Origin of the sequence: Brevibacterium atlanticum (assembly GCF_011617245.1) — a bacterium.
GTDB classification, from domain to species: domain Bacteria; phylum Actinomycetota; class Actinomycetes; order Actinomycetales; family Brevibacteriaceae; genus Brevibacterium; species Brevibacterium atlanticum.
In genome coordinates this window covers 2,011,786-2,934,531 of the sequence record NZ_CP050152.1, presented here as the reverse complement: position 1 = coordinate 2,934,531, position 922,746 = coordinate 2,011,786, and the positions used below count along the sequence as shown (strand labels likewise).

Sequence of the window (922,746 nt, the reverse complement as noted above, 5' to 3'; positions counted from 1 at the left end):
AGGGATGGTCCGTCGAAGAGGTCGTCGCCCATCTCAGTGCGGCAGCGAACACCGGACGGTGGGCCTGGATCCGCAGCATCGTCCGGTCCGGTTTCGACCCCGCCAAGCACAACGCACGCCTGCTGTCACGGTATTGGGGACGCTCGCCCGCCGAGACCGTCGACAACTTTCGCGAGGCGGCGATGGCCGGACGTCCCGAAGTCCTGCGGGTACTCAGCGGCGACGGCGTGGTCGAGCTGCAGAACCGGATGAGCTGAATCAGGTGCTGCCGGGAGACCTGGCTGACCCCAACACCGTGCAAACCCAGACACTTTGCAGACCCAGGTGATCCGACTCGGTCTTCAGCTGCGTCCCTGGTCCGCAGCTGATTGCGGCTTCGCGTCATAAGTCACCCAGTTCGTCTTCGCGGCGACCTTGTCGTAGAGCACCTGCGCCTGTGCGTTGTCGGAGGCGGTGATCCAGCGGACGACTGAGCGCCCCTCCTCGGCGGCGATCTGCTGCAGTCGGGCGATGAGGGCACGTCCGGCACCGGACCCGCGCACCTCGGGGTCGGTGAAGAGGTCATCGAGCCAGATCCCGACGCTGCCGGTGGACGGGCGGGAGAAGCGGCGGAAGTCGGCGATGGCGACGATGCGTCCGTCCACCTCGGCGACGAGGCTCTCGACCTCATGGTCGGGATCGACGATCCACGACCAGACGCGGGAGACGATCTCCTCGGACTCCGGCAGATGGTAGAACTCGCGGTAGGCGCGGAAGAGCTCCTTCCACCTGGACTCATCATCGGGGGAGGTGGGGCGGACTGATGGCGAGTGAGATTCGGTCATGGGCATGTTGTTTCTCCGTTCGATGTCTGCTGTCGGAGGGGCGGGGCCTGCCGTCCACTGTACGCATGGTCGGGCGACCGGGGCCGCTCTCCGCCGAACACCGAAGACCTCGCAGTTCCTCTCAGCCTGCGCTGATCACTCTGTCGATGGCGTCACGCGACTGGGTGAGGGCGGCGATGGAAGCATCTATCCGCTCACGTTCGCGTTCGAGATCGGCAATGGTGGCAGAACACGTCGGGGCCAGTTGACCTGCCTTGTCCCGCAGGCATGGGAGGACGGTGCGGATGGCGGCCGTGCTCAGGCCTGCGTCGAGCAGCTGGCGGATGTACCTCGAGATCTCGACGTCCTGTTCGCTGTATTCGCGATATCCCGAAGAGTTGCGTGCGGGGACCAGAAGCTCCCTCTCTTCGTAATAGCGCAGCAATCGTGTCGGAATGCCCGTTCGCTCGGTGACCTCTGAGATCCTCATCCTCTCGACCCTTCTGCTGAGGCGATTTGCCTTCACATTGATGTGAAGGATCAGCCTATCAGTATGAATGTCGAACACGCTGCACACTCATCCATCCGCAATCAGCCGATTCTCGCCCTGGCAGGATTCGTCCTGCTGGTGTTCTGTACCGGCAGCGCCGAATATCTCGTCGCCGGTATCCTGCCGCAGTTGGCCGCCGATCTGTCGGTGTCCATTGCGACCGCCGGACAGACTGTGACCGCTTACGCGCTGGGGGTCGCCATCGGCGGCCCCGTAGTGACAGTCCTGACAGCACGGCTGCCCCGGAAAGGGCTCGCTCTCTGCCTCGGTCTCGTATTCGTCGCCGGCACCGTAGTGACAGTCCTGGCACCGACCTATGCCTTGGTCGTCGTCGGCCGAGTGGTGTCAGCGTGCAGTCAGGCCACACTCTTCGCCATCGGGCTCACCACGTCTGCAGAGATCATGGGACCCGGGAGACAGGGGCAGGCGATCGCCATCGTCGGATCCGGACTGACCGTGGCAACCGTGCTCGGCGTGCCGCTCGGTGCAATGCTGGGCGGGAACACGAACTGGCGGATGCCGTTCGTCTTCGTGGCGATCGCGGCGATCATCGGTGTGGGACTGCTCGCCGCGGCGATGCCGCGCACTCCCGCCCCGTCGACTGGTGTCAGCGACGAGATCCGGACTCTCCTGCGGGGACCGGTGCTGCTGGCGGTGGCGACGACAGTCATCGGGTTCGCCGGGGTGAGCATCGTCTTCACCTATCTGGTGCCGCTCCTTAAGGACATCAGCGGCATCGCCGAAGTCGCCATTCCCGGACTCCTGCTGGCCTATGGCCTCGGAGGTTTCGTCGGCAACCTCATCGCCGGTCGTCTCGCTGATCTCTCACTGTCACGCACCCTTGTGGGAGTGTTCTGCGCGCTCGTCGTCACTCTCTCTGCGTTTCCACTGCTGGCGAGATTCCCGGTTCCCATGATCGCCCTCGTCCTCATCCTCGGTCTGCTGTCGACGGCGACCATCGCGCCCCTGCAATCGTTGGTGATGCGTCACACCTCTGCCGCCCCGACGCTGGCACTGGCCGTCAATGTCGGAGCGTTCAATCTGGCGAATGCCATCGGCTCCACACTCGGCGGCCTTTCCGTCGCCGCAGGTCTTCTGCAGTGGGGCGGATTCGTTGGCGCCGCTTTCGCCGCCTCCGGGCTCATCCTCACCGCTCTGGCCCTGCGGGCCACCCCGCGTCCGGAGACCGAGTCGTCGGTCGCGGTATGACGAAGGCCCCTGACCGAAGCTGAGAAGCTCCCGGTCAGGGGCCGATCACGCGGTACGCGAGAGGGGACTTGAACCCCTACGTCCGAAGACACTGGAACCTAAATCCAGCGCGTCTACCAATTCCGCCACTCGCGCTCAAGCGGCCGCATCAGCGGCCGCGACGCCCTCAAGACTAGCAGGACGCAAGCATCACCGGACACACCGGCAACTCAGGCGGCGTCGATGCCCAGTTCCTTGCGCACGCGGGCAACATGCCCGGTCGCCTTGACGTTGTACTGGGCGAGTTCGACCGTGCCATCGGCGTCGACGACGACGGTAGAGCGGATGACGCCCTGGACGACCTTGCCGTAGTTCTTCTTCTCGCCGAAAGCGCCCCACTCGGTCATCATGGTCTTGTCCTCATCGGAGAGGAGGTCGAAGTTCAGGCCCTCCTTCTCGATGAACTGCCGCAGCTTCTCCGGCTTGTCCGGGGAGATGCCGAGGACGACGATGCCGGCGGCCTTGAGTGCCGAGAGCGAGTCCCGGAAGTCGCAGGCCTCGGTGGTGCAGCCCGGGGTCATGGCCGCGGGGTAGAAGTACACGACGACCCGCTGACCTCGATAGTCACTGAGGCTCACGGATTTTCCGTCCTGGTTGACGAGAGTGAAATCCGGGGCGGTGTCGCCGACCGACAGACGTGGCATAGGAACTCCTGAATGCGTGGTTGGGAATCGTTCTCCGCCGTCCACTCTACCGTTCCGAGGACTTCCCGGCTCCCGGACCTGGGCCGCAGCAGATTGCCTGAGACCTCAGAGCGTCGCGGCCCAGTCGTCGACCGAGGTGACGAGCGCCTGACGAGGGAACACCTTCTCCGTGAGGACACGATGGACTTCCGCATCCGGATCCGCGCAGGCGTCTGCGAGCACCGTGAGGTGGAAGTCGAGGTCGGCGGCGAGACGCACCGTCGAGAGCACCACCCCGCTCGTCGAGATCCCACCGAGCACAAGCGAATCGGCGCCGAGTCCGCGCAGCAGCACCTCGAGGTCGCTGCCGGCGAAGGCCGAGATGCGTTTCTTGACGACGACCGGTTCGTCGTCCCGCGGGGCGAGTCGATCAATGATCTGGGTGGCCGGAGCGTCGAGACTCATGGCGTCATCGCCGCGCTCCTTCGCCGCAGAGAACGAGAGGTTCGCCTCCGCGATCTCGGGGTATCCGGGCCGGAAGGCGACACGCACGAAGACGACGGGCATACCGGCATCGCGAGCGGCGGTGAGCGCGCGGTCGGCGGCGTCGACGGCCGGTTCGAAGCCGGGGCGCCCGGCGATTCCGGTCTGAAAATCCATGAGAAGCAGTGCTGAGGTCATACGAAGACTCCGATCGATGAGAGGTGGGTGAGATGCACCGCACCGATAGCCAGTTTCAACTGCACAGTCTAGACTGTCAATATGTCGATGTCAGACTCCAACGCCCTGTCGCAGAAAAACGACCCGTCGCAGGCGAACGCCCACCAGGTGGCGGTCGATCTGCGAGCTGTCCTCGCCCGGCTCGTCCGCCGCCTTCGCGAGACCACGCTCGAGGACTCGCTCACCCCGTCCCAGGCTTCTGCACTGTCCCGACTGAGCAAGGGCGGGGTGTCCACGGTCGCGGCGCTCGCCCACGCCGAGAAGGTCCGCCCGCAGTCGATGGCCACGACCGTCGAGACGCTCGAGTCCCGTGGCTTCCTCACCCGCAGCCCGGATCCCAACGACGGCAGGCGGCAGATCGTCGACCTCACCGACGCCGGCTGGCAGCAGGTCGAGGGGCAGAGAGAAGCCGGGTTGGCGTGGCTCGACCACAGCCTCGCCGAGGAGGTCACCCACGCCGAACTCACGACCCTGGCCGAGTCGAGCAGAATCCTTGCGAGGATCCTCGACCGATGAGACAGGCTCCCTCCGACCGCTTCGACCGTCGCCTGCTCGCGCCGATGATGCTCGGCGCGATGCTCAACCCGATCAACACCGCGATCATCGCGGTGGCCCTGACCCCCATCGGCATCGCCCTCGGCGCCCCCGCCTCCGAGGTGGTCTGGCTCGTCTCCGGGCTCTACCTCGCCACCGCGGTCGGCCAGCCCCTCGTCGGCCGCCTCGTCGACATCTTCGGCGTGCGGACCCTCTTCCTCACAGGCGGCGGCCTCGTCGCGATCGCCGGTGCCATCGCCCTGCTGGCACCGGCCACTCATGACAGTCTGTGGTGGCTCGTCGCAGCCCGGGTCATCCTCGGTCTCGGCACGTGCGCGGGGTACCCCGCAGCGATGCACATGATCCGTGCCGAGGCGGGACGCACCGGAATCGAATCCCCGGCGAGCATCCTCACGGTCCTCACCGTCACCACCCAGACCGTCGCGGTCATCGGACCGACCCTCGGCGGCCTCCTCGTCGGCAGTTGGGGGTGGCGAGCGACCATCGCCGTGAACCTCCCGTTGGGACTGGCGGCAATCGTCCTCGGCTGGCTGTACTTCCCGCGCTCGACCGGGCTCGAACCTGCCCGATCCGATCGACCCCACCTCGACTGGCCCGGCGTCGCCCTCTTCGCGGTCTCGATCCTCTCGCTGCTCGTCTACCTCCAGAACCTCTCACCGACCCTGATCTGGATGCTCGGCATCGCCGTCATCGCCGGTGCCGGACTCGTGTGGTGGGAGCTGCGCGCCCCCGAACCCTTCATCGACGTCCGCGTGCTGGCCGGCAACGGGCCGCTGCTGCTCACGTACCTGCGGTCTCTGCTCACCGCAACGATCTCCTACGTCTTCGTCTATGGATTCACCCAATGGCTCGAAGAGGGGCGTGACCTCAGCGCAACCGGAGCAGGACTCGTCCTCCTGCCCGTCTTCGCCGGCGGAATCGCGGTGTCGATCGCCTTCGGACGCAGCCCCGAGGTGGCCAGGAAGCTCATCCTCGGATCGATCGCGCAGCTGCTCGCCGGCGTCCTCGTCCTCTTCATGACCGAAGGCTCACCGCTGTGGTTCCTCGTCGTGGCGATGCTCGTCCTCGGCATTCCGCAGGGGCTGAACAACCTTGCGATCCAGACGACGCTCTACCACCAGGCCGAACCCGAACGCATCGGATCCTCCGCGGGACTGCTGCGCACGTTCATGTACTTGGGTGCGATCCTCGCCTCGGTCATCTACGGCAACATCTACGGCACGCACGTGACCAGCAGCGGCCTGCATGTCCTCGGCTGGGTCGTCGTCGGCATTGCCGTCGTCTTCATCGTCATCACGGCCTTCGACCGCAGCCTTGCCCGCATCGGACGGACGTCCGCCGCTGCCGATCACGACCGGAACGACTCGACCGTCAGCTGATCCGCGCGATGACCCCGCCGACGTCGATGGCGTCCCCGACCTCGGCGACGCGAGCGAACGTCCCTGACGTCGGGGCTTCGACCCGCGTCTCCATCTTCATCGCCGACAGCACGGCGACCTCGTCACCCTCGGCCACCTCTGCGCCGTCCTCGACGAGATAATCGACGAGGCTGCCGGGCACGGGTGCGGTCACGTCCCCGGCGTTGGCGCCGCCGTCTCCACCCGCCGAGGCGGTCCCGCCGTTCCCGGCTGACGCCCCGTGTCCGGCCCCTCCGGCCGAACCGAGTGCCGCGAGCAGTCCTGCGGGCAGGCCGATGGTGGTGAGCTTCCCGTCGATCTCGATGCTCATCCGCTGCAGCTGGGAGTCGACTGCGGGTGCTGGTCGGTCCTGCGTCTCGAGGCGGGGGAGGAGCTCGGTCTCGATCCACTGTGTGTGGATGCCGGCGACGCCCTCGGATCCCAGACCGGTGAACGCCTCATCACGAAGGATCTCCAGCGAACACGCCAGCACGGTGGCCGGGCCCTCGACCGTGAGCTCCTTGGCCGCGGTGATCGTGCGCGCGATCGCGGCATCACGGTCGGGGCCCGCGACGATGAGCTTGGCGAAGAGCGAATCGAAGGCCGGCTGCACGGTGTCACCGGCGACGACCCCGGCATCCCAGCGCACTCCGGGCCCACCGGGGACATCGAGGGACTCGATGCGGCCCGGGGTGGGCAGGAAACCGCGGCCGGGATCCTCGGCGTTGATGCGCAGCTCGATCGCATGCCCGGCCGGCTCCGGCGTGGCTTCGATCGACAGCCCCAGATCGAAGGCGATGCGGAACTGTTCGCCGACGAGATCGACCCCGGAGGTCACCTCGGTGACGGGGTGTTCGACCTGGAGTCGGGTGTTGACCTCGAGGAACGTCATGGTGCCGTCGGCGGCGAGGAGGAACTCGACAGTGCCGGCCCCGCGGTAGTCCACCTCGGCGCAGATCGCCTCGGCCGAACGGTGCAGACGTTCGCGCTGATCGGTCGTCAGCCCCGGAGCGGGAGCCTCCTCGATGAGCTTCTGATTGCGCCGCTGGGCCGAGCAGTCGCGGTCGCCGACCGCCACGACGCGGCCCTGCCCATCGCCGACGACCTGGACCTCGACGTGACGGGGGCGCTCTAAGAACTTCTCGACGAAGCATTCGGAACGTCCGAACGCCTCTGCGGCCTCACGGGTGGCCGAATCGAAGGCGCCGGCCACCTCGGCGAGGTCGTGGACGATCTTCATTCCGCGCCCACCGCCCCCGTGTGCGGCCTTGATGATGATGGGCAGCCCCGCCTCGGCGGCGAAGTCCTCGACCTCTCCCGCATCTTTGAGCGGGCGGTCGATGCCCGGTGCCAGAGGAGCGCCGACCTTCTGCGCGAGCTGCCGAGCGGTGACCTTGTCGCCGAGAGCCGTGATGGTCTTAGCGGTGGGACCGATCCAGGTCAGTCCGGCATCCTCGACGGCGGCGGCGAAGTCTGCGTTCTCGGACAGGAAGCCGTACCCGGGGTGGACGGCGTCGGCACCGGAGGTCTGCGCGGCGGCGAGCATCGCATCGATGCTGAGATACGTGTCCGCGGCGGTCGTGCCGGCCAGCGCGAAGGCCTCGTCGGCGAGGCGCACATGCAGGGCGTCGGCGTCCTGATCGGCGTAGACAGCGACCGAGGTGTGCCCGTGCTCGGCGCAGGCGCGGATGATGCGGACGGCGATCTCGCCGCGGTTGGCGATGAGGATTCTCGACATTGTTCAGCTTTCGTTCTCGTGGGTGTGGGACACCTCGGCTGTGCGGTTGCTCTGGTTCTGGCGGGTACCAGGGCGGGCAGTCGCAGTGAAACGCAGCTTCACGCCCGGGGGCAGCTGTGCGGCGAGGTCGAGGTCGTCGACGCTGGCGATGATCGGATAGCCGCCGGTGAGCGGATGGTCGGGGCCGAAGAGCACCGGCTGTCCGTTCGGCGGGACCTGCAGGGCACCGGTGACTGCGCCCTCGCTGGGCAGCTCCCCAGTCCGGGCACGCTCGAGGGCGACCTCACCGGACAGGCGCAGCCCGACCCGGTCGGATTCGTGGGTGACGGTCCACTCCTGACCCAGCAGAGTGTCGATTCCGGCGTCCGTGAACCAGTCCTCGCGTGGTCCCAGTGTCACCGACAGCGTCACGGTCTCACCGGGCTGCGGCAGTTCCCTGGGCGGTGCCGGACGCGGATCGACGAGGTGGGGCGCGGTCCGCGGGTCGTGCAGGCCGAGGATGGTGCCCTTCTCCGGGGCAGCCGGACCGAGTCCGGCGAGCGTGTCGGCCGAGCTGCTGTCCAGAGCCGTCTCGACGGCGATTCCACCGCGCAGCGCGAGATACCGGCGGATGCCGTTTTCGACCGTTCCGAGTTCGAGCTCGTCACCGTCGACCAGGGCGAAGGCCTCGCCGAGGCGGGGCGTGTGAACCGTGCCGTCGACCGCGGTCACGGTGATCGTGCCGTCGGCTCCGGTGACCGCTGCGACCGTATCGCCGGTGACGCGCAGGAGCGCACCGCCGCCGAAGCTCTCGAGTCCGGCCGCGGTTTCGGCATTGCCGACGAGCCGGTTCGCGCTGGTCAGGGCGGTGCGGTCGGCGGCTCCGGCGCCCGAGACTCCCATCGACGCGAATCCGGGACGCCCGAGGTCCTGGACGAGCAGCTGGAGTCCCGGTCGCACGACCTCGAGGCTGTGAGCTGGAGGCGTCGACGTCGGTGCCGGGGCCGGGTCCGCAGACATCACCGTCTCGACACTCTCCCGCCCCACGTCGGTGAACGTCACGATCGTGCCCGGCACGAACAGGGCGGGGGGCTCCCGGTCGAGATCCCACAGTGTGGCGTCGGTGCGGCCGATGAGCTGCCAGCCGCCCGGGGAAGAACGAGGGTAGACGCCGGTGAATTCTCCGGCCAGGGCGACGGCACCCACGGGCACGCGGGTGCGCGGAGAGGACCGACGGGGAACGTCGAAGAGATCGTCGTCGCCGGCGAGGTAGCCGAAGCCGGGGGCGAACCCGGCGAAGGCGACCTCCCAGGTCGCCGCCTGGTGGCGGCCCACCACCTCGGCGGGGGAGACGTTCAGGAGGTCGGCCACCTCGGCGAGGTCGTCCCCGTCATAGATCACAGGGATGCTCACCTGCCGGGCCTCACCCGTCGTCGACTGGGTGCGGTCGAGTCCGCGGACGGCCTCAGCCAGGGCGCTCGCCCGAGTGCGGGAGGGATCGAAGCTGATGAGCACGGTGCGGGCGGCGGGAATAAGTTCGACGACGCCGGGCAGGTCGGCGGCTTCGAGACTGTGGTGCAGCGCCATCGTGGCGCTCAGGTCGGCGCACTCGACGAGGAGGTGCCGGCGGGACGCGATGTGGAAGGTCAGCCCGGCGGGGGCGGGGGTCGGTGCGGTCATCGGCGGTAGGTGTCTTCCGGTTCGTCGGTGATGAACATCTTCCCAGGTGAGTGGGTGATCGCGAAGGGCACGCCCGAGGCTTGGATCGCCGCCTGCGGGGTGACTCCGCAGGCCCAGAAGACGGGGATGTCGCCGTCGTGGATGACCGGCGGGTCGCCGAAGTCGGGGGAGTCGAGGTCGGTGATGCCGATCTGGGCGGGTTCGCCGATGTGGACGGGGGCGCCGTGGACGGCGGGGAACCGGTCAGTGATGCGCACCGCCTCGGCGACCTGGGAAGCGGGGATCGGGCGCATGGACACGACCATGTCTCCGCTGATCCGACCGGCAGGGGCGCACGCGGTCGAGGTGCGGTACATCGGCACGTTGCGACTGGCCCCCTGGTGGCGGATCGGGATGCCAGCAGCGGTCAGCCCGTTTTCAAAGGTGAAGGAGCAGCCGATGAGGAAGGACACGAGATCGGGGTGGTCCGCCCACGCCGTGGTGGCGTCGGCGACCTCGTCGGTGAGCTCCCCGTTCGTCCAGATCCGGTAGCCGGGGATGTCGGAGCGGATGTCGCTGCCCGGGGCGAGGGCCGATTCGATCTGCCCGGGTTCGAGGACGTCGACGATCGGGCACGGCTTCGGGTTGCGCTGGGTGAAGAGGAGGACGTCGAAGGCCCAGTCGGCGGGCACGGCGATGAGGTTGGCCTGGACGAGGCCCGGTGCCATCCCCGAGGTGGGGCCCGAGAAGCCGGCCCGGATCCGCTCGCGGGCTGCCGCGGCGGGGGAGGGCTTGCGGGCACTCATCGGTTCGCCCCGGCGAATGCGGCGATCGTGACTCCTTCGGATTCGAGGAGATCCCGGGCGGCTCGGGCCATGTCGATCGAACCCTGGCTGTCGCCGTGGAAGCAGATCGACTGGGCGTCGACGTCGACGAGGCTGCCGTCGATCGCCTCGACCTGCCCGGTCTGCACGAGGCGCAGCACCCGGGTGGCCACGGCTTCGGGGTCGTGGAGGACCGAGTTCGGCTCCGACCGGGAGACCAGTGATCCATCGGGATTGTAGGACCGGTCGGCGAAGGCCTCGGCGGCCACGGTCAGTCCTGCCTCGGCGGCGACGCGGTTGGCCACGCTGCCGGCGAGTCCGAGGAAGACGAGCGAGTCATCGACGGCCTTCACGGCGTCGACGACGACCTTGGCCTGCGCTTCGTCGTGGACGATTGCGTTGTAGAGCCCGCCGTGGGGTTTGACGTAGGCGACGGATCCTCCGACTGCGGCAGTCAGGCCGAGCAGAGCGCCGATCTGGTATTCGACCTGGGCCTGCAGGGTCTGAGGCGGCACGTCGAGGGCGCGGCGGCCGAAGCCTTCGTAGTCGTCGTAGCCGGGATGGGCCCCGATGACGACTCCGCCGCGGGTGGCGGCGTCGACGGTGGCACGGATGCCTTCGGGATTGCCCGCGTGGAACCCGCAGGAGACGTTCGCGCTGGTGACGAGTCCGAGCATGGCCTCGTCGTCGCTGACGACGCGGTCGGGAACGTTTTCGCCGAGGTCCGAGTTGAGGTCGATTCTCAGTTCGCTGTTCTCAGGCATTGTCACCCTCCGATTCCGATCATTGCGAAGATGGGGCCGATGGACTGCACGGCCGTGTACCACGTGACCAGTGTTGCCGCGGTGCCGATGATGAGCAACCACTTCGGGTACGAATCCGTGCGCAGCAGGCGTGGCCGGAACCAGCCGATGTACATGAAGACCGTGAGACCGATCGGCAGGATGAGGCCGTTGAAGCCGCCGACGAAGACGAGCAGAGTGGCCGGGGCGGTGCCGAGGACGAGGTAGACGACGAGCGAGACGACGATGAAGGCCACGGTCGCCAGCTGGAGCGGCCAGCCGCCCTCGAGTCGTGTGGAGAAGGCAGAGAGGAAGGTCGCCGAGGTGTAGGCGGCGCCGATGACCGAGCTCAGTGCCGCGGCCCAGAAGATCGCTCCGAAGATGCGCATGCCGGCCTCGCCGAGGACGGCTGCGAAGGCCTGACCGGCGGGGTTGGCCACGCTCGAGTCGAGGTCGAGGGCGACTCCGGAGGCGACGACGCCGAGGATGGCGAGGAAGAGGACGTAGCGCATGACGCCGGTGACGAGGATTCCCGACAGCGCCGAACGCATGACCGAACCGGCGTTCTCCGGGCCGGTCTTGCCGGAGTCGAGGTAGCGGTGGGCGCCGGAATACGTGATGTAGCCGCCGACGGTGCCGCCGACGATGGTGGTCACGGTGGCGAAGTTGATGGTGTCGGGCACGAAGGACTGCTTGATCGCCTCGCCGACCGGCGGGTTCGACACGATCGCGACGATGCAGGTGAGGATGATCATCCCGATGCCGAGGATGAGCACGACGGTGTCGACGACCTTGCCGGCGCGCTTGAACAGGAAGATGCCGATGGCGAGCAGGCCGGTGACGAGTCCGCCGAGCTTCGGGTCGATGCCCAGCAGTGCGTTGAGGCCGAGGCCGCCGCCGGCGATGTTGCCGATGTTGAAGGCGAGCCCGCCGACGACGATGAGGATCGAGAGGATGATGCCCGTCCCCGGGATCGCCGAGGAGGCGAGCTGGGCGGCGCGTTTGCCCGATGAGGTGACCATCCGCCAGATATTGAGCTGGATGGCGATGTCGATGAGGATCGACACCAGGATCGCGAAGGCGAAGGCCGCCCCCATCTGCGCGGTGAACGTGGCCGTCTGGGTGATGAATCCCGGCCCGATCGCCGAGGTGGCCATGAGGAAGATGGCCCCGATGATCGCGCTGCGGCTGATCTTCGCCCCGAGCTCGGTCTTCTGATCCGCGGGACCGGAGGTGGTCGCGTCCGAGGGCGTCGATTCCGGCGGTTGGGCTTCCGGTGCGTTTGGCATGGGAGTCTCCGACTGTCTGTCTGATCGATCTGGCTGATGGTCATTTCGATGGTCCGCGGCAGAGAACAGCGGTGTCTGTGTCGTGGACCACTCGGTGAAGTGGTAAACAATCTAGCACTCATTGTTCAACAAACATAGACATGGGTCACAATTTTCCGGAGAAATTGTTGACCGGAGAATGGCTGCTCGTGCCGCTCTGTCATTAGGATGGAGACGTGAATCACGACTCATCCCTGGTCAACAGGCTGACCGCCCGACTCATCGCCGGAGAGCTGCGCCCCGGAGACCGTCTGTCAGAGAATTCTCTGGCCAAGGAGTTCGACGTCTCGCGCAACACCCTGCGCGAGGCCTTCCGTGTCCTCGGCGAACAGGGGCTGGTCACGCATATCCCACACCGCGGTGTCTCTGTGGCGTCGCCGAGCACCGCCGACGTCGTCGATATCTACCGGGTGCGCCATCACGTCGAATGCTCGGTGCTCGAGCATGCCCCGCGCAATCACCCGAATGCCGCGCAGATGGAGGCCGCCGTCGAGGTGGCCGAGAAGTCAGCGGCCGAGGAGAACTGGTTGGAGGTGGGCACGGCGAACATGGCGTTCCACAATGCCGTCGTCTCGCTCTCGGACAGCAGGCGGCTGATGCGGTCGTTCTCGAATGTGCTAGCCGAGCTGCGGCTGGCCTTCCTCAAGGTCGAAGTCCTCGACTTCCTCCATGCGCCCTTCATCGAACGCAACCGCGAGGTGCTCGAGGTCTACCGGACCGAGAGCCCGGCCGCTGCCGCGGTGAAGCTCGGCACGTATCTCGGTGATTCCGAGCGGCAGGTGCTCGGCGCCTACGCCCGCGCCGGCCAGGCCTGAGCGGCAGGCACCGCCCCGCCACTGAAACGGCACACCTTTCTCCGGATCACTCACCGAAGAACGTGAGTATTTGAGAGAAGAGTATGCCGATCGGCCCGCCCCAAAGAGAGACCCGCCGGAGCCCGTGAATGCGAAAGAACCGCCCCGACGTGATGCCGGATGCGGTTCTCTCTGTGCTGTGCGCCCCCCGGGACTTGAACCCGGAACCCACTGATTAAGAGTCAGTTGCTCTGCCAATTGAGCTAGAGGCGCGTGCTGCGCTCGCTGCGCAACGAGAATTAATATTACTCAGGTGTTCCCCGATCACGCAAACCGAGATCGGCCCGTATCCGTTTTTGTGATGAAGGTCGCAAGCCCCAGGTCAGACACCTCGGACTTCGGGTCGAACACCCCGGACTTCCGATCACGCCGACTCGGAACCCACTGATTAAGGGTCACCCGGCATACCCGGTCCGACCCCGGACAAGCCTCCTACAGGTACATCCCCGAACTCGACTGTTCGGCGGTCTCGGAGATCGCATGGACGTCGCGCTCGCGCAGCAGCACGTACAGCTGTCCTTCGAGCTCCACCTCGGCGAGTTCCTCCGGATCGTAGAGGACGGTGTCGCCGAGGTTGGCCTGCCGCACGTGGGGCCCGGCCGCAACGACCTTGCCCCATACGAGGCGCTTGCCCATGCTGGCGGTGGCGGGGATGACGATGCCTGCGGAGGACTTGCGCTCACCGGCCTCGGGGCCGGGTTCGAGCAGGATCCGGTCGTGGAGCATCCGGATCGGAAGTGGCGAATCAGCCACGCTTACGACCGGAGAGTCCGACGATGAGGGCGGCCACACCGAGGACGGCACCGGCACCGAGGGCGATGATCTCGGGCTTGGGGGAGCCGTTCTCCTCGACGACCTCGGACTTGGCCTTGTTCACCGCGCGCGTCACCAGCACCTTGGGATGGATGCGGCCGACGAGCTCGTCGATGTTGTCCGCGATGCGCTCCTCACGCAGACGGATCGACTCCGCGAGCTGCGAGGGTGTTGCCTGGTCTACGGTCACATCTGAGGTGTAGACGTTGTCAGTCATCGGGTCGAGTCCTCCCGGTCGAGAATGCAGATTGCGACTGTGACCTTGTGCCACAGTGCTTCGCGTTCCAGCTTAGCGGCTGGGGGATGTGAGTGTCAGATATCGGGTGCGGTTCGGCGGAATCTTACGATCTCTACTTCTCCGGCAGTCGGAACCGCACGATCTCGCCCTCGGCCTCATGGGATAGTGCCCCGGACGCTCGCGATGCAGCGGTCCACCCCGTCTGTTCCGTTCACCTCCAGATCGGCCGGGCTGAGTTCCCCGATCCGTTTCACCGTCACCGAGGCGGCTGGTCCTGACCGTGGGCCGTCAGTCCTGCTTACCGCGGCGACCCATGATGTAGATGATGAAGCCGACGGCGGCCATGCCGGAGGCGGCGAGGACGAAGACCGGCCAGGAGCTGACGATCGTGGAGACGATGGATTCGCCGAATGACGAGGAGGGCTGCTGGTTCGCGCGTGGTGAGGGCTTGTCGCCTCCGGTGATGAGGTCGGTGTCGTCCTTCGGTGTGGGGGCGTCGGGGTTCTGCGGCACCGGATCCGAATAGTCGGGGTGTTCGGAGTCGTCCTCGTCGCCGGGCAGCCATTCGTCGCCTGCGGTGCCGGGAATGGTCTCCCGTTCGTCGTCCTTCGAACCGTTGCCGTTCGACGGGTCGGGGGTGGTGTTGTCGCCGTCGGCTGTGCCGACAGGGGAACCGTCCGGGTCGTCGGAGTCATTGCCGTCGTCGTCCTTGGACGACGAGTCCGAACCCGAGCCCGAGGAATCCGAGTCGCTGTTGCGGGAGCCGTCGGACCGAGCCCCGGAGTCCGAATCGGAGTTCTTGTCGTCGGCGTCATCGTCGGACGCCGAATTCGACCGGTCCTTCGACCCGGAGTTCGACGCAGAGTTGCTGTCCGATGAAGAGCTGCTGTTCGACGAAGAATTGCTGTCGGAAGAGGCAGAGCTGTTCGAAGACGAGCCGTCCTCGTCTCCGGAACTGCCGTTGGTGTCGCTGCTCCCGGAGTCCGCAGCATCGTCATCGCCGCTCGCCGAGGCGTTCGATCCGCCATTGTCGTCTTGTGAGCCGTCGTCCGAGGCGGCGACTCCGGCGGTCCTGTCACCATCCTGATTCGCCGTGGAGTTGGAGCCTCCCGAAGCTCCGTCGTCGGAATCGGTGTATTCCTTGCCCTCGGCGGTGATGTTCTTGCCGTCGGCAGTGAACTTCCAACGGGGATCGGAGTCGAAGTTCTCGAACTCCATCGGCTCGGAAGAGTCGGCGGCCCTGATCACGCCGTCGTCGCCGAATTTGAACTTCGTGGGAACGTCAGCCTGTGCGGTCGCTTCGGCCACGGACTGTCCGCTGTCATCGGTGTCCGAGTTGCTGCCGGCTGAGCCTGCGTTGCCTTCGGCCGATGAGTCCTGAGCGGGAATGCGCACCATCGATTGCTTCGGGCCGTCGAATGGTACGTTCTTCCAGCTCTCTGGCAGGTCGCCGGGATCGCCATTCGGCGCGGTCACAGAGAGCTGCTTCTTACTCGAATCCCACTTCGCCTTGAGCGTTTCGGCGGGTTTGCAGGGACCGTCTTCACCTGGTGTCGGTTCGCCTTCTTCGGGGGCTGCGCACGCCTTGTCGTAGTCAGGATCCGGTTCACTGTCGTCCGAACCGTCGCCATTGTCGTCCGATTCGTCGGCAGACTCCGAATCTGCATCGGGATCGCTGTCGGCGGCTGTCGGCCCCGGATCATCGGCCGAGTCAGTCGAGGAATCGCCGCCGTCCGCAGACCCTGCCCCGCTGGAAGAATCGGTTCCATCCGCACCAGCGGCCGCCTCGGCGTCGGCAGTATCGGTCGAACCGGCTTCAGCGGACGGAGAAAGTGAGGGCTGGGCGAATGCAGGGGTGAACGTCGAGAAGACGGGCAGTGCCACCAATGCAAGCGCAGCGCCGAAGGCGGCGATTCTGCGGTTGAACTGGTGTGAAACTGGCACTGCTTTCCTTCGCGGTGGGGATTCCGGCACTAATGGGTCAAGGGGACATGACGTTCAGACACGTCGCCCCCATCCTAATGGCTCGATCAGATGTGTTAAAGCCTGGGCCGGCCCGGGCGCGGAAGCGAGCCTCGGACCACCGGCCTGACCTCGATTCCGACTATCGGTCATCGGTGTCCGAGGTCTTCGGATACGAGCGGACCGTGGAGTCATCGCCGAGCACCAGCGCCGACTTGCCGTCGTTGACGATGGCCAAGAGGTTGGTGTCGGTCTTGAAGGCGCGTTTACCGGCCAAAAGGCACGAGGTGTTCGTGTCCATCGTGCAGGGGACGATGGTTCCGCGCGGCTCCGAGAGGTGGATGTCGCGGTTGGAGACGTCCATGAGCAGCAGACCCGAGTCCAGGTCGAAGAGGTAAGGGCCGATATAGGCGCGTTGGCCGCCCTGACCGCGTACCCAGGACTTCTCACCGACGATGTCGGTGGTGGTGGTCACGGTCGAGAGGATCGAGCCGTCCTTGAGTGAGTGGACGACCAGCTGGATCCTGTGACCGGAGTTCGTCGACGCGCCCTGCTCGCCCCACAGGGTGATGGCCTTTCCGTGTCCCGCGGAGATCCAGTCGATGATCTGCTGGTCGTCGGCGGGACGTTCGAGGTCGATGCTGCGTTCGTCGCCGGTCTTGACGTTCTTGGCCTTGACCGGTCCGTTCCAGTCGGAGCTGAAGAGCTCATCGTCCTCGATCGCCATGGGCGTCGAGCCGGCCTCCGGAGTCGGCACATTCTCGAGGCCGTCGGCACCGAAGGTGGAGAGCTTATTGCCTGATTTGATGAGGACGCTCGTGCCTGCCGAAGTGATGCGAGCGTTCTCCGGCAGCCGATAGGACTTCGGCTTGGAGTCCCCGTCGAAGAGCGCCTCGGCGGTGTCGCCTGCCTGCCACAGCAGAGCGGGCCGGCCATCGATGATGGTATCGACGGCGAAGGTCGGTGCCTCGCTGATCTTCGCTTCGTAGCGGGACTTGCCGGTCTCGGCATCGAGGACTTCGAGCTTGTTCTTATAGACGAGGAGGACACCGCGGTCCGAGGCGGTCACCGACGCCTTCTTCGGCACCTTCGTCTCCCAGGCGGGTGAGTTGTCGAAACTCGGCACGACGTCGCTGGTCTTGTCGACCGAGAACTCGGACGCCGGATTGATCTGCTGGTCGGAGCCGATGGACTGCGGTGCATCATCACTGTCGACGGGAACGATGTTGGGGACGACGAAGGCCCCGATCATGAGGATCGCCAGGCCGATGAGCACCAGGCCGGGGACGGTGATCTTCTTCAGTCTCTGCGGGCGGCTGCGGGCCGAGCGTCTGCGCACTCGGGTCTTCTTCACCGCGGGGGCGGAGGGTGCAGCAGGGCCGGAGAACGGGGTCCCGAGTGGGTAACCGTCGCCGCCGTTGCTCTTCTGTTCGCCGCCCTTCTGCTCGCCGTCGGACTGGTCACGCCCGCTGGTGCCAGCCACACCACCGGCTGCGGCAGCAGCGGCACCGCCGGCGCCGGCGGCCGACTCAGTGCTGTCGCCGGAATCGGCGGCGGCCGCCTCGGCGAGGGAATCATCATGGTCGACATCTGCCTGCTGCGCACCCGCGCCTGCGGAATCCGACGAACCCTCCGCGGAATCCGCTGACCGAACGTTCACACCCGACGAAGAATCATGCTCGTGACTCGACGACGTGGAACCCAGCCGTCCATCCGTGTCGATGACCACCTCGGCGGCCTGGGTGCCGTCATCGATGGTCACGGCCAAGGGTGTTTCGGTCTCTCGGGCGTAGTCGCCGAGGTAGGCGATGGCCTGTCCGGTGTCCGAATAGCGACTCGTCGCCCCGTTGAGGGAGATGTAGGAGAACCCGTCATCGGAGACGGAGATCATCGCACGAGTCATGTACAGGGTTCCTTGGGTGGTATCGAGGATGGGGCCGAATCAATCCTAATGAATGTCTCGGAGTGCTCCTACCGGTTTTCCGAAACCGTTATACAACGCTACTGAATCGTTGCACGTAAGGAGATCTCCGTCTCATTGTGCCAGGCGGGCGGTTCCGGTTTGCCCGTCTCCGGCGGGTGAGGTTAGGATATATCTTGCTGTCTGCACCGTTGGTGCAGCGCATGTGGTGGGTATAGCTCAGCTGGTAGAGCGCCGCGTTGTGGTCGCGGATGTCGCGGGTTCAAGTCCCGTTACTCACCCCGGATGAGCGAGGTGCGAACGTTCGACCGAGGATTGAATTCCGGTCGGGGTTCGCACCTCGTTCTGATTTCGGCGCTCACACCTGCGACCGATGTTCTCGGCCCCAATTGTGCAGAACCTCGAACACCGGCTCCAGGCTCCTGCCCTCATCGGTGATTCGGTAGGTCACCTGCGGAGGGACGGAAGGCTCCACTTCCCGATCGACGAGCCCGCGTTCGACCAGGTCCTTCAACTCGTTCGAAAGCACCTTCTGAGATATTCCGGCGACCTGCCTCTGCAGGTCTGCGTAACGATGTTCGCGCTTGAGCAGCTCCCAGAGCACCAGCATCGTCCACTTGCCTCCGACCACGTCGATTGTGGCCCGCATGGTCTCACCGCAATACTCGCGTGTCGTCGCTGGCATGTCCTACCTCGAGGTTGGGTGCTGACCAGAAAGTGCCGTCTTCCCAGTCTGCTGTGCATCAAGCAGGCTAGTCGAAGAACGAGCCGAAGAACAGAAGGAGATACTGTGCCCATCGTCAGTCTCGACATCGTCCCCGAACTCATGCACGGCGACAGGGAGTCGCAATATCAGAGAATTGCCCTCGGTATCACCGAGGCGATCGTTGCGAGTACGGGAGCGCCAGCGGAGTCCGTGCACGTGCTGATCAACGAGGTCTCCTCCGAGCGGTATTCGGTTGGAGGCACCATGCTCAGCCAGCGGTTCGGTGACACCGAACCAACGGTGCACTAGCGCACGCAAGCCCTCCGGCGAGGGGATCACCCGCGGCAGGGCGTACCGCCGCGTTAGCCTTGTCCCATGAGCCTCGACCTTGCCGTTGTCGGCAGTATCAACGCCGATATCACTGCTGTCACCAGCCGTCTGCCGGCTGCGGGAGAGACCGTCGGCGGCGGGCGGCTGTTCCGCTCGCCCGGCGGAAAGGGCGCGAATCAGGCCGCAGCTGCCGCTCGCCTCGGTGCGCGGACCCGGATGATCGGGGCGGTGGGAAACGATGCGGAGGGCCGGGAGTTGCTCGCGTCTCTGCGGCAGTCCGGGGTCGACGTGGCAGACATCGTCGAGGCGGCCGCCCCGACCGGGACTGCTCTGATCATGGTCGACGCTCACGGTGAGAACCAGATCGCCGTTTGCGAAGGGGCGAATGCCGAGGTCAGCCTCGATGGGGTGGAGTTCGCCGACGACGAGGCGGTGCTCACCCAGCTCGAGATCTCCCTCGATCTCGTCACCGAGCTCGCCGCCCGAGTGCCCGGATACTTCGCGGTCAACGCCGCCCCGGCTCTGCCCCTGCCCGCCGAGGTGGTCGATCGTGCCGATCTCATCATCGTCAACGAAACCGAGTACTCCCTCCTCCCACAGCTCCAGGAGGCAAGGCTCGTGGCTGTGACGTACGGGTCCCGAGGGTCATCCCTGCTCACCCGCGGTGGGCAGATCGCCTTCGCCGAGGCGCTGCCGAGAACCCCGGTGAGCACCGTCGGCGCCGGAGACGCCTTCGCCGCCGCCCTGACCATCGCGCTGCGCACGAACGTCGACCCCGAACGCGCCCTGCGCGCGGCCAATGCCGTCGGCGCCGCTGCCGTGATGGACGCCGCCGCGCAGCCGGCTTTCGACCCGTTCGAGGCGTACCTGGCCCACTGACCTGGCAGACTGGACCTCAAAGGTCTGGCCCGCCGCCACACTCCGGCCAGACATCATCCGACCAACCACCATCCGACCTTCCGAGGAGGACACCTGATGAGCACCCCCGCGTACGACCCTTCACTGTTCAGCGGGCTGAGCGCCTTCCCGCTCACCCCGCTGAACGGCGACGACCTCGACGAGGACGCCTACATCGGACTCATCGAACGACTCGTCCTCGCCGGCGTCGACTCGATCACGGCCCTCGGGTCGACCGGATCGTACGTCTATCTGAACGGTGACGAACGCGCTCGGGTCGCGGAGCTGACCGTCGAATCAGCCCTCGACATCCCCGTCCTCGTCGGCGTCGGAGCGCTGCGGACGCGTGACGTACTCGCCAATGTGCGCTCCGCCGAGGCTGCCGGTGCGCAGGGTCTGCTGCTGGCGCCGGTGAGCTACCAGCCGTTGACCGAGGTGGATGTGTTCGAACTCTTCCGCACCGTCGCCGACTCCACGGACTTGCCGATCGTCGTCTATGACAATCCCGGCACCACCCACTTCACCTTCACCACCGAGCTCTACGCCCGCCTCGCCGAACTCGACGGTGTGGCCTCGATCAAGATCCCCGGCTTCCCGCTCTCACCCGCCGGCTGGGACGAGCGCATCGGCGAGATCCGTAATGCGATCGGCAACCAGGTGACCATCGGCATCTCCGGCGATGCATTCGGAGCCGAGGGGCTCATCGCCGGCTGCGACGCGTGGTACACCGCCGTCGGCGGAACCCTGCCCGAACCGATGCTCGAGATCACCCGCGCCGCCGAACTCGGCAATGTCGAAGGGGCTCGGGAGCTCTCCGCCGAGCTCCAACCGCTGTGGGATCTCTTCGCCGCGCACGGCGGCAGCCTGCGGGTGACCGCGGCCATCGCCGAACACTTGGGCCTTGTCGGCCCTGGCAGCCTGCCGCTGCCGATCCAGGGTCTCGATGAGGCTGCCAAGCGTGCCGTCGCCGAGGTGGTCGACCGCCTCGATCTCGCCTGAGCACGACCTCGCCTGAGCACGGGGACGTCGTCACGAGCGCGTTCACCATGCGTCCACCTGGGGTTCGACACCGGGTCATGCCGAGTGCCTATGAATGGGTGACTGCGGGTCCAGTCGGCCCGCGCCCATCACGATCCCGGAGACTCGATGACGAACCCCCTGACTGCGAAGACGCTCACGGCCCAGGCGGCCGCCCTCCTGCTGGCCACCGGATTCGCTGTCGGCGGCTCGGTCGCGACTGCCCCTGCCCATGCGGCGGACGTGCCCGAGCCGATCACCTCCTCGGCATCCGATGCTCAGATCGAGATGGGGTTCCTCGGTTCCCATGAGACCGGTCAGTTCGACGAGGCCGCCGCCGAGATCACAGCCGTCTACGGTGACACCGTCTTCACCGTCAATGCGCAGGCGGCCACCGTCGACGTCCTCGACGCCTCGGATCCTGAGAACCCGAAGAAGATCTCCGAGATCACCGGCACCGGAGTGGCGAACTCGGTCGCGATCCGCGAGGACGGACTCGGCGTCATCGCGCTCGAAGATGAGGACAAGACCCGTCCAGGTACGGTGATGTTCTTCGATGCGAACGACCCCGAAGCGCAGCCGCTGGGACAGGTGGCCGTCGGGTCCCTGCCGGACATGGTCACGCTCACCCCCGACGGCACCCACGCCCTGGTGGCGAACGAAGGCGAACCGGCCGACGACTTCTCGACCGACCCCGAAGGGTCGGTGGCCGTCATCGATCTGCCCGCCGAGGTGGCTGCACCGTCGGCATCGGATGTGCACACTGCGGATTTCCACGAATTCGAGGACGGCGGGGCGAAGACCCTGCCCGAGGGTGTGCGGATCTTCGGCCCCACCCCCGAGGCGGACCTGCCGATCTCGCGCAATCTCGAACCCGAATACATCACCGTGGCAGGGGACAAGGCCTACGCAACCCTGCAGGAAGCGAACGCGATCGCGGTCGTCGACATCGGCTCGGCGCAGGTGGAGACGATCCTCCCGCTGGGTTTGAAGGACCACGGGCAGGCGGGCAACGGTCTCGACGCGTCCGATCGGGATCCAGAGGACGCGCCCACGGTGAACATCACCGAGTACGAGGGGCTCAAGGGTGCGTACATGCCCGATACGATCTCGACGTTCTCCGCCGGCGGCACGGATTACCTGGTCACCGCGAACGAGGGGGACTCTCGAGAATGGGGAGACTTCGTCGACGGGGCTCGGGTGAAGGACCTCGGCGATGACGGTCTGGCACCGGTGTGTGAGAACTCGCCGCTGAAGGACAAGCTCGGCGATGAGGATCTCGGGCGGCTCACCATCATCACGGATATGGGGTTGAGCGAGGACGGCGGCTGCTATGAGGAACTCGTGGCCTTCGGCGCCCGGTCGTTCTCCGTGTGGACGACCGACGGGACGCTCGTGGCCGATTCCGGTGACGAGTTCGAACGGCTGACCGCCGAGGCGGTGCCGGAGTTCTTCAACTCGAACCACTCCGAATCGAATCTCGAAGGACGCAGCGATGACAAGGGGCCCGAACCCGAGGCGCTGACCATCGGGGAAGTGGGGGAGACGACCTACGCCTTCGTCGGCTTCGAGCGCATCGGCGGAATCGCCGCGTTCGATCTCACCGATCCGAGCGCGCCGAAGTTCGCGACCTACTTCAACAACCGGGACTTCTCGGTGTCGGTGGAGGACGAGATCGATGATGCGCCCGATCCGGCCGCGCTGCTCTCGAGCGCCGGCGACCTGGGGCCGGAGGGCATCACGTTCCTCAGCGCCGATGAGTCGCCGACGGGTGAGGCCGCGCTGGTCGTCGGCAACGAGGTGTCGGGAACGACGAGCCTGTACTCGGTGGCCGACCTCGCTGACGGCGGGGATGACGGAGAGGACAGCAGCGGTGACGAGAACGCCGGAGCCGACGAGGATACCGGGGCGGGTGCGGACGCGGCGGTCGGTTCCGATGCCGATGGCGCTGAAGCGGGCGAGGACGGCGGAGCAGGATCTGCTGCCGATGGTTCCGGAGCCGAAGACGACGGTGCTGCTGATGGCGCGGGCAGCGGGTCGGAATCGGATGCAGAGACAGGTGACGACGGAGACCGCACCGACGGTTCGACCGACGCCGATGGAAGCCCACTGCCGCGCACGGGCGCTGATCTCGGTCAGTACCTCATCCTCGGCGGGATCGCCCTGGGTCTCATCGCCATCGGCATGTCGGCCTTCCTGCTGACCCGCCGCCGGGGCTGACAATCACGAATTCGCCGACCGCGGTCGGCGGATGCGTGTCTCAGTCAGTCGATGTCAGTCGATCTTGCCGATGGGCTCGCGCTTCTCCGCCTGGAACTGGTCCTCGGCACGACCGCGGGCCCAGTACGCCGAGATCGACAGCGCTTCCCGAGGCACCTCGTGTTCCTTGAGGATCTTGCGGATCGTCTTGATCGTCTCGCGCTCTCCGTGGGCGAAGACCTGCGGCGTCCCTTCCGGCCAGTCGAGTTCGCGCACCGCGGCGACGAGCGCCTCGTCCGAATCGACCCAGGTGACGTCGAACCCGGCGGGCAGCTGGGGGAGGAGCCGATCCTCGGCGTGTTCGACATTGGCGAGGATGACACCGGTCGCGCCCGCGGGCATCGCTTCGAGCGCAGAGCTCACGGCGGGGATGGCCGTGTGGTCGGCGATGAGCAGATGCCACGGGGCGTCCGCCTCGGGGGCGTATTTGCCGCCGGCACCGACGAGCACGATCTGATCGCCGACCTGGGTGCTCTTCGCCCACGGTCCGGCAATGCCCTCATCGCCGTGGACGACGAAGTCGATCTTCACCCATTTCTTTGCCTCGTTGATCTCGCGCACCGTGTAGGTGCGGTTGCGCGGCAGCTTCTCCGGGGAATTCTCGCGCAGATCGGCCAGATCGTAGGGCGGGGTCAGCCCGTGCTTCGGATCGGCGAACATGATCTTGACGTATTTGTCGGTGGCGTCGTTGTTCGAGATCGCGTCGAATCCCGCCCCTCCGGCGGTGATGCGGATGAGGTTCGGGGTGATCTCCTCGACTGCCTGGACGCTGAGGATGGCCTGGGGTTTCGGAGGACGAGCGGGACGCTGGTCGGGAGTGGCGGATGCCGTCATGGGGTTCCTTCCGTGGAAAAGCCCACGCCGAGGCGGTCGGAGGGCCGCCTCGGCGCTGAAGGGATTGTAAGGCTCACCTTAGCAAAAGCCCGAACAATCTGACCTACCTGCTGCGTTCGGCCATCTCCCGGCGGCGTTCGTCGCGGATGCGCTTGAGCCCCTTGACGGATTTGAGGGAGTCGAGGATCGTCACGCCCGGCAGGGCCGAGTTCGGTCCCTTGCACTGCATCATGTCGTCGGGATCCATGAGCACCACACGGGTTCCGTCCTCCTCGAGGCGGGACAGCGCTTCGGTGAGCATGTATCGGGCCACCGAGTTGATCTCGTTGACCCTTCGCAGATCGAGTACGAAGGTGTCCGTGGTCGACTCCGGTTCGTCCATGGCGCGCAGGACGTTCTCCGATCCGCTCCATTGGATGAGTCCCTGCAGGGAGCAGATGCGGACCATCTTGCCCTCGCCGTCGACGAAGCGACGGTCGCGGCGGATGATCGAGCGTGCCGGTTCGGGCGCGTCCATGATGTGCAGGCTCAGCCGGTTCGACAGATCTTGGAAGATCTTCGCCCCGCGCACACTCGTACCGTGCTGGTCCAGGCGCGGGGAGAAGGTCGCAATGCCGACCTGACCGGGCATGACGCCGAAGACTCCGCCGGAGACGCCGCTCTTGGCGGGAATCCCGATCTCCGTCATCCAGTCGCCCGCGGCGTCGTACATCCCGCAGGTCATCATCACCGCGAGCACCTGCCGGTTGACTCTGGGGGAGAGGACCTGTTCGCCGGTGAGCGGGTTGACGCCGCCGCCGGCGAGGGTGGAGGCCATGATCGCGAGGTCCTTGACCGTGACGAGGATCGAGCACTGCTCGATGTAGCCGCGGACCACCTCGTCGGGGTCGTCGTAGAAGATGTCGTAGGAGCGGAGCATGTTCGCGATCGCGACGTTGCGGTAGGCCTCGCGCCATTCGCCGTCGGCGACTCCTTGGTCGATGGTCAGCTCGCGACCGGCGAAGCGAGAGAGCCCGGCGCGGACGATCTCGGTGCGTTCGGCCAGGCTCGCCCCCGGATCGCCGAGGAGGGAGTGGATGGTCATGGCCCCGGCGTTGATCATCGGGTTGAGCGGCCTGCCCGACTTCTTATCGAGCGAGAGTTCGTTGAACTTCTCGCCGCTGGGTTCGACGCCGACCTTCTCGAGCACGCCGGCCAGCCCCTCCTGTTCGAGGGCGAGGCCGTAGATGAAGGGCTTCGACATCGACTGGATGGAGAACTCATGCTCGGCATCCCCGGAGGTGTATTCGATGCCGTCGAGGGTGGAGATGCAGATCGCGAGCTTCTCCGGATCGGCGGCGGCGAGGTCCGGAATGTAGTCCGCGTTCTCACCCGACCGGTCGGGTCGGATCCGATCGAGCGTCTCATCGAGGAAATCCGGGATGGGTGATCGCATGGCACCTCCTGCTGCAAGTGGATTCGGTCGGGTGGGCGAACTGCCATTCTCACACACTCGTGCGTCGGCGGGATTGCGTCCGTCCGCCGAAAGACGGGTTCATGTTCCAGGTCTGGCACCGCTCGTGCCGCCCCTGCCACCGGTGGTGATCCTACGGTGGATCCATGACACGGACCAGACTGTTCCTCATCACCGGCCTCGCGGTCTCCGCCGTCGCCGTGATCGTCGTCGGCGTCCTCGTCGTCGGGATGGTTCTCCGCTGCGTCGCACCCACACCCGAGACGCAGGATCTGCCCGATCATGCGCTGACCCCGGAAGAGTCCATCACCGAGGTGGCCCCGCACATGGACGGAACCGTGGCGGTCCGTCAACGGCTGGTCTTCGAAGCCCCACCCGAGGGGGAGGACTCCGTGGGACTGTGGTTCGTCAGCGAGGGACTCGGCAGGAATCCGGTCAGCGGCCACCGTCTGGCGATGATGCCGGTCGTCGATGAGCTCACTGCGGTGGAGCTGAGCACGGACGCAGGGTCGACGCGTCGGTCGCCGCAGGAAGCAGGGGATCTCGACGTGGACGTCGAGACCGTGCGTGAGAAGGACTTCGACTATCCCAGGGCGCACTTCTCACTCCGACCGAAGGACTCCCAGGGACGGGCCGCGCGATGGGATGAAGGCCGTCACATCGTCGAGGTCGACTACGTCCTCGACAAGGTCTTCCTCACAGTGTCCGGCCGAGAGTTCATCGCTCTTCCACTGTCATTCATCGGCGCGCCCCGAGCGACCGAGGCGACGCACACGATGATCGTCGACACCGATGGTCCGCTTGCCTGCCCGGCGAACAACGTCGACTTCGCACTGAACGACTGCGCCGACGACTTCGCCCAGATCGACGACGACGGAACTGAGGGGACGACCCGAATGACCTGGCGGGAAGACAACGACTTCGACCATGACGTCGTCGTCATCGACCCGCCTGAGAACATGAGCGCTCGACCCATCCACCCGACCGAGAGAAGCTGATGAGCATGCGGAACCGAGGACTCGCGCGGTCGACGGCAGCTGTGTCGGCGTTGGTGCTGACCGCGGCGATCGCCGTCGTGGCGATGATGCCGGGGCGTGCGGGAGCGGCACCGAATCCGCTGCGGGGCAGCGAGACGACGCACACGATCCGCATCGCCGCCGACGGTACCTACACCGTGCGGATGGACACGACGATCGACCTGGCGCTCGAGACGAGTTGGGGCTTCGGCGACGAGATCCACGATGGATTCCGCCTGCCCGACACCGACGCCCTGCTGCCTCCCTATCTGCGAGCGACGTATTCGCACCCGCGGGGAAGCATCGACTTGACCCCTGTCGAGGCGACCCGGGAAAAGGAGCTGCACTCCGTCGACATCGGGTTCGTCACGGATGACCTCGACCCGGGACGTCACCGAGGGACACTCGACTATCGGGTCAGCGGTGCAGCGATTCCGGCCGCCGAGATCACCGAGAGCAGGGAGAGCACGGACGGCAGTGACGACGGCGGAGTCGTCGTCTACTTCCGTCCCCTCGAACGCGGCACGCTCACCATCGAATCCGATGTGCCGATCACTGGTGTCGAATGTGAAGCACTGGCCCCGCACGGCGAACCATGTGGTGAGAAGACGACGGACTCATGGGTGGTGTCGGCGGAGGAGATCGAGCGCGCGAGACCCCATACGATCGACGCCGTACGGATCACCCTCGACGCGGATCCCGACGGGATCGACGACCCCGTCATCGATTCCTAGGCGGCGGACCGCACGGCATACTGTGAACGAACTCGAGGCCCCCACCGAAGACGATGGGGGCCTCGAGGCTGCGGGGGACTGAGTCAGCCGTTGCTGCGCGAGTCCGGGCTGTCATCGCCGCGGCTGGACTCCGAGCCGTTGCGAGGATCGTCGGTGCGTCCGCGCTCGCCGTCGTTGCGGCCATCGGTGCGGTCGGCGTCCTGACCGCGCTCGTTGCCGATCGCCTTGTCGGCGGCGTCTCTGGCCTTCTGGATCTTCTCGGAGTGCTTGCCTCCGGTCAGCGACTCTGCGACACCTGCCGCTTTGTCGAGGATCGAGTCGCTCACCTGCTCGGCTTTGTCGGAGTTGAGCTTGTCCTTGACCTTGGGGTCGTTGGCGAGGTTCTTGGCTTTGTCGAGGAACTTGTCGAATGCCATGGCACGGTCCTTCGTGTCTGTCGATTGCTCTGTCGATGCTGATCGCGGGGTCGGACTGGGACGCTTCGAATCCTAAACGGGCTGCCTGTGACGGAACTGGCAATGGCTCCAGCCCGCCGGTCGGCTAACCCAGCCCGCCGGACAGGCGAGCGTGGAGTGCCTCGGTGTACGTGTTCATGCCGATGAGTTCGACGCTTGTGCCCAACGCCTCGTATTTCGTCACGATCGCGTCGAGGGCAGCCACGCTGGAGGCGTCCCAGACGTGCGATTCGCTCATGTCGATGACGACCCGGCTGGGGTCGTGCGTGTAGTGGAACTGGGTGGTCAGGTCGTTCGAGGAGGCGAAGAAGAGTTCGCCGCGGACGGCGTAGCGAGCGATCGCCTCGGTGACGGTCCGCTCGACCGTGACGAAGTGGGCCACCCGGCGGACGAAGAGCACGCTGGCGACGAACACTCCGACGACGACGCCGATTGCGAGGTTGCCGGTGGCGACGACGACCGCGACGGTGGCGACCATGACGAAGGTCTCGGACTTCGGCAGCTTCCGCAGGGTCGTCGGTCGGATCGAATGCCAGTCGAAGGTGTCGACGCAGACCATCATCATGATCGCCGCGAGGGCGACCATCGGAATCATCCCGACGATGTCGCCGAGGACGACGACGAAGAGCAGCAGGAACGCACCGGCCATGAACGTCGAGATCCTCGTGCGCGCCCCGGAGGCACGGACGTTGATCATCGTCTGCCCGATCATCGCGCACCCGCCCATCCCGCCGAAGAGACCGGAGATCATGTTCGCCGCACCCTGCCCCCAGGACTCGCGGGTCTTGTTCGAATGGGTGTCGGTGATCTCGTCGACGAGCTTCGCCGTCATCAGCGACTCCATCAGACCGACCAGCGCCATCGCCAGCGAATACGGGGCGATCGTGCGAAGCGTCTCCCAGGTCAGCGGGACGTGGGGGAGGAAGAGCGAGGGCAGGCTGCGCGGCAGCTCACCCTGGTCGCTGACGGTCGGCACATCGAGGGCGAAGACGACGGCGATGCCGGTGACGAGCACGATCGTCACCAGCGGGGCCGGGACGATCTTCGTCAGCTTCGGCATGAACACGAGCACGACGACGGCGAGGACCAGCAGCGGGTAGACCATCCACGGCACCCCGATGACGTGAGGCACCTGGGCGGCGAAGACGAGGATCGACAGAGCGTTGACGAACCCGACCATGACGCTGCGTGGAATGAAGCGGATGAGCTTCGCGACACCTGCCACGGCCAGCAGGATCTGGAAGATCCCGGCGAGGATGACCGTGGCGATGAACATGTCCATCCCGTGCTCACGGGCAACCGGAGCGATGACCAGCGCCACGGCCCCCGTGGCCGCGGAAATCATGGCCGGGCGCCCTCCCAGGATGGCGATCGAGGTCGCCATGATGAACGCGGAGAACAGACCGACCTTCGGGTCGACGCCGGCGATGATCGAGAACGCGATCGCCTCGGGGATGAGAGCCAATCCTACGACGAGCCCGGCGAGCACCTCACGGGTGAGCAGCCTCGGCGAGGTCAGTGCGGTGAGCACGGTCGGGTCGGGCCGGTAGCGGCGGGAATCGTCGGTCGTTTCGGCGGGGATGGGTGTCGTCACTTGCGGAACATTACCCGATCGCCGAGGCGGTCCATCGTCCCCTTGCGACAGCCCAGCCGACTCACTCGAGGCTGACCCCGGATCCGTGGAGGCGGACCTGCAGCCCCGCCTCGGTGGGGGTGATATCGGTGAGCTCGAGCCCGGCGGGCAGGAAGTCGAGGTCGATGACGATGTCGGAGATCGCGGAGGTGAGGAACCCGGGCAGGCTGTCGACGTTCACTTTTGCCGAACCCAACCGGATCTCGGAGGCGTTGACGACGGCTCTGCGGCCGTCGGCCTTCGGTTCGATCCCGATGAGCAGGTCCTGGCCGAGCAGGGATCCCTTGAGGAAGAGTTCGTCGTCCTCGGTGGTGAACGTCATTCCTGCAGGCAGGGACGCATGCTCGGAGGCGAGGTCGTCGAGTGTGGCATGGGGGAGGACCGCGGTGGCGTCGACGGTGCCGATGGGGCGTGAGGTGTCGGTGGGCACGTCGAAGAGCTTCGCATCGACATCGGTGAAGTCGACGTTTTCATAGGTCGCCTCGTCCGCCGTGATGTGTACGGAGTCGAGCTTCCCGGACGCCATCTGCGTGAGCACGGGGAATCCCTCGACGGAGACATCGGCATCCCCGTAGTCGGAGAGTCCGTCGGCGATGCGCTGCTCGGTGGTGAAGTCGACGATCCGGTCGGCCGCGATCACTCCGATGATGAGGGTGAGAATGACGACGATCGCGGAGACGATGAGCGTCTTCGACCGGCTGCGCCGCGGTGGGCGGCCGCCCGGCTGCTGCGGGTATTCGAGGGTCCTGGCCGTGGTCATGGGCCCCATTCTCCCGCACTCACCTCACTGGCCGCTGTCACGAGGGCGGCTGCACGCGCGTCGCCGTCGGCGCTCGCAGGCGTGCCCATCGTCGTCGGTACGGCGGCCTCACTCGCTGAGGATGACGACGTCGAGGGTGCGCGGACCGTGCACTCCCTCGACGCGGCTGAGCTCGATGTCGCTCGTTGCCGAAGGCCCGGAGATGAACGTCAGCGCAGCGTTCGCGTCGAGGCGGGCGATGCCCTCGGGGACGATGTCGACGATGTCTCTCACCCTCACGACGCACACATGATGGTCCGGTACGAGGGTGATCGCCCGCCGTCCGCACTCAGCCGACCCGTCGAGGACGATGGTGCCCGTCTGTGCGATCGCCACCGCCGAGGCGGTCACCACCGCACCCTGCGCGTCGAGTTCGTCGACGCTGAGCTCCTCACCGGGGGCATCGACGTTCACCTCACCGGAGAACCCGGCCGGCCAGGCCGACTCCAGACCGCGGGGCACGACGATCGAGGAATGATCACTGATGAGCTCGGCGATCGTGCCGGCAGGATCGCCGGAAGCGCGGTGGACGTTCGCCTTGTAGTCGACGAGGCGGTCGATGAGGAGTTCGACGAGGTCCTCACCCGTGTGCGTGCCCTCGTGGTGATAGCCGGCATCCGCGGCCGTCGCCTCGGGCCCTGCGACACCGGGCGCCGAGGTGGTGCTGCGCGGATTCGAGGACACGTACTCCCCGCCTCCGCGACGGCCGAGGGCCTCGTTGATGCGGGCGAGGATCTCCTCACGGGCGGTGTCGGTCATCGCTGTCCCTCCTCGTCGCCGGTCTGCGCTCCAGTCCCGCTGCGCTGCGCTTCCTCGTCGGCCCACTGCTGCCGGAAGCTCTTCTCCGGCAGGGCCGGGATGTCACGGCTCGAGGTCCAGGCTCCCGCGATGCCGGGCAGAGCATCGATCTGCTTCCCGCGTGTGGCCTTGTGCGCCAGCGGCAGTCCCTTCTCCACTGCCGTCATCCGCTTTCCGTCGCCCATCATCCACGAGGCGCCGGTGAGTGCGGCATCGAGCTGGGTGGACACGGGGGAATGGTTGGCCTCGACGTCCTCGGCCCGCAGGTGGACGAGGATCTCGGGGATGTTGATCTTCACGGGACACACGTCGTAGCAGGCCCCGCACAGCGAAGACGCATAGGGCAGAGTGCCGTTCGCCTCGTCCTCGACGCCGGTGAGCAGCGGGGACAGGATCGCTCCGATCGGCCCCGGGTAGGTCGAGCCGTAGGCGTGGCCGCCGGTGCGTTCGTAGACGGGGCAGACGTTCATGCACGCCGAGCAGCGGATGCAGTTGAGCGCCGTACGCCCGTGCTCATCGGCCAAGGCCCGGGTACGCCCGTTGTCGAGGAGGACGAGGTGGACGTTCTGCGGTCCGTCGCCCTCGGTGCGGCCGGTCCAGAAGGAGGTGTAGGGGTTCATCCGCTCACCGGTGGACGAGCGCGGCAGCAGCTGCAGGAACACCTCGAGATCGGCGAAGCGAGGCAGCAGCTTCTCGATGCCCATGACCGTGATGAGCGTCTCCGGCAGGGTCAGGCACATGCGTCCGTTGCCTTCGGACTCGACGACGCCGAGCGTCCCGGTCTCGGCGATGCCGAAGTTCGCCCCGGAGATCGCGACCTTCGTGGTGAGGAACTTGTGGCGCAGGTGCTTCCTGGCCGCCTCGGCGAGGACCGCCGGTTCGTTCGTCAGCTGTCCGGCGTCGGGCATCGTCTTCATGAAGATGTCCCGGATCTCGTCGCGGTTGCGGTGGATGGCGGGGACGAGGATGTGGCTGGGCTTGTCCTCGCCGAGTTGGACGATGAGTTCGGCCAGGTCGGTCTCGAAGGCGTCGATGCCCTGGGTCTCGAGGTGTTCGTTGAGTCCGATCTCCTGCGTGGCCATCGACTTGACCTTGATGACCTCGCGGCGGCCGGTCTCGAGCACAGGAGCATTGTCTTCGATGAGCTCGGTGACGATGGCGTTGGCCTCATCGGCGTCCCGGGCCCAGTGGATGATGCCGCCGGTAGCGGTGAACGCCTCCTCGAACTGTGCGAGGTACTCGGGCAGGTTGGCCATCACCTCGTTCTTCGTGGCCTCACCGGCATTGCGCAGCTTCTCCCAGTCGTCGAGCTCAGAGACCACCTCGGCGCGCTTCGACCGGATCGTCGAGGTCGCATGGCCGATGTTGTTGCGCAGCTGCTGGTTCGACAGGTGCTCGTGCGAGACCTCGGGGAAGGCCTCGGTCTCGACGATGTTGCCCTGCCCGCCGGGCAGATCGCTGTGTGCGTGCTTCGAACGCAGCAGCGGCATTCCCAAGAACGTCATCGCAGGCTCCCTCCGCTCACTTCGGCTCCTTCGCTCGGCACCCGCAGCGGATCCTCCTTCGTCGAGGCGAGGATCCGGGCCAAGTGGACTGCGGCCTGACCGACGCGGAACCCCTGCGCCCTGCTCGGCTCCGCCGGGGCAGTTCCCCTTTCACCGGGCGTGAGGTGGTCGTCATCGTCGGCGCCGACGACGGTCGTCAGCGTCTCGGTGGTGTGGCCCCGGGCATCGGTCGAACTCGTCTCCTTGACGTGCACGGCCGTGACATCCGGGGTGCCGCCGAAGCCGCCGGTGCGTTCGAAGCGGGAGATCCCACCGCCGATGTGGAGCAGGCAGGAGGCGTCTCCGCCGGTGCAGACATCAGCGTTCGTGGCCTGGACGGTGCGCACCTTGTCCGCGAGCATCGCCGAGGAGACCTCAGGATTCTTCACTGAGAAGGTGCCGCCGAAGCCGCAGCAGGAATCGGCCAGCGGCAGCTCCACGAAGTCGATGCCTTCGACGGACCGGACCAGTGAGGACTGCCGATCGCCGAGGCGCAGCAGCCGCATCCCGTGGCAGGACGGGTGATAGGTCACCCGGTGGGGGAAATAGGACCCGAGGTCGGCAGCGGCATCCGTGACGCCGGCGACGTCGGTGAGGAACTGGGTGAGCTCATAGGTGCGGTCGGCCACCTCGGCGGCCTCGGAGGCCAGGGCATCGTTGCCCTGCCGGCGGGCGACCATCGGCTGCTGGTGCCCGAGCGAAGCTACGCACGAGGCGGAGGGAGCCACGGCGACATCCCATTCGGTGCCGGTGAAGGCCCGGACATGGTTGGCGATGACCGGCTCGGCCTGCGCGAACTTGCCGGAGTTGATGTGCATCTGCCCGCAGCAGGACTGGCCCTCGGGGAAGATGACCTCGTGGCCGAGACGGCGAAGAATCCTCACGGTCGCCTGAGCAACCTCGGGATACATCGCATCGACGATGCAGGTGGCGAACAGTGCGATCCTCATCTGACCTCCAAGCTGGGCTCCGTGCGTTGCGAGGATCGCCTGCCGACCGGGCCGATGTCGAGGTCGGGAACGGTCCTTGTCACTCCGTGTGCCGACCGTAGCACCGGGGGCGGTCGGTGCAAACACTGTCACCTCGCGGGCCTCCCCGAGCGCCCACGTGGCGCGGAAGAGCTGCTGTCGTGAGCGCTGAGAAGGCGATTTAGGATGCATCCGCCTGCGCTAATTTCTCCACCGCCCGTGCCCCATTTACCTGCGACGATGCCGACAATAGGATGACGCTATGGACAACCAGCGAACACAGACCATCCGCACGCTCTCCGCCCGCCTCAACTCGTTCCACTCGGCGATGTACTTCTCACAGACGGTCGGTGCCGTCTACGCCGAGCACGGCCTCGAACCCGGGCTCGAAGGGAACATGGCCGCACGCTCCGCGCCGCTGGGGCGGGTGAATCCGGGAGTCGTCAGCGCCGCCTACTACAACTATTCGCCGAACTTCGTCGCCTCGCTCGTCCCCGCCGTATGGGACAAGGTCTCACCCGAGGAGATGGTGGCGACCCGCTTCGACGCCGTCGCCGCATTCATGAACGAACTCTTCGGCGACCGTGACGACATCGCCCTGCTCACCGAGGCGGCCACCGAAGTCAACGAAGCCGTCCAACCCGTGCTCGCGCACATGGACTTCGCCGGGCGCGCTCTGGCCGCGGCCACCGCCGACGCGATCGGCGGACACCAGGGCGACACCGTGTTCGAGAAGCTGTGGGACTCGGCGACCATTGCCCGTGAGTTCCGCGGCGACGGTCACGTCGCCTCCCTCGTCACCGCCGGCGTCCCCGGCATCGACGCCCTCATGCTCGACGTCGCCACGGGCGCCTCGTTCCGCCCGCGTGCGGCGCAGAAGACCCGCGGCTACACCGACGAGGAGTGGCAGACCGCGCAGGCACGGCTCGCCGAGGCGGGGCTGATCACCGTGGACACCGACGATCGCGGGTTCGACCTGCCCGTCATCACCGAGGCGGGTCAGGAGTTGCGGGAGCAGGTCGAACAGCTCACCGACGGCACCGTGACCGCAGCCTGGTCCGTCCTCGACGACGATGAGCTCGAGGCCCTGCTCTCGCCGAGCCGCACCCTGATCAAGGTCATCGCCCAGTCCGGGGCGTTCCCCGCCACCGTGTTCGCCCAGCCTGCGAAGAAGGCCGGCTGAAGTCTCAGGGCTGCCGCGCCCGCTCCACATGTGAGCGGGCGTGGGCGATCGCCGAAGGCAGGTCGTCGAAGAGATGCTTGTGATGGCGCAGCGCACCGAGCACGCCGACGTGGCGGAAGAGCTCGACATGACCGTCCTTGACGCCCTTGATGAGCACGGTGATCCCGCGCCGTTCGAACGCCCTGACCACATCCGAGAGGATGCGCGCACCCGTGGCGTCGACGAGTTCGAGCTGGGACATGCGCAGCACCACGACGGCCACATCATCGAGCCGCGTGACCTCGTCGAAGACCCGGTCCGAGGAGGCGAAGAACAGGGGACCGTCGAAGCGGACGATCGCGATCGACGCGTCATCGGGGTGCGGGTCCTCCTCATCGGCGACCCGTTCGATGCTCACCCCGGTTGCGCGGGAGAGGTTGCGCAGAGCGAAGATCGCGGCCACCACCATGCCGATGCCCACAGCGACGATGAGGTCGAAGGAGACCGTGATGAACGCGGTGACGACGAACCCGATGGCGTCCGAACGGGTCGAGCGCAGGATCGCGCGCATCGTGGCCAGGTGGATCATCCTCACTGCGGTGACGAAGAGGACTCCGCCGAGTGCGGCGAGTGGGATCCGGCTGACCGGTGCGGCCGCGATGAGCACGATGACGAGGAGGACGAAGGCGTGGACGATCGAGGCCAGCCGAGTCCGACCGCCGGAGCGGATGTTGACCGAGGTGCGTGCGATCGCACCGGTGGCGGGCATGCCGCCGAAGAGTGAGGATCCGATGGAGGCGATCCCCTGACCGACGAGCTCCCGGTCCGGGTGGTAGGCACCCGAATCCGACATCGACGAGGCGACCCTGGCCGAAAGCAGCGACTCGATCGCCGCCAGCGCCGCGATCGTCCCGGCCGCCGGCAGCAGCGACCCGATCGAGGCGAGATCGATGACCGGCACCGAGGGTGTCGGCAGCGACTGGGGGATCGCGCCGATCGTCGCGAGCGGGTTCGGCACGATCGCGGCGAGGATCGTGACGATGGCGATGCCGACGAGCGAACCGGGGATCGACGCGTGGATCTTCGGGGCCGCGACCATGCACACGACGACGATCGCCACGGCGCCCAGAGAGTAGGGCAGATACGACCAGTCCGCCTCGGCGATGAGCTGGGTCGCGGCGACGAAGGCGTTCGTGCTGTGCTCCCCGGGCCTCGAACTTGCGGCCGTGGTCACGAACGGGACCTGCTGGAGGAAGATGATCGCGGCGATGCCGAGCGTGAAGCCCTCGATGACCGGCCAGGGGATGAACGACACCGCCCTGCCCAGACGCAGGACGCCGGCGGCGAGGACGATGATGCCGGCGATGAGCGTCACGGCCACGACGGCACCGGCACCGTGGGCGGCGACGATCGGGACGAGCACCACGGCCATGGCGCCGGTGGGTCCGGAGACCTGGACGTGGGAGCCGCCGAAGACCGCAGCGAGGAAGCCCGCGACGATGGCCGTGATGAGCCCCTGTTCCGCGGTCAGTCCCGAACTCACCCCGAACCCCAAGGCGAGGGGGAGGGCGACGATGCCGACGGTGACCCCGGCGAGCAGATCCTTCGGCCAGGACCGGCGCGTCTGTCGGTAGTCGCCGATGGTCGGCAGCAGGGAGCGGGCGTGGTGCAGCGGTGATGTCGTGTTCATGCGGTGCCCGTGCCCGAGATCTCCGGCAGCGAACGGGCCTCGGCGAGTCGCTGCTCATCGTCTTCGAGCATCGTCAGCAGCAGCGCCCTGGCGACGGCGAGGAGTTCGGCGGTGCGCCGGTCGGCCAGGCGGTAGTAGACGTGACTGGCCCGGCGTTCGGATTCGACGAGGCGGTGGCGCCGGAGCACAGCGAGGTGCTGGGAGAGGTGGGAGGCCTCGAGTGCGGTCTCGGTCTGCAGATCGGCCACACTGACCTCATCGGTGCCCGAGAGGAGTTCGAGGATGCGGATGCGGAAGGGGTGGGCGAGGCCCTTGAAGAGGTTCGCCTTGACCTCGTAGAGAGGTCGCTGAAGCTGATTCAATGGCATGATGAAATCATCATATCGGAAGACTGCAAGCGGCACTACATGCATCTGAAGACAGCGAGAGCCCGGTTCCGCATCTGCGGAACCGGGCTCTCGCCGGGGAGTGGTTCGGGCTGCCTCAGCTCAGTCGGACTCGCCCGACTCGGTGCCGGTTGATTCGGTGCCGCCCGACTCGGCGCCGGTCGGGAAGCTCGCGGCCACCTCGGCGGCGATGGTCTTCGCCTCATCGGAACTCGGTCCTTCGGGAGAGAACACGGTCTTCCGGTAGTACTGGAGCTCGACGATCGAGTCGATGATGTCGCCGAGTGCTCGGTGTCCGCCGTGCTTGGCCGGGGCCTGGAAGTAGGCGCGGGGGAACCACTGCTTGCTCAGTTCCTTGATCGAGGAGACGTCGATGATCCGATAGTGCAGGTAGTCGACGAGCTCGGGCATCTGCTTGGTCAGGAAGACCTTGTCGGTGCCCACCGAATTGCCGCCCAGCGGTGCCTTGCCCGCTTCGGGGACGTGCTTCTTCACGTACTCGAGGACTTTCGCCTGCGCCTCGGCAACGGTGGTGCCGCCGTCGAGTTCGGTGATCAGTCCCGAGCTCGTGTGCATGTTCGTGACGAACTCGTTCATGTTCGCCCGCGCCTCATCGGAGGGCCTGATGACGATGTCGATGCCGTCGTCGAGGGGGTTGAGCTCGAAGTCGGTGACGATCGCCGCCACCTCGATGAGTTCGTCCCTGACCTCGTCGAGGCCGGTCATTTCGCAGTCGATCCAGACGATTCTGTTGTTGCTCACCCGCCCAGCTTAGGCCAGATGTCGTCCGCGCGGCACGTCGGGGCGGGGGTGAGAGTGGCCGGGAGGCGCTGTGACGGCGGGTCCCGCTGTGGGCGGGAGCCGTCTCAGGCGCGGATCTCACGGTGGTCGGGAGCCGCCTCGGCGATGGTCGCGGGTGTGAACGTCGACACACACTGAACGTGCGCACAAAGGTGTTGTCCGGCATGTGACTTAAACTTGGAGGGTCCCCGATACTGGGGTGCCATTTTGCTCGGCTGAGGGAAGGTTCGCTCGTGCGCTACACATTCGCTGTGATTCTCATGGTGGTGGGTGTCGTCGTCGGTGGCCTCGGCATCCTGCAGAAGACGCTGTGGGCGCCGGAGGATACGATCACTGCCACCGCGCAGATCGACGCCGACAAACCGGCGGTCGTCGTCGACCCCGGAATGCTCAACCTCTACGAAACCCCCGCCACGCTCACGGTCAAGGGCAGCGGCGATCTCACGATCGCGCAGGCTCCGATCGAGAACGTCGAGGCCTGGGCCGGCCAGTCCGGCTACGACCGCATCACCGGTCTCGCCGAGGGCGGAAAGCTCACTACCAAGGCCACGGACGGAGAGGGATCGGTGCCCGACCCCAAGGGTGCCGACCTGTGGCAGAGCGAGGTCAACGGCACGGACTCGGTCGAACTCGAATGGAACGACGACGCCAACCGCACCGGCTTCCTCATCGCCGGCGACGGTGACGCCGGCCAGGTCAAGACCGTGACGCTGACGTGGCCCAACCACGCCGACACCCCGTGGGCGCTGCCGCTGATGATCATCGGCGGAGTCATCTTCCTCGGCGGCCTCGTGCTGCTCTTCTTCGGGGCGAACAACGCGAAGAAGGAGGCGAACCGGCGCATGGCGCGGCAGGAGCGTCGCCGCAAGCTCGCCGAATACGGCACCGCCTTCGCCATCGTCCCCGTGTTGGCGCTCAGCGCCTGCGGGCCGGAAGAGCTGCCGAAGCCCGAACCCTCCGAAGCACCGAGCTCCGCACCGGCAGGAGTCACCGACGACCAGGCCAAGCGGATCCTCGACTCCGTGGCCGAGGACGTCACAGCCGCCGACAAGAAGACCGATGCGAAGGCGCTGGGCGAGCGTGCCGCCGGACCCGCACTGCAGCAGCGCGAAGACCTCTACAAGGTCAAGGACAAGGTCAAAGACCAGAAGATGCCGCCCGAGGTGGCCAGCGACGAGATCGTCGCGAACTACACCTCGGCGACCGACTCGTGGCCGCGCGTGACCAGCCTCATCACCTCAGCAGGCGGATCCTCGCAGCTGCTGGTGCTCACCCAGGAGGACCCGCGCAGCGACTACAAGCTGTGGTCGCAGACTCAGCTGACGAGTGGCACGAAGCTTCCCGAACTGCCCGACTCCCGCCAGGGAGCGCAGATGCTCGAACCCGGTGCCAAGGACTTCGTCGACACCCCGGAAGCGGTCGTGTCGAACTATGCGAAGGCCCTCGGCAACGGTGCGGACTCGAAGGAGGCGAAGAAGTTCGACGCCGATGACTTCTCGAAGTCCATCTGGAAGAACCAGAAGGAGCTCAAGGACAGTGCCGCGGCCGGCAAGGCCGAAGTGAAGTACGACTACAAGCCGGGCAAGGAACTCGTGGCTCAGGGAACCGCCGGGGATGCCGCCATCGTCACCGGACTCGTCCAGGCCGAATCGACCATCAGTCCCGAATCGACCGGAGGGCGCACCGGAACCCTGACCCTGTCCTCGCCGCAGAAGGACCTCATCGGATCGGATTCCACCAAGGAGCCGGTGACGACGAAGACGACCCAGGTGCTCACCTTCCTCGTCCCCAAGGACGGCAAGGTCAAACTCATCGGCGGCCTCGAGACCCTCGCCGGAGCAGAGGCGGGCTGACCGGTGCAGGGTGTCGGCATCGGCCGTCTGCGGCCGCGCAGCCTGCGGCTGGCCAAGCAGCCGCCGCGGAAATAGCCGCAGGCCCACCGATGTTGATACTTTCTGTCGGATAAGCTTCCGTCGGATAAGCAAGGACCAGGGGCGAAACAGGCTTCGCCGAACGCGTCATAAAGGAGACCCCGTGTCAATGGATCCCTCGCAGGAGAACACGCAGCCCAACCAGGGGCTCGACCTGTCCGCTGTGCGCAGCAAGAACCTGCCGCAGGAGCAGGCCGGCAGTCCCGGACAGGCTCCAGCGGAACCGGGAGCCGCAGGTCCCGGCGCAGCGGGTGCTGCCGGCGGCGGGGGAGCGCAGGACCCGAATGCGGTGGCTGTTCCGTCCCTGGTCTTCGACGTCGACGAAGCGAGCTTCAACGGCGTCGTCGCGATGTCCGACCGGGTGCCCGTCGTCATCGATCTGTGGGCCGAATGGTGCGAACCGTGCAAGCAGCTCTCACCCGTCCTCGAACGCGTCACCGAAGCCTACGGCGGCCGTCTCGTGCTGGCCAAGGTCGATGTCGATGCGAACCCGCGCCTGCAGCAGGCCTTCGGCGTGCAGTCGATTCCCACGGTCGTCGCCATCGTCAAGGGCCAGCCCGTCCCACTCTTCCAGAGCGCCGTGCCCGAGCAGCAGGTGCGCGCCTACTTCGACGAACTGCTCAAGCTCGCCGCAGAGAACGGCGTCACCGGCTATGCGCTGGCCGATGGTGCCGAACCCGAACCGGCCGGCCCTGCCCACCCCGAGGCCGAAGAGGCCCTGGCCAAGGGCGACTTCGACACCGCCGAACAGCTGTTCAAGGCCGCCCTGGCACAGGCTCCGGCCGACGAGGAGGCCAAATTCGGTCTCGCCCGGGCCGGACTCGGCCGTCGCCTCATCGACAAAGAACCCGGTGAACTCATCGCCGCCGCCGATGCGGATCCGAAGAACGTCGACCATGCGATGGCCGCCGCGGACGCCGAAGTCGTCGGCGGGAATGCGAGCAGCGCCTTCAACCGACTCATCTCCCTCATCCGCACCACGACCGGTGATGAGAAGGAGACCCTGCGCCTGCGGGTCCTCGAACTCTTCGAAGTCCTCGGCGCCGACGACCCAGCCGTGACCAAGGCACGGACCGCACTCATGAGGGCACTGTTCTGATCCAGCGAATCCGACTCATCACGGCCATCCTCTTCGGTGTAGCGGCACTCACGCTCGCCGGACTGGTCATCTCCGCACTCTCGGTCGTCGGCACCGACGAGATCACCGAGACACCCGCATTCACGGTCAAGGACGGCGCCTATGCCGTCGTCCTCGACGAGGGAATCGTGCCCTATTCGGGATCGAGCGTGACGGTGAAGGCGAAGAACTCCGAGGGCACCGAACTGTTCATCGGGACCGCGAACGGCGTCGACGCCGACAGCTACCTCGACGGGGTCGCCCAGGAGCAGATCAGCGACATCTCCTTCCCGAACGCGACCGAACACCGGTTCATTCCGGGACAGCCGAAGCCGGAAGCCGCCATCGCCGACCGTGACTGGTGGATCAGTCAGGACACGGGCGAATCGGTGGCCAAGACCTTCGACCTCGACGCCGAACCGCAGGTCCTCGTCATCGCGCCGACCAACGCCGACGACACCCTCGACGGGACGACGGTGGATGTGTCCATGCGCGTCAACGGCGTGCTCGGACTCAGCCTGCTCGGCATCGCCGGCGGCATCATCCTCGCCGGCTTCTCCGCATTCTTCTTCATGCGCTGGTGGCAGTCCCGCATCCTTCCGCCCAAGAAGGACCGCGCCACCGGCAGCGGGCCGGGCGGCAGCGGTCCTGATGGCAGCGGGCCGGGGGCACCCACCGACGACACGAGAGCCGGCCGGCGCAGCCGGGCCGGCGCAGACTCGGGTCCCGCCACGCAGCCGATCTCGACGGTCCAACCTGGGCCCGCCTCCGCACCTCAGCCGGGCTCGCCCGGCCAGCCTGCCCGACCGAACGCGGCGCCGCCTCGGCGACGGGATCTGCGGAACCGACGGTCGCTGCGCGCGGTCACGGCCGCGACCTTGGGCACGACCCTGGCGCTGAGCGGCTGTGCGAACATGCCCATCGCCAAGCCCAGCAACCCGGACACCACCCCGTACGAACGCACCGCACTGCGCCCGGGCGAGGCCGGCAAGTTCATGACGAACTACACCGAGTCGCTCGACAAGACGCTCGGCGACAAGGGCGACGACCTCGACAAGATCCAGGGCGCCCCGCTCATCGACCGCACCCGCGCCCAGATCCAGATCGCGGACAAGGCCAAGCAGAAGCTGCGGGCCCCGAACTTCAGCGAGGTCGTCGCCGGCAGCCCGAGCTTCACCGACTACCCGATGTGGTTCTACGCCTTCGGCACCGCGGACAAGAACTCCACCGAGGGCGACGAACAGCTCACCCAGGTGTCGCTCGTGACCCGCGAATCAGCCTCGGCCGACCCGCTCGTGCGCTCATCGTCCTACATCCCCTCCGACCAGATGCCGACGCTCATGGCCGATGACCGCGGAGCTGTTGAGACCGGGCCGGAGGACTTCGACGACGAACTGGCGACCTCGGAGAAGGACGTCTCGTCCTACCTCGTCGACGGCAAAGCCGAATCCGGGGCTCCCGGCGGAATCAAAGAGGGCGGATTCAAGGACTTCCGCGACTACCTCGGCGGTCTGCGGGACAAGGACTCCGGCTTCGACAAGGTCGACGTCGACTGCAGACCGTATGAGGATCTGGCGTTCGAGGACATGACGCTGGCCACCGAAGACGGCGCGATCGGGATGGGAGAGGTGCGATGCACCCTGACCATCAAGGTCCCCAACGACTACGCCCTCGACCTCGGCGACACCGTCGAGGCCGTGAAGACGAACGACAAGGACGGCGACACCGTCAAGGTCGACACCGCGCACCCATACGTGCTCCTGCAGAACGGTGACGACGTCTCCGCCGTGGCCACCGACTGGAACGTCCTGTCCTCACGCGTGGAGTGAGGCGCGGTGCCGGGCGCTGAGCCGATTCTCGCGGCTCAGCGTCCGGACGCTCAGCCGCGGTTCGCGCGGCGACCGACCCGGATCAGCCACCACAGGCCGATGAGCGGGAGGATGAGCGGGATGAACCCGTACCCGCTGCCGAAGTTCGACCACACCGACGGCTTCGCGAAGTCCTCCGGGTGGGTGTAACTGAGGATGCCGACGACGATGACGCCGATGAACTCGATCCCGCATGCGGCCAGCGCGATCCGGTGCGAGATCCGCCTGCCGACGACGAGGCAGACCGTCGCCACGATGTAGATGACGGCGGCGAACGCCGAGAGTGTGTACGCGATCGGCGCGACGTCGAATTCGCGGATGAGCTGGTAGCCCGCCCGTGCGGTGGCCGAGAGCGCGAAGACCCCATAGACCGCGGTCAGCGCCCGGCCGGGGCCGGTGTGCATGGCCGAGTAGGGGGAGCGGCTGTTCTTGGTCACTGCCAAATCTGGTCCAATCTCTCGATCATGACGACCACCGTCAGTCCTGCCGCGGCGAGGACTCCCGGTCCCCAGCGGCTGAGCTCTGCGAACGCCCAGAACCCGGCGAGGGCGATGACGAGGATCGCCGTGATCACGTAGCCGAAGTAGAGCAGCGGATCGACGCCGTGGGTCGATCCGAAGGTCGCGATCGAGAGGATCAGCTGCACGATGAGCAGAAGCAGCAGCAGAGCGGTCGCCCCGAGAAGGGCCTTGCCCGCCGGCCTGTTGCGGATGGTCTCGACGATCGACCACAGGGTCAGGATGCCGGTGACGGCGTAGAGGACGATGGTGTAAACGGTGAACACGGCCCCAGTGTAGTCGTGATGTGAGCGCACCTTGCGGGGTGTGGTCCGCTGCCGCGGGTGAGATGCCGCACGGATCCTGGCCGAAGCGCGCCGCAGCCACTAAAATCGCAGGGTGCCCATCTATCTTGATCACGCAGCCACCTCGCCGATGCCCGCCGAGGTCCTCGAGGTCTACACTGCCGAGCTCGCCGCCAGGGCGAACCCCTCGGCCCTGCATGCCGTCGGACAGGCTGCGCGGATGCGGATCGAGGAGGCCCGCGAAGCCGTCGCCCGCGGAGTCGGCGCGGCCACCTCGTCGGAGGTCATCTTCACCTCTGGCGGCACCGAGGCCGACAATTTCGCCGTCAAGGGCCTCTACCTCTCCCGCAACGGCGGTGCGTTCGAAAACCCGGCCCGCCCGCGCGTGCTGACGACGCCGATCGAACACCACGCGATCCTCGACTCCGTGGAATGGCTCGAAGGCTTCGGCGCCGAGATCGTCTTCCTCGACGTCGACGTCCAGGGCCGGGTCGACCTCGCGGCAGCCGAGGCCGAGCTGCGCAGGGATCCCGACCGCACGGCGCTCATCAGCGTCATGGCCGCGAACAATGAGATCGGCACCATCCAGCCCATCGCCGAACTCGGGGCGATCGCCGCCGAGCTCGGCATCCCCTTCCACATCGACGCCGTGCAGGCGCTCGGGCAGATCCCACTGAACTTCGCGGACCTGCACGCCACCGCCATGTCGATCACCGCGCACAAGATCGGCGGACCCGTCGGCATCGGCGCGCTCCTGCTCGACCGGGCCGCGGCCCCTGCCCCGATCCTCCACGGCGGGGGACAGGAGCGCGGTGTCCGCTCGGGCACCCTCGACGTCGCTGGTGCAGTCGCCTTCGCGAAGGCCGTCGAGCTGGCCACGGGCGATCTCGAGACGCGGGCCGACCGGTTCTCGGCTCTGCGCGACCGCCTCATCGCCGGCATCGAATCGACGATCGAGGGCGCCATCCTCTCCGGTCCTCGCGGTGACGGCCGCCTGCCGGCCAACGCTCACTTCACCTTCGCCGGCTGCGAAGGCGATTCCCTGCTGTTCGGCCTCGATGCCAGGGGCCTGGCCACCTCGACGGGTTCGGCCTGCTCCGCCGGTGTGTCCCGTCCCTCGCACGTGCTGCTGGCCTGCGGAATGGACGAGGACACGGCTCGCTCCGCACAGCGCTTCAGCCTCGGCCACGATTCGACCGAGGACGAGGTCGATGCCCTGCTGGAGGCCCTGCCCGAGGTCGTCGAACAGGCACGCCGGGCCGGGATGGTCTCGGCAACACCCCGATGGATGCAAGGAGCAACATGAGAGTACTCGTCGCCATGTCAGGCGGAGTCGACTCCTCCGTGGCTGCGGCTCGCGCCGTCGACGCCGGCCACGAAGTCGTCGGCGTCCACCTCGCCCTGTCCCGCATGCCCGGAACCCTGCGCACGGGTTCGCGCGGCTGCTGCACGATCGAGGACTCCCGCGACGCCCACCGGGTGGCCGGGATGCTCGACATCCCCTTCTACGTGTGGGACTTCTCCGAACGGTTCAAGGAAGACATCGTCGATGATTTCATCGCCGAATACGCGGCCGGACGGACCCCGAACCCCTGCATGCGCTGCAATGAGCGCATCAAGTTCGCTGCCCTCCTCGACCGTGCTCTAGCGCTCGGCTTCGACGCGATCGCGACCGGCCACTACGCCGAAGTGCTCCGCGACGACGACGGTCGGCCCGAGCTGCACCGCGGCGAGGACCTGGCCAAGGACCAGTCCTACGTCCTCGGCGTGCTCACCTCCGACCAGCTCGAGCACTGCTACTTCCCGATCGGGGCCACCGCCTCGAAGGCCGAAGTCCGCGCCGAGGCAGCCGAGCGCGGCTTCTCCGTGGCCAACAAGCCCGACTCCTACGACATCTGCTTCATCCCCGACGGGGATACCAAGGCGTGGCTGGCCGACAAGATCCCGATGCGTCCCGGCCTCATCAAGGACGCCGAAGGCGAAGTCCTCGGCGAACACGACGGAGCGATGACCTACACGATCGGTCAGCGCAAAGGCCTGGGCATCGAGAAGCCGGCTGCCGACGGCAAGCCGCGCTTCGTCACCGGACTCGATCCCGCGACGAACACTGTCACTGTGGGATCGCGGGCCGATCTCGCGGTCTCCCACCTCACCGGAATCCGCACCTCGTGGGCCGGGGCAGCACCGTCCGACATGGGATCGGACCCCGAATCGGCCATCGACTGCGAGGTCCAGATCCGTGCTCACGCCGACCCAGTGCCGGCACGCGCCTGGCTCGGTGACTTCGTCGCCGAGGCCCCCGAGCACGAGGTCAGCCCCGTCATCGACGAGGTGGAGGTGCCCGCCGCACGCCCGGCCGGGCAGCTCATGCACGTCGACGTCTCCGAGGAGCTCTCCGGGGTGGCACCGGGCCAGACCATGGTCATCTACCGCGGCACCCGCGTGCTCGGACAGGCGACCATCGACTCGACCGCGAAGGATCACGTCGGTCCCGCACGGGAGGCCGTCCGCCTCGGCGCGTGAGTCCACCCGCCCGCCGACACCACCCCGGCTCGCCGACAGCACCCCTTGCCTGGGGTCGTTTCGGCGGAACGGGGTGCTCTCGCAGGGCGCAGCCTCCTGAAAGTCCGCGTCGGACGATACTGTGGGGGAATGAAGGAATCTCCCCAAGATGTCGTCGCGGCTCCTTATGGAACCTGGTCGTCACCTCTCAATGCCGCTGAGGTGGCTGCCGGTGCCGCACCCATCTTCGACGCGGCCTTCCGGGGGGATGACATCTTCTACTCGACGAAGATCCCGACCGAGAAGGCCCGTACGGGACTGGTCCGCACCTCGCTGTCCCGTCCCGGTGCCCGTGAGCAGATCCTGCCGTCGGGGTTCAACATCCGCTCTGCCGTCCACGAGTACGGGGGAGCGGCCTGGGCTCTCGACCCCGACAGCGAGGTCGTCTACTTCGTCAACGCCTCCGACCAACGGGTATGGCAGATCATCCCCGGACGGTCCCCGCACGCCCTGACTCCGGACACCTCGGGGCGGATCCGCTACGGCGATCTGACCATGACGAAGTGGGGGCTGCTGTGCGTGCGGGAGGACTGCCGCTCCACCCGCCGCGAACGTGCCGTCGTCCTCCTGACCAAGCACGGAACGACGAATGTGCTCTCCACTCACTCTCATTTCATGGCCTGGCCGAGGCTCTCGCCCGACGGAAGCACCCTGGCGTTCATCGGTTGGGAGCACCCGAATATGCCGTGGGACGGGACGAATCTGTGGCTCATCGACGTGCGCACCCCGGCCACCCCCGCCGTCGGCGTACTCATCGGCGACGCCATCGACCGTCCGCTGCAGGCGGCGCCGGAGCTGCCCACGCCCGAGGACGGCGGAGTCTCTCTGCTCCAGCCGGAGTTCACCTCGAACACCTCGCTGCACGTCATCTCCGACCACCGAGGTCACTGGGCCCTCTACGGACTCGACTTCGACCCCGTGACGGACTCTCCCACCGTCTCGGACCGGCGCCGAGTGCAGCCGCCCCCGGCTGCGCAGATGTTCTCGGTCGAGCAGCTGCGTCCCGTCGTCGACACCGGTGCCGAGATCGGCGGAGCCCTGTGGCAGCTCGGTTCTCGGTGGCATCTGAGCGGCGACGGAGAGGTGTGGGCACACACGCAGTCGGCGACGGCGACCCTCGTGCGTCGACGCGTCGACGATGGGACGAGCCGCCTCGACGCGGGTACCCTCGAGGCCATCACTCTCGAGGGTGAGACCTTCGGCACGATGGAGCTGCTCGACCTCGGCCGCACCCACCTGCTGCTGACGGCGAAGTCGGCGAAGCGCCCCGGCACGCTCTACGCGGTCGACAGGGCGACCGGCGCCTTCACCGAGATCGCCCGGGAGAGACTCGACACCCACCAGAGCTACTACTCGCGGCCCTACGTGCGAGAGCTCGGGGGAGTCCCCGTCGTCGTCCACCCGCCGCACAATCCCCGCTTCAGCGCTCCCGATGACGAACTGCCTCCCTACGTGGTCTCGATCCACGGCGGACCCACCGGCCAGTCGACACCGGACATGTCCGCCCGCACGAGCTTCTTCACCTCCCAGGGCATCGGCGTCCTCGAGGTCAACTACGGCGGATCGACCGGATTCGGACGCGCCTGGCGCGATCGCCTGCGCGGACAGTGGGGCATCGTCGACGTCGCGGACGCCGTCGCCGCCGTGAACGGCCTCGTGGCCGAAGGACTCGCCGACCCGCGGCGCATCGCGATCTCCGGGGCATCCTCGGGCGGATGGACAGTGCTCTCCGCCCTGGCCGAAACCGATGTCTTCGCCTGTGGGGCCTGCTATTTCGGAGTCACCGACCTCTTCCGCTTCGTCGTCGACACACACGACTTCGAATCCCACTACATCGACAACCTCGTCGGTCCGCTGCCCGAGGCTCGCGACGCATACATCCACCGCTCACCCATCCGTCGAGTCCCCGACATCACCGTGCCCGTCGCCGTCATGCAGGGCGACCGCGACCCGATCGTCCCACCCTCACAGGCGCAGGAGTTCGTCGATACACTCGAACTGGTCGGAGTGGAGTACATTTACCGTCTGTACAAGGGCGAATCGCACGGGTTCGTCCGCGCCGAGACCATCATCGATTCCCTGGAAAGCGAGTTCGGATTCTATGTCGACGTCTTCGGAATCCCGCGCGCCGGCTGAGGCGGCCGAGCCGACCACGGTGCTCCCGGCCGCTGTGCTCCCGGCCGCTACAACGACCGGAATCTGGTTCCCCAGGGCACGCGACTCACGTCGCGGCTACATCGCCACCAGCCCGGTCCGGGAAGCCGCCGCGACCGCCTTCGATGTCCTCGCCGACGACCTCCCACCAGTACCGCTGACCGCTCACCTGAGCGAGGACCGGTGGGGCGCCGACGCGATCGGTCGCGCCGTCGGCCTGCTCACCGACCTCCACGTCGACCGCACCTCCTACGGATGGCGACTGACCGCCTCGGCGGGCAAGGACGAACGACGGGAGGATTCGGCACTCGTCGAAGCCTTCGACGCGATCGCCGAATACGGCCAGTCCCGGCCCGGCCAGGTTCAGGTCTCGCTGCCGGGACCATGGATGCTCGTGACCGCGCTGAGCCTCGGCTCGGGCGCCCGCGTGCTGGCCGATCACGGGGCCAGACGTGACGTCGTCCAGGCCTACGCCTTCGGCATCGCCGCCTTCGCCGAGCGGATCTCCTCACTGGGAATGCAGCCGACGATCCGCCTCGTCGAGACCCGCCTGACCCCCATCCTCACCGGCACCTGGCCCACCGTGTCCGGGTGGGGCAGCCTGCCCGCGATCAGCGAGCCCCAGGTGTGGGCGGCGCTCGAATCCACGCTGCGCCACCTGCCGCCGACCGTGCTCAGCCTCCCCGACCTCTCACCCCTGCACCTGCGCGGGGCGCAGATCACCGCCGCCGAGGTGGTCCGACGCACCGGAGCGAGCTCCGTGTCCGTGCCGTTGGCTACGCTGAAGGCACACGGATGGGAACAGCTGGCGATCCTCGCCGAGGCGGGGCTCGGCCTCTGGCTGTGCCTGCCCTCCGATGCTGGTGCGCACCCGGAGGCGGTCAACCACTGGGTCGACCGCATCCGCACCCCCTGGTCGCGCATCGGCATGGGGGTCGCGAGTCTGCGCGAATTCGGCATCATCGCCGGGCCCGAACTGCCTATGACCTACCCGCCGCTGCTGGAGCCCACGCACGCGACGAGCCCGGAGACCAATCGGGGGACCATGACCATCGCCGCCGGTCTGCGGCGCGCTCTTGAGGAGATCGAATGACCACGACACCGGAGAACGCCGATGATGCGAAGTCAGCGGAATCGACGACCGACGATCTGCAGAACGCCGACCTCTCGAACGCGGCCGAGCGCGCCAAGGCACACGCTCAGCTGACGGAGAGGATCGAGGAGCTTCGGGCCGCGTACTATCAGGACTCGCTGCTCGTCTCCGACGCCGAATACGACGACTTGGTCCACCGCCTCGAAGACCTCGAAGCGGAGTTCCCCGAACTCGTCACGGACTCCTCGCCGACGCAGACCGTCGGCGGGGTCGTCGACACCTCGACGTTCGACCCCGTCGAACACATCGGTCCGATGTACAGCCTCGACAACGTCTTCGACTTCGAGGAGCTGAAGACCTGGTACGAGCGGACGCGCTCGGCGGTCTCGGCGCGGTCGAAGTTCCTCTGCGAGCTCAAGATCGACGGTTTGGCTGTCAACCTGCTCTATCGGAATGGTGAGCTCGTCCGGGCGGCGACCCGAGGCGACGGTCGCATCGGCGAGGACATCACCGCGAACGTCCGTACGATCTCCGACATCCCGCACCACCTCGACACCGAGCACCCTCCGGCCGAGGTCGAGATCCGCGGTGAGGTGTTCTTCCCCGTCGAGGACTTCGCCGAACTCAACGCCTCCCTCGTTGCCGAGGGCAAGTCTCCCTTCGCGAACCCGCGGAACTCCGCGGCTGGTTCTCTGCGACAGAAAGATCCCGCCGTCACGGCACGCAGGCCCCTGCACATGCTCGTCCACGGCATCGCCGTGTGGACGCCGGCCGATGATTCGCATCCGGAGCCGGCACACCAGTCCGAGGTCTACGAACAGTTCCGGTCCTGGGGGCTGCCGATCAGCGACTACTTCACAGTGCTCGAAACCGTCGAGGAGATCGAGGACTTCATCACCTACTACGGCGAGCACCGCCACGACGTCACCCATGAGATCGACGGCATCGTCATCAAGATCGACGACATCGCCGTTCAGGAGACGCTCGGCTACACCTCGCGCGCGCCGAGGTGGGCGACGGCGTTCAAATACCCTCCCGAAGAGGTCACCACGAAGCTCCTCGACATCCAGGTCCAGGTGGGCCGTACCGGACGGGTCACCCCGTTCGCGGTGATGGAACCGGTCACCGTGGCCGGATCGACCGTGGAGCGGGCGACCCTGCACAACGGGTACGAGGTCAAGCGCAAGGGCGTGCTCATCGGCGACACCGTCACCCTGCGCAAGGCCGGAGACGTCATCCCCGAGGTGCTCGGCCCGGTCGTGGCGCTGCGTGACGGGTCCGAACGCGAATTCGTCATGCCCACGCACTGCCCGTCGTGCGGGACCGAACTCGGCGAGCAGAAGGAGGGGGACAAGGATCTGCGCTGCCCGAACTCCCGTTCCTGCCCGGCACAGCTGGCCAACCGCATCTTCTACCTCGCCTCCCGGGCGGCCTTCGACATCGAGGCTCTCGGTGAGGAGGCGGCGCTCGCGCTCACGGCTCCGGCCGAGCCCGAGACGCCGCCGCTGACCTCGGAGGCCTTCCTCTTCGATCTCACCCCGGAGGATCTCGCGGATGTGAAGATCTGGCGGGACAAGAAGGTCAAGGGCGTGGAGACAGGGGAACGGGAGCTCGTGCCCTACTTCTACACGCGGGGGACAGCGAAGAAGCCGAGCGCACCGAGCGCGAACACGACGAAGCTCTTCGACGAACTCGACAAGGCCAAGGATCAGGACCTGTGGCGGGTGCTCGTGGCCCTGTCTATCCGGCACGTCGGCCCCACTGCCGCCCGGACTCTGGCCGCGAAGTTCCGCACCCTCGCCGCGATCCGGGAGGCCGGTCTCGAGGACCTCGCGGCCGTCGACGGCATCGGTTCGACGATCGCGGGCAGCATCCGCGATTGGTTCGAGATCGATTGGCACAACGAGATCGTCGACACCTGGGCGGCTGCCGGAGTGCGGATGGAGGACGAGGAGGTCGAGGCCGGCGCGCAGACCCTCGAGGGTCTGACGATCGTGGCCACCGGGTCGCTGAGCACCTATACCCGTGACGGCATCAAGGAGGCGATCCTCGGGGCCGGCGGCAAGGCTGCGAGCTCGGTGTCGAAGAAGACCGACTACGTCGTCGCCGGGGAGAACGCCGGATCGAAGCTGGACAAGGCCGAATCCTTGGGCGTGCCGGTCCTCGACGAGGAGCAGTTCACGACGTTGTTGGAGACCGGCAGCCTCGACTGAACATCATTTGGTCATCCGGAATCGCTCGGACACGGCGGGACCGGGGCACCGGAATAGAACCCGCTGCCGGAAGGTTGACGAAGTGACTGTCGACCGATTCGTCATCGAATTCGAAGTCCGGGTCCAGGCTCGGTCAAGCTCAGAGACAGCTTCGGATGGAAGAGTATGTGACATGAGATGGATTCCCCGCCTGTTGGCCGGTACCTGCGTGGTCGTCGCAGCGGCGCTCACCGCCGCTCCTGTGACGGCCGGACTGGCCGACCTGGTGCTGGGGCCGGGACCGCAGACCGCCAAACGCGGAGCTCAGCCGGCCCTGACCTCCCAGCGCACCCCGTCCACCCCGACTATCTCCCGCAGCGCGGAATCCTCTTACCGCACTGCGACCTCGGGCGCACGTTCGGAAGCCGACGACGCCGACGTCATCGAGGGCACGATCGTCGACGAGGCATCCACCGAGTCCGCCGCCGGTGCAGCCACACGAACCGAGTCCACCCGAACCGCGGCTGCCGGCACCGCGCTCGCGAGCACCGAACTCGTCGCAGCCACCCCTGATGCCGCACGAGCCCGCGTGACCGATCTCGCCGCCGACCTGCAGGCCGGAGTCGACGCCGGGGAGTTCACCCAGGCCGATGCCGACCGGGTGCTCGACGACATCGCCGGATACATCCACGGCGACCGCACCTGGCCCGAACGCCTCTCCGCCTAATTACTACCCGACGGCGGCCCAGCAACCTCGCGCCAGGTTGCTGGGCCGCCGTCAGGTAGTAATAGAGGGGTCGGGGCGGTCACGGCACACCCGGCCCGGCCGGATGGGCGAAGCGATTAGACTGGGGTGCGAGTGAAACGACGATGAAAGGCAGGGAATGACGGAGTCTTCCGCAATCACCCCCGAACAGGTGAAGCATCTGGCTTCACTGTCTCGGATCGCCATGAGCGAGGACGAGCTGAAATCGCTCGCCGGTGATCTGAGCACAATTCTGGGAAACGTCGCCAGGGTCAACGAAGTGGCCGGCGACGACGTGCCCGCAACCAGCCACCCCATCCCGCTGACGAACGTCATGCGCCCCGACGTCGTGGGTCCGACGCTGACCAGCGATCAGGCACTGGCCTCCGCCCCGGCTGCCGAGGACGACAAGTTCCTCGTCCCGCAGATCCTCGGGGAGGAGTGAGATGACCGCACTGACGAACAAGAGCGCCCTCGAACTCGCTGCAGGTCTGGCCTCCGGCGAGTTCTCCTCCGTCGAGGTCACGCAGGCTCACCTCGATCGCATCTCCGCCACCGAGGATGACTTCAACTCCTTCATCACCGTCACCGACGAGGCAGCCCTGGCCACCGCGAAGGACATCGACGCCAAGCGCGCCGCCGGTGAGGACATCCATGCCCTGGCCGGTGTGCCGGTGGCGCTGAAGGACCTCGTCGTCACCGAAGGCGTGCGCACCACGGCCGGGTCGAAGATGCTCGAGAACTGGGTCCCGCCCTACGAATCGACCGTGCATCACAAGATCAAGGCCGCCGGCCTGCCCGTGCTCGGCAAGACCAACCTCGACGAGTTCGCGATGGGATCGACGACCGAGCACTCGGCGTTCGGCAACACCCGCAACCCGTGGAACCTCGAGCACGTACCCGGCGGTTCCTCCGGCGGGGCGGCCGCCGCGCTGGCCGGCTTCCAAGCGCCTCTGTCCGTGGGCACCGACACCGGCGGATCCGTCCGCCAGCCCGCCGCGTTCACCGGCACCGTCGGCGTCAAGCCCACCTACGGATCGATCTCGCGCTTCGGCATCATCGCGATGGCCTCGAGCCTCGACCAGGTCGGCCCGATGGGCCGCTCCGTCGCCGATGCCGCCGCCCTGCACGAACTGCTCGCCGGACACGATCCGCTCGACTCGACCTCCCTACCCGATGAGGTCGGCGGCTTCCTGGGCGCCGCGCGGACCTCAGAGCTCAAGGGCAGGAAGCTCGGCGTCATCAAGCAGCTGCGCGGTGAGGGCTACCAGGATGGGGTCCGCGATGCGTTCTCCGCAGCCCTCGAGACCGCTGCCGCCGCCGGCGCTGAGATCGTCGAGGTCGACTGCCCCGCGATCTCCTACGCCCTTGACGCGTACTACCTCATCATGCCCTCCGAGGTGTCCTCGAACCTGGCCCGCTACGACGGCATGCGCTACGGCCTGCGCGTCGAACCGGAGTCCGGTCCCGTCACCGCCGAGACCGTCATGTCCGCCACCCGCGCCGCCGGCTTCGGATCGGAAGTCAAACGCCGCATCATACTCGGCACCTATGCGCTCTCGGCCGGTTACTACGACGCCTACTACGGTTCGGCGCAGAAGATCCGCACTCTGGTGCAGAACGACTTCGCGAAGGCCTTCGCCGCGTGCGACGTCCTCGTGTCCCCGACGGCACCGACGACGGCCCTGAAATTCGGCGCCGAGGCGGCTTCCGATCCGATGGCCCTCTACTTGGGCGACGTGGCGACGATCCCGGCTAACCTCGCCGGAATCCCGGGCCTGTCCCTGCCGGCAGGGCTGTCCGACGGTCTGCCCGTCGGGTTCCAGATCCTCGCCCCGGCCCGTGAGGACGTCAAACTCTACGAGGTGGCCGGACCGCTCGAAGCCGCCCTCGAAGCAGCCGGCGGGCGCGTGCTCGACACCCTCGCGGAAGGACTGACCAAGTGAAATACGAAGACGCGATCAAGAAATACGATCCGGTCATCGGCATCGAGGTCCACGTCGAGCTCGGCACCGCGACCAAGATGTTCGACGCCGCCCCCAACACCTTCGGCGGCGGAGCGAACACCAACGTCACCCCGACCTCCCTCGGCCTGCCCGGCTCCCTGCCCGTGGTCAACGAGAAGGGCGTCGAGTACGCGATCAAGATCGGTCTGGCGCTCGGCTGCGAGATCGCCGAGACCTGCCGGTTCGCCCGCAAGAACTACTTCTACCCGGACGTGCCCAAGGACTTCCAGACCAGCCAGTCCGACGAGCCCATCGCAGCCGAAGGACTGGTCGAGGTCGAGCTCGAGGACGGCACCATCGTCACCGTCCCCGTCGAGCGCGCCCACATGGAGGAAGACGCCGGCAAGAACACCCACGTGGGCGGCGCGACCGGCCGCATCCAGGGCGCCGACCACTCCCTCGTCGACTACAACCGCGCCGGCGTTCCGCTGGTGGAGATCGTGACCCACCCGATCACCGGGACAGGGGAGCGGGCCGCCGAGGTGGCCGCCTCCTATGTGCGCACGCTGCGTGACATCTTCCGCGCCCTCGACGTCTCCGAGGCCCGGATGGAACAGGGCAATGTCCGCGCCGACGTCAACGTCTCCCTGCGGGAGAGCCCCGACGCGCCGTTGGGCACCCGGACGGAGACGAAGAACGTCAACTCTTTCCGCTCGATCGAACGTGCTGTGCGCTTCGAGATCGCCCGCCAGGCGACCCTGCTCGAGGCGGGGGAGAAGATCGTGCAGGAGACCCGGCACTTCCACGAGGAGACCGGTGAGACCTCCTCGGGGCGTCCGAAGTCCGACGCCGACGACTACCGCTACTTCCCGGAGCCCGACCTCGTGCCGCTGCAGCCGTCCCGAGAGTGGGTCGAGGAGCTGCGCGCGGGTCTGCCCGAGCTGCCAGCGCAGAAGCGTCGCAGGCTGCTGGCCGAATGGCAGTTCTCCGATCTCGAGATGCGCGACATCGTCAACGCCGGACTCCTCGAGGCCATCGAGGACACCGTCACCGCTGGTGCGAAGCCCGCCCAGGCACGCAAATGGTGGACCGGTGAGGTCGCCCGCCTGGCCAACCAGGAGGAGAAGCACCCCACCGAAATCGTCACCCCCGCGCAGGTCGCCGGACTCGTCGATCTCATCGGGCAGGGCAAGCTCAACGACAAACTCGCCAAGGACGTGCTCTCCGGAGTCGTCGCTGGTGAGGGCGAGCCCGCCGAGGTGATGAGTGCTCGCGGACTCGAGATCGTCGAGGACACCGGAGCGCTCGAGGCTGCCGTCGACGAGGCGATCGCCGCGAACCCGGACGTCGTCGAGAAGATCAAGGGCGGGAAGATGCAGGCCATCGGCGCGCTCATGGGCCCGGTCATGAAGGCCACCCGCGGGCAGGCCGATGCGGGTAAGGCCAAGGACCTCATCCTGGCCAGAATCAACGGCTGAGCCTCGGCAGGGCTTCCCGCCCGAGACTCAGGATTGATCCAGCCACACCCTCTAGACTGTGCGTCCAAGGGAGCCGAACGGCTCCCCGGCACAGCGGAGGGTGTGGCTTCTCGCATTCTCCGACATCCACGGCCGGCAGCGTCCCCAGCCGTGTGAGTGCACCCGCGCGTGGAGGTGAGAACGGTGTCTTCGTGGAAGTCCCTGTGGAAGAGCGAATGCGGCAAAGCCGCTCCGATCTATCGAGTGCTCGTGCCCGAGAGCGTCAGCGACGATGTCCGACACGCATGGGATGCCCGTGGTTACCGCTATACGGCGGGAGCACCGAGCGCGATCATGCTCACCGGCGGGATGAACCGGAACCTCTTCCGTTCCAGCGTCGTGTTCAAGGGAGGCACCGCTGCAGGCACGGCTGTGACCGCGGGATTCGCGGCACCCGGCGGACTGGCTCTGGTGTCGGGCTTCGCCGATGCGGCGGTGACGTTCGGCGGACTGGGCGCCGCGACGGCACTGGGGACTGGGATCTTCGCCGCCGTGACCGGACCGAAGTATCTGCGTGATCCGAAGCGGCTGAGCCGGAAGGCCAGGCGCAAGGTCACCGGAGCCCGCTGGATCACCCCATCGAGTCTCGGGTACGTCGGCGGCCGAAAGGAAGGCCGCGACACCGACGAACAGCGCCTCTTCCACCTGGCTGTGATGATCGCACGCAAGATCGTGCGCACCCGCGCCTGGACGCACCCCATCCTCAAGGACCACGTCTCCCGCGTCGACCTCGATCATGCGGTGGCCTCGATCGGCGTCCGCCTCGAGGAACTCGTCGCCCTGCGCGAGGAGATCGAGGGCATTCGCGATGCGGGAACCGCGAAGTCCGTCGAAACCTACCTGTCGAAGCTCGCGGTGGCCTTCACCTCGATGGCCCGCCGCGTGGAGTCGATGCACGAGTACTACGAGAGGCTGCTGGCGTTGGACGAGCAGCTTCTGCTCCTGCACAACTCCGAACGTTCCCGCGAACTCGGCGACCGGGTCCTCGATGTCCTCTCACGGACCGCCGCCGACGATTCGGCCGATTGGCAGTTCCGGGAGCTGCGCATCGACGCGGAATCGCAGTCGTCGATCATCTCCGGCATCGTGGCCGAACTCGATGAGACGGCCGATGACTTCGATGACTTCGACTCCCGACTGGCGGCGGCACAGAAGTCGGTCGACGAACTCGAGGCGTGAGGCCACAGTGCCCTCAAGGTGCTGAATCAGTGCCCGAACGGGTCGGGGTCGACTCCGGGCATCCATGACCGCCCCGGCTCGTTGTAGCCGTTGGCGGACTGTTCCTTCTTCCACTTCTTCGACCATCGCTTGTCGAGTTTGTCGACGTAGAGCGTTCCCTGCAGATGGTCGTATTCGTGTTGCATGATGCGCGCGAACCAGCCCTGGGCGTTCAGGGTCACCGGCTGGCCCAACGCATCGACGCCGTTGACCGTGACTCGGTCTGCGCGCTTGAGCGGGAAGTCGAGGCTCGGCACCGACAGGCACCCTTCGGTCTCATCGTCGGGATCCGGGCGGGTGTCGGGGACCTTCGAGGAGATGAGCACGGGATTGACGAAGGTGCCGCGGCGGCGCACACCGAAGTCGTCCTCGGCGTTGAACACGAAGATGGCCTTGCCGACGCCGATCTGCGGCGCGGCCAACCCGACGCCGTTGGAAGCATCGAGGGTGTCGTGCATGTCTGCGACGAGCTCGGCGAGCTCCTCGTCGAATTCGGTGATCTTCTCCGCGCGACGGTGGAGGACGGGCTCGCCGTAGATGACGATGGGATGAATGGCCATGAAGACAATCGTATCGGCCCTCGGTCCGGCGCTCGCCCACGGGGCGGGGGAGGGCCGCCTCGTCGTCTCAGAATCCCCGGGCCCCTTCGGCCGGCCCGGTTCGGGACTCCGTACCGCACACCCTCCGCCAGTCGTCGATGCCAACGATCACGAAGTGCAATTGCTCAGCGGTTGGGCCCATCCATTCGCAGTGATGGCAGACGTCGTCGCAAGAACTGCGTCCGATTGACATACAGAGTCACGAAGTTTCGCTCCGAGCGAACACATATTGTTGAGCAAGATATCTGGGAGCATGCTCAGGGGCGGCATGGTTATGATGAGCACAAGCCGTCTCGGACCACGAGATGCAAGCTGTCGCTCCACCCATTCGCAGTGCACGTCTGCCGGACGGTGAGTGGCCGTCGACGGCGGTGCACACAGAATCGTGAAAGGACTCACTTTGACCATCTTCAACAATGTCTCCGAACTCGTCGGCCGCACGCCGCTGGTCCGTATCAACAAGGCCAGTGAGCGGTCGGGCGCCGAGATCGTGGCGAAGCTGGAATCCTCGAACCCCGGCAACTCCGTCAAGGACCGCATCGGTGTGGCGATGATCGACGCCGCCGAGAAGTCCGGCGAACTCAAGCCCGGCGGAACCATCGTCGAGGCGACTTCGGGCAACACCGGCATTGCGCTGGCCATGGTCGGCACCTCCCGCGGCTACAAGGTCGTCCTCACGATGCCCGAATCGATGTCGAAGGAGCGCCGCGCTCTGCTGCGGGCATTCGGAGCCGAACTCGTCCTCACCGACAAGGCTGCGGGTATGAAGGGCGCCGTGGCGAAGGCCGAAGAGGTCGCCGCCGAGGGCGCCGTGCTCGTCCGCCAGTTCGAGAACAAGGCGAACGCGGCGATCCACAAGGCCACCACCGGCCCTGAGATCCTCGCCGACACCGACAACAAGGTCGACATCTTCGTCTCCGGCATCGGCACTGGCGGCACCATCTCCGGTGCGGGCGCCGCTCTGCGTGAGGCGCTGCCCGAGGTCAAGATCGTCGCTGTCGAACCCTCCGCCTCGCCGCTGCTGACCGAGGGCACCGCCGGACCGCACGCCATTCAGGGTCTGGGTGCCAACTTCGTGCCGGGCATCCTCGACACCGAGATCTACGACGAGGTCGTCGACATCGACAACGAGGCCGCCATCGAGCGGGCCCGCGAGGTCGCCAAGGAAGAGGGGCTGCTCGTCGGAATCTCCTCGGGTGCTGCTCTCGTCGCTGCCGAGCAGGTCGCCTCGCGTCCCGAGAACGCCGGCAAGCGCATCGTCGTCATCCTCCCCGACTTCGGCGAGCGCTACCTGTCGACTCCGCTGTTCTCCGAATACCTCGATTGATTCGAACGGCTTCAGTCACTCGGCCTCGCCGGATGCCTCGAGCGTCCAGTAGGCTGAGCGCCTGACTTCGAGGGCGTCAAACTTCGGTTTGGCGCCCTCGCTGTTTCGGAATTTTCAATGGCGCATCTGACTTGAGTCAGATGACCTGCAGCAAGGACAACGGGAGCGCTCACATCGGTGAGCGGAACGATAGAGAGGAAGAGGGCGGAGACAATGAAGGCACTGTGGACGGCGGCCGCTGCCGCTGCGGGAGCGGCGATCTACGGATTGACCCGACCCGGAGTGCGCGAGAGCCTGCGTGAGGACCTCGATACCGTGCGCCGGCGCGACCCGGCGGCCACGAGCGACTTCGTCTCACTCGTCTCCTACCCCGGGATGCATGCGATCTGGGCCCACCGCGGCCTGCACCGCCTCTGGCAGCACGAGGCGGGGAAGGTGCCTGCGCGACTGATGTCGCAGATGGTGCGCACACTCACCGGCGTCGAGATCCATCCGGGAGCGACGATCGGGCGGCGGTTCTTCATCGACCACGCCAACGGCGTCGTCATCGGGGAGACCTCGGAGATCGGCGACGACGTCATGCTCTACCACCAGGTGACGCTCGGCGGTACGTCGATGGAGCAGACGAAGCGCCACCCGACGATCGGCAATCACGTGCTCGTCGGCGCCGGGGCGAAGATCCTTGGGCCGGTCGTCGTCGGTGACAACTCCGCTGTCGGGGCCAATGCCGTCGTCGTCAAAGATGTGGCGGCCGATTCGAGCGCCGTGGGCATTCCCGCGACCGTGCGTTCGAAGAAGAAGGGCGTCACCTCCGTGGCAGAGGCGGACTCCGCCGGGTCGAAGGGGGAAGTCGGCTCTGCCGCGAAGCAACCGGACTTCATCCTCGAGGACCCTGCCCTCTGGATCTGAGTTCGCAACTTCGATCGGGCTCGGAGCCTGACTCCTCGTCACCAGGCGGCGTCACCCCACCGACCATGGTGGACTGACTGCACGCGGCCCCTGTCTTCGGGCAGGGGCCGGTTTGCGTCCACCGCCAGGGCAATCCATTGCCTGTGCGTCCGATGATTGGTCGATCCACCGCGCGTGGGAGCAAGGATACCGCGGTGGATTGACCAAACAATTCGCTGAATGATTCCCCACCCCATGCCCGGGGAATACTTTCGCGACCACCTCTGTTAAGATTTCAACTAGTTACTTCAAAACTGAAGTTTTAGTTCCTCGCGGGACCCGCATAATCGGCAGCGATTGCCCCGTCGACAGCAGCCGGGTCCCGTCGGCAGCGAACAGAAGGAGCAGTCATGGAATTCGGAATCTTCACCATCGGGGATGTCACCACCGACCCGACCGATGGCACCACGGTCTCAGAGCACCAGCGGATCAAGAACACCGTCGAGATCGCGAAGAAGGCCGAAGAGGTCGGCCTCGACGTCTTCGCGACCGGTCAGCATCACAACCCGCCGTTCGTCGCGCCCGCGAACCCGCCGGTGCTGCTTGCGAACATCGCTGCTCAGACGGAGCACCTGCAGCTGTCCACCGCGACCACGCTCATCACCACCACTGACCCCGTGCGCATCGCCGAGGACTATTCCTACGCCCAGCACCTCTCGGACGGGCGGATCAGCCTGATCATGGGCCGCGGCAACACCGGCCCCGTCTACCCGTGGTTCGGCAAGGACATCCGCGCCGGCATTCCGCTGGCGGTCGAGAACTACAACCTGCTCTACCGTCTGTGGCGGGAGAAGAACCTCGACTGGGAAGGCAAGTTCCGCACTCCTCTCAACGGGTTCACGGTCACCCCGACCCCGCTCGATGAGGTTCCGCCCTTCGTCTGGCACGGGTCGATCCGCAGCCCCGAAATCGCCGAGCAGGCCGCCTACTACGGTGATGGTTTCTTCCACAACAACATCTTCTGGCCGACTTCGCACACCCAGCGGATGGTTCAGCTCTACCGTCAGCGCTACGAGTACTACGGCCACGGCAAAGCCAGCCAGGCGATCGTCGGCCTCGGCGGTCAGGTGTTCATGCGCAAGAACTCCCAGGACGCAGTGCGTGAGTTCCGCCCGTACTTCGACAACGCCCCGGTCTACGGTCACGGGCCCAGCCTCGAGGACTTCTCCACGCAGACCCCGCTGACCGTCGGCTCACCCCAGCAGGTCATCGAACGGACTCTGAGCTTCCGCGACTGGGCTGGGGACTACCAGCGCCAGCTCTTCCTCATCGACCACGCCGGACTGCCGCAGAAGACCGTACTCGAACAGCTCGACCTCCTCGGCGAAGAGGTCATCCCCGTCCTCCGCGAGGAGTTCGCGAAGGGCCGCCCCGCCGACGTCCCCGACGCCCCGACCCACGAATCGCTCGTCATCCGCCACCGCGAGGGCCGCGATCCGATCCCCGGCGGCGGCGAAGGTTCGCGTGCCTTCGAGGACCGTCAGGCCCGCGCCGCCGAAGCCGCCGAGGCGGAGGCGCAGAAGGAAGGAGCCGACCAGTCATGAGCACAAACACGATGACGATCGTGGCCGTGACCACCTCGCTGAGCGAGGACTCGACCACGCTCAAACTCACCGACCGGATCCTCGAGTCGGCCACCTCGGCGGGGGAGTCCGTGGGCATCGCTGTGAACACGGAGGTCATCAATGTCCGCACCCTCGCCACGGCGCTGACCGACATGACCCTGACGGGCTTCCGCTCGGAAGCGCTCGAGGCAGCGTTCGCCACCGTCGCCGAGGCGGATGCCATCGTCTCCGTCGCGCCCGTGTACAAGGTCGCCCCGGTCGGGCTGCACACGCTGTTCTGGCAGCTCATCGACGAGAAGGTGCTGACGCGCACCCCCGTGCTCATCGCCTCGACCGGCGGCACCCCGCGGCATTCTCTGGCCGGGGAGTCCGTGCTGCGGCCGATGCTGTCCTACCTCAAGGGCATCGTCGTGCCGAGCACGGTCTTCGCCGCCACCGACGACTGGGGCTCGATCGAAGGCGGCCGTGCGCTGGGCGCCCGGATCCGCCAGGCAGGCGAGGAGCTCGTGTCCCTGACCTCGACGATCATCGGGGCAGGCAATGACGACCTCGCCGAGGTGGCCGACCCCGAATCCGCCGACGCCCGGTTTGCCAGTGGGCAGGGAAAGGCCGCGACCGCGGGGGCGGGTTCCCGCGGCATCGACGATGAGTTCGATCCCGATCGCATCACCCCGTTCGCGCAGCTGCTCGAGGGCTGAGATGACCGAGATCAGATTCGGCCGCGGCCGGGAGACTCTGGCGCAGAACGCCTGGCGGACCTACTTCGAGACATCGCAGCGGATCCGCCAGGCACTCGAGGTCCAGCTCAAGGACGATGCGGGGCTGACCGTCAGTGACTACAACACGCTGCTCCTGCTGTGGGAGGCTCCGGAGCGGACTCTGACGATGAGCGCGCTGGCCAAGAAGCTCGTCTTCTCACCGTCGCGACTGAATTACCGGATCAAGGTCCTCGTAGACTCGGGTCTGGTGACGAAGGCGCCGTGCCCCGAGGATGGTCGAGCCCACAATGTGGCGCTGACCGAGGCTGGGGCGCGAGCGTTCCTCGCCGCCGGTGCTCAGCACAGGGCCTATGTCGACGAGATCTTCTTCGACCATGTCAGCGATGAGGAGCTCGAGGTTCTCGAAACCGTGTTCACGAGGATCGGCGGCGCACTGCCGGAATGAGATGTGCCCTCGCTCGACCGGGCCCGGCGGTGCGGTTCGACGATCGGTCGGCGCCGTCATCTCATTGTGACGAGAGTCTCGGTGACACCGGGGACAGCGTGCCATAATGAGGGCATGTCCCTCACCACCATCGCCTTCCCGACATCCGAACTCCGCAACCAGGTGATCGCACGGATTCCGGCCCACCAGCGTGACAAGGTCGACCTCGTCGTGTTCTCCGACGCCGAACGATCAGCCAAGCTCAGCCGCGATGACATCGACATCGTCGTCCTGCCCTATCTCGACTCGGGCCCGACCATCGAGCTGCTCGACGAGCTGCCCAATCTCCGTCTCGTCATCACCCAGACCACCGGCTACGATCCCGTCGCTCACCTGCCCGAACGGGGCATCCAGGTGGCGACCGCCTCGGGCGTGCACACGGGAGGCACCGCCGAGCTCGCGCTGGCGCTGACCCTGGCCAGCCTGCGCGGCATCGATGACGCGGTCCGCTCGCAGGTGTCGCGGAACTGGGCACATCAGCGCTACCGCTCTCTGCAGGACCGACGCGTGATGATCATCGGCGTCGGGGAGATCGGCGCGGCGATCGCCGACCGCTTCGATCCCTTCGAGGTGCAGCTCACCCGTGTGGCTTCGAGTGCCCGCGAAGACGAGCGCGGACAGGTCCACGGTGTCGACGAACTCCCGACTCTGCTTCCTCACACCGAGGTGGTCGTGCTCATCACCCCGCTCAACGACGGCACGCACCACCTCGTCGATGCCGACTTCCTCAGCCGGCTGCCGGACAATGCGCTCATCGTCAACGTCGCCCGCGGCAAGGTCGTCGACACGGATGCGCTCGTGGCGGAGCTGTCGACAGGGCGCCTCCACGCGGCCCTCGACGTCACTGATCCTGAGCCGCTGCCGGAGAACCATCCGCTGTGGGGGACTCCGAACACGCTCATCACCCCGCATGTCGGCGGAGACACCTCGGCGTTCGAACCGCGGGTCGTGAAGATCCTCGCCGAACAGGTCCGCCGTATCAACGACGGAGAGCAGCCGATCAACCTCATCCAGGTGTGAGCGTCAGCTGGTGGTGAGCCGGACGGACGAGTGGTGAGCCGGTCGGGCCGGCGGTGAACCGCGCGGAATAGGTCACGTTCATCTGACCTAAGCGGGCCCGGATCACCGCCTCTGACCTCGGTTCTCGCATGGTGCCCAGGAGGGGTTCCATCATGCGAGAGTCGGGCGTGCGAATGCTGAAATCGGGCGTAGCATGCCTGCATGAGCATCGATACAGACACCGCCACTCCAGACATCAAACCCCGTTCTCGCGACGTCACCGACGGACTCGAGGCCACCGCTGCCCGCGGCATGCTGCGGGCCGTGGGGATGGGCGATGACGACTGGGTGAAGCCCCAGGTCGCGATCGCGACCTCGTGGAACGAGATCACCCCCTGCAACATGTCGCTGCAGCGCCTGGGCTCGGCCGCCAAGGAAGGCGTCCACGGGGCCGGCGGCTTCCCGCTGGAGTTCGGCACCATCTCCGTCTCAGACGGCATCTCGATGGGGCATGAGGGCATGCACTATTCGCTGGTCTCTCGCGAGGTCATCACCGACTCCGTGGAGACCGTGATGAGTGCCGAACGCCTCGACGGTTCGGTCCTCATGGCCGGCTGCGACAAGTCGATCCCCGGAATGCTCATGGCCTCGGCCCGCCTCGGACTCTCGAGCGTCTTCCTCTACAACGGTTCGATCATGCCGGGCACCGCGAAGCTCGAAGACGGCACGGAGAAGGAAGTCACCCTCATCGATGCCTTCGAGGCCGTCGGTGCCTGCCGTGCTGGCACCATGTCCCAGAAGGACGTCGACTCCATCGAGCGCGCCGTCTGTCCCGGTGAGGGTGCCTGCGGCGGTATGTACACGGCGAACACGATGGCGTCGGCCGCCGAGGCGATGGGAATGTCCCTGCCCGGTTCTGCCGCCCCGCCGGCCATCCACCGCAACCGGACGATGTTCGCCCGCAAGTCCGGCGAGGCTGTGGTCAATCTGCTGCGTCAGGGCATCACGACGAAGGACATCATCACCTGCGAATCGCTGCACAATGCGATCGCCGTGGTCATGGCCTTCGGCGGTTCGACCAATGCGGTGCTCCACCTGCTCGCGATCGCTCACGAGGCCGGCGTCGAGCTGCAGCTCGATGACTTCAACCGCATCGGCGACAAGGTCCCGCATCTGGGCAACGTCAAGCCCTTCGGCCAGTACGTGATGAACGACGTCTTCAAGATCGGCGGCGTGCCCGTGATCATGAAGGCGCTCCTCGACGCCGGACTGCTCAACGGCGACTGCCTGACGGTGACCGGCAAGACCGTGGCCGAGAACCTCGAATCGATCAACCCGCCGGACCCCGACGGCAAGATCCTCCGAGCGCTCAATAACCCGATCCACGCCACCGGCGGACTGACCGTTCTGACGGGATCACTGGCTCCTGAAGGCGCAGTGGTGAAGTCGGCCGGCTTCGACGCCGACGTCTTCGAGGGCACCGCCCGCGTCTTCGACCAGGAGCAGCCGGCCATGGACGCGGTGCTCAATGGCGAATTGAAGAAGGGCGACGTCGTCGTCATCCGCTACGAGGGGCCCAAGGGCGGACCGGGCATGCGTGAGATGCTCGCGATCACCGGCGCCATCAAGGGCGCGGGCATCGGCAAGGACGTCCTGCTGCTCACCGACGGTCGGTTCTCCGGCGGCTCGACGGGTCTGTGCATCGGTCACATCGCCCCCGAGGCTGTCGACGGTGGACCGATCGCGCTGGTCGAGGACGGGGACAAGATCACCGTCGACATCGCCGCTCGATCGATCGAGCTCCACGTCGACGAGGATGTCCTGGCCGAACGTCGCAAGTCGTGGACGATCCCCGAGAATCACCGACTCAAGGGTGTGCTCGGCAAGTACGCGAAGCTCGTGCAGTCGGCGTCGAAGGGCGCGGTCTGCTACTGATCGCGGAATCATGGCTTCCACCATGGCGGTGCTGGCGTCTGCCAGCACCGCCATGGTGTCTCTGAGGCCGCTTCGACTGTTCCGCAGAACCCTCTGTTCGGCTCTAGGATGGATCCACAGATCAGCCCGACCCGATCGGTGCCAAACCGAGCAGGTAGGTCGCCATAGGAGGAACAGCATGCGCATCGTCGTACTCGATGACTATCAGCAGGTGGCCGCCGATTTCGCGGACTGGAACGTCCTCGATGCCGATGTCGAGTTCGTCGACCGTCCCGTCATCGACGACGATGACCTGGTCGCGACGCTCACCGGCGCCGAGGTGGTCGTGGCCATGCGTGAGAGAACGGCGTTCACCGCCGGTCGGCTCTCCCGGCTGTCGGACCTGCGACTGCTCGTGACCACGGGGCGGGTCAACGCCTCGATCGATCTGGAGGCGGCCCGAGGCCAGGGCATCATCGTCTGCGGGACCGAGTCGACCACCTCGGCGACTCCGGAGCTGACCTGGGGGCTCATCCTTTCGGTGCTGCGCAGCATTCCCGCCGAGGATGCCTCGGTGCGTGGTGGAGGCTGGCAGACCACGGTCGGGGGTGACCTCGACGGGCACCGCCTCGGTGTGGTCGGTCTGGGGCGCCTGGGTGCCAAGGTGGCCCGCGTCGGTGCGGCCTTCGGCATGGATGTCGTGGCCTGGAGTCAGAACCTCGATGCTGATCGGGCTGACGGCCTCGGTGTGCGAGCTGTGAGCAAGGAGGAACTGTTCTCGACCGCGGACGTGGTGACGATCCACTACAAACTCAGCGACCGCAGCCGGGGGCTGCTCTCGGCTGCGGAACTCGAACTCATGAAGCCGGGCAGCATCCTCGTCAACACCTCCCGAGCAGGCCTCGTCGACACCGAAGCACTCATCAATGCACTCGAGGCGGGGCGGATCCGGGGTGCCGGGCTCGACGTCCACGACCTCGAACCGCTGCCGGCCGACCACCGGTTGCGCCGCACCCCGCGGACCGTGCTCACCCCGCATCTGGGCTATGTCACCGAAGACACCTATCGGATCTTCTTCTCTCAGGCGGTCGAGGACATCGCGGCCTGGGCGACTGGGGAGCCGATCCGCGTACTCACCTGACCCGAGAGGCCACGCATCAGACCCGTCGGACGCAGTACCCGCCGGGCAACGACGAAGCCGCCGGAGAGTCGGAACTCTCCGGCGGCTTCGTGCCGGTCGACGACGACGGCTCAGTTCACCTCGGCGGGATCGGCAGACACGCGGCCGCCGTTCTCCAGCGCATCGATGGAGGCCACCTCGGCGTCGGTGAGTTCGAAGTCGAAGACGTCGAAGTTCTGGGCCATGCGGTCACGGTTGTTCGACTTCGGGAAGACGATGTGACCCTTCTGCAGGTGCCAGCGGATGATGGCCTGCGCCCAGGACTTCTCGTGCGCGGCGGCGATCTCACCGATGACGGTGGACGCGTAGTCGACCTTGCCCTGTCCGAGCGGACCCCAGGCCTCGATCTTGATGTCGTGCTCGGTCAGCAGCGGACGGGTGTCGACCTGCTGGAACTGCGGGTGGACCTCGATCTGGTCGACGGCCGGGATGATGCCGGTGTCGAGGATCTCGGGCAGGAAGCGGTAGTCGAAGTTCGACACACCGATGGAGGTGGTCAGTCCCTGATCGCGGTAGCCGGGGAAGGCTTCCCAGGTCTCCACGGAGTTCTTGTTCTCCGGGGTCGGCCAGTGGATGAGGTAGAGGTCGACATGGTCGAGGCCGAGCTTCTCGAGGCTCTCGCCCAGGGCTCGCTTCGACTCCTCGGCGCCGTGGCGGTCGTTCCAGAGCTTCGTGGTCACGAACAGCTCGTCACGGGCGATGCCGGACTTCGCGATCGCACGACCCACACCTTCCTCGTTGCCGTAGACGGCGGCGGTGTCGATGTGGCGGTAGCCGACCTCGAGGGCATCGGTGACGATGCGTTCGGTCTCATCGGGATCGACCTTGAACACGCCGAAGCCCAGCTGAGGGATGGTCTTGCCGTCGTTGAGGGTGAGTGTGGGAACGGTCATGGTGCCGCCTTTCATCACTGTGGTTGGAATTGACCGCGGGAACGTCCGGGGACGCCGTCGACGTCCGGTGGGACGTCGTCGCGGTCAGAGGCACCCGCAGTCGGTGCCCCTGCGACTCTATAACGACGAGACCGGCCGCGAGCATTCCCGTGACCGATTCCGCCGTGAGCGATCATCGGAGCCGGTCAAGCGAGATCCATCGCCGAGGCGGCCCGCCGTTGAGTGGGTGATCCTGTGTGCCGAGGCTGGAACAGATTCGACCCCCGAGACCGTGAGACGTTCGATAGGTTCGATACATGATGAACAGACAGTCCCAGTTCGGCGGGTGGGCGAGGCCCGGTGCGGCGATGATCACTGCGGTTGTGCTGACGCTCGGCGTCTCCGGCTGCACGGGCCCTGACCTCAGCAACACGGTTGACGACATCGGCGGTGTACTGTCTGCATCGCCGGGTGTCGAGGATGTCGAGACCTCGTATCTGAACGGTTTCGATTCCGGCAGATCCATCAACTACAGGGTGACGATGGATGCTGCGGCGAGCGCCGCTCAGGCCACCGAGGTCGCCGCTGCACTCGACCGTGAGACGGGCGACGAATTCGACCGCTACACCCAGAACCTGAGCCTCATCATGGCGGGCCGCACCATCAAGGTCAGCGACGCGACGAACGGCGACATCATGGCGGCGAAGGTTCCGCGGCTGCTTGAGATGTCGTCAACGTTGTCCGTCGACAAGGTGAGCTGGAGTGAACAGTCGGACGGTGTGGACTTCGACGACTCCTTGGAGATCAGCGACGCAGGCACGGACCCATTCAGGACTCTCGACGCGGCGAGGGCGCAGTTCGGATCCGAAGAATTCCAACTGAGCACGAGGGAAACCTCCGGCGTCGACTGGTATGTGGCATTTCCCTTTTCGGAGCAGGGGCAGGAGCGCTTGGAATCGGTGTTCGATCCTCTGCGCACGTCGTTGAATCGACTCAACATCGATGGCGACCAGGTGTCGTCGTTCGTCGCGGTGGTCCCGGCCGGGGCCGATGAGGTCACTCGTCTGAGGGGAATCATCGACCGCATAGAGTCGACGACGACCAACCCATGGGACTTCTCCTGGGCGGAAGGGGCGGACCCGACCGGACCGTTCGACTACTCATCCGGCGGAATCGTCAATGTCGGCGGATGCGAGTATGACGAAGACGCCGAGGGTCAGCTGACCCAGACGGCTCAGACCATTCAGGATCAGCTGCGCGATTCTTACGACACGTGCCGCTGAGGGAAAACCAACCCAACCAGCCCAACCAACCCAATGCCCGGCCGGCTCAGCCAGCCCGGCCGGTTCAGTCCGCGAATACCGCGTGAACGTCGCCGGTGAGTTCCCGACCGCCGAGCTCGGTGAGTTCGAGGACGACGGCTGAGCCGACGACTTCGGCGCCGAGGTCGTTGACCAGCGACTGCGCGGCGGTCAGCGTTCCGCCGGTGGCGAGGATGTCGTCGACGAGTAGAACGCGCTCGCCCTTCTCCAGGACGTCGGGGCCTTCGATCGTTGCGGTGCCGTATTCGAGGGAGTAGGAGACCGCGGCCGCGGGCTTCGGCAGCTTGCCTGCCTTGCGGATGGGCAGGATGCCCACACCGGTCATCGCCGCGATGGTGCCGGCGAAGAGGAAGCCGCGGGCCTCGAGCCCGCCGACGATGTCGAAGCGTCCGTCGAAGGGTTCGATGAGCGCCTCGGTGACGGCTCGCATCGCCGGGCCGTCGGCCAGCAGCGGGGAGATGTCGCGGAAGATCACCCCCGGCTCGGGGTAGTCGGGAATCGAGGTGATGAGGCTCTGCGCGCGGGAGAGATCGGATTGAGTCACGGGACAACGATACGCGACTGCCTTCCCGCCCTCATCGGCGAGGAGTATGGTCGAAGCATCACAGACCGGACTCGACGAGGAGGCCGAGATGAACCGCACAGTGAAGGCGATCGCTGTCGATCGGGCATTCGAATGTGTCCGGCGGGAGCATTTCCTGCCGCAGGATCAGCGGGCGTGGGCGACTGCGGATGTGCCGCTCGACATCGGCTGGGGCCAGACGAATTCCCAGCCGAGCACCGTTGCTGACATGCTCGAACTTCTGGCGCCGGAGTGCGGCGACTCGGTCCTTGACGTCGGCGCTGGGTCGGGGTGGACTGCGGCGCTGCTCGCCGTCATCGTCGGGCCCGAAGGGCGGATCGTCGGAGTTGAGCGTCATTCGGAGCTGATCGCACGGGCGAGGGGAGCCGTCGAGGATTCCTTCGCCGAGGCGGGGCTCGGGCCGGGCACGGATGCTCAGTCTCCTGCGCCGATCGAGTTCGTCCAGGCGCGTCCGGGTGTCCTCGGGGCACCGGAGCGCGGGCCTTTCGACCGGATCCTCGTCTCTGCGGGGGCCGGTCATCTGCCGGAAGTTCTTGTCGACCAGCTGGCCGTCGGGGGAGTGATGGTCATTCCGGTCGGTGAGGAGATGCTGCGCGTGGAACGGCGGGGAGAGGACATCGGAAGCGCCGAGGTGACCCGTCACGGCCGTTACCGTTTCGTCCCGCTCGTGGTGGAGTAGGGGCGTCAGCCGGCCTGCTCGCGGAGCTTCTTCTTGAGCTTCCGGCGGCGGCCGATCCAGCTGCAGCAGCTGCCGACGATGGCACCGCCGAAGATCCAGATGAGCGTGTCGTCGAATCTGGGAATGAATGTCGCCCACCCTGATGGAATGAGGGGGTGTCCCAATGCGGCTGGGAGTGCGATGAGCCCCACCAAGAGCACGAACATGACGATTTCGCCGAACAGTCCCATCGGACTCAGCTCGTTGCGCGCGAGACCGGACTGCCAGAAGAGATCGACCCCTCGTCTGCGGGCATAGCGGTTCGCCACGATGCCTGGGAGCGCCATGCCGAAGAAGACGAGGATGCCGACCCACCACATTCCTGAGGCGAGGAAGACGAAGGCGAGCACCCACGCCATCATCTTCGCGGCTGAGTAGCCGACCGCCAGGGCACGGATGATGACCTGTTGCTCGTGGTCGTCGGCCAACGGCATCTCATCGATGCCAGCCGAGCGTTCGAGAGCCTTCTCGAACCGTGACGGTTCCACCTGCATATGGCGGTCGTGCTGCTCCCGAACCTCGTCACTGTCGAGCCCTGAGTGCATGTCAGACGGGCCGGGCATCATCCGGATCCCTTCTGAGAATCGTGTGCACCGCTCGTCTGCCGGGAGTCAGTCAGTCGGCGGACGAACCAGATGACAGTGATAGCCAACGCGCCGACTGCCAGCGGAAGGATGACGTAGGGGTCCGGATCGTCTCCCATCGGAGTCGTCCACGACCAGGGCAACAGCGGGTGCCCGAGAGCCATCTCGGCGCCGGCGAGACCGCAGACGACCGGCAGGAAGACGACGCCGATCAGCAGGCCCGTCAGGGAGGTCCTTTCGACCTCTGCCGCCGATGGGACATTCAGCTGAACGCCACGCTTGCGCGCGTAGCTCTGAACCGCCACCCGGGGCAGGTCGAACGTCGTCACAACGATGACGATGATGCCCGCCCACCACAGGCCCGAAGCGATGAACAGTACGCCGGTGATCATGGCGATCCATCTGGTCACCGTGCTGCCACGGGCGATGGCATCACCGACGATCCGTCGTTCGTCGGCGTCGATGCCTGCTCCGCCGTCAGCACACGCCCCGGCGTCGGCACCCGCCGCGAGCCCGTTCTCCGCCTCGATCGGTGGTTCGAACTCAGTATCGACCGAGGTTGCGAGCTCGGTCCCGTTCTCCGTCTCGGCGTTCATCGGCGTCCTCCTCGTCGAATCGACTCGTCCGCTTGCCAACAACATACATTGTTGCAATAAACGTGTCGATCCTCGACAGATTCGAGTCCAGCTCGGTGGAACTGCAGCAGCTCGGTGCAGGGGCCAAGCTAGTGCAGTTTCACCAAGCTGATGGGTCGCGGCGACATCTGACCCCGAGAAAGCGCACTGTTTGGTTTAAGGTAATATATTGTCGTTTACTGTCATTTGATACATAATGATGTGATGTATCAAGTTTTCGTGACGAAAGAACTTCGACGCCTTGGGCTCTCGGACCGCGAGATTCGCACAGCTGTCGGCTGCTGTCTGGAACGCATCGCTCGGGGCCGCTTCGCCGTGACAGGTACATGTGCAGATCCCGTTCATGCGAAGATCTGGACCCCGTTAGCCGACGGAGACGTTGATGAACTCGTCTGGCTGGGGGATAAACGTGATGCCATCGAGCGCGTGAAGATACTGATTCGAACGCGGGCCGATCTCGTCAACCGGCGGGCGGAAGAGATTTCGGAAGCAACGAGCGAAGTGTTCTCACATCTCTCCGCTGCGTTGCTGTGGCAACTGGAGGTGGTAGAGATTCCGCACTCGCGAGTAGAGGTTATCCGTCCCCACACCAGCGGCCGTTTCGCTCACCTGATTGTTCGTCGAAGAGAGCTCTGCGATGAACATGTCGAGTTGCTCGGCGACACAACTGTCACTTCGAAGGCCCGCACTCTCATCGACACTGCTCGTGACTACGACCTCGAGACCAGCGTTCCTATGCTCGATGATGCCCTGCGGAGGCAGTTGGTGACGAAAGGCCAACTGAGGACAGTTGCCGCCACCTGTCATGAGAATCGATGCTGCAGGAGAGTCGAGACGGCGCTCGAATTGGCCGACGCCCGACGTGAGTCACCTGGGGAATCCATCGTCGCGGTGCGGCTGTATGAAATCGGCTTGAACGGTTTCGAACCCCAATTCGAGATCTTTGATGAAAACGGATCCTTCGTCGCACGGACGGACTTCACTCATCGGCGGTCCAGGACAATCATCGAGTTCGACGGCAGAGCCAAGTACACGCTCGATGGGCGTGACCATCGGCGAGAGTTCGATCGTGAACGCGAGCGAGAACGGCGTCTTCGCGCACTGGGCTATCACGTCATCCGAGTGTTCTGGAAAGATCTGTGGCGGCGGCAGACGTTCACTGACATCGAGCGGACCGTACGCAGCCGAACGCAGCGACGGTCGGCTGGCAACTGAGTGCGGTTCGCACTTCCAGCTCGGTGAAACTGCAGCAGCTCGGTGCAGGGGCCAAGCTAGTGCAGTTTCACCAAGCTGGTGCCGACGGGGCGCGCGGGTGGGAGCGCGAGGCGGAACTGGCCGCCCCTGTCACACGAGAACTACCGGCCACATGAGACCTACACGAGCGAGTCGCGCCATGCCTGATGCAGCTGCGCGAACTTGCCGGTGCCGGAGATGAGTTGGTCCGGGCTACCGTCCTCGATGATCCGCCCGGAATCCATGACGAGGACCCGGTCGGCGATCTCGACGGTCGAGAGTCGGTGGGCGATGATGATCGCCGTCCGTCCCTCGAGCACCGTCGCGAGCGCATCCTGGACGAGGCGCTCCGACGGGATGTCGAGGTGGGCGGTCGCCTCGTCGAGCACGACGATATCCGGGTCGGCGAGGAACACCCGCGCGAACGACACCAGCTGACGCTGCCCCGAGCTCAGCCGCCCGCCGCGCTTCTTCACATCCGTGTCATACCCGTCGGGCAGCCGACGGATGTATCCGTCGAGGCCGACGGCGCGAGCTGCGGCGACGACCGCCTCGTCGCTGGCGCCCGGATTCCCGATGCGGATGTTGTCGGCGATCGTGCCGGCGAAGAGGAACGACTCCTGGGTGACCATGACCACCGACGAGCGCAGTTCCGCATCCTGAAGATCACGCAGATCCACCCCGTCGATCGCGACGCGACCCTGGCTCGGATCGTAGAACCGGGTGACGAGCTTGACCAGCGTCGACTTGCCGGCGCCGGTGGCACCGACGAGGGCGACGATCTCTCCGGCAGGAACATGCAGATCGAAGCGGGGGAGCACATCGGGCCCGTCCGCATAGGCGAACTGGACGCCGTCCAGATCGAGTGAGCGCCCCGACCCTCCACCAGCCGACCCCGACCGCGCGGGCAGGTGAACGGGTTGGGCCGGTTCGGCGACTGCGGGTTCCGCGTCGAGGACCGCGGCGATCTTCTCCAACGCCGCCGAGGCGGACTGATAGAGGTTGAACGACTGCACGAGTTCGTCGAGCGGGCCGTAGAACCGCCGCAGATAGAGGATGAACGCGGCGAGCACCCCGACCTGCGTCCAGTCCTCGATGACCAGCCATGCGCCGACGACGATGATGACCGTCTGCGTGACGTTGCCGACCAGCCGAGTCGAGCCTGCGAACCAGGCGACTCCTCGCAGCGCATCGGTGTTCGCATCCCGGTACTGGATGTCCTCGTCGCTGAGCGTCGAGCGCCGGTCGGGCTGCCGACGGTAGGCCTGGACAGCGCGGATGCCGCCCATCGTCTCGACGAAGTGGACGATGACCTTCGCGATCGACGTGCGCGTGCGCCGGTACGCGCTGCGCTGCGAGGTGTGCGCCGACTTCGTGATGAAGAACAGCGGAACGAACCCGGCGAAGACGACGAGCGCCAAGGGCACATCGAGCCAGACCAGCGTGATCGCGATGAAGAGCATCTGGAGCACGGCCAGCGCCGTGTCGAAGAGCGAATACGACAGGAACTGCTGCACCGACTCCATATCCGAGGTCTGCCGCGACACCAACCGGCCCGAGGTCGACTTCTCGTGATAGCCCAGATCGAGCCGCTGCACATGCGCGAACACCCGCGAACGCAGCGAGAAGAGGATCTTCTGCGCCGTGATCCCCACGAGCCTCGTCGAGGTGAACGCGAGCACCGCCGACGCCACCGCGGCGGCGACGAACAGCCCCACCGCGGTGAAGAGCGGTCCGGTGTCACCGTTGACCGCCCGCGGAATCCCCTCATCGAGGGCCTGGGCGATGAACACCGGACCGATGACGAGGGCACCGGCCGTGAGCACGACGATGACGAGAAGGAAGATCGCCATCGCCCGATGCGGGCGCACGAGTGAGAGCAGCAGCACCCGCGCCTTCTTCGCAATGTCCGGCGGCAGCTGCTCGACCTCGTCGTCACGATCGAGTCGCGGCATGCTCATGAGCGTCCCCCTTCCTGTCCTGATGTGCGTGATTCCGGCGCCGAGGCGGCCGATCCCTGACCCGGTGCGCTCGATCCTTGCCCCGACACGTCCGATCCCGGCGCCGAGGCGGTCGTGCCCGCTCCTGCCGCGCTGGCTCCCATGAGCTCCCGATAGAGCGAGGAGGATTCGAGGAGATCCTCGTGCGTGCCCTGAGCGACGATGCGGCCCTCGTCGAGGACCGCGACGACGTCGGCCAGAGCCGCCGTCGAGGGGCGGTGGGCGATGATGAGCGTCGTCGAATCCGGCAGGATCTCCCGCAGTGCTCGCTGCACCCGGTCCTCGGTGTCGACGTCGACGGCCGAGAGCGGATCGTCGAGGACGAGGATCCGCGGCCTGCCGATGACGGCGCGGGCGAGTGCCAGGCGCTGCCGCTGTCCGCCGGACAGCGACAGCCCCTGCTCTCCGACCTCGGTGTCGAGACCCTCGGGCAGACGTGCGACGAAGTCCGCGGCGGCACTGATCTGCAGTGCCTGCCAGATCTCGTCCTCGCTCGACCCGGGCGAACCCATGACGACGTTGTCCGCGACCGAGGCCGAGAACAGGATCGGATCCTCGAAGGAGACCGAGACGAGGTGACGCAGCTCGTTGACCGGCAGATCGCGGATATCGAGGCCGTCGATGCGCACGGCACCGGACGTGACATCCTGGAGCCGGGGGACCAGGGAGGCGAGCGTCGTCTTGCCCGAACCCGTGGCCCCGACGAGGGCGAGCGTCTGACCGGGGTCGATCCGCAGATCGAGGCCGGTCAGCGTCAGCCGATCGGTGTCGGAGAAGTGGAAGGAGACGTCGTCGAAGCTCAGCTCACCGCGGTACTTCCCGACATCGGGGTCATCGACGATGCCGCCGCCGGTGTCCGTGATGTCGTGGCGGATGTCGATGACCTCCCAATAGCGCCCCGCCGCCGTGAGTGCCATGAGCGCATCGGCGAGGAGGAATCCGAGCATCTCGACGGGCATGCGCATGACCATCGAGACCGTCACGCCCGCCACGACCGTGCCGATCGTCGTCCACCCGGCGACGACGCCCCACGTGCCGACGCCGACGATCGCCACCTGGGCGAGCGTGGGCAGAAGGATGAGCACGCTCCAGAACCATGAGTCGAGCTTCGCCTTGCGGATCTCGAGGTTCTTGAACTTCGTCGACAGCAGCCCGAAGCGTTCGGCGGCCCAGGGGGAGCGGCCGAAGGACTTGAGGATCCTGATGCCCTGGATGGACTCCTCGACATCGGTGGCGATCTCGCCGACCGCGTCCTGCGAAGCGCGGGAGGCCAGCCGGTACCGACGTTCGAAGATCGCGACCGCGACGATCGTCGGCACCGCCATGACGATCATGATGAGTCCGAAGGCCGGCTGCAGGGCGACGAGGATGATCGTGCCGATGACGATGACGACGGGAGTCGAGAGCAGGAACGGCAGGCCGAAGGCGAAGAATCGACGCAGCTGGGAGAGGTCGTTCGTCGCGCGCGAGAGCAGCTGACCGGACTCCCATGAATCGTGGACGGCCACCGAGGTGTACTGGAGCCGGTCGAACAGGCGCGCTCGCCAGCGGATCTCCCATTCGGAGACCACGGGAGCGATGATCATCCTTCGCGCCCACATCGCGACTGCCTCGCCGATGCCGATGAGGAGCACGGCGAGTACGGGCAGCCAGAGCGCCTGCAGGTCGCGGTGGGCGATCGGGCCGTCGATGATGTGGCCGGTGATGATGGGGACGATGAGCTGGATGCCGTTGGCCAGCAGAGTGAGGACGAGTACGACAACGTACACGCCGATGCGGGAGCGGAGATCGGGCCAGAACCGAAGGAGGGGACGCACGATAATCAAGCGTAGTCGTGGGGTGTGACACAATCCACGGATCCGGCAACCGGGCTTCCCGTTTCTCTCACCGCTGAATTCCGCGCATGGCGGGGATGTGGGCGGGGCCACCTCGGTGACGGTCTCACTTGACAATCCTCAATGATCCCAGGATCCGAGACGATCGATTGCGAGGTTTGACACCCCCATCTGCCGGGGTGAACTATTGAGCCATGAACAACCTTCTCGTCGTCGTTATTCACCAGCGCGCGGATCTTCCGTAGCCTGTCAGACGACACGTTCCGCGCGCCCCTACCGAAACCGGAGGGGCGTTTTTCATGTGAAGACGAGAAGGACACCTAGGAAGGATAGGAATCGATGGCAGCCAAGCCCTCGACCGCGAAGGACACGGGGACTCAACCCGCGGCCACGCCGGTCACCGCCACACCGTCCAGTATTCGTCGCGCAGCCGGCCCTGAGGTCCTCACGGGAGCCCAGGCGATCGTCCGCAGCCTCGAGAAGCTCGAGGTCGACACGGTGTTCGGGCTTCCCGGCGGGACCATCCTTCCCACCTATGACCCGCTGTTCGAGACCGAGAAGATCCGGCACATCCTCGTCCGCCACGAACAGGGTGCGGGTCATGCCGCTGAGGGCTACGCGGCCTCTTCGGGCAAGCTCGGCGTCTGCATCGCGACCTCCGGCCCCGGTGCGACGAACCTCATCACGGCACTTGCCGACGCCCACATGGACTCGGTGCCGATGCTCGCGATCACCGGTCAGCAGGCCTCGAGCCTGCTCGGCACCGACGCCTTCCAAGAGGCCGACATCGTGGGCATGACGATGCCGGTGACCAAGCACAGCTTCCTCGTCACGAAGGCCGAGGACATCCCGGCCGCCATCATCAACGCCCACCACATCGCGACCACGGGCCGTCCCGGACCCGTGCTCGTCGACATCACGAAGGACGCGCAGACGGGCACCGCGCCGTTCGTGTGGCCCGAGGAGCCCGTGCTGCCCGGCTACCGCCCGGTCCTCAAACCGCACGCCAAGCAGATCCGTGAGGCCGCACGGCTGATCTCCGAGGCCGCCCGGCCGGTCTTCTACATCGGCGGCGGCGTCATCCGCTCCGAGGCCGAGAAGGAACTGCTGCGCCTGGCCGAGGCGACGAACATCCCCGTGGCCACGACCCTGATGGCCCGCGGCGCCTTCCCCGACTCGCACCGCCTCCACCTGGGCATGCCCGGAATGCATGGCAGCGTGCCCGCAGTGACCGCGTTCCAGAAGTCCGATCTGCTCATCGCGATCGGCGCCCGCTTCGATGACCGCGTCACCGGCAAGCTCGACTCCTTCGCCCCCGACGCGCAGGTCATCCACGCCGACATCGACCCGGCCGAGATCGGGAAGAACCGCGAGGTCGACGTCGCCATCGTCGGCGATGCGCGCGAAGTGCTCGCCGAGATGCTGGGCGAGCTGCGCGGCAAGTTCCCCAAGGCCCTCGAACGTCAGCGCGAGCCGTGGTGGCGCTTCCTCAACCGCCTCAAGCAGACCTACCCGCTCGGCTACGACCGACACGGCGAGCTCTGCGACCCGCAGTACGTGATCTCGCGGATCTCCGCCCTCACCGGCCCCGAGGCGGTCTACGCCGCCGGCGTCGGACAGCACCAGATGTGGGCCGCTCAGTTCGTCGAGTTCGAGCGTCCGAAGTCATGGCTGAATTCCGGCGGACTCGGCACCATGGGCTACTCCGTGCCGGCGGCCATGGGCGCGAAGGTCGCCCAGCCCGACCGCGTGGTGTGGGCCATCGACGGCGACGGCTGCTTCCAGATGACGAACCAGGAGCTCGCGACCTGCGCGCTCAACAACATCCCGATCAAGGTCGCGATCATCAACAACTCGTCCTTAGGGATGGTCCGCCAGTGGCAGACCCTGTTCTACGACGGTCGGTACTCCAACACCGACCTCAACACCGGACACGAGACGATCCGGATCCCGGACTTCGTCAAGCTCGCCGAAGCCTACGGCTGTGAAGCGCTGCGGGTCGACCGCAACGAGGATGTCGACGCCGCGATCGAGAAGGCGCTGTCGATCAACGACCGACCCGTCGTCCTCGACTTCACGGTCCCGCCGGATGCGATGGTGTGGCCGATGGTCGCGGCAGGCGTGTCGAACGACGAGATCGAATACGCCCGCGGCATCCGCCCCGAATTCGACGGGGAGGGCGAAGAAGAGGCCGAGGCGGCGATCGCCGAGGCGGACGCGGATGAAGACGGCACGGTGCGTTCCGTGGCTCAGATCGAAGGAGGCCTGGAATGAACAACCGGCACACACTCTCAGTCCTGGTCGAGAACAAGCCCGGTGTGCTCACCCGCTTCACCGGACTCATCGCCCGCCGCGGCTTCAACATCCACAGCCTCGCTGTGGGCGTGACCGAATACGACGAGCTCTCCCGCATCACCGTCGTCGTCGACGTCAACGACGTGCCGCTGGAGCAGGTGACGAAGCAGCTGAACAAGCTCGTCAACGTCATCAAGATCGTCGAGCTCGAACCCGAGACCTCGGTGCGGCGGGCGCACATCATCTACAAGGTCAAGGCGAATGCGGCGACCAGGCCGCAGGTCGCCTCGGCGGTGGAGATGTTCCGCGCGAAGATCGTCGACGTCGGACCGGACTCGGTGAGCATCGAAGCCACCGGAGAGCTCGGCAAGGTCGATGCTCTCCGCGAGGTCCTCGAGCCCTTCGGGATCAAGGAGATCGTGCAGTCGGGCACCGTGGCCATCGGCCGCGGGGCGAAATCGATCACCGACCGCGCTCTGCGCGGTTGAATGATCACGCCCCGCGCGGCTGAACGCCTCCGCCCTGCGCGGCTGACGATCCCCGCAGGCGAGTCCGCATCCCATCGCGACGATCGGCCGCCTCGGCGAAGGATTTCGCGTTCCATTTCGTGGAACGCGTGAGATCTCAATAAGTGAACAGCAGTACCGAACTGTGAAACAATGGGGGCATCACCCCGAACTCATAAGGAGCTAGAACTATGGCAGCAGAACGCTATTACGACGACGATGCCGACCTGTCCGTCATCCAGGCCAAGAAGGTCGCCGTCATCGGCTACGGCAGCCAGGGCCACGCCCATTCTCTGAGTCTGCGCGACTCCGGCGCCGAAGTCCGCATCGGCCTCAAGGAAGGCTCGCCCAGCCGCGACAAGGCCACGGCCGAAGGCCTCGAGGTCGGCACCCCCGCCGAGGTGGCCGCATGGGCCGATGTCATCACCATCGCCGCACCCGACCAGGTCCAGGCCGAGATCTTCAACAACGAGATCAAGGATCAGCTGGCACCGGGCAAGACCCTCGTGTTCATCCACGGCTTCAACATCCGCTACGACTACATCAAGGCTCCCGAGGGCGTCGACGTCATCATGGTCGCCCCGAAGGGACCCGGCCACGTGGTCCGTCGTGAGTTCGTCGACGGCCGCGGTGTGCCCGTGCTCGTCGCCGTCGAGGTCGACGCCTCCGGCAAGGCCTGGGACACCGTCCTGTCCTACGCCAAGGGCATCGGCGGCCTGCGCGCCGGCGGTATCAAGACCACCTTCACCGAGGAAACCGAGTCGGATCTCTTCGGCGAGCAGACCGTGCTCTGCGGTGGTGTCTCGCACCTCGTGCAGTACGGCTTCGAGGTCCTCACTGAGGCCGGCTACCAGCCGGAGATCGCCTACTTCGAGGTCCTCCACGAGCTCAAGCTCATCGTCGACCTCATGGTCGAGGGCGGCATCGCCAAGCAGCGCTGGTCCTGTTCCGACACCGCCGAGTACGGCGACTACGTCGCCGGACCTCGCGTCATCACCCCTGACGTGAAGAAGAACATGGAAGCGGTCCTCGCCGACATCCAGAACGGCAAGTTCGCCGAGCGCTTCATGAACGACCAGAAGAACGGCGCACCGGAGTTCAAGGAACTGCGCGCCAAGGAAGAGACGCACCCGATCGAGGCCACCGGCCGTGAGCTGCGGAAGATGTTCGCCTGGCTCAAGGACAGCGACGACGACTACACCGAGGGCACTGCCGCTCGCTGAGTCTCACCCTCACCCTCGCCGAGGTTGTGCGTCTGATCCGTCGGACGTGCGCCCCGCGCGCGCCAGCTGAGGCTGTGTGAGGAAGAACGAGCCCCGGACACCAGAAGGTGTCCGGGGCTCGTTCGCGTCGGAACCGACATCGTTCGCCGAGGCAGCCTCCCTACGCGGCGAGCCGGGCCGCCCGTCTTGCCGCCTGGATCTTCGGGTCGGGGATCGGTGCGGACTCGATGAGTTCACGGGTGTAGGCCTGCTGCGGATCGGTGAGCACCTGTCGGCTCGGACCCTGCTCGACGATCGCTCCGTCCTTGAGGACGACGACCTGGGAGGCGAGCTGTTCGACGACGGCGAGGTCGTGGCTGATGAACAGGCAGGCGAACTCGTGTGCTTCGTGCAGTTCGTTCAGCAGTCGGAGCACTCCCTGCTGGACCGAGACGTCGAGCGCTGAGGTCGGTTCGTCGGCGATGAGGAGGGTGGGGTCGAGTGCCAGTGCGCGGGCGATCGCGACTCGCTGCCGTTGCCCGCCCGAGAGCTCGTGCGGATAGCGTTCCGCGAAGTCGGCGGGCAGTCGGACGTCGTCAAGAAGGCTGCGCACCCGGGCCGTCGTCTCCTTCGCACTGAGGTCACGGTGGACGCGCAGCGGTTCGGCGATCTGCGTGCCCACGGACCGGCGCGGGTTGAGCGAACCCCTCGGATCTTGGAAGACGACACCGATGCTCGCACGGCGCCGACGCTGCCGACGATTCGGCCTCGTCGTCACCGCTTCACCGGCGACGAACGCCTCACCCGAGGCCAGGGCCTGACCGCCGGTGAGGACATTCGCGATCGTCGACTTTCCCGAACCGGATTCGCCGACGAGACCCATGATCGTCTCGGCCGGAACGACGAGGGAGACGTCGTCGAGGGCGCGGAGTTCACCACCGGGAGTGCGATGGACGACGCTCGCCGAGCGCAGCTCGGCTGCCGGAGAGGTCGTGGCGGATTGGGGCGGAGTGGGAGAGGCCGCAGCGGGGCGTGCGCCGGCAGAGTCCCCGACGACCGAACTGAGCCTCGGCACCGCGGCCAGCAGCTCCTTCGTGTAGGGGTGGGCCGGCGCAGCGAAGATCGCATCGACCTCACCGGTTTCGACGATGCTGCCGTCCTTCATCACGGCCACCCGGTCGGCGACATCGGCGACGACACCCATATCGTGGGTGATGAGGAGGACGGCCTGCCCCTCATCGGCCTGTCGGCGCAGCAGGTCGAGGATCCCGGTCTGCACCGTGACGTCGAGGGCCGTCGTGGGTTCGTCGGCGAAGAGGACCTGCGGGGAGTTGATCGTCGCCAGCGCGATCATCGCCCGCTGCAGCTGTCCGCCGGAGAGCTCGTGCGGATAGGCGCGCATGATCCGGTCCGGTTCGGGCAGGCCGACCTTGCGCAGCTGAGCGGCGACGCGATCGCTGGTCGACGCGCTGTTCTCTGACCCGGCCCCGGTGTCCTTCGCATGGGCACGGACCGCCTCGGCGATCTGGGATCCGACGCGGAACATCGGATTGAACGCGCCCATCGGCTCCTGGAACACAACGCCGATGCGTTCGCCGCGGATCGGCCGCAGCTCGGTTGCGTCAAGGCCGACGAGGTCGACATCAGCGCCCCGCCCAGCCGACTCTCCGCCCGCATCCGCCTGGCCGGGCTCAGCCCCACCTGCCTGGCCGCCCGCACCCGCCTGCCCGTGGAGGACCACGGACCCGGTCTGGCTTGCTCCCGGCACGAGGCCGAGAGCGGCCAGCGCGGTCACCGATTTGCCCGAACCGGACTCGCCGACGAGGGCGAGGACCGATCCCGGGACGAGGTCGAAGGAGACGTCCCGGGTGATCTCACGCGCGCCGAAGGACACCGAATGTCCCTCGTAGCGCAGTGCCGCTGCGATCTCTGACATCGACGCTCAGCCCTTCAGCGATGCCTTGAAGTACACGGGGTAGGCCGGGAAGTCGCCGATGACGAAGTTCTCGACGTTCGAACCGTGCAGGAACGAGTTCTTCGTGTAGATGAGCGGAACGATCGGCGCATCCTCCATGATCGTCTTGTCGGCCTCGGCCCACACCTTCTGCGCTTCGGCGGGATCGACGGTCTCGGTGGCCTTCTTGATGAGAGCGTCGACGTCCTTGTTCTCGTACCGCGAGAGGTTGAAGTTGCCGTTGCCGATCTGCGAGGAGTCGAAGAGCGGCTGGATATTGCCGTTGGCTGAGGGGAAGTCCGGCTGCCAGGACCCGAGCACGAGGTCATAGTCGGGCTTGTTCGCCGTGGCATCGGCCGAATACGTGTTCGTATCGACGGATTTGATCGTCGTCTTGATGTCGACGCGGGCCAGGGCCTCCTGGATCGCCTCGGCCTGGGCCACTGAAGTCGCATCGTTCTTCACCAGCAGCTTGAGTGTGCCGAGCTTCGCACCCGACTCTTTGAGCAGGGACTTCGCCTTCTCGACGTCGCCGCCCGGATCGGCCTTGTACAGGTCGTAGTCCTGGCGTCCGGGGATCCCCGGAGTGATGAGCGTCGAGGCGTAGTCGCCGGCGATCTCGCCGCCGCCGGCGATGCGGTACGTGTTCTTGTCGACGGCATAGTTGATCGCCTGCCGGACCTTGACGTCGTCGAGGCCCTTCGACGTGTTGTTCATCGCGAGGTAGGCCAACGCCCCCGGCCCCGAGGTGACCAGCCGCGACTTCGCATTCGCATCGTTCTGCACCTGTGCCAGCTGCGAGGCGGGCACGAAGCTGGCCGAGAAGCCGTTCTTCGCATCCCCGGAGTCGGAGATGAGCGCCTGCGAGGTCACCGAGGCGTCCTGCCCGAGCTTGAACACGACCTTGTCGGGTCCGGCCGTGCGCACCGGGTCGGTATCCTCGTTCCACTCGTCATTGCGGGTGAGCACCGCCTCGGCTCCGGATTTGTTCGACTCGACCTTGTATGGGCCAGAGGCGACGGGGTCCTGACCGTACTTGCCGGGGTCGTCGGAGTCCTTCGGCACGGGGGAGAACGCGGGCATCGAGGCGATCCACGGGAAGTCGCCGAACGCGGAATTGAGGTGGAAGACGATCGTCTTCTCATCCGGGGTCTCGATCGAGTCGAGGTCCTTGCCGGTGAACGGGCCCTTGTAGTCCGATCCGCCTTCGAGGACCGACTTGTGGTAGCTCAGACCGCCGGAGAGCTCGGTCGAGAAGGAGCGTTCGAGACCGTACTTGATGTCGGCGGTCGTGATCGGTTTGCCGTTCTCGTACTTCAGCCCGTCCCTGAGCGTGAACGTCCACGTCTTGCCGTCGTCGCTGGCCTTGCCCGTGTCGGTGGCGAGATCCGGCACGACCTTCGCCTCCTTGCCCGGTTGGATGTCCCAGGTGGTCAGACGGCGGAGGACGAGCCCGAGCGAGGTGATCGCCAGTCCCTGGCTCTTGCCCGGATCGAAATCGATGTCGGGGTCCTCGCTGAAGATGCTCAGCGTCCCACCCTTGTGGGTCTCACCGAGTGTGTTGGCCTGGGAATCGTCGTTCAATTCGGGGTTCGCATTGCATCCGGTGAGGACGAGCCCGAGGGCAAGGCTGGCCGCGACGAGCGCTGATCTCTTCATGGTGGTCCTTCTCATCTGAGGTGTGGCAGGGGTCGGTGGGGTGAGACTGCGGGCGGAGACGGAGAGTGGCCTCATCGGCTTGCCCGGATTCTCGGATCGAGGAGCGAATAGCTGAGATCGGCGAGCAGATTCGCGATGATGACGATGGCGGCGGCGAAGAGGGTGACCCCGACGATGACCTGGATGTCGAGGCTGGAGACGGCCTCGAGCAGCAGAGTGCCGACGCCGCCGAGGGCGAAGACCTTCTCCGTGATCACGGCCCCGCCCAAGAGTCCGCCGACGTCGATGGCGAACAGCGTGGTCAACGGCACGACGAGGTTGCGCAGCCCGTGCTTGCCGATGACGACGGTCTCGGACAGTCCCTTCGCCCTGGCCGTGCGGATGTAGTCCTGACCGAGCACCTCGAGCATCTGCCCGCGGGTGAGCCGAGCGTAGATCGCTCCGTTGGCGATCGCGAGCACGATCCACGGCAGGATGAGGTGGAAGGCCCACATCGCCGGGTTCTCCGTCAGCGGAATGTAGCCGCCGATCGGCACCACGTTGAGGGTGAACCCGAAGAGGAGCACGCCGAGGAGGCCGAGCAGGTAGGTCGGTGCGGAGATTCCCGTGATCGCCGCCCCCATCACCGCGCTGTCGGTGAAGGTGCCCCGCTTGAGTGAGGCGATGAGACCGGCGGCGATGCCGCCGACGGCCCAGAGCACGGCGGCGCCGAGAGTCAGAGACAGGGTGATGGGCAGGCGGGAGACGATGAGGTCGGTGACCGATTCGCGCAGCCGGAACGAGTATCCGAAGCACGGAGCGTCGCAGTGGATCGCGGCTGCTCCCGAACCGAAGGTGCGACCGGTGACGATGCCGCCGAGGAAGTCGAAGAGCTGCTTCCACCAGGCCTGATCGACGCCGAGGTAGGACTCCACCTCGGCGAGCCTGTCCGGAGAGCACGGCTTACCGCACGAGTACTGGGCCGGATTCGAGGGCATGAGGTAGAAGATCGCGAAACATGCGGCCGCGATGATGAGGAGGACGAGGATCGCCCCGATCGTGCGGGAGGCGATGAATTTCGCTCGGATCACGGCTGGCCTCCTGCGCTCATCGGATCGGCTGTCGCGGCGTTCTCGTTCCCGCGGTCCGCTGGGTCGAGGGCATCGCGCAGTCCGTCTCCGAACATGTTGAATCCGAGCGTGACGAGGAACAGTGCCATGCCCGGGAATATGAGATACATGGGGTCGACCTGGACCCAGCTGATCGCATCGGAGATCGACCGTCCCCAGGACGGGGTGGGCGGATTGACGCCGACCCCGAGGAAGGACAGGGCCGCCTCGGCGCCGATCTTGCCCGGAATCGACACCGTCGTGAACACGATGACGGTGGCGAGGATGTTCGGGGCGATCTCGCGGACGATGATGCGTCTGCTGCCCGTGCCCTGGGCGGCCGCGGCGCGGACGAATCCGCGTTCGCGCAGGGACAGGGTCTCGCTGCGGATGACGCGGGCGATGGACGGCCAGCCGAAGAGCCCGATGACGAGGATGAGCAGCAGAGGGCGGGGGAAGCTCGCGGGAACCGTGGCGGACAGGGCGATGGCGAAGATGAGGAAGGGGAAGCCGAAGATGATGTCGGTCAGCCGCGAGAGCAGGCGGTCGGCGATGCCGCCGTAGAAGCCGGCGATGAGTCCCACTGCCACGCCGACGGCGACGGAGACGACGGTCGCGGCCAATCCGATGAGCAGTGACACCTGGGCGCCGTAGGACACGATGGCGAACAGGTCGCGCCCGGTGCGGGGTTCGACACCGAACCAGTGCTGCGGGCTGACGCCGCCGAGGTGGCCCGCCGGTGATGTGTCGGGACCGAGCAGATCCGGATTGTAGGCATACGGGCTGTTGCCGGTGATCGCGGAGAAGACCGGGGCGAGGACGGCGAGAGCGACGAAGAGGACGACGAGCCCGAGCCCGATCATCGCCGGCCGGGAACGTCGCAGCCGGGACCAGACGGTGTCCGAGCGATGGCTCGGCTCTGGTGGGTCTTCAGGCACGGCGGATCCTTCGATTCGTGGTCGCGGATGGGTTGTCGGCGTTCGGGATCGCCGAACTGCTCAACAATTATGCGCCTGATTGACGCCTGGGCAAAGTTTGGAGGGCCTCTGTGACGCGGCAGACAGTGGTGCGGCCGCAGTGACGAAGGAGCAGCAGCGGATGGGCGCGCGAAGTGATCTGGACTACTGTGGATGTGTGACGAATTACAGATTCGAAGACTTCAAGCCCACCATCGACGAGTCCACGGGAGAACCGGACGAGCGCACGAAGGGGTATTTCGCCTCGACGAGCGTGGGCTTCCACGACGCCCGGTCGACCGACAAGGCGCTGAAGAATCGTGTCGAGCGGGCGATCGCCGATGGCCGCAACCTCACGGCCGTCTACGCGGATCAGGAGTACGAGCACGGGCTCGACTCCTCGATCCCGGTGGCGACGTTCGCATGGTTCGAGAAGCTCGTCAACGTCGGCGGGGGACGGCTCGTGCCCGGGCACCTCATCACCTGGATCACGGTGCGCCCGACGCATCGCCGGCGTGGTCTGCTGCGGTCGATGATGACCACGGACCTCGCCGAGGCGAAGGCGAACGGCTACCCGTTCGCCGCACTCACCGCCACCGAGGGCGGGATCTATTCGCGGTTCGGCTTCGGAGTGGCCACATGGTCGCATTCGATCGAGGTCGACACCTCGCCGGGATTCAAGATGGTCCGCGAACCCGACCGGCGCGTCGAGATGTGCCTGCCCAGTGAACTGCGAGAGCTGGCGCCGGAGATCTATGACCGGTTCATGCGCACCTCGCCGGGAGCGATGCAGCGCCAGCAGACCTACATCGAACGCGCCACCGGGGCGCTCAACACCGAGACCGGTGAGGAGGACCGGGGTGTGCGTGCCGCCCTGCACTTCGACGAGCAGGGTGAGCCCGACGGTTATGTGTCCTACAAGTTCGCCGGATGGTCGAAGACCCCGCCGACCGTGGACATCATCGACTTCGTCGCCGTCACCGATGCCGCGTATGCCTCCCTGTGGTCGTTCCTCGCCGCCATCGACCTGTCCACCCGGGTGACCTTCGGCGAATCCGCCGAATACTCGCCGCTGCCGTGGCTGCTCACCGATTCGAGGCGCGTGAAGACCGTGGCCACCGAGGACAACATCTGGATCCGCATCCTCGACGTCAAGGCCGCCCTCGAGGCCCGGCCCTGGTACGTGCCCGGCACCCTGACGATCGACGTCGACGATTCCCTCGACCTCGCCGGGGGTCGGTTCACGATCGCCTCGGACGGTGAGAGCGCCGAGGTGACTCCCGCGTCCGAATCGACGCCGGCAGATCTGGGGCTGGGCATCGCCGAGCTCGGATCGCTGTACTTCGGCGGCGCCGATCCCGTCATCCTCGCCCGCGCCGGACGCATCGACGAGCAGACACCCGGGGCAGCCGTGCTCGCGAGCGCGATGTTCAGCCTCGGCCGGGCACCGTATTCGCCGAACGGGTTCTGAGCGGGGAGGGTCGTCCGGCGCTCTGTTGAGCAGTCTTCCCAGAATCTGAGACCTTGTGAAAGCCTTCACAAAGTCTCATAAGATGGACACGTCCCGGACGCAACAGGAGGAAATCAGTGCCCAAGCCCGTCGTGCTCATCGCCGAAGAACTGTCACCGGCCACCATCGAAGCTCTCGGAGGAGACTTCGAGGTCCGCCACACCAACGGCGCTGACCGATCCCAGCTCCTGCCCGCCATCGCCGATGCCGACGCGATCCTCGTCCGCTCGGCCACGCAGGTCGACGCGGAGGCCATCGGTGCCGCGAAGAACCTCAAGGTCATCGCCCGCGCCGGCGTGGGACTCGACAATGTCGACGTCCCCGCAGCCACCTCGGCGGGTGTCATGGTCGTCAACGCACCGACGTCGAACATCATCTCCGCGGCCGAGCTGACCATGGCCCACATCCTGGGATCCGCACGCTACTTCGGCGCCGGCAACACCTCGCTCAAGGCGGGGGAGTGGAACCGGAAGAAGTACACCGGCGTCGAACTCTACGAAAAGACGCTGGGCATCGTCGGCCTCGGACGCATCGGCGGCCTCGTGGCCGAGAGGGCGAAGGCCTTCGGCATGCGCCTGGTCGGCTACGACCCCTACATCACGCAGGCCCGCGCAGCCCAGATGGGCGTCGAGGTCCTCGACCTGCCCGGACTGCTCGCCGTGTCCGACTTCGTCACCGTGCACATGCCCAAGACGCCCGAGACGATCGGCATGATCAGCACCGAGCAGTTCAAGGCCGCGAAGCCCGGTGCCCGGTTCATCAACGTCGCCCGCGGCGGCATCATTGACGAAGAGGCCCTCGCCGAGGCGGTCGCGTCCGGTGAGGTCGGCGGAGCCGGCATCGACGTGTGGAACGTCGAACCCCCGGAGCACTCGGCGCTCATGGACCTCGACGCCGTCAACGTCACCCCGCACCTGGGTGCCTCGACGCATGAGGCGCAGGAGAAAGCCGGAGTGGCCGTGGCGAAGTCCGTGCGCAAGGCTCTGGCCGGGGAACTCGTCCCCGACGCGGTCAACGTCGCCGGTGGCGCCATCCACGAGGACGTGCGCCCGGGCATCCCGCTGGCCGAACGCCTCGGCCGCGTCGTCAACGCGCTGGCCGACTCCTCGGTCACGCACTTCAAGGTCGAGGTCAACGGCGAGATCGCCGATAAGGATGTCTCCGTCCTCAAACTCTCGGCGCTCAAGGGCCTGTTCAAGGACGTCGTGTCCGACCAGGTCTCCTACGTCAACGCACCCCTGCTGGCCGAAGAGCGCGGCATCGGCGTGGAGCTCGTCACCGACCCGTACTGCGAATCCTTCCGCAACATCACCCGCCTGACGGCGACGACGAGCACCGGACAGCGGATCTCCGTGGCGGGCACCGTGACCGGGCCGAAGCTCGTGCAGAAGCTCACCGAGGTCGACGGCTACTCGCTCGAGATCGAGCTGACCGACAACCTGCTCATCTTCCGCTATGAGGACCGTCCCGGCATCATCGGTCAGCTGGGCCTGGCGCTGGGCACCAACGACGTCAACATCGCCGGCATGCAGGTCTCGCCGGCTTCGACGAGCAATGAGGCGCTGTCCGTGCTCGCCGTGGACTCCGTCGTCTCCGACGAGGTCGTCAAGGCCGTCGCCGGCGCAGTGAACGCCTCGGCGTTCACCGGCGTCTCGCTGCAGGAGGACTGAGCTTCAGGCGCAGCGCCGACGCGCAGAACCGATCAGGGCCTGTTCACTTCTCGAGGAGGGGTGAGCGGGCCCTTTTCGTCACCAGGGTCCACAGTTCATCGGCGAGGATCGCGGCACTGATGCCGATGAGCATCCCGGCAATGGTGTCGGTGAGCCAATGGACCTGCAGAGCGGTACGCGACCACATCATCGTGAGCATCCATGTGAGCGCGAGCAGCTGGGACCAATGGAAACCGAGCCGCAGCCGGTGCTGGGCGTCAGGGGTGGCCAAGGCCGCCGAATCGGGCCGAGCGTCCGGGCCACGTAGGGCGCGTTGCTGCAGGGCAGACCTCGTGGCGATGATTGCGAGTGCCGTCGCCAGGGCCGCCGCCCCCATCGAGTGTCCCGAAGGATAGGACCAGCCGAGCGAGTCGTAGAGCTGTTCGGTCGGCCGGATGCGGGTGACGAGTGCCTTGATGCCCTCGGAGAGTGCGATGCCGAGGGCCATCGTCGTGACCAGATACACGGCCGCGCGGAAGCGACGGAGGATGACGAAGGCGGCAGCGAGCAGGCCGGTGCAGATGATCGCTCCGACGCCTCCGCCCACCTCGGCGAAGGTGACCGCGGCCCAGTACGGCACGGTATCGGGGACGAGCCCGACGAGGTGGAGCCAGGCCTCATCGATCGGTGTCGGGCCGACGGAGTCGAGTCGAAGCCACAGACCGAAGGCGAGGACGAGGAGAATCGCCGGGGCCGTCGCCCACAGTGCCCATACGGGCGGGCGGATGTGGGTCCGGTGATCCCGGTGGGCCTGCGGCTCCGGACTCAAGCGTTCCAGAGGCCGTAGGTGTCGGCCAGGGACGCGATCTTCTTCGCACGCGCCAGACGCGGCAGGTAGGAGCCGTCGGTGATCTCGGATCCGCCCTCGGCGGCCTCGAGCATCTGTCGGGCCCAGTCGCGTTCGTCCTCGCTCGGGCTCATCGCCTCGTTGAGGGTGTTGACCTGGTCGACGGTGAGGACGAGTTTGCCCGTCATGCCCATCATGTGGGTCACCTCGGCGTCGGCCCAGACCTTGTCATCGTCGGCATCGGCGGCCGAGGGGCCGTCGATCGGGCCGGGCAGGCCGCCCATGCGGGAGGCGATGGTCAGCCGGGAACGGGCATAGGACAGAGCCATCGGATCGTCGGAGAACCCGGTGTCCTTGCGGAAATCATTCGTGCCGAAGGCCAGGCGGAACGTTCCGGGCGCCTCGGCGATCTTCGTGGCGTTCTCCACACCACGCGCGGATTCGAGGAGCGCGATGACAGGCAGGCCCGCCTTCGCGCGCATGGCGGTGTAGGAGACCTGCTCGGGGCGTTCGGTCTCGGGCAGCATGACTCCGCGCAGGCCGGGCAGCATGGCGATCGCGGCGAGGTCGTCGTCCCAGAACTCGGATTCCATCTTGTTGATGCGCACCCAGGCGGACATGCCGTTGTCGAGGGCGCGGACGACGTTGTCGCGAGCGTCGAGCTTCTTGTCATCGGCGACGGAGGCCTCGAGGTCGAAGATCACCGAATCCGCTTCCGAGGTCTGCGCGGGAGTGAAGATCTCCTCCTTCGCGGCGTTGACGAGCAGCCATGACCGGGAGAGTTTGGCGGGCAGGGCTGCGGCACGGGCATTGCGGATGGTTTCGGTCAATGATCGACTTTCTCTCGGGGCTGGACAGTGGCGGCCCCCACGGGGTTTGGGGTGCTATATTCCATCTTCGTCTCTTGCGCGGCAGTTTTGTAGCCGCCAACGCGGTTTGGGACGTGAAATTGTTCATGGTGGTGACCGTGGAGCGGGATTTCCGGCAGGTCGGCGAGGGTTCTGGTGAGGGCGCGCGTCGGATCTGTGGCCCGGGTTCGGGTGTTGCCCAGCTCGGCCGGCTGCTGTCCGGATAGTAGGACGACCTAGTTGCATGGTGAGATGGCGGCCTATTCTGTCACCATGAAGTTCTCAATCGCAGTCATGCCCGGCGACGGAATCGGCAACGAGGTCGTCCCCGAAGGTCTCAAGGTCCTCCGTCGTGCCATCGAGGTGTCGGGCGAGCCCGTCGAACTCGAACTCACCGACTACAACGTGGGCGCCCAGCGCTACCACGAGACCGGTGAGACCCTCACCGACGAGGAGCTCGAATCGCTGCGCAGGCACGACGCCATCTTCTTCGGCGCATGCGGCGATCCGTCGGTGCCGTCGGGCGTGCTCGAGCGCGGCGTCATCCTCAAGATGCGCTTCGGGCTCGGCCACGCGGTGAACCTGCGACCGTCGAAGCTCTTCGCCGGCGTGACCAGTCCGCTGGCGGATCCTGGGAAGATCGACTTCGTCGTCGTCCGCGAGGGCACTGAGGGCTCGTACACCGGATCGGGCGGATCGGTGCGCACCGACACTCCGCAGGAGGTCGCCACCGAGGTCTCGGTCAACACCTGGTATGGCGTCGAGAGGGCAGTGCGTGACGCCTTCGAGCGCGCGCAGGCTCGGAACAAGAAGCTCACCTACGTGCACAAGCACAACGTCATGGTCCATGCCGGACATCTGTGGCGTCGCGTCGTCGAGAAGGTCGGCGAGGAATACCCCGAGGTGGCCGTCAACTACGAGCACACCGATGCGTGCACGATCTACATGGTGACGAACCCGGAACGGTACGACGTCATCGTCACCGACAACCTCTTCGGCGACATCCTCACCGACCTCGCCGCTGCGGTGACCGGCGGAATCGGTCTGGCCGCCTCGGGCAATCTCAATGTCGAAGGCACGGCACCGAGTCTGTTCGAGCCGATCCACGGATCGGCCCCGGACATCGCCGGGAAGCAGATCGCCGACCCGACGGCGTCGATCCTCTCGGGAGCGCTCATGGCCTCCCACCTCGGTCTCGAGGTCGTGGCGAAGGCCATCGAGGACGCCGTCGAAGCCGACCTGGCCGAGCGCGACGGAACCAAGCGCTCCACCGCGGAGGTGGGCGACGCGATCGCTGCACGCCTCGGCTGAGGCCGCGGATCCTCGCCACGCTCGTTGACGTGGACGTGGACGATCCGGCCGCCTCGGCGAGCGGACGAACTCACGGCTGAGCCGCCTCGGCGAGGCTCGGATCCGAACGCAGAAAGCCCCCGACTGCAGGGTCGATGGGGACATCGCCCCGGTGCGACGCGCGCCGGGGTGATGGACTACCCTGACAGTGTCACTCATCACACATGAGAAGAGAGTTCCGATGACTGAATTTAGAGTTCTTAAGAATCTCCAGCCGCAACCCGAGCTGGTGCGAGAGAACATCAAGAAGGATCCCGGCTTCGGCCAGTATTTCACCGATCACATGGCGCACATCCGATACACGATCGATGACGGCTGGCAGGCACACGAGGTCAAGCCCTACGGGCCGCTGGTCCTCGACCCGGCCGCTGCGGTCTTCCACTATGCCCAGGAGATCTTCGAGGGCCTCAAGGCCTACCGTCACGCCGACGGATCGGTCTGGACCTTCCGCCCCGAGCGCAACGCCGCGCGGATCAACAAGTCCGCCGAACGCCTCGCGCTGCCGCAGGTGAGCGAAGAGGACTTCATCGAATCGCTCAAGGCGCTGGTCTCTCTCGACCAGGCCTGGGTTCCGACGCCGGAGTCGGCAGCCGATGAGTCGAGCCTGTACCTGCGTCCGTTCATGATCGCCACGGAGCGGTTCCTCGGCGTGCGGGCCAGCCACGAGGTGGACTACTACGTCATCGCATCGCCTGCCGGGCCGTACTTCTCCGGCGGCATCAAGCCGCTGTCGATCTGGCTGTCGCCGAAGCTCAAGCGCGCCGGCGCCGGCGGCACCGGCTTCGCCAAGTGCGGCGGCAACTACGCGTCGTCGCTGGTGCCGACCAACGAGGCGGTCGCCAAGGGCTGTCAGCAGGTGCTCTTCACCGATTCCGAAGAGAACAAGTACATCGACGAGCTCGGCGGCATGAACCTCATGCTCGTGACCAAGGACGGCAAGCTGCTCACCCCGGCGCTGAGCGATTCGATCCTCGACGGGGTGACCCGCCGGTCGCTTCTCGACCTGGCTCCGCAGCTGGGACTCGAGCCCGAGGAACGCCGGATCTCCGTCGAGGAGTGGCGCGAGGGAGCCGCCAGCGGCGAGATCGTCGAGGCCTTCGCCTGCGGCACCGCTGCGGTGATCACGCCGATCAGCAAGCTCGTGTCCGATGACTTCACCATCGACCAGGGTGAGATCGCAGGCGAGAAGACGATGGAGCTGCGCAAGACGCTGCTCGACATCCAGTACGGTCGCGCCGAGGACACGAACAACTGGCTGGTGCGCCTGGCCTGAGGGTCTGGCACTGGCTTCGGTTGGAAGCGGACCGGCCTGCTGTGACGGCGTAGTCTGCTACGACGGCCCAGTCTGCTACGACGGCCCAGTCTGCGTCGGATAGCTCGGTTTCTGAAGCGAGCTATCCAACGCAGACTGGGCCGAACCGTATTCAACGGCGGTGGCTTGTGCGGTGGACGAAGTAAGTCGAATTCCACCTCGCAGTAGTTTTACTCAACAATGCGTTAATTGGGGTACTGTGTCCTCGTGCACACCACCACCTCGGCGTCGGTTCCGACAGCCTCTGAAGTCATCGCTCACCTGCCATGGAAGTGGCGCACCCAGGGTGCCATCTTCATCATCGGCGGGCTCGGTTTCATGTTCGACGCGTGGGACGTCGCCCTCAACGGGTTCCTCATCCCGCTGCTCAGCGACTATTGGGACTTAAGCGTCGGACAGGCCGCGTGGATCGCCACGGCGAACCTCATCGGGATGGCGCTGGGTGCCTTCATCTGGGGCGGCATCGCCGATGTCATCGGTCGGAAGAAGGCCTTCACTCTCACGCTCCTCGTATTCTCGGTCTTCACGGTCGCCGGAGCCTTCGCACCTGCCTTCGGGTGGTTCATCCTCTTCCGGTTCCTCGCCGGATTCGGACTCGGCGGATGCATCCCCGTCGACTACGCGCTGGTCGGCGAGTTCACTCCCAGCCGCCACCGCGGGCGCGTCCTTACTGCCATGGACGGATGGTGGCCGATCGGAGCGTCCTTGTGCGCCTTCGTCTCGGCCTACCTGCTGGGAGTCGGGGATTGGCGACTGATCATGCTCGTCATGATCGTGCCCGCGCTGCTGACGGTGGCCGTGCGGTTTGGAATTCCGGAATCACCTCTCTACCTCGCTTCGGTCGGCCGGTATGCCGAAGCCGACGCCATCATCGAACGGCTGGTCGAGCGCACCGGCGCACAGGTCACCGAATGGACCCACGAACCGGTCGGCGGCTCGGGAGAAGGGCAGGATACGGCTGGGAAGGCGGGGGCCGGGCAGACGTTGTCGGAATCCGTCGCTGAGCAGCGCGCTGCGACCTCGGACGCGGGGCACCCACCATCGCTGACCACGCCGAACACAGCCGCGGGGCCGAAGGTCAGCGGCCAGCTGCGTGCGGCCACCGGCCAGCTGGTGCAGCTGTGGCAGCACTCCGCGAAGACGACGCTCGTCGCCTGGTCGCTCTTCGTCTCCGTCCTCCTTGTCTACTACGCGGCACTGACATGGCTGCCGGGGATCCTCAAGAAGCAGGGGCTGGCCGATCAGGCGGCATTCCTCGTCACCGGGTCGATGACCGGGGTGGGCATCCTCGGTGTGATCGTCTCTGCGCTCATCGTCGAACGATTCGGACGCAAGTGGGTTCTCGGGGTCTCGTCGATTCTGGCTGCGATCCTCCTCGTCGGATCCGCCGTATTCATCGAAGCCTCCGGCACCGAACTGACGTGGTCGGCGAAGGCCGCGATCATCGGTTTCGGCTTCGTCATCCAGATCGCGATCCCGACGCTCTACACCTATGTCTCCGAGCTCTACCCGACCCGGCTGCGCGGGTCCGGCTTCGGTTGGGCTTCGGCGGCATCGCGACTGGCGACGGGAATCGCTCCGATCGTCTTCGGTACGTTCATGTGGCCCGTGCTCGGGCTCACGCTGACTTTCGTTCTCACGGGAGTGCTGGTCGTCGTCGCAGTGGTGCTCATGGGAGTGCTCGCCAGAGAGACGACCGGCGAAGAGCTGAGCTGAGGTCACGATTACGCCCTGAATTCACGATTCAGTTCTGACGTCATGATTAGGCTCTGACCTGGGGGTATGCTGGCTCGAAATCTCGTGTCAGTGGCGACCTCTAGTGTGGTGGGTATGGAAGCAGAGCAGGTTCCGGACGTTGTCACCGAGATTCATCGGTGGTGTCGTAGCCTGTCCGAATTGCCGCCGGCGACGACTGAGGAAGAGGCCATCGACCGTATCACTGCGCTTGAGGAACTGAACTCGGCGAGTGCTGCGGCGCAGGCGCGTGAGACTCTGACTTTCGATATGCTTCGCCGCAATCGCGAAGCCGAGGATGGTGTGGTCAGTAGGAAGCAGGGTCGCGGTGTTGGTGCTGAGGTGGCTTTGGCGAGGAAGGTCTCGCGTTCGCGGGGTGCTGCCCTGTTGAAGTTCTCCCGTACCCTGCTGATGGATCTGCCGAAGACGTATCAGGCGATGAAGGGTGGCGTCATCTCCGAGGAGAAGGCGCGGGTGGTGGCCAAGGAGTCTGACTGGTTGCCGCGGGAGAAGAAGCAGGAGCTCGATGAGCGTATGGCTGAGCGCCTGCCTGTGGTGGGTGTGAGGCGTCTGGGGAACGAGGTGCGGGCGTTGGCGCAGAAGCTCGATCAGCGGGCCGCGGTTGAGCATTTGGAGCGGTGTGTTCAGGAGCGGTCGGTGAGTGTGCGTCCTGCTCCGGGCAACATGGCTTATCTGACTGCGTTGCTGCCGATGCCGGAGGCGGTTGCTGCCTTTGCGAACCTGAAGAAGTCGGCACAAACCGTCATCGCCACCGGCGACGCCGACGGGCGGTCGCAGGGCCAGATTGCTGCCGACCTGCTGGTTGAGCGCCTGACCGGGCAGGAGTCGGCTGCGGCTGTGCCGACGGAGGTTCACCTCATCATGCAGGCCAGCAGCCTGTTCGGACCGGGGGAGGAGCCAGCATGGTTCCCCGGGGTCGGTCCGATTCCGGCCAAGGCGGCGCGTGACTTCGTGGCTGAGAACGATGCCGCGGTGTTCCTGCGTCGTCTCTATACCCGGCCGGAGGATGGACAGCTTGTGCGCATGGACTCACGCCGCAGGGAGTTCGCTGGTCTGCTTCGGCGCATGGTTGTTATGCGTGATGATGTGTGTCGTTCGCCGTGGTGTGAGGCTGCGATCAAGCAGGCTGATCACGTGGTGTCCTTCGCCGACGGTGGAGACACCGATTGGGAGAATTCGTCCGGTTTGTGTGCGGCCTGCAATTATGTGAAGGAACTTGCGGGGTGGCGCCACAATGCGACCCCGGATGGGCTTGAGGTGGTCACGCCTACGGGTCACCGTTACCGTTCGCGCACGAGACCGATCAGTGAGCCTGATCCGGGTTGGGTCCATGGTGAGATCGTCGAAGGGTCGACCGCGCCGCCGGGGGTTCCGGCGGGAACTGGTCCGCCGGACTCGGCGGGAACCAGTCCGCTGAACCTGGCGGTCGGTTCTGACCCACCATCGACCGACCCGCCAGCCGCTGAGGCTGGAACACCACCACCGACCGCAACGGTCGGGGAGACGACGACACCGACGGACGAGGTCGAGGGGGCTCCTCCGACCGCTGAATCCGGCGTGACATCACCGGCCGTCGAGGCCGCAGACGAAGAGACCGGCGACCCGACGTGGCAGGTGCACATTCCCTGGCGGTACATTCGCAGGGCCGAGCAGCCGCCACCGCTGCGAGTCGGCGGAACCACCGTCAATGTCGACGTCTACGACGCCGACTACGAACCACTGAGTCCGCTCGAGGAGTCGCTCCTCACCGGAATCCGCAAGCACCTCGGATTCCGGTGAGACGGGCGGCAGACGGTGGACACCGAAAGTTCAACTGCTCGTCTCCCATCTCAGCTAGGGTGATGGCCATGAGCGAGGCGAACGGGCCCTCCCCGGCGGAAGATCTGGACTCCACGTCCCCGGTCGACGTTGTCTCAGTCGACGTTGTCTGGGGGCTCCCCACCGGCCTCGGACCGTACTGGGATGCGGTTCCCTCGGGCCCCGACGTGTCGGGAGTCCTCCCGCCGCGCGGCGAAGTGGAAGAGCTCTACCGTGCAGCAGCCGCCGAACCGCCCCTGAATGAAGATCCCGAATACGCGGCGCTCTTCGCCGATGTCTACGATGTCTCCGTTCGCAACGGTCAGGTGCTGATGGCCCTGACCAGAACTCGAACCGACGGCCGACTGACGTCCTTCGCCTACGGCCACTACTGGAAATGGGAAGAACAGAAGTATCCGTGGGCGTTCGAACTGCAGAGCAGCCTCGGCGAGAACTCCCTCGACCTCGAAGCGACGTTCGCGCTCAACCTCCTCGCCCGAGATCCGAACCTCCGCGACCGCGGAATCGGGCGGCGCACGCTCGAAGTCTGGCTGCAAGAAGTCGACGGCTACGACTGCTGGCTGCAGACCGATGATATCGACAGCCCCGCCCGCCGCCTCTACACGAGCCTCGGCTTCATGGAGCTCGGCCATGGTCCCAAGGCTCCGAACGGACGTCCCGGCCTCGTGATGCATCGCTCGGCCAGGTGACGTGCCGCTGACGATAGTCCGTCGGCGAATTCGACCGCCGCCCGGTGAAATGTTGCAGCCCTCGGCAGCACTGTATTCATGACCACACAGATCACTGAGCTGTCCGATCACTAGGATGGGCATCATGCGTGATGACGACCCCACATCGACAGGCCCGATGACGAGCACTGAACCGACCGAAGCCGAGATGCCCGACGACGAGAACCTCTGGCTCGAAGACATCCACGGTGACGACCAGCTCGCCTGGGTCAAGGACCAGAACCAGAAGACGCTCGCTCGTTTCCACGACGACCTCTTCGACTCCATTGCCGGCGACCTGCGCACCGCGCTCGACTCCGACGACCGGATCCCGATGGTCACCAAACGCGGGGACCAATTCTTCAACTTCTGGCGCGACAAGACCAATCCCAAGGGACTGTGGCGACGCACCACCTGGGACAGCTACCGCACAGATACCCCAGAATGGGAGATCCTCCTCGACATCGACGAACTCGCCGCCCGCGAGGACACCGCCTGGGTCTGGGCCGGCGCCATGGTCCGCCGCAGCGACAACCGCCGCGCCCTCGTCCTCCTCTCACCCGACGGAGGAGACTCACGCCGCGTCCGCGAATTCGACCTCGTCGACAAAGGATTCGTCGACGGCGGTTTCGACATTCCCGCCGCGAAGACCCGACTGGCCTGGCTCGACGATGACACTGTCCTCGTGGCGACGGAGACCGACGACGACTCGTTGACCACCTCCTCCTATCCACGCCAAGCCCGCGTGCTGCGGCGCGGACAGGACATCGCCGAGGCGCCGATCGTCGCCGAGGTTCCCCGCGACCACGTCGCCATCTTCGTCGGCAGCGATGTGCGGCCCGGCGAAGAGACCACAGACCGCGCCGTCATCATCGACGCCCTCGACTTCTTCAACTCCCGGTTGAGTTTCGTCGACCTCGACGACATCAGGGCGGCCGACGGCTCGCTGCCGGCGGATCCCCAAGCATGGTCGAACGCGCTCACCACGGTCGACGTCCCCACCGACGTCGAAGTCGGTTTCGAACGCGACCTCGTACTCTTCCGCCCCCAGTCGACCTGGACCGCCACCACCGCCGAGGTTCCTGCCGGAGGTCTCGCCGTCGCCGACATCGCCGAGGTCAAGGCCGGCCGGATCGCCCCGCGGGTGATCTTCGCCCCCGATGCCCACACCTCCCTGCAGTCCTTCACCTTCACCCGTGACTACCTCGTTCTCGAACTGCTCGCCGACGTCCAGTCGAGGCTCACCGTCCTCGACCTGCGCAACGACTTCTCCGCGTCGACACTGCCCGGAGTGCCCGCCAACCATATGGTCGGACTCGGCGCAGTCGACAAATTCGACCCCGACACGGCCAACGACTATTGGATGGTCAGCACCGGGTTCCTCACTCCCTCGACCTTGTCGTATGGAACCCTCGGTGCTGGAACCCGAACCCGAGGTACCGATTCCGGAGACACTCGCACCGCCGAAGCAGCCGAGTCCGAGTCGGCCAAATCCTTGGGAGCCAGGCCAATGACAGTCGAGCCCGAGGTAATCAAATCCGCGCCCGCTCTCTTCTCCGCCGAAGGGCTCCACGTCGAACAGCACTTCGCCACCAGCGCCGACGGAACGAAGATCCCGTACTTCCAGATCGGGTCCGAGGACCTCGAACTCGACGGAAACAACCCCACCCTCCTCGACGGCTACGGAGGTTTCGAGGTCAGCCGCACCCCCGGATACTCACCCGTCGTCGGCATCGGCTGGCTGAGCCGTCCTGGCGTCTACGTCCTGGCGAACATCCGAGGCGGCGGCGAATACGGCCCGGAATGGCACACCTCGGCGATGCGGGAGAACCGGATGCGCTGCTACGAGGACTACTCTGCTGTCGCCCACGACCTCATCGACCGCGGTGTGACGAGCCCGAAGAAGCTCGCCTGCGCGGGCGGCTCGAACGGCGGCCTGCTGGTCGGAAATATGCTCACCCAGTACCCCGAACTCTTCGGCGCTGTCTCCTGCGGTGTCCCGCTGCTCGACATGCGCCGGTACACGAAGCTCAGCGCCGGCTACTCGTGGAAGGCCGAATACGGCGACCCCGACGTCGCCGAGGATTGGGAATTCATCCGTCGTTTCTCGCCCTACCACCTCATCGAAGACGACCGGAACTACCCGCCGGTGCTGTTCTGGACGGCGACCTCGGACGACAGGGTCGGACCTGTCCAGGCCAGGAAGATGGCCGCCCGAATGCAGGCGCAGGGGATTGAGAACGTGTGGTTCTTCGAAGACACCGAAGGAGGGCACTCGGCCGCCTCGGACAACGAGCAGACCGCGTTCACCCGAGCGCTGAGCTACCGCTTTCTGTGGAACGCGCTGACAGGAGAGTAGGTTGGGAGACATGACGAACGAGACGCAGGAATTCCACGGCGAGTACAAGGTCATCGGCGGCAAACTCGTCGTCGCCGATGTCACCACTGACGGTCGGACGATCACCGACGTGAAGATCTCGGGTGATTTCTTCCTCGAACCCGAGGAAGCCTATTTCGACCTCGCCCCGGCACTCGTCGGCGCCAGAGTCACCGCCGACAATGCCGCTCTGCGCCGCCGTCTCGATGATGCCCTGGCAAGTTACGGCTCCGAACTGGCGATGCATGGGTTCTCCACCGCCGACATCGCCACCGTCGTCCGGCGGGCCCTCGGTTCGGCCGCGAACTTCACCGACTTCGACTGGCAGGTCATCCGCGGTGAGGTGCTGCCCACCCAGCTCAACGTCGCCCTCGACCAGGTGCTGCTCGAAGAAGTCGCCGCCGGCCGCCGTCAGCCGACCCTGCGCTTCTGGGAATGGGAGGACACCGCCACCGTCATCGGCGCCTTCCAGTCCTACGTCAACGAACTGCGGCCCGAGGGCGTGGAGAAGTACGACGTGCAGGTCGTCCGCCGCATCTCCGGGGGAGGGGCCATGTTCATGGAGGGCGGCAACTGCATCACCTACTCGATGTTCGTCCCGCCCTCGCTCGTCGCCGGTCTCGACTACGAAGAGTCCTACGTCTTCCTCGACCAGTGGGTGCTCGCGGCGTTGAAGACCCTTGGTGTCGAAGCCTTCTACAAACCGATCAACGACATCTCCTCGACCGGCGGCAAGATCGGCGGTGCCGCGCAGAAGCGGCTGCGCGACGGCACACTGCTGCACCACGCGACGATGAGCTACGACATCGATGCCGACAAGATGGTCGAAGTCCTGCGCATCGGCGAAGCGAAGATCTCCGACAAGGGCGTGGCGAGCGCGAAGAAACGCGTCGACCCGCTGCGCAGCCAGACCGGTGAGGCCCGCAAGGACATCATCGACGTCATGGCCGACACCTTCGCCAGCCGGTACGGTGCCAGCTTCGGCACCTACACCCAGGCGGAACTCGACCGGGCCCAGGAACTCGTCGACGAGAAGTTCGCCACCGAGAAATGGACGCACCGCGTCCCGTGACAGCGAACGCTGACTTCCGCGGAACGATCGTCGCCCTCGGCGGGGGCGGGTTCTCGATGTCGGAGAACGGGGATTCAGCCATCGACGACGCTCTGCTCCAGATGGCACAGGACCGCCGACAGGCGCAGAGTCGCTCACAGGTGCCGCCGAGGCGGGGGAGCAGTTCCGACCTCCCACACGTGTGCTTCGTCCCCACCGCCTCCGGCGACAGCCGCGACTACATCGCACGCTTCGAAGCTGCGTTCGCCGGACGGGCACAGACCCATGTGCTCTCTCTGTTCGGACATAGCCCCTGGGAGTACCAGGACCCGGCGATGCTCGAGGGCATGGACCTCGTCTACGTCGGCGGCGGATCGACGGCGAATCTGCTGGCCCTGTGGCGTCGGCACGGAGTCGACGAGATCATGCGCGAAGCTGCGGCCGGTGGGACGATCCTCGCGGGCATCAGTGCGGGAGCCAATTGCTGGTTCGAGGCCTCATCGACAGACTCCTTCGGTCCGCTCGCCCCGCTGGACGACGGGCTCGGATTCCTGCGAGGGAGTGTCTGCCCGCACTTCCGCGGCGAACCCGGCCGGGAGGAGTCGTTCCTCGGCTGGATCGCCGATGGGAGTCTGCCCGGCCCCGGGATCGCCATCGATGACCATGCCGCGGTCGTCTGGGTCGACGGCGAGGCCACCTCGGTGATGGTGGAATCCGAGGGCGCCGCCGCCTACCTCGTCGACGACGACGGATCTCAGTCCGCGCCGATGACGGGCCGGATCGCACGAGAGAGAAACTGAGGCGGACACCTGATCCTCCAGAGCCCAGACGGTCTGTAGGATTGGGAACCAATCACGTCCCCTTCACGAGGAGAACCATGCGCCAGGTCGAACCGTCCGTTGAACTGCTCGCCAAGCCCAGCATCGATTGGGAAGCGATGAGGACTTACCTCGACGAGGTGGGCGGAACCTCCTGGGCCGATCGTGTCGAAGATGCCGAGTCGCCCGACGCCGAGGATCTCCTCGAGTTCTCCGGACGCATGTGCTACCGCTCGTGGGAGCCCGGACTCAACCCGAATGTGTCCCGCGTGCGCACCGATTCCGCGCAGTACCTGGGCAATGTGGTCAAGTCCCAGCACGGCTCGGTCCTCGAGCACGCGAACTTCACCTTCGTCCTCCACAACGTCTCCCGCGTGCTCACCCACGAGCTCATCCGCCACCGCGCGGGCTCGGCATTCTCTCAGGAATCGCTGCGCTACGTCCGCCTCGCCGACATCCCGTTCTGGTTCCCCGAATGGGCGCGCGAGGACCCCGAACTCATGGAACGCTCGCTCGCGGTCCTCGACACCCTCGAGGAGCACCAGAAGTGGATGGCCGAGCACTTCGAACTCGACGAGGACGGCACGAAGTTCTCGCACAAGAAGCATATGACCTCGTTCATGCGCCGCTTCGCCCCCGAAGGACTGGCCACCGGCATCGTCTACACCGCGAACCTGCGTTCGCTGCGCCACGTCATCGAGATGCGCACGGCCAAGGGCGCCGAGGAGGAGATCCGCCTCGTCTTCAACAAGATCGGTGAGGTCATGAAGGAAGAGGCTCCCGCGATCTTCGCAGACTACGAGATCGTCGACGGGGAATGGATCCCCGGCACGCGCAAGGCCTGAGACCGGACCCGCAAGGCTCCAGTCAGGACCCGCTCCACCCCACCAGCAGCACCCGACGACGACGTCGGGCAGAGATCAGGAGGAACTCCCATGGCCGACATCTATGCAGCGCAGCTCAACCCCGGCAAGCTCGAGGTCATCACCGAGTGGGTGACCCGGCAGGACTGGGCCGCCGAGCTCGACCTCGACGCGAACCCGCTGAAGAAGGTCACCGCCTACCGGTTCGACGATCCCGCCGGTGAGGTGGGCATCGAGGTGCACATCGTGGCCAGCGGCGATCAGCTGCTGCAGGTTCCGCTGACCTATCGCGCGGCCCCGCTCGAGGGCGCAGACGATGCGTTCGTCGCGAACATGGAGCACTCGATCCTCGGCAAACGCTGGGTGTACGCGGGCATGGGCGACCCCCTCTTCCGCCAGCGCCTCGACCACACCATCGCCACCGCGTCGACCGCCGCGAAGCAGTACCGCGTCGACGACGCGGGCAACCGCCAGAATGAGATCACCGAGGTGGCCCACGCCTTCGGAACGGGACCCCTGCCGGGCGCCGGGGACGTCGAGATGCTCTACCGGCTCTCGCCCGAATCCCCGGCCGAGAAGTCCGACGCCGGTCTCCTGCTGGGACGCTGGGACGGGCAGGACACGAACGTGGTCCTCGCGATCATGGTGTGAACGCACGATGGCCGAGAACTGCATCTTCTGTCAGATCGTCGCAGGTCAGGCACCGAGCGCACCGATCGCCGAGACCGAGTCGACGTTCGCCTTCATGGACATCCAGCCGGGATCGGACGGGCATCTGCTCGTCGTGCCCAAGCGGCACAGCACGGATCTGCGCGATATCCCTGCCGACGATCTGGCCGCCGTGGCAGTCGAGTCCCAGCGTATCGCCACACACGCCTTCGACGCGTGGGGCGCCGACGGGGTCAACCTCCTCAACTGCTGCGGGGTCGATGCGTGGCAGTCCGTGTTCCACTTCCACATGCACGTCATCCCGCGCTACCGCGACAAGGACCGGGACCGCCTGCGCCTGCCGTTCCAACCCGGCGTCCGCGGAGATCAGGAGCTCATCGGGGGGCTCGCCGCGAGCATGCGGGAGTCGCTGAGCGACGGATGAGGCGGGACATGCTCACCGGGCAAGGTCGATGATCGTCATCCCGGATGTACGAGCCGGGGTGTTCATCGCCTCCATCGCCTCCGGTGCCTCGTCGAGACCGATGACGGTGGTAACGAGATCCTGCGGCCGCAGCCTGTCCTGGACGACGAGGTCGACGAGCTCGGGATACTCGGCGGCGGCCATCCCATGCGAGCCGAGCACACTGAGTTCGAGCGCAATCACCCGCGGGACATCGACGACCGGTTCATCCGGCAGCAGACCGATCTGCACATGCCGACCCAGGGGAGCCAACGCCCCGATCGCAGCTCGGATCGTATCCGCCCGACCCAACGCGTCGACGGTCACGGCCACCCCATCGGGATCGGTCGACGCGAACTGTGCGACCACCTCGGCGCTCAGATCCTCCGGACTGAGATCACGGGCATTGACGGTGTGGGCGGCACCGAGCTCGCGGGCAGAGGCCAGGGCCGCATCGTTGACGTCGACGGCGACGACCTCGGCGCCGAGGGCACGGGCGATCATGATCGTCGACAGCCCCACCCCGCCGCAGCCGAACACGGCCACCGTCTCACCGGCACCCAGCCGAGCACGCACGCGCAGCCCGTGGAAGGCCGTGGCGAACCGGCACCCGAGCCCGACGACCGCGGCCGCCGGCAGGTCCTCGGGCACGGCCACGAGGTTGGCGTCGGCATTGTGGATGACGACCTGATCCGCCCACGATCCGTTGTGGGTGAACCCCGGCTGCGTCTGCTTCGGGCACACCTGCGCGTTGCCGTCAAGGCACCACCGGCACGTCCCGCACCCACAGACGAAGGGCACCGTCACCCGCTGGCCGACGTGGAATTCCGTGGCTCCCGACCCCGCCGAGGCGACCCGACCGACGAGCTCATGCCCGGGAACGTGGGGCAGGGTGATCGTCGAGTCGTGGCCGGCCCACGCGTGGTGATCGCTGCGGCACACCCCGGTCGCCTCGACGTCGATGATCACCCCCGCATCAGGAGCAGCGGGAGCGTCGATGTCACGCAGCTGGGGTCGAGTGGAGAACTGATCGAAGACGATGGCGCGCATACGCCCGATCGTAAGCGGTGCGATCGGCCGGGACCGGTCGTGTCCGCTCTGTGGAGCGGCGATTGCGCATCAGCGCGGATGTACCCCGGCTGCGGCCAGCGCTTCGAGCAGGCGCTGACGCAGCTCCTGTGCCCGAGCGGAGAACTCCTTCTGCCGTGCCATGTACTCGGCCTTGCCCGCTGAGGTCTCGATGGCGACGACATCATAGCCCCATCCGCGCAGGTCATACGGGGAGGCCTCCATGTCGAGGGTGCGGATGTCGAGTGCCAGGTCGAAGCAGTCGACGACGAGATCCGAGTCCGCGATCGGCGAGATCTTCATCGCCCACTTGTACAGGTCCATCCCCGCATGCAGGCACCCGGGCTGTTCGTTGGCGACCATGCCCTCACGGCTCGGCTGCAGGGTGTTCAGCGGCCTGGCCGGCGCGGTGAAGAACCGGAACGCGTCATGGTGCGAGCACTGGATTCGGTGGCCTTCGACCACGGCATCGGTCTCGGCCGGGCTGAGACGCAGCGGCACCTGCTGATGCCGGCGCTCCTCCTCGGTGAGACGGTAGACCATCGCCCATTCGTGGATGCCGAAGCAGCCGAAGTTCGCTTCCCGATGCAGCGTCGAGGCGAGCAGGGAGGCGATGAACTTCGCCCCGTCCCCACGGTCGGCACCCCAGGAATCGAGGTCCACCTCGGCGACCTTCCGGTCATCGTCGATGCGATACCAGCGCCGGTCGAAGTACCGGCGGTCGGCCTCGGTGGGCAGTTCGATGCGCACACTCGGTCCGGGATGCCACTTCTTCAGCTGCCCGACCTTGAACGGGTAGTAGGTGAAGAGGAAATCCTCGACCGGATGGCTCTCCTGCCGCATCCGCCGTGCAATGTGGGCGTCCGTGCGCTCGCCGATCGCGGCCTCGTGCGCATCACGCAGCGGTCGCCACACAGCGGCAGGCACGACACCATCGCCGAGGTGGCCCGACCCACGGTCGGCACGCTCGGTTGCGATGGGGGTCGCGGACGGTGCAGAGGTCACCGATCCATTGTCCCAGACGGTGGGTGGGCATGCATGTCCGCCGGGCACGGGGCAGAGGGGTTCAGCGTCCCGAACGTTTCGTGCCCCTCTGCGCCGCTGCGGCCAGCGGGTCCTCCGGCCACGGGTGCTTCGGGTACCGTCCCCGGTTCTCGGCCCTGACGTGGGCATACGCATTCGTCCAGAACGATGCGAGGTCGCTCGTCACCGCCAGGGGTCGCCCGGCAGGGGAGAGGAGGTGCATCGTCACCGGTACCCGGCCCTCGCAGATGCGGGGAACATCGGTCCACCCGAAGCACTCCTGAAGCTTGACCGCGAGGATGGGACTCTTGGCCGCGTCGTCAGTCCCGGTCCTGTCGGCCCCGGTGCTGTCGGCTCCAGTGCTGTCTCCCTCGGCGCTGAACCCATCGGGATCGGCATAGTCGAGGCGGATGCGTGACCCAGTGGGCACCTCGATGTGAGTCGGCGCGAGTTCGTCGAGGCGGGCCGCCTCGGGCCACGGCAGAAGTGTGCGCAGCGCGGAGACGAGGTCGACCCGGCTGGGATCGGTGCCCTTCGCGATCCGGTCGAGAGCCTCGGGACACCAGTCGGGCAGCGTCTGCGACAGGTGGTGCCAACTCACCTCCGGCCACGGTTCACCGTAGACACTTCGCAGCAGACCCAGTCGTGCACGCAGCGATTCGAAGGCCTCTGAGGGCCGCAGTACCTCACGGGCGCCGCGGTCGCCCACCGATTCGGCGATGGCTCGACGCGCCAGTTCTGCGCTCGCCCGAATCGGGGTGGCCGAGAGTTCGATCCCGCCGAGGCGTTCCCGCCGGACGGCGCGGACCTTGCCGTCGTCGAAGGTCGCGGTCTCCTCCGTGGCCAGCAGCCCGGCGCCGGCGAGCTCGGCGGTGTCCTCATCGATGGGGACGGCGGCGCGGATGATTGCGCGCTGGCCGGCCAGTCCCACCTCGGCGATGGCCAACCACGGACTGCCCTGCAGGGAGGAATCGCTGGGCAGGGTGGCCGCGGTGCCCGAGGCCAGCAGATATTCGGAATCCGAGGAGCTGCGCAGGCGTGCGATCTGGAGCTGGAAGGACAGCGCGGTGACGAGTCCGAGGTCGTCGGCGGTGAGTGTGCCGCTCGGCGAAGTGACGTTGGGCGGAGCGGAACTGATCGCTGAGCCGGCACCTTCCGCCGGCGCAGCCGTGCCCGTCGCGGAGTTGTTCGACGCGAACTCGCGCGCCAGCCCGGCGAAGCGCTTTCGGTCCTGGGCGAAGCGGGCGTCCTTGCCGCGGCGCAGCTGCCGCAGCAGTGCCGTGAGATCGGCGCCGGGAGCCCGCTGATCGGACTCGATGACCGCGATGGCTTCGGCCGCGACTTCCGGAGAGAGCAGCGACGCCCCGTCGAGGAGACCCCGCGCCGACCACACCGAGGCGGGAATCGTCGCGAGCGCCCGCCCGGTCTCGGTCACATGAAGATCGGAAATCGGGAGCTCGGCAGCGTCGGTGCCCTCGTCGCGCTCGCCACCGCTGGTGGCTCCATCGGCCCGTTCCGGCGCTTCGACCGCACCCAGCGCCATAAGGTTCTCGATCGCCTGCCGCTTCGGACCCGCCGGCAGAGGCTCGGGCAGCAGGGTTTCACCCCCACCCCACACGGCCAGGGCCAGCACCGCGGCGGTGAGGTCCGAGGTCGCGACCTCGGGCACAGTGTGCTCGGGCAGGCTCGCCCAATCGGCTTCCGATAGACACCGATAAGCCACGCCGGGACCCTGCCTGGCCGCGCGCCCGGAGCGCTGCGTGCCCGACGCCTTCGACTCCCGCATCGTCACCAGCCCCGACATGCGCCGGCGAGTGTCGAGACGCGGACCGCGCGAAAGCCCGGAATCGACGACGATGCGCACGCCCGGCACCGTCAGTGCCGACTCGGCCACCGAGGTCGTCACGATCACCCGCCGCACCGCACCCGGATCGCCCGGCCGGAGTATCGCATCCTGCTCCCGCGACGGTGTCCGCCCGGTCAGCGTGTGCACCTCGACCGCCGAGGAGGCTCCACCACCGGCATCGGGCCTTGCCGAGGCGGCTGACTCCACACGTTGCCGCACGCGAGCGGCCACCTCGTCGACCTCACGGGCACCCGGTGAGAAGACGAGCACATCCCCGGCGCTGTTCTCATGCAGCGCCCGCACCGTCGTCTCCGCCAGATGATCGAGGAAATCCCAGGTGACACCCCTGGCATCGAGTGGTCGCTGTTTCGCCGGCGCCCACCGGATCTCTAAGGGATGGGCATCGGCAGCCACCGACAGCACCCGCGCGGGGGACTGCGGCCCGGCCCCGAGCCGGTGCGCCCACATCCCGGCATCGAGCGTCGCCGACATCACGACCAGCGACAGATCGGACCGGAGTGCGATGAGCTCCCGACACATCGCGAACGTGAGATCCGTGTCCAGCTGCCGCTCATGCACCTCGTCGAGGATCACCCCCGACACCCCGGTCAGCTCCGGATCCCGCAGCAGCCGAGCCATGAGCACACCCGTGGTGACGAACTCGATGACCGTGGCAGCCGAGGTCCGCGACTCACCGCGGACCGTGAAACCCACCACCTCGCCGAGGCGGGTCCCGCTCAGCGACGCCAGTCGCCTGGCCGCGGCGCGGGCGGCCATCCGCCGCGGCTGGGTGACGATGATCCGCCCCGGTTCGACCCGCTCGCCAGCCGATCCGGACGAGGACCCGGCGAGGACCTCGGCGATCAGCGGCGGAACGAGGGTGGTCTTACCGGTGCCGGGAGGAGCCTCGACGACGAGCTTCGGGGAGGGGCCCACCTCGGCGATGGTGAGCTCATCGATGAGCGCAGCCGCCGGCAGCGAAGCGCCGATGCGGGCCAGGTCGAAGGTGTGCGGAGTGGGCGAATGCGGCATGGCACCAGTCTCTCAGCCCCGCCGCCCGGGCCGCGCAGCGGACTCCGCGAGAACCCGCGCGCGGAAGCGGGCCGTCACTGACTAGACTGGGGCACATGCGTATCGCCAGATTTGTGCATCAGGACGAACCCAAATACGGAGTGGTCGAAGGTGAGGTGCCGCCGATCGCCGACGGCAGCTGGGACACCTCAGGACTCGAACTCGCGGTCCTCGACTCCGACCCCTTCTTCTCCCCGGCCCAATCGACGGGGGAGAGGCTGAAGTTCGACGATGTGCGTCTGGTCAGCCCCATCCTTCCGCGCTCGAAGGTCATCGGCGTCGGCCGCAACTTCGCCGACCATGCCGCCGAACTCGGCAACGAGGTGCCGGTGTCTCCGCTGACCTTCTTCAAGCCGAACACCGCTGTCATCGGCCCCGGCGACCCCATCCGCCTGCCCGCGATCAGCGAATACGTGAGCTATGAGGCCGAACTAGCCGTCATCATCGGCCGGGTCGCCAAGGGTGTGAAGGCCGAGAACGCCTTCGACCACGTGCTCGGCTACACCGCGGGCAACGACGTCACCCTCCGCGACATCCAGAAATCCGACAAGCAGTGGTCGCGGGCGAAGGGCTTCGACACCTCGTGCCCGCTGGGACCCTGGATCGAAACCGAACTCGACGTCGACGATCTGGGCATCCGCTCCTGGGTCGACGGGGATCTCAAGCAGGACGGCACCACCGCCGACTTCATCTTCGACATCCCGACCCTCATCGAGCACCTGTCGGAGACGATCACGCTGCTGCCCGGAGACGTCATCCTCACCGGAACCCCCGCCGGAGTCGGCCAGATCGTGTCCGGCAACCGCGTCGACATCGCCATCGAGGGACTCGGCGTCCTGTCCAACCCGGTCATGGACGCGTAAGAACACCCCACCACCGACTCACACACCACACCACAAGAAGGACAATCGTGAGCGTCACAGTTCGTTTCTGCCCATCACCCACCGGCACCCCGCACGTCGGCATGGTCCGCACCGCCCTGTTCAACTGGGCCTACGCCAAGCACACCGGCGGGAAGTTCGTCTTCCGCATCGAGGACACCGACGCCGCCCGCGACTCCGAGGAGAGCTTCGGCCAGGTCGTCGAAGCACTCAAGTGGCTGGGCCTGGACTGGGACGAAGGCATCGAGGTCGGCGGACCCAACGGCCCCTACCGCCAGTCCCAGCGCAGCGAGATCTACGCCGACGTCATCGAGAAGCTCAAGGCCGGCGGCCACATCTACGAGTCCTACTCGACGAACGAGGAGGTCGAAGCCCGGCACAAGGCCGCCGGACGCGACCCGAAGCTCGGCTACGACGGCTTCGACCGCGACCTCACCGACGAGCAGAAGGCCGCCTTCCGCGCCGAAGGCCGCGAACCCGTGTGGCGCGTGCGCATGCCCGACGAGGACATCACCTTCACCGACCTCGTCCGCGGAGAGATCACCTTCAGGGCCGGCACCGTCCCCGACTTCGTCGTCGTCCGTGCCAATGGGCAGCCGCTGTACACCCTGGTCAACCCCGTCGACGACGCGCTGATGGGCATCACCCACGTGCTCCGCGGCGAGGACATCCTGTCCTCGACCCCGCGCCAGATCGCACTGTACGAACACCTCAAGGCCATCGGCATCGCCGAGGCGACCCCCGAATTCGGCCACCTGCCCTACGTCATGGGCGAGGGCAACAAGAAGCTGTCGAAGCGCGATCCCGAATCGAACCTCTTCCTCCACCGCGAGAACGGGTTCATCCCCGAGGGGCTCATCAACTACCTCGCCCTGCTCGGCTGGTCCATCGGACCCGACCGCGACGTCTTCAGCGTCAAGGAGTTCACCGAGGCCTTCGACATCCACGACGTCCTGCCCAACCCGGCCCGCTTCGACGTCAAGAAGGCCACCGCCATCAACGCCGACCACATCCGCCTCCTCGAACCGGATGACTTCCGCGACCGCCTGGTGCCCTACCTCCAGGCCGCCGAGGTGCTGCCCGAGTCCCCGTCGGACGCTCAGCTGGCAATCCTCGACGCTGCGGCCCCGCTCGTGCAGACGCGCATGAAGCTGCTCGGAGAGGCCCCGGACCTGCTCGCGTTCCTCTTCACCCCTGACGCCGACCTCGTCATGGCCGAAGACGGGCTGAAGACGCTCAAAGACTCGGCCCCCGAAGTGCTCGCCGCCTCCATCGAGGTCCTCGAAGGGCTCGACGACTGGACGACGGAGAAGCTCGAAGAGGTGCTCTCGGCGAAGTTGGTGACCGAGATGGAGATCAAACCGCGCCTGGCCTATGGTCCGCTGCGCGTGGCCGTGTCCGGTCGCAAGGTCTCCCCGCCGCTGTTCGAGTCGATGGAGATCCTCGGCAAGGACTCCTCGCTGACCCGTCTCAAGGCCCTCGCCGCACACCTGTGAACCCGGGGCATTGAGCATGAGCGAGCAGACGACCTGGACGCGTGGGGGACTGCACCTCACCGATGTCACCGTCGATGTGCCCTTCGATCATTTCGGGAGGGCGGACCCTGGGGTGAGTCTGCCGCAGACGCTCACCGTCTTCGCGCGGATCATCGCCGCCGAGGCGGACAGCCACAAGCCCTTCCTCGTATTCCTCCAGGGCGGGCCCGGGGTCGAGGCTCCACGCCCGGTGACACCGGTGAGCTCCGGATCCTGGCTGGCGCGCGCCTTGGAGGAGTTCCGGGTCGTCATGCTCGACCAGCGCGGCACGGGCCGATCGAATCCGATCGGTTCCGTGGACGGCCGGATCACCGGGCTCGAGGCCGTCGGTGAGGATCCCGCCGCAATCGCCGAGGCGCTGTCGTTCTTCCGCGCCGATTCGATCGTTGAGGATGCGGAGATCCTGCGAGGCCACCTCGGCGCGGATTCCTGGTCCCTGCTCGGCCAGTCCTTCGGCGGGTTCACCACGCTGCGGTATGTGTCCGCGCATGCCACGTCGCTGCGCGAGGTGTACTTCACCGGTGGGCTGCCCGCCATCGGACTCGACCCGGTCGACGTCTACGGACGGACCTGGGAGGGCATGATCCGCAAGTCCGAACAGTTCTACCGTGCCTTCCCCGGCGACCGGGAGAAGATGCGGCGGCTGGTCGAACTCGCCTCCGCGGGAGACGGCATCCCCCTGCCCGGTGGGGCGCGGGCGACGGGGGGGCGGATCCGCCTCCTCGGGCACTTCCTCGGTGCCTCCGACGGACCCGAGAAGCTGCACTATCTGCTCGACCTCGACCCCGCCTCGGCGGCGTTCCGGCACGACCTGGCGGCGTCGCTGCCGTTCTCCGGACGCAACCCGCTCTACGCGGTCATCCACGAGTCCTGCTGGGCCGACGGCACCGTGACGAATTGGGCGGCAAGGCGGGCGATGCCCGATGCCGTCCGTGAGGACCCGACCCTGCTGGCCGGTGAACATGCCGGACCCGAATCCCTGCACGAGGATCCGGAGCTCACCCCCTTCGCCGAGGTGGCCGACCTCGTCGCCGGGCGTTCGTGGCCGAGCCTCTACGACGTCGGTGCCCTGCAGGCCGCCGAGGTTCGCGGAGCGGCGGCGGTGTATTTCGAGGACGCGTACGTGCCTGTGGAGTATTCCCTGGCCACGGCCGAGCACCTGTCCGGGGTGACGCCGTGGGTGACGAACGAGTACGAACACAACGGTCTGCGCGCCGACGGATATCGGGTCCTCGACCGGCTCATCGGCCTCGCCCGCGGGTGAGCGGTCCACGCCGGTGGGATTGGAACCGGGCGACGGGCAGGTGCGATTCTGTTAAGAAGGTCACACTGAAAAGGGACCTCTGTGATTTGTCCGGAAGCGGTCTGCTTGTGTAGAGTTATATCTCGTTGCTCAGGGAAATCTCCTCGGGGATGACCGTGAAAAGCATTGGGCTATGGTGTAATTGGCAGCACGAGTGATTCTGGTTCATTTAGTCTAGGTTCAAGTCCTGGTAGCCCAGCGGACATCATCCGGAGGTTATTCCAGGTGAGTTGTTCTAGCCCCCGTCGTCTAGTGGCCTAGGACGCCGCCCTCTCAAGGCGGTAACGGCAGTTCGAATCTGCTCGGGGGTACGGCTGAGCCCCGCATCGTTCTTCGGTGCGGGGCTCGCTCTAATTCACGGGTGGCTGTGGAGCCGACTCAGCGGGAGACGGAGTCGGCGATCCTCTTCGTGTTCTCGGCGGTCTTGATGTTCGACACGATGAGCTCGAGGACCAGGCGGACTCCGATGACCCAGAGGGCCGGGATGATCCAGCCGAAGACGATCGCGAGGATCAGCGGCAGGATATTGAAGCTCGGTCCGCCGCTGTAGTACGCCATGGTCGATCCTGCCGCCACGCCGGCGCTGATACCGGCGACGATCGTGCCGATGTACGACAGCGCCGCGACGATCATTGCGATGATGTAGATGAAACCGGCCCATTTGACCGCGATGAAGCTGTCGAAGCGGAAGTCGAAGAGTGACTTGAAGAAGCCCTTCTCACCGGTTCCGGACTGCGGGGTCTGAGCGTATCCGGGCTGACCGTAGGCTCCCGGCTGAGCATAAGCCTGTTGGTAGCCGTCGGCCTGACTGTATCCCTGCTGGTAAGCGCCTTGCTGATACGCATCGGGCTGAGCGTAGGCTCCCTGCTGGCTGCCCTGCTGCGGGGGCTGCTGGTAGGCGTTGGGATCGTAGGTTCCCTGCTGGTACCCGTTCTGGGCGTTCTGGCCCGGTTGCGAGTAGTCGTACTGGGCGGTCTGGCCGGTCTGCCCGTAGTCGCTGTTTCCCTGCTGGGATGCGTCGGGCTGCTCGCCGGGATTCGACTCGGGCTGGTCCGGCTGGTCTGAGATCGGGTCGTTCGGGTTCTGCGGTGTCGACATGGTCGCCCCTCTCGCGAATGGACTGCAGTCCGGGCGGAATGCAGCGGCTGGAAAACTGCCTGTATTCGCAACCTATCAGGGTGCCACCGGCCGAGGAAGGTTCGTTGTCATGTTGGCGGCGCACTCAGAGCGACGGCTCAGACAGCTCCATCGGTGTCGGCATCCACATCAGCGGGTTCGCCGCTCGCCTCCAGCGAAATGCTCCAGGCCACGCTGAGCTCCTCACCGGGGCCGACGACGTCGAAGTCCTCCCCGGGCTCACCCGCGGCGAAGGCGTTCGGCGGGCATGTCATCGGCTCGATCGCGATCGCTCGCCGTGCCAGTTCCGGGTCGAGACCGTCCCCGGTGCACACCTGCCAGGTGCGGAACTCTGGTCCCATACCGATGACGCTCTCACGGTCGTCGACACGCTTGAGCCGGGCCCGTGACCATCCGTCGGGTCCGCGCCGTGGAGCGCCGAAGGCATCGTCGAGCACCGCACCGCGAATCGAGCGCAGAGCCCGGAAGTCCTTGCATACGAGGCACGCGGCCTCATCGGCGACGTGATCGGCAGGGACCGCCGTGCCGTCATCGAACGGGCGCACCCCTGTGGGAATGAGCCGGTCGTCGGTCTCGTACCAGGTGGTGGCGGGAATGAGCAGCTGTGCGCCGTCAACCGCCGCCGCATCCGCACCGCCACCAGGGGAGAGCCACGGGTGGAATCCGAATCCGAACGGTGCTCGAACCGACCCGGTATTCACAGCACTCGCGCTGATCCGCAGCCCCGCCTCGGCGAGGTCATAGGAGACGGACAGGGAGAACGGGAACGGATACCCCTCCGACTGAGCCAAGGCGTATTCGAGGCGCACCGCGGATTCGGTGCGCTCGGCCACAGTCCATGCGACGTCGGCGACGAGCCCGTGCAGAGCAGTGTCGCGTTCGGGCTCGGTGATCGGCAGCCGATGACCGGTGCCGTCGAAGTCGAAGCGACCGCCGTCGATCCGATTGGGCCAGGGCGCGAGCACGGCCCCGTCGAAGGCCTCCATCGCCACCACGACCGGGCGATCGCCCACGGTGAAGCTCAACAGACTCGCGCCGATGGGGGAGATGACCGCCGAGGACTCGTCACGGGCGAGTTCGATGCAGGTGGTCATGAGTCTCCGTGATCGGCGGCGGCAAGCGGGTCGGGGTGAGAAGCGCAGATGCAGATATTCTACGCGCAACGCCCGCTCCGAGTGCCTCGGATGTTAGCATTATGATCGAAAATGATCAGTTTTGGGAGGTCTGATGGCATCGTCACATCACCGTTCGAGTCTGGCCGACGGCCGTGACGTGCTGTTCTTCCAGGACCCCGATTCCCCGGCACCGGCGATCGACGACGATCCTCGCCCCAGCGAGGCCCGGCCCGACAGCGGCACTCTCCGCTTCGACGTGCTCACCGGGGAATGGGTCGCCGTGGCCACCCACCGCCAGTCGCGCACGCACCTGCCCGCAGCCGCCGACTGCCCGCTGTGCCCGTCCACACCCGGCCGCCACACCGAGATCCCGGCCGCCGACTTCGACGTCGTCGTCTTCGAAAACCGGTTCCCCTCGCTCGGGCCCGGACTCGGTGATGTTCCCGCCGCGCCGATCTCGGCGGAGAATCTCGCCGAGGCGGCTGACGGTGAGGCAGGATTCGATTCGTCCGCGCTGACGGCCCCGGCCCACGGTCGCTGCGAGGTCGTCGTGTTCTCCTCCGAGCACGAAGGGTCCTTCGCCGGCCTCGGGCAGACCCGGGCCCGCACCGTCATCGACGCCTGGGCGCATCGCACCGCCGAGCTGTCGGCGCTTCCCGGCATCGAACAGGTCTTCGTCTTCGAGAACCGGGGAGAGGAGATCGGGGTGACGATGAACCACCCGCACGGGCAGATCTATGCTTACCCGTATGTCACCCCGCACACCACCATCACCAGCGCCCGCGCTCAGCGGTATCACGCTGAGACCGGACGGGTGCTCATGGGCGACGTCCTCGACTTCGAACAGAATGCCGGGGAGCGGATGATCGTCCGGTCCGAGCACTTCTCCGCCTTCGTCCCCTTCGCCGCGCGCTGGCCGATCGAGGTCCACATCGTCCCTCATCGCCAGGTGCCGAGCCTCGCCGAACTCGACGAGGCCGAACGCGACGATCTCGCCCGGGTCTACCCCGAGATCCTGCAGCGCATCGACGGTCTCTACCCGACACCCACCCCCTACATCGCTGCCTGGCACCAGGCTCCGGTCAACAGCCCGGACGCGTCTGCCGAATGGCTGCACCTCGAGATCACGAGCCCGCGACGTGCGGAGAACAAACTGAAGTTCCTCGCCGGCTCCGAAGCGGCCATGGGTGCCTTCGTCGGCGATGTCTCCGCCGAGGAGACCGCGGCCCGGCTGCGCGCGGTGAGTGTGGCGACGGGGCGTGCTGCAGCGACGACCATCAGTGAAGGCGGCGACCGATGAACCAGCCCTCTGCCCCCAATGCCGCGAGTCTCGCAGCCGAGTTCACCACGCTCTTCGGCTACGAGCCGCTCGGCTGCTTCCGCGCCCCCGGCCGAGTCAACATCATCGGTGAGCACACCGATTACAACAACGGGTTCGTCCTGCCCATCGCCATCGACCGTGCCGTCCATATCGCGATCGGACGGAGACCCGAAAACCACAGCGCCGAGGCGGGCGAACCCGTCCGCGGAACGGCACAGCCGCCGCTGCGCGGCGAGAGCATCCGGATCATCTCCGATCATCGCGACGATTCCGGGCTGCGACTGTCCGGCCAATTCACGGCCGAGGAGCTCGCTCCCGGGGTGCTGCGCGGCTGGCTCAGCCATCCCGCCGGCGTGGTCGACGAGATCAGGAAGACGACCGGCACGATCGTCGGCGGCCTCGACCTCTACATCGAATCGACGGTGCCGGTCGGTGCCGGACTCTCGTCCTCCCACGCGCTCGAGGTGGCGGTGCTCATCGCCCTCGACGAGGTCTACGGGCTCGGCCTGAGCGATACTGAGAAGGCGCTGCTCACCCAGCGTGCGGAGAACGACTTCGTCGGAGCGCCCACGGGCATCGTCGACCAGGCCGCCTCCATCATGACCGAGGGCGGGCACGCGCTCTTCCTCGACTGCCGCGACCTCAGCACTCGGCAGATCCCCTTCGACCTCGACGCCGAGGGGCTGAAGCTGCTCGTCATCGACACCCGCGTCTCCCATTCCCACAGCGAGAGCGGCTACGGGGTGCGGAGGAAGACCTGCGAGGACGTCGCGGCGATCTTCGGCGTCGACAGCCTGCGCGAGATCGACGACTCAACCGATCTGAGCGGCCTGACCGACGAACAGCAGAAGCGGGTGCGACACGTGTTCAGCGAGAATGCCCGGGTGCTGGCCTCCATCGAGAGGCTCGAAGGTGCCGGCCAGGCCCGAACGACCGGTCGGGAATCCACTGCCGGCGGCGGGATCCGCGGCATCGGCGACCTCCTTCTCGCCTCCCACACCTCCCTGTCCGAGGACTATGAGGTCTCATGCGTCGAACTCGATGGCGCTGTCGCTGCCGCCATGGGCGCCGGTGCCATCGGGGCGCGGATGATCGGCGGCGGCTTCGGCGGCTCGGCGATCGCGCTCATCGACGAGGACGCCGTCGATCGGGTCAGTGCGGCCGTGATCGATGACTTCGCGGCGCGCGGATATCGTGCCCCGGACATCTTCGCCGTCAGCGCCGGCCCCGGTGCCGGACGCCTCGACTGAGAGCCCACCGCCGGCCATTGACCCACCACCCTCATAGGTTCATCATTGAAATCGAGGTTCTGATTCTGAACCGAACTCGATGAGGAGGCCATGATGGACACGTGCGAGGTCAATGGAGTCGTGCTCGGCGTCGAGCGCTTCGGGACCGAGACGGCTCCGCCGGTCCTCTGCCTCGGCGCTCCGACAATGCTGTCCTGGCCGGATGCCCTGTGCGAATCGCTCGCCGACCGCGGACGATTCGTCGTCCGCTGCGATCTGCGCGGTTCCGGGGCGTCGACCCGCGGGAATCCCGAGGCCCCCGACTACACGCTGCGCGATCTCGCTGCTGATGCCGCGTCCCTGGCTGCCTGCCTGAGCATCACGCCTGCTCACCTGGCAGGCATCGGCATCGGCGGCATGGTCGCCCAGGTTGCCGCCCTCGATCATCCCGACGCCTTCTCTGCTCTCACCCTCATCGGGTCCCGTCCCGTAGCCCCCGGGCCGGTCGATGAGGATCTGCCCGATCATGACGCCGCCGTGATGGGCCGTCTCTTCTCCCGACCGATGCCGGAGTGGACGGACTCACAGGCGGTCGCCGACCATGCCGCCGAGGGTGCTCGGCTGCTCGGGAACGATCCCGACGACGCTCGCAGGGTCGCTGCACGGATCTGGGAGCGGACGCAGTCATCCGATCCCGGCGCACACATGGCCGATCAGCTCGGCATGGTCTTCTCCCGGCTCGACTGCCGACCGCGCTGGCGCGAACGCCTGCCCGAACTCAGGCTGCCCACGCTCGTCGTCCACGGGAGGCAGGATCCGTTCTTTCCCATGGGCAACGCCGAAGCGCTCGCCCGCGAGATCCCGAACTCCCGCCTGCTCATCCTCGACGAGGCGGCGACGGCGATTCCCGCCGGTGACATCGCCGAGGTGGTGGAGGCGATGGCAGGGCTCTGAGCGCCTCGGCGCGCAGAACCCCCGCCGGCGTACGAGTGCGGCAGCCGACGGGGGTTCTGAACGGTCAGTCGGCCTTCGGCCCCGCCTCGGTGCCGGTGACATCGTCGGTGTCCTCGATGATGCGGATCGGGCGGACCTTCGCCCAGGCGAGGAAGAGGACCGCGGCGATGAGGAGTCCGATACCGGTCCACAGGTTCGCGTCGATGCCTCCGGTGCGCTCCGCCTCGTCGGGGGTGAAGCTGACCATTCCGGCGATCGTGAGGATGATGCCGAAGATGCCCAGCAGGACGCCGATGAAGTTGCGGATGTCGAAGGCGCCTGCGGTCTTCGTCAGTTCATGTGCTTTGCTCATGGTGTTCACTGGCTCCTTCACCCGAAGGTCACGTTGAGGATGATGACGAGGACCAAGGCGGCTCCCGCAATGGGCACCGGACGCTTCCAGACCGGAGGCTTCGGTTCGCCCAGATCCTCGAAGTCGGTCTTCGGAGTCTCCGAATAGACGAGCCCGCGCAGCTCATCGGCCGGCTTCGGCGTCGTGTAGAAGGTGACGATGACGGAGAGGATGATGTCGACGACGAACGCGGTGCTCGCGGCGAGGAATGCCGCACCCTGACCTGGCAGATCGAGCACTCCGGTCTCGGCGAGGACGAACACGGCCACGGCCGAGAGCGTTCCGCCGACCAGGCCGACCCAACCGGCGGTCGCGGACATCCGCTTCCAGAACATACCGAGAATGAACGTGGCGAACAGCGGGGCATTGAAGAAGCCGAACAGCGTCTGCAGATAGTCCATGAGGTTGGAGAAGTTGCCGGCGATCAGCGCGGTGAAGATCGCGACGACGCAGGCACCGATCGTGGCGTAGCGGCCGACCTTGAGGTAGTAGCCGTCCTCGCGGTCCTTGACCACGTACTGCTGCCACAGGTCGTAGCTGAAGACCGTGTTGAATGCGGAGATGTTCGCGGCCATTCCCGCCATGAACGCAGCGAGCAGACCTGCGATCGCGATGCCCAGCAGGCCGTTCGGCAGGACCTCGCGCATGAGCAGCAGGAGTGCGTCGTTGTACGTGACACCCGTCTGAGCCTGCGCGGCCGCCTCGCCGGCGGAGGACGAGATCTGCTTGAACTGCGTCATCTGCGTCACGAGGACCGCGGAGATCATGCCGGGGATGATGACGATGAAGGGGATGAGCATCTTCGGGAAGGAGCCGAGGATGGGCGTCAGCCGAGCGGCGTTGATCGACTTCGACGCCATGGCCCTCTGGACCTCGACGAAGTTCGTCGTCCAGTAGCCGAAGGAGAGCACGAAGCCGAGTCCGAAGACGATGCCGACGACCGAGAGCACCGGATTGGAGAAGCCGGAGAGCTGTTCGCCGGGCCAGCTGCTCAGCTGTTCTGCGCCGAGCATGCCGTCGTTGGTCACTCGCTCCTTGAGGCCCTCCCAACCGCCGACGCGATTGAGCCCGATGATCGTCAGCGGCAGGAGCGCTGCGACGATGACGAAGAACTGGAGCACCTCGTTGTAGATCGCTGCGGTGAGCCCGCCGAGCGTGATGTAGGAGAGCACGATCACTGCGGCGACGACGAGGGCGATCCACAGCGGCCAGCCGAGCAGACGATTGACGATCGTGCCGAGCAGGAACAGGTTGACGCCGGCGATGAGGATCTGCGCGATCGCGAACGACAGGGCGTTGACCAGGTGGGCGCCGGTGCCGAAGCGCCTGCGCATGAACTCGGGGACGGATCTGACCTTCGAACCGTAGTAGAAGGGCATCATCACCACGCCGAGGAACAGCATCGCGGGGACCGCACCGATCCAGAAGTAGTGCATCGTCGGCATGCCGTACTGCGCGCCCGTGGCGGACATTCCCATGATCTCAACGGCGCCGAGGTTGGCCGAGACGAACGCGAGAGCCGTGACCCAGGCGGGAAGGCTCCGACCCGAGAGGAGGAACTCGATGCTCGAGGAGATGCCGCGTTTGGCGAACCAGCCGATTCCCAGGACGAAGATGAAGTAGATCGCTATCAGCAGATAGTCGATCCACTGAGCGTCCAGGCGGATGTCTTCCAAGGTTCCTCCATATGCGTCAGTGCATGCGTGCAATGTGCGTCAGCTCAAGGCCGTGTGTGGTGTGTGACACCCCGAGTGGACACTTTAGAGGATTGTGGGCCTGATCGCTAGTGATCGAACCTGAACAGTTTTGATCGTTTCGTCCTCAGGGGGTCTCGCACACCGGCTCACCCGCGAAAACGCATGGTGACGGGCCCTCTGTGGAGGGACTCCGGGCAGGGTTCCGCGCGTGTCTCGGTCGGGCGGGGAGAACACGTCAGCCGGGCGGTCCCGGAGCCTCCACCGTGGCCTCCTCCGTCTCGCCGCCTCGGCGGCGTGCCCGCTCTTTGGCTTGGACGCGGGAGAGCAGCACCTGGGCCACGGCGACGATGAGGAGCACGGCGCCGTTGACGACCGCCTGCCAGTTCGAGTTCGTCAGCCCCATCCTGTTGATGAGGTTCGCGACCACCTGCAGCAGCACCACTCCGACGAGCGACCCGACGACCGTGCCCGCACCGCCGGTGAGCAGAGTGCCGCCGAGGACGACCGCGGCGATGGCCGTGAGCTCGAGACCGACGCCGAGGGTCGTCACGCCCGAGGCCGTGTACGAGGCCGTGAGCGCACCAGCGAGCCCGGCCATCGTGCCGGAGACGGAGAAGACGATGAGAGTCGAGCGCAGCACCGGCAGTCCCATCAGCCTGGCCGCATCGGGCTGCCCGCCGATGGCCAGCAGCGTCGACCCGTACGAGGTGCGATGGAGGACGATGACGCCGAGGGCGAAGAGGATGAGGACGATCCACACGGGGAAGCCGAGACCGAGGAACGAACCGCGGCTGAGCTGGAGGAAAGCCGCCTCGGCGGGCACCTTGTAGGTCTGCGATCCCTCAGCGGTCAGCGCCAGCAGCAGGCCGCGGGCGAAGAGGAGCCCGGCGAGGGTGACGATGAACGAGGGGATGGCGGTGAACGCGACGATCGCGCCCTGGATGAGTCCGATGAGCGTGCAGACGAGGAGCGGCACGAACAGGGCCGCGAGGAATCCGTACTGGGATGCCCATGCGGCGAGGACGCCGCCGAGGGCGAAGACCGATCCGACGGACAGGTCGATGCCGCCGGTGAAGATGACGAAGGTGAGACCGAGGGCCAGGGGAGCGAGGAACGCCGCCTGGAGGGCGATCTGGCTGAGATTGCCCACCGACGCGAACGACGGGTAGGCCAGCGCCGAGACGATGACGAGTCCGAGCAGGATCACCAGGGCCCCGTTGCGCTGAGTCAGTCGCGCCAGCTTCTCGGCCCGAGTCCGAGTGCCGCTGCCGGTGGCGACCACTGCGGTCGGGGAAGCGTCGCTCATGTCTTTCTCCTTCCGACCTGAAGGGCCACAGCGACGACGATGACGACCGCCTGAACCATCTGTGACACGGAATCGGGGATGTTGTGGGAGACCAGGGTGGACACGATGAGCTGCATGAGCAGCGCACCGCCGACGGTGCCGAGCACCTTGACCTTGCCGCCGGCCAAGGAGGTTCCGCCGATGACGACCGCGGCGATCGCCGAGAGCTCCATGAGCAGACCGAGCGTCCGCGGATCGCTCGCCTGCGAGCGGGCGGCGACGAGGACCCCGGCGAAGGCCGCGAGCAGTCCGGAGAGCACATAGACGCTGACCAGGACCGTCTTGATGCGGATGCCGGCGAGCTCGGCCGCTTTCCTGTTCCCGCCGATCGCCTCGATCATCACGCCGACGGTGGTCCGGCGCATGAGGAACGCGACGAGGAGGACGAAGATGAGCGCGCTGAGCACCGAATAGGGGACGCCGAGGAGCGAACCGGATCCCAGCGTGCTCAGTCCGGGGTCGGAGAGGTTCTTGATCTCACCGCCGATGACATTGGCCAACCCCCTGCCGCCGATGAGCACGGCCAGTGTCGCGACGATGGGTTGGATCCCGAAATAGGAGACGAGCACGCCGATCATCAGACCCGACAGGCCGCCGGCGACGATCCCGATGAGGATCGCCGGAAGAGTCCCGTAGCCGATGTAGAGGGGCATGATCGCGGCCGAGAGCGCCATCACGCTGCCCACGGACAGGTCGATGCCCTTCGTGCCGATGACCATCGCCATGCCGAGGGCGACGATGAGCACCGGTGCGGTCTGGATGAGCTGGAGGCGCAGATTGGCGACGGTGAGGAAGTGCGGGGTGATGATCGTGTTGACGATGACGAGCAGGGCCAGGGCGACGTAGACGCCGTAGTCCGCGATCCACGATCGTGCCGATCGCGAACGCGAAGAAGTCGCCGAGGCGGCCGCGGGCATGGCCTTCATCGCTGACCTCCGTCGACGAGAGCGGAGAGGACACGGGAGTTGTCGACATCATCCCCGGTGAGCACCTCGGCCACGGAACCGTCGCGGAGGACGAGGACCGCGTCGGCACCGGCCACGAGCTCCTCGGTCTCCGAGGAGATGAGGACGACGGCCATGCCCTTCTCGGCGAGTTCGTCGATGAGGGCCTGCACCTCCTGTTTGGCACCGACGTCGATGCCGCGGGTGGGCTCGTCGAGGAGGAAGACCGCGGGTTCGGTGCACAGCCAGCGGGCGATGAGCACCTTCTGCTGGTTGCCGCCGGAGAGTTCGGAGACGAGCTGCCTGGGGGAGGAGACCTTGATTCCCAACCGTGAGATCCAGTGATCGACGAGCGTGTCGATCGCGCGGTCCGAGAGCACACCGAGTCGTGAGACTCGGGAGAGGACGCCGAGGACGATATTGTCGCGGACGCTGAGTTCGGGCACGATGCCTTCGGCCTTCCGGTCCTCGGACAGGAGCGCGATCCCGGCGCTCAGCGCTGCGGGGACGGAGCCGCGGCGCACCCGCCGGCCCCTGACCGCGATCTGCCCCGAGCTCGTCTCGAGGCCGCCGTAGATCGCCTTGACCGTTTCGCTGCGCCCGGAGCCGAGGAGACCGGCCAGGCCGACGATCTCACCGGCGCGCACCCTCACGTCGACGGACTGGAGGCGTCCCGGGGCACTGAGATCCGAGGCTTCGAGGACGACCTCGGCGGACCCAGCCTGCTCGTCCGATTCGGTGAACGAGGTGACTCCGTGTTCGGCGATGTCGCGACCGAGCATCGCCGAGATCAGTCCGCGTCGGTCGATGCCGTCCATCGGGCCGGTGTGGACGACCCGACCGTCGCGCAGGATCGTCACCTCGTCGCAGAGCTCCCACAGCTCGTCGAGGCGGTGGGAGACGAAGGCGATGCCCGCTCCCTGATCGCGCAGGCGTCGGGCGACTCCGAAGAGGACCTCGACCTCCCGGCGTTCGAGCGAGGACGTCGGTTCGTCCATGATGATGACCCGCGCTTCGGTGGTCACGGCCCGGGCCAGGGCGATCATCTGCTGCACTCCGAGGCCGAGTGCGCCGAGCTCCGTGGTCACGTCGACGTCGATGCCGAGGTCGGAGACCACCTCGGCGGCCCGGCGATTGAGGGTGTGGGCGTCGATGAGGCCGAGCCGGGTCCGCGGCTCGCGGCCGAGGAAGATGTTGCGGGCCACCGAGAGCAGGGGGACGAGGTTGACCTCCTGATAGACGGTCGAGATGCCGGCGTCCTGCGCCTGTGAGGGGTGGTCGAAACTGATGTGGGTACCGGCGAGTTCGATGGTTCCGGACTCGGCCTGGTAGACGCCCGTGAGGGATTTGATGAGGGTCGACTTCCCGGCACCGTTCTCGCCCACGATGGTGTGGATCGTACCCGGTCGCAGGGTGAAGTCGACGTCATGGAGGACATGGACGCCGGAGAAGGACTTGTTCAGGCCGCGGGCGGCCAGCGCCGGCGCAGCCCCTGCGGGCGGCTGCGCCGACGTCGGAGCAGAGCGTTCGGTCACGTCAGAACGCCTGACCGGCCTGCTCTTCGGCGTTGTCCGGGGTGTATTCGCCGTCTTTGATGATGATGTCTTCCGGGATCTTCTCGCCCGAGTAGAACTTGTCCAGCGTGTCGAAGACGAGCGGTCCGAACCGCGGATTCGACTCGATCACAGCGTTGTACTTGCCGTCGACGATCGCGTCCACGGCGTTCTTCGTGCCGTCGATCGAGACGATCTTGACGTCCTTGCCCGGTTCCTTGCCGGCCTCCTGGATCGCGGCCATGGCACCGAGGCCCTCTTCGTCGTTGAACGCATAGACCGCATCGATCTCGGGATTGGACTGCAGCAGCTGTGCCGTGACCTCCTGGCCCTCCGACCGTGAGGCGTTCGCGGTCTGTTCGGCGACGATCTCGATATCGGGGTAGTCGGACTCGACTTTGTCCTTGAAGCCCTTCTGCCGACCGTCGGTGACGTTGTTGCCCGAGGGGCCGAGCAGCACCGCGACCTTCGCCGTGGAGTCGGTGGCCTTCGCCAAGGCATCGGCGGCGCGCTCGCCCTGTTTGACGAAGTCGGAGCCGATGAACGTGAGGTAGTCGTCGCAGGACTTGTTCGTCACCTTCCTGTCGATGGTGACGACGGGGACCTTCTTCTTCTTGGCCGCATTGAGCGCCGAGTCGAGTCCGTCGGAGTTGACCGGGGCGATGACGAGCATGTCGACGTCCTGGCTGAGCAGGTTCTCGATGTCGCTGATCTGCTTCGGCAGCTCATTGTTGGCGTTGGTGACGACGAGGTCAGCTCCGGCCTCTTTCGCAGCATCCTTGAGCGACTTCGTCTCGGCGGCCCGGAAGCTCGCGGAGTCCGGTTCGGACTGCGAGAAGCCGACCTTCGCGCCCTTGATGTCGACCTTGTCGACTCCGTAGTCGTCCATGGTGCAGGTCGGTCCCGAGGAGCCGGCGCTGTCGGCCGCCTGGGCCGCTTCGCCACCGCCGCTGCTGCTCTCAGCCTCGGAGTCGCCGCCCTCGTTCGTGCAGCCTGACAGCAGAAGCCCGCCGGCGGCGGCGACGGCACACACCCGAATGGCGGTGGAGCGGAAGAGTGAATGCGATTCTCTGATTTTCATCTGTGCCTCTTCGGTCGGTACGGCTTCGTTGCCGTGACTGATCAAAAGTTATCAGAATCACAATAAAACAATCAAGAAGTAGAGGTGTAGTGATATGCGCGGCGCGCAGATTCACACGGCTTCGACCTCGACGCCGGCCGCACGGAGGGCCTCGAGCTCCGTCGTCTCACTCTGCGAATCCGTGATGAGGTGCTGGATCTCATCCGTCGGAACCGTGAGCACCGAGGCTCGGAGGCCGACCTTCGTGTGGTCGACGAGTGCGATGACCCGTCCGGCCCCAGCGGCCATGGCCCGATCCGTATCCGCGACCGGGAACGCCGGGGTCGAGAGGCCGAAGTCAGCGGCCAGGCCGTTGCCGGAGAGGAACACCGTGTCGGCGCGCAGGCCGAGCAGCGTCGAGACCGTGCTGCCGCCGACGAAGGCGCGGATCGAGTGGCGCAGGATGCCGCCGACGACGATGACCTCATTGTCGGGGGAGGAGACCATGGCCTCGGCGACGAGCAGAGAGTTCGTCACCACCCGCAGCCCCGAACGGGTCACGAGCTCCTTGGCCAGCAGCTCCGTCGTCGTGCCCGGCCCCAGTGCCACGACATCACCATTGCGCACCCGGGTCGCCGCGGCTCGGGCGATCGCGGTCTTCTCGGCCAGCGCCTGCTCGAGCTTCTCCGCATAGCTCGACTCCCTGGCGCTCGAGGCGAGCACGGCACCGCCGTGGGTGCGCACGAGGCGCCCCTCCTCGGCGAGCTGATCGAGGTCGCGGCGAATCGTCACGGCCGAGGTGTCGAGGCTGTCGGACAGGGCGGTGATGGAGACGGCGCCGTCTCGCTCGATCGTATCGACGATGATGTTGCGTCTCTGGGCGGCGATCATGGGGCCATAGTACAGACCGAGGGCCCGAGGACGAGATCCTCGGGCCCGCAGGTGGCGGAGTGCGGCATGCGGTCGCGGCTCAGCCGCGGACCAGGGCTTCGGTCAGCGTCCTGGCCGCATCGATGACGGACTTCGCGTGCAGCCGTCCGGGCTGACGGGTCAGACGGTCGACGGGCCCGGAGATCGAGACGGCGGCAACCACGCGGTTGCTCGGTCCGCGCACAGGAGCCGACACCGAGGCGACGCCGCGCTCACGTTCGGCGATCGACTGGGCCCAACCTCGGCGACGGACACCGGAGAGCATCGTCGCGGAGAACCTGGCCCCGCGCAGTCCGGTGTGCAGACGGTCCGGCTCCTCCCAGGCGAGCAGCACCTGGGCCGCGGAGCCGGCGCGCATTGAGAGGGTCGCGCCGATCGGCACGGAGTCGCGCAGACCCACGGGGCGTTCGGCTGCGGCCACGCACAGGCGCAGATCGCCCTGCCGGCGGAAGAGCTGAGCGGACTCACCGGTCTGGTCGCGCAGCTGTCCGAGCACGGGACCGGCCGCGGCGAGCAGACGGTCCTCGCCGGCGGCCGAGGACAGCTCGGCCAGGCGCGGACCGAGGACGAACCGGCCCTGCAGGTCACGACCGACGATGCGGTGGAATTCGAGGGCAACAGCCAGGCGGTGGGCAGTGGGGCGTGCCAGTCCGGTCAGCGTCACCAGTTCGGCGAGAGAGGCCGGTCCGGCCTCAAGTGCGGAGAGAACCATTGCGGCCTTGTCGATGACTCCGACGCCGCTACCATTGCTTGTCATAACACCCATTGTGCGCGTCTCAGTGGGCGAGATGCAAGTTCGAAATGCGATACGGGCGAGTAGATTTTTCCTCATCACCACAGAACCAGAGCAAGGACAGGCAATCCCTGTACCGGCGGGAGGAACCATGCCACGCACATTGGCCGAGAAGGTCTGGGCCGATCACGTCGTCTCACTTGGTGAAGACGGTGCGCCGGACCTGATCTACATCGATCTCCACCTCGTTCACGAGGTCACGAGTCCCCAGGCATTCGATGGACTCCGACTCGCCGGGCGCCCTGTGCGCCGCCCCGATCTCACCATCGCCACCGAGGACCACAACACTCCGACGTGGGACATCGACAAGCCGATCGCCGAACCCACCTCGGCCACGCAGATCAACACCCTGCGCAAGAACGCGCAAGAATTCGGGATCCGCCTGCACAGCCTCGGCGATGCCGACCAGGGCATCGTCCACGTCGTGGGACCGCAGCTGGGCCTGACCCAGCCGGGCACCACCGTCGTCTGCGGCGACTCGCACACCTCGACCCATGGTGCCTTCGGGGCGCTCGCCTTCGGCATCGGCACCTCCGAGGTCGAGCACGTGCTCGCCACCCAGACCCTGTCCCTCAAGCCCTTCAAGACGATGTCGATCACCGTCGACGGCGACCTGCCCGAGGGCTCGAGTGCCAAGGACATCATCCTCGCGATCATCGCGAAGATCGGCACCGGCGGCGGTCAGGGCTACGTCCTGGAATACCGCGGCTCCGCGATCCGTCAGCTGTCCATGGAAGCACGCATGACGATCTGCAACATGTCGATCGAGGCCGGCGCCCGTGCCGGCATGGTCGCCCCCGACGAGACGACCTTCGAGTACGTCAAGGGCCGCCCGCACGCCCCCGAGGGCGAGGACTGGGACGCCGCCGTCGAGTACTGGAAGACCCTGTACACCGACGAAGGCGCCGAATTCGACCGTGAGGTCGTCCTCAAGGCCGAGGACATCGAACCCTTCGTCACCTGGGGCACGAACCCCGGTCAGGGCCTGCCGCTGTCGGCCTCGGTGCCCAGCCCCGATGACTTCCACGACGAGAACGACAAGGCCGCCGCGGCCAACGCGCTCGCCTATATGGGTCTGACTCCGGGTACCCCGCTGCGCGAGATCGAGGTCGACACCGTCTTCCTCGGTTCGTGTACGAACTCCCGGATCGAAGATCTGCGCGCCGCCGCCGAGGTGGTCCGCGGCCGGAAGAAGGCCGACAACGTCCGCTTCATGGTCGTCCCCGGCTCCGCGAAGGTCCGCCTCCAGGCCGAAGACGAAGGCCTCGATCGGATCTTCAAGGACTTCGGCGGCGAATGGCGCTTCGCCGGCTGCTCGATGTGCTTGGGCATGAATCCCGACCAGCTCGCCGAGGGGGAGCGCTGCGCCTCGACCTCGAACCGCAACTTCGAAGGCCGACAGGGCAAGGGCGGCCGCACCCACCTCGTCTCACCGCTCGTGGCAGCGGCCACCGCGGTGCGTGGCACCCTGTCCTCACCCGGTGACGTCAGCGACCTGCCCCGCGACGCCGAACCTGTGGAATGGGCCGACGAGCGCCTGTCCCTGACCCTGACGCCTGTGTCGGCGAACGACTGAGAAAGGACCACCGATCATGGAAGCATTCAGCACCCACACCGGCATCGGCGTTCCTCTGCGCCGATCCAACATCGACACCGACCAGATCATCCCCGCGAAGTTCCTCAAGCGGGTCACCCGCACCGGCTTCGAGGACGCCCTGTTCTACCGGTGGCGGACCAATGACGACTTCGTCCTCAATGACCCGGACTACTCGTCCGGCTCCGTGCTCGTCGCCGGCCCCGACTTCGGCACCGGCTCCTCGCGCGAACACGCCGTCTGGGCGCTCAAGGACTACGGCTTCCGGGTCGTCCTGTCCTCGCGCTTCGGCGACATCTTCCGCGGCAACTCCGGCAAGGAGGGGCTGCTCGCCGCGCAGCTGGCCCAGGACGACATCGAACTGATCTGGAAGATCCTCGAGAACCATCCGGGCACTCCGATCACCGTCGATCTCAATGAGAAGACGGTCACCTGCGACACGGTGACCGTGTCCTTCCAGATCGATGACTACACGCGCTGGCGCCTGTTAGAGGGCCACGACGACATCAGCCTCACCCTGGCCAAGGAGGACGACATCGTCGGCTACGAATCCTCCCGGTTCGCGTTCAAGCCGACGACCCTGCCCGCCAAGGTCTGAACCCTCACCGACCGCCTCGGCGAATCGATGACCGGCCCTCGTCTGCGATAGTCTTAGACGGTGCCCGAACCACATCTCGGGCACCGTCTGAAGAGTCTGCTCAGTCGGATTCGCGCGCCGGAAACAGGGAGGAACATGCTCGAAGTACGTGGGGGAAATCCGCTGGACGGCACCGTCCGAGTCCGGGGAGCGAAGAACCTGGTGCCCAAGGCGATGGTCGCCTCCCTGCTGGGCGAGACCCCATCCGTGCTCCGCGGCGTGCCCAACATCCGCGACGTCGAGATCGTCACCGGACTCTTAGAGCTCCACGGTGTGCGCGTCAGCGCCGCCCCCGACGGCGACCTGCCCGACGGTGAGCTCCACCTCGATCCCGCCGACGTCGCCCAGGGCTCCATCGTCGACATCGACGCGCATGCCGGCTCCTCGCGCATCCCGATCCTCTTCTGCGGTCCGCTGCTGCACAGCCTCGGGCAGGCCTTCATCCCCGACCTCGGCGGCTGCCACATCGGGGACCGGCCCATCAACTTCCACCTCGACGTGCTCCGCAGCTTCGGCGCCGAGGTCGACAAGACTCCCGGCGGCATCATGCTCAAGGCCACCCGCCGCCTGCAGGGCACGAAGGTCGAACTGCCCTACCCCTCGGTCGGGGCCACCGAGCAGGTCCTGCTCACCGCCGTGCGCGCCGAAGGTGTGACCGAGCTGCGGGGCGCCGCGATCGAACCCGAGATCATGGACCTCATCGCGCTGCTGCAGAAGATGGGCGCGATCATCACCGTCGACACCGACCGGGTGGTGCGCATCGAAGGTGTGGAGACGCTGCGCGGCTTCATCCACCGTGCCCTGCCCGACCGCAACGAGGCCGCGTCCTGGGCCTCGGCGGCCCTGGCCACCGGCGGAGACATCTTCGTCGCCGGAGCCAGCCAGCCCGAACTCATCACGTTCCTCAACATCTTCCGCAAGATCGGCGGCGAATTCGACGTCCAGGAGACCGGCATCCGCTTCCGGCACCCCGGCGGCAAGCTCTCCTCCTTCGCGCTCGAGACCGACGTGCACCCCGGATTCATGACCGACTGGCAGCAGCCCCTCGTCGTCGCGATGACTCAGGCAGAGGGCCTGTCGATCATCCACGAGACCGTGTACGAGAACCGCTTCGGCTTCACCGACGCGCTGCGTGACATGGGCGCTCAGATCCAGCTCTACCGCGAATGCCTCGGCGGCACCCCCTGTCGCTTCGGGCGGATGAACTACCGGCACTCGGCGGTCGTGTCGGGACCGACCGACCTCAAGGGCACCCGCATCGACGTGCCCGATCTGCGCGGCGGCTTCAGTCACCTCATCGCCGCACTCGCCGCCCAGGGCACGAGCGAGGTCCACGGCATCGAACTGATCAACCGCGGATACGAGAACTTCCTCGACAAGCTCACGGGCCTCGGCGCCGAGGTGGCCGCATGAGTGCTGTGACCGAACCCGACGCGAACGAAGACGGCCAGCCGCTCGTCTCCTTCGACCCCGCCTCGGTGCGGTCGCAGAGCCGGGCCGGCACCGTCGCGGCCACGGCCGCGTACGGGCTCATGCGCACGGCCACGAAGATCCGCGTGAAGGGCCTGGACAACCTCCCGCCCGTCGGTGAGGGCATGATCGTCGCCGCCTACCACGCGAACCATCTCGACCCGATCCTCGTGGGCCTCGCCCTCAAGCGCAACGGCCGGATGCCGCACTTCCTCGCGAAGTCCACCCTGTTCACAGGCATCCTCGGCAGGATCCTCAAACGCATCGGACAGATCCCCGTCCTGCGCGCCTCCGCACAGGCAGGGGACTCCTTGGCATATGCGAAGCAGGCCCTGGCCAAGGGCGAGACCGTCGTCATCTACCCCGAGGGCACCCTGACGAAGGATCCCGACTTCTGGCCCCAGCACTTCAAGACCGGCACCGCCCGCCTGGCCCTGGAGACCGGAGCGCCGATCATCCCCGTCGCCCACTGGGGGCTCGACGAGATCTACCCGCGCGGGGGCAGGAAGCGACTGCGCTTCAAACCGTTCAGTCACGACTGCATCGTCGAGTTCGGGCCCGCCCTGGACTACTCGGACCTGTGGTCCCACCGGGACGAGAAGTCGACCATGGGGGAGCTGTCCCACCGGCTGAAGAACACGATCGCGGCCATGGTCGCCGAGCTCTCCGGCCGTGAGCTGCCGACCCGATTCGCAACCAAGGAGACCGACGAATGAGCGTGGAGAAGATCGCAGTCCTCGGAGCCGGATCGTGGGGCACGACCTATGCCGCGGTCATCGCCGACGCCGGATTCCCCGTCACCCTCTGGGCCCGCCGCACCGAGGTCGCCGAGGAGATCACCACTGCCCATACGAACGAGCGCTACCTCGGTGATCGGGCCCTGCCCGAGCTGCTGAGCGCCACCGATGATGACATCGCCGCCGTCACCGACGCCGAGGTCATCGTCCTCGCCGTGCCGGCGCAGACGCTGCGTGAGAACCTCTCGCGGTGGAAGCCGCACCTGCGTGACGGGGTGAAGCTGGTCAGCCTGATGAAGGGCATCGAGGTCGACACCGGCAAGCGCATGTCCGAGGTCATCGCCGAGGTCGCCGAGGTCGCCGATTCCCAGATCGCCGTCGTCTCCGGACCGAATCTCGCCCGTGAGATCGCCGATCGTCAGCCCACCGCCACCGTCGTCGCCTCGGCCGACATCACCACCGCCGAGGTGGTCGCCGAGATCAGCGCGAACGCGTACTTCCGTCCGTATACGAACACGGACGTCGTCGGCGTCGAACTCGGCGGCGCGGTCAAGAACATCATCGCCCTGTCCGTGGGCATCGCCGACGGGCAGAAGCTCGGCGACAATTCGAAGGCCTCGATCATCACCCGCGGACTCGCCGAGACCTCCCGACTGGCCGCGGCCATGGGCGCCGAAGCCCACACCCTGTCCGGGCTCGCCGGGCTCGGGGATCTCGTCGCCACGTGTGCGTCCCCGCTCTCGCGCAATCGCACCTTCGGGCGCCACCTCGGTGAGGGGATGAGCCTCGAGGACGTCATCGCCCACACCTCGCAGACGGCCGAGGGCGTGAAGTCGGCCCCGGCCGTGCTCGCACTCGGCAAACGCTACGGCGTCGACCTGCCCATCACCGAGGCGGTCTGCGCAGTGCTCGCCGGCAGACTGCAGGTTGACGAACTGGCAGGATTGCTGTTGTCTCGGAAACGTAAGCACGAAGGACCACCGCCAAAGGAGCAGCCATGAGCGCGAATTCCCCGTTCTTTAACCTTCCCGAACTCCCGACCTTCACGCTGACCAGCACCGACATCGAGGACGGCGGTGTGCTCACCGGCCCGCAGCTCTCCGGTGCGATGGGCGTGCCCGGCGGTGAGGACGTCTCCCCGCAGCTGTCCTGGTCCGGGTTCCCCGAGGAGACGAAGGCCTTCGCGGTGACCTGCTACGACCCCGACGCCCCGACCGGGTCGGGCTTCTGGCACTGGGTCGTCACCGATCTCGACGCCTCGGTCACGAGCCTTGACTCCAACGCCGGCGACCCGAGCGCGAACCTGCTGCCCGATGGTGCTGTGACCCTGCGCAACGACGCCGGCGAACCGCGCTTCGTCGGTGCCGCACCTCCGGAGGGCCACGGCCCGCACCGCTACTTCTTCATCGTCACGGCGCTCGGTGAACCGCTGGGCATCGACGACTCCGCCACCCCTGCCTTCGCCGGTTTCACCATGTTCTTCAAGGCGATCGGCCGGGCCTGGCTGGAGTGCACCTTCGAGCTCAAGTGAGCTAGAGTTCTTCAGTCCGCGCACTCGCCCTCAGACGGTGCGCACCCCGTGTCCGCAGCCCGTGTCGCGGGAGTAACACACAGCAAGGAATCGCATGGCAGACAACGATCACCGGCCCCTCGTCGCAGTCCTCTTCGGTGGGCGTTCGAGCGAGCACTCCGTCAGCTGCGTCACCGCGGCCGGCGTGATCGGCGCCATCGACGGCGAGGCCTTCGACGTGCTCCCCATCGGGATCACGAAGACCGGAGTGTGGCGCATCGTCGAGGACTGGGCGGACATGCGCTTCGACCCGCAGGCGATGCCCGAGGTCACCGACGACGGCACCGAGGTGATCCCGCCGATCTCCGCGAATGGGGCACCGCTGCTGCACCGTGATGCCGACGGCAAGTATTCCGAACTCGGCACCGTCGACGTGTACTTCCCGCTGCTGCACGGCCGCTTCGGTGAGGACGGCACCCTGCAGGGGCTCTTCGAGATCAGCGACACCGCGTTCGTCGGCTCCGGGGTGTTCTCCTCGGCCGCGAGCATGGACAAGCACTACACGAAGTCGCTCATGGCCAACGCCGGAATCCCCACGTGCGACTGGGAGCTCGTCACCGAGACGATGTGGGAGGCCGACCGGGCCGACGTCGAGTCCCGGGTCGCTGGTCTCGGCCTGCCCGTGTTCGTCAAACCCGCCCGTGCGGGTTCGTCGATGGGAGTGAGCCGGGTCGCCTCGGCCGATGGTCTGGAAGCGGCCCTGGTCGGAGCCTTCGAACACGACTCCAAGGTCATCGTCGAACCCCAGGTCAACGGCCGTGAGGTCGAATGCGCCGTGCTCGGGTCCCTCCACGACTCACACCTGCGCACGTCCTCACCGGGGGAGATCAGCGTGTCGGGGGACCATACGTTCTACGACTTCGACGCGAAGTACCTCGATCTCGCCGATGCCGAGGTGACCTGCCCGGCGCCGCTCGACGAGGCGGCCACCGCCCGGGTGCAGGAGCTGGCCGCCTCGGTGTTCCGGCTCTTCGACTGCACCGGCTTGGCCCGCGTCGACACGTTCGTCACGGACTCCGGCGAGGTCCTCATCAACGAACTCAACACGCTGCCCGGGTTCACCCCCACCTCGGCGTACCCCTTCATGTGGGCGCAGTCGGGGCTCGAATACTCCGAGCTCATCGCCGAACTCATCTCCATCGCCCTGGTCGATCACGCCCGCGCGAAGTGAGGTGAGCGGCTAGCCCTCGAGGGTGTGCGTGGCTAGCCCTCGAGATCGTCGGCACCGACGCACTTCTCGTCGGGCTTGATCTTCGCCAGTGCCGGTGAGATCGCAGCGAGCACATCATTGCCGGACTCGGCCTTGCGATTGACGAGGACCTCGACGGCGGGCGTGCGGCCGTAACTGGTGAACATCCACGTCGAATCGTCATCGTCGGTCGGCTTCGAGATCCAGTCGACCCCGCTCACGCTCACGCACTGATCGGTCGTCGGTCCGGGCGGGGTGACGCCGCAGCGCAGCACCGCGATGTTCGGATCCCCCCACGCCTTCGTGCCCTGCGAGGAGGTGGTGCGAGCCTTCGCTCCCGAGATCTCATCGGGCAGGGTGAGCATGATGTCGGCGCACTCGGGATTCGCCGCATCCTCGGCCGGGTCGACGATCACCGTGCGTGAACAGCCCGAGAGGGCGACGCCGGCGAGCACAGTGGCCACGGCGGCGACGGCGAGAGCGCGCGGGCGGCGCGGCTCTCGTCGGGTGCGGCGCGGCGAAGACGATGCGTCGAACGACGAAGTCGAGACACGGCGCGTCGAGGCAGGGCGAGATCTCATAGGACAACCGTATCTCCCGATAGCCTTGGGCCATGACCCGACTGTCCGAACTTGGCGAATCACACGTTCTGGGGCGCATGCTCATCCACAATCGCAGCGGATCCCAGGTGATCGTCGGTCCCGGGGACGACGGTGCCGTGACCCGGCTGCGCGGTGATCTCGTGTCCACGGCGGACATGCTCGTCGAGAACGAGGACTTCACCCGCGACTGGTTGGACTGGGGCCGGCTGGGACGGAAGGCCGCGGCACAGAACCTCGCCGACGTGTGCGCCATGGGAGCGGTGCCGCACGGACTGCTCGTGTCCCTGGCGGTGCCCGATGACACGGACATCGTCGATCTCGAAGCGCTGTTCTCAGGTATCGTCGCCGAGGCGTCCCGCGCAGGTCAGGCGCTTGAGTGCGACGTGCCGATCATCGGTGGGGATCTCTCGTCATCGGGGCTCATCGTCGTGGCGATCACGGCGCTGGGGACCGTCGCTGCCGGGGCCGAAACGTCCGGTGTGGGGACGACGTCGGCGATTCTCCGTTCGGGGGCGGCGCCGGGTGACGGCGTCTACCTGGCGGGCACCGTGGGGAGGGCCGCCGCGGGACTCGAGCTGCTCTTCGCGGGACTGCGTTCGGACACGGCCGGCCCCGATCTCGCCGCCCTCATCGACGCCCAACTGGCACCGCAACCGGACTATGCGGCGATGCGCACCCGCTCGGTCACCTCGGCGATGATCGACGTCTCCGACGGTCTGAGCACGGACCTCGCACGCCTCGCCGACGCTTCCGGGGTCGGCATCGACCTCGACCGCGCGGCACTCAAGGGGCTCATCGACCCGCTGCTGCTCGCGGCCGAGTATGTGCTCGACTCTCGCACCGGTCGTGGAGGTACCGGCGGGTGCGGCACGAACGGCACGGATGGTGCGGATGGTGCGGCCGACGCTGAGGATCTCGCACTGTCCTGGGTCCTGGACGGGGGAGAAGACCACGGCTTCGCCGCGTCGGCACCGCAGCGTCAGAGCCCTGGAGTAGGCTGGCTGAGGATCGGAGAGGTCCGCTCCGGACACGACGTCAGCCTCGACGGCACAGCCATGCCGACGAGCGGTTTCAGCCATTTCGGGAAGTGACATGAGCAACGCCATCAGCCTCAATGGTCGCCTGGCCGCCAGATGGGCCCGCCGGGCGGTCGACCGGCTGCGCAAGGAGCGCACCGAGATCGACGAGCTCAACGTCTTCCCCGTTCCCGACGGCGACACCGGCACGAACATGTACCACACGCTGCGCTCGGCCTACCTCGCCGTCGAAGAGCTCACCGGGCCCGTCACCCTCCCGCAGGTCGTCGCGGCCCTGGCCGCAGGCGCTGGACGAGGCGCCCGCGGCAACTCCGGACTCATCCTCGCCGTCGCCCTCCAAGGTGTGGCCGACGCTCTGGCCGGAGTCACCGTCGCGACCGCCGACGCCATGGCCACCGCCCTGGAGACCGCCTCCGACCGAGCCCGCGCCGCCGTCGCCCGACCCGTCGACGGCACCATGCTCACCGTCCTCGACGCCATGGCCACCGAGGCCCGGGAACACGCGGATCACGGAGAGAACCTGGTGGCCGTCATCAGCGCCGTGCGCGAACGCTCCCGCACGGCCCTGCGCGAGACCACCGGGCAGCTGACGGTGCTGCGCGAAGCCGAAGTCGTCGACGCCGGCTCCACCGGGATCGTCGAACTCTTCGACCTCCTCTACGCCACCGTCACCGGCCGCACCCCGCAGGACTCCATGCTCACCGAGGTCTCCCGCGCTCCGCGCATCCTCCACGAAGCCACAGCCGAGGAACTCGAGATCGTCGCGATCCTCGCCACCGTTCCACCGGACGGACTCGCAACCGAACTCGACCGCCTCGGCGGCACCTCGATCGTCATCAACCGCACCAAGATCCACGTCCACGTCGCCGACGAAACGACCGCCGCGGCCGTCATCGACCACCTCGGCGACTCCGGCATCGCCCGCTTGGACATGGAGGACCTGCGCCTCCACGAAGAGGAGGGCGAGACGAAGCTCATCGCCCTCGTCCAGGGCACGGGACTGCTCATGCACGTCGCGCTCAACGGGGCCACCGCGCTCACCCCGGCCGTCGAGGACCTCACCGAATCGATCGCCGAGATCGTCGCCGACGAGGACCGTGAGGTCATCGTCGTCCCCAGCTCCACCTCGGCGCTCAAGGCATTGTCCGGATTCAGGGCGCAGGTCGTGCGCTCACGCAACGTCGCCACCCTGCTCTCGGCGCTGGCCGTCTACGATCCCTTCGCCCCCGCGGCGGAGATCTTCGCCGACATGACCGAAGCGGCGGCCGGCACCAGGGTGGGCACGATCCTCTCGGCCGATCAGCTCGCCGTGAACCCGCCGACGGGTGCCCTGCCGGTCATCGACGAACTGGTGCACGGGGTGGACGGCGCCGCCTCGGCGATCGCACCGACTCACCCCGCGTTGGGCACGGCTGCTCCAGCTGTCGGTGGAGCTCATCCGGCGCAGTTCTACCGGGTGTTCATCGAAGGGAAGGCGAAGACGCAGAGCACGGAGCTGTCCACGCTGGTCGAGAAGCTCGCCGACCGGCTCCTCGGGGCGGGCGGAGAGCTGCTCACCGTCGTCCACGGCCCCGACTGCGCACCCGAGGTGCTCAAGCACCTGCGCGGGTGGATCGCGAAGTCGCACGACAACGTCCACTTCCAGGACATCGACGCCCGGGACTCCGGCGTGCTCGTGATCATGGGGGTCGAATGACGACTCGGCTCGAGGACAACTTCCGGCCGGGCGACCGGAAGAACCTCGCCAAGCGCGGGGTGCATACGGTGACCGACCTGTTCCGGTTCTTCCCGCGGCGGTACCTGGTGCCGGGGGAGAGGACCGAGCTCGGAGCCCTGCCGCTCGGGGAGACTGCGATCATCCAGGCCGAGGTCATCTCGGTGAACACGCGGCGGATGAAACAGCGACGCGGCACGATCACCGAGGTCATCGTGCATGACGGGCACCAGTCGATGAAGATCGCCTTCTTCAACCAGCACTGGCTGGAGAAGGCGCTGACCCCGGGCCTGACCGTCGTCTTCGGCGGCAAGGTCGAGTCGTATCGGGGGCAGCTGACTCTGGCCTCTCCGGTCTGGCTCAACCGCACCGAGGACGACCACGAATGGACGCCCGACGACCTCAACTCCCCGTTTCCCATCTACCCTGCGGTGAAGAAGATCGCGCAGTCACGCCTGTGGGGCGCGATCAAGACGCTGCTGCGCGTTGCCGGTCCCGAAGAGTTCGAGGATCCGCTGCCGAAGGGACTGCGGGAGAAGTTCGAGCTGCCGGATCTGCGCACCGCGCTTGAGGACATGCACAAGCCGCGGACGATCGAGGACGTCGAACGGGCCCGGCAGCGGTGGAAGTGGGAAGAGGCTCTGGCCCTGCAGACCGAGTTCGCCTCCCGCAAGGCCTCCTTCGCCGCCGTCCAGGCGACGCCCCTGCTCACCCGCGGTCCGAAGAGCCGTCGCTTCGACGAGTCCATGCCCTTCACACTCACCCCTTCGCAGGTCACGGTCGGTGAGGAGATCGGTGAGGACATGGCCCGGGACCAGCCGATGCACCGTCTCCTGCACGGCGACGTCGGCTCCGGCAAGACCCTCGTGGCGCTGCGGGCCATGCTCACCGCCGTCGATTCGGGCGCCCAGGCGGCCATGCTCGCCCCCACCGAGGTACTCGCGACTCAGCATTTCCACTCGATCCAGCGCCTCCTCGGCGAACAGATGGCGCTCTCGCCACTGCTCTCCGAGGATGATCAGGTGACGGTGGCGCTGATGACCGGGTCGATGCCGGCGCGGGAACGGCGCGAACTCGCCCTCGACCTGGCCACCGGGAACATCGACATCGTCGTCGGCACGCATGCGCTGCTCTCGGAATCGACGATCTTCGAGCGCCTCGGCCTCATCGTCGTCGACGAGCAGCACCGTTTCGGCGTCGAACAGCGTGAGGCGATGCGCGCGAAGGGCGGAGTGACCACCCCGCACACGCTCGTGATGTCGGCGACCCCGATTCCGCGCACCGTCGCGATGACCGTCTTCGCCGACCTCGACGTCTCGACGCTGACCGAGATGCCCGCCGGGCCGAAGGACATCGCCACCCACGTCGTGCCGATCGTCGCCCAGCCGAACTGGTTCGCCCGCGTCCGCGCGCTCATGCGGGAGACCATCGAAGCCGGACGCGGAGTCTTCGTCGTCTTCCCCCGGATCGAACCGAGCGACATCGAGGACCCGGAGACCGGTGAGGTGATCGGTCAGAAGCAGGGAATCGAGGACCTCAGCCGCAAGCTCGAGGACACCCCGGAGCTGGCAGGCACGAGGTTCGGGCTGCTGCACGGGCGCATGTCGACCGGTGAGAAGGACAAGGTGCTCAAGGACTTCACCGAGGGGGCCATCGACGTCCTCGTGTCGACGACGGTCATCGAGGTCGGCGTCGATGTGCCGCGGGCGACGATGATGGTCATCGCCGAGGCCGAGAACTTCGGGGTCGCCCAGCTCCACCAGCTGCGCGGACGCGTCGGACGCGACGGCAGTGCGGCGATGTGCTTCATGCTCACCGAACTGAGTGAGGACAACGAGAGCTACGCCCGCCTGCAGGCGGTGGCCGAGACCCTCGACGGCTTCGCTCTGGCCGAATACGACCTCGACTCACGCGGTGAGGGTGACGTGATCAGCGGCTCCCAGTGGGGCGGATCCTCGCTGCGGCACCTGTCGATCCTCCGCGACTCCGAGATCGTGGCCGAGGCGAAGACGGTCGCCGAACAGATCGTCGCGGTCGACCCCTCACTCGAGGCGGTGCCCGCACTGCGCGCCTTCATCCGTCGAGTCCTGCCCGAGGACGACGCACACTTCATCGAAGCAGGCTGAGGAGGCAGGTATGAGAATCATCGCCGGAGCGCACAAGGGCGCCAGGCTGTCCTCCCCATCGGGGGCGAACACCCGACCCACTTCTGACCGGGTCAAGGAGTCGCTGTTCTCGATGCTCGAGGGCTACGGGGTACTCCAGGCTGCGAACGTCCTCGACCTCTTCGCCGGATCCGGGGGCCTGGGGTTCGAAGCGATGTCGCGAGGAGCCGCGCAGGTCGACTTCGTCGATTCCTCGCTCGCCTCGCTCCGCTCGCTGCAGGCCAATGCGGACAAGCTCGGCCTCGACCACTCCGCCGACGTCCACGCCGGGGATGTGCTCCAATACTTGGCCGGTCTGCCCGGCGCCGAGGACCCCGAGGCGCGGATCTTCGACCTCGTATTCATGGACCCGCCGTACTCGCTCGGCGAGGACGCGGTGACGCAGATCCTCAGCCGCCTGGCAGCCCATCTGGACATGGAATCGATCGTCATCATCGAACGCGCCGCGCGCTCACCGGAACCGACGATGCCGGTCGGCCTCGAGGTGTTCCGGTCGAAGACCTTCGGCGAGACCGCGGTCCACTTCGTCCAGCTCGTCGGGGAGTCCGACTAGAACGCGCTGGCTTGGTGGAACTGCAGCAGCTTGGTGCAGGGACCAAGCTGCTGCAGTTCCACCGAGCTGGAGTGAAGTGTTCGGGTGTCAGAGCACGCTGGACAGGAACGACTTCGTGCGTTCGTGGCTCGGGTTGTTGAAGATCTGGTCGGGCGGACCCTCCTCGAGGACCTGACCGCCGTCGAACATCATCACCCGGTGGGAGACATCGCGGGCGAACTGCATCTCATGGGTCACCAGCAGCATCGTGATGTCCGTGGTCTCCGCGATGTCGCGCAGCACCCCGAGCACATCGCCGACGAGCTCCGGATCGAGCGCCGAGGTGACCTCGTCGAGGAGGAGGATCTCCGGACTCATCGCCAGCGCACGGGCGATGGCCACACGCTGCTGCTGACCGCCGGAGAGCCTGGTCGGGTGCGCATCGGCCTTGTCCGAGAGTCCGACCTTCTCAAGCAGGGCCTTGGCCTCCTTGACCGCGTCGTCCTTCGACTTTCCGAGCACGTGGACGGGAGCTTCGATGATGTTCTCGAGGACCGTCATGTTCGGGAACAGGTTGAACTGCTGGAAGACCATACCGATGCGCGTGGTCATCTCGCGAGTGCGCTTCTTCGGCAGTTCGACGCGTTTGCCGTCACGTTCCTCGAAGGTCAGCGGTTCGCCATCGATATAGATGTAGCCGCCGGTGAGCTCCTCGAGAGTCATCACGAGGCGGAGGATCGTCGTCTTGCCGGAACCGCTGGGTCCGATGAGGGTGACGCGCTCGCCGGGTGCGACGGTGAAGTTGAGGTCCTTGAGCACGGTCGTGGACCCGAAGCTCTTCTCCACGTCCTTGAACTCGATCGCCGGGGTGCCCGAGGCTGAGGCATTCGGCCCGGAGGGGGTGGCTGGGGTGTTCTCAGTAGGTGGCAAGGCGTCGATCCAATCTCTGAATGAGCAGTGAGGTCGGGTAGCTGGCGACGAGGAAGATGATTCCGGCCAGAGTGAAGGCTTCCGTATACGCGAAGGTCGAACCGCCGAAATTCTTCGCGGCCGAGACGAGCTCGACGACGGAGATCGCGAACAGGAACGGGGTGTCCTTGAACATCGCGACCGCGTAGTTTCCCAGCGAAGGGATCGTCGCGCGCAGCGCCTGCGGCAGCACGATTGCGGTGAACGTGCGCACCGGCGGCAGCGACAGCGCGGTGGCCGCCTCGAACTGGCCCGGCGGCACCGAATCGATGCCGGCCCGGTAGCTTTCGGACATGTACGTCGAATAGTGGATGCCGATGACGATGAAGCCGATGACCAGCGCAGGGACATTGACGAGGCCCGGGATGTCGGCGAACGCGTAGTAGACGAACAGCAGCTGCACGACCAGCGGGGTGTTGCGGACAAAGGCCACAAGGAGGCGGACGAGCCAATTGATCCAGCGCGGAAGACCGCGGATCGCCACAGCGAGGATGAGTCCGAGGATCGCGGCGATCACGGTGCCGACGACTGTTGCGATGAGGGTGTTGACGAATCCGCGGAGCAGGATCGGCAGCGCCTCGGCGGCGAATTCCCAATTCCACATCAGAGGCCACCTCCCTGACCGGGGAAGGGATTCTTCGTCGGATCCGTGCCAGTGCCGTGATTGGCACCCTCACCGGCAGCCGAGTGCGAGGCGAGTCGATCCCTGCGCACAGCGTCTGCGCGAGCGAGGCGCCTGGCTTCGCGGCGTTCCGTGCGCGAATTCGGACGCCTGCGGCCCAGCGCCGCCGTCGCTCTGCGCTCGAGGAAGTTCATGAATTCCTGGAGCAGCCACGCGAGCACGAAGTAGATGATGAGGCTGACCGAGAACGAGAACATCGTGTCGCCGGTCGACTGGCGCAGCTGAGTGGTCTTATCAGTGAGGTCCGACAGAGTGATGAAGGAGACGACCGCAGTGCCCTTGAGCAGCTGGATGAGCAGGGTCGCGATCGACGGGATCATGAGTGCCCAAGCCTGCGGGAAGATCACACGGATCATCCGGCGGGTGGGGGAGAGACTGAGCGCGATCGCGGCCTCCCACTGTCCCGGGGCCACGGTCTTGATCGAGGACCGGACCACCTCGGCGCAGTAGGCTCCGTAGTTGAGTGCCAGCGCACCGATGCCGCAGAGCATCGGATCGAGTTCGAAACCGAAGAGCGGCAGGACGAAGAACAGCCAGAACAGCTGCACGAGCAGAGAGGTGCCGCGGAAGAATTCGACGACGATTCGTGCCGGGATGCGCAGCCACCAGTGCGGCGAGGTCATCGTCAGACCGAGGATGAGGGCGATGATGACGGCCCCGATGCTGCCGGCGATGGTGAGGATGATGGTTGTCTGAACTCCCTCCCACAGCTGTGGGAGGAAGTTCAGCAACGTTGAGACATTGTCGTCCATGGTGCGTGACTACAGTGCCGACTCAGGAATCAGCGGTGGGAAGTTCGCCCTTGCACAGCTGATCGGTTGTGATCGAACCGTCGGGGCGCTCCTCCTTCGTGAACCCGTAGTCGCCGACGACGTCGAGGTAGGACTTCTCATCGGAGACGACCTTGTCCAGACCCTTGTTCCATTCGTCGCGCAGCTCCTCGTCATCCGTGCGGAAGACCGTGGCACCGGCACCGATCTGCGGGACCCCGTCGATCTCCTGGACGAAGGAGTCACTGACCTCGACGTCGGCGTCCTTGTTGTTCTTCGCCATCCAATTGAGCGAGATCGCGGTGAGGGCGAAGACGTCGGCGCGGCCGGTCGTCACGGCGTCCATGCCGTCCTGCGGGGTGCCGACTTCCTGCGTCTTGATGCCGAGTTCTTTCGCGTACATGGTGTTCTCAATGGCGCCGGTCATGGTGGCGAGCTTGAGGCCCTTCTTCTTGACATCCTCCATGTCCTTCATGCCATCCAGCTTGCCCTTCTTCGTCATCAGAGCGGTGGTGTACATGAACTCGGGGTCACCGAAGGCGGCCTGTTCGCAGCGGTCGGGCAGGATCGACATGCCGGCCGAGATCGCATCGAAGCGATCGGCGTTGAGGCCGGGGATGAGGGAGCCGAACTCGGTGTTGACGCCTTCGACATCGTCGACGCCGAGTTCCTTGAACACGGCCTTGGCCAGGGCGACGGACGCTCCCTGGAGCTCACCGCCCTCTTCGAAGCTGTACGGGGCCTCACCGGCGAAGCCGACAGTGATCTTTCCGTCGTCGACGGCCTTCTGCAGGGTCGACTTGTCCGAGTCGCCCCCTCCGCAGGCACCGAGCGAGAGCGTCAGCGCGAGGATCGAGGTCGCGGCGGCCAGTCCCTTGATGGATTTCATAGCTGTCCCTTTCGTCGAACGTCGACACACCATCGTGACGTGCGTCTCATGGACAGTATTCAATACTGATGTTGTCCGAATGTCACACTGTCTGACAACGTTATATGATCGTGATCATGACAAATCCTCCGACTTCCGAACTGCCGGTCCTGCGCAGAGTGATCCGATCATCGACGATCGACCTCATCGCAGACCAGCTGCGCAATGCCATCTACAGCGGATCGCTCGAACCCGGTCAGTCGGTCAACGAAGTGCGCACGGCCGAACTCCTCGTCGTCTCGCGACCCTCCCTGCGTGAGGCCCTGCAGAGGCTCATCAGCGAGGGCGTGATGACGCACGCTCCCGGCCGCGGGGTCCACGTGAGCCGTATGCAGAGGTCCGACATCGACGACGTCTACGCCGTCCGCGAGGCGATCGAATCGCAGGCGGTCAAGCTCATCATCCGCCACGAGCGCTCCACACACCGGATCGCGGCGGCCCTGACGGAGTTGGAGCGGGCGATCGAGGACAATGTCGCACGCATGATCGGCGACGCCGACCTCACCTTCCACCATGCGCTCGTCGCCAGTTCGGGGTCGGAGAGGCTGAGTGATCTCATGAAGGTCTCGATGGTCCACACCAGACTGCTGTCGCTGTCCGATGAACGCGGATACGAGGTCAGATGCGACCTCATCGACAGCCACCGGGAACTCGCCGAGGCGGTCACCGTCGGCGACGAGTCACGTTCTCTGACCGTCCTGGCCCGGATCATGGCCGAGGCGGCCTCTCGCCTGCACGATCCCGATGCCGGGCTCGACGCCCGGGTGGTCCGCGGCCGCGAGGGCGAGACCTCCGTCGATGACCAGTGGCGGCAGCTGCGGGAGAGCGCACAGTAGCGAAGCGTCGGTGGGCCCTGTCGGATGCGCAGTACCCGCTCGCTCGCCGAGTCCTCACCCGTGTGAACCGGCCTTGCCGATACGATGGTGAGCATGAAGGTCGTCTGTCCCGGTTCCTATGACCCGATCACCATGGGTCATCTCGATATCATCGCTCGCAGCTCCCGCCTCTTCGACGAGGTGGTCGTGGCGGTCGTCCACAATCCCTCGAAGGCCGGACGCTTCACCTCGGAGATCCGCTCCGACCTCATCCGGCGCTCGCTCGATGACGACGAACGCACGCGGGAGGCGACGAACGTGAGCATCGACATCGTCTCCGGCGGCCTCCTCGTCGACTACTGCACCTCCATCGGCGCCCCCGCTGTGGTCAAAGGACTGCGCTCGGGCACGGACTTCGCCTACGAACTGCCGATGGCGCTGATGAATAAGCACCTGTCCGAACTCGAGACGATCTTCGTTCCCGGCAATCCCCGGTTCGAGCACGTTTCGTCCTCACTCATCAAGGAAGTCCACGCGAACGGCGGGGACATCGAGGGACTCGTCCCCGCCTCGGTGCTCGAGGCGCTGCAGAGTACCAGCACCGATGCCCGTGACGGCGCTCGCTGAGGGATGAGCGCAGCAGCTCCAGCCAACAAGGCCTGGTTCACGGGTCTCGTCTTCCACACGATCCTCGCCCACGCCACCTACAACGGGGTGCGGGTCCTCATCTCCTACCGCACGCTCGAACTCGGCGGATCCGGAGTCGTCCTCGGTCTCATGACCGCCTGCTACTCCCTCGTCCCGCTGCTCACCGCTCTCCTCGTCGGCCGCCTCGTCGACCGGGGCTATGCCACGGCGGTGCTGTGGACGGGAACAGTGCTGTCGATCGTGCCCGTCGCGCTCGCGGCCATCGCGCCCAACCTCGGCGTGCTCCTGCTGGCCACGATGAGCCTCGGGTTCGGGCAGCTGCTCACCACTGTCGCCTCCCAAGCGCTCATCCCGCAGAGTTTCACGGCCTCCCAGTTGACTGCGAAGTTCGGGCACCTCACCCTCGGCGTCTCGATCGGGCAGACCATCGGCCTGCCCGTGGCCGGCATGATCGCCGATGCCACCGCCGGGGACGCCCACATCACGAACGCGCTGTGGTTCATGACCGGGCTCTCGGCGCTCACCCTCATCGCCGCCGTCATCGTCATGCTCCGCGGGCGCACCCCGCACGTCTCCCGCGCCGAGGCGGCCGAAGGAGTGCAGACACCGTGGACGCTGCTGTCGCTGCGGGGGATGAAACCGGCGATCTTCGCCTCGATGGCCACGCTCGCCGCCGTCGACCTCATGACGGCGTACCTGCCGCTCATCGGTGAGGAGAACGGCCTGTCGGTCACCCTCGTGACCTGGCTGCTTGCGTTGCGGACGCTGGCGTCGGTGATCTCGCGGCTCTTCATCGGCTACCTCACGCGGAAGTGGAAGAACCTCTCGCTCCTGTGGACCGCCTCGGCGGTGGCAGGGCTGTGCGTCGTCCTCATCCCCGTGCTCAGTCAACCGTGGACGCTGGGCCTCCTGCTCACCGTCGCGGGCTTCTGCTTCGGGCTCACCCAGCCGCTGACGATGACCTGGGTCTCGACCCTGTCCGACTCGGCGAACCGGGCGGCGGTGCTCTCGATCCGCTTGGCGGGCAACAGACTCAGCCAGGTCGCGATCCCTTCGGCCGCCTCGGCGCTCACCGTCCTCGCCGGCTCCGGAATCGTCTTCACGATCTCCGGGGCACTGCTCGTGCTCGCAGGGGGAGTGACCTGGCGCAACCAGCACGAGAAATGGTGAGCGCGCGGGGATCGGTCCCGCGCGCATCCGGGACGGCGAAGGTGAGCAGGAACACTCGGCCGCCTCGGCGAACCTGATTGGTAATGGCAGGCGATGATGATTAGAATGGTGAGTCGCGTGTGAACGCAGGAGCGACATCCTCAAACGCACCAGGAGGACGGGGCATGAAGAACAGATCTGAATTCGTCTATGATCTCAGATCCATGGGACTGCTCGGTCATCCGGGTGAGTGGGAACGGGTGAACACCACCTTGTCGGCTCCAGCGGATCTCAAGATCGAAGTGATCGGGGTTGCGGAAGGTTCACCACTGACGCTCGAGCTGATGTTCGAGAGCGTGTCGGAGGGGATCTACGTGTCGGGCACAGTCTCGGCGACGGCCCGCGGCGAAGACGCGAGGACACTCGAGCCCATCGAGCTGCCGATAGATGTCGACATCCAGGAGATGTACGTCTATGAGCAGGCCGAAGGCGACGAGGACTCCTACGTCATCGACCGGGATCAGCTCGACCTCGAGCCCGCGATCAGAGACGCCATCGTGATGGCTCTGCCGTTCAATCCCTCACGGGATGAGAGCGAGGAGTTCAGCTACACCCTGGGGGAGGACCTCGAGGTGGACGATGACGAATCCGAATCGCCGTTCGCATCATTGAAGAATCTGTTGGATGAGAAGAAAGAGAGCTAGACGTGGCTGTTCCGAAGCGTAAATTGTCGCGCAGCAACACCCGCCACCGTCGTTCGCAGTGGAAGGCCAAGGCTCCGAACCTGGTCAAGACTGTGGAGAACGGTCGCGTTGTGTACTCGCGCCCTCACCAGGCCAAGGTCGTCGAAGACGCAGCCGGCACCCCGCTGTACCTCGAGTACAAGGGCCGCAAGGTCGCTGACGTCTGACACTGTGGACACAGACACCACAGCAGCACTGAAGAAGAGTCTCGGGATCGACATCGATCCCGAGACTTTTCGTCTCGCGCTCACACATCGCTCCTTCGCGTTCGAGGCCGGTGGGATCCCCACCAACGAGCGCCTCGAATTCCTCGGCGACTCCGTGCTCGGCCTCGTGGCCACCGAGTCGCTGTTCTACGACAACCCGGATCTGCCCGAGGGGCAGCTGGCGAAGATGCGCTCGGCCGTGGTCAACACCCGTGCCCTGGCGTCGATCGCGCGCAAGCACGGCATCGGCGAGCACATCCTTTTGGGCAAGGGGGAGGAGCTGACCGGAGGTCGGAACAAGGACTCGATCCTCGCCGACACCGTCGAGGCCCTCATCGGCGCCACCTTCGTCTCCCGCGGACGCGAAGTCGCTTTCGCGTTCGTCCACCGCCTCATCGACGGCATGCTCGACGATGCGGTCAACCTCGGCGCCGGGATGGACTACAAGACGACCCTGCAGGAGGCTGCCGCCGACCTGAACTTGGGAGCCGTGAACTACGAGATCACGTCGTCCGGCCCAGACCACGCAATGGTCTTCACCGCCACCGCGATGCTCGGCGAGAACAGCTGGGGCGCGGGCGACGGATCCTCGAAGAAGGCCGCAGAAGCCGCCGCCGCCGAGGTCGCCGTCAAGGCCATCCGCACCATCTACCCGGACTACCGGCGCTGAGCGGTCTTTGCGCCCGTTGAGTCTGCTGGGTTGTTGCTGATGCCTGAGTTGCGTGCCTGAGTTCGATGCCTGAGCTTCCCGAGGTCGAAAGCGTCCGTCGCGGCGTCCACGAGTGGACGGCCGGTGCGCTCATCACCGGCGCCGAGGTGGTCGACCCCCGTATCCTTGGGACGACGTCCCAGCGGCGCATCGACTCCTCGGCCGTCTCCGGGTTCGTTTCGGCCGTGACCGGGGCGCACATCGTGGGCGCCGAACGGCGGGGGAAGTTCATGTGGCTCAGCCTCGCGGCGGTCGCCTCGTCGGTTGGGCCGGCACCTGAACTCGGCATCCTCATCCACCTCGGGATGAGCGGCCAGCTGCGCATCCACGAGCCGGGCGACCCGGTGCACCGGCACACCCGAGCGATCCTGCACCTCGGCGGTGGTGGTTCGGTTGCCGTCGGCACTGGGCGGGAGCTGCGCTTCGTCGACCAACGCATCTTCGGCCATATCGGCGTCCAACCTCTTGTGCACGGGTACGGTCGGCTCGTCCCCGCCTCGGCGATTCATATCGCAGCCGATCCGCTGGAACCTGCATTCGATGAGGGGATCGTCGTGGCGGGGCTGGCGAAGAAACGCACGGCGATCAAGGCCGCGCTGCTCGACCAGACGCTGATCAGCGGCATCGGGAACATCTACGCCGACGAGGCCCTGTTCCGGGCCGGCGTGCACCCGTTGGCGGTCCCGGCGCGGACCAGACGGTCTCGGCTGGCCGCCGTGCTCGACTCCGCGGCGACGGTGATGGGTGACGCTTTGGCCGTCGGTGGGACGAGCTTCGACAGCCTCTACGTCAATGTCAACGGCGAATCCGGCTATTTCGATCGGGCACTACTCGTCTACGGCCGTGGCGGACAGGAATGCGTGCGCTGCGGGACGAAGATCGCCAAGATCACCGTCGGCGGCCGCGGAACGCATTTCTGCCCCGTCTGTCAGAAGGCCCCGCGGTACCGGTAGGGGCGAGTCGCGCGAGGTTCGGTCGGGGCGTGACTCCTGCACCTTATCCGACCCACGGTGTCACCGTCGACTGTTCTCTTGCAGTTCACCTTGTCATCGTCTGAGAGTTCAGCAAAGCAACGTAACGTGTCAGCGCAGCAATTTCGCAGCTGACATCACCTACCTTGCGAGAGGACTCTCATGTTCACAGCGCACGCGGCCCGATGCGCCGCTGCCATCGGCATCAGTGCCGGAATCATCGTCGCCGGTGGCCTCCCAGTCAGCGCTGCCGGGCTGGGCACAGCCGGCTCGTCCACGGCGGAGAGTCCCTCGCCCTCGCGCAGTGCGGGACCGACCGACAGCGACGGCTCGAAGCAGGCTGTGACCCCGAGCTCCGAGGCGTCTGCGATCGAAAAGGACGAGAACGTCCGACTCATGAGCGAATACGACGATTTCTGGACGCCGCGGACCTTCGACGACAGTTCGGCGGCGACAAAGGAATCGACAGGCTTCCGCGGCGACGTCACCGACGAAGGTGCGAAGATCCTCGCCGCCAACGATGAGACCTACCAGAAGCTCAACCGCGCGGCCGCAGCCGACGAAACCCAAGCGCACCGAGCGCTCGTCGACGCCGACTACGACTGGAAGGAGACTCTTCCCGACGCTCTCGGTCCGGTACTCGCCGACTACTTCGATGAGGGCATCGACGATGGATCGCTGTCGAAGTCGACGCGGGCCTTCGACGCGATCCTCAAGAATTCGTCGACCGGAGCTGCGAAACCCTACTTCAACTTCCCACGACCCTTCCTCGCCGACCGCAGCTTCGCCGACACCGACACCCCGAACGATCTCAAGGGGCTGAAGAGCAATCTGGATACCGCGCGAATCCCTGATTGGACCGACGAGGACGGCAAGACGCACACGGCCGAATACGATGAGTTGGAGGAGGGCCCCTCGCAGGCGTTCCCGTCCGGACACACGACCTTCGCCTACGAAGAGACCCTGCTCTTGGCCGAACTGCTGCCCGAACTCGGACCCGAGATCGTCACCCGTGGTTCCGAGGCCGGAAACAATCGCGTCGCACTCGGCGTGCACTACCCTCTGGATGTCGTCGGTGGTCGTATCCTCGGCCATGCGCACACTGCGACGACGCTGAACGACGACTACACGAAGGACACCCTTCTCCCGGCGCGCAAGCAGCTCGTGGAGTACCTCACGAAGCGCTGCGAGGCCGATGGCCATGGAGACAGCCTGGCGAAATGCATCGACGATACGAAGGCCAATGACACCGGCGGCTACACCAACGAGTTCACCGACGCTGTCGCAACCGAACCGGTGACGGACAGAGCCAGTGCGCTCAAGGTCTACCAGCAGCGGATGACCTACGGCTTCGACAAGGTCTCTGAGTACACGGGCACCTCCTCACAGGCCGGCGACGCGCCGAGAGTTCCCGACAACGCCGCGAACCTGCTGATCACAGCGTTCCCGTCACTCAACGCGACACAGCGGTCCGCGGTTCTCGCCGCGACCGAGATCGACGCCGGCTACCCGCTCGACTCGAGCTCGGACGGATGGGCACGCATCGACCTGCCCGCTGCCCTGAGCGCGAAGGTCACGCTCGACGGAGACGGAAAGGTCACGAAGGTCGAACCGGGCCAGCCGGAAGCCTCGGTCGTCACCGAGGACCCGCAACCGACACCGACGAACTCGCCGACACCGAGTGAGACTCCGTCGACGCCTCCTGCCACCGAGTCGCCTGCTCCCGGCGGCAACGACAGCGGCACCGATGATACCGGCAGCGTGGACTCGGACGGCGCAGGCTCGGACGAAACGGCCGACGGCGGCAGCGGCGATTCTGGCAGCGGCGGTGACACGGGTGCCCTGCCGCGCACCGGTGCCGATATGGGACTGCCGATCGGGATCGGAGCAGTACTCATCGTCGGAGGAGCCTCCGTGCTGGTCGTGGCTCGCCGACGTCGCCTCGGCGCCGACACCGACGCCTAAAACCGACACACCCCTCTTCCCTCTTACTACCTGAAGGCGGCCCAGCAACCTCGCGCGAGGTTGCTGGGCCGCCGTCAGGTTGCAATTTGGAGTGCTGCTCACGTCTCAGACCCATACCCGGTGATGAGGCCGATCTGTCACCGGTCGCAACGTCTCGCTCCGGTGCGACGGTCTGAAGAGCTGCTTTTGGTGCGAGGTGCCGCTTTCTGTGAGAGATGCAGCGATCAGGCACGCTGCGGATAGCGCCTGCTGCGCAGACTCAGGCACTTTCCTCAGGACGTGCGCGTCAGGCGGCGGATGAAGAACAGCGTCGCCACGGTCAGCAGGCCGGGAAGGACGAGGCCGAAGACGATGAACGCCGGCAGGGACCCGAGGCGATCGAGCATCCATTGGAAGTTCATGCCGAAGAACCCGGTCGCCAGAGTCAGTGGCAGGAAGATCGTCGCCACGAGAGTCAGCCGCTCGGAGACGACACTGTCCTGTTCGTTGAGGACGTCGCCGAGCATCGCGTACAGGCGGGTGGTCATCGAATGGTTCGCGCCGAAAGCCGCCGCGGCCCGGGCGATGAGGCGCTGCTGATCTTCGCCGAGGCTCTGCGCGAGCTCTTCGTCCGCCGAGAGCAGATTCCTCTGCGCAGCCTGCGTCTCACCGATCCGGAACAGTTCGGCGCGCAGGCGTCCCATAGACCGACGCCGGGGCGATGACGCATATCCGACTGCCTGTGACTCCAGTTCCTGACATTCGTCGTCGATCTCATCAAGTGCTTCTTCGCAGCGACGCGCAACGATGAGGATGAGTCCGACGAGTACCGACCAGGCGTCCTCGTCTGAGTCGACCGACAGGTGGCGCGAGATCTCCTGCAACGCCCTGTCGTCGCCGATGACGAGCAGTCCTCGCTCGCTGGTATGAATGTGCAGTGTGTGCTGCGTCCGCTCACTATCGAGGACGAGCAGCGCCAGACTGATCTGATCGGCGATGACACTGACCAGCGGCCGACGTGGAGTGTGGTGGTGTGTCGGCAGAGTCAGGTCGAGAACTGCTGAGGCCTCGGACGCAAGTTCCTCGTCCGTGTTGCCGGCGAGGACGCAGAGCCTGCTCTCCTTGTGCTCGCGGACAGCGGCGATGTCATCGGCGATATGCATATGTGGTGCCCTTCCTGTCTCTGTGGTTCAGCGGCCCACAGTCGGTCACGCACATCTACAGTACCGGTGCGGAGGGGCTCACGCATCGCGCCGTGGGGAGCTGCTTTTCGCCGAAACGCGGGGCTGAGCCGCATCTCGGAATTCGTGCCGATCCGCGGAAGCTCACTGATCCCGGCCTATCTGGACAGGCCGTCGAGAAACGCCCGATGACCATCGATGAGGACTCTGCGCTCGTGTGACAGATCAGGTGCGCTGAACAGATTTGCGGGGTTGGTCGGGGAGACCCAGAGGGCATTGATCTCCACGACGGAACCGTCCCGCAGACGTGCGGCCGCCACCAGTCGCGGACGAGAACCGGGAGCCGGGAGGAGAATCCGGTCGAGGTCTCTCCATGCGATGCGATGCGCACGACCGACGAAGCCGCACCAGATGAACCTCTCCGGAGCGATCTCCAATCGTGCCCGAGAGCCCATCCAAAAGTTCACACCCGCACCGGTGAGCAGGATGAGAGAACCGAAGAGGACGAGGAGGAATCGGGTATCGATGACAAACGCCAGGACGATCGCCACGATGACCGCCAGAGCTGCCATGACGACGAGCATACAGCCGACGGCGATCGAGACCTTTCCCTGGCGTCTGATGTGGCGTCTGATGATCGTGCGCATCCGAGCAGATCCTTTCGCTCAAAACACCTGACGGCGGCCCAGCAACCTCGCGCGAGGTTGCTGGGCCGCCGTCAGGTAGTAAGAGGGGTCACTTTTGGGTTGTGGTGTCCGCCTCCATGTCCTCGTCTTCGATCTGGAGTTCCGAGGTCTCGAGGCCGAAGATCTCACCGTCGTACTCGTCGACCGCGGTGGCCACCGAGGTCTCGAGCACGTGCGCGGCCAGCTGCTCCTGGATGATGAGCGGATCTCTCGACAGGTCCTTCCACACCGCCACGCACAACAGCAGCATGACGATGACGAAGGGCAGCGCGGAGACGATCGTGATGTTCTTCAGACCATCGAGTGCCTCGGCGGGATCGGAACCGCCCGCCAAGAGCATCACCGCAGCCACGGCACCGGTCGCGGTGCCCCAGAAGATGACGAGGCCCTTGCCCGGTTCCTGCATGCCGTTGGCCGACAGGGTGCCCATGACGATCGAGGCCGAGTCCGCACCGGTGACGAAGAAGATCGCGATGAGGATGACCGTGACGACCATGAGGATGATCGCGATGAGGTTCGGCAGCGGCAGGGCGCCGAGCAGATCGAACAGGATCGTGTCCATGTTGATGTCCGGCTCGCCGTCGACGATGTTCGCCAGCGCTTTGACCGTGCCCTCGCCGCGTTCCGCGCGCTCCTGGATGCCGATCGCACCGCCACCGAAGATCGCGAACCAGATGGTCGAGACGACGGAGGGCACGATGAGCACGCCGGTGACGAACTGACGCACGGTGCGACCGCGCGAGATGCGCGCGATGAAGAGGCCGACGAAGGGCGACCATGACACCCACCATGCCCAGTAGAAGACCGTCCATGACGACAGCCATTCGTTCACGCCTTCACCGTTGGCCGCGGTGCGCGAGGCCAGCTGCGGCAGATCCTGGATGAACGAACCCACCGAGGAGGGGATGACGTTGAGGATGAACAGCGTCGGTCCGCCGATGAAGACGATGAGAGCGACGATGACCGCGAGCACCATGTTGATGTTCGACAGCCACTGGATGCCCTTCTCCACACCCGAGACCGCCGAGGCCACGAAAGCGGCGGTGAGGATGGCGATGATGATGACCAGGACAGGGGAGCTGACCTCGGACATGATGCCTGCGGACTCGATGCCGCCGCCGATCTGGATGGCGCCGAGACCCAGCGAGCAGGCCGAGCCGAACAGGGTGGCGAGGATCGCGAGGATGTTGATGACCTTGCCGCCGATGCCGTTGACCGCACGCTCGCCGAACAGCGGGGTGAACATCGAGGAGAACAGCTGCGAACGCCCGAGGCGGAACGAACCGTAGGCGACGCCGAGTCCGACGATGGCGTACATCGCCCACGGGTAGAGGGTCCAGTGGAAGAGCGTCGTACCCATCGAGGTGCCCATCGCTTCGGCCGAGGAGCCGTCGACGGTGTTCGGGGGAGGCGACATGTAGAAGAAGAGAGGCTCGCCGACCGCGGAGAACACCAATCCGATGCCCATGCCGGTCGCGAACATCATCGCGATCCACGAGGAGGTCTTGAACTCCGGCTTCTCATCGTCCTTGCCCAGCGGGATCCGCCCGAAGCGGCTGACAGCGACGACGATGACGAAGATCGTGAAGATCGTGGCGGCGATGACGAAGAGCCAGCCGAAGTTGTCCATGACCCCGGTCAGCAGCGTGCCCGCCACTGCCCCGAGGCTGTCGGGGGAGACGAACCCCCAGACGACGAACGCGACGGCGAGGATGCCGGCCGCGAAGAAGACGATTTTGTCGAGTCCCTCACGTCTGAAGGGCCTCAGCTTCGTTGTCGGATTCTTCAGGTGCTCGATGAGCTCCTGAGTCTTAGTGTGTTCACTGCTCATACTCGAACTTGCCGAACGGAGTCGTTCCTCATGACTGAGACGAGGGTGGACCTCCTCCTCGGCATTCCTTCCTTGGGTGGACGGCATCGGACTGGCTGCCGAAACGGTCCGAGCAGACTGCACTCGAACGCCTCTCACCCACGATCTTGGCAGATGATGGGCGAAGAATGCGGGAATTTCGACTCACCCGCATGATTTCGGCGCCTCAGCTGTGCTTCACCGCCGTAGAGATGCGGTGACAGGTCAGAGGCCCTGCCGCGTGCGACAGGGCCTCTTCCAGCTCCCCCGGCTGGGCTCGAACCAGCGACCCTTCGATTAACAGTCGAATGCTCTGCCAACTGAGCTACGGAGGACCAGCGCAGTTTCCCACGCACGAAGAGCTAGCTTACCAAAATTTCAGGGAGTTCGCAGAATTCTGCCGTGATTCTGGGATTCCGGCCGCCCGAGAGCCCGGATTCTGCGGACGGGACGGATATGCTGGGTTCCACGATGCATCTCAAAAGCCTGACCCTGCGTGGATTCAAGTCCTTCGCCTCGGCCACGACTCTCAAGTTCGAGCCGGGGATCACCTGCGTCGTCGGACCCAACGGATCGGGCAAGTCCAATGTCGTCGACGCGCTGTCCTGGGTGATGGGGGAGCAGGGGGCGAAGAACCTGCGCGGCGGGAAGATGGACGACGTCATCTTCGCCGGAACCTCGAAGCGGCAGGCATTGGGCCGCGCCGAGGTGACCCTGACCATCGACAACAGCGACGGAGCCATCCCCGTCGACTACACCGAGGTGACGATCTCGCGGACCCTGTTCCGCACCGGGGGTTCCGAATACGCCGTCAACGGGGCACCGGCCCGCCTGCTCGACATCCAGGAGCTGCTCAACGACTCCGGCCTGGGCAAGGAGATGCACGTCATCGTCGGGCAGGGCCGCCTCGACGCGATCCTCCACGCCGACCCGCTCGAACGTCGCAGCTTCATCGAGGAGGCCGCCGGCGTCCTCAAACACCGCCGCCGCAAGGACAAAGCGGTGCGCAAACTCACCGGTCTGCAGACGAACCTCGACCGACTCACCGACCTGCGCAGCGAACTCAACCGGCAGCTCGGACCCTTGGGTCGGCAGGCCGAAGCCGCGGCGAAGGCCGCCACCGTCCAAGCCACCCTGCGCGATGCCACCGCCCGCCTGCTCGCCGACGATGCCGTACGGATGCAGTCCTCGCTCGCCTCATCGACCGAGGGCGAGGACCACAGCGACCGCATCTTGGACCTCGACCACCGTCGCACCCGAACCGAGGCGCGGCTGACCGAGATCGAGACCCGCCTGTCGGGTCTCGACAGCGAACTCGAAGCCCAGCGGACCGCCGAATCACGCACACAGACGCAGATCGTGCGCGCGCAGGGGCTGAGCCAGCGCGCCGAGGACAAGCGCTCCCACCTGCTCAGCGAGGTCACGAGTCTGGGCAGGCGCGAATCGAAGTCCCCCGATGAGCTGCGGGCCCAGGCCGAACGCTTCCGCTCCGAGCTCACCGACGCCGAGGCGGCCGTGACCGAGACGACGACCGCCCTCGAAGCCAGCCAGAAACGGAAGGAAGAGCTCACCCGGGCCCTGCGCCAGGCCGAGGACGAGGTCAAGGCCGCGCAGATCGCCATCACCGAGGCGGTGAAGAACCGGTCGGCGCTGGTGTCGAAGCAGACGCAGGCCGAAGAGCGCATCACGGATCTCACCTCCCGCATCGAAGCCAACCGGACCGAGATCGAGACCGTCACTGCCCGCATCACCGCCCGCAGCGCCGAACTCGAGGCCGCAGAGACCGGGGTCGAAGACGTCGAAGCAGGAGAGACCGAACTCGACTCCGCCTACGAATCAGCCCAGGAGGCGCTGGAGAGGCTCGAGGCCGAACGGACACAGCTGCAGGAGCGCAAACGCCAGACGTCCTCCGAACTGTCCTCGGCCAAGGCACGTGCGGAAGCCCTTGCCCTGGGCACGGCGCTCGAAGCCGACCTCGAAGCGATCGTCAACGCCGACCTGCCCGGGGTCGGCACGGCCGTGACCGAACGCCTGAGCGTGACCACCGGCTACGAGATGGCCGCGGCAGCGGCTCTCTCAACCACCGTCTCCGGTGTCATCGTCGACAACCCCGACGTCGCACTGGCCGTGCTCGACCACCTCGGCGAGGATACGAACGTGTCCCTGACCGTGCCCTCCGGGGCGAACGTCGTCAGCACACGCTCCGCAGGTGGCAAGGGCGGCGACGGCCCTGCCGCGCTTCCCGATCTCGCGAACCTGCCCGGCACCGATGCCGAGACGGGAGCGCTGACCTGGCTGCGGGACTGCGTCAGCAGCGACGTCCCCGAACTGCAGACGCTGCTCGATGAGTCCCTCCACGCCGTGGTCTGCGTCCCCGACGCCCGCACCGGGGTCGCCCTGACGACCGCCCGCCCCGACCTCACCGCCGTCACCGCGCACGGAGAGGTGCTCTCGGCCACCCGCATCAGCCGCTCCCGCACCGCCTCGGGTACTCGCCTGGCCTCCCAGACCGCCCTCGAGGACACGCAGGCGACGATCACCGAACTCGAAGAGCGCACCGTGAGCATCGACGCCGATCTCGCCGAGCTCGAACCCCGGCTGCGGACCGCCCGTCAGGATTCGGCCGCGGCGCTCGATGCGCTGCACTCCTCGGATGCGAAGATCATGGCCGCCGCCGAAGAGGTCTCCCGCATCACCGGGGAGATCGGCGTCGCTCGCACGCGGCTGCAGCGAGCGGAGGAGAACGATGCGGAGCTCAACTCGCGCCTCGACGCCGCCCGCCGCGAAGCCGAGGCCGCGCAGGCGGCGCTCGCGGGAGCCGCTGAGGTCGACGAGGTCGTCGACACCACCCGGCGGGACGAACTCAGCGCCGACGTCTCCCAGTCCTCCGAAGACCTCGTCGAAGCACGCATCAATCACAGATCCGCGGCCGACCGGGCGCGGTTCTTGGGCGACCGGGTCGAATCCCTGCTGCGGGCGGCGAAAGCCGAAGAGGCCGCCAGGGAACAGACACAGCGTACGATCGCGAAGAAGAAGCGCGCGGCCGCTCAGGCACTGCTCATCGCCGAGACCGCGGCCGACGCGGCCGCGCTCGCCACGGACACGGTCGCCGAACTCGGCGAAGCCATTCAGGTCCTCGTCGACGAACGCGGCGGTCTGCGCGAGGAGAAGAGCCGCCTCGGCGAGGAACTGGGCCAGACCAGGACCGAACTGCAGAAGCTCAAAGACGCCGCCGCCGAGGCGGAACTGGCTAAGGAGCGGTTCCGTCTCAAACTCGAGGAGATCGCGCACCGGTCGGAGGAGGAGACGGGCCTCGGCATCGAGCGACTCATCGACGAGTTCGGGCCGCACCTGTCCGTGCCCTCCTTCGAGGACGGCGTGGAGGACCGGCCGTATGTGCGGGCCGAGGTCGAGAAGCGGCAGAAGCAGGCAGCGGCCTCGCTCAAGCGCATCGGCACGGTCAATCCGCTCGCCCTCGAGGAATACGAGGCGCTGAAGGAGCGGCATCAGTTCCTCGAGAAGCAGATCGCGGACATCGAGGCTTCGCGCAAGGACCTCATGCAGCTCGTCGAGGAAGTCGACCGGCACGTCCAACGCGTCTTCGCGGAGGCCTATGCCGACACGGCCCGCGAGTTCGAGGACATCTTCTCCCGGCTCTTCCCCGGCGGCGAGGGCGCACTGAGCCTGACCGATCCCGACGACATGCTCACCACCGGAGTCGACGTCCACGCCCGGCCCGCGGGCAAGAAGGTCAAGCGGCTGTCGCTGCTCTCAGGCGGGGAACGCTCGCTGGTCGCCGTGGCCATGCTCGTGGCGATCTTCAAGGCCCGGCCGAGTCCGTTCTACGTCATGGACGAGGTCGAAGCCGCACTCGACGACCTCAACCTCTCACGGCTGCTCACCGTGTTCGAAGAGCTGCAGGACTCTTCGCAGCTCATCGTCATCACCCACCAGAAGCGGACGATGGAGATCGCCGATGCGCTCTACGGCGTGACGATGCACGGCGACGGGGTGTCGAAAGTCATATCGCAGCGTATCCCCTGAGCTCGGGGTCGGCGATCGCAGGGTCGGCCGTGGTCACAGGCCGGTTTGTCAGTGATGCCCAGGAGGATCTCAGGGAATTCTCCAAGTGCCATGCGGGGCCGGAACACAATTGTCGTCTGCTGGGACTATAGACTTGGCTCGGAAGACAGGTATTCGAAGAACGTGAGGAGCGAGACGTCCATGGCCGAGGCTGCTGATCTGCGAGGTGGCTCGAGGGCATGAATGCAGTACTGGTCGTCATCGTCGGACTCGCGATCTCGTTCGCCCTGGCGCTCTTCGTCGTCCTCCTCGTCGCCCTGCCCGGCCTGCGTGCCGAAGGGCGCCTGCGCTACTCCTCGGATGTGCAGCGGTTCCGCCTGCCCGCGGAATGGACCGGCTACGATGACGAAGTCCACGAATTCTTCGGCCACGACGACGGAACCTCGCACCTGGCGACCCGCGAACAGGCCGCCGTGACCGCGATCCGCGACCATTCGTATGTGCTCAGGCCGCAGCCCAGGCGGCATGCGGCTCCTTCGCTCATCACCGTGCGGCCGCGCACACGCCATTGGAAGATCCCCGAGTCGGGAACCGGGTGGAGGACCACCGCCGGCCTGCTCTTCGGCAGCCGAGGCTCCTGACCTGCAGAGACCACCGCGGCCCAGCATGACCCGGGCCGACCGCGACGGGAGCTGCGCCGACCGATTCCGGGGCACGCACCGAGTGCGAACCGACAGTTGACACCAGCCCGGTGAGAACCGGGAATTCGAGTGCCGTGGGCTCTCCCGCGGGTGCTCAAAGGAGGACGGAAGAACCATGGATCAGCCGATCATCTTACTCATCGTCTTGGCCATCGTCTTCATTCTCGTCGTCGCGCTGGGCATCAGCCTGCGCGTCAGCGGAAAGAGGAAAGGGCTGCGCGACGAGCGCACCATCGATGCCGACGTCACCGGCGAGCTCAGTGCCGACGAGATCGCCGAGGCGGTCGAGAAGGAGAAGGCCGAAGCGCGCGGTTCCGAGGTTCCCACGGAGCCGGCCGGTCGGCTGGTGCGCCTGCGGGAGAGGCTCGCGAAGTCGAACACCGGGCTCGGACGCGGGCTGCTCAACCTCCTGTCGCGGGACAACCTCGACGAATCGACCTGGGAAGAGATCGAGGACACCCTCATCCTCGCCGACGTCGGAGTCGAACCGACCACCGAACTCGTCGACCGACTGCGCGAACGCGTCAAAGTCCTCGGCACCCGCGACCCCGAGGAGGTGCGCGGACTGCTCCGTGAGGAGCTCATCACACTCGTCGACCCCACCATGGACCGGTCTCTGGCGAACCAGGCGACAGGCGGCGATCCGGCCGTCATCCTCGTCGTCGGCGTCAACGGCGCCGGCAAGACGACGACAGTGGGCAAGATCGCCCGCGTGCTCGTCGCCGAGGACAAGACCGTGCTGCTGGGTGCTGCGGACACCTTCCGTGCCGCCGCCGCCGAACAGCTGGCGACCTGGGGTGAGCGGGTAGGTGTTGAGACCGTGCGGAAGGAAGAGGGCGCCGACCCCGCCTCGGTGGCGTATTCGGCCGTCGAGAAGGGACAGCAGGACGGCGCCGATGTCGTCCTCATCGACACCGCCGGGCGGCTGCAGAACAAGCGCGGGCTCATGGACGAACTCGGCAAGGTCAAGCGTGTGGCCACCCGCCCGCTCGGCGAGGGCCACGACATCGACGAGGTCCTCCTCGTCCTCGACGCGACCACCGGACAGAACGGCATGCAGCAGGCGAAGGTCTTCGCCGAGGCGGTCGACATCACCGGCATCGTGCTGACCAAGCTCGACGGCACCGCGAAGGGCGGCATCGTCGTCGCGGTCCAGCGTGAGCTGGGCGTCCCCGTCAAACTCATCGGTTTGGGGGAGGGCGCGGACGATCTCGCCCCCTTCACCGCCGAAGGCTTCGTCGACGCCCTGCTCGACTGATGTCCCGATTGACCGCTCAGTTTCGCTGACGGCGCTGTCGCGCGACTGCGCGCGCGCATTCTTCGAGCCTGGCCTCACCTGCAGATTCGCAGGGTGAGACCAGGCTCGTCACATTGCGGAAACATTTCCGACTCATCACTGTGACATGGGTCATGGAGACTGTGTCTGCCCGGTTCGATTCGGAACCGGCCGAGACACGAAAGAGACGACATGGAACTCGATGCAGTGAATGTATGGATGATGGTCGCCGCGGGGTTGGTGCTGCTCATGACCCCTGGAGTGGCGTTCTTCTACGGAGGAATGACACGGATCACCTCGGCGATCAATATGATGATGATGGTCTTCTCCGCAATGGCCGTCGGCGGACTCGTCTGGGTCCTCTTCGGGTACGGACTGAGCTCCGGTGACTCGATCGCCGGAATCGTCGGCAACCCGCTGTCCGAGATCGGACTCACCGGCTCGGTCGCGAACGACCCGGCCTCACTGATCTCCATCGGCTACGGTTCGACGTTCGCGATGATCGCGATCGCCCTCATCGCCGGTGCGGTCGCCGACCGCGCGAAGTTCTCCACCTGGCTGGTGTTCTCCGCCGCGTGGGTGACCCTCGTGTACTGCCCCCTGGCGTTCATGGTCTGGGGCGACGGACTGCTCAGCGAATCGGGTGCGATCGGCAGCCTGTTCGGACCGGCCATCGACTTCGCCGGAGGCACGGTCGTCCACATCAATGCCGGCATCTCCGCCCTCGTGCTCGTCGTCGTCATGGGTCGCCGCGCGCGCTTCTCGACCCCGCACAAGCCGCACAACATCCCGATCACCGTGCTCGGAGCCGCTCTGCTGTGGTTCGGCTGGTTCGGCTTCAACGGCGGTGCGGCCACCACGATCGAACAGGGCGGACTCATCTGGATCAACACCCTGGCCGCCCCGGCCGCCGGCATGATCACCTGGATCATGATCGAACGCCTGCGGGCCTCGCGACCGAGCAGCATCGGCAGCGTTTCGGGCGCGATCGCCGGCCTCGTCGCGATCACTCCGGCGTGTGCGAACGTCGACCCCTATGCGGCGATCCTCATCGGCATCGCGGCAGGTGCCGGTGCGATCTTCGCCGTCGAAGCGAAGAACCGTCTGCGCTATGATGATGCGCTCGACGTCGTGGCCGTCCACCTCGTGGCCGGAATCATCGGCACCGTGATGATCGGCTTCTTCGCCTTCCCGAACGAGGACGGGCCCGCCGGACTCTTCTACGGCGGCGGCTTCGAACTCCTCATCGCACAGGTCCTCGCGTGCCTCGTGGCCATCGTCTTCGCCGGTCTCGTCACACTCGCGATCTCCCTGGTCCTGCGCTCGACCATGGGGCTGCGGATCGACCCGCGGGAGGAGCTCGAGGGAATCGACACCTTCGAACACGCGGAGCAGGCCTACTCGTTCCGGTGACCACCACAGACGCCCGTTGACGCGGCCGGTGGGTCTCGCCGGCAGCGTCAGCGGGGGAGAGTGCGACGTCGTGCTCATTGATCGCCTCGGCAGGGTGGAAGCAGACCACCCCGCCGAGGCGATCGGCCGTTGACGGACACGGGACGGTGCGCGAGCAGGTTCGCGCCACCTCGGCGAGGGTTCACGGGGCATTGTCAGCACTCTTGGTTTCAGCCCGGCACGGGTGAGTTGCTAGTCTAGAGAGTCGACCAAATCATCGTGAAGAAGGCTCGTTCGTGTTTAATTCTCTGTCCGACAGGCTCACCGCGACTTTCAAGAATCTGCGCGGGAAAGGCCGACTGTCCGAAGCCGACGTCGATGCCACCATCCGCGAGATCCGGCGCGCCCTGCTCGACGCCGACGTCGCCCTGCCTGTCGTGCGAGCCTTCACCGGGCGGATCCGCGAGCGGGCGCTGTCCGAGGAGGTCTCGGGCGCACTCAACCCCGGCCAGCAGGTCGTCAAGATCGTCAACGACGAACTCGTCGCCATCCTCGGCGGGCAGACGCGCCGGCTCACCTTCGCCAAGCGGCCCCCGACGGTCATCATGCTCGCCGGCCTCCAGGGTGCCGGTAAGACGACCCTGGCCGGAAAGCTCGCGCACTGGCTGAAGTCCGAGGGCCACCGCCCGATGCTCGTCGCCGCCGACCTTCAGCGGCCCAACGCCGTCAACCAGCTCCAGATCGTCGGTGAGCGTGCCGGTGCGGTCGTCTACGCCCCGGAACCGGGCAACGGCGTGGGCGATCCGATCCAGGTCGCCACCGACTCGATCGAGGTCGCGAAGTCCAAACTCCACGACGTCGTCATCGTCGACACCGCCGGTCGCCTCGGCATCGACGAGGAGCTCATGGCCCAGGCCGCTGACATCCGTTCCGCGGTCAACCCCGATGAGGTCCTCTTCGTCATCGACGCGATGATCGGTCAGGACGCGGTGAAGACCGCCGAGGCGTTCCTCGAAGGTGTGGACTTCACCGGTGTCGTGCTCTCTAAGCTCGACGGTGACTCCCGCGGCGGTGCGGCCCTGTCGGTCGCCGAGGTGACCGGCAAGCCGATCATGTTCGCCTCCACCGGCGAATCGATGCAGGACTTCGAGCAGTTCCATCCCGACCGGATGGCCGACCGGATCCTCGACATGGGTGACATCCTCACCCTCATCGAGCAGGCCGAGAAGAACTTCGACGAGAAGCAGACCGAGAAGCTCAAGAAGAAGGTCGAGGCCGGCGAGGACTTCGACCTCAACGACTTCCTCACGCAGATGGCGGGCCTGAAGAAGATGGGCTCGATGAAGAAGATGCTGGGCATGATGCCCGGCATGAGCCAGTACAAGGAGCAGCTGGAGAACTTCGACGAGCGTGAGGTCGATCGGGTCGAAGCGATTGTGAGATCGATGACACCGCACGAGCGGACGAACCCGAAGATCCTCAATGGCTCTCGTCGTGCCCGCATCGCCAAGGGTGCCGGAACCACGGTCACCGCGGTCAACCAGCTCATGGAGCGCTTCACGCAGGCGCAGAAGATGATGCGACAGATGACCCGCGGGGGCGGAATGCCCGGCATGCCCGGTGGCGGCGGCATGCCGCAGATGCCCGGAATGGGCGGAATGCCTGGTGGCGCCGGGGCTCGGAAGAAGAAAGCGGCGGGGAAGAAGAAGGGCCGCAAGGGCGGCCAGTCGGGCAACCCCGCCAAGCGTGCGCAGGAGGCGCAGGCGCTGGCCGACAAGAAGTCGGGCAAGACCCAGGACCCGGTCGGTTCGGCCTTCGGCGGCGTCGATCTGGGCAAGGACGAGGAATTCGATCCGGCGAACCTGCCCAAGGGATTCGGCGGAATCTTCCCAGGTGGCAAGAAGTAGAGCCTTCTGGCACAATTGACTCTTGTACTTTTGCTCTCGGTCCGGGCCCTCTCATCCGTGCCGAGGCGATAGTCCGAGCCACGGCTTCCGGCAGGTCAACCCCACGACTCTCCTGGATCAGCTGTGCACACAGAACACAAAAGGAGACACCACTCAAGTGGCAGTCAAAATTCGTCTGACCCGCATGGGCAAGATCCGTGCACCCTTCTACCGCGTCGTTGTCGCTGACTCGCGCACCCGTCGTGACGGTAAGGCCATCGAGCAGATCGGCATCTACCACCCGACCCGTGAGCCCTCGGTCATCGAGATCGATTCCGAGCGCGCACAGTACTGGCTCGGTGTCGGTGCTCAGCCCACCGACCAGGTCAAGGCCCTGCTCAAGCTCACCGGTGACTGGCAGAAGTTCACCGGCGAAGGCGAAGCGGTCAACACCGTCAAGCCGCAGCCGGAGAAGGAAGCCTACGTGGCTCCCAACGCCGATTCGGTGATCAAGGAAGCCATCACTCAGAAGGGCGGCAAGTCTGCGGACGCCGCTGCTGAGGACGCTGCCGAGGCTCCGGCCGAGGAAGCCGCCCCCGAGGCTGCTGAAGAAAGCGCTGAAGCCTGAGATGTTGCCTGATTCGCTCGAGCATCTGGTCCGCGGCATCGTCGATCATCCCGACGATGTCTCCGTACGCTCGCGTTCATCGCAGCGCGGCACGACCCTCGAGGTCCGGGTCCACCCCGAGGATCTCGGCCGGGTCATCGGCCGTGCAGGCAGGACCGCCAAGGCCCTGCGCACCGTGATGAATTCACTGGCCGGCCGCGAGTCGGTGCGAGTGGACCTCATCGAGGCGTAACACCAACTTCCGCGTGAGGGGATGCAGTGCGCAAGCGCTGCATCCCCTCACGTGCATTCACCCTCAGGACGCCGATTACACTGGTGCCTGACCGACAACCCCGAACCTCGAGGAGCAGCATGGACACGGTCATCGCCCGGCTGGGCAAGCCGCATGGGATCAAGGGCGAGTTCACCGTCGAGGTGCGCACCGACCGACCCGAGGAGCGACTGACCCCCGGGTCGACCTACGCCACCGACCCCGACATCGGGCCGCTGACGCTGAAGTCAGCGAGGTGGCACCGCGACCGCCTGCTCCTGGCCTTCGACGAAGTACCCGACCGCAACCGCGCCGAGGAGATCCGCAACACCCTCATCCTCGCCGATCAGGACGATGACGAGGAGGACACCGACGCGTGGTACCTCGACGACCTCATCGGGCTGAAGGTGTATGAGAACGACGCGCTCGTCGGAGAGATCGTCGACGTCACCAACGGCACCGCCCAGGATCTCCTGCACATGAAGCACACCGCCGGGCACGTCGTGCTCATCCCGTTCGTCACCGCAATCGTCCCCGAGGTCGACATCGACGCCGGACGCATCGACGTCACCCCGCCCGCCGGTCTCCTCGACGCCGAATGAACGAGAACCCACCCGCCGAGGCGGCCGATCCCCGGATGTCGATCGACGTCGTGTCGATCTTCCCCGAATACCTCGCCGGCCTGCAGCTCTCCCTGATCGGCAAGGCCGTCGACCGCGGTCAGCTCGGTCTCAACGTCCACGACCTGCGGGAGTTCACCTTCGACCGGCACAACACCGTCGACGACTCACCCTACGGCGGGGGAGCAGGCATGGTGATGAAGGCCGAACCCTGGGCGCTGGCGCTCGAACACATCCTTGCCCGCGGGACCGATGAGAAGCCGACGCTCATCGTGCCCAGCCCGGCAGGCACCGTGTTCGATCAGCGCATCGCCGAGGACCTCGCCTCCCGCAAGCACCTCGTCTTCGCGTGCGGCCGTTACGAAGGCATCGACCAGCGCGTCATCGACTGGGCCGGCGAGCACTTCGAGCTGCTGCCGATGAGCATCGGCGACTACGTCCTCAACGGCGGGGAGGTGGCCTCGATGGTGATGATCGAAGCGATCAGCCGACTCATCCCCGGCGTCATCGGCAACCCGGAGTCCCTGACCGAGGAGAGCCACGAAGACGGTCTGCTCGAATACCCGATCTACACGAAACCCGCCGAATGGCGCGGACGCGCAGTCCCGGAGATCCTGCTCAGCGGCAATCACGCGGCGATCGCGCGGTGGCGACGTGACCGACGTCTCGAACGCACCGCCGAGGTCAGGCCCGATCTGCTCGCCCGTCTCACCGACCTGAGCGCTGAGGACCGAGCCGCCGTCGAACGGTTTGAGTCCGAGCGCTGAGCCGTGGCAGAATGGAGCGTCGCGTTTGTTGGCGTTCACCTGCTTCAGGGGGATGAGCGCCCACAGCGATCCGCCTGATCTGACTCGGCGGATTCACGGGGAGAGATCCCGACAGACGATCCAGTCACCGGTTCACCGGTCCGATATGCGTGTCCTCGACCTGAAGCAGGGGCCACAGGAGAAACCACAATGCAGAAGCTCGATGTTGTAGATGCAGCCTCGCTGAAGTCCGACGTTCCCGAATTCCGCCCGGGCGACACCCTCAACGTTCACGTCAAGGTGATCGAGGGCTCCCGCTCGCGTATCCAGGTCTTCAAGGGAATCGTCATCCGCCGCCAGGGCGACGGAGTCCGCGAGACCTTCACCGTCCGTAAGATCAGCTTCGGCGTCGGAGTCGAGCGTACCTTCCCGGTGCACTCGCCCAACGTCGACAAGATCGAGGTCCTCGCTCGCGGTGACGTCCGCCGTGCGAAGCTCTACTACCTGCGCGAACTGCGCGGCAAGGCTGCTCGCATCCGCGAAAAGGCCTGATTTGCCTGGCACCGTGGGATACGATCACACAGTGCCGAACAGACGAGAAGACGCGACCTTCGGGTCGCGTCTTCTGTCTTCGGGCCGATTCTGGAAGACTGTCGCGATCATCGCCGTCATCATCGTCATCCTCGGCGGATCGGTCCGCGGCTTCGTCATCCAGCGCTTCACCATTCCCAGCGCCTCGATGGAACCGACGCTCAAGGTCGACGACTCGATCACGGTGTGGCGACCCGATGCTCTGCGAGGAGACATCCGACGCGGCGACATCGTCGTCTTCGACGGACGCGGCTCCTTCGTCGACGACCCGCTGCCGACCCCGCTGCAGAAGATGGGATCCTGGGTGGGCCTCGGCCCACGGGACGTCTACTACGTCAAACGTGTCATCGCCCTCGGCGGCGACACCCTGCAGTGCTGCGATGCGCAGGGCCGCCTGCTGCTCAACGGCAAGCCGCTGCGTGAGGACTATGCGCCCACCCCCGCCTCGGAGGAGGAGTTCTCCATCGAAGTCCCCGCCGACACGATGTGGGTGATGGGCGACACCAGAGGCGACTCGGCCGATTCGCGGTCCCTGCTGGGCCGTCCCGGTGGTGGATTCATCCCCACCGACCGGATCATCGGCCCCGTCATCGGGCACGGCTCCTCGGTCGATTGAGCCTCCTCAGCGGAGGAGGTGTCGTGACTCGGGCCTGCCCAGGCGTCGCTCTCGAACTCGACTGAGCCTCACCTCGGTGCGGGTGGCGAACTCACCTGAACGCGTGGTCAGGCTGGTGCTGGTACGCTCATTTCATTCCCTGGAGGTGCAGTCCTCAGCGACAACCGTGGTCCGATGTGAAAGCGAACGAATGACAAGCGAATCCGAAGCTTCCCCGCCCCCCGCCTCGAAACGGTTCGCTCGCGGCCTGCTCGAGACCGTCGCGATCATCGTCTTCGCCCTGCTCATCTCGACGGCGCTGAAGACCTGGGTCGTCCGCTCCTTCTACATCCCCTCCGAATCCATGATGACCACCCTCCAGGTCGACGACCGAGTGCTGGTCAACCAGCTCGCACCACGATTCGGCCCGCCCAACCGGGGCGACATCATCGTCTTCGACGATCCCGACCACTGGCTCTCGGCGATGGAGACGGCCGAATACACGCCCAACCCGCTTCTCGAATTCATCGGCCTGGCCCCCTCGGATGCGGGGAACCAGCTGATCAAACGCGTCATCGGCGTCGGCGGCGACACTGTCGAATGCTGCGATGCGCAGGGTCGGATCAAGGTCAACGGGGAACCGATCGACGAGACCTACCTCGACGACGGCACCGCCCCCTCCGAGATGGACTTCAAGGTCACCGTGCCCGAAGGCCACTACTGGGTGATGGGCGACAACCGCAGCAACTCCGCGGATTCCCGCTACCATATGGACGCCGACCCGTTCGTCGCCGATGACGACCTCGTCGGCACCGTCTTCCTCATCAACTGGCCGTTCAAGCACTTCGGCTGGGTGTCCGACCCCGAAGACGTGTTCGCCGATGTGCCCGCCGCCGAGGGAGCCGCCGGGAACTGATGGGCACACGAGGACTGAGCGACCTCAGCGTGGAGAACGCACTGCTGAGCGAGGGCTTCGACTTCGTCATCGGCGTCGACGAGGTGGGCCGTGGTGCCCTGGCCGGCCCGGTCAGCGTCGGGGCCGCCCTGTTCGACCTCAGAGAGCTCACCGCCGCCGAGGTGCCCGCGGGCATCCATGATTCGAAGCAGCTGAGCGCGATGTCCCGACAGGCCGCAACCGATCGTGTGCGCAGTTGGGCGACCGCGGCTGCGGTGGGCTCGACGAGTCCGAGCGAACTCGACGAGCTGGGGATGACGATGGCGCTCAGCCTCGCCGGCCGCAGAGCGTTCACCGCGATGCTGGAGGACTGGGCCCGCGGGCCAGGTGTCGAGTCTGCGGGTGGGTTCCCGCCGTCGACGATGATCCTCCTCGACGGCAGCCATGACTGGCTCTCGGCCCCACTCACCCTCGATTGCCTGGGGATATTCGGCGACTTTGCGGATCTCGAACTGCCTCGGGTGCGCACGATCGTCAAGGGCGACGGCAGCGTTCCCGCGATCGCAGCGGCAAGCATTGTGGCGAAAGTGGCGCGCGACGAGGTGATGATCGCACTCGCGGCCGAGAATCCGCACTATGGTTGGGAGTCGAACGTCGGATACGGGACGGCGAAGCACCGGCAGGCCATCGTCGATGCCGGACCGAGCATCCACCACCGGAGAAGCTTCCGCTTGCATGCGGTCGGAGAAGCGAAGGAGGGCTCAGCATGAGCGCCGATGATCTGGACGACTACGAAGCGCAGCTCGAACTCCAGCTGTACAAGGAATACCGCGACGTCGTCGGCCTCTTCGCGTATGTCGTCGAGACCGAACGCCGCTTCTACCTCGCCAATCACGTCGACCTCAAGGCGCACAACGACGCGGGGGACGTGTACTTCGAGCTGACTCTGCGCGATGCGTGGGTGTGGGACAGCTACCGTTCGGCACGATTCATCAAGACCGTGCACGTGCTGACGTTCAAGGATGTCAACATCGAGGAGATCGCGAAGTCCGATCTCGAACCGCCCACGTCCATCCGCGGCTGAACGGTCCTTGCGCTTGTGGGCGAACCGACTCGCACGCGTTCACCTGTGGACGGCACGCTGACTCGGGCGTGATGTGCCTGTGGACGCTCACACTGAATCCACAGGCGGTGATGGTGCTCTACCCTTGGCTCGTCTGCCCATGGTCTTCTGGCCGACATGGCACAGAGACGGACAATCGGCCGATCACGCACCGCCCGAGGGATGCGCAAGCAGGCGCTGGGCGAGCACGGTGAAGACCTTGCGGCGGCGTTCCTCGAAGCCGCGGGCCTGGTCATCATCGAACGCAACTTCCGCTGCCCGCGTGGCGAACTCGACATCATCGCCCGAGACGGAGACACCGCGGTCTTCGTCGAGGTCAAGACCCGCCGGACCGCGGCGCTGGGCTCCCCACTGGAGGCCATCACCGCGACCAAGCTCGGGCGTATCCGCCGATTGGTCGGAATCTGGCTGAGCAGTCAGGACGAGTTCTTCCCGGCCACCCGCATCGACGCCCTCGGCATCATCATCGAACCGAGTCTGCAGTTCTTCCACTGCCCGAACATCCAGGTCGACTCATGAATGGCGATGTTCTCGCTGTTGACTCGGGGGAGCCCGAGTACACGGGGTCGAGTTCTGCCGCGTCGAACTCCGCTCAATCGTGCCCCGGCGGCGTTGATTCCGCCGCCAATGTGATCGGGAGGGCCTCGGCCGTGGCCCTGTGGGGACTGAGCGGAAAGATCGTGTCCATCGAAGCCAGCGTCAGCGCCGGCCTGCCCGGCATCGACATCGTCGGCCTGCCGGACGTCTCCGTCAGCGAATCCCGCAAACGGCTGCGAGCAGCTCTGGCCTATCTCGGCACTCCCGTGGCCACTCACCATCTGACCATCAACCTCACCCCGGGCACCGTGCCGAAGGTCGGCACCGGCTTCGACCTCGGGATCGCCGTCGCCGTGCTCAAGGCTCTCGGAAAGATCGCCGCCGATGACACCGGAGAGGTCATCCACCTCGGCGAGATCGGGCTCGACGGGAGGATCCGTCCCGTCACCGGGGTGCTGCCGTCGCTGCACTCAGGAGTCCAAGCCGGTTTCGAGCGCTTCGTCGTGCCCATCGGCAATGCCGATGAAGCCGCACTGGTCGGTCGGGCTCGCATGCGACCGGTGGCTTCCCTGGCCGATGTCGTCAATCTCTACGGCGGATCGATGGCGGTGCCTGCGCTGCCGGCCGTCCTCGAGATGGACCGACCCGTCGCGGTCACACCGGACCTGCACGACCTCGCCGAGGTCCAAGGCCAGTCCGAAGGCCGCTTCGGTCTCGAGGTGGCGGCCGCCGGCGGCCACAATCTGCTCATGCGAGGAACACCCGGTGCGGGGAAGACCCTCCTGGCACAATGCCTCCCCGGGATCCTGCCTCCGCTCGATGACGACGAAGCCGTGGAAGTGGCCACCGTGCGATCCTTACGCGGTGAACTCGACGGCAGCGACGGACTCGACCACCGACCCCCATTCGAGGCACCGCACCACCGCAGCACCGCCTCGGCGCTCATCGGGGGACGCCGCCCGGGCACGGTCGGCCTCCTCAGCCTAGCCCACCGCGGGGTCCTATTCATGGACGAAGCCCCGGAATTCTCCCGCGACGTCCTCGAAGCGCTGCGCCAGCCGATGGAAGCAGGACGCGTCCACATCAACCGGGCGTGGGGATCGATGGTGCTTCCGGCCTCGTTCCAACTCGTCATGGCTGCGAATCCGTGCCCGTGCGGAGTCGGCATGGCCGGGGCGGGCGCGGACTGTCGGTGCACACCTTTGGACAAGCGTCGCTACCGCAACCGCCTGTCCGGACCGCTGCTCGACCGAGTCGACCTGCAGCTCGAACTCTTCCCAGTCTCTCCGGCGGACCTGCGCCTCGGCGGAGGTCAGGAGACCAGCGAGACCGTGGCCATGCGAGTCGCCCAGGCGCGCGAGAGACAGGCCGAACGCTACGCGGACTGCGGCTGGCGGCTCAACGCCGAGGCACCGGGTAACTGGCTGCGCGAGCACTTCGCCCTGACACCGGCAGCACTGTCCGACCTCGACAGAGCCTTGGACACCGGTCGGATCACGATGCGCGGCTACGACCGAGTGCTGCGGGTCGCCACCACGCTGTCCGACCTCGCCGGTGCACCCGGCCCCGACCCCGACACGATGAGAACGGCGCTCGCCCTGAGGACACAGGAGTCATGACCGTGAGCACGAACGATGAGGTCCGCACCTCCATTGCCGCACTCCTGCGCATCGGCGAACCCGGGGACGGACTGCTTCGGCGACTGGTCGACGATATCGGGCCGGTCGCCGCCCTGGCGATCATCACCGCCGTCGCCGGAGGACAGTCCTCCCCGGACGAAGCGGTCGCCGGACTCGCCTCGAACGGCACCGACGCAGCGGAGGGCGGGGCCGCGGCACACGGACAGCTGGCCGGTGCCATCGATCGCTGGGCGGTGCGCGTCGAAGACGAGGATGGGGGAGGAGACCTGGACAAGATCGCCCGCCTCGGCGGTCGTCTCGTCATCCCCGGCGACGCGGAATGGCCGAGCATGCTCAACGACCTCGGGTCGGCAGCGCCGCTCGGACTGTGGGTGCGCGGGGCAGCGGAACTGGGAGCGGCGCTGGCCCGCGCGGTCGCAGTCGTCGGTGCCAGAGCTGCCAGCAGCTACGGAACCAAATGCGCTTCCGACCTGGCCTGGGACCTCGCCTCGCGCGGCATCACCGTCGTCTCAGGGGGAGCTTTCGGCATCGACGCCGCAGCACACCGCGCTGCCATCGCCCGCGAAGCACCGACGGTCGCCTTCATGGCAGGAGGAGTCGACCGCTTCTACCCGGCAGCCAACGCCGACCTGTTCGAACAGATCCTGGCCACCGGTGCCATCGTGTCCGAAACCGCGCCCGGGATGACCCCGATGCGGCACCGCTTCCTGCTGCGCAATCGACTCATCGCCGCCTCCGCCCAGGTGATCGTCGTCGTTGAAGCCGGATGGCGCAGCGGGGCCCTCAACACCGCCCGGCACGCTCTCGAACTCTCCCGCCAGGTCGCCGCATTCCCCGGATCGGTGTACTCGGCCTCATCGACGGGCGCGCACCGGCTCGTGCGCGAACACGAAGCCGAACTCGTCACCTGCTGCGATGACGTCATGGCCCTCATCGACGAGGATGCCCCGACGCTGTTCGACACGTCCGGCACCGGCGACGGACACGAGGTGCTCGTGGGCCACGACCCCGTCGACGAACTCGACGAGAGGGAGAAGATCTGCCTCAACGCACTCTCGGCGACCAAGGCCCTCGACGCGGGGACGACCGCGGTTCGGGCGGGTCTGACCATCGCCGATGCGCTCAGCGCGCTGAGCGCGCTCGACCTCGCCGGTCTTGCCGAACGTCGCGACTCGGGGTGGGTGAAGCTGCGGAAGCCGCGCGGCTGAATGCACGGCCGGGCGTCGGCACCTGCGTATCCTGGGGATGTGAGCACACCGTCGACCGTCGCCGAGGTGGTGTCCGGCTATGCCGACCACCTGCGGTCCCGTGACGTCTCCGCACACACTGCTCGCGCCTACGTCTCCGACGTCACCGACTTCCTCGACCACGCCGTGCACTCGACGAAGCTGCGCCGCGGCGCGAACACGGGAGAGGAGCGTTCGCGGGCCGACGAGGGCGTGAGGATCGATCTGCCCGCAATCGAACTCGATGACCTGCGTTCCTGGCTCATCGCCCTCGATGACGCCGGCGCGGCGAAGTCAACGGTGGCACGCAAGATCGCGGCCATACGTTCCTTCTTCGCGTACGGAGTCACAAGTCTGGGACTGCCGAACAACCCGGCCGCGCGTCTGCGCACACCGAAGAAGGATTCACGCCTGCCCACGGTGCTCAAGCCTCAACAGGCCGCCAGCCTCATCTCTGCCGCAGATACGCAGACCGATGGGACTGCTGAGAAAGACTCCGCGAAGGGACGAGATGCCGATCCGCTCGAAGCCGCGAAGCGGATCCGCGATGCCGCGATCCTCGAGATGCTCTATGCCACCGCAGTGCGCGTCTCAGAACTCACCGGGCTCGACCGCGCAGACGTCGACCGTCGAGCATCGATGATCACCGTACTCGGCAAAGGCAACAAGGAACGACGCGTCCCCTTCGGTGCCCCGGCACGGAAAGCACTGGACGACTGGCTGAAGGCCCGGGATCTCTTCGCCGGGCCCGGCAGCGGCGATGCTCTGTTCCTCGGCGTCCGGGGCGGACGCATCGGAGCCAGGCAGGTCCGCGAGCTCGTTCACCGGTACGGCGCCGATGATCCCGGCGCACCGGACATCGGACCCCACGGACTGCGCCACTCCGCGGCCACCCATATGCTCGACCGGGGTGCCGATCTGCGGCAGATCCAGGAGCTGCTCGGCCACTCGACGATGAGCAGCACCCAGATCTACACACACGTGTCCATGCAGCGGCTGCAGGAGACCTACCGTCGGGCGCACCCTCGAGCGTGAACTGGTTCGTCCGTAGTGCTTGAGCGGGAATATTGGCTACTTGCGCCTGAACTGGGCACTACTTGCGGAACTCCCAGTGCCAGGGTTCGGGCAGCGACCCCGACTGCCTCGCCCAGCCTGGATGGATCCACCCGAACTTCGGCGCATTCTCCCGCATCCACTGATGCTGAGCCGTGCCGAAGGAGTTGATCCCGCTGCCGAGATCGACTGCCAGGGCCCAGCCGTGGTTCGACGTCCCCGGAGTCGCCGCCATTCGTCCCTTGCGTCGTTTGAGAATCACCTGCGTCGCATAGTCCCGATAGGCATCGGTGACCGAGATCGGAGCACCGAACCGAGCCTCGAACGCGTGGGACAGCCGGTCGAACGCCGCCTGCGCGTCACAGCGCAGCATCTGCCCGGGAGCGGTCTTCAGCTGGCACATCGCCGAGGCCGGGATCCGGCCGTTGCTGTGTCCGCCCCAGGCGCCAGCACCTGAGGTCGTCGAGTCCCCACCGCCCTTCGGCTCCTCGGCGGGTTTGCGGGACAGCGGCAGCAGCAGCGATGTCTCCTGGCCGAAGAGCTTTCCGGGATCGATATAGCGCTTGTCGCTGTCGGCCGGCCACGCCCCGATGTGCAGACACGACTGCTCACAGTGGCTGCCTGATGCGACCTCGCCGATGCGCTCCCCGGCTGCGAAGTCCTCACCCTGCTGGAGATCGGTTGTGGCTGGTTGGAACGACAGTACGTGTCCCGAGGCGGTGAGGATGCTCACCGTGGCCGTTCCTGCGACGGTGCCGGCAAAGCGGATTGTCCCCTTCGTCGGGGCACGCAACGGCTCGCCCTCGACGGCGAGCACATCGATGCCCCTGTGCCCCTTGAGCCACGGTTTGTCCGGCGGGTCGAAGGCCGTGACGATCTCCATAGCCGGAACCGGCGTAACCCAGCTCCGCTTCGTCGCATTCGCAGCCTGCGCACGGGCAACTCCTGTGGGGTCCGCGTCTGCCCCCTGCACCGACGCACCGGAGGCCGGGGGAGCGAGTGTGAGCATGAGCGCCAAGGCGAGGATCGCGGCCACGAGCAAAGATGGACCGACACCGCCATTGCCGTCATGTCGGCAACGTCTGCGGGAGTCTCGGCGGCGGTATACGCAGCGAGGCGGATCAGGTGCGAACGGATTCATACGAGCATGAAAGCCGACTCCCAAGCGCCTGTCACCCTTGTCGATGGCCCCTGTGGAGAGGGAAGATTCGTCCACAGGGCCCAGGCGTGCGAGTGTGCGGTCTGTCCCCAGAGGTCGGCGTGAGAGTGACCGGGGCTGTCTGTTGGGCTGAGGGGTGGAATCGCGTCGCGGAGCGGACGCGGCCTCTCGAGTCGAGTGCCGCTCAGCGGCGATCTCTGGAGCCGGCTGCGGCAGGGTCTGTCCACACGGTTCGACGTACGAGTCGGCGGGTCGCTGCGGGCCGGAGAGCCACCTCGGCGAGGGCGGGCCACCGATTGGAAATGGCTTGCCCGAACGGGATAGACTGACCCCAGCAGAAGCATGTCTTCTGACTACGCGTATTCGAATTCTTCTCCTTCCCATGGTGCAGGCCACCCGATGGTGAGCCTGTGGGGCGGATGAACCGAATGCCAGGAATCAACCGAAAATGTCATCGACGCCGTCATCCGGTCGAACCGATCCGAGATCGCACAGATCCCGCATCGAGACGATCACGATCGTCGCGCGCATGACGTAAAAGCACCTGAAGGTGCACAGAAAGGAGGGCGTCGGCATGGCCGTCGTCACCATCCGCCAGCTGCTCGACAGCGGCGTTCACTTCGGACACCAGACCCGTCGTTGGAACCCGAAGATGAAGCGCTTCATCTTCACCGAGCGCAACGGCATCTACATCATCGACCTGCAGAAGTCGCTGGGCTACATCGACAATGCCTTCGAGTTCGTCAAGGAGACCGTCGCCCACGGTGGCTCGATCCTCTTCGTCGGCACGAAGAAGCAGGCCCAGGAATCCATCGCCGAACAGGCCAAGCGCGTGGGCCAGCCCTTCGTCAACCAGCGTTGGCTCGGCGGTATGCTCACGAACTTCCAGACCATCTCGATGCGTCTGCGCCGCCTGAAGGAACTCGAAGAGATCGACTTCGACGACGTGGCAGGCTCCGCTCACACCAAGAAGGAACTGCTCATCCTTCGCCGTGAGAAGGACAAGCTGGAGAAGACCCTCGGAGGTATCCGCGACATGCAGCGCACTCCGTCGGCCGTCTGGATCGTCGACACCAAGAAGGAACACCTCGCCGTCGACGAAGCCAAGAAGCTGGGCATCCCGATCATCGGCATCCTCGACACCAACTGCGACCCCGACGACGTCAACTACCCGATCCCGGGCAACGACGACGCCATCCGCTCGGTCTCGCTGCTCACCCGCGTGATTGCCGACGCCGTCGCCGAGGGCCTCATCGCCCGCCACTCCTCCGAGGACGAGGGTGGAGAGAAGAACGTCTCCGCCGTCGAGCCCATGCCCGAGTGGGAGCGCGAGCTGCTCGAAGGCAAGACCGACGAGGAGAAGCCGGCAGAGGCTGCCCCGGCTGCTGAGGCAGAGGCTGCTGAAACCGAGACCGCTGAGGCCGCACCTGCCGCTGAAGCCGCTGCCGACTCCACCGAGTCGACAGAGTCCTGATTTCCTTTAACTCCACCATCCTGAGGAGAAAGAATGGCAAACTACACTGCCGCTGACATCAAGGCACTGCGTGAGAAGACCGGCGCCGGAATGATGGACGTCAAGAAGGCTCTCGACGAGTCCGACGGCGACCAGACCAAGGCCATGGAGGCCCTCCGTGTGAAGGGCCTCAAGGGCGCCACCAAGCGTGAGGGACGCTCGACCTCCGACGGTCTCGTCGCGACCCACGTCGACGGCGGCGTCGGCACCATCATCGAACTCAACTCGGAGACCGACTTCGTTGCGAAGTCCGAGCCCTTCATCAAGCTCGCCGACCAGGTCCTCGAGCTGGCCGTGGCGAACAAGGCCGACTCGGCCGAGTCGCTGCTCGCCGCCGAGACCGACGGCAAGCCTGTCTCGCAGTTCATCACCGAGTCCGGTGCCACCCTGGGTGAGAAGGTCGACCTCCGTCGCGTCGGCCGCATCGAGGGCGCCAAGGTCGCTTCCTACCTGCACCGCACCAACAAGGACCTGCCCCCGCAGGTCGGCGTGCTGCTGGCATTCGAAGGCGACGACGAGACTGTGGCACACGATGTCGCCGTGCACATCGCCGCTATGGCCCCGAAGTACTTCTCCCGCGAAGACGTGCCCGCCGACCTCGTCGAGAACGAGCGTCGTATCGCCGAAGACACCGCGAAGAACGAAGGCAAGCCCGAACAGGCCCTGCCGAAGATCATCGAGGGTCGCGTCAACGGCTTCTTCAAGGAGAACTGCCTCCTGGACCAGGGATTCGCCAAGGATCCCAAGCAGTCCGTAGCCAAGGTGCTCGAGGCTGCCGGCGTCAAGGCCACCGGCTTCGTGCGCTACCGCGTCGGAGCCTGAGACGACACTGACCGCCGAAGCAGACACCCGTCTGCTTCGCAGGTTCTCCGGGTGAGTGAGAACTCATCCGTGAGGCGGGGTCGGACCGAGAGGTCCGGCCCCGTTTTTCGCTAGACTGGCCCAGACGCACAGCCCGGGTGGCGATCCGCCCGGGTCTCGATCTGCCTGCATGGAAGAAGGACTCAATGACAAGCACTCCGGTTCACGAATCCAGCCACCTCAGCCACCCCGTCCGCACCCATCGCCGTCGCGTCCTGCTCAAGCTCTCGGGTGAGGTCTTCGGCGGAGGCCGGATCGGAGTCGATCCCGATGTCGTGGCGGCAGTGGCCCGTGAGGTCGCCCCCACCGTCGAAGACGTGGAAGTGAGCATCGTCGTCGGCGGCGGCAACTTCTTCCGCGGCGCCGAACTCTCCCAGCGCGGCATGGACCGCACCCGCGCCGACTACATGGGCATGCTCGGCACCGTGATGAACTGCCTGGCTCTCCAGGACTTCCTCGAACAGACCGGAGTCGACACGCGCGTGCAGACCGCGATCCCCATGTCCCAGGTCGCCGAGTCCTACATTCCCCGCCGCGCCATGCGGCACATGGAGAAGAACCGCGTCGTCATCTTCGGCGCCGGCGCCGGCCTGCCCTACTTCTCCACCGACACCGTCGCCGCTCAGCGTGCCCTCGAGGTCCACGCCGACGAAGTGCTCATCGCCAAGAACGGCGTCGACGGCGTCTACACCGCCGACCCGAAGGTCGACCCGAACGCAGAGAAGCTCGCCGAGATCACCTACCAGGAGGCCCTGCAGAAGGGACTCAAAGTCGTCGACGCCACCGCCTTCAGCCTGTGCATGGACAACAGACTGCCCATGCACGTCTTCGGCATGGAAGGCGTAGGCAACCTCCGCAAGGCCATCAGCGGAGAGAAGATCGGCACCATCGTCCACTGAGGCGGCACTTCGCCGAGGCGGCTGCAGTGCGGTCGCCCAACCCGACGTCTGCGCAGGTGAGGACACTCCTGCGAGGAATCGGTGCGGCAATTTTCAGTGATGACCCATAGAATGATCCCAAAGCTTACAGAGATGGAAAGAGTGAACCGTGATTGAAGAGACACTGGCCGAGGCCAGAGAGAAGATGGACAAGGCCGTCGAATTCACGCAGGACGACTTCGGATCGATCCGCACCGGTCGCGCCAACCCTGCGCTGTTCGCCGACATCGAGATCGAATACTACGGTGCTCCCACCCCGCTGCAGCAGCTCGCGTCATTCCAGACTCCCGAGGCTCGCACCATCCTGGTGACCCCCTACGACAAGGGCACCCTCCAAGACATCGAGAACGCTCTGCGCAACTCCGACATCGGTGCCAACCCCGCCAACGACGGCAACATCATCCGCGTCGTTCTGCCGGAGCTCACCGAGGAACGTCGCAAGGAATACGTCAAGATCGTCAAGGGCAAGGCCGAGGACGGCAAGGTCTCCATCCGCAACATCCGCCGCCACGCCAAGGACGTCCTCGAGCGCATCAAGAAAGACGGCGACGCCGGCGAGGACGAAGTCACCCGCGGTATCTCCGAACTCGACGACCTGACGAAGAGCAAGGTGGACAACATCGACCAGCTGCTCTCGCAGAAGGAAGCCGAGCTTCTCGAGGTCTGATGATTGCCGTGACCGGGACCGACAGCCCCGCAGCGAATCCGGCTCCCTTCGGGGAGCCGGACCCATCACGTGACGCTGTGCCAGCTGAGAGCCCCTTCCCCAGGCGCCGGGATCTGCGCAATTCGGACAAGCCGTATTCGCCCGATGACCCGGACTTCAACCCCACCCCCGAGGCGGACGCCGCCGAAGAGGAGCCACCGCCGAAGGACTACGGTCGGGCGGGGCGCAACCTGCCCGCCGCCATCGGCATGGGGCTGCTCATCGGGGGAGTGGTGCTGGCCTCCCTGATCTTCCTGCCGATCTCGTTCCTCTTCCTCATCCTCGTCGCCATCGTCGCAGCGATGTGGGAGCTGGCCAACGCGCTGTCGCGTTCGGGCTCCCTCGTCTCGCGCGTGCCGACGATGGTCTCGGCCGCGTGCATGGTCGTCGCGACCTACATCGGCGGTCGGGAAGCCCTGTGGGTGACGTTTGCGGCCAGTGCCGGCGCCATCATGCTCTTCACCATGGTCGAGCGGCGGAAGAACGCGGTCAAGGACGTCTCGCTCTCACTCTTCGCGCTCACCTACGTCGGCCTCATGGCCTGCTTCGTCGTCTACCTGCTCACTCAGACCGACGGCAACTACCTCGTCATCGTCTTCCTCGCGTCGGTCGTCGCCTCCGACACCGGCGGCTACGTCTTCGGCGTCCTGTGGGGCAAACACCCGATCGCGCCGCGGATCTCACCGAAGAAGTCCTGGGAGGGCTACCTCGGCTCGGTCGTGTTCTCCGCCGCCGTTGCGACGGTGCTCGCGGTCACCCTCTTCGACGCCCCGTTCTGGACGGGACTCGTCTTCGGCGTCGTCATCCCCGCTTTCGCCACCCTCGGTGACTTCAGCGAATCGATGATCAAACGCGACCTCGAACTCAAGGACATGGGCACCCTGCTGCCCGGCCACGGCGGCGTGATGGACCGCCTCGACTCGATCCTGCCGACCGCGCCCGTCGCGCTCGTGCTGTTCTCGGTCCTGCCCGGCTTCCTCTGAGCCATCGGCGCAGGAACGGAGCCCCACCTCGGCGAGGGGATGAGCCCCACTTCCAGGCGTGGCACCGCCCACACGACAGTGCGCGCCGCATCATGAGACAATAGGGCCGTGAGTTCTCAAGCAGGCAGAAGGCAGACCAGGCCCGTCGTGGAGCATCCCGACGGCACCACTTCGAAGACGCCCACCCGTGACGGGCGTCCCCTTCTCAACTTCAAGTCCGCGCGCGTCAAGCAGCCGCCCGAGCACCTGGCGGACATGACCATGGACGAACGCGTTGCCGCGGTGACCGAGATGGGCCTGCCCGCCTTCCGTGCCAAGCAGATCTCCACGCACTACTTCAGCCACTACGTCACCGACACAGAGCAGATGACCGATCTGCCGAAGGACCGCCGCGCTGAGATCCAAGAGCGCTTCTTCCCGCACCTGCTCACCGAGGTCCGCCGCCTGCGCACCGAGAACGGCGACACGATCAAGTTCCTGTGGCGTCTCTTCGATGGTGCGCTCGTCGAGTCCGTGCTCATGCGCTACCGCAATCGAGTGACTCTGTGTGTGTCCAGCCAGTGCGGCTGCGGCATGAACTGTCCCTTCTGCGCCACCGGTCAGCAGGGCCTGACGCGGAACATGTCGACGGCCGAGATCGTCGAACAGGTCGTGCGCGCCAACCAGGTCATCGCCGCCGGCGAACTCGCTGCGGCACCGTCATCGGACATGCCCGGTGCGCGGGAGACCGCGCTCGGCGCCGAGTCCGACGAATCGGACACCGCCGGTGAGTCGGCGTTCGACGGGGACGGCGCGGCCACCTCGGCGAGCGGACCCGAACGGGTCTCGAACATCGTCTTCATGGGGATGGGCGAGCCCCTGGCCAACTACAAACGCGTGATGAACGCGGTGCGCCGGTTCGTCGGCACCGGACCCGAGGGCCTGGGCATGTCGGCGCGACGGATCACGATCTCCACGGTGGGGCTGGTGCCCGGCATCAACAAACTCGCCGCCGAGGACATCCCCGTGACCTTCGCGCTCAGCCTCCACGCCCCCGACGACGAACTGCGCGACGAGATGATCCCGGTCAACACCCGGTGGAAGGCCGATGAGGCGATCGACGCCGCCTACAACTACTTCCAGGTCACCGGTCGACGCGTGAGCATCGAATACGCGCTGATCAAGGACATGAACGATCACGTGTGGCGCGCCGAGCTGCTGGCGAAGAAGCTCAACGCCCGCGGCCGCGGCTGGGTGCACGTCAACCCGATCCCGCTCAACCCGACCCCCGGTTCGGTGTGGACGGCCTCGGAACCCGAGGTCGCCGACGAATTCGTCCGCCGACTCGTCGACCACGGCATCCCGACGACGATCCGCGACACCCGCGGCTCCGATATCGACGGCGCCTGCGGTCAGCTCGCCGCCGCGGATTGAGCGCGCAGCGGCCTCAGCGCCCAGCGTCCTCGGGCTCATCAGCCGCGTGCACGCAATTTCCACGCCATCCATCTATCATGGTGGAAACGACACAGCCACTCGCTTCTGGAGGAGACATGGCGGACACGACTTTCCCTCGAATGTCCGGTTGGAAGAACGGATACGACCCCAAACAGGTCGACAGCTTCTTCAAGCGGGCACGTGAGTCCTTCGAGCGCCCGACGCCGCAGCCCGGCGACCTCGACTCGCGAGCCGTGCGCACGGTCGGCTTCGACCTCGTCCGCAAGGGCTACCACGTCGCCGTCGTCGACGCCGCCCTCGACCGCCTCGAGGACGCGTTCGCCAAGCAGGCCCGCGACCGCCTCATCGCGCAGTCGGGTCAGGACGCCTGGGTCTCCGAGCTCACCCGCGTCGCCGCGTCCCTGCGGGGACGTCTGGTCCGCGAAGCCGGGGAACGCTTCGACAACCCGGCTCCCGGCGTCATCGGCTACGACATCGTCCAGGTCGACGACATGTGCGACAAGGTCAACTCCTACTTCACGCAGGGCGTGGCGATGAGCGTCGACCAGGTCCGTCGCGTGCTGTTCAAGACCGCGAAGGGCAAGAAGGCCTACGACGAGGACCAGGTGGATGCGTTCATCGACCGTGTCGTCGAGGTGATGGCCTCCGTTGACTGACTTCCACTACTTCGCCGTTCCCACCGCTGATCAGCCGGGAACCCTCAACCCGGTCTACGAACTCCTCGACTTCCCGATCGTCATGGGTCGGGCCGACGATATCGTGCTCACCGGCCCCGCACCCGAGAAACCCTTGGTCGACGGCCGTGAAGTCACCGATCCGCGTCTGATCGCCGCCCTGTCCGTGCCCGTCGAACTCGATCGCGCCGAGGCGCTCGATCGCAGTGCGAAGCTCGCCGGGGTGCTGCGGACGATGGGCGTGATCCCCGAATCCGGTGCGGTGCTCACCCTCGCCGAGGATGTCCCGCCCCTGGCGCGAGCGCTGACTCTGCTGGCTGCCGCCCGAGTCGGGCTGACGGTTGATCTTCGCAGCGGAGCGAGTGGTGATGCGCCGATCGTCGTCCACGGCATCGAAGCCGAAGCGGTCGAACCCGGGCGTGCGTCGATCAAGGTCACCCGCTCCCGTTTCGAAGGTGTGGGCGTGACCATCGACGGTGAGATCGCGAACCTCGACCAGGCGATGCGCGACTCCCGCGTCGAATTCGCCTCCGTCGTTCCGCTGTCGCCCGACCAGACCCTGCTGCTCACGGACTCCGGTGAGATCGATGCGATGTCGAGCCTCGAATGGCTGCGACGTGAGGTGCTCTCTGAAGCCTGAGTACGGGTCTCTGACTCCTGAGCACGGGAACCAGCTCTTCCACATGATCGTGGACACCCTTCGACGTGCCGGCTGCGTCTTCGCCGAAGAAGAAGCCGCCATCCTCCTTGAGTCGGTGGGCAATGGTGCCGGAACAGGTGACGGTGCCGTTTCGAGCGGCAGCACGGGTTCCGGCACCGTTGTCGGGCCGTGTGACCGAGTCGATTCGGTGCTCCGAGATCGTGTGGCCAGGCGGGTCGCAGGCGAACCGCTCGAACAGATCGTCGGCTGGGTCGACTTCGCCGGACTCCGGCTGCGCACGTTGCCTGGCGTATTCGTCCCCCGACAGCGGACGCGCCTTTTAGCCGAACACACGGTGCGAGTCATCGAACAGATGCTTCGGCCGCAGCCAGTCGACGTACGACCGGGTGCGCCGGACACACAGCTCCCGACAACCTCTCGGACGACCGGCTCCGCGGCACCGGTCGTCGTCGAAGCCTTCTGCGGCGTCGGCCCAGTGGGATCCTACGTGGCTGCTTCGCTCGCCGAGGTGCACCTCCACCTCGGCGACACGGACGCCCACGCCGTCGAATGTGCCGTCGACAACGCTCGGACGGTCGCCGGTGGGGTGCCGAACGCGAGCGACGATCTGCCTGCCGCCGCGTCGACCGGCCATCCGACCTCGTCACGGAGTCCGGACGCTGCCGGCGTCGTCGTCAGTGGCCACCGGCTCGACTGCTTGGTGGGCCTCCCGGACGAACTGCGTCACGGGGTCGACGTCATCACAGCCGTTCCGCCCTATGTGCCCACCACTGCGGCGGACTTCCTGCCCCGAGAAGCCGTGGACTTCGAACCCAGCACCGCCTTGTTCGGCGGCACCGATGGGCTCGACCTCGTCCGTCGCCTCATCGCCGAGGCCGATCACTGGCTGGCCACGGACGGAGTGCTGCTCATCGAACTCGGCCGCGAACAAGCTGCCGACGCACTCACATACGCCAGTGCACGGGGGCTGGTCGGGACCGGCCGCCTCGGCGAGGGTGATGAGGACCTGGACTGGGCGGACGACGGCCCGGACGGACACCTCGGCGAGGGTGACGACCATCCCGGCGGGCATACTGTCGTGCTTGAACTGCGCCGCGCACGCTGACCCGACCGGGCGAGGAAACACTGCTGTCCATTGGAAGTGCGGGGGTACAGCATTCGATCACTACGTGGGCACTTTCGATAGACAGTCGCCGCGTGTGCAGACGCGGCGCCGGCGTGAAGACGACGACCGCCCGCCGAAATCCGCAGAGTCGACGGGCGGTTGGGGTACAGGGTCTCAGCGCCGGGCGCGATGCTCAGGGCGTTGCGGGCCTCAGCACCGCGGGCCCCAGCACCAGCTGATCAGTTCGCGAAGGCGTTGATGCCGGTGAGGGTGCGGCCCAGGGTCAGCTGGTGGACCTCGTGGGTGCCTTCGTAGGTGAGCACGGTCTCGAGGTTGACCGCATGACGCAGCGGCGGGTATTCGCTCGTGATGCCCGAACCGCCGAAGAGTGCACGCAGGTCGCGGCAGACGTTCATCGCGGTGTCGACGTTGACCATCTTGCCGAGGCTGATCTGCTCGGGACGCACGCCCTTCTCCGAGTCCTTGATCTTGCCCAGGTGCGCGGCCAGAAGCGTGATCTGCGAGTACTGGCCGAAGGCCTTCGCGAGCTTCTGCTGCGTGATCTGGAACGAGGACAGCGGACGATCGAACTGCACGCGGGTGCCCGTGTACTCCAGGGCTGAGAGCAGTGCGTCGCGGGCGGCTCCCGTGACACCGAAGACGATGCCGTAGCCGGCCTCGGACAGGCAGGACAGAGGACCCTTGAGCCCCTTGGCCTTCGGCAGCATCGCATCCTCAGGCAGGCGCACATTGTCGAGGACGATCTCACCGGTGATCGAGGCGCGCAGCGAGATCTTGCGGTGGATCTCCGAGGTCTGCACACCCTCGGTGTTCGAGGGGACGACGAAGCCGCGGACGACGTTCTTGCCCTTGTCGTCTGTCTCTTCGGTCTTGGCCCACACGACCATGACGTCGGAGACCGGGGAGTTCGTGATCCACATCTTCGCGCCGTTGAGGATCCAGTCGGAGCCGTCCTTCCTCGCCGTGGTCTTCATGCCCGACGGGTCGGAGCCGACATCGGGTTCGGTCAGTCCGAAGCAGCCGATGGCCTTGCCGGCGGCCATCTTCGGCAGCCATTCTTCCTTCTGCGCTTCCGAACCCCAGTGGTGGATGGCGAACATCGCCAGCGACCCCTGCACGGACACAAGCGAACGCAGACCGGAGTCGACGGCCTCGAGTTCCCGGCAGGCCAGACCGTACTGGGTGGCGGTCGATCCGCCGCAGCCGTAGCCGTCGAGGTGCATGCCCAGCAGGCCGAGTTCGCCGAGTCCTTCGGCGAGTTCACGGGCGGGGATCGTCGCGTCGAGGAAGTAGTCGCCGATGTGGTCGCGGACGTTCTCGTCCAGCCACTTCTTCACGATCGATGCGAACTCGAGGTCGTCGGGTTCGAAGACCGAATCCAGTCCCAGGATGTCGTCGGGGCTCAGCGTCGTGCTCATATCCATCTCTTTCGCCATCGATAGTTGTCCTCACCCACGCGCACCGGAGCGCGTCCGTCGAGTCATTTCCCAGAGAACTTTGGCATCATCGGTTGGCGTGAGTAAACGTCAATTCATTGTAGTCGGCTCCACCGGGTCGGTCGGCACCCAGGCCCTCGACGTCCTGTCCGACCACGCGGAAGACCACGCGATCATCGGGTTGGCCGCCGGCTCCCAGCTCGACCTCCTGATCGAGCAGGCGCTCGACTTCCGGGTCCCCGTCATCGGGCTCACGACCCCACCGGAGGAGGGTGAGGCCGCCGTCCGCGCCCGGCTGGCAGAGGCGGCCGCGCGGCGCGGAGTGAGCGATCCCGTCGAGGTCATCCACCTCGGTGACACCGCCGCCGAGGTGGTCGCCGGCTTGGACGCGGACATGGTCCTCAACGCGATCACCGGTGCTGCCGGCCTGGGGACGACGCTGGCCGCACTCGAGCAGGGCACCGACGTGGCCCTGGCGAACAAGGAGTCCCTCATCATCGGCGGCTCCATCGTCCTCGATGCCGCCCGCGCCACCGGTGCCCGGCTCATCCCCATCGACAGCGAACACTCGGCCATCGCCCAGGCCCTGCGGGCCGGCACCCACGGTGAGGTCAGCAAGCTCATCATCACCGCCTCGGGTGGTCCCTTCCGCGGGATGACCCGCGATGCGCTGCGCCGTGTCAGCCCGACTCAGGCGCTCAACCATCCCACCTGGTCGATGGGGTCGATGATCACTATCAACTCGGCGACCCTGGTGAATAAGGGCCTTGAAGTCATCGAGGCCCATCTGCTCTTCGACATCGACTTCGACCACATCGAGGTCGTCGTCCACCCGCAGTCGCAGATCCAATCGATGGTCGAGTTCACCGACGCTTCGACGATCGCGCAGATCTCCCCGCCCGATATGCGCCTGCCCATCTCCTATGCTCTGGGCACGCAGAAGGACGGATCCTCGACGAGGCTGCGCTCGGGTGCCGTGCCGCACAACTGGGGTCAGCCGATGCACTGGTCCTTCGAACCGGTCAATCACCTCGCGTTCCCGGCCCTCGGTCTGTCCATCGACGCCGGGCGGAAGGGCCGCAGCTATCCGGCGGTGCTCAATGCCGCCAATGAGGTCCTCGTCGCCGCGTTCATCTCCGGCGATATTCCCTTCACCGGCATCGACAAGGGTCTCGCCCGGGCACTGGCGGCCCACGAACCGGCCGCCGAGCACACCGTGGACACAGTGCTGGCCGCCGACGCGTGGGCGCGTGAGTTCGCCACCGCCGATGTCGCCGAGCAGAAGCAGGCAGCCGAGGCGCAGAACGGGGGCCGCGCATGACCGTCGTCCTCTACATCATCGGGATCATCCTCTTCCTCATCGGCATCTCGATCTCCATCGCCTTGCACGAGCTCGGCCACCTCACCCCGGCGAAGAGGTTCGGGGTCAAGGTCACCCACTACATGGTCGGTTTCGGACCCACCCTGTTCTCCTTCCGCCGCGGTGAGACCGAATACGGCATCAAGGCGTTCCCGCTCGGCGGGTTCATCGCGATGCCCGGTATGTACCCGCCGGAAGAGGCGACCACGATGCGAGTCGACCGGGCAGGTGCTGTGGCCGCTGTCGACGGCGGCACTGCTGGATCAGCCGCGCACGGCGGCGTCACGGAAACGGCGGGCCACCTCGGCGAAGGATCGGTCGGGGACGATGCAGAAGGAACAGTCGGGGATGATGCGGCGCCGCTGCGTCGGGATCGGAAGCGACGCAGGGGGCGCCTGTTCGAGAACACGATGGCCGATGCCAGAGAGTTCTCGAATCAGGACATCGAGCCGGGGGAGGAGAACCGGACGTTCTATGCCCTCAGCGTGCCCAAACGGCTCGTCGTCATGTTCGCCGGGCCCTTCGTCAATCTGATCCTCGGCATCCTCATCATGGCGGTCTCGCTGCTCGGCATCGGCGTGACGACCCCGACGACGACCGTGCAGACCGTCGTCGAATGCGCTGTGCCCGCCTCCGAGGCCCAGCAGCGACCGGCGGATGAGCAGAACACGTGTCGCGACGACGATCAGCGCACTCCTGCGTGGGAGGCCGGGATGCAGCCCGGGGACGAGGTCACCGCGATCGCCGGCGTTGAGACGACGGACTGGGATCGGCTGTCCACGGTCATCAAGGAACATGCCGGTGAGCGGGTCGAGGTCGACTTCACCCGCGACGGGAAGGCGCAGTCGGTGACCGTGCCGATCATCGCCACCGAACGGCAGAAGTTCGACGAGTCCGGCAAGGCGCTGATGAACTCCGATGGCACTCCGCAGACCGAGACCCAGGGATTCCTCGGCATCGGACCCGTGCAGGAGCGCCAGCCTCTGCCGCTCGGCGAATTCCCCGGAGCTGTCTGGGATCAGGTCTCCGGAGTCTTCCATGCGATCGTCACTCTGCCGGTCAAACTCGTCGACATCGGCGAGGTCGCGGTCGGGACGAAGGACCGCGACACCGAAGGACTCGTCGGCATGGTGGGTGTGGGCCGCATCGCCGGTGAGATCGTCTCCACCGACAAGATCGACGTCGTCGACAAGGCGCAGATGGGGTTGGGCATGCTCGGCTCGCTCAACATCTTCCTCTTTGCGTTCAACATGATCCCGCTGCTGCCGCTCGACGGCGGACACATCGCCGTCGGCCTCTACGAAGGTGCCCGACGCCGCATCAACCGGTGGCGCGGACGCGGACTGATCGGGCCCTTCGACACGGCGAAGCTGCTGCCGCTGACGTATGTGTGCATCGGGCTGATGCTGTGTATGACGGCGCTGCTCGTCTACGTCGACCTCGTCAAACCCATCACTCTCGACGCGATCTTCAACTCCGGGGGATAGGGGCGCGGGGCTCAGGACGATGCCCGAGATAGGATCGGTTCAGACTCCGATATGACAGGACGGATGCAGGTGCAGACTATGCCGAGCGAGGAACGCGAACGTTTCATCTCATCGACGGGATGGAAGTTCATCGGATTCCTCGTGCTCGCTTTCGCACTGACTCCGGTCTTCTACGGGTTGCCCCTGCTCAGCCCGCTGTTTGCCATGGTTACGAGCGTGCGACTGCACACAACGAAGATGGTATGGCTGTGGGTGGTTGCCTCACTGCTCGTTTTGATGTCGGTCGCACCGTTCATCCTCAAGCTCGCCGGATTGAGCAACTTCGTCGTCGACTGACGGCGTGAGTCGCCAGGCGCCTCAGCTGGCGAGGTTGATCGCCTGCACCTCGCCGAGGTGGTTGAGCCCGACCGTGATCGTTGCTGTCTGATCCGCTGGATCCGTCGCCGTCCCGTTGCCCGGCACCGTGACCACTCCGCGTAAGGGGGAGACCATGGTCAGGTCCGCCTCGGTGAACGGGCCCGTGACCTGCTTGGCCGCCCGCCACCGGGAGAAGCGCTCTCGCCGTTCGTCCCTGGGCTCGTCGAGATCCATGTTCACCGAGAACAGCTCATCGGCGACCTGAACGTCGAAGTCCGCGACGAGGTTCGCCGCAGTCAGGACCGTCTGGATCTGTGCAGGCTGCGCCTCATAGCGAGGCACCGGCGCCGAGGTGGTGCTGCGGTCAAGGGTGAGATTCGGCGTCCCGATGGCTGCCGCCCAACCTGCGTCGACGGCGTTCTGGACGCTGCGCTGAGCCGGATAGTACGTGGTGTTGCCGAGCACGACGATGCTCAGCCCCAGCTCAGGGAACCAGCGCATGTGCGAACCGTATCCGGGGTAGCCTCCCGAATGGCAGACCACCCTCCCGAAGCGCGAATCCAGTCGGGTCTCCAAGCCGTATCCGTAGATCAGGGTCTCCGAATGGTGGTCGCTGCGCTGGGAATCCATGACTCGTCGACCCTGCTGGTTGCCGGTGAGAACGTGCGGCAGCGTTCCCGGATCCGCCTCGAGATCGTCGAGCGCGGCGAGGTGGGCTGACATCCATGTGCCGATGTCGCTGACCGTAGAGATCACTCCGCCGATGGGGGAGAAGACCCCGGGGCCGGTGAGCTCGGCCGGATGCAGACCGCCGTCGAGGTCGACACGGAATCCCGGTGCGAGGTCCGGGAAGTCGGTGTGGTCGAATCCGGTGCGCGTGAGCCCCAGGTGGCCGAAGATCTCCGTGCTCACGAGTTCGGTGAACGTCCGACCGGTGACCGCCTCGGCGACCATGCCGAGCACCGCATAGCCGAGGTTCGAATACTCGTAACCGGTGTCGGCAGGGGCCGTGGCGATCGCACCGCGGCGCAGCCAGGCGATCAGCTCTTCCGGGGCCATGGCCTCCATCCGGTCGGCCCACGGATCGTCCTTCGTGAACCCGGTGCCCATGGTCAGCGCCTGCCGACAGGTGCGGTCAACAATCTCGGTGCCGGCCAGCGCGGGCACGAGCTTGCCGAACGGTCGGTCGAGGTCGAGATCGTTCGCGGCAAGGAGACCGATGGTCGCGGCGGTGAAGGACTTCGTCATCGACGCGATCCGGTACGGAACGTCAGCATTCGCGGAACGGGCGGGGCCGCCTCGGCGATAGATTCCCCACGCCAGGGATCCGCCCTGGTCGGACAGGGCATTCGCCTCCGCTTCCAGCACCGCAGTCATCGCCTCGATGTCGGGTTCGACGAATCCGCGTTCGCTCACGTGTCTGCTCCTTCACATCTTCGGCACGCTTCTGGCAGGTCAGCTTCACATTACCCCGGGGAGCGCGCGGCGGGACGGAACGCACGCCCCGGACGCAGGCCACGACACGCACGATGGGGACTCATTCGGAAGTCCTACAATGGTCGTGGATCGAACAATCCGGCCGCAACGAGGCGTCACCTCGGCGTCGGCACCATCATCGTCGCTGGGCGGCAGCCAGACGGAAGGGACCGTCCTCGTGACATCGATGAGTCTCGGAATGCCCGCCCCACCACCTCCCGTCCTCGCGCCCCGGTGCGACGGGGCCGTCAGGGGCATCGTCGGGGCGGCCATCGGGGCCGCCCGAAGTCGTCGTCGGCTGAGTGCGATACGTTAAGGCGAAGAGGTTCATCATCAACAGGCGCGGTTAGGGAAGAGTACGAGAGCAGATGGTGCTGAGGATTGCGCGGCTGGGACATCAGCACACCGGGTGGCTGAACGATCTGCTCGCGCGCAATCCCTGCGAGAACGTCTACCTCATCTCCCTCATCGAGGTCACCGGCACCGCCCAGCTCAGCTCACCGGCAGGCACCCTCTACGGCATCTTCGACGGCGACCGTCCCGTGGCCGCCTACTGGGTCGGCGGGAACATCATCCCCCTGGCGGCGACCCCGGCGACGAACGAAGTGCTCGCCCGCAAACTCAACGCCGACGGCCGCGTCTCATGCTCACTCATCGGTGACCGGTCTGTCATCCTCGACCTGTGGGGCAGGCTCAACTGGGGCCGCCCACGGGGTGTGCGGGAACGGCAGCCGCTGCTGGCGATCAGCTCCGATCCGCTCGTGACCCCCGACGAGGAGGTCGTGCGGGTGACTCTCGATGACCTCGGTGCGGTGTTCCCGGCCAGTGTCGACATGTTCACCAAAGAGGTCGGGTTCTCACCGATCGAGGGCGGGACCGCAGGGTACCTGTCGCGCGTGCGCGGAATCATCCGCGGCAAGAACTGCTACGCCCGCATCTCCGACACGCTGCCGCAGGGCGGTCCGGTGCCGCGGTGGCCGGCGACCGAGCAGGACGCGCAGGTGCTGTTCAAAGCCGATATCGGCATCCGCGCTCGCCGCATCGTCCAGGTCCAAGGAGTCTGGGTCCACCCCGAGGTGCGCAATCAGGGACTCGGAGCCGCCGGCATGGCCGCCGTCGTCCAGCGCACCCGTGACAAGGGGCATTCCACCGTGAGCCTCTATGCCAATGACTACAACGAGGCGGCCCTGCGCATGTACGCCCGCGTCGGCTTCGAGCAGGTCGGCACCTTCGCCACCATCATGTACTGAGGCATCTTGTACTGCGACATCTTGTACTGCGACTCGGTCGTGGAGGTGGCTCAGACTCGCTGACCGCTCAATCGCGCCGGTTGCGCGACTGCGGTTTGGCCAGGTCGCCCAAGAACTTCTCCATCTCCCGACGGTCCTTCTTCGTCGGCCTGCCCAGACCTTTGTCGCGGCGGGGCACGAAACCGCGCAGCGCCGGATCCGGTGGGGGAGTGAGGTCCTCATAGCACTGCACGGCCACGGATGCCTGGAGCCGGGTGGGGATGAAGCCGGTGATCGTCCAGACGAACTCGGAGCCGGCCTTGCGCACCCGCACCTCCTGACCGATGCTCACCTTCTGCGCGGCCTTGACCCGTTGGCCGTCGACCTGCACGTGCCCGCCGCGGCACGCCTGGGTGGCGAGGTTGCGGGTCTTGAACATCCTTGTCGTCCACAGCCACATGTCGATGCGCATGTGCTTGCCTGGGGACCGGTCGATCTCGGTCATGGGCGCCGGTCCTCATGCGTGCGGCCCGCACCTTCGGTGACGTTGAGTCGGGAGTCGGCGCGCAGGGCGAGTTCGGAACGACGGGTGAAGGTCTGGGCGGGGCGTCCTCGGCCCTGGCTGACGGCCTGTCCGGTGGGATCGAGCAGCGGCAGCATCGTACGCCGGAACGTATCGGCCTGCAGACTCTCACCGGCGACGATCTCATGCAGCTCGCGCAGCTGCCGCAGCGAGAACTCGGACTCGAGCAGACCGAACGGATCGGGGGTGCGCTCATGCAGCGCCCGCAGCCGGTGGACGGCCACGCGCACGATCTCCTGATGTTCGGCACTGAGCTCATGCACCTCCTGCACGGGCACGAGCCGGCGACGGTGGATCGGGGAGTCGGCGTGATCGGAATCCCTGGCGGCCGCCTCGGCGGGGGTGCTGTCATCATCGGTGCGCCCGATATCGCTCGGGGCGAGCACGTCGAGGTGGGCCACGGAGATCACCCAGCCGCGGTCGTCACGGTCGGGCTGGTCGAACACGTGCAGCTGCACCGGGGCACGATCGACCAGGCGAGCCTTCTCGCGCAGGCACCGGGCGACCGCCTCGGCGAGGCGCTCCTGCGGACGCAGGATCGACCCGGGCAGCTGCCACACCCCATCGCCGGGATGAGTGAGGAGAACATGCAGGCCGCGGCCGGGCACGGGGCAGAGGACCGCGGTGTCGACCGCGACCGAGGGCCGCGGGAACTGCGTGAGTTGGCTCGGATCAGGCATGCTCTTCGTATCGTTCGCACTCGTCGTCGATGGACCCGGCCGGCGGACGGTGAGGCCCGGGCCGGTGCTGCGCTTCCGCGCAGCACGCACCAGTCTAATTCTCTTCGCGCAGGTGACGAATCCACGGCCGCATCAGGCCGTGCGAACGTACGGGCAGGTGTGCGGTCGGCGCACGATCGACACTCGGTCGGCCGTGGGAGATTCGGGCCCGATCCGATTCCCTGCCCCTCGCCCGCGTGCGATAGTGTTCGATCTGAGTCCTGACGAGTTGAGGAGAAACACCCATGGCCCTGCGCATGTCGTCCCTGTTCGTGCGAACCCAGAAGGAGGACCCGGTCGGCGCCGAGGTGGCCAGCCACAAGCTGCTCCACCGCGCCGGATACATCCGCCGTTCCGCTCCGGGGATCTACACGTGGCTGCCGCTGGGCCTGGCTGTGCTGAACAAGATCGAGGCCATCGTGCGTGAGGAGATGGCGCTCGCCGGCTCCCAGGAAGTCCACTTTCCGGGCCTGCTGCCCGCCGATCCGTACAAGACCTCCGGGCGGTGGGAAGCCTTCGGACCCGACCTGTTCCACCTCAAGGATCGGCGCGAGAACGACTACATCCTCGCCCCCACCCACGAGGAGGTCTTCACCCTCCTGGTCAAGGACCTCTACTCCTCGTACAAGGATCTGCCGCTGTCGATCTACCAGATCCAGACGAAGTACCGCGACGAGGCCCGCCCCCGCGCCGGTCTGCTGCGCGGCCGTGAGTTCATCATGAAGGACGCCTACTCCTTCGACGTCGACGATGCCGGACTCGACGCCTCGTATGAGGCCATGCGCGTGGCCTACCTGCGCGCCTTCGCCCGCCTCGGCCTGCCCTGCCTGCCCGTCAAGGCGACTCCCGGTGCGATGGGCGGATCCGGCACCGAGGAATTCATCTACCCCTCCGAGGTCGGCGAGGACACGTTCGTGCGCTCGCCCGGCGGATACGCCGCCAACGTCGAGGCCGTGACCTCGATCGTGCCCGAGGAGATCCCGTACTCCGAGTCTCCGGCCGCTCATGTCGAGGACACCCCTGACACCCCGACCATCGAGACCCTCGTGGCCGCCGCAAACGCCTCGCATCCGCGTGAGGACCGCGAGTGGACGGCGGCAGACACCCTGAAGAACGTCGTCTGCGCCGTCACCCACCCCGACGGCACCCGCGAGATCATCGTCATCGGCCTGCCCGGCGACCGCGAGGTCGACCTCGACCGGGCCGCGGGCACCGGCATGCTCGGCGACGGTGAGGTCGACCTCGAAGCCGCCACCGCCGAGGACCTCGCCGCCCACCCCGAACTCGTCAAGGGCTACATCGGGCCCGGCAACTCGCTCGATGCGCCGGTGCTCGGCCTCGAATCGGCGTCGAAGATCCGCTACCTCCTCGACCCCCGCGTCGTCGACGGCACCCGCTGGATCACCGGCGCCAACGAAGCCGGCCGCCACGTCTTCGACCTCGTCACCGGCCGTGACTTCACCGCCGACGGCACGATCGAAGCCGCCGAGGTCGTGCTCGGCGATCCCGCCCCCGACGGTTCGGGACCGCTGGAGCTCGCCCGCGGTGTCGAGATCGGTCAGATCTTCAAGCTCGGCCGCAAGTACGCTGAGGCCCTCGACCTCAAGGTGCTCGACCAGAACGGCAAGACCGCGACCGTGACGATGGGCTCCTACGGGCTCGGCGTCACCCGTGTCATGGCCTGCATCGCCGAGGAATACCACTCGGAGAACGGTCTGCTGTGGCCCCAGCACCTGGCCCCGGCCGACGTCCACATCATCGTCGCCGGCAAGGGCGAGGAGATCGTCGCGGCCGCTGAGACCATGACCGCCGAGCTCGAAGCCGAGGGCGTCTCCGTCCTCCTCGACGACCGGAACAAGGTCTCACCCGGCTTCAAATTCGCCGACGCCGAACTCATCGGCATCCCCACGGTCATCGTCATCGGCCGCGGGCTGGCCGACGGGCTCGTCGAAGTCCGCGATCGCCTGGCCGATGCGAAGTCCGATCTTCCCGTCGCCGAGGTGGTCCCCTCCACCGTCGCCCGCGTCCGTGAGGCGTACGCTAAGGCGAATGCGGCCGCGGATGCGGCACTCGCCGCCGACGGCGCAGACTCCGCTGGGGTCGTTGCGGACTCCGCTTCCGCCGTGAACGGCTGAGCCACCTCGGTGTTCGACGCACTCACCGGCGGCATCGATGTCACCGTGTCCATGGTCCTGTGGCTGCTCGCCGCGGGAATCCTGGCGGGGTGGATCGATGCCGTCGTCGGCGGCGGCGGGCTGATCCAGCTGCCTGCGCTGCTGCTCGTGCCGGGGATGAGCCCGGTCCAGGCGGTGGCGACGAACAAGATCGGGTCCATTGCGGGCACGACCGCCTCGGCGATCACCTATCTGCGCAAGATCACCCCGGACCGGTCGGCGACGATCCCGGCGGCGGCCTCGGCGTTCCTCGGGGCAGTAGGCGGGGCGAAGCTCGCCACGCTCGTTCCGAGCGAGGCGTTCACCCCGATCATCCTGGCCGCCCTCATCGGAGTCGGCATCTTCACGGTGCTCAACCCCAGCCTCGGCGCCGATGCCACGCTGCGCTTCGGTGAGTCCTCGAAGCGTCACCATGCGCTGTCGTGGCTGATCGGGCTCGTCATCGGCATCTACGACGGGGTGCTCGGACCGGGCACGGGATCCTTCCTCGTCATCGCGTTCGTCTCGATCATCGGGTTCTCGTTCCTCCAGGCCTCGGCGACGGCGAAGGTGATCAACTGGGCGACGAACTTTGGCGCACTCGTCTACTTCGTCCCCGATGGTCAGGTCGTGTGGCTGCTGGGCATGATCGTCGCCGTCGGCAATGTCGGCGGCGGCATCGTCGGCGCACGCACCGCGCTGAAGCGGGGATCAGGGTTCGTCCGCGTCATCTTCGTCGTCGTGGTCTCGGCGATGATCCTCAAACTCGGCTACGACGTCCTCACCACCCTCATCCACTAATTGCTACCTGACGGCGGCGCAGCAACCTCGCGCGAGGTTGCTGCGCCGCCGTCAGGTAGCAATCAGCCGATGGGTTTGAGGGCGTGGGCGTTGACTCCGGCGACGTCGGCGCCGGACAGGGCGCGCGCGACCCACAGGGACCTGGCCGCATCGGCCAGGCTCGACTGCGATCCGCCCGAGGCCGCCCGCAGGTACCAGAACATGTTCGTGATCTCCCGGGCCACGGTCGCGCCCATCCCGTACTGCGGATCGATGCCCGCGCACAGGGCGAGATCCGTGGCGAATCCGCGCAGCCAGGCCGCTTGCGCCTGCGGATGCTCGGACGGAATCTCCGCCAGCCGGTTCCACAGCACCGGGGCCATCGTGTACGCCGTCGGCCCTGCCAGCGGCTGCGGGTCGATGGCCTTCCACGTCGACACTCCCGTCGGGTCCGGGTTGCCGGCGAGGATATTGTAATAGTGCAGGTCAGCGTGGATGAGCCAGTTCTCGTCCGACGCCGCCAGGGTCTGCATCCAGTTCCGCGCGAAGGACAGCAGCAGCGAATCCTGAGGACCGGCCTCCGACCACCCGGTGAGCAGGCCGGCATCGGCATCGAAGCTGCCCAGCCACCCGGCGACGACATCCTGGACCCGCAGGAATTCCGTACTCGCCGGAATCTCCAACGACCGCTGCAGGGCACCCCACACCGGAGGCACATCAGCCAGCGGCAGCACCGAGAGATTGTCCTTCGTCCGCAGCCGCTCCTGCAGGGTCACCCGGAAGCTGCGGTCATCGCGGATGACGCGCACCGCCCCGTGCCCGTTCCACATCTTCAGCGCCCGCAGCACCTGCGCATGCGCGGCCGTATGCGCCGAGGTCGGCGCCGCGAACCGCAGCACCCCCTGATAGTTCTCCTGGGTCAGCACGGGAATCACCAGCGATTCGCAGCCGGCCCACGGGGCGCCGGGCACATCGTCGAAGCGCAGCTTCCACCGGTCGAGGACCTCATTGGCCATATAGTCGAGTGCGGCGACCCACGCATCCGTGCGGTATTCGCCGATGATGTCACGCGTCGAGCGGTAGAGGACGGGCGGCACCTTCACTTCTTCGCCTCCGCCTGACCGGCCTCGCCGTACTCGTAGCGCAGCGGCTGCGATCGGGCGAAGATCGCCCGTGCCTTGGCCGATTCCCACAGGCGCAGGACCGCCGAGGTGTCCCCGTCCAACCATGGCAGCAGCGCCGAGGCGAGCCCGTCCTCGAGGCCCAGTGCGAGCTCCTTCGCCGACTGCGCATCCGTGGGGCTGGGGTCGAGTTTCCACGCTGACGCGTTCGGATCCGCCTTCGCCTCACCGAGGGCTTCGAGCATCTGGCCCGAGAGCGAGCCGAGGGACTCGAGCCGGGCCAGCGCACCCTCCCGTTCGGCTGACTTCGACTCGAGGTGGACCGCCAGCCGCTCGTAGCCGTAGGCCGCGGCCCGCGACTGGTCGAGGATCGCGTTGAATACTTTCGTACGGGCGTCATCTTCGGTAGAGGCGTCGTCGGTGTCCGAGCCTTCGCTCTTGCCGGAGCCCTTGCCCTTGTCGCTGGCCTCATCGGCCCCGTCCCTGATGAGTTCGGCGGCGGTGGTGACGAGCTCGGGCTTCTTCTCACCGGCCACGAGCGTCATGCCGGTGGCCACATCGGCGAGCACCGGGATGAGTCCCGAGCCGAGCTGGGACGATGCTTCGAACACGGCCTGCGAGACCGCCTCGGCGGCCTCGACGAAGGTCCGATCCTCTTCGGTCGGTGCCGGTTCGGTGGCGAGCTCGCTCGGCGGATTCCATTCCGGACCGATCGCCTTGGTGAACGCGGCGAGGTCCTCACCTGCAGTTTCGGGGTCACCCGAACCTGGAGTCGTCGAGGCAAGGATGCGGGAGATGCGATTGCGCAGCTGCTGCGTGGAATCGAGGGTGGGGACGTCGGGATCGTTGTCCAACCGCAGCCCGCACGCGCTGAGCAGACCCAGGCCCGCGCCGCTGACGCCGACGGTGAGGAGGGCTCGGCGGCTGACGGGAAAACGCATACGGCAATCCTATCGGATGCTTAACGTCGACCGAGGCTGTCGCTTAGGGTGGGGGATAGGCGGTCAGCAGGCGAAACGGGCCGACCGTCGGATCCCTCCGCCCCACCTCGGCGGGCGGGAAGGCCAGCGAAGAGGAGGAGAAATGGACGAGGACGTCGAACGGATCACGGGTCTGCTCGCACCGCCCTTGGAATCGGCGGGATTCCACCTGGAGAACGTCAAGGCCGTCGCCGCCGGCCCCCGTCGCACCCTCACCGTCGTCGTCGACCTCGACGAGTCGAGCACCGAGCCGATGTCGATGGAGAAGATCGCCGAATCGACGAAGATCGTCAGCGACACCCTAGACGAGGTCGAGATCTTCCGCGACAAGCCCTATCAGCTCGAGGTCACGAGCCCGGGGGCGACCCGGAAACTCGAGACGCCGCGCCACTTCCGGCGCGTCATCGGGCGACGCCTCGACATCACCACGAAGAAGGACACATTCAAACTCGACCTCGCCGAGGTGGCCGACGGGTCGATCTCGGGAACGGATCCGGCGAAGCGGGAGGCCCGGACGATCCCCCTCGACGACATCCGCAAGGCTCAGGTCGAACTGAAGTTCCGCTGACGGCGCCGAGGCGGCTGAGCCCTCGCTGACAGGATGCGGGCGGAGACTGGGATAGACTGTTACGCCTGCATAAGTGAACACAGACAATTCAATGCTCGAATGAGCCGGAGAGGACATAGGCACATGGACATCGATCTCAATGTTCTGCGCGTGATCGAACGAGAGCGTGAGATTCCGCTGGACACCCTCGTCGAACTCATCGAACAGGCTCTCTTCCTCGCCTACCAGAAGACCGAAGGCGCCTGGCCCGACGCCCGTGCCGAACTCGACAAGTCCACCGGCGAAGTGCGCATCCTCGCCGTGGAGTTCGACAACGACGACAACCCGATCGGCGAATTCGACGACACCCCCACAGGCTTCGGCCGCATCGCCGCCCAGACCGCCCGCCAGGTCATCCACCAGCGTCTGCGCGACGTCGAGGACGAGTCGCTCCTCGGGACATTCAAAGGCCGTGAGGGGGAGATCGCCTCGGGCACCATCCAACAGGGCAACGACCCGCAGATGGTGCAGATCGACCTCGGCGATGTCGAGGCCGTGCTGCCCCCGCACGAGCAGGTCCCCGGCGAACAGTACCGGCACGGCACGAGGATGCGCGTCTACATCGCCGACGTCCACAAGGGCCAGAAGGGCACCTCGGTCACCGTCTCCCGCACCCACCCGAACCTCGTGCGCCGGCTCTTCGCCCACGAAGCGCCCGAGATCGCCGACGGCACCGTCGAGATCGTGTCGCTGGCCCGCGAGGCCGGCCACCGCACGAAGCTCGCGGTGCGCGCCACGAAACCGGGAGTCAACGCGAAGGGCTCGTGCATCGGCGAGCTCGGATCCCGCGTCCGCGCGGTGATGAACGAACTCGGCCAGGAGAAGATCGACATCGTCGACTACTCCGACGACCCCGCGAAGTTCATCGCCCACGCACTCTCGCCGGCCAAGGCCAAGCGGGTCGAGATCCTCGACGCAGCGGCGCAGGAGTCCCGCGCCGTCGTCCCCTCCGACCAGCTCTCGCTGGCCATCGGCAAGGAAGGGCAGAACGCCCGCCTGGCCGCAAAGCTCACCGGCTGGAAGATCGACATCATCGCCGCGGACTGACCCCGCCGAGGCGGCGGACTGACCCCGCCGAGGCGGTGGACCGACCCCGCCGAGGCGGCCTGCCAGCGACATCGTCGCAGTCCAACCGCTTCGGCGAGTGATTCGCACCACTGGACCCATGGCGCGAGCCGGGGTGCCGGTGCTGTAGAATCATTGATTGTGAATGCTGGCGATGGACCCGTAAGGACGTGCATCGCCTGTAGGCAGAAGGACGATCGGAACGCACTGACACGCTTCGTGTTCCGTCCCGATCAGCACCCGGCCGTCGTCCACGACGTGTCAGCGACACTTCCCGGACGTGGTGCCTGGGTACATCCCGATGAGAAGTGCCTGACGAAGGCACGGACCACTGCCGCCTTCGCTCGAGCCTTTCGAACGAAGATCACCGCCTCGGACCTTCCGGGGCCGGATACCGAACCCAAAGAGAACGGGTAGCCGAATGGATGACAAGTTGTGAGTGTCGCACGATGACACCCAGACGGAAATCGAGAGAGCAGTGAAATGAGTACTGCTCTTCATTGATGAGGTTCTTTCCTGACCGGGAAGGAACCCGGACAGGAGAACTGTGGCAAAGCCCCGTGTCCATGAGCTCGCGAAAGAGCTCGGCACAACCAGTAAGAACGTCCTCGAGAAGCTCCAGGACATGGGCGAATTCGTTCGCTCTGCTTCCTCGACACTCGAAGCGCCCGTCGTGCGCCGGGTGAAGGAAGCCTTCGCCGATTCCGGATCCGCCGAGGGCCAGAAGTCCTCCGGCGCGAAGAAGTCCGCGAAGCCGGCCGCAAAGCCCGGAGCCCCGAAACCCGGTGCGAAGCCCGCACCCAAGCCCGCCGCGAAGCAGGCACCGAAGTCGACCCCAGCGAAGCCGACCCCCGCCGAGGCGGACGCCCCCGCTGCGAAGTCCGCACCGAAGCCTGCCGCTGAGCCGGCGGCCGAAGCGAGCCCGGCACCGACCGAGTCCGCCGAGCCCTCGGCACCCGAGGCGAAGTCCGCACCGAAGCCCGGAGCACCCAAGCCCGCTGCCGCAGCGAAGCCGGGAGCTCCGAAGCCCGGAGCTCCGAAGCCCGGCGGCGCCGGCAAGCCCGGTGCCCCGAAGCCCGGAGGCCGTTCGGCTCGTCCCGGCAACAACCCCTTCGCGTCCTCGCAGGGAATGCCCAAGCCCGGCGGCCGCGGTCCCAAGCCCGGTGGACGCTCCGGCGGTCAGGGTGGCCAGGGCGGACGCCCCGGCAACAACCCGTTCGCACCCTCGCAGGGAATGCCGAAGCCGGGTCAGAAGCCCCGCTCGGGCGGCGACGAGTCCTCGGGCGGCCCGCGTCCTGCACCGCGTCCCGGTGCACCGCGCCCCAACCCGTCGATGCTGAAGAACTCGGCACTCAATAAGCCCGCTCCCGGCCGTGGTCGCGGCGGCGGACGCGGCAACGCTCCCGCAGGCGGTCCCGGTGGCCCAGGCGGAGCCCCTGCCGGCGGTCCTCGTCGCGGACCCGGCGGCGGCCCCGGTGGTCGCGGCTCAGGTCGCGGTCGCGGAAGCACCCAGGGTGCCTTCGGCCGCGGCGGCGGTCCCCGTCAGAAGGGACGGAAGTCGAAGCGGGCGAAGCGCGCAGAGCTCGAGCAGATGCAGGCTCCCTCGGTCGGTGGAGTCACCGTTCCGCGCGGAGACGGCAACACGCCGCTGCGTCTGCGTCGCGGCTCGTCGCTGGCCGACTTCGCCGAGAAGATCAACACGGATCCGACGAACCTCGTCACCGTGCTCTTCCACCTCGGTGAGATGGCGACGATCACCCAGTCCCTCGACGAGGCGACCTTCGAGGTCCTCGGCGAGGAGCTCGGCTACAAGATCGAGATCGTCTCACCCGAGGACGAGGACCGTGAGCTGCTCGAGACCTTCGACATCGACCTCGACGCGGAAGCCGCTGAGGAAGACGACGAGGATCTCCAGGCTCGTCCGCCGGTGATCACCGTGATGGGTCACGTCGATCACGGTAAGACCAAGCTGCTCGATGCCATCCGCTCGGCCAATGTGGCCGGTCGTGAGGCCGGTGGCATCACTCAGCACATCGGTGCTTACCAGGTCGAGGTCGAACACGAGGGTCAGGAGCGCAAGCTCACCTTCCTCGACACCCCGGGTCACGAGGCGTTCACCGCCATGCGTGCCCGCGGTGCGAAGTCGACCGACCTCGCAATCCTCGTGGTCGCCGCCGATGACGGTGTGATGCCGCAGACCATCGAAGCACTCAACCACGCTCAAGCGGCCGAAGTGCCGATCGTCGTGGCCGTGAACAAGGTGGATAAGGACGGGGCGAACCCGGCCAAGGTCATGCAGCAGCTGACCGAATACAACCTCGTGGCCGAGGAATACGGCGGCGAGACGATGTTCGTGCCGATCTCCGCGCTCAAGCGCGAAGGCATCGACCAGCTGCTCGAATCCGTGCTGCTGACCACCGATGCTGCACTGGACCTGCGGGCCAACCCCGACAAGTCCGCTCGCGGCATCGCGATCGAAGCCAAGCTCGACAAGGGCCGCGGTGCTGTCGCGACCGTCCTCGTCGAGTCCGGCACCCTGCGTCAGGGTGACGCCATCGTCTGCGGCACTGCCTACGGACGTGTGCGTGCGATGTTCGATGAGAACGGCAACCAGGTCGACGAGGCGGGTCCGTCCCGTCCCGTCCAGGTGCTCGGTCTCTCCTCGGTTCCGCGTGCCGGGGACTCGTTCATCTCCACCGATGACGATCGCACCGCCCGGCAGATCGCTGAGAAGCGCGACGCCATCGAGCGCAATGCCGCTCAGGCCCGCGGTCGCAAGCGCATCAGCCTCGAGGACTTCACCAAGGCACTGGCCGAGGGCAAGGTCGACATGCTCAACCTCATCCTCAAGGGCGATGTCTCCGGTGCCGTCGAGGCGCTCGAGGATTCGCTGCTCAAAATCGATGTGGGCGACGATGTCGACCTGCGGATCATCCACCGCGGCGTCGGTGCGATCACGGAGAACGACATCAACCTGGCCACGGTCGACAACGCGATCGTCCTCGGCTTCAACGTCCGTCCGGAAGCGAAGGCTCGCGACCTGGCCGACCGCGAAGGCGTCGACGTGCGCTACTACTCGGTCATCTACCAGGCGATCGACGACATCGAGAACTCGCTCAGGGGCATGCTCAAGCCCGAGTTCGAAGAGGTCCAGACGGGCACCGCGGAGATCCGCGAGGTCTTCCGGTCGTCGAAGTTCGGCAACATCGCCGGTTCGATCGTCCGCGACGGTCTCATCAAGCGCAACTCGACCGCTCGCGTCACCCGCGACGGTGTCGTCATCGGCGACAACGTCAGCATCGAATCGCTGCGTCGGTTCAAGGATGACGCGACCGAGGTCCGCGAGGGCTACGAGTGCGGTATCGGACTCGGCAAGTTCAACGACCTGCGCGAAGGCGACATCATCGAGACCTTCGAGATGCAGGAGAAGCCGCGCGACTGATCGCATCCGCGAACTGATCGCGGCGGATTCCTCATCGCGTAGGACTCCTGACCGCAGAGAGTCGACTTCGAAGGCTCCGGCCGGTTCCATGACGGGACCGGCCGGAGCCGCGTCGATTCCACAGTTACCATTGGGCCTGAAGAACTGCTCCGGCCCCGACACAAAGGACACGAACCATGGCAGACCCGACTCGGGCTCGCAAGATCGCCGACCAGATCAAGGTCATCGTCGCGAGCACAATCGAACGCAGGCTCAAGGATCCGCGCCTCGGCTTCGTCACCGTCACCGATGTGCGGGTGACCGGCGACCTCCAGCACGCCACGATCTTCTACACCGTCTACGGTGATGACCAGGACCTCGTCGGCACCGGCAAGGCGCTCGAATCCGCAAAGGGATTCATCCGCTCCGAGGTCGGCAAGGGCCTGACGATCCGTCTGACCCCGAGCCTCGAATTCATCGCCGATGCCGTCCCCGAGGCGGCCGCCCGGCTCGACGGACTGCTGGCTCAGGCCGCCGCCGACGATGCCCGTGTGGCGGGCCTGGCGAAGAATGCGCAGCCTGCCGGAGAATCCGACCCGTATAAGAAGACCGACGGCACCGACGAGGACTGAGGCGTCGTGGACGCAGGCCACCGTTGCCGCGGTTGTGGGTTGAGCTGCGATGCGGACGGACCTGACCTGCGATGTTGGCGCGAACTGAACTGCGATGTTGTCACTGCCGATGGCTTCGCCCGGTGGTCGGGGCGGCTGCACCGAAGGCTTGATCTTCGTCACGTGCGGAAAAAAACTTCCTGTAACAGTTTTGTTATCTTTGCATGGTGTCGTAGACTTTTTCCGGTAACGAAACGATTACGACTCTGTTAAGGGAATTCTGCATTGGGTAAGCACTCTTCACCGAAGCCGTCGTTCGCGAAGCAGCTCGTCCGGGATCTCACTCCCAACAAGCGCTCCTCGGGCCGGCACTCAGCGAACGTGCCGTCGACGGCGACTTCCGTGCTGGCGACCGTCAAGCAGCGTCCCGTCGTCGCTGCCATCGCCGTTCCGGCGGCCGCGACCGCAGCCGTGGTCGGTTCGACCGTCGTCATGGGACCGCCCGACACGGGCAACGTCACCACCGAGGCTGCGAACACCACCTCCGAGGAATCCACCAGCCCCTCGCAGGTGAGCCAGGACGAACTCGACGAACAGCGTGAGAAGGCCGGCGAAGAGTACCTCGACAAGGTCAAGGACGATCCGAAGTACAAGAACAAGTCCTCGAAGACCACGCTCAACGTCAAGACACCCAAGCCGAAGCCGACCACAGAGTCCTCGGCCTCCTCGAGCAAGAGCGATGACTCCTCATCCTCGGATGAGAAGTCCGAGAAGGGCGAAGGCACTTCGAGTGACACCTCGGCTCCGCCGTGCAGCGTGTCCTCCTCGATCGAATCCGGCCTGCTGCCGAACGCCGTCAATGGCTACCGTGCCGTGTGCGCGAAGTTCCCCGAGGTCAAGACCTTCGGCGGACGCCGCCCGGGCACCGGTTCGGATCACAACACCGGTGAGGCTGTGGACATCATGATCACCGGATCCACCGGCGACCGCATCGCCGAATACCTCATCAAGAACCAGGGCAGCCTCAACGTCAAGTACGTCATCTGGAAGCAGCGCATCTGGATGCCCGGAAAGGGCTGGAAGGGCATGGAGGACCGCGGCTCCGCCACGGCCAACCACTTCGACCACGTGCACGCCTCTTTCAACTGATTCCTGCCTTCGTGAGCGAATCTTCCCCGCAGGGCATCCTCGTCTGCGACAAACCGCAGGGCCTGAGTTCCCATGGTGTGGTCTCCCGCATCCGCCGCTGGTACGGAACGAAGAAGGTCGGTCATGCCGGCACCCTCGATCCGATGGCCACCGGAGTGCTCGTGCTCGGCCTCGGCCGCGGCACCAAGCTGCTCACCTATATCACGGGAGTCTCGAAGACCTATCTGGCGACGATCCGCCTCGGGTCCTCGACCCCGACCGATGACGCGGACTCCGGACCCGACTGCTTCGCCGTGCCCGCAGACCTCGCCACCGTCGACACTCCGGCGATCGAAGCCGCTGTCGCGAAGCTGCGCGGACCCATCGACCAGGTGCCCAGCGCGGTCTCGGCGATCAAGGTCGACGGCAAACGCTCCTATGCGCGTGTGCGCGCCGGCGAAGACGTGCAGCTGAAGGCCCGCCGCGTCGAGATCTCCTCGTTCGAGATCATCGACATCCGCTTCTCCGCCGCCGACGGCCATATCGATGTCGATGTCGAGGTCGACTGCTCCTCGGGAACCTACGTGCGTGCCCTGGCCCGCGACATCGGCACCGACCTCGGCGTCTACGGGCATCTCACTGCGCTGCGCCGGACTCGAGTCGGCGACTTCGAACTCGACCAGGCGGTGACTCTGCCCGCCGATCTCGACACTGCGCCCCCCGCACTCATGCCCCTCGCCGAGGCGGCCCGCACCTTCCTGCCCGTCGTCACTGTCCGGACGGAGCAGGCCATCGCACTCATGCAGGGCAAGGTGGTGGCTACCGAGGGCTCGTCCGCGAGCGCAGACTCGGTAGTGGCGGTCATCTGCGATGACGTGCTCGTCTCCGTCGCCGAGGTGCGCCGCGACGGCGGTCTCAAGTCGCTGACCGCCTTCGCCATCGACCTCGCCTGAGCCGCCACGGCTGTTCACAAAGCACAACTGATTAGCTTGTATTGAAGAAATACAATCAAAAACCTTGTGCACCGGTGCGAATTCTGGTGTACTGAAGTCATGTACGTCCTCACCATCGACCAGCAGGACTCGCGCTCGAGTGATGATGCCGTGCCTGCTGTCCTCGCGGTACTCGAGCCCATCGACGCCGTCATCCCGTTCGCCCGCACGATCGGCGATGAGGTTCAGGGCGTTCTCGACGATCCGGCCGCCGTCGCCGAGGCAATCCGCCGCATCGCCGTTGCCTCAGGCTGGCACATCGGCCTCGGTATCGGTGATGTCGAGCGGCCGCTGCCGACGGCCACCACCGAAGCCAGAGGGCAGGCGTTCTATGCGGCCAGACAGGCCGTGGAATCCGCGAAGTCCGCGCCCGCCCACCTCGTCGTCCGCAGCGAGGGAGAGTCCACCGACCGACCGCTCAATGAGCGCGAATCCACCGAGCGCACCCTCGCCGAGGCTGCCCTGCGCCTGCTCGTGAACACGCTGGGGGAGCTGCGCACCCACTCGCGCGGCTACGTCGACCACCGACTCGACCACCCCGATGCGACCCAAGCCGAGATCGCCGCATTCTTCGGGGTCTCGCAGCAGGCCGTATCCAGAGTGCTTGCCTCGGGCACCGCCGAGATCGTCGCCGGTGCCCAAGAGCTTTCCGAATATCACCTCAGGCAATCAGCTGAACTCAGGCAGATGGAAGGTGGCGCCCATGTGGACTGACGTCCTCGTCGCCATCGCGGCCGCGGCAGTCGCTGCCCTCGTCGGGTGGCCGCTCGTGCCGGCGTTCCTGCGCGTGACCCATTCCGGCCCGGGCCACAAGCCCGAGCGCACGGGGGCCGAAGACGTCGAGGTCCTGCGCGGCGGCATGTGGATCGGCATCGTCGAACGCGCCCTCATCGCCGGTGCCATCGTCCTCGGGCGACCCGAACTCATGGCCGTGGTCATCGCGGTGAAGGGACTCGGCCGCTTCGCCGAGATCAAATCCTCGGCCGCGGCGGGGGAGCGGTTCATCATCGGCACCTTCGTCTCCATCGCCCTGTCCTCCCTCATCGGCGTCATCGGCTGGGCCCTCATCGCCTGAACAGGGCATCGCCTGAACAGACGGTCGCCGACCCCGCCCCGACCGGACGGTCACCTGACGACCGAGATCGGGCGGGGCCACCTCGGCGAGGTGCGGGTTAGGAGCGCGATCATGTCTGCGATAATCTGAGTCGGTGCACGGAAGGAGCGATCGTCTGGTGAAGCTGTATCACGGACTCGATGAGGTCGACGTCGACGATGTCGGCACCGTCGTCACCCTCGGCAACTTCGACGGCGTCCACCGCGGACACCAGACTGTCCTGGCAGCCGTCGCCGCCCGCGCCCGGGAAGAGGGACTGGCGTCGATCGCGATGACCTTCGACCCCCACCCGCGCACCGTCCACCGGCCCGAGGACCCGACCGTGATGATCACGAGCAGCGGGCAGAAGGCCGAACTCATCGCCGCCACCGGCATCGACGCCCTCCTCATCCAGCCCTACGACCTCGACTTCGCCGCCCAGACGCCCGAGGAATTCGTCCGCACCTACTTCGTCGAGGCACTCAAGGCGCGCATCGTCGTCGTCGGCGACGACGTCCGCTTCGGGCGCGACAACGAAGGCACCATCGAGACGCTGCGCCGCCTCGGCGACGATTACGGCTTCCGCACCGAGACGATCGACGAAGTCGGGCGCGGGGGACGGTATTCGTCCTCCCGGATCCGCGAACAGCTCACCTCAGGTGACGTCGCCGAGGCGGCCGATCAGCTCGGCCGCTACCACGCCGTCCACGGTACCGTCGTCCACGGTGACGCCCGCGGACGTGACCTCGGATTCCCGACGGCGAACCTCTCAGACGACCATTCCGGGCTCGTGCCCGCCGACGGCGTCTACGCCGGCCGCGCCACGTTCTCCGGCGAAGGTCAGTCGTATCCGGCCGCGATCTCTGTGGGCACGAACCCGACCTTCCAGGGCAGTTCCCGCCGAGTCGAGGCCTACGTGCTCGATAAGGAATTCGGCGAATTCGACGTCTACGACCGTGAGATGACTCTCGAATTCGTCGCCCGCATCCGCGGCCAGGTCGCCTTCACCGGCATGGACGACCTCATCGTGCAGATGCACGAGGACATCGCCGATGTGCGCGAGGTCCTGCACACCTGATAAGCTGATCTCTGCCGTTTTCACCGGCCGCGGTCCCATAGTGCGATGATTTCAGGTCGTCGCGCCGCGCAACGATACGAAGGAGAACCCATGGCTCTCGACACTGCTGTGAAGCAAGAGATCATCAAGGAATACGGAACTCACGAGGGCGACACCGGTTCTCCTGAGGTTCAGGTCGCACTGCTGACCCGCCGGATCTCGGATCTCACCGAACACTTCAAGGATCACAAGCACGACCACCACTCGCGTCGTGGCCTGCTGCTGCTCGTCGGTCAGCGTCGCCGGATGCTCAAGTACCTGCAGAAGGTCGACATCGAGCGCTACCGTTCGCTCATCAAGCGCCTCGGCCTGCGCCGCTGATTCGCTGCGCCGCTGATTCCAGCTGCATCACGGAAGCGTCCCACCTTCGGGTGGGGCGCTTTCGTGCTTCTGCGGTAGACTCGGGGGCGGACAACCCTGACATGGACGTTTCGGTCTTCGGTAGTGGCCTCCGGAGGAATGCGCACCGCAGCTGTCTGCCTCTGCAGACGGTATGCCGTGCCGGTTCCGTGGGCCCCGATCGATGACCGGCTTGGATCCATGGGGTGTCCGAAGCAAATATCCCGCCGGTTCCACACGGAATCGTGCACTGCATCGAGCAGAGCGATGTCTCATGCCTCGAGGACGATCCTCGAGCGCCGAGGGTCGCCGTGTGCCGGCACAACAGAGGAGACTACGTGGGACTCAACCCTGAATCCGCCGTTGCCCATATCGACAACGGCAGCTTCGGTTCGCACACCATCCGTTTCGAGACCGGACGCCTTGCTCAGCAGGCCGCCGGATCCGCCGTCGCCTATCTCGACGACGACACCATGCTGCTCTCGGCCACGTCGGCCGGCAAGAACCCCCGTGAGGGTTTCGACTTCTTCCCCCTGACCGTCGACGTCGAAGAGCGCATGTACGCCGCGGGGCGCATCCCCGGTTCGTTCTTCCGCCGCGAGGGACGCCCCTCGACCGATGCGATCCTCACCTGCCGTCTCATCGACCGCCCGCTGCGCCCGTCCTTCGTCAAGGGCCTGCGCAACGAGGTCCAGGTCGTCGTCACCGTGATGTCGGTCAACCCCGATCACCTCTACGACGCCCTGGCCATCAACGCGGCCTCGATGTCGACCCAGCTGTCGGGTCTGCCGTTCTCCGGCCCCATCGGTGGTGTGCGCATCGCGCTCATCGACGGCCAGTGGGTCGCCTTCCCGAACCACTCGCAGCTCGAGGACGCCGTGTTCAATATGGTCGTCGCCGGTCGCGTGGTCGGTGACGACGTCGCCATCATGATGGTCGAGGCCGAGGCCACTGACAACGCCATCGACAAGATCAAGACCGGCGCCAAGGCCCCCACCGAGGAGGTCGTGGCCGAAGGTCTCGAAGCCGCCAAGCCCTTCATCGCCGAGCTGTGCCGCGCACAGTCCGAACTCGCCGATCGTGCCGCGAAGCCGACCGTCGAATTCCCCGTCTTCCGCGACTACGAGGACGACGTCTACGAAGCGGTGAAGGAACTCGGCGAGGCGAAGCAGACCGAGAACTTCCAGATCGCCGACAAGCAGGAGCGCGATGCCGCCGGTTCCGCCCTCCTCGACGAACTCCTCGAAAAGCTCGGGGAGCGCTTCGAAGGCCGTGAGAAGGAGATCGCAAACGCGCTCAACGCTCTGACCAAGCAGGTCGTGCGCAAGCGCATCCTCACCGACCAGATCCGCATCGACGGTCGTGGGCTCAAGGACATCCGTCCGCTCACCGCCGAGACCAACGTCATCCCGCGTGTGCACGGTTCGGCACTGTTCGAGCGTGGCGAGACCCAGATTCTCGGCATCACGACGCTCAACATGCTCAAGCTCGAGCAGCAGATCGATTCTCTGTCGCCCGTGACCAGCAAACGCTACATCCACCACTACAACTTCCCGCCCTACTCGACCGGTGAGACCGGCCGTGTGGGCAGCCCGAAGCGCCGAGAGATCGGCCACGGTGCACTCGCCGAGCGCGCCCTGGTCCCGGTCCTGCCCAAGCGCGAGGACTTCCCGTACGCGATCCGTGAGGTCTCCGAGGCCCTCGGTTCGAACGGTTCGACCTCGATGGGCTCGGTCTGCGCCTCGACCCTGGCCATGCTCTCGGCCGGTGTGCCGCTGCAGGCACCGGTGGCCGGCATCGCCATGGGACTCGTCTCCGACGTCATCTCCACCGACCAGGGTGAGCAGACCGCATACGCGGCTCTGACCGACATCCTCGGTGCCGAGGACGCCTTCGGCGACATGGACTTCAAGGTCGCTGGAACCCGGGACTTCGTCACCGCGATCCAGCTGGACACGAAGCTCGACGGCCTGCCCGCCTCGGTGCTCGGTGCCGCGCTCAAGCAGGCCCGCGAGGCCCGCATGGTCATCCTCGACGTCATCGCCGATGCGATCGACGCTCCTGCCGAGATGGCACCGACGGCTCCGCGGATCATCTCCGTGAACATCCCCGTCGACAAGATCGGTGAGGTCATCGGTCCCAAGGGCAAGATGATCAACCAGATCCAGGAGGACACGGGCGCGGACATCAGCATCGAAGACGACGGCACCGTCCTCATCGGCGCCACCGACGGACCGGCCGCCGAGGCCGCCCGTTCGATGATCAACGCGATCGCGAACCCGCAGGTCCCCGAGGTCGGCGAACGCTACCTCGGCACCGTGGTCAAGACGATGAGCTTCGGCGCCTTCGTCTCCCTGACCCCGGGCAAGGACGGTCTGCTGCACATCTCCGAGCTGCGCAAGCTCAACGACGGCAAGCGCGTCGAGGACGTCGAGGACGTCGTCGGCGTGGGTCAGAAGGTCCAGGTCGAGATCACGAAGATCGACGACCGCGGCAAGCTCTCGCTCGCCCCGGTCACCGAGGACTCCGATGAGTCCGAGTCGAACGACGAGGGATCAGACAACTGATACTGGATAGTTCACACACCGGGGAGGGCAGCCGAATCGATCGGTCTGTCCTCCCCGGTGGTTTGACGCTGACCACCGAATACATGCCGGGCCTGGCCTCGGAGACGATCGGCATCTGGGTCGCCGCGGGATCCCGTGACGAATCCGCCGAGACCGCAGGCTCCACCCACTTCCTCGAACATATGCTGTTCAAGGGAACGGGGTCGCGGGATGCGAAGTCGATCGCTGCGGCCTTCGACCGCACCGGCGGGGACTCGAACGCGATCACCGCGAAGGAGCTCACCTGCTACTACTCGCGGTGCCTGGTCACTGACCTGCCGAACATCACCGGGCTGCTCATCGACATGGTCTCGAACTCACAGCTCGATGCTGACGAGTTCGAACGCGAGCGCGGTGTCATCATCGAAGAGCTCGCGATGTCGGCCGATGATCCCGGCGATGTGCTCTTCGACGACTTCGATGCCCTCGTCTTCGGTCAGCATTCGCTGGCCCGTCCCGTAGGGGCGACGAAGGAGCAGATCCGCGTGCTCGGGCATCATACGGTCATCGATCATTACGCCTCGACGTATGTTCCGCCGAGGCTGGTCATCGCGGCCGCCGGAGGAACGACCCACGAAGACGTGCTGACGATGGTCGAGGACGCCCTCGCCGAGGCGGGGCTCGGGTCCCGTGCCGACGTCTGGTCGGGCGCGGGGGCGGGCGCGGAATCCTCGCTTGGTGGGGCCGCCTCGGTGGCCGGTGCCGGTCCGGAATCCTCGCTCGGCGGAGCCACCTCGGTGGCGAAGGGATCGCACCTGGGCGGGGCCGCACGTGTGCGTCCGGAGTTCCACTCGGGGACCTCCCACACCGTCAAGGACATCGAACAGCTGGGGATCATGCTCGGCTGCGAGGGCCTGGAGGAAGGCCACGAGGACCGGTTCATCTACTCGGTCATGCTCACGATGCTCGGCGGTGGAATGTCCTCGCGACTGTTCCAGAGCGTGCGCGAGGAGCGTGGACTGGCCTATGCCGTGAACTGTGTGGCCAGCCAGTTCACCGATACGGGAACCTTCGGCATCTACGCCGGATGCACAGCCGAGAACGCGCAGGCCGTCGTCGATCTGGCATTGGCCGAATGGAACCGGTTGGCGCAGGAGGCTCCGAGCCGGTTCGAGCTCGACGAGATCGTGTCCCAGCTGTCCGGTTCGATGGTCCTCGGGCTCGAGTCCTCGGCCGCGCGGATGAATCGATTGGCACGGTCGGAGATCTTCGGTCTGCCGCTCGAGGCCCCGCTGGATCTCATCGAACGCGTCCGCTCTGTCACGTCGGAGCAGGTCAGCGAGATGGCCGGCCGCCTGCTGGCCCGGCCCAAGGCGTTGGCCATGGTCGGCCCCGCTGCCGAGGTCGCACTGCCCTGACCATCGTCGACGTGCCGTGGAACTGCTTCGGTTCGTGGGATGCTGGTTGAGAAGACACTGAAGGCAGATCGGGAGATGGCGAGGAAGAACGCGGCGGCGCGCAGGGAAGAGATCCTGGCGGCAACGGTCGAGGAGATCGAAGCCGCCGGCCTGCGCACCCTGCGCGTCTCCGACGTCGCCGCACGCCTCGGCTTGAGCGCCAGCCTCATCATCTACCACTTCGAGACGAAGGAGGCCCTCGTCACCGAGGCCTTCGACCACGCAGGTCGGCAGGACATCGATCGTGCGCGGGAACTGTCGAGCGGATCGGGCCCGGTGCGTGAACGACTGCGGGCGGTGGTCGGCTGGTACTTGCCCACCGGAACATCGCGCAGCTGGAAGATCTGGATCGACGGCTGGTCCGCCGGTCTCTTCGACGACTCACTGAAGGCGACGTTCGCGGGACTGGACCGGGAATGGAAGTCGATCCTCGTGCGCCTCATGGAGGAGGCCATCGCCGCGGGGGAGTGCACCGCTCCCACGGGCGGCACCGATGCGAGCGCAACCCGCATCCTCGCTTTCCTCGACGGACTTGCCATTCAGATGATGGTCAATCCGGAGGCCGTCGACGCCGGGCAGCTGAGGGCGTGGGTCGCTGACTTCCTCACCCATGAGCTCGGGTGATCGGTCCGCGTGGCGCTGGACGGAAATTGTTTGGTCGATCCGCCGTGATCTCGTCGCCGAAAACACGGTGGAATGACCAAAGATCCGCGCGGATCACGGCTTCGCCCGGTCAGTAGCGAGCTGAGAAGCCGCCGTCTGCGGAGAGGAGCTGGCCGCTGATCCATCTGCCTTCGCCGGAGAGTAGGAACGCTGTGACGGCGGCAATGTCGCGCGGAGTCCCCATTCGGCCGAGCGGTTGATAGGAAATCAGCCCGGTCCTGGTCTCTTCGTCCATCCATCCCGTGTCGATCGGGCCCGGGTTGACCACATTGGCGGAGATCTTCTTGGGTCCGAGTTCTCGGGCAGCCGAGATGACGATGCGGTCGAGCGCTCCTTTCGACGAACCATACGGGAGGTTGCCGGTGGTGTGATCGCTGGTGAAGGCGACGACGGCTCCGCCAGATTCTCCGACCTGCCGTGCGAATGCTGCGATAAGGAGCAGTGAGGCGCGGGCATTCACCGCGATGTGCTGGTCGAAGCTCTCTGCTGTGGTGTCGAGGATTCCGGATTCCTCATCGTGCGCGTGGCTGAGAACAAGCCCTTCGACCGTGCCGTGGTCATTCCGGACCCGACCTATCAGCTCCTGCGCTTGTCGGGCCGAAGACAGGTCACAGGGATAGTCGCCATAGTCGATGTCGCTCGTGAGCACGGTCCACCCGTCGGCCTCCAGGCGGGAGGAGACCCCTGCGGCGATGCTGTTCTCTCGTCTGGCTCCGGTGATGAGGGCTGTCGGCATACGCCGATCCTAGCTACTGGCCGCAGCGGTGGAAACCGCTCAGCCGGTGGTGGTGGCTCTGGAGCGCTCAGCCAGACTCAGCGACGATCTCAGCTTTGAAGCCGGACGAGTTCTCTATCCATCCGGCGTAGTGTTCCTCTCCTCCGGCGTGGGGGTATCGGTCGTGGTAGAGCGGGAACCAGCCGTGCTCAGGGGCTTCGTTCATGACCGAATCGACGTTTGCCGGGTCACACGCCTTGAACGCGAGGTGGTTGACGCCCGGCCGCCTCCGATCGTGCGGGACTGCGGTCGAGTTCGGTGATGTCGTCAGCGACAGGTAGGCCCCGCCCGCGCTCCAAGACTGTCCGTTCTCCCACTCCGCCATGAGTGTGAACCCGAGCCGGCCCAGCAGCCAACCCCACTCCTGCAGGTCGTTTTCGAGATCGGCGAGCCATACTTCGACATGATGGATTCCGGGCACGTGTCATTCCTCACTTGTTGTCGCGGATTGGTGCGCCCTCCGGCGCCCGATCGACTCTTGGAAACGGGCAAGGTATCCGTCTGGATCTGCGACGAGGAATTGTCTGACTCCGGCCTCTTCGCCGCGGCCCACCTGATACCACTTCGTCTCGGGCGGGGCGAAGAGCGGGTAAGAAGCGTCGTTCAGTGATTCTGCGATGGCGTGTGTGTCGGCGACTGCGATCTGGAGGTTCATGCCTCGTCCAAACGGTCTTTGGAGGTCCCCCGCAATCCAATTGCGCCCGATTCCGTGTTGTTCCAACATGATGTGGGCCGATCCGTTGGCGATGTAAGCGAATCCCTCTCCCGGACGCTCATACATGACCTCGAACCGGCAGAGCTCGCACCAGAAGTCAACGCTGTCTCCGATATCGCTGATCAGCAGCTCAGGTACCAGCGACGGAATGTGCGGGGTCTTCACCATGCAGTCATCGTCGCATACAACCTGTCTTTGACTGAGAAGGCGTCGAGCGCCCAGACTGAGAACTGACGCATTACTGAACCGCGATTCAGTAACGCTCAGACCTTTCCTCGTACTCGCCGACCTCCTGGAGGCCCCATGTTCATGGACATCACCTGGCAGGATGCTGCCACCGGCGCGACAGGCTTCGTCGTCATCGACACCCTCGTGCGCGGCACCGCCTCGGGCGGCTTGCGCATGCGCAAGGGCTGCACTCTCGAGGAAGTGCGCGGGCTTGCCCAGGGGATGACTCGCAAGGAAGCCATTCACCTCCGCGAAGGCCGGGCCTATGTGCCCGTCGGCGGCGCGAAGGGCGGCATCGACTTCGATCCCCGAGCACCCGGCGCCAAAGATGTCCTCGAACGGTTCCTCGTCGCGGTCAACCCGATCATGCACTCCTACTGGGCGCTCGGCGAAGACCTCGGAGTCCGGCAGGACGACATCGACGAGATCCTCGAGCGTCGTGGCCTCGGCTCGGGACTCACCGCCGTCTACAAACTCCTCGATGACCCCGCGGCCGCCTCGGCGCGCGTGGAACGATCCTTCACCACCGTCGTCGACGGCATCGCCCAGGACGAACTCGTCGGTGGACTCGGCGTGGCCACCTCGGTGATCGCTGCACTCGAAGCGGCTGGCCGGGAGCCGAGCGAATCCACCGCCGTCATCCAAGGATTCGGGTCGATGGGCGGGGCCACCGCCCGCTACCTCGCCGAGGCGGGACTGCGGATCGTCGGCATCGCCGACGCCGATGGGTTCGTGTCGAACCCCGACGGACTCGATGTCGAAACCCTGCTGGCCACGCGTGATTCCTTCGGTGGGATCGACCGTGCAACACTGCGGGCCGATGACCGCGACGGGGATCGTGACGATTGGCTGGCCACCGAGGCCGATGTCCTCGTCCCCGCCGCCGTGAGCTATGCGATCACGCCCGAGAACTGCGAATCGGTCCGGGCCTCGCTCATCGTCGAGGCCGCGAACATGCCCGTCCTCCCGGCCGCCGAAGAAGCGCTGCTGGCCCGCGAAGTCACCGTCGTCCCCGACTTCCTCGCGAACTCGGCGACGAACGCCTGGTGGTGGTGGGTGACCTTCGGCGACGTCGACGGCAGCTGGGATGACAGCCGCACTATCGTCACTGAGACCCTGCGCGCACTCACCACCGAGGTGCTCGATTCCGCCCACGACCAGGGCATCAGCCTCCGCGCGGCCGCCCAGGCGAAGGTCGACGCAAACCTCGCCGAGCTCCATGCCGACGAGCTGTCCACGCAGGCGAAGGGACAGCCATGACCACGCAGGAACTCACCGGCGGCGCCCACCTGGCCAGGGCACTCAAAGCCGAAGGCATTACGCGCGTCTTCGGCATTCCCGGCACCCACAACCTCGAGATCTTCGCACAACTGAGTGCGCACGGCATCGAGATCATCTCGCCTCGCCACGAACAGGGCGCCGGATACATGGCCGACGGTGCGGCGCGGGTCACCGGTGAGGTCAACGTCGTCGTCACCACCACAGGTCCGGCCGTGCTCAACGCCCTCACCGCGCTGCTCCAGTCCTTCACCGACTCGGTGCCCATCCTCCTCGTCTGCCCCGGCATGCCGGTCAACCACCCCGGCCGCGGCAATGGACTCCTCCACGAAGTCCGCAACCAGTCGGGTGCACTCTCGGCCGTGCTCACCGAGGTCACGCGAGTTACCAGCCCCGGCGAAGTGTCTCTGGCCGTCGCTCAGAGCCTGTCGGCCATGCGCGCGGGCCGCACCCGACCCGCGGCCATCGAGATCCCGCTCGACCTCATCGACACCACAGGACACGGACGGTTGCACCCTTCCATCGCCCGTCCTCGTCCGACCGCCGATCCGCAGACGCTTGAGGCCGCCGCCGAGGCCATCGCGGCCTCCCGACATCCGCTCATCATCATCGGTGCCGGAGCCCGATCCGCCGGTCCCGCAATCCTCGACCTGGCCGAGACATTGGGAGCGGGGATCATCCTGTCCTCGAACGCGAAGGGCATCATCGACGACAGGGAACCTCTCTGCCTCGGCGCCGTCGGAGTCCTCGACTGCCTGCCCGAGCTGCTCGACGGCGCCGATGCCGTCATCGCCATCGGCACCGAACTGGCCCCCAGCGACTTCTGGCCCGAACCGCTGCCCTTGCCCGAAACCGTTGTTCGCATCGACATCGACGAGGTGCAGATGATCACGAACGCCGAGGTGAGCCACCCGATCCTCGCCGACGCGGAATCTGCCACCACCGGACTCGATGCCGCGCTGACTTCTCGCCGTGCCGATGAGGCCACGCGGGCGGCAGCGGCATGGGCCGGGCAGCGGAAGGCTGCGGCCGCCTCGGCGGCGGAGGATTCGGGCCGACCATGGGCGGACCTGTGCGGAGCACTCAACTCCTTCACCGCGCAGGCGGAATCGCCCGTGATCGTCGCGGCGGACTCGACGATGGCCTGCTACTACGGCGTGCAGACGGGCTGGGCGGCACGGGCGGGGGACCGGTTCCTCTACCCGGCGGGAGCAGGGACGCTCGGCTACGGTCTGCCGGCGGGGATCGGCGCGAAGCTCGCGGCCACCTCGGCGCGGGTCATCGCCATCGAAGGCGACGGTGGTTCGATGTTCACCATCGCCGAACTCGCCGCTGCGGTGCAGGCGAAAGTGCAGGTCACGCTCGTCATCGTCGACAACGGCGGCTACGGGGAGATCCGCAACGAGATGGCCGACCGGGGCGACACACCCTCCGGCGTCGTCCTCACCGGGCCGGACTTTCCGGCGCTGGCACAGGCGATGGGCGCACGCGGGGTCCACGTCGACGGCGAGGAGGACCTGCTCACGGCCCTGCTCGACGCTGACGAACACGACGGGCCGACGCTCATCCACATCACCGAGCGATCGCGGGCGGGGGAGGCGATGCTCCCGGCGTGACCACCTCGGCGGCGATCTCGACATGTGGGAATTGTGTCGGCAGAAGTCGTCGGCGGGTGAGGTTCGGACAGGTTTTCCGGCGTTTTCATGGGAAATGGAATAGAGGCCGCGGACCCCTTGTTGTCCGAGATGAGACCCTGGGATAGGGTCGAAATGAAGCCACCGTTCGGTGGACATCAAATCTCATCAGGAGGAATCTCATGGCTGAGCAGTACACACTTCCGGAACTGCCCTACGACTACTCCGCTCTTGAGCCGCACATCTCGGCTCGCATCATGGAGCTGCATCACGACAAGCACCACGCCACCTACGTCAAGGGCGCCAACACCGCCGTTGAGCAGCTGGCCGAAGCACGCGAATCCGGCAACTTGGCCAATGTGCCGAAGCTGACCCGCGACCTCGCGTTCAACCTGGGCGGTCACGTCAACCACTCGATCTTCTGGAACAACCTGTCCCCGGACGGTGGAGACAAGCCGGTCGGTGAACTCGCCGCAGCCATCGATGACCAGTTCGGTTCCTTCGACAAGTTCCGCGAGCACTTCACCACCGCGGCCACCACGATCCAAGGCTCCGGCTGGGCCGTCCTCGTCTACGACCAGCTCGGCGGAAACCTCTTCATCGAGCAGCTCAAGGACCAGCAGTCCGACATCCAGCTCGGCGGTACCCCGGTTCTGCAGCTCGACATGTGGGAGCACGCCTTCTACCTCGACTACCAGAACGTCAAGCCCGACTACGTCAAGGCTTGGTGGAACATCGTCAACTGGGCCGACGCCGGCGCTCGCTTCGACCGCGCAGTCGCTCAGACGAAGGGCCTCCTCCTCGGCTGAGACCCTTCCTTATTGCTACCTGACGGCGGCCCAGCAACCTCGCGCGAGGTTGCTGGGCCGCCGTCAGGTGTTTTGAGACAGTGTCGATCGCACGCATGGTCGAGGTTAGGGTGAATCCATGAACGCAGTTCTCCGGCGCTGGCGAGGCGATGATGCCGCCGCGCTGGGCCACGTCTTCGAGCAGGCCGACGACGCTCTGCTGTCCAACATTCCCGACGACCGCAGTCCCGCGGGCGCACGTGCGTGGATCGAGACCATCACCGACGCCGAGGTGGAGGGCAAAGTCTGTGCCTTCGCCATCGTCGATGAGGCCGACCGATCCGACGACCGTATCCTCGGCAACGTCATGGCCTCCGGGATCGAACACCGGCATTCGACTGCGTGGATCTCCTACTGGACTGCCGTCGAGGGGAGAGGTCAAGGGCTGACCTCGGCGGGACTGCGCAGCCTCGTCGATCACCTTCACGACGAACTCGGCATCTTTCGACTCGAACTCGGATACCGGGTGAACAACCCCGCCTCAGCCGCAGTCGCCAGGAATGCCGGCTTCCTCGTCGAAGGTCGCGAACGCCGAAAGCTGCTCTATGACGGCATCCGCTACGACACCGAAGTCTGCGCCCGACTCGCCGACGATCGCCGAGTCGAAGGGCCGCGACTGCCGATCCTCGCACAGCGCTGACCGCTGCCGCATAATTCTTGGCCCACCTCGACTGCCCAAAAGCACCTGACGGCGGCCCAGCAACCTGGCGCCAGGTTGCTGGGCCGCCGTCAGGTAGCAAATGGGAGTGTTGGTTGAATCACCGGATGTGAGGAGTCACCCTCTGGGTCGCTAGACTGGCGAGCGGAGATCGCAGGGATCGTCACATGAGGAGTCACAGACATATGAGCATTCGCGTAGCCGTCATCGGAGCCAAGGGGCGGATGGGATCCCACGCCGTCGATGCGATCGAGAACGCCGATGGCCTCGAGCTCGTCGCCGCGCTCGGCAGCAACGACTCGCTGGAGTCCCTGCTCGAGAAGAATATCGACGTCGCCGTCGAACTCACTGTCCCGAAGTCCACTGAAGGCAACGTCAACTTCCTCGTCGAACACGACATCGACACTGTCGTCGGCACCACCGGCTGGGACAACGACCGCCTGGCCCGCCTCGATTCCACACTCAAGAACCACCCGGAGACCGCGGTCCTCATCGCCCCGAACTTCTCGATCGGTGCGGTCCTGGCGATGCGCTTCGCCGAACTCGCCGCCCCCTACTTCGATTCCGCCGAGGTCGTCGAGACCCACCACACGCGCAAGCTCGACGCTCCTTCTGGCACCGCGAACCACACCGCCCAGCGCATCGCCGCCGCCCGCAACTCCGCCGGCCTCCCGGCCGTCCCTGACTCCACGGAATCCGATCCGCTCGGAGCCAGGGGAGCGGTCATCGACGGCATCCACGTCCACGCCATCCGCCAGCAGGGTATGAACGCTCACGAGGAGATCCACTTCGGCTCCGACGGCGAAGCCCTGACCATTCGCACCGACTCGCACTCCACCTCGGCGTTCATGCCGGGAATCGTCACCGCGGTGCGCTCGATCGCCGACTACACGGGGCTCATCCACGGCCTCGAGAACATGCTCGACCTCTGATGTCGAAGGCCAAGATCGGGGCGATCATCGTCTCCATCGTCCTCGTCTTCTACTTCGTCCTCATGGGACAGCGGGCCTGGATCCTCGTCCGCGAACCCGACCTCATCCCGCGGATCATGGGCATCGCCCTGTTCGTGCTGCCGATCATCGGCGCATGGACGCTCATCGTCGAACTCATCTTCGGCGCCAGGACCGAGAAACTCGCGCGCATCCTCGGCGACGAGGGCGGACTGCCCGTCGACGATCTGCCGCGCACACCGGGCGGGAAGATCATCCGCGAAGCCGCCGACAAGGAATTCGTGAAGTACCAGGCCGAAGCCGAGGCCGCACCGGATGACTGGCGATCCTGGTTCCGCCTGTCCTGCGCCTACGACGCCAGCGGCGACCGCAAACGCGCTCGTGCCACGATGCGCAAGTCGATCAGCCTCTTCCGTGAGGGAGAGAAACAGGGCGCCTAGCCCCCGACGACGAGGCGCGGATGATCGCAGCAATCCCACCTTCCAAGGGTCCGCGTTGGCTGATCAACATCTTCCACAGCAGCGGAATGAGCACGAAGCTCAGCCCGTGGATCGCGTACTCCGTGGACTGTTCTGCCACGGTTCCCGCGCCCTCCACTGGATCACCGACGACGGCCGGTCGGGTGATCTCGAGCAGCACCACATGCGCGGCGTACACGCTCAGCGGCATCGATCCCGGCGCCGACAGCGGTGCGAGCATCCAGGTCCTGCGTCCCAGCAGCACCGCGGCGGCCTGGCATGCCGCGATCGTCATCACCGCGGTTCCGCCCGTGGAGAGCAGGTCGAACGGCGTGCCCGAATGCGGTCCTGCAATCGCCAGCCACCACCACGAGGTCGCCGAGCTCACCCCGTAGCTGCCGGTGAACAGCGCCGCGGTGAGGTCGATGCCCCACATCTGCGAGTCCGCGGAGAGAGCGGCACCACCGCCGAAGACGTTGAGCAGCAGCCAGGAGGAACCGCGACCGACGACGAAGAGTGAGAGTCCGACAGTGAATAGGCCGAGCAGGTGTCGGCCGATGTCGAGCTTCGCCACCGCCATGCCCAGCAGAATGTAGGACATCCATTGCAAGACGGGGTAGTAGCCGGTGAGGAAGAGGTCGGTGAGCATCGTGCCCGGAGCGGCGAAGTCGAAGAACCCCATCGGCAGATAGTTCGGTTCGAGGAGGAACGTCGACCGGGCCCACATCGACACGACGGGGGAGAGGAGCATCCACGCTCCCGTGATCGCGAACAGGGCACCGGCTCGCAGACGCAGGAAGAATAGGGCGAGAGCGAACATGATCCCGTAGTTGACGAGGATGACCGCCAACAGAGTGGAGATCGACCCGAGGCACAGGCCGATGAGGACGATGACGGCCGCGCGGATGAGCACGCTCGGAGCGGCATCACGCAGTCGACCGGAATCGGTGAGTCGGGAACGCGTGGAGAGCACCAGCGAACAGCCTGCGAGGACCGCGAACAGCGCCGAGGCGCGACCGGCGAAGATCGCCGCCCATGTCGGCATCCCCGTGTCATCGGCGAGTGCGAAGATGTGCGTGACCATCATCGCCAGCAGGGCGATACCGCGGGCGACATCGAGTCCGATGAGCCGACCGGCAGGGCTGAGCCGACGGGCAACCCTCGCCGAGGTGGCCGTGGAGTCCGCGTCGTGCGTTCGGTGAGGTTCCGCCGGGTGAGAGCTCATGGAACGATTCTCACACGACTTCACTTCTGCGCTCCCTCCCATGTACGCGGCCGGGGTATCTTTATGCCATGACCTTCAACCCGAACGCTGATATCAGCGGCAACAGGACGAGCAAACGCGGCCGCAACACTGCGATCGCCGGCGGCGGCGTCGGCATCGTCGGACTGCTCGTCTTCCTCATCGGTCCGCTGCTCGGCGTCGATGTCACAGGACTGATGGGAGGGTTGGAACTCGAGGACGGGGGTGGCCAGAACTCCTCGAGCGGGACCAGCATGTCCCAGTGCGATACCGGGGAGGATGCGAACAAGAACGTCGACTGCCGCATGGCCGGGGCTCAGGTCGTCCTCGACGATTACTGGGAACAGAAGGTCGACGGGTACCAGCCGCCGGAGCTGACGATCGTCGACGGGCAGACGTCGACGGCGTGCGGCACTGCGTCGAACCAGGTCGGGCCCTTCTACTGTCCCTCTGATCAGGGTGTCTACATCGACCCGAGTTTCTTCGACATCATGCGTCAGCAGTTCGGGGCCTCTGCCGAGGAGCTCGCTCAGCTCTACATCGTCGGACATGAGTGGGGCCACCACATCCAGAACATCACCGGCGTCATGCGCGAACACCCCAACGACGGCACCGGGGCCGAGAGCAACAGTGTGCGCACCGAACTGCAGGCCGACTGCTACGCCGGGGCATGGCTCGGCAATGTCACCACGCTCACCGACGACAACGGCAACCCGTATCTCGAAGAACCCACGCAGGAACAGCTCGACGACGCGCTCAACGCGGCCTTCGTCGTCGGCGACGACCACATCCAAGAGCAGTCAGGGTTCTCCAATCCCGAGTCGTTCACCCACGGCTCGAGCACACAGCGCCAGAAGTGGTTCACCTCCGGCTACAACGAGGGATTGAACAGCTGCGACACCTTCGCGGTCTCCGGTGATCAACTCTGATGCACAAGATCGCGAAGTGTGACGACCCGATTGCCACTGTCGGCTTCGTGGGGATGTGCAAAGCAGGTGTCAGTCGTAGTTTCAGAGCAACTGCAGGAAGTCAGTAGAGCAGTCGAACGACCTGATCCGAGCCAACACGTTCCACCATCTTAGAAAGTTCTATAACGTCAGCCTGACCGACGGCTGCGAATGCAGATGGGCAATGACGGCTCGATTCCCGAGTGGGTCGGGACTCCAGCGGCCTAGAGAGGCAGCGCAACTCCAGCGTGACACGGGTATCAGTGATGAACTGCCCGAGTCGCCTGAAGCTGCGCTGCTCTCAAATCTGCGTACAAGCACCCTGTCACCGCTGCAGTACGCAGTGCAACAAAGTGACCAGCGATTGTGTCACGGGCCTGGCCTGATCCGTCGTACATAATCAGGGTCGGCGAGCGGCCTGACCGCAAGCCGGACCAAGGTGAGTGGATTGTCGTCACCGGCGATTCGGTTGGCGCTCAGACGGCCGCAGGAAAAGCAGCTGTGGATGATCACCCATTCACCGTCAGTGCGAACCGACATGCTGATTGCCTCCATTCGTCCGCCGCACATCTCGGCACGGTCCCCAGGAATCTTCCGGTCGACGTGTCTGCTGGCCAAGCAATGCGGGCAGTGGTTGCGATGAGCCGTGCCTGGCGCATTCTGGGAGACTTCCAACCGGCAGGATACGCATCGGAAGTCCCTCTCCCGATATCCGCCGTGGATCTGCAGAACATCCTTGCGCTGTTGTGGACGGCGTTCCCGTCTTCTCTTGCTTCTACGAGGCATGACTAGTCCTTCCCTGCCCTCAGAGGTTTCCGAGGGCGTCGAGAGGGAATGGGGGCAACGCCAGCGGGCGGACCGCCAAACGCATCAGGACGAGCTGATTATCATCCTCGTGCGGCGGACTCGATGTGAGCTCATCACACCGGGCACATCGATGAATCACCATCCATTCGCCGCGACGAAGCACGGCGACTGAGATCGGAGACATACTTCCGTGACAATCGATTGATTCGTGATCGTCGTGGTTCTGAACGTGCCGAGAATGCAAGCAGGACGGACAGTGATTGCGTGGTGCGTCATCAGGGGCGTTTTCGGACACGGCCAGGCCGCATCGAACGCATTTGAAGGTGTTGAAATCAAAAGTTTGAATAGGACTGCTGGTGTGGTCGGACACCGGAGAGCTCCTCACTGGGGAAAATTCTTACAGCGAGAGCAGGCCGAGTCGCCTCGTCAGAATAGTGGTCCGATATCGTGATTGCGATACAGGCGGGTCAGTGCACCGAAAGCCGTTTCCAGCAGAGTTGTACTGCAGGCGGTCAATCAGTGAAACGAGGCGCACTCAGCGCGGGCCGGAACATGAAACACCTTTGCTAGGGCCATTCCGGCCCGAAGATCATGGTAGTCAAAAATCAGTATTACGATACCGGTGGCACTCTGGTGCTGTCAAAGTTCGGGGCAGTCCGCTGTGTGTCAAACCCTTGCCGCAGTTAATCATATGGTGATATGAATAACTGATTGCACCCCGCCCGCATGTCCTCATCGGGCGATCACGACGAACTGATCAAGGATGATCATGTCTCAGCTGTTTCCGCACCTCTTCGAACCCATCACCCTCGGCACGCGCACCATCCGCAATCGCATCGTCTCCTCCGGCCATGACACCGTCCTCGACGATCACGGGCACATCGGCGACGACCTCGTCGCCTACCACGAAGCACGCGCACGGGGCGGAGCCGGCCTCATCGTCCTCCAGGTCTCCGGCGTCCACGAATCCGCCCGCTACACCAGCCACGTCCTCATGGCCACCGACGAATCCTCTGCGCCCGGATACCGCGCCGTCGCCGAGGCGGTGCATCGCCACGGCGCCACGATCTTCGCCCAGCTCTTCCACCCCGGTCGAGAAGTCATGGACGGCGAGCAGGGAATGGCACCACGTGCCAAGGCGCCCAGCGACGAACCGCAGGAACGCTTCAAAGTCGTCCCCGAGGCGCTGACCACCGCCGAGGTCAAGGACATCATCGCCGGCTACGGCCGCGCCGCGAAGCGCATCACCGACGCCGGCATCGACGGCGTCGAGCTCGTCGCCAGTCATGGCTACCTCCCGATCCAGTTCTTCAATCCGGCGGTCAACACCCGCACCGACGAATACGGCGGCAGTCCCGAGAACCGTCGTCGCTTCCTCGCCGAGGTGGTCGCCACCGTCCGTGCCGCCGCCGGCCCTGAGGCCGTGGTGGGACTGCGGATCTCCGGTGAGGAGAAGACCGAGGACGGCCTCGTCGCCACCGAGATCCTCGACCTCATCGGCCACCTCGACGACCTCGAGACCGACGGTCGGGACTGCCTCGACTACTTCTCCGTCACCGCCGGCGACTCCTCGACCCTGCAAGGGGCCGTGCACATCGTGCCCTCGATGCAGATCGATCCCGGCTACGCGACGGCCCTGTCCGAACAGGTCAAGAAGATCACCGACAAGACCGTCATGGTCGCCGGCCGCATCAACCAGCCCCACGAAGCCGAAGCCGCCATCGCCGAGGGCCGGACCGACATGGCGATCATGACCCGCGCGATGATCTGCGACCCGGAGATCGCGAACAAATCCCAGGCCGACGCCGTCGACGAGATCCGCGCCTGCATCGGCTGCAATCAGGCCTGCATCGGCCACTTCCAGCAGGGTGTGCCGATCTCGTGCATCCAATATCCCGAATCCGGCCGCGAGCTGACCTTCCTCCCCAGACCTCGCATGCGCACCCGCCGCACCGTGCTCGTCATCGGTGGCGGACCGGCCGGACTCAAGGCCGCCGCGGTCGCAGCCGAACAGGGTAATCAGGTGGTGCTGTGTGAGAAGGAGCCCCAGCTCGGCGGGGCGGTCCTGCTGGCTCAGGAGCTGCCGTACCGGTCCGAGTTCGGGGGAGCGGCGACGAACCTCTCCGCCGAGGCGGCCCGCGTCGGCGTCGACATCCGTACCTCAACGCCGGTGACCCAGGACCTCGTCACCGAAGTCGTCCCCGACCACGTCATCGTTGCGACCGGTGCCAGGGAGCGCATGCCCGCACTCGAGATCGCCGACGAGGCTCTCGTCATCGGTGCCCGCGAGTACGTGCGGCAGTCCCCGGGTCTTCCTGCCGGCCGGGTGCTCGTCACTGATTGGAAGGGCGATTGGATCGGGCTCGGCATCGCCCTGCGGCTAGCCGAATCCGGCCGACAGGTGAGCCTGGCGACCGCGGCGAACTTCGCCGGTGCCGCGATCCAGCAGTACACGCGCACCCTGCTCGTCTCGCAAGCGCTGCGGACCGGTCGGATCGAGTTCGTCAATGATGCGCGTCTCGTCGGTGTCGATGCCGACACCGGCTACCTCCAGTCCACACTGTGCGAGGTCGTCCATGAGGTCGAAGGGGTCGCGGCGACGATCGTCTCGTCGGCACCGCGATCGGTGCCGGTCGACCTCGACTTCGGGGCCGCCTCGGTGACGGTGATCGGTGACGCACTGGCCCCGCGCACGGTCGAGGAGGCCGTCTACGAAGGGCTCACCGCGGCCACCGCCCTGACGGAACGGAAGGACGCGGTACCGGTATGAGTCCGCGACCGCAGCAGCCGCCCGAGCAGGTCGAGGCCAAGAAGTCCGCGATCATCGAGGCGACCCTCGACGCCATCATCGATCGCGGACCCGCCGCCGTGCGCTTGGCCGATGTGGCCTCTACGGTCGGCTTGTCGGTCGGGACCGTGCAGTACTACTTCGTTTCGCGCGACGAACTGCTGGTTCAGGCGTTCACCGCCCACAGCGATGCTGTGCTGGCAGGCATCGACGAGCTCGCACGCACCGGCGAACTCGCGCGCGCTGACGAGCACGCGTGCACCGGCGAACGAGCAGCGAAGGGCTCAGCGCGACGGCAGCTCGCCGACAGCCTGGCCGCGGTGTCCAGCGTCGGCGACTATCAGCGCAGGTCGGAGATATGGATCGAACTCGTCGCGGCGGCCCGCCACAATCCCGCGTTGCAGGGATGCGTGGACGCCGTCAACGACGGGTGGCGGCGGCACTTCACCTCGATCATCGACCTGGGTGTGGCCGACCGCGAATTCGCCGGCCATGACCTGCCTGTCCCGGCCATCGTTGACGCGATCATCGCCCTCATCGACGGATTCGATCTCGCCATGGTCACGGGGCGCGGCAAGGGCTCGCGAGAACTGACACGGGTCCTGTCGCAGACCGTTGTCGGCCTGGTCGGGTCCCATTAGAGTGAAGCCAACTGCGCGACGAAGGGAGCACAGCGTGGGATCATCGGAGTCACTCAGCAGCGCACAGATCCACGAGGAGGGTCTGAGCGACTGGCGCCAGCTGGCCGGACCGATTCGCGCACGCTTCCTCACCGCAGACTTTGCCGAAGCGCTGGAATTCGCGGGAACTGTCGGAGAGGTGGCGGAACGGGCGGGCATCGCACCTGAGATGACCCTGACTGCTTCCAATGTCGTCGTCACCCTGAGCAGTGAAGACGAACGAGGAGTCAGTCGTGACGATCTCGACCTCGCCCGGGCTATCAGCGAGCTTGCCGCTGGTCAGGAACTTCGTGCCGAACCTTCGAGTCTGCAGCAGGCGGAATTCGCTCTCAACACGATGTCGGGAGCTCGAGTGGCAGGTTTCTACGCGGCTCTCCTCGACGCCGAATCCGACGAGATGCACGCAAACGGCGGATTGGTTGACCCGACCGGGCAGGTCAACAGCGGGCTGTGGTGGCAGGAACCGCGGACGAATAGCCGTTTCCCGCTGCCGGATACCGAGTCTCCGCAACGCTGGCATCTCGACGTCTGGGTTGGTCACGACGTGGTCGAGAACCGAATCGACGCTGCCCTCGCCGCCGGCGGACGACTCGTCAGCGATGCAGCGGCCCCGTCCTATTGGGTCCTTGAGGACCCCGACGGCAATCGGGCCTGCCTCTGCGCACCGATGGTCGACTGACTGCCGCCCGAGCTCAAAGCCTGGTCGCCAGCCTGCTGGAAGAGTAGAGCCCTCAGAGCCGTGCGATGGTCTCCACGTCCTCGCTGAACTCCCGGGCCGTCTCCTCGGACACTGTCGCCCGAGTTGCACGCAGCGCGTCGAGGTAGTCATCGGTCGAGAGCACATCCGTCCGCGAGGCAATGTCGACCTGCTGCTGCCGCAGTGCCGACGCCAGCGCCTCCTGCGAGGCACGCCGGGCGGCATATTCGATATCGGCCGGGGTCAGCCCGTCACTGGCATCGACGAGCACCGCGAGATCGACGGCAGAAACCGTGTGTTCGGGGATGTAGCGCGACCAGATCGCCTCCCTCGCTGTGGCATCGGGCAGTCCGATGGGAATGACATAGTCGAAGCGACCATGGCGGAGGAACGCCGCATCGAGAGCACGGACGAAGTTCGTCGCACAGATGAGCAGCCTGCCCTCCCGGTCCCGGAACTCTGCGACCTGCTTGAGCAGCTCGTTCGTCACCCCCTGCGTCGGCGACGGCGGCTCACCCCCGCGCTTCGACGCGATCTCCTCGACCTCGTCGATGAACACGACAGCATGCTCGAGCTCGTTGATCTGCTCGAACGTCGACCGCAGACCCGCGGCCACACCGCCGGGCTCCCCGGACAGACGCGAAGGGAAGACCTCGACGAACGGCCAGTCCAGACGTGAGGCGACCGCCTTCGCGAACGTCGTCTTCCCCGTCCCCGGAGGACCGAAGAGCATCACCGCCCGAGGCGGGACGACCCCGAAATGATCCGCCAGATCCGGTTCGGCCAAGGGCACGACGAGGCGGTCCTCGAGCATGTCCTTCTCCTCCTGCATTCCGCTGACCGAATCCCACAGGTGTCGCGGCAGCACCCGCCCGCCGACCGCCTTCAACCGGTCGAACTCCCGCCGCTGGACCGGCAGGTGCCGCTCGACGTACTCCAGCTCCGGCCGGGCCTCGAACCCATTGCCCAGCAGGGCAGCGAACGCCGAGGTGGTACCCGGCACGAGCATCGACAGCTTGCCCAACCCCAGCGGCATGAGCCGGCGTTCGAGGGCGTCGAGCAGCCCCGCCTCGGCGCGGGTGTCCTGCTCCGGACCATCCCGCACGGAGCTGAGCACATGGAAGAACACGATCGACCCCTGACCGTGCGCGGCCCGTCCCACGGCGGCACCGACGATCTCCTCGTCGCGGACGGCGACGACGGCCTGATTGCGCTGGCAGCAGGCAAGGATCTCCGAGAGCGGATACAGCGGGGGAGCGGAACCGGTCATGGCCTCCTGCTCCGCCGCCTCGACGAGGCGGATGATCCCGTCGAGATCGTCATCGTGGAAATCGCGGACGCGGGTGCGGGTCATCGAAAGCTCCTTCGGCGGCGGGCAGGTTCCCAGAGTAGACGATTTCCCGCCACCATCTGTGATCTGTCTCTCACCGCACCATGGAAACAGCCGCCTCGGCTACGGACGGTCGACGCGTGAAGCGCGGGGGCCGGGCGGCAGGCGCGACCGCACACTCTGGAGAGTGGAGGCGAACGTCATTCGCAACGCAGACGGGTCACTGCACGGCCAATCGGGTGTGGGCGGTATCCTGGGAGCATGGCGATTCTCGGTGACCAGGCAGCAGCGACTGCCATTGACGCTTTCGGTACCGTCGGCACGGCAATGGTGACGCCGTTCAAGCATGACGGCAGCATCGACTATCCGGCCGTGGAGAAGGTGGCGAACCACCTCGTCGAACTCGGAAACGACATGCTCGTCGTCTCCGGCACCACCGGAGAATCACCGACCACGACCGACGATGAGAAGATCGAGCTCCTCCACGTCGTCCGCGGCGTCATCGGCAACCGCGCGAAGATCATCGCCGGCACCGGCAACAACGTCACCGCCCACACCATCGACCTCTCTCAGCGCTCCGCCGCCGCGGGAGCCGACGGCATCCTCATCGTCACCCCGTACTACTCGAAGCCGACGCAGCCGGCGATCGAAGCGCACATGCGTGCTGCCGCGGACTCGACCGACCTGCCGGTCATGCTCTACGACATCCCCGGCCGGGCCGGTGCCCCGATCATCACCGACACCCTGCTGCGGCTGTCGGACCACCCGAACATCCTCGCGGTCAAGGACGCCAAGGGCGACCTCTTCGCCTCCTCGTTCGTGATGAACAACTCCTCGCTGGCCTACTACTCCGGCGAAGACGCCCTCAACCTGCCGCTGCTCTCCCTCGGCGCCCTCGGGCTCGTATCCGTAGCCGGACACGTCTGCTCCGACCGCTTCGCCCAGATGGTCAAGGCAGTGGCGAACAACGACCTCAACACCGCACGCATCCTCTCCCGCGACACCGCGGACGTGGTGGATGCGCTCATGAACCACATGCCGGGAGTGATCTCGGCGAAGGCCGCATTGCAGGCCCAAGGAATACTCGACAACCGCGACGTGCGCATGCCGCTGCTCCCAGCTGATGAGGAGCAGGTGGCATTCGTCGCCGCCCAATTGACCAGGAGTGGCTACCTCAGTGAATAATGCATTGACCCAAGAACTGTCCCGACCGCCGAAGATGGACAAGGAAGCCGTCCGCATCGTCGCGCTCGGCGGACTCGGCGAGGTCGGGCGCAATATGACCGTGTTCGAATACCACGGCAAACTCCTCATCGTCGACTGCGGCGTGCTCTTCCCCGAAGAGGACCAGCCCGGCGTCGACCTCATCCTCCCCGACTTCTCCTACCTCGATGACCGCCTCGACGACATCGTCGGCCTCGTCCTCACCCACGGCCACGAAGACCACATCGGTGCCGTTCCCTACCTGCTGCGGCGCAAGGGCGACATTCCGATCCTCGGCTCGAAGCTGACGATCGCCCTCATCGAGGCCAAACTCAAGGAACACCGGATCAAGCCCATCACCCGCGTGGTGAAGGAAGACGATCTCGACCAGCTCGGTCCCTTCGACCTCGAGTTCGTCGCCGTCAACCACTCGATCCCCGACGCCCTGGCCGTGTTCATCCGCACCGGCGCCGGCAACATCCTCCACACCGGCGACTTCAAGATGGACCAGCTGCCACTCGACGGCCGGATCACCGACCTCCGTGCGTTCGCCCGCCTCGGCGAAGAGGGCGTGGACCTGTTCATGACGGACTCGACGAACGCCGAGGTCCCCGGCTTCACCGCGTTGGAGAAGGACATCGGGCCCGTGCTCGAGAACCTCTTCGGCACCGCCGAACGCCGCATCATCGTCGCCTCCTTCTCCTCCCACGTCCACCGCGTCCAGCAGGTGCTCAACGCGGCCAACGCCCACGGCCGCAAGGTCGCCCTCGTCGGCCGCTCCATGGTGCGGAACATGAAGATCGCCGAAGACCTCGGCTACCTCAATGTGCCGCCGGGGTCGATCATCGACATCAAGAAGGTCGATGACTACCCCGAGGACCAGATCGTCCTCATGTGCACCGGTTCCCAGGGAGAGCCGATGGCCGCCCTGTCGCGGATGGCCAACCGCAACCACCGCGTCGAGGTCGGCGACGGCGACACCGTCATCCTCGCCTCCTCGCTCATCCCCGGCAACGAGAACTCCGTGTTCAAGGTCATCAACGGCCTGATGCGCCTCGGCGCCCGCGTGATCTCGAAGGCTGATGCGAAGATCCACGTCTCCGGCCACGCCTCCGGCGGCGAGCTGCTCTACTGCTACAACATCGTCAAGCCGCGCGGGGTCATGCCCGTCCACGGCGAATGGCGCCACCTGCTGGCCAACGGCCGCCACGCCGAGGCGACCGGTGTCGATCCCGAGAACATCGTCCTCGCCGATGACGGCTGGGTCGTCGACCTCAAGGACGGTCACGCCGAGGTCGTCGGCGCCGTCGACTGCAACTACGTCTTCGTCGACGGATCGTCGGTCGGTGAGATCACCGAGGCGGACCTCAAGGACCGCCTCGTGCTGTCCGGAGAGGGCTTCGTGACGATCTTCATGGCCGTGAACTCACAGACGAAGTCGCTCATCGCAGGCCCCGAGATCCACGCCCGCGGCGTCGCCGAATCCGACGACGTCTTCGACTCGATCGTGCCGAAGGTGAAGAAGGCCGTCGAGGATGCCCTCCGCGACGGCACCACCGACCAGTACCAGCTCCAGCAGGTCGTGCGCCGCACCATCGGCCGCTGGGTGTCCTCGAAGCTGCGTCGCAAGCCGATGATCGTCCCCATGGTCGTCATCGTCTGAGATCGTCGCGCCCTGAGACTGTCGCCGGCGGGCGTGCGCCCCTGCGCGTCGCAGCGCGGCTGTGCGCGAGCACTCCTGTATGGACGCTGATGCTCTTACAGCTCGGTGAACCTGCACCAGCTTGGTCCCTGCACCAAGCCAGTGCAGGTTCACCGAGCTGTAGGCGTATCTGGGGCCTTCCGGGGAGCGGCTCGCGCTGCGACACCCACCCCGCTCGACACGCCGTCTCGAATCCGGGATAGGGTTTGACGAGACGTGCATCACCTCATAGTCTTTCGTTGTGTGAACAAAGATTTTCACGATGTGAAAGTTTGCAGGCCAAACCCCGTTGACCAGCAAACAGGGACGCACCACGTGGTGCGGACAAGGACGCAGCACTCAGGTGCTGACTAAGGAGAACCAGCGATGACCGCTCATATCGAAAACCTGGACATCCCCGCCGGGATGGAGATCACCGGTGAGCTGCCGGACGGGGCTGAGAAGGTCCTCACCCCACGCGCGCTCGAGCTCATCGTCGAACTGCACCGCAAGTTCAACGGCGAACGCCTCAACCGCCTCGAGGCCCGCAAGGAACGTCAGGCTCAGATCGCCGCGGGAACCGACCTCGACTTCCTCGAAGAGACCGCCGACATCCGCAACGATCCCAGCTGGCAGGTCGCCCCTCCGGCTCCCGGCCTTGAGGACCGTCGTGTCGAGATGACCGGTCCGACGTACAAGAAGATGACGATCAACGCCCTGAACTCGGGAGCCAAGGTGTGGCTGGCCGATCAGGAGGACGCGAACACCCCGCAGTGGGATTCGGTCATCCAGGGCCAGCTCAACCTGCTTGACTCACTCAACCGCGAGATCGACTTCACCTCACCCGAGGGCAAGGAATACAAGCTCGCTCCCGATGAGGAGCTGCCGACCATCGTCGTCCGCCCCCGCGGCTGGCACATGCCGGAGAAGCACATCCGCATCGACGGTGAGGAGACCTCGGGTTCGCTCGTGGACTTCGCCCTGTACTTCTCCACTGCCGGACAGCTGCAGATCGAGAAGGGCAAGGGCCCCTACTTCTACCTCCCGAAGATGGAGAGCCATCTCGAGGCTCGCCTGTGGAACCAGGCCTTCGAGCTGGCTGAGGACACCTTCGGCCTTGAGCGCGGCACCATCCGTGCCACCGTGCTCATCGAGACCTACCCGGCCGCGTTCGAGATGGAGGAGATCCTCTACGAACTGCGTGAGCACTCCGCCGGTCTCAACGCCGGTCGCTGGGACTACATCTTCTCCGTGATCAAGAACTTCCGTTCCCGCGGCTCCGACTACCTGCTGCCGGACCGCTCGGACGTGACGATGACGGTGCCGTTCATGCGCGCCTACACCGAACTGCTCGTGCGCACCTGCCACAAGCGCGGCGCCCACGCCATCGGCGGCATGTCCGCGTTCATCCCCTCGAAGGACGAGGCCGAGAACAAGGCCGCCTTCGACAAGGTGCGCGAGGACAAGTCCCGCGAGGCCGGCAACGGCTTCGACGGCTCCTGGGTCGCACACCCCGGCATGGTCTCGCTGTGCAAGGAGGTCTTCACGGAGACCCTCGGCGACAACCCGAACCAGATCGAGAACAAGCGCGAGGACGTCAGCGTCACCGCCGCAGACCTCCTCGACGTCAAGTCCACTCCCGGCGCGATGACGGAGAAGGGCCTGCGCACGAACATCAATGTCGGCATCCAGTACCTGCGCGCGTGGCTCGAAGGCAACGGCGCGGTCGCCATCCACGGTCTGATGGAGGACGCCGCGACCGCGGAGATCTCCCGCTCGCAGGTGTGGCAGTGGCTCGACGCCGGCATCGAACTCGACACCGGGGAGAAGGTCACGAAGGACCTCGTCGAGCGCATCGTCGCCGAGGAGGTCGCCAAGCTGCCCGGTGACGAAGCCGATTGGAAGGACGCCACCGACACGTTCGTCTCGGTCGCGATCGCTCCCGACTACGTCGACTTCCTCACCCTGCCGGCCTACGCCCGCATGCCCTGACCTGCGAGCGGTGACCACGCCGAACGCCCCCGAAATCTGTGCCGCGAGCACCGATTTCGGGGGCGTTCTTCGTTAAGCTCTAACCACACGACCGCAGGCAGAACACACGGAGGTGGGGATGAGCCGGACCACAGACGAGCTGCCGCGACTGGCCAGCCCCGAGACCATCGCTGAACTCTCCGAACTCATGGCCCGGGCACATGCCGAGAACCGCACCGTCGCCGTCTTCGGCGGCGGCACCGCCTTCGACGACAATCCGCCGGCAGCGACCCCCGGGCTGCTCATCGACATGACCGGCCTCGCCGCGGTGGCCGACCCTCCCGGGGCGGAGAACCGTTCCACGGCAGACAGAACCTTGCGGGCAGGTGCGGGAGCGAAGATCAGCGCGCTCGACCGCCTCGCCGCCGCCTCCGGGCAGGAGCTCCTTCCCGATCTGCCGCTCGACCGCAGCGAGGCCGGGGCGAGCCTCGGCGGGATGATCGCGACAGCAGCGACCGGTCCGCGCCACCTGCACCGCCCCCGCCTCGCTGATTCCGTGACCGCGGTGACGACCATCGGCGCCGACGGTACGATCGCCCGCACCTCGGGCGGGCTCGCACCGGCCCTGACCGATCGCGACCTGCCCGGGCTGATGACCGGGTCGTGGGGCACGCGCGCGATCATCGTCGAGGCCGAGATCCGCCTGACCGCCCGACCCGAATCCCAGGGATTCGTCTGGATACCCGGCGCCGAGGCGGCCGCCGAACTCCTCGCGGCCCGTCGCGTCCCCGATGCGGTCGTCATCGAACGCCCGCCGGGAGCACCGGCCGCGACCGTCGCCCTCATCGAAGGGGAGACTGCGCATGTCGAGACCGAGGTGGGCCGCCTCGTCGATGCTGTTCCCGGCGCCTCCGCATGCGCGCGTCCGGAATGGTGGGGCAGGCGGTCGCGGGTGCCCGTGACGATCGGTGTGTCGATCGCTCCGGACTTCCTGCCCGACCTGCTCGAGACGACCGCTAGGCTCGAGGACGCGCTCGGCTATCCGCTGCAGCTGCGGGGCAGTGCCGCGGGTATGTTCGAACTCGGCGTCGCGGCGCCGGAGACCGAACCGGGAGTGGCAACCAGAGTGGTGCTCGAACACCTGCGCTCCTTCGGCCTGCACCGCATCGCCGTGCGGCTGGTCCATGCGCCGGCCCCAGTGTGGGACGGCGTCGACGCGTGGGGCCCGCTGCCGGGAAAGTCAGTCCTGCAGGCGCTCAAGGATGACTGCGACCCGCGCGGACTCCTCTCACCGGGCCGCGGCCTCGGCGGGATCTGAGCCCGATGCCGCAGTCTGACCTCTACTTCACCTGACCTCTACTTCACCAGCAGCACGGGGCACTCGGCCTCGAGGATGACCTGCTGCGCACTCGATCCGAGCAGCAGCTTGACCACGGGGGAGCGGCGCTTGGTCGACATGACGATGAGGCTCGCTCTGTGGTCCTCAGCCAGGGTGAGGATCTGTTCGGCAGGATCGGATCCGGCGCGCTGGACCTCGAACTCGACCCCCGCCTCGGCGAGGGACTCACCCAGGCGGGTGCACTGGGCCAATGGGGATACCGACGGTGCGGTCGTCGAATCGGTTCCGAACACGACCGCGCGCACGCACGCCGCCTCGCGCCGAGCGGCCGCCAGCGCCTCGTCGAGCACCGCGGGGGAGGCATCGGCGCGCATGGCCAGGACCACGGTCGACGCGGCGGAATCGATGCCCGGTGAGGCTGTCACCCGCAGGTTCGGGGCGGGGAAGCGGGGCTGCGAAGTCGAATACAGGTCAGTCATGATTTGGCCTCCGATCAGCCGATTCCGATGACGCCGACGGCGACGCCCACGGCGAGCATGACGAGGGCGACGATGAGCGCACGCCACAGCACCTTCTTGTGGTGGTCGCCGAGTTCGACGCCGGACAGGGATACGAGCAGCAGAATCGCAGGCACGAGCGGTGACTGCATATGCACCGGCTGGCCGGTGATCGAGGCGCGGGCCATATCGGCGGCGGAGATGCCGAAGTGGGCGGCGGTCTCGGTGAGCACGGGCAGGATGCCGAAGTAGAAGGCGTCATTGCTCATGAAGAACGTCATCGGGATCGACAGCAGGCCGGTGATGACGGCCATGTAGGGTCCCATCGAGTTCGGGATGACCTCGACGAGCCATTCGGCCATCGCGTCGACCATTCCGGTGCCGGACATGATGCCGGTGAGCACGCTCGCGGCCATGACCATCGCGACGACGGAGATGATCGCGGTGGAGTGGCTGGCCAGCTCGGCCTGCTGATCCTTCATCTTCGGGAAGTTGACCATGAGCGCGATGACCGAAGCGATCATGAACAGGTACGGCAGGGGCAGGATGTCCGCGATGAGCAGGACCATCACGGCCACCGTCAGACCGAGGTTGAACCAGAACAGCTTCGGTCGCAGGGTCGGCCGGTTCGGGTCGAGGGCGGTGTTCGTCAGGCCCGTACCTGAGCCCGATTCGGAGCGGGATCCCGGCTCAACTGCGGTGTCGTACGCGGATCCGACCGGTCCCGTCGCCGAGGCGGCCGACCCGTTCCCGGCACCGTGGCCGCCCGTGGTGGTTCCGTTGCCGATCGCGGTTCCGGCCGCTGAGGCGCCGGAGCCGCCCGCGGTCGCACCGTGCGCGGACGAGCCGGCGACGGCGCCGACGAGGTCCTTGCGCGGGTTCGAGCCGCGGTCGTCGACCCAGGCGACGCCGTTCTTGGCCAGGCGGCGGCGCTCGGAGATGCCGAGCAGGTAGGCGAAGATGAGGCACACGAGCAGGCCGGCGATGAGCGAGGGCACCATCGGGGCGAAGATCTCGTTGGCGTCGATCTGCAGCGCCGAGGAGGCACGTGCCGTCGGTCCGCCCCAGGGAACGATGTTGAGGGTGCCGTTGATGAGTCCGGCCACGCAGGTGAGCACGATCGGCGACATCTCGAGGCGCTGGTAGATCGGCAGCATGGCCGCGGTGACGACGATGAAGGTCGTCGAACCGTCGCCGTCGAGGGAGACCGCGCCGGTGAGCAGCGCGGTGCCGAGGACGACCTTGACCGGGTCATTGCCGGCGACCTTGAGGATGAACTCGACGAGCTTGTCGAAGAGGCCGACGTCGATCATGATGCCGAAGTAGATGATGGCGAAGAGCAGCAGCGCTGCCGTCGACGACATCGAGGCGATCGCGTCCATGACCATGTCGCCGATGCCCAGGCCGGCTCCGGCGAAGAGGCCGAAGATGGTGGGCACGAGGATGAGTGCGAGGATCGGTGAGAGTCGCTTGGTCATGATGAGCGTCATGAAGACGATGATCATGGCGAAACCGAGGATGACGAGCACGGGCTTCTCCTTCGAAGACGAATGTGAGGCTCGAAACACCGTAGGGCCCAGATCACGTGCCGCGCGCGTTTGTGTGCACTGATGGCGTTTAGATCATTGACCACCTTTTGCGCATTGCGCTCAGACGCGGCTACGCTTGCCGCGTGTCCCGCCCTCGACGTTCGTTCTCCCGCCGTGTGCTGATCTCTCAGCTCGCGCTCGTCGTCGTCATCCTTGCGCTGGTCACCGGCGTGTTCGCCTGGTTGGGCTCGCGCACCGTCACCGAGGTGACCGAGACCGAAGCGCTGTCGACTGCCCGCACGCTGGCGATCGATCCGGACGTGCGCGCCGCCGCGACGAAGGCTTCAGCCGAGCACACCGATCCGCCGGATGCGCAGACCGTGAAGTCGATGCTCGCGATCACCGATGACCTGCGGGACCGGTCGGGCATCAGCTTTGCGGTCATCACCGACGACCGCGGTATCCGGCTCACCCATCCCGACCGGTCGTTGATCGGCCACCGGGTCTCCACCTCGCCGGAGGAAGCGTTGGCCGGGCGGGAGAACATCTCGCACGAGTCTGGAACGCTCGGGGAGACGGTGCGGGCGAAGGTCCCGATCTACTCGAGCGCCGATGACGAGACCGTCGTCGGTGAGGTATCCGTGGGCATCTACGCCTCCGTGCTCGACGCCGATCTGCGTCGCGAACTGCTCCTGCTGGGTACCGTGGCCGTGCTCGCGCTGGCGCTCGGTGGTGTCGTCTCGGTCATGCTCGGGCGTCGGCTGCGACGGGAGACGCTCGGGGTCGGCCCCGAAGAGCTCGCCGAGATGGCCCGCGACCAAGGCGCTGTGCTCCACGGCCTCGACGACGGAGTGCTCGGCTTCAGCGCCGACGGCAGACTGACCCTGAGCAACTCGAACGCGAAGGGACTGCTCGGTGCAGCCGACGGTCTGGAACCGGCCGACGTGAAGGACAGGGCCGACGTGAAGGACAGGGCCGCCTCGGCGAGGGAATTCGACGGTGACCATGACTTCGACGGTGACGACGAGATCGACGTGCCCGACGAGATCAGCGCGATGATGGCCGACGCTCCGGCCGAAGGAGCCCTGCGGCGGCGGATCACGATCGGCGAGCGGATCCTGCTCGCCACGGCCGTCCGTGTGCAACGCGATGGGGTGTCCGTCGGCGGGGTCGTGACCCTGCGCGATGAGACGCAGGTGCTCACGATGGCCCGCCAGCTCGAGTCCGTCACCGCGATGGCCCGGGCCCTGCGCACCCAGCGCCACGAATTCGCCAACCGGCTGCACACCGTGCTCGGGCTCGTCGACACCGGCGCCACCGACGAAGCCCACACCTATCTGTCGTCGATCCTCGGCACCGGGCCGATCGCGACCCCCGTCGAGGACATCGATCTCGTCTCCGACCCGTACCTACGCGCCGTCCTCGAAGCGAAGGGGACGACCGCCGCCGAGGCGGGGGTCACCCTGTCCGTGGCCCCGGATTCCCTGGCCGTGGGCACCGTCCGCGACCCTGAGGCGGTCACGCTCATCCTCGGCAATCTCATCGACAACGCCGTCCGCGCGGCCGTCGCAGGACGAGGGAGTGCGGGCGCCCGCGTCGTGGTGCAGCTGCTCAGCGCGGGAAGCGAACTCCACGCGGTCGTCACCGACACCGGCGACGGGGTCGATGCGGACGTGGCGGAGAAGATCTTCGACGAGGGATTCTCGACGGCGGAGGCCGCCTCGGCGCCGGATTTCGGGATCGGACTGACCACGGGAACCGGGACCGGGGACGGCCACGGGCTCGGCATCGGACTCGCGCTCAGCCGACGGGTCGCGGAGAAGGGCGGGGGACGGGTGTGGCTCATCGACGGCCACGACCCCGACCTCGGCGGGGCGAGCTTCGGCATGGTCCTGCCCGATGCGCTTGAGGAATGCCAGCAAGAAGAGGAGAGATGATGGTCAACGTTCTCGTGCTCGATGACGACTTCTTCGTCGGGCAGATCCATGCCCGCTACGTCGACGAGGTGCCCGGGTTCACCGCGCTCGAACCGGTGCGGGATCTGGCGACCGCCAGGGAGGTCATCGCCGAGCAGGACGTCGACCTGATCCTTGCGGACTATGTGCTGCCCGAAGGCACCGGACTCGAGCTCATCCGCGAGACCGACATCGATGCGATCGTGCTCTCGGCGGTGACGGATCCGCAGGTGGTGCGGGCGTCGCTGCGGGCCGGGGCGATGACGTACATCGTCAAACCCTTCGCCGCCGAGGTGCTGCAGAACTTCCTGCGTCGCTATACCCGCTTCCGCCGGTACTGGGAGCGGGAGAAGGTCGGGCAGGCCGATCTGGAGCGCCAGCTGCGCAACCTCTACGATGCATCGGCCGCCGGCGGGTCCGGTGCGAGTCCGGCCGGATCGTCGACGACGAGCCGGATCCTGGCAGCGCTTGAGGAGGCGGACGGTCCGATGACGGCCCTCGAGGTCGCGGAGGCGGTCGGGGCCTCCCGCGCGACCGCGCAGCGCCACTTGGCGAAACTCGCCGAGGCGCGGACCATCACGGTGTCCCTGCAGTACGGGTCGACGGGACGGCCCGAGCACCTCTACGCCACGAAGTGAGCGGGGCCCGTTTCGCTCACAGCTTGGTGAAACTGCAGCAGCTCGGTGCAGGGACCAAGCTGCTGCAGTTTCACCGAGCTGTTGTTGCAGTGACTGTCGGGGAGTCAGTCCGCTTCGGTGAGCAGGTCGAGCTCACGCGGAAGTGTGCGCATCGTCAGCAGCGGTGAGATCACCACGGGCAGCGAGGCCAGGGTCGCCCATGCGGCGAAGATCCACATCGTCGTCGCCACTCCGAACTGATCACCGAGGATCCCTCCGGCCAGGGCACCGATGGGCATCGGGCCCCAGACGAGGAACCGGATCGAGGCATTCATCCGACCGAGCAGCGGCTTCGGACACAGGCGCTGCCGGAAGCTGACCTGGGCGATGTTGTAGACGACGACGGACCACGTGAGAGCGAACCAGCCGATGATGAGGGTCGGCATCGAGGGCAGGATGCCCGCCAGCGGCATGGCGAAGAAGAAGGCTCCGTTGAGCACGGCGGTCACCGCCACGCTGCGTCCTTCGCCGAGGAGTCTCTGCACATGTGAAGCGGTGAGGGCGCCGAGGATTCCGCCTGCGGCCCCGACGGACATGATGATGCCCATCTGAGTCTGGCCGAGGTCCAGTGTGCGCAGGATGTAGAGGGCGAAGAGTCCGAAGATGGCCGAGGAGGCGAGGTTCGCCAGTCTGGTGCACGCGGTCATTCGGCGCAGCAGCGGATGGGTGAGGACGAAGCCGAGCCCCTCACGGATCTCGGCGATGAAACCTCGGCGATGGGGCGCCTCTGCGGTGGTGGGTCGGTAGCGGATGCGGCTGACGAAGAGGCTGGAGAGTCCCATGCAGACGCTCGTCAGCCCGATGGTCAGCGGTGCTCCGACCATGGTCACCAGTCCGGAGGCCAGGGTCGGTCCCGCCACGCGTGCGGTCTGCTGGCTGGCTTGGAGCTTGCCGTTGCCGTCGCCGATCGAATCGGCGTCGACGATCTCGGGGAGGAACGACTGGTTGGCGATGTCGAAGAAGACGGTGACGACGCCGACGCCGGCGGCGACGAGGTAGAGCTGGATCATGGTCAGCGCGTCGAAGGCCCAGGTCAGGGGAATGGTAAGCAGGATGGCGGCCCGGATGATGTCGCCTGAGACGATGACGGCCTTCTTCGGCAACCGGTCAACCCACGCGCCGGCGGGAAGGCTGATGAGGAGGAAGGCGGCGGATTCGAGGGCGGCGAGGACGCCCATCTCGAAGGCATCAGCGTGGAGCACCTGGACGGCGATGAGGGGAAGCGCGAAGAGCACGAGCTGGGAGCCGAACACGGAGACGGTGTCGCCCATCCACAGCTGCATGAAGTCGTGATGGCGCCACAGGGGCGATCGCCTCGGAGATGCGGAACGGTTGCGCGCCATCTGCTCGTCCTCGAGTCGGCGGAATGGGAATCGGGAATCGTCACCGGCGAGTCTTGCATCACTGATTGAGGAAAGTCAATCACTAACGCGAGAATGATTGACTTTCCTCAATCGGTCGTTAGCGTGGTGCCTATGAATGAAGAGCGCACCGAGGCGGTCACGCCCGTGAGCGGTCCGGATTCCGGTGACTCCGCGGCGGTGCTGAGGCCGATCAGTGCCGCCGCCGACGGGCGCACGGCGGATGCCGGTGATTCCGGGACGGTGAGGGCGGGTGCTGTGGCCCGGGCTGTCGAGCGTCGGGATGCCACCGATGCCGAGGCGAAGGCGCTGGCTTCGAGCATACGGATCCGAATTCTGCGGCTGTGTCTCGACGAGGCGCTGAGCAATAGGGAGATCGCCGAGGCGGCTGGGCTCAACCCGGCGACCTCACTGCATCATGTGCGCATGCTCGCCGACACCGGATTCCTCGAAGCGCAGGAGGTCAGGCGAGGCAGACGTGGGGCCAGAGAGATTCCCTACCGGGCGACGGGCAAGAGCTGGTTCCTCAATACCGGGGACATGACGCACCAGATGCTCGAAGCCTTCACCGCAGAGTTCACCGCGGCCCCCTATGAGGAGCGGACGATGGGACGGATGGCCGCGATGCTCACGCCCGACGAAGTCGACGAGTTCCGCGCGCGCATCGACGAACTCTTCGAGGAGTTCCGCGGTCGCCGGAAGAAGGACGGGGCAAGTCAGTGGGGGCTGTTCATTGCCATGCACTCGAGTTCGCCCGCAACCAGCCCGGATCGGTCAGGTGCCGACGAGTCGAAAGCACGTAATGGGGTGCCGGCGCGCACTACGGAGCCTGATCAACTTCACTAGGTGGGCGTTCTGGTCGGAAAAAACTCAGGGGGATCCGACCAGAACGCCCACCTAACGGGCCGCTACCGGAGGGGAGGATGCGGCTCCGCCGGTGGGAAAGTCGAGGCGCGCCCGGGTATTGACGCAACTTGCACGACGCAGGGAAGGGCTACACCGGCGCCTTGGGCTATCCACGCGAGCCCCGCCCACCCACACGAACCCCGCCCATACCCCCACGCCGTGGCACGCCGAAACCTGCGGGTTTGCTGGGCAGGAGCACCATATCGTCCTAAGATGAGAGACATGGCGACCAGAACGACTTCCCCCGCTTCTGGTTCCGGAAAGCGCACAGCGTCCAAAAACGCTGGTCGGTCCGGCAAAGCGGGGACCGAAGAAACCGGGACAAATGTTGTCACCGGTGCGTGGAATGGAGTGGCCCACATGGCCGGAAACCGTGCGCGAAAGACCCTGAGCGACGAACCGACCGATCAATCACCGACGAAGAGGGACGGCACAGCGTTCTTCCTCATCGGGCTCTCGATCGTCATCGCCGCCTTCGAATGGTGGAATATCCCCGGCGCGATCAGCGACGTGGTGCGCTCGATCGTCGAGGGCACCTTCGGACGCGTGGCACTCGCTCTGCCGTTGCTCTTCACCTGCTACTCGATCCGCCTGTTCCTCCGCGGCCACGACAACCGCGGCAACAACCGGATCCTCATCGGCGGGATCTTCCTGCTGCTGTCCGCCTCCGGCCTCGCCCACATCGCAGCCGGCAACCCGAGCTTCGTCAACTCTCGTGAGGCCATGGCCAACGGCGGCGGCGCCCTCGGCTTCGTCATCTCCTCACCGCTGACGACCGCCACCACGGTCTACGTGGCCGTGCCGCTGCTCGTCCTCCTCGGGCTCTTCTCCCTCCTCGTCATCACCGCCACCCCGGTCCGCGCGATCCCCAAACGCCTGACCGACCTCTACTGGCGACTGACCGGGGGAGCCCGGCCCGATTCCGACGCCGAGGCGGCCGAAACCAAGCAATCCGACCTCGTTGCCGAGAACGGCCGGACCGCCGATCTCAAGCCCGTCCTGGGCTCCAAGCGCCGCAGCCGGAAGAAGAAGACCGAGATCCCCGATCTCGACTCCGAATCCGCCGACGACGAAGCCGTGACCAAGGCCTACGACAAGGCCTACATCAACGAGAACGAGATCTCCGAGGACGAGACCGACACTGCGGTCATCGACACCGAGCCGAAGCTCAAGCCCGGTCAGCGCCGCCCGACCAAGGCCGAACGCGAAATGGCCGCGCTGAAGAAGACCATCGGGATGGACGATGACGCCGCGAACGAGGCGAAGAAGGCCGAGTCCGCAGCCGCCTCGGCGCCGGTGCCGATCACCAACGCCCCCGCGCCGCCCCCGACCGAGCAGCTGCCCGAACGGGTCGAACAGCTCACCCTAGCCGGCGACGTCACCTACACCCTGCCGTCCTCGGACTACCTCGTCCCCGGACCGCCCGCCAAGGAGCGCTCCGAGGCCAACGACCGCGTCGTCGAAGCCCTGCGCGACGTCCTCGAGCAGTTCAAGATCGACGCCCAGGTCACCGGGTTCTCCCGCGGACCCACGGTCACCCGCTACGAGGTGGAGCTCGGCGCCGGCACCAAGGTCGAGAAGGTCACGGCGCTGAGCAAGAACATCGCCTACGCCGTGGCCAGTGCCGATGTCCGCATCCTCTCGCCGATCCCCGGCAAGAAGGCCATCGGCATCGAGATCCCGAACTCCGACCGTGAGAACGTGGCCCTGGGCGACGTGTTGCGCTCGAAGGCCGCCCGCAAGACCGACCACCCGATGGTCATGGGCGTGGGCAAGGACGTCGAAGGCGGATTCGTCGTCGCTGACCTCTCCAAGATGCCCCACCTGCTCGTCGCCGGTGCTACCGGTGCCGGTAAGTCGAGCTTCGTGAACTCGATGATCACTTCGATCATGATGCGTGCGACCCCCGACGAGGTGCGCATGATCCTCGTCGACCCCAAGCGCGTCGAGCTGACGATCTACGAAGGCATCCCGCACCTGATCACCCCGATCATCACGAACCCGAAGAAGGCCGCCGAGGCGCTCGAATGGGTCGTGCGCGAAATGGACGCCCGCTACGACGACCTCGCGAACTACGGGTTCAAGCACGTCAAGGAGTTCAACAAGGCCGTCCGCGAGGGCCGCATCCAGCCCCCGGCCGGATCCGAACGCGTGCTCCAGCCCTACCCGTACCTGCTCGTGGTCGTCGACGAGCTCGCCGACCTCATGATGGTCGCCCCGCGCGACGTCGAGGCCTCGATCCAGCGCATCACGCAGCTCGCGCGTGCCGCCGGCATCCACCTCGTGCTCGCCACCCAGCGACCCAGCGTCGACGTCGTCACCGGCCTCATCAAGGCCAACGTGCCCTCACGTCTGGCGTTCGCGACCTCGTCGCTGGCCGACTCCCGAGTCGTCCTCGACCAGCCCGGTGCGGAGAAGCTCATCGGTCAGGGTGACGCCCTGTTCCTGCCGATGGGTGCGGCCAAGCCCATGCGTGTCCAGGGTGCCTGGGTCAACGAGTCCGAGATCGAGAAGGTCGTCGAACACGTCAAGAGCCAGCTCACCCCGAACTACCGCGAAGACGTCGCCGTCGAGGCGCCGAAGAAGCAGATCGACGAGGACATCGGAGACGACCTCGAGCTGCTGCTCCAGGCGATCGAGCAGGTCGTCACCACCCAGTTCGGTTCGACCTCGATGCTCCAGCGCAAGCTGCGCGTCGGCTTCGCCAAGGCCGGCCGTCTCATGGACCTCATGGAGTCCCGCGGCATCGTCGGCCCCTCCGAGGGATCGAAGGCCCGCGATGTGCTCGTGCGTCCCGACGACCTGCCCGGCACGCTGGCGATCATCAAGGGCGAGACCCCACCCGAGGACTCCGGCGGAGCAGCCGCCGAGGTCCCGACAGGTGAGGGTCAGACCCAGGGAGGTCAAGGTCAGGGACAGGCCGGGCACGCCTCGGCTGCCGGCGACTACGATGAGGAGTTCAACGACGACTACGGGCACACCTCCCACGGCTCGGCCCCGTCGCACGGCTCCGGTTCGTCCGACCGCTACGCCCACGGCGTCGGCCACGCCGAGGACCTCAGCATCGGCGACATCGACCCGGAGACCGGGCTCGAGGTCGTCGAAGCCAGCGGAGAGGACGCCTGGCAGCTCACCGGCCGCTGAGGCTCGACGCCCGACGTCGTCGCGGAACGCGCGTGCGTTCCCGACTCGAACAACCGCACCCATCGCCGAGGTGGGGCACCGGATCACCGGAGCCCCACCTCGGCGATGGTGTTTGCGATGATCTGCCCAGCTCCCTCCGATAGGGTGGAGATGTGAACGATCGAGCCGAGGCCGGAGCCTCTCAGCAGCCCGCCGCAGAACCGAGTCCGTGGAATCTTCCGAACGCGCTCACGGTGCTGCGCATCCTCATGGTGCCCGTCTTCCTGGTCCTTCTGCTGGCCCACGGAGGCGATGACGTGACGACCCGATGGTGGGCGCTCGTCGTGTTCCTGCTCGCGATGCTCACCGACAAGATCGACGGCGATCTGGCACGCAAACACAACCTGGTGACGAACTTCGGCAAGATCGCCGACCCCATCGCCGACAAGTCGCTCATGGCCGCAGCACTCATCGGTCTGGCGATAATCGTCGAACTGCCCTGGTGGGTGCCGGTGATCATCCTCGTGCGCGAGTTCGGCATCACGGTGCTTAGGTTCTTCATGATCCGCATCGCCGTCATGCCCGCCTCCCGCGGCGGGAAGATCAAGACGGTGCTCCAGACCGTGGCCATCGGTCTCTTCCTGCTCATCTACCCGCTGGCGCCGCTCGTGCCCTCGGTCGTCTACGTCATCCTGCTCGTCTTCGCGTGGGTTGTCATGACCGCAGCCATCGTCGTCACCATCGTCACCGGCGTCGACTACTGCGTGCAGGCAGTCAAGCTCTACCGCGAGGCCCAGGGCGGGGCAGCAGGTGCGGGAGACGGCAGCGGTCGAGGCGACAGCGGCCCGGGGAACGGAAACGGCGCTCGTGGCTGAGTCCGAGCACCTCGAGATCAACCGGCGCATCATCGCCACGTGCGCCCGGCTGGGACTGTCGGTCGCGTCGGCGGAGTCATTGACCGGAGGGCGCTTCGTCGCCTCCCTCGTCGACGTCCCCGGAGCCTCAGCAGTCGTCCGCGGGGGACTGGTCACGTATGCCACCGATCTCAAGGCGAGCCTGGCCGGCGTCGATGCCGACCACCTCGAGGAGACGGGTCCGATCGACCCAGTCGTCGCCGCACAGATGGCTGTCGGCACGGCCGCGAAGTGCGTCGCCGACATCGGAATCTCGTGCACCGGGGTCGCCGGACCGGACCCGCAGGACGACAAACCCGTCGGGCTCGTCTATACGGCGATCGCCTTCGGCGGCAAGTCGAAGGTCTTCGAACACGAGTTCACCGGCGATCGCGACGCGATCCGCACATCAACGGTGCAGGCGATGTCGGTCAACCTCGAGGAGTTCGTCGCCGAGCTTGCGTACGGGCCGAGCGCTGGCAATTCGACCGGGACCGGTGCGGGGAATCCTGCGGGGCCTGATGCCGCGGATCCTGACGGGCCGAGCACGGAATAAGTTCACCGTCGGCGGGGTTGATCGAGTAATGCCTATGGGACGAATATTCTCCAGAGTCTTCGAATGGACTGGCAATACCATCCGCTCGGGGCACCAGGTTGGTGCTGTGTCACGGCCAGGTTGTAAGGTTGTTGGAACTACCCCGACGGGACGCGCTGACAAAGGGAGGGCCGCGTTATGTTACTGAGAGTCGAAATCGGCGACGCACTACGTTCCGCCCGCCGTCGTCAAGGCCGCACCCTGCGCGATGTCTCGACAGGAGCCAGCGTGTCGCTGGGCTACCTCAGCGAGATCGAGCGCGGACAGAAGGAAGCCTCGTCCGAGTTGCTGTCTGCGATCTGCGAAGCACTCGACTTGCCGTTGTCGGCCCTGCTGTCATCGGTGTCTGATCGTTTCGCTCTAGAAGAAGGTGTGCAGATCCCCGACACCATTCCGCAGGAGCTCTCGGACAAGATCCTCGGTCACCCCGAGGGATACTCTGCTCCGCGGCTGGCTGCTAAGCCCTGATGCGCCACACTCTCTACTGGATCCTCATGAACGAGGAGTTCGGTGAGGCTCGTGCTGCCTCCCTGCACACCGACCTGACTCTGAGCTCCCTGGGTTCGCGTACCGCGGCGCAGGCATTCGATGCCGGGGTAGAGCCGCGCGACATCTGGATCGCGGTCTGCGACTCCATGGGTGTTCCCGAGTCCCGCCGTTTGGGCAAAGAGAAGCCGCGCTCCCGCCCGTTCTGAGGCGGGGTTCGCGCCGGGTCTGCAGCCGGCAGGGAAGCAACTGGTCGGGTGCTTTCGAAGTGCAGACTGACCGCGTGAATGGAACATCACCCCTGCTGTGTCCCTCATGGTCGACTGCGTGTCGGCCGAAGAGCTGGAGCGCATGTAAACCGCGCTGAGCGATCAGGGGACCGTATTCATGCCGCTCGACGACTATGGGGGTCCGGACCGTTCGGCTGGGTGGGCGATCGTTTCGGACTCACCTGGCAGCTGGGTCTGGCATCCGCGTAGATCTTTGCGTAGGTTCTCGGGAGACACGCGACACGCTCGAATATATAGAACACCTGTTCCCATGTGCGCTATCCTGGTGAGGAATCGCGGGACCTGTGATGTCGAGTGGCTGGTTATCCACCGGGGAATCTCTTCCTCTGTCGTTATGTCAGTGCCATCTTCTAGCCTTGGTCTCAAAGGAAAAGCAACGATGAGGAGACGTCATGGCACGTACACCCAAGAACCTTCAGGTCCCCACCGGCGGCGATAAGTCGAAGGCCCTCGACGCCGCCCTGGGGCAGATCGATCGCAACTACGGCAAGGGCGCGATCATGCGTCTGGGAGAGGGCGTTCGCGAACCGATCGCCTCGATCCCGACCGGTTCGGTCGCCCTCGACATCGCGCTGGGCATCGGCGGCCTGCCGCGCGGCCGCGTCGTCGAGATCTACGGACCGGAATCCTCCGGTAAGACGACCGTGGCGCTGCACGCTGTGGCCAACGCGCAGAAGGGCGGCGGCATCGCAGCCTTCATCGACGCCGAACACGCCCTCGATCCCGAGTACGCGAAGAAGCTCGGCGTCGACACCGATCAGCTCCTCGTCTCCCAGCCGGACACCGGTGAGCAGGCACTCGAGATCGCCGATATGCTCATCCGCTCCGGCGCCCTCGACGTCATCGTCATCGACTCCGTCGCGGCCCTCGTGCCGAAGGCCGAGATCGAGGGCGAGATGGGCGACAGCCACGTCGGCCTCCAGGCCCGCCTGATGTCGCAGGCGCTGCGAAAGATCACCGGTGCCCTTGCCCAGTCGAAGACCACCGCGATCTTCATCAACCAGCTGCGTGAGAAGGTGGGCGTCTTCTTCGGCTCCCCGGAGACCACTTCGGGTGGTAAAGCGCTGAAGTTCTACGCTTCGGTGCGCATCGACGTCCGCCGCATCGAGACCCTCAAGGAAGGTCAGGACGCGGTGGGCAACCGGACACGGGCGAAGATCGTGAAGAACAAGGTCGCCCCGCCGTTCAAGCAGGCCGAGTTCGACATCCTCTACGGACAGGGAATCTCCCGCGAGGGCAGCCTCATCGATATGGGTGTCGACAACGGAATCGTCCGCAAATCCGGTTCCTGGTTCACCTACGACGGCGACCAGCTGGGACAGGGCAAGGAAAACGTCCGCAACTTCCTCCGCGACAACCCGGGACTCGCCGAAGAGATCGAGCTGAAGATCAAGCACAAGCTGGGTCTCATCAAGGCCGACGAGCCCGAGGCTGAGGCTGGGGAAGAGACCGAGGCAGTCGGAGAAGCACAGTCGGATGACGTCGAAGTCTCCTGACACCCCGCGGCCCGACGACGAGTCCGCCGCACCAGCCCAGAAGGGCGGTGCGGGGGACTCGGGGCAGGCCGCGACACTCTCGGAACTGCGCAGTGCGATCTCCGAGATCGACCAGCGCCATGCCGAAGGCGAGGCCGGGTTCTTCGCCGGACTGAGCGGCATCGACGAGGAGCGCGGTGCAGGCTTGGGTGCGGGTGCCCGGAAGAAGAAGCGGGTCGGTGGCAAGCCTGCCCGCAGGGAGCCCGACAACGGCTGGGCAGAAGGCGATGCTGAAGCCGTTCCCGACTTCGTCGATGCCTCTGATCTCGTCGCCGACGACTGGACCGACGCCGGTGCCGGTGGTACCACTGGCGATGACTCCAATGTCGCGGGCTTCGCTGACGATGAGAATGAGGGCCCGGACTTCGACGCCGACTATGCACAGGCGAAGAAGACGGCGATGAACATGCTCGCGATGCGCGACCACTCGCGGGAGGAGCTGCGGAAGAAGCTGCTCAAACGCGACCTCATGCCCGAGGCCGTCGACGTCCTCCTCGACAAACTCGAGAACTCTCGGCTGCTCAACGATGAGGAGTTCGCCCATCGTTTCGTCCGCGCGCAGCGGGAGAACCGGAAGCTGTCGAAATCCGTGCTCAAACGTGAACTCAGCAAGAAAGGCATCAGCCCCGAACTCGCCTCCGAAGCCGTCGCCGACGTCGACGGAGAAGAGGACCTCGCCCGGGAGGTTGCTGCGAAGAAGGCCGCTTCCACACGCCGACTCGACTATGCGGTGCGCGAGCGCCGCATCCTCGGCATGCTCGCGCGGCGCGGATTCCCTTCGGCGATCTGCATCAAGGTGACCAGAGAAGTCCTCGCCGAAGACTGACGCTCCCCGGTTCCCCGGTTCCCCGGTGGCGCCGCGTTTCCGCCAGTGACGCCGCGTTTCCGCAGGTGGTGACCCCGCTCTTCGAGTGAGGCTCCGGAGCCAGGGAACGGCTAGAATGGATGCGCCATGACTGAACTGATTGACTCTCCGACGACGACCGGGAACACCCCGCGCAGCTACGAGGTGAAGACCTACGGCTGCCAGATGAATGTGCACGACTCCGAGCGACTCTCCGGACTCCTCGACGACGCCGGGTACATCCAGGCAGACACCGACGACCAAGCTGACGTCGTCGTCTTCAACACCTGCGCCGTGCGCGAGAACGCCGACAACCGCCTCTACGGCAACCTCGGCCAGCTCGCGAAGGTCAAGGAGCACCACCCCGGTCTGCAGATCGCCGTCGGCGGCTGCATGGCACAGAAGGACCGGGACACCATCGTGAAGAAGGCTCCCTGGGTCGACGTCGTCTTCGGCACCCACAACATGGGTTCACTGCCGGCGCTGCTCGAACGTGCCCGCCACAACGAGGAAGCCCAGGTCGAGATTCTCGAAAGCCTCGACGTCTTCCCCTCCACTCTGCCCAGCCGCCGCGAATCCCAGCACTCCGGATGGGTCTCGATCTCCGTCGGCTGCAACAACACCTGCACCTTCTGCATCGTGCCCAGCCTGCGCGGCAAGGAGAAGGACCGCCGCCCCGGCGACATCCTCGCCGAGGTCGAAGCGCTTGTGGCCGACGGAGTCGTCGAAGTCACCCTGTTGGGACAGAACGTCAACTCCTACGGCGCTGAATTCCGCGACAAAGGTGCGTTTGCGAAGCTGCTGCGCGCCGTCGGCAACGTCGACGGCATCGAACGCGTCCGCTTCACCAGCCCGCACCCCGCTGCGTTCTCCGACGACGTCATCGACGCTATGGCCGAGACCCTGACCGTGATGCCGCAGCTGCACATGCCGCTGCAATCCGGGTCGGATACGATCCTCAAATCCATGCGCCGCTCCTACCGGACCAAGCGATTCATGAACATCCTCGACACCGTGCGCGAACGCATCCCGCACGCGGCGATCACCACCGACATCATCGTCGGCTTCCCCGGGGAGACCGAAGAGGACTTCCAAGGCACGATGGACATCGTCCGCCGGGCACGCTTCTCCCAGGCATTCACCTTCCAGTACTCGATCCGTCCCGGCACACCGGCGGCAACGATGGAGGGACAGGTGCCCAAGGAGATCGTGCAGGAACGCTTCGAACGCCTCACCGCCCTCCAGGACGAGATCGCGTGGGACGAGAACAAACAGCAGATCGGCCGGGAGGTCGAGGTGCTCGTGACGAAACTGCCGCACGACGATTCCCCGCGCCTGAGCGGACGCGCCGCCGACAACCGCCTCGTCCACGTCGGCATCCCCGAAGGCGCCGAGCTGCCCCGCCCGGGTGACTTCGTCACCGCCACCGTCACCGAGGCGAAGCCCTACTTCCTCCTCGCCGACTCGGGATACTCGGTGCGCCCGTCCCGCGCCGGCGACGCCTACGATCGGGCGCAGGCCGACAGCTGCGGAGCACCCACCCCCGGTCCGGGCGCGGCCGGCACGACCAACCTGGGCATGCCGACCATCCGCCCCCGCGCCTGAGATGGGCACCTCTGCCCTCATCCCGGCGGCCCCGGTGCTGCTCGACGACGTCGACCGCAGCGAACCGCCGCAGATCGCCCGGTTGCGCGAAGCCATTCGGCAGGTGCTGCGCACCGAGGAATCGTGGGCGCTGCCGGTCGAGACCCTGCCCCCGGTGGCCGGGCTCGGAGGCTGGGGCATCGACCGCGGAATCGAGACCGAGACCGGCCGGCTGCTTACGGGTCCGGAATGGATCGAGGCCGTCGAATCCCTGACACCCGCAGATCGTCAGCTCGCCGAGGCGGCCGACCCCGCCATCATCGTCGCGTTGCTACACGCTCACGCCGCCGAGGTGGCGGTCGGGCCGATCGGCAGCAGCGAGAACCTGCTCCTGCCGCTCGATCTGTCCGGTGCCGCCACGGACGATGCTCCGTTGGCACCCATCGACGGTGCCGCTGAATTCGATGCCGACCTCGTCGACGCGCTCACCGCCGAGAGCTCTGCGGCGCTGAACTCGGGCACCACTGATCGTTCTCTTGCCGGTGGTTCCCTCACCACCAGTTCGGACGTCGTTGTCGCGGTCGACTCCGACCGGTTGTTCGACCTCTGCTTCCAGGCACGCGATGTCCATGCCGACCTCACCGTGGTCGAAGCAGGAATCCGTAACCTCATCAGCGCGAATGCCACGTTGTCGCCATTCGACCTCGTCTTCGATGAACCGGTGCACGATGTGCGTTCGATCTGCGGCACCGGCACGTGGACGCGAGCCGACGATGACTGAGCCTGCGAACGACGACCGGCAGCCGATCATCACCGTCGTCGGTGCCACAGCCACGGGGAAGTCGGACCTGGCGCTCGATCTTGCCGGCCACCTCGGCGGGGAGATCATCAACACGGATTCGATGCAGTTCTACCGGGGGATGGACATCGGTACCGCGAAGCTGCCCGTGAGCGAACGGCGCGGCATTCCGCACCATCTCATCGACTTCCTCGACGTCACCGAAGAAGCGAACGTGCAGGACTTCCAATCGCGGGTACGGGGGGCCATCGCCGAGGTTCGTGACCGCGGGCGGCGGCCCATCCTCGTCGGCGGATCCGGGCTCTATGTCCGTGCCGCCGTCGACCACATGGAATTCCCCGGCACCGACGCTGACGTCCGCGCCCGGCTTGAGGCCGAGGTCGCTGTCGACCGGTGGGGGATGCATCAGCAGCTGGCGGCACTCGACCCGGCAGCTGCGGAGAAGATCACTGTCAACGATCAGCGGCGCATCGCCCGCGCCCTTGAGGTCATCGAGCTCACGGGTCGACCCTTCAGCGCGCAGCTGCCGGACTATCAGGAGATCGAACCGACGATCCACCTGGGTCTGAGCATGGACCGTCCAGTCCTCCACCAGCGCATCGCGACACGCGTGGAGGCGATGTGGGAGATGGGCTGGGTCGATGAGGTCCGGCGCCTGCTCGAGTTCGGCCTGGCGGAGGGAAAGACCGCCGCACGCGCCATCGGCTACGCACAGATCCGACGCTACCTCGACGGCGACCTCACCGCAGCGGAGGCGAAGGAGGAGACGACGGTCAGGACCCGACAGTTCGCCCGCCGACAGGACACCTGGTTCCGGCGAGACCCGCGCATCCACTGGATCGACGGCACAGCCGTCGACGCCGAAGCGAACCTCGTGGCCGCACTCGAGGTCCTCGGTCGGTCCTGAGCGCCGACGCGGGGCGAACACCTCGCCGAGGCGACCATTCCACGGTCCTGAACGCGGACTGTATCGTTCGCCGTTCGCCCACCGATAGGATGGAGACATGAGCACCCCGGATTCCCCGTTCGCCGCCTGGGCCGAAGCCGAGTTCGTCAAAGGACACGGCACCCAGAACGACTTCGTCCTCCTCTCCGACGACGACAGCCGACTTGAGATGCACCCCGAAACCGTGGCCACGCTGGCTGATCGGCGGGCCGGACTCGGCGCCGACGGCATCATCCGCATCGTCCGTTCGGCCGCCAGCGGCATCCCGGGTGCCGCCGAACAGGCCGAAGCCGGCGCTGAGTGGTTCATGGACTACTACAACAGCGACGGCAGCCTGTCCGAGATGTGCGGCAACGGCGTCCGCGTCTTCGCCCACGCGCTCGTGACCAGCGGACGCGTGCCCGCCGATGCCCGCGAGATCATCGTCGGCACCCGTGACGGCATCAAGACCGTACGCACCACCCTCAACCCTGCCCTCGGAGTCCAGACCGGCGACGACGTCGTCGGAACTGGCACCAACGGGCCCGGGGCGGCCAGTGACTCCTGGTACACGATCGACATGGGCGAATGGTCGCTCGACCCGTCGAGTTCCGTGCTCGTGACCACCGGCGGCATCGAAGTCGCCAGACCCGGACTGCGCGTCGCCACCGGCAACCCGCACACCGTCGTCGCCCTGGCCGAACACTCCGAGCTCGACGCCGCCGAACTTCGTGACGCACCCGTCCTCGACCCGGTTCCCACTCAGGGATCCAACGTCGAATACATCGTCATGGAACCGGCCCGCTCCGATGTCGCCGGAGGAGAGGGCGCCTTGCGCATGCGCGTCTTCGAACGCGGCGTCGGCGAAACCCGCTCGTGCGGCACCGGTGCCTGCGCCGCCGCGATCGCCGCCCACCACTGGGCCGGCGAGAGGTCACCGCTGCAGTGGCGAGTCGACGTCCCCGGCGGTCAGCTGCGCATCGAGATCGAACCGAATCCCGAAGGCACCAGCGGCCGCGTCAGCCTCGCCGGACCCGCGGTGCTCGTCGCCAGCGGCACGATCGACTGAACCTGGCGCTGGGAGTTCCGAACCTCGCTCGGGAGTTCCGAACCTGGCGCTGGGAGTGCGGAACCTGGCGCTGGGAGTGCCGGGCCACCTCGGCGAGGCGGAGTGCCTGACGGTCACCTCAGCGGTATGGACGGTCACCTCAGCGGCCGTGACGGTCCAGATCAGCCGCGGTTGACGGTTCTGATCAGCCGCGATGGACGGTGAGCACACGGAAGCCCTTCGACGAGCCCGTCCGCGTGACCTCGAACCCGTCGCCGAGCATCCCCACGATCCACTTCTGCAGCGAGTCGGCGCCGAGGTTCTTCGACACCACCAGATCCGCGCGACCGCCCGGCGCCAAGCGCGGCAGCCACGTCTCGAGCAGCTCGTGGAGTGCCTCCTTGCCGATGCGGATCGGGGGATTGGACCGGATCGCGGCGAACCGCAGATCCGCGGGAATCTCATCGGCGGTGACAGTCCGGATCGAATCGAGACCCAACCTGCGGGCATTGGCCGCAGTCGTCTCAAGCGATCGAGAATTGACGTCGAGCGCCCACACCCGCACGTCCACCTCGGCGTCCTTGGCCTGCAGCCCCGTATGCAGAGCGATCGGCCCCCAACCGCAGCCGAGGTCGAGCACATCCCCGACCGGAGGCTCGGGCAGATGCCGCAGCAGCACGGCCGTGCCGAGGTCGAGGCGCGCGGGGGAGAAGGTGCCTGATACGGTTTCGACGGTGACATCATGGCCGCCCAGATCGAGGCTCAGCTGCCTGGTCTTGGCCTCGCTGCTCGGCGATTCGGTGAAATAGTGCTCTGACACCACTTCAGTCTAGACGGCTGTGGGAGAATTGATGGACACCGTTCCCGGTGCACAGCACCACCGTTGGTGCCGACGATGATGACCCCCGCACGCTCAGTCACGTGCAGGCGGCCCAAGAACAAAGGAATGAATGACGTCTGAAGACAAGGAGCGTCGCGACGCGATGCTCGACCGTGTGCTCTCCCGCAGCGCCCAGGCGCTGAGCGATCACGACACCACCCACGAGGACGACCAGTTCGACCTCGCAGAACGTGCCGCGCTCACCCGCGTGGCCGGACTCTCCACCGAACTCGAAGATGTCACCGAGGTCGAATACCGCCAGATCAGGCTCGAGCGCGTCGTGCTCGCCGGGATCTGGAACACCACGCAGGCCGAGGCAGAGAACTCGATCCGCGAGCTCGCAGCGCTGGCCGAGACCGCCGGCTCCGAGGTCCTCGACGCGCTCATCCAACGCCGCGACAAGCCGGACCCGGGCACATACCTCGGCAAGGGCAAGGCCGCGGAGCTCGCCGAGATCGTCGCCGCCGTCGGCGCCGACACCGTGATCATCGACTCCGAACTCGCCCCCAGCCAGCGACGCGGACTCGAGGACGTCATCAAGATCAAGGTCGTCGACCGTGTCGCCCTCATCCTCGACATCTTCGCCCAGCACGCGAAGTCCCGCGAGGGCAAGGCCCAGGTCGAACTCGCCCAACTCGAATACCTCCTGCCCCGCCTGCGCGGCTGGGGCGAATCGCTGTCCCGTCAGGCCGGCGGCCGTGTCGCCGGCGGTGCCGGAATCGGCTCCCGCGGACCCGGTGAGACGAAGATCGAGCTCGATCGCCGCCGCATCCGCACCCGCATGTCGAAGCTGCGCCGCGAGATCGCGAACATGGCGCCCTCGCGGGAGACGAAGCGGAAGAACCGCGCCCGCAATCATGTGCCCTCCGTCGCGATCGTCGGATACACGAACGCCGGGAAGTCCTCCCTGCTCAATCGCCTCACCGACGCCGAGGTGATGGTGCAGAACGCGCTGTTCGCGACCCTTGATCCCACCGTGAGACAGGCCCGCACAGCCGACGGCATCACCTTCACCTACACCGACACCGTCGGCTTCGTCCGCAACCTGCCCCACCAGCTCGTCGAAGCCTTCCGCTCGACCCTGGAGGAGGCCGCCGGCTCGGATCTCCTCCTCCACGTCGTCGACGCCTCCCACCCGGATCCGCACGGACAGATCCAGGCCGTACGCGACGTCCTCAAGGACGTCGAGACCGAAGAGATCCCCGAGCTGCTCGTGTTCAACAAAGCCGACCTCGCCGAGGAGGCCGTGATCACCGGTCTGCGCGCGGAGTATCCGCACGCTCGGTTCGTCTCCGCAGTCACGGAGAACGGAATCGACGGACTCGTCGAAGCCATTGAGGAGCGCCTGCCCGCCCCCGACATCGATATCACCGTGCTCATTCCCTACGAGCGCGGGGACCTCGTGTCGAAGATCTACGCACTGGGCACCGTCGAACACGAAGAACATGGAGCAGAGGGCACGAGCCTGCAGGCGAAGGTGCCCGCCGAAATCGTCGACGAGCTGCGTGAATTCCAGCGTCCGGACCTGGTCATCGATCAGTGACGGTCGAAGAGCTCCTCGAGTCGGCCGTCGGGGCGATCGGCGGTTCGACACGCACCGGTCAGCAGGAGATGGCCCAAGCGGTCGCCTCGGCGGTGGACAAGGGGATTCACCTCCTCGTCCAAGCTGGCACGGGCACGGGAAAGTCCCTGGCCTACCTCGTCCCCGCGGCCGAATACGTCACCCGCACCGGCGGCAAGGTCGTCGTGTCCACGGCGACCCTGGCGCTGCAGACGCAGATCATCCACCGCGACCTGCCGCGACTGTTCAAAGCCGTGAAGAAGGACCTCGATCCGCTGCCGCGGGCAGCGCTGCTCAAGGGGCGACGGAACTATGTGTGCAAGCACAAGCTCTCCGGCGGCTACCCCGACGAGGGCGAGGGAATGCTCTTCGACCTCGGTGCCGACGCCGAGGCGGGACGCAAACCCTCCGAACGCTCGGGCCTGGGGGAGGAGATCCAACGGATCCGCACCTGGGAGAAGACCACCGACACCGGTGATCGCGACGACCTCCTGCCCGGCGTCAGCGACCGAGCCTGGTCACAGGTGTCCGTCAACGCCTTCGACTGCCTCGGTGCGAACTGCCCGCTGGTCACCGAATGCTTCGCCGAGATCGCCCGGAACAAGGCCGCCGAGGCCGACATCGTGGTGACCAACCACGCCCTGCTCGCCATCGACGCCTTCGACGAATCGAACGTGCTGCCCGACCACGACGTCATCATCATCGACGAGGCGCACGAACTCAAAGACCGGGTGACGAACGCCCTGTCGGGTCAGATCAACACGAGCATGCTCTCGGCGGCGACCTCCTCGGTGCGCAAACACACCACGGTCCAGGACGGCGTCGTGTCCCTGCTCGACTCCGCGGCCGCCTCCCTTGAACGTGCCCAGTCCTCCGTGCCCGAGGGACTCATCCTGCACATGAGCGAGGCGCTCGGACTGGCGTTGGCACAGATCCGCGACTCCGCACGCCAGATCATCAACGACATCGGCGGGAAGACCGAGGAGGCCGACGCCGGACGGCAGATGGCCAAAGCCCGCTGCCAGGAGATCTTCGAACTCGCCGAACGCTTCTGCGACCCGGGCAAGAACGACGTCATCTGGCTCTCACGGTCGACGTTCAGAGAGAAGGAGACGACGAACCTCGTCGTCGCACCCCTGAGCGTGGCCGGAACCATGCGCAACGGCATCTTCGAAGAATCCACGGTCGTAGCCACCTCGGCGACCCTGTCCTTGGGCGGGAACTTCGACGCGGTGGCCGCCTCACTGGGACTCTTCGGGCCCGATGCTCCGAAATGGGACAGCCTCGATGTCGGCTCACCCTTCGACTACGGCAAGCAGGGCATCCTCTACGTCGCCTCACACCTGCTCAAACCCGGTCGCAGCGGTCTGAGCGCGGAGACGCTCACCGAGCTCGAAGAACTCGTCAAGGCCTCGAACGGTGGGGCCCTCGGCCTTTTCTCCTCACGGGCCGCGGCGAACGCTGCCGCCGAGCACCTGCGCACGAAGTTCGACTTCCCGATCCTGCTCCAGGGCGATGACGGACTGCCCGCACTCGTCTCCCAGTTCACCAGCGATGATCAGACCTGCCTGTTCGGCACGATGTCGCTGTGGCAGGGCGTCGACGTACCGGGCCGGACGAACCGACTCGTCATCATCGACCGACTGCCGTTCCCCCGGCCCGACGACCCGCTCATGCAGGCCCGGGCACGCGATGCCGATCAGCATGGGGTCAACGGCTTCATGGCCGTGTCCGCGACCCACGCCGCCCTGCGACTGGCCCAAGGTGCCGGCCGACTCATCCGCTCGACGAAGGACAGGGGAGTCGTCGCCGTGCTCGACTCCAGGTTGCGCTCGGCACGCTATGCCGGGTTCCTCGTCAACTCGATGCCGCCGATGTGGCCGACGACGAACGCTCAGCTCGTGCGCACGAGCCTGAGCCGCCTCGCCGAGGCTGAGTCAGAATAGTCCGCCGACGCAGAGCCGGAATAGAACGAACGCCCGCGACCGGGTGGTCGCGGGCGTTCGATTCAGCGGCGGGAGTGGCTCTCGCCGGAGGGCGGGTCAGAGGCGGCGGATGACCGCGACGACCAGGCCCATGATCTGGGCGTAGGTGCCGTCGATGGGTTCGTAGTTCTCGTTCTGCGGCATCAGCCACTGCTGACCGGCCTTGCGCTTGAGCGTCTTCACCGTCGCCTCGCCGTCGAGGAGGGCAGCGACGATCTGACCGTTGTCCGCGGTGTGCTGCTTGCGCACGACCACCCAGTCGTCGTGGCAGATGGCAGCTTCGATCATCGAATCGCCGACGACCTTGAGCAGGAACATCTCGCCGGAGCCGACGACCTGGGTCGGCAGGGAGAAGACATCGTCGACCTCCTGCTCGGCGAGGATCGGACCGCCGGCGGCGATGCGACCGACGACCGGCACCTGCACGGTGTTGTTCGACAGCTCCTCGAACTTCGCGCGCTCCGCCTCTTCCTCTTCGAAGGGGTTGACCACCTCGATGGCACGCGGGCGCTTCGGATCGCGACGGACGTAGCCGAGGCGTTCGAGCTGGGAGAGCTGATGGGCGACGCTCGAGAGCGAGGCGAGTCCGGCAGCCTCGCCGATCTCACGCATGCTCGGCGGGTAGCCGTTGGTGACGACAGCGCGTTCGATGGTCTCGAGCACGAGACGCTGCCTGGGGGAGAGGCGGAAGTCGCCCTCACCGGTCGAACCCTCCGGGATCTGCACCACTTCGTCATCGCTGCGGGCGGCAGCGATCTCGCTGGCGACATCCTCGTTGCGAGGCCTGCCTCTGCCTCGTTTGTTCTGAACCATTGCTCGTTCCCCTTCGTTCTATTCCCTGCCGCTGAACACCGTGTTCTCCGCTGCGGAGAATCTCGTGTCAGTGCCGACTGAGATGGTTCTGACAGATCAATCAACAACGCTGGTTCCCTCTCATTGTCGCATAGATGTTCGAGTCGGACTGGACATTTGTTCGATTGGCATGTTGAATAGAACAGACGTTCTACCGATTGCTGGTGGAATCGTACGAATGAAAGAGGTAATGCGATGTCTGCACAGAACACAGGACTGCGCCTGACCACTCGTGGACGTCAGGCGGTGCGCCTGCTCAGAACTCTGCTCATTGCTCTCGTCGTCATCGGCGGAGCACTCTTCCTGGCAACTCAGTCGTTCTCGGCCGCCGCTGTGGCCGAGACGGAATCCGAGAGCGTCGGCATCGCCGCCGATTCGGTCGTCGTCGGCGACGGCGAATCGCTGTGGACCGTGGCCTCGAATCTCGGCATCGACCGCGATACCCGTGATGTCGTCTCCGACATCATCGAGATCAACCACCTCTCGACCCCGACCGTCCATCCCGGACAGACCCTCGACGTTCCCGTCGACTGAGGCACTACCCGGCCTCAGCCCGGCGGACGCCGGTGCCGGCGTCTCGCGGCCCGACCCGCCGCGAGGTCGAACGGTGTCTCTCGGTAGACTGTTCGCGTGGGAAACATCGAATCTCTGCCAGTGCGTTCGGACCTCGTCGGACTCAAGCCGTACGGCGCGCCGCACCTCGACGTGCCGGTTCAGCTCAACGTCAACGAGAACGCCTATCCGCTGCCCGAAGTCGTCGTCGACAGCATGCGTTCCGCAGTCGAGGATCACTACGCCGGACTCAACCGGTATCCCGACCGCGAATTCACCGCTCTGCGCGAACACCTGGTGACCTACCTCGACGGCGTCAACAGCCGTGCCGGCGACACGGTCGAACTCAGCCCCGACATGATCTGGGCCGCCAACGGCTCGAACGAAGTCCTCAGCCACATCGTCCAGGCCTTCGGTGGACCGGGCCGTACCGTTCTCGGCTTCACCCCGTCCTATTCGATGCACCCGCTCATCACCACGGGCACCGGAGCCACCTGGCAGGACTCGGCCCGCAAGGACGATTTCACCCTGGACGCCGACTCGGTGGCCGCCGAGGTCGCACGTGTCGACCCGGACATCGTCTTCCTCTGCACCCCGAACAACCCGACCGGCACCTCGATCGGCCTCGACGTCATCGAAGCCGCCTACGACAACTGTTCGGGCATCGTCATCGTCGATGAGGCGTATGCGGAGTTCTCCCGCCCGGCGAAGTCATCGGCGATGACCCTGCTTCAGGGCCGCCCCCGCCTCGTCGTCTCCCGCACCATGAGCAAGGCCTTCGCCTGCGCAGGTCTGCGACTGGGCTACGCCATCGCCGCCCCCGAACTCATCGACGTCCTCCGGCTCGTCCGCCTGCCCTACCACCTCTCCGAGATCACGCAGGTCCTCGCCTGCACCGCCCTCGAACACGCCGAGGTGCTGCTGGGCAATGTCGACCGACTCATCGACTCCCGCAACCGGATGTCCGCCCACCTCGCCGCGGTCGGTTTTCGCGTCCACGACAGTGATTCGAACTTCGTGCTCTTCGGCAACATCTCCTCCCCGGCACAGCTGTGGCAGAAGCTGCTCGATCGCGGAGTGCTCATCCGCGATATCGGGATCGATGGTCACGCACGTGTCAACGCCGGCACCGAGGAAGAGACCAACGCATTCCTGCGCGCGATCGATGACATCCTCGCCGAGGACCCGAGCATTCTCGCACAGCAGCCTGATTCGGCGACCGCCCCGACCCCGTCATCAGCCGCCCCGACGAAAGGCACTCCATGAGGCAGGCCCAGAACTCACGCACGACCTCCGAATCCACGGTGTCCGTGTCCGTCAATCTTGACGGAACCGGTGCCTCGACGATCTCGACGAGCGTGCCGTTCTTCGACCACATGCTCACCGCCCTGTCGAAGCACTCGATGATCGACCTCGACATCACCGCCACCGGTGACACCCACATCGACGTGCACCACACGGTCGAAGACACCTCCATCGTGCTCGGCCAGACGCTCAGGGAGGCCCTCGGCGATAAGGTCGGCATCCGCCGCTACGGCTTCGCCGCCGTCCCACTCGACGAGGCCCTGGCCCAGTGCGTCGTCGACGTCTCCGGTCGTCCCTACTTCGTCCACGAAGGCGAACCCGAAGGCCAGCAGTACCACCTCATCGGCGGTCACTTCACCGGATCGATGACCTCGCACTCGCTCGAATCCATCGCCTTCCACGGCGGACTGACCGTCCACCTCGACCTCGTTCGCGGCCGCGACCCGCACCACATCGTCGAAGCCCAGTACAAGGCCTTCGCCCGGGCCCTGCGCGAAGCCGTCGAGGAAGACCCCCGCAGCAATTCCGTCCCCAGCACCAAGGGAGTCCTGTGAGCACCACCGTCGTCGTGACCCCCTTCGGGGTCGCCCAGCAGCTGGCCGCCGCCTGCGTGCTGTCGAATATCTCCGGCACCATCGTGCCGATCGGAGAGTTCACCGGCATCGTGCTGAGCAACACCGATGTCGCCTCCGGCAACGAGGCGGCCGCCGCGATCTCGAAGCTCGCCGGCAAACACGAGGTCCTCCTGCTGGTCCGCAGCGAGGAGCAGATCGACGCCGGACACTACCGCCACGGCACCCGCGAATCCGACGTTCCCGCCGGGCTCGCGCTGAAGAATCTGCCCGACGTGCTCGAAGGTCTCCTGCTCGAGACCGTATCGGCACACGACGTCGAGGGCAGCATCGAGACGAGTTCGATGACGAAGCTGCAGGCCAGCGCCGCGACCATGAGCCCCGGTCGGGCGGCCGTGGCCCGCACCGCTCTGCTGTGGATCATCGTCGCGATCCTCGCCGGACTGGTCACCGCCTTCGGCCTCGCGCTGGGGATCGGCGGCAACACCGTCGCCTGGGTCGTCGCGGTCTTCGGCATCATCGTCCTCCTCTTCGCCCTGTGGCGGATCTGGTCGGTGCTCGGCAAGGGAGCGAAACGATGACGACGGTGGCTGTCCTCGACTACGGAGCCGGAAACGTCCGCTCAGCCGTCCGCGCGGTCGCCGCCGCCGGCGCCGAGGTGACGCTGACGGCCGATCACGACGTCATCGACGACTCCGATGGACTCCTCGTCCCCGGCGTCGGCGCATTCTCCGCCGTCATGGCGGGACTGAGACACGTCGGAGCCGTCGACCTCATCCGCGACCGCCACGCACAGGGCCGACCGCTGCTGGGCATCTGCGTGGGACTGCAGGTCTTCTTCGCCCGCGGCGAGGAGCACGGCGTCGAGACCGAGGGAATCGGTCTGTGGCCGGGCGCCGTCACCGGACTCAACGCTCCCGTCGTCCCGCACATGGGATGGACGCAGATCAGTGCACCGGCCACCTCGGCGATGTTCTCAGGCATCGAAGACGAACGGTTCTACTTCGTCCACTCCTATGCGGCGACCGAGCCGCCGCCCGGCACGATCGTGACCACCGCTCGCCACGGTGAGGACTTCGTCGCCGCCGTCGAGGACGGCACCACCTGGGCCGCCCAGTTCCACCCGGAGAAGTCCGCCGCGGCCGGGCAGCAGCTGCTGCGCAACTGGCTCGCGACGTTTCCCGGCCCGACGCCCAGCTCCTGACCGAGCACACCGACTACCATTGCCCGAAACCCTGGAACCGTTCGCAATTCCGGAACCGCCCAAACCCCGTGGGCACCTTCGCAGAAAGGTCACAATGACAGACACCCCGAACAAGCTCGTACTCCTTCCCGCAGTCGACGTCGCCGACGGCAAGGCCGTCCGCCTCGTCCAGGGCGAAGCCGGCACCGAAACCGACTACGGCTCACCCATCGACGCGGCACAGGACTTCGAGAATCGGGGCGCCGAATGGATCCACCTCGTCGACCTCGACGCGGCCTTCGGACGCGGCTCGAACTCCGACCTGCTCAATCAGGTCGTCAAGGCTGTGGGCATCAAGGTCGAACTCTCCGGCGGCATCCGTGACACCGAAAGCCTCGAACGGGCACTCGACACCGGCGCCGAACGAGTCAACATCGGCACCGCCGCCCTGGAGAACCCCGAGTGGACGGCCGAGATGATCGGCCGCTTCGGCGATCAGGTCGCCATCGGCCTCGACGTCCGCGGCACCACCTTGGCCGCCCGCGGCTGGACGCAGGACGGCGGAGACCTCTACGAGGTCCTCGACGCCCTCGAAGCCGCCGGCTGCGCCCGCTACGTCGTCACCGACGTGCGCAAGGACGGCACCCTGCAGGGCCCCAACGTCGAACTGCTCAAATCCCTGGCCGAGAAGACCGAGACCCCGATCGTCGCCTCCGGGGGTGTGTCGAGCCTCGAGGACCTGCGCGCCCTGCGCGAACTCGTGCCCTACGGCGTCGACTCCGCGATCGTGGGCAAGGCCCTCTACGCCGGCAAGTTCACCCTCGAAGAAGCCCTCGACGTCGCAGGACGTTGAGCCGGTGAGCACGCACTCACACGGACCCGATGAAGCGCTCGAACAGTCGGGCCATCAGCACGGTTCCGACCATTCGCACGGACCCACCGACTCGGCCGGACAGGAGTGGGCCGGGCGCAATCTCAAGCCCAACCCGTTCTCGGGTGACTCCGGATTGGCCGATGCCGAGCTGCTCGAGGCGATGGGCGAGGTCGCGAACGCGCCCTTGGACCCGGTGGCGCACCAGAAGGTCGTCACCGCTCTGTCCGGGGTCCGGCTCTATGCCCCGATCGTGCCGATGGTCGTCGACCAGGAGGTCGGGGACAACGGGCTGATGTCGGACAACTCCTCGGAGATGGCGATGGTCCGCCTCCAGGCCGACGACGGACGTGAGTGCACCCCCGGGTTCTCCGGGATCCCACCGCTGACCGCCTGGCATCCGGACGCCCGTCCCGTTCCGATCGAATCCGAGCGGCTCGTGCTCGGCGCGATCGAGGCCGAGTCCCAGCTCGTCGTCCTCGACCCGGGCGCTGAGTCCTCGTTCCTGCTGCGCCGACCGGCCATGTTCGCCTTCGTCCAATCCCAGCCGTGGACCCCGTCCTGGGCCGACGCCGAGGTGGCCCGACGTGTGTGCGCCATCGCCGAATCCTTCCCCTGGCTGGCGAAGCTCGCCATCAGTCCCGGCAGCTCCAACGTCCACCTCGGGGGACCGGAGCTCGGGATCTCCCTCGGTGTCGAGTCCGAGGTGGGCCAGGATGACGTCCGCGGGTTCCAGGAGGCCGTGGCCGGCGACGAGGAACTCGTCACGAAGATCGACTCCCTGGCCATCCGCCTCATTCGATCCTGACTCGGTCGGCACGGTCACGGGCCTGACCCCGGTGGGCCGCCTCGGCGATAAGACTTCTCGCGTCGGACGGCCGCGTTACCTCCCCACGTCAGGCCGCCTCGGCGAGTTCGACCGATGACGGACACCGGTGTGTCGCAGCCTTCGGGCACCTATGCTTAAGTCCCATGAACGACATCCGTGACCTCGGCCACCCGACCGCGCCCGATGAGAGCTACCTCGATGAGATGGCCCGCCAGACCGATGAGCGCGCCTCACGGGCAGCCGCCTGGGAATCGGACTTCACCGGCGCCCCGGAAGCCAGCCGGACGGGCATCGCCGCGGCCCTCGAGGACGCCGGCGATGAGCTGACGAGCCTGCTCCACACCATCCATTCCCTGGCCGAGACGGCCTTCGTCGAATTCGACTCCGTCCAGGCGATCGCCTCGGTGCTGGAGGGCCACGGCATCGACGTCGACACGGGACTCTACGGCGTCGACACCACCCTGCGGGCGACCACCGGCTCCGGTCACGGTCGCACCATCGCGATCCTCGCCGAATACGACGCCCTGCCGGAGATCGGCCACGCGTGCGGGCACAACATCATCGCCACCGCAGGCGTCGGCGCCATCCTCGCCCTCCACGCCCTGTGGAAGCAAGACCCGGACGCAGTTCCCGGCACCGTCGTGCTGTTGGGCACCCCCGCCGAAGAAGGGCACTCGGGCAAGGAGGTCATGGCCAGGGCCGGAGCCTTCGACGGCATCGACGCGGCCATCATGGTCCACGGGTACGGCTATGACTGCGCCGACCAGGTGTGGCTGGGTCGCCGCCTGCTCACCGTCACCTACTCCGGCATCGCCGCTCACGCCTCGGCGCAGCCGTTCATGGGCCGCAACGCCCTGGACGCGGCGAACCTCTTCTATCAGGGACTCGGCCTGCTGCGGCAGCAGATGCCGCCGATCTCGCGTCTGCACGCGGTCATCAGCGACGGCGGCACTCGACCGTCGATCATCACCGAATCCGCGACCGTGCAGTGCTACGTCCGCTCGAAGTTCCCCGAGACGCTCAAAGAACTCTCCGACCGGGTCGAGGACGCCGCGAAGGGTGCGGCGCTGATGACCGGGACCGGTGTCGATGTCGAATGGGACGAACACCCGCCCTCGCTGCCGGTGCGCACGAACCAGGCGCTGACGGCTCGGTGGGCCGAACACGAGCAGACCCGTGGACGCTCACCGCTGCCCGGCGGCGTCCTCGACGAGTCGATCGCCGCCTCCACGGACTTCGGCAACGTGTCCTACCGGATCCCCGGCATCCACCCGCTCATCAAGACCGCCGACGCCGAGGTGGCCCTGCACACCCGTGAATTCGCCGAGGCCGCGAAGACTCCCGCAGCCGAATCCGCGGCCGTCGACGCTGCATACGGGCTGGCCTGCACGGCCCTGGACTTCCTCGTCGACGATGCCCTCGCCGCCGAGGTGGTCGAGGAGTTCTCCCGCGACGGCGGAGCCATCGACGTCGCACACTACTTCGACTGATCCGCACCGTCCACACTGAACCCGCAACGCCCAGCCCTCTCCATCGACCAGAAGGACTGCTCATGTCAACGACGACCAATGGAAAGGTCGGCATCGGCCAACGCATGCTCGACGGAATCGAACGGGTCGGCAACAAGCTGCCCGAACCGTTCACCCTCTTCCTCGGTCTCTTCCTCCTCACCGGCGCGATCTCGACGGCCATGGCACTCGCCGATGTCACAGTGTCGATCCCCGGCAGCGATGAGACCGTCGCCATCAAAGGACTCTTCACCGGTGAGGGCCTGTCGTGGCTGACGACGACGATGGGCGACAACTACATCGGGTTCCCACCGCTGGCCACCGTGCTGCCGATCCTGCTGGCCGTCGGTGTGGCCGAGAAGTCGGGGATGCTCGCTGCGGCTGTGCGCATCGCCTTCGGGTCGAGCCCGCGCTGGCTGCTGCCCTACGCCGTCGGATTCGTCGGTGTGGTCGGTTCGATCATGGCCGACTCAGCGTTCATCATCATCCCGCCGCTGGCCGCGCTCGTGTTCAAGGCGGCAGGACGGCATCCGATGGCCGGACTCATCGGCGGGTTCGCCGCCACCGGAGCCGGCTATTCGACATCGATCGTGCCCACCAGCCTCGACGCCCTGTTCGCGGGCATCACGACCTCGGTGATGGACACCCTGCCAGGAACCGAATACACAGCGGTCAACCCGGTGTCGAACTACTACTTCAACATCGCCGCGTCGATCGTTCTCTCGATCATCGCGGGCTTCATCATCGATAAGCTCATCGAACCGAACATGATCCGCAAGGGAGTACCGCGCGAGTATGCGAACGCCGGCGGCACGGGCCTGGCGAAGGAATACCAGGCCAAGGACAGCCCGTACTCCGATCAGCAGGCGGCTGCCGACCGGCGAGGGAACGACTCCGCAGAGTCAGGTTCTGCGGAGTCAGGTTCCGAGGAGTCAGGGTCCGAGGAGTCAGGGTCCGAGGACTCCACGGACACAGAGATCCAGGCGCACCTCGAGCCCGAGGAGAAGAAGGGCCTGATCTGGTCCGTTGTTGCGGCACTCCTGCTCACCGCGGTGCTCCTCGTCGCCTTCCTCATCCCGAATTCGCCGTGGCGGAACGAGAACGGCGGCTTCCTCCCGGAGTCGCCGCTGCTGTCGTCGATCGTGTTCATCGTCTTCGCGTACTTCATGCTCATGGGCGTCGTCTACGGGTTCGTCGTGCGCACCGTGCGCTCGATGAATGACCTGGTGAGGATGATGAGCCAGTCGATCATCGACATGATGTCGTTCCTCATCCTCGCGTTCATCCTCGGCCAGTTCATCGCCCTGTTCAACTGGACGGGAATCGGTTCGTGGATCGCCGTGGCCGGCGCCGACGGGCTCGAGAGCATCGGCCTGACCGGGTTCGCCGCGGTCATCGGCTTCATGCTGTTGGCCAGCGTGCTCAACCTCTTCATCGTCTCCGGCTCGTCGATGTGGACGCTCATGGCCGCGGTGTTCGTGCCGCTGTTCGCGATCCTCGGCTACGAGCCGGCATTCATCCAGGCCGGATTCCGCGTCGGCGACTCGGCCACCCAGGTCATCACCCCGCTCAACCCGTACATGATCGTCCTCCTCGGCCTCGTCCGCCGGTATGAACCGAATGCGGGCCTGGGCACGATCATCTCCCGCATGTTCCCGTTCGTCATTCCGTTCTGGCTGGCCTGGGCCGCGCTGCTGGCGATCTGGTTCTTCTTCGATCTGCCACTGGGTCCCGGCAACGGCATCTTCCTCAAGTAGGGAAGGCTCAGAGCATCTGACGCACGCCGTCGCGCCAATCGGTCGTCGGGACGGAGTCGCCCAGCGTGCCCGGCTCGATGACGCAGGGTTCGTACCAGATGGGTCCGAGCTGGCCCACCTCGTACATCGAGCGGTCGAACAGTCCGATGGCGCGGATGACCCAGTGGGGCAGCGCCAACGGATGCTTCGCCCGAGAGCCGAGTTCGGAGTGCGTGAACTCGGCGATCTCTGCCAGTGTCGGATTCGACGCGGGCGCCAGGAGGAGTTTGTGCGTCCCCGCAGGGACGCCGGCCAGCAGTTCCGCCGCCCGGATCATCGCGGCCGCGAGGTCGGCGATGACCGTGATCCCGTGGGCGACATCGGCGCGAGCGGGAACGAAGGCTCGCCGTCCGTGCGCGATCGGTTCCGTGATGCACAGCCTCACCACCGAGGTCTTCGGTTCGGCCGTCCGGCCGAGCAGATCCCCGGCAATGACGCTCGCCGAGGTGGCCGGATGGGCCGTACGCGCCTCGAGGAGGCGTTGACGGATCCGTCCCTTGTCGTCGACGGGAGCGAAGGGGGAGTCCTCGGTGATCGGTTGGTCGAGGCCGGCAAAGGCATAGACGGATTCAGGGAAGACGACGGGGATGCCGAGCTCGGCGGCAGTGTCGAGGACCGCGGCGTCGAGTCCCGGAAGGACCCGCTCCCAGACCCTGCTGTCATAGGCCGCGTGAGCGCAGGCGAAGATCACATCGACCCCGCGGGCGGCCTCGATGAGCTGTTCGCGATCGCTTGCGTCGGCCTTGATGTGGGTGGGCGCGGCGACTGTCGCGGTCGCGGCGGCGCCGGCTTCCGTCTGTGTCGAGTGTGACCGGGGAGCCGCGGGTACGCCACCCGAGCGGGTGGCGATCCGGACCGTGGTCCCGGCCTGGCTGAGTTGAGCGGCGATCTCTGCGCCGATCTGTCCGTTTCCGATGATGAGTGCAGTGGTCATGGCGTTGAGTCCTTCACATGAAGAGTTCCCGAAAGAGTTTCAGAGAGCAGTGCTCTCTCAATCGAGCGTAGAGCGGTCAGCCATGAAAAGCAAGAGCAGTGCTCACTTTTGTTATTGACGCTCTCGGATCGTAGAGTGACGTCATGACCGAGACGACTCCGCGGCAGCGCGCGCGGCTTGAGACGGAAACCCAGATCACGCAGATCGGCAATCGGATGATCGACGAGGATGGTGTCGCCGGCCTGTCTCTGCGGGCGATCGCCCGCGAGCTCGGCGTCGTCTCGAGTGCGGTCTACCGCTATGTGAAGAGCCGCGACGAGCTGCTGACGGTCCTCATCCGCGACGCCTTCACTCAGATCGCCGACGAGGTCGATGCGGCGCTCGAGGAGGAGCGGTCCGTCCAAGCTCTGGCCTTGAGCATGCTCGACTGGTCACGGCGGTTCCCCAACCGCTGGGCACTCATCTACGGAACACCGGTGCCTGACTATGAAGCGCCCAGACACGAGACCGTTGTGCCGGGAACGCGAGTGATGGTGGCGTTGACACAGCTCATAGCGCTATCGGCGGAGACAGCCGGCGGGGGAGATCCGCGGAGCGCGAACTCACCCTCGACGTCGAGCTCGACTGTGAGAGCTGGGACCGGATCAGCCGACACAACGACCACTGCTCGTGCACTCGGTCCGCTTCGGGGCGGCCTGAAAGAGCTCGGGATCGAATGCGATGACGCAGTGATCCTGCGGACGCTGAGCGTCTGGGTTGCGATCATCGGAGCGATCAACGGCCTGCGCTTCGGGCAGTTCGGCCCAGGCTTCGACGACAACGAAGACGACCTCATGAGAGCGCTCATCGCCGATCTCGGCTTCTGACCGACAGTGGTTGATCGAGGGCGTGTCGTCACTACGCCCTGCACGCAATGTGAAGGCGGCTCCCGCTGTGAACTCGGGGCCACCTCGGCGAGTGAGGATATGACTGCGCCCCCGATCGATGGTCGAGGGCCGCGTTCGAATCTGTCGGAGGGGGAGTGGGCTCAGCGGACGGGGCCGGTGAACTTCTCTCCGGGGCCCTGACCGGGCTCGTCCGGGAATTCCGATGCCTCGCGGAAGGCCAGCTGCAGGCTCCGCAGGCCATCGCGCAGCGGGCGGGCGTGGTGGTCGCCGATCACTGTGGCCGCACCGGTGACGAAACCGGCGAGTGCGGTGATGAGTTTGCGAGCCTCGTCGAGGTCCTTGAGGTCGGCGCCCCGGCCTTCGGGGGTGTCCTCGGCCAGGCCGCACTTGATGGCGGCGGCGGACATGAGGTGGACGGCGCTGGAGGTGATGACCTCGACGGCGGGCACCTCGGCGATATCGCGCGTGACGTCAGCTATCGCGTCGGTGGGAACGGAATCTTCAGAACTCATGCCATAAGCTTGACATATAAATCAACGCGACGATCACGCAGGGGCCTCGATGTGCGAAGAGTCATGAAGCGTAGTACACTTGAGGCTGGTGCGAAGCGGAGTCTGACTCCCACCTTGATCGCGAAGAGCGATCGGGTCCAAAGATCTGCCTGACGGATATCGGTCCGGAAGGGTCACAGATCGAGGTGTATTCACTGATCCGGTACGGTCAACCGTACTGCTCGTGTGTGCAGGCTCCCTTGGCATGTGTGTCAACGGGAGCCTTTTTCGTTGTCACGACCACATTTGAGCAAAAGGAGTGAACACATCAGCGAGACGCGCATCAATGACCGGATTCGGGTTCCCGAGGTCCGGTTGGTCGGACCCAATGGTGAACAGGTCGGTATCGTTGCCATTCGCAAGGCACTCGATCTCGCCCGCGAGGCAGATCTCGATCTCGTCGAGGTAGCACCGCAGGCGAAGCCACCCGTAGCCAAGCTCATGGACTACGGAAAGTTCAAGTACGAATCGGCTCAGAAGGCCAGGGAAGCCCGGAAGAACCAGGCAAACACTGCGCTCAAGGAGATCCGCTTCCGTCTCAAGATCGACGAACACGATTACGAGACGAAGAAGGGCCATGTCACCCGCTTCCTCGAAGGCGGCGACAAGGTCAAGGTCATGATCATGTTCCGCGGCCGTGAGCAGTCCCGCCCCGAGATGGGCATCAAGCTGCTCAACCGCTTGGCCGAAGATGTGTCGGAACTCGGCACCGTCGAATCCTCCCCTCGGGTCGACGGACGCAACATGGTGATGGTCATCGCCCCACTCAAGTCAAAGTCTGACGCCAAGGCGGAAGCTCGGAAGGCATCGGCAGGTGCCAAGGGCAAGTCCGCCGAGGTGAAATCCCGTCGCGATCGGGTTGCTGCTGAGAAGAACGCAGCCGACTCGGACGCGTAAGAAGTAAGTAACGTCGCGTGCCAGACCGCTTTCGGTCTGTGCGCGGAAAGTAGTTGCTGGCGGTCGACGCCGGCAACGAATTGCAAAGGAGAACGGCATTATGCCGAAGCAGAAGACGAACAGCAGCGCCAAGAAGCGCATGCGCGTGACTGGCCGTGGCAAGATCATGCGTGAAGGCGTGAACAACCAGCACAAGTTCGAGGGCAAGTCCTCGGCTCGTAAGCGCCGCGTGTCCACCGACCAGGTCCTGACCGGCGGAGATCGCAAGATGGCCCGCAAGCTTCTGGTCAAGCTCAAGGGCAGGTGAGACCCCTTACGGGTCTTCTCGCCTTGGACATGGTCCAGGGCAACCCGGATTGAGTTCTGGGACTTCCCAAGGTTGCCGACCATCGGCTCCCACAGCTTTCACCAGAGACCGGCACTGCCGGCAGATTGAGAATTTTCAAAGGAGTAACACGTGGCACGTGTGAAGAGAGCGGTCAACGCTCACAAGAAGCGCCGGGTCATCCTCGACCGGGCAAGCGGCTACCGCGGACAGCGCTCGCGCCTGTACCGCAAGGCCAAGGAACAGGTCATCCACTCGCTGGTCTACAGCTACCGTGACCGCCGCGCCCGCAAGGGTGACTTCCGTCGCCTGTGGATCCAGCGCATCAACGCCGGAGCCCGCGCGAACGGCATGACCTACAACCGTTTCATCCAGGGCCTCAAGGCTGCTGGCGTCGAGGTTGACCGTCGTATGCTCGCCGAGCTCGCCGTCAACGACTCGGCCACCTTCGCGCACCTGGTCAAGGTCGCCAAAGACGCTCTTCCTGCTGACGTCAACGCAGCGAAGACCGACGCCGCCTGAGCGACGTCACTGAAGAGTATTCGGTCACTTCGGTGACTGCCGACGGCCCCGAACTGACATGGTTCGGGGCCGTCGAGTCTGTTCGGGCCGTTCCCGTTCCGGCCTTGTCCGGACCGGCCACAGCTTCGTCCCGTCCCGCCGCCCTCCGGCATCGTTCTCGCTTTCCACCAGATCTCACTCGATTCTTAGGACCTCGTACGCATGAAGCTTCCAGACGTCATCTCCTCGCCGCAGTCGAAGCGGATCAAGAACGCCGCGAAGCTGCTCAAGCGACGTGACCGCAAGGCCACGGGGCAGTTCCTCGTCGAAGGACCCCAGGCCGTTCGGGAGGCGCTGGCTCATTCGGGTTCGGTCGTCGAGCTCTTCATCACCGAGGAGGCTGCCGAGGAGCACCCTGAGTTCGTGACCTCGGCCAAGCACGGGCGTCTCCAGTGCAGCATCGTCACCCCCGAGGTGCTCACGGAGCTGGCCACGACTGTGAACTCCCAAGGCGTCGTTGCCGTGTGCAAGACGCTCGATGTGGAGCTGACGTCGGTGGTGAACAAGGATGCGCAGCTCATCGTCGTCCTCTCCCAGGTCCGTGATCCCGGTAACGCGGGGACGATCATCCGCCTCGCTGATGCTGCCGGTGCCGATGCCGTGGTGCTGACGTCATCGTCGGTCGATGTCTACAACGATAAAGTGGTCCGTTCGACAGTCGGATCGATCTTCCACATCCCCGTGGTCACAGGAGTCGGGCTCTCCGAGGTGACCGAACTCGCCCGCGCCCGTGGCCTCCAGGTGCTCGCCGCCGATGCGAACGACGAGGCTCACGACCTTCACCACCCGTGGGATACGGGCCTCGACCTCACCGCGCGTACCGCGTGGGTGTTCGGCAACGAGGCGTGGGGGATGAGCGCGGGTGACCTTGAACTGTGTGATTCGTCGGTTGCCGTGCCGATCTATGGTTCGGCCGAGAGCCTCAACCTCGGCACCGCCGCCGGCGTGTGCATCTACGAAAGCGCGCGCAATCAGCGGATGTGAGGCGGCAGCCGGAGCCGCCATCGCCTCGGCACCGCCCGTCCGTGAGGCACTTCCGCCCACTGATCGCTGCGGCCAAAAAAACGCGCCTCCAACGACGTGTTCTTTGGCCGGACGGATAGGTGAGGTCCAATCCTGCTTGCAGTTCGGCCGTTCTCGCTTTCGCGTGGTGGGTTCACGTCCGTTAGTCCGGACCTCGCTGACCATGTGGACGGCGGCCAGAGGACGGTGCTCAGCTTGAGAATCCGGGCCCTGTGCGCATGAGTGGGAGGGTGTCCACAGGCCGGATTCTCACCATTGCCATAGCGACCTGCACCTGACCATGCTGGGCGTATGCACGCATGTGTCTCCGCAGCACAGCTCAGGGCCGCCGGCTGGTCGTCCTACCACATCAGTCAGGCGCTGAAGTGTTGCCTGGAAAAGGTTCGTCGTGGCGTCTACGTGGTCACCTCAAAATGTGCCAACCCCGACCACGAATTCACTGCTGCCCTGGCTTCAGCCGCAAACGTGTGGCTTCCTCACGAAACGTCGGGCATGCGGAAACAGGCTGAGGACCTGAGCATCAAAGCGCGCTCTTATGTGGGGCGGATGCCACCGGGTGCCGTGCTCGCGCACCGGAGTGCGCTCATCGTCCACGGACTTCCCATCCCATATTTCGAACGCAACGATTCTCTCGCTGCCGAGGCGGTCCACCCGAGCCGGGGGAGTCGCCGGAAGAACCTGGTTGTTCGATACCGCGATCTCGACTCAAGTGCCGTCATCGTGGCGGACGGCGTCTCCTTGACAACGGTTGAACAGACTCTGCTCGATGTCTCCCGTGACTATCCACTCGCATTCGCCGTAGCTGTCGTTGATGCGGCACTCCGGAAATCTCTGGTGACGGCTGAATCTTTCCGTACCTATTGCGAGGCGCACCCAGTGCGAACACGTCAGCGCAGAATCGCTGCCGTCATCGACAACATCGATTCGCGGAGGGAGTCCATCGGAGAGTCGATCTGTGCAGTGAGATTCGTCGAGCACTCGATACCTGGATTCGAACCGCAGGTGACCATCGTCGATGAACAGGGGAACTTCGTCGCGCGCACTGACTTCGCCAATGAGTCGGTCAAAGTCATCGCCGAGTTCGATGGGGCAGGCAAGTACTACCTCGATTCCACCGACCCGAAGATCGCGTTCGAACACGAACGGCAGCGCGAGTACCAGCTCCGCAACCTCGGCTATACCGTGTTCCGAATCAAGTGGGCGGACCTGTTCGCCGCCGATGTGTTCCTCCGCATCAAAGCGATGATGGCGAATCCTCGGAGCGTGCAGACGTGAGTGCGTGCTGGAGTGAGGTCATAGTAATCCTCACTCAACCAGCAGCTTGAAAAACATGTCGCCCACGACGCGATCTTTGACTCAGCGGATAAGTGAGTCGTTCGCCACGACGGCATCTCGGCTACGGCGTGCCCGGTGTCTTCAGGTCGTGTGGTCTCCCGGTGCCACCGACGCTTTCCGAGGGAGATGATGGGTCGATCATCAGCGCAACGAGCGGAGCAGTGGTTCTTGTTCCCGAATGTTTTCTGAGTATTCAAGTCAGCGTGTTCGAGGCGCGAATTGTCGCGGATGAGGAACGCAGCATGCGCTCCTGCAACTTGCCGACTGGATGAAAAATGACCGTGGACTGAACGGAATACTTGAATGCAGTGTGTATTCCGTGACATGATCATCACTGATCAAGGTATCTTGAGTGCGCTGGAAGGTACCCCTCGCTGAGGCCTGTTCGCGGCTCTGATCGTCGCTGTGAAACCTGTGACCTGCGGTGATAGGCGATCGGACGGGGTGCTTGACCCCACTGCCACTCGGGATAGCGATTCATGCGTCGATGAGTAAAGGCCGTCTATGCCGCCCCGTGCACCACAACGTTCGATGTCAGCCCTTCCGCTCGCGCGGTCCCTCTTCAGGCTCATGGCTCGCTTCCCTCGACATATGCGTTCTGCGTTCGCGGGTGCTGTTTCCCTCATTCTCGTAGCGGCTTTGCTGCCGTTGACTGCGGATTCCGCGGAATCGGCTCCGAGTGATGTCTCCCCGCAGGCTCTCCAGTGCGGCCCGCTCTACACAATGCAAGGCAGCTCAGGCACCGCAGGACAGAACCTTTGGGAAGTTAACCCCGCCACGGGTGCGCAGGCAAGTCGCGGCAAGTTCGGATTGCCCACTGCCGCCACTCAGATCAACTCCATGGGGATGAGCGCCGACGGCAGTTCGATCTACGGAGTGTACCTTCTCAACGGCAACCGAGAGATCTTCCGCTACGACACTAATAGCAACTCCTCTCAAACGGTCGGTCGCGGTCCCTCCACCGCGCAGGTCACTCACGGTGCGGTCAACCCTAAGACCGGAATCTTCTACTACGGAGGCATCTCAGGAACAAACCCGTACGTACTCAATGTTTTCGGGTTCAACCCCTCGACAGGTCAGTCGCTCGGTCTGGTCGCTCAAGGGCAGGTGCCTGCGGACGGCGGAAACGGTGACTTCGCATTCTCCAACAGCGGCGAGTTGTACTACGTGGGGGCCAGTGCACAGGGGCAGTCCACCCTCGGTGTCGTCAATCAGGAACTTCCGACGACCACCCAGACTCAACCGAAGGTCATCGACGGGACCAAGGTCACTGGTATCCCGGCCACGGCACCGATCAACGGAGTCGCATTCGGCGGCGACGGTCTGCTTTACATGGGCAGTGGTAGCACGCTGTACGGAGCCGATCCCACCAGCGGCAGCATCGTGAGCTCGAGCCCCTTCTCACAGACCGGCACCACCGATATGGCTTCATGCGCAACGCCGAGCACTCTTCAGGTGCAGAAGGACTTCAGCAACGGCCGCTTTGCCTCGGGCGATCAGGCGACCCTGAACATCACCGGCAACGGACTCCAGCAGGGTGCTCCGGGCAACACCGGCGAGACTCGCGGCAGCGAGAATGGGGTCCAGAACCAGCAGGCTTCGGAAATAGCTGGTTCGATAATTGGGCGGTCAGGTCAGACCTTCCAGATCTCGGAAACGGGCGCCGGGGCCAGCCAGACGAACTACAAATCGAAGTATCAGTGCGTCAACCAACGTAACGGTCAGACCGTGACCAGTGGTGACGGAACAAGCGGCAACGTGACGATCCCGCAAGGCGGTGCCGACATCGTCTGCACCTTCGCCAACGATGCACAGAAGCCGGCGCTCTCCCTGCAGAAGTCATCCAAACTCAACGATGCGAACAGCAATGGCGTCGCAGATGCCGGTGAAGTCATCGACTACACGTTCGACGTCACCAACACCGGCAACACGACGCTCGACGGTGTCGCCATCGACGACGGCTTCGACTTCGACGATCCGGGGATCAGCCCCGCATCGACGGACGGACTCAAGCCCCAGGACAGCACGAGATTCTCCGCGAAATACACTGTCACTCAGGACGACGTGAACAGCGGCAAAGAGATCATGAACACCGCCACCGCCAGCGGTAAGTCTCCGACCGGACAGACAGCCACCTCGGCGGAGTCGAAGGCGAACACACCCATCGCCACACGTACCCCGGGACTGTCGCTGACGAAGACGAACGACCTCGATGATTCCAACGGGAACAAGGTTGCCGACGCCGGGGAGACGATCAACTACTCGTTCACGGTGAAGAACACCGGAAACACGACCCTGACGAACGTGGGCATCAATGATTCACTCATCGATGGCACGGATCCAGACAGCGTGGCGTCCCTCGCCCCGGGAGCAGACGCGACATTCTCCGGCAGCTACAAGGTGACGCAAGCCGATGTCGACGGCAACGGTACCGGCGGTGCCGGCATCATCCGCAACACGGCAACGGCAAGCGGAACCTCGCCAGGTCAGGACGACCCCGTCAAATCGGCGGAGTCCTCAACCAACACACCCCTGCCCGCACAGACCAGCAGCATCGGTCTGGAGAAGTCGAGCGAACTCAACGACTCGAACGACAACCATGTCGCCGATGTCGATGAGACCATCGACTACACGTTCACCGTGACGAACACAGGTAACACGACGCTGTCGGATGTCAGCATCGCCGACGAGTTCGACTTCGACGGTGCCGGCATTGATCCCGGTTCGATCGACAGCCTGGCTCCCGGCGACAGCGAGACGTTCACTGCGACCTATACGGTCAAGCAGTCAGACGTGGATGCCGGCGGTGTCATCGACAATACGGCGACGGCCTCGGGAGACAATCCCGGTGGAGACTCCGTCGAGTCAGGTCCGTCGAGCACCGAGGTACCTGTTGCCGAACCGATTTCGGCGATGTCCCTGAAGAAGGACGGGGCCCTCGGGAACGATTCCAACGGCAACGGCATAGCCGACGCCGGGGACGAAATCGACTACACCTTCACCGTGACCAACAACGGCAACACGACCCTGAAGAACATCACCATCGACGATGACCGGATCGACAGCACCGATCCTGCGCAGATCGATTCCCTGGCTCCCGGAGAGTCTGCCGAGCTCAAGGCGACTTACACCGTGACCCAGGCCGATATCGACTCCGATGGTGACATCGTCAACACCGCGACCGCCTCGGCGAGTGCCCCGAACGGGGACGCCGTGGACTCGGGCGAGTCCACGGACAACGTGCCCACTGCCGGGCAGGATGACGGCATCTCCGTGCAGAAGGAAGGGACACTCGACGACGGCAACGACAACGGCACAGCTGACGCCGGTGAGTCCATCGATTACACCTTCACGGTGAGAAACACCGGGAACACGACCCTCACGGACGTCACCGTCAAAGACGATCGCATCGATGACGGGACACTGAGCCCGGCTTCGGTGGATTCCCTGGCGCCAGGCGAGGACACGACCTTCACCGGAAGTCATAAGATCACTCAGGACGACATCGACGCCGGTGAGGACATCGTCAACACAGCTGTGGCATCAGGTACGCCGCCAGGAGGGGGCGATCCGGTCGAATCGACCGAGTCGAGCGACAACGTGCCGGTCACGCCGCAGAGCAGCGGGCTGGCTCTGCAGAAGTCGAGCGAGATCGAAGGGGACAAGACGGCCGCGGAAGCAGGCGACGTCATCGACTTCACCTTCACCGTGACGAACACCGGCAACACCACGCTGACGGATGTGAGCATCGCGGACGAGTTCGACTTCGACTCTGATATCGACCCGGGATCGATCGACAGTCTCGCTCCGGGCGAGCAGGAGACGTTCACCGCGAAATACACGGTGACTCAGGCCGATCTCGACTCCGGCAAGGACATCACGAACACAGCCGCTGCCAACGCGTCGGCACCGAACGGTGATGCGGTCGAGTCGAACGATTCGACGGCGAACACACCGGTGATCCCGCAGTCCAACGGGCTGGCGATCAGCAAGACCGCCCAGCTCGATGACGCCAATGACAACGGCGTGGCCGATGCCGGAGAGACGATCAACTACACCTTCGTCGTCACCAACACCGGAAACACCACACTCAGCGACGTCACTGTCGACGATGACCGCATCGACGACGGAACGCTCGATCCGGGTTCAGTCGACTCGCTGGCACCAGGCGACCAGGCGACCTTCAAGGCGAGCTTCAAAGTGACCCAGAAGGTCATCGACGACAGCCAGGGCGAGGGCGATCAAGCAGTCGTCAATACCGCCACGGCAAAGGGATCGACGCCGGGTGGGGATTCGCTCGAGAGTGCCGAGGACACCGCGAACGTCCCCTTGGCTCCGCAGGCAGCCGGCCTCCACTTGGAGAAGACCGGCGCGCTCGATGGTGACGGCACCTCGGCGAAGGTCGGCGACAAGATCAACTACACGTTCGTCGTCACCAACACTGGCAACACGACGATCACCGATGTCGGCATCGACGACGACCGCGTCGATGACGTCGAGCTGAGCGATCCCGATGAACTGCCGAACGGACTGGCTCCTGGAGAGAAGGCAACGTTCACAGGCACTTATACGGTGACCCAGGCCGACATCGACGCTACTGATTCGACCGACATCACGAACACGGCGACTGCCAAAGGCAACACCCCGGGTGGTGACGACATCGAATCGGGACCGTCGACGGCGAATACGCACAAGGAACTGCGCGACCCGCAGATGACGCTGGAGAAGTCCGGTGAGAGACAGGGCGCCGAGGTGGCTGATGTCGGTGACACGATCGACTACACGTTCACGGTGAAGAACACCGGAAACACCACGCTCAGAGATGTCACTATTGATGACCCGAAGGTCGGCGAGGTCGATCCGGGCAGCGTCGACTCGCTGGCACCGGGAGATTCGACGACATTCACTGCGAGCTACAAGGTGACGCAGGCCGACGTCGACGCCGGCGGTGTCCAGAACACCGCGACGGCGAAGGCGACGAGTCCGGACGACTCGCCGCTCGAGGCCGTCGACACCGATGGACGGCCTGTCGTCAGTCCCGAGCCTGCGCTCAATCTCAAGAAGTCGAATGAGCTGCAGGACGAGAACGACAACGGTGCTGCCGATGTCGGAGAGACGATCAAGTATTCCTTCGACGTGGAGAACACCGGGAACATCACGTTGCAGGACATCACGATCAAGGACGACAGGATTGAGAACGGTACGTTGGACCCTGAGTCCGTCGATGAGCTGGCTCCGGGGGACACCGCGTCCTTCGCTGCCTCGTACACCGTGACTCAGGCGGATGTCGATTCCGGCAAACCGATCGTCAATACTGCGACGGCCCAGACACAGCCGGAGGGCGATGGGACACCTGTCATCTCTGATGAGGACAGCACCGAAACACCGGTAGCTGACCGCGATGCCGGACTGTCCCTGAAGAAGTCGAATGAGCTGCAGGACGAGAACGGCAACGAGGCAGCCGACGTCGGTGAGTCGATCACCTACACGTTCGTCGTCGAGAACACCGGGAACAACACTCTGTCCGATGTGACGGTGGACGACGATCGCATCGATGACGGAACCTTGGATCCCGCGTCAGTCGATACCCTGGCGCCGGGTGATTCTGCGACGTTCACTGGATCGCACACTGTCACACAGAGTGACGTGGACAAGGGCGAACCCGTGAAGAACACCGCGACCGCCGTGGGTACAGGTCCGGACGATGACGAAGTGCGCTCGGCTGAGGACAGCACTGAGACACCGGTCGCCGATACCGACGCCGCGTTGTCGGTGGAGAAGACCGCGGATCAGGACATTGTGGCTGCGGGTGAGACGGTCGAGTATTCGTTCAAGATCGTCAATACGGGCAATGTGACGGTCACGGATGTCGGTGTTGCTGAGGGTGACTTCTCGGGTTCGGGTGAGTTGTCGGATGTGTCGTGTCCTGATGAGGCGGCGTCGTTGGCGCCGGGTGATTCGGTGACGTGTACTGCGTCGTATGAGATGACTCAGGCTGATGTTGATAGTGATTCGTTGGATAACTCGGCGTCGGCGACCGGTAAGGCTCCGGGCGGTGACGATGTGTCGTCGGATCCGTCCGAGGTGAAGATTCCTACGCCAGAGCACGGCCCGGCGTTGTCGGTGGAGAAGACCGCGGATCAGGATATTGTGGCTGCGGGTGAGACGGTCGAGTATTCGTTCAAGATCGTCAATACGGGCAATGTGACGGTCACGGATGTCGGTGTTGCTGAGGGTGACTTCTCGGGTTCGGGTGAGTTGTCGGATGTGTCGTGTCCTGATGAGGCGGCGTCGTTGGCGCCGGGTGATTCGGTGACGTGTACTGCGTCGTATGAGATGACTCAGGCTGATGTTGATAGTGATTCGTTGGATAACTCGGCATCGGCGACCGGTAAGGCCCCGGGCGGTGACGATGTGTCGTCGGATCCGTCCGAAGTGAGCATCCCAACACCGGATGACGACCCGGGCGAGAACGCCGGAACTGATTCCGACTCGTCGGCGGAAGCAGATGCGTCCGATTCGGATCAGGCTGATTCGAATGATTCGGCGAACTCGGATGATTCGGCCGACGCTGAGGATTCGGCGAGCTCCGATGATTCGGCGAATGCTGATGATTCGGCGAATGCCGGAGATGAAGCGGACGCCACGGACTCGGCGAGTTCATCGTCGGAGGATGACGCGAATGCGGAGGACTCTGCGAATGCCGATGATTCGGCAAATGCGGATTCCGATGCGTCACCGGATGCGTCCGATTCGGACCAAGCAGACGCGAACGATTCGGCCGACTCTGAGGACTCGGCGAACGCCAGTGACGATCCGGATGCGTCCGATTCGGATCAGGCGGACGCGAACGATTCCGGCACGGACAAGGCAAACGTGACCGCAGGATCTGATGACTCGGCGAACGCCGGAGACCAAGCAAGCGCCAACGACTCGGCTGACTCGAGTTCTGAAGCGAGTGCGTCGGCAGACGACTCGGGGACCACGAACGCCGGAGACTCCGCAGATGCCAATGACAAGGCAAATGCTGGAGACGAGGCAGATGCCAACAACTCGTCCGACGCCAGTGGCTCGTCCGACTCCGGCGGATCGGCGAGTTCCGGGTCGGCAGCCAGCCCGGACGACGATGCACAGGCGTCGGCACAGGCCGATGCCTCCTCCGACAGCGACGGGGGCGGGGACGGCCTCCCGCGAACAGGAGCGACAGGCATCATGTCCATCAGCGCGATCGCGTTGCTGCTGCTGGCCGCCGGTATAGTGATCGTCATGGCGGTCCGCCGCCGCAGGCAGCTGAGCTGACCGGACAGAAACAACAGCCGGGTGTCTCGATGAGAATCGGGACACCCCGGCTTGTGTTTGTGGTGGGTCCGAGAAGATCAGCTGTTCGCTGCCGCCTTAGCGGTCTGCTCATTGGCGACGAGTTCCCCGATGTAGCCGTCGAGGTCAGCGAAGTAGCCCATGTACGAACCGTCGACGTCTTGTCCTGGATCTGCTGATCCACCGGCGGTGACAGCACGGTCGAGCACCTCGTCGATCTCTGCTCGGGTAGCGAAAGCGCAGGAGATGATGCTTGCTCCAGGAACGGGGTCTTTCGAACCGGGCTGTCCGGAGAGTTCGAGGTACTGGCCGTACTCATCTGCTGAGATGAAGAAGATCGACAGGTTAGGCAATTCGAAGGCGACGATGCCGTCCTCAACACCGTCTGTCGTCAGGCCGAGGCCCTCGGCGTAGAAGGTCGCTGTGGACTGTGGATCGGCAACGGGCAATGACAGGATCGTTGTCAGTGGCTTCATTTCTGCATTCTAGTGACCGAAGATGAGCCACGGGAAGAGCGACGACGTACTCCCGCGCTGGTTGCGTCACCCATACCCGATACGGTGAGGACATGACGACCGAAGCCCCGCGCCCTCCGAAGCTCTCACTGAACACACCAGCGGCTGGCTACCTCGGCGATATCGGTCCAGAGGAACTCCTCGAAGGCTTGGAGTTCAAAGACCTCGACCTCGCCGAGGTGGACGCCACCCAAACGACGTTCCTCGACTGCCGACTGACGAACGTCAACTTCGGCGATGCCGCAGCACCGATCGATCTCACCGGTGCCAGATTCTCCGGGACGAGCATCACCGACAGCCGTGCCGACACCTGGAACATGACCCGGGCAAATCTTCTGCACACGGAGATCACCGGGACCCGTCTCGGCGCCGGTGTCGTCTACGACAGCGAATGGGAGAAAGTGCTCATCGCCGACTGCCGGATCTCGTACCTCAACCTGCGCGGATCGAAGCTCACCGACGTCGAGTTCCGCGACTGCAAGATCGACGAGATCGACCTCGACCGAGCCAAGGTCAGCCGCGTCTCGTTCCCCGGCAGTACCGTCGGCGCGTTCCAATGCGAGGGTGCAACGCTGGGCAATGTCGATCTGCGCGGACTGCAGCCGCACAAGATCTCGGGCGTCCACTCGCTCCGGGGAGCGACAATCGACGACACTCAGCTGATGCTCTTCGCGGATCTCTTTGCTCGCGAGCTCGGGATCTCGGTGGAATGAGAGCGGCCGTTTCGACCGCACCCCGACTCCTCACCGCGACCCCAGCTCGTCAATGAGCACTCGCTTGTTCTCGGAGTAGTCGACGGGCACGACCACGACGTGCACACCGCCGGCCGAGAACGCCGATTCCAAGGCATCGCTGATGCCGTCGACGTCTTCGACCCGATGCCCCGAAGCCCCGTACGCCTCCGCGTACTTCACGAAGTCGGGGTTGTTGAACGTCATCCCGAAGTCAGGCTTCCCATCGGACTCCTGCTTCCACCGGATCATGCCGAAGGCGTTGTCCTCGAGGATGAGCACGACGAGGTCGAGCCCCAGCCGCACCGCAGTCTCCATCTCCTGACTGTTCATCATGAACCCGCCGTCGCCGACGACCGCCATCACGCGACGTTCCGGATACGTCAGCTTCGCCCCGATCGCCGAGGGCAGGCCGGCCCCCATCGTCGCCAGCGCATTGTCGAGCAGCAGAGTGTTCGCCCGGGTGGTGCGGTAGTTGCGGGCGAACCAGATCTTATACATCCCGTTGTCTAACGCAACGCACCCATCGACGGGCATAACGTCGCGGACCTCCTGCACGATCCGCTGCGGGATGAATCGATCCTCATCGGCCCCCTCGTGGATCTTGATGAGGATGTCATCACGCATCGGCAGGAGCGCCTCGGCGGTGGGCACGGGACCTCCGAGCGCCTCGGCGAGCTTGTCCAAGGACGGGCCCAGGTCACCGATCACCTCGAACTGCGGGAAATACACCTGCTCGACCACCGCGGCACGGTAGCCGATGTGGACGACGGTCGGTCCGTTCTCATCCATCGTGAACGGCGGCTTCTCCGTCGTATCGTGACCGATGGTGACGATGACATCGGCAGTCTCGATCGCGTCGTGGACGTAGTCGCCGTGAGTCAGCGCCGCCGTGCCCATGTACAGATCCGACGCCCCCGTCACCGACCCCTTGCCCATCTGTGTGGTGACATAGGGAATGCGCATCTCGGCGACGAATCGCGAAAGCTGATCGGTGCAGTCGGCCCGGCTCGTATCCGCGCCGAGCATGAGCAGTGGCCGCTTCGCCTCGCGGATGACGTTCGCCGCGTTCGCGATCGCTGTCTCCCCGGCGACGGCGCGTCCGTTCGTGTGCGGTTCGATGAGCTCGAATCCGTCGACCGGCAGGCTTGCGATATCCTCGGGCAATTCGAGATGCACCGGTCCGGGACGTTCGGCCTGAGCGACGCGGAAAGCCTCCCTGACCAGCGTCGGAATCATCCCCGCCGAGGTGATCTGCCGGCTCGACTTCGTCAGCGGATCCATCGTCGCCACCGTGTTGACCATCTGGAACGCCGCCTGCTCGGCCGTACGGATGCCCTTCTGACCGGTGATCATGATCACCGGCATCCCGCCGAGGTGGGCGTACGCCGCCCCGGTCGCCAGATTGAGTGCCCCCGGCCCGAGCGTCGTCAGACACACCCCCGGCTTGCCCGTCAGCCGCCCATAGGTGGCGGCCATGAACGCGGCGGCCTGCTCGTGGCGAGTGAGGATGAGTTCGATCGAGGAGTTCCGCAGAGAGTCGACGAAGTCGAGATTCTCCTCACCGGGAATGCCAAAGATGCGCTCAACGCCTTCGTTCTCCAGAGCACGGACCATGACATCGGATGCACGCTGTGTCGTCATGCTTCCGACCCTACGCTTTTCCCGATTCGATCCCTATGATCCACCCCACACCACCAGCACCGAGGCGGCTTACCCACCCAGCGGACGAGCGCAACCGCAGGGCCACCTCGGCGGGGGAGCCGACCCCACCCACCCAGCGGACACCGGCCCAGGTACGGGCAGGGGAAGCGATAGACTGAAACCGAAGAGAAATGACGTCCCATCGACACGGACAAAAGGACATTGATGACAGACCAACTCGACCCCTTGGACGAGTCGGCCGTGAAGCAGGCCGTCGACGCGGCCCTCAAAGCCTTCGCGGACGCACGCACCCTCGACGACCTCAAGCAGGCGAAGATCGACCACACCGGTGACAAAGCCCCGCTGGCGCTCGCCAACCGGGCCATCGGCTCACTCGACAAGGCCGACAAGGCCGCCGCCGGCAAGATCGTCGGCAAGTCCAGGGGACAGGTCAAGCAGGCCCACGACGCCCGCCTTGCCGAACTCGAGGCCGAACGCGACGCCGCGGTGCTCATCGAAGAGGCCATCGACGTCACCCTGCCCACTGATCGGCGCCACCTCGGCGCTCGCCACCCGCTGAGCCTCATCCAGGAGCAGGCGGCGGACTACTTCATCGGCCTCGGCTGGGAAGTCGCCGAAGGACCCGAGATCGAATCCGAGTGGCTGAACTTCGACGCACTCAACTTCGGACCCGACCACCCGGCCCGGCAGATGCAGGACACCTTCTTCGTCGACCCCGCCGAGGCGGGACTCGTGCTGCGTACGCACACCTCACCCGTGCAGTCGCGGTCCCTGCTCGAACGCGGAGTTCCGCTCTACGTCGTGTGCCCAGGCAAGACCTTCCGCACCGATGAGCTCGACGCCACGCACACCCCGGTCTTCCACCAGATCGAAGGCATCGCCATCGACAAGGGCCTGACCATGGCCAACCTCCAGGGCACCCTCGACGGCTTCGCCCGCGAGATGTTCGGCCCGGAGTCGAAGACCCGCCTGCGCCCGAGCTTCTTCCCGTTCACCGAACCGAGCGCGGAGATGGACTTCTGGTTCCCCAACAAGGTCGGCGGGCCCGGCTGGATCGAATGGGGCGGCTGCGGCATGGTCCACCCCAACGTGCTCCGCGCCGCCGGCATCGACCCCGAGGTCTACCAGGGCTTCGCGTTCGGCATGGGCATCGAACGCACCCTGATGCTGCGCGAGGGAATCAACGATATGCATGACATGGTCGAAGGCGATGTGCGCTTCTCGGCCCGTTTCGGAATGAAGGCTTGATATGCGCGTCCCACTGAACTGGCTGGCCGACTATGTCGATCTCCCGGCCGAGACAGACCCCCATGCCCTCGCGGCCGAATTCGCCGCGATCGGACTCGAAGAAGAGGACTTCTTCGGCCCCGAGATCACCGGCCCCCTCGTCGTCGGCCGGGTCCTCGAACTCGTTAAGGAAGAGCACTCGAACGGCAAGACCGTCAACTGGTGCCGCGTCGACGTCGGCCCCGAACACAACGAAGCCCAGGACGATCCGAAGGACCCGCAGCCCGGACCCGAGGTACCCAGCCGCGGCATCATCTGCGGTGCGCACAACTTCGTGCCCGGCGACCTCATCGTCGCCTGCCTGCCCGGAGCAGTTCTGCCCGGCGACTTCGCCATCGCCGCCCGCAAGACCTACGGACACAAGTCGGACGGCATGATCTGCTCGGCCAAGGAGCTCGGCCTCGGCGAGGATCACTCCGGCATCATCGTCCTGTCCGACCTCGGGCTGACCGGTGAACCCGGCGATGACGCGATCGCCCTGATCGGCCTCGACCAGGTCACCCTCGACGTCAACGTCACCCCCGACCGCGGCTACCAGCTGTCAATGCGCGGCATCGCCCGCGAATACGCGCAGATGAAGGGGCAGTCCTTCACCGATATCGGCAGCCCCGCCGTCGCCCCGGTGAATGAACCGACGCTTGATGGGTTCCCCGTCGTCATCGAGGATGCGAACCCCATCAACGAGGTGGCCGGCTGTGACCGTTTCACCGCCCTTCAGGTCACCGGGCTCAACCCGGAGGCGAAGACTCCGTTCTGGATGCAGCGTCGCCTGCAGCAGGCGGGCATGCGCCCGATCAGCCTCACCGTCGACGTGACGAACTACGTCATGCTCGAACTCGGCCAGCCGCTGCACGCCTACGACTCCGCTCTGCTCGGTGACGAGATCGTCGTGCGCCGTGCCGAGGCGGGGGAGAAGTTCACGACGCTTGATGACGTCAAGCGCAAACTCGATCCCGAAGACCTGCTCATCACCGACCGCGGTGCCGGTGCCGCTGGTGACGGTCAGGGCGGGAAGATCATCGGCCTGGCCGGCGTTATGGGCGGAGCCGACGTCGAGGTCCACTCGGGCACCACCGACGTCGTCATCGAGGCCGCCCACTTCGACCCGATCTCCATCGCCCGGACCTCACGTCGCCACAAGCTGTCTTCTGAGGCTTCGCGGCGCTTCGAACGCGGCGTCGATCCGCAGCTCGGACCCGTGGCGGCTCGTCGCTGCGCGGACCTGCTCGTCGAACTCGGCGGCGGAACGCTCAGCCCCGCGACCACGCAGATCGGGGGGGCCCCCGAGCCGACCGTCATCGAACTGCCCGTCGAGCGCATCAGCAACCTCGTCGGAGTCGAATACACGACCGCCGAGGCGACCGGACTGCTCGAGGGCATCGGCGCGACCATCGAGGTCGTGGGCAAGGACCGTTTGGCCGTGACCGTGCCCAGCTGGCGCACGGACATCACCGACAACGTCGACCTCATCGAGGAAGTCGCCCGCACCGGTGGCTACGGACGCATCCCGTCCGTGCAGCCCGCGGCGCGTGCCGGCAATGGACTGACGACCGCGCAGAAGACGCGTCGTCGGATCTCGAACCTGCTCGCCGCCGACGGCTTCACCGAGGTGCTGTCCTACCCGTTCACGAGTTCCAAGCGTGACGATCAGCTGCGGCTCGAGTCCGACGATGTGCGCCGTGAACACGTCCGCCTGGCCAACCCGATGTCCGAAGACCTGCCGCTCATGCGCACGAACCTGCTGTCGACGCTCGTCGACCTCGTGGTGCGCAACCTCGGCCGTGGAGCCAAGGATGTCGCACTCTTCGAGGCGGGACTCGTGTCCACCTCGGCGGGACTGCCTTCTGGGCCGGGGCCGCGGCACCTGCCCGGGTATCACCCCACCGAGGCGGAGCTCGAAAAGATCTACGCCTCCGTGCCGGCCCAGCCCTACCACTACGCGGGCATCATCGCCGGCAATGCGGAGCTGCCCGGAGTCTGGGGCAAGGGCCGAAAAGCCGAAGCCACCGACGTCATCGACACCGTCCGTCGGATCGCTACGGTCAACGGGCTCGAGGTCACTGTCGAGGCCGACCAGATCGCCCCATGGCATCCGGGCCGTGCAGCGAAGTTCGTCCTCGCCGATGGCCAGGTGCTCGGTCACGCGGGTGAACTGCACCCGAAGGTGTGCGAGAACCTCGGCCTGCCGGCCAGGACGGTCGCGTTCGAGATCGACCTCGATGCGCTGCTGGCCCAGGACGACCTGCGAGTCTGGGACGGTGCCCTGTCGACCTACCCGGTGTCCCGCCAGGACGTTGCGCTCATCGTCGATGCCGAACTACCCACGCAGACGCTCGCCGCGACCCTGCGTGAAGGTGCGGGCGAGGAGCTCGAACTGCTCGAGACCTTCGACCTCTATACCGGTGACCAGCTGCCCGAGGGCAAGAAGTCGCTGGCGTTCCGCCTGACCTTCCGTGCCCCGGATCGCACGCTCCAGGCCGATGAGGCCTCGGCGATGCGTGAAGCGGCGACGAAGTTGGCCGCCGAGCGCCACGGCGCCGAAGTCCGCAGCTGAGAAGAGTGCGTCACAGAGCCCGGTTGACCGCTACAGTGGTTCGACCGGGCTCTGGCTTATCCGGCCAGTGACCAATGCACCAAGGACGACCGACCACGCGGCTCTGAGCACCCGCACGCACACCACGAGACCTGACCACCTGTACCCGAGCACCATCGAGGAGCCGATCCCATGTCAGAGAAGCTGCCCCACGGAACCCCGCTGCCTACAAGCGACAACGCACCCGAGGAGAACGCTGTCCCGGCCGAGACGATCGCCGTCATCACCGGCGGTGCCCGAGGCATCGGACGTCATCTGTCGGAGGCGTTCGCGAAGGCCGGTTATCACGCGGTCGTCACGGCCACCTCGGCGGAGAAGGCGGAGACCGCGGCGGCGGAAATCCTCGACGCCACCGGGGGAGCGGTCACCGGCGCGGGGTTGCGCACCGACGACATCGACTCGGTGACGGCCTTCCGCGACCTCGTCACCGGACTCGAGTCCGAGACCGGCCGTCGCCTGCAGGTGCTCATCAACAATGCCGGTCGCATCGAATCGACCGAGGGCCCGTTGTGGGAGGCGGACCCGGAGGCGATCAAGGGCGTCGTTGATGCGAACGTCCTCGGTGTCGCACTCATGGTGAACACGTTCGCCCCGGCGCTCATGGACGCCGCCGAGGCGACCGGTCGCCCGAGCCGGATCATCGACCTCAACTCGGGGTCGGGTGCGCAGGGTACTCCGGCGTATGCGGTGTATTCGGCGTCGAAGGCGTCGCTGTTCCGTCTCGCCGATTCGGTCGTGCATTTCGGCCACGACAAGGGGCTGCGGATCTTCGAGATGGCACCCGGTGTCGTCGAGACCGCGATGACGAAGTCGATGCCCGTCCACGACTTCCGCACCGGTGATGACTGGACCTCGCCTGCCCAGGTCACCGACCTCGCGTTGGCACTGGCATCGGGAACGCTGGACGCGTTCACCGGGCGGTACGTCCGTGCGGGTGCGGATTCGGAGGAGTCCTTGATCGCCGAGGCTGCCGCCGGTGTGTCGGATGCGTCCCGTCGGCTCGTGCTTGGGTGAGATGACCGAGACCGGAGCGTCAGCGGCAAAGGGGCCGCTGCGGACGTTGCTCATCGACAACGCCGATTCATTCACGCTCAATCTCTTCCACCTCCTTGCTGAGGTCAACGGTTGTGCACCGACGCTCGTGCCCAATGACTGGGCGGAGTTCTCGCTCGACGTGCTGAGCGAGTTCGACAACGTCGTCATCTCTCCGGGGCCAGGGACACCAGAGAAGTCGGCCGACTTCGGCATCTGCGCCGAGGTGATCGCGCAGTCCCCGATTCCCGTCCTCGGGGTGTGCCTCGGGCATCAGGGGATTGCGCACATGCATGGGGGAGTAGTTGTGCATGCGCCTGAGCCTCGGCATGGGCGGGTATCTCCGATCAGTCATTCGGGCACCGGACTCTTCGCCGGCCTCCCGTCGCCGTTCTCTGCGGTGCGGTATCACTCGCTTGCGGTCACCGAGCTGCCTGAGTCGCTGGAAGCTACGGCTTGGTCCGAGGACGGCGTCATCATGGCTGTTCAACATCGGACCAGACCGCAGTGGGGAGTTCAGTTCCACCCTGAGTCGATTGCATCTGAAGAGGCCCGGGTGCTGTTGCGGAACTTCGCTGACTTAACCGTGGAGTGGAGCGCACGACGTACGAGAGCAAACGTCCCTGCGGGGACGGGTACGGTATCCGCTCAGCGGTTTTCGACCTTCCGCGTCCCCGCGGGGACGCTCTCCGGCAGTCAGTCGGTTCGGGCAGCCGACGACCGATCTTTTGAACCGCGTCGATACATCGTCGACACGGACGAGCTGCCGCAGACAATTGCCGACGCCCGCCTGTTCGCTGAGCTCTTCGGCAGTCGGCGCGAGTCGATTTGGCTCGACGGCAACCTGACCGGCGATGCCTCTTCACGGTTCTCGATCATGGGTGCGCCGACGGGCCCGCTGGCCAAAGTCGCGACAGCCTCGGTTCCGGACGGAAAAGTCACAGTGCGCACGAGTAATGACGAAGCAACGCCGTCTGTTGCGGCCTCCGGATTCTTCGACTGGCTCGACGCTGAACTCTCCAGCACCGATGTCGAGCTGGCACCCAGCGAGACTGAATCATTTGGCACAGACGCGGAACTGCCCGCCACAAACGCCGACAATCCCGACCTTCCCTTCGAGTTCCGACTCGGGTGGGTCGGATATCTCGGCTACGAGCTCAAAGCCGAGGTCGGCTCACCAAACCAGCATGAGTCCGAGCTGCCCGACGCCGTGATGATGTTCCTCGATCGAGCCCTCGTCATCGATCACGACACCGACCGCATCCACCTGCTCGCACTGCGCAAACCGAACGATCCTGCGGGCACTGCCGCGTCTCAACAATGGTTCGATGACATCCGCACACGGATCGAAGCGATCCCCGCTCACGACGCCGGTGAACCCGTTCAGCCGGGCGCCACCTCGGCGACGGGTGAGGAGACAGCCTCCGCGGGCCTCCCACGCCCACACCTGTCGGCTCGGCACAGTCGGCAGGAATACCTCGGGCTCATCGATCGGATACAGCGGGAGATCACCGACGGTGAAACGTACGAGTTGTGCCTGACGAACATGCTCGAGGCCACGGTCGCCCCACACGAGGACGCACTGGCGACGTATCTGCGTCTAAGTCAGGACAATCCGACGCCGTTCGGGGCATTCATCCGGACCCGGGACGCAGCGATCCTCAGCACCTCGCCGGAACGTTTCCTGCGCATTGATGCCAATGGGCGAGTGGAGTCGAAGCCGATCAAGGGCACGCGTCCCCGCAGGGACACACCCGAGGAGGACGAAGCGATCAAGGTCGAGCTGGCCGCCTCGGTGAAGGACCGGTCGGAGAATCTTATGATCGTCGATCTGGTTCGGCACGATCTCGGGCGCACGGCAGAGCTGGGATCGGTGCAGGTGGACACGCTCTTCGGCATCGAGTCATACGCGACGGTGCATCAGATGGTGTCGACGGTGAGCTCACAGCTGGACGAGCAGAGCAGTCCGGTGGAGTGTGTGCGGGCGGCATTCCCTCCGGGGTCGATGACCGGAGCACCAAAGCAGCGCACGATGGCGATCATCGATGAACTCGAGGCGGGAGCGCGCGGGGTGTACAGCGGTGCGGTCGGATACTTCTCGCTGAACGGCGCCGTAGACCTCAGCGTCGTGATCCGTACCCTCGTGGTCCGCGGCGAGACCTGGAGGTATGGGGTCGGTGGGGCGATTGTCGTGCTGTCTGATTCGGACGAGGAGTATGCGGAGACGGTGGTGAAAGCGGCACCGCTGCTGCGGCTGCTTGGCGGAGCCGAGTTCCCCGGTGGGACAGGCCCCGCTGACATGCTAAGCGCTAGTAGTGAATACGGGGATGACATCCATACCGTGATCCCCGCCGAGATGGGTGGTCCTGCCAGTATCGACGTGAGCGCGCAGGCAAGTGGAGTAGGCCGATGACCGTTTGGGTATGGAACTCGCTGGAGTCTCGGTTCGAGGAGCCGTCGGAGGACGTCGGCAAGTGGACGCTTTTGGCAGCGGATTCGTGGTTGGTTGTCGATGGGCGAGTGAGGGCGTTCGACCGCCATTAAGCACATTTCTCTGATGCTGCTGAACAAGTGGGTGTCAGTTGCCTAGGGTGTGTCGCCTCTATTGGCGGAGCCATGTCAGGATCGCGCTGATCACGATGGCCGCTCGATACGTGATGGTGAGGTTGTCGTATCGCGTCGCTGATCCTCGCCGTTCCTTGACGTAGGCAAACGAACGCTCCATGAAGTTACGGTTCCAATAGACACCAGCATCGAACGCTGGCGGTCGTCCACTTTTGCTGCCGCGCTTCTTACGAGCCGCGAATCTGCTCCTTCTTCTCCGGGATCACCGCTCGGATGCCACGGGAACGCAGATAGTCACGGTTACCTTGGACCCATAAGCTCGATCCGCCAGAACGGCGTCCGGACACGTGCGAGGACGACCGCCCCAGCCCGTGGTACTCGGATGTCAGCCAGAACCTGCGGCAGAATCACTCCGTCATGGCGCTGTCCGCCGGTGATCACGACAGCCAAAGGCCGACCCTTGCCGTCTACGGCATGGTGGATCTTCGTCGTCAGCCCACCCCGTGAGCGCCCGATGCCGTGCCCTGCCGGCTCACACCCCGAATTAGGAAAATTCTTGTAATTCGACGTAGCCCCCTGTGTCCTGGTCAGGGCGCGTCGTGTTCGTCGCGTGCTGGCGAGCACGATTGATGGAGCCATCGATGTCACCAGCACCATCGGCATCGGAAAGCACCTGGGCCAGGAATCGGTCCCAGGTGCCGTCGGCGGTGTGGCGGCGGAGACGTTTCCATACCGTCTGTCAGGGCCCGAAGTGCTCGCGTGGTAAGTCGTGTCAGACTATGCCTGCACGGTAGCGGTAGACGATTCCCTTCGACGATTCGACTGTTGTTCTCAAACGGTCGGGCTCTTTTGCTGACGTTCGAGGGCAGGAGTGGTTCGATCTTCTCCCACTGCTCATCAGTGAATACTCGGTGTCGTTGCTGTGTTGTCACGTCTCCACCGTGACAGTCCTGGAATGGTCAATAAAACAGACACGCTCTAGCCTCAGGAACCAACCACAGGCGACTCCATCCGAGCGAGGCCACGATTGTGCAGCGAACGGGCCCTGAGATAAAGTTTCGATAGCACGCCTGTACTAACGACGAATTGAGGATACATCTGTTGCAGATTCTAGAAGGCGTTGGATTGTTGGCACCGGTTGCCGGCTTTGCCCTAATTTTGATTTATGTGCGGGCTATTCCACGAAGAGCCTTCTCCCTTGCGGTGATCGGATGCATACTGCTGGGGGCAAGTCTGATCATAGGATCCGTTGGTCAGTACACAATGATTTATAGTGGCATCATGCATGGCGAGGTGTCAGCACTACTCGACCATTCGAGCTTGCTGACCGTGATTCGCGTTTCGATTATTATCCTGGGATCCGTCGCGCTGGGTGTCGCTGGCGTGATAGATCGAGAACCGTCCAGTCGGCCCGTAGCGTGGCTGAGCGCGGGCATTATCCTTTCGTCCGTTGGTTTAGTGGCCAACGTTGTCCTTTCCATAGTGGAGCACTTATTGGCTAAAGAAGGATTCGGCGGCGTCGCTGTTGTAGTGATACTCTTAGGTGAGAGTCTGACGTTTGCCGTGTTACATATAGGAGCATTCACTCTAGCGATTGCAGTAGTTAAACGTCGAGGCGCTTCTAAGCCTTGAATTCGCCGTTCTTAGCAAATGGAGAACTGCTGGCGTCGGCTGGTCCTGTGTAGGAGGTGACAGCGATGCAGTTTGAGAACTTGACCGGTTGAAACCGATATGTGCCTCTCGATGACATGCATTTGGCGGACATCGTGGGTGGATGGAAAGAGGTCACGGTGATTGTGGTCGAAGTCGAGAACAAGCAGGGGGTGCCCCTATGTTTTAAGTCAAGGGGCAGCGGTCAGATTCCTCAAGAATATTCGGTCACGGCCCAAGGGCAGGGACGATAGGTCCGGGACTCTTCCCCGGACTCATCAGGCACTTCACTGTGGAACGGTTCAGGCCGCGGCCACCGTCTCGGGCGCATGGAAGTAGGCACCTTCACGCAGCATCGCGTACAGCACGTTGCAACGCCTGCGCGCTAAGGCGATCAGGGCCTGGTTGTGCTTCTTATGCTCGGCACGTTTCTTGTCGTAATACGCCCTCGACAACGGGTCCTTCAACGCCGCGAACGCCGACAAGAACAGAGCCCGTTTGAGGATCTTGTTGCCCCGACGTGAGGAATGGTCACCCCGGATCTACGTCCCTGACCGCCACGTCACTGGTGCCAGGCCGGCATAGGACGCGAGGCGTCCGGCTGACTCGAAGTCCTTACCCACCACTTCGGTCAGTATCCTCGCCGCTGTCCTGACGCCGACTGTCGGCATCGACGTCAGGAGCCCGAAAAGCGAATGCGCCCGGACCAGTTCCTCAATCCGGGCGAGTACTTCATCGCGTGACGTTCGTGTCTGCGCCAACGACGTCGCCAATTGGGGCAGGACGAGTCCCGCCGCGTCGGTGCCTGACACGATTACCGTCTGCCCCGCGAGTGCTGTGCAGTTTGCCGCAACCCACCTCTTCCACGCCCGTGGTGCTTGCTTGCGCAGCAGCGTCTCGACACGACGTTTCCCGGCATGCTTGAGTGCTTTCGGCGTCGGGTATTTCGCCAGCAGGGCCGGCATGGCTGGATGATCCAGATGCGGACCGATGACGGTCTCTAATCCGGGGTGGATCTGAGTGAGCAGTCCGCGGATCCGATTCGACGTCGCTGTGGCTTGTTTGGCGAGGTCATCGTCATAGCCACACAGCGTCGATAACTCGGCGACATTCTCGTCAGCGACCCGGATACCCCGCAGCGTCTGCGGCATGGTCCGGGCTGTGTCAGCGATGATGGCAGCATCTCTGGCATCAGTCTTGGCTTCACCGGGGCGTAGGTCGGCGATGCGGCGCATCGCCAGCCCAGGCAAGTAAGCGACGCTGATGCCTTCCGCTTGGGCGACCGCGACCGATAGCGCCCCGATCGTCGCAGGTTAATCGACGACAACCAGCAGCTGACCGTGATTGGCGAGCCGGGTGAGTAGGGCCTTCAGCTTCGTTTCGTTCTGCGGCAGTGCCTTCGACAACAATTGTTTTCCGCCGCGATCCACCGCGACGGCGTCGTGGTTGTGTTTGCCGACATCGATGCCGATGAATACGTCGATGTCAGCGTGGTTGGTGATCATGTCACTCATCTTCTTCGACTCATGTGACCGGATATTTTGGTTGTGGTTCGGCTGGCCGGTAGTGCGGTGGTGGCTCCTGGGCTCGGCATCCACGTTACGGTCGGGCTCAAGGCATGGGTTCTGCCAGTGGTTCTGGCCCCTATCAGCGATTTCGCTGGTGCCTTCGAACCTCGGTGACTACCCTCCCGGATCATGATGACTGGGGGCATCAATCACGTCGGGGTCCTCAGGCCAGCGACCCCTTTCTATCCTGACGGATGATGGGGCTACTTAAAAGGTAACGGCTGAGGCGTCGGAGTCGGTGGTGCCGTGGCATGCGGCTCGGGTCAAAGCGTTGACGGCGGAACGTCACGAGATCGAGGCCGAGGCTGAGGAGTTGGCGGATTCGCTCCCTCTTCTTCAGGTCTTAACGTGCATGCCGGGAATCGGCGTTAAGACCGCGTCCCAGATCCTCCTGGCAGCCGTAGACTTCTCTGCGTTCAAATCTGCTGGCCATTTGGCTGTATGCCGGTATTATTCCGATCACGAGACGCTCTGGAACCTCGCCACTGCTTCAAACGGGCGTAGCCGGGCTCGATGACATTGCGGCCCTTGTATTTGAATGCGTCGAACTGCGGTGGACGCCCCCCTTTGATTCGCGCCTGAGCCGATGGCCTTGCTGATCGGACGGTTCGGAGATGACGGCGTCGATCTTCCGCGACCGCAGCAGTGACCGGTTCGCTCTCGACGAGTAGGCCTTGTCGCCGAGGACGGCGTCCGGCCGGGTGCGTCGACCGACTTGAAGGTTGTCCAACAGTGGAGCGAGCATCGGGCTGTCGCCGTCCTGGCCGGCGGTGCAGATCGATACCAGCGGCAGTCCGTGGCCATCGATGAGCAGATGAGTTTTTGTCGATAGTCCTCCGCGCGAGCGACCGAAGGCGTGGTCAGGCGACTCTGTCAGCAGATCCTTGTAATTCGACGAGTCCCTTTTTTAGGCGGCTGATATTCGTCGCGTGTTGATGTGCGCGAGCGATCGTGGAATCGACAGAGACGGTGAAGTCGACTCTGTTGTTCTTCGCTGCGTGGGCAGACAATGCCTGGTGGATGGCATCCCAGGTGCTATCAGAGGCTAAGCGGCGGTGCCAGGTCCACACGGTCTGCCATTTGCTGAAGGTCTCGGGTAGATCGCGCCAGGCGATGCCGGTGCGGTAGCGGTAGATGATGCCCTCGATCATCTGTCTGGGGTCGGAGCAGGGCCGGCCCCGTCGGTCTGTCGGTTCTGGCAGGTAGTCGGCGATGAGGGCCCATTGGTCGTCAGCGAGTAGCTGGAATCGAGACACGTTTCCAGGGTTTCAGAATCCCACCGGGATACTTGTCAGAAACGCCCTAGGTCTAGCATCAAGCTCTCCATCTAACTGACCTAACCGATGATGGCTGCAATTAGTGCGAGCAGAGCCAGGCCGGTAGCCAGCGACAGTAATCCGGTCCACGATCGTCTCTGGTTCTTGATCCGGCTGACCAGCGAGGTCACGATGAGGCCGAGGACGGACGAAACGACGGTAGTTGATACCCCGATGAAGAATGTGAGGAACTCGATACCGGCCCTTGTTATCGGGAAACAGCCGAAGCCCGCTCCTTGGCATGGATTCCTGACTGCTGTACCTGAAGCCATGAGCCACGTGAAGAGTAGAACTGCGAACGCGACGAAACACACTGCGAAGACGATGAGAAGTGAGCCCCACCGATCGAGTCACGATTTCGGCGGGAAATGAGTCTTCATGGGGTGACTGTAGCCCGGCAAAGGTGCATCTCGTGCTGCGGGCAGGGTTCTCACACGTGACTGGTAGCGAACTCTTCTGCCATCATCCACCCCACAATGGCATCCACATGCGCATCGACCGAGTCGATGGCGGGCAGGGGAGCGGTCTCTGGGGGAACGAGGAGGCCGATCTCGGTACATGACAGTGCTACTGCATCCGCACCGCTTGCCTTGAGGTCGCTCATGATCTCGACGTATCGCACTCGTGATGCATCCGTGAAGACACCCTGTGTGAGCTCGTCGAAGATGATCTGATCGACCTCGACGCACGTCTCCTCGTCCGGTGCAAGAGTCCGGATTCCCTGAGCCTCCAGTCGGTCCGTGTAGAAGCCGTCCAGCATCGTCCACTTCGTCCCCAGCACTGCCAGGGTCGAATACCCCTGACGCTTTGCCATCGTCGCGATTGCATCGACGATGTGAATGAGCGGAACATCCACCGAAGTCTCGATCGCCGGCGCGCACTTATGCATGAGGTTCGTCGCGATCGCCACGGCCTCGGCACCACCATCGACCAGACGCTGCGCCGTCGCCGCTAGTGCGGCATCGGCGCCTGCCCAATCCTCGGCGAGCTGCAACTCCCTGATATCCGCGAAGTCCGTGGAGTCGAGAAGGATCTGTGCCGAATGATGGCCGCCGAGCTTCGTCGCCACCGCATCGTTGATCTTCGTGTAGTACTCGATGCTCGAATGCCAGCTCATGCCACCCAGCAGGCCAATCCTGCGCATGCTCTCACTCCTCATTCCGTCGACTACTCGACACCCAAAACTGTCCTTGACCTCCAGTCTGACCTGAGTTCGGAACCCTCGGTAGACCCAGTTCCCTCTGCTCTGACATAAGCTGGCCTTATGGCTACAGTGTTTGAACAAGCCCTCGACCTCGGCGAACCGAAACGACTGCTCATCTTCGGCGCCATCGCCGAATCCGGCAGCATCGGCGCTGCCGCTCGCGAACTCGGCTGGTCGCAGCCGGCTCTCTCCCAACACATGAACGCCCTCGAGAAAGACCTCGGCGTCACCCTCTTCGACCGCACTCCTCGCGGCATCCGACTGACAACTGCCGGCCAACTCGCCCGCATCCGCGCCAACGAAGTAGCCGCCTCCGTGACGGGATTGCGCGGTGACCTCGCGAAAGCCTTCGGCCTCGGCGGACACAATGTCCGGCTCGCCGGATTCCCCAGCTTCGTCATCGGACCGCTCGCCGCAGCACTCGGCAGACTCGAAGCCAACGCCGACACAGGTACCGAGACCCCACAACACCACTCCTACGAAGTTGCCGAGGCGGAACCGCCCGAAGCAATCAACCTGCTCGAGGGCGGTGACATCGACATAGCGTTCCTCTTCCACCACGAAGACGAAACACCACCCGAACTTCCCGGACACACCACCGTCGACCTCGGCGCCGACCACCTCGACCTGCTCGTCCCCGAACGCTGGAACCGAGCCGGACAGATCCGCCACCTGACCGACGTTGCCGACCTGCCGTGGATCATGGGTTGCGTGCGCTGCCGCTCGACCGCCGAACGCCTCTGCCGCAACGCCGGCTTCGAACCCCGCACCCGCCACATCACCGACAACCCGGGAGCCATCCAATCGCTGGTCTCCAACGGACTGGGCGTCGCACTCCTGCCCCGCAGCGCACGCCGCTACAACCGCGTGGCCGGCATCGATCCCATCGCCATGGACGAAGCCGGCGCCCGCCGCGTCACCGCCATGATCCCCGACGGCCTTGCCGCCGCCTCCGAAGTCGGCGACCTCCTTGACGCACTGCGAGCAGTGCAAGTCACAGAAAACTCCACCGCCGCCGCCCCGGACGACGGCTACAGTGACTCGTGATGCTCACGTTCACGAAGGTCTTTGAAAAGTGCCTGACGGTCACCACCGCCGCGGCAATCATCATTATGATGCTCCACATCGTCCTTCACGCCCTGACCCGGTCGCTCTTCGACGCACCGATCTACGGCACCAACGAGATCGTCGAATACTGGTACCTGCCGATCGTCGCCCTGCTCGGGATTCCGGCCGCCCAGCTGCAGAAGGAACACATCACCGTGACCATGGCCATCGAACGGGCCAAACCCGCGACCGCCTCGGTGTTCAAGATCTTCGCCTGCATCCTCGGCGCGCTCGTCTCCATCGGCTTCGCCTGGTTCGGGTTCACTCGCGCTCTGACGTACATGGACATCGGGCAGACCGCGGATGTCTCCTCGGTCATCACCTGGCCGGTGTACTTCCTCGTCCCCGTTGTGTTCGTGCTCCTGGCCGTGCTCTACGTGCTCGATGCGATCGTCATCGTCCGCACGGGTGAGCCCGATCTCGACCTCTCCACCGGCGAACCCGCCGAGACCGACCTGGAGAACCGAAGCTACTGATGGACCAGCCGAAGCCACCCGCGAACACCAACACCGACACGCTCGGTGCGAAGCTGCCTGCCGACGTCGCCTCGAACACAAATACCCTCTTGCCAGCCGGCACCCGTCACCAACGCCCCGGAGCGCTGGCCCTGATCATCGGCTTCGGCCTCGTCGCCGTCTGCCTGATCGGACTCTTCACAAGCCCAAATGCCGCCGTCGGCGGTGCCTGGTGCATCGCCATGATGCTCGTGCTCATCTTCCTCTCCGTGCCGGTGGCCATCTCCCTGTCCGTACCCTCGGTCATCGGCGTCTACGCGATCAGCGGAGTCCCCGCCTCGATGAACGTGCTGGCTTCCGCCCCGTTCAACGCGGTCTCGGACTGGACGATGAGCGTGCTGCCGATGTTCATCTTCATGGGCATGCTGCTCACCCAATCCGGCCTGTCCGGCAAAATCTACCGCGTAGCCGACCACTGGTTCTCCTGGCTGCCCGGCGGCATCGGCATCGGCACCACCTTCGCTGGCGCCGGCCTGTCCGCTGTCACCGGATCGACCATCGGTATGACCTACGCGCTCGGCCGGGCAGGCATCCCCGAAATGCTCAAAGCCGGATACGACCGCCGCATGGCGGTGGGCACGATCATGGTCGCCGGAATGACCGGAAACCTCATCCCACCCTCGATCCTCATGGTCATCTACGCCGGCATCGCCTCCGTGCCCGTCGGCCCCGCACTCATGGCCGGCGCCCTGCCCGGCATCCTGCTCGCCGTGTGCTTCGCCGCCTTCATCTTCGCCCTCGGCGTCATCGCCCCAGGTCTCGTCGGCCGCACACGCACCACCCGTAACGCAGGCACCCCAAGCAACGCAGCTACCACCGACCCAACACCCGCCCGCCCCCTCACCACCTGGCGCGACCGCTTCACCTCACTCGGCAGCGTCTGGGGATTCGCGATCATCCTCATCGTCCTCTTCGGCGGCATGTTCTCCGGCATCTTCACCCCCACCGAGGCAGGAGCCGCCGCCGCGCTCTGCTCGGTCCTACTGTGCCTGTGGGAAAAGCGGGGCGAGACACCGTGGCGCAAGGTCGCAGAATCGGCCATGGATACGGTGGCGGCCACCTCGGCGATCTTCTTCATCATGATCGGCGCGACCATGCTCACGAGCCTGCTCGCCATCACGGGACTCGCCCCCATCCTCACCGGATTCATCACGAGCCTGGGCCTGTCCACGATGGGATTCCTGCTCGTCCTCATCGTCCTCTACATCGTCATGGGCATGTTCTTCGACACCCTGTCGATGATGCTGCTGACCATCCCGATCCTCCTGCCCACGCTCGAGACGATGGGCGTGAGCGCACTGTGGTTCGGAGTCTTCGTCGTCCTCCTCGGCGAGTTCGCCATGGTCACCCCGCCGGTCGGCATCATCCCCTACATCGTCCACAGCATCGTGAAGAACCCCGACGTCAACCTCGGCCATACCGTGACCCTGCGCGACATCTTCATCTCCCTGCTGTGGTTCCTGCCCGTCGTCCTGATCTTCCTCGTCCTCATGGTCACCGTGCCCGGCATGACCGAATGGCTGCCTGACCTCATCGAACGCACCAGCGGAGGCATGTCCGGCTGACCCTCGCCGAGGTGGCTCTGCCCTCCCCACGAACGCTTCGATCCTGGGCTCCCGCCCCGGATTTGCGGGTGCGTGGTGTGAGGGGAGTCATGGTTAGGGTGACCTCATTCGGGCATATGATTGGAGACAATTCTCAGGCATTGTTCAAAGGAGTCCCATGAAGCGCATCTCTTCGGCGGCACGTCGTGCTGTCACCGCCATGGTCGCGTCGCTGGCACTGTTGGCCGGATGCGCCGGCTCCGTCGGCGGTGGGTCGAACTCCGGCGATGACGCGGGGGAGGGCTTCGCCTTCGATGCCTCGCAAGATGAGATCGATGAGGCTCTGGCTGACCTCGACCCGGTGACGCTGAAGTTCCAGCCGTCGTCGATGTCGGAGAAGTCGATCCTCGCGCCGAACGGGCTCGATGTGAAGAAGGCCATCGAGGAGCGCTCGGGCGGCAAAATCACCGTCGACATCGTGTGGGGTCAGGCGATCGCCAGCTATGCCGACGTCGATGACGCTCTGGCCGATGGGCGAGTCGACCTCGCCTTCACCCTGCCGTCCTATACCCCGGCCGAATACCCGGCCTTCGACGCGATCGGCACGGCTATGTCGACCCTGCCGTCCTCACCGGTGGCCAGTGACCTGGCGGCGAACGCGGCCGGTGTGCAGGCGGCATGGGAGACTCCCGAGGTGCTCGCCGAATTCGAGGATAAGAACCTCGTCCCGCTCATTCCGATGCTCGCCGCCGGTGACTATGCGACGATGTGCTCGAAGCCGATGACCTCGGCTAAGGACTGGAAGGGCAAGCAGATCCGCGTCGGCTCGGCCGCGGCTGGCAAGCAGGTGACCGACCTGGGAGCGACTCCGGTGTCGCTGTCATTCCCCGAGACCTATGAGGCGCTGCAGCGCGGAACCGTCGACTGCGACCTCGGGCAGCTGGCACCGAACGTCGAGGCCGGCACCTTCGAGGTCGCCCCGAACATCGGTGTCGCCGCTGATGCGGGTATCGCGCGTTCGGCCGGTGCGATCACGGCGGGCAAGAAGTATTCGGAGCTGCCGGTGGCCTACCAGCAGGTGGTCTTCGATGCGATGTCGACGACGTTTAGCACGATGATGGATGTCGTCATCGGGGCGAAGGCTCAGGCGGTCGAGCAGGCGAAGGACAACGACGGTTCGGTCAAGCCCTTCGACGATGACGTGCAGAAGCAGATGGCGACGTATGCGAAGACGCTGTCGGACAAGACCGCGAAGAAGGCTGAGGTTCCTGACGCTCCATCGACGCTCAGCGATGCGGCGAAGGAATGGCAGAAGACCGTGACGGACCTCGGCTACGACGACAAGGGTCACTTCGCCGAACTCGACGAGTGGTACCCGGAGGACGCGAATTACGACAAGCTCGGGTATGAGCTGTTCGAGAAGGTCATGAGCGAGCACCGGCCGGAGTGACGGTTACGGGCCTGCCTAGTTATTGACTCCGCCTGTCGAGAGTGTTTCACTTATAACTGAAACACGCTCGAAAGGCAGTTCAGTTGCCTTCGGGTACCGAACTGGGGTGCGGGTGACTCTGAAAGGTGAGGGTGATGTCAGCAGTACTTGCAGGTCCCGAGAAGATCGTCATCGACGAAGAGACGGTACGAAACGCACGATCAGTTGAGCTCGACTCCAACGCAACCCTGGTCGTGCAGAACGCTGACGGCACTCATACCGAACTTCCTGAGTCGGTTCGTATTCTGCTTGATCAAACACTCGCCGCTGTTGCAAGGAACGGGGCTGTAGCGATAGGCACCGTCCCAGACGAACTGACGAGCACAGCAGCGGCCGACATCCTCGGCGTTTCTCGCCCGACACTGATGAAGTGGGCGGCTGCGGGTGAGATCAGATTATTCAAGGTCGGAACTCATACTCGTTTCGAACGGGACGAAGTCTTCCGTCACCGGCAGCTTCGCCAAACTGAACGCAGGAAAGCATTCGCTGAGCTGCGTGAAATCGACATGCAGCATTTGGAAGAAGCGAACGGGGAGAGCTGACCGCCGCCCATAAGCTCAGAAATCCGGCACCCGTGCTCGAAGTCCCATTTGTTCGGGTTCGAAATCAGCGCCAGCCTCCTGGCGCATCGAAATGAGGTCGACCAGGGAATAGTCTCTCGCCGGGTCGCCAGCCAATGACGGTTCCAACCGATCTTTCGAATCAGACGCGTCGAGTTGGGAATCTATATTCATAGCGAACCCCCTTCATCATTGGTTGAATGATATGTGCCGTCCGGCAGGCTTTTCTACGTCATCCTCAATCCACTGCAAACTCCCACTCACAGCCACTCCCGACCCGCGAGGCATCTACTAGGCTGGTGACGGCGCCGAACCTCGGCACCGCAGATGGCCGACCGCGCCTCTCGAAGGCGCTGGACACAAACGGGTACAGACGACGGAAGGGCTGACGGGTGACGATCCTCTACACCATCGGACTGGGCGTCCTCAGCGCGCTCATCGTCGGATTCCTCGTCCGGCGGATGATGCTCACCGGTACCGGAGCCGCCCGGAACACCATCGTCTCCCTCATCATGGGCCTGTCGATCTGGCCGATCACCCTCCAGGCCTACAAGCTGCTCGGCATCTCCGAATCCGACCAATACCCGAACCTGTCGATGAGCTTCCCGGCGATCATGGTCTTTCTGCTCCTCTTCGCCTGGTTCATCGTCATCCAGATGTTCGTCCTCCTCGCCATCGAACTCATCATGCCCTCGGGCACGCTCAGTTCACTCATCCGCAGCGCGCCGAAGATCCCCACCTGGTATCGCCGCCTCAACCGACTCGCACAGATCCAGAAGATCCTCATCAAATTCGGGCTCGCCCGCTACCTCAAACCGAGGATCCCGACGCTGCGAGTGTCCCTGCGCGAGATCGCCTCGACCACCCGTGATGCTCTGGCCGCCTCGGGAGTCACGTTCATCAAGCTCGGCCAGTTCATCGCCACCCGCGGTGACATGATCCCGCACGAGTTCGTCGAAGAGTTCTCCACCCTCCAAGCCGGGGTGAAACCCGTCCCGTTCTCCGAGGTCAAACACCAGCTCGAGTCCGAATGGGGCAAACCCGTCGCCGAGGTGTTCGCCGAGTTCGACGAAATCCCCTTCGCTGGTGCCTCCGTCGCCCAGGTCCACCGTGCCGTGACCTGGGAAGGCCAGGCCGTGGCCGTGAAGGTGCAGCGACCGAAGATCCGCAAGCAGGTCCGCGCCGACTGCGATATCGTCCTGACGCTGGCCGAACGACTCGAGCGCACCACGGAATGGGCGAAGAAGATCGGCATCGGCAAGCTCGCCCGTAGCTTCGTCGATTCCCTCCAGGGCGAACTCGACTACCGCGGCGAGCTCGGCCATATCGAGGCACTCAGGCTCGCCGATGAGACCGGCCGATCCACGACGAAGACCGACTCCACCGTCCACATCCCACACGTGTACAAGCACCTGTCCGGTGAGTTCGTCCTCGTCATGGATCTTGTCGAAGGCGTGCCGTTGTCCCACGCCGCCGAGGTGGTCGACCACCTCTCGGACATCGCTCGCCGAGAGATCGCCCAGGACCTCTTCCTCATGGTTGTGCGCCAGGTTCTCGGTAAGGGAATCTTCCACGCCGATCTCCATCCCGGCAACATCGTCATCTCGAAGGCGGGCCGGGCCGGGCTCGTCGACTTCGGTGCCGTCGGCCGCATCGACAAGCGGGATCGTCGCGCCATCGCGCTGTTGCTCATGGCCTTCGACTCGCAGAACTCGCAGGCTGCAACAGCCGCGATTCTCGAGCTCCTCGGCACACCGAGTGACGTGAACCTGCGTGAACTTCAGCGTGAGATCGGGCAGATCATGCTCAAGTACGGGGACGGATTGCCGGGATCCACCTCGGCGGCCTTGTTCGGTGAACTCATCGACTTCGTCGTCGACTTCGGATTCCCGATGCCGGCCTCGGTGGCGACGGCATTCCGAGCGATCAGTACTCTCGAGGGGTCGATCACGCGACTCGTCCCCGAACTCAATCTGCTCTCTCTAGTCACCCAGAACGGGAAGACGCTTCTGCGTGAGGTCGGGGGATTGGGCATCGACCGACAGGAACTCACCCTCTATGCGGCTGCGACCGCGCCGCAGATCGCCGAGCTTCCCGGGCAACTCTCGCGCATTGCCGGACACCTCCAGGACGGCACACTCGATGTCGGCACCAGCGGGCTGAATATCTCGACGATCAAGAACCTGCTGGTCTCCACGGTTGAACAGTTCATTCAGGTGATCGTCTCGACGGCGCTGATCCTCGGCGGGGTCATCCTCATGGCCGCCGACTTCGGCCCGGCTCTGGCGCCGGAACTCAAACTCTTCACCTACTTCGGCGCTTGGATGCTGCTCGCCGGCAGCGTCATCGCCGCGTTGGTCCTCGCACCGGCGCTCAGGCAGCGGATGATGTGGGAAGGCTTGGGGCAGGTACGGCCTACCTTCATGCGATAGGTAAATAGCCGAACGAGTCTGTTGCACCGAGCGAGTACTCGTCTATTCACTAGGCAAGGGAGCACCCACAATGTTGTCGGATCTGTCGAGCTTTCGGGTGAAAGATCTGCTTCGATTGGAAGCGAATGTCATTTCCGAGCTTCGTGACCGAGGACTGGTCCGCACGAATAACAAGCCCCTGGGCGACATTGCGGAACAGGTGGTGTTGCGCGCGCGTGGTGGAATTCTAGAGCCGAATTCCACGAAATCACATGACGTGACCGATCGCGAGGGCCGTCGAATTCAGGTCAAGGCCATGGGTGCTCGTGCTGCGGGGAAATCCGGAAAGTTCAGCCCTTTCAGGAGTTTCGACTTCGATACCGCCGTCTTTTTGGTCTTCGGGACCGAAGATTTCGACCTGACGCTCGCACGCGAAGTGCCCAGTAACGACATTGAGTCAGTTGCACGCTATAGCCGGCACACGAACGGACGGCAGCCTACTGTTCGTCAGATTGAAGGTCTCGGCGAAGATGTGATCGGTGAAATGAAAGCCGCCTACGATTCTCTGAACGATATGACTGAGGGGTTGTGAGTGCAGTACTTTCGCCGGCTAGTTGTGCCGTGGTCACCGCCGTCAAGAATGACAACGTTCTCAAGGTCTCCTACCTCATGTCGACGACCTGTGCCGGTGCACTCCTAGTGCTCTAAGCGTTGGATCACCAGCTCGACGGACTCGACTTGGAGTGAGGCTCCGGAGCCGCTGATTTGAGTCTCCCGGCCTGATGGAGGCGCTCTCTTCGGAGAGCATCACCGTGCTTACTGAAGAGTAGTTTTCGCTAGGATGGCGACCATGACGGACACGGAGCAGACCGCGAGCACGGAAAAGACGACACGAATCAGCGATACCGCACTCATCTTCGAAGGCGGTGGGATGCGTGCCTCTCTCACCAGCGCCGTGGCCGTCAGCTTGCTCAAAGCTGGTCTCGACTTCGATTGGGTTGCCGGCATCAGCGCTGGCGCTTCGAACGCCGTGAACTACCTGTCTCGCGATGTATGGCGAGCCCGTCAGTCATTCGTCGACTTCGCCGCAGACGAGCAATTCGGGGGATGGCGCTACTTCGCTCGTGGCCAGGGCATGTTCAACGCGGAGTACATCTACCAGCGCGCCGGTGCTCCCGATCAGGCACTGCCGTTCGACTGGGAGACGTTCAACTCCAACCCTGGTGATATGCGCATCACCGCTTTCGACGCAGAATCCGGCGACGAGGTTGTCTGGTCGCGCAAAGACACCCCGCACATCGATGACCTCATGGTCCGCGTCCGCGCATCATCGACGATGCCCGGGCTCATGCCGCCGGTGCACCTGGATGGGCACGTCTACGTCGATGGAGCCATGGGCGAGGACGGCGGAATCGCTCTCAGCCAGGCACAGCGCGAAGGCTTCGAGAAGTTCGTCATCGTCCTCACCCAGGAACGCGCATACAAGAAGGTTCCCCAACGTTTCCCGGCCGTCTTTCGCGGAATCTTCCGTCGTTACCCGGCCCTGGCAGATGCGCTGCTGACACGGTGGAAACGGTACAACGAGACCCGTGAACGCATCTTCGCTCTCGAAGAAGAGGGCAAAGCCCACGTGTTCGTTCCCGAACGCATGCCCGTCGACAACAGCACCCGCGATCTCTCACGGCTGTCGGCCGCCCATCGAATGGGTCTGTCGCAGGCAAGGCGTGAGCTGTCGGCGATGCGGGAGTTCATCGGGTTGTAGCAAGAGAATACTGGCAGTTGGGAAGGGCCTTCGATCCTTTTGCATATAGCGAATTAGCGATAAAGTAGTGGTATGAGCACAGCGGCTGTCATTCTTCGGCAAGCCCGCCAAGAGGCCGGGTTGACGCAGACTGCGCTGTCTCGCCTCGCTGACATTCCGCAGAGCGTGATCAGCGACTACGAGCGAGGCCGGCGTGAGCCTGGCGTGTCGGCTTTGAATGCACTTCTCCACGCAGTCGGCTTTACCCTCAAGGCTGTTCCTGAGCCAGCAACGCTTCGCTTGGTGAGGCGGCACGCGAAAGAGCTCACGGACTCATTTGCCGAGCTCGGCGCCAGTAATATCTCAGTGTTCGGCAGCGTTGCCCGAGGCGACGACGGGCCCGACAGTGACATCGATTTGCTGGTCGACTTGGACCCATCAGTGGGCTTGTTCAACCTGATGTGGATGGGCACATTGGCAGAAGAGCTTCTCGGACGAGCAGTTGATGTCGTCCCTCGTGACGGTCTGAAGAACGAAGTCGCCGCTTCGGCCGCCAGGGATGAGGTTCTACTGTGACTCTCCCCGTTCGGCGCTGAACACTGCGCCGCGGGTTACTACTGGAGAGCACTGTCCGTGCCCGGAGGAATATCGTCGGCAAGTCTCTTTTCTGCTGATGAAGAAGTGCGACAACGCCAGATTTCCCGACTGTTTCCACTGATAACATCTGTTGTATGGGAAAGAGCCTCGGTCCTGGGAAGGACCCCGACCGCGACATCGTTCATTCAGCTGATGCTTCCCCCTCTGATCTGCAGAGGATCGCAGGGACCCGACCTGACCTGCTCCCCGACATCGCCGCTCACCCGAACGCCTATCCGGACCTGCTCGCCTGGCTAGCCACTCACCAGGATCCGGCCATCGAGGACGCGCTCGCTCGCCGAGGCTGGACCTCAGGTGGTCAGCAGAGCATGCCACAACAACTCGCCCACCAACATGTGCCTGCTTCGCCCGCCGGGTCCTTGCCCTCCCCGCAGAACCGAAAGAACAACAAACGGAAATGGATGCTGGGCATTGGAACCGCACTCGTCCTCGTCCTCGCTGTGACCGGAGGATTCTTCGGCGCGCGTTTCCTCTCCGGCTCCGACTATGACAAAGCACCCAGTCAGAAGGCGGCCGTTGATCTCGCCGACGTCGGGCGCAACGCCCAATTGACCCAACTGCAAGCAGACGATGACGCCGACGTTGAGCAGCAGCTCGTCCGCGTCGTCGACCCCCGACAGTCGGTGATCATGGCTCTCCACGAGAAGACCCTGCAGCCGACCTGGATGGCACCGGTCCCGCACGCCGATGTGACGGAACCAGATCCAGCCGACGTCGTCGACGAGGACCCCGAGGCAGATGCGGGCGATCCTGCCGACGACGATGCGAAGGACTCCGGTCCGAAGCTCGCCGGCACACCCATCGACTGCACGTGGAATGCCGACTTCGTGGTCTGCGGCGACCGGAGAATCAGTTTGAAAGACGGCGAAGTCACCCTCAAGCCGGGCGACGTCTCGAATGGCTCGAAGTCAGATGACTCGTCCGACGGTACGGACAATGAAAACACCGACGCCGCCGAGGTGAAGGACCTCACCACCGAGGCGGTGCCGGTCACCGTCAACGACGACGGCAAACTCCGCTCGCCGTCCGGCACCCCCTACCCCGATGTGAACGTCGATCCCGAGGCCACCGTGCGCATGGTGGGCGCTGGTAAAGACGGGCCCTGGGTGGTTTCGGACGGCAAGACGGTGGTCGCCGTCGACGCCGACTCAGTCCTATGGAAATCCGACCTCAGCGAGGAAGCGGCGACGGCGACCGGCCTCGGTGAGCCGCGGCTGCGACCGAACTGGACGATCGAGGACAAAGTGCTCGTCATCGCCGACGATGCGGGAGTTCACGGCCTGGCCGTCGACTCGGGACAGGAACTGTGGCGCGTCGATGCTGAAGTCTACAGCTTCACCGTCTCGGGTACGCATCTCATGATCATGTCCGACGGCGTGCTTGAGGTCTTCGACTTCACCGATTCCAGCGACGTTGACACCGTCAAGGGCGATCCCGGCTACAACCTCGGCGACGGTGGCGCGATCGCGAAGTTCCCCGGTGCAGACGCGTTCAAGAACGCGAAGCTGTCGACTCCGCCGGGATGCGTGGAGTTCGGCCTCGCCTACGAGGACTACTACCTCGGAGACGGTCCACTGGAGCCGAAGCCGGAGCATGAAGTGGAATTCTCCGACGGTGAGGCCAGCGCCGATGACGGTCACTATTCCGGCATCGCCATGGAGAAGTTCACAACGACTCGGATGGGCACGAAGGCCCTGACCGCCATCGAGTTCAGCTGCAACGGCGGGGGCACCTACATCTACCCGTCGATCGGAATCTACGATGAGGATCTCAACCTGCTCGACTCCATCGAGCTCTGGGACGATGTCGAGGATCGCGGCAACTCGGCAGACATTTCCGGATACGCGCCCAAGCCCTACTTCACCTCGGTGAGCCCGATGGGGCAGTACTTGGAACTCAACGTCGGCGGCATCGGCACCTACGGTGATGACGGATGCACAGCATGCGAGAAGTCCGCGAATGCCGATGTCCTCTACCGCTGGGACGGGAAGTCCTTCGCCCATCAGGACACCGTCTACCACGTGCCTTCCGGCGACGTTCGTACGCCGGCCATGGCTGAGGTGCAGAAATTCGCCGAGGCGGTCGCCGCCGGCAATGACACCGAGGCGAGCAGATCGGCGACACCCGAAATGATGTCATCGCTCGATGACGTCCTCGGTGACGGGCAGACGTCGAACCCGCCGACGGTCCGTTCCGAGCAGTTCCCCAAAGGCGTGAAGGTCGACACCTGTGAACTCATCCAGCCCTACGAGGATGGTGACTACGGAGGTGGGGAGTACTACTTCGGCAACGGCAAGACCATGCAGTACCTGTCCGCCCGGGACGAGATTCGGGCAGGAGACACGGTCTGCGGCGTGACGACTCCGGACACGGGCAGCGGCGATGAGTACTACCTCTACCTCCTGCTCCGCGGCACCCCGAACGGCAGCGTCAAGGTCTACGAGGCAGGCCGGCAGTTCAGCTGATGCAGTCGATGAGAAAGATCTTCCGCTGCCGGAGCGCATCGTCGACACGAGGATTGACGTCTTTTGCCCCGACGACTGGGCCGGGCGCCTACCGAGAAGACCTCTATATTAGCGTCGACGCCTCAGGGAACTTTGCTCGCTGAAATTCTTGAGAACATCGGGGACTCCTTCAGCTACGACTCGGTTGCCCAAAGTGCGGCTATCCAGCACACACTGGAGCGATCCCTATACACGCTTCCCAACCAGTCTCGCACTTGACGTCCCTAATTGGCCGGTACTGATTGGATCTATTCGGGCTTGTAGGAGGCCCTGAAACTTGAGAAACGAACTGACCCTTGCTCTTGAGCCAGGGACTTCAGGTCTCACTCCGTTGCGCAAAATGCTCGAAATTTCTCTCGCCGCGCCCGTAGTCCGTTACAGGAGCCTCGTTGTCTCCTTCGCACCCTTCCCGAGGGTGGCCTCCGGTCAGTGAGCGGCGTGCTTTGACGACGGTTCGTCAATCGAGGGCTGTTTCGCCTGAGGATCGCGGGCCCGTTACTGGAGCTCTCAGATTGTCGATTGTGAAGAAGGAAGAAGATAGGCAACGACGACACCGAGGAAGTTCAGTCTGGTTCTTGCAGGCATGAAAGCAAGTCTCTTGCTGGGACAAAGGTGACCCAAGAAAGCTATTGATCTTCCAAGAATGCGCCATGTATACTCGACGTATTCGCAGTGCAACGAAGCCTACGACGGAGTCTCAATGACCAGAGAATTCCTTACCCGACGAAAGATGCTCACTGCAGCAGGGACAGCAAGCATGGGACTTGCCCTTGCAGGATGTGGTGCAGTCACCAACTATCCAGAATCATGGAACGACATCAGCGCCGGTGACGGGGAGCCAAATCAAGGCGGAGTCCTTCACTACGGTCTCTCGACGGAGCCGGTGAACTTCGAACCCCATGTCAGTTCAGGCGCGGCCTCCGACGTGATTCGCCAGATGCTGTACAACGGTCTCCTCCAGTACGATCCGGACGGTGAGATCGTCACAGACCTCGCATTGGACCACGGCTGGACAGATGACAAGACATACCGAGTGAAGATCCGTGGCGATGTCCGCTTCCACGATGGCTCCACCATGAATGCTGACGACGTGGTGTTTTCCATGCGCAGAATCATGGACGCTGACACATCTTCAACTGCCGCGCCTCTCTTCCGCTCAGTTGAGCATGTCGACAAATCGGACTCTGACACCATCGTCTTCTCTCTCAGAGAACCCGATACAGCCTTTCCCTTCGCACTTGCCGACCCCTGCGCAAACGTCATCTCGAAAGCGTGGATCGAGTCGGGTGCTGACCCATTGCTGGAGGTGATGGGGACAGGGCCGTTCACCTTCGTCGAAAGGGTGCCCGGAGTCAGCATCGTCATTGAACGATTCGACGACTACTTTGTCCCGGGGTTGCCGCACCTGAATGCCATCGAATTCACCCCCATGGAAGACGATTACGCACGAGTGACCGCCCTGCGCACAGCGACAGTAGACATGATCGACTACATTCCATCGACTCACGTTGATGTGATCGAGAACAATCCCCAACTCGAGGTCTACTCGGATAGCGTCTTCGGTTTCGGTGTACTCGGCTTCGTCACCACCAAGCCACCGTTCGATGACAAACGGGTCAGGCAGGCCGTCGCCTACAGCATTGATCGTGAAGCTGCGCTTGAGACTGCCTACCTAGGGCACGGTCGACCGATCACCGGTGGCCTCGTGCCTGAAGAGGTCGCCCCATATGCTTCACAGCTCGAAGGCACGGTCGAATACGACCCTGAACGTGCTTCGCATCTCCTTCGAAAGGCTGGTCGAGAGGACCTTGACCTGAGCATCATCACGACAAGCAGCTACTCCGTGATTTCGAGGCCGGCCGAAGCGATGTTGCCCTCCCTCCAGGCTTCCGTGGTTAACCCACGATTGACTCGCCAAGAATGGCTCTCTTTCCAGGAGACGGTGGAAGCGAAGACTTATCCGAGCTTTGCATGGGGAACCTCTTTGAAATTCGGTCACCCGGCTGCCCTGAGTGAGCTTGTAGCTTCAGGCAGTCGGTGGGCGAAGTTCATGGACTTCAACGACAAACGCACCGACGACCTCCTCGCGGAGGCTAGGCGATCGAAGAACACCAGTCTTTCCAACGAACTCTTCATGGAAGTCGAGAAGCGAGTGCTCGAGGAGATGCCGCTGACGTATACGCTCCGTCGGATTCAAGGCGAAGCTTCCCACAAGTACGTGCGCGGCTTCGCACATCCACCAAAGGGAGCGTGGACGCAGGTCAGCCTACGTGGAGTTTGGCTGGAGGAAGAGCGATGACCAACTTCGTAATCAGAAGAATCGGCTTGGCAGCAATCCAACTCGTCATCGTTGCAACCATCGTGTTCCTGCTCATCCGTCTGATTCCGGGAGACGCAGCTCGAGCGGTGCTCGGGGAGAACGCCACAGATGATCAAGTGGCGGCTATGCGGTCGACCATGGGCCTGGACGAAGCGTTCCCGATACAGTTCTTCAACTATTGGAAAAATCTCCTGACAGGAGACTTGGGAGTATCGCTGATCAGCGGTCGACCAGTAGCTGCGGATCTGATCGTTCGATTCGGCAACTCTCTCGAAATCATTGTCCTCGCGATTCTTGTTTCGATCGTCGTGGGAGTGGTTCTCGGGCGGATTGCGGCCATTCGGAATGACCGGTCACTCGATCACATCATCACTGGCGGATCAGTTCTTGGCATATCACTTCCCGTTTTCGTTACCGGTACGTTGCTGCTGTTGGTGTTTTCGGTGTGGCTGCCGATTCTGCCCCCACAGAGATATGTGGGCTTCTTTTCAGACCCGCTTGGGCACCTCCAGCTCATCATTCTTCCTGTCCTCGCCCTCGCCGCGACGTCGACAGCGGTGATCATGCGAATGACTCGATCGGCGATGCTGGAAACGCTCAGCGCGGACTTTGTGCGCACCGTCAGGGCAAAAGGCGTGATCGAGCGCAAAGTCATCACCTACCACGCCTTAAGAAACGCGTTGGTGCCGGTCGTGTCGATCACCAGCGTTGAGCTGGCCACGCTCATCGGTTCGACAGTTCTCATTGAAACCATATTCGGCTGGCCAGGGATGAGTTCCATGCTCATGCAGGCAGTGACCGACCGCGACTATCCCGTTATCCAAGCCGTCGTACTCAGCGCATCGGTCTTCGTCATCGTAGTCAACCTGGTCGCCGACCTCGTCATTCGTCTTCTCGATCCGAGAACGGAGAGCTTCTGAAATGGCCGATAATCTCGCACTCGCCTCTACAGAGATCGTGGAAAAGACCGGTCCGGTCTCCCGGGGAATCGTCCGTCGTCTCGTCAAGAATCCTCGCACATGCATCAGCGGAGCCTTCTTCATCATTATCGTCCTAGTCGTTCTCATCGGGCCCTTGATCTATCCGATTACCTACCGGGAGCAGGTCGGCATTCCACTGTCTCAGGACGGCCTACTCGGTACTGATGACTTCGGAAGAGATGTCCTCGCACGTTTGATCATCGCAACCCGCACATCAATGCTCGTCGCTGTCGGTGCAGTCATCATCGCTCTGCTGGCAGGGGTCGGTCTCGGGCTGTTGGCAGGATTCCTCGGGGGATGGACTTCGACAATCATCATGAGAGGGTCGGACATACTCCTCAGCTTTCCGGCCGTCATCTTGGCCATCGCAGCTGTAGCCATCCTCGGGCCAGACCTCATCAACGTCGTCATAGTCATCGGGGTCCTCTATGTTCCTCGATTCACCCGGGTCGTCTACGCGCAATCCGTAGCGATCAGATCCGCTCAGTACGTCGACGCCGAACGCGTCAACGGTACTTCGACTGCAAGCATCATCTCTCGGACAGTCCTACCGAACGTAATGTCAACAGTGATTGTGCAAGCGAGCTTGAGCCTCAGCTTCGCAATCCAAGTAGAAGCGGGACTGAGCTTCCTTGGCCTGGGCGCTCAACCGCCTCTCGCCTCCCTGGGCACGATGATTTCTTCCGGCCGCGACTTCCTCGAGGTGCAGCCGACGATGCTGATCTACCCATCTCTGCTGCTCATCGCAATCGTCCTCGCAGTCAATGTTCTCGGTGACGGACTCAGGGATGTTCTCGATCCTCGGCGCGCTTTCGCCCGCTGACCATCAATACCCAACACACGACCACCAATTGAAAGGAACTCACATGATTGACGACTCCAAGAGCCTGGGCCGCTTGAGCTGGACCGAGGTCGCCGAAGCCGCAGAACGTAATCCAGTCGTACTCGTACCCATTGGTGCCATCGAACAGCACGGTCCGCATCTTCCGGTGCATGAAGACTCCATCGTCGCTGAATGGGCCGCTTACAAAATTGCGGAGCTCACCGATGGTGAAGTCGACACACTTGTGGCGCCGGCTTTGCACTACGGCCATTCACCGACATTCCGCGGGTTCGCTGGAAATCTCTCCCTTAGCGCCGAAACCCTGAAGGCGGTGGTAAGAGACATCATCGAATCGCTCGTGCAGTCCGGTTTCAAACGAATCGTCCTCGTCGATAACAATGGTGGAAACGTAGGCCCAGTCTCGGGCGCAGCCGTCGACTGTCGACGGGATCTTGACGTCCTCATAGGTCATGTCTACCCATGGCAATTGGGATACGGCTTGATGCGAGACGCCTACAACGATGCATCAGAAGTCTACGGGCACGGTGCCGAGCCCGAGCTGTCCGCGATGCTGGCAATCTTCCCCGAGCAGGTCGACATGGCGAAGGCGGAATCGGGCGGTTTGAGCAGCGAGTCCGGTTGGACACCGACGAGCTATGCAGACGCGAAAATCGGAGACTACTCCGTGCCGGGCACCGTCTACTGGGACTTCTCCGAAGTGAGCAAGAACGGAGTCACCGGAGACGTCAGCGTTGCCAACAAAGCCACCGGAGCGGAATGGATTCGTCGAGTGATGGGCTTCTGTGCCGAGTACGTCCGGGAATATGACCGCAATACGGCGACTAACTGACAGGAGAAATGGCATGAAGGTTGCAATATCACAATTCGCATCAAGTCCGACGATCGCTGAGAACACCGCGCGCATTGTCACCGATGCTCACCGTGCAGCAGCAGAAGGCGCGACGCTGATGGTCTGCCCGGAGGCGGCGATGATCCGACTCCCAAACAAACATGAATCACTGGTCGGACGAGTCGAAGAACCAGACGGAAGTTTCGGCAGTGCGCTCGCAGAAGCTTCATCTGAGACCGGAGTGACAATCGTCGCCGGTGCGTTTACTCCCGGAGATGAGACTAAGGTGAAGAACACACTCTTCGTCGCGTCCGGGGGCGAAATCGTCGCCACCTACGACAAAATCCATCTTTACGACGCATTCTCCGACAAAGAATCGGACAAAGTGATCGCCGGTCCTGTCGAACCTGTCACCGTCGATGTGGACGGTGTAAGAATCGGTCTGGCAACCTGTTACGACCTGCGATTTCCTGAGATATTCCGAGTCCTAGCGGACGAGGGAAGCCTACTGGTGACGATCCCCACAGCATGGGTCAAGGGTGCGCTCAAAGAAGAGCACTGGCTGACCTTACTGAGAGCAAGAGCCATCGAGAATAGCTTCTTCATCGTTGGAAGTGGGGAAGCCGGAGAACGTTCCATAGGTCGTTCTGCCGCCTTCGACCCGATGGGTCTGCAATTGACCGATTTGGGAACTGGGAACTCATTCGGGATGGTGGACATCGATATTGATCTCGTCGCCCGCACGCGTTCGCTCAATCCGGGGCTGCAAAACCGCAGGTTCGAAGTGATCCCACGGAGACAAAATGCCTGAGGAGACAGAAAGCTCGGTACGTGCACCTCTTTTGAAAGTGGACGACCTCTCAGTCAGCTTCGAGATGTCAGGTAAGGGTTCGGCTGCAGTCGACAACGTGTCGTACGCGGTCAACCGTGGTGAGGTGCTCGCGATTGTTGGCGAATCCGGATCCGGCAAATCCGTGTCCTCGATGGCTATTCTTGGTTTACTTCCGCCCAATGCCCGGGTGCAGGGGAGGATTGAATTCGACGGAGAGAGTCTTCTCGAACTCAGCCCCGACCAACTGCGGCAGCTTCGAGGCCAGAAGATCGCGATGATCTTTCAGGAACCGATGACAGCACTGGATCCGGTGTACACGATCGGTGAACAGGTCGTCGAGGCTATTCGGGCTCACAGTCGAATGAGTAAGAACGACGCTCAGCGCCGAGCTCTCGAACTCCTTCATCTGGTGAGGCTTCCCGAGCCCGAACGTAGGATCAATCACTATCCTCACCAGCTGTCCGGGGGACAATTACAACGAATAGTCATTGCTATGGCAGTCAGCTGCGACCCGGATTTGCTCATCGCGGACGAGCCGACAACCGCTCTCGACGTCACTGTGCAGGCCGAGATTCTTGAACTACTGCGAGACCTCGGCGCAAGGTTGAACGCTTCGGTTCTATTCATCACCCACGATATGGGCGTGGTTGCCGACCTCGCGGATCGAGTCATTGTCATGCGCGATGGCCGAATTGTGGAGGAAGCTCTGGTGGGAGACCTCTTTGCTGCTCCGAAAGCGGAATACACTCAGAACCTTCTCGACTCAGTACCTCACCTAGGAAAGACCAAACACGAGGAACCGCCGCAATCTGCAGAAGTGAGCCACTTCGCAGGTACGCTCCCCGAATCGACCGTATTGAGTTTTGACAACGTCGATATCACCTACTCTGGCAGGATCGGGTCCGACGGTTTCAAAGCTGTCGAGGATGTCTCGATCGAAGTGCGTCAAGGCGAAGTTGTCGGACTGGTCGGAGAATCAGGCTCCGGGAAGTCCACACTCGGTCGCTGTGCCATGGGATTGCTGAAGCCAAGCGCCGGTAGCGTGTCAGTGTGCGGAACAGATATCACCTCATTGTCTTCACGGAAGCTCAGGCCCAAACGACACGAATTCAGCATGGTATTCCAAGATCCTGCTTCGTCGCTCAACCCTAGGCAGACACTTGGGGAGATCGTCGCGAAGCCACTGAAGCTTCACACAAAGCTACGGGCTGCGGACGTTCGTCGACGAGTGGAAGAGATGCTTGAAAGAGTCCGAGTGCCCAGCTCATGGGTGGATCGTTACCCACACGAGCTGTCGGGTGGGCAACGCCAACGCATCGGTATTGCCCGAGCCCTCGTCTTATCACCTCGTCTACTTATTGCGGATGAGCCGACATCTGCCCTCGACGTTTCGGTACAGGCGACGGTTCTCGATCTCTTCAAAGAACTGCAGAATGAACTTGGGTTCTCGTGTCTGTTCATCACCCATGATCTTGGAGTGGTGGAAGAACTCGCCGACCGCATCGCAGTACTCAGAGGTGGTCGTCTCGTCGAATTCGGAGCTGCGACAGATGTCCTTAATCGTTCCGAGCACGAGTACACGCGTCGACTCGTACTCTCTGCGCCAGTACCGGACCCGGAGGCACAGAAGAAGAGGAGAAGAGAGTTTGCCGAGGTGAGCTCGCGATAACAGAGAGCTCGCCCAAGGGCTTAGAATCGATCAAGGCTAACTGTGAGATGGCGGGAATGAAGGGAGAACCTGTTGGAGGCAAAGAGGCCGCTGGCGCGTTCGCTTGCATTCGACTGGGTCCGAAATGCCATTGTGTCCGGTGTCTACCACGGTCACGATTACATCGAGGAGTCGACAGTCTGCGAAGCTGTCGGTGTTTCTCGGACCCCGGTGCGCGAGGCCTTTAACCAACTCGCAGCAGAGAAGTACATCACTCTTACCCCTCGCCACGGAGCACAAGTCAGAGGCATCGGGGCTGAAGAGCTTCTCGAAGTCTATGAAGTGCGCCGACTGATCGAGGGGCGAAGCATTGAACTACTCTGCGAGACCAAGATTCCGGTGACTGACAAAGCTCTCTCCGCGTTGGAAGATCGGTTGCGAACCACTACTGCCCAACATGAGTCGCCCCTCGACCCAGAACTGCGAGTAACTGCATCTCAGACGGATTGGATGTTCCACTATTCGATCGTCAGTGCTGCGGGAAACTCCGTACTGTCTGAGACCTATGAATTCCTCAGATCGAGGCAACAACGAGTGAGCATCGAGACCGGAATGCGTTTCCCCGATCTCATAAAGAAATACGACGAGCATCACGTCGCGATGATAGAAGCGTGGCGCAGTTTCGACGAAGTTGAGTTCAAGCGGATTCTCTCCGAACACCTTCGGCCGGCCGAACGTATCCTCGCTTCGTTGGATGAAAGCTGATTGACTCAACCAGCGAGAGTCATGTGGAACGATCACTGCAACGGAGACTCAGTTCAACGGTCATCTATCCCTGCCTCCAACCCAACTTCACCGAGATCTCCCGAGCAGCCGCTTTCATCACAGGTACCAACGCCTGCATCCGATCCTTCGGCATGAAGGGGCGCGTGGCCGACAGCGAAATGCCGGCGACGATTTCCCCGCTGCCATCACGAATGGGAGCAGCTACGCACCGGATCCCCGGCTCGTTCTCCTCGAGATCGAGCGAAGCCCCGTCGCGGGTGTAGCTCTGCATTCTCTTGACGAATGCGTCCATCGCGGCGGAGTCAGCACCAGGGTTCTCCGCAACGAACAGACGCTCCCACCGGTCATCCTGCCCAAGAAGCAACGCCTTGCCCACACCGGTGAGCGTCATCGGCATCCTGTGGCCGATGCGGGAACGCATCTCGGCTCCACGGGTGCCCGGGATCTTATGGAGATAGAGCACCGACTCACCATCCTCGACCGAAAGATGGATCGTGTCCTGAGTTCGTTCGGCCAACGCCTCCAGGCTCTCCCTGGCCACTACGGGAAGCGGATCCTGATTGAGCGCGGTAAAACCATACTCAATCAGTGTCGGTCCCAGACGAAACTCGCCTGGCGACCCATGTCGCAGATACCCCATCTGCACCAACAGCTGAATCATCCTGTGCGCGCTCGACCGACCGACACCAGTCGATTCGACAATCGACTTCAGCGTCGTCGAGCCATGAGCCACGGCACTGACGATCTGCAGCCCCCTGGCCAAGGTCTGAGTGCCCTGCGGAATGGCCTCGCCCGCAACAGTTCCAGAATCCTCGATCATCACCCCAGTATGTCATCTATCCCACATATAAGGACACTGGTGGCGCATGATGGAACACCTGCCCATAGTGGCTCTTATGGTAAAACTGGCACCACCCGAGGCCCCACAGATGATCGGCCTCGACTGGGGAACGAGCTCGCTGCGGGCCTTCCTCATCGGCAGCGACGGACAGGTCCTCGCAGAACGCAACGGCTCCGACGGCATCATGGCCGTCAGCTCCGACACCACAGATCTCCGAGGCGACTTCTCCCGAATCGCTGAAACCGCGGTCGGCGATTGGCTCACCACCTACGGCCCCCTGCCGATGCTCGCCTCCGGAATGATTGGCTCAACACAGGGCGTCGCCGAGGCAGGCTACCTCGAACTGCCCACCGACCTCAGCGACATGGGCGGGGAACTGACCACGGTCGAACTGACGACCGGCGACCTCCGCATCGTCCCCGGCCTGCAGAAAGCCCCGACCGAGACGACTCCTCCCGACGTCATCCGCGGGGAAGAGACCCAACTGCTCGGCCTCCTCGGCGAAGAAGAGAACGAACCCAGCACGGTGATCCTCCCTGGTACCCACACCAAATGGGTGAGCTGCCACGGACAACGCGTCACCGACTTCACCACCTCGATGAGCGGAGAGCTCTTCGGCCTGCTCAGCAACTCATCAATCCTCAGCCGCCTCGCCGAACCCACCGCAGGCTTCCACTCCGAGGCCTTCGACTGGGGACTGAACGTCGGAGGCGACAACCCCGCCGCCGTGACGTTCTCAATCTTCTCCGCCCGAACCTGGGCTCTCGACGGACAACTGCGTCCCGAAGAAGTCAACGACTATCTCTCGGGAATGCTCATCGGTGCCGAGGTAGCCCACCAGCTCACCACGGTTACCGAGTCGAGCGCCCCCGTGATCGTCTGCGGAACCACAGATCTGACGAAACGCTACACCCGCGCACTGCACCGAGTAGGCCGAGAGACGATCAACGCGAATCCGCGTGCGGCCGCCACCGGTCTCTTCCGCATCGCCGAACAATCCGGCCTCGTCCCGACCAAGGAGCACACTCATGCCTGACACTGTCCCCTCCGGCCTCATCGCCATCCTCCGCGGCGTCCGCCCCGACGAAGTCCTCGACATCGCCGAAGGCATCGTCGCCGCCGGGTTCTCCGCCATCGAGGTTCCGCTCAACTCTCCCGACCCGCTCGACTCCATCACCGCATTGGTCGAACGGTTCGGCAACGACGTGGAGATCGGTGCCGGCACCGTGCTCACCGCGAACCAGGTCCGCGACTGCAAGCGAGCAGGTGCCCGCATCATCGTCGCCCCCGACACCGACACCGAAGTCATCCAGACCGCGCTCGGGATGGGCCTCACTCCCTACCCGGGAGCAGCGACACCGACCGAGGCGTTCGCCGCCATCAAGGCAGGTGCTACCAAGGTCAAACTTTTCCCCTCCTCGGCGATGGGGATCAGCGGGATGAAGGCCTGGAGCGAGGTGTTGCCTACCGGCACCAAGCTATTTCCCGTCGGGGGAGTAGGAGCCGACAACGCCGCCGAATGGCGCAACGCCGGAGCCGCGGGCCTGGGCCTGGGGTCCTCGCTCTATCGCCGAGGCGATTGTCCCGACGACGTACGCGTGCGGGCCGAGGCGATCGCCTCGGCGTGGGCGCACACCAACTGAACACCGATACATCAACGACAACATCCGAACGAAAGGCCCGACCAATGAAGATCACGTCGATGACGACGTACACAGTGCCGCCTCGGTGGCTGTTCCTCAAGATCGAAACCGATGAAGGGATCGTGGGATGGGGCGAACCCGTCATCGAAGGCAAGGCAGCAACTGTCGCCTCCGCCGTCGACGAACTCTCCGATCTGCTCATAGGCAAGGATCCTGCGAACATCGAGGACCTGTGGACGATCATGTACCGCGGTGGCTTCTACCGCGGTGGCCCCATCCTCATGAGTGCGATCTCCGGAATCGATCAGGCACTGTGGGACATCAAAGGCACGGCACTCGGACAGCCGGTCCACCAGCTGCTTGGCGGGAAGGTTCGGGATCGGATCCGAACATATTCGTGGATCGGCGGAGACCGTCCAGGCGACACCGCAGCAGCCGCACTCGAGACGAAGAACCGCGGCTTCACCGCAGTGAAGATGAACGCCACCGAGGAACTGCAGTTCATCGACTCGTACACCAAGGTCGACCAGGTCATCGAGAACGTTCAGGCGATCCGGGAGGCCACCGGTGAGGACTTCGGCATCGGCGTCGACTTCCACGGCCGCGTGCACAAGCCGATGGCCAAGGTCCTCATCAAGGAACTCGAACCCTACCGACTGCTCTTCATCGAAGAACCGGTGCTCTCCGAACACTTCGGCTCACTGCGCGACGTCATGGCGAACACGCCGACGCCGATCGCACTGGGTGAGCGGCTCTTCTCTCGGTGGGACTTCCGTGAGGTGATCGCTTCCGGCGCTGTCGACATCATCCAGCCGGACGTCTCCCATGCCGGCGGAATCACCGAAACGCGGAAGATCGCGATGATGGCCGAAGCCTATGATGTGGCGCTCGCCCTGCACTGCCCGCTGGGGCCGATCGCGCTCGCCTCCTGCCTGCAGGTCGACGCCGGCAGCTATAACGCCTTCATCCAGGAACAGAGCCTGGGCATCCACTACAACACGAGCAACGACCTGCTCGACTACGTCACCGACCCGTCAGTGTTCAACTATGACGACGGCATGATCGACATCCCGTCCGGCCCCGGACTCGGCATCGAGGTCAACGAAGAATACGTCATCGAACGCTCCGCCGAGGGGCACCGGTGGCGCAACCCGATCTGGCGGCACACCGACGGCTCCTTCGCGGAATGGTGACGGGACGGAATCGGTAGAAGAGAAGGGCGTTCAACGATGAGCTCAAAGACTGAAGCTACAGTGTCGCGACGCGTAGCCTCACCGGGAAGAGCCCGGTGGTGGATCCTCGGATGGCTGCTCGCAGCGATGATGATCAACTACATGGATCGATCGTCACTGTCGATCGCAGCTCCGCACATGATCGACGAACTCGGTCTGACCGCCGCGGACATCGGGCTGTTAGGTACGGCGTTCTCACTGACGTACGCGTTCTTTCAGTTGCCAGGTGGATGGCTGACTGATCGCCTCGGTGCGAAGCCGGTATACGTAATGGCGTTGGGGTTCTGGTCGATCGCCACTTCACTGATGGCTTTTGGTCACCACATGTGGCATTTCATGGTGTCTCGAGTCCTGCTCGGAGTTTTCGAAGCCCCGGTATCGCCCACTTCGGCGAAGATAGTCGCCGAGTGGTTCCCACCCCGAGAGCGCGGAGCCGCAGTCGGCGTCTACGACTCGGGAAGTAAATGGGGACCCGCCGTCGCTCCGCCGATTCTCACCTTCCTCATTCTGGGCTTCGGGTGGCGGGCAATGTTCGTCATCCTCGGTGTGCTCGGTGTCATCGTGGCAGTGGGCTTCTGGGTCTTCTACCGTTCCCCGGAGCATGACCGAAGGGTCTCGGCGGCTGAACTTGAGCACATCCGAGCTCGAGAAGAAGACGACAATGCCCCGACTGGTCACATCCCTTGGTTGAAGCTCTTCACCAAGCCCCAAACTTGGGCGATGGTGTTGGGATTTGTCGCCGTCGTGTGGACACTGAATATCTTCGTGACCTTTCTGCCTCTAATGCTCAATGACATCTACTCTGTGGCCGATGCCGCACTGGGGTGGTACACGGCGATTCCATTCGCGGTCGGAGGCATCGGCGGTATCCTCGGCGGCTGGTTCACCACAAAGTATTCGCGGATGCGGGACCAGTTAGCTCCTCTAGTCTGCAAACGACAGATCGCTGCGATCTATGGCGGCGCGCTCGCCGTATGCTCTGTCCTTGTCGGAATCACTACCGGCCACTTTGTTCTCCAACTGTCGGCGATGAGCCTTGCACTGTTCTTCTGCGGAGCACTGAGCGCCGTGGGGTGGTCAATCCCTGCTGATGTGGTCACTGGTAGTCGCGTCGCCTCACTGGGATCTATCCAGAACTTCGGCGGCTACTTCGCTGGTTCACTCTCGCCGTGGCTCACCGGAGTCTTGGTGACGACCACAGACTCATACCTCGTTCCCTTCCTCCTGGGCGCCGTCGTCGCAGTAATTGCGGGAATCGCCTACCTGCTCCTGCTGCGGGCTCCGATACGCGTGGCCAGCAACCCAACAGAAACCGGAAACCCGACGTCATGACGAAACTCGACAGCGCAGTCACTACACGTCCCACACGGATTCGCTACATCATCGCGGTTCTGCTCTTCATCACCGTCGTCATCAACTACATGGACCGGGCCAACCTGTCCATCGCGATGCCGGCACTGTCCCAGGAGTTCGACCTCACCACGGGCCAGCAGGGACTGTTGCTCTCTGCGTTCGGCTGGACCTATGCCGCAATGCAGTTGCCCGGCGGGTGGCTCGTCGACCGAGTGCGACCGCGCGTGCTCTACGCCTCGTGCCTGGTGCTGTGGTCCCTGGCCACACTCTTCATGGGAATGTCCGGCGGATTCGTCGCCCTCATCATCCTCCGGCTCATGGTCGGTGGGTTCGAAGCGCCCGCCTATCCCATCAACAACAAGGTCGCCACTGCGTGGTTCCCGGAGCGCGAACGCGGACGCGTCATCGCCTTCTACACCTCGGGCCAGTTCATCGGTCTCGCGCTGCTCACTCCAGTGCTGTCGTGGCTGCAGACGGTGCTCACCTGGCACTGGGTGTTCATCCTCACCGGTGTCGTCGGCATCATCTGGGCGGCGATCTGGTGGTTCGTCTACCGCGAGCCGCGCGACAAGTCGGGAGTCAACCAGGCCGAGATCGATCTCATTGCATCGGGCGGGGGATTGGTTGATGTCGAGACGGGTGTGAAGAAGGAGGCCAAGCCGAAGCTCAAGTGGTCGGACGTGAAGGTCGTGCTCACCCGCCGGAAGCTCTGGGGAATCTACCTTGGTCAGTTCTGCCTGACATCGACGTTGTGGTTCTTCCTCACGTGGTTCCCGACCTACCTCGTCGACTATCGCGGAATGGACTACATCGAGTCGGGCTTCATGGCCTCTCTGCCGTTCATCGCCGCGCTCGTCGGTGTGCTGCTCTCCGGGTGGGTCTCCGACTTCATGGTGAAGAAGGGACTGTCACTGGGTACGGCCCGGAAGCTGCCGATCATCATCGGCCTGGCAATGACAGTGTTCATGCTAGGCGCCAACTACACGGACTCGTCGGCCCTGGTCATCGTGTTTATGTCGATCGCATTCTTCGGCAACGGTTTCGCCTCGATCACCTGGTCGCTGGTGTCTGCGTTGGCACCCGAGCGACTGTTAGGTCTGACCGGAGGAATGTTCAACTTCATCGGCAACCTGTCATCGATCGCCACACCGATCGTCATCGGCTTCCTCGTCACCGACGTCGACTTCGCCCCGGCATTCGTCTACATGGCCGCGATCACGATCGTGGGCGTGCTGTCGTACGTATTCCTAGTGGGACGGGTGGAACGAGTGGAGGAGTGAACGTTCACGAAGTGAGAAGGTGAACAACTCGGTCCTGTGTCATAAGAAGAACGCTTCTTGGGGAGCTCTGCAGGGAGCGACAATTTTGGGAATCAGAGTCTAGTCTTGGCAATTTGTCGATCGAGAGGCCTGTCATCCTGGTCGCTCAGTTCAAACCGTATAACTGAGACCAGCAACTGTAAGTCCGGCTAACCGACCAGTCGGAGCTCCGGCGACTGCATGTGGGTATCCGGGTGCGGCCCGTTCCAGCGCGAGCAAGGCTCGGTGAGTTTGAACGTTCATGTTCATATACAGTTGGCATAGACATTGGCCGTTGGTTCGAGATGTGGAAGACAAGATGTTTAATCGACACGTGGTGGAGCTTCATAGCGAATTAGCCTCTGGCGGCAGGAAGTGAGCGACGTTTCCGACGGTGGGAGCGCAAAGGACAGAAACGCTCTCGATGTTGACGTTCTCGGCAACGGAAGTGAAGGTAGGGAATCGGAACCACCGAGGCAACGCCGCGCTTCTCTCGTGATAGAGGCAGTGCGTATCCGAAACTTTAAACGGATCAAGGATTCGCGGATCGAGTTGGGACCGATCACCTATTTGGTTGGCGGCAACAATTCGGGAAAGAGTAGCGTGCTGCAGGCGATCCACACCGCGGTCAGTTGCGCTCAGGCATCAGTGGAGCTGGGGCAGCAAGTCATCGCTGAAGCTAGCCTGCGCTATTCTCCGGTAGCTGAGTTCTCCCTCCTCGGCCATGGTGCTCAGTACTCAAACCGAGGCGACGGACTCCGCGGTTCCGTTCTTTTTGAAGGTACGCCGGTAGATAATGACGTGCCTTCGGAGTATCGAATCGAGATGTACAAGGCTCGAAACCACAATAATGTAGGCGTTGACAGGTCCGGCACTTCACTAGGATTCGGTCAGGTTATTTGCGATCCGAAGAAGCTTTTTAGTGTTTATGTTCCCGGGCTAGCAGGGGTTCCTCATCGAGAGGAAATGAGTGGGTATGCTGCCGTGTTCCGCAAAGCTGCGAGTGGTGACGCGAATCTTGTATTCCGAAACATCATTCGTCTCCTTTCCGACCGAGACCTCTTGGGAAGACTCGAAGAAATGCTTGAGTCTGTTCTGAAGGTTCCTGTCTCGTTCCTGGTTCAATACGATCCGGATCGCGACCTTTATGTGGACGTGCGGCTTGCCACGGGGGAATCTGTGCCAAGGAGGGATCATCTTCCCGTGGACCTGTGGGGGACCGGGATCCTGCAGATAACGCAAATATTCGCGTACGTACTTCTGTTTAGGCCTGCCCTTCTGCTTGTTGATGAGCCGGACAGTCATCTTCACCCATCCCGTCAGAAGGCGCTTGGCGTAGCACTTGAGCGTATTGCCGTGGATTTCGAATGCAAGGTTATCGTTTGTACGCACAGCCGGCACTTGATCACTGGGGCATCCGAATCTGTCAAGGTGGTTTGGATGAAAGATGGTGAAGTTGAGGCAGATGATCAGCGAGGTCTAACTGCGCTCCTAATGGATCTCGGTGCTCTAGATCAATTAGATCTGAATAGCAGCGTAATCCTCTGTACTGAGGATGAAGACCCTTGGGCATTGCGTCTTGCGCTCCGTGAAGCGGGTTACTCTGAAGATGACGTCAAGATTGCTTCATTTAATGGGCTTGGCAATAAATATACAGCTGAAGCGTTCCAAGAAATGTCTGAAATGATGGCAGTGTCCCCGCGGGTGATTGTTCACCGCGATCGAGACTTTCTCACTGCCGCCGAGTTAAGGGAATGGTCGCGTGTATTTGACGATCGAGGCATTGAGGTCTTCTCGCCGACTTTATGCGACACGGAGGCGTATCACGCAACGGTTGATCATATCGTTAAGGTGACGGGCCTTGCCAGTAAAGATGCCACGAGAATCCGTTCAGAGGTTCTAGAGGATTGGTTACCCCAGTTAAAGAAGAAGCATCGAGACAAGCGCCGCGCGATCAACCGGGAGTACCTTGACGGTGGTGCTCCTCGTACTGATGAGCTATGGCCTGATGGCGCAGCGCCTACTGAAGAGATGCTGTACGGAAAGTTGTTGCTCACGCAAGTGCAGAAACGCCTTAAGGAACTTGGGCACCTTGATAAGTCACGATCTCTCCACAGCGTCGCAAGTAGTTCGCTCGCTGGCGAGCTAAAAGCTTTCCTACAGCGAGGCGAAGATTCAGCGGAGTTCCACAACAGAGTGACCTCAGGGAGGCAGAAGTGAGCGAGGGCAATTTGGGCGGTCCCGAGCATCAGCAGGTTCGGCTCCCCACTATCGAAGAGCTTGTCAGGGTCGGCTGGGACCGGGAACAACTGCAGTGGGACCCGGAATGGAGGGTGCCCAAGTCTCCACACGACGCTTCAAGCCGAGAGGCGGGACGATCGTTCTCGTCTTGGCCCGTGGACCTCGCAATCTTCGAAGATGCCAGCACCGTTGGTTCGTGGGAGCACGTCCTAATAATCTGTGAGTTCAAAGCTCCGGACCTCGCTGAAGGCGTGTCTCAACTCGAGACGTACCTCGCGCGTGAATCACGCGCACGGATGGGGTTTTGGACGAACGGTACCGATGACATTCGCGTTTATAAGTTGCCGGATGGTGGCTTCTTACACGTCAAAGACCGCGGTGTCCCTCAGCCGGGCGAAGACCTCACCAAGGCTTCGAAGCAACCGCTCACGTTCAGGGATATGCGGGTGCCTCAAAACGGGCAGCTGCGGTCGGTCTTCAAACGACTCCTCGACGTCGTCGTGGCACGGGACAGCCGCGCGACGCGATCGGACGTGCAGCTCGATCAGCTTTGCAATCTGTTGTTGATGAAGCTGGAGTCCGACACCAACGGCGAGTATGACGTCGATAAACCGCTAGCTTTTCAACTCAGCGAGGCCGGTGCCGCGTACACGGCTCGAAAGGTGCGCGAGGAGTTCAAAGCGCTGAAGAACCTGCGCCCCGAGATTTTCGCAGAGGACGAAAACACGGACCTTATACTCGACGACGACACGATCGCAGAGATCGTGTACGAGCTGTCCGCTCTCAACCTGCTCGCCGTACGGCCGGAGGCGATCTCCTCCGCTTTCCAGGTCTTTAGGCGAGCCAACCTGAAAGCTGGGGAGGGCCAGTACTTCACGCCTGCTCGAGTCATTGAGGCGAGCATTGAAGCTCTCGACATCCAACCCACCGACAAGATAATTGATCCTGCTTGCGGCACTGGCGGTTTCCTGGTGGAATCATTCCTCTCGATCCTCGCGAAGGGCACCGGAGCGCGCGCCGAAGCTCAGGCCCGCACGTGGGCGCACAGGCAGGTGTTCGGCGTCGATAAGGACTCGATCAACGTCAAACTCACACGTGCGTTGATGGTGAGCCTCGGAGACGGCTCCGTTAACATCCACGCGGGCGACTCGATCCGTAAGAACCGGTGGAAGTCGGACTATCCCTATCTCGAGACTCCGTTGAAGGACGGGTCGTTTACGGTCGTCGTGACGAACCCTCCGTTCGGCAAGAACCTCAAGGTGAGTGCCGCGGACTCACGTGCGAATGGCTACACGATCGCCAAACAGGCCAAAGGCAAGTACATTGACCTCGAGATCGGTCTGATCTTCCTTGAACGTGCCTATCGCCTGCTGGCGAGCGGTGGACGCCTGGGCATCATCCTGCCGGAGACGTACTTCTTCTCCTCGACGTACCGCTGGCTACCGGATTGGCTTGAGTCACGGTTCGTGCTGCGGGGCGTGTTCAACATCCCGATGGAAGCTTTCCAAGGATTCTGCCGCGCAAAGACAAACCTCTACGTATTCGAGAGGAAATGATCGCAGATGGTTCATAAACCAGCTTGGTTCACCGAGGGACAGGTTTTCGTCTCGTACGCGCCGACGGTAGGGATCAATAAGGACGGCGAGGAGCTCTATGTCGTCGACGAGTTGACCGGGCAACGCACTGGCGTCATCGACGACAAGCTATTGGACGACGTTAGAAGCCTGGAGTCCGGGGAGTACACGGAGACCGGTCGATGGGTCGACGCCGACGACCTTACCGGCCGTCTGTTGGCTGTGCCGGCATACTTCGATGCGCGCCCTATCACCGACTTCGAGGAGATGATGAGTCGCCCCGAGATGAAGGAATTCGAGGCTCTCACCATTGAGGAGTTGGTCAAAAAAGGTTGGGTCACGACTCAAGGCGGGCACGGCAGTCCGTCGGCTGACCTTCGCCGCGGGACCGTCCCGTACATCAAGGTTTCCGACATCCGCGCCGGGCAGATCAACATCAACCCGACCAACCGCGTGAGTGAAGTAGTGGCACGTAGGTTCTGGAAGGGCAACGAGTCCGGGCTTCAGCAGTGGGACCTGATCACGCCAATCCGCACCAGCAAAAACATTGGTGAGTTCGCAGTCCTCATGCCTGGGCAGGAGCACGTCGTGCTTACCAAAGAGATGCTAATTCTACGAGTGACCGACGAGGCGCCCTTCGACAACTTCTATCTCCTCTGGGCCCTGACGCTAAAGGCAGTGCGCCGGCAGTGGGAGCGAGTCATTTTCATGCAGACCAACAGGGAAGATGTCGGAAGCCGATACCGCGAGATCGTCCTCCCGATCCCACCGAGCGAGAACATTGCGTTCAGCCGGTCAGAACCGTTTCGTACCTATTACGAGGGGATCGACAAGCTGCGCAAGCACCTTGTTTCGTATCTTGAATCGGACGACAAGCACCACCTCTTCATCTCGACCGCTGCAATGGCTCTCGAGGAGGCCCCGGAGCTGTGAGCGCGATTCGGTACCGGGGGCATGGGTAGTACCTTGCCGTTGTTGGCAGTATGAACGACATGACGTTTCGTAAATCGAAGCAGTATGTCGAGACGGCCGTCGAGTCGCTGACGCTCGTCCATCGAATTGTTTTGTCAGCTGGCCCCGACGGGGCCAGACCACACGACGGTCACGATGGTTGCCCACCCTTTAGAGTTGCTGTTGAGAGCTGTGATCTATAAGCAGCGCAATGAGGTCAAGTTCTCCGGCTACGATCCTTCTTTCAATTTCGGCAATTTCGTCCCCGTCACAGAGATCTCATTGGGATTCACCGATAATGGCGACTGAGTTCTGCGCTCGCTATTAGAGATGATCAGGGCGCGTTGACGCACGACGTCATTGAGACTCGCGAGGACGTGCTCCAGTTGCGCTTGAGGTTGGCCGCGACGAGTTTCCTAAAGGTATTGCTCGGCCTCTCCGGTCAGAATTTCACTGACGTCATGCCTAGGCGTTTGCTCCCTGCATCGAACATTCTGACCACGAACGTCGGTCTCGTCATCGGCACGAAAGCAGTGATACGGATGTGGTTTGGGGGCGCTCGCGTACTTGATCGCGACTGACACCCCGGGCATGTTGGCAGATTAGCTTCAGCGCCAGTAGGACTGGACCAATATGACAGATCGTAGGCTATGTTCCGCAAGCCGCGTGAAATCACCTCGAACTCGAACCGCTCGAAGCTGCCGGGAACCGTTGAAACAGATGATGTCGAGTTCGGCGGGGTCGAGCACCAGCGCAAGAGCCACCGACTCACCGACTCGACGGCAGTCTCGTGTAGCGTCGCCAGCGAAGCTCGCGGACGGGGGTCCAGCCGCAGACTCTAGGAGATCGTACACATACTGCTCGACCTACCGTGAGCACATTACCCATCTTAAATGTCAAGGCGGACACTACCTTGCACACCGATTGGTGGCAGGGTTATGCGGAAATGAGCAAAATTGGCTCGGTAAGGGGGTCCGCGCAGCTAACACAAGGCTTGACGAGACAGCGACATCAAACACGTCACGCTCTGCGCCCATCGGGCAATCTCAAATCCAAAGTCCCGGATCGATGGCACTCACTGAATCGTCTCGCGTGACTACTCTCAGGAATAACTCGACGAATTCGTCTGATGCCGGACCTCAATGGCTGTTTTCCAGACGCTCCTTGGACTCGCGGCCAAATACGGCCTCTTAACTCATGCTTAGCCGTCCAATCAAGGCTGATCACTTCAGAAGAAATCTGAGCTAAGCGGATACGCGCTATCAGGGAAACTCAATATTTCGGTCGTGAGCTGACTTTCCATGCGATCCCCATCGCTTCCGCCTTCTCGACGACGCGACTCGGCAACTTGCCTTGACGGTAAGCTTGGCGTAAGCGTGCGATCCATGCTCCGGCGCGCGGCCATTCCTTAAGTCCGTCGATTTGCTTTACGTTTATGTGGCCGTGTTCCTTGTAGAACGGCTGTAGGCTCTCTAGCCGTGCCAGTTGTTCGGACTCGCGGCGCTGCGCTCCAGTCAACCGCACTGGCTTGTCTCGGTATGGTGGTTCAAAGCGCAAGCCGATTCCTTTGGCTTCAGCAACTTGGCTGTCAGACAACTTTCCGGCGCGGTGTTTGTTGCGTAACTCACGTACCCAGAGACCAATTTTCCAGTCGAGCCAGACCTCGGTGTTCTTGGGATTTGCATGACCATAGGTCCGGGCATAAGAAGCGAGACGTGCCATGCCTCGCTCGAAGTCGACCCCTTGCCGCACCATCTTCGCCGCTAACCTATTTGGCTGTGCAAGCACGCAACTGAACCGCCGCGTGGTCGATGCCGCGCCGACGGGCGTTCGGGAACGCCTTCGTGTATTCGATCTGCAAAACCTCGCACCTGTCCCCTTCTTAGGCAAGCAGAAGGATCATGAAACTCCATATTCGGCCACGGACGTCCAGGCCTGCCTTTGATAAGTATGTCGTGTGTTCTGCCAAATATTCGACTACTTGCGGACTTACAGTCTGCTACAGCCCTGAAAGCAGGTCAAGAGCTAGCGTGATGCTTGACCTTTGCCCAGAGGGGTACTTTGAGGAACGCCTCTATTGAATCGGATTCCTGGTTCAATTAGCGAGTTTGAACGATTACTGAACCGCAGTATGTCGAACGAATCAAATGGCTCTTTGAGGAGAATTTTTCTAACGAATTGAGTGGAATGGGCCTCCTTGATCTCAAATAGAGTATCTGCCTATTTGGTTGGTGTTGAATGTACTTAGTTCTTCGATGGCTGAGGATTTGAGGGAATCGGTTTGTGGTGAGTTCTCCTGCTCTGTCGTTATTCGAAGGTAAGGGGCTGCTGTGTAGTGATTGGTAGATATCGTTGAACATGCTGTCGCAAATTACTGCAGGTGGGGCTAGTTAGGCCTGCACGACTATTACTGGTCGTGCAAGTACACTTCTCGGTTTCTGTGCTGAGGGCCGCACGCTGTCCGCAATTCCAATGATGCGAGTTCGTCCTGCTTTGTAATTGACCCAAGTTTTCTGGTGACCCTGTACCGTCGCTGTTGACTGACGTCCGCGCTCTAGGACCGACTCGGCAACCCTGAGGCGATAGCCGGGGTTGAGGTGCTGATCGGTGTCCGTTGAATCGGCAAGGGCTCGCAGATATTCATCGGTTGATAGGCCCAATTCCTCTTTTATCAATTTGCTGAGTGAATTCGGATATGACGGATATCCGAATGCTGGAGCTGAGGTGGTTGGGGCCTCAAGAGTGGGGTCGTTATCGGGTGATCCTAGCATTATTAGTTTGGTATTGGATCTACTTTTGATATTTGCAGATAGCCACCAGCACCAAACCATTCTCATGCCCCCGTAGCGCATGAATGGCGAAGTTCCTATTTCTGTGTTGGTGACTGTAGCGGTGAAGACCTGGCCTTCTTGTTTCACGTCTTTAAGTTTGGATATTCTAATTCCGGCTCGTCTGATCTGTGCGTAGACTGCCTTGTATTCGGAGTTTGGCTGTCGCTTTAAAATTGTCGTAAGTGCCAGTCTCGCAGAAAACCCCATTTTGCTACCGCCTAGCTCCCCAGTGGCCTCGATGGGTTCAGGTTCGGCGGATCGACCAACCAGTGTTTCAATTGCTCGATTCGATGTATATATTGCCATTGTCTTCTCTCTGTCGAAGCTAAACTCTAAAGATAGACATGCGCGGTGCGCGTGAATGTAGTGAGCGTAGTTGAGCTTTGAAAAGTCACTATCTAGTGTTTCCTATTGAACTTGAGATAGGGGTGAACAGCTACTAGTGCAGATGCGGATAGAAATGGTGCGATGCGATTCTATTGCTTAGTGTGAAGATGGGCTACTAGGCCGTGAGTACAACCTTGCCGGTCGTTTCGCGTCCCTCAAGCGCACGATGCGCATCAGCGGCATCGGCAAGTGCAAACGTCGCGCCAATGCGGAAGTTGAGCCAGCCGTGTTCGATACCGTTGAAGAGCATGGCCGAACGCTTCGCCAGCTCCTCCGAGGACCGGACGAACCATGCCAGGGACGGACGGGAGAGGAAGATTCCGCCCGATGAGTTCAGGCGCTGAATTTCGAACGGCGGCACCTGACCCGAGGCTCCGCCGAAGAGCACCATCGAACCCAGCGGCTTGATCGACGCCAGCGATGCATCGAACGTGTCCTTGCCGACCCCGTCATACGCGACATCGACACCCTCGCCGTCCGTGAGCTCCTTGACCTTCGCCGTGATGTCGACGCCGTCACCATAGAGGAACACCTCATCCGCGCCGGCCTTCCGCGACAGCTCCGCCTTCTCCTCGGTGCTCACCGTCGAGATGACATTGCCGCCCAGATGCTTGATGATCTGCGTGAGCAACAGTCCCACACCACCGGCGCCAGCATGGACGAGTGCCGTCTGTCCAGGCTTGATCTCATGCGAACTCGTCGCCAGGTACTGCGCGGTCAGGCCCTGCAGCGGCATCGCCGCAGCCACCTCGGCGCTCACACCCTCAGGAACCCGCAGCAGGTTGTTCGTATTCACTACGACCTGCGTCGCATACGATCCCGGCGCCTCGTGCCAGGCGACACGGTCACCGACCTGCCAACTCTCAACGCCCTCGCCCACCTCGGCGATGCGACCCGTGCCCTCAACGCCGACGATGTGCGGGTACTCCATCGGGTACACGCCCGAACGACGATACGTGTCGATGAAGTTCACACCCGCCGCCTCGATATCGACGAGCACCTCACCAGCGCCCGGCTTCGGGGTCGGAACCTCACCGAACTCGAGCACCTCGGGTCCACCAGCCTGCATCGCAAGCACTGCCTGGGTCATCACGCCTCCTGCATATAAATTAATTGCCTGGTATGGTTATACATATGAACGATCTTACGGTTGCCGTCTCCGGTGCCACCGGATACGCCGGGGGAGAGGTCCTCCGGCTGCTGAGCACTCACACTCACTTGAACGTCACGACGGTGTGCGGACATTCCACTGCTGGCGAGAAGCTCGGCCGACATCAACCCCATCTTGCCCGATATTCCGACTTCGTGGTCCAAGAGTCCACCGCCGAGGTGCTCGCCGGCCACGATGTCGTCGTCCTCGCGCTCCCACACGGACAGTCCGGACAGATCGCCGCCGAGCTCGAATCCACGAGCCCGGACACCCTCATCGTCGACCTCGCCGCCGACCATCGCCTCATCAGCGCCGACGCCTGGGAGAAGTTCTACGGCTCCGCCCACCAGGGCACCTGGACCTACGGTCTGCCCGAACTCCTCACCGCCGACGGTACGAAACAGCGCGAGGCCCTGAAGTCGACGAAGCGCATCGCTGTGCCCGGCTGCAACGTCACCGCCGTGACGCTCGGCCTCGCCCCGCTCATCCAGGCCGGGCTTGCCGCACCGACCGGGCTCAACGCCGTGCTCGCCAATGGCGTCTCTGGCGCAGGCAAGGCACTCAAGCCGCATCTGACCGCCGCTGAGATCCTCGGCAATGCCTCCCCGTATGGCACCGGTGGCACCCACCGGCACGTGCCCGAGATCGAACAGAACCTCAACGGTCTCCTCGGCGCCGACGCCGCCGACGGTCCCACCCGGATCTCCTTCACCCCGACGCTCGTGCCCATGGCCCGCGGAATCCTCGCGACCATCACTGCGGACGCTGGAGAAGCCGCACCGCGGACCGCCGAAGGACTCCTTGACGCCGCTGCTCTCAAGGACCAGCTGGCTGCTTCCTTCGCTCAGGCCTACGGTGACGAGCCGTTCGTCCGTGTCCTGCCCGAAGGTCAGTGGCCGCAGACCGCGGCGACGATCGGGTCGAACGTCGCGCAGGTCCAGTTCACCGTCGACGAACGCGCGGAGAAGATCCTCGTCGTCGTGGCCTTGGACAACCTCGTCCGCGGCACCGCCGGACAGGCCCTTCAATCCATCCATCTGGCACTCGGCCTCGACGAGGCCACCGCACTTCCCCTCGAAGGAGTTGCCCCATGAGCGTGACCGCACCCCTCGGCTTCAGTGCCGCAGGACTGACCGCAGGGCTCAAACCCTCCGGCACCAAAGACCTCTCGCTGGTCATCAACGCCGGACCGTCGGACGCCGTCGCCGCTGTCTACACCTCGAATCGGTGCAAGGCCAACCCCGTCCTCTGGTCCCAGAAGGTCTCGGCGGATGGGCACGCCCGCGCCGTCGTCCTCAACTCCGGGGGAGCGAACTGCTACACCGGCGACTTCGGCTACGAGACGACGATCCTGACCGCCCAGACCGCCGCGCAGCTGCTCACCGAGACCGGCACCGACACGAGCCCTGAGGACATCCTCGTCTGCTCGACCGGACTCATCGGCGTCGGCGGTCAGGACTTCCGCGACGCGATTGTCGACAACCTCGCCCCGCTCGTCGCCGCCGCCGACACGAGCGTCGAAGCCGGCCAGTCCGCCGCCGAAGCGATCATGACCACCGACACCGTCGCAAAGACCGCCACCCGCGAAGGCTCAACCGGCTTCACGATCGGCGGCATGGCCAAAGGCGCGGGCATGCTCGCACCCGGCTTAGCGACCATGCTCGTCGTAATCACCACCGACGCCGCCGTCGACCAAGCTGTGCTCGATGCGGCACTGCGGTCAGCGACGAACCAGTCCTTCGACCGCCTCGACACCGACGGGTGCATGTCGACGAACGACACCGTCATCCTCATGTCCTCGGCCGCCCACGACGCGACCGTCGACACCGATGAGTTCACGGCACTGGTCAAAGAGGTCTGCCTCGACCTCATGCACCAGCTGCACGTCGACGCCGAAGGCGCCCACCACGACATCGCCATCACCACCCAGGGCGCAGCCAGCGAAGACGACGCCGTCACAGTCTCGCGTTCGGTCTCCCGTTCGGCCCTTTTCAAGGCCGCAATCTTCGGGGAAGACCCGAACTGGGGTCGGGTCGTCGCCCAGGTGGGAACCACCTCGGCGGAATTCGATCCCACCCAGATCGACGTGATCATCAACGGCGTCGAAGTCTGCCGCGCCTCGGGACCCTTCGACGACCCCGAGAAAGTCGAGTTCCGACGACAGGTCGACGTCGTCATCGACCTCCACGCAGGCGATCACACCGCCACGGTCTGGACCTCAGACCTCACCCACGATTACGTCGAAGAGAACAGCGCCTACTCCACATGAACAGCCCCGTAGACATGTCCACGAAATCCACCGCCGCCCGGCTCGCCGCCGCCCAGGTCAAGGCCGAAGCGCTCACCGAAGCGCTGCCCTGGATCAAGACCTTCGCCGGCGCCACCATCGTCATCAAATACGGCGGCAACGCAATGATCTCCCCGGAACTCCAGCAGTCCTTCGCCGACGACATCGCCTTCCTCCGCTTCGCCGGCATCCGCCCCGTCGTCGTCCACGGCGGCGGCCCGCAGATCTCCGCCATGCTCGCCCGCCTCGGTATCGAATCCGAGTTCAAGGCGGGGCAGCGCGTGACCACCGAGGAGGCCGCCGAGGTCATCCGCATGGTCCTGTCCGGCCAGGTCAACCGCGATATCGTCTCCCGCATCAACCAGAACGGTGACGCCGCGATCGGCCTGTCCGGTGAGGACGCCGACCTCATGCTCGCGCACAAGACCACCGCCGAGGTGGACGGGCAAACCGTCGATCTCGGCCGGGTGGGCGAGATCGCCCAGGTGAATACCACCGTGCTCACCGAACTCCTCGACGCCGGACGGGTGCCCGTCATCTGCTCGATCGCCTCGGAGATCGGGGGAGAAGCGGGAAAGCCGTTGAACATCAACGCCGACCTGGCTGCCTCGGCGGTGGCGAAAGCATTGAAGGCGGACAAACTCATCATGCTCACCGATGTGCCCGGCCTCTACGCGAACTGGCCGGACACGTCCTCGCTCATCTCCCGCATCGGCCCGGCCAAGCTGCGCGAACTCTTGCCCTCACTCGACTCGGGCATGATCCCGAAGATGACCGCCGCCCTCGAAGCGATCGAGGACGGCGTGCAGCAGGCCCACATCATCGACGGCCGGATGGCGCATTCGCTGCTGCTCGAGGTCTTCACCTCGGAGGGCATCGGCACCATGGTCGAGGACACCATCGTCGAACCTGCACCGCTGGGCGACGGACACACCACGGAGGTCAAACATGACTGACACGACAGAAACACAGGCAGCGGGCGGTTCGGCTGCTGGCCAGGCTGCGGGCGATCGGGCAGCTAGCGATCGGGCTCAGGCCGATCAGGTGTACGCGGATCAGGCGCAGACGTGGCGTGATGACTTCTCCCGCGTGCTGTCCCCGGTGTTCGGGTCCCCGCAGCTCGACCTCGTCCGCGGTGAGGGCTCCTACGTGTGGGATGCTGCGGGCAAGCAGTACCTCGACCTGCTTGCCGGCATCGCCGTCAACGCTCTCGGCCACTGCCACCCCACCTGGGTCCAGGCCATCACCGAACAGGCCTCGACGCTCGGGCACATCTCGAACTTCTTCACCTCCCCGGCGCAGATCGGCCTGGCCGAGAAGCTCCACGACGTCCTCGACCTGCCCGCCGGCTCGGCCGTGTTCTTCTCGAACTCCGGCACCGAAGCCAACGAGGCGGCCTTCAAGATGGCCCGCCGCGCAGGGGGAGGGGGACGCCCCTTCATCATCGCCATCGAGGGTGCCTTCCACGGCCGCACCATGGGAGCCCTCGCCCTGACGGCGAAGGAAGCCTACCGCGAACCCTTCGCCCCCGGAGTCCCCGGAGTCGTCCACGTTCCCTACGGTGACATCGACGCCCTTGAGGCCGCCATCAACGAGAACACGGCCGCCGTGTTCGTCGAACCCGTGCAGGGAGAGGTCGGCGTGCGCACACACCCGGCCGGCTACCTCACGGCCGTGCGGGAACTGACGACGAAGGTTGGGGCGCTCATGATCCTCGACGAGGTGCAGTCGGGCATCGGCCGCACCGGTTCCTGGTTCGCCCACCAGGATCCCGAGATCGGAGAGGGTGTCGTCCCCGACATCATCACCTCGGCGAAGGGGCTCGGCGGCGGCATGCCCATCGGCGCGACCATCACTGTCGGCGATGCGAACACGAAGCTGCTCGAAGCCGGCCAGCACGGCACGACCTTCGGCGGCAACCCGATCGCCTGCGCTGCCGGACTCGCCGTGCTTGAGACCATCGAGTCAGACAACCTGTTGACCCATGTCGCCGAGGTCAGCGACTGGCTGAAGATCCAGCTTGCCGCAGTCGACGGCATCGGTGAGATCACCGGCAAGGGACTGCTCCTCGGTCTCGAACTCACTGCCGGGCCCGATGGGAAGGTGCCGGACTCGAAGGCCGTGGCTGCACGGGCCCTCGAGGCCGGGTTCATCATCAACCCCGTCGCCCCCGGCCGCCTGCGCCTGGCCCCGCCCCTGACCATCACGACCGAAGAACTCGCCCCGTTCGTCGAAGCACTGCCCGGGCTCATCGCCGGCTGAGCCACTGACTCAGCGGTCGCAGGAAATCAGCAGTCGCAGAGACTCAGCCGTCCCGCCACTCAGCGTTCGCACGGACCGCGGGGCCACCTCGGCGCCGGCACCACTCACTGAACACCGAAGGACACGTTATGACACGCCGCTTCCTCAAGGACACGGACCTCACCCCGGCCGAGCAGGCGCAGGTCCTCGACCTCGCTGTCGAACTCAAGGCCGCCCCGTACTCGCGGACCCCGCTGGCCGGCCCGCAGACCGCCGCGGTCATCTTCGACAAGACCTCGACGAGGACCCGCGTGTCCTTTGCCGCCGGCATCGCCGCGCTCGGGGGACAGCCGCTCATCATCAACCCCGGTGAGGCGCAGCTCGGGCACAAGGAATCCATCGCCGACACCGCCCGCGTGCTGTCGCGGATGGTCTCGGCGATCATCTGGCGCACCTACGCCCAGGCCGGGCTCGAAGAGATGGCCGAATATTCCTCCGTGCCCGTCGTCAACTCCCTGTCCGATGACTTCCACCCCTGCCAGATCCTGGCCGACCTGCTCACCATCCGCGAACACCGCGGCGACGTGGCCGGGCAGACCCTGACCTATTACGGGGACGGGGCGAACAACATGGCGAACTCGTACGCCCTTGGCGGAGTCACCGCCGGCATGCACGTGCGCATCGCAGCCCCCGTCGACTATCAGCCCGCCGAGGCGATCGTGACCGAAGCCAACGAACTGGCTCAGACGACAGGGGGATCGCTCACCGTCACCGACGACCCCGTCGCCGCCGCGCACGGTGCCGACGTGCTCGTCACCGACACCTGGGTGTCCATGGGCCAGGACTCTGCTGGACGCGACGACGAGGCTTCCCCTTTCACGAAGTATCAGGTCAGCCAGGAACTCATGGAACTCGGCAATAACCCGATCTTCCTCCACTGCCTGCCCGCCTACCGCGGCAAAGAGGTCACCGCCGAGGTCATCGACGGCCCCGCCTCGGTGGTCTTCGACGAAGCCGAGAACCGCCTCCACGCGCAGAAGGCGCTGCTGACCTTCCTCCTGGAGAACCGATGAGCGAGAACGTGAGCGGCGGGACCGGCGGGTCGAGTGGCGGGGCGAATTCGGCACCGCTGACGAAGACCGCCCGCCAGCAGAAGATCATCGACCTTATCACCCGCCAGTCGGTGCGATCCCAGATCGAACTCGCCGAGGCGCTCGCCACCGACGGCATCACCGTCACTCAGGCGACGCTGTCGCGCGACCTCGCCGAGGTGGGGGCCGTGAAGATCCGATCGACCGCCGGATCCGTCTACGCCGTTCCCGGTGAGGGCGGGGACCGGTCCCTGCAGCAGTCGACGGGGGAGTCCCTCGACGCGAAGCTGCCGCGGATCCTCGAGGAACTCCTCGTCTCCGCTGTCGCGCAGGACAATATGGTCGTGCTGCGCACCCCGCCGGGGGCCGCACAGTACCTGGCCTCGGCGATCGACCGGTCCTCGATGACCGGGATCTTCGGGACGCTGGCCGGCGATGACACGGTGCTTGTCATCGCCGATTCCTCGGTTGGGGGAGACACTGTGGCCGCGACCTTCCTCGAGTACGCGGCCGGCGGGCTCGGCGAGGGCTGAGCGTCACCTTCGCCGTGCACGCGTGGTGGGTGCCGCCTCGGCGATGGTCGCTCTGACTGTGGGCCGGCCAGACCTGGAACAATGTTTAACGAATTTCCTTATGACAATGATCGGACCGACACGGATGAGCGTCGGTTGAGAAAGGACGAGCTGTGAGCGAACGACTGAGCCTGTGGGGCGGACGATTCTCCGACGGTCCGGCCGATGCCCTGGCCGCGCTGAGCAAGTCCACGGACTTCGACTGGCGCCTGGCGAAGTACGACATCGCCGGCTCCAAAGCCCACGCGAAGGTCCTCTACCACGCGGGTCTGCTCAGCGAGGACGAACTTGCCGGCACGACCGATGCACTCAACGAACTGCTGCGCCGCGTCGAGACCGGCGAGTACGTGGCCGCGGAATCCGATGAGGACGTGCACTCCTCGCTCGAGCGCGGACTCATCGAGATCGCCGGTCCCGAGCTCGGCGGCAAACTGCGGGCCGGGCGCTCACGCAATGACCAGATCGCGACGATGGGGCGGATGTACCTGCGCGATCACGCCCGCGAGGTCGCCGGCCTCGTCCTCGACACCGTCGAGGTGCTGATCGCGCAGGCCGAGGCCCACCCCGAGGCGCCGATGCCCGGACGCACCCACCTCCAGCACGCACAGCCCGTGCTGCTGGCCCACCACCTGCTCGCGCATGCGTGGCCGCTGCTGCGCGACGTCGACCGGTTCGTCGACTTCGACTCGCGTGCAGGAGTGTCTGCCTATGGTTCGGGTGCTCTGGCCGGGTCGTCGCTCGGGCTCGACCCGCAGGCCGTGGCCGCGGACCTCGGGTTCAACGATTCGGTGGAGAACTCGATCGACGGAACCGCTTCGCGTGACGTCTTCGCCGAGTACCAGTTCATCACGGCGATGATCGGCATCAACCTCTCTCGCCTGTCCGAGGAGGTCATCGCGTGGGCGACGAAGGAGTTCTCGTTCGTCACCCTCCACGACTCGTACTCGACCGGGTCGTCGATCATGCCGCAGAAGAAGAACCCGGACATCGCCGAGCTCACGCGCGGCAAGTCTGGTCGCCTCATCGGTGACCTCACAGGTCTGCTCTCGACGCTCAAGGCGCTGCCGCTGGCGTACAACCGGGACCTGCAGGAGGACAAGGAACCGGTCTTCGACGCCACGGACACGCTCGAGCTGCTGCTGCCGGCGTTCACCGGGATGATCGCGACGCTGACGTTCAACACCGAGCGGATGGCCTACCTGGCACCGCGCGGATTTGCGCTGGCCACGGACATCGCCGAATGGCTCGTGCGTGAGGGGGTGCCGTTCCGAGTCGCCCATGAGCTCTCGGGAGCCTGCGTGCAGCTGGCCGAATCGCGCGACGTCGAGCTGTGGGACCTCAGCGATGAGGACTTCGCCGGAATCTCCGAACACCTGACCCCGGCTGTGCGCGAGGTGCTCACGACGCTGGGATCGATCGACTCGCGTAACGCCAAGGGCGGCACCGCCCGGTCGGCCGTCGACGCGCAGATCGCGAACGCGAAGGCCGAGGTTGCTCGTCTGCGTGAGTTCGCGGGGTCCGCGCGGAGCGTGTGAGGACTGACCGTGGCGGATTTCGGCAAGTGAACCATTGGCTCTTTTGTGCAACTTGTACAAGTTGTACAATGATGGCATGAGCTCAGTAACGATGTCCGAATTCCGCAGTCAGCAGAGCAGCCTCATCGCGGCCGCGCAGCGCGAGCCCGTTGAGATCACCTCCCGCGGCGCTGTTCGGCGTGCAGTGGTTGTGTCTCCTGATTTCTATGATCGTGCTCTCCGAGCGCTTGAAGATCAGGCAGATGTACGAGCGGCGGTTGCGGCGCGAAAGGAAAGTGGCCGAGTGTCCCAGGAGGAACTGGAGCACGAGCTCGGTCTCTGAGCCGTCACTGTGGCGTACTCAATCAGTTACGTACCTTCGGCGGCGAAGGCTATACGGAAGCTTGATCGGCCTATTGCTCGACGGTTGGTCTCGGCGATCAAGGAGCTGTCCGACGACCCCCGACCTCCAGGGTGTATTCAGCTGAAAGGTGGCTCCGGCGAGCTCCGGATTCGGGTGGGAGACTACCGAGTGATCTACGAAGTCTTCGACAACGAGCTGGTCGTGCTGGTGCTCCATCTTGGGCATCGTCGTGAAGTTTATCGATGAAGGGGCCCTGCAGTCCCAGATCACAAGCACTAGCCCTGCGACGCGACCACGTAGAATTGACCGCGTCGGCTCCGCGCCGGCACACCACACAGATTCGAAAGGACCGAAGTGACCGACATCTTCAGTGAACTCAAGGCCCGTGGGCTCGTCGCGGTTTCGACCGACGAGGCTGCCCTCCAGAAAGCTCTGGAGACGGAGTCGCTGACCTATTACGTCGGTTTCGATCCCACCGCGCCGAGTCTGCACATGGGCAACCTCGTCCAGCTGCTCACTGCAGCGCGCCTCCAGCAGGCCGGGCACAATCCGCTTGCGCTCGTCGGCGGTGCCACCGGGCTCATCGGCGATCCGCGGATGTCGGGGGAGCGGACGCTCAACCCGCGAGAGGTCGTCGAGGAATGGGTCGCGAAGATCCGCGCCCAGGTCGAGAAGTTCCTCGACTTCGACGGCCCGAACGCCGCGCAGATCGTCAACAACCTCGACTGGACGTCGCAGCTCTCGGCCATCGACTTCCTCCGTGACGTGGGCAAGCACTTCCCGGTCAACCGGATGCTCGCGAAGGAATCCGTCTCCGCACGCCTCAACAGCGAAGCCGGCATCTCCTTCACCGAGTTCTCCTACCAGATCCTCCAGGGCAACGACTACCTCGAGCTCAACCGCCGCTACGGCTGCACCCTGCAGACCGGCGGCTCCGACCAGTGGGGCAACCTCACCTCGGGCGTCGACCTCATCCGTCGCGTCGAGCAGAAGTCCGTCCACGCCCTGGCCACCCCGCTGATCACGAAGGCCGACGGCACGAAGTTCGGCAAGACCGAATCCGGCACCGTGTGGCTCGATTCGGCCCTGACCAGCCCGTACGCCTTCAGCCAGTTCTGGCTCAACGCCGATGACCGCGACGTAGTGAAGTACCTCAAGGTGTTCTCGCTGCGCCCGCTCGACGAGATCGAAGCCATCGAAACCGAGTTCACCGCGGCCCCGCACACCCGCGTGGCACAGAAGGCCCTCGCCGAGGATGTCACCACCCTCGTCCACGGACGTCAGGCCTACGAGCAAGCCATCGCCGCGGCTTCCGCCCTCTTCGGAGGCGGCGAACTGGCCGGCCTCGACGCTTCGACCCTAGGGGCGGCGACCGCCGAGCTGCCGCGCGGTGACGTCAGCGCAGCCCAGCTCTCTGACGGTCTGCCCGTCGCCGATGCCTTCGTCACGGCTGGCATCGTCAAATCCAAGGGCGAAGCCCGCCGCGCCATCAAGGACGGCGGCGCGTACGTCAACAACGTCAAGGTCACCGCCGAGGACCAGACCATCACCCCCGCCGAGGTGCTCCCCACCGAAGCCGGGGGAGTGATCCTCCTGCGTCGGGGCAAGAAGACCCTCGGAGCCGTTGACATCGTCAACTGAGCAACCCTCACCGCACCCAGCGCCGTGTTCCGTTCCCGGGACACGGCGCTGTGCTATCTGGGGTCATGTGCTGTTTCGAACCGTGTGCGGTTGAGGACCACAAGCGACCACCTTGTCTCGCCGGAATACACGGTTTTGCTTTGTGTATCTCAGTGGTGGGGCGTGCCCGGAGCTCGGGCCGGCTTGCCCATCGTCCGAGCCGGCCGGGGTCGTGGTGGCAACTCCACGGGAGGCGTGGGGCTTTCATCATGGAACTCGACGCCGAGATCGACCAGACTGTCATCAGACTGACCGTCGAAAGAGGAGATCATGCGAACGCTGCTCAACATCATCTGGTTCATCTTCAGCGGACTCTGGCTCGCACTGGGCTACTGGGCCGCCGGCATCATCGCCTGCATCTTCATCGTCACCATCCCCTGGGGTATCGCCTCCTTCCGCATCGGCAACTATGCACTGTGGCCATTCGGCCGTGAGGTCATCGAGACCAGGCCGGCAGGGGTGGCGACCACCCTGGGCAACATCATCTGGCTGATCGTCGCAGGTGTCTGGCTGGCCATCGGGCACGTCGTCACCTCAATCCCGCTGTTCGTCTCCATCATCGGCATCCCGCTCGGGTGGGCGAACATCAAACTCATCCCCGTCTCGCTCATGCCCCTGGGCAAGCAGATCGTCGACAGCGACTCCCTCATGCCCGGCTACCGCGGAGCCTGAACTGCTGCATTGTCGGTAAGACCGAGCGCCGAGGTTGAGCGAGGACCCGATTCCGTGCGGCCGCTCGAGAGGCCGTAACAAGACCCGTTCTGTGCGTCACGGATGGGCCTTCAGTCGACCGACGGACCGGACTATCCGGCAATAGACCGAGGTCTGGACAATGCGGTGACCGTTGTCACAGGCGAAAGGTCGGCTTCCGAGTTGCACGCATCGAGTTCCGTGGTCTAGAGTTATATCTCGTTCGGCTCACCGGAAACGAACTCTTAGAGAACAGTTTCCACCGAGTGTGACCAGCGCAAACGTCAGTTTGAACAGTTGGTTGCCGCTTCGGTCGAGGTGAACCGAGACAACAGAAACTGATGCCCCCAGTGAACACGCTTGTGTGTGGTGATGGGTGTGTGTTTGTGGTTTGAGAATCCAATAGCGTGTTTGTTTGAACAAGTTGTGATGCCAGAACATTTATTTTCTGGTGAGACAATCACACGGCCAAGCATCTGTGTTCGCCCTGTGTGGGTGGTTCTTCGCCGAACCTCCCACAACATAGTGGGGTGAGCAGTTGTGGTGTTTGGTTGTTTTTTGGTCAACCTTCTCACCCCGTGAGGGGTTGGCTGTCTTGCTGGGATTCATTCGTACCATGATTTTTTATGGAGAGTTTGATCCTGGCTCAGGACGAACGCTGGCTGCGTGCTTAACACATGCAAGTCGAACGCTGAAGCCCGAAGCTTGCTTTGGGTGGATGAGTGGCGAACGGGTGAGTAACACGTGAGTAACCTGCCCCTGATTTCGGGATAAGCCTGGGAAACTGGGTCTAATACCGGATACGACCTTCCCTCGCATGAGGGTTGGTGGAAAGTTTTTCGATTGGGGATGGGCTCGCGGCCTATCAGCTTGTTGGTGGGGTAATGGCCTACCAAGGCGACGACGGGTAGCCGGCCTGAGAGGGCGACCGGCCACACTGGGACTGAGACACGGCCCAGACTCCTACGGGAGGCAGCAGTGGGGAATATTGCACAATGGGGGAAACCCTGATGCAGCGACGCAGCGTGCGGGATGACGGCCTTCGGGTTGTAAACCGCTTTCAGCAGGGAAGAAGCGGAAGTGACGGTACCTGCAGAAGAAGTACCGGCTAACTACGTGCCAGCAGCCGCGGTAATACGTAGGGTACGAGCGTTGTCCGGAATTATTGGGCGTAAAGAGCTCGTAGGTGGTTGGTCACGTCTGCTGTGGAAACGCAACGCTTAACGTTGCGCGTGCAGTGGGTACGGGCTGACTAGAGTGCAGTAGGGGAGTCTGGAATTCCTGGTGTAGCGGTGAAATGCGCAGATATCAGGAGGAACACCGGTGGCGAAGGCGGGACTCTGGGCTGTAACTGACACTGAGGAGCGAAAGCATGGGGAGCGAACAGGATTAGATACCCTGGTAGTCCATGCCGTAAACGTTGGGCACTAGGTGTGGGGGGCATTCCACGTTCTCCGCGCCGTAGCTAACGCATTAAGTGCCCCGCCTGGGGAGTACGGTCGCAAGGCTAAAACTCAAAGGAATTGACGGGGGCCCGCACAAGCGGCGGAGCATGCGGATTAATTCGATGCAACGCGAAGAACCTTACCAAGGCTTGACATACACTGGACCGTTCTGGAAACAGTTCTTCTCTTTGGAGCTGGTGTACAGGTGGTGCATGGTTGTCGTCAGCTCGTGTCGTGAGATGTTGGGTTAAGTCCCGCAACGAGCGCAACCCTCGTTCTATGTTGCCAGCACGTGATGGTGGGAACTCATAGGAGACTGCCGGGGTCAACTCGGAGGAAGGTGGGGATGACGTCAAATCATCATGCCCTTTATGTCTTGGGCTTCACGCATGCTACAATGGCTGGTACAGAGAGAGGCGAACCCGTGAGGGTGAGCGAATCCCTTAAAGCCAGTCTCAGTTCGGATCGTAGTCTGCAATTCGACTACGTGAAGTCGGAGTCGCTAGTAATCGCAGATCAGCAACGCTGCGGTGAATACGTTCCCGGGCCTTGTACACACCGCCCGTCAAGTCACGAAAGTCGGTAACACCCGAAGCCGGTGGCCCAACCCCTTGTGGGAGGGGGCCGTCTAAGGTGGGACTGGTGATTGGGACTAAGTCGTAACAAGGTAGCCGTACCGGAAGGTGCGGCTGGATCACCTCCTTTCTAAGGAGCGCACATCAGAACCCCAACGCGTGGCCCGTGCGTGGTCATGGTTGGGAGCTCAAGGGTGGAACATCACAACTCCCGCTCATCGGCTCAGCGTCGTCAAGGTATGTGCCTTGTGTGACGGTGGGGAACTGGTGGGCTAGAACGGGCACGTTATTGGGTCCTGGAATCACAAACCCCGACACTTCGGTGTTGGGTGTGGTTTCAACCAACAGGACCGACCCGCACCACGGGCAGCCACAATGGTGGTTGGGTTTGTGGGTGGTGTTTGGTAGTGGTTTGAGAATCGTATAGTGGACGCGAGCATCCATACCGCACACAGTGTGTGTGGTGTGATGTAATGTGATTTTCTTGTGATCATCGTAGAGTGATGAAATATTTTTTCGCGCACACGCATGCCGACCATCTTTTGATGGGGTGGGGTGAGTGTGTAAGAGCGCATGGTGGATGCCTTGGCATCAGGAGCCGATGAAGGACGTGGAAATCTGCGATAAGCCTCGGGGAGCCGATAAACGGGCGTTGATCCGAGGGTGTCCGAATGGGGAAACCCCGCCATCTGTGAGGGTGGTGACCCGTGTCTGAATATATAGGGCATGTGGGGGGAACGCGGGGAAGTGAAACATCTCAGTACCCGCAGGAAGAGAAAATAATAATGATTCCGGGAGTAGTGGCGAGCGAAACTGGATGAGCCTAAACCTTCGTAGTGTGAGAGCGTGCTGGTGTTGCTGCGTGGGTGTTGTGGGGTGTGCATGTTCTGGTTCAGCATGGCCGGGCTGTGTGAGTGTGTGGTGTAGTCGAACCTGGTGGGAAACAGGACCGGAGTGGGTGAGAGTCCCGTAGACGAAACACTGCTGCCGCATGGTGTGTAGATACCCGAGTAGCACGGAACTCGTGGAATTTCGTGTGAATCTGCCAGGACCACCTGGTAAGGCTAAATACTTCCTGATGACCGATAGCGGATGAGTACCGTGAGGGAATGGTGAAAAGTACCCCGGGAGGGGAGTGAAAGAGTACCTGAAACCATGTGCTTACAATCCGTCAGAGCAGCATCTTGATGGCTGTGATGGCGTGCCTTTTGAAGAATGAGCCTGCGAGTTAGCGGTGCGTGGCGAGGTTAACCCGTGTGGGGTAGCCGTAGCGAAAGCGAGTCCGAATAGGGCGTTACAGTCGCGTGTCCTAGACCCGAAGCGGAGTGATCTAGCCATGGGCAGGGTGAAGCGTGTGTAAGAGCGCGTGGAGGCCCGCACCCACTTCAGTTGAAAATGGAGGGGATGACCTGTGGTTAGGGGTGAAAGGCCAATCAAACTCTGTGATAGCTGGTTCTCCCCGAAATGCATTTAGGTGCAGCGTTGCGTGGTTCTTGCTGGAGGTAGAGCTACTGGATGGCTGATGGGCCCCACCGGGTTACTGACGTCAACTAAACTCCGAATGCCAGTCAAGGTTCAGCGTGGCAGTGAGACAGTGGGGGATAAGCTTCATTGTCGAGAGGGAAACAGCCCAGACCATCAACTAAGGCCCCTAAGCGTGTGCTCAGTGGGAAAGGATGTTCAGTTGCGAAGACAACCAGGAGGTTGGCTTAGAAGCAGCCATCCTTGAAAGAGTGCGTAATAGCTCACTGGTCAAGTGATTGAGCGCCGATAATGTAGCGGGGCTAAGTACACCGCCGAAGTTGTGGCAGCACCACGTATAACCGTAATGGTGTGGTGTTGGGTAGGGGAGCGTCGAGTCGCCGGTGAAGCTGCAGTGTGAACTAGTGGTGGAGGCGTCTCGAGTGAGAATGCAGGCATGAGTAGCGAAAGACGGGTGAGAAACCCGTCCACCGGATGACCAAGGGTTCCAGGGCTAGGCTAATCCGCCCTGGGTAAGTCGGGACCTAAGGCGAGGCCGACAGGCGTAGTCGATGGACAACCAGTTGATATTCTGGTACCGACACACAACCGACAGTACCAAAACACACGAAACTAACCCCCAAACTCCTCCTATGGGTCTTCGGATCTGTTGTTGGGGATGCTGGGGGGACCTGAGTGTGGAGTCGGTAAGCGTGAGGTGTGACGCAGAAAGGTAGCCAGGCCGTGCGATGGTAGTCACGGTCTAAGGTGGTAGCACGTGGGGGTAGGCAAATCCGTCCCCACACATGGTGTGAGAGCTGATGGGCGCCCCACATTTGGTGGGGTGATCTGGTGATCCTCTGCTGCCGAGAAAAGCATCGACGTGAGGGTGTGTGTTGCCCGTACCCTATAACCGACACAGGTGGTCGAGTAGAGAATACTAAGGTGATCGAGAGAATCGTGGTTAAGGAACTCGGCAAAATGCCCCCGTAACTTCGGGAGAAGGGGGACCATCCCGGTGAACCACCCTTTGCGGTGGGATGTGCTGGTGGTGGTCGCAGAGGCCAGAGAGAAGCGACTGTTTATTAAAAACACAGGTCCGTGCGAAGATGTAAGTCGATGTATACGGACTGACGCCTGCCCGGTGCTGGAAGGTTAAGAGGACCTGTTAACCCTTTTGTGGGTGAAGCGGAGAATTTAAGCCCCAGTAAACGGCGGTGGTAACTATAACCATCCTAAGGTAGCGAAATTCCTTGTCGGGTAAGTTCCGACCTGCACGAATGGCGTAACGACTTCTCTGCTGTCTCAACCACGAACTCGGCGAAATTGCATTACGAGTAAAGATGCTCGTTACGCGCAGCAGGACGGAAAGACCCCGAGACCTTCACTATAGTTTGGTATTGGGATTCGGTGTGGTTTGTGTAGGATAGGTGGGAGACAAGGATACTTGCACGCTAGTGTGGGTGGAGTCGATCGGTGAAATACCACTCTGACCATAGTGGATTCCTGAACTTCGGACCCTGATCGGGTTCAGGGACAGTGCCTGATGGGTAGTTTAACTGGGGCGGTTGCCTCCTAAAGAGTAACGGAGGCGCCCAAAGGTTCCCTCAGCCTGGTTGGCAATCAGGTGTCGAGTGTAAGTGCACAAGGGAGCTTGACTGTGAGACGGACGTGTCGAGCAGGAGCGAAAGCTGGGACTAGTGACCCGGCCATGGCTTGTGGAAGCGTGGTCGCTCAACGGATAAAAGGTACCTCGGGGATAACAGGCTGATCTTGCCCAAGAGTCCATATCGACGGCATGGTTTGGCACCTCGATGTCGGCTCGTCGCATCCTGGGGCTGGAGTCGGTCCCAAGGGTTGGGCTGTTCGCCCATTAAAGCGGTACGCGAGCTGGGTTTAGAACGTCGTGAGACAGTTCGGTCCCTATCCGCTGCGTGCGTAGGAAATTTGTGGAGGTCTGTCCTTAGTACGAGAGGACCGGGACGGACGAACCTCTGGTGTGCCAGTTGTTCCGCCAGGAGCATGGCTGGTTGGCTACGTTCGGGATGGATAACCGCTGAAAGCATCTAAGCGGGAAGCCTGCTCCGAGATGAGATTTCCATCTGTCCTTTGAGGCAGGGGAGGTGTCCTATAGATGATGGGGTTGATAGGCCGGGTATGGAAGCGCAGTAATGTGTGGAGTTGACTGGTACTAATACACCGATCACTCACTCAACCAACAAAATTGTGGTTGGTGTGTGTGCGAGTTTTGTTGCTCTGAATGATTGTTTGAAGATCCGCTCCTTGTGGGGTGTTGCATCAGGGGTGTTCGCGTTCGCTGTGCGGTTCTTGGACCACTACCGCCTGAGGCCTCTTTTTTGTGGGGTTGTGGTGGTGGTCTGTGTGGTTTTGCGGTGGTGATAGTGGTGGGGAAACGCCCGGTTAACCGTTCCGATCCCGGTAGCTAAGCCCATTCGCGCTGATGGTACTGCAACTTGGTGGTTGTGGGAGAGTAGGTGACTGCCGCAATATTCTTTATTAAGGTGTGGCCCCGTCCGGTTGGACGGGGCCACACTTGTATTCACCGGCTGGTGTCGCGGGCTTTGCTCGCTCAACTGCCTGCCGGGCGTTGGATGTGCTGATTTGACCCTCACCTGAGTTGCACAACTTTAGTTACCCACCGCCGAAGACCGAATTTACGATTTTTCCAGCGCCTTGAGCATGTTCTCGACGGCCTTGGGCACTTCGGGTGTGAACGTGATGTCTTGGCCACTCACGCGGCCGGTGAACTCTCGCAACGGCCGTAGACTCGTGATGATCTTCTTCAACGATGCCCCAGTCGCCTCTTGCATGAACCTCGATACGGCTAAGGAGGTGAACACGAGCGTCAAGTGCGCCTCGATCGCGTCCCTTTTCCGGTGAAAAATCGGCCTGGCTCTCAAGTCGGTCTTCGACATCCGGAAAGACTGCTCGACATGCCACAAGTCGTGATAACTGCCGATCACCTCAGCAGCCGACATAGTCCCGGCTGGAATGTTCGTGACATAGCCTTTGAACCCTGTCAGCTTCATCGCCCGCTCGTAAGCTTTCTCGTCGAAGGATTTCTCCTCCTCGGTGACCTTCACAAACCGGGCCTTCTTCGCCGGCTTATCCCCATCGATGATCGCCAACGCCCGGTTACGCTGCAGGTTCAACGTCTGCTCATCACGCATCGCTCGTTTGCGGCGGTATTGCCACACCACTCGCCACGCATCCGGATGCTCTTCTGCTGACCAGACGGGTTCGCGTCTCTTCTTCACCCGGTCTGGGTCGAGTCGCTTCACTCCCTTCGGGGTGATCGTGTCGATGATCTGCCCATCGGTGGTGTACTCACCATTCCACCGAAAATGGGTAGCCAGATCGTGTGGGGCTTTCGTCTGCCTGGACCCGACGATGAACCGCAAACCGGCATCATCGAGTTCCTTGAGGTTCTTGGCTGAGAGCATCCCGGCATCGGCGGCGACGACCATGTCAGTGACGTGATGCCGTTCTTGGAAGGCTTTGATCACGGGAATGATCGTGTGAGTCTCGGCCTTCGATCCTTCGAAGCACCCGATCTCGAGTGGGAACCCAGTCCGGTCGACGAGGAGCCCGACGACGATCTGCGGGTCGACACGGCGTTCTTTCGAGTACCCGACCTGACGCAGAGCATCTTCCTTCTCAGCCTCAAAATATAAGGTCGTGACGTCATAGAGCAGCAGGCTGATGCCGGTAGTGGCGACACTGTGAGCGAAGCATTTCTCAGCGATCTTCGCCCGGTAGTCGCGTTCGTTGGCCCGCACTAGGCAGTTGAGGAACGTGTTGCGGTGAACAACCTCGACACCGAGCTCGTCGAGGACTCTGACACTGTCAGACTTCGACGTCGGCTCAACCAACCTGGCAGCAACGAGCTGGAAGAACGCTTCATCGTCAATAACGTCGAACCCGAGCCTTTCGTACACGCTGCGGATCGTGTCGATAAGAAGCCCGGACCTGCTGGACTTCACGACTGCCGATGACACCCGCGGTTTGTCCGCGGTATCGAAGTCGAGTGTGGCCTGTCCGGGGTCCCGCAGTTTAGCTTTGCCAGCTTCGACGAGAGCGGCGAGGTCCTCGGGCGTGTGGGCGGACCCGAGGTGCTCGACGATGCGGTACTTCCCGCCGGTCTTATCGGCGATCTGTACTGCCGTGGCGCCCGACGCGGTGGGTACCTTGCGCACGAATGGGCTCATTCCCCCATGATACGGCGAGAATTAGTTACCCAAACCTGAGACCAGCAGCCGCCTGACCAGGGTCGATATGTTCGGGAACCCTGAAAACCTCATCCACTTGTGCAAGTCAGGTTTGACCCTCAATTGCGGTTTACGTGTCCAACTGCGATGGCCAAAGCCCAGATAACCCTGGTGCCCGTATCGGCCTGCGTGCTATATTCGGGCAATGACTCGACCGAGTGAGGTCCTCGGCAGCGTGGTGGGTGCCAGCGAGCGTGAACAGTTGGATACGTTCCTGGACTACCTGCGCGACGCTGTCGTGCGCAAGGCCCGCGGGGTGTCGGAGGTGGATGCTCGGCGCAGCCCGGTACCGAGCGGCAGTAACCTCGGCGGCCTGATCAAACACCTGCGGTGGGTCGAAGTGGGCGGATTCGCCGAACAGATCGGGCAGATCCCCGCTGCGGAGCTGCCCACCCCGCCGTGGACCGACTCGGACCCGGAGGCCGACCTGCGACTTGGCCCGGACGAGACGCTCGATGACGTCATCGGCGCTTACCAGACGGAGTGCAACCGCTCCCGCGAAATCGCTGCCCAGCACAGCCTCGATTACGCTCCGCAGGGGACGCTGACGTTGCGGTGGGTGTACCTGCACGTGATCCTGGAGACTGGCAGGCACGCTGGACACACCGATATCCTTCGCGAGTTGATCGACGGCAGCGTCGGCGACTGAGTAGCTTACGGCCCATCAAAGATCGTCGTCGAACCTGTCAGAGAGTGCGTGGATAAGCTGACGATTAGTCGGCCGACCGTTCGCTACTTAAGATGGGAATCGATGCCGAACTCGATCGACTTACTCACGGATGAACTCGCCCGCACAGGGCAGGTGGAGATCCCTTTCGGACGGACCAAGCAGTTCCTCCGCAACCCTGCTGCTTTCTTTGGGCTCCGTCGTGCGGCCGTGCAATCACCGCAGGTCATCGTCAACGATTACGGCCTCTGGGCCAACGTGGAGGGCTTCCCCTCAGGCGGAGTCCCATGGGACCAGATTCTCGAACTCCACATCCGGAAAGTGAACTTCAGTTCCTACGTCGACGTGAGTATCAGGGACTCCGATGCCCCGCATCGGCGACGAACCGTCAGGCTGCCCCACATGCTCACCGTGGATCCGGAAGACCTGGCCAAATGGGTGGTCATCGAACTCATGGATCGAGGCGATCCGATCTGAGGCGAGCCGCTGCCGGACTCTCGAAGTGAGGCTTTGCCCTCCTCAATCATGCCGGAGTTTAGTGGATAAACATGCAGCGTTGAGATCCAGTCATTGGCAGTCTTCCGCACCTGGATGGTTGTCGAACTCCTCACCGCGTGCAACGATGAAGTTGTCTGCAAGGTCAGATGCAAATGAATAGCGACTTCCGAATACATACCGAGGGAGAGAGCGCATGACCGCATCAGCCATCATCTGGATCGTCGTCGCCATTGTCGTCGTCCTGATCGTCGTGGGAATCATCATTGCCGTCAGCCGCAAGGCCGCAGCGAAGAAGCGCGAACGGCAACGAGAAGAAGCGGCCCAGCTGCGTCAGCAGGCCGCCGAAAGCGAGCATGAAGTCCGTGCCCATGAAGCAGAGGTCGAGAAGCAGCGCGCTGAGGCGAAGATGGCGAAAGCCGATGCCGATGCTCGTGCAGCCGAAGCTGATCGTGAGGCGGCCGAGGCAGCGCAGCTCGACTCCGAAGCAGAGAAGCGTGAACAGGCAGTGCGGGAGGAACGCCTCGAACACGAACGTCGTCTGGAGCGAGCCGATGAACTCGATCCGGACTCTGGACAGCAACGGGCCCCGGGCCAAGCCGAGGGCCAGCGAGGTCAAGGCGACGGTGTGCCGAACGGCCAACAGAACGTCGGACCGGCTGACGGCGGCCGTGTCGCCGAAGGAGATCGAGTCGAAGACGGATCGGTCCGCCGGCCTGCCGAGGACGACCGCGCAGGTCCGAGTGCCGATCGTCCCGTCGCCGACCCTGAGCACCGGGTTTCCGACGAACGCAACTACGCGGCCGACACGGAACGGCGGGTTCCCGATAACGGCGGTAACGTCGCCGAGCCGGGTCGCGCAGCTCCGAATGCCGATCGTCCCTTCGCTGATCCTGAGCGGCGTGCTGCCGACGACGGCGGTTACGCAGTCGAACCGAGACAGGGTGTTCAAAGCGACGGTCGCCCTCCTGCCGAGCCCGAACGCGGCGTTGCGGATGACGGTCGCTACGTGTCCGAACAGGACATCGATGCGGAGTCACTGCGGCGCGGTGACGTCCGTCCTCCCGACAGCGACGGTTCCGAACCCAAACACTGACCCTTGCAGACGCCCTGATCGGGACATCGTCCTCACCCGAATCCCGCCGGGGATGATGTCTTCGAACACGACGAAGGGGCCGTTGCACCACGCAACGGCCCCTTCGTCGTGATCAGTTCAGCCGCCTCGGCGGGGAGTACCGATCATCGATCGGTCACTGACCGGACTTGATCATCTCCGCGCACTTCTCACCCATCATCATCACGGTGATGTTCGGGTTGACGGTGGTGATCTCCGGCATCGCCGAGGCATCCACGACGCGCAGACGGTTCACTCCCTTGACCCGCAGCTGCGGATCCAGCGGCGACATCTCGTCATCGGGAGCACCCATCCGAGTCGTGCCGACCGGGTGGTAGACGGTGTTGTGGGTGCGGCTGATGTAATCGGCGATCTGCTCGTCGGTCTGGACATCCTTGCCCGGGAACAGCTCTTCGCCGGCCCACTCGGACATGGCATCCTGCGACACGATCTCACGCGCCTTCTTGATGCCGGCGACCATGACGCGCATGTCGTGGCCCTCGGGATCGGTGAAGTAGCGAGGATCGACCTTCGGCTTGTCCCGGAAGTCCTTCGACCGCAGGCGCACCGTGCCGCGCGACTTCGCATGCGTGACATTCGGGGTCAGGCAGAACGTGTTCTCCGAGGTCGGGTATCCCTGACGCAGAGTGTGCATATCGAACGGCACCGAACCGTAGTGGAACATCAGATCCGGACGATCGAGTCCTTCCTCGGTGGGGGAGAAGATGCCGATCTCCCACCACTGGGTCGAATCCTCGACCATCGGCTTCTTCGCCTCCCACGAGATGACACCCTCGGGGTGGTCGCCGAGGTGCTCACCGACTCCCGGCGAATCCACGCGAGCATCGATGCCCACCTCGGCGAGGTGATCCTTCGGGCCGATGCCCGAGAGCATGAGCAGCTGCGGAGTGTTGATCGCACCGGCGGAGACGATGACCTCGCGCTTGGCTTCGATGCGGTGGGTCTTGCCGAAGGCGTTGTTGACCACGTGCACAGCGGTGCAGTCGTCATTCTCATCGAACTCGAGCTCCTTGGCCTGAGTGTCGGTGAGGATGGTGAGGTTCTCACGGTCGAGGATCGGGTGCAGGTAGGACACCGAGGAGGACGAGCGGGTGCCGTCTGCCTTGCGGTTGACCTGGAAGAAGTTCGCACCGTTGATGATGGTCTCACCCTCGTTGAACTGCACCCGCGGGATGCCCGCCTGCTCACAGGCGTCGAGGAGGGCGATGCCGCAGGGATCAACCGGCGGCACGTTCATCAGGCTGACCGGACCGTCATGGCCGTGGTGGTCGCCGGGCAGTTCGTTGTTCTCGAGCTTCTTGTACAGGCCGAAGGTGTCCTTCGATCCCCAGCCGGTCGCGCCGAACTTGCTCTCCCAGTCATCCAGGTCCTCGCGTGGGGCCCAGAAGGCGATGCACGAGTTGTGCGAGGAGCAGCCGCCGAGCACCTTCGCACGCGCATGGCGCATGTACGAGTTGCCGTTCTCCTGCTCTTCGATCGGGTAGTCCCAGTCGAATCCGGACTCGAGGAGCTCCATCCAGCGGTTGAGACGCAGGATGACGTCCTCGTCGACATCGGTCGGGCCGGCCTCGAGCAGGCCGACGGTGACCTCGGGGTCCTCGCTCAGGCGCGCGGCGACCGCGGCTCCGGCAGAGCCGCCGCCCACGACAACGTAGTCAAAGCTGTGAGTGGTCTTCACTATCTGATCTCCTTAGTTCTCGATGTGCGTGTGCCGGGGTTCCGGGCTCACTTGGTGTGGTCGGGGAACCATCCGGTGACCGCCGGTTCGAGGTTGTGGTAGATGTGCTTGGCTTCCTGGTATTCGGCCAGGCCCGTGGGGCCGAGTTCGCGACCGAAGCCGGACTGCTTGTAGCCGCCCCATTCCGCCTGCGGCAGGTAGGGGTGGAAGTCGTTGATCCAGATGGTGCCGTGGCGCAGGCGCTGCGCGACCAGCTGGGTCTTGCCCGCGTCCTGACTCCACACCGCGCCGGCGAGTCCGTAGTAGGTGTCGTTGGCGATTTCGACTGCCTCGTCGACGGTGGAGAAGGTCTCGACGGTGACGACGGGACCGAAGGCCTCGTCGGAGACGACGGACATTCCGCGCTTGACCTGATCGAGCACGGTCGGCAGGTAGTAGTAGCCCTTCTCCAGCTCGCCCTCGCCGAACTTTCCGCCGCAGCGCAGGCGTGCGCCTTCGGCGACGCCCTTTTCGACGTAGGCGGCGACCTTCTCACGGTGGGCCTTCGAGATCAGCGGTCCGGTCTCGGCGGACTCATCGAAGGGCCCGCCGAGGCGGATCTGCTGGGCACGCTCGACGAGCTTGTCGACGAACTCCTCGGCGATGGATTCCTCGACGATGAGTCGGGCACCGGCCGAGCACACCTGACCGGAATGGACGAACGCGGCGTTGAGTGCGTTGTCCAGCGCTGCGTCGAAGTCCGCGTCGGCGAAGACGACGTTGGGGTTCTTCCCACCGAGCTCGAGCGCGATCTTCTTGACCGTCGCCGCGGCGTTCTTCGCCAGCAGACGACCGGTGACGAGTCCGCCGGTGAAGGACACCATGTCGATGTCTTCGTGCGTGGACAGGGGAGCACCGGCATCGGCGCCGGCACCGAGGATGAGGTTGCCGACGCCCGCCGGCAGACCGAGCTCCTCGAGGACCTGCATCGTGAGGATCGCGGTGTGCGGGGTGAGCTCAGCCGGCTTGAGGATGAACGTGTTGCCGGCGGCCAGGGCCGGAGCGATCTTCCACGCCGCCTGCAGCAGCGGGTAGTTCCACGGGGTGATGAGCGCGCACACGCCGACGGGCTCGTGCACGATCCGCGAGGCGACGGTGTCGGTGCCGGCGTCGACAACGCGGCCGGCGTCATTGGCGGCGAGCTTGCCGAAGTAGTCGAAGCAGTTCGCGATGTCGTCCATGTCGATCTGCGATTCGACGAAGCGCTTGCCGGTGTCCAGGGACTCGGCGTTCGCGAATTCGTCCTTGCGCTCACGGAGGGTCGCCGCGAACTTCAGGAGCAGATCGCCGCGTTCGCTGGTGGGCACGGATGACCAGACACCGGAGTCGAAGGCACGGCGGGCGGCCTTGATCGCCAGTTCGGTATCGGCCGGGCTGGCCTCGTCCACCTCGGCGACGAAGCTGCCGTCGGCCGGATTGCTGATCGTGCGGGTTCCGCCGTTGACGGCAGACACCCACTTTCCGTCGATGTAGAGAGTGTTGGGCACGATGTCTCCTTTTCCTCGCTGGCTGACAGTTGGCTCTCAGCCGGTGAACGTTCGGGCGATCTGCGGGTGCGGCAGCGGCCCTGACCTGGTGCGACAGCGCCGAAACCGACGTATTCGGGGACCACGATAGGCGAGTCGTGGGGGCGAATGCGCAATTCGATGACACTGGTCACAATTGCAGATGAGGTTGATCGAATCCATGGGATATGCGAGAGGCGCCTCTGTGGGCCGGGTCCGCGGCGCTGGGGCGGCGGGTGCTGCGGAGATTCTGCTCGTGGAAGGGCGGAGACATCCGTCATCCGCACGCATCACTTCCACGTCAGATTTCATTCATCCCCTGGTGCCCGAGGCGACGCGGTCTGCCGCTGCCGCCGAAGCAATACGAATTCTATTGGCCTGTCGACTCGATTCGCCATGATTCTAACAGAGCGTTACGGCGGTGACCTGGGTGGCGATCCGTCTGCCGGCGGTCGATAATGCAGCCTGCGACGTGTCCCCGCCCACAGGGCGATGAGGCTGTGATTGCACTAGAATGGACCGGAATCATCGAAAAGACTTCATAGGGAGAATCGTGGCCCAAGGGGATTCGCGAGACAGCCAGGACAACCGCCGCGCAGACGGCGGTCGCCGCTCAGATCGCGACAGCAATCGCAACCGTCGACCGGATGACCGGGGCGGCCGCGGGCCACGTCAGTCCGACCGCCGAGGTGGCTACCAGGGCAACCGTCGCAACGACGATGACCGTCGGGGCGGTTTCAACCGGGACCGTCGCAATGATGACGACCGTCGTGGTGGGTACCAGGGTAACCGGCGTGATGATGATCGTCGCGGTGGGTACCAAGGGAACCGTCGGGATGATGATCGCCGTGGTGGGTACCAGGGCAATCGCCGGAACGGTGACGATCGCCGGGGCGGCTATCAGGGCAACCGCCGTGATGACGAGCGCCGAGGTGGATACCAGGGGAACCGCCGTGATGATGATCGTCGTGGCGGCTACGGACAGAATCGCCGGAACGACGACGATCGCCGTGGCGGCTACCAGGGCAATCGCGACGACCGCCGAGGAGATTGCCGAGGAGACCGCGGTGGACGCGGTCGCGGAGGATACGGCCGCAACGACAACGACCGCCGTGCATCGCGCAAGACCGACACCGGCGACTACGCACGCGAACAGCGCGCTCGTCGTCCGCGCATCCAGGAACCCGAGATCCCTGAAGAGATCACCGGCCGGGAACTCGACAAAGAGATCTTCGGGCAGCTGCGTTCCCTCGACAAGGAGAACGCGTCGATGGTCGCTAAGCACCTCGTCGCGGCCGGCAGCCTGCTCGACCTCGACCCGGAACGCGCCCACGACCATGCCAAAGCAGCGATGGCCCGCGCCGGTCGCGTCGCCGTCGTCCGCGAAGCCCTGGGCATCGCCGCCTACTACGTCGAGAAGTACGACGAAGCCGTGCGTGAGCTGCGCACCCACCGTCGGATCTCCGGCTCGAACGACAACATCGCGCTCATCGCCGACGCCGAACGCGGCCGCGGCAAACCGGAGAAGGCACTCGAGCTGCTGAAGTCTTCCGAAGAACTCGAGCTCGACAATGACACTCGCACCGAGCTCGTCATCGTCGCGGCCGGAGCGAAGTCCGACCTCGAGGACATCGCCGGCGCCCGCCAACTCATCGAAGCCGAGGACTTCACACAGAAGCCCAGCGGCGCACTCGTCCGACTCATGGCCGCCTACGCCGAGGTGCTGCGCATCGACGGCGAACCCGAACTCGCCGACAAGTACGAAGAGCTCTCCCGCCGCACGGCGAAGGCCACCGGCACCCTCTTCGGCGACGAAGAGCCCGACCCGAACGCCGGAGTCCTCATCGAAACAGTCGAAGAGATCGAGGACGAGCCGGAAGCCTCGGACGACCAGCCCGACGACGCGGAGGCAGAATCTGCCGAGGAGACTGCCGAGACAGCTGACGCCGAGGGAAATGCTGAGACCGTCGATGCGGAAGCGGCCGACGAGTCGAACGACGCAGAAGCCGACACCGAGGCCGAGGCTGCCCCTGAGGAGCCCGCAGCCGCCGAGTCGCCTGCGGACGCCACGGAATCTGCCCGCGCCTTCTCATCGAAGACCCATGTCTCAGCCAAGGAACTCAAGTCGGTCAAGGTCACCGACGACGAGATCGAAGCCGAACTCGACGAGATCCTCGCCGACGCTGAGGCGGGGGAGTCCTCAACCGCTGAAGCTGAAGACGCCTCGTCCGCTGAGGCCGACGAAGAGCAGTGACACTCACGGCCGAACAGGCACAGACCTCCGATGGTTCCGCGCCAGAGCCCTCGGGCGCACCCGAGTCTTCTGGGGTGCCCATCGACTGTGTCCTGTTCGACCTCGACGGGGTCGTCTATCACGGCGCCTCTGCAGTCGACGGTGCAGCAGAGGGCATCAACTGGCTCCATGACCGCGGGATCCCCGTCAACTATGTGACGAACAACGCTACGCGCACCGCTGAAGCGACCGCCGCGAAGATCAGCGGAATGGGAATCGAGGCGACCGCGGACGAGGTGACCACCTCGGCGCAGGTGCTCGCCGAACGCCTCGCCGAGCGCTTCGGCCACGGTGCCCACGTCCACCTGGTCGGCACCACCGGACTGCGCACCGCACTCGAAGCCGCCGGCCTCGAGATCACGGACTCGGCCGACGCCGACCCCGTCGCCGTCGCCCAGGGGCTCGACCCCGAGATCGACTACCGAAAGATCGTGCTTGCCTGCGAGATCATCCGCTCCGGCGTCGAATGGTGGGCGAGCAACCCCGATTACTCGCTGCTGACCGAAACCGGCAAGGTTCCCGGCAACGGCGCATTCGTCGAACTCATGGCCAGGCTCACCGACTCCGAACCGGTCATCGTCGGCAAACCCGCCCCGCACATGATGGAATTCGCGGCCGACCGCCTCGGCGCCCGCCGCCCGCTCATGGTCGGCGACCGCCTCAACACGGACATCGAAGGCGGCAACGCCGCCGGCATCGACACCGCGCTCGTGCTCACCGGCATCCACGACATCCACGCTGCCCTGCGCGCCGACCCCGACCGTCGTCCGACATTCATCCTGCCCGATCTGCGCGGTCTCGAAGCACTCATCACCGGCGGCGACCGCGGGGACTGCCCACGCATCGAAGCCGAACTGCGCCGCGCCTGGGACGCCATCGACGCCGGGACCACCGACGCCGAGGCAGTGCTTGCCGAACGACGCCTGCCGCGCATCATCGCCGGGCCGGCCGTCGCCGAACCTGGCACCACCTCAACCGGCACTGCCAGCGACGCACACGAGGAGGACACATGACCGACGATTCCGCTCAGACTTCCGCCCCAACCCCTACCTCGTCGCCTACACCAACGCCGACCCCCGCCTCGGTGAGTGGGGACGTGCCCGTCGAAGCCTGGCGGTCCCGACTCGAGGACGCGAAGACCCTGCCCGCGTCTGAGCGTCACGAGCACCTCGGCGCTCTGCTCGATGACCTCGACGGGCAGGTCGGCTCCTTGTGAGCAGACTCGACCGGGCACTCGTCGAACGGGGGATCCTGTCCTCCCGCTCCCGCGCCGCCCGCGAAATCGCCGCCGGACGCGTCGACGTCAACGGCCGCACTGTGACGAAGTCCTCCCACGATGTGGCCGAATCCGACGAAATCACCGTCACCGAACCCGATCCCTGGGTCGCCCGCAGCGCCCACAAACTCCTCGGAGCCCTCGACTCCTTCGGGTTCGTCGGACCTGAGGACACGCCCGCCCCGGGCGTCCCTGCCGATCCCAGCCATTCTGCCGATCCGAGCAGCTCTACCGCCGCAGGCCCACTCGCCGGCCTCACCGCGCTCGATGCGGGAGCCTCCACCGGCGGGTTCACCCAGGTCCTCCTCCATCACGGCGTCAGCGAAGTCTGGGCCGTGGACGTCGGACACGACCAACTCGCCCCTCTCCTCCGCGACGACCCGCGCGTGCACGTCCGGGAAGGACTCAACCTCCGCGAACTCGCCGCCTCTGACGTGCCCATCGTCGACCTCGTCGTCGCCGACGTCTCCTTCATCTCCCTGCGTCTGCTCATCGGCCCGCTGCTCGCGGCCACCGCCGCAGACGGCCAGCTCCTGCTCATGGTCAAACCCCAATTCGAACTCGCTCGCGCCTCCCTCGACAAACACGGCGTCGTCACCAGCCCGACCAATCGTCGCCGCGCGCTCGACTCCGTCCTCGACGCTGTGAGCGAACACGATGCGCGCGTCATCGACATCGCACCCTCGCCGCTGCCGGGACCGAGCGGAAACAGAGAGTACTTCCTGCGTGTTCGCCCAGGCCGAACCCCGGCCCCGTCCGATAAGCTCGATGAAGCATCCATCCCCGCCCACCTGGAGACGATCATGAGAGGAGAGTCGTGACCAGACACATCATGGTGCTCCTGCACCCCCAGCGCGAAGAGTCGGCCGTGGCCGCCGTCAGCGTATTCAAGGCTCTCCTCGACGACGGCGTCACCCCTGTCGTCCTCTCCGATGAGATCGTCGGCATCCGCACCCGCCAGATCGAATCCACCGGAGGCGACGGCATCCTCGCCCACTGCACCATCATCGACGACTCCGAACTGGGGGAGTGGAGAGACTGCTGCGAACTCGTCATCGTCCTCGGCGGCGACGGCACCATCCTGCGCGCAGCCGAACGCTTCCACGGTTCCGGCGTCCCCCTCATGGGTGTCAACCTAGGCCACGTCGGATTCCTCGCCGAAAGCGAGAGAGAAGACCTCGCCGAGGCGGTCCACCGTGTCTCCCAGCGCGACTACCTCGTCGAGGAGCGTCTCGCCCTCGACGTGTCCGTATGGCACGACGGCGAGAACATCTTCAACGCCTGGGCGCTCAACGAAGCGACGATCGAGAAGACCTCGAAGTCCCGAATGATCGACGTCGTCCTCGGCGTCGACGCCCGCCCCGTGTCCTCCTTCGGGTGCGACGGCGTCATCCTCGCTACCCCCACCGGCTCCACCGCCTACTCCTTCTCCGCCGGCGGGCCCATCGTCTGGCCCGAGGTCGAAGCCCTCCTCCTCGTGCCCATCTCCGCCCATGCCCTCTTCGCCGAACCCCTGGTCGTCAGCCCGAACTCCCGCCTCGGCGTCGAGATCTCAACGAACAACCCCGAACACTCCGCGGTCCTGTGGTGCGACGGCCGCCGCGCGCTCGAACTGCCCGCAGGCGCCCGCGTCGAAGCCACCCGATCGGCCTCGCCGATCCGTCTCGCCCGCCTGCACACAGGACCGTTCACCGACCGACTCGTCGCGAAATTCCGCCTGCCCGTCTCCGGTTGGCGGGGACCGATCAAGGAAGCCTGAATGATCTCCGAACTGCGGATCTCCCACCTCGGCGTCATCGCCGAAGCCGAGGTCGAACTCGACACCGGCTTCACCGTCGTCACCGGTGAGACCGGCGCCGGAAAGACCATGTTCGTCTCTGCCCTGTCCCTCCTCATGGGCCGCAAAGTCGGCTCCGGAGTCGTCCGCAAAGGAGCAGAGAAAGCTGAGGTCGAAGGCATCTTCACCTCCGTGGCCGACACCGTGCGCGACCGCATCGAAGAGGCCGGCGGATCGGCCGACGAGGAAGCGATCATCTCCCGCACCGTCGCCCTCAAAGGCCGTGCCCGCGCCACCGCGGGCGGCCGCACCGTGCCGATCTCCGTGCTCACCGACATCTCCTCCGACCTCATCACCCTCCACGGCCAGTCCGAACAGCTGCGCCTCAAGGGCGCTGCCCAACAGCGCCAGCTCCTCGACGCCGCCGGAGGGCAGGAACTCGCCGAGGTGGCCGACCGTTACCGTGCCGCCTACGACTCGTGGAAGGAGACCGAATCCCGCGTCCTGCGGATCAAGGACTCCACCGCAGCCCGCCGGGAGCGCATCCTCTGGCTGCGCGGCTGCCTCGAGGCCATCGACGCCGTCCGCCCCGAGCCCGGTGAGGACGAGACCCTGGCCGCCCAGTCGGCGAAGCTCGGCGCCGCTGCCGAGATCACCCGCGCCGTCGGTACCGCCCACGACCTGCTGCTCGGCGGAGAGGCCGACGATGCGGGAGCCGCCGTCGACCTCGTCCACCAGGCGATCTCCGCCGTCGCCGACGTCGAAGGCTCCGACAAGGAACTCGTCACCATCCGCGAAGCCCTGGGCGACGCGGTGCTGCGGCTCTCGGACTCCGCGGCCGAACTCTCCTCTTACCTCTCCGGCTTCGACGAACTCGGCGAGACCTCCCTCGAGGAGACCGAAGCCCGGCGTGCCGAACTCGGCACCCTGGCGCCCTATGGGCAGGACGTGAGCGAAGTCCTCGACTTCGAGTCCCGGTCCGCAGCCGAACTCGCCGAACTCGAGGCTGAGGACCGCGACCTCGACGGACTCGACGCCGAACTCGAGGAAGCACGCGCCGCCATGGAAGAAGCCGCCTCGGCGCTGACGACGATCCGCACCGCCACAGCGGAGAAGTTCTCCGCCGATGTCAGCGAAGAGCTGGCCGCCCTGTCGATGCCGAAGGCCACCGTCGCCTTCGAGATCACCGCACGCGAACCCACCAGCCACGGCGCCGACGAGGTGCGGCTGACCTTCGCCGCCCACGAATCCTCGACCCCGGACGACATCGGCAGGATCGCCAGCGGCGGTGAGCTCTCCCGCGTCATGCTCGCCATCGAGGTCGTCCGCGCGGCCAGCGAATCCATCCCCACCTACGTCTTCGACGAGGTCGACGCCGGCGTCGGCGGCAAAGCCGCCGTCGAGATCGGCCGCAGACTCGCGAAACTCGCTCGCAACGCCCAGGTCATCGTCGTCACCCACCTGCCGCAGGTCGCCGCCTGGGCCGACACACACGTGACCATCGTCAAGGACGATGACGCCGAGACCGTGCGCTCGGGCGTCCAGGAGCTCAGCGACGACGAACGCGTCACCGAGCTCTCCCGGATGCTGGCAGGTATGGACGACTCCGCCTCGGCGCGGGCCCACGCCGCGGAACTCCTCGACTCCGCACGGCAGGTCAAGGAGGAGGCGACGACGGGCGCATGAGAGAATTGGCGGACCATGAAAGTGCGTAGACACCGCGAGAACACCACCGCACCCGACCGGTTCGGTCCGGCTCCGGCCCGGCTCGACCGACGCACGAAAGACCTCACCAAGCGTCTCCAGCCCGGCGATATCGCCGTCATCAAACACGCCGACATCGACCGCATCTCCGCCGAAGCCCTCGTCGCCTGCCGCCCCATCGCGGTGATCAACGCCGACAAATCGATCTCCGGGCGCTACCCGAACCTCGGCCCGGGCATCATCGTCGACGCCGGCATCCCCCTCATCGACGCCGCCGGAGCCGAGATCTTCGACGCCGTCGGCGAAGGCGAAGAGCTCAGCATCGACGGCAACACCGTCCACCTCGGCGAGGACGAGGTCGCCTCTGGAGTCCTGCAGAGCCCCGAGACCATCGCCGAGGACATGCACGCGGCGGAAGCCGGCATGAACTCCGTGCTCGTGGACTTCATCGACAACACGATCGAATACATCCGCAAGGACTCCGACCTCCTCTCGGCCGAACTCGTCGTCCCCGAAGTGAAGACCACCTTCACCGACCGACACGTCCTCATCGTCGTCCGCGGCTACCACTACAAGGAGGACCTGGCGATGCTGGCCTCCTACATCCGCGAATACCGGCCGCTGCTCATCGGCGTCGACGGCGGAGCCGACGCCATCATCGAAGCCGGCTACCGGCCCGACATGATCGTCGGGGACATGGACTCCGTGTCCGACACCGCGCTGACTTCCGGAGCCGAGATCGTCGTCCACGCCTACCGTGACGGCACCGCGCCGGGCACCGAGAGAGTGCACGCCCTCGGCGTCGATTGCGTGGCCTTCGCCGCCTCGGGAACGAGCGAGGACATCGCGATGCTGCTGGCCGATGACAAGGGCGCCGAACTCATCGTCGCCGTGGGCACCCACGACACCGTCATGGAGTTCCTCGACAAGGGACGCAAAGGCATGGCCTCGACCTTCATCACCCGCCTGCGGGTGGGCTCGAAGCTCATCGACGCGAAGGGCGTCTCCCTGCTCTACCGGCAGCGCATCTCCAGCCTGCAACTGGCCGTGCTCATCGTCGCCGGCCTCGTCGCCCTCGGCGTCGCCCTGTTCGCCACCTCGGCGGGACAGACCTTCCTCGGCCTCATCGGCGCCCAACTCGACGGATTCTTCGGCTGGATCGGCTCCCTGTTCGGCGGGGACCCCGCAGCCGCCACCGAATCCGCCGGCTTCATCCAAGGACGTACCCTGTGATTGACTTCCGCTACCACCTCGTCTCCCTCGTCTCGGTGTTCCTCGCCCTGGCCGTCGGCATCGTCCTCGGTGCGGGGCCGCTCAAGGAGCCGATCGGCGAATCCCTGCAGAGCCAGGTCGACGCATTGCGGTCCGACCGCGACAACCTGCGCACCGACCTCGACGCCGCCAAGGGCAACATCGACAAGCAGAACGACTTCGTCACCTCGGCCGCACCCGAACTCATCGGGGGCGCGCTCAAAGACCAGGACGTCAGCATCATCGCCGCCCCTGACGCCGACCCCGAACAGGTCGAGGAGGTCAGCAACCGGGTCAAGGAAGCCGACGGCACCATCGCCGGGGACGTGTCCTTCGTGGACAACACGCTCGGCCTCCAGGACTCCACTGACTTCCTCGAGAAGCTGCGCACCATCGTGCCGGACCTGCCGCAGGACGATTCGACGGCGATCCGCGCGGCTCTCGTCATCGCCCTGACCGGCAACGCCTCGATGCTCGAGGACGCTGAGGACCGGAAGGCCGCGGAGAAGCAGTCGACGAAGCTCTATGACGCCTTCGTCGATGCCGACCGACTGCGCACCGACACCGACCACAAGACGACATCGCTGTTCATCGTCATCGACGACGAGAACTCGACCCTGGCGGAGGAGGACAAGCCGAGCCCGCAGGCCAGCGGAGACAAGGCCATCCGCAGCCTCGTGACCGACTTCATCACCGCGCTCACCGCCGAGTCCACCTCGGTCGTCGTCGCCGGCGATGCGGTCTCGGCACAGAACGGACTCGTCAACATCCTCCGCACGGAGAAGTCCCGGGCCAGCACCGTCGACGGCCTCGGCCTCGGCGCCGGCCCCGTCATCACCGTCCGGGCCCTGGCCGCTGGTGAGGACGGCACCCACGGTCACTTCGGCTTCGCCGACGACGCCGAGGAGATCCTCCCGGGCAAGACCACTGCCGAGAAGGAGGACGCCGAATGATCCGCTCGATCATCAGCTCCGCAGTGGCCGGGCTCGCCGGCTGCGTCGCGACGACTGCCGTGCTCACGTCGCGGCTGCGCACCCGCCCCGAGGTCGTGCGCACCAACCATGCCGGTCGCGACATCTCACTCATCGAAGGACCCGCCGTCACCGCGGGTCTGCTCGCCGGCAGCCTGCTCATCGAGGACCCACGTCAGCGCGTGGCCACCCTGCTTGCCACGGGCGCGGCGGGCAGCCTCGGGGCCGTCGACGATTTCCTCGAATCCGGGTCGTCGAAGGGCCTGCGCGGGCACCTGTCGGCACTGGCCCGCGGCGAGATCACGACCGGTGCCCTCAAGGTCACCGGCATCCCGCTGGCCTCGATCGCGGCCGCCGCGATCCTGCGCACCGGCACCCGCAGGACCGGTTTCTTCACCGCCTCCCGGCAGGAGGCATCGTCATGGGTGGGCACAGCCTGCGACATCGTCGTCACCGGGGGAGTGATCGCCGGATCGGCGAACCTGTTCAACCTCCTCGATCTCCGCCCCGGCCGCGCACTCAAGGCCGGAGCGCTCACCCTGGCGTTCACCGACCACGACCACGCAGTCTCGTGGGCACCGAGCGCCGCGATCGCCGGAGTGAGCGCCGCCGCCTGGCCGGACGACCTGGCCGGTGAGGTCATGCTCGGCGACACCGGAGCCAACGCCCTGGGTGCGGCGATCGGCACGATCCTCGCCGAGACCGCGAGCCCAGGACAGCGCCGGATCATCCTCGCCGTCCTCGCCGGACTGACCCTGGCCAGCGAAAAGGTCTCCTTCACCTCAGTCATCGAGTCGACCCCCGGACTGCGGGAGATCGACTCCTTCGGCCGCGAGGGCGTGTGAGCAGGCTCGTCCGAGTCCTCGCCTCCACGGCGCTGCTCGTCTCGATCATCACCCTGCTCACCCGACTCGTCGGGTTCCTCCGCTGGTTGGTGTTCTCTCCGACCGTCGGCGCCGGCACCGTCGGCACCGCCTACCAGAGCGCGAACCAGGTTCCGAACATTCTCTTCGAGGTCGTCGCGGGCGGAGCCTTGGCCGGGGCCGTCATCCCGCTGCTGGCGATCCCGCTGGCCCGCTCAGATCGTGCCACGGCCGGACGGATCGCCTCAGGACTGCTGACCTGGGCGGTGTCGGTGACGCTGCCGCTGTCGATCCTGCTCGCGGTCTTCGCCGAGCCCATCGCGAGCCTCCTCGTCGACGCGAAGTCCACCGACACCGAGCTCCACGCGACCGCGCAGCTGCTGCTGATGTTCTCCCCGCAGCTCGTCCTCTACGGCATCGGCGCCGTGCTCACGGGTGTACTCCAAGCGCACCGGAAGTTCCTCTGGCCGGCCTTCGCCCCGCTGCTGTCCAGCCTCGTCGTCATCGGCTGCTACATCGCCTACAGCGCCGTCGGCGGCAATGATGACACGTGGCAGACTCACCTCGGCTGGCTGGGCTGGGGCACCACCCTCGGCGTTGCCGCACTCGCCCTACCGTTGGCGCTTCCGATGTCGACGACCGGCCTCACCCTGCGCCCCACCTATTCGTTCCCTCCCGGAGTCGGCCGCCGTGCTCTCCGCCTCGCCGGCGCCGGAATGGCTGCCCTGCTCGCACAGCAGGCGGCAGTGCTTGCCACCCTGACTCTGTCGAATCATTCGGGCGGCAAAGGCACCTTCGTCCTCTTCAGCTACATCAACGCCGTCTACCTCCTGCCGTATGCGGTCCTCGCTGTACCGGTGGCCACCGTGATGTTCCCGACGCTGTCGACCTGGGTCGGACGGTCCACCGACCCCGAGGCGACCGAGCACGACCGTGCCGAGGCAGGAACCCGACTGCGCGCCGTGACGTCGACGACGACCGCCCTCATTCTCACCATCGGCGGACTCGGGGCAGTCATCCTGCTCTCAGCCGCCGGGCCCCTGCAGATCTTCTTCACCGCGATCGACGCGGCCAAGGACGTCGCCTCCGTGCCCTTCGACTCGATGGCCCGCGCCATCATGGTCATGGCCTTGGCCGTGCCCGGCTGGTCGTTCGTCGCCTGGGGCACCCGGGTCTTCTACGCCGTGGAGCGCTCACGCCATTCTGCAGCGGCCACGACCACCGGGTGGATCCTCGTCATCGTCGGCATGATCGTCGCCATCCTCATCACTGACGCCAACGGTGACCCCGGCCTGACGCTGGTCGCCATCTGCTGCGGCTACGTGCTCGGGATGACCGTGGCCGGCGGTTTCCTGCTCGTGTCCATCCGCCGCGTGCTCGGACCCACCGGCATCGCCAGGGTCGGGCGGCGCGGTCTGCTCGCCCTCGGTGCGGCCATCGTCGCCGGTGCCGCAGGCATCGTCACCTCGCAGTGGCTCGGCGGACTGCTCGACAACTCGGCATCCTCGGCGGTCATCGCCGGAGTCGTCGCCGCGCTGCTCGGCTGCGTGATCTTCGGGGTCATCGTCCTCGTCATCGACCACGGGTTCCTCAGAGAGATCCGCGGACTGCTCGCCGACCGCAACCGCGGTGACGGCGGTCAGAACCCCGTGACCGAAGAGGGCACAGACATCGCGCACCATCCCGTCGCGGAACCCGGGGCAGGTACGGAACCCGGGGCAGGGACGGCCACCGAACCCGGGACGGATAGGGAACACTCGACAGGTACCGCCAACAACCCGCACACCCGAGACGACAGGGAGGGAGACTCATGAGGATCGTCTTCGTCATCGGCACCTCCACCGGGGGAGTCGGCACCCACGTCAGGGCCCTGGCCCGCGAGCTGACCGCCGCCGGGCACGAGATCGGCGTGATCGGTCCCGCCGCCACCGACGAACACTTCGGCTTCTCGCTGCTGCCGGGAGTCCGCTTCGCCGTCCTCGAACTCGGCACCGGCATCGGGGTCGGCGACGCCGCCCTCGTCCGCCGCCAGCGCACGCTGCTGCGCAGCTTCGCCCCCGACATCGTCCACGCCCACGGATTCCGCGCCGGACTCATCACCCTCCTGACCCTGCGCACACTGCGGTCCCGCCCCCGTTTCGTCCTCAGCCTGCACAACCAGGCCAGCGGACAGGGCATGCGGGGCAAGGTGGAGACGCAGGTCGAGACGATGCTCGCCCGCGGCGCCGACCTCGTGCTCGGCGCGAGCACCGACCTCGTCGACCGGGCGCGACAGCTCGGCGCCCACAATGCCCGTTTCCTCCCGGCCGCGGCTCCGCAGGTCGAGCACATCCCCGCCGAGGCGGCCGCTGCCACCCGCGCCGCTCTCGCCGCCGACTACGGCTTCGACGAGGGTGCGCTCATCGTGCTTGCCGTCGGACGCGTGGCACCGCAGAAGAACTACCCGATGCTCATCCGCGCCCTCGGCCGCCTCGGCGAAGGGGAGGCCTCAGCCGGAACCGGACGGGCCGACGGACAGGCCCATTCCGCCTCGGTGGTCGTGCTCGTCGCCGGTGCCGCCGACGAATCGGTGCTCACCGAGGTCCGCGCCCAATACGACCAGCTCAGCGCCGCCTCGGCGATTCCTGCCCTGCACTTCCTCGGCGCCCGCGACGATGTGGCCGAACTCGCCGCGGCAGCCGATGTCTACGTGCTCACAAGCGTATGGGAGGCGCGCGCCCTCGTGCTGCAGGAGGCGCTGAAGGCGGGCAAGGCGATCGTTGCCACCGCCACGGGAGGCACTCCCGAACTCGTCGGCGATGCGGGCATCCTCGTCGCGGACGACGACGATCGGGCCCTGGCCGAAGCCGTCGCCGAACTCGCCGTCGACCCTGCCCGCCGGGCCGAACTCGGCCGACGCGCGGCATCTCGGGGAGCCGAGCTTCCGGATGAGAAGGACGTCGCCGAAGAACTGGTGAACCTATACACGGAACTCGGGCCCGCCCGGGTAGGCTAGAACCAGCGTCGAACGAAAGTAGAGGATGAGGAAATGAGTGAATCCGGCGAGGTCAGAACACTGAGCGCAGACACGAGGATTCTGCACGTGCTCGCCGAAACCACTGGACCGGTCGTCGAAGTGGCGAAGCTCGCCGTACTCGGTCATCTCAAGGCCGGATACAAGGTCGCCGTCGCCGCCCACCGGTCACTGCTCGGCACGTTCGGAGTCCCCGAGGAGCTCGCCGGCGAATTCCGCGAGATCGAGCTCGCGGCACGCCGACGCTTCACGATGGCCGACCCGAACACCGCCTTCACTCTTCACAAGTACTACCAGCACGTCGACGTCGTCCATGCGCACGGCCTGCACGCAGCCACCCTCGCCGGACTCGCCTTCACCGGACTGCCCGCCCGCCTGCACCCGAAGGTCGTCGCCACGATCGAGTCCTTCGACGCAGCGAACGTCATCGAGAAGACCGGGGCCGAGATCGTCGGCCGTACGGCCACCGCGGTGCTCGGCACCACCGAACCCGTCGTCGACTACTTCGGCGGGAAGGTCCCGATCGTCGAACGCGCCGAACTCGTTCACCCGGACATCGACGTCGACCTCACAGTGCGCACCCCGCGCGCCGAGGTGCGCCGTGAACTCGGCATCGGCGAGGGCACCTGGATGATCGCCAGCCCCATCGCCCTGCGCGACCACACGGCCCTGGCAACCGTCCTCGACGCCGCCGACCAGATCAACAGGCGCCGACCCGACCGCAAGGTCGTCACGGTGCTCACCGGCACCGGCAAGGACCGGTCGACGATCGCGCGGGAGTTCTCCGACCGCGGCGTCATCGTCGCACCGGCCGGCGACCTCGTCGATGTGGCCGCCGCGGCTGACCTCGTCATCGCCAGCGAGACGATGACCGGGTTGAGCCATGAGGATCTCATGCAGCTGTCGAGGCCCGCCGTCTTCATCGGCAGCGAACGTCGCGCCGGCATCTGGGGTGAGGCCGCGAAGGGCGTCGCCGCCGACGACACGGACGCGCTGCTGAGTGAGATCAATCATCTTCTCGACGACCCAGCCGGGCGCGGCACCTCCGCGGTGGCCGCGAAGAAGCGGGTCATCGACGTCAACAACGGGGCCGCGATATCGACGACCCTGCTCGATCTCTACGCCGAAGCCGAATCTGCCTCGGATTCGGCGGCCGGTCTTTGATAGAATCAAATTCCGTGGTGAATCGAACTGGCCCTGGCGGCACACATACGGCAAAGCACATCTTCGTCACGGGAGGCGTCGCCTCTTCGTTGGGCAAGGGACTGACGGCCTCGAGTCTCGGGCACCTGCTCACCCAGCGCGGCCTCACGGTCGCCATGCAGAAGCTGGATCCCTACCTCAACGTGGATCCCGGCACGATGAATCCCTTCCAGCACGGCGAGGTCTTCGTCACCGAGGACGGCGCCGAGACCGACCTCGACATCGGCCACTACGAGCGCTTCCTCGACAACGACCTCGACGGAGCTGCGAACGTCACGACCGGTCAGGTCTACTCCTCGGTCATCGCGAAGGAACGTCGTGGTGCCTACCTCGGCGACACCGTGCAGGTCATCCCGCACATCACCGATGAGATCAAAGCGCGGATGCGTGCTCAGGCCGAACGCCCCGAGGCGGACCGTCCTGACGTCATCATCACCGAGATCGGCGGCACCGTCGGCGACATCGAATCGCAGCCCTTCCTCGAAGCGGCCCGTCAGGTCCGTCACGACATCGGCCGGGACAACGTGTTCTTCATCCACGTCTCCCTCGTGCCCTACCTCGGGCCCTCCGGAGAACTGAAGACGAAGCCGACCCAGCACTCGGTGGCCACCCTGCGCTCCATCGGCATCCAGCCCGATGCGATCGTGCTGCGCTCCGACCGCGAACTGCCGGATTCGATCCGGTCGAAGATCGCCGGCGCCTGCGACGTCGAGACCGACGCCGTCGTCTCCTGCGTCGACGCCCCGAGCATCTACGACATCCCGAAGGTCCTCCACGACGGCGGCCTCGACGTGTTCGTCATCCGTTCCCTCAACCTGCCCTTCCGCGACGTCGATTGGACGAAGTGGGACTGGGTACTCGAACGTGTGCACAATCCGTCCCGTGAGGTCACGATCGGCATCGTCGGCAAATACATCGACCTGCCCGACGCCTACCTGTCGGTGACCGAGGCCCTGCGCCACGGCGGCTTCGCCAACGACGCGAAGGTCAAGGTCCGGTGGATCCAGTCCGATGAGTGCGACACTCCCGCCGGTGCGAAGAAGGCCCTGGCCGGTCTCGACGCGATCTGTGTGCCCGGCGGCTTCGGCATCCGCGGCATCGAAGGCAAGCTCGGCGCGCTCGAATACACCCGCACCCACGGCATCCCGACACTGGGCCTGTGCCTGGGACTGCAGTGCATGGTCGTCGAATACGCGCGCAACGTCGCCGGCATCGAGGGCGCCTCCTCCTCCGAGTTCGACCCGGAGACGACCGTGCCAGTCATCGCGACCATGGCCGAACAGCTCTCCATCGTCGAGGGCGAAGGCGACCTCGGCGGCACCATGCGCCTGGGCACCTATGAGGCGAAGCTGGTCGAAGGCAGCGTCGTCGCCGGCGTCTACGGCGACACGACGATCAGTGAACGCCACCGTCACCGCTACGAGGTCAACAACACCTACCGCGATGAGCTCGCCGAGGCGGGGCTGACCTTCTCCGGCACCTCACCCAACGGTGAGCTCGTGGAGTTCGTCGAACTGAACCAGGAGACGCACCCCTTCTACGTCTCGACGCAGGCTCACCCCGAGCTGAAGTCGCGTCCGACCTCACCGCACCCGCTGTTCGCCGGCCTCGTGGCCGCCGCGCTCGAGCGTCAGTGAGAGGCCGAGAGTCCACGACATGACACCGGAGACTCGGCGCCCGATCGATGACCGGTGCTCTCGGGTCGCTGACCGGAGAGATGGATGGGAATGCCGTCGGCGAGTGCGCCGGCGGCATTCGCCGTCTCAATGCACATACTTTGGCCGATAACCCCTGCTTGGAGGCAGCAGATGAGCGAACTGCACGACGAACCGTATGACCCTGCCATCACCGCATCCGAGATCGCCTACCACGGTGCCGTCTGGGACATCCGCCGCGAGACCTTCGACCTGCCCGAAGCGCCCGGACTCGTCCGCGACCTCATGGCCCACACCGGTGCCGTCGGCGTGGCCGTCGTCGACGATGAGCAGAGGATCCTGCTCGTGCAGCAGTACCGCCACCCCGTGCGGGCGCGGCTGTGGGAGGTCCCGGCCGGACTCCTCGACGTCCCCGGCGAGGACCCGTGGGACGCGGCCAAGCGCGAACTCGTCGAGGAAGCCGACCTCACCGCCGATCACTGGCAGGTACTGAGCGACTCCTGCCTGACCCCCGGCGGCAGCAGCGAGACACTGCGCCTCTACCTCGCCCGCGGCCTTCACGACGTGCCCGAGGCCGACCGGCATCAGCGCAGCGAGGAGGAAGCCGGATTCCGGTTCCGCTGGGTGAGCATCGACGATGCCCTCGAGGCCGTCGTCGCGGGGCGGATCACGAACGCGATCGCCCAACTGGCGATCCTTCAGGTCTCCCGGATCCTCCGCGCCGAGGCGACCGGCACTCCCGTGCAGCTGCGCGCCGTCGACGCGCCCAGGCTCCTCGTCGACGGACGTCCCGAGTTCGGCCGTGGAGCCGAGGTCGACACGACCGGGCCCGCCCGCCCCGGCGAGGACTGATACACCGTGGCTCGGCACGGGGCCGAACTGCTGCCAGGCGATCTGCCCGAGGGGCTGCGCCGCGGATTCGAGTCGTACCTGAACTCCCTGCGCTTCGAACGGGGCCTGTCGCGGAACTCCATCGACGCCTACGCCCGGGACCTCGCCCGGTACGGAACCTGGCTGACCGAGGAGGGGATCGGCAGCCTCGGCGAGGTGGAACGGGCCACGGTCGAAGGCTACGCACTGCATCTGCTCGATTCGGGGCTCGCACCGCGCAGTCGGGCACGAGCACTCGTGGCGGTGCGGCGCTTCCACACCTTCGCCGTCGCGGAGAACCTCACACCCACCGATCCGGCCTCCGAAGTCAGCCCGCCGCAGGAAGGACTGCGACTGCCCAAGGCACTCGGCCTCGACGACATCGAGGCGATGCTCGCGACCACGGCAGGGGAGGAGCCGACACAGATCCGGGCCGCCGCCCTCCTCGAACTCCTCTACGCCACGGGAGCCCGCATCTCGGAGGCGGTCGGGGTCGACCTCGACGATGTCGATCTCGACTCCGGGCTCGTCCGCCTCTACGGCAAGGGCGGGAAGGAGAGGATCGTGCCCTTCGGTTCGCATGCGGCCCGCGCTGTGGGCGCCTGGGTCTCCCGAGTGCGACCGTCGATGGCGGCGAAGGCGAAGTCGTCTTCCGCAGGTGCGCTGTTCCTCAACGCGCGGGGAACCCGACTCTCCCGGGTCTCGGCGTGGCAGATCGTCAAGGACGCGGCCGAGGCGGCGAAGATCGGCGGGGAGGTCTCCCCACACACATTCAGACACTCCTTCGCCACGCATCTGCTCGAGGGCGGGGCAGACATCCGCGTCGTCCAGGAGCTGCTCGGGCACGCCTCGGTGACGACGACGCAGATCTATACGAAGGTCTCTGAGGAGACACTGCGGGAAGTGTACGCGACCTCGCACCCCCGGGCGCGGTAGGGTTGGAACAAGAGCAACGAAAGGTGGCCGTCCGAGTGATGAATACGCAAGAGGCGTTGGACATTCCCCAGCAGAGGACCGCGGAAGAGCCGCAGGATTTCCCGGAGCCGGCCCCGCTGGATTCGCATGGGCCCGCCCGCATCATCGCCATGGTCAACCAGAAGGGCGGTGTCGGGAAGACGACGTCGTCGATCAACCTCGGCGCGTCCCTGGCCGCGTACGGCCGGAAGATGCTGCTCGTCGACTTCGACCCGCAGGGTGCACTGTCGGTGGGTCTCGGGCTCAACCCGTATGACCTCGACATCAGCGTGTACAACCTGCTGATGAACCCGCGGCTCGATCCGCATGAGGTCATCGTCGAAACGGACTTCGAGGACATCGACATCCTGCCGGCGAACATCGACCTCTCCGCCGCCGAGGTCCAGCTCGTCGGTGAGGTCGCCCGCGAGCAGGTGCTCGCCCGGGCGCTGCAGAAGGTCGCCGACGAATACGACGTCATCCTCATCGACTGCCAGCCCTCGCTCGGCCTGCTCACCGTCAACGCGCTCACCGCCGCCCACGGCGTGGTCATTCCGCTTGAGACGGAGTTCTTCGCCCTGCGCGGCGTGGCACTGCTCGTCGAGACGATCGAGAAGGTCCAGGACCGGCTCAATCCCTCGCTCGAGATCGACGGGATCCTCGCGACGATGTTCGACTCGCGGACCCTGCACTCGAAGGAGGTCATGTCGAGGGTCACCGAGGCCTTCGGCGACAAGGTCTTCGAAACCGTCATCAACCGCACCGTGAAGTTCCCCGACGCCTCCGTCGCCGCCGAACCGATCACGAGCTTCGCGCCCAAACATGCGGGCTCCGAGGCCTACCGGCGTCTGGCCAGGGAGCTCATCGCCCGCGGAGGCGCACCCTGAACGACGTCGTCACAGCAGGCAGTGAGGTCGTCTCACCAGAGAGTGATGCGGCCGTCGACGGAGATGCCGCCGAGGCTCCCACCCAGGGCTTCCAGGTTTCGCTCGAGAACTTCTCGGGGCCCTTCGACCTCCTGCTCGGGCTGATCTCGAAGCGGCGCCTCGACGTCACGGAGATCGCCTTGGCCGAGGTCACCGACGAATTCCTCGCCTACACCACCGAACTCAAGGACCGGGCGAACCTCGCGGAGATCTCGCAGTTCCTCCTCGTCGCAGCGACCCTGCTCGACCTCAAGGTCGCCAGGCTGCTGCCGCATGAAGAGGGCGAAGAGGTCCTCGACCTCGAACTCCTCGAGGCCCGCGACCTCCTCTTCGCCCGTCTGCTGCAGTACAAGGCGTACAAGTCGGTGTCCGGTTACCTCGCCGAGGCGATGGCCGCCGGATCGATCCGGGCACCACGCGACGTCGGACTCGAAGCCGAGTTCCAGGACGTGCTGCCCCCGCTCGAACTCAACATCGGTCCGGGCGAGCTCGCCGGGATCTTCGCGACCGTGCTGCAGCGCGACCACACCCCACCGAGCGTCGCCGTCGACCACATCCACCTGCCGCTGGTCAGCGTGTCCGAGCAGCGCGGGCACATCCTCGGGCTCCTGCGAGTCGGAGAGGTCGACTTCACTGACCTGCTGGAGACGTCCGAGAACACCCTGGTCGTCGTTGCCCGCTTCCTCGCCCTGCTCGAACTGTTCAAGGTCGGGCTCTGCGACTTCGACCAGGCCGAACCGCTGGGGCGCCTGCTCATCCACCGCACCGAGATGAGCGAGGACGGCGTCGACCTGCGCACCGAGGGCGACTGGAGCGGCGACGAAGACGGGGACGGTGCACATGATGCAGACGACGATGAGGGAGATGACGCATGATCGACGACGAGGTCCTCGCCGGCATCGAGGCAGTGCTCATGATCACCGACTCGGCGGTCACCGCCGATGAGCTCGCCACCTCCCTCGGCCTCGACGAGGACACCGTGCTTGAGGCGATCGCCGAACTCAAGGCCGACTACGACGGGGACGAGAACCACCGGCAGCGCGGCTTCGAGATCCGCCACGTCGCCGGGGGTTTCCGCATCTTCTCCCGCGGGGACTACCACGAGGTGGTCAAGGACTTCCTCACCTCCGGACAGAGCGCGAAACTCTCCCAAGCCGCCCTCGAGACTCTGGCCGTCATCGCCTACCGGCAGCCGATCTCACGCCCGCGGATCGCCGCGATCCGCGGAGTCAGCGTCGACGGTGTCATCCGCACCCTGCTGCTGCGCGGACTCATCGTCGAAGCCGGAAAGGAGGCGTCCACCTCGGCGCTGCTCTATGCGACCACCCCGCAGTTCCTCGACACGATGGGTATGAACTCGATCGACGACCTGCCGGACATCGCCCCGTACCTGCCCGAGGACGCCGACGTCGCCGAACTCGGGGCCGAGGACACCGAAGTCCTCGCTGAGATCGACAGTGATCTCGACGATCTCCCGGCCATCTCCAACGCGCAGGACACAGGCATAGCCGAGGACACCGGGGACGATCTTCCGGCTGAGCGGGCTGAGATGTCACGAGCCGACGATTGATTTGAGAGAATGGTCCTATGAGTCCCTACCGTGATCCTCGTGCGCCCGGCGGGCGCCAGAACCGACCGAGCCGAAAACAGCGCGCATCGACCTCTTCGAAGCCCTCCAACCGGGGTGCTTCCGGCTCGGGTCAGGCATCGGATGCCCATGTCAGCGGGGGTGTGCGGCTGCAGAAGGTGCTCGCCGAGGCGGGGCTGGGTTCGCGTCGTGCCTGCGAGCAGCTCATCACCGACGGTCGGGTCGAGGTCGACGGGTCGATCGTGACCGAACTGGGCACCCGGATCGATCCCGAGGCGCAGTCCGTGTACGTCGATGCGGTGAGAATTTCGACACAGACGAAGAAGGTCTACCTCGTGCTCAACAAGCCGGCCGGAGTCGTCTCGACCATGAGCGATCCCGAGGGACGTCCCTGCCTGGCCGACTACGTGCGCAGCAACACCGAGCGCCTGTTCCACGTCGGTCGCCTCGACACCGACACCGAGGGCATCATCCTGCTGACCAATGACGGTGAGCTGAGCAACCGGCTGGCCCACCCGCGCTATGAGATCCCGAAGACCTACCTTGCGAAGGTCAAGGGGCAGCTGGCGAAGGACGCCGGTGCCATCCTCAAGGCCGGACTCGACCTCGAGGACGGCTTCGTCAAGGTCGACGCGTTCAAACTCGTCGACTCGACCCCGGGCCACTCCGTCGTCGAACTCACCCTGCACTCCGGTCGCAACCGGGTGGTGCGTCGTCTGCTCGCCGAGATCGGCCATCCCGTCGAACGCCTCGTGCGTCTGCGTTTCGGACCGATCGTCCTCGACGAACAGAAGCAGGGCAAGATCCGCCCGCTGCGCTCCGACGAGGTCGGCTCACTCTTCGAGGCCGTCGGCCTGTGAGAGTCCACATCATCGGCACCGGCCTGCTCGGTGCCAGTCTGGGGTTGGCGCTGAGCGCGAAGGGCCACCAGGTGACCCTCGAAGATGCCTCACCGACCGCCCAGCAGCTCGCTGCCGACCTCGGCGCCGGGCAGGTCGTCGGCGCTGCCACCGACCCGGACATCGTCGTCGTCGCCACTCCTCCGGATGTCGCCGCAGAGGTCATCGCCCGGTCTCTCGAGACCTACCCGCACGCCACGGTCACGGACGTCGCCAGCGTCAAGACCCGCCTGCTGGAATCCGTGAAATCGCTGGTCACCGGTGCACAGCTCGATCGGTACATCGGCAGCCATCCGATGGCCGGGCGGGAGAAGTCCGGGGCGATCGCCGCTCAGGCGGATCTCTTCACAGCCCGACCCTGGGTGATCTGCTCGGACGAGGACACACCGTCCGACCGCCTCGGCGAGGTCATCACCATGGCTGAGGACACGGGCGCCTCGGTGCTCCACCTCGATCCGCGCATCCACGATGCTGCGGTCGCGAAGGTCTCGCATGTGCCGCAGGTCGTGTCCTCCCTCGTCGCCTCGCAGCTGCGCCACGCTCCGCTCGAGGAGATCGCCCTGGCCGGGCAGGGACTACGCGACGTCACTCGCATCGCCGCCTCCGACCCGGGTCTGTGGACGCAGATACTCACCGGCAACGCCGACGAGGTGCGGTCCGTGCTCATGGATCTGCGCACCGAACTCGACGAGGTCATCGCCGCCCTCGAACTCGGGCCGGGGTCGACGGGTCTGCTGGCCAAGGCGATCGCGCTGGGCAATGAAGGCCACGACCGGATTCCCGGCAAGCACGGGCAGCCGCCCACCACCTATGCTGTTGTCACGATCCTGGTTCCGGATACACCCGGAATGCTGGCCCGGCTGTTCAAGGACATCGGCGACCTCGGCGTCAATGTCGAAGACTTCCGGATGGATCATGCCTCCGGCCGGAAGCTCGGCATGGTCGATGTGTCCGTGGTCCCGGCCATCCAGCAGGAGCTGGAGATCGGTTTGCTGTCGAAGGGATGGCAGATCCCCGAATCCGCCATTGAGAGAGAAGGAACTGCATGAGCGTCGTAGCCATTGACGGACCGTCCGGAGTGGGCAAGTCGAGCACCGCCAAGGAGGTGGCGCGTCGGCTGGGTTACCAGTACCTCGACACGGGTGCGATGTACCGCGCGATGGCGTGGCTGTGCCTCAACCGCGGGGTCACCGATCCCGTCGACGTGCTCGAGCAGGTCCGCGGCGCCGATCTCGAGATCTCGCTGAGCCCCGACGAGTTCTTCGTCTCCGTCGACGACATCGACGTCACCGAGGACATCCGCGGGGAGGACGTGTCGGCGAACGTGCAGACCGTCTCCGGCGTCGTCGATGCCCGCGAGGAGCTCATCGAGAAGCAGCGCGACTACATCAGGGCCGCACCCGAGGGCATCGTCGTCGAGGGCCGCGACATCACCACCGTCGTCGCCCCGGACGCGCCGGTGCGCATCCTCATGACCGCCCGCGATGAGGTGCGGGTGGCCCGCCGGGCCAAAGAGGTGCACGGCAATGCCGACGCCGAGGCGATCGCCGCCACCCAGGACCTCGTCACCGGCCGTGACGCGAAGGACTCCGCGACGACGAGCTTCTTGGAAGCCGCCGACGGAGTGTACACACTCGATACCAGCGACATCGACTTCGACCAGGTGGTCGAGACGGTGCTGCAGCTGGTGAAGGACGCACAATGAGCGAATCCGAATTCCACGAGACACCCGACGAGGACCTCGTCGACCGTGTCGAGAGCATCAGCGACGAGGAGGCCGAGCAGCGGGCGACCGCGCTCGAGGCCGGACTCGAGAGCTATGAACTCGAAGACGAGGACCGGGCACTGCTGCGTGCCCACGGCTTCGACGACGAAGACGAGGAGGAGTTCGGTGCCGCACCCGTGCTCGCGATCGTCGGTCGCCCGAACGTGGGCAAGTCGACGTTGGTCAACCGGGTGCTCGGTCGTCGTGAGGCCGTCGTCGAGGACGTTCCCGGAGTCACTCGCGACCGGGTGAGCTACCGGGCGGAGTGGAACACGAAGGAGTTCACCCTCGTCGACACCGGCGGATGGGATCAGGACTCGAAGGGCATGGCCTCGCGCATCGCGATCCAGTCCGAGGTCGCCGTGGACATGGCCGATGCCGTCGTCCTCGTCGTCGACGCCACCACCGGGCCGACCTCGACCGATGAGATGGTCGTGAAGATGCTGCGGCGGAAGAAGAAGCCGGTCATCCTCGCCGCGAACAAGGTCGATGATGAACGCGGTGAGCTCATGGCCGCCGAACTCTGGGGCCTGGGTCTGGGGCAGCCGTGGACGGTGTCCGCGCTGCACGGTCGCGGCGTCGCCGACCTCCTCGACGAGGTGCTCACGATCCTGCCGGAGGTCTCGGCCGTCGATACCCGCGTCGAAGAGGGCGGACCGCGCCGAGTCGCGCTCGTCGGCCGTCCGAACGTCGGGAAGTCATCCCTGCTCAACCAGCTCATCGGCACCGAGCGTGTGCTTGTGGACAATGTCGCCGGCACCACCCGCGACCCCGTCGACGAACTCATCGAGCTCGGTGGGAAGCAGTGGCGATTCGTCGACACCGCCGGTATCCGTCGTCGTGCCCACCAAGCCAGCGGCGCTGACTTCTATGCTGCGCTGCGCACGCAGACCGCACTCGAACGCGCCGAGGTGGCCATCGTCCTCCTCGAGGTGCAGGAGCCGCTGAGCGAGCAGGACGTCCGGATCGTCACCACGGCCGTCGAGGCGGGGCGGGCGATCGTGCTCGCGTTCAACAAGTGGGATCTCCTCGACGACGAACGCCGGTTCTATCTCGAACGTGAGATCGAACGGGATCTGGGTCATGTCGCTTGGGCGCCGCGCGTGAACATCTCGGCGAAGACCGGACGGCATGCCGAGAAGCTCGTGCCCGCGATGGAGACTGCACTGGCCGGCTGGGACACCCGGATTCCGACGGGACGGCTCAATGCGTTCCTCGGCGAACTCGTCGCAGCCAATCCGCACCCCGTGCGCGGCGGCAAGCAGCCGCGGATCCTCTTCGGCACGCAGGCGCAGTCGCGTCCGCCGAAGTTCGTGCTGTTCACGACCGGGTTCCTCGATCCCGGATACCGCCGTTTCATCACCCGTCGTCTGCGCGAGACCTTCGGGTTCAAAGGCACCCCGATCGAGGTGTCGATGCGCATCCGCGAGAAGCGGCGGCGGCGCTGAATGAACGAGGACGAGCCGCCGAACGGTACGGGGGAGCCGTCGCACACGGGTGATCCACGCACGAACAGCGCCGAGCGTGATCAGAACAGCGCTGTGGATCAGTCGTACCTGTCGGGCGTTCATAGCGCTGCCGGGGCGAACGTCGGCTCAGGTGCCGGAGGCGACACTGACGCCACGAGCGTCGACGGTGGTGCCTCTCAGCCTGAACCTGCTCGGTCTTCGGCTATCGGTACGGACCGCCGGGCAGCCTCGGCGACGGGGGATCACGAGTCAACCGGACGCGAACCCGACGTGACGCCGTGGTACACGCGCACCCCGGCACGCGCTCTGATGATCGCGGTGACGATGGCGGGGCTGGCCTACGCGTTGATGTTCTTCCGCGGGCTCCAGGACATCGTGGCACCGGTGTTCCTCGCGCTGAACTTCTACATCGTCGTCTACCCGGTGCAGCGGATCCTCACCCGGTTCAAGGTCCCGCGCGCGATCGGCGCGTGCATCTCGGTCATCCTCGTGCTGTGCATGATCATCGCGTTCTTCGGCCTCACCGCATGGTCCGTCGCCGAACTCGTCATCCTCATCCCCAGCTACAGCAACGAACTCGTCTACACCTACCAGAGCACGCTGGCGCTGCTCTCGGACATCGGGGTGACGTCCTCGGTCATCCAACAGCAGCTCTCAGCCTTCGATGTTCGCTCCGTCCTCGACGCGATCTACCCGCTGCTGACGAATCTGTCGTCGGTTGCGGGCCTGCTGACCACGGTCATCATGGCCGTGTTCTTCGTCGCGATGGACTCGATGGGCATCGACAAGCGGATGGCGATGCTGCTGCGGGTCAAGCCCTCACTGTCGGCGTCGATCGGCGACTTCGCCGTCGGCGTGCGCCGCTACTGGGTGGTGGCGACGGTCTTCGGACTCATCGTCGCATTCCTCGACGTCATCGCGCTGGCCATCATCGATGTGCCGCTGATCTGGGTGTGGGGCGTGCTCGCGTTCCTGACGAACTACATTCCGAACATCGGATTCGTCATCGGCCTCGTCCCGCCGGCGCTGCTGGCGCTGGTCGACAGCGGCTGGCAGTCGGCACTGTGGGTGGTCATCGCCTACAGTGTGCTCAACTTCGTCATCCAAGCGATCATCCAACCGAAGTTCACCGGCGAATCGGTCGGCGTGACCCCGTTGATCTCGTTCCTCTCGCTGCTGTTCTGGGTGTGGATCCTCGGCTGGCTCGGCGCCCTGCTGGCGTTGCCGGCGACCCTCCTGCTCAAGGCGCTGCTCGTCGACGCCGACCCGCGGTCGAGATGGGTCAACATCCTGCTCGCCTCGGACCCGGATACCGGACGACGCGATGACGACGCGGCGAGTTCGGGTGCGGACAGCAGAGGAAATTCTGGTTCTGACATGGGAAGAAACTCGGCTGACCCCTCGCCCTCATGATTCTGAGTGGTTAGCATGAAGTATGGCGACACTACTGAATATCCATCCGGAGAACCCGCAGAACCGACTGATCGAGCAGGCCGCTGAGTCCTTGAGAGGCGGAGGGCTGATCGCCTATCCCACGGACTCCTGCTATGCGCTCGGCTGCGCCTTGGAGAACAAGGACGGAATCGAGCGGATCACCCGCATACGCCAGCTCGGGTCGAAGCATCATTTCACACTGATGTGCCATGACTTCGCGCAGCTGGGACAGTTCGTCATCGTCGACAATTCGGACTTCCGCGCCATCAAGTCGATGACGCCCGGGCCGTACACGTTCATCATGAAGGCCACGAAGGAGGTTCCGCGGCGGATGATGCACCCGAAGAAGCATTCGGTCGGTGCCCGCATCCCGCAGAACGTCACTGCTCTGGCTCTCGTCGAGGCGATGGGGGAGCCGATCCTCTCCTCGACCCTGCTGCTGCCCGGCGACGAGGACCCGCTCACCCACGCCGAGGACGTCATGGACCAGCTCGGCAACGACGTCGACATCGTCATCGAATCCGGGGTCCCCGGAGTCGTGCCGACCTCCGTCATCGACTTCACCGGCGGGTTCCCCGAGGTGGCCCGCGTCGGTGCCGGCGACGTCTCCCGATTCACTGACGAGTGAGCGCACGGTCCCCACGGGGACCGATGCTCACCTCGCCGAGGTGGCGCCACCTCGGCGAGTCTGCGCACCCACGCAGCGGCTGGCTCCGGCCGTCACAGTCCGAGGTAGGCGGCCTGAACCTCGGGATTGTCGAGCAGCGTGTCGGCTTCGTCTGCCAGGACGATCCGGCCTTCGGCAAGGACGTAGCCGCGGTGGGCGATCGCCAATGACGCCTTGGCATTCTGCTCGCTGAGCAGGACCCCGATGCCCTTGCCGTTGATCTGCGCGACGGAGGCGAGGACCTGTTCGACGACGATCGGGGCCAGACCCATCGACGGTTCGTCGAGGATGAGCAGGCTCGGATCCGACATCAGCGCACGGCCGATGGCAACCATCTGCTGCTGACCGCCGGAGAGCGACCCGGCCGGCTGCTTCGCCTTCTCTGCCAGGATCGGAAACAGGTCGAGGACCTCGGCGAAGATCTCCTCCGTGCGGGCCTTGTTCCGATGCGGATACGTACCCAACCGCAGGTTCTTCTCCACGGACATCTTCCCGAACAGGTGCCGCCCCTCCGGACAATGGGCGATCCCGGCTTTGACGATCGCGTTCGGGCGCGCCCGGTTGAGACTGCGACCCTCGTAGTCCACCGAACCGCTGCGGATGGGCATGAGTCCGCTGATCGTCTTGAACAGTGTGGTCTTGCCCGAACCGTTCGCGCCGAGGATGACGGTGAGTTCTCCGGGCCGCGCGGTGATGCTCACGTCGTGGAGAACATCGATGGCGTCGTATCCCGTGCTGACGTTGTCGAGGGTGAGCATCACTTCTTCTCCTCTGCGGTCGAGCCGAGATAGGCGCGGATGACGTCCGGATTCGACTGGATCTCCGCCGGTGTTCCCAATGCGAGCTTCTGTCCGTGGTCGAGGACGAGGATGGTGTCCGCGAGCCCCATGATCATGCTCATCTTGTGCTCGACGAGAAGCACGGACACACCGCGCTTCGGCAGGGAGCGGATGAGGTTGCCGAAATCGGTCGTCTCCTCCTCAGGGATGCCGCCGGCGGGTTCGTCGAGGAGCAGCAGCTCCGGCTCGGTGGCCAGAGCCATCGCGACCGCCGTCCGCTTCTGCACCTCCTGCGGAACATTGGAAGCGAGATCGTGACGGTGGTCGTCGATCTCGCAGAACCTCAGTGCCTCCATCGCCTTGTCCACATTGATGCGTGATTCGCGGCGATGGCGCGGGGTGTGGAAGACGGCGTCGAAGATCGTCGACTTCGACCGGACGATCCGACCGGCGAGGACGTTCTCGAGAAGAGTGCTGTCATCGAAGAGATGAGTGGTCTGGAAGGTCCGCGCAATCCCGTCGGCGACCGCGTGGTGAGGGGAGGAGTTCGTGATGTCGTCGCCCTTGAACGTGACCGACCCGGACGTGGGCCGATAGTAGCCGTGGATGAGGTTGAACAGCGTCGACTTGCCCGCCCCGTTGGGGCCGATGACCGCGGTGATCCGGCCTTCTTCCACGTCGAGGCTGACGTCCTTGACCGCGTCGAGTCCACCGAATCGTTTGCCGAGGTCGCGTATCTCCAGCAGTGTCATTTCGTCTCCTCGGGGTCGGTGCCTGAGCCGGCAGATGAGGTGGTCGAATCGTTTCCGGTCCGCTCAGTGTCTGTGCGTGCCGCGGTGCCGACTCGAGCGGAGTCGGTCTCCGGTGCACTTCCACCCGAACTGCGACGAGCCTCGGCGATCTTCCTCTTTCGAGCGCGACGGTCGATGAATCCGCCGAGGTAGCCGATGATCCCGCGGGGCGCGAAGATGACGAGGGCGACGATGATCGGGCCCAGCACGATGAACCGATACGCCTGGAAGTCCTGGAAGAGTTCGAACAGGAACGTCACGATCATGCTTCCCAGGAGCGGCCCGGCCACGGTCCCCATGCCGCCGACGAGGATGAACATGAGGAATTCGAAGGTCTTGTCGATGGAGGCGGAATCGGGGCCGATGAACCCGACGACGGTTGCGTAGAGACCACCGCCGATTCCGCCGAGCACTGCCGATGCCGCAAATGCGAGCTGCTTGCTGAAGCCGACCCGGACGCCGATCGCATCAGCCAGATCCTCGCTGGTGCGGATCGTCAGCAGCGTCCGGCCGACGCTCGAGCGACGAATCGCATGGGTGACGTAGATGCAGACGAGGAGGATGACGAAGACCAGATAGAACATGGCGACCGGGGATTCGAAGTCGACGATCCCGCCGCCTTCGGGGAACTTCACATTGTTGACACCCGAATGGGCGTGGGTGACCGACTCCCAACGGCTGATGACCAAGAAGATGATGAAGCCGATCGCCATGGTGAAGATGGCAAAGTACTCATCCTTCGTGCGCAGTGCGATCAGCCCGCAGAGGTAGCCGACGACCGCGGTGCCGATGATCGTGACGATGAACGCCGACCAGAACGACCAGTCGTAGTCGGTCGTCAGCAGACCCACGCCGTAGGCGCCGATTCCGAAGAAGCCGCCTTGTGCCAAGGACAGCTGACCGGTGAAGCCGAGAATGATGTTGAGTCCGTACACGGCGATGGCCGCACACATTCCGACAGTGAGGACCCGCATCGTGTAGTTCTGCTCGGCGAAGAAGATCGGAGTCGCGGCGATGACGATCACGACTGCGAACGTGCCGAGGAGTCGGGGGTTCTTCAGTGCACTCATCGCTGCACCGCCTTCGTGAACAGACCCGTGGGTTTGATCGCGAGCACTGCGACCAACACGATGAAGGCGACCGCCTCTCCCACACCGGACGAGATGTACGTCGCCGTCATCGTCTCGGCGATCGCTAAGGCGAATCCTCCGACGATGGCACCGGGCAGCGAACCGAGCCCGCCGAGGATGATGATCGCGAACACCTTGAGGTTGAGCGCATCACCCATCGTCGGCGACAGGAGGTTGATCGGTGCGACCAGTCCGGCAGCGATCGTCGCCAGCAGCGCCGAGAGCCCGAGAGTCAGCATCGACACCATTGAGGGGTTGATCCCCACCAGCGAGGCGCCGACGCGATCCTGCTCGATGGCTTCGATCGTCTGCCCGTGGATGGAGCGTTTGATGAACCAGGCGAGCAGGGCGAGCACGATGACCGCAACGACGATGATGACGATGCGCTGGGCGGAGATCTCCGCGCCGAGGATGCGCAGCTCACCGGTGATGGGCGTGTCCATGCGGCGGAAGTCCGCTCCCCAGATCGCCTGAGCCAGAGCCTGGAAGAAGAACATCGCCCCGACCGCAGCGATCATGTGATGGGTGTGAGGTGAGTTCCGCAGCGGATGGAACACCAGTCGCTCGAGTCCGATGCCGACGACGAAGAGCAGGATCGCAGCGATGCCGATCGCGGCGATGTAGGGAATGCCGATGGTCGTGAGGAAGAAGTAGGTGAGGTAGGCGCCGAGCATGTACAGCGCACCGTGAGCCAGATTCGGAATGCGCAGCACTCCGAAGACCAAGGTCAGACCGATGGCGGCAAGGCAGTACACGCCGCCCAGCGCGAGACCGTTGAAGAGCTGTTGGATGAAGAGAGTCATGAAGTCGAGTCCTCTGCAGGCAGGTGGACGGCACGGGCAGGGTGTAGTCGGCACCCTGCCCTGTTGCGTGCCGGGGCGTCACTTGGCGTCGGACACCTGGTCGATGGGCACCTTCGTGTACTCGCCGTCCTTGTCGAGATAGGTCGCTTCGAGGTTCGGGTTGAGAAGATGACCCTCGTCGGTGATCTCGTCAGGGAAGCCGTTGACCTTGTACTTGTCGTCGACTTCGGGCAGAGCATCGGAGATGGACTCCCGGATCTTCTCCGGATCATCGGTGGAACCCGCGACCTCCATCGCCTTGGCGATGATCGCAATGCCCTGATAGTTCAGGGCCGTTTCGCTCGTCGGGACCTTCTTGTCCCCGGTCTTGTCCGAGAACTTGTCGATGAAGTCCTTGGTGCCTGGGTCCTCGTACTCCGAGACAGGGAGCACACCGACAGAATTCGTGAGATCGTCGATCTTCGCCACCGTCGCCATCTCATCGAGCTTCGCTTGGTCCATGACGAGGAAGCTTCCTTCGAATCCCTGTTTCCGGGCCTCTTCCATGATCAGTGCGGTCGGCTGGGACGGGCCGCCGACGAAGATCGCATCGGGTTTGTCCGCCAGAGCCTTGGAGACCGGTCCGGCGAAGTCGGAGACGGTGGCATAGTCGACGCTGTTGTCCCCGCCGACCGAGCCTCCGGCCTGTTCCCAGGCATCCGTGATCGACTTCGTCCACTGTTGGCCGTATTCGCTCTGAGTTCCCAGCAGCGCGAGCTTCTTCCCGCCGTGCTTCATCGCTGTCTCGGTGAACTCGGAGGCATAGGACTCGAAGTTCGGCGGGATCATCATCGTCAGCGGATTGTCCGACTGCACGATCGCCGGATCGGAGGTGTAGGCGGAGATGAGGAAGTTCGATCGACCGCTGTTGATCTGCTGAATCGCTTTGATCGCCCCGGCGTTGGGGGAGACGACGACCGGTGCTTTGTCCTGATCCGCCAGACGCTGGGCATTGCTCGCCGCGGTCGAGGGAGCGTACTTGTCATCGAGAGACTTCAGCTCGAGTGTGACCGGTGTGCCGTCGACCTCGACGCCGTCCTCGTTGAGATCGTCGACGGCCATCTCGAGGCCGATCTTCACATTCTCGCCATAGGCGGCGCCGCCGCCGCTGAGAGGTCCGGTGTAGCCGATGACGACGGTGTCCCCATCGCCGGAGCCTCCACCGCCGCACGCAGCGATCGTGAAGACGAGGGTGCCGATCGCCGCCGAGGACAAGAGCCTTCGACTGCGGGTTCGCGGGACAGAGTTCATCTTTTCTCCTTTGAAAAGCTCCTGGAGCGAGTCCGCTCCGCACAGTGCCCGAGGTGTCTTCGGTGACCGTTCTCGGAGCCGCTGTCGAGACAGGTTCGACAGCGACTGACTTGAACCTTTCCAAATCCGAATTGCTAAGTCAATGGTTTTTCGGCAGATTTTTGAACGTTCGATAATCTGCGCTGATCCGCTCTCTCACCGCCGTGAATGACGAGGTCGGAGCCGATGCGGACGCATCGAATCGTCGCTGCTTACGACGCTCGCCAGGTGGCTCGACAGGTCCTGACCACACTCTGAGCAATCAATCGTTCAGTGGGCAGAATGGGCTAGAGTGGTGGCAGTTGCGCAGGAGAGCTCGGACACACCGACAGTGAGGGAATCGCTGACGGCGGCCGACTGAGCGACGCGAAACAGTCACCGAAGACCAGCATCGTGAGGAGCACGAATATGACTCGGACAGCAATCGTCACCGGCGGCGGACGCGGCATCGGGGCTGCCATCGCCAAGCGCCTCGGCGCGGACGGACACAAGGTCGCCGTCCTCGACATGGGACCGACCGACGACACCGTGGCTGCGATCAAGGCCGACGGGGGAGAGGCGATCGGACTCGAGGCCGATGTGTCGAACGAAGAATCGGTCAATGCGGCGGTCAAGCAGGTTTCTGACACTCTGGGTGCTCCCACCGTGTTGGTCAACAACGCAGGGATCCTGCGCGACAACCTCTTGTTCAAGATGTCCTACGAGGAGTTCAATAAGGTTCTCTCCGTCCACCTCGGCGGGGCTTTCCTTATGGCCAAGGCCGTCCAGTCGTACATGGTCGAAGAGAAGTTCGGGCGCATCATCTCGATGTCCTCGACTTCGGCGCTCGGCAACCGCGGACAGACGAACTACTCGGCAGCGAAGGCCGGCATCCAGGGCATCACGAAGACCTGGGCGATCGAACTCGGCAAATTCGGAATCACGGCGAATGCCATCGCCCCCGGGTTCATCGAGACCGACATGACCAAGGCGACGGCCGAGCGCGTGGGAATGGACTTCGACGATTTCGTCGCGGCTGCCGCCAAAGAGATTCCCGTCGCCCGGTCGGGAAAGCCTGAGGACATCGCCCACACCGCGTCCTTCCTCGCCTCCGAAGGTGCCGGTTTCGTCTCCGGCCAGGTCATCTATGTCGCCGGTGGCCCTCGCGACTGAGCCTGGGCAGTCGGCCACGGACTGACTCCGCAAACGGCGAGTGGGGCTGATTCTGGCGACACCAGGGCACGTCGTCCGAACTCTGGGCGAGTTGCGCACAATCAGGACGCATTGTTCGACTTCATTGAAAGGTTAGACCCATGAGGGAAGCAGTAATCGTTTCGACGGCGCGCACGCCGATCGGCAAGGCCTACAGGGGTGCGTTCAATGACACCCAGGCCCAGGAATTGGCCGGACACGCGGTCAAGCACGCGGTCGCTCGGGCCGGTCTCGAAGGCGGTGAGGTCGAGGACGTCATCCTCGGCGCCGCTCTGCAGCAGGGCAGCCAGGGCACGAACGTGGGCCGGCAGGCTGCGCTGCGTGCCGGACTCCCCGTGACGGTCCCAGGCATGTCGATCGACCGGCAGTGCTCGTCGGGGCTGATGGCCATCGCGACGGCCGCGAAGCAGATCCTCGTCGACGGTCAGGAGATCGCCGTCGGCGGCGGCGTCGAGTCCGTCTCGCTGGTGCAGAACGACAAGATGAACAACTTCCGGGCCAAGGATCCGTGGCTCGAGGAGAACGTTCCCGGAATCTACTATCCGATGCTGGCCACCGCCGAGGTGGTGGCTGAGCGCTACGGCGTCAGCCGGGAAGCGCAGGATGAATATTCGCTGAGCTCTCAGCAGCGCACCGCGGCTGCTCAGGAAGCCGGTCGATTCGACGACGAGATCGTGCCGCTGCCGACGACGAAGGTCGTCGTCGACAAAGAGACGAAGGAGACGTCGAAGCAGGAAGTGCTCCTCGAAGCCGATGAGGGCAACCGTCCGTCGACGACGCTGGAGAGCCTGGCCGGGTTGAACCCGGTCCTCGACCCTGGCGTGGCGTCGAAGGTTCCGTCGATCACGGCCGGCAATGCGTCTCAGCTCTCCGATGGTGCTTCGGCTTCGGTGCTGATGTCGAGCGAGGAGGCCAGCCGCCGTGGTCTCGAACCTCTGGGAATCTACCGTGGGATGGCGGTTGCCGGCTGCGCTCCGGACGAGATGGGCATCGGACCGGTCTTCGCCATTCCGAAGCTGCTGAAGACTCATGGTCTGTCGATCGATGACATCGGACTGTGGGAACTCAACGAAGCATTCGCCGTGCAGGCCCTCTACTGCCGCGATCGTCTCGGGATCGATCCCGAGAAGTACAACGTCGATGGCGGTGGCATCTCTGTGGGCCATCCGTATGGAATGACGGGAGCTCGTCTGGTCGGACATGCGCTGATCGAAGGTCGTCGTCGCGGCGTGAAGTACGTAGTCGTGACGATGTGCATCGGCGGCGGTCAGGGCGCTGCAGGTCTCTTCGAGGTCTGCTGAGCCCGAATGATCAGGCGGGTCTGCGGAGTCAGCAGAGCCTGAAGGTCGGTTGATACCGAAAGGTCGGCTGGTCCCGAACCGTCGGCTGATGCTGAGAGTTCGGCTGATACCGAAACGTCGGTCGGGCGCGGCCCGGACACACATCAGAACGGCGGAGGCTCGCCGGAGTCCCAGAACCAATCACGGAGCTCGACAGAGGCCGTGTGCGCATCGGGCGTATCGGCGAACCCTGCAAAGGGGTCGGACGGGGCCTCGCGCCACCCCGGCTGTCCTTCGGCGGCGGCAGGTTCGGGACACTCCCGTGCCTGCCGCCGCCTTCCACGTGCAGGGGTCTCTTCGGCCGTCGATGCTTCGTCCGTGACGGGCTCCGACGCGAGCGGTCGGTTTGCTCGTGGCAGGGCAGTGCCGAAGCGCTCGAGGAACTGGCGGGCGTGCTCGACGTTGAGCGGGTTGTCCGGAGCAGTCACCTCGACGGTGACACCACGGCGGAGCACGTACTCGAGGTGCCCGGGCTCGGTCATCCGGACGTCGAACTTCTTCGCGGTCTTGAGGCTGTGGTGCAGCTTGCATAGACAATGGAGGTTGCCGAAACGGGTGAGGCCTCCCCGGCTGGGGTCGGCCTTGTCGAACGGGTCGATGTGATCGACTTCCGAAGTCTCGGCCGGCAGGGTGCAGCCGGGGAACGTGCAGGTCGCGTACTGTGCGACGAGCGTTTTGCGCACGTTGTTGGGTATGGCGTACGTCTTCGCCTTGGCGTCGATCGGCGTCCCGGTCGCAGGGTCGGTGAGCAGGCGCGTCCACGTGGTGGAGTAGCCCGCGACCCTGCGCGCCATGTCGGCCGGAATCGGCGAACCGTCCGGAAGCATGCCGGCCAGATCGCACACTTCTCCTGAGGACAGCCGTTTTGCGGCTCGCTTCGTCGGGTCGGTGCTTGTGGTCTGTACTTCGGCGGTGTGCGCTTCGGCGGTCGGTGTCGGATGGTCCTCCGATTCGGTTGTCTCCGCGGCTGCTCGGTCGCCCGCGCTGCCTGCATCCTCCGTGACCTGGCTCAGCAGGGTGAGCATGGGCACGGTGATGAACGTGCTGGCCTGGTTTGCCAGCCAGTACTCGCTGGTGGGCATGTCGAGGAGGAACTCGAAGCTGATCCGGTGACCGCCCTCGTAGTGGATGGTGTTTCCGAAGGCGTCGACTGCGCCGTCAGTGGCGTCGGCATGTCCTTCGGCGGCGGGGCGAGCTCCTCTGGCACGGGATCCGATCAGCGATGAGAGTGCGTCACTGACGGCGGTGCGGTTCACACCGTTCGGTGCACCGCAGCGGGTGGTCGTGCGAATGTCCGCGGCGTCGCTCGTGGGGTTGCCATCTGCGTGGTTTGACGTGGTGCTGCTGCTGAGGATCGCTTCGAGGATCTGTGACTCGAAGGCGCGATCGGCCGGGGTCGTCGAGTCGGCGCCGGTCATCGCCTCGGCAACGGTCGTCGGGTCAGTGCCAGTCGGCGTCGACCCGGTCGTTCCGGCGACTTCAGTCTCCGCCCCGTCCGCAGCCTCTGTCGAGACAGACTTCTCCCCTGAAGCCTCGGCATACCCGGTCTCGTGCAGGTCGTCGAAGACGCGTTCGATGTAGTCGAGCAGTGACTCGCCTTCGTGCATGGGGACTCCGTCGGGTCCGGCGAAGAGTCCGTCGAGCGGGAAGTCGGTGCTCGTCGACGCGCCGTCGGCGTCATTGGTGCTGATGATGCGCAGCTTCATCTGCGGCCTCGTGCGGGTGAGGATGTCGAACATCAGCGCCGAGATCGACCGGTCCTCGTCGAAGCAGTCTCCGGCCTTGAGCTGATCGGAGAACGCACTGGTGTTGCTCTTGTACACGGCGCGAGCGAACGCATCGAGCCGGCGGAAGCACGCCTGCAGCTCCGGCGCGGGACCGGTCAGGGTGAGGTAGGCGGTGCCGTCGTCGCCGGTGGTGAGGTCGACGCGCCGACGCAGAGCGACGTTCTTGAGCGTGTCTTCGGGAGCCTGGGTTGCGGCGATCTTGAGCGCGAGCGAGCGCTTGAACGTTTCGATCGTGATGTCTGCACGCCTCTGACCGAGGAACTCGTCGATGGTCGGCAGGTTCTCGAAATGGAGGTCACGGCAGGCCCGGGTCACGCAGTCGACGTGCTCGATGGTGAAGTCGCCGTCGAGGCAGCGGCGCAGGAACTTCGGCAGTCCGTGAGCGAGCGTCATCGACGCGGTCATGTGCTTAAGGGCATTGCTCGTCGTGGCTCCGAGCAGGCTCGAATACACACCTGCCTCGGTCGGTTCGAGGTTGCTGCGCAACCAGGTGAAGAACGTCTGGGTCGGGTCGTACCCCGGGAAGTCGGGCAGGGGAGCCGGGGTGGCGAGGATCTCTTCGGCCAGCTCGGCGGCACGACGAAGGAGGCGGCCCGCCGCACGGTTCTTCTTCTGACCCTTGCCTTTGGCGAACATCGTGCCGGTCTCGGCCTCGACCCGTGCCTTGGCTGCGGCCCACGCAGCTGCCTCGGCGGCCGTGAGGGCCGCGATCGATGCGGGTGGGAAGCGGTCGGCGTCTGGTTCGACGGCGGATGCTTCTGCGCCGGCGGGCGCGTCGGACGATTCAGCAATGGCCGGTCCGTCGCTTTCGGCGCTGCGGTGGCGAGCGACAGTCTCGGTGAACGACGCGAACTCGTAGACGTCGTCGAGCTCGCTGCCTGTGAGCCCGAGGACGTAGGCGACGTCCTGAACGACGACCTTGCTGGTAGCGACGAGCGAGTTGATCTGAGCGATGCTGCTCTCCGCGTAGGCCTGGAGCAGGTCGACGAGTTCGTAGTCCTCGGCGACTTCGAGCCGACGGCCGTGTGCACGGCGGTACTCGGACAGAGTGGCGACGCTCGCGTCGGAAGGGGGGAGCTGGGGGCAGGTTCGACGCAGAGTTGCCGCCGTCGCCGATATTCTTCATCGGTGCTTCCCCCTCTCCACGTCGCTGTGGATGTTGATCGTCAGGATCGTTGCCTATCTCAATTATACGGATTCAGCCTAATAATTAACATCACAATACGATTACAAATAGAACGGAAGAGCAAGAACATGCGCAATATGCAGTTCTAAGAACATTCTGCCAACGCCTGATCGATTTGTTCCTCAACTGTATCCTTCGCCACTGACATGAGATCGCACTCACCTGCCGCCAACCCACCACCTGTCCCCGCCCTACTACTCGTCCGCACCCCACCACCTGCCCGCACCCCACCACCAGCCCACGCCACACAACCCACCCCACCAGGTACGTCACCGACGGTGTCCGACCCCTTCGCTAGAATCGGGGTGTGGCAGCGATCGACAAGGACATTCTCCGTTTGGCACTTCCGGCCCTCGGAGCACTGATCGCCGAACCGATTTTCCTGCTCACTGACACGGCCATGGTCGGCCACCTCGGCGCGCATGCCCTGGGATCGCTCGCGATCGCTTCGACGATCCTGCAGACGGTGCTGGGACTGATGATCTTCCTCGCCTACGCCACGACGCCGCGGGTAGCGAAACGCATCGGATCGGGGGACCGGGCGGGGGCGATCACGGCGGGGTTCGACGGGATCTGGCTCGCATTGGGCACCTCGGTGCTGCTCATCATCATCGGCCTGCCCCTGCTCAGCACGGTGATCGCAGCCTTCGATCCGGGGCCGGGGATCACCGACGGTGCGCATGCCTACCTGGCGATCTCGTGGTGGGGGCTGCCGTTCATGCTCACGGTCATCGCTGCCACCGGTCTGCTGCGCGGGCTCCAGGACACGAAGACCCCGCTGATCGTCGCTGCCGCCGGATGTGTGGCGAACATCGGCCTCAACGCGATCTTCATCTACGGTCTCGGCATGGGCGTGGCCGGATCGGCGATGGGAACCGTCATCGCCCAGGCCGGCATGTGCGCCGTCTATCTCATCATCTCCGTGCGGGCGGCAAAGCGCCTCCACGCCAGCGTCCGTCCCGACTGGTCGGGCGTGTTCACCTCGGCGAAGACGTCGGGATGGCTGCTTGTGCGCAATGCCTCCCTGCGTGCGGCGCTCATCATCCTCGTGTTCATCGCGACCTCTCTGGGCACGACCGATCTCGCAGCGATCCAGGTCGCGCAGAGCCTCTTCTTCGCTCTCGCGCTGGCTTTGGATTCCCTGGCCATCGCAGGTCAGGCGATGATCGGGCTCGAACTCGGCGCGCGGAACATCGACGCCGTGGCCGCGATCAACCGGCGCCTGTGCCTGTGGGGGATCGCGTTCGGCATCATCGTCGGCGTCATCCTGTTCGCCGGGTCCGGAATCATCCCGCGCGCCTTCGCCTCCGATCCTGCGGTCGTCAGCGCGCTCAGCGCCCTCCTGCCGGTGCTCGCGCTGAGCATGCCGATCGCCGGGTACGTCTTCGTCCTGGACGGGGTCCTGATGGGAGCCGAGGACGCTCGCTACCTCGCTCTGGCACAATTGGTCGCTGTGGTCGGGTATGTGATCCTGCTCGTCCCGATCGTCTCGATCTGGCCAGGAGCACCGGGACTCTGGGCCGCCTTCTGCATCGGATTCGTGGGATTCCGAGCGCTGACCCTGGGCTGGCGAGTCCGCAACCGGGCGTGGATCGATCGCGCCGTCGAGAAAGGAATCTCATGAACGCTGAGCCGAATCACGGTGCACCCGAAGCGTCCGAGTCGAACGACACACCCGCCGAGGTGGGGGCGGGGGCCGCGGAATCCGCGTCCTCCCTGCGTGGCCGGATCCGTCCGCTGCCGGCCGATACCGACGACGAGACCTTCCTCCCGTTCCTCGACCTGTGCTTCAACTGGTCGATGGACACACCGCGCATCGAGATCGACGAGCTCCGCGGACGCAGCGACGCCGCCTTCTACTATCGCGGTTGGGGTCGGGACGGCGACATCGCGGTCGCCGCCCACGCCGAAGCCGATCCTGAGTCACCGATCGTCGGGTTGGCCTGGGTGCGGCTGGCTGACATCGCCGACGTCGTGGGCAGGGCCGAGGAGCGCGTCGGCGGGGACTTCGCCGCGGCTTTGGGCAAGACCGGCGCCGAGGTGGTCCGCAGTGAGGTCGTCCTCGCCGGGAAGGCTGGCGAGGGGCAGCCCGATGACGGGGATGCCGGTGGACAGGTTTCTGATCGGCAGTCCGGTGATGGGCGGTCCGACGGCGGGATCTCCGCCGATCACGAATCGGCCGCGACCCTGATGCCGGCCGAGAACGGTGCGCCGTTCACCGGCTATGGATGGGTCGCCGCAGACATCCCCGAACTCTCGATCGCAGTGCTGCCCGATCATCAGGGCCAGGGCATCGGTGGGGCGCTCGTCGACACTGTGTGTGCGCTCGCGCGGATGAGCGGCTTCCCGGCCGTGAGCCTGTCCGTGGCCGATGGGAACGGGGCCGCGAAGCTCTACACCGATCACGGCTTCGTCTCCGTGGGGCGCAACGGGGACTCCGACGTCCTCGTCCGCCGGCTCGTCTGAACTCGACGGCCGGCCCACCGGCCGGCCTCACCAAACGGCCCACGTACCCCTACGGCAAGTCGGGGAGTTCGAACTCGTCGAGCCAGGGCCGGACCACCTCGGCGATATCGCGGCCGGTCACCTGCGAGACGCAGGCGATGAAGTCCTCGGTGCTCACCGAGGAATGGCGGTGCTTCGTCGTCCACTCGCTGAGGCTGGCGAAGAAGTCGGCATCGCCGATCTCCCGACGCAGAGCGTGCAGGCACAGCGCCCCGCGCTTGTACACGCGATCGTCGAACATGTCCGGTCCGCCCGGATCGCCGAGCAGGAGGTCCTGCGGCTGGGCCGACAGGTCCTCCCACCATTCCTCTGCCCGTTCGTGCGCCGTCGCCCGGCCCGACTCCTCCGACCACAGCCACTCGGCATAGCAGGCGAAGCCCTCGTTGAGCCAGATGTCCTGCCACCGCGACGGGGTCAGCGAATTGCCGAACCACTGGTGGGCCATCTCATGGGCGACGAGGCGCTCAGCTTCCCAGTCGGTGCCCAGATGATTGGGTCCGAGCACGGACAACGGCTGCGATTCGAGGGGAATCTCGAGCTCGTCATCGGTGACGACCACGTCGTAGACGTCGAACGGGTACGGCCCGAAACGGTCGATGAACAGGTTCATCATCCCGTGCTGCACGCCGAGCCGGTCCAGCGCCGCATCCCAATGGTCAGCGGCGTAGAGGCCGAGCGGAACGGGGGACTCCGCGGCACCGACTCCCCTCGCCCCTGAGGCCCTCGCACCACCCGTCGCCCCCGAGCCCACAGGGATCGTCCCGTTTCGGTACCGGCCGATCTGCACCGTCGCCAGATACGTCGCCAGGGGAGTCGTCGACTCATACGTCCACTGCGTGCGCCCGGCCTTGCGTACCTTCTCCGTCAGCGCGCCATTGGACACGACCGTGTACTCGCTTTCGACGAGCACCCTGATGCGGTACTTCGCCTTGTCCGAGGGGTGATCATTGCACGGGAACCACGTCGACGCTCCGACCGGCTGACCGGCCACGAGCACCCCGTCCTCGAGTTCCTCCCACCCGATGTCGCCCCACGTGCCGATCGCCGGCTGCGGATTGCCCGCATAGCTGATCTCGATGCGCACAGGCTGGTCCCTGGTCAGCTGCGGTGTCGTCAGCCGCAGCTTCTTCCCTCGGGCGGAGAACCGGACCTTCGTCCCGTTGACGCTGGCCTTGCTCACCCGCAGTCCCGTGAGGTCGAGGACGATCGTCTTCGTCTCGGTCAGCACCCGTCCCGTGAGTACCGCCCTGCCCGAGAGTCGATTCGGCCCGATCCGGTAGTCGAGATCGAGGTCGTAGTGGTCGATGCTCAGATCGGCGCTGCCGACTCCGGGCGTGTAGGGGTCAAGCGTGTGACCGCTGTGAGTCAGCATCGTCGCGCCCTTCGTGCTCGAGTGTGGGAAGTTCTGGGGCATCCACCCAGGGTATGACAGGATTCCCGCTGAAATAGGCATGCGCCGGAACGTATTCCCCACGCATGACCAACGAGGTGGCCCCGACCGTCGCATTCTCGCCCAGCGTCGACGCGGGCAGGATGACGCTGTTGGGCCCCAGCGTGGCTCCCGGCTCGAGCTCGACGTCATCGAGGCTCATCACCCGGTCGTGGAACAGGTGCGTCTGCACGACGCAGCCGCGGTTGATCGTCGAATTGTCGCCGAGACGGACGAGATCGGTCTCCGGCAGCCAATAGCTCTCACACCACACTCCGTGCCCGATCTGCGCCCCCATCGCCCGCAGATACCACACGATCGCGGGAGTACCCACGGCATTGCGAGTGAACCACGGGGCGGCTACCAGCTCGACGAAGCAGTCGGCGACCTCGTTGCGCCAGATGAACGACGACCACAGCGGATGCTCCCCGGCCGAGATGCGACCGACGAGGATCCACTTCGCGGCCACGGCCAGACCCGCCGCCACCGCACCCGCGGCCATCATCACGACCCCCGAGGTGAGCAGGGCGAGAGCGACCGAAGCGACAAAGCCCGTGGCCTCCGCCGCCACCCCGCCGGGCAGACCGAGGAGGAACCAGATCGTGAGCACGACCGCCGTGATGAGGACACCGCCGGCAATCACCGAGGTGATCCGCAGCGTCTCCCAGAACCCGCGCGCCGCCTTCACCCCGATAGTAGGGGAGTAGGTTAGCGACTCATCGGATTCGACGGCGGCACGACGCAGCTGCACCGGGGGAGACCCGAGCCACGACGAGCCCTTCTTCGCTTTCGCCGGAGCCGCCGAGAGCACCGCCACCAGAGCGTTCTTCGGTACCCTCCGACCCTGCGAGGCGATGCCCGAATTCCCGAGGAACGCACGTTTGCCGACCTTCGCACGACCCGCTCGCATCCACCCGCGCCCGAGCTCGTAGCTCGCGACCATGGTGTCATCGGCGAGGAAGGCCCCGGCGGCGATCGTCGTCATCGTCGGAACGAACACGACCGTCGAGATCTCCGTGCCCGGCCCCACCTTCGCCCCGAGCAGCCGCAGCCAGACCGGGGTGAGCATCGAGGCATAGAGCGGGAAGAGCAGATCGCGGGCCAGATCGAGCAGCCGCTCCGTCGCCCACACCCGATACCCGCGCGCCGAACGGACAGGGAACTCTCCCTCCTCCATCCCGATCGCGAGGATCCGGACGGAGACGAGGATGAGCAGCGCCGTGGTGACGAACCACAGGCACGCCAGCACAGGCGACCACGCCAGCAGCAGCCACGGTGACTCGAGCACCTCGACCCCGGAGACGCCGAGCATGAGTGCGAGGCCCGGGATCACCGCCAGATAGGGGAGTGCCGCATTGAGCTGCGAGCCTGCGGCATAGAACAGGAACGGCAGACGCCGCCTCGGCGGGGGAGCGGGCCACGCCTTCTTCGCCTTCCCGACCCGCACGGCGGGTGATCCCGAATAGATCTGGTTCTTCCGCACCTGCCCGGTCACCGCCGAGCCGGCTTCGACGAGTGCCCCGGACCCCACCTCGGCGCCGGGCATGAGCGTCGAGCGTGCACCGACGGTGGCACCGCTGCGGATGTCGATGCGGCCGATGCGCAGCAGATCCCCGTCGACCCACCAGCCCTTGAGGTCGACCTCGGGTTCGACGGCTGCCCCCTTGCCGAGGGTGAGGAACCCGGTCACCGGAGGCACCGAATGCAGGTCGGCGTCGGCCCCGATCCGATTGCCCAACAGCTTCGCGTACCAGGTCACCCAAGGGGCGCTCGCCACCGAGACGGCCGCGGCGAGGTCGGCGATGTGCTCAGCCAGCCACAGCCGCTTGTGCACCCACCCCGACCGCGGATAGGCACCGGGCCGGATGTCGACCATGAGCAGCCGTGCGGCACCTGCTGAGATGAGCATCCGACCCCACGCCGTGACGAAGAGGAGGAAGAGGACGATGACGACCGGCCACGGGGTGAACGGCAGATCCGCACCCAGACCGACGCCGAGGTTGGCCGCGAGCATTGCGAGCACGACCCATCGAACCCCGCCGAGGATGTGCACCGGAATCCCGAGCAGGACCTGGAAGATCTGCATCCCCCGCGAAGTGCGTCCGATCGTGCGTCTGGGTCCCGCCGGGCCGATCCCCGACCCCTCTTCGCCGAGGCAGAGCCTGGCCAGGGCGGTGAAGCGCGGATGCGCGTAGATGTCGCCGACGGTCACGCTGGGATGGCGGGTGCGCAGGCGAGAGACCAGCTGCGCGGCGGCAAGCGACCCGCCGCCCGCGGTGAAGAAGTCCGTGTCGCTGCCCGGCCGGGCGCCGAGGACGGCGGCCCACTGCTGTGCGACCCAGTCGGTGTCCGCATCGAAGGTCTCATCGGTTCCGCCGGACTCATCGCCGTCGCCGAGGGGCCAGGGCAGCGCATTGCGGTCGACCTTGCCCGAGGTCTTCGTCGGCAGTTCGTCGACGAGGACGAGTCGGGGCACGAGAGCCGCCGGAAGCTCCTCGCGCAGCCGGGCCTCCCAACCGGGGAAGTCGGATTCGTCGGCACCGGCGCCGGTGCTGACGCCGGCTCCGGGCCCGGCGCCATCACCGGCACCGCCCAAGCCACCAAGGGCGAGGTAGCCGATGAGGATGTCCGTGCCCGCCGGGGTCGTCTTCACCGCGGCCGCTGCCCCTTCGACGCCGGGCAGGGCCTGCAGGGCGGCGTCGATCTCGCCGAGTTCGATGCGCCGACCCCCGAGCTTGATCTGCTCATCGGCACGCCCGACGAAGACCAGACCTTCGGGATCGTTGACCACGAGGTCACCGGACCGGTAGGCCCGCTCCCAGCCGAGAGTGGGCATGGGAGCGAACTTCTCGGCATCCTTGGCCGGGTCGAGATAGCGGGCGAGGCCGACCCCGCCGATGATGAGCTCACCGGTCTCGCCTTCAGCCACGGGAACACCATCGGCATCGACGACGGCCAGAGCCCAACCGCTCAGCGGCAGACCGATGCGCACAGGGTCGGAGCCGTCGAGCATGGCCGCGCACGCGACCACGGTCGCCTCGGTGGGCCCGTACGTGTTCCACACCTCGCGGTCGTTGTCATTGAGTCTGCGGCCGAGCTCCGGCGGACAGGCCTCGCCGCCGAAGATGAGCAGGCGGACGTTGTCGAGGCTCTCGGCCGGCCACAGTGCGGCCAGGGTCGGCACGGTTGAGACGACAGTGATCTGGCGTGAGGACAGCCACGGACCCAGATCCATCCCGGACTTCACGAGCGCGCGTGGAGCGGGGACGAGGCAGGCACCGCTGCGCCACGCCAGCCACATCTCCTCGCAGCTGGCGTCGAAGGCCACGGACAGACCCGCGAGCACCCGGTCACCGGGACCCAGCGGTTCAGGCCGGCAGAACAGAGCCGCCTCGGCGTCGACGAAGGCAGCGGCGCTGCGATGGGTCACGGCCACACCCTTCGGAGTGCCGGTCGAACCGGAGGTGAAGATCACCCAGCAGTCGTCGTCGGGTGTGGGAGAACGCAGCTGCGCTCGCTCCAGGGGCCCGCGGTCGTTCCGGGATTCGATATGTGACCCGGCGGTGATGACACCGGTCACGGCCGCCTCGGCGAACACGGTGCGGGCTCGCTCATCGGGATCGTCGACGTCGACGGGAACGTACGCGGCGCCGAGCATGAGGGTGGCGAGGATCGCCAGGTACAGGTCGACCGACCCCGAGGGCACACGGACGCCGACCTTGTCACCGGGACCGATGCCGGCCTCGGCGAGCTGGAGGGCGAGATCGCGGATGGCGATGACGAGCTCGCGGTAGCTGAGCACACGGGTGCCGTCGTCCAGCGCAGGCTGATCGGGATGATCGCCGGCCGTCTCCAAGAGGATGTCGATGAGGGTGCGGTCCCCACGAGGGCGAGGGGGTGCTGGGAACTGCGGTGCGTAGTCTCTCACGTGTCTTCCGGGTCGATCGGGAACAGCCGCGGCGGGTGCCGCCACTGACATCGCCGGTGACGCTAGCCCGTGAAGGTGTCGTGAACATGAACAGATCTCGCGGCAGGACTTCGCCCCTATCGTCAACGGGGCGAGGTCCGTGATAGATGTGAAGGACGAGCCGATGCCGCACCGGCACCGACCGCCAGCTGATCGTCAAGCCAGCTGATCGTCAACGATGAGGAGTCCGCCCCATGGCCACCGTCCTGTCCCACGCCACCGTATTCGACGGCACCCGCTTCCTTCCCGGCACCCGCGACGTCGTCATCGACTCCGACCGGGTCGCCTCTGTGACGGAAGGCGGTCAGGGCTCCCACAACGCCGGCGACGACTTCGTCGACTGCACCGGCAAGACGATCATCCCCGGAGTCATCGACTGTCACGTCCACCTGACGAGCTCCGGGGCGGCCGCCACCTCGAACTTCCACGACCCGTTCTCGCTGCAGTTCTACAATTCGGTCGCCCATATGGAGGCCACGCTCAAGGGCGGAGTGACCACCGTCCGCGATGCAGGCGGCACCGACCTCGGTGCGAAGGTCGCCGTCGAGACCGGCGTCGTGCGCGGCCCGCGCCTGTCGATCGCGGTGAACATCATGTCCCAGACGGGCGGACACGGAGACTTCCACCTCGTCTCCGGCGCCGAATCCCCGTTCCTCTCGCCCCACCCGGGTCGCCCCTCCGGCGTCGCCGACGGACTCGAAGGCGTCCAGAAGACGACCCGCGAGCTGCTGCGGGCCGGCGCCGACCACATCAAGATCTGCTCCACCGGCGGTGTGCTCTCACCCCGGGACGATCCCCGCCACTCCCAGTTCACCGAGGCCGAGATCGCCGTCATCGTCGCCGAGGCGGCCGCCCAAGGTGCCCACGTCATGTCCCACGCCCAGGGCGCACCAGGGATCAAGAACGCTGTCCGTGCCGGAGTCCGTTCGATCGAGCACGGCATCTTCCTCGACGAGGAGGCCATCGACCTCATGCTCGAACACGGCACCTACCTCGTCCCGACCCTGCAGGCCCCGCAGGCGGTCATCAAGGCCGCTGAGGCGGGGGCCGGTCTGCCGCCGTCCGTCGTGGACAAGGCCCACCGTGTGGTCCAGGCTCACCGGGAGTCGATCGCCCGCGCCCATGAAGCGGGGGTGCCCATCGCCCTGGGCACCGATGCCGGGGTGGGCCCGCATGGGGAGAACCTCGAAGAGATCAGCCTGCTCGCCGAGGTGGGGCTCTCAACGGTCGAGGCGCTCGCCGCCGGCACCTCGGTGGCTGCCCGCGTACTCGACGATGATCGGGTGGGCCACCTCGGTGAGGGCGGGCTCGCCGACCTCGTCGTCGTGGGTGGGGACCTGCGCACCGCCGATGTCCGCGGCATCGAGAATCGCGTGGATGCCGTCTACCTCGACGGCGAGCGCGTCTGAGCCGTAGGGACAGTGCCTGTGGGAACGACGGTGGTATCGCTCTCGCCGGAAGGCGAGTCAGGAGTGCCGGTGAGGGAAACCTAACCTCAGCGGGTTATGCTGAGTGGGTACCAGATATGAGGAGCGCACACCCACGATGAACCCACTGAACTGGTCGTTGCCGATCGCTGTCACCTGGCTCATCCTCTTCGGCATCATCCTCGCCCGCGCCGGAGGAACCTTCCTGCTCGGACGTCTGGCACGCACCGGCATCCGCAAGATCGACCGCGTCGACCGCCTGATGTCCGGACCGAAGTACCGCAAGGCCGAAAGTATGATCGAACGCTTCGGAGCCCCAGTCATCGCGGTGAGCTTCGTCATGATCGGCGTCCAGACGGTGCTCAACCTCGCCGCCGGAACGACGGGAATGAGCTACCGCAGGTACTTACCGGCGCTCGCCGTCGGCGGTGCGATGTGGGCGACGATCTATTCGACCGTCGGCCTCATCGGCTTCAAGGCGCTGGCCGCCGGTTACCAGGCTGCGCCGGGGCTGACCATCGGAGTGGCCGTGTGCTTCGTCCTGGCCATCATCGGACTCGTCATCGGGCTGAAGAAGCCGAGCGTCTCCGCCGAGGCGGCCGATGGGGCCGAGGCTGATGTGGCAGAGGCCGAACCTGCTCCCGGCGACCGTGCGGAATCGGCTCGCGCAGCTGAGACCCATACGGACACGAAGACCACCGAGGCCTGATCACCGCCAGCCGAGCCCCACCTCGGCGAAGGCGGCTCCGGCAGCGTCACCGCGGGTGAAAACGGTCAGGGCGGGCCGCCTCGGCGAGGTTGTCATCCATTGAGCAGACCCGGTCGACGGGCTGCCGTCACGGTTCAATAGAGTGGGAATCGGTCAGAGTCGACATGACGGGAGCGCCCGTCGACAGTCAGTGAAGGAGGGCTCGGATGGTCGTGGCCTGGTGGAGCATCATTCCGTTCGTGCTTCTGCTCGGGTGCATCGCAGTGCTCCCCCTGATCCCGGCCACGGAGAAGATCTGGGATCGCAACCTCGTCAAACTCATCGTCGCCCTCATCCTCGGCGTGCCCATTGCAGTGTGGTTCCTCCTCGGCGGAGAAGGCGGCACCGTCGCTCATGCGCTGCTCGAATACTTCCAGTTCATCGTCCTCGTCGGCAGCCTGTTCGTCGCCTCGGGCGGAATCTTCCTCGTCGGCGACATCAAGGCGACACCGAAGAACAACACGATCTTCCTCGCCGTCGGCGGCGTTCTCGCCTCCTTCATCGGCACCACGGGCGCGGCGATGCTGCTCATCCGCTCGATCCTCAACACGAACCAGGACCGCACCCACCGGACGCACACGGTCATCTACACGATCTTCATCGTCGCCAACTGCGGCGGCCTGCTCACTCCGCTGGGCGATCCGCCGCTGTTCCTCGGGATGCTGCGCGGAGTGCCCTTCGAATGGACGTTCGGGCTGTGGCCGTACTGGCTGTTCGTCAACGCGATGCTGCTCGTCTCCTTCTTCGCTCTCGATTCGAAGATGTACGCGAAGGAACCGGACGAGGCCCTGGCGAAGGACGCCGAATACGAGACGAAGCTCGGCCTGCGCGGAGCCAGCGGCCTCGTGTTCCTCGCGATCATCATCATCGCGGTCGCCTTCATCCCCTCCGTCGACGCCCACGCGATCGAGACCGGACACGCGAGCCTCGCCGACTATGTGCCCTGGCGTGAACTCGTCATGCTCGCCTCCGCGATCACCGCGTTCCTGTTCGGTGACCGGGGCGCCCGCTTCAACCTCAACAAATTCACGTGGACGCCGATCCTCGAGGTCGGGGCGCTCTTCATCGGCATCTTCCTCACGATGATGCCCGCGCTGGCCTATCTCGGCCAGGTCGCCCACAAGATCCCGCTGAGCGAGGTCTCCCTGTTCGTCTTCACCGGCGGGCTCTCCTCCGTTCTCGACAATGCCCCGACCTATGTCACCTTCTTCGAGATGGCCGCCCAGGTTCCCGGCGAGCCGCGGGTCGCCGGAGTCGCCGAGACGCTGCTCATCGCCGTTTCGCTCGGCGCGGTGATGGGAGGCGCGATCACGTACATCGGCAACGGCCCGAACTTCATGGTCAAGTCCGTGGCCGATTCGGCGAGTGTGCCCATGCCGAGCTTCGGCGGCTACGTGTGGTGGTCGCTGCGTCGCCTCGTGCCGATCCTCGCCGCGATGGTGCTCATCTTCATGACCGAGGGCGTGTGGCTGAGCGTGGCCGGCGTGCTCCTCGCACTGTTCATCCTCGGCCAGGCCGGTCGAGACCTGCGCGCGGCGAAGGCCCAGTCCGGGAGATGAGTTTCGGCTGCGGAGTCCGGGAGATGAGTTTCGGGCACGGAACCCGGTGCTGTGCCCGGTTCGAGGCTGAGGGAGAGTCTGCAGAGAAAAAGAGGAATGTGCCGCGTCATCGAATGAACGATGTCGCAACACATTGGATTGTCGGGCTAGCGGGATTTGAACCCACGACCTCTTCACCCCCAGTGAAGCGCGCTACCAAGCTGCGCCATAGCCCGTTACCGAACTCCCTCGTGGGCAACGAGAACCAGCTTATACCGATGAAGGGCCAAGTGCCAAAACCACGTACCGTGACCTCCGAAAAGCAGGTATCATCCCAGGTGGATACCGACGAAGCAGGTCTCGGGCAGGCCTTGACCTGTACCTCGGTAACATTTCCGTTTCGTGATTGTTATGAAAGTGGCCCAGGCGGCTATGCTTGGTACACCGACAAACTAGAGGAGTCGACATGGCAGATCTGGATTATCCAGTGTCTTACCGGTACTCGCGCGACCATGAGTGGACTGCGTCCACGGATGACAACGCTGTCGTCCGCGTGGGCATCACGCATTTCGCGCAGGAGCAGCTGGGCGATGTCGTCTATGTCGACCTTCCAGCAGTGGGTGACGAGATCACCGTCGGCGAGTCATGCGGTGAAGTCGAGAGCACGAAGAGCGTGTCCGATCTCATTGCGCCCGTCTCCGGCACCATCACCGAGGTCAATGAGTCGCTCGACGACTCTCCCGAAACAGTGAATTCGTCGCCGTTCGAAGACGGGTGGATGTATCTTGTCGAACTCAGCGAACCGGAACAGCTGGAATCGCTGATGGACAGCGAGCAGTACAAACAGCTCATTGAGAGCGAGGAGGCGTAATGTCGCAGAACCACGAACAGAATCGTCCGGCCCCCTCGCAGCCCTGGTACGACAATGGCCAGGTGCCGCAGTCGAAGAAGTTCCCGTTCGGCGCCAATAACAACGGCGACGATGATTCGGCGACCAGAGTGAACCAACAGGTCGATCAGAACGGACAGGGAAACTCCCAGTCCTACGGTCAGCCGAGCAGCGATGCCCCTCAGGCACCGCAGTACGGCGGCGGCCAGAACTATGGCGGTACGCCGCAGGCGAGCCAGAACTACGGCGGCACCCAGCAGGCGGGCCAGAACTACGGCGGAACGCCGCAAGCGGGCCAGAACTATGGCGGAACGCCCCAGGGCGGCCAGAACTACGGTGCTTCGCAGCCGGCCAACCAGCCCTATGCGGGCAACGGGCAGGGCAGCCAGGGGCAGCAGCAGTACCAGCCGCAAGGAAACCAGTATCAGCCGCAGGGGTACAGTCAGCCTCAGTCGGGTCAGCCGCAGGGAAGCCAGCCCCAGTACGGCTCCAACGGAGCCGGGCAGTACAGCCAGCAGTACAGCCAGCAGGGTGGCTATCCACAGCAGAGCGGTGCCCCGCAGCAGTACGGTTCGAACGGTGCCGGTCAGAACGGCCAGTTCAACCCCAACCAGCCGCAGTCGGGCCAGCCGCAGGGCGGACCGGCCGAAGGGAACTATGATCAGATGAGCGATTCGGGCAGCCAGCAGTTCCAGGGGATTCTGGATCCGCACACCGGCGAGATCCACCCGGTGCCCGACCTCGACGGTCTGCAGGACGCCGACGCTCTCCTCGTCGTCGTCTCGGGACCGGACTCGGGCTCACAGATCCTGCTCGACACCGATGTGGTGACCGTGGGTCGCAGCCCGAACGCTGACATCTTCCTCGACGACGTCACCGTCTCGCGCAAGCACGCCGAGTTCATCCGCACACCCAGCGGCTTCACTCTGCGGGACACCGGATCGCTCAACGGCACCTACGTCGGTCGGCAGCTCATCGATTCCATCGAACTGCAGAACGGCGCCGATGTGCAGATCGGCAAGTTCCGTATGATCTTCCAGCAGCGTCCGCGCTCCTGACCGGGGGATGATGTCCAAAATCGAAGTCGAGGTTGTCGGCGTCCGCATCGAAATGCCCGCCAACCAACCGATCCTCCTCCTCAAAGCCAGCGAACCCGCGTACTATCTGCCCATCTGGGTGGGAGCGATCGAAGCCAATGCGCTCTCGATCGCACAGCGGGGCCTGACGCCTCCACGGCCGATGGCGCATGCTCTTCTGCTCGACGTCCTCGCGAAATATGAGGCCGAGCTCGAAGACGTGACGATCACCGGCAAGGACGGTCAGATCTTCCTGGCCGAGCTGAACACGAACGACGGGAAGTCGATCTCCGCCCGTCCCTCGGACGCAGTGACGCTCGCGCTGACCGCGCACTGCCCCGTGTACGTCGACTCAGAACTGCTCGAAGAGTCCGGCATCGAAGCCCCCGAAGCCGACGAAGAGGAAGTCGCCCAGTTCCGGGACTTCCTCGACAACGTCTCGGCCGAGGACTTCGAGACCGGACCAGAGAACCCATGAAAGTGAAACAGTGAGCCTCCACACCGATCCAGTGCTGTCCAACAGAGAAATCGCCGCTGCCGGCAATGACAACCTTCGCGGTCTCGACGACTGGCGTGGGATGGATCCGAAGCAGCAGCCGACGTATCTCGACAGTGCTGCGCTCGACGAGGTCCTCACCGATCTGCGGGCCTCACCTCCGCTGGTCTTCGCCGGCGAAGCCGATGTGCTCAAGCAGCGCATCGCCGCCGCCGCGCGCGGAGAGGCGTTCGTCCTCGCCGGTGGTGACTGTGCCGAGTCCTTCGACGGTGCGCAGGCGGACAAGATCCGTGCCCGTGTGCAGACGGTCCTGCAGATGGCGGCCGTGCTCACCTACGGCGGTTCGATGCCCGTGGTGAAGATCGGCCGCATGGCCGGTCAGTTCGCCAAGCCTCGCTCTGCCGACATGGAGACCCGGGACGGAGTGACCCTGCCGTCGTTCCGCGGCGACATCGTCAACGGCTACGAATTCACCGAGGAGTCCCGCCGCCACGATCCTGAGCGGCTGCTCAAGGCGTACCACGTGTCCGCCTCGACGCTCAATCTCATCCGCGCCTTCACTCAGGGCGGCTTCGCCGATCTGCGATTCGTCCACGACTGGAACCGCGGCTTCCTCGCCTCGAACCCCGGCTACCAGCGCTACGAGCAGACCGCGCGCGAAATCGATCGTGCCATTCGCTTCATGGACGCCTGCGGAGCCGATTTCGATGCGCTCAAGACCACCGAGTTCTACGCCGCCCACGAGGCGCTCCTGCTCGAGTACGAACGCGCGCTGACCCGCATCGACTCGCGCACCGGTGATGCCTACGACGTCTCCGGACACTTCCTGTGGATCGGCGAACGCACCCGTGAGGTCGACGGAGCACATGTGGACTTCCTGTCCAAGGTGCGCAATCCGATCGGTGTCAAGCTCGGACCCACGGCCACGGCAGACGATGCCCTGGCCCTGGCAGAGAAGCTCGACCCTGATGCCGAACCCGGTCGTCTGACCTTCGTCACCCGCATGGGTGCCGGACAGATCGGTGAGTCCCTGCCCAAGCTGCTCGCCGGCATCGGCGATCAGCTGCCGCATGTGACCTGGGTCTGCGATCCGATGCACGGGAACACGATCACCTCGAACACCGGTTACAAGACCCGCCGGTTCGAAGACGTGATGGCCGAGGTCGAAGGGTTCTTCAACGCCCACGGCGAGGCCGGTACGATCCCCGGTGGTCTGCACATCGAACTCACCGGCGACGACGTCACCGAGATCATGGGCGGAGCCACGGAGATCGACGACGAAGGCCTGCGGCGTCGCTACGAGACCCTCGTCGATCCTCGCCTCAACCACGATCAGTCGCTGGAGATGGCGTTCCAGGTCGCGGAGTACCTCACCCGCAGGAACTGATCGACAGGCTCAAGCAGAGACAGTGACGGTGGCCCCGCAGTTCAGCTGTGGGGCCACCGTCTTGCGTGGTGGGCCGAGCCCGAAGTCAGTCCGACCAGATGACAGCCGGTCCAAGGCGACGAACGGACCAGGAGAAGACCGAATCAGGACACGGGCGGACCAGAACTCGTCAGTCCTTCTTGTCCTTCGAGTCGTCCTTCTTCTTGTCGTCGTCCTTGGACTTCTCGTCCTTCTTCTCATCCTTCTTGTCATCATCCGTCTTCTCCTTGCCCTTGGAGACGCGGACGATGATGAGCGAGTTCGCCGGCTTCGATTCCGAACTCTTCGGGAACTGCGAGACGACCTTGCCCTTGGGCACATCGTCGGAGAACACCTCGTCCTTGCCGACACGGAAGCCGCGCTTGGCCAGCGTCGCATAGGCGGCGTCGAAGGTCAGCCCTTCGACATTGGGCACCGGTGTCGGCGCCACGCCCTTGGAGACGACGAGGTCGATCTTCTCGCCCTTCGACAGCTTTTCACCGGGCTTCTTCGACGCCGAGATGATCTGGTCATTGCCGACCGAGTCGCTGTACTTCTCGTCGACCTTGCCGACGGCGAGGTTCGCCTTCTTCAGTGCCGCCTCCGCATCGGACCGGCTGAGTCCCTCGAGCTTCGGAACGGCGAACTTCTCCTCGCCCTTGGACACGACGACCGTGACGGTTGAGTCCGGGGCCAGCTCGGAGCCACTGACCGGTTCGGTGCCGATGACCTCACCGGCCGGAACGGAGTCGTCGAAGACCTCCTTGGGCTCGGCTTTGAGATCGTTGTCCTCGAGCTGCGAGGTGACCTCGTCGACCTTCTTGCCGGCCAGCTGACCCGGCACGATCGATGTGGGCTCAGGCAGGTTCGCGATGACGAGCCAGGCCACGAGAGCCAACACGGCCACGACGGCGACGAGCGAGGCGAGCACGCGACGACGTCGACGGCGAGTCTTCGACACCTTCGCCGAGGCGGGTGCGGCGACGGCCGCGACCGCAGCCTTGTCATCGTCATCCGATTCGTCGTCGGACCGATCCGCCGAATCGCCACCGGAGCCAGAACCGGAGCCAGAACCTGAATCGCTGGCCGAGGCAGCGCCAGCCGCGCCAGCCGCGCCGGCTCCTGCAGCGACGCCGGCTGCACTGGCGCCGAGCTCATCGCCACCGTGATCAGCCGTGTCAGCGCCGTCATCCGATTCGGAGTGGGAGTCAGGGGAATCCCCGCCGGCTGATTCGGTATTCGAGTCGCCGTCGTCCGCGGAGTGATCTAAGCGGCCGCTATCGCCGACGGAGCCGTCATCCGACTCGCCGTCCGAGGTCACGGCGGCGGTGACGCCGCCGATTCCTGCCGCGGCGGCTGCGACACCGGCTCCAGCCGCGACCCCAGTGCCGGAGGCCGCACCAGCGTCGGCTGTCGAACCTCCAGCCGCACCCGACGGCGCGTCAGCACTGTCGTCATCGGCCTCCTCGGCGCCGGCATCGTCGTCCTCATCCTCGAGATACGGGATCTCGTCGGTCCGGGACTTCTTCTCCTTCGGGACCTCCTCGCCGAGGTCGATGCTCGCGGTGAGCACGGGGGAGTGCTCGCCGGCAGCGATCGGCGGGTCGCCGAGGTCGAGTTCGGCCTCGGACATCTCCGCCCGCGCCTCGGCCAGTGCCAGGCGGAACTGGGCGGCATCGGCGGGACGGTCCTCGGGCTCCTTCGACGTCGCCCACAGGACGAGAGCGTCGAGGCGCGGACTCAGCCGGGGCACGACTTCCGACGGTGGCGGCACAGAGTCGTGGACGTGCCGGTAGGCGACCTGGATCGGCACATCGTCGGTGTAGGGCTGGGTGCCGGTGAGCATCTCGTAGAACATGATGCCGACGGTGTAGAGGTCAGTGCGGGCATCAGCCCCGGCACGGGTGACGAGTTCGGGGGCGACGTAGCCGACGGTGCCGATGAGCGTCTTCGTCGTCGTCGCCGTCGTCACCGCGCGGGCGAGACCGAAGTCGGCGAGCTTGACCTGCCCGTCAGTGCCAAGGAGCACATTGTCGGGCTTGAGATCACGGTGGATGATGCCCGTCGAGTGCACCGCCTCGAGGGCGGCGAGGATCGCGTCGAGGACGACGATTGCCTGCCTCGGGGTGAAGGTGCCGCGGTGCTTGAGCTCGCGGCGCAGCGTCACCGAAGGCAGATGCTCCATAACGAGGTAGACGACGTCGCCGTCGCGCGCCTGATCGTGGATGGCCACGAGGTTCGGGTGGGTCAGCCGTCCCGCGTTGATCGCCTCCCGGCGGAACCGTTCGACGAAGGTGTCATCGGAGATGAGGTGCTCGTGCATGACCTTGATTGCGATCTCGCGATCCAGGCGCAGGTCGGTGCCGCGATAGACCATGGCCATGCCGCCGCGAGCGATCTTCGCATCGATCCGGTAGCGGTCGTTGAGCACCGTGCCGATGAGCGGATCAGGACGGGTGCTCACAGAGCCTCCTGCATTCGGGTGCGCTGGAGCTGCACAGTGCGGACGAAGGCCTTGGTCTCCGGCAGGAGACCGTCGGCGCGGACCGAGCGCAGATCCTGGTAGTACCCGGCCAGTGCTTCGTTCTCGGATTCGGCGGTCTCGATGAGCCAGCCGAGTATGACGGTGCCGGCGACGATGTTGTCGGCGATGTCGAGCAGATCGAGTCCGCGGCCGACGATGTCGGACGCCCAGCGACCCGAACGCGGAGTGACCTGCATGATGCCGATGGCGTTGCCCGCCGAGACCGTCGTGTGCTGGAACCCGGACTCCTGGTGCGCCACAGCCTGCATGAGCGCGGGATCGGCGCCGAGCTCCTCGGCGATGTGGGCGACGATGAGCTTGGCCTGAGCCGGGGCCGGATGACGGCGGTGGAGCAGGGTGTACTTGTTCAGCCTGGCTGCGTGGAGCACCGAGGGTCGGATGCCTTCGACCTGGGCGCTGGCGGCCACACGGGGGATGTCGCGCGGCGGTTCGGGAGCGTTGCGGCGCGGCCGTGCCGTCGACGGACGCAGCAGAAGCAGCTCGCCGACCGTGAGATACGAGTCATCGCCCATCGCGTTGGCACGACGCAGGGTCGAGGCCGAGATGCCGTGCCGGGCGGCGATGCCCTGCAAGGTCTCGCCGGGCGCGACGACGTGCGAGGGGTCCTCATCGGGCAGGTCGTTCTTCTCCGGCAGGGACAGCACCTGCCCCTGGTGGAGGTTCTGCCTGGGCGAGATGCGGTTGAGCTCAGCCAGGGCCGGCACGGAGACGCCGTGCTTGCTCGCCACCCCGTAGAGGGTGTCGCCCTGCTTGGCCTTGTACGTGCGTCCGCCGTGAGTGACCGGAACCGTCGCCCCCGCCGTGCCCGAGATCCACTGCGGACCGGTCGCAGGACTCGCCGACGCGGACGCGACCGACGACGCGTCCGCGTCGGCGGTCGCGTCCGCGTCGGCGGTGGCGTCCGAACGGTTGGTCGAACTCGCCGAGGTGGCCGTCGGGTCATCGTCGGATGCGGTGCCGGTGGGGGCCGCCTCGGTGCGGGGATCTGTCGTGTCTGCGGTGGAGCCGGCGGCGACAGGGGCGGTCGCTTCGGTGGGGATGGGGGATTCGGGGTCGACGCGATCGGCTCCTGGGATCGGACCGGTCGAATTCACCTTCGAGGCGGCACGGATGTCAGGAGCGGCCGTGATGGGCGTCTGCTGATTCCGTCGCGGTCGTGTCATCTGTACACCTGTTGACTTCATGTCGAATGGGGAAGCTACGGTCACCAGCCTAACGATTGCCCGCGGCCGACCCGAGCATTCGGCCCCGCATGGCGGGGTGTTTCTGGCAAATATTGCTACCCTTGGAGGCGTGAATACCGAAGAACTCGTCCAGGACTGGGCCCCGCTGCCCGACATCGCCGAACTGACCGGGCTGAGCATCTCCCAGGTGCGGAGGCTGCTCGAAGACGATGCGATCTGCGGAATCAAGATCGGCAAGCCCAAGGTGATGCAGGTGCCCCTGGCCTTCTTCAAGGACGGCGAGGTCGTCACACCGCTCAAGGGCACGCTGAGCACGCTCCACGACGCCGGGTTCGACGACGAAGAGGCGATCATCTGGCTGTTCACCCCGGATGAGTCCCTGCCCGGTCGCCCCATCGACCTGCTCCGCGCCGGCAACCGCAAGGAAGTCAGGCGCCGCGCCCAGGCTCTCGCGTTCTGACGAGTCCTCGGGGTCGACGATAGGCCGGCGCTGAGCCGGGACACAGGTCAGTTCGTGCGGTAGCTCAGCGCCGTCGCGAACTCCTTCAACCGCTCCTGCGCGGAAGCTCCGATCCGGACCATCGCCGAGGCGGTCGGATCCGAATCGGCTGCGGACCCTGCCGCAGCCCAGATGTCGACGAGAGCCTGTGCACGGTCATGTTTGTCCTCGATGAAGGCCTCGACCGCCGCGAGGCCACCCGATGAGCTGATCATCTCCACGCATTCGGCCACCTCGGCGTCGGTGAGATCCGTGTCTCCCAAGCGGGAGGAGAGCACGGCGAACTGCGCGGGCGAGATCCGGGCCACAGTCTCGGCGATGAGCACGGTGCGTTTGCCCTCACGGATGTCATCACCTGCGGGTTTGCCCGTGGCCTGTGGGTCGCCGGCGATTCCGAGCACATCATCGCGCAGCTGGAAAGCCTGCCCGAGTGGGAGGCCGAAGTCGGAGATCTCATCGAGCAGATCATTCTCCGCCCCGGCCAGTGCCGCACCGAGGAGGAGCGGCTGCTCGACCGAATACTTCGCGGACTTGAAGCTCAGCACTTCCCACGCCCGCTCGCCGATCCGGGCATCGTCGAGGGGGATCACCTCGGCGAGCACGTCGAGGTACTGGCCGACCATGACGTCGCGGCGGACGGTGCCGCGCAGCTCGCGGGCACGGGTGTTCCCGCCCAGCGTCTCCTGCGCGCGTTCGAACAGCTCCTCGCTCAGCGCCAGACAGATGTCGCCGATGACGATGGACGCTGAGACTCCGAACGATTCGGCGTCCCCTTCCAGGCCCCGACTGCCATGCCGGGCCTCGAACTGGCGGTGCAGGGACGGGTGGCCGCGACGGGTATCCGAATGGTCGATGACATCATCATGGATGAGCGCCGCGGCATGGAGCAGCTCGAGCGATCCCGCTGCCTGCGCCAGGCCGGTGACATTGGCCGCGGACCGATCACCGTCGTTGGAGAGGCGTCCTCCGGCGAGCTGGAAGCCCCACCACAGCAGCACGGGGCGGATGCGCTTGCCGCCGCGTGTGAACGCGGTGAGCGCCTCACCGATCGCTGCGGCGTCGGGGGAGATGGCCTCGAACTGGGCGGCCTTCTCGGCCAGGAAGGATTCGAGCTGCGCGGACACCTCGGCGGCGATCGACTGCGGGGAATCGAGCTCGGCGACCACGAACGAGGTCATGAAGCGATGTTTCCGCCGACGGTGACGATCGACTGCGCCTTGTCCTTGGAATCCTCGGCGACCGTGACGATGAGGACGCTGTCGTTGTCTGTGTTCTTGAAGTTGACGACGCGTCCGCTCTTCGTCTTCGTCTCATCGCCGAGCGGCTCGAACTTCGCCTTGCCGAGCTCCTTCTCGTAGAACTCGAAGACGTCCTTCGCATCGGCCTTCGCCCGGACGACGAGGCTGACCTGCTCGGGGAGCTTCGAATCCTTGTCGTTATGCGCCTTGACGATCGATGCCGAGAGAACCTCCGACTTCGGGTACGGCTTGATGTAGTCGGGCAGATCCTTGACATCGTTCGAGGAGTCGGGGTCGGCACCCGTGGCATCGGTCGAGGCCTCAGCGGACGTGCTCTGGGTCTGCGTCGGCGTCGCCTCGGCGGCGGAGCTCTGCTCGGCGCTCGGGGTCGAATCCTCGGTGCCCGAACCGCCCGACGAGCACCCCGCGAGGGCGAGAGCGGCGGCGATGGGCAGTGTCATGACAGCGGTGCGCGATACCATGCTTCAAGAATACCCGGAGAGTTCTGCGGGACCGAAAGGAACGAGTCCGAGGGAGAGGCGATGAGTCGCAAGCAGCTGTCACGCTCCGGCGGCGACCTCAGCCGTCTGGGCACGGACGACACCGGAGCGACCATGCTCCACCTCGATATGGACTCGTTCTTCGTCTCCGTCGAACTCCTCACCCGACCCCAGCTCATCGGCCGGCCCGTCATCGTCGGCGGTCGCAGCGGCCGCGGCGTCGTGGTCTCGGCCAGCTACGAGGCCAGGGAGTTCGGCGTCCATGCGGCCATGCCCATGTCCCGGGCGATGAATCTGTGCCCCATCGCCGAGGTGATCCCACCCTCCCACGGCCTGTACTCCACCTATTCCCGGCAGGTCTTCGACCTCGTCGCCGAGGTGACCCCTGACGTCCGGCAGGTCAGCGTCGACGAAGCGTACATCGACGTCTCCGGTGCCGTGCGCCGACTCGGGTCTCCGGTGACGATCACGTCCGAGCTGCGCGCGAGGATCAAGGAACGGACCGGGCTGAGCGCTTCGGTGGGGATCGCCGGCAGCCAGGTGGTGGCGAAGCTCGCCTCCGCACGGGCCAAACCCGACGGACAGCTGCTCGTTCCGCTCGCTGCGACTCAGGACTTCCTCGACCCGATGCCGATCGAAGCGCTGCCGGGTGTGGGGGAGAAGACGCAGCAGGGCTTCTCCCGCTACGGCATCCGCCTCATCGGCGACCTCGCCGATGTCGATGAGTCCTGGGCGGCACGCGTCTTCGGCGCCCACGGGCACGCACTGTGGCGGGCCGCCCACGGTCAGGACTCCTCCGGTTTCGACCGGCAGGCCAAGGAGCATTCGATCAGCGCTGAGCACACCTTCCCCGAGGATATCTGGGACCTCGACGTGCTCGAACACGAACTGCTGCGTCTGGCCGACAAGGTCGCCTACCGGGTGCGTGTCGAGGGCAAGGTGGCGACGACGCTGGGGCTGAAGTACCGCCTCGGCGATTTCACCACCCTGTCGCGGTCGGTGACCCTGCCGGCGCCGACGGACCTCGCCAGGGAGATGTACGAGGCTCTGCGTCCGGCGATCCGCAGACTGCGCGAACAGCGGACTCAGGGAGTGCGCCTGCTTGGGATGCGTGCGGCGGGGCTCATCGACTTCGCCGCCACGGGACGACAGGCGACCTTGGGCGAACCCGAGTATGCGGGGCGCGAGGCCGAGGTGGCACTCGACGAGGTGAGACGGCGGTTCGGGACCGAAGCGATCTCGCAGGCCTCGCTTCTGCGCAAGCGCAGCGACGACTCGTAGGCGGTGAGCTGGGCCATAGTCTGAAGACCGCGTGAGAATCCGCACTTCAATGGCCTCCCGAGATGTTTTTTCGGTGCTCAGAGACTATGATTGTTCCAAAGTCTTGAGTAGGGAAACGGGGGTTCGAGATGCCACTCTCCGATCACGAACAGCAGCTGTTGGATCAACTGGAGCAGCAGCTGCGCAGTGAAGACCCCCGTTTCGCACGCAATATCTCGGAAACGCAGGCCGTAGCTACGGGCCCGGGATTCTCCGCCAAGCGCTTCGTCCTCGGCATCCTCATCGCCCTGGTGGGGCTCGCCGCGACGATCCTCGCGATCTCGCTTGTGTCCACCTCGATGTGGTTCATCGCCCTCGGCGTCGTCGGCTTCGGACTCATGGTCGTCGGGATGTACTGGGCGTTCAGCCGCCCGGGCCACACGCACACCACCCAGACCGAGTCGAAGAACGTCGGGTCGAAGTCCGAGTCCAAGGGAAGCGCCGGGTTCATGAGCCGGCTCGAAGACCGGTGGGAAAAGCGCCAGCGCGGCGAATGACCACGGTCCCTGCGGATCAAGGCACCCTCACTGTGAGGGTGCCTTTTCCTGTGTGCGCTTCAGCTGTGTGTGGTTCTGCGTGCGGTTCCGCCGTGCGTGCGCGGCTGCGGCGACGCTGGATGATCACGGGAGCCGGGGCCGGCCTGGGGCTGATCGCGGCAGCGTTCGCCTTCGGAGAGCTCAGCCACCTGCGATCTCACCGGCGCCGGCTCGGCTCTCATAGCGCTGGGGGCAGGTTGGACCTCGCCGAATGTGGCACCGTGCGAGGCGCCGCTGGCGGAGAGCACACTGTGCGCGGTCGCACCGCGGGAGACGGCAGCGATCAGATCATTGTGGTGCTCGGCTACCGCAACCGCGGCACCACAGCCAACGGACTCAACCGGTTTCGAGCGCGGGCTGGCCTGCGCTCGATCGACCCGGCTGCCGGCTCACCGGTGGTGATCTTCTGCGGAGGCACCGTCGCCGGCGCTGTGCCCGAGGCCCGTCTGCTCGATGACTATGCCCGAAAGGAACTCGGCTTCGCCGGCCGGTCGCTGCTCGAGACGGAGAGCACAACGACTTGGGAGAACATCGCCCATGCGACAGCGCTCATCGACGAGGTGCTGCTGCCCGAGTCGACCATCTGCATCGTCTCGAACTCCCACCATGCCGAGAAGGCCCGCGCACATCTCTGGCAGATGCGGCCCGACCTCGCCGCACGCCTCGTCCGCGGGGCCGACTATCGGTTCGGCGAGCTTCCGCTCGTCAAACCGATCGCCGCGGCCCCGGGACTGCTCGCGCTGCGCGAGGTGGACCGCGCTCTGGCCGGCGGCACGCGCCGGTGATATACGAGTCGGTGGCCGTCAGCTGACGGCCATTTCCGTGAGCGTCACATCGGCCGGTCTGTGTCACTTCGGCCGGCCTGTGTCACTCCTGCGGATGGCCCTCTCTGTCAGGCTGGTCGCGAGTCACTTCGGAGGGTTGAAGAGGCTGGCCGGCCAGATCTTCGCCGAGATCCGGCTTCCCGGGGTCGCCCGCTCGGACAGATCTGTGCCGACCTCGTCGATGAGCGCACTCACTTCGGAGGAATCGAGCGGTTCGGACGCGGCCCCGTAGCGCTGCGCCTCGAGGGCATCGACGAACGCCGACAGCGCTGTATCGTCCCGGGCGCCGGCATCCGGCTGAGTCGGCGCCGGACTGCGCAGACGGCGCAGACGCTCATCCGAGGAATCGTACGAGGTCGTTCCGGCCGCATCGGCCCCCGACGAGGACCCGGCGGCCACCTCGGCGGCGGACTTCCGTGCCGGCGTCTCGTCACCGGACTCGGCCACAGCCGTGCCGGATCCGACAGCACCGGACGACGGCTCGGCTCCGGTCGCAGAATCCGCACCCGTGGCACCGGCGAGGATGAGCTCGTTGAACCGCAGTGTCCTGCTCGGATCGAGACTCTGCCCGTAGTCAGTGGCGAGAGCGCGGACTTCGGTCCACACGGCCTCGAGATCCTTCGGATCGTTCGTCCGCCGCGACCGCAGGATCGACCGCCAGATCGCCGGCATCGCCGCCAGGAGCAGCAGCACGAGGATGATGACGCCGCCCCACACGTACGTGCTCAGATCGGCGCCCGCAGGCTGCGCGGCCTGCGTGGACGTCTCTTCCTCTGTGGGCTCATCGGAGCCGCCGGCAACGGTCTCAGAGGTCTCTTCCGAGGGCTCCTCGCTCGGGCTCGCGGACTCCGACTCGTCTTCTGAGCCATCCTCCTGCGCCCCGCTGGCCAAGGTCCACTTCGGCGGATCTCCGGCCGGGCCGCCGGGAGTCGGTTCGAAGCGCACCCATCCGGCACCCTCGAAGTAGAGCTCCGGCCAGGCGTGCGAATCCTGCATGCTCACGTCGTAGCCGCCGTCGGCCTCCTTGCCGCCGGTGAAGCCGACGCCGATGCGGGCAGGGATCCCCATCGTCCGGGCCATGATCGTCATGGCCGAGGAGAACTGGACGCAGTACCCCTTCTTGTCGTTGAGGAAGTCCGAGATCGCGTCCCCGCTGGCCCGCTCCGGGGCGTCGAGCGAGTACTCGAACTCACCGCTGCGGAAGTACGCCTGCAGCAGGACTGCGGCCTCCCACTGGTTGTCGGCATCGGCCGTCACCCGTTCGGCGGTCTCCGTGACGGTGTCCGGCAGGGAATCGGGCACGGCGAGCTCGGTCTCGAAATCGCTGTCGTTGACCGGCGTCGCATTCTTCAGGTCATCGACTGAGGGGTTCGGTGAGAGATAGTCCATCGAGTACTGCAGGCCACCGGTCTTCTCGCCGTTGCCGACGATCGTCAGCGTCTTCTCGTCGAAGATCCAGCGCCGATCCAGTCCGTTCGGCTGCTGCGGGGCATACGGCGAAGGCAGATACTGCTGGTCGTACTGATCGCCGACGCGCACGTCGATCGTCTCGTTCTCGAAGTTCGTCTCCCGCGGCATCCCCTCGGGCCAGGGCATGCCCTCGGTCGCGATCGCAAAGGGATCGAGGCCGAAGGCGCTCGGCGCCCAGTTCTCCCCGTCGAAGTCATCGATCGAGGTCAGACGGATCGGATCCGACTCAGCGCCGGTCGTCTCATAGCTGAAGAGCGTGGAATCGTCGCGATCACCGAGGTTCTGCCGCAGATTGAGGAACGGGTTCGTCACGGTCAGATCGCCCTGCCCGTTCGAGGCCCGGTCGGGCAGGCTCGGCACGGGAGGCAGCGCCAGCGGCAGGCCGAGGCCGATGGCCAGGGCCAGCGCGCCGGCGAGGACCGCGGTCAGCCCGCCCCTCCACCTGGTCGCCGGCAGATACGGGCTGAGCATGAGCAGCAGGAACGCAGCGAGTATCGCGACGATATGCCACCAGCGGACCTCTCGAGAGGCGAAGTAGACGGGAATCATCCACAGCACGAGCAGCAGCACACCGCCGACCTTCGGAGCCCGGAGGTCGGAGACGAGGCCGTCGATGAGGATCGTGATGAGCGTGAACGCGATCGTGAGCATCGCGGTGAAGCCCGGAGTGCTCGCCGCCGGGGGAGCGGTGGCGTAGAGATCGCTCACTCCGTCGGAGAGGCGGTCGATGACCATGCCGAAGGATTCGCCGGTGGGAATGAACCCGGCGATGAGCGACCCTTTCGCACAGATCGCGAAGACTGTGATGACTCCGGCCACGCATTGGGCGATCACCGCGGTGCCGCTCGACCGCAGCACCGGAACGCTGCGGAAGACGGCGCCGATGACGACGATGACGGCGACGGCCACGAGCACCGGCGGCAGCCACGCGAAGTCGGAGAACACAGCGGAGATCGCCACCGCGGTCAGCACCATCGCCGCGAAGACGACGCCGGCCTCGAGCCAACCAGTCGGGGGACGCGTATCCTGCGGCGACACGTGATCGGCAGAGTCCTGTCCGGCCGGGTCGCGGTGCACAGCGGGTGAGGTGTCGAGACTCATCGGCGCACCCCCTGCGGTGCTGAAGACGCCTGCGATCCTGAGGTCGTCCGCTTCGATTCGAAGGTCGTCCAGGACTCGGGCAGATCCTCGCTGAGGCCGATCATCGTCAGATCGCCGATCTCGCTGAGCGTGCGCAGCGTGACCGGGACTCTGCGGGAGAACGCCGAGGCGAGCTCCTGCCCGCGCTCGTCGCCGACGGCGCAGATGACGATGTGGTTCGGGTTGTCATGCTTCGGCAGTTCGACCCTGCCCGGGCGCACGATTGCGGAGAGAAGACGCAGCCTGTCGATGTCGCGGGCTCCTTTGAGTCTGGTCTCGTATCCGGGCGCGACGACGAACACCTCGTAGTCGGACCGGAGGAAGGCGGTGCCGGCGGACACCGCGGCGGCGAGGAGGAATTCGATCTCCTGCTCGCTCGGCTGCGCGTCCGCGGCGTCGGCGGCGAGGTCGATGACGATGAGAGCGTGCAATGTCTCCTCGTCGGCCTCATGACGGACCATGAGCTCACCGGACTTCGCTGTCGAGGGCCAGTGCACATGCCGCAGATCGTCGCCGGGCACGTACTCACGGGTGTGGAAGTCTCGGGTGGTATGCCCCGAGCGGACCTTGCCGTCGTCGAGGCGGGCGGGACGGATCGAGGAGTCCTTCGGGATGCGCGCGCCGAGGGTCGGCACGGATACGGCCACGGGGAATGCTCCGCGCACCTTCCGCTTCATCTTCACGAGACCGAAGGGGCCGAAGACGGTGATGAGCACCGCCTCGATGCCCGAGACACCGCGACGGTTCGGGGTGAAAGAGGTGAGCACGGTCTGGGAGGCTCGGTGCGTCAGCGCCGGGACCTCGCCCGATGTCGAATCGCCGAACCCGTCGGCGGCGACGAAGTCGATCGTCGCCGCGGGGATCGCGAGCTGACCGATGTTCGTCACCCGCGCCTCGACCTCGACCTCCTTGCCCTCGGCCGCCAGAGGGTAGCGGTCGCGGGAAGCGGCCAGAGCCACCTCGGGCAGGGGAGTGGACATCATCACCGACACCCGGCGGGTGCCCCAGACGATGAGCAGGGCCGAGAGCACGACCAGGCCGAGCAGCAGCAATCCGGCCGGAAGCAGCCCCGGCAGCGCGAAGCGGTAGGCCGCGATGATCAGCGCCGCTCCGGCCAGGACGAAGATGATTCCAGAAGTGCTCAGTCGCATGCCGTCACTGGTTCGTCGAGACGGGAACGCGGGCGAGCACGCGACCGACGAGGTCGGCGGCCAGCTCGGAGTCGTCACCGTCGCGGGGGATGATGCGGTGGGCGAGGATATAAGGCGCCAGAGCCTGCACATCGTCGGGGGTGACGAAGGTCCGACCCGACAGGGCCGCCCGAGCCTTGGCGGCCCGCAGCAGGTGGACGCCGCCGCGCGGCGAGCTGCCGAGTAGGATCGCCGGGTCATTGCGGCTGGCCTGGAGGATCGCCACGATGTACTCGCGCAGCGCCTTGCTCGCCGAGACATGCCGGACGATCGTGCGGGCCTGCGTGATCTGCTCGAGGTTCGTCACCGCAGCAGCGGACTCGAGCGGATCGTTCTGGATCTGGTTGTCCAGCAGGTCGACCTCGTCCGAGGTGGCCGGGTAGCCCAGCGAGATGCGCGTGAGGAAGCGGTCGCGCTGCGCCTCGGGCAGAGCGTAGGTGCCCTCCATGTCGATCGGGTTCTGCGTGGCCACGACGATGAACGGAGTGGGCATCTGATAGGTCTGCCCGTCGATCGTCGCCTGCCCCTCGGCCATGCACTCGAGCATCGCCGACTGGGTCTTCGGAGAGGCGCGGTTGATCTCGTCGGCGATGACGATGTTCGCGAACACCGGGCCCTGCCGGAACTCGAAGTGGCGGGTCTCCTGATTGAACAGGTTGACGCCGACGACATCGGTGGGCAGCAGGTCGGGCGTGAACTGGATGCGGCGGACCGAACCGTCGACGACCTTGCCCATGGCACGAGCCAACAGGGTCTTGCCGACGCCGGGGACGTCCTCAAGGAGGACATGGCCGCCGGCGAGCAGGGCGATGAGTGAGAGACCCACCGCCTCGTCCTTGCCTTCGAGCACCGCGTTCATGGCCGTGCGTGCCCGGGAGGTCAGTTGCTGAACCCACTCGATGTGTTCAGCACCGATCACGGAATTGGTCTGTGTACCTTCTTGGCTGATCGACATAGCCCCATTGTCTCCTATCCCCGCGCCCCCAGCCACACGAGGTTTTCCCAGGCTCCCCACCACGCTCCCCACTTTCCTCCACACGGACCCTCCACTTTCCTCCCCTCGGCGGGCCGCCTCGGCTAGGGGAAGATGCGAGATCCGCGAGATCTCGCGGATCTCGACGCCCAGACCCGCCCTCGCCGAGGTGGCCCACCCCTTCCTTCACCCCGTCGTCCGACGCCCCGAACGACCCACCGCGACGCACCCACGCGAAAATTTCCCCACTTTCCTCCACCTATCTGACCTGGGAAGACAGTGAGTTTTGAACATCGAAGACGCGAGAAGCTGGAATAGGTGGAGGGAAGTGGAGTACTGTGGTTGCTATCGGAGCCGATGGGTTTCGAAAGGGGTGAGACGACATGTTCTTGGGCACTCATATGCAGAAGCTCGACGACAAGGGTCGCCTCATCCTGCCCGCAAAGTTCCGCGAGGAGCTGTCGCCCGGACTCGTTCTGACCCGTGGCCAGGAGAACTGCCTCACCCTGTTCCCCACCACGGAGTTCGAAGCCGAGCACGCACGAATCCAGAACGCGCCGAAGACGAATAAGGAAGCCCGCGACTACCAGCGTGTGTTCCTGTCGGCGGCATTTGCGGATCAACCGGACAAACAGGGACGCATCACGGTCCCGAACATATTGCGGCAGTACGCATCACTGACACGGGAAGTCGCAGTGATCGGCATGGGCAACCGAGTCGAGATCTGGGACGCACCGACCTGGGAGGACTACCTTGTCGGCGCTCAGCAGGCCTTCGCCGAACGCGAGGAGGAGGTGATTCCCGGAGTGATCTGATTCTGCTCGGGTTTGATCCTTGCCCGCCGCGCTCGAGTTTCGGGGAACTTCCCCGTTTCCGAAGCTCGGATGTCCTGACACACTTCCCCGGTGCCAGGGCCGCGGCGGACAAGGTTCTGGCTCCAGCAGCACCACCACGACCACCCACGCACGAAGGATCCGACCATGACAGCTCAGCACGTCCCGGTGCTCCTCGAGCGCGTGGTCGAGCTCATCGGCGTCGGCGTCGAAGCCGCACGGACCGCCGGCATCATCCCGGTCGTCGTCGACGGGACCCTGGGCATGGGCGGACACGCCGAGGCCGTGCTCACCGCCTTCGACGACGTCCACCTCGTCGGCATCGACCGCGACACCCAGGCCACCGACATCGCGACGAAGCGTCTGGCCCCCTTCGCCGACCGCAGCGATATCGTCCACGCCGTCGACGACGAGCTGCCCGAGATCCTCGCCGACCTCGGCATCGACTCCATCAGCGCGATCCTGCTCGACCTCGGCGTCTCCTCCCTCCAGCTGGACGAGGACGATCGCGGGTTCTCCTACGCACGTCCGGCACCGCTGGACATGCGCATGGACCGGACCCAGGAGCTCACCGCCGCCGAGGTGCTCGCCACCTACTCCGAATCCGAGCTGCGCCGCATCCTCCGCGAATACGGAGAGGAGAAGCTGGCCGGGAAGATCGCGAAGATCATCGTCGCCGACCGGGCGCACACCCCATGGGAGACCTCGGATCAGCTCGCGGCGATGCTCTCCCGAGTGATCCCGCAGACGAAGAAGCGCTCCCACCCCGCCAAGCGCACCTTCCAGGCGCTGCGCATCGAGGTCAATGACGAGCTCGGCGTGCTGCGCACCGCACTGCCGGCGGCCCTGGAGGCCCTGCATATCGGGGGAGTGGCCGTCATCGAGTCCTACCAGTCACTCGAGGACACGATCGTGAAGAAGACCTTCCGCACCGCGACGACCTCCTCAGCGCCCCCGGACCTGCCGGTGGTCCCCGAGGAGCACCAGCCGTGGCTGAACGAGATCATCCGCGGGGCCGAGATGGCCGACGAGACAGAAGCAGAGAACAATCCGCGGGCGGCAAGCGTCCGCCTGCGGGCAGTGCAGAAGATCAGGGAGGCACGATCGTGAGCAATTCCCCGGCCAGAGCTGGTCAGAACTTCCCCGAACGGTCCCGGCGGCTCGAGGAGGCCGGCGGCCGCCCGAGGCTGCGGCTGCTGAAGTTCGAGCTGCCCCAGTCCCGACTGCCGTTCTCGCTGCTGTGCGTGGCGATCCTCGTCGCCACCCTCGTGGCCGTGCTGCTGCTCAACATCTTCGTCTCCCACACCTCCTACAAGGTCGACCAGCTGACCAGCGAGAAGGAGGCGCTGGCCGAGCAGAAGGACCGCCTCGTCGAGGACAACTCCTACCGGGAGTCCCCGCAGAACATCTCCCTGGCCGCCGAGCACCTCGGGCTCGTGCGTGACTCCTCTCCGGAGTTCCTCGACGCGAAGACCGGGAAGATCATCGACGCCCCGGGAATCGACGTCAGCGGTGAGAAAGAGCCCACAGTCGTCCCCGGCCCGCGCGCCGATACACGAGAAGACCTGCGGCCCAATCTACGATCGGATGAGAAGCTCCCCGTCGTCGGGGGCAGCCCGAGCAAGGACGTCGCGGCTCCGAGCCAGGAGACCCCGAAGTAGTCCGAGCTCACGCGCAGGCGGGTCAGCTGCGACTGCGTGTGGAACCGATCGCGAACAGAGCTGAAGGACCAAGGACTCGGCTATGGGCTCAGGTAAGACTCGACTCACGAGGAAGCGGAGAGGCTCCGGCCCCAATCTGCGGCTGCGGATGGGGATCGTCGCCGCTTTCGCGATCCTCGCCCTCCTCATCACCTCGGTGCGGCTCGTGTCCATTCAGGGGATGGATTCGATGAAGCTCGCCGAGAAGGCCCTGTCCAACCGGCTCGTCACCCGCACCCTGCCCGCCGACCGCGGACAGATCCTCGCCGCCGACGGCACCGTGCTCGCCGACAGCGTCTCCCGCTACCAGCTCGTCGTCGATCAGGAGAACGTCGCCCAGTACAAGGTCGACGGCAAACTCGTCGGAGCCTGGGGTGCGGCCGAAGCCCTGGCCAAGCCGCTCAACACCGACCCGGGACTCATCTACCCGAAACTCGTCGGCGACAAGCGGTGGAACCCCGTGGCCAAGGGACTGACCTCGGAGACCTGGCGGGCCGTGCAGAAGCTCGACGTCCTCGGCGTCTCCGCCGAAGAGTACTCCGTGCGTTCCTACCCCGCCGGCGGAATCGCCGGCAACCTCGTCGGGTTCCTCAGCTCCGACGGCACCGCCCAGGCCGGGCTCGAGATGGCCTACGACAAGGAACTCTCCGGCACCGACGGCCAACAGCAGTACGAACGCGGTGCGCGCGGGGAGATCATCCCGCTCGGAGACAACAACATCAAGGACGCCGTCGACGGCGAAGGCCTGCAGACGACGATCGACCCCGACATCCAGTACTACGCCCAGCAGGCCATTGAGGAGCAGCGGCAGAAACACAAGGCCGAATCGGGCTCCATCGTCATCAAAGAGGTCAAGACGGGGAAGATCCTCGCCGCCGCCGACGCGCCCACCGTGGACCCGAACTCCCCGGGCGAGGTCGGCGGAGACGACCGCGGCTCCCGGATCTTCACAGACGTCTTCGAACCCGGCTCGACGGCGAAGATGGTCACCGCCGCAGCGCTGCTCGACCAGGGACTCGTCACTCCCGAATCGGAATTCACCGTCCCCGACAAGTGGAAGGCTCCGAACGACGAGGAGTTCCGCGACTCCCACCCACACGAGGACGAGAAGCTCACCTTCGCCGGAATCCTCGCGCAGTCCTCGAACACGGGCACGATCCTCGCCGGACAGAAGCTCACCGAGGCTCAGCGCTACGAATACATGAAGAAGTTCGGCTTCGGATCGACCACGGGAATCGGCTTCCCTGCCGAGACCGGCGGCATCCTCCACCCCTACAAGGACTGGGACGGCCGCACGAAGTACACCGTGATGTTCGGTCAGGGTGTGGCCGCGAACGCGATGCAGACCACCGACGTCATCTCGACGATCGCCAACGGGGGAGTCCATGTTCCCTCCCGGCTCGTCGACGGCATGATCTCCCCGAAGGGACAGACCGTGTCCGACCCGGCGGGGAAGTCCCAGCGCGTCGTCAGTGAGAAGGCCGCCGACCAGACCCTGCGGATGCTCGAGGGCGTCGTCGCCGAGGGCACCGGCAAATCCGCTCAGGTGTCCGGCTACCGGGTGGCCGGCAAGACCGGCACGGCTCAGGCGCCGGCTGCCGAGGGCGGCGGCTATGACGGCTACACCGCCTCGTTCGTCGGAGTGCTGCCCGCCGAGGACCCCCAGCTGGCGATCTCCGTGACTTTGCAGAGGCCCAGAGACGGCTACTACGGTGGACAGGCCGCCGCCCCCGTCTTCTCCGATGTCGCGGGATTCGCGATGCGCCATCTGAGGATCCCCCCGTCGACCGAGAAGCCCGACCTGCCTGCTCGAGAATGGAAATGATGCGTTTTTCACAGCTGCTGCCGATCGCACCCGGCACCCTCCACGGCGATCCCGAGAAGGAGGTCACGGGAGTCTCCCACGACTCTCGTGCGGTCACCCCCGGTCAGCTCTACGCGGCGCTGCCCGGAGCGAATGTGCATGGGGCGACGTTCGCCCCCGACCTCATCCGCGCAGGAATCGATGCGGTGCTCACCGACGCTCACGGGTGGGACCTCATCACCGAGGCGCTTCGCGGGACCGAGGCCGACCGGGTTCTCCTCGAACAGGTCACCGCGCTCATCGTCGAGGCCCCGCGGGCGGTGCTCGGATATGTCTCCGCGGCCGTCTTCGGGACCACCTCGGTGCCGGAGCTCATCGGCGTCACCGGCACGAACGGCAAGACCACGACGACCTACCTCGCCGATGGGATGCTCGCCGCCCTGGGCCACCGGACCGCCGTGATCGGCACCGTGGCCATCCTCATCGCCGGAGACACCGTCCCCAGCGTGCGGACCACGCCCGAGGCCCCCGAACTGCACGCCCTGTTCGCGAAGATGCGCGCAGCCGACGTCGACACCTGCGCGATGGAGGTCTCCTCGCACGCGCTGAGCCAGCACCGCGTCGACGGTGCCCACTTCGCCGTCGCCGGGTTCACCAACCTCTCTCAGGACCATCTCGACTTCCACAACACGATGGAGGAGTACTTCGAGGCCAAGGCGACGCTGTTCACCCGCGCCTTCTCCGACCGCGCCGTCATCGTCGTCGAGGACGAATGGGGCGAGCGGATGGTCGCGGCCTCGCAGGTCCCTGTGCGCACGCTCGGCCGCGACGAACGCAGCGAATGGCGCATCGAGCACACGCCGGGGGAGTCGGAGTTCGTCCTCCACCTCGGCGGAGGGGACGACGCCGAGGCGGTCATCGACTCGGACGGCGGTTCGCGACCAGCGACCGACCAGCCGGTCCGCGTGCGCCTGCGGTCACCGCTGCCCGGCGACTTCAACGTCACGAACACCGCGCTGGCCGCCTCCATGCTGCTGGAATCCGGCATCAGCCCGGCCGAACTCGACGCGATCGGCCGCAGCTTCGTTGCGTCGGTGCCCGGGCGGATGGAGATCATCGACGTCTCCGGTCCCCGCGCCCTCGAGGAGTCCCACCCCGAACTCCTCCCGCGCGCCATCGTCGACTATTCCCATACCCCCGACGCGATCGCGAAGGCATTGGCGACCCTGCACGCCGATTCCGCGGAGCTCGTCATCGTCTTCGGCGCCGGCGGCGACCGGGACCGCGGCAAACGCTTCGGCATGGGTCAGGCGGCAGCGCGCGAGGCCGATGTGATCGTGCTCACCGACGACAACCCCCGCACCGAGGATCCGGCCGCGATCCGCGCTGCCATTCGGGAAGGCATCGACGCCGAGGTGGCCGCCGGAACCGCGCGTGTGAAAAAGATCATCGAAGTCCCCGATCGCGGTGCCGCCATCGACGAGGCGATCGCCTCGGCCGATCCCTTGACGACCGTGCTCATCGCAGGAAAGGGACACGAGACGGGTCAGACGGTCGGCACGACCGTGACCGAATTCGACGACCGGGCGAGGACACGCTCGGCGCTGTCCACGCGACTGGGCGGGGCACAACCAGGTAAAGTTCACAGTTGATATGAAGCGACTGACTGCAGCCGAGATCGCAACCGCCCTCAGCGGCGAGTTGTACGGCATCGACCCCGAGACCCCATTGACCGCCGGAGTGGTGACCGACTCGAGAGAAGTCGGACCCGGCGACATCTATGTTGCCCGCCGAGGTGAGAGCTTCGACGGCATCGAATTCGCCGCCTCCGCCGTCGAGGCGGGTGCGGCCCTCATCATCGGCGAATCCGTCCCCACCGTCGATGACGACCCCTTGCCGACTGTGGTCGTCTCCGATGCCACCGAAGCGCTGGGCCAACTGGCCAAGCACAGCATCGAAGGCCTGCGCACCGACGGTGAGCTCACCGTGGTCGCGATCACCGGATCGGTCGGCAAGACCACGGTGAAGGACCTGGCGGCCGACCTGCTGGCAGGCGAAGCGACGACCGTGTGGCCGCCGAACTCGTACAACAACGAGGTGGGAGTGCCGCTGACGGCGCTGCGCGCCGACGAATCCACTCGGTTCCTCGTCCTCGAGATGGGTGCACGCTCGATCGGCAACCTCGCCTACCTCACGAGCCTCATCCGTCCCGACATCGCCGTCGAACTCGCCGTGGGCACCGCCCACTCCGGCGTGTTCGGGTCGATCGAGAACACCGCCCGCGCGAAGGCCGAACTCGTCGAGTCCCTGACCGCCGGGTCGACCGCGATCCTCAACGCCGACGACTCCCGTGTGGCCGGAATGCACGAGGTGTTAGCCCCGGAGGTGAAGACCCTGTGGTTCTCGCAGCGGGAATCCCTGCCCGAATGGGTCGGAGACGACGATGAGATCGTCCGCGGCACTGCACTGAGAACGGATGCCTCCGGCCACCCTGCGTTCACCTTGACCCTGCCCGGTGAGGAGCCGCAGGATGTGCGGCTGGCCCTCATCGGCGAACACCACGTCGGCAACGCCCTGGCCGCCGCCGCCATCGCCCACGCCTGCGGGGTGGGAACGAAATCGATCGTGACCACCCTCTCGACCTCCTCGGCGGCGAGCCGGTGGCGGATGGAGCTCATCGACTCACCCTCCGGTGTGACGGTGCTCAACGACGCCTACAACGCGAACCCCGAATCGATGCGGGCCTCCCTGAAGACCCTGGCGTCGATGGGTCGCGGAGACGACGAGAACGGTCCGCGTCGGACCTTCGCCGTGCTCGGCGAGATGCTCGAACTCGGTGACGAATCCGTGTCCGCGCATTCGGACATCGGGGAACTCGTCGTCCGCCTCAACATCACCCGCACCATCGTCGTCGGTGAGGGGGCGAAGCCGATCTTCAACGCCGCGAACCTCGAAGGGTCATGGGGCAACGAGGCGGCCTGGGTCGCCACGGCCGCCGAGGCGAAGGACCTGCTGAGTGCCGAACTCGCACCCGGCGACATCGTTCTGTTCAAATCCTCCCGTGATGCCGGCCTGCGGTACCTCGGGGACGAAATCGCCGGTGTATCGGGGGCCCAATGATCGCCGTTCTGCTTGCAGCCTGCCTGGCTCTCATCTTCGCCCTCGTCGGCACCCCGCTGTTCATCCGGGTGCTCGTCAAGCAGGGCTACGGCCAGTTCGTCCGTGACGACGGTCCGACCTCGCATGCGACGAAGCGCGGCACCCCGACGATGGGCGGAGTCGTCATCATCGGCGCCGCCATCCTCGCCTACCTGCTCGGACACCTCTTCACCGGGTCCGTGCCGACCGCCTCGGGTCTGCTCGTGCTGTGGTTGGCGGGAGGACTGGGCGTCGTCGGATTCCTCGATGACTTCATCAAGATCAAGAAGCAGCGCTCCCTGGGACTTCGCCCGGTGCCCAAGCTCATCGGCCAGGCCTTCGTCGGGATCTCCTTCGCCGTCCTCGCGCTGCAGTTCCCGAACTCCTTCGGCGAGACCCCGGCCTCGACGAAGATCTCGTTCATCCGTGACACGAACCTCGACCTCGCCTTCGGGTCCGCGGTGCTCGGCCTCATCCTGTTCGTCGTCTGGGCGAACCTCATCGTCACCGCGGTGTCCAACGCGGTCAACCTCACCGACGGACTCGACGGCCTCGCCGCCGGCGCTTCGGTGGTCGTCTTCGCCGCCTACGTCGTCATCGGCACCTGGCAGTCGACCCAGAACTGCAACCTCATGTCCGAGGCGACGAACGCCTGCTACTACATGCGCGACCCCCGCGACCTCGCCATGGTCGCCGGCGCCATGGCGGCAGCCTGCTTCGGTTTCCTGTGGTTCAACACCTCGCCCGCGAAGATCTTCATGGGCGACACCGGTTCGCTCGCTCTCGGCGGTGCCTTCGCCGGACTCGCGATCATGTCGCGCACCGAGCTGCTGCTCATCGTCCTCGGCGGACTCTTCGTCATCATCACGCTGTCCGTGATCATCCAGGTGGCCTCGTTCAAGACCACCGGCAAACGTGTGTTCAGGATGGCCCCGCTGCAGCACCACTTCGAGCTCAAGGGCTGGGCCGAGGTGACGATCGTGGTGAGATTCTGGATCATCGCGGCACTCTTCGTCATCGCCGGCATCTGCCTCTTCTACGCCGACTGGGTGGCCCGCATTGGCTGATGAGGAGACGATGACCGGAGCCGGGAGAACCGGGCAGATCCCGGCTGCCCTCAGCGGTCCGAACTCGTCCCTGGCCGGTCTGCGCATCCTCGTCACCGGCCTCGGCGTGACGGGCTTTCCCGCTGCGGTCCACCTCGGCGAACGCGGTGCCGACGTCATCGTCATCGACGGCGACGATCAGGCCGACGTCAGCGACAAGGCACAGATCCTCGAGGTCTTCGACGTCGACATCCGCCGCGGTGCCGACCACGTTGCGGCCCTGCCTGAAGGACACTTCGACCTCGTCGTGACCTCGCCCGGCTGGCGCCCTGACCAGCCCGTGCTCGCCGCCGCGGCCGCTGCGGGCATCCCCGTCATCGGCGAGGTCGAGCTGGCCTGGCGGATCCGCGGGACCAATGACGCCAAATGGCTGGCCATCACCGGCACGAACGGCAAGACGACGACCACGACGATGCTCGAGTCGATGCTGCTCGCCGCGGGGCTCAAGGCCAGGGCCTGCGGCAACATCGGCGCGCCTCTGCTCGAAGCCGTGCTCGAACCCGGACTCGAGGTCCTGGCGATCGAACTCTCGAGCTTCCAGCTGCACTGGCAGGAATCCATGAGCGCCGACGCCGCCGCGGTGCTCAACATCGCCCCCGACCACCTCGACTGGCACGGCAGCGCCGAAGCCTACGCCGCCGACAAGGCGAAGATCTACCACAACGCGAAGCTCGCGTGCGTGTACAACTGCGCCGACGAGGCGACCCTGCGCATGGTCGAGGACGCCGACGTCATCGAAGGCGCCAAGGCCATCGGCTTCACCACCGGTGTGCCGCACCCCGGCGAACTCGGTGTGGTCGAGGACCTGCTCGTCGACCGGGCTTTCATTCCGCAGCGCTACTCCTCGGCCGCTGAGATCGCGGCATTGGCCGACGTCGCGACCGCCACGGGCGCTGCGGGCAGCAGCCCGGCCGATCACCAGGTCGCCAACGCTCTGGCCGCGGCCAGCCTGGCCCGCGCCATCGATGTGCCGGGACAGGCGATCGCCGCCGGACTGCAGAACCATTCGCTCGGCGCCCACCGCATGGTCACCGTGGCCGAACAGGACGGCATCCGCTGGGTCGATGACTCGAAGGCGACGAACACCCACGCCGCGAACGCCTCGCTCGGAGCCTTCGACTCCATCGTGTGGATCGCGGGAGGTCTGCCGAAGGGTGCGGACTTCACCTCGCTGTTTATTGATCATCGGGACCGGATCAAGGCACTCGTTCTCATCGGCGCCGACGACTCGGCCTTCCGGGAAGCCATCGCCGCCACCGTCCCCGAGCTCGAAGTCGTGCGGATCGAACCGGCGCTGGGCATCGACTCCGGCGTCCCCAAACGACGCGGAGAGGCCGTAGCGACCGCCGCCGTTGAGGCCGCCGCGCAGCTCGCGGGTCCGGGAGACACCGTGCTGTTGGCCCCAGCGGCCGCGAGTATGGACCAGTTCCTCAACTACAACACGCGCGGCGAACTGTTCACCGAGGCCGTCCAGACCCACCTGGGGCGCTGAGATGGGACGGCAGACCACCGCGAAGGCGGATGAGCGCCGCCGCAGGAAGAGCGCGAAGGCGTCGCTGAAGTCGACCGGCGAGACGAAGGCCGCCGCGACGAACCGGCCGGCACGGGCGAAGGTCTCCGTCGCAGGGAAGAACGGGGCGACCGCGAGCTCGACGGGAACACGCTCGCCGAAGCCGGGTCCCAGCGTCACAAAGCCGGGTCCCAGCGTCACGAAGCCGAGCACGTCAGCGAAGAAGTCGAATACCGGTGCGAAGACGCCCTCTGCGAAGGCCTCCGCCGCTGGAGCGAAGCCCTCGTCTGCGAAGGCGTCCGGCACCGGCGCGAAGAAGCGCAGCAGGAGGGACTTACCTGGGCTCAGGCACGCGTGGACGACCCTGCGCGATGACATCACCCGCGGCTCCGCCTACCCCTTGACGACCTACTACCTCATCCTGTTCTCCGTGCTCGCCCTCACCGGACTCGGCCTGGTGATGGTGCTCTCGGCCTCCTCGATCACCTCCTACGCCGGGGGAGAGGGCTCGTCGTTCGCGTACTTCAACAAGCAGGCGATGTTCGCCGGCATCGGCATCGTGCTCATGGTCGGCGCAAGCCTCATACCCCTGAGCGGTTGGCGACGATTCGCCTGGTGGGCGCTGATCGGCGGCCTCGTCCTGCAGGCGGCGGTGTTCCTGCCAGGGCTCGGCAAGGCCACGAAGGGCAATGCGAACTGGATCGGCTTCGGCGGTTTCCAACTCCAGCCCTCCGAATTCCTCAAGGTCGCCCTCGCCCTGTGGCTCGGCTTCATCCTCACGAAGAAATCCGGGAAGATGACCACCTTCGGACACGCCATGATCCCCGTCGTGCCCGGCGTCCTCGCCGCCGCAGGACTCATCGTCGCGGGCAACGACCTGGGTACCGCACTGGTCATCATGGCGATGGCCGTCGTCTGCCTGTGGGTCGGCGGGTTCCCGACGAAGTACTTCCTCATGCTCGGCGGCGTCCTCACTGCGGCCGTCGCTTTCTTCGTCCTCAGCTCCGAGAACCGACTCAAGCGCATCGAATCCATGCTCACCGGTCACGCCGACCAATCCGCCGCAGACACGATGGGTCAGGCCTGGCAGTCCAACCACGGACTGTTCTCCCTGGCCTCGGGCGGTTGGCTCGGAGTCGGGCTCGGCGCCAGCCGAGAGAAATGGTCGTGGCTGCCCGAGGCGCACAACGACTTCATCTTCGCCATCATCGGCGAAGAGCTCGGACTCGTCGGCACGCTCGCCGTCATCCTCGTCTTCGCGATCCTCGGCTACGGCATCATCCGCGTCGTCATGCGCTCGAACGACCTCATGGTCCAGGTCGCAGCCGCCGGCTACTTCGCACTGCTCATCGGCCAGGCCGGAATCAACATCGGCGTCGTCACCGGGATGCTGCCCGTGATCGGCCTGCCCCTGCCGTTCGTGTCCTACGGCGGCTCATCGATCATCTCCTCCCTGCTGGCCGTCGGTGTGCTGCTCTCGTTCGCCCGAACCGAACCCGGCGCCGAGGCGGCCATCGCCGTCCACAAGGACCGGATGCGGTCCTCATTCGCCGTACTAGCCCGCAAGAGAAGGAAATGAGATGACGAGCATCCTGCTGGCCGGAGGAGGCACCACCGGCCATATCTCGCCGATGCTGGCGATCGGCCGCGAACTGCGCGAGAGACACCCCGACTGGGACATCGTGGCCCTGGGCACCCCCGACGGCCTCGAAACCGAGATCGTCCCGCGTGCCGGATTCGAACTGCTGACCATCGACAAGGTGCCCATGCCTCGGTCGATCAGCCCTGCCCTGCTGAAGTTCCCCGGACGCTTCTCCGGCAACATCTCCGAGGTCAAGAGGATCATCTCCTCCCGCGGCGTCGCCGCCGTGGTCGGCGTCGGCGGCTACGTCTGCCCGCCGGCCTTCCTCGCCGCCCGTTCGGCGAAGATCCCGCTCATCGTCCACGAAGCCAACGCGAAGCCGGGAATGGCCAACCGCCTCGGCGCGAGGCTGACGAAGCCCGGCCGGGTCGGCATCACCTTCCCGGACACGAAGCTGCCCGGCTCCACCCTCGTCGGCATGCCCATGCCCACCGAGATCACCGACCTCGACCGCAGCGATGCCACCCAGCGCTCGGCGTACCGTGCCGACCTCGGCCTCCGCGACGACCGCCCGGTCCTCGTCGTCACCGGCGGATCCTCCGGCGCACAGCGGATCAACGAGGCGTTCCTCGCCGCCGCCGCTGCCTGCCAGGACTCCGGTGTCCAGGTCCTCCACATCACCGGCGCCGGCAAGGGCGATGCCCTCCGCGAAGCCACCGCGAAACTCGCCGACTACCACGTCGTCGACTACGTCGACGGGATGCACCGGGCCTACGGGGTCGCCGACCTCATCGTCGCCCGCTCCGGAGCGGCCACCGTATCCGAGGCCACCGTCGCCGGAGTCCCCGCCGTCTACGTTCCGCTGGCCATCGGCAACGGCGAACAGCGACTCAACGCCGCCGGCAGCGTCCGCGCCGGAGCTTCGCTCATGGTCGACAACGCTGACTTCACCGCGACCACAGTCACCGAGACGGTCCTGCCGCTGGTCACCGACGCCGACCGGCTCGAGAAGATGAGCCGGGCCGGACTCGACCTGAACTACCCCACCGATGCCGCGGCCCGCATGGCCGCCATCGTCACCCGCGCTCTGGAAGGCTGAACATGAGCACTGCGAACATCGTTCCCGTCGGCGAACTCGGCGCCGTTCACTTCATCGGCATCGGCGGTTCGGGAATGTCCGGGATCGCCCGGATCATGGTCATGAACGGAGTCACCGTGTCCGGTTCGGATGCGAAGGAATCCTCCGTCGTCGACGTCCTGCGGACCCTCGGCGCCCGGGTCGCGATCGGGCACTCGGCCGACAACCTCGGCGAGGCCGACACCCTCGTCATCTCCTCGGCCATCCGCAAGGACAATCCCGAACTCGTCGAGGCGGAGCGCCGGGGACTGCGCATCCTCCACCGCTCCGGGGCGCTGGCCTCGCTGATGGTCGACAGGCGAGCCGTGGCCGTGGCCGGCACCCACGGCAAGACCACGACGACATCGATGACGACCGTGGCGCTGCAGGCCTGCGGGATCGACCCGTCCTTCGTCATCGGGGGAGTGCTGTCGACGACCGGCACGAACGCCCACCTGGGCACCGGCGACGTGTTCGTCGCCGAGGCCGATGAGTCCGACGGCTCGTTCCTCCTCTACGAACCCGCCATCGGCATCCTCACCAACGTCGAAGCCGATCACCTCGACCACTACGGGACGCCGGAGAAGGTCCGCGAGGCCTTCATCGAATTCTGCAACGGCATCCAGACCCGCGGCGGAGCCATCATCGCCTGCGCCGACGACCCCGGATCCCATGACGTCGCCGCACACGCCCGCGCACAGGGCGCCGACGTCGTCCTCTACGGAACCGCCGAAGACGCCGACATCCGACTGCGCGACCTCGACTCCGGAATCGGTTCGCGCTTCGTCCTCGACCTGCCCGGACGCGACGAGCCGCTGAAGGTCGAACTGCGCCAGCCGGGCATGCACAACGCGCTCAACGCCACCGCCGCGATCGCTGTGGCGCACAGCCTCGACGCTGACGTTGACCGCGCCGCCACCGGCCTGGTCGGCTACGGCGGCACCCGGCGCCGGTTCGAGGAACGCGGAATCGCCGGCGGCGTGCGCGTCATCGACGACTACGCCCACCATCCCACCGAACTGCGAGCGGTGCTCAACGCCGCTAGGGGAGTCGTCACCGACGGAGGACGAGTGTGGGCGATCTTCCAGCCCCACCTGTATTCGCGGACCATGGAATTCCGCGAGGAGTTCGGCGAGGCCCTCGGACTGGCCGACGAGGTCGTCGTCCTCGACGTCTTCCCCGCCAGGGAAGACCCCGTTCCCGGAGTCACCGGCGCGCTCATCGCCGACCGCGTCCCGCATGATCACGTCCGCTTCGAAGAGTCCTTCGCCGAGGCGGTCCCCTTCGTCGCCGCTCGGGTGCGCCCCGGTGACCTCGTCCTCACACTGGGCGCCGGGGATGTGACGATCCTCGGCCCCGAGCTGCTGAGCGCCCTGGAGAGCTGAGACCGATGGTGCCACTTCCCCCGGCTCGCACCGGCGACGACAACTCCACCGCCGACCTCACCGGGGTCATCCGCGCCCGTCGGTGGCGGCTGTGGCGCACCCGGCTGACCGCCATCGGGATCGTCGTGGCCCTCATCGCCGTCGTCGCCATCGCCTGGTTCTCACCGCTGCTGAGCCTCAGACAGGTAACCGTGAGCGGAGGCGAGCTCGTCGACCACGACAAGGTCAGCGACTTCGTCCTCGACGCCGAGGCCGGAACCCCGCTGCCCCAGGTGCGACCGGGAGAGGTCGAGGAAGCCGTCCTCAAGGCGTTTCCGAAGGCGGCCGGGGCCTCCGTCCACTACGGCGGACCGCGGACGCTGAAGATCGCGATCACCGACCGCACGCCCGTCCTCGCGATCGAAGGCTCATCGGGCTACCGCCTCTACGACGCCGAGGCGGTCGACCTCGGAGTCGTCGAGGCGGCACCGAAGAAGCTCACTGTGCTCGGACACTCCGGCGGAGAACCGGACCGAGAGACCGTGTCCGCCGTCATCCGCTTCATGGGCAGCCTGCGTCCCGAACTGCGCCGGCAGCTGGCAACGATCGAGGCGAAGGACGAGATGAGCATCAAGGGCCGACTCGACACCGGTGACCAACAGGCCACGGTCGTCTTCGGCGACGCGAGCGACCCCGGCCTCAAGGTCCGCACCGCCGTCCAGCTCGCGGCCGAAGGCCGCACCGAGATCGACGTGTCCGTGCCCTCGGTGCCCGTGACGAACTGATCGGCGCGCCGACACCGCCGATTGCCTGCGTTTGGCCCCGACACACCGAGTCTGAAGTTTGGCCGAAGTCCGACACTCCGGCGAGAATGGTTGCAGTGGTGTTGCCCCGCCCAATAGCCTCAGGGCAGAGAACACAGACCGAACCCGCACGCAGAACATGCGTGGGGCAAGCGCTTGAGACGAGGAACCGACTTGGCTGAATTCCCACAATCCGGAGCGGACATCAAAGTTGCCGGTACCGGCGGCGGCGGTGTCAACGCTGTTCAGAGGATGATCGACGTCGGCCTGCGCGGCGTGGAGTTCATCGCAATCAACACCGACGCTCAGGCTCTCGTCCTCTCCGATGCCGACGTGAAGCTCGAGATCGGCCGTGACCAGACCCGCGGTCTCGGCGCCGGAGCCGATCCCGAGATCGGCAAGAAAGCCGCCGAATCCTCCGAAGACGCCATCCGCGACGCCCTCGAAGGCGCCGACATGGTCTTCGTCACCGCCGGTGAAGGCGGAGGGACCGGCACCGGTGCGGCTCCCGTCGTGGCACGCGTCGCGCGCTCGCTCGGCGCCCTGACCATCGGTGTCGTCACCCGTCCGTTCACCTTCGAGGGACGGCGTCGTTCCGCGCAGGCCGAAGCCGGCATCGCCGCTCTGCGCGAAGAGGTCGACACCCTCATCGTCATCCCCAACGACCGACTGCTCTCGATCTCCGACCGGTCCGTCTCCGTCGTCGAGGCCTTCCGCTCGGCCGATGAGGTCCTGCGCTCCGGTGTCCAGGGCATCACCGACCTCATCTCGGTGCCGGGCCTGATCAACCTCGACTTCGCCGACGTCAAGTCGGTCATGCAGGACGCGGGCACAGCGCTCATGGGCATCGGCGCCGCCACCGGCGACGACCGTGCCGTCCAGGCCGCCGAATCCGCGATCGCCTCCCCGCTGCTGGAAGCCAGCATCGACGGCGCGCACGGAGTGCTCTTCTGCATCACCGGCGGCGGCGACCTCGGCCTGTTCGAGGTCAACGAGGCCGCCCGTCTGGTCCAGGAAGCCGCACACCCCGAGGCGAACATCATCTTCGGTGCCGTGATCGACGACAACATCGGCGACGAGTGCCGGGTGACCGTCATCGCCGCGGGCTTCGACAACACCTCGCCGAACGCCGACATCGCCGGCGGCGTCGAGGCGATCCCGGCCGCCGTGCCGGCCGCAGCAGCCGAGACCGACACCGAGTCCGCAGTGATCTCCGAACCCGAGTCCGACGAGGCCGAGGAGTCCGAGCCGGCGGCAGCACCGCGCCGCAGCGAGGAGCACCAGATCCCTGCCACGCTGCCGAACGAACGCAGCAGCTCGAACTTCGACTCGGATCTCGATATCCCGGACTTCCTCAAGTAGCATGCTGCGCTCGAGGTTCGTCATCCCGGGCAGACGGACTGCCCACGTCGCCTTCACCGACAGGCACGGCGGGTACTCGACGGGGGACTTCTCCTCGTTCAACCTCGCTCGCCACGTCGGCGACGATGACGAACTCGTCGCGGCCAACCGCGCGGCTCTCGCTCAGGTCCTCGGCCTGAGCGGTGAGCGGCTGTCGTTCGTCTCCCAGGTCCACGGGACACGGGTGCGCATGATCAGCGACGAGCGCGAGCTGCGTGGAGAACCCGTCGAAGCCGACGCCCAACTGACGACGCTTCCCGGGATCGGGTTGGCGATCATGGTCGCCGACTGCACCCCGGTCATGCTCGCCGACGTCGAGGCCGGCATCATCGCCGCCGTCCACGCAGGCCGTCCCGGAATGGCCGCCGGCATCGTGCCGGCCACACTCGATCGGATGCGCAGCCTCGGCGCGACCGACATCCACGCGGTCATCGGTCCCTCGGTGTGCCCCCGCTGCTACGAGGTGCCCGCCGGACTGCGCGAGGAGGTCGCCGCGGTCGAACCTGTGGCCGCCTCGGTGTCGGTGACGGGAACCCCCGCCCTCGACGTCGCCGGAGCGGTCGCCGAACAGCTGCGACGCGGCGACGTGACCATCGACCATTTCTCACGGACCTGCACGAAGGAATCCGAGGATCTGTTCTCCTACCGCGGAGCGCAGCGGACAGGTCGGTTCGCCGGAATCATCTGGCTGCAGGAAGAAAACACCACGACACACCCTTAGGACGCACCCGCGCATCCGCCCACGTGCGATAGTTTGGCGACAGGTGAGCAAGTGCCGAAGGCCGAGGAGCTAAGACATGTCAGCAATCAAGAAGACGCTGGAATACCTGGGTTTCGTCGAAGAAGAGGACGAGACGGTCGATCGTACCGATCGTCGCGAACCCGCCTATCGTGACCGCGAAGTCGTCGAGGCCTACGACGAGGTCGACGAGCACGACGAACCCGAGTCGGCAGGCGACCGCGCGCCGGCTCCGGTGACGCCGATCCACCCGTCGCCGATCCGTCCCGTAGACACCCCGGCTCCAGGAACCTCAATGAATCGCATCAGGACCATCCACCCCCGCAGCTACAACGATGCCATGGTCATCGGTTCGGCCTTCCGCGATGGCACCCCGGTGATCATGAACCTCTCGGAGATGGACGAGAACAACTCGAAGCGCCTCGTGGACTTCTCCGCCGGGCTCATCTTCGGTCTCCATGGATCCATCGAACGCGTGACGAACAAGGTCTTCCTGCTCACGCCGGAGAACATCGAGGTCGCCGGCGAGACCGAGACGGACTCGGATTCGCAGGCGAGCTTCTTCAACCAGAGCTGAACGGGCAGGGGAACCACTCTCAACTCCTCTTCAGCTCGGGCCGATAGGCTGGGGCTCCGACACTCAAGCAGCAAGGAAGGCGTGAGGGACCCACGTGGCCATCATCTTCTATATCCTCGGCACGGCACTCAGCCTCTATGTCTACGTTCTCCTGGCACGCGTCGTCCTCGACCTCGTCCAGGTCTTCTCACGTGAGTGGAAGCCGAGCGGGTTCCTTCTCGTCCTTGCCGAGATCGTCTACACACTCACCGATCCACCGCTGAAGTTGCTGCGCAAGGTGATCCCTCCGCTGCGCCTGGGACAGGTCTCCCTCGACCTCGGCTTCATCGTCCTGCTCATCGGCATCCAGATCATCGCCTCCGTGTTCTTCAACCTCTCCCGTACGACGATGTGAGTCACGCGCCGATCACCCGAGGCGGCCCGGACTGGCCCCCGATCGGTTGTGATCGGCGCGGCGCGAGAGATTCGGATGGCCCGTCGCCTTCGCTCGGGCGGTCCCGGTGGGTGTGCACGGATCGGCGGGGCCGCCTCGGTGATGGTGATGCAATCCCCCGCGGGATCCGCCCAGGAACGCTCGCGAATGATTTCGGTCTATTGTTTGGACGAATTCCTCGTCAGTAGTGAATATGGTCAGTAAGTCGTGAATATGATCACGAGAATTGGCCGCCGGTGCTTTCGGGTTGTTAGTCTCAAGGTGGAAATAGTCGTCATCAAATACGTGACACGCCACTACTGCAGGACAAATCTGCAGGTGTTACGCTAATGTGACGTTGAAGCCGTCCTTCGGGGCGGCAGCGTAATGATTGTAGATCGACCGAAGGTGACCTCATGGCGCTCACGCCTGAAGACGTAGTAAACAAGCGGTTCCAGCATGTGAAGTTCCGCGACGGGTACGACCAGGACGAAGTCGACGATTTCCTCGACGAGGTCGTTGTTGAGATCCGCCGGCTCTACCAGGAGAACGACGAGCTGCGTCAGAAGCTCTCCACCGCTGAACAGCGCGTGAAGGAACTCGAGGCAGGCGGCGCCTCTGCCGCTCCGGCTCAGGACATCGACGCTACGCAGGCCATGCCTGCCGCTGTCCCCGCTCCGCAGGAGAAGTCCGAGGCACCCGAGGCGAAGGAAGCACCCGCTGCTCCGGCTCCGGTCGAAGACACCCAGGCCTCCGCGCCTGTCGTCAAGGAAGCCGCCCCGGCTCCGCAGGACAACTCCGCCAACACCGCCTCGTCCGCCGCTCCCGCTGTGGGCGCCGGCGTCGCCGGTGGTGCAGCAGGCGCCGGACTCGGTGCAGCCGTGGCAGGTGGCGACGGAGACGCACACGGTCTCATCGCACTGGCCCAGCGCGTTCACGATGAGCACGTTGCCGAAGGTGAGCGCAAGCGCGACGAACTCATCAAGGGCGCCGAGAAGGAAGCCGCCGACATCGTCGGCAAGGCCGAGACCAAGCGCGATGAGACGCTGTCGACCCTCGAGTCGCAGAAGTCGACGCTCGAGCGGTCGATCGATCAGCTCTCGAACTTCGAGCGCCAGTACCGCACGCGTCTCAAGAGCTACCTCAACGACCAGCTGCGCGACCTCGAGAACTCCACGAGCCTGGCTCCGGAGACCCTCGACGGTAACGGCCCGCTGGGTGGTTCCTCGAACCACAAGCTCTGATCCGCGTCACGCTGAGATCGAGGTCCGGGAACTCCCAGGAGTTCCCGGACCTTGGTCGTGTGTGCGCAGGCCCGGAGGCGGTGGACTAGAATGAACCGAATGAACGACCCTGCCCCACGGGCGAAGAGATCGCGTGCTCTCATGTTGGCGCTGCTGTTCTCGATAGCAGCCATCGTCTTGGTCATCGACCAGTTCACGAAGTTCCTCGCCGTCAGCTTCCTCGAAGGGCAGCAGCCCGTCCCCGTCATCGGATCGCTGGCCGGATTCACCTTCTACCGCAACCCGGGAGCCGCTCTCGGACTCGGCGCAGGTGTGACGTGGGTGTTCCCGCTCATCGCCATCGGCGTCTTCGTCGCGATCCTCGTGCTCTCGCGGAAACTCGGTTCGCGCACCTGGGCGATCGGTCTGGGCCTGCTGCTCGGCGGACTCTTCGGCAACCTCGTCGACCGACTGTTCCGGGAGCCGTCGTTCCTGCACGGGGCCGTCGTCGACTTCATCGATCTCTCCCTGTTCATCTGCAACGTCGCTGACATCGCGATCTCAGTCGCAGCCGTCACCCTCGTCGTGGCCAGCCTCAAGGGCGTCGAGATCGACGGCTCAGACTCCACCCGCGCAAAAGAGGACTCCCATGACTGAACGCTCCATCCTCGTCCCCGAGGGCCTCGAAGGGCAGCGCGTCGACGCTGCGATGTCGAAGCTGCTGGGACTCTCGCGCACCGCCGCCGCCGACATCTGCGCCGACGGGGGAGTGCAGATGTCCGGGCGACCGGTGATCAAATCCGATCGCGTCATCGCCGGAGAGCGCCTCGACATCATGATGCCCGAACCCAGGCGTCCCCTCGAGGTCGTGGCCGATCCCGTGCCGGGAATGCGCATCGTCCACGACGAGGATGCGTTCGTCGTCGTCGACAAGCCCGTCGGGGTCGCCGCTCATCCGGCGCTCGGCTGGACGGGGCCGACCGTCGTCGGCGGACTCGCGGCCGCCGGCTTCCGGATCGCGACCTCCGGTGCCCCTGAGAGACAGGGCATCGTCCAGCGCCTCGACGTGGGCACATCCGGCCTGATGGTGATCGCGAAGAGCGAATACGCCTACAGCGTTCTCAAGCGCGCGTTCAAGGAACGCACCGTCGAGAAGACCTATCACGCGGTGGTCCAGGGTCTGCCCGACCCCGTGCTCGGCACGATCGACGCCCCGATCGCCCGCCACCCCAAGCACGACGGGCTCTATGCCGTACGCACCGGCGGGAAGAACGCGATCACCCACTACGAAGTGCTCGAGGCCCATCGCCGGGCCGCGCTCGTCGAGGTCCACCTCGAGACCGGACGGACGCACCAGATCCGCGTCCACTTCTCCGCGACGAAGCATCCGTGTGTCGGTGACCTGCCCTACGGTGCCGATCCGGTACTCGCGAAGGAACTGGGGTTGGAGAGGCAGTGGCTGCACGCGGTGAAGCTGGGCTTCCACCATCCCGACACGCAGAAGTGGGTCGAATTCGAAAGCGGCTACCCCGAGGATCTGCAGACCGCGATCGACCTCATCCGGCCACACTGAGGAACCAGTCACCGGATCCCTTCGCTCCCGTCGTGATGGACTAAGCTGGGTGGGCAACACAGGCCACATCAGGAAGGCGGCTGCCCGTGCCGAATGAGGACTTCGTCCACCTCCACGTCCACACCGAATACTCCATGCTCGACGGTGCGGCCCGGCTGGGCGACCTCATGGCCGCGACGAAGGCCTCGGGCATGTCGGCGATCGCCACGACCGACCACGGCTACCTCTTCGGCGCCTTCGACTTCTGGTCCCAGGCGACCGCCGCGGACATCAAACCCATCATCGGCGTCGAAGCCTATGTGACACCGGGCACCGACCGCCGCGACAAGACCAGGGTGAAGTGGCGGACCGAGGAGTCACAGAAGCGCGACGACCTCTCCGGCGGCGGCCTCTACACGCACATGACGCTGCTGTCGCGGAACAACACCGGCATGCGCAACCTCTTCAAGGCCTCGTCGTATGCCTCTCTCGACTCCGTCACGGCGAAGTGGCCGAGGCTCGACCAGGAGCTGCTCGAGACCTACTCCGAGGGTCTCATCGCCACCACCGGCTGCCCCTCGGGAGAGATCCAGACCCGCCTGCGCCTGGGCCAGTACGAAGAGGCGAAGGCGGCAGCAGGGAAGTACCGGGAGATCTTCGGGGCCGAGAACTACTACTGCGAACTCATGGACCACGGCCTGTCCATCGAGAAGCGGGTGACGAAGGACCTCCTGCGCCTGGCGAAGGAGATGGACATTCCGCTGGTCGCCACGAACGACCTGCACTACACCCACGAATCCGATGCGAAGGCGCATGAGGCGCTGCTGGCGATCCAGTCGGGCTCGAAGCTCATCGAACCCACCTACGACCAGGGCGGTTCCCGCTTCGCGTTCTCCGGCTCCGGCTATTACCTCAAGACGCCCGCCGAGATGCGTGCCCTGTTCAAGGAATTCCCCGAAGCGTGCGACAACACGCTCGAGATCGCCGAGAAGTGCGAGGTCTCCTTCGACACCTCGGCGAACTACATGCCGAAGTTCCCCTGCCCGCCCGGTGAGGACGAGACCTCCTGGCTGATCAAAGAGGTCGCGAAGGGACTGGACTACCGGTACCCGAACGGCGTGCCCGACGATGTGCGCAAGCAGGCTGACTACGAACTCGACATCATCATCTCGATGGGCTTCCCCGGCTACTTCCTCGTCGTCGCCGACTTCATCAACTGGTCGAAGGACCACGGCATCCGCGTCGGACCCGGCCGCGGTTCGGGCGCCGGCTCGATGGTCGCCTACGCGATGCGCATCACCGACCTCGACCCGCTCCAGCACGGGCTCTTCTTCGAGCGATTCCTCAACCCGGACCGAGTGTCCATGCCCGACTTCGACGTCGACTTCGATGATCGCCGCCGCGGCGAGGTCATCGACTATGTGACGGAGAAGTACGGTGACGAACGCGTCTCGATGATCGTCACCTACGGCACGATCAAGACCAAACAGGCCCTCAAGGACTCCGCGCGCGTGCTCGGCAAGCCCTTCTCCCTCGGCGAGCAGCTGACGAAGGCGCTGCCCCCGGCCGAGATGGCCAAGGACATTCCGCTCAAGGACATCGAGGACCCCGACTCCAAGCGCTACAAGGAAGCCGGAGAGTTCCGCGAGTTCGTCGACACGAATCCGGAAGCCCGTGAGACCTTCGAAACGGCCAAGGGCCTCGAAGGGCTGAAACGCCAGTGGGGCGTGCACGCCGCCGGCGTCATCATGTCCTCGGACCCGATCATCGACGTCATCCCGATCATGCGCCGCTTCCAGGACGGCCAGGTCATCACCCAGTTCGACTATCCGACGTCCGAGGGCCTCGGGCTCATCAAGATGGACTTCCTGGGACTGCGCAACCTCACGATCGTCTCCGACGCGGTCGAGAACATCAAGGCCAACCGGGACTTCGACCTCGATCTCGAACACCTCGCCCTCGATGACCGTGCGGCCTACGAGCTGCTGGCCCGCGGCGACACCCTCGGGGTGTTCCAGCTCGACGGCGGCGGACTGCGCGCCCTGCTGCGGATGATGAAGCCCGACAACTTCGAGGACATCTCCGCGACGCTGGCGCTCTACCGCCCCGGCCCGATGGGTGCGGACTCGCACACGAACTACGCTCTGCGCAAGAACGGCCTGCAGGAAGTCACCCCGATCCACCCCGAACTCGAGGAGCCGCTCAAGGACATCCTCGACACGACCTACGGCCTCATCATCTACCAGGAGCAGGTGATGGCGATCGCGCAGAAGGTCGCCGGCTACTCGCTCGGCCAGGCCGACATCCTCCGCCGTGCGATGGGTAAGAAGAAGAAGTCCGAGCTCGATAAGCAGCAGGTCGGCTTCTTCGGCGGCATGAAGGAACGCGGATACTCCGAGGACGCGGCGCAGGCACTGTGGGACATCCTCCTGCCGTTCTCCGACTACGCGTTCAACAAGGCCCACTCGGCCGCCTATGGCGTCGTGTCCTACTGGACCGCCTACCTCAAGGCCCACTACACGGCCGAATACATGGCCGCGCTGCTGACCTCGGTCGGTGACAACAAGGACAAGCTCGCGATCTACCTCAACGAGTGCCGCCGTCTGGGCATCACCGTGCTGCCGCCCGACGTCAACGACTCGGCCCTCCACTTCACCCCTGTCGGCGAGGACATCCGCTTCGGCATGGGAGCGGTGCGCAACGTCGGCGGCAACGTCGTCGAAGGCATCGTCGAGGCGCGCGGGGAGAAGGGCGCCTACACCTCGTTCACCGACTTCCTCGACAAGGTGCCCAGCCACGTGTGCAACAAGCGCACGATCGAATCCCTCATCAAGGCCGGCGGCTTCGACTCCCTCGGCCATTCGCGCCGGTCGCTCGTCGAGATCCACGAGGAAGCCGTGGACTCCGTCATCGGCGTCAAGCGCCAGGAGGCCAACGGACAGTTCGACCTCTTCGCCGGCCTCGGCGGCGGAGACGACGATGCCCCGAGCTTCTCTGTGGCGATCCCGGACCGTCCGGAATGGGAGAAGAAGGAGAAGCTCGCGTTCGAACGCGACATGATCGGCCTCTACGTCTCCGACCACCCGCTCAACGGCCTCGAAGGTGTGCTGGCCGCGGAGTCCGATGCCTCCATCGCCGAGGTGGTCGATCCCGAATCGCATCGCCACGACGGTTCCCAGATCAAGGTCTGCGGAATGATCACCCAGGTCACGCGCAAAGTGTCGAAGAACTCCGGGCGTCCATATGCGATCGTCACCCTCGAGGACCTCGAAGCCGAGATCGAAGTGATGTTCTTCGGCGACACGTATGAGCCCGTGGCCAGTCTGCTCGCCACCGACCTCGTGATCTCGCTGACCGGGCGCATCCGCACCTCGGACGACCGTCCGACCTCGCTGATGGCGATGTCCATGACGATCCCCGACGTCACCGACCCCAACGACCGCCCGCTCAATCTGCTCATGCCGATGGAGAAGGCGACCGAGGAGATGGCGAACAAGCTCAAGCAGATCCTCGAATCGAACAAGGGACAGACCGACGTCCACGTCATCCTGGCCCAGCCGGGAAGACAGACCGTGATGCGCCTCGACCGGTCGATTCGCGTCGACCCGAACCCGAGCCTCTACGGCGACCTCAAGGCTCTGCTCGGCTCCCGCTGCCTCAGCGTCTGATCCAGCGTCTGACTGGTCGGCCCAGCGCCGCTTGACTGGATGACCGCAGGCAGCGCGGCACGCAGGCTGTTTGAACACATCTTTCTCTGAACCACTCACGTTCTTCGGTGAGCAGTTCAGAGAAAGGTGTACCGTTCGGCCGGTCGTTCCGGTGCAGCGACTCCGGTCGGTCCGCACTCCGGGCTGAGGGACTGCCCCGTTGCCGCGGCGACTAGAATGGTGCGGGTGAACATTCTGGACTTCCGTGGTGAGACCCTCAGCAAGCGATTCCTGGCCCAGCGACTGCCTCGGGCGGCCGAAACCCACGCCGACATCGAACGGCGAGTGGCCGAGCTGCTCGAGACCGTGGCCGCGCGCGGATCGGATGCGGTCAAGGACTTCACCGAGCGCTTCGACGGAGTGCGCCCCACATCGCTGCGTGTCCCGGAATCCGCACTCGAGACAGCGGAGGCTGCACTCGACCCGTCCGTCAAGGCCGCTCTCGTCGAATCCATCGACCGTGCCCGGAAGGTCGCTGCCGATCAGCGACCCGCGGACGTGCGCACCGAACTGGCCTCGGGTGCCTTCGTCACCACCCGCCACCTGCCGATCGAGCGGGTCGGACTCTACGTCCCCGGCGGACTCGCCGTCTATCCTTCCACCGTGATCATGAACGTCGTTCCCGCGCAGACTGCGGGAGCGCACTCGCTGGCGATCGCCAGCCCACCGCAGTCCGATGGCCTGCCTCACCCGACGGTGCTGGCCACTGCTCGCATCCTCGGTGTCGATGAGGTCTGGGCGATGGGCGGTGCCCAGGCGATCGGCGCATTGGCCTACGGCTTCGACGACGCGGAGGAGCTCGCACCCGTCGATCTCATCACCGGTCCCGGCAACGCGTATGTGGCCGCGGCCAAATCGCTCGTCCGCTCCCGGGTCGGCATCGACGCGGTCGCCGGTCCGACGGAGATCATCATCCTCGCCGACGGACTGGCGAATCCGCGTTTCGTCGCCGCCGACCTCATCAGCCAGGCCGAACACGACGAACTCGCCGCCTCGGTGCTCGTGACCGATTCCCCGGAGCTCGCCGATCGGGTCCGGTCCGAGATCGAGGTGCAGGCAGCCGAGGCACTGCACTCCGAACGCATCGTCGCAGCCCTGTCGGGTCGGCAGTCGGCCATCGTCCTCGTCGACGACCTCGATGCCGGAATCACCGTCGTCAACGGCTACGCGGGTGAGCATGTCGAGGTCCACACCGCCGATGCCGCGGCCGTGGCGAGCCGGATCACGAACGGGGGAGCGGTGTTCCTCGGGGACTGGTCACCCGTCTCGCTCGGCGACTACTGCGCGGGGTCGAACCACGTGCTGCCCACGATGGGCACAGCCGCGCACGGTTCTGGCCTGGGCGTGCACTCATTCATCAAGGTCAGTCAGGTCATCGACTACGGTCGTCAGGCCCTGTCAGAGGTCGCTGGTCACATCGGTGCGCTGGCACAGAGCGAACAGCTCCCGGCGCACGGCCGGGCAGTCGACATCAGATTCGAGGAGCAGTAATGCGTTGTCCCTTCTGCCGGGAGTCCGACTCCAGAGTCGTCGATTCGCGGACCAGCGAAGACGGCGCCGCGATCCGCAGACGTCGGCAGTGCCGGCACTGCGGTCGCCGCTTCACGACCATGGAGGCCACGAGTCTGTCGGTGATCAAACGCTCCGGCGTGACCGAGGAGTTCTCCCGGCAGAAGATCATGTCGGGAGTGCGCAAGGCCTGCCAGGGGCGTCCGGTCAGCGACGACGATCTCGCGAAGCTCGCGCAGCGGGTCGAGGAGAACATCCGCTCGAAGGGCATCGCCGAGATCGATGCCGACGAGGTGGGCCTGTCGATCCTCGAGCCGCTGCGCGAACTCGACCAGGTCGCGTACCTGCGCTTCGCCAGCGTCTACCAGGGCTTCGACTCGCTCGAGGACTTCGAAGCGGCGATCGATTCGCTGCGTGCCGATGCGCTCCTGCAGTCGGGCCGGACGAGGGAGCCGCAGCCCGAAGACTTCGCCGACTGAACGATTTCTGAGAATGCCCAGGATTCCTCTCAGAAATCTTCGTTCCGAGTACGTCTGTGCAGGAATAGTTGTGTAGTATTGACAGTGCGCGCTACGGCGTGCGGCCGCTTGCGGTTCGGAGGGGAAGCCGAACCCAAGCGGCCTTTTACATCCCCTCTTACTACCTGACGGCGGCCCAGCAACCTCGCGCGAGGTTGCTGGGCCGCCGTCAGGTAGTAAGAGGGGTCAGCCGGCTTCGCGGATCGCCTCGGTGTCGAAGAGTTCGGCGAGTTCCGTGGACTCGGAGGCGAGGATGCGCAGCCGCTCCGTCGTCCTCGTCAGGGCGACGTAGAGCCCGCCGATTCCCTCACCGCTGCCGACCGGCGCGATGCGCCCGGGCTCGACGATGATGACCGAGTCGAACTCGAGTCCCTTGGCCTGCTGCGGGGTGATGAGCGCGATCTGGTGGTCGAGCCCGGTGACCGAGCGTCCGAAATCGAAGTCGGCGAGCACCTCGGCGATGGGGTCGATGAGATCATCATCGGCGATGACGGCGATCTTCCCACCCGCGGCTTCCGCGACTTCCTGTGCGGCCGCCTCGGCGAGGGATCCGAGCATATCGGATTCGGCGGCGAAGGTGTCCAGACGGGGATCTGCGCCGCCCTGCCGCACCGATTCGACGAGCTCGAGCTGCGGGAAATGCCGGTGGAGGTACCGATTGGCCAGGTCCATCACCGACTGCGGAGTGCGGTAGGAGACCGTGAGCACCTGCAGGGCGAACCGGTCACCGACGAACTCGGAGAGGATCGAACTCCACGTCCGGGCATTGTCGACCTGCGAGGACTGGGCGAGGTCGCCGACGACGGTGGCCGACTTCGACGGCACTCGACGGAAGAGCACCCGCCACTGCATGGGAGAGAGTTCCTGCGCCTCGTCGACGACGAGGTGGCCGTACGTCCACTCACGGTCCTCGAGTGCGCGCTCGGCCAGGGTCGACGACGGACCCTGCTCCTCCCACCGGGCTGCGAGCATATCGGCGGTGACCATGCCGCCGGTCTCGGTCATATCGACCACGGCCTCGGCGTATTCGCGGGCCGCATCGTCTCTGGCCTGAGTCGGCTGCGGGTTGGATCCGAGCAACTCGGCCAGCTCGTCGAGCAGGGGCACATCCGAGACGGTGAAGTCCTCCCGGGCGTTCTCGACCAGGGTCGCCTGTTCGTCCGGGCTCAGCAGTCGGCCCGCAGCAGATGCGAGTTTGTGCGGCTTGCCCAGCAGTGCGCGCAGCGCACCGGCGGGACCGATCGGGAACCACGCGAGGTTGAGTGCGCGACGGACGTCGACGGAGGAACGCAGCTCCTCGAGCAGCTCCGGCAGACGTTCGCCGGCCGCATCGAGGCCCATCTCGTGGGCGAGGTCCTCGGCAAGGATCTTGAGCAGACCGGTGACGAAGCCGTTGCGGGCGGCATTGTGCGCATCCCCGCTGCGGCGGGCGCGATCGCGTGCTCCGCGGACGTCCTTCCGGCGCAGCACGATGGTGTGGGAACCGACCCGCAGCTCTTCGTCGTGCTCGGGTACGCGCTCGTAGTTCGCGACATGGTTCTTCAGCACCGTCGCCATGGTGATGCGTCCCTTGATCTCGGCGACTGCGGGAGCGTCGGCGGCATCCGTGTCGAGTCCGGGATAGAGCTGGCCGGGCGTGAGCAGTACGGCTCCGGTCTCGCCGAGGCTGGGCAGGACCTTCTCGATGTACTTGAGGAACACGGTCGACGGTCCCACGAGGAGGACGCCGGATTTCGCGATCCGTTCCCTGTGCCGGTAGAGGAGGTAGGCCGCGCGGTGCAGGGCGACCGCAGTCTTGCCGGTTCCCGGTCCTCCCTGGACGACGAGGACGCCGGAGAGAGGCCGGCGGATGATCGCGTCCTGTTCGGACTGGATGGTGGCGACGATGTCACCCATCCGTCCGGTGCGGTGACTGGTGAGAGCGGCGAGCAGGGCGCCTTCGCCTTGGAGGTTCGACTTCTCGTCCTCGTCGAGGGCGTCGATGTCGAGCACATCGTCTTCGATGCCGGTGACCATCCGGTTGGCGGTGACGAGGTGACGGCGGCGAGTGACACCGTCGGGGTTGGCCGCGGTCGACTGGTAGAAGCGTTCGGCGGCAGGGGCGCGCCAGTCGATGAGGATCTGCTGACGCTGCTCATCGGTGAGACCGATCCGACCGATGTAGGTGGGGTCGTCCTCGTCGGTGAGGTCGAGGCGGCCGAAGCACAGTCCCTCCTCGGCGCCGTCGAGGCGGACGAGCTGGTCTTCGTACAGCGTGGCGAAGGCATCGCGTTCGGTGCGATGCTGGTGATTGCCTCCGACTTCGGAGATCCTCACGGTTCCCAGGCGGGCTGTCGTCTCCTCCCGCAGCACATCGAGACGGGCGTAGAGCTCGTCGAGCTTGGCCTGCTCGACGCGAATTTCTGAAGTTTCGGTCATCTCACCTTCTTGGGTCGGCATTCAATTATGCCGAACTTTCGGCGGCGACTGTAGTCACGACGTCATTTCGGTTCGGGGCGTTTCTCACATTCGGCCGACAGAGCACTGCTGGCGCGGCCGCGCGCACGGGTCCGGCAGAGGTGGGAGCCGCAGACCGACGGCAGCACCGTGCCGTCTCACCCTGCAGACCCACCGTGCCATCTCGCCTCTCACATCCCGAGGCGGGACCGCAGTCGGTTGCCTGCCAGGAATGTCGCGGAACTCGCCGCGGTGCGCAGACTGCGATCGAGGCCGGCCGTGTCCAAGGGCGTGTTCGAGGCGAGCACGACGACGTTGCCGCGCCGACGTCCCTTGAGGATCGCCGGTTCGGTGGCCGCCGCCAGATGGACGAAATGCTCAGACATAGCGGCGAGGTCGGACTTGAGGATGCGATGGTCGCCGCTGTCGGGGACGTTGGCGACATAGAGGCCGGAGTCCTTGAGCGCGGACGCGCAGGAGGCGAAGAACACTCCGGTCTGCAGTGCAGGCGGCACCGAATCGTGGTCGAAGGCGTCGCGGATGATGACGTCGAGGCTGTCGGGCCGGAACTTCCCGATCTCGACGGCACCGTCGCCGGCCCGCAGAGACAAGGCGGGGGAGCGGGGTAGGTCGAACCACTGCCGGGCGAAGTCGAGCAGGAGCGCATCGACATCGATGGCCGTCTGCTTCGACCCCGGTCGGGCAGTGTCGAGCGCGCGGGCCAGCGCACATCCGGCCGCGCCGATGTGCACCGCTCGCAGCGAACCCGGAGGCAGCGAGACATCGATGACCCGACGCATCCAGTCGAGATATTCGAAGTCGAGACGCTCAGGATCGCTGAGCGTGATCGAGGACGAGGGGACTCCGTTGACATGGAGGACGTAGGAATCGGCCTCCCCGTCGAGCTTCTCCAGGTGCGCCGTCCCCGTCGAGATGTCGACCACTTGAGAGCCCGGTGCTGTGTATATCCGTCGCTTCGCCACCCCTCACTTCTATGCCAGTCGCGTCGAGGAGGCAATTCGGCCCGAATCCACGTGGGGACGAGACTCCCGACTTCGACGCCGATCGCCTGTGGAGGCAGACCCTCTGTCCACAGGGTGGCAGGCGCATCTGTTCCACGCCAGGGCGCATCGGCTGGAGTGGAGACCAGACCGCAGCGCTGCGGCCTCGCACACGCACACGGAAATGAACACGGCCACGCACACCAGAAGAGGACACCCGATCATGGAGACACCGGCCCGAACACCAGAGGACATCATCGGCATCATCCCCCACACGTTGGGCTACATCCCCCGCGACAGCCTCGTCGCCGTGATCATCGGCACCGAGACCAACGGTTCGCAGTCGAGCTCGACGACCCTGCGCGTCGACTTCACCCTCGAGACCGCCGCAGACATCCTCCGCAGGGGCGGCAGCGGCTACGTCGACCTCATCGGTCGGGCCTGCGCGGTCACCGGGGTCTTCCTCGTCGTCTACGACGAGGGCTACCAGCCGATCACCCCGCTGGCCGGCCACGACGATGAACCGACCATCGCCGAGGCGGCCGCCGCGGATGGGGTCGACCTCGAGGACGCCGCCGTCCACCGGGGACTCGTCCGCGCCGCCATCGACGAGCTCGCCCAGTCCTTCGCCTCAGCGGGAATCGACACGCTCTGCGCCTGGTGGGTGAGCCAGAAGCAGTTCGGTCGCATCGACGATGACGGAGACGACTCCACGCCTCTCATCGCAGCGACGACCTCGCCGTGTGCCACGGAACTCATCGCGGCCGGATCGAATCCGGTCGGGACACCACAGGAGCTGGTCATCGCCCCGATGACGGCGGAAGCCTTCGCCCACAGTCGACGCGGACGCACGGACGAATGGATGGGCATGGACGAAGCGTTCGTCATCCTCGCCGACGTCTTCGGGCGCTTGGACGCGATCCGTACCGACGACGAACCCATCGACGTGACCCGCCTGCAGGCGATGCTCGACCTGCCGACCGTGATGGCCATCGACGTGCTCCTGGCCGAGAAGTGGTCACGAGATGCGCTCGAGATGATCCTCAGCTTCGACCATCCCGACTTCCCGCCCGCTCTGGTCGCCGGTCTCGACGGGGAACAGCTGTGCGATCGCTCCCGCCGGTTCAGCGCCAGAGCCGAATCAGCGCAGGAGATCGTCGGACTCTCGGCGCGGGCCCCGCGCCCACGCGACGTCATGCTCACCATCGCTTTCCTCAAGGAGTACCTGCCTCGGTGCCACCCCCGGGTGCGTGCCGACACCTATGCCGTCATCGCCTGGTTCGAATGGGCATTGGGCGGGTCGACGATGGCGGACAGCTACGCTCGGGCCGCGACCGACATCGATCCTGAACACGGACTGGCGAAGCTCGTCGTGCGTGCCGTACGGTTGGGATTCCTGCCGCGCTGGCTGATGGAGAGCGAGCCTTCTTCCTTCTGAGTCGCTCGGATCGCCGATTCGCAATGCCGGGAATAACGTGCGAAAATGAGGCGTTGACCCAGTCATTGCATGATGGGCGAGCTATGCGTTCGCCCCGGACCGTACGCCGGACCACTTGACTTGGGTCTTAGTACTGTCCGAATGCATGGGGAAGTTTCAACGCTCGCGAAAGGTGAACACGTGCCGAGAGTCGATAAGGAATCCACAACGGTGACAGAGAAGTCGGAGGGAACGGCCGGCAAGACCTCGACCGGTGGATCCAAGACCACTGCGGCGTCGAAGTCCACTGCGAAGAAGACGACGAAGACGTCGAGCTCTGTCGGAACCAAGAAGACCGCCGCGAAGTCGACGACGGCGAAGTCTGCCGCGAAGACCGAGACCGCTGCGGCCAAGAAGACCACGGCGGCGAAGAAGACGACTGCCGAGAAGCCTGCCGCGACGACGTCGGCGACCACGACGACCTCGAAGGCGACCGCTGCCAAGGAAGCGAAGAAGGCGACCAAGGCGAAGAAGACCGACGACGAGATCGACACCACCGAGGAGGTCGAGCCCACCGCGGACGCCCTGGCGACCGAGGAGAGCCCCGCCGAGGCGACCGAGACGAAGAACTCGGAGGAGAAGGAGAAGAACGCCGCCGTGGCCGAAGCCGGCGGATTCATCGTCTCCGACGCCGACGAGGAGGACGCTCCCGCCCAGCAGGTCGTCTCCGCGGGTGCGACGGCCGACCCGGTCAAGGACTACCTCAAGCAGATCGGCAAGGTGGCACTGCTCAACGCAGCCGAAGAGGTCGACCTGGCGAAGCGGATCGAAGCCGGCATGTACGCCGAGCACCTCCTCGACTCCGGTGAGGTGAAGGACCCGCGCGAGACGATGGACTACAAGTGGATCATCCACGATGGTCGGATCGCGAAGAACCATCTGCTCGAGGCGAACCTCCGCCTCGTCGTGTCCCTGGCCAAGCGCTACACCGGCCGCGGCATGCTCTTCCTCGACCTCATCCAGGAAGGCAACCTCGGACTCATCCGCGCCGTCGAGAAGTTCGACTACACCAAGGGCTTCAAGTTCTCGACCTACGCCACGTGGTGGATCCGTCAGGCCATCACCCGTGCCATGGCCGACCAGGCCCGCACCATCCGCATTCCCGTGCACATGGTCGAGGTCATCAACAAACTCGCCCGCGTGCAGCGCCAGATGCTGCAGGATCTCGGTCGCGAACCGACTCCCGAAGAGCTCGCGAAGGAACTCGACATGACGCCCGAACGCGTCGTCGAGGTCCAGAAGTACGGTCGTGAACCCATTTCGCTCCACACGCCCCTGGGCGAGGACGGCGATTCGGAGTTCGGCGACCTCATCGAGGACTCCGAAGCGGTCGTCCCCTCGGACTCGGTGAGCTTCACGCTGCTGCAGGAGCAGCTGCACTCAGTTCTCGACACGCTCTCCGAGCGTGAGGCCGGCGTGGTCTCTATGCGCTTCGGACTCAACGACGGTCAGCCGAAGACTCTCGACGAGATCGGCAAGGTCTACGGAGTCACGCGTGAGCGCATCCGTCAGATCGAATCGAAGACGATGGCGAAGCTGCGTCATCCGTCTCGTTCGCAGGTGCTGCGCGACTACCTCGACTGAGTGCCGCCCGGCACACACGGCGACGTCGCCTCCCCTTGCAGACGTCAGAGCAGCAGCGACGAACGAACGCCCCTGGGATCTCCCGGGGGCGTTCGTCATCCCCGGGGCGAACCGGTTCGATACCGGGCGACGGCTCAGTACCAGTCGACGATGCCGTCGAACAGCGCGGCCGCGTACTTCTTCTGCCCGGACTTCGACTCCATGAGCTTCGCCTCCTCCGGGTTGCGCATCTGTCCGCACTCGACGATGACCGCGGGCACGGAGGCATTGTTGAGTCCGGCCAGATCGGGACGGCGGCTGATCGCCTCCTTCCCGTAGGCGCTGTTGGGGGTGAAGGTCCTGCCCATCGACGTCCCGATCGATTCGGCCAAGTCCGACGAGGCCTTCTCCGTCTTCTCATCCTTGCCGGGGTCGGCGACGATGACGTGATAGCCCTTCGCCGAACTCGACTCGGCCCCGTCGGCATGGATGCTCACGAGCAGATCCGCATCGTCGGCGAACGATCCGCGTTCGTCGACGCAGGGACCGACGCCCTTGTTGTCGTTCCGGCTGAGTATGACAGTCGCCCCCGCATCTTCGAGCGAGTCACGCAAGCGTCCGGCCACCGCCCACGTGAAGTCGGCTTCCGGATAGTCCGACTCCGTCGCCGTCCCCGTCGTATTGCACGCCTTCGTGCCGCCGCGCCCGTCGGGAACCTGCTTGTTGATCTCGGACGGATGTGACGCGTTTCCGCCGTTGTGACCGGGATCGATGGCGATCGTCCTGCCCTTGAGATCGACCTCGGCCTCATCGCTCGCCGAGGCGGTGCTCCCTGTGGTGCGATCCCCGCCGCCCGTCTTGTCAGCCGAGGAGGTCTCGGCAGCCTTCGACGTCGGTGCCGACGGTGCGGGGTCGTCTGTCCCGCAGGCGGCGAGACCGGGCAGGATGAGGACGGCGGTGAGCAGGAGGCTCGGTGCGAGAGTGCGGTGGGACATGGTCTCCATTGTCCCGCACAACGCAGTGATCTGTCGGTGCCCTGAGGAATCGGCCGCCGACACGGCCCACGGGAAATAGGGTCCCGGGCTCTCAGCGATTAGAATTTAATCGAACGAGAGGAATTCAGTGGAAGACGAAAGCTACGGCGCCAGGCACCTGTCCGTCCTGTCCGGTCTCGAGGCGGTGCGCAAACGCCCCGGCATGTACATCGGAACGACCGATTCCCGCGGTCTCATGCACTGCCTGTGGGAGATCATCGACAACAGCGTCGACGAAGCCCTCGGCGGCCACGGATCCGAGATCCTCATCGAGCTCGCCGCCGACGGATCGGTCGCCGTGACCGACAAGGGACGCGGCATTCCCGTCGACATCGAACCGAAGACCGGCCTGACCGGAGTCGAGGTCGTCCTGACCAAACTCCACGCCGGAGGCAAGTTCGGCGGTTCCTCCTACGCAGCCTCGGGCGGTCTGCATGGAGTCGGCGCCTCCGTCGTCAACGCGCTGTCTGCGCGCCTCGACGTCGAGGTCACCCGCGGATCGAAGGTGCACAAGATGTCCTTCCGTCGCGGCGTTCCCGGACGCTTCGACGACTCCTCGGGCCAGCCGAGCCCGGACAATCCCTTCGAAGAGTTCCAAGAACCGACAGGCCTCGACATCGTCGGCAAGGCCAAACGCGGTGCCACAGGCACCCGCGTGCAGTACTGGGCCGATCCGCAGATCTTCCTCGCCAAGGCCCAGTTCGACTACCAGCACCTCATCGAACGAGCACGGCAGACGGCGTTCCTCGTCCCCGGTCTCGAGCTGCGCATCATCGATCGGCGCGGCGTCGCCCGCGATGAGACCGGAGCGGTCATCGCCGAACGCGAAGAGGTCTTCAAGTTCGACGGCGGCATCACCGAGTTCGTCGATCATCTCTCCATCGACCCGCCGATCACGGACACCTGGCGCCTGCAGAACACCGGCACCTTCAAGGAGACCGTGCCGGTGCTCGACTCCTCGGGCCACCTCGAGTCCAAGGAAGTCGAACGTGAGGTCGGCGTCGATGTCGCGCTGCGGTGGGGGACCGGCTACGACACGAAACTCAAATCGTTCGTCAACGTCGTCGCCACCCCGCACGGCGGCACCCACCTCGCAGGGTTCGAGCAGGCCTGTCTCAAGGCGCTGCGCAAGGCCGCCGACGCCAACGCCCGCAGACTCAAGATGGGCAAGGACAAACTCGAGAAGGACGATGTCCTCGCGGGACTGACAGCCGTGGTCACCGTTCAGCTGGCCGAACCCCAGTTCGAGGGACAGACGAAGGAAGTGCTCGGCACCGCCGCCGTCAGGCAGATCGTCGCGAAGACCGTCGAGACCCAGCTCGGCGACATCCTCGCCTCGACCAAGCGCACGGAGAAGCAGCAGGCTGCGGTCCTCATGGAGAAGGTCGTGGCCGAGATGAAGTCGCGCATCTCCGCCCGCACCCACAAGGAGAACCAGCGCCGCAAGACCGCGCTCGAGGCCTCTTCGCTGCCGGCGAAGCTCTATGACTGCCGCGACAACGGAGTGGAGAACACTGAGCTGTTCATCGTCGAGGGCGATTCGGCGATGGGCACGGCCAAGGCCGCCCGCAACTCCGACCATCAGGCGCTGTTCCCCATCCGCGGGAAGATCCTCAACGTGCAGAAGGCCACCCTGGCCGACATGCTCGCCAACGTCGAATGCTCGGCGCTCATCCAGGTCATCGGTGCCGGCTCCGGGCGCAGCTTCGACCTCGAATCGGCCCGCTACGGTCGCGTCATCATCATGACCGATGCCGATGTCGACGGGGCGCACATCCGCACCCTGCTGCTCACCCTCTTCTTCCGGTACATGAAGCCGATGGTCGAAGCCGGTCGCGTCTTCGCCGCCGTCCCACCCCTGCACCGGGTCGAGGTCGTGACCAAGCGCGGGACGCCGAACGACATCGTCTACACCTACACCGAGGCGGAGCTGCACGCGCTGCTGAAGAAGCTCGAGAAGCAGAAGAAGGCGTACAAGGAACCCATTCAGCGGTACAAGGGACTCGGAGAGATGGACGCCGACCAGTTGGCCGAGACGACCATGGACCCGAGCATGCGCACTCTGCGGAGGGTGACGATGGCCGACGCCGAGGCGGCGGAGAACACCTTCGAACTCCTCATGGGCTCCTCGGTGGGACCGCGCAAGGAGTTCATCGTCTCGGGAGCCGCCGTGCTCGACGCCGAACGCATCGACTCTTGAGGCGAGGGTGCCTCGACGCGTGAGCTGAGGGACTGAGTCGCCTCAGGCGAGTCCCGCACGCAGCGCGGGCGGCTCAGATGCCGAAGGCAGCCGGGGCGAGGATGAGCGTCGTCGGAACGAGCAGGAGCACCACTGCCAGTCCGATCGACATCAGCCGGACCGGGATCCGGGCCGAATCGAGCGGGTGCGAGAGCCTGCGGATGCGCTGCTTGGACAGTTCGCTGCGATGGTCGGGGCTGATGGCGGCGGCCGACCGCACCGCGCGGGCGAGGATCTGCGGATCCACATGCTCGCGGGCCTGGTCATCGGCCATGAGTTCGATGAGCCGATTCACCGAGTTCAGCCCGATCGCCGTGGCGGAGAAGTAGGGGAGCGCCTGATGCCAGGCGGCGAAGGGGATGACGAGCACGTCGTGCCGGAAGTCCAGGTGGGCTCGCTCATGGGCGATGACCGCGGTTCGCTCCTCCTCGTCGAGGGCCTTGATCAGCCCGGTCGAGAGCACCGCGGTGCCCTTCCTCGGCCCCTTGGGCAGACAGTAGGCGACCACCTCGTCGGTGGTGATGATCCGGGTATCGGGGTACGTCGCCGAGGGTTCACTGAGCAGGTGGAGGATCTCATCATGGCGCAGGCGGGCCTTGCGCGCGGAGTAGAAGGTGAGGACCAGACATCCGAGCAGCCTGCCGATGAGCAGGACGGCGATGATGAGGAAGATCCACGCCATGATCGAGAGCTGGGCGTGGGACTCACCTCTCGCCAGGGCGATGATGCCCGACGGCAGGCTCGATGATCCGGGGGCGACGGCGAAGGCGAGGGCGGCACCGATGAGGGACAGGCCGCCGGAGAGTCCGACGGCCTGCCAGAGGACGACCTCTGAGATCGGATCGCCGCGGAAGCGGGCGAGAGCCGCAGGAATGGGCCACGCGAGCAGGAATGCCAGCACGGCCAGAATCAGACCCACGATGGTCATGGACGTGACCGTTCTGGGTCAGGAATGCGTCGAGTGATTGCGCCCGAGCAGATTGCGCAGCGCCTTGGTGTCGGCCTCCGAGACGGTGCCGAGGAACCGTGCGAGCACGGCCTGACGGTCCGGGGCCTGCGAGAGCATCTCCGTCATCAGCTCGGCGACGTGATCCTCACGAGTGGACACCGCGAGGTAGCGGTGGGGGCGAATGCTGCGATCGCGGGTGACGAAGCCCTTCTTCTCCAGGCGGGAGAGGACGGTGTGCACCGTCGTGAGGGCGAGTTCCCGGTCGGCGAGGACCTCACGCAGTTCGGCTGCACTCAGTCCGTCATCATGCACCCAGATGGCGTCCATGACGCTGCGTTCGAGTTCACCAAGTGTTCCCACAGTTTCCAAGTCCTCATCATCAATGGTCGGTCGTTGCCTCAAGTATATCTCTACAGACTGTCGAATTCCAGGCGGTGCCGCGCCGATCGGGCTGTGATCCTCTGGCCCGGCCGCTGAGGGGAAGCGCATAATCGGTACAGACGATCTTGGATGACGGGATGAGGGCGAGCAAGGTTCTACGGGATGTAGAATTCTACGTGACGTAGAAATACTGCCCTCGGGAAACTTGAACGGAGAGCCCATGGATCTCGACCCGGTCCTCATCGGACGGTGGCAATTCGGAATCACCACCGTCTATCACTTCTGGATGGTGCCGCTGACTCTGGGACTCGGCATGCTCGTGGCGATCCTGCAGACGATCTACCACCGCACCGGCAACGAGGTCTACCTGCGGGCCACGAAGTTCTTCGGCAAGCTCTTCCTCATCAACTTCATCATGGGTGTGGCCACCGGTCTCGTCCAGGAGTTCCAGTTCGGTATGGCATGGAGCGAGTACTCCCGCTTCGTCGGCGATGTCTTCGGAGCGCCGCTGGCACTCGAGGCGCTCCTGGCCTTCTTCCTCGAATCGACGTTCCTCGGTCTGTGGATATTCGGCTGGGGTCGGCTGCCCCGGGCGGTCCACCTCGGGGCGCTGTGGTGTGCGGTCATCGGTTCCTGGATCTCCGCCTACTTCATCATCGTCGCGAACTCGTGGATGCAGCACCCCGTCGGGGTCGAACTCGTCGACGGCAAACCGGTGATGACCGACGTATGGGCGGTGCTCGGCAACAACACCGCCATCGCCGCCTATACCCACACCCTCTTCGGGGCACTGGCCGTCGGCGGATCGTTCCTGCTCGGCATCTCCTGGTACCACCTCTACCACCGTCGCAAGGACGGCATCGACACGGTCGGCGCCGACGGCAAGGTCATCGTCGGCGAATCCACGGACCTGCCGGGTCGGGACAAGACCGACCATGCGGTGTGGATCAAGTCCCTGCGCATCGGCGCCCTCGTCGGCATCATCGCCTTCGCCGGAGTCTCCATCACCGGTGACGTGCAGGCGAAGCTGATGTTCGAGCAGCAGCCGATGAAGATGGCCTCGGCCGAGGCGGCGTGCCACGACGGCACCCAGTTCTCCGTGCTCACGATCGCCGACCCCTCCTCGAACGACTGCGACGGGGTGCAGAACATCTTCGAGATCCCCGGCCTGCTGTCCTTCCTCGCCAACGGCGACTTCTCCACCCCGGTCCACGGAGTCACGACCCTGCTGCCGGAATACCAGGATCGCTACGGCACGCACATTCCCGACGACCCCCGTTACGGCGACCACGCCGGAGAGGCTGTCAACTACCAGCCCATCATGATCGTCACCTATTGGGGCTTCCGCATGATGATCGGCTTCGGGGCGCTGGCCGCCGGGGTCTGCCTCATCGGACTGTGGCTGGCCCGCAAGGGCACCGTCCCACAGTCGAAATGGCTCAGCCGCGGATTCCTCCTGGCGATCACCGCTCCCTTCATCGCGAACTCAGCCGGGTGGATCTTCACCGAGATGGGACGTCAGCCGTTCGTCGTCGCCCCCAACCCGGCCCAGCTCGACGGCGTGTACATGTACACGCAGGCGGCGCTCTCACCCGAAGTGACCCCGGGGATGCTGCTGTTCTCGCTGATCAGCCTCACCCTCGTCTACGGAGTGCTGATGGTCGTCGAACTGCGGCTGCTCACGACCTACGTCAAGGGCGGAGTCGCCTCGGCGATGCCGGAATTGGAAGCGAAGAAGACGTCGAAACCCACGATCACCGACGACGGCGATGACGTGCTGTCGTTCGCCTACTGAGGAGTCTCACGATGGAAATTCTCGCCACGATCTGGTTCGTCCTCATCGTCGTGCTGTGGATGGGATACCTGTTCCTCGACGGCTTCGACCTGGGCGTGGGCATGCTGCTGCCGTTCCTGACCCGCAGCGAACGCGGCAAACGGGTCCTGCTCAATACGATCGGACCCGTCTGGGACGGCAACGAGGTGTGGCTGATCACCGCCGCGGGGGCGATGTTCGCCGCCTTCCCGCACTGGTACGCCTCGCTCTTCTCCGCCCTCTACATCCCACTGACCCTGTGCCTGCTGTTCCTCATCTTCCGCGCCGTATCGATCGAGTACCGGGGCAAGGGACACACTCAGGCCTGGAAGTCCTTCTGGACGTGGGCGATGGCGATCGGCTCCGCCGGCACCGCCTTCTGCGTCGGCGCGATGCTCGCGATCACGACACTCGGCCTGCCGCTCAACTCGCACGGCGACATCGTCGGCGGCCCCTTCGCCTGGGCGTCGTGGCCGGCGCTGCTCGGCGGACTGGGCGGGCTCGGCTACGGACTCGTCCACGGCCTCGTCTTCCTCGGGCTCAAGACCGAAGGCGACATCCGCGCCCGAGCGCGATCCTGGGCTGGGCGGATCATGCTGCCAGCCGCGGTGCCGTTCCTCATCTGGTTCGCCCTGTCGATCACCCACCGCACCTGGCTCGTCGTCCCGGTCCTCGTCGCGGTCATCGCACTCATCGGCGCCTTCCTCGCGGTGCGCGCCGGAGCAGAGAAGCGGGCCTTCGCTCTCCACGGGATCTACCTCGTCGCGGGACTGGGATCGGTCTTCGCCGGCGCCTTCCCGAATGTGCTGCCCTCGACGCTCGACCCGGCGGATTCGCTGACGATCACGACCGCGTCGTCGTCGGACTACACGCTGACCGTGATGCTCATCGTCACCGTAGTCATCCTGCCGGTGATCATCGCCTACCAGATCTTCAGCTACCGGATGTTCCTCGGCCGCATCGCCGAGACCCACATCCCGGAGGCCCACAAGGTTCCGGTGGCGATCCGTTCGTGAGCTCGCCCCTGTCGATCCTGCTCGAGCTGCCCCACGGTCGGCGGGGGTTCGCGCTGTCGGTGTTCGGTGCGCTGGCCCGTTCGGTGGGGATCGTCCTCATCGCCGAGGCGGTCGCGCGCGCGATCGTCGGCCACAGTGCCCCCGGTCTGTGGATCGGCCTCGGGCTCCTCGGTGCGGTCCTGCGCGGCGGTGGTCTGTGGCTCGACCGCCGCCTCGGCGTGTCCCTGGCCGCCGAGTCCAAACGCGGACTGCGCTCGGGGATCCTGTCGGCACTGCTGAGCGGACGCGGCCGGCCGCGGACGAGCACGGCGGTGACCGTCACCCGGGGCATCGACGACCTCGACGATTACTTCACCACCGTCGTCCCTGCGCTCATCGCCACCGCCGTGGTGCCGATCGTGCTGCTCGTGCGGATCGTGTACAGCGATCTGCTCTCCGCGGTCATCATCGCGGCCTGCCTGCCGCTGATCCCGCTGTTCATGGTGCTCATCGGCCGATACACCGCCGAAGCGACGTCGCGGACCGTCAAGGCCCTCGAGCGGTTGTCGGACCATCTGGCCGAGCTCGCCGAGGGTCTGCCCGTGCTCATCGGCCTCGGTCGCTCGCGCGATCATGCCCGGCGGCTGCGCGAACTCGGCGAACGCTACCACCAGGCGAATCTGGCGACCCTGCGGGTGGCCTTCCTCTCGAGCCTCGCCCTCGAACTCATCGCCACCATCTCCGTCGCCCTCGTGGCCGTGGTCATCGGTCTGCGCCTGGTCAACGGGTCCATGGATCTCAGCGCGGGACTCTTCGTCCTCCTCATCGCCCCCGAATGCTTCATCCCGCTGCGCGAACTCGGTGCCGGCTACCATGCGAGCGAGAACGGTCGCGAGGCCCGGACCCGCGCGCAGGAGCTGCTGCGCGCAGCAGAGACCGGGGCCGGGGTCGAGGTAAGGGCCGGAGTCGAGGCGGGGGAGACCCGGGCCGACGCCGGAGCCGGCCACGTGACCTATGGTGACGGCACCGTCATCTCGTGGACCGGGACCATCGACACCCGACCCGGAGTGACGACGATCAGCGGTCGCTCCGGGGCCGGGAAATCGACGGTGCTGGCCGCCCTCGTCGGCGGGCTGCCGGCCGCGGCCCGCACGAACATCGCACCCGTGGCTGCGGCGTTCGTCCCTCAGACCCCGCGCATGTTCGCCTCCACCATCGGTGCCGAACTCGCTGTCTTCGGGCTCGCGCCCGAACCGGCCAGGCGAGCTCTGGCGGCCGCCGGACTGCCCACTGATCCGCAGTCGTCGACGGCCGCGCTCAGCCCCGGCCAACAGCGCCGGCTCGCGATCGTGCGGGTGATGCACCGCCTCGGCGAGGGAACCGACGTGCTCGTCCTCGACGAGCCCACAGCCCACCTCGATGAGGACAATGCCGACCTCATCATCGACCTGATCGCCGAGGCGGCCGCCACCCACCGTGTCATCCTCGCCAGCCACGACGACCGGGTTCGGGCCCTGGCTGATACCGAGATCCGACCCGAGAAGACCCTGGGCATCGTCAGCGATGGTGCCGCGGGAGCGCCGGCAGTCCCGGGCGATGAACTCGCCACCGCCGTAGGGGATCCGTCGGTCAGAACAGATCTGTCATCGGAGCCCGCGCGGCTGCCCGGTGGAGCCGTGATGTGGGACGACCCGTCGACCAACGAAGCGTCGACGGAGTCGCGGACCGCAGCACTCCGCCGACGGTGGGGGATACTTACGCAGAGCCTGCCGCTGTTCACTCCCGCGATGCTCATCGCCGCCCTCACCGCCTGCGCCTCCGGCCTCGCCGCGATCGCACTGACCGCCGTCTCCGGTTGGCTCATCGTCGAAGCCTCCTACCAGCCGCCGATCATGCTGCTCCTCGTCGCCATCGTCGGTGTGCGATTCTTCGGACTGAGCCGATCTGTGCTGCTCTACGTCAGCCGGCTGCGACTCCATTCGGCGATCTTCTCCGCCCTGACCCGGCTGCGCGCGAGCCTGTGGGAGCACTTCGAACGCGTGGGCATGAGCGATAGGAAGCTGCTCACTTCGGACTCCGCACTGCGGGCCATGGTCGCCGACGCCGATGACGTGCGCGACCTCGTGCCCCGGACCCTGTTCCCGCCGATCGTCTCGGCCATGGTCGTCCTCGGCGTCGGCATCACCGTGGGACTGCTCGACCCCGGCTCCCTGCCATGGTTCGTGCTGCTCGCCGTCGCCGATCTCCTCGTGCTGCCGCTCATCGTCATCCGTGCCGAGACCAGACTGGCCCGCGGCATCCGTACCGACCGCAACCGCATCCTCTCCCTGCTCACCCGCGCACTCGATGCGAAGGACGATCTTCACATCAACGGTGCCGACGGCCGCGTCCTCGGTCTGCTCGCCCACTATGAGCAGAGCCTCGAAGCCAAGCAGGCCGCTTCGGCCCGCAACTTCGGACTCGCACAGGTGTGGCTGCAGCTGAGCACGACGGCCACCGCGGTCATCGTGGCTCTGACATCGGGTGCTCCCACCGAGATCGCTGCAGTGCTGGCGCTCATGGCCGTGGGACTCGGCGATTCGTTGGCCTCCGGCCTCGACGCCTTCCGACAGATGCCCGCCCTCGCCGCCGCTCTCGACAGTCTTCCAGAGCCGCAGCCGCCTGCGGTCGCCTCGGCTGCGGTCGGGGGTGACGGGGTCAGGGCCACCTCGGCGAAAGACTCTGCAACGGGGGAGCACGAGCCTGGGACGGACCCCGGCATCGAGGAACTCGTCCTCGAGTCGATCACTGTGGGCTGGGACGACGAACCCGTGCTCGATGGGCTCGATCTGCACGCCGAACGCGGCGGCTGGACCCTTCTGTGCGGGGACAGCGGGACGGGTAAGTCGACGAGTCTGAGTGTGCTGCTGCGTTTCCTCGACCCCTGGGCCGGCCGCTACAGTGCCCGGACAGAACGCGGCGAGGACGTCGATATGCTCGCTGCCTCACCCTCCGAGCTCGTCGGTCGCATCGCCTGGTGTCCGCAGGAAGCCCACATCTTCCGCTCGACGGTCCGCGGGAACCTTGCACTGGCGGGGCAGGGCGTGCCGGATGACGAGGAGATGATCTCCGCGCTGCACGGAGCGGGCCTGAGCGAATGGGCCGATGCGAACGGCCTCGAACGCTGGGTCGGCGACCACGGTTCCGAGATATCGGGAGGTCAGCGACAGAGGCTCGCAGTGGCCCGGACGCTGCTCACGGGAGCCGACGTCATCGTCCTCGACGAACCCACCGCCCACCTCGACGATGAGACGGCCGGCCACCTCATCGGCGATCTGCGGGAGAATCTGCGCTCGCGCACGGTCGTCATGGTCACACATGACCGCCGCCTCATCGCCGATGAGGATACTGTCGTCGACCTCGGGAGCGAACGGCCGACGCACAGTCGACCCTCCGGCGATGTCAGTCGCGCTTCGAGCCGAACATGATCTCGTCCCAGCTCGGGATCGAGGCACGCGAGTTCTTCTTCGACTTCGGCTTCGCATCCTTCGCGGGTGCTGACTCCCTGTCCTGATCGGAATGATCGCTGACGCCCGGTTCGTTGAGCAGCGAGAGCTGGTTGTCATCGTCGAAGGTTCCGACCTTCTCCGTCGGCTCCTGCGGCTCGTCCGATTCCTGGGCCGAGTCCTCGAACGCGAAGACCTCGTCATCGGTTGCGGCTTCCGGCTGTCCGGGTGCGGTGTGAGCGCCCTGCGGGTGTGTCTCGGGATCCTCGGTCACCGCACGCAGACGTGTCCGCGGCTCGTCCTCGGTCTCATGGTGACGACGTTTGCGCAGGTTCTCCAGGATCCGACCGGTCTCGGCCTGGTGGTCACGTGCCTGCTGGGAGGGAGCCGAACCGGCGGTCGCACGTACCGGGGGATCGGAGGCGATGCCATCGGCGGAGTCGGCCTGCGGGAAGACATCGACCTCCTCGGTGTTCTTCTGCCTTTCGGCCCCGGAGCCGTAGTTCGGGATCGGACCCGTGTCGGTCGGACCCGAATCGGCGAGCCATGTAGCCTCATCGTCGATCGGGGTCAGCGAGCGGCGGTAATAGTGCCAGCTCGCCGTCCGGACGCGATCGGCTGCGACGAAGCTGAGCTGGACATACCAGTTGCCGTCCTGCTGCTTCCAGGAGTCCCATTCCATCGTCTCGATGTCGACGTCGCGCATGGCCAGGCGCTGCTGACACAGTTCGATGAGCGGGGTGGGCTCCCCATTGGGATCGTGATCGGAGTAGATCGGGTGCCGGCTGGCGAGGTAGGCGGTGCGCGAACGCTCGGCCATCGCCGGTCCCTCATAGGTGCGCACATACTCCATGTCGGCACCCGTTGAGGCCACGACCTCCTCGGCGTCCATGCCCCCGCGGATCATGGCCTGGATGTCCTTGGGACGCACGGGAGTCTCGGACTTGTGGTGGGCGCGGTCCTTGCGCACCGCAGCCATGAGAGCGTCGTCGAGAACGACTCGGTACTGAAGCCCGTTCTCGTCGTTCAGCAGCAGATGGGTGCCATCCGCGTCGACTCCGTTCAAGATCAGTTCACGCATGCCTGTAGCTCCTTTATCGCGTCTCCTCTGCATCGTGTCACGTTCGGCAGGGCGAGTCGGGCAGATTTCCGCGCGAGTCGCGAAATCACGGGCCGGATCGGTCCTCGACGGACTGAGCGCGCTCATCCGATGTGAACTCGGCCACGTAGGAGCCGCGAGTCCGGTTGCGAAATCGGTTGCGCGCCCGGTCACGAAGGGGGGGACTGTGTGCGGCGGATTGGTCGGGTCAGGGATCGTGTGCACGGCGGGCGGGACGGAGTTCGAACCGTGAGTGGCGAAGGCTCACTCTGCGGACAACGGGCCCTGTATCTCTACAGCCTGTAAAATCGTGAGCGTGAATAAGACTGCACCGATCGATGCCCTGATCCTCATGTCATTCGGAGGACCGGAGGCTCCAGAAGAAGTGGTTCCCTTCCTCCGCAACGTCACCGCCGGCCGCGGGATCCCCGAGGAACGGCTCGAGGAAGTCGGTGAGCACTACTTCGGGTTCGGTGGGAAGTCTCCGATCAACGACCAGAACAAGGCTCTGCTTGCGGCTCTGCGCGAGGAACTCGATCGCCGCGGAATCGACACTCCGCTGATCTGGGGCAACCGCAACTGGGAGCCCTACCTCACCGATGAGGTGCGGGCGCAGGCGCAGGAGGGGCGGACCCGCTTCCTCTCGATCGACACGTCGGCCTACTCGTCGTACTCGTCCTGCCGGCAGTACCGCGAAGACTTCGCGAAGACGATCGAGACCCTCGACGCCGAGGGGCTGACCGTCGAGATCGACAAGATCCGCCAGTTCTATAACCACCCGGGCTATGCCGACGCGTGCGCCGACCGTCTCGGAGCCGGTCTCGCGGACTTCCGCAGCCAGGTCGGCGACCTCGATCCGTCCAAGCATCGGCTGCTCTTCGTCACCCATTCGATTCCGAACGTCATGCAGGACGCCTCGGCCGTGGCCACCAACGGATACCTCGCTCAGCACGAGGAGCTCATGGGCCACCTCGTCGAGCGTCTTGATGAGGCCGATCGTCTGCCGTGCGAGCTCGTCTTCTGCTCCCGGTCGGGTTCCCCCGAGGTCCCGTGGCTCGAACCCGATGTCAACGATCGGATGGAGGAGCTCGCCGAGGAGGGGGTGACCGGGGTCGTGCTCGCACCCATCGGCTTCATCTCCGATCACATGGAGGTCGCCTTCGACCTCGACACCGAAGCCAAGGAGACCGCCGAGAAGCTCGGCTTCGCCTTCACCCGCGTCGCCACAGTGGGCACCCATGAGACATTTGTCTCCGGTCTCGTCGACCTCGTCGAGGAACGGGTCGCTCAGCTGCGCGGAGATGCCGTCGAGTCACCGGCGCTGCCCGGCACGACGGCACTCATTCCCGGCAGCGGAGCCTGCAGCATTGAGTGCTGCCGCGGCCGGATCGAACGCGCCACGCACCCGAACTGGGCGAGCTGAACCGGTCCTTGGCCTGCTGGGCCGGGCTCGGGCCAGCTGAGCCCGGCTGAGACAGGCGATCCGCACCGGGGTGCCTGCCCCGGACGGAGACGAAGAACCCTCCCTCACCGAATCGGTGAGGGAGGGTTCTTCGGTCTCAGTGCCCGCTGGCGGCCGTCGGCCGCCGAGTGCAAGGCGGTCGTCGGTCTTATGACTCTTCCGGGCTCGGGATGACGGGCAGGGCGCCCGTCTCGGCCTGGATCACCTCGGCGATGGGACCCGTGTCGACGTCATTGCGTCCGGCGAGCTCCATGAGGTTCTGCAGGTCGTCGATGAGATTCTCGACGAGGAAGTCATCACCGGCGGACCGGGCCTCGTGAATGCGATGACGGACATCATCGATTCGGGTGTCGAGCTGATCTGCGAATTCACTCATTGTGGATCCGTCCTTCCTCGGGTCACCCCCGAAGGGGACGATCCCGGTCATCTACCGGCAGGCTGGCTGGCGGTGTAGTCCATCACAAGTATTCTTGCAGAGCTTTTCGAGAACTCTATGTGTGGCCGTCATACGCGGACAAACAGGTGACGAGAATCACCGCATAGGGTACTCGTTCCATCTTGCCAACGGCAAGCATACAGTGCACAATGCTGGGGACACATCCCACGAGAGGATTCGACGATCCTCTTCGGCACCCCCCTGGACAGAGAGCGATGAGGCCATATGGCAACAGATTACGACGCACCTCGTAAGCAAGACGATGAGATCAAGAGCGATTCGATCGAGCAGCTGAAGGCTCAGCGTTCGCAGGCGCAGGCGAGCAAGATCGATGAGGACGAGACAGCGGTCGCCGAAGGGTTCGAACTCCCCGGTGCGGATCTGTCGAACGAAGAACTCTCCGTTCGTGTCCTCCCCAAGCAGAACGACGAGTTCACCTGCATGGAATGCTTCCTGGTCCGCCATCGTTCGCAGCTTGCGAGCGAAGAGGGCGGTGTTCCCATCTGCACGGACTGTGCAGGCTGAATCGCTTCAATCCCCTCAGACGGAACGCGCCGATCACATCGATCGGCGCGTTCCGCCTTTCCGCCCCCATTTACTACCTGACGGCGGCCCAGCAACCTCGCGCGAGGTTGCTGGGCCGCCGTCAGGTAGTAAATGGGGAGGGTCAGGGGGTGAGGGCGGCTGCCAGCTGCGTGGGGTGACGGGTGGAGACCAGCCAGTACGGTGTGGGGTCGTTCTCATCGTCGAGGTCGATGCGGACGACCGGCTTCACCCACGGGCGGATCTTGAGGAAGGCGCGCGCATCGAGGTCGACGCCGCGGGCGGCACGGGCCTCCTCCCCGTCATAAGCGGTGGCACCGGGAACGAACGTGCGGTCGATGTGCGCCTCACCGACGAAGAGCTGACGCTGAGTGACGATGATCGACACCGTGAGCGAATTCAGCCACCAGGCGAAGAGGACGAAGCTGATGACGGGCAGGATGATCGTGCCCAGCTTCCATACCGGCAGAACCATGAGCGCCGTCGAGGCCGCAGCCACCACGACGAGGATCCACATGCCGACCGAGGGTCGGACCTTCTCCTGGTAGACCACGTTGGTCCCCGATTGCGTTGTTGCGTTGGTCCCCGATTGCGTTGTTGCCATGGGTTCATTGTCCCATAGCGAGAAGTTTGGCCGCGTTCAGGCTTCGGCGTTAGAGTGCATCTTTGTGACGGAAACCCTCAAGATCGACCTGCAGCTCCTCGACGCGGGCGCCAGCGCCCCTGCCTACGCCCACGCGAGCGACGCCGGAGCTGATCTGCGCTCGACGATCGATATCGTCCTCGACCCTTTCGAGCGGCACGTGGTGCCCACCGGCATCGCGATCGCGCTGCCCGAAGGGTATGCGGCCTTCGTCCACCCCCGCTCAGGTCTGTCGAGCAAGCACGGGGTCACCGTCGTCAACGCCCCCGGCACCATCGACGCCGGTTACCGCGGCGAGATCAAGGTGCCGCTGATCAATCTCGATGCGAAGACCCCGGTGCGCATCGCCCGCGGAGACCGCATCGCCCAACTCGTGATCCAACGGATCGCGCACGCCGACTTCACCGTCGTCGAATCGCTTGACGACAGCGACCGCGGATCCGGCGGATTCGGATCCACCGGCGGTATCGACGCCGGCCTCAGCGACAAGGAGAAGTGAGGACTCATGGGACTGTTCTCCAAATTCAGGAAATCCACCCCGCACACCGATGACGACGTCGTCACCGACGACGAATTCACAGGCGATGAGGACACCGTCGCCGAGGCGGCCGACCGTGACGAGGCCGACGACGAAACGAGCGACGCCGAGTCCGATGCGGAGGCGACCGACGAGGAGGACTCGGAGGGCGAGCTCGACGACGAAGACGCGCTGCTCGAGAAGTCCGCACCCTTCGACCGGTCCGAGAAGGGTCCGTTCGACATCTCCGAGGACTACCCCGAACACGACCGACTCGACCTCGGCGCCCTCAAGGTTCCCGTCGTCGACGGCATGCAGGTGAGGCTTGATACTGACGACGACTCCGAACGTGTGCTGGCCGTGACCCTCATCCACGAAGGCGGCGGTATCCAGCTGCAGGCGTTTGCGACCCCGCGCTCGGAAGGGCTGTGGAACACCGTGCGCCGGCAGCTGACCGAATCGGTGGACAAGCAGGGCGGCGAAGCGAGCGAACTGCACACGTCGCTGGGCAAAGAACTGGCCATCGAGGTCCCGGCGAAGACCGAATCCGGCCGCCCGGGCAAGCGGGCCATGCGCTTCGCCGGCATCGACGGACCCCGCTGGTTCGTCCGTGCCGTGTTCTCCGGCAAAGCCGTGACCGATGACGAGGTCCGCGCCGAACTCTCCGCTCTCTTCCGCGGCGTCGTCGTCGACCGCGGTCAGGAGGCCATGGCGCCGCGAGAGCTCATCGCGCTCACCGCCCCGCAGGTCGACAGCGACAACGACGAGGAGACATCGGACGAGGACGAGCTCAACCCCTTCGAGCGCGGCCCCGAGATCACAGAGATCCGCTGACGAACGATGCTCGATCTCATCACCCGCCTGGTCCGTGACTTCGGCTCCCGCGATGCCGAAGCGCGCGCCGATCTGCGCCTCGTCTCTCAGGTGCCCGGAGTCATCCCGGTCGAATCGCTCGAGGCCCGGAAGGCCTCACGCATCGCCGGAGTCGTCTCCTCGACGACCCGCTCATGTTCCGATGACAGCCCCAGGCTCGACATCACCGTGGCCGACGGCACCGGCGAAGCCCGGGCGCAGTTCCTCGGCCGGCGGGAGATCAGCGGCATCCGTCCCGGTGCCCTCATCGTCCTCGAAGGTCGGTTCTGCGGCAGCGACGGAGTGCTCACGGCGCACAATCCCGTCTACGAACTGCTGCAGACGAAAGACGACACCGAGGACTGACAGAGCCGCCCTCAGTTTGCGTCGGCCCCGTCGTCGTCCGAGGTCTCATCGGTACCTGAGGACACCTGCAGCAGCGCCAGCAGGGCGTTCTCCTGATCGGGCGACGACAGGAAGAACAGTTCGTCGCCGGCTTCGATGACGTCATCGGTGCTCGGGGCGAAGGCCCGGGAATTGCGGATGATCGCCACCAGCACCGTATCCAGCGGGAACGCGATGCCGCCGACGCGCTCGGCGACGAGGTCGGCATTCTCGTGCACGGTGAATTCCAGCAGCCCCGCCTGGCCGCGTTCGAAGCTCATGAGGTGCACGAGCCCGCCGACCTCCACGGCCTCCTCGACCAGGGCGGTCATCAGGCGCGGGGTCGACACTGCGACGTCGACACCCCAGTTGTCGTCGAAGAGCCATTCGTTCTTCGGGTTGTTCACGCGGGACACGGTCCGCGGCACCCCGAATTCGGTCTTCGCCAGCAGGGACAGGACGAGATTGGTCTTGTCGTCTCCGGTCGCGGCGACGACGACATCGGCCTCCTCGAGCCCCGCCTCGGCGAGTCCCTCGAGCTCGCAGGCGTCGGAGAGCAGCCATTCGGCGCCGGGAATGCGCTCATGCCCGAGCGCATCCTTGTTCTGATCGATGAGCAGCACCGAATGGCCCTTGTCGAGCAACTCCCTGGCCACCGATCGGCCCACGGAGCCGGCTCCGGCGATGACGACCCTCATTCTTCTTCCTCCACGGTTCGCACGGGCTGATCGAGGATCCGTTCGATCTCGCCGAGGCGGTCGACCGGACACATGAGATGGACGAGGTCCCCGTCCTGGAGGAGCAGGTCGTCGTGGGCGACGATGCCCTCCGACAGCCTGGTGACGTAGGCGACGCGGGCCTTGGTCCTCGACTCGACGTCCTTGATCGGTCGGGCCACCCACCCGGGATCGAGGTGCACCTCGGCGAGCACGAGGTTGCCCGAGGGCTCCCGGTATTCGGTGATCGACCCCTGCGGGACGAGTTTGCGCATCACCTGCTCGGCCGTCCACCGCACGGTGGGCACGGTGGGAATGCCGAGGCGTTCGAACACCTGCGCTCGATTGGGATCGTAGATGCGGGCGGCGACATTGCTCACACCGAAGGTCTCACGAGCGACACGCGCGGCGAGGATGTTCGAGTTGTCACCGCTGGAGACAGCTGCGAAGGCGAATGCGTCGGCGGTCTTCGCCTGAGAGAGCGTCTCCCGGTCGAAACCGACCCCGGTGATCGTCGACCCGCTGAAATCGCGACCGAGTTTGAGGAACGCGTCCGGATCCCGGTCGACGACGGCGACGGAGTGCCCATTCGCATCGAGGGCTTTGGCCAGGGAGGCCCCGACGCGACCGCAGCCCATAATCACGAAGTGCATGGGGTTTTCCTCTCCGCAGTGATCTACCATTGGTTGCCGTGGCCAGCAGTTTTTCTGATGCCGTCAAAAGACTACTCGTTGGACGGCCCTTCCGCAGTGAGGACAGGCGTGCGCCGGCGCTGAGGAAGCGCATCGCGATGCCCGTCTTCGCCTCCGACATGCTCTCATCGGTGGCCTACGCTCCGGATGAGATCCTGCTCGCACTCTCACTGACCTCGCTCGTGGCGCTGACCGTCGCCCCCTGGATCGGTGTGGCCGTCGGCATCGTCATCCTCGTCATCGTCGCCTGCTACCGCATCAACGTCCGGGCCTACCCATCCGGCGGGGGAGACTACGAGGTGGCGTCGAAGAACCTCGGCTCCAATGCCGGGCTCGTCGTCGCAGCGGCTCTGCTGGTCGACTATGTGCTCACGCTGGCCGTGTCGATGACCGTCTTCGCCGCCTACATCACCACGGCGTTTCCGACGCTTGCGCCCTATCGGGTGCCGGTGGCCATCGTCGGCATCCTCGTCATCTCTCTGGCCGGTCTGCGCGGCTCGCGGGCGACGCCCGTGCTGCTGGCCGTGCCGACCTACCTGTTCCTGGGCGCCGTCTTCCTCACCATGTGCGTCGGTCTCATCCGGGTCGGCGTCGGTGACACCCCGCACGCTCAGACCGCCGACTACACGATCGTGCACAGCGGCATCGGCGATGAGGCGACGCTGGGACTGGCCACGGTCCTCATCGTACTGCGGGCCTTCTCCTCGGGATCCGTCGCATTGGCCGGCGTCCAGACGGTGGCCACGGCTGTGCCGGCGTTCAAGAAGCCGCGCGGGAAGAATGCGGGCAACACCCTGCTGCTCTCCGGTCTGCTTGCCGCCCTCATGCTCACGGGACTGACCTACCTCGCCTCGGTCACCGGCATCAAATACGTCGACGACCCGCACATCTACCTCGTCCGCGGCGACGGCAGCCCGATCAGTGCGGAGTACGAGCAGGAACCGGTGCTCGCGCAGCTGGCCCATGCGACCTTCGACAACGCCCCGGTGATGTTCTACATCGTCGTCCTCATCACCGCGCTCGTGCTCATCGTCGCCGCGAACACCGCGGTCGAAGGCTTCCCCGGACTGGCCTCTCGGCTGGCCCGCGACGAATTCCTGCCCAAGCAGCTGGCCACGAAGGGCGATCGGCTGACGTTCTCCAACGGCATCCTCCTGCTGGCAGCCGCAGCGATCGTGCTCGTCATCGCCACCTCCGCCTCGGCGACCGCCCTCATCCAGCTCTACCTCGTCGGAGTCTTCGCGAGCTTCGTCCTCGGCCAGGCCGGAATGGTCCTGCACTGGACGAAGCGTCTGCGCCTGGTCATCGACTCGAAGACACGGCTGCGGATGCACATCAACCGCATCGTCAACGGCGTCGGCTGCGGGCTCGCCGCCGGGGTGCTCATCGTCGTCATCGTCTCGAAGTTCCTCGCCGGAGCCTGGCTGGCAGTGGTCGCCATGGCCGGTCTCTACCTGGTCATGGGCACCATCCACCGCCACTACGGCCGAGTGGCCAGGGAACTCGCGCCGGACAAGGATGTGAACTCGCGGACGATCCCGTCGAACACCCACGCCATCGTCGTCGTCGCAGAGATCGACAAACCCACGATGAGGGCGCTGTCGTACGCCCGCGTCACTCGGTCGAGCCAGCTCGAGGCCGTCACCGTGTCCGTGGACGAGGAGGCCGCAGCGGCGCTGCAGAAGAAGTGGAACGAGATGGAGCTGCCGGTGCCGCTGACGGTGCTCGCCTCTCCCTACCGCGAACTCGTCCGTCCGATGCTCGCCCACATCCTCGCCATCCGCCAGCGCTCACCCAGGGATCTCGTCATCGTCTACATCCCGCAGTTCGTCGTCGGCCGCTGGTGGGAACACCTCCTGCACAACCAAGTGGCGCTCAAGCTGCGCACCCGACTGCTGCTCGTCCCCAACGTCGTCGTGGTCTCCGTGCCGTGGCGGCTGAAATCCTTCTCCCGGCAGTACGGGGGAGACGGGCCCGATACCGACACCGCGCTGTACAGATAGGGAGAGACGCCCAATGAGCGACACCATGGTCCCCGCCCGGGAGCTCACCCTCGACCTCGAATCCCCGGCGGCAGGAGGGACGTCCATCGCCCGGCATGACGGTCAGGTCGTCTTCGTCTCGGGTGCACTTCCCGGAGAGAGGGTCCGAGCCGTCACCGAGGCGGGTCCGGCCGGGAGATTCCTCCGCGCCGAGGCGGTCGACGTCCTCGAGGCCTCGGCACACAGGGTGCCCGACCGCCGTGCCGCATACGCGACAGACGTGTCCGCGAACGACCGGAGCGGCGGGACCGGGTTCGGTGGGATGGAATTCGCACACGTCGATCTGGCGCACTCCCGCGAGCTCAAAGCCGAGGTGCTCGCCGATCAGCTGACCCGCATCGGGCACATCGACCGCAGCGTCGAGGTCCGGCCCGCACCGGGGGAGACCGACGGAACCGATTGGCGCACCCGCGTGCAGCTGGCCGTGGACTCCGACGGTCGGGTCGGCATGCTCGCACCGCGGTCCCACGATGTCGTCCCCGTGGCGACCCCGCCGCTGGCTGCGGGCGCGCTGCACGACCTCGACCTCGCGTCGCTGCGTCTGCCCGGGGTGCGCCGCCTCGAATTCGCCTGGGCCGGAGACCACGGGGCGCTCATCGTCCGCGGCACCCCAACGGATGAGAGCATCGAGACGCTCGAGAACTGGCTTCCCGAGTCGTTCTCACTGCTCACCGAGGCAGTCGGCTGTGAGTCCGGCAACGACCGGGGCAGCGGTGACCGGACGTCCGGACGAAGCGTGAGAACGCACCGAGGTCGAGGTGCGCGTGGGAAGGGCCGTGGACACGCCGCTCCCGGGCCCGCCGAACTGCGGGTCATCCGCGGCAGCCGCACCCTGACCGAAACGGTCGCCGATCACGACTTCACGGTGGGCGCCGACGGCTTCTGGCAGGTTCACCGGAGCGCCGCCGAACTGCTCAGCAGCGCGGTCATCTCCGCCCTGCCGGACCGCGTCGAATCGATCACCGACCTCTACTGCGGAGTCGGACTGCTCGGCATCGGTGCGGCACGGGCGACCGGGGCGCCGCTGTTCGGAGTCGAAGGCGTGGACACCGCGATCGAGCACGCCCGAGCCAATGCCGGGGAACTCGATGCCCGGTTCCTCGCCCGCAGTGTCGATCGCACCCGCCTGCCCGATTCGGACGTCATCATCCTCGACCCGCCGCGAGCCGGCGCGGGAAAGGCGGTCACCTCAGCGCTCATCGGATCGCAGGCCCGCACGCTCATCTACGTCTCGTGCGACCCGGCCACCCTGGCACGTGACCTCGACCTGCTCACGGCCGGGGGATTCGAGATCGAGAGCCTCACCGGCCACGATCTCTTCCCGCTCACTGCGCATCTCGAGTCGGTCACCGTCCTCAGACGGTGAGGACCGGGCCCGGGGCGCCTCGGCGAGGGTGACGGACCATGACCGCACCGCCTCCGCGCGGGCCGGGACGGACAGCTCAGACTCGGGTCTTGCGGGGGAGGAGGACGAGCGCGATGAGGGCGATGAACGTCGTGAGGAACCCCCACAAGCCCCACCAACCGGCGGACCGGCCCTTCTCCTTGGCGAACGAATTGCAGATGACGGCGAAGATGACGCCGACGAGCAGTGCGCCGAAGCCGAATCCGGCGCCGAGCGTGAACGGGTCCATGAGGTCTCCTCGGTGATGATTTCCCGGTGATGACCGCCGCGTTCGGCGGTGCTGTCGATACTGATTCCAGACTAGGAACCGGCGGGTACCCCAGTCCCTGGTGATCGCCGGATTCACGGCGGAGGAAAACCCCCTCCGGTGCTTTCGACCCACCGTGTCGCCCGGTGGTCAAAGCACTGCGGATGCGATAGAATTTATCTTGACGTCAAGATACTTTTGGAAACATATGTGTCGCGTAAATCGGTGCGCGGCGCAAGGGCATGCCCCGGTTTCCCGGATGAGTATCGGATGAAACAGGAGAATCACGATGAGCAACGTCGATACGTTCAAATCGAAGAGCACCCTGACCGTGGGCGATAAGGACTATGAGATCTATCGTCTGGACACGGTTCCAGGGTCGGAAAAGCTTCCCTTCAGCCTCAAGGTGCTGTTGGAGAACCTGCTGCGCACGGAAGACGGCGCGAACATCACCGAGGAGCACATCAAGGCGCTCGGCAGGTGGGATCCCAGTGCCGAACCCAACACGGAGATCCAGTTCACCCCGGCCCGTGTGGTGATGCAGGACTTCACCGGTGTGCCCTGCATCGTCGACCTCGCCACGATGCGCGAGAAGGTCGTCGAGCTCGGCGGCAGCCCGGATCAGGTCAACCCGCTGGCTCCGGCCGAGCTGGTCATCGACCATTCGGTGCAGATCGACCGCTTCGGCACCGCCGACGCCGTCGAACTGAACATGGACATCGAATACCAGCGCAACGGTGAGCGCTACCAGTTCCTGCGCTGGGGCCAGACCGCGTTCGAGGACTTCAAGGTCGTGCCCCCGGGCATGGGCATCGTCCACCAGGTCAACATCGAGCACCTCGCCCGCGTGGTCATGCCGCGTGAGGTCGACGGAGTGCTCCGCGCCTACCCGGACACCCTCGTCGGCACCGACTCGCACACCACCATGGTCAACGGCCTCGGTGTGCTCGGTTGGGGCGTCGGCGGCATCGAGGCAGAGGCGGCCATGCTCGGCCAGCCCGTGTCGATGCTCATCCCGCGCGTCGTCGGCTTCAAGCTGACCGGCGAGATCCCCTCGGGAGTGACGGCCACGGACGTCGTGCTCACGATCACCGACATGCTCCGCCAGCACGGCGCCGTCGGCAAGTTCGTCGAGTTCTACGGCAAGGGCGTCGCCGAGGTGCCGCTGGCCAACCGCGCCACCATCGGCAACATGAGCCCCGAGTTCGGTTCGACCGCCGCGATCTTCCCGATCGACGACGTCACCATCGACTACCTCAAGCTCACGGGACGCTCGGAAGAGCAGATCCAGCTCGTCGAGGACTACGCGAAGACCCAGGGCCTGTGGCACGATCCGAACAACGAGGTCGAGTACTCCGAGTACCTCGAACTCGACCTGTCGACCGTGGTCCCCTCGATCTCCGGACCGAAGCGTCCGCAGGACCGCATCGAACTCTCCGACGCCAAGAGCCAGTTCGCCAAGGACATCCACAACTACGCCGCACCCGGCGAAGAGAACAAGTCCGCCGAGGTCAGCACCGCCGACGGCCGCAACTTCGAGCTGGCCAACGGAGCCGTGGCGATCGCTTCGATCACCTCGTGCACGAACACCTCGAACCCGTCGGTGATGATGGCCGCCGGCCTGCTGGCCCGCAACGCCCGCAAGCGCGGGCTCAACTCCAAGCCGTGGGTCAAGACGTCGATCGCACCGGGTTCGAAGGTCGTCACCGACTACTACAACAAGGCCGGCCTCATCGAGGACCTCGAGGCGCTGAACTTCTACATCGTCGGCTACGGCTGCACGACCTGCATCGGCAACTCGGGCCCGCTGGACACCGAGATCTCGAACAGCATCCAGGACAACGACCTCTCGGTCACCGCCGTCCTGTCGGGCAACCGCAACTTCGAGGGCCGCATCAGCCCCGATGTGAAGATGAACTACCTCGCGTCGCCTCCGCTGGTCATCGCCTACGCGCTGGCCGGAACCATGGACTTCGACTTCGAGAACCAGCCTCTGGGCAAGGACTCCGAGGGTGTCGACGTCTACCTGGCCGACCTGTGGCCCTCGCCTGAAGAGGTCGAGTCGGTCATCGCCGATTCGATCTCGACCGAGATGTTCGACAACGAATACGGCCGGATCTTCGATGGTGACGAGCGCTGGCAGCAGCTCGACACCCCCGAGGGCAAGGTCTTCGAGTGGGACGACAAGTCGACCTACGTGCGCAAGCCCACCTTCTTCGACGGCATGGGCCTCAAGCCCGAAGCCGTCACGGACATCAAGGGTGCGCGCGTGCTCGCGAAGCTCGGCGACTCGGTGACCACCGACCACATCTCGCCTGCAGGTTCCTTCAAGGCCGACACTCCGGCCGGCAAGTACCTCGTCGAGCACGGTGTCGAGCGCAAGGACTTCAACTCCTACGGCTCGCGCCGCGGCAACCACGAGGTCATGATCCGCGGAACGTTCGCGAACATCCGTCTGCAGAACCAGCTCCTCGACGGAGTCCAGGGTGGCTTCACCCGCGACTTCACCATCGAAGGCGGACCGCAGACGACGATCTACGATGCCTCCCAGAACTACCAGGCAGCCGGCATCCCGCTGGTCGTCCTCGGTGGCAAGGAGTACGGTTCGGGATCCTCGCGTGACTGGGCCGCCAAGGGCACCAAGCTGCTTGGAGTCGGCGCCGTCATCACCGAGAGCTTCGAGCGCATCCACCGCTCGAACCTCATCGGCATGGGCGTTCTGCCGCTGCAGTTCCCCGTCGGCGAATCGGCCGAGTCACTCGGACTCGACGGCACCGAGACCTTCTCCATCGAAGGCATCACGGAACTCAACGAGGGCACCACGCCGAAGACCGTCAAGGTCACCGCTGAGAAGGAAGACGGCACGACCGTCGAATTCGACGCTGTGGTCCGCATCGACACACCGGGTGAAGCCGACTACTACCGCAACGGCGGCATCCTGCAGTACGTGCTTCGCCAACTTGCCGATAGTTGATCTGATCGGCTCGGATACGAGGCGATCTAGCACCTGACACGCCCGACGTGTCTTGGTTCAGCATCTCATACATGCGCCCCGTCAGGCTTCTGCCTGACGGGGCGCATGTATGCCCATGCCGCACGAGGCCTTAGCTCCCGTGGCGCGAACCAGTTCCACTAAGTCAGCCGGTCTGAGATGCTGTTGCGGGACGACTAGAGTGCACACAGTCAACTCGGGAGTCAAGCGAGCTGACCGAACGATCCATTGAAACGCGCTTTCGGCGAGAATGCCCTGCAGATCGAGGCACGGACGATTTCTTCCGTCGCTTAAGCCGAAGCGTTGCCGGCCCTGGTTGAGCAGCCGACGATCTGCACTTTCGCAATTATGCGCGGCAAATAAGGTCCACGGTGTGGCCCTGCGATTGAAGCCGATGTCTGAATCGCCTAGCCTGGATCATGTAATGCCCCGGTGACTATTCGAACTTCAAGGCTCGGACTCCCGGGGTAACAGTCTTTTTCGGGGGTGTCCAGGACTATAGGCTGCTCGACGTCGTGGCGGCGGTCCGGCATCGTCGAGAGGTCTACAGCCGATGAGACCGGTTGCCCGTAACCTTCTAAGTAGCCCCACCATTGGTCAGGCCAGCGACCCCTTTCCATCCTGACGGATGATGGGGCTACTAGTACGAAAGTAGAATTGGTCAGGCAGCCTCCACCGGAGTCAACGTCACGTCGTAGCCCAACGAACGCAAACGATTAAGCGCATTGGTCTTTTCACGGTCAGGATTCCTGCGGGCAGCAAAGAAGTCGGCCCCGGGATCGTCATAGATGACTCCGTTTGCGAGCATGTGCCACACCGCGGTCAGTATCGAATGCTCAGTAGCAACCACAGCCTTCAATTTTCCCCGACGCGCAATGATCCGCTTGTGGCGGACGCCCAAATACGTGCCCGACGGGTGACGGGCGATCGAAAGCGCCGCGACACCGAGCGCTCCCTTGAGGTACCGGGTTCCCGGTCTCGTTCGGGTGGACTTCACTCGACCAGCCGACTCATTCGAACCCGGACACACCCCAGCCCATGATGCCAATCGACCTGGTGACTCAAACCGCGACATATCCGCCCTGGTTTCGGCCACGATCACATCGGCGACCTTCACCGACACCCCGGGAATCGTGATCAAGTGGTCTCGGACAACACGAAACGGTTCCATCGCCCCCTCGATTCGGTTGGTGAGTTGCTCGACCCACTCGGTGATCGAGTCAATCCGGTCCAGATGCATCCGGCAGATGAACGCGTGATGTTCGGTGAATCGGCCGGTCAGCGCCTCGACGAGTTCGGGAATACGATTGCGCATGGCACCCTTGGCCAGTTCGGCCAGGCGGTCTGGGTCACGCTCTCCGGTGATGAGTGCATCGAGCATAGCCAGTGAGGAAACCCCCATAAGATCCGAAACAGATGCTGAAAGCTTGATACCGGTCGACTCCAGGAACTTCTCCAACGGGACTGCTGAACGTTTGGTTGACTTCACGACTGGTTAAATTCCAGGAAGGATGGAAGTCATGCCAAAGATCTACACCGATGAGTTCAAGCAGTCAGCGCTCGATCTCATCAACGAGGGAATGACCCAGAAGCAGGTCTGCGCCGACCTCGGCATCTCGAAATCAGCCCTGCAAGCCTGGGTACGTGACTCGCGACTATGCGACCACGGCCTCGAGCCCGCGACCGATCCCGACGAGTCACGCGCTCAAGCAGCAGCGCTGAAGCGGATCAGGGAGCTTGAACGAGAGAACAAGATTCTCCGCGAGGCCGCAGCGTATCTCTCGCAAGCGAATCTGAAACTTGGTGGCAATCACCCAAAATGATGTACCCGCTGGTCCGTGACCTTGCTGCCGCCGGGGTGCCGGTGGCAGTGACTTGTCGGGTGCTCGGCTTTACCAAGCAGGAATTCTACAAGTGGTGCGCGCATCCGGTCTCGGCTCGGGATTGGGACGAGGCGCACGTGATCAATGCCGCCTACGACGTGCACATGGACGATCCTGAATTCGGGCACCGGTTCATCGCAGATGAACTCCAGGCGTCTGGGCACGAGGCGTCAGAGCGTCGTGTGTGGCGATTGTGCTCCCAGCAGCAGCTGTCCTCCCTCACGATCAAACGAGCGCGGAAGCATGGTAAAAAGCCCGGCCCGCCAGTGTGTGATGACCTCGTCGAACGCGACTTCACAGCCACGGTAATCAACGAGTTGTGGCTGACCGACATGACCGAGCATTACACCAGTGAAGGCAAGCTGTACATGTGCGCGGTCAAGGATGTGTTCAGCAACAGAGTCGTTGGCTATGCCATCGATTCGAGGATGAAATCTCGCCTGGCTGTAGTAGCGATTGATGACGCTGTGGCTCGTCGTGGCGGACAGCGAGCCGTGGCCGGGTGTGTCGTTCACTCGGATCGCGGTTCGCAGTTTCGTTCCCGGAAGTTCCAGCAGGTTCTAGGACATTACGGACTCGTGGGGTCAATGGGTAGGGTCGGTGCTGCTGGCGATGACGCTGCGATGGAATCGTTCTTCGTCATGCTGCAGAAGAACGTCCTCGACAGGGGCCGTTGGGACACGAGAACGAGGTTGCGCACAGCGATCATCCACTGGGTCGATCGGACCTACCACCGCAAGCGTCGACAACGACACTTGGGTAAACCGTCCCCGGTTGAATACGAGCTTATTCACCACAAGGCCGTCGCCCTGGCGGCATAAACCCCGGAGTCAACTCAACCTTCAGCAGTCCCGTGAGACCAATGCAGCCACCAAGTACTCGCCGATAGCATCGACGATCTCGTTGTGAGGTTTCCTGAGTTCCACAGCCTGTCGCAATTTGGCCGCTGTGTACGTAAGCTCGCGTTGCCCGGCGGCATCGGATCTTAGCGGTTCGAGCGCCTCGAGCTACGAGCTGTACCGTTCGGCACGCCATCGGAGGATCTATGCTCGGAGTCGTTCTTCGGCAATCTCAATATCGCGATGTCGCCGCTGCTCCAAAGGGAGTGCGGCCCCTGGTGGATTATGGTAGGGGCCGCTGGCCAAATCGGGCCTAGCTCCCGTCGGGAAATCGCTCGTCTGAGATAATGGCTGTTCCACTGAGCTGGCTCGATAGCTCGTTGATGATTCGGTCGCCTTCGAGCTCGAACCAACGTTGATTCTCTTCTGAGTCCCAACCGGAACCTGGAGGAGCAGAAACTGGGTTGAAATGATTCTCCCAGAAATCCATATAACCTCGGAGGCTGTGTGCGAGTTCAGCGGTGATATCTAAATCTTCCGTTCGCACAGTCACGTCTTCTGTGTCGTGGCTCCAGAGCGGTTCTTTACGTCCCCAGTCAGGGAAAAAACGGATATTTATCATGGTTGGCACAAGTGCTCTTTCGTGGGGATTGATGTGATGATTCTATCACTATCCGTAGCCACGATTACCGATGGATAGAATTCTACCTCGTACGCATCGTCGCCCTCTTCTTTGCCGGTGTATAGGATTTTGAACTTCTTGGTGTAGCACCGTTTATTGTTCTTTTTCTCCAGATGGAAATCAGGATCTTCGAGAACCTCTTGAGTTGCATCCCACATCAGATCGTCCCAAAAGGGCCAATTCATAATAGTGTCTTTGTTGACTGTTTTCCAATCTTTCTCGTGTCTGGTGCGTATATGAATATACCCCCATCCTTTATTCCCGCATTTTAATGTACGCTTTCCGTCCTTCTTTGTTTCGACGCTTCCGATTTTAGTATCTTCAACTCCCAGGTTGCACTCGGCTATTACGACGGGATTTAAGTGGGGGACAACTTTACCGTCTACAACGGGTCGAGAGTCGTCCCTGACTGTATATACGGTCGTGTCTGAATCGCCTGCTTCGTTGGCGGCAACGACGGTGGGTGCGGTAAATGTCAGCGCGACTATGGTGGCTGTCAGAGCCAGAGTCTTTTTCATTTCTCACCTTTCGGTACAGGCAATGGCGACTATACCACAAGGGGAGTTGCATTGACTGTATTTCAGATTGACTTCTGGCTGTACCTTACATACTAATGTGCGGTGCAAGTCCAAATCGGATCCGTTCTTACGCCTGAGCGACGCGGCGATCGGGGACACTGTTTCGGGATGAGCTTCCATGGCGGGTGAGGAACTGACTGTTGAAGAATGCGTTGTTCAACTCGGCCTGGGGTACGTCGTGTCATGGCCCGTTGTCAAGGGAGCATTACTGCCGGAAGAGGGCTAATGGGAAGGGGCATGATGCTGCGGTGATGTGTCTGGCTCACAGTGCTTTTCGCGATCGTCAAGGTCGGGGCCCTCTGCGAGGGGGCCCGGAACATCAATGACAGGGGGCCCGTCTGTATCGACGCTCTCGGTGGAACGCGCGATTTCGCCGAGTTCCCCAGAAGGCGACGTCCGTCCTATTCGGAAGGGTAAATGTTGCCAGTGAACACTCCGGGACCTCGGCGCGGGGGAGTCGTACTATGGCGCTGAAGGTGGGCCCGCGACGGTGCAAATGTAGCCGAACTGACAGGTGTCTCGACCTGGCTGGCTTGTCTGAAACGGTGAGATTGGTAGCCCGGTTACTGCTCTACTGCGAATCTAACGGGTTTGGAATGTATTGCTCAAATTTGCACATTCCCAATCAATCGTTCGCCCCGGCTAGCAGGGGCACATTGCAGACCTTGTTGATTTGTGTCCTCCGGGCGATGCTCGTACGGCCGGAGCACCATTTTGACGGTCCGACTGAGCGGTCTGGTTGGGGTAGCTGAGGTCGAAGGAGAACCTGTTTGTCTTAGGTGTTCGTCAGGTGAAACGCACGTAGGTGGGAGGGCTGCAGAAAATATCAGCTGGATTGGCTTGATGCCCGCATCGGTCACGAAAGATTTTCGTGTTGCGATTCCTGTTGGTGAACGAGAGTTGGCTGCCGGCGCGAGCGCAATTGTCGCTAACGTAGGACGTCGACGTTGGTGCTTCACTAACTGAGCGGAAGCGATACTTGGAAAAGTGATACGCCCCTGACCTGGCTTTTTGTATAGTGGGCATTCCAATTTCGGCAAGCTTGGTCAGCGAAGCATGTCTCAGTACGTGCTTCGCCAACTTGCCGATAGTTGATCTGATCGGCTCGGATACGAGGCGATCTAGCACCTGACACGCCCGACGTGTCTTGGTTCAGCATCTCATACATGCGCCCCGTCAGGCTTCTGCCTGACGGGGCGCATGTATGCCCATGCCGCACGAGGCCTTAGCTCCCGTGGCGCGAACCAGTTCCACTAAGTCAGCCGGTCTGAGATGCTGTTGCGGGACGACTAGAGTGCACACAGTCAACTCGGGAGTCAAGCGAGCTGACCGAACGATCCATTGAAACGCGCTTTCGGCGAGAATGCCCTGCAGATCGAGGCACGGACGATTTCTTCCGTCGCTTAAGCCGAAGCGTTGCCGGCCCTGGTTGAGCAGCCGACGATCTGCACTTTCGCAATTATGCGCGGCAAATAAGGTCCACGGTGTGGCCCTGCGATTGAAGCCGATGTCTGAATCGCCTAGCCTGGATCATGTAATGCCCCGGTGACTATTCGAACTTCAAGGCTCGGACTCCCGGGGTAACAGTCTTTTTCGGGGGTGTCCAGGACTATAGGCTGCTCGACGTCGTGGCGGCGGTCCGGCATCGTCGAGAGGTCTACAGCCGATGAGACCGGTTGCCCGTAACCTTCTAAGTAGCCCCACCATTGGTCAGGCCAGCGACCCCTTTTCATCCTGACGGATGATGGGCTACTTAAAAGGTAACGGGGGAGCCGTAGGTGGTGAGGTAGCGCTCAAGCGCCGCACGGTGAACCAGGGAGTCCTCCCTAGCGTCGGGTGTCCCGCGGAGGCCGTTGTCGCAGTTGACTCTCACCATCCTCAGCAGCCCGGCGTGCTAGGGAATGTCTCCTTTACGTGAGCTCGCGATCAGAGGTCCCTTGCACGCCATACGACGTCGAGTGCCGAGTTCACATCACTTCGTTCGATACGCTCGACGATAAAGCCTTCGCGCTCATAGAATGCTCCGGCACGCTCATTGCCTGCGAAGTGCTCGACGCACAGCCGAGGCGCGTTGGACGGCAGGTTTTGAAGGATGCTCTCGATCAAGGCGGGCCCGAGGCCACGACCGCGATAGTCGGGATCGAGATAGAGCTTGTAGAGGACGTGGTCAGATCCGTTGCGCCCGCGTTGGGCAACGCCAATGATCCTGCCTTCTGCCTCTGCGATGACGATCAGCCCGCTGAAGACGGCGGATTGAATATGTGACTCACTCCACCAGCTGGAAACCTGCAGCTCCGCCGCCCGGCCGCCAATCAAGGGTGTGTAATGCGGTCGGATGTGAGCTTCTCCGAACTCACAGATCGGCATTACATCCGCAGCCTCGGCATCCCGAATAGGCCATTCTGTGAACGGAGTGGCCCCGTCCTCGTTGTGCGATCCGTTCATTGAACCAGCATCCCCTAAACCGCGGCACGACATTGGGAGACACGCCCTATTTGCGATCGCGGAACCGCGAGGCATCCATGCACCTTTACGGGGCGTCGTAGGTCGTCGACATGTGATCCGGCAGTGCTGGGCGAGCAGAGACTTCGGCGCGCTCGAGGGCCTCCATGACCAGCGGGCGAAAGGGCCGTCGAAGACGTATTGGCCGGGCAGATCGTGGAAGGACGTGTTCTCCTACTGGAGTTGATCCGTGCTGCCTTGCTGGAAGGAGATGATGTACAGCGGCAGGAGGTAGTAGCTGTGATGTGGCGCAGGTACCGTAGCGCGCGTTTACGATTGAGTACGATCAGCCCTCGGTCGACGAGGCGATTGACGAGCTCATTCAACTCCAGGGCTGGCTTGTCGTAGTGCAGAGTTCCGCGGGGACGAGCTGGGCGGGGAGCACAGCTCTGCTGCGACTTCCGCGCTCCTCTTGGACCTAAGCAATGAAAATCCCCCAAGTGCGCATCGTGGAGAGGCGTGGGGGGATGTGGTGGCTTCAAACTAGCACATTCAGCAGGACGACGACGCCCGGCGCTACACGCCACCGTATTGTGGGCGCGGCGCAGATCGGCCAGGGTCTCGTCGATGTCGCTGGTCTCGCCGACGTCGACGGAGAGCGCATCGATGGCCGTGTACTGGGGATGCCACCGCCGCTCGCGATAGTCGAGCACGTCGGTCAAAGCGATCCGGCGTTGCGCGCCAGGGCGGGTGTAGGGCAGTTGTCACTGTTCGGGAGCCTTGATGAGCGTGGGTCGGCTTATCCCCAGTAGATCAGTGGCCCGCTGTGTGGTCAGCGTCTGTGAGGTCGGCGACACCGTGACGGCCGGTCCCCGGAGCATCGCGTCTACGACGTTCAGCAGGACCTCGTAGATCTCCTCCGGCAACTCGATCCGATCGTCAGCGGTGTCGCTCATCAGGTAGCGCCAGGGGTGCGTGTTCAATGCCTCCGGGACAGGGAGCATGTGGTAGACACGACCGCGTTTGCCCACATCAACGTCGACACGGGTGTACGGAGCGAGAGTCCTGTCTGCGGATATAGCTGGCTCGTTATCTGAAGTAGCCTCAGTGCCGCTTGCGTCGCCTGGTGCCGTGATTGCCCTACGCGTATGGTAGACCAATCGTCCACGCAATCAGTCATCTTTGGGAGTTCTCCCGGATTCTCAACCGCACCGGCGGTCATGGTGTGGGCCATGGTCCGGGAACTCGACGATGGAGTCGACGAATGATTGTCGAACTTGCCCTACGGTGTGGGCATCGTCCAATGATCAGCTACATCGACACGAATCGAGACACCGCCCTCAAAGGACAGGCACATCGCGGAAGAGGCGTCAGAAACCGAGCTTTGAGCTGCTACTCGAAACGCTGGCTCGAACTGCGAAATGGCACACTCGAAACTGGGGAAGCCGGGGCCGATGGGCCTTGGTGCGGTGTCGTTCTCTCGCACAGGGTGGCGGTCGTCGACGATGTGCTTGGACTGCTCAGTCCTAGTCAGGATTCATCGTCGTGAGGGAAGGTGCCTCGTTGAACGCGTTCCGGAGAACCTCGGTACTTGCTCGAGGCCGCGCCCATGTCATCTGGAACAGACCGATCGCCATGGCGGCGGCTACCTCGCATCGTTCCGCATCACCGTCATAGTGTGAACTGTCCACGAGTGCGTCCGTGAGTTGGTTTCGCCAGGCGCGGGTGAGTTCAAGAGCTGACGAACGGATACCCTGTGAGGCCTGCAGGATGCGAAATGCCATACCTGCTCGCGACTCCGGGTCGAGAGATTTGATTGCTGCGCATATTGCCTCACGCAGCACTTCCCAGGCGTAGTGACCATCGCTGTCGCGTACAAGGCCCGCTACCTGTTCGCCGAATGCTGCGATGTGATCAAGCACCAGCGCATCACGCGAAGGCACATAGCGGAAAAAGGTCGGCCGCGACACACCGCAGGCTCTGATCAGGTCTTCGGTGGTGACATTGGGATAGCCGCGATCGAGGAAGAGGTTGAGCGCGATGTCGTCGATGTGATCCCTGCTGGTGGCACGGGGCCTCATCCGATGAGCTCCGAGACCGTGACGAAGCGATAGCCTTGATCCTTTAGCCGATCGATCGCGGGGCCGATCGCTTTCTGAGTGTTGGTTCTGCCGAACCAGGGGTGCAGAAGGATGATCGATCCCGGCTGAGTGTTCTCAACAGTTGCATCGATGATGTCGTCGCTGCTCTGTGGGTTGCCCGACCAGTCTTCGTAAGCGACGTCCCAAGTAACCGTGAGGCGGTCATGCTTTGCCAAGTAGAGCGGCAAAGTGAGGAGCTTCTGACCGTGTGGGGGTCGGAAAGTCAGGGGCCCGTCGTATCCAGTAGCGCGAATAGCGTCATCGGTAGGTTCGATCTCCTCGGCAACCGTTGTGGGGGAGACGAACGCCATGCGCCGATGACTCCACGTATGGTTGCCGATCTCATGCCCATCCTCGATGATCCGCCGCATGGCCGAAGCGTTGCCTTCAACGTCTTTGCCGTTGACGTAGAACGTTGCTGGCACCCCACGGTCAGCGAGTACATCGAGGACAGCATCTGCATCGGAGTCAGTTGGGCCGTCATCGAATGTCAGTGCCACGACACGTTCATCAGTCTCTACCTGACTGATGAGTTCTCCGGCCACCTGCCACGAACGCGTCTGAATCACCCGCTTGACGCCATAAGCAAACACGAACAGAACGACGAGGGTGATCGCGGTGCCAACGAGCAGGTGCCGGCGGCGACTTCGGCGAGAAGCAGAGGCGGCAGAGTTATGAGACATAGTATCAATTGAAGCAATCGCGCTCGTCGTGGTCAAGTTCCCGGATAATCCGATCCCAGTAGCGTGACTCCGAAGAGATACGCTCATCCCGGTGCAATTTGTCTGCTTCAAGTCTGAAGAACTGACTGTCTTCCGCAGGGCCGAGGACACGTCGTACTGGTGATTGACGCAGTCGAACGGTTGGTCATATCTCCAGCATGAGTCAGTCGACCTCCGCAACGTAGCAGTCCGCTCCTTATGGCGTCCGACCCTCGTTGAGAAAAACTGCAAGAGCCGCTCGGATGCTTTTGTCAACAGTGTGGCGGACAAAAGCCCGCCGTATGGTTTTCGCTCACAGCCTCAGGCGAAGTTCCACACGTCGAGACCACTGCTGTTGATGGCCGACCGAGCAGTACTGACCATTTCTTCAATATGAGGCCGCATTCGGACGTTTGGGCCGCCGACCGTAATGGCTGCGGCCAAGGAGGATCCGATCTTGAGCCCGAGGGCGAATGCGGATACATCGGCGACTGTTTCGCCGATATTGAGGCCGTAGCCACTTTTCCGCACTAATGCGATCTCGGCGTTAAGGGTTTCTGCCTTTAGATCTTCTGACTCTAGGACGTGCGCTTTGAGCTCTGGACTCTCAGATGCTGCCAACAGAATCTTGCCGGCACTCGTGGGCCAGAGCGGTCGGCGGGTGTGCATCTCGGGGTTGTAGCCGATCCGCTGGTTGGAGGGGACCGAGTGGACGTAGGTCAGCTCGTGATCGAGGAATACGGCGAGGGTGATGGTTTCACCGAGTTCGCTCCCGATCGTGTTCATCACGGGTGCCGCAAGTTCGACGAGTGAAGTCGCCTGGGAAGCCAGCAGGGTATGAGCACCGAGGCCGAAGACGAAGTGCCCGGCCGCGTTCTCCTTCAAGTAGCCCTCTGCCTCGAGTCCGCGCACGAAACCGTAGACGGATGACTTCGGAGCGTCCAGATGTTCGGCGATCTCAGAAAGTGTCGCGCCGTTGGGGGAACGCACGACGAACTCGAGGATGCCGATGACACGGCTGACCGTCCGGTGCTTCTCAACCATGAAGCTAGCCTAGATGACATGCTCGGCCGCAATCCGACGTTTCATGTTCATTCGATCGTGTCGTCGGCAGCAAGGGCGGGGTAGTAGACGTTGATGAGCTCAAGTGGCTCTGATGAGAGGACCTCGACGTGGTGGACGACGTCGGTCGGGATCAAGACTGAGTCGCCTCCGCCCAACTCGAGGGTTTGTGCACCGAGTTCGACTGAACAGCGACCCGAGAGGATGTGGAGGAACTGGGTGCTCTTGAGATGGCGGTGGGGGAGTGCAGATCCGCCGTGTTCGATCGTTCCGCGTACGACTGAGACTGCGCCGTTCGCATCGTCGCCAGGCAAGAGCCTGAGGTTTGATGTCAATGTGTGGCGCGGCGGAGTGTAGGCCTCGAGTTCCTCGCCGACATAGTGCTTGATCGGTTCGCTGGTCATTTGTTTCTCCTTTGTTCGATGAGGGCCATGATGTCCTCGCGATCTCCGTCGGCTGGCGAAGCCAGATTGACTGGCTGCAGTGGTGACTCTGAATAGCCGACGTTCGGCGTGGTTCGCCAATAGCTGCCTTCGGTGGGGTGCTCGACCTGTTCTACAGTCCCGCGTCGTCTGAGATATTCGTCGTCGACGAGGTCTTCGATCCTGTTCACTGCTTGAGCCGGGATGCCGTGGTCATGGCAGAGTTTGATGACTTCGCTAGTCGACCGATGCGCGGCGAATTCGGCGATGAGTGCCTGTGTCTCTTCGACATGGGCGTTGCGGTCTCGATTCGTCGCAAAAGGCACAGCTCCGTCAGCGACGGTTGGATCATCAATGGCGAGGAAGTCTCGCCACTGTCGGTCGTTGTAGGGCAGCACGCAGACCCATCCATCTGTGGTGCGGTGTGGCCGCCTCGCGGGATTGATTGTTCGGTGCCAGCCAGCGTCTCCCAGAGGAGGTTCAAACGTGTAGTCGTTGAGCTGTTCGACCATATTGAAGTCGGACATCACATCGAACATGGGAACATCGACCCACTGACCGAGCCCGGTGATATGGCGGCGGTGGATCGCCGCTAGTCCCGAATAGACCATCGACAGGGCGCAGACTTTGTCGGCGACGACATACGGAGCGTACTGGGGACGGCCCAATGACTTCCGGTAGACATCGCTGAGACCACTGGCTGCTTGAATGATGTCGTCATACGCGGGCCGGTCACGTTCTGGACTGTTCGAAGAGAATCCTTGCGCCGTGATGAGAACACATTGCGGGTTGATCTCAGCAACTGAGTCCCAGTCGAAACCGTACTTTCGTCGCTGACGTGGGAGGTAGTTGGTGACGATGATGTCTGCGATACCGATGAGTTCGTTCAGCGTATGTTGGTCCTCGGCGTCTGAGAAGTCGAGCGTGATGTTTTTCTTCCCGTCTCCGAGGCTGAGCGCGGCGGCCGACATCCCGGGGTTTCGGGATTGGCCGGACCGGCGGATCACATCTCCGCTGGGAGCTTCGATGTGAATGACCTCTGCGCCGAGCTTGGCGAAGAGCCGTCCGGCCAAGGGGCCCATAATGACCGTTGCAATCTCGACAACTATCAGTCCGTCGAGCGGGCCTTTGACCTGAGCATTCTGCACGGGTTGTGTGTGCGTCATAGACTTCCCATCATTTCTGGCAGTATGAGGACGATTTGCGGAAAGGCGAAGAGCAGGACTCCGACGGCCAAGATCGCGAAGACGAACGGAATACTGCCGCGGAAGACATCTTCGACCGGCATTCTGGCTGCTTGAGCGACGACGAAGACATTGAGGCCGAGTGGGGGAGTGATCAGCCCGATTTCGGCCAGCAGAATGACGACGATTCCGAACCAGATCGGGTCGAATCCTAGCTCTGTCACGACCGGCAGAGTCACCGGTACGGTCAGCGCGATGATCGCCATCTGGTCCATGAAGAAGCCGAGAATCAGGTAGCCAAAGGCGATGATGGCGACGACGACGATCGGAGCAACAGGCAGCGCCGAAAGGGAATCGACCAAATGAGGTGTCACCTGCGATTCGGTGATGAAATGTCCGAAGACGTGGGCAGCCATGATGATCGTCAGGATCATGATCGATGAGCTCAGCGCCTCTGCGAACGATTTCGTCAGGTTCGCCCACGTGAGCTTCTTCTTACCGAGCATCAGTCCCAAAGCACCTAGACATCCGACTGCGGCGGCTTCGGTTGCGGTCGTGACACCGAGGAAGACAAGGCCGACGACGAGGATGAAGAGCGCAGCAATCGGCAAGAGGCCGGCAAGACTGAGGAACTTCTCACGCCCAGTGCTGGCTTCGCCTCGCGGCGCTGATGCCGAATTGAACGTGATCAAAATGGTGATAGTGATGACAAGTGCCACGGCCACCAGGAGCCCCGGGATGATTCCGGCGATGAGAGTCGGTCCGACTCCTGCTTCGGCTGTAATGGCGTAGAAGATGAGAAGCACACTGGGCGGGATCATCGCCGCCAATGTTCCCGCTGCGGCCACGACCCCGGCGCTAAGGCGTTTGTCGTAGCCCTGCCGAATGAGTTCCCCGGTTGAGGTATGAGCAAGAGTCGCTGCCGCGGCCGTGGATGAACCCGAGACCGCAGCGAAGATAGCACCGGCCCCGACAGCTGCGTGCGCCGTTCCACCACGCATACGACCAACGAGAACCTTTGCCGAGTCGAACAGGCTGGAGAGCGCTCCGCTGTGGAGGACGAACTGCGCCATAAGTATGAAGAGCGGGATCGCTGCCAATGAATTATTGCCGACTGCGCTTTGCGGGATGGTCATCAGAACGCCGATGACATCGGCTGGTCCGCCGAGTGCCAATAGGCCAACGATTCCGCTGATCAGGATGGCGAAGGCGATCGGAATGCGGAGCAGGATGAGGGCCAGCAAGAGTGCTGTGATGGTGAGTACTAGCATCAGGCTGTACCGCCTTTGAGGAAGGTCTTGGACTCTAGGAGAATGACGACAGCGGTGAATAGGCTCCCGAGCGGGAGGAATGCCTGCCAGATCCAGCTGTAAATCGGTAACTGGGATGACAGCGGAGGCGGAATGTCACCGTGTTTGAGTGCTCCGATCATTGTTATTGTTCCTGCGATAGCCAACGCAGCGATTCCCACGAAGACGACGGCGAGGCTCAGCCAACGCGCGGCTGATTGCACTTTGGCGGGAAGGTGCTCATATAGCATGTCCGCAGCGACGTGTGCGCTGACCGCGTAGCCCCACGGCATGCCGAGGAAGACGATGGCAGGTAGCAGTACCTTTTCGATGAACGAGACGTTCCACCCCAGTGGGCTTCCAGCGAAGTATCGAAGCATAACCTCAGCGAGCATGAGAACAGTGATCAGCGCTAGTGCTCCGATCGCACACCATTTTGAAGTGGACACGATCGCCGTGTGGATGCTTCCGTAGCGATGAGTGGAGTGGTCAGGAGTTGGATCGATTTCGCTCATTCTTGGTCACCGCCTTCTCGAACTCGGTCAGTACTTCGGTGCCGGGAAGGCCAACCGAATCGAGGCTAGTAGCCCAGTCAGATTTCGCTCGGCTCAGCTCGAGAGTCCACTCTTCTTTGGCCTCGCCACTGATTGGTGTGAATTCGACGCCAGCGTCTTTCATCAGTGATTCGGCCTCGGACTTTTCCTTATTGAGGCCATCGCACAACGATTGCTGAGCCTGAGCGGCAGCATCAGTGACTTTGTCTTGTTCCTGCGAGTTAAGACCATCCCAGGTGCGTTCACTGATGACATACGGGATCCCGACAGAGCCGAGGTTGAGGCCCTTAGTCGAATAGTTAGCGACCTGCTCGAGGTTGTAGGAGGGAACGCTGACGAATGGCATGGCGGTTCCGTCGACAGTGTTGCGTGTCATCGCTTCGTAGGTATCTGCCGCCGACATGCTCACCGCTGATGCCCCGATGGTATCCATGGTGACGTCGAATGCTCCGCCTGAGGAACGGAGGAGCAGCCCGCGAACGTCGGCGGGATCTTCGACTTTGGTGTTGCTCGTCATCACTTCGTACCCGGGGATGATCGAGACCCAAAGTGGTCGGAGTCCGCGGTCCTCGTATTCCTCTTTATAGAGAATTCCGTCCTCGTTGAGGAGGTCCATCATCGAATCGGAGGAGACGCAGGCATCTGTCGTCATCATGGGCAGGTCTCCAACGCTGGACAGAGGAAGTTTGTCTTCCAGATACGCAGCTGATGCTGGGCCGATGTCGATGTTGTCGGTGGAAATGAGAGAGGCAAGATCCTCTGCGTTCCCCATTTGTCCGGATGGGTAGTACTCGGTGTCGATGCCGTCTTCTTTGAGCTTGTCGAGGAAGACGCTGACGCCGTACTTGCCGAATGGGTGCTTGGGAGAATAAGAGTCGGCCAGGCTGAGTGCTGGGTTCCCCGGATTCTCCACGGGTGCACAGCCAGCAGTCGAAGTGACCGCCACCAGCGCAGTAGCCACCAAAGGGAACAACGAGCGTTTGAATCTTGGGTGCGTACCGGATTTTGAGTAGTGCGACATGACCTCACTGTCTTTCGCATATAGAAACGATAGTTCGTATATCCGATGAAAAGAATACGCAAGAAACATGCGCTCGGTCAATTGGCTCATCGGTTACTAGGCCTTGAAATGCCCTGTTGCTTCCTCTTGCTTTGTGGTTCGTTCGCCAGATGACGGCGAGCCATGAACGCGCGACGTGTTCTCGCATTGTTCCAACCCTGGTTCGTCGGATATTCACTTCGCGCCATCACGATGGTGTGCATGGTCACGATCGGTACATGGAATCTCGAGAACCTATTCCGGCCCGGAGCCGACTCCGGTCCTAAGAGCTCTTAGGAGTACGAGAGCAAGCTGGAGGCGCCGGCAGCGACGATCATAGATCTCGCTCTGGATGTCCTTGCTGTCCAAGAAGTCGGAGACCCGTCAGCACTCGAAGATCTAGCGGGACGGCTCGAGGGGCGATGGCGCACGGCATTGGCCGAGCCGGACGCCCGCGGCATCCGTGTCGGATTCCTGTCCAAATCGGCGCTAACCAAGGTCGAAGAGCTCTCGGATTTCCCCGACGGGTTGTCGCCCGTACAGGTCGATGACGAGGGCGGAGCGATTGAGCAGATGGGCCGACCTGCGCTCAAAGCACGTATTCGCAAAGACGGCGCGACGATCGACATCGTCTCAGTCCACCTCAAGTCGAAGCTGTTGTCGTACCTTGGCGGTCGATTCTCACCTAAGGACGAGGGCGAACGTGCACGCTATTCCGTCTATGCTCTCCACCGACGAGCAGCAGAGGCATCCGCAGTCCGCGCCGGAGCGGTCGAACTACTCGGTGGTGACGGACGTGAGAACAGAGCTATCGTTGCCGGCGATCTCAATGACGAACCTCAGGCCGCCACGACGCAGATTCTGCTCGGCCCGGATGGCTCGGAGTTCGGCACTACCGGCTTCGATCGGGCCGACAAGGGTGATGCTGATCGAATGTGGAACCTGGAACAGCTGATCCCGGAGGAAGAGCGGTTTACACGTATCTATCGTGGACAGCGCGAACTCATCGATCACATCATGGTCAGCCATGCGCTGACTGGTGCGGTGGAGTCGGTGACCACCGGTGGGGCGGATATTTCATCAGTCACCGACTCTCCCGGTCGGCGCAATGTTGCTGAGGCGTCGGATCATCGTCCCGTCGCTGCGACTTTCAACCTCAACTGAGAATCATGACTGTCACGAACGTCGCAGCTTCGTCGTGTCGGACCGGTACCGAGCGTCGGCTGTCATGACGGATCTGTCCCGACAGACTTCGGAACGTCACGCACTCATTCACCAGTGTCTCGTGTTTCGGCGAGTCCACTTCCGCCATTCTTCGTAACTCAGATCTGGCCGCTCACCTTGCGGCAGTCTGATTGTCCGGAGCGGGTCGGAGTCCTCAAGGTGCTGCTCCGACCATGACAAATATTCGCCTAGCGCAATGAAGTTCTCGTCGTCAGGGTCTCTGTGCTCTACAGCCTGTCTCAGCTTGGCCACGGTGTCGGCGAGTTCGCGGTGACGGGCGACGTCGGATCTCAAGAGATCGAGCGTTTCGAACCACGAGCTGTATCGTTCCGCACGTAGTCGAAGAGTCTCCGCTCGCCGTCGTTCTTCGGCGATCTCGATGTCGCGCTGTCGCCGCCATTCTACGAGTTCGCGTTCCTTGACCGAGGCCTGTTCAATGCGTTCGATGGCTCGGACCAGCTTGTTCTCGATTTGTGTTGCAGCAGTGTCTTCGAGGGCGTAGGCGTTTGTGGAGCCTTCTCTGATCTCGAGTCTCATGCGTTCCGTGGGCTCGAAGTCGTACTTCGGTGCGTGCGACCAGCTATATCTCTCTTTGCGACTGATCTCTTCGTCGGTGAGCTTGTGTTCGACACGCTTCTGGCGCATTCGGAGGCGAATCGCGACCGGTTTGTCGCCGGCGTCGATCGTGAAGAGATCGGCACCGGGTGAGATTCTAGTACGACGGTCAGTCCAGGGGTCGCGATGGAACGTCGACGGATTCGCCTTCACTGTCCAATTGCGGCGGATCGCTTCTTGAGCAAGGGCGTGGAGAATGAGCAGAGCTCGTTGCCGCAGCTCCGTCGGTACGTCGAGACGCGCTTTGTGATCGATGATCTCGCGCACTGCTTTGTGTGGACGGCGCAGCTGAGTCGGGATGTCGATAGCGTCGGGCGATTTGTGGGGCGTGGTCGGTGTTGGCCCTGGCTTCGACGTGGCGGCAGTGGGATCTTTAGGTGACTTGCTGGGTGAAGTTCGAGGCTTGGGTAGTTGATTTCGACGGTCGTTGGAAGGGGCTCGATTCGGTTGTGGATATCGGCCGTGTTCAAGGTAATAGGTGCCTACTTCGGTGATCGTGGCGCTCCACTTTCCGTTTCTCTTACTGACCTTGATGAGTTTTCGATCTTTGAGTGCACTCGCGCTTTTCTTGAACGTTTCGTTCGGTGGATTGTCCAGGTCCGCGCCATCGCCCACCCAGCGAAGAACTTCGAGTTGCATATCGTTGACAGGTCGGTTCATAAGGGTAGTTTCTCACTGGAACCTCGCGACAGGTGTCGTGCCATACTATTGAGATGAGCCAGGAACTATTCGACGAGCTGAGCCACGAATTCTTGACGTCCTCCAGTACGATGGTTTTCACCCAGCTGGGATTGACGAAGTTTGCTGATTCCGCGAATATTCGACCTACCGCCAGCAATCCAGATCCACGCATTACTATCAGCCAAGACGCTCCCACTATGCCGGGTGCTCGAATAGATGCTCGATGGCGACTCAGCGATCTAAAGGGCGCAACTGACACGAACGGCTGGTTGCGCGAATGGCTCACTCATGCATGGATCACGCTCATCTTCGCTCGGTGGGAGAATTATTATCGGCCAGAGTTCGCGAGGCTTGAGGGAGTCGAACTCAATAAAATTTCATCAGATGTCATGGGTGATTTGCGGCACTTGAGGCACGATATTGCCCATCACAATGGGGTCGTTTCTAAAGATCATGGCGTCAAGTGCAAAGCGGTGACGCGGTTCAACGTGGGTGACAAAATTATTCTCAGTCCAGACGAAATACGTCTGCTCCGAGATAGTCTCGAAGTGGTCGTCGATCGGGACTAGCAGGTTCGCTCGCTAGCACATAGACGACTGCGGTCGGCGAGCTATACCGGGTGGTTCGGTTGCACATTCCTTATCGACTATTCGCCCCGGCTAGTCGGGGAAGGTTGCACATAATTGTTGATTAATGCTCCGGGATACTTGTGCGGCCAGGGCATCGCTACCGTTATTGAAGGTTGAATTGTGGAGTCGGCGTGGACTAGTTGAGGTCGAGGACGTTCCTTTTGGTCCAAGTTGTCCGTCAGCTGAGGCGGGAGTCGTCGACGATTCCAGGTGGAATTGTCTGTTGTCGGCATTGGTCACGAAGGACTCTTGTCATTCGGCTCGTGCTGGCGAATGCGAGTGAACCGTTGGTTTCTGAATAACTGTCGCTACCGTAGGACGTCGACGTAGGTGCTTCACCAACTGAGCGGAAGCGATGTTTGAACGACCGATAAGTCCCTGACCTGCAATTTTGTAAAGGAGGCATTCCAATTTCGGCAAGCTTGGTCATCGAAGCATGTCTCAGTACGTGCTGCGCCAGCTGGCCGAGGCCTGATCCTCAGCTTCGGCTGATCGTCAGGTTCATCTGACCCGGTTGTGACCGGGTGAGCCCTGGTCACGAAGGCCGGTGGGTGAGAACCCACCGGCCTTCGTCGTCCCCGGGCTCGACGACGACGCGGCCCGCTGCTGGGCTCGACGGCGCGGGCATCACGTACCGGCAGCGGTATGTCCTCCCGCTGCTGCGGCATCCGACACCGTTCGCGACATAACCTACCGCTGCACCGGGGTGGTGTGCCGCGAACGGTGCTGGACGCAGCGGCCGTGGCCCCGGCTGCAGGTGCGTCCGGTCCGGCGGGCTTGTCGACGGACGCGGAGCGGACGGCTTGCTCGCGCCAGCGTCCCTGCCCTGACGAGCCGGAGGGATAAGATGGGGCGAATGGAATCTGTCCGTCAACGTCGCCGTCAGAAGAGTGAGACCGAATGACATTTCTCGACAACCTCGGCTCACCGGCTCATCTGCGCGCACTCGACGCCGGCGAGTGCGAGGTCCTCGCCGAAGAGATCAGGGACCGCCTCATCACAACGGTCGCCGGCACGGGCGGACATCTCGGGCCCAACCTCGGCGTGGTCGAACTCACCATGGGCATCCACCGGGTCTTCGACTCCCCACGTGACACCATCATCTTCGACGTCGGCCACCAGACCTATGTGCACAAGATGCTCACCGGCCGACACGACCGCCTTGAGACGCTGCGTCAGCGGGGCGGGCTCTCGGGCTATCCGAGCCGGGCAGAGAGCGACCACGACGTCGTCGAGAACTCCCACGCTTCGGCCTCGCTGTCCTGGGCCGACGGCATTGCCAAGGCCCGCCAGCTGACTGGCGAGGACGATCGACACGTCGTCGCGGTCATCGGTGACGGCGCACTGACGGGAGGTATGGCGTGGGAGGCGCTCAACACCATCGCCGCCGACACCTCGAGCCCGCAGCGCCGACTCGTCATCATCGTCAACGACAACGGCCTCTCCTATGCCCCGACCGTCGGCGGCTTCGCCTCCCACCTCGACGAACTCGGCATCAAATACTTAGGCCCCGTCGACGGTCACGACCTGCCCTCGGTCGAGAAGGCCCTGCACCTGGCCAAAAAGTTCGACGGCGGACCCATCATCGTCCACATGATCACCCAGAAGGGCCATGGCTTCGACCCAGCCGTCAACGGCGATGCCGACCGGTTCCACTCCGTCGGCGTCATCGACCCGGTCACGGGGAAGCCAACCCCATCGAAGTCGATGTCATGGACTTCCGTGTTCGGCACCGAGGTGCGTGAACTCGCCGACGAGCGCGACGACATCGTCGCGGTCACCGCGGCCATGCTCATGCCGGTCGGCCTCGCGAAGTTCGCCGAGGATTTCCCCGCCCGTGTCTTCGACGTCGGCATCGCCGAAGCGCACGCGGTCGCCTCGGCGGCGGGCCTGTCCTACGGAGGACTGCACCCGATCGTGTGCATCTATTCGACGTTCCTCTCCCGCGCCTTCGACCAGATGCTCATGGACGTCGCCCTGCACCGGCAGGCCGTGACCTTCGTCCTCGACCGCGCCGGCATCACCGGACCCGACGGCGCCAGCCACCACGGCATCTGGGACATCGCCATGCTGCGCATCGTCCCGGGAATCCGGCTCGCGGCACCCCGCGACGCCGCCCGGCTGATCGAAGAGCTGCGCGAGGCCGTCGCCGTCACCGACGGGCCGACGGTGCTGCGGTTCCCCCGTGGCAGCGTCGGAGCCGACATCCCGGCACTGAGGCGGCTGAGCGACGGCGTGGATGTCCTTCGTGAAGTGCCGGCCGGGTCCGCGGCCGACGTGCTCATCGTCTCAGTCGGACCGTTCGCACAGCTGGCGGGCGACGTGGCTGACGAGCTCGAACAGCGCGGAATCTCGGCCACGATCGTCGATCCGCGGTGGGTGCTGCCGGTGCCCGAGTCCGTCATCGACCTCGCTGCGGACCACGGCCTGGTCGCCGTCATCGAAGACGGAGTGAAGATCGGCGGCATCGGTTCGCAGATCCGCTCGGACCTGGGCGAGGCCGATTCCCGGACCGGCGTCCTCGAACTCGGGGTGCCCGACGAGTTTCTGCCGCAGGGCACGAGGGAGGAGATCCTCGACCATGTCGGCCTCGACACGGACGCGATCGTCGCCGACATCGTCAGGGCCCTGCCCACCGAGGTGGCTGACCGGGCCGCGAATGGGACTCGCCGAGCCGTGTGAAAGTCCCACCGCCGAGGTGGGTCGGGGTCAGCCGCGGGGGAGACGTGCCAGCGTCTTCGTCAGCACCGGGGCACTGAGCTCGATCTGCCACGGACGGGCCCCCGCCTCGGCGAGGTAATCCGCGACAGCGACGTTCGTCTGCGCCGCCAGCGACTTCACGAGCGCCGGTTGGAGCAGGACGTCGTGGGGGATCGTCAGCGACGACGCCAGCTCGGCCATCGCCGCCTTCAGCGCGGCAATCCGATCCTTGAGGTCCGTGTGGCTGAACGGAGTGCTCTGCTGATGTCCGCGCTCCTGCCGACGAGGCAGCTCATCGACGGTGAGGCGAGACGCCTTGCGGTAGGCACGGAAGAGACGAGCCGCCTCGGCGCGGGAGAGCCTGCGCCACTGGGTCATGATGTCATCGCTTGACTTCACCCCGGACTGGGCGAGAGCGACGAGGTCGCGGTCCCGCAGAACCTTGCTGGGCGCCAGGTCGGCCTCGCAGGCCATGGCATCCCGGGCCAGCCAGAGTTCGCGGACGCGAGCAATGTCGCGGCGTGACTTGAGCTTGGAGAGACCGTGCGTGCGCCGCCACGGTTCGGCGAAATGCTTGGGTTGGAAATCGAGGAGATGGTCGAACTCCTGCTGCGCGAACTCCCACCGGTCGGCATCGAGCAGCTGCTGGTGGAGGATGTCGCGGATGGGCAGCAGCACCTCGACATCGAGGGCTGCGTAGTTCAGCCACGCCTTCGGCAGGGGACGGGCAGACCAGTCAGCGGCCGAATGCTCCTTGGCCAGTCGGACCCCCAGGGTGCGTTCGGCCACAGCCGCGAGTCCGAACTTCTCCCACCCCAGCAGGCGAGCGGCGAGTTCGGTGTCGAAGAGTGCCGCCGGAGCCATCCCGCGGTCCTGCAGGCACGGAAGATCCTGGGTGACGGAGTGGATGACCCATTCGTCGGAGCCGAGAGCGGGATTGAGGCCGCTGAGGTCGCCGAGCGTCTCGGAATCCAACAGGAAGGTGCCGGCGCCGTCTCGACGCAGCTGGACGAGGAACGCCCGCTGCCCGTAGCGGATTCCCGAGGCGCGTTCGGCGTCGATGGCGATCGGACCGGTCGCGGCCGCGAGACTGGCGACGGTCGAGGAGAAGTCCTCCGGGGTGTCGACGACGTCGGGGATGCCGTTCGCGGGTGTTTCCAAAAGCGGTAGTTCAGATGTCATCGACGACGCCCGGGCAGGGCTGTGACTCCTTCAGGAAGTGGTGGCAGTCCGGCGACTGTGCTGAGCAGATCGATCCAGGCTTCGAAGTGATTGCCGATCAGATCCGGCTCGTCAATCACAGGCGTCCACGAAGCCCGCAGCTCCAAGTCTATCGTGGCCGGACGTTCGGCCAGTGTCCCGAAGCTCTCGGACAGCACCCGGGTCGTCGTCCCGCCGGCAGCGAGGACCTCACAGTTGTTGGATTCGAGCGCGTCTTCGAGCCAGCTCCATGCCACATGGCCCAACAGGGTCTCATTGCCCAGTTCGTGTTCGAGCTCGGCGCGGATGTAGGAGACGATGCGGAACCGGCCCTCCCATTCCTCGGGAGCGCCCGGGTCGAAGAGGACGACGATGCGTCCGGTGGCGAGTTCGTCGATGGTCTCCCCACTCGCGCGCAGGAAGGTCTCATCCGCGCTGACCTCGGCACCGAGCGCATAGGAATAGGGCGCGAGGCGGGCCGGCGCAGGAATCTCCGAGATCGTCACATTGTTCGTGCTGCGTGCTTCACGCAGCACCGACGTCACGGCCGAGAACTCCGCCGGAATGCGATTGAGAGGTGAGGTGTTGACCACATTCGCCACGATAGATCAGCCGTCGTGGCGGGGGAATCATCCACGCCGAGGAGGGCCCGGAGAATTCCTGTTCCGCCACATATGTGGAGTGGAGCAGGACCGTTCGGGGAGAGCAGCAGGGCTGTCCGCGGAGTCGCGTAGGACCCTCCACCGAGTGGGGCAAGACTCAGCGTCTTGAAACCGGTGCCCGGTGGGCATCGACGAAAGAAGAATGGGAGGATGGAGCCATGACATCATCCCTGTTGGCCGCGCTGCGTTCGGAGCCGGTGCCCCATACTCCCGTCTGGTTCATGCGACAGGCAGGCCGTTCCCTGCCCGAGTACCGGAAGCTGCGCGAAGGCACCGCAATGCTCGACGCGTGCCGGAACCCCGAACTCGTCTCCGAGATCACCCTGCAGCCGGTGCGCCGACACGGTGTCGACGCGGCCATCTTCTTCTCCGACATCGTCGTTCCGCTGCAGGCGGCCGGTGTCGACGTCGAGATCGTGCCCGGCACCGGCCCGGTCATCGCGCACCCCGTGCGCAGCCGTGCCGACATCGACGGCCTGCCCGAACTCGATGCCGATGACATCCCGGACATCGCCGAATCGATCGCTCGGATCACTGCCGAACTCGGCGACACTCCGCTGATCGGCTTCGGCGGTGCCCCGTTCACCCTGGCCAGCTACCTCATCGAGGGCGGACCGAGTAAGAACCATGAGAAGACGAAGTCGCTCATGGCCTCCGATCCCGACGCGTTCTCGGCCCTGCTGGCCAAGCTCGCACGGATCTCCACGACCTTCATCGACGTGCAGCTGCGTGCCGGTGCCAAGGCCTTCCAGCTCTTCGACTCCTGGGCCGGCTACCTCTCCCGCCGCGATTACGACGACCATGTGCTGGCCCACTCCGCCGCGGTCTTCGACGGACTGTCCCACCACGAGGTGCCCAGCATCCACTTCGGCGTCCAGACCGGCGAACTGCTCAACTCCATGTCCCGGGCCGGTTCGACCACCGTCGGCGTCGACTTCCGCGTCGACCTCACCGACGCCGCCACTCGTGTCCAGCCCGGTCAGGCCCTGCAGGGCAATCTCGATCCGGCACTGCTGTTCGCCCCCTGGGAGGCGCTGGCCCCGCGCATCGAGGACATCGTCAGGGCGGGACTCGACCTCGACCGCGGTTTCGTCTTCAACCTCGGCCATGGCGTGCTTCCCGACACCGACCCCGAGGTTCCCGGCCGCATCGTCGAGCACGTGCACCGGGTCTCGGCCGAGATCCTCGGGTCCCGCTGACCCGATGAGCGACATCACCGTCGTCGGGGGAGGGGTCTCCGGCCTCGTCACCGCCTACCGCCTCAGCGCCGAGAACCGGGTCACCGTGCTCGACGCCGACACCAGGCTGGGCGGATGCCTCAAGGCCACCACCCTCTCCGGCGCCGTCGAGACAGGCATCGACACCGGGGCCGAGGCGAGCCTCAACCGCCGCCCGGAGACGAAGAACCTGGCCGCCGAGCTCGGCATGGCCACCGTCTTCCCCTCGACCGAGCACAGTTCCCAGGTGCTCAACCGGGGCGCACTCCACCCGATCCCGAAACGCCAGATCATGGGTGTCCCCGCCGACGCCAGCGAGGTCGAATCCCTCATCGGAGCCGAGGCGGCCCGTCGCTTGGCCGCCGAGGAGATCACACCCCCGATCGAGGGTGAGGACGTCTCACTCGGAGATTTCCTGGCGAAGCGCCTCGGCGATGCCATCGTCGATTCCCTCGTCGATCCGCTGCTCGGAGGCGTCTACGCCGGTCGCTGTCGTGACCTGTCGCTGGCCGAAACCGTCCCCGCACTTCTGCCCGCCGCCGTCGACGGCACCTCGGTGCTCGATCTCGTGTCCGGCCTGCTGGCCGCCAGGGACGCCCGCGCCGCCGAGTCGACCGGGACGGCCGAACCGGTATTCATGAGCTTCGAGGGTGGAATCAACCGGCTCATCCCCGCCCTGCACGAGGCGATCGAAGCACGCGGCGGGACGATCCGCCTCGGCGCCGGTGTCACCGGGATCGCACGACGTGGGCGGACCTGGCAGGTCACCGGGGAGGGATTCGACATCGCCTCCGAGGGGCTCGTCCTGGCCACGCCCGCGCATGTGAGTGCACGCCTGCTGACCGACATCGCACCGGCATCGTCCGCGGCACTCGGTGAGATCCCCTATGCGTCCACGGCGTTGGTTCCGGCGCTCATCGACCTCGACGGGACCGAGCTGAATGGTTCGGGCTTCCTCATCCCTGAGCCGGAAGGCACCTACATCAAGGCGTCGACGTTCGTGTCGAACAAATGGCCGTGGACCCGCGGCCACATCCCATCAGGCACCGCATTGGTGCGGATGAGCATCGGCCGCTTCGGTGATGGGCCTGAGGGGTGGCGCAGCGACACGGACGCCGAGATCATCGATCGGGCCTTCGCCGACTGGCGCACGATCACGGCACGACCGACCGCTCAGATCCTCGCCGTCGAGGTGGAGCGCTGGGACTCCGCACTGCCGCAGTACCTGCCCGGCCACGCCGCCCGCATCGCCGCCGTCGACGCGCAGATCGCCGGCATCGCCGGACTCGAACTGGCGGGATCGGCCTTCGACGGGGTCGGAATCCCCGCCTGCATCGCCCGCGCCGAGGCGGTTGCTGCACGTCTGAGCTCATCCACAGACCGATACGCCGACCGGCCCGTGGACCTCATCTCCGACCAAAACACCGACCGAGACATCGAATGAACAGATCACAGAAGGAGCACGAATGAGCGACTACACACAGCCCACGGACGCCCAGATCGAAGAAGCGAACTCGCAGACCCGGTACATCGCGTACTCCGTCTACGCCTCGGCCGGGGAGCTCGGCGACGCTGACCGCGCCGAACTCGCGAACGAACTTCTCGCAGCCCTCGAACCGCTCAAGGAGCAGGGGCTCATCGTCCGCGGCATCTACGACGTCTCGGCCCTGCGTGCTGATGCCGACGTCATGTTCTGGTACCACGCTCCGACCATCGAGCTCGTGCAGGCCGCGTACTCGGTGATCCGTCGGAGCCTGCTCGGCGGCATCCTCGAGCCTGTGTGGTCGGTCGTCGGCCTCCACCGTCCGGCCGAGTTCAACAAGAGCCATCTGCCGGCGCTGCTCGTCGATGACGTCCCCGGTGATTACATCTGCGTCTACCCGTTCGTGCGTTCCTACGACTGGTACGTCCTCGACCCGGCCGAGCGGTCGACGATGCTGCGTGACCACGGCATCGCCGCCGCGGCGTACAAGGACGTCAAGGCGAACACGATCGCGTCCTTCGCCCTCGGTGACTACGAATGGCTGCTCGCGTTCGAGGCCCCCGAGCTGCACCGCATCGTCGACCTCATGAGGGACCTGCGCAACACCCAGGCTCGCCTCCACGTGCGCGAGGAGATCCCCTTCTACACGGGGCCCCGCCGCGAACTCGTCGACATCATCACCGACTGGCGCTGAGCCGGCCGACGCCCGGCACTGGGCCACATTGTTCGGCAGCCGGCAGCTGAGCAGAGAGACAGAACCGCCGCCGCATCCTCGAGTGCGGCGGCGGTTGCGTGTGTCCGGGGCCGCGTGACCCGGCAATGGTCAGTCGGTGGTCGTCACTCGTTGGTCGTCAGTCGGTGGTCTTCTTCACGACATAGGAATGGCCGTCGGCGTCGGTGCGCATCTCCAGGCCCATGGCGTCGAGCTGCCGGTGGCGCAGGGACTCGTCCTCGAAGTAGCCGCCGGGTCGCGTGTTGTCGACTTGGGCGGGTCCGATGATCTTGCGGAAGAAGTTGTTGAGCCAGCCGACTCCGCGCTGTGCGTCCCGAGGTGCATGAGAAGGGTGGTCGGAACCGTCAGGAGGTGTCTGCGACGAGGGCGACATGGGAGGATCCTATCGACGAGGCGCGGAACGGGCCGGTGGACGAAGTCTGAATCTACAGACAGTGTACGCTAATCGTTAGTGCACTAACTAATTGCCGACGGTGCCTCGCGTCGATGCAGCTACGGCGCATCGGTGCGGCAACAGCCGATGGGCACAGGAGAAGGCACAGGAGAAGGAGGAACGATGCTCGGATCCGAGGGAACGACGGAACCACTGGAGAATCCTCTGGCGCTCGAAAGTCAGATCTGCTTTGCCCTGGCTGTCGCATCACGAGGGGTGATCGGCGCCTATCGGTCGGTGCTCGATCCGATCCATCTCACCCACCCTCAGTATCTGGTCATGCTCGCCCTCTGGCAGCACGAGACGCTGACGGTGCGTGAGATCGCGAACCTCCTGCGGCTCGAACCCGCCACCGTTTCGCCGCTGATCAAACGTCTCGAGGCTCTGGACTATGTGACGAAGACGCGAGCGGATCACGACGAGAGGATCATCGACGTCACGCTCACCTCCGCCGGAACCGAGCTGCGGAAGACCGCGGAAGAGATTCCGGGGACGATGATGAAGAGACTCGGCATGGACGTCGACGGAGTGCGAGAACTGCATGCCGTCATGCAGCGCATCATCGCCTCCGTCGACGCCGCCGAGGCTGAAGCGACCTGAGCCGAGCCGTGGCGGCTGCTCAGCCGGCGAGGCGCTCCATCGGGATGTGTTCGATCCCGTCCTCGAGGAAGCGCGGGCCATTCGGGGTGAACCCGAACGACCCGTAGAGCCCTTCGAGATGGGACTGCGCGTTGAGGGTGAGATCCTGGTCAGACCAGCGTGTGACGAGATCGGCCAGCAGCTTTCTGGCCCATCCCTGGCCGCGCGCATCGGGATGGGTGATGACCCGGCTGATGCTCCGGGCGCCCGGTCGTGCCGCCGGCCCGTCGGGGACGTCGGCGGGCAGGAGCCGCGCATAGGCCCACGGGCCGAGGTCGCGGCCGAATTCGGACCCATGAGTGTCGCGCATCGGCTGTGCCGGTCGCGGATAGAACACGTGTAGGGTCTCCGGCAGTGCGTCCACACCGTCGGGATCCAGGAACACGCATTCCTGCTCGACGACGAAGATCCTCGAGCGCAGCTGCATGATGCCGTAGAGCTCGACGGGTGTGAGCTCCGCGAAGGTGCGGATGATCGGTTCAACTGACTGAGCCACCTCGGCGGGTTGCATTGTCTCGGTCGTGGACCCCATTCCCTCAGCCCTGGGCATCGGCGGTGTTGAGCTTGAGCGAGATCGAGTTGATGCAGTAGCGCTGGTCGGTGGGGGTGTCATAGCCCTCACCTTCGAAGACGTGGCCCATATGGGAATCGCAGTTCGCGCAGCGGACCTCGATGCGTTCCATGCCCATGGAGGAATCGCGGATATAGCGCACCCGATCCTCGGCCAGGGGCGCGTAGAACGACGGCCAGCCGCAGTGCGAGGCGAACTTCGTCTCGGACGGGAACAGGTCGGCCCCACAGGCTCGGCACTGGTACATGCCGACGGCGGTCTCGTCGTTGTACTCACCGGTGAACGGGCGTTCGGTCGCGCCCTGACGCAGGACGGCGAACTCTTCGGGGGAGAGCACGTCCTGCCAGCGGATCTCCGGACCGGTCGACTCGGTCGCAGCGCTGTTCGATCCAGCGGATTCGGCGCCCGCCGACTGGGGTGCGGCGTTCGTGTTCTGTGTCATCGTGACCTCCGGTGTGCAGTGACGGTTCTCAGCGAACGGACGAATGTCTGTGCGTGGAACCCATTGTCCCACCGACTCCTGACTTGGGCATCCGTCGCTCTGAGTGGGACAACAGCGTTTGGCTCCTGCTCATTCCTTAGGCAACAATGAACCCAGGAGGTTTTCATGGTCCGCGAGACGCAATTCCCCACCCGTCTGCTGGTGGCCGCTGTCGGCATCGGCGCCGGAGTCGGCGCGCTGATCTCGGTGGCCTCCTCGGGGCTGGCCGCCTACTTCGCCCGTCGGATCGTCGTCCCGGAGAATGCTCCCGAGGAACTCGACATCCTCCACATCGACGGCTTTCCTCCGAATATGCGCATCCACCTGCCGGCGGATGAGGAGACGACGGTGCCCGGCACCTACGGTCTCTACTTCAACCAGGGCTCCGGTCATGCAGTGATCGGAGACATCGTCGAATACGACCCGCGCTCGCGCACGGTCTCCCGGGAGATCATCTCCGTCACCAAGGGAGACATCCGCCGAGCATGGCGGGGACGCTGGACCGGGGTCGTCTATCCTGATCCGCTGGCTGCCGGGGTGAATTTCGAGGACATCGAGATCGTCTCCGACGCCGGTCGACTGCCCGCATGGCTGCTGCCGACCGATCACCCGGAACCGCAGGAGACGTGGGCGATCCTCATCCACGGTCGGGCGAGCACCCGCGCCGAAGGACTGCGCGCCGCCGGCGTACTCAACACTCTGGGCGTCCCCGCGATCGCAATGTCCTACCGCAACGACGCCGAGGTGCGGGTGGAGACCACCTCCCGCTACGGGCTCGGCGACACCGAATGGATCGACGTCGACGCCGCTATCGACTACGCCGTGTCGCAGGGGGCGAAGAACGTCGTCCTCTTCGGTTGGTCGATGGGCGGAGCCATCGCCCTGCAGGCGGCCTCGCGCGGACGCAACCGCCGCTACGTCACCTCGCTGGTCCTCGACGGTCCCGTCGTCGACTGGGTGAACGTGCTCGACGGGCAGGCGCGGCGGAACCTGCTGCCGACACCGGTCGCGAAACTCACCCTCGAGATGATCACTCAGCCCTGGGCCCGGCCCATCACCGGACTCGAGACCCCGCTCGACCTCGACCGCATGGACTGGGTCACCCGGGCCGCCGAACTCGACGTGCCCGTCCTGCTCATCCACTCCGATGACGACGAGTTCGTCCCCTCTGGGCCCTCGCACGCACTGGCCTCCGTCCGCCGGGATCTCGTGACGATGCCGGCTTACAGCAAGGCCCACCACACGAAGGAGTGGAACATCGACCCAGTGCGCTGGGAAGACGATGTCGCGAACTTCCTCGAAGCGAAGATCCTGCCGAAGTCCTGAACTCGCTGACGCCGACGACCTGAAGCCGGTCAGAGGTTCGAGCGCGCCACCCACGGTTGAAGCGCGCCGCTAGGGTTCGCCCCGCGCCCCGCTCAGGGTTCGAGGGTGAGCGTCTCCTCGGCCGCTGCGGCAACGGCCTGCGGCGAGTACGGCCAGGGCCGATTGACGTTGGCCGCCCAGTCGTTCGTCTGATCGTCATAGTGCGGGTGGAAGGCGTGCCCCGAGGCACCGGTGAGGTTGATCCAGTACGACCTGTCGAAGTTCGACAGATCGACGATCTGCCGCATCGAGGGCACCCAGTTCGTCTCGTATCCGACCGAAGCGTCCCACCCGGTGGCGTGGACGACTCCCGACCCTCCCGAGACCTCGTAGGGTCCGCGGTTGAACAGCTTCTCCACCGGAGTGATCCCCGATTCGCCGAGGCTGGCGTTGCGGATCGTCAGCCGGTGCAGAATGCCCCACCGCCAGGTCACCGGTTCGGGACCGAGCAGGTCCTCGGTCTCCGTCCACGCATCCTTCATCGCTTTGCGCAGCGCCTCGTCCCGCCCGTCGACGCCTTCGGACTTCCACCACGATGAATCCGGATCGTCGAGCAGGTTCGACAGCACGAGGTACCAGCGCGAACCGCCGGCGGGTGCCACGCCCTTGGGCAGCTTCTGCGTGATCGTCTGGTCGAGCAGGTTCTTCGTGAGCACGTTGAAGTAGGCGGCTCCGGCGCTGCTGGCGGCATCGTGGCCGTTCCAGCCCTTGAGCAGCTCCTTGGCCCGGAGGATGTCCTCATCGCCGTGGGAATGGATCTTCACGGCCGCAGGTACGAGCTTCGCTGCGAACGGGTTGAGGTCATCGTCCTGGATCACGGACATGTCCGCGGCGGTGAGCTTTCTGTTCTCGGCCACGGCGTCCTTGATCCGCTTCGTGATCCGTCTGGCCCGGTCCCCATAGTCGTAGTCCTTGGTCAGCTCGTCTCCTTCACCGGGCGCGGTGACGGGATTGTTCGCGGTGACGATCCAGCCTCGCTTCGGGTTGTACAGGCTCGGCAGGTCATCGAAGTCGATCCAGCCCTGCCAGTCTTCAGCGGACTTCCACCCGCGCCTGGGCAGCGTTCCGTCGGCGTCACCTCGGCGGGGGATCATCCCCGGAGCCTGATAGCCGATGTTGCCGGCGACGTCGGCATAGATGAGGTTCTGCGAGGGCACATCGAACCTCTTCGCCGCCTGCCGGAACTCGGACCAGTTCGTGGCCTTGTTGATCGCGAAGATCGCCGAGGCGGTCGTGCCCGGACGCAGTGCCGTCCAGTCGAGGGCGAGACCGTAGTGCTCCTTCGCCGGTCCCGATTTCGTGTCCGTCGCGTCCGCCCCGGTCGAGGCGTCGAGGGCGCGCCGGTAGCTGCCGTCGAGCTTGGAGACGAGGGGACCGTTGCGGGTCGAGCGGATCGTGATCTCTCGGGATTGACCTCCGGCGACCTTCACCGTCTCCTTGCGTGTCCGGATGGGTTCGTCTCCGTCGTCGTGGATGACCGTTCCATCGCGGAGCTTCTCGACGACGAGGTCGGTGACGTCGGCGCCGAGGTTGGTCAGTCCCCATGCGATCGACTGGTTGTGGCCGATGACGACGCCGGGCAGCCCGGAGAACGAGAAGCCGGTGGTATCGAACGGGCAGGCCTCGGTGACTTCCTTGCAGCGCAGCCCGACCTGATACCACACGGAGGGCATCGACGGTGACAGGTGCGGGTCGTTGGCGAGCAGTGGCGCGCCGGTCTTCGTGTGCTCCCCGGAGATCACCCATGAGTTCGACCCGATGTCGTCGCTGCTCATGCCCAGCAGCTGCGGGAGGGACGCGACGCGCTCCCGCAGGTCGAGGAGGTCATCGATCTGGGCGCTGTCCTCGTCTGGGGACGTGTCGTCGGTCGTCGGTCCAGCGTCGGACGATGACGGGGCATCCGTAACGGAGCCGCCTGCGTTCGCCTCGTCCTGCCCGCTTGTCGCGGCTTTCTGCCCCCCGATGCCGCCCATGATCGTCGGGCGCGTGGCATAGGGGTAGTCGGGGAAGAGGTCCTTGACCTGGTCGTCGTCGAGCTTCGACGTCAGCACGGCGCGGTCGATCTCGTCCTCGAGGTTCGAACGCAGATCCCAGGCCATGGCCTTGAGCCAGGCCACGCTGTCGACGGGTGTCCACTTCTCGATCTCGGTCCCACCGTTCTGGAGGCCGAGGACTCCGTATTCGAGGGACACCTCGGTGGGGGACTTGTCCTTGAGATACGCGTTCACTCCGTCGGCATAGGCCTGGTAGTAGGCCAGACTCTGCTTGTCGAGCTTCTTGACCTCCTGTTCGGCGACCTGCCGCCAGCCGAGGGTGCGAACGAAGGTGTCGGTCTCGAGCTGGGACTTCCCGAAGAGTTCGGACAGCCGTCCGGAGGTCACATGGCGGCGGAAGTCCATCTCCCAGAAGCGGTCCTGAGCATGGGTGTAGCCCTGCGCGAGGAAGAGGTCGTGGGCGGTCTCGGCCTCGATCGTCGGAACCCCCGATTCGTCTCGGTGGACGGTGACCGTGCTGTCGAGGCCGGGCAGAGAGACCTCGCCATCGGTGGTGGGGAAGGACCGGCGGACGAAGAAGACGCCGATGAGTGCGAGGATGAGGGCGAGGACGACGATCCCGGCGACTACGCGCAGTATGACGCGTGCGCTCACCGGCAGGTGCGAATCCCTCGACGGTCGGAACACCCTGAGCAATGCACTCGGTTCCTTCTCCTCCTGGGCACCGGGTGCCGCCATGAGTCTCCTTCGCCACGTCCGCAATCGTTGGGATTCACAGTATCAGTGTCGACCGTGGTGACCGGGGGTTTCCACCGTTTTCACACGGGTGTCGGCGGCACCATGTGCCACCCGTCGTCCTGGCTCGGATACAGCCATGCCCCGGCTGCCGTGCGGATGTTCTCCGCCACCCAGATGAAGAACGCGACGAGGACGAAGGCGAAGAGCACCGGCATCGGCAGCGTTCTCCGGTGTACGCGGAAATGCATGCGGCAGCGGACCTAGACGATGACGGCGGCGACGACGAGGACGAGACGGAGGTCGAGGAGCATGCCGGCCTGGATGAGGACGGCGAGGACGACGAGCAGGTCGTTGCGGGCCAGCGGCGCGCCGTCGGGATAGAGCAGTGCGGTGCCGATGATGGCTGTCAGGCACGCGACCGTGTCACGACTGCACGGCGGCTCAAAGAATTCTCCACGAATTCTGCGAGTTCTCTTCTCTCCGGGAGAATTTCTCTCTACGCTGCGCAAGCAGTGATGATGGCTCGTCCCGTCCACTGGACTCGGAGACGAGCACGAGGCAAAGGACCTGACACCCATGACCCTGACTCGACGACTCTCTGCCGCTGCGCTCGCCGGAGTCCTGCTCGCTGCGTCGCTTCCCTCTGCCGCGTCCGCACAGGACCGGCCCTCACTCGGTGACGGGGGCGCCGATGACGCCCCGACGGTGACCCGCAGTGCGGGGTCGACGACGAAGACCTATGCAGCTGAACCGGACGGCCTCAAGGCGATCAGCCTCAACGACGATGAGGTCAACGTCGTCGGCGCGAGCTGGACGGGAGACGATCCCGGACTCGAGATCCGCTACCGCGACGCGGACGGCTGGTCGAGCTGGGAAGAGCTGCCCGTCGATGACGAGGGCGGACCCGATCCGCGTTCGGCCGAAGGTCGACAGCTGCCGGCCAAGGATGCCACGGTCCATTCGGCCGCCGTACCCGTGATCGACTCGTCGAAGGTCGAGGTCCGCTCGACGGGCGCGACCAAGGGCACCGGTGATCTCGAGATCACCATCGTCGCCACACCGGTCACCAAGGGCGACTCCGCGGTCGCGAAGAAGTCGCCGGCGGTGCTGTCCCCGCAGGTCGCCCATCATGAACTGGGGGCGAACATCGTCACCCGCAAGGAATGGGGCGCCGACGAGAAGCTCGTGCGCTGCGCCACGGACAAGACCGCCTCGGCGAAGGGTGTGTTCGTTCACCACACTGCCGGGTCGAACACGTACACGAAGGCTCAGGCCCCGGGCATCATCCGCGGCTACCTCGCGTATCACACGCAGCAGCTGGGCTGGTGCGACATCGGCTACAACTTCCTCGTCGACAAGTACGGGACGATGTACGAGGGCCGGGCGAAGAGCATCGACCTCGCCGTCACCGGAGCCCACGCCTCGGGATTCAACTCCCAGACGATCGGCATCAGCGTGCTCGGCACGTACACCTCGGCGGCTCCGAGCACCGCAGCCCAGAACTCCGTCAAGCGGCTCATCGCCTGGAAGGCCAACCAGTACGGCTTCAACCCGACCGGGTCGATGACGCTGACCTCGGGCGGCGGCGGAACGAGCAAGTACCCGGAGGGGAAGAAGGTCTCCCTCAAGGTGATTTCGGGACACCGCGACACGAGCTACACGGAATGTCCGGGAACGGCGTTCTACAACAAGCTCGGCACCATCCGCTCCGGCGCCAAGGCGATGCAGTCGAAAGTCGGCGGATACCCGGTCAAGGGTGCGATCGGCACGTACTTCCGTGCCCACTCGGCACAGACAGGGGAGGCCCGCAGCAAAGAGGGGACGCTGAAGAACCCGAACGGGTCCTACCAGCGCTTCGCGAAGGGCACTGTGTACTGGTCGTCGAAGACCGGCGCGCACCTCAATAAGGGCGGCATCCGCAACGGGTACAAGCGGGCCGGCTACACGAAGGGCATCCTCGGATACCCCAGCGGCGACGAGAAGGGGTTCGCCAAGAGGAAGGGCACGTACTACCAGAAGTTCGAGAAAGGCATCATCACCTGGTCGTCGAAGACCCAGGGGCATGCACTGCGCGGTGACCTGCTCACCAAGTGGAGGAGCACCGGCAGAGAGCGGGGGACCATGGGCCTGCCGACCAGCGGCGAATATTCGTGGAAGGGCAAGACCCGACAGAACTTCGAACACGGCTACATGACGTACAAGAAGGGTGAGGGAGTCAAGGTCTACGTCTCCTGAATGTCCGCATACGTCTCCTGAAGCCGGGACGGAGGCGTCGAAGCCGAGGCTCTAGACTGCGAGCATGCATATCCTCATCTTCGGCGCCTCCGGTCATGTCGGCACAGGACTGGCGCGGCAGCTGGGCTCAGAGCATCGGATCACCGGCGTCGTCCGTTCCGCCCCGACAGGGGAGACGTCCTATGCGCCGGTGGTGCTGCCCGCATGGGTGGAACATCCCGAGAGCGTCACTGAGACACTCACCGAGGCGGGTCTCCCTCCCATCGACGCCGTCATCGCGGCCATCGGCGGTTGGTACGTCGATCGTCCTGTCCTCGAACGTGGTCTGAGCGCTTTCGACGAGGACTACGACTCGTACCTGCGCGGGCACTTCTCCGCATGTGCGGCCTCCGAGGCGCTCGCCTCCGCAGGAATGGGCGGCTCCGGAGGGATGGGCGGTGACGAGGCGGGAGTTCGCATCGTCCATCTTGCGCTCAACGGCGTCGCGAGCGTCGAGGCTCTGCCCGGATCGGGAGCGATCAGCGTCTTCGGCGCCGCTCAGAAGATGCTCATCGAGGTGGCCGCGGCCGAATCGACGACGGTGGGCTTCCGCGAACTGCGGATCATGGCGCCCATCGGCGGTGACGACCGCAACGACCTGTCCGGGGGAGTGGAGACGGTCGGCCTCGCCGAGGTGGCCGCGGCGGCGACAGCGATCCTGCACTCACCCGACCACTTCGAGGTGAGCACGGAGATCGGCGCGGGCGACTGAGGTCGGATCCGGCTGGGTTCAGGCTCTCACGTAGTGAAGGAAGACCTGATCGTCCTCGGAGCGGACGTCGATGAGGTGCAGGTCGATCGTCGCCTGCAGTCGGGAGAAGTGACTGCCGGGGGAGTGGATGTAGCGTGGGCTGACGCTCAGGACGAGTTCGGCGCCCGGGTAGGCGTCGAGCAGGCGGAAGGCGAGATGCGGTCCGGACTCGCAGAGAATCATTTCGCTGTCGTCTCTCGCACTGCCCGAGCCATTCGCCCCCGTCCCGGACACTGTCGTCTCCAAGGAGGCGACCACCTCGGCGATGGCGTCGGGGGTGAACCGGCACGCACGGTAGTCGAGTCCCGCCTCGGTGAGGGCCGCCTGCAACGAGACCGGGTCGGATTCGGTGAGCACGTGCACGGGGGTGTGTTCGAGGGCCTTGCCCGGGGCGTTGATGACGGGCAGCTGCGGATTGAGCGCGGTGCGGCGGTCGACGATGATCGCGGCGGCCCGGCGACGCAGGGCGATGAAGTTCCGGAAGTCGGCGTCGGTGGAGACTCCGGTCGACCAGCCGTCCTGCGCAAAGGATCCATTGATCGACTGCACGAGAGAGATGACGAGGCGACGCACGCGGGCCTACTTCTCCACTTCGGGCGCCGGACCCATCGCGATGCGCGGGTGAGCGTCGGGATCAATCGTGTCAAGGATCCACTTGAGGTCGGCTTCCTTGAGAGTCACGCAGCCGTTGGTCCCGGAATCATGGTCGAGGTGGAGCCAGATGCCGCCGCCCTTGTCCCAGCCCATGGGGCGGGTCTTATCGGTCGGGGCCGTCCCCGGTTTCCGGTTGTAGTCGATGGCGATGATGTAGTCGAAGACCGAATCGTAGTCCGCGCCGTAGGCCACCGTCGCCGAGGAGGGCAGACGGTTATCCTGCGTATAGGGCAGCTTCGTGCCCGGGTCGGCCTTGAAGCCGCCGGCGTCGGAAAGCGTGAAGACGCCGATCGGGGTCGTCTTATCACCTTCGTGCCTGTCCTTGAGCCAGCCGTTGCTGCCGTTGTGGGTCGAGAAGGTCTTGAGCTTCTTCCACTTCTCGTCCTCGAACTGATAGAAGCTCAGCGTCGACTTCTCCGACTTCGCATTCGGGGACGTGGCGACGAGGACCTGGGACGTCTCCTGCGGAATCTGATCGGCATACTCCTTCGCCAGCCCCGGGACCGGGACCGAATGGGCAGGACCCGGGGCGTCGGAGTTCGCCGCCGAATCGGAGTCGTGGTCCGAGCCTGAGCCGCTGCCTGAGTTCGAGCCGTTCGAGGTACTCGCGGCATCGTCCCCACCGGATCCTCCGCCGGACGGGGTAGCCTGAGCGGGAGCGGCGAAATCGCCGTAGCTCGTCTGCTGCGCGGGTGCGGCCAGCGCCGCGGAATCAGTGTCTGTCGAGTCGCCTCCGCTGCCGTCGGCATCGGTGCCGCAGGCGGTCAGCATGAGAGCAAGAACGACGACGGCGGGCAGCCCACCGCGCCGAAAGACACCACTGGTCATGAGGTCATCCTCTCACGAACCTTGAGAACCCACCGGTAATGACTATGCGAAAATGACCCCATGAGCATTCCACCTGTGCCGAACCATCCTCCGCGCCCCGGGCGTCGGAAGCCGGCCGAGGAGTCTCCGGAATCGATCACAACCCAGTTGTTCATCGGCCAGGACGAATCGGCGCCCGCGGATGGCTCTACTCAAGCACTGACCGCCGAGGAGCTGCGGCGACTGCGGTCGATGGTCGACTCCGACGGTTCTCAAGCCACCGAGGTCCTCAGCCTCGAGGAGCTGCGCCAGATCGCCGCGGCCGAAGGTCACGAAACCGGAGGCCTGCCCGCTGCGCCCAGGAAGGCGAATTCCGATGACATCGCCGCTGCCGAGGAACCGTCGGCGCCCAAGCAGTGGAACCCGCTCGGTGCTCCGTCTCCGCAGCCGGAGTCAGAACAGGCACACGTCCGGTCAGGTGATCTGCCGGCACCGGCACAGTCCGGGCAGCCGCAGGAATCGACCCGATCCGGGCAGTCGCACCCGCATCATGGGCAGTGGGGAGCGGAGTTCGGCGCCGCCGGAGCGGCCGCTCAGACACAGAATCCGCAGGCCGCGCCCGGTGTCTCGCAGCCGGCGGGCCCCGGCCTCTCCCCGGGCGGGCCCCAGCAGCCACCGACCGGCCCCGGCTACCCCGGAACCGGCGGTGGAAGCCAACCCGCCGGCGGCTATCAGCACGCCGGCTCCGGCTATCCTGGTGCCGGCAGCCCTCCCGCTTATGCGGCCGCACCCGTGGCCGGGTACGGTGCCGTAGGGCCTGGAGGGCCCGGCGGACCTGTCGGGCCCGGTGGCCCAGGTGGTCCGGGCGGTCCAGGCGGTCCGAACGACCCCTACGGTCGGCGCCCCGAGACGAAGAAGGTTCCGGCATGGCTGTGGATCCTCGCCGTCATCGCCCTGGTCCTCGCCATCGGCATCGTCGGATACATCGTCTGGGACTCGACTCAGGGCCCCGATGAGACCACAGCAGCCCCGAGCGACGAACCCTCCATCGGCCAGACCGATGCCCCGGAGCCGTCCGACTCCGCCAGTTCCGAACCGCCCGTCGCCGAGGAGACCTTCACCTCACCGTCGGGCAACATCGCCTGCACGATCGACTCCGAACGTGCCCGCTGCGTGATCAAGGACTACGACTACTCGCCGCCGCAGAAGCCCGACGACTGCACACTCGACGACTGGGGTGCCATCGTCGTGGCCAACAACGACGGTGCCGGATTCTCCTGCGTCGAGGCACCGGAGACCGATGGACCCGCCCGGGTCCTCGGGTACGGCGATTCGATCTCGGCCGAAGGCATGACCTGCACCTCATCCGAAGAAGGCATGGAATGCAAGTCCGACGAATCCGGAATCGGTTTCACCATGCGCCGGGCCTCCGTCGACTTCCTCAAGTGAGTCGACGTCCTCAGTGAGTCGGCCGGGCTGCGGCCGCATGCACCGACCGAGCCGCCTCGGCGAGAGTGCCCCCGCGGTCAGGGAAACGTACGTTCGGGACGTCGGGGCCACCTCGGCGATCTTAGGATGTGGACAAAATTAGGAGCGGCGGCGGAATGAGGTCTACGGTGATGATGTGGCACACAGGTTCCTCCTCCTTCCTTGCCGCGACGAGTCCTGATCGGACAGCACACTCGTCGCGGAGTCTTCCTATGCTGGTCAAGCGTTGAGAAACTGAGATTGAGGAACAATGAAACTGCAGAAGCCATCTCCCATGCCGTTCGGCAAGTACAAGTCCTTCCAGGACCGCATCGCCCTGGACATGCGCGACCGCACCTGGCCCGACCAGCTCATCCGTAAGGCCCCGCGCTGGCTGAGCACCGACCTGCGCGACGGCAACCAGGCCCTCATCGATCCGATGACGCCGGACCGCAAACGCAAGATGTTCGACCTGCTTGTAGGTCTCGGCTTCAAGGAGATCGAGGTCGGATTCCCTGCCGCCAGCCAGGTCGACTTCGACTTCGTGCGCGAGATCATCGACCAGGACGCGATCCCCGATGACGTCCGCATCTCCGTGCTCACCCAGGCTCGTGAGGACCTCATCGAACGCACCGTCGAATCCCTCGTCGGCGCGAAGATGCCCACGGTCCACCTCTACAACGCGACCGCGCCCGTCTTCCGCAAGGTCGTCTTCGGATTCGACGGCGAAGGCTACGACGAGACCCGGGAGATCGCCACGCGCGGCACCCAGGCCGTAATGAAGCACGCCGAGTCCCTCCTCGGCGACGCCGACTTCGGCTACCAGTACTCGCCGGAGATCTTCGTCGACACCGAACCCGAGTTCGCCCTCGACATCGTCGGCTCCGTGCTCGACATGTGGCAGCCCGCCGCCGGTCGCGAGACCGTCGTCAACCTGCCCGCCACCGTCGAACGCGGCACCCCGAACACGTACGCCGACCAGATCGAATGGTTCTGCCGGAACATGCCCTATCGCGACGAAGTGGCCGTGTCCCTGCACCCGCACAACGACCGGGGCACCGGTGTGGCGGCTGCAGAGATGGGCATCATGGCCGGTGCCGACCGCATCGAGGGCTGCCTGTTCGGCAACGGCGAACGCACCGGCAACCTCGACCTGGTGACCGTGGCGCTCAACCTCTACACGCAGGGCGTGGATCCCGAACTCGACTTCTCCGACATCGACGAGGTCATCCACACCGTCACCGAATGCAACCAGATCGGCGTCCACGAACGGCACCCCTACGGCGGCGACCTCGTCTTCACCTCGTTCTCCGGATCGCACCAGGACGCGATCAACAAGGCGTTCGCCGACCGGGAGAAGAACGCGAACGCGCAGGGCACCCCGGTCGACCTGATGGAATGGGATATGCCCTACCTGCCGGTCGACCCGAAGGACCTCGGCCGGTCCTACGAGGCGATCATCCGGGTGAACTCGCAGTCCGGCAAGGGCGGAGTGACCTACCTGCTCAAGAGCGAGTACGGTCTCGACCTGCCGCGTCGTATGCAGGTCGAGTTCTCCCGCGCCGTCCAGCAGCACACCGAGGGCGGCGGCGAGGTCAACGCCGAAGAGATCCGCAAGATCTTCAACTACGAGTACCTGCCCAGCGACGATGAGGACAGGACCTGGGGCCGTTTCCAGATCGTGGGTCTGCGCACCGACTCGGGCACTGTCGACGACTCTGGAGCCTCCGAACGCGTCGAGGTCGACCTCATCGTCGACGGGCAGGAACGCTCTTACGAAGGCCGCGGCAAGGGACCGATCGATGCGCTTGTGAAGATCCTCATCGAGAACTTCGACGTCGACATCCGTCTCCAGGACTACCATGAGCACGCGATCGGCTCGGGCGCGGACACGATGGCGGCGGCCTACGTCGAACTCGCCGTCGAAGACCGGGTCTTCTGGGGTGCCGGTCTGCATCCGAACATCACGAAGGCCTCGCTCAAGGCCGTGGTCTCTGCGGTCAACCGCGCCGCCCGCGAACGCGACGCCGACCGGCAGGGCTGAAGTCTCAGCGGTCGGTCTCACAGCAGTCACTTAAGCGCGGCGGGGATGATTCCCCGCCGCGCTCTGCGATAATGGCCGAGTGCACAATTATCGTGATGAAGGCATCGTGCTGCAAGGGCACAAGCTCGGCGAAGCCGACCGCATCGTCACCGTGCTCACCCGCAGCCACGGACTCGTCAGAGCCGTCGCCAAGGGGGTGCGCCGGACGAAATCGCGGTTCGGCTCCCGCCTCGAACCCTTCATGTTCGTCGACCTCCAATGCCATGTCGGACGCAACCTCGACATCGTCACCCAGGTCGAACTCATCGAACCCTTCGCCCGCGGAATCGCCGCCGATTATGATGTCTACTCGGCCGCCTCGGTGATGGCCGAGACCGCACGCAGCATCACCGAAGCCGAGCCTCAGTCGCGCACCCACTTCCTCCTCCTCGTCTCCGCGATCCGGTCCCTGTGCAACCGCGAACACCCGCCGAGGCTGGCCCTCGACGCGTACCTGCTGCGGGCGATGTCGGTGGCCGGATGGGCACCGAGCCTGCTCGACTGCGCCCAGTGCGGTCGACCTGGCCCGCACCGAGCGTTCTCGGCCGCGCTCGGCGGGGCCGTGTGTACGAACTGTCGACCCTCCGGAGCGGCACTGCCGGACACCGATGCCCTGGAGCACATGGCAGCGCTCCTGTCCGGAGACTGGGAGAGAGCTGAGGCGTCTGACCTGCACGATCAGATGGACGGGTCGAAGCTCGTGACCGACTGGGTGTCCTGGCACCTCGAACGCAACATCCGATCACTGAGAGTTCTGGAGAGCACATGAGCTACCCCGCACCACCGGCCCATCCCAGCGGAGCGAAGCCTCCGCGCATCGATGCGAAGTTCGTGCCGCGGCACGTCGCGATCGTCATGGACGGCAACGGTCGGTGGGCGAACCAGCGGGGACTGCCGCGCACGGAAGGGCACAAGGCCGGCGAGGCCTCCCTGCTCGACGTCATCCACGGTGCCATCGAGATCGGCGTGGACTACCTGTCGGCGTACGCCTTCTCGACCGAGAACTGGAAGCGCTCACCCGAAGAGGTGCGTTTCCTCATGGGCTTCAACCGCGACGTCATCCGCCGCCGTCGCGACGAACTCGACGCCCTGGGCGTGCGCATCGTGTGGTCGGGTCGTCCCGGGCGGCTGTGGCGATCGGTCATCAACGAACTCGAGACCGCGGCCGAGATGACCAAGCACAACACCGGCCTCGTCCTCCAGTTCTGCGTCAACTACGGCGGCCGGTCCGAGATCATCGACGCCGTCAATGAGATCACCGCCGAGGTGGCTGCGGGCAGGCTCAAACCCGGCAAGGTCACGGAGAAGACCCTGCGATCGCGCCTGTACTCACCCGAGGTGCCCGACGTCGACCTGTTCATGCGGTCGTCGGGGGAGCAGCGGACCTCGAACTTCCTGCTCTGGCAGTCCGCCTACGCCGAGATGGTCTTCCAGGACGTGCTCTGGCCCGATGTCGACCGGCGGACCCTGTGGGCGGCCATCGAAGAGTACGCCCGCCGCGACCGCCGCTTCGGCGGAGCGGTCGACACGCCGACCAGCTGAGGCGAGCACACGGTCCGCTTAGGGTGCTGTCCCGGGCGGTTTCGGTATCAGCTTGGTGAACCTGCAGCAGCTTGGTCCCTGCACCGAGCTGCTGCAGTTTCACCAAGCTGATGAGCAGCGGGGCCCGCCGGGAACGCGAAAACGGATGAAGAACGGGGCCCCGCAATCACAAGGTTGCGGGGCCGATCTGTCACTTCAGTGCGAGTCCACGTCGGGCGAATAGGCGCCCGACGCTGGCGTCTCAGTAGCGGTCGCGGGGACGGTCGCCACGGCCGCCGCCGAACTTCTTGCCGCCGCCGCGGCGATCACCGCGGAAGTTGCGGCTGTCACCGGGCTGCTTGTCGAAGTTGCGCTTCTTGAACGGGCGCCCCGGGCGTCCGGAGTCCGGGCGGATGTCGATGGGGCGTCCCTGGATCTCGGTGTGGGCGAGCTTGCGCAGCACCGACGGATCGAGGTCCTTGGGCAGATCGACGAGCGTGTGGTTCGACCGGATGTCGATGTGGCCGATCTGCTTCGAGGTGATCCCGCCCTCGTTCGCGATCGCACCGACCACGGCACCCGGCTGCAGGCGCTCGTTGCGGCCGACGGCCAGACGGTAGGTGGTCATGTTCTCATCGCGGCCGCGACCACCGCGAGCCGGACGGCCACCGTCACGGCCGCCGTCGCGATCACGGTCGCGGTTCTGGTGACGAGCCGGTTCGGGCATCGGCTCGGCCTTGAGCGTGTTCGACTCGAGGACGAGCGAAGCCAGAGCGGCCGCGATGTTCGACGCAGGCACATCGCGAGAAAGCGAGTACTGCTCGAGGACCTCGGTGAGCTCGGTGAGCTCGGTGGTGGCCAGCACGTCATCGATGCGCTTGGTGAACTTCTCCACCCGCGTGCTCGTCAGCTCTTCGACGCTGGGCAGGGTCAGCGGTTCGACCTTCTGCTTCGTGGCGCGCTCGATGGAGCCGAGCATGCGCTGCTCACGCGGGGTGACGAAGAGGATCGCCTCGCCCGAGCGTCCGGCACGACCGGTGCGGCCGATGCGGTGGACGTAGGACTCGGTGTCGTGCGGAATGTCGTAGTTGACCACGAGCGTGATCCGCTCGACGTCGAGACCGCGCGCGGCCACATCCGTGGCGACGAGGATGTCGATCTTGGCCTCACGGAGCATGTCGATCGTGCGCTCACGCGCCTGCTGCGGGATGTCACCGTTGATCGCGGCGGTCTTGAATCCGCGGGCGCGCAGCTTCTCGGCCAGCTCCTCGGTGGCCTGCTTCGTGCGCACGAACATGATGATGCCCTCGTACTCCTCGACCTCGAGGATGCGGGTCAGGGCGTCGAGCTTGTGCGAATGCTGGACCATGAAATAGCGCTGGCGGATGTTCGCACCCGTCTGCGACTTCGCGGCGACCCGGACTTCCTTCGGATCGTTGAGGTACTTGCCGGTGATCCGGTGGATCGATGTCGGCATCGTCGCGGAGAACAATGCCACCTGGCGGTCCTCGCCGACCTGGCTGAAGATCTCCTCGATGTCCTCGGCGAAACCCATCTTGAGCATCTCGTCGGCCTCATCGAGGATGAGGTGCTTGAGGCTGCCGAGCTTGAGGGGGCCCTTCTTGAGGTGGTCGATGACACGACCGGGGGTGCCGACGACGACCTGAGCGCCGCGGCGCAGGCCGGCCAGCTGCGGACCGTAGGCCTGACCGCCGTAGATCGGGAGCACGGAGAAGTCGGGCAGTTCCGTGGCATAGGAGGTGAACGCCTCGGCGACCTGGATCGCCAGCTCACGGGTGGGAGTCAGGACGAGTGCGAACGGGCCATCGTCGGCGCGACCCGCCTCGGCGAGGTCGGACAGGGCCGGCAGGGCGAACGCGGCGGTCTTGCCGGTTCCGGTCTGGGCCAGGCCGATGACGTCTTGGCCGGACAGGAGGGTCGGGATGGTCTCGGCCTGGATCGGGGTGGGGGTTTCGTAGCCCTGCGCCTCGACGGCTTTGAGCACGAGGGGGTGGAGTCCCAGTTCGGAGAACTTCGGAGTGGTTTCGTCGATTGTGGTCACATCGGTCATGAGTAATCTCTCTCACGTCGGCACACACTTGATCGCAGATGACTGTAGTGGCGATCTACCCTGCGGCCGCTTGTGCAATCATCGTGAGCAATCCGGGCCGAAACCGTAGAGATCCAAGAACTCGCTTGGACAGACGCGGAAGACGTCCGTACGGAGAAAGGTTTGGGTGTAGTCCAAGTCTACATGCCACACCCGCGCCGAGGTGTCCCCGAAGCGGGCGGGGGAGTGTGAGATCAGTCGCCTCCCGCACTCAGCCCTCACGGGCGGGTCGTCGTTGAGGACGGGACCGACCGACCCGTTAGGCTGGTACCTGCGAGCCACGGCAGCCGGCCGTGGGCGAACCGAAACAAGGAGAATACATCGTGGCACAGTCGAAGTTGGATGCCGTCATCGCCCTGGCAAAACGCAGAGGATTCGTCTTCCAGGCCGGTGAGATCTACGGCGGTTCCCGCTCGGCATGGGACTACGGGCCGTTGGGTGTTGAGCTCAAGGACAACATCAAGTCCCAGTGGTGGCAGACCTTCGTCCGCGGTCGTGAGGACGTCGTCGGACTCGACTCCTCGATCATCCTGCCCAAGCGCGTGTGGGAGGCCTCCGGCCACGTCGCCACGTTCGTCGACCCGCTGGTCGAATGCCTCAACTGCCATAAGCGCCACCGCGAGGACCACCTCGTCGAGGCGTACGAGGCGAAGAACAAGAAGGCCCCCGAAAACGGCATGGCCGACGTCGTGTGCCCCGACTGCGGCACCCGCGGCCAGTGGACTGAACCGCAGGAGTTCTCCGGACTCGTCAAGACCTTCCTCGGACCCGTCGACTCCGAATCCGGCCTGCACTACCTGCGCCCCGAGACCGCTCAGGGCATCTTCGTCAACTTCAACAACGTGCTCACCGCAGCGCGGAAGAAGCCGCCGTTCGGCATCGGCCAGATCGGCAAGGCCTTCCGCAACGAGATCACTCCGGGCAACTTCATCTTCCGCACCCGCGAGTTCGAGCAGATGGAGATCGAGTTCTTCACCCACCCGAATGAGGCCGACGGGTACTACAAACAGTGGGTCGAAGACTGCTGGAACTGGTTCCTCGACCTCGGCATCTCCGAGGACAACGTCCGCCGCCTCGACGTGCCGGCCGAGGACCGTGCCCACTACTCGTCGGGCACCATCGACATCGAATACCGCTTCGGCTTCCAGGGCTCCGAATGGGGCGAGCTCATGGGTGTCGCCAACCGCACCGACTACGACCTGGGCACCCACACAAAGGCGTCCGGGGCGAAGCTGCAGTACTTCGACCAGGCCAGCGGCGACCGCTACACCCCGTACGTCATCGAACCCTCGTTCGGGCTGACCCGGTCGATGATGGCCTTCCTCGTCGAGGCCTACACCGAAGACGAGGCGCCGAACACCAAGGGCGGGGTCGACAAGCGCGTGCTGCTCAAGCTCGACCCGCGACTGGCCCCGGTCAAGGCCGCAGTTCTGCCGCTCAGTCGCAACGAGAAGCTCACCCCCGCGGCGAAGGATCTCGCGGCGTCGCTGCGCAAGCGCTGGAACATCGATTTCGATGATGCCGGCGCCATCGGTCGCCGCTACCGCCGCCAGGACGAGGTCGGTACGCCGCTGTGCATCACCGTCGACTTCGACTCGCTCGATGACAACGCGGTGACCATCCGCAAGCGGGACGACATGAGCCAGGAGCGCGTGAGCATCGACCAGGTGGAGAAGTACCTGGCCGACCACCTCGGCGAGGCCTGACCCTCCCCAATTGCTACCCGACGGCGGCCCAGCAACCTGGCGCCAGGTTGCTGGGCCGCCGTCGGGTAGCACCATCATCGAGCGCCGTCTCGATTCGATCAGCCACTTTCTGAAGGTCCGCCATGCATATGACGCTCCACCGCGAACCGAAGGCTTCGCCGCGGGTTCGACTGATCATGATCGCCTGTCTCATCCCGCTCGTCGCGGCCACCATCGCAGGTCTGCTCCTGCTCTGGCCCGACGGGCCGGATACCGAGCTGCCCGGCGGCGGACCGACGACGGACACCGCGGAGGGAGTCTCCGACACCGAGGCGACCGTCACTGCCGTCGACGCCTCGGAGTGTTCGACGGGGGAGACCGACCCCACGGTCATGGCCGACTGCGTGGTCTACACCGCCGAGGCGGACGGCCACGAGGGCAGCCTCTACGTCACCCCCGATGCGATCAAGGCCGGCATCACCGTCGGCGACAAGGTCAAGGTCCTCGACTTCACCCAATCTCCCGATCGGGCAGAGACCGGATCGGATTTCGTGTTCATCGACTACGACCGGGACGTTCCGCTGTTGGCACTGGCGATCGTCTACGGACTCGTCGTCCTCCTCGTCGCGGGATTCCGGGGACTGCGGGCGCTCATCGGGCTCGGCTTCGCCGGTGTGGTGCTGCTCGTGTTCATGCTGCCGGCGATCCTCGACAGCAAGCCGCCGATCCTTGTAGCGATGATCGCAGCGAGCGCGATCATGGTCATCGCCCTCTACCTCGCCCACGGAATCTCGACGCGGACGACGACCGCTCTGTTCGGCACCGTGCTCGGAATCATCATCACCGGGGTGCTGGGCGCGTGGATGACCTCATGGGCGAACCTCGGCATCGCCTACACAGAGGACGGCTACCTGCTCACCGACACGACGAATCTGTCGATGACCGACCTCATCGTCTGCGCGATCCTCATCACCGGCCTCGGTGTGCTCAACGATGTCACGATCACTCAGGCCTCGGCGGTCTGGGAACTGGCGACGGTGGCTCCGGATCTCAGGGCCCGGCAGCTCTTCGCCCGCGGTATGCGCATCGGCCGTGACCACATCGCCTCGACGGTGTACACGATCACATTCGCCTATGTCGGTTCGGCGCTGACGACGCTCATCATCGTCTCCGCCCACGATCAGTCGTTCTTCGACACGGTCACGTTGGGGGAGATGGCGATCGAAGTCGTCAGCATCCTCGTGTGCTCGATCGGCCTGGTCGTCGCGATCCCGCTGACGACCGGGCTCGGTGTGCTCGTCGTCCGCTCAGGCATCAGGTCGCCCCGTGTCAACGCCCGATCAGGCGGCATGGATCGACCGGAAGCATCGCTCGAGTCACCCGCCGAGGCGTCGGCTCAGTCGCCCACGGGAGCGACGAGGGAGACACCGGTCCAGTCGCCTGCGTCGGCACCCGGGCAGACCCCGGCTGACTCACAGCCGATGACCCGCCGCGAGGCCCGACGACGCAACCCCTGACCCTTCCATACAACCTGACGGCGGCCCAGCAACCTCGCGCGAGGTTGCTGGGCCGCCGTCAGGTTGTATGGAAGGGTCAGAACATGGTCCAGGCCTCGGTGAGGACGCTGCGGATGATCTGCTCCATCTCGTCGAACTCGTTCTGCCCGACCGTCAGCGGCGGCGAGAGCTGGATGACCGGGTCTCCACGGTCGTCGGCACGGCAGTAGAGGCCGTTTTCGTACATCTTCGCCGACACGAAGTTCTTGAGGATCCGCTCGGACTCCTCCTCGGTGAACGATTCCTTTGAGTCCTTGTCCTTGACGAGTTCGATTCCGTAGAAGAATCCCTCACCGCGGACGTCGCCGACGATCGGCAGGTCCTTGAGCTTCTCGAGCGTGAACTTGAAGGCCGCAGCATTCTCGTGCACGTGGTCGTTGAGCTTCTCGGCCTCGAAGACGTCGAAGTTCGCCATCGCCGCGGCACAGGCGACGGGATGTCCGCCGAAGGTGTAGCCGTGGTAGAACGTCTCGTCGCCGCCGGGGCCGAAGGGCTCGAAGAGGCGGTCGGAGGCGATCATCGCCCCCAGCGGCGCATAGCCGGAGGTGATGCCCTTGGCCGAGGTGATGATGTCGGGCACATACCCGAAGTCATTGCAGGCGAACATGTCGCCGATGCGGCCGTAGGCGCAGATCGTCTCGTCCGAGACCAGCAGCACATCGTTCTCGTCGCAGATCTCGCGGACGCGCTCGAAGTAGCCGGGAGGCGGCGGGAAACATCCTCCGGAGTTCTGCACCGGCTCGAGGAAGACGGCGGCCACGGAGTCGGCGCCCTCGAACTCGATCGCCTCGCCGATGCGGTCGGCGGCCCAACGGCCGAAGGCCTTCTCGTCGTGGGCGTAGGGCTCAGGTGCGCGGTAGAAGTTCGTGTTCGGCACCTTGTGGGCACCGGGGACCAGGGGAGCGAACTGCTCGCGCAGACCCGGCAGCGAGGTCACCGACAGCGCACCATGTGGCGTGCCGTGGTAGGCCGTGGCCCGCGAGATGATCTTGTGCTTGCCCGGCTTGCCGACGAGCTTGAAGTAGTTCTTCGCCAGCTTCATCGCCGACTCGACCGAGTCGCCGCCGCCGGAGGTGAGGAAGACCCGGTTGAGGTCACCCGGCGCGTAGCTGGCCAGTCGCTCCGAGACCTCGATGGCCTGCGGGTGGGTGTACGACCACAGCGGCATGAACGGCAGCTGCAGGGTCTGGTCGTACATCGCCTTGGCGATCTCCTCGCGACCGTGTCCGACCTGAACGGTGAAGAGGCCGGCGAGGCCATCGAGGTACTTCTTGCCCTTGTCGTCGAAGATGTGGTGGCCTTCGCCGCGGACGATGACCGGCGCCTCACCACCATTGAACAGTGCCTGGTGTGGTGACATATGCATCCACACGTTGTTGCGGATGGCCTCCTGGTAAGGAGTGCCGGCCCTGGTGACGTTTTCAGTCATCGTGTCCCCCAATTGTATTTCTGCTTCTCCAGTGAGAGGTACATGAAGAGCTCCGTATCTACGACAGCATCGATCGAGCGGAGCTCCTCATTGACGAACTCGATCAGATGTCGGTCCGATTCGCAGACGATCTCGACGAGGAGGTCGAATGAGCCTGCGGTGACGACGAGGTAGTCGATCTCGTCGTAGTCGTGGAGCCGTTCGGCGACCGCGGAGATGTCCCCGCGGACCTTCAGCCCCACCATCGCCTGCCGAGCGAAACCGAGACTCAAGGGGTCGGTCACGGCGACGATCTCCATCACGCCGGAATCGATGAGCCTTGAGACTCGCTGACGCACGGCGGCCTCGGACAGACCGACGGACTTGCCGATGGCCGAGTAGGACTTCCGTCCGTCGTGCTGCAGTTCGACGATGATCGCCTTCGACTTCTCGTCGAGGTTGCCCAGACGGGAACTGCCCCCGTTCGGCACGAACTGGTCCATTCTTCACCTCCGTGATGTGCGTCTCACGCAAATCTATCACCGAATGCATCGAAATGAGTAGTCGAATATGCGGAATCAGTCGAAACTTGAAAAGTGTGATTCTGGATTCGTTAGTTTCGTTTGGCTCGACCGCCGATGTTCTGTGCGAAGGGTTGTGCTGAGATGTTCGCCGAAGTGCTCTGGTGTGCCCACCGAGGTGAGGACCGAAATGAGCGCCGAGGTGGGCTGTGCCGCGGGCGTGAGGAGCGGCGGAAGCGAGCGGCCTGGAGTCGCCTCCCGACAGGCTGCGACACACCGCACAGGTTCGTGCGTCATCAGCCCCCGCAACACGCGCGTGAACAGTGATTGACAGGCTGTGAGCAGGATCACCACACTGTAATCATGAATGAGGGTGAGCTGTTCTCCTCCGCCGAAGAGAATCGGCCGGATGTCCACGGAATGCGGCCCGGTGCCGAGCAGGGGCAGGCCGGCAAGGAAGTCAGGGCCAGGCCCCAGCCGATTCCCGGTGAGGTCGACACGATCGGTGCCGATGAGCTGTCCTTCAGTCCCGATGAATACCTCGGCCGCATCGCCTCGGTGCGCAATCGGATGGTCGATCAGGGACTGGCCGCGCTCATCGTCACGGACCCGGCGAACATCTACTACCTCACCGGGTACAACGCCTGGTCGTTCTACACCCCGCAGCTGCTCTTCGTGCCCTCATCGGGGCCGATGACGCTGTTCATGCGCGATATGGATGCACGCGGGGCTTCGCACACCTCCTGGCTGCCGCCCGAGGACATCGTCGGCTACCCCGAGCGCTATGTGCAGCGCCCGCACATCCACCCCTTCGACTGGGTCGCCTTCGCCCTCCGCCAGCGGTGGGAGGTCGCACGGGCCTCGACCTCGCCGGTAGGTGTCGAGATGGACTCCCACTTCTTCTCCCCGAGAGCCTTCCGTGCGTTGGTCAATGGGGTGCCCGAATGGCGCCTCGTCGACTCCTTCGAACTCGTCAACTGGATCCGTGCGGTCAAATCCCCGGCCGAGATCGCACTCATGCGCAAGGCCGCCGAGGTGACCACCGCAGCCATGGACGCGGCGCTGGGAACCATCGGAGTCGGGGTCGGCCAGAACGAGGTGGCCGCCGCGATCTCGGCGGCGCAGATCCGCGGAGGCGAAGAGGCATGGGGTGACTATCCGGCGATCGTCCCGCTCATGCCGACCGGTGAAAGTGCCGATACCCCGCACCTGAGCTGGACCGATCGGAAGTTCGTCGCCGACGAGTCGGTGAGCATCGAGCTGGCCGGAGTGCACCGTCGCTACCACGTGCCTTTGGCCAGGACTGCCGTGACCGGCAAACCGAAGCAGGAACTCGTCCGACTCGAGGGCGTCGTCGCCGAGGCGCTGACCGCCGTCCTCGACGTCGCCGCTCCCGGGGTCCCCACGGCCGAGCTCGCTCGCACCTGGAACCGCGTGCTCGCCCTGTCCGGGCTCGAGAAGCCGAGCCGACTGGGCTATTCGATCGGCATCGGCTACCCGCCGGACTGGGGCGAGCGGACGATCTCGATCCGCACTGAGGACGATCAGATCCTCGAATCCGGAATGACCTTCCACCTCATCGGCGGTATGTGGATGAACGGCTACGGAATCGAGATGTCCGAACCGGTCCTCATCACCGACACCGGCTGCGATCAGTTCACGCACTTCCCCCGCGAGATCATCCACGTCTGACCGGCGGATCGACGTCGCCTCGATGGTCGGGGCTCAGCAGCCTCGGCGGTGAATGCGAGACGCCGCGGCCGCCCCGCACTCACGCGAAGAACTGGATCCACAACCCCAGCAGGAGTGCGTCGACTCCGGCCACGGTCAGTGCCCGACCCTGGACCCAGGAGACGTCCCGCGCCGAGGCGGGGGTGGCCGAATCGGCCATCTGCACGGCCATCGCCACTCGCGGAGGAGCGGCCAGCGCCGCCAGAGATCCCGCGGCGTTGCCGGCGGCGACGACGGGCAGCGCGGCCACGTGCGAAGAGTCGGCCACGGCGGTCAGGGTGCCCGTGAACATCGAATTGGCTCCCGTATTCGATCCCGTGAGCACGGCGCCCGCGGAATTGAGCCAGGGGGTGAGCAGGACCAGTCCGGCCGGCAGCGCCGCGCCGATGGCCTCGCTCATCCCCGTCGTCGTCATGATCCAGCCCATGAGCATGAACGCCGCCGTGCCCAGCCCGATGGGCACCCATGATCGCGCGGCCGAGACCATGACACCTCGTCGGCCAGGTACCCTGAGGGCGGCGATGAGACAGGCGACGGCAAGCCAGAACGGGGGTGAGGCGATGATCTGAGTGGTCACCGACGACAGCGCCGCATGCAGCCACCGCGCGAGTAGGAGCCCGACGGTGAGCGCACCGTAGGGCAGCACGGCCAACCCCAGGCTCCGGGTGAGGCCGGCGCTGCGCTGACGGAGGATGAAGACGCAGCCCATGACGACGATGACGAGGAGTGAGCCGACGATGCCGGCCGGGGCCATGCCGATGACAGAGCTGGCCGCGAGGATACCCGCCCACATCAGCACGGCCGCGCCGACGATCCCCAGCGCCGAGGCGGGAGATGGGCGCATGATCGCGATCACCGCGACCGTGACGACGATGACCGGGATCGCGTTGAGCCACGCGGTGGTCAGCCCGAGTTCGTCGACGTCGAGCCCGGCCAGCGCGGCTGCGACCGTGGTGCCGGGCCCCAGGGCGCCCCAGGGAACGGCGATGAGCCCGAGGAGGCCGAGGATCGCCGACTGTCGCAGGGAGCATCCGAGATGGCGCAGGACCGGAACCCCGACCGTCACGCCGATCCCGAAGCCGGTGACCGACTCGGCGAAGGGAACGAGGCCGAAGACGACGAGCGCGACCCCGAGCGAACGGCTGGGGGAGCGGGATTCGACCCAGGCGGAGATCTGCGCCATGGACCCGGCGGACTCGAGCAGGCGGGCGAGCATCATCCCGAAGAGCAGGATGAGTGCGACCTCGAGGATGAGAGGGAAGTAGTCGACGCCGGATTCCACCAGCACCGAGGTGGGGGTGGGGAAGGCGAATGCGACGAGGATCGCCGCGACGACGGCTCCGGCCAGCGCCGCGATCCACGAACTCTGCTTGACCAGCAGCAATGCGACAGCCACGAGGATCGGGACGAGGGCCAGCAGTGCCGTCATGTGCAGAAAGTTCCTTTGTGAGAAGGGGATCTACTATTCAAGAATAGTCTATGATTCGACCATGGTGAAAGAAGAGGATCTCGGGGCGCGCGTCTTCGGTGCCCGGATCAGAGCACGGCGCAAATTCAACAATCTCACCCTCAACGAACTCGCGGCCCGAGCCGGTCTGTCCCGCGCGGCGCTGTCGAAGATCGAACGCGGAGAGCAGGACACCTCGGTCTCGAACGCCATGGGCCTCTCCCGAGCGCTGGGAGTCGACGTCGGTGAGCTGCTCGCCGCCCCCGAGGTGACCATCACCCGTACCGAAGCGATCCCCACGTCCTCGAAGTTCGGCCACGGCGTATGGCGCCGAGACCTGCCCTCGGCGTTCGAGAACATGGACGTCGTCCACTACCGGCTCGATCCGCGCAGCGAGACCTCAGCATTCGCCGCCCACCGCAGCGGCTCGCGCGAGAGCTTCTTCGTCCTCTCCGGCAGCATCGAGATCGTCACCATCGACCGCCGGACCACCCTCCATGCCGGGGACTGCGCCCAGGCTCCCGGCGACGTCCCGCACCAACTGGCGAACCCCTACGATGCGCCCGCAGAGCTCATGCTCATCATCGTCTGACCCCCTTATTGCTACCTGACGGCGGCGCAGCAACCTCGCGCGAGGTTGCTGCGCCGCCGTCAGGTAGCAATAAGGGGTGGTGTTGACTCGGCGGGGCGGTTGGGTCATTCTTGTTCTGTCCCATTTCCGTCGAAGGACATCTCTGCAGTGAAGTGAATCCTCATACCGTGATCAGCGGGTGCCACGGGCCCGCAGCGCTTCTGCGTACACGAAATGAGGACTCTCATGCCTATCGCAATCACTGTGTCCGAACTGGACTACCTCCTCGGCGACGATACCGAGATCTTCTCCCGACTCACCGCTACCATTCCTGCTGCACTCGTTGGATTGGTCGGTGACAACGGAGTCGGCAAATCCACATTCGCGAAGATCCTGGCGGGACTGATACCTGCTACGTCTGGATCTGTCACCGGCGCGAACGGTGCCGTCTACATCGATCAGCTGCTGCCGCATTCTGGGCAGCGCGTCGATGAAGCCCTCGGCATCGCCGATGTCCGCGTGGCCCTGCAGCGCGCATTGGATGGCGACGCCGGCGAAGACGACTTCTCCATCATCGGGGACGACTGGGACATCGACGAGCGGGCGCTGGCCGCCACCGCCGAACTCGGCCTGCATCTCGAAGCAGGCGACCTCGACCGCAGCCTCAGCAGCTTCTCCGGCGGTCAGGCCACCAGGATCGGATTGGCCCGCGCCGCACTGGTCGGCGATGCCTGGCTGATCCTCGACGAACCGAGCAACAACCTCGACGAGGGAGGGCGCGAACTGCTGCTGACTCTGCTGAGAACACGTCGCGGATCCACCCTGGTCATCTCCCACGACCGCACCCTGCTGACGCACGTGGACTCGATCGTCGAGATGACCGACCGCCTGCGCGTCTACGGAGGCAACTTCGACGACTATGAGGCGATGGTCGCTGCAGAAGAGGCAGCGAAGGCGCAGCGCGTCGTCGACGCGAAGAAGGCGCACGCAATCGAGAAGCGCCAACGCATCGAACTCGAGACGAAACTCTCCCGTTCCGAACGCAAAGCCGCCAAAGATAAGGAGAACAAGCGCCGACCCAAGATCGCGATGAACGGACTGACCAACTTCGCCGAGAAGTCAGCGGCCAAACGCCGCGGGGACACAGCAGCGGACGAAGCGAAGGCATCAGCCGAGCTCGAGGCCGCCAAGGATGCGCTGCGCCGCAGCGCAAACGTCCGCCTCGACCTGCCCGACACGTACGTCCATGCGAGCAAACGCGTCCTGGAGATCTCAACGGCCGCTTCGGCGAATCTGGACCGACCCGCCGAGATCGTCGGACCCGAGCGCATCCGCCTGACGGGACCGAACGGGACCGGCAAGTCCACCCTGTTGGCGGCCATCATGGCAGCCGCTGAGAGTCACAGTGCGGCCGAACCCGGCCCACCGATCACCGAGCTCTTCGGGGACCTCGACATCACAGTCTCCGTGCCCGTGGCCCACCTCGACCAGCAGTACCGGCTGCCGACCGAACTCACGGTGATGGAGGCGGTGCGTTCGGGCAATCCCCACCTGGACCCGCACCGCGTCCACGAAGTCCTCGCCGCCATGGGCCTGCGCAAGGGCCGCACCGAGCAGATCTGTGCGACCCTGTCGGGCGGGGAGCGCTTCCGCGTGGCGCTGGCCGCAGGACTCCTGCAGGAACCGGCTCCACAGCTGCTCGTGCTCGACGAACCGGGAAATAATCTCGACCTGACCTCGCTCGAGGCGTTGGTGACCGCGCTCGACGGATTCAGGGGAGCGATGATCGTCGTCACCCACGACGACCGGCTCGCCGCCGAGCTGAAGGTCGACGCCGAATGGGACGTGCGGGAATTTCTGCGCGCCGGATCCGTTGAGATGGACAGATGAACCGGTCGGAGACCCACGCCGGCAGAGGCGGAACAGAGGTGAGCATGAGCTGTTTTGACTGCACTGGGATAATGGTTCCGTGAGTGTCATCAGCCCTGCCTCAGAAACCGCGTCCCCGGCCGCCGCAGCACCCCTGCGCATCGGCCCCATCGAGCTGTCCTCACCGGTCGTGCTCGCACCGATGGCCGGGATCACGAACACCGCCTTCCGCCGCCTGTGCCGCGAGTACGGAGCCGGACTCTACGTCACGGAGATGGTCACCACCCGGGCCCTCGTCGAACGCAGCCCGAAGACGATGCGCATCATCCACCACGAACCGTATGAGACCCCGCGCTCTGTCCAGCTCTACGGCGTCGACCCCGTGACGATGGGCCAGGCCGTGCGCATGCTCGTCGAGGAGGATCGGGCCGACCACATCGACCTCAACTTCGGCTGCCCCGTGCCCAAGGTCACCCGCAAGGGCGGGGGCTCGGCCCTGCCCTGGAAGCAGGACCTGTTCACCGCCATCGTCACCACCGCGGTCGACGAGGCGGCCCGCGGCGACATCCCCGTGACCGTGAAGATGCGCAAAGGCATCGACGCCGACCACACCACCTTCCTCGATGCCGCCGAGACCGCGCGCAACGCCGGGGTCGCCGCCGTCGCCCTGCACGGCCGTACGACCGCCGACCTCTACTCGGGGAAGGCGGACTGGGACGCGATCGCTCGACTCAAGGACCACCTCGGCGACACCGTTCCCGTGCTCGGCAACGGCGACATCTTCGCCGCCGAGGATGCCCTGGACATGATGGCCAGGACCGGCTGCGACGGTGTCGTCATCGGCCGCGGCTGCCAGGGCAGGCCCTGGCTCTTCGGCGACCTCGCGAACGCTCTGAACGGCAGCGAAGAACGTCATCGTCCCGGCCTCGCCGAGGTGGCCCGTGCCGTGTACAAACACGGCGAATACCTCGTCGACCATTTCGAGGACGAGTTCTACGGAGTCCGTGACCTGCGCAAGCACATCGCGTGGTACTTCAAGGGCTACCCGGTCGGAGGAGAGCTGCGCAGCCAGCTGGCCATGGTCTCCTCGCTCGAGGAACTGGCCGGACTACTCGATCAGCTCGACAAGGACGCCCCGTATCCCGGCGAGGCAGCCGAAGGCTCGCGCGGACGCACGACGCGGCCGAAGCGCCCGCACCTGCCCGAGGGCTGGTTGGATTCCCGCATCTTCGACCCCAGCGGCAGATCACTGCTGTCCGAGGCCGAACTCGACATCTCGGGAGGCTGAGCATGTCCTTCGACACTCACCCGCGCGCCTCCGTGGGAACGGGAACCGTGGCGGTCTACACGCCACGGGATGAGGAACGGTGGGTGAGCGAACCGGCGAAGAATCCGCGGCGCTCGGCCTTCCAACGCGACCGTGCCCGCGTCCTCCACTCCGCAGGCCTGCGCCGCCTCGGGGCGAAGACCCAGGTCGTGTCTCCGGGCACAGACGACTTCGTGCGCACCCGGCTCACCCACTCCCTCGAGGTCGCCCAGGTCGGTCGCGAACTCGCCCGCTACCTCGGCTGTGACCCCGACATCGTCGACACCGCGTGCCTGTCCCACGACCTCGGCCACCCTCCCTTCGGACACCACGGGGAGACGATCCTCGACGCTCTGAGCAAGGACATCGGTGGGTTCGAAGGCAATGCGCAGACCCTGCGCCTGGTCACCCGGATCGAACCGAAGGTCATCGCCGCCGACGGGCGGCCCGCCGGGCTCAATCTCACCCGTGCCAGCCTCGACGCCCTGACGAAGTATCCGTGGCCGCGGGCCGAAGCCACCGCCGGCCGCCGCGACTCAGGGGTGCGCAAGTTCGGCGTCTACGACGACGACACCGACGTCTTCGACTTCTACCGTGAGGGCATCGAGAACGGACAGAAGTGCATCGAGGCCCAGGTCATGGACTTAGCCGATGACATCTCGTACTCCGTCCACGACGTCGAGGACGCGATCGTCGCCGGCCACCTCGACCTCGCCGACTTCGAGTCCGGCACCTCTTCCGAGGCCCGCCGGACCGAACTCTTCGAGATCACCCGCCAGTGGTACCTGCCGTCAACGAGCGATGCGGAGATGGACAAGGCGCTCAGCCGTCTGCAGGCGGCCGCGTACTGGCCGAATGGGGCCTTCGACGGCTCCCGCCGGGCCCAGGCCGGCCTCAAGCACATGACCAGCCAGCTCATCGGCCGCTTCGTCGGCGCTGCCGAATCGGCGACCCGTGAGGAGTTCGGGTGGGAGCCGCTGGCCCGCTACTCGGCCTCCCTCGTCGTGCCCGAAGCCACCTCCATCGAGATCGCCGTGCTCAAGGGGATGGCCACCTTGACGGTGATGGTCGCCGAGGATCGACTGCGGCTGCATGACATCCAGGCCGCCGTCATCGGCGAACTCGCCGAGTGGTATTCCGAACACCCGGAAAAGCTCGACCCGATGTTCCGTGCCGACCATGCCGAGGCCACGAGCGACTCGGTGCGCCTGCGGGTCATCGTCGACCAGATCGCCTCCCTGACCGACCATTCGGCATGGGCGCTCTACCACCACCTCAACGCCGGGGCGGGGGATCGACTCTAGACCATGGCCGGACTCATCAAGCGCGAGGACATCGACGAACTGCGCACCCGCACCCGCATCGACGAGGTGATCGGGGAGTTCGTCACCCTCAAGACCGCAGGCATCGGCTCCCTCAAGGGACTGTGTCCCTTCCACGACGAGAAGACCCCGTCGTTCACCGTGCGTCCGCAGGTCGGGATGTACCACTGCTTCGGCTGCGGGGAGTCCGGGGACGTCTTCACCTTCCTCCAGAAGGTCGAGCAGCTCAGCTTCGTCGAAGCCGTCGAGACGCTGGCCGGCAAGGCCGGAATGCACCTGCGCTACGAGGACGGGAAGGGACCCGACCGGGAACAGGCGAGCCGACGTCAGCGCCTGCTCGAGATGCATGAGGTCGCCCAGCGCTTCTTCGTCCAACAGCTCGAAGCCGACACCGGGCAGATCGGACGCGATTTCCTCACCGGGCGAGGCTTCCCGCCCGAATCCAGCCGTGAGTTCGGCATCGGCTTCGCCCCGAAGTCCTGGGACGCCCTGACCTCCCACCTGAAACGGGCAGGCTTCACCGATGAGGAGATCCTCGCAGGGGGCCTGGCCAGCGAGGGCGGCCGCGGCATCTATGACCGGTTCCGGGGGCGCGTGATCTGGCCGATCAAGGACATGACGTCCCGGACCATCGGCTTCGGAGCGCGTCGCCTCTTCGACGACGACAAGGGCCCGAAGTACCTCAACACCCCGGAGACCGCGCTCTATCACAAGAATCAGGTCCTCTACGGGCTGGACCTGGCCAAGAAGTCGATTGCGAAGACCAAACGGGTCGTCATCGTAGAAGGCTACACCGACGTCATGGCCGCGCATCTGGCTGGAGTCGAGCAGGCCGTGGCCACCTGCGGAACGGCCTTCGGAGCCGAACATGTCAAGATCATCCGCCGTCTCCTCGGCGACGATCCCACCGGACAGGTGATCTTCACCTTCGACGGAGACGCCGCCGGGCAGAAGGCCGCGCTCAAGGCCTTCGAGTTCGAGAGCCTCTTCACCGCCCAGACCTTCGTGGCCGTCGAACCCGACGGCCTCGACCCCTGCGATCTGCGCATGCAGAAGGGCGACGCGGCCCTGCGTGAGCTCATCGACGGCTGCAAACCCCTGTTCGAATTCGTCATCACCACCGCCATCGCCCGTTTCGACCTCGACACCGTCGAAGGTCGCATCTCCGCAGTCAAGGCCGCCGCCGAGGTGCTCACCGACATCCGGGATCAGGGCAGCCTCACCCACTACTACCGATTCGTCGCCGGCCGCATCGGCGTCGACATCGACGAAGTCGAATCCGCCGTCCGCACGGCGCAGCGACGTCCGCGGCAGAATCGTCAGCAGAGCACCGAGGCGGCGCCGCGGCAGACGTCCTACCGTGACGGTCCACCGCCGGCCTCCACACAGGCGGGCCAGGCACATCGGACCGGGCCCGGCGCGCCGGTCGGCCCCGACGGTCGTGCGCCGGCCGACGGACAATCCGGACCCGGACCCGCACGCGGTTACGGACTATCGGGTGATGGTGCGAGCGTGACTGCGAACCGGGACCATGGGGCCGGTCCGAGACAGCGGAACTCGGGGGCAGCCTCGGTGAGGGAGACCGGAGACGACCGCAGCATCGAATACGTCTACGACGAACGCCCCGACGTCTCGAACCTCTCGGCGCCGATCAGCCCGACCCGGCTGAAGACCGAGAAGGGCGCCCTCATGGTCGCCCTCCAGCACCCCGAGTCCGTCAATGCGAAGCTCTTCGACTCCCTGTCGTCGAAGGCCTTCGAACACCCCGGGTACCGGCGTATCCAGGACGCGATCAAGCAGGCGGGGGGACTGACTTCGGCCGGGACCGAGCAGGCGAAGTGGGCCGAACGAGTCCTCGAAGCCAGCGATGAAGAACTCAAACCCTATGTCGCGCAGCTGCTCGTCTCACCGCTGCCGATCATCGAGGGCACCGAGACCCGGCGGTTCGCCCGCGGCATCGTCGCACGCCTGTTCGACCATGACCTCGAACGCATCGCCAAGGAGCTCCACTCCCGGCTGCAGCGCCAGGACACCGCCGACGGCGCCGGACAGGCAGCGCTGCTCGGTCAGCTGCAGACTCTCGAACAGCACCGTGCCAGGCTGAAGACGCTCATGTGAGTTCTGCGGTGCGGGAAGTCCGTGCCGAAACGAGAGCGGCTGCAGTTGGTGAGATGCAGAACTGCAGTTGGTGAGAACCTGCGTGAGGTGCAAGCATGGTCTCATGCCTGCCGAAGAATCCCTGCGCTCGAAGAAGGCGCGGATGACTCGCAACGCCCTCCACGAGGCTGCGATCACCCGCGTCCTCGAGGACGGACTCGCTGCCGCCACCGTCGCGACGATCGCCGCCGACGCCGGCGTGTCCACCCGCACCTTCTTCAACTACTTCGACACCAAAGAGGACGCGATCGTCGGCCTCGGCGCCGATGTCAGCGTCGACGAGGGCCTCGCCGACGACTACGTCTATTCCGGTTCCGGGCTGAGCACTCTGGCCGAGGACACGGCACGCTTCGTCCGTGAGGCACTGCTCATCGGTTCGGTCGATCCGGAGCTGCCGGCGCGCCGACGTCGTCTCTTCGCCCTCTACCCGGAGCTCGTGAGCAAGAGCTTCGACCGGGCCGAAGCCCTCGAAGAGATCGTCGCCGGACATGTGCTGCGCCGGCTGCGTCACCTCGGCCAGGAATTCTCGACCGAGGACTCCGCCTGGCGCAGCGCCCGCATGCTCACCCAACTCTGTCGAGTCCCCCTCAACCATGCGGGCCAGACGATCAAGCGGAATCCCGAGACGGTCGAGGAGAAGGGCGGTACTCCGGCGATCTTCGACGATTCTCTCGGGCTCTTCCTCAAGGTCCTCGACCGGCTCCGGTGAACCGGCTTCGGCCCCCGTGGAGGCCGTATCCGTTAGTGTGGCAGAAAGCACCCTGCCGGAGGAGATGAGGAATGACGGTACTGACGATTCTCAATGCGCCTGGGACCGAGATCCCCACCCTGCTCACCGACCTGGGAGAGTGGGACGGAGTCGAGCTGCGGATCGCCGAGGCGGACACCCTGGGCCAGGCGCTGCCGGGCACCGATGTGCTGCTGATGTGGGACTTCTTCTCCACCGCGCTCAAGGACGCCTACGGCTCTGCCGACCGGCTCGAGTGGGTGCATGCGGCGGCCGCGGGCGTCGACTCGCTGCTCTTCGACGAACTCGTCGACTCACCGGTGACGGTGACGAACGCGCGTGGGATCTTCGACCGTCCGATCGCCGAATTCGTGCTCAACTACATCCTCATGCACGCGAAGAGCGCGATCGGCTCCCTGGCCGATCAGCGTGAGGCGAAGTGGAATCGGCGTTCGACGCGGGACATCACGGGTTCCACGGCGCTCGTCGTCGGCACCGGGGCGATCGGTCGGGAGATCGCCCGTCTGCTCACGGCCGTGGGCATCGACGTCACCGGGGCTGGTTCCCGAGCCCGCAGCGGGGACGCCGATTTCGGCGAGGTCATCGACTCGGCCACCCTCACCGAGCACGTCGCCGGCTTCGACTGGGTGGTCGACATCGCGCCTCTGACCGAGCGGACGGAGAGGCTCATCAACGCCGAGGTGTTCGCGGCCATGGACGACACCGCCGTGTTCATCAACGTCGGCCGCGGCGACACCGTCGACACCGACGCCCTCGTCAACGCACTGCGCACCGGCCAGATCGCCGGAGCCGGACTCGACGTCTTCGACGAAGAGCCGCTTCCTGCCGGGCATCCGCTGTGGGCGATGGACAACGTCATCATCACCCCGCACATGAGCGGGGACACCGACGGGTGGCGGATGCGTTTGGCGCAGCAGTTCCACCGGCTCTTCGAGCAGTACCTGGCCGGCGAAGCCTTCCCGCACACCGTCGACAAGACCGTCGGGTACGTCCGTTGAGTCAGCCCGACGACGCGCAGGCCGACGGCTCTCGGGCCGACGCTTCCCAGGCGAACGACGCGCAGGCCGACCGGGCGTATCTGGCCCGAGTACTCGCCGAACTCATCGCGGTGCGCCGTGCCCGGCTGCTGAGCATGCTCGTGCTCGCCGGTGCGATGCTCGTGGCCGGACTGGGCGCCGCTCTGCAGGCACAGGGCGATCGCATCGATGCGGTGCTGCTGTTCTCCGCATTCAGCCTCATTATGATCGGCATCGTGTGTGCGCTCGGAGCGATCATCGCGTGGACCAGGATCAACCGTGACATCCTCGACTCGGTCGCGGCCTCCCGTCCCGCCAAGGCCAAGGCCCCGCGCACCCGCTCGGGAGGAATGGCCGTGGCCATCGGCTTCGTCGTGGTTGGCATCCTGTTCGGAGCGCTGCTGTGGTCGCAGACACCGGTCCTCGCCGGAGCCGTCGTCCTGGCCTGCCTGCTGTTGGCCTGCCTGGGACCGATCTGGGCGGGAGAGCTCTCAGCCGCCGACGATCGGCTGGCCGTCATCCTCGACAGCGATGACGAACTCGCAGCTCGGTTCGCCGACTTCACACCGATCTGGCTGCATGAGGCGATGGAAGCCGACGCCGCGGAGTGATCAGCTCCGCTCGTTGACGGCACAACCTCCCGGTGGTCGGTCTTGCAGCAGCGGCCCGCCTGCGGTGCACCTATGACAGCGGCCCACTCTCGGCTGAGAAGCCCACGTCTGGAACTGGGCTGCTCGGTCGAAAGTGGGCCGAATCGCTGCCGTCCTTCAGCACCACACCAAGGAATCAACACAGGATCCGGTGAGCCGCCTCGGCGGTATCAGCTGTCAGGCGATGCCAGCTGTCAGGCGATGCCAGCTGTCAGGCGATGCCAGCTGTCAGGCGATATCAGGGAAACGCGGGAACGTCGACATCGGCCATCTTCGCCACACAGCGGATGACCTGGCAGCTGTAGCCGAACTCGTTGTCGTACCAGACGTAGACGACGACGCGATCATCATCGACGATCGTCGCCAGTCCGTCGACGACGCCGGCGCGCTTCGAGCCGACGAGGTCGGTCGAGACGAGCTCGGGGGAGGACACATAGTCGATCTGGTTGCGCAGCGGCGAATGCATCGAGGCCTCGCGCAGGAAGGCATTGAGCTCGTCGACATCCGTGGCGGTCTCGAGGTTGAGGTTGAGGATCGCCATCGACACGTTCGGGGTGGGAACGCGGATCGCGTTGCCCGAGAGCTTCCCGGCCAACTCCGGCAGCGCCTTGGCCACAGCCTTGGCGGCGCCGGTCTCGGTGAGCACCATGTTCAGCCCGGCCGCGCGACCACGTCGCGAACCCTTGTGGAAGTTGTCGATGAGGTTCTGGTCGTTGGTGAATGAGTGCACCGTCTCGACGTGACCGTTGCGCACACCGAACCTGTCGTTGATGGCCTTGAGCACGGGCGTGATTGCGTTCGTCGTGCAGGACGCGGCCGAGAGGATCCGGTCGGAGTCGAGGATCGCATCGTCGTTGACACCGAAGACGATGTTCTTGACGTCGCCCTTGCCGGGCGCGGTGAGCAGAACCTTCGCGGCTCCCGGGCAGGCGAGGTGCTTGGCCAGGCCGTCCTCGTCGCGCCACTTTCCGGTGTTGTCGACGATGATCGCATTGTCGATGCCGTAGGAGGTGTAGTCGACCTGGGAGGGATCGTCGGAGTAGATGACCTGGATGAGGGTGCCGTTGGCCTGGATGGTGTTGGCCGCCTCGTCGACGACGATGCTGCCGTCGAAGGGCCCGTGGACCGAGTCGCGGCGCAGCAGCGACGCACGCTTGACGATGTCGTTCTCGCCACCTCGACGCACGACGATGGCGCGCAGACGCATCCCGGTGCCGCCGGCGCGGTCGATGAGGATGCGGGCCAGGAGCCGACCGATCCGGCCGAATCCGTAGAGGACGACGTCGCGGACCTCGCCCTTGCCGGACTGGGAGTCGACGACCTCGGCGAGCGCTTCGGCAAGGTAGGCATCGATATCGCCGTTCGGATCGTCCATCTTTTCGACGAGGCGTCCCAGATCGATGCGTGCCGGTGCCAGGTTGAGTCCGGCCAGGGCACTGACGACACGGTGGGTGACCTCGATGTCGAGGTCCTCGCCGAGGAAGTGACGGGCGTAGCGGTGCGCCTTGATCATGCCGGTCACCGACTTGTTCAGCAGTGACCGTCCGAACAGCGTGAGCAGCACGTCGTTCTCGCGGTACAGGCGTCCGACTAGCGGAATGAGTTCTTCGGCGGCGGTCTGCTTCTTCGCCCAGTCGTCCAGGCGTGCCGTCGTTGCGTCAGTCAAAGGTCGTGTCCCCTCGGTCAGTTGAAACGGATGCGCGGCCAGTCTATCGCCTCGCCTATTCCTCGGCGGACTGGTGCTCCTCCCAGCGCCTGAAGCCGAGCAGGGTCAGCGTGACGATCCCGGCACCGGCGAGGAGCGCGCCGAGGCTCTGCGCCTGCACCTTGGGTTCGACGAAGCGGTACTCGGGTTCTTCCTCCTCGTTGAGCTTCGGCGGGTTCGCGGTCCCGATCCATGCGGCGATGAAGAGGACGATGCGGGCGAAGACATTGAGGGTGAGCATGATCGCGATGATCGAGCCGAAGACACCTGCGGCCTTGTTTCCGGAGAAGATGTTGACCAACACGGTGGAGAAGTTGATGAGGATGACGAATGCGACCGCGCCGATGAGCGAACCGCGGATCTTGGCTCGCTTGTCCACCGGCTTCTCCGGCAGCATCGTGAACAGGAACATGAAGATCAGCCAGGCTGCTGCGAAGACGAGCAGCAGCGGGACGATGAAGAGCAGGCTGCCGGCGAATCCGCCGAGACCGAGGAAGTCGGCGATGACCGACCGCAGTCCGGTCCCGACGACCGTGAGCGCCACCGCAATGAGCAGACCGATGATGAGGCCGATGAGGGTGACGACGTTGTTGAGGATCTTCTTGACGAAGGACTTCTCCACGACTTCATCGAAGTCCTCATGCAGCTGGGCACGGACGGCCGCACCGAGGTTGCCGATGAATCCCTGCCCCGTGTAGAGGCCGGTGATGATACCGATGATCCCCACGCCCTGCCAGTCGAGCAGGTAACTCTCGAGCTGCTCGGTCAGGGAGGAATTGCCTGCCGTGAACGACTCGATCTGCTCGGTGACCATGGACAGCAGATCGGGGCGGGCGACGTCGAGGACGAAGCCGATGCTCGCGAGGCTGACCATGGCGATCGGCATGACCGCGAGGACGAGGAAGTAGGTGATCGCGGCGCCGAACTGGTTGCCCAGACGCTGACCGAACCGCTGCACGGCGCGCATGAGGTGTGCGGGTCCCGGCCGATTGACGGCGTTGTGGCCGGCCTCGGCGACGGTGTTGCGCGAGGCCAGTACTTTGGCTGGTGCCACGTGGTTGCTCCTTCGATGTCGATGGCAGAGTCGCCTTCGATTCCTCCCTGAGGTGTCCGTTTCCACACTAGCCGCTGTGAGCGCACTGTGAGCGGCAGGCCGCGCCCTTATCTAGACTTTTGACCATGCCGATTTCTCTAGCAACCGGTTCTGCTCCCGATTTCGTGCTCACCTCCGAGGGCGGTGCTGCTGAGAACCTCAGCGGGTTCTCCGCCTGGACGGTGACCATCATGGAAGCCCTGGGGCCGCTCGGCGTCGGGTTCATGGTGTTCCTCGACAACATCTTTCCGCCGATCCCCAGCGAACTCGTTCTGCCCCTGGCCGGATTCACTTCGAGTCAGGGCCAGATGAACATCGTGCTGGCCATCGTCTGCGCGACCCTGGGCTCGCTGATCGGCGCGATCATCCTCTGGGCCCTGGGCAAGTGGATCGGCATCGAGCGCATCGCCCGCATCGCCGTGAAGATGCCTCTCGTCGACGTCGACGATGTCCACAAAACCGTCGACTGGTTCGATCGGCACGGCGACAAGGCCGTGTTCTTCGGCAGGATGATCCCGATCTTCCGGTCCCTGATCTCGATTCCGGCGGGAATGCGGGACATGCGACTGGTCAAGTTCGTGACCCTGACGACGGCCGGCAGCGCGATCTGGAACACCATCCTCATCGTCGCCGGCTTCTACCTGGGGGAGAACTGGGCAGTCGTCGAGACCTACGCCGGGTACTTCCAGAAGATCGTCATCATCGCCGTGGTCGTCTTCGTCATCGTGTGGATCGTGCTCAAGGTCCGCAAGCACCGGCGGAAGCGTGCTGCGGGCATCGACGATTCCGGTGCCGACGTCATCGAGCCCGGAGAATTCGACTCCTGATCACTGCGTTCTGATCACTTCGTCCAGGCGGCGGCGGTGTGGTCGAACGGCACCTCTTCGCCCGGCTTGACCGGACCCGGAGGCGTGCCGTCACCGAAGGGCGAACCGCCGAACTTCCGGTCGCGTCCGTGATCGCTGAGCCAACCCGCGAGGTCGGGCCCCTGGGGAACGATCTGCGTCGGGTTCACGTCTTGGTGGACGATGTAGTAGTGCTGTTTGATCTGCACGAAGTCGATGGTGTCTCCGAATCCGGGCGTCTGGTAGAGGTCCCGGGCGTAGCCCCAGAGGTTCTCGAACGCCGTCAGCGGCTGACGGTTGCACTTGAAGTGACCGAAGTAGACCGGGTCGAAGCGGGCGAGCGTGGTGAAGAGACGGACGTCCGCCTCGGTGATGGTCTCACCCATGAGGAAGCGAGACGTGTTCAGGCGCTCTTCGACGATGTCGAGGGCGGCGAACAGACGGTCGAAAGCCGCCTCGTAGGCTGCTTGGGATCCGGCGAATCCGCACCGGTAGACGCCGTTGTTGATCTCCGTGTAGATGTGGCGCATGACCTTAGCCATCTCGTCCCGTGACTCCTCGGGCCAGAGATTCGGGGCGCCCTCACGGTGATAGTCGGTCCATTGGGTGGAGAAGTCCTCGGTGATCTGTGGGAAGTCATTGGTCACGACGACGCCGGTGGGAATGTCGACCATGGCGGGCACGGTGATGCCGCGCGGATAGTCGGGGTATCGGGCGAAGAATGCCTGCTGCAGGCGTTCGATGCCGAGCACCGGGTCGACGCGGCCCGGGTCGAGGTCGAAGGTCCAGGACCGTGCATCGTGGGTGGGGCCGGGCATACCGAGCGAGATGACGTCCTCGAGCCCGAGGAGCCGGCGGACGATGATCGTGCGGTTGGCCCACGGGCACGCACGGGCGGCGATGAGGCGGTAGCGGCCGGGTTCGACGGGCCACTGCGCATCGGGATCGTCGAGGATGCGGTCTTCGATGTAGTTCGTGTCCCGGTTGAATTCCTGTCCCTCGGCCACGTAGCTGGGCGTGTGATCGGTGTCGCCGGACATGGGGTCGCCTCCATCGGATCGGTGAGAATCGGATTCTTCGCTCAGCTTACGACGGGTGCCCCGACCCCGGCGACAGTCCTCGGGATCGACCCCGATAGGGCACGACCTCGACAGAGCCCGACCCCCACCTCGGCGACAGGTCCTGCCGACGATGAGAAAGGCCCGGGCACGAACCCGTGATGGGCTCATGCCCGGGCCCGGACCCCGGCGGTCGTCTCCGATCGGTGCGTGATCGTCGCCGATCAGTGTGCGCAGCGGCTGCCCCGATCAGGCCGATCAGTCCGCGTAGATCGCCTCGATGTCCTCGGCGAAGTCCTTGTTGATGAGGTGGCGCTTGACCGACTGCTTGGCCGAGAGGTAGCCGTTCTCCTCGGTCAGTTCGATCGGCAGGATCGTGAACTTCTTGATTCCCTCGGCGCGCGAGACGGTCTTATTCACCTGCTCGACGGCCTTGGCAACCTCGGCGTGGATCGTATCGTCCGAGGCGGCTTCGCGCAGATCCATCTGCGGCAGGTCATGGTTCTTCAGCCAGCCAGGCAGCATCTCCGAGTCGAGGAAGATGAGGGCAGAGATGAACTTGCGGTTCTCGCCGATGAGCACAGGCTGCCCGACCAGCGGATGACGGCGCAGCACATCCTCAAGCGGTGCGGGAGCGACGTTCTTGCCGCTGGAGGTCACGAGGATCTCCTTCTTGCGCCCGCTGATCGTGAGATACCCGTCCTCGTCGAGGGATCCGAGGTCACCGGTGCCGAACCAGCCGTCGTGGAACTCCTTGGCCGTGGCCTCCGGGTTGTTCCAGTACTCACGGAAGATCGGCACACCCTTGGCCAGGACTTCGCCGTCCGGAGCGATCGCCACCGACACTCCCGGCAGCGGAACGCCGACGGTGCCGATCTTCGACTTCTCGGGAACGTTCACGGTGATCGGTGCGGTGGTCTCGGTGAGTCCGTAGCCTTCTAAGACGATGATCCCGAGTCCGCGGAAGAAGTGACCCAGGTGGGCTCCGAGTGCCCCGCCGCCGGAGACGGCATGGGTGACGTTGTCGCCCATGGCCGCACGCAGCTTCCGATAGACGAGCCTGTCGAAGAGGGTGTGCTGAAGCTTGAGGCCCATCGGCACCTTGCCGGTGTCGAGTGCCTTCGAATAGGCGACGGCGACCTGCTCGGCCCGGCGGAAGATCTTCTCATTGCCGCCGGCCTGAGCGGTGGCCAGCGCAGAGTTGAAGACCTTCTCGAAGACGCGGGGGACACCGAGGATGAACGTCGGGTGGAAGCTGCCCATCGCATCGGTGAGCTTGGTCAGGTCCGACTGGTGGGCCAGCAGGGCACCGTTGTTGATCGCGAGGACCTCGATGAAGCGCGCGAAGACGTGCGCCTGGGGCAGGAACAGCAGGCACCGCATCGCCGTGTCGAGGACGCTGGGGATCTGGTGGCGGGCCGCCTGCCCGGTCTGGACGAAGTTCGCGTGCGTGAGCACACAGCCCTTCGGCTTGCCGGTGGTGCCCGAGGTGTAGATGATCGTAGCCACGGAGTCTGATCCGACCTGGGAGCGAGCGGCCTCAAGCTCCTCATCGGTGATGTCCTTGCCGGCCTCGGCGAGATCGGCGAATGCGCCGTCCTCCCAGACCCTGAGCGCAGGCTCGGGGCGTCCGGCGGCAGCGGCGGCTGCGCGTACCCGATCGGCGTGTTCGCGGGTGGCGACGAGTCCACGAGAGACATCGGCGTCGGTGAGCATCCAGTTCAGCTGTGCTTCGGACGAGGTGTCGTAGAACGGCACGGAGATGCCGCCGGCGTACCACACGGCGAAGTCGCTCAGCGTCCATTCATAAGCGGTGGGACCGAAGATGGCGATCCGGTCGCCGACGCCGATACCCAGGGCGATGAGCCCCTTCGCCGCCGCCTTCACCTCGGCGAGGAATTCAGCGGCCGACAGTTCGAGCCATCCCTCCCCGTCGGGCTTGGCGACCATCGGACGGCTCGGATCCTCGGCAACTGTGCGGAGGAAGACATCGGTGGTCGAGGAGGTGGTATCGACCTCGAAGCCGACGACGGGGGTTGACGACTGCGGCATTGTCGTTGGGCTCATGGGTCTCCTTCGAAGACGTAAGTTACTGCCCGGTTATCTTACAGTTCAGCCAGGTCTCAGTGAAATCGATCACGTTTCCCGGGTGATCCACGCGCTCGATGCCCTGTGAGCAGTCTAACCACGACGGATCAGGGAGTGTTCAGAGTACGATGGACGCAATCCGCTCACACCCGCTCAGCGAAGGAAGGTAATGACGACGAACCCTGAGGAGACCGGTTTCCGCTATGACGCGGCGCTGGCCGAAAAGATCGAGAAGTCGTGGCAGCGCACATGGGAGACGTCGGGGACGTTCCACACCCCGAACCCCACCGGAGACCTCAGCGAGCCCGCTTCCCAGGACACCCCGTCGCCATACAGCCCGCCTGCTGATCTCAGTGAGCGTGAATCCCTCTACATCATGGACATGTTCCCGTATCCCTCGGGCGCCGGCCTGCACGTCGGCCACCCCCTGGGATACCTAGGCACCGACGTCTACGGCCGCTACCAGCGGATGCGCGGCCACAACGTCATGCACGCCCTGTCCTACGACGCCTTCGGACTGCCCGCCGACCTCTACGCCGTCCAGACCGGGCAGCACCCGCGCATCACCACCGATGCCAACATCTCGAACATGACCGAGCAGCTGCGCCGCCTGGGCCTGGCGCACGATGTCCGCCGTCGCTTCGCCACGACCGATGACGAGTTCGTCAAGTGGACCCAGTGGATCTTCCTGCAGATCTTCAACTCCTGGTACGACCCCGAGGCGGACACCCCCGACGGCGAGGCCACAGGGCGGGCGCGCCCGATCGAGACGCTCATCGATCAGTTCGCCTCCGGGGCTCGTCCCACCCCGGACGGCCGCGCCTGGTCCGATCTGTCCGGGGCCGAACGCGAAGACGTTCTGCAGGGCTACCGTCTGGCCTATGTCTCCGAATCCCCGGTCAACTGGTGCCCGGGTCTGGGCACCGTGCTGGCCAACGAGGAGGTCACCGCCGAAGGGCTGTCCGAACGCGGCAACTACCCGGTCTTCACCCGCCGGCTGCGCCAGTGGAACATGCGCATCACCGCCTACGCCGACCGGCTCATCGACGACCTCGACGCCCTCGACTGGCCCAATGCGATCCACGCGATGCAGGTCAACTGGATCGGCCGCTCGAAGGGTGCGCTGCTGCGACTGCCCGTCGCCGGCGACGCGGCGTCCGAGATCGAGGTCTACACGACCCGACCGGACACCCTCTTCGGCGCCACGTACCTCGTGCTCAGCCCCGAGCACCCGCAGGTCGCGTCGCTGACCGGAACGGCTTGGGACGAATCCACGCCCGAATCCTGGCGCGGGCGTCAGGCCACCCCCGCCGAGGCGATCGCCGCCTACCAGCGTGCCGCCGCTGCGAAGACGGACGCCGACCGTCAGCAGAGCCGTGAGAAGACGGGCATCTTCACCGGCTCCTACGCACTCAACCCGGCCACCGGGGATGAGGTGCCGATCTTCGTCGCCGACTACGTCCTGATGGGCTACGGCACCGGTGCGATCATGGCCGTCCCGGCCGAGGACGCTCGTGACTGGGACTTCGCCAAGGCCTTCGGCCTGCCCTATATCCGCACCGTCCAGCCGCCGGCCGATCACGATGAGGACACCCCCTTCACCGGCACCGGCGTGATGATCAATTCCGCGAACGCCGAGATCGACATCAACGGCCTCGACATCACCGAGGCGAAGGCCGCTGTGACGACCTGGCTGGCAGGCAAGGGCCTGGCCACCGAGTCCACGCAGTACCGTCTGCGCGACTGGCTGTTCTCCCGGCAGCGGTACTGGGGCGAGCCGTTCCCGATCGTCTATGACGAGAACGGCACTCCCATCGCTCTGCCGGACGAAATGCTGCCCGTGCAGCTGCCCGAGGTCGACGACTTCGCCCCGCGCACCTACGCCCCCGATGACGCCGACAGCCGACCGGAACCCGCGCTGAGCCGCAACGCCGAGTGGACGAGTGTCGAACTCGACCTCGGCGACGGTCCGAAGACCTATCAGCGTGAGACGAACACGATGCCCAACTGGGCCGGTTCGTCGTGGTACCAGCTGCGCTATGCCGATCCGCACAACGACTCACGCCTCGTCGATCCGGCCAATGAGGAGTACTGGCTGGGTCCGCGTGCCTCGAAGCCGCGCGGCGGTGCCGACCTCTACGTCGGCGGTCAGGAGCACGCTGTGCTCCACCTGCTCTACGCGCGCTTCTGGCACAAGGTGCTCTTCGACCTCGGCCACATCTCGTCCTCCGAGCCGTTCCACCGGCTCGTCAATCAGGGGTACATCCAGGCCTACGCCTACACCGATGCCCGCGGTGTCTACGTTCCGGCCGCCGAGGTGGAGGAGCGCACCGAGAGCAATGGTGAGCTGACGTTCTGGTACGACGGCGCACAGGTCAACCGCGAGTACGGGAAGATCGGCAAGTCGCTGAAGAACTCCGTCATGCCCGATGAGATGTACGACGCCTACGGTGCCGACACCTTCCGCGTCTACGAGATGTCCATGGGCCCGCTGGAGCAGGATCGCCCCTGGGAGACCCGCGCCGTCGTCGGCGCTCACCGCTTCCTGCAGCGGGTCTGGCGCCTCTTCGTCGACGAGACCACCGGAGAGTCCGTGGTCCGCGCAGGCGAGGCCGATGACGAGTCGCTCAAGGTCCTCCACCAGGTCATCGACGGGGTGCGCGAGGATATGGACCATCTGCGCTTCAACACCGCGATCTCTAAGCTCATCGTGCTGACGAACCACGCGACGAAGCAGGGTGGGGCCACTCGTGACCTGCTCGAGCCGCTGACGGTCATGCTCGCTCCCTTCGCGCCGCACCTGGCCGAGGAGCTGTGGGCGCGTCTCGGCTACGAATCGACGGTCACCTACGCCGCATTCCCCGAGGTGGACCCGCGCTACCTCGTCGCCGATACCGTCACCTGCGTGGTGCAGGTCAAGGGCAAGGTGCGCGCCCGCCTTGAAGTCGACCCCGACATCGATGCAGCCGAGCTGGAGAAGCTCGCCCTGGAATCGCCGAACGCCGTCAAGGCACTCGGCGGGGCCGGGGTGCGCAAGGTCATCGTGCGCGCACCGAAGCTCGTCAACATCGTCCCCGACGCGTAAGCTCCGGATGACACATCGCCGTAACACGGAATCTGGGAGACTGCACGAGTAATTGCGGCCATGAGCGCCGAATCACCCCCGACTATGACTGGTGAAAGCATGACGAACGACAGAGCTCAGGACGAGATCCGGCACGCCCTCGGTGTGCGACCAGAGATCGACCCGGCCACGGAGATCGAGCGGAGGGTCGAATTCCTCGTCGACTATGTGCTCACCACCGGGGCCAAGGGGCTGGTGCTGGGCATCAGCGGCGGGCAGGACTCGACTCTGGCCGGGCGTCTGTGTCAGCTTGCTGTGGAGGATCTGCGCCGGCGCGGAGCTCCAGCCGAGTTCTGGGCCGTGCGCCTGCCCCACCACGTCCAGGCCGATGAGCAGGATGCCCAGGACGCGCTGTCGTTCATCCGCGCCGACCATGAGATGGCCATCAACATCGGTGCGGCCACCGATGCCGCCGCCGAGGAGTACGCCACGGCGACGGGTGAGCCGATCACCGACTTCGGCAAGGGCAACGTCAAGGCGCGGATGCGCATGATCGCCCAGTTCGAGCTGGCAGGGGAGAAGCGCCTCCTCGTCGTGGGCACCGATCACGCCGCCGAGGCGGTCACCGGGTTCTTCACGAAGTTCGGCGACGGTGCTGCCGACGTCATCCCCCTGTCGGGGCTGAATAAGCGGCAGGGACGAGAGCTGCTGAGCCACCTCGGTGCTCCCGAGCATCTCATCGTCAAGACCCCGACGGCGGATCTGCTCGACGACGAACCCGGGCAGACCGACGAGTCATCGCTGGGTCTCAGCTACGACCAGATCGACGACTTCCTCGAGGGGAAGGAGATCGAGCCCGCGGCCGCCTCGGCGCTCATCGAGAAGTACCGCCGGTCCGAGCACAAGCGGCGCACACCGGTGGCGCCGACGGACACCTGGTGGATCCGGCACTGACCCTGCCGTGCAGATCGGAAACGCAACCGCCGCCGACGCAATCGTCGGCAGCGGTTGCGTTTCGTGTGAGGGCCGGGGGCAGCCGGTGATGGCTCAGTCGGTGAACGGGGGAGAGCCTGAGACGAGCCCGAGTTCGAGCGCGGTCTGATTGAACTCCCAGCGGGAGGAGACGAATTCGTCGCTGAGGCGCTCACCCCGGCTGCGGGCCTCCGTGTACTCCCGCCAACCGTCTTCACGGGAGTCACCGGGGCGGATCTCGCGAGTCGAGGAATCGGCGGCTGACACCTGAGTCTCCTCGTTGACCCAGATCGAGAGTCCCTCGGCGGCCCGGTAGAGGTTCATGAACGCGGTGTGCGAGCGCGGATTGTCGAAGCTGGACTTCTTGAACTCCTGGCAGAAGGTGTGCAGCGGTTCGAGTTCGTCGATGGCCAGGGTGCCGAAGGTCGCATCGAGACGCAGCGACTGGACGAGGCCGCCCGAATCCGGCAACAGCTCGAGGATCCGACGGGCCCGCCTCTCGTCGGGTAGGAGCTCGACGGACTCCTCGACCGGGGTCAGCCCCAGGGTGTCCATCCGTCCGAGTTCGATGCTGAGCTGCTGACGCAGCGCATCGATCTGGTGCTGGGCACGGCGCCATTCGCCGTGGAACATCAGCAGAGCCGCGATCATGCCCAGGCACAGCACAAGGCCGATGATCCAGGCTGCACCGTGGAGGCCGGGGATCGCGAAGGCCACGATTCCGAGTACGGTGAGCACGGCAAACGTCACGGCCGCCGGTGAGTTGGTGAGGAAATCCAAGAAACGCTTCACATATCCAACCCTACTGTTTCAACCTCCACATATCGTGCAACCGGGTGGCATATAGTGTGGTGCGAAAAGCATGCCTATTCGCAGGAGAGCTCAGCTTGAAGATTTCAGTCATCGGTTGCGGGTATCTGGGTGCGGTGCATGCGGCGGCCATGGCCTCGCTCGGCCACGATGTCACCGGCGTCGACGTCGACGAAGCCAAGGTTGCGGCCCTGACATCGGGTCGGCCGCCGTTCTTCGAACCAGGGCTGAGCGAACTGCTGGTCAAGGCTCAGGACAAGGGTCACCTCGAGTTCACCACCGATATCTCCCGTGCCGCCGAGGCGGTCGTGCACTTCGTGTGCGTGGGCACTCCGCAGAAGCCCGGCGAGTTCGCCGCCGATGTCACCTATGTCGATGCGGCCGTGGATTCGCTGCGTCCGCATCTGACTCCGGCGTCGGTGGTTGTGGGTAAGTCCACCGTCCCCGTGGGCACAGCGGACCGTCTCGCGAAGGTCATCGTGGAGACGGGCGCTGTGATGATGTGGAATCCCGAGTTCCTGCGCGAAGGCCACGCCGTCGACGACACTCTCCATCCGAACCGTCTCGTCTACGGCGTCGCCGAGGGCGCGGACGGGCAGCATGCGGCTGAGGTACTCGATGAGGTGTACGCGACGATGCTCGCCGAGGACACCCCGCGGATGATCACGGACTTCGCGACCGCGGAACTGGTGAAGACGGCGGCGAATTCGTTCCTGGCCACGAAGATCTCCTTCATCAACGCCATGGCCGAACTCTGTGAGGCCTCCGGCGCCGACGTCACCCAGCTCGCCGATGCGATCGGCATCGACGATCGGATCGGACGGAAGTTCCTCAACGCCGGACTCGGCTTCGGCGGAGGCTGCCTGCCCAAGGACATCCGTGCGTTCATGGCCCGGGCCGGTGAGCTCGGCGCCGATCAGGCGGTGGCGTTCCTCAAGGAGATCGATTCGATCAACATGCGCCGCCGTGTGCGCATGGTCGACATCGCCCGCGACGCCCTCGGCGGCTCGTTCATCGGCAAGAAGATCACGGTTCTGGGGGCGGCGTTCAAACCCGACAGCGACGACGTCCGCGACTCCCCGGCACTGGCCGTGGCCCGACTCATCGCCACGCAGGGCGGCATCGTCACCGTCACGGACCCGCAGGCCATCGGCAATGCGCAGCGTTCGTTCCCCGAACTCGGGTACGTCGCCGACACCTCGGAGGCACTGACCGGATCCGATGCGGTGCTGCTGCTGACCGAGTGGAAGGAATACCGAGAGCTTGATCCGGCGGCCACGGCCGAACTCGTGGCCGGTAAGGTCCTCGTCGACGGACGCAATGTGCTCACCCCGGAACTGTGGCGGGGTGCCGGTTGGACCTATCGCGCCCTGGGTCGTCCGTGAAGGTCGGACTCGTCACCGACTCCACGGCGCAGCTGACTGCGTCCGAGCGGAACCGGCTGACCGAGGTCACCGACGGTCTCTTCCGGGTCGTCCCGCTGACTGTGCTGTTGGGCGGCATCGCGTACACCGACGGCGAGCTCGATCCCGGCGTCATCTGCCGACATCTGGCCGACGGGGCTGAGGTCACGACGTCGATGGCCACCCCCGACCAGTTCGCCGTCGCGTTCCGGGAACTCCTCGAGAACGGCGCAGAGGCGATCATCGTCGTCACGATGTCCGGGGACCTCTCGGGCACGCGGGATTCAGCAGTGGCGGCCGCCGCCGACGTGCCCGTGCTCGTCGAGGTCGTCGACTCACGCACCACCTCGGCGGGACTGGCCGGGGCCGTGTCCGTCGCGGCCGCAGGCATCGCCGCCGGCGAGCCGGTGCCATCGATCACCGGCACCGTCGCCGACTGGTGTGCGAGCGAGACCGTGACGATCTTCGCCCCCGAAACCCTCGAATACCTTCGCCGAGGCGGCCGCATCGGAGCCGCGTCCTCCCTCCTCGGTCGGGCTCTGCAGATCGTGCCCGTGCTCGGTCTGAAATCGGGAGTGGTCGTTCCGGTCGCGCGCGTGCGCACCCGCACGAAGGCACTGTCCCGGATGAGCATGATCGCTGCCGAGGCCGCCGCCGACTTCGAGGTCGACCCCGCAGCGCTGCAGGCCGAGATCCAGCAGTCTGAGGGACTCACCGATGACCGGGATGTCGTCGAACTCGACCGGCTGCTGACCTCCCGCGGCTTCACGACGAGCTTCCGCACGCTCTCACCGATCATCACCGCCCACGTCGGTCCCGGCGCCCTCGGCGTTTCGGTGCAGACGAAGCCGTAAGGGGCCGCACTCCGGCGCCGCATCCTGTGGACGTCGCGCCGACTCGAACGTTATGAGCCTGTGGACGCAGAAACGCTGTCCACAGGCGCCGCCGGGACCCTGGTCGTCTACGGGTGTGACTCCTTAGCCTCGCGGGTATGGCAGTGTCTCCGGATGATCGATTCGCCGGCCTTCTCGGCGCCAGTGCCGAACGCGGCGGCTGGGTGCCCGGAGACGTCTTCACCGCCGACTCCTCCGGCGAGGAAGAGGCCGTGGAGCCCCGCCGGGTCCGTCTGCCTGTGCTCGTGGCGGTCGCGATCGCCACGGTCGGCGTCCTCGTCCTCGCCTTCTTCCTGTTCCGCCCCGCATCTTCGCACTCACCCACCGGCACTCAAGCCGGCGAGCAGGCGCACGGATCGGACGGGGCGGACCCGGCGACCGCCTCGGCGGCCTCACCCGCCGGTGGAACCCCCGGGCCAGCTGGGGGAGCGCAAGGAGCCGGTGCCGAAGGCGCGGGCGCAGCCTCGGCAGCCCCGTCCGGCGAGGTCATCGTTCACGTCACCGGGGCGGTGAGGGAGCCGTCGGTGGTCACGCTCAAGGCCGGTGCTCGCGTCCAGGACGCCGTCGAAGCCGCGGGCGGTCTGAGTGCCGGTGCCGATGCCGAGTCGATCAATCTCGCCCGCGTCCTCGCAGACGGTGAGCAGATCCACATTCCGAAGGAAGGAGAAGCAGCACCCGAGGATTCTGCCGCGGATCAGGGCGCAGGAGGCGGCTCGCCAGACGGTGCGGAAGCGGCCGGCAATGGGCCACCAGGGGAGGGAGGAGCACCGGGCGCGGGCGGCAAGATCGATCTCAACACCGCTGATGCGGCGGCCCTCGAAACCCTGCCCGGCGTCGGTCCGGTCACCGCTGAAGCCATCATCGCTCACCGCGAGTCTCAGCCGTTCGCCTCCGTTGATGACTTACTGCTCGTCAAAGGCATCGGGCCGAAGACCTTCGAGAGTCTCAGAGACTTTGTCACCGTCGGCTGAGCCTCGACCGCACGGGGACGGAGAGGAACCCCGATCGCGCTGTCGCAGGCGCACCGGTCGGGAGTCCGGAGCTTGCGGTGGCAGGCGCCTCCGGCGAGACCCCCTCACAGGCTGGGGCCGATGCAGAGACTGGGCGCACCGGTCGGCTGCGTCGATCGGTCGGTGGGTGCGCGTGCAGGTGGGGCTGTGGCCCGGTTCGGTCCGACTCCTGTGCTGCGCGGCAGGACTGTGGGCGACGGCCCTGCTCGCGCCCGGTCCCTGGGCCCTGTTCGCGGTACCCGTGCTCGGAGCGCTCGGGTTCCTCGGGCTGCGCCGGCACCACCATCTCGGCGTGGGACTCATCGTCTTCGCGTGTCTGCTGACGGTTCAGATCACCGCACTGACGACCGTGCGCGGGCCCGATGACACCGTCGAGACGGTCGGCACCGTCATCGGGCACAGCACGCCCGGTGCCAGCGGCTGGTCACGGCTGACTGTGGTCACAGCCGCCGGATTCACCGAAGTCCTCAGCCCCGAGGTCGTCGCCGACGGCTCCCGGGTGCGGATGCTGACCGAACGGCTCGATGACATCCGCATCAGCAGCGATGACCCGCAGGTGGTGCGCGAACCGGGCGGGCTCTGGCAGTGGCGGGAGCGCCTGCGCGACCGACTGCGGGAGGACTCCCTGGCGGCCGGCAACGACGGCGGACGGCTGCTGCCGGGTCTCGTCGTCGGTGACACCGACCCGCAGGACGAACGCATGCTCGACGACATGCGGGTGGTCTCACTCACCCACGTCTCTGCCGTCTCGGGCAGCAATGTCACGATCGTCAGCCTCGGCGCGGGACTGCTCGCAGGTTTCTGCCGGGCGGGACCACGGCTGCGGGTGAGCATCGGGGTGCTCACGTGTCTCGGCTACGTCTTCATCGTCGGCTTCGAACCGAGCGCGATCCGGGCGGCGGGCATGGCGATCGCCGCCGCTGTGGTGTTCCTGCGCGGGGGAGGGATCTCACCGGTCGCGGTGATGTGCTCGACGGCGAGCCTGCTGCTGGCTTTCGTGCCGGTGTTGGCCACCTCGGTGGGTTTCGTCCTCTCCGTCGTCTCCACGGCTGCGATCATGTTCGTCGTGCCCGTCCTGCTGCGGCGGTTGGCGGTGCACGTGCCGTTCGTGCCTGCGGTGCTGATGACCGCGCTCGTGGTGCCGCTGGTCGCGCAGCTCGCCTGCACCCCGGTGCTCGTGGGCATCGACCCGCGCATCGGACTGTGGTCAGTGGCCGCGAACGCCCTGGCCGCACCCGCCGTGCTGCCGGCGACCGTGGCCGGTTTCCTCAGCCTCGTCGCCACGGGACTGGCCACGACGGGCCTGCCCGGACCGGAGTTCGCTGCTGGCTTCCTCGCCTGGCTCGGGTCGTTTCCGGCATGGTGGATCGTCGGAGCCGCCCGCGTCTGTGCGTCGCTGCCCGGTGCCGCGCTCGACTGGCCGAGCCCGCCTGTGGGGACGCTGCTGGCGCTCGGTCTGCTGGCGGTCGCCGCCGTCGGCACCTGGATGCTCGTGCGCCGGCGGATGTGGGGCCTGCCGGTCCTCGTTCTGTGCATCGTGCTCACCGCCTCGATCATCGTCACGATCCGTGCCCGACCCCCAGGACAGGACTGGCAGGTGATCGTCTGCGACGTCGGTCAGGGCTCGGGTGCGGTGGTCAACCTCGGCGAGGGGCGGGGCCTGGTCGTCGACACGGGCAGGGAGTCGAAGCCCATCGACACGTGTCTCGATGAGTCCGGGGTCGACGAATTCGACCTCATGCTCTCCCATTTCGACTCCGACCACTTCGCCGGCTATCAGGGCACGACGTGGGGCAGGACGATCGGCAGAATGTTCGTGTCCGCGAATGTCGCGGGCTCGCCGGAGGCGCGCAGAGTGGCTACGGACACCGGCGCCGCGGTGGTGCCGATCGGTCGCGGGCAGACACTCGGCCTCGGGTCGGCCACGGTGGAGGTGCTGTGGCCGCCGCTGCGCGCGATGATCGGGGAAGAGGACGAGGAGCTGCGCAACGAGGATTCGCTCGTCATCCGCGTCGATCAGGAGGGTCTGTCCACCCTGCTGCCCGGAGACGTGGGGGAGCAGGAGCAGTACGTGCTCGCCCAGAATCTGCGGCCGGTCGACGTGCTCATCGCCCCGCATCATGGGTCCTCGGATCTGGCTGCGGAGTTCTTCACGGCGGCCGCACCGCGGTTGGGAGTCGTCTCCGTGGGGGAGAACAGCTATGGGCACCCGACCACGAAGTCTCTGCGGGCTTTCGGACCTGTCCCGGTTCTGCGCACTGATCGCTGCGGTACGGTCGCGATCTATGCCGACGCTCGCTACAGCACCGGTCACGGCTGCCCGGAGGGCGACGGGTGAGGAAAGGACGGGTGCGGGGGAGCGGACGGATGCGGAAGGGGTGTGAGGGGCAGGGGAGGCCGGCAGGGCTCGGACGGACAGTGGGGGTGGATGGACGGCGGGGCCACCTCGGTGAGTGCCTTCTGTGTCGGTCGTCCGCGATAGGCTGGTGGTCATGGCAGTGAAGAAGACCCTCGTCCCGTGGAGTTCGGCGAAACCGGCCCCGGTCGTGATGATCTCCGGCGGCGAATCGGTGCTCGTGCGCTTGGCCAAGGACAGGATCGTCTCGGCCGCTCGGAAGAAGGATCCCGAGGAGATCGAGTTCGATGCGGCGGGATACCAGGCCGGCGAACTGGCGATGGCCGCCTCGCCCTCGCTGTTCTCCGCCTCGAAGCTCATCATCGTCGACGCCGTGGAGAAGTGTTCGGAGGACTTCCTCACCGATGCCCTCGCCTACCTCGACGAGCCGAACGACGATGCTGTGGTCCTGCTCCTGCACGCCGGCGGCAATCGCGGAGCCAAGCTCGTCAAGAAGATCGACGCCGCGGGCTTTCCCCGCATCGATGCGGCGGTGCTGAAGAACGAGAGTGACCGGGCGAAGTTCGCGCAGAGTCGTTTCAAGGCCGCCAAGCGCCGGATCGATGAAGCGGGCATGGCCGCGCTGATGTCGGCTCTCGGCTCGGACCTGGCCGAACTCAACGCCGGAGTCGACCAGCTCATCGAGGACACCGAAGGCACGATCACCGCGCAGACCGTCGACCAGTACTACGGCGGACGGGTCGAAGCCACCGGTTTCAAGGTCGCCGATGCGGCGGTGTCCGGGGACGCGAAGAACGCACTCAGCCTGCTCCGTCACGCCCTGTCGACCGGTTCGGATCCCGTGCCGCTCGTCGCGGCGGTGGCGATGAAGCTGCGGGGCATGGCCAAAGTGCAGGGTTTCTCCGGATCCAGCGGCGAGCTCGCTTCCGAGCTGAAGATGGCGCCGTGGCAGGTGGACCGGGCCCGGCGGGAGGTGCGCCGGTGGAACGAGGTCGCTCTCGGCCAGTCGCTCATCGCCGCCGCGGAAGCCGACGAGGCCGTCAAGGGCGGCGGTCGCGACCCGGTCTACGCCGTCGAATGGTTCGTCTCCGAAGTCAGCCGCCTAGCCCGCGTCCGCTGACCACTTGCTACCTGACGGCGGCACAGCGCGAGGTTGCTGGGCCGCCGTCAGGTAGCAATTGTGGGGTGGTGAATGAGTGCAGGACCCGATCCGTGATGGATCGGGCCCTGCGCAGCTACAGCCTCAGTCGTCTGCTCAGAGAGCGTTGATCTGCGTAGCCAGGCGCGACTTGCGGTTCGCAGCGTTGTTCTTGTGCAGAACACCCTTCGAAACAGCCTTGTCGAGCTTGCGGGCGGCCACAGCATATGCCTGCTGTGCCTCGTCCTTGTTGCCGGCAGCAATGTTCTCGCGGACGACGCGGACGTAGGAGCGAACCTCGGACCGGACAGCCTTGTTGCGCTGACGAGCCTTCTCGTTCGTCTTGATCCGCTTCATCTGGGACTTGATATTAGCCAATTTCAACACTCTTTCGTGTGAGTACTACATGGTCGTGAGGGCGCATCGGACCGACCTGATCATCTCCGCGGGGAAACACATCGACGACATCGGATCCGACGGCATCTTCACCCGACCTCGGCGAGACACACGCCTTGATGAAGACACAGCTGTTAATGATACAGTCTCCGCGCCCGGGCGGGAAATCCCTGAGCGCGCGAATCCGGCTTCAGCCGGCGATGTTCTTCGCCACGCGGTCGAAGACCTCACGCGGCATGATCGCGCCCTCACGGCGGATCGAATCCGGGTCGAGACGGATGACACGATCGAGCCGGATCTCCGAGGGCCGCCCCTGCGAGTCCCACTCACCCGGGCCGATGTTCATCCAGCGCGCATGCCGATCCTCACGCACCTCGCCGACCCCACCGGGAATGTGGTCCTTGCTGGTGAGCATGAGCGCGAGCACCCACCGACCGTCGCGTCCGACGACGAGCGAGGGACGATCCTTGCCCTGCGAATGATCCTCTTCGAAGGGGACCCACCCCCACACGACCTCACCCGGGTCGGCATCGCCGTCGAGATCAGGGGAATAACTGACCGTGATCGGACCCTCGTAGTCACCCGGATACGAACCGCCGGATCCACCGGCACCGCCCGACTGAGGGGACGGCCTCGCCGAGGTGGCCCTGGCGTCGGACCCGCCCGATCCGGAATCCTGCCCGCGGGCATCGGGTCGACCGGCCTGCGGGCGGTCGCCCTGGGGTGTGCCCCCGCTGTTCTTCTTCGACTGTGACTGGCGCAGGTAGCGCAGGCCCTCGCGGACCCCGATCCTCGCGGCACGATTGACGATTGATCTCCAATTCATGCCCTCAGCCTAATCGAGGCCGGTGAACCGGAGCAGGTGAACGCGCAATGGTGTGCAGACCGCACACACCCTCACGCGCAGACCAGCGTGCCCTCACGCGAAGGGGAGCGCATCCTCACTCGAAGTCGAGGACGGCCTCGACGGGGAAGTGGTCGGACGGGTACGTGCCGTCGACGTTGAACGTGTCGATCCTCGTCGAGAGTGTGCGCAGGCCCGCGGTGGTGAGGATCCAGTCGATGCGCGGCGCACCCGCCTGCGGACCCTTGTACCGGTGAAAGGTGCCGATGTCCTCCCCGGGGACCTCGGCGGCGGTGTCCGTCAGGCCGAGTTCGGCGCAGAAGAGGTTGTAGACGGGGGAACCGGTGGCGACGTTGAAATCGCCGGTGACCACGGAGGGGAAGGCCGCCTCGGCGATGGTCTCGGCCATGATCCGTCCCGACTCCACCCGGGCACGCTCGGACCGGTGGTCGAGGTGGGTGTTGAGCACCCGCAGGCGCCGCTTCGTGACGAGGTCGCGGACGTCGACGGTCGTCAGCGTCCGCGCATGGGAGACGCCCCACGATTCCGAGGCCACGGTCTCGGGCTGTTCGGACAGCCACGAGATGTCGACGGCATCGACGTCGAAGCGATGCGAATCGAGGATCACGGCGGTGAACTCTCCGGCGTTGCCCCCGGAATGGCCTTCACCGAGCCAGATGTACTCCTCGGGAAGCATCCCGATCAGCGACTCGAGCTGATCGAGTTCCCCTTCCTGGGTGCCGACGATGTGGGGATGGGCGCGACGGATGAGCTCGGCGGCGACCGGCAGTCGCTGCGCCACCGGGTGACCGTCCATGGCGGGGTAGCGGAGATTGAAGCTCATGACTGTGAAATCGCTCATACCCCCATCTTCCCCGATCGCGGCCCGTCATGGCGGCATCAGTATGGATTCCGAGTCCGCACACAAGTCATGAAAGAATGAGCACTCCGGTCTGTTCTCAGATCCGATCTGTCAAAGGAAGGGCGTTCATGTCACCTCAGGTGAATAAGGAAGCAATAAAGCGGATCTCACCATCCGCCACCTCACCCGAGCTGATCCGCAATTTCTGCATCATCGCTCATATCGACCACGGCAAGTCGACCCTGGCCGACCGGATGCTCCAGATCACCGGCGTCGTCGAATCCCGGGATATGCGCGCCCAGTACCTCGACCGGATGGACATCGAACGCGAACGCGGCATCACGATCAAATCCCAGGCCGTGCGCATGCCCTGGGAGCACGAGGACACCCCGTACGCGCTCAACATGATCGACACTCCCGGCCACGTCGACTTCAGCTATGAGGTCTCACGGTCACTGGCCGCGTGCGAGGGTGCACTGCTGCTCGTCGACTCCGCGCAGGGCATCGAAGCCCAGACCCTGGCCAACCTGTACCTGGCCATGGAGAACGACCTGACGATCATCCCCGTGCTCAACAAGATCGACCTGCCCGCTGCGCAGCCGGAGAAGTACGCCGAAGAGCTCGCCAACCTCATCGGCTGCGAACCCGAGGACTGCCTGCTCGTGTCCGGTAAGACCGGTGAGGGCGTCGAGGAGGTCCTCGACCGCATCATCACCGACATCCCAGCCCCCGTCGGCGACGCCGAGGCGCCTGCGAGGGCGATGATCTTCGACTCCGTCTACGACACCTACCGCGGCGTGGTCACGTATGTGCGCGTCATCGACGGTTCGCTGTCCCCGCGCGAGAAGATCGAGATGATGTCGACCGGCAGCACCCACGAACTGCTCGAGATCGGTGCCTCCTCACCTGAGCCGAAGGCGACGAAGGGCCTCGGCGTCGGCGAGGTCGGCTACCTCATCACCGGGGTCAAGGATGTGCGCCTGTCCAAGGTCGGTGACACCGTGACCGCGGCGGCAGCCCCTGCGACCCAGGCACTCGAAGGCTACCGTGAGCCCAAGCCGATGGTGTTCTCCGGACTCTTCCCCATCGACGGTTCGGACTACCCGGTGCTGCGTGATGCGCTGGACAAACTCAAACTCAACGACGCCTCCCTGGCCTACGAACCGGAGACGTCCACGGCGCTGGGCTTCGGCTTCCGCTGCGGATTCCTCGGGCTCCTCCACCTCGAGGTGCTCCGGGACCGTCTCGAACGCGAATTCGACCTCGACCTCATCTCCACCGCCCCGTCGGTCATCTACGACGTGACGATGGAGGACGGCACCGAGACCGTGGTGACGAACCCGAGCGAATACCCCACGGGCAAGATCAAGGAAGTCCGTGAGCCGATGGTCCAGGCCACGATCCTCACCCCGAGTGACTACATCGGCGCGGTGATGGAGCTGTGTCAGGAACGCCGCGGCAAACTCCAGGGCATGGACTACCTGTCCTCGGATCGAGTGGAGATCCGCTACCGCCTTCCCCTGGCCGAGATCGTCTTCGACTTCTTCGATCAGCTGAAGTCCCGCACCAAGGGCTACGCCTCCCTCGACTACTCCGACGACGGGCGGGACGCCTCCGATCTCGTCAAGGTCGACATCCTGCTCCACGGTGATCAGGTCGATGCGTTCTCCGCGATCGTCCACCGCGACAACGCCTACTCCTACGGGGTGGCGATGGCCGGGAAGCTGCGCAAGCTCATCCCGCGCCAGCAGTTCGAGGTCCCGATCCAGGCAGCCATCGGCTCACGCATCATCGCCCGCGAGACCATTCGTGCGATCCGCAAGGACGTGCTGAGCAAGTGCTACGGCGGCGACATCAGCCGCAAGCGCAAACTGCTCGAGAAGCAGAAGGAAGGCAAGAAGCGGATGAAGATGGTCGGCACCGTCGAGGTTCCGCAGGAGGCGTTCATCGCCGCCCTGTCCTCCGACGAACCGGAGAAGAAGGACGCCAAGAAGTAAGTGCCAGCACAACCGACCGGCGAGGTTCCCCCGCGTGACGGCTCACTTCCCGCGTCGGCGGGCATCGGAGCCGGTGACCGGGGCTTAAGTCTCTACGTCCACGTCCCGTACTGCCGGGTCCGCTGCGGCTACTGCGACTTCAACACCTACACAGCCGAGGATCTCGGTCCCGGAGCGTCCCGTGAGGACTACCGCGGCAATCTCGCCCGTGAGCTCGATCTGTCGGTGTCGACCCTCGCCGAGGTGGGGGCGGGCAACCGTGAGGTGTCGACGATCTTCTTCGGCGGGGGCACCCCGACGATGCTCTCAGCCGAGGTGCTCGCCGGCATCATGGACGACATTCGGTCCCGTTACCGGCTGACCGCGGAAGTCGAGGTGACCACGGAGGCCAACCCGGACACGCTCGATCCCGCCTACATCGCCACCCTCGCCGGTGCCGGATTCACCCGGATCTCGATGGGAATGCAGTCGGCCGTGCCGCATGTGCTGGCCACTCTTGATCGGACCCATGACCCCGAGAAGATCCCCGAGGTGGCGCGCTGGGTCAAGGACGCGGGACTCGAACTCAGCCTCGACCTCATCTACGGCACCCCGGGGGAGTCGACCGACGATTGGCGGCGGTCCCTCGAGGTCGCCCTGTCCAACGAGGTCGACCACATCTCCGCGTACTCCCTCATCGTCGAACCCGGAACGAAGATGGGCGCGATGGTCAGACGCGGTGAGCTGCCGATGCCCGATGAGGACGATCTGGCCGATAAGTACGAGATCGCCGATGCCGCGATGAGTGCGGCGGGCATGCACTGGTACGAGGTGAGCAACTGGTCGACGGGTCCTGACACCCGGTGTGAGCACAATATGGCGTATTGGCGCAATGCCGACTGGTGGGGCTTCGGCCCCGGTGCGCATTCGCATATCGGGGGAGTCCGGTTCTGGAACGCGAAGCACCCCCGAGCCTGGTCCGATCGACTGCTGGCTGGGGAGTCTCCGGCGATCGGCCGGGAGGTCCTCGACGATGCGACCCGAGAGATCGAACGGATCATGCTCGCCGCTCGCATCGACGACGAGCTGCGCCTCGACTCCTTGGCGGCAGGCAGCGAGCAGGCCGTGCGCACCTTCGTCAAGCAGGGACTGCTTGACCCCGGCGGTGCCGCCGAAGGTTGGTTCCGGCCCACCCTGCAGGGGCGTCTGCTCGCCGACTATATGGTGCGCATCCTCACCGAATACGTCTGAACAAGGCAAGCGCCTGAACGGCTTCGTCCGAGGGAGAGAACGAAACCGAGCCGCTCCCTGGGTTCGGAAGCGGCCCGGAGACGACGATGAGCCTGGAGGCGCTGCTCGGCTCCATCGTCGATGCTGCCATCGGCGATCGGAGCCTGAGGGGAAGTCCTATTTGACGAGCTGGATGCTCATCGGAACCTTGTAGACCTCTCCCTTGTTGGCTGCCACAGCGGCGATGATCATGAAGACGAGAGCGACGATCCAGATGACGAAGTAGAGGATCGCGCCGAATCCGAAGGTGATCACCGCGAAGATGTCCGCAACGATATAGGCGATGATCAGTGTCAACTGGAAGTTCAGCGACTGGCGGGCCTGCTCGCGGATGAACGGCGACTCGTCCTTCTTCACGAGGAAGACGATGAGCGGGACGATCCACGCGGTGAAGATCGCTCCGACCTGTGTCCACGTCGATGTGGAGCGTTCGGACGGCGACGGCTGCCAGAAGCCTGCCGAACCGGGTCCGTAGGCCTGCGGAGGTAGGGCCCGCGAATCGAACGCCCTGGTATTCGCTGCCGACCCCGGGCCGTAACCCTGCGGGCCGCGGTAACCCTGCTGGGAGCCGTACGCCTGCTGGCTGCCGTATACGGGCTGCGATCCGTAGGCAGGCTGACTGGCTGGCTGCTGTGAACCGTACTGCGGCTGGGATCCATAGGACTGCTGCGCGTTCGGCTGCTGAGACTGCGGTTGCGAACCCGGCTGCGAACCCGGCTGAATATATGGCTGCTGGGGCCCCGACTGTGCGGAGTAGTCCGGAGGCATCGGCTGTGCTCGGTTGTCGTTCGGCTGCTGGGGGTTGTCCGACATTAGCGTCCCTTCTCACGTGTGCGTCACACCACACTAGTCCAGTCACTCCGCCGGAGAGTGTCTCCGCGGTGAACGAGGGTGAGCGCTTGTGCGGTGTCACGAGCAAGATTACTTGACGAACTGGAAGACCAGGGGGATCTTGTAGCCCTCTCCGCGGTTGGCCGCGATGCCGGCGATGATGTAGAAGACCGTGTACACGAGCGGGATGACCAACGCGCCGAAGACGATGAACATGCCGAGCCCGAAGGTGATGAAGGCAAGGACGAAGCCGATGACCATGAGGACGATCATCGCCGCCGTCGTGGCGATCGTGTTCGTGATCATGGCGTTGAGGCCCTGCCGGGTGTGCTCGCTGACGAACGGCGACTCGTCCTTCTTCACGAGGAACATGATGAGAGGCAGGTATCCGAAGAGAAGGGTACCCAGATGCGACCACATCGCGGTGGTCCGCTCCCGCTCACCGGCCATCCAGAACAGCTCGGAACCCGGACCGTACGCGGCGTCGGGAAGTGCCTGAGAATCGAAGAGCGCGGGATTGACGCCAGGCTGGGGCGGACCAAAACCTGACTGCTGCCCATGATTCGGCTGTCCGTACGGCGGCGGCTGTCCATACGACGGCTGCCCATAGGGCCGCTGCGGGCCCTGTGACGGCTGGGGCCCGGCGGCTTGCCCGTAGTTCGGCGGCATGGGGCGGCCGCTGTTCGGCGGTTGGGGGTTGAACGACATGATGGTCCTTTCACTGCCTCTGTCGTTTCACACTATCCCAGCGCCGTGTGCCGAGACATGCCGAAAAGACCCGATCGTGTTCCAACTCGGCAACACGTCTGAGCAACACGTCTCAGCCGACGGTGACGAAGTCGATGAGCTCCTCGACGCGTCCGGACAGAGTCGATTCGACATCGGCGATCGTGCTCACCTTCCCGAGGATCCGCACCCACCCCCGGGCGACATCGCGATGATCGGCATGCGGCCAGCCGATGCGCCGCAGGATCCCGGTCTTCCAATCCTCCCCGCGGGGTACGACCGGCCACTCCCTGATTCCGACCACATGTGGTTTGACCGCCTGCCAGATGTCGACATACGGGTGGCCGATGATGTGGACGACGTCGCGGTAGCGGGGGTCGGCACGCACCGCCTCGGCGATCTTCGATTCCTTCGTCCCGGTCACCAGATGATCGGCGAGGACCCCCACTCGGTGATCCTTGTCGGGGCCGAAGGCCGCGAGCTTGTCGGCGACATCATCGAGACCGCCCAGCGGTTCGACGACGACGCCCTCGATGCGCAGATCGTCGCCCCAGATCTTCTCGACGAGCTCTGCATCGTGCTTGCCCTCCACCCAGATCCGGGAACCGAGGGCCACGCGGGCCTTCGCCCCTTCGACCGCACGCGATCCCGAAGCGGTACGGCCCGGCGTGGTCGGCTTCTTCTTCGCGGGCAGGCGGACGTCGACAGGCTGGCCCTCGAGCAGGAACCCCGGCCCCAGCGGAAAGGCGCGCACTTTCCCGGCTCGATCCTCGAGGTTGACGACGACTCCCGCGGTGGTCTTCTCGGCCCCGACCACCGCGCCGACGTACCCGCTCATGGCGTCTTCGAGCACCATCCCGAGCCCGAGTTCGACGGGTCGGGACTTCTTCGGTCGGTGCGAGGAGGGGGAGCTGCCGGAGAGGACGTCGGGTCCGTAGCGATCGAAAGCATTCACGCTCACCCACGATAATGGGCAGGCGGCGAATAATCCCGGCGCCCCACCGAGGCGTGCCGGACGACGGACTCCCGAGGCGTGCCGGACGGACACACTGGACGCGTGCCGGACGGCACACCCCCAGACATGAAATCGACTGACAAGAAGCGTAGAATTGGCACTCAGTGCTAACGAGTGCCAAAAGTGTGGGGAGGTCAGCGATGAACGACAGCAGGAGAGCGCAGGTGCTGCGCGCCATCGTCGAGGACTTCGTCGCCACGAACGAACCCGTCGGTTCGAAGGCCATCGTGCAGCGACACACGCTCGGGGTGTCCCCAGCGACGATCCGCAACGACATGGCCCAGCTCGAGCAGGACGGCTACATCGCCCAGCCTCACACCTCCGCCGGTCGGATCCCCACCGACCTCGGCTATCGGATGTTCGTCGACCGCATCGACGAGTTCAAACCGCTCACCCAGGCCGAACGGCGCGCGATCTTCCAGCTCATCGACGGCGACGTCGAACTCGATGAGATGCTCGACCGCACCGTGCGGGTGCTCTCGGGCCTGACCCACCAGGTCGCCCTGATCCAGTACCCGACGGTGTCCCTGGCCCGGATCAAACACATCGAGATCGTCGGGCTCGCACCGAATCGCGTCCTCGTCGTCCTCATCACCGACGCCGGTCAGGTCGAGCAGAAGACCGTGACCGTGACACAGGGACTCGACGACGACGGGGTGCGTGCGCTGCGCGACCGGATCAACGTCGAGTTCTCCGGCAAGAAGCTCTCCCGCGTCATGGCCGAGGCTGGCACTTCGTCACCGACGCCGACCGGCACCGAGGCTGCCCCCGCAGACGCCGTCGAGTCCGGCAACGCCGAGGTGGAGAAGATCCGCGCAGCAGTCGCCGACCTCGTCGCCGCGACCCGAGAGGACCGCCTCATCATGGCGGGCACCGCGAACCTCGCCCGGTCCGGACGCGAATTCGGAGAGCAGATGGCCCCGATCCTCGAGGCCTTCGAGGAACAGGTCGTGCTGCTCAGACTGCTGACCTCGATGGCTGAGGACCAAGAGGAGATCAGCGTGCGCATCGGACGTGAGAACACTCACGAATCGTTCAGTTCGACATCGGTCGTGGCCGCCGAATATGGTCATGACGCAGGTTCCTCGGCCCGCCTCGCGGTGCTGGGACCGACGCGGATGGACTACCCGACAACGATCTCGGCCGTCAGGGCAGTGGCGAAGTACGTGTCCTCGCTGCTCGATCGAGGATGAGCCGACACCGCACCGAACCGGGCTCCGGGCCCGTCACCACGAAGAACACACACCACCAGGGAGAGAGAAGTTTCTGTGGCCGATCACTATGAAACACTCGGAGTGTCCAAGGATGCTTCCGCGGCTGAGATCAAGTCGTCGTACCGGAAGCTGGCACGCAAGTACCACCCGGACGTCAATCCCGGCCACGAAGACGAATTCAAGGCCATCTCGCTGGCCTACGATGTGCTCTCCGATCCGGAGAAGCGCCGCAACTACGACATGGGCGGCGGAGAGAACGGCCAGGGCGGATTCCCCGGTGGCGGCGGATTCGGCGGGTTCGGAGACATCTTCGAGACCTTCTTCGGCGGTGGCGGCGGACAGGCCGGCGGCCCGATCCCACGCACCCAGCGCGGCAAGGACGCCCTCGTCGGCGTCAACATCGACCTCAAGACCGCGGCCTTCGGCGGCACCGTCGACCTCGACGTGACCACCGCCGTGGTGTGTGAGACCTGCTCGGGTGCCGGCACCCAGGAAGGCACCTCGGTCGAGACCTGCAGCCTGTGCCACGGAGCCGGCAGCGTCCAGCGGATGACTCGGACCCTGCTCGGGCAGATGGTCACGAACCAGACCTGCAACTCCTGCCACGGCTTCGGCACCGTCATCCCCAACCCCTGCCTCAACTGCCAGGGCGACGGGCGGGTGCGCAAGCAGCGGACGATGAAGATCCGCATCCCCGCCGGCGTCTCCGACGGAACCCGCATCCAGCTTTCCAGTCAGGGCGAGGTCGGCCCCGGCGGCGGACCCGCCGGCGACCTCTTCGTCGAGGTCATGGTCACCCGCCACGAGGTGTTCCAGCGCGACGGCGACAACCTCCGCGCCACGGTGTCCGTGCCGATGACGGCCGCCGCCCTCGGCGCGACCATTCCGTTCGAGACCTTCGACGGCACTCAGGACCTCAGCATCGCTCCCGGCACCCAGTCGGGCACGGTCGTCAAACTCTCCGGCCTCGGCGCCTCCCGCCTGCGCTCGGAGACCCGCGGCGACCTGCTCATCACCGTCGACGTGCACACGCCGGACAAGCTCGACGACGAACAGCGCGAACTGTTCGAAAAGCTCGCCGAACTGCGCGGTGAACAGGCCCCACGGGCCCAGATCACCACCGAGAAGTCCGGCATGTTCTCCCGCATGCGTGAGAGGTTCGCCGGTCGGTGAGCCTGCCCGTCTTCCACACCGCTGCCGCCGCCGAGGCGGTGCCCGGCACAGTTCTCACCGTCGGTGAGGGCGTCGCCGGGCATGCGGTGCGGGTGCGTCGGATCGGACCCGGCGAGCACATCGAGATCGTCGACGGTGAGGGCACGCGCGCCCGCGGTCAGGTCACGGCCGCCTCGGCGATGGGCATGGACCTCGACATCACCGCGGTGACGCATGAGGACGAACCCCATCCCCGACTCGTCCTCGTCCAGGCCCTGGCGAAGGGCGACCGGGACCTCCAGGCCATCGAAGCGGCCACAGAGATCGGCGTCGACGAGGTCATCCCCTGGGCCGCGGAACGCTCGATCGCCGATTGGCCGGCGAAGAAGCGGGAGAAGATGGCGGCGAAGTGGCAGCACCTGCTGCACGCGGCCTCCCTGCAGGCGCGGCGCTCCCGCTTCCCCCGACTGCACGAACTCGTCCGCGGGACCTCCCTGACGCGGCAGCTGAGCGAATCGGATGCGGTGTTCGTCCTCCACGAGACCGCGCAGAAGCGACTCTCCGCGGCACTTGCCGAACTCGGACACGGTGGCGACGATGCCGCGGCGACCAGCGGCCCCGATCCCGCGGCCGGCCCCGGCTCCGGCAGCACACCCGAACGCATCGTCCTCATCGTCGGCCCCGAAGGCGGCATCAGCGACGGCGAACTCGAAGCCCTCACCGGCATCGGCGCACAGCCGGTCCTGCTCGGGCCCACCATCCTGCGCTCCTCCTCGGCCGGATCGGCCGGCCTCGTCATGGCCCAGAATTCATTGGGCCGTTGGTGAGCCGAGCGACTACGATAGAAGCACACACAGGTGCCGTCTGAGACGGCGGCCCCGCACGCGAAGGAACATTCTGGACATCACCCCCACCACGAATTCTGTGAACACCACCGACGAGCAGGCACCCGTCGGCGACGGCGCAGCTGCCGGAGCATCCGGCAACGACAGCGTCCGCCTCGTCATCCCCGACTCCATCGACCTCGTCGAATTCTTCGGACCCGGCGAGGCGAACCTGCGTGTGCTGGAGAAGACGTTCAGCGACCTCGATATCCACGTCCGCGCCAATCAGGTCCAAGCCGCCGGCGATCCGAAGCGCCTCGAGGCCTTCGTCGGCGTGATCGGAGAGCTCAAGAAGCTCCACGCGGCAGGTCACCGCATCAACGAGGAGACGATCGAGCGCGTCACATCGTTTTCCTCGGAAGGAGCGGCGGCCTCGGCGGTTTTGGGCACGAACATCCTGTCCACACGGGGCAAGTCGATCCGGCCGAAGACGATGGGCCAGCACGACTACGTCAAGGCCATCCGCAACCACACGATCACCTTCGGCATCGGTCCCGCCGGCACCGGCAAGACCTACCTGGCCATGGCGATGGCTGTCAACGCCCTCCAGCACAAAGAGGTCTCGCGGATCATCCTCACCCGGCCCGCCGTCGAGGCCGGCGAATCGCTGGGCTACCTGCCGGGCACACTCAACGAGAAGATCGACCCCTATGTGCGCCCCCTCTACGATGCGCTCCACGACATGGTCGACCCCGAATCCATCCCGCTGCTCATCGAGACCGGCACGATCGAGGTCGCACCGCTGGCGTACATGCGCGGGCGGACCCTCAACGATGCCTTCATCATCCTCGACGAAGCGCAGAACACCACCGCCGAGCAGATGAAGATGTTCCTCACCCGGCTGGGATTCGGCTCCCGCATGGTCGTCACCGGCGACATCTCGCAGATCGACCTGCCGGGCAAGACCCGCAGCGGCCTCAAGGTCGTCCGCGACATCCTCACCGGGATCGAGGACCTGCAGTTCTGCGAACTCGGCAGCAAGGACGTCGTCAGGCATTCGCTGGTGACGAAGATCGTCGAGGCCTACGACCTGTGGGGGAGTGCCGAATGAACACCGAGCTGCTCAATGAGACCGATGCCGAGGTCGACCTCGACGAGGTCGTGGCACTGACCGAATACTTAGGCGAGGCCCTGCACATGCACGCGGGTGCCGAGCTGGCCGTGACCATGGTCGACGCCGAGACCATGTCCGAACTCCACGTGAACTGGATGGACCTCGAAGGGCCGACCGACGTGATGTCCTTCCCGATGGACCAGCTCCACCAGGGTGAGCCCGATCGTCCCACCGAAGGCCAGATGGGTGACATCATCATCTGCCCCGAGGTGGCCCGCACCCAGGCGGAGACGGCCGGGCATTCGACGATGGACGAGATCCTGCTGCTGACCGTGCACGGATTCCTCCACCTGCTCGGCTACGACCACGGCGAGGACGAAGAGCGTGAGGAGATGTTCGCACTCCAGCGGCATCTGCTGCTGACCTTCTTCGCCGCCCGCTACGACGGCCGCACCGACATTCCCACCCCCACCGAGGTCTGAGCATGTTCGCCTACTTCCTCGGAGCGGCCCTGTGTCTGGTCATCGCTGCGATCCTCTCCGCCGTCGACGCGGCCCTGCTCACCGTCTCCCACCATGCGGTGGAGGAGGCGAAGGAGGAAGGCAGCCGGGCAGCGGTGCGAGTGGAGAGGATCCTCGCCGACCTGCCGACGAACATCAACGTCATCATCTTCGTCCGCAACTTCCTCGAGGCGCTGGCCACGGTCTTCATCGCCCTGGCCTATGACTCCACGTATTCCGTGGGACCGCTCATGGTCTTCCTCACGGTGCTCACCGCCTCGGTGGCGGTCTTCATCATCGCCGGCGTCTCCCCGCGCACGATCGGCAAACGCCGTTCCCTGGCCGTGTGCCTCAACCTCAGTTGGGTCGTGCGCATCGTCCTCGTCGTCCTCAAACCCCTGACACGGATCCTCGTCGTCCTCGGCAACCTGCTGACCCCGGACAAGGTCTACAAGGACGGGCCGTTCGTCACCTCGGAACAGCTGCGCGACCTCGTCGAGCGGGCCAGCGAATCGGATATCATCGAAGACGGCGAGCGCGACATGATCCAATCCGTGTTCAACCTCTCGGACACTTCGGCGAACGAGGTCATGGTTCCACGTACGGACCTCATCACCGTCGACGCCGAGGTGGGACTGCAGAAGACGCTCAACCTGTTCTTCCGCTCCGGGTTCTCCCGCATCCCCGTGTGCGGGGAGGACCTCGACGACGTCCGCGGGGTCGCCTACCTCAAGGACGTGGCCCGCCGCCTCCACCTGCATCCGGAGGACGCAGACCGACCGATCGGCAACCTCGCCCGCAGCGTGCTGTTCGTACCCGAGACGAAGCCCGCGGATGATCTGCTGCGGCAGATGCAGCTGGATTCGACGCACCTGGCGATCCTCATCGACGAATACGGCGGCACTGCCGGGCTCGTGACCATCGAGGACATCGTCGAAGAGATCGTCGGCGAGATCGAGGACGAATACGACAGCGGCGACGACGAACTCGTCGCCGAACCGGACGGCACGTTCGTCATCAGCACCCGGATGTCGATCTCGGACTTCGCCGAATACTTCGACGTGCGCATCGACGAAGACGATGTCAACAGCGTCGGCGGACTGCTCTCGAAGCTCATCGACCGGGTGCCCATCGACGGTTCGCATGCGAGCATCGAGGGACTCAACATCGAAGCGATGGAAGGGCAGGGCCGACGCCACCGGATCACCCATGTGCGGGTCACCCGCGTGGACGACGACCAGCAGGACCCCCGCATCGTCGGCGCCGCCGGAGCCGGCCGACCAGGACCGAGCGGATTCAGTGTGAAGGCCGGTCACACGAAGGAAGAGGACTGAGATGGAATTCCGCACGGACTACCCCGAGGACTACAAGGCCGGATTCGCCTGCTTCGTCGGCCGGCCGAACACCGGCAAGTCGACCCTGACGAACGCCCTGGTGGGGGAGAAGGTCGCGATCACCTCGGCGAAGCCGCAGACGACCAGGCACACCATCCGCGGCATCGTCCATCGCGATGACCACCAGCTCATCCTCATCGACACCCCGGGCCTGCACAAGCCGCGGACCCTGCTGGGATCGCGCCTGAACGACCTCGTGGCGATGACGCTCAGCGAGGTCGACGTCATCGGCTTCTGCCTGCCCGCGGATGAGCCGATCGGTCCCGGTGACCGCTACATCGCCTCCCAGCTCGAGCTCCTCGACGGCCGCACGCCGATCGTGGCGCTGGTGACGAAGGTCGATCTCGTCCCCAAGGACAAGGTCGCCGAGGCTCTGCTGGCCGTTGGTGAGCTCGCCGACTTCGCCGATGTCGTCCCCGTCTCTGCAGCAGAGGGCTTCCAGGTCGAGACCGTCGATTCGGTGTTGGCCGGTCATCTGCCCGTCTCACCTCCGCTCTACCCGGACGGTGACCTCACCGACGAACCCGAAGAGATGATGATCGCCGAACTCGTCCGCGAAGCCGCCCTCGAGGGCGTTCGCGACGAACTGCCGCATTCCCTGGCCGTGCAGGTCGAGGAGATGTACCCGCGGGAGGGGCGCAGCGAGGACAACCCGCTGTGGAACGTCCACGTCAACCTCTACGTCGAACGCCCCAGCCAGAAGGCGATCATCATCGGCAAGGGCGGCAGCAGGCTCAAGGCCATCGGATCCGAATCGAGGCAGGGCATCGAACGGCTGCTCGGCACGAAGGTCTACCTCGACCTGCACGTCAAGGTCGCCAAGGACTGGCAGCGGGACCCCAAACAGCTCGGTCGCCTCGGCTTCGACTTCAACCGGAACTGAGGGGCGGCGGAGGGGCCGTTCGTGCCTCTGTCTGAGGCGACCGTCACAGGGTGCGAGTTGAAGCGGCGGCTGATCACTGCCATAGACTAGGCCGAGTGAATGCCGAGCAGACTCTGGTCGCCCTGAGCGATCGATCCCCACAGGTTGCCCCCGAAGAGCTCATCGCAGGTCTCGTCCCGCCTCCGCAGTTCGAGGACGTGTCCTTCGACAGCTACCGCACCGACCCGGCCGAACCGTCCCAGGCTGAGGCGCGGGCCAAGCTCGAACAGTTCACCTCACAGTCGAACTCGCCGGGCTTCTTCGGCAGACTCTTCTCGAAGGGGAAGTCCGGTCCGAAGGGCGTCTACCTCGACGGCGGATACGGCGTCGGCAAGACCCACCTCCTGGCCTCGGCGTGGCATGCCAATGAGAAGCCTGCCACCTTCGGCACCTTCGTCGAATACACGAACCTCGTCGGTGCCCTCGGCTTCGCCCGGGCCCGCGACGACCTGTCGAAGATGAAGCTCGTGTGCGTCGATGAGTTCGAACTCGACGATCCCGGCGACACCGTGCTCATGTCTCGGCTCATGCGGGAACTCACCGACGCGGGAGTGAAGATCATCGCCACGTCGAATACTCTGCCCGGATCGTTGGGGGAGGGGCGCTTCGCCGCTCAGGACTTCCTCCGCGAGATCCAGGCCCTGGCCGACCAGTTCGAGGTCTATCGCATCGATGGTCAGGACTATCGCCACCGCGCCCTGAGCTCCCCGGCGGATCCGCTGTCTGCCGACGAACTCGATGCGGCTGCGGCGGAACTCGGCGGTGTCATCGCCCGCGATGACTTCTCCGAGCTCGTCAACCACCTCTCGTCCGTTCATCCGTCGCGCTACGGGCGTATGGTCGACGGCATCGACAATGCGGTGTGGGAGAACGTGGTGACCATCGAGAACGAGAGCGTGGCGCTGCGTTTCGTCGCACTCGTCGACCGGCTCTACGACCGCAACGTCCACATCATCAACTCCGGTGTCCCGCTCGACAAGGTCTTCACCGAGGAGTCGCTGGCCGGCGGCTACAAGAAGAAGTACTTGCGCTGCCTGTCCCGGCTCACCGCGCTGTCGTCCTGAGCCACTCGTCGACGTCGCCCTGAGGGATGAGCGGCTTACACAGGAGGCGGCACTGATGTTTCACGCCCGCTGCACCGACTCCCGGTGCGGCGGGCGCTGCGCATTCACCACGTGAGTTCTTCGCGCCCATCAGCGTCGACGTGGCGGGGAGAGGACTTCAGCGCAGGCTGAGCAGTTCGAAGATGGGCAGATCCGGCACCCAATCGGGCAGACCGGTCAGCTTGAGCGCACCCCAGACGACGACCGCGACGAAGGCCGCGGTGAGCGCACCGATCGTCCAGCGGACCCAGAGCCGCTGGGCCATGATCCAGCGTGTCCACTTCTCGACGTTCACCCGCACGAAATGAAGCAGTCTGCGTGCCCACTGGAACTCGCTCGAGATGATGAACAGCCCGATGATGACGATGAGCCAGCCAGGACCGGGCAGGGGGACGAGCATGAGGCCGATGAGGACGATGAGGGTGCCCAGGCCGCCGACGATGGTCCGATAGAGGCGAGCCGTGTGCGGATTCGCCAGCACCGTCTGCCGCCAGCGCAGGAAGCCCAGCCGCAGCTTCCGCCACGGTCGGGGGCCTTGCCGATGATGGCGCGAGAACCACCCGTTGGGGCGGCTGGACTGGGGATCGGGGTGCACCCAACCACTATAGGATGGCGACCCTGAAAGCTTGATCAGCGCCTGTGACGACGATCACCCGATTCCGATTTTGCGTATGCCGTCACCTGCGTATAGAGTTGTATCTCGTTGCGAGGGAAACCGAGCAGCGAGAAATGCGGATGTGGCTCAGTTGGTAGAGCATCACCTTGCCAAGGTGAGGGTCGCGGGTTCGAGTCCCGTCATCCGCTCGGAGGCGTCATGGCACTGCCTTGGCGGTGGCGTGGCCGAGAGGCGAGGCAGCGGCCTGCAAAGCCGTATACACGGGTTCGAATCCCGTCGCCACCTCGGATGGATTGACAGAAATGTCGATCAATCAGCGCGATTGGCGCAGCGGTAGCGCGCTTCCTTCACACGGAAGAGGTCACTGGTTCGATCCCAGTATCGCGCACAGGGACTTCACGGTTCCGGTGCAACAAAAGAATAGAGCGCGATTGGCGCAGCGGTAGCGCGCTTCCCTGACACGGAAGAGGTCACTGGTTCGATCCCAGTATCGCGCACAGGAGAAGCCCCGAGTGATGCACTCGGGGCTTCGTGCATGTCTGCCCGTTGTGCAGGCTCGTTCAAGGCGGAGCGCACTTGTCGAGCCGTCGGAAGCTCGTTCAAGGCGGAGCGCACTTGTCGACCGGAGCTCCGTTCCACAAGTGCGCTGCGGCTTGAACGACGATTTGGGCACGCTCGGGCGGTGCCGCCGAACACTTGCGCTGCGAGCAGAGCCTGAAGGTGAACGGTCCGGTCGTCGCCATGTGGCAGCGCTGTTGCAGGTCTGGAACGTGAAAAGCATGCGGAAGTAAGCCCGATTGCTAGTACGCTAGGCGTTGTACCTAACGACGATGACTTCGGAGCACCTATGTCTACTCCTCAGAACCCGTACGGTTCGGGCGACGGTTCGGGCGGCAACAACCCGAACGGCCAGAACCCCAACAGCCAGCCGAGCGCCCCCGGCCAGGGCGGCGACCAGAACCAGGGAGAGCAGCCTCCCCAGTACGGTTCCCAGCCGCAGCAGCCGAACTACGGCCAGGGCGGCAACGACGGTTCGCAGGGATACGGGCAACAGCCTCCGCAGTACGGTGCGTCGAACGATCAGAACCAGTACGGTTCTCAGCCGCAGTACGGTCAGAATGCCGGTGGTCAGGATCAGAACCAGTACGGCTCGCAGCCGCAGTACGGTCAGAACGCCGGTGGTCAGGATCAGAACCAGTATGGCTCCCAGCCGCAGTACGGGCAGAACCAGAACCAGGACCCCTACGGCCAGAATCAGAACCAGTACGGGCAGGGTCAGTACGGTCAGAATCCGTACGACGCGAGCGCGCAGTACGATGCCAACCAGTACGGTCAACAGCCGGCCTACGCGGGAGCTGACGGGTCCTCCGATCAGTTCATCCCAGCCAACCCGAACGCGGCCTACAGCCAGTACCCTTCGGGCTCCGGCGGCAACACCTCGAAGAACATCTGGGGCATCCTCGCCCTCATCGGCGGCATCGTCGGCATCCTCGGCGCCTTCGTCTTCGGCGGCGGCGCACTCTTCGGCATCGCTGCGATCATCTTCGGCTTCGTCGGACTCTCCGCGGTCAAGAAGGGCCTGGCCAGCAACAAGGGCCTCAACATCACCGGCATCATCCTCGGCGCCGTCTCAGTCATCATCTCGATCATCGTGATCGTGGCGACGATCATGTTCGGTGCGTTCATCTTCAAGGCCGCCGACGAGGCAGCCAGCTCGTCGGCACCGGCAGATCCCAGCCAGGGTGCCGGCCAGGACCCGGCCCAGGACCCGAGCGAGGGCTCCGGCAGCTCCGACGGTGGAGAGCCTGCCCCCGCACAAGGCAGCGACGTCACGATCGGCGACGATCTCACTGCCACTGTTTCGGTCAAACCGGGCACCGCAGATTCGAGCGCCACGGGTGCGGACTCGACGAACGGCCAGATCGCCGTGGTCACCATGACCGTCAAGAACAATTCGAGCGAAGACGTCGACCTGACCCTGTCCGATCTGAACGCGAACAACGGCGGCAGCAAGGACTACGACGATGTGTTCGACGGCTCGAACTACCGCGGTTCGCTCGCCTTCGCCGATCCTGTCCCCGCCGGAGGCGAGAAGACCTACGAGTTCGCCTTCGCCGTCGAGTCGTCCGATATCGACGCCATGCACGTCCAGCTCAAACTGAACGAGGACTACGGCAGCGGCACGGACTTCGAGTGGAAGAAGCAGTGACGCGAAGCACTCTTCGCACGCGCTGAATGCGCATGACGCGAGGCTGAACCGGCATCCGCAGAACACCTCGATGAACACAGTTGGGTGGCAGTCGACTGACTGCCACCCAACTGATTTGGCCCCGCCGAATTGGTACTAGACTCTGATGGCGGGACGTCCTGGTTCAGGACGCACTCGAACGAAGACTCAACGAACGGAGAAGATCAGTGGCAGACAGCATCGACTGCGCGGGCGAAAGCATCCCTTGGAAAGAGGGGCTGACCGGAACGGAGATCTTCTCCTCCGACCGCACGGTCGTTGCGATGTGGCTCGGCGGCGAACCCGCCGACCTCAGCCGCGAGCTGCAGCCCGGCGACCGAATCGCACCGATCACCATCGACTCCGACGCCGGACTCGACATCCTCCGCCATTCGACCGGGCACGTCACCGCCCAAGCCGTCCAGGAGCTCTTCCCCGGCACGAAGCTCGGGATCGGCCCCTACATCACCGACGGCTACTACTTCGACTTCGATGCTGCCGAGCCCTTCACCCCTGAGGATCTCAAAGCGATCCAGAAGAAGGCCGCCCAGATCGTCAAGGCCGGCCAGACCTTCAACCGCGTCGTCGTCACCGAGGACGAAGCCCGTGAGCGCATGGCGAATGAGCCCTACAAACTCGAACTCATCGACGACAAAGGCAAGGGCTCCGACGACGAATCCTCCGTCGAGGTCGGCAGCGGCGAACTCACCGTGTACGAGAACGTCGACCGCAAAGGCGAAGTCGTGTGGCAGGACCTCTGCCGCGGACCCCACCTGCCCAACACCAAACTCATCGGCAACGGCTTCGCCGTCACCCGCGCCTCTTCGGCCTACTGGCGCGGAGACCAGGCCAACGCCAGCCTGCAGCGCGTCTACGGCACCGCATGGGCCAGCAAGGACGACCTCAAGGCCTACCAGGATCGCATCGCCGAAGCCGAACGCCGCGACCACCGCAAGCTCGGTGCGGAGATGGACCTGTTCTCCTTCCCCGAAGAGCTCGGCTCCGGCCTGCCCGTCTTCCACCCCAAGGGCGGTGTGATCAAGCGGGAGATGGAGGACTACGTCCGCGCCCGCCACATCGACGAGGGCTTCGAATACGTCGGCACCCCGCACATCTCGAAGGAGACCCTCTACTACACCTCGGGCCACCTGCCTTACTACGGCGAGAACATGTTCCCGCCGATGTCCGTCGACGAGGTCCGCGACGAGGAGACCGGCGAGATCGTCAAGGAGGGCACCCCGTACCGCCTCAAGGCGATGAACTGCCCGATGCACAACCTCATCTACCGCTCCCGCGGCCGGTCCTACCGTGACCTTCCGCTGCGGCTCTTCGAGTTCGGCACCGTCTATCGCGACGAGGCCTCCGGCGTCATCCACGGCCTCACCCGCGTCCGCGCCCTGACCCAGGACGACTCTCACTCCTACGTCGCCCAGGAGGATGCGGCCAAGGAGATCCGCCATCTGCTGAACTTCGTGCTCAGCCTGCTGCGCGACTTCGGCCTCGACGACTTCTACCTCGAACTCTCCACCCGCGACGAGGACGGGAAGAAGGCCGACAAATTCATCGGCTCCGATGAACAGTGGGCCGAAGCCACCCAGGTCCTCGAAGAGGTGGCCCAGGAGACCGGGCTCGAACTCGTTCCCGACCCCGGCGGCGCCGCCTTCTACGGCCCGAAGATCTCCGTCCAGGCTCGCGACGCCATCGGCCGCACCTGGCAGATGTCGACCGTCCAGCTCGACTTCAACCAGCCCGAGCGCTTCGGCCTCGAATACGTCGCCGCCGACGGAACAAGAAAGCAACCGGTGATGATCCACTCGGCGAAGTTCGGATCCATCGAACGCTTCCTCGGCGTGCTCACCGAGCACTACGCCGGAGCGTTCCCCGTCTGGCTGGCCCCGGTCCAGGTCACCTGCATCCCCGTGGCCGAGGAGTTCAACGACTACCTCGCCGAGGTGGCCGACCAGCTGCGCAAGGCAGGTGTCCGGGTCGAGATCGACGACAGCGACGACCGTTTCCCGAAGAAGATCCGCAACGCCTCGAAGTCGAAGGTGCCCTTCACCCTCATCGCCGGCGGCGAGGACCGCGATGCCGGTGCCGTGTCCTTCCGCTTCCGCTCGGGTGAGCAGGACAACGGAGTGCCCGTCGCCGAGGCAGTGCGCCGAATCCTCGACGCGATCGAGACCAAGGCCCAGGTATGAGCCAGGACGCTGACCCGACGGCACAGGACCAATCCGGCGGCAGCCTCGGCGAAGGGATCCCCTTCCCCGAGGCGGCCGCCGGGTTCCCCGGCGAACCCGACGGCTTCCAACGTCTGTGGACCCCGCACCGGATGGTCTACATCGACGGTCAGGACAAACCGAAGGACGACGGCGAGGAGGAATGCCCGTTCTGCACCGCTCCCGGCAAGGATGATGCCGAAGGGCTCATCGTCGCCCGCGGTGAGACCGTGTATGCGGTCCTCAACCTCTACCCGTACAACCCGGGCCACCTGCTCATCTGCCCGTACCGCCACGTGGCCGACTACACCGAGCTGAGCGAGGACGAGACGATCGAAGTCGCCCACTTCACCCAGAAGGCGATGCGCGTCATCCGTGCCGTGTCCGGACCCCACGGATTCAACCTGGGAATGAACCAGGGTCCCGTCGCGGGCGCCGGCATCGCCGCTCACCTGCACCAGCACGTCGTCCCACGCTGGGGCGGAGACTCGAACTTCCTGCCCGTGATCGCCCAGACCAAGGCCCTGCCGCAAGTGCACGCCGATGTGCAGGCACGCCTGTCGAAAGAATGGAATCGATGAATCCCGAAGACCTCGACACCCTCGCCGAGTACTCGACCCCCGTGCTGCGCGGCGATGAGGCCGTCATCACGATCCGCCGCCCCGACCTCGAGTCGAACACCTACCTGTCACAGCTGTTCGCGCTCACCGAGAATGGCTCCCGCCGGCTCACCCACGCGTGGAACGACTCCGCGCCGCAGGTGGGGCGGAACTGGTCGGGCTACCTCGGGGCGGAGAAGAAGGCCCCCGCTCAGCTCTTCGCCGGCCCCACTCTGGAGTCGGCACATCAGATCACGGACAATCACCTCGGCGTGTCCGAATTCGCCCTCGACGATGCCGGGGGCCGCGCCCTCTACACCGCACGGGTGGCCGAACCCGGTCGCTACGGCTCTGATGACGACATCCCCGCCGCCGAGGAGGCTCCGCGACGGATTTCGTCCTCGACTTACCTCGCCAACGGCCTCGGCTACACCACCGACCGCCCCTCACGGGCGTTCCTCGTTGACCTCGCCGAGCCCGGACTCGGGAAGGCCGGGCTGCGGGGTGCGGGAGAAGTGCCGCTCTCGACCCTGCTGCGGACCCCGGAGTCCGACGTCCACGACCCTCAGTTCTCCCCGGGCGGACATTGGGCGAGCGTGATCAGCGCAGTCGAGCCCGATCGCGGTCAGCCCGACCTGCGCAGCACCGTGTGGCTGCTCGGCCGCGAGGAGTCCCGCCCGCTCGACCTGCCGTCGATGGACGTGAGCCTGCACGTGTGGATCGACGAGGACACCGTGCTGCTGCTCGGCAACACCCTGGACCGCGACGAACTCGACTTCGTCGGGCAGATGCCCGGACTCTTCGTCCACGACCTCCACACCGGATCGACGAGGCGGCTGACCGATCCGGAGACCGTGGCCCTTGCTCCGATCCGCCCGCAGATCAGCGGGGGAGAGGCGATCGCCGTCGTCGACGCCGACGGGGCATCCAGGCTCGTGCGCATCGACCTCGGGGCCGAGGGGCTCGGCCTCGACGAACTGACGTTCCTCAGCGATGACACGACCGTCGTCACCGGCTTCGACGTTGCCGGCTTCGAGACAGCCGCTGACGACGGTGCCGGCACAGATGCCGGCACCCTCGTCTTCACCGGGTCCACCCCGGAGTCCCCGGCAGTGTTCGGACGTGTCGACCTCGGCGCCACCTCGGCGGCGGGAGTCCCCGTCATCGACCTGCAGCATCCTGCGCCGGCGAACTCCGTGCTGCCCGAGGTGCTGCGCGTGCCCGGCGAGGGCGGCACGATCACCGGCTGGCTGGCGAAGCCGGAGGGGGAGGGGCCGTTCCCTGTCATCCTCAACATCCACGGCGGACCCTTCGCGCAGTACGCCCACTCCTGGTTCGACGAGACGCAGGTGCTCACCTCGGCGGGATACGCCGTCGTGTATTCGAATCCGCGCGGCTCGGGCGGCCGCACCCGCAGCTGGGGGACCGCCGTGCAGGGTGATATGGCGGCTCCGGCGATGGCCGACGTGCTCGCCGTACTCGACCACGCACTGGAGACGAATCCGGACCTCGACGCCGACCGACTCGGCATCCAGGGCGGATCCTACGGCGGCTACCTCACGGCGATGACCATCGCCGCGGATCACCGCTTCCGTGCCGCCATCGTCGAACGCGGATACCTCGATCCCGTGAGCTTCGTGGGCACCTCGGACATCGGGCGCTTCTTCACCGAGGAGTACACGAGCCGCAGCCAGGCAGCGATCGAGCGGCAGTCGCCGCTGGCACATGCCGACCAGGTGGGAACACCGACTCTGGTGATGCATTCGGAACTCGACCTGCGCTGCCCCTTCGAACAGGCCCAGCAGTACTATGCGGCTCTGCAGCGCGCCGGCGTGGAGACCGAGATGCTCGTCTTCCCCGGAGAGAACCATGAACTCTCCCGGTCCGGGCAGCCTCGCCATCGCCGCCAGCGCTTCGAAGCGATCCTCGACTGGTGGGACCGACATCTCTCCGGCGCAGAGACCGACCCGGACGATACCGCTGCGGGCGAGGGCGCTGCGGGCGAGGGTGCTGCCCCCGGTACTGCAGGCTCCGCACCCACCGACTGAGGTCATGAACACCCTCAGCGCCGCCATGGCGATCAACCGACCCCACTGTGCGTCTCCGTTCGAGAGCCTTCCCGACTTGGACGGACGACCACGATGCCGATATCGTTCTCTGGGCCCTCTTCGGGCTCTTGCCGAAAACCCCCAGCATCACTATTCTGCAAACACTTGCCTCCCCTCGCCCCCGACCACTGGAGAACCATGAAACCTCGTAAAGCCTCACGGGTCGTATTACTCAATGAGCGCGACGAGGTTCTCCTGATTCGAGCCCAGGACCTGCTCACGCCCAGCCACCAGTGGTGGATGACGTGCGGCGGCGGTTCCGAACTCGGCGAATCCGCTGCACAGACCGCCGCCCGCGAACTCGCCGAAGAGACCGGGATCGAATGCGAACCACACGAACTCATCGGCCCCTTGGCCACACGCGACGAAGTCTTCGAGTTCACCGAGAAGAAGCTGCGGCAGCTCGAGACCTACTTCGCCTTCCGCACGTCCGAGGACATCGAACTCGAGGACGCGGTATGGACGGACATCGAGAAGCGCAGTCTCCTCGAATTCCGCTGGTGGTCGCGCGAGGACCTGATGTCGACGACGGAGACGATCTACCCGAAGAACCTGCTCAGCCTCATCGATCTGGCCACCACGGGCTCCGTGCCCGAGGTTCCGCTGGTCATCGACTGAGCGCCCACGATCCCCGGCAGCCGCCGGCGACGACGGGCAGGGAGCGGAGAGCCTCTGCGAACATATAGACTTGAGAGGCTGAACTACAGGAAGGAACACCAGTGTCAGGTCATTCCAAATGGGCAACGACTAAACACAAGAAAGCTGCCATCGATGCCAAGCGCGGCAAACTCTTTGCCAAGCTGATCAAGAACATCGAGGTTGCCGCTCGCAACGGTGGACCTGATCCCGACGGCAACCCGACGCTCTTCGATGCGATCCAGAAGGCGAAGAAGAACTCGGTTCCCGCCGACAACATCACCCGCGCGGTCAAGCGCGGCGGCGGACTCGACGGCTCGGCAGTCAACTACGAGACGATCATGTACGAAGGCTACGCCCAGGGCGGCGTGGCACTGCTCATCGAATGCCTCACGGACAACCGCAATCGTGCGGCCTCCGAAGTGCGCGTGGCCGTGACCCGCAACGGCGGCTCGATGGCCGATCCGGGATCGGTGACGTACAACTTCAACCGCAAGGGCGTCATCACCGTCAATGCGGAGGAGACCGACGAAGAGGCCGTGCTGCTGGCGACGATGGACGCCGGCGCCGAAGAGGTCAAGGAATCGGGCGACAAGTTCGAGATCATCTGCGAGGCCACCGACCTCGTCGCCGTGCGTACGGCCCTCGTCGACGCCGGAATCGACTACGACTCTGCCGAGGCCTCGTTCGTCCCAGAGCTCGAGGTCAGCCTTGACGCGGCGACCGCGCAGAAGGTCTTCAACCTCATCGACGCACTCGAGGACAGCGACGAAGTCCAGAACGTGTACTCGAACGCCGACGTCAGCGACGAGGTCCTCGCCGAACTCGATGCCTGATGCGCATCCTCGGCGTTGACCCCGGCCTGACCCGCTGCGGGCTGGGTGTCATCGACACCCTGCCCGCGCGGAAGGCGACGATGGTCGCCGTCGACGTCCTGCGGACCCCGTCTGCGGATTCCGTCGACCTCCGCCTCGGTGCCATCGCCGAGGCGTTCGACACCTGGCTGGACGACTACCGTCCGGACATGGTCGCCATCGAGCGGGTCTTCGCTCGCAACGACGTCTCGACGATCATGGGCACCGCCCAGGTCTCGGGGCTGACGATGGGGCTGGCCGCCCGCCGCGGACTGCCCGTGGCCATGCACACCCCCTCGGAGGTCAAGGCTGCGATCACCGGCTCCGGGCGTGCCGACAAGAAGCAGGTGACGACGATGGTCACGCGGATCCTCGGACTCGACGCACCGCCGAAGCCCGCCGATGCCGCCGACGCCCTGGCGATCGCCATCTGCCACTCCTGGAGAGGGGCGCTGTCGGCTCAATCCACCCCTGGACGGAACAAGGACCTCACCCAGCGCAAATCCGCCGGTCGGGAAGGATCGGGGCTGACGAAGGCCCAACAGCAGTGGGCCGAGGCGATGCGCCGAGCCACCTAGCCGCGGGCGTGCCGCACCCGGCGGGACATGGTGCTCCTGCTAGGGTGTATTCGTACACGTGTTCCCACTCGAAAGGCAGTTCGTGATCAGTTTCCTCAGCGGTACGGCGCATCGGATCGCAGCTGACCACCTCGTCGTCCTCACATACGGCGTCGGCCGCAAGGTCCACGTCACCCCGGACACCCTCACGCACACCCGCCACGGAGCGGAGATCGAACTCGTCACCAGCCTCGTGGTCCGTGAGGACTCGCTGACCCTCTACGGGTTCGCCACCGAGGACGAGAACCACACCTTCGAAGTCCTCCTGTCCATCTCCGGAATCGGCCCCCGACTGGCGATGGCCATCCTGTCGGTGATGGGACCCGACGAGCTCTCCGCGGCGATCGCCTCGCAGGATGCGAACGCCCTGACCAAGGTGCCGGGAATCGGAAAGAAGGGCGCCTCGCGGATCATCCTCGAACTCGAGAACAAGCTGCCGAAGCTCTCCGCCTCCACACCCGGACCGACTCTGTCCTTCGGCGGCGGGAACCAGCAGGTCGTCGATGCCCTCGTCGGACTCGGCTGGAAGGAAGCCCAAGCCGAGGAGGTCGTGGCCGAGGTCGTCAAGGAGACCGGAGCTGAGGCCGGCACGTCCGTCATCCTCAAGGCCGCGCTCAAGGTCCTGGGAGCTCGCAGATGACCTCCGGACCCGAGCACGCAGGTGAGTTCGACGCCGAGTCCTATGAGATGGACTTCGGTGATCAGGCGATGACCGGCGCCGAACGCGACCGACTCGTCTCCGGTCGTGCCGAAACCGCCGAACGTGACGCCGAGGCGGCGCTGCGTCCGAAGGGCCTGGCCGACTTCATCGGCCAGCCGCAGGTGCGCGAGCAGCTCTCCCTCGTCCTCGATGCTGCGAAGGCCAGGCAGAAGGCACCCGACCACGTTCTGCTCTCCGGGCCTCCCGGGCTCGGCAAGACCACCCTGGCGATGATCATCGCCCACGAGATGAACTCGAGCCTGCGCGTGACCTCCGGCCCCGCCGTGCAGCACGCCGGCGACCTCGCGGCGATCCTCTCCTCCCTCGAGGAGGGCGAAGTCCTCTTCATCGACGAGATCCACCGGATGGCCCGAGCTGCCGAGGAGATGCTCTACGTGGCGATGGAGGACTTCCGCGTCGACGTCATCGTCGGCAAGGGTCCCGGCGCCACCGCGATCCCGCTCGACCTGCCGCAGTTCACCCTCGTCGGGGCCACCACCCGCTCCGGTCTGCTGCCGGCACCGCTGCGCGATCGCTTCGGCTTCACCGCGCTGCTCGACTTCTACTCGAGCGCCGATCTGCTCACCGTGCTCCACCGTTCGGCACGCATGCTCGGCATCGATGCCGAACCTGCCGGGCTCAAAGAGATCTCCACCCGCTCCCGCGGCACCCCGCGCATCGCCAACCGGCTGCTCCGCCGAGTCCGCGACTGGGCCCAGGTGCGCGGCAGCGGCGTCATCGACCTCGACGCCGCCGTCAACGCGTTGGAGGTCTACGAAGTCGACGCGCTCGGCCTCGACCGCCTCGACCGCTCGGTCCTGCATGTGCTGTGCAAACGCTTCGGCGGGGGACCGGTGGGCCTGGGAACTCTCGCGGTCTCCGTCGGGGAAGAGGCCGATACCGTCGAAACCGTGTCCGAGCCCTACCTCGTGCGGGAGGGGCTCATCAGTCGCACTCCACGGGGGCGAGTGGCAACTACGGCCGCCTGGAAGCACCTGGAAATGCAGATCCCAGCAAACTATGAGTACTGAACCCGGCAATTGAGTTCGCCATGGGCAGTGAGGACGCACTAAGCTGGATCACTGGTTCATTCCTATGAAAGGCTGATATCTGTGGATTTGCTGATCCCTCTTGCGCTTGCCGCGCTGCTGATCTTTTTCCTGTTCAATTCTCGGCGTAAGCAGAAAGCGCGTGCGGAGCAGATCAAATCGGGCCTCGTGCCCGGCGCGACCGTGATGACGACCTTCGGTGTCTTCGGTACGGTCCTCTCGATCGATGAGGAGAACAACCAGGTGACCATCGAATCGGGTCCCGGCACGGTTCTGCGCGTCCACCGTCAGGCGATCGGCCAGATCGACAACCCCGAGGCAGCGACTGCCGTCGATGCACCCGTTGCCGACGCCCCTGCCGCCGATACCTCTGCTGCCGAGACGTCCGCAGCGGAGACCGATGGCGAGAAGCCGGCGATCACCGACGCCGAACTCGACGCCATGAACGCTCGCAAGCGTGCCGAAAAGGACTCCGACGCCGATTCCGAGAGCACAGACGTCGCCGAATCGGCCGACTCGGCAGTCGAGCCGACCGATGTCGACTCCGCTGTCGATGCTGACTCCACTGTCGTCGACGAGTCCGTTGCCGAGGCCGACGGAGCCGATGACGCCGCCGAGATCGATTCGGACGTCGACGAGGCCGATTCGACCGAGTCGGACACCGACAAGAAGAACTGATCCGACCGCGCACTCTGCTCCCGATCGAAAGCTGAAACGTGTCCGATATCGAAGAAAAGCCACGCCCTGGTCTGCGCTTCCTGTGGCTGGTGATCGTCACCCTCGTCCTCGCCGGCGTCATCGCTGCGGGCGTCATCTGGTCGAATGCCACGGCGAGTCCCAAACTCGCCCTCGACCTCGAAGGCGGAACATCGATCATCCTCGAACCGCAGGTGTCGAAGGATACGGACATCAGCAAGGAGCAGCTCGACCAGGCCGTGGCGATCATTCGCCAGCGCGTCGACTCCACCGGTGTCTCGGAAGCGGAGATCACGACGCAGGGTGATCGCAACATCGTCGTCAACCTCCCGGGCAACCCCGATGAGGAGACCCGCAACCTCGTGCGTTCGTCGGCACAGCTCGTCTTCCGACGGGTCGCACTCGTCGGAGACCCGCGTTCCCAGGAGCAGATCCAGAAGGAGCAGGAGAAGAGCGGCGAGAGCAGCGACTCAGGCGATTCCTCAGGTTCCGATGACGGACTGAGCGACGAAGAGCGCAAGCGCATCGAAGACCTCACCGGTGGCGACTCCGGGTCGCAGGGCGACGCGCAGGACTCTGAGGGCGACGCGCAGGGACAGGACCAGGCTCCGTCCGGCGGCGGCGAGGTCGCCAAGCCGGGCGGAACCACCTCGGCGAAGGATGCGGACAAGAAGTCATCGACGGGCGAGGAGTCCTCGGGATCGGCGAGCGAACCCGCTTCGGAGAAGACCGAGGGCAGCGGATCGAGCGACGACACGAAGGTCACCGACTCGACCCCTCGGCCACTGTTCGACCCGGAGAAGGACGCCAGCGAATGGCAGACCGAGTCGATCATCAAGAAGTACAGCGAGCTCGACTGCACGAACAAGAAGAACCGCACCGGCGGCCAGCAGCAGCCGGCCGACGAGCCGGTTGTCGCATGTTCCGAAGACGGCCAGGCGAAGTACATCCTCGGTCCCGTCGAACTCTCCGGCGACCACCTCGCCGACGCCAGCGCCGGCTACGCCGCGGGAGCCAATGGCGTCCAGACCAACCAGCCCGCGGTCAACCTGTCCTTCGACTCCACTGGTCGAGAGATCTTCAAGCAGATCACCGCGGACATCACCGGAAAGCAGCAGCCGTACAACCAGTTCGCCATCGAACTCGACGGTCTTGTTCTCTCCGCACCGACGTCGAACGCCACGATCACCGACGGCAACGCGGAGATCTCAGGAAACTTCACCCTGGACTCGGCGCAGACCCTGGCCGATCAGCTCAAGAACGGTTCTCTGCCGCTGAGCTTCCAGGTCCAGAGCGAAGAGCAGATCTCACCGACTCTGGGCTCGAACTACCTGCAGATCGGCATCTTCACCGGTCTTGCGGGCCTCATCCTCGTCGTCATCTACTCGCTGCTGCAGTACCGGGTGCTCGGCCTCGTCACGGTATCGAGCCTCGTGGTCGTCGGCGTGCTGACCTATCTGCTGCTGCTCCTGTCGTCGTGGAGATACGGCTACCGGCTCTCGTTGGCCGGCCTCGCCGGTATCATCATCGGCATCGGCATGGCCGCGGACTCGTTCATCGTCTACTTCGAACGCGTCAGAGACGAACTGCGCAGCGGCCGCAATCTGCTCTCGGCGGTCGAAGTCGGTTGGGATCGGGCCAAGCGCACCATCTACGCCTCGAAGGGCGTGAACATGCTTGCCGCGATCATCCTCTACATCCTGGCCGTCGGCTCGGTGCGCGGATTCGCGTTCACCTTCGGCCTGGCCGTGGTCGTCGACGTCATCGTCGTCTTCCTCTTCACGCACCCGATGCTCGAGGTCCTCGCCCGGACGAAGTTCTTCGGCGAGGGGCATCCCCTCTCGGGTATGGATCCCAGGCTCCTCGGCGTCAAACCTGCCGCCTATCGCGGGGCACTCGGACTGTCCATCGACGACAGTGACAAGTCCCCGGAGGCCAGGCGACGGGAGAAGGCGCGCCTGCGCAAGGCCGGACTCACCGCCGACGACACATCGGCCGAGACGAGTACGACTGCGGATGCGAAACCGGCGAAGAAGACGAAGAAGCGTGGGTCGACCGCCGGGGCGGCTGCCGCGGGGACGACGATTGCCGAACGCAAGCGTGGGAAGCAGGCCGAGGAGTCCGAGGACGATTCGGCTGCCGAGTCCTCGACCGAGGACACATCCGAGTCCGACGGCCCGACCGCCTCGGCGAATGAGACGGCTGCGCAGTCCCGGCTCAACGGCGGATCGATCGCCGAACGGAAGGCGGCCCGACGCGCCGCCGAGAAGAAGGCGGCCGAAGAGGGCAAGGAGGCAGACAAGTGAAACGGTTCTTTGCCTGGGGCAACCGCCTCCACAACGGTGAGACCTCGATCCCCTTCGTCGGCAAGGCGAAGCTGTGGCTGAGCATCGCCGGGGTCCTCGCGATCCTGTCCCTGCTCGTGCCCCTCATCGCCGGATTCAACTTCGGCATCGCCTTCAAGGGCGGTTCGCAGTTCCAGATCGACCACGTCAGCGACACCTCGGCGCCCAAGGGAGAGGACATCGTCAACGATGCCGTCTCGGGTTCCGAACCGAGGCTGACGCCGACCGGGGACACCGCGGTGCAGATCGAGACGAACCAGCTCTCGGACGACCAGATGCAGCAGGTCCGCGAGGCCCTCGTCGACGGCTATGACGTCGAGACTGCAGACGTCACCTCGACTTTCGTCGGCCCCGAATGGGGCCAGGACGTCACCGAGAAGATGGTCCGCGCGCTCGTGATCTTCGTGGCGATCGCGATGATCGTCATGGCGCTGTACTTCCGCACGTGGAAGATGTCGCTGGCTGCGATCATCGGACTCGTCGTCGTCATGATCGTGACCATGGGCATCTACTCGGCCACCGGCATCGAGGTCACACCCGAAGCGATCATCGGCTTCCTCACCGTCTTGAGCTTCTCGCTCTATGACACGGTCGTCGTCTTCGACAAGATCCGCGAGAACACGGCCCGGTTCAAGGACAAACGCAATCTCAAGTTCTCCGAACTCGTCAACCTCGGCGTCAATCAGACGACCGTGCGCTCGATCAACACGACCGTGGTGTCCGTGCTGCCTGTGGCGTCGATCCTCTTCATCGGTGCGCTGGCGCTCAATGCGGGAACGCTCATCGACATCTCGTTGTCCCTGTTCATCGGTATGATTGTGGCAGCGTCGTCGACCCTGTTCGTCGCCAGCCCGCTCTACGCTCTGCTCCGTGCCAACGAACCGGCCGTCAAGGAGCAGGAAGAGGCCGTGCGTGAACTACGCTTGAGGAACGGGGAAGCAGACGTCCCACCGGTGATTCACGCCGAAGTCTGACCCGCAGAGAGGAGATGTGATGGCTTCTTCAGCCGATTCGCGCCGTCCGCGAGGCATCTCCCGACTGGCCTGGTGGGCGGCCAGGGCGCAGAACAACCCTGGCTACCCACGTGTCCTCGGGCCGATGATCCGAGCCCTGCAGTCGAACCATCCGAAGGCCGACATCGACCTCGTCGTGCGTGCCTACAAAGTCGCCGAGGAGGCCCACCGCGGGCAGACCCGGAAGTCCGGGGACGCCTATATCACCCACCCGATCGCGGTGGCGACGATCCTCGCCGAGATCGGCATGCTCCCGGTCACTCTGGCCGCGGCCCTGCTCCACGACACCGTCGAGGACACGTCCTATTCTCTTGACGCACTGACCGAGGAGTTCGGCTCCGAGGTCGCGGCGATGGTCGACGGAGTGACGAAGCTCGACAAGCTCACCTATGGGCAGGCCGCGCAGTCGGAGACGGTGCGCAAGATGATCGTCGCGATGGCCAAGGACATCCGCGTCCTCGTCATCAAGCTCGCCGACCGTCTCCACAATGCCCGCACCTGGCGGTTCGTGCCTGCTTCCTCGAGTACGAAGAAGGCCAGAGAGACCCTCGACATCTACGCTCCGCTGGCTCACCGGCTGGGTATGAACACGATCAAATGGGAACTCGAGGACCTCTCGTTCCAGGTCCTCCATCCCAAGGTCTACGACGAGGTCGTCAGGCTCGTCGCCGATCGTGCTCCCGAACGCGAGAAGTACCTGGCCACGGTGTCGAGCGAGCTGCAGAGCGAACTGCGCGAATCCGGCATCGAGGCGGCGATCACGGGACGGCCGAAGCACTACTACTCGATCTATCAGAAGATGGTCGTGCGCGGACACGAGTTCGCCGACATCTACGACCTCGTCGGCGTCCGTGTGCTCGTCGAATCCGTGCGGGAATGCTACGCGACCCTCGGCATCGTCCACGCGCGGTGGAACCCGGTTCCCGGGCGGTTCAAGGATTACATCGCGATGCCGAAGTACAACATGTACCAGAGCCTGCACACCACGGTGATCGGGCCCGCCGGCAAACCCGTCGAGATCCAGATCCGGACCCATGAGATGGACCGGAGGGCAGAGTTCGGCGTCGCCGCCCACTGGAAGTACAAGGACCTGAACAAATCGTCGAAGGCCGTGACCTCGAACACCGCACGCTCGGTGAAGGTCTCCGATGCCGGAGCGGTCGACGACGCGGCATGGCTGCGGCAGCTGCTCGACTGGCAGCGTGAGGTCAGCGACCCCGACGAGTTCCTCGACAATCTGCGCTACGAGGTGAATTCGAAGGAGGTCTACGTCTTCACCCCCAAGGGCGATGTGATGAGTCTGCCCTCGGGTGCTACCCCCATCGACTTCGCGTATGCCGTGCACACCGAGGTCGGTCACAAGACGATGGGTGCCCGCGTGAACGGGCGCCTGGTGGCCCTGGACACGGAGTTGAAGAACGGCGACTCCGTCGAGGTCTTCACCTCCAAGGACGAGAACGCCGGGCCCAGCCGCGACTGGCTCGGATTCGTCAGGAGCCCCCGCGCACGCAGCAAGATCCGCCAGTGGTTCTCCAAGGAGCGCCGCGAAGAGGCGATCGAGAACGGCCGCGAACAGCTGGCCCGGGCGATGCGCCGGCACTCCATCTCGGCCGCGTCTCTGATGAGTCAGGAAGCCCTCCAGGTCGTGGCGACCGAGCTGCGACTGCCCGATGTCAGCGCCCTGTATGCGGCCATCGGCAACGGCGTGACCTCCGCCCAGCACGTCGTCGACCTGCTCGCGAAAGAGGTCGGGGACGACGATGAAGAGGTCGTGCTGCCGCCGGAGCCGCGCAACCGCACCGGACAGTCCTCGGGTCACCACTCCTCGTCGGAGGGTGTGAGCGTCAAGGGCGTCGACGATGTGCTCGTCAAGCTCGCCCGCTGCTGCACCCCAGTGCCGGGAGACGAGATCGTCGGCTTCGTCACCCGCGGTTCCGGAGTCTCCGTCCACCGCGTCGACTGCCCGAACGTCGTGTCCCTCGAACGCGAACCCGAACGGATGGTCGAGGTCGAGTGGGGGGAGAAGACCAGCGGTGTCTACCTCGTGCAGATCCAGGTCGAGGCCCTCGACCGGTCCGGATTGCTCTCCGACATCACGAAGGTGCTCACGGAGACCCACGTCAACATCCTCTCCGCCTCCGTCGGCACTTCACGCGCCCGCGTCGCCCAGTCGAAGTTCGTCTTCGAGATGAGCGACGCCAGCCACCTCGACACCGTGCTCTCGGCCGTCCGCAAGGTCGAGGGCGTCTTCGACGTCTACCGCATCTCCGGGGGCTGATCCCGCCCCGTTGGGTGGGCACAATGGTCGGTCGCTGCCGAGATTCTTCTGACCAGAACGCCCATCTAAGCCTCGATCAGCGATCTCATCTGAGCGACGAAGGGCCTACGGGAGACCACTGAGAGATAGAGCCCGAATCGACGACGCAGACCCGCAGGGATCTCATCGACGATTCCGCGCAGCGCCTGGGCGGATTGGTCGTCGGGATGGTGGAAGTGGGGGAGGAGCAGATCGTAGAGAGTCCTCTCCTCCCTGGTGATCGGCAGGGATCCGATGCGCTGCCACTCGTCGTCGGCGAGAGCGATCTCATGGACTGAGAAGCCGTCATCGGCGATCCACCGTCGACGTGGCAGCGTGATGAAGCTCAGCGGGGTCGGCACCCGTCCCAGTCCGCGGTGGACCCACCAGGCACTGTCATGAGAGAGCACGAGCCCGGGCGGAACGAGCGAATGCAGCGCCTCCATCCGGTCCTCCGGTGAGAGGATCGCCCCCTTGCGCACCCACGTGGTCTCGGTCAGACGGATGAGCAGACCGTCGAGAGTGAGCTCGGTGAGATGCTCGTACCCGTAGTCACGCAGATGAAACAACGCCTCCATACACCGACTATCGCCGGGTACGGAGGCGTTGGCAAGGGTGCGCTGAGAGCCTGTGGACAACCACCGACTCGAACGCCGCCAGCTGTGGATTCAGTCGAGTTCCGCCGCAGTCTGTGCGAGCTGATCCCTCCATGCGCGACGGGCATCGAGGGCCGCCTGGGCATCGGCGACGGCCTTCTCATCACCGGAGGCCTGGGCGGTCTCAAGCTTCTTCTCGAGTTCGAGGATCGAATCGTCGAGCTGACTCAGCGCACCGGAGGTGCGGGCCTTCGTCTCCGGGTTGCTGCGCTGCCATGCGGCCTCCTCGGCCTCCGACAGTGCCCGCTCGACCTCGCGCAGACCGTACTCCATCCGCGAGACGTCGGCGCGGGGAACCTTCCCGGCGTCCTCCCATTCGTCCTGAATGGTGCGCAGGTCCCGCTTCGCGGCCACCGGGTCGGTGATCGGCAGCAGCGCCTGCGCCTTCTTCAGCAGCTCCTCCTTGACGACGAGGTTGCCCTTGTACTCTTCGTCGAGCGCGGCGTTCTCCGCGTCCCTGGCTGAGAAGAACACGTCCTGTGCCGCACGGAACCGCGCCCACAGTGCGTCATCGTCCTTCCGGGAAGCGCGCGGGGCACGCTTCCACTGAGTCATGAGGTCTTTGTACTTCTGCGACACCGTGCGGAAATCGGTCGAGGCGGACAACGACTCCGCCTCGGCGACGATCTTCTCCTTGATCCGCTTGCCCTCGGCATTGACCTTGTCGAGCTCAGCGAAGAACTCCTTGCGCTTGTGCTCGAAGGTGTTCCGGGCCTGGGAGAACCGGCCCCACAGCTCCTGATCGACCGAACGCGGCAGACGCGGTCCGGTGCGCTGCATGTCCTTCCACTGGGCGAAGAGCTCACGCAGACGCGCACCCGACTGCTTCCACTGGATCTTCGACGGGTCCTGCTTGGCCAAGGACTCCGCCTCGGTGACGAGTTCTTCCCGCTTCTCTGCGGCGGCGAGCTTCGCCGCCTGAGCCTGCGCGGCCTGGCGGGACTCGGTGGATTCGGCATCCGAGATGAGAGTGTCCAGCGTCGCGCTCAGACCCTTGAGGTCGCCGACGACATTTGCCTCCGGCAGCGACTCCTTGAGCGTCGTGGCCGCGGCCACGATCTCGCGTCCCGGGGCACCGGCCGAGAGCCGATTGCGCAGCAGAGCCGCGCTCTCGACGAGCTCGACGTACTTCTTCGCAAAGTACTCGAGCGCCTCTTCGGGAGTGGCATCCGGGTACTGTCCGACAGCACGCTCACCCTCGGTCGTCGTGACGAACACGCTGCCGTCTGCATCGGCACGACCGTGCGTCACCGCGCGCGCCACCTCGGCATCGTGGTCGATATGGCTGGCATTGACCACCTGGGCCGCCTGCGGGCGGGGCAGAGACGACGGGCGGGGGGTCGGCTTCGGTGTCGGGGTCGACATGGTTCTCACCTTGTTTCCATCGGTCGAACCGGCGGGTCTTCACACCCGCCGATCACTCGATTGTGGGATAGACGTTATCCCAGCATAACCATCAGGAAGCCGGCGGATAGACTTTGCACATGGATGTATTCACCACCCACGCCGAATTCCTCGACGTCAACTGCTATGCCGTGCGGGCCGAGGGCCGCAGCGACTGCATCCTCATCGACTCCGGATACGACTGCGCACCGGGTCTCGAACGCCTCCTGGCCGAAGAGGAACTGGACCCGCAGGCGATCTTCCTCACCCACGGCCATCCCGACCACATCCTGGGCCTGACCAATGTACTCGCACGCTGGGACGTCCCCGTCCACCTCGGCGGGGCCGATCGGTACCGGCTCGACGATCCGGCGTCGACGCTCAGCCCCCAGTTCACCCCGCTGCTCGCTCCACTCGTCGCCGACTGGACGGCACCGGACGTCATCGACGTCAGCGACGGACAGAGCTTCGAGATCGCGGGACTGACCATCACGGCCGTCTCCGCACCGGGACACACCGAGGGATCGACACTGCTGCGCGTGAGCGACGGCGACGAGGAGATCATCTTCACCGGCGACGTCGTCTTCGCCGGGGCCATCGGCCGCGTCGACCTGCCCGGGGGAGACGCCGAGGCGATGCAGGACTCACTGCGGGCGTTCGCCGAACTGCCCGACGTGCCCATCTATCCTGGACACGGTCCGGCCTCCCGCGTCGGTCGGGAACTGGACTCGAATCCCTTCTTCTGACCGCGAGCGCGCCCACGGACCAGCGCGGACCCGACCCGGCACCAACAACCACTGTCCACCATCCCAAGAACCACATCGCACCGAAAGCAAGGAGCACCATGGCGAAGTCAGCCCGTCTGTCCGGATTCCCGGAACGGCTACCGGCCGAACGCGTGATCGAAAAGGCCATCATCGACACGCTCGAACACACCTTCGCCCTGCACGGGTTCTCCGCACTCAACCACCGCGCCGTCGAACCGATCAGCCAGCTGGCCAAAGACGGGGAGATCGACAAGGAGATCTTCGCCGTCTCCCGGCTTCACTCCGACGGTGCCGAACGCAATCCGCTGGGTCTGCACTTCGACCTCACCGTGCCGCTGGCCCGCTACATCGCCGATAACGCGAACGAGCTGAGCTTCCCGTTCAAGGCCGCCCGCGTCCAGCCGGTGTGGCGTGGGGAACGCCCCCAGGCCGGTCGCTACCGCGAATTCATCCAGGCCGATATCGATGTCATCGCCGATGGTGAGCTGCCCGGTCACTTCGAGGTCGAGATCCCCCTGGCCGTCGCCGACGCGTTCACTCGCCTCGCACCACTGGGTGTGCCGGGCATCAAGATCGTCGTCAACGATCGTCGTCTGCTCGAAGGCTTCGCCCGCGGCATCGGACTGACGAACATCCAAGCCGTGCTGCGGTGCCTGGACAAATACGACAAGATCGGCGCCGACGAGGTGGCGAAGCTGCTCGCCGCCGAGGCCGGCGCCGATGAGCAGCAGCAGCAGCTGTGCCTGCAGCTGGCCGCCATCGAATCCGACTCACCGGACTTCGCCGACGAGGTCCGCGCCCTCGGAGTGGAGCACCCGCTGCTCGAGGCCGGCCTCGAATCGCTGACGACGATGCTGCGCGCCGCCCACGAGCGGGCGCCGGGTGTCGTCGTCGCCCAGCTGAAGATCGCTCGCGGACTCGACTACTACACGGGTGCCGTCTACGAGACGCAGCTGATCGGGCACGAGGAACTCGGCTCCGTCTCCTCCGGCGGCCGGTACGACTCCCTGGTCACGGTCGGGAAGAAGAACTATCCGGGCGTGGGCATGTCCATCGGCGTCTCCCGCCTCATGGCGTTCATCCTCGGCGAGGACTCGACCATCCGCGCCACCCGCGGCACGCCCTCGGCGGTCGTCGTGGCGGTCACCGATGATGCCCGTCGCACCGAGGCCGACGCCGTGGCCACCGAGCTGCGTGCCCGGGACATCCCCTGCGAGGTGTCCCCGAACGCGGCGAAGTTCGGCAAGCAGATCCGCTATGCGGAACGCCGCGACATCCCGTTCGTGTGGTTCACCGACGGAGAGTCCGGTCACGAGGTCAAGGACATCCGCTCCGGTGAGCAGTCCCCGGCCGACCCGGCGACCTGGACGCCGTCCGAGGACGACCTCTGGCCACGGGTCTACGGAGCCTGAACACGTTCACCGGCAGTGCCCGCACCCGGCGTCGAGGCGTGTGCGGGCCGCCGGTCGTGAGCGACTATCATTGGTCACGCGCTGAACATCAACATCACTAAGGAGCCCTAGGTGCTGCGAAGCCACGAAGCCGGAAGCCTGCGAGCCGCGGACGCAGGAGAAACCGTCACCCTCACCGGGTGGGTCGATCGTCGTCGCGATCACGGAGGTGTGGCCTTCATCGATCTGCGTGACGCTTCTGGAATCGTGCAGATCGTCGTCCGTGAGGACGATGCCCACCAGCTGCGCAATGAGACCGTCGTCAAGGCCACCGGCACCGTGTCCGCCCGCCCCGAGGGCAACACGAACCCGAACCTGCCCACCGGCGAGATCGAGATCGTCGACACCGCCGTCGAGGTGCTCTCCGAGGCCGCGGCGCTGCCGTTCCAGGTCTCGGATCACGCTGAGGAGTCCGGCACCGTCGGTGAGGAGACTCGCCTGCGCTACCGCTACCTGGACCTGCGCCGCTCGGGCCCGGCGAAGACGATCCGTCTGCGCTCCGATGTCAACAAGGCGGCGCGCTCGGTCCTTGATGCCCATGACTTCGTCGAGATCGAAACCCCGACGCTGACGAAGTCGACTCCGGAAGGTGCCCGGGACTTCCTTGTCCCGGCCCGCCTCAAGCCAGGTTCCTGGTACGCCCTGCCGCAGTCGCCGCAGCTGTTCAAGCAGCTGCTCCAGGTCGCCGGCATGGAACGCTACTACCAGATCGCCCGCTGCTACCGCGACGAGGACTTCCGCGCCGACCGCCAGCCCGAGTTCACCCAGCTCGACATCGAGGCCTCCTTCGTCGAGCAGGACGACATCATCGCCCTGGCCGAGGAGATCCTCACGGCGCTGTGGAAGCTCATCGGCTACGACATCAGCACGCCGATCCCGCACATCACCTACCACGAGGCGATGGAGAAGTACGGTTCGGACAAGCCCGACCTGCGTTTCGGCCTCGAGCTGAGCAACCTCACAGAGTTCTTCGCAGACACCCCGTTCCGCGTCTTCCAGTCCGAATACGTCGGCTCCGTCGTCTACCCGGGCGGCGGCTCGCTGCCCCGCCGCCAGCTCGACGCCTGGCAGGACTGGGCGAAGCAGCGCGGCGCGAAGGGCCTGGCCTACGTGCTCATCGGAGAGGACGGCACCCTGTCGGGCCCCGTGGCCAAGAACATCTCCGATGCCGAGAAGGCCGGACTCGCCGAGGCGGCCGGAGCGAATCCGGGCGACGCGATCTTCTTCGCCGCCGGATCCCCCAACGACTCCCGCGCACTCCTCGGTGCCGCCCGCAATGAGATCGCCGAACGCACGGGACTCATCAAGGACGGCGACTGGGCCTTCGTGTGGGTCGTCGACGCACCGCTCTTCGAATCCGCCGCCGATGCGCAGGCCGCCGGTGACGTGGCCGTCGGCGGGGGACAGTGGACTGCCGTCCACCACGCCTTCACCGCGCCGAAGCCCGAATTCCTCGACACCCTCGAATCCGATCCCGGTGCCGCCCTGGCCTACGCCTACGACATCGTGTGCAACGGCAACGAGATCGGCGGAGGCTCGATCCGCATCCACCGCAAGGATGTTCAGGAGCGCGTGTTCTCGATCATGGGCATCACCGAGGAAGAGGCGCAGGAGAAGTTCGGCTTCCTCCTCGAAGCCTTCAAGTTCGGTGCACCCCCGCACGGCGGCATCGCCTTCGGCTGGGACCGCATCGTGTCCCTGCTGGCCGGGGTCGACTCCATCCGTGAGGTCATCGCGTTCCCGAAGTCCGGCGGCGGCTATGACCCGCTGACCCAGGCTCCGGCTCCGATCACCGACGCCCAGAGGGCCGAGGCCGGCGTCGACTACGAACCGGAAGACGACGACACCGAGTCCTGATGAGCCAGGAACCGAATCTGTTCTCCGACGGCCCGGACCAGGAATCACCTGGTCCGGGCTTCGCCGGTTCCTCCGGGGCATCGTCGACCGGGCGGGCGCTCGATCCGCTGGCGGTGCGGATGCGTCCGCGCACCATCGCCGAGGTGGTCGGACAGGAACATCTGACGTTCCCCGGATCCCCGCTCAACCAACTCGTCGAAGCCAGCGGGGGAGACCGGGCGGGAGCCTCCTCGGTGATTCTGTGGGGTCCTCCCGGGGTCGGGAAGACGACGCTCGCGCACGTGATCTCGCACGCACCGGGACGTACCTTCGTCGAACTCTCGGCGATCACCGCCGGAGTCAAGGACGTCCGCCAGGTCATCGAGAACGCCCGCCGCGAACGCGAGATGTACGGCAGAACGACCGTGCTCTTCCTCGATGAGATCCACCGCTTCTCCAAGGCCCAACAGGACGCACTGCTTCCGGCGGTGGAGAACCGCCTGGTGGTGTTGGTGGCGGCGACGACGGAGAACCCGTCGTTCTCTGTCATCTCCCCGCTGCTGTCCCGTTCGCTGCTGCTCACCCTGCGGCCGCTCGATGACGAGGCGATCGGCAACCTCCTCGATCGTGCCGTCGAATCCGACCGAGGCCTGGCCGGCGGCTTCGAACTCAGCGACGAAGCGCGGGCCTTCATCGTCCGCATCGCCGGTGCCGACGCCAGGCGGTCCCTGACAGTGCTCGAGGCCGCCGCCGGCATCGCCGCCGCTCAGGCCGAGGACGACACTCCGCCGATCCGCATCACCGAGGAGGCCTGCGCCGAGGCAAGCAGTGAGACGGTGCTGCGGTACGACAAGAACGGCGATCAGCACTACGACGTCGTCTCTGCGTTCATCAAATCCATCCGCGGCTCGGATGTCGACGCCGCACTGCACTATCTGGCGCGGATGATCGTCGCCGGTGAGGACCCGCGCTTCATCGCCCGCCGCGTCGTCATCTCCGCCGCCGAGGACATCGGCATGGCCGACCCGCAGGCGCTGCCCATCGCGGTGGCCGCCTCGACGGCGGTACAGAACATCGGCATGCCCGAAGGCCGCATACCCCTCGCCGAGGCAGTCACCTACCTCGCGCTGGCCCCGAAGTCGAACGCGAGCTACCGGGCGCTGGACACTGCGATCGCCGATGTCAAGAACGGTCTCGCCGGTCAGGTGCCGACCCATCTGCGCGATGCCCACTATCCAGGGGCGAAGGAACTCGGCCACGGCGAAGGCTACAAGTACTCCCACGACTATCCGCATGGGGTCGCGGATCAGGAGTACCTGCCCGAAACGCTGCGCGGCAAGCGCTACTACACCCCGACGGGCAACGGCATGGAGAGGTCCATGGCAGAAAGGCTGGAGAATCTGCGGCGCCTGCTCCGGCCCGAGAGCTGATCAGCTGAGAGCGGGCACTCACCGGAATTCGGGCCCGTGGAGTCGTCACTCATCCTGTTCCAGCTTTGTTCGGTGAATCAGCTCAAGAGCCGTACGCAGCGCTCCGACACGGTTCCTCATCAGTGTCGTCTTTGACTGGCTGAGCGTCGAGCCCTGGAGAACTGCTTCGCACTTGTGCAGGAGCGAACTCAGTTCCTTTTCTGCGCTGTCCAAGTCGCCGGTGTCCATGACACCCATCTTCACACAACCACCCTCAGCCCGACCGACCCTTCGATCGAACCGCCCTCCTGATCGTCGGCGAGCGTTCTTTCGCGTTCCTGGTCAAAAAGGTAGTTTTGACTGAGACGCGGCGGCGAAGACGCCCGCTGAGAAAGCGGCCGAGCGAGGAGGACGGGATGGCAGACATCGTCATCACCATCGCGGCGGCCCTGGCCTTCGGGATCCTCGCCCACGAGGTCCGCATCCCACCTCTCGTCGGATTCCTCGCCGCCGGATTCTGCCTCCACCTCTTCGGAATCACTGCCTTCGCCGGTCTGCAGGAGATCTCCGACCTCGGCGTCGTGCTTCTCCTGTTCACGATCGGGCTGAAATTCGACCTGCGCTCCCTGCTCCAACCCGAGGCCCACGGGACCGCGCTGCTGCACATGGTCACGGTCGTCCTCCTCGGCGCCGGGACCATCGGCTTCGCCACCGTCATCGGTGTCGTCAGCGTCGGCGGGGGCCTCGGCACGCTGGCCCTGCTGGGATTCGCACTCTCGTTCTCCTCGACCGTGCTCGTGGTCAAGGTCCTCGAGGACCGTTCGGACGACGGCTCCTACTACGGGCAGATCGCCATCGCCATCCTCGTCCTGCAGGACCTCGCCGCCGTCGCCTTCATCACCATCGCCGGTGAGGAACCGCCCAGCCCCTGGGCCTTGGCGCTGCTCCTGCTCATCCCCGGGGTGTGGGTGCTGCGGCGGATCCTCGACCGCGTCGGCCGAGGCGAACTCCTCGTGCTCTTCGGCGTGGTCATGGCCCTGGGGCCGGGATACGTCGCCTTCGAATCCGTGGGCATCCACGGCGACCTCGGTGCTCTGGTCCTCGGTCTGCTCTTCTCCACCCATCCGCGCGCCGTCGAGATGTCGAAGTCGCTCTTCAGCGTCAAGGAGCTCTTCCTCGTCGGCTTCTTCGTCGTCATCGGCCTGCAGGCGGTCCCGACCTGGTCGGACCTGCTCATGGCGATCCTCCTCTGCGCTGTCCTGCTGCCGTTCAACTTCGTCAGCTTCTTCCTCATGGGCCGGCTCTTCGGACTGCGCAACCGCACGAGCGTGCGCACCAGCCTGGCACTGAGCAACTTCTCCGAATTCGCCCTCATCGTCGTCGCCGTCGGCATCGACAACGGGCTGTTCGCCGATGACTGGCTGACCATCACCGCACTGGCCGTGGCCCTGGGCATGATCATCTCCTCTCTGGCCAACGCGTACAGTCTGCAGATCGTGGCGAAGCTCGACAAGGTCCTGCCGGATGAGAACGAAGCCCGGCTGCGGAAGAACGACCGACCGCTCGACACCGGCCCCGCCGAGGTGGTCGTCCTCGGGATGGGCCGAATCGGCCGAGGTGCCTACGAGCGGTTCGTCGAACGCGGAGACAGCGACGTCATCGGCATCGACAACGACCACCTCGTCATCGAAGCACTGCGCGAGGACGGCTTCACCGTCCTCGAAGGCGACGCCACCGACCACGAATTCTGGCACCGCCTCGTCGTCGGCGGCACCGCGCACACCGTGGTGCTGGCCATGGCGCTGCACGACTCGAACACCTTCGCCCTCGAACAGCTGCGCATCGCCGGATTCCCGGGCACCATCGCCGCCGTCGTCCAACGTCCCGACCAGGCAGACCACTTCGACAAAGCCGGAGTGCACGCGGTGATCAACATCTACAGCGGGTCCGGCGCAGCCGTGGCCGACGCCGCGATCGACTGCCACGACCGGTGAGCCGCCGTCCGCGGAAGGGTCGGCAACATCACACCGGCAGCCGCGTCGATCGGCTTTGCGGCGCGGGCCGTGCACCCGCTAAGATAGTTAGCTGTTGTGCCTGCACGCTAAAGGCGGTCGGTGCGAGCGGATCTCGACGCTCAATCCCTCTTTCCCATCCGGGGAAACAACAGTCGCGTTCGGGGCGAGAACCTCAAGGGCCCTTCGTGACAGAACACATTGATGAAAGGTAATACAGTGCCAGCACCAGCACGTAATCGCCGCATGACGCGCCTCTCGCGCGCCCTCGGCATTGCTCTGACACCCAAGGCCGAGAAGTACTTCGAGCGTCGCCCGTACCCTCCAGGCGAGCACGGACGCGCCCGTCGTCGCAACGACAGCGACTACTCGGTCCGCCTCAAGGAGAAGCAGCGTCTGCGCGCGCAGTACGGCATCCGTGAGGCCCAGATGCTCAAGACCTACAAGGAAGCCAACCGTCTCCCCGGCCTGACCGGTGAGACCATGGTCGAGCTCCTCGAATCGCGTCTGGACGCCCTCGTCCTGCGTTCGGGCTTCGCCCGCACCATGGCCCAGGCCCGTCAGTTCGTCGTCCACCGTCACATCACGGTCGACGGACAGCGCGTCGACCGTCCCTCCTTCCGCGTGAAGGAAGGCCAGACCATCCAGGTGCACGAGCGTTCGGCATCGATGGATCCGTTCCAGGTCGCCGCCGCCGGTGGTCACAAGGACGTCCTGCCCGCAGTTCCGGGCTACCTCAACGTCAACCTCGAGGGCCTGCAGGCGACTCTGCTGCGCACCCCGAAGCGCGAAGAGGTGCCGATCACCTGCGACGTTCAGCTCGTCGTCGAGTTCTACTCGCGCTGATCGCCTGAACACTGGCCATCACGCCACCACGACTGCCCGGGACCGCTGGTTCCGGGCAGTCGTGTATTCACCACCCGCAGCGCAGATGCGGCCGCCCCGCGGACCGGCATCGGCGTCGATCAAGGCGGAGCGCGAACGTCGAATGGCGCACGGGTCGACGGATGCGCTGCGGCTTGATCGAGGGGAAACGGGCCGCAGCTAAGGTCGGGTGCGGCGGGTCTGCTCCGGCAACCCGTCCCAGCACGCCGCGCCACCTCGCATATTGCGGCGGAGCCATTAAACTAGTCCCTGGTAAGTGCGGATACGCATGAGTAAGTGCGGTGACGCACCGGCAATACGCGAAAGGTCTTGGATTGAAGACGGCAGAGATCAAACAACGCTGGTTGGACTACTTCGAAGCGAACGGGCACACCGTGGTCCCCTCGGCGTCGGTGATCAGCTCCGATCCGTCCATCCTGTTCAACATCGCAGGCATGGTCCAGTTCATCCCGTACCTCACCGGGCGCGAACCCGCCCCCTTCAGCCGTGCCACGAGCGTGCAGAAGTGCGTGCGCACCGGAGACATCGAAGAGGTCGGCAAGACCACCCGCCACGGCACGTTCTTCCAGATGAACGGCAACTTCTCCTTCGGCGACTACTTCAAGCGCGACGCCATCAAGTTCGCCTGGGGGCTGCTGACGAACTCCGTCGACGACGGCGGACTCGGCTTCGACCCGGAGCTGCTGTGGGCGACCGTGCACGAGGACGACACCGAGACCATCGACATGTGGCTCGAAGAGACGTCCGTCCCGCGTGAGCGCATCCAGCTGCGTGACAACGAGGACAACTACTGGCACACCGGTCAGCCCGGTCCCGGCGGCTACTGCTCGGAGATCTACTTCGACCGCGGCCCCGCCTACGGCGTCGACGGCGGCCCGGTCGCCGACGAGGACCGCTACATCGAGATCTGGAACCTCGTGTTCATGGAGTTCGAACTCTCCGAGGTCCGCTCAAAGGTCGACTTCGACGTGGCCGGCGAACTGCCCGCGAAGAACATCGACACCGGCATGGGGCTCGAACGTGTGGCGTTCCTGCTCCAGGGTGTGGAGAACATGTACGAGATCGACGAGGTGTTCCCCGTCATCGAGGCCGCGAGCCGGCTGGCCGGTCGGGCCTACGGCGAGGACGAACACTCCGATGTGCAGATGCGCGTCGTCGCCGACCATGTCCGCTCCTCGCTCATCATCATCGGCGACGGAGTCCGCCCCGGCAACGAAGGCCGCGGCTACATCCTCCGCCGTCTGCTCCGCCGCGCCGTGCGCGCAATGCGCCTGCTCGGCGTCAAGGACGAAGTCCTGCCCGAACTGCTCCCCGTCTCGATGCAGGCGATGAAGCTGTCCTACCCGGAGCTCGAAACCGACTTCGACCGGATCTCGCGCATCGCCTACGCCGAGGAGAAGGCGTTCCTGCGCACCCTCGAATCCGGCACCCAGCTGTTCGAGAACGCCGCCGGATCCCTGTCCGGAACGAACACGACCATCAGCGGCGACGTCGCCTTCGCCCTCCATGACACGCACGGATTCCCCATCGACCTCACCCTCGAAATGGCCTCCGAGGCGGGACTGAACGTCGACGAATCCGGCTTCCGCTCCCTCATGGACGAACAGCGCACCCGCGCCAAGGCCGATGCGAAGGCGAAGAAGGGCGGCGGCCACGCCGACCTCTCCGCCTACTCGGCCCTCCTCGACGAGGGTCGGAGCGAATTCGTCGGCTACGACCAGCTCGAAGCCGATTCCCGCGTGCGCGGAATCGTCACCGACGGCGTCGCCACCGAGGTGCTCACGACCGGCCAGAGCGGCGACGTCATCCTCGACCTCACCCCGTTCTACGCCGAATCCGGCGGCCAGCGCGCCGATGTCGGCCTCATCAAGGGTCACGGCTTCACCGCCCGCGTCACCGATGTGCAGAACCCCATCAAGGGACTGCCTGCCCACCATGTCGAGGTCACCGACGGTGAGCTCCACGTCGGCGACGAAGTGCTCGCGAGCGTCGACCACGATCACCGCTTCCAGGGATCCCAGGCCCACACCGCCACCCACCTCGTCCACGCCGCCCTGCGGGAGATCCTCGGCAGCCACGCCGTCCAGGCCGGTTCGCTCAACCAGCCCGGCTACATGCGCTTCGATTACTCGTTCCCCGAGGCCCCGAGCACCCAGATGCGCGGCGAGATCGAAGAGGTCGCTAACCTCGCGGTGCGGTCGAACTACGAGGTCGGAACCGAGTACATGCCCTTCGACGACGCCCGGAAGTCCGGGGCCATGGCACTGTTCGGAGAGAAGTACCCGAACGTGGTGCGCGTCGTCGACATCGGCGGGCCCTTCTCCCGCGAACTCTGCGGAGGTACCCATGTGGGAGCCTCGTCCGAGGTCGGCCCGATCTCCGTGCTCTCCGAAGCCTCCGTCGGCTCGGGAGTCCGTCGCATCGAAGCCGCCGTCGGCATGGACGCGTTCCGCTCCCTGGCCGCCGAACGCACCATCGTGTCCAACCTCTCCGAGATGCTCAAGGTTCCCGGCGCCGATGTGCCGGGCCGGGTCTCCGATCTGATGACCAGGCTCAAGGACGCGGAGAAGGAGATCTCCCGCCTGGGCGCACAGCAGCTGCTCGCCGGCGCGGGCAAGTTCCTCGACGATGCACAGACCGTGGGGGAGACCCTCTTCGTCGTCGCCGACCTCGGCGAGGTCGGCAACGCGGGAGACGTCCGCACCGTCGTGACCGATCTGCGCGGACGGGTAAGCGACCGTCAGGGCGTGGTCCTCGGCCTCGGCGTGACGGGCGGCAAACCCGTCGTCGTCATCGCCGTCACTGAGGCCGCCCGCACCGCTGGTCTGCAGGCCGGCAAGCTCGTGTCCCTGGCCTGCGGCGAGCTCGGCGGCGGAGGCGGCGGCAAGCCCGACCTCGCCCAGGGCGGCGGCAGCGACCCGGCAGCGATCCCGGCCGCCATCTCGGCCGTCAAGGCGGCCATCCAGTGACATTCCGCCGAGGTCGTCGCTTGGGCCTCGACATCGGTTCGGTGCGGATCGGGGTCGCCGCCAGCGACCCCGAAGGGATCCTCGCGACCCCGCTGACCGTCGTCCGCCGCAAGGACGAACCGGCGGCGCTGCGAGAGCTGAGCGAGATCGTCGCGGAATACGAACCGATCGAACTCCTCGCCGGCGACCCGAAGTCCCTCGACGGGGCCGCTCGCGCGGCAGCCGCCTCGGCGCTGGAATTCGCCCGCAAGGTCGCCTCGGCGACCGACACACCCATCCGCCTCGTCGACGAACGCTTCACCACCGTCGAAGCCCACCACGCCCTCGCCGCGGCTGGGAAATCCTCCCGCCAACGGCGGGAGATCGTCGACGCACAGGCCGCTGTCATCATCCTCCAGAACGCCCTCGAGTTCGAACACAACACCGGTGTCCCCGCCGGACGCGAGATGCCCGACGAGGAGAGTGAACAATGAGCCCGCTTCCCACTGAGTTCTCAGCAGACGAAGGCCTGAGCCGATCCGAGGTGCGCGCGAAGAAACGGCGCCGGATGCTGCGCCGGCGCCGGATGACGACCATCATCGTCATCTGCGTCCTCATCTTCGGCATCGGCGGCTTCTTCGGCGTCAAGGCCGCCGGGGGAGTCGTCGACGACCTGTTCGGTCCCAAGGGCGACTACGAGGGGCAGGGCACCAACGAGGTGTCCATCGACATCGCTCCCGGCTCCTCGGCCCGCACCGTGGCCAACCAGCTCGTCGAGGAGGGTGTCATCATGAACTCCGAACCCTTCCTCGACGAGGTCGAACGCCGTGAGGCGACCATCCAGGCCGGCACGTGGACGATGCGGGAGAAGATGAGCTCGAAGGCTGCCGTCGAGGCGCTCATCAACCCCATCGCGCCCCCGCGGATCACCGTGGCCGAAGGCAAACAGGTCGAAGAGATCAAAGCGATCATGATCGAATCCGGGATGAACGCCGACGAAGTCGACAAGGCCATCGACGACAAGACCCCGAAGGACTACGGACTCGACATCGATGCCCCCAGCCTCGAGGGCTACCTCTACCCGGCGACCTACGATCTGGACAAGACGAAGACAGCCGAGGACGTCGTCCAGGAGATGGTGGACAAGACCGAGTCCGAACTCGACGAACTGGGCATCGAGGACAAGGACGCCAACCGCATCCTCACCCTCGCCAGCCTCGTGGAGAAGGAGTCCCCGGGCGACGAAGAAGTGCGCAAGAAGGTCGCTCGCGTCTTCCTCAACCGGATCTCCGATCACTCGAAGACCGGGGGACTGCTGCAGTCGGATGCGACGGTCGCCTACATCCACGGAGCCCGTTCGGACCTGACGACGACGAAGAAGGAACGCCAGTCCGATTCGCCGTACAACACGTACAAGAAGAAGGGCCTGCCGCCCGGACCCATCAACGCGCCGAGCTCCGGTGCGGTGGAAGCGGCGCTCAAACCGTCGAAGGGCGACTGGCAGTTCTTCGTTGCGACGAACCCGGACACCGGTGAGACGAAGTTCGCGAACACCTACGACGAACACCAGAAGAACGTCGAGATCTACCGCAAGTGGCTCAAGGAGCACAACGGGAACGGCGACGAGGAGTGAGGATCCTCGCCGCGGTGCTCGGGCGGCCCATCGACCATTCGAAGTCGCCCCTGCTCCACCGTGCCGCCTTCGCCGCCCTCGGGCTGACGACGAGCGAATACGGCCGCGTCGACCTCGGCGCCGATGAGCTCGAGGACTTCCTCGACTCGCACCCTGACGAGACCGGATTCTCCCTGACCATGCCGCTCAAGGACCGCCTCGTCGAGCTGGCCGCAGAACGCGGCTGGTCGATCGACGACACCGCCGCACTGACCGGTGCGGGCAACACCGTCGCGCGTTCGGGTGAGCAGGTGCAGGTGGCGAACACCGATGTGCGCGGCATCGTCCGCGCGATCGCCCCTCACCTGGGCCCCGCCGCAGGGGAGGAGTCCCGCAGTGCGGGAGCCGGACGGGCGACGATCCTCGGGGCGGGGGCCACCGCCGCCTCGGCGCTCGTGGCCTGCCGTGACCTCGGCATCACTGCGGTCGAATTCCTCGTCCGCAGCCCCGACCGGGCCCGGCGAGTGGTCGAACTGAGCGAACGGATCGGCCTCACCGCTACGGTCGCCCCGCTTGAGCGGATCGGTCCCTCGGCGGTCGTCATCTCCACCCTCCCCGCCGAGGCGGCCCCGGACCTCGAATGGGACGTGTCCTTCACCGCCGGCCGAGACCACAGCAGCGGTGAGAACCTCAGCGGCGTCGCCCTCGACGTCGCGTACGCCGACGCCTCGTCCTTCCTCGCCGCCGCGGCCGCACACGGACTGCGTCCCGTCGACGGGACCGCGATGCTCGTCGAACAGGCCGTCGCCCAATCCGAGATGTTCGTCGCGGCGGCCGCCACCTCGACGTCGCTCGCCCTGCCGACCGGGCAGGAGCTGCGGGACCGGATCTCTGAGGCCATGTACTCCGCGCTGCGGGACACCGCGGCAGCCGTCCGGGACTGAGCCGAGGCAGGGACTGTGGACTCCGGGGTGCTGCACGCAATGGTCATCGGCCTCACTGTGCTCATCGCCCTCGCCGTGGCACTGGTGCTTGCCAGAACCACCCGATTCTGGCTCAACGACGACACCCAGCTCGAGCGGCTGGAGAACTCGACACTCTCTCCGGCCTGGGTTCCCGTGCTGGCGGGCCTCGTGCTCGCCGCCGTCGCTGCGTGGGCCTTCCCTGCCCACCAGATCGTCGTCGGGAACGGCGGATGGAGTGCCTACGCACCGCTGAGCGGGGCCACATTCACCCCGCCGCAGCCGAACTCTGCCGACCGCATCGGCACCGCCTGCTTCCTCGGACTCGGCGCCGGAACCACCCCGGTCCTCTTCACCACCGACGTCGTCGTGCGTCGACTGCCCGATCGGATCGTGCTCCCGACCACCCTCCTCGGACTCGCTGTGATCATCATCGGCTCCGTTCTCGGGGCCTCCCACATGTGGTTCACGGCCTTCTTCTCCGGCACCATCGCCCTCATCGCCTTCGGGCTCCTCCACCTGCTCGGTCGGCTGCTGCGCCGACGGACGATGGGTCTGGGCGATGTCAAGCTGTCCTTCATCGTCTTCGCCACCGCCGGGCTCTACGACCCGTGGGCACCGGCTCTCGTGCTCGTGGCGATGATGGTCATCGCCGGGGTCTGGGCGCTTGTCGGAGTGGTCCGGGCTCGCCGCCTGCGTGGGGTGACGATCGCCTTCGGGCCCGCGATGCTATCCGGAATGTGGCTGGGGTCGGTGACCGCCCCATTCGTTTTGTAGAATCGGTGGAATGTTGAGATGGCTGACTGCAGGCGAATCCCACGGCGAGGCGCTGACCGGGATCATTGAGGGGCTTCCCGCCCATGTACCGATCACCAGGGACGATATTCGAGCAAGCCTGGCCAGGCGTCGCCTCGGCTACGGCCGCGGCGCACGGATGAAGTTCGAAGCCGACGAGGTGCGACTGCTCGGCGGCGTCCGCCACGGCGCCACGCTCGGCTCACCCGTGGCCATCGAGGTCGGCAACACCGAATGGCCCAAATGGGAGACCGTGATGAGCGCGGACCCCATCGACGAATCCGAGCTCGAGGGACTTGCCCGCAATGCTCCGCTGACGCGGCCCCGACCCGGACATGCCGACGTCGTCGGCATGCAGAAGTACGGCTTCGACGAGGCCCGACCCGTGCTCGAACGCGCCTCGGCACGTGAGACCGCGATGCGGGTGGCCCTGGGCACCGTGGCCGCGAAGTTCCTCGGCGAACTCGGCATCACACTGGTCTCCCACACCGTGGCCATCGGCACCGCCGAACACGCCGCCGATGCCGCACCCGAGCTGCCGACCGCCGCCGACGTCGACGCCCTCGACGCCGATCCCGTACGCTGCTTCGACGCCGAGCTCTCGGCTGCGATGGTCGCCGAGATCGATGCGGCGAAGAAGGCCGGGGACACCCTCGGCGGAGTCGTCGAGATCCTCGCCTACGATCTGCCCCCGGGACTCGGCTCCCACGTCCACTGGGACCGTCGTCTCGACTCCCGCCTGGCAGGCGCCCTCATGGGCATCCAGGCCATCAAGGGCGTCGAGGTCGGTGACGGTTTCCTCACCACGAAACGACCGGGTTCGCAGGCGCATGACGAACTCGAGGTCGGACCCGACGGATTCCGCCGCACGAGCAACCGCGCCGGCGGCACCGAAGGCGGCATGTCCACGGGCGGTCCGCTGCGGGTGCGCGCCGGGATGAAGCCCATCGCCACGGTGCCCCGGGCACTGTCCACCGTCGACGTCACCATCGGCGAGGCGGCGAAGGCCAACCACCAGCGCTCCGACGTGTGCGCGGTCCCGGCCTCCGGCGTCGTCGCCGAGGCGATGGTCGCCCTCGTCCTCGCCGAAGCCGTCGTCGAGAAGTTCGGCGGAGACTCGGTTGCCGAGACGAAGCGGAACCTGGACGCCTACGTCGCGGCCATCCCGGAGAACCTCCGCATCGGACGATGAACGAGACCCCGATCCCGAAACCGGTTCCGCCTCTGGAACCGGTCCCCGCCGCGCTCTCACGCATCGTGCTCTCCGGTCCTCCCGCCGCAGGCAAGTCGACCATCGGGCGACTGCTCGCCGACCGCTTGGGCCTGCCGCTCATCGACACCGACGCGAACATCGTCGACCAGTACGGGGCCATCGGTGAACTGTTCGTCGAGCGTGGTGAGGACTATTTCCGGCGCATCGAACGCGAGGTCGTGCGCAAGGCGCTGCGCCGCCTGCTCGACCGGCCGGGCATCGTGTCCCTGGGCGGGGGAGCGATCCTCAACCCCGGCACCCGCGCCCAGCTCAAACACCCCGCGATCAAGGTCGTGCACATCGACATCGACGTCGACACCGTCGCGCAGCGGATCAACGCCCCGCACCGCCCTCTGCTGCGCGGAGCAGGCTCCGCCGTGGAGAACTGGATGGCGCTGGTCGCCGAACGGGAACCGCTGTACGAACAGGTCGCGACCTTCCGCGTCCAAGCCTCGAACTCACCGCCGTCGACCGTGGTCAACCGCGTCGTCGACGTACTCACAGGACTGCGGCGGGCTGAGGAGTACGCGAAGTACGCCCATCTCGACGAGGGTGAACCCGGCCCCCGCCTGTGAGACGGTTCCGCCCACGTCAGGTGGGCGTTTCGTCGCCGCCGGTCCGGCAGGGCTAGGCTGGGTCGGGGCTGTGCCTCACCTGCACGAGAATCACCCCGAAAGACGCGCAACGATCAGGAAGACGGACGAATGAGCACCACACGCATCGATGTCGACGCCGGCGGGACCTACCCGGTCCTCGTCGGTCAGGGACTGCTGGGCGAACTGCCCGAACTGCTCGGCAACCGGGTGGAGAAGGTCCTCGTCATCCACCCGCGGGCCCTGCGCACCACCGGTGAGGCCGTCCGCGACGACCTCGCGGCGACCGGACTCGAAGCCGTGGCCGCCGAGATCCCCGACGCCGAAGAGGCCAAACACATCCAGGTCGCCGCTTTCTGCTGGCAGGTGCTCGGACAGTCCGACTTCACCCGCACCGACGCCATCGTCACCGTCGGCGGAGGCGCCGTGAGCGACCTCGGCGGATTCGTCGCCGCCACCTGGCTGCGCGGCATCCGCGTCATCCACATCCCCACCACGGTCCTCGGCATGGTCGACGCCGCCGTGGGCGGCAAGACCGGCATCAACACCGCCGAGGGCAAGAACCTCGTCGGCTCCTTCCACGCCCCGGCCGGCGTCCTCGTCGACCTCGACACGCTGGCGACCCTGCCGGAGAACGAACTCTTCACCGGCCTCGCCGAAGTGGTCAAAACCGGCTTCATCGCCGACCCCGCCATCCTCGACCTCATCTCCGCCCATTCGAAGGAGCAGATCGGCGACGTCGGCGGACCCGTCCTGCGAGAACTCATCGAACGATCCATCCGCGTCAAAGCCGACGTCGTCTCCGACGACTTCGAAGAGTCCGGTCGACGCGAGATCCTCAACTACGGGCACACACTGGCCCACGCGATCGAACACAAGGAGCGCTACCAGTGGCGCCACGGAGCAGCCGTATCCGTGGGGATGGTCTTCGCCGCCGAGGTGGCCTCCATGGTCAAGAGCCTCCCGTACGAGACCGTCGACCTCCATCGCGAACTGCTGAGCAAGCTCGGCCTGCCCACCGGCTACCGCTCCGATGTGTGGCCGCAGCTGCTGGACACGATGAAGCGGGACAAGAAGGCCCGCGGAGCGATGCTGCGGATGGTGCTGCTGACCGACATCGGCGAACCCTCGACCGTCGAGATCCCCGATGCCTCGATCCTCCACACCGCCTACCAGGAGATCGGCGAGACCTCGCCGACGGTGCCGCTGCTCACCGAACTCGGCTGACGCACCACTCAGCACGCTGACACAGCACTCGACACACGCGGATGCACGGCGCTGGACGGGCTTGCTAGAATCGTCCAGGAATGCCTCACGCCTGCCCTCTCACAGGGCGGCGGTGATGCCTGACCAATCGGCGATCATCGATCGATGATCCGAACGTGACGCGAAGAAGGACGAATTAGTGGCGACAACCAACGACCTGAAGAACGGCCTTGTGCTCAACATCGACAACCAGCTGTGGCAGGTGCTCGAGTTCCAGCACGTCAAGCCCGGCAAGGGACCGGCGTTCGTCCGCACCAAGATGAAGAACGTCACCTCCGGGAAGATCATCGACAAGACCTTCAACGCCGGCACCAAGGTCGAGACCGCCAACGTCGACCGTCGCGACATGCAGTACCTCTACCATGACGGCACCGACTACGTGTTCATGGACTCGAAGGACTACGACCAGGTCAACATCTCCGCTGAGCTCGTCGGCGACGCCGCGAACTACATGCTCGAGAACCAGGACCTGCAGATCTCCTTCCACGAGGGCACCGCGCTGTCCGTCGAGCTGCCGCCCTCGGTCGAACTGACCATCACCCACACCGAACCCGGCCTGCAGGGCGACCGCTCGACCGGCGGATCGAAGCCCGCGACGCTCGAGACCGGCTACGAGATCCAGGTGCCGCTGTTCCTCGAAGAGGGCACCAAGGTCAAGGTCGACACCCGCAGCGGCGACTACCTCGGACGCGTCAAGTAAGTGGCCTCGGCACGCACACGAGCCCGGCGCCGGGCTCTCGAGCTGCTCTTCGAAGCCGGGCAGCGACGACTCGCGATCGACGAGCTCGTCACCATGCGGTCGAACGATCCCGACTACCCGATGAAGGAATACGCGGTCGAGATCGTCACGGGCATCACCGAGAAGCAGGAGGAGATCGACGAGATCATCTCCACCTACTCCGAGGGCTGGCCGCTCGACCGGATGCCCGCCGTCGATCGGTCCCTGCTCGAGATCGGCACGTGGGAGATCCTGTTCAACGACGAGGTGCCCGACAAGGTCGCCATCGACGAGGCGGTCTCACTGGCCCGGCAGTTCTCCACCGATGACTCGCCCGGCTTCGTCTCGGGCCTGCTCTCACGCATCCTCGACGTCAAACCGACGCTCATCTGACGCCGGCGGGTCCGCACTCCGGACCCGCCTGCGAGCGCGTCTCGCACGAGGTCTACAATCGAATCGAACCACTCCTTTAACCACCGTCCGGAGAGGCGGAGAAGGGGAACTATGACACAGCGAACAGTGCTGGACGCACCCGATGTCTCACGCGCGGTCACCCGCATCGCCCACGAGATCATCGAATCCAACAAGGGCAGCGAGGGCATCGTCCTCCTCGGGATACCGCGCCGCGGAGTCCCCCTTGCCCATAGACTCGCCGAGGCGATCGCCGCGATCGAAGGCACCCCCGCCTCCGCCGGCGAACTGGCCGGAAGCCTCGACATCACCATGTACCGCGATGATCTGCGCGGCGGCTCCTACCGGGCTCCCGAGCCCACCTCGATCCCCGCCGCGGGCATCGACGCGAAGACCGTCGTCCTCGTCGATGACGTGCTCTTCTCCGGACGCACCATCCGCGCGGCGCTCGACGCCCTGGCCGATCTCGGCCGCCCGTCGAAGGTGAGACTCGCGGTCCTCGTCGACCGCGGCCACCGAGACCTGCCGATCCGGGCCGACCACGTCGGCAAGAACCTCCCGACATCGAGCAGCGAACGCGTCAACGTCTCTCTGTCCGAGATCGACGGAACCGATGCCGTGACCATCTCGGGAGGTCGCGAATGAAGCACCTGCTCGACACCGCATCACTGTCCCGCGCAGACGCCATCGGCATCCTCGATATCGCCGAGGAGATGGCGTCGGTCTCCCAGCGCGAGGTCAAGAAGCTGCCCGTGCTGCGCGGTCGCACCGTGGTCAACCTCTTCTTCGAGGACTCGACCCGCACCCGGCTGTCCTTCGAAGCCGCGGCGAAGCGCCTCTCCGCCGACGTGCTCAACTTCTCCGCAAAGGGCTCGTCGGTGTCCAAGGGCGAGAGCCTGCAGGACACCATCCAGACGATCTCGGCGATGGGCGCCGACGCGATCGTCGTCCGCCACTCCGGAGCCGGCACCGCCCATCGCCTCGCCCACACCGGGTGGATCGACGTGCCCGTCGTCAACGCCGGAGACGGCACCCACGAACACCCCACCCAGGCCCTCCTCGACGCCTTCACCCTGCGCCGGGCACTGGCCGGGGTCCCCGCCTCGGGGCCGGTGTCCGGCGGACCCCGCGGGGCCGGCCTCGACGGGGCGAAGGTCGCCATCGTCGGTGACGTCCTCCACTCACGGGTGGCACGGTCGAATGTGCACCTGCTCGACCGCCTCGGCGCCGACGTCCACCTCATCGCCCCGCCCACGCTGCTGCCGTGGGGAGTGGAGAACTGGCCGGTGACCGTCCACTACGACTTCGATGCCGCACTGGCCGCCGCAGACTTCGCGGCGGTGATGATGCTGCGCGTCCAACACGAACGCATGCACGAATCGTTCTTCCCCAACGCCCGCGAATACGCGCGGCTGTGGGGACTGAGCCCCGCCCGCCTCGAGACCCTGCCCGAGAGCACCTTCATCATGCACCCGGGCCCCATGAACCGCGGATTCGAGATCTCCGCAGCCGCAGCCGACTCACCCCGCGCCCTCGTCCTCGACCAGGTCGAGAACGGTGTGAGCGTGCGCATGGCGGTCCTCTACCGCCTGCTGACCGGTCAGGAGGAGACCAATGACTGACTACATCATCCGCGGAGCGAATGTGCTCGGACGCGGAACCGCCGATCTGGCCATCCGCGACGGACGCATCGTCGATCCCGAGCTCCTCGACGGTGCGGCCGCCGAGGTCGTCGACGCCGCCGGACTCATCGCCCTGCCCGGCCTCGTGGACATGCACACCCACCTGCGCGAACCCGGCAAGGAAGACGCCGAGACCGTGCTCACCGGATCCCGCTCGGCCGCGGCCGGCGGCTACACGTGCGTCCACGCGATGGCGAACACCGCCCCCGTGGCCGACACCGCCGGGGTCGTCGAACAGGTCCACCGGCTGGGCCGCTCGGCCGGTTTCACCGAAGTCGTGCCTGTCGGCGCCGTGACCATCGGGCTCGAAGGCCGACAGCTGGCCGAACTCGGTGCCATGGCCCGATCGGCGGCACGGGTGCGGATGTTCTCCGATGACGGCATCTGCGTCTCCGACCCACTGCTCATGCGCCGCGCCCTCGAATACGTCAAGACGTTCGACGGCATCATCGCCCAGCACGCGCAGGAACCGCGGCTGACCGAAGGCGCGCAGATGAACGAGGGAGAGGTCTCGGCCGAACTCGGACTGCCCGGCTGGCCCGCGGTCGCCGAGGAGTCGATCATCGCCCGCGACGTCCTGCTCGCCGAGCACGTCGGCTCCCGACTGCACGTCTGCCACGTCTCGACCGCCGGCAGCGTCGACCTCATCCGCTGGGCCAAGGCCAGGGGAGTGGCTGTCACCGCCGAGGTGACCCCGCACCACCTCATGCTCACCGACGAACTCGTGCGCACCTTCGACCCCGTCTACAAGGTCAACCCGCCGCTGCGCACCGACGCCGATGTGCGGGCGCTGCGTGAGGCGCTGGCCGACGGCACCATCGACGTCGTCGGCACCGACCACGCCCCGCACACCGCCGAACACAAGTGCAGCGAATGGACCGCGGCGGCCATGGGCATGGTCGGCATGGAATCGGCCCTGTCCATCGTCGTCGAGGCGATGAAGGGCCACGACTTCGACTTCGGCGACGTGGCCCGTGTGATGTCCGCGGCCCCGGCCAGGATCACCGGCGCCTCCGGGCACGGCAGCCTCGAGATCGGGGCGAGCGCGAACATCGTGCTCATCGACCCGAACCGACCGCACCGCATCGAACCCGCAGATCACGCTACGAAGGGACGCAACAACCCCTTCGCGGGCATCACAGTGAGCGCTGCGGTCACCGACACCTTCTTCTACGGCCACCGGGTACTGGCCGCAGGGGCACTGACAACACCCCACCCGGCAGGAGCAACATGGACCGATCAGTAGGCACCCTCATCGTCGCAGTCGTCATCCTTCTGGTGATCATCGCGATCGCCTGGGGGTGGAGCCGACGCAAACGGGCACAGTCCGATGTCGCCACCCCGCCGAAGCCGCATCTGGGGATCACCCCCGTGGCCGATCCCGTCGAAGGCTCCTATGTCTCGACGACGAAGGCCGGGCACCCGCTCGAACGCGTCGCCGTGCACGGGCTGGGCATCCGCACCACAGGAGAACTCGTCATCACCGACGGGGGAGTGATCATGGACCTCGCCGGACGAGAGGACTTCCTCATCCCGCGCCGTGACATCGTCTCCGTCGACACCACCTCGGGGATGATCGGCAAGTTCGTCGAACGCGGCGGCATCGTCCGCATCACCTGGCGACTCGGCGACACCCTCGTCGACACCGGCTTCCGCGCCCGCTATGCCGCATCCACCGCCCCCACCGTCGACCGCATCCGTGAAATGATCGAAGAGGCACAATGAGCTTTTCCACCACCCCCGCCGTCCTCATCCTCGAAGACGGACGCACCTTCTCAGGCTCCGCATACGGCAGCGTCGGTGAGACCACGGGTGAGGCCGTGTTCGTCACCGCCATGACCGGCTACCAGGAGACCCTGACCGACCCGTCCTACCACCGGCAGATCATCATCCAGGCCGCCCCGCACATCGGCAACACCGGCGTCAACCGCACCGACGACGAATCGGGGCGGATCTGGGCCGCCGGCTACGTCGTCCGCGACGCCTCGCGGATCTCCTCGAACTGGCGTTCGGAAGGCGACCTCGCCGACTGGCTGAGCGAGTCCGGCATCGTCGGCATCAGCGACGTCGACACCCGCGCCCTGACCCGACACCTGCGCGACAAGGGTGCGATGCGCATGGGCATCTTCTCCGGACCGGCCGCCGAGGCCCCCGTCGACGAACTGCTCGCACGTGTGCAGGCCGCACCCGAGATGGCCGGGGCCAACCTCGTCGACGAGGTCACCACCAGCCAGACTAGGCTCATCCCCGCCGAGGGGCAGAAGCGCTTCAGCGTCGCCGCCGTCGACCTCGGCATCAAATCGATGACACCCGAGAGGATGGCCGAACGCGGCATCGACGTCCACCTCGTTCCCGCCTCGATCACCCTCGAGGAGCTCCAGACACTGGGCGTCGACGGAGTCTTCTTCTCCAACGGGCCCGGGGATCCCGCCGCCGCCGACGACCAGGTGGAGCTGCTGCGCGGCGTCCTCGACGCACGCCTGCCGTTCTTCGGCATCTGCTTCGGCAACCAGCTGCTCGGTCGGGCGCTGGGCTTCGGCACGTACAAACTGCCCTTCGGCCACCGCGGCATCAACGTGCCCGTGATGGACCGCACGACGGACAAGGTCGAGATCACCTCGCAGAACCACGGATTCGCCGTCGACGCACCGCTGGAGGGGGAGACGACCGCCCCGCACAGCCCCGACTACGGGCGCGTCATCGTCTCACACGTGTGCCTCAACGATGATGTCGTCGAAGGGCTTGCCTGCCTCGACATCCCTGCATTCTCCGTCCAGTTCCATCCCGAGGCCGCGGCCGGGCCGCACGATTCGAGCTACCTGTTCGATCGCTTCATCGACCTCATGACCGCTTCCCAGGCCGATTCGGCTGCCCAGGCCTAAGGAGAGACCGCCACCATGCCACTGAGACACGACCTCAAATCCGTCCTCGTCATCGGCTCCGGCCCGATCGTCATCGGCCAGGCCTGCGAATTCGACTACTCGGGCACCCAGGCCTGCCGCGTGCTGCGGTCCGAGGGCCTGCGCGTCATCCTCATCAACTCGAACCCGGCGACGATCATGACCGATCCCGACATCGCCGACGCCACCTATGTCGAGCCCATCGACCCGCAGGTGATCGAGACCATCATCGAGAAGGAACGCCCCGACGCGCTGTTGCCGACCCTCGGCGGTCAGACCGCGCTCAACGCGGCCATCGCCCTCCACGACGCGGGTGTGCTCGAGAAATACGGGGTCGAACTCATCGGTGCCGACGTCGACGCCATCCAGCGCGGTGAGGACCGGCAGAAGTTCAAGGACATCGCCGAGGAATGCGGCGCCGAGGTGGCCCGCTCCGCGATCTGCCACACCCTCGACGAGGCGATCGCCGCCGCCGAGGAGCTCAGCTACCCCGTCGTCGTCCGCCCCTCGTTCACGATGGGCGGCCTCGGCTCGGGCATGGCCTACGACGAAGCCGACCTGCGCCGCATCGCCGGCGCCGGCCTGTCCGACTCCATCACCCACGAGGTCCTCCTCGAGGAGTCCATCCTCGGGTGGAAGGAGTACGAGCTCGAACTCATGCGCGACAACAAGGACAACGTCGTCGTCGTGTGCTCGATCGAGAACGTCGACCCCGTCGGCGTGCACACCGGTGACTCGATCACCGTGGCACCCGCCCTGACCCTGACTGACCGCGAATACCAGGAGATGCGCGACATCGGCATCGCCATCATCCGCGCCGTGGGCGTCGACACCGGCGGCTGCAACATCCAGTTCGCCGTCGACCCGGCAACCGGTCGCATCGTCACCATCGAGATGAACCCGCGCGTCTCCCGCTCCTCGGCACTGGCCTCGAAGGCCACTGGCTTCCCGATCGCGAAGATGGCTGCGAAGCTCGCGGTGGGATACTCCCTCGACGAGATCCCCAACGACATCACGAAGGTTACCCCGGCCAGCTTCGAACCGACCCTGGACTATGTGGTCGTGAAGATCCCGCGCTTCACCTTCGAGAAGTTCCCCGCCGCCGACCCGACGCTGACGACGACGATGAAATCCGTCGGCGAGGTCATGGCCTTGGGCCGCAACTTCACCACCGCGCTGCAGAAGGCGATGCGCTCTCTCGAACAGAAGGACTCCTCGTTCGGGTGGGACGACCTGCCCGACGTCAGCGACGAGGATGTGCGCGAATCCGTCCTCGAGGCGATCTCCCATGCCACCGCGGACCGCCTCCACTCCGTGCAGCGGGGACTGGCCGCCGGGCTGAGCCCCGCCGAGGTCTTCGACGCCTGCGAGATCGACCCCTGGTACCTCGACCAGATCCAGCTCATCAACGAGGCCGCCGCCCACGTCCGCGATGCCGAGGAACTCGACGCGCAGCTGCTGCGCATCGCGAAGCGCCACGGCTTCTCCGATGAGCAGATCGCCCGACTGCGCAGCCTGGACACGGACGTCGTCACCGGCATCCGCCGCGCCCTGCGCGTGCGTCCGGTGTTCAAGACCGTCGACACCTGCGCGGGAGAGTTCGAGGCCCACACCCCTTACCACTACTCGAGCTACGACGACGAGACCGAGGTCGCTCCGCGAACGCGACCGGCCGTGATCATCCTCGGCTCCGGACCCAATCGGATCGGCCAGGGAATCGAGTTCGACTACTCGTGTGTGCACGCGACCATGGCGATCGCCTCGGCGGACTTCGAGACGGTCATGGTCAACTGCAACCCGGAGACCGTCTCGACCGACTACGACACCGCCGACCGCCTCTACTTCGAACCCCTGACGTTCGAAGACGTCATGGAGGTCTACCACGCCGAGCTCGCCGCCGGTGAGGTCCTCGGCGTCGTGTGCACCCTGGGCGGACAGACGCCGCTGGGGCTCGCGGACAAGCTCAAGGCCGCCGGCGTGCCCGTCCTCGGCACCCAGCCCGAGGCCATCGACCTGGCCGAGGACCGCGGCGAGTTCGGAGCGGTCCTCGACCGCGCCGGACTCACCGCACCGAAGCACGGCACCGGCGTGACCGCCGCCGAGGCCGCGGACATCGCCGAGTCCATCGGCTACCCCGTGCTCGTGCGCCCCTCCTATGTCCTCGGCGGACGTGGAATGCAGATCGTCTACGACCGCACACAGCTCTTCGACTACATGGCCACGGCCACGGAGATCTCCGTCGACCGCCCCGTCCTCGTCGACAGGTTCTTGGAAGACGCCATCGAGATCGATGTCGACGCCCTCTACGACGGATCGGAGGTCTACATCGGCGGCATCATGGAGCACATCGAGGAAGCCGGCATCCACTCCGGCGACTCGGCCTGCGTGCTGCCCTCGCTGACCCTGGGCGAGGACGTGCTCGAACGCGTCCGGCAGGCCACCGCGGCCATCGCCGAAGGTGTGAGCGTGCGCGGTCTGCTCAACATCCAGTTCGCCATCGCCGCCGACGTCCTCCACGTCATCGAGGCCAACCCGCGGGCCTCCCGCACCGTGCCCTTCGTCTCGAAGGCCACCTCGACCCAGTTGGCGAAGGCGGCCGCGCTCATCGCCGTGGGTCGGACGATCGAGGATCTGCGCGGTCATCTGCTGGCGGCCTCGGGCGACGGCTCCACCCTGGGCCTCGAGCAGCCCATCGCCGTCAAGGAGGCGGTTCTGCCGTTCCGCCGGTTCACCACCGTCGAAGGCAAGATCGTCGACTCGGTGCTCGGCCCGGAGATGCGCTCGACCGGTGAGGTCATGGGCATCGACCGCGACTTCCCGACCGCTTTCGCCAAGGGCCTGCTCGGGGCGTCGGTGAAGCTGCCGACCTCGGGCACCGTGTTCGTGTCCGTGGCCGACCGGGACAAGCGGGCCATGGTCCTGCCGGTCAAACGCCTCGTCGACATGGGCTTCGACGTCGTCGCCACCACCGGCACCGCGGCCGTGCTCTCCCGCTACGGGATTCCGACCACCCAGGTGCACAAGCACTTCGAGGCCGACGCCGAGGACCGCACGGTCATCGACTACCTCACCGCGGGCACCATCGACATGGTCATCAACGTGCCCTCGGGCCGCCAGGAGCGTGCCGACGGCTACGAGATCCGTGCCGCCGCCACCGCGAACTCCGTGCCGCTGATCACCACCCTCGCCGAGTTCGCGGCCGCCGTGACCTCGCTCGAAGTGGTCAGGGACGAGAAGTTCGACGTCCGCAGCCTCCAGGATTGGAGCGCCTGATGTTCGGTGAGCGCTTGGCAGCCGCGATGGCCGCACACGGTCCGCTGTGCGTGGGCATCGACCCCCACGAGCACCTGCTCGAGTCCTGGGGTCTGCCGGCGACGGCGGCCGGGGTGCGGGAGTTCGCCCTCCGCGCGATCAGCGAGCTGAAAGGACGCGTCGCCGCGGTCAAACCTCAGTCGGCATTCTTCGAACAGTACGGTTCGGCCGGGGTCGCAGCGCTCGAAGAGACCCTGGCCGCGGCCGCGGACGCGGGAATCCTCACCGTCCTCGACATCAAGCGCGGGGACATCGGATCGACGATGGGGGCCTACGCGAAGGCGTACCTCGATCCCGCCTCGGCGCTGGCGGCGGATTCGATCACCGTCTCACCGTTCCTCGGCCTCGGTGCGCTCGAACCCGCGTTCGAACTCGCCGCCGCCCACGAACGGGGAGTGTTCGTCCTCGCGCTGACCTCGAATCCGGAGGGCAGGCAGGTCCAGCACGCCGGGGGGTCCGGCGACTCCGTGGCCGGGCAGATCGTCTCCCAGGTCGCCGACCGCAATGCCGCCGCCCTCGCCGAGGCGGGCCGGGAGTCGGCAGGGCTCGGCCCGTTCGGCCTCGTCGTCGGTGCGACCATCGGCTCGGCCGCCCGTGACCTCGGGGTCGATCTCGGCGCCTGCGGCGGTCCGATCCTGGCTCCCGGCGTCGGGGCACAGGGAGCGGGGGTCCACGAGTTGAGAGACGTCTTCGGGCAGGCGGCGCTGGCCTCCGGGCAGGTGCTCGCCACCGCATCCCGGGCGGTCCTCGGGGCCGGGCCCGAGGGACTGGCTGCAGCCGCGGACGAACTCAACCGCGCGCTGACCGCGGAGAGTTGAGTCCGGGTCGACCGGGGTGAATTTCCGGTGCATCGGGAGTTTTATTCTCCTCATTGCCCATCTCTGCGGGGATTGTGTCTTAGACTGAGACAACTTCCCTACCTGCCCGTTCATGGTGACAGAGGAGATAATGTGGCACTCGAACCGTTGACCCCGCAACAGCGTTCCGCTGCTCTGGACAAAGCGTTCCAGGCACGTCAGGCGCGAGCCGAAGTCAAGACGGCGCTGAAGAACGGTCAAACCGATCTCGCCGCCGTGCTCAAGAAGGCCGCAGACGATGAGGCACTCGCAAAGATGCGCGTGATCGATCTGCTGCGGGCCCTGCCCGGTGTCGGAGACCGTCGAGCCGAAGCCGCGATGGACGAGGTCGGCATCGCCACCTCGCGGCGGATCAAGGGCTTGGGCGTGCATCAGAAGTCCGCCCTGTTGGAGAAATACTCCTGAGTGTGACAACCTCGGGTCTGTGAACAATCGACTCACTGTCCTCGCGGGTCCGACCGCCGTCGGAAAAGGCACCATCAGCAGCTACATACGGCAGAACCACCCCGAGGTCTGGTTCTCCGTGTCTGCAACGACGCGGCCGAGGCGGCCCGGCGAGGTCGATGGTGTCCACTATCACTTCCTCACCGATGACGCCTTCGACGCCCTCATCGCCGACGGTGAGCTGCTCGAATACGCGGTCGTGCACGGACGACACCGCTACGGCACCCCGGCCGCGCCGGTGCGGGAGCGACTCGCCGAGGGGGTCCCGAGCCTGCTCGAGATCGATCTGCAGGGCGCCCGCCAGGTCAAAGAGAAGATGCCGGATGCCCTGTTCGTCTTCCTCGCCCCTCCCAGCTGGGCGGAACTCGTGTCCCGACTCACTGGACGCGGGACCGAAACCGAGGAGGAACAGCAGCGGCGACTGGCCACGGCGAAGCGCGAACTCGCTGCCGAATCCGAGTTCGACGTCACCATCGTCAACGACCACGTTCGCACTGCGGCCGAAGAACTCCTATCATTGATGGGTATCTCCACCTCCGATTAGATGGGAATCTCCTTGCCCGCACAGCCCGAAGGCATCACCAATCCTCCGATCGACGATCTGCTCAGCGTCACCGGATCGAAGTACGAACTCGTCTCGATCGCGGCCAAGCGTGCCCGCCAGATCAACTCCTACTACGCCCAGCTGCAGGAGGGACTGCTCGAGAACGTCGGTCCGCTCGTGACGCCCGGCACCAACGAGAAGCCGCTGTCGATCGCTCTGCGTGAGGTCAACGAGTCGAAGATCGTCGCCCGTGAGCTCTCCGAGGCCGACTTCGTCCGGGCCGCACCCGAGGCCGAGCAGCCTGCACCCGTGAGCAACGACGGCGCGATCGACTTCAGCGACCAGTGAGAATCGTACTCGGCGTCGCCGGTGGGATCGCCGCCTACAAGGCCGCGCACATCATCCGGCGACTCCGGGAACTCGACCACAGCGTCAAGGTCGTGCCCACGGCCCATGCTCTCGACTTCGTCGGCGCACCCACGTTCGAAGCCCTCTCCGGTCAGTCCGTGAGCACCGACGTCTTCGACGAGGTCGAATCGGTCAACCATGTCCGCATCGGGCAGGAGGCCGAACTCGTCATTATCGCTCCGGCGACCGCGAACATCCTCGCGAAGATCACCGCCGGAATCGCCGATGATCTGCTCACCGCCACCGTGCTCACCACCACCGCCGAGGTGGTCGTGGCCCCGGCCATGCACACCGAGATGTGGCTCAACCCTGCCACACAGTCCAATGTCGCCACGCTGCGCTCCCGCGGCATCCACGTCCTCGACCCCGCTGTCGGACGCCTGACCGGACCCGATTCCGGCCCTGGCCGTCTGCCCGAACCCGAGGACATCGTCGACTTCGCTCTGTCCGTCAAGGACGGCAGCCTCGGCGAGGACCCGAGCGCATCCGCACGCCGCGTCTCAGACACCCCGGTCTCGTCGGCAGGGGATCTGTCCGGTCGGCGCATCGTCATCAGCGCCGGCGGCACCCGTGAGGCCATCGATCCGGTGCGTTTCCTCGGCAACCGCTCCTCGGGCAAGCAGGGCATCGCTCTGGCCAAGGCCGCCCACGCCGCCGGAGCGGACGTCGAACTCGTCGCGGCCAACATCGACTCCGGTCTGCTCACCGGACTGCCGGAGAGCATTGTCGTCACCCCGGTCGAGTCAACGCACGAGCTCCAGGCGGCGATGCGCCGGGCACAGCCCGACGCCGACGCCCTCATCATGGCCGCGGCCGTGGCCGACTACCGTCCGGTGGAGGCCACCGACTCGAAGCTGAAGAAGACCGGGCACGAGGGACTGACCCTGCAGCTGCAGCAGAACCCCGACGTCCTCCGAGGACTCGTCGACGACCGCAGCGGCACCCAGCTCATCGTCGGTTTCGCCGCCGAGACCGGGGATCGGACCACCTCGGCGCTCGACTATGCCAAGGCGAAGTTCGAGCGCAAGGGCGCCGACCTGCTGGTGTTCAACGACGTCTCGGACGACCGCGCCTTCGGCCACGACGACACCGCCATCCGGATCATCGCCTCCAGCGACGGCCGAACGAACGTCGGGGAGGAATTCCGCGGCACGAAGGACCATGTTTCACAAAAGGTCATCGCCGCCCTGACCGACCAGTTCGCCCACGTAGAATCGACGACGTGACTCAAAAAAATCTCCGCTACTTCTCATCCGAGTCCGTCACCGAGGGACACCCCGACAAGATCTGCGACCAGATCAGCGATGCGGTGCTCGATGACCTGCTCTCCCAGGACCCCAACGCGAAGGTGGCCGTCGAGACGATGGTCACCACCGGACTCGTCCACGTCGCCGGTGAGGTCAACACCGCCGCCTATGCCGATGTCGCCGGCATCGTGCGCAGCCTCATCACCGGCATCGGCTACGACTCCTCGGACACCGGCTTCGACGGCCACTCCTGCGGCGTCTCCGTGTCCATCGGCAGCCAGTCCACTGACATCCACTCCGGAGTGACGAACCCGCTGGACTTCCGCGAGGCCGTCGCATCCGAGGACCACGGCACCAGCCTCGGCGCCGGGGACCAGGGTCTGATGTTCGGCTACGCGGACAACTCCACCGATGTGCTCATGCCGCTGCCGATCCACCTGGCCTCGCGGATGGCCGAGCAGCTCTCCGCGGTCCGCAAGTCCGGTCGACTGGACTATCTGCGGCCCGACGGGAAGACGCAGCTGACGCTGGGCTACGACGGCAACGAAGCAGTCTCGATCGAGAACGTCGTCGTCTCCACCCAGCATTCGGCCGATGTCAGCCAGTCGCAGCTGCACACCGAGATCAGGGAACTCGTCATCGACCCGGTGATCTCGGGCTCCGGTCTCGACACGTCCGGGACGAACGTCCACATCAATCCGGCCGGTCCGTTCGTCACGGGCGGGCCGATGGGCGACGCGGGCCTGACCGGACGCAAGATCATCGTCGACACCTACGGCGGATTCTCCCGTCACGGCGGCGGCGCCTTCTCCGGCAAGGATCCCTCGAAGGTCGACCGGTCGGCCGCCTATGCGATGCGCTGGGTGGCGAAGAACATCGTCGCCGCCGGACTCGCCGACCGAGCCGAGGTGCAGGTGTCCTACGCCATCGGCCGCGTCGATCCGATGGGCCTCTACGTCGAGACCTTCGGCACTGAGAAGGTCGACCCCAACGCGATCTCCGCGGCCATCCGCGAGGTCTTCGACCTCCGTCCGGCCATGATCATCCAGGAACTCGACCTGCTCCGACCCATCTACCTGCAGACAGCGACCTACGGTCACTTCGGGCGGGAGCTGCCGGCCTTCACCTGGGAGGCCACGGACCGCACCGACGACCTCGTGCGCGCCGTGTCCTCGCACTGAGCTCGGGTCGCCTGCGTGGACGAACCCCTCCCGATCGACACCGGCACCTCCGCCGAGGGGCAGGTCCCGGTCGCGGCGAACGCCCCCGTCGCCCGCGTGCTCATCGACCATCCGGTGCCGCACCTCGCGCGTGTGTTCGACTACGCCGTGCCGGAGAAGCTCGCCGAGGCAGCCCTGCCCGGAGTGCGGGTGCGGGTGAGATTCGCCGGCCGGCTGCGTGACGGGTACCTGCTCGAACGCGTCGAGTCCTCCGACCATCTCGGACCCCTCGCGACGCTCCAGCGGGTGAGCGGCCCGGTCCAGGTGCTCGGCTCCGATCTGCTCGCACTGTGCGAGGCCACCGCCCGCCGCTACGGCGGAACCCTGGCCGACGTCCTCCGACTCGCCGTTCCTCCCCGCCACGCCCGCGGCGAGAAGGCCGTGCTCAAGGCTGAGAAGGCACGCGCCGAAGTCGGCGACCCCGGCGCCGAAGACACCTCGGATGTCGACGGCCCAGCCGACGAGGACATCTCTGCCGACGGGAACGAACCCCTGCTCGAACGCTTCGGGCAGTGGATCGCCGACGCGGACACCGACGTCGACCACGGCACCGCACCGCCGCCTCGGCGCCGCGCCCTGGCAGTCACCCCCGGAATCACGCCCGGGCTGAGCTGGATCCGGGCCGGCCTGAGCGCGGCTCGGCCCCATCTGGAGGCCGGACGCGGCGTGCTCTGGCTCGTGCCCGACCATCGGGAACTGAGCGTGCTGCGCGCCGGCCTCACCGCCGCGGGCATCGCCGAAGTGGGCGTACTCAGCGCCGACCAGTCACCCGAGCAGCGTTGGCAGTCCTGGCTGCGCGGACTCTACGGCCACACCCGGATCACCATCGGCACCCGGGCCGCGGCCTTCGCGCCGGTGAAGGATCTGGGCCTCATCATCTGCACCGACGATGCCAACCGGAACTACCTCGACCAGCACGCGCCGTACCCGCACGCACGCGAGGTCAGCCTGCTGCGGTCGACGATCGAGGACACCGAGCTGCTCTTCGTCTCCACCGACCGCAGCGCCGAGGTGCAGCGACTCGTCGAGATCGGCTGGCTGGCCGACCTCACCCCTGGAGGCCCCCTCCGCCGCCGCGCGGCCCCCGTCGTCTTCGTCCCCGACGAAGACCGCGACCCCTTCGCCTGGCAGCGGATCCCGAGCCGGGCATGGCAGATCATGCGCACAGCGCTGCACCCGCGACCCCGCGACGGCGGGGTGCCCGGACCCGTCCTCGTCCAGGTTCCCCGATCCGGGTACTACCCGGTCTTCGCCTGTGCACGCTGCCAGGAGGTGGCCCGCTGCCCCCGCTGCCAAGCGACGCTGACCACCCAGTCCGAGGTCGGGCCCTTCGCCTGCCGCTCCTGCGGCTACCACGCTGAGGAATTCACCTGCTCGAGGTGCCGCTCGCACCAGGTGCGCTCGATCGTGCGCGGCCGCGCACGCACAGTCGAAGAGCTGCGCCGTGCGCTGCCGGACACCGAGATCGTCGAATCCGGTGGCGACGACATTGCCACCGTCCTCGACGAGACGCCGCGCCTCGTCGTCGCCACCACCGGGGCCGAACCCTATGTGCTCGGCGGCTACGCCGCCGCGATCCTGCTCGACTCCCTGTGGCCGGGACCCTGGATGCGCTCGATCGACGACAGCGTCGTCCGCCGGCTCCGCGCGGCCGCCCTCGTCCGCTCACGGGAGCAGGGCGGGGTCGTCTACCTCGGCGACGAGGACGAACTCATCCGCTCCACGCTCACCGCCTTCGACCCCGTCACATTCATGTCCCGTCAGCTCGCCGACCGCCGGGCGCTGGGCTTCCCGCCCTACCGGCGCATCATCGAACTCACCGGGACCGGGGCCGACATCGATACGGTGCTGAGCGAACTCGGTGAGGTCGAGGAGCTGCTGCGCGACGAGACGGAGGGCGGTCAGCGATGCGTCGGGGCCTACCCGATCTCGGCCGGGGACCGCGTCGGCGTCAGGGCCGCGGAGATCACCGCCGCACGGTCGGCGAAGAAGCAGCCGCAGGTCCGCATCCGCATCGACGATCCCCGGTCACTGTGAGCGCTGCGCGAACCAGTAGAATCCGTGGGGTGGATATCGTCTTCGCCGGAACCCCGGATGTCGCAGTGCCGGCCCTTGAGGCCCTGGCCGAATCCGAGCACCGCATCCGTGCGGTCCTCACCCGCCCCGATGCGCCGGTGGGTCGCAAGCGCATCCTCACGCCCTCACCGGTGAAGACCCGCGCCCTCGAACTCGGACTCGACGTCATCGAAGCCGACCGACTGCGCGGAGACGTCATCACCACACTGCGCGGACTCGACATCGACGCCGTGGCCGTCGTCGCCTTCGGCGCCATCGCCGGACCCGCGGCACTGGCCACCGCCCGACTCGGCTGGTTCAACCTCCACTTCTCACTGCTGCCGCACTACCGCGGCGCGGCCCCCGTCCAACGCGCCCTCATCGACGGCGTGACCCGCAGCGGAGTGAGCGTGTTCAGGATCGACGAAGGCATGGACACCGGCCCCGTGCTGCGCCGCCGCGAATTCGAGCTCGACCACCCGGATGTCGCCGCCGCCCTCGACGACTACGCACGTCGCGGCGCCCCCGAACTCGTCACCGCGCTCGACGAACTCGCTGCGGGAACCGCGACGGAGACTCCGCAGACCGGGGAGGCGAGCCACGCGGAGAAGATCACCGTCGCCGACGCCCGCCTCGACTTCACCGAACCCGCCGGCCGCGTCATCGACCGCGCCCGCGGCACCAGCCCGAGCCCGGGCCCGTGGGCGGAACTCGACGGCAGACGAACGAAGCTCTTCGGCCTCACCCCGGCCCCCGAGATCACCGCGGACGCGGAACCCGGCACGCTGCGGACTGAGCACACCGCGGCCGTCCTGCGCTGCGGAGACGGCTGGGTGCACGTCGCCTGGATCCAGCCCTTCGGCAAACCCCGGATGTCCGCAGCGGACTATCTGCGCGGACACGGCGAGATCCGCTTCGACCAGATCACCGACCAGGGAGCATGACACGCATGGCTGAGACACCAGGCGCCGGCGCAGGCCGTGGAGGCCAGTCGCACAAAGGCAAGAATCTGCCGCGCCGCATCGCCTGGGAGGTGCTGCTCGACGTGGCGACGAAGGACGCGTACGCCAACCTCCTGCTGCCGGCGAAGCTCGCCCGCACCCGGCTGAACGCCCAAGACGCCGCCTTCACCACCGAACTCACCTACGGTGCGCTGCGCCGCCAGAAGTTCTACGACGCCGTCATCGCCACCGCAGCGAAACGACCGGTGGAGAAGATCGACGCCGAACCGCTGGCCGCGATGCGCCTCGGCGCGCACCAGCTGCTGTCCATGCGCGTGCCCGACCATGCGGCACTCTCCGAGACCGTCTCCGTGGTCAAACGTTCGGCGCCGAAGACCGCCGGATTCGTCAACGCGGTGCTCCGACGCATCTCCGAGACGACACCCGAGGAATGGCTCGACCGGGTCACCGTCGGAACCTCCGACATCCAACGCCTGGCCATCGAACACTCCCACCCGGACTGGATCGTGCGCGCCCTGACCCAGGCGCTGCGCGGGCACGAACGCAACGCCGGCGAACTCGAGGACCTGCTCATCGCCGACAATGCCGCGGCCAAGGTCGGCGTCAGCGCGCTGCCCGGACTCATCGATCGCACCGACCTGCCCGGGGAGGCGACTCCGCTCTCACCCATCGGCGTCACCCTGGAGACCGCAGTCCCACGGGACGTCCCGGCCGTCGCCGACGGGCGCGCCCGCGTCCAGGACGAAGGTTCGGCACTCGTCGCCCTGGCGCTGTCGCAGGTCGACGCCCCCGCGGGCACCTGGGCCGACCTGTGCGCCGGCCCCGGAGGCAAGGCCGCCGTCCTCGGCGCCGCGGCAGCGCAGGCGTCGACACAGCTCGCCGCATTCGACTCGAGCGAACACCGTGTCGACCTCGTCCGCGACTCCACCCAGGCACTGCACAACGTCACCGCCGAGGTCCGCGATGGCCGGTCGGCCCAGGGGCCCTACACCAAGGTGCTCGTCGACGTGCCGTGTTCCGGGCTCGGTGCGCTGCGCCGCCGCCCCGAGGCCCGCTACCGTCGGCAGCCCTCGGACATCACCGCGCTGACCGGTCTGCAGCGCGAACTGCTCACCTCAGCCCTCGATGCCTGCGCACCCGGGGGAGTGGTGGCCTACTCGACCTGCTCACCGCACTATGCCGAGACCGTACTCATCGTCGACGAGGTGCTGCGCACCCGGACGAAAGCCGGCGGCGGAGAGGTCGAGGTCCTCGACGCCCCGGGCGTGCTCGAGACGATCACCGGTGCCTCGGCGGCCGACTTCGCCTCGGTGACCCGCGGCGAAGGACGCTTCGCCCAGCTCTGGCCCCACCTGCACAACACCGACGGAATGTTCCTGGCTCTCCTGAGAAAGGCGAAATGACCCCATGGCGATCGACATCAACCCCTCCATCCTGTCCTCGGACTTCTCCGACCTGCGCGGAGAGCTGGAGAAGATCAGCACCGCCGATATGGCCCACATCGACGTGATGGACAACCACTTCGTGCCGAACCTCACCTTCGGCCCGCCGGTGGTCGAACGCATCCAGGCGATCTCCCCGATCCCGCTCGACGCCCACCTCATGATCGCCGACGCCGACCGCAACGCCCCCGTGTACGCGGAGATCGGCTGCGCGTCGGTGACCTTCCACGCCGAGGCGGCCGCCGCACCTGTGCGCCTGGCCCGGGAACTGCGGAAGCTCGGTGCCAAGGCCAGCCTCGCGCTCAAGCCTGCGACCCCGATCGAACCCTTCGTCGACCTCCTCGGCGAGTTCGACCAGATCCTCATCATGACCGTCGAGCCCGGCTTCGGCGGACAGAAGTTCCTCGACGTGTGCCTGCCGAAGATCGCTCGGACCAGGGAAGCCATCTCCGCCTCGGGCCTCGAGATCCGCCTCCAGGTCGACGGCGGGGTCTCCGCCGCAACGATCGACCGGGTCGTCGACGCCGGCGCCGACGTCCTCGTCGCCGGCTCCGCCGTCTACGGCGCCGAGGACGCCGCGTCAGCGATCGCGCAGCTGCGCGAACTCGCCGCCGCCCACACCCACTGACCGTCCCGGCGTCGAGACCGTCGACCCGCTGACCGAAATGAGCCGCCGATGGAACTGCTCGACTGGTTGAACACTCCCGCTTTCGAGCTGCTGGGCAAGCCCGTGCCGTACTCCGACCTGTTCGGCAATATCTGCGCCCTGGCCACGGTGGTGCTCGCCCTGCGCCGGAACATCCTGTCCTGGCCGGTGCAGATCCTCGGCTCGATCCTCCTCTTCTCCGCCAGCGTGTCCGCCGGACTCGGCGGCAACGCCTCCCGGCAGGTCGTCATCATCGTCGCCGCGGTCTGGGGCTGGACCCAGTGGAAGAAGTCGCAGGAGACCTCCGGTGAGGTCATCGTCCGGTGGGCCACCTGGAAGGAGCGGGGTCTGCTGCTCGCGGCCCTGCTCATCGGCACAGGCATCTTCGGATGGATCCTCGCCCTCGGCGGCTGGTCGTGGAACCCGTACCCGGACGCCTACATCTTCATCGGCTCCCTCGTAGCCATGTACGCCCAGGGTCGGGCCATCGTCGAGTTCTGGTTCGTCTGGCTGGCCGTCGATCTCGTCGGGATCCCCCTGGCCGTGGCCGGGGGACTCGTGTTCTCCGGAGTCGTCTACCTCATCTTCCTCGTCATGGTCGTCCTCGGACTCCTCGACTGGTCGAAGCGATCCAAGCAGACGATCTCGGCCCCGCACCGCTCGGCCACCGAGATCGGCCGCGACCCCGACGACTGAGACCGGTGCCCGGCGACTGAGGCCAGTGCGCAGCGACTGAGTCCGCACTGCCCGTCGACCGTTCGGAACATGAGACCCCACATGCCTCGGTTCGGACAGATGCATTAGGCTGGTCGGGTGAAGACCTTTGAGACTCTCTACGCCGAACTCCTGCAGAAATCCCACGATCGACCGACCGGTTCGAAGACCGTGGCCGAACTCGATGCCGGAGTCCATGCGATCGGCAAGAAGGTCGTCGAGGAAGCCGCCGAGGTGTGGATGGCCGCCGAATACGAATCCCGCGAGGAACTCGCCTCCGAGATCTCCCAGCTCCTCTACCACGTACAGGTGATGATGATCGCCAAGGGGCTCAGCCTCGACGACGTCAACACCCATCTCTGAGACCTCCGCGACACCCGCCCGAACCTTCAGCCCCACAACTCACAAGGGACCCCATGCTGCGTGTAGCCGTGCCCAATAAGGGCGCACTCTCCGAAGCCGCCTCCGACATGCTCAGCGAGGCCGGATACTCCACTCGACGCGGAACCAAGACGCTCGTCCATCAGGATGAGGTCAATGGGGTCGAATTCTTCTACCTGCGGCCCCGCGACATCGCCGTCTACGTCGGATCGGGCATCCTCGACGCCGGCATCACCGGCCGGGACCTGCTGCTCGAGTCGCAGGTCGAAGCACAGGAAGTGCTCGGCCTCGGATTCGGCGCCTCCCGGTTCTTCTACGCCGGCACCGCCGGCACGTTCAGCTCTCCCGACGAACTCGCCGGGGCCCGCATCGCCACGAGCTTCCCGAACCTCGTCGCCGCCGACATCGAACGTCGCGGCATCGACGCGAAGACCGTCCAGCTCGACGGGGCCATCGAGGTCTCGATCCAGCTCGGCGTCGCCGACGCCATCGCCGACGTCGTCGAGACCGGTTCGACGCTGCGCGCCGCCGGGCTCGAGACCTTCGGTGAGCCGCTGCTCGAATCCGAAGGCGTGCTCATCCAACGCGAGGGTGCCGAGGACCGCATCAGCGTCCTCCGCCGCCGCCTCGAATCCGTCATGGTCGCCCGGCAGTACGTGCTCGTCGACTACAACATCGAAGAGCGGCTCGTGCCCGAGGCGATCTCCCTGACCCCGGGACTCGAGTCCCCGACGGTCTCACCCCTGCAGGAGACCGGCTGGGTCGCCGTGCGGGTGATGGTCGAGGCCAAGGAGGTCAACAACGTCATGGACCGCCTCTACGGAGTCGGAGCTCGTGCGATCCTGGTGACGAACATTGGCGCCTGCCGAATCTGATCTGCGGATCTTCCGGCCCCGACAGGTGCGTGTGATCAGCCTCGTCGGCGCCGTCGTCGTGTTCGCCGGCTTCGCCATCCTGTCCGTGGCGCTCTTCGCCGTGGACTGGGAACCCTGGACCGTGCTCGACATGATATGGATGAACCTGCTGGGCATCCTGTTCGGAGCGGCGCTGCTGCGCATCGCCGACATCCATGCCAGGCCGAGCGAGACCGGGCTGGTGGTGCGGAACATGGTGCGCACACGGCGCTTCGAATGGGGACAGATCCTCGGGGTGACGTTCTCATCCGAGGGCGACGATCCCTGGCCGCTGCTCGACCTCGCCGACGGCACCACGTACCCGGTGATGGCGATCCAGCATGCCGACGGCCCCCGCGCCCACGCGGAGGTCGCACGATTGCGTATGCTCGTGAGCAGACGCACCCACTTCAAGGAGGACTAGGAATGGCGAACGAGACACCGACGGGGCCGCTGACCGGATACACCGTCGTCGATCTCTCCCGTGCCCTCGCCGGACCCCACGCGGGAATGATGTTCGGCGACCTCGGTGCCCGAGTGATCAAGGTCGAGAACCCGGGCAGGGGCGATGACACGCGCTCCTGGGGACCGCCCTTCGTCGGACCCGAGGACGATCCCCAGGCCACCTACTTCTTCTCGTGCAACCGCAATAAAGAATCGATCGCCCTCGACCTCAAATCCGAGACTGGATCGGACACGCTGACCGCGCTCATCGCCCGTGCCGATGTGCTCATCGAGAACTTCCGCTCCGGCGTCCTCGACCGGCTCGGCTTCTCCACCGCTCGGTGCCTGGAGATCAACCCCCGCCTCGTCATCCTCTCGATCACCGGCTTCGGCCATGACGGCCCCGAGGCCGGGCGTGCCGGCTATGACCAGATCGCCCAGGGCGAGGCCGGGCTGATGTCCCTGACCGGATCCGGGCCTGAGGACATGCAGCGCGTGGGAGTGCCGATCGCCGACCTTCTCGCCGGCATCTACGGCTCCTACGGAGTCCTCGCGGCTCTGCTCGAACGCGAACGCACCGGCAAGGGCAAGGTGGTGCGCACCTCGCTCATCGCCGGCATGGTCGGCGTCCACGCCTTCCAGGGCACCCGGGCCACCGTGGCCGGGCAGGAACCCCAGCCCGGCGGCAACCACCACCCGTCCCTGTCTCCCTACGGACTCTTCGCCTGCCGCGACGGTGCTGTGCAGATCTCCGTGGGCAACGAGAACCTGTGGCAGAAGTTCTGTGCGGCCTTCGACATCGACCCAGCCGCAGACGGATTCGCCGACAATGCCTCCCGCGTGGCCAACCGCCCCGCGCTCATCGAGGTCATCGAAGATCGCTTCGGAGCCTTCGACTCCGCGGAGCTGCTGGAGAAGCTCACCGCAGCAGGCATCCCCGCCGGGACCGTGCGCACCCTGCCCGAGGTCTACGAATGGGACCAGGCACTGAGCCAGGGGCTCAAGGTCTCCGTCGACCACCCGGTCCTCGGCGACATCGATCTGCCCGGACCGCCGCTGCGCTTCTTCGACGCCGACGCCGACGGAGAGGTCGAGACGACCCGCACCGCCCACGACGCCCCGCCGCTGCTGGATGAGGACGCCGAATCCATCGCCGCGTGGCTCGCCGACGGAAACTGAGCAGGTCGACATGGCACGTCTCAACGCACACGAACTCGTCGACATCGTCCTCGACGAGGGCTCCTACGTCTCCTGGGACACCGACCCCATCGCACCCGCAGGAGGGATCTCGGAGGGCTACGCCGCCGAACTCGCCGCCGCCCGGGAGAAGTCCGGGGTCGACGAGGCCATCATCACCGGTGAGGGCACGATCGCCGGCCGTCGGGTCGCCGTGGTCGCCGGGGAGTTCCGGTTCCTCGCCGGCTCGATCGGCGTCGCCGCCGCCGAACGTCTCGTCGACGCCATCGAACGCGCCACCCTCGAGGGTCTGCCGCTGCTGGCCGGCCCGGCCTCCGGCGGCACGCGGATGCAGGAGGGCACGATCGCCTTCCTGTCGATGGTCAAGATCACGAATGCCGTCGTCGCCCACCGCCGCGCCGGTCTGCCCTACCTCGTCTACCTTCGCCACCCCACGACCGGTGGGGTCTTCGCCTCCTGGGGATCGCTGGGACACGTCACCGTGGCCGAACCCGGATCGCTCATCGGGTTCCTCGGACCCCGTGTCTTCGAAGCCATCTACGAGGAGAAGTTCCCGGAGAATGTGCAGACCGGGGAGAACCTCCACAAGATGGGCATCATCGATGCCGTCATCGGCCCCGAACGGATCACCGCGACCGTCGCTCGAGTCCTCGACGTGCTCATGGGTGCCAAGGAGGTGCCCGCACCAGTCCCGAACCCGGACACCGCTCCCGCCGAGGTCGACCCGGACTCCGACGCGTGGTCGGCGATCACGAGCTCCCGCCGCCCCGAACGGCCCGGAGTGCGCGACCTGCTGCGCACCGCCGCGAACACCGTGCTCCCGCTCAACGGCACCGGCGAGGGGGAGAAGGACCCCGGACTGCTCCTGGCCCTGGCGAAGTTCGGTTCGGCTCCGTGCATCGTGCTCGGTCAGGACCGGTTCCGGCAGGACTCCCGCGCCCCGCTGGGACCGGCCGCGCTGCGTGAGGCACGCCGCGGAATGCGCCTGGCCGCCGAGCTGCACCTGCCGCTGGTGACCGTCATCGACACTCCCGGGGCCGCCCTGTCGAAGGAAGCCGAAGAAGGCGGCATCGCCGGTGAGATCGCCCGCAGCCTCGCCGACCTCGCCAACCTCGACGCGCCCTCGGTGTCCCTCATCCTCGGTGAGGGGTCCGGCGGAGGGGCGCTGGCACTGATCCCGACCGACCGAGTGCTCAGCGCCGAACACGGCTGGCTCTCACCGCTGCCGCCCGAGGGCGCCTCGGCGATCGTGCACCGGACCGTGGACAGGGCGCCGGAGATGGCTCAGCGCCAGGGGGTGCATGCCCCCATGCTCAAGGCCACGGGCGTCGTCGACCGGATCATCGCCGAAGCCCCCGATGCCAGCGACGAGCCGCTGGACTTCGTCGCCCGGGTCGGTGCCACACTCGAATACGAACTCATCTCGCTCATGCGCGAACCCTCGGCGAGGCGACTGGCCCGCAGGATGGATCGCTATCGGGGCCTGGGAATCTAGGAGGACTGAGTGGTAGCTGTCAGAGTCATCCCCTGCCTCGACGTCGACGGCGGACGTGTCGTCAAGGGGGTCAAGTTCGCCGATCTCAAGGATGCCGGAGACCCTGTCGAACTCGCACACCGCTACGGCGAATCCGGGGCCGATGAACTCACCTTCCTCGACGTCACCGCGAGCAGCGGAGACCGTGAAACCGTCCACGACGTGGTCCGCTCCTGCGCGGAACAGGTGTTCATCCCGCTGACCGTCGGCGGGGGAGTGCGCAGCGTCTCCGACGTCGACCGGCTGCTGCGCGACGGTGCGGACAAGGTGTCCGTCAACACCTCGGCGGTGGTGAGGCCCGAACTCATCAGCGAGATCTCCCATCATTTCGGCAACCAGGTCCTCGTCCTCTCACTCGACGCCCGGCGCACTCAGGGGGCGAGCACTCAGTCGGGATTCGAGGTCACCACCCGCGGCGGACGCGAAGGCACCGGCCGCTGTGCGATCGACTGGATCCGAGAGGCCGCCGACCGCGGAGTCGGTGAGATCCTGCTCAACTCCATCGACGCCGACGGCACCCGGGAGGGCTTCGACCTCGAACTCATCTCGGCCGCCCGCGCCGCCGTCGACGTCCCGCTCATCGCCTCCGGGGGAGCCGGCCGGGTCGAACACTTCGCCCCTGCCGTCGCCGCCGGTGCCGATGCGCTCCTGGCCGCGAGCGTCTTCCACTTCGGGACGCTGAGCATCGCCGAGGTCAAGGCGGCGCTGGCCGCCGAAGGGATCGAAGTCCGATGAGCCGTGATGCCGACGCGACCCCCGAGAACTGGCAGGAACTCATCCGCCCCAATGCGGACGGGCTCGTGCCCGTCGTCGTCCAGGAAGCCACGAGCCGCGAGGTGCTCATGCTCGCCTGGATGGACGTCGAGGCGATCCGGCGCACCCTGGACACGCGACGGGCCACCTACTGGTCGCGCTCCCGCCAGGAGTACTGGGTCAAGGGCGAGACCTCGGGGCATGTCCAGCATGTGCGCTCACTCAGCCTCGACTGCGACGCCGACACCCTGCTGCTCAGCGTCGACCAGACCGGCCCCGCCTGCCACACGAACACACCGACCTGCTTCACCGGAAGGACCATCAGTGCCGACTGACTACTCGGCGACCGACAGCGAGCTGCCGATCCGACCCAGCCTCGAAGAATTCCGCTCGCTCGGGGCCGGGCACCGGCTCGTGCCCGTCCACACCCAGGTGCTCGCGGACTCCGAGACTCCGCTGAGCCTCTACCGCAAACTCACCGACGGCGGTCCCGGCAGCTTCCTCTTCGAATCCGCCGTCGCCGGCTCCTGGGCGCGGTATTCCTTCATCGGCTCAGCCCCGGTCGCCACCCTGCTCTCGACCGCTGACGGGTTCAGATGGACCGGCACCCCGCCGGTGGGGATCCCGACCGAGGGCGATGTCCTCGACGCCGTCACAGCAACACTCGAACTGCTCGCCGTCGGCTCTGACGAGTCGACTCTGCCGCCGATGGTCTCGAGTCTCGTCGGCTACTTCGGCTGGGACATCATCCGCCGTTTCGAACGGCTCGGACCACCCCGCCCCAACGAACACCACCTGCCCACCGTGCAGCTGATGATCCCCGGCGACATCGCCGTCTACGATCACTACGCGAGCACGGTCACGCTCGTGGCGAACGTCTTCAACGTCAACGGCGCCGACACCGGCATCGACGAAGCGCATGCCTCAGGAGTCGCACGCATCAGCGCGATGCTCGATCGCCTGCGCAGACCCAGCCCGGCCGACATCCTCGACGTCCGCCCCACCGAACCCGAGGTGACCACCCGGACACCCAGGCAGGTCTACCTCGACGGGGTGAACCAGGTGAAGCAGGAGATCGTCGACGGGGAGGCCTTCCAGGTCGTCCTCGGCCAGCGCTTCGACACCCCGTGCGCGGCCGAGCCGCTGAGCGTCTACCGCATGCTGAGGCACTCGAACCCGAGCCCGTTCATGTACCTGCTCAATCTTCACGACGATGAGGGCGAGCCGGCGAGCATCATCGGCTCCTCACCCGAAGCGCTCGTCACCGTCCGCTCCGGCGACGTGGTCACGCATCCGATCGCCGGGTCCCGGCCCCGCGGGGCCACTCCCGAGGCCGACGACTCCCTGGCCCGAGAACTGCTGGCCGATGAGAAGGAACGCGCCGAGCACCTCATGCTCGTCGACCTCGCCCGCAACGACCTCGCGAAGGTCTGCGCCGCTGGCACCATCGACGTCAGCGAGTTCATGGACATCGTCCGCTACAGCCACATCATGCACATCTCCTCGACGGTGCGCGGGGAGCTCACCCCCGGGACCACGGCCGTCGACGTCCTGCGGGCGACGTTCCCCGCCGGCACCCTGTCCGGAGCGCCTAAGCCCCGCGCCCTGCAGATCATCGACGAGCTCGAACCCATCGGCCGCGGCATCTACGGGGGAGTCGTCGGCTACATGTCCTTCACCGGCGACCTCGATCTGGCGATCGCCATCCGCACCGGTGTTCTCAGAGACGGAACGATGAGCGTCTATGCAGGAGGCGGACTCGTCGCGGACTCGGTGCCCGAGACCGAGTACCGGGAATCGGAGAACAAGGCCGCAGCCGTGCTGCGGGCGGCTGCCGTCGCGAACGCCGCAGCGGTCGCCGCGGAAGGTCAGGAGTGATCCGGATGACCAAATCGCGCGGGGTGCTCATCGTCCTCGTCATCGCCGCCGCCCTGTGGGCGCTGACGATCTCGGCCTGGCAGGCGGGAGCCGTCGGCGACACGCTCGGCCCGAGCGGTGTGGCCGAGGTCACCGACGATGCGAATTCTCAGGCCTCGCCGGTGGCCACAGCGTGTGTGGCGATCATCGCCGTGACCGGCCTGCTCGCCGCGATGCTCGGCAGGATCGGACGCTTCGTCGTGCTCGGGCTCGCCGCCGTCGCCGCCGTGGGGTACGGCATCACCGCACTCACCGCCGCCGGCGCACCGGGCGCCACCTCATGGCCGATCATCGCCGCCGTGGCGGCCGGGATCGGGGTCATCGGGATCATCTGGGTGGCGACCGCCTCGGCGAGATGGACGAACTCGAACCGCTACGCTCGCACCGCTGAGGCCGCCGACGGCGAGTTCGACTCCGCTGCAGCCTGGGATGCTCTCTCCCGTGGAGAGGACCTCCCGGGCGAACCCGACGCGAACGATGCGGGAGACTCCGGGGCCGACGACGGCGCCGACGGCCCCGAGGCCGACGACGCGCCCGATTCGAAATGACCTTGTGACCGGGCCGGTGCCCGGTCCGCGCACGAAGCGTGACACAATGGAGGAAAGAATCCCACCAGCGTGCCACGCAGCCACACTAAGGAGCACCATGTCGCAGTCCCTCGCCCGCAACGGGGCCTCTGATCTCGACAAATCCACGATCGACTACGCAGCGATCGCCGATCCCGGCCACGGCAACTCCGTCGCCGGATGGACCGGCGTCATCATCATGCTCGTGGGCGTCTGCGTCGGCTGTGTGGGCTTCACGATCCACAATCCGATGATCACCTACATCTCCATCGGGATCGTCGCCCTCGGCCTCGTCGTCGGCATGATCCTGCGCGCCGTCGGACTGGGCAACAAGCCGAAGCGCAAATGACGGTTCTCAACGACATCGTCGCCGGTGTGCGTGAGGACCTGCAGGCACGCCGGAACGCGGTCCCGCTGCCGGAGATCGTCGCGGCAGCGCAGGCTGCAGCACCGGCCCGCACCTTCGACCTCCACTCCGACTTCGGCGTCATCGCCGAGGTGAAGCGCAAGTCCCCGTCCCGCGGAGACCTCGCGCACATCCCCGACCCGGGCACCCTGGCAGGCCTGTATGCCGCCGGCGGAGCCCGCGCGATCAGTGTGCTCACGGAGTCCCGACGCTTCTCCGGCAGCCTCGACGACCTCGATGCGGTGCGCGCGGCCGTCGACATCCCGGTCCTGCGCAAGGACTTCATGGTCGACGAATACCAGTTCCACGAAGCCCGCGCCCACGGCGCCGACATCGTGCTCCTCATCGTGGCGGCACTCGACTCCGCACAGCTGAGCGAGTTCCACGCCCTGGCGACGGAACTGGGCATGACCGCACTCGTCGAGACCCACAACCGGGACGAACTCGAGACCGCCGTCGACCTCGGCGCCGAACTCATCGGAGTCAACACCCGCAACCTCAAGGACCTCAGCGTCGACACCGACCGCTTCGCTCCGCTGGCGGAACTGGCACCGGCCGGGGTCACCTTGGTCGCCGAATCCGGTGTCGCCGGGTCTGCCGAGGTCGCGAAGTACGCCGATTCAGGAGCCGATCTCGTGCTCGTCGGCGAAGCCCTCGTCACCGGCGGCCGTCCGCAGGCAGCCGTCGAAGAGTACACAGCGGTCGGTCGGGAACGCCGCCGAGTGTCCGCATCCTGAACCCCGACCGCTCCCACCGGTCCCTGTGACCGACCATGAGCGAAGACCGGCACCCATCCGGCCGACGTCCGGGCACGAGGCACAGCCTCGACCGCACACGGCCACGAGGAGATCGAGAAGGACCGCAATGACCGATGTGAGCGAGGAGACCGGACCGTACTTCGGTGCGTTCGGCGGCAGGTTCATCCCTGAGGCGCTGATCCCGGCGCTCGACGAGATCGAGGAGACCTGGCGCAAGTCCCAGGTCGACCCTGCCTTCACCGATGAGCTCCTGGACTACCAGCGCAACTACATCGGCAGGCCCTCCCTGCTCACCGAAGCGACCCGCTTCGCGAAGCACTGCGGCGGAGCACGCGTGTTCCTCAAGCGCGAAGACCTCAACCACACGGGCAGCCACAAGATCAACAACGCCCTCGGTCAGGCTCTGCTGGCCAAGCGGATGGGCAAGACCCGGCTGATCGCCGAGACCGGTGCCGGACAGCACGGCGTCGCCACCGCGACCGTCGCCGCACTGCTGGACATGGAGTGCGAGGTCTACATGGGCGAGGAGGACACCCAGCGACAGGCCCTCAACGTCGCCCGGATGCGACTGCTCGGAGCGAAGGTCAACGCCGTGACCAACGGCACCCGCACCCTCAAGGATGCGATGAACGAAGCGATGCGCGACTGGGTGGCCAACGTCGCCGCCACCCACTATGTCATCGGCACCGTCGCCGGGCCCCACCCGTTCCCTGCGATGGTCCGTTCCTTCCAGAACGTCATCGGCGTCGAGGCCCGCGAGCAGATCCTCGAGGCGGCAGGCCGACTGCCCGACGTCGTGTGCGCCTGCGTGGGCGGAGGATCGAACGCCATGGGCCTCTTCGCGGCCTTCCTCGGCGATGAACAGGTGAAGATCTACGGTTTCGAAGCCGGCGGCGAAGGCATCGAATCCGGTCGTCACGCCGCCCGCTTCTCCGGCGGACGCCCCGGCGTCCTCCACGGATCCGCGACCTACATCCTCCAGGACGCCGACGGCCAGACGCGTGCCTCGCACTCCGTCTCGGCGGGACTCGACTACCCGTCGGTCGGTCCCGAGCACTCGCACCTGCACGACACCGGCCGCGTGACCTACGAACCCGTCGGCGACGATGAGGCGATGGAGGCCATGCGCCTGCTCTCGCGCACCGAAGGCATCATCCCGGCCATCGAATCCGCCCACGCCCTGGCCGGAGCGATGCGCATCGGCCGCGAGCTCGGCCCCGACGCGGTCCTGCTCGTGAACCTCTCCGGTCGCGGCGACAAGGATATGACCACAGCAGCGACATGGTTCGACTACATCGATGAAGGGGCGGTGCAGGTATGACGCACTCAGGTCCACGCACAGGCACGACGCTGGACTCCGTCGCCGAGGCGGGACGCAGCGCCGCCCTCATCGGCTACCTGCCCGTCGGATTCCCGAGCGTCGACGGATCCGTCGAGGCGATGGTCGAACTCGTCCGCGCGGGCGTCGACATCATCGAAGTCGGTCTGCCCTACTCGGACCCCGGCATGGACGGTCCGGTCATCCAGCACGCCGCCGAAGCGGCACTCGAATCCGGAGTGCGCACGACTGACGTCTTCACTGCCGTCGAGGCCATCGCCTCGGCCGGCGGGACCGCCGTGGTCATGAGCTACTGGAACCTCGTGCTCCAATACGGCGTTGCGGACTTCGCCCGCGACCTCGATTCCGCCGGCGGAGGGGGGATCATCACCCCCGACCTCATTCCCGATGAGGCCGGCGACTGGTTGACCGCCTCCGACGACTACGACCTCGACAGGATCTTCCTGGCCGCACCCTCCTCGACGCCCGAACGGCTCGACCGGATCGTCGGGGCCAGCCGCGGCTTCGTCTACGCCGCTTCGACCATGGGCGTCACCGGTGTCCGCTCCGAGGTCGACGACCACGCCCGCGGACTCGTCTCCCGACTGGGGGAGGCCGGCGCCGAACGCGTCTGCGTCGGACTCGGAGTCTCGACCCGTGAGCAGGCCGCCGAGGTCGCCGCATACGCCGACGGCGTCATCGTCGGCTCCGCACTGGTCAGAGCACTGGACTCCGACGGCGTGGCCGGACTCGGCCGCCTCGCCGCCGAGCTCGCCGAAGGGTGTGCATGAGCTTCAGCCCTGCCTGGGTCGTCTTCATCGCTCTCGGCCTCGGACTCGCCCTGTGGATGACGAGCATTCAGTGGCAGTCTCGCGGCGGCCACCGCGGAGACATGTGGGCGATCGCGGTCGTCAGTGTGCCCGCCGCCGTCATCGGCGGCCGGATCGGTCATCTCCTGTCCGCGCCCGACACCTATTTCGGTCCCTCCAGTCGCCCCCTGCAGGCCCTTGCGCTGTGGGACGGCGGCTTCAGCTTCTGGGGCGCGAGCCTCATCGGACTGCTCGCCGTCTGGCTGCTCACCCGCTTCCAGGGCATCCGCTTCCTGCCGCTGCTCGACTCCGTCGCACCCGGCCTCATCCTCGGCCATGTCGCCGGAGCCTTCAGCGACTGGTTCGCCGGACGCACGGAGTTCGTGACGGTGTTGGCGGAGTCGATCTGGAACCTTCTGGCCTGCATCGTCCTCATCGTCGTCGCCAAGCGCCTGCGTCTGGGCTACGGCCAGGTCTTCGCCCTCTACCTGTGCCTGTTCAGCCTCGGCCGCGTCCTCCTCGAAGGCGTGCGGCTGGGCACACCCGAGGCGGAGGACGCCCGCCTGCTGCTCGGTCTGCCCGTCAACCTCTGGACGGCTGCTCTCTCCCTGCTCATCGGCGTCGTCTGGCTCATCGTCTCCCGGATGCGCCATCGCACCCAGGAGACCGGCGTCTACACCCACGGGGCCCGCACGCTGGCACGTCGTCACCGGCGCGGCAAACACACCTACGAGATCAATGCCCCGTACATCCCCGGGGCAGTCCCGTCGCCGACGTCTGCGGACTCCAGGACCTCCTCGGCTCCGCTGCCCTCGGTGTCCCGGATCCCCGAACCCGCGGACACACAGGAGGCGAGCACGGACCCGCGCGGGACCTCCCCTGAGTCCGCCGTGCCGGAGGACGGCGAGGCGGTCGCGCAGCTCGCCGGTCGGCACAGCTTCGGATTCTTCGGAGCGGTCACCTCGGCGATCTCGATCGTGCCCGACGTGAGGGGAACCTCCACGCCGTCGGTCCGCGACGATGATCGTGGTTCGTCCGAAGACTGAGACGAATTGGTTCACCTTTCGCTCCTTTCCTGACTTTGGCATCCACTGGCCCGGGGTGTAAGTTGTTATACCGGCTGTGAGAGCCATTTCACAGCCGCCGCCCGGTTGGCCACGCCTCCGGGCTTGCCCAAGCCGCAGAGGACAGCGTCGTCTTTTCGGAGACCGTCACAACCCCGAGAAGGCCCCATATGAATCACAGGACTTCGCCGAGCCAGAAAACTCCGGCCCCGCCAGGCCGGGCAGGACTCTACGATCCGGCCCTTGAACATGACGCCTGCGGACTCGCTCTCATCGTCCGCTACCGCGGAGACGCCGACCACGAGGTCGTCGATCAGGCGCTGACCGCGCTGCGCAAGCTCGAACACCGCGGCGGCATCGGCTCGGACGAGGGCACCGGCGACGGAGCAGGCATCACCCTGCAGATCCCGCATGACTACTTCGCCGAGGAGCTCTCGGCACAGGGCATCACCCTTCCGGAGCCGGGGCAGTACGCAGCCGGCATCGGATTCTTCTCCCAGGACTACCGGGCCGACCTCGTCGGTCGGAAAGCCGCCGTGAGTCCTGCGGCCACGAGCGAGCTGCCGCAGGTCGGCCACAGCAATGCTGACGCCGAAGAGGCCACCGTCAGCCGCATCGCCGCCGAGGAAGGACTGAGTGTTCTCGGATACCGGGATGTTCCCCGCGACGACTCGGTGCTCGGTGACATCGCTCTTGATACTCAGCCGCGGATGCGTCAGGTCTTCTTCGGCCTCGACGTACGGTACCCCGCTCGCGACGACGCCGACCTGCGCAGGCGCGCGTTCATCGTCCGCAAGCGCCTCGACCATGAGGGCATCTACTTCCCGTCCCTGTCTCCGAGCACGATCACCTACAAAGGCATGCTCTCGACCGGGCAGCTCGCCAGCTACTACACCGAGCTCAGCGATGAGCGCCTGACCTCGCGGATCGCACTCGTCCACTCTCGGTTCTCGACGAACACGTTCCCGTCGTGGCAGCTCGCACAGCCCTTCGGCACGATCGCCCACAACGGCGAGATCAACACCGTGCGCGGCAACCGCAACTGGATGCAGGCCAGGGAGTCCCAGCTGAGCTCCGAACTGCTCACCTCCCCGGTGCCGACGACGAGTACGAGCGTGGACCGACTGTGTCCCATCATCTCTCCCGGCGCCTCCGACTCGGCGTCGTTCAACGCCGTCGTCGAACTGCTCGAGGCCTCCGGCCGATCGCTGCCGCAGGCGATGCTGATGATGATCCCTGAGGCGTGGGAGAACAACCCTGGTATGGGCGAGTCCCGCCGTGCCTTCTACGAATACCACTCGCTGCTCATGGAGCCGTGGGACGGTCCCGCCTGCGTGGCATTCACCGACGGCCGCCTTGCCGGCGCTGTGCTCGACCGCAACGGCCTGCGCCCGGCGCGCTACGTGATGACCGAGGACACCGTGGTCCTCGCCAGCGAGACCGGGGTCGTCGACCTGCCCGAGGAGAACGTCGTCGCCCGTGGTCGTCTGACCCCGGGCCGGATGTTCCTCGTCGATACCGAGACCGAACGGATCATCTCGGACACCGAGATCAAGAACCAGCTGTCGACCCAGCATCCCTACGAGGAGTGGGTCAAGCAGAGCTCGAAGCGTCTCGAGGAGCTGCCCACACGCGTCCACGTCACGCACCCGCAGGCTTCGGTGCGCCGTCGTCAGCGGACCTTCGGCTACACCGAGGAGGAGCTGCGTGTGCTCATCTCCCCGATGGCCGAGAACGGTGCCGAACCGCTCGGAGCGATGGGCACCGACACGGCGATCGCCGGACTGTCCACGCGACCGCGGCTGCTCTTCGACTACTTCCACCAGAACTTCGCGCAGGTGACGAATCCTCCGCTCGACTCGATCCGCGAGCACATCGTCACGTCCATGGCCGCCGGACTCGGCCGCGAGGGCAACCTGCTCAACAACGATCATCCGGATTCTGCGCACATCGTGCTGCGCCGGCCGGTCATCGACAACGACGAACTCGCCGCGATCGCCCACATCCGCGGGGAGCACCTGGGCACAGAGAATCCGCGTCCGGCGGTGACCTTGTCGGGTCTCTACTCGGTCAACGCGGGACCCGATGCGATGGAGACGAGGATCGAGGCGCTGTGCGCCGAGGCGAGCGCCGCTGTCGAGGCGGGTGTGGTCTTCATCGTGCTCAGCGACCGTGGGTCGACGGCCGACCTCGCGCCCATCCCGTCGCTTCTGCTCACCTCGGCACTGCATCACCATCTCGTGCGTGAGCGGACACGGACCCGGGTGAGCATCGTCGTCGAGGCCGGAGACGTCCGCGAGGTCCACCATGCGGCCACCCTGGTGTCCTTCGGCGCTTCGGCGGTCAACCCGTACCTGCTCATGGAGACCGCCGAGGCACTCGTGCGCGCCGACCGTCTGCGCGGAGTCAGTGAGACCGCGGCCGTGGCGAACGTGCTGTCCGCACTCAACAAGGGCATGCTGAAGATCATGTCGAAGATGGGCATCTCGACCGTCCAGTCCTACCACGGCGCGCAGACCTTCGAAGCCGTCGGACTCGCGGACGATCTCATCGAGCGCTATTTCACCTCGACCCCGCACCAGCTCGGGGGCAAGACTCTCGCCGACATCGCCGCGGACACCTCGGCCCGGCATGCCGACGCCTACCGCGACGATCACCCGAAGCCGTCTCACCGTCCGCTGCGGGTCGGCGGCGAGTACCAGTGGCGCCGCGAAGGTCCTGGTCACCTGTTCAGCCCGGAGACGATCTTCAAGCTCCAGCACGCGACCGCGACGAAGCGCTTCGACATCTTCTCCGAGTACACGTCGATGATCGACGAGCAGTCGCGGGAGCTGATGACCCTGCGCGGACTCTTCGACCTCGTCCCCGACGAGCAGGGCCCGATCGACATCTCCGAGGTCGAACCGGCCGAGGCGATCATGCGTCGCTTCTCGACCGGGGCGATGAGCTACGGCTCGATCTCGAAGGAGGCCCACGAGACCCTGGCGATCGCGATGAACCGGATCGGCGGGAAGTCGAACACCGGCGAGGGCGGCGAGGACACCGACCGTCTCCTCGACCCCGAACGCCGCTCGGCGATCAAACAGATCGCCTCCGGCCGCTTCGGCGTGACCAGCCACTACCTCACCGAGGCCGATGATCTGCAGATCAAGATGGCCCAGGGAGCGAAGCCCGGTGAGGGCGGACAGCTGCCGGGCGAGAAGGTCTACCCGTGGATTGCGAAGACCCGTCACGCGACCCCGGGTGTGGGACTGATCTCCCCGCCTCCGCACCACGACATCTACTCGATCGAGGACCTCGCCCAGCTCATCCACGACCTCGGCCGGGCCAACGCCCGCGCCCGCGTCCACGTCAAACTCGTCTCGGCGATCGGCGTGGGGACCGTGGCCGCAGGTGTGGCGAAGGCCGGAGCCGATGTCGTCCTCGTCTCCGGACACGACGGCGGCACCGGCGCGAGCCCGCTCAACTCACTCAAGCACGCCGGCACCCCTTGGGAGCTCGGTCTGGCCGAGGCACAGCAGACGCTTGTGCTCAACGGTCTGCGCGAACGCGTGAGCGTCCAGGTCGACGGTCAGCTCAAGACCGGACGCGACGTCATCATCGCCGCCCTGCTCGGCGCCGAGGAGTTCGGGTTCGCGACCACCGCCCTCGTCGTCTCCGGCTGCATCATGATGCGCGTGTGCCACAAGGACACCTGCCCCGTCGGGGTTGCCACCCAGAACCCCGTGCTGCGCGAGCGGTACCAGGGTCAGGCCGACCATGTCGTCAACTTCTTCACCTTCATCGCCGAGGAGGTGCGCGGCTATCTCGCCCAACTCGGCTTCCGCTCCCTCGACGACGCCATCGGTGCGGTCGAGAGACTGCGCATCGACGAAGAACGCGCGGCCGCCTCGGGGCTCGACCTCGATCTCGAGTCGATCCTCACCGTGCCGACCGACCTCAACGGGTCGACAGAGGGCCCGCGCAAGTGCGCAGGCCCCGTCATCCGCGACTTCGCCGGAGAACTCGACCTGCGCCTGCTCGATCAGGCGAGCGAGGCGATCGCGACCGGCCAGCCGGTGACGATCAGCTCGGTCATCGAGAACACCGACCGCTCGGCCGGCACCCTGCTCGGCCATCACGTCACCCGGGCACACGCCGAGCGCGGGCTGCCCGAGGACACGATCCGACTCGAGCTCCACGGCACGGCCGGGCAGTCGCTCGGCGCCTACCTGCCCGCAGGCGTGAGCATCGACCTCTCCGGCGACGCCAATGACTACGTCGGCAAGGGCCTGTCCGGCGGCACCATCAGCGTCCACCCGGGCGAGGGCAGCCGGACCCGACCCGAGCACAACGTCATCGCCGGCAACGTCCTCGGCTACGGCGCCACCTCGGGCAAGCTCTTCGTCTCCGGCCAGGTGGGGGAGCGGTTCATGGTCCGCAACTCCGGCGCGGAGGCGGTCGTCGAGGGCATCGGCGACCACGGGCTGGAGTACATGACAGGCGGCATCGCCGTCATCCTCGGCGGGACCGGCAGGAACTTCGCGGCCGGCATGTCCGGCGGCACCGCCTACGTCCTCGACTTCAACCCGGCACGTCTCAATCCCGACGAACGTGCGGCCGGTGTCTTCCGGTTCACCGGGGTCGGAGTCGACGATATGACGGTGCTCGAGCGCCTCCTCGACGAACACGTCGAGTGGACGGGCTCACCGCTGGCGTCCGAGCTGCTGAGCGGACTGCGCCGCGGACAGGACGTCCTCTCCCGCTTCACGAAGATCATTCCCGTCGCGTACCAGGCGGTGCGCGACATCCAGGCCGAATTCGCCGCAGCCGGGCACTCCCCGGACTCCGACGCCGCCTGGAACACCATTCTGGAGGTCACCCATGGCTGATCCGCACGGATTCCTCACTGTTCCCCAGCGCGAAACGCCCAAACGCCGTCCGGTCCCGATCCGACTGCTCGACTACCGCGAGGTCTACGAGGCAGGAGACCCCGAGCAGCTGCGCCGGCAGGCCTCACGCTGTATGGACTGCGGTGTGCCCTTCTGCCACCAGGGCTGCCCGTTGGGCAACCTCATCCCGGAGTTCAACGATGCGATGTACCGCGGCGAGCTCTCTCGCGCCGTCGAACTGCTCCACGCGACGAACAACTTCCCCGAGTTCACCGGCCGGGCGTGCCCGGCACCGTGTGAGAACGCTTGCGTGCTCGGCATCAATCAACCGGCGGTGACGATCAAGCAGGTCGAGGTGAGCATCGTCGACCAGGGCTTCGCCGCCGGGCTGATCACGCCGGAGATCCCGGAGCGGATCACCGGGCACACCGTGGCCGTCATCGGCTCCGGACCCGCCGGACTCGCCGCCGCTCAGCAGCTCACCCGCGCTGGGCACACGGTCGTCGTCTACGAACGCGACGACCGCCTCGGCGGATTGCTGCGCTACGGAATCCCCGACTTCAAGCTCGAGAAACACCACATCGACCGTCGCCTCGAGCAGATGCGGGCAGAAGGCACCAGGTTCGAGACCTCGGTCGAGATCGGCTCGGACCTCAGCCTGGAGGATCTGCGCGCCCGCTTCGATGCTGTCCTCGTGTGCACCGGGGCGACCGTGCCCCGGGACATGCCCGTCGCCGGTCGGGAGCTCGAAGGCGTCGAGTTCGCCATGGACTACCTCGTGCCCTCGAATCGCTCACAGGCCGGGGAGGCCGCGACGCCGGAGATCGATGCGGCCGGCAAACACGTCATCATCATCGGCGGCGGAGACACCGGCGCGGACTGCCTCGGCACCGCCCTGCGTCAGAAGGCGGCCTCGGTGACGACCCTGGCGATCGGTGCGAAGCCCCCGACCGATCGCAGCGAGAACGATCCCTGGCCCACCGTGCCGCGGATCTTCGAGGTGCAGAGTTCCCACGAGGAGGGCGGCGTGCGGCGCTACCTCGCCTCGACGACGGGTTTCGTCAGCGACGGGGGCTCTCGGGTCCGCGGAATCGAGGTCGCCGAGACCCAGTTCCTCGACGGCCGTCGCGTGCCGACCCCCGGCACCGAACACGTCCTCGAAGCCGATCTCGTCCTGCTGGCCCTCGGCTTCTCCGGACCCGAGTCGGAGGCCCTCGGGCTCGAACTCGGTGAGGGCGGGGCCTTCGCCCGCGACGATTCGTATCAGACCGCGACCCCGGGCGTCTTCGTCGCCGGAGATGCCGGGAGGGGCCAGTCGCTCATCGTCTGGGGGATCGCCGAGGGGCGTGCCGCAGCAGCCGAGGTGGATACGTTCCTCACCGGTTCGACGCGGCTGCCGTCCCCGGTCGGCCCGCGCGACACCGGGTTCAAGTGCTAAGATGATCTGTGTCAAGCATTGAGATACCGGCGCGCTGAGGCGTCGGTCTGCGAACGAGAACGCACCGCGACGGACGGGTCGAACCGGCCGTCGCGGTGCAGGTAGGGTGGAGTGCATGAGGCGTGCAAAGATAGTCGCAACTTTAGGTCCGAACCAGAACTCCTACGAAGAGATCAGGCAACTCGTCGACGAGGGCGTCGACGTCGCCCGTTTCAACCTCAGCCACGGCAGTCGAGACGAACACGAAGAGAAGTTCGCCTGGGTCCGTCAGGCAGCCCTTGACTCCGGCCGTCCGGTGGCGGTGCTGCTCGACCTGCAGGGTCCGAAGATCCGGGTCGGCAACTTCGCCGAAGGGAAGGCCGAGCTCGTCGAGGGCGCGACCTTCACGATCACCAACCGGGACGTGCCCGGGACTGCCGAGATCGTCAGCACCACCCTGGCCACACTGCCGGGCGACGTGTCCGTCGGCGATCCGCTGCTCATCGACGACGGGCGTCTGCGCCTGCGGGCCACCGAGGTCACGGCCACGGACGTCGTCACCGAGGTCGAGATCGGCGGCACGATCTCCAATCACAAGGGCATCAACCTGCCCGGCGTGCCCGTGTCCGTGCCCGCACTCTCGGAGAAGGACGTCGAGGACCTCAAATGGGGTCTGCAGCTCGGCTTCGACTGGGTCGCACTGTCCTTCGTCCGCAGTCCCGAGGACATGGACGACGTCCGTGCCGTCATGGACGAGGTCGGGATCACCGCCCCCGTCATCGCGAAGCTCGAGAAGCCGCAGGCCGTCGAGCAGCTCGACGCGGTCATCGACGCCTTCGACGGCATCATGGTCGCCCGCGGCGACCTCGGCGTCGAACTCCCGCTGGAGCAGGTCCCGATCGTGCAGAAGCGCGCCGTCGAGATCGCCCGCCAGCAGGCGAAGCCGGTCATCGTCGCCACGCAGATGCTCGAGACGATGATCGACGCCTCCCGCCCCACCCGCGCCGAGGCCAGCGACTGTGCGAACGCGGTCCTCGACGGTGCCGACGCGCTCATGCTCTCCGGCGAGACCTCCGTGGGGGCGCACTGGGTCGATGCGATTCGGACGATGAGCCGGATCATCGAGTCGACCGAGGAGCACGGGCTCGAACGGATCCCCGCGCTCGGCACCGTGCCCCACACGAAGGGCGGCGCCGTCACAGCGGCTGCCGTGGTCATCGCCGAACAGCTCGACATCGACCTGCTCTGCACCTTCTCCCAGACCGGTGACTCGGTGCGGCGCATGTCGCGCCTGCGTCCGGCCTGGCCGATCCTCGGCTTCACCCCGGATCCGCAGGTCCGCCATCAGCTGGCCCTGACCTGGGGTGTGCGTCCCTACCTCGTCAAGACCGTGCGCCATACCGACCAGATGGCCCGCCAGGTCGATGCCGTGCTGCTCGCCGACGGCACCGCCCGCGAAGGGGATCAGTCGATCCTCGTGGCCGGTTCGCCTCCCGGGATCCCCGGATCGACGAACGCGCTGCGGATCCACACGATGGGCGACGCGGCGAAGGGCGTGGCGGCCGCCTACCAGGACTCCACGGATTCCGACGAGGATCCGCTGGCCGGCTACGGCGTCGTCGCCGAGGCTCCGATCACCCGCGAGGTCCCGATCGTGAAGGAAGGTCAGTGACGATGCGCTGAGCACGCTCACTGTAGAGACATCGACGGCGTCCGCCCCAGTACCGGGGCGGACGCCGTCGGCCTGTGCGAGGCCCATTCTGCCGACCGGTCGACGTTTCGCAGCCCTCGAATGGGGCGGGGCTGTGGCCGACAGCGGGTGCGTCACACCTCACAGTGATTTGCGGAATTTCACAGATTGCTCAACAGTTGACTTCCGTGTTGCGTAACCTCCCTCGGCAGACCGCGGGGAGGATCAGCGAGGAGAGGAAATCTATGAGACTGCCCGCATGGAGCAGGTCCTTCGGGGTGCAGGTGACGATCGCACTCATCGCCGGTGTCGTCCTCGGACTCATCGCCCGGTCGATGGGACCGGTGAGCGAGGCTCAGGACAATTGGCTCGGTCAGACCCTGGACACCGTCGGTTCGTCGTATGTCACCCTGCTCAAGGCGGCCGTCGTGCCGCTGGTCATCACCGCGATCATCGCGAGCATCGGCAACCTGCGCAAGGTCACCAATGCCGCCCGGCTCGCCGTGTCGACGCTGCTGTGGTTTGCGCTCACGGCCCTCATCGCCGTGATCATCGGTCTCGTGCTCGGCCTCGTCATTCAGCCGGGTGTGCATGCTGATGCCGGATCGCTCAGCGGCCAGGCGCCCGATTCGCAGGGCAGCTGGATCGGCTTCCTCACCGGACTCATCCCGCAGAACGTCCTCGGACTCGAGGTGTCCACCGCAGCCGACGACGGCGGGGGACTGGCCTCGGAGGTCGACTTCAACATCCTCCAGCTCATCATCGTCTCCGGTGCCATCGGCATCGCTGCGGTGAAGGTCGGCAAGGCCGCAGAGCCGTTCCTCGAATTCGTCGAGGCGGCCCTGGCCGTGGTGCAGAAGGTCGTGTGGTGGATCGTGCGCATCGCCCCGATCGGCACCCTCGGACTCATCGGCAACGCCGTGAACTCCTACGGCTGGTCGACCATGGGGTCCCTGCTGTGGTTCGTCGTCGCCGTCTACATCGGCCTGGCGATCGTCTTCTTCATCGTCTACCCGCTCCTGGCTCGGGCCAACGGACTCTCCGTGCGCCAGTACTTCTCCGGCGTGTGGCCGGCCACGCAGATGGGATTCGTCTCCCGGTCATCGATCGGCACCATGCCGGTGACGCAGAAGGTGACGACAGACAACTTCGGCGTGCCCCACTCCTACGCCGCGTTCGCCGTGCCCTTCGGGGCGACGACGAAGATGGACGGCTGCGCCGCCATCTATCCGGCCATCGCCGCGATCTTCGTCGCCCAGTTCTTCGGCGTCGACCTCTCGCTCATCCAGTACCTGCTCATCATCTTCGTCGCCGTCATCGGATCGGCGGCGACTGCGGGCACGACCGGCGCGACTGTGATGCTCACGCTCACCCTGTCGACCCTCGGCCTGCCGCTCGAGGGGGTGGGCCTGCTGCTGGCCATCGAACCGATCGTCGACATGGGTCGCACCGCGCTCAACGTCTCCGGACAGGCGCTCATCCCCGCGATCGTGGCCAAACGGCACGACATCCTCGACGTCGACCGTTTCGACGCTCCGCGCATCAACGGCTACGTTCCCGTCGAGGATGAGGATGCCGACGCAGCCTCGGCCGCAGACGACGGCGAGGCCGAGGCCGATAAGGCGGGCGGCAGTGCTGCGGGTGCCGGAGCCGAGGCCACCGGTTCGCGTCTGCGCTGATCCTCCACCGTCGAGAGGGGCGCCATCTCTGCGCCCTCGACCTCGGAGTCACCTGACCGCGCGCTCGAGGTCCGGGCCGCGGGGCAACTGGGGAACACAGAGGGCAGCTGGGAGACACAGAAGGCACTGTCGAGAACTCACTCGACAGTGCCTTCGTCCGTACCGGATGCGGGACTCGAACCCGCACGTCTTTCGACAATGCATTTTGAGTGCACCGCGTCTACCGATTCCGCCAATCCGGCACGCGCCGGGCCGCCCTCGGGCCACCTCGGCGACAGGACGATTCTACTGCGCGTGTGCGCCGATTGCACAATTGTCACCGGCATCACCGCTCGTGGGCACGCTCACAGCAGAAACTTGTGCCACCGCTTTCCGGGAGTCCGGAGGCCTGGTCTAGACTGGTGACGTGCTTTCAAACAGCGAAGAATCAGCGACAGATGAATCCGTGCCGGTCCGCCGCGTCGTCGTGGCCGAAGACGAGGCAGTGATTCGTCTCGATATCGTAGAAATGCTGCGCGAGGTCGGCTACGACGTCGTCGGCGAGGCTGCGGACGGCGAATCCGCCATCCGCCTGGCCGAGGAGCTCCGGCCGGACCTCGTCGTCATGGACATCAAGATGCCCATCCTCGACGGCATCTCCGCGGCCGAGCGCATCGCCCGCGCCCGCATCGCCCCCGTGGTCCTGCTCACCGCGTTCTCGCAGAAGGAACTCGTCGAACGAGCCCGCGACGCCGGTGCCATGGCCTATGTGGTCAAGCCGTTCACCTCGGCCGACCTCATCCCGGCCCTCGAGATCGCTCTCTCGCGTCACGCGGAGATCAGCTCACTCGAATCCGAGATCTCCGATCTCACCGAGCGCTTCGAGACCCGCAAGCTCGTCGAGCGCGCCAAGAGCCTGCTGCAGACCTCGATGGGTCTGAGCGAGCCCGAGGCCTTCCGCTGGATCCAGAAGACGTCGATGGACCGCCGCCTGACGATGCGCGAGGTCGCCGAGACCGTGCTCAAGCAGATCGGCACGAAGAAGTAGAACCTCCCGGGTGGAGTGCACCCGAACCACTGTCCGCACAGAGAGGCCGACGAATCCGATCCGGATTCGTCGGCCTCTCTCACACCCCGGGAATGGTCGGCACCACCTCGGCGCTGTCGATCATCGACTCATTTCGGTTCGGTCTTGAGGATCATGTTCGTGATCCGCACGAGCGAGAGCAGCCGCCCCGCCTCGTCGGTCATCCTCACCTCATGGCTGACGATCGTGCGTCCCTGATGGAGCACCGAGGCGGTCCCGGTGACGGTGCCCTCCCTGGCCGCCCGCAGGTGGGTGGCGTTGAGATCGACGCCGACGACGTTCTTCCCGCCGGAGATGAGGAACGAGTGCATCGACGCCAGCGATTCCGCGAGCACCACGTGACCACCTCCGTGGAAGAGCCCCATAGGCTGCGTGTTGCCCTCGACGGCGACGGAGCCTGCGACCTGGTCAGGTGTCAGTGAGACGAACTCGATGCCCATGCGCTCGGCCAGCGCCCCGCGAGCCCCGGGCCCGTTGAGCTGGGTCAGCAGCGTAGCGCACTGCTCCTCTGTCGCATCGGCGGTCAGTGATACCTGTGGTCGGAACATCGCACTCCTTCAAGTCAGCTTCGAACGATAGGCTATGCCATGTGAGTCACTCAAACGAATCCCTCCTGCTCATCGACGGACACTCCCTGGCCTACCGGGCGTTCCACGCCCTGCCGGTCGAGAACTTCTCGACCAGCACCGGGCAGACGACGAATGCCATCTACGGCTTCATCTCCATGCTCATCAACGTCCTCCGCGACGAGGAGCCGAGCCATGTGGCTGTGGCCTTCGACCTCGGACGGCAGACGTTCCGTCTCGAGGAGTACGCCGAATACAAGGCGGGTCGAGCGAAGACTCCGCCGGAGTTCCATCCGCAGATCGACCTCATCAAGGACATCGTCAACGCGATGGGCATCCGAGTCGTGACGAAGGAGGGCTTCGAAGCCGACGACGCCCTGGCCACGATGTCCCGGATGGGCACCGAGGCGGGTGCTGTGGTCGAGGTGATGACCGGGGACAAGGACTCCTTCCAGCTCGCCTCGGACACCGTGACGATCCTCTATCCCAAGCGCGGGGTCAGCGACCTCAACCGGATGACACCGGAGGCGATCGAGGAGAAGTACGGCGTCACCCCAGCGAACTACCGCGGACTGGCCGCGCTCGTCGGCGAGAAGGCCGACAACCTGCCCGGCGTCCCCGGGGTCGGCGACAAGACCGCCGCGAAATGGCTCAGCGCTCACGGTGACCTGCCCGGTGTGCTCGAGCACGCCGAGGAGATCGGCGGCAAGGTGGGGGAGAAGCTGCGCGACCACATCGCCGAGGTGGAGCGGAACTATCGACTCAACCGTCTCCTCGACGACGTCGACCTGGGGCTGTCCTTCGACGACCTCGCGTGGGGCGAGGGCGATCCGACGGAGCTGTCGAGCCTGTTCGACCAGCTCGAATTCCAGGCGCTGGGCAGACGGCTGGCCGCGATCTTCCCCGATGCCGCCGAGTCCGAGGGTGAGGCGGCGCCGGCTCGCGAGACCCGGATCGAGACCGTCGACGTCGACGGTCTGCTCGAGAAGATCTCCGCACACGATGTGCTCGCGGTCGATTCGGATGCCCGGTTCGAACTCGGCCGCGGTGAGGCGCGAGTGGTCGCCGTCTCCGCAGAACCCGGCCAGGCGTGGGTCGTCGACCTCGCCGAGGCGGCCGCCTCGGCGATCACCGCGCTCGGTTCCGCATTCGCGAAGCGATCGCTCATCCTCCACAGCGCTAAGCTGCAGCTCAAAGCCTGGGATTCGATCGGCCTGAAAGTGCGCGACATCGGCGGCGACACGGCCCTGGCGGCGTACCTCCTCGTTCCCGACGCCCGATCGTACGATCTCGGCCAGATCGCCGCCGACCGGGCCGGGATCGACCTGAGCGAACCCGAAGCCGATTCGGGCCAACTCGCGCTCGACCTCGATTCGGACGCGACGGCGACCACGCACGGACAGCGCGCCGCCGCCCTGCTCGAGGTCCACGAGGTGCTCGCGAAGGCCGTCGACGATGCGAACATGACCGAGGTCTACCGCTCCATCGAACTGCCGCTCGTACCCGTGCTTGCGATGATGGAGCTGCACGGCATCGCCGTCGACGAGTCCGGTCTGTCCGACCTCATCGAGGAATTCACCAAACAGGCCGAAGCCAGCGCACAGGAGGCCTACGACGCGATCGGGCACGAGGTCAACCTCGGGTCGCCCAAGCAGCTGCAGACCGTGCTCTTCGACGAACTCGACATGCCGAAGACGAAGCGCACGAAGACCGGTTACACGACCGACGCCGATGCCCTGGCCGAGCTCTTCGTCAAGACCGAACACCCGTTCCTCCAGCATCTGCTGGCCTACCGGGACTCGACGAAGCTCAAGCAGACCGTCGTCGGACTGCTCAAGACCGTCGCCGATGACGGCCGCATCCACACCACCTATCAGCAGACCGTGGCCGCGACCGGGCGCCTGTCCTCACTCGACCCGAATCTGCAGAACATCCCTGTGCGCACCGAATCCGGACGTCGCATCCGCGAGATCTTCATCGCCGACCCCGAGGTGAAGGGCAGTTGTCTGCTCACGGCGGACTACTCGCAGATCGAGATGCGCATCATGGCCCACCTGTCCGGGGATGCCGCGCTCATCCAGGCGTTCAAGGACGGCGAGGACCTGCACTCCTATGTGGGTTCGAAGGTCTTCGGCGTCGGCATCGACGAGGTCGACTCCGATATGCGGTCGAAGGTCAAGGCGATGTCCTACGGTCTCGTCTACGGTCTCTCCGCCTACGGCCTCTCCCGCCAGCTGGCGATCGGTGTCGACGAAGCCAAGGCACTCATGGAGCAGTACTTCGAACGGTTCGGCGCAGTCAAGGACTATCTCGATGAGATCGTCGAACAGGCCCGGGCGAAGGGCTACACGGAGACCATCATGGGCCGCAGACGCTACCTGCCTGCTCTGCACAGCGACCGGCGGCAGCTGCGTGACATGGCCGAACGTGCCGCCCTCAACGCCCCGATCCAGGGGTCGGCCGCCGACATCATGAAGCTCGCGATGCTCAAGGTGACCGGTCGACTCGAGGACCTGGAGTCGCCGATGCTGCTGCAGGTCCACGACGAGATCATCGTCGATGTGCGACCGGACGAGCTCGATGAGGTGACCGCGATCGTCACGGAGGAGATGGGTTCGGCTTATGAACTCGATGTGCCCCTCGACGTCAACGTCGGCACCGGCCGCTCCTGGCACGAGGCCGCCCACTGAGGCGATTCTGCTCCCGTGCTCGTTCAAGGCGCAGCGCTTCTGGCGATCCGTCGACCGTTCGACAACTGCGCTCCGCCTTGAACGACAGGGGTGCGGCGTTCGCGCAGTCGAAAGCTGCGCTGCGCCTTGAACGAGGTCGTCGCGCTTCAGGTCACGCGAAACTCGAAAAAGTCGTCGCCAGTGACGACTTTTTCGAGTTTCGCGTGACCTGAGCGCGTACTGCGTTAGCCGAGCGCGTTCGGCGTTACTCGAAATCGCTTCGCGTGAGTCGACGTGCGAGCGGCCGATTCAGTCCTTCGCCAGCGTCGTCGAGAAGATCACGGTGCCCGGCATGAGAGCCCCACGCAGCGGCGACCATCCGCCCCAGGCGGTCTGGTTCGACTCGGGCCACTCGGGTTCGGTCACCGAGTCGATGGTGAAGCCGGCGGCGACGAGCTGGCGCACCCAGTCGCTCATCGTCCGGTGATGCTCGGCGTAGACGGGCTGACCGGCAGAGGACAGCTCGACGTAGGGAGTGCGGTCGAAGTACGAGTACTCGACCGTCAGTCCCGCTTCGCCGGGGACGTCGGGGAACATCCAGCGCATCGGGTGCGTGGTCGAGAACACCCACTGGCCGCCGGGGCGGATGACGCGGGCCACCTCGGCGAAGACGACCTCGGCGTCTTTGACGAAGGGCAGCGCGCCGTAGGAGGAGAACGCGATGTCGAAGCTGTTCGAGGCGAAAGGCAGCTGGCGGGCATCGGCCAGGAGGAACGTCGGGGGAGTGGCCTGGTCGCTCAGTGGGTGCTCACGCTGCAGCCGCGAGGCCTGTTCGAGCATTCCGGCAGAGACATCGACGCCGGTGGCGATGCCGCCCTGTTCGGCCAGCCAACGGGAGCACTGCCCCGCACCGCAGCCGACTTCGAGGACCTGCTTGCGCGCGACATCGCCGAGGAGGTGGACGTCCGATTCGTGAATTCCCTCCGGACACCAGATGAAATCCGAAGCGCCGAGGAAGGTGCCGTGTTCGGCCAGATACTCCTCTGCAGAGTTGTCCCAATAGCTGCGATTGGCCCGGACAGAGGCCTCTTCATCGATCGGGAGATAGCCACCGCTGATGACCTCGGCTCCCTCAGTTCCCTCGCTCATCATTCCTCCGTGGCCACAGGTGCTGATAATTCGAATCCTCGGCGTGCATTCACGCCCAGGATGGTGCTAGTATTGACAACCGTATGCGCCTGTGCATGCAAGTCCAAATTCGCAATCGAGACCGGATTCGATTCTGCTGGCAACATCAACGACCTGCCGACAGAGTATCGGATCTGGACCAATATTCCATCGGAGTCCCTACCTATATGACCACCACCACGCCGGAATCGGTGCAGCCGAAGCAGGTCGCTGTCAATGACATCGGAACCGCTGAGGACTTTCTCGCCGCCGTCGACGAGACGATCAAGTACTTCAACGATGGCGACATCGTCGAAGGCGAAGTCGTCAAGGTCGACCGCGACGAAGTACTCGTTGACATCGGGTACAAGACGGAAGGCGTCATCCTCGCACGCGAGCTTTCCATCAAGCACGATGTCGATCCCGGCGAAGTCGTCGAGGTCGGGGACGAGATCGAAGCCCTCGTTCTTCAGAAGGAAGACAAAGAGGGTCGTCTCATGCTCTCCAAGAAGCGTGCTCAGTATGAGCGCGCCTGGGGCGACATCGAGAAGATCAAGGAAGACGACGGCGTCGTCACCGGCACCGTCATCGAGGTCGTCAAGGGCGGCCTGATCGTCGACATCGGACTGCGCGGCTTCCTGCCCGCATCCCTGGTCGAGATGCGTCGCGTCCGCGACCTCGCCCCCTACATCGGCCAGCAGGTCGAGGCCAAGATCATCGAGCTCGACAAGAACCGCAACAACGTGGTCCTCTCCCGCCGTGCCTGGCTCGAGCAGACACAGTCGGCCGTCCGCCACGACTTCCTGCAGACCCTGCAGAAGGGCCAGGTCCGTCCCGGCGTTGTCTCCTCGATCGTCAACTTCGGTGCCTTCGTCGACCTCGGTGGTGTCGACGGACTCGTCCACGTCTCCGAACTGTCCTGGAAGCACATCGATCACCCGGGTGAGGTCGTCACCGTGGGCGACGAGGTCACCGTCGAGGTCCTCGACGTGGACATGGACCGCGAGCGCGTCTCGCTGTCGCTCAAGGCCACGCAGGAAGACCCCTGGCAGCACTTCGCCCGCACCCACGTCATCGGACAGATCGTGCCGGGCAAGGTCACGAAGCTCGTTCCCTTCGGTGCGTTCGTGCGCGTCGAAGACGGCATCGAGGGCCTCGTCCACATCTCCGAGCTGGCCGTGCGCCACGTGGATCTGCCTGAGCAGGTCGTCTCCGTCGACGAGACCATCTACGTCAAGGTCATCGACATCGACCTCGAGCGTCGCCGGATCTCGCTGTCGCTGAAGCAGGCGAACGAAGGCGTCGATCCCGAGGCCGAAGAGTTCCTCGACCCCGCTCTCTACGGCATGCCGCAGGAGTACGACGAGGACGGCAACTACAAGTACCCCGAGGGCTTCGACCCCGAGACCAACGAATGGGTCGAGGGCTACGAGTCTCAGCGCGAGACCTGGGAGCAGCAGTACGCCGCCGCTCAGGAACGCTGGGAAGAGCACAAGAAGCAGGTCGCCAAGGCCATCGCTGCGGACGCCGAGGCCTCCGCCGCGGATGCCGTCGGCTCTGCCGACGCCGCTCCTGCCACCGGATCGTTCTCCTCGGAAGAGACGAACGACGAGGGCACCCTGGCCAGCGACGAAGCTCTCGCTGCTCTGCGTGAGAAGCTTGCAGGCAGCTGACAGCAGCTACCCGAAGGGCTCCCGGTCGAAAGATCGGGAGCCCTTTGTGTATGCCCCCACGACCCTCACACGCATGCAGCGTGCTCGCCCCTGGCTGTGGTACACGCTGCTGCTGTCGCTGGGCAGCCTGACGATCTTCGGCACCGTCGCGGCCGACCCGTCGGGTTCGGTCGTCGCCGACAACGACGACACGTCCCTGTTCATCTGGTGGCTCGGCCACGGAGCACAGGTGCTCGCCGATCTCCTCGGGTTCGGGTCCGGCCACGCCGGCGGCCTGCTGTACACGGATGCGATGAACACTCTCGGCGGGGGCGTCAACGGTGCTTGGAACACCTCGCTGGCCGGCATCGCGCTCCTCCTGGCCCCGCTCACCTGGGTGGCCGGGCCGATCATCAGCTACAACCTGCTCGTACTGGCCACACCGGTCCTCGTCAGCCTCGCCACCGCAGTGCTCTACCGCAGATTCCTCGATCGGCTGCCTGCGTTCCTCGCCGCCGGCGGGGTCGGCTTCTCCAGCTACGTCATCGCGCAACTCGGCGGACACCCGAACCTCGCCTTCGCCGTGACCCCGCCACTGACCGCCTGGGCGATCCTCGCGCTGCTCGGACTCGGCCGATCGCGTGAAGCGAGGTCTGGTGGCACCCGCAGCGCCGATCGTCTCCCTGGGACCGATACCAACCCAGAGGCCGATTCCGCCCCTGCATCCGCTCACAGACGTCCTCGGGGCCATTCCACTATCCGCAGCCAGCGGGTCCGGCGCATCGGCATCGTCTTCGGGCTCGTGCTCGGGTTCCAGTTCTACGTCTCCACCGAGGTGCTCGCCGGGACATTCCTCGCCGCCCTGAGCTTCCTCGTCGTCCTCGCGCTCTTCGCCCGTCATGCCCTCACCGCGCGATCCTGGGCCGCCCTCGGCCTCGGATCGGTGATCGCCGGCCTCATCGCCGCAGCCTGTGCCCTGCCGCTGCTGATCACCATGGCCGGACCGAACGCCCCCGACGGTGCGATCCGACCGCACGGGGTGTGGAACACCGACCTCCTCGATCCGATCCTGCCGGCCGCCCCTGCGTGGCTGAGCACCGGAGTGTCCCCGCTGTCGCGCATCATGGACATCGACCCCGCCGAGCTCGGAGCCTATGTCGGGGTGCCCGCTCTGCTGGCCGCGCTCGTCATCCTCATCGGCCTGTCCCGCCGTTCGCGCTATCGCCGGGTTCTGCGCATCGCCGCGGCGACGGGCATCCTCGTGTTCGTCCTCGCGCTCGGCTCGCCGATCCTGCTGGGTGGGCGCGTCTTCCTCGAGTCCGGTCCGTTCTCCCTTGTCGAATCCGTCCCCGTGCTCAACAATATTCTGCCCATGCGTCTCGTTCTCCACTCGACGATCGCGCTCTTCGCCATCCTCGGCGTCGGATGTGAGTGGGCACTGAGGAACCGGAAGCGCGTCAGAGCCCGCATCCTCATCGGACTGCTCGCCCTCGCCGCCGTCTGCGTCGTCCCCGGCCCGCAGATCGCCCGCGACGTCACCGTCCCCGACTTCTACACCGAGTCCATCGCCGAGGTGGTCCCCTCCGGAGCCGTCGTCAAGACCTTCCCCCGCCCCCTGGCCTGGGCCGAGCCCCACGCCGATGAGGCGATGGTGTGGCAGGCCGTGAGCGGATTCCGCTACAAGGAGACCGGCGGCTACTTCATCGGCTCATCCCCCGACTCGGCCGTGACTTACACGGCCCCCGAGGACAGCCTCGACGAGCTGCTCCACGCCTCGGTGTTCGACGGAGACCCGATCCCGGACCCGCAGAGCACCGAGGCGGCCGCAGCGATCGCCGAGCTGCGCAGCTCCGGAGTCGACTACATCGTCCTCGCCCCCGACGCTCCGCTGCTGCCCGGAGGAGAGGGCGCCTACGTCCAGTTCCTCGACGAAGCAGTCGGGCAACCGGAGTATGCCGACCAAGGCGTGCGCGTGTACCGACTCTGACCGCAGACGCCGGCTCGTTAGGATGAGGTCATGCTGAGAATCGGTCTCACCGGCGGAATCGGCGCCGGAAAGTCAACAGTCTCCGCGATGCTCGTCGACCACGGAGCGGCGCTCATCGACGCCGACCGGATCGCCCGAGAGGTCGTCGCTCCCGGTGAGCCGCTGCTCGACCGCCTCGTCGAGGCCTTCGGTCCGCAGATCCTCGACGCGAACGGAGTCCTCGACCGTGCCGCCCTCGCGGCCGCAGCCTTCGTCGACAGCGAGCACACCGCCATCCTCAACGGACTCATGCATCCGGCGATCAGAGACCGCACCGCCGACCACTTCGATCGCCATGCCGAAGAGGCCATCGTCGTCCACGACGTGCCGCTGCTCGTCGAGAATTCGATGACTCCCGCCTACCACCTCAACCTGCTCGTCGACGTTCCGGCCGAAGTGCGCCTGGCCCGGCTCATGGAGTCCCGCGGAATGGACCGCGCGGACGCCGAGGCGCGGATCGCCCGCCAGGCCGACGATGCGACCAGACGCGCCGCGTGCGACGTCATCATCGACAATTCGGGCGAGATCGAAGCCACGCGGGAGGCGGTGCGCCGACTCCTCGAGACGAGAATCGACCCCTTCGCGAACAACCTCGTCGCGCAGCGTCGGGCCCCACGCCCGGCACTGCACCTCACCGACCCCTCAGACGCCGACTGGTCCGGAGACGCCGCTCGCGTGATCGCGAAGCTGCGCCACGGCACCGGCGAGCGGTTCCCGATCGACCACATCGGGTCCACCTCGGTGCCGGAGCTGCCCGCCAAAGACGTCATCGATCTCCAACTCATCGTCCCCGATCTGGAGAGCGCACGCTCGCTGGCCCCACGGCTTGCCGAACTCGGCTATCCGGGACGGGAACTGTCCGACCACCTCGGCGAGGGCGAATTCGAGGAGAAATGGTTCCACGCGAACACGGATCCCGGGCGAGCGGTCAATCTGCACGTGCGCACAGAGGACTCGGTCGGCGCGTGCTTCGCCCGCGCCTTCCGGGATCTGCTGCGCATCGATACAGGGGAGAAGGAGCGCTATCTCGAGCTCAAACGCGATCTCGTCGCACAGGTGATCGCTTCGATCGGAGTCGACGGCGAGGCGACGAGCGGTGCGGCAGCAGACACTGCGCTTGCGCACGAGGAAGCGACGAACGCCTATGCCGAGGCGAAGGAGCCGTACTTCCTCCGGATGCGCCGGCACCTCGTCCCGGAGAGCTTCGACTGAGCATTCGCAGGGCTGTCGAATGAGCGCAGATCCTATCTAATCGGCAACTGATCTTGCGCTCACCGACGCCACACGACAAATCTGTTACGGATTTGTAATAGTCAGATGTGAGTTCACTCACACTGCGCACACTATATTTCTTCTGTATCACCCGGAGAGGCCGGCAACGATCGTGCGGCCCCACAGAAGAAAGTACAAGTGAACCCTATGAAACGAACCAGCGGTTTCACCGTGGCGGCATTGTCGATCGCCGCGCTCATCGCCATGAGCGGCTGTGCCAATCAGGGCTCGTCCGGATCGGGAGACGACGGTTCGGGCGATCGCGTCGAACTTCCCGTCCAGGATTCGCTCGAGGTCTCGCCGGACGTCGTCAAGGCGGCAGGGAAGGGCGACGCGAAGTGCGATTCGAACCTGACGATCGCCTACCTCGGCGCGATGACCGGGCCGAATGCTCAGCTCGGCATCAACATCTACAACGGTGCACAGACCGCCATCGACGAACACAACAAGGCCAATCCCGACTGCAAGGTGAAGTTCAAGAAGATCGACACCGAGGGTGACCCGGCCAAGGCCACCGGCCCGGTGGCACAGGCGACGAAGGACGACAACATCATCGGCGTCGTCGGTCTCCCCTTCTCCGGTGAGTCCAAGGCCACCGGCGGCATCTTCGAGGACAACGGCCTCGTCCACATCACACCGGCGGCGACGAACCCCGATCTCACCGCCAACGGTTGGAAGACGTTCTTCCGGGGCCTGGGCAACGACACGGTCCAGGGCCCGGCACTCGTCCAGCTCGTCGACAAGCTCAAGGCGGAGAAGACCTGCCTGATCGAGGACGACTCCGACTACGGCATGGGTCTGGCCAAGGTCGTCAAGGAGAAGATGGGCGACAAGCTCGCGTGCGAGGACGCGGTGACGACCGGACAGAAGGACTTCGCCCCCACGATCCAGAAGATCATGGATGCGAAGGCCGATTCCGTCATCTACTCCGGATACTTCGCCGAGGGCGCACCTCTGGACAACCAGCTGGTCAACAAGGGCTTCGACGGCTACTTCATCGGCCCCGACGGGGTCAAGGACACCGCGTTCGTCAAGCAGGCCGGCGACGCTGCGAACAACGCCTACTACACGTGCACGTGCGTGCCCGGCGACCTCATCCCGGAATTCGCCGACGCGTTCAAGAAGGTCTCGGGAGGCGACGCCCCCGGCACCTACTCGGTCGAAGGCTACGACACCATGACGATCTTCCTCACCGGCATCGACAAGGGCATCACCGACCGGAAGAAGATGATCGACTACGTGAAGGACTACGACGGGGTCGGCTACGGCAAGACCTACAAATGGGATGACAAGGGAGAACTCGAAGACAAAGCCGTCTACGGCTACAAGACCGAGGCCGGCGGCATCGTGTCCGTCGGACTCATCGAATAATCTCTTCGCCTCGCTCGACGCCGCACAGTCCTCCGGGAACACCGGAGGGCTGTGCGGCGTCCATCCCAGAATCGAGACCCCATGTCCAGTGATTGGATTTCGTTCGACTTCACCGCCCTGTTCGACAGCTTCTGGGCGACGACCTTCGACGGACTCACACTCGGAGCCATCTACGCGCTCGTGGCCCTCGGCTACACGCTCGTCTACGGTGTGCTCAACCTCATCAACTTCGCCCACTCGGAAGTCTTCATCGCCGGCGCCTTCGCCGTCGTCTTCTTCCTCAGCGCCCTGGGATTCGGTCCCTCGGCACCCACCCTGCCGTTGGGAATGCTCATCCTCGACCTCGTCCTCGCCGGGATCATCGCGATGGTGGTCTCCGGAGGAACGGCGATCCTCGTCGAACGCGTCGCATACAAACCGCTGCGCGACCGCGGCGCCTCCCGTCTGGCGTTCCTCATCTCCGCCATCGGCATGTCCTTCGTCCTGCAGTACATCTTCTTCGAATGGCGGGGCCCCAACGCCGAGGCGAGTGTGACGATGTTCCGCCCCGAGCCGATCTTCGACGTCTTCGGGACCATCATCGACTCGCAGCAGCTGACGATCGTCATCGCGGCTCTGGTGATGATGATCTGCGTCGACCAGATCGTGCGCCGGACCAAGCTCGGCCGCGGCATCCGCGCCGTGGCACAGGACCCGGACACCGCCACCCTGATGGGCGTCAATCGTGAGCGCATCATCATCGCGACCTTCGCCATCGGCGGTTTCCTCGCCGGCGCCGCCGCGCTCTTCTACGTCATGCGGGTCCCCGCGGGAGTCTTCTACATGGGCGGCTTCATCCTCGGCATCAAAGCCTTCACGGCCGCGGTGCTCGGCGGCATCGGCAACGTCCGGGGCGCTCTCCTCGGCGGTCTCCTCGTCGGTCTCATCGGCAACTACGGGGCGACGATCCTCGGGGACTCCCAATGGACCGACGTCGTCATCTTCGTCGTCCTCATCCTCGTTCTGATGATCCGGCCGAACGGAATCCTCGGCACCAACCTAGGGAAGGCACGAGTCTGATGTCTGCACACAGTCCATTGAGCTCCATCGGAGCCAAACAGGCCGAAGCGGACGGCAAGCTCGGGCACGGCCGACCCGGCTGGTTCGTCCGGATCAGCTCGTGGTGGAACGATCGCTCGCGCTGGCAGCAGTGGTCGATCCTGCTCGTCGTGGTCGTCCTCGCCTACCTGTTGCCGGTCATCAACCCGCCGCTGATCACCACCGAACCCGCCAACGACTTCGCGATCTCGTGCTTCAACATGGCCCTCTACGGTCTCGTCGCGCTGGGTCTCAACGTCGTCGTCGGCCAAGCAGGTCTGCTCGATCTCGGCTACATCGGCTTCTTCGCCGTCGGCGCCTACACCGCCTCGCTGTGGACCTCGCCGGATTCGCCGCTCGTGCACATTCCGTACCTGTGGACGCTGCCGCTGGCGATGATCGTCACCGTCGTCTTCGGCATCGCCCTCGGGATCCCGACCCTGCGCCTGCGTGGAGACTACCTGGCCATCGTCACCCTCGGCTTCGGTGAGATCATCCGCCTGCTCGCGACCATCGTGCCCGCGCTCAAGGGCAACACCGGCTTCCAGAACGTCGGCCGCCCGCCCGGTGAGGTCGACGGAGCGCCGATCTTCTCCGCTTCGAACGGCCTGCCGTGGTACTGGTTCACCGTCACCGTCATCGTCATCGTCATGATCCTGCTCGGCAACTTGGAGCGCTCACGCGTCGGCCGTGCCTGGTTCGCGATCCGCGAGGACGAGGACGCCGCAGAGATCATGGGCGTGCCCACCTTCCGGTTCAAGCTCGCCGCCTTCGGCACGGGCGCCGCCCTCGGCGGACTCTCAGGCGCACTGCTGGCCGGGCAGGTCGGTTTCGTCAACAACCAGAAGTTCGACGTCCCCACCTCGATCCTGTTCCTCGCCGCCGTCATCCTCGGCGGCCAGGGCAACAAACTCGGGGTCGTCATCGGCGGAGCGATCGTCGCGTACGTGCCGCTGCGGTTCACCGCGCTCGGCGGCTGGAAGTTCCTCATCTTCGGCATCGTGCTCGTGCTGCTCATGATCTTCCGCTCACAGGGCCTGTTCGGCAAGAAGCCGAAGCTGCTGACCTTCAACGCGCGGATCCGCAGAAAGGCGAAGGTCGAAGGCACTGTGCCCACCGACCCCGACGACGAGGACCCCGGACCCACCGACGAGAAGCCCGGGTCCACCGACGAGCCCACAGGAGGCGCACGATGAACGCCGACACCGAACTCACCGAGGTGGCTCCCGAGCGGGCCATCTCCGTGGCCGAGGGAGACACCCTCGTCCAGGTCAGGGACCTCAGTGTCGTCTTCGGCGGACTCACCGCGCTCGACGCCGTGTCCTTCGACATCCGACGCGGTGAGATCCTCGGCCTGATCGGACCGAACGGGGCAGGGAAGACCACGTGCTTCAACGCGATGACCGGTGTCTACCGTCCCTCGCAGGGGAGCGTGACTCTCGAAGGCAACTCTCTGCTGGGGCTGAAGAAGCACCGGATCACCCGCCTCGGGTTGGCGCGGACCTTCCAGAACATCCGCCTCTTCGGTGAGATGACAGCACTGGAGAACGTCGCCGTCGGCCTCGACGCCCGCCACCGGTCGGGCATGATCTCGGCGATGCTGCGGACCCCGCGCCACTACCACGAGGAGAAGCAGATCATCACGCGCGGGATGGAGCTGCTCGAATTCGTCGGCATCGCCGACCGCGCCTTCGACCGAGCCAAGGACCTGCCCTACGGCTATCAGCGACGGCTCGAGATCGCCCGCGCCCTGGCCACGGATCCGAAGCTGCTCTGCCTCGACGAACCGGCAGCCGGCTTCAACCCGGCCGAGAAGGAAGAGCTCATGGAGCTCATCCACACGGTCCGCGACGAGGGCTACACAGTGCTGCTGATCGAACACGACATGAAACTCGTCATGGGGGTCACCGACCGCATCGTCGTCCTCGAATTCGGGAAGAAGATCGCCGACGACGTACCGGCCGCGATCCGTGAGGACCCCGCCGTCATCGCCGCCTACCTGGGACAGGAGGAGCCCGATGGCTCTGCTTGAGATCGCGGACCTGGAAGTCCGCTACGGCCGCATCAAGGCCGTCGAACACATCGACGTCTCCGTCGAGGACGGGGAGATCGTGGTGCTCATCGGTGCCAACGGCGCCGGCAAGACGACCACGATGCGCGCGGTCTCCGGTCTGCTGGCGGCCAGGCACGGCACGATCACGTTCAAGGGTGAGGACGTCACCCGCCTCAAGGGACACCAGCGGGTGCGCAAGGGCATCTCGCTCGTGCCCGAGGGCCGCGGCATCTTCCCCGGCATGACCGTGCGAGAGAACCTCGAGATGGGCACGTATGCACTGAGCCGACGCAACCCGGAATCCGCCTACGATCGTGTCTTCGAGCTCTTCCCCCGGCTCAAGGAGCGTTCGACCCAGCTGGGCGGAACCATGTCCGGCGGTGAACAGCAGATGCTCGCTATCGGACGGGCGCTCATGGCCGACCCCGAGGTGCTCCTCCTCGACGAACCGTCGATGGGGCTGGCGCCGCAGTTCATCCGGCAGATCTTCACGATCATCAGGGAGATCAACGCACAGGGCACGACCGTCCTCCTCGTCGAACAGAACGCGAACCAGGCCCTGGCGATCGCCGACCGCGCCTGCGTGCTCGAAGCCGGACGGCTGACGAAGACCGGCACCGGACGCGAACTGTTGGACGATTCGACGATCAGGGACGTCTACCTCGGCGGCGGATGAGCCGCCGGAGGCACGGGTCTGTCCTGTGTCAGGGGCGGGGGTTAGTGTTGGACCATGAGCTCAGCACGACCCCTGCCCGCGATCGGCCACCGCCCCGACGTCACCCGTGAGGTGGCGCCCTTCGAGGTCGTCTCCGAATATTCGCCCTCCGGTGACCAGCCCACCGCCATTCAAGAGATCTCGGAGCGACTCGACGCAGGGGAGCGCGACATCGTCCTCCTCGGCGCGACCGGCACCGGCAAGTCCGCGACGGCGGCCTGGCTGATCGAACAGGTGCAGCGTCCGACGCTCATCATGGCGCCGAACAAGACTCTGGCGGCCCAGCTGGCCAACGAGTTCCGGCAGCTGCTGCCGCACAACGCAGTCGAATACTTCGTCTCCTACTACGACTACTACCAGCCCGAGGCCTACGTCCCGCAGACCGACACCTTCATCGAGAAGGACTCGTCGATCAACGACGAGGTCGAGAGGCTCCGGCACTCCGCGACGAACTCGCTGCTGACCAGGCGCGATGTCGTGGTCGTCTCGACGGTGTCCTGCATCTACGGCCTGGGCACGCCGGAAGAGTACGTCGACCGCATGGTCACCCTGCACAAGGGCGACGAATGCGATCGAGACGAACTGCTCAAGCGCTTCGTGTCGATGCAGTACGCTCGCAACGACATGGCGTTCACCCGCGGCACCTTCCGGGTGCGCGGGGACACCGTCGAGATCATCCCACAGTACGAGGAGCTGGCGCTGCGGATCGAGTTCTTCGGCGATGAGATCGAGAACCTCCAGACCCTGCACCCCCTGACCGGGGAGATCGTGCGCGACGAAGAGACCATCCACGTGTTCCCCGCCAGTCACTACGTCGCCGGTGAGAACCGGATGGCCAAGGCGATCAGCGGGATCGAGGACGAACTCCAGCAGCGGCTGAGCGAATTCGAGGCGCAGAACAAGCTCCTCGAGGCGCAGCGGCTGAAGATGCGCACGACCTACGATCTCGAGATGATGGAGTCGATGGGTTTCACCTCGGGAATCGAGAACTACTCCCGCCACATCGACGGCCGCTCTCCCGGGTCGGCACCGAACTGCCTGCTCGACTACTTCCCCGAAGACTTCCTCCTCGTCGTCGACGAATCCCATGTCACGGTGCCGCAGATCGGGGGCATGTACGAAGGTGACATGTCGCGCAAACGCACGCTCGTCGAACACGGCTTCCGCCTGCCCAGCGCCATGGACAACAGGCCGCTGAAGTTCGACGAATTCCGCGAACGGATCGGTCAGACCGTCTACCTCTCCGCCACCCCCGGCAGCTTCGAACTCGGCAACGCGAACGGCTACGTGCAGCAGATCATCCGTCCGACCGGCCTCGTCGACCCGGAGATCAAGGTCAAACCGACCAAGGGCCAGATCGACGACCTCCTCGACGAGATCCGGACCAGGGTCGACGCGAACGAACGCGTGCTCGTGACCACCCTGACGAAGAAGATGGCCGAGGACCTCACCGACTATCTGCTCGAACACGACATCCGCGTCCAGTACCTCCACTCGGACGTCGACACCCTGCGCCGTGTCGAGCTGCTCACCGAGCTGCGAGCCGGGGAGTTCGACGTCCTCGTGGGCATCAACCTCCTCCGCGAGGGCCTCGACCTGCCGGAGGTCTCGCTCGTCGCGATCCTCGACGCCGACAAGGAGGGCTTCCTCCGGTCCTCGACCTCGCTGATCCAGACCATCGGCCGTGCGGCCAGGAACCTGCACGGTCAGGTCCACATGTACGCCGACACCATCACCGACTCGATGCGCACCGCCATCGACGAGACCGACCGCCGCCGCGCCATCCAGATCGCCTATAACAAGGAGCACGGAGTCGACCCGGCCCCGCTGGTCAAGCGGATCGCCGACATCACCGAACGGCTCCAGCGCGAGGACGAGGACACTCGTGAGCTGCTCACCGAATTCGACTACGGCAAGGGCAGACGCGGCTACAACTCGACGCTCACCGATGAACAGCGCGAAGCCGCGAACAAGTCCGGTTCGCTGCGACCGCCGGCCGCGGATCTCACCGAACTCATCGAATCGCTGACCTCGCAGATGCATTCGGCCGCTGCCGAACTCCAGTTCGAGCTCGCCGCCCGACTGCGCGACGAGCTCTCCGACCTCAAACAGGAGCTGCGGCAGATGAAGGAGGCCGGACACGCCTGACCGGGCACCGCAGGGGCGACGATGAGGTCGGCATGTTTATACTGGTGTGCCGGCGAAAGGGAGTATCCCGTCCATCCGCGGTCGTCATCACGGTCCCTCAGGGGATCCGGACGCGGAGCGCACGCAGCACCTCAGCGTGGGAGAGACTTTCGACCCTGATACGCCCTGTTCACCACGAAAGGCCCTCATGGATATCCTGTCCTCCACGCTCGCCGCCGGCGGCAACGCCGCAGCGGCAAGCGAATCTCCGATCCCGCTGTGGTTCATGATCACCTCGGGGATCATCGTCGTCGCGATCCTCGTCTTCGACCTGCTCCTCGTCGTCAAACGCCCGCATACTCCTTCGATGCGCGAGGCGAGCATCTGGGTCGGCTTCTACGTGGCCCTCGCCCTCGTCTTCGCGGGAGCGCTGTTCGCTATCGGCGATGCTCAGCACGGCAGCGAATTCCTCACCGGCTGGCTGCTCGAATACTCCCTGAGCATCGACAACCTGTTCGTCTTCATCATCATCATGGGCAGCTTCTCGGTCCCGCGGAAGTACCAGCAGGAAGTGCTGATGGTCGGCATCATCATCGCCATCATCTTCCGCGGCATCTTCATTCTCGCGGGTGCGGCGATCATCAACGCCTTCGTCGAGGTCTTCTTCATCTTCGGCATCTTCCTGCTCATCGTCGCCTACCGTCAGGCGTTCGGGAATGAGGACGACGGCGACGGCGAGAACGGACTCATCCGGTTCCTCCGCAAGCGCATCAACGTCGTCGACGAGTTCCACGGCAACAAGCTGCGGGTCACACTCGATGACAACAAGAAGTACTGGACCCCGATGTTCATCGTGTTCATCGCGATCGGCTCCACCGACGTGATGTTCGCACTCGACTCGATCCCCGCGATCTTCGGTGTCACCCAGAACGCCTTCCTCGTGTTCACCGCGAACGTCTTCGCACTCATGGGGCTGCGGCAGCTGTACTTCCTGCTCGGCGGTCTCGTCGACAAGCTCGTCTACCTCCACTACGGAATCGCCGCGATCCTCGCGTTCATCGGCGTCAAGCTCGTCATCCACGCCCTGCACTCGAGCGATTGGGACTTCCTGTCCTGGGGCCACTCGATCCCCGAGGTGCCGACCTGGCTGTCGCTGACCTTCATCGTCCTCGCCATGGCTGTGGCGACGATCGCCTCACTGATGAAGATGCGCAAGGACGGCGTGACCTTCAAGGACCTCCGCGCCGACGACACCGAAGAGGCCTGAGCCCACCGGAGTTCGACCGACCGAGGTCAGCCCCCCCGGACCCGAGACAGTCTCCCGGAACAGAGACGAACGGGGCCCGTCCTGATCATCAGGACGGGCCCCGCTCGCATATCGCCGGCCGGGCGGCGGGTGCTGTCGGCCGTTTCACACCTCGTCGGTGCTGCGGCTCAGTCTTTCGAGAACGGCCCGAAGACCGGCGTCCACTCACGTACGGACACGGACTCGATGACTCCGATCGAAGCATAGGGATCCTCGGCGAGGTGGCGCTCGACCTCAGCGCGGTCGGCGGCGGCGAAGATCAGCAGGCCACCCGGCTGCGGCTCGTCATCGAGGGGACCGGACGCGAGGATCACACCGGCCTCGACGAGGTCCGACTGCCACTGGCGATGACTCGGGCGGTTGTCCATGCGGGTGGCGGTGTCCGGACCGTAGGTGTAGGTGGCGGCGAAGACTGGCATCGATGAGCTCCGTTCGGCTATTAGGATTGAACACGAATCAGTCTAATCGGAAAGGTCTGTGCATCAGCGTGGCCAGATTGCAGGAGATCCCGGCGGAATTCGCCGACGACGACTCCGTCTACGAGTCCTTCGGCGAATACTGCGCAGAGATCGGCGTCGAACCCTATCCGGCCCAGGACGAGGCCTTCCTCACCATCCTCGCCGGAGACAACACGATCATGGCCACCCCGACAGGCTCCGGGAAGTCACTCGTCGCGCTCTTCGCCCTCTACCAGTCCTACACGCGCGGCATCCGCGCCTACTACACGGCCCCGCTCAAGGCACTCGTCAGCGAGAAGTTCTTCTCCCTGATCGGCGCCCTCGGCCCCGAGAACGTCGGCATGATCACCGGCGACTCCACCGTCAACGGGGACGCACCCGTCATCTGCGCCACGGCCGAGATCCTCGCGAATCAGTCGCTGCGCGAGGGCGGACTGCTCGACGCGGGAATGGTCGTCATGGACGAGTTCCACTACGTCTCCGACCCGTCCCGCGGCTGGGCCTGGCAGGTACCGCTGCTCGAGATGCCGCAGGCGCAATTCGTCCTCATGTCCGCCACTCTCGGCGACACCACGGAGATCCAGCGGACGATGCGGGAGACCACGGGCCGCGATTCCTCCGTCATCACCTCCGCAACACGACCCGTACCGCTCGAATACGAGTACTCGACCGAGACGCTGTCGGATACGCTGCGCGCACTCGTCCGAGGCGAGAAGGCGCCCGTCTACGTAGTCTCGTATTCCCAGAGCGGTGCGATCGACCTCGCCACGAACCTGCTCTCAGTCGATCTCGCCTCGAAGGAGCAGAAGGCCGCCATCGCAGAGGTGATCAAGGGCTTCACCTTCTCCAAGGGATTCGGGCAGAACCTGCGCAAGCTGCTCCTCCACGGAGTCGGCGTCCACCACGCGGGAATGCTGCCGAAGTACCGGCGCCTCGTCGAACAGCTCGCCCTCAAGGGCCTTCTGCTCGTCATCTCCGGCACGGACACCCTCGGGGTGGGCATCAACGTGCCCATCCGCTCGGTGCTGCTGACCGGACTGACGAAGTTCGACGGCCGCAAGATGCGCAGGCTCAGCGTCCGCGAATTCCAACAGTTGGCCGGACGCGCCGGCCGAGCGGGCTTCGACACCCGCGGGTACGTCATCGCGCAGGCTCCCGAACACGTCATCGACAACCTCAGGGCCGAGGCGAAGGCGGCGAACGACGACAAGAAGAAAAAGAAGAAGGCGAAGAAGAAGGCGGCACCGGCAGGATTCGTCGGCTGGTCCGAAGAGACCTTCGACAAACTCATCACCGGCGAATCCGAAACGCTGCGCCCGCGGATGAAGATCGACCACTCGACGATCCTCAACCTCGTCGCCCGCCCCGGCTCGACCGTGTCGACCATCAGCGACTTCATCGACAAGACCCACGAAAGCCGCGAACGCCGACTCGACCTCAAGCTCACCGCCATCGGCATCGGCCGCTCCCTGCTCGACGCCGGCCTCATCGAGACCAGGGGAGACGAACTCCTCCCGACCCAGGACCTCGGTCCCCAGTTCGCGCTCAACCAACCGCTGGCACCGTTCGTCCTCGCCGCTCTCGACCTCGTCGACGAGGAGGACGAGACGTACGCGCTCGACGTCGTCTCGATCGTCGAATCGACCACCTCGGTGCCGTTCCAGATCCTCAGAGGGCAGCTCGACCGGATCAAGGCCGACACCCTCGCCGAACTCAAGGCCGAAGGCGTCGACTACCCCGAACGCATGGCGATCCTCGACGAACTCGAGGGCCCGAAGCCGCTGGCCGACGTCCTCGAACCCGCATTCGACCACTTCGTCGAGACCCACCCGTGGCTGCGCGGCGGTGCCTTCGAACCGAAATCGGTCGTCCGCGACATGATCGAGCAGGCCATGGGCTTCACCCAATTCGTCGGCTACTACTCCCTCGCCCGCGCCGAAGGCAGCCTGCTGCGCTACCTCACCGACGTCTACCGGGCGCTGCTGCACAACGTCCCCGGCGAGAGCCGCACCGAGGAGCTGTCGACCATCATCGAATGGCTCGGCGAGACCATCGCCCGGACCGACTCCTCCCTCCTCGACGAATGGCGGACCCTGCAGGGACTCGACCCGACCGGCTTCGACGCCGACGAACTGCCGGACCTCGAACGGAGATTCTCCGAGAACACGAAGGTCTTCACCGCAGAGATCCGCAACGCCCTCTTCCACCGCGTGCTCCTGGCCGAACGGGCCGACTACACCGAACTCGGTCGCCTCGACGCCGATTCGGGCTTCGACGCGAAGGCCTGGGAAGATGCGATCGAGGACTTCTACGACGAATACGGCGATCTGCTCATCGACCAGTCAGCCCGCGGCCGGGAATATATCGACATCGAACCCGGTTCCTCCACGTGGACCGTCCGCCAGATCCTGGCCGACCCCGAAGGCAACCGGGACTGGGCCATCGACGCCGAGGTGGACGTGGCCGCCAGCGACGACGCCGGAGACATCGTCCTGCGCATCGTCTCCGTCGGGGAGATCGGCCGGTGAACGTCGATCCGTCAGCGACGTCGAGCTCGGCGGCGCAAACCCGCGGGAGCTTCGGAGCCCCCAGCGGAGACGGCGGAGACCGCCGTGAGTGAACCAATGTCAGTGCCGAGTAATACAGTGGTCAGGTGATGAAAACCAATAACGGTGAGCAAGTGCCAGGCGTCTCCCATCTCGACACGCTGTGGGTCAAAGGCGCGAGGGCGCACAACCTCAAGAACGTCGAAGTCGCCCTGCCGCGCGACTCCATGGTCGTGTTCACCGGTCTGTCCGGATCGGGGAAGTCCTCCTTGGCGTTCGACACAATCTTCGCCGAAGGGCAGCGACGCTATGTCGAATCCCTGTCCTCCTACGCCCGCATGTTCCTCGGGCAGATGGACAAGCCCGATGTCGACTTCATCGAAGGACTGTCCCCGGCAGTGTCGATCGACCAGAAGTCGACCTCGCGCAACCCGCGTTCGACCGTGGGAACGATCACCGAGGTCTACGACTTCCTCCGTCTGCTGTGGGCACGCATCGGCGTCCCCCACTGCCCGGTGTGCGGTGAGGTGATCACGAAGCAGACTCCGCAGCAGATCGTCGACCAGCTGCTCGAGCTGCCCGAACGCACGAAGTTCCTCGTCCTCGCCCCCGTCGTCCGCTCCCGCAAGGGCGAGTTCGTCGATCTCTTCACCGAACTCCAGGCCAAGGGCTTCTCCCGCGTCGTCGTCGACGGTGAGCAGATCACCTTGAGCGATCCGCCGACCTTGGAGAAGCAGTACAAGCACACGATCTCCGTGGTCGTCGACCGACTCGTGGCGAAATCGGGCATGCGCCCGCGCCTGACCGACTCCGTCGAGACCGCACTCGGGCTCGCCGACGGCCGCATCGACGTCGAACTCGTCGACGAGGGCACGGTGCGCACCTTCTCCGAGCACATGTCCTGCCCGAACGAGCACCCGTTGACGATCGACGAGATCGAACCTCGCTCGTTCTCCTTCAACTCGCCCTTCGGCGCCTGCCCCACGTGCGACGGCATCGGCACCCGCCTCCAGGTCGATGAGAGTCTCGTCGTCCCCGATGAGGACCTCAGCCTCGGTGCCGGCGCGATCGCGCCCTGGTCCGGCGGCAAGCAGGTCTCGAAGTACTTCAACCGTCTGCTCAAGGGTCTCGGCGACGAACTCGGCTTCGATATGAAGACGCCGTGGAAGAAGCTGCCGAAGACGGCGAAGGCCGCGATCCTCACCGGCAAGGACTACAAGGTCCACGTCAAGTACAAGAACCGCTTCGGCCGGGAGCGGACGTACTCGACCGGCTTCGAAGGCGTCTACCAGTACATCCAGCGCAAACACGATGAGACCGAATCGGACTGGTCGCGGGAGCGCTACGAGTCCTATATGCGCGAGATCCCGTGCGCCAGCTGCGACGGGACCCGCCTCAAGCCCGAGATCCTTGCGGTCAAGGTCGGCGAGCGGTCGATCGCCGAGGTGTCCGAGCTTGCTCTCGACGAAGCCGCGACTTTCCTCTCCTCGCTCGAACTCAGTGACCGTGACGCTGCCGTGGCGGCGCAGGTGATGAAGGAGATCAACGCCCGTCTCGGCTTCCTCCTCGACGTCGGCCTCGACTATCTCAGCCTCAACCGCGCTGCGGGCACGCTCTCCGGCGGTGAGGCGCAGCGCATCCGCCTGGCCACTCAGATCGGTTCGGGACTCGTCGGGGTCCTCTATGTCCTCGACGAACCCTCGATCGGGCTGCACCAGCGCGACAATCGCAGACTCATCGAGACTCTCAACAAGCTCAAGGAGCTGGGAAACACGCTCATCGTCGTCGAACACGATGAGGACACCATCGAATCCGCGGACTGGATCGTCGACATCGGCCCCGGCGCCGGCGAACACGGGGGAGAGGTCGTCTATTCCGGCCCCGTTTCCGGGCTCAGAGACGCTGACGGATCGGTCACCGGCGACTATCTGGCCGGTCGTCGCCGGATCCAGATGCCGACCACGCGTCGACCCGTCGACAAGGACCGGATGGTCACCGTCGAGAAGGCCGTGGAGAACAACCTGCGTGATGTCACTGTGTCCTTCCCGCTCGGCGTCCTCACGGCCGTCACCGGCGTGTCCGGTTCCGGCAAGTCGACGCTGGTCAACGAGATCCTCTACACGCAGATGGCGAACGTCCTCAACGGTGCCTCGAGAGTCCCCGGCCGCCACAAGCGGGTGACCGGACTGGACAACCTCGACAAGGTCGTCCACGTCGACCAGTCGCCGATCGGTCGGACACCCCGGTCGAACCCCGCCACGTACACCGGAGTCTTCGACCATGTGCGCCGACTCTTCGCCGAGACCGAATCGGCGAAGGTCCGCGGCTACCTGCCCGGTCGGTTCTCCTTCAATGTCAAAGGCGGACGCTGCGAGAACTGCAGCGGCGACGGCACCATCAAGATCGAGATGAACTTCCTGCCCGACGTCTATGTCCCCTGCGAGGTCTGCCAGGGCGCCCGCTACAACCGGGAGACCCTCGAGGTCACCTTCAAGGGCAAGAACATCGCCGAGGTGCTCGACATGCCCATCGAGGAGGCCAGCGACTTCTTCGCCGCGATCCCAGCGATCTCGCGTCACCTCAAGACCCTCGTCGAGGTCGGGCTCGGCTACGTCCGCCTCGGGCAGCCGGCGACCACCCTCTCCGGCGGTGAGGCACAGCGTGTGAAGCTCGCGGCCGAACTGCAGAAGCGCTCACGCGGACGCACCGTCTACGTCCTCGACGAACCGACCACGGGACTGCACTTCGAGGACATCTCGAAGCTGCTCATGGTCCTGCAGGGCCTCGTCGACAAGGGCAACACGGTCATCGTCATCGAGCACAACCTCGACGTCATCGGCAACGCCGACCACATCATCGACCTCGGGCCCGAGGGCGGCCGCGGCGGCGGACAGATCATCGCCCAGGGCACACCTGAGGAGGTCGCCGAGGTGAGTGCCTCGCACACGGGCCGATTCCTCAAGCCGATGCTCGACCGCTGATCATCATGCCCGATCCGTCCAGCTACCGTCCGGCCACGGGGTCGATCCCGACTTCGGCAGGGGTCTACAAGTTCCGCGACCCCGATCGCAGAGTGATCTACGTCGGCAAGGCGAAGAACCTCCGCAACCGGCTGAACTCGTACTTCGCGAATCCTGCGCAGCTGCACCCGCGGACCTCGACGATGGTCCACACCGCGAACTCCGTGGAATGGACCGTCGTCGACACCGAGGTCGAAGCCCTCCAGCTCGAATGGACGTGGATCAACGAGTTCAACCCGCGGTTCAACGTCATGTTCCGCGACGACAAGTCCTACCCGTACCTGGCGATCACCATGAACGACGCGGTGCCACGGGCGTACATCACCCGCGGCAAACGCAGGAAAGGCATCAAGTACTTCGGTCCCTTCGCCCAGGTGTGGGCGATCAAGGACACCCTCGACCTGCTGCTCAGAGCATTCCCGATGCGCACCTGCACCCCTGGCGTGTACCGCCGCGCCGAACGCAGCGGGCGCCCCTGCCTGCTCGGCTACATCGACAAATGCGCCGCTCCCTGCGTCGGCCAGATCAGCAAGGACGATCACAAAGAGCTCGCACGCAGCATCTCGGACTTCATGTCCGGCAACACCGGTCGGTTCATCAGCTACCGGCAGAAGGAGATGGCGGCCGCCGCGGCCGACCTCGACTACGAACGCGCCGCGAAGCTGCGCGACGAGATCGCGGCCCTGCAGAAGGTGCTCGACAAATCGGCGGTCGTCCTGTCGGTGAGCGCCGACTGCGACGTCTTCGCCCTCGTCACCGAAGAGCTCGAAGCCTCCGTGCAGGTCTTCCACGTGAGGCAGGGCCGCATCCGCGGACAACGCGGCTGGATCATCGAACGCTCCGACGACCACACCCCGGCCGAACTCACCACGGACTATCTGCGCCAGGCCTACTCCGGCCTCGACGCCGATGCGATCCCGAAGGAGATCCTCGTCGACACGCTGCCGGCCGACCTCGAATCCCTCGAAGCCTGGCTGAGCGAACAGCGGGGATCACGAGTGACGGTGCGCGTGCCCGAACGCGGAGAGAAGAAGGCGGCGCTGGAGACCGTGACGAAGAACGCGAAGGAAGCGCTCATCCAGCACAAGCTCAAGCGATCCTCCGACCTGACCACGCGCAGCCAGGCGCTCAAGGAGATCCAGGAGCATCTGGGACTGCCCGAAGCGCCGCTGCGGATCGAATGCATCGACATCTCCCATACCCAGGGGTCGAACGTCGTCGCATCCCTCGTCGTCTTCGAAGACGGAATGGCCAAGAAGCGCGACTACCGGCACTTCGCCATCCACGGCGAGGCTGCCGCCGATGACACGGCGTCGATGTACGACGTCGTGTCCCGTCGCTTCAGCCGCTACCTCGAACAGATGAGCTCCGAGGAGCCCGACGACCGCTTCGGCTATCGGCCCAGCCTCCTCGTCGTCGACGGCGCCGGCCCGCAGGTGGCGGCGGCCATGAGAGCGCTGACCGACCTCGGCATCGTCGACATCTCCGTCGTCGGTCTGGCCAAGCGTCTCGAGGAGATCTGGGTTCCCGACGATCCGTTCCCGGTGATCCTGCCGCGCAACTCAGAGGGCCTGTTCCTCATGCAGCGCCTTCGCGACGAAGCCCACCGCTTCGCCATCACCTACCACCGCTCCAAACGGGCGAAGGCGATGACGAGCTCCGTCCTCGACGACGTTCCCGGCCTCGGGGAGTCCAAACGGACCGCCCTGCTGCGGCACTTCGGATCCGTGAAGAAGGTGCGCGCCGCGAGCCTCGACGAGATCTGCGAAGTCAAGGGAATCGGTCCCGCACTGGCCGAGAAGATCGTCGCCGCCCTCGCCGACTGAGCAGCTCCGATCTGCCTTAGAGTAGTGCCGAGAGGCACAAGTGCCCGAACCGCCGAGGCGCAGACAGAGGAGGACGTGTGAGTACACCGGCCGAACCGAACGGTTCCGACCACCCCATCGAGGTCGTGCTCGTCACCGGCATGTCCGGGGCGGGACGGTCCACCGTGGCCAATGTGCTCGAGGACATGGACTGGTACGTTGTCGACAACCTGCCTCCGCAGATGATGCGGCCGCTCGTCGAACTCGTCGCCCGCGCCGACGGTGCGCTGCCGAAGATCGCGATCGTCATCGACGCCAAGGGTCGGACGAAGTACACCGAGCTGCAGGAGACCATCAGCGACTTCCTCGATCAGGGGCTGTCGCTGCGCATCCTCTACCTCGAGGCCTCCGACGAAGTCCTCGTCCGCCGCTTCGAATCGACCAGGCGGCCTCATCCGATGCAGGCCGACGGCACGCTACTCGAGGGCATCGAAGCAGAGAAGGCCCAACTCGAGAGCCTGCGGCACCGGGCCGACATCATCGTCGACACCTCGGATCTCAACGTCCATCAGCTCTCCGCCGAGGTTCGCAAGCGCTTCAGCGACGACGACACCCCGCCCCTGCGTCTGACGGTGATGAGCTTCGGCTTCAAATACGGTCTGCCCAAGGACGCCGACCACATCGCCGACGTCCGCTTTCTGCCCAACCCGTACTGGATCCCGCATCTGCGCGGTCACAACGGACTCGACTCGGATGTCGCCGACTATGTGCTCGAACAGCCCGGCGCGGAGCAGTTCATCGAGCGCTATGCGGCGACCCTGGCCACCGTGGCCGAAGGCTATCTGCATGAGGGCCGCGGCTACGCGATGATCGGCATCGGCTGCACCGGAGGCAAACACCGTTCGGTGGCGATCAGCGAACGCGTCGGCAAACTGCTGTCCGCGCAGACCGGCATCCCGGTCACCGTGCGCCATCGCGATCTGGGGAGAGAATGACATGGAGACCGAAGATCTTCCCGTGATCTCCTCGAGTGCCCAGAACGAGGGACCGAGCATCGTCTCCTTCGGCGGCGGACACGGACTCTACGCGGCGCTGCGGGCTTTCCGCCTGCTCACCGAGGACCTCACCGCCGTCGTCACCGTCGCCGACGACGGCGGCTCCTCGGGACGCCTGCGCGACGAACTCGGCGGCCTGCCCCCGGGCGATCTGCGGATGGCCCTGGCGGCCCTGTGCGACGACGGAACCTGGGGGCAGACCTGGCGTGATGTCATCCAGCACCGCTTCGAATCCGACGGCGAGCTCTCCGGCCACGCCGTGGGCAACCTGCTCATCGCCGCGCTGTGGCAGATCCACGGCGACCATGTGGCCGGCCTCGACTGGATGGCCCGCCTGCTCCGTGCCCACGGACGGGTGCTGCCGATGTCCTCCGTGCCGCTGACGATCGAAGCCGATGTGAAGTTCCCCGGCTCGTTCCAGGTCGTCCGCGGCCAGTCCGTGCTCGCTTCTACCCGCGGACACGTCGAGACGGTGCGACTCGACCCGGCAGCGCCGCCGGCCCGCTACGAGACCATCGACGCCGTCCGCGAAGCCGACGTCCTCAACCTGGGACCCGGATCCTGGTACACCTCGGTGATGCCGCACCTGCTCGTGCCCTCCCTGGCCGAAGCCATCGTCGCCTCGACGGCGGTGAAATCGCTCACTCTCAACCTCAGCTCCACCGACGGTGAGACGAAGGACCTCAGCCTCGGCGAGCACCTCGTCTCGCTGCACCGTCACGCCCCGTCTCTGCGGCTGGACTACGTGCTCGTCGACGAGGCGGCCACCGAGCTCGAACCCGATCTTGCCCAGCGGGCGGCAGACATGTTCGACGCGAAGCTGTGGGAGCACCCGCTGCGCTCCCGGAGGCAGGGTCAGCATGACAGTCTCAAACTCGCGGCATGCTACCGTGACATGTTGGTGGACGCCGGGATCGGCGTCGCCGAGCAGTGGTAGGACATCGGGTGCAGGAGGACGAACAATGGCACTGACCGCTCAGGTCAAGGACGAGTTGGCGCGAGTGAAGATCACCCGCACCTCCGCCCGCAAGGCCGAGGTCTCGTCGATCTTCCGCTTCTCCTCCGCACTCCACCTCGTCAACGGCTCCATCGTGCTCGAAGCCGAACTCGACACCGCCCAGGCCGCCAAGCGGCTGCGCGCCGAGATCAAGGACCTCTACGGCCAGCACGCCGACATCGTCGTCATCAACGCCGCCGGTATCCGCCGGTCGAACCGGTATCTGCTCCGAGTCACCCGTGACGGCGGCGCCCTGGCCCGCCAGACCGGCCTCGTCGACAACCGCGGACGTCCCGTGCGCGGCCTGCCCTCGGCCATCGTCAACGGCTCGGTCGCCGACGCCGAAGCCGCCTGGCGCGGGGCGTTCCTCGCCCACGGCTCCCTGACCGAACCCGGCCGATCCTCGGCGCTCGAAGTCACCTGCCCCGGCCCCGAGGCGGCTCTCGCCCTCGTCGGCGCGGCCCGCCGCCTGGGCCTGAGTGCGAAGGCCCGCGAGGTCCGCGGAGTCGACCGCGTCGTCATCCGCGACGGAGACGACATCGCCGCCCTGCTCACCCGGATGGGCTCCCACAGCGCGGTGCTCGTGTGGGAGGAACGCAGGATGCGCAGAGAGGTCCGCGCCACCGCGAATCGCCTCGCCAACTTCGACGATGCGAACCTGCGTCGTTCGGCGCGTGCCGCCGTAGCCGCCGGTGCCCGCGTCGAACGAGCCCTCGAGATCCTCGGTGACGAGGTCCCCGAACATCTGCGCTACGCCGGGCAGCTGCGAGTGACCCACAAACAGGCCTCCCTCGAAGAGCTCGGAGCGCTGGCCGACCCACCGATGACCAAGGACGCCGTGGCCGGCCGGATCCGGCGGCTCCTGTCGACGGCGGACAAGCATGCAGAGGAACTGGGAATTCCCGGCACCGAAGCCAGTCTGACCCCCGAAATGCTCGAGGATCGCTAAGATCGAGGCATGAGACGAATCGCCATCAACGGCTTCGGCCGCATCGGTCGTGCCCTGCTCCGTCTGTCCCTCACCCCCGACACCGACTTCGAGGTCGTCGCCGTCAACGATCTCACCGACACCGCGACGCTCGCCCACCTGCTCACCCATGACTCGGTGTGGCCGCGCTTCGACCACGAGGTCGCCGTCGCCGACGACGCGCTGACCATCGACGGTCGCCGCGTCGCCGTACTCAGCCAGGCCGAACCCGGCTCGATCGACTGGTCGGCGCACGACGTCGAACTCGTCGTCGAATCCACCGGCCGCTTCACCCGGCGCGACCAGGCCGAGGCCCACCTCGGCGGCACCGTGTCCACCGTCGTGCTCTCGGCCCCCGGCAAGGACGTCGACGCGACCTTCGTGATGGGCGTCAACGAAACCGACTACGACCCCTCGGTCCACACCGTGGTCTCGAACGCCTCGTGCACGACGAACTGCATGGCCACCGTCGTCAAAGCCGTCGACGATGCCATCGGCGTCGAATCCGGCCTGCTCAACACCGTTCATGCCTACACCGGCGATCAGATGCTCGTCGACGGACCCCACCGGGATCTCCGCCGCGCCCGTGCGGCAGCCGTCAACATCGTCCCCACCACCACCGGAGCCGCGCGCACCGTCGGTCGCGTCCTGCCCCACTTGGCCGGTAAGCTCGACGGGCTCGCGATCCGGGTGCCCGTGCCCGCCGGATCGATCATCGACTTCACCTTCACCCCGAGTCGCAGCGCCGACAGCGACCAGGTCAATGCGATCCTGCGTGCGGCCGCGGAGGACTCGCGCTATCTCGACTACTCCACCGACGAACTCGTCTCCACCGACATCGTCGGCACCACCGCCTCGGCGATCGTCGACTCCAAGCTGACCATGGCTCTGGGAGACCAGATCAAGGTCGTCGCCTGGTACGACAACGAGTGGGGCTACACCAACAGGCTCAAGGACATGGTCAGCTACATTCTCAGCGAAAGGGACTCATGAGGACATTCGACGATGCGGGCATCTTCGCCGGGCATACGGTGCTCGTCCGCAGCGATCTCAACGTGCCGATGGACAACGGCACGATCACCGACCGCGGTCGCATCCTGGCATCGGCCGGGACGATCAGGGACCTCGCTGAGGCGGGAGCCAAGGTCATCGTGATGTCGCACCTGGGTCGCCCCAAGGGCGCCCCCGACCCCCAGTACTCCCTGGCGCCGATCGCGCCCGAACTCGCCGCGGCGATCGGACGCGACGTCGCCTTCGCCGCCGACACGGTCGGCGAGGATGCCCGGACCAAGGCCGCGGCCCTCGAGGACGGACAGGTGCTGCTGCTGGAGAACCTCCGCTTCAACCCCGGAGAGACGTCGAAGGACGAGTCCGAGCGCAAGGAATTCGCCGCACAGCTGACGGCCCTCGCCGATGACTTCGTCTCCGACGGCTTCGGCGTCGTCCACCGCAAGCAGGCCTCCGTCTACGACATCGCCGCCGCACTGCCGCACTATGCCGGTTCACTCGTGCGCGCCGAGGTCGAGGTCAGCGACCGACTCCTCAACGATCCGAAACGGCCGTTCACCGTCGTTCTCGGCGGATCCAAGGTCTCGGACAAGCTCGGAGTCATCGACAACCTCATCGATCGCGCCGACAACCTCCTCATCGGCGGGGGAATGGTCTTCACCTTCCTCGCCGCTCTCGGCCACGACATCGGGTCGAGCCTCGTCGAGAAGGACCGCATCGACGATGTGAAGGGCTACCTCGACCGCGCCGAGGCCGGGGGAGCGCACATCGTGCTGCCCACCGACATCGTCATGGCGGCCTCGTTCGCCGCCGATGCCGAGCACTGGGTGCGCCCGGTGACCGCACTCGAGGACACCCCGGCCGGAGCCGAAGGACTCGGACTCGACATCGGGGAAGAATCGGCTCAGGCCTATGCGGATATCATCAGGTCATCGGCGACGGTGTTCTGGAACGGCCCCATGGGTGTCTTCGAGTTCCCGGAGTTCGCCGCCGGGACGAAGGCCGTGGCGCAGGCACTGACCACCGAGGCCGGCACCGACGCGGGGCGCCTGACCGTTGTGGGAGGCGGAGACTCCGCGGCGGCAGTGCGCAGCCTCGGCTTCGCCGACGACGACTTCGGACACATCTCCACCGGCGGCGGGGCCAGCCTCGAATACCTCGAAGGAAAAACGCTGCCCGGACTCGAAGCACTCGCGTGAGGAAGAAGACGACAATGAGCGACCGCACCCTGCTGCTGGCAGGCAACTGGAAGATGAACCACGACCACCTCGAGGCGATCTCGAGCGTGCAGAAACTCGCCTGGGCCCTCGAAGACGCCAAACTCGAGGAGGGCAGCTGCGAGGTCGTCGTCATCCCGCCTTTCACCGACATCCGTTCGGTGCAGACCCTCGTCCAGGGAGACAAACTGTGGCTGAAATACGGTGCCCAGGACGTCTCCCAGCACGCACCCGGAGCGCATACCGGTGAGATCGCCGCATCATTCCTCGCCCGGCTCGGATGCACCTACGTCGTCATCGGCCACAGCGAACGACGCGCCGACAACCACGAGACGAACGAGATCGTGGCCGCGAAGATCCGCGCCGCTCTCTCGGCCGAACTCACTCCCATCCTGTGCGTCGGCGAATCGCTCGAACAGCGGCAGGAGCGGACGCACGTCGACTTCACCCTCGGACAGCTCGAGGAGTCCTTGGCCGGATTCGGGGCGGATGACCTCGACGGACTCGTCATCGCCTACGAACCCGTCTGGGCCATCGGCACGGGGGAGACCGCCACGGCCGCCGACGCCGCAGAGATGGCGACAGCGATCCGCGCCCGTCTCGTCGAGAAGTACGGCGACGCGACAGCCGCATCGACGCGGATCCTCTACGGCGGTTCGGTCAAGACCGACAACGTCTCAGAGATCGTGGCCTCCGCAGACGTCGACGGAGCCCTGGTCGGCGGAGCCAGCCTCAGCGGACCCGACTTCGCCGCTTTGTGCAAGGCCGCGGTCGCGAAGTAGACTGACAGACGCATCACTCGACGACACCCTCGACGAAACATAGGTTGAATCCGACGTGGAAATCCTCAACATCATTCTCATCGCGCTGCTCGTGATCACGAGCATCTTCCTCACCCTGCTGATCCTCATGCACAAGGGCAAGGGCGGTGGCATGTCCGACATGTTCGGCGGCGGAATGTCGTCCTCGCTGGGGTCGTCGGGAGTCGCCGAGCGCAACCTCAACCGCTTCACCACACTCATGGCGATCGTGTGGGCTGCATGCATCATCCTGCTGGGCATCCTCACCCGCTTCAACTCCTGAGGACCACCACCGGTCCGGCCGCACCAGCGGCAGGACCGGCGATAATGAGAGGGACCCCGACCGATCGGTCGGGGTCCCTCTCAATCTGCGCACGATCGAAGGCGCGCGAGTTGTGTGTGCTGCGCACCGCCGGGACGGACCCCGACGGTGCGCGAAGGGTCAGTCGACTCCGAAGTGGTGTCGCGGGCTGATGCGTCCGATCGCCTCGGCGAGTTGGTCGAGCCCGCGTGCGCGGTCGCGCAGATGCAGCCGCAGCACCGGACGTCCCTTGTCCCCGAGTGCCGCCGCATCGCCGGCGGCCTGTGCCCGCTGCAGCTGAGCGAACCCGTAGCCGAGCCCCGGCACCAGCAGATCGGTGCGAGCTTCGCCGGTGATCTGGAGGAACACGCCGTTGGGGTGGCCGCCCTTGTGATACTGACCCGTCGAGTGCAGGTAGCGCGGCCCGAAGCCGAAGGTCGACTGGACACCGGCATGCGTGGAGACCAAGGGACGCAAGGCGGCCGCGTCGGCATCGGCGATACGGTCGAGGTACGCCTGAATCGCGACATAGCCGTACTCATCGACTTCGGCGAACAGCTCCTGCAGAGCCCCGATGAGATCCGTGGCCTCGCCGACGACCGCGACGACGTCGATCTCTCCCTCGCGGAACACCGGTTCGGCCGACTGCCCAGTGACCGGCTGGTCGAGCAGGCGTCGGGCCTGGACCTTCGCGGCTTCGACGTCCGGCTGGTCGAAGGGGTTGACCCCGATGCTGTAGCCGGCGATCGCGGTGGCGTACTCCCAGAACAGGAACAGCTCACCGAGGCCGCCGTCGACCACGGCTTCGAAACCGGAGGGCGCGCCGAGCCCGGATGCCTCAGAGGGCCCGAGCAGGCACAGCAGGGCATCGGCGCGGGCGTCGCTGAAGCCGATGTCGTCGGGCGAGTCCACGACGACGGGCAGGATTCCCTGACCGTCCTTGCCGAGGGACTCGGCGACGAGCTGTTCGACCCAAGCGGCGAATCCGCCGAGCCCGGGATCGGTTTCGGCGAGGACGAGCTTCTCCGTGGAACGGGCATGGCCGATGCTCAGCCATGTGCCGAACCGCAGAGCCGGATTGTCCTCATCATCGGCAGACAGGCGCTCGGAGGCGGCGGCCGCCTCGGCGACGATGGTGCGGACATCCGCGCCGGCGAGTCCGGCCGGCACGAGTCCGAACGCGGACAGGGCACTGAAGCGTCCCCCGACGGTGGCGTCGGCCCGGAACGTCGCGAGGAATCCCTCGTCGGCAGCCAGCCGGTCGAGCGGGGTGCCGGGATCGGTGATCGCGATCATCCGGGACGCGGGATCGATGCCGCGGGATTCGAAGGCCGCTGTGAAGCTGCGCCTGACCGCATCAGTCTCCACCGTGGTCCCGGACTTCGACGCGATGACGAGGACGGTGTGTTCGAGGTCGGTGCCGACCGCCTCGGCGACCTGGTTCGGGTCCGTCGAATCGACGATCTCGAGGCGCACGCCCGCCGCGGCGGCCATCACCTCGGGTGCGAGTGACGAACCGCCCATCCCGGCGAGGCTGATCGTGCGCAGCCCCTGTGCGGACAGCTCGGTCCGCAGCGATTCGATTCGGCTCAGCAGCTCCTCGGAGTGCTCCGCCAGATCGACCCACCCCATCCGGTCCGCGGCATCCGTCGCACCGGCAAAGAGCTCGGCATCCTGCCCGCGCAGGCGGGAGGCCACCCGGGCATCGATGAGGCGTGCGGCCTCGGCGTCGAACTCAGCGGCGACGGGAACATCGAGGTCGAGTCTCATGATCGGTCCAACGCCGTCCGGACGGTGTCCTGGAGTTCGCTCCAGCTGACGTCGAACTTCTGCAGTCCCTGCTCTTCGAGCACGGTCATCACCTCCGCATAGTCGATGCCGAGGCGGGCCAGCGAGTCGAAGACCTCGTCGGCGGCCCGGTAGTCCTCGGCAGTGATCTGCCCGGAGACCTCGCCGTGGTCGGCGAAGGCCTCGAGGGTCGGTTCCGGCATGGTGTTCACGGTGTCGGGGGAGACGAGCCCGGTGACGTACATCGTGTCCGGGTAGTCGGGGTTCTTCACTCCCGTCGACGCCCACAGCAGACGTTGCGGCTTGGCACCGGCGAGTTCGAGGACCCTGAACCGCTCCGAGGTGAACAGCTGCGAATGGATCTCGTGCGCGAGCACGCAGTTCGCGATCCCCGCCCGGCCCTTGAGCGCAGCCGCATCGGGGGAGTCGAGGGCATCGAGTCGGGAGTCGACCTCGGAGTCCACCCGGGAGACGAACACCGAGGCGACCGACCGGATCGTCGACAGGTCGTGACCGGCCGCACGCGCCTTCTCCAGACCCTGGAGGAAGGCTTCCACGACGTGCCGGTACCGGGTGAGTGAGAACACGAGGGTGACGTTGACGCTGATGCCCGCGGCGATGGTGTCGGAGATCGCGCGCAGCCCCGCGTCGGTGGCGGGGATCTTGATCATCGCGTTCGGTTCGCCGACGCGCCGCCACAGCGCCTTCGCCGACTCCACGGTGGCCCCGGCATCGTGGGCCAGCGGGGGTGCGACCTCGATCGAGACGCGACCGTCGTCACCGTCGGTGGCATCGTAGACGGGGCGCAGCAGCCGCGCGGCCTCGGCCACGTCGGTGGTGGTCAGCGCCTCGATGGACGAATCGACGTCGGCGCCCTGTCGGCCGAGTTCGGCGATCGCGGAGTCGTAGTCGTTCCCGGCTGAGATCGCGGCAGCGAAGATCGTCGGGTTCGTCGTCACACCTGTGACTGCGGAGTCGGCGATGAGTCGGGAGAGGTCCCCGGACTCGAGACGGGTGCGGGAGAGGTCGTCGAGCCAGATGGAGACGCCGGCCCGGTGCAGTTGGTCGAGACGTTCGCTCATGCCTGTGCCTCCGCTGCTGCGATCGATTCCCGTGCGGCGTCGACGACGGCGGCCGGGGTGATGCCGAACTTCTGGTACAGGGTGGCGTAGTCGGCCGAGGCACCGAAGTGCTCGATCGACACGGCGCGCCCGGCGTCGCCCAAGTACTTGTGCCAGCTCATCGCCGAGGCGGCCTCGATGCTCACGCGTGCCTTGAGGCTGCCAGGCAGCACCGTGTTCCGGTACTCCTCCGGTTGAGCGTCGAACCATTCCTGGCACGGCATCGAGATCACGCGTGCCGCGGTGCCGGCGTCGGCGAGGGTCTGTGCTGCCTCGAGGGCGATGGCGACTTCGGAGCCGCTGGCGATGATCGCGACCTGCGGTTCGTCACCGGTGTCGGTGAGCACGTAGCCGCCGCGGGCAGCCTCGGAGGCGGGAGCGTACTTCTCACGGTCGAGGACCGGCACGGCCTGTCGGGTGAGGACGAGGCCGGAGGGGCCGTCGGTGCGATCGAGGATCTTCCTCCAGGCGACCGCCGTCTCGTTGGCGTCCGCGGGGCGGACGACATCGAGACCCGGGATCGCGCGTAGGGCGGAGAGGTGCTCGATCGGCTGGTGGGTCGGTCCGTCCTCGCCGAGTCCGATGGAGTCATGGGTCCAGACGAACAGGTTCGGCAGCTGCTGCAGCGCGGCCAGGCGCACGGCCGGGCGCTGGTAGTCGCTGAAGACGAGGAACGTGCCGTTGTACGGGCGGGTGCCGCCGTGCAGGGCGATGCCGTTGCCGATGAGGCCGGCGGAGAATTCGCGGACTCCGAAGTGGATGTTGCGACCGTATTCGTGTCCGGCGATCGCCCCGGTCGAACGGTGTGCCGGGAGGAAGCTCGGCTCACCCTTGATCAGCGTGTTGTTCGATCCTGCGAGGTCGGCCGAACCACCCCACAGCTCCGGCATCGTCTCGGCGATCGCATTGAGCACCTGGCCGGAGGCGGCGCGCGTGGCGATGCCCTTCTCGCTCGCTTCGAAGACGGGGAAGGCCGCGTCGAGGCCCACGGGCAGTTCGCGCTTGGACAGGCGGTCGAACAGTGCGGCATTGTCCGGGTTGGCGGACCGCCACGCGGCGAAGGTCTCGTTCCATTCCTGGTGGGCGGCGCGACCGCGGTCGAGGGCCCGGCGGGTGTGGGCGAGGACCTCGTCGTCGACGACGAAGGTCGCCTCGGGGTCGAAGCCGAGGACCTCCTTCGTCGCGCGGATCTCGTCCTCACCGAGGGCCGAACCGTGCGAACCGCCCGTGTTCTGAGCGTTCGGGGCCGGCCACGCGATGATCGTGGACAGGCGGATGAATGAGGGGCGCGCATCGGCTCGTGCGGCCTCGACGGCGGCATGGAAGGCGTCGATGTCTTCGTGGTAGTCGTCCCCGGCGGTGAAGTCGACGTGCTGGACGTGCCAGCCGTACGCGGCATAGCGGGCGACGGTGTCCTCGCCGAAGGCGATGGCGGTGTCGTCCTCGATGGAGATGCGGTTGTCATCCCAGATCACCAGCAGGTTCGACAGCTCCTGCGTCCCGGCCAGGGATGAGGCCTCACCGGACACGCCCTCCTCGAGGTCGCCGTCGGAGGCGAGGACGACGATCGAATGGTCGAAGGGGGAGGTTCCGGGTGCGGCATCGGGATCGAAGAGTCCGCGTTCGCGGCGCGAGGCCATGGCCATTCCCACCGCCGAGGCGAGTCCTGAGCCCAGCGGGCCCGTGGTGATCTCGACGCCCGCGGTGTGGCCGACCTCCGGGTGGCCCGGGGTCAGCGATCCCCAGGTGCGCAGAGCCTTGAGATCGTCGAGTCCGAGGCCGAATCCGGCGAGGTAGAGCTGGATGTACTGAGTCAGCGAGCTGTGACCGCAGGAGAGGACGAAACGATCACGGCCGACCCATGTCGGGTCGGCCGGGTCGTGATTGAGTCCGTGCTGGTAGAGGTAGTGCGCGATGGGCGCCAGGCTCATCGCGGTGCCCGGGTGTCCGTTTCCGGTCCGCTGGACCGCATCGGCGGCGAGGAGGCGGGCGGTGTCGACAGCGCGGTTGTCGAGTTCAGTCCAGGACAGAGATGTCATGTCGTCGAGCGATCCTTCGTTCGTCTGAAGAGCGTGCACTCAAACTCTACCGCGCCGGATGCCCGGCGCGCTGAGCGTCCGCATCGGGTGGTGGGCCGCTGGGCGGGACATTCCGGCTACCGGCGGGTAGAGTGAGGTTTCGCACACACTTAGTGACTCAGCTGTCGGAGTCCGCGAGGAGCCGAAGAAAAGCAGTTCGAATGCGAAAGGGGACCCAGTGGTCCGAGGAGCGAAGCCGAGACGTGACGCCGTCGCCGTCGCACGTGAACGCTCGAAGCTCTCTTCGCTCCGCCGCCCGGACTTCGCCGAGGTGGCCGCACAGACCCTGCCGGTGCGTCGATTCGTCGCCCGGATCGGTGTGAGCATTCCGCTGCTGCTCATCCTCGCCACGATCGCCGTGTCCTCGGCACTCGGCCGACCGCTGCGCGGAGGGTTCGACCTCAGCGCCCTCGTGCTCTGGGTCCTGGGCACGCTGGTGCTGGTCATTCCCTTCATCTCCGCGCTCGTGGTCATGCTCACGGCCCGCCGCGGCGGACTCGTCTCCTCCACGGCGCTCGTCTACTCCGTACTGTGCGGGGTCGTGGGCCTCGGCGTCGACGCCGCGGTCCTCGGCAGCGACGTCTCCGCCGCCTCGGTGAGCCTCGTCTCAGCACTCATCATCCAAGTCGTCCTGCTCGCCCCCGTCTGTGCGGCGGTGGCCTTCCTCATCAGCATTGCGCGCGATTCCGCGCGACGGTGAGGGAGCTTCGCGGGGTCCACGCTGAGCCTGAAAGCGCGCCGGGGACACGGTGCGCACCGACTGGCAAAATATTCGACGAGAGGTAGAATCGAGGGCGTGAGCAAACTTCGTCAGAACCGTGAAGCGCAGAGCGAACGTCCTCTGCAGAGGGCCATCGACGAGCAGAGCCTCTCCACCCGACCACGGTCGATCATCAGTGCCTACATCGCCCTGACGAAGCCGCGCGTCATCGAGCTGCTCCTCGTCACCACCGCCCCGGTGATGTTCCTGGCCGCTCACGGCATGCCGAACATCTGGCTGGTCATCAATACGCTCATCGGCGGTGCCGCCGCCGCGGCGTCGGCATCGGTGTTCAACTGCTATGTCGACCGTGACATCGACGCCAAGATGGAGCGGACGAAGGACCGTCCGCTGGTGACCGGCGAGATCAGCCCGCGTGCGGCACTGATCTTTGCGACGGTCCTCGGCCTCGGCTCGATCTTCTGGCTCGGCGGCTTCACGAACTGGGTGACAGCGGGCCTGACGGCCTCGGCGATCCTCCTCTATGCCGTCTTCTACACGCTCATCCTCAAACGTCGCACCTCGCAGAACATCGTGTGGGGCGGAGCAGCCGGGTGCATGCCCGTGCTCATCGGCTGGTCGGCCGTGACCGGCGGAGTGTCCTGGGAGCCCGTGCTGCTCTTCCTCGTCGTCTTCTTCTGGACGCCGCCGCACTATTGGCCGCTGGCGATCAAGTACAAGGCCGATTACGATGCCGCGGATGTTCCGATGCTGCCGTCGAAGGTGCCGCCGACCTCCGTCGGCCGCCAGATGATCCTCTACACCTGGGCGATGATCGCCTGCTCGCTCGTTCTCATCCCCGTGGCTCCGATGGGCCCGGTCTACACGATCGTCGCCGTCGGTGCGGGTGCCTGGTTCCTGTGGTCGTGCTATTCGCTGGTCTCGCGAGCCAAGAAGGGCAAGGAAGGGACCTCGCTCAAGGCGATGAAGGTCTTCCATGGTTCGATCACCTACCTGTCGCTGCTGTTCCTCGCCGTGGCCATCGACCCCTTCGTCGAAACGCTCATCCCCGGCCTCTGGTGAGCTGAGAGCAGCAGCCGAGCACTCTCGTGCACAACGAAGGCTCGTCACCCTCTGAGGGTGGCGAGCCTTCGTTGTGGACGGGTCAGCCTCGGCGTGGTCAGCCGGCGCTCAGGAGTTCGTCGATGCCTATCGTCTTCATTCCCATGAGCGCCTGCATCTGCGCGGGTCCGGTCATGAGTTCGGCGAGAGTCGCCGGCGCGATCAGGAAACCACGGTCAGGGACCGATCGGACGAGACATCGGTGCTCCTCGGATAGGCGCTGTCCAGCACGGCCACAGCTGCCGCAATGGTCGCCGAGAGGCCGATCATGTGGAAGGCCACGAGCAGTTCGGGAACGCCGAGGAAGTACTGGACGTAGCCGATGATGCCCTGGATGACCTCGACGCCGAGGAGGACGGAGAGCGGAGCGATCATCGCCGTCTGGGCCTTCCGCTTCGCGAGCACGAGGGCGGTGACGGTGGTGATGACGAGCAGCCAGACCGGGAAGGCGTGCGCCCGCGTGATCCAGATGTTGTCGAGTCCGTTGCGGGTCGACATCGTCGATCCCGAGTGCGGGCCGGCCCCGGTGGTGAGCACGCCGAAGACGACGATGATCGCCGTGAGGGCGAGGATGATCCAGCCCAGTGTCGGCAGCGGCGTCGATGCCTTGGTGCCCAGCCGGACGCCCGTGTCGTAGGTGCGGCGGACGAAGTAGGCGGCCACGCCGACGGCGATGGCCGAGGGCACGAAATGTCCCGCGACGACCCAGGGGTTGAGCTTCGTCCATACGGTGATCCCTCCGACCACGGCCTGGACCGGGACGATGGCGAGCAGGCCGATGTCGAGCCAGAAGAGATCGGGACGCTTCTTCCGATGCTTCCACAGCATCAGTGCGATGAGTGCGCCGAGCATCGCCAGCACGATCGCGAGCAGGCGGTTGCCGAACTCGATCGCGCCGTGGATGCCCATCTCGCTGGTGGCCACGAGCGAGTCCGGAGTGCACTTGGGCCAGTCGGAGCACCCGAGTCCTGAACCGCTGAGCCTGACGATGCCGCCGGTCAGGATGATCCCGGCCTGGGCGATGAGCATCGCCCACGCGGCGATGCGGATCTTCTTCGTGACCACTTCACTCCTCATTCGAAACGGAACCACCTGCGTGCCGCAAGCGTTCCCACCAGCCCCCAGACGAGGAGCACGATGATTGCCTTGATGTCGATGTTCCCTGAGCCCACGGCCGCGCGCATCGCATCGCCGAGCGCGCCGGAGGGCAGGTAGCTCACGACCGTTCCCCATTCTCCCGGAGGCGCGATGACGAGGCCACCGACGCCGGCCATGAGCACCCAGATGAGATTCGATCCCGCCAGCGTCGCCTCGGCGCGGACGGTCCCGGCCATGAGCAGCCCGAGCGAGAGCAGCGCCGCGGTGCCGAACACCGTGGCCAAGACCGCTCCGAGGACATCGATGGGTCCGCGGAAGCCGAGGGCGAGAGAGACCGCGAGCACGAGCGCGAACTGGATGAGCACGACGATGATGACGGCGCCGAGTTTGCCGAGGATGAGACCGTTCGTGCCCAGTGGGGTCGTCGCCAGCTGGCGCAGCACCCCGTACCTGCGGTCGAAGGCCGTCGCGATCGCCTGACCGGTGAAAGCACTGGAGGCGAGGCTGAGGCTGAGCGCTCCGGGCACGGCGATCGTCAGCGGAGAGGCATCGGGGGAGATGACCCCGAGACCTGTGAGCAGGGGAGACTTCGCAAGGAAGATGAGCAGACCGAGCGGGAAGACCAGGGAGATGAGGAGCTGCTCGCCGTTGCGCAGCACGGCGACCGTCTCGAACTTCGCCTGTGAGAAGATGCGCTGCAAACTCATCGCAGGGGCCTCCCCGTGAGCTCGAAGAAGACGTCGGCTAGGGACTGAGCATGCATATCGAGATCGTCGATCTGCGCTCCCGTATCAGCGATGGCGGTGCACACCGAGGCGATCTGTGCCGTTGTCAGCGCACCTTCGACGGTGATCGTCGTCCCCTGCGCCGAGGCGGGCGCGATATCGCACAGGCGCCTGAGCAGTTCCGGTACGGCGGGGCGATCGAGTCGGATGTCGAGGCGACGCGAGTCATCGGACGCGTTGCGCAGCTCTTCGGGCGCACCTTGGGCGATGATCCGGCCGCGATCGATGACGACGACCTCATCGGAGAGCTCCTCCGCCTCGACGAGGTCGTGGGTGGTGAGCACGACGGCGACGCCTTGGTCGGCGAGATCGCGGATGAAGGAGTGGACGACTTCGCGCGCCTGGGGGTCGAGACCCGCGCAGGGTTCGTCGAGGAAGACCAGCGACGGCCGGCCGATCAAGGCGGCCGCGAGCGCGACCCTTTGCTTCTGGCCGCCCGAGAGGCGGCGCATCGCACGGCCGGAGAACTCATGGAGACCCAGGGGACCGGCGAGCTCTTCGACAGAGAGGGGGTCGGCATAGAGGGAGGAGAGGTGACGGAGCACCTGCAGCGGCTTCGCGCTCATCGGCAGTCCGCCGTCCTGGAGCATCACTCCGGCCAGCTGAGAGGTCGTCTCATGATCGGTGACGGGGTCATGGCCGAAGATCCGCACGGTCCCGGCATCGGGGCGACGGGTGCCCACGGCCAGGGAGATGGTCGTCGACTTGCCCGCGCCGTTGGGACCGAGCACGCCGAGGATGGAACCTGCGTGCGCGTCGAGATCGATTCCGTCGACGACGTGATGAGCGCCGTACGAGTAATGGAGACCGCGGATGGTCAGGGCCGAAGATGACACCCGACCATTCTACGACGCGTCGAAAGCCGCAATGGTTAGGCTCACCTAGTTTTACGGAACAAATTACGCAACACTATTGTTGTGTTAGTCAAGGAGGTGGATTATGGCTGCGAACGATACGGAGGACCGCCGAACCCGGCAGAAGGTCTTCCAGTCGGTGCTCGACGAAGGACCGATCACCGCTTCGTCACTGGCCAAAGCCCTCGATCTGACCCCAGCGGCGATTCGACGTCACCTGGACGCCCTCGAGAGTGAGGGCCTCATCGAGGTCCGCGACCTCGCCGGCAAACAGGCAGGCCGAGGACGTCCGGCCAGGCATTACGTCGTGACGGCGGCCGGGCACGACTCGGTCAGCCATTCCTACGACGAACTCGCCGTCAACATCCTCCGCTTCATGGAGGATCGGCACGGCAAGCCTGCCGTCGAGGAATACACCGAGGATCTCGTGGCACGTCTGCGCGATCGGCTCGGCCCCGAACTCGATAAGCGTGGGGGCACCACAGTGGCCTCACGCTCGCGCGCATTGGCTGCTGCGCTCACCCGTGAAGGGTACGCCGCTTCGGCGACACCGGTCGCGGCCGGAACCCCACTCGAGGCCATGCAGCTGTGCCAGGGGCACTGTCCGATCCAGGCTCTGGCCGCGGAGTACCCGGAGATCTGCGAAGCAGAGCTCGCGATGTTCTCCGACTACCTCGGCGTCGATGTCAGGCGGCTGTCCTCGCTGGCGCAGGGTGACCATGTGTGCACCACCCACATTCCGACTTCGGAACTGACCAGACCACTCATCCACAGCAATGATCGACCTCAAGGAGGTTCACGATGACTGACACAGGCAATCGGATCATCGATGCGAATCCCGAGCTCAAAGACCTCGGACAGTATGCATACGGTTGGCACGACGAGAACGACGCAGGTGCGACCGCGACCCGCGGGCTGAGCGAAGAGGTCGTGCGCAACATCTCGAAGCTCAAGGACGAACCCGAGTGGATGCTCAAGCGTCGGCTCAAGGCCCTGCGCCTGTTCGACAAGAAGCCGATGCCGAACTGGGGAGCCGATCTGACCGGGATCGACTTCGCCGACATCAAGTACTTCGTGCGCTCCACCGAGGGCCAGGCCACCTCGTGGGAGGACCTGCCCGAGGACATCCGCAACACCTACGACAAGCTCGGCATCCCGGAGGCGGAGAAGCAGCGCCTCGTCGCCGGTGTGGCCGCTCAGTATGAGTCCGAGGTCGTCTACCACCAGATCAACGAAGAACTCGAGTCCCAGGGTGTCATCTTCATGGACACCGACACGGGTCTGCGTGAGCACCCTGAGATCTTCGAAGAGTACTTCGGGTCGATCATCCCCTCCGGCGACAACAAGTTCGCGGCTCTCAACACCGCGGTGTGGTCCGGCGGGTCCTTCGTCTACGTCCCCAAGGGCGTCCACGTCGAGATCCCCCTGCAGGCCTACTTCCGCATCAACACCGAGAACATGGGCCAGTTCGAGCGCACGCTCATCATCGCCGACGAGGGATCCTCGGTTCACTACGTCGAGGGCTGCACGGCCCCGATCTACAAGACCGACTCCCTGCACTCGGCCGTCGTCGAGATCGTGGCGAAGAAGGACGCAAAGGTCCGCTACACCACTATCCAGAACTGGTCGAACAACGTCTACAACCTCGTCACCAAGCGTGCCATCGCCGAAGAGGGCGCCTCGATGGAATGGGTCGACGGCAACATCGGCTCGAAGGTGACGATGAAGTACCCGGCCATCTGGCTGACCGGTGAGCACGCCCGCGGCGAGACGCTGTCCGTGGCCTTCGCCGGCGAGGGACAGCACCAGGACACCGGTGCGAAGATGGTCCACGCCGCTCCGCACACCCACTCCTCGATCGTGTCGAAGTCCGTGGCCCGCGGCGGCGGACGTGCCGGCTACCGCGGACTCGTCCATGTCCACCCGGGTGCCGAGGGATCGTCGAACAACGTCCTCTGCGACGCTCTGCTCGTCGACAACGTCTCCCGGTCCGACACATACCCCTACATCGACATCCGCGAGGACGATGTGACCCTCGGCCATGAGGCGACTGTGTCGAAGGTGAGCGAGGATCAGCTCTTCTACCTCATGTCCCGCGGGATGGAGGAGACCGAGGCGATGGCGATGATCGTGCGCGGCTTCGTCGAGCCGATCGCCCGCGAGCTGCCGATGGAGTACGCCCTCGAACTCAACCGCCTCATCGAACTGCAGATGGAAGGCGCGGTGGGCTGAGGCCCGCTCAGCACCCACACCGCGCTCAAAGGAGTATTTCTGTGACTGATACCACCAACCCGCTTGGCCTCTCGGAGCATTCGCACGGTTCCGACGTCCAGGTGCCCGATTCGAAGCGCGACGCTCGCACCCGCAGCTTCGACGTCGCCGACTTCCCCGTGCCCACCGGCCGGGAAGAGGAATGGCGCTTCTCACCCGTGCGCAAGATCAGCGACTTCTTCGATGATGCCGCCACCGAGGCGTCGCTGAAGATCGACTCCGATCTGCCCGCCGGCATCTCCGTCGAGGAGATCTCGCTCGAGTCCGCCCAGGAGCTGGGCATCCTCGAGCCCGAGGACCGGGCCGCCGCCGTCGCCGCGAACCGTTCCTCTGCCGTCACGCACTATTCGGTCCCCGCCGACACCGAACTCGAGCGGGCCGCGATCATCCATGCCGACGGCACCGGCGAGACCATCGGGCACGGCCATGTCGTCGTGTCCGTCGGAGCGAACTCGAAGGCGACCATCGTCGTCGAACACGAGGGACTGGCCCGGTACTCCGAGCTCGTCTCGCTCGTCGTCGGCGACGGCGCGGACGTCACCTTCGTCTCGCTGCAGCTGTGGGAGGACGGTTCCCACCACCTCGGCCAGCACGACGCGATCGTGGGCAAGGATGCGAAGCTCAAGCACATCCACATCACCCTCGGCGGCGACATCGTGCGCCTGAACACGAACGTGCGCTACTCGGCGGCCGGGGGAGAGGCCGAACTGCTCGGACTCTACTTCGCCGATGCCGGTCAGCACCTCGAGCACCGCACCTACATCGACCACAACACGCCGAAGGCCCAGTCGAACGTCCACTACAAGGGCGCTCTGCAGGGCAAGGACGCGCGCAGCGTGTGGATCGGTGACGTGCTCATCCGGCCCGAAGCCCTCGACATCGACACCTACGAACTCAACCGCAACCTCATCCTCACCGATGGGGCACGCGCGGACTCGGTGCCGAACCTCGAGATCGAGACCGGCGACATCGCCGGTGCCGGGCACGCGTCCTCGACCGGACGCTTCGACGAGGAGCACCTGTTCTACCTGATGAGCCGCGGCATCCCCGAGGATGTCGCCCGTCAGCTCGTGGTGCGCGGATTCTTCAACGAAGTGATCCAGAAGATCCAGGTGCCCGAGATCGAGGAAGTGCTCAACGAACGCATCGAGGACGAACTGTCCCGGAGTGTTCTGTGACCATGATCGACGTGGCGGCCGCCGACGAGGTGGCCCCCGGAGCAACCATGCGCATCGAAGTCGGTGAGTTCGAGGTCTGCCTCGCCCGCGACTCCGACGGAACGCTCCACGCGATCGACGACCTGTGCACCCACGGCGAGGTGTCCCTGGCCGAAGGCGAAATCGAAGACGGCACCATCGAGTGCTGGCTGCACGGTTCGCAGTTCGATCTCAACACGGGAGTGCCGGTGAACCCTCCGGCCTTCGAACCCGTCGCAGTCTATGACTGCAAGGAGATCGCCGGGCGCATCCTCGTCGACCCGACGACAACACTCAACTGACCTGAAGACCGAAGAAGAAGGATAAAATGTCCACTCTCAAGATCGAAGACCTGCACGTCGGTGTCAACACCGACAACGGCCTCAAGCCGATCCTCAACGGCATCAACCTCGAGATCAACTCGAACGAGACCCACGCCATCATGGGCCCCAACGGCTCGGGCAAGTCGACGCTTGCCTATGCGCTGGCCGGACACCCGAAGTACGAAGTGACCTCCGGCTCCGTCACCCTCGACGGTGAGGACGTCCTCGACATGTCCGTCGACGAGCGCGCGAAGGCCGGGCTGTTCCTGGCTATGCAGTACCCCGTCGAGGTGCCCGGCGTGACCGTGACGAACTTCCTCCGGTCGGCCAAGACCGCCATCGACGGTGAGGCTCCGAAGCTGCGCAACTGGACCAAGGACCTCAAGCAGGCCATGGAGAACCTGCGCGTGGATCCCGCTTTCGCGACGCGCAACGTCAACGAAGGCTTCTCCGGCGGTGAGAAGAAGCGCCACGAGATCCTCCAGCTCGAGATGCTCAAGCCGAAGTTCGCCGTCCTCGACGAAACCGACTCCGGCCTCGACGTCGACGCCCTGCGGATCGTCTCCGAAGGCGTCAACCGCGTCAAGGAGTCCACCGATGTCGGCGTCCTGCTCATCACCCACTACACGCGCATCCTCAACTACATCAAGCCCGATCACGTCCACGTGATCATCAAGGGCAAGGTGGCCGAGGAAGGCGGACCGGAGCTGGCCGATCGCCTCGAGAACGAAGGCTACGACCGCTTCTTCACCGCCGGCGTCTGATGTTCGCACGTCTGCGGGGCGACTTCCCGATCCTCGATGTCAGGATCGGGGAGTTGCCGCTGTCGGATCTCGACTCCGGGGCGACCTCGCAGAAGCCCCAGTGCGTCATCGACACCTTCACCGAATACTTCCAGCAGCGCAATTCCGCGGTGCACCGGGGTGCGCATTCGCTGGCCGTCGAGGCCACTGACGCGTTCGAGAACGGTCGCATCGCCGTCGCCGGGCTCGTGGGCGGTGCTCCTGAACAGGTGTGCTGGACGAAGAACGCCACCGAGGCGCTCAACGTCGTGGCTCTGGGCATCGACCGCGCCAGCCACGGTTTCGGGGGAGAGGCCGCACAGCGCTTCGCCCTCGGACCCGAGGATTCGATCGTCATCACCGAGATGGAGCATCACGCGAACCTCGTACCCTGGCAGCAGCTGGCCGCCTCGACGGGTGCGCAGCTGCGCTGGCTGCCGGTGACCGACTCCGGTGAACTCGACCTGACCGACCTCGAGTCGATCGTCGATGAGACGACGAAGGTGCTCGCGTTCACCCACGTATCGAACGTGCTCGGCACCATCAATCCTGTCGACACACTCGTGGCTCGGGCCAGGGAGGTGGGGGCGTACGTCGTCCTCGACGCCTGCCAGTCGGTTCCGCACATGCCCGTGGATTTCGTCGACCTCGACGTCGATTTCGCGGCGTTCTCCGCGCACAAGGCGCTCGGACCCACCGGTCTGGGTGTGCTGTGGGGGAAGTCCGAGCTGCTCGACGCTCTGCCGCCCGTGCTCACGGGCGGATCGATGATCACCACGGTGACCATGGACGAGACCGAGTTCATGCCCGCCCCGCAGCGGTTCGAAGCCGGCACCCAGCCGGTCGCCGAGGTCGCAGCGTTCGCGACCGCGATCGGCTACCTCGCCGAGGTGGGGCTCGAGGAGATCTTCGCCCATGAGCGCGAGCTCGGCCGGCTCCTCCTCGACGGCATCGCCGAGATCCCCGGCATCCGCGTGCTCGGATCCGCACCCGAACGCATCGGGACCGTGGCCTTCGACGTCGACGGCGTCCACGCTCATGACGTCGGACAGTTCCTCGACTCCCAGGGTGTGGCCGTTCGGGTCGGCCACCACTGCGCCCAACCGCTGCACCGACGCTTCGGCGTCACCGCCTCGACGCGGGCGAGCACATACCTGTACAACAACGCCGAAGACATCGAACGGTTCCTGTCCGCGCTGGCCGAGGTGCGTCCCTTCTTCGGGGTCGCGCAGGAAGGGGAGTGAGCCGATGAGCACACAGATGCAGCAGCTCTACCAACAGGTCATCCTCGACCAGTCCCGTTCCCGGATCGGCAATTCCGCGCTGTTGGGCGAAAAGGCCGCCGGTCCCCACGGGTACTCCCATCAGGTCAATCCGACCTGCGGGGACGAGATCGAGCTCGAGACCGAGCTGACCGACGACGGCCGTGTGAACGTGCGTTGGAGCGGAGACGGCTGTTCGATCTCGATGGCCTCGGCCTCGGTGCTGTCCGAGCTGGCCGGTGAGAACAGCGTCGCGGACATGCTGGTCATCGAATCGGCGTTCCACGAACTCATGCACTCTCGTGGGACAATGGAGGCGGATGAGAGCGTGCTCGGGGACGCGGCAGCGTTCTCGGGCGTCTCGAAGTTCCCAGCCAGGATCAAATGCGCTCTGCTGTCCTGGATGGCCTTCAAGGACGCACTCAACCAAGCACAAGCAGCTCGTGAGGAGAAACACCATGCCTGAAGTCATTGACGCTCCGCAGAATGCCAGCGTCGACGAAGTGCGCGAAGCGATGATGGACGTCGTCGATCCCGAGCTCGGTGTCAACATCGTCGACCTCGGCCTCGTCTACGGACTCTCGGTCGAAGACGACGGCACCGCCGTCATCGAGATGACCCTGACCTCGGCGGCCTGCCCGCTGACGGATGTCATCGAGGACCAGACCGCACAGTGCCTCGAAGGAATCGTGCCGGCCTACCGGATCAACTGGGTCTGGATGCCGCCATGGGGTCCCGAGAAGATCACCGAGGACGGTCGCGAACAGATGCGGGCCCTGGGCTTCAATATCTGAGTCCGACCTTTCCGTCCGACTGAACGTCCCCGTTGGGACGTCACCGACCGCATCGCCGAGGTGGGGCCACCCTGAGAGGTGGCCCCACCTCGGCGCTTGTCGTCGCAGTGCGCTGACGGGACCACGGTCATACAGATCACCGCCCCTGAATGCGGGCTGACGGCTCCGACGTGAAAGAATGGAAGCCGACTTTCCAAGGAGAACAATTGACGATCATCGCTGCCGCAGACGGGTCGGCCCTCGGCAACCCCGGACCGGCCGGGTGGGCCTGGTACGTCGACGACGACTGCTGGCACGCCGGAGGATGGAAGAACGCGACGAACAACCGCGGCGAACTCATGGCCGTACTCGATCTCCTCGATTCCACGGCAGACGCCGATGAGGACCTCAAGATCTTCTGCGACTCGCAGTACGTCATCAACGCGCTGACCAAATGGATGCCCGGCTGGAAGCGCAAAGGCTGGAAGAAGGCCGACGGCAAAGAGGTCCTCAATCGGGACCTGCTCGAACTCCTCGACTCTGCGCTCAAAGGCCGCGAGGTCGAATTCGAATGGGTCAAAGGGCACAACAACCACGCGATGAACGAGGCCGCCGACGATCGTGCCAGGGCAGCAGCCACGGCCTATCAGAAGGGCACGGAGGTCCCCGAGGGCCCCGGTTACGTCCCCGCGGGGACGCCGTCGTCAAGCACAGCCCCCGTGACGGATACGACGCCCGCAGCGGACCCTTCGTCGGCCCCGGACTCAGAGGCCGCCTCGGCGGGGAAGTCGGCTGAGTCCACGACCGTCGTGTCCTGCCGAGTGCCCGCCGCCGTCGCCGACGAACTCGTCGCCCGGGCACAGGCCCGCGACATCCACCCCCAGGAATTTCTGGCCGAACTCATCGGCCGCAGTTTGGAGAACGAATGATTCAGGCCTCAGGCCTCGAGGTCACCGTCGGTGCCCGCACGCTCATGTCCGATGTCTCGTTCCGCGTCGACAAAGGCGACCGGGTCGGCCTCGTCGGCCGCAACGGTGCCGGCAAGACCACCCTGACCAAGGTGATCATGGGAGGACACCCCGCCGCGAGCGGGGATGTCTCGATCTCAGGAACCGTGGGCTACCTTCCGCAGGACCCGCGCAGCGGCGACCTGCAGGCCACCGGCCTCGAACGGATCCTCTCGGCGCGCGAGCTCGACGTACTCGTCAAGCGACTGCGCAAGGCCGAGCGGCAGATGGCCTCCCCGGATGAGAAGATCGCGACGAAGGCGATCGATCGGTACCCGCGCATCGAGGCCGAGTTCATCGCCGCCGGCGGGTATGCGGCCGAATCCGAGGCCTTCGCCATCGCGGCGAACCTCGGCCTCGACGAGGACCTCATCAGCCAGGAGATCGGCACGCTCTCCGGAGGTCAGCGTCGACGCGTCGAACTCGCCAGGATCCTCTTCTCCGCCCCCGACACGATGATCCTCGACGAGCCGACGAACCACCTCGACGCCGAATCCGTACTGTGGCTGCGTGACTACCTCAAGGCGTATTCGGGCGGCCTCATCGTCATCAGCCACGACCTCGATCTCATCGACGAAGTCGTCAACAAGGTGTTCTTCCTCGACGCCACCCGCCAGACCATCGACATCTATTCGATGGGCTACCGCCTCTACCTCAAGCAGCGCGAGGACGATGAGCGTCGCCGCCGCCGCGAACGTGCGAACGCGGAGAAGAAGGCCTCGGCGCTCACCGCGCAGGCGAACAAGATGATGGCGAAGGCGACGAAGACCGTGGCTGCCCAGCAGATGGCCAAACGCGCCGAACGTCTGCTCGCCGGACTCGACGACGAACGCGCCACCGAGAAGGTCGCGAACCTCCGCTTCCCGGCACCGGCCGACTGCGGTCGAGTGCCGCTGACTGCCGAGGGACTCTCGCGCAGCTTCGGCTCCACCGAGGTCTTCACCGGCGTCGACCTCGCGATCGACAAAGGCTCACGCGTCGTCATCCTCGGCTACAACGGTGCGGGCAAGACGACGCTGCTGCGCCTGCTCGCCGGTCTCGACGAACCCGATTCGGGCCAGGTCGTTCCCGGACACGGACTCAAGCTCGGCTACTACGCGCAGGAGCACGAGACGCTCGACCTCGAGCGCAGCGTGCTGGAGAACATGAGTCGGAACTCACCGCACCTCGATGACACAGCCGTGCGCAACGTCCTCGGTTCGTTCCTCTTCTCCGGTGACGACGTGCACAAACCCGCCCGTGTCCTCTCCGGCGGTGAGAAGACGCGACTGGCCCTGGCCACGCTCGTCGTCTCGAGTGCGAACGTCCTCCTCCTCGACGAGCCGACGAACAACCTCGACCCGGCTTCGCGCGAGGAGATCCTCTCGGCCATTCGCCGCTACGAGGGCGCGATCATCCTCGTCACCCACGATGAGGGAGCAGTCTCGGCGCTCGATCCCGATCGCGTGCTGCTTCTGCCCGACGGCGACGAGGACCTGTGGAACGACACCTACCTCGACCTCGTCAGCCTCGCCTGAAGCGCTCCTCCAGCATCGCGTCCTCCTCGGCTTCGGCCTGACCGTGGACCGTGGGGGAGGCGAAGCGGTTGTGTCCGTAGCGGCTGCCCGACTCTCCGATCTTCGCTCCCGCGTCGAGGGCGGACTTGTCGATGACGACGAGTTCGTTGTCGTCGCTGCCGCGTTCGGCAGCCTCGGCGGCGGCCTTGCGCTCCCGGCGTGCCGAGATCGCGACGGCGATGATGATCATGATCCCGAACGCGAACCACTGGAGCATATACGACAGGTGATTGCCGGGATCGAGGTCGGGCATCGGCAGCGGGGTCAGCCCGGGTTCGGCCTCATCGCTGCCCGTTGATGACGCTTCGGCGTAGACATGGGCGTAGGAGTCGTCCATCCCGGGGATGCGGGCCGGATCGATGGCCTTGATCATTCCCGGGGGATTGTCGTCATCGGACCCGTCCTGGGCCGGCTGCAGATGAGCGACGACGGTCTGTCGGCCCTTGCGCGCTGCGGGTACGGATTCCTGTTCGGTGGTGAAGCCTCTGACCACGGCGATCGTCGGTCCCTGGGCGATGTGGAAGGGGGTGACGACGTAGAAGCCGGGCTGGTCGTCGACGGTGCGGTTGCGGGCGAGGACAGTGTCCCCGTCCGCGTACTCACCGGTCATCCGGACCTGGGTCCATTGCTCCGTCGTCGCCAGGGTCGAGTCCGTATTCGGCAGCACCGAGTCCACGGCGACGGGATCGGCGGAGTAGTTCGCGGTGATCGTGGCGATCTCCTGCTCACGCTGTTCACGACGGTCCTTCTGCCACAGGGCGAGGAAGACGCAGGCGATGACGACGATGATCGCCATGGCGATGTACTTGAGCCAGCGTGCGGTGAAGAGGAAGGAATAGCGGCTCAACCTGCGTCCTCCGGAATGTCATCGATGGATACGTCAGTGAGATAGAAGTCACGAAGCGTGAGGAACTCGCGCAGGTGGTCGAGATGGTCGTCGCAGGCCAACCAGGTCTTCTTGCGCTCGGGAGTGTGCAGGCGCGGGTTGTTCCACAGAATCGCCCGGGTCGCTGAGGCTCGGCAGTCCTTGGCCGAGCACTGCAGCTCCTCGCTCATCTCTGCTCTCCTTCGTCCGCTTCATCCTCGACCGTCTGACCTTCGACCGTCTGAGGCCGGGCGGTCGTATCCTCGCCCGTCTCATCGGCAACAGTCTCACCCCTGACAGTCTCATCGTCGACCGTCATCCCAGCGATGGTCTCGCCGGAGTCGGTGACGGTGCCGTCCTCGGAGATCGTCTCGCCCCGGGCCGGCGGCAGCTCGGCCTGCGGAGCCTGGTCGATCAGAGCGGTGGCGTCGTCGCGGGACCGCTCCCGACCGGCATTGGCGAAGATCACGGCCGGGTACGGCAACACCACCGCGCCGGCCACACAGATCCACATGATCACGTGCTGGTCGGCGACGAAAGCGAAATAGGCTGCCACGAAGCAGGCCGTCCTGATGCCCATGGTGATCGAATACCTGATGATCCGAGATCTCATGTCATCATCAAGGGCGGTGTCTGCCGTGGTGATCTGTTGCGAGTGCCTGACCATATCCTTCTTCGATCGATGACTGCCAAACATGATACTCGTCCTTTGTCAGAGACATATCCACGGACCGGGGGACAGGATAGGTTGGTCCACGATAGATTTGCCTACATAGTCGACCAACAGGAGTCATCCGTGTCCGAACCACGCACAGTCCTCGTCACCGGCGGCAACCGCGGCATCGGCCGCACCATCGCCGAGGAGTTCATTGCCAATGGTGACAAGGTGGCCGTCACCTCCCGCAACGGAGACGCCCCCGACGGGGCGCTGGCCGTGTCTGCCGATGTCACCGATTCCGCATCCATCGATGCCGCCTTCGACGAGGTCGAAGAGAAGCTCGGCCCCGTCGAGGTGGTCGTCGCCAATGCCGGCATCACCCGGGACAACCTGCTCATGCGGATGAGCGACGACGACTTCGAAGCGGTCGTCGACACGAACCTCACCGGTGTCTTCCGCACCGTCAAGCGCGGAATAACGAACATGATCCGGGGGAAGAAGGGCCGCATCGTGCTCATCTCCTCGGTCTCCGGTCTCTACGGAGTCCCCGGCCAGGCGAACTACTCCTCGGCCAAGGCCGGTCTCGTCGGCCTCGCCCGCTCGATCACCCGCGAACTCGGCTCCCGCGGCATCACGGCCAACGTCGTCGCCCCGGGCTTCATCCGCACCGATATGACCGACGAACTCAGCGAGAAGCAGCAGAAGGAGTACGTGGCGACGATTCCGGCCAAGCGCTTCGCCGAACCGGCCGAAGTCGCCAAGGTCGTCCGCTGGGTGGCGTCCGATGAGGCCGCCTACATCTCCGGTGCCGTCATCCCCGTCGACGGCGGCCTCGGCATGGGGCACTGAGCCTCGACCCTCCTGCCTGCCGCATCCGATGCGGCCTCGCCGGAGCTCAGCCCGTAGACTTCACAGCAGAGATGCCGCGTGAAGCGGCGTCAACCACACGACCAGCAGACCCTTGTAGAAAGGACCACCATGGGAATTCTTGACGGAAAACGCATTCTCGTCACCGGCGTGCTCACGGAGGCATCGATCGCCTTCGCCGCCGCCCGCATCGCACAGGAACAGGGTGCCGAAGTCATCCTCTCCAGCTTCGGTCGGCAGATGAAGATCACCCAGGTCATCGCCGAACGCCTGCCCCAGGCCCCGAACGTCATCGAACTCGACGCCACGAACGAAGAGGATCTCGCGGCTCTGCCCGAGCGCCTCGGCGGCAACATCGACGGCATCGTCCACGCTATCGCCTTCGCGCCGAAGGACGCCCTCGGCGGAGTCTTCCTCGACACCCCGTGGGAGTCGGTCTCCGGCGCCATCCACGTCTCCGCATACTCGCTCAAGGCCATCGCCGTGGCCGCCAAGCCCGTGCTCAACAAGGGCGCCGGCATCGTCGGACTCACGTTCGACGCGACGATCTCCTGGCCGGTCTACGACTGGATGGGCGTGGCCAAGGCCGCCTTCGAGTCCACCGCCCGCTACCTCGCGAAGTACGTCGGCGAAGACGGCGTGCGCGTCAACCTCGTCTCGGCCGGTCCGCTCAAGACCACCGCGGCGACCTCGATTCCCGGCTTCGAGACCCTCGAGGACATGTGGGGCGACCGTGCACCGCTGGGCTGGGACCAGAAAGACACCACTCCTGCCGGCAAGGCGATCGTCGCCCTGCTCTCGGACTGGTTCCCCGCCACCACCGGCGAGATGGTCCACGTCGACGGCGGCTTCCACTCCACCGGCGCCTGAGACTCGACGGGAGAGGCTCGACACATGCCCGTGCTCATCCTCGCCCGCCACGCCAAGGCGGAGCCCGACGGCCCGACCGACTTCGAACGGTCTCTCAGTGCCAAGGGCCTGGCCCAGGCCGTCGAAGCCGGAGCCGAGATCGCCGAACGGTGGTCACCCGATGTGGCCATCGCCTCGGCCGCCCGTCGGACCGTGCAGACCGGTCAGGCCGTCGTCGAAGCGGTGAACCGGGCCGTCGGCGGCAGCGTCGAGAGACCGGGCAGCCTCGAGCTGCGGGAGGATCCGTCACTCTACGCCTGCGAGGTCGAGGACTGGCTCGATGCCATCAACTCGATCCCTGCGGACAGCGAGTGCGCCTATATCGTCGGCCACCAACCGACCGTCGCCGAGGTGATCGGACACCTCAACCCCGAACGTGGAGTTCCGGACGGGTTCCGTCCCTCCTCGATCGCGGTCTTCGACCTCGAGAGCTGGGACGTGGAGCCGGGGTCGTACCCGGCGCCGCAGATCCGCGTCTTCCACGGCGTGTGAGCCGCCGAACCTGAACTGAGGCCCTCCGAAGAATTCGGAGGGCCTCAGTCCATGTCAGAGTTCGTGTGTGTCAGGAAGATCGACTGTCAAGGCGCCGCTGTGCTGCGAGCCTCGATGATCGTGAGCACCTCACGCAGGTCTCGCGTCGTCACGGACGCATCGGCAGCCTCGACGAGGGCCGGCTTCGCACAGAACGCCACCCCGAGACCGGCTGCGCGGATCATGCCGATGTCATTGGCCCCATCGCCGATCGCCACCGAAGCCGCTCGCTCACAGCCTCCTGCCGAGAGCAGGTCCTCGAAGATCTCGGCCTTCGCACTCGGGTCGATGACTCTCCCGCTCGTGCGTCCGGTGAGAAGGCCGTCGACGACCCCGAGCCCATTGGCGAAGACATCGGTGATGCCGAGCTCTGCGGCCACCGGGGCGATGATCGCGGTGAATCCTCCGGACACCAGGGCCACCTGACCGCCGGCCGAGTGCACGGCGGCTACGAGGTCGGCAGCACCGGGGGTGAGGGTGATCTGCTCTCGCACCTCATCGAGCACGGTCTCCGGCAGACCCTCGAGCAGTGCCACACGTTCGGCCAAGGATGCAGAGAAGTCGAGTTCGCCGGCCATGGCGCGTTCGGTGATGTCGGCGACCTCATCACCGACACCCGCGTGGGCGGCGAGGAGGTCGATGACCTCCTCGTTGATGAACGTCGAATCGACGTCCATGACGAGCAGCTGGACGGATGGGGCGCTGCGCGCGCTCTGCTGGGTTTCACTCACCCGTTCATCGTAGCCACTGCCATGATGTAGTTCGCCGCGGCCGGGTGCAGCTGAGACAGCAGCGTTCCGAACTCCGGTGGAGAGACCGTGGCCGGGGCGAGGACCGAGCGCATCCGGTGGTGGATGTCCAGGGCCGCGTAGATCGCCCTCGAATCGGCCTCGGTGGGAATGAGGCGGGAGATCGGATGCGTCGTCGACAGCTCCTCCTGCCAGTCCCTCCACGGGCCCTGCCGCCAGTCCTCGGGAACGTCGAGGGTCTCAACGAGGGTGAGCCCCTCCATCACGAGCAGACGCAGGCGGCGCAGCGCCTCGGCGGAGGTGCCGACGGTGACGGGGCGGAAGAGCGTGGGACGGCACGCGATGATCTCGACGTTCGCCTCGGCGCCGATGAGCGCCACCGCAGCCTGCTCGGAACCGCGGTGGAGGACGACGGGGGCGCTGTGCCGCCCGACCTTCGTCCGGGCCTCCTTCTCGACCGGGGGAGTCGTATGCGGCAGGGACGGATGGTGCAGGGCCAAGCGCGCATGCGTGATCCCCGCCGCGGCGGCTACGGCTGCGAAGAGCAGCAGTCCGCTCGGAACGGAGGTGTCGAAGACCTCATCGGCGACGATGAGAGGAACATCACGATCATCGTCGAGGAAGGCGGCGCTGACCTCGTCAGGGGGCAGGGTCGAGCGCAGACGATGATTGATCGCCAGGGTCAGCAGGAGTGAGTCGGTCGTGAGGTCCATGTCGAACCAGAATAGACGGCGCGCCTGCGATAGAGTCTGAGGATATGAGTGATGTCCTGAATTTGGATTCCGTGTCCGTGCGCCGGGGGAAGAACTTCCTCCTCGAGAACTTCTCGCTGACCGTCGCCGAGGGCGAACATTGGGCCGTACTCGGGCCCAACGGTGCGGGCAAGACGACGCTGCTCGAACTCGCGGCCGGACGCATGCACCCGACGACGGGTTCTGTGAGCATTCTCGAGGAGCAGCTCGGGCGTGTCGACGTCTTCGAACTGCGACCGCGCATCGGCTATGCCTCGACGGTGCTGGCCAATCGGATCCCCAGCTCCGAGGCGGTGCTCGACACCGTGCTCACCGCAGCATACGGCGTCACCGGACGGTGGGTCGAAGAGTACGAACAGGCCGATATCGACCGGGCCCGCGATCTGCTCGCCGCCTTCAACATCACCCATCTGGCCGATCGCACCTTCGGCACCCTGTCCGAGGGCGAGCGCAAACGCGTCCAGATCGCCCGGGCGCTCATGACCGACCCTGAGCTGCTGCTCCTCGACGAACCGGCCTCCGGCCTCGACCTCGGCGGTCGTGAGGAGCTGCTCGGGGCGCTCACGGAGATCCTGTCGTCGAAGTGGGCGCCGTCGACGATCATGGTCACTCATCATGTCGAGGAGATCCCGGCCGGGGTCACGCATGTCCTGCTCCTCGCCGACGGCACCGACCTGGCTGCCGGACCCATCGAGGAGACGCTCACGGCGGACAACCTCGCCGCGACCTTCGGCATCGACATCAAGCTCACCCGCGACGGTCAGCGCTACCACGCACACTCGACTCTCTGAGCATGGAGCTGTGGCAGAGCATCGGTCTCGAACCGTGGCAGATCGGACTGATCGTTCTCGCCGGCATCGCTGCAGGCGGCATCAATGCGGTCGTCGGTTCCGGCACCCTCATCACCTTCCCTGCACTCGTGGCCTTCGGGGTCCCGCCCGTCGTGTCGACGATGAGCAACGCGGTGGGCCTCATCCCCGGCAACATCGCTTCGTCGTTCGGCTACCGTGAGGAGCTGCGCGGGCAGTGGAGGCGGATCCTCGGCTTCGTGCCGGCATCCCTGCTGGGATCGCTGACCGGGGCGTATCTGCTCCTGCATCTGCCCGAGGACGCGTTCGAGACGATCGTGCCCGTCCTCCTCGTCGTCGCCCTGATCATGGTCGTAGGCCAGCCCTATCTCTCCCGCTACCTGAAGAACCGGTCCCTGCGTCGGGCGCAGGAAGCCGGAGTCGAGCACACGGCCGCCGAGGCGGGGGATGCGCTGTCGACCGGCCGTTACCTGGCCGTCCTCCTCGTCGTCTTCCTCACCGCCATCTACGGCGGGTACTTCGCCGCCGCCCAGGGCATCATCCTCATCGCCCTCCTCGGACTGCTGCTGCCCGATGATCTGCAGCGGCTCAACGGGCTGAAGAACGTTCTCGTCCTCGTCGTCAACACGGTCTCTGCGAGCACGTACATCATCGTCGGCCACGACCGGATCAACTGGATCGCCGTCATCTGCATCGCGATCGGCTCGCTCATCGGCGGGTACTTCGGGGCGCGGATCGGCCGACGGTTCTCACCGGTGCTGCTGCGCACGGTCATCGTCATCCTTGGACTCGTCGCGATCTGGCGAATCGTCACGTTGTGATCAGAACTGTGAGCGGAGGAGTGCTGTGAACACGCCGGCCAAGGCACCGCTGACCCCGAAGCAGGTCATCGATCGAGCGAGCGAACTCGGGATCGCCGCAGAACGGCTGCGGTTCTTCGACGAGGCGGATCTCGCCGACGGCGGCCTGGACGATATGCACGACTACACGCAGCTGACCGATGTCGCGCTGCGCAGTGTCCGTGAACCGGCTGAGGGCCTGTTCATCGCCGAATCGTCGAAGATCATCCGCCGCGCCCACGCCACAGGCATGGTGCCCAGGTCCTATCTGACGAGTCCGAAATGGCTGTTCGACCTCGCCGACATCATCGCGAGCAACGACGTCCCGATCTTCATCGGCACTGACGCCGCCGTCGAAGCGCTCACCGGCTTCCACCTCCACCGAGGTGCCCTGGCCGCGATGGCCCGACCGGTGCTTCCCGATCCTGCTGATTTGGTCGCCGATGCCACGCGCATCGTCATCATCGAGGACATCGTCGACCACACGAATGTTGGTGCTCTAATTCGTTCTGCCGCAGCGATGGGCGTCGATGCGGTCCTCGTGACCCCTCGTTGCGCGGACCCCTTGTACCGGCGAGCCATCCGAGTGTCGATGGGTACGGTCTTCCAGGTCCCGTGGGCAAGGATCGATCCTTGGCCAGAGAGCATCGGTGCCCTCCAGGATGCAGGGTTCGTCGTTGCAGGCATGACGCTGGGGGAGGGGGCGATCACTTTGGACGAACTGGTCGCTGAAGACCATGAGAAGCTCGCTCTCGTCTTCGGGTCCGAAGGCCATGGATTGACTCAGGCGACCGAGCAGCGGCTCGGCAGAAAGGTGACGATCCCGATGATGGGCGGAGTGGATTCGTTGAACGTCGCTGCTGCGGCGGCGGTGGCGTTCTACGCGACGAGGTGAACGTCAATTCAACGTCATGGCTGGCCCGACATAGCCTCCGAGCCCGCTGCTAAAGGTCCATGGCGGAGCCGCCTTCATCGGCTCACGACAGCGAGTGTGTCATGCGCAAGTGAAGCCTTGCAGTTCCGCCGCACATTGTTTGCTGGCCATGACTAGTTGAATTTCCGACGCATTTCCCTAGCCGCTGTCAGCCAGTTGGTTACTCACGGCAAATGAGCACAACAGATCTGAAAAGTCCGCGCCCGCGCGAAGAAGCGCCTCGGAGCGGGCGGCAATACTCGTCAGACGGTCCCGCAGGGCCTCACGAGCGTTCGAGGTGCCGTCGATCGTGCGCAGGGACGCCATGACAGCTTTGACTGCAGGGATCCGGTATCCGCCTGCACGGAGAGCGGCGACGATCCGGGCGTCGTTCACGGCTCCGGGCGGGTAGCGCCTGGCGGAGAGATGCTCGGCTCGATCGGGAGTGAACAGACCCTCCTGTTCCCAGAAGCGGAGGGTGGAGGAGCGCACGCCGAGCGCAGTGGAGAGCTGGGTGATGCTCATCGTGTCGCCTGGTGCCGGTGGAGCATCTTGGGCAGTCTCCTCGACGATGCTGTCGAGAGCGTGGAGCGCGACGATCGTGTCGCTTCGGGAGCGTGCGAGGTCGACGTGAAGTGCGACGATGCGGGCGACGGCTTTGTCGTAGGGCACATGGCGAATCTCGCGCATCGTCGCGCGGGCGATCACGGGGCCGACTGCGATCGCCAGCTGGCGATATGCCCGCAGCGCGGTCACGTGCACGCTGGTGAACTGCCGGTATCCGTTGGGCTGGCGGGCTGCGGGCGGGATCACCTCGAGGCGTTCGAGGTCTCGGATCTGCTGCACGGAGTAGCCCGAGACAGCGGCGAGACGGCTCGTCGTGTACTGCTGAGAGCCGACTGCATCGTCGTTGGTCATGGCAAGAACCCTCCATAAGCACTTTAAGTTCATACTTGAAGCATGTCTATGGAACAGATCCTCTCAGAAGTCCGCACCTACGATGGTCTCCTCGAGCTCGCGCCCACTCGGGGGAGCCAGCATCCTGAGATCTCCTGGGGCGACTACTTCTTCTACTACGCCCCGGATGGGCAGGTGCCGCGCAATCGTCAGCCGTACGCGACGATCGTGACGAAGGACTACCCGGGCGACGCCGAGTCTCGCCTCGATGCGGCTGATCGCTGGCGACTGAACATCCATGTCGGTGCACAGGCCTTTGCCGAACTCCTCGGGTCTCCGCCCGAAGAGATCGACGAATCGGAGGTGGACTACAGCGTCACCGACACGTTCCTACCTCACCCGCTCTACGGCGCATCTGGGTGGGTCTGCATCGTGAACCCCGGGAACGAGACCCTCGAACGAGCTTTAGCAGCGGTGTACTCCGCGCATCTTGCTGACCGGCGTCGGGTTGAGCGAAGACAGGGCAGGGGCGAAGACTTGCCGTCCGAGTGAGCCGTTCGCGAGCCTGAGCCCGCTCCGTGACTACAACGTCATGACCCGCAACAACTAGTTGTATGAGGGTTGAACGTTAGTGACGCTGGTCCGGAGTCGTGATGCTGGCGGCCGTCCACCGGCTCCGCTGTGCGGTCGATGGTAGTTGTAGTGGATGTTCCAGACAGCGATCGCAGTGGAGCGGGCATCTTCGCTGCTGAACTCTCGGGCGTAGAGCAGTTCCTCGGCCAGGATTCGCTGGTAGCGCTCGACCTTTCCGTTGTGTCGTGGGGTGTACGGTTTGGTCTTCTGATGTCGCGTGTGCGAGCCAACGATCCGTTCGAAATCACCAGAGCGGTAGCAGGCCCCGTTGTCGGTGACGACGCGGTGGATGTGGGTGATGCCGTGGGCTGCGAACCAGACCTTGGCTCGGGCGAGGAACGCCGCTGCGGTGGCTCCCTTCTCGTCGGTCAGGGGCTCGGTGTACGAAAGCCGGGAGAATCCGTCGACAGCCGAATGCAGGTAGGTGTAGCCGCGCTTCGCGCCGGCTGACTTCGCTCGACCGGCGGTCTTGGCCTGATCGCTGTCGCGGCCATGGATGCGCCAGCCGCCGCCGTCGGGGATTCGGCCGACCTTCTTCACGTCCAGGTGCACCATGTGGCCGGGCCAGCGTGCATTGATCTTCCCGGGCTTGCGGTTGTTCTCTCCGCCGGGGTCGATGAATCTCCGTCTGCCGAGACCGAGTCGGGTCAGGTGCCGGGTGACGGTGCGGCGGTTGATCGAGAAGCCGAGCTCGACGAGTTCGTAGGTGATTCGATGGGCCGACCACTTATGTTCACGCCGCCAGGTCTCGATGTGCTCGATGACCCAGGCTGGCGTCGCGACGGGGCTTCGGCGTGGCGTCGACGATCGATCGAGCAGCCCGGCAACACCGTGGCTTCGCCACCGGTTGACCCACTTTGAGGCGCATGCCCGAGAGATGCCCATTTCGGCCGACACGTGGGCGATCGGCCGGGTCTTGCATCGCTCAACGAGCCGACGGCGGCCTTCGATACTCAATGGTGCGTTGGCGTGAGTCACGACGCTCTCCCTGTTGTCTTGGCGGGCTGGGGGTCGTTGCGCTGGGCGGGGATTGCGGCCGCAGTGGCGATCACGGCGAGGAGCGCTACTGACATGAAGACGAAGGCGGCTCTGTCGGTGCCGGCGATAGCGGCGGCGGCGGTCGCGGCTGCGAGGCCGATCGCGCCGCCGAACTGCTTCGCAGTGTTCATCAGTCCAGAGGCTGCGCCAGCATGTTCGGGACGAACACCTGTGGTGACGAGCGTGGCGAGCGGTGTGTTCATCAGACCGCCGCCGATCCCGATAGTGACGGTGGGGACCAGGACGGCGACAGCGAAGGACCCGCCGTCGAAGATTGTCAGCCAGAGCAGTCCGGGAACGGCGATGACGACACCTGCCACGATCAGCACCCGGGGCGAGCGTCGTTTCATCAGGCGCGGCGTGAACCAGAGGTTCACGACCAGCATGCTGGCGGTGAGCGGGAGGAACGCCAGACCGGCCTGGATCGGCGAATAGCCAAACTGGGTCTGCATCCGGTAAGTCAGGAAGTACCACAGGCCGACTTGGAAGCATGCCCCGGTCAGCGCGGTCGCGATATTGCCGAGGACGATCAGCCGGTCTCGTGCGAGATCGCTCGGCACGAGCTTGTGAGACGTGCGGCGCTGCTGCAGGACGAGCAGGACGAACAACGCGACCGCGAGCGAACCCACTACGGCTAGAAGGCCACCCGAGGCCCCCTCACCTGTGACGGACAGCGCGTATATGGCGCACGTGAACGCGGCTGTTGCCAGCCCTGCGCCGATGAAGTCGATGCGCCCCGCGCCGCACTGGTCAGTGGTCCGTCGGTGGAGAACGAGTGCCGCGATGACGACACCGACTCCGATGGGAAGGTTGATCAACAAGGTGGCTCGCCAGGAGATCAGGTCGGTGAGCAACCCGCTGGCGATGTTGCCAAACCCGCCCCCAGCCAGGCTCACCGCAGTCCAGACAGCGATGGCTCGTGTTCGTTCCGGGCCTTCGGCGTGGGTGGTCGTCAGCAAGGTGAACGTCGCCGGAGACGCTGCAGCGGCAGAGACGCCCTGTGCGGCACGGGCGGCGATGAGCACCCAGCCTTCCGTCGCGAGACCTCCGATGAGGCTCGCCAGGGTGAATGCCGCCACGCTCCAGGCGAGCAGCCTCGCGGTGCCCACGACATCGGCCAACCTCGCGCCGACCAAGAGCAATCCAGCGAAGCCAAGACTGTAGGCCAACGCCACCCACGACGCGGCAACCCCGGTGAGTCCGAGGTCGGCCTGGATCGAAGGCAGCGCGACATTCACCACCGAGACATCCAGCACCACGATCAGCTGAGCCAGACAGGACGTCCACAGCCCGAGCCGTTGCAACCAGGTAGACATGCCCCTCCTTGATACGCTCGTATCGCGTGGTACGAACGTATCATCGATGGAGATGGAGATGGAAGGAGTCTTGGATGGCGGAGTCCACGCGCAGAACCGAGATCATGGAGGCCGTCGAGCGCCTCCTGGCCCGCGGCGGGCTCAACGCCGTCACCATGAGAGCCGTCGCCGCCGAAGCAGACGTGTCCCTCCGACTCGTCCAGTACTACGGCAGCACTAAGGATGAGCTCCTCGGTGTCGTGCTCGACCGCCTTGCCGACAAGAGCGTGGAAAGATGGCAGGCCCGTGCTCGACGGCAGGGATACGAGTCGCCGCTCGAGGTCATCAAAGCCTTCTTCGACGAGGCGCTACCAACCGATCGGGCGAGCCAAGATTTCCACCGCGTCGGCGTCTCTATGGAGGGTTTGGCGATCACCGACCCCGACATGGCAGGGCAGGCCTATCAGAGACATCTGAGCGGGCTTGGAGACCACCTTTCCGGCGTCCTGAAGTCCAGTGGCCTTAGCGCTACAGCCGCACGGTTCTTGGCCCTGGAAGTGATGGCATTGGCCCACGGAGTCGGGACACTGGTCATGACAGGACAACTTTCCGAGGCAGACGCCCAGGCGCTGATCAAGAACTACCTCGAACGACTCGGACCACAACTATCCCCATGACCGCGCGGACGTGCCTGTGCGACTGTCAAGAACGTCCTGCCCCGCAACAACTAGTGCCCAGGTGTCATTGATCGACTACCTCGAGGCCAAGATGACGGGGCTCGCGCGGGAACGCGCTGAGTTCTGTGGCTGGCAGGCAACGCAGAGCCAGAATGGGCGGACGAGCCGACTCGCTCTCGTGGGCATTTGCTGAAGTGGGCGATCGCCGATCTGCGGGTTCCGCTGACGCTCAGGTTCCAGACGTCTGACTTGCTCGTTTGCATCCATAGACGTGGACGACTTATGAGGCACTCGTGAGTGATTCGTCACGCGATGACCGCACAGCTACTGACTCCTTTCCTATTTTTGCAGCAAGTAACTTATAACATAAACATGCTGATCCCACCCGGTCCATGTCCTTAGATGACAATGCTTGAGACTTGCACGCCGCGGTTGCGTCTGTGCAGGTCAGAAGGCATTTGCCTGGTACCTAAGGCCAAAGCCTCCACGCTCTACCAAGGTCACCGATGGCTGCCTCGGAGGTTGGTCCAGCTACACGGTCTTCGGAGGCGAGGTGGGCTCATCGTTGATGGTGTCGTTCGCGTTCGGGGCTAGGACCCGCCACGCGACCGCAGCTCCGAAGAGGGCGAAGGCTGCGCAGGTGGCCATGCCGATGCTTTGGGCGTGCGTAAACGCCAGTTGCGCGGCCCTGATGAGCTCCTCGTCTCCGCTGGACAATTGGCCGAGCGTGCGGCTGAGCGACGAACCGGCGTCGGTGTTCAGGGCAGAGGGCGCGAAATTGCGGTACCCGACGGTGACGATGCTGCCGACGATGGCGACGCCGAGCGCGATTCCGAGCTGCTGGTGCGTGTCGTTGAGCGCCGATCCCATGCCTGCCCTGTCGGGAGGAACCGCTCCGAGAACAGTGGTCTGGACGGCGGGCGAGGCCAGCCCGGAGCCGGTTCCGGCGAGCAGGAGGCCCGCAGCGATGACCGAATAGGAGCTGGCTGGAGTGAGAGTGGCCAGAACGAGAAAGCCGGAGGCAGTGACGACGAATCCGAGCACCATGGACCAGCGGTAGCCGATCCACCCGGGCAGCCGCGCTCCGACGTAAGAAGCGGCGATGACGCCGACAGCGAGCGGGATGATCGCCAGGCCGGCTTCGAAAGGCGAGTACTCCACGACGTGCTGGAGGTGTTGTGTGAGGATGAACAGCACGCTTCCCGTCCCGATGGCAAGGACGGCTACCGCCAGGCTTGCACCTGCGAACTCGCGATTCCGATACAGGCTCATGTCCACCATCGGCGACGCGGATCGGCGTTGCCTGACCCAGAAGCCGATCCCGCCGACGATCGCCAGGAACGGGCAGGCAAGCGTGATCGGCGAGGCGAGACCGTGATCGGGTACGAGAATGATGCCTGAGACACACGCGCCCATCGTGAGGGTGATCGCCACAGATCCGATCGGGTCGATCGATCGCTGTTGGGGATCGCGGGACTCGGGGACAATCCAGAGCATCAGAACAACTGCAACGACAGACAGCACCGCGCCGATGATGAAGATGCCCGGCCATCCGAAGCGCTCGACGAGGTAGCCTCCGAGCAGCGGCCCGGCTGCCATCGCCGCCGAGCCGACCGCGGACCAGACGGCAAACGCCTTAACCCGTTCCTCAGGGGCGAAAGTGTGTATAAGGATGGCAAGCGTTCCCGGCATCACCAGTGCCGCTCCGATCCCCATGATGCAACGGGCCACGACCAGCCACCCTGCTGATGGCGCAAACGCCGCGGCAGCCGAGGCGGCGGCGAGAACTGCGAGACCGATCGACACTGTGCGCTTGCGCCCATAGCGGTCCGCGAGCAGTCCGGATGGGACGAGGAGGCCTGCGAAGACCACCACGTATCCGTTGATGATCGCCTGCAGTTGGGCAGGGCCTGCACCGAGGGCGTCTTCGATCGACGGGACAGCAAGGTTGAGTATCGAGTTATCGAGCACGATCGAGGTCAGCGCGAAGCAGACGGCGGCGAGGATCACCCACCGTCGCCGCGAGCTCGCGACGGGCTTTGAGGCATCTGGTCCAACAGTCATGGAAACATTCTACACTGTTGGATAAACTCACCGGTGTTAGACTAAGAACATGACGTCCAAACGTGACGGTGACCTGCCCGGAGCGGTATGGTTCCGCAATGCCCCGCAGCGGCGCAGGGCACCGGCGCTGAACCGTGATCGGATCGTCACGGCCGCCGTCGACCTCCTCGACCGCGACGGGATCGATGGGCTGAGTCTGCGGAAGCTTGCAGGTGGACTCGAAGTGCATGCGACGAGTCTGTACTGGCACGTAAACACGAAGGACGACGTTGTCGATCTTGCCCTCGATGAGGTCTTCGCGGAGATCAACCTTCCAGTCGGCGAGCAAGCCGAAGGCAGACGAGAGTTCATCGCGACCTACATGCAGCAACTGCGAGCCATGTTGCTGCGCCACCCGTGGGCAGCCGCACTAGCGGGCACCCGCCCGCTGGCAGGCCCCAACGCACTTGCCCGCTCCGAAGCCGTCTATGCCGCCCTTGATATGGCAGGGTTCACCGGAGCCGAGCTGTCGGCGGCAGCGTCTGCCGTGACCAATCTCGTCGTCGCCAGCGCATCCACGCAAGCCGCATGGGCTAACCAGGCCGAGGCAGAAAGCCGCGATGCCCTCCAAGAGCGCATCGCGGCCCATGACCAGGACTACCCGACGCTGTCGAAGCACCTCGCGGGCTTCCTCGGCGATTGGGACACGCAGTTCGAACTGACCACGCAGTACCTCCTCGACGGGCTCGGACTTCAACAGCAGTAGTGCGACCGTCATCGTCTCCCAGATGCTGCCCGGACACCGCCGTCACGAGAAGGCGTGGAACTCCGAACGGGGGAGCGGGGCACCCGGCCATTGCCATGGGGCATGGCTGCGCTCCGTCATGTAAAGTGTCGGGTATGTCGAGTCCGAAAGCAGACAGGTCAGGGGCTGTCGGTCACACCGCCAGCCCCGTGAACCACTAAGTGCCACGCCCACCCTCTGCGCGGGTGTATTTCTGTGATCTCCGGGCCGCTGGCCGTGGTGACGAGAAGAACCATCTCTTGATCTCTCACCTCGGAGTACTCGATGCCTCTCGCTCTCTACACGCTCGCCCTGGCCGTCTTCGTCATGGGCACCTCAGAATTCATGCTCGCGGGACTGCTTCCCGCAATCGCTGCAGACCTCGACGTCAGTATCGGCACTACTGGACTGCTGACGTCGGCATTCGCGGTCGGAATGGTCGTCGGTGCACCGCTGATGGCTGCATTCGCCCGTCGCTGGCCGCCGCGTTTCACGCTGCTCACCTGCCTGCTCGTGTTCGCCGGATGCCACGTCATCGGAGCGATCACGCCTGTGTTCTCGCTCCTGTTCGCCTCCCGCGTGCTCAGCGCTTTGGCCAACGCCGGTTTTCTCGCGATGGCGCTGAGCACCGCGACGGCCCTCGTGCCGGCGACCAAAGTGGGCCGTGCCTTGTCGGTCCTGCTCTCCGGCACGACCATCGCCACCGTCGCAGGCGTCCCCGCAGGGGCGTTGCTCGGCTCGTCGCTGGGCTGGCGTGCGACGTTCTGGGCCATCGCCGTTCTCTGCGTTCCTGCCGCACTCGGAGTCCTCCGAGGCATCCCGAACGATCTTCGCCAGGTAGCGGCAACCGGTGGGGAACCGAAGCTTCTCGACGAGCTCCGGCAGTTGAGCTCGCCGCGGCTCGTCCTCGCCATGGTGCTCGGTGCCCTGGTCAACGGCGGCACCTTCGCGGCATTCACCTACCTGGCCCCCGTGGTGACGGGTACCTCCGGGCTGGCCGAGGAATGGGTCTCGGTCGCACTGGTGATGTTCGGTATAGGTTCGTTCCTCGGCGTCACGATCGCGGGTCGTCTGTCGGATCAACGGCCCGGCCTCGTGCTCGCTATCGGCGGTCCGCTCCTCCTGGCAGGCTGGATCGCACTGGCGCTGGTCGCGGCCCACCCGGTCGCTCTGATCGTCCTCGTCCTGGCCCAGGGAGTGCTGGCGTTCGGCGTCGGCAGCACGCTGATCGCGCGGGTGCTGTACGCCGCCTCGGATGCGCCGACGATGGGCGGCTCGTACGCGACCGCCGCCCTGAATATCGGGGCCGCGGCTGGCCCGGTCCTCGGAGCGGTGGCTCTCGCGTCGGGGCCGGGTCTGGTGGCTCCGCTGTGGGTCGCGTCCGGGCTGACAGCGGTCTCCCTCGTCATCCTCGTTGTGTCTCGACGGGTCCTGATCGGTGGCTCGCCCAAGGACGAAGCCCTGTCGCCGTCGATGAGGTAGTGCTGGCACCGCACGCGATCCGAACGGAATGCATCGGATCGCGTGCGGCAAGGCGCGCAGTCATTGGGTACGCGCTGCGATTCCTTCATGGCCACCTTTGGCGACACACGCTCCTCTAATCTAACCTCGAGCAGTCCCTGCTTTTTGAGAAGATGGAATATATGACGGACGGACATCTCAACACCGAGGCCTCGGTGGAGCCACAAGTCAACGACTACGACGCCTTCGCGGCCGCCTACTCGGCAGACAACGACGACAGCCTCGCGAACGCGTACTACGAGCGGCCCGCGATGCTGGCACTGGCCGGTGACGTCGCGAGCCGTAGCATCCTCGACGCCGGGTGCGGATCGGGCTCGCTCAGTGCTGCCCTCCACGACCGCGGGGCGACCGTCACGGGCCTCGACGCCAGCGCCGGGATGGTCGACCTCGCGAAGCGGCGTCTCAGCCCGGCCGTTGAGTTCCATGTGGCAGACCTGAACGATCTGCTGCCGTTCGACGACGGCAGGTTCGACGACGTGGTCGCCTCTCTTGTGCTGCACTACATCGAGGACTGGACTCCGGCGCTGACCGAGATGCGGCGGGTCCTCAGACCCGGCGGCCGCCTGTTCGCCTCCATCGACCACCCGATCGTCGCCTACACCATCCAGGAGCCCCGACCGGACTACTTCGCGACCACCAGCTACGAATTCGAATGGGAATTCGGCGGGAAGCGGGTTCCGATGCGGTTCTGGCGCAAGTCACTGCAGCAGATGCTCGACGCCTTCGCATCGGCCGGGTTCCGTCTCACGAGCATCACCGAGCCGCAACCCCTGCCAGAGGCCCGCGACCTGCACCCCGAGGGCTTCGCCCACTTCTCCACCGCGCCCGGCTTCCTCTTCTTCGCACTCGAAACGGCTCCGAAGTACCTGAATGACTGAGAGGGCCACGAACGATGCGCAGGAGGTCCTACGCCGGCTGATCGCCGCTGCAGGGCTGCCTCCTCCTGTCTCCGTTCGACCGGTCGATGACGGCGGCAACGGGTTGGACAATCGGCTCACGACCGCTGAGTTGGCCGACGGTCGTCTCGTTGTACTGCGGCAAAGCCGCATGGCCTCAGGATCACCCCGGCGGCGGATCGAGTTCCTCCGGGCCAACGGCATCACGACCCCGCAACAGCATGCATCCGACGACGAAGGTGCCGCCCTGTGGGAGTACATCCCCGGCAGAACCCTGGCCGAGGCAGTCGCGGCCGGCACCGCCGACGCGACAGTATGGAGGCGAACCGGCGCTGCCCTGGCCGAGGTGCATTCCGTCAGATTTCCCCGATCGCTTGAGGGCGCGATCGAAACCGACTCGCTCCCCCTGCGGGCCGTTGATCCCGTCGAGCGTCTGCACGAGGGACTCGCTACGAGCGGCGCGTGGGTCGAGCAGCATCGACCGCACCTGCGAGCCGCTCTCGGGCAGGTGAGCCGCTTCATCACCGACCGCGCGAACGAGATCCGCGCCGAGCGGCCGAGCGTTCTCCACGGCGACATCAACCTGCTCAACATCATCGTGACAGACGACTCAGCGCAATTGATCGACTGGGACTTCCCCCGTGTCGGCCAGCCCTTGGCCGAACTCTCTGCACTGGACGAGCACGCCTACCTCCACGGCCTCGACGGGCTGCCTTCTGCCTTCTTCGAAGGCTACGGTCAACCTGTCCCTGGTGATCTGCTCCTGGCGTACCGGATCGTCGGGTGCCTCGGGTGGTTGGCCAGCGACGACTGGACCGAATGGGACGCCGACTCCGGGCTGCCCGACGCCGCTCGCTCACGTCTGAATAGATGGCACCAGCGTCTGCTCGACTGGTGCGACCGGATACCCGACCTGATGACGGCACTGCGCTGAAGCCAAGAGCTGGCAGAAAGCTGAGCGGTCAATCGTCCAATCCAGCGCATCCAGGTCAACGTTGAAAGCGGCGACAGCAGCGCACTCCGCCGGGGCTCGGTTCTCACCCGGGCGATTGCCACGCATTCAGTCACGGGGATGAACAGACGGCCAGATCGTACGTCGCCTCCTGCATAGGGTCCTCGTGAGGAACTTCCGTCTGTGGTGCACAAACGAACGCTGTTATCGCACTCGTACTGCACTGCAATCCGTTCGACTACACGTGACTATCGAATGCTAGAAGCGAAACACCTTCACCCTGCGATGTTGATCAGTGGTAGCACCAGGGCGGTGATGGCGAGCCCGATGACTTGTGGTCCGCTGAGGCGCTCTTTGAGCACCAATAGCGCCAGCAGTACCGGAAGGGCTGGATAGAGGGCGATAGCGATCATCACCGGAGCAAGTGCGGCCTCGCGCGTGGCGTAGAGATAAGAGATCATCGCCAACGCCGCCAGGCCACCTATCATGGTCGCCTTGCTTAGACTGGTTGTGGCCCCGAAGGGCCAGAAACGACCCGAGCCGGTCCGCAGCATCAGAAGAAGCGGGACGATACTGACCAGTTGGCTGATCAGCATCGGAGAGGCTGGCTCAGTCGAGGTGATGCGACTCAAAGCAAACAGTTGGGTGGCGTACCCGAGTCCGGCGATCAGCCCGTAGACCACCGCCGTGACGTTGGCGCTGGACCTGTCCTGAGCTGCCGCAGGTGCTGAGACGGGCGTTGAGGGTGGGTTGCCCGCGGTTGGGGCGGTTCTGGGTGTGTTGATGGGGCGGCTGAGCAGCCAGGTCGCAGGCACCAGCAGGAGCGCGGCCACGATCAGCCGCCCGTCGACGTGGTCTCCTAAGACCAGGACCGAGAGCAGGAACGGCACAGCCACTGAGACGATGCTGGTCACTGGTACCACCACTGAAATGCGGCAAGCATGCATCCCCTCGTAGAGGGCACCGACCCCCATCCCGGCACCGGCCCCGGAGACACCAGCCCACACCACATCGGTGCCGTCGGGCCAGCTCTCCCAGGTCAATAGCGCCCAGATCAGGAACAGAACCGCTCCACCAGTCTGGGAGCAGACTGCAACGTTCATCGCCGGTACACGCCGGGAGAGCACCCCGTTCAGGAAGTGCGACGCACCGAACAAGACTGCGGCAACGATACCCAGCAACTCACCGATACTCCATCACCCCTACAGGGCTCTCAGATGGCGGCGGCCGGTGGTGCTGAGAATGATGGGGGTAGCTGCGATGGCGAAGCACGCAAAGAAGAACGCGGCAATTCCCAGAGCGGTTTCGGTTCCAGGTCCGTACGTGGCTTCGTGCGACGGACCGGTGGGGGTCTGGCCTCCGAAATGGATGGCCAGAACGCCGAGGACCGCGATGCCTGTGCCGCCACCGAGGGCGAAGGCGCTTTCCTGGATCGCTCCGGCATCGGCGGTGCGCTCTGCTGGAGCGGTGCTCATCACGGCGTTGGCCCCGATGGCCATGACGATCCCGGAGCCGAACCCGAGCGTGATCATACCCGCCAGGTGGCCTGTTCCAGACGGGCTGGCCAGCACGAGAGACCCGACAGCAGTCAGGGCCAGCCCGCCGACGATGACGTGCTTCTGAGTCAACCGCCGCTGCAGCAGAGGCCCGAGCAGTCCCCCGACTGCCATCGCGGCGGCCAGCGGGATGAGTGCGATCCCGGCGTCGACGGCCGAGAGCCCGTCGACGACCTGGTAGCGCAGGGTCAGCAGATACAGCGTCCCATTGAACACGCCCAGGGTCACCGCGATCACCACAGCCGAGACGGCCAGCAGACGATCGGCGAACAGGCGCACATCGAGGAACGGGCGCGGTAGATGTATTTGCCGGACCGCGAACAGCACACCGGCCACAGCGCCGACGCCGATTCCCGTCAGCGCCAGCCACGTGGGAATGCCGGGTTGCGCGAGACCCTTCAATCCGGCGATGGGCACTCCGACGGCCACGGCCGACAGAACCGCGCTGAGGCCATCGAGTCTTGGCGGGTCGGGGTTCGTCGACTCCGGCAGGATCATCCAGGCGGCGATGAGGATGAGGCAGACCAGCAGGATCGGCACGTTGATCCAGAACACCCACTGCCACTGCGCGAAGTCCACGAGTCCTCCGCCGAGCAGAGGCCCCAGCGCAGAGCCGGTGCTGAAGCCCGCGGTCCAGACGCCGTAGGCCAGCGCCCGAAGCTGAAGCCCGGGAAAGGTCACGCGGATGATGGCGACGGTGCCGGCGATCAGCAGTGCCGAGCCGATGCCCTGCCCGACCCGCGCGGCGATCAGCACCGCCCCGGTCGGCGCGAGCCCTGCGAGAATAGCGCTGACGATCGCCACACCCAGGCCGAGCAGGTAGAGGCGTTTGCGACCGTAGCGGTCGGCGACCACTGCGGCCGGAACCAGCACCACCCCCGCGGCCAGTGCGTAGATATCGGCGACCCACAGCGACTGCACGGACCCCAGGGACAGCGCCTCATTCAGCGTCGGCAGGGCCACGGTCACCTTGGTCATGTCCGTGCCACCGACCAGCATCACAGTACCGAAGACTGCCAAGATCCCGACCAGGGTGCGGTTCAGCGTGGGTGGTCTCGCAGAATCATCCTCAGTGCCATCCGAAGGTCGGGATCAGGGGGTGTCTTCAGTCTGGGGAGTACCGATCACCGACGTCTAGGTTCCGTTTTTCACCGGAATCGTGCACCATGAGTGCATGATAGATACGCGGCTCAACCTGCTGATCGCCGTGTGCGAGTACGGCACCGTCACCGCAGCCGCCGAAGCGCTCTACCGCAGCCCCTCGGGTGTCTCCAAGCAGCTCAAGGAACTCGCGACCGAGCTGGACGTCGATCTGCTCGAACGTCACGGCCGCCGTGTCCGGCTGACCCCGGCCGGGCAGCGCCTGGTCACCCACGCCCGCGCACTCAATGCGCAGTGGGAGACCGCGCTGAGCGACACCACCGCCGCTGCCCGGCAGCTCTGCGGCCCGGTGGTCCTCGGCGGGTTTCCCACTGCGATCTCCTCGCTGCTGACCCCCGCTGTTGTGCGGTTGAGAGCACGCCACCGCCTGCTGCAGCCGGTCATCAAGGAGATCTTCTCCCGCGAGACCCTGACCGCGCTGGAATCCGGCACCATCGATCTCGGGCTGTTCGTGGCCGGCGAGTCCACCAGCCACGTCACCGACAGCCACATCGAGGTGATCAGCCTGCTCGACGACCCAATCGACCTGCTCGTGCCCGAAGACCACCGGTTCGCCCACAGCGACCAGATCAGCCTGGACGATGCCGCAGACGAGGAATGGATCTCCGGCCACGCGCATCAGGACGCCTACATCGAACTGCTGGCCGCGACCCGCGCCATCGGCTACGCCCCGCGTGTGGCCCACTACGCCCAGGAACTCACCGCCACCACCGCTATGGTCGCCGCCGGTCTCGGCATCTCCGCCGTTCCCCGGATCGCCATGTCCGTCTCACACCCAAGGGTGACCCAGGTCCCGCTGACCGGAGATCAGGTGCCACGTCGTCGGATTCTGCTGGCCCTGCGTCGCGGCTCTCACGACAACCCCCGCATCGCCACGGCCATCACTGCCCTGCGCGACGCCGCCACCAGATCTCAGATGCCAGGGTCCGATGCCAGCTGACACCTGGGCTCAGCGACCATGTCAACGTTCTCTGCGGCCGGCGAAGGGCTATCGCACTGAGGTTTCAACAGGGACGTCGAATCGATACATCAGTGGTTCGCCATTCGTCAGGCCGACGAAAGTAGGACGACCTATGGGTGTGTACCCGGCTTTCCATGCTTCGTCAGTGGCCTCGTCGTCAAGCTTGATACTTCGTTCTCCACGTTGGTATACGGACTGAACGCGCTTGGCTTCGACCTGATCAGTGGCAGCAATCTCAATTCTCAACATCGGCATACGACGACCGTAGGCCCGTTCCCCCTCAACATTCCCGTGGGCTGAACCTGACCATTTCCTGTAAAGCGAACGTTCAGCCTTCCGGACGTGACAGTCTGATCACCGACAACGAAACGTGAAGTGTGAATTACTTCGGCGGCCTCGAGAACGGCGTTTGTCTGTTCGGCTGTGACTCTGCGGAAAGCCATGCGGACGCCTTTCTCATTGTCGCCGGGATCTGCGAGGCACGCTCGCTCGTGACGTTGCTGCTACCCTTGTGATTGTGAGTTGGCAGCAGCGATTTCTTGACCCCCGGCCGGGAGACGGTCGCGGGGTCCTTCACGCGCGCCGATAGTCGCCGGATCTCCGCAGGCACGGCTGGGGGAAGCACGACATCCCTCACTGCCTACCTGATCTCGGAGACTCACCATGTCCACCACATACCTCACACCTGCCCAGATTCAGCGCGCGCTTGCTCTGCGCGACCTGACCGACCCCGCACAGGGCGAGCACGCGATCCAGCAACTCCTGACCTCGGTCGTTTCGGCCCTGCAGGACCGATGGGGCTGCACGGTCCGACACGTCCGCAATCCACCCGTGGTCGCAGTCAGAGACAATTACGACCGCCTCGGCTACGACCTCGCCGACGTCACCCGTGATCGTCGGTATACCCGCTATGTGAGCCCGACGGCGATGCTGCGCAGCCACACGAGCGCAGAGATCCCCGGTGCTCTGGAGTCATACGCCCACGATGCTGACATCGACGAGCTGGTGGTCGTGCCCGGCCTGGTCTACCGTCGCGATGTCGTCGACCGCAGCCATGTCGGCGAACCGCATCAGGTCGACCTCTGGCGCATCCGCGATGCTCCCAACACCAGCGATGACGAGATGCTCGACATGATTGCCCGTCTCGTCGAAGCGGTGCTGCCCGGGGCCGAGTGGCAGGTCACCGATGCGGTGCATCCGTACACCGTCGGCGGACGTCAGATCGACGTAAGGCTAGAGGGTGAATGGCTCGAACTCGCCGAGTGCGGTCGCATCCATCCCGGAGTTCTCCGCGCCTCAGGCCTCGACCCCGAACGCTGGTCCGGTCTGGCTCTGGGAATGGGACTGGAGCGGGCGCTGATGCTGCGCAAGTCCATCCCCGACATCCGGTACCTGCGGGCGACTGATCCGCGTATCGCTGCGCAGATGCAGCATCTCGATCCCTGGCAGCACGTCTCCCCGTTGCCGCATGCGCGGCGGGACATCTCTGTGGTCGTCGCTGATGAGGAAGACGAGGAAACCTTGGGTGATGTCATCCGGTCATCACTGGGCGACGACGCCGAGGTCATCGAGTCCGTCGAGCTGCTGAGCCGGACGCCTCACGCGGACCTTCCCGAGGCGGCCCGGAACCGGCTCGGCACGCAACCGGGCCAGTCCAACATGCTGATGCGGATCATGCTGCGACCGATCGATCAGACCTTGACCTCGGACGAAGCAAATGAGCTCCGCAACGACATCTACCGCGCCGTCCACCGCGGGCCCGTGATGGAGCTCATCTGACCGGCTCTGCAATCATCTCTGGTGACCACGTACGACCTTGACGAAGCGGTGAGTCACCCTGCTGCCGAGAAGCTGGACGCGCACCACTATTGAGCATGACGGGTCAGGATCGGCCGTCTGTCAGCGTGTGCTCACCGCTTCGACAGGGTGAAGGCCACGATGTCGATCGCGCTTGAGGCCTGCAGGCCCGGATAATGCTGGTCGAGAGCAGCGTTGAGGTCGTTGAGCGTGTCGAAGCCACCCCGCTTGGCGTCGTCGTCGGTGAGCTCGCTGCGGGGCACGGATCGGACGTCGGTGACAGTCGCGGCGATGCTGACGACGTCGCCGCTGTCTTTCTCGAACACGAGGTCAGCCTGCCCTGGACGGAACGGGTCGTCGATGCGAATGGTCTGGCGCTTCGCGCCCGAGCGGATCGCGGATTCGTATCCTTCCCACATGTAGATCCGCTGCGGGCGCTCCGCGTCCCGCCAGTCGTAGGCGAAGGGCAGGAGCTCCTCCGCGGTGCGAGCCGTCAGACCGTTCGCTTCGCGCACCACGAAGCGGATGGACGGAGAGGTGTCGAAGATGATCTGCCGGCACTTCCCGCACGGAGCGATGACGTCGCCGGTCGGACCGTACGCTGCTGCGACCGCGACGATCGGATCATCGGGGGCTGTTGATGCGTGGTTGGACAGGGCGGCGATCTCGCCACACGGGCCACCGAGGAAGTGGTACGTGTTCAGGCCGAGGACGACGTGCCCGGACTCGGTGAGCAAGCCACCTGCCACCGTCGAGCGTGGTCGATCGTCTCGTGGGCAAGCTGTCGCAGGTCGTCGGAAAGCACACCTTCACGCTAACGGACATTCACGAGGTATCGCCAACCGCTGCAGCGAGCAACGCTTCTTTCCAAGATCGACGCCTGTTCGCCGGAGACTGGATCTCGGGCGAGAGGACAGTTGTACAGCGACCGCCCTCGAACGGGTCGACGACCCCGTGCACGCCGTGCTCCGCGCAGGCGATGCGGATGCCCGCATCAGCAGTGAACGGCTCGGGCTCGCAGTTACGGTGCGTTCGGTGCAGGTTCGTCCGCTCGGACTACGACAGCGGCGTCGACACTGAGTTCGGATGACGGGAAGTCACTGAGTCAACCAGTGCGCGCAACGGCACACCGAGCATCGACGGGCTCCAGAGTTGTGCTCGATCAGAGCAAAGGATCAACAGGAGTTAGCTGACCGAATGAATTGGTTGGTCCTTGTCGTCCAGGCTCCTGCCCTCGGCGGTGATGCGGTATGTGACCTGCGGCGGGACCGCCGGTGTGACCTCGCGTTCGACGAGACCGGCGTTGACCAAGGATTTCAGCTCACTGGAGAGCACCTTCTGAGAGATTCCGGCGACTCGGCGCTGCAGCTCGGCATAGCGATGCTCCTGGTCCAGCAGTTTCCACAGGATCAGCATCGTCCACTTGCCGCCGATGAGGTTGATCGTGCGGCGCACCGTCGCACCGCAGTAGCTGTCGGTGGAGTCGTGGGGCGTTTCTGCTGTGGTGTCCATGTCTTACCTGCCGGTGCGTTCCTGACTTGAAAGTGCCGTCTTCCGAAGGTGCTCGTGGCAGGCCATCATCGAAGGAGACCCGTCGTCTTCCAGCAGAAGGAATCTCGATCATGCCCATTGACAACGTCGCCATCGTGCCCGAGCTCATGTTGGGTGAACGCACACCGCAGTACAAGGCCATCGCTGAAGGCATCACCGATGCCATCACGACCAGCACGGGTGCTCCTTCGGAGTCGGTGCACGTGTTGATCACCGAGGTCTCTGATGCTAAGTACGCCGTCGGTGGAACCATCCTCCGCGAGGCGATGGGAGGGCGGTCGCCGGGGAGCTGACATGCGTGCGACCGTGTTCGGTGGGCACTCGGGCATACCGGCGAGGAATCTCAACGTCGCTGCGCCTGAGCCCTGCCGCCTTCGCCTCGATACACCGATGGGCTTGGGAACGGTCACGTGTTCTCCTCTTTGCGCAGTCTCATGCTCATGTATGCGAGCAGGGATGGTCGCCGGACCTCGCTGCTCGGTGTGTTCCACTGAGAGTCCTTGGGTCGGGCCGGTAGTTTCGGCTGGTCGGTCCGGTCGCTGGCTTTGGTAGTGCCTGGACTGCGGTGAACAGGTTCGTCCACGCACTTTTCCATGGCCGGCGCTGCGGCAGGTTGGGGTGACAAGACCAGTGAACACGGACGTCGTGCCTCAGGCGACCCGCCGGCGGTAGGTGGCCATGGCGAACACGTAGGCGACCACCAGGATTCCGACGCACCAGCCCAGGGCGACCCAGAGGTCCGCGCCGAGCGGTTGGCCGGCGAACAGGTCGCGGATGGTGTTCACGATGGAAGTCACAGGCTGGTACTCGGCGAACCATCGAACCGGTCCGGGCATGGACTCGGTGGGCACAAAGGCTGAGCTGATGAACGGCAGGAAGATGAGCGGGTACGAGAATGCACTCGCTCCGTCCACGGTCTTGGCAGTGAGGCCCGGGATGACGGCGATCCACGTCAGCGCGAGGGTGAACAGGATCAGGATGGCAGCGGCTGCGAGCCAGTCCAGCACGCCAGCGCTGGGGCGAAAGCCCATGAGGAAAGCGACACCGACGACGACTATGAGAGAGACGACGTTGGCGACGACCGAGGTGAGCACGTGCGCCCACAACACGGATGAACGAGCGATCGGCATGGACTGGAAGCGCTCGACGATTCCGCCAGCCATGTCGGTAAAGAGTCGGACCGCGGTGTAGGCGATGCCTGAGGCGATCGTGATGAGCAGAATCCCGGGCAGCAGGTAGTTGACATACGAATCGGTCCCCGGGGGCTGGCCGGTGTCGATCGCCCCGCCGAGGACGAAGACGAACAACAGCATCATGGCGATCGGCATGATCGCGGTAGTGATGATGGTGTCCGGGCTGCGCACGACGTGACGCAGGGACCTCCCGGTGAGGACTGTGGTGTCGGCGAAGACGTGCGTGGCCATCTGGTGCTCCTTACTTGTCCGTGTCGGCACTGCCGCGCGCGGTGTTGTCCGCGTCGTGGTCTCCGACGAGGGTGAGGAAGACGTCCTCGAGCGTGGGCTGCTTCTCGACGTACTCGACCTCGGCCGGCGGGAGAAGCTGTTTGAGTTCAGTGAGACTGCCGTTGACGATGATCCGGCCCTGGTGCAGGATTGCGATCCGGTCGGCGAGTTGTTCGGCTTCGTCGAGATACTGCGTCGTCAGCAGTACCGTCGTACCGCCAGCGGCGAGGTGCTTGACGGTCTGCCATACCTCGATCCGGGCTTGGGGATCCAATCCGGTGGTGGGCTCGTCGAGGAAGATGATCGGCGGGTTGTCGATCAGGCTCATTGCGATGTCGAGTCTGCGGCGCATGCCCCCGGAGTAGGTGGCTGCCCTCCGGGCCCCTGCGTCGGTGAGGTTGAAGCGGGCGAGCAGGTCGTCGGCGACTGCACCGGGATTCTTCAAGTGACGCAGCTTCGCCACGAGCACGAGATTCTCCCGGCCGGTGAGCACCTCGTCGACGGCCGCGAACTGACCGGTGAGACTGATTGACTCGCGCACACGCTGCGGATCAGCGGCGACATCGATGCCCTCGACAGTCGCGGTGCCGCCGTCGGCCGTGAGCAGTGTCGACAGGATCCGCACCAGCGTCGTCTTCCCGGCTCCGTTGGAACCGAGCAGGGCAAAGATGCTGCCCGGCGTCACCTCGAAGTCGACGCCACGTAGCACCTGGACATCCTTGAACGACTTCTCGATGCCCTGCACAAGGATCGCCGGCGGCGCGGCCGTCTTCGCCGTTGCGGTGGTCATCACGGCTTCTCCTCGGTCTCGGCGCGCTGGATCGCGTCCTCGAGTCGGCGCTGCTCCTTGCCGATCCAGCCGGCGAGCCCGTAGTTGTTCTTGAAGGTGTCGACGAACTCCACCGGATCATCGCCGACGACCTCCCGCACTGGTGTGCCGTCTGCTGCGCCCTGCTCGAACAGCTCGGCCAGATCGTCGACCATCTGCAGCAGGTGGTCGCCATCGGCGGGGCCGGTCATCATCAGGTACCGTTCGACGCCCTCGACGGCAGTGCGGTGGCTCGGCGGCAGCTGCTGCACTCGTGCCTTGTACGCGCGCCAGCGCTTCTTGTCCTCGAACGATCCGGTGATCGTCTCGATCCAATGTGCGGCCACGATTACTCTCCTTGCTTTTGCTGATTGATCTGATTGTGGAGGTGGTCGATCCTCTCGGCGAGGAAGTCCCAGTTCGTCCAGAACTCGCTGAGGTACTCCTGGCCGTCGGCGTTGAGCGAGTAGACCTTGCGTGGCGGACCTTTGGCCGAACGGACCTTCTCCACGTCCACCAGGCCGTGCCGTTCGATACGCACCAGCAGGGCGTAGATGGTGCCCTCGGCGATGTCGGTGAATCCCTGCTCGCGCAGCCATGCCGTGATTTCGTATCCGTACGCGGATCGGCCCGCGAGAATGGCGAGCACGACACCTTCCAACGTGCCCTTGAGCATCTCGGTTGCCAGCTTGCCCACAGGGCCCTCCTGCTACTCTGTGACGATGACTACCGGTATATAGTAAGCATGACTACCGGTAGGTTGCAACAGTGAGTAGTGCGAGCTTCGATCCGAACGGCTCCGGAGCGCGTTCGATTCTCTTGATCGGGATGATGCGTCCGCAAGGCTCAATGAGGGAGCGGTGAGCTTTCAGGGCGACGGCCCCGTCCTGGAGCCTGTTCTCGAGGTCGGCCTGCAGGAAGTTGGAGACGGCGATCGCGCGGATCTTGCCCGCCTGATGGGCTACCTCGAGCGCCTTCCAGGCGGCGAGGTTGCCATCGGGTAGTCGCCGTCGCGGAAGTCTCCCCAGGGCTGCAGCGCGTGGATTTGCGCACGCCCTCGCCGACACCGCGCTCGTTGCCGTGGGCCTGGCCGGCGTCGATGGTGCGGATGCCGATCTCGATCGCGGCCTTGACCGCGTCAGCAACCTTGTCGTCGTCGATGAATCAGGTGCTGATCCCGAGTTTCAGGATCTCGACATCATTGCTGAGCGCGTAGGTCTCATTGCGGATGTTTATGCGTTCTCTCTGTCCTCGGTCGGGCGGCCGTACTGTTCGTCGGCGGAGCGCGCAGTTTGGAACACCACACCAACGTTGGTGCTCTAATTCGTTCTGCCGCAGCGATGGGCGTCGATGCGGTCCTCGTGACCCCTCGTTGCGCTGACCCGTTGTACCGGCGAGCGATCCGAGTGTCGATGGGTACGGTCTTCCAGATCCCATGGACAAGAATCGATCCTTGGCCAGGGAGCATCGACACCCTCCAGGATGCAGGGTTCGTCGTTGCAGGCATGACTCTGGGCGAGGGCGCGATCACCTTGGACGAGCTGGTCGCAGAAGAACACGACAAACTCGCCCTGGTCTTCGGGTCCGAGGGTCATGGATTGACTCGGGCGACTGAGCAGCGGCTCGACAGAAGAGTCACGATCCCGATGATGGGTGGAGTGGATTCGTTGAACGTCGCCGCGTCCTCGGCACTCGCGCTCTATGCGACGAGGTTGCACTAGAGTTCAGGGGCATTGGAGCGCTTACCAGAAGACCTCGCCGACGGGCCCATAAGTAGAAGTCTGCAGTGTCGACGATGTTGTCGCAGTGGTCAAGCGCGCTGTCGAGGTTCTCGAGCGGATCGACGCTGCCATCGCGACCGCTGCTAGTCCGACGTTCACCGGGTGCTCGACGACGCCTCGGACCATGGCATGGGTCGAGGCAGAGCCGGCGACTCGACCTCATACCTGGCGAAGACGGTCGCGCTGTTGTTCGTGTCGACGGCGGGCCAGTCGGTCGGCGTCATAGGCCCGGACGACGCGCCTCGCATCAGGCGATGAGCGCCTTTGCTGCGGCGGCGAGGGTGTCGATGGTGGGCCGGTAGTAGGCCCAGCGTCCGCGCTGCTCGCGTTCGACGAGGCCGGCATCGACGAGCAGCTTCATGTGGTGGGAGACCGTCGGCTGTGACAGGCCCACCGGTTCTGTGAGGTCGCAGACGCACATCTCGCCCTCGGTGCTGCCGGTGATGAGGGACATGAGCTTGACCCGGGTGGGGTCGCCGAGGGCCTTGAACACCTTGGCGAGATCCTGGGCGACAGTGTCGTCGATCGTCTCACCGAGGACGCAGCAGGGCGCGACGTCGGCCGCGGATTCGATGGCTGGGGGAGTGCTCATGCCTCCATTCTGCCTGACGCTTTGACATCTGTCGATACGTGAGGCAAGCTCAATCCATCGAAGAACGTCAATACATGGGGGTTGAAATGAATCATGTCGTCGTTATTGGGGCCGGTCCGCAGGGCCTGGCCGCTGCTGCTCATCTGCTCGAGCGAGGCCTCGAGCCTCTGGTCCTGGAGTCGGGCGACAGCCCGGCAGCGACCGTGGTCGAGTGGGGCCACGTCCGCCTGTTCTCACCGTGGCCCGAGCTCATCGACCCAGCGTCGCGCCGGCTGCTCGAGCCGACCGGCTGGAGCGCACCCGAAACCGGATACCCGAGCGGCTCTCAGTGGGTCGAGGAGTACCTGGCCCCGCTCGCCGAGGCGCTGGGTGACAGTGTTCGTTATGGCTCCCGCGTCGTGGGGGTCGGCCGCAAGGGGCGCGATCTCTCGGTCGATGCGGGCCGCGCGGAGCAGCCCTTCGTTGTCCACGTTCGCCGCGCCGACGGCACTGAAGAACGGCTTGAGGCCAAGGCTGTGGTCGACGCCTCGGGCACCTGGCGGGCACCGAGCCCGGCGGGCGCGGAGGGACTGCCTGCTCTCGGCGAACAGGCCGCCGTCGAAGCCGGATTGCTTGATCACCGCACGCCGAGCCGCGAGGAGGCCGCCGAACTGGCAGGCAAGCACATCGTGGTGGTCGGCAGCGGCCACTCGGCAGCGACCGCGATCGGCGACCTCGCGACAGTGGTCCGCCGCGAGCCGGGCACCCGGGTGACCTGGGCGCTGCGCCGCGGCGCGGTCGGCAACGCGTTCGGCGGCGGGGCCGCCGACGAGCTGCCCGAGCGTGGGGCCCTGGGCCAGCGCGCGAAGAAGGCCGTCGAGGACGGCCTCGTCGACCTCGTCACCGGGTTCCGCACCGAACGGGTCCTCGTCGAGGACGGCCGCGCGGTCCTGGTCGCCGAGGACGGCCGACGGCTCGATCCCGCTGACCGGGTGGTCGTCGCGACCGGCTTCCGCCCGGACCTGTCGTTCCTGACCGAGGTCCGCCTCGACCTCGACGTGCGCCTGCAAGCTCCGACGAAGGTCGCCACTGAGGTTGATCCGAATCTTCATTCCTGCGGCTCAGTGCGCGCCACGGGGGCGACCGATCTCGCCCACCCGGAACCGGGCTTCTACATCGTCGGTGCGAAGTCCTACGGCCGCGCTCCAACGTTTCTAGCGATGACCGGCTACGAGCAGGTCCGTAGTGTCGTCGCCGAGCTCTCAGGTGATCACGAGGCGGCTGACCGTGTCGAGCTGGAGCTGCCCGACACCGGAGTGTGCGGGGGATCGGGCCTGTTCGACGCCCCGGAGCAGGCGACGTCGGGCGGGTGCTGCACATCCGCGCCGCAGCTGGTCCAGATCGGCACGAGGACCGACGGATGAGCCGAGGTCGCCTGTTGATTGTGGGCGGCGGGCAGTCGGGCCTCGCCGCGGCCCGTGCTGGGCGTGACCGCGGCTGGGAGCCGGTGGTGCTCGAGGCCGGTGACGAGCCGGTTGGGTCGTGGCCGCGCTACTACGACAGCCTGCGGCTGTTCTCCCCGCGCCGGTACAGCGCCTTCCCGGGTCACCCGTTCCCCGGCGACCCCGACGGGTACCCGGGCCGCGACGAGGTCGCCGACTACCTCCGCGGCTACGCAGAGTGGCTGGGCGTCGAGATGCGGACCAATGCTCGCGTCACCGAGGTCGCTGCCGACGGCCCGGGCTTTGCCGTGGATCTGGCCGATGGGAGCAGCCTGGTCGGGGAAGCACTCATCGCTGCCTCGGGGTCGTTCGCCAGCCCCTACGTGCCGACGATTCCCGGCAGGGAGACATTCCAGGGCAGGGTCCTGCACGTGGCCGACTACCGGTCGCCCGAAGAGTTCGCCGGTCAGCGGGTCGTGGTCGTCGGCGCAGGCAACTCCGCCGTCCAGGTAGCACACGAGCTCGCCGAGCACGCCCGGACATCGCTGGCGGTGCGAGACAAGGTGCGGTTCGCGCCGCAGGTCATCGCCGGTCGCGACCTGCATTGGTGGCTGAAGCTTACCCGCGCCGACCTCCTGCCGCCGTCGGTTCTCGACAGGATTATCACAGGCACACCGGTCATCGACGCCGGAAAGTACCGGGCTGCGCTCGAGGCAGCTTACCCAGACGAACAGCCGATGTTCGCTAAGTACGTCCCGGGTGGCGTCGTGTGGCCTGACGGATCGCGGGAGCGCGTCGACTCTGTTGTCTTCGCGACTGGCTATCGACCGCACCTGTCGTACCTGTGCGGCCTCGGCGTCCTCGACGAGGCCAGCGCGCCCAGGCACGATCGCGGCATTTCGACCGTGCTGCCAGGTCTTGCGTTCCTGGGCTTGGAGTTCCAGCGTTCGTTCTCGTCGAACACCCTGCGCGGTGTCCACCGCGACGCGGGTTACGTCGTCGATGCGCTGGCCAGGCAGCAGCGGGGCGTCGTCGTTGGCTGAGCGCGTCTCTCGGCCGTCGCTGGGAGCGGTGCTCACGGCGCTGTGCGTAACCGAGGTCGTCTCTTGGGGGCTGCTCTACTACGCATTCCCGGTGCTCGCTCCGCGAATCAGCGCGGACACCGGGTGGTCGCCGGTGGCCGTCACCTCGGCGTTCTCTGTGGCCCTGGCCATGTCTGCGCTGGCCGGGGTGCCGGTCGGGCGCTTCATCGATCGGCACGGACCTCGTCTTGTTATGACCGCCGGCTCGGGCCTCGGCGTTCTGACGCTGGTGGTGATCGCTGCGTCGCCGAACCTGCCGGTGTTCATCGTCGGCTGGGCATTCGCGGGAGTCGCCATGGCCGGAGTGCTCTATCCGCCGGCGTTTGCCGCGATCACCGGTTGGTTCGCTGCCCGCCGCCTCGGCGCGCTGACCACACTCACTCTGGTCGCCGGCTTGGCGAGCACGGTCTTCGCTCCGTTGACCGCAGCAACGTATGACCAGTTGGGATGGCGACAGACGTATCTCTGGGCGGCAGTTCTACTGGCAGTCCTTACGGTCCCGACCCACTGGGTCGTGCTGCGACGCCCCTGGCCCCAACCGGTGCATGTCATCTCGAAGGAACCCGAAGCCGAGAAAGACTACACCTCTCACGTCGTCCGGGACACGCGGTTCCGGCTGCTGACCGCCGGACTGACCTTGGTCGCACTGGCGATGTACGCCGCACTGCTGGCTCTGGTGCCGCTCATGCTCGAGCGCGGTCTGAGTCCCCAAACCGCTGCATGGGTGCTCGGCCTCGGCGGTCTCGGCCAGGTCGCCGGACGACTCGTCTATACCGCTCTTGCCCGATACGCCTCACTTGTCGTGCGCACTGCGACCGTGTTCGGCCTCGTCACCGTCAGCACCGCGGTGCTCGCTATGGTCCCCGGGCCGGTCGGTCTGCTGGTCGCGGCGTCTATGACCGCCGGGGTCGGGCGCGGCATCGCGACGCTGCTCCAGGCGACCGCGGTCACCGATCGGTGGGGCGCACGCGGATACGGCCGCCTCTCCGGCGTCCTCGGCCTCCCGGTCCTGCTGGCCACCGCATTGGCTCCCGGGGCCGGTGCGGTCCTCGCCGAGGTCACCGGCAGCTACGCAACCGGTTTCGCGGTCCTGGCAGCGGTGGCCGCGGTGGGAACCGTGCTCATGGTCGCCAGCTCGTCCACGAGGACCTCGTGTTCGGCGGGCCTCGCGCCCTCGCGAGCGACCTGACCCAACTCAGGCCACGGGCCCGGCAGCGAGTTCGCCGACAAGATGGCGCACCTTCTCGGCGAGCTGGCCGCGAATCAGGCGAATTCGTTCCTCGCCCTCGATCCCTCGCGCCGAGGGCTCGTCGATCGTCCATGTCTCGATGGTCCCGGCCATCCCCGGCACGGGCTCGACGACAGCCTCGTCGCCGATCACGACGACGCGGTCCGCAGTCTGCAACAAAGTGGGATCGATCGGCTTCGGGTGCTCGCCGTCCATGCTCGCCCCGACCTCGGCGACAGAGGCAGCGGACAAGGCATTGAGCGCTGTCCCGGGGGAGGTGCCGGCCGAGTGCACCCGGACGGAGTCGCCGGCGACCTGGCGCATGAGTGCGGCGGCCATCTGCGACTTGCCTGCGTTCTTGACGCAGACGAACAGGACGGACGGCTTCTTCTCGATCACGATATCTACCTTTGTTCAATAGTTGGTAAGAACGACGTTGAGCTCGTGGACACTTGCAACGATGTCATCGCGGCCGAGCAGTCCCGGCATGCCGGCGGCTGGCCAACGTCGAGGGTCCAGTGGACGGCGTTCATGTCCACCACTCATCAACAGGGGCGCGCCAGTCGGATCAGCACGACGCGGCTGCGGACTCTGGCCCAGTGGCTGCAAATTCACGCCAACGTTGCTCAACTCGGTGCACGGGGATGGACTCGGCGAAAGCGGCCCGGCATGTCGAACAACAGATCTTCCGGCCGTCGGGCAGCAAGCGTGTGGGTGAGCCCAGGCCGTTTTGTCGGACACGCTCGTCGGCGCAGACTGTCGCATGTTCTCTGCACAGTGCGGCACCGCAGCGCCGGCAGAATGCGACGGCGGGGACAGAACCGGCCCCGGTCGTTGTGTGTTCCCAGCAGTTCATCTGTCTACTCCTTGATCTGGTTGTCATCGAGGTGGAATCTTTGGGCATCTTCGATGGACGTCAAAATGGTTGAAGTCATCGATGCGTCCTGCAGCAACTTCATGACCGGTCCATCCAAGCGCTGATCTCGGCGATGGTGGGCTTGGCTGTCCGGGTTGCGCCGATGATGGTGGCGGAGGCGAGTCCGGTCCAGTCGCCGTATCCGAGCAAGTGCAGTCCGGGGTGGTCGATGCTCCGAGTGCCGTCGGTGACGGGATGGCCATGGTCGCGAGTCAGCCCCAGCCCGCTGAGATGTCCGAGGTGTGGACGGAAACCGGTGCACCAGATGATCGCATCGCACTCGTGTTCTCGGCCGTCGTGCCAAGAGACCCCCTTCGAGGTGAGGCGGTCGAACATGGGCGAGCGGTCCAAGACACCGCGATCGCGAGCCTCGCGCACGGGAGGCACCATGACGATGTCTCCGAGTCCCGTCACACCGTCGTGATCACGACCAGAGCGACGGGCTGCCTCGCGGGCAGTAGCGACGTCGAAGAGTACTCTGCCGTCCACCTCGTCGGGCATGAACAGCGGCGGACGACGCGTCACCCACAAGGTCTCGGCGACTGTGGAGACCTCGGCGAGGATCTGCGCGGCCGAGTTCCCTCCTCCGACGACCACGACCCGTCGGCCGGCGAACATGTCAGGGGAGTCGTAGTCGACGGTGTGCAGCTGCCTGCCGGTGAACGTGTCCTGACCCGGGAAGTACGGCAGATAGGGACTCTGCCACGTGCCAGTGGCACTGATCACCACAGAGGCATTGAGAGAGCCTGCGTCCGTGTCCACGATCCAACGATCATTCTCCCGGCGGACGCTGGTGACGCTGACCGACCGATGCATAGGCAACTCGTAGCGTTCCTCGTATCGTTGGAGGTAGTCCACGACGTGGTCGGCGGTGGGGGAACGTCTCGCCGACCTGGGCGGGCATCGACCAACCGGGCAGGGGGCTGTACTGGGCCGGGGAGAACATTCGCAGCGACTGCCAGCCGTGTTGCCAGGCTCCTCCCGGCTGTTCCTGGTCGTCGAGGATGACGAAGTCCAAGCCGGCGCGGCGGAGGAAATATCCCGCGGCGAGACCGGCCTGGCCTCCTCCGATGACGACGACGTCACTCACGCCCGCGCCGGGTCCTGGCCGAGCAGCTCTGCGGTGAGCGTCTCGATCCGAGACCTGATCTCGTCGCGAATCGGGCGCACCGCCTCGATGCCCTGACCAGCGGGATCGTCGAGCTCCCAGTCCTCGTAGCGCTTGCCGGGGAAGTACGGGCAGGCGTCACCGCAGCCCATCGTGATGACGACGTCGGAGTCCTGCACGGCCTCGGCTGTGAGCACCTTGGGCTGCTCGGCAGTGATGTCGATCCCCACCTCGAGCATGGCCTCGACAGCGACCGGATTGATCTGCTCGACGGGCATCGACCCGGCCGAGCGGACCTCGATGCGGTCCCCGGCGAGGTGGCGCAGCCAGCCGGCAGCCATCTGGGAACGGCCGGCGTTGTGGACGCAGACGAACAGGACGGAGGGCGTGCGATCGTTCATATCTGTGCTTCTCTCGTTCATTCGGTGGTGAAGGTGGGGAGGAGTCGGCTGACGCGTGTAGCGATGTCGTCGCGGATAGCGGCGAGTCCCTCCGGCGATGCCAGGGCCGGGTCGCCGACAGCCCAGTCTTCGTACCGGACTCCGGGGACGACGGGGCAGGCGTCGCCGCAGCCCATGGTCACCACGACATCGGCGGCGCGAATGGCGTCGTCGGTGAGCGGCTTGGGGAACGCCTCGTCGGCGGCCTCGCGGTCGATCTCGGCGACGAGGTCGCGCACGTGCGGGTGGATGCCCGCCGCCGGGGTCGAGCCGGCGGATCGGGCGACGACCCTGCCCTCGGACAGGCTGCGGGTCAGCGCCGCGGCCAGCTGGGAGCGACCTGCGTTGGCGACGCAGACAAACAGCACCTGAGGCGGTGCGGTTGCTCGGTTGCGGGTGAGGTCAGCCAGTCGCTGCCGAGCGAAGCGTTCGCTCAGGGGCACCAGGTAGCGTGTGATCTTCGCCGACCGGGCCAGCGCCGTGTACGATTCCCGGACGATGCTGGTGACGGTATCCCGCGGCAGCTGCGACGTCGCGTTGGCGAGGTCGGCGGCCAGACGCTCGATGTGCTCGTCCATGCTCTCCAGCTCTGCGGCGGCCGTCGTTTCCGGTTCCATGCTGGGGGCGACGGCCGCCGGTGCGAATCCTTCGAGCAAGGCGGCGACAGCGTCACTTTTCCCTGGCGCGATGCTGTACCAGACCCAAGTCCCACGGCGCTCGGAATCGAGCAGCCCCACTGTCCGGAGGACCTTGAGGTGGTGGGAGACGGTCGGCTGTGAGACGTCGGCGAGGTCGGCGAGATCGCATACGCACGACTCGCCGCGAGGATCGGCTGCGATCGCCGAGAGCATCCGCAGACGCAATGGGTCGGCGAGGGCTTTGAGGGTGCCCGCGAGTGTCGCGGCAACCTCCTGGCCGAGGGCCGTCGAGATCGGCGTCACTTGGGGCAGGCAGTCTTCATCGGGGGCGGCTGGCGTCAGGGCGATGTCGGTCATGACGTTCGTACCTCCTGGTTATAGGGATCGGTGCGGAACCACGCCTTGGCGGCCCAGAGGGAGACGTAGACGAGGCCGACGAGGACGGGCACCTCGATGAGCGGTCCGACGACGCCGGCCAGTGCCTGGCCGGAAGTCGCGCCGAAGGTGCCGATCGCGACGGCGATGGCGAGCTCGAAGTTGTTGCCCGCCGCAGTGAATGCCAGTGTCGTCGACCGTGCATAACCGAGGCCGATGCCTTTGCCCAGCAGCAGGCCGGCGAACCACATGACGGCGAAGTACACCAGTAGCGGCAGAGCGATCCGGACGACGTCCAGCGGCCGGCTCGTGATCTGCTCACCCTGGAGGGCGAACAGCAGTACCACAGTGAACAGCAGCCCGTACAAGGCCCATGGTCCGACCTTAGGAACAAATTTCTCCTCGTACCAGTCCCGGCCCTTGCGCTTCTCACCGATCCAGCGCGAGGCGAATCCCGCGACCAGGGGCACTCCGAGGAAGACGAGGACGTTGAGGGCAATCTGGCCCATCGACACCTCGAGCCCTTGTGTGTCCAGGCCGAGCCAGCTCGGCAGGACGCTGAGGTAGAACCAGCCGAGGACGGAGAACATGACGACCTGGAAGACCGAGTTGATCGCCACTAGCACCGCGGTCGCCTCGCGGTCGCCGCAGGCCAGGTCGTTCCAGATCACGACCATGGCGATGCAGCGGGCCAGACCGACGATGATGAGCCCGGTGCGGTACTCGGGAATGTCGGGCAGGAGCAGCCAGGCCAGGGCGAACATGATCGCCGGCCCGGCGAGCCAATTGAGTACCAGAGAGGAGATGAGGAGCTTCTTGTCGCCGGTGACGGCGGCGACTTTGTCGTAGCGGACCTTGGCCAGGACCGGGTACATCATCACGAGAAGGCCGAGCGCGATCGGCATGGAGATCCCGCCGATCTCCATGTGCGACAGCAACTCCGAGATTCCAGGAATGAATCGTCCCAGAAGGAGGCCTGCGACCATCGCCAGCCCGATCCACAGCGGCAGCCACCTGTCCAGGGTCGAGAGCCGTCGCGTCACAGGGGGTGCAGTGAGAGATGCTTGATTAGACATGCCTCTATATTGAAGGATATCGATTCAATCAGCAAGTCAGTCGTGCTCACCCTCCGAAACCGCGGCTCGCCCATCGCGGTGATCTGCAGCTCCTCGCCATTTTCAGCGTCCGGGCGTCAAGTCAGCTGAAGACCAGTCAAGCAGGTGGGGTCGTCGATGCGGGTCGAAATGTCCTGCTTCGCGATGCGGTCTCCGGTGCTGACCGTGAGCGTCGCGTCAATGCCGCGGGGCAGCCAGAGTCCGACGAATCCGTTGTCGTAAGTCGTGAGTGTTTCATCGAGGATGGTCTTCCCGGACGTCGCCTCGACCACGGTGACGTCGACGTCAGTATTGGCGAGCTCGCCGCGGCAAGTAGTGAGGCTGTGAAAGTAACATTCGTGAGTCTGGCCGCGATATGGGGCGATAGAGACGTAGAATTCGTCTTCTGGCATCGGCAGAGTGGTTTGATTGTTCTGATCGTCGGTCAGGACGAGTTGGTCGGATTCAATCGAAGCGATGAGTTCAGACGAGCGATCTGCCACCTTCGTTGTGTCGAGGCGCTTGATGATTTCCTGTGCATTCAGTCCGTCTAGATTATGCTCGACCACCAGTGAGTGATCGGATCCTGCGTCAGCGGACGGTTCCGCATCAGCACAGCCGCTGAGCAGGAGGACGGTGCTGGTCGCCAGCGCGGTCATGGTCGCGCAGAGTCTCAGGCGGCTCCTGGAGGGCTGAATCGGAGTAACAATGGCAAGGGGCATGCCCAACTCTTTTCTCAGGTGAAAGTGTTCATGTCGTCAGGTAAGTCCTAAAGCAGCCCGATTTCGCCGGTGCCAAGGGCAAGACGAAGCGCAGCGCACGCCTGCCAGGAGACATCGAGAGCCTTGTCTTGACCCGGGGGCGCAACCGGTCCGAGGCATCCTGTATTGACGAAATCGGATGGTGTCAGGAGCGGACGAGGCGATTGATGGCATCGGTGGCTTCCTGGATCTTGGCGATGGCCGCGTCCTCATCGCCTTGCTTGGCGGCGTCGAGCACGCAGTGCTTGAGGTGGTCATCGAGCAGGCCGGTCGCTACCCCCTGCAGGGCCCGGGTGAGCGCCGAGACCTGGGTGAGGATGTCGATGCAGTACTTCTCGTCGTCGATCATCTTGGTGATGCCGCGGGCCTGGCCTTCGATGCGCTTCATGCGGTTGCGGTAACGGTCCTTGTCGCTGATGTAACCGTGCTGATGCGCCCCGGTGTCGGTGCCGGTCTCATCGGTTGCAGTGTCGGTGTTCATGGGTGTGTCCTTCACTTCTGGCGCTCCAGGACGGAGCGAGTGCTGGCATCTGGGGTGAGGTCGATGCGACGTAGCAGCTGGGCATTGAGCGCGACGACGACAGTGGAGATCGACATCAGGATCGCGCCGACCGACATCGGCAGGACGAACCCGACAGGTGCGAGCACGCCCGCCGCGAGCGGTACAGAGAGCAGGTTGTATCCGGCAGCCCACCACAGGTTCTGCTTCATTTTACGGTATGCGGCACGGGAGAGCTGGATGACCGACAGGACGCTGCGCGGGTCGGAGCTGGCGAGGATGACGCCGGCAGAGGCGATGGCGACGTCTGTGCCTGCCCCGATGGCGATACCGACGTCGGACTGCGCCAGCGCAGGGGCGTCGTTGACGCCGTCGCCGACCATCGCGACCCTCTTGCCCTCGTCCTGGAGCGCAGCGACCTTGGCGGACTTGTCCTCGGGGCGGACGCCGGCGAAGACACGATCGATGCCGAGTTCCCGGCCAACCTCGTTCGCCACGGCCTCGGCATCGCCGGTGATCATGACGACCTCGACGCCGAGCTCATGGAGGGCGTCGACGGCGTCGCGGGACTCGGGCCGGACCTCGTCGGCGAGCTTGAGGCCGCCGATCACTTGCCCGTCGCGGAGGACGTGTAGGATGATCGCACCCTCGTCCCGCCACGCGTCGGCTGTGTCGACCTCGTCCTGCCCGGTCTCCTCGAGCAGACGTGGACCGCCGACGCGAATCTCCTGGTCGGCCACGGTCGCGGTGACGCCGACTGCCGGGGAGGAGGAGAACCCACTGGCCGGTTCGAGGGCGAGACTCTTCTCCTTGGCGGCGGTGACGATGGCCCGGGCGAGCGGGTGCTCGCTGTCGGCCTCGGCCGCGGCGGCCAGGGCGAGCACCTCGTCGGAGTCCAGGCCTGCGGTCGGTTCGACGCCGGTGACGGTGGGCTCGCCCTTGGTCAGGGTGCCGGTCTTGTCGAAGAGCACCGCATCGACCTGGCGCATGGACTCCAGTGCGAGGCGGTCCTTGACCAGGACGCCGCCGCGGGCCGCGCGCTCGGTGGCGATGGAGACCACCAGCGGTATCGCCAGGCCCAGCGCGTGGGGGCAGGCGATGACGAGGACGGTGATGGTGCGAATGACCGCATCGTCGGGGAGCCCGACGAGAGTCCAAACGACTGCGGTGATCAGGGCCGCCCCGAGGGCGAACCAGAACAGCAGGGCGGCGGCGCGGTCGGCGATGCGCTGTGCGCGAGAGGAGGAGCCCTGCGCCTCGGCGACGAGCCGGTTGATGCCCGCCAGCGCCGTGTCGTCGCCGGTAGCGGTGATCTCCACGCGCAGGCCGGAGTCGGTGGCCACGGTGCCGGCGGTGACTGCATCGCCCTCGCCGCGGGCGACGGGGCGTGATTCGCCGGTGATCATGGACTCGTCCATGTCGGCGCGGCCGTCGACGATGGTTCCGTCGGCGGGGACGCTGCCGCCGGGGCGGACGATGACGACGTCGCCGACGCGCAGGTCGGCGGGGTCGACCTTGACGACGTCGTCGCCCTCGACGCGCTCGGCCTCGTCGGGCAGCAGTGCGGCCAGGGAGTCCAGCGCCGAGGTGGTCTGGGCCAGGGAGCGCATCTCGATCCAGTGGCCCAGCAGCATGATGACGATCAACAGTGCCAGCTCCCACCAGAACTCGAGCTCGTGGTGGACGAGGCCGAGCGTGGCGGCCCAGGAGGCGAGGAAGGCGACGGTGATGCCGAGCGCGATGAGCAGCATCATCCCCGGCTGGCGGCTCTTCAACTCGCTGACGGCACCGGTGAGGAACGGGGTGCCGCCCCAGGCGTACATGACGGTGCCAAGGACTGCGGCGACCCAGCCTGCCCAGCCGGGCACGGAGTACCCGAGGAGCATGGCGAACATGGGGGAGAACGCGACCACCGGGATGGCGATGGCGAGGTTGATCCAGAACAGCCTGCGGAACTGGCCGACGTGGTCGCCGTGGCCCGCATGACCACCATGACCACTGCCGTGATCGCCGTGCCCGGTACGGTCGCCGTGTTCCATGGTGTGGCCGTGTTGCTCGATGTGCGAGTCGTTAACGTGGCCGGAATCGGTGGTCGCGCCGCCGTCGTGGTCGTGGTGATGCGTGGTCGGGTCCGTCATTGCTCTTCGCTTCCCCTCGTTCTTCCCCGGTCTTCCCTTCGATCGGGTCGTGTCTCGCCGCGGACCTTGAATAGGCCCGCGGCGACCGGCTCAGGAGGCCGGCTTGATCTCGCTCTCGACGACCCACTTGTGGTTGGTCATCGTCATGCCGTCGGACTCGTAGTCGACCATGTAGACGGTCTCGTCGGTGGAGGAGGCGATGGTCGCCTTCGCGCCCTTCATACCCTCCATGTGTTCGGCCTCGAGAGTGACCTCGGTGCCGTCGGCCAGTCGCTGGTCTCCGGCGTCCTTGATCTCTTCCTGCACGACCCACTTGTGATCCTTGACCGGATCCCCGCCGGTGGTGGGCGTGAAGTTCACCGCGTAGGTGTAGGTGTCGTAGGCCCCGGCGATGGTGGCCGGTGCGCCGTCCATGCCCTCCATGTGATCAGCGGTGAGCGTGACCTCGGTGCCGACCGGGTGCTTCGGGGACGCAGCCTTCTCGATGCCTTCGGGTGCGGGGCCGCCGTCCATCGGATGCTCCATCCCGCCGCCGTCAGAACTGCTGCCACTGCTTCCGTGGCCCTCGTGCTGGCTGGTCGACGAGGGCGTCGCCTGGTCCTGGTCTCCTCCGGTGCTGCAGCCGGTGAGCACGAGTGCTCCGCCGAGCACTCCTGCGGCGACGGTGGTCATGAGGCGCTTACGCATAAAGTCTCCTATTCATTCTGGCTCGACCAACATTATACCCCTATAGGGTATAGGTCAAATGTCGATCGGCTGGCGTGGAATCGCTCAGTTACGATCCAGTCGACCCGAGGCGGCAGCAGTGATGCTGCAGCCCCGGGTCGTCGAAGGATCAGGCCATGTTGGCGGCGTACTTGGCTGGATCGGAGTCGAAGGTCGGTCCGCAGCCTGGGCAGCAGAGCCAGTAGCGCTGTCCGTCGTAGTCACGGAAGAGGCCCTTTTCTTCGGCGTCCTGCTTGCTGACCGGATTGCCGACCATGACGGGGCAGGTGGTCATGTCGTCGCTGCCATCGACGAGAAGGTTTTCGCGATGGCTGGAATCGGCGGCGGGGTTCTCTGCGCCGGTCGTGCCGCAGCAGCTGGAACCGTCGCTGACAGGTTCCTCGGCGGCGGATACCTCGGCTTCGGGGGAGGTGCTGCAGCAGCTGGTGGATACCTGGTCTTCGTTGCTCATTCTCGGTAGATGCCTTTCGTGTGTTCGGATGTTGGTCGGTTCTGCGGCGTCACTGCTTGGCGACGCTGCGGAACCCGCGCAGGCGGAGGCTGTTGCCGACGACGAAGACGCTGGAGAACGCCATCGCCGCGCCTGCGAGCATGGGGTTGAGCATGCCCAGCGCCGCGACCGGGATCGCCGCGACGTTGTAGGCAAACGCCCAGAACAAATTCGACTTGATCGTGCCTAAGGTCCTGCGGGAGAGCCGGATCGCGTCGACCGCGGCCCTCAGATCCCCGCGCACGAGGGTGATGTCGGAGGCCTCGATGGCGACGTCGGTGCCGGTGCCCATCGCCAGGCCCAGGTCGGCCTGGGCCAGCGCCGGGGCGTCGTTGACTCCGTCGCCGACCATCGCGACGACCTGGCCCTCGTCCTGGAGTCCGGTGACGACGTCGACCTTGTCCTTGGGCAGGACCTCGGCGATGACCTGGTCGATTCCGACCTCGGCGGCGATCCGCTCAGCCACGGCCTTGTTGTCGCCAGTGAGCAGGACCGGGGTGAGGCCCAGGTCCTTCAGGCCCCGGATCGCCTCGGCACTGGTGGGCTTGACGGCGTCGGCGACAACGAGGATCCCGCGGGCCTGTCCGTCCCAGCCGACGGCGACGACGGTCTTGCCCTCGTCCTCGGCAGCGGCCTTGGCGGCGGCGACGTCGTGGGAAAGGCGCTGGGACCAGTCGGCCAGCAGGGACTCCCGGCCGACGAGCACGCCGCGGCCGTCGACGACTCCCTGGACGCCCTTGCCCTCGATGTTCGCGAAGTCCTCCGGCGTGGGCAGCGGCCCGACCTCCTGGACTGCTCCCTTGGCGATGGCCTGGGCGATCGGGTGCTCGGAGGCATCCTCCAACGCGCCTGCCAGGCGCAGCAGCTCGGCGCGATCGGTGCCCGGCTCGACGATGACATCGACCAGCGTCATCTTGCCGGTGGTAACGGTGCCGGTCTTGTCGAGGACGACGGTGTCCACCTTGCGGGTGGATTCGAGGACCTCGGGGCCCTTGATGAGCACGCCCATCTGCGCGCCGCGACCGGTGCCGACCAGCAGTGCGGTCGGAGTGGCCAGGCCGAGGGCGCAGGGGCAGGCGATGACGAGGACCGCGACCGCTGCGGTGAAGGCGGCGGAGACGGGGAATCCGGCACCGAGCCATGCGCCGAGGGCGATGACCGAGATGGCGATGACGATCGGGACGAACACGCCGGAGATCCGGTCGGCCAGGCGCTGGACCGCGGCCTTGCCGGTCTGGGCGTCCTCGACGAGTTTGGCCATCTGCGCCAGCTGGGTGTCCGATCCGACGCGGGTGGCGCGGATGACCAGGCGGCCGCCGGCGTTGACGGTCGCGCCCGTGACCGGGTCGCCAGCGACGACCTCGACCGGCACGGACTCTCCGGTGAGCATAGAGGCGTCCACGGCCGACGTCCCGGATACGACCGTGCCGTCGGTGGCGATCTTCTCACCGGGGCGGACGACGAACTCGTCGCCGACGGCCAGCTCGGAGGTCGGGATCTTCACCTCGGCCCCATCGCGCAGCACCGAGACTTCCTTCGCGCCGAGCTCGAGCAGGGCGCGCAGTGCGGCACCGGCCTGGCGCTTGGAGCGCTTCTCGAAGTAGCGGCCGGCGAGGATGAACATCGTCACCCCGGCGGCGGCCTCGAGGTAGATGTTGCCCGCGCCGTCGGATGGAGCGATGGTGAATTCGAAGGGATGTGTCATCCCCGGGGTGCCGGCGGTGCCGAGGAACAGGGCGTAGAGCGACCACAGGAACGCCGCGGTCGTGCCCATGGAGATGAGGGTGTCCATCGTCGCCGTGCCGTGCTTGAGGTTGGTCCAGGCCGCCTTGTGGAACGGCCAGGCCGCCCACACGATCACCGGTGCGGCCAGGGCCAGAGAGGCCCACTGCCAGTAGGTGAACTGGAGCGCGGGAACCATGGCCATGGCGATCACCGGGACGGTGAGCACGATCGCGCCGATGAGGCGGTGCTTGAGCGATGTCAGTTCGGAGTCGGGAGCTTCGCCGTCGTCGCCGGTCGGGCCCGACGACGTCGCGTCCTTGGGCTTGGGCATGGCGGCGGTGTACCCGGTCTTCTCCACCTCGGCGACCAGCAGGGCGGGGTCGTAGCCGGCGGGCACGGTGACCTTGGCCTTCTCGGTGGCGTAGTTGACCGTGGCGGAGACGCCGTCGAGCTTGTTGAGCTTCTTCTCGATCCGGTTCGCGCAGGAGGCGCAGGTCATCCCGCCGATCTCGAGTTCGATGCCGGCGTCCGCGACCGGGGGCGCTTCGGTGTTCGCTGCAGCTTGGGTGCTCACTGCAAGTCCTTTCCTGTTGCTTCTTTCGTCGACGGACTGGCCCTTTAGGGGGTCAGTGGCCGCCCGAATGCGATTCATCGTCTGCCTGGGTGCCGTCGCCGTGCCCGGCGTCGACCACGAACTGTGCGGTGCGGACCTGCCCGTCGACCTGGAAGTCCAGGTACAGCAGGTACCGGCCGGCGGTGGGGACCTCGGCGGCGAAGCCGACGTCTGGTCCTCCGGTCGACCCCGCTTGGGGCTCTTCGCCGGCGGGGTGAACGTGCAGGTAGGCCAGATCGCCCTCTCGCAGCGCGACCAGGTGGCCATACGCGCCGAGGTAGGGGTCGAGCGCGGTGACCGGCTTGCCGTTGCGCTCCACGGTGGCCGTCAGGTCGCCCGTGCTTCCGGCGGCGAGGTCACCATCGAGGGTGACGGTGTACCCGTCGACCTCGACGGTGCGCGAGACAGTCGCTTCGACCGGGGCGTAGTCGCCGGCGACCTCGACAGCGCGGGTGAGCGTGACCCCCTCGGCGTCCTGCCCGGCTGTGAAGTCGGCGTAGACGCGGTAGGTTCCCGCCTCGTCCCAGCTCCACGATGACACCGACCAGGTGCCGGTGGCCTCGTCCAAGTCCGGGTGCACGTGGCGGAACTGCGTCCCGTCGGTGCGCACCACGATCAGGTGCAGATCCTTCTCATGGGTCGTCGTGTACTCCGTCACCGGCTGCCCGTCCTCATCGAGGATCCGGAAGCTCAGCGTGCCGGCATCATCGGTGCCCGAGGGGGCCGTGACGGGGGAGAGGCCGTAGCCGGCAGCGCTGGCCGAGACGCCGTTCATCGCGTGCTCCTTGTTTTGCTCCTCCGTTCCGCTGTGACCCTCGCCGTGGGCGTTCGACTCGCTGCTCTTGGCCCACGCGGTCACGACGCTGTCGGGGACGGCGACGCCGGCGAGCCCGAAGGCTGCGCCGAACGCCACCACCAGCCCAGCGCCGTAGGCCGCGAGCCTGACTGGTGCCTTCATCAGACCCGGACCGCCGTGTAGCCGGCTTCCTCGACAGCGGCCAGAACCTTCGCGTCGTCGACCTCGTCGGAGGCGGAGACGACGAGCTTGCCGGTCTGTGCGCTGACCTGGATGTCGGTGACGCCGAAGATCTCGCTGACCTCCTCGCGGACCGACATCTCGCAGTGCCCGCAGGTCATGCCCGTCACCTGGTATTCGTTCGCAGCCATCGGATAGCCTCCTCAATCTAGTTACCCCCGGTGGGTACCTGCGTGAGTGCAACCGTATACCCCATGAGGGTATTCCTGCAAGGCGGGCCGGACTCGCCGGTGAATGGTCCCGCCGCGTCGAGCGGATACGCCTCCGGGGTATGCTTTGGGTGTGGAGACCGCGACCTATGAAACCTGCCGCAGCCGGCACTGGCTGCAGCTGGTCGTTCTTACGGCGCTGCTGATCACGGGTCTTCTCGGCATGCACGCGCTGGTCGGCGGCCCGGCAGCGGCGACGGCTTCAACGGCGTCGCCGGTTCACGTGTCCTCGCAGTCGCCCGGCATGACGGGCATGACGTCTACCGCCTCCATGTCGAGCGCGTCCGGAGTACAGGGCCCGGTGCACGGCTCCGGCGGCTGCGCAGACGCCATGAACAACGGCGACTCGACTTGCGTCTCCGCGCCTACGGCCGAGAGCATTCCGGCCCTCCCCGTTCCGTCCGTCGCGGCTGTGCCCACACCCGTCTCTGCGCCCATGCCGACGCCGCCGTCCGAGACGCCTCGCCGGTTCGCGCTGACGCATCTGGAGCTGTCGATCTACCGAACGTGAGCATTGAGGAGCGCCGATGCGGCGCTCCTCAGCCGGCAATCTCGGCGGGTTCACGACCCTGCCGTGCCTGCCACGACACCGTGTCCAAAAACGCTGGCCCTTCTTCCGAGGCCAAGCAGCCCTGCGCCTCCGACCACCCATGATCGTCGAGCGCGCAGGCGCGATCTCGTGGCCCCGTTCACCATCGACACAGAAGGACATCACCCATGCACTCCACCCTGAACCGCAGGCAATTCCTGTCCGTCAGCGCACTGACGCTGACCGCCGCCGGCCTCGCCGGATGCAGCACCACTACCACCAAGACAACCTCGTTCGTGAGGCCCACCAGCGCTGCGGTCACCGCCGCGGAGGCGAAGCGACGCAGCACCGGTACCGTCGTGCAGCGCGCGCTGACCGCCGAACCGGTCACCCTCGACCTCGGCGGGAAGACCGCGAAGACCTGGGCCTACCGGGGAGCCTCGGCGGCCCAGCCGCTGCGCGGCAACGTCGGCGACACCCTGAAAGTCGCCTTCACCAACGATCTCCCTGACCCGACCAGCGTCCACTGGCACGGACTGGCGCTGCGCAACGACATGGACGGAGTGCCGAGCCTCACCCAGGATGCCGTGAAGCCCGGCGGGTCGTTTGATTACGAGTTCACACTGCCCGCATCAGGCACGTTCTGGTTCCATCCCCACGTCGGCACGCAACAAGACCGTGGCCTGTATGCGCCGCTGATCATCGATGACCCGAACGAGAAGGGCGACTACGAGAAGGAATGGGTCATCGTCCTTGATGACTGGCTCGACGGCGTCACCGCGACGCCGGACGAGGTGATGAAGCAGCTCGGCCAGGGAATGATGGACCACGATAGTGGGGGACACGGTGACATGGAGATGGGCCCGATGCGAATGGGCAACACCCTCATGGGCGCGACCTCGCCTCTGCTCGGCGGCGACGCAGGCGACGTCTACTACCCCCTCTACCTGATCAACGGCAAGCCCGCCAATGACCCGCAAACCTTTGCCGCCAAGCCCGGAGAGCGGATCAGGCTGAGGATCATCAATGCTGGCGGCGACACCGCTTTCCGCTTTGGCGTCACCGAGCACGAGATGACGATCACGCACTCCGACGGATTCCCCGTCAAACCCCTCAAGGCAGAGAGCCTCGTTCTTGGAATGGGGGAGCGCTACGACGCGATCATCACCGCCGGCGACGGCGCATTCGCAGTCATCGCCGAAGCCCTAGGGAAGCAGAACCAGGCCCATGCTGTTCTGCGCACTGGGTTGGGAAGCGCGCCCGCGAAGGACGTGAAGCTGCCCCAGCAGAAGACCCCCGCCACCGCGGACAGCCTCAAAGCAACCAGTTCAGTCGCTCTGCCGAAGCGCGCCGTCGACCGCACTCTCTCACTCGAGCTGACCGGTGGCATGGAGAAATACGACTGGGCGATCAATGGCAAGCGGATGAACATGGACAAGCCGATGCGCGACGCCCTCGGCATCGTCGAAGGGGAGCGGGTCGCCCTCGAGTTCAAGAACTCGACTGAGATGTGGCATCCGATGCATCTGCACGGACACACCTACCAGCATCCAGGGGGAGGGCCGCGCAAGGACACCTCGATCGTTGTTCCCGGCACAACGTTGCGGGTCGAGTTCGATGCCGACAATCCCGGACGGTGGCTCTCGCACTGCCACAATGTCTACCACGGGGAAGCCGGGATGATGACGACGATCGCCTACCAGGTCAACTGAAGCATCGGGGCCGCGAACCTCTTCGGGTGCGCGGCCTGCGACTCAGTTGCGCGGACAAGACGTATGCGTCGTTCGGGAGAAACGATCCAATGCCCCCGACGCGGCGCATCGGAGCAGGCAGTGCAGCACGCGCCGCGCCGTCGGTGAGTGTCGGACAGTGTCGATGGTGGTTCTGAGCGTGGTCATCGTGTCTCCTTCGGCGTGGTTCGGCGGCCTCGTCGCGGGGCGGTTCTGCCGTCTTCTCGGTGTACCTATGGCGGGTGTCGGCGTTCGTGTCCGGCGGACTCATCCGTCCGCCGGACACGAAGGGTCGAGGATGCGTCACGACTCCTGAGCGGGTTCCTTCTCGGCGTCGTCGTGGGCCTGCCCGGTGGGGCGGATATGGCGCAGGCCGACGGCGGCGATGATCGCGGCGACGGCAGCGATGACGGCGGAGGTGATCCCGGCGGCGTTCAGTCCGCTGGCGAAGGCCTGTTGGGCCGCGGTCGTCAGTGCCTCTCCGATGTCACCCGGCAGCTGCCCGGCGGCGTCGATGGCCCCGTCGATTCCGGTCTCAGCCGCGGCCGCGGCCTCCGGTGGCAGCCCATCGGGCAGGGAGCCGGCGATCTGACTGCGGTAGGCAGCGATCCCGATGCTGCCGATAACCGCGACACCGAGGGAGATCCCGAGGTCATTGACGGTCGTCGCGAGCCCGGAGGCACCGCCGGCCTTCTCCGGTGGGACCGAGCTCACGACCAGGTCCGTGGTCAGCGCCATGGACGGCGCGACCCCGGGGTAGGTGACGACGAAGCTCGCGATCACCAGCGCGAGGCCGGTGCCGGCATCGAGCTGGGTGAACAGGATGTAGCCGACGACCTGGGTGAGTAGTCCGACGGCGATCACGTTACCCGGCCGGAACCTTCGGGCGAGCATCGGCGAGAGGGTCGAGACGACGATGAGCACTGCCGCGGCGGGCAGGATTGACAGCCCGGCCTGCATGGGCGAGAGCCCCTGGACCTGCTGCAGGTACTGGGTGAACAGCGAGTACACCCCACCCAGCGCCGCGGCCGATAGGAGGAACACCGCAAGTGCTCCGCTGACGGTGCGGTTGGCGAACAGCCGCACGTCAAGCAGGGGCTGGGTCGCGCGCAACTGCCGGATCACGAACCACAACCCGACCAGTGCTCCGGCGATCAGCAGGCCGATCGACGGACCGGCCGGCTCCTGGGTGGCGAAGCGCTTGACGCCGTAGATGATGGCCAGCAGCGAAGCGACCAGGAGCAGTGCGCTGAGCAGATCGATCTTCGCGGTCGGATCCTTGTGCTCCGGCAGCAGCAACGGCGCGCCGATGGCCACCAACGCCATCACGGGCACCGCGACCAGGAACGTCGCCTGCCAGCCGAAGACTTCCAGCAGCAGTCCGGACAGCAGCGGGCCGAGAGCGACGCCGGCGGAGATCCCGCCGGCCCACACGCCGATCGCGACGCCTCGCGCCTTCGGGTCGGCGAAGAGCACGAAGATCAGTCCCAGCGTGGACGGGAGCATCATGGCTCCTCCCACTCCGAGGACGGCGCGCCAGGCGATCATCAGCTCGGGACTGGTCGTCAACGCCGCAGCGATGGACACGATCCCGAACAGGACCGCGCCGTTCACCATGAGCAGCCGCTTGCCGATCCGGTCGCCGAGGACGCCCATCGCGACCAAGAATCCAGCCATGACGAACCCGTAGATGTCGAGGATCCACAGCAGCTGTGCGCTCGTCGGATTCAGGTCGGCGGCCATGTTCGGGGCCGCCAGGAACAGAATCGTCAGCATCATGAACAGCAGGGTCGACGGAATCACGAGGACCGCGAGCCCCCACCATTGCTTCGCCCCGGTCCGGGGTGCAGGTGCATTCGTCTCAGACATGGCGCACCTCCTTGTCTTGCCTCGTCGTTCTCATGGCTGCATTGATCCTTTCGTTCTCGACAGGGTTGTCACGGGCCGGGAGGCCCTCAGCCGAAGTCAAGCATCGGTGTACGACTTCTAACCGCTATACTAGCTCGTATATTCCCGTACGAGTTAGAGGTGGGCATGCCGAACGGCAAGGGCACGGCCGGCACCGGTGAGCAGAGGCCGGTGCGGCAAGGAAAGACGGTCAACAAGCGAGCCGACGCCCAGCGCAACCGGGCGAAGATCCTCGCTGCGACTCCGGACGCGCTCCGGAAGGACCCCGATGCCTCCGTCGCCGACATCGCCGCCGAGGCGGGCGTCGGTCGGATGACCCTCTATGGGCATTTCAAGACGCGTGCCGAGCTCATCGACGCAACGCTGGCCGACAGCCTCGAGGGGGCTGAAGCAGTCCTGGCCGACGTGCCTCTCGACGGCGATCCGGGTGAGGCATTCGAGGCCCTGATCACCTCGAGCTGGATGCTCCTGGAGCGCATCCGCGCCGTGCTCGTGGTGGCTCAGCGCGAGCTGCAGCCGGCCCGCATCCGCGAGATGCACGAGAAGGCCGAAGCTCGGATGCGGGGGCTTCTCGAGCGCGGTCAGCGCGAGGGCGTCTTCCGTGCGGACCTGCCTGTCGACTGGCTCCTCGCGGTCACCCACCTGACCATGAACGCCGCAGCCGAAGAAGTCACGGCCGGCCGGCTCGACAGAGATGACGCGGCCCGCGTCATCGTCGTCACACTGCGCTCCGCTTTCGCCGCCAACGATCGCGTCTGACTCGCCGGATCGATAGCCAGGGCACCTCGTCACCCTCTCGAGCTGAACGCGGGGCGTCCGGCGGCGTCTCGTGCAGCACTCATCGATGCGGACTTACGTTCGAGTATGCAATAATCTGCGTATGGACGCAGATAAGCAGATGTGCAGGATCGGCCCCGACAACCAATACGTGGAACTTGCCGTTGAGGTGTTCGGGCTCCTCGCCGACCCGACCCGGGTCCGGATCGTCCTTGCGCTGCGCCGCAGCGACGAGCTGTCGGTGAACCATCTCGCCGAGAGCGTGGGCAAGTCGCCAGCCGCGGTGTCGCAGCACCTGGCGAAGCTGCGGATGGCCCGGATCGTGTCGACCCGGCGGGAGGGGCAGCGGGTGTTCTATCGGCTCGAGAACGAACACGCCTCCCAGCTGGTATCAGATGCGATCTTCCAGGCCGAGCACTCCGTCGCCAACGGGCAGATCCCGGCCCATCACCACGACGAACGAGCAGAAGCATGACCGAACACAACCACGCCCATCCGCACGCTGACCACGAGCAGGAGAGCGGATCGTCCGCGCACGATCACGCGGACCATGATCACAGCCGGAACCACGGCCATTCCCACGGAGACGGCCACTCCCATGACCACGGCGAGCACGGTCACTCCCACCCGACGGGGTTCAAGGGATTCCTATACGGGATCTTCGTGCCGCACTCCCACGACGCCGCCGACTCGATCGACGACGCGATGGAAGCCCACTCCGAGGGAATCCGCGCGCTGAAGATCAGCCTGGTGCTCATGCTTGCCACGACCGTGCTGCAGGCCGTCGTCGTCTCGTTCTCCGGATCGGTAGCGCTTCTGGCCGATACGATCCACAACCTCTCCGACGCCTTGACCGCGGTGCCGCTGTGGATCGCGTTCGTGCTGTCTCGTCGGGTCGCGACGCGGAAGTACACCTATGGTTTCAACCGGGCCGAGGACCTCGCCGGGCTGTTCATCGTCCTGATGATCGCCCTGTCCGCGGTCATCGCCGCGTGGGAGGCGATCGACCGCATGCTCAACCCTCGCCCGATGGAGAACATCGGCTGGGTGATCGCCGCCGGCATCATCGGCTTCCTCGGTAACGAGGCGGTCGCGGTCTACCGCATCCGCGTGGGCAGGAAGATCGGCTCGGCCGCCCTGGTCGCCGACGGCATCCACGCCCGCACCGACGGGTTCACCTCACTTGCCGTCGTCGCCGGTGGCATCGGCGTCCTCTTGGGCTTCCCGCTGGCCGACCCGATCGTGGGCCTGCTCATCTCGGCCATGATCGCGGTGCTGCTGGTGGGCACCGTGCGCTCGGTCGGCCGACGGTTGATGGACGGCGTCGAGCCGGAACTCGTCGAACGCGCCGAGCGCGCTCTGGAGCATCTGGCCGAGGTCGAGTCGGTGGAACGGGTACGAATGCGCTGGGTCGGGCACCGCCTCCACGGCGACGCGCTCGTCCGCACCTCGGCGACGAGCCTTGCCGATGCCGACCGCCTGTCCGCGGAGGCAGAGAGCTCGGTGAAGCGGCACATGCCGAACGTGGACGAGATGGCCGTGCGGGTGACGGCGTCGGCGGTTAGGTAATGTCACTCCCGCCACGCCGCCGCGCTCACATGCGCCGACTGTGTGGGACCTCCAACAATGTGTTGTGCGTGGACACACCCGATCGGGCCGGGAAGGCATGTATGACGAAGGGGAGTAGCACCGCCGGGACGTCGGTCTCCGACGCATTGCGGGAGTGCCAATCCAGCTGGCTCTTCGGGCAGTCGGGGGCCGTCCGTGTCCTCCCGACTGCGAACAGCGAACGGTCGCCGCAGCCTCCGGAGTGATCGTGGGCTGCCATGAACTGCCACTCTTCCTGGTAGCCGACAGTTGCTGACCGTCCGAAAGTCGGCGGTCTGGTTGCGCAGGAGTGTCACCTACCTTAGAATCTAAGCATGAGTGAAGATACGAAGAAGTGCACGTTGAGCCCGGACAGCCAGTACGCCGATTTCGCCGCCGAGGTGTTTACACTGCTCTCCGACGCGACTCGGGTGCGGATTGTCCTGGCGCTGCGCGAGTCGGAGAAGTCGGTGAGCGAGCTGGCCGAAGAGGTGGGCAAGTCGCCGACGGTGGTCTCCCAGCACCTGGCGAAGCTGCGGTGGGGCAAGATCGTCGCCGCCCGCCAAGAGGCCAATCGCGCGTTCTACAGCCTCATCGACGAGCATGCCCGCGAGCTCGTCGCGCACGCGGTGTTCCAGGCCCAGCACGTCGTCAACTCCGCCCCGGCCCATCACATGGCGACCGACGGGACCATCACCGCCGACACTGATTCGCAAGAGGCCGGGCGTTGATCGGCAAGACCGAACTCGAGGCGGTCGACGCGCCAGCCGCAGGACCGTCGGGTGCGAGCCTGTGGCGGCGCATCGACCGGGCCGACCTGGCCCGGACGCTGTTCGTGGCCGCCTGCGCGGTCGCGGTCGCCCTCGGGTTGACCTGGCCATGGCCGGCGGTCCCGATCGTGGCGGTGGTCGGGATCGTGGTGGGCTGCTGGCCGATCGCCCGGGAGGCGTTCGAGGACATCCGGCACCGGCGGATGAGCATGGAGGCCTCCATGCTCATCGCCATTGTCGCGGCGGCCGCGATCGGGGAGTGGACCACCTCTCTGGTGATCACCGCGTTCGTCCTCGCCGCGGAGATCCTCGAGGACCTCTCCATGGACCGCGGACGAGATGCCCTAACCGATCTGATGTCGTTCCTGCCCGAGACCGTGCAGGTCCGCCGGAGCGACGGCACCGCCGAGGTGTCCCTGGCCGAGGTGACCGAGGGGGACACCGTCGTGGTCGTGCCGGGCGGCCGGATCCCGGTCGACGGCACCGTGATCGCGGGCCAGTCGACGGCGGACCAGTCGCGGATCACCGGCGAGCCGCTGCCGGTCGACGTCACGGTCGGCGACGAGGTCTTCGCCGGGTCGATCAACCAGGTCGGCGCGGTCGAGGTCCGGGCCGAGCGGGTCGGCACCGACTCCTCCTTCGGCCGGATCATCGAAGCAGTCAAGGAGGCCCAGTCGAGCGAGCCGCCGGTGCAGCGGCTGGCGGACCGGCTGGCGGCCTGGCTGGTCTACCTCGCCCTGATCGGCGCGGCGATCACCTTCCTGGTCACCCGTGACCTGACCTCAACCATTTCGGTCGTCGTCGTCGCTGGTGCCTGCGGCATCGCCGCCGGCACGCCGCTGGCCGTGCTGGCCGCGATCGCGCGGATCGCCCGGTCCGGGGCCTTCGTCAAGTCCGGCGCGCACCTCGAGGCGCTCTCGACGGTCGACACCGTGGTCTTTGACAAGACTGGGACGCTGACCACCGGCGCACCCGCCGTCGTCGACGTCCGGACCGCTGACGGCACCGACCAGGCCGGCCTGCTGGTGCTCGCCGCCGCGGCAGAGTCCTACTCCGAGCACCCCCTCGGGCAGGCCGTCGTCGACCACGCCCGCGCCCAGGGCCTCCCAATCGGCCCGTGCGACGATTTCGTCTACCTGCCCGGCCGCGGGGTCACCGCCAAGGTCGCCGGCAAGGCTGTCGCGGCCGGCAACCGCGCCCTGGTCCCCGACGCCCCGGAGGCGGTCGAAGGCCAGGGCACCGCCACCGCCGTCCACGTCGGCATCGACGGCAGCTATGCGGGCACGGTACTGCTGGCCGACACCCTCCGCGAGAGCGCGCAGGCCGCCGTGGCCGAGCTGCGCCGCCGCGGCCTGCGGACGATGATGATCACCGGCGACCAGGAGGCGACCGCCCAGGCCGTCGCCGCTGAGCTGGGTATCGACGACGTGCGGGCCGGGCTGCTGCCGGACGAGAAGCTCGCCGCGATCGACGCCGAGCGAGCCGCCGGCCGCAGGCTCGCGATGGTCGGCGACGGCGTCAACGACGCCCCGGCACTGGCCCGCGCCCAGGTTGGCGTCGCCATGGGCTCGGGCACCGACATCGCCCGGGAGTCCTCCGACGTCGTGCTCATCAGCTCCGACCTCGACGACCTGGTCCGCACCGTGCACGTCGCCCGCCGTGCCCGCCGGATCGTGATGTTCAACTTCGTCGGCACCATCGCCGTCGACCTCGCCGGCATGACCCTGGCCGCCGTCGGGCTGCTCTCCCCGGTGGCGGCGGCGTTCATCCACGTCGGCAGTGAGACCGCGTTCATCCTCAACTCCGCCAGGCTGATTCCGGGACGGGCGCGACGTCGATAAGACCGCGCGGTCAGGGGCTTTCTCCACCGCCCCATGCGGCCTGCAGCGGTGCGTCTCGCAGACATCTTCTGAACGAGACGGAACTTGGTCCCGGCTCTTGGCTGGAGATCGAAGTTTGAAACCGTGTCCCCCGAGATGCGTCGTCTGGGAACGACATGACGAAACACTTGATGATGCCGAAGGGTAGTCGAGCAGAGTCTTTCCTGCTCCTGAACCTTCTCGATTCCGCTGGCTCCGACCCCAAGCCTGGGTCTCATGCACTTGTGGCGACCGCAGCATTTCCCCTTGTCGCTGGAGGTAACATCACAGCCTCATGCATTACCAGGTCCTTCACCGTGCACCGTGTCACCACCCTTAAGTGTGAACGTGACGCTGACATCGTAAACGAGGAGAATCTGGCTCTCGACGGCTGCCCATTGACGGCGAAATTGGGCTCGGACGGGCCGAAGGTCATCCCCAGAACTGCGAAAGACCGACAATCGTCGGTCGGCGACGTTTAGCGTTTCGTGCACGAGCCCGACGACAGCGCCATCCCCTGATCTATGCGTCGCCGACGATGTCCTTGGCGGCCAGGAGCGCCGGGCCGAGGCCCCACACCCGCCACGTACGGTCGTCGAGCCTGACAAGGATGAGAAAAGTGACTGTCGTCGCGTAGGCGGCGAACGCCTGCGCGGTGGCGGCGACTTCGGGGATGAAGCGCATGAACGCGATACGGTCTGGTTCGTCGACGGCGCGGATCACTCTTGACGCGAGCGACTTGTCGGCGAGCATGTCGATGGCCCACTGGTAGTCGCCCCACGCTCGGGGCACGAAGGTGAGCCCGCGCGCCACGTCGGGTTCTTCATCGAGCACGGTCCACCACTGGAGCGCGACCTGCGCGGGGTCGGTCAGGTCTCCGGCCTCACCGAACGCGGCCACGGCCTCGTCCTGGTCGGCGCTGACTAGCGCCGTGATCGGCGAGGTGGGCTCGTCGGGACTCTCGTCGCGGGAGCGGATTTGATCGGCGGCCAGGTTGGCGAAGATCGGCACCGTTCCGGTCAGTGATGCGAGGAAGTCCGTGGCCGTCTGCGCTGGGTTCCTCAGGTCGGCGCTGCCCCGGCGCAGGGCCTCGACGACCCCGACGGGGTCCTCGGCGAGCAGGCCGGTCAGGAACGTGTCCGGGTGGAGGGCATCGACCTGCAAGCCGCTCGTCGAATCCGGCGGGAAGTCCTTGAGGTTGAACGTCACGAGCGTGTCGGCTTCCGCACGCACGGCGGCGGCGAGCACGTGGCGGTCCTTAGGGTCACAGGTCATGTCCGCGATCAGATGCTCGAAGTCGTCGACGAGTGCGGCTTCGCCGAAGGCATCACGCATCGTGCGCACGCGGTGGGCGGCCTTCTCCCCGCTGATGCCGAGCTTCGGGAGGTTGCGTTGAACCTCATCGAGGATCTGGTCCGACCAGAGCAGTTCGAAGATCCCCGCTTCGGATAGCCACAGCAACGTTGTCGCCAGTCTGATCGGCACCAGTGCGCACGCATCGAGGACGGCGACTCGGATGTTCCCCGCTGGTGCGTCGCTCACCGGGTCTCGATCACCCGGTCGGCGGGTGTGTCCTCGGTAATGTCGCCGGCGAGCTTGGCCATCGCCGAGCGCCTCCGCGTCTGGGTAACCGCCTGGTAACGAGCCAGCTCTGCCACCGGGATCCGCCGGTGCACGGCGCTGGTCTCCGCTCGCATCTCGCCACGGTCGACCAACCGCACCACGGTCATTCGACTGACGCCGAGCAGTGCGGCCGCCTGGCTCGTGGAGATCGTCGCCTCGGCCGGGAACACGACCGCGTCGTCGCTGGACTCGAGCACGTCGACCAGCCGGGCGAACGCCGCGCGGGCGCTGTCCGTGACCTCCGGCGCGGCGCGTAGCGCCTCGTCCACCGCATCGCGCAGCTGCGATGCCTTGTCATGCGTGATTGCTCCAGCCATGTCCTTATTCTACGCCATCAAACGCTCAAAACGCACAGGGATAATGGCGTGCGATCTCGGTTGGGACGGTCGAGCCCGCAGTCGGCGAGACGGTCCATCAGCGCGTGCAGCGACATGGGCGACTTGTCGTAGCGCAGTGTTCCGCAGGGTCGCAGCGGTGGAACACGCGGCGCAGGTCATCGCTGCTCCTCCCGGCCTGGGCAGAGAAGATCTCCGAAGTGCGCTTCGTGGTTGGTTCGGGAGCGAGCAGCCTGCGACGATAGTGGTATGCAAAGTGAACAAATCGCCAGAATTCGCACGTCACATGGGTCCCTCCGATAGCCAGCCCTCCTCCGCCGGCAGAGCGCGTATTTTGGAACACCCGACGAACGTCGGGGCGATCTTCCGCTCGGCTGCGGCCTTCGGCGTCGACGCCGTGCTCGTGACACCGCGGTGTGCCGACCCGCTCTACCGGCGATCGATCCGCGTGTCCATGGGCACGGTGTTCCAAGTGCCGTGGACCCGCATCGACGCGTGGCCCGGCGGCATCAGCACCCTGCAGGAAGCCGGTTTCCACGTCGCGGCCCTCGCGCTCGAGGAGGATTCGGCGGCCCTGCGCGACTTCGCCGCATCGGCCCCGGAACGGACCGCAGTCGTCTTCGGCACCGAGGGCGACGGCCTGCACCGATCGACGATCGCCGCATGCGATTCGACCGTGATGATCCCGATGAGCGGGGGAGTCGACTCCCTCAACGTCGCAGCCGCCTCGGCGGTGACCTGCTTCGCCCTGCAGGAGGGGTGAGGGGGTCATGACCTCGAGGCCGACGATCGATTCGGCCGTGATCGTGGTCCAGCGACAGATTGGGTGCCTCGAGCTCTTCGTCGCGCTGCAGCGGCTGGTTCTCACGCACCGAAATCGACAGGCAACTGGTCAGAGGGGCGACGGAGACCCGTATGTATGCCGCTGAAGTGCTGCTCACCGTCACAGGGAGGGTTTCCTTGTCGAGGCAGAAGGCGGGCTATGTCAGTCCCGCCCTCTGGTGTTGTGTCATGGACAGAATTGAGCTCTTCAGTTCGAACGACGAAACGACATCGATTGAAGTACGTCTCACTGGCGAGACAGTTTGGCTGACCCAACAGCAGATCGCTGAGCTCTTCGAGACCTCCCGCGAGAATATCGCGATGCATCTGAGAAACGTATTCTCGGAAGGGGAGTTGGACGAGAAAGCAACATGTAAGGATTTCTTACAGGTTCGCCAAGAAGGCTTCCGCAATCGACAGTAACGCTCTTGCCGCACTGACACTCCTGGTTGCCATGAGTGATCCTTCAGAGAAGGACCTGATGACCTCCTTGATCATTCGGATGCTCACGACCGTCTCGGAGTGAGTTGGAGTGAAGCTTGCTGACTGGTTCGTCGGCCCCAGGTGTATAGAGTTGAGCTGAGCCGACTGGGCTCGAAGAGTTCCGAATAAGGAGATCAGTGGACCGCAGCACGTTAGCCCATGTCCTGGAAGCCGGACGGATCACCGGTGAGGTAGCCACCCCACGGGAGAACAACCTCTCCCACATCCACCGGTTCCTCGCCCAAGAACGGCAGTTCGACTTCGGCGTCGAGCTGACCCGCGATTGGGACTATGAATCCGTATTCGCACTCATGGTCGACCGGGCCGGTCTGCGCCCCGATCCCGAGTTCGTCGAAGGCGTCGACACGATCTCCACCGATCAGTGCATTGCGGCCCTGGAGAAGCTCGCCGAGGCCGTCGGCGACGTCAGCCGTGCCGGGGGTCGGATCCTCTTCGCCACCGGCCACCCCGCGGGTCTGCTGCCCGTGCACATGGCCATCGCTGCGGCCGCGAAGGCTGCCGGCGCAGTCATCGACAGCGGCGACCATCTCATTCCCGTGCCCGAGATCGGAGGCGACGTCCGGCAGATCAACAATGTCTGGACCTGGCACCTGCACGGCGGCAGCCCGCACACGCACCTGGCCGAACCCATGCATGCCCTTCTCGACGATATCGCCGCCCGCGGAGGCAGCACTCCGGATCTCGTCGTCGCCGACCACGGGTGGGCCGGAGCGGCCTCGAGCCGGGGACTGCGCACCATCGGCTACGCCGACTGCAACGATCCGGCGCTCTTCGTTGCCGAGGAACAGGGACAGATCGAGGCCACCATTCCCTTGGACGATGACGTCGTCCCCAACCTCTACGCCTCGCTCATCGACTTCGTCATCGAGCGGGCCGGGCTGGCCCAATCGATCGAGACAACGTGATCGGATCAAGGGATGACGATCATCGAACGCGCACAAGAACTGGCCCGGCTCGAGGCCAGTGGATGGTTCCGCCTCTCCGATGCGCTGAATGCTCTCGACGTCCCGGCGGACTTCGGCGGCCGCGCCCTGTCATATCTGAGATCGCAGAGCCATGCGTGGTGGCGAAGTGCTGAGGAGAGAGGACAGGAGCTGGCAGCCTGGATGGCGGGGCACCGCTTCGCGGAACAGGCGGAACTCGGACTTCTCATCGTACCGAGCCCGTCGGTTCTCGACGTGCGCGGTCGACTGCCGCAGTCACTGCGCTCGGCGCAGCGCAACGACCTGCTCGACGATGTCGTCGACGACCGCCTCGGCGCTGGTGTCGACAGCGTCGCCGTGGGAACGTCCGCCTCGGTGTTCCTCACGTGTGTCGGCATATACGGGATCTCACTGGGCAGCTTCGATGACATCATCGCCCGTGATCCTGCCGAATGCACTGTCACCGATACCGACATCCGCACGACCATGACCCGGCAATTATGGGGAGCGCGTGTCCTTCAAGCAGGAACAGCGGCCCTGCCGGATACCGAGCTCAACGATTCGTGGACGTTCACTCTCTTCGTCGGCGACGGTCTCAGCGCTGGAATGGTCGGCTCGGGAACGATCCTCAAATCCCATGTGCGATTCCGGCTGGGGAAGTCGAATCGGGGAATCGGGTCGGCACGTGTCGCCCCGGCTCTTCACCTCGGCGACATCGACTGACTCAGTCGATGTCGTTTGCGAGCCCCTCGACCACCTCGGCGCCGGGAAGAGACGCGAGAGCGGAACCGGAGAGCAGCAGCTTCGAACCGCGGATGCCGGAGCCGATGATGAGCTCCTTGGCTTCGGCGACGCGGGAGTCGATGAGCACCCGGTAGTTCTCGGGCAGGCCGATCGGACCGATTCCGCCGTACTCCATTCCGGATTCGGTGACCGCGCGTTCGAGGGGCAGGAAGGACGCCTTGCGGACGTCGAGGAGCTTCTTCACTCGTTTGTTGACGTCGGCTCGGGTGTTCGCGAGCACCATGCACGCCGCGATCCGCTCCTCACCGGACCGCGAACCGGCGACGAGCACGCAGTTCGCCGAGGTGGCCGGCGGCAGATCGGCCGCGTCGAGCAGGGCAGCGGTGTCCGCGATCTGCGGGTCGATCGCGAAGACCTCGACTTCGCCGGTGACCGTCGGCAGAGCCTGCGCGGTGGCCTCGGCGAGGAGCTCGGGAGCCTCTGCGGCCGGCTGGAGGGTGAACTGAGTGGAGATGCGTTCCTTTGTGGTCATGGCCACAGTCTAGGAGATAGGTGTCGAATCGCTTTGCCTGCGCCCATCGGTTACACTGGACTGTCGCTTCGTGTCCGGTTCCTACGGTTCGGAGCGTGTCCAGCAGACGAATTCGGGCACTGGCGGATGGGCCGACCCATACCAGGCGCCTGAAAGAATTCAGCAGAGGTAAGAATATGAAGAAGGACATCCACCCGGAATACGCGCCGATCGTGTTCAACGATCTGGCCTCCGGCACCAAGTTCCTCACCCGCTCCACGGCTAAGAGCGACAAGACCATCGAGTGGGAAGACGGCAACACCTACCCCGTGATCGACGTCGAGATCTCGTCCGCTTCGCACCCGTTCTACACGGGCAAGCAGCGCATCCTCGACTCCGCCGGCCGCGTGGAGAAGTTCAAGGACCGCTACAAGGGCTTCGGCAAGCGCTGATCCCACAGGCGTTCCACACAGTTTCATACGAACTGCCCCGCACACCACAAGGTGTGCGGGGCAGTTCGCTGTCTGCGTACCGTGAGCGTTCCTCGAACAGGGGTGTCTGCGTCCCCGCAGGGACGCAGACGAACACAGCGGAGCTCAGTCCACGTTCACCCTGACCTCGGGAGAAGGCTGGGTCCGGGCGGCCGGGTGCAGCAGTGAGGCGACACCGGTGGCATTGTCGAGGCAGTTCGCGATTCCGTGGGCGACCTTCTCCTTCGCGGTGATGACCGCGTCGCGGATGTCGAGGCCGGTGGCGATGCCGGCGGCGATCGACGACGCGAACGAACATCCCGCTCCGTTGACGAGCTTGTCGTTGACCTTGCGCGAGCGCAGCGTCGTCACAGTCTCACCGTCGAAGAGGACGTCGACGGCGTCCTCGCCGGCCAGTCGGGCGCCGCCCTTGACGACGACGTTCTGTGCGCCCTGGGAACGGATGATCGTCGCCGCCTCGATCATGCCCTCGACGGAGTCGATGGGGGCGAGATCGGCCAGTGTCGCGGCCTCTTCGAGATTCGGAGTGATGACGGTGGCCAGGGGCACGAGGTTCTCGACGAAGAGATCCTTGAGGTCGACCATGGTGCCGACCCCCTTGCACACGAGCACGGGGTCGAAGACATAGGGCAGCTCGTTGGACTTGAGTTCCTCGGCCAGGACCAGCGCCGATTCGACGGATCCGAGCATGCCGGATTTGATGGTGTCGAACCTGTGCACGGCCAGCGTCGACTCGAGCTGGCGATTGACGACCTCGGGGTCGATGAATTCGACGACATGGGTGAAGCTGTCGTTCGGGTCGAACGTGACGATGCAGGTGACGACGGCGGTGCCGAAGGCACCGTACTCCTCGAACATCTTCAGATCGGCTTCCAACCCCGCGCCTCCGGAGACATCGGAGCCGGCGACGGTGAGCACTTTGGCGGTCATGGTGGTCCTTTCGGGTAAAGCTGACGCGAAGAATTCTACGCGGTTCAGGCCCCCGCGTATCCGTGCTGCCGCCAGGCTTCGTAGAGGGCGATCGACGCCGAGTTCGCGAGGTTGAGCGAACGTCGTGCCGGCAGCATGGGGATGCGCACCGTCATGTCCACGTGCTCATCGTTGACGACCTCATCGGGCAGTCCTGTCGACTCCCGTCCGAACAGGAGGACGTCCCCGTCTCGGTAGTCCACCTCGGCGAAGGAATCGGTCGTATGTGTGCTGAACGCGATCACCCGACGATCACCGAGGTGGTCCCACAGTTCGGTGATCGAGGGATGGACGGTGACGTGGGCGAGGTCGTGATAGTCGAGACCGGCCCGGCGCAGCTTCGCATCGGTGAGGTCGAAGCCGAGCGGTTCGACGAGGTGGAGGTGGGCGCCGGTGACCGCGGCGAGCCGGATGGCATTGCCGGTGTTGCCGGGGATCTCGGGAGTGTGGAAGACGATGTCGATGTTCATATCCCCCTCATCTTCTCACCTCATGGTGCACCGGTCAGACAGTGCGGTCGCACTTTCGCCGCGACGAGTCGGCTGGTGCGGTCGACTTCTTCATCGCTCTGTTCTGCGGACGAGGAGATATCCCTGGCGGGTCGCCTCGGGGTAGCGTCCGGATCGGTCGGGTTCGCGTTCGAGACGGGTGGCGGGGGTGAACCCGTGGGGCTCGAGAGCGGTGAGCACCTCGTCGATCGACCGTCGGTGGAAGTCGAGGTCGACGTCGAAGCCGGCGAGATCGGAGAAGTGATCGACTCGGTCGCCGAGCTGGAACGCCAACTGGAACCAGCCGCCCGGGCGGAGGACGCGAGCCGCCTCGGCGAAAGCGGTCGAGAGCTCCTCATCGGGGATGTGGATGATCGAGTACCAGGCGACGAGGCCGGAGAACGTGTCATCGGCATAGGGCAGGGCGGTCATCGTCCCGACAGCGAAGTCAAGGCTCGGATAGAGGCCGCGGGCGAGTTCGATCATGGCAGGGGAGAGGTCGAGGCCACTCGGTGTGAGTCCGAGGGCCGCGAGGAACGAGGTGATGCGTCCGGGTCCGCAGCCGATGTCGAGGACGTCGGAGGAGCCGGTGGCGAGCACGAGCTCGGAGTAGGCCCCGAGCACTGCACGGTCATGCGGCTTGGCGGTGAGCTCGTCGGCGATCCAGTCGGTGTACATCGTCGCGATCGCATCATAGGACTCCCGCGTCGGGGCCTCGCGGGCTGATCTGCCAGGGGAGTCAGGGTCTGCGGTGGCGTTCGTGCCGTCAGTCATGACGTCACCCTACCCGGGCGCACTGACGTCAGCGCCTCGCGGGGAGCGGGCGGCGCTGGCCTTGGGCAGTGATACGGCTTCTGCCAGCAGAAACGAAACAGAATCGAATTTCTGAAACAGTGAATGACCTGAGTTCATCATCGGTGGAATCCTCGTGTCAGCGGCGAGTTCTAGAGTGAAGGTCCGGTCGGCGGTCATGAGGGCTGCGGAACCGGAGCGCCGAATGGTCAAGGAAAGGGGAGTCATGCGCAATGATGAATTGGCCGATCCGGGCGCCGCCGGCGGTGGCTATGGCTGTGACCTGGGGCTCTGCATCGCCTGGATGTTCGAAGCCGAATGGGACACGCCCGGGCGAGCAATGCGGTTGCCTGAATCTTGCCAATTTAGAACACCAGTTCGATAATGGATGTCATGTCAGCCGCACCAGTCGTTCAGCAGCTCAGCCGGGAGATGGGGATCTCCACGGCCACGGCGCTGTTGGACAGGATCCCACCTCACCCGGTGGATCCCGTGCTCTCTCCGTTGTTTCGCCGCGGCGGCCTGCCTCGGGGCGAACTCGTCACCGTCACCGGAGAACTGTCTCTCAGCTGTGCACTGGCGACGATCGCCGCAGCGACTCGGGAGCAGAAATGGTGTGCGGGCATCGGTCTCGGTGAGCCCGCGGTGTCCTCGATCGCCGACCTCGGCGTCGACCTCGACCACTTCGTCAATCTCGCCACTCCTGGGGAGGACTGGCTGCGCGTGGCCTCGATCCTCATCGAATCCTTCGACATCATCCTCGTCGACCCCGGCTTCGCTCCGAGTGCAAAGGAGCGTGCCCGGCTGCTGGCGAAGATCCGCGAACGGCGCATGAGCCTCATCAGCCTCCGGCCTCTGTCCGGCAGCACCGAGCAGATCGAGATCACGGACGCCCATTGGTCGGGTGCCGAGCGTGGCCGCGGGCGTCTGCGGGCCTGCCTCGTCCGCGCCCGGTCGCAGACGGGAACCCACCGCTTCCTGCTGCCCGGCCCGACCGGAACCCCCGCCGAGGTCCCGGCAGGGACGCTGGAGGTCCTGACCGGCGGAAGCCAGTCCGGAGCGCCGGACGTCTCTGCGGAAGACACCCCTGCGGACCCGCAGGATCCACAGGACTCGCAGGACCCGCGGTGGGCGACGATCACGCATCTGCGGCAGGTGATCGGTCATGTCGGATGAACCGCGGCGCACTCTCGTGCTCACCGTGCCCGACTGGCCGGCCGTGGCCGCCGCGGCCGAACACGAGATCGGCCCCGGCCATCCGGTCGCGGTCCTCCACGGCGGCAAGGTCATCGCCGCCAATTCGCCCGCCCGCACCGCCGGTGTCGCCCTCGGCAACAACAAACGAGCCGTGGGATACCGGTGCCCCGAAGCCCATGTCGTGACCTGGGACGAAGACGTGGACAACCGTCGCTTCAGCGCTGGAGTCGGAGCCCTCGAAGACCTCGTTGCGCGCTTCACCCTGCTCAGCCCGGGAACCCTGGCGATCCCGCTCGACTCCCTCCGGCACGGCTACCCCGATGAGCCCAGCGCCGTCGAGGCCCTCGTCTCCGCCCTCGTGGCCGAGACCGGATGGGAGTTCTTCCCCGGCATCGCCGACACTGTCTTCGCCGCGGTCCTCGCCTCCGGTCAGGCCCGCCGGGTCGAACCCGGACAGACTGTGGACTTCCTCGCCGCTCAGCCGATCACGACGTTGGAATACGCCGGCACCGAGGCGACCGCGCTCATCGAGGTCTTCCTGCAGCTGGGTCTGCGCACCCTCGGCGACCTCGCCCGGCTCGAAGCCAAGGACGTGAACTCACGTTTCGGTGCCTTCGGCCGGCATGTCCACGACCTGGCCTGCGGTCGGGCGGGGGCACCGCCGGCCGACCACATCCGCGCAGAGCGGCTTGAGGTCGAACTCGGCCTCGAAGCTCCCACGACCCGCAGCGACACCCTCGGATTCCTCGCCCGACAGCTCGGGAGGGAACTGCTGGCCAAGGTGCGCAGACAGGGACTCGTCTGCACCCAGATCACGATCGAACTCGACGCCGCGGGCGGGCAGTCCTCCTCCCGGACCTGGCGGATCGAGGACATGCAGGAGAACGCGATCGCCGACCGGCTGCGGTGGCAGGCCGAGGGCTGGCTGGCCGGAGCGAGTGCCGGACAGGGATCCCCGCGCGGTGCCGCAGATCCGGCACCCGACGCCGAGGACTTCTCCGAGGACGGCATCATCGCGCTGCGACTCATCGCAGCGGAGCTGACGACTCCGATCGGTGCCACGCGGAGTCTGTTCGACGAGAACACCGGGCAGATCACCCACACCCTCGAACGCCTGCAGGGACTCTTCGGCCCCGACGCAGTCCTGGTCCCCGGCATCCAAGGCGGATGGGACCCGGCCGAGACGAACCTGTGGACCCCGTGGCAGCAGACCGCCGCACCCGCCCGCAGCCCCCAGGCTCCCTGGCCCGGCGCCCTGCACGCACCGAGGCCGACCACCGTCGAACATTCGGCTATCGACGTGCTCGCCGCCGACGGCTCTCCGGTGGAGGCCCGACCCTCAGGATTGGACACCGCACCGGCGACGATCAGATTCCCCACGGGACAGACCGAAGCCATCACCGACTATTCCGGATCCTGGCCCATCGAATCGGGATGGTGGGACCCCGGGCGGACCGTCTACCGAACCCGCCTGCAGGTCGTGACCGAGCAGGGCAGAGCCCTCCTGCTGAGCAAGGAACACGGCCAGTGGTACCTCACCGGCCGCTACCGCTGACCCGAGTGCACCAGACACGCACCGTTGACGTGATACGCACCGTTGAGAGGAGGAGACGCCGATGGGATTCTCGAATCCGCGCACACCCTGGTCGAAGCTGGCCCGTCGGCTCGAAGGAAAGGGGGTCCCAGGCCAGCCAGGGGCAGACCGTCCCGTCGACAAGCATGCCGACGGTTCCGATGCCCCGGCGTTCTCCCGCCCGGACCGCTACCAGGTCTCGGTCGGCCCACGCGGTCCCGACGGACGCGACCGCTACCACGGCACATCCGTCGACGGCGCGGGCGCGAAGCGGGGACCGCTGCTGCGGCGAGCGAGCGTGGACTGGGCGGAGCTGCACGTGCACTCCCAGTTCAGCTTCCTCGACGGTGCCTCCGATCCCGAGGAGCTCGTGGCCGCCGGTGCGGCCGCCGGGCTGACCTCTCTGGCGCTGACCGATCACAATGGCCTCTACGGTGCGGTCCGCTTCGCCCATGCCGCCGCCGAGGTGGGCCTGCCCACCGTGTTCGGATCCGAACTGTCCGTGGGGCTGAGCGAGAAGATCCCCGGCCAGACCGACCCCGATGCCACCCACCTGCTCGTCCTCGCCCGCAGCGTCGACGGCTATCACCGCCTCTCCCAAGCCATCACCGAGGCGAATCTGCGCGGAGAGAAGAACCGTCCGGTCTTCGACCTCGAAGAGCTGGCGGCCATGGACGGGGACTGGATGATCCTCACCGGCTGCCGCAAGGGACCGCTGCGGCGCGCCCTGACCGATCCCGACGGCGGTCTGGGTGCTCTGCGCAGTCTCGTCGCCCTGTTCGGGCGCGACCGGATCGCCGTCGAACTCAGCCGGGATGGAACCCCCGATGATGATGAGCGGCTGCGCCACCTCGGCGATCTGGCGGAGCGCACCCGTCTGCCGATCATGGCCAGCAACACCGTCCACTTCGCCACCCGCGCCCGCTGGAAGTCTGCGCAGGTGCGGGCCTCGGTGCGATCCCGGCTGTCGCTGGACGAACTGTCCGGATGGCTGCCGGCGACGGCGAATGCACGGATCCACACCGGTGAGGAGATGCTCGCACGGTTCCCCCGTCAGGCGCTGGAGAACGCGGTGCGGATCGGGCGGGAATGCTCCTTCGTCCTCGGCTCGGCCCGCCCCGATCTGCCGAAGGCGCCGATGCCCGATGACGGCGACGGGGAGGCCTATCTGCGCGGTCTCATCGCCGAACGCGGACGGCAGCGCTACGGACCCCGCACCGAGCACCCCAGAGCGTGGGAGCAGCTGGACCGGGAGATGGACATGATCGCCCAGCTGGGCTTCTGCGGCTACTTCCTCATCGTCTTCGACATCACCGAATTCTGCCGCAATATGGGAATCTTCTGCCAGGGCCGGGGCTCGGCGGCGAACTCCGCGGTCTGCTTCGTCCTCGGCATCACCGCCGTCGACGCGGTCAAGCACGGGCTGCTCTTCGACCGGTTCCTGTCCCCGGACCGCAAGGGGTACCCGGACATCGACATCGACATCGAATCAGGTCGCCGCGAAGAGGTCATCCAGTACGTCTACGACCACTTCGGCCGCGACCGGGCGGCTCAGGTGGCCAATGTCATCACCTACCGCGCGAAGTCGGCGATCCGCGATGCCGCGTTCAGCCTCGGCTACGCTCCCGGACAGCAGGACGCATTCTCGAAGTCGAGTAACCGGTGGGCCAGTCTGCCCGACGCCGAGGACTCCCCGGTGCCCGCCCCCGTCCTCACCGTCGCCGGTGACCTGCTCGGCTCGCCCCGGCATCTGGGCATCCACTCCGGCGGGATGATCCTGGCCGACCGACCCATCGGGGAGGTGGTGCCGATCGAGAAGGCGACGATGGGCCACCGCACCGTGGTGCAGTGGGACAAGGACGACTGCGAGGCCATGGAGCTGGTGAAGTTCGACCTGCTCGGCTTGGGCATGCTCACCGCCCTGCACGAGATGGTCGGACTCGTCTATCGCCACACCGGGGAACTCATCGATCGGGCGGAGATCGACGATGAGGACGAGGACGTGTACGACATGCTCTGCCGTGCCGATGCCGTCGGCGTCTTCCAGGTCGAATCCCGCGCCCAGCTCGCGACCCTGCCCAGGCTGCGTCCGCGGACCTTCTACGATCTCGCCGTGCAGGTCGCGCTCATCCGCCCCGGCCCCATCCAGGGCGGCTCCGTCCACCCCTACATCCGCAGGAGACAGGGCCTCGATACGGTCGAATACCTCCATCCGCTGTTGGAGAAGTCCCTGGCCAAGACCTGCGGGGTGCCGCTGTTCCAGGAGCAGCTGATGCAGATGGCCATCGACGTTGGCGGCTTCACGGGGGCCGATGCCGACCGTCTGCGGCAGGCCATGGGCTCACGCCGCTCGGAGAGGCGGATGGCCGAACTCGCGGAGAGATTCCGTACGGGCGCCCTTGCCCGCGGGGTCGACGAGGACACCGCCGAGGCGATCTTCGCGACCATCGCGGCCTTCGCGAACTACGGGTTCCCCGAATCGCACGCCATCAGCTTCGCGAACCTCGTCTACCAGTCCGCCTGGTTCAAACTCCACCACCATGCGGCCTTCACCGCCGGTCTGCTGCGCAGCCAGCCGATGGGCTTCTACTCCCCGCAGTCGCTCATCACCGATGCCCGCCGCCATGGTGTGCCGATTCTGCCGGTCGACATCCGCTGGTCGCAGGCGGAGACGGACCTCGAGAGGGTCGGTGCCGGGGAACAGGGGCACAGCACCGCCGCCACGGGAGCGGGCACGGTCGCTTCGGTCGGGGACGCCGACGGCGCGGCCGCCTCGGCGGGGGAGCTGGGGATACGTCTGGGACTCGAATCGGTCGCCCACGTCGGCACCTTCGCCGAGGTGATCGTCCGTGAGCGCGCGATCGCTCCCTTCACCTCGGTGGCGGATCTGGCCGAACGCACCGGCATCGGCAAGCAGGCTCTGGAATCCCTGGCCACGGCCGGGGCCCTGTCCGGATTCGACCTCGACCGCCGGCAGGCGCTGTGGCTGGCCGGGGGAGTCGCCGGCGCCCATCCGGGACTGCTGCCGGGCACCGCCTCGGTGGACTCGGCACCGAGCCTGCCGAGCATGGACGCCTTCGATACGACCCTGGCCGAACTCTTCTCCACCGGGATCACCGTCGACGGCTATCCCACGGAGATCCTGCGCGATCAGCTCATCGCCCGCGGATACTCCTCAACTGCGGATGCCGCGGCCGCCGCGGACGGAACCCGGATGAGCGTGGCTGCGATCGTCACCCACCGGCAGCGCCCGGCGACCGCCTCGGGGATCACCTTCATCAACTTGGAGGACGAGTTCGGGATGCTCAACGTCGTCGCCACGGCCGGGCTGATGAAACGCTTCCGGACGGTCGCGACCTCGCGGAACTTCCTCGTCGTCACCGGGCTCATCCAGCGCGGGGGAGAGGTCGTGAGCCTCTACGCGCACAAACTCATCCCGCTCGAGGTGCAGCTGCCGACGAAGGCACGGAACTTTCGCTGACCCGCAGGTCCCAGACGACGACCGCGCACAGGGGTATGACGAAACATGACGGACGATGACAGCCACATGACACATCCGCCCTCACCGCGAAGCGAAGTCGATGACAGTAGACACGTCACCACCACCGATCCGCACCGCCTCCGCCGAGGCACCCACGAAGGAGAGATCATGACCCAGGCATTCGAAACCCGCCAGATCCATGCCGGACAGGTTCCCGATCCGAACACCGGATCGCGCGCCCTGCCCATTCACCAGACCACCTCGTTCGTATTCAACGACGCCGCGCATGCGGCCAGCCGCTTCGCGCTGACCGACGTCGGCCCCGTCTACAGCCGACTGACGAACCCCACGAACGAGGTCGTGGAGAACCGCATCGCCGACCTGGAAGGCGGAGTCCACGCAGTCCTCACCGCCTCAGGCCAGTCCGCGGCCTTCCTGGCCATCACGAACATCGCCGGAGCCGGAGACCACATCGTGGCCAGCTCCAGCCTCTACGGCGGAACCGTCAACCTCTTCGACGTCACGCTGCGCAAGCTCGGCATCGACACCACCTTCGTCGACGTCGATGACCACGAAGCGTGGAAGAACGCGATCCAGGACAACACCAAACTCGTCTTCGGCGAGGTCGTGTCGAACCCGCGTTCGGACATCCTCGATATCGAAGCGATCGCCGCGATCGCCCACGAGGCCGGTGTCCCGCTGATCGTCGACAACACCCTGGCCAGCCCCTACCTCGTGCGTCCCATCGAGCACGGCGCCGACGTCGTCGTCCACTCGGCCACGAAGTACCTCGGCGGACACGGCAACTCCGTCGCCGGCGTCATCGTCGACAGCGGCAACTTCGACTACGGCGCACAGCCGGAGAAGTTCCCCGGCTTCAACGAACCCGATGTCACCTACAACGGCCTCGTCTTCGCCCGCGACCTCGGCGCCGACGGACCTTTCGGTGCGAACGTGTCCTACGGACTCAAGGCCCGCGTGCAGGGCCTGCGCGACATCGGACCTTCGCTCAGCCCGCACAGCGCCTTCCTGCTCGCCCAGGGCATCGAAACCCTGAGCCTGCGCATCGAACGCCACGTCGAGAACGCCACCAAGGTCGCTGTCTACCTCGAAGGCCACGACCAGGTCGACCGCGTCGCCTATGCGGGCCTCGAATCCAGCCCCTGGAACGGCCTGGCCAAGAAGTACCTGCCGGGCGGCGTGGGCTCGGTGCTCGCATTCGACATCGCCGGCGGCTACGACGCAGCCGTGGCGTTCGTCGACGCCCTGGAGCTGCACTCGCTGGTGGCGAACATCGGCGACGTCCGCTCGCTCGTCATCCACCCGGCCTCGACCACGCATGCGCAGCTCGACGAAGAGGCCCAGAAGGCTGCCGGCGTCAACCCGGCGCTGGTGCGCCTGTCCGTCGGCATCGAAGGCATCGACGACATCATCGCCGACCTCGACAAGGGCTTCGCAGCGGCTGCCGCGAAGGCGCAGACCGCGGCCTGAGATGACCACCCAGAGCACCTCCGTCGAGCGGATTCTGGGCTTCGGCACGGATTCCGGGCATACGTTCGGCACAGTTGAGATCGCCTATGAGACCTTCGGCACTCTCAACGCGGATCGCAGCAATGCGATCCTCATCGAACACGCCCTCACCGGCGACACCCACGTCACCGAATGGTGGTCGGGTGTCGTCGGTCCCGGCGAAGCCGTGGACACGAACGAGTACTACGTGGTGTGTGCGAACTCGCTCGGCGGATGCTCGGGCACGACCGGGCCGCAGTCGACCTTCGACGACGGACTGGCCTACGGCTCACGCTTCCCGGCGGTCTCGATCCGAGACATGGCGAGACTGGAGCACAACCTCGCCCAGATCCTCGGCATCGAGTCCTGGGCGGCGGTCATCGGCGGATCCATGGGTGGAGCACGAGCACTCGAATTCGCTCTGCTCGACCAGCGGAAGGTGCGCAAATGCGCCGTCATCGCAGCACCGGCCTTCTGCGAGGCCGACCAGATCGCGTGGGCGATGATGCAGGAGCGGGCGATCGAACTCGACCCCGACTACTATGCCGGGGACTATTCCGCGGTCGGTCGCTTCCCGTCCCAAGGACTGGGCCTGGCGCGCCAGATCGCCCATCTGACCTACCGCAACGACGCCGATCTCAACGAGCGCTTCTCACGTCGGATGCGTTCGGAGAACTACTACGAGGTCAGCTCCTACCTCGACCATCAGGCGAAGAAGCTCACCGCTCGCTTCGACCCGCACAGCTACCTCGTGCTCACTCGCGCTCTGCGCGATCACGATGTGCGCCGCGGGCGCTCGAGTGACCTGCGCACCGCGCTGGCCGACGCCTGTACGGACAACCTCGTGATCTCCGTGTCCTCGGATCGACTGTTCCCGCCCGAGCAGCTGGAGGTCCTCGCCGAAGCGCTGCCGGGAAAGGTCCGTCACGAAGTCATCGACTCTCCCGTCGGCCACGATGGATTCCTCACCGAGTCGACCAAGATCTCGACTGTGCTCGCAGGCTTCCTCGCCGCCTGAGTGCTCCCGAACACGAGGAATCCCCGCAGACCGTTCGCTGCGGGGATTCTTCGTATCCACGCCTCGGCGCTCGGATGGACGAGCGCCGACGCGGCCGGGGGAGGAGTGACTACACGCCGGCCTTGCTGCCGGACCTGCTGCCGGCCTTGGCCGCTGCTTTCGCTGCTGCCTTGGCGGCAGCCTTCTCGGCCTTGCGCAGGTGCTTCTCATCGACGGGGAAGTCTTCCTGAGCGCGGGCTCGGCGGAAGTAGTCCGCGGCCTCGGCCTGCCGCTTGCCTTCCACACCCGTGGCGATGGTGGCCCGACGGTGCTCGTCGCCGTAGCCGAAGGACTCCACGAGATCGAGGGCGTTCGCGGCCAGCTTCGCGCACAGACGGTTGAGCGTGTCGTTGATCTGACGGGCACGGAACATCGGCAGACGCCCGTACATGAGATGCCAGCCCAGATGACGCTCGATGAGCGTGAGACCGTAGGTGTCACGCAGGCGGCGGAACACCTTGGCCTGATCGGCGTCGGTCTGCTCCTTCATCTTCTCGTCGAGAGCCTTCCACTTCTCCAGCTCGACATAGGCGCGAGCCATCTCGATGAGTTCGTGCTGAGTGGAGTTGAACAGCTCACCGGCATCGGCCTGAGACATCTTCATCGCCGGACGCAGGTTCTGCGCCACTGAGGCGACCATGGACTCGACCCGGTTCTCCAGCAGAGTCCGCTGCAGACGACCGGAACGGATCCGCTTCTCGCTGAGGTTGCCGCTGAAGACATCGGAGATCGCCGTGCCGGCATTGGCCAGGCCGGTGCGGTAGAGGCTGTGCTCGGCCGCGCGGGTGCCGATGAAACGGGCGACGCCGCCGATGTCGAGGTTGGAGAATTCCTTCGCATAGTCGCCGAGCAGGCGCTTGGCCGCCAGCTGGAGGAGGACCGTGTTGTCGCCTTCGAAGGTGGCGTAGACGTCCATATCGGCACGCAGTCCGACCAGTCGGTTCTCGGCCATGAAGCCGGCGCCACCGCAGGCCTCGCGGCATTCCTGGATGACGTCGAGCGCCATCCAGGTCGTATCTGCCTTGAACGCCGCTGCACGGGTCTCGAGCACGGCCCGGTTCTCCTCGGAGTCATCGGCACCGGAGAAGACCTCTTCGAACGAGGCGAGCAGCTTGTCATGAGCGAAGTTCGAGGCATAGACGGCGGCGAGAGCGGGCATCAGCCGACGCTGGTGCTGCTGGTAGCTGAGCAGAGTGGTCTCTTCGATCGCATCGACGGAGTTGAACTGCTTGCGCTCGAGTCCGTAGCGCACGGCGATGTCGAGAGCGATCTTCGATGCCACGATCGCGGCGCCGTCGAGGGAGACACGCCCCTGGACCAGGGTGCCGAGCATGGTGAAGAAGCGGCGTCCCGGTGAGTCGATGGGGGAGGAGTAGGTGCCGTCGGCACTGACATCGCCATACCGGTTGAGCAGATTGGTCCGTGGGATGCGCACGTCGGTGAAGGCGAGGCGTCCGTTGTCGACGCCCTTGAGGCCGCCCTTGAAGCCGTCGTCCTCGATCGAGATCCCCGGCAACGGGTCCCCGGCCTCATCACGGACGGGAACGAAGAAGGCATGCACCCCGTGGTTGACCCCGGCGGTGATGAGCTGGGCGAACACGACAGCCGCACGAGCATCCCGGGCCGCATTGCCGATGTATTCCTTGGTCGCGGCACGGAAGGGAGTGGTGATGACGAACTCTTCCGCATCGACATCATAGGTCGCCGTCGTCGCCACCGAGGCGACATCCGATCCGTGTCCGATCTCCGTCATCGCGAACGAGCCCAGCAGTCTGCCGGTCTGCGCATCGATCAGCCATTTCTTGTGCTGTTCGGCATCGCCGAGGTGGAGGATCGCTCCGCCGAAGAGGCCGAACTGCACTCCGGCCTTGATCTGCAGGCTGGGAGCGGCGGTGACCGTCTCCTCGAAGCCCGCGACGTTGGTGGCGTGCTGGTTCTTCCCGCCCAGCTCGGGCGGCAGGCTGACGAGCGGCAGACCGGAGTCGGCCATGAGTTCGACACCGACGAGGGTCTTCGCACGAGTGGTCTCGAGGTCATCGGCGGGATCCTCGTGGGTCCGGGAATCCAGGGCCAGTTCGCGGCCCCGACGTCGGCCCTCGGCCCAGCGGCCGTCGAGCACATCGTTGATGGCCTGAGGTTTGAGAGACAGCTTCATTGTTCTACTCCTAGATTGGCGGGCAATGATGCCCACAGCCAGTTGCTGATGTCAGTGGCGAACTCCTCGGCACGGCTGGGGTTCGAGAGCCAGGCCTCGGTCGCGGCGCGGACGAAGCCGATGGCTCCGGCCGACCACAGGCGGTCCCGATCGTCGGCGAGGTCCAGGCGGTCGGCCAGGAGCTCAGCGATCGAGTTGAAGAAACCGCCGGTCTGTTGGGGTGCGAATCGGTTCACAGCGGTGTCGCAGAACCGGTAGACGTGCGGCGACGTGGCAGCCAGGGTGACGAATGCGCGGACCATCGATGTCAGTGATTCCCGTGCTCTGGCCGTTCCGCCGTCGACGCCTGCCGCCTGCCGCCCTGTGCCTGCAGTCCGCATCTTCGCCGCGGCCGAGGTGGCCTCGTCGAGTGAGCGGACGATGACACCCATGGCCCATTCACCCATGGCCGCCTGCAGTCCCGCACGGTCGGTGAAGTATCGGTAGAGCACGGACTTCGAGGTTCCCGACAGCTCCGAGATCTGGTCCATCGACAGGTCGTCCCCATGTTCGGCGACGACATGGCGGACCGTGCGCAGCAGTTCGCGACGACGCTCATCCCGGTGCTTCTGCCACCGAGTCGAGCGTCCGTCTGTGAGCGATTTCATAAGACCGACAGTATCAGGTACTGTCGGTAACAGTTAAATCCAACTCTCGGAGGTGCACATGTCCGCTCCCAGTCAACGAGCCGTCATCCTCGGCGGCAACCGCATTCCCTTTGCGCGCTCGAACAAGCAGTACTCGAAGGCGACGAATCTCGATATGCTCACCTCGGCCATCGACGGGCTCACCGCTCGCTTCGGGCTGGCCGGGGAGCGTATCGGCGAAGTCTCCGGAGGTGCGGTCCTCAAGCACTCGAAGGACTTCAACCTCACCCGCGAAGCCGTGCTCGGCTCCGCGCTGGCCCCGACGACTCCGGCCTTCGATCTCGGCCAGGCCTGTGCCACCGGACTCGAAGCCGTCGTGAGCCTGAACAACAAGATCAACGCCGGGCAGATCGAATCCGGCATCGCCTCGGGGGTCGACTCGACCTCCGATGCTCCCATCGTCATCGACGATTCGATGCGAGAGATCCTCCTCGAGCTCAACCGAGCGAAGACGATGGTCCAGCGGGCGAAGATCGCCGCGCAGATCCGTCCCGCTTACCTCGCCCCGCAGGCCCCGAGCACGGGTGAACCGCGCACCGGCCTGAGCATGGGCGAGCATCAGGCGATCACCACCGCCGAATGGGGCATCACCCGCCAGGCACAGGACGAACTCGCCGTGGCCTCGCACCGGAACCTCGCCGCAGCCTGGGACTCCGGGTTCTTCGACGATCTCACCACGTCCTACCTCGGCGTCAGCCGGGACACCAACCTGCGGGGCGACTCGAGCGTGGAGTCCCTGGCCAAGCTCTCACCGGTGTTCGGCAAGCGGCTGGCCGCCGAGGCGACCATGACCGCGGGCAACTCGACACCGCTGACCGATGGTGCCTCCTCGGTGCTGCTCGGCAGCGAGGACTGGGCGGCCGAACACGGGTTCACCCCGCTGGCCCGCCTCGTCGACGCCGAAGCCGCCGCCGTGGACTTCGTCGATGGCGCCGAGGGCCTGCTCATGGCTCCCGCCTACGCTGTGCCGCGTCTGCTCGCCCGCAACGGCCTGACCTTCGATGACTTCGATGTCTTCGAAATCCATGAGGCCTTCGCCTCGACCGTGCTCTCGCACCTGGCGGCGTGGGAGTCCGAGGAGTTCTGCCGCGAGAAGGCCGGCCTCGACTCGGCCCTGGGCAGCATCGACCGCGACAAGCTCAACCCGCTGGGCTCGAGCCTCGCCGCCGGTCACCCCTTCGCGGCCACCGGCGGTCGCATCATCGCCACCACCGCCAAATACCTCAAGACAACCGGCAAGAAGAGGTCACTGGTCTCGATCTGCGCAGCAGGCGGCCAGGGACTCACCGCGATCGTGGAGGCAGCATGAAAGACACCTATCTCTCCCTCGTCAACGGACCGCTGAAGCAGGTGGCGAAGACCCTCGGTCTGCCGCAGCCGGTCGAACTCAACCGCTTCGGCTCCACTCCGGCCAGCTACACGAACAAGCCGGTCCTCGTCCTCGGCAGCGGCCCCGGCGCTCAGAACCTCGCCGACCTGCTGCTGGAGAACGGGCTCGAGGTGCGCCGCAACGCCCAATCCGGTGAGAAGCTGCGGGCGATCATCGCCGTCCTCGACGACGCGAAGTCCCCGGCCGACCTCTCACCGATCGTCCTCGAAGCCGGTGCGGCGCTGCGCTCACTGGCCCCCTGCGGTCGCGTCATCACCATCTCCACCGCACCGGATGCGAAGAACCAGACGCCCGAACTCGCCGCCGCCGCGCAGGGCATCACGGGCTTCACCCGTTCGGTCGCCCACGAGATGCGCGCCGGCGCCACCGCCAACGGCATCCTGCTCGACGGCGTCGACCTCACCGCCCCCTCGGTGGCAGCTGCCCTGTGGTTCCTGCTCTCCGGCAAGTCGGCATATGTGTCCGGCCAGTTCCTCACCGTGTCCTCCGGCGCGGGGGAGCGGCTCGGATTCGACGCCTTCATGTCCACCGGTGAGAACGGACCCCTGGCCGGCCGACGGGCCGTGGTCACGGGTGCCGCCCGCGGAATCGGTGCGGCGATCGCCCGCAACCTCGCCCGCGACGGCGCCTACGTCATCGGCGTCGACATGCCCCAGGCGGGTCAGGCTCTGGCCCAGGTGACGAACGAGATCGGCGGCAAGTCCGTTCAGCTCGACATCACCGCCGCCGATGCCGCAGAGAAGATCGCCGAGGCGGTCGGGGGACCCGTTGACATCCTCGTCCACAATGCCGGCATCACACGCGATAAGATGCTCGCGAACATGGACGCCGGCCGGTGGGACTCGGTCATCGCGGTCAACATCGCCGCACAGACGATGATCAACGCCCACCTGGCGGAGAAAGGCCTCTTCGCCGAGGGCGCTCAGGTCGTGTCGCTGGCCTCGACCTCGGGCATCGCCGGCAACCGCGGACAGACGAACTACGCGACCTCGAAGGCCGGCGTCATCGGACTCACGGCCGCCTCGGCGGAGGAATTCGCCAGACGTCAGGGATCGATCAACGCCGTCGCACCCGGATTCATCGAAACCGACATGACCGCGAAGATGCCGACGCTGACCCGCCAGGTCGCGCGCCGACTCTCCAGCCTGCAGCAGGGCGGTCAGCCCGTCGACGTGGCCGAGGCCATCGGGTTCCTCGCCTCGAGCGGAGCCCGCGGCATCAACGGTGAGACCCTGCGTGTGTGCGGGCAGAACATGGTGGGTGCCTGATGGCCGAGTCGATGCTCCCGGTCTACGGCCGCGCCCTGCTCAAAACCCTGCCCATCGGTCCGCGGACGAGCCCCGAGCTGCCGGAGCGATCCATCGATCGCAGCGTTCCGCTCGAACCGGTCGCCTATGCGGGATTCGCCCATGTGGTCCGGCAGGCTCTCGGTGACACCGTCCATCCCGGATACCTGCACATCCTCGCGTTCCCATTGAGCATGCAGCTCCTCGCCGATCCCGAGGTGCCGCTGCCGATGCTGGGCATGGTCCACATCCACAACCGGGTCGACATACTGGCTCGGGTGCACCTCGGCGACGTGGTGGACTACCATCTCGAACTCGCCGGTCCCTTCGAGCACACGAAGGGCACGACGATCGAGGTCCGCGTCGACGCGAAGGTCGATGGCCGCCCGGTGATGAGCGAGGTCTCCACGTACCTTGCCAAGGGCCGGAAGCTGCCCGGCGCCGAGTCGAAGGCGCAGGTCCCGCATGCGGAGTTCGATGCTCCGCAGCCGACTGCCCTGTGGCGCCTCGACCCGATCATCGGTCAGCGGTATGCGCAGGTCTCAGGCGACTACAATCCGATCCACCTCAACGGCCTCGCGGCCAAAGGGTTCGGCTTCCCCCGACAGATCGCCCACGGCATGTACACCGCTTCCCGGGCACTGTCAGCGATGGATCCGCGCGTGGACGCCTACCGTTGGGATGTGTCGTTCGCGAAGCCGATTCTGCTGCCGGGCACGGTCGGATACGCCCTGACCGAGGGGCAGCGCCATGAGGCATCACGGTCGGCGGTCTTCGACCTCAAGTCGGGGAAGCCGCACGTGCTCTCGCAGGTCGCATACCTGGAGAAACAGCACTGAAAGTGCAGTGCGTCACAATTGCCGATTTCGATTTTGCGCGACGGGAACTCGCATGTAGAGTTATCTCTGTTGCCAGCGCGGGTGGCGGAATTGGTAGACGCGCTAGCTTGAGGTGCTAGTGCCCAACTTATCGGGCGTGGGGGTTCAAGTCCCCCTCCGCGCACAACGAGGATGGCCTCCGGATTACGTTCCGGGGGCCATCTTCCATATCCGCTCACAGTGCAGACTCGGCGGGTGGCGGGCCGATCGGCATACTCTTCTCTCGAATACTCACGTTCTTCGGTGAGTGATTCGGAGAAAGGTGTACATTCTCGGCAGCAGGCAGCACGGGTGAGTGATCAAGAGGGACGCTCTGCGCTGAGCAGCCTCGTTCCGAAATGGGGCTGTCCACCGCTGAGTGTGCCGTTTGCACGCGGCACCGGGTTCTTCCTGCAGGGACTGACGTTGCTCCTGTGAACGCGGCCCCGCGGAGGCTGTGCGGGTGGGATACGGTGGAAGCACACATCCGCACCACCGAAGGGAACCACCGTGGTTGATTTCAGCGCCGCCGAAGCCGAGGTCACCGACCTCTGCCAGCAGCTCATCCGCATCGACACGCAGAACTGGGGCGGCAACAAGGCCAACCCCGAGCTGCCGGCCGCCGAACTCATCGCCTCCTGGTTCGCCGAGGTGGACCTGCCTTCCGAGATCGTCGAATCCTCGCCGGGCCGAGCCAATATCGTCGCCCGGGTCAAGGGCAGCGATCCGAGCGCCCCGGCCCTCGTCGTGCACGGCCACACCGACGTCGTCCCCGCCGCGGCCGAGGACTGGAGCGTCGACCCCTTCGAAGGCGTCATCAAGGACGGCCTGCTCTGGGGTCGCGGCGCGGTGGACATGAAGGACATGGACGCGATGATCATCGCGTCGGTGCGGGCGATGCAGCGTCAGGGCCTGCAGCCTCGGCGTGACCTCATCATCGCCTTCTTCGCCGACGAGGAGGCCGGAGGCAACTACGGTGCCCGGCATATGGTCCGCAATCGCCCCGCACTCTTCTCCGGCGCCACCGAAGCGATCTCCGAGGTCGGCGGATACTCCGTCGACATCCGCGGCCAGCGGGTCTACCTCATCCAGACCGCGGAGAAGGGCCTGGCCTGGCTCAACCTCATCGCCCACGGCACCGCCGGTCACGGTTCGCAGCGCAACGACGACAACCCGGTCACCCGCTTGGCCTCAGCGATCTCGCGCATCGGCAGCCATCCGTGGCCGCAGGACATCCCGTCGGCGACCCGCCAGCTGCTCGAAGGCGTCTCCGAGCTGACCGGCATCGAGTTCCGCGCCGAAACGGTCCCGCAGCTGCTGGCCGAGCTCGGCTCCGTTGAGAAGTTCGTGGCCCCGACCCTGCAGAACACCTCGAATCCGTCGTTCCTCGGCGCCGGCTACAAGCACAACGTCATCCCCGGCACGGCGACCGGCTACGTCGACTGCCGCACCCTGCCGGGCCAGCACGAGGACGTCATGCTCACGATCAAGGAGCTCGCGGGGGAGGGAGTCGACATCAGCCCGGAGGACGAGGGCGAAGCCCTCGAGGCCCCCTACGACACTCCTCTGGTCGAGCAAATGAAGGCGAGCCTGCTCGCCGACGATCCTTCTGCGAAGGTGCTTCCGTATACGCTCTCCGGCGGAACGGACAACAAGTCCATGGCCGAGCTCGGCATCACCGGCTACGGCTTCGCACCCCTGCAGCTGACCGGCGATCTCGACTTCCCCGCAATGTTCCACGGCGTGGACGAGCGGGTGCCGATCTCCGCGCTCAAGTTCGGGACGAGGGTCCTCGGGGACTTCCTGCTGAAGGCGTGATCGTCACCGCGATCCCGACGATGGTGACGACGCCGGCGAAGAAGGCGACCTCACCGGGCGCGGGTCAGGCGCTCTGCGTCAGCGGCATGATCTTGCGGCGCAACCACACCGTACGCACTCCTCCGACGGAGATGCGGGTGCGGGCGAGCTCCCATCTGCCGTATTCCGCTTCGTCGTTGAGCTCCTGCAGGCTGACCGAACGCGGGACATCCCGGGAGAACGAGACCTTCCGGAACTCGTAGGTCATCCGTGGTCGCTGACGTTTCATAGGCCCACCCTAGACGATCTGGGCTAGTCTTGATGGCATGCCCGTCATCGTTCTTCTGCGGCACGGCATCTCCAGTGCCAACACGGCAGGAATCCTGGCCGGACGCGCCCCCGGCGTGTCGCTGACCGACGAGGGAGTCAGCGCGCTCGAAGCGAATCTCGCGCTGCTTCCGCACCGCCGATTCTCCCGACTCCTGCATTCGCCGCTCACCCGCTGCGTCGAGACAGCCGCGATCGCCCAGAAGACCGTCCACAGCGATGTCGTAGACGTCGACGATTCATTCGTCGAGCTCGACTACGGCGACTGGACGGGACGCGGACTCAAGGAGCTGGGACGAGAGCCGCTGTGGGAGACGGTGCTCACAACTCCCTCCGCAGCGCGGTTCCCGGGAGGGGAATCCATCGCCGAGGCTGCCGTGCGATCCGTCTCCCGCATCGCTGAGCTCGTCGCCGAGCTCAAGGCGGAAGAGGATCGCGAGCGCGCAGAGGCGGGGGAGTCGGAAGCGAACGTGCCGCCTCGGTGGGCGATGGTCGTCTCCCACGGCGACATCATCAAAGCGATCATCGCCGACGCCCTGGGTATGCCGCTCGATGACTTCCAACGACTGAGTGTGGCACCCGGATCGTTCACGATCATCGACTTCTCGGGCGACTGGCCGGTTCTCGCTGCCACTTCGGTCACCGCGGCCGGTCTCGCCCAATCGAACACTGTCGGCGGAGGCGGAATGCGCTGACGACTCAGACGGCGGCGAGGACTCCTGTGCCGAGCAGAATGTAGAGCACGATGCCCAGCGCCACGCGGTACCAGACGAAGATCGCGAACGACTTCGTCTGCACATACTTGAGGAACCAGTGGATGACGACGAGTCCGAGTCCGAAGGAGATGACGGTCGCGAGGATCGTCGGACCCCACCCGAGGACCATGTCCTCAGAGCGGCCGAGAGTCTCATAGACACCGTAGAGGCCCGATCCGACGACCGCCGGAATGGCAAGCAGGAAGGAATAGCGGGCCGCTGACGGACGGTCGAATCCCATGAACCGACCGGCCATGATCGTGCCGCCGGATCGTGACACGCCGGGGATGACCGCCAGCGCCTGAGCGAAGCCGTAGAGGATGCCCTGTCCCCAGGTCATGTCGTCAAGCGTCCGTTCGCGCTTGCCCGCCCAGTCGGCGAGGCCGATGACGAGGCCGAAGACGATGAGCATCGTTGCGGTGATCCACAGGCTGCGCAGAGCGCCTTCGATGTAGTCCTGGAACAGCAGTCCGATGATGACGATGGGAATCGACCCGACGATGATCAGCCAGCCCAGACGCACCTCGGGGTCTCTGCGATCGTGCTTGCCGACGAGGGCCCTGCACCATTTCGAGATGATCGAGACGATATCCCGCCAGAAGTAGACGATGACGGCCGCCTCGGTGCCGATCTGGATGATCGCCGTGAAGAAGGCACCGGGATCCTTTCCGGGCAGCATGAGCTCGCCGACGATGCGCACATGCGCCGAGGATGAGATCGGGAGGAACTCGGTGAGTGCCTGCACGATTCCGAGCACGGCAGCGACCAACCAGTCGTACATACGACTCCTTGTGAAAGTGGGTGGGAACGCAACCACGGTAGTCGGCAGATCGGGTAACCTCAAGAAGCATGAAGCACCAACGCATCGGCCAGACCGGACTCGACGTCAGCGATGTGGGTCTCGGCACCTTCGAATGGGGCCACCGGGTCGACGCCCAAGCCGCCCAGCACCTCGTCGATGAGTACAACGATGCAGGTGGGAACCTCATCGAACTGCCCAGTGCGCACCATTTCGCAGCTGAGGTGATCGCCCAGCTGAGACTTCCCGAAGAGATGCTGATGATGGCCCGTGCGGGCGTGTCCATGCGTGAGACGGACCACATCGAGGTCGGCCTCGGACGGGCACGGATCCTGTCCCAGGTCGACTCTCTGCTGCGCAGCATCGGTCGAGACCACCTCGATGTGCTCATCCTCGACGTCTTCGATGCGAACGTGGACAGGGCGGAGACCGCCTCGGCGATCGACACGCTGCTCACGCTCGGAAAGATCCGCTACGTCGGAGTCTCCCACCACACCGGCTGGCAGCTCGCGGAGATGCGCGGAGCCGGGATCCCGATCTCGTGCGCTGTGGCCGAGTACTCGCTGCTCAACCGGGAGGCCGAGGACGATCTCGTGCCCGCCGCCGACTACGCAGGGGTGGGGCTCATCGCCGGTGCCGGCCTGGGCCGCGGCGTGCTCACGGACAAATACCGGAATGCGACCCCGCAGGACTCACGGCTGGCAGGGGAACTCGCCGACTATGTCACGGAGTACCTCGACGATGGATCGAACCGGGTGCTCGCAGGGGTGCGTCGGGCCGCCTCGGCGCTCGGTGTGTCGACGACGGACATCGCGTTGGCCTTCAACCGCCATCGCGGCGTGGCCTGCACCCTGGTGTCACCACGCACCGCATCCCAGCTCGCCGAGATCACCGGCAGCGACGTCGACCTGGCCGACGAGATCGCCGAGGTGCTCGAGCAGATCTCCTGATTCCCGGGCGGATTGTCTGGCTGATCCCCGGACGGATCTGCTCACAAGGAATCGAGCTCAGTCGTCCTCGTCATCATCGAGTGGGAACTCGTCGTCATCGTCCTTCGCGTCCTCCACGTCGTCGAACAGTTCGAAGGGCGTCACCTCGTCGAATGCGGTGTAGATCGCATCTTCGTAGATCTCGAAGGCGTCGGCCAATGCCATATACGCCGCTTCGACTCTGGGGTCTTGGTCTCCGGTGCGGTGTGCGGATGCAGCGTAGTGCTCTCTCACTGCTTCGAGGAATGCGTCCAGGGCCTCACGAGGATCAGTGCTCATGACTCAAATGTATCCCAGGCCGGAGTCACATGTAAGGGTTTGGACTAGGCTGAAGACATGGCAGCTCTGTACGACCACCCCACACCGGATCGTTTCGTCGTCGGCACGATCGGACTCCCGGGGGAACGGACCTTCCTCCTCCAGGCGAAGTCGGGAACCTCACTGACGACCGTGGTCGTGGAGAAGGAACAGGTGGAGATCCTCGCCGACCGAGTCACCGAACTGCTCGACATGGTGATGATCAAGGACCCCGCCGCTCGTGTGCCGCAGACGGCCCTCGATGACCGCATCGACAATGCCGGGCTGAATGTGCCGATCGAACCGGAGTTCCGCGTGGGCACGATGAGCCTGGGCTGGGACACGGTCAAACACGAACTCGTCATCGAATGCTTCGAACTCACCGAGGCCGATGCTCGGGCGGGCACCTCCGCGGACCCGGATGACGACGAGGTCGAACGCGAGGTGCTGCGCGTGGTCCTCGACGCGGCGGCCGCGCGCGAGTTCTCTCGCCGCGGCGAACAGGTCGTCAGCGCAGGACGCGGCGACTGCCCGTTCTGCTCGCTCCCGCTCGAACCGGACGGACACCTCTGCCCGCGAGCCAACGGGATCCCACGCGCCTGAACCGTGATGGACCACAGCCTTCTCCTCGACGCACTCACAGCCGGTGACTGGACCGAGATGGGGTCGATCCCACGGGCCAGCAACGACACTCGGCTGCTCGTCGTCGAACACTCCGGCCGCGCCTTCAGGGCCGTGTACAAACCCATCTCCGGTGAACGTCCGCTGCACGACTTCCCGCCCCACAGTCTAGCCCTGAGAGAGGTCGCGGCCTACCGTCTCAGCTCGCAGCTGGACCTCGGCGTGGTTCCGCCGACCGTGCTGCGCGATGACCTGCCCGACGGCCGCGGTTCGCTGCAGGCGTATGTCGAAGCCTCCGACGATGAGGAGGCCGTGACCCTGAGCGCGGTGAGCGCCATCCCTGCCGATCACACCCCGATCTTCGCCCTGCGCACCGAGGACGGCCGTGACCTCGTGCTCTCACACAGCGTGGCCGAGGGGCTGCGGGCCGTCGCCTTCTTCGATCTGCTGGCCAACAACGCCGACCGGAAGGCCGGACATGTCATCACCGGCAGCTGCCTGCCGAGCATCGCTCCGACTGACATCGGCGTCTTCGGCATCGACAACGGCCTGACCTTCCATGCCGAGGAGAAGCTGCGCACCGTGCTCTGGGGCTTCTCCCGAGCCTCCTTCCACGCCGAAGAGATCGACGCCCTCGAAGCAGTCGCGGCAATGGACGAGCCGCTGCGCACCGCGCTGGCCGACTGCCTGTCCGAGGCAGAACTGGCGGCCTTGTCCGAGCGCGCCGCGACCCTTCTCACAGCGGAGTTCTTCCCCGAAGCTCCCGACGACCGCACCGTCATCCCCTGGCCGCCGATCTGAGCGCCGGGATCGGGTCACGAGATTCACGTCGGACCCGAAGTGCCGAACGTCGGTGACTCGGTTAGGCTGGGTGCCGTGAAGTCATGGCCCGAACCTCAACTGCCCCGTCTGACCAGCACCGGCAAGGTGCCGACCGTATTCGATACGAGCACCCGCAGCCCGCGCCGTCTGCGCGGGAAGGATCAGACGGCCCGCCTCTACGTCTGCGGCATCACTCCCTATGATGCGACGCATCTCGGCCATGCCGCCACCTATGTGGCATTCGACCTGCTCAACCGCGTCTGGCGTGATGCCGGTCTCGATGTCATCTACGTGCAGAACACGACCGATGTCGATGACCCTCTCCTCGAACGCGCCGATGCCACCGGAGTCGACTGGCGCGAACTCGCCTCCTCGCAGATCCAGCTCTTCCGCGACGATATGGAAGCCCTGCGGGTGATCCCGCCGCGCGACTACATCGGCGTCGTCGAATCCGTCGACGAGATCGCCGCGGCCGTGCGTGACCTCGTGGACAAGGGCGCGGCCTACACACTCGAGAACGGTGATGTCTACTACCGCGTCTCGACCCCGATCACCCCGCCCTTCGGCACCGTCAGCCACGACGATGCGAAGACCATGGCAGAGCTGTCGGCAGAACGCGGCGGTGACCCCGACACCCCGGGCAAGGACAACCCCATCGATCCGCTGCTGTGGAGGGCCGAACGCGAAGGCGAACCGTCCTGGGACGGTGGAACGCTGGGACGCGGCCGTCCCGGCTGGCACGTCGAATGCACCGTCATCGTCGACGAATACGTGGGTCTTCCCCTCGACGTGCAGGGCGGAGGAAACGACCTCATCTTCCCGCACCACGAGATGAGCGCAGCCCATGCCGCTGCCTGGCGGAACAAGCCGATGGCCCGAACCTACATGCACACCGGCATGGTCGGTCTCGACGGCGAGAAGATGAGCAAGTCCAAGGGCAACCTCGTGCTCGTCTCCGAGCTGCGTGAACGCGGAGTCGACCCCATGGTCATCCGAACCGTGATCCTGGCCAATCACTATCGCACCGACTGGAGCTTCTCCGAAGAACAGCTCGAGGTCGCCGAGGCCCGCCTGCAGGCATGGCGGCACGCTGCGAAATGCGAATCCGAATGCCGTGAGGGTCTGCGTGGGCACATCATCGGTCTGCTCCGAGAGGCGCTGACCGATGATCTCGACAGCCCCCGGGCCCTGGGCATCCTCGACGAGTGGGCCGACCACTACGCCGATTCCGAAGGCGCCGAATCCGATGCCGTCAGCGGCGATCGGGTCGCCGACGCCGTGGACGCGCTGCTCGGCATCCGTCTGCTCGACTGAAGGCTCCGGCGGAGTCCCGCCCTACTTCTCTCGACCGCGTTTGCGCAGATAGCGCTCGAACTCGGCCGCGATTGCATCCCCGCTGGCCTCGGGCAGGTCAGCGGAGTCATTGAGCTCTTCGAGACCCTTGACGAGCTCAGCCAGATTCGGGTTGAGGGAGACGAGCTCATCGGCGCCGAGTTCCCACGCCCGGCTCTCCTCCTCGAGCACATGGATGTCGACCTCCACACCGGTGTACCGCTCGACGGCCTTGGCCAGAGCCAGCTCGGCCTTCGGAGACGGGGAGTCCGCCAGATAGTCCGGCACCCCGACCCACAGGTTGATCGCCCGCACGCCTCGCCACTGACAGGCCACACCGAGGAGTCCGAGGATCCCGATCGGCCCTTCATAGCCGTTGGCATCGACGTCGAGGTCCGCGGCCAGACCGGGATCCTCGGTGTTGGCCACGACCGGCAGTGGCCGGGTGTGCGGAACCTCCGCATGCAGGCCGCCGAGGAGGACGACGGAATCCTCATCACCGACCTCAGCGAGGACGAGGGACAGGAACTCCCGCCACTTCAATCCCGGTTCGTGACCGTGGATGACAGTGACCGGCAGTTCGCCGAGGTGGCCGCGATGCACGGCGACACCGGGCCACGCGATCGTCGCCGTCCCGTCCTCGTCGCGGATGATCTCGGGTTCGGAGAAGCGGAACTCGTAGAAGCCGTCGGTGTCGAGGATCGCGGAGTCGCTGAGGTCCCAGACCTCGATGAGATCCTTGGCCAGCGAACTCGCCGCTTCCGAAGCGTCGGCATCCTGACCTTCGAAGGCGATGAAGACGAGTGCCCCGGACCCGGATGGAAGAAAGCTCATGGTCCAAGACTACGCTGGCACCATGACGAATTCTGCCGAAGCCTTCCCTGCCGCGGTCCTCTGGGACATGGACGGAACCCTGGTCGACACGGAGCCGTACTGGATCAGGGCCGAGACCGAACTGATGAACGCCCACGGCATTCCCTGGTCGGACGAGCAGGGGCTCGAGTTCGTCGGCAACGAGCTCATCACCTCGGCGAGGATGATGCAGGACGCCGGCCTCGAACTGCCTGCCGAGGAGATCGTGACGACGCTGATGGATGCGGTGATCGATCAGATCCGCACCTCGGTGCCGTTCCGGCCCGGTGCCCTCGAACTCCTCGCCGAGCTCGTGGCCGAGGGGATCCCCTGCGTGATGGTGACGATGTCGTACCGGCCGCTGGCCGAGGCGGTCATCGCGAGCTGTCCCGCCGGCAGCTTTGCCGGACTCATCGCCGGTGACGAGGTGTCTGCCGGCAAACCCGATCCCGAGCCCTATCTCAAGGGTGCGGCCCTGCTCGGGTTCGATGCCGCTGAGTGTGTGGCTCTCGAGGATTCGAAGCCGGGTCTGGCCAGCGCCGAGGCGGCCGGGACGATCGCCGTGGGTGTGCCCCATCTCGTCGACCTCGAGCCCAAGCCGGGTCGGATCCTGTGGGACGGCCTCGACGGCAGAGGCGTCGAAGACCTGCGCGCCCTGCGCAAGCCGTCGGCCTAGCCTGCGGAACCCGTCGGCCTGGCCGAGCGCTGCTGCAGACGCCTGTCGGTCTAGCCGCCGGTCGGTTCAGACCCCGACGATCTTCGTGATCTCCGGGGTCGGCGGGGCCGAGTTGCCCCAGGCCGGGCACAGTGGTTTGAAGGTGCACCAATTGCACAGCGGAGACTTCTTCGGTCGCCACCGATCGGCTTCGGCCGAGGCAGTGATGTCCTTCCAGATCGCGTCGATCTCGAACTCGGTCTGCTCGATCTCGGTCATCGTCGGATGCGATTTGAGTACGCTGCGCGAACCCAGATACATCAGCTGCAGCGTGTGGACGAGTTCTCCTGAGAGCCGATAGACGACGAGGGCGTAGAACCCCATCTGGAATTTCGCCTCCCGTCCGTACTGGGGCTTCGGCTGTTTGCCCGTCTTGTAGTCGACGAGGCGCTTCTGCCCGCCGGGAGCGACATCGACCCGGTCGATGAAGCCGCGCAGCTCGAGCCCGTTGTCCAGCGTGGTGCGGACGAACTTCTCCGTCTCGTCCGGTTCGAGGTGTTCGGGGTATTCGAGCACGAAATAGGAGTCGATGAGGCGACGCGCTGATGTGAAGAACGTCTCCTTCTCCGATTCGTGAGTGAAGATCTCGAGTACCTCGGGATCTTTCTCCACCAGTTCGTCCCAGGCCGGCATGAGCATCGACTGAGCGAGCTCAGCTGTGCGGTCGGCCGCGGGGGCCGTGAACAGCTTCTCGAGCACCGCATGGACCACGGTGCCTCGGAAAGCCGCCTGCGAGGGCGGCTCCGGCAGTCTGTCGATGCTGCGGAAGCGGAACTTCAGAGGGCATTGGATGAAGTCGTTGGCCCGGGAGGGCGAGAGACTGGTGAGCTCGGCCATATCACCACTGTAACGACCTGCACCGACACGACGTGGCGACCAGCGGCGACGGTGCCGTCGCTGTTAGGCTGAGTAACCGACACTCTGTGGACCTGCTGACCACGACTTCGACCGGAGGAATCCCTTCAATGGCCGCGAAAAACCACCAGCCCGGTGCGTCCTCGGGTCTGCGCCTGGGCACCGTCCTCGGCGCCCCGGTGATCCTGGCATGGTCGTGGTTCCTCGCCGCCATCGTCATCACGATCCTCTTCACTCCCTGGCTCAACCAGGTCCGCCCCGATCTGGGCGTCGGAGCCTGGTTCGTCGCCTTCGCCTACGCCGTCCTCCTCTTCGCCTCTGTGTTCCTCCACGAACTCGCCCACGGAGTGGCCGGACAGTTCTACGGGCAGAAGGTCGCCGCCATCGAGCTCAACATCTGGGGCGGCTTCACCCGGTTCGAACCGCAGGTCGACAATCCGCGCGACAAAGCCGCGACCACGAGCTTCGTCATCTCGATCGTCGGCCCCATCGTCAACATCGTCCTCGCCCTCTTGGGATGGTGGGCGCTGAGTGCGGCCAGCCCCACCTCGGTGCCGTGGCTGCTGCTCATCGCGGTCACCTTCGCCAATGTCGCACTCGGGGCGATCAACCTGCTGCCGGGCATCCCGCTCGACGGCGGCTGGGCGCTGCAGGCGATCATGTGGCGCATCACCGGCTCCCAGTACCTCGGCACGATCGTCGCCAGCTGGGTCGGACGCATCATCGCAGTCGGATTCATCGGCTGGTCCGTCGTCACCCCGCTGCTGGCAGGTGAGCGCCCGGACCCGCTGCAGGTGGCATGGATGTCGCTCATCGCGATCATGCTGTGGTTCTCCGCCGGAGATGCCGCCACCCACGCCAAACGGGCACGGAAGATGGAGACCTACGACCTCTCCCAGGTCATCCAGCCGGCGATCGCAGCGACCTGGGACGCCGGCCTCGCCGACACCCTCGACTATGCGAACACGCTCGGCAATGCGAAGGAACGCACCCTCATCGTCGTCCTCGACCAGAAGGGCCTGCCCTATGGACTCGTCGACAGGCATGCCGCCGCGGGCCGCCTCGCCGAGACGCTCGAGGCCGTTCCCGCCGGCGAGGTGGCCCGTCCGTTGGCCGGCTGGATCGGCGTGCCCAAGGACATCACCGCCCCGCATCTGCTCGAATCGCTGACACACCGTCCCAAGGCTCAGTTCAGCCTGGTCATGGACGGCAACACCCTCGTCGGGGTCATCGACCTCCAAGAGTTCTTCGACGAGCTGCTCGCCGCCTGAGCCGGTTGTGTGAGGCAATCCTCACCAGCGTAGAGTGGTGTCATCATGACTCAGGCACTCCATACCCGGCCTCCGCGCGTTCTCTCCGCGAGCGAGAAGGTCCAGCTCACCGATCCGAAGGGGCGTATGCACACCATCGTGCTCGCCGAGGGTGAGACGTTCCACACGAACAAGGGGCTCATCAGCCACGACGACATCATCGGTCGGACCGAGGGAATCATCGTCTCGAACACCGGGGGAGTGGACTTCCAGGTCTTCCGGCCCAGGTACGAGGACTTCGTGCTCTCGATGCCCCGCGGGGCCGCGGTGGTCTACCCCAAGGACTCCGGACTCATCGTCACTCTCGGCGACATCTTCCCCGGAGCCGTCGTCGTCGAGGCCGGAGTCGGCTCCGGTGCTCTGTCGATGGCGCTGCTGCGGGCCGTCGGCCCCACCGGCTCCGTCCACTCGTTCGAACTCCGCGAGGAGTTCGCCACGATCGCGAAGGGAAATATCGCCGACTTCTTCGACGGCGAACCGGAGAACTGGTCCGTGAGGGTCGGTGACCTCGCCGACACGCTGCCGCAGACCTTCGGCCCCGGCTCGGTCGACCGGGTCGTGCTCGACATGCTCACCCCCTGGAACACCCTCGACTCGGTCAGCGAGGCCCTGGCCCCGGGCGGCATCGTCATCGCCTATGTCGCCACCGTCCCGCAGCTCTCCCGCTTCGTCGAGGCCCTGCGCGCCTCGCAGAAATTCGCCGAACCCGAATCGATGGAGGCCATGGTCCGCGGCTGGCATGCCGACGGTTTGGCTGTGCGTCCCGACCACCGGATGATCGCGCACACCGGGTTCCTCATCATCGCCCGCCGGATGGCCGACGGCGTCGCCCCGCTGGAGAAGAAGAAACGTCCTGCAGCCGCGACCGCCGCGCCGGAGGACGTCAGTGCCTGGACCGATTCCGAGGTCACCGAGGCGGCGATCGGCGCCCGCACCGCCCACGGCAAGAAGCTGCGCCGGGTGATGCGCGATGCCGGCAGACGACTGCGCGACGCCGACCGACCCGGCGGCCCACCACCCGGGTCCGGGACGGCAGCCCCCGCCGGATCAGCAAACCCGACCAGCACCGCATCCACGACCAGCACAGAGTCGGAGGAGGAACGATGACCGAGACACCGACCGAGATGAAGCGCCTGCGCGAGGACACTGCCTCGCTGCGCCAGCAGCTCTACACCGCCGGCAAGCGCAATGAGGCCCTGTCGAAGACCCTCCGCACGGCCCGTGATGAGCTGGGTAGGATCAAGGAGGAGGCTCGGCGTCTGACCGAGCCGCCGAACAACTGGGGCACCCTCATCGCCCTCGATGAGTCCGGTGTCGCCGCTGACGTCATCGTCGGAGGGCGTCGGATGCGCGTGGCCGTGGCCCCCGAGGTCGAAGCCACCCAGCTGCGGGCCGGAGCCGATGTGCTCCTGTCCGAAGGGCTCGTCATCATCGGCACCGGCACCTTCGCCTCGGTCGGCTCGGTCGTCAACGTCCGTGAGTTCGTCGATGAGACGCGCATCCTCGTCGGTGCTCCCGGTGACGACGAGCAGGTCTTCGTCCTCGCCGCCGACCTCATCGACACGGGTCTGCGCGTCGGCGATGCCGTCGTCGTCGACACCCGCACCCACTACGCGCTGCAGGTCGTCGAGAAGCCGGAGGTCTCCTCGCTGCTGCTCGAAGAGGTCCCGGACATCACCTATTCGGACATCGGCGGCCTCGCCGACCAGATCGGTCTCATCAAGGACGCCGTCGAACTGCCTTTCGCACACCCGGAGCTCTACACCGAGCACGGGCTCAAACCGCCCAAGGGCATCCTGCTCTACGGCCCGCCCGGATGCGGCAAGACCCTCATCGCGAAGGCCGTGGCGAACTCGCTGGCCGACCGCACAGGTGAGGAACGCACCCGCAAGACCTACTTCCTCAACATCAAAGGTCCCGAGCTCTTGGACAAGTACGTCGGCGAGACCGAACGTCAGCTGCGTCTGATCTTCGCCCGAGCCCGGGAGAAGGCGTCGGCCGGGTTCCCCGTCGTCGTCTTCTTCGACGAGATGGAGTCCCTGTTCCGCACTCGCGGCACCGGCAAATCCTCGGATGTGGAGACGACGATCGTCCCGCAGCTGCTCACCGAGATCGACGGCGTCGAACAGCTCGACAACGTCATCGTCATCGGTGCCTCGAACCGTGAGGACCTCATCGATCCCGCGATCCTGCGGCCCGGCCGCCTCGATGTGAAGATCCGCATCGAACGGCCCGATGCCGATGCCGCCCGCGACATCTTCGAGAAGTATCTGACCGTGGATCTGCCGCTGCACACGAGCGTCCACGAGGGGCATTCGACTCCCGCCGAGGCGGTGTCCGCCCTCATCGACTTCTGCGTCGATCGGATGTACGCCCAGTCACCGGAGAACGAATTCGTCGAGGTCAGCTATGCCGACGGGTCGAAGGAAGTGCTCCACTTCTCCGACTTCGCCTCGGGGGCGATGATCCACAACATCGTCGACCGGGCGAAGAAGTCGGCGATCAAGTCGCTGCTGGAGACCGGTGAGCGAGGACTGCGCCGCGACCACTTCGAGGCCGCCATCGCCGAAGAGTTCAGCGAGCACGAGGACCTGCCGAACACGACGAATCCGGACGAATGGGCACGGATCTCCGGGCGGAAGGGCGAACGCGTCACCCATCTGCGGATGATGCACCTCGACACCACCCGGGGTGCCCCGGCGGTGCCCTATGAGATCGACGTGGCCGAGGTGCGGCCGAACTCCGACCTCGTGTGAGCCGAGGAGGATCGGGTCAGCGGCTGCGCTTGCGGCCCGATCCTCCGGTGACGGCGGTGGCGATGATGCGCCACCCGACGAGGGTGATGAGGTTGAGCGTGGTCGCCACGATCATGAAGCTCACCGGCACCATGCCCGGCTCGCCGCCGGCGCCGATGATCCCGCGGATGACGAGCCCGATGAGCACGGTGATCGCCCACACTCCGGCGCCGGTGGCCAGAGGCGAGATCGGGCGATCCCAGACTGCGCTGAGCATCCATGCGATGACGAGGGCGGCGACGAACGGCCATGCCGTGATCATCAGCCCCTGCGGCTCGAAATTGTGAGAATGTGTGTAATGACCGACGATCGTGAACAGAACCACGAGGATGAGGTCGACGATCAGTGCGATCGGGAGATGGGATTTCTTGACAGCCACGTCCCCGAGTCTAGACCTTGGAGGAAGAACAGATGCTCAGAGTCCAGCGCGTCATGGGATCGGAGACCGAGTTCGGTCTCAGCCAGCCGGGCAACCCGCAGGCGAACCCGATGCGCGACTCGGCGCGTGTCGTCGACGCCTACGCCGGACCGCGCGGGCTGAAGTCATCGCAGAACTTCTGGGACTTCGCCGCCGAATCTCCGTTGGCCGATGCGCGCGGGTTCTTCATGAACATCGCCGACGCGGACTCCTCGCAGCTCACCCATATTCCCACCGATGAGGTCGAGGCGCAGTATCTGGCCAACGTGGTCACGGAGAACGGCGCACGTTACTACGTCGACCACGCACATCCCGAATACTCCTCCCCGGAGGTGCTCACACCCCGCGACATCGTCACCTTCGACCGGGCCGGCGACCTCGTGGCGCTGGCCTCCGTGCGGGCCCTGGAATCCTCGGCCGAACCGGTCAACCTGTACAAGAACAACACCGACTCCAAAGGGTCGTCCTACGGCACCCACGAGAACTACCTCGTCGACAGAGGCGTCGACTTCGACGACATCGTCGCCGGCCTCATTCCGTTCTTCGTCTCCCGACAGGTCCTCTGCGGCTCCGGACGAGTGGGCATCGGACGTGAAGGGGAGGGCAAAGGGTTCCAGATCTCGTCTCGCGCGGACTTCTTCGAAGCCGAGGTCGGCCTCGAGACGACGCTGCGCCGCCCCATCGTCAACACCCGCGACGAACCCCACGCAGACCCGGCGAAGTACCGGCGCCTGCACATCATCATCGGCGACGCCACCCTGGCCGAACCCGCGACCTTCGTGCGCTTCGGCGCCAGCTCCCTCGTCCTCGCCCTCATCGAAGCGGGTCAGGCCCCGCGCATCGACCTCGCCGACCCGGTACAGTCACTGGTCGACGTCAGCCACGACCTCACACTGAGCGTTCGACTTCCGCTGGCCGACGGCACCACGACCAGCGCCCTGGAGATCCAGGAGGCCTTCTACGCCGCATGCGCCGAACACGCCGACCACGACGATCCCGCCACCGCCGAGGTGCTGGCCGAATGGCGACGGTTCCTCGACGGTCTCGCGAATGATCCGCGCAGCCTTGCGGATTCCATCGACTGGGTCGCCAAATGGGTCCTGCTGGAGAGTTACCGGACCCGCGAGAGCCTCGATTGGGATCACCCGAAGCTCGCCCTCATCGACGTCCAGTATCACGACGTGAGGCCGGAGAAGGGACTGTTCTACAAGCTCGAACGGGCCGGACGGATCCGCCGGATGACCACCGATGCCGAGGTCGAAGCGGCGGTGACCAACGCTCCCGACGGGACGCGGGCGTTCCTTCGCTCGGTCGCGGTGGGCCGCCTCGGCGAGGAGCTCGTCGCCGCCAGCTGGGACTCTCTCGTCCTCAACGCCGGCGGCTTCGGCATCGTGCGCCTGCCCATGCAGGAACCGCTCAAGGGCACCCGTGCGCTGCTGGCCGAACGCATCGAGGGAATCGAGACCGCCGAGGCCCTGCTGGAGGCCCTCGGTGTGGATAGACTGAGCACGAAGAACGACTGAAGGGGTGTGAGATGAGCTCGCAGGAACAGTTCCAACACGACAAATCGACCGGTGGGGGTGACGCACCCGTCGACCCGCCGGAGGCGGTCCAAGGTCAGATCAACACCCAGAACGTCGATTCCATCCTCGACGAGATCGACGGTGTGCTCGAATCGAACGCAGAGGAGTTCGTCAAGAACTTCGTGCAGAAGGGCGGCCAATGAAATGGCAGGATTCCCTCCTGCATTCTTGAGTTCGACGAGCAACTCGTTCGTCGAACTCGCCCGCTCCCTGGCACCCGAGGTCCTGCCGCGGGGCGGGGGCAGGGACCTGTCCGAGCAGTCACCGGAGGGCACGACGATCATCTGCTTCCGGACCGCCTCGGGCATCCTCATGGCCGGGGATCGGCGGGCCACGATCGGCAACCTCATCGCCTCCCATTCGATGGAGAAGGTCAGGGCCGCCGACGACTACTCCGTCATCGGCATCGCCGGCACGGCCGGAGTCGCCCTCGACCTCATCCGGCTCTTCCAGCTCGAACTCGAGCACTACGAGAAGATCGAAGGAGCCCGTCTCTCGCTCAACGGCAAGGCCAACCGCCTGGCCGCGATGCTGCGGGGCAACCTCGGCCTGGCCATGCAGGGCCTGAGCGTGGTTCCCCTGTTCGCCGGGGTCGACGAGGTGACCCCGCACGGACAGATCTTCAGCTTCGACGTCACCGGCGGAAAATACGAAGAGCACCGCTTCCACGCGATCGGCTCGGGATCCGGCTTCGCCCGTGGGGCGCTGAAGAAGCTGTGGCGGCCCGAACTCGACCAGGACCAGGCGATCACCGTGGCCGTCGAGGCACTCTTCGACGCCTCCGATGACGACTCAGCCACCGGGGGACCGGACTTCGTCCGTCAGATCGCCCCGACGATCTTCACCGTCGACCTCGCTGAGGGAGTCACCGAGATCGATTCGGCATCCGTTCTGACCACCGCCGCCGAGGTCGTCGACCGTCGCACCCGGACCGCCGGGGCATGAGCGGCATGAGGACAGCGCCCACGACAGTGCGCCCGGCACAGCGAAAGGACCGGTCATGAGCCAGGCCCCGTTCTACGTCTCACCCGAACAGCTGATGAAGGACCGCGCCGACTTCGCGCGCAAGGGAATCGCTCGCGGCCGCTCGGTCGTCGTCCTCCGCTACGACTCCGGCATCCTGCTGCTCGCGGAGAACCCCTCGCCGACCCTGCACAAGATCGCGGAGATCTACGACCGGATCGGCTTCGCCGCCGTCGGCAAGTACAACGAATTCGAGACCCTGCGACAGGCCGGGGTCCGCTACGCCGACCTGCGCGGCTACTCCTACGATCGCATCGACGTCACCGCCAGGGGCCTGACGAACGCCTATGCGCAGACCCTCGCCGGGGTCTTCACCACCGAATCGAAGCCCTTCGAAGTCGAACTCGTCGTCGCCGAACTCGGCGTCACCGCGGACGCCGATCAGCTCTACCGGCTCAGCTACGACGGCTCGGTCATCGACGAGACCGAGCACGTGGCCATCGGAGGGCAGGCCGATGCGATCACCGCATCCCTGTCCGGGCTGCGCACGTCCACACTCGACCTGGCCGCCGTGTTCAACCACGGCGTCGCAGCACTAGCCGCCGCCACCCGGACGAACCTGCCCAACGAGGACCTCGAGGCCGCCGTCCTCGATCGCACGACGCACCGGCAGCGGACGTTCCGCCGTCTCGACGAGACGACGATGGCCGAGCTGAGGAAGGACTGAATGGCACGCATCTTCGGACTCGAGACCGAATACGGACTCGCGCACACCGCCGCTGCTGACGGGCGACGCATCGGACCGGAGGAGATCGCCCGCTACCTCTTCCGTCCCGTCGTCGAATGGGGTCGGTCGTCGAACGTGTTCCTGCCCAACGGGTCGCGTCTCTACCTCGACGTCGGTTCGCATCCCGAATATGCGACCGCAGAATGCGACGACCTCTCCGACCTCCTCGCCCAGGACCGGGCAGGTGAGGGTCTGATGATCGACCTGCTGCACAAGGCACAGAGCGCACTCGAAGCCGAGGGCATCGGCGGTCGGGTGCACATGGTCAAGAACAACACCGACGCGGCCGGGAACTCCTACGGCTCGCACGAGAACTTCCTCATCCGCCGCACCCTCGACTTCAACCGTCTGACGACAGTGCTGCTGCCCTTCCTGGTCTCCCGCCAGCTGCTCGTCGGCGCCGGCGCGGTGATTCCCCGCCGGTCGGCCTTCGCCCCCGACGAGGTGGCCGACCGCTCGGAGATGATGTTCGGCCTCTCCGCTCGCTCCGATGTGATGTGGGAGGGTCTGTCTTCGGCGACGACCCGGTCACGGCCCATCATCAACGCCCGCGACGAACCGCATGCGGATGCGGAGAAGTACCGGCGTCTGCACGTCATCGTTGGTGACTCCTCGATGTCGACGACCACCTCGGCGCTGAAGATCGGTTCGGCCGTCCTCATGCTCGACCTCATCGAACAGGGGGCACGGATCCCGGAGAACGGGCTGCGCCACCCGGTGCGCGACATCCGGCTCGTCGCCCGGGACCTCACCGGGTCCGTCGTGCTCGAACGCACCGACGGGACGACAACGACCCCGCTCGGGCTGCTGGAGGACTATCGGGATCGGGCACAGAGGCTCGTCGACAGCGGCGATCACAGCCTCGGCGACGAAGAGCTCGCCCGCTACGTCATCGACCTGTGGACGCGGATGCTCACCGCCGTCGAATCCCAGGACTTCAGCGCCGTCGACACCGAGATCGACTGGGTGATGAAGCGCACCCTCATCAAACGGTCGATGGCGCGCGGGAGTGAGGACATCACGGATCCGCGCATCCACCGACTCGACATCGCCTACCACGACATCACACCGGCCACCGGACTGTTCCCGAAGCTGGAGGCGGCCGGGATGGCGACGAGCCTCGTCCCCGCCGCCGCGGCAGAGAAGGCCAAGGTCGAACCGCCTGCGGGCACCCGCGCGGCCATCCGCGGCGAATTCGTCCGGGCCGCGCACGCGGCCCGGAGGGACTACACGGTCGACTGGGTGCACCTGCGGCTCAACGACGAATCCGGCCGGGCCGTGGCGCTCAAGGACCCGTTCGCCACGACTCACCCGCAGGCGGAAGCACTCATCGCGGGCCTGTAAGATCGCCCTGTGATCCGGTCGGGTCCGCCGATGCGCGGCGACGGCCACTCGTGAGGAAAGGAAACCAGTGCGCACCAAAGTGCTCAGCGCCATCGCGGCGGGTCTGCTGCTGCTCTCGGCCTGTGGGCAGGGCGACGAGTCCGACGACTCGACCACGCCGCCGCCGTCCGTGGCCGCCCAGGATGCGAAGTCGACGAGTCTCGACGACGTCACCGTCAAGGGGAAGTCGGGGGAGAAGCCGAAAGTCAGCTTCGATGCACCCCTGGTGATGAAGAAGACCGAGAAGAAGGTCCTCGAACAGGGCAGGGGCGACAAAATCGCCGACGGCGAACAGGTCACCGCACAGATGACGCTGGTCTCCGGCACGACCGGCAAGGTCGTCGAATCGAGCTACGATTCGAAGTCGCCCGCCGGTTTCCCCATGGACAAGTCACAGATCTCCGGGGACCTCTACGACGCGCTCATCGACGTCAAGACCGGATCCCGCGTCATGCTCACCCTCAACGGCAGCGCCGAACAGGGCGAGGCCTCGCAGACACTGGTCTACGTCATCGACGTCGAGAAGGCCGAGAAGCCGCTGACCCGCGCCGAAGGCAAGAAGGCCGACCAGTCGGACAACCCTGTGAAAGTGGACTGGGCCGACGACGGTGCGCCGTCGATCTCGAAGCCGAAGGGCGATAAGCCGAAGAAGCTCGAGACCTTTGCCACGATCGAGGGCGAGGGGCCCGAGGTCACGAAGGGCCAGAGCGTGTCGGTGAAGTACTCCGGCTGGCTCTGGGACGACACCTCGAAGGCCTTCGACTCGAACTGGAAGAAGGGCGGACAGCCCTTCCCCGTCTCGCCCGTAGGCGATGCTCAGGTCATCGACGGATGGAACGAGGGCCTCGTCGGCCAGAAGGTCGGCAGCCAGGTCGTCCTCATCGTGCCGCCCGACAAGGGCTACGGTGAACAGGGCAACGACTCGATCCCGGGGAACTCGACCCTGATCTTCGTCGTCGACATCCTCTCGGCCCAGTAGACAGACAACCACCCACACCGACCGTGACGAACGGTCAGCACAGGAGGAGACACATGAAGCAGAAGCCAGAAGTCGATTTCCCCGGCGGCGAGGCACCCACCGAGCTCGTCATCGTCGATGACATCATCGGCGACGGCGCCGAGGCGGGACCCGGTGACACCGTGAGCGTGCACTACGTCGGCGTCGCCCATTCCACGGGTGAGGAGTTCGACGCCTCATACAACCGCGGCACCCCGCTGGAGTTCCGCCTCGGGTCGGGCATGGTCATCACCGGCTGGGACCAGGGAATCCAGGGCATGAAGGTCGGTGGCCGTCGGACCCTGCAGATCCCACCGCACCTGGCCTATGGAGACCAGGGCGCCGGCGGCGTCATCCAGCCCGGTGAGAGCCTCATCTTCGTCTGCGATCTCGAGAACGTGCGCTGATCACAGACTTTCGCTGATCAGGCACCATCCTTGATCACAGATCCTCGAGGTCGGGGCCGGACTCTGTGGAGCCCGGCCCCGACTCATTCACACACGGATGAGTTCGGCGGCATGTCGTCCCGCCGCGGCCGCGGCGAGGAACGACGCCGCATCCGCCGGGAGCCTGCGACCCATGGTCGACAGGCCCACAGGTGAGGTGCCCAGCCCGGCCCACAGTCCGGTGAGGTCCATGTCGAGCAGGTCATGCATGCTCAGCCGTTCGAGCTGTTCGGACATGATGCCCTCAACCACTCGGGGGTCTGGATCCATCTCGCCCAGCTCCGCCTCGGTGAGGGTGGAGAAGTCGGGCACCGGCACCTGCACTCCCGGACGGGCGATCTCGGTCAGAGCGGTGAGCGTGTGGTGCGAGATGCCGAAATGGCGACCGCGGGCGTCAGCGTTCGACATCCGCAGCACGCCGACGGGAACGCCGTCGAGGAGTGCTGCGGCATTGAGATGGTCGCCGGTGACGAGCCCGGAGAAGCCGTACTTCGTGCCCGTGCCCAGATTGCCGGGTCCCTGCGCCACGATGGTGATGTCGGCCTCCATGACGTGCCGGGCGGCGAGCAGTCCGGTGTGGATCGTCACGGCTTCGAGATCCCCACCCCAGGACTGTCCGGTGCTGATCGACCCGGTCAGCCAGCCGGCATCCTTGAGACCGGCCACGGCCTTCGAGAACGGGGCCGGCAGTGCCGCACCGTCACTGAGGACATAGGCGATGCGCAGCGACGGATCGACGGATCGGATCCCGGCGATGACGGCCGGCAGCGCCGAATGCAGGTCGGCGACGAGAACGGGCATGCGCTCCAGGCGCTCCGCCTCGGTGAGCACGGCATGGTGGTCGGACTCCTGATCGTCGACGCCGAGGACCATCGTCTGCAGCGGTGAATACCGGTCTTTGACCAGATGTCCCGGGCCGTTCGGAGGATCGGCCGGCAGCGCATCGGGCAGGGCCACGATGAGCCCGAAACCGCCGGTGCCGAGCCGTTTGGCCAGAGCCGAGACGTTGACGATGACGGTGTCATCGATCTGCGGATGGCCGATCGCATCGGTGTAGGCGATCGCACGGATCGCGGTCACCTGCGAACCCGGCAGCGCCTCGTCGAGTTCGACCTCGACCTCTGTGTATCCTGGCCGGGTGGAACGAATCGCTGAGACGAATCCTCTGCGCCAATGAATCATGGTCCCAAGACTATCGCCCGGCTTGAGTTACGGTGGAATCGTGAATACACCCCGCCCCAGCAGACAGAGGCAGCAGACCGAGCGTCTGATGAACCTGCTGATCGCCCTCCGCGCCTCCCGCGGATGGGTCTCGCGCAAGACGCTGATGACCGCCATCGACGGCTACAGCGGCCTCGACGACATCGCCTTCGACCGCAAGTTCTCCCGTGACAAGGAGCTGCTGCGACACATGGGCATCACCATCGCCACCCGGGCCGAGCACGATGCCTACGGGGACGCGGGGGAGACCGGCTACCGGATCTCGGCGGACGACTATGCGATGGACGACGTCGACCTCACCCCGGCCGAGGTGGCGGCGGTGACCGTGGCGGCGGCGTTCTGGTCCGAGACGGAGCTCGGTGACTCGAGCGCCCAAGCGCTGACGAAGCTGCGGGCGCTGGGAATCGACCTCGATGAGGCTGGTCCCGGTCGTGGCGCGATCGAACCCGGAACCGCGGCCAGGCGCCTGGCGAGTGCGAACTTCGCCGACGCTCTCCACCACATCAACGCGCGCGAAGCCATCGGATTCACTTATCACAAGCCCGGGCAGACCGCACGCAAGGTGCGTCTGGAACCCTATGCTCTGCTCAGCCGCGGCGACCGCGTCTACCTCTTCGGCTTCGATCTCGACCGGCAGGCCCGCCGCACCTTCCGCCTCTCCCGTGTCGACGGCAGGATCGGCAAGCTCGGCGGGCGCGAACCCGGCGACTACACCATCCCTGCGGACTTCTCCCCGGAACTGGCCCTGCAGTCGAGTTCGGAGATGGCCGTCGTCGCCGAGGCGAAACTGGCCATTCGCGCGCACCGGGCCGATCCGCTGCGGCGTCGGCAGATCCGGGAGGAGGAGGGGGCCGTGATCATCGAGTACTCCGATGTGCATGCTCTCGCCGCCGAGATCGTCGGTTTCGGAGACGCCGTCGAGGCTCTCGCCCCGGCCGAGCTCGTCCGCGCCGTCGACACCCGACGCGACACCATCCGCTCATCACTGAACCGGTTGGGAGGCGCAGATGTCCTCAGCGCGTGAGCGACTCACCAGGCTGCTCAGCCTCGTGCCCTATCTCGATGCCCATCCCGGGGCCGATCTCGAGGACACCGCCGCCTACTTCGGCATCGACTCGGACACCCTCATCGACGACCTCGAGCTTCTCTTCGTCACCGGCCGTCCCGGTCACATGCCCGATGACCTCATCGACGCCTCGTGGGAAGGCGGGCAGATCTTCATCTCCAACGCCGAGGAGGTCTCCGTCCCCGTGCGACTGAGCGCGGAGGAAGCCGGCGTCCTCGTCCTCGCCCTCGACATGCTCTCCTCCCTGCCCGGACTCGACTCTGCGGCCGTGGCCACTGCCGCAGAGAAGCTGCGGGTAGCGGCGGGAGAGAACCTGCGCACCGCGGTCGATGTCAGCCCCATCGATGCCGATGAGCAGCTGCTCGCGGCACTCAAGGAGGCGATCGAGACCGAGTCGGCGCTGCGCATCGACTACTATGTCGGCTCGCGCGACGAGCTGACCACCCGCACGATCGCCCCGACGAACCTCGTGCCCGGGGCCGACTGGTATGTCGATGCCTGGTGCTACTCCGCGGGAGCACCGCGCCGCTTCGCACTCAGCGCCATCCGCTCCTGGGAGAGCACCGAGCATCCGCCGCTGGCGGTGAGCTCGGCGACGCCGCACACTCGGGAGGTGACTCTCGGACTCTCAGCGCGCGGCGCATGGCTGGCCGATGAACTCGATGTGACCAAGCGCGAGTACTCCGAGTCCGGGGACACGAGCGTGCGGATTCGGATACTCGTCCACTCGGTGGACTGGCTGAGCAGGTTCCTGCTCTGCCATGCCGATGTCATCACGGAGATCGACGACACCGAGGCGGTCACGGTCGCGCTCGAGCGCCTCGGCTGAGGTGCAGGTCACTCCCGCGCGAACCGTCTGGGTGCGTGGATGAAAGGCTCAGCCGCACAGCGTAGAATCATCCCCAGCATCAACAATCCAAGGAGCTCCCAATGAGACCAAGTTTCGTGCAGATCGCGATCGTGATCCTCATCATCGTGATCATCTTCGGTGCGCCCAAACTGCCGCAGCTGGCCCGGAGCCTGGGACAGTCGATGAAGATCTTCAAATCCGAGGTCAAAGACCTCCGCGATGACGACGACGATGCACAGAAGTCCACCGAACCGGGCACACTGGGGCGCAGCTCTTCGAGCGATTCCGCCTCGTCGACCGGAACCTCAGGTGTCTCCGGTGACCGCACCGGCACTGATGAGGCGAGCCGTGAGAAGCAGGACCCACAGTCTCACGAGAAGTGAAAGAGAACAGTCAGCGGAAGCCGTCACGGTCACGGAAGAAGAACCCTGAGAAGAAGATGCCCGTCGTCGGGCATCTCGTCGAGTTGCGCAACCGTGTCATCATCGCTGCGATCGCCATCGCTCTCGGTGCTGTCGCCGGGTGGTTCCTCTACGACCGAGTCCTCGACATCCTCCAGGAGCCGATCCGCACGATCCGCGACGACGGCGGACGGATGGCCGAGATCAACTTCGCGGGTGTGGCGTCCCCATTCGACCTGAAGATCAAACTCTCGTTCTTCATCGGACTCTTCCTCTCCTGCCCGATCTGGCTCTATGAGATCTGGGCGTTCATCGTCCCGGGTCTCAAGCGCAAGGAGAAGCTGTATTCCCTCGGCTTCCTCGGGGCGGCGATTCCGCTGTTCCTCGCCGGTTCGACGATGGCGTTCTTCGCCCTGCCCAACGCCGTCAAGGCCCTGACCTCGTTCACCCCGACCGGTGGAACGAACATCATCCCGGCTCAGGACTACCTGAGCTTCGTGATGATCATCATCGTCGTCTTCGGCCTCGCTTTCGTCCTGCCCGTGCTCATGGTGGGGCTGAACATGCTCGGCATCCTGTCCGCGGAGCGGATCAAGAAGTCGTGGCGCATCATCGTCATGCTCGTGTTCCTGTTCGCCGCGATCGCCACTCCCACTCCCGATGCGATGTCGATGTTCTTCCTCGTCATCCCCATGATGACGCTGTTCTGCCTGGCCTGGGTGATCTGCCTGTTCAATGATCGCCGGAAGAAGAAGCGCCTGATCGAGCAGGGACTGTGGGTCGACCCGGACGAGACTATCGACGAAGAGAAGAATGACTGATATTCCAGAGAGCCCGAACTCGGCGGAAGAGACCCTGAGTCCCTCCGCCGCCTACGCCGACTTCAAGGCACGCGCCGATTTCGCGCGCACGCCGCTGGGCCGGTTCATGGACCGCACTGAGTTCGAGCTCGACGACTTCCAGCTCGAAGCCTGCAGCCACTTACAGGACGGTGAGGACGTACTCGTCACGGCGCCGACCGGGGCCGGGAAGACCCTCATCGCCGAATTCGCCGTGGAGTTGGCCCGTGAGGAGGGCAAACGGGTCTTCTACACCACCCCGATCAAGGCGCTGAGCAACCAGAAGTTCAACGATCTCGCCGAGGTCCACGGTCCGGAGAACGTCGGTCTGCTCACCGGTGACACCTCGATCCGGCGCGATGCCCCGATCATCGTGATGACCACCGAAGTCCTGCGCAACATGCTCTACAACGATGTGGAAGGGCTGTCCGACCTCGGATTCGTCGTCCTCGACGAGGTCCACTACCTCGCCGACCGGTTCCGCGGCCCGGTGTGGGAAGAGGTCATCATCCACCTGCCCGACCGGGTGCAGATGGTGTCGCTGTCGGCCACAGTGTCCAATGTCGAGGAATTCGGGGCCTGGCTGCGCGAGGTGCGCGGCCCGACGACGATCGTGTCGACCAGCCACCGGCCGGTGCCGCTGGTCAACCACGTGCTCGTCGGCCACCGCATGTACGATCTGTTCACCCACACGGACTCCGAGCGGATCGATCCGGCCCTCAACCACGCCACGCGCACCCACGGAGGACCACGGTCGCGGCGGGCCCGTGCCACGCGTGCCCGATTCCGCCGTCCCAGCCGCACTCAGGTCGTGTCCTCCCTCGCCGAGGCGGCGATGCTTCCCGCGATCATGTTCATCTTCTCCCGCAACGGCTGCGATGAGGCCGTCGAACAGTACCTGTCGACCGGCGTCGATCTCAATTCGCGCGAGGAGAAGACGATCGTCAACGCGGCGTTGGAGTCGCTGCGGGAGGAACTCGCCGACGAGGACCTCGGCATCCTCGGTTATCACACGTTCCGTGAGGGCCTGCTGCTCGGTGTGGCGGCTCATCATGCCGGGATGATCCCCCAGTTCAAACAGCTCGTCGAAGAGCTGTTCTCGCAGGGGATCATCAAGGTCGTCTTCGCCACCGAGACCCTGGCCCTGGGCATCAACATGCCCGCCCGCACCGTCGTGCTCGAGAAGCTCGTGAAGTTCAACGGCGAGGCCCATGTGACGATCACCCCGGGGGAGTACACCCAGCTGACCGGAAGGGCCGGACGCCGCGGCATCGACCGGATCGGCCATGCCGTCGTCGTCTGGCATCCGAGTGTCGAGGTCAGCGAGCTGGCCGCCCTGGCCTCGAACCGGTCGTATGCGCTGAACTCCGCCTTCGGACCGACCTACAACATGACGGCGAATCTGCTGTCTCGGATGAGCTCTGCCGAAGCGGCGAAGGTCCTCGAGACCTCGTTCGCCCAATTCCAGGCGGACAAGGCCGTCGTCGGCCTCGCCCGGAAGGTGCGCAAGAACGAGGCGACCATCGAGGCCTATGAGAAGTCGATGCACTGCGAACTCGGCGACTTCGCCGAATACGCCGGACTGCGCCGAGCGATCTCGGACACGCAGAAGCAGGAGACGCGCACGAAGTCGCGCAACCGGCAACGCGACATCGTCGAGTCGCTCACCGCGCTCAAGGTCGGCGATGTGGTGACGATGCCGGCCAAACGCGTCGGCGGCCGAGCCGTCATCATCGCCCCGATGAGCAGCCGGGACGGCACTTCGCGCCTGCCCACTGTGCTGACCGAGCAGGGCAAGGTGTGGCACCTGCGCCCGCACGAGGTGACCGAGCCCGTCGCCTCCCAGGGCCGTGTGCGCGTACCGAAGAAGTTCAACCACCGGCAGGCCGGCGACCGGCGGCAGCTGCTCTCGATCCTCGAATCGGCCGTCCACGACGGGCGTGTCGACCCGGACGCGCACTGGGAGTCGACCAGGCAGGCTCAGACGGCGTCGACGACCGTGGCCGAGCTGCAGGCGCAGATGCGCGCCCACCCGTGCCACGACTGCCCGGATCGGGAGATGCATGCACGGTGGGCGAATCGGGCCGACAAGCTCATTCGGGAGAACGAGGGACTCATCGGACGTATCGAAGGCCGCACCACCTCGATCGCGCTCGTCTTCGACCGCGTTCAGGATGTGCTGCGCGGACTGGGTTTCGATCCGGCCCATTCGGAGATGCTTCGCCGCATCTACGGCGAACGCGATCTGCTCGTGGCGCTGACGATCCGAGCGGGACTGTGGGACGGGCTGACCGAACCGGAACTCGCGTCCTTCGCTTCGATCTTCGTGTTCCAGTCGCGACGGGACACCCTTCACGCGCATCGGGCACCGAGCGCGGACCTCGAATCCGTCTGTGACGAAGCGGAGACCATCTGGCGTCGCCTCTTCCACCTCGAGGAACAGCACGCTCTGACGACGACCGATGAACCCGACCGGGGCCTGGTCAAGCCGATGTTCCGGTGGACTGAGGGGAAAGCGCTGTCGGAGTCTCTGCGCGGCAGCGACATCGCCGCCGGCGACTTCGTGCGCTGGGCCAAACAGAGCCTCGATCTGCTCGGTCAGATCTCCGAGGTCGTCGACGGTGACACGGCTGTGCGGATCCGTCGCACGATCAATGCGATCCGCCGCGGAGTCGTCGCCGACTCCTGAAAAGTCGTCGCCGTTGCCCGGTCAGCCGATCAGGCGTCGGCGAGGCTCGGCCGACGCCGGTACACGAGTGTGATCAGCGCCTGACCTTCTTGACGATGTTCTCGATATCGGAACCGAACGCGTTCTCCGTGGTCAGATACGTCCACGTCGAGGACGGGCGTTTGAGACCATGGGACTCGAGGTCGATGCCGTCGGCGGTGATCTTGGCCGTCTCAAGAGTCTCTTTCGCATCATCGATGACATCGGTCCAGAAGGAGGAGAAGACGCGGATGGACTCCGCGTTGAAGGCCTCATGCGGCTTCTCCCGCGCGAAGGTCCGCAAGTGGATGCCCTCGCGCAGATCATTGAGGAACGCGAGGTGATCGACCCACCGCGCGTCGAGGTGGAAGAGCATGACCTCGCGCAGCACCGAGTCGAGGACCTCCTCCGACGTCTCGGTGACGATCTCATCGGCCCGGTCGCCGATCTCCTTGCGCAGCTGCGCAACCGGTTCATCGTCCTTGCGGATCTCGGTGCGACGTTCGAGGACGAGTTCGCGCTGTTTGGCCATGAGTTCGTTGAAGCGCCATGTGTCGCGGTGGAGGGCGGTGTTCTGCCCTTCGGCGATGCGCTGGGCGTGTTCGACGAGGCCGAGGGCACGTTTCGAGTCGATGAGCCCGGTCTCGTCTCCTTCGGTGACGAAGCGTTGGATCTCCGGCACACGCGTGAGCAGTTCGTCTTCGAGGCTGGTGAAGAACACGGAGGTGCCGGGATCGCCCTGACGGCCGGCACGGCCGCGCAGCTGGTCATCGAGACGCGACGACGGGTACCGGCCGGCACCGATGACGAGCAGACCGCCGGCCTCGGCGACGTCGTCATCGGCCAGACGGATGTCGGTGCCGCGTCCGGCCATCTGCGTCGAGACGGTGACCGCTGCGGGGGCACCCGCCGCGGCGATGATCTCGGCCTCGCGGGAATCGTCCTTCGCGTTGAGCACTGCGACTTCGATGCCGCGCTCGGTCAGGCGCTCAGCCAGTGATTCGCTCTCGGCCACCGATGACGTGCCGATGAGCACAGGGCGCCGGCGGGAGTGGCTCTCCGCGACCTCCTCGACGATCGCCCGCTCCTTCGACTCCTGGTACGTGTAGAGACGGTCGGATTCGTCGACGCGGATGACGGGCAGGTGAGTGTCGATCGGGACGATCTCGAGTGAGTAGAACTCGCGCAGGTCATCACCGACGGCCAGGGCGGTGCCGGTCATACCGCACACCGTGGCATAGCCGTGGATGAGCTCTTCGACGGTCATCTGGTCGAGGATCTCACCGCTGTCGGTGGTCCCGAGGCTCTCCTTCGCCTCGACGGCGGCCTGCAGCCCGTCGGGCCATCGCTGGAGTTCGGCCACGCGTCCGCGGGATGAGGAGATGAGTTTGATCCGACCGTCGACGACGAGGTAGTCGACATCGCGTTTGACCAGCGCTCGGGCGTGGAGGGCGATATTCACCGCAGCGAGGGTCTCGGAGTCCTCGCCGAAGAGTTCGACGCCCAGCTCCTCTTCGACTCGGTCGACCCCGACATCGGTCAGGGCCACGGCGTTGCGGTCGGCGCTGACCTCGAAATCGGTGTCGGGAGTCAGACGCGAGACGAGGGCCGCGATGGACTCATCGGCGTCCTGCACGCTCGACGAGCCTGCCAGGACGAGTGGCACACGGGCTTCGTCGATGAGTACGGAATCTGCCTCGTCGACGATGACGACATCACGTTCGGGGACCCGCAGGTCCGCGTCGTCGGTGATGAACCGATCCCTGAGCACGTCGAAACCGACCTCCGTCACCGAGGCGTAGAGGACCTCCGCCTGGTACGCCTCGCGTCGTTCGTCGTCCTTCTGCGTGCCCGAGATCGCGGCGGACCGGACACCGAGGAGGTCGAACAGCGGCTTCATCCAGTTGCGGTCGCGCACGGCGAGGTAGTCGTTGACGCTGACGACGTGGACGCGCCGTCCCTGCAGGGCGTAACCGGCCGCGGCCAGCGCTCCGACGAGCGTCTTGCCCTCACCGGTGGCCATCTGCACGACACTGCCCTGAAGCAGACCGATGAGACCGCGCAGCTGCGTGTCGTAGGCGCTTTCGTCGAGGGCGCGCTCACCGGCTTCGCGCGCCAGTGCGCAGTAGCGGGTGAGAGTCTCCTGCTGCGAACCCGAGGCGAAGACCTCGCCGGCCGCCTCGGTGAGTTCGGCGTCGCTGAGCTCGGCGAACTCGCGTCCGGCCGTCGCGATATCGTCGGCCGAGCGATCGAACCAGCCCGTCGTCTTCTCCGCATGAGAGCCGGGTCGATTGAGCAGGCGAGAAAAGAATCCCATTGTCGTCCTTCGTCGTATGTTCGTCGGTGTCGAGTCTATCGCTCAGGACATCGGCCACGAACCGTCGACGACGGCGTCGGCGTTGCCCTTCTTCCGCAGCCAGGACTGCAGTCCTGCGGCCTGTGAGCGCTTCCAATCGCCCTGTGCGGCCATGATCTCGGCATTGCTGAGTGCGGCGATTTCCGTGGACTTTTCTGCCAACGCTCGGGAAATGTCCAGCGCCGCCAGCGCGTCGGCCGAGGCGTCGTGGGCATCGAGGAGTTCGATCCGATAGGTCTTCGCAGTCTCGATCAGCGTCCTCTTGCCCCGACGGTAGGGATCGATGTGCTTGTCGACGACGAAGGTGTCGATGATCGTGGGGATGATGGTCGGGAAGTCGATGTCGGGGCGGTGGCGGGCCACCTCGGCGGCCATGACGGACAGATCGTAGACGACGTTGTGCCCGACGACGACGGCATCCTCGTCGCGGAGGGCGGAGAAGGTCGTACACAGCTCCGTGATGACGTCGACCGCTGCTGCCCCGTTGGCCTGGGCATATTCGGTCGTGATTCCGTGCACGGCGCGGGCGGCCTCGGGGATCTCGATGCCGGGGTCGGCCAGCCAGGTTCGCACCTCACTGGCCGAATCGACGAATGCGGCGGTCACGATGCGCGCGGTCTCCGGTTCGACGCCGGTCGTCTCGAGGTCGAAGCCGACGAGGCGCGAACGGATCCACGGCCGCGCACCGGACGGATCGGCTGCGCCGTACGAACCTTTGGCGTTGACTGCGCCGATGGTGTCGGTGACGCCTGACGACCGCGGGCCCGCCGCGCCGGTCAGCGTCGATGCCGACACGACTGAGGGCCCCGGTGCAGCCTCAGCGGACGGGGTGGACCGGGAACCGTCAACGGATTGCAGCGCTGAGGTGAGATTGTCGACGGAGCGGCGGATGTTCTGTCCGGCGGCCGCCGCCTCGAGCGCGGTGAAGTCGGCGGTGTGCGGGATCGTCTCGAGGTCGATTCCGTGATCGACGTCGGTCAGGCACCGCATGACCTCGAGGGTCTTGTGCAGCGTGTCCTCGACCTCGATGATGGTGGCCGCACGCTTCGGGCTCAGCCCCCCGGTCTTGACCCCGGACTTCGCCGCTCTGATGATCGCGTCGAGGGAGCCGAAGCTCTCCAGCAGCGTTGCGGCCGTCTTCTCACCGATTCCCGGAGCACCGGGCAGACCGTCCGAGGGGTCGCCGCGCAGGGCCGCGAGCTCACGGTATCGGGTGCCGTCGGGCACGCCGTAGGCCACCGGCAGGTCGGCCTCGGACAGCGCCTCCCATTCTCCCCCCTTGCGCGGGCGCAGAACGCTGACGTCACTGTCGGAGTCCAGCAGCGCGAGCAGATCACGGTCGGGGGAGACGATGACGACGGGGGTACGGGACTCGGCGGCCATCGTGGCGATGACGTCATCGGCCTCCGTCCCGGCCACCTCGGCGATGGGGATTCCAGCGGCAGTGAGCACGCGGCCCAGAATCGGCAGCTGACCGGCGAGCTCGGGCGGGATCTCGGTGCCGGCCTCCTCGTCCTTGACGCGGGCGGCCTTGTATTCGGGCATGATCGCGGTGCGGAAGGCCGGGCGCCAGTCGGCATCCATCGTCGCCACCACCCGTGCGGAATCGAAGCGGCGGATCATCTGCGCCACCGTGTCGACGACTCCGCGGACGGCGTTGACGGGCTGACCGTCGTCGTTGACGATCGAGTCCGGAACCGAATAGAAGGCGCGGTAGTACAGGGCGGGCGTATCGAGCAGAACCAATGGCTTCACAATCGATGACGATACCCGACGGATCTGACACAGGGGGAGCGGTGTAGCCTGTCGGCTGTGACTATGTACTTTGGTGGAGACGTATACAGCAGTGCCGACCCCTTCGCGACGGCGCTCGGACACACGGACGGAAAGGTCTCGTTCATCGGATCCGACGAAGCGGCGAAGGCCCTCGACCCCGAGGCGATCGACCTCGCCGAGGACTTCCTCACTCCTGGAATCGTCCACGCCGGTCTCGTCCTCGACGGGGACTCGCCGACGGCGCGGGAACTGCACGATCAGGGGTACACACACGTCCATGCACTCGGCACCGCCGAGGCGATCGCGCGATTCGCCGCGGACGCGCCCGAGGGCCTGTCGATCGTCGACTATCCGGGGCTGGGTGACGGTGACCAGCAGCGGGCATCGGCAGCGGCGGCGGAATTCCTCTCACTCGAGACCCTGCCGGAGACGCAGCTGTTCGTCCTCGTCGACTCGAACGAACGCCTCGGCGAGGTCCTGGAGAGCCTGCGCACCGACGCCGCTCACGCGCAGCGACACGGCTACCGGCTGCTGCTGGACTTCTCCGTCGACGATGGACACGTCGAGGCACTCGGCCGCAGCGGAGTCGCGATCACGCTCGACCCGGCGCTGCCGCAGCCGCTCTCTCACCTGCTTGCTGCGGGCGCCCAGGTCTCGTTCTGCCATTCGCAGTCCTCGCCGTGGGCGACCGTGCGCTCGGCCGTCGTCGGTGAGAACGGCATCGGTGCACGTGCCGCCTTCAACGCCGCGACCCGCTTCGCTCATCGTGCTGCCAGCAATCCGGAGGGCGGAGTGCTGGTTCCGGGCGCTGCCGCGGACATCGTGCGCTGGAAGGTCGAGAGGCTCGTCGTCCAGGTCGCCGATCCGCGGGTCGCAGCGTGGAGCACAGACCCTCGATCGGGCACCCCTGGCCTGCCGGAACTGGCTCCGGATGTGCCGTTGCCCACCCGCATCGCGCTCTGAGCATCCGTGGTTTCCGCCTGAGTCCAGGCGACACGCCGAGAGGCAAAGAATCTTTCTGCACAACACGCGCCGCTGACCTGCGATTTCGGGTATCGTTGCTGGTCACAGCGATTTTGCAAAGTCGCTGTGGGCCACTAGATTCGTGGTGAACATTCCGCATAGGCGGGATGGAGTCGGCACTCCCGTCATTAGATAACTCACTGCTTCGGCAGCGTGGTCCGAAGGCGGGGGTGTCGACTCATTGTTTCTCAGGCGAACGCGTATCGTGGAGTCCGTGCTTTCCAAGGTCCTCGTCGTCATCCCCACATTCAACGAACGTCTCGCCCTGCCCGTGACCCTGTCCGGTCTGTTCGAAGCGCAGCCGGAGGTCGACGTCCTCATCGTCGATGACGGGTCACCCGACGGTACGGGGGAGTGGGCCGAAGAGCGGGCCCGAACCGATTCCCGCATCCACGTCCTCCACCGGAGTGAGAAGTCCGGTCTCGGCATGGCCTATATCGCCGGCTTCGAATGGGCTCTCGAGCGCGACTACGCGATCATCTGCGAGTTCGACGCCGACGGGTCCCACCGTGCCCTCGATCTCGGGCAGCTTCTCGACGTCGCCCGCTCGGGGCGGGCCGACCTCGTCATCGGATCGAGGTGGGTGCCCGGAGGTGAGATCGTCGACTGGCCGAAGTCGCGGTTCTTCCTCTCTCGCGGCGCGAACGTCTACGTCAACGCGGTCATGGGTCTCGGCGTCCGGGACGCGACCGCAGGATTCCGTGCCTATACCCGCCCGGTCCTCGAATCGCTCGACCTCTCCGGCGTGCAGTCGCAGGGCTACTGCTTCCAGATCGACATGACCTACCGCACGGTCGAGGCGGGTTTCCGCATCGCCGAGGTGCCCATCGTCTTCGTCGAACGCGAGCTCGGTGAGTCGAAGATGAGTGGGTCGATCATCTCCGAGGCGTTCACGAAGGTCGCCGGTTGGGGGCTGACCCGCCGACGCAACCAACTCCGCCGACTCTTCGACCGCTCGAAGGCCCCATGAGCAGAACCTTCTGCCTGCACAGGACTGTGGGCACGTGATCATGCGCGACGCTGGCTCTCACCTCGATCACTCACCTCGATCAAGGGCACGCGCGGGAGTCGAAAGGTCCACGGGTCGACACATGCGCTCCGACTTGAACGACAGAAGAGCGCTCCTCGATCAAGGCGGCGCGCGGTTGTCGAATGGCGCACGGGTCGACAGACGCGCTCCGGCTTGAGCGAGAGTCGCGAACCTTCCGAAGAGAGGTCGCGGGGCTTCCGGAGAGTCGGCTCGAGTCGTGTGTGTGCGACGAACAAGCACAAGCGGGCGACGAGCAGGCATAAGCAAAGGGGTGCAGGTCGTTGACCTGCACCCCTTTGACGTTCCTCCGGCGCGAGTGGCTCGCGGCCGGACGGTTCAGCTCTGAGCCGGAACCTCACCGCGACGGATCGCGAGGCGCTCATCGAGGAGCACCTGGAGTTCGTCGAAGGACCGACGCTCGAGGAGCATGTCCCAGTGGGAGCGCACATGCTTGACCGGCTCGCCGTCCGGTTCGTTGACGCCGACGCGGACGCCGATGCCGTGGAGGCCGGAGTCCCAGGTCGAGGGCACCTCGGCCTCGATCGAGAACGGCACCTTGAAACGGGTTCCGTCCTCGCATTCGAACTCGACCATCTGACGGGGTGCCGGCTCGACGCCCTCTTCGGTTTCGAGGCTGCGCGAGCCCAACTGTGTTCCGCGGAGACTGCGTTCGCTCATATCTAAGACCTTCCGACTCGACTGCACACCTTGGACGCAGTGCAACAGTCTACCGTGTCCGTCTATTCCCCGGTTTGAGGCGTCCGCGCCAGCACCTCGAGACCGGCCGGCACAGCGTCGGTGACGACCGCGTCGACTCCGAGAGCGAACAGTGCCTCCATCGCATCCGCATCGTTGATCGTCCACACATGCACGAGCAGACCACTGGCATGGGCGCGGTCGACGAAATCCGCGGTGACCACCGGAATCCCTTTGAACCTCGGGGGCACCTGCAGGGCGTCGACCTCAGGCGGCAGCGACGCCGGTCCGTGATCGGGCAGCAGAGGCAGCCCGCCGAGGGCGAACAGTGCCGTCTCCGTCCTGCCCGTCGAGGTGCGCACTCCTGGCAGAGCCGTGCGCAGGCGGCGCAGGGTTCCGGAGTCGAACGAGGCGAGTCGGATCCGTTCTCCGACTGAGAAGTTGTGGACGAACCGGATCATCGGTCCGATGCTGTGCTCAGCTTTGACGTCGATGTTCCACTCCACGGCGGGCAGCTCCTCGACGAGTTCTTCGAGACGGGGGAGACGGCCCCCGGCGATGAGCTCGATGTCGTCGAGTTCGGCGGCGGGCAGCTCTCGGATACTGTGCGGTCGTCCTGCGATGCGCTCGAGATCTGCATCGTGCGCGGCGAAGAGGACGCCGTCGGCCGATGCGTGGACGTCGGTCTCCATCCAGTGCACTCCGGTATCGGCGGCGGCGCGGAAGGCTTCGAGGGTGTTCTCGCTCATTCCCGGCCACAGGCCTCCGCGGTGGGCGATGATCTCTCGGTCAGGAGTGACCTTCCGCTGGGAATTCATAGTCCGATCCTAGTCGGGGTGTTGACCTGGCAGGCCGGGTCGTCAAGGATGGGAGACATGAGCTCACACCGCGAACCCATCGAACCCGACGACGTCATCGACGCGACCGCGAAGACACCGACCGAGCGAGTCCGTCGCGCAGCCGGTCGTGCCTACGGTGCGGCCAGCAGCGGAGTGAAGAACGTGCGCGAGGCGACCTCGTCGCAGCGTCTCATCGAGAGTGCGGAGTCCACCGTGAACAAGGCGCTCGGTTCCGTGTCCCACGCGATCGACGATGCCGTGCGCAGCGGCAAGGTCGAAAGGGCCTTCGACAAGGCGCAGGAGACCGTGACCTCCGGAGCCGACAACGTGCGCAAGCTCGTCACCCGGAAGGAACGCTGACCCGAAGGACGGTGAGCAGCCCCTCAACTGTGCGGCACGCCGAAACGGTGTGCCGCATTGCTTTTGTAACAGTTCCTTAATTAGAATGCTTCGAGATAACGATCCGATAACTTGATCCGTCGACTCGGTCCCTTCTTGCCCAGCAGTGCTGTGACGAGGCCTTCCCCGCGATTCCGAGTCTGCGAGACAGTCTCAGACGACGAGGAACATCACCTGTGGGCAGACACTCAGCACCGAGTACCAAGCGGAGCGGTTCGATCTTCTCGGCACTGACCGCGAAGAAGAAGTCCGGTCGGCATTCGCCGCAGACCGGTCAGAACACCGCCGGGGGAGTGCTCGCAGCCGTGCGCACCCGTCCCGTGCTCTCTGCCTTCATCGTGCCGACCGCTGCCACCGCGGCTGTCGTAGCCTCGAGCCTGGCCATGGTGCCCAATGATTCCGCCTCGAGCGGCGAGGTCGTTGCCGAGGCGCCTGCGGTCTCCGCCGTCGAACCGACCACGGCCACCGATGATGCCCTGGCCAAGGCGAAGAAGCAGGCCAAGGAGAAGCCGGAAGGGATCTCGATCGAGGCGAAGACGGAGACTCCGAGCCCCGAGCCGACATCGGAGAAGACCCCGGAGGAGTCATCCGGCGGAGAATCCGGAGGGTCCTCGTCGGGTGAATCAGCCGATGAGAACGACGGCCCCTCGAACTCAGGGAAATCCGCCGGCGAGTCCGGCAGCTGTCCGATGTCCTACTACGGCGGCGGCGACGGATTCGACGGCAGGAAGACTGCCAACGGCGAGAGCTTCGATACGAACAAGCTCACCGCCGCGCACAAGACTCTGCCCTTCGGATCGAAGGTGAAGATCACGAACACCGCCAACGGCAAGTCGGTGACCGTGCGCGTCAACGATCGCGGCCCCTACCACGGCAACCGCTGCTTCGACCTGTCCAAGGCCGCCATGGAAGCAGTCGGCGGAGTCGGCGCCGGGCAGATCAACGGCAAGTACGAAGTCCAGTGATCCTCAGCCTCTGACTGATCACCGATTGCTCTCCGCCGCGGCCACCGCACGATCGTGCAGGCCGCGGCGGATATGCATCGGGGAGACGACGGTGAGGTCGGGAACGGTGATGAGCTGACTCACGGCCACCTCGGCGGGTTCCATGGGCAGGTTCACCTCGACGATCCCTGCACTCACCGAGGCGTGCGCCAGTGCCGCTTCTGTGACTCTGCCGGGCACGGCCCGCAGCAGATCATCGGTGCGTTCTGAGGGCAGCCGCAGCCGGACCTCGATCGTGCGCATCGAACGGTCGAATTCCTTCTGAGAAGCTTCCCAGTACTCATCAAGGCGGAACCGTGCCGGGGCACCCACCCGCAGATACCGCGGTTCTGCCGATCGGATGCGAGCGACGCGATAGGTTCGGGGTCGGCCTCCTGGCGGCTGCGCCGCCAGGTACCAGCGCCCGGCCTTGATGATGAGACCGAGTGGAATGAGCGTCCGCGACCGTGTCTCACCTCTGCGCTCATAGGTGATGCGCAGACCCCGTGTGGTGCGCAGGGCCGCGGCGATCGCGCTGAGAGCGTGCGGGTCCTCCCGCGCCATGAACCAGTCGGGTCCGTCGACGAGGATGTGTCGGGAGAACGCCGAGGCGGTCTCAGCGAGGATCTTCTCGCGTGCCGAGGCGAATTCGCCGGAGAGTCCGAGATCGCCTGCCGCAGGAGAGCCGACGAGCACCGAATCCACTTCATCCCGAGTCAGTCCCGACACAGGTGAGGTCCAATCGCCGAGGAGTCGGATCCCACCGCCCGGACCCGACTGAGTGAGAACCGGCACACCCATGAGCGAGAGGTCAGCCACATCGCGGTACACGGTGCGCTCGGTGACCTCGAGACGCCGGGCGAGATCCGCGGCAGTGATCGGATGCGAGCGCGCAGCCAGCAGGACGATCTCCGAGACGAGCCGCGCTGATTTCATGGTGCCAAGATTAATCACCATCACTGACACTGGCTGTCAGTGATGGTCACACAGACTGAAGCCATGACCAATCACATTGCAGAGACCACACACTCCGATCGCTTCGCTCCGTTTGACGATCAGGCCCTGACCGGGCGCATCGCCCTCGTCGCCGGGGCCACCCGCGGCGCGGGCCGGGCCATCGCCCGCGACCTCGCTCGCGCCGGCGCCTCCGTCCACTGCACCGGTCGGTCGACGGCCGGGAGCCCCTCCGACTACGGGCGAGCCGAGACCATCGAAGGCACCGTCGGGCTCATCACCGCCGAGGGCGGTCAGGCGCGATCCCATATCTGCGACCACCTCGAACCAACCCAGATCGCCGAGGTGGTCCGCCGCATCGAGGACGCACACGGTCGCCTCGACATCCTCGTCAACGACATCGGGGGAGAGGCCTATGTCGATTGGGGGACCCCGTTCTCGCAGACCGATCGCGAGACGGAGATGCGCATCGTGCGGGCCGGTCTGCTCACGCACCTGTACACCGCTCATGCCGCGCTGCCGCTGCTCAGTCGCACCCCAGGCGGTCTCCACATCGAGATCACCGACGGCACAGCGGCCTACAACGCCAGCCACTATCGGGAGAACATCTTCCTCGACCTCACGAAGACCGGGGTCAGCCGCCTGGCGTTCGACCTCGGACATGAACTCGACGCGGTCGGATCCACCGCGGTCGCCATCACACCCGGCTGGCTGCGATCGGAGATGATGCTCGACCTCTTCGGCACCGACGAAGACAACTGGATGCGCGATTCGCTCAACGAGAATCGGAGCGTCCCGCCCCGCGACTTCGCGATCTCCGAGACTCCCCACCTCCTCGGCCGCTCCGTCGTAGCCCTGGCCGGCGACCCCGACCGGCATCGGTTCAACACCACCACGCAGGACACACACAGTCTGGCCACCCACTACGGTTTCACCGATCTCGACGGGTCTCGGCCGAATTCGTGGAGCTTCATCGCCGCCCTCCAGGACGATCCTACGGCGGATGCGCGCGCGTTCCGCTGACCGACGCGTCCGATGAGCGACGGGGAAGATGATCGCCACGACGCAAATCATGAATTACGGCAGCGAGTTGCCGCCAAATCGGTGCATCCAGTTGCGAATATTCTCCAGTTCCGCTGATTTCGCATCTCCAACCGTCGGAATCGGTTTTTCATATGATGAGCGTTGGTGGATAATGGTGACGGCAAGCACAGGTGCACCGCCCTGTGGATCCGTCCAGCGAAGGGAACCCCATGTCGGAAGAAGCCTGCGACGTCGTCATCATCGGGGCGGGACCGTCAGGCCTGTCGGCTGCCCGACGACTTCGCCGAGCCGGCAAGGACGTCATCGTCCTCGAGGCCCGCGACCGCGTCGGCGGTCGCACCTGGACGGATCACATCGACGGTCAGATGTACGAACTCGGCGGCCAGTGGATCTCCCCAGACCAGACGGCCCTGCTCGCCCTCGTCGACGAACTCGGCAAAGAGACCTACCCTCGGTACCGGGAAGGCAAGAGCGTCTACATCGCCCCCGACGGGACCCGTACGGTCTATGACGGCGAAATGTTCCCCGTGGGGGAGTCGACGCAGGCAGAGATGGAGCGACTCATCGGCCTCCTCGATGAACTCGCAGCGCGCATCGGGGCGGAAGCACCTTGGGACGCCGCCGATGCGGCCGAACTCGATTCCGTCTCCTTCCACCACTGGCTGCGACAGCAGTCCGATGACGAACTCGCATGCGAGAACATCGGCCTGTTCATCGCCGGCGGGATGCTCACCAAGCCCGCCACGACGTTCTCCGCACTCCAGGCGATCCTCATGGCCGCCTCGGCGGGATCGTTCACCCACCTCGTCGATGATCACTTCATCCTCGACCGGCGCGTCGTCGGCGGGATGCAGTCGGTGTCCGTGCAGATGGCGAAGGAACTCGGCGACGACATCGTCCGCCTCGGACAGCCGGTGCGCAGCATCGCGTGGTCCGACGACGGCGTGCAGGTGACCACCGATGCCCTCAGCGTCAGCGCTGCTCGGGCGATCCTCGCGGTGCCGCCGAACCTCTACTCACGCATCAGCTACGACCCGCCGCTGCCCCGACTGCAACAGATCTTCCACCAGCACCAGTCGATGGGCCTGGTCATCAAGGTCCACGCCACCTACGACACGCCTTTCTGGCGCGAAGACGGACTCTGCGGCACCGGTTTCGGCGCCTCACGCCTCGTCCAGGAGGTCTACGACAACACAAACCACGGAGAAGAGCAGGGCACCCTCGTCGGCTTCATCTCCGACGTCAACGCCGACGCCATGTGGGCCCTCGACGCGGAGACGAGGCGGAGACGAATCCTCGAAGCACTCGCCGAATTCCTCGGACCCAAGGCACTCGATCCGCGCGTGTTCTACCTCTCCGACTTCGGTGCCGAGGAATGGACGCGCGGGGCCTATGCGACGAGCTACGACCTCGGTGGACTGTCCCGCTGGGGACGGTTCCAGAACGATCCCGTGGGACCGCTGCACTTCGCGAGTTCGGACATCGCCGCAGCAGGCTACCAGCACGTCGACGGCGCGGTGAGGATCGGCACCGCCACGGCCGAAGCGATCCTCGGCGAGTCCTCCTGAGCATGGACAGCACGCCGCAGTCAGCGTCGACGACAGCCGGGGGACTGAGCTCGAAGGGCCTCTCCGTCGGCAAGATCGGGGCGATCGGGGGAGCCGTCATCGGCATCTCCTGCATCGCACCGGCCTATACGCTCACCTCGGGGCTGGGACCGACGATCTCCGAGGTGGGAGTGCACACCCCGGCGATCCTGCTCATCGGCTTCGTGCCGATGCTCCTCGTCGTCTTCGGCTACCGGGAGCTGAATACGTCGATGCCCGACTCGGGCACGACGTTCACGTGGGCCACCCGCGCCTTCGGACCGTGGCTGGGTTGGATGGGCGGCTGGGGGCTCGTCGCCGCGACCGTACTCGTGCTCTCGAACCTCGCGGCCGTGGCCGTCGACTTCCTCTTCCTGCTGCTCTCGCAGATCGTCGGGGACCCGCAGATCGCCGAACTCACCCGCGTCCTGTGGATCAACATCCCGGTCACCGTGCTGCTCACGGCGGCGGCAGCGTGGATCTCCTATCGAGGCGTCGAGGCGACCGAGAAGCTGCAGGTGTGGCTCGTGGGGTTCCAGGTCCTCGCCCTGGGTTGGTTCGTCATCGCCGCGCTCGTCCAGGTCGCCGGCGGCACCGCCTTCGACCCGACTCCGGTCTCTCTCGACTGGTTCAACCCACTGACCGCCGGCGACTTCTCCACCGTCGCGGCCGCCGTGTCCCTGTCGATCTTCCTGTTCTGGGGATGGGACACGGTGATCACCATGAACGAGGAGGCCAAGGACCCGGAGAAGACTCCCGGCCGGGCCGCGATGCTCACGATCCTCGCGATCGTCATCATCTACCTCGCGTGCACCGTCGCCGTCATCTCGTTCGCCGGAGTCGGCACCGAAGGTCTCGGGGCCGGCAATCCGGACAACCAGGAGTCGATCTTCGCCGCTCTGGCTACCCCTGTGATGGGACCCTTCGCGGTGCTCGTCTCGATCGCCGTGCTCTCATCCTCCCTGTCCTCACTGCAGGCGACGATGGTCTCACCCTCGCGCACGATCCTCGCAATGGGCCACTACGGCGCCCTGCCGGAGAAGTACGGACGGATCTCCCGCCGGTACAAATCGCCCTCGGTGGCCACCATCACCTCGGCGGCGGCCGCGATCATCTTCTACGTCGTCATGCGGCTGCTGTCGGAGAACGCCCTGTGGGACACGATCACGGCGCTGGGCCTCATGGTCTGCTTCTACTACGGCATCACCGGCCTGGCCTGCATCTGGTACTTCCGACGGTCCCTGTTCGACTCGGCCCGTACCGTATGCTTCCGGTTCCTGTTCCCGCTCATCGGGGGAGTGACCCTGCTCGTCATCTTCGTCACCACTGCGATCGACTCCCTCGACCCCGCCTACGGTTCGGGGTCGTCGGTGTTCGGCATCGGGCTCGTCTTCGTCCTCGGAATCGGGGTGCTCCTCCTCGGTGTGGTCATCATGATCGTCCAATCATTCCGCCACCCGGCGTTCTTCCGCGGTGAGACCCTGCGACAGGGCGTCCACGGCGAATGAGGGAGCAGCTGACGACCGTCGTGGTGAGGCATCCGCTGCGACCACCGGGGGTACCAGGTAGTCCCATCCTCCTGAGCCGCCTACAGTTGCGTACAGGAGTATCCTGACCAATGCATGCTTCCCGACCGATGGCGATTCGGCCGGCAAAATGATCCGCATCCAGCAGAGAGGCTGAACGCGTGCACACAGCCGACAGCCACGACCTCATCCGCGTCAGTGGAGCGCGGGAGAACAACCTCAAGAACATCTCCGTCGAGATCCCCAAACGTCGGCTCACCGTGTTCACCGGCGTATCCGGTTCGGGCAAGAGTTCGCTCGTCTTCCACACGATCGCTGCGGAATCCCAGCGGATGATCAACGAGACGTATTCGGCCTTCGTCCAAGGCTTCATGCCCGCCATGGCCCGCCCCGAGGTCGATGTCCTCGAAGGGCTGACGTCGGCCATCCTCGTCGACCAAGAGCGCATCGGAGCCAATCCGCGCTCGACCGTCGGCACTGTCAGCGACATCAACGCGAAGCTGCGCACCCTCTTCGCCCGCCTGGCCGAACCCGATCTGGGATCGACGAACGCGTATTCGTTCAATGTCGCCACCGTCAGCGGCAAGGGTGCCGTGACGATCGACAAGGGTGAAGCCAAGCAGGTCGAACGTCGGGAGTTCTCCGTCAACGGAGGCATGTGCCCGCACTGCGAAGGCATGGGCACGGCCACCGACATCGCCATCGCCGAGGTGGTCGACGAATCGAAATCGCTCAATGAGGGAGCCATCACGATCCCCGGGTACAAACCCGGCGGATGGTCGGTGCGCATGTTCTCCGAATCCGGGTTCTTCGAACCCGACAAACCGGTCGCGGACTATTCGGAGAAGGAACGGCACCATCTTCTGCACGCCGAGGGCGAGAAGATTCGGATCAACGGCACGAACTTCACCTTCGACGGGCTCCTCCCGCGCATCCGCCGTTCCTTCCTGTCCAAGGACCGGGACGCGATGCAGAAGCACATCCGTGAATTCGTCGACCGCGCCGTCGCCTACACGGTCTGCCCCGAGTGCCGGGGCACCCGTCTCAACGCCGCCGCACGATCATCGCTGGTAGCAGGGAAGTCCATCGCCGAGGTATGCGCCATGCAGATCTCGGATATCCGTGACTGGCTGGATCGGATCAAGGCCCCGGCCGCCTCGGTGCTGCTGGCAAATCTGACCGCCGATGTGCGGGCGTTCACGGCCATCGGTCTGGGGTATCTCTCGCTGGACCGTTCGGCCGGTTCGCTGTCCGGGGGAGAGGCGCAGCGGATCAAGCTCGTGCGCCATCTCGGGTCCTCCCTGACCGATGTGACCTATGTCTTCGACGAACCGACGATCGGACTGCACCCCCACGACATCGAAGCGATGAACGATCTGCTCCTGGCCCTGCGCGACAAGGGAAATACGGTTCTCGTCGTCGAGCACAAGCCTGAGACGATCCGGATAGCCGACCATGTCGTCGACCTCGGTCCCGGAGCGGGCAGCAGCGGGGGAGAGGTGACCTTCACCGGCACCGTCGACGAGCTGCGCGAGTCGGACACGGTCACCGGACGCCACCTCGGATACACCGCAGCGATCAAGGAATCCGTGCGCGAACCCGACGGAGCGTTCGAGATCAGGGCAGCCTCGTCGCACAATCTCGCTGACGTCGATGTCGATGTGCCCCTCGGTGTGCTCACCGTCGTCACCGGCGTGGCGGGATCGGGCAAGAGCAGCCTCGTCGAAGGTTCGCTGCGCGGGAACGAGGGCGTGGTGATGATCGACCAGGCTCCGATCAGGGGATCGCGACGCAGTAACCCGGCGACGTACACAGGCATGCTCGAACCCATCCGCAAAGCCTTCGCGAAGGCCAACGGGGTCAAACCGGCCCTCTTCAGCGCGAACTCGGAGGGTGCCTGCCAGGTGTGCGGAGGGGCCGGGATCATCTATTCGGACATGGCGCTCATGGGCGGGGTCTCTGCACCCTGCGATGAATGCGACGGCAAGGGATTCCAGGCCGAGGTGCTTGAGTACCTGCTCGGCGGTCTGAACATCCGTGAGGTCCTCGACCTGCCGGTGACCGCGGCCATCGAGCACTTCGAATCGGGAGAATCCCGGATTCCCGCTGTCGTGAAGATCCTCACCATCCTCGCCGAGGTGGGGCTGGGCTATGTCAGTCTCGGTCAGCCGTTGACGACGCTGTCCGGGGGAGAGCGACAGAGGCTCAAACTCGCCGTTCATCTCTCGGCTAAGACCGCCGATGCTGCGCAGGTGATCATCCTCGACGAACCGACGACGGGTCTGCACCTGGCCGATGTCGACAATCTGCTGCGGCTGCTCGATCGGCTCGTCGACGGCGGTCGCAGCGTCATCGTCATCGAACACCACCAGGCGGTCATGGCTCACGCGGACCACATCATCGACCTCGGTCCCGGAGCGGGACACGACGGCGGACGCATCGTCTTCACCGGCAGCCCGGCAGAGCTCGTGGCGAGTGCCGGTGAGGAATCAGCGGGTCTGACGGCACGGCATCTGGCCGCCTACGTAGGGGAGTGACACTCAGGTTCCGTTGAGGGAGCACTGAAGCGATTCAGATGCCTCAGAAGCGGATTCGGGTTCACTCTCACCGCTGTATCCGTTACGGTGTATAACGACTCGGTAACGGCCGGGTTACAGAACCGAAATGCAGTCGTACTTTGGAGATACACAGTGAACCTCTACAGCACCAGCCTTCGCAAGGTCGCCCTGCTCGTCGGTGCCGGCGCGGTCGCAGCCGCTGGAATGACCGGCATCAGTGCAGCGGCACCGGCACAGGCCGCCTCGGGAGGCGTCTGGGACAAGGTCGCCGAATGCGAGTCCGGCGGTGACTGGCACATCAACACCGGCAACGGATACTACGGCGGCCTGCAGTTCTCCAAGCAGACGTGGAACGGCTTCGGCGGTTCGGGCACTGCAGACGAGCACAGCAAGAAGGAGCAGATCCGCATCGCACAGAAGGTCCTCAAGGAGCAGGGCCCGGGTGCATGGCCGACCTGCGGTGAGAAGGCCGGACTGACGAAGTCCAACGGCGCTGCCGATGACGGCGGCGGCAGCAAGAAGGACGACGGCGGCTCGAAGGGCAGCGGCAAGGTCGGCCTCGGCGGCAACGTCACCGTCGGCGGCTGATTCCGAGACACCTTTCCGTCACAGTTCTGTCCGGACGACTCAGACGTTCGTCAACGGATACTGACGATCGCGCGGTGGTCGCGAACGACGAGCATGTCGTTCGCGGCCACCGTCGTCTATGTGATGTGTTGCGCCCGGGGCGGGACTTGCTGATACATGGCCATCTCCGCAGACATGAAGACGACTGCGAGCGGGTAACGTGAAGACATGACAGAAAGTCGTGAGGGGCCGTTCTGGGATGTCGTCCGGGGCGATACCGAGCCGCCTGCCGCCGCTAAGACCCTTGGCTGGGAGCTCATCGAAGTTGATCCAGAACGCTCGATGATCACCGTTGCGTTCGACGCCGGCGAAAACTTCCTCAATCCGGTTGGTGTCGTTCAAGGCGGATTTATTGCCGCCATGCTCGACGACACACTCGGTCCGGCGCTCGTTGCAACTCTAAGTCCCACGCAATTCGCCCCAACAGCAGATCTGCACGTCCAGTTCCTTCGGCCCGCGCACCCAGGCAGGCTGATCGGCCGCGGTCGAGTGGAACGGCGGGGAAAGGACATCGCGTTCCTTTCCGGTGAACTCATTGATGAGAGCGGTAGAACTGTTGCGTCCGCGACGGCTACAAGCGTTATTCGGTCGCTCTGAGCTGGATGTACCGATGTTCTGAAATAAAGCCGATAATATACATTATGTTAAGTAAAGATCAGAGGGCTGCTCCCCTCGTCTGGACCTATGGTGGACACTGACGAATCGATTCCACCGACGTGGATGACTCTCCAACGACGAATCGGGAGCTGATATGGCCCATCGGACACCGGCCATGCGACCGACCGGCGAACCTGTCGCGGACATTCTCGATCGCGCACTGGGTCCTCGCCGCGCCGAGGCCGATGAGCTCGTCGACCTCCTCGCCGACGTCTCCGGTGAGCAGCCCGTCGTCTGGGCTTCTCGGATCATCGGCTTCGGTGAAGTCATGTACACATACGAGTCGGGCCACAGCGGACTCATGCCGGCGCTGGCCTTCTCCCCCGCTGCACGCCAGCACACGATCAACCTGACAAGTGACTTCGAGAACCGCTGGGCTGATCTCATGACACGGCTGGGCGGCCGCCGCAGCGGCACGGCATGCCTGTATCTCTCCCGCCTGGAGGGCATCGACCGGGCCGTGCTCCGCGAACTGCTCGAACGCACTCGCGATCATACGCTGGCCGAATGGTCCGACTGCACGTGAGACTGCCCTCCTGCTAGAGTCTACTCACAGGTAACTTATCTCACAGGCGCACCGCGTGCCCATGCCGACTCACGGCGAGGGCACCCTGGAAGGACCACACCATGAGCACAGACTCGGCACCGATCACAGCGATCCCCGGCACCGGAAAGATCTACCAGCTCTGGAAGAAGCTGCAGAATGTGCCCTTGGGTGAACGGCTCTTCTCACAGGCCGTCTGCTTCAAGGCACCGTACTTCCGCACGGTCCACCCGCGAATCCGTGAGCTCGCCCCAGGCCTGTGCCGAGTCACCGCTCCGAATCGTCGCGGCGTGCACAATCACATCGGCACGTATCACGCCATCGCCTCGTGCAACATGGCGGAGATCGCCGCCGGCATCATGACGGAAGCCACCGTCCCGCCCTCGCACCGCTGGATTCCAGCAGGGATGACCGTTCAGTACAACGCCACAGCGACCTCGGCTGTCACTGCGGTGGCGCGGCTCGAAACACTGCCGGAGTTCGGCGACGAGAAGTTCGACATCGTCGTTCCCGTCGACGTCCTCGATGCCGACGGAACTGCTTTCGTCACCGCGCAGATCACGATGCACATCTCGAAGAAGAAGGCCAAGTAGCCGGCACAGAGGCGCTCAACTAAACGCAGGGCCGCTCAGCGACCGGATATCTGGAGCACACGCTGCGCGTGCGACAACGCTGGTTCGCCGAGTCGTGCCGGCGCGTAACCGCCGACCGAACCCAGCTCGACGATGAGATCACCCAGTTCGGTCGAGATGAACTCCGCCAGCTCGTCGTCGATCGGCCACGGCATCCCGGTCCCCCGCGACAGATCGGCCGCGTGAAGAGCGAGTTCGAGGATGCGCATCCGCACGAGCTGCTCACCGAGGATCACTCCGATGCGATGAGGCACCGTCGCCTCGAGGTCACACTCCCCCGCCAATGACCGGAAGGTCCGCTCGTGGACCCAGAACGACTCCACGAGATCCTCACCGAGGTGGTCCATCCCGCGCGTCACCTCGACCTCGGCCGACGGCGCCTGCGCAAGCAGCTTCGCATAGCGCAGACCCCCGCCGACGAGGTGGTTGATCAGCTCCCGGTTCGTCCACTCCTCACAGCCGCTGGCGGAGTCGAGATCCTCGATGCGCACACGTGACAGCGCCGCGACCCAGCATTCCTCCGCGCGGTCGAGGTGGTCGTCGATGACTGGCTCCATGCTGGCGGGGCTCCTTTCGGCCGACTCATCGATTCTTCTCATGACGCTCATCGACTTCGCCGTTCTCGGCAATTGGGATCTCAGCCGCCTGCACTGTGATCCGCATCTCACTCGGGTTAGGTTACTGGAATACGCGCCACGGTACACACACTTGTGAGCCCAGCGCGTCCCGCCCGACAACAGCGAAGTGAGGACCCCGCCATGATGCAGACCAGCGGATCCGCCGACTACATCGGACTCGCCAACACACCGATCCTGTGGATTCTGGCGATGGCCGTGATGGGAGTCGTCGTCGTCCAATCGCTCATCTACATGAGTGCCGTGCGGAAGAACGCCGAATCCGCGGGCATGAGCCAACAGGAGGTGCGAGCCGCATTCCGCGCCGGCGGGGTCGCGGCGATCGGCCCCTCACTGTCCGTCGTGCTCGTCGCGATCGCCCTGCTGCCGCTGTTCGGCACTCCCCCGGTCGTCGTCCGCGTCGGCCTCATCGGCTCGGCCGCCACCGAGGTGGCTTCCGCCTCGATCGCGGCCGGAACCATGGGAGCCAACCTCGGCGATGAGACCTTCACCCGCGGCGTCTTCATCGTCGCGCTCATGGCGATGAGCCTCTCTGGTGCCGGATGGATGATCTGCACTCTCATGCTCACCCCGATCTTCAAGCGCAGCTCCCACAAGCTCGAGAAGGTCAATCCGGCGCTCATGTCCATCATCCCCGGCGCCGCGCTCCTCGCCGCCTTCGCAGCCCTGACGTTCCGAGAGCTCCCCAAGTCACCGACCCACGTCTTCGCCGTCGTCGCCTCCGCGATCACCATGACCATCTGCCTCTTCCTCGCGCAGAGACTCAAGCTGCCTTGGCTGAAGGAATGGGGCCTGGGAATCTCCCTGCTCGTCGGCCTCGTCGCCGCCTACTTCGCCCACTACGCCGGTCTCGGCGCCCCGGAAGCCTGAGGAGAAGACCATGTCATCGATCATCACCGCACCCTCCCACGCAGCATTCGAGCGGACCACGACGAAGTGGGGCTCGATCACTCTGTTCATCGGCTTCCTCATCGCCACCTCGGTGCCGTTCTATCTGCTCTTCGTCGCCGACGCCGACATCGACTTCGGCACCATCATCACCGGCTTCCTCGCCGTGTTCGCCGTCTACGGAGTGTTCTGGATCGTCGAACCGCTCACGTACTTCCCTATCCTCGGTCCCGCCGGGATGTATCAGGCCTTCCTCATCGGCAACATCTCGAACAAACTCCTGCCCTCGGCGATCGTTGCGCAGGACACGATCGGGGCGAAGCCGGGCACCCGCAAGGGCGAATACGCCGCAACCATGGCTATCTGCGGAGCCGCGATCATCCACGTCGCCTCGATGGTGATCTTCGTCGGCATCCTCGGCACCTGGCTGCTCACCCTGATCCCCGAACCGGTCATCCTCATCGCGAAGCTCTACATCCTGCCGGCCATCCTCGGCGGAGTCACCGTCCAGCTCATCGCCTCGCTGCGACAGATCAAATCGACACTCATCGCACTCGGCATCGCCGCGCTGATCATCCTCGTCCTCATTCCGCTCCTCCCCGTACTCGCTCCCGGCGACGTCGCCATCGTCGTCGTCCTCACCATCGCCGTCACCTGGTTCACCAGAAAGAAGAGCATCACGGACAGACGACCCGAGGACGGCGACTCCGTCGGCATCAACTGAACCGGCCACCTCCCGAACACAAACTCCACCCGTCTCCAGCATCTGCCAGCATGGAGACAACCACGATGAAAGGACATCATGACGCTCAACCCCGTGTTCACCTCGGCGATCACCGACAATCTCGACCGCATCGTTGCCGACTACAAAGACTTCCACCGCTCCCCCGAGCTCTCCATGCAGGAGACCTGGACCGCCGGACAGATCGAGTCTCGTCTGCGCGAGCTCGGACTGAGCCCTCAGACCTTCGGCGGCACCGGCATCGTCGCCGTCATCGACAACGGTGAAGGACCCGTCGTCGGCTACCGCGCCGACACAGACGGGCTGCCCATCACCGAGGACACCGGACTCGACTACGCCTCGACCGCGGAAGGCACGCTCCCGGACGGCTCGACGACCAAGGTGATGCACGGCTGCGGCCACGACACGCACATCACCGTCGGCCTCTCCCTCGCCACCTCCCTCGCCGAACACCGCGACCTGTGGTCGGGCACCGTCGTCATGCTCTTCCAACCAGGAGAGGAGACCGGTGAAGGAGCCCGTGCGATGCTCGACGACGGACTCTGGGACTCGGTCGTCCACCCCGAAGTCATCTACGGACAGCACGTCTGGCCGGGACGCGCCGGCCACGTCTACGTCTCGTCGGGGACAGCCATGGCGATGTCCGACTGTCTCAAGGTCACGGTGAAGGGCAAGCAGGCGCACGGTTCCCAACCCGAGGCGGCGATCGACCCGATCGTCCTCGGCGCGTTCATGATCACCCGGCTGCAGTCGATCGTCTCCCGTGAGATCTCCGGTCGCGACATGGCCGTGATCACCGTCGGCACCTTCCACGGCGGGCTCAAGGAGAACATCATCCCCGACTCAGCGGAGTTCAAGCTCAACATCCGCACCTTCGACGAGGAGGTCCGCGCAGTCGTCCTCGACCGGGTCCGCCGTATCATCCTCGCCGAGGCACTGGCCTCCGGTGCTCCCGAGCCGCTCATCGAAGACATGTACCGCTTCCCCCGCTGCTTCAACGACCCAGAAGAGACGGAGGGCTTCCTCGAGGCGGCGCGTAACGAGCTCGGCTCCGACAACGTCCACGTCGAAGACCCGGTCACCGGCAGCGAAGACTTCGGCGCCTTCGGCGATGACATCGGAGTCCCCTACGTGTATTGGTTCTTCGGCGGATACTCGGATGCGAAGTTCACAGGCGACGACGCACCTGCGGGCAACCATTCGCCGTTCTTCGCCCCTGACGACGTCGAGACCACCCTGACCACAGGACTTCGGGCCGCCCTGTCGGCCGTGCTGAGCAAGGTCGGGCGGTGACCCGATGAGCGACGAACTGCGCTGGCTGTCCACCCGGGAGCTCGCTGCCCGGATCGCCGCGAAGGAGATCTCGGCCCGCGAGGCGCTGGACGATCATCTCGACCGCATCGATGCGATCAATCCGACGATCAACGCGGTGGTCACCCGCGATGACGAAGCGGCGCACGCTCACGCGGCCGCAGCAGATGAGGCACTGTCCCGCGGTGAGAGCGTCGGGCCGCTGCACGGGGTGCCGATGACGCATAAGGACACCCACGACACGGCCGGGCTGCGCACCACATGGGGTTCGCCCCTCATGGCCGACCGGGTGCCCGAGACCGACTCCCTCATCATCGCCCGTCTCAAGGCCGCCGGGATCACGACGACGGGCAAGACCAACGTCCCGGAATTCGCAGCCGGCTCTCACACCTTCAACGAGGTGTTCGGCACAACTGTCAATCCCTACGACCGGACCAAGTCGGCTTCCGGTTCATCAGGCGGGGTGGGTGCCGCGCTCGCCGCAGGCATTCAAGCCTCGGGTGACGGCTCCGACATGGGCGGGTCTCTGCGCTCGCCTGCCTCGTTCAACAATGTCGTCGGCTTTCGCCCGAGCAACGGCCGAATCCCGCATACACCGCCGGCGAATCCCTACACCTGGCTCTCCCAGTCCGGATTCATGGCCCGCACCGTCTCCGACGTCGCTCTGCTCATGAGCGTGGCTTCCGGTCCCGAACCCACGGCACCGGCGTCGCTGCCTGAACCGGGCGGCGTCTTCGACCTCCCGGAATTCGCGCTCGGTGCCGACTTCTCCCCCGACCTCACAGGCTTGCGCGTCGGCTTCTCCCCCGACCTCGACGGCCTTCTCCCCGTCGAGGCGGAAGTTGCGGATATCGTGAGCGGGACGGCACAGGTCTTCATCGACCTCGGTGCCCGAGTCGAGGGAACGATCCCCGACCTCACGGATGCCGACGAGGTGTTCGGGGTGCGTCGAGCGCTCGACTTCGTCGGTTCCTGGGGTGCGCTCTATGCGGCGCATCCGGACCGGATCAAAGACTCGGTGGGCTGGAACATCCGAATGGGTCTCGAGCTGACCGGCGCCGAGGTGGCTTCCGCCGAGGCCGCGCGGACTCGCCTGCATTCGGAGATCGAGCGCTTCTTCTCAGGCTCCGACGTCCTCGTGCTCACGGCGTGCCAGGTGCTGCCGTTCGACGCCTCGATCGAATACCCCACCGAGATCAACGGTGTGGAACTGTCGAACTATCTCGACTGGATGCGCGCACTGTGCCTGATCTCGGCGACCGGGTGCCCTGCGATCTCAGTGCCCGCCGGATTCTCCGCATCGGACCTGCCCGTGGGAGTTCAGATCGTGGCCCGGCCTGGGGCCGATGTCGAACTGCTGCGCATCGCTCACGCCTTCGAGGCCGCTACCGGTCACCACCTGCGTCATCCGCAGATCTGAGCTGGCCGAGGACGGGGCAGGTATGGCAAACCTGCAAGGAGTTTGCCGAGCCTTTCCACACTGGAACGATTCTAGAAAAGGTGTCAGGATAATATCTGAGCAGGCGGAACGGATCCGCCTCGAATCGCAAAGGAGTCAATCATGCACCTGAGCCCCGCCATGCAGAAGGTCCTCAACGAGCAGGTCACCCTCGAACTCGAGGCCTCCCTCGTCTACCTCCAGCTGTCCATCCAGCTCGACGATCTCGATCTGCCCGGAATGACACGCTGGATGCGCGCTCAGTCCGAAGAGGAGCAGGTCCACGCCGCGAAGTTCACCCAGCACTGCCTCGATCGTGACTTCGCTCCGCAGATCGGTGACATCGCAGCACCGAAGGTCTCCGGTTCGCAGCCGATCGACTTCTTCAAGGCCGCCCTGGCACATGAGGAGAAGGTCTCCGAATCGATCCGCAACATCTACCGCACTGCGCAGTCCGAGGCCGACCTCGATGTTCTGCCGCTGCTGCACTGGTTCATCGACGAGCAGGTCGAAGAGGAGTCGAGCATCTCCGAGATCATCGGCCGCCTGGAGCGTGTCGGTGACGACGGTTCGGGAGTGCTCCGCATCGACGCCGAGCTCGGCTCGCGTCACCCCGACATCACCGCTGACAGCGAGTGATCGACGCGCATAGCGTGATCCACGCGCGTATTGCTTGAGTGTCACACTCATGCATGTTTGACGCGCACAGTGCGTGATCGCCACGAGAGGGCGGTCGGTTCCTGTCCGGAACCGACCGCCCTCTCTGCGTCTTCGCCAGTGTGCACCGCCCCTGGCACCAGGCTCACCCGAGGGCGGCGTGAGCGAGGAGCAGCACGACCGGCAGCGTGATGAGCATGACGACGGTCTGGCCGGCGATGAGCGCGGCCATGAGCTTCGCGTCCCCACCCAGCTGCCGAGCCATCACGTAACCCGAGCTGGCCGTGGCGATCGCCTGGAAGATCATGCCGACGAGCGCAGCCACCGTCGGTACGTCGAAGACCGCGAGCATGAGCAGCGAGAGTCCCGGCAGGACGATGAGTTTGATGAGCGTCGACGAGGTGATGGCGGCGGCGTGGGTGCGGAATGAGAACCGGCGGAGACCGGCACCGACGCACAGCAGGCCGATCGGCAGAGAGGCCGCGGCCAGAGGGTCGAGGATCATGGCGGCCGGGTCCGGCAGTCCCAATCCGCTGATATTGGCCACTCCCCCGGCCACGCAGCCGAGGACCAGGGGGTTCGTGACGATGGCGCGCAGCAGAGCGAGGATCGAGGTCGGTCCCGTCCGCAGGAACTCGAAGCCCAGGCTCGATATGATATTCACCGTCGGCACGAGGATCGCCGCAACGATCGCGGCCACGGCCGAACCCTCGGAGCCGAAGAGGCTGCCGGCCAAGGACAGCCCGATGTAGGTGTTGAACCGGATCCCACCCTGCAGCACCGAGGTGAATGCGGGCAGGTCCCGGGCAATGACTCGGCGGGACAGCACGATGCTGATCGAGACGACCACGGTAGGGATGACGAGCGCCACCGCCAGCCGAGCCACGGGCACATGGGCCACGTCCACCTCGGCGACGGAGGTGAAGAGGAGGACGGGAAGGAGACAGTAGTACGCGAGCTTCTCCGCCCCTGACCAGAACTCGTCGCTGCCGAAGCCGGGCAGGCGCTTGAGCACGAGACCCAAGGCGATGAGCACCGTGACAGGAAGGAGGGCGAGAAGCGCCGGAACCAGACTCACGAACTGAGAGTTTCATGAGTTCGGAATCAATTCAAAGTTGAGTGTGTTTGACTCAATATAGGAACCGAGCGAAAGGAAGCATATGGCTACACGATTCGACCCCATCCGTGATCTCGATCGATTCTTCTCCGAGGTCACCCGCACCCCCAATTCAACGTCCCTGCCGATGGACCTCTACCGGGATGGAGAGGTCTTCATCGCCCGCATCGATATGCCGGGAGTCGACCCCGACAGCATCGATGTCGACGTCGAGGATCGCACGCTGACCGTGCGCGCACGCCGCGAATCCGAAGTCGCGGACAAGGACGTGAAGTGGCTGACGCGCGAGCGCACCACCGGAACCTACGCCCGCCAGCTCACTCTCGGCAATCGAGTGGCCCTCGATCGGATCAGCGCCGACTACAGTGACGGCGTCCTCACACTGACCATTCCGGTCGCCGAGGAGGCTCGCCCGCGGAAGATCTCCGTCAACCATGCGTCGACGGGCAGCCGCCCCGAGGTCGTCGAATCGACATCGACCGACGGACCTCAGGTCCCTGACAGCGAAGGCTGACCAGGACCGCAGAATCGATCCACAGCGGCGGGCCGTTCCCTTCGAAAGGGAACGGCCCGCCGTCTCTGCGTCGGATCACTCTCGGTGCGCCGGGATCGTCCCGCTGCGGAGTATCAGCGCGATGTGTTCTCGAGCAGGTAGGCCAGGCACATGTACGGCAGATCGACTGCACCGGTGATCGGATGCTCGGTGCTCAGATACTCCCGCAGATTCGACTCCACCCGGTTACGCGTCGCTGCGTTCGAGCGCAGCCAGTACGAGCGGGTGCGGGCCAGTGCGACGATTCCATCGACGTCGAGCGGTGTCGCGAATTCGACGAGACTATGGTCGATGAGATCCAGTCCCCGGCCCGGCTGCGGACGGTACTGCGGTCGGTAGACATCTCCGGCATGCATGATTCGGCTCAGTCGCAGCACCCAGTCGATGCGCACATCGAGTTGATTGATGAGGATGAGCAGGCGTCCGCCCGGGCGGAGGATCCGGGAGATCTCCTTGGCCGCACCGTCCTCGTCGAACCAGTGCCAGGCCTGGGCCACGGTGACGACATCGAAGCGATCCGTCTCGGCTCCCGTGTCCTCAGCCGTGCCGACCATCCCGAATGCCGGATTGCGTTCGAGAGCGGCGACATCGGGGTCGACGGCCACGACATCGCTTCCGAGCTCACGCAGCGCCCGGCTGAGGATTCCCGTGCCGGCACCGAGGTCGCAGATCTCCAGACCGGCCCAGCCTTCGTCCCAGCCGTCGACGGCGAGGTCGATCGCAGCCGCGGGATAGCCGGGGCGCACCTGATCATAGGTCTCGGCTTGGGCACCGAAGCCGCGCCCGTGCACCGCCTGCGCGCGTGGTCGCACCATCGGTGCCGCCTTTCTTCATTCACGGGAAGATCCACGTGAGTCTTCGGTACGGGACGGGTCAGAGTGAGGAGCCGGGATCACCATGTCCCGAATACCACTCTAACGTCGGGCACCGAGCGGAGAATCGCTAGGATGGTCTCAACGGCCCGACCCCAGCTGCGAAGGAACCACTATGCCCTCACCGTCCGACCTGCAGACACGCCTGGATGAGGCGTCGACCGCCTACGAGGAGTTCGCCTCCCGGGGACTCAAGCTCGACATCACTCGCGGCAAGCCCGCCCCCGAACAGCTCGACCTCGCCGCAGACCTCCTCACCGCGGTCTCCGGCGACGACGCTGTCACTCCCAGCGGGGTCGACACTCGCAACTACGGCGGCGCGGCTGGACTCATCGAACTGCGAGAGATCTTCGCTCCCCTGCTCAAGGTGCCCGCCGCTCAGCTGCTCGCCGGCGGCAACGCGTCGTTGACGTTCATGACCCAGGCCCTGACCTTCGCGCTGCTGCACGGCACCGCCGTCGACGACAGGCCCTGGGGGCAGGGACCGCACAAACTGCTGTGTCCGGTGCCCGGCTACGACAGGCACTTCACCCTGGCCGAGTCACTCGGCTTCGAACTGCTCACCATCCCGATGGACGATGAGGGACCGGTCGTCGCCGAGGCTCAGAAGCTCGCCGAGGACCCCGCGGTCAAGGGCATGTGGCTGGTCCCGATGTACTCGAACCCGACCGGCATCACCATCACCGAATCCCGGGCGAGGGAACTGGCGGCGATGCCGACCGCCGCCCCGGACTTCACCCTGCTGTGGGACAACGCCTATGCTCTTCACCACCTGCGTGCCGATCATCCCGACAATCTCGACATCCTCTCCCTGTGCGCCGAGGCGGGGAACCCCGAACGGGCCTGGATCTTCGCATCGACCTCGAAGGTCACACACGCCGGTGCGGGTGTGTCCTTCTTCGCCGGAGGACCGGCGACTGTGGACTGGATGCTCGCCAACCTCGGCAAGGTCTCGATCGGTCCTGACAAGATCAATCAGCTGCGACACGTGCGCTTCTTCGGTGATTCGGCAGGAGTCGAGGCACATATGCGCAAGCATGCCGAGATCATCGCCCCGAAATTCGACGCCGTGCTCACAGCACTCAAGGACGGGCTCGGGCCGGAGGACCTGGCGACATGGACCAGCCCCGACGGCGGCTACTTCATCACCCTGACGACGATGGACGGCATCGCCGATCGCGTCGTCAAGCTCGCCGCGGAAGCCGGCGTCAAGCTCACGCCCGCGGGCGCGACACATCCCTATGGCTTGGATCCGAGCAACAGCATCATCCGCATCGCACCGACGATGCCGACACTCGAGGACGTCGAACTGGCCGCCGCCGGCCTCGTCGCCTGCGTGCGGCTGGCCAGCTATGAGAAGCTCATGGCCAGCTGAACCGACGTCACCGGCTGAACCGGCACAGCCGTCTGAGTGTCCCCGAAGGGGATCTCAGACAGAACGCCGACGGCCCCCGAACTCAACGGTTCGGGGGCCGTCGGCGTTGCGCATCCGGCTGATCAGTACTCGTAGAAGCCGCGACCGCTCTTCACACCGAGCAGACCGGCATCGACCATGCGCGAGAGCAGCACCGGCGGCTTGGTGGCGAGATCACCGGTCTCTTCGTACATGCTCTGCGCGGCGAAGAGGCAGGTGTCGAGCCCGACGAGATCGGCGAGCTTGATCGGACCCATCGGGTGCGCGCAGCCGTTGACCATGCCCGTGTCGATGTCCTCCTTCGTCGCGAACCCGGATTCGAGCATCCGGATAGCGCTGCACAGGTAGGGAATGAGCAGAGCATTGACGATGAACCCGGGTCGATCCTCGGCCTGGACGGGCTTCTTGCCGAGCACATCGGAGACGAAGTCCGTGACGGTGCTCCTGACCTCCTCGGCGGTGAGCACCGAAGAGACGATCTCGACGAGCGGCTGCACGGGTGCCGGGTTGAAGAAATGGATGCCGAGGACCCGTTCGGGACGCGAGGTGGACTGAGCGAAGCGGATGATCGGCATCGACGAGGTGTTCGAGGCGAGGATCGCCTCGGGGTCGGTGACGACTCCGTCGAGTTCGGAGAAGATCGACTTCTTGATGTCCTCGTTCTCACTGGCCGCCTCGATGACGAGCTGGCGGTCGGCCAGATCGGCGATATCGGTGCTGAAACGCAGATTCGACAGAGCCGTGTCACGGGCGTCGGCGTCGAGCTTTCCCTTCTCGACGGCACGGCCCAAGGACTTCTCGATCCTCGCCCTGCCCGCGGCCGAGGCCTCGTCGTTGATCTCACGGACGATCACATCGAGACCGGACTTCGCGAGCACCTCGGCGATTCCGGCTCCCATGAGTCCGCTGCCGATGACGGCGGTGCGTTGAATGGTCATTGTCTGCTCCTACTTCATGTCTGGTGGTGTGGGTGTCAGCTCATGCGGGCGAGGAACCAGTCGCTCGACCGGATCTCCCTCATGGCTTCCCGGCGGCGATCCTTCGGCAGAGTCTGGATGTAGACCTGCCCGTCGAGGTGTCCCACCTCGTGCTGCAGCATCTGGGCGAACACCTCAGTGCCTTCGATCTCGACCGGCTCATTCTGCGCATCCACACCCCGCACCCGAGCGAACTCGTAGCGCGGGGTCGGGAAGAACAGTCCGGGCACGGACAGGCAGCCCTCTTCGATGTCGCGCAGCTCTCCCCCGAGTTCGACGATCTCGGGATTGATGACGTAGCCGGTGCGCCCGTCGAGGTCGTAGCCGAAGGCCCGCAGCCCGACCCCGATCTGCGGGGCCGCGACTGCGGCTCGACCCTCCGGCAATGCGGTGTCGACGAGGTCCTCAGCGAGTGCTGCGATGTGCTCGTCGAAGACGGTCACCGGTTCACAGGCGCTACGCAGAACGGGGTCGCCCCAGAGGCGGATGTCGCGTTCAGCCATCGATGACTACGACGAGGTCGCCGCCCTCGAGCTGCTGGACATCCGCGATCGCGACCCGGGACACGGTGCCCGCGGTCTGAGTCGTGATCGTCGCTTCCATCTTCATCGCCTCGATCGTTGCGATGGTGTCACCGACTGCGACCGTGTCACCCTCGTGCACCTGCATGGTCACGACGCCGGCGAAGGGACTGCCGACATGGGCGCGGTTGTTCGGATCGGCCTTCTCCGCGGTCTTGACCTCGCTCTCGACCGAGCGGTCGCGGACGTTGAGAGGACGCAACTGGCCGTTGAGGGTGAACATCACCGACCGCATTCCACGCTCGTCGGTGCCGCCGATCGCCTGCACGCCGATGAGCAGGTTCTTGCCTTTCGCCAGTTCGACCGCGTGCTCCTCGCCGGGGGTGAGCCCGTAGAGGTATTCGGAAGTCTCGACGACGGAGAGATCGCCGTAGCTCGAGCGCATCTGTTCGAATTCCTTCGTCGGCCCGGGGAACAGAAGCTCGTTGAGCTTATCCTTGCGCTCCCGACCGGATTCCTTGAGCGCCTCGGCATCGGCCGGCTCGAGCTTCTCGACGAGAGGCTTGTGCGCGCGACCGGCCAGGGCCTTCGTGCGGAACGGCTCGGGCCAACCGCCCGGAGGATCACCGAGGTCGCCGCTGAGGAACCCGATCACCGAGTCCGGGATGTCGAACTTGTCCGGGTTCTCTGCGAAGTCCTCCGGCGACACGCCGGCACCCACGAGGTGCAGAGCGAGGTCGCCGACGACCTTCGACGACGGAGTCACCTTGACGAGGTGGCCGAGGATCGAATCGGCCGCCGCGTACATGTGCTCGATATCTTCGAACCGCTCCCCCAGCCCCAGGGCCACAGCCTGCTGGCGCAGGTTCGACAGCTGTCCGCCGGGGATCTCGTGACGGTAGACGCGACCGGTGGGTCCGGCGAGGCCGGACTCGAACGGGGCATAGACCTTGCGCACCGACTCCCAGTACGGCTCGAGGTCGCTGACGGCGTCGAGGCTGATGCCCGTGTCGCGGTCGGTGTTCTCGAAGGCCGCGACGAGGGCCGACAGGCTCGGCTGGCTGGTGGTGCCCGCCATCGACGCCGATGCGGCGTCCACGGCATCGGCGCCGGCCGCAGCTGCGGCATAGAGGCTGGCGAGCTGACCGCCGGCCGTGTCATGGGTGTGGACGTGGACGGGCAGATCGAAGTTCTCCCGCAACGCGGTCACGAGCTTCGCGGTGGCTGCCGGACGCAGCAGACCGGCCATGTCCTTGATCGCCAGCACGTGTGCACCGGCGTCCACGATCTGCTCGGCCAGTCGCAGGTAGTAGTCGAGCGTGTAGAGCTCTTCCTTCGGGTCGAGGATGTCCGAGGTGTAGCACAGGGCCACCTCGGCCAGTGAGGAGTTCGTGGCACGGACCGCCTCGATCGCCGGCCGCATCTGCTCGACGTCGTTGAGGGCATCGAAGATGCGGAAGATGTCGATGCCGGTGCGAGCCGCCTCGTCGACGAAGGCATCTGTGACCTCGGTCGGGTACGGGGTGTATCCGACGGTGTTGCGTCCGCGCAGAAGCATCTGCAGGTTGATGTTGGGAACCGCTGCACGCAGCGCCTCGAGACGCTCCCAGGGATCCTCACCGAGGAAGCGCAGTGCGACATCGTAGGTCGCTCCGCCCCAGGCCTCGATGCTCAGCAGCTCGGGGGTCATCCGGGACACGTGCCCGGCCACGGCCAGCAGGTCGCGGGTGCGCACGCGGGTGGCCAGCAGGGACTGGTGGGCGTCACGGAAGGTCGTATCGGTCACGGCCAGGGCGGTCTGCTCGCGCAGGGCGCGGGCGAAGCCAGCGGGTCCGAGCTCCGCGAGGCGGTCCCGGCTGCCGGGGCTGGGGTCGACGGACAGGTCGATGTCGGGAAGCTTGTCGCCGGGACGGATGCGCACACCCGGTTCGCCGTGGGGACGGTTGACGGTGACATCGGCGAGGTAGTCGAGCAGCTTCGATCCGCGGTCGGCGCTGACGCGAGCGTCGAGCAGCTGCGGACGCTCCTCGATGAAGGACGTCGAGAGATCGCCGGCGACGAAGGAAGGATCGTCGAGCACGGCCTGGAGGAAGCCGATGTTCGAGGACACGCCGCGGATGCGGAATTCGGCGAGGGCGCGCTTGGCCCGGCCGACGGCCTGCGGGAAGTCCCGGCCACGGCACGAGAGCTTGACGAGCATCGAATCGAAGTGCGGGCTCACTGCCGCACCGGCGTGGACGGTTCCACCGTCGAGGCGGACACCGGCACCGCCGGCCGAACGGTAGGCGGTGATGGTGCCGGTGTCGGGGCGGAACGAGTTCGCAGGGTCCTCGGTGGTGATGCGGCACTGCAGGGCGGCTCCCTTGATGCGCATGTCCTCCTGGCGCAGTCCGATCCCCTCGAGGGTCTCACCGGAGGCGATGCGCATCTGCGAAGCGACGAGGTCGACGTCGGTGATCTCCTCGGTCACGGTGTGTTCGACCTGGATGCGCGGGTTCATCTCGATGAACACATGCTTGCCTGCACGCGGTCCGTCAGTCTCGAGGAGGAACTCGACGGTTCCGGCGTTCTGGTAGCCCAGCGCCTTCGCGAACTTGAGAGCGTCGGCGTGGAGCGCCTCGGCGATGGCGGGATCGAGGTTCGGTGCCGGAGCGATCTCGACGACCTTCTGGTGACGACGCTGCACGGAGCAGTCGCGTTCGAAGAGGTGGATGGCGTTCGAATCGTTGTCGGCGAGCACCTGCACCTCGATGTGGCGGGGGCGCTGCACGGCCTGCTCGATGAAGACGGTCGGGTCACCGAAGGCGCCTTCGGCCTCACGCATGGCGGCCTTGAGAGCATCCTCAAGATCCGAGGCCTGAGCGACGCGGCGCATACCTCGTCCGCCGCCGCCGGCGACGGCCTTGACGAAGAGCGGATACTCCATCGACTCGGCGTCCGCGAGCAGCTGCGCGATGTCGGCCGAGGGTCGGGTGGAGTCGAGGACCGGGATGCCGGCGTTGCGGGCGGCAGCCAGTGCCTGCACCTTGTTGCCGGCGAGTTCGAGGACATCGGCCTTCGGGCCGATGAACGTGATGCCCGCCTCGGCGCAGGCACGCGCCAGATCGGGATTCTCCGACAGGAAGCCGTACCCGGGATAGATGGCGTCAGCGCCGCTCTCCTTGGCGACGCGCAGCATCTCCTCGACGCTGAGGTAGGCCCGCACGGGGTGGCCTTCTTCGCCGATCATGTAGGCCTCATCGGCCTTCATGCGATGCTCGGAGTTGCGATCTTCATAGGGGAAGACTGCGACGGTCGAGGCTCCGAGCTCATAGGCGGCGCGGAACGCACGAACAGCGATCTCTCCGCGGTTGGCCACGAGGACTTTAGAGAACATAGGTGTCTCTCACTTCTGTATCGGCCGCACTGGTGCGACTGGTCGACAGGCTGTCGGGAACATACTCTACTCAGTGACCTGGAACACTCTGTCGACCGGGGGTCCACTTTCGACTGAGACGTGTGTCTCGGCGTGGTCGGCGCGGTCGGGCACGGCCCGATACGTTACCGTAGGAGGGTGCTTGTCCTCAGTATCAGCAGCCTCAAAGGCGGAGTCGGTAAGACATCCGTGACGCTCGGTCTCGCCTCGGCGGCATACAGCAGGGGAATTCCGACCCTGGTCGTCGACATGGACCCCCAAGCGGATTCGTCGACCGGCCTCGATGTGCCGACCTCGACGCGCGTCGATATCGCCGATGTACTCGCTGCTCCGAAGTCCCAGAAGATCCTGTCCGAGGCGATCATCCCCTCGGGGTGGGTCGGCGATAAGCTCGGGCATCTCGATGTGATATCCGGTTCGCCGCGTGCCGCCGAGTTCGATCGCCCGTCGCTGTCGGAGCGCTACCTGCGTCGGCTCGAGGATGCGCTCAGCCGGATCGCGAAGGGATACCGCCTCGTCCTCATCGACTGCCCTCCCAGCCTCAACGGCCTCACCCGCACGGCGTGGACGGCCAGCAACCGGGTCGCCGTCGTCACCGAACCGAGCCTCTTCTCCGTGGCCGCCGCCGACCGTGCCCTGCGTGCGACCGATGAGCTGCGCCAGCGTGGGGCCAGCGACCTGCAGCCGCTGGGACTCGTGGTCAACCGAGTTCGAGCTGGGTCGACCGAGCACGATTACCGGATCCAGGAGATGCGTGAGATGTTCGGACCCCTCGTGCTCAATCCGCCGTTGGCCGAACGGGCAGTGATGCAGCAGGCGCAGGGTTCGGCACGCCCCGTCCACTCATGGCCCGGCAAACCCGCCGAGGAGGTCGCCGGTTCCTTCGACGCCCTGCTCGAGCGTGCGCTGCGTTCGGAGAGCATCCGGTCTCGACGCGCGAGCGCGGCGAAATCGGAGAAGCAGACGACCGACAAGGAGTAACCGGAGCAGCCGCCGCTCCCCCGGCCCGGAACCTGCCGGTGCGCCCGGAAGCGACCAAGACCGCATGTCCGAAGTGCCCACGCAGTGCATCAGTTCACTGCGTGGGCACTTCTGCTTGTCATGCACCTCGGATGAGGCCAGGGGCCGCGGCACTCAGGACATCGTGCAGGCACCGACTCAGCGCTGACACGGTGTCGGGCGTGAGCACTGACTCCACCCATGAATCACGAAAGCGGCCCACCCTCTCGGATGGACCGCCTCGGCGATGGTGACGGGAACTCGGTGAGACTCCTCAACCGCTCTTGCGTGCGCGACGTGCGGCGAGCTCGTCCATAGCTTCGATGACGGCGTCGTCTTCGGGAATGCGTTCGCTCGGAAGTTCGGACAGCGTGCCTTCCACCTCGTTCCAGACGCGCCCCACGGCGATGCCGAATACGCCCTGGCCGCCCTGCAGCAGGTCGACGACCTCATCGGGCGAGGTGCACTCGAAGACACTGGCGCCATCGGACATCAGAGTGATCTGCGAGAGGTCCTCGACTCCGCGGGAGCGCAGATGATCGACCGCGGTGCGGATCGACTGGAGCCCGACGCCGGTGTCGAGGAGTCGCTTGACGATCTTGAGGACGAGGATGTCGCGGAAGCTGTAGAGTCGCTGGCTGCCGGATCCGGTGGCATTCCGGATCGAGGGGGTGACCAGATCGGTGCGGGCCCAGTAGTCGAGACGACGATAGCTGATGCCGACGACCTTGCAGACGGTGGGACCGCGGTAGCCGGCCTCTTCGTCGAGAACGGGCAGATCATCATCGAACAACAGCCCTTGGGCCGCTGACGGCATCGGCGTCATGTCGACGCTTTCGTGACTTGAGCGGTTCACACCGACTCCTCCTTAAAGTCCCTGGGGGAAGCGAAGGTCGCTTGGAAGGACCGAGAACATAGTCATTCTAGCCCTCTTCCCAGCGAACCTACAGTGGGATTCAACAACTCCAAGGTATTCTGCCTGCCCGGTCAGGACAAACACCGCAAGGTAACGATTTCTGCGTGTCGCCGTTATCGCAGTATTCGAACATGTCACGCAGCCGTCGGACAGGGCCCCTCGGAGCAGTTCAGTGCCCTTCGCCTCAGTCCTTCGACGGAGCCGCGTCCGGCTTGTCGTCCTCGGTGCCGTGATCGACGCCGCGGTCGGCGCCTGCGGACGGAACCTCGGTCCTCTCGGGCTTTTTGGGCTTCGCGCTGGTGAGCAGCTTCGTCTTCACGGTCGACGCATAGGTGTCGACGTATTCCTGTCCGGAGAGCCGCATGATCTCGTACATGATCTCGTCGGTGACCGAACGCAGCAGGAAGCGGTCGGTCGGCAGTCCGGCATACTTCGAGAAGTCCATCGGGGAGCCGAAGACCACGCCGACACGGCGCAGCTTGGGGATGAGGCGACCGGCGGGTTGGAGTTTGTCGGTGCCGATGATCGCCACCGGGATCACGGGTGCGCCGGATTCGAGGACGAGGCGTGCGATGCCGGTCCGCCCGCGATAGAGCTTGCCGTCGGGTGAGCGGGTGCCTTCGGGATAGATGCCCAGCGAGTTTCCCTCACCGAGGACCTTGAGGCCCGATTCGAGGGAGGCCTGCGATCCCGAACCCCCACCGCGGTCCATCGGCAGCTGGTTGTTGAGCTTGAAGAACCAGCGGGTCACCGCGCCCTTGATTCCGCGACCGGTGAAATAGTCCTTCTTCGCCAGATACACCACGGGGCGCGGAGCGAGGAGGGGGACGAAGATCGAGTCCATGAAGTGGTTGTGATTTCCTGCGATGATCGCCGGGCCGTCCGCCGGCAGATTGTCCAGGCCACGCACCCAGGGACGGAAGAGGATCCGCAGGATGGGTCCGGCGAGGACTCGCTTGAGAAACCAGTAGAACACGCGCACCCTTCCATGTACGACTCCTTGTCGTCCTCGGCAATCATATATCCACACGAACCGCGAACGACGATGCCCAGACTATGTCATTCGTGCCATGCTGGAGGCATGGAGATCGATTTCACACCGCGGGCCGATCCGATGGCCGCCTACAGCGTCGACGGCGGGGCCTCGACCGCGGTCCTCTTCCTGCACGGGCTGACAGGCTCTCCGGTGCCCTGGGTGCCGATCGCCTGCGCGGTCGCGGCCGCAGGCATCGACGTCAGCGTGCCCGTCCTGCCCGGACACGGCACCACCTGGCAGGACATGGACTCCACCGGGTGGGCGGACTGGCTCGCCGCAGCCCGCAAGGAACTCGGCCGGCTGCAGGAGAGCCACGATCGCATCATCGTCGCCGGACTCTCGATGGGCGGCTCGCTCGCCCTGGCGCTGGCGGCCGCGGAGGCTGCCCCCGACGAGATCGTTGTGGTCAATCCCGCTCTCTGCATCGACTCCGCCTTCGCACCGCTGCTGCCCCTCCTCCGCCGTGTCGTGCGCACCATCCCGTCGATCGGCGGTGACATCGCGCACCCCGACCGCGACGAATGCGCTTACCCCCGCACGCCGCTGGCACCGTTGGCGACGTTCCATCGGGCACTGACGATCCTCCGCGACGACCTGTGGAAGATCGAGCGCCCCGTCACAGCCATGATCTCCGGTGAGGACAATGTCGTCGGCCCGCGGTCGCTGCGCACCCTGCGCTCGGGACTGCCGCACCCGCCTCGCATCGTCCCCCTGCGCCGGTCCCGGCACGTCGCCACGCTTGATTTCGACGCCGACACCATCGCCGAGGTGGTGCTCGAGCGAGCGCGCGCCGACACCTTGGACGGAGCCGGGAGGGCTGCGGCCGGGGAATAGTCCCCACGCGGAGATTGCTGTGATGGATATGGATGACGAGCACGACCCCTCGACACCCGACGACGATCGGGGGGACTGGAGGGACGAGGTGCCCGATTCGGAGCGGATCGGTCGTGATCGTTCGCGCATCGGCGACGAAGAGTGGGAGGACCTCGTCCGGCAGATCGCCGAGCCCTCGGCACCGATGGGTGATATGCCCGCCGAGGAGGTGCGTGCCGCTCTCGACGATGACGATCATTGGCAGCCGGGACCGGCCGAACCCATAGGCTGGCGCACCGCCTCCCCGACGCTCGTCCTGTCCTGGGCGGCCGCCCTCGGTGCCGTCGCCCTGCTCCTCATCGGGGTCATCTTCTTCCGACCGCTGCCCGGCTGGTATCTGCTCATCGGGCTCGCGGTGGGTGTGGGCGGCGGCATCGGCCTGTTCTTCCACCTGCCGCAGCACCGGTCGCCCGATGACGGCGACGGGTCCTCCGTGTGAGCGTTCCGCGGCCGCACCCCGCGGATGCGGATGTCCGACGCATCCCTCTCGAGGGATCGTGAGCGGAGGAGTGCGGATGCGCCCGTGTCATCGGCGGCTGAGACACTGGAGACCATGACCGTTCCATTCGACCGCACCCCCAGCGCCCTGCAGAACACGCAGCTGTCGTTCGACAGCCTCGGCACCCCGCTGTCCGAGGTCACCTTCGTCATCGTCGACCTCGAGACCACGGGCACCAGGGCCGGCCAGTCGGAGATCACCGAGATCGGTGCGGTCAAGACTCGCGGCGGAGAGGTGATCGGAGAATTCCAGTCACTGGTCAAACCCGAGCAGTCGGTCATCAGCCCCTTCGTCGCCCGGCTCACCGGCATCACCCATGCGATGGTCGACGATGCCCCCTCGATCGCCGCAGTCCTGCCGAGCTTCCTCGAGTTCTCGACCGGTGCGGTCCTCGTCGCCCACAATGCGCCGTTCGACATCGGCTTCCTGCGTTCGGCATGTGAGAGGCTTGATTACCATTGGCCCGCGCCCACCGTCCTCGACACCGTCACCCTCGCCCGCCGGGTCGTCGGCCGCGACGAGGTCCGCAATCACAAACTCTCCACCCTTGCTGCTCATTTCGGCACCCAGGTCGCTCCCGATCACCGTGCGCTCTCCGATGCGCGGGCGACCGGTGAGCTGCTTCACCACCTGTTCGAGCGCTTCGGCGGCTACGGAGTGACGACGCTCGAGGAGCTGTCGACAGTGCGACAGTCCGGGTGGGCGAAGAGACAGGCGAAGTCCCACCTCGCCAAGGGAGTGCCCGCCGAACCAGGGGTCTACATGTTCCTCGACGGCACCAGACGGGTCCTCTACATCGGCAAATCGGGCAATATGGCCCGGCGCGTGCGCGGATACTTCAATGCCTCGGAGAATCGCGGGCGGATGGCGGAGATGATCACCGCGGCACAGGAGATCAGCTGTCTGCCCTGCGCACACGCACTCGAAGCCGAGGTCAGGGAGATCCGGCTCATCGGGGAACTCGCCCCGCCGTACAACCGACGGTCGAAGAATCCCGAGCGGAACTCGTGGATCGTGCTCAGCGACGATCTCTTTCCGCGTCTGTCCGTGGCACGTTCGGATTCGGCACTCGAACGCTCCCCCGCCCCGCCGCTGGGTCCGTTCCGCTCGCGGAAGCGCGCCCAAGCGGTCAAGGAGCTCCTTGACACCCTCTACCCCGTGAAGAGGTGCACGACGAAGGTGACGAAGCGCAGCCTCGGCGAACATCGGCCCTGTGTGAGCGCGCAAGTCGGCCAATGCGGAGGGCCCTGTGCGGGAATCACCGACCCCGATGCCTACCGGGACACCCTCACCGAACTCTTCGCCCTCCTCGGCGGGGATCTGTCCTCACTGCAGCGCCTCGGTGGCGAACGGATGCAGCGCCTGGCGGGCGAGGCGCGCTTCGAGACGGCCGCGGAAGTCCGCGATGCCCTGCGCTCCGCGGTCACGACCGCCGCCCGCGCCGAGGAGGTCGACGGTCTGCGTGCCGTGCCGGAGATTCTCGCTGCCGCCCCCGGATTCGAATCCGGCTGGGACCTCGCGGTCATCCGTCACGGACGACTCGCCGGAGCCGGCCATGTCACCACGCGGTCCGGAATGACGCAAGCCTTCACAGCGCTGCGATCGACCGCAGAATGGGTGCCGGCCCCCGGACCGCTGCCGCGGAGCACCGACTCACTGCCTGAGGAGACGCGCCTGCTCGCCGGCTGGCTCGAGACTGCGCAGCTGCTCGATGCCGTTCCAGCCGGGGGCACCGGCTGGTCGCTGCCCCGTGCGGGCGCCAATGCCCATGCGCGGACCTCAGGCGCGATTCGCCTCGGCGACACGATGTGAGACCTCGATGAGCTGATCGAGCTTCGCCGCGCCTCCGCCGTCGTCGATCGTCTCGATCGCCGTCTGCACCTTGGACGCGAGCCGCTCGGTGAAGGCCCCGACGGCGGATTCGTCGGCGGCGACGAGAGCGGCAGCCGCGTTGACGGCGACGATGTCGCGGACCGCAGACCGCTCCCCCGAGAGCACAGCGCGCGTGATGGCGGCGTTCTGTTCGGGCCCGCCGCCGCGCAGGTCGTCCTTGGTCGCACGGGCGATGCCGAGGTCGAGGGCATCGAAGCTCGTATGTTCGATCTCGCCGTGCCTGACCTCCCAGACATCGTTGACCGCGGTGTTGCTCAGCTCATCGAGGCCGTCACGGGAGCGGAACACGACCGCCTGATGCCCACGCTTGGCCAACGTGCCCACCACCAACGGTGCCATCTGGGCATCGGCGACACCGATCGCAGTATGCCGTGCGCGGGCGGGATTCGTCAGCGGACCGAGGATATTGAACGCCGTGGGCACGCTGATCTGTCGACGGACCGCGGCCACGAACTGCATCGACGGGTGGAACACGTTCGCGAAGCAGAAGGCCAGCCCGACCTCCTGGGCGATCTCACCTGTCTGTTCGGGCGTGATGTCGAAGCGCACTCCGAGGGCTTCGAGCACATCGGCGGAACCGGACGCCGAGGAGGTTGCGCGGTTGCCGTGCTTGACCACCCGCTGACCGGTCGCGGAGATGATCATGGCCGCGGTCGAGGAGATGTTGGCTGTCTTCGCCCGATCGCCTCCGGTGCCGACGATGTCGACGGAGTCCTCAAGACCGAGCAGGGGAACGGCATGTTCCATCATCGCGGACACGAGGCCGGCGATCTCGTCGACGGTCTCACCCTTGGTGTGATGGGCAGCGAGGAATGCGGCCATTGTCACATCCGGTGTCCTTCCCGACATGATCTGATCCATCGCCCACGCGGCTTGGTCCCCGGAGAGGTCCTGCTGGTGCATCAGTGCCATGAGCAGATCCGGCCAGTTCTGCGCAGCTGCCTGCTCCGAGCCGGAGGCCGCGGAGGCCTGTGCTGCCGGTGTGGTCAGGGGCGTGGAATCGGTCATCCGGATGAACTCTCACTAGGTGTCGCTGCCGCCCCGCAGCACGGGACGGACCTTACCTGCGGCATCCTATCCTGTGTTCGACACGCGGGCAGAAGTGAGTTGCGAAACGAGATTCCAGCACCAGATGGCGGTTTTCGCTACATCGTGTAGAAATTTCTTTCCCGAAACCTGGGTAAAAGATGAAAACTCACCCCCAGACGGGTAATAATGGGGGTGTGTCAACTGCCACTGCATCTCAGACAGCGCCAGCGCATCCGGTTGTCAATCGTCCGAATGTGACCACGGTGGGCTTCATCGTGTTCCTCGCGAGCGACCTGATGTTCTTTGCCGCGCTCTTCGCCATGTACTTCACCATTCGATCCGTCGTACCGGAGCTGTGGGAGACGAGGACCGAGATCCTCGACATCCCGTACGCGCTGGGCAACACGATCATCCTGGTGTCGTCTTCGTTCACCTGCCAGCTCGGTGTGTTCGCCGCCGAACGGTTCCGTCCCCGGCGGACCGGATCCCTGTTCAACATCTCCAAATGGGGAATGGTCGAGTGGTTCTACCTCACCTTCCTCCTCGGGGCGATCTTCGTCTCCGGTCAGGTCATGGAGTACGCGACCCTCGTCAGCGAGGGAATCGCCATCAACTCCGACGGATACGGCTCCGTCTTCTATCTGACGACAGGGTTCCACGGCATCCACGTGACCATCGGCCTCATCTGCTTCCTGCTCGTCATCGGGCGTTCCTACGGAGCGAAGAAGTTCGGTCACCACGAAGCCACATTCGCGATCTGCGTGTCGTACTACTGGCACTTCGTCGATGTCGTCTGGATCGGCCTCTTCGGCGTCATCTACCTGCTGCAATAGCCGGTCTGAGATGCTCGGCCCCCACGACTCACAACACTTCAAGCAAAGGACGATCAAGTGAAGCTTCTAGCAGATCGCCGCAGACATCCCATGGCGCTGGTGGCGCTTCTTCTCGTGGGACTGCTGCTGACCGGCGGAGCCTATGCACTCTTCACGCAGACTTCGAGCGCCAAGGCCGACACAGCCAGCGCATCGGACATCAAAGAGGGTAAGAAGCTCTTCCAGGCCAACTGCGCCACCTGCCACGGCATGAACGCCGAAGGCTCGAAGGCTGGACCCGGCCTCATCGGCGTCGGCGCCGCGGCAGTCGACTTCCAGGTCGGCACCGGACGTATGCCCCTGCAGGCCAACGGTCCGCAGGCGCGCGTCAAGGAACCGCAGTTCGACGACGAGCAGACCTCGCAGCTGGCCGCCTACGTCGCTTCACTCGGTCCCGGGCCCGCAGTACCCGAGGACGAGTACCTCGATGCATCGAAGGGCGATCCCGCAGCCGGCGGCGGACTCTTCCGCACCAACTGCGCGATGTGCCACAACGTGGTCGGTGCCGGCGGTGCGCTGACACGCGGCAAGTACGCACCGAACCTCTCCGAGGTCTCGGAGAAGCACCTCTACGAAGCGATGCAGACCGGCCCGCAGAACATGCCGATCTTCAACGACGCGAACCTGACACCTGACGACAAGCGCGATGTCATCGCCTACGTCAGGGAGGTCTCGGAGAACCCCTCCCCCGGCGGATTCAAGCTCGGATCGCTGGGACCTGTGGCAGAGGGTCTGTTCATCTGGTTCTTCGGTCTCGCAGCCGTCATCGGAATGACAGTGTGGCTGTCATCCAGGGCGAAGTGAGCCCGGCCGTGTCGTTCACCATCCATCACGAGAATAGACGGGGAATTCAATGACCTCGAAAGAGCACTCCGGCGGCGGCAGCCAGCTCGAGGAGTTGAACGGGTTCACCAACCCGGGTCTGCCCGAGCACAAGCCGCGCTTGACCGATGCGGATCCGCGGGCCCAGAAGGTCGCCGAACGACAGGTCGCAGGATGGTTCGTCCTGTCGATGATCGGAACCATCTGGTTCATCGTCGCCTACTTCCTCTTCTCCCCCGGCGAGTCGATGCGCAGCATCCGTCTGCACACCATGTTCGTCGGCCTCGGTGCCGCTGTCGCAATGTTCTCCATCGGCTTCGGCGCAGTGCTGTGGGCGAAGAACCTCATGAGCGATCACGAGGGCGTCGACGAACGTCACGACATCGGCGGCAGCGAAGAGGATCAGGCGATCGCGCTCGAGATCCTCCACCAGGCCAAAGAGGAGTCCGGCATCGCCCGGCGTCCGCTCCTGCGCAACACGCTCATCGCCGCGCTGGCCATCGCTCCACTGCCCGCGGTCCTCGTCTTCCGCGACCTCGGACCCCTGCCCGGCGACAAGATGTTCAACACGCTGTGGTCGAAGGGCACCCGCCTCATCCGCGACGTGGGCGGCATCCCCTCGGTCGATTCGGAACGTCCGATCAAGGCCGACGAGGTGACCATCGGATCCGCTTATCACGTTCTGCCTTCGGGTATCGGCGATGAAGAGGCGAGTGAGCACCCGCTCAACGAGAAGGCGAAGGCCGCCGTTCTGCTCATGCGCATCGATCCGAAGGAACTCAAGGAGGACCCGGACCGCAAGGACTGGTCCCACGACGGAATCGTCGCCTATTCGAAGATCTGCACCCACGTCGGCTGCCCGGTGGCCCTGTACGAGCACCAGACCCACCACCTGCTGTGCCCGTGCCATCAGTCGACCTTCGACGTGACCGAACACTGCAAGGTCATCTTCGGACCGGCCAAACGACCGCTTCCTCAGCTGCCCATCACCGTGGACAGCGAAGGCTACCTGGTTGCCCAGTCGGACTTCCCTGAGCCTGTCGGACCTACGTTCTGGGAGATCAACCACCCATGAGTACTTCAACGCCAACCACCACCATCGGGAAGGCAGCGAACTTCGCCGAGACCCGCGTCGGGGCTTCGGTCCTGGTGCGTGAGTTCGGTCGCAAGATCTTCCCGTCTCATTGGTCCTTCATGCTCGGTGAGGTCGCTCTCTACAGCTTCATCATCGTCGTCCTCTCCGGAACGTTCCTCACCTTCTTCTTCCAGCCCGCTATGGGCGAGCTGCACTACGAAGGTCCCTGGCTGCCTCTGCGCGGTGTGGAGATCTCCGAGGCCTACGACTCGACGCTGCGCATCTCGATGGAGATCCGCGGCGGCCTGTTCATCCGTCAGATGCATCACTGGGGAGCCCTGCTCTTCGTCGCAGCGCTGAGCATCCATATGCTGCGTGTGTTCTTCACCGGAGCATTCCGCCGTCCGCGCGAGCTCAACTGGGTCGTCGGTGTCCTCCTGGTCATCATGGGGATGGCCGCCGGCTTCACCGGCTACTCGCTGCCGGATGACCTGCTCTCGGGCAACGGCCTGCGAATCATCGACGGAATCCTCAAGTCGCTGCCTCTGGTCGGCACCTACATCTCGTTCTTCCTCTTCGGAGGAGAGTTCCCCGGCATCGACATCGTGGCGCGTCTCTACACGCTCCACATCATGATCGTGCCCGCTCTGCTCATCGCGCTCATCGGCATCCACCTCGTGTTCGTGGTCGTGCACAAGCACACCCAGTACCCCGGCGCCGGTCACACCGAGAAGAACGTTGTCGGCGAGCCCGTCCTCCCGACGTTCGCGGCCAAAGGCGGTGGATTCTTCTTCCTCATCTTCGGCCTGCTCTCGCTGATCTCGGCACTGTTCACGATCAACCCGATCTGGAACTACGGGCCCTACGACCCGTCGCCGGTGTCTGCAGGTACCCAGCCTGACTGGTACATCGGTTGGGCCGACGGATTCCTGCGCATCGTGCCCGGCTGGTTCGAGTTCTACATCTTCGGATGGCCGATCTCGTTGAACATCAACAGCGCCGTGGTCGTCATGGGCGGCGTCTTCCTTGTGATGTTCGTCTACCCGTTCTTCGAGGCCTGGCTGCTCAAGGACAACCGTGAGCACCACATCCTCGACCGGCCGCGCAACAATCCGACTCGTACCGCCATCGGTGTCGCAGGAATCATCTTCTACTGCAACATGTGGGCTGCGGCATCGGGTGACATCATCGCCGTGTTCTTCCAGATGTCGCTCAACGATATGATCTACATCTTCCGCACGGTGTTCTTCCTCGGACCGATCATCGGCTACATCATCACCAAACGGATGTGCATCGCTCTGCAGCGCAAGGATCGTGAGGTCGCACTGCACGGCCGCGAGACCGCGCAGATCATCCGCCTCCCCCACGGTGAGTTCCTCGAACGTCACGAGGCTCTGCCCCCGCACAAGCTGTGGAAGCTCACCGCATTCGAGTCACCGGAATACAAGCCCGCGGAACCGAATGCCGAGGGCACGGTGACGAAATCGGAGAAGCTGCGCGCACGTCTGTCGCGGTTCTTCTTCGAAGATCGTGTGGCGCCGGTGACGAAACAGGAGCTCGAGGCATCGCATCATGACCATCACGATGCCGTCGAAGGTTCGGACAACAAGCAGCTCGGTCACTGACCGGCCGCAGTCGACACCTCAGAGGGGCTCAGCAGTTCATACTGCTGAGTCCCTCGTGGCATTCATCCGTCTGCTTAGGATTCCGGCCGAGTAAGGAATACGCCTGCCACAAACCTCGGGCGCACCGGCTGACGGACGATAGCGCTCAGACGTGCCCGGCACCAGTGACGGCCAGGGTTCGCGGGTCCGTTTGTCGGCCAGGATTGGCGGGGCGGGTTGTCGACCAAGGTTCACGGGTCTGGTTATCGGCCCGGGTCGACGGGCTGCCGCTGACTCGGCGGCCAACGAGCTCAGCCTCGACCTCCCTGGAGCCTGAGATGCGCTGCGCATGATTGTTCGGGCGATCCACCGTGGTTTTCTCAGTCAGAACGCGGCGGAATGACCGAACAATTCGCTGGGGACAGGACGCGGGCGCGTTTCGCGCTCACAGCTCCGGCTGCAGAGGCTCTCCAGCGGGGAGTTCTGACGCGATCATCTGTGAGGAATAGGCCATGTGGGTGATGAGCCCCCAGCGGGAGTCGGCAACCTCGCCCACCGCGAACAGTTCCCAGTCGTTGAGCAGCGGGGTGAGCACGAAGGACAGATGAGTGCCGCTCATGAACGGCAGTTCGTAGAGATCAGTTCTGTCGACAACGGCCCTCCGCACCGGAGTGTCATCACCGTTCGGCGGATACGCAGATTCACATCGTCAACCGCGCGGCACCACCGCGCCTACCGACGCATGTTCACCACCGGTACACTTGGGACCGGTCTCGTTACTGAGCCATCAGCTGGCGCGCTCTCTCGACAGTGCGCCGCTGAGCGCAAGGCTGCTCGAGCGGCTCATCATCGGACAAGCCGAGCCTCGCGCGACTCTCCCCCGCCGTCTGAGCATCGCCTCACCACGCTGCGTCACCGTCGTCTCGGTCCGTGGTGGGCGCTGGTCAGCAGATCCAGAGCACGCATTGCCATGACTGCGCACGTACTCTGAGTCATTGAGAAGCCTCAGGCGAAACGCTCTGGAACACTCCTGCGGCCCTTGGGCACCCACCACGCTGCGCGCAGCAGACGGCCCCGCGTACCCGGTGGACCATTCGCACAGGCAGCACAGGCAGCAACGGCACCGGCAGCACCTGCCCGCCGTTCGTGTCCAAGGGCGAGCGTGCACGAGCTTAGCGTGCACACGCGCACGTGCCGTATACAGCCAACCGCCGTACATAGCACAGTGGCCCGGACTCACAGTGAGTCCGGGCCACAGAGGCTGTCCGACTTCGTCAGGCGGGTGAACAGGTCACCTGAACCAACGGTGCGGCGTCATGCTTCGTTGGTGATCAGTGGGCGAAGTCCCCGCGATCATGTTCGTAGGACAGTCCCACGAGAGCCACGAGGCCGAGCACCGCGCCGAAGGGGAAGATCCACCATCCCATTGCGATTCCGTAGAACGCAACGGCACCGGCGCCCGCACAGACGATCGGCCACCAGCTCCACGGGCTGAAGAACCCGTAGTCGGCATCGGCATCGGAGATCTCGGCATCGTCGTTGTCCTGAGGCTGGACACCGACGCGACGGTCCGTCAGCCAGAGGTAGACACCGATCATCAGGGCCATCGCGCCGACCAGGAGCAGCGCCGGGAATCCGACGAGCTCCGTGAAGTCGGTGAAGAACCCGTAGAACACGCCTACCGCGATGAAGAAGATTCCGCAGAGGTTGAAGACGTAGATCGATGACTTCATTTGGCGCTGTCTCCTGTGAGCTGGGGTTCTGCCTGTCCGTGTCCGCTGTACTCAAGCAGCTCGGGGTGGTTGAGGTCGAACGCAGGACGTTCGGAGCGGATCCGCGGCAGCGAGGTGAAGTTGTGACGCGGGGGCGGGCACGAGGTGGCCCATTCGAGCGACGCTCCGTAGCCACGGATCGTCGACGGTCACCTTCGGAGCGTTGCGGGCGGTGATCCAGACGTTCCAGAAGAACGGAACCATGGACAGACCCAGCAGCAGCGATCCGACTGTCGACACCTGGTTCATCCAAGTGAACCCGTCCTGAGGGAGGTAGTCGGCGTAGCGACGGGGCATGCCGTCGACACCGAGCCAGTGCTGGACGAGGAAGGTGCCATGGAAGCCGATGAACAGCATCCAGAAGTGGATGTGGCCGAGCTTCTCGTTGAGCATCTTTCCCGTCCACTTCGGCCACCAGAAGTAGAATCCGGCGAACATCGCGAACACGACGGTGCCGAAGACGACGTAGTGGAAGTGAGCGACGACGAAGTAGGTGTCGGACACCGACTGGTCGAGCGCCGGGCTGGCCAGGATGACGCCGGTGAGACCACCGAAGAGGAAGGTGGCGAGGAAGCCGATCGACCACACGATCGGCGTCTCGAACGTGATCGAGCCTCTCCACATCGTTCCGATCCAGTTGAAGAACTTCACACCGGTCGGGATGGCGATGAGCATCGTCATGAACGCGAAGAACGGCAGCGCCACGACCCCGGTGACATACATGTGGTGGGCCCACACGGTCACGGACAGGGCGGCAATCGTGATCGTCGCGAATACGAGCTCCTTGTAGCCGAACACCGGCTTGCGGCTGAACACAGGGAAGATCTCGGTGACGATGCCGAAGAACGGCAGAGCGATGACGTAGACCTCAGGGTGTCCGAAGAACCAGAACAGATGCTGCCAGAGCACCGGTCCTCCGTTGCCTGGACTGAACACATGCGAACCGAGGATCCGGTCTGCACCGAGGACCAGCAGAGCCGCAGCCAGCGGCTGGAAGGCCATGAGGACGAGGATGCCGGTGACGAGCACGTTCCAGCTGAAGATCGGCATCCGGAACATGGTCATGCCCGGCGCGCGCATCGTGATGATCGTGGTGATGAAGTTGACCGAGCCGAGGATGGTGCCGAAGCCCTGCAGAGCGAGTCCGAGGACCCAGAGGTTGCCACCGGCACCGGGTGTGAACGTCGTATTGCTCAATGGCGCATAGGCCGTCCATCCGAATGACGCGGCACCTTGCGGGGTGAGGAAGCCGGAGATGGCGACGAGGCTGCCGAAGAGATACATCCAGAATGCGAAGGCGTTCAGACGTGGGAACGCCACATCCGGCGCACCGATCTGCAAAGGCATGATGACGTTGGCGAATCCAGCGAACAGCGGGGTGGCGAACATCAGCAGCAATGAGAGTGCCGTGCATGGTGAACAGCTGGTTGTACTGTTCCTTCGTCTCCACGATCTGCATACCGGGCTCGAAGAGCTCGAGGCGGATGATGAGCGCCATCACGCCGCCGACGCAGAAGAAGAAGAACGAACCGATGAGGTACATGTACCCGATCGTCTTATGGTCCGTCGACGTGATCCAGTCGACGATGATCTTGCCCTTGCTCCGCGGAACCGGGAGCGTCAAGAGCCGCCTGATCCATCGTGGCGGTCATTTCTCAGCACCTTCTTTCGGGTACCAGTTGCGATCGTACTCCGGTCCCAGCTGTCCTGTGTTGCCCTGATCGGCAAGCGACTTGGTGTAGTCGGCGAATTCTTCCTTCGACACGACCTTGACGTTGAAGAGCATCTCCGAGTGGTATTCACCGCACAGCTCGGCGCACTTGCCGACGTACTCGCCTTCCTTCTCGGCGCGCAGATGCAGGCTCTGGTCGTGGCCGGGGATCATATCGCGCTTCTCGAGGAAGGCGGGAACCCAGAAGGAGTGGATGACGTCGCGGGAGTGCAGGCGGATCTCCAGGTCGGTGTCGACCGGGAGGTAGAGGACCGGTGCGGTCTTCTCGGGAGCTTCCGTGCCGTCGAGCTCGACCTGCTTGCCGGCGTAGTAGACGTCCTCGGTCTCGTAGTTGAAGTCCCAGGCCCACTGCTTCGCAGCGACCTCGATGACCTGCTCGCCGGGAGTCGTATCATCGGTCGTCTTCTCCATGACCTGGACGTTCTGGAAGAAGAAGCCCAGCACGAGGACGACCGGGGTCACGGTGAACAGGATCTCGATGGGCATGCTGTAGCGCATCTGCACCGGCAGGCCGCGGTCGTGCTTGCGACGGCGGTAGGCGACCATGGCCCAGAGGATGAGACCCCAGACGATCAGGCCGACGATGAGCAGCGCGATCCAGGCACCGTTCCACAGCGAAGTGTAGGCCTCGGTGTGGTTCGTCGCACCCTTGGATTCGACGGGGTAGAAGCCTGAGGCGATCTGCTCTTTCGTGCAACCCGATAGCAACGCCGGTATCAACACGGCGCTCAGAATGCCGAGCCGCTTCGCCCAGGACCGCTGCGGTCCTGACTGATTCGGAGAATCCACGTGCAGCCTTTCACAACGTTCTTTCGTCTCTGGTCAGGCCGAGAGACGCGTACTTACTCTGTCACACGTAAGACTACCGCTACACGCGGTAGAAATTCACCTGCGGATGTTCATTTGTTGAGAATACGCTGACAGAGATCGCCCCGGAGCGCGGAATCTAGCCGTGCGGAGTACTCCAGGCCGCCGATCTCCGACACGCCGAGGCTCTCGAGATGTGATGTCTGCCACTGGGTGTCGATGATCCACGGTTGCTCGGAGAAGGGCGAATCCGCCAAGGTGAGGCCGTGGATCCCGAGTTCAGCCGGGCGACCGTCGGTGTCCGCCGAATCGTCCTCAGAGGCACTCACCGGAGCCCCGGACCCGCCCTCGTCGGAGTCGAAGAGCGAGACGAGATGGGCCAGGGCCGCCTTCGAGGCGTCCCGGCGGAGGTGGAACATCGATTCGCCGGCGAAGAAGGATCCGATCGCCACCCCGTAGAGGCCGCCGACGAGGTCGTCGTCGTCCCAGACTTCGACCGAGTGCGCCCACCCGTCGCGGTGCAGACCGAGGTAGAGGGCGATGATCTCCTCGGTGATCCAGCTGCCGGACCGGCTCGGGTCGCCGCAGGCCCGGATGACCTGTTCGAAGGCCCGATCGGTGCTGAAGGTGAAGTGCTTCATCGACTTGCGCAGACTCTTCGTCACACGCAGGTCGCCAGGCAGCAGCACGCCGCGTCGTCGCGGTGCCCACCACCCCATCCGGCCGGTCCCCCCGTCACCGACGCCCATCGGGAAGAGACCGGCCCGATACGAAAGAAGGACCTGGGGCTGCGTGGCCGTGTACGACACGGCACGCAGATCCTCCAGGTCCATCCGTCTCAGTCCAGTGCGATCAGCGCGAGCCGATCAGTGGAACGAGTCGCCGCAGGCACAGGACCCGCCGGCGTTGGGGTTATCGATCGTGAAGCCCTGCTTCTCGATGGTGTCCGAGAAGTCGATGGTCGATCCGTTGAGGTAGGGCACGCTCATCCGATCGACGATGACCTCGACGCCGCCGAAATCCCTTACGGCGTCACCGTCGAGGTAGCGCTCGTCGAAATAGAGCTGGTAGATCAGTCCGGAGCATCCGCCCGGCTGGACGGCCACACGCAGGCGCAGGTCGTCGCGACCCTCCTGCTCGAGCAGGCTGCGCACCTTGTCGGCAGCGGTCGCCGACAGCTCGACCTCGTGAGTGGCCTCGGCATTTTCAGTCACAGTCATGGTTACTCCTTCTCACGTTCCTGTCCCCAGGCTACACCGCGCACAACGCCTGCGCCGAGAACCCTATTCCCGATCACGTCACCGATTCTCGCCGAGGCGCTGCAGCAGCAGCGCCTCGGCGACGATCGCGGCCCGGAAGTCCGGCAGGTAGAGCGACTCGTTCGCGCTGTGCGCCCGGGCATCGGGATCTTCGACACCGGTGACCAGGATCGACGCGCCGGGGAACACCTCGAGCAGATCAGCGATGAACGGGATCGACCCGCCGATGCCCATCTCCACGGATTCGGTGCCCCACGCGTCGCTGAGCGCCTGTCGCGCGGTCTGGACGACGGGATCCGAGTCGTCGGCGCGCCAGGGACTGCCGCCCTCGGTGTCGCCGATGCTCAGCTGAGCCCCGAACGGCAGGTTCGCCCGCAGATGCTCTTCCACGGCCCTGACCGCCGAGGCGGGGGTGTCCCCCGGCGCCAGACGGATCGAGAGCTTGGCCCGCAGCGATGACTGCAGCGTGTTCGATGACACCGCGACGTCGGGGATATCGAGGCCGATGACGGTGATCGACGGCTGCGTCCACAGGCGAGAAGCCAGGGTGCCGGCACCGATGAGCTCGGTGGATTCGAGGACTCCGGAATCGGTGCGCAGGGTCGCTTCGTCGTAGTCGATGGCGGATTCGGGTTCGGAGTGGAGTCCGGCGACCGCCACCGAGCCGTTCTCATCGTGGAGGCTGGCCAGCACCTTCGTCATCGCCAGCATCGCGTCGGGTGCAACGCCGCCGTACATGCCTGAATGCACCGCGTGGTCGAGGGTGGAGATCTCGAATTCGACCGCGCACATCCCTCGCAGACTCGTCGTCAAGGCCGGCGTCCCGGCCGCCCAGTTCCCGGAATCGGCGACGACGATGACATCGGAACGCAGACGATCGCGGTAGGTCTCGAGGAAGTTCCGGAAACTCGGGCTGCCGGCTTCCTCTTCGCCTTCGAAGAACAGAGTGACACCCACACCGAGGCGGTCTGCCAGCAGCCGCAGCGCCGTGAGATGGACCATGATGCCCGCCTTGTCATCGGCGGCGCCGCGCCCGAAGAGGCGATCCCCCTTCCGCGTGGCGACGAACGGTTCGGTGTCCCAGTCCTCGGCGCGACCGGGAGGCTGCACATCGTGATGGGCGTAGAGAAGCACCGTCGGAGCCCCTTCCGGGGCGGGGATCTGGGCGACGACGGCCGGGTAGCCGGGGGTGCCGTCCTCCTGCTCGGCGGTGAGGATGTCGACGTCGAGGCCGAGGCCCCGCGCCAAGCCGGCGACCGCCTCGGCGCTGGCGGTGACCTGGGCGGGGTCGAAGCTGGGCCAGGCCACGGAGGGGATGGCCACGAGGTCAGTGAGATCGGTCAGGACGTCATCGAAGATGGCGTCCAATTCGGCATGCAGTTGTGCACTGTTCAGTGCTGGAGTCGATTCGGTCATTCTCCAAAGGTAGTATTCATCAGGTGTTCGGAAGTAGAAAATCTCACGCGGAAGACGAATCCTCCGCCTCTCAGCCAGCCCATGACGAGACCCCCGCGGACGCCGCAGCACGGCGCGAAGCGGAGCAGAAGAAAGGGCGGCCGACGCCCAAGCGCAGCCAACAGGAGTCGGCGCGCCGCCAGCCTCTGGTGAATAAGGATCGCAAGGTGGCGAACCAGAAGGCCAAGGAACAACAGCGCAAGGAACGCGATCGTGCGCGCATCGGAATGATGAACGGTGAGGAGAAGTACCTCACCCGCCGCGACAAGGGACCCCAGCGTCGCTATGTCCGCGACTACATCGACGCCCGGTTCTCGATCGGCGAGATCTTCATCCCGGCGGCGATCCTCATCCTCGTCATCGCCTTCACCCAGACGGTGCAGATTCAGCAGTACTTCACCTACGCTGTCTGGGGTCTCATCGCGCTCATCGTCCTCGACGGATTCGTGCTCAACTACATCCTCAAGAACCGGCTGCGGTCCAAGTTCGGTTCGGTCGAACGGGGCATCACCTTCTACGCGATCATGCGCAGCATCCAGCTGCGTCCGCTGCGCATGCCCAAACCGCAGGTCAAGCGCCGCCAGTACCCCGAGTGAGCAGTCGGCTCGACTCGAGGCCGCGGATGACGCGGCCGGGGAAGAACGGACCGGAGTAGATCATCTCCGAATAGACCTGAACCAGATCGGCGCCCGCGGCCACTCGTGCCCGGGCGTCTTTCGCGTCCGCGACTCCCCCGACGGAGATGACCGTGAGCGCGTCCCCGACCCGGCCCTTGACCAGGCGCAGCACCTCAAGAGAGCGCTCGGCCAGAGGCCGACCGGAGATCCCGCCGGCCTGGTCGGTCGCGAAATGCTCCTCGGTCCCGGTGAGGACAGAGCGGTCGATCGTCGTGTTCGTCGTAATGAGACCGTCGATGCCCGCCCTCATCGCAAGATCGCAGATCTCGAGGACATCGTCGTCGGCGAGGTCCGGAGCGATCTTGACCAGCAGCGGGACATGACCCAGCTGAGAACGGGGCTGCTCGACCACCTCGGCGGCCGTCTCCCGGACCGCGGCGATGATCGGTTCGAGACTGGAGACCGACTGCAGATCCCGCAGTCCCGGCGTATTGGGTGAGCTGACATTGATGACGAGGTAGTCGGCCAGCGGAGCCAGAGCTCGCGTCGATGCCGCGTAGTCGCTGACGGCATCGGAGGCGTCGACGACCTTCGTCTTGCCGATGTTGACGCCGACGATCGGGCGCAGCCGCTGCGGCAGCGCCGCGATCCTCTCCCGCTGCTCGGCGATGTTGAACGACGCCTGCCTGGCTCCGTCGTTGTTGAAGCCCATCCGATTGAGCAGGGCGAGGTTGTCGCGCAGCCGGAACAGCCGCGGTCTGTCATTGCCCGGCTGCGCATGGGCCGTGATCGTGCCGACCTCGATGTGTCCGAAACCGAGTGCCGAGAGCGCACGGACCCCGACGCCGTTCTTGTCGAATCCGGCGGCCAGACCGATCCGGTTGGGGAAGGGCAGCCCGAGGACCTCGACAGGATGGACCGCCGACCGGGCGCAGACGAAGCGCACCAGCCGGCCGAGGAGCGGCACGGAGTCGAGGATGCGCAGGGCGGTGAATGAGAGGTGATGGGCGCGCTCGGCGTCCATCGGCACGAAGAGGAGCCTGAAGATCAATGAGTACACGGTCCCAGACTATGTCAGAGACGGCACTGGAGATGTCAGCGGTGGTCGGCCCGGGGCGTCGCTTCTCCGCCGCATCACGCATCCTCTCCGGTTTGGCATTAGGATCGAATCGACGTTCGACGACGATTGACCGAAAGGGAACTCATGGCTGGTGCATCCACCCCAAGCAGCTACTCAACGATCTCACCGGTGAAGGCCACCGCCTCGGTGCTGGTGATCGGGGTTGCGGATTCGTCCGTGCTCGGACTCGACGGCGCGAAGGCGGTGCGGACCGGCCTTGACGACACGGTGAGGGCTATCGGCTTCACCGGCTCGGCAGGAGCGACCGCCCGCATTCCCGCTCCCAAGGGCGTCTCCGCCGGATCGGTTCTGCTTGTCGGCCTGGGTGAGTTCGACCCCGCCGGCGAGGACGCTGCAGCCGCCCATGAAGCTCTGCGGCGCGCCGCCGGTGCCGCTCTGCGCACCCTCGACGGAGCCGAATCGATCGCCGTCGCCCTTCCGGCCGCCTCTCCCGACGACGTCGAGGCGGTGGCTGTGGGCGCGGGCCTCGGCGCTTACCGGTTCCTCGATTACCGCAGCGAGGGCAAGGTCCCCGGAGTGGTCTCCGTCATCGGGCCCAAGGGCAAGTCGTTCTCTGCCGCTCATGATTCCGGGGTCATCATCGCCGCGGCGACCAACCGTGCCCGCGACCTCGTCAACACTCCCCCGCTCGACCTCTACCCCGAGTCCTATGCCGAGATCGTCAAGTCGCAGGCCAAGGACCGCAGGCTCAAGGTCACTGTGCTCGGTGAGAAGGAGCTCGCGGCCGGCGGCTACGGGGGAATCATCGGCGTCGGGCAGGGCTCGACCCGCGGACCCCGCCTGGTCAAGGTCGAATACGCTCCGAAGGGAGCCAAGCGTCACCTCAGCTTCGTCGGCAAGGGCATCACCTTCGACTCGGGCGGCATCTCGCTCAAGCCTGCCAAGAGCATGGAGGACATGAAGTCCGATATGGCCGGCTCCGCCGCCGTGCTCCAGGCGCTGTTCGGAATCTCCGACCTCAGCCTGCCCGTCAGGGTCACCGCGTGGCTGCCGTTGGCCGAGAACATGCCCGGCTCCTCGGCGCAGCGACCCAGCGACGTGCTGACGATGCGCAGCGGCAAGCGCGTCGAAGTCACCAACACCGATGCCGAAGGCCGCCTCGTCCTCGCCGATGCCCTCACCGACGCCGATGCGGACAAGCCCGACCTCCTCATCGACGTGGCCACACTGACCGGTGCCCAGATCGTCGCGCTCGGCGAACGCACGTCCGGAGTGATGGGCACCGCGGCCGCCCGGGAGGACGTCATCGCCGCCGCCGCGACGGTCGGAGAGAACATGTGGGCGATGCCGATCCCGGAGGAGATGCTCTCGGGCTTCGACTCCACGGCTGCCGATCTCACGAACTCCGGTCCCCGTCCCGGCGGCATGCTCGCCGCCGCGGCCTTCCTCCGCGAGTTCGTCGGCAAAGACACGAAGTGGGCACACATCGACATCGCGGGACCGAGCTTCAACGGCTCCGCTCCCTTCGGCTACACCCCGAAGGCGGCCACCGGCGCGGCGGTCCGGACCCTCATCCAGATCGCGAAGACGGTCGACTGACCGCCTGATTCTACACGTTGTCGAAACCGAGGTGATGATGACCACCTGTGGCCAATCAGACAGCGTTTGCTTTCGCCCCAGGCGAGAAAAGTGGAAAGATAAGACAGAAAGCTGCGTACCGCAGGCTTATTCACAGCTACGAGGAGTAATCCGTGAGTGACTCATTGACCTACGACCTTGTCGTTCTGGGAGGCGGAACCGGTGGCTATGCCGCTGCGCTGCGCGCCGCAGAGCTGGACATGAAGGTCGCTTTGATCGAACGCGACAAGGTTGGCGGCACCTGCCTGCACCGTGGTTGCGTTCCCACGAAGGCGCTTCTGCATGCCGCTGAGGTTGCCGACTCCGCCAAGAGCTCAGAGACCTTCGGCGTCGAAGCCGAGTTCAAGGGCATCGACATCAAGAAGGTGCTCGAGTACAAGGACGGGGTCATCACCCGCAACTACAAGGGTCTGCAGGGTCTGGTCAAGGCTCGCGGAATCGACACCTACTTCGGCACCGGAAAGCTGACCGGCAAAGACACCGTCGAGGTCACCGGTGAGGACGGCAACCACACCGTCCAGGGCACCAACGTGCTCCTGTCGACCGGTTCGACCTCGAAGACCATCGGCCTCGAGATCACCGACCGCGTGATCACCAGCACTGAGGCCCTCCAGCTGGACAAGGTGCCGAAGTCGGCGATCGTCCTCGGCGGCGGCGTCATCGGCGTCGAGTTCGCCAGTGTCTGGAACTCCTTCGGCGCCGACGTCACCATCGTCGAAGGCCTCAAGCATCTCGTGGCCAACGAGGACGAGACGATCTCGAAGAACCTCGAGCGCGCCTTCAAGAAGCGCAAGATCGGCTTCAAGCTCGGCGTCATGTTCAAGGGCGTCGAAGAGACCGCCGACGGAGTCAAGGTCACCCTCGAAGACGGCTCGACCCTCGAAGCCGAGTACCTCCTCGTGGCAGTCGGCCGCGGCCCCGTCACCGAAGGCTTCGGATTCGAAGAGCAGGGCATCCCGATGGAACGCGGATTCGTCCTCGCCGACGAACGCCTCCACACAGGCGTCGGCAACATCTACGCCTGCGGTGACATCGTCCCCGGACTGCAGCTGGCCCACCGCGCCTTCGGGCAGGGCATCTTCATCGCCGAGGAGATCGCCGGACTCAACCCGGTGCCCGTCCTCGAATCGGGCATCCCCCGAGTCACCTACTGCGAGCCTGAGATCTTCTCCGTCGGACTCTCCTCTGCTCAGGCCGAAGAGAAGTACGGCAAGGATCAGGTCGAGTCGCTCGAGTACAACCTCGGCGGCAACGGCAAGTCGGTGATCCTCAACACCTCCGGGCTGATCAAGGTCATCCGCGAGAAGGACGGCCCGGTCGTCGGCGTCCACGGCATCGGCGCCCGACTGAGCGAACAGGCCGGTGAGGCGCAGCTCATCGTCAACTGGGAAGCATTCCCCGAGGAGGTGGCACAGCTCATCCACGCCCACCCCACGCAGAACGAAGCCCTCGGCGAGGCCCACCTGGCTCTGGCCGGCAAACCCCTGCACTTCCACTCATAAGATCCGAGGAGACGAATACTCATGTCGAATTCCGTTCAGATGCCGGCTCTCGGAGAGTCGGTCACCGAGGGCACAGTCACCCGCTGGCTCAAATCCGTCGGCGACGAGGTCGAGGTCGACGAGCCGCTGCTCGAGGTCTCGACCGATAAGGTCGACACCGAGATCCCCAGCCCCTACGCGGGAACCCTGGAGAAGATCCTCGCCGACGAAGACGATGTCGTCGAGGTCGGCGGAGATCTCGCCTACATCGGTGACGGCAGCGGAGAGTCCTCGAGCGACGACGCCCCTGCCGAAGAGTCCGCCGAGGCTCCGGCGGAGGATCCAGCGCCGGCCGAGGAACCCGCACCCGCCGAGGAGTCCGCGCCGGCCGAGGATTCGGCGGCCGCACCCGCCGAAGAGCCTGCAGCGGCCGCACCGTCGTCAGCAGGGTCGGGCGAGGGCACCGAAGTCACGATGCCTGCGCTCGGCGAATCCGTCACCGAAGGCACCGTGACCCGCTGGCTCAAGGAAGTCGGTGAAGAGATCGAGGTCGACGAACCCCTCCTCGAGGTCTCGACCGACAAGGTCGACACCGAAGTTCCCTCGCCCGTCGCCGGAACCGTCCAGGCACACCTTGCCGAAGAGGACGAGACCGTCGAGGTCGGTGCCCCGCTGGCACGCATCGGCTCCGGCGCTCCCGCCGAGGACGCCCCCGCCGAAGCCCCGCAGGACGAAGCACCGGCTGCCGAAGCACCGAAGCAGGAGGAAGCTCCCGCCGAGGCACCGAAGCAGGAAGCGCCTGCTCAGGAAGCTCCGAAGCAGGAATCGGCTCCCAAGCCTGCTCAGACCGAGTCAGCGCAGTCGGCATCCTCCGCTCAGGCCGAGGAACCCGTCGAGGCTGCCGCCGCACCGGCACAGTCCGGATCGGCACAGTCCGCTGCGGACACGGTCGGCGAGAACGCCGCCTACGTCACCCCGCTCGTGCGCCGCCTGGCACGTGAGAAGGGTGTCGACCTCTCGCAGGTCTCCGGCACCGGCGTCGGCGGCCGCATCCGCAAGCAGGACGTCGAATCGGCTGCCAAGAACGCTCCGGCCGCGGCTCCCGCTGCCGCAGGTGCTCCTGCCGGAGCTCCGCAGGCACCGTTCAAGGTCGAGATCCCCGAGGAGGCTGCGAAGCTGCGCGGCACCACGGAGAAGGCCTCGCGGATCCGTCAGACCATCGCGAAGCGCATGAGCGAATCGCTCGACGTCTCGGCTCAGCTGACTCAGGTCATCGAGGTCGACATGTCCCGTGTCGTCAAGCTGCGCAAGGCCAACAAGGATGCGTTCGCGGCCAAGCACGGTTCGAAGCTGACCTATCTGCCCTTCTTCGCGAAGGCGATCGTCGAGGCTCTGCAGGTTCACCCGAAGGTCAACGCTCAGTATGACCTCGAGTCACAGCAGATCACCTACTTCGACCACGAGCACCTGGCCGTCGCGGTGGATACTCCGCGTGGTCTGCTGGTGCCGGTGATCAAGGATGCAGGTGACCTCAGCGTCGCCGGCCTGTCCAAGGCCATCGACGATGTCGCTGACCGGACCCGCAACAACAAGATCATGCCCGACGAGCTCTCGGGCGGCACGTTCACGGTGACCAACATCGGTTCCGTAGGTGCGCTGTTCGACACTCCGATCATCAACCAGCCGCAGATGGGCATCCTCGGCACGGGCGCCATCGTCCGCCGCCCGATCGTTGTCAAGACGGCGGACGGAGACGAGTCCATCGCCATCCGCGACATGGTGTATCTGCCGTTGACCTACAACCATCAGCTGGTCGACGGTGCCGATGCGGGACGCTTCCTGCAGACGATCAAGGCGCGTCTGGAAGAGGGTAACTTCGAGGCCGATCTCGACCTCTGAGCCGCACTCCTTCCGCACCCGACCGAGGGGCCGATCATCCGTGATCGGCCCCTCGGCCCATTCATCCCCTCATTCGCTCCCGGTCTCGGCGACCTTCGCGACGCGCCAACGACCGTCGGCGAGCCGGAGTTCGAACTCGACTGCCCGGGCCTCGAACTGTTCCTCGGTCTCGCCGGTTCCGGCACTCGAGCGCATCCGTGCACGAGCGACGATCTTCTCGGCCGCAGTCGTCACGACAGTGATGTCCTCGACCTCGATGGTGTAGTCCTGCCCGGCGAAGACTGATTCGTCGACGAGTTCATCGGCGGCTGCGGCAGCCGAACCCGGCACTGTCAGCAGCCGCAGTGCCTCGCTGTCGCCGTCGCTGAGCGCCTCGGCCCGCGCAGAGCAGAGATCCTTGAGCACCCGGGTCGCCTCGTTCTCGCTCGGAGTCGAGCCATCGGCTGACTCTCCGTTCTCCTCCGAAGCCGGGTTCTCGGGCTCATCGGCGTCGGTCGTGGCCCGAGGGCCGTTCGGATCCTCGCTCCCCTGCGCAGCGTTCGGCTCATCATTCATCGCTTCGGCACCCGGTCGCGAGCCCCAGACGATGAGGCCGCCGAGAACGGTCAGGCACACGGCACCGGCGATCAGCCACCTGCCCGTCAGCACGCCGCGCAGACCGCCGATACGCTCGCACATGCCTCCGAAGTGACCGCGCCGTATTCGACCGGAGCGCTTTCGCGCGCTTCTGCGCCCGTCTTCTCGCCTGTGCCCACCACGGCTGGCAGCCCGCAGGGTCACCGCGGGATCTCTGCCACCTGGAGTCGCAGTACCGTCACGGTCATGCTGACCGGAAGGCACCGAGGCGGGCGCGCGCATGGGCCCCTCAAGCGTGAGTCCCTCGTTCGCGTGTCTCCCGGGCGGGTGGCCCGCCGCCACGCGCAGGCGCGCTGTCAGAGCCGCTTCCGGGTCCGAATCCCGCTCTGCCGGCACGAGCGGAAGTGCGGCCGGCCGCGCCAGCATACGCATCGCCTCGGCGACCTCGTCGAGAGCTGCCGCCATGCCGCTTCCCGCGGTCAGTGCGGAATCAGGCGGCAGATCGGCCAGGAGCTCACTGACCACCGAACGCAGGGCCGGCGATGACTCGGCCAGGGCGAGATTGACCGGCATCAGGCACTCGGCCCACGCGCGGCCGCATGCCGCGTGATAGAGCATCTCCCCCAGCGCGCGCCGCGGAGTGCTCGGCACCGCAGCTGCGACGCCGGGGATGAGGGCGGGTCGCCCCTCGGCGTCGAGGGCGAACGCGGCAAGCGTGAGGCGCTGCTCGGCGGATTCGACATCCCGGAGCGAGGCGACGATGCCGAGGAAGAGGGTGCACAGCTCCGGGTCCGACAAGCCCTGATACGTCCGGACTGCGTCGAGGACCAACCCTCCTGGGAAGGCGGGCACGATGAGAAGGGAACGCGGCCCGATCGGCAGCTCCACCTCGGCGATGGGCAGGGACGGGTTCCGTTCTTCGTCGAATCCGCGATTCTCGACTCCCCACGCAGGCTCGCCGTTCGGTCCGGTCACCCGATGGACGACGTCCGAGATCGTCGTTTGGAACTCCCATGTCATTGTTCGTCATCTCCGTTGATGCGTCCGGATGTCGTTTACTATCATTTAATAGTGATTGCGGATCCCTTTCGTGTCAAGGGTTACGTCGTGTGGGAAGGTGTCGAGGGTCATCTTTCGGCAGATTGAACCCGCGTCAGAAGAGTCATAGTGTGGAGTCATGCCCCTGGCCACAGAAACGCTCGGGTTCGCTCCGGTCCTCGCGGACTATCGGCAGACCTGGGAGATGCAGAAGAGATATCACGACGAAGTGCTCGCAGGTGAACGGGAATCGACGATCCTGCTGCTCGAGCATTCCCCGGTCTACACGGCCGGAAAGCGCACCGAGGATCACGAGCGGCCCAACGACGGCACCGAAGTCATCGATGTGGACCGCGGCGGCAAGATCACCTGGCACGGACCCGGTCAGCTCGTCGCCTACTTCATATACAGACTCAACGACCCCAAAGAGGTCCGACTCTTCGTCTCTCAGCTCGAGGATGCGATGATCACCCTGCTCGCCGAATACGGTATCGATGCCACGACGGTCGAGGGCCGCGCTGGGGTCTGGCTCCTCGGGGACGGGCTCCGCCGCGACCGCAAGATCGGCGCCATCGGGATCCGCATCCACGAGGGGGTCACGATGCACGGCCTGGCACTCAACTGCAGCAACGAACTCGGCGCCTATGACAACATCATCCCCTGCGGCATCGCCGACGCCGACACCACTTCGATCAGTGCCGAACTCGGAAAGACGGTGACGCCGGAGGACACGGCCGCTCGTCTCGACGAGATCCTGCACGAGACCATCACCGCCTAGGAGGACGCAGATGACGATTGCCCCAGAAGGACGCCGGATGCTGCGGGTCGAAGCCCGCAACTCCGAGACCCCGATCGAAGACAAGCCTGCCTGGATCAAGGCGAAGGCGCATATCGGGCCCGAATACTCCGCCCTCAAGTCCCTCGTGCGCAAGCAGGATCTGCACACGGTCTGCGAAGAGGCCGGCTGCCCGAACATCTTCGAATGCTGGGAGGACCGGGAGGCGACGTTCCTCATCGGCGGCGAACAGTGCACGCGGCGCTGTGACTTCTGCCAGATCGACACCGGCAAACCAGCCGAATTTGACGCTGACGAGCCTCGGCGTGTGGCCGCCTCGGTGGCGGAGATGGGTCTGCGCTACTCCACGATCACCGGCGTCGCCCGCGACGATCTCGACGACGGCGGCGCCTGGCTCTACGCGGAGACCGTGCGGCAGATCCACGAACTGTCCTACGTCGACGGACGCGGGACCGGCGTCGAGCTGCTCATCCCCGACTTCAACGCGAAGCCGGACCAACTCGCCGAGGTCTTCTCCTCCCGACCGGAGGTGCTCGCGCACAATGTCGAGACCGTGCCACGCATCTTCAAGCGCATCCGCCCGGCCTTCCGCTACGAGCGTTCGCTGTCGGTGATCACACAGGCTCGGGAGGCCGGCCTGGTGACGAAGTCGAACCTCATCCTCGGTATGGGCGAGACGAACGACGAGATCATCTCGGCCCTGCAGGACCTGCACGACGCCGGTTGTGATCTCATCACGATCACCCAATATCTGCGGCCCTCGCCCCGTCACCATCCGGTGACGCGGTGGGTCAAGCCCGCGGACTTCGTCATGCTCCGCGATGCCGCGGAGGAGATGGGATTCCTCGGCGTCATGTCCGGCCCGCTGGTGCGTTCGTCCTACCGCGCGGGACGTCTGTGGGCCACCGCTATGCGGCAGCGTGGGGAGGCGATCCCCGCGCATCTGGCTCATCTCGACAAGCACACGCCCGCCAAACAGGAGGCCCAAGCCGTTGTGGATACCTTCGGCCCCGGCGAAGAGGTAGACTTGTCTGCTGAGCAATGAAGGCGCCCGCCACTCAAGGACGGGGCCGCAACGCCCTTCTAGAGCAAGTGAGAGAATGAGCGAAGAACCGCGTAAGGGACTTTTCCGACGCAAGCCCAAGGATCCGAACAAGAAGCCCGGGCGTCTGGCGCAGATGCGTCAGGTCTACGAGCTGTCCGCCAAACACAACAAGGCGACGCCGTGGCTGTTGGCCGCAGCGGTGCTCGGACTCACGCTCATCGGTCTCATGGTCGGTCTGCTCATCGGCGGAACCACCGCGATCTTCACGACGATCCTCGGCTTCATGCTCGGGCTCCTGCTGGGCATGTTCATGCTCGGCCGCTTCGCCGAGACCGCCGCCTTCGCGCAGATGGACGGTCAGCCAGGTGCCTTCGGTGCCGTGCTCAACACCGCACGCCGCGGTTACCTCATGGATGACAAGCCGATCGCCATCGATCCGAAGAGTCGGGACCTCGTGTTCCGCTCGACCGGACGCGCCGGTGTCGTCCTGCTCAGCGAAGGTCCGAAGGGACGCAGCGCAAAGCTGCTGTCCAAGGAGAAGAAGCGCCACGAGCGCATCCTCCCCAACGTCCCCATCCACACCTTCCAGGGCGGAAAGGAAGAGGGCCAGCTGACGATGAAGCAGGTCGTTCCGACCGTGCAGAAGCTGCCGCGCAAGCTCAACCGCGCCGAGGTCCTCGCCGTCCGCAACCGTCTGGCGGCGCTGGGAACTCAGGGCACCCGCCCGCCGATCCCGAAGGGCATCGACCCGAACAAGGCCCGCCCGAACCACAAGGCCATGCGAGGCCGCTGACCCGCCCACACCCTCCCAATTGCTACCTGACGGCGGCCCAGCAACCTCGCGCGAGGTTGCTGGGCCGCCGTCAGGTAGCAATTGAGGGGTCAGCGGCGGAGGATGACGGTGCCTGCCGCGAGGTCGTGGAGGCCGCGGTTGTCGCGGTCGAAGATGAGCGCGGGGATGACGAGAACGACGAGCAGGGCGCGGATGAGCGACTTGAGCATTCCCGGAACGTGCCCGTTGAGTCGACGGACCTCGATGCCGAAGATGCGGTGGCCCACCGAATAGCCCAGGGTGCCCACCAACAGGAAGTTCTCCAGGGCGAAGATCCCCGGCGCCAGGAACGGATTCGAGCCGTCGATGAGATTCGCGATGCCCAGACACATCAGCCAATCGACGAGGAGGGCAAGAATGCGCTTCCACGCCGGGGCGAGGGAATGGGAACCGGAGATCGGCAGGCCGAGCCTCTTGCCCGGCCAGTCGTCGGCCTCTCTTTCGAAGCGGGGTCCATCGAGCCACGAACCCAAATCATCTCGATTGATCACTCCCCCAGCGTACGGAATCCGGCCTGAGTGAATCCTCAGGAAACATGCCCGAAACATGAGCGTCATCACTACTTCATGCGGACCCGACTAGGATTGACCGTGGTCAGCCAAACGGCCAACGTACCCTAACTAGGAGACCTAAGTGTTCTCGTCTGCTGAAGAACTCGTCAAGTACATCTCGGACAACGACGTGAAGTTCGTCGATGTCCGTTTCTGCGATCTGCCCGGTGTGGTCCAGCACTTCAACCTCCCTGCCGCCTCATACGGTGAAGAGGAGATCACCGAAGGTCTGCTCTTCGACGGTTCCTCGATCACCGGTTTCCAGGGCATCCACGAATCCGACATGAAGCTGCTGGCCGATGTCACCTCTGCCTACATCGACCCCTTCCGCGAGGCGAAGACCCTCGTCGTCTCGCACTCGATCGTCGACCCGTTCACCGACGAACCGTACTCCCGCGACCCCCGCCAGGTCGCTGCGAAGGCCGAGGCTTACCTCGAGTCCACCGGCATCGCCGACACCGTGTTCTTCGGCGCGGAAGCCGAGTTCTACCTCTTCGATTCGGTCCGCTTCGACAACACTCCCGGCAGCAGCTTCTACGCGGTCGAATCAGAAGAGGCAGCGTGGAACACCGGCGAGGACGAGCCCGGCGGCAACCAGGGCTACAAGACTCCTTTCAAGGGCGGATACTTCCCTGTCTCCCCGCAGGATCACTTCGCCGACATCCGCGACCAGATGTCGCTGACGCTCGAAGAGATCGGCTTCGAGATGGAGCGCGCCCACCATGAGGTCGGCACCGCGGGGCAGCAGGAGATCAACTACAAGTTCAAGACACTCCAGCACGCCGGCGATCAGCTGCTCGACTTCAAATACGTCATCAAGAACACCGCTTTCGAAGCCGGCAAGTCCGCGACGTTCATGCCGAAGCCCCTCTTCAACGACAACGGCTCGGGCATGCACTGCCACCAGTCGCTGTGGAAGAACGGCGAGCCGCTGTTCTATGACGAGAACGGCTACGGCGGTCTCTCCGACCTCGCCCGCTGGTACATCGGCGGACTCATCGAACACGCCGGTGCCGTGCTGGCGTTCACGAACCCGACGATCAACTCCTACCGCCGCCTGGTCCCCGGCTACGAGGCACCCGTCAACCTCGTCTACTCGGCCCGTAACCGTTCGGCTGCGATCCGCATTCCGGTGACCGGGTCGTCGCCCAAGGCCAAGCGCCTCGAGTTCCGCGTGCCCGATCCGTCGTCGAACCCGTACCTCGCGTTCTCCGCACAGCTCATGGCAGGTCTTGATGGCATCCGCAACCGGATCGAACCGCCGGAGCCGATCGACAAGGACCTCTACGAGCTCCCGCCCGAGGAGGCCAAGGACATCAAACTCGTCCCCGGCAGCCTCGACGAGGCGCTCAACGAGCTCGAGAAGGACCACGACTTCCTCACCGCCGGTGACGTCTTCACCCCGGACCTCATTGAGACCTGGATCCGGATCAAGCGTGAGAACGAGATCGACGTTGCACGTCTGCGTCCGACACCGACGGAGTTCGAACTCTACTACGCACTCTGAGCCGCTCCGACACACGGAGGCTTCACCGCGCGTGGAATAGAGTGAGGGCGTCACGGGTTTGCACCCGTGGCGCCCTTTCGCCGCTTCGTGCCGACACCAGGCCGGACGTACAGACCTCTGGAGGGAACGACCTTGACGCATTATGACCTGCTGCTCATCGGCACCGGATCGGGAAATATGTTCCTCGACGAGCGATTCGCGGGCCTGAAGACGGCCGTCGCCGAGGAATGGCACTTCGGCGGCACCTGCCTCAACGTCGGCTGCATCCCGACGAAGATGTTCGTCTACCCCGCGACCGTGGCCGAACAGGCCGCACAGGCCGAACGCTACAACCTCTCGACCACGCACCCGCAGGTCGACTGGTCAGCCCTGCAGGAACGCATCTTCTCACGCATCGACTCCATCGAAGCAGGAGGAAGGGAGTATCGCAGCGGTGACCGACAGCCGAACATCACCGTCGTGCCCGAACACGTCCACTTCACCGGCGAGAAGACCGTCGTCACTGCCTCGGGTGAGCAGATCACTGCCGATCGCATCGTCATCGCCGCCGGTGCCCATCCGTTCATCCCACCGATCGACGGCCTCGACCCCTCCCGTGTCGACACCGAGGGCTTCCCTGTCGTCACCTCGAACACCGTCATGCGGCGCCCCGCACCTCCGCGCCGACTGATCATCATCGGCTCGGGAATCATCGCGATGGAGTTCGCCCACGTGTTCGCCTCGTTCGGCACCGAGGTCACCGTCCTTGCGCGCGGCCCACGACTGCTCGGCAACCTCGACGAGGAGGCCGCGGACGAGTTCACCCGCCTCTTCGCCGAATCCCACACCGTCCTCACCGGGGCGCAGGCGAAGCGGTTCGACCTCGCCGACGGCGAGGTCACGCTCACCATCGAGCCCAGCGGGCGCGTCGCCGAGGCGGACCTGCCCGACACGCTCACCGCCGACGCTGTGCTCGTGGCCACCGGGCGTGTGCCCAACACTGCGGAACTCGCGGTCTCCGCCGCCGAGCTCGATGTCGTGGCCGATGAGCGGCTGGCCGTCGACGAGTACCAGCGTGTGCTCTCCGGCGGGGCGCCTGTACCCGGTGTCTTCGCCCTCGGCGACATCTCGTCGCCACACCAGCTCAAGCACGTGGCCAACCATGAGGCGAAGGTCGTCGGGCGCAACCTCGCCGCCGACGTCGCTGCCGGCACTCCCGGATCCGCACCCGACGACGAACTCGTCGCCGTCAACCATCATGCGGTGCCCGGCGCGGTGTTCTCCTCACCGCAGGTCGCCTACCTCGGCATGAGCGAGCAGAATGCCAGGGACGCCGGACACGATGTCACCGTCAAGGTGCAGAAGTACTCGGACGTCGCGTACGGCTGGGCGATGGCCGACGACCCCGGCATCGTCAAGATCATCGCCGACCGCGACAGCCGGCTCGTCCTCGGTGCGCAGATCGTCGGGCACGAGGCCTCGATGATCATCCAACCGCTCATCCAGGCCATGGCCTTCGGTCAGCCGGCCGACGAGGTCGCCACCGGGCAGTACTGGATCCATCCGGCTCTGCCCGAAGTCATCGAGAACGCACTGTTGGGCCTGGATTTCTCCGACTGAGCACTCTCCCTCTGCCTGATTGAGCCCACCTTCGCCCGAACCCACAGACCCGCGCCGAGGCGGCCGATCAGAAACCGTAGAAGCGCTGTTCCATCACGGCCCGGGCGTGGCGGGTGGTGCGCAGGTAGTCGTCCTCGAGGTCGTGGCCCGTTCCCGCCGCATAGCCGAGCAGTCGGGCGGTCGCCTCGAGTTCGGTGTGATCGGCAGGCAGCGATTCGGCAGTGCGACCGCGGAAGAGCATGACGGCGGAGCGCACATCCGTGGCGATCTGCCAGGCGGCCCTGAGCTCGGCGGCGTCCTCGTCGGGAATCAGCCCCGCCTCGCAGGCTGCGTCGAGGGCGACCAGCGTCGACGTCGTGCGCAGTCCGGCTGTGTCATGGGCGTGCTCGAGCTGGAGGAGCTGGACGGTCCACTCGACGTCGGAGAGGCTGCCGCGACCCAGTTTGAGATGCCGACGTTTGTCCGCGCTGCGCGGCAGACGTTCGTCCTCCATCCGCGCCTTGAGGGTGCGGACTTGGGTGAGCGCCTTCTGCGGCATCTCGGCCGGATACCTCAGGGGATCGATGAGCCCGAGGAAGTCACCGATGAGCTCATCGGTGCCGGCGACAGGTCGCGCCCGGAGCAGAGCTTGAGCCTCCCACGGCTGTGACCACTTCGCGTAGTAGGCCTGATACGAGGCGAAGGTGCGCACGAGCGGCCCGTTCTTTCCCTCGGGACGGAGATCCGCGTCGAGGTCGACGCCTTGGGCCCCCTCGCTGGCCTTGAGCCGCGCGGCCAGCTGGAGGGCGACTTTCGTCACATGCTTGCTCAGCTTGCCCTTCGCGTCCGCGTCGAGGTCGGTGTCTTTCGCCCGGTAGACGTACATGACGTCCGCATCGGAGAAATAGCCGATCTCGCGTCCGCCCCAGCGGCCCATGGCGATGACGGCGAAGTCGTATCCGGGAATCTCATCACTGTCGAGATCGGCCCGCACCGCCGTCAGTGCACCGCGCACGGCGAGATCCATGAGATCGGAGAGGTCGCCGGGGATCTCGCTCCGATCGCCGACGCCGAGGACGTCGCGCAGGGCGATGCGCAGGAGTTCGCGACTGTAGGTCTCCCGAATCGGCGTCACCGCGGCCGCGCCGTGCCGTTTGAGCAGCCCGTCGACCTCGGCGCCGAGCACCTGCTGATCACGGGCTTCGAGATTGTCCAGGCGATCGAGCCAGGCCACCGCTGCCGGCTGCCGCAGCAGCAGCTCGGTCGCATAGCCGGACAGGGACAGCACCTCGGCGACGGACTTCGCCGCCAGACCCGAGTCACGGAGCATCTTCAGGAACCATCCCGAGCTCGACAGGGATTCGCTCAGCCGGCGGAAGGCCAAGAGCGCTCGGTCCGGTTCGACGCCGTCGGAGAACCAGTCCAACAGTGCCGGCAGCACCTGTTTGATCACCATCGCGGTCCGTGACACACCGGTGGTCAGGGCCTTGATGTGACCCAGTGCGCCCTGCGGATCCCGGTAGCCGAACGCCTGGAGTCGGTCAGCGGCGGCCTGCAGGCTCGTCCCGCGCTTGTGGGCATCGACGACGGCTCCGTGGACGCCGACCGCGGCATCGAGGATGGGACGATAGAAGATCTGCTCATGCAGTCGAGTGACCTGCCGGGCGTAGTCCCGTCGGGCCTCTTCGAGTCGGGCGCCGGTGCGGGAGCCGGAGCGGAAGACCGACCGCGCGAGGACCCGCAGCTTCGCGTCATCATCGGGGATGAGAGCATTGCGCATCATCCGCGGAATCTGCACCCGGTGTTCGACGACCCGCATGAACCGGTAGGCGGTCGAGAACACCGAGGCGTCCCGCTGACCGATATAGCCGTGTTCGCCGAGTTCGCCGAGCGCGACGAGTGTGTTGGGCGTGCGGATGTCCTCATCGGTGCGCCCGTGGACGAGCTGGAGCAGCTGCGCGGAGAACTCGACGTCGCGCAGACCGCCTCGGCCGAGCTTGATCTGCCTGGGTGCCTCGGCGGTGGGGATGAGATCGACGACGCGGCGACGCATCGCCCTGATTCCATCGATGAAGCCGGTGCGGCTGGCAGCTTTCCAGACCAACGGCAGCAACGACTGCGAGAACTGCTCCCCCACCTCGGCGTCGCCGGCCACGGGCCGTGCCTTGAGGAGGGCTTGGAACTCCCAGTTGTGAGCGATCTCGTCATAGTAGTGCTCGAATTCGGAGAGCGTGCGCACGAGCGCCCCGGCCTTGCCCTCCGGCCGCAGCGCGGTGTCGACCTCCCACAGCGCAGGCTCCCCACCGGCATCGGAGAGGATTCCGCGCACACGCTGGGCGAGTTCGGTGGCCACGCGTCGCCCCTCTTCATCGGTGCGGGAGTCGAGGACGAAGACGACGTCGACGTCGGAGACGTAGTTGAGCTCCCTGGCCCCGGTCTTGCCCAGGGCGACCACCGCGAGTCGCACGGAACCGGCTTCGTCGAGCTCGGCCCGCGCGATCGCCAGCGCGGCGTCGAGAGCGGCCGCCGCCAGATCCGACAGAGCCGCCATCACGTGGTCGACAATGTCTTCCGGCGACTCCGCCGACAGATCGTCGGCGACCAGCCGCAGCACCGCGTCTCGATAGGTCCGCCGCAGCGCCCGGATGCCGTCGTCACCGGCGACCTCGGCGCGGGGAGCAGGATCGTCCGGGCCGGCGCCGACGGCCTCGAGCAGGTTCGCACGCAGAGACACGGCCGAGGCATCGGGGGTCTCGATGAGGAGGAAGGGATCCGGCGCCAGCAGCAGCGGCAGGGAATCAGGATGACGCACGAGGTGGTCGACCATCGCCTCCGAGGTGCCCATGACGGCGAGCAGCCGTGCCAGCAGCGGGCGGTTGAGCTCGTCCTCGGCGAGATCCTCAGCGGTTCCAGTACGCACCGCGCTCAGCAGCTGGGCCGACTCATCTCCGGCAGCCTCGATCACCCGCAGCAGTCCGAGTGCGGCGCCGTGCGGGTCGGGGGTGGCCATGAGCAGGTCGACGAACCGGGAGTCGGTGGCCAACGGCTGCCCCAGGAGCTCGTCGAGTTCATGGAGGAAGCGTGCCGTGGCATCCGGGACGTGAGTCGTACGTGAGGTGATTCCTGCCATTGCGACTACATCGACGTGAAGTGTTTGGCGAGCTCGTAGGGCGTCACCTGCGCCCGGTAGTCGTTCCACTCCTGCTTCTTGTTGCGCAGGAAGAAGTCGAAGACCTCTTCGCCGAGCGTCTCGGCCACGAGGTCGGAGCTCTCCATCAGACTCACCGCCTCCGAGAGGCTGGCCGGCAGCGCGTCGATGCCCATGGCGCGGCGTTCGGTGTCGGAGAGCAGCCAGACGTTGTCCTCGGCCTCCTCCGGCAGCTCATAGCCCTCTTCGATTCCCTTGAGTCCGGCGGCGAGCATGAGCGCATAGGACAGGTAGGGGTTGGCCGCGGAGTCCAACGCCCGGTACTCGATGCGTGCGGACGAGGACTTGCCCGAGTTGTACTGGGGCACCCGCACCAGCGCCGACCTGTTGCGGTGGCCCCACGAGATGTAGGAGGGGGCTTCGTGCCCGGTCCACAGTCGCTTGTACGAGTTCACGTGCTGATTGGTCACCGCCGAGATCTCACCGGCATGCGTGAGCAGGCCCGCGATGAACTGGCGACCGGTCTGCGAGAGCTGATATTCGGCACCGGGTTCGAAGAACGCATTGTTCTCACCTTCGAACAGCGACACGTGCGTGTGCATGCCGTTGCCCGGCTGTGCCGACAGCGGCTTGGGCATGAACGACGCATAGACCCCCTGAGAGATCGCAACCTCCTTGATCACCGATCGGAAGGTCATGACGTTGTCGGCCATCGTCAGGGCATCGGCGTAGCGGAGGTCGATCTCGTTCTGGCCGGGTCCCGCCTCGTGGTGGGAGAACTCGACCGAGAGTCCCATCGCTTCGAGCATCGTCACGGCCTCGCGACGGAAGTCATTGGCGGTGCCGCCGTTGACGTGGTCGAAGTATCCGGCCGTGTCCACCGGTATCGGAGCGGTGCCGTCGCTGATCCCAGTGGCCGGATCGAGGTTGTCCTTCTTGAACAGATAGAACTCGATCTCCGGGTGCACGTAGAAGGTGAAGCCGCGTTCGGCTGCCTTCGCCAGCGTCCGCTTGAGGACATTGCGCGGATCAGCCGGGGCGGGTTCGCCTCCGGGAACGTGGACATCGCAGAACATCCGGCCGGTCGGTTCGACCTCTCCGCGCCACGGCAGCAGAGAGAACGTCGACGGATCGGGCTTGAGGACCATGTCTGCCTCGTAGACTCGGGACAGCCCTTCGACCGCAGAACCGTCGAACCCGATACCCTCGGAGAAGGCACCTTCGAGTTCGGCCGGGACGATGGCCACGGACTTCAGCTGTCCGAGCACATCGGTGAACCACAGCCGGATGAAACGCACCTCACGATCCTCGACGGTCCTGAGAACGAATTCCTCCTGACGCGTCATCGGTTCAGCCGTTCCACTTCTCGTCGTCGTCATCCCACTTCTCATTGCGCTCGCGGGCCTTCTCGAGTGCCGCGCGTGCGACCTCTTCGCTCTCGTACGGGCCCATGCGGTGCGTCCAATCGCTGACCAGGCCCTTTTCGACGGTGTTCGTCTCGAGGTTGAAGTAGTACTTCGAGTCGGGGTCGTCGATATCTTCGTAGAGTCCCATGGCGAGCCTTCTCTCCTTGGTGGGGTTCTGCACTGACACCTTCAGCTTACCGTTTCACACCCAGTTCGCAGTGCACTCTGTCCATGTCGTCGAGAACGGCTTCGCCTCCCACCGATTTCATGTTTCCGTATCATTTGTCGCCACAGAACACTGATTTCGCATCTTAGGGGACGAAAACACTCATAAAGGTTTGCTCTGCAAACCTTCTAAGGAATACAGTGGGACCCATCGACGGTCGACGGCGAGGTCGGCCGTTCGCGCCCCAGCGGAGCACGAACATGAGAGAAGGAAGACAATGCGCATTTCAGTGCCCACCGAGGTCAAGAACAACGAGTTCCGAGTCGCCATCACCGCCGCCGGCGTCCATGAACTCGTCGCTCACGGCCATGAGGTCACCGTGCAGTCCGGAGCCGGAGAGGGCTCCTTCATCAGCAACGACGAATACGTCGCCGCCGGCGCGAAGATCGCCCCCGATGCGGTCTCCACGTGGGCTGCCGGTGACATGGTGCTCAAGGTCAAGGAACCCATCGAGCAGGAGTACCGATTCCTCCGCAAAGACCTCGTGCTCTTCACCTACCTCCACCTCGCCGCCGATGAGGCGCTGACCCAGGCGCTGATGAACGCCGGGACCACCGCCATCGCCTATGAGACCGTCGCCCCCGACGGCGGCGGCCTGCCCCTGCTGGCCCCGATGTCCGAGATCGCCGGTCGCCTGTCGACCCAGGTCGGTGCGCACAGCCTGCTCAAGGCCGAAGGCGGACGCGGGATTCTGCTCTCGGGTGTCCCCGGAGTCGAACGCTCCAACGTCGTCGTCATCGGCGCCGGTGTGGCCGGCACGAACGCGGCACGCATGGCGCTGGGCCTCGGTGCGACCGTCGAGGTCATCGACATCAGCATCCCCCGCCTGCGCCAGATCGACGAGACCTTCGCCGGCGCGATCGCCACGAAGGTGTCGAACACGTACGAGATCACGAAGTCCCTGGCCGCAGCCGACCTCGTCATCGGGTCCGTGCTCATCCCGGGGAAGAAGGCTCCCAAGCTCGTCACTGATGAGATGGTCGCCGGCATGAAGCCGGGATCGGTCCTCGTCGACATCGCCATCGACCAGGGCGGCTGCTTCGAGAACTCCCGCCCCACGACCCACGACGACCCGACCTTCACGGTGCACAACTCGGTGTACTACTGCGTGGCGAACATGCCCGGAGCCGTGCCGAACACCGCAACCGCGGCGCTGACGAACGCGACCCTTCCCTATGCGGTGAAGCTCGCCGACCGCGGTTGGCACCAGGCCCTGTCGAGCGATTCGGGACTGGCGCGCGGGCTCAATGTCCACAACGGGCATGTCACGAACGACAACGTCGCCGAGGCGTTCGGCCTCGAGGCCGTGTCCGTGGCCCACGCCCTCGCAAACTGACCCCCGCTATTACTACCTGACGGCGGCCCAGCAACCTCGCGCGAGGTTGCTGGGCCGCCGTCAGGTAGTTCTGGGGACGATCGTCGTGTAGCGGAAGTGCTCCTCGCACAGTCGCCCGGCCTTGTCCGCATCGCCTTCGGCGATCGCCTCGACGATCGCCGCGTGGTCAGCCACCGCATGGTCGAAGAGTTCGGCGGAGAACGGATCATGGCGGAAGCCGGCATTGATCTTCGTATCGATGTCGATCGCCATCCTCACCAGCTCGGGGTTGTGCCCGGCACGGGCGATGGCGAAATGGAACTGAGCATCCGCCGTGCGGGCGGCGGCCGCCTCGGCGAGTCGGGAATAGGTCTCGGCCAGCTCTCGCAACTCCGCGAGCTCCTCCTCGGTGCGCCGGCGCGCCGCGGTCGCGGCAAGCGAGTTCTGAAATACCGCACGGGCGTCGAGGAGGTTGCGCCGCTCGGCGTGGAATTCGTCGATCCGGCCGGCCATCGGGGCCAGAGCCTCGGGGCGAGCGTTCTTGACGAAGGTGCCTCCGCCGCGCCCGCGCCGGCGTTCGACGACACCGAGTCGTTCGAGCCGCAGCAGGGCGGCGCGCACGCTCGACCGCGACACCTGCAGATCGGCGGCCAGGGTCCGCTCCCCCGGCAGCAGCGTGCCTTCCGGCAGTGCGCCGACGGCGATGCCGGAGAGGATGTGATCGGCGATCTGCTGCGGTGCGCTCGTCAGGCTCACCACGTCCCCGAGGCCGGAGAACTCGTGACCTGGTGCCGTCGTGTCGTCGTTCAACATGCCTCCCGGTCTCGTCGTATGCCGCATCTCGGCGGCGTTCGTCTGCTCCCGCCGACCGTCGAGAATCGACGCGATTCCCTACGATTCTAGACGCGGGGTGCCGCCGACCCGCACACCGACAGGCTCCGCGAAGTGGGACAAAGCCCAAGATGCGCCATAGAATCGGTTCCATCATGACAGCACACACGCGCCTGCTCACTCCCGGCACGATCTCCGCCGAACGCGGAGTGCCGAAGTCCATCCCCCGCCCCGAATACGTCGGACGAACCGACGCCGACGAGGGCCGCGGCAGCAACTTCTACACCGCCGAGGAGATCGAGACGGTGCGGGCCGCCGGCCGCATCGCCGCGAACGCTCTTGCTGCGGTCGGTGAGATGATCGCACCCGGTGTCACCACCGATGACATCGACGCAGTCGCCCATGAGTTCATGTGCGATCACGGAGCCTATCCGTCGACCCTGGGCTACCGCGGATTCCCGAAGTCGGTGTGCACATCGGTCAACGAGGTGATCTGCCACGGCATCCCCGATTCGACGGTGATCGTCGACGGCGACATCGTCAACGTCGACATCACGGCCTATTTCGAGGGAATGCACGGCGACACGAACTACACGTTCGCCGTCGGCGAGGTCGACGAAACCTCCCGACTGCTCATCGAACGCACGTATGAGTCGATGATGCGCGGCATCAAGGCCGTCAGACCCGGACGCGAGATCAACGTCATCGGTCGCGTCATCGAGAAATACGCCAAACGCTTCGACTACGGCGTCGTCCGCGACTACAGCGGGCACGGGGTCGGCCGTGAGTTCCACTCGGGTCTCATCGTCCCCCACTACGATGCGGCCCCCGCCCACGCCGAGGTGATGGAGCCGGGAATGATCTTCACGATCGAACCGATGCTCAACCTCGGCACCATCGACTGGGACGTATGGGACGATGCTTGGACCGTGGTGACGAAGGATCGGAAGCGTTCGGCCCAGTTCGAGCACACCCTCGTCGTCACCGAATCCGGGGCCGACATCCTCACCCTGCCTGATGCCGACACCACCGTCGCCGGCGGCCCGCAGAGCGAGAGGAGCGTCGGATGAGCGACGAGACGACGAACCGCTTCGCCATCGGCATCGACATCGGTGGAACCGGAATCAAGGCAGCCCTGGTCGACACGGTGACCGGCAAGCTGCCGTTCAAACGCATCCGCGTGCTCACCCCGAAGCCGGCGACACCGTCAGCCGTCGCCGAGGCGATCGCCGGGGTGCTCGAGGACCTGACCGTGAGGGCGCTCGAGCTGGGGATCGTCGCCGACAGGGCCGATCTCGATGCCCTGCCCGTCGGATGCGGATTCCCCGGCGTCATCCGCGATCACCTCGTCGAATACACAGCCAACCTCGATCAGAGTTGGATCGGGTCGAACATCACCGCCGTCATCGGGGCGCGCACCGGTCGGACCGTCTACTTCCTCAACGATGCGGACGGTGCGGGGCTGGCTGAGATGATCTTCGGCGCCGGTCGCGCACACCGGAAGAAGACCGTGCTGCTGACCACCTTGGGGACTGGGATCGGCACGGCCCTGTTCACACAGGGACGGATGGTCCCGTACACGGAGTTGGGTCACATCGAGATGAACGGAGCCGACGCGGAGACGCAGGCCGCCGAATCGGTGAAGACCCGGCTGGGGCTGTCCTATCCGGAATGGGCGGCGCGTCTGCAGCAGTACTACACACAACTGGAGCTCCTCGTCGCCCCCGACGTCATCATCGTCGGCGGCGGAGTCTCGAAGTCACATGCGGAGTTCCTGCCGCTGATCAGCACGCGCGCCACACTCAAACCGGCCAAGCTGCTCAACAACGCCGGCATCGTCGGGGCCGCGATGATCGCGGTCAACGGCGGCAAGGCGAAGGTGAAGAAGAGCACGTCCTGATGTCTCCGACCCGCCGCAGGGCGCGAGAGATCCCGCGACGGAGCGAGGTAGGAAGACGGCGAAGAGGACAGGCCACCGATACGCCGGGTTCTGTCGACGAGTCGGTCACCCTTCTCGCCTGACGGCCATCTATCTGGGACCGATGTTGCCACCGGCCTCAAGCAATCCACCCGACAGCTCGGCGAGCAGCCTCGAACGCTGTCTGTCTGATCTTGCTCCGGATGGGGTTTACCCAGCGGCACCGGTCACCCGGCACCCTGGTGGTCTCTTACACCACCGTTTCACCCTTACCCGACCGGAGTCGGGCGGTCTGCTTTCTGTTGCACTGGCCCGCGGGTCGCCCCGGGTGGGTGTTACCCACCATCCCTGCTCTGTGGAGCCCGGACGTTCCTCAGCCCTCGAAAAGGAGAGCCGCGACCGTCTGGTGACCTGTCCTCAAGCACCCCAGTCTAGCCCCTGCACCGAAGCCGAACACACCGGACCTCGCCCGAGCGGGGAACAGGAGCGAAGAACGTGACGAAGGTCATTCGGGCCCCGTCTCCGTCGGCTCCTGACGTGCTCCTACGATGGACTGGTGAAGATTCTGCTGCCGCCCTCCGAGGGTAAGACCCCGGCCGAAACCGGTCCGACCCTCGACCTCGAGACTCTTTCGTCGCCCGAGCTCAATCCCAGCCGGGAACGAGTCCTCACCGCACTGAAGAGAGTCTCGAAACGTCGAGACGCCCTCGAACAGCTCGGCGTCGGTGCATCCTTGGCCGCGGACGTCGAACGCAACACCGTCCTCGACTCGATGCCCTGCGCCCCGGCACTGCTCACGTATTCCGGCGTCCTCTTTGAAGCGATGGGCGCGGCCGAACTCGTGTCACGCGCCGGTGCGGACACGGCCCTCAAGGAGCGGCTGCAGCACGTTCAGGTCTTCTCCGCTCTCTTCGGCCGCGTCCACGGACTCGACGTCATCCCTGCCTATCGGTTGGCGATGAAGACCGGTCTGGGGACGTTGGGCAGGCTGACGTCGTTCTGGAAGCCGATCCTGGCGAAGACTCCCGATCTCGCTCCCGCCGAGGTGGCCCTCGACTGCCGCTCGAGCGATTACCGATCCGCGTGGCCAGGGCCCAACAATCAGGTGATCACCATGGGTGCAGTGACCGTGAGCGGCGGGAAGCGACGCGTGGTCTCACACTGGGCGAAGTTCTATCGCGGCGAGTTCGCCGGCCGTCTCCTCTCCGATGACCGGGCGCTGCCGGCGAGCACCGATGAGCTCGTGGCCCGGGCCGAGGAGAGCTACGAGGTCGAGTTCGCTCCGCATACGAAGTCGAAGCCAGCGACCCTGACGATCGTCCTGCCGGGCTGAAGGTCGGCCTGCGGCCGGTCCGGGCGTCAGCTGCGGCGCAGCAGCACCGCCTCGCATTCTTCGCATTCGTAGGTCTCGTTGACATCGGCGCCGAGCATCGCATTCCACGCTGCTCCCCCGATCTCCTGCCCACATGCCTGACAATTCGGTCCCGAGAGCACGGCTGCTCCCGGACCTCCCTGAGCGACGTTCGCATCGAAGGCGGTGACGATTTCTGCCGGGAGCTCGACCTTCGCCTCACGCACCGAGGCGGCATTGTCCTCGAGAAGGCCCAGCAGCTCGGCCTTGCGCTCCTTCACCGCAGTCTGGACCTCCCTGCCGGAGGACGTGACCTCGGCGATGCGGCCCTCGACGTCGGCAAGTCCCGCCTCGGCGACTTCGAGGTTCTCCATCTCGGTCAGTTCGGTCTCTTCGAGTTCGGAGACGCGGGCTTCGTGACCCGCGATCTCCTCCTGGAGGTTGACCATGTCTCTGCTGGTCAGTCCCGTGCCGTCGTTGAGTTCTGCGGTCTTCTTCTCGATCTTCGCCCGCTGGTCTTCGATGAGCGTGTTCGTTTCGGCGATCGTCGACCGATGCCTGTCGACGACCTCGGTGGCCTGCGTCTTCTCCTCGCCGAGTCGTTGGTGGTTCGTAACGAGCTCCTGGAGTTCGGCGGCTCGTTTCGGGTGGTCATGTTCGTGGCGCAGGGCGCGGCCCGTGGCCGTGAGTTCGATGAGGGTCTGCAGCGCGGTGCGCTGGTCGTCGGTGATGAGCATCGTCGATCTCCTCGTCAGTAGCGTTCGACCCAGGGGTCCGTGTTGATGGCCGAGTGCTGCAGTGCGACCGTGAAGCCGCGGGCGGCGAATTCGGCGTCGAGTTCTCGGGCTGCGGCGTCCAGCCACACGGTCTCCGAGGCCCAATGGGAGACGTCGATGAGCTGGGGGCTCCCGTCGTGGCGGTTTGCGGTGTCGCGTGCCTCGGTGGCGGGGTGATGACGCAGGTCAGCGGTGATGAAGACCTCAGCTCCGCTGGCCCGAACGTGGTCGAACAGGGAGTCTCCGGCGCCTCCGCAGACTGCCACCCTCGTCACCGTCGCCGCCGGGTCTCCGGCGATCCGCACGCCCGTCGTCGTCCGCGGCAGTGCCTCGGCGAGGGTGCGGGCGATGTCGCGTACCGGGGTCGGACGGTCCAGGTCGCCGACGCGGCCGATCCCGGTCGGACGGTGCGCCTCGGCGGCCGAAGAATCACTCTCCGCAGCGGACCGGGGCGTCGCCGGGATCTGCTGGGAATGCGTGACGAGCGGCTCGGCGTCGGTGATGCCCAGCAGGGAGATGAGGACGTCGGAGACTCCCCCGCGGGCGGAGTCGGCATTCGTATGCGCGTTGAACAGGGCGATGTCGTTGCTGATGAGCGTGTGCACCGCTCCGCCTTTGAGTGTCGAGGCATTCACGGACTTCACGGGTTTGAGCATAAGCGGATGATGGGTGAACACGAGATCGGCATCGAGCACGACCGCCTCGGCGATCACCGCGTCCATCGGGTCGAGGGCCAGGAGGATCGAACGGACCTCCGCCTCGGGTTCGCCGACGGACAGACCCACGGAATCCCAGGACTCGGCGAGGGCCGGCGGCCACAGCGAATCGAAGACGTCGACGCAGTCACTCACCTTCGGATGCTTCATGGGACCACACTATTACATCCGAGGACCGCGGGCGTGGCCGTTGCCTTCCGCGGTCAGGTCGCGCAGCGGGCCCCGGGTCGGGTCGCGGATGACCCTGCCGGAGTGATGAGACGCAGTTCACTTTTCCTGGCGGCCGCTCCTATATTTGGCACATGACCTCTACACAGCCCGCACCCACGATGTCCACCGCGTCGACGGTTTCCGACCTCGTCCGCCGCAGCGCCGGTCGGTTCCCCACGTCCACGGCCGTCGAATTCGCCGACCGGACCTGGACCTATGCCGAACTCGATGCCGCCGTCACGGCCGTCGCACGTGAACTCGTGCGCCTCGGAGCCGCGAAGGGCGACCGTGTGGCCGCGTACGGCAAGAACTCCGACGTCTACCTGCTCCTCTATCTCGGCTGCGCCCGAGCGGGCATCATCCATGTTCCCGTGAATTATCAGCTGAAGAACGATGAGCTCGACTACATCCTCGACAACGCCGGAGTGGGAATCGTCTTCGCCGATCCTGACCTCGTCGACGCCGTCACAGCCACGACCACCGGCGCGGCGGCCGAGGTGCTCGACCTGAACTCGCTCGTGCCGGTCGCCTCCGCAGAGGACATCAGCCCCGCAGGCGACGGGGAATTCTCCGTCGCCGACACCGATGTCGCACAGCTGCTCTTCACCTCCGGCACCACCTCGGCGCCGAAGGGCGCGGTGATGACCCATCGTGCCCTCATCCACGAGTACCTCTCCGCGCTCCTCGTCCTCGACTTCGACGGAGGTGACCGCGCCGTCCATGCGCTTCCGCTCTATCATTCGGCCCAGATGCACGTCTTCCTCCTGCCGCTGCTCTCGATCGGGGCGCACAACATCATCGTTCCCGCACCCGTGCCCGAGCAGCTGCTGGCACTGTTCGAAGAGCGTGAGATCAATTCCTTCTTCGCCGCGCCCACCGTCTGGGTGGCACTGGCCAACAGCCCCGACCTGCAGACTCGCAACCTCGACAGTCTCCGCAAGGCCTACTACGGCGCCTCGATCATGCCCGGTCCGATCCTCGAGCGCCTCCGGGAGAGACTGCCCGAACTCGGGTTCTACAACTGCTTCGGCCAATCCGAACTCGGACCGCTGTGCACGGTCCTGCGGCCCGAGGACCACGACGCGCACCCCGGGTCGGCCGGCAGACCGGTGATGTTCGTCGAAACGCGCGTCGTCGACAGTGAAGGACAGGACGTGAGACCAGGAGACGAGGGTGAGATGCTCTACCGCTCCCCACAGCTGTGCGAAGGCTACTGGAACCGACCCGACGCCACCGCGGAGGCCTTCGCCGACGGCTGGTTCCATTCCGGCGACCTGGTCAAGGTCGACGAGGACGGATTCGTCGAGGTCGTCGACCGAGTCAAGGACGTCATCAACACCGGAGGGGTCCTCGTCGCCAGCAGACAGGTCGAGGATGCGATCTTCGAACTCCCCCAGGTCGCTGAAGTCGCCGTCGTCGGTGTCGCCGACGAGAAGTGGATCGAGGCGATCTCCGCGTTCGTCGTCCGCCGACCCGAGCAGGGCGAGCTGACCGCCGACGAGGTGATTGCCCACGTCAAAAGCCGCCTCGCCGGCTTCAAAGTGCCCAAACGGGTCGAATTCGTCGCAGAGCTGCCGAAGAACTCGGCCGGGAAGATCCTCAAACGCAGCCTGCGTGGGTAACCCCGTGACTGCGCATAGACTTCTTCCGACGGTTCGGACTCGAACCGAGCGGACGCAGCAAGGAGCACAATGGTGAGATCGGTACAGGCGGATGACGAACCTCATGTCATCCGCCGCGGATGGCGACTGCATGGGAACGGGCGCACGATCGCCCCGGGAGAACGGGTCCTCCCCGAGGAACGGCTGAGTTGGCCGCGGACCATCAGCATCGGCGCTCAGCACGTCGTCGCGATGTTCGGAGCGACCTTCCTCGTTCCCCTGCTCACCGGCTTCCCTCCCTCGACGACGCTCTTCTTCACCGCGATCGGGACGCTCCTCTTCCTGCTCATCACGAAGGGCATGATGCCCTCCTACCTCGGTTCGTCGTTCGGGCTGCTCGCCCCGATCGGTGCGGTCACCGGATTCTCAGCGACCGCAGGCGAGGATCTCGACTCCCACGCTATGGCGCTGGCTCAGGGCGGAATCATCTCCGTCGGAGTCACGCTCGCGCTCGTCGGGCTCGTCGTCCATTTCGTCGGCGTCCGGTGGATCGAGGTGACGATGCCGCCGGTGGTCACGGGTGCGATCGTCGCCCTCATCGGCCTCAACCTCGCCCCGGCCGCCTGGGACTGGGTCAAGGCCGCTCCCCTGACCGCCGTCATCACCATCGTCGCGATCCTCATCACCACCGTGGCCTTCCGCGGCATGCTCGGACGCCTGTCGATCCTCATCGGAGTCTTCGTCGGCTACGCGGCCGCCTGGCTGCAGGGTCAGATCGACTTCTCGACGGTCTCCCAGGCCAGGTGGGTCGGACTGCCGACCTTCCATGCACCGGCCTTCGATCTCGGATACCTCGGTCTCTTCCTCCCCGTCGTCCTCGTCCTCATCGCCGAGAACATCGGCCACGTGAAGTCGGTGGGGGCCATGACCGGCAGGGATCTCGATCGTCTGACCGGCCGCACTCTCTTCGCCGACGGCTTTTCGACCATCCTCGCCGGATCCGGCGGAGGGTCGGGCACGACGACCTACGCCGAGAACATCGGGGTCATGGCGGCCACACGCATCTTCTCCACCGCCGCGTATCTCTGCGCGGCGATCATCGCGCTCATCCTCAGCATGCTGCCGAAGTTCGGGGAGATCATCGCCACGATTCCGCCCGGCGTCCTCGGCGGTGCCGCAACCGTCCTCTACGGAATGATCGGACTGCTCGGCGTGCGGATCTGGGTGGAGAACCGGGTCGACTTCTCGAATCCGATCAACCTCAACACTGCGGCGGTGTCCCTCATCGTCGCCATCGCGAACTTCACGTGGTCGCCCGGCGGACTCCAGTTCGAGGGGATCGCACTGGGCACTGCCTCGGCGATCGTGGTCTTTCAGCTGATGAAGGCGATCGCCCGGTGGCGGGGCACCGATCCCGATGCCCTGGTCGAGAGCCTCGCCGAGGCGGCCGATCCCGTCGAGGCGGATGCGCAGTCCCGTACAAAGACCGACCCCGGCTGACAATGCAAAGTGCCGCAACCTCGCCTCAGCGATGTTGCGGCACTTTTCCCTGGTCGGGATAGCGGGATTCGAACCCACGACCTCCTCGTCCCGAACGAGGCGCGCTACCAAGCTGCGCTATATCCCGTGACCAGGAACTACTATAGCGAGGGGAACGCGATCTGAAAAATCGAGATCGACGACCGGCGAAGAATGAAAGGTATGTCTCATTGGCACTGACAGCCGAGTCCATCACTCACACCGCTTTGGACATCCTTTCGCGCTACGGACTCGGCGATCTCTCCATGCGTCGACTGGCCCGTGAGCTCGAGGTTCAGCCGTCCGCGCTCTACTGGCACGTCAAGGACAAGCAGTCTCTGCTCGTCCTCATCTCCAAAAACCTCAAGGTCGAGGTCGACAACGTCTGCCCCGTCACCGCCGACCCGCTCGCTGCGGCCATGTCCCTGCGTGAAGTGCTGTTGAAATACCGCGACGGAGCCGAGATCGTGCTGCTCGGCTACTCCATCGCCGCCGCAGACGTCACACCCCGAGCGCTGAGCAGCGAACGACTCGGCGCCGAGGTCTCGCAGGGCATTCTCACACTGACCCTCGGGGCCGTGGCCGTCGAGCAGAACCGCCGACTCTTCGACATCGACCCGGCGGGCGCCGCAGAGAACTTCGCGGCCAACGCCGCGGCGATGCTCGTCGCCGTGCGGTCCCAGTCCTGACCGAAACGCCCGGCACCAAGGTTCAGGACCAGCTCGAGCGACGATGCCCCGGATTCGCCGGTGCGTCGAATTCGGCGGACCTGTCCGGATATGGCATACTGATCAAGCGCTGACGAGGTCATCGTCTGCACAGTGGGGCCTATAGCTCAGTTGGCTAGAGCATCTCGTTTACACCGAGAGGGTCGGGGGTTCGAGTCCCTCTGGGCCCACCAGGACGAACGCCCTCCTCCGGGAGGGCGTTTTCGCATCCATGGTGAGAGCTTCTACAGGCATCAGCCGGATCGATTCAGAGGAGCTGCAGTGGCCGATGAAGTCGTCATCGACGTCCGAACCATTCCGACGCCCCAGCGGCACCCGCACATCATCAAGACCTACGAGGAACTCGAGGTCGGCGAGGCGCTGATCCTCGTCAACGATCATGTGCCCGAAGCACTGCGGGTGGAGATGGTTCGGGAGTACGCCGATGCGGTCGGCTGGGAACCATTGGAGAGCACCCCGGATGCGGTGCGGGTGCGCATCAGCAGGCGAGCATCCACCCCAACGCCGAGGGTCGTCCTCGATGTCGCCGAAATCACCGACGCAGCGCGGCCTGCCGAACCCGCGGGTTCTGTCTGGCAGCTGTCTCCGCAGCAGCGAGGCCTCGATGCCAATGTCATCGCTCTTGAGCCGGGCGACGAGATCCGCGAGCATGTCGGCCCGGACCTCGACGTCCTCATCCACGTCCTCACCGGCGCCGGCACACTCGAGACAGAGACCGGCTCGATCGAGCTGACTCCCGGTCTGATCGTCTGGCTGCCGCGTCGGTCACAGCGTCGCTTCATCGCCGACGCCGAGGCGGGGCTGCGGTATTTCTCCGTCCACCAGCGCAAGCAGGGACTGACGATCACCGCTCGCCCCTGATCACCCAGGCGATCTCCGACCAGGGCACCGCTTTGCGGTGCATCGCTGACAGCCAGAATCAGTCCGGTCGATCGGGATCATCTGGCCTTGCTGCGGCCATGCCGATCAGCCTGCGCAGCACCGCCTCGTCGATATTCTCCAGTCTGCGCACGTACACGCAACCGGCACCCTCGGTGTACCGCCCGAGCTGGGACAGCAACTGTGCGCTTTCAGACAGGTCCTTGAGTCCGTACAGGGAGAGCTGGGTCTTTCGCGGCGAGAATCCGGTCTTCGGCCATTCGCCTTTGGTGCGCTGATTCACAGGAGACCGATAGCGATAGCGCCCATAACCCACGATCGACGGGCCCCACAGCACGGGATCTTCCCCGATGACGTCTCCGGAAGATCGCATCGAGCCTGATGCCGTCCTCACGGCGCTTCTCAGGCGTGACAGCGGCCAGAAAACCAGCAACATCGGCGTCGGTCGGCTGTGTCTTGTTCTCTGCCATGTGAGGAGTATGACACGGGTCACTCCCCCGCAGGAATCCATGCCCGACCGTCCCGTCGACGACCTTGTCGGGGACCCGTTCGCCGCACTCGACGCCATCAGCGCAGCGGCTTGAGACACCCGCCCTTGACCTTGACGCTGCGTCAACCCCTAGAGTCTTCGCTATGGACTGGTCCATTCAGGAAACAGCACGGTTGACGGGAACGACGAGCCGAACACTGCGCCACTACGATGCGATCGGCCTGTTGCCGGCGACGTACATCGCCGACAACGGCTATCGCTGCTACGACGAGGCTGCTCTGGTGCGTCTGCAGCGCATCATGCTCCTCAAGGAGCTGGGTCTGCCGTTGGCGCGGATCGCTGAGGTGCTCGATCACAGCGAGGATCCCATCGCAGCGCTCGAGCACCATGTGCTCTCACTCGCACGCGAACGAGAGCGCATCGACCGGCAGATCGCCGCCGTCACCGCGACCATCACACGATTGAAAGCAGGTGAGCCGCTCATGGCGGAAGAGATGTTCGATGGGTTCGACCATCGAGAACACGAACGGGAAGTGACCGAAAGGTGGGGCGCCGAGGCGTATCGGCGCTCCGATGTGTGGTGGTCAGGACTGAGCAACGAGCAGAAGACGGACTGGAAGGCCCGAATCGAGGCTCTGTCGCGGGATTGGATTGCCGCCGCCGAGGCGGGGGCCGACCCCGAATCTGACCGATGCCAGGACCTGGCCCGACGCCATATCGAATGGCTGAAAGCCGTACCGGGCACTCCGGCGCATGACCCCGAGGGCGATCTCGCCGGCTATGTCCGCGGTCTCGGTCAGATGTACGTCGATGATCCCCGGTTCGCGGCGAACTACGGCGGAAGCTCCGGAGCCGAACTGGTCAGGGACGCCCTCGACCACTACCTCGAGACCCATCGGGTCTGAGGCCGCTCCTCTCGGATCTCCACGGTCTCAGGACAGCTCGGTCAGTGACTGCCGGATCTTCTCAGCAGGCACTTCCAGCTGCTCCGGGGTCTGCATCGGGGCGCGATCATTGATGTCGAAATCATCCATCGAATTCGTCGGCAGCACGTGGATGTGCAGGTGTGGGACCTCGTAGCCGACGACGAGCAGTCCGATCCTCTCGCAGTCGAAGGCGTTCTTCTGCGCCTCGCCGATCCTCTTCGCCACGGCCATGAGATGGTCGAGCAGATCCTGGTCGGCATCGATCCAGTGCGAGATCTCCTCGCGCGGGACGACCATGACGTGGCCTTCGGTCATGGGAGCGACGTCGAGGAAGGCGACGCACTTCTCGTCCTGGTGGACGAAGGTGCCGGGGATCTCGCCGTCGATGATCTTCGTGAACAGCGTAGCCATGTGGGGTCCTCCTGTACTCTCAGCGCAGGATCGTGGTCCGAGTCCTGCGCTGCTGTCGGATGTCAGAGGCTGGAGAGTGCCGCGTCGAAGTCTGCGGAGAAGTTCCGAGTCTCGGTGCGGGCGACCTGCCTGCCAGTCACGATCGTACCTGTCGGAGAGAGGACGAAGACTCCGCGTTCGGCCACCCCGTGATCCGAGTCGAAGACGCCGAATGCTCGGGCGGTCGCACCGTGCGGCCAGAAGTCCGACCCCAGGAGGACTGCGGTCCCCGTCTGCTGCGACCATGCCGCAAGCGTGTACTTCGAATCCACGGAGACGACGAGGACGTTGACAGCATGTCCCGCTTCTCGCATCCGTGACTGCCACCTGTCGAGGGCGGCGAGTTCGTCGCCGCAGATCGGCGAGAAGGCGAACGGAACGAATGCGAGCACGAGTGCGCAACGTTCGGTCGCCTCGGCGAGGGTGATGACCGATCCGTGCTGATCGGGAAGTGAGAGATCCGGGGCCCTGTCACCGGGCCGCAGAATCATGAATAGTTCTTTTTGCCCACGAGCCGGAATCCGGCCCAGTCGTCGGCGGCGCTGACCGTCGAGGTCACATGCATACCGGCAGTGGGCGCCGCTTCTGAGATATCGGCCGGGCTGATGTGACCGGGACGGTTGGCCTTGGGGCTGAGCAGCCAGACGACTCCGCCCTCCTTGAGGGTGGCCTGGGCGTCGACGAGGCCGTCGATGAGGTCATCGTCGTCCGATCTCCACCACATGAGGATCACGTCGTAGACATCGTCCTCTTCGCCGTCTGCGATCTTATCGCCGATGATGCTCTCGATCGCCTCGCAGAGTGCCTGGTCGACATCGTCGTCATAGCCGATCTCTTGCACATAGTCGCCCTTGTTCAGCCCGAGGTTGTGTCCCAGCTCGGCTGCGAGGGTCGAAGTGGAGGATGTCCTTTCAGAAGCGGAGTTGCTCATGCCTGTATTGTTCCGCCAACTGAGGTCAAGGTGCAAATGTCGGCGCGTCTGCCGACCGCAACCACAACCAAACCGCATCGAAGCACGCGATTGCGTCAGGCAGATCACAAGCGATCGGCAGAGCGAAGTTCGCCCGCCCGTACTAGGCTGATGCCAGTATCGGGTGGACCCTGGGCTCAGACATCCTGCGGACCACACTCCATCTGACGGACATGATCTCTACACCAATGAAGATCGTGGAGCTGAAGAGAGGACCACATCGTGGACAATCGGAATCAGGGCGGACCCATCCTCAACGGGCTGCCCAGCCAGGTGCCTGACGTCGACCCGGAGGAGACCGAGGAATGGCTGGCCTCCCTCGACGGCCTCATCGACGAGAGCGGTCGCTCCCGCGCGCGCTACGTCATGCTGCGTCTGCTCGAGCGCTCGCGCCAGAAGCAGATCGGGGTTCCCAGCCTCACCGCCACCGACTATGTCAACACCATCGGTCCGGAGAACGAACCCTGGTTCCCCGGTGATGAAGAGGTCGAGCGTCGCTACCGTCGCTGGAACCGCTGGAACGCCGCCATGCTAGTCCATCGCGCTCAGCGCCCGGGCGTCGAGGTCGGGGGCCACATCTCGACCTACGCCTCCTCAGCCACGCTGTACGAAGTCGGCCTCAACCACTTCTTCCGCGGTAAGGACCACCCCGGCGGCGGCGACCACATCTTCTATCAGGGCCATGCCTCGCCAGGAATGTACGCTCGCGCCTTCCTCGAAGGACGGATGACCGCCGATCAGCTCGACGGCTTCCGGCAGCAGCAGTCGCACTTCATCGACGGCAAACCGCAGGGTCTGCCGTCCTACCCGCATCCGCATCAGCTGCCCGACTTCTGGGAGCACCCGACGGTGTCGATGGGTCTGGGACCCATGAACGCCATCACGCAGGCCCAGTTCGACAAGTATCTGCACAACCGCGGCATCAAGGACACCTCCCAGCAGCAGACGTGGGCGTTCCTCGGTGACGGTGAGCTCGACGAACCCGAGAGCCGCGGCATGCTCCATGTCGCCGCGTTCGAGGAACTCGACAACCTCAACTTCGTCATCAACTGCAACCTGCAGCGACTCGACGGACCCGTCCGCGGCAACGGCAAGATCATGCAGGAGCTCGAGTCCTACTTCCGCGGTGCCGGATGGAACGTCATCAAGGTCGTCTGGGGTCGCGAATGGGACGCCCTGCTGGCCAAGGACCGTGACGGGGCTCTGGTCAATCTCATGAACGTCACCCCCGACGGCGACTACCAGACCTACAAGGGCGAATCCGGCGGGTTCGTCCGCGACAACTTCTTCGGCCGCGATCCGCGGACGAAGGCGATGGTCGAGAACTACAGTGACGAGCAGATCTGGAACCTCAAGCGCGGTGGTCACGACTACCGCAAGGTCTACGCCGCGTACAAGGCCGCGATGGAGCACACCGGCCAGCCGACCGTGATCCTCGTCAAGACCGTCAAGGGCTACTCGCTCGGACCGCACTTCGAGGCCCGCAATGCGACGCACCAGATGAAGAAGATGACGGTCGAGGACCTCAAACTCGCCCGTGACCACTTCCAGATCCCGATCTCGGACAAGGAGCTCGAGGAGAACCCGAAGCTTCCTCCGTACTACCACCCGGGAGTCGACGCACCGGAGATCGAGTACATGCAGGAGCGACGCGCCGCTCTCGGCGGGTACTCCCCCGAGCGTCGCAGCACCCACATCGATCTCAAGATGCCGTCCGAGAAGGCGTTCGAGGCCGGTCGTCGCGGTTCCGGCAAGCAGCAGATCGCGACCACGATGGGCTTTGTGCGCATCCTCAAGGACCTCATGCGGGAGAAGGAGTTCGGCCACCGGATCGTCCCGATCATCCCGGACGAGGCCCGCACCTTCGGCATGGACTCGTTCTTCCCGACGGCGAAGATCTACAACCCGCACGGCCAGAACTACATCTCTGTGGACCGGGACCTGTTCCTGGCCTACAAGGAAGCCACCGACGGTCAGCTGCTGCACGTGGGCATCAACGAGTCAGGCGCGACTGCCGCACTGACGGCGGTCGGCACCTCGTACGCCACGCACGGTGAGCCGATGATCCCGTTCTATATCTTCTACTCGATGTTCGGCTTCCAGCGCACCGGCGACTTCTTCTGGGCTGCCGGCGATCAGATGGCCCGCGGCTTCGTCCTCGGCGCCACCGCCGGACGCACCACCCTGGTGGCCGAGGGACTCCAGCACGGCGACGGACATTCGCACCTGCTCGCCTCGACGTACCCGTCGGTCGTCTCTTACGACCCGGCGTACAGCTACGAGATCGCTCATATCGTCAAGGACGGCATCCACCGGATGTACGATCCCGCCGATGAACGCGACCCGAACGTCCTCTACTACATCACGATGTACAACGAACCGATGGTGCAGCCGGCCGAGCCGGAGGACCTCGACGTCGAAGGCGTCCTCAAGGGCCTCTACCTGCTCAAGAAGGGACCCGACAACGGGGGCCCGAAGGTGCAGCTGATGGCCTCGGGCGTCGGAGTGCCGTGGGTCCTCGAAGCTCAGGAGCTGCTGGATCAGGACTGGGGAGTCTCTGCCGACGTGTGGTCGGTGACCTCGTGGACCGAGCTCCGCCGCGACGGACTCGATGCGGAGAACGATCGGCTGAAGAACCCCGAAGCCGAACCGCGCGTGCCCTACGTCACGGCGAAGATGGCCGAGGCCGAAGGCCCTGTCATCGCGACTTCGGACTACATGCGGGCCGTTCCCGACCAGATCCGCCAATACGTGCCCAGCCACTTCACCTCGCTCGGCACCGACGGCTACGCGATCTCGGACACCCGTCCGGCCGCCCGCCGCTACTACCTCGTCGACGGACCGTCGGTGGTCACCCAGGCCCTCCTCTCACTGGCCGACACCGGTGCAGTGCCGAAGGAGAAGGCCGCCGAGGCGGCGCAGAAGTACCAGCTCGACGACGTTCGTGCCGGCGCCTCGGGATCGACCGAGGGTGCAGGAGCCTGACCCTCTGCCAGTGCCCGAGCGCTGAGCTCGACCACTGCTCGCGAATATGGCCGGAGTCTCAAAGACTCCGGCCATATTTGTACCCAGATCGAAGAGTTTGTATGTCGCTGACAAGCAGCTTGTGACTATTCGTCTAAAGTGGTGGCCATGATGTCCGATTCCGAGACCCTGCGCCGTCGCGCCGAAACCGCCCGCCGACTGCGTGCCGGAGTGGGAGTCCTGTCCTCGGTGACCCTGCAGCGACTCGAGACGCAGCTGCCCTGGTACCGCACGATGTCCTCATCCGACCGCTCATGGGTGGGAGTGCTCGCCCAGTCGGGAATCTCCTCCTTCATCGACTGGTACCGCAAACCCGATACGAACCTGCGCGTGGTCTCCGACATCTTCAAGAACGCCCCCCGTGACCTCATCCGCGCCATCAGCCTCCAGCAGACCCTGCAGCTGCTCAAGACCGTCGTCGAGGTGGTCGAGGAACGCGTGCCCGATATCGCCCGCCCGGCCGAACAGTCGGCTCTGCGCGAGGCCGTGCTCATCTACTCCCGTGAGGTCGCCTTCGCCGCAGCCGACGTCTACGCCCGGGCAGCCGAAGCCCGCGGCAGCTGGGATGCCCGGTTGGAGGCCATGGTCATCGACGCCCTCGTGCGCGGAGACTCCGTCGATGAACTCGCCAGCCGCACCGCAGCCTTCGGCTGGCAGTCCGACGGCCCGGTCTGTGTCATCGTCGGCCGGGCACCCCAGCGGTCGGCGAAGAAGGGGCTCGAATCCGTCAGGCGCAAGTGCCGCCGCTGGGCCGATGACGCGCTCGTGGGCATCCATGACAATCGGCTGCTCATCGTCCTCGGCGGGGTCACCGAGCTCGACGCCGCCGTCGAGGACCTCTCCGACTGCTTCGGCCCCTCTGAAGTCATCGTCGGGCCGACGGTTCCGGCCCTCGCCGAGGCGGCCACCTCGGCGAAGGCCGCGATCCGGGCCCTCAAGGCCGCCACCGCCCGTCCTGACTCCCCCCGGCCGGTCAAGGCAGACGATCTGCTGCCCGAACGTGCCCTGTCCGGTGATGCGATGGCGCTGCACGAACTCATCGCACGCTATTACGAGCCGCTCACCTCGGGGACGGGACAGCTGCTCAAGACCGTCAGCGCCTATGTCGAGTTCGGCGCCTCCCTCGAAGCCACGGCCAAGGCCCTGTCCGTGCATCCGAACACCGTGCGCTACCGTCTGCGGAAGATCACGGACGCGATCGGACTCGATCCGACGACGTCGCGCGATGCCTTCGTCATCCATATCGCATTGGTGTACGGACGACTGTCAGAGGACGGCCTATTGTCGAACACCGACAAAACTCCTTGACCTGGACATTGTGTCCACTAGATTGATCTGCGAAACCCAACGAAAAGAGAACTGAGTGCTAGCAATCACCTGCCCGGGCCAGGGCGCCCAGAAATCCGGATTCTTGAGCTCCTTCCTCGAACTCGAGACCTTCTCCGCCCAGATCGACGAACTCCAGGCCGCCTCGGGGATCGATCTGCGTCTGCACGGAACGGAATCCGATGACGAGACGATCAAGGACACCGCGCTGGCTCAGCCTCTCCTCGTCGCCTCGGCGATCGCGTGCGCCGCGGAACTCGGCGTGACGCCCGCCGTCGTCGCCGGACATTCGGTCGGCGAGATCGCCGCAGCGCAGCTCGCCGGAATCTTCACCTCGGCCGATGCCATGTCCTTCGTGTCGGTGCGTGCGAACGGAATGGCCTCGGCCGCCGCTGCCACCCCCACCGGCATGTCCGCCGTCGTCGGCGGAGTGCCCGAGGATGTGCTCGCCGCCATCGAGGCCGCCGGCGCCAGCCCCGCCAACGTCAACGGCGGCGGGCAGACCGTCGCCGCCGGTTCCCGCGAAGCCCTGGATGCGCTGGCGGAGAACCCACCGGAACGAGCACGAGTCATCCCGCTGCCCGTCGCCGGTGCCTTCCACACCGAGTACATGGCTCCGGCCACCGAGGCACTCGACGCCACCGCCTCGGAGCTCGAGATCTCCGACCCGCAGGTGCGCATCCTCACCAACTCGGACGGTTCGGCCGTGGCCGGCGGCCGCGACTACGTCGATCTGCTCGTCAAGCAGGTCACCAACCCCGTGCGCTGGGACCTGTGCCAGGAGTCCCTCCTGGCCGAGGGAGTGACCGGGATGATCGAGCTCGTTCCCGGCGGCACACTCACCGGAATCGCTCGCCGCGCCATGAAGGGCGTGGAGACATTCGCCATCAAATCAGCCGCCGACCTCGACGGCGCGCGTGAGTTCGCGGCAGCACACGCCTGAGCATCAAAGGACAAGAGTCATGCCAACACTGAAGACAGCCGAGCCGGCGCGGTTCTCCCGCATCGCGGGAATCGGCGCCTACCGCGCCGAGAACCTCGTCACCAACGACGACATCGCCGGACCGATCAACTCCTCCGACGAATGGATCCGCCAGCGCACCGGCATCATCACGCGTCGACGTGCGAGCAAGGACGTCGGCGTCCTCGACATGTGCGAAGAGGCGGCCCTCGAGGCCATCGCCTCCTCCGGGCTCAAGCCCGAGGACATCGGCGGCATCATCATCTCCACCGTCACCTTCCCGTACTTCACCCCGTCGGCGGCCGCCGCGCTCACCGATCGCCTCGGCACCGGCCCGGTGCCTGCGTGGGACATCAGCGCCGCCTGCGCGGGATACTGCTACGGAATCTCGCAGGCCGATGCCCTGGTGCGCGCCGGCACGATGGACAACGTGCTCGTCATCGGTGCCGAGAAGCTCTCGGACGTCATCGATCCCGAGGACCGTTCGATCTCGTTCATCCTCGGCGACGGGGCGGGAGCCGTCGTGGTCACCTCATCGGACGAACCGGGCATCTCGAAGACCGTCTGGGGATCCAAGGGTGAGAACTGGTCGACGATCCGCATGACCGACTCCCTCATGGACATCCGCGACGACCGTGATCTGCCGTTCCCCACCCTGCGTCAGGACGGACCGACCGTCTTCCGCTGGGCCGTCTGGGACGGCGCCGAGGTGGCCAAGGAAGCGCTCGCCGCGTCGGGAGTCGAAGCGAGCGATCTTGCCGCCTTCATCCCCCATCAGGCGAACATGCGCATCATCGACGAACTCGCCAAGCAGCTGAAGCTGCCCGAGTCCGTCGTCATCGCACGTGATATCGCCGACAACGGGAACACCTCGGCGGCGTCGATTCCGCTCGCCACCGAGCGTCTCCTGCGCGAGCAGCCCGAACTCAGCGGGGGCTTGGCCCTGCAGATGGGCTTCGGAGCGGGACTCGTCTACGGTGCACAGGTCGTGCGCCTGCCCTGAGACACACCATTCACGGAAAACTCTCCGTGAATGTCCTAAGATATTCGGCGGGACACTCGTCGAAAAGTTCCTCAAGCGGCCGAAAGACCCTCGGCCGGAATCAGAAAGTAGGAAAGAAATGGCATTCACCGAAGCTGAAGTCCTCGCTGGGCTCGCAGAGATCGTCAACGAAGAGACCGGCCTGGCTGTCGAGGCAGTCGAAGCCAACAAATCGTTCACCGACGACCTCGACATCGACTCCATCTCGATGATGACCATCGTCGTCAACGCTGAGAAGAAGTTCGGAGTCAAGATCCCCGATGACGACGTCAAGGACCTCGTCACCGTTCAGGACGCTGTTGACTACATCAACAAGGCTCAGGAAGCCTGAACCAAGCATCCGAACACGGCCCGTCCACAGACGGGCCGTGTCCACTCTATCGACGAGGTTTGTACCATGACATCTAAAGTTGTCGTCACCGGCATCGGTGCGGTAACCCCCTTGGGCGCGACTGTCGATGCCACTTGGGAAGCCATTCTGGCCGGCACGTCCGGCGTCCACACGATGGACAACGATTGGTCCGAGAAGTACGGCCTCGCCGTCGACTTCGCCGCTCAGGTCGACCCACAGGTCGTCGAAGACAATCTCAAACGCGTTCAGGCCAAGCGTCTTGACCCTTCGAGCCAGTTCGCACTCATCTCCGCCCGTGAGGCCATGGCGGATGCCGGCCTCGAGGAGACCGACCCGGAACGCACCGCCGTCTCCTGGGCGACCGGCATCGGCGGAGTCTGGACCCTGCTCGACGCCTGGGACACTCTGCAGGAGGAGGGCCCGCGCCGGGTCATGCCCCTCACTGTTCCCATGCTCATGCCCAATGGACCGGCAGCGGCCATCGGCATGGAGTTCAAGGCTCGTGCCGGAGTGCAGACGCTCGTCTCGGCCTGCGCCTCATCCACCGAGAGCCTCGGCCACGCCTACGATGTGCTCGCTTCCGGCCGCGCCGACGTCATCATCGCCGGCGGGTCCGAAGCCGCGATTCACCCGATCACCCTGGCCGCGTTCAACTCGATGCAGGCGCTGTCGCGTCGCACGGACTCACCGGAGACCGCATCGAGGCCCTATGACGTCGACCGTGACGGATTCGTCATGGGTGAAGGCGCCGGTGCACTGATCCTCGAGACCGAGGAGCATGCGAAGGCCCGTGGTGCGAAGATCTACGCCGAGGTGGCCAGCTGGGGCATCTCGAACGACGCGTACCACATCACAGGTGGTGAGCCGGAGGGCAAGCACGCCCTGGCTGCCATGCAGCAGGCTCTCGACGCCGGCGACCTGTCGGCATCCGACATCAAGCACGTCAACGCCCACGCCACGTCGACTCCCGTCGGCGACATCCCGGAATCGCTGGCGATCAGCGAGCTCCTCGGCGACAGCGTCGCAGAGACCCTCGTCTCGGCCACGAAGTCGATGACCGGTCACCTCCTCGGTGGAACGGGCGCTGTCGAGGCGATCCTCACGGTCAAGGCACTGCAGACCCGCACCGCTCCCCCGACGATCAACATCGACGAGGTCGATCCGAAGGTCGTCGGCATCAACATCGTGCGGGACACTCCAGCGGAGCTTCCTTCGGGAGACATCGCAGCGATCACGAACTCGTTCGGCTTCGGCGGTCACAACGCCGTCGTCGCGTTCCGCTCCGTCTGAGCAGCGTCGCTCCACGCGAGCGACGTGCACAGAGGCGATTCGGCCCCGCACAGTGTTCCGGCCCCGTTGGGGGTGGACAGTCAAGATCTGAGACTGTGCCATCCACCACCAACGGGGCCGTTTGCGTCTGCGAGTTCACCGTGACGCGAGTTCAACTGCTGTAATCAAATGTTCTCACGCACGCTTCAGGGCACACCCGAGGTAGGAAGGTGTGCCCTGAAGCGGTATTCGTAACAGCTGTCGCCGTCATCGAGCGACGACGGCCGACCGGAGCAGCGCGGTTCAGCCGACCTTGGTCAGCCAGCGGACGGGCGCGCCCTCACCGGCGTGACGGAAGGCGTCGAGTTCTTCGTCCCACGCCTCGCCGAGTGCAGTTGCCATCTCTGCGGAGAATTTCGCAGGGTCACCTGCGGCACGTTCCATGACGGAGCGGATGCGGTCTTCGGGGACGAGGATGTTGCCGGCCGTGTCGGTGACAGCGTGGTAGATGCCGAGATCCGGGGTATGGCTCCAGCGGCCGCCGTCGACACCTGCTGAGGGTTCTTCGGTGACCTCATAGCGGAGCGAGTCCCACCCGCGCAACGCTGAAGCGATACGGGCTCCGGACCCTGCAGGCGCACGCCAGCAGACTTCTGCACGCACGAGTCCGGGTGCTGCCGGCTGGGGTGTCCAGTCGAAGCGTGCTTGCGCGCCGATCGCCCCGCCCGCGGCCCATTCGATGTGAGGGCACAGCGCACGAGGTGCTGAGTGGACGAAGAGTACGCCCTGTGTCATATCCATTTCTGCCTCCTACCTCGGATACGTCTTCCCCTACGATCCGAAAGGAGGTGCTGACCACATGATAGTCCATGTTCGGCCAGCGGCCAAGCATCAAAGACGCTGGTGATGTCGGGTGTCTGTCGTGGGCATGCAATGCCCCGCGTGGTGCCCCCGGCCGGACTTGAACCGGCGACCAAAGAATTATGAGTTCCCTGCTCTGACCAGCTGAGCTACGGGGGCCGACCGAGACAAGATTAGCACCAACGACGCACCCGGTCCCATTCGGACGACGCAGTCCCTGCCATCAACCCGGCAGCCGCCTCGGCGAGGGTCAGGCGCGCTGTGTCGCCGCCGCGCCGTTGAGCGGTGCGACACGGGTGAGGACGCTGCGTGCGGCGTCGACGCAGGTGTATCGATCAGTGGTGATGTAGACGTCGTACTCAGTCTGGCCATCGCTGCCGGGATCGTTTCGCTTCGATGCGGCGACCAAGCCTGACCAGTCGGGGCCGACCACGACGACACCGTGCTCATTGCGCATCGGATCCGAGGCGTCGACGAGTCCGGTGCGCACTCCGGGGATCGGCGGTCCGTCGAATCCTCCCGAGAACATGGCGGTGAGACCGACGGTGTCGCGGATCTTCTCATAACGGAGTCGAGTCGGCTCGGAGAACGTCTCGTCCTCACCGAAGACACCGAGCGTGATCGTCGCCGTCCCCGACGCCAGCGCACGTTCTTCGAGCGCAGCGATCTGAGCGATGAGCATCTCACGGTTCATCACCAGCGGTTCACGACGCAGGCCCTGAGAGATGGAGTACGGAGTGCCCAGCGCCGGCAGGTTGCGCGAGTAGTGCGAGACGAGTGCATCCTCTTTCGGCTCGTCGAACGGCGGCGGCTCCTGCGACGCCTCCCCGAAATAGGGTCCGGACATGAAGCGTGCACCAAGCGCGCGCACCCGGTCAAGATCGTCCTCGCTCTCGACTCCATCGGCGAGGATGACCGCGCCGGTGCGTTCGATATGGGCGTGGAGCAGGCGGTTGAGTTCGGCCAGATGCGAATCCGAATCGATGCGCAGCACGTCCGGGTGAAGCCCGACGACCGAAGGGTTGACGAGGGGAACGAACGAGGCACTGCGGAGATCGGCTCCCACCGCCGACATCCCCACTCCCCAACCGAGTGATCGGGCCGAGCGCACTGATCGCAGCACCGAGGCGGGTGAGTTCGCGACACGATTGGCGTCGAGCTGGAGGATGACGGACCGGTCCGGTTCTCCCGTGCGGTCTTCGAGCGTGGCGAAGGACTCCGCCTCGGAGTGGAGGAACAGCCGGTTCGACTTCGGCAGTCCGGCACCCTCGGCTGTCCGCAGTGCAGTATCACGCAGGGACGCATCGATATCGCCGATCATCGATGAGTCGTGCATCGCCGATCGCAGATTCTCGGATTCCGCACGGCCCAGTGCCGGGTCTCCGATGGGGGCCTGCAGGATCTGATGTCCGACTCGATGGAAGGTGAAGGCGTCGACGACCGGTGCGAAATAGGTTTCGATCCCGCCCGAGCGCACGAGATCCTCGAGTGCCAGGTCGTCTTCTGGTACAGCCTCGACCACTGTGTTTCCTTCCGTGGGCTGATGTGCGTTCACAGTCTTCCACATTCGGACACAGCGGATTGTCTAAAATACGTAACATTATTGCGCTGACAGCTGAGGGAGTGTGACGACTCTGTCGAGAACCTCACCGCGGGGAAATCACCCGCGGCGGCGGCCGCCTCGGCGAACTTCGCTGAGTCCGACCACGCCGGCGAGGATGACGATCACAGCGATCGCGGCGAAGGCTCCGACCATGCCCATATGCCAACTGCTCACGGCAGTGATCGAGAAGGCGAGGGCGGTCATGATCGCCAAGCCCATCGATGTGCCGATGCGCTGGCCGGTCTGCAGGACGCCTCCGGAGGAGCCAGCATACTTCAGCGGCACCTCCTGCAGAGTCAGCGTCTGATTGGGGCTGATCACCATGCCCTGTGCCGTTCCGATGAACGCGAGGGTGAGCAGCATCCACCATTCGCTGCCGATCCCCTGGGACAGCAGCAGAACGACGGCGATGGTCGCAATGAGACCCACGAGACAGGTCACGATCCCCCACACGACGAGGCGGCGCCCGATCTGGAAGACGAATCGCCCGGAGACATCAGCGGAGACGGCAGACAGCAGCGCTGCCGGCAGGCCGATCATGCCCGCTGCCAGCGCCGAATGCCCCAGCCCCTGCTGCATGTACATCGCCACGAGGACCCAGACGCTGGTCACGCCGAGGAAGTAGAGGGTGATGATGATCGAGCCGTTGCTGAAGCTGCGGATGCGGAACAGCTCGAGATCGACCATCGGCGGGTGACCGAGACGCGCATAGCGGCGCTCCCACCGCGTCCACACCCAGATCGCGGCCAGACCCAATGGCAGGGCAAGCCACACGAACCAGCCGACGGACGACTCGACGAAGGGCAGCAGGATGAGGAGCACACCGAGTCCGAGCAGAACCACCCCGACGGGGTCGAGGTCTCTGTCGTTCTTCTCGTTCACGGCTCCGTCCGCGACGGCGGGTCGCCAGGCACCGCTCGGCAGCCAGGCGCGGGCGAGGATGAGCGAGGCGACGGCGAAGGGGACGTTGACGAGGAAGGTCGCGCGCCAGCCGAGGTAGCTTCCGAACAGGGCGATGAACGCACCGCCGAGCACCGGTCCGATGGCGACGGAGAGTCCCACGGTCGTGCCCATCATTCCGAACGCACGACCGCGGGCCGGACCCTGGAAATACTGCTGCAGCAGGCCGACGACCTGCGGGTTGAGCAGCCCTGAACCCAACCCCATGAAGACGCGGGCGAGGTTGAGCGTCAGAGGATCCGGGGCGATGCCGGACACCAGCGACGAGAGCCCAAAGAGACCCACACCGATCGCGAACAGCTGCCCACGGCCGAAGACATCGCCGGCGCGACCGGCGGCGACGAGGACGACTCCGAAGGACAGTGCATAGCCGGTGAGCACCCACTGCAGCGCCGAGGTCGAGGCATGGATGTCTGCGGAGATCGATGGGAGGACGACATTGATACTCGACACCGACAGCAGAGACATGAAGAGGGGAACGAGACCGATGAGGAGGATCCGCTTCTGGGTCTGCGTCATCTTCGTCGTCTCGCTCACTCGTTCTCTCCTGTGTCGCCCGGCGGAGGGACCGCCCTCGAGCGACGGGCTCGCTGCCTGCGTGTAGTGTCGATCACTGCCATCCTACGTCCGTGCCCGCATCGGTCGGCACCCAGCCGAGAGCGGGTGCGACGTGCTCAGCAAAGGACTCGAGGATGTGGAGGTTGTAGTCGACTCCCAACTGACTCGGGATCGTCAGCATGAGAGTGTCGGCTGCGTCGACGGCAGCATCGGCCTTGAGCTCTTCGATCAACTGATCGGGTTCGCCGGCGTATGTGCGACCGAAGGTCGACCTGGTGTCGTCGATGATGCCGATCTGGTCGCCCTGACTCCCACCCCTGCGGCCGAAGTACAGGTCGTCGAGGTCGGTGGTGATCGGGAAGATGCTGCGGCTGACGGACACTCTGGGCGTCCACTCGTGTCCCGCCTCGCGCCACGCTGTCCGGTAGCGGTCGATCTGCTCTGCCTGCAGATCGCCGAATGCGGCTCCGGTCGCCTCGGTGAGCAGCGTGGAGCTCATGAGATTCACGCCCTGCTGCGCCGCCCATTCGGCGGTGGACGCCGATCCCGCACCCCACCAGATGCGACGCTCGAGGCCCGGTGAGTGCGGTTCGATCCGCAGCCTGACACTAGGTCCGAACTGCTGCGGATCGGCAGGAGTGAGGCGTTCGCCGCGGACGGCGCGGAGGAAGAGGTCGAACTTCTCCCTGGCCATGGTCGCCGCCTTCGGTCCGCTCGGGTCCTCATAACCGAAGGCCTCCCATCCGCGCAGTGCCGGTTCGGGTGATCCTCGGCTGATGCCCAGCGCCACCCGCTGGTCGGAGAGCAGATCGAGGGCTGCAGCCTCCTCGGCGAGGTAGAGGGGATTCTCATAGCGCATGTCGATCACACCGGTGCCGACCTCGATCCGCTGAGTACGTGCCGCGATCGTCGACAGCAGCGGAATCGGCGAGGCGGCCTGCGTCGCGTAGTGGTGGACACGGAAGTAGGCACCATTGACGCCGATGGAGTCGGCACCGACCGAGATCTCCACGGCGTCGCGAAGCATCTGCCCGGCGTCCAGTTCGCCTTCGGCGTCATAGTGCCCGAAACTCAGGAATCCGAAAGACCTCATGGTGGGTCAACCTGGTGCCGAGACTGTCTATTCCCACCAGGTACGACGAAGGCCCCGCCTGAAACAGACGAGGCCTTTGCTGCTCCCCCGGCTGGGCTCGAACCAGCGACCCTTCGATTAACAGTCGAATGCTCTGCCAACTGAGCTACGGAGGAATGCCGCAGTCACCTGCGGACGCGCTGTCCAGCTTAGCAAAGACCGGAGCAGGCAGACAAAACGGAAGCGAGTGCTTTAGCTCACAGACCTGAGGCAAACCCCACCGACTGCGCCCGGGTAGCCGTACAGTCAGGACAGACACAGCTGAAGACCGTCCCATGCCTGCAGGCAGACGGTAAACTCGAATCCGTCCCCACCACCACTCAGCACCCTCCGACCCCGGAAGAATCACTGTGACCATAGTGGCAATCGCACTCGCCGGCCTGGCTGCTGTCGCCCTCGCCTATGGTGCCCTGTACCAGCACGATGCCGTCACCGATCAGGACGATTCGCACAACGGCCTGAGCTGGGCGCATTTCGTCGAGCTGCTGAGCAACCGACGCTGGCTGTTGGGACTGTTCGTCCTCGGCCTCGGCACCGCTGGCAATTTCGTGGCCCTCGCGCTCGCCCCGGTCATGGTCGTCCAGCCGATCGGGGCGTTCTCCCTCATCGTCTCCGTGCTCCTCGGTGTCCGTCACCGCGGCCTCCAGGTCAACCGACGGCTCGTCCAGGCCGTCGTCTGGTGCACGATCGGGGTGACGGTCTTCGTCGCGCTCTCGGCGACAATCGCCCGTTCGGAGGTCCACCTCGGCGCGGATGCCCTGCCGCTGTTCTGGATCACCGCCGTCGTCGTCGCTCTGGGCCTGATCATCATGCTCGCGTTTCGGCACGCCCCGCAGCTCGTGCTCATCGTCTCTGCCGGGCTGCTCTTCGCGTGCGTCGCCACGAACGCCCACCTCGTCAGCGTCCAATTCCTGCAGGCCGGCCTCGCCCAGGTCACCTGGCTGAATGCATGTGCGCTGCTCGCAGCCGTGGCACTGGGTTCCTGGTTCGTCCAGAACGCCTACGCCGCGGGCCCGCCCGAGATGGTCATCGCGGGCCTGACCGTCATCGATCCGATCGGTGCCGTCATCCTCGGCACCGTCGTGCTCGGCGAGGCGGCCGATGCCCCCATATGGCTGATCCTCATCATCGCACTCACCGGATTGGTCGCCTGCGCCGGAGTCGTTGTATTGTCGCGGTATCATCCCGATGTCAGAGACCGAGAAGCTCAGCGCAGGAACGCCCGCCGTTCCGACACCATGACCGACACCGAGGAGAGCTGAACCCTGTCTGCGCACCGTCCCACTCCGACCCGCCGAATCCTCATTCCGGCCGAGACGTACGCCCCGGAAGTCAATGGTGCCGCGAAGTTCGCCGAACGACTGGCCGCCGGACTCGCCGGCCGCGGCAACGATGTCCACGTCGCCTGCCCCTCGGCCACGGGGAAACCCTCGGTCAGCGTCGAGGACGGAGTCACCGTCCACCGACTCACCGCCCACCGGTGGCCGTTGCATCCGACGTGGATGATCTGCATGCCCTGGGAGACGAAACCCGAGCTCTCCAGACTGCTTGACAGCCTGCAGCCGGATGTCGTTCACACCCAGGCGCACTTCGTCATCGGCCGCTACGCGTTCTCCGAATCGATCCGCCGTGGCATCCCCGTCGTGGCCACCAACCATTTCATGCCCGACAATGTGCGCCCCTATCTCAAGGCTCCTAAGGCCGTCCTCGACGGCGGCACGGCCATCGCCTGGTGGGACCTGCGCAGAAAGTTCCAATCGGCCGACTTCATCACGGTGCCCACCCAGTTGGCCGCTGATCTGCTCACGCAGAACGGGTTCTCCTCCCCTATCCGCGCGGTCTCCTGCGGAATCGATCTCGAGCGCTTCGCCCACCTGCGTGAGACCGAATCTCCCGCACCGAGGTCGGGTCCGCCGCGAGTCCTCTTCGTCGGGCGTCTCTCCTCGGAGAAACATGCCTCTGACATCGTCGAAGCAGTTGCGAAGACGGACCCTGCACTCGGCCTCGAAGCCGATATCGTCGGCGGCGGAGACCAGGAGACACCGCTCACAGAGCTCGCCGCGGAGCTGGGCATCTCCGACCGCGTCCACGTCCTCGGCAAGATCAGCGACCGAGAACTCATGGACGCCTACCAACGCTGCACGTTCTTCTGCATGCCCTCGACTGCCGAACTGCAGTCGATCGCCACGCTCGAGGCGCTGGCCTCCCGCAAACCCGTCGTGCTCGCCGATGCGGTGGCTCTGCCGCACCTCGTCCGCGACGGCGTCAACGGATACCTCTTCCCACCTCGCGACGTCGATGCCCTCGCCGACCGGTTCGCCCGCCTGTGCACGGCCTCGGACGCCGAGCACGAGGCGATGTCGAGCGCCTCGCTGGACGTCGTCGCCAAGCACGACATCGAATACACGCTCGACACCTTCGAGTCGATCTACGACAAGGTCATCACCGGAGCCCTGGGAACCTCAGCGGCCTGAACGCCGTCGAAGCGCACCGATACTCTGCTGGCAGCTCAGTCTCCCGACGGCGGAACGAAGACGGTGGGCTGCGCATCGAGACGACCGAAGTCGAGGTGGGCGACCATGTCATCGATGCCCGTCCAGTTCTCGTCGGCATCGTCGAAACCCAGTGACTGCTGCATCCAGGCGAAGACATCGGCGACGGTCCACCCGAGGGCACACAGCTGCTGATAGGTCACCGCACCATCGCGTTTGGCCAAACGTCTGCCGTCGCTGTTGAGCACCAACGGCACGTGGAGCCAGCCCATCGGCCCAGCCCCGAGCAGTCCGGCCAGGTAGGCCTGTCGCGGTGCCGAGGAGGCGAGGTCGTCACCGCGGAGCACCTCGTCCACGCCGCTGGCGGAGTCATCGACGACGACGGTGAGGTTGTAGGCGAACACGCCGTCGCCCCGGCGGAGCACAAGATCGTCGACGGTGGCCGTGACCTCTCCGAGGAGCTCATCATGGATCGAATGAGCGGCGTTGTCGGTGCGCAGCCGTAGGGCCGGCTGCCGCCCCTGCTCTGCCAGTTCTGCTCGTCTGGCCTCCCGGTCGCCCTCGCCGAGGTGGCGGCAGGTTCCCGGATAGGCACCGGGCGGTGCGTGCGGAGCACTCGGTGCCTGCGCGATGTCCTTGCGCGAGCAGTAGCATTCGTAGACCAGACCTGCCTTGTCGAGCCGGTCGATCGCCGCCGCATAGCGGTGCAGACGCGACGATTGGACGAGTGGCTCCTCATCGGGGGTGACACCGAGTTCGGCGAAGACGGCCAATTGGGACTCGGCAGCGCCGGGCTTGACCCGGTCGAGGTCTTCGATGCGCCAGAGGAAACGCCGGCCGGTCTGTCGCGCGCGGACGAAGGCCAAGAGTCCCGATCGGATGTTTCCGATGTGCAGGTCGCCGCTCGGGCTCGGTGCGAAGCGTCCTGCACCGTTAGCGGCACCGGGGCCCGTGTCCCGTCCTGCACCGCGGCCGACACCGTCGGCAGTCGGTCCTGCCGTCACCGATCAGCCACGAGGTCGCGGTACTGCGGGAATCGTTCGAGGTAGTCCACGACGTAGGAGCAGGTGGGGACGATAGTACCGCCGTCGGCACGGATGATGTCGAGGACCTTCGTGACCAGCGTGCGGGCGAAGCCGCGTCGGGAGTAGCCCTCGGAGATGATCGTGTGCTGGAGTTCCAGCGTCCGTGGATCGATGACTCGGTAGCCGAGGAATCCGATGAACTCCCCCGGAGTCCCATCGGTGAACAGCTCGAATCGTTCCCGGTCGTCGTTCTTCAGGACCCTGACCGGTGTGGAGCTGAGTTCGGGCTGCGGCATCTGCGACTCCTTGTCACGGGCGTCGGCGACGGAGAGCACCGACGACACTGTCTGATGGGGATCGGTCGCGCTCGACGGATATCGACCGGTATGGGCCGACCCTCTCTGTGAACGATACATGGTGACGGCTTGCCAGGTCGGGTGCGACCCGGCCCACCGCCACCACGGTGGCTCAGTCGACGATCTTAGCGGAAAGTCCCTCCGCCTCGGTGTTCGCTGTCGTCTTGCGCTGAAGCCTGGACTCGAGCCACCGGGCGAAGGCCGCGACGATCATGTTGATGATGATGAACAGGACCGCACCGACGATGAACGTCGGCAGCAGGTTGTTGTACTCGCGGCCGATGAGGTTCACCTGGTAGAGCAGATCCTGGTAGGTGACGATGAAGCCCAGTGCGGAGTCCTTGAGGAGGACGACGATCTGGGCGATGATCGTCGGCATCATCGCACGCAGAGCCTGCGGCATGAGCACGAGGCTCATCACCTGGCCGGGCCGCAGTCCGATGGCCATCGCCGCTTCCCGTTGACCGGTGGGGACGGCGAGGATGCCTGCCCTGATGATCTCCGCCAGCACCATGCCGTTGTAGAGGGTGAGGCCGAAGACGACCGACCAGAACGGGCCGATGTCGTTACCGAACATCAGGAACATCGCGAAGATGAGCAGCAGTACGGGTACGCCGCGGAAGAACTCGAGGACGATCGTGCCGGGGACGGAGATGACCTTCTTGTTCGACAGGCGCAGCAATGCGAACACGATGCCGACGACCATCGCGAGCACCGAGGCGACGACGGCGACCTTGAGGGTCGCGATCATCCCCTGGAGCAGCACCATCTGGATCTGCGCGAACGTGAACGGGTACCACTTATCGGCTTCCAACTGACCGGCATCGGCGAACTTCCAGATGACGAATGCCGCGATCGCCAAGAGCACGAGAGCCGAGACGATGGAGAGGATGACGTTGTTCCGACGGGACTTCGGACCGGGTTCGTCGAACAGCACTTGAGTGGGTGCGCTCATCGCATGATCACCAGCTTCTTCTCCAGGTAGTCGAAGACCCGTCCGAGCACCAGGGCCAGAATGAGATAGGCCAGGGCGGTGCCGAACAGCAGGGGGATGACGAGGTCACCGCGGACTTCGATGGCATTGCGCATCGCCGAGATCAGCTCCCGGTTGTTGAACGCCGAGGCGATCGAGGTGTTCTTGAGCATCGCGATGATCACGCTGCCCAGCGGCGGGATGACGGTACGGAAGGCCTGCGGCAGGATCACCTGACCCAAGGTCTGACCGAAGCTCAGTCCCACGGCACGTGCGGCTTCTGCCTGACCGACCGGGATCGTCGCGATGCCGGACTTGAGCGTCTCGGCCACGAAGCACGCAGTGTAGGCCGTCAGCGCGATCGTCGCGTAGACGAAGGAGTTGAACGAGCTCGTCGATCCGAAGCGGATGTCGAGGAACGGCAGTCCGAAGGCGCAGAAGAACATCACCAGCGTCAGCGGAGTGTTCCGCACGACGTTGATGTAGGTCGAAGCGGCCGCCCGCAGCACCGGGGTCGGTGACACACGCATGGCAGCGAGGATCGTTCCCAACACCATTGACCCGATCAGGGCGACGGTGAAGAGCTTGATCGTTCCCCACGCGCCGGAGAGGAACATCTGGAGAAGCTCCAGGAAATCCATGGCAGATTCCTTAATCGATGCGAGGGCGCCGGGTTCGGCGCCCTCGCATCATGTCAATCTGTGGACGGGGTCAGTAGCGGTCGACTTTGGGCATGTCGACATCGTCGGTGGATCCGAGGGTGTATTCGAAGGCCTTCTTCCAGTCGCCGTTGTCCATGCCTTCCTCGATGGCGTCGTTGACGGCGTCACGCAGCGCGTCGTCGCCCTTGGGCAGTCCGACACCGTAGGGCTCTTCGGTGAAGGGCTTGCCGACGACCTTGAACTCGCCTTCGTACTGCTTGGCATAGCCGCGGAGGATCGCGTCGTCCGTGGTGACAGCGTCGACGGATCCCGACTGGAGGTCGGTCACGCACTTCGAATATGCGTCGTAGGTGACGAGTTCGGCCTTCTTGTACTTGTCTTCGATGTTCTGTGCCGGGGTCGAACCGTCGACGGAGCAGACCTTCTTCCCGTCCAGGTCGTCGGGTCCGGCGATGTCGGAGTCCTCGGCCACGAGCAGATCCTGACCGGCGACGTAGTACGGTCCGGCGAAGTCGACGACCTTCTTGCGTTCGTCGTTGATCGTGTAGGTGGCCACGACCATGTCGACGTTGCCCTGCTGGAGGAAGGGCTCGCGGTTGGCCGAGACGGTTTCGGTGTACTTGATCTGGTCAGGTTCGAAGCCGAGGTGCGCGGCGACCATCTTCGCGATCTCGATGTCGAAGCCCTCCGGCGTATCCGAACCGGCCGAGACGTTGCCGAGTCCGGGCTGGTCCTTCTTCACGCCGATGGTGATCTCGCCGGCGTCCTTGGCCTTCTGCCAGGTCTTCGAATCCTTCAGGTCGACACCGGTGGCCACCGAGTACTCCGGTGCTTCCGCCTTGTCCCCGTCACCGGAGGATTCCGGGGTTCCGCCCTGGCCGCAGCCGCTGAGGGCCAGCATTCCGATTGCCACCGAGGCGACTGTCAGTCTGAGCTTCTTCATTGTCTCTCCTTGTGAGTGAGGTGATGCGGTAGGAAAAAGTGGTGGTGTCAGTTCGTCAGGATCTTCGACAGAAAGTCCTTGGCTCGTTCGCTCTGGGGGTTGGTGAAGAATTCCTCGGGTTCGGCGACCTCGACGATCTCGCCGTCGGCCATGAACACCACACGGTGTGCCGCCTTCCGGGCGAAGCCCATCTCATGGGTGACGACGACCATCGTCATGCCCTCTTCCGCGAGTCCGACCATGACGTCGAGGACTTCGTTGATCATCTCGGGGTCCAGCGCCGAGGTGGGCTCATCGAACAGCATCACCTTCGGTTTCATCGCCAGCGCGCGGGCGATGGCGACACGCTGCTGCTGTCCGCCGGAGAGCTGTGCGGGATACTTGTCGGCCTGATGGGCGACCCCGACGCGTTCGAGCAGCGCCATGGCCTGTTTGTCCGCTTCCGACTTCGAGAGCTTGCGGACCTTGATCGGTCCCAGAGTGACGTTTTCGAGGATCGTCTTGTGGGCGAAGAGATTGAACGCCTGAAAGACCATGCCGACGTCCGACCGCAGCTGCGCCAGCGCCGCACCT

808 protein-coding genes, 17 tRNA genes, 3 rRNA genes, 1 other RNA gene and 8 pseudogenes (2 of these 837 cut by a window edge) are annotated in these 922,746 nt (G+C 65.5%); 562 read left to right on the top strand and 275 right to left on the bottom strand.

Features of this window, described 5'->3' with window-relative positions:
* Positions 1-257, top strand: the 3' portion of a protein-coding gene (locus tag GUY23_RS13125) for a maleylpyruvate isomerase family mycothiol-dependent enzyme (RefSeq protein WP_166972972.1). It extends 115 nt beyond the left edge of the window; only the last 257 of its 372 coding nucleotides appear in the window; its start codon lies beyond the left edge, outside the window; its stop codon occupies positions 255-257.
* A gap of 84 nt (positions 258-341) precedes the next feature.
* Here the strand turns inward: GUY23_RS13125 and GUY23_RS13120 are convergent, their stop codons facing one another.
* On the bottom strand, positions 342-824 hold the full coding sequence (locus GUY23_RS13120; protein WP_166972969.1) for a GNAT family N-acetyltransferase: 483 nt from the start codon (positions 822-824) through the stop codon (positions 342-344).
* Positions 825-945: 121 nt separating this feature from the next.
* Positions 946-1,371, bottom strand: a complete 426-nt coding sequence (locus GUY23_RS13115; protein WP_208085357.1) for a MerR family transcriptional regulator — start codon at positions 1,369-1,371, stop codon at positions 946-948.
* On the opposite strand from GUY23_RS13115, the gene GUY23_RS13110 reads away from it, so the two are divergent.
* A complete protein-coding gene (locus GUY23_RS13110) occupies positions 1,357-2,562 on the top strand; it encodes an MFS transporter (RefSeq protein ID WP_166972967.1) in 1,206 nt (401 codons plus the stop codon). The genes GUY23_RS13115 and GUY23_RS13110 overlap by 15 nt on opposite strands.
* 53 nt (positions 2,563-2,615) lie before the next feature.
* On the opposite strand, the gene GUY23_RS13105 is transcribed toward GUY23_RS13110, so the two are convergent.
* The 3 genes from GUY23_RS13105 to GUY23_RS13095 all read right to left on the bottom strand — a co-directional run bounded on the left by GUY23_RS13105 (position 2,616) and on the right by GUY23_RS13095 (position 3,905).
* Positions 2,616-2,697, bottom strand: a tRNA-Leu gene (locus GUY23_RS13105).
* Positions 2,698-2,771: 74 nt separating this feature from the next.
* Positions 2,772-3,245 (bottom strand): thioredoxin-dependent thiol peroxidase, encoded by a 474-nt coding sequence (gene bcp, locus GUY23_RS13100; protein ID WP_166972965.1) that lies wholly within the window; start codon positions 3,243-3,245, stop codon positions 2,772-2,774.
* A gap of 105 nt (positions 3,246-3,350) precedes the next feature.
* Positions 3,351-3,905 (bottom strand): cysteine hydrolase family protein, encoded by a 555-nt coding sequence (locus GUY23_RS13095; protein ID WP_166972963.1) that lies wholly within the window; start codon positions 3,903-3,905, stop codon positions 3,351-3,353.
* Between the two features lie 81 nt (positions 3,906-3,986).
* Here GUY23_RS13095 and GUY23_RS13090 point away from each other — a divergent pair, with 81 nt between their 5' ends.
* Both GUY23_RS13090 and GUY23_RS13085 read left to right on the top strand, forming a co-directional pair.
* Entirely contained in the window at positions 3,987-4,460 is a 474-nt protein-coding gene (locus tag GUY23_RS13090) for a MarR family winged helix-turn-helix transcriptional regulator (protein ID WP_228282313.1), read from the top strand.
* Positions 4,457-5,878 carry an MFS transporter gene (locus GUY23_RS13085; RefSeq protein ID WP_208085354.1) on the top strand — a complete coding sequence of 474 codons (1,422 nt, stop codon included), beginning with the start codon at positions 4,457-4,459 and terminating at the stop codon, positions 5,876-5,878. The genes GUY23_RS13090 and GUY23_RS13085 overlap by 4 nt, the downstream gene beginning before the upstream one ends.
* Here GUY23_RS13085 and GUY23_RS13080 read toward each other — a convergent pair.
* Genes GUY23_RS13080 through GUY23_RS13060 form a run of 5 tightly spaced genes read right to left on the bottom strand, consistent with a single transcriptional unit; the run spans position 5,871 to position 12,167 of the window.
* Positions 5,871-7,634 (bottom strand): acetyl/propionyl/methylcrotonyl-CoA carboxylase subunit alpha, encoded by a 1,764-nt coding sequence (locus GUY23_RS13080; RefSeq protein WP_166972961.1) that lies wholly within the window; start codon positions 7,632-7,634, stop codon positions 5,871-5,873. The two genes, GUY23_RS13085 and GUY23_RS13080, sit on opposite strands and share 8 nt — an antisense overlap.
* Before the next feature lie 3 nt (positions 7,635-7,637).
* A complete protein-coding gene (locus tag GUY23_RS13075; RefSeq protein WP_166972959.1) occupies positions 7,638-9,293 on the bottom strand; it encodes a 5-oxoprolinase subunit B/C family protein in 1,656 nt (551 codons plus the stop codon).
* Positions 9,290-10,078, bottom strand: coding sequence for a putative hydro-lyase (locus tag GUY23_RS13070; protein ID WP_166972957.1), 789 nt, complete (start codon positions 10,076-10,078; stop codon positions 9,290-9,292). The genes GUY23_RS13075 and GUY23_RS13070 overlap by 4 nt, the downstream gene beginning before the upstream one ends.
* Positions 10,075-10,860, bottom strand: a complete 786-nt coding sequence (locus GUY23_RS13065; RefSeq protein ID WP_208085352.1) for a LamB/YcsF family protein — start codon at positions 10,858-10,860, stop codon at positions 10,075-10,077. The genes GUY23_RS13070 and GUY23_RS13065 overlap by 4 nt, the downstream gene beginning before the upstream one ends.
* A gap of 2 nt (positions 10,861-10,862) precedes the next feature.
* The gene (locus tag GUY23_RS13060; RefSeq protein WP_407647361.1) at positions 10,863-12,167 is read right to left on the bottom strand and encodes an NRAMP family divalent metal transporter; all 1,305 of its coding nucleotides are present in this window, start codon (positions 12,165-12,167) and stop codon (positions 10,863-10,865) included.
* Between the two features lie 215 nt (positions 12,168-12,382).
* Here GUY23_RS13060 and GUY23_RS13055 point away from each other — a divergent pair, with 215 nt between their 5' ends.
* Entirely contained in the window at positions 12,383-13,021 is a 639-nt protein-coding gene (locus GUY23_RS13055) for a GntR family transcriptional regulator (protein ID WP_166972955.1), read from the top strand.
* A 179-nt stretch (positions 13,022-13,200) separates the two neighbouring features.
* On the opposite strand, the gene GUY23_RS13050 is transcribed toward GUY23_RS13055, so the two are convergent.
* From GUY23_RS13050 to GUY23_RS13030, 5 genes are all read right to left on the bottom strand, one after another.
* Positions 13,201-13,273: transfer RNA gene (locus GUY23_RS13050), tRNA-Lys, on the bottom strand.
* 219 nt (positions 13,274-13,492) lie between these two features.
* Positions 13,493-13,813 carry a GroES family chaperonin gene (locus tag GUY23_RS13045; protein WP_166972953.1) on the bottom strand — a complete coding sequence of 107 codons (321 nt, stop codon included), beginning with the start codon at positions 13,811-13,813 and terminating at the stop codon, positions 13,493-13,495.
* On the bottom strand, positions 13,806-14,090 hold the full coding sequence (locus GUY23_RS13040; protein WP_166972951.1) for a DUF3618 domain-containing protein: 285 nt from the start codon (positions 14,088-14,090) through the stop codon (positions 13,806-13,808). The genes GUY23_RS13045 and GUY23_RS13040 overlap by 8 nt, the downstream gene beginning before the upstream one ends.
* Positions 14,091-14,399: 309 nt before the next feature.
* Positions 14,400-16,055 (bottom strand): hypothetical protein, encoded by a 1,656-nt coding sequence (locus tag GUY23_RS13035; protein ID WP_166972949.1) that lies wholly within the window; start codon positions 16,053-16,055, stop codon positions 14,400-14,402.
* 160 nt (positions 16,056-16,215) lie between these two features.
* Positions 16,216-17,976, bottom strand: coding sequence for a hypothetical protein (locus tag GUY23_RS13030; protein WP_166972947.1), 1,761 nt, complete (start codon positions 17,974-17,976; stop codon positions 16,216-16,218).
* 226 nt (positions 17,977-18,202) lie between these two features.
* On the opposite strand from GUY23_RS13030, the gene GUY23_RS13025 reads away from it, so the two are divergent.
* A tRNA-His gene (locus GUY23_RS13025) sits at positions 18,203-18,275 on the top strand.
* Positions 18,276-18,352: 77 nt separating this feature from the next.
* On the opposite strand, the gene GUY23_RS13020 is transcribed toward GUY23_RS13025, so the two are convergent.
* The gene (locus GUY23_RS13020) at positions 18,353-18,679 is read right to left on the bottom strand and encodes a winged helix-turn-helix transcriptional regulator (RefSeq protein ID WP_166972945.1); all 327 of its coding nucleotides are present in this window, start codon (positions 18,677-18,679) and stop codon (positions 18,353-18,355) included.
* A 105-nt stretch (positions 18,680-18,784) separates the two neighbouring features.
* On the opposite strand from GUY23_RS13020, the gene GUY23_RS13015 reads away from it, so the two are divergent.
* The 4 genes from GUY23_RS13015 (at position 18,785) to GUY23_RS13000 (ending at position 23,164) form a co-directional block, all read left to right on the top strand.
* Positions 18,785-19,009 (top strand): 2-hydroxymuconate tautomerase, encoded by a 225-nt coding sequence (locus GUY23_RS13015; protein WP_208085350.1) that lies wholly within the window; start codon positions 18,785-18,787, stop codon positions 19,007-19,009.
* Between the two features lie 66 nt (positions 19,010-19,075).
* Positions 19,076-19,909 carry a ribokinase gene (locus GUY23_RS13010; RefSeq protein ID WP_166972943.1) on the top strand — a complete coding sequence of 278 codons (834 nt, stop codon included), beginning with the start codon at positions 19,076-19,078 and terminating at the stop codon, positions 19,907-19,909.
* A gap of 96 nt (positions 19,910-20,005) precedes the next feature.
* A complete protein-coding gene (locus GUY23_RS13005) occupies positions 20,006-20,926 on the top strand; it encodes a dihydrodipicolinate synthase family protein (RefSeq protein WP_166972941.1) in 921 nt (306 codons plus the stop codon).
* A 147-nt stretch (positions 20,927-21,073) separates the two neighbouring features.
* Positions 21,074-23,164 (top strand): choice-of-anchor I family protein, encoded by a 2,091-nt coding sequence (locus GUY23_RS13000; RefSeq protein WP_208085347.1) that lies wholly within the window; start codon positions 21,074-21,076, stop codon positions 23,162-23,164.
* A 54-nt stretch (positions 23,165-23,218) separates the two neighbouring features.
* Here the strand turns inward: GUY23_RS13000 and GUY23_RS12995 are convergent, their stop codons facing one another.
* Together GUY23_RS12995 and GUY23_RS12990 are read right to left on the bottom strand one after the other, a co-directional pair.
* The gene (locus GUY23_RS12995) at positions 23,219-24,037 is read right to left on the bottom strand and encodes a siderophore-interacting protein (protein ID WP_166972939.1); all 819 of its coding nucleotides are present in this window, start codon (positions 24,035-24,037) and stop codon (positions 23,219-23,221) included.
* Between the two features lie 103 nt (positions 24,038-24,140).
* Complete coding sequence (locus tag GUY23_RS12990; protein ID WP_166972937.1) at positions 24,141-25,472, bottom strand: glutaminase; 1,332 nt, start codon at positions 25,470-25,472, stop codon at positions 24,141-24,143.
* Positions 25,473-25,636: 164 nt separating this feature from the next.
* On the opposite strand from GUY23_RS12990, the gene GUY23_RS12985 reads away from it, so the two are divergent.
* Together GUY23_RS12985 and GUY23_RS12980 are read left to right on the top strand one after the other, a co-directional pair.
* A complete protein-coding gene (locus GUY23_RS12985) occupies positions 25,637-26,488 on the top strand; it encodes a hypothetical protein (protein WP_166972935.1) in 852 nt (283 codons plus the stop codon).
* Positions 26,488-27,240 (top strand): hypothetical protein, encoded by a 753-nt coding sequence (locus tag GUY23_RS12980; protein WP_166972933.1) that lies wholly within the window; start codon positions 26,488-26,490, stop codon positions 27,238-27,240. The genes GUY23_RS12985 and GUY23_RS12980 overlap by 1 nt, the downstream gene beginning before the upstream one ends.
* A gap of 83 nt (positions 27,241-27,323) precedes the next feature.
* Here GUY23_RS12980 and GUY23_RS12975 read toward each other — a convergent pair whose 3' ends face one another.
* The 6 genes from GUY23_RS12975 to GUY23_RS12950 all read right to left on the bottom strand — a co-directional run bounded on the left by GUY23_RS12975 (position 27,324) and on the right by GUY23_RS12950 (position 33,419).
* Positions 27,324-27,656: an antitoxin gene (locus tag GUY23_RS12975; RefSeq protein ID WP_166972931.1), complete on the bottom strand. Its 333-nt coding sequence runs from the start codon at positions 27,654-27,656 to the stop codon at positions 27,324-27,326.
* Positions 27,657-27,780: 124 nt separating this feature from the next.
* Positions 27,781-29,277: a SulP family inorganic anion transporter gene (locus GUY23_RS12970; RefSeq protein WP_166976092.1), complete on the bottom strand. Its 1,497-nt coding sequence runs from the start codon at positions 29,275-29,277 to the stop codon at positions 27,781-27,783.
* Between the two features lie 73 nt (positions 29,278-29,350).
* Positions 29,351-30,088 (bottom strand): LmeA family phospholipid-binding protein, encoded by a 738-nt coding sequence (locus GUY23_RS12965; protein WP_166972929.1) that lies wholly within the window; start codon positions 30,086-30,088, stop codon positions 29,351-29,353.
* A 108-nt stretch (positions 30,089-30,196) separates the two neighbouring features.
* Positions 30,197-30,886 (bottom strand): LutC/YkgG family protein, encoded by a 690-nt coding sequence (locus tag GUY23_RS12960; protein WP_166972927.1) that lies wholly within the window; start codon positions 30,884-30,886, stop codon positions 30,197-30,199.
* Positions 30,883-32,430 (bottom strand): lactate utilization protein B, encoded by a 1,548-nt coding sequence (locus GUY23_RS12955; protein WP_228282309.1) that lies wholly within the window; start codon positions 32,428-32,430, stop codon positions 30,883-30,885. The genes GUY23_RS12960 and GUY23_RS12955 overlap by 4 nt, the downstream gene beginning before the upstream one ends.
* A complete protein-coding gene (locus GUY23_RS12950) occupies positions 32,427-33,419 on the bottom strand; it encodes a (Fe-S)-binding protein (protein ID WP_166972925.1) in 993 nt (330 codons plus the stop codon). The genes GUY23_RS12955 and GUY23_RS12950 overlap by 4 nt, the downstream gene beginning before the upstream one ends.
* Positions 33,420-33,699: 280 nt before the next feature.
* Here GUY23_RS12950 and GUY23_RS12945 point away from each other — a divergent pair, with 280 nt between their 5' ends.
* On the top strand, positions 33,700-34,620 hold the full coding sequence (locus GUY23_RS12945; RefSeq protein WP_166972923.1) for an SCO6745 family protein: 921 nt from the start codon (positions 33,700-33,702) through the stop codon (positions 34,618-34,620).
* A 4-nt stretch (positions 34,621-34,624) separates the two neighbouring features.
* Here GUY23_RS12945 and GUY23_RS12940 read toward each other — a convergent pair whose 3' ends face one another.
* The 3 genes from GUY23_RS12940 to orn form a co-directional block, all read right to left on the bottom strand.
* Entirely contained in the window at positions 34,625-36,289 is a 1,665-nt protein-coding gene (locus GUY23_RS12940) for a SulP family inorganic anion transporter (RefSeq protein WP_166972921.1), read from the bottom strand.
* Positions 36,286-36,657 carry an ArsR/SmtB family transcription factor gene (locus tag GUY23_RS12935; RefSeq protein WP_166972919.1) on the bottom strand — a complete coding sequence of 124 codons (372 nt, stop codon included), beginning with the start codon at positions 36,655-36,657 and terminating at the stop codon, positions 36,286-36,288. Before GUY23_RS12935 ends, GUY23_RS12940 begins: the two co-directional genes overlap by 4 nt.
* Positions 36,658-36,777: 120 nt before the next feature.
* The gene (gene orn / locus GUY23_RS12930) at positions 36,778-37,437 is read right to left on the bottom strand and encodes an oligoribonuclease (protein ID WP_228282307.1); all 660 of its coding nucleotides are present in this window, start codon (positions 37,435-37,437) and stop codon (positions 36,778-36,780) included.
* A 272-nt stretch (positions 37,438-37,709) separates the two neighbouring features.
* Between orn and GUY23_RS12925 the strand changes: the two genes are divergently transcribed.
* The 3 genes from GUY23_RS12925 (at position 37,710) to GUY23_RS12915 (ending at position 42,353) form a co-directional block, all read left to right on the top strand.
* A complete protein-coding gene (locus GUY23_RS12925) occupies positions 37,710-39,329 on the top strand; it encodes a hypothetical protein (protein ID WP_228282305.1) in 1,620 nt (539 codons plus the stop codon).
* Positions 39,330-39,516: 187 nt separating this feature from the next.
* The gene (locus tag GUY23_RS12920) at positions 39,517-40,506 is read left to right on the top strand and encodes a tetratricopeptide repeat protein (protein ID WP_166976080.1); all 990 of its coding nucleotides are present in this window, start codon (positions 39,517-39,519) and stop codon (positions 40,504-40,506) included.
* Between the two features lie 188 nt (positions 40,507-40,694).
* A complete protein-coding gene (locus tag GUY23_RS12915; protein ID WP_228282304.1) occupies positions 40,695-42,353 on the top strand; it encodes a hypothetical protein in 1,659 nt (552 codons plus the stop codon).
* 50 nt (positions 42,354-42,403) lie between these two features.
* Here the strand turns inward: GUY23_RS12915 and GUY23_RS12910 are convergent, their stop codons facing one another.
* Together GUY23_RS12910 and GUY23_RS12905 are read right to left on the bottom strand one after the other, a co-directional pair.
* Positions 42,404-42,796 (bottom strand): hypothetical protein, encoded by a 393-nt coding sequence (locus GUY23_RS12910; protein ID WP_228282840.1) that lies wholly within the window; start codon positions 42,794-42,796, stop codon positions 42,404-42,406.
* Between the two features lie 29 nt (positions 42,797-42,825).
* A complete protein-coding gene (locus tag GUY23_RS12905) occupies positions 42,826-43,176 on the bottom strand; it encodes a hypothetical protein (RefSeq protein WP_166972915.1) in 351 nt (116 codons plus the stop codon).
* Positions 43,177-43,288: 112 nt separating this feature from the next.
* Here GUY23_RS12905 and GUY23_RS12900 point away from each other — a divergent pair, with 112 nt between their 5' ends.
* The 10 genes from GUY23_RS12900 to GUY23_RS12855 all read left to right on the top strand — a co-directional run bounded on the left by GUY23_RS12900 (position 43,289) and on the right by GUY23_RS12855 (position 56,582).
* On the top strand, positions 43,289-44,500 hold the full coding sequence (locus GUY23_RS12900; protein WP_166972913.1) for a cysteine desulfurase family protein: 1,212 nt from the start codon (positions 43,289-43,291) through the stop codon (positions 44,498-44,500).
* Positions 44,497-45,717, top strand: a complete 1,221-nt coding sequence (gene mnmA, locus GUY23_RS12895) for a tRNA 2-thiouridine(34) synthase MnmA (RefSeq protein ID WP_166972911.1) — start codon at positions 44,497-44,499, stop codon at positions 45,715-45,717. The genes GUY23_RS12900 and mnmA overlap by 4 nt, the downstream gene beginning before the upstream one ends.
* Before the next feature lie 129 nt (positions 45,718-45,846).
* Complete coding sequence (locus GUY23_RS12890) at positions 45,847-47,892, top strand: alpha/beta hydrolase family protein (RefSeq protein WP_166972909.1); 2,046 nt, start codon at positions 45,847-45,849, stop codon at positions 47,890-47,892.
* Complete coding sequence (locus tag GUY23_RS12885; RefSeq protein WP_166972907.1) at positions 47,858-49,003, top strand: uroporphyrinogen decarboxylase/cobalamine-independent methonine synthase family protein; 1,146 nt, start codon at positions 47,858-47,860, stop codon at positions 49,001-49,003. Before GUY23_RS12890 ends, GUY23_RS12885 begins: the two co-directional genes overlap by 35 nt.
* Positions 49,000-51,216, top strand: coding sequence for an NAD-dependent DNA ligase LigA (ligA, locus tag GUY23_RS12880; RefSeq protein ID WP_166972905.1), 2,217 nt, complete (start codon positions 49,000-49,002; stop codon positions 51,214-51,216). The genes GUY23_RS12885 and ligA overlap by 4 nt, the downstream gene beginning before the upstream one ends.
* 172 nt (positions 51,217-51,388) lie before the next feature.
* Complete coding sequence (locus tag GUY23_RS12875; RefSeq protein ID WP_166972903.1) at positions 51,389-51,922, top strand: hypothetical protein; 534 nt, start codon at positions 51,389-51,391, stop codon at positions 51,920-51,922.
* A 157-nt stretch (positions 51,923-52,079) separates the two neighbouring features.
* Positions 52,080-52,385 carry an Asp-tRNA(Asn)/Glu-tRNA(Gln) amidotransferase subunit GatC gene (gene gatC, locus GUY23_RS12870; protein WP_166972901.1) on the top strand — a complete coding sequence of 102 codons (306 nt, stop codon included), beginning with the start codon at positions 52,080-52,082 and terminating at the stop codon, positions 52,383-52,385.
* A 1-nt stretch (position 52,386) separates the two neighbouring features.
* Entirely contained in the window at positions 52,387-53,886 is a 1,500-nt protein-coding gene (gatA, locus tag GUY23_RS12865) for an Asp-tRNA(Asn)/Glu-tRNA(Gln) amidotransferase subunit GatA (protein ID WP_166972899.1), read from the top strand.
* Positions 53,883-55,364, top strand: coding sequence for an Asp-tRNA(Asn)/Glu-tRNA(Gln) amidotransferase subunit GatB (gene gatB, locus GUY23_RS12860; RefSeq protein WP_166972897.1), 1,482 nt, complete (start codon positions 53,883-53,885; stop codon positions 55,362-55,364). Before gatA ends, gatB begins: the two co-directional genes overlap by 4 nt.
* Before the next feature lie 183 nt (positions 55,365-55,547).
* Positions 55,548-56,582 carry a hypothetical protein gene (locus GUY23_RS12855; protein WP_228282302.1) on the top strand — a complete coding sequence of 345 codons (1,035 nt, stop codon included), beginning with the start codon at positions 55,548-55,550 and terminating at the stop codon, positions 56,580-56,582.
* A gap of 26 nt (positions 56,583-56,608) precedes the next feature.
* Here the strand turns inward: GUY23_RS12855 and def are convergent, their stop codons facing one another.
* A complete protein-coding gene (def, locus tag GUY23_RS12850; RefSeq protein WP_166972895.1) occupies positions 56,609-57,181 on the bottom strand; it encodes a peptide deformylase in 573 nt (190 codons plus the stop codon).
* 439 nt (positions 57,182-57,620) lie between these two features.
* On the opposite strand from def, the gene cysK reads away from it, so the two are divergent.
* The 8 genes from cysK to GUY23_RS12810 all read left to right on the top strand — a co-directional run bounded on the left by cysK (position 57,621) and on the right by GUY23_RS12810 (position 66,317).
* Positions 57,621-58,547, top strand: a complete 927-nt coding sequence (gene cysK / locus GUY23_RS12845; protein WP_166972893.1) for a cysteine synthase A — start codon at positions 57,621-57,623, stop codon at positions 58,545-58,547.
* 213 nt (positions 58,548-58,760) lie between these two features.
* Entirely contained in the window at positions 58,761-59,456 is a 696-nt protein-coding gene (gene epsC, locus GUY23_RS12840; RefSeq protein ID WP_166972891.1) for a serine O-acetyltransferase EpsC, read from the top strand.
* Between the two features lie 389 nt (positions 59,457-59,845).
* Positions 59,846-61,039 carry an LLM class flavin-dependent oxidoreductase gene (locus GUY23_RS12835; RefSeq protein ID WP_166972889.1) on the top strand — a complete coding sequence of 398 codons (1,194 nt, stop codon included), beginning with the start codon at positions 59,846-59,848 and terminating at the stop codon, positions 61,037-61,039.
* A complete protein-coding gene (locus GUY23_RS12830; RefSeq protein WP_228282297.1) occupies positions 61,036-61,758 on the top strand; it encodes an NAD(P)H-dependent oxidoreductase in 723 nt (240 codons plus the stop codon). Before GUY23_RS12835 ends, GUY23_RS12830 begins: the two co-directional genes overlap by 4 nt.
* 1 nt (position 61,759) lies before the next feature.
* Positions 61,760-62,224, top strand: coding sequence for a MarR family winged helix-turn-helix transcriptional regulator (locus tag GUY23_RS12825; RefSeq protein WP_166972887.1), 465 nt, complete (start codon positions 61,760-61,762; stop codon positions 62,222-62,224).
* A gap of 114 nt (positions 62,225-62,338) precedes the next feature.
* A complete protein-coding gene (locus GUY23_RS12820) occupies positions 62,339-63,283 on the top strand; it encodes a 2-hydroxyacid dehydrogenase (RefSeq protein WP_166972885.1) in 945 nt (314 codons plus the stop codon).
* Positions 63,284-63,484: 201 nt separating this feature from the next.
* Positions 63,485-65,197 carry a dihydroxy-acid dehydratase gene (gene ilvD / locus GUY23_RS12815; RefSeq protein ID WP_166972883.1) on the top strand — a complete coding sequence of 571 codons (1,713 nt, stop codon included), beginning with the start codon at positions 63,485-63,487 and terminating at the stop codon, positions 65,195-65,197.
* 178 nt (positions 65,198-65,375) lie between these two features.
* Positions 65,376-66,317 carry a D-2-hydroxyacid dehydrogenase family protein gene (locus tag GUY23_RS12810; RefSeq protein ID WP_166972881.1) on the top strand — a complete coding sequence of 314 codons (942 nt, stop codon included), beginning with the start codon at positions 65,376-65,378 and terminating at the stop codon, positions 66,315-66,317.
* Positions 66,318-66,427: 110 nt separating this feature from the next.
* Here GUY23_RS12810 and GUY23_RS12805 read toward each other — a convergent pair whose 3' ends face one another.
* Complete coding sequence (locus tag GUY23_RS12805; RefSeq protein ID WP_166972879.1) at positions 66,428-67,249, bottom strand: aldo/keto reductase; 822 nt, start codon at positions 67,247-67,249, stop codon at positions 66,428-66,430.
* A gap of 296 nt (positions 67,250-67,545) precedes the next feature.
* Between GUY23_RS12805 and GUY23_RS12800 the strand changes: the two genes are divergently transcribed.
* Positions 67,546-68,511: a hypothetical protein gene (locus GUY23_RS12800; protein ID WP_166972878.1), complete on the top strand. Its 966-nt coding sequence runs from the start codon at positions 67,546-67,548 to the stop codon at positions 68,509-68,511.
* 64 nt (positions 68,512-68,575) lie between these two features.
* Here GUY23_RS12800 and GUY23_RS12795 read toward each other — a convergent pair whose 3' ends face one another.
* Positions 68,576-69,094 carry an adenine phosphoribosyltransferase gene (locus GUY23_RS12795; RefSeq protein WP_166972876.1) on the bottom strand — a complete coding sequence of 173 codons (519 nt, stop codon included), beginning with the start codon at positions 69,092-69,094 and terminating at the stop codon, positions 68,576-68,578.
* Positions 69,095-69,140: 46 nt separating this feature from the next.
* On the opposite strand from GUY23_RS12795, the gene GUY23_RS12790 reads away from it, so the two are divergent.
* A complete protein-coding gene (locus GUY23_RS12790) occupies positions 69,141-69,812 on the top strand; it encodes a protein-L-isoaspartate O-methyltransferase family protein (protein ID WP_228282296.1) in 672 nt (223 codons plus the stop codon).
* Between the two features lie 5 nt (positions 69,813-69,817).
* On the opposite strand, the gene GUY23_RS12785 is transcribed toward GUY23_RS12790, so the two are convergent.
* Together GUY23_RS12785 and GUY23_RS12780 are read right to left on the bottom strand one after the other, a co-directional pair.
* Positions 69,818-70,345: a hypothetical protein gene (locus GUY23_RS12785; protein ID WP_166972874.1), complete on the bottom strand. Its 528-nt coding sequence runs from the start codon at positions 70,343-70,345 to the stop codon at positions 69,818-69,820.
* A gap of 68 nt (positions 70,346-70,413) precedes the next feature.
* Positions 70,414-71,031 carry a hypothetical protein gene (locus GUY23_RS12780; RefSeq protein ID WP_166972872.1) on the bottom strand — a complete coding sequence of 206 codons (618 nt, stop codon included), beginning with the start codon at positions 71,029-71,031 and terminating at the stop codon, positions 70,414-70,416.
* A gap of 258 nt (positions 71,032-71,289) precedes the next feature.
* Between GUY23_RS12780 and GUY23_RS12775 the strand changes: the two genes are divergently transcribed.
* On the top strand, positions 71,290-72,285 hold the full coding sequence (locus GUY23_RS12775; RefSeq protein WP_166972870.1) for a hypothetical protein: 996 nt from the start codon (positions 71,290-71,292) through the stop codon (positions 72,283-72,285).
* 158 nt (positions 72,286-72,443) lie between these two features.
* Here GUY23_RS12775 and GUY23_RS12770 read toward each other — a convergent pair whose 3' ends face one another.
* Both GUY23_RS12770 and GUY23_RS12765 read right to left on the bottom strand, forming a co-directional pair.
* Positions 72,444-74,264: an ABC transporter ATP-binding protein gene (locus GUY23_RS12770; protein ID WP_166972868.1), complete on the bottom strand. Its 1,821-nt coding sequence runs from the start codon at positions 74,262-74,264 to the stop codon at positions 72,444-72,446.
* Positions 74,261-76,120 (bottom strand): ABC transporter ATP-binding protein, encoded by a 1,860-nt coding sequence (locus tag GUY23_RS12765; protein ID WP_228282295.1) that lies wholly within the window; start codon positions 76,118-76,120, stop codon positions 74,261-74,263. Before GUY23_RS12765 ends, GUY23_RS12770 begins: the two co-directional genes overlap by 4 nt.
* A 357-nt stretch (positions 76,121-76,477) precedes the next feature.
* On the opposite strand from GUY23_RS12765, the gene GUY23_RS12760 reads away from it, so the two are divergent.
* The 3 genes from GUY23_RS12760 (at position 76,478) to ilvC (ending at position 80,162) form a co-directional block, all read left to right on the top strand.
* Positions 76,478-78,412 carry an acetolactate synthase large subunit gene (locus tag GUY23_RS12760; protein WP_166972866.1) on the top strand — a complete coding sequence of 645 codons (1,935 nt, stop codon included), beginning with the start codon at positions 76,478-76,480 and terminating at the stop codon, positions 78,410-78,412.
* Positions 78,409-78,921 (top strand): acetolactate synthase small subunit, encoded by a 513-nt coding sequence (ilvN, locus tag GUY23_RS12755; RefSeq protein WP_166972864.1) that lies wholly within the window; start codon positions 78,409-78,411, stop codon positions 78,919-78,921. Before GUY23_RS12760 ends, ilvN begins: the two co-directional genes overlap by 4 nt.
* Before the next feature lie 209 nt (positions 78,922-79,130).
* Positions 79,131-80,162, top strand: coding sequence for a ketol-acid reductoisomerase (gene ilvC / locus GUY23_RS12750; protein ID WP_166972862.1), 1,032 nt, complete (start codon positions 79,131-79,133; stop codon positions 80,160-80,162).
* Between the two features lie 160 nt (positions 80,163-80,322).
* Here the strand turns inward: ilvC and GUY23_RS12745 are convergent, their stop codons facing one another.
* The 4 genes from GUY23_RS12745 to GUY23_RS12730 form a co-directional block, all read right to left on the bottom strand.
* Complete coding sequence (locus GUY23_RS12745; protein ID WP_166972860.1) at positions 80,323-82,077, bottom strand: dipeptide ABC transporter ATP-binding protein; 1,755 nt, start codon at positions 82,075-82,077, stop codon at positions 80,323-80,325.
* Between the two features lie 6 nt (positions 82,078-82,083).
* Positions 82,084-83,754, bottom strand: coding sequence for an ABC transporter substrate-binding protein (locus tag GUY23_RS12740; RefSeq protein ID WP_166972858.1), 1,671 nt, complete (start codon positions 83,752-83,754; stop codon positions 82,084-82,086).
* Positions 83,755-83,825: 71 nt separating this feature from the next.
* A complete protein-coding gene (locus tag GUY23_RS12735) occupies positions 83,826-84,824 on the bottom strand; it encodes an ABC transporter permease (protein WP_228282294.1) in 999 nt (332 codons plus the stop codon).
* A complete protein-coding gene (locus GUY23_RS12730; RefSeq protein WP_208085345.1) occupies positions 84,821-85,780 on the bottom strand; it encodes an ABC transporter permease in 960 nt (319 codons plus the stop codon). The genes GUY23_RS12735 and GUY23_RS12730 overlap by 4 nt, the downstream gene beginning before the upstream one ends.
* Positions 85,781-85,976: 196 nt before the next feature.
* Here GUY23_RS12730 and GUY23_RS12725 point away from each other — a divergent pair, with 196 nt between their 5' ends.
* Positions 85,977-87,269, top strand: a complete 1,293-nt coding sequence (locus GUY23_RS12725; RefSeq protein ID WP_166972856.1) for a GNAT family N-acetyltransferase — start codon at positions 85,977-85,979, stop codon at positions 87,267-87,269.
* Positions 87,270-87,385: 116 nt separating this feature from the next.
* Positions 87,386-88,978: a phosphoglycerate dehydrogenase gene (gene serA, locus GUY23_RS12720; RefSeq protein WP_166972854.1), complete on the top strand. Its 1,593-nt coding sequence runs from the start codon at positions 87,386-87,388 to the stop codon at positions 88,976-88,978.
* 43 nt (positions 88,979-89,021) lie between these two features.
* On the opposite strand, the gene GUY23_RS12715 is transcribed toward serA, so the two are convergent.
* Positions 89,022-89,786 carry a phosphatase PAP2 family protein gene (locus GUY23_RS12715; RefSeq protein ID WP_166972852.1) on the bottom strand — a complete coding sequence of 255 codons (765 nt, stop codon included), beginning with the start codon at positions 89,784-89,786 and terminating at the stop codon, positions 89,022-89,024.
* A complete protein-coding gene (locus GUY23_RS12710; protein ID WP_166972850.1) occupies positions 89,783-90,634 on the bottom strand; it encodes an HpcH/HpaI aldolase/citrate lyase family protein in 852 nt (283 codons plus the stop codon). The genes GUY23_RS12715 and GUY23_RS12710 overlap by 4 nt, the downstream gene beginning before the upstream one ends.
* Here GUY23_RS12710 and GUY23_RS12705 point away from each other — a divergent pair.
* From GUY23_RS12705 to GUY23_RS12650, 12 genes are all read left to right on the top strand, one after another.
* Positions 90,634-90,879, top strand: a complete 246-nt coding sequence (locus tag GUY23_RS12705; RefSeq protein ID WP_166972848.1) for a hypothetical protein — start codon at positions 90,634-90,636, stop codon at positions 90,877-90,879. The two genes, GUY23_RS12710 and GUY23_RS12705, sit on opposite strands and share 1 nt — an antisense overlap.
* Positions 90,880-90,925: 46 nt before the next feature.
* Complete coding sequence (locus GUY23_RS12700; RefSeq protein ID WP_166972846.1) at positions 90,926-91,963, top strand: 3-isopropylmalate dehydrogenase; 1,038 nt, start codon at positions 90,926-90,928, stop codon at positions 91,961-91,963.
* 220 nt (positions 91,964-92,183) lie between these two features.
* A complete protein-coding gene (locus GUY23_RS12695) occupies positions 92,184-93,275 on the top strand; it encodes a branched-chain amino acid aminotransferase (protein WP_166972844.1) in 1,092 nt (363 codons plus the stop codon).
* Between the two features lie 246 nt (positions 93,276-93,521).
* Entirely contained in the window at positions 93,522-95,030 is a 1,509-nt protein-coding gene (locus GUY23_RS12690; RefSeq protein WP_166972842.1) for an MFS transporter, read from the top strand.
* Positions 95,031-95,210: 180 nt separating this feature from the next.
* The gene (locus GUY23_RS12685) at positions 95,211-96,848 is read left to right on the top strand and encodes an HNH endonuclease signature motif containing protein (RefSeq protein ID WP_228282293.1); all 1,638 of its coding nucleotides are present in this window, start codon (positions 95,211-95,213) and stop codon (positions 96,846-96,848) included.
* A gap of 68 nt (positions 96,849-96,916) precedes the next feature.
* Positions 96,917-97,576 carry a GNAT family N-acetyltransferase gene (locus tag GUY23_RS12680; RefSeq protein WP_228282292.1) on the top strand — a complete coding sequence of 220 codons (660 nt, stop codon included), beginning with the start codon at positions 96,917-96,919 and terminating at the stop codon, positions 97,574-97,576.
* A gap of 124 nt (positions 97,577-97,700) precedes the next feature.
* Positions 97,701-99,953: a prolyl oligopeptidase family serine peptidase gene (locus GUY23_RS12675; protein WP_228282290.1), complete on the top strand. Its 2,253-nt coding sequence runs from the start codon at positions 97,701-97,703 to the stop codon at positions 99,951-99,953.
* A 10-nt stretch (positions 99,954-99,963) separates the two neighbouring features.
* Positions 99,964-101,043: a lipoate--protein ligase family protein gene (locus GUY23_RS12670; RefSeq protein ID WP_166972838.1), complete on the top strand. Its 1,080-nt coding sequence runs from the start codon at positions 99,964-99,966 to the stop codon at positions 101,041-101,043.
* On the top strand, positions 101,040-101,822 hold the full coding sequence (locus tag GUY23_RS12665) for a Type 1 glutamine amidotransferase-like domain-containing protein (RefSeq protein ID WP_228282289.1): 783 nt from the start codon (positions 101,040-101,042) through the stop codon (positions 101,820-101,822). Before GUY23_RS12670 ends, GUY23_RS12665 begins: the two co-directional genes overlap by 4 nt.
* Before the next feature lie 77 nt (positions 101,823-101,899).
* Positions 101,900-102,685 (top strand): FAD-dependent thymidylate synthase, encoded by a 786-nt coding sequence (gene thyX / locus GUY23_RS12660; protein ID WP_166972834.1) that lies wholly within the window; start codon positions 101,900-101,902, stop codon positions 102,683-102,685.
* 90 nt (positions 102,686-102,775) lie between these two features.
* Positions 102,776-103,354, top strand: a complete 579-nt coding sequence (locus tag GUY23_RS12655; protein ID WP_166972832.1) for a maltokinase N-terminal cap-like domain-containing protein — start codon at positions 102,776-102,778, stop codon at positions 103,352-103,354.
* A 7-nt stretch (positions 103,355-103,361) separates the two neighbouring features.
* Positions 103,362-103,796 (top strand): HIT family protein, encoded by a 435-nt coding sequence (locus tag GUY23_RS12650; protein ID WP_166972830.1) that lies wholly within the window; start codon positions 103,362-103,364, stop codon positions 103,794-103,796.
* A gap of 12 nt (positions 103,797-103,808) precedes the next feature.
* Here GUY23_RS12650 and GUY23_RS12645 read toward each other — a convergent pair whose 3' ends face one another.
* The 3 genes from GUY23_RS12645 to GUY23_RS12635 all read right to left on the bottom strand — a co-directional run bounded on the left by GUY23_RS12645 (position 103,809) and on the right by GUY23_RS12635 (position 108,783).
* Entirely contained in the window at positions 103,809-104,864 is a 1,056-nt protein-coding gene (locus tag GUY23_RS12645; RefSeq protein WP_166972828.1) for a zinc-binding dehydrogenase, read from the bottom strand.
* A 69-nt stretch (positions 104,865-104,933) separates the two neighbouring features.
* Positions 104,934-105,887 carry a 3-methyladenine DNA glycosylase gene (locus GUY23_RS12640; RefSeq protein ID WP_407647360.1) on the bottom strand — a complete coding sequence of 318 codons (954 nt, stop codon included), beginning with the start codon at positions 105,885-105,887 and terminating at the stop codon, positions 104,934-104,936.
* Positions 105,888-105,948: 61 nt separating this feature from the next.
* Positions 105,949-108,783 (bottom strand): ATP-dependent RNA helicase, encoded by a 2,835-nt coding sequence (locus tag GUY23_RS12635; protein ID WP_166972826.1) that lies wholly within the window; start codon positions 108,781-108,783, stop codon positions 105,949-105,951.
* Between the two features lie 95 nt (positions 108,784-108,878).
* Between GUY23_RS12635 and GUY23_RS12630 the strand changes: the two genes are divergently transcribed.
* From GUY23_RS12630 to GUY23_RS12610, 5 genes are all read left to right on the top strand, one after another.
* The gene (locus tag GUY23_RS12630; RefSeq protein WP_166972824.1) at positions 108,879-109,685 is read left to right on the top strand and encodes a fumarylacetoacetate hydrolase family protein; all 807 of its coding nucleotides are present in this window, start codon (positions 108,879-108,881) and stop codon (positions 109,683-109,685) included.
* 47 nt (positions 109,686-109,732) lie between these two features.
* Entirely contained in the window at positions 109,733-111,199 is a 1,467-nt protein-coding gene (gene gltX / locus GUY23_RS12625) for a glutamate--tRNA ligase (protein ID WP_166972822.1), read from the top strand.
* Between the two features lie 16 nt (positions 111,200-111,215).
* Positions 111,216-112,502, top strand: a complete 1,287-nt coding sequence (locus tag GUY23_RS12620) for an alpha/beta fold hydrolase (protein ID WP_166972820.1) — start codon at positions 111,216-111,218, stop codon at positions 112,500-112,502.
* 166 nt (positions 112,503-112,668) lie between these two features.
* A tRNA-Gln gene (locus GUY23_RS12615) sits at positions 112,669-112,740 on the top strand.
* Between the two features lie 39 nt (positions 112,741-112,779).
* Positions 112,780-112,852 (top strand) — tRNA-Glu (locus GUY23_RS12610).
* Positions 112,853-112,919: 67 nt separating this feature from the next.
* Here GUY23_RS12610 and GUY23_RS12605 read toward each other — a convergent pair.
* Together GUY23_RS12605 and GUY23_RS12600 are read right to left on the bottom strand one after the other, a co-directional pair.
* Positions 112,920-113,639, bottom strand: coding sequence for a DUF4282 domain-containing protein (locus GUY23_RS12605; protein ID WP_166972819.1), 720 nt, complete (start codon positions 113,637-113,639; stop codon positions 112,920-112,922).
* Positions 113,640-113,776: 137 nt separating this feature from the next.
* Positions 113,777-114,772 (bottom strand): aldose 1-epimerase family protein, encoded by a 996-nt coding sequence (locus GUY23_RS12600; protein WP_166972814.1) that lies wholly within the window; start codon positions 114,770-114,772, stop codon positions 113,777-113,779.
* Between the two features lie 133 nt (positions 114,773-114,905).
* Between GUY23_RS12600 and galT the strand changes: the two genes are divergently transcribed.
* The 3 genes from galT to GUY23_RS12585 all read left to right on the top strand — a co-directional run bounded on the left by galT (position 114,906) and on the right by GUY23_RS12585 (position 118,297).
* The gene (galT, locus tag GUY23_RS12595; protein WP_166972812.1) at positions 114,906-116,093 is read left to right on the top strand and encodes a galactose-1-phosphate uridylyltransferase; all 1,188 of its coding nucleotides are present in this window, start codon (positions 114,906-114,908) and stop codon (positions 116,091-116,093) included.
* Positions 116,090-117,364 carry a galactokinase gene (galK, locus tag GUY23_RS12590; protein WP_166972810.1) on the top strand — a complete coding sequence of 425 codons (1,275 nt, stop codon included), beginning with the start codon at positions 116,090-116,092 and terminating at the stop codon, positions 117,362-117,364. Before galT ends, galK begins: the two co-directional genes overlap by 4 nt.
* A 90-nt stretch (positions 117,365-117,454) precedes the next feature.
* A complete protein-coding gene (locus GUY23_RS12585) occupies positions 117,455-118,297 on the top strand; it encodes an alpha/beta fold hydrolase (RefSeq protein WP_228282287.1) in 843 nt (280 codons plus the stop codon).
* A 64-nt stretch (positions 118,298-118,361) separates the two neighbouring features.
* Here GUY23_RS12585 and GUY23_RS12580 read toward each other — a convergent pair whose 3' ends face one another.
* The 8 genes from GUY23_RS12580 to GUY23_RS12545 all read right to left on the bottom strand — a co-directional run bounded on the left by GUY23_RS12580 (position 118,362) and on the right by GUY23_RS12545 (position 126,974).
* Complete coding sequence (locus tag GUY23_RS12580; protein ID WP_166972808.1) at positions 118,362-118,649, bottom strand: hypothetical protein; 288 nt, start codon at positions 118,647-118,649, stop codon at positions 118,362-118,364.
* Positions 118,650-118,666: 17 nt separating this feature from the next.
* Positions 118,667-120,364, bottom strand: a complete 1,698-nt coding sequence (locus GUY23_RS12575) for a sodium:solute symporter family protein (RefSeq protein WP_166972806.1) — start codon at positions 120,362-120,364, stop codon at positions 118,667-118,669.
* A 256-nt stretch (positions 120,365-120,620) separates the two neighbouring features.
* On the bottom strand, positions 120,621-121,691 hold the full coding sequence (locus GUY23_RS12570) for an ABC transporter permease (protein WP_166972804.1): 1,071 nt from the start codon (positions 121,689-121,691) through the stop codon (positions 120,621-120,623).
* Positions 121,688-122,656 carry an ABC transporter permease gene (locus GUY23_RS12565; protein WP_166972802.1) on the bottom strand — a complete coding sequence of 323 codons (969 nt, stop codon included), beginning with the start codon at positions 122,654-122,656 and terminating at the stop codon, positions 121,688-121,690. Before GUY23_RS12565 ends, GUY23_RS12570 begins: the two co-directional genes overlap by 4 nt.
* Positions 122,653-124,209, bottom strand: coding sequence for a sugar ABC transporter ATP-binding protein (locus tag GUY23_RS12560; RefSeq protein ID WP_208085343.1), 1,557 nt, complete (start codon positions 124,207-124,209; stop codon positions 122,653-122,655). The genes GUY23_RS12565 and GUY23_RS12560 overlap by 4 nt, the downstream gene beginning before the upstream one ends.
* Position 124,210: 1 nt before the next feature.
* The gene (locus GUY23_RS12555) at positions 124,211-125,308 is read right to left on the bottom strand and encodes an ABC transporter substrate-binding protein (RefSeq protein ID WP_166972800.1); all 1,098 of its coding nucleotides are present in this window, start codon (positions 125,306-125,308) and stop codon (positions 124,211-124,213) included.
* Between the two features lie 111 nt (positions 125,309-125,419).
* Positions 125,420-126,178, bottom strand: a complete 759-nt coding sequence (locus tag GUY23_RS12550) for a DeoR/GlpR family DNA-binding transcription regulator (protein WP_166972798.1) — start codon at positions 126,176-126,178, stop codon at positions 125,420-125,422.
* Between the two features lie 79 nt (positions 126,179-126,257).
* Positions 126,258-126,974: an IclR family transcriptional regulator gene (locus GUY23_RS12545; RefSeq protein ID WP_166972796.1), complete on the bottom strand. Its 717-nt coding sequence runs from the start codon at positions 126,972-126,974 to the stop codon at positions 126,258-126,260.
* A gap of 127 nt (positions 126,975-127,101) precedes the next feature.
* Here GUY23_RS12545 and leuC point away from each other — a divergent pair, with 127 nt between their 5' ends.
* The 7 genes from leuC (at position 127,102) to GUY23_RS12510 (ending at position 134,189) form a co-directional block, all read left to right on the top strand.
* Positions 127,102-128,586: a 3-isopropylmalate dehydratase large subunit gene (gene leuC, locus GUY23_RS12540; protein WP_166972795.1), complete on the top strand. Its 1,485-nt coding sequence runs from the start codon at positions 127,102-127,104 to the stop codon at positions 128,584-128,586.
* A gap of 16 nt (positions 128,587-128,602) precedes the next feature.
* Entirely contained in the window at positions 128,603-129,202 is a 600-nt protein-coding gene (gene leuD, locus GUY23_RS12535) for a 3-isopropylmalate dehydratase small subunit (protein ID WP_166972793.1), read from the top strand.
* Between the two features lie 135 nt (positions 129,203-129,337).
* Positions 129,338-130,654, top strand: coding sequence for a UDP-N-acetylglucosamine 1-carboxyvinyltransferase (gene murA, locus GUY23_RS12530; protein ID WP_166972791.1), 1,317 nt, complete (start codon positions 129,338-129,340; stop codon positions 130,652-130,654).
* The gene (locus GUY23_RS12525; RefSeq protein ID WP_166972789.1) at positions 130,651-131,427 is read left to right on the top strand and encodes a lysophospholipid acyltransferase family protein; all 777 of its coding nucleotides are present in this window, start codon (positions 130,651-130,653) and stop codon (positions 131,425-131,427) included. Before murA ends, GUY23_RS12525 begins: the two co-directional genes overlap by 4 nt.
* Complete coding sequence (locus GUY23_RS12520) at positions 131,424-132,449, top strand: NAD(P)H-dependent glycerol-3-phosphate dehydrogenase (protein ID WP_166972787.1); 1,026 nt, start codon at positions 131,424-131,426, stop codon at positions 132,447-132,449. Before GUY23_RS12525 ends, GUY23_RS12520 begins: the two co-directional genes overlap by 4 nt.
* Positions 132,446-132,979, top strand: coding sequence for a YbhB/YbcL family Raf kinase inhibitor-like protein (locus tag GUY23_RS12515; protein ID WP_166972785.1), 534 nt, complete (start codon positions 132,446-132,448; stop codon positions 132,977-132,979). The genes GUY23_RS12520 and GUY23_RS12515 overlap by 4 nt, the downstream gene beginning before the upstream one ends.
* A 94-nt stretch (positions 132,980-133,073) precedes the next feature.
* On the top strand, positions 133,074-134,189 hold the full coding sequence (locus tag GUY23_RS12510; protein ID WP_166972783.1) for a D-alanine--D-alanine ligase family protein: 1,116 nt from the start codon (positions 133,074-133,076) through the stop codon (positions 134,187-134,189).
* 32 nt (positions 134,190-134,221) lie between these two features.
* Here GUY23_RS12510 and GUY23_RS12505 read toward each other — a convergent pair whose 3' ends face one another.
* Positions 134,222-134,788: a DUF3515 domain-containing protein gene (locus GUY23_RS12505; RefSeq protein WP_166972781.1), complete on the bottom strand. Its 567-nt coding sequence runs from the start codon at positions 134,786-134,788 to the stop codon at positions 134,222-134,224.
* Between the two features lie 32 nt (positions 134,789-134,820).
* On the opposite strand from GUY23_RS12505, the gene GUY23_RS12500 reads away from it, so the two are divergent.
* The 4 genes from GUY23_RS12500 to rsmD are packed head-to-tail and all read left to right on the top strand — an operon-like array spanning position 134,821 to position 140,278.
* Positions 134,821-135,900, top strand: a complete 1,080-nt coding sequence (locus tag GUY23_RS12500; RefSeq protein ID WP_166972779.1) for a thiamine-phosphate kinase — start codon at positions 134,821-134,823, stop codon at positions 135,898-135,900.
* A 1-nt stretch (position 135,901) separates the two neighbouring features.
* A complete protein-coding gene (locus GUY23_RS12495; protein WP_166972777.1) occupies positions 135,902-137,542 on the top strand; it encodes a DAK2 domain-containing protein in 1,641 nt (546 codons plus the stop codon).
* Positions 137,539-139,686 carry an ATP-dependent DNA helicase RecG gene (locus tag GUY23_RS12490; RefSeq protein WP_166972775.1) on the top strand — a complete coding sequence of 716 codons (2,148 nt, stop codon included), beginning with the start codon at positions 137,539-137,541 and terminating at the stop codon, positions 139,684-139,686. Before GUY23_RS12495 ends, GUY23_RS12490 begins: the two co-directional genes overlap by 4 nt.
* A 10-nt stretch (positions 139,687-139,696) precedes the next feature.
* A complete protein-coding gene (gene rsmD, locus GUY23_RS12485) occupies positions 139,697-140,278 on the top strand; it encodes a 16S rRNA (guanine(966)-N(2))-methyltransferase RsmD (protein ID WP_166972773.1) in 582 nt (193 codons plus the stop codon).
* Between the two features lie 87 nt (positions 140,279-140,365).
* On the opposite strand, the gene ehuA is transcribed toward rsmD, so the two are convergent.
* From ehuA to GUY23_RS12465, 4 genes are read right to left on the bottom strand one after another with little or no spacing between them, the layout of a single operon-like run.
* Positions 140,366-141,187, bottom strand: a complete 822-nt coding sequence (ehuA, locus tag GUY23_RS12480) for an ectoine/hydroxyectoine ABC transporter ATP-binding protein EhuA (RefSeq protein ID WP_166972771.1) — start codon at positions 141,185-141,187, stop codon at positions 140,366-140,368.
* Positions 141,174-141,830, bottom strand: coding sequence for an ectoine/hydroxyectoine ABC transporter permease subunit EhuD (gene ehuD / locus GUY23_RS12475; protein ID WP_166972769.1), 657 nt, complete (start codon positions 141,828-141,830; stop codon positions 141,174-141,176). The genes ehuA and ehuD overlap by 14 nt, the downstream gene beginning before the upstream one ends.
* Positions 141,830-142,660, bottom strand: a complete 831-nt coding sequence (ehuC, locus tag GUY23_RS12470; RefSeq protein ID WP_166972767.1) for an ectoine/hydroxyectoine ABC transporter permease subunit EhuC — start codon at positions 142,658-142,660, stop codon at positions 141,830-141,832. The genes ehuD and ehuC overlap by 1 nt, the downstream gene beginning before the upstream one ends.
* A gap of 22 nt (positions 142,661-142,682) precedes the next feature.
* Positions 142,683-143,567: a transporter substrate-binding domain-containing protein gene (locus tag GUY23_RS12465; protein WP_166972765.1), complete on the bottom strand. Its 885-nt coding sequence runs from the start codon at positions 143,565-143,567 to the stop codon at positions 142,683-142,685.
* A gap of 116 nt (positions 143,568-143,683) precedes the next feature.
* On the opposite strand from GUY23_RS12465, the gene GUY23_RS12460 reads away from it, so the two are divergent.
* From GUY23_RS12460 to GUY23_RS12425, 8 genes are all read left to right on the top strand, one after another.
* The gene (locus GUY23_RS12460) at positions 143,684-144,442 is read left to right on the top strand and encodes a GntR family transcriptional regulator (protein WP_166972763.1); all 759 of its coding nucleotides are present in this window, start codon (positions 143,684-143,686) and stop codon (positions 144,440-144,442) included.
* A 93-nt stretch (positions 144,443-144,535) separates the two neighbouring features.
* Positions 144,536-145,048: a pantetheine-phosphate adenylyltransferase gene (coaD, locus tag GUY23_RS12455; protein WP_166972761.1), complete on the top strand. Its 513-nt coding sequence runs from the start codon at positions 144,536-144,538 to the stop codon at positions 145,046-145,048.
* Positions 145,049-145,051: 3 nt separating this feature from the next.
* Positions 145,052-146,239: an MFS transporter gene (locus GUY23_RS12450; protein ID WP_166972759.1), complete on the top strand. Its 1,188-nt coding sequence runs from the start codon at positions 145,052-145,054 to the stop codon at positions 146,237-146,239.
* Between the two features lie 164 nt (positions 146,240-146,403).
* Positions 146,404-146,922: a YceD family protein gene (locus tag GUY23_RS12445; protein ID WP_166972757.1), complete on the top strand. Its 519-nt coding sequence runs from the start codon at positions 146,404-146,406 to the stop codon at positions 146,920-146,922.
* A 2-nt stretch (positions 146,923-146,924) separates the two neighbouring features.
* The gene (rpmF, locus tag GUY23_RS12440; protein WP_025777330.1) at positions 146,925-147,128 is read left to right on the top strand and encodes a 50S ribosomal protein L32; all 204 of its coding nucleotides are present in this window, start codon (positions 146,925-146,927) and stop codon (positions 147,126-147,128) included.
* A 4-nt stretch (positions 147,129-147,132) separates the two neighbouring features.
* The gene (gene rnc, locus GUY23_RS12435) at positions 147,133-147,837 is read left to right on the top strand and encodes a ribonuclease III (RefSeq protein ID WP_166972755.1); all 705 of its coding nucleotides are present in this window, start codon (positions 147,133-147,135) and stop codon (positions 147,835-147,837) included.
* 65 nt (positions 147,838-147,902) lie between these two features.
* Positions 147,903-148,829 carry a bifunctional DNA-formamidopyrimidine glycosylase/DNA-(apurinic or apyrimidinic site) lyase gene (gene mutM / locus GUY23_RS12430; protein WP_166972753.1) on the top strand — a complete coding sequence of 309 codons (927 nt, stop codon included), beginning with the start codon at positions 147,903-147,905 and terminating at the stop codon, positions 148,827-148,829.
* Positions 148,830-149,009: 180 nt separating this feature from the next.
* Positions 149,010-150,812 carry a phosphatase PAP2 family protein gene (locus GUY23_RS12425; protein WP_166972751.1) on the top strand — a complete coding sequence of 601 codons (1,803 nt, stop codon included), beginning with the start codon at positions 149,010-149,012 and terminating at the stop codon, positions 150,810-150,812.
* Between the two features lie 272 nt (positions 150,813-151,084).
* Here GUY23_RS12425 and GUY23_RS12420 read toward each other — a convergent pair whose 3' ends face one another.
* The 4 genes from GUY23_RS12420 to GUY23_RS12405 form a co-directional block, all read right to left on the bottom strand.
* Complete coding sequence (locus GUY23_RS12420) at positions 151,085-151,954, bottom strand: CorA family divalent cation transporter (protein ID WP_166972749.1); 870 nt, start codon at positions 151,952-151,954, stop codon at positions 151,085-151,087.
* A 176-nt stretch (positions 151,955-152,130) separates the two neighbouring features.
* Positions 152,131-152,619, bottom strand: a complete 489-nt coding sequence (locus GUY23_RS12415; RefSeq protein ID WP_166972747.1) for a hypothetical protein — start codon at positions 152,617-152,619, stop codon at positions 152,131-152,133.
* Positions 152,620-152,707: 88 nt separating this feature from the next.
* On the bottom strand, positions 152,708-154,489 hold the full coding sequence (locus GUY23_RS12410) for a BCCT family transporter (protein WP_166972745.1): 1,782 nt from the start codon (positions 154,487-154,489) through the stop codon (positions 152,708-152,710).
* A 280-nt stretch (positions 154,490-154,769) separates the two neighbouring features.
* Positions 154,770-154,842, bottom strand: a tRNA-Asn gene (locus GUY23_RS12405).
* Between the two features lie 136 nt (positions 154,843-154,978).
* Here GUY23_RS12405 and smc point away from each other — a divergent pair.
* The 18 genes from smc to GUY23_RS12315 all read left to right on the top strand — a co-directional run bounded on the left by smc (position 154,979) and on the right by GUY23_RS12315 (position 173,671).
* Positions 154,979-158,551: a chromosome segregation protein SMC gene (gene smc / locus GUY23_RS12400; RefSeq protein WP_166972743.1), complete on the top strand. Its 3,573-nt coding sequence runs from the start codon at positions 154,979-154,981 to the stop codon at positions 158,549-158,551.
* Between the two features lie 218 nt (positions 158,552-158,769).
* Positions 158,770-159,171 carry a hypothetical protein gene (locus tag GUY23_RS12395; RefSeq protein WP_166972741.1) on the top strand — a complete coding sequence of 134 codons (402 nt, stop codon included), beginning with the start codon at positions 158,770-158,772 and terminating at the stop codon, positions 159,169-159,171.
* Positions 159,172-159,346: 175 nt separating this feature from the next.
* Positions 159,347-160,489 (top strand): signal recognition particle-docking protein FtsY, encoded by a 1,143-nt coding sequence (gene ftsY / locus GUY23_RS12390; RefSeq protein ID WP_166972739.1) that lies wholly within the window; start codon positions 159,347-159,349, stop codon positions 160,487-160,489.
* 210 nt (positions 160,490-160,699) lie between these two features.
* Positions 160,700-161,920, top strand: a complete 1,221-nt coding sequence (locus GUY23_RS12385) for an ammonium transporter (RefSeq protein WP_166972737.1) — start codon at positions 160,700-160,702, stop codon at positions 161,918-161,920.
* Between the two features lie 275 nt (positions 161,921-162,195).
* Entirely contained in the window at positions 162,196-163,806 is a 1,611-nt protein-coding gene (gene ffh, locus GUY23_RS12380) for a signal recognition particle protein (RefSeq protein ID WP_166972735.1), read from the top strand.
* A gap of 157 nt (positions 163,807-163,963) precedes the next feature.
* Positions 163,964-164,413: a 30S ribosomal protein S16 gene (rpsP, locus tag GUY23_RS12375; protein WP_166972733.1), complete on the top strand. Its 450-nt coding sequence runs from the start codon at positions 163,964-163,966 to the stop codon at positions 164,411-164,413.
* Position 164,414: 1 nt separating this feature from the next.
* On the top strand, positions 164,415-164,645 hold the full coding sequence (locus GUY23_RS12370) for an RNA-binding protein (protein ID WP_039210974.1): 231 nt from the start codon (positions 164,415-164,417) through the stop codon (positions 164,643-164,645).
* A gap of 119 nt (positions 164,646-164,764) precedes the next feature.
* A complete protein-coding gene (gene rimM, locus GUY23_RS12365) occupies positions 164,765-165,265 on the top strand; it encodes a ribosome maturation factor RimM (protein WP_166972731.1) in 501 nt (166 codons plus the stop codon).
* A 35-nt stretch (positions 165,266-165,300) separates the two neighbouring features.
* Positions 165,301-166,050: a tRNA (guanosine(37)-N1)-methyltransferase TrmD gene (trmD, locus tag GUY23_RS12360; protein WP_166976041.1), complete on the top strand. Its 750-nt coding sequence runs from the start codon at positions 165,301-165,303 to the stop codon at positions 166,048-166,050.
* A gap of 189 nt (positions 166,051-166,239) precedes the next feature.
* Positions 166,240-166,581, top strand: a complete 342-nt coding sequence (rplS, locus tag GUY23_RS12355; RefSeq protein ID WP_166972729.1) for a 50S ribosomal protein L19 — start codon at positions 166,240-166,242, stop codon at positions 166,579-166,581.
* 31 nt (positions 166,582-166,612) lie between these two features.
* On the top strand, positions 166,613-167,236 hold the full coding sequence (gene lepB, locus GUY23_RS12350) for a signal peptidase I (protein ID WP_166972727.1): 624 nt from the start codon (positions 166,613-166,615) through the stop codon (positions 167,234-167,236).
* Between the two features lie 190 nt (positions 167,237-167,426).
* Positions 167,427-168,131, top strand: coding sequence for a signal peptidase I (gene lepB, locus GUY23_RS12345; protein ID WP_166972725.1), 705 nt, complete (start codon positions 167,427-167,429; stop codon positions 168,129-168,131).
* Complete coding sequence (locus GUY23_RS12340; protein ID WP_166972723.1) at positions 168,131-168,880, top strand: ribonuclease HII; 750 nt, start codon at positions 168,131-168,133, stop codon at positions 168,878-168,880. The genes lepB (GUY23_RS12345) and GUY23_RS12340 overlap by 1 nt, the downstream gene beginning before the upstream one ends.
* Complete coding sequence (locus tag GUY23_RS12335; protein ID WP_166972721.1) at positions 168,877-169,194, top strand: DUF2469 domain-containing protein; 318 nt, start codon at positions 168,877-168,879, stop codon at positions 169,192-169,194. Before GUY23_RS12340 ends, GUY23_RS12335 begins: the two co-directional genes overlap by 4 nt.
* Before the next feature lie 156 nt (positions 169,195-169,350).
* Entirely contained in the window at positions 169,351-169,752 is a 402-nt protein-coding gene (locus GUY23_RS12330) for a YraN family protein (RefSeq protein ID WP_228282286.1), read from the top strand.
* The gene (locus GUY23_RS12325) at positions 169,749-171,389 is read left to right on the top strand and encodes a YifB family Mg chelatase-like AAA ATPase (protein ID WP_166972719.1); all 1,641 of its coding nucleotides are present in this window, start codon (positions 169,749-169,751) and stop codon (positions 171,387-171,389) included. The genes GUY23_RS12330 and GUY23_RS12325 overlap by 4 nt, the downstream gene beginning before the upstream one ends.
* Positions 171,386-172,618 carry a DNA-processing protein DprA gene (dprA, locus tag GUY23_RS12320; protein WP_166972717.1) on the top strand — a complete coding sequence of 411 codons (1,233 nt, stop codon included), beginning with the start codon at positions 171,386-171,388 and terminating at the stop codon, positions 172,616-172,618. Before GUY23_RS12325 ends, dprA begins: the two co-directional genes overlap by 4 nt.
* Positions 172,619-172,657: 39 nt before the next feature.
* Positions 172,658-173,671 carry a tyrosine recombinase XerC gene (locus GUY23_RS12315; RefSeq protein ID WP_228282277.1) on the top strand — a complete coding sequence of 338 codons (1,014 nt, stop codon included), beginning with the start codon at positions 172,658-172,660 and terminating at the stop codon, positions 173,669-173,671.
* A gap of 58 nt (positions 173,672-173,729) precedes the next feature.
* Here the strand turns inward: GUY23_RS12315 and GUY23_RS12310 are convergent, their stop codons facing one another.
* Positions 173,730-174,725 (bottom strand): D-alanyl-D-alanine carboxypeptidase family protein, encoded by a 996-nt coding sequence (locus GUY23_RS12310; protein WP_228282275.1) that lies wholly within the window; start codon positions 174,723-174,725, stop codon positions 173,730-173,732.
* A 697-nt stretch (positions 174,726-175,422) separates the two neighbouring features.
* Between GUY23_RS12310 and rpsB the strand changes: the two genes are divergently transcribed.
* The 9 genes from rpsB to GUY23_RS12265 all read left to right on the top strand — a co-directional run bounded on the left by rpsB (position 175,423) and on the right by GUY23_RS12265 (position 183,723).
* Entirely contained in the window at positions 175,423-176,322 is a 900-nt protein-coding gene (gene rpsB, locus GUY23_RS12305; RefSeq protein ID WP_166972713.1) for a 30S ribosomal protein S2, read from the top strand.
* Between the two features lie 33 nt (positions 176,323-176,355).
* Entirely contained in the window at positions 176,356-177,183 is an 828-nt protein-coding gene (gene tsf / locus GUY23_RS12300) for a translation elongation factor Ts (RefSeq protein WP_166972711.1), read from the top strand.
* Between the two features lie 185 nt (positions 177,184-177,368).
* A complete protein-coding gene (gene pyrH, locus GUY23_RS12295; RefSeq protein ID WP_166972709.1) occupies positions 177,369-178,121 on the top strand; it encodes a UMP kinase in 753 nt (250 codons plus the stop codon).
* A gap of 148 nt (positions 178,122-178,269) precedes the next feature.
* Entirely contained in the window at positions 178,270-178,827 is a 558-nt protein-coding gene (gene frr / locus GUY23_RS12290) for a ribosome recycling factor (RefSeq protein ID WP_166972707.1), read from the top strand.
* 77 nt (positions 178,828-178,904) lie between these two features.
* On the top strand, positions 178,905-179,849 hold the full coding sequence (locus tag GUY23_RS12285) for a phosphatidate cytidylyltransferase (RefSeq protein ID WP_228282273.1): 945 nt from the start codon (positions 178,905-178,907) through the stop codon (positions 179,847-179,849).
* A 147-nt stretch (positions 179,850-179,996) separates the two neighbouring features.
* Positions 179,997-181,262, top strand: a complete 1,266-nt coding sequence (gene rlmN, locus GUY23_RS12280; RefSeq protein ID WP_228282837.1) for a 23S rRNA (adenine(2503)-C(2))-methyltransferase RlmN — start codon at positions 179,997-179,999, stop codon at positions 181,260-181,262.
* Positions 181,263-181,378: 116 nt separating this feature from the next.
* Positions 181,379-181,939 carry a DivIVA domain-containing protein gene (locus tag GUY23_RS12275; RefSeq protein WP_166972701.1) on the top strand — a complete coding sequence of 187 codons (561 nt, stop codon included), beginning with the start codon at positions 181,379-181,381 and terminating at the stop codon, positions 181,937-181,939.
* Positions 181,932-182,597: a hypothetical protein gene (locus GUY23_RS12270; protein WP_166972700.1), complete on the top strand. Its 666-nt coding sequence runs from the start codon at positions 181,932-181,934 to the stop codon at positions 182,595-182,597. The genes GUY23_RS12275 and GUY23_RS12270 overlap by 8 nt, the downstream gene beginning before the upstream one ends.
* Before the next feature lie 43 nt (positions 182,598-182,640).
* On the top strand, positions 182,641-183,723 hold the full coding sequence (locus GUY23_RS12265; RefSeq protein WP_208085341.1) for a N5-glutamine methyltransferase family protein: 1,083 nt from the start codon (positions 182,641-182,643) through the stop codon (positions 183,721-183,723).
* A 239-nt stretch (positions 183,724-183,962) separates the two neighbouring features.
* Here the strand turns inward: GUY23_RS12265 and GUY23_RS12260 are convergent, their stop codons facing one another.
* The gene (locus GUY23_RS12260; protein WP_166972698.1) at positions 183,963-185,162 is read right to left on the bottom strand and encodes an acyl-CoA dehydrogenase family protein; all 1,200 of its coding nucleotides are present in this window, start codon (positions 185,160-185,162) and stop codon (positions 183,963-183,965) included.
* A 97-nt stretch (positions 185,163-185,259) separates the two neighbouring features.
* On the opposite strand from GUY23_RS12260, the gene dxr reads away from it, so the two are divergent.
* The 3 genes from dxr to GUY23_RS12245 all read left to right on the top strand — a co-directional run bounded on the left by dxr (position 185,260) and on the right by GUY23_RS12245 (position 188,363).
* The gene (gene dxr, locus GUY23_RS12255) at positions 185,260-186,501 is read left to right on the top strand and encodes a 1-deoxy-D-xylulose-5-phosphate reductoisomerase (protein WP_166972696.1); all 1,242 of its coding nucleotides are present in this window, start codon (positions 185,260-185,262) and stop codon (positions 186,499-186,501) included.
* A complete protein-coding gene (locus GUY23_RS12250) occupies positions 186,498-188,027 on the top strand; it encodes a M50 family metallopeptidase (RefSeq protein ID WP_166972694.1) in 1,530 nt (509 codons plus the stop codon). Before dxr ends, GUY23_RS12250 begins: the two co-directional genes overlap by 4 nt.
* 63 nt (positions 188,028-188,090) lie before the next feature.
* Positions 188,091-188,363, top strand: coding sequence for a hypothetical protein (locus tag GUY23_RS12245; protein WP_166972692.1), 273 nt, complete (start codon positions 188,091-188,093; stop codon positions 188,361-188,363).
* 21 nt (positions 188,364-188,384) lie between these two features.
* On the opposite strand, the gene GUY23_RS12240 is transcribed toward GUY23_RS12245, so the two are convergent.
* The gene (locus GUY23_RS12240; protein ID WP_166972690.1) at positions 188,385-189,800 is read right to left on the bottom strand and encodes a serine hydrolase domain-containing protein; all 1,416 of its coding nucleotides are present in this window, start codon (positions 189,798-189,800) and stop codon (positions 188,385-188,387) included.
* Between the two features lie 428 nt (positions 189,801-190,228).
* Here GUY23_RS12240 and GUY23_RS12235 point away from each other — a divergent pair, with 428 nt between their 5' ends.
* On the top strand, positions 190,229-191,110 hold the full coding sequence (locus GUY23_RS12235) for a GNAT family N-acetyltransferase (protein WP_166972688.1): 882 nt from the start codon (positions 190,229-190,231) through the stop codon (positions 191,108-191,110).
* A gap of 67 nt (positions 191,111-191,177) precedes the next feature.
* Here the strand turns inward: GUY23_RS12235 and GUY23_RS12230 are convergent, their stop codons facing one another.
* Positions 191,178-191,594 (bottom strand): RNA-binding S4 domain-containing protein, encoded by a 417-nt coding sequence (locus GUY23_RS12230; protein WP_166972686.1) that lies wholly within the window; start codon positions 191,592-191,594, stop codon positions 191,178-191,180.
* On the bottom strand, positions 191,591-192,352 hold the full coding sequence (locus GUY23_RS12225; RefSeq protein WP_166972684.1) for an NUDIX hydrolase: 762 nt from the start codon (positions 192,350-192,352) through the stop codon (positions 191,591-191,593). Before GUY23_RS12225 ends, GUY23_RS12230 begins: the two co-directional genes overlap by 4 nt.
* Positions 192,353-192,636: 284 nt before the next feature.
* Between GUY23_RS12225 and GUY23_RS12220 the strand changes: the two genes are divergently transcribed.
* Both GUY23_RS12220 and GUY23_RS12215 read left to right on the top strand, forming a co-directional pair.
* Positions 192,637-194,526, top strand: a complete 1,890-nt coding sequence (locus GUY23_RS12220; protein WP_166972682.1) for a proline--tRNA ligase — start codon at positions 192,637-192,639, stop codon at positions 194,524-194,526.
* Between the two features lie 51 nt (positions 194,527-194,577).
* The gene (locus tag GUY23_RS12215; RefSeq protein ID WP_166976032.1) at positions 194,578-195,345 is read left to right on the top strand and encodes a TSUP family transporter; all 768 of its coding nucleotides are present in this window, start codon (positions 194,578-194,580) and stop codon (positions 195,343-195,345) included.
* Between the two features lie 62 nt (positions 195,346-195,407).
* On the opposite strand, the gene GUY23_RS12210 is transcribed toward GUY23_RS12215, so the two are convergent.
* Both GUY23_RS12210 and GUY23_RS12205 read right to left on the bottom strand, forming a co-directional pair.
* The gene (locus GUY23_RS12210) at positions 195,408-196,427 is read right to left on the bottom strand and encodes an aminoglycoside phosphotransferase family protein (RefSeq protein WP_166972680.1); all 1,020 of its coding nucleotides are present in this window, start codon (positions 196,425-196,427) and stop codon (positions 195,408-195,410) included.
* Positions 196,424-197,386 carry a hypothetical protein gene (locus tag GUY23_RS12205; protein ID WP_166972678.1) on the bottom strand — a complete coding sequence of 321 codons (963 nt, stop codon included), beginning with the start codon at positions 197,384-197,386 and terminating at the stop codon, positions 196,424-196,426. Before GUY23_RS12205 ends, GUY23_RS12210 begins: the two co-directional genes overlap by 4 nt.
* 142 nt (positions 197,387-197,528) lie before the next feature.
* On the opposite strand from GUY23_RS12205, the gene GUY23_RS12200 reads away from it, so the two are divergent.
* The 14 genes from GUY23_RS12200 to GUY23_RS12135 all read left to right on the top strand — a co-directional run bounded on the left by GUY23_RS12200 (position 197,529) and on the right by GUY23_RS12135 (position 212,425).
* Positions 197,529-197,993 (top strand): ribosome maturation factor RimP, encoded by a 465-nt coding sequence (locus GUY23_RS12200; protein WP_166972676.1) that lies wholly within the window; start codon positions 197,529-197,531, stop codon positions 197,991-197,993.
* 123 nt (positions 197,994-198,116) lie between these two features.
* A complete protein-coding gene (nusA, locus tag GUY23_RS12195; protein ID WP_166972674.1) occupies positions 198,117-199,079 on the top strand; it encodes a transcription termination factor NusA in 963 nt (320 codons plus the stop codon).
* Positions 199,080-199,238: 159 nt separating this feature from the next.
* Positions 199,239-199,514, top strand: coding sequence for a YlxR family protein (locus GUY23_RS12190; RefSeq protein ID WP_166972672.1), 276 nt, complete (start codon positions 199,239-199,241; stop codon positions 199,512-199,514).
* Between the two features lie 130 nt (positions 199,515-199,644).
* A complete protein-coding gene (gene infB, locus GUY23_RS12185; protein ID WP_166972670.1) occupies positions 199,645-202,539 on the top strand; it encodes a translation initiation factor IF-2 in 2,895 nt (964 codons plus the stop codon).
* Between the two features lie 176 nt (positions 202,540-202,715).
* On the top strand, positions 202,716-203,150 hold the full coding sequence (rbfA, locus tag GUY23_RS12180) for a 30S ribosome-binding factor RbfA (protein ID WP_166972668.1): 435 nt from the start codon (positions 202,716-202,718) through the stop codon (positions 203,148-203,150).
* Between the two features lie 264 nt (positions 203,151-203,414).
* Positions 203,415-204,278 (top strand): ligand-binding protein SH3, encoded by an 864-nt coding sequence (locus GUY23_RS12175; protein ID WP_166972666.1) that lies wholly within the window; start codon positions 203,415-203,417, stop codon positions 204,276-204,278.
* An 11-nt stretch (positions 204,279-204,289) separates the two neighbouring features.
* Positions 204,290-205,210 carry a tRNA pseudouridine(55) synthase TruB gene (truB, locus tag GUY23_RS12170; protein WP_166972664.1) on the top strand — a complete coding sequence of 307 codons (921 nt, stop codon included), beginning with the start codon at positions 204,290-204,292 and terminating at the stop codon, positions 205,208-205,210.
* Positions 205,211-205,309: 99 nt separating this feature from the next.
* On the top strand, positions 205,310-205,963 hold the full coding sequence (locus GUY23_RS12165; protein ID WP_166972662.1) for a hypothetical protein: 654 nt from the start codon (positions 205,310-205,312) through the stop codon (positions 205,961-205,963).
* Positions 205,953-206,324, top strand: coding sequence for a hypothetical protein (locus tag GUY23_RS12160; protein WP_166972660.1), 372 nt, complete (start codon positions 205,953-205,955; stop codon positions 206,322-206,324). Before GUY23_RS12165 ends, GUY23_RS12160 begins: the two co-directional genes overlap by 11 nt.
* A gap of 157 nt (positions 206,325-206,481) precedes the next feature.
* A complete protein-coding gene (locus GUY23_RS12155; protein ID WP_166972658.1) occupies positions 206,482-207,420 on the top strand; it encodes a bifunctional riboflavin kinase/FAD synthetase in 939 nt (312 codons plus the stop codon).
* 90 nt (positions 207,421-207,510) lie between these two features.
* Positions 207,511-207,780 (top strand): 30S ribosomal protein S15, encoded by a 270-nt coding sequence (gene rpsO, locus GUY23_RS12150; RefSeq protein WP_166972656.1) that lies wholly within the window; start codon positions 207,511-207,513, stop codon positions 207,778-207,780.
* A gap of 356 nt (positions 207,781-208,136) precedes the next feature.
* Positions 208,137-210,365, top strand: a complete 2,229-nt coding sequence (locus GUY23_RS12145) for a polyribonucleotide nucleotidyltransferase (RefSeq protein WP_166972654.1) — start codon at positions 208,137-208,139, stop codon at positions 210,363-210,365.
* 62 nt (positions 210,366-210,427) lie between these two features.
* On the top strand, positions 210,428-211,762 hold the full coding sequence (locus GUY23_RS12140) for a M16 family metallopeptidase (protein WP_228282269.1): 1,335 nt from the start codon (positions 210,428-210,430) through the stop codon (positions 211,760-211,762).
* A gap of 75 nt (positions 211,763-211,837) precedes the next feature.
* Positions 211,838-212,425 carry a TetR/AcrR family transcriptional regulator gene (locus GUY23_RS12135; RefSeq protein WP_166972652.1) on the top strand — a complete coding sequence of 196 codons (588 nt, stop codon included), beginning with the start codon at positions 211,838-211,840 and terminating at the stop codon, positions 212,423-212,425.
* Positions 212,426-212,534: 109 nt separating this feature from the next.
* Here GUY23_RS12135 and GUY23_RS12130 read toward each other — a convergent pair whose 3' ends face one another.
* From GUY23_RS12130 to GUY23_RS12120, 3 genes are all read right to left on the bottom strand, one after another.
* Positions 212,535-213,200, bottom strand: a complete 666-nt coding sequence (locus GUY23_RS12130) for an SDR family oxidoreductase (protein ID WP_166972650.1) — start codon at positions 213,198-213,200, stop codon at positions 212,535-212,537.
* Between the two features lie 67 nt (positions 213,201-213,267).
* Positions 213,268-213,660 carry a VOC family protein gene (locus GUY23_RS12125; protein ID WP_166972648.1) on the bottom strand — a complete coding sequence of 131 codons (393 nt, stop codon included), beginning with the start codon at positions 213,658-213,660 and terminating at the stop codon, positions 213,268-213,270.
* A 3-nt stretch (positions 213,661-213,663) separates the two neighbouring features.
* Entirely contained in the window at positions 213,664-214,122 is a 459-nt protein-coding gene (locus GUY23_RS12120) for a bleomycin resistance protein (RefSeq protein ID WP_166972646.1), read from the bottom strand.
* 135 nt (positions 214,123-214,257) lie between these two features.
* Between GUY23_RS12120 and GUY23_RS12115 the strand changes: the two genes are divergently transcribed.
* The 6 genes from GUY23_RS12115 to GUY23_RS12090 all read left to right on the top strand — a co-directional run bounded on the left by GUY23_RS12115 (position 214,258) and on the right by GUY23_RS12090 (position 219,990).
* Entirely contained in the window at positions 214,258-215,442 is a 1,185-nt protein-coding gene (locus tag GUY23_RS12115; RefSeq protein ID WP_166972644.1) for a Glu/Leu/Phe/Val dehydrogenase dimerization domain-containing protein, read from the top strand.
* Entirely contained in the window at positions 215,439-217,076 is a 1,638-nt protein-coding gene (locus GUY23_RS12110; protein ID WP_166972642.1) for a thiamine pyrophosphate-dependent enzyme, read from the top strand. Before GUY23_RS12115 ends, GUY23_RS12110 begins: the two co-directional genes overlap by 4 nt.
* Positions 217,077-217,276: 200 nt before the next feature.
* Positions 217,277-217,903, top strand: coding sequence for a superoxide dismutase (locus tag GUY23_RS12105; protein WP_166972640.1), 627 nt, complete (start codon positions 217,277-217,279; stop codon positions 217,901-217,903).
* 118 nt (positions 217,904-218,021) lie between these two features.
* Entirely contained in the window at positions 218,022-218,582 is a 561-nt protein-coding gene (locus tag GUY23_RS12100; RefSeq protein WP_166972638.1) for a GNAT family N-acetyltransferase, read from the top strand.
* Between the two features lie 203 nt (positions 218,583-218,785).
* The gene (dapB, locus tag GUY23_RS12095) at positions 218,786-219,532 is read left to right on the top strand and encodes a 4-hydroxy-tetrahydrodipicolinate reductase (protein WP_166972636.1); all 747 of its coding nucleotides are present in this window, start codon (positions 218,786-218,788) and stop codon (positions 219,530-219,532) included.
* The gene (locus GUY23_RS12090; protein ID WP_166972635.1) at positions 219,532-219,990 is read left to right on the top strand and encodes a tetratricopeptide repeat protein; all 459 of its coding nucleotides are present in this window, start codon (positions 219,532-219,534) and stop codon (positions 219,988-219,990) included. The genes dapB and GUY23_RS12090 overlap by 1 nt, the downstream gene beginning before the upstream one ends.
* On the opposite strand, the gene GUY23_RS12085 is transcribed toward GUY23_RS12090, so the two are convergent.
* Positions 219,953-221,233, bottom strand: a complete 1,281-nt coding sequence (locus GUY23_RS12085; protein ID WP_166972633.1) for a heparan-alpha-glucosaminide N-acetyltransferase domain-containing protein — start codon at positions 221,231-221,233, stop codon at positions 219,953-219,955. The two genes, GUY23_RS12090 and GUY23_RS12085, sit on opposite strands and share 38 nt — an antisense overlap.
* Positions 221,234-221,301: 68 nt before the next feature.
* Between GUY23_RS12085 and ypfJ the strand changes: the two genes are divergently transcribed.
* Positions 221,302-222,180 (top strand): KPN_02809 family neutral zinc metallopeptidase, encoded by an 879-nt coding sequence (gene ypfJ / locus GUY23_RS12080; protein WP_166972631.1) that lies wholly within the window; start codon positions 221,302-221,304, stop codon positions 222,178-222,180.
* A gap of 387 nt (positions 222,181-222,567) precedes the next feature.
* Here ypfJ and GUY23_RS12075 read toward each other — a convergent pair whose 3' ends face one another.
* The gene (locus GUY23_RS12075; protein WP_166972630.1) at positions 222,568-222,984 is read right to left on the bottom strand and encodes an RNHCP domain-containing protein; all 417 of its coding nucleotides are present in this window, start codon (positions 222,982-222,984) and stop codon (positions 222,568-222,570) included.
* Positions 222,985-223,003: 19 nt separating this feature from the next.
* Positions 223,004-223,375, bottom strand: a complete 372-nt coding sequence (locus tag GUY23_RS18950; protein WP_166972629.1) for an RNHCP domain-containing protein — start codon at positions 223,373-223,375, stop codon at positions 223,004-223,006.
* A 399-nt stretch (positions 223,376-223,774) separates the two neighbouring features.
* Here GUY23_RS18950 and GUY23_RS12065 point away from each other — a divergent pair, with 399 nt between their 5' ends.
* From GUY23_RS12065 to GUY23_RS12055, 3 genes are read left to right on the top strand one after another with little or no spacing between them, the layout of a single operon-like run.
* The gene (locus tag GUY23_RS12065) at positions 223,775-225,775 is read left to right on the top strand and encodes an oxidoreductase (RefSeq protein WP_166972628.1); all 2,001 of its coding nucleotides are present in this window, start codon (positions 223,775-223,777) and stop codon (positions 225,773-225,775) included.
* Positions 225,772-226,434: a TetR/AcrR family transcriptional regulator gene (locus GUY23_RS12060; RefSeq protein ID WP_166972627.1), complete on the top strand. Its 663-nt coding sequence runs from the start codon at positions 225,772-225,774 to the stop codon at positions 226,432-226,434. Before GUY23_RS12065 ends, GUY23_RS12060 begins: the two co-directional genes overlap by 4 nt.
* A 34-nt stretch (positions 226,435-226,468) precedes the next feature.
* Positions 226,469-227,152, top strand: a complete 684-nt coding sequence (locus GUY23_RS12055) for a VOC family protein (RefSeq protein WP_166972626.1) — start codon at positions 226,469-226,471, stop codon at positions 227,150-227,152.
* A 52-nt stretch (positions 227,153-227,204) separates the two neighbouring features.
* On the opposite strand, the gene GUY23_RS12050 is transcribed toward GUY23_RS12055, so the two are convergent.
* On the bottom strand, positions 227,205-228,524 hold the full coding sequence (locus GUY23_RS12050) for an ATP-binding protein (protein WP_166972625.1): 1,320 nt from the start codon (positions 228,522-228,524) through the stop codon (positions 227,205-227,207).
* A 237-nt stretch (positions 228,525-228,761) separates the two neighbouring features.
* Between GUY23_RS12050 and dapA the strand changes: the two genes are divergently transcribed.
* From dapA to GUY23_RS12030, 4 genes are all read left to right on the top strand, one after another.
* Positions 228,762-229,685 (top strand): 4-hydroxy-tetrahydrodipicolinate synthase, encoded by a 924-nt coding sequence (gene dapA, locus GUY23_RS12045; RefSeq protein ID WP_166972624.1) that lies wholly within the window; start codon positions 228,762-228,764, stop codon positions 229,683-229,685.
* Between the two features lie 34 nt (positions 229,686-229,719).
* Complete coding sequence (locus GUY23_RS12040) at positions 229,720-231,366, top strand: ribonuclease J (protein WP_166976026.1); 1,647 nt, start codon at positions 229,720-229,722, stop codon at positions 231,364-231,366.
* A gap of 405 nt (positions 231,367-231,771) precedes the next feature.
* Positions 231,772-233,376, top strand: a complete 1,605-nt coding sequence (gene aceB, locus GUY23_RS12035; RefSeq protein WP_166972623.1) for a malate synthase A — start codon at positions 231,772-231,774, stop codon at positions 233,374-233,376.
* Between the two features lie 118 nt (positions 233,377-233,494).
* Entirely contained in the window at positions 233,495-234,673 is a 1,179-nt protein-coding gene (locus GUY23_RS12030; protein WP_166972621.1) for an FAD-binding oxidoreductase, read from the top strand.
* Positions 234,674-234,711: 38 nt separating this feature from the next.
* On the opposite strand, the gene GUY23_RS12025 is transcribed toward GUY23_RS12030, so the two are convergent.
* Together GUY23_RS12025 and GUY23_RS12020 are read right to left on the bottom strand one after the other, a co-directional pair.
* Positions 234,712-235,173: a universal stress protein gene (locus tag GUY23_RS12025; protein WP_166972619.1), complete on the bottom strand. Its 462-nt coding sequence runs from the start codon at positions 235,171-235,173 to the stop codon at positions 234,712-234,714.
* A 14-nt stretch (positions 235,174-235,187) separates the two neighbouring features.
* Positions 235,188-236,720: a CitMHS family transporter gene (locus GUY23_RS12020; RefSeq protein ID WP_166972617.1), complete on the bottom strand. Its 1,533-nt coding sequence runs from the start codon at positions 236,718-236,720 to the stop codon at positions 235,188-235,190.
* Between the two features lie 143 nt (positions 236,721-236,863).
* Here GUY23_RS12020 and GUY23_RS12015 point away from each other — a divergent pair, with 143 nt between their 5' ends.
* Together GUY23_RS12015 and GUY23_RS12010 are read left to right on the top strand one after the other, a co-directional pair.
* Positions 236,864-238,657, top strand: a complete 1,794-nt coding sequence (locus GUY23_RS12015) for an ATP-binding protein (RefSeq protein WP_166972616.1) — start codon at positions 236,864-236,866, stop codon at positions 238,655-238,657.
* On the top strand, positions 238,654-239,313 hold the full coding sequence (locus GUY23_RS12010; RefSeq protein ID WP_228282267.1) for a response regulator: 660 nt from the start codon (positions 238,654-238,656) through the stop codon (positions 239,311-239,313). Before GUY23_RS12015 ends, GUY23_RS12010 begins: the two co-directional genes overlap by 4 nt.
* A gap of 104 nt (positions 239,314-239,417) precedes the next feature.
* Here GUY23_RS12010 and GUY23_RS12005 read toward each other — a convergent pair whose 3' ends face one another.
* Positions 239,418-240,695 (bottom strand): MFS transporter, encoded by a 1,278-nt coding sequence (locus tag GUY23_RS12005; protein ID WP_166972615.1) that lies wholly within the window; start codon positions 240,693-240,695, stop codon positions 239,418-239,420.
* A 132-nt stretch (positions 240,696-240,827) separates the two neighbouring features.
* Between GUY23_RS12005 and GUY23_RS12000 the strand changes: the two genes are divergently transcribed.
* The 12 genes from GUY23_RS12000 to dapF all read left to right on the top strand — a co-directional run bounded on the left by GUY23_RS12000 (position 240,828) and on the right by dapF (position 253,762).
* Positions 240,828-241,559: an ArsR/SmtB family transcription factor gene (locus GUY23_RS12000; RefSeq protein WP_166972614.1), complete on the top strand. Its 732-nt coding sequence runs from the start codon at positions 240,828-240,830 to the stop codon at positions 241,557-241,559.
* A 420-nt stretch (positions 241,560-241,979) separates the two neighbouring features.
* Positions 241,980-244,763, top strand: coding sequence for an FtsK/SpoIIIE family DNA translocase (locus GUY23_RS11995; RefSeq protein WP_166972613.1), 2,784 nt, complete (start codon positions 241,980-241,982; stop codon positions 244,761-244,763).
* A gap of 152 nt (positions 244,764-244,915) precedes the next feature.
* Entirely contained in the window at positions 244,916-245,617 is a 702-nt protein-coding gene (gene pgsA, locus GUY23_RS11990) for a CDP-diacylglycerol--glycerol-3-phosphate 3-phosphatidyltransferase (protein WP_166972612.1), read from the top strand.
* Positions 245,610-246,191: a CinA family protein gene (locus tag GUY23_RS11985; RefSeq protein WP_166972611.1), complete on the top strand. Its 582-nt coding sequence runs from the start codon at positions 245,610-245,612 to the stop codon at positions 246,189-246,191. Before pgsA ends, GUY23_RS11985 begins: the two co-directional genes overlap by 8 nt.
* A 177-nt stretch (positions 246,192-246,368) precedes the next feature.
* On the top strand, positions 246,369-246,698 hold the full coding sequence (locus GUY23_RS11980; protein ID WP_139470108.1) for a helix-turn-helix domain-containing protein: 330 nt from the start codon (positions 246,369-246,371) through the stop codon (positions 246,696-246,698).
* Positions 246,698-246,925 carry a DUF3046 domain-containing protein gene (locus tag GUY23_RS11975; protein WP_166972610.1) on the top strand — a complete coding sequence of 76 codons (228 nt, stop codon included), beginning with the start codon at positions 246,698-246,700 and terminating at the stop codon, positions 246,923-246,925. Before GUY23_RS11980 ends, GUY23_RS11975 begins: the two co-directional genes overlap by 1 nt.
* 473 nt (positions 246,926-247,398) lie before the next feature.
* Positions 247,399-248,502, top strand: coding sequence for a recombinase RecA (gene recA / locus GUY23_RS11970; RefSeq protein WP_166972609.1), 1,104 nt, complete (start codon positions 247,399-247,401; stop codon positions 248,500-248,502).
* Positions 248,483-249,367 carry a regulatory protein RecX gene (locus tag GUY23_RS11965; protein WP_166972608.1) on the top strand — a complete coding sequence of 295 codons (885 nt, stop codon included), beginning with the start codon at positions 248,483-248,485 and terminating at the stop codon, positions 249,365-249,367. Before recA ends, GUY23_RS11965 begins: the two co-directional genes overlap by 20 nt.
* Positions 249,368-249,493: 126 nt before the next feature.
* Positions 249,494-250,990, top strand: a complete 1,497-nt coding sequence (gene miaB, locus GUY23_RS11960) for a tRNA (N6-isopentenyl adenosine(37)-C2)-methylthiotransferase MiaB (protein ID WP_166972607.1) — start codon at positions 249,494-249,496, stop codon at positions 250,988-250,990.
* Between the two features lies 1 nt (position 250,991).
* Positions 250,992-251,750, top strand: a complete 759-nt coding sequence (locus GUY23_RS11955; RefSeq protein ID WP_166972606.1) for a hypothetical protein — start codon at positions 250,992-250,994, stop codon at positions 251,748-251,750.
* A complete protein-coding gene (miaA, locus tag GUY23_RS11950; RefSeq protein WP_166972605.1) occupies positions 251,743-252,675 on the top strand; it encodes a tRNA (adenosine(37)-N6)-dimethylallyltransferase MiaA in 933 nt (310 codons plus the stop codon). The genes GUY23_RS11955 and miaA overlap by 8 nt, the downstream gene beginning before the upstream one ends.
* 97 nt (positions 252,676-252,772) lie before the next feature.
* Positions 252,773-253,762, top strand: coding sequence for a diaminopimelate epimerase (gene dapF / locus GUY23_RS11945; protein ID WP_166972604.1), 990 nt, complete (start codon positions 252,773-252,775; stop codon positions 253,760-253,762).
* Between the two features lie 184 nt (positions 253,763-253,946).
* Here the strand turns inward: dapF and GUY23_RS11940 are convergent, their stop codons facing one another.
* Positions 253,947-254,561: a class I SAM-dependent methyltransferase gene (locus tag GUY23_RS11940; protein WP_166972603.1), complete on the bottom strand. Its 615-nt coding sequence runs from the start codon at positions 254,559-254,561 to the stop codon at positions 253,947-253,949.
* 130 nt (positions 254,562-254,691) lie between these two features.
* Here GUY23_RS11940 and hflX point away from each other — a divergent pair, with 130 nt between their 5' ends.
* Both hflX and GUY23_RS11930 read left to right on the top strand, forming a co-directional pair.
* The gene (gene hflX / locus GUY23_RS11935; protein WP_166972602.1) at positions 254,692-256,164 is read left to right on the top strand and encodes a GTPase HflX; all 1,473 of its coding nucleotides are present in this window, start codon (positions 254,692-254,694) and stop codon (positions 256,162-256,164) included.
* Positions 256,161-258,128, top strand: a complete 1,968-nt coding sequence (locus tag GUY23_RS11930) for an ATP-dependent DNA helicase (RefSeq protein ID WP_228282265.1) — start codon at positions 256,161-256,163, stop codon at positions 258,126-258,128. The genes hflX and GUY23_RS11930 overlap by 4 nt, the downstream gene beginning before the upstream one ends.
* 96 nt (positions 258,129-258,224) lie before the next feature.
* On the opposite strand, the gene lexA is transcribed toward GUY23_RS11930, so the two are convergent.
* Positions 258,225-258,980, bottom strand: a complete 756-nt coding sequence (gene lexA / locus GUY23_RS11925) for a transcriptional repressor LexA (protein WP_166972601.1) — start codon at positions 258,978-258,980, stop codon at positions 258,225-258,227.
* Positions 258,981-259,214: 234 nt separating this feature from the next.
* Here lexA and GUY23_RS11920 point away from each other — a divergent pair, with 234 nt between their 5' ends.
* From GUY23_RS11920 to GUY23_RS11880, 9 genes are all read left to right on the top strand, one after another.
* On the top strand, positions 259,215-259,553 hold the full coding sequence (locus GUY23_RS11920; RefSeq protein ID WP_166972600.1) for a LysM peptidoglycan-binding domain-containing protein: 339 nt from the start codon (positions 259,215-259,217) through the stop codon (positions 259,551-259,553).
* 96 nt (positions 259,554-259,649) lie between these two features.
* On the top strand, positions 259,650-260,837 hold the full coding sequence (locus tag GUY23_RS11915; RefSeq protein ID WP_166972598.1) for a histidinol-phosphate transaminase: 1,188 nt from the start codon (positions 259,650-259,652) through the stop codon (positions 260,835-260,837).
* Entirely contained in the window at positions 260,834-261,430 is a 597-nt protein-coding gene (gene hisB, locus GUY23_RS11910; protein ID WP_166972596.1) for an imidazoleglycerol-phosphate dehydratase HisB, read from the top strand. Before GUY23_RS11915 ends, hisB begins: the two co-directional genes overlap by 4 nt.
* Positions 261,427-262,029, top strand: a complete 603-nt coding sequence (locus tag GUY23_RS11905) for a hypothetical protein (protein ID WP_166972594.1) — start codon at positions 261,427-261,429, stop codon at positions 262,027-262,029. The genes hisB and GUY23_RS11905 overlap by 4 nt, the downstream gene beginning before the upstream one ends.
* Positions 262,026-262,652 carry an imidazole glycerol phosphate synthase subunit HisH gene (gene hisH / locus GUY23_RS11900; RefSeq protein ID WP_166972592.1) on the top strand — a complete coding sequence of 209 codons (627 nt, stop codon included), beginning with the start codon at positions 262,026-262,028 and terminating at the stop codon, positions 262,650-262,652. Before GUY23_RS11905 ends, hisH begins: the two co-directional genes overlap by 4 nt.
* A 94-nt stretch (positions 262,653-262,746) precedes the next feature.
* The gene (priA, locus tag GUY23_RS11895; protein ID WP_166972590.1) at positions 262,747-263,484 is read left to right on the top strand and encodes a bifunctional 1-(5-phosphoribosyl)-5-((5-phosphoribosylamino)methylideneamino)imidazole-4-carboxamide isomerase/phosphoribosylanthranilate isomerase PriA; all 738 of its coding nucleotides are present in this window, start codon (positions 262,747-262,749) and stop codon (positions 263,482-263,484) included.
* 4 nt (positions 263,485-263,488) lie between these two features.
* Positions 263,489-264,310, top strand: coding sequence for an SseB family protein (locus tag GUY23_RS11890; RefSeq protein WP_166972588.1), 822 nt, complete (start codon positions 263,489-263,491; stop codon positions 264,308-264,310).
* A 164-nt stretch (positions 264,311-264,474) separates the two neighbouring features.
* Complete coding sequence (locus GUY23_RS11885; protein WP_166972586.1) at positions 264,475-265,821, top strand: M20 family metallopeptidase; 1,347 nt, start codon at positions 264,475-264,477, stop codon at positions 265,819-265,821.
* A gap of 62 nt (positions 265,822-265,883) precedes the next feature.
* A complete protein-coding gene (locus GUY23_RS11880; RefSeq protein WP_166972584.1) occupies positions 265,884-267,596 on the top strand; it encodes an AbgT family transporter in 1,713 nt (570 codons plus the stop codon).
* 7 nt (positions 267,597-267,603) lie between these two features.
* On the opposite strand, the gene GUY23_RS11875 is transcribed toward GUY23_RS11880, so the two are convergent.
* Positions 267,604-268,569 (bottom strand): NAD-dependent epimerase/dehydratase family protein, encoded by a 966-nt coding sequence (locus GUY23_RS11875; protein ID WP_166972582.1) that lies wholly within the window; start codon positions 268,567-268,569, stop codon positions 267,604-267,606.
* 143 nt (positions 268,570-268,712) lie between these two features.
* On the opposite strand from GUY23_RS11875, the gene GUY23_RS11870 reads away from it, so the two are divergent.
* Entirely contained in the window at positions 268,713-269,435 is a 723-nt protein-coding gene (locus GUY23_RS11870) for a TetR/AcrR family transcriptional regulator (RefSeq protein WP_166972580.1), read from the top strand.
* Between the two features lie 161 nt (positions 269,436-269,596).
* Here the strand turns inward: GUY23_RS11870 and GUY23_RS11865 are convergent, their stop codons facing one another.
* Complete coding sequence (locus GUY23_RS11865; protein WP_166972578.1) at positions 269,597-269,968, bottom strand: DUF1844 domain-containing protein; 372 nt, start codon at positions 269,966-269,968, stop codon at positions 269,597-269,599.
* A gap of 285 nt (positions 269,969-270,253) precedes the next feature.
* On the opposite strand from GUY23_RS11865, the gene infC reads away from it, so the two are divergent.
* The 6 genes from infC to GUY23_RS11835 all read left to right on the top strand — a co-directional run bounded on the left by infC (position 270,254) and on the right by GUY23_RS11835 (position 281,447).
* Positions 270,254-270,904 (top strand): translation initiation factor IF-3, encoded by a 651-nt coding sequence (gene infC / locus GUY23_RS11860; RefSeq protein WP_228282263.1) that lies wholly within the window; start codon positions 270,254-270,256, stop codon positions 270,902-270,904.
* 100 nt (positions 270,905-271,004) lie between these two features.
* A complete protein-coding gene (gene rpmI, locus GUY23_RS11855; protein ID WP_166972576.1) occupies positions 271,005-271,211 on the top strand; it encodes a 50S ribosomal protein L35 in 207 nt (68 codons plus the stop codon).
* Positions 271,212-271,361: 150 nt separating this feature from the next.
* Entirely contained in the window at positions 271,362-271,751 is a 390-nt protein-coding gene (rplT, locus tag GUY23_RS11850; protein ID WP_166972574.1) for a 50S ribosomal protein L20, read from the top strand.
* A 201-nt stretch (positions 271,752-271,952) separates the two neighbouring features.
* Positions 271,953-272,774: a TrmH family RNA methyltransferase gene (locus GUY23_RS11845; RefSeq protein ID WP_166972572.1), complete on the top strand. Its 822-nt coding sequence runs from the start codon at positions 271,953-271,955 to the stop codon at positions 272,772-272,774.
* Between the two features lie 915 nt (positions 272,775-273,689).
* On the top strand, positions 273,690-274,088 hold the full coding sequence (locus tag GUY23_RS11840) for a hypothetical protein (RefSeq protein ID WP_166972570.1): 399 nt from the start codon (positions 273,690-273,692) through the stop codon (positions 274,086-274,088).
* Positions 274,089-274,739: 651 nt separating this feature from the next.
* The gene (locus GUY23_RS11835) at positions 274,740-281,447 is read left to right on the top strand and encodes a DUF7507 domain-containing protein (protein ID WP_166972568.1); all 6,708 of its coding nucleotides are present in this window, start codon (positions 274,740-274,742) and stop codon (positions 281,445-281,447) included.
* Between the two features lie 77 nt (positions 281,448-281,524).
* On the opposite strand, the gene GUY23_RS11830 is transcribed toward GUY23_RS11835, so the two are convergent.
* Positions 281,525-281,941 (bottom strand): VOC family protein, encoded by a 417-nt coding sequence (locus GUY23_RS11830; RefSeq protein WP_166972566.1) that lies wholly within the window; start codon positions 281,939-281,941, stop codon positions 281,525-281,527.
* Between the two features lie 92 nt (positions 281,942-282,033).
* On the opposite strand from GUY23_RS11830, the gene GUY23_RS11825 reads away from it, so the two are divergent.
* Positions 282,034-282,693 carry a pentapeptide repeat-containing protein gene (locus GUY23_RS11825; RefSeq protein ID WP_166972564.1) on the top strand — a complete coding sequence of 220 codons (660 nt, stop codon included), beginning with the start codon at positions 282,034-282,036 and terminating at the stop codon, positions 282,691-282,693.
* A gap of 30 nt (positions 282,694-282,723) precedes the next feature.
* Here GUY23_RS11825 and GUY23_RS11820 read toward each other — a convergent pair whose 3' ends face one another.
* Entirely contained in the window at positions 282,724-284,355 is a 1,632-nt protein-coding gene (locus tag GUY23_RS11820; protein ID WP_166972562.1) for an acetolactate synthase large subunit, read from the bottom strand.
* 225 nt (positions 284,356-284,580) lie between these two features.
* Between GUY23_RS11820 and pheS the strand changes: the two genes are divergently transcribed.
* From pheS to pabB, 4 genes are all read left to right on the top strand, one after another.
* Positions 284,581-285,624, top strand: coding sequence for a phenylalanine--tRNA ligase subunit alpha (pheS, locus tag GUY23_RS11815; protein ID WP_166972561.1), 1,044 nt, complete (start codon positions 284,581-284,583; stop codon positions 285,622-285,624).
* Position 285,625: 1 nt separating this feature from the next.
* Complete coding sequence (gene pheT / locus GUY23_RS11810) at positions 285,626-288,217, top strand: phenylalanine--tRNA ligase subunit beta (RefSeq protein WP_166972559.1); 2,592 nt, start codon at positions 285,626-285,628, stop codon at positions 288,215-288,217.
* 171 nt (positions 288,218-288,388) lie between these two features.
* Complete coding sequence (locus GUY23_RS11805) at positions 288,389-289,270, top strand: SDR family NAD(P)-dependent oxidoreductase (RefSeq protein ID WP_166972557.1); 882 nt, start codon at positions 288,389-288,391, stop codon at positions 289,268-289,270.
* 1 nt (position 289,271) lies between these two features.
* On the top strand, positions 289,272-291,701 hold the full coding sequence (pabB, locus tag GUY23_RS11800) for an aminodeoxychorismate synthase component I (RefSeq protein WP_228282261.1): 2,430 nt from the start codon (positions 289,272-289,274) through the stop codon (positions 291,699-291,701).
* Between the two features lie 189 nt (positions 291,702-291,890).
* Here the strand turns inward: pabB and GUY23_RS11795 are convergent.
* Positions 291,891-292,785, bottom strand: a pseudogene (locus tag GUY23_RS11795) (IS5 family transposase).
* Positions 292,786-292,954: 169 nt separating this feature from the next.
* Between GUY23_RS11795 and GUY23_RS11790 the strand changes: the two are divergent.
* Entirely contained in the window at positions 292,955-293,485 is a 531-nt protein-coding gene (locus GUY23_RS11790) for a hypothetical protein (protein ID WP_166972553.1), read from the top strand.
* Positions 293,486-293,805: 320 nt separating this feature from the next.
* On the opposite strand, the pseudogene GUY23_RS11785 reads toward GUY23_RS11790, so the two are convergent.
* A pseudogene (locus GUY23_RS11785) lies at positions 293,806-295,008 on the bottom strand (IS110 family RNA-guided transposase).
* 382 nt (positions 295,009-295,390) lie between these two features.
* On the opposite strand from GUY23_RS11785, the pseudogene GUY23_RS18500 reads away from it, so the two are divergent.
* Positions 295,391-295,553, top strand: a pseudogene (locus GUY23_RS18500) (transposase); the annotation flags it as partial.
* Here GUY23_RS18500 and GUY23_RS18635 read toward each other — a convergent pair.
* Together GUY23_RS18635 and GUY23_RS11770 are read right to left on the bottom strand one after the other, a co-directional pair.
* Positions 295,527-296,327: pseudogene (locus GUY23_RS18635) on the bottom strand (IS5 family transposase); the annotation flags it as partial. The pseudogenes GUY23_RS18500 and GUY23_RS18635 sit on opposite strands and share 27 nt — an antisense overlap.
* 490 nt (positions 296,328-296,817) lie before the next feature.
* Positions 296,818-297,531, bottom strand: coding sequence for an aspartate/glutamate racemase family protein (locus GUY23_RS11770; RefSeq protein WP_166972549.1), 714 nt, complete (start codon positions 297,529-297,531; stop codon positions 296,818-296,820).
* A gap of 120 nt (positions 297,532-297,651) precedes the next feature.
* On the opposite strand from GUY23_RS11770, the gene GUY23_RS11765 reads away from it, so the two are divergent.
* From GUY23_RS11765 to GUY23_RS11745, 5 genes are all read left to right on the top strand, one after another.
* The gene (locus tag GUY23_RS11765) at positions 297,652-298,638 is read left to right on the top strand and encodes a LysR family transcriptional regulator (protein WP_166972547.1); all 987 of its coding nucleotides are present in this window, start codon (positions 297,652-297,654) and stop codon (positions 298,636-298,638) included.
* Entirely contained in the window at positions 298,638-299,174 is a 537-nt protein-coding gene (locus GUY23_RS11760; protein WP_166972545.1) for a TRAP transporter small permease, read from the top strand. The genes GUY23_RS11765 and GUY23_RS11760 overlap by 1 nt, the downstream gene beginning before the upstream one ends.
* Positions 299,174-300,778 carry a TRAP transporter large permease gene (locus GUY23_RS11755; protein ID WP_166972543.1) on the top strand — a complete coding sequence of 535 codons (1,605 nt, stop codon included), beginning with the start codon at positions 299,174-299,176 and terminating at the stop codon, positions 300,776-300,778. Before GUY23_RS11760 ends, GUY23_RS11755 begins: the two co-directional genes overlap by 1 nt.
* A 157-nt stretch (positions 300,779-300,935) precedes the next feature.
* The gene (gene dctP / locus GUY23_RS11750) at positions 300,936-302,207 is read left to right on the top strand and encodes a TRAP transporter substrate-binding protein DctP (RefSeq protein WP_166972541.1); all 1,272 of its coding nucleotides are present in this window, start codon (positions 300,936-300,938) and stop codon (positions 302,205-302,207) included.
* A 134-nt stretch (positions 302,208-302,341) separates the two neighbouring features.
* Positions 302,342-302,788, top strand: coding sequence for a helix-turn-helix domain-containing protein (locus GUY23_RS11745; protein ID WP_166972539.1), 447 nt, complete (start codon positions 302,342-302,344; stop codon positions 302,786-302,788).
* A 15-nt stretch (positions 302,789-302,803) separates the two neighbouring features.
* Here GUY23_RS11745 and GUY23_RS11740 read toward each other — a convergent pair whose 3' ends face one another.
* Positions 302,804-302,980, bottom strand: coding sequence for a hypothetical protein (locus GUY23_RS11740; RefSeq protein ID WP_166972538.1), 177 nt, complete (start codon positions 302,978-302,980; stop codon positions 302,804-302,806).
* 218 nt (positions 302,981-303,198) lie between these two features.
* On the opposite strand from GUY23_RS11740, the gene GUY23_RS11735 reads away from it, so the two are divergent.
* The 12 genes from GUY23_RS11735 (at position 303,199) to GUY23_RS11680 (ending at position 318,337) form a co-directional block, all read left to right on the top strand.
* The gene (locus tag GUY23_RS11735; protein ID WP_166972536.1) at positions 303,199-305,238 is read left to right on the top strand and encodes an ABC1 kinase family protein; all 2,040 of its coding nucleotides are present in this window, start codon (positions 303,199-303,201) and stop codon (positions 305,236-305,238) included.
* Positions 305,239-305,308: 70 nt separating this feature from the next.
* Positions 305,309-305,809 carry a DUF6998 domain-containing protein gene (locus GUY23_RS11730; protein WP_166972534.1) on the top strand — a complete coding sequence of 167 codons (501 nt, stop codon included), beginning with the start codon at positions 305,309-305,311 and terminating at the stop codon, positions 305,807-305,809.
* A 258-nt stretch (positions 305,810-306,067) separates the two neighbouring features.
* Positions 306,068-306,979 (top strand): patatin-like phospholipase family protein, encoded by a 912-nt coding sequence (locus GUY23_RS11725; protein WP_166972532.1) that lies wholly within the window; start codon positions 306,068-306,070, stop codon positions 306,977-306,979.
* 72 nt (positions 306,980-307,051) lie between these two features.
* Positions 307,052-307,534 (top strand): nucleotidyltransferase domain-containing protein, encoded by a 483-nt coding sequence (locus GUY23_RS11720; protein WP_166972530.1) that lies wholly within the window; start codon positions 307,052-307,054, stop codon positions 307,532-307,534.
* Positions 307,535-307,689: 155 nt separating this feature from the next.
* Positions 307,690-310,080, top strand: coding sequence for a variant leucine-rich repeat-containing protein (locus GUY23_RS11715; protein WP_166972528.1), 2,391 nt, complete (start codon positions 307,690-307,692; stop codon positions 310,078-310,080).
* A gap of 739 nt (positions 310,081-310,819) precedes the next feature.
* A complete protein-coding gene (locus GUY23_RS11710; RefSeq protein WP_166972526.1) occupies positions 310,820-312,418 on the top strand; it encodes an ABC transporter substrate-binding protein in 1,599 nt (532 codons plus the stop codon).
* Entirely contained in the window at positions 312,415-313,359 is a 945-nt protein-coding gene (locus GUY23_RS11705; protein ID WP_166972524.1) for an ABC transporter permease, read from the top strand. The genes GUY23_RS11710 and GUY23_RS11705 overlap by 4 nt, the downstream gene beginning before the upstream one ends.
* 1 nt (position 313,360) lies before the next feature.
* Positions 313,361-314,242: an ABC transporter permease gene (locus tag GUY23_RS11700; protein ID WP_166972522.1), complete on the top strand. Its 882-nt coding sequence runs from the start codon at positions 313,361-313,363 to the stop codon at positions 314,240-314,242.
* A 43-nt stretch (positions 314,243-314,285) separates the two neighbouring features.
* Positions 314,286-315,092, top strand: coding sequence for a creatininase family protein (locus GUY23_RS11695; protein ID WP_166972520.1), 807 nt, complete (start codon positions 314,286-314,288; stop codon positions 315,090-315,092).
* Between the two features lie 13 nt (positions 315,093-315,105).
* The gene (locus GUY23_RS11690) at positions 315,106-315,903 is read left to right on the top strand and encodes a carbon-nitrogen hydrolase family protein (RefSeq protein ID WP_166972518.1); all 798 of its coding nucleotides are present in this window, start codon (positions 315,106-315,108) and stop codon (positions 315,901-315,903) included.
* Complete coding sequence (locus tag GUY23_RS11685; protein WP_166972516.1) at positions 315,896-317,593, top strand: ABC transporter ATP-binding protein; 1,698 nt, start codon at positions 315,896-315,898, stop codon at positions 317,591-317,593. The genes GUY23_RS11690 and GUY23_RS11685 overlap by 8 nt, the downstream gene beginning before the upstream one ends.
* 72 nt (positions 317,594-317,665) lie before the next feature.
* Positions 317,666-318,337, top strand: a complete 672-nt coding sequence (locus GUY23_RS11680) for a GntR family transcriptional regulator (protein WP_166972514.1) — start codon at positions 317,666-317,668, stop codon at positions 318,335-318,337.
* A 64-nt stretch (positions 318,338-318,401) separates the two neighbouring features.
* Here GUY23_RS11680 and GUY23_RS11675 read toward each other — a convergent pair whose 3' ends face one another.
* Positions 318,402-319,178, bottom strand: coding sequence for an IclR family transcriptional regulator (locus tag GUY23_RS11675; protein ID WP_166972512.1), 777 nt, complete (start codon positions 319,176-319,178; stop codon positions 318,402-318,404).
* Positions 319,179-319,254: 76 nt separating this feature from the next.
* Between GUY23_RS11675 and GUY23_RS11670 the strand changes: the two genes are divergently transcribed.
* The 8 genes from GUY23_RS11670 to GUY23_RS11635 all read left to right on the top strand — a co-directional run bounded on the left by GUY23_RS11670 (position 319,255) and on the right by GUY23_RS11635 (position 329,473).
* A complete protein-coding gene (locus tag GUY23_RS11670) occupies positions 319,255-320,235 on the top strand; it encodes a 2-dehydro-3-deoxygalactonokinase (RefSeq protein ID WP_166972510.1) in 981 nt (326 codons plus the stop codon).
* Positions 320,228-320,842, top strand: coding sequence for a 2-dehydro-3-deoxy-6-phosphogalactonate aldolase (locus GUY23_RS11665; protein WP_208085336.1), 615 nt, complete (start codon positions 320,228-320,230; stop codon positions 320,840-320,842). Before GUY23_RS11670 ends, GUY23_RS11665 begins: the two co-directional genes overlap by 8 nt.
* Complete coding sequence (gene dgoD, locus GUY23_RS11660; protein WP_228282254.1) at positions 320,824-322,035, top strand: galactonate dehydratase; 1,212 nt, start codon at positions 320,824-320,826, stop codon at positions 322,033-322,035. Before GUY23_RS11665 ends, dgoD begins: the two co-directional genes overlap by 19 nt.
* Positions 322,036-322,161: 126 nt before the next feature.
* The gene (locus GUY23_RS11655) at positions 322,162-323,406 is read left to right on the top strand and encodes an MFS transporter (RefSeq protein ID WP_166972506.1); all 1,245 of its coding nucleotides are present in this window, start codon (positions 322,162-322,164) and stop codon (positions 323,404-323,406) included.
* Positions 323,403-324,707: an MFS transporter gene (locus tag GUY23_RS11650; RefSeq protein WP_166972504.1), complete on the top strand. Its 1,305-nt coding sequence runs from the start codon at positions 323,403-323,405 to the stop codon at positions 324,705-324,707. Before GUY23_RS11655 ends, GUY23_RS11650 begins: the two co-directional genes overlap by 4 nt.
* A 393-nt stretch (positions 324,708-325,100) precedes the next feature.
* Positions 325,101-326,945, top strand: coding sequence for an ATP-dependent nuclease (locus GUY23_RS11645; RefSeq protein WP_166972502.1), 1,845 nt, complete (start codon positions 325,101-325,103; stop codon positions 326,943-326,945).
* Positions 326,942-328,522 (top strand): HsdM family class I SAM-dependent methyltransferase, encoded by a 1,581-nt coding sequence (locus tag GUY23_RS11640; RefSeq protein ID WP_166972500.1) that lies wholly within the window; start codon positions 326,942-326,944, stop codon positions 328,520-328,522. The genes GUY23_RS11645 and GUY23_RS11640 overlap by 4 nt, the downstream gene beginning before the upstream one ends.
* A 6-nt stretch (positions 328,523-328,528) precedes the next feature.
* Positions 328,529-329,473: a restriction endonuclease subunit S domain-containing protein gene (locus GUY23_RS11635; RefSeq protein ID WP_166972498.1), complete on the top strand. Its 945-nt coding sequence runs from the start codon at positions 328,529-328,531 to the stop codon at positions 329,471-329,473.
* Positions 329,474-330,763: 1,290 nt separating this feature from the next.
* Here GUY23_RS11635 and GUY23_RS11630 read toward each other — a convergent pair.
* Both GUY23_RS11630 and GUY23_RS11625 read right to left on the bottom strand, forming a co-directional pair.
* Positions 330,764-331,246, bottom strand: a complete 483-nt coding sequence (locus tag GUY23_RS11630) for a helicase associated domain-containing protein (protein ID WP_266096819.1) — start codon at positions 331,244-331,246, stop codon at positions 330,764-330,766.
* Between the two features lie 1,578 nt (positions 331,247-332,824).
* Entirely contained in the window at positions 332,825-333,799 is a 975-nt protein-coding gene (locus tag GUY23_RS11625; protein WP_166972495.1) for a quinone oxidoreductase family protein, read from the bottom strand.
* A 44-nt stretch (positions 333,800-333,843) separates the two neighbouring features.
* Here GUY23_RS11625 and argC point away from each other — a divergent pair, with 44 nt between their 5' ends.
* The 14 genes from argC (at position 333,844) to rrf (ending at position 350,287) form a co-directional block, all read left to right on the top strand.
* A complete protein-coding gene (gene argC / locus GUY23_RS11620) occupies positions 333,844-334,953 on the top strand; it encodes an N-acetyl-gamma-glutamyl-phosphate reductase (protein WP_166972493.1) in 1,110 nt (369 codons plus the stop codon).
* Positions 334,950-336,128 (top strand): bifunctional glutamate N-acetyltransferase/amino-acid acetyltransferase ArgJ, encoded by a 1,179-nt coding sequence (gene argJ / locus GUY23_RS11615; RefSeq protein ID WP_166972491.1) that lies wholly within the window; start codon positions 334,950-334,952, stop codon positions 336,126-336,128. Before argC ends, argJ begins: the two co-directional genes overlap by 4 nt.
* 14 nt (positions 336,129-336,142) lie before the next feature.
* Positions 336,143-337,102, top strand: a complete 960-nt coding sequence (argB, locus tag GUY23_RS11610) for an acetylglutamate kinase (protein WP_166972489.1) — start codon at positions 336,143-336,145, stop codon at positions 337,100-337,102.
* Positions 337,095-338,408 (top strand): acetylornithine transaminase, encoded by a 1,314-nt coding sequence (locus tag GUY23_RS11605; RefSeq protein ID WP_166972487.1) that lies wholly within the window; start codon positions 337,095-337,097, stop codon positions 338,406-338,408. The genes argB and GUY23_RS11605 overlap by 8 nt, the downstream gene beginning before the upstream one ends.
* A gap of 128 nt (positions 338,409-338,536) precedes the next feature.
* Complete coding sequence (gene argF, locus GUY23_RS11600; RefSeq protein WP_166972485.1) at positions 338,537-339,460, top strand: ornithine carbamoyltransferase; 924 nt, start codon at positions 338,537-338,539, stop codon at positions 339,458-339,460.
* Complete coding sequence (locus tag GUY23_RS11595) at positions 339,457-340,011, top strand: arginine repressor (RefSeq protein ID WP_166972483.1); 555 nt, start codon at positions 339,457-339,459, stop codon at positions 340,009-340,011. Before argF ends, GUY23_RS11595 begins: the two co-directional genes overlap by 4 nt.
* Before the next feature lie 152 nt (positions 340,012-340,163).
* The gene (gene argH, locus GUY23_RS11590) at positions 340,164-341,585 is read left to right on the top strand and encodes an argininosuccinate lyase (protein WP_166972481.1); all 1,422 of its coding nucleotides are present in this window, start codon (positions 340,164-340,166) and stop codon (positions 341,583-341,585) included.
* Positions 341,586-341,661: 76 nt separating this feature from the next.
* Entirely contained in the window at positions 341,662-341,907 is a 246-nt protein-coding gene (locus tag GUY23_RS11585) for a type II toxin-antitoxin system prevent-host-death family antitoxin (protein WP_166972479.1), read from the top strand.
* A gap of 9 nt (positions 341,908-341,916) precedes the next feature.
* Positions 341,917-342,174 (top strand): type II toxin-antitoxin system RelE family toxin, encoded by a 258-nt coding sequence (locus GUY23_RS11580; protein ID WP_166972477.1) that lies wholly within the window; start codon positions 341,917-341,919, stop codon positions 342,172-342,174.
* A 108-nt stretch (positions 342,175-342,282) separates the two neighbouring features.
* Positions 342,283-343,569 carry a tyrosine--tRNA ligase gene (gene tyrS, locus GUY23_RS11575; RefSeq protein WP_166972475.1) on the top strand — a complete coding sequence of 429 codons (1,287 nt, stop codon included), beginning with the start codon at positions 342,283-342,285 and terminating at the stop codon, positions 343,567-343,569.
* A 309-nt stretch (positions 343,570-343,878) separates the two neighbouring features.
* Complete coding sequence (locus tag GUY23_RS11570; protein ID WP_166972473.1) at positions 343,879-344,280, top strand: YccF domain-containing protein; 402 nt, start codon at positions 343,879-343,881, stop codon at positions 344,278-344,280.
* A gap of 641 nt (positions 344,281-344,921) precedes the next feature.
* Positions 344,922-346,448, top strand: a 16S ribosomal RNA gene (locus GUY23_RS11565).
* 423 nt (positions 346,449-346,871) lie between these two features.
* Positions 346,872-349,994: ribosomal RNA gene (locus tag GUY23_RS11560) — 23S ribosomal RNA — on the top strand.
* Positions 349,995-350,168: 174 nt separating this feature from the next.
* A 5S ribosomal RNA gene (gene rrf / locus GUY23_RS11555) occupies positions 350,169-350,287 on the top strand.
* Together the 16S, 23S and 5S rRNA genes form the textbook arrangement of a ribosomal RNA operon.
* A 167-nt stretch (positions 350,288-350,454) precedes the next feature.
* Here rrf and GUY23_RS11550 read toward each other — a convergent pair.
* Positions 350,455-352,008: an IS1634 family transposase gene (locus tag GUY23_RS11550; protein ID WP_166969664.1), complete on the bottom strand. Its 1,554-nt coding sequence runs from the start codon at positions 352,006-352,008 to the stop codon at positions 350,455-350,457.
* Positions 352,009-352,213: 205 nt separating this feature from the next.
* Between GUY23_RS11550 and GUY23_RS11545 the strand changes: the two genes are divergently transcribed.
* The 3 genes from GUY23_RS11545 to GUY23_RS11535 all read left to right on the top strand — a co-directional run bounded on the left by GUY23_RS11545 (position 352,214) and on the right by GUY23_RS11535 (position 354,326).
* Positions 352,214-352,717 carry a DinB family protein gene (locus GUY23_RS11545; protein ID WP_166972471.1) on the top strand — a complete coding sequence of 168 codons (504 nt, stop codon included), beginning with the start codon at positions 352,214-352,216 and terminating at the stop codon, positions 352,715-352,717.
* 102 nt (positions 352,718-352,819) lie between these two features.
* Positions 352,820-353,212, top strand: a complete 393-nt coding sequence (locus tag GUY23_RS11540) for a hypothetical protein (protein ID WP_166972469.1) — start codon at positions 352,820-352,822, stop codon at positions 353,210-353,212.
* Positions 353,213-353,426: 214 nt separating this feature from the next.
* Positions 353,427-354,326 carry a hypothetical protein gene (locus GUY23_RS11535; RefSeq protein WP_166972467.1) on the top strand — a complete coding sequence of 300 codons (900 nt, stop codon included), beginning with the start codon at positions 353,427-353,429 and terminating at the stop codon, positions 354,324-354,326.
* A gap of 154 nt (positions 354,327-354,480) precedes the next feature.
* On the opposite strand, the gene GUY23_RS11530 is transcribed toward GUY23_RS11535, so the two are convergent.
* The 3 genes from GUY23_RS11530 to GUY23_RS11520 all read right to left on the bottom strand — a co-directional run bounded on the left by GUY23_RS11530 (position 354,481) and on the right by GUY23_RS11520 (position 358,920).
* Positions 354,481-356,043, bottom strand: a complete 1,563-nt coding sequence (locus GUY23_RS11530; RefSeq protein ID WP_166972465.1) for a GMC family oxidoreductase — start codon at positions 356,041-356,043, stop codon at positions 354,481-354,483.
* Positions 356,044-356,090: 47 nt separating this feature from the next.
* Positions 356,091-357,569 (bottom strand): aldehyde dehydrogenase family protein, encoded by a 1,479-nt coding sequence (locus GUY23_RS11525; RefSeq protein WP_166972463.1) that lies wholly within the window; start codon positions 357,567-357,569, stop codon positions 356,091-356,093.
* A gap of 631 nt (positions 357,570-358,200) precedes the next feature.
* A complete protein-coding gene (locus GUY23_RS11520) occupies positions 358,201-358,920 on the bottom strand; it encodes a hypothetical protein (RefSeq protein ID WP_166972461.1) in 720 nt (239 codons plus the stop codon).
* Between GUY23_RS11520 and GUY23_RS11515 the strand changes: the two genes are divergently transcribed.
* The 24 genes from GUY23_RS11515 to GUY23_RS11400 all read left to right on the top strand — a co-directional run bounded on the left by GUY23_RS11515 (position 358,858) and on the right by GUY23_RS11400 (position 384,126).
* Positions 358,858-359,841, top strand: a complete 984-nt coding sequence (locus GUY23_RS11515; RefSeq protein WP_208085329.1) for a hypothetical protein — start codon at positions 358,858-358,860, stop codon at positions 359,839-359,841. The two genes, GUY23_RS11520 and GUY23_RS11515, sit on opposite strands and share 63 nt — an antisense overlap.
* A 74-nt stretch (positions 359,842-359,915) precedes the next feature.
* Positions 359,916-360,893, top strand: coding sequence for an HAD-IIA family hydrolase (locus GUY23_RS11510; RefSeq protein ID WP_228282249.1), 978 nt, complete (start codon positions 359,916-359,918; stop codon positions 360,891-360,893).
* Positions 360,890-361,096: a hypothetical protein gene (locus tag GUY23_RS11505; protein ID WP_166972457.1), complete on the top strand. Its 207-nt coding sequence runs from the start codon at positions 360,890-360,892 to the stop codon at positions 361,094-361,096. The genes GUY23_RS11510 and GUY23_RS11505 overlap by 4 nt, the downstream gene beginning before the upstream one ends.
* Positions 361,093-361,977, top strand: a complete 885-nt coding sequence (locus GUY23_RS11500; RefSeq protein WP_166972455.1) for a TlyA family RNA methyltransferase — start codon at positions 361,093-361,095, stop codon at positions 361,975-361,977. Before GUY23_RS11505 ends, GUY23_RS11500 begins: the two co-directional genes overlap by 4 nt.
* Complete coding sequence (locus GUY23_RS11495) at positions 361,974-362,915, top strand: NAD kinase (protein WP_166972453.1); 942 nt, start codon at positions 361,974-361,976, stop codon at positions 362,913-362,915. The genes GUY23_RS11500 and GUY23_RS11495 overlap by 4 nt, the downstream gene beginning before the upstream one ends.
* The gene (gene recN / locus GUY23_RS11490; RefSeq protein WP_166972451.1) at positions 362,916-364,619 is read left to right on the top strand and encodes a DNA repair protein RecN; all 1,704 of its coding nucleotides are present in this window, start codon (positions 362,916-362,918) and stop codon (positions 364,617-364,619) included.
* Positions 364,620-364,634: 15 nt separating this feature from the next.
* Entirely contained in the window at positions 364,635-365,870 is a 1,236-nt protein-coding gene (gene steA, locus GUY23_RS11485; protein WP_166972449.1) for a putative cytokinetic ring protein SteA, read from the top strand.
* Positions 365,867-366,841: a copper transporter gene (locus GUY23_RS11480; RefSeq protein ID WP_166972448.1), complete on the top strand. Its 975-nt coding sequence runs from the start codon at positions 365,867-365,869 to the stop codon at positions 366,839-366,841. The genes steA and GUY23_RS11480 overlap by 4 nt, the downstream gene beginning before the upstream one ends.
* Positions 366,838-367,704 (top strand): hypothetical protein, encoded by an 867-nt coding sequence (locus tag GUY23_RS11475; RefSeq protein WP_166972446.1) that lies wholly within the window; start codon positions 366,838-366,840, stop codon positions 367,702-367,704. Before GUY23_RS11480 ends, GUY23_RS11475 begins: the two co-directional genes overlap by 4 nt.
* Positions 367,701-369,536: a murein biosynthesis integral membrane protein MurJ gene (murJ, locus tag GUY23_RS11470; protein WP_166972444.1), complete on the top strand. Its 1,836-nt coding sequence runs from the start codon at positions 367,701-367,703 to the stop codon at positions 369,534-369,536. The genes GUY23_RS11475 and murJ overlap by 4 nt, the downstream gene beginning before the upstream one ends.
* Positions 369,533-370,717 carry a glycosyltransferase family 4 protein gene (locus GUY23_RS11465; RefSeq protein WP_166972442.1) on the top strand — a complete coding sequence of 395 codons (1,185 nt, stop codon included), beginning with the start codon at positions 369,533-369,535 and terminating at the stop codon, positions 370,715-370,717. The genes murJ and GUY23_RS11465 overlap by 4 nt, the downstream gene beginning before the upstream one ends.
* Before the next feature lie 33 nt (positions 370,718-370,750).
* On the top strand, positions 370,751-371,899 hold the full coding sequence (locus tag GUY23_RS11460) for a glycosyltransferase family 4 protein (protein ID WP_166972440.1): 1,149 nt from the start codon (positions 370,751-370,753) through the stop codon (positions 371,897-371,899).
* Positions 371,896-373,575, top strand: a complete 1,680-nt coding sequence (locus tag GUY23_RS11455) for a CTP synthase (protein WP_407647359.1) — start codon at positions 371,896-371,898, stop codon at positions 373,573-373,575. The genes GUY23_RS11460 and GUY23_RS11455 overlap by 4 nt, the downstream gene beginning before the upstream one ends.
* Before the next feature lie 171 nt (positions 373,576-373,746).
* Positions 373,747-374,445 (top strand): NUDIX domain-containing protein, encoded by a 699-nt coding sequence (locus tag GUY23_RS11450; RefSeq protein WP_166972436.1) that lies wholly within the window; start codon positions 373,747-373,749, stop codon positions 374,443-374,445.
* A 6-nt stretch (positions 374,446-374,451) separates the two neighbouring features.
* A complete protein-coding gene (gene xerD, locus GUY23_RS11445; RefSeq protein ID WP_166972434.1) occupies positions 374,452-375,399 on the top strand; it encodes a site-specific tyrosine recombinase XerD in 948 nt (315 codons plus the stop codon).
* Between the two features lie 38 nt (positions 375,400-375,437).
* A complete protein-coding gene (locus GUY23_RS11440) occupies positions 375,438-376,304 on the top strand; it encodes a ParA family protein (protein ID WP_166972432.1) in 867 nt (288 codons plus the stop codon).
* The gene (locus tag GUY23_RS11435; protein ID WP_407647392.1) at positions 376,301-377,218 is read left to right on the top strand and encodes a segregation and condensation protein A; all 918 of its coding nucleotides are present in this window, start codon (positions 376,301-376,303) and stop codon (positions 377,216-377,218) included. The genes GUY23_RS11440 and GUY23_RS11435 overlap by 4 nt, the downstream gene beginning before the upstream one ends.
* Positions 377,215-377,913 carry an SMC-Scp complex subunit ScpB gene (gene scpB / locus GUY23_RS11430; protein ID WP_166972430.1) on the top strand — a complete coding sequence of 233 codons (699 nt, stop codon included), beginning with the start codon at positions 377,215-377,217 and terminating at the stop codon, positions 377,911-377,913. Before GUY23_RS11435 ends, scpB begins: the two co-directional genes overlap by 4 nt.
* 17 nt (positions 377,914-377,930) lie before the next feature.
* Complete coding sequence (locus tag GUY23_RS11425) at positions 377,931-378,791, top strand: pseudouridine synthase (RefSeq protein WP_166972428.1); 861 nt, start codon at positions 377,931-377,933, stop codon at positions 378,789-378,791.
* Complete coding sequence (locus GUY23_RS11420; RefSeq protein ID WP_166972426.1) at positions 378,788-379,879, top strand: prephenate dehydrogenase; 1,092 nt, start codon at positions 378,788-378,790, stop codon at positions 379,877-379,879. The genes GUY23_RS11425 and GUY23_RS11420 overlap by 4 nt, the downstream gene beginning before the upstream one ends.
* Positions 379,876-380,535 carry a (d)CMP kinase gene (cmk, locus tag GUY23_RS11415; RefSeq protein WP_166972424.1) on the top strand — a complete coding sequence of 220 codons (660 nt, stop codon included), beginning with the start codon at positions 379,876-379,878 and terminating at the stop codon, positions 380,533-380,535. Before GUY23_RS11420 ends, cmk begins: the two co-directional genes overlap by 4 nt.
* Positions 380,532-382,043, top strand: a complete 1,512-nt coding sequence (der, locus tag GUY23_RS11410) for a ribosome biogenesis GTPase Der (protein ID WP_166972422.1) — start codon at positions 380,532-380,534, stop codon at positions 382,041-382,043. Before cmk ends, der begins: the two co-directional genes overlap by 4 nt.
* 330 nt (positions 382,044-382,373) lie before the next feature.
* On the top strand, positions 382,374-383,477 hold the full coding sequence (locus GUY23_RS11405; RefSeq protein WP_166976012.1) for an AI-2E family transporter: 1,104 nt from the start codon (positions 382,374-382,376) through the stop codon (positions 383,475-383,477).
* A 22-nt stretch (positions 383,478-383,499) separates the two neighbouring features.
* Positions 383,500-384,126, top strand: coding sequence for an L-threonylcarbamoyladenylate synthase (locus GUY23_RS11400; protein WP_166972420.1), 627 nt, complete (start codon positions 383,500-383,502; stop codon positions 384,124-384,126).
* A gap of 92 nt (positions 384,127-384,218) precedes the next feature.
* On the opposite strand, the gene GUY23_RS11395 is transcribed toward GUY23_RS11400, so the two are convergent.
* From GUY23_RS11395 to GUY23_RS11375, 5 genes are all read right to left on the bottom strand, one after another.
* Complete coding sequence (locus tag GUY23_RS11395; protein WP_166972418.1) at positions 384,219-384,923, bottom strand: ABC transporter ATP-binding protein; 705 nt, start codon at positions 384,921-384,923, stop codon at positions 384,219-384,221.
* A complete protein-coding gene (locus GUY23_RS11390) occupies positions 384,923-385,696 on the bottom strand; it encodes an ABC transporter ATP-binding protein (RefSeq protein WP_166972416.1) in 774 nt (257 codons plus the stop codon). The genes GUY23_RS11395 and GUY23_RS11390 overlap by 1 nt, the downstream gene beginning before the upstream one ends.
* On the bottom strand, positions 385,693-386,805 hold the full coding sequence (locus tag GUY23_RS11385; protein ID WP_166972414.1) for a branched-chain amino acid ABC transporter permease: 1,113 nt from the start codon (positions 386,803-386,805) through the stop codon (positions 385,693-385,695). The genes GUY23_RS11390 and GUY23_RS11385 overlap by 4 nt, the downstream gene beginning before the upstream one ends.
* Complete coding sequence (locus GUY23_RS11380) at positions 386,802-387,668, bottom strand: branched-chain amino acid ABC transporter permease (protein WP_166972412.1); 867 nt, start codon at positions 387,666-387,668, stop codon at positions 386,802-386,804. Before GUY23_RS11380 ends, GUY23_RS11385 begins: the two co-directional genes overlap by 4 nt.
* A 78-nt stretch (positions 387,669-387,746) precedes the next feature.
* Positions 387,747-388,958, bottom strand: a complete 1,212-nt coding sequence (locus GUY23_RS11375) for an ABC transporter substrate-binding protein (RefSeq protein ID WP_166972410.1) — start codon at positions 388,956-388,958, stop codon at positions 387,747-387,749.
* Between the two features lie 447 nt (positions 388,959-389,405).
* Between GUY23_RS11375 and GUY23_RS11370 the strand changes: the two genes are divergently transcribed.
* Complete coding sequence (locus tag GUY23_RS11370; RefSeq protein WP_166972408.1) at positions 389,406-390,149, top strand: SDR family oxidoreductase; 744 nt, start codon at positions 389,406-389,408, stop codon at positions 390,147-390,149.
* A gap of 140 nt (positions 390,150-390,289) precedes the next feature.
* Entirely contained in the window at positions 390,290-391,489 is a 1,200-nt protein-coding gene (locus GUY23_RS11365) for an acetyl-CoA C-acyltransferase (protein WP_166972406.1), read from the top strand.
* 143 nt (positions 391,490-391,632) lie between these two features.
* On the opposite strand, the gene GUY23_RS11360 is transcribed toward GUY23_RS11365, so the two are convergent.
* Positions 391,633-393,951: an HNH endonuclease signature motif containing protein gene (locus GUY23_RS11360; RefSeq protein ID WP_166972404.1), complete on the bottom strand. Its 2,319-nt coding sequence runs from the start codon at positions 393,949-393,951 to the stop codon at positions 391,633-391,635.
* A 183-nt stretch (positions 393,952-394,134) separates the two neighbouring features.
* Here GUY23_RS11360 and GUY23_RS11355 point away from each other — a divergent pair, with 183 nt between their 5' ends.
* The 3 genes from GUY23_RS11355 (at position 394,135) to GUY23_RS11345 (ending at position 396,967) form a co-directional block, all read left to right on the top strand.
* Entirely contained in the window at positions 394,135-394,590 is a 456-nt protein-coding gene (locus tag GUY23_RS11355; protein WP_166972401.1) for a hypothetical protein, read from the top strand.
* Between the two features lie 218 nt (positions 394,591-394,808).
* Complete coding sequence (locus tag GUY23_RS11350; RefSeq protein ID WP_166972400.1) at positions 394,809-396,125, top strand: MATE family efflux transporter; 1,317 nt, start codon at positions 394,809-394,811, stop codon at positions 396,123-396,125.
* The gene (locus tag GUY23_RS11345) at positions 396,122-396,967 is read left to right on the top strand and encodes a GNAT family N-acetyltransferase (RefSeq protein WP_166972399.1); all 846 of its coding nucleotides are present in this window, start codon (positions 396,122-396,124) and stop codon (positions 396,965-396,967) included. The genes GUY23_RS11350 and GUY23_RS11345 overlap by 4 nt, the downstream gene beginning before the upstream one ends.
* A gap of 49 nt (positions 396,968-397,016) precedes the next feature.
* Here GUY23_RS11345 and GUY23_RS11340 read toward each other — a convergent pair whose 3' ends face one another.
* Both GUY23_RS11340 and GUY23_RS11335 read right to left on the bottom strand, forming a co-directional pair.
* Positions 397,017-398,378, bottom strand: coding sequence for a M1 family metallopeptidase (locus GUY23_RS11340; RefSeq protein ID WP_166976009.1), 1,362 nt, complete (start codon positions 398,376-398,378; stop codon positions 397,017-397,019).
* A complete protein-coding gene (locus GUY23_RS11335) occupies positions 398,350-402,414 on the bottom strand; it encodes a Pls/PosA family non-ribosomal peptide synthetase (protein ID WP_166972397.1) in 4,065 nt (1,354 codons plus the stop codon). The genes GUY23_RS11340 and GUY23_RS11335 overlap by 29 nt, the downstream gene beginning before the upstream one ends.
* Positions 402,415-402,596: 182 nt before the next feature.
* Between GUY23_RS11335 and GUY23_RS11330 the strand changes: the two genes are divergently transcribed.
* The 3 genes from GUY23_RS11330 (at position 402,597) to GUY23_RS11320 (ending at position 406,136) form a co-directional block, all read left to right on the top strand.
* Positions 402,597-403,811: a metal-dependent hydrolase family protein gene (locus GUY23_RS11330; protein ID WP_166972395.1), complete on the top strand. Its 1,215-nt coding sequence runs from the start codon at positions 402,597-402,599 to the stop codon at positions 403,809-403,811.
* A 136-nt stretch (positions 403,812-403,947) separates the two neighbouring features.
* Positions 403,948-404,538 carry a DedA family protein gene (locus GUY23_RS11325; protein WP_166972393.1) on the top strand — a complete coding sequence of 197 codons (591 nt, stop codon included), beginning with the start codon at positions 403,948-403,950 and terminating at the stop codon, positions 404,536-404,538.
* 206 nt (positions 404,539-404,744) lie between these two features.
* On the top strand, positions 404,745-406,136 hold the full coding sequence (locus GUY23_RS11320) for a sodium:proton antiporter (protein WP_166972391.1): 1,392 nt from the start codon (positions 404,745-404,747) through the stop codon (positions 406,134-406,136).
* A gap of 141 nt (positions 406,137-406,277) precedes the next feature.
* Here GUY23_RS11320 and GUY23_RS11315 read toward each other — a convergent pair.
* Positions 406,278-406,351, bottom strand: a tRNA-Pro gene (locus GUY23_RS11315).
* A gap of 230 nt (positions 406,352-406,581) precedes the next feature.
* Between GUY23_RS11315 and gcvH the strand changes: the two genes are divergently transcribed.
* Genes gcvH through GUY23_RS11295 form a run of 4 tightly spaced genes read left to right on the top strand, consistent with a single transcriptional unit; the run spans position 406,582 to position 409,963 of the window.
* Entirely contained in the window at positions 406,582-406,986 is a 405-nt protein-coding gene (gene gcvH / locus GUY23_RS11310; protein ID WP_166972389.1) for a glycine cleavage system protein GcvH, read from the top strand.
* Positions 406,986-408,062 carry an FHA domain-containing protein gene (locus GUY23_RS18945; protein ID WP_166972387.1) on the top strand — a complete coding sequence of 359 codons (1,077 nt, stop codon included), beginning with the start codon at positions 406,986-406,988 and terminating at the stop codon, positions 408,060-408,062. The genes gcvH and GUY23_RS18945 overlap by 1 nt, the downstream gene beginning before the upstream one ends.
* 7 nt (positions 408,063-408,069) lie before the next feature.
* Positions 408,070-408,558 carry a bifunctional nuclease family protein gene (locus GUY23_RS11300; protein WP_228282240.1) on the top strand — a complete coding sequence of 163 codons (489 nt, stop codon included), beginning with the start codon at positions 408,070-408,072 and terminating at the stop codon, positions 408,556-408,558.
* A 10-nt stretch (positions 408,559-408,568) separates the two neighbouring features.
* Positions 408,569-409,963 (top strand): class II 3-deoxy-7-phosphoheptulonate synthase, encoded by a 1,395-nt coding sequence (locus GUY23_RS11295; RefSeq protein WP_166972385.1) that lies wholly within the window; start codon positions 408,569-408,571, stop codon positions 409,961-409,963.
* A 169-nt stretch (positions 409,964-410,132) separates the two neighbouring features.
* Here GUY23_RS11295 and GUY23_RS11290 read toward each other — a convergent pair whose 3' ends face one another.
* Complete coding sequence (locus GUY23_RS11290; protein WP_166972383.1) at positions 410,133-412,445, bottom strand: protein kinase domain-containing protein; 2,313 nt, start codon at positions 412,443-412,445, stop codon at positions 410,133-410,135.
* Positions 412,442-413,689 carry a lytic transglycosylase gene (locus GUY23_RS11285; RefSeq protein WP_166972381.1) on the bottom strand — a complete coding sequence of 416 codons (1,248 nt, stop codon included), beginning with the start codon at positions 413,687-413,689 and terminating at the stop codon, positions 412,442-412,444. The genes GUY23_RS11290 and GUY23_RS11285 overlap by 4 nt, the downstream gene beginning before the upstream one ends.
* A 130-nt stretch (positions 413,690-413,819) precedes the next feature.
* On the opposite strand from GUY23_RS11285, the gene GUY23_RS11280 reads away from it, so the two are divergent.
* Positions 413,820-414,170, top strand: coding sequence for an Rv2175c family DNA-binding protein (locus GUY23_RS11280; protein ID WP_166972379.1), 351 nt, complete (start codon positions 413,820-413,822; stop codon positions 414,168-414,170).
* Between the two features lie 47 nt (positions 414,171-414,217).
* Here the strand turns inward: GUY23_RS11280 and GUY23_RS11275 are convergent, their stop codons facing one another.
* The gene (locus tag GUY23_RS11275; protein WP_166972377.1) at positions 414,218-415,387 is read right to left on the bottom strand and encodes a polyprenyl synthetase family protein; all 1,170 of its coding nucleotides are present in this window, start codon (positions 415,385-415,387) and stop codon (positions 414,218-414,220) included.
* Positions 415,384-415,929 (bottom strand): hypothetical protein, encoded by a 546-nt coding sequence (locus GUY23_RS11270; protein WP_228282238.1) that lies wholly within the window; start codon positions 415,927-415,929, stop codon positions 415,384-415,386. Before GUY23_RS11270 ends, GUY23_RS11275 begins: the two co-directional genes overlap by 4 nt.
* A gap of 60 nt (positions 415,930-415,989) precedes the next feature.
* On the opposite strand from GUY23_RS11270, the gene dinB reads away from it, so the two are divergent.
* From dinB to GUY23_RS11255, 3 genes are all read left to right on the top strand, one after another.
* Complete coding sequence (gene dinB, locus GUY23_RS11265; RefSeq protein ID WP_166972375.1) at positions 415,990-417,228, top strand: DNA polymerase IV; 1,239 nt, start codon at positions 415,990-415,992, stop codon at positions 417,226-417,228.
* A gap of 128 nt (positions 417,229-417,356) precedes the next feature.
* Positions 417,357-417,764, top strand: a complete 408-nt coding sequence (locus tag GUY23_RS11260) for a DUF3040 domain-containing protein (protein WP_166972373.1) — start codon at positions 417,357-417,359, stop codon at positions 417,762-417,764.
* 260 nt (positions 417,765-418,024) lie between these two features.
* On the top strand, positions 418,025-418,588 hold the full coding sequence (locus GUY23_RS11255) for a YdcF family protein (protein ID WP_208085328.1): 564 nt from the start codon (positions 418,025-418,027) through the stop codon (positions 418,586-418,588).
* 123 nt (positions 418,589-418,711) lie between these two features.
* On the opposite strand, the gene GUY23_RS11250 is transcribed toward GUY23_RS11255, so the two are convergent.
* Genes GUY23_RS11250 through GUY23_RS11240 form a run of 3 tightly spaced genes read right to left on the bottom strand, consistent with a single transcriptional unit; the run spans position 418,712 to position 423,382 of the window.
* Positions 418,712-421,198 (bottom strand): transglutaminase family protein, encoded by a 2,487-nt coding sequence (locus GUY23_RS11250; protein WP_166972371.1) that lies wholly within the window; start codon positions 421,196-421,198, stop codon positions 418,712-418,714.
* A complete protein-coding gene (locus GUY23_RS11245) occupies positions 421,195-422,388 on the bottom strand; it encodes a DUF58 domain-containing protein (protein WP_166972369.1) in 1,194 nt (397 codons plus the stop codon). Before GUY23_RS11245 ends, GUY23_RS11250 begins: the two co-directional genes overlap by 4 nt.
* A 4-nt stretch (positions 422,389-422,392) precedes the next feature.
* Complete coding sequence (locus GUY23_RS11240; protein ID WP_166972367.1) at positions 422,393-423,382, bottom strand: AAA family ATPase; 990 nt, start codon at positions 423,380-423,382, stop codon at positions 422,393-422,395.
* 401 nt (positions 423,383-423,783) lie between these two features.
* Between GUY23_RS11240 and mraZ the strand changes: the two genes are divergently transcribed.
* From mraZ to nrdR, 22 genes are all read left to right on the top strand, one after another.
* Positions 423,784-424,215, top strand: coding sequence for a division/cell wall cluster transcriptional repressor MraZ (gene mraZ, locus GUY23_RS11235; RefSeq protein ID WP_101553353.1), 432 nt, complete (start codon positions 423,784-423,786; stop codon positions 424,213-424,215).
* A gap of 165 nt (positions 424,216-424,380) precedes the next feature.
* Positions 424,381-425,343: a 16S rRNA (cytosine(1402)-N(4))-methyltransferase RsmH gene (gene rsmH / locus GUY23_RS11230; protein WP_166972365.1), complete on the top strand. Its 963-nt coding sequence runs from the start codon at positions 424,381-424,383 to the stop codon at positions 425,341-425,343.
* On the top strand, positions 425,340-425,894 hold the full coding sequence (locus tag GUY23_RS11225; RefSeq protein ID WP_166972363.1) for a cell division protein FtsL: 555 nt from the start codon (positions 425,340-425,342) through the stop codon (positions 425,892-425,894). The genes rsmH and GUY23_RS11225 overlap by 4 nt, the downstream gene beginning before the upstream one ends.
* A gap of 82 nt (positions 425,895-425,976) precedes the next feature.
* Positions 425,977-427,758 (top strand): peptidoglycan D,D-transpeptidase FtsI family protein, encoded by a 1,782-nt coding sequence (locus tag GUY23_RS11220; RefSeq protein ID WP_228282236.1) that lies wholly within the window; start codon positions 425,977-425,979, stop codon positions 427,756-427,758.
* Positions 427,755-429,389 (top strand): UDP-N-acetylmuramoyl-L-alanyl-D-glutamate--2,6-diaminopimelate ligase, encoded by a 1,635-nt coding sequence (locus tag GUY23_RS11215; protein ID WP_166972361.1) that lies wholly within the window; start codon positions 427,755-427,757, stop codon positions 429,387-429,389. The genes GUY23_RS11220 and GUY23_RS11215 overlap by 4 nt, the downstream gene beginning before the upstream one ends.
* Before the next feature lies 1 nt (position 429,390).
* A complete protein-coding gene (locus tag GUY23_RS11210) occupies positions 429,391-430,857 on the top strand; it encodes a UDP-N-acetylmuramoyl-tripeptide--D-alanyl-D-alanine ligase (RefSeq protein WP_166972359.1) in 1,467 nt (488 codons plus the stop codon).
* On the top strand, positions 430,854-431,942 hold the full coding sequence (gene mraY / locus GUY23_RS11205; protein WP_166972357.1) for a phospho-N-acetylmuramoyl-pentapeptide-transferase: 1,089 nt from the start codon (positions 430,854-430,856) through the stop codon (positions 431,940-431,942). Before GUY23_RS11210 ends, mraY begins: the two co-directional genes overlap by 4 nt.
* 10 nt (positions 431,943-431,952) lie before the next feature.
* Complete coding sequence (murD, locus tag GUY23_RS11200) at positions 431,953-433,473, top strand: UDP-N-acetylmuramoyl-L-alanine--D-glutamate ligase (RefSeq protein ID WP_166972355.1); 1,521 nt, start codon at positions 431,953-431,955, stop codon at positions 433,471-433,473.
* 1 nt (position 433,474) lies between these two features.
* Positions 433,475-435,070, top strand: a complete 1,596-nt coding sequence (gene ftsW, locus GUY23_RS11195) for a putative lipid II flippase FtsW (RefSeq protein ID WP_166972353.1) — start codon at positions 433,475-433,477, stop codon at positions 435,068-435,070.
* A 1-nt stretch (position 435,071) separates the two neighbouring features.
* On the top strand, positions 435,072-436,172 hold the full coding sequence (locus GUY23_RS11190; RefSeq protein ID WP_166972351.1) for a UDP-N-acetylglucosamine--N-acetylmuramyl-(pentapeptide) pyrophosphoryl-undecaprenol N-acetylglucosamine transferase: 1,101 nt from the start codon (positions 435,072-435,074) through the stop codon (positions 436,170-436,172).
* A gap of 2 nt (positions 436,173-436,174) precedes the next feature.
* Positions 436,175-437,575 carry a UDP-N-acetylmuramate--L-alanine ligase gene (murC, locus tag GUY23_RS11185; RefSeq protein WP_166972350.1) on the top strand — a complete coding sequence of 467 codons (1,401 nt, stop codon included), beginning with the start codon at positions 436,175-436,177 and terminating at the stop codon, positions 437,573-437,575.
* A 5-nt stretch (positions 437,576-437,580) separates the two neighbouring features.
* A complete protein-coding gene (locus GUY23_RS11180) occupies positions 437,581-438,339 on the top strand; it encodes a cell division protein FtsQ/DivIB (protein WP_166972348.1) in 759 nt (252 codons plus the stop codon).
* Between the two features lie 192 nt (positions 438,340-438,531).
* On the top strand, positions 438,532-439,719 hold the full coding sequence (gene ftsZ / locus GUY23_RS11175; protein WP_166972346.1) for a cell division protein FtsZ: 1,188 nt from the start codon (positions 438,532-438,534) through the stop codon (positions 439,717-439,719).
* Between the two features lies 1 nt (position 439,720).
* A complete protein-coding gene (gene pgeF / locus GUY23_RS11170) occupies positions 439,721-440,479 on the top strand; it encodes a peptidoglycan editing factor PgeF (RefSeq protein ID WP_166972344.1) in 759 nt (252 codons plus the stop codon).
* A 76-nt stretch (positions 440,480-440,555) separates the two neighbouring features.
* Positions 440,556-441,074 (top strand): cell division protein SepF, encoded by a 519-nt coding sequence (locus GUY23_RS11165; RefSeq protein WP_166972342.1) that lies wholly within the window; start codon positions 440,556-440,558, stop codon positions 441,072-441,074.
* Between the two features lie 94 nt (positions 441,075-441,168).
* A complete protein-coding gene (locus tag GUY23_RS11160) occupies positions 441,169-441,468 on the top strand; it encodes a YggT family protein (RefSeq protein ID WP_166972340.1) in 300 nt (99 codons plus the stop codon).
* A gap of 434 nt (positions 441,469-441,902) precedes the next feature.
* Positions 441,903-442,730, top strand: coding sequence for a DivIVA domain-containing protein (locus GUY23_RS11155; protein ID WP_166972339.1), 828 nt, complete (start codon positions 441,903-441,905; stop codon positions 442,728-442,730).
* Positions 442,731-442,829: 99 nt separating this feature from the next.
* On the top strand, positions 442,830-443,366 hold the full coding sequence (locus tag GUY23_RS11150) for a signal peptidase II (protein ID WP_166972337.1): 537 nt from the start codon (positions 442,830-442,832) through the stop codon (positions 443,364-443,366).
* Positions 443,359-444,282, top strand: a complete 924-nt coding sequence (locus GUY23_RS11145; protein ID WP_166972335.1) for an RluA family pseudouridine synthase — start codon at positions 443,359-443,361, stop codon at positions 444,280-444,282. The genes GUY23_RS11150 and GUY23_RS11145 overlap by 8 nt, the downstream gene beginning before the upstream one ends.
* A gap of 134 nt (positions 444,283-444,416) precedes the next feature.
* Positions 444,417-447,929, top strand: coding sequence for a DNA polymerase III subunit alpha (gene dnaE / locus GUY23_RS11140; protein ID WP_407647391.1), 3,513 nt, complete (start codon positions 444,417-444,419; stop codon positions 447,927-447,929).
* Positions 447,930-448,145: 216 nt separating this feature from the next.
* Positions 448,146-449,459: a histidinol dehydrogenase gene (gene hisD, locus GUY23_RS11135; protein ID WP_166972333.1), complete on the top strand. Its 1,314-nt coding sequence runs from the start codon at positions 448,146-448,148 to the stop codon at positions 449,457-449,459.
* Positions 449,459-449,956 carry a transcriptional regulator NrdR gene (gene nrdR, locus GUY23_RS11130; protein WP_166972331.1) on the top strand — a complete coding sequence of 166 codons (498 nt, stop codon included), beginning with the start codon at positions 449,459-449,461 and terminating at the stop codon, positions 449,954-449,956. The genes hisD and nrdR overlap by 1 nt, the downstream gene beginning before the upstream one ends.
* A gap of 225 nt (positions 449,957-450,181) precedes the next feature.
* On the opposite strand, the gene GUY23_RS11125 is transcribed toward nrdR, so the two are convergent.
* Complete coding sequence (locus GUY23_RS11125; RefSeq protein WP_166972329.1) at positions 450,182-452,413, bottom strand: HelD family protein; 2,232 nt, start codon at positions 452,411-452,413, stop codon at positions 450,182-450,184.
* A 209-nt stretch (positions 452,414-452,622) separates the two neighbouring features.
* Positions 452,623-453,414 carry a spermidine synthase gene (locus GUY23_RS11120; protein WP_166972327.1) on the bottom strand — a complete coding sequence of 264 codons (792 nt, stop codon included), beginning with the start codon at positions 453,412-453,414 and terminating at the stop codon, positions 452,623-452,625.
* Between the two features lie 241 nt (positions 453,415-453,655).
* On the opposite strand from GUY23_RS11120, the gene GUY23_RS11115 reads away from it, so the two are divergent.
* Together GUY23_RS11115 and GUY23_RS11110 are read left to right on the top strand one after the other, a co-directional pair.
* A complete protein-coding gene (locus tag GUY23_RS11115) occupies positions 453,656-454,870 on the top strand; it encodes a DUF4192 family protein (protein WP_166972325.1) in 1,215 nt (404 codons plus the stop codon).
* Positions 454,871-455,011: 141 nt separating this feature from the next.
* Positions 455,012-456,493 (top strand): RNA polymerase sigma factor, encoded by a 1,482-nt coding sequence (locus GUY23_RS11110; protein WP_166972323.1) that lies wholly within the window; start codon positions 455,012-455,014, stop codon positions 456,491-456,493.
* Between the two features lie 134 nt (positions 456,494-456,627).
* Here GUY23_RS11110 and GUY23_RS11105 read toward each other — a convergent pair whose 3' ends face one another.
* Positions 456,628-457,467 (bottom strand): N-acetylmuramoyl-L-alanine amidase, encoded by an 840-nt coding sequence (locus GUY23_RS11105; RefSeq protein WP_166972321.1) that lies wholly within the window; start codon positions 457,465-457,467, stop codon positions 456,628-456,630.
* A gap of 127 nt (positions 457,468-457,594) precedes the next feature.
* Between GUY23_RS11105 and GUY23_RS11100 the strand changes: the two genes are divergently transcribed.
* Entirely contained in the window at positions 457,595-459,706 is a 2,112-nt protein-coding gene (locus GUY23_RS11100) for a DNA gyrase/topoisomerase IV subunit B (protein WP_166972319.1), read from the top strand.
* 73 nt (positions 459,707-459,779) lie between these two features.
* On the opposite strand, the gene GUY23_RS11095 is transcribed toward GUY23_RS11100, so the two are convergent.
* Together GUY23_RS11095 and GUY23_RS11090 are read right to left on the bottom strand one after the other, a co-directional pair.
* The gene (locus GUY23_RS11095; RefSeq protein ID WP_166972317.1) at positions 459,780-460,673 is read right to left on the bottom strand and encodes a M56 family metallopeptidase; all 894 of its coding nucleotides are present in this window, start codon (positions 460,671-460,673) and stop codon (positions 459,780-459,782) included.
* 18 nt (positions 460,674-460,691) lie between these two features.
* Positions 460,692-461,054 carry a BlaI/MecI/CopY family transcriptional regulator gene (locus GUY23_RS11090; RefSeq protein WP_166975994.1) on the bottom strand — a complete coding sequence of 121 codons (363 nt, stop codon included), beginning with the start codon at positions 461,052-461,054 and terminating at the stop codon, positions 460,692-460,694.
* Between the two features lie 241 nt (positions 461,055-461,295).
* Between GUY23_RS11090 and GUY23_RS11085 the strand changes: the two genes are divergently transcribed.
* The 3 genes from GUY23_RS11085 to cydC are packed head-to-tail and all read left to right on the top strand — an operon-like array spanning position 461,296 to position 467,350.
* A complete protein-coding gene (locus tag GUY23_RS11085; protein ID WP_166972315.1) occupies positions 461,296-462,870 on the top strand; it encodes a cytochrome ubiquinol oxidase subunit I in 1,575 nt (524 codons plus the stop codon).
* 11 nt (positions 462,871-462,881) lie between these two features.
* Positions 462,882-463,904 carry a cytochrome d ubiquinol oxidase subunit II gene (cydB, locus tag GUY23_RS11080; RefSeq protein WP_166972313.1) on the top strand — a complete coding sequence of 341 codons (1,023 nt, stop codon included), beginning with the start codon at positions 462,882-462,884 and terminating at the stop codon, positions 463,902-463,904.
* Positions 463,901-467,350 carry a thiol reductant ABC exporter subunit CydC gene (cydC, locus tag GUY23_RS11075; protein WP_166972311.1) on the top strand — a complete coding sequence of 1,150 codons (3,450 nt, stop codon included), beginning with the start codon at positions 463,901-463,903 and terminating at the stop codon, positions 467,348-467,350. The genes cydB and cydC overlap by 4 nt, the downstream gene beginning before the upstream one ends.
* Here the strand turns inward: cydC and sepH are convergent.
* Positions 467,325-468,449 (bottom strand): septation protein SepH, encoded by a 1,125-nt coding sequence (gene sepH / locus GUY23_RS11070; protein WP_166972309.1) that lies wholly within the window; start codon positions 468,447-468,449, stop codon positions 467,325-467,327. The two genes, cydC and sepH, sit on opposite strands and share 26 nt — an antisense overlap.
* 334 nt (positions 468,450-468,783) lie before the next feature.
* Here sepH and GUY23_RS11065 point away from each other — a divergent pair, with 334 nt between their 5' ends.
* Complete coding sequence (locus GUY23_RS11065) at positions 468,784-469,890, top strand: ferrochelatase (RefSeq protein WP_166972307.1); 1,107 nt, start codon at positions 468,784-468,786, stop codon at positions 469,888-469,890.
* Positions 469,891-470,077: 187 nt separating this feature from the next.
* Here GUY23_RS11065 and GUY23_RS11060 read toward each other — a convergent pair whose 3' ends face one another.
* Positions 470,078-470,305, bottom strand: coding sequence for a hypothetical protein (locus tag GUY23_RS11060; RefSeq protein WP_166972305.1), 228 nt, complete (start codon positions 470,303-470,305; stop codon positions 470,078-470,080).
* 285 nt (positions 470,306-470,590) lie between these two features.
* Between GUY23_RS11060 and GUY23_RS11055 the strand changes: the two genes are divergently transcribed.
* A complete protein-coding gene (locus GUY23_RS11055; RefSeq protein WP_166972303.1) occupies positions 470,591-470,890 on the top strand; it encodes a DUF4193 domain-containing protein in 300 nt (99 codons plus the stop codon).
* A 142-nt stretch (positions 470,891-471,032) separates the two neighbouring features.
* On the opposite strand, the gene GUY23_RS11050 is transcribed toward GUY23_RS11055, so the two are convergent.
* On the bottom strand, positions 471,033-471,512 hold the full coding sequence (locus GUY23_RS11050) for a DUF3093 domain-containing protein (protein WP_166972301.1): 480 nt from the start codon (positions 471,510-471,512) through the stop codon (positions 471,033-471,035).
* Between the two features lie 64 nt (positions 471,513-471,576).
* On the opposite strand from GUY23_RS11050, the gene dut reads away from it, so the two are divergent.
* The 3 genes from dut to GUY23_RS11035 are packed head-to-tail and all read left to right on the top strand — an operon-like array spanning position 471,577 to position 473,286.
* Positions 471,577-472,050, top strand: coding sequence for a dUTP diphosphatase (gene dut, locus GUY23_RS11045; protein WP_228282228.1), 474 nt, complete (start codon positions 471,577-471,579; stop codon positions 472,048-472,050).
* Positions 472,051-472,056: 6 nt separating this feature from the next.
* Positions 472,057-472,902 (top strand): DUF3710 domain-containing protein, encoded by an 846-nt coding sequence (locus GUY23_RS11040; protein ID WP_166972297.1) that lies wholly within the window; start codon positions 472,057-472,059, stop codon positions 472,900-472,902.
* 6 nt (positions 472,903-472,908) lie between these two features.
* Positions 472,909-473,286, top strand: a complete 378-nt coding sequence (locus GUY23_RS11035) for an OB-fold nucleic acid binding domain-containing protein (RefSeq protein ID WP_166972295.1) — start codon at positions 472,909-472,911, stop codon at positions 473,284-473,286.
* Positions 473,287-473,297: 11 nt separating this feature from the next.
* Here GUY23_RS11035 and GUY23_RS11030 read toward each other — a convergent pair whose 3' ends face one another.
* Complete coding sequence (locus GUY23_RS11030; protein WP_166972294.1) at positions 473,298-474,002, bottom strand: potassium channel family protein; 705 nt, start codon at positions 474,000-474,002, stop codon at positions 473,298-473,300.
* Positions 473,999-474,673: a potassium channel family protein gene (locus GUY23_RS11025; RefSeq protein ID WP_166972292.1), complete on the bottom strand. Its 675-nt coding sequence runs from the start codon at positions 474,671-474,673 to the stop codon at positions 473,999-474,001. Before GUY23_RS11025 ends, GUY23_RS11030 begins: the two co-directional genes overlap by 4 nt.
* A 137-nt stretch (positions 474,674-474,810) precedes the next feature.
* Between GUY23_RS11025 and GUY23_RS11020 the strand changes: the two genes are divergently transcribed.
* The gene (locus GUY23_RS11020; RefSeq protein WP_208085327.1) at positions 474,811-476,715 is read left to right on the top strand and encodes an APC family permease; all 1,905 of its coding nucleotides are present in this window, start codon (positions 474,811-474,813) and stop codon (positions 476,713-476,715) included.
* A 13-nt stretch (positions 476,716-476,728) separates the two neighbouring features.
* Positions 476,729-478,120, top strand: a complete 1,392-nt coding sequence (locus GUY23_RS11015; RefSeq protein ID WP_228282227.1) for a class I SAM-dependent RNA methyltransferase — start codon at positions 476,729-476,731, stop codon at positions 478,118-478,120.
* A 76-nt stretch (positions 478,121-478,196) separates the two neighbouring features.
* On the opposite strand, the gene GUY23_RS11010 is transcribed toward GUY23_RS11015, so the two are convergent.
* Positions 478,197-478,388, bottom strand: coding sequence for a hypothetical protein (locus GUY23_RS11010; RefSeq protein ID WP_166972288.1), 192 nt, complete (start codon positions 478,386-478,388; stop codon positions 478,197-478,199).
* A gap of 307 nt (positions 478,389-478,695) precedes the next feature.
* Between GUY23_RS11010 and acnA the strand changes: the two genes are divergently transcribed.
* Positions 478,696-481,380, top strand: a complete 2,685-nt coding sequence (gene acnA / locus GUY23_RS11005) for an aconitate hydratase AcnA (protein ID WP_166972286.1) — start codon at positions 478,696-478,698, stop codon at positions 481,378-481,380.
* 679 nt (positions 481,381-482,059) lie between these two features.
* Here the strand turns inward: acnA and GUY23_RS11000 are convergent.
* Positions 482,060-482,857 carry a transposase gene (locus GUY23_RS11000; RefSeq protein WP_166972284.1) on the bottom strand — a complete coding sequence of 266 codons (798 nt, stop codon included), beginning with the start codon at positions 482,855-482,857 and terminating at the stop codon, positions 482,060-482,062.
* 61 nt (positions 482,858-482,918) lie between these two features.
* Here GUY23_RS11000 and GUY23_RS10995 point away from each other — a divergent pair.
* A pseudogene (locus tag GUY23_RS10995) lies at positions 482,919-484,102 on the top strand (IS3 family transposase).
* Positions 484,103-484,433: 331 nt separating this feature from the next.
* Here GUY23_RS10995 and GUY23_RS10990 read toward each other — a convergent pair.
* The 12 genes from GUY23_RS10990 to dctP (GUY23_RS10935) all read right to left on the bottom strand — a co-directional run bounded on the left by GUY23_RS10990 (position 484,434) and on the right by dctP (GUY23_RS10935) (position 496,286).
* A complete protein-coding gene (locus GUY23_RS10990; protein ID WP_166972282.1) occupies positions 484,434-484,751 on the bottom strand; it encodes a hypothetical protein in 318 nt (105 codons plus the stop codon).
* Entirely contained in the window at positions 484,739-485,320 is a 582-nt protein-coding gene (locus GUY23_RS10985) for a hypothetical protein (RefSeq protein WP_166972280.1), read from the bottom strand. Before GUY23_RS10985 ends, GUY23_RS10990 begins: the two co-directional genes overlap by 13 nt.
* A 1,986-nt stretch (positions 485,321-487,306) precedes the next feature.
* Entirely contained in the window at positions 487,307-487,825 is a 519-nt protein-coding gene (locus GUY23_RS10980; RefSeq protein WP_208085326.1) for a GNAT family N-acetyltransferase, read from the bottom strand.
* A gap of 761 nt (positions 487,826-488,586) precedes the next feature.
* The gene (locus tag GUY23_RS10975) at positions 488,587-488,778 is read right to left on the bottom strand and encodes a hypothetical protein (protein WP_166972278.1); all 192 of its coding nucleotides are present in this window, start codon (positions 488,776-488,778) and stop codon (positions 488,587-488,589) included.
* A gap of 570 nt (positions 488,779-489,348) precedes the next feature.
* Positions 489,349-489,903: a TetR/AcrR family transcriptional regulator gene (locus tag GUY23_RS10970; protein ID WP_166972276.1), complete on the bottom strand. Its 555-nt coding sequence runs from the start codon at positions 489,901-489,903 to the stop codon at positions 489,349-489,351.
* Positions 489,900-490,682: a polysaccharide deacetylase family protein gene (locus tag GUY23_RS10965; RefSeq protein ID WP_228282226.1), complete on the bottom strand. Its 783-nt coding sequence runs from the start codon at positions 490,680-490,682 to the stop codon at positions 489,900-489,902. The genes GUY23_RS10970 and GUY23_RS10965 overlap by 4 nt, the downstream gene beginning before the upstream one ends.
* A 303-nt stretch (positions 490,683-490,985) precedes the next feature.
* Complete coding sequence (locus GUY23_RS10960; RefSeq protein WP_166972274.1) at positions 490,986-491,708, bottom strand: IclR family transcriptional regulator; 723 nt, start codon at positions 491,706-491,708, stop codon at positions 490,986-490,988.
* A 47-nt stretch (positions 491,709-491,755) separates the two neighbouring features.
* The gene (locus GUY23_RS10955; RefSeq protein WP_166972272.1) at positions 491,756-492,130 is read right to left on the bottom strand and encodes a cupin domain-containing protein; all 375 of its coding nucleotides are present in this window, start codon (positions 492,128-492,130) and stop codon (positions 491,756-491,758) included.
* The gene (locus GUY23_RS10950) at positions 492,127-493,296 is read right to left on the bottom strand and encodes a CaiB/BaiF CoA transferase family protein (protein ID WP_166972270.1); all 1,170 of its coding nucleotides are present in this window, start codon (positions 493,294-493,296) and stop codon (positions 492,127-492,129) included. The genes GUY23_RS10955 and GUY23_RS10950 overlap by 4 nt, the downstream gene beginning before the upstream one ends.
* Positions 493,297-493,310: 14 nt before the next feature.
* Positions 493,311-494,603, bottom strand: a complete 1,293-nt coding sequence (locus GUY23_RS10945; protein ID WP_166972268.1) for a TRAP transporter large permease — start codon at positions 494,601-494,603, stop codon at positions 493,311-493,313.
* Entirely contained in the window at positions 494,603-495,136 is a 534-nt protein-coding gene (locus tag GUY23_RS10940; protein ID WP_166972266.1) for a TRAP transporter small permease, read from the bottom strand. The genes GUY23_RS10945 and GUY23_RS10940 overlap by 1 nt, the downstream gene beginning before the upstream one ends.
* Complete coding sequence (gene dctP, locus GUY23_RS10935) at positions 495,111-496,286, bottom strand: TRAP transporter substrate-binding protein DctP (RefSeq protein WP_228282225.1); 1,176 nt, start codon at positions 496,284-496,286, stop codon at positions 495,111-495,113. The genes GUY23_RS10940 and dctP (GUY23_RS10935) overlap by 26 nt, the downstream gene beginning before the upstream one ends.
* Positions 496,287-496,526: 240 nt before the next feature.
* On the opposite strand from dctP (GUY23_RS10935), the gene GUY23_RS10930 reads away from it, so the two are divergent.
* Positions 496,527-497,378 carry an endonuclease/exonuclease/phosphatase family protein gene (locus GUY23_RS10930; RefSeq protein WP_166975984.1) on the top strand — a complete coding sequence of 284 codons (852 nt, stop codon included), beginning with the start codon at positions 496,527-496,529 and terminating at the stop codon, positions 497,376-497,378.
* A gap of 108 nt (positions 497,379-497,486) precedes the next feature.
* Here GUY23_RS10930 and GUY23_RS10925 read toward each other — a convergent pair whose 3' ends face one another.
* Positions 497,487-498,713, bottom strand: a complete 1,227-nt coding sequence (locus GUY23_RS10925; RefSeq protein WP_166972264.1) for a hypothetical protein — start codon at positions 498,711-498,713, stop codon at positions 497,487-497,489.
* Positions 498,714-498,766: 53 nt separating this feature from the next.
* Between GUY23_RS10925 and GUY23_RS10920 the strand changes: the two genes are divergently transcribed.
* Together GUY23_RS10920 and GUY23_RS10915 are read left to right on the top strand one after the other, a co-directional pair.
* Entirely contained in the window at positions 498,767-499,303 is a 537-nt protein-coding gene (locus GUY23_RS10920) for a hypothetical protein (RefSeq protein WP_166972262.1), read from the top strand.
* A 960-nt stretch (positions 499,304-500,263) separates the two neighbouring features.
* Positions 500,264-502,045, top strand: a complete 1,782-nt coding sequence (locus GUY23_RS10915; protein WP_166972260.1) for a 1-deoxy-D-xylulose-5-phosphate synthase — start codon at positions 500,264-500,266, stop codon at positions 502,043-502,045.
* Positions 502,046-502,072: 27 nt separating this feature from the next.
* On the opposite strand, the gene GUY23_RS10910 is transcribed toward GUY23_RS10915, so the two are convergent.
* Together GUY23_RS10910 and GUY23_RS10905 are read right to left on the bottom strand one after the other, a co-directional pair.
* Positions 502,073-503,224: a ribonuclease D gene (locus tag GUY23_RS10910; protein WP_228282224.1), complete on the bottom strand. Its 1,152-nt coding sequence runs from the start codon at positions 503,222-503,224 to the stop codon at positions 502,073-502,075.
* A gap of 17 nt (positions 503,225-503,241) precedes the next feature.
* Positions 503,242-503,856, bottom strand: coding sequence for a DUF3000 domain-containing protein (locus tag GUY23_RS10905; protein ID WP_166972256.1), 615 nt, complete (start codon positions 503,854-503,856; stop codon positions 503,242-503,244).
* A gap of 227 nt (positions 503,857-504,083) precedes the next feature.
* Between GUY23_RS10905 and hemE the strand changes: the two genes are divergently transcribed.
* From hemE to hemQ, 3 genes are read left to right on the top strand one after another with little or no spacing between them, the layout of a single operon-like run.
* Complete coding sequence (hemE, locus tag GUY23_RS10900) at positions 504,084-505,124, top strand: uroporphyrinogen decarboxylase (RefSeq protein WP_166972254.1); 1,041 nt, start codon at positions 504,084-504,086, stop codon at positions 505,122-505,124.
* Positions 505,125-505,128: 4 nt separating this feature from the next.
* A complete protein-coding gene (gene hemG, locus GUY23_RS10895; RefSeq protein WP_166972252.1) occupies positions 505,129-506,586 on the top strand; it encodes a protoporphyrinogen oxidase in 1,458 nt (485 codons plus the stop codon).
* Between the two features lie 22 nt (positions 506,587-506,608).
* Complete coding sequence (gene hemQ / locus GUY23_RS10890) at positions 506,609-507,319, top strand: hydrogen peroxide-dependent heme synthase (protein ID WP_166972250.1); 711 nt, start codon at positions 506,609-506,611, stop codon at positions 507,317-507,319.
* A gap of 157 nt (positions 507,320-507,476) precedes the next feature.
* Here the strand turns inward: hemQ and GUY23_RS10885 are convergent, their stop codons facing one another.
* Entirely contained in the window at positions 507,477-507,731 is a 255-nt protein-coding gene (locus GUY23_RS10885) for a hypothetical protein (protein ID WP_166972248.1), read from the bottom strand.
* A 183-nt stretch (positions 507,732-507,914) separates the two neighbouring features.
* Between GUY23_RS10885 and GUY23_RS10880 the strand changes: the two genes are divergently transcribed.
* Positions 507,915-508,391 (top strand): MarR family winged helix-turn-helix transcriptional regulator, encoded by a 477-nt coding sequence (locus tag GUY23_RS10880; protein WP_166972246.1) that lies wholly within the window; start codon positions 507,915-507,917, stop codon positions 508,389-508,391.
* Positions 508,392-508,410: 19 nt separating this feature from the next.
* Here the strand turns inward: GUY23_RS10880 and GUY23_RS10875 are convergent, their stop codons facing one another.
* Both GUY23_RS10875 and msrB read right to left on the bottom strand, forming a co-directional pair.
* Positions 508,411-508,926 carry a GNAT family N-acetyltransferase gene (locus GUY23_RS10875; RefSeq protein ID WP_228282223.1) on the bottom strand — a complete coding sequence of 172 codons (516 nt, stop codon included), beginning with the start codon at positions 508,924-508,926 and terminating at the stop codon, positions 508,411-508,413.
* A 40-nt stretch (positions 508,927-508,966) separates the two neighbouring features.
* On the bottom strand, positions 508,967-509,443 hold the full coding sequence (msrB, locus tag GUY23_RS10870; protein ID WP_166972244.1) for a peptide-methionine (R)-S-oxide reductase MsrB: 477 nt from the start codon (positions 509,441-509,443) through the stop codon (positions 508,967-508,969).
* 165 nt (positions 509,444-509,608) lie between these two features.
* On the opposite strand from msrB, the gene GUY23_RS10865 reads away from it, so the two are divergent.
* On the top strand, positions 509,609-510,808 hold the full coding sequence (locus GUY23_RS10865; RefSeq protein WP_166972242.1) for an alpha/beta hydrolase family protein: 1,200 nt from the start codon (positions 509,609-509,611) through the stop codon (positions 510,806-510,808).
* 92 nt (positions 510,809-510,900) lie between these two features.
* On the opposite strand, the gene GUY23_RS10860 is transcribed toward GUY23_RS10865, so the two are convergent.
* The 3 genes from GUY23_RS10860 to GUY23_RS18620 all read right to left on the bottom strand — a co-directional run bounded on the left by GUY23_RS10860 (position 510,901) and on the right by GUY23_RS18620 (position 514,088).
* A complete protein-coding gene (locus GUY23_RS10860) occupies positions 510,901-513,579 on the bottom strand; it encodes a penicillin acylase family protein (RefSeq protein ID WP_166972240.1) in 2,679 nt (892 codons plus the stop codon).
* 80 nt (positions 513,580-513,659) lie between these two features.
* Complete coding sequence (locus tag GUY23_RS18625) at positions 513,660-513,827, bottom strand: DUF817 family protein (RefSeq protein ID WP_228282222.1); 168 nt, start codon at positions 513,825-513,827, stop codon at positions 513,660-513,662.
* A 12-nt stretch (positions 513,828-513,839) separates the two neighbouring features.
* A complete protein-coding gene (locus tag GUY23_RS18620) occupies positions 513,840-514,088 on the bottom strand; it encodes a hypothetical protein (protein WP_228282220.1) in 249 nt (82 codons plus the stop codon).
* Between the two features lie 67 nt (positions 514,089-514,155).
* Here GUY23_RS18620 and GUY23_RS10850 point away from each other — a divergent pair, with 67 nt between their 5' ends.
* Positions 514,156-515,814 (top strand): N-acetylmuramoyl-L-alanine amidase, encoded by a 1,659-nt coding sequence (locus GUY23_RS10850; protein WP_166972238.1) that lies wholly within the window; start codon positions 514,156-514,158, stop codon positions 515,812-515,814.
* Positions 515,815-515,878: 64 nt separating this feature from the next.
* The gene (locus GUY23_RS10845) at positions 515,879-516,565 is read left to right on the top strand and encodes a Rossmann-fold NAD(P)-binding domain-containing protein (RefSeq protein WP_166972237.1); all 687 of its coding nucleotides are present in this window, start codon (positions 515,879-515,881) and stop codon (positions 516,563-516,565) included.
* 18 nt (positions 516,566-516,583) lie between these two features.
* On the opposite strand, the gene GUY23_RS10840 is transcribed toward GUY23_RS10845, so the two are convergent.
* Positions 516,584-517,177 (bottom strand): hypothetical protein, encoded by a 594-nt coding sequence (locus GUY23_RS10840; RefSeq protein WP_166972235.1) that lies wholly within the window; start codon positions 517,175-517,177, stop codon positions 516,584-516,586.
* A gap of 6 nt (positions 517,178-517,183) precedes the next feature.
* Entirely contained in the window at positions 517,184-518,086 is a 903-nt protein-coding gene (locus GUY23_RS10835; protein WP_166972233.1) for a L,D-transpeptidase family protein, read from the bottom strand.
* 60 nt (positions 518,087-518,146) lie between these two features.
* Here GUY23_RS10835 and GUY23_RS10830 point away from each other — a divergent pair, with 60 nt between their 5' ends.
* The 4 genes from GUY23_RS10830 to GUY23_RS10815 all read left to right on the top strand — a co-directional run bounded on the left by GUY23_RS10830 (position 518,147) and on the right by GUY23_RS10815 (position 523,157).
* Positions 518,147-519,514: a SpoIIIAH-like family protein gene (locus tag GUY23_RS10830; RefSeq protein WP_166968548.1), complete on the top strand. Its 1,368-nt coding sequence runs from the start codon at positions 518,147-518,149 to the stop codon at positions 519,512-519,514.
* 289 nt (positions 519,515-519,803) lie between these two features.
* On the top strand, positions 519,804-521,576 hold the full coding sequence (gene leuA / locus GUY23_RS10825; protein ID WP_166972231.1) for a 2-isopropylmalate synthase: 1,773 nt from the start codon (positions 519,804-519,806) through the stop codon (positions 521,574-521,576).
* Between the two features lie 79 nt (positions 521,577-521,655).
* Positions 521,656-522,384 (top strand): DNA repair protein RecO, encoded by a 729-nt coding sequence (gene recO, locus GUY23_RS10820; protein WP_166972229.1) that lies wholly within the window; start codon positions 521,656-521,658, stop codon positions 522,382-522,384.
* Positions 522,381-523,157 (top strand): isoprenyl transferase, encoded by a 777-nt coding sequence (locus GUY23_RS10815; protein WP_166972227.1) that lies wholly within the window; start codon positions 522,381-522,383, stop codon positions 523,155-523,157. Before recO ends, GUY23_RS10815 begins: the two co-directional genes overlap by 4 nt.
* Positions 523,158-523,398: 241 nt before the next feature.
* Here the strand turns inward: GUY23_RS10815 and GUY23_RS10810 are convergent, their stop codons facing one another.
* Positions 523,399-525,207, bottom strand: coding sequence for a DEAD/DEAH box helicase (locus GUY23_RS10810; RefSeq protein ID WP_166972225.1), 1,809 nt, complete (start codon positions 525,205-525,207; stop codon positions 523,399-523,401).
* Positions 525,208-525,566: 359 nt separating this feature from the next.
* Here GUY23_RS10810 and GUY23_RS10805 point away from each other — a divergent pair, with 359 nt between their 5' ends.
* Both GUY23_RS10805 and GUY23_RS10800 read left to right on the top strand, forming a co-directional pair.
* On the top strand, positions 525,567-526,952 hold the full coding sequence (locus tag GUY23_RS10805; protein ID WP_166975980.1) for a glycine--tRNA ligase: 1,386 nt from the start codon (positions 525,567-525,569) through the stop codon (positions 526,950-526,952).
* Positions 526,953-527,074: 122 nt separating this feature from the next.
* Positions 527,075-528,448: a YibE/F family protein gene (locus GUY23_RS10800; RefSeq protein WP_166972223.1), complete on the top strand. Its 1,374-nt coding sequence runs from the start codon at positions 527,075-527,077 to the stop codon at positions 528,446-528,448.
* A gap of 76 nt (positions 528,449-528,524) precedes the next feature.
* Here GUY23_RS10800 and GUY23_RS10795 read toward each other — a convergent pair whose 3' ends face one another.
* The gene (locus GUY23_RS10795; protein ID WP_166972221.1) at positions 528,525-529,916 is read right to left on the bottom strand and encodes an aspartate aminotransferase family protein; all 1,392 of its coding nucleotides are present in this window, start codon (positions 529,914-529,916) and stop codon (positions 528,525-528,527) included.
* The gene (locus tag GUY23_RS10790) at positions 529,913-530,398 is read right to left on the bottom strand and encodes an Lrp/AsnC family transcriptional regulator (RefSeq protein WP_166972219.1); all 486 of its coding nucleotides are present in this window, start codon (positions 530,396-530,398) and stop codon (positions 529,913-529,915) included. Before GUY23_RS10790 ends, GUY23_RS10795 begins: the two co-directional genes overlap by 4 nt.
* Before the next feature lie 381 nt (positions 530,399-530,779).
* Between GUY23_RS10790 and GUY23_RS10785 the strand changes: the two genes are divergently transcribed.
* Positions 530,780-532,108, top strand: coding sequence for a M24 family metallopeptidase (locus GUY23_RS10785; RefSeq protein ID WP_208085325.1), 1,329 nt, complete (start codon positions 530,780-530,782; stop codon positions 532,106-532,108).
* A gap of 79 nt (positions 532,109-532,187) precedes the next feature.
* Here GUY23_RS10785 and GUY23_RS10780 read toward each other — a convergent pair whose 3' ends face one another.
* The gene (locus tag GUY23_RS10780; RefSeq protein WP_166972217.1) at positions 532,188-533,576 is read right to left on the bottom strand and encodes an L-lactate permease; all 1,389 of its coding nucleotides are present in this window, start codon (positions 533,574-533,576) and stop codon (positions 532,188-532,190) included.
* A 61-nt stretch (positions 533,577-533,637) separates the two neighbouring features.
* On the opposite strand from GUY23_RS10780, the gene GUY23_RS10775 reads away from it, so the two are divergent.
* From GUY23_RS10775 to GUY23_RS10740, 8 genes are all read left to right on the top strand, one after another.
* Positions 533,638-534,186, top strand: a complete 549-nt coding sequence (locus GUY23_RS10775; RefSeq protein WP_166972215.1) for a helix-turn-helix domain-containing protein — start codon at positions 533,638-533,640, stop codon at positions 534,184-534,186.
* Between the two features lie 225 nt (positions 534,187-534,411).
* Complete coding sequence (locus GUY23_RS10770; protein WP_166972213.1) at positions 534,412-536,055, top strand: ATP-binding cassette domain-containing protein; 1,644 nt, start codon at positions 534,412-534,414, stop codon at positions 536,053-536,055.
* 79 nt (positions 536,056-536,134) lie between these two features.
* On the top strand, positions 536,135-537,322 hold the full coding sequence (dusB, locus tag GUY23_RS10765; RefSeq protein ID WP_166972211.1) for a tRNA dihydrouridine synthase DusB: 1,188 nt from the start codon (positions 536,135-536,137) through the stop codon (positions 537,320-537,322).
* 2 nt (positions 537,323-537,324) lie between these two features.
* Entirely contained in the window at positions 537,325-538,644 is a 1,320-nt protein-coding gene (locus GUY23_RS10760) for a deoxyguanosinetriphosphate triphosphohydrolase (RefSeq protein ID WP_166972209.1), read from the top strand.
* A gap of 3 nt (positions 538,645-538,647) precedes the next feature.
* On the top strand, positions 538,648-540,780 hold the full coding sequence (gene dnaG / locus GUY23_RS10755; protein ID WP_166972207.1) for a DNA primase: 2,133 nt from the start codon (positions 538,648-538,650) through the stop codon (positions 540,778-540,780).
* Between the two features lie 103 nt (positions 540,781-540,883).
* Complete coding sequence (locus tag GUY23_RS10750; RefSeq protein WP_166972206.1) at positions 540,884-541,528, top strand: TetR family transcriptional regulator; 645 nt, start codon at positions 540,884-540,886, stop codon at positions 541,526-541,528.
* Between the two features lie 71 nt (positions 541,529-541,599).
* Positions 541,600-542,565 (top strand): D-2-hydroxyacid dehydrogenase, encoded by a 966-nt coding sequence (locus GUY23_RS10745; protein ID WP_166972204.1) that lies wholly within the window; start codon positions 541,600-541,602, stop codon positions 542,563-542,565.
* Positions 542,562-543,194: a hypothetical protein gene (locus tag GUY23_RS10740; protein WP_228282218.1), complete on the top strand. Its 633-nt coding sequence runs from the start codon at positions 542,562-542,564 to the stop codon at positions 543,192-543,194. The genes GUY23_RS10745 and GUY23_RS10740 overlap by 4 nt, the downstream gene beginning before the upstream one ends.
* Before the next feature lie 277 nt (positions 543,195-543,471).
* Here GUY23_RS10740 and GUY23_RS10735 read toward each other — a convergent pair whose 3' ends face one another.
* Positions 543,472-544,899 carry a glyceraldehyde-3-phosphate dehydrogenase gene (locus GUY23_RS10735; protein WP_166972202.1) on the bottom strand — a complete coding sequence of 476 codons (1,428 nt, stop codon included), beginning with the start codon at positions 544,897-544,899 and terminating at the stop codon, positions 543,472-543,474.
* 55 nt (positions 544,900-544,954) lie between these two features.
* Positions 544,955-545,992, bottom strand: a complete 1,038-nt coding sequence (locus tag GUY23_RS10730) for a YhjD/YihY/BrkB family envelope integrity protein (RefSeq protein WP_166972200.1) — start codon at positions 545,990-545,992, stop codon at positions 544,955-544,957.
* A 125-nt stretch (positions 545,993-546,117) separates the two neighbouring features.
* Here GUY23_RS10730 and GUY23_RS10725 point away from each other — a divergent pair, with 125 nt between their 5' ends.
* Positions 546,118-546,858 carry a DedA family protein gene (locus tag GUY23_RS10725; RefSeq protein WP_407647358.1) on the top strand — a complete coding sequence of 247 codons (741 nt, stop codon included), beginning with the start codon at positions 546,118-546,120 and terminating at the stop codon, positions 546,856-546,858.
* A gap of 14 nt (positions 546,859-546,872) precedes the next feature.
* On the opposite strand, the gene GUY23_RS10720 is transcribed toward GUY23_RS10725, so the two are convergent.
* Both GUY23_RS10720 and GUY23_RS10715 read right to left on the bottom strand, forming a co-directional pair.
* Positions 546,873-547,916: a glutathione S-transferase family protein gene (locus GUY23_RS10720; protein WP_166972198.1), complete on the bottom strand. Its 1,044-nt coding sequence runs from the start codon at positions 547,914-547,916 to the stop codon at positions 546,873-546,875.
* Positions 547,917-548,192: 276 nt separating this feature from the next.
* Positions 548,193-550,001 (bottom strand): AMP-dependent synthetase/ligase, encoded by a 1,809-nt coding sequence (locus GUY23_RS10715; RefSeq protein ID WP_166972196.1) that lies wholly within the window; start codon positions 549,999-550,001, stop codon positions 548,193-548,195.
* Positions 550,002-550,191: 190 nt separating this feature from the next.
* Between GUY23_RS10715 and leuS the strand changes: the two genes are divergently transcribed.
* Positions 550,192-553,107, top strand: coding sequence for a leucine--tRNA ligase (gene leuS / locus GUY23_RS10710; RefSeq protein WP_166972194.1), 2,916 nt, complete (start codon positions 550,192-550,194; stop codon positions 553,105-553,107).
* Positions 553,108-553,206: 99 nt separating this feature from the next.
* Positions 553,207-554,040, top strand: coding sequence for an ammonia-dependent NAD(+) synthetase (gene nadE, locus GUY23_RS10705; protein WP_166972192.1), 834 nt, complete (start codon positions 553,207-553,209; stop codon positions 554,038-554,040).
* A gap of 93 nt (positions 554,041-554,133) precedes the next feature.
* Here the strand turns inward: nadE and GUY23_RS10700 are convergent, their stop codons facing one another.
* On the bottom strand, positions 554,134-554,850 hold the full coding sequence (locus GUY23_RS10700) for a hypothetical protein (protein ID WP_228282216.1): 717 nt from the start codon (positions 554,848-554,850) through the stop codon (positions 554,134-554,136).
* Between the two features lie 95 nt (positions 554,851-554,945).
* On the opposite strand from GUY23_RS10700, the gene GUY23_RS10695 reads away from it, so the two are divergent.
* The 5 genes from GUY23_RS10695 to holA all read left to right on the top strand — a co-directional run bounded on the left by GUY23_RS10695 (position 554,946) and on the right by holA (position 561,650).
* Positions 554,946-556,253, top strand: coding sequence for a UDP-glucose dehydrogenase family protein (locus GUY23_RS10695; RefSeq protein WP_166972190.1), 1,308 nt, complete (start codon positions 554,946-554,948; stop codon positions 556,251-556,253).
* Positions 556,250-557,125: a DegV family protein gene (locus tag GUY23_RS10690; RefSeq protein ID WP_166972189.1), complete on the top strand. Its 876-nt coding sequence runs from the start codon at positions 556,250-556,252 to the stop codon at positions 557,123-557,125. Before GUY23_RS10695 ends, GUY23_RS10690 begins: the two co-directional genes overlap by 4 nt.
* A 137-nt stretch (positions 557,126-557,262) precedes the next feature.
* Positions 557,263-558,135 (top strand): ComEA family DNA-binding protein, encoded by an 873-nt coding sequence (locus GUY23_RS10685; RefSeq protein ID WP_166972187.1) that lies wholly within the window; start codon positions 557,263-557,265, stop codon positions 558,133-558,135.
* 166 nt (positions 558,136-558,301) lie between these two features.
* The gene (locus GUY23_RS10680; RefSeq protein WP_228282215.1) at positions 558,302-560,512 is read left to right on the top strand and encodes a ComEC/Rec2 family competence protein; all 2,211 of its coding nucleotides are present in this window, start codon (positions 558,302-558,304) and stop codon (positions 560,510-560,512) included.
* Between the two features lie 154 nt (positions 560,513-560,666).
* Positions 560,667-561,650 (top strand): DNA polymerase III subunit delta, encoded by a 984-nt coding sequence (holA, locus tag GUY23_RS10675; RefSeq protein WP_166972183.1) that lies wholly within the window; start codon positions 560,667-560,669, stop codon positions 561,648-561,650.
* Between the two features lie 135 nt (positions 561,651-561,785).
* Here holA and rpsT read toward each other — a convergent pair whose 3' ends face one another.
* The 3 genes from rpsT to GUY23_RS10660 form a co-directional block, all read right to left on the bottom strand.
* The gene (gene rpsT / locus GUY23_RS10670) at positions 561,786-562,046 is read right to left on the bottom strand and encodes a 30S ribosomal protein S20 (protein ID WP_166972181.1); all 261 of its coding nucleotides are present in this window, start codon (positions 562,044-562,046) and stop codon (positions 561,786-561,788) included.
* A gap of 208 nt (positions 562,047-562,254) precedes the next feature.
* Positions 562,255-562,890: a type II toxin-antitoxin system PemK/MazF family toxin gene (locus GUY23_RS10665; RefSeq protein WP_166972179.1), complete on the bottom strand. Its 636-nt coding sequence runs from the start codon at positions 562,888-562,890 to the stop codon at positions 562,255-562,257.
* A gap of 115 nt (positions 562,891-563,005) precedes the next feature.
* The gene (locus GUY23_RS10660) at positions 563,006-563,770 is read right to left on the bottom strand and encodes an endonuclease/exonuclease/phosphatase family protein (RefSeq protein WP_166972177.1); all 765 of its coding nucleotides are present in this window, start codon (positions 563,768-563,770) and stop codon (positions 563,006-563,008) included.
* A 128-nt stretch (positions 563,771-563,898) separates the two neighbouring features.
* Between GUY23_RS10660 and lepA the strand changes: the two genes are divergently transcribed.
* Both lepA and hemW read left to right on the top strand, forming a co-directional pair.
* Entirely contained in the window at positions 563,899-565,767 is a 1,869-nt protein-coding gene (gene lepA / locus GUY23_RS10655) for a translation elongation factor 4 (protein WP_228282214.1), read from the top strand.
* A complete protein-coding gene (gene hemW, locus GUY23_RS10650) occupies positions 565,768-566,997 on the top strand; it encodes a radical SAM family heme chaperone HemW (protein WP_166972175.1) in 1,230 nt (409 codons plus the stop codon).
* Positions 566,998-567,153: 156 nt separating this feature from the next.
* On the opposite strand, the gene GUY23_RS18785 is transcribed toward hemW, so the two are convergent.
* The 3 genes from GUY23_RS18785 to GUY23_RS10635 all read right to left on the bottom strand — a co-directional run bounded on the left by GUY23_RS18785 (position 567,154) and on the right by GUY23_RS10635 (position 569,554).
* Positions 567,154-567,849 carry a DUF4870 domain-containing protein gene (locus GUY23_RS18785; protein ID WP_166972173.1) on the bottom strand — a complete coding sequence of 232 codons (696 nt, stop codon included), beginning with the start codon at positions 567,847-567,849 and terminating at the stop codon, positions 567,154-567,156.
* A gap of 108 nt (positions 567,850-567,957) precedes the next feature.
* A complete protein-coding gene (locus tag GUY23_RS10640; RefSeq protein ID WP_166972171.1) occupies positions 567,958-568,575 on the bottom strand; it encodes a DUF4870 domain-containing protein in 618 nt (205 codons plus the stop codon).
* 112 nt (positions 568,576-568,687) lie between these two features.
* Positions 568,688-569,554: a DUF3097 domain-containing protein gene (locus GUY23_RS10635; RefSeq protein WP_166972169.1), complete on the bottom strand. Its 867-nt coding sequence runs from the start codon at positions 569,552-569,554 to the stop codon at positions 568,688-568,690.
* Between the two features lie 194 nt (positions 569,555-569,748).
* Between GUY23_RS10635 and hrcA the strand changes: the two genes are divergently transcribed.
* The 8 genes from hrcA (at position 569,749) to zapE (ending at position 577,792) form a co-directional block, all read left to right on the top strand.
* Positions 569,749-570,801, top strand: coding sequence for a heat-inducible transcriptional repressor HrcA (gene hrcA / locus GUY23_RS10630; protein WP_166972167.1), 1,053 nt, complete (start codon positions 569,749-569,751; stop codon positions 570,799-570,801).
* A gap of 75 nt (positions 570,802-570,876) precedes the next feature.
* On the top strand, positions 570,877-571,995 hold the full coding sequence (gene dnaJ / locus GUY23_RS10625) for a molecular chaperone DnaJ (RefSeq protein ID WP_166972166.1): 1,119 nt from the start codon (positions 570,877-570,879) through the stop codon (positions 571,993-571,995).
* Positions 571,992-572,801 carry a 16S rRNA (uracil(1498)-N(3))-methyltransferase gene (locus tag GUY23_RS10620; protein ID WP_166972164.1) on the top strand — a complete coding sequence of 270 codons (810 nt, stop codon included), beginning with the start codon at positions 571,992-571,994 and terminating at the stop codon, positions 572,799-572,801. The genes dnaJ and GUY23_RS10620 overlap by 4 nt, the downstream gene beginning before the upstream one ends.
* A 97-nt stretch (positions 572,802-572,898) precedes the next feature.
* On the top strand, positions 572,899-573,909 hold the full coding sequence (locus GUY23_RS10615; protein ID WP_166972162.1) for a PhoH family protein: 1,011 nt from the start codon (positions 572,899-572,901) through the stop codon (positions 573,907-573,909).
* The gene (gene ybeY / locus GUY23_RS10610) at positions 573,906-574,394 is read left to right on the top strand and encodes an rRNA maturation RNase YbeY (RefSeq protein ID WP_166972160.1); all 489 of its coding nucleotides are present in this window, start codon (positions 573,906-573,908) and stop codon (positions 574,392-574,394) included. The genes GUY23_RS10615 and ybeY overlap by 4 nt, the downstream gene beginning before the upstream one ends.
* A gap of 2 nt (positions 574,395-574,396) precedes the next feature.
* Positions 574,397-575,746 (top strand): hemolysin family protein, encoded by a 1,350-nt coding sequence (locus tag GUY23_RS10605; protein ID WP_166972158.1) that lies wholly within the window; start codon positions 574,397-574,399, stop codon positions 575,744-575,746.
* A 1-nt stretch (position 575,747) separates the two neighbouring features.
* Positions 575,748-576,689, top strand: a complete 942-nt coding sequence (gene era, locus GUY23_RS10600) for a GTPase Era (protein ID WP_166972156.1) — start codon at positions 575,748-575,750, stop codon at positions 576,687-576,689.
* Positions 576,690-576,784: 95 nt separating this feature from the next.
* Positions 576,785-577,792, top strand: coding sequence for a cell division protein ZapE (gene zapE, locus GUY23_RS10595; RefSeq protein ID WP_166972154.1), 1,008 nt, complete (start codon positions 576,785-576,787; stop codon positions 577,790-577,792).
* Positions 577,793-577,949: 157 nt separating this feature from the next.
* Here zapE and GUY23_RS10590 read toward each other — a convergent pair whose 3' ends face one another.
* Entirely contained in the window at positions 577,950-578,426 is a 477-nt protein-coding gene (locus tag GUY23_RS10590) for a TIGR02611 family protein (RefSeq protein WP_228282213.1), read from the bottom strand.
* A gap of 136 nt (positions 578,427-578,562) precedes the next feature.
* Here GUY23_RS10590 and GUY23_RS10585 point away from each other — a divergent pair.
* The 17 genes from GUY23_RS10585 to GUY23_RS10505 all read left to right on the top strand — a co-directional run bounded on the left by GUY23_RS10585 (position 578,563) and on the right by GUY23_RS10505 (position 595,785).
* A tRNA-Gly gene (locus GUY23_RS10585) sits at positions 578,563-578,635 on the top strand.
* A gap of 26 nt (positions 578,636-578,661) precedes the next feature.
* Positions 578,662-578,732 (top strand) — tRNA-Cys (locus GUY23_RS10580).
* A 31-nt stretch (positions 578,733-578,763) separates the two neighbouring features.
* Positions 578,764-578,835: transfer RNA gene (locus tag GUY23_RS10575), tRNA-Val, on the top strand.
* Between the two features lie 37 nt (positions 578,836-578,872).
* A tRNA-Val gene (locus tag GUY23_RS10570) sits at positions 578,873-578,944 on the top strand.
* Between the two features lie 350 nt (positions 578,945-579,294).
* Entirely contained in the window at positions 579,295-580,656 is a 1,362-nt protein-coding gene (locus GUY23_RS10565; protein WP_166972152.1) for a DUF4190 domain-containing protein, read from the top strand.
* Positions 580,657-580,862: 206 nt separating this feature from the next.
* Complete coding sequence (thrS, locus tag GUY23_RS10560) at positions 580,863-582,872, top strand: threonine--tRNA ligase (protein ID WP_166972151.1); 2,010 nt, start codon at positions 580,863-580,865, stop codon at positions 582,870-582,872.
* A complete protein-coding gene (locus GUY23_RS10555; protein ID WP_166972149.1) occupies positions 582,869-583,471 on the top strand; it encodes an HIT family protein in 603 nt (200 codons plus the stop codon). Before thrS ends, GUY23_RS10555 begins: the two co-directional genes overlap by 4 nt.
* A complete protein-coding gene (locus tag GUY23_RS10550; RefSeq protein ID WP_166972147.1) occupies positions 583,468-585,537 on the top strand; it encodes a S9 family peptidase in 2,070 nt (689 codons plus the stop codon). Before GUY23_RS10555 ends, GUY23_RS10550 begins: the two co-directional genes overlap by 4 nt.
* A 198-nt stretch (positions 585,538-585,735) precedes the next feature.
* Positions 585,736-586,215 carry an NUDIX hydrolase gene (locus GUY23_RS10545; protein ID WP_166972145.1) on the top strand — a complete coding sequence of 160 codons (480 nt, stop codon included), beginning with the start codon at positions 585,736-585,738 and terminating at the stop codon, positions 586,213-586,215.
* 101 nt (positions 586,216-586,316) lie between these two features.
* Positions 586,317-587,069, top strand: a complete 753-nt coding sequence (locus GUY23_RS10540) for a YebC/PmpR family DNA-binding transcriptional regulator (RefSeq protein ID WP_166972143.1) — start codon at positions 586,317-586,319, stop codon at positions 587,067-587,069.
* Complete coding sequence (gene ruvC / locus GUY23_RS10535) at positions 587,069-587,665, top strand: crossover junction endodeoxyribonuclease RuvC (RefSeq protein WP_166972141.1); 597 nt, start codon at positions 587,069-587,071, stop codon at positions 587,663-587,665. The genes GUY23_RS10540 and ruvC overlap by 1 nt, the downstream gene beginning before the upstream one ends.
* 82 nt (positions 587,666-587,747) lie before the next feature.
* On the top strand, positions 587,748-588,344 hold the full coding sequence (ruvA, locus tag GUY23_RS10530; RefSeq protein ID WP_166972139.1) for a Holliday junction branch migration protein RuvA: 597 nt from the start codon (positions 587,748-587,750) through the stop codon (positions 588,342-588,344).
* Positions 588,345-588,412: 68 nt separating this feature from the next.
* Positions 588,413-589,435: a Holliday junction branch migration DNA helicase RuvB gene (gene ruvB / locus GUY23_RS10525; RefSeq protein WP_407647390.1), complete on the top strand. Its 1,023-nt coding sequence runs from the start codon at positions 588,413-588,415 to the stop codon at positions 589,433-589,435.
* An 81-nt stretch (positions 589,436-589,516) separates the two neighbouring features.
* The gene (locus tag GUY23_RS10520) at positions 589,517-590,131 is read left to right on the top strand and encodes a preprotein translocase subunit YajC (protein WP_228282208.1); all 615 of its coding nucleotides are present in this window, start codon (positions 589,517-589,519) and stop codon (positions 590,129-590,131) included.
* Positions 590,132-590,169: 38 nt separating this feature from the next.
* Positions 590,170-592,455 (top strand): protein translocase subunit SecD, encoded by a 2,286-nt coding sequence (gene secD / locus GUY23_RS10515; protein ID WP_228282206.1) that lies wholly within the window; start codon positions 590,170-590,172, stop codon positions 592,453-592,455.
* A complete protein-coding gene (gene secF / locus GUY23_RS10510) occupies positions 592,452-593,468 on the top strand; it encodes a protein translocase subunit SecF (protein ID WP_166972137.1) in 1,017 nt (338 codons plus the stop codon). The genes secD and secF overlap by 4 nt, the downstream gene beginning before the upstream one ends.
* A gap of 19 nt (positions 593,469-593,487) precedes the next feature.
* Positions 593,488-595,785, top strand: a complete 2,298-nt coding sequence (locus GUY23_RS10505; RefSeq protein ID WP_166972135.1) for a RelA/SpoT family protein — start codon at positions 593,488-593,490, stop codon at positions 595,783-595,785.
* Between the two features lie 65 nt (positions 595,786-595,850).
* On the opposite strand, the gene GUY23_RS10500 is transcribed toward GUY23_RS10505, so the two are convergent.
* Both GUY23_RS10500 and GUY23_RS10495 read right to left on the bottom strand, forming a co-directional pair.
* On the bottom strand, positions 595,851-596,381 hold the full coding sequence (locus tag GUY23_RS10500; RefSeq protein ID WP_166972133.1) for a hypothetical protein: 531 nt from the start codon (positions 596,379-596,381) through the stop codon (positions 595,851-595,853).
* A 90-nt stretch (positions 596,382-596,471) separates the two neighbouring features.
* Positions 596,472-597,824 (bottom strand): DUF349 domain-containing protein, encoded by a 1,353-nt coding sequence (locus tag GUY23_RS10495; RefSeq protein ID WP_166972131.1) that lies wholly within the window; start codon positions 597,822-597,824, stop codon positions 596,472-596,474.
* 119 nt (positions 597,825-597,943) lie between these two features.
* Between GUY23_RS10495 and GUY23_RS10490 the strand changes: the two genes are divergently transcribed.
* The 4 genes from GUY23_RS10490 to GUY23_RS10475 all read left to right on the top strand — a co-directional run bounded on the left by GUY23_RS10490 (position 597,944) and on the right by GUY23_RS10475 (position 603,326).
* Positions 597,944-598,588 carry an MBL fold metallo-hydrolase gene (locus GUY23_RS10490; protein WP_166972129.1) on the top strand — a complete coding sequence of 215 codons (645 nt, stop codon included), beginning with the start codon at positions 597,944-597,946 and terminating at the stop codon, positions 598,586-598,588.
* A gap of 98 nt (positions 598,589-598,686) precedes the next feature.
* Positions 598,687-600,021, top strand: a complete 1,335-nt coding sequence (hisS, locus tag GUY23_RS10485; RefSeq protein ID WP_166972127.1) for a histidine--tRNA ligase — start codon at positions 598,687-598,689, stop codon at positions 600,019-600,021.
* Between the two features lie 111 nt (positions 600,022-600,132).
* Entirely contained in the window at positions 600,133-601,917 is a 1,785-nt protein-coding gene (gene aspS, locus GUY23_RS10480) for an aspartate--tRNA ligase (protein ID WP_166972125.1), read from the top strand.
* On the top strand, positions 601,917-603,326 hold the full coding sequence (locus GUY23_RS10475; RefSeq protein WP_166972123.1) for a replication-associated recombination protein A: 1,410 nt from the start codon (positions 601,917-601,919) through the stop codon (positions 603,324-603,326). Before aspS ends, GUY23_RS10475 begins: the two co-directional genes overlap by 1 nt.
* Positions 603,327-603,371: 45 nt before the next feature.
* On the opposite strand, the gene GUY23_RS10470 is transcribed toward GUY23_RS10475, so the two are convergent.
* Positions 603,372-603,554 carry a hypothetical protein gene (locus GUY23_RS10470; protein ID WP_166972121.1) on the bottom strand — a complete coding sequence of 61 codons (183 nt, stop codon included), beginning with the start codon at positions 603,552-603,554 and terminating at the stop codon, positions 603,372-603,374.
* 167 nt (positions 603,555-603,721) lie between these two features.
* Between GUY23_RS10470 and GUY23_RS10465 the strand changes: the two genes are divergently transcribed.
* The 47 genes from GUY23_RS10465 (at position 603,722) to GUY23_RS10235 (ending at position 656,889) form a co-directional block, all read left to right on the top strand.
* Positions 603,722-605,299: a cation:proton antiporter family protein gene (locus tag GUY23_RS10465; protein ID WP_166972119.1), complete on the top strand. Its 1,578-nt coding sequence runs from the start codon at positions 603,722-603,724 to the stop codon at positions 605,297-605,299.
* 222 nt (positions 605,300-605,521) lie between these two features.
* Positions 605,522-606,163, top strand: coding sequence for a 30S ribosomal protein S4 (gene rpsD / locus GUY23_RS10460; RefSeq protein WP_373563639.1), 642 nt, complete (start codon positions 605,522-605,524; stop codon positions 606,161-606,163).
* A gap of 353 nt (positions 606,164-606,516) precedes the next feature.
* Positions 606,517-609,171 carry an alanine--tRNA ligase gene (gene alaS / locus GUY23_RS10455; RefSeq protein ID WP_166972115.1) on the top strand — a complete coding sequence of 885 codons (2,655 nt, stop codon included), beginning with the start codon at positions 606,517-606,519 and terminating at the stop codon, positions 609,169-609,171.
* Positions 609,168-609,644 carry a Holliday junction resolvase RuvX gene (gene ruvX / locus GUY23_RS10450; RefSeq protein WP_166972113.1) on the top strand — a complete coding sequence of 159 codons (477 nt, stop codon included), beginning with the start codon at positions 609,168-609,170 and terminating at the stop codon, positions 609,642-609,644. The genes alaS and ruvX overlap by 4 nt, the downstream gene beginning before the upstream one ends.
* Complete coding sequence (gene mltG / locus GUY23_RS10445) at positions 609,641-610,783, top strand: endolytic transglycosylase MltG (protein WP_166972112.1); 1,143 nt, start codon at positions 609,641-609,643, stop codon at positions 610,781-610,783. Before ruvX ends, mltG begins: the two co-directional genes overlap by 4 nt.
* On the top strand, positions 610,780-611,706 hold the full coding sequence (locus GUY23_RS10440; RefSeq protein ID WP_166972110.1) for a shikimate dehydrogenase family protein: 927 nt from the start codon (positions 610,780-610,782) through the stop codon (positions 611,704-611,706). The genes mltG and GUY23_RS10440 overlap by 4 nt, the downstream gene beginning before the upstream one ends.
* A gap of 27 nt (positions 611,707-611,733) precedes the next feature.
* Positions 611,734-612,501: a prepilin peptidase gene (locus tag GUY23_RS10435; protein WP_166972108.1), complete on the top strand. Its 768-nt coding sequence runs from the start codon at positions 611,734-611,736 to the stop codon at positions 612,499-612,501.
* 10 nt (positions 612,502-612,511) lie between these two features.
* Positions 612,512-613,711, top strand: coding sequence for a chorismate synthase (gene aroC, locus GUY23_RS10430; protein WP_166972106.1), 1,200 nt, complete (start codon positions 612,512-612,514; stop codon positions 613,709-613,711).
* The gene (locus tag GUY23_RS10425; RefSeq protein WP_166972104.1) at positions 613,708-614,346 is read left to right on the top strand and encodes a shikimate kinase; all 639 of its coding nucleotides are present in this window, start codon (positions 613,708-613,710) and stop codon (positions 614,344-614,346) included. Before aroC ends, GUY23_RS10425 begins: the two co-directional genes overlap by 4 nt.
* A 129-nt stretch (positions 614,347-614,475) precedes the next feature.
* Positions 614,476-615,591, top strand: coding sequence for a 3-dehydroquinate synthase (gene aroB / locus GUY23_RS10420; protein ID WP_166972102.1), 1,116 nt, complete (start codon positions 614,476-614,478; stop codon positions 615,589-615,591).
* A gap of 178 nt (positions 615,592-615,769) precedes the next feature.
* Positions 615,770-616,330, top strand: coding sequence for an elongation factor P (gene efp, locus GUY23_RS10415; RefSeq protein WP_166972100.1), 561 nt, complete (start codon positions 615,770-615,772; stop codon positions 616,328-616,330).
* Positions 616,331-616,741 (top strand): transcription antitermination factor NusB, encoded by a 411-nt coding sequence (gene nusB / locus GUY23_RS10410; RefSeq protein WP_166972098.1) that lies wholly within the window; start codon positions 616,331-616,333, stop codon positions 616,739-616,741.
* Between the two features lie 111 nt (positions 616,742-616,852).
* Positions 616,853-617,404: a bifunctional pyr operon transcriptional regulator/uracil phosphoribosyltransferase PyrR gene (pyrR, locus tag GUY23_RS10405; protein ID WP_166972096.1), complete on the top strand. Its 552-nt coding sequence runs from the start codon at positions 616,853-616,855 to the stop codon at positions 617,402-617,404.
* Complete coding sequence (locus GUY23_RS10400) at positions 617,401-618,381, top strand: aspartate carbamoyltransferase catalytic subunit (RefSeq protein ID WP_166972094.1); 981 nt, start codon at positions 617,401-617,403, stop codon at positions 618,379-618,381. Before pyrR ends, GUY23_RS10400 begins: the two co-directional genes overlap by 4 nt.
* Positions 618,374-619,687, top strand: coding sequence for a dihydroorotase (locus tag GUY23_RS10395; protein ID WP_166972092.1), 1,314 nt, complete (start codon positions 618,374-618,376; stop codon positions 619,685-619,687). Before GUY23_RS10400 ends, GUY23_RS10395 begins: the two co-directional genes overlap by 8 nt.
* A complete protein-coding gene (locus GUY23_RS10390; RefSeq protein WP_166972090.1) occupies positions 619,672-620,166 on the top strand; it encodes a PH-like domain-containing protein in 495 nt (164 codons plus the stop codon). Before GUY23_RS10395 ends, GUY23_RS10390 begins: the two co-directional genes overlap by 16 nt.
* Positions 620,163-621,323 carry a glutamine-hydrolyzing carbamoyl-phosphate synthase small subunit gene (gene carA / locus GUY23_RS10385; RefSeq protein WP_166972088.1) on the top strand — a complete coding sequence of 387 codons (1,161 nt, stop codon included), beginning with the start codon at positions 620,163-620,165 and terminating at the stop codon, positions 621,321-621,323. Before GUY23_RS10390 ends, carA begins: the two co-directional genes overlap by 4 nt.
* A 15-nt stretch (positions 621,324-621,338) precedes the next feature.
* Positions 621,339-624,614, top strand: a complete 3,276-nt coding sequence (gene carB / locus GUY23_RS10380; RefSeq protein WP_166972086.1) for a carbamoyl-phosphate synthase large subunit — start codon at positions 621,339-621,341, stop codon at positions 624,612-624,614.
* Positions 624,614-625,471: an orotidine-5'-phosphate decarboxylase gene (gene pyrF, locus GUY23_RS10375; RefSeq protein ID WP_166972084.1), complete on the top strand. Its 858-nt coding sequence runs from the start codon at positions 624,614-624,616 to the stop codon at positions 625,469-625,471. The genes carB and pyrF overlap by 1 nt, the downstream gene beginning before the upstream one ends.
* Before the next feature lie 132 nt (positions 625,472-625,603).
* Positions 625,604-625,915, top strand: coding sequence for an integration host factor, actinobacterial type (gene mihF / locus GUY23_RS10370; RefSeq protein WP_166972083.1), 312 nt, complete (start codon positions 625,604-625,606; stop codon positions 625,913-625,915).
* Between the two features lie 19 nt (positions 625,916-625,934).
* Positions 625,935-626,498, top strand: coding sequence for a guanylate kinase (gene gmk, locus GUY23_RS10365; RefSeq protein WP_166972081.1), 564 nt, complete (start codon positions 625,935-625,937; stop codon positions 626,496-626,498).
* Between the two features lie 12 nt (positions 626,499-626,510).
* Complete coding sequence (gene rpoZ, locus GUY23_RS10360; RefSeq protein WP_228282204.1) at positions 626,511-626,846, top strand: DNA-directed RNA polymerase subunit omega; 336 nt, start codon at positions 626,511-626,513, stop codon at positions 626,844-626,846.
* Positions 626,843-628,132, top strand: coding sequence for a bifunctional phosphopantothenoylcysteine decarboxylase/phosphopantothenate--cysteine ligase CoaBC (gene coaBC, locus GUY23_RS10355; protein ID WP_166972077.1), 1,290 nt, complete (start codon positions 626,843-626,845; stop codon positions 628,130-628,132). Before rpoZ ends, coaBC begins: the two co-directional genes overlap by 4 nt.
* Positions 628,129-629,334 (top strand): methionine adenosyltransferase, encoded by a 1,206-nt coding sequence (metK, locus tag GUY23_RS10350; protein WP_166972075.1) that lies wholly within the window; start codon positions 628,129-628,131, stop codon positions 629,332-629,334. The genes coaBC and metK overlap by 4 nt, the downstream gene beginning before the upstream one ends.
* Before the next feature lie 15 nt (positions 629,335-629,349).
* Complete coding sequence (locus GUY23_RS10345; RefSeq protein WP_166972073.1) at positions 629,350-631,410, top strand: primosomal protein N' family DNA-binding protein; 2,061 nt, start codon at positions 629,350-629,352, stop codon at positions 631,408-631,410.
* A 29-nt stretch (positions 631,411-631,439) separates the two neighbouring features.
* Positions 631,440-632,372: a methionyl-tRNA formyltransferase gene (locus GUY23_RS10340; RefSeq protein ID WP_166972071.1), complete on the top strand. Its 933-nt coding sequence runs from the start codon at positions 631,440-631,442 to the stop codon at positions 632,370-632,372.
* Between the two features lie 5 nt (positions 632,373-632,377).
* Positions 632,378-633,793 (top strand): RsmB/NOP family class I SAM-dependent RNA methyltransferase, encoded by a 1,416-nt coding sequence (locus GUY23_RS10335; protein ID WP_166972069.1) that lies wholly within the window; start codon positions 632,378-632,380, stop codon positions 633,791-633,793.
* Between the two features lie 4 nt (positions 633,794-633,797).
* On the top strand, positions 633,798-634,460 hold the full coding sequence (gene rpe, locus GUY23_RS10330) for a ribulose-phosphate 3-epimerase (RefSeq protein WP_166972067.1): 663 nt from the start codon (positions 633,798-633,800) through the stop codon (positions 634,458-634,460).
* A 48-nt stretch (positions 634,461-634,508) separates the two neighbouring features.
* Complete coding sequence (locus GUY23_RS10325) at positions 634,509-635,174, top strand: nicotinamide mononucleotide transporter family protein (RefSeq protein WP_166972065.1); 666 nt, start codon at positions 634,509-634,511, stop codon at positions 635,172-635,174.
* A gap of 117 nt (positions 635,175-635,291) precedes the next feature.
* Positions 635,292-635,555, top strand: coding sequence for a phosphoribosyl-ATP diphosphatase (locus GUY23_RS10320; protein ID WP_166972063.1), 264 nt, complete (start codon positions 635,292-635,294; stop codon positions 635,553-635,555).
* Between the two features lie 53 nt (positions 635,556-635,608).
* Positions 635,609-636,448 (top strand): ATP phosphoribosyltransferase, encoded by an 840-nt coding sequence (gene hisG, locus GUY23_RS10315; protein WP_166972061.1) that lies wholly within the window; start codon positions 635,609-635,611, stop codon positions 636,446-636,448.
* A gap of 31 nt (positions 636,449-636,479) precedes the next feature.
* Positions 636,480-636,890 carry a PH domain-containing protein gene (locus GUY23_RS10310; protein WP_228282203.1) on the top strand — a complete coding sequence of 137 codons (411 nt, stop codon included), beginning with the start codon at positions 636,480-636,482 and terminating at the stop codon, positions 636,888-636,890.
* A 2-nt stretch (positions 636,891-636,892) separates the two neighbouring features.
* Positions 636,893-638,089: a CaiB/BaiF CoA transferase family protein gene (locus GUY23_RS10305; RefSeq protein WP_166972057.1), complete on the top strand. Its 1,197-nt coding sequence runs from the start codon at positions 636,893-636,895 to the stop codon at positions 638,087-638,089.
* 10 nt (positions 638,090-638,099) lie between these two features.
* On the top strand, positions 638,100-639,602 hold the full coding sequence (locus GUY23_RS10300; RefSeq protein WP_166972056.1) for a carboxyl transferase domain-containing protein: 1,503 nt from the start codon (positions 638,100-638,102) through the stop codon (positions 639,600-639,602).
* Between the two features lie 9 nt (positions 639,603-639,611).
* Entirely contained in the window at positions 639,612-640,376 is a 765-nt protein-coding gene (hisF, locus tag GUY23_RS10295) for an imidazole glycerol phosphate synthase subunit HisF (RefSeq protein WP_166972054.1), read from the top strand.
* Complete coding sequence (hisI, locus tag GUY23_RS10290) at positions 640,373-640,729, top strand: phosphoribosyl-AMP cyclohydrolase (RefSeq protein WP_166972052.1); 357 nt, start codon at positions 640,373-640,375, stop codon at positions 640,727-640,729. Before hisF ends, hisI begins: the two co-directional genes overlap by 4 nt.
* The gene (gene trpE / locus GUY23_RS10285) at positions 640,719-642,272 is read left to right on the top strand and encodes an anthranilate synthase component I (protein ID WP_166972050.1); all 1,554 of its coding nucleotides are present in this window, start codon (positions 640,719-640,721) and stop codon (positions 642,270-642,272) included. The genes hisI and trpE overlap by 11 nt, the downstream gene beginning before the upstream one ends.
* Positions 642,273-642,277: 5 nt before the next feature.
* Positions 642,278-642,859 carry a Trp biosynthesis-associated membrane protein gene (locus GUY23_RS10280; protein ID WP_166972048.1) on the top strand — a complete coding sequence of 194 codons (582 nt, stop codon included), beginning with the start codon at positions 642,278-642,280 and terminating at the stop codon, positions 642,857-642,859.
* 97 nt (positions 642,860-642,956) lie between these two features.
* On the top strand, positions 642,957-643,226 hold the full coding sequence (locus tag GUY23_RS10275; RefSeq protein ID WP_166972046.1) for an HGxxPAAW family protein: 270 nt from the start codon (positions 642,957-642,959) through the stop codon (positions 643,224-643,226).
* Entirely contained in the window at positions 643,223-644,020 is a 798-nt protein-coding gene (trpC, locus tag GUY23_RS10270) for an indole-3-glycerol phosphate synthase TrpC (protein WP_166972044.1), read from the top strand. Before GUY23_RS10275 ends, trpC begins: the two co-directional genes overlap by 4 nt.
* A gap of 127 nt (positions 644,021-644,147) precedes the next feature.
* Positions 644,148-645,362 (top strand): tryptophan synthase subunit beta, encoded by a 1,215-nt coding sequence (trpB, locus tag GUY23_RS10265; RefSeq protein WP_166972042.1) that lies wholly within the window; start codon positions 644,148-644,150, stop codon positions 645,360-645,362.
* Entirely contained in the window at positions 645,359-646,150 is a 792-nt protein-coding gene (gene trpA, locus GUY23_RS10260; protein WP_166972040.1) for a tryptophan synthase subunit alpha, read from the top strand. Before trpB ends, trpA begins: the two co-directional genes overlap by 4 nt.
* Entirely contained in the window at positions 646,147-647,214 is a 1,068-nt protein-coding gene (locus GUY23_RS10255; protein WP_166972038.1) for a prolipoprotein diacylglyceryl transferase, read from the top strand. The genes trpA and GUY23_RS10255 overlap by 4 nt, the downstream gene beginning before the upstream one ends.
* Positions 647,215-647,402: 188 nt before the next feature.
* On the top strand, positions 647,403-652,103 hold the full coding sequence (gltB, locus tag GUY23_RS10250) for a glutamate synthase large subunit (RefSeq protein ID WP_166972036.1): 4,701 nt from the start codon (positions 647,403-647,405) through the stop codon (positions 652,101-652,103).
* Positions 652,096-653,541 carry a glutamate synthase subunit beta gene (locus GUY23_RS10245; RefSeq protein WP_166972034.1) on the top strand — a complete coding sequence of 482 codons (1,446 nt, stop codon included), beginning with the start codon at positions 652,096-652,098 and terminating at the stop codon, positions 653,539-653,541. The genes gltB and GUY23_RS10245 overlap by 8 nt, the downstream gene beginning before the upstream one ends.
* A 115-nt stretch (positions 653,542-653,656) precedes the next feature.
* A complete protein-coding gene (gene pyk / locus GUY23_RS10240) occupies positions 653,657-655,192 on the top strand; it encodes a pyruvate kinase (protein ID WP_166972032.1) in 1,536 nt (511 codons plus the stop codon).
* A 263-nt stretch (positions 655,193-655,455) separates the two neighbouring features.
* Complete coding sequence (locus tag GUY23_RS10235) at positions 655,456-656,889, top strand: dicarboxylate/amino acid:cation symporter (protein ID WP_166972030.1); 1,434 nt, start codon at positions 655,456-655,458, stop codon at positions 656,887-656,889.
* 160 nt (positions 656,890-657,049) lie between these two features.
* On the opposite strand, the gene GUY23_RS10230 is transcribed toward GUY23_RS10235, so the two are convergent.
* Positions 657,050-657,131, bottom strand: a tRNA-Leu gene (locus GUY23_RS10230).
* A gap of 164 nt (positions 657,132-657,295) precedes the next feature.
* On the opposite strand from GUY23_RS10230, the gene GUY23_RS10225 reads away from it, so the two are divergent.
* Complete coding sequence (locus GUY23_RS10225) at positions 657,296-657,916, top strand: ANTAR domain-containing response regulator (protein ID WP_166972028.1); 621 nt, start codon at positions 657,296-657,298, stop codon at positions 657,914-657,916.
* A 128-nt stretch (positions 657,917-658,044) separates the two neighbouring features.
* Here the strand turns inward: GUY23_RS10225 and GUY23_RS10220 are convergent, their stop codons facing one another.
* Complete coding sequence (locus GUY23_RS10220) at positions 658,045-658,503, bottom strand: PaaI family thioesterase (protein ID WP_166972026.1); 459 nt, start codon at positions 658,501-658,503, stop codon at positions 658,045-658,047.
* Positions 658,504-658,544: 41 nt separating this feature from the next.
* On the opposite strand from GUY23_RS10220, the gene polA reads away from it, so the two are divergent.
* Positions 658,545-661,211: a DNA polymerase I gene (polA, locus tag GUY23_RS10215; protein ID WP_166972024.1), complete on the top strand. Its 2,667-nt coding sequence runs from the start codon at positions 658,545-658,547 to the stop codon at positions 661,209-661,211.
* 288 nt (positions 661,212-661,499) lie between these two features.
* Here the strand turns inward: polA and GUY23_RS10210 are convergent, their stop codons facing one another.
* A complete protein-coding gene (locus GUY23_RS10210; RefSeq protein WP_166972022.1) occupies positions 661,500-662,339 on the bottom strand; it encodes a class I SAM-dependent methyltransferase in 840 nt (279 codons plus the stop codon).
* 206 nt (positions 662,340-662,545) lie between these two features.
* Here GUY23_RS10210 and rpsA point away from each other — a divergent pair, with 206 nt between their 5' ends.
* The 10 genes from rpsA to GUY23_RS10160 all read left to right on the top strand — a co-directional run bounded on the left by rpsA (position 662,546) and on the right by GUY23_RS10160 (position 675,917).
* On the top strand, positions 662,546-664,030 hold the full coding sequence (rpsA, locus tag GUY23_RS10205; protein WP_166972020.1) for a 30S ribosomal protein S1: 1,485 nt from the start codon (positions 662,546-662,548) through the stop codon (positions 664,028-664,030).
* A gap of 73 nt (positions 664,031-664,103) precedes the next feature.
* A complete protein-coding gene (locus tag GUY23_RS10200; RefSeq protein WP_228282202.1) occupies positions 664,104-665,996 on the top strand; it encodes a hypothetical protein in 1,893 nt (630 codons plus the stop codon).
* Positions 665,997-666,026: 30 nt separating this feature from the next.
* Positions 666,027-667,247: a dephospho-CoA kinase gene (coaE, locus tag GUY23_RS10195; RefSeq protein ID WP_166972018.1), complete on the top strand. Its 1,221-nt coding sequence runs from the start codon at positions 666,027-666,029 to the stop codon at positions 667,245-667,247.
* Between the two features lie 207 nt (positions 667,248-667,454).
* Positions 667,455-668,678: a branched-chain amino acid ABC transporter substrate-binding protein gene (locus tag GUY23_RS10190; RefSeq protein ID WP_166972016.1), complete on the top strand. Its 1,224-nt coding sequence runs from the start codon at positions 667,455-667,457 to the stop codon at positions 668,676-668,678.
* Between the two features lie 81 nt (positions 668,679-668,759).
* Positions 668,760-669,737, top strand: a complete 978-nt coding sequence (locus tag GUY23_RS10185; protein WP_166972014.1) for a branched-chain amino acid ABC transporter permease — start codon at positions 668,760-668,762, stop codon at positions 669,735-669,737.
* Positions 669,737-670,951, top strand: a complete 1,215-nt coding sequence (locus tag GUY23_RS10180; RefSeq protein ID WP_166972012.1) for a branched-chain amino acid ABC transporter permease — start codon at positions 669,737-669,739, stop codon at positions 670,949-670,951. Before GUY23_RS10185 ends, GUY23_RS10180 begins: the two co-directional genes overlap by 1 nt.
* The gene (locus GUY23_RS10175; RefSeq protein WP_166972010.1) at positions 670,948-671,787 is read left to right on the top strand and encodes an ABC transporter ATP-binding protein; all 840 of its coding nucleotides are present in this window, start codon (positions 670,948-670,950) and stop codon (positions 671,785-671,787) included. Before GUY23_RS10180 ends, GUY23_RS10175 begins: the two co-directional genes overlap by 4 nt.
* Entirely contained in the window at positions 671,774-672,484 is a 711-nt protein-coding gene (locus tag GUY23_RS10170) for an ABC transporter ATP-binding protein (RefSeq protein WP_166972008.1), read from the top strand. Before GUY23_RS10175 ends, GUY23_RS10170 begins: the two co-directional genes overlap by 14 nt.
* A gap of 54 nt (positions 672,485-672,538) precedes the next feature.
* Positions 672,539-674,671, top strand: coding sequence for an excinuclease ABC subunit UvrB (gene uvrB / locus GUY23_RS10165; RefSeq protein ID WP_166972006.1), 2,133 nt, complete (start codon positions 672,539-672,541; stop codon positions 674,669-674,671).
* Positions 674,672-674,858: 187 nt separating this feature from the next.
* Entirely contained in the window at positions 674,859-675,917 is a 1,059-nt protein-coding gene (locus GUY23_RS10160) for a TerC/Alx family metal homeostasis membrane protein (protein ID WP_166972004.1), read from the top strand.
* Between the two features lie 167 nt (positions 675,918-676,084).
* Here GUY23_RS10160 and GUY23_RS10155 read toward each other — a convergent pair whose 3' ends face one another.
* Positions 676,085-676,375, bottom strand: a complete 291-nt coding sequence (locus tag GUY23_RS10155; protein WP_166972002.1) for a YciI family protein — start codon at positions 676,373-676,375, stop codon at positions 676,085-676,087.
* A 68-nt stretch (positions 676,376-676,443) separates the two neighbouring features.
* Between GUY23_RS10155 and GUY23_RS10150 the strand changes: the two genes are divergently transcribed.
* The 10 genes from GUY23_RS10150 to secG all read left to right on the top strand — a co-directional run bounded on the left by GUY23_RS10150 (position 676,444) and on the right by secG (position 690,112).
* A complete protein-coding gene (locus GUY23_RS10150) occupies positions 676,444-678,942 on the top strand; it encodes a DEAD/DEAH box helicase (protein WP_208085323.1) in 2,499 nt (832 codons plus the stop codon).
* 128 nt (positions 678,943-679,070) lie between these two features.
* The gene (uvrA, locus tag GUY23_RS10145) at positions 679,071-681,941 is read left to right on the top strand and encodes an excinuclease ABC subunit UvrA (protein WP_166975954.1); all 2,871 of its coding nucleotides are present in this window, start codon (positions 679,071-679,073) and stop codon (positions 681,939-681,941) included.
* A 5-nt stretch (positions 681,942-681,946) separates the two neighbouring features.
* Positions 681,947-683,806 carry an excinuclease ABC subunit UvrC gene (gene uvrC, locus GUY23_RS10140; RefSeq protein WP_166971998.1) on the top strand — a complete coding sequence of 620 codons (1,860 nt, stop codon included), beginning with the start codon at positions 681,947-681,949 and terminating at the stop codon, positions 683,804-683,806.
* 77 nt (positions 683,807-683,883) lie between these two features.
* Positions 683,884-684,780, top strand: a complete 897-nt coding sequence (rapZ, locus tag GUY23_RS10135) for an RNase adapter RapZ (protein WP_166971996.1) — start codon at positions 683,884-683,886, stop codon at positions 684,778-684,780.
* A 1-nt stretch (position 684,781) separates the two neighbouring features.
* Positions 684,782-685,777 carry a gluconeogenesis factor YvcK family protein gene (locus GUY23_RS10130; RefSeq protein ID WP_166971993.1) on the top strand — a complete coding sequence of 332 codons (996 nt, stop codon included), beginning with the start codon at positions 684,782-684,784 and terminating at the stop codon, positions 685,775-685,777.
* A 25-nt stretch (positions 685,778-685,802) separates the two neighbouring features.
* Positions 685,803-686,786 (top strand): DNA-binding protein WhiA, encoded by a 984-nt coding sequence (gene whiA, locus GUY23_RS10125; protein WP_166971991.1) that lies wholly within the window; start codon positions 685,803-685,805, stop codon positions 686,784-686,786.
* 9 nt (positions 686,787-686,795) lie between these two features.
* Entirely contained in the window at positions 686,796-687,797 is a 1,002-nt protein-coding gene (gene gap / locus GUY23_RS10120; RefSeq protein WP_166971988.1) for a type I glyceraldehyde-3-phosphate dehydrogenase, read from the top strand.
* Entirely contained in the window at positions 687,794-689,011 is a 1,218-nt protein-coding gene (locus tag GUY23_RS10115) for a phosphoglycerate kinase (RefSeq protein WP_166971985.1), read from the top strand. The genes gap and GUY23_RS10115 overlap by 4 nt, the downstream gene beginning before the upstream one ends.
* A 14-nt stretch (positions 689,012-689,025) precedes the next feature.
* Positions 689,026-689,811 (top strand): triose-phosphate isomerase, encoded by a 786-nt coding sequence (gene tpiA / locus GUY23_RS10110; RefSeq protein ID WP_166971982.1) that lies wholly within the window; start codon positions 689,026-689,028, stop codon positions 689,809-689,811.
* A gap of 55 nt (positions 689,812-689,866) precedes the next feature.
* Entirely contained in the window at positions 689,867-690,112 is a 246-nt protein-coding gene (gene secG, locus GUY23_RS10105) for a preprotein translocase subunit SecG (protein WP_166971980.1), read from the top strand.
* Positions 690,113-690,271: 159 nt separating this feature from the next.
* On the opposite strand, the gene GUY23_RS10100 is transcribed toward secG, so the two are convergent.
* From GUY23_RS10100 to tkt, 3 genes are read right to left on the bottom strand one after another with little or no spacing between them, the layout of a single operon-like run.
* Positions 690,272-691,900: a glucose-6-phosphate isomerase gene (locus GUY23_RS10100; RefSeq protein WP_166971977.1), complete on the bottom strand. Its 1,629-nt coding sequence runs from the start codon at positions 691,898-691,900 to the stop codon at positions 690,272-690,274.
* Positions 691,897-693,000 carry a transaldolase gene (tal, locus tag GUY23_RS10095; RefSeq protein WP_166971974.1) on the bottom strand — a complete coding sequence of 368 codons (1,104 nt, stop codon included), beginning with the start codon at positions 692,998-693,000 and terminating at the stop codon, positions 691,897-691,899. The genes GUY23_RS10100 and tal overlap by 4 nt, the downstream gene beginning before the upstream one ends.
* Positions 692,997-695,078 (bottom strand): transketolase, encoded by a 2,082-nt coding sequence (tkt, locus tag GUY23_RS10090; protein ID WP_166971971.1) that lies wholly within the window; start codon positions 695,076-695,078, stop codon positions 692,997-692,999. Before tkt ends, tal begins: the two co-directional genes overlap by 4 nt.
* A 217-nt stretch (positions 695,079-695,295) precedes the next feature.
* On the opposite strand from tkt, the gene GUY23_RS10085 reads away from it, so the two are divergent.
* Both GUY23_RS10085 and GUY23_RS10080 read left to right on the top strand, forming a co-directional pair.
* The gene (locus tag GUY23_RS10085) at positions 695,296-695,817 is read left to right on the top strand and encodes a hypothetical protein (protein WP_166971968.1); all 522 of its coding nucleotides are present in this window, start codon (positions 695,296-695,298) and stop codon (positions 695,815-695,817) included.
* 96 nt (positions 695,818-695,913) lie between these two features.
* On the top strand, positions 695,914-696,900 hold the full coding sequence (locus tag GUY23_RS10080) for a heme o synthase (RefSeq protein WP_208085321.1): 987 nt from the start codon (positions 695,914-695,916) through the stop codon (positions 696,898-696,900).
* Between the two features lie 201 nt (positions 696,901-697,101).
* Here the strand turns inward: GUY23_RS10080 and GUY23_RS10075 are convergent, their stop codons facing one another.
* The 3 genes from GUY23_RS10075 to GUY23_RS10065 are packed head-to-tail and all read right to left on the bottom strand — an operon-like array spanning position 697,102 to position 699,658.
* Entirely contained in the window at positions 697,102-698,004 is a 903-nt protein-coding gene (locus GUY23_RS10075; protein ID WP_228282198.1) for a COX15/CtaA family protein, read from the bottom strand.
* Between the two features lie 8 nt (positions 698,005-698,012).
* Positions 698,013-698,744, bottom strand: coding sequence for an ABC transporter permease (locus GUY23_RS10070; RefSeq protein ID WP_166971964.1), 732 nt, complete (start codon positions 698,742-698,744; stop codon positions 698,013-698,015).
* Complete coding sequence (locus GUY23_RS10065) at positions 698,741-699,658, bottom strand: ABC transporter ATP-binding protein (RefSeq protein ID WP_166971962.1); 918 nt, start codon at positions 699,656-699,658, stop codon at positions 698,741-698,743. The genes GUY23_RS10070 and GUY23_RS10065 overlap by 4 nt, the downstream gene beginning before the upstream one ends.
* Positions 699,659-699,761: 103 nt before the next feature.
* On the opposite strand from GUY23_RS10065, the gene GUY23_RS10060 reads away from it, so the two are divergent.
* The 10 genes from GUY23_RS10060 (at position 699,762) to GUY23_RS10015 (ending at position 708,807) form a co-directional block, all read left to right on the top strand.
* Positions 699,762-700,481 carry a helix-turn-helix transcriptional regulator gene (locus tag GUY23_RS10060; protein WP_166971959.1) on the top strand — a complete coding sequence of 240 codons (720 nt, stop codon included), beginning with the start codon at positions 699,762-699,764 and terminating at the stop codon, positions 700,479-700,481.
* Entirely contained in the window at positions 700,478-701,908 is a 1,431-nt protein-coding gene (sufB, locus tag GUY23_RS10055; RefSeq protein ID WP_166971957.1) for a Fe-S cluster assembly protein SufB, read from the top strand. The genes GUY23_RS10060 and sufB overlap by 4 nt, the downstream gene beginning before the upstream one ends.
* Before the next feature lie 41 nt (positions 701,909-701,949).
* The gene (gene sufD, locus GUY23_RS10050; protein WP_166971954.1) at positions 701,950-703,125 is read left to right on the top strand and encodes a Fe-S cluster assembly protein SufD; all 1,176 of its coding nucleotides are present in this window, start codon (positions 701,950-701,952) and stop codon (positions 703,123-703,125) included.
* Positions 703,126-703,127: 2 nt separating this feature from the next.
* A complete protein-coding gene (locus tag GUY23_RS10045) occupies positions 703,128-703,445 on the top strand; it encodes a non-heme iron oxygenase ferredoxin subunit (RefSeq protein ID WP_166975948.1) in 318 nt (105 codons plus the stop codon).
* A 26-nt stretch (positions 703,446-703,471) separates the two neighbouring features.
* Positions 703,472-704,230 carry a Fe-S cluster assembly ATPase SufC gene (gene sufC, locus GUY23_RS10040; protein WP_166971952.1) on the top strand — a complete coding sequence of 253 codons (759 nt, stop codon included), beginning with the start codon at positions 703,472-703,474 and terminating at the stop codon, positions 704,228-704,230.
* Positions 704,230-705,492: a SufS family cysteine desulfurase gene (locus tag GUY23_RS10035; RefSeq protein WP_166971950.1), complete on the top strand. Its 1,263-nt coding sequence runs from the start codon at positions 704,230-704,232 to the stop codon at positions 705,490-705,492. The genes sufC and GUY23_RS10035 overlap by 1 nt, the downstream gene beginning before the upstream one ends.
* A gap of 4 nt (positions 705,493-705,496) precedes the next feature.
* Positions 705,497-705,976 (top strand): Fe-S cluster assembly sulfur transfer protein SufU, encoded by a 480-nt coding sequence (gene sufU / locus GUY23_RS10030; RefSeq protein WP_208085317.1) that lies wholly within the window; start codon positions 705,497-705,499, stop codon positions 705,974-705,976.
* On the top strand, positions 705,969-706,304 hold the full coding sequence (locus GUY23_RS10025; protein ID WP_166971948.1) for a metal-sulfur cluster assembly factor: 336 nt from the start codon (positions 705,969-705,971) through the stop codon (positions 706,302-706,304). The genes sufU and GUY23_RS10025 overlap by 8 nt, the downstream gene beginning before the upstream one ends.
* Before the next feature lie 206 nt (positions 706,305-706,510).
* Positions 706,511-707,212: a ribonuclease H family protein gene (locus tag GUY23_RS18940; protein ID WP_166971946.1), complete on the top strand. Its 702-nt coding sequence runs from the start codon at positions 706,511-706,513 to the stop codon at positions 707,210-707,212.
* The gene (locus GUY23_RS10015) at positions 707,209-708,807 is read left to right on the top strand and encodes an ABC-F family ATP-binding cassette domain-containing protein (protein ID WP_166971944.1); all 1,599 of its coding nucleotides are present in this window, start codon (positions 707,209-707,211) and stop codon (positions 708,805-708,807) included. Before GUY23_RS18940 ends, GUY23_RS10015 begins: the two co-directional genes overlap by 4 nt.
* On the opposite strand, the gene GUY23_RS10010 is transcribed toward GUY23_RS10015, so the two are convergent.
* From GUY23_RS10010 to GUY23_RS10000, 3 genes are read right to left on the bottom strand one after another with little or no spacing between them, the layout of a single operon-like run.
* Complete coding sequence (locus GUY23_RS10010; RefSeq protein ID WP_166971942.1) at positions 708,794-709,693, bottom strand: SURF1 family cytochrome oxidase biogenesis protein; 900 nt, start codon at positions 709,691-709,693, stop codon at positions 708,794-708,796. The two genes, GUY23_RS10015 and GUY23_RS10010, sit on opposite strands and share 14 nt — an antisense overlap.
* On the bottom strand, positions 709,690-709,902 hold the full coding sequence (locus GUY23_RS10005) for a hypothetical protein (RefSeq protein WP_166971940.1): 213 nt from the start codon (positions 709,900-709,902) through the stop codon (positions 709,690-709,692). The genes GUY23_RS10010 and GUY23_RS10005 overlap by 4 nt, the downstream gene beginning before the upstream one ends.
* A complete protein-coding gene (locus tag GUY23_RS10000) occupies positions 709,899-710,324 on the bottom strand; it encodes a DUF3099 domain-containing protein (RefSeq protein WP_407647357.1) in 426 nt (141 codons plus the stop codon). Before GUY23_RS10000 ends, GUY23_RS10005 begins: the two co-directional genes overlap by 4 nt.
* A 183-nt stretch (positions 710,325-710,507) precedes the next feature.
* On the opposite strand from GUY23_RS10000, the gene GUY23_RS09995 reads away from it, so the two are divergent.
* The 3 genes from GUY23_RS09995 (at position 710,508) to GUY23_RS09985 (ending at position 712,637) form a co-directional block, all read left to right on the top strand.
* Positions 710,508-711,218, top strand: coding sequence for a beta-ketoacyl-ACP reductase (locus GUY23_RS09995; RefSeq protein WP_166971938.1), 711 nt, complete (start codon positions 710,508-710,510; stop codon positions 711,216-711,218).
* A 129-nt stretch (positions 711,219-711,347) separates the two neighbouring features.
* Positions 711,348-712,106 (top strand): enoyl-ACP reductase FabI, encoded by a 759-nt coding sequence (fabI, locus tag GUY23_RS09990; protein WP_166971936.1) that lies wholly within the window; start codon positions 711,348-711,350, stop codon positions 712,104-712,106.
* Positions 712,107-712,130: 24 nt separating this feature from the next.
* Positions 712,131-712,637 carry a SixA phosphatase family protein gene (locus tag GUY23_RS09985; protein WP_166971933.1) on the top strand — a complete coding sequence of 169 codons (507 nt, stop codon included), beginning with the start codon at positions 712,131-712,133 and terminating at the stop codon, positions 712,635-712,637.
* A gap of 86 nt (positions 712,638-712,723) precedes the next feature.
* Here the strand turns inward: GUY23_RS09985 and serB are convergent, their stop codons facing one another.
* Positions 712,724-713,407: a phosphoserine phosphatase SerB gene (serB, locus tag GUY23_RS09980; RefSeq protein ID WP_228282196.1), complete on the bottom strand. Its 684-nt coding sequence runs from the start codon at positions 713,405-713,407 to the stop codon at positions 712,724-712,726.
* Positions 713,404-714,138, bottom strand: coding sequence for a hypothetical protein (locus tag GUY23_RS09975; protein ID WP_166971931.1), 735 nt, complete (start codon positions 714,136-714,138; stop codon positions 713,404-713,406). Before GUY23_RS09975 ends, serB begins: the two co-directional genes overlap by 4 nt.
* 44 nt (positions 714,139-714,182) lie before the next feature.
* Between GUY23_RS09975 and GUY23_RS09970 the strand changes: the two genes are divergently transcribed.
* Genes GUY23_RS09970 through GUY23_RS09960 form a run of 3 tightly spaced genes read left to right on the top strand, consistent with a single transcriptional unit; the run spans position 714,183 to position 716,720 of the window.
* Positions 714,183-714,968: an ABC transporter ATP-binding protein gene (locus tag GUY23_RS09970; protein ID WP_166971929.1), complete on the top strand. Its 786-nt coding sequence runs from the start codon at positions 714,183-714,185 to the stop codon at positions 714,966-714,968.
* Between the two features lie 2 nt (positions 714,969-714,970).
* Positions 714,971-715,807 (top strand): sulfite exporter TauE/SafE family protein, encoded by an 837-nt coding sequence (locus tag GUY23_RS09965; protein WP_166971926.1) that lies wholly within the window; start codon positions 714,971-714,973, stop codon positions 715,805-715,807.
* 25 nt (positions 715,808-715,832) lie between these two features.
* The gene (locus GUY23_RS09960; RefSeq protein WP_166971924.1) at positions 715,833-716,720 is read left to right on the top strand and encodes a TrmH family RNA methyltransferase; all 888 of its coding nucleotides are present in this window, start codon (positions 715,833-715,835) and stop codon (positions 716,718-716,720) included.
* Positions 716,721-716,897: 177 nt separating this feature from the next.
* On the opposite strand, the gene GUY23_RS09955 is transcribed toward GUY23_RS09960, so the two are convergent.
* Entirely contained in the window at positions 716,898-717,656 is a 759-nt protein-coding gene (locus GUY23_RS09955; protein ID WP_166971922.1) for a MerR family transcriptional regulator, read from the bottom strand.
* Positions 717,657-717,698: 42 nt separating this feature from the next.
* Here GUY23_RS09955 and GUY23_RS09950 point away from each other — a divergent pair, with 42 nt between their 5' ends.
* Complete coding sequence (locus GUY23_RS09950) at positions 717,699-718,187, top strand: DUF6194 family protein (protein ID WP_166971919.1); 489 nt, start codon at positions 717,699-717,701, stop codon at positions 718,185-718,187.
* A 54-nt stretch (positions 718,188-718,241) separates the two neighbouring features.
* Here the strand turns inward: GUY23_RS09950 and GUY23_RS09945 are convergent, their stop codons facing one another.
* Together GUY23_RS09945 and GUY23_RS09940 are read right to left on the bottom strand one after the other, a co-directional pair.
* On the bottom strand, positions 718,242-719,246 hold the full coding sequence (locus tag GUY23_RS09945; protein ID WP_166971917.1) for an IS481 family transposase: 1,005 nt from the start codon (positions 719,244-719,246) through the stop codon (positions 718,242-718,244).
* The gene (locus tag GUY23_RS09940; protein ID WP_166971915.1) at positions 719,243-720,622 is read right to left on the bottom strand and encodes an MFS transporter; all 1,380 of its coding nucleotides are present in this window, start codon (positions 720,620-720,622) and stop codon (positions 719,243-719,245) included. Before GUY23_RS09940 ends, GUY23_RS09945 begins: the two co-directional genes overlap by 4 nt.
* Positions 720,623-720,696: 74 nt before the next feature.
* Here GUY23_RS09940 and GUY23_RS09935 point away from each other — a divergent pair, with 74 nt between their 5' ends.
* Positions 720,697-721,278: a TetR/AcrR family transcriptional regulator gene (locus tag GUY23_RS09935; protein WP_166971913.1), complete on the top strand. Its 582-nt coding sequence runs from the start codon at positions 720,697-720,699 to the stop codon at positions 721,276-721,278.
* 531 nt (positions 721,279-721,809) lie between these two features.
* On the opposite strand, the gene GUY23_RS09930 is transcribed toward GUY23_RS09935, so the two are convergent.
* Entirely contained in the window at positions 721,810-723,342 is a 1,533-nt protein-coding gene (locus GUY23_RS09930; protein ID WP_166971911.1) for an MFS transporter, read from the bottom strand.
* 49 nt (positions 723,343-723,391) lie between these two features.
* Between GUY23_RS09930 and GUY23_RS09925 the strand changes: the two genes are divergently transcribed.
* From GUY23_RS09925 to GUY23_RS09910, 4 genes are all read left to right on the top strand, one after another.
* Positions 723,392-724,087: a TetR/AcrR family transcriptional regulator gene (locus GUY23_RS09925; protein WP_166971909.1), complete on the top strand. Its 696-nt coding sequence runs from the start codon at positions 723,392-723,394 to the stop codon at positions 724,085-724,087.
* A 303-nt stretch (positions 724,088-724,390) separates the two neighbouring features.
* Positions 724,391-725,587 (top strand): Cmx/CmrA family chloramphenicol efflux MFS transporter, encoded by a 1,197-nt coding sequence (locus GUY23_RS09920; RefSeq protein WP_166971908.1) that lies wholly within the window; start codon positions 724,391-724,393, stop codon positions 725,585-725,587.
* A 161-nt stretch (positions 725,588-725,748) separates the two neighbouring features.
* Positions 725,749-726,504, top strand: a complete 756-nt coding sequence (locus GUY23_RS09915; RefSeq protein WP_208085313.1) for a class I SAM-dependent methyltransferase — start codon at positions 725,749-725,751, stop codon at positions 726,502-726,504.
* Complete coding sequence (locus GUY23_RS09910; protein WP_166971905.1) at positions 726,497-727,456, top strand: phosphotransferase family protein; 960 nt, start codon at positions 726,497-726,499, stop codon at positions 727,454-727,456. Before GUY23_RS09915 ends, GUY23_RS09910 begins: the two co-directional genes overlap by 8 nt.
* A 293-nt stretch (positions 727,457-727,749) precedes the next feature.
* Here the strand turns inward: GUY23_RS09910 and GUY23_RS09905 are convergent, their stop codons facing one another.
* Positions 727,750-728,655 carry an EamA family transporter gene (locus GUY23_RS09905; protein WP_166971903.1) on the bottom strand — a complete coding sequence of 302 codons (906 nt, stop codon included), beginning with the start codon at positions 728,653-728,655 and terminating at the stop codon, positions 727,750-727,752.
* Between the two features lie 21 nt (positions 728,656-728,676).
* Positions 728,677-730,029 carry an MFS transporter gene (locus GUY23_RS09900; protein WP_166975936.1) on the bottom strand — a complete coding sequence of 451 codons (1,353 nt, stop codon included), beginning with the start codon at positions 730,027-730,029 and terminating at the stop codon, positions 728,677-728,679.
* A gap of 175 nt (positions 730,030-730,204) precedes the next feature.
* Between GUY23_RS09900 and GUY23_RS09895 the strand changes: the two genes are divergently transcribed.
* Entirely contained in the window at positions 730,205-731,131 is a 927-nt protein-coding gene (locus GUY23_RS09895; protein WP_166971901.1) for a LysR family transcriptional regulator, read from the top strand.
* A gap of 684 nt (positions 731,132-731,815) precedes the next feature.
* Positions 731,816-732,931 (top strand): PheS-related mystery ligase SrmL, encoded by a 1,116-nt coding sequence (gene srmL / locus GUY23_RS09890; protein ID WP_166971899.1) that lies wholly within the window; start codon positions 731,816-731,818, stop codon positions 732,929-732,931.
* A gap of 131 nt (positions 732,932-733,062) precedes the next feature.
* On the opposite strand, the gene GUY23_RS09885 is transcribed toward srmL, so the two are convergent.
* Both GUY23_RS09885 and GUY23_RS09880 read right to left on the bottom strand, forming a co-directional pair.
* Positions 733,063-733,686, bottom strand: a complete 624-nt coding sequence (locus tag GUY23_RS09885; RefSeq protein WP_166971896.1) for an ASCH domain-containing protein — start codon at positions 733,684-733,686, stop codon at positions 733,063-733,065.
* Positions 733,687-734,134: 448 nt separating this feature from the next.
* Positions 734,135-734,461 (bottom strand): winged helix-turn-helix transcriptional regulator, encoded by a 327-nt coding sequence (locus GUY23_RS09880; protein ID WP_166971893.1) that lies wholly within the window; start codon positions 734,459-734,461, stop codon positions 734,135-734,137.
* A gap of 110 nt (positions 734,462-734,571) precedes the next feature.
* Between GUY23_RS09880 and GUY23_RS09875 the strand changes: the two genes are divergently transcribed.
* Positions 734,572-734,793 (top strand): tautomerase family protein, encoded by a 222-nt coding sequence (locus tag GUY23_RS09875; RefSeq protein ID WP_323127118.1) that lies wholly within the window; start codon positions 734,572-734,574, stop codon positions 734,791-734,793.
* A gap of 357 nt (positions 734,794-735,150) precedes the next feature.
* Here GUY23_RS09875 and GUY23_RS09870 read toward each other — a convergent pair whose 3' ends face one another.
* From GUY23_RS09870 to GUY23_RS09855, 4 genes are read right to left on the bottom strand one after another with little or no spacing between them, the layout of a single operon-like run.
* On the bottom strand, positions 735,151-735,924 hold the full coding sequence (locus tag GUY23_RS09870) for an ABC transporter permease (RefSeq protein ID WP_166971890.1): 774 nt from the start codon (positions 735,922-735,924) through the stop codon (positions 735,151-735,153).
* Between the two features lie 10 nt (positions 735,925-735,934).
* On the bottom strand, positions 735,935-736,753 hold the full coding sequence (locus tag GUY23_RS09865; RefSeq protein ID WP_166971888.1) for an ABC transporter ATP-binding protein: 819 nt from the start codon (positions 736,751-736,753) through the stop codon (positions 735,935-735,937).
* Complete coding sequence (locus GUY23_RS09860) at positions 736,753-737,118, bottom strand: DUF1048 domain-containing protein (protein ID WP_166971885.1); 366 nt, start codon at positions 737,116-737,118, stop codon at positions 736,753-736,755. Before GUY23_RS09860 ends, GUY23_RS09865 begins: the two co-directional genes overlap by 1 nt.
* A gap of 2 nt (positions 737,119-737,120) precedes the next feature.
* Entirely contained in the window at positions 737,121-737,468 is a 348-nt protein-coding gene (locus tag GUY23_RS09855; RefSeq protein WP_166971882.1) for a helix-turn-helix transcriptional regulator, read from the bottom strand.
* A gap of 383 nt (positions 737,469-737,851) precedes the next feature.
* Between GUY23_RS09855 and GUY23_RS09850 the strand changes: the two genes are divergently transcribed.
* On the top strand, positions 737,852-738,094 hold the full coding sequence (locus GUY23_RS09850) for a hypothetical protein (protein WP_166971880.1): 243 nt from the start codon (positions 737,852-737,854) through the stop codon (positions 738,092-738,094).
* A pseudogene (locus GUY23_RS09845) lies at positions 738,064-738,492 on the top strand (TrmH family RNA methyltransferase); the annotation flags it as partial. The gene GUY23_RS09850 and the pseudogene GUY23_RS09845, both read left to right, overlap by 31 nt.
* Before the next feature lie 307 nt (positions 738,493-738,799).
* Here GUY23_RS09845 and GUY23_RS09840 read toward each other — a convergent pair.
* The gene (locus tag GUY23_RS09840) at positions 738,800-739,144 is read right to left on the bottom strand and encodes an ArsR/SmtB family transcription factor (protein WP_166971877.1); all 345 of its coding nucleotides are present in this window, start codon (positions 739,142-739,144) and stop codon (positions 738,800-738,802) included.
* Positions 739,145-739,230: 86 nt separating this feature from the next.
* Here GUY23_RS09840 and GUY23_RS09835 point away from each other — a divergent pair, with 86 nt between their 5' ends.
* The 3 genes from GUY23_RS09835 to GUY23_RS09825 are packed head-to-tail and all read left to right on the top strand — an operon-like array spanning position 739,231 to position 742,836.
* The gene (locus GUY23_RS09835) at positions 739,231-740,547 is read left to right on the top strand and encodes an NAD(P)-binding domain-containing protein (protein WP_166971875.1); all 1,317 of its coding nucleotides are present in this window, start codon (positions 739,231-739,233) and stop codon (positions 740,545-740,547) included.
* Complete coding sequence (locus GUY23_RS09830) at positions 740,544-741,608, top strand: flavin-containing monooxygenase (protein WP_166971872.1); 1,065 nt, start codon at positions 740,544-740,546, stop codon at positions 741,606-741,608. The genes GUY23_RS09835 and GUY23_RS09830 overlap by 4 nt, the downstream gene beginning before the upstream one ends.
* The gene (locus GUY23_RS09825; RefSeq protein WP_208085310.1) at positions 741,601-742,836 is read left to right on the top strand and encodes an MFS transporter; all 1,236 of its coding nucleotides are present in this window, start codon (positions 741,601-741,603) and stop codon (positions 742,834-742,836) included. The genes GUY23_RS09830 and GUY23_RS09825 overlap by 8 nt, the downstream gene beginning before the upstream one ends.
* A 6-nt stretch (positions 742,837-742,842) precedes the next feature.
* Here the strand turns inward: GUY23_RS09825 and GUY23_RS09820 are convergent, their stop codons facing one another.
* The 14 genes from GUY23_RS09820 to GUY23_RS09760 form a co-directional block, all read right to left on the bottom strand.
* Complete coding sequence (locus tag GUY23_RS09820) at positions 742,843-743,274, bottom strand: arsenate-mycothiol transferase ArsC (protein ID WP_166971870.1); 432 nt, start codon at positions 743,272-743,274, stop codon at positions 742,843-742,845.
* A gap of 556 nt (positions 743,275-743,830) precedes the next feature.
* Entirely contained in the window at positions 743,831-744,649 is an 819-nt protein-coding gene (locus GUY23_RS09815; protein ID WP_228282195.1) for an NAD(P)-binding domain-containing protein, read from the bottom strand.
* Positions 744,564-744,881 (bottom strand): FAD-dependent oxidoreductase, encoded by a 318-nt coding sequence (locus GUY23_RS18605; RefSeq protein WP_228282193.1) that lies wholly within the window; start codon positions 744,879-744,881, stop codon positions 744,564-744,566. Before GUY23_RS18605 ends, GUY23_RS09815 begins: the two co-directional genes overlap by 86 nt.
* Positions 744,878-745,300 (bottom strand): arsenate reductase ArsC, encoded by a 423-nt coding sequence (locus GUY23_RS09810; protein ID WP_166971866.1) that lies wholly within the window; start codon positions 745,298-745,300, stop codon positions 744,878-744,880. Before GUY23_RS09810 ends, GUY23_RS18605 begins: the two co-directional genes overlap by 4 nt.
* A 17-nt stretch (positions 745,301-745,317) precedes the next feature.
* Positions 745,318-746,334 (bottom strand): metalloregulator ArsR/SmtB family transcription factor, encoded by a 1,017-nt coding sequence (locus tag GUY23_RS09805; protein ID WP_166971862.1) that lies wholly within the window; start codon positions 746,332-746,334, stop codon positions 745,318-745,320.
* Positions 746,331-747,428 (bottom strand): ACR3 family arsenite efflux transporter, encoded by a 1,098-nt coding sequence (gene arsB / locus GUY23_RS09800; RefSeq protein ID WP_166971860.1) that lies wholly within the window; start codon positions 747,426-747,428, stop codon positions 746,331-746,333. Before arsB ends, GUY23_RS09805 begins: the two co-directional genes overlap by 4 nt.
* A gap of 116 nt (positions 747,429-747,544) precedes the next feature.
* On the bottom strand, positions 747,545-748,105 hold the full coding sequence (locus GUY23_RS09795) for a CueP family metal-binding protein (protein WP_166971858.1): 561 nt from the start codon (positions 748,103-748,105) through the stop codon (positions 747,545-747,547).
* A gap of 247 nt (positions 748,106-748,352) precedes the next feature.
* The gene (locus GUY23_RS09790) at positions 748,353-748,688 is read right to left on the bottom strand and encodes a metal-sensitive transcriptional regulator (protein ID WP_228282191.1); all 336 of its coding nucleotides are present in this window, start codon (positions 748,686-748,688) and stop codon (positions 748,353-748,355) included.
* Between the two features lie 11 nt (positions 748,689-748,699).
* Positions 748,700-750,844, bottom strand: a complete 2,145-nt coding sequence (locus GUY23_RS09785) for a heavy metal translocating P-type ATPase (protein ID WP_166971854.1) — start codon at positions 750,842-750,844, stop codon at positions 748,700-748,702.
* Between the two features lie 90 nt (positions 750,845-750,934).
* Positions 750,935-751,531: a YdhK family protein gene (locus tag GUY23_RS09780; protein ID WP_166971852.1), complete on the bottom strand. Its 597-nt coding sequence runs from the start codon at positions 751,529-751,531 to the stop codon at positions 750,935-750,937.
* A gap of 148 nt (positions 751,532-751,679) precedes the next feature.
* On the bottom strand, positions 751,680-752,021 hold the full coding sequence (locus tag GUY23_RS09775) for a hypothetical protein (protein WP_166971846.1): 342 nt from the start codon (positions 752,019-752,021) through the stop codon (positions 751,680-751,682).
* Positions 752,022-752,070: 49 nt separating this feature from the next.
* Positions 752,071-754,284 carry a heavy metal translocating P-type ATPase gene (locus GUY23_RS09770; protein WP_166975927.1) on the bottom strand — a complete coding sequence of 738 codons (2,214 nt, stop codon included), beginning with the start codon at positions 754,282-754,284 and terminating at the stop codon, positions 752,071-752,073.
* Between the two features lie 127 nt (positions 754,285-754,411).
* Positions 754,412-755,356, bottom strand: coding sequence for a hypothetical protein (locus GUY23_RS09765; protein ID WP_166971844.1), 945 nt, complete (start codon positions 755,354-755,356; stop codon positions 754,412-754,414).
* Positions 755,356-755,565, bottom strand: coding sequence for a heavy-metal-associated domain-containing protein (locus GUY23_RS09760; protein ID WP_166971842.1), 210 nt, complete (start codon positions 755,563-755,565; stop codon positions 755,356-755,358). The genes GUY23_RS09765 and GUY23_RS09760 overlap by 1 nt, the downstream gene beginning before the upstream one ends.
* 151 nt (positions 755,566-755,716) lie before the next feature.
* Here GUY23_RS09760 and GUY23_RS09755 point away from each other — a divergent pair, with 151 nt between their 5' ends.
* Together GUY23_RS09755 and GUY23_RS09750 are read left to right on the top strand one after the other, a co-directional pair.
* Entirely contained in the window at positions 755,717-756,154 is a 438-nt protein-coding gene (locus tag GUY23_RS09755) for a DUF6153 family protein (RefSeq protein ID WP_166971840.1), read from the top strand.
* Positions 756,155-756,360: 206 nt separating this feature from the next.
* Entirely contained in the window at positions 756,361-757,884 is a 1,524-nt protein-coding gene (locus tag GUY23_RS09750) for a multicopper oxidase family protein (RefSeq protein ID WP_166971839.1), read from the top strand.
* A gap of 321 nt (positions 757,885-758,205) precedes the next feature.
* Here the strand turns inward: GUY23_RS09750 and GUY23_RS09745 are convergent, their stop codons facing one another.
* Positions 758,206-759,771 (bottom strand): MFS transporter, encoded by a 1,566-nt coding sequence (locus GUY23_RS09745; protein WP_166971837.1) that lies wholly within the window; start codon positions 759,769-759,771, stop codon positions 758,206-758,208.
* Between the two features lie 165 nt (positions 759,772-759,936).
* On the opposite strand from GUY23_RS09745, the gene GUY23_RS09740 reads away from it, so the two are divergent.
* From GUY23_RS09740 to GUY23_RS09720, 5 genes are all read left to right on the top strand, one after another.
* A complete protein-coding gene (locus tag GUY23_RS09740) occupies positions 759,937-760,569 on the top strand; it encodes a TetR/AcrR family transcriptional regulator (RefSeq protein ID WP_166971835.1) in 633 nt (210 codons plus the stop codon).
* Between the two features lie 121 nt (positions 760,570-760,690).
* Positions 760,691-761,062, top strand: coding sequence for an ArsR/SmtB family transcription factor (locus tag GUY23_RS09735; protein WP_166971833.1), 372 nt, complete (start codon positions 760,691-760,693; stop codon positions 761,060-761,062).
* Positions 761,059-762,156, top strand: a complete 1,098-nt coding sequence (locus tag GUY23_RS09730; RefSeq protein WP_166971831.1) for a cation diffusion facilitator family transporter — start codon at positions 761,059-761,061, stop codon at positions 762,154-762,156. The genes GUY23_RS09735 and GUY23_RS09730 overlap by 4 nt, the downstream gene beginning before the upstream one ends.
* 353 nt (positions 762,157-762,509) lie before the next feature.
* On the top strand, positions 762,510-762,905 hold the full coding sequence (locus tag GUY23_RS09725) for an ArsR/SmtB family transcription factor (RefSeq protein ID WP_166971829.1): 396 nt from the start codon (positions 762,510-762,512) through the stop codon (positions 762,903-762,905).
* The gene (locus tag GUY23_RS09720; RefSeq protein WP_208085307.1) at positions 762,902-764,785 is read left to right on the top strand and encodes a heavy metal translocating P-type ATPase; all 1,884 of its coding nucleotides are present in this window, start codon (positions 762,902-762,904) and stop codon (positions 764,783-764,785) included. The genes GUY23_RS09725 and GUY23_RS09720 overlap by 4 nt, the downstream gene beginning before the upstream one ends.
* Positions 764,786-765,325: 540 nt before the next feature.
* On the opposite strand, the gene GUY23_RS09715 is transcribed toward GUY23_RS09720, so the two are convergent.
* Positions 765,326-766,345, bottom strand: a complete 1,020-nt coding sequence (locus GUY23_RS09715; RefSeq protein WP_166971827.1) for a PIN domain-containing protein — start codon at positions 766,343-766,345, stop codon at positions 765,326-765,328.
* Positions 766,342-766,743, bottom strand: a complete 402-nt coding sequence (locus tag GUY23_RS09710) for an excisionase family DNA-binding protein (RefSeq protein ID WP_166971825.1) — start codon at positions 766,741-766,743, stop codon at positions 766,342-766,344. Before GUY23_RS09710 ends, GUY23_RS09715 begins: the two co-directional genes overlap by 4 nt.
* 349 nt (positions 766,744-767,092) lie before the next feature.
* Between GUY23_RS09710 and GUY23_RS09705 the strand changes: the two are divergent.
* The 4 genes and pseudogenes from GUY23_RS09705 to GUY23_RS09690 all read left to right on the top strand — a co-directional run.
* Positions 767,093-767,524, top strand: a pseudogene (locus GUY23_RS09705) (TrmH family RNA methyltransferase); the annotation flags it as partial.
* Between the two features lie 152 nt (positions 767,525-767,676).
* Complete coding sequence (locus tag GUY23_RS09700; protein ID WP_208085305.1) at positions 767,677-768,006, top strand: hypothetical protein; 330 nt, start codon at positions 767,677-767,679, stop codon at positions 768,004-768,006.
* Positions 768,007-768,203: 197 nt separating this feature from the next.
* Positions 768,204-768,992 carry a phosphatase gene (locus GUY23_RS09695; protein WP_166971821.1) on the top strand — a complete coding sequence of 263 codons (789 nt, stop codon included), beginning with the start codon at positions 768,204-768,206 and terminating at the stop codon, positions 768,990-768,992.
* A 12-nt stretch (positions 768,993-769,004) separates the two neighbouring features.
* A complete protein-coding gene (locus tag GUY23_RS09690) occupies positions 769,005-769,733 on the top strand; it encodes a hypothetical protein (protein ID WP_166971819.1) in 729 nt (242 codons plus the stop codon).
* A gap of 1 nt (position 769,734) precedes the next feature.
* Here the strand turns inward: GUY23_RS09690 and GUY23_RS09685 are convergent, their stop codons facing one another.
* Complete coding sequence (locus tag GUY23_RS09685; RefSeq protein WP_166971817.1) at positions 769,735-770,286, bottom strand: YbaK/EbsC family protein; 552 nt, start codon at positions 770,284-770,286, stop codon at positions 769,735-769,737.
* Between the two features lie 176 nt (positions 770,287-770,462).
* Between GUY23_RS09685 and GUY23_RS09680 the strand changes: the two genes are divergently transcribed.
* Complete coding sequence (locus GUY23_RS09680; protein WP_009375892.1) at positions 770,463-770,717, top strand: type B 50S ribosomal protein L31; 255 nt, start codon at positions 770,463-770,465, stop codon at positions 770,715-770,717.
* 144 nt (positions 770,718-770,861) lie between these two features.
* Here the strand turns inward: GUY23_RS09680 and GUY23_RS09675 are convergent, their stop codons facing one another.
* The 3 genes from GUY23_RS09675 to GUY23_RS09665 form a co-directional block, all read right to left on the bottom strand.
* Positions 770,862-771,686: a PfkB family carbohydrate kinase gene (locus tag GUY23_RS09675; protein ID WP_166971815.1), complete on the bottom strand. Its 825-nt coding sequence runs from the start codon at positions 771,684-771,686 to the stop codon at positions 770,862-770,864.
* A gap of 44 nt (positions 771,687-771,730) precedes the next feature.
* Positions 771,731-772,195, bottom strand: a complete 465-nt coding sequence (locus GUY23_RS09670) for a tRNA (cytidine(34)-2'-O)-methyltransferase (protein ID WP_166971813.1) — start codon at positions 772,193-772,195, stop codon at positions 771,731-771,733.
* Positions 772,196-772,285: 90 nt separating this feature from the next.
* Complete coding sequence (locus GUY23_RS09665; protein ID WP_166971811.1) at positions 772,286-772,987, bottom strand: class I SAM-dependent methyltransferase; 702 nt, start codon at positions 772,985-772,987, stop codon at positions 772,286-772,288.
* Between the two features lie 411 nt (positions 772,988-773,398).
* On the opposite strand from GUY23_RS09665, the gene GUY23_RS09660 reads away from it, so the two are divergent.
* The 5 genes from GUY23_RS09660 (at position 773,399) to metX (ending at position 781,783) form a co-directional block, all read left to right on the top strand.
* Positions 773,399-774,181, top strand: a complete 783-nt coding sequence (locus GUY23_RS09660) for a DNA recombination/repair protein RecA (protein ID WP_228282188.1) — start codon at positions 773,399-773,401, stop codon at positions 774,179-774,181.
* Complete coding sequence (locus tag GUY23_RS09655) at positions 774,171-775,757, top strand: DNA polymerase Y family protein (protein WP_166971809.1); 1,587 nt, start codon at positions 774,171-774,173, stop codon at positions 775,755-775,757. The genes GUY23_RS09660 and GUY23_RS09655 overlap by 11 nt, the downstream gene beginning before the upstream one ends.
* A gap of 61 nt (positions 775,758-775,818) precedes the next feature.
* Positions 775,819-779,256, top strand: a complete 3,438-nt coding sequence (locus GUY23_RS09650) for an error-prone DNA polymerase (RefSeq protein WP_166971807.1) — start codon at positions 775,819-775,821, stop codon at positions 779,254-779,256.
* A gap of 168 nt (positions 779,257-779,424) precedes the next feature.
* Entirely contained in the window at positions 779,425-780,747 is a 1,323-nt protein-coding gene (locus tag GUY23_RS09645) for an O-acetylhomoserine aminocarboxypropyltransferase/cysteine synthase family protein (protein WP_166971805.1), read from the top strand.
* Between the two features lies 1 nt (position 780,748).
* On the top strand, positions 780,749-781,783 hold the full coding sequence (metX, locus tag GUY23_RS09640; protein ID WP_166971803.1) for a homoserine O-acetyltransferase MetX: 1,035 nt from the start codon (positions 780,749-780,751) through the stop codon (positions 781,781-781,783).
* A 109-nt stretch (positions 781,784-781,892) separates the two neighbouring features.
* Here the strand turns inward: metX and GUY23_RS09635 are convergent, their stop codons facing one another.
* A complete protein-coding gene (locus GUY23_RS09635; RefSeq protein WP_166971801.1) occupies positions 781,893-783,977 on the bottom strand; it encodes an acyl-CoA dehydrogenase family protein in 2,085 nt (694 codons plus the stop codon).
* Positions 783,974-784,624, bottom strand: coding sequence for a TetR/AcrR family transcriptional regulator (locus GUY23_RS09630; protein WP_166971799.1), 651 nt, complete (start codon positions 784,622-784,624; stop codon positions 783,974-783,976). Before GUY23_RS09630 ends, GUY23_RS09635 begins: the two co-directional genes overlap by 4 nt.
* 58 nt (positions 784,625-784,682) lie before the next feature.
* On the opposite strand from GUY23_RS09630, the gene GUY23_RS09625 reads away from it, so the two are divergent.
* From GUY23_RS09625 to GUY23_RS09605, 5 genes are all read left to right on the top strand, one after another.
* The gene (locus GUY23_RS09625; protein WP_166971797.1) at positions 784,683-785,972 is read left to right on the top strand and encodes an acetyl-CoA C-acetyltransferase; all 1,290 of its coding nucleotides are present in this window, start codon (positions 784,683-784,685) and stop codon (positions 785,970-785,972) included.
* Positions 785,969-787,321 carry a 3-oxoacyl-ACP reductase gene (locus tag GUY23_RS09620; RefSeq protein ID WP_166971794.1) on the top strand — a complete coding sequence of 451 codons (1,353 nt, stop codon included), beginning with the start codon at positions 785,969-785,971 and terminating at the stop codon, positions 787,319-787,321. Before GUY23_RS09625 ends, GUY23_RS09620 begins: the two co-directional genes overlap by 4 nt.
* Positions 787,321-788,178, top strand: a complete 858-nt coding sequence (locus GUY23_RS09615; protein ID WP_228282186.1) for a MaoC family dehydratase — start codon at positions 787,321-787,323, stop codon at positions 788,176-788,178. Before GUY23_RS09620 ends, GUY23_RS09615 begins: the two co-directional genes overlap by 1 nt.
* Before the next feature lie 75 nt (positions 788,179-788,253).
* A tRNA-Leu gene (locus tag GUY23_RS09610) sits at positions 788,254-788,341 on the top strand.
* Positions 788,342-788,706: 365 nt separating this feature from the next.
* Complete coding sequence (locus tag GUY23_RS09605; RefSeq protein ID WP_166971792.1) at positions 788,707-790,014, top strand: M20/M25/M40 family metallo-hydrolase; 1,308 nt, start codon at positions 788,707-788,709, stop codon at positions 790,012-790,014.
* A gap of 64 nt (positions 790,015-790,078) precedes the next feature.
* On the opposite strand, the gene GUY23_RS09600 is transcribed toward GUY23_RS09605, so the two are convergent.
* On the bottom strand, positions 790,079-790,282 hold the full coding sequence (locus GUY23_RS09600) for a DUF5703 family protein (RefSeq protein ID WP_228282184.1): 204 nt from the start codon (positions 790,280-790,282) through the stop codon (positions 790,079-790,081).
* 37 nt (positions 790,283-790,319) lie between these two features.
* Between GUY23_RS09600 and GUY23_RS09595 the strand changes: the two genes are divergently transcribed.
* Positions 790,320-791,015 (top strand): histidine phosphatase family protein, encoded by a 696-nt coding sequence (locus GUY23_RS09595; protein WP_166971790.1) that lies wholly within the window; start codon positions 790,320-790,322, stop codon positions 791,013-791,015.
* A gap of 4 nt (positions 791,016-791,019) precedes the next feature.
* Here the strand turns inward: GUY23_RS09595 and GUY23_RS09590 are convergent, their stop codons facing one another.
* Positions 791,020-791,856 carry an undecaprenyl-diphosphate phosphatase gene (locus GUY23_RS09590; protein ID WP_166971788.1) on the bottom strand — a complete coding sequence of 279 codons (837 nt, stop codon included), beginning with the start codon at positions 791,854-791,856 and terminating at the stop codon, positions 791,020-791,022.
* A 68-nt stretch (positions 791,857-791,924) separates the two neighbouring features.
* Here GUY23_RS09590 and GUY23_RS09585 point away from each other — a divergent pair, with 68 nt between their 5' ends.
* The gene (locus GUY23_RS09585) at positions 791,925-792,824 is read left to right on the top strand and encodes an aldo/keto reductase (RefSeq protein ID WP_166971786.1); all 900 of its coding nucleotides are present in this window, start codon (positions 791,925-791,927) and stop codon (positions 792,822-792,824) included.
* Between the two features lie 57 nt (positions 792,825-792,881).
* On the opposite strand, the gene GUY23_RS09580 is transcribed toward GUY23_RS09585, so the two are convergent.
* The gene (locus tag GUY23_RS09580; protein WP_166971784.1) at positions 792,882-793,142 is read right to left on the bottom strand and encodes a hypothetical protein; all 261 of its coding nucleotides are present in this window, start codon (positions 793,140-793,142) and stop codon (positions 792,882-792,884) included.
* A gap of 57 nt (positions 793,143-793,199) precedes the next feature.
* Here GUY23_RS09580 and GUY23_RS09575 point away from each other — a divergent pair, with 57 nt between their 5' ends.
* The 3 genes from GUY23_RS09575 to mshC all read left to right on the top strand — a co-directional run bounded on the left by GUY23_RS09575 (position 793,200) and on the right by mshC (position 795,917).
* Positions 793,200-793,763 (top strand): DUF3090 domain-containing protein, encoded by a 564-nt coding sequence (locus GUY23_RS09575; protein ID WP_166971782.1) that lies wholly within the window; start codon positions 793,200-793,202, stop codon positions 793,761-793,763.
* A 6-nt stretch (positions 793,764-793,769) separates the two neighbouring features.
* Entirely contained in the window at positions 793,770-794,582 is an 813-nt protein-coding gene (locus GUY23_RS09570) for an SCO1664 family protein (protein ID WP_166971780.1), read from the top strand.
* Positions 794,583-794,657: 75 nt separating this feature from the next.
* Positions 794,658-795,917 (top strand): cysteine--1-D-myo-inosityl 2-amino-2-deoxy-alpha-D-glucopyranoside ligase, encoded by a 1,260-nt coding sequence (gene mshC, locus GUY23_RS09565; protein WP_166971778.1) that lies wholly within the window; start codon positions 794,658-794,660, stop codon positions 795,915-795,917.
* A 21-nt stretch (positions 795,918-795,938) separates the two neighbouring features.
* Here the strand turns inward: mshC and GUY23_RS09560 are convergent, their stop codons facing one another.
* Complete coding sequence (locus tag GUY23_RS09560; protein ID WP_166971776.1) at positions 795,939-796,769, bottom strand: proteasome assembly chaperone family protein; 831 nt, start codon at positions 796,767-796,769, stop codon at positions 795,939-795,941.
* A 22-nt stretch (positions 796,770-796,791) separates the two neighbouring features.
* Between GUY23_RS09560 and GUY23_RS09555 the strand changes: the two genes are divergently transcribed.
* The gene (locus GUY23_RS09555) at positions 796,792-797,463 is read left to right on the top strand and encodes an HAD family hydrolase (RefSeq protein WP_228282182.1); all 672 of its coding nucleotides are present in this window, start codon (positions 796,792-796,794) and stop codon (positions 797,461-797,463) included.
* 66 nt (positions 797,464-797,529) lie between these two features.
* Here the strand turns inward: GUY23_RS09555 and GUY23_RS09550 are convergent, their stop codons facing one another.
* On the bottom strand, positions 797,530-798,339 hold the full coding sequence (locus GUY23_RS09550; RefSeq protein ID WP_166971772.1) for a RecB family exonuclease: 810 nt from the start codon (positions 798,337-798,339) through the stop codon (positions 797,530-797,532).
* Between the two features lie 128 nt (positions 798,340-798,467).
* Between GUY23_RS09550 and GUY23_RS09545 the strand changes: the two genes are divergently transcribed.
* The 3 genes from GUY23_RS09545 to arc are packed head-to-tail and all read left to right on the top strand — an operon-like array spanning position 798,468 to position 802,423.
* Positions 798,468-799,628 carry a site-2 protease family protein gene (locus GUY23_RS09545; RefSeq protein ID WP_166971770.1) on the top strand — a complete coding sequence of 387 codons (1,161 nt, stop codon included), beginning with the start codon at positions 798,468-798,470 and terminating at the stop codon, positions 799,626-799,628.
* A 45-nt stretch (positions 799,629-799,673) separates the two neighbouring features.
* Positions 799,674-800,774, top strand: a complete 1,101-nt coding sequence (locus GUY23_RS09540; RefSeq protein WP_166971768.1) for a tRNA (adenine-N1)-methyltransferase — start codon at positions 799,674-799,676, stop codon at positions 800,772-800,774.
* Positions 800,771-802,423, top strand: coding sequence for a proteasome ATPase (gene arc, locus GUY23_RS09535; protein ID WP_166971766.1), 1,653 nt, complete (start codon positions 800,771-800,773; stop codon positions 802,421-802,423). Before GUY23_RS09540 ends, arc begins: the two co-directional genes overlap by 4 nt.
* 16 nt (positions 802,424-802,439) lie before the next feature.
* On the opposite strand, the gene GUY23_RS09530 is transcribed toward arc, so the two are convergent.
* The gene (locus tag GUY23_RS09530; RefSeq protein WP_166971764.1) at positions 802,440-802,841 is read right to left on the bottom strand and encodes a DUF3054 domain-containing protein; all 402 of its coding nucleotides are present in this window, start codon (positions 802,839-802,841) and stop codon (positions 802,440-802,442) included.
* Positions 802,842-802,873: 32 nt separating this feature from the next.
* Between GUY23_RS09530 and dop the strand changes: the two genes are divergently transcribed.
* From dop to GUY23_RS09495, 7 genes are all read left to right on the top strand, one after another.
* Entirely contained in the window at positions 802,874-804,403 is a 1,530-nt protein-coding gene (gene dop, locus GUY23_RS09525; protein ID WP_166971762.1) for a depupylase/deamidase Dop, read from the top strand.
* An 11-nt stretch (positions 804,404-804,414) separates the two neighbouring features.
* Complete coding sequence (locus GUY23_RS09520; protein WP_166971760.1) at positions 804,415-804,606, top strand: ubiquitin-like protein Pup; 192 nt, start codon at positions 804,415-804,417, stop codon at positions 804,604-804,606.
* A gap of 1 nt (position 804,607) precedes the next feature.
* Positions 804,608-805,408: a proteasome subunit beta gene (gene prcB / locus GUY23_RS09515; RefSeq protein WP_166971758.1), complete on the top strand. Its 801-nt coding sequence runs from the start codon at positions 804,608-804,610 to the stop codon at positions 805,406-805,408.
* A 55-nt stretch (positions 805,409-805,463) separates the two neighbouring features.
* Positions 805,464-806,153, top strand: a complete 690-nt coding sequence (gene prcA / locus GUY23_RS09510; RefSeq protein WP_166971756.1) for a proteasome subunit alpha — start codon at positions 805,464-805,466, stop codon at positions 806,151-806,153.
* Entirely contained in the window at positions 806,154-807,557 is a 1,404-nt protein-coding gene (gene pafA, locus GUY23_RS09505) for a Pup--protein ligase (protein WP_166971754.1), read from the top strand.
* Between the two features lie 67 nt (positions 807,558-807,624).
* Positions 807,625-808,575 (top strand): FKBP-type peptidyl-prolyl cis-trans isomerase, encoded by a 951-nt coding sequence (locus GUY23_RS09500; RefSeq protein ID WP_228282179.1) that lies wholly within the window; start codon positions 807,625-807,627, stop codon positions 808,573-808,575.
* A 53-nt stretch (positions 808,576-808,628) separates the two neighbouring features.
* The gene (locus GUY23_RS09495; protein ID WP_166971753.1) at positions 808,629-809,000 is read left to right on the top strand and encodes an FKBP-type peptidyl-prolyl cis-trans isomerase; all 372 of its coding nucleotides are present in this window, start codon (positions 808,629-808,631) and stop codon (positions 808,998-809,000) included.
* 87 nt (positions 809,001-809,087) lie between these two features.
* Here the strand turns inward: GUY23_RS09495 and GUY23_RS09490 are convergent, their stop codons facing one another.
* A complete protein-coding gene (locus GUY23_RS09490; protein ID WP_166971751.1) occupies positions 809,088-810,221 on the bottom strand; it encodes a DUF3866 family protein in 1,134 nt (377 codons plus the stop codon).
* Between the two features lie 40 nt (positions 810,222-810,261).
* Between GUY23_RS09490 and GUY23_RS09485 the strand changes: the two genes are divergently transcribed.
* From GUY23_RS09485 to GUY23_RS09465, 5 genes are all read left to right on the top strand, one after another.
* Positions 810,262-811,284, top strand: a complete 1,023-nt coding sequence (locus tag GUY23_RS09485) for a helix-turn-helix transcriptional regulator (protein WP_228282178.1) — start codon at positions 810,262-810,264, stop codon at positions 811,282-811,284.
* Positions 811,268-812,155: a WYL domain-containing transcriptional regulator gene (locus GUY23_RS09480; protein ID WP_166971749.1), complete on the top strand. Its 888-nt coding sequence runs from the start codon at positions 811,268-811,270 to the stop codon at positions 812,153-812,155. Before GUY23_RS09485 ends, GUY23_RS09480 begins: the two co-directional genes overlap by 17 nt.
* A 101-nt stretch (positions 812,156-812,256) precedes the next feature.
* Positions 812,257-812,559 carry a twin-arginine translocase TatA/TatE family subunit gene (gene tatA, locus GUY23_RS09475; protein ID WP_166971747.1) on the top strand — a complete coding sequence of 101 codons (303 nt, stop codon included), beginning with the start codon at positions 812,257-812,259 and terminating at the stop codon, positions 812,557-812,559.
* On the top strand, positions 812,556-813,398 hold the full coding sequence (tatC, locus tag GUY23_RS09470; protein ID WP_323127116.1) for a twin-arginine translocase subunit TatC: 843 nt from the start codon (positions 812,556-812,558) through the stop codon (positions 813,396-813,398). Before tatA ends, tatC begins: the two co-directional genes overlap by 4 nt.
* Complete coding sequence (locus GUY23_RS09465) at positions 813,391-816,105, top strand: DEAD/DEAH box helicase (protein WP_166971745.1); 2,715 nt, start codon at positions 813,391-813,393, stop codon at positions 816,103-816,105. The genes tatC and GUY23_RS09465 overlap by 8 nt, the downstream gene beginning before the upstream one ends.
* A gap of 73 nt (positions 816,106-816,178) precedes the next feature.
* On the opposite strand, the gene secA2 is transcribed toward GUY23_RS09465, so the two are convergent.
* Together secA2 and GUY23_RS09455 are read right to left on the bottom strand one after the other, a co-directional pair.
* Entirely contained in the window at positions 816,179-818,440 is a 2,262-nt protein-coding gene (gene secA2, locus GUY23_RS09460) for an accessory Sec system translocase SecA2 (RefSeq protein WP_166971743.1), read from the bottom strand.
* Between the two features lie 42 nt (positions 818,441-818,482).
* Positions 818,483-820,234, bottom strand: coding sequence for a 5'-3' exonuclease H3TH domain-containing protein (locus tag GUY23_RS09455; RefSeq protein WP_228282177.1), 1,752 nt, complete (start codon positions 820,232-820,234; stop codon positions 818,483-818,485).
* A 63-nt stretch (positions 820,235-820,297) separates the two neighbouring features.
* Here GUY23_RS09455 and GUY23_RS09450 point away from each other — a divergent pair, with 63 nt between their 5' ends.
* Positions 820,298-821,218 (top strand): amidohydrolase family protein, encoded by a 921-nt coding sequence (locus GUY23_RS09450; protein WP_166975902.1) that lies wholly within the window; start codon positions 820,298-820,300, stop codon positions 821,216-821,218.
* A 274-nt stretch (positions 821,219-821,492) separates the two neighbouring features.
* Positions 821,493-822,248: a polyprenol monophosphomannose synthase gene (locus GUY23_RS09445; protein ID WP_208085302.1), complete on the top strand. Its 756-nt coding sequence runs from the start codon at positions 821,493-821,495 to the stop codon at positions 822,246-822,248.
* A 396-nt stretch (positions 822,249-822,644) separates the two neighbouring features.
* Here the strand turns inward: GUY23_RS09445 and GUY23_RS09440 are convergent, their stop codons facing one another.
* Positions 822,645-822,986, bottom strand: coding sequence for an RNA polymerase-binding protein RbpA (locus GUY23_RS09440; RefSeq protein ID WP_135808267.1), 342 nt, complete (start codon positions 822,984-822,986; stop codon positions 822,645-822,647).
* Positions 822,987-823,048: 62 nt separating this feature from the next.
* On the bottom strand, positions 823,049-823,822 hold the full coding sequence (locus GUY23_RS09435) for a glycerophosphodiester phosphodiesterase family protein (RefSeq protein WP_166971741.1): 774 nt from the start codon (positions 823,820-823,822) through the stop codon (positions 823,049-823,051).
* 57 nt (positions 823,823-823,879) lie between these two features.
* Between GUY23_RS09435 and GUY23_RS09430 the strand changes: the two genes are divergently transcribed.
* On the top strand, positions 823,880-824,203 hold the full coding sequence (locus GUY23_RS09430; RefSeq protein WP_166971739.1) for a hypothetical protein: 324 nt from the start codon (positions 823,880-823,882) through the stop codon (positions 824,201-824,203).
* Positions 824,204-824,418: 215 nt separating this feature from the next.
* Positions 824,419-825,207: a septal ring lytic transglycosylase RlpA family protein gene (locus GUY23_RS09425; protein ID WP_166971737.1), complete on the top strand. Its 789-nt coding sequence runs from the start codon at positions 824,419-824,421 to the stop codon at positions 825,205-825,207.
* 18 nt (positions 825,208-825,225) lie between these two features.
* Here the strand turns inward: GUY23_RS09425 and GUY23_RS09420 are convergent, their stop codons facing one another.
* A complete protein-coding gene (locus tag GUY23_RS09420; protein WP_166971736.1) occupies positions 825,226-826,161 on the bottom strand; it encodes a helix-turn-helix transcriptional regulator in 936 nt (311 codons plus the stop codon).
* A 63-nt stretch (positions 826,162-826,224) separates the two neighbouring features.
* Between GUY23_RS09420 and GUY23_RS09415 the strand changes: the two genes are divergently transcribed.
* The 8 genes from GUY23_RS09415 to GUY23_RS09380 all read left to right on the top strand — a co-directional run bounded on the left by GUY23_RS09415 (position 826,225) and on the right by GUY23_RS09380 (position 835,314).
* Positions 826,225-827,202 (top strand): SDR family oxidoreductase, encoded by a 978-nt coding sequence (locus tag GUY23_RS09415; protein ID WP_166971734.1) that lies wholly within the window; start codon positions 826,225-826,227, stop codon positions 827,200-827,202.
* A 230-nt stretch (positions 827,203-827,432) separates the two neighbouring features.
* Positions 827,433-828,791, top strand: a complete 1,359-nt coding sequence (locus tag GUY23_RS09410) for a flavin monoamine oxidase family protein (protein ID WP_166971732.1) — start codon at positions 827,433-827,435, stop codon at positions 828,789-828,791.
* A gap of 2 nt (positions 828,792-828,793) precedes the next feature.
* On the top strand, positions 828,794-830,317 hold the full coding sequence (locus tag GUY23_RS09405; protein ID WP_166971730.1) for an APC family permease: 1,524 nt from the start codon (positions 828,794-828,796) through the stop codon (positions 830,315-830,317).
* A gap of 179 nt (positions 830,318-830,496) precedes the next feature.
* Positions 830,497-832,872 carry an ATP-binding cassette domain-containing protein gene (locus tag GUY23_RS09400; RefSeq protein ID WP_166971728.1) on the top strand — a complete coding sequence of 792 codons (2,376 nt, stop codon included), beginning with the start codon at positions 830,497-830,499 and terminating at the stop codon, positions 832,870-832,872.
* Positions 832,873-833,025: 153 nt separating this feature from the next.
* A complete protein-coding gene (locus GUY23_RS09395) occupies positions 833,026-833,481 on the top strand; it encodes a transglycosylase family protein (protein WP_323127115.1) in 456 nt (151 codons plus the stop codon).
* A gap of 207 nt (positions 833,482-833,688) precedes the next feature.
* Positions 833,689-834,117, top strand: a complete 429-nt coding sequence (locus GUY23_RS09390) for a PaaI family thioesterase (RefSeq protein WP_166971726.1) — start codon at positions 833,689-833,691, stop codon at positions 834,115-834,117.
* A 154-nt stretch (positions 834,118-834,271) separates the two neighbouring features.
* Positions 834,272-834,703, top strand: coding sequence for a DUF1801 domain-containing protein (locus GUY23_RS09385; protein WP_166971724.1), 432 nt, complete (start codon positions 834,272-834,274; stop codon positions 834,701-834,703).
* Between the two features lie 101 nt (positions 834,704-834,804).
* A complete protein-coding gene (locus tag GUY23_RS09380) occupies positions 834,805-835,314 on the top strand; it encodes a hotdog fold domain-containing protein (protein ID WP_166971722.1) in 510 nt (169 codons plus the stop codon).
* 35 nt (positions 835,315-835,349) lie between these two features.
* Here GUY23_RS09380 and GUY23_RS09375 read toward each other — a convergent pair whose 3' ends face one another.
* On the bottom strand, positions 835,350-835,910 hold the full coding sequence (locus GUY23_RS09375) for a maleylpyruvate isomerase N-terminal domain-containing protein (protein ID WP_166971720.1): 561 nt from the start codon (positions 835,908-835,910) through the stop codon (positions 835,350-835,352).
* 201 nt (positions 835,911-836,111) lie between these two features.
* On the opposite strand from GUY23_RS09375, the gene GUY23_RS09370 reads away from it, so the two are divergent.
* The 5 genes from GUY23_RS09370 to GUY23_RS09350 all read left to right on the top strand — a co-directional run bounded on the left by GUY23_RS09370 (position 836,112) and on the right by GUY23_RS09350 (position 841,006).
* On the top strand, positions 836,112-836,858 hold the full coding sequence (locus GUY23_RS09370; protein WP_166971718.1) for a DUF5058 family protein: 747 nt from the start codon (positions 836,112-836,114) through the stop codon (positions 836,856-836,858).
* 10 nt (positions 836,859-836,868) lie between these two features.
* Positions 836,869-837,600 (top strand): hypothetical protein, encoded by a 732-nt coding sequence (locus GUY23_RS09365; RefSeq protein ID WP_166971716.1) that lies wholly within the window; start codon positions 836,869-836,871, stop codon positions 837,598-837,600.
* Positions 837,601-837,678: 78 nt separating this feature from the next.
* The gene (locus tag GUY23_RS09360) at positions 837,679-838,911 is read left to right on the top strand and encodes an amidohydrolase (RefSeq protein ID WP_166971714.1); all 1,233 of its coding nucleotides are present in this window, start codon (positions 837,679-837,681) and stop codon (positions 838,909-838,911) included.
* A 4-nt stretch (positions 838,912-838,915) separates the two neighbouring features.
* Positions 838,916-840,349, top strand: coding sequence for an amidase (locus GUY23_RS09355; protein WP_166971712.1), 1,434 nt, complete (start codon positions 838,916-838,918; stop codon positions 840,347-840,349).
* Between the two features lie 141 nt (positions 840,350-840,490).
* Positions 840,491-841,006, top strand: a complete 516-nt coding sequence (locus GUY23_RS09350) for a ferritin (RefSeq protein WP_166971710.1) — start codon at positions 840,491-840,493, stop codon at positions 841,004-841,006.
* Positions 841,007-841,169: 163 nt separating this feature from the next.
* On the opposite strand, the gene GUY23_RS09345 is transcribed toward GUY23_RS09350, so the two are convergent.
* The gene (locus tag GUY23_RS09345; protein WP_166971709.1) at positions 841,170-842,102 is read right to left on the bottom strand and encodes an AEC family transporter; all 933 of its coding nucleotides are present in this window, start codon (positions 842,100-842,102) and stop codon (positions 841,170-841,172) included.
* Between the two features lie 82 nt (positions 842,103-842,184).
* Here GUY23_RS09345 and GUY23_RS09340 point away from each other — a divergent pair, with 82 nt between their 5' ends.
* A complete protein-coding gene (locus GUY23_RS09340) occupies positions 842,185-842,655 on the top strand; it encodes an Hsp20/alpha crystallin family protein (RefSeq protein ID WP_166971707.1) in 471 nt (156 codons plus the stop codon).
* 113 nt (positions 842,656-842,768) lie between these two features.
* On the opposite strand, the gene GUY23_RS09335 is transcribed toward GUY23_RS09340, so the two are convergent.
* On the bottom strand, positions 842,769-843,509 hold the full coding sequence (locus GUY23_RS09335) for a class I SAM-dependent methyltransferase (protein WP_166971705.1): 741 nt from the start codon (positions 843,507-843,509) through the stop codon (positions 842,769-842,771).
* 172 nt (positions 843,510-843,681) lie between these two features.
* Between GUY23_RS09335 and GUY23_RS09330 the strand changes: the two genes are divergently transcribed.
* The gene (locus GUY23_RS09330) at positions 843,682-844,941 is read left to right on the top strand and encodes an aminotransferase class I/II-fold pyridoxal phosphate-dependent enzyme (RefSeq protein ID WP_166971703.1); all 1,260 of its coding nucleotides are present in this window, start codon (positions 843,682-843,684) and stop codon (positions 844,939-844,941) included.
* Positions 844,942-845,063: 122 nt separating this feature from the next.
* Here the strand turns inward: GUY23_RS09330 and GUY23_RS09325 are convergent, their stop codons facing one another.
* Genes GUY23_RS09325 through GUY23_RS09315 form a run of 3 tightly spaced genes read right to left on the bottom strand, consistent with a single transcriptional unit; the run spans position 845,064 to position 849,854 of the window.
* Positions 845,064-845,918: a 3-hydroxybutyryl-CoA dehydrogenase gene (locus GUY23_RS09325; RefSeq protein ID WP_166971701.1), complete on the bottom strand. Its 855-nt coding sequence runs from the start codon at positions 845,916-845,918 to the stop codon at positions 845,064-845,066.
* A gap of 35 nt (positions 845,919-845,953) precedes the next feature.
* The gene (locus GUY23_RS09320; RefSeq protein WP_166971700.1) at positions 845,954-846,460 is read right to left on the bottom strand and encodes a peptide deformylase; all 507 of its coding nucleotides are present in this window, start codon (positions 846,458-846,460) and stop codon (positions 845,954-845,956) included.
* Positions 846,453-849,854 (bottom strand): pyruvate carboxylase, encoded by a 3,402-nt coding sequence (locus tag GUY23_RS09315; protein WP_166971698.1) that lies wholly within the window; start codon positions 849,852-849,854, stop codon positions 846,453-846,455. Before GUY23_RS09315 ends, GUY23_RS09320 begins: the two co-directional genes overlap by 8 nt.
* A 177-nt stretch (positions 849,855-850,031) precedes the next feature.
* On the opposite strand from GUY23_RS09315, the gene GUY23_RS09310 reads away from it, so the two are divergent.
* Entirely contained in the window at positions 850,032-850,874 is an 843-nt protein-coding gene (locus tag GUY23_RS09310) for a ParA family protein (protein ID WP_166971696.1), read from the top strand.
* Positions 850,875-851,166: 292 nt separating this feature from the next.
* Here the strand turns inward: GUY23_RS09310 and GUY23_RS09305 are convergent, their stop codons facing one another.
* Positions 851,167-851,748, bottom strand: coding sequence for a MerR family transcriptional regulator (locus GUY23_RS09305; RefSeq protein ID WP_166971694.1), 582 nt, complete (start codon positions 851,746-851,748; stop codon positions 851,167-851,169).
* Positions 851,749-851,992: 244 nt separating this feature from the next.
* Positions 851,993-852,784, bottom strand: coding sequence for a lysophospholipid acyltransferase family protein (locus tag GUY23_RS09300; protein ID WP_166971692.1), 792 nt, complete (start codon positions 852,782-852,784; stop codon positions 851,993-851,995).
* Between the two features lie 105 nt (positions 852,785-852,889).
* Here GUY23_RS09300 and GUY23_RS09295 point away from each other — a divergent pair, with 105 nt between their 5' ends.
* From GUY23_RS09295 to GUY23_RS09285, 3 genes are all read left to right on the top strand, one after another.
* Positions 852,890-853,678: an alpha/beta hydrolase gene (locus GUY23_RS09295; RefSeq protein ID WP_166971690.1), complete on the top strand. Its 789-nt coding sequence runs from the start codon at positions 852,890-852,892 to the stop codon at positions 853,676-853,678.
* A 22-nt stretch (positions 853,679-853,700) separates the two neighbouring features.
* Positions 853,701-854,156, top strand: a complete 456-nt coding sequence (locus tag GUY23_RS09290; RefSeq protein WP_228282176.1) for a hypothetical protein — start codon at positions 853,701-853,703, stop codon at positions 854,154-854,156.
* Between the two features lie 114 nt (positions 854,157-854,270).
* On the top strand, positions 854,271-856,028 hold the full coding sequence (locus GUY23_RS09285) for a DEDD exonuclease domain-containing protein (protein ID WP_166971688.1): 1,758 nt from the start codon (positions 854,271-854,273) through the stop codon (positions 856,026-856,028).
* On the opposite strand, the gene trpD is transcribed toward GUY23_RS09285, so the two are convergent.
* Positions 855,996-857,117, bottom strand: a complete 1,122-nt coding sequence (gene trpD, locus GUY23_RS09280; protein WP_166971686.1) for an anthranilate phosphoribosyltransferase — start codon at positions 857,115-857,117, stop codon at positions 855,996-855,998. The genes GUY23_RS09285 and trpD overlap by 33 nt on opposite strands.
* Positions 857,118-857,296: 179 nt before the next feature.
* Here trpD and ctaE point away from each other — a divergent pair, with 179 nt between their 5' ends.
* The 4 genes from ctaE to qcrB are packed head-to-tail and all read left to right on the top strand — an operon-like array spanning position 857,297 to position 861,532.
* Positions 857,297-857,971, top strand: a complete 675-nt coding sequence (gene ctaE / locus GUY23_RS09275) for an aa3-type cytochrome oxidase subunit III (protein ID WP_456061969.1) — start codon at positions 857,297-857,299, stop codon at positions 857,969-857,971.
* Between the two features lie 57 nt (positions 857,972-858,028).
* Positions 858,029-858,814 (top strand): cytochrome bc1 complex diheme cytochrome c subunit, encoded by a 786-nt coding sequence (gene qcrC, locus GUY23_RS09270; RefSeq protein WP_166971684.1) that lies wholly within the window; start codon positions 858,029-858,031, stop codon positions 858,812-858,814.
* A gap of 49 nt (positions 858,815-858,863) precedes the next feature.
* Positions 858,864-859,907, top strand: a complete 1,044-nt coding sequence (gene qcrA, locus GUY23_RS09265) for a cytochrome bc1 complex Rieske iron-sulfur subunit (RefSeq protein WP_166971682.1) — start codon at positions 858,864-858,866, stop codon at positions 859,905-859,907.
* Positions 859,904-861,532 (top strand): cytochrome bc1 complex cytochrome b subunit, encoded by a 1,629-nt coding sequence (qcrB, locus tag GUY23_RS09260; protein ID WP_166971680.1) that lies wholly within the window; start codon positions 859,904-859,906, stop codon positions 861,530-861,532. Before qcrA ends, qcrB begins: the two co-directional genes overlap by 4 nt.
* 424 nt (positions 861,533-861,956) lie before the next feature.
* Here qcrB and GUY23_RS09255 read toward each other — a convergent pair whose 3' ends face one another.
* The 7 genes and pseudogenes from GUY23_RS09255 to GUY23_RS09225 all read right to left on the bottom strand — a co-directional run bounded on the left by GUY23_RS09255 (position 861,957) and on the right by GUY23_RS09225 (position 868,497).
* On the bottom strand, positions 861,957-862,130 hold the full coding sequence (locus GUY23_RS09255) for a hypothetical protein (RefSeq protein ID WP_166971678.1): 174 nt from the start codon (positions 862,128-862,130) through the stop codon (positions 861,957-861,959).
* Between the two features lie 712 nt (positions 862,131-862,842).
* A complete protein-coding gene (locus tag GUY23_RS09250; protein WP_166971676.1) occupies positions 862,843-863,244 on the bottom strand; it encodes a cytochrome c oxidase subunit 4 in 402 nt (133 codons plus the stop codon).
* Positions 863,241-864,935 (bottom strand): annotated as a pseudogene (gene ctaD, locus GUY23_RS09245) (aa3-type cytochrome oxidase subunit I). Before ctaD ends, GUY23_RS09250 begins: the two are co-directional and overlap by 4 nt.
* Complete coding sequence (gene ctaC, locus GUY23_RS09240; protein WP_166971674.1) at positions 864,932-865,804, bottom strand: aa3-type cytochrome oxidase subunit II; 873 nt, start codon at positions 865,802-865,804, stop codon at positions 864,932-864,934. The pseudogene ctaD and the gene ctaC overlap by 4 nt, the downstream one beginning before the upstream one ends.
* 110 nt (positions 865,805-865,914) lie before the next feature.
* Positions 865,915-866,655 carry a leucyl/phenylalanyl-tRNA--protein transferase gene (locus GUY23_RS09235; RefSeq protein ID WP_166971672.1) on the bottom strand — a complete coding sequence of 247 codons (741 nt, stop codon included), beginning with the start codon at positions 866,653-866,655 and terminating at the stop codon, positions 865,915-865,917.
* A gap of 33 nt (positions 866,656-866,688) precedes the next feature.
* Positions 866,689-867,042, bottom strand: a complete 354-nt coding sequence (locus tag GUY23_RS09230; protein WP_166971670.1) for a HesB/IscA family protein — start codon at positions 867,040-867,042, stop codon at positions 866,689-866,691.
* A 78-nt stretch (positions 867,043-867,120) separates the two neighbouring features.
* The gene (locus GUY23_RS09225) at positions 867,121-868,497 is read right to left on the bottom strand and encodes a dipeptidase (protein WP_166971668.1); all 1,377 of its coding nucleotides are present in this window, start codon (positions 868,495-868,497) and stop codon (positions 867,121-867,123) included.
* On the opposite strand from GUY23_RS09225, the gene GUY23_RS09220 reads away from it, so the two are divergent.
* Positions 868,464-869,132, top strand: a complete 669-nt coding sequence (locus GUY23_RS09220) for a DUF3043 domain-containing protein (RefSeq protein WP_323127161.1) — start codon at positions 868,464-868,466, stop codon at positions 869,130-869,132. The two genes, GUY23_RS09225 and GUY23_RS09220, sit on opposite strands and share 34 nt — an antisense overlap.
* On the opposite strand, the gene GUY23_RS09215 is transcribed toward GUY23_RS09220, so the two are convergent.
* Positions 869,107-870,213, bottom strand: coding sequence for a quinone-dependent dihydroorotate dehydrogenase (locus GUY23_RS09215; protein ID WP_166971664.1), 1,107 nt, complete (start codon positions 870,211-870,213; stop codon positions 869,107-869,109). The two genes, GUY23_RS09220 and GUY23_RS09215, sit on opposite strands and share 26 nt — an antisense overlap.
* A gap of 144 nt (positions 870,214-870,357) precedes the next feature.
* Between GUY23_RS09215 and GUY23_RS09210 the strand changes: the two genes are divergently transcribed.
* The 3 genes from GUY23_RS09210 (at position 870,358) to sucB (ending at position 875,252) form a co-directional block, all read left to right on the top strand.
* Entirely contained in the window at positions 870,358-871,833 is a 1,476-nt protein-coding gene (locus GUY23_RS09210) for a leucyl aminopeptidase (protein WP_166971663.1), read from the top strand.
* A gap of 152 nt (positions 871,834-871,985) precedes the next feature.
* Positions 871,986-873,374 carry a dihydrolipoyl dehydrogenase gene (gene lpdA, locus GUY23_RS09205; RefSeq protein WP_166971661.1) on the top strand — a complete coding sequence of 463 codons (1,389 nt, stop codon included), beginning with the start codon at positions 871,986-871,988 and terminating at the stop codon, positions 873,372-873,374.
* Between the two features lie 21 nt (positions 873,375-873,395).
* Positions 873,396-875,252 (top strand): 2-oxoglutarate dehydrogenase, E2 component, dihydrolipoamide succinyltransferase, encoded by a 1,857-nt coding sequence (gene sucB, locus GUY23_RS09200; protein WP_166971659.1) that lies wholly within the window; start codon positions 873,396-873,398, stop codon positions 875,250-875,252.
* A gap of 69 nt (positions 875,253-875,321) precedes the next feature.
* Here sucB and GUY23_RS09195 read toward each other — a convergent pair whose 3' ends face one another.
* Positions 875,322-876,848: a hypothetical protein gene (locus GUY23_RS09195; RefSeq protein ID WP_166971657.1), complete on the bottom strand. Its 1,527-nt coding sequence runs from the start codon at positions 876,846-876,848 to the stop codon at positions 875,322-875,324.
* Positions 876,849-877,005: 157 nt separating this feature from the next.
* Between GUY23_RS09195 and lipB the strand changes: the two genes are divergently transcribed.
* Genes lipB through GUY23_RS09180 form a run of 3 tightly spaced genes read left to right on the top strand, consistent with a single transcriptional unit; the run spans position 877,006 to position 879,500 of the window.
* Positions 877,006-877,644 (top strand): lipoyl(octanoyl) transferase LipB, encoded by a 639-nt coding sequence (gene lipB / locus GUY23_RS09190; protein WP_166971655.1) that lies wholly within the window; start codon positions 877,006-877,008, stop codon positions 877,642-877,644.
* Between the two features lie 10 nt (positions 877,645-877,654).
* Positions 877,655-878,707, top strand: a complete 1,053-nt coding sequence (lipA, locus tag GUY23_RS09185; protein ID WP_166971653.1) for a lipoyl synthase — start codon at positions 877,655-877,657, stop codon at positions 878,705-878,707.
* 55 nt (positions 878,708-878,762) lie between these two features.
* Complete coding sequence (locus tag GUY23_RS09180; RefSeq protein WP_166971651.1) at positions 878,763-879,500, top strand: DUF4191 domain-containing protein; 738 nt, start codon at positions 878,763-878,765, stop codon at positions 879,498-879,500.
* Between the two features lie 89 nt (positions 879,501-879,589).
* Here the strand turns inward: GUY23_RS09180 and GUY23_RS09175 are convergent, their stop codons facing one another.
* A complete protein-coding gene (locus GUY23_RS09175; RefSeq protein WP_166971649.1) occupies positions 879,590-880,030 on the bottom strand; it encodes an RDD family protein in 441 nt (146 codons plus the stop codon).
* Positions 880,031-880,172: 142 nt separating this feature from the next.
* Between GUY23_RS09175 and glnA (GUY23_RS09170) the strand changes: the two genes are divergently transcribed.
* Entirely contained in the window at positions 880,173-881,597 is a 1,425-nt protein-coding gene (gene glnA / locus GUY23_RS09170; protein ID WP_166971647.1) for a type I glutamate--ammonia ligase, read from the top strand.
* A gap of 132 nt (positions 881,598-881,729) precedes the next feature.
* Positions 881,730-883,196: a mycothione reductase gene (locus GUY23_RS09165; RefSeq protein ID WP_166971645.1), complete on the top strand. Its 1,467-nt coding sequence runs from the start codon at positions 881,730-881,732 to the stop codon at positions 883,194-883,196.
* Between the two features lie 67 nt (positions 883,197-883,263).
* On the opposite strand, the gene GUY23_RS09160 is transcribed toward GUY23_RS09165, so the two are convergent.
* The 3 genes from GUY23_RS09160 to GUY23_RS09150 are packed head-to-tail and all read right to left on the bottom strand — an operon-like array spanning position 883,264 to position 887,910.
* Complete coding sequence (locus GUY23_RS09160) at positions 883,264-886,305, bottom strand: bifunctional [glutamine synthetase] adenylyltransferase/[glutamine synthetase]-adenylyl-L-tyrosine phosphorylase (protein WP_166971643.1); 3,042 nt, start codon at positions 886,303-886,305, stop codon at positions 883,264-883,266.
* A gap of 5 nt (positions 886,306-886,310) precedes the next feature.
* Positions 886,311-887,669 (bottom strand): type I glutamate--ammonia ligase, encoded by a 1,359-nt coding sequence (gene glnA, locus GUY23_RS09155; RefSeq protein ID WP_166975888.1) that lies wholly within the window; start codon positions 887,667-887,669, stop codon positions 886,311-886,313.
* A 4-nt stretch (positions 887,670-887,673) separates the two neighbouring features.
* A complete protein-coding gene (locus GUY23_RS09150; RefSeq protein ID WP_228282820.1) occupies positions 887,674-887,910 on the bottom strand; it encodes a hypothetical protein in 237 nt (78 codons plus the stop codon).
* 262 nt (positions 887,911-888,172) lie between these two features.
* Between GUY23_RS09150 and ald the strand changes: the two genes are divergently transcribed.
* Positions 888,173-889,291, top strand: a complete 1,119-nt coding sequence (ald, locus tag GUY23_RS09145) for an alanine dehydrogenase (protein ID WP_166971641.1) — start codon at positions 888,173-888,175, stop codon at positions 889,289-889,291.
* Positions 889,292-889,351: 60 nt separating this feature from the next.
* On the opposite strand, the gene GUY23_RS09140 is transcribed toward ald, so the two are convergent.
* Complete coding sequence (locus tag GUY23_RS09140; protein WP_166971639.1) at positions 889,352-890,083, bottom strand: FadR/GntR family transcriptional regulator; 732 nt, start codon at positions 890,081-890,083, stop codon at positions 889,352-889,354.
* A 173-nt stretch (positions 890,084-890,256) separates the two neighbouring features.
* On the opposite strand from GUY23_RS09140, the gene map reads away from it, so the two are divergent.
* On the top strand, positions 890,257-891,171 hold the full coding sequence (gene map, locus GUY23_RS09135) for a type I methionyl aminopeptidase (protein ID WP_166971637.1): 915 nt from the start codon (positions 890,257-890,259) through the stop codon (positions 891,169-891,171).
* A complete protein-coding gene (gene ppgK / locus GUY23_RS09130) occupies positions 891,168-892,001 on the top strand; it encodes a polyphosphate--glucose phosphotransferase (protein ID WP_166971635.1) in 834 nt (277 codons plus the stop codon). Before map ends, ppgK begins: the two co-directional genes overlap by 4 nt.
* Before the next feature lie 63 nt (positions 892,002-892,064).
* On the opposite strand, the gene rnpB is transcribed toward ppgK, so the two are convergent.
* Positions 892,065-892,434, bottom strand: an RNA gene (gene rnpB / locus GUY23_RS09125) — RNase P RNA component class A.
* A 141-nt stretch (positions 892,435-892,575) separates the two neighbouring features.
* Between rnpB and GUY23_RS09120 the strand changes: the two genes are divergently transcribed.
* Positions 892,576-893,352, top strand: a complete 777-nt coding sequence (locus GUY23_RS09120; protein ID WP_166971633.1) for a YaaA family protein — start codon at positions 892,576-892,578, stop codon at positions 893,350-893,352.
* A gap of 26 nt (positions 893,353-893,378) precedes the next feature.
* On the opposite strand, the gene GUY23_RS09115 is transcribed toward GUY23_RS09120, so the two are convergent.
* Positions 893,379-894,107 carry a zinc ribbon domain-containing protein gene (locus GUY23_RS09115; RefSeq protein ID WP_166971631.1) on the bottom strand — a complete coding sequence of 243 codons (729 nt, stop codon included), beginning with the start codon at positions 894,105-894,107 and terminating at the stop codon, positions 893,379-893,381.
* Between the two features lie 14 nt (positions 894,108-894,121).
* Positions 894,122-895,012, bottom strand: coding sequence for a Nif3-like dinuclear metal center hexameric protein (locus GUY23_RS09110; protein ID WP_166971629.1), 891 nt, complete (start codon positions 895,010-895,012; stop codon positions 894,122-894,124).
* Between the two features lie 152 nt (positions 895,013-895,164).
* Here GUY23_RS09110 and GUY23_RS09105 point away from each other — a divergent pair, with 152 nt between their 5' ends.
* Positions 895,165-896,694 carry a fatty acyl-CoA synthetase gene (locus GUY23_RS09105; protein WP_166971627.1) on the top strand — a complete coding sequence of 510 codons (1,530 nt, stop codon included), beginning with the start codon at positions 895,165-895,167 and terminating at the stop codon, positions 896,692-896,694.
* A gap of 69 nt (positions 896,695-896,763) precedes the next feature.
* Positions 896,764-898,173 carry a uracil-xanthine permease family protein gene (locus tag GUY23_RS09100; protein ID WP_166971625.1) on the top strand — a complete coding sequence of 470 codons (1,410 nt, stop codon included), beginning with the start codon at positions 896,764-896,766 and terminating at the stop codon, positions 898,171-898,173.
* 50 nt (positions 898,174-898,223) lie between these two features.
* Here GUY23_RS09100 and GUY23_RS09095 read toward each other — a convergent pair.
* Positions 898,224-898,300 (bottom strand) — tRNA-Pro (locus GUY23_RS09095).
* Between the two features lie 82 nt (positions 898,301-898,382).
* Between GUY23_RS09095 and GUY23_RS09090 the strand changes: the two genes are divergently transcribed.
* The 3 genes from GUY23_RS09090 to GUY23_RS09080 all read left to right on the top strand — a co-directional run bounded on the left by GUY23_RS09090 (position 898,383) and on the right by GUY23_RS09080 (position 899,780).
* Positions 898,383-898,880 carry a TetR family transcriptional regulator gene (locus GUY23_RS09090; protein ID WP_166971623.1) on the top strand — a complete coding sequence of 166 codons (498 nt, stop codon included), beginning with the start codon at positions 898,383-898,385 and terminating at the stop codon, positions 898,878-898,880.
* Positions 898,881-899,015: 135 nt separating this feature from the next.
* Positions 899,016-899,092: transfer RNA gene (locus GUY23_RS09085), tRNA-Val, on the top strand.
* 88 nt (positions 899,093-899,180) lie between these two features.
* Positions 899,181-899,780 carry a DUF2249 domain-containing protein gene (locus tag GUY23_RS09080; protein ID WP_166971621.1) on the top strand — a complete coding sequence of 200 codons (600 nt, stop codon included), beginning with the start codon at positions 899,181-899,183 and terminating at the stop codon, positions 899,778-899,780.
* A 58-nt stretch (positions 899,781-899,838) separates the two neighbouring features.
* Here the strand turns inward: GUY23_RS09080 and GUY23_RS09075 are convergent, their stop codons facing one another.
* Positions 899,839-900,171, bottom strand: coding sequence for a DUF1801 domain-containing protein (locus GUY23_RS09075; protein ID WP_228282819.1), 333 nt, complete (start codon positions 900,169-900,171; stop codon positions 899,839-899,841).
* Between the two features lie 260 nt (positions 900,172-900,431).
* Here GUY23_RS09075 and GUY23_RS09070 point away from each other — a divergent pair, with 260 nt between their 5' ends.
* On the top strand, positions 900,432-901,193 hold the full coding sequence (locus GUY23_RS09070) for a MerR family transcriptional regulator (protein ID WP_166971619.1): 762 nt from the start codon (positions 900,432-900,434) through the stop codon (positions 901,191-901,193).
* 27 nt (positions 901,194-901,220) lie between these two features.
* On the opposite strand, the gene GUY23_RS09065 is transcribed toward GUY23_RS09070, so the two are convergent.
* From GUY23_RS09065 to GUY23_RS09055, 3 genes are all read right to left on the bottom strand, one after another.
* Entirely contained in the window at positions 901,221-901,625 is a 405-nt protein-coding gene (locus GUY23_RS09065; RefSeq protein WP_166971617.1) for an HIT family protein, read from the bottom strand.
* A gap of 62 nt (positions 901,626-901,687) precedes the next feature.
* The gene (locus GUY23_RS09060; RefSeq protein ID WP_166971615.1) at positions 901,688-902,155 is read right to left on the bottom strand and encodes a redoxin domain-containing protein; all 468 of its coding nucleotides are present in this window, start codon (positions 902,153-902,155) and stop codon (positions 901,688-901,690) included.
* Entirely contained in the window at positions 902,152-902,595 is a 444-nt protein-coding gene (locus GUY23_RS09055; protein ID WP_166971613.1) for a DUF3052 domain-containing protein, read from the bottom strand. The genes GUY23_RS09060 and GUY23_RS09055 overlap by 4 nt, the downstream gene beginning before the upstream one ends.
* Positions 902,596-902,856: 261 nt before the next feature.
* On the opposite strand from GUY23_RS09055, the gene aceE reads away from it, so the two are divergent.
* The 6 genes from aceE (at position 902,857) to GUY23_RS09025 (ending at position 910,629) form a co-directional block, all read left to right on the top strand.
* Positions 902,857-905,619 carry a pyruvate dehydrogenase (acetyl-transferring), homodimeric type gene (gene aceE / locus GUY23_RS09050; protein WP_166971611.1) on the top strand — a complete coding sequence of 921 codons (2,763 nt, stop codon included), beginning with the start codon at positions 902,857-902,859 and terminating at the stop codon, positions 905,617-905,619.
* A gap of 147 nt (positions 905,620-905,766) precedes the next feature.
* Entirely contained in the window at positions 905,767-906,966 is a 1,200-nt protein-coding gene (locus GUY23_RS09045) for a PucR family transcriptional regulator (RefSeq protein ID WP_166971609.1), read from the top strand.
* A 55-nt stretch (positions 906,967-907,021) separates the two neighbouring features.
* Positions 907,022-907,927: an ACP S-malonyltransferase gene (locus GUY23_RS09040; protein ID WP_166971607.1), complete on the top strand. Its 906-nt coding sequence runs from the start codon at positions 907,022-907,024 to the stop codon at positions 907,925-907,927.
* 19 nt (positions 907,928-907,946) lie between these two features.
* Positions 907,947-908,948: a beta-ketoacyl-ACP synthase III gene (locus GUY23_RS09035; RefSeq protein WP_166971605.1), complete on the top strand. Its 1,002-nt coding sequence runs from the start codon at positions 907,947-907,949 to the stop codon at positions 908,946-908,948.
* A gap of 118 nt (positions 908,949-909,066) precedes the next feature.
* Entirely contained in the window at positions 909,067-909,318 is a 252-nt protein-coding gene (locus GUY23_RS09030) for an acyl carrier protein (protein ID WP_009882400.1), read from the top strand.
* A gap of 66 nt (positions 909,319-909,384) precedes the next feature.
* Complete coding sequence (locus GUY23_RS09025; protein WP_166971603.1) at positions 909,385-910,629, top strand: beta-ketoacyl-[acyl-carrier-protein] synthase family protein; 1,245 nt, start codon at positions 909,385-909,387, stop codon at positions 910,627-910,629.
* A 282-nt stretch (positions 910,630-910,911) separates the two neighbouring features.
* Here GUY23_RS09025 and GUY23_RS09020 read toward each other — a convergent pair whose 3' ends face one another.
* From GUY23_RS09020 to GUY23_RS08995, 6 genes are all read right to left on the bottom strand, one after another.
* Positions 910,912-911,403, bottom strand: a complete 492-nt coding sequence (locus GUY23_RS09020) for a DUF3145 domain-containing protein (RefSeq protein WP_166975882.1) — start codon at positions 911,401-911,403, stop codon at positions 910,912-910,914.
* Positions 911,404-911,551: 148 nt separating this feature from the next.
* Positions 911,552-911,628, bottom strand: a tRNA-Ile gene (locus tag GUY23_RS09015).
* A 91-nt stretch (positions 911,629-911,719) separates the two neighbouring features.
* Positions 911,720-912,991, bottom strand: coding sequence for an EAL domain-containing protein (locus GUY23_RS09010; RefSeq protein WP_228282818.1), 1,272 nt, complete (start codon positions 912,989-912,991; stop codon positions 911,720-911,722).
* Positions 912,992-913,129: 138 nt separating this feature from the next.
* Positions 913,130-914,551 carry an MFS transporter gene (locus GUY23_RS09005; protein WP_166975879.1) on the bottom strand — a complete coding sequence of 474 codons (1,422 nt, stop codon included), beginning with the start codon at positions 914,549-914,551 and terminating at the stop codon, positions 913,130-913,132.
* A gap of 91 nt (positions 914,552-914,642) precedes the next feature.
* Positions 914,643-915,683, bottom strand: a complete 1,041-nt coding sequence (locus tag GUY23_RS09000) for an LLM class flavin-dependent oxidoreductase (RefSeq protein ID WP_166971599.1) — start codon at positions 915,681-915,683, stop codon at positions 914,643-914,645.
* Between the two features lie 82 nt (positions 915,684-915,765).
* Positions 915,766-915,838 (bottom strand) — tRNA-Asn (locus GUY23_RS08995).
* A gap of 234 nt (positions 915,839-916,072) precedes the next feature.
* Here GUY23_RS08995 and GUY23_RS08990 point away from each other — a divergent pair.
* Positions 916,073-916,984, top strand: coding sequence for a DMT family transporter (locus GUY23_RS08990; protein ID WP_228282816.1), 912 nt, complete (start codon positions 916,073-916,075; stop codon positions 916,982-916,984).
* Positions 916,985-916,987: 3 nt separating this feature from the next.
* Positions 916,988-918,196, top strand: a complete 1,209-nt coding sequence (locus tag GUY23_RS08985; protein ID WP_323127163.1) for a glycosyltransferase — start codon at positions 916,988-916,990, stop codon at positions 918,194-918,196.
* A 35-nt stretch (positions 918,197-918,231) separates the two neighbouring features.
* On the opposite strand, the gene gluQRS is transcribed toward GUY23_RS08985, so the two are convergent.
* The 6 genes from gluQRS to GUY23_RS08955 all read right to left on the bottom strand — a co-directional run.
* Positions 918,232-919,218, bottom strand: a complete 987-nt coding sequence (gene gluQRS / locus GUY23_RS08980) for a tRNA glutamyl-Q(34) synthetase GluQRS (RefSeq protein WP_166971597.1) — start codon at positions 919,216-919,218, stop codon at positions 918,232-918,234.
* Positions 919,215-919,574 (bottom strand): GNAT family N-acetyltransferase, encoded by a 360-nt coding sequence (locus tag GUY23_RS08975; RefSeq protein WP_407647385.1) that lies wholly within the window; start codon positions 919,572-919,574, stop codon positions 919,215-919,217. Before GUY23_RS08975 ends, gluQRS begins: the two co-directional genes overlap by 4 nt.
* Before the next feature lie 133 nt (positions 919,575-919,707).
* Positions 919,708-920,550, bottom strand: coding sequence for an amino acid ABC transporter permease (locus GUY23_RS08970; RefSeq protein WP_166971595.1), 843 nt, complete (start codon positions 920,548-920,550; stop codon positions 919,708-919,710).
* Complete coding sequence (locus tag GUY23_RS08965; protein ID WP_166971593.1) at positions 920,547-921,209, bottom strand: amino acid ABC transporter permease; 663 nt, start codon at positions 921,207-921,209, stop codon at positions 920,547-920,549. The genes GUY23_RS08970 and GUY23_RS08965 overlap by 4 nt, the downstream gene beginning before the upstream one ends.
* A 70-nt stretch (positions 921,210-921,279) precedes the next feature.
* Positions 921,280-922,173: a glutamate ABC transporter substrate-binding protein gene (locus GUY23_RS08960; protein WP_166971591.1), complete on the bottom strand. Its 894-nt coding sequence runs from the start codon at positions 922,171-922,173 to the stop codon at positions 921,280-921,282.
* Between the two features lie 47 nt (positions 922,174-922,220).
* Positions 922,221-922,746 carry the 3' portion of an amino acid ABC transporter ATP-binding protein gene (locus GUY23_RS08955; RefSeq protein ID WP_166971589.1) on the bottom strand. The gene runs 224 nt beyond the window's last position, so only the last 526 of its 750 coding nucleotides appear in the window; its start codon lies off the right edge, out of view — the gene reads right to left on this strand; its stop codon occupies positions 922,221-922,223.

What these genes read in the sequence shown, in the direction of transcription:
- GUY23_RS13110 (WP_166972967.1), top strand. Translation starts at nt 1,357, where the DNA reads ATGAATGTCGAACACGCTGCACACTCATCCATCCGCAATCAGCCGATT.
- GUY23_RS12215 (WP_166976032.1), top strand. Translation starts at nt 194,578, where the DNA reads ATGGTCCTGTGGCTGCTCGCCGCGGGAATCCTGGCGGGGTGGATCGAT.
- GUY23_RS12570 (WP_166972804.1), bottom strand. Translation starts at nt 121,691, where the DNA reads ATGAGCGACGCTTCCCCGACCGCAGTGGTCGCCACCGGCAGCGGCACT.
- GUY23_RS11060 (WP_166972305.1), bottom strand. Translation starts at nt 470,305, where the DNA reads ATGAGTGAATTCGCAGATCAGCTCGACACCCGAATCGATGATGTCCGT.
- GUY23_RS10940 (WP_166972266.1), bottom strand. Translation starts at nt 495,136, where the DNA reads ATGAGCGAAATCGATCCAACTCCTGACCACTCCACTCATCGCTACGGA.
- hisS (WP_166972127.1), top strand. Translation starts at nt 598,687, where the DNA reads ATGGCGAAGTCAGCCCGTCTGTCCGGATTCCCGGAACGGCTACCGGCC.
- GUY23_RS11835 (WP_166972568.1), top strand. Translation starts at nt 274,740, where the DNA reads ATGCGTTCTGCGTTCGCGGGTGCTGTTTCCCTCATTCTCGTAGCGGCT.
- GUY23_RS10395 (WP_166972092.1), top strand. Translation starts at nt 618,374, where the DNA reads ATGACTGACTACATCATCCGCGGAGCGAATGTGCTCGGACGCGGAACC.
- GUY23_RS09290 (WP_228282176.1), top strand. Translation starts at nt 853,701, where the DNA reads ATGGATATGGATGACGAGCACGACCCCTCGACACCCGACGACGATCGG.
- GUY23_RS11180 (WP_166972348.1), top strand. Translation starts at nt 437,581, where the DNA reads ATGGTGCCACTTCCCCCGGCTCGCACCGGCGACGACAACTCCACCGCC.
- GUY23_RS09360 (WP_166971714.1), top strand. Translation starts at nt 837,679, where the DNA reads ATGACGCTCAACCCCGTGTTCACCTCGGCGATCACCGACAATCTCGAC.
- GUY23_RS12705 (WP_166972848.1), top strand. Translation starts at nt 90,634, where the DNA reads ATGATCGACTTTCTCTCGGGGCTGGACAGTGGCGGCCCCCACGGGGTT.
- GUY23_RS12645 (WP_166972828.1), bottom strand. Translation starts at nt 104,864, where the DNA reads ATGCGCGCCATCGTCTTCGATCAGTTCTCCACTCGACCCCAGCTGCGT.
- GUY23_RS09805 (WP_166971862.1), bottom strand. Translation starts at nt 746,334, where the DNA reads ATGACCGACATCGCCCTGACGCCAGCCGCCCCCGATGAAGACTGCCTG.
- GUY23_RS10060 (WP_166971959.1), top strand. Translation starts at nt 699,762, where the DNA reads ATGGCTGCGAACGATACGGAGGACCGCCGAACCCGGCAGAAGGTCTTC.
- GUY23_RS09330 (WP_166971703.1), top strand. Translation starts at nt 843,682, where the DNA reads ATGCCCTCACCGTCCGACCTGCAGACACGCCTGGATGAGGCGTCGACC.
- GUY23_RS12955 (WP_228282309.1), bottom strand. Translation starts at nt 32,430, where the DNA reads ATGACGTTCTTGGGAATGCCGCTGCTGCGTTCGAAGCACGCACACAGC.
- GUY23_RS11275 (WP_166972377.1), bottom strand. Translation starts at nt 415,387, where the DNA reads ATGACCTCGTTCGTGGTCGCCGAGCTCGATTCCCCGCAGTCGATCGCC.
- GUY23_RS09420 (WP_166971736.1), bottom strand. Translation starts at nt 826,161, where the DNA reads ATGAAATCAGCGCGGCTCGTCTCGGAGATCGTCCTGCTGGCTGCGCGC.
- GUY23_RS10920 (WP_166972262.1), top strand. Translation starts at nt 498,767, where the DNA reads ATGAGCCAGGAACTATTCGACGAGCTGAGCCACGAATTCTTGACGTCC.
- GUY23_RS11885 (WP_166972586.1), top strand. Translation starts at nt 264,475, where the DNA reads ATGAACGACATCCGTGACCTCGGCCACCCGACCGCGCCCGATGAGAGC.
- GUY23_RS09410 (WP_166971732.1), top strand. Translation starts at nt 827,433, where the DNA reads ATGTCGGAAGAAGCCTGCGACGTCGTCATCATCGGGGCGGGACCGTCA.
- GUY23_RS12265 (WP_208085341.1), top strand. Translation starts at nt 182,641, where the DNA reads ATGATCGTGGACACCCTTCGACGTGCCGGCTGCGTCTTCGCCGAAGAA.
- ruvB (WP_407647390.1), top strand. Translation starts at nt 588,413, where the DNA reads ATGACCGGCGCCGAACGCGACCGACTCGTCTCCGGTCGTGCCGAAACC.
- GUY23_RS12230 (WP_166972686.1), bottom strand. Translation starts at nt 191,594, where the DNA reads ATGACCGAGATCGACCGGTCCCCAGGCAAGCACATGCGCATCGACATG.
- GUY23_RS10860 (WP_166972240.1), bottom strand. Translation starts at nt 513,579, where the DNA reads ATGGCGGCACCCGGTGCCCAGGAGGAGAAGGAACCGAGTGCATTGCTC.
- GUY23_RS09035 (WP_166971605.1), top strand. Translation starts at nt 907,947, where the DNA reads ATGCCAACACTGAAGACAGCCGAGCCGGCGCGGTTCTCCCGCATCGCG.
- GUY23_RS12935 (WP_166972919.1), bottom strand. Translation starts at nt 36,657, where the DNA reads ATGCCATTGAATCAGCTTCAGCGACCTCTCTACGAGGTCAAGGCGAAC.
- GUY23_RS11570 (WP_166972473.1), top strand. Translation starts at nt 343,879, where the DNA reads ATGCGAACGCTGCTCAACATCATCTGGTTCATCTTCAGCGGACTCTGG.
- trpC (WP_166972044.1), top strand. Translation starts at nt 643,223, where the DNA reads ATGACGGTTCTCAACGACATCGTCGCCGGTGTGCGTGAGGACCTGCAG.
- GUY23_RS10685 (WP_166972187.1), top strand. Translation starts at nt 557,263, where the DNA reads ATGGCAGTGTCTCCGGATGATCGATTCGCCGGCCTTCTCGGCGCCAGT.
- GUY23_RS11830 (WP_166972566.1), bottom strand. Translation starts at nt 281,941, where the DNA reads ATGAAGCCACTGACAACGATCCTGTCATTGCCCGTTGCCGATCCACAG.
- rpmI (WP_166972576.1), top strand. Translation starts at nt 271,005, where the DNA reads ATGCCGAAGCAGAAGACGAACAGCAGCGCCAAGAAGCGCATGCGCGTG.
- GUY23_RS10190 (WP_166972016.1), top strand. Translation starts at nt 667,455, where the DNA reads ATGAAACGAACCAGCGGTTTCACCGTGGCGGCATTGTCGATCGCCGCG.
- uvrB (WP_166972006.1), top strand. Translation starts at nt 672,539, where the DNA reads ATGAGCTCAGCACGACCCCTGCCCGCGATCGGCCACCGCCCCGACGTC.
- GUY23_RS09940 (WP_166971915.1), bottom strand. Translation starts at nt 720,622, where the DNA reads ATGTCTACCTGGTTGCAACGGCTCGGGCTGTGGACGTCCTGTCTGGCT.
- ilvN (WP_166972864.1), top strand. Translation starts at nt 78,409, where the DNA reads ATGAACAACCGGCACACACTCTCAGTCCTGGTCGAGAACAAGCCCGGT.
- GUY23_RS09355 (WP_166971712.1), top strand. Translation starts at nt 838,916, where the DNA reads ATGAGCGACGAACTGCGCTGGCTGTCCACCCGGGAGCTCGCTGCCCGG.
- GUY23_RS11095 (WP_166972317.1), bottom strand. Translation starts at nt 460,673, where the DNA reads ATGACCATCGTGGGTCTGATTCTGGCCGTGCTGGCATTCCTGCTCGCG.
- GUY23_RS09495 (WP_166971753.1), top strand. Translation starts at nt 808,629, where the DNA reads ATGAAGCAGAAGCCAGAAGTCGATTTCCCCGGCGGCGAGGCACCCACC.
- GUY23_RS09405 (WP_166971730.1), top strand. Translation starts at nt 828,794, where the DNA reads ATGGACAGCACGCCGCAGTCAGCGTCGACGACAGCCGGGGGACTGAGC.
- msrB (WP_166972244.1), bottom strand. Translation starts at nt 509,443, where the DNA reads ATGACACAGAACACGAACGCCGCACCCCAGTCGGCGGGCGCCGAATCC.
- GUY23_RS09665 (WP_166971811.1), bottom strand. Translation starts at nt 772,987, where the DNA reads ATGACTGACGGCACGAACGCCACCGCAGACCCTGACTCCCCTGGCAGA.
- GUY23_RS11190 (WP_166972351.1), top strand. Translation starts at nt 435,072, where the DNA reads ATGACGAGCATCCTGCTGGCCGGAGGAGGCACCACCGGCCATATCTCG.
- dprA (WP_166972717.1), top strand. Translation starts at nt 171,386, where the DNA reads ATGACCGTGAGCACGAACGATGAGGTCCGCACCTCCATTGCCGCACTC.
- GUY23_RS09840 (WP_166971877.1), bottom strand. Translation starts at nt 739,144, where the DNA reads ATGAGCACTCCCCCAGCCATCGAATCCGCGGCCGACGTCGCGCCCTGC.
- GUY23_RS11325 (WP_166972393.1), top strand. Translation starts at nt 403,948, where the DNA reads ATGAACCCACTGAACTGGTCGTTGCCGATCGCTGTCACCTGGCTCATC.
- GUY23_RS10850 (WP_166972238.1), top strand. Translation starts at nt 514,156, where the DNA reads ATGACCCTGACTCGACGACTCTCTGCCGCTGCGCTCGCCGGAGTCCTG.
- pheS (WP_166972561.1), top strand. Translation starts at nt 284,581, where the DNA reads ATGACAGACCAACTCGACCCCTTGGACGAGTCGGCCGTGAAGCAGGCC.
- GUY23_RS10325 (WP_166972065.1), top strand. Translation starts at nt 634,509, where the DNA reads ATGGAACTGCTCGACTGGTTGAACACTCCCGCTTTCGAGCTGCTGGGC.
- GUY23_RS12695 (WP_166972844.1), top strand. Translation starts at nt 92,184, where the DNA reads ATGACTGAATTTAGAGTTCTTAAGAATCTCCAGCCGCAACCCGAGCTG.
- GUY23_RS12885 (WP_166972907.1), top strand. Translation starts at nt 47,858, where the DNA reads ATGTCGACGTCTTCGGAATCCCGCGCGCCGGCTGAGGCGGCCGAGCCG.
- GUY23_RS11880 (WP_166972584.1), top strand. Translation starts at nt 265,884, where the DNA reads ATGTCAACGACGACCAATGGAAAGGTCGGCATCGGCCAACGCATGCTC.
- GUY23_RS09915 (WP_208085313.1), top strand. Translation starts at nt 725,749, where the DNA reads ATGACGGACGGACATCTCAACACCGAGGCCTCGGTGGAGCCACAAGTC.
- GUY23_RS11695 (WP_166972520.1), top strand. Translation starts at nt 314,286, where the DNA reads ATGATTGACGACTCCAAGAGCCTGGGCCGCTTGAGCTGGACCGAGGTC.
- GUY23_RS12975 (WP_166972931.1), bottom strand. Translation starts at nt 27,656, where the DNA reads ATGGCATTCGACAAGTTCCTCGACAAAGCCAAGAACCTCGCCAACGAC.
- GUY23_RS12805 (WP_166972879.1), bottom strand. Translation starts at nt 67,249, where the DNA reads ATGACCGTTCCCACACTCACCCTCAACGACGGCAAGACCATCCCTCAG.
- GUY23_RS10255 (WP_166972038.1), top strand. Translation starts at nt 646,147, where the DNA reads ATGAGCTTCAGCCCTGCCTGGGTCGTCTTCATCGCTCTCGGCCTCGGA.
- rsmD (WP_166972773.1), top strand. Translation starts at nt 139,697, where the DNA reads ATGAGAATCATCGCCGGAGCGCACAAGGGCGCCAGGCTGTCCTCCCCA.
- aroB (WP_166972102.1), top strand. Translation starts at nt 614,476, where the DNA reads ATGAGCACCACACGCATCGATGTCGACGCCGGCGGGACCTACCCGGTC.
- GUY23_RS12500 (WP_166972779.1), top strand. Translation starts at nt 134,821, where the DNA reads ATGACCCGACTGTCCGAACTTGGCGAATCACACGTTCTGGGGCGCATG.
- GUY23_RS09385 (WP_166971724.1), top strand. Translation starts at nt 834,272, where the DNA reads ATGGCCCATCGGACACCGGCCATGCGACCGACCGGCGAACCTGTCGCG.
- GUY23_RS12340 (WP_166972723.1), top strand. Translation starts at nt 168,131, where the DNA reads ATGGGCACACGAGGACTGAGCGACCTCAGCGTGGAGAACGCACTGCTG.
- GUY23_RS12770 (WP_166972868.1), bottom strand. Translation starts at nt 74,264, where the DNA reads ATGAGCATGCCGCGACTCGATCGTGACGACGAGGTCGAGCAGCTGCCG.
- GUY23_RS09910 (WP_166971905.1), top strand. Translation starts at nt 726,497, where the DNA reads ATGACTGAGAGGGCCACGAACGATGCGCAGGAGGTCCTACGCCGGCTG.
- GUY23_RS12950 (WP_166972925.1), bottom strand. Translation starts at nt 33,419, where the DNA reads ATGAGGATCGCACTGTTCGCCACCTGCATCGTCGATGCGATGTATCCC.
- GUY23_RS10760 (WP_166972209.1), top strand. Translation starts at nt 537,325, where the DNA reads ATGTCCTTCGACACTCACCCGCGCGCCTCCGTGGGAACGGGAACCGTG.
- GUY23_RS09045 (WP_166971609.1), top strand. Translation starts at nt 905,767, where the DNA reads ATGATGTCCGATTCCGAGACCCTGCGCCGTCGCGCCGAAACCGCCCGC.
- GUY23_RS09810 (WP_166971866.1), bottom strand. Translation starts at nt 745,300, where the DNA reads ATGAACGATCGCACGCCCTCCGTCCTGTTCGTCTGCGTCCACAACGCC.
- gcvH (WP_166972389.1), top strand. Translation starts at nt 406,582, where the DNA reads ATGGCAGATCTGGATTATCCAGTGTCTTACCGGTACTCGCGCGACCAT.
- GUY23_RS11085 (WP_166972315.1), top strand. Translation starts at nt 461,296, where the DNA reads ATGGATCTCGACCCGGTCCTCATCGGACGGTGGCAATTCGGAATCACC.
- GUY23_RS10975 (WP_166972278.1), bottom strand. Translation starts at nt 488,778, where the DNA reads ATGAGCGACACCGCTGACGATCGGATCGAGTTGCCGGAGGAGATCTAC.
- GUY23_RS11165 (WP_166972342.1), top strand. Translation starts at nt 440,556, where the DNA reads ATGTCAGCAATCAAGAAGACGCTGGAATACCTGGGTTTCGTCGAAGAA.
- GUY23_RS09100 (WP_166971625.1), top strand. Translation starts at nt 896,764, where the DNA reads ATGGTGAGATCGGTACAGGCGGATGACGAACCTCATGTCATCCGCCGC.
- GUY23_RS09790 (WP_228282191.1), bottom strand. Translation starts at nt 748,688, where the DNA reads ATGAACACCGACACTGCAACCGATGAGACCGGCACCGACACCGGGGCG.
- dinB (WP_166972375.1), top strand. Translation starts at nt 415,990, where the DNA reads ATGAGTCGCAAGCAGCTGTCACGCTCCGGCGGCGACCTCAGCCGTCTG.
- GUY23_RS09540 (WP_166971768.1), top strand. Translation starts at nt 799,674, where the DNA reads ATGACTCAGGCACTCCATACCCGGCCTCCGCGCGTTCTCTCCGCGAGC.
- GUY23_RS11515 (WP_208085329.1), top strand. Translation starts at nt 358,858, where the DNA reads ATGGTCGCTAAGCACCTCGTCGCGGCCGGCAGCCTGCTCGACCTCGAC.
- GUY23_RS11375 (WP_166972410.1), bottom strand. Translation starts at nt 388,958, where the DNA reads ATGAACTCTGTCCCGCGAACCCGCAGTCGAAGGCTCTTGTCCTCGGCG.
- rsmH (WP_166972365.1), top strand. Translation starts at nt 424,381, where the DNA reads ATGACAGCTCAGCACGTCCCGGTGCTCCTCGAGCGCGTGGTCGAGCTC.
- GUY23_RS09195 (WP_166971657.1), bottom strand. Translation starts at nt 876,848, where the DNA reads ATGACATGGGAGTTCCAAACGACGATCTCGGACGTCGTCCATCGGGTG.
- GUY23_RS11710 (WP_166972526.1), top strand. Translation starts at nt 310,820, where the DNA reads ATGACCAGAGAATTCCTTACCCGACGAAAGATGCTCACTGCAGCAGGG.
- GUY23_RS09670 (WP_166971813.1), bottom strand. Translation starts at nt 772,195, where the DNA reads ATGAACATCGACATCGTCTTCCACACTCCCGAGATCCCCGGCAACACC.
- rpsD (WP_373563639.1), top strand. Translation starts at nt 605,522, where the DNA reads ATGAAAGGTAATACAGTGCCAGCACCAGCACGTAATCGCCGCATGACG.
- GUY23_RS12100 (WP_166972638.1), top strand. Translation starts at nt 218,022, where the DNA reads ATGAACGCAGTTCTCCGGCGCTGGCGAGGCGATGATGCCGCCGCGCTG.
- GUY23_RS10750 (WP_166972206.1), top strand. Translation starts at nt 540,884, where the DNA reads ATGCCTGCCGAAGAATCCCTGCGCTCGAAGAAGGCGCGGATGACTCGC.
- GUY23_RS12330 (WP_228282286.1), top strand. Translation starts at nt 169,351, where the DNA reads ATGGCACAGAGACGGACAATCGGCCGATCACGCACCGCCCGAGGGATG.
- arsB (WP_166971860.1), bottom strand. Translation starts at nt 747,428, where the DNA reads ATGTCTAATCAAGCATCTCTCACTGCACCCCCTGTGACGCGACGGCTC.
- GUY23_RS11670 (WP_166972510.1), top strand. Translation starts at nt 319,255, where the DNA reads ATGGTAAAACTGGCACCACCCGAGGCCCCACAGATGATCGGCCTCGAC.
- GUY23_RS11700 (WP_166972522.1), top strand. Translation starts at nt 313,361, where the DNA reads ATGGCCGATAATCTCGCACTCGCCTCTACAGAGATCGTGGAAAAGACC.
- GUY23_RS11250 (WP_166972371.1), bottom strand. Translation starts at nt 421,198, where the DNA reads ATGAGTCTCGACACCTCACCCGCTGTGCACCGCGACCCGGCCGGACAG.
- GUY23_RS10425 (WP_166972104.1), top strand. Translation starts at nt 613,708, where the DNA reads ATGAACGAGACCCCGATCCCGAAACCGGTTCCGCCTCTGGAACCGGTC.
- hisH (WP_166972592.1), top strand. Translation starts at nt 262,026, where the DNA reads ATGACGACGGTGGCTGTCCTCGACTACGGAGCCGGAAACGTCCGCTCA.
- ilvC (WP_166972862.1), top strand. Translation starts at nt 79,131, where the DNA reads ATGGCAGCAGAACGCTATTACGACGACGATGCCGACCTGTCCGTCATC.
- GUY23_RS09545 (WP_166971770.1), top strand. Translation starts at nt 798,468, where the DNA reads ATGGCCGCGAAAAACCACCAGCCCGGTGCGTCCTCGGGTCTGCGCCTG.
- GUY23_RS11920 (WP_166972600.1), top strand. Translation starts at nt 259,215, where the DNA reads ATGTCTGCACAGAACACAGGACTGCGCCTGACCACTCGTGGACGTCAG.
- GUY23_RS11650 (WP_166972504.1), top strand. Translation starts at nt 323,403, where the DNA reads ATGACGAAACTCGACAGCGCAGTCACTACACGTCCCACACGGATTCGC.
- GUY23_RS12525 (WP_166972789.1), top strand. Translation starts at nt 130,651, where the DNA reads ATGAGTGCTGTGACCGAACCCGACGCGAACGAAGACGGCCAGCCGCTC.
- hisB (WP_166972596.1), top strand. Translation starts at nt 260,834, where the DNA reads ATGAGGCAGGCCCAGAACTCACGCACGACCTCCGAATCCACGGTGTCC.
- GUY23_RS09380 (WP_166971722.1), top strand. Translation starts at nt 834,805, where the DNA reads ATGAGCACAGACTCGGCACCGATCACAGCGATCCCCGGCACCGGAAAG.
- GUY23_RS10795 (WP_166972221.1), bottom strand. Translation starts at nt 529,916, where the DNA reads ATGACTGAAAACGTCACCAGGGCCGGCACTCCTTACCAGGAGGCCATC.
- GUY23_RS12110 (WP_166972642.1), top strand. Translation starts at nt 215,439, where the DNA reads ATGACCACGCAGGAACTCACCGGCGGCGCCCACCTGGCCAGGGCACTC.
- GUY23_RS13080 (WP_166972961.1), bottom strand. Translation starts at nt 7,634, where the DNA reads ATGTCGAGAATCCTCATCGCCAACCGCGGCGAGATCGCCGTCCGCATC.
- GUY23_RS12760 (WP_166972866.1), top strand. Translation starts at nt 76,478, where the DNA reads ATGGCAGCCAAGCCCTCGACCGCGAAGGACACGGGGACTCAACCCGCG.
- GUY23_RS12740 (WP_166972858.1), bottom strand. Translation starts at nt 83,754, where the DNA reads ATGAAGAGATCAGCGCTCGTCGCGGCCAGCCTTGCCCTCGGGCTCGTC.
- GUY23_RS11145 (WP_166972335.1), top strand. Translation starts at nt 443,359, where the DNA reads ATGACTGAACGCTCCATCCTCGTCCCCGAGGGCCTCGAAGGGCAGCGC.
- ligA (WP_166972905.1), top strand. Translation starts at nt 49,000, where the DNA reads ATGACCACGACACCGGAGAACGCCGATGATGCGAAGTCAGCGGAATCG.
- GUY23_RS09950 (WP_166971919.1), top strand. Translation starts at nt 717,699, where the DNA reads ATGTCTATGGAACAGATCCTCTCAGAAGTCCGCACCTACGATGGTCTC.
- GUY23_RS11365 (WP_166972406.1), top strand. Translation starts at nt 390,290, where the DNA reads ATGAGGGAAGCAGTAATCGTTTCGACGGCGCGCACGCCGATCGGCAAG.
- GUY23_RS11715 (WP_166972528.1), top strand. Translation starts at nt 307,690, where the DNA reads ATGGGAAAGAGCCTCGGTCCTGGGAAGGACCCCGACCGCGACATCGTT.
- GUY23_RS12450 (WP_166972759.1), top strand. Translation starts at nt 145,052, where the DNA reads ATGAGCGCAGCAGCTCCAGCCAACAAGGCCTGGTTCACGGGTCTCGTC.
- GUY23_RS12920 (WP_166976080.1), top strand. Translation starts at nt 39,517, where the DNA reads ATGGATCCCTCGCAGGAGAACACGCAGCCCAACCAGGGGCTCGACCTG.
- GUY23_RS09490 (WP_166971751.1), bottom strand. Translation starts at nt 810,221, where the DNA reads ATGATTCATTGGCGCAGAGGATTCGTCTCAGCGATTCGTTCCACCCGG.
- GUY23_RS12460 (WP_166972763.1), top strand. Translation starts at nt 143,684, where the DNA reads ATGACAAATCCTCCGACTTCCGAACTGCCGGTCCTGCGCAGAGTGATC.
- GUY23_RS11725 (WP_166972532.1), top strand. Translation starts at nt 306,068, where the DNA reads ATGACGGACACGGAGCAGACCGCGAGCACGGAAAAGACGACACGAATC.
- GUY23_RS12700 (WP_166972846.1), top strand. Translation starts at nt 90,926, where the DNA reads ATGAAGTTCTCAATCGCAGTCATGCCCGGCGACGGAATCGGCAACGAG.
- epsC (WP_166972891.1), top strand. Translation starts at nt 58,761, where the DNA reads ATGAAGGCACTGTGGACGGCGGCCGCTGCCGCTGCGGGAGCGGCGATC.
- GUY23_RS10790 (WP_166972219.1), bottom strand. Translation starts at nt 530,398, where the DNA reads ATGGACCAGTTCGTGCCGAACGGGGGCAGTTCCCGTCTGGGCAACCTC.
- GUY23_RS09575 (WP_166971782.1), top strand. Translation starts at nt 793,200, where the DNA reads ATGGCAGCTCTGTACGACCACCCCACACCGGATCGTTTCGTCGTCGGC.
- GUY23_RS09055 (WP_166971613.1), bottom strand. Translation starts at nt 902,595, where the DNA reads ATGAGCAACTCCGCTTCTGAAAGGACATCCTCCACTTCGACCCTCGCA.
- GUY23_RS11760 (WP_166972545.1), top strand. Translation starts at nt 298,638, where the DNA reads ATGCTCACGTTCACGAAGGTCTTTGAAAAGTGCCTGACGGTCACCACC.
- GUY23_RS12630 (WP_166972824.1), top strand. Translation starts at nt 108,879, where the DNA reads ATGCGTATCGCCAGATTTGTGCATCAGGACGAACCCAAATACGGAGTG.
- GUY23_RS09730 (WP_166971831.1), top strand. Translation starts at nt 761,059, where the DNA reads ATGACCGAACACAACCACGCCCATCCGCACGCTGACCACGAGCAGGAG.
- leuA (WP_166972231.1), top strand. Translation starts at nt 519,804, where the DNA reads ATGAAACTGCAGAAGCCATCTCCCATGCCGTTCGGCAAGTACAAGTCC.
- GUY23_RS11825 (WP_166972564.1), top strand. Translation starts at nt 282,034, where the DNA reads ATGACGACCGAAGCCCCGCGCCCTCCGAAGCTCTCACTGAACACACCA.
- GUY23_RS12225 (WP_166972684.1), bottom strand. Translation starts at nt 192,352, where the DNA reads ATGCCTGATCCGAGCCAACTCACGCAGTTCCCGCGGCCCTCGGTCGCG.
- GUY23_RS11550 (WP_166969664.1), bottom strand. Translation starts at nt 352,008, where the DNA reads ATGAGCCCATTCGTGCGCAAGGTACCCACCGCGTCGGGCGCCACGGCA.
- rpsO (WP_166972656.1), top strand. Translation starts at nt 207,511, where the DNA reads ATGGCTCTCGACACTGCTGTGAAGCAAGAGATCATCAAGGAATACGGA.
- GUY23_RS12495 (WP_166972777.1), top strand. Translation starts at nt 135,902, where the DNA reads ATGAGCAACGCCATCAGCCTCAATGGTCGCCTGGCCGCCAGATGGGCC.
- GUY23_RS12115 (WP_166972644.1), top strand. Translation starts at nt 214,258, where the DNA reads ATGTTCATGGACATCACCTGGCAGGATGCTGCCACCGGCGCGACAGGC.
- GUY23_RS10810 (WP_166972225.1), bottom strand. Translation starts at nt 525,207, where the DNA reads ATGACCGATGTGACCACAATCGACGAAACCACTCCGAAGTTCTCCGAA.
- GUY23_RS09620 (WP_166971794.1), top strand. Translation starts at nt 785,969, where the DNA reads ATGAAAGACACCTATCTCTCCCTCGTCAACGGACCGCTGAAGCAGGTG.
- GUY23_RS09230 (WP_166971670.1), bottom strand. Translation starts at nt 867,042, where the DNA reads ATGACTGTGACTGAAAATGCCGAGGCCACTCACGAGGTCGAGCTGTCG.
- pyk (WP_166972032.1), top strand. Translation starts at nt 653,657, where the DNA reads ATGAGGCGTGCAAAGATAGTCGCAACTTTAGGTCCGAACCAGAACTCC.
- GUY23_RS12410 (WP_166972745.1), bottom strand. Translation starts at nt 154,489, where the DNA reads ATGAGCAGTGAACACACTAAGACTCAGGAGCTCATCGAGCACCTGAAG.
- GUY23_RS09480 (WP_166971749.1), top strand. Translation starts at nt 811,268, where the DNA reads ATGTCCTCAGCGCGTGAGCGACTCACCAGGCTGCTCAGCCTCGTGCCC.
- hisD (WP_166972333.1), top strand. Translation starts at nt 448,146, where the DNA reads ATGGTGCGGGTGAACATTCTGGACTTCCGTGGTGAGACCCTCAGCAAG.
- GUY23_RS10720 (WP_166972198.1), bottom strand. Translation starts at nt 547,916, where the DNA reads ATGTCCGGCGACACCGATCACACGCCCAGCTACGTGGCCGAGGGACAG.
- GUY23_RS12245 (WP_166972692.1), top strand. Translation starts at nt 188,091, where the DNA reads ATGCAGGTGCAGACTATGCCGAGCGAGGAACGCGAACGTTTCATCTCA.
- gatC (WP_166972901.1), top strand. Translation starts at nt 52,080, where the DNA reads ATGACGGAGTCTTCCGCAATCACCCCCGAACAGGTGAAGCATCTGGCT.
- GUY23_RS10170 (WP_166972008.1), top strand. Translation starts at nt 671,774, where the DNA reads ATGGCTCTGCTTGAGATCGCGGACCTGGAAGTCCGCTACGGCCGCATC.
- GUY23_RS10785 (WP_208085325.1), top strand. Translation starts at nt 530,780, where the DNA reads ATGAATGAGGGTGAGCTGTTCTCCTCCGCCGAAGAGAATCGGCCGGAT.
- lexA (WP_166972601.1), bottom strand. Translation starts at nt 258,980, where the DNA reads ATGGTTCAGAACAAACGAGGCAGAGGCAGGCCTCGCAACGAGGATGTC.
- GUY23_RS11605 (WP_166972487.1), top strand. Translation starts at nt 337,095, where the DNA reads ATGACTGACACGACAGAAACACAGGCAGCGGGCGGTTCGGCTGCTGGC.
- ruvC (WP_166972141.1), top strand. Translation starts at nt 587,069, where the DNA reads ATGCGCATCCTCGGCGTTGACCCCGGCCTGACCCGCTGCGGGCTGGGT.
- GUY23_RS18785 (WP_166972173.1), bottom strand. Translation starts at nt 567,849, where the DNA reads ATGTCGGACAACCCCCAGCAGCCGAACGACAACCGAGCACAGCCGATG.
- GUY23_RS09750 (WP_166971839.1), top strand. Translation starts at nt 756,361, where the DNA reads ATGCACTCCACCCTGAACCGCAGGCAATTCCTGTCCGTCAGCGCACTG.
- GUY23_RS12820 (WP_166972885.1), top strand. Translation starts at nt 62,339, where the DNA reads ATGTCCCTCACCACCATCGCCTTCCCGACATCCGAACTCCGCAACCAG.
- GUY23_RS11635 (WP_166972498.1), top strand. Translation starts at nt 328,529, where the DNA reads ATGGTTCATAAACCAGCTTGGTTCACCGAGGGACAGGTTTTCGTCTCG.
- GUY23_RS11875 (WP_166972582.1), bottom strand. Translation starts at nt 268,569, where the DNA reads ATGACCACTGCACTCATCATCGGAAACGGACAGATCGGCGCAGAGATC.
- fabI (WP_166971936.1), top strand. Translation starts at nt 711,348, where the DNA reads ATGGGAATTCTTGACGGAAAACGCATTCTCGTCACCGGCGTGCTCACG.
- GUY23_RS12785 (WP_166972874.1), bottom strand. Translation starts at nt 70,345, where the DNA reads ATGCAGGTGGAACCGTCACGGTTCGAGAAGGCTCTCGAACGCTCGGCT.
- GUY23_RS12065 (WP_166972628.1), top strand. Translation starts at nt 223,775, where the DNA reads ATGTCTCAGCTGTTTCCGCACCTCTTCGAACCCATCACCCTCGGCACG.
- GUY23_RS09775 (WP_166971846.1), bottom strand. Translation starts at nt 752,021, where the DNA reads ATGAGCAACGAAGACCAGGTATCCACCAGCTGCTGCAGCACCTCCCCC.
- GUY23_RS10715 (WP_166972196.1), bottom strand. Translation starts at nt 550,001, where the DNA reads ATGAGCCCAACGACAATGCCGCAGTCGTCAACCCCCGTCGTCGGCTTC.
- GUY23_RS09660 (WP_228282188.1), top strand. Translation starts at nt 773,399, where the DNA reads ATGTCAGCCGCACCAGTCGTTCAGCAGCTCAGCCGGGAGATGGGGATC.
- GUY23_RS10335 (WP_166972069.1), top strand. Translation starts at nt 632,378, where the DNA reads ATGGCTGAGACACCAGGCGCCGGCGCAGGCCGTGGAGGCCAGTCGCAC.
- GUY23_RS09140 (WP_166971639.1), bottom strand. Translation starts at nt 890,083, where the DNA reads ATGTTGAACGACGACACGACGGCACCAGGTCACGAGTTCTCCGGCCTC.
- GUY23_RS10980 (WP_208085326.1), bottom strand. Translation starts at nt 487,825, where the DNA reads ATGAACGGATCGCACAACGAGGACGGGGCCACTCCGTTCACAGAATGG.
- GUY23_RS10220 (WP_166972026.1), bottom strand. Translation starts at nt 658,503, where the DNA reads ATGTTCCGACCACAGGTATCACTGACCGCCGATGCGACAGAGGAGCAG.
- GUY23_RS12960 (WP_166972927.1), bottom strand. Translation starts at nt 30,886, where the DNA reads ATGACCGACACCGCCCGTGAGGAGATCCTCGCCCGCATCAACGAGGCC.
- GUY23_RS11245 (WP_166972369.1), bottom strand. Translation starts at nt 422,388, where the DNA reads ATGCGACTGAGCACTTCTGGAATCATCTTCGTCCTGGCCGGAGCGGCG.
- sufB (WP_166971957.1), top strand. Translation starts at nt 700,478, where the DNA reads ATGACTGACACAGGCAATCGGATCATCGATGCGAATCCCGAGCTCAAA.
- GUY23_RS09920 (WP_166971908.1), top strand. Translation starts at nt 724,391, where the DNA reads ATGCCTCTCGCTCTCTACACGCTCGCCCTGGCCGTCTTCGTCATGGGC.
- nadE (WP_166972192.1), top strand. Translation starts at nt 553,207, where the DNA reads ATGACGAACGACAGAGCTCAGGACGAGATCCGGCACGCCCTCGGTGTG.
- ald (WP_166971641.1), top strand. Translation starts at nt 888,173, where the DNA reads ATGCGCATTTCAGTGCCCACCGAGGTCAAGAACAACGAGTTCCGAGTC.
- GUY23_RS11975 (WP_166972610.1), top strand. Translation starts at nt 246,698, where the DNA reads ATGCGCCACACTCTCTACTGGATCCTCATGAACGAGGAGTTCGGTGAG.
- GUY23_RS12825 (WP_166972887.1), top strand. Translation starts at nt 61,760, where the DNA reads ATGACCGAGATCAGATTCGGCCGCGGCCGGGAGACTCTGGCGCAGAAC.
- pabB (WP_228282261.1), top strand. Translation starts at nt 289,272, where the DNA reads ATGACCGAGACCGGAGCGTCAGCGGCAAAGGGGCCGCTGCGGACGTTG.
- GUY23_RS12835 (WP_166972889.1), top strand. Translation starts at nt 59,846, where the DNA reads ATGGAATTCGGAATCTTCACCATCGGGGATGTCACCACCGACCCGACC.
- leuD (WP_166972793.1), top strand. Translation starts at nt 128,603, where the DNA reads ATGGAAGCATTCAGCACCCACACCGGCATCGGCGTTCCTCTGCGCCGA.
- GUY23_RS12395 (WP_166972741.1), top strand. Translation starts at nt 158,770, where the DNA reads ATGAATGCAGTACTGGTCGTCATCGTCGGACTCGCGATCTCGTTCGCC.
- GUY23_RS10470 (WP_166972121.1), bottom strand. Translation starts at nt 603,554, where the DNA reads ATGGACACCGGCGACTTGGACAGCGCAGAAAAGGAACTGAGTTCGCTC.
- GUY23_RS12515 (WP_166972785.1), top strand. Translation starts at nt 132,446, where the DNA reads ATGAGCGCGAATTCCCCGTTCTTTAACCTTCCCGAACTCCCGACCTTC.
- GUY23_RS09650 (WP_166971807.1), top strand. Translation starts at nt 775,819, where the DNA reads ATGGGATTCTCGAATCCGCGCACACCCTGGTCGAAGCTGGCCCGTCGG.
- GUY23_RS12675 (WP_228282290.1), top strand. Translation starts at nt 97,701, where the DNA reads ATGCGTGATGACGACCCCACATCGACAGGCCCGATGACGAGCACTGAA.
- GUY23_RS10175 (WP_166972010.1), top strand. Translation starts at nt 670,948, where the DNA reads ATGAACGCCGACACCGAACTCACCGAGGTGGCTCCCGAGCGGGCCATC.
- GUY23_RS12890 (WP_166972909.1), top strand. Translation starts at nt 45,847, where the DNA reads ATGAAGGAATCTCCCCAAGATGTCGTCGCGGCTCCTTATGGAACCTGG.
- GUY23_RS09365 (WP_166971716.1), top strand. Translation starts at nt 836,869, where the DNA reads ATGTCATCGATCATCACCGCACCCTCCCACGCAGCATTCGAGCGGACC.
- GUY23_RS11300 (WP_228282240.1), top strand. Translation starts at nt 408,070, where the DNA reads ATGATGTCCAAAATCGAAGTCGAGGTTGTCGGCGTCCGCATCGAAATG.
- GUY23_RS11755 (WP_166972543.1), top strand. Translation starts at nt 299,174, where the DNA reads ATGGACCAGCCGAAGCCACCCGCGAACACCAACACCGACACGCTCGGT.
- GUY23_RS12130 (WP_166972650.1), bottom strand. Translation starts at nt 213,200, where the DNA reads ATGCCGACAGCCCTCATCACCGGAGCCAGACGAGAGAACAGCATCGCC.
- GUY23_RS09000 (WP_166971599.1), bottom strand. Translation starts at nt 915,683, where the DNA reads ATGAGGTCTTTCGGATTCCTGAGTTTCGGGCACTATGACGCCGAAGGC.
- GUY23_RS09375 (WP_166971720.1), bottom strand. Translation starts at nt 835,910, where the DNA reads ATGGAGCCAGTCATCGACGACCACCTCGACCGCGCGGAGGAATGCTGG.
- lipB (WP_166971655.1), top strand. Translation starts at nt 877,006, where the DNA reads ATGCCCCTGGCCACAGAAACGCTCGGGTTCGCTCCGGTCCTCGCGGAC.
- ehuD (WP_166972769.1), bottom strand. Translation starts at nt 141,830, where the DNA reads ATGTGGAATTGGGAATTCGCCGCCGAGGCGCTGCCGATCCTGCTCCGC.
- GUY23_RS11370 (WP_166972408.1), top strand. Translation starts at nt 389,406, where the DNA reads ATGACTCGGACAGCAATCGTCACCGGCGGCGGACGCGGCATCGGGGCT.
- leuC (WP_166972795.1), top strand. Translation starts at nt 127,102, where the DNA reads ATGCCACGCACATTGGCCGAGAAGGTCTGGGCCGATCACGTCGTCTCA.
- GUY23_RS10880 (WP_166972246.1), top strand. Translation starts at nt 507,915, where the DNA reads ATGCTCGGATCCGAGGGAACGACGGAACCACTGGAGAATCCTCTGGCG.
- leuS (WP_166972194.1), top strand. Translation starts at nt 550,192, where the DNA reads ATGACGACGAACCCTGAGGAGACCGGTTTCCGCTATGACGCGGCGCTG.
- dapF (WP_166972604.1), top strand. Translation starts at nt 252,773, where the DNA reads ATGAGCACCCCGGATTCCCCGTTCGCCGCCTGGGCCGAAGCCGAGTTC.
- GUY23_RS13040 (WP_166972951.1), bottom strand. Translation starts at nt 14,090, where the DNA reads ATGACTGACAACGTCTACACCTCAGATGTGACCGTAGACCAGGCAACA.
- GUY23_RS11320 (WP_166972391.1), top strand. Translation starts at nt 404,745, where the DNA reads ATGGTCGTGGCCTGGTGGAGCATCATTCCGTTCGTGCTTCTGCTCGGG.
- GUY23_RS13090 (WP_228282313.1), top strand. Translation starts at nt 3,987, where the DNA reads ATGTCGATGTCAGACTCCAACGCCCTGTCGCAGAAAAACGACCCGTCG.
- rbfA (WP_166972668.1), top strand. Translation starts at nt 202,716, where the DNA reads ATGGCAGACCCGACTCGGGCTCGCAAGATCGCCGACCAGATCAAGGTC.
- GUY23_RS09335 (WP_166971705.1), bottom strand. Translation starts at nt 843,509, where the DNA reads ATGGTGCGACCACGCGCGCAGGCGGTGCACGGGCGCGGCTTCGGTGCC.
- GUY23_RS11770 (WP_166972549.1), bottom strand. Translation starts at nt 297,531, where the DNA reads ATGCGCAGGATTGGCCTGCTGGGTGGCATGAGCTGGCATTCGAGCATC.
- prcA (WP_166971756.1), top strand. Translation starts at nt 805,464, where the DNA reads ATGAGCCAGGCCCCGTTCTACGTCTCACCCGAACAGCTGATGAAGGAC.
- GUY23_RS09655 (WP_166971809.1), top strand. Translation starts at nt 774,171, where the DNA reads ATGTCGGATGAACCGCGGCGCACTCTCGTGCTCACCGTGCCCGACTGG.
- GUY23_RS12060 (WP_166972627.1), top strand. Translation starts at nt 225,772, where the DNA reads ATGAGTCCGCGACCGCAGCAGCCGCCCGAGCAGGTCGAGGCCAAGAAG.
- GUY23_RS11685 (WP_166972516.1), top strand. Translation starts at nt 315,896, where the DNA reads ATGCCTGAGGAGACAGAAAGCTCGGTACGTGCACCTCTTTTGAAAGTG.
- GUY23_RS12040 (WP_166976026.1), top strand. Translation starts at nt 229,720, where the DNA reads ATGGACAAGGAAGCCGTCCGCATCGTCGCGCTCGGCGGACTCGGCGAG.
- GUY23_RS11020 (WP_208085327.1), top strand. Translation starts at nt 474,811, where the DNA reads ATGCCCGTCTTCGCCTCCGACATGCTCTCATCGGTGGCCTACGCTCCG.
- GUY23_RS11995 (WP_166972613.1), top strand. Translation starts at nt 241,980, where the DNA reads ATGGCCGGAAACCGTGCGCGAAAGACCCTGAGCGACGAACCGACCGAT.
- GUY23_RS10000 (WP_407647357.1), bottom strand. Translation starts at nt 710,324, where the DNA reads ATGAGATCTCGGATCATCAGGTATTCGATCACCATGGGCATCAGGACG.
- miaA (WP_166972605.1), top strand. Translation starts at nt 251,743, where the DNA reads ATGACTGAGCCTGCGAACGACGACCGGCAGCCGATCATCACCGTCGTC.
- GUY23_RS12260 (WP_166972698.1), bottom strand. Translation starts at nt 185,162, where the DNA reads ATGAGCACGACGCTGAGCCCCGACGACATCCTGGGACTGGATTCGGTC.
- dapB (WP_166972636.1), top strand. Translation starts at nt 218,786, where the DNA reads ATGAGCATTCGCGTAGCCGTCATCGGAGCCAAGGGGCGGATGGGATCC.
- recA (WP_166972609.1), top strand. Translation starts at nt 247,399, where the DNA reads ATGGCACGTACACCCAAGAACCTTCAGGTCCCCACCGGCGGCGATAAG.
- rimM (WP_166972731.1), top strand. Translation starts at nt 164,765, where the DNA reads ATGGACACGGTCATCGCCCGGCTGGGCAAGCCGCATGGGATCAAGGGC.
- GUY23_RS18945 (WP_166972387.1), top strand. Translation starts at nt 406,986, where the DNA reads ATGTCGCAGAACCACGAACAGAATCGTCCGGCCCCCTCGCAGCCCTGG.
- GUY23_RS10400 (WP_166972094.1), top strand. Translation starts at nt 617,401, where the DNA reads ATGAAGCACCTGCTCGACACCGCATCACTGTCCCGCGCAGACGCCATC.
- GUY23_RS09110 (WP_166971629.1), bottom strand. Translation starts at nt 895,012, where the DNA reads ATGAAGCATCCGAAGGTGAGTGACTGCGTCGACGTCTTCGATTCGCTG.
- murA (WP_166972791.1), top strand. Translation starts at nt 129,338, where the DNA reads ATGCTCGAAGTACGTGGGGGAAATCCGCTGGACGGCACCGTCCGAGTC.
- GUY23_RS13075 (WP_166972959.1), bottom strand. Translation starts at nt 9,293, where the DNA reads ATGACCGCACCGACCCCCGCCCCCGCCGGGCTGACCTTCCACATCGCG.
- GUY23_RS12420 (WP_166972749.1), bottom strand. Translation starts at nt 151,954, where the DNA reads ATGCATATCGCCGATGACATCGCCGCTGTCCGCGAGCACAAGGAGAGC.
- GUY23_RS11405 (WP_166976012.1), top strand. Translation starts at nt 382,374, where the DNA reads ATGATCGCGGTGACGATGGCGGGGCTGGCCTACGCGTTGATGTTCTTC.
- GUY23_RS10550 (WP_166972147.1), top strand. Translation starts at nt 583,468, where the DNA reads ATGAATCCCGAAGACCTCGACACCCTCGCCGAGTACTCGACCCCCGTG.
- hflX (WP_166972602.1), top strand. Translation starts at nt 254,692, where the DNA reads ATGACGTCTGAAGACAAGGAGCGTCGCGACGCGATGCTCGACCGTGTG.
- GUY23_RS09955 (WP_166971922.1), bottom strand. Translation starts at nt 717,656, where the DNA reads ATGACCAACGACGATGCAGTCGGCTCTCAGCAGTACACGACGAGCCGT.
- cydB (WP_166972313.1), top strand. Translation starts at nt 462,882, where the DNA reads ATGGAAATTCTCGCCACGATCTGGTTCGTCCTCATCGTCGTGCTGTGG.
- GUY23_RS12745 (WP_166972860.1), bottom strand. Translation starts at nt 82,077, where the DNA reads ATGTCAGAGATCGCAGCGGCACTGCGCTACGAGGGACATTCGGTGTCC.
- GUY23_RS10605 (WP_166972158.1), top strand. Translation starts at nt 574,397, where the DNA reads ATGTTCGCCTACTTCCTCGGAGCGGCCCTGTGTCTGGTCATCGCTGCG.
- GUY23_RS09615 (WP_228282186.1), top strand. Translation starts at nt 787,321, where the DNA reads ATGGCCGAGTCGATGCTCCCGGTCTACGGCCGCGCCCTGCTCAAAACC.
- mraZ (WP_101553353.1), top strand. Translation starts at nt 423,784, where the DNA reads ATGTTCTTGGGCACTCATATGCAGAAGCTCGACGACAAGGGTCGCCTC.
- tkt (WP_166971971.1), bottom strand. Translation starts at nt 695,078, where the DNA reads ATGACATCTCTGTCCTGGACTGAACTCGACAACCGCGCTGTCGACACC.
- GUY23_RS11690 (WP_166972518.1), top strand. Translation starts at nt 315,106, where the DNA reads ATGAAGGTTGCAATATCACAATTCGCATCAAGTCCGACGATCGCTGAG.
- GUY23_RS09520 (WP_166971760.1), top strand. Translation starts at nt 804,415, where the DNA reads ATGAGCTCGCAGGAACAGTTCCAACACGACAAATCGACCGGTGGGGGT.
- nusA (WP_166972674.1), top strand. Translation starts at nt 198,117, where the DNA reads ATGGACATCGATCTCAATGTTCTGCGCGTGATCGAACGAGAGCGTGAG.
- GUY23_RS12555 (WP_166972800.1), bottom strand. Translation starts at nt 125,308, where the DNA reads ATGAAAATCAGAGAATCGCATTCACTCTTCCGCTCCACCGCCATTCGG.
- GUY23_RS09680 (WP_009375892.1), top strand. Translation starts at nt 770,463, where the DNA reads ATGAAGAAGGACATCCACCCGGAATACGCGCCGATCGTGTTCAACGAT.
- GUY23_RS09895 (WP_166971901.1), top strand. Translation starts at nt 730,205, where the DNA reads ATGATAGATACGCGGCTCAACCTGCTGATCGCCGTGTGCGAGTACGGC.
- GUY23_RS09325 (WP_166971701.1), bottom strand. Translation starts at nt 845,918, where the DNA reads ATGACCATTCAACGCACCGCCGTCATCGGCAGCGGACTCATGGGAGCC.
- pyrH (WP_166972709.1), top strand. Translation starts at nt 177,369, where the DNA reads ATGACAAGCACTCCGGTTCACGAATCCAGCCACCTCAGCCACCCCGTC.
- GUY23_RS12980 (WP_166972933.1), top strand. Translation starts at nt 26,488, where the DNA reads ATGAGCATGCGGAACCGAGGACTCGCGCGGTCGACGGCAGCTGTGTCG.
- GUY23_RS09735 (WP_166971833.1), top strand. Translation starts at nt 760,691, where the DNA reads ATGGACGCAGATAAGCAGATGTGCAGGATCGGCCCCGACAACCAATAC.
- GUY23_RS11505 (WP_166972457.1), top strand. Translation starts at nt 360,890, where the DNA reads ATGACCGACGATTCCGCTCAGACTTCCGCCCCAACCCCTACCTCGTCG.
- GUY23_RS10565 (WP_166972152.1), top strand. Translation starts at nt 579,295, where the DNA reads ATGTCTACTCCTCAGAACCCGTACGGTTCGGGCGACGGTTCGGGCGGC.
- GUY23_RS10775 (WP_166972215.1), top strand. Translation starts at nt 533,638, where the DNA reads ATGGTGAAAGAAGAGGATCTCGGGGCGCGCGTCTTCGGTGCCCGGATC.
- secA2 (WP_166971743.1), bottom strand. Translation starts at nt 818,440, where the DNA reads ATGGGATTCTTTTCTCGCCTGCTCAATCGACCCGGCTCTCATGCGGAG.
- GUY23_RS10665 (WP_166972179.1), bottom strand. Translation starts at nt 562,890, where the DNA reads ATGAATTGGAGATCAATCGTCAATCGTGCCGCGAGGATCGGGGTCCGC.
- GUY23_RS09210 (WP_166971663.1), top strand. Translation starts at nt 870,358, where the DNA reads ATGGCTGGTGCATCCACCCCAAGCAGCTACTCAACGATCTCACCGGTG.
- ctaE (WP_456061969.1), top strand. Translation starts at nt 857,297, where the DNA reads ATGAAAACTCACCCCCAGACGGGTAATAATGGGGGTGTGTCAACTGCC.
- lepA (WP_228282214.1), top strand. Translation starts at nt 563,899, where the DNA reads ATGTCACCTCAGGTGAATAAGGAAGCAATAAAGCGGATCTCACCATCC.
- holA (WP_166972183.1), top strand. Translation starts at nt 560,667, where the DNA reads ATGGCAGTGAAGAAGACCCTCGTCCCGTGGAGTTCGGCGAAACCGGCC.
- GUY23_RS13005 (WP_166972941.1), top strand. Translation starts at nt 20,006, where the DNA reads ATGAGCACCCCCGCGTACGACCCTTCACTGTTCAGCGGGCTGAGCGCC.
- GUY23_RS11055 (WP_166972303.1), top strand. Translation starts at nt 470,591, where the DNA reads ATGGCAACAGATTACGACGCACCTCGTAAGCAAGACGATGAGATCAAG.
- GUY23_RS11845 (WP_166972572.1), top strand. Translation starts at nt 271,953, where the DNA reads ATGAAGCTTCCAGACGTCATCTCCTCGCCGCAGTCGAAGCGGATCAAG.
- GUY23_RS12505 (WP_166972781.1), bottom strand. Translation starts at nt 134,788, where the DNA reads ATGAGATCTCGCCCTGCCTCGACGCGCCGTGTCTCGACTTCGTCGTTC.
- GUY23_RS10155 (WP_166972002.1), bottom strand. Translation starts at nt 676,375, where the DNA reads ATGCCAGTCTTCGCCGCCACCTACACCTACGGTCCGGACACCGCCACC.
- galT (WP_166972812.1), top strand. Translation starts at nt 114,906, where the DNA reads ATGGCATCGTCACATCACCGTTCGAGTCTGGCCGACGGCCGTGACGTG.
- GUY23_RS09770 (WP_166975927.1), bottom strand. Translation starts at nt 754,284, where the DNA reads ATGACCTGCGCCTCCTGCGCGAACCGGATCGAGAAGAAGCTCAACAAG.
- qcrA (WP_166971682.1), top strand. Translation starts at nt 858,864, where the DNA reads ATGACCTCGAAAGAGCACTCCGGCGGCGGCAGCCAGCTCGAGGAGTTG.
- GUY23_RS12995 (WP_166972939.1), bottom strand. Translation starts at nt 24,037, where the DNA reads ATGACGGCATCCGCCACTCCCGACCAGCGTCCCGCTCGTCCTCCGAAA.
- GUY23_RS10640 (WP_166972171.1), bottom strand. Translation starts at nt 568,575, where the DNA reads ATGTCGTTCAACCCCCAACCGCCGAACAGCGGCCGCCCCATGCCGCCG.
- nrdR (WP_166972331.1), top strand. Translation starts at nt 449,459, where the DNA reads ATGCGTTGTCCCTTCTGCCGGGAGTCCGACTCCAGAGTCGTCGATTCG.
- GUY23_RS10115 (WP_166971985.1), top strand. Translation starts at nt 687,794, where the DNA reads ATGAGGACATTCGACGATGCGGGCATCTTCGCCGGGCATACGGTGCTC.
- arc (WP_166971766.1), top strand. Translation starts at nt 800,771, where the DNA reads ATGACCGAGACACCGACCGAGATGAAGCGCCTGCGCGAGGACACTGCC.
- GUY23_RS11965 (WP_166972608.1), top strand. Translation starts at nt 248,483, where the DNA reads ATGACGTCGAAGTCTCCTGACACCCCGCGGCCCGACGACGAGTCCGCC.
- GUY23_RS12200 (WP_166972676.1), top strand. Translation starts at nt 197,529, where the DNA reads ATGGACGAGGACGTCGAACGGATCACGGGTCTGCTCGCACCGCCCTTG.
- GUY23_RS09585 (WP_166971786.1), top strand. Translation starts at nt 791,925, where the DNA reads ATGAAGCACCAACGCATCGGCCAGACCGGACTCGACGTCAGCGATGTG.
- GUY23_RS11585 (WP_166972479.1), top strand. Translation starts at nt 341,662, where the DNA reads ATGAGCTCAGTAACGATGTCCGAATTCCGCAGTCAGCAGAGCAGCCTC.
- GUY23_RS11390 (WP_166972416.1), bottom strand. Translation starts at nt 385,696, where the DNA reads ATGACACTGCTGGAGATACGCGACCTCGGCAAACGATTCGGTGGACTC.
- GUY23_RS10160 (WP_166972004.1), top strand. Translation starts at nt 674,859, where the DNA reads ATGGATATCCTGTCCTCCACGCTCGCCGCCGGCGGCAACGCCGCAGCG.
- GUY23_RS09675 (WP_166971815.1), bottom strand. Translation starts at nt 771,686, where the DNA reads ATGACCGCCAAAGTGCTCACCGTCGCCGGCTCCGATGTCTCCGGAGGC.
- GUY23_RS09690 (WP_166971819.1), top strand. Translation starts at nt 769,005, where the DNA reads ATGACGATCATCGAACGCGCACAAGAACTGGCCCGGCTCGAGGCCAGT.
- GUY23_RS11220 (WP_228282236.1), top strand. Translation starts at nt 425,977, where the DNA reads ATGGGCTCAGGTAAGACTCGACTCACGAGGAAGCGGAGAGGCTCCGGC.
- GUY23_RS09595 (WP_166971790.1), top strand. Translation starts at nt 790,320, where the DNA reads ATGCCCGTCATCGTTCTTCTGCGGCACGGCATCTCCAGTGCCAACACG.
- GUY23_RS09370 (WP_166971718.1), top strand. Translation starts at nt 836,112, where the DNA reads ATGATGCAGACCAGCGGATCCGCCGACTACATCGGACTCGCCAACACA.
- GUY23_RS12090 (WP_166972635.1), top strand. Translation starts at nt 219,532, where the DNA reads ATGTCGAAGGCCAAGATCGGGGCGATCATCGTCTCCATCGTCCTCGTC.
- GUY23_RS09725 (WP_166971829.1), top strand. Translation starts at nt 762,510, where the DNA reads ATGAGTGAAGATACGAAGAAGTGCACGTTGAGCCCGGACAGCCAGTAC.
- GUY23_RS11765 (WP_166972547.1), top strand. Translation starts at nt 297,652, where the DNA reads ATGGCTACAGTGTTTGAACAAGCCCTCGACCTCGGCGAACCGAAACGA.
- GUY23_RS11395 (WP_166972418.1), bottom strand. Translation starts at nt 384,923, where the DNA reads ATGCTCACCCTCGACAACGTCAGCACGGGATACGACGCCATCGATGTT.
- pafA (WP_166971754.1), top strand. Translation starts at nt 806,154, where the DNA reads ATGGCACGCATCTTCGGACTCGAGACCGAATACGGACTCGCGCACACC.
- GUY23_RS10915 (WP_166972260.1), top strand. Translation starts at nt 500,264, where the DNA reads ATGACATTTCTCGACAACCTCGGCTCACCGGCTCATCTGCGCGCACTC.
- GUY23_RS12085 (WP_166972633.1), bottom strand. Translation starts at nt 221,233, where the DNA reads ATGAGCTCTCACCCGGCGGAACCTCACCGAACGCACGACGCGGACTCC.
- pyrR (WP_166972096.1), top strand. Translation starts at nt 616,853, where the DNA reads ATGACACAGCGAACAGTGCTGGACGCACCCGATGTCTCACGCGCGGTC.
- GUY23_RS11105 (WP_166972321.1), bottom strand. Translation starts at nt 457,467, where the DNA reads ATGTCCCACCGCACTCTCGCACCGAGCCTCCTGCTCACCGCCGTCCTC.
- GUY23_RS09115 (WP_166971631.1), bottom strand. Translation starts at nt 894,107, where the DNA reads ATGCTCATCACCGACGACCAGCGCACCGCGCTGCAGACCCTCATCGAA.
- GUY23_RS10835 (WP_166972233.1), bottom strand. Translation starts at nt 518,086, where the DNA reads ATGACCAGTGGTGTCTTTCGGCGCGGTGGGCTGCCCGCCGTCGTCGTT.
- GUY23_RS12635 (WP_166972826.1), bottom strand. Translation starts at nt 108,783, where the DNA reads ATGCCGCATTCGCCCACTCCGCACACCTTCGACCTGGCCCGCATCGGC.
- uvrC (WP_166971998.1), top strand. Translation starts at nt 681,947, where the DNA reads ATGCCCGATCCGTCCAGCTACCGTCCGGCCACGGGGTCGATCCCGACT.
- dop (WP_166971762.1), top strand. Translation starts at nt 802,874, where the DNA reads ATGCTCAGAGTCCAGCGCGTCATGGGATCGGAGACCGAGTTCGGTCTC.
- GUY23_RS11730 (WP_166972534.1), top strand. Translation starts at nt 305,309, where the DNA reads ATGTTGTCGGATCTGTCGAGCTTTCGGGTGAAAGATCTGCTTCGATTG.
- GUY23_RS09875 (WP_323127118.1), top strand. Translation starts at nt 734,572, where the DNA reads ATGCCCATTGACAACGTCGCCATCGTGCCCGAGCTCATGTTGGGTGAA.
- smc (WP_166972743.1), top strand. Translation starts at nt 154,979, where the DNA reads ATGCATCTCAAAAGCCTGACCCTGCGTGGATTCAAGTCCTTCGCCTCG.
- mltG (WP_166972112.1), top strand. Translation starts at nt 609,641, where the DNA reads ATGAGCCCGCTTCCCACTGAGTTCTCAGCAGACGAAGGCCTGAGCCGA.
- GUY23_RS08970 (WP_166971595.1), bottom strand. Translation starts at nt 920,550, where the DNA reads ATGAGCGCACCCACTCAAGTGCTGTTCGACGAACCCGGTCCGAAGTCC.
- GUY23_RS09740 (WP_166971835.1), top strand. Translation starts at nt 759,937, where the DNA reads ATGCCGAACGGCAAGGGCACGGCCGGCACCGGTGAGCAGAGGCCGGTG.
- GUY23_RS12325 (WP_166972719.1), top strand. Translation starts at nt 169,749, where the DNA reads ATGAATGGCGATGTTCTCGCTGTTGACTCGGGGGAGCCCGAGTACACG.
- pgeF (WP_166972344.1), top strand. Translation starts at nt 439,721, where the DNA reads ATGCTGCGCTCGAGGTTCGTCATCCCGGGCAGACGGACTGCCCACGTC.
- GUY23_RS12490 (WP_166972775.1), top strand. Translation starts at nt 137,539, where the DNA reads ATGACGACTCGGCTCGAGGACAACTTCCGGCCGGGCGACCGGAAGAAC.
- metX (WP_166971803.1), top strand. Translation starts at nt 780,749, where the DNA reads ATGACCACCCAGAGCACCTCCGTCGAGCGGATTCTGGGCTTCGGCACG.
- GUY23_RS11330 (WP_166972395.1), top strand. Translation starts at nt 402,597, where the DNA reads ATGGCCACCGTCCTGTCCCACGCCACCGTATTCGACGGCACCCGCTTC.
- GUY23_RS09295 (WP_166971690.1), top strand. Translation starts at nt 852,890, where the DNA reads ATGGAGATCGATTTCACACCGCGGGCCGATCCGATGGCCGCCTACAGC.
- trpB (WP_166972042.1), top strand. Translation starts at nt 644,148, where the DNA reads ATGACCGATGTGAGCGAGGAGACCGGACCGTACTTCGGTGCGTTCGGC.
- GUY23_RS12670 (WP_166972838.1), top strand. Translation starts at nt 99,964, where the DNA reads ATGACGAACGAGACGCAGGAATTCCACGGCGAGTACAAGGTCATCGGC.
- sufC (WP_166971952.1), top strand. Translation starts at nt 703,472, where the DNA reads ATGTCCACTCTCAAGATCGAAGACCTGCACGTCGGTGTCAACACCGAC.
- tal (WP_166971974.1), bottom strand. Translation starts at nt 693,000, where the DNA reads ATGAGCGAACGTCTCGACCAACTGCACCGGGCCGGCGTCTCCATCTGG.
- prcB (WP_166971758.1), top strand. Translation starts at nt 804,608, where the DNA reads ATGGCAGGATTCCCTCCTGCATTCTTGAGTTCGACGAGCAACTCGTTC.
- GUY23_RS12025 (WP_166972619.1), bottom strand. Translation starts at nt 235,173, where the DNA reads ATGACTGACCTGTATTCGACTTCGCAGCCCCGCTTCCCCGCCCCGAAC.
- mnmA (WP_166972911.1), top strand. Translation starts at nt 44,497, where the DNA reads ATGAGAGTACTCGTCGCCATGTCAGGCGGAGTCGACTCCTCCGTGGCT.
- ypfJ (WP_166972631.1), top strand. Translation starts at nt 221,302, where the DNA reads ATGACCTTCAACCCGAACGCTGATATCAGCGGCAACAGGACGAGCAAA.
- GUY23_RS09075 (WP_228282819.1), bottom strand. Translation starts at nt 900,171, where the DNA reads ATGCGATCTTCCGGAGACGTCATCGGGGAAGATCCCGTGCTGTGGGGC.
- GUY23_RS09625 (WP_166971797.1), top strand. Translation starts at nt 784,683, where the DNA reads ATGTCCGCTCCCAGTCAACGAGCCGTCATCCTCGGCGGCAACCGCATT.
- GUY23_RS11115 (WP_166972325.1), top strand. Translation starts at nt 453,656, where the DNA reads ATGGAGACACCGGCCCGAACACCAGAGGACATCATCGGCATCATCCCC.
- GUY23_RS12385 (WP_166972737.1), top strand. Translation starts at nt 160,700, where the DNA reads ATGGAACTCGATGCAGTGAATGTATGGATGATGGTCGCCGCGGGGTTG.
- GUY23_RS11535 (WP_166972467.1), top strand. Translation starts at nt 353,427, where the DNA reads ATGACCGCATCAGCCATCATCTGGATCGTCGTCGCCATTGTCGTCGTC.
- trpA (WP_166972040.1), top strand. Translation starts at nt 645,359, where the DNA reads ATGACGCACTCAGGTCCACGCACAGGCACGACGCTGGACTCCGTCGCC.
- GUY23_RS12275 (WP_166972701.1), top strand. Translation starts at nt 181,379, where the DNA reads ATGGCGGACACGACTTTCCCTCGAATGTCCGGTTGGAAGAACGGATAC.
- GUY23_RS13010 (WP_166972943.1), top strand. Translation starts at nt 19,076, where the DNA reads ATGAGCCTCGACCTTGCCGTTGTCGGCAGTATCAACGCCGATATCACT.
- dctP (WP_166972541.1), top strand. Translation starts at nt 300,936, where the DNA reads ATGAAGCGCATCTCTTCGGCGGCACGTCGTGCTGTCACCGCCATGGTC.
- GUY23_RS12510 (WP_166972783.1), top strand. Translation starts at nt 133,074, where the DNA reads ATGGCAGACAACGATCACCGGCCCCTCGTCGCAGTCCTCTTCGGTGGG.
- GUY23_RS10070 (WP_166971964.1), bottom strand. Translation starts at nt 698,744, where the DNA reads ATGAGTTTGCAGCGCATCTTCTCACAGGCGAAGTTCGAGACGGTCGCC.
- GUY23_RS11210 (WP_166972359.1), top strand. Translation starts at nt 429,391, where the DNA reads ATGAAGCGACTGACTGCAGCCGAGATCGCAACCGCCCTCAGCGGCGAG.
- GUY23_RS10830 (WP_166968548.1), top strand. Translation starts at nt 518,147, where the DNA reads ATGAGCATTCCACCTGTGCCGAACCATCCTCCGCGCCCCGGGCGTCGG.
- pyrF (WP_166972084.1), top strand. Translation starts at nt 624,614, where the DNA reads ATGTTCGGTGAGCGCTTGGCAGCCGCGATGGCCGCACACGGTCCGCTG.
- GUY23_RS09060 (WP_166971615.1), bottom strand. Translation starts at nt 902,155, where the DNA reads ATGATTCTGCGGCCCGGTGACAGGGCCCCGGATCTCTCACTTCCCGAT.
- mraY (WP_166972357.1), top strand. Translation starts at nt 430,854, where the DNA reads ATGATCGCCGTTCTGCTTGCAGCCTGCCTGGCTCTCATCTTCGCCCTC.
- GUY23_RS12220 (WP_166972682.1), top strand. Translation starts at nt 192,637, where the DNA reads ATGGCCCTGCGCATGTCGTCCCTGTTCGTGCGAACCCAGAAGGAGGAC.
- GUY23_RS11015 (WP_228282227.1), top strand. Translation starts at nt 476,729, where the DNA reads ATGAGCGACACCATGGTCCCCGCCCGGGAGCTCACCCTCGACCTCGAA.
- GUY23_RS10955 (WP_166972272.1), bottom strand. Translation starts at nt 492,130, where the DNA reads ATGACCAGCGAACCGATCAAGCACTATGTCGGCGAGGAACTCGAGGCC.
- GUY23_RS11955 (WP_166972606.1), top strand. Translation starts at nt 250,992, where the DNA reads ATGGGCACCTCTGCCCTCATCCCGGCGGCCCCGGTGCTGCTCGACGAC.
- GUY23_RS11215 (WP_166972361.1), top strand. Translation starts at nt 427,755, where the DNA reads ATGATGCGTTTTTCACAGCTGCTGCCGATCGCACCCGGCACCCTCCAC.
- GUY23_RS10815 (WP_166972227.1), top strand. Translation starts at nt 522,381, where the DNA reads ATGAGCTACCCCGCACCACCGGCCCATCCCAGCGGAGCGAAGCCTCCG.
- GUY23_RS12425 (WP_166972751.1), top strand. Translation starts at nt 149,010, where the DNA reads ATGTTCACAGCGCACGCGGCCCGATGCGCCGCTGCCATCGGCATCAGT.
- GUY23_RS10945 (WP_166972268.1), bottom strand. Translation starts at nt 494,603, where the DNA reads ATGCTAGTACTCACCATCACAGCACTCTTGCTGGCCCTCATCCTGCTC.
- GUY23_RS12800 (WP_166972878.1), top strand. Translation starts at nt 67,546, where the DNA reads ATGATGAACAGACAGTCCCAGTTCGGCGGGTGGGCGAGGCCCGGTGCG.
- GUY23_RS11625 (WP_166972495.1), bottom strand. Translation starts at nt 333,799, where the DNA reads ATGACCCAGGCAGTGCTTGCGATGCAGGCTGGTGGACCCGAGGTGCTC.
- GUY23_RS11025 (WP_166972292.1), bottom strand. Translation starts at nt 474,673, where the DNA reads ATGCACTTCGTGATTATGGGCTGCGGTCGCGTCGGGGCCTCCCTGGCC.
- GUY23_RS10025 (WP_166971948.1), top strand. Translation starts at nt 705,969, where the DNA reads ATGCCTGAAGTCATTGACGCTCCGCAGAATGCCAGCGTCGACGAAGTG.
- GUY23_RS09975 (WP_166971931.1), bottom strand. Translation starts at nt 714,138, where the DNA reads ATGGACCTCACGACCGACTCACTCCTGCTGACCCTGGCGATCAATCAT.
- GUY23_RS11425 (WP_166972428.1), top strand. Translation starts at nt 377,931, where the DNA reads ATGAGTCCCTACCGTGATCCTCGTGCGCCCGGCGGGCGCCAGAACCGA.
- GUY23_RS09590 (WP_166971788.1), bottom strand. Translation starts at nt 791,856, where the DNA reads ATGTACGACTGGTTGGTCGCTGCCGTGCTCGGAATCGTGCAGGCACTC.
- murD (WP_166972355.1), top strand. Translation starts at nt 431,953, where the DNA reads ATGACCGGAGCCGGGAGAACCGGGCAGATCCCGGCTGCCCTCAGCGGT.
- GUY23_RS11865 (WP_166972578.1), bottom strand. Translation starts at nt 269,968, where the DNA reads ATGAGTTCTGAAGATTCCGTTCCCACCGACGCGATAGCTGACGTCACG.
- dnaG (WP_166972207.1), top strand. Translation starts at nt 538,648, where the DNA reads ATGGCCGGACTCATCAAGCGCGAGGACATCGACGAACTGCGCACCCGC.
- GUY23_RS13030 (WP_166972947.1), bottom strand. Translation starts at nt 17,976, where the DNA reads ATGACTCGTGCGATGATCTCCGTCTCCGATGACGGGTTCTCCTACATC.
- GUY23_RS09930 (WP_166971911.1), bottom strand. Translation starts at nt 723,342, where the DNA reads ATGACTGTTGGACCAGATGCCTCAAAGCCCGTCGCGAGCTCGCGGCGA.
- GUY23_RS12250 (WP_166972694.1), top strand. Translation starts at nt 186,498, where the DNA reads ATGACCGTCGTCCTCTACATCATCGGGATCATCCTCTTCCTCATCGGC.
- GUY23_RS09250 (WP_166971676.1), bottom strand. Translation starts at nt 863,244, where the DNA reads ATGAAGTCATCGATCTACGTCTTCAACCTCTGCGGAATCTTCTTCATC.
- GUY23_RS12335 (WP_166972721.1), top strand. Translation starts at nt 168,877, where the DNA reads ATGAGCGCCGATGATCTGGACGACTACGAAGCGCAGCTCGAACTCCAG.
- GUY23_RS10505 (WP_166972135.1), top strand. Translation starts at nt 593,488, where the DNA reads ATGGCTTCTTCAGCCGATTCGCGCCGTCCGCGAGGCATCTCCCGACTG.
- GUY23_RS09965 (WP_166971926.1), top strand. Translation starts at nt 714,971, where the DNA reads ATGGAGCTGTGGCAGAGCATCGGTCTCGAACCGTGGCAGATCGGACTG.
- GUY23_RS09795 (WP_166971858.1), bottom strand. Translation starts at nt 748,105, where the DNA reads ATGACCGCGCTGGCGACCAGCACCGTCCTCCTGCTCAGCGGCTGTGCT.
- dnaE (WP_407647391.1), top strand. Translation starts at nt 444,417, where the DNA reads ATGCTCGACGGTGCGGCCCGGCTGGGCGACCTCATGGCCGCGACGAAG.
- GUY23_RS09550 (WP_166971772.1), bottom strand. Translation starts at nt 798,339, where the DNA reads ATGGCCGAGCTCACCAGTCTCTCGCCCTCCCGGGCCAACGACTTCATC.
- GUY23_RS12580 (WP_166972808.1), bottom strand. Translation starts at nt 118,649, where the DNA reads ATGAGCAAAGCACATGAACTGACGAAGACCGCAGGCGCCTTCGACATC.
- GUY23_RS12910 (WP_228282840.1), bottom strand. Translation starts at nt 42,796, where the DNA reads ATGCACACCGGCCCCGGCCGGGCGCTGACCGCGGTCTATGGGGTCTTC.
- GUY23_RS09430 (WP_166971739.1), top strand. Translation starts at nt 823,880, where the DNA reads ATGAGCTCACACCGCGAACCCATCGAACCCGACGACGTCATCGACGCG.
- GUY23_RS09600 (WP_228282184.1), bottom strand. Translation starts at nt 790,282, where the DNA reads ATGAAACGTCAGCGACCACGGATGACCTACGAGTTCCGGAAGGTCTCG.
- argJ (WP_166972491.1), top strand. Translation starts at nt 334,950, where the DNA reads ATGAGCGTGACCGCACCCCTCGGCTTCAGTGCCGCAGGACTGACCGCA.
- GUY23_RS10985 (WP_166972280.1), bottom strand. Translation starts at nt 485,320, where the DNA reads ATGAAAAAGACTCTGGCTCTGACAGCCACCATAGTCGCGCTGACATTT.
- GUY23_RS09350 (WP_166971710.1), top strand. Translation starts at nt 840,491, where the DNA reads ATGCACCTGAGCCCCGCCATGCAGAAGGTCCTCAACGAGCAGGTCACC.
- GUY23_RS10045 (WP_166975948.1), top strand. Translation starts at nt 703,128, where the DNA reads ATGATCGACGTGGCGGCCGCCGACGAGGTGGCCCCCGGAGCAACCATG.
- GUY23_RS09105 (WP_166971627.1), top strand. Translation starts at nt 895,165, where the DNA reads ATGACCTCTACACAGCCCGCACCCACGATGTCCACCGCGTCGACGGTT.
- glnA (WP_166975888.1), bottom strand. Translation starts at nt 887,669, where the DNA reads ATGACGCGTCAGGAGGAATTCGTTCTCAGGACCGTCGAGGATCGTGAG.
- GUY23_RS11805 (WP_166972557.1), top strand. Translation starts at nt 288,389, where the DNA reads ATGTCAGAGAAGCTGCCCCACGGAACCCCGCTGCCTACAAGCGACAAC.
- GUY23_RS10200 (WP_228282202.1), top strand. Translation starts at nt 664,104, where the DNA reads ATGCAGCGTGCTCGCCCCTGGCTGTGGTACACGCTGCTGCTGTCGCTG.
- GUY23_RS13020 (WP_166972945.1), bottom strand. Translation starts at nt 18,679, where the DNA reads ATGCCAGCGACGACACGCGAGTATTGCGGTGAGACCATGCGGGCCACA.
- GUY23_RS09440 (WP_135808267.1), bottom strand. Translation starts at nt 822,986, where the DNA reads ATGAGCGAACGCAGTCTCCGCGGAACACAGTTGGGCTCGCGCAGCCTC.
- GUY23_RS10970 (WP_166972276.1), bottom strand. Translation starts at nt 489,903, where the DNA reads ATGAGGCCCCGTGCCACCAGCAGGGATCACATCGACGACATCGCGCTC.
- rpsB (WP_166972713.1), top strand. Translation starts at nt 175,423, where the DNA reads ATGGCCGTCGTCACCATCCGCCAGCTGCTCGACAGCGGCGTTCACTTC.
- GUY23_RS11545 (WP_166972471.1), top strand. Translation starts at nt 352,214, where the DNA reads ATGACTCGACCGAGTGAGGTCCTCGGCAGCGTGGTGGGTGCCAGCGAG.
- scpB (WP_166972430.1), top strand. Translation starts at nt 377,215, where the DNA reads ATGATCGACGACGAGGTCCTCGCCGGCATCGAGGCAGTGCTCATGATC.
- GUY23_RS10770 (WP_166972213.1), top strand. Translation starts at nt 534,412, where the DNA reads ATGCCTATCGCAATCACTGTGTCCGAACTGGACTACCTCCTCGGCGAC.
- aceB (WP_166972623.1), top strand. Translation starts at nt 231,772, where the DNA reads ATGACCGCTCATATCGAAAACCTGGACATCCCCGCCGGGATGGAGATC.
- tpiA (WP_166971982.1), top strand. Translation starts at nt 689,026, where the DNA reads ATGAGCGACCGCACCCTGCTGCTGGCAGGCAACTGGAAGATGAACCAC.
- GUY23_RS09570 (WP_166971780.1), top strand. Translation starts at nt 793,770, where the DNA reads ATGGACCACAGCCTTCTCCTCGACGCACTCACAGCCGGTGACTGGACC.
- GUY23_RS11630 (WP_266096819.1), bottom strand. Translation starts at nt 331,246, where the DNA reads ATGGTGCGGCAAGGGGTCGACTTCGAGCGAGGCATGGCACGTCTCGCT.
- GUY23_RS09880 (WP_166971893.1), bottom strand. Translation starts at nt 734,461, where the DNA reads ATGGACACCACAGCAGAAACGCCCCACGACTCCACCGACAGCTACTGC.
- GUY23_RS11380 (WP_166972412.1), bottom strand. Translation starts at nt 387,668, where the DNA reads ATGACTCTCTTCATCCAACAGCTCTTCAACGGTCTCGCGCTGGGCGGC.
- GUY23_RS11260 (WP_166972373.1), top strand. Translation starts at nt 417,357, where the DNA reads ATGCCACTCTCCGATCACGAACAGCAGCTGTTGGATCAACTGGAGCAG.
- GUY23_RS12465 (WP_166972765.1), bottom strand. Translation starts at nt 143,567, where the DNA reads ATGAAATCCATCAAGGGACTGGCCGCCGCGACCTCGATCCTCGCGCTG.
- GUY23_RS11720 (WP_166972530.1), top strand. Translation starts at nt 307,052, where the DNA reads ATGAGCACAGCGGCTGTCATTCTTCGGCAAGCCCGCCAAGAGGCCGGG.
- GUY23_RS09285 (WP_166971688.1), top strand. Translation starts at nt 854,271, where the DNA reads ATGACCGTTCCATTCGACCGCACCCCCAGCGCCCTGCAGAACACGCAG.
- GUY23_RS10545 (WP_166972145.1), top strand. Translation starts at nt 585,736, where the DNA reads ATGAAACCTCGTAAAGCCTCACGGGTCGTATTACTCAATGAGCGCGAC.
- GUY23_RS12235 (WP_166972688.1), top strand. Translation starts at nt 190,229, where the DNA reads ATGGTGCTGAGGATTGCGCGGCTGGGACATCAGCACACCGGGTGGCTG.
- bcp (WP_166972965.1), bottom strand. Translation starts at nt 3,245, where the DNA reads ATGCCACGTCTGTCGGTCGGCGACACCGCCCCGGATTTCACTCTCGTC.
- GUY23_RS09710 (WP_166971825.1), bottom strand. Translation starts at nt 766,743, where the DNA reads ATGGCTGGAGCAATCACGCATGACAAGGCATCGCAGCTGCGCGATGCG.
- map (WP_166971637.1), top strand. Translation starts at nt 890,257, where the DNA reads ATGACAGCACACACGCGCCTGCTCACTCCCGGCACGATCTCCGCCGAA.
- sepH (WP_166972309.1), bottom strand. Translation starts at nt 468,449, where the DNA reads ATGCGTGAACTGATCTTGAACGGAGTCGACGCGGATGGCACCCATCTG.
- GUY23_RS12105 (WP_166972640.1), top strand. Translation starts at nt 217,277, where the DNA reads ATGGCTGAGCAGTACACACTTCCGGAACTGCCCTACGACTACTCCGCT.
- GUY23_RS09970 (WP_166971929.1), top strand. Translation starts at nt 714,183, where the DNA reads ATGAGTGATGTCCTGAATTTGGATTCCGTGTCCGTGCGCCGGGGGAAG.
- GUY23_RS09450 (WP_166975902.1), top strand. Translation starts at nt 820,298, where the DNA reads ATGTACTTTGGTGGAGACGTATACAGCAGTGCCGACCCCTTCGCGACG.
- uvrA (WP_166975954.1), top strand. Translation starts at nt 679,071, where the DNA reads ATGAAAACCAATAACGGTGAGCAAGTGCCAGGCGTCTCCCATCTCGAC.
- hisG (WP_166972061.1), top strand. Translation starts at nt 635,609, where the DNA reads ATGCTGCGTGTAGCCGTGCCCAATAAGGGCGCACTCTCCGAAGCCGCC.
- argC (WP_166972493.1), top strand. Translation starts at nt 333,844, where the DNA reads ATGAACGATCTTACGGTTGCCGTCTCCGGTGCCACCGGATACGCCGGG.
- GUY23_RS11475 (WP_166972446.1), top strand. Translation starts at nt 366,838, where the DNA reads ATGATCCGCTCGATCATCAGCTCCGCAGTGGCCGGGCTCGCCGGCTGC.
- GUY23_RS11665 (WP_208085336.1), top strand. Translation starts at nt 320,228, where the DNA reads ATGCCTGACACTGTCCCCTCCGGCCTCATCGCCATCCTCCGCGGCGTC.
- tatA (WP_166971747.1), top strand. Translation starts at nt 812,257, where the DNA reads ATGAGACCAAGTTTCGTGCAGATCGCGATCGTGATCCTCATCATCGTG.
- GUY23_RS11820 (WP_166972562.1), bottom strand. Translation starts at nt 284,355, where the DNA reads ATGACGACACAGCGTGCATCCGATGTCATGGTCCGTGCTCTGGAGAAC.
- coaD (WP_166972761.1), top strand. Translation starts at nt 144,536, where the DNA reads ATGAAGGTCGTCTGTCCCGGTTCCTATGACCCGATCACCATGGGTCAT.
- GUY23_RS10465 (WP_166972119.1), top strand. Translation starts at nt 603,722, where the DNA reads ATGGCAGACATCGTCATCACCATCGCGGCGGCCCTGGCCTTCGGGATC.
- hrcA (WP_166972167.1), top strand. Translation starts at nt 569,749, where the DNA reads ATGAACGACAGCAGGAGAGCGCAGGTGCTGCGCGCCATCGTCGAGGAC.
- era (WP_166972156.1), top strand. Translation starts at nt 575,748, where the DNA reads ATGGAATTCCGCACGGACTACCCCGAGGACTACAAGGCCGGATTCGCC.
- qcrB (WP_166971680.1), top strand. Translation starts at nt 859,904, where the DNA reads ATGAGTACTTCAACGCCAACCACCACCATCGGGAAGGCAGCGAACTTC.
- GUY23_RS12415 (WP_166972747.1), bottom strand. Translation starts at nt 152,619, where the DNA reads ATGCGCACGATCATCAGACGCCACATCAGACGCCAGGGAAAGGTCTCG.
- GUY23_RS12370 (WP_039210974.1), top strand. Translation starts at nt 164,415, where the DNA reads ATGTTGCCTGATTCGCTCGAGCATCTGGTCCGCGGCATCGTCGATCAT.
- GUY23_RS13120 (WP_166972969.1), bottom strand. Translation starts at nt 824, where the DNA reads ATGACCGAATCTCACTCGCCATCAGTCCGCCCCACCTCCCCCGATGAT.
- rpe (WP_166972067.1), top strand. Translation starts at nt 633,798, where the DNA reads ATGGCGATCGACATCAACCCCTCCATCCTGTCCTCGGACTTCTCCGAC.
- GUY23_RS12945 (WP_166972923.1), top strand. Translation starts at nt 33,700, where the DNA reads ATGGACAACCAGCGAACACAGACCATCCGCACGCTCTCCGCCCGCCTC.
- GUY23_RS13095 (WP_166972963.1), bottom strand. Translation starts at nt 3,905, where the DNA reads ATGACCTCAGCACTGCTTCTCATGGATTTTCAGACCGGAATCGCCGGG.
- GUY23_RS11540 (WP_166972469.1), top strand. Translation starts at nt 352,820, where the DNA reads ATGCCGAACTCGATCGACTTACTCACGGATGAACTCGCCCGCACAGGG.
- GUY23_RS09685 (WP_166971817.1), bottom strand. Translation starts at nt 770,286, where the DNA reads ATGACCACAAAGGAACGCATCTCCACTCAGTTCACCCTCCAGCCGGCC.
- mutM (WP_166972753.1), top strand. Translation starts at nt 147,903, where the DNA reads ATGCCTGAGCTTCCCGAGGTCGAAAGCGTCCGTCGCGGCGTCCACGAG.
- GUY23_RS10490 (WP_166972129.1), top strand. Translation starts at nt 597,944, where the DNA reads ATGGATGTATTCACCACCCACGCCGAATTCCTCGACGTCAACTGCTAT.
- GUY23_RS10390 (WP_166972090.1), top strand. Translation starts at nt 619,672, where the DNA reads ATGGACCGATCAGTAGGCACCCTCATCGTCGCAGTCGTCATCCTTCTG.
- GUY23_RS10780 (WP_166972217.1), bottom strand. Translation starts at nt 533,576, where the DNA reads ATGACGGCACTGCTGGCCCTCGTCCCGATCCTCGTGGCTGTCGCATTG.
- GUY23_RS11360 (WP_166972404.1), bottom strand. Translation starts at nt 393,951, where the DNA reads ATGTTCGCCAAAGGCAAGGGTCAGAAGAAGAACCGTGCGGCGGGCCGC.
- GUY23_RS09005 (WP_166975879.1), bottom strand. Translation starts at nt 914,551, where the DNA reads ATGACGCAGACCCAGAAGCGGATCCTCCTCATCGGTCTCGTTCCCCTC.
- GUY23_RS11595 (WP_166972483.1), top strand. Translation starts at nt 339,457, where the DNA reads ATGAGCGAGAACGTGAGCGGCGGGACCGGCGGGTCGAGTGGCGGGGCG.
- GUY23_RS10660 (WP_166972177.1), bottom strand. Translation starts at nt 563,770, where the DNA reads ATGAGCGATTTCACAGTCATGAGCTTCAATCTCCGCTACCCCGCCATG.
- GUY23_RS12965 (WP_166972929.1), bottom strand. Translation starts at nt 30,088, where the DNA reads ATGACCACGGCCAGGACCCTCGAATACCCGCAGCAGCCGGGCGGCCGC.
- GUY23_RS11980 (WP_139470108.1), top strand. Translation starts at nt 246,369, where the DNA reads ATGTTACTGAGAGTCGAAATCGGCGACGCACTACGTTCCGCCCGCCGT.
- GUY23_RS12075 (WP_166972630.1), bottom strand. Translation starts at nt 222,984, where the DNA reads ATGCCTCGTAGAAGCAAGAGAAGACGGGAACGCCGTCCACAACAGCGC.
- tsf (WP_166972711.1), top strand. Translation starts at nt 176,356, where the DNA reads ATGGCAAACTACACTGCCGCTGACATCAAGGCACTGCGTGAGAAGACC.
- GUY23_RS12790 (WP_228282296.1), top strand. Translation starts at nt 69,141, where the DNA reads ATGGTCGAAGCATCACAGACCGGACTCGACGAGGAGGCCGAGATGAAC.
- GUY23_RS09070 (WP_166971619.1), top strand. Translation starts at nt 900,432, where the DNA reads ATGGACTGGTCCATTCAGGAAACAGCACGGTTGACGGGAACGACGAGC.
- GUY23_RS11655 (WP_166972506.1), top strand. Translation starts at nt 322,162, where the DNA reads ATGATGATCAACTACATGGATCGATCGTCACTGTCGATCGCAGCTCCG.
- GUY23_RS11010 (WP_166972288.1), bottom strand. Translation starts at nt 478,388, where the DNA reads ATGGACCCGTTCACGCTCGGCGCCGGATTCGGCTTCGGCGCACTGCTC.
- GUY23_RS11870 (WP_166972580.1), top strand. Translation starts at nt 268,713, where the DNA reads ATGACCGAGACGACTCCGCGGCAGCGCGCGCGGCTTGAGACGGAAACC.
- GUY23_RS09180 (WP_166971651.1), top strand. Translation starts at nt 878,763, where the DNA reads ATGAGCGAAGAACCGCGTAAGGGACTTTTCCGACGCAAGCCCAAGGAT.
- ehuC (WP_166972767.1), bottom strand. Translation starts at nt 142,660, where the DNA reads ATGGACGACAATGTCTCAACGTTGCTGAACTTCCTCCCACAGCTGTGG.
- ilvD (WP_166972883.1), top strand. Translation starts at nt 63,485, where the DNA reads ATGAGCATCGATACAGACACCGCCACTCCAGACATCAAACCCCGTTCT.
- pheT (WP_166972559.1), top strand. Translation starts at nt 285,626, where the DNA reads ATGCGCGTCCCACTGAACTGGCTGGCCGACTATGTCGATCTCCCGGCC.
- hemQ (WP_166972250.1), top strand. Translation starts at nt 506,609, where the DNA reads ATGAGCGACTACACACAGCCCACGGACGCCCAGATCGAAGAAGCGAAC.
- argF (WP_166972485.1), top strand. Translation starts at nt 338,537, where the DNA reads ATGACACGCCGCTTCCTCAAGGACACGGACCTCACCCCGGCCGAGCAG.
- GUY23_RS12050 (WP_166972625.1), bottom strand. Translation starts at nt 228,524, where the DNA reads ATGACCCGCACCCGCGTCCGCGATTTCCACGATGACGATCTCGACGGG.
- acnA (WP_166972286.1), top strand. Translation starts at nt 478,696, where the DNA reads ATGAGCAACGTCGATACGTTCAAATCGAAGAGCACCCTGACCGTGGGC.
- rpsA (WP_166972020.1), top strand. Translation starts at nt 662,546, where the DNA reads ATGACCACCACCACGCCGGAATCGGTGCAGCCGAAGCAGGTCGCTGTC.
- GUY23_RS12550 (WP_166972798.1), bottom strand. Translation starts at nt 126,178, where the DNA reads ATGATCGCCGCCCAGAGACGCAACATCATCGTCGATACGATCGAGCGA.
- GUY23_RS09935 (WP_166971913.1), top strand. Translation starts at nt 720,697, where the DNA reads ATGGCGGAGTCCACGCGCAGAACCGAGATCATGGAGGCCGTCGAGCGC.
- der (WP_166972422.1), top strand. Translation starts at nt 380,532, where the DNA reads ATGAGCGAATCCGAATTCCACGAGACACCCGACGAGGACCTCGTCGAC.
- GUY23_RS09870 (WP_166971890.1), bottom strand. Translation starts at nt 735,924, where the DNA reads ATGGCCACGCACGTCTTCGCCGACACCACAGTCCTCACCGGGAGGTCC.
- GUY23_RS11705 (WP_166972524.1), top strand. Translation starts at nt 312,415, where the DNA reads ATGACCAACTTCGTAATCAGAAGAATCGGCTTGGCAGCAATCCAACTC.
- GUY23_RS10015 (WP_166971944.1), top strand. Translation starts at nt 707,209, where the DNA reads ATGATTCAGGCCTCAGGCCTCGAGGTCACCGTCGGTGCCCGCACGCTC.
- coaE (WP_166972018.1), top strand. Translation starts at nt 666,027, where the DNA reads ATGCTGAGAATCGGTCTCACCGGCGGAATCGGCGCCGGAAAGTCAACA.
- GUY23_RS10500 (WP_166972133.1), bottom strand. Translation starts at nt 596,381, where the DNA reads ATGGAGGCGTTGTTTCATCTGCGTGACTACGGGTACGAGCATCTCACC.
- GUY23_RS12810 (WP_166972881.1), top strand. Translation starts at nt 65,376, where the DNA reads ATGCGCATCGTCGTACTCGATGACTATCAGCAGGTGGCCGCCGATTTC.
- GUY23_RS11340 (WP_166976009.1), bottom strand. Translation starts at nt 398,378, where the DNA reads ATGCTGACTCACAGCGGTCACACGCTTGACCCCTACACGCCCGGAGTC.
- GUY23_RS08965 (WP_166971593.1), bottom strand. Translation starts at nt 921,209, where the DNA reads ATGGATTTCCTGGAGCTTCTCCAGATGTTCCTCTCCGGCGCGTGGGGA.
- GUY23_RS11150 (WP_166972337.1), top strand. Translation starts at nt 442,830, where the DNA reads ATGAACGACCCTGCCCCACGGGCGAAGAGATCGCGTGCTCTCATGTTG.
- carA (WP_166972088.1), top strand. Translation starts at nt 620,163, where the DNA reads ATGAGCTTTTCCACCACCCCCGCCGTCCTCATCCTCGAAGACGGACGC.
- GUY23_RS12005 (WP_166972615.1), bottom strand. Translation starts at nt 240,695, where the DNA reads ATGGCGCGCAACCGTTCCGCATCTCCGAGGCGATCGCCCCTGTGGCGC.
- GUY23_RS10035 (WP_166971950.1), top strand. Translation starts at nt 704,230, where the DNA reads ATGTTCGCACGTCTGCGGGGCGACTTCCCGATCCTCGATGTCAGGATC.
- GUY23_RS12655 (WP_166972832.1), top strand. Translation starts at nt 102,776, where the DNA reads ATGGCCGACATCTATGCAGCGCAGCTCAACCCCGGCAAGCTCGAGGTC.
- GUY23_RS12205 (WP_166972678.1), bottom strand. Translation starts at nt 197,386, where the DNA reads ATGCGTTTTCCCGTCAGCCGCCGAGCCCTCCTCACCGTCGGCGTCAGC.
- miaB (WP_166972607.1), top strand. Translation starts at nt 249,494, where the DNA reads ATGACTGAACTGATTGACTCTCCGACGACGACCGGGAACACCCCGCGC.
- GUY23_RS10960 (WP_166972274.1), bottom strand. Translation starts at nt 491,708, where the DNA reads ATGGTTGAGAAGCACCGGACGGTCAGCCGTGTCATCGGCATCCTCGAG.
- GUY23_RS13000 (WP_208085347.1), top strand. Translation starts at nt 21,074, where the DNA reads ATGACGAACCCCCTGACTGCGAAGACGCTCACGGCCCAGGCGGCCGCC.
- recN (WP_166972451.1), top strand. Translation starts at nt 362,916, where the DNA reads ATGATCTCCGAACTGCGGATCTCCCACCTCGGCGTCATCGCCGAAGCC.
- GUY23_RS10845 (WP_166972237.1), top strand. Translation starts at nt 515,879, where the DNA reads ATGCATATCCTCATCTTCGGCGCCTCCGGTCATGTCGGCACAGGACTG.
- GUY23_RS12940 (WP_166972921.1), bottom strand. Translation starts at nt 36,289, where the DNA reads ATGAACACGACATCACCGCTGCACCACGCCCGCTCCCTGCTGCCGACC.
- carB (WP_166972086.1), top strand. Translation starts at nt 621,339, where the DNA reads ATGCCACTGAGACACGACCTCAAATCCGTCCTCGTCATCGGCTCCGGC.
- GUY23_RS11675 (WP_166972512.1), bottom strand. Translation starts at nt 319,178, where the DNA reads ATGATCGAGGATTCTGGAACTGTTGCGGGCGAGGCCATTCCGCAGGGC.
- GUY23_RS09065 (WP_166971617.1), bottom strand. Translation starts at nt 901,625, where the DNA reads ATGGCTACGCTGTTCACGAAGATCATCGACGGCGAGATCCCCGGCACC.
- gltB (WP_166972036.1), top strand. Translation starts at nt 647,403, where the DNA reads ATGAATCACAGGACTTCGCCGAGCCAGAAAACTCCGGCCCCGCCAGGC.
- GUY23_RS09635 (WP_166971801.1), bottom strand. Translation starts at nt 783,977, where the DNA reads ATGAAGCTGTCTCTCAAACCTCAGGCCATCAACGATGTGCTCGACGGC.
- GUY23_RS09320 (WP_166971700.1), bottom strand. Translation starts at nt 846,460, where the DNA reads ATGGCTGAACGCGACATCCGCCTCTGGGGCGACCCCGTTCTGCGTAGC.
- GUY23_RS09025 (WP_166971603.1), top strand. Translation starts at nt 909,385, where the DNA reads ATGACATCTAAAGTTGTCGTCACCGGCATCGGTGCGGTAACCCCCTTG.
- GUY23_RS09785 (WP_166971854.1), bottom strand. Translation starts at nt 750,844, where the DNA reads ATGACGGACCCGACCACGCATCACCACGACCACGACGGCGGCGCGACC.
- steA (WP_166972449.1), top strand. Translation starts at nt 364,635, where the DNA reads ATGAAAGTGCGTAGACACCGCGAGAACACCACCGCACCCGACCGGTTC.
- GUY23_RS10005 (WP_166971940.1), bottom strand. Translation starts at nt 709,902, where the DNA reads ATGAGCGAGGAGCTGCAGTGCTCGGCCAAGGACTGCCGAGCCTCAGCG.
- GUY23_RS11400 (WP_166972420.1), top strand. Translation starts at nt 383,500, where the DNA reads ATGGCGACACTACTGAATATCCATCCGGAGAACCCGCAGAACCGACTG.
- GUY23_RS11030 (WP_166972294.1), bottom strand. Translation starts at nt 474,002, where the DNA reads ATGAGGGTCGTCATCGCCGGAGCCGGCTCCGTGGGCCGATCGGTGGCC.
- GUY23_RS12545 (WP_166972796.1), bottom strand. Translation starts at nt 126,974, where the DNA reads ATGACAAGCAATGGTAGCGGCGTCGGAGTCATCGACAAGGCCGCAATG.
- GUY23_RS09435 (WP_166971741.1), bottom strand. Translation starts at nt 823,822, where the DNA reads ATGAATTCCCAGCGGAAGGTCACTCCTGACCGAGAGATCATCGCCCAC.
- GUY23_RS09560 (WP_166971776.1), bottom strand. Translation starts at nt 796,769, where the DNA reads ATGAGCTTTCTTCCATCCGGGTCCGGGGCACTCGTCTTCATCGCCTTC.
- GUY23_RS09415 (WP_166971734.1), top strand. Translation starts at nt 826,225, where the DNA reads ATGACCAATCACATTGCAGAGACCACACACTCCGATCGCTTCGCTCCG.
- GUY23_RS11040 (WP_166972297.1), top strand. Translation starts at nt 472,057, where the DNA reads ATGGGACTGTTCTCCAAATTCAGGAAATCCACCCCGCACACCGATGAC.
- GUY23_RS11740 (WP_166972538.1), bottom strand. Translation starts at nt 302,980, where the DNA reads ATGAATATAGATTCCCAACTCGACGCGTCTGATTCGAAAGATCGGTTG.
- lepB (WP_166972725.1), top strand. Translation starts at nt 167,427, where the DNA reads ATGACAAGCGAATCCGAAGCTTCCCCGCCCCCCGCCTCGAAACGGTTC.
- GUY23_RS11125 (WP_166972329.1), bottom strand. Translation starts at nt 452,413, where the DNA reads ATGACCGAAACTTCAGAAATTCGCGTCGAGCAGGCCAAGCTCGACGAG.
- GUY23_RS08960 (WP_166971591.1), bottom strand. Translation starts at nt 922,173, where the DNA reads ATGAAGAAGCTCAGACTGACAGTCGCCTCGGTGGCAATCGGAATGCTG.
- GUY23_RS10300 (WP_166972056.1), top strand. Translation starts at nt 638,100, where the DNA reads ATGGCACGTCTCAACGCACACGAACTCGTCGACATCGTCCTCGACGAG.
- GUY23_RS18625 (WP_228282222.1), bottom strand. Translation starts at nt 513,827, where the DNA reads ATGCATTTCCGCGTACACCGGAGAACGCTGCCGATGCCGGTGCTCTTC.
- GUY23_RS09020 (WP_166975882.1), bottom strand. Translation starts at nt 911,403, where the DNA reads ATGACACAGGGCGTACTCTTCGTCCACTCAGCACCTCGTGCGCTGTGC.
- GUY23_RS09315 (WP_166971698.1), bottom strand. Translation starts at nt 849,854, where the DNA reads ATGTTCTCTAAAGTCCTCGTGGCCAACCGCGGAGAGATCGCTGTTCGT.
- GUY23_RS09700 (WP_208085305.1), top strand. Translation starts at nt 767,677, where the DNA reads ATGTATGCCGCTGAAGTGCTGCTCACCGTCACAGGGAGGGTTTCCTTG.
- GUY23_RS12010 (WP_228282267.1), top strand. Translation starts at nt 238,654, where the DNA reads ATGATGGTCAACGTTCTCGTGCTCGATGACGACTTCTTCGTCGGGCAG.
- GUY23_RS10130 (WP_166971993.1), top strand. Translation starts at nt 684,782, where the DNA reads ATGGAGACCGAAGATCTTCCCGTGATCTCCTCGAGTGCCCAGAACGAG.
- GUY23_RS12030 (WP_166972621.1), top strand. Translation starts at nt 233,495, where the DNA reads ATGAGCCGGACCACAGACGAGCTGCCGCGACTGGCCAGCCCCGAGACC.
- GUY23_RS11385 (WP_166972414.1), bottom strand. Translation starts at nt 386,805, where the DNA reads ATGAGTGCACTGAAGAACCCCCGACTCCTCGGCACGTTCGCAGTCGTG.
- cmk (WP_166972424.1), top strand. Translation starts at nt 379,876, where the DNA reads ATGAGCGTCGTAGCCATTGACGGACCGTCCGGAGTGGGCAAGTCGAGC.
- GUY23_RS09225 (WP_166971668.1), bottom strand. Translation starts at nt 868,497, where the DNA reads ATGACCGAATCGACTCCAGCACTGAACAGTGCACAACTGCATGCCGAA.
- GUY23_RS12445 (WP_166972757.1), top strand. Translation starts at nt 146,404, where the DNA reads ATGAAGAACAGATCTGAATTCGTCTATGATCTCAGATCCATGGGACTG.
- GUY23_RS10185 (WP_166972014.1), top strand. Translation starts at nt 668,760, where the DNA reads ATGTCCAGTGATTGGATTTCGTTCGACTTCACCGCCCTGTTCGACAGC.
- GUY23_RS13060 (WP_407647361.1), bottom strand. Translation starts at nt 12,167, where the DNA reads ATGCCAAACGCACCGGAAGCCCAACCGCCGGAATCGACGCCCTCGGAC.
- GUY23_RS12605 (WP_166972819.1), bottom strand. Translation starts at nt 113,639, where the DNA reads ATGTCGACACCGCAGAACCCGAACGACCCGATCTCAGACCAGCCGGAC.
- GUY23_RS11440 (WP_166972432.1), top strand. Translation starts at nt 375,438, where the DNA reads ATGAATACGCAAGAGGCGTTGGACATTCCCCAGCAGAGGACCGCGGAA.
- GUY23_RS09835 (WP_166971875.1), top strand. Translation starts at nt 739,231, where the DNA reads ATGAATCATGTCGTCGTTATTGGGGCCGGTCCGCAGGGCCTGGCCGCT.
- GUY23_RS09830 (WP_166971872.1), top strand. Translation starts at nt 740,544, where the DNA reads ATGAGCCGAGGTCGCCTGTTGATTGTGGGCGGCGGGCAGTCGGGCCTC.
- hisI (WP_166972052.1), top strand. Translation starts at nt 640,373, where the DNA reads ATGAGCCGTGATGCCGACGCGACCCCCGAGAACTGGCAGGAACTCATC.
- GUY23_RS12120 (WP_166972646.1), bottom strand. Translation starts at nt 214,122, where the DNA reads ATGGTGAAGACCCCGCACATTCCGTCGCTGGTACCTGAGCTGCTGATC.
- def (WP_166972895.1), bottom strand. Translation starts at nt 57,181, where the DNA reads ATGGCCATTCATCCCATCGTCATCTACGGCGAGCCCGTCCTCCACCGT.
- GUY23_RS09780 (WP_166971852.1), bottom strand. Translation starts at nt 751,531, where the DNA reads ATGCGTAAGCGCCTCATGACCACCGTCGCCGCAGGAGTGCTCGGCGGA.
- GUY23_RS09765 (WP_166971844.1), bottom strand. Translation starts at nt 755,356, where the DNA reads ATGAAGGCACCAGTCAGGCTCGCGGCCTACGGCGCTGGGCTGGTGGTG.
- argB (WP_166972489.1), top strand. Translation starts at nt 336,143, where the DNA reads ATGTCCACGAAATCCACCGCCGCCCGGCTCGCCGCCGCCCAGGTCAAG.
- GUY23_RS12650 (WP_166972830.1), top strand. Translation starts at nt 103,362, where the DNA reads ATGGCCGAGAACTGCATCTTCTGTCAGATCGTCGCAGGTCAGGCACCG.
- GUY23_RS10280 (WP_166972048.1), top strand. Translation starts at nt 642,278, where the DNA reads ATGACCAAATCGCGCGGGGTGCTCATCGTCCTCGTCATCGCCGCCGCC.
- GUY23_RS10865 (WP_166972242.1), top strand. Translation starts at nt 509,609, where the DNA reads ATGGTCCGCGAGACGCAATTCCCCACCCGTCTGCTGGTGGCCGCTGTC.
- GUY23_RS11270 (WP_228282238.1), bottom strand. Translation starts at nt 415,929, where the DNA reads ATGGTATCGCGCACCGCTGTCATGACACTGCCCATCGCCGCCGCTCTC.
- GUY23_RS10925 (WP_166972264.1), bottom strand. Translation starts at nt 498,713, where the DNA reads ATGAACCGACCTGTCAACGATATGCAACTCGAAGTTCTTCGCTGGGTG.
- GUY23_RS10475 (WP_166972123.1), top strand. Translation starts at nt 601,917, where the DNA reads ATGAGCCAGGAACCGAATCTGTTCTCCGACGGCCCGGACCAGGAATCA.
- hemG (WP_166972252.1), top strand. Translation starts at nt 505,129, where the DNA reads ATGAGCGACATCACCGTCGTCGGGGGAGGGGTCTCCGGCCTCGTCACC.
- ppgK (WP_166971635.1), top strand. Translation starts at nt 891,168, where the DNA reads ATGAGCGACGAGACGACGAACCGCTTCGCCATCGGCATCGACATCGGT.
- galK (WP_166972810.1), top strand. Translation starts at nt 116,090, where the DNA reads ATGAACCAGCCCTCTGCCCCCAATGCCGCGAGTCTCGCAGCCGAGTTC.
- GUY23_RS09555 (WP_228282182.1), top strand. Translation starts at nt 796,792, where the DNA reads ATGACGAATTCTGCCGAAGCCTTCCCTGCCGCGGTCCTCTGGGACATG.
- GUY23_RS10275 (WP_166972046.1), top strand. Translation starts at nt 642,957, where the DNA reads ATGTCGCAGTCCCTCGCCCGCAACGGGGCCTCTGATCTCGACAAATCC.
- GUY23_RS11240 (WP_166972367.1), bottom strand. Translation starts at nt 423,382, where the DNA reads ATGTCGATCAGCCAAGAAGGTACACAGACCAATTCCGTGATCGGTGCT.
- GUY23_RS11450 (WP_166972436.1), top strand. Translation starts at nt 373,747, where the DNA reads ATGAGCGAACTGCACGACGAACCGTATGACCCTGCCATCACCGCATCC.
- GUY23_RS12160 (WP_166972660.1), top strand. Translation starts at nt 205,953, where the DNA reads ATGTGGACTGACGTCCTCGTCGCCATCGCGGCCGCGGCAGTCGCTGCC.
- GUY23_RS10235 (WP_166972030.1), top strand. Translation starts at nt 655,456, where the DNA reads ATGAGACTGCCCGCATGGAGCAGGTCCTTCGGGGTGCAGGTGACGATC.
- gatA (WP_166972899.1), top strand. Translation starts at nt 52,387, where the DNA reads ATGACCGCACTGACGAACAAGAGCGCCCTCGAACTCGCTGCAGGTCTG.
- GUY23_RS09255 (WP_166971678.1), bottom strand. Translation starts at nt 862,130, where the DNA reads ATGAGCGGCACTCATCTGTCCTTCGTGCTCACCCCGCTGCTCAACGAC.
- GUY23_RS10725 (WP_407647358.1), top strand. Translation starts at nt 546,118, where the DNA reads ATGCCGATTTCTCTAGCAACCGGTTCTGCTCCCGATTTCGTGCTCACC.
- GUY23_RS12585 (WP_228282287.1), top strand. Translation starts at nt 117,455, where the DNA reads ATGATGGACACGTGCGAGGTCAATGGAGTCGTGCTCGGCGTCGAGCGC.
- srmL (WP_166971899.1), top strand. Translation starts at nt 731,816, where the DNA reads ATGTCCACCACATACCTCACACCTGCCCAGATTCAGCGCGCGCTTGCT.
- murC (WP_166972350.1), top strand. Translation starts at nt 436,175, where the DNA reads ATGAGCACTGCGAACATCGTTCCCGTCGGCGAACTCGGCGCCGTTCAC.
- GUY23_RS12680 (WP_228282292.1), top strand. Translation starts at nt 96,917, where the DNA reads ATGAGCGAGGCGAACGGGCCCTCCCCGGCGGAAGATCTGGACTCCACG.
- GUY23_RS11035 (WP_166972295.1), top strand. Translation starts at nt 472,909, where the DNA reads ATGCTCGATCTCATCACCCGCCTGGTCCGTGACTTCGGCTCCCGCGAT.
- GUY23_RS12620 (WP_166972820.1), top strand. Translation starts at nt 111,216, where the DNA reads ATGAGCGAGCAGACGACCTGGACGCGTGGGGGACTGCACCTCACCGAT.
- priA (WP_166972590.1), top strand. Translation starts at nt 262,747, where the DNA reads ATGACAGACACCCCGAACAAGCTCGTACTCCTTCCCGCAGTCGACGTC.
- GUY23_RS09745 (WP_166971837.1), bottom strand. Translation starts at nt 759,771, where the DNA reads ATGTCTGAGACGAATGCACCTGCACCCCGGACCGGGGCGAAGCAATGG.
- GUY23_RS09630 (WP_166971799.1), bottom strand. Translation starts at nt 784,624, where the DNA reads ATGAAATCGCTCACAGACGGACGCTCGACTCGGTGGCAGAAGCACCGG.
- GUY23_RS12600 (WP_166972814.1), bottom strand. Translation starts at nt 114,772, where the DNA reads ATGACCACCTGCATCGAACTCGCCCGTGACGAGTCCTCGGCGGTCATC.
- GUY23_RS09760 (WP_166971842.1), bottom strand. Translation starts at nt 755,565, where the DNA reads ATGGCTGCGAACGAATACCAGGTGACGGGCATGACCTGCGGGCACTGC.
- thyX (WP_166972834.1), top strand. Translation starts at nt 101,900, where the DNA reads ATGCGCCAGGTCGAACCGTCCGTTGAACTGCTCGCCAAGCCCAGCATC.
- dapA (WP_166972624.1), top strand. Translation starts at nt 228,762, where the DNA reads ATGGCGATTCTCGGTGACCAGGCAGCAGCGACTGCCATTGACGCTTTC.
- GUY23_RS11050 (WP_166972301.1), bottom strand. Translation starts at nt 471,512, where the DNA reads ATGGCAACAACGCAATCGGGGACCAACGCAACAACGCAATCGGGGACC.
- GUY23_RS11110 (WP_166972323.1), top strand. Translation starts at nt 455,012, where the DNA reads ATGCATGGGGAAGTTTCAACGCTCGCGAAAGGTGAACACGTGCCGAGA.
- GUY23_RS10745 (WP_166972204.1), top strand. Translation starts at nt 541,600, where the DNA reads ATGACGGTACTGACGATTCTCAATGCGCCTGGGACCGAGATCCCCACC.
- GUY23_RS09645 (WP_166971805.1), top strand. Translation starts at nt 779,425, where the DNA reads ATGACCCAGGCATTCGAAACCCGCCAGATCCATGCCGGACAGGTTCCC.
- GUY23_RS12985 (WP_166972935.1), top strand. Translation starts at nt 25,637, where the DNA reads ATGACACGGACCAGACTGTTCCTCATCACCGGCCTCGCGGTCTCCGCC.
- GUY23_RS09235 (WP_166971672.1), bottom strand. Translation starts at nt 866,655, where the DNA reads ATGGACCTGGAGGATCTGCGTGCCGTGTCGTACACGGCCACGCAGCCC.
- GUY23_RS10245 (WP_166972034.1), top strand. Translation starts at nt 652,096, where the DNA reads ATGGCTGATCCGCACGGATTCCTCACTGTTCCCCAGCGCGAAACGCCC.
- GUY23_RS10555 (WP_166972149.1), top strand. Translation starts at nt 582,869, where the DNA reads ATGAGCCAGGACGCTGACCCGACGGCACAGGACCAATCCGGCGGCAGC.
- GUY23_RS10210 (WP_166972022.1), bottom strand. Translation starts at nt 662,339, where the DNA reads ATGAGCGAGGGAACTGAGGGAGCCGAGGTCATCAGCGGTGGCTATCTC.
- GUY23_RS09985 (WP_166971933.1), top strand. Translation starts at nt 712,131, where the DNA reads ATGCCCGTGCTCATCCTCGCCCGCCACGCCAAGGCGGAGCCCGACGGC.
- sucB (WP_166971659.1), top strand. Translation starts at nt 873,396, where the DNA reads ATGTCGAATTCCGTTCAGATGCCGGCTCTCGGAGAGTCGGTCACCGAG.
- GUY23_RS09340 (WP_166971707.1), top strand. Translation starts at nt 842,185, where the DNA reads ATGGCTACACGATTCGACCCCATCCGTGATCTCGATCGATTCTTCTCC.
- GUY23_RS13065 (WP_208085352.1), bottom strand. Translation starts at nt 10,860, where the DNA reads ATGCCTGAGAACAGCGAACTGAGAATCGACCTCAACTCGGACCTCGGC.
- GUY23_RS10495 (WP_166972131.1), bottom strand. Translation starts at nt 597,824, where the DNA reads ATGTCGACCCCGACACCGAAGCCGACCCCCCGCCCGTCGTCTCTGCCC.
- GUY23_RS10800 (WP_166972223.1), top strand. Translation starts at nt 527,075, where the DNA reads ATGCATATGACGCTCCACCGCGAACCGAAGGCTTCGCCGCGGGTTCGA.
- rplS (WP_166972729.1), top strand. Translation starts at nt 166,240, where the DNA reads ATGCAGAAGCTCGATGTTGTAGATGCAGCCTCGCTGAAGTCCGACGTT.
- sufU (WP_208085317.1), top strand. Translation starts at nt 705,497, where the DNA reads ATGAGCACACAGATGCAGCAGCTCTACCAACAGGTCATCCTCGACCAG.
- GUY23_RS11285 (WP_166972381.1), bottom strand. Translation starts at nt 413,689, where the DNA reads ATGACACGACCGCGACGGAATCAGCAGACGCCCATCACGGCCGCTCCT.
- GUY23_RS12990 (WP_166972937.1), bottom strand. Translation starts at nt 25,472, where the DNA reads ATGCGATCACCCATCCCGGATTTCCTCGATGAGACGCTCGATCGGATC.
- GUY23_RS11345 (WP_166972399.1), top strand. Translation starts at nt 396,122, where the DNA reads ATGAACGCTGAGCCGAATCACGGTGCACCCGAAGCGTCCGAGTCGAAC.
- GUY23_RS09030 (WP_009882400.1), top strand. Translation starts at nt 909,067, where the DNA reads ATGGCATTCACCGAAGCTGAAGTCCTCGCTGGGCTCGCAGAGATCGTC.
- GUY23_RS09925 (WP_166971909.1), top strand. Translation starts at nt 723,392, where the DNA reads ATGACGTCCAAACGTGACGGTGACCTGCCCGGAGCGGTATGGTTCCGC.
- whiA (WP_166971991.1), top strand. Translation starts at nt 685,803, where the DNA reads ATGGCACTGACCGCTCAGGTCAAGGACGAGTTGGCGCGAGTGAAGATC.
- aroC (WP_166972106.1), top strand. Translation starts at nt 612,512, where the DNA reads ATGTTGAGATGGCTGACTGCAGGCGAATCCCACGGCGAGGCGCTGACC.
- GUY23_RS10305 (WP_166972057.1), top strand. Translation starts at nt 636,893, where the DNA reads ATGGCGAACGAGACACCGACGGGGCCGCTGACCGGATACACCGTCGTC.
- GUY23_RS10180 (WP_166972012.1), top strand. Translation starts at nt 669,737, where the DNA reads ATGTCTGCACACAGTCCATTGAGCTCCATCGGAGCCAAACAGGCCGAA.
- GUY23_RS12830 (WP_228282297.1), top strand. Translation starts at nt 61,036, where the DNA reads ATGAGCACAAACACGATGACGATCGTGGCCGTGACCACCTCGCTGAGC.
- GUY23_RS09390 (WP_166971726.1), top strand. Translation starts at nt 833,689, where the DNA reads ATGACAGAAAGTCGTGAGGGGCCGTTCTGGGATGTCGTCCGGGGCGAT.
- ybeY (WP_166972160.1), top strand. Translation starts at nt 573,906, where the DNA reads ATGAACACCGAGCTGCTCAATGAGACCGATGCCGAGGTCGACCTCGAC.
- GUY23_RS13085 (WP_208085354.1), top strand. Translation starts at nt 4,457, where the DNA reads ATGAGACAGGCTCCCTCCGACCGCTTCGACCGTCGCCTGCTCGCGCCG.
- GUY23_RS11460 (WP_166972440.1), top strand. Translation starts at nt 370,751, where the DNA reads ATGAGTGAATCCGGCGAGGTCAGAACACTGAGCGCAGACACGAGGATT.
- GUY23_RS12520 (WP_166972787.1), top strand. Translation starts at nt 131,424, where the DNA reads ATGAGCGTGGAGAAGATCGCAGTCCTCGGAGCCGGATCGTGGGGCACG.
- trpD (WP_166971686.1), bottom strand. Translation starts at nt 857,117, where the DNA reads ATGACCGATTCCACGCCCCTGACCACACCGGCAGCACAGGCCTCCGCG.
- GUY23_RS11155 (WP_166972339.1), top strand. Translation starts at nt 441,903, where the DNA reads ATGGCGCTCACGCCTGAAGACGTAGTAAACAAGCGGTTCCAGCATGTG.
- GUY23_RS12135 (WP_166972652.1), top strand. Translation starts at nt 211,838, where the DNA reads ATGGCGAGGAAGAACGCGGCGGCGCGCAGGGAAGAGATCCTGGCGGCA.
- GUY23_RS09865 (WP_166971888.1), bottom strand. Translation starts at nt 736,753, where the DNA reads ATGACCACCGCAACGGCGAAGACGGCCGCGCCGCCGGCGATCCTTGTG.
- hemE (WP_166972254.1), top strand. Translation starts at nt 504,084, where the DNA reads ATGACATCATCCCTGTTGGCCGCGCTGCGTTCGGAGCCGGTGCCCCAT.
- GUY23_RS09580 (WP_166971784.1), bottom strand. Translation starts at nt 793,142, where the DNA reads ATGAGCACTGATCCTCGTGAGGCCCTGGACGCATTCCTCGAAGCAGTG.
- gap (WP_166971988.1), top strand. Translation starts at nt 686,796, where the DNA reads ATGAGACGAATCGCCATCAACGGCTTCGGCCGCATCGGTCGTGCCCTG.
- GUY23_RS10885 (WP_166972248.1), bottom strand. Translation starts at nt 507,731, where the DNA reads ATGTCGCCCTCGTCGCAGACACCTCCTGACGGTTCCGACCACCCTTCT.
- GUY23_RS11465 (WP_166972442.1), top strand. Translation starts at nt 369,533, where the DNA reads ATGAGGATCGTCTTCGTCATCGGCACCTCCACCGGGGGAGTCGGCACC.
- dctP (WP_228282225.1), bottom strand. Translation starts at nt 496,286, where the DNA reads ATGAGCCAATTGACCGAGCGCATGTTTCTTGCGTATTCTTTTCATCGG.
- GUY23_RS12165 (WP_166972662.1), top strand. Translation starts at nt 205,310, where the DNA reads ATGTACGTCCTCACCATCGACCAGCAGGACTCGCGCTCGAGTGATGAT.
- ftsY (WP_166972739.1), top strand. Translation starts at nt 159,347, where the DNA reads ATGGATCAGCCGATCATCTTACTCATCGTCTTGGCCATCGTCTTCATT.
- GUY23_RS09900 (WP_166975936.1), bottom strand. Translation starts at nt 730,029, where the DNA reads ATGCTGGTCGGTGGCACGGACATGACCAAGGTGACCGTGGCCCTGCCG.
- GUY23_RS13070 (WP_166972957.1), bottom strand. Translation starts at nt 10,078, where the DNA reads ATGAGTGCCCGCAAGCCCTCCCCCGCCGCGGCAGCCCGCGAGCGGATC.
- GUY23_RS09160 (WP_166971643.1), bottom strand. Translation starts at nt 886,305, where the DNA reads ATGGCAGGAATCACCTCACGTACGACTCACGTCCCGGATGCCACGGCA.
- trmD (WP_166976041.1), top strand. Translation starts at nt 165,301, where the DNA reads ATGTCGATCGACGTCGTGTCGATCTTCCCCGAATACCTCGCCGGCCTG.
- GUY23_RS09465 (WP_166971745.1), top strand. Translation starts at nt 813,391, where the DNA reads ATGACTGATATTCCAGAGAGCCCGAACTCGGCGGAAGAGACCCTGAGT.
- lipA (WP_166971653.1), top strand. Translation starts at nt 877,655, where the DNA reads ATGACGATTGCCCCAGAAGGACGCCGGATGCTGCGGGTCGAAGCCCGC.
- GUY23_RS12565 (WP_166972802.1), bottom strand. Translation starts at nt 122,656, where the DNA reads ATGAAGGCCATGCCCGCGGCCGCCTCGGCGACTTCTTCGCGTTCGCGA.
- GUY23_RS12780 (WP_166972872.1), bottom strand. Translation starts at nt 71,031, where the DNA reads ATGAACGCCGAGACGGAGAACGGGACCGAGCTCGCAACCTCGGTCGAT.
- GUY23_RS12000 (WP_166972614.1), top strand. Translation starts at nt 240,828, where the DNA reads ATGAATGAAGAGCGCACCGAGGCGGTCACGCCCGTGAGCGGTCCGGAT.
- GUY23_RS11335 (WP_166972397.1), bottom strand. Translation starts at nt 402,414, where the DNA reads ATGTCAGTGGCGGCACCCGCCGCGGCTGTTCCCGATCGACCCGGAAGA.
- GUY23_RS11745 (WP_166972539.1), top strand. Translation starts at nt 302,342, where the DNA reads ATGTCAGCAGTACTTGCAGGTCCCGAGAAGATCGTCATCGACGAAGAG.
- ftsW (WP_166972353.1), top strand. Translation starts at nt 433,475, where the DNA reads ATGGGACGGCAGACCACCGCGAAGGCGGATGAGCGCCGCCGCAGGAAG.
- GUY23_RS10100 (WP_166971977.1), bottom strand. Translation starts at nt 691,900, where the DNA reads ATGAGACTCGACCTCGATGTTCCCGTCGCCGCTGAGTTCGACGCCGAG.
- GUY23_RS12875 (WP_166972903.1), top strand. Translation starts at nt 51,389, where the DNA reads ATGAGATGGATTCCCCGCCTGTTGGCCGGTACCTGCGTGGTCGTCGCA.